Genomic DNA, 922,746 nt, shown 5'->3' with positions numbered 1-922,746 from the left:
AACGAAAATAATATTGAAGAACAAAAAAAATCCTACAGAAATTGAGCTATCTTGACAAAACTTAGTGTTAAGAACCAATCGACCAAAGGCGCAGGGGCAGATTCAGGGCGTCAAGCTGGTGAAGCGAGATATCGAGCACTCTTTGAGTACGCGCCCGACGGTATTCTTATCGCTGATTCTCAAAGCTATTATCTAGATGCTAACCCAAGTGTTTGCAACATGCTAGGCTATACCCATGATGAGCTGGTTGGCATGCACGCGTCAGACATTGTGATGCAGAGCGAAATTCAACACATTCAACCTGCGCTAGATGCTATTAGCGCAAAATCTGACTACATGCGTGAGTGGCGATTAAGGCGTAAAGATGGCTCGGTATTTAGTGCTGAAATCATCGCCACCACAATGCCTGATGGCAACCTGCTTGGTGTCATACGCGACATCTCCCTGCTTAAAGAGCAACAACGTGAAATTTCCCAGCTTTCTCGTCTTTATGCCGCGTTAACTAAAATCAATCAAGCCATTATTTGGCTCCCTACCCGAGAAGAGTTGTTCAAAAAAGTATGCCAAATTCTTGTAGATGAGGGTGGCTTTCAGATGGCTTGGGTTGGCTGGAACGACACAAAAACCAATCAGCTAATGCCTGTTGCCTCTTGGGGTGATAAAAACAATTACCTAGCGAGCGTTAAGATTTACTCAGACGATAGGCATCAAGGATTAGGACAAACTAATTTAGTATTTCAATCTGGTGAGCCTTACATTTGTAACGATATCCAAGATGAGCCTGCAGCTCATCTATGGCGAGATGACTTAATACGCTTAGGCTTCCGTGCATCTGCTGTTTTTCCAATCCAGGTGAAGGACAAAATCAGCGGTGCGCTCAGCGTCTACACAGACCAAACCATGTTCTTTCATGATAAAGAAATCGCATTACTGGCAGAAGCCGCCGGTAACATTTCCTTTTCTTTAGAAAACCTGGAACGCGAGGAAAAACGCAAAGAAGCGGAAAGTATCGCTGAAAATGAATCATTATTTTCAGACATGATGATAGAAAGCATGCCTGGTATTCTCTACTTTTATAACCATGAAGGGCGCTTTCTGCGTTGGAATAACAACTTTCAAACGGTTTCTGGTTACTCGAATAAAGAAATTACAAAAATGCATCCATTGGACTTTTTTGCCAATGAGGAAAAGTCAGTGCTTGCTGAAAAAATTTCAGAAGTATTTACACATGGACAAGCCTTTATTGAGGCTAACTTGTTATCTAAAGATGGAAAAAAGACCCCCTATTTATTCACTGGCAGAAACGTTAATTTCAAAGGCATAGACTGCTTAGTCGGTATGGGCATTAACATCAGCGAACGTAAAAATGCTGAGTCTAAACTAGATGAAAGTGAACAGAAATATCGCGAGCTTGTAGAGTCTGCAAATAGCATTATCCTGCGTTGGAACGCACAGGGTTATATTACTTTTATGAACCTATTTGGGCAGCGTTTCTTTGGATACTCTTTTGAGGAAATTGTTGGCAAACATGTGATTGGCACTATTGTACCTACCACAGATAGTGCCGGCCGAGACCTACAAAATCTCATGCAACAGATATGCTTAGACACCAAAGTATTTGAACAAAACGTCAATGAAAATATACGTAGAAACGGTGAAAGCGTATGGATTTCATGGACGAATAAAGTAGTGCTCGATGCGCATGGTCAGGTATTGGAGATTTTGAGTATTGGCAACGACATTACCGAAAGATTACAAGCTGAAAAAGAAGTTAGAGAGCTAAATGCCAACTTAGAAAAACGTGTGGCTGATCGGACAGAAGAATTACAAAAAGCACTAGTGAGAGCTGAAGCAGCAGATAAAATAAAATCTGCTTTTTTAGCCACGATGTCACATGAACTTAGAACACCATTAAACTCAATTATCGGGTTTACCGGCATTATTCTACAAGGCATGGCGGGACCATTGAACACTGAGCAATCCAAGCAGCTTGGCATGGTAAGAGGCAGTGCAAAACATTTACTAGAGCTCATTAATGATGTGCTCGATATTTCAAAAATAGAGGCTGGTCAGCTAGAGGTTAATTCTGAAACATTTGACCTCGTAGCCTTAATTGACCGTGTTATTAATGGATTAAGACCGGCCATAGAGAAAAAAGGATTACAACTTCACACCTCTATCAGTCCCGATTTAGGTGATATCAATAGTGACCGCAGGCGTCTAGAACAGATATTAATCAACCTAATCAATAACGCGATTAAGTTTACTGAAAATGGAAGTGTCACCGTTGCTGCTGAGTTTTTAAAGGACTTTAAACCTTCGTTTAATGCGCCTCCTGCGCCATTTTTAAAACTCAGCATCGCTGATACAGGGATAGGCATAAAATCAGAAGATTTAGATCTACTATTTCAACCCTTCCGTCAAATAGATAGTGGGCTTTCGCGTGCGCATGATGGCACAGGGCTAGGGCTAGCAATCTGTAGGCGCTTATTAACGCTAATGGGCGGACAAATTTTTGCGGTCAGTGAATGGTCAAAAGGTAGTGAATTTATTGTTCTATTACCCTTACAAACTGCCATCAAATAAGGTGCGATGAAATCATGAAAAAAACCATCCTGCTAATAGAAGATAATGAGCAAAACAGCTATTTAACAACGTTTCTTCTAGAGACGCATGGTTTTCATGTGGCAACAGCAGCAGATGGTGCGATTGGGATTGATGCAGCAACAAAATTATTACCAGATTTAATTCTGCTTGATATTCAACTGCCTCTGATGGATGGTTATGCAGTCGCTAAAGCATTAAGAGAAATAGACGCTTTGAAACCTATTCCTATTATTGCTGTCACTTCATACGCGATGGTTGGCGACCGTGAAAAATGCTTAGCGGCTGGCTGTACTGGCTATATTGAGAAGCCAATTAACCCAGAAACCTTTGTGACAGAAATTTCAACTTTTCTACGGTCTTGATAAGCAGTTCAGGGAGATTTATGACGCATGTTTTGATTGTTGATGACAAGGAAGAGAACCTTTACTACCTGCAAGCGCTTTTAACAGGTAATGGTTACTTGGTAGAGTCTGCACGACATGGTGCAGAGGCTCTAACCAAAGCACGTCAAAACTTGCCTCAACTTGTCGTCTCTGATTTACTTATGCCGGTCATGGATGGCTACACACTGTTGCGTCATTGGAAAAGTGATGCAAGACTTAAATCCATCCCGTTTATTGTTTACACGGCAACTTATACAGAGCCAGAGGATGAAAAGCTGGCACTCAGTCTTGGTGCTGATGCCTTTATTCTAAAACCCTCCGAGCCTGAAGATTTTATTGCCCGCTTTCATGAAGTGCTATCTAAAGGTGTAGTCACAGCCCCAGAAGTGCCAAATGCCGATGATAACGAGCATAGTGACACGCTTAAAGATTACAGCGTCATCCTGATACGTAAGCTAGAAGAAAAAACACTTCAATTAGAAGAAGCCAACCGATTTTTACAACAAGACATAGCCAGAAGAAAAGAAGCAGAAGATAAAATCCAGCATCTGGCGTACTACGACTTACTCACTAACCTACCTAATAGGCTACTGTTAATTGATCGTCTACAACATACCTTAGCGGTTAGTGCCAGACATCTCAATCATGGTGCACTGCTATTTATCGACTTAGATCACTTTAAAACACTGAACGACACTAAAGGACATAGTGTTGGTGATTTATTGCTCATTGAGGTCGCAAAGCGCCTACAAACCTGTATGCGTGAGGGGGATACCCTAGCAAGACTAGGCGGGGATGAGTTTGTCGTGATATTACAAGACCTTAGTGAGGACCCATCTCAAGCAGCGATTCAAGCGGAAACAGTGTCTGCAAAAATTATTTCAGTGATTAACCTACCCTATTATCTAGACAGTTATTTACATCATAGCTCCGCTAGTATTGGCATCTGTCTATTTCGCAACCAAGCCATCACTGTTGATGAATTACTAAAACGTGCTGATATTGCGATGTACCAAGCTAAAAATTCTGGGCGTAACACACTGCGTTTTTACGACCCAACCATGCAGGCTGCTTTAGAGGCACGTACGGCATTAGAAGATGACTTGCGCTTAGCCATTAAAGAAAATCAGTTTAGACTCTACTATCAAATGCAAGTAGATCACGCTGGTAAGGTCCATGGTGCGGAAGCGCTTATCCGCTGGCAACATCCTCAAAAAGGATTAGTGCCTCCTTTGCAATTTATTCCACTAACCGAAGAAACTGGTCAGATTATCCCAATAGGAAAATGGGTAATGGAAGCGGCTTGTAAACAAATTAAGTCGTGGGAAAATGACCCAATTACACGTGACTTACAAATAGCCGTGAATGTTAGTGCATGTCAGTTTCACGACCCTAACTTCGTCTATCAAGTTAGCGAAATGTTAAGTCGGTACGCAATTAAAACTAGCCAACTTAAATTAGAGCTTACTGAAAGTCTTGTATTAGATAATGTTGAAGAAGCGATTATTAAAATGCATGCACTCAGAGACGTTGGGGTACGCTTCTCAATGGATGACTTTGGCACGGGATTCTCATCACTATCTTACCTAACAAAACTACCGCTAGATCAACTAAAAATCGACCAGTCTTTTATACGTAATATGAGTATGAATGATAGAGATGCCGTAGTAGTGCAAACCATTATTGGCATGGCAAATAACTTGGGGATAGAAGTCATTGCTGAAGGTGTTGAATCAGAGAGTCAGCGTGCATTTTTAGAAAAACATAAATGCAATCTTTGTCAGGGCTATTTATTTAGCCAACCATTGCCAGTGAGTGACTTTGAAACTAAATTAAAGAGCATGTATGAATCAGCCTAGTAAAAATCATGCAATATTCAACTATAGCTGTTTCCTCAAACAATTCGATGCTGTGTCTCATTGCACAAACTCTAGATTACGTGTCAGACCGTGAGCCAATGCTAACTCATACGTCAAAGCTGGTTACTCAGACGCGAAAGCACGGAATGACTAGATAGTAGGATGATTTAGTGGAATAGCTATATACATTCATGTTGCTGAAAAACCTAAACTGCGCTCAACTTTAATTAAATAAGCATTAAATTGAACGCAGTTTATCTAAGCATGGCGCTTACCAATTTTCAATCATCGCTTAACTACTTAGCTTATCCGACGCTAAAAAATTAGCTGACGTAGCGCCTACGACAATGGCTAGCACGTGATACATCGATGGAATATATGGAATAACACTTAGCTTTGAAATAAACTCAAAAGCAAACGCAACCATCGGTAGTATGAACAACCAATTTTTACCTACAATAGCGCCCCTTACTAAACATATCCAGCACAGCACGATCATCGAGGCCAAATGTATAAAAAATGCAAAATTAAACACATTAGCGCCAGCCTCTTCTAAACCATAAAGCGCAGATGAACTGGTACGTAAGTATGGTAAAAAATAAGTCGGCAACATAAAAATAATGTAAGTTGTGACAAATACTGCTGCGTTATCTAATGCTTTGTTCATCATTTAATCCTCCTATGTATTTGATTTAGCAACACTCATCACTCTTAGGCGTCGAGAAGGGTCATTAGGGAATGACCAGTCAATTGTTTGCCCCTCCTCCAAGCCTAGCAGTGCTGAACCAACTGGCGATAGCACTGAGATTTTCCCAATATCCAAATCGACATCCTCAGGAAACACAAGCTCCACCTCTCTACTGACGCCATTACTTTCATCTAAATAAACCACGCGGGTGTTCATTCTTACGACATTTGGCGGCACTTGGTCTTCCGGCATAACAACCGCCCTGCTCAACTCATACCCTAACAACCCGTGATTATCTAGCTTAGATAATCGAACAAAATCCTTATCTGAAATAATTAAATTTTCTAGTTCCATCGTAATATCCATACCATACAAAATTAATACGCCATCTCTATTGGCAAGGCTCAATCTTAATCTGTACGCATCATTTAAATTAGTCCATACAATTGAACATAATTGTTTCCTATAGCGCTACAATAAGCGCTATGTATGATTTAAATCTGATGATTATTTTTGCGCATGTGGTCAACGAGCAAAGCTTTTCTGCTGCCGCTAGAAAGCTTGGCGTTTCACGCTCATCCGTGAGTAAAGCAGTTTCAAAACTAGAACATGCACTTGGCGCCAGCCTGCTCAATAGAAGCACGCGACACCTAAGTCTGACTGAGGTAGGCACTGCTTTTTTTGACTATTGCACACGCATTAGCTATGAGGCTGATCAAGCGCATAAGATGATTGATAGCCTAAACGCCCAACCGCGTGGCGTGCTTAAAGTGGCCGCATCAGTTGCGTTTGGAACGCTACATATAGCGCCAGCGATTGGCGATTTTCTGCGCCATTATCCAGAGCTTGATATTGACATGACGATCACTGACCGGGTGGTTGATTTAACTGAGGAAGGTTATGACGTTGTCATCAGCGTTACTCGTGACTTGCCGCAAGCATTGGTTGCAAGAAAACTAGCGCCGATCCGACGTAAACTATGTGCGACCCCAGATTACTTTGAAGAATTTGGCACCCCGCTACTCCCGCAAGATCTCGTTAATCATAATTGCTTAGATTACATCCACTCTGGTGATAAGGGCTTATGGCGCTTTAATGGGCCAGGCGGAGAGGTTTCTGTGCCAGTCTCAGGCAGATTGCGTATCAATGATGACGAAGCTTTATCGCAAGTCGTGTTAGGCGGATTTGGTTTAGCCTTACTACCAACGTTTATTATTGGTAAAGAGATTCAAGCCAAACGCCTAAAATCTGTGTTGTCTGAATATATTCCTGTACATCAGCATGTATATGCATTGTATCTGCCAAAACGCAATTTACCTTTGAAAATACGCGTATTGATTGACTTCCTTATCGAGCGTTTTGGCACTGAACCATACTGGGATTTAGAGTAGCTAACAGCGTCAATTCCCCCTGAAACATTGACGCACTCTTCTCAGTCATGCATAAAAAGTAACAATATCGTGTCCAATCTTCAATTTTTCATTATTTTTTATCTTTTTTTACAAAGCAATTAGCTGACTAATATAAATTAGTGCTACGATGTAATCCCTCTCGACCCCTTGCCAAATAAGGGCTGGAGATAATCTCTTAACCATATTTAGGATATTCACATGAACAAATCTGAATTAGTAGCAAAAGTAGCTGCCGAAGCTGGCGTAACGCAAGCTGATGCAAACCGTGTATTAGACGCAATCATTAGCACTGTTGGTGACACATTGAAAGCTGGTGACAATGTTGCCCTTGTAGGTTTTGGTACATTCCAAGTTACTAAAAAAGCTGCTCGTACAGGTCGTAACCCATCTACAGGCGCATCTATCGAAATCGCAGCACGTAATGCACCTGTATTTAAAGCAGGCAAAACACTTAAAGACAAAGTTAACTAAAAGTTATGCTCAGCTAGCCTATCAGCTATATCATAGCAAGGCTTAACTACTGAGAATGTCTCAAAAAAATGACCGCAAATGCGGTCTTTTTTTTATCTGGCTATCATAGCAATGCACCACTTAATCAATCGTAAGTGCCATAGCACCTTAACAATAAATACTACTAAAACACTTATCTTTCACCTTGAATTAGCTACTGACAACGAAAATAATGCCACACCTTAAACTTAACAAACAACTGTAATAAAAATACATAAGATACTGTTATATATATTTAAATTAAAAAATAAACACTAATTCCAAAGTAATAATGTTAATTAAGTGCCTTCACACTTCTTGGTGTCACCCCATATTGTTGTTTGAAGGCCCTGCTAAAATGAGAAAAATCATTGAACCCCCAATGCAATGCAATCTCAGAAATCTGTTTACTCATAAAGCTTGGGTTAGATAAGTCTCGATAACAATTAGCCAATCGCTGTTTCCAAACATGACGCATTAGCGATAATTCTTCATCATGAAATAACTCATTAATATATCGTTCAGATAACCCTGTACCGGCAACAATACTGGCACTATCCAGTGCTGAGTTCGTCAGGTTACGCGCTACAAAATCTTTAACACGATACAGCGACAACGAGCGACTTCTAGAAAGGTGTATGTTTTGAGGGCGAACATTATTTAACGCTAGCGTAAACAAATCTAGAGCACTATCTGAAGCTGCACTAAATGCGTTAGATGTCATCTGATTAGCTTCTTTAGCTATAGATTGAATAAAGCTTGATGTCACTGCACCTATACCAATATCCGCTTTCATTTTCAATGCGGTGCAATGTTCAACACCAGCCACTCTTTCTCGCATTTGTTTGCGGGGAATCGAGATGATGAGTTTAGAGAAATTTTGGGGACAATAGATGCGATGCGGCAGCGTCGCATCATAAATCGTCATGTCTCCTGGTTGAAGATAAACCTCACGGTTGTTTTGCTCAAGCAAATATTTTCCAGAAAGTAAAATCACGCCAAAATAATTATCTTGGCTGTTGTAATGTGGCTCTTTAGGTAGTCGTTCTATATTAATGCTGCTTGAATGAATCACAGAAAGTCGTAAATTCTGCCAAGGGTAAATGGTCATCTCATTAAACAGCGCCCCATGCTTTGGAGGTGCAATCCTAACATTCGCATACTCTCGCCCAATTACCTCACTAAGCCACTCTTGCCTATGGGGCGCAGGTATATCTTCCGTTGATAACTTGATTGGATGGTGATGCAGCGGCTCTAGATTTAAATTTTGCTGATTCATTTATTTGCTCCATTCTGCACTCCTATCAGCATCATAACCCCATTACTAAAACGATGTAAATTTCAAAAACACCGTTTCAGTCAAATTTTCCATCCAGTTCAATCAAGCGTAATTAACCTAACTTGCTTAATCTTCATGCTTTATCTATTCATTACTTTGGAGAAACTAATGGCTCATCAAGACAAGCAACATGCAGGAAATATTGTACTCATCCGTGGCGCAACAATGTGGCTAATCATGGCATTGTTACTGGCATGGTGCATGGTAGGGTTAAATTTCGGGGTATATCCACTACAAGATATATTTGTTGGGAAATTCACACGCTTATTACAAGCACACATTGATTTCTTGCTAATGACAGCCTTAATCCTCGGGATATACGCAGCTAAAGTACCTTTACCTTGGCATGTAAACTGGGCAATGGTGATTGGTGCTTTTACGAACTCAAGCTTATTTTTGCTCATGGCCATTTTTCCATCACTAGATAGCCCTACTTCACCGCCTCCAGATCTATTCAAATATTACTTATTCGCAAGCATTCTCACCACCAGCTATGGTTTTGGTAAAGCCTCTGTGTTTATCTTCCGCTCAACATTCAACAGAGCAGATCATTAGCCTAATACTTTATATGCTCATGATGCGCTTATTGAGTGTTCTAAATAAAGATTGATGCCGGCATGAACGTATTGCATCTATACTTTATTCGCAAAGTGGTATATCTATGGTTGTCGCTTATGGGTCTAGCAATCGCTGTAGCCAACCCTAAAGTTACACTTTCACTTAATGTAGATAACCACATGTTTGTTATTGATATTACACAAAGCATGAATGTCAAAGACATGGAAATGAACAAGAGGCCAATAAGCAGGCTAAACTACTCTTTGCAATTAATAAGCAGGCAGCCTTAAAGAGCTGCCATGCGGTACTCGCTAGGATGCTGCCTTGAGCAGAAGGCCGCCCATGGTTGGCCTTCTGCTCATTAACCAAAGATGTTTATAGCGAACATGTCTATTCCAAATTAATATTTATGTTGCCTCAATGCGATCAAACCTTGAATTGATAATACATAATCATAACGACTTTGCATCAGCGGCATTCCAACTAAAGCACTCTTAGAAACATACCCGTGTGCAACTAAGGCCTCCACTTCATTAGACACCGATGCAACATTCAAATATTTACCATTGCGAACCATCTCTAAACAACTAACTTCATATTTAGCAAGGTCAGCTTTATCGCTCATGACTACATCCAATCAATGTATAAATCTTAACTTTCATCTTAAATATGCACTCTAGATCCCAATTCAATCACGCTATTACTTGGAATATTAAAAAAATCGACCGCACTCCCTGAGTTACGAGACATGAATACAAAGAGATCATCACGCCATTTTGCCATTGCCCCGCCGTGTCCAGAAATGATTGTTTCGCGACTAAGAAAATAAGACGTCGTGAATGCATCAATCGATATAGTAGGAATATCAATACCCAGCAAAGCTTTCGGTACGTCGGGTGTATCCATAAACCCGAAATACAGTTTTATTTGCCAAAAACCAGCCTCTAATGTTTTTATATCAAATCTTCGCTCCATTGGCACATTAGGCTCATCTGTAAACCCAACAGTAATAATTAAGTTTGTTTGATGTAGCACCTGATTGTGCTTGAGGTTATGCATCAGCGCTTGTGGCACATTATCTACATTTGCAGAGAGATATACTGCAGTTCTTTCAATACGTGCAATATCGCTACCAGCAATACTTTTAATGAAATCATCTAGTTTAGGATCATCATTATGAATGTTGCTTAAAAGAGTTTCTCTTCCTTGTTTCCATGTCCACATGATGACCACCATGATGACCGCAAGGACAATTGGGAACCAACCGCCTTTGAAAAACTTCACTGAGCACGAAGCAAGCAACATTACATCAAGCGCAATGAATATACTTGTAGCGCCAGCAGCAAGCCATAGAGGATACTTCCAAACATTTCGCACAACAAAATATGTCAGTATTGATGTAATTAACATCGTTCCCGTAACAGCGATTCCATAGGCTGCAGCAATTGCAGAGGAGTTCTGGAAGAATATGACAGTCATTATTACAGCAACTAACAACCCCCAGTTAATCGCTGGCACATAGATCTGACCAGACTCCGTTGCTGATGTGTGAAGGATTCTCATTCTAGGAAGAAACCCAAGCTGTATGGCTTGCCTTGTAATAGAGTATGCGCCTGAAATAACAGCTTGTGACGCAATGATCGTAGCAAATGTCGAAAGAACTACGGCTGGAATAAGCAACTCACTAGGAAATGATAAATAAAATGGATTGCTCACAGCAGATGGTGTTGTGAGTAACAAAGCGCCTTGTCCTAAGTAGTTAAGTGCTAATCCTGGGAACACAAGCCCTACCCACGCGATACGAATTGCAGGCTTTCCAAAATGCCCCATGTCGGCATACAGTGCTTCTGCACCAGTGACCGCAAGCACAACTGTCCCAACCGCCAGAAAAATGCCTGCTCCACGTGCTGCTAAAAATTCATAAGCATGTATTGGATTAAGAGCATGTAATATCTGCGGGTTATCAATAATGTTTAAAACACCAATACAGCCTAGCACAACAAACCATAAAATGACGATTGGCCCAAAAAACTTGCCCACCTTCGCCGTTCCATGTTTTTGGAACATAAATAATGCGATTAAAATCGTAATCGAAATTGGCATAACGTAGTGCGACAAACCCGGTGCAACAAGTTCTAAACCTTCAACTGCAGATAAAACTGAAATTGCGGGCGTTAGTATGCTATCCCCATAAAACAATGCCGCGCCTAGTACACCCAGCCCCAACATAAATGTCTTATTGCTAATATTGTTTTTTGCCGAGGACACAGCTAAGGCCAATAACGCCATCACACCACCCTCGCCTCGATTATCTGCGCGAAGTACCAATATCACGTACTTCAAGGTCACAATAAACATTAATGCCCAAAACACAGCTGAAATTGCACCGATGATGTTTGATTGAGTAAGCGCTATGCCTGTAGATTCTCCAAAGATTTCTTTAACAGTGTAAAGTGGGCTAGTACCAATATCCCCGTAAACCACACCAATAGCGCCAAGTGTAAGTGCGCCAATACTTTTAGATTGAGTTGTCATATGGATTGAATTGTCACAATGATGTAATAAATAATGATGAGAAACGCCATTACATCATTGAGCACATATCAATCACATAAACAAACAACCAGTATTTAAGAAGCAGCTAGTCTATAACCAATACCCGCCTCTGTAAGAATATACCGTGGTGTGGCTGGATTCGCTTCTAAGCGCGCACGAAGCCTACCCATGTGTATACGTAAATAATGAACGTCATTCACGTACTCGGCCCCCCAAACCTCAGTTAATAACTGACGATGTGTAAATGCCTTACCTGGCCTTTTAGCCAGTATAAATAACAGCTTAAACTCAATTGGGGTGAGATGTAACTGTTGTGAATTCAGGGAAACTGTAGAGTTAAATGTATCTATTTCCAAACTATCAACTTTAAAAACATCATCGCGTAAATACATCATCGAGACACGCTTTAAAGACGTCCTGATTCGAGCGACAAGCTCATTGACACCAAAAGGTTTTGCAAGGTAGTCATCGGCACCTGCATTAAAACAATCGACTTTTTCCTCTTCAGATTGGCGTGCAGACAATACTATTATTGGTATGTCTGAGTTTAATCTTACATGTTGAATAAAACTCAAACCATCGCCATCAGGGAGGTTTAGATCCAATAAAATCAGCTTGGGCTTTTGATGTTGAAATGCATTAATTGCATCTGTCAGGAGTGCTGTATTAGTGGTTTTAAAGCCGTGAGCGTCCAAACTAAATTGCAAAAACTCACTGATTTGTAAATCATCCTCTACAATCAATATTAATTCTTTATCAAGCATAAATTTTATCGATTTCTGGTGTTGCAAAGCTTAATGTGACACATGCACCATGATGCTCACGGTTACTAATCATTAAATCGGCATGATGTGCATTAGCAATCGCCTGAACAATAGGTAAGCCCAACCCAAATCCTTTACTGCGAGTTGATGAGAATTTTTTAATTTTTGTGATATTAAAATCATCATTAAAGCCTTCCCCACTATCCAAAATACTGATGTAAATACGATGATCTTTTTTACCAACCTCAATTTGAATGGCTTCTTGAGCATTTGAAGCCAGATTAGATAGCTTCGCATTATCGATAAGATTAATTAATGCCTGAATCAACAGATTAGCGTTTGCATATATCAATAACTCTTGTTCGTTGATAGTCACATTAAAATTTAAACCATCACCACGATCTTTATATAACTTCAACACTATCCCTATGATTTCTTCTGGAGATTCTAGCGCCATTGGAATGCTGTTTGAGGTACATGATTCAAGGCGCATTAAGGAAAGTATATTTTCAGTAGTTATTGCCAAATGCTGGGCTTGAGACGCAATCAATGCCGTTAAACGTTCACTCTGACGTTCACTTAACTTTACCGTCTTTTGGCCTAAAGCTGTGGCGGCGCCTAAAATAGAGGTTAACGGCGTCCTCATATCATGGGCTATTGACGCAAGTAAGGCATTCTGAATCGCTTCTTCATGTGCAATAAGCTCTGCCTTTTTTGCACGCTCTAAGTTGTTAAGCCGTTGATAAGCCATCGTAATCTGGCCAACCGAGTACTTAATCGCGTTCAATGTGTCTAGACTAGGCTCTGCACCAACATTACTTACAATTAAAACGGGATCTTTACTGGGCAATCTATTAAATGGAATCACCCAATATTCAGATGCTTCCCAATTACCAGTAAAAGGACCGATTGGTTTTCCATTGTCAGCAACCCACCTCATTGCATTAGGTGCGGGCAAATTAATCTCGCTTAAATCTGGACTAATAACAATCTCATTTTGACCGTCAATACTGCCAATGAAAATTTTTGTTTCAAACTCAATACTTAAAAGATGGCAACTCTCTTGAAAAAGAGTATTGATATCATCTGCAATCGATAAATGTTCTGCTAATCGCTTTGCAAAATCTGCACGCTTATATGCCGCCATAGACTCGCTAGTTTGAAACCTAAGTTTTTTCACTAATGAGGTAACCACAAGGGACACCAATAAAAAGCTAACCAAACTAGCAATGGACTCAATACTAGCAACTTGAAAAGTAAATCGCGGAGAGATGAAGAAATAATTAATCAGGAGAAATGCCATCAACCCAGTAAGACAAGCACTAAGGAATGATTGGAAATAAGCCACGGCAACCACAAGTAGCAAATAAGACATTGCTACGCCAGTCAACCCTAATATGCTCGAAAATTTTTGACTTAACGCAGTGGTGAGCGCTAGCATAATCACCACGAAAATCGCTTGAATGATTTGTGTTTTCAAATCCCCATCCCTAACATCACATGATACATGGCTGAAACAACGCTTGGATTAAATACTAAAACCACACAAATGTCATGTTAAAGCGCTTTATTATTGGTAATGCATACATTAGATGCTTTGCAACATGACATATGTGTAAACTGTACCTTAAATCAAAAGGGACTTAAAATAAAAAAGGACTTAGAATATCTAAGTCCTTTTTCATGCAACCCTTCAAGCAGGTAGTATCAATCTTACCCTGACCGTTGCCACTTGATTAAGTATTCGCAAGCTTACTGAACACTACCCTGTTGCACACCAGCCAATAACCATGCTGAATTAACGTCATTTGCGTTTCGTTGAATATGCCAAACTTCATCTATATTTTCTAGCATTTCATTGTTTTCACGTAATTGCCCAGTAAACCGTACGCTGGCAACCAAGTGCTCGCCTTCATTCACCGCCTCTAATAATTCAGCATTGATAGAAACTACTTCAGTCGCTTGCTGAGCATTACCCCGCTCTTGCATTTGCATGGAGATCTCTGCAAATATTTCTGGTGTTGTGTATTCACGAACATCATTAATGTCTTTTCTATCATTAGCTGCTTGCAAGCGAATAAAAGACATTTTGGCATTTCTCAAAAAGCTCTCCACAGGGAAGTCATGGGGAATATTGCCGCTGCTTTTTACAGAGGCGCCGCTAGCAAATGCTGCTTCACGCATTGCTTGTGGCGCGTTATATGGTGCACCAACGCCTGCGTATTGCATATTAGGTTGTTGTGATTTTCTGAACTTTCCTATTAAGAACATAATCGCTGCTGCTGCCGCAAGTGCCATTAAAATAGTACCGATAGCATTACCAAATGCACCTAAACCACCGCCTGCAAACATGCTGGCAAGGCCCGCACCAATCGCTAAGCCAGCTAATGGGCCAAGCCACTTACTTGCGCCAGAAGATGTTTGTTTAGGCGCAGCTTCAGGTGCTTTCTGGGTTTGTTTTGTTGGTACTGGCCTATTTTTACCAAAGCTGCCTCCTCCACCAAAGCGTTTAGCTTCGGCAACGGGTGATAACAAGCTCATGCAAGTCAAAGCAACCATCAATAACATCAAAAAACGTTTCATACATTCCTTTAATAAAAATAAAACATTAGGGCTTAACAAACTAACTTCACGGCAAATTATAAGTTAATTACAATTGAAAACGTAGTGATACCAGTACAAATCAGTAGCGTTTTTTGAATATAAAACTGAATGCCTGAGCTGGAAATTTTTAGATTCAACTTATATATAAAGTCATGTGGTGATAGTCAACAGGCCTGCATAAAATACAAGCCTTTGATTTAATTGGTAGGAGATGCGAGGCTCGAACTCGCGACAAACGGATTAAGAGTCCGCTGCTCTACCAGCTGAGCTAATCTCCCAGAATATTTATTATAGCGGCTGTTAGGGCTATCGTGTACTTTAAGAAACACTAGCGTGCTAAATTTTCAAAGTAATTTACACAGCCACTCCTATTACACTACAACTCATTCAGTTTAATCTTAAATGATAAAAAACCCGCAACGAAGCGGGATTGTTAGTTTTAATATTGCATGGTTACAAGTGCGCGTAACTTTTTGCCTGAATATCGTTGCCGTGATGTGCGTTTACGCATCCAAATAACGATACCAGTCAAACTGAGCATTGCCACCACCATGCCCATGACTGAAATCAATATTCGCCCAGGAAGCCCTAGAATTCGGCCTGAGTGTAATGGGAACTGTGCTTGCAAGAAAATGTCTGCCATCGTGCCTTTCCATGGTTGGCGGTCGCCGAGGTAACGGCTATCTTGTGCATCGTAATATAAGCGCTTATGCCCTACACCACCCGCGCCATGCCCATCTTCTGGCTTATAAAACTGCACACCGTAGATACCAAAGCTTTGGTTATACAAAACACTGCCTACGGGCTCAGCCCAACCACGATTTTTAGCTTCAGCCTGTGCTTTAGTGATTACTTCACCAAATTGGCTGGCTGGCGCAATAGGCTGATGTTTAGGGGCACGCGTACGTAAATCAAATGGCGACGGCGTCACTTTTGAAATGTTAGACATGGCTGGATAAAACACTTCACGGTATAGATTTAATGAGAATGCCGTAAAGGCGATAATAATCAATAGACCCCATGTCCAGAGGCCAAACGCACGGTGCAAATCGAAGTTAAGCTTATTTGCACCACTAGCCCAGCGTACTTTCCATGCTGGCTGCCAGCGTTGCCACCACGATTTACTTGCAGGCATGGGAAAGTCTGCGGTTGATAACACATCGTTAACTTCACCTAGCTGAGTTTCCAGAGCATAACTTGCGGTGACACGTCGCTTTGCTGGTAAAGTTAAGTAAAAACCGACAAAGCTGTCCAGCGTCCAAAGAATTGCAATAATGCCTAGCAACCAGATTCCCCAACGGTCTGTTCCCGACATTTCCGGCAAATGCAGTGTGTAATGTAGCTTGTACAAAAAGGAAACAAAGGTTTCTTTAGTAATTGGCCACACAAGCCCCCATTGGCGTTTGCCCAACTCATCACCAGTAGCAGGGTCGATAAATATCTGATTGAATCCAGGCTCGAACAACTGATCGGTGGCCGGATTACGTTTTGGGCTAACACCAAACCTGAGTGACTCGCCTGGCTCAATCCCAATTGGCAGATAGGTAACGCGCACTTCTGGGTAGCGCGCTTCAATCAGCTTGGCAACCTCAATGGGTGAAATAGCAACACTAGTGCTGCTGGCCTCCATTAAATGCGGATTCAGCAAGTCATCTAACTCATGATCCCATGAGATTACCGCGCCAGTGAGCCCACTTAGCACTAAAAACAGAGCGATTAGTAGACCAACATAGCGATGGAGTAATGTGAAAATAGAACGCATGATTTTTAATGTGGGCCTTTAAAAATCTATCGTTGCTGATAATAGTAACGTACGCGGATCACTACGATTTAATGTTCCTGCGCCAGGGAACGTTGTCCAATAATTTTCTTCAAATAGATTTCTGATATTGGCGCGCAGAGTAAGCATTTGACCACTTGCTACCATCGTCAAATAACGTGCACCAATATCTAGCGTCGTCCAGCTGTCAAGACTTTGAGTGTTGCCTGCATCTGCGTATTGCTTACTGGTATAGTTAACACGAGCATTCAGTGTTAAATTATCCAAAAACCCTGTATCCCACTCGCCACCAAAAGTAATGTTGGTACGTGCTGCACCAGTTGCCATGTTGCCGTTATTAATACCGTTAGCTGTTTTGGTCAGGTCTGCATCAAGTAGCATGATACCTCCTAAAAAGCGTATACCTTGCCATGGCTCACCAAACACGTTCAATTCAATGCCACGATTACGCTGCTCGCCGTCCACCGTAAATGTATTCGTCGCAGTGTTTGCAATAGCAGATGCTTGAGTAATATGAAAAACACTTAAAGTCGCAGCAAGTTTTCCCCAATCAACTTTAGCACCTACTTCATGTTGTTTAGAAACATAAGGAGATAATACTTGGCCAGAATTATTGTAGGTTGCTCCAACCGTTGTTCCCTGTTGCAATGCCTCAATATAATTACCATAAAGTGATACATTGCTGACAGGTTTCACAACAATGCTCACGGACGGCGTAAGCGCACTTTCTCTGTATTCTGAGGTGGTTGCACCTGTCACTATGTTGTAGTTTTCAGCTTTAATCTCTTGTTGTCTTAAACCCAAAGTTAACTGTATGCGATCATCTAAAATAGATAATGTGTCAGCTATCGCATACCCGTAAAAGTCTGTGTCACTTGCTTTCTTGCGCGATAGTGAAGGAATAACAGGTTGAGCATTAAAGCTTGGATTGTAAATATTAGATTGTCTGGATCCCAGCTGGATTGAGCCAACGCTGGTTCTCACTGCTTCATAAGTTGTCGCATTTAGCACTACTTGATGATGAATAGGGCCAGTTTCGAATTGGCTGCGTATCCCCAGCTCTGCTGTAGTGCGGTCAATACCAGTATAGTTAAGCTGACTTCTGTTCAAAAAATTTCCATTCGTCTGCATTGAGCTGCCAAAATCTAATATTTGCTTCCAATCAGTATGGCTCTTACCTCCAGCGACATAAATATTTAGATCAGGTGTAATATCAAATTCGCCACGTAACATACCGTAAGAGTCGCGAAGTTCCACCTTATTCCAAGGGGACGCATAACTCTTATTGGCATTTGGTATATCTGCAACTGGTACACCAGTCGCCGCACTAATTGTACTATTGGCCCGGTCGGTATTTATTTCTTGATAGCCGTAATCCATTGATAGCCTTACACGATCACCTCGATAATCAAGCCCCAGTGTGCCAGTGCGAAGTCTTTGTGACTGATCATCAACAGCGGTATCACCACCTCTATAAAGTACATTGGCACGAACGCCAAATTCTTTATTCTCACCGAACCGTCTGCCAATATCCATTTGCTGCCCGATTTGTGAATCAGAAATATAGCTGGTTGTCAGTTGAGTTAAAGGCTGATCATCAGCACGTTTGGTGACCAAATTAATTGCTCCGCCAGTGCCGCTGGGTGAAATTCCATACAAAAATGCAGCAGGTCCTTTCAACACCTCAACGCGCTCAATGCCAATCACCGTGCTCTGATTATTTGGCGCAATACCATACAAGCCGTTAAGTGCAATTGAACCATTGCCAAGTAAAAAACCACGAATATTGAAAAAGTTAGAGTAGCCAGAATTTGATGGGTCTACATTACGAATAGATGCATCATTAGCAACTAAATCCGCCACTGATTGCGCCTGCTGATTTTGAATGGTTTTTGCGGTATAGCTGGTCACTGCAAAAGGTGTATCCATCATGTCGCGCTCACCTAAAACCCCTAATTTAGCACCGCGTGCAACTTGTCCACCAGCATAAGGTTTTGATATATCCCCAGGTAACTGGCTAGCTGCTGCACTTACTGCTACCTCTGGCAAAGTATCCGCTTTATTCACAATAGCTATGCGCTTTATAACTATCGCTCCATCTTGAGTAATAGGTTCTAAACCAGTACCTTCTAAAAGTCGCTGCAAAACCAGTTGGCGCGAAAGTTGGCTATTGATGGCTGGGACAGTTTTTCCTTTTACCAATGCGGGGTCAAACGTCAGCGTAATGCCCGATTGCTTTGCAAGTGCATTTAAAGAGTCTTCCAGCGACCCGGCTGGCAAGTTGTATGCATGCACTTGGCTATCTGCAGCATAAGCAGATACTGAGTAAGACAAATTAAGCGTAGCAATAGCGCCAGATAAAAGCAGCGCTTGTATGGCTGCTGAAATCGTACGGGGTAGAAACTGGCGAGTACTGACTTGCTGGTGCTTGCTCATTGGGAAATGTGACATCACATTTCCGCAATCTACGCCATTGCCAACATGGTCGTTGTGGTGGTTGCGCATGGTTAAAATACCTTTTAAAGAATGAGATAAATAAACGTATGCCGAACAACGTTGAAAAAACCCGCAGTTTTTTGTGATTTATTTTTAAATATTTTTATCAGCAATGCTATTTCTTGCTGATGACGATAGCCCTATTCTGCTTATTTATGCTGACAGGTAATGTTCGACTAATCGCTTTAAGCGCGTGCGCCACAGGCTCTTCTTGACTCAACTGAAACACACCTGAAACCGTAAGGTTGGCAACATCTGCCTCGCAGATTATTGATATATCCTGATAACGCGACAGCTCCGCAACGAACGCATCTAAACGCATTTGCTTAACGACCAACACACCATCTACCCACGCCATCGGATCCATATTCAGAACTTGGCCTGAAGGGTTGATTTTTATCGGCGCAGAAACGCCATCATGCATCGCATAAGACTCATTGGCATAGGCGCGAACTGGTGCATAGTTGCTAGGATGTATCGCAACAACTCCCTCAGTCATATGCAACTTGGTGTTAGATGCCTGCTGATTCACCGAGAATTTAGTGCCGATTGCCTCTAACGCTGTGTGCTCGGTCTTGACCCAAAACGACCTTCGTCCGATCAAAGACTCAGTGTCTTTACTGGTTTCTATATATATTTCGCCACGATGCAATACGATTTCACGCTTGAATAATGAAAACTTCGCGTCAATTTCAGAGTTAGTGTTCAGCACAATCCGCGTTCCATCTGCCAATACAACCGCCTCTCGTTTACCGATATTCGTTGCATAATGAGCCTCTTGCTGCCATGGCGCATATTGATTAGCAAGTAAAGTAGTTGCCGTGATTGTAATAGCCGCCAAGCTCAGCATCTTTAAAGTGCGGCGACGTGAAGTAAGCGCGCTTCTTTGCTTATCTGCAATAGACAAAGTCTCTGTGACGATTGATTTAGACGCTGCGGGTAATTGATGAAAGCCCTGCTCTACCGCATTTAATTTCTGCCAAGCAGCTTCATGCAAAGGGTTTTGCGCCCGCCAGCTTAAAAACTGCTGCATGTCCTCATTGCTCGCCACCCCTGAGCTTAGTTTAACTGACCAAGTAATTAAGGCCTCGTACACCGCTGGTGGAATATCTACGCCGCCAGAACTTGTAGCGCTATTATCGGGAAATGGACTAGGAGAGTTCAATGCAAAAGCCATCTAATTAAGAGTATGAAAAGCTCACAGCCCATTGCTGCAAGTGCTCAACTAAACACAGAGTCTAATCGGTTGGGCGGTATGTCGCAAGTTAATGACTTTTTGTAAGCACATGGCGTAATGCATCAGCCATATGACTTTCTACTGTGCGAAGCGATACGCCCAATTTAGTAGCAATTTCCGGATAAGTCAGCCCTTCTAGCCTCGACAGCAAAAACACACGACGAACATTAGGCTTCAACCCAACAAACATTCTGTCTATATGTATTAAAGCTTCTATAAAAACTAATCGTTCTTCAGGTGAAGAGATTAATTGCTGCGGTAAATGTGCAATCGCCTGTATATAAGCTTGCTCCAACTCTTTTCTACGGATATGGTCTACCATCAAGCCGTGAGCAATCGTGCTTAAAAAAGCTCTAGGCTCATTAACATGGGCAAGTGTGGTTGATTTATCAATCACACGTAGGAACGTGTCCTGAGCCAAGTCATTAGCATTGTGTATACAACCCAAGCGACGTTTTAACCAATTAACCAGCCAGCCATGGTGGGAGTGATACAGTGTATGAACTTCTTGCAGAAGGGATACATCCACAGTTGACATGTACAGCCTAATAAACCCTACCGGGTTACAAATGATAATGATTCTCATTATATTCCGTATAAGCACAACTGACAATACGAATTTCTACTACGCAAACCGTTGGATTTAATATGGATTTATTAACAAGATGGCACTAGATAACAGCGTAACATTTGCAAACCAACAGACCTAATGCTCTATGTTACAGATATCCTAGATAGGCTTTGCAACAGCGTCGTTAATGATTCTAACAACCCAAACCAGTAAAAAATCAGACTGGTTTTTAAATAACGGCATGCTTTAAATATTAAGTGGACAATATAACGTTACTGGCATTTATTGGATAACACAGTCTTCAACCCCAGTGTTGCCACCTTTAAACTCAGGCTCAAAATAGAACTTATGAAAGCTCCACTGCCCTTTTACATTCTTCTTCATTTCCGCAATCCCAGTACCATAGTCTTTAGTGGTTTGGTCTTGTAATGCAAAGTGCATAGCGACATGGTGGCCATTTGCTGCTGCGTGGCCAAGGTAAGTGCCATACTCAGGTACTTCAAGCTTAAAGTCATAACTGGCATAGTTTGCTTTGCTGTGCTCTGGCTTTAATCGCATGGTGACCGTGCCTGTATACTTACCCTCATGTGCATCATCACCCACACAGTTGTATACACCACTAAAATCCGTCGTGTTTACAGCTTCAGCATGGCTACTGAAGCTCACAATCAACAATAAAATATAGGTAACAAGTTTCATATCTTAAGCCTGATGATAGTACAAAATATTATTGCGTTAAAAATCTTGACCGCATGATTTCTAAGTTTAACTCTTCCAAAATGGTCGCAATCCGTTCTGCTGCATTTTTACGAGGTTGGCCAGTGTATTTGGCAATGATTAACTCATTTTTCATGGAGTGTTCCCACCCTACCAACTCTGTCACTGTCACACTGTAGCCTGCGGCTTCCAGCTGTAAACAACGTAACACATTGGTAATTTGGCTACCAAACTCACGCGTATGAATCGGATGGCGCCAGATTTCACTTAAAGAGGTTTTACCAAAACTTTCATTTTTATGCTGCCTTAATACTTCGGCTACTTCCGCTTGGCAGCATGGCACTAACACCATATATTTTGCTTGTTTTTTTAGTGCAAATTGAATCGCATCATCGGTTGCAGTATTGCATGCATGTAAAGCCGTAACGATATCCACTTTATGTGGAATCACGTTTGAGCTGATAGAGTCTTCTACCGTTAAGTGCTCAAAGCGCATGCGTGCAAAATTAAGTTGCTGTGCAAGGTCTTTGGATTTAGCGACTAACTCCGCACGCGTTTCAATGCCAACTACTTCGCCGGCATCCAGTTGCTTAAGCAACAAGTCATATAAAATAAAACCAAGGTAAGACTTACCAGCACCGTGATCTACCAAAACAGGATTAGCGTTATGCGTTAAGACATCATTGAACAAAGGCTCAATAAAATTCACCAAGTGATAAACCTGCTTGAGTTTACGACGGCTATCTTGATTAAGCTTACCGTCACGCGTGAGGATATGTAGCGCTTTAAGCAGCTCAACAGATTGATTAGGTTTTATTTCTGGAATATTTTGCATATTGCTATTTTAATTGAAAAAATATTTTTTATCTGGCTTGTCGTCAAACAAATAACGACTGCGTTTTGTATACTAAGAACACTTAACTTGTGTTCCGCAATAAAAATCCAACAAAACAAGATAAGGAAATCATCATGAAAAACGCATTATCAATTACGGTTACTTTGTTCACTTTACTTGCATCAGCATCAGTCATGGCCGACGATACAACCAACACTAAAGTAAATTTAGACAAACGTGGTGATCGCATTGAACGTCGCCTAGATAACAAAGGTGATCGCATTGAACAGCGCTTGGATAATCGTGGCGATAGAATTGAGCGCAATCTTGATGCTAAAGCCGACAAAGCACATGAAAACGGACATGAAAAGCGCGCTAACCATTTAGAACGTAAAGGTGACCGTGTTGATCAACATTTAGATAAACGTGGTGATCGTATCGACAATCATTACGACAGAAAAGGTGAACGTATCAACAACCGTCTAGACCATCGCGCTAATCGTAAATAACGTCAGCGACTATAATATGCCGATGGAGCGCGATTTCGATAAACAGTATTTCAGCATGGATCATTTTCTAGCGGATATTGAAGGTCGCGCTTTTCGCATGGCACAAATAGCCACTGGTAACCGTGATGACGCACTAGAAATAGTACAAGACACCATGATGAAATTGGTGCAGAAATACAGTCATCATCAAGCTACCGAATGGAAAGCCTTGTTTTACAGCATACTGAATAGCCGTATTCTGGATTGGCATCGCAGGCAGTCTGTACGCAACCGCTTTAGAAGTTGGCTGAGCTGGAGTGACGACGAAGATGAAGTAGTTGAGGATACGCTAGCACAACACCCAATTGATACCAACCATGAACCTGACATTAAACTACAGGACACGCAGTTCATGACAGGCTTAAACACGGCATTAAGTGCACTACCCTTGCGACAACAACAAGTATTTTTACTTCGCGTGTGGGAAGGTTTAGATATCAACGAAACTGCACACATCATGCAATGCTCTACGAGCAGTGTAAAAACACATTATGCGCGAGCATTAGAAAAGCTACGTGAAAAGCTAGAGGATTACCAATGAGAATCGAGCCATCAAAATTTGAAACCAAAGTAAAAGCCAACTTGGATGCAAGCGTTTATGCGCTTGATAATGAAACGCAACAAGCCCTAACGTCTATTCGCAAAAAAGCACTTGAGAAGCAGCGCTCAAAATCGCGATTAAATTTCAATGCCTGGATATCAAATACTCATGTTTCAAATAGATTGGTTTTGAATACATGGATACCAGCAGGTGCGTTTGCATTATGTGCTTTGCTGACCGTGCTGGTAGTTTACAGCCCTGATAGTATTGATGATTCAGCACAACTCATTGCGACGCAACAAAGCGTCAATCATGATCTATATGAGCAAACCGCAATGCTAGAGCTACTCACGCATGCAGAAGATTTAGAAACTGCAACTGACCCAGATTTTTATGTGTGGATGGAAGAAGTATTGGCAACCGAGGATACAGATAATGCCGTTTAAGTTATCAAGCTACAGCTTACTATTACTCTCAGCCTTAAGCTACAACACGCCTGCACTAGCAGAATCGACCCCGCCTTTAGATTTAATCGAACTGCTTGGCGAAATAGATGATGACAGCATGCTGGAGGCTGCGCTAACAGAACTGGAACAAAAGCAGGCTAAGCCTCAAAGAATTAACGCCGTGAAAACTAATACTGTAAAACAAAATAATAAACAAAACTCTGACATGGCCGCACCTGCAGGAGGTAACAAAAAATGAATCTATCTATCAAACATCACCATCTTGTAATGGGATTAACATTATTACTTTGCCTAGCTTTATCCCCAAAAAAAGCAATGGCAGAAGGCATTGCTTGGGATGACTTAAATGAACAGCAACAGCAAACCCTAAGTGGCATCAAAGACCGTTGGAATGAACTACCTCCTCATCGACAAGAAAAACTGAGCAAAGGTGCTGAAAAATGGGCGAATATGCCACCTGAACAAAAGGAGCGCGCTAAAGAAAACATCACACGCTTTAAAAATCTTTCTCCTGAAGATAAAGCGCTAGTGAAAGAACATATGCAAAAGTTCAGACAATTGCCAGCCGAAAAACGTAAAGCTTTACGCGAACGCTGGAATAAGATGTCGCCAGAGCAAAAAGAAAGGTTCAAAAGCCGAATCAGGAATATGAGTCCTGAACAGCGCCAAGAATTACGTGAAAAAATCAAAGAGCGCAAATTAGAACATGCGCAATAATCGATTACTTAGATAAATAATCAGTGAGGACACACAGATAAAAACTTGAATTGAAGCCGTCAATGCTAAAATACTGAAATTAGTTAAAAGCAATTTTCGTTTCATCATCGCGATGATGATTTGATAAAAAGCTTAAGACACTGCACTTTATGCAGGTCAAAACTTTTGCAAACCAAGACTTTATGTAAGCTCATATAAGCTAAGTCGAAGGCAGCAGAATCAGAATTATTGAGGGAATGAAATAGATGGCAATTCAATGGTACCCGGGTCACATGACCCAAGCGCGTAAAAAAGCCGAAGAGACCATGGAGTTTACCGACATGGTGATTGAGGTATTAGATGCTCGCGTACCCGCCGCCAGCCATAACCCAATGATTGATGAAATGCGTTTATTTCGTCAGCGTCCGCAACTTAAGATTTTAAATAAAGCAGACTTAGCAGACCCAGCCGCCACCCAAGCTTGGCTAAACTACTTTAACGCGCAGCCTAATACCAAGGCTGTGGCGCTTTCCTGTAAAAAAGCGGGTGATGCTAAGAAAATTCCAGCAATCTGCAAAAAAATCACGCCACACCGCGGTACTCATTTAAAACCATTACGCATGCTGATTATGGGCATCCCCAACGTAGGGAAATCCACACTGATGAACGCCCTGCTCAATCGCCGCGTGGCGAAAGTAGGTGATGAGCCTGCTGTGACTAAAAGCCAACAACGTTTTGACCTAGACGACACCATGAGCATTACCGACACCCCTGGCATGATGTGGCCTAGAATCGCTTATGAGTCTGATGGCTACATGCTGGCTGCCAGCCACGCGATTGGTAGAAATGCGGTGATTGATGAAGATGTCGCTACATTTTTAGCCAACAATCTATTAAAGAGCTACCCTGCTTTGGTGAATGCGCGTTACAAACTAGACGCGATGAAACTTGATGTAATGCAAATGGATGGCGTTGACTTGCTTGAAGCGATTGCAAAACGTCGGTCTTACAAGCGCCATGATGGCCTGTGGGATATGGAAAAAACAGCGGTTGCATTTTTAACGGATTATCGCAGTGGTGCAATTGGCCGTGTAAGTTTAGAAACGCCATCATCAAGAGCCACGATGGTAGCTAGCACACAAACAAACCCAACTAACACCTCAGAACAAGTCTCGGAAACAGACGACACATCTGACTCAGCTCAATAGTAATTTGTCATGTTAAATTCAATGAATACGCCTCAGCGTGAGGCGGTAAAATATTTGGACGGCCCGCTACTGGTATTAGCCGGTGCTGGCAGTGGAAAAACCCGTGTGATTACCCAAAAAATCAGCTACCTGATTAATGAGGCGGGCTATGCTCCAAAAGAAATTGCAGCGATTACGTTTACCAACAAAGCCGCAGTAGAAATGCAAGAGCGTGTTGGCAAGCTGATGCAAGGCACCAACATCAAAGGCCTCACCATCGCCACATTTCACTCGCTAGGGTTGCAAATGTTGCGCGCAGAGGCGGCATTGCTTGGCTATAAACCGCAATTCTCAATTTTAGATTCATCTGATAGCTTTAAAATTTTAGCGGACGTACTTGCCACCACAGATAAGCAATTATTGCGTAAAACGCAATGGCAGATTTCTAGCTGGAAAAATGCTTTTATTAATCCAGACCAAGCTAAAGCACAGGCAGATGAAGAGCTTACCCATGCTGCAGCCAAGGTTTACCAGATTTATCAGCAAACTTTAAAAGCTTATCAAGCCGTAGACTTTGACGATTTAATCAAACTACCCGTTGAGTTGTTTGAACAGCATGAAGAAGCGCTGAGTAAATGGCAGCGTAAATTGCAATATCTATTGATTGATGAGTACCAAGATACCAACGCCTGCCAGTACAAGCTGGTAAAAATGCTCACTGGCTTACGTGGGCAGTTTACCGCTGTGGGTGACGATGACCAGGCGATTTACGGCTGGCGCGGCGCGGATGTTGAAAATCTACGCCAGCTCACCACAGACTTCAGCAAGCTTAAAGTGATTAAGCTTGAGCAAAATTACCGCTCTACTGTACGTATTTTACGTGCAGCTAACCAAGTGATTTCAAATAACCCAAAGTTGTTTGAAAAGAAACTATGGAGCGAGCTCGGCACTGGAGAAATGATTCAAGTGACGGCAGCCATGAGCGAAGAGCATGAGGCCGAGAGCGTGGTGATGAAACTGCAAGCGCACAAGTTTGAAAACCGCACTTACTATAAAGATTATGCGATTCTTTATCGTGGCAACCATCAAGCGCGTATCTTTGAGCAGCATTTGCGCAATCAGAAAATCCCCTACACGGTGTCAGGTGGGCAGTCGTTCTTTGATAAAGCAGAAATTAAAGACTTAATCAGCTATTTACGACTAATTGCCAATGAGGACGATGATCCTGCATTTATCCGTGCTGCCACCACGCCTAAAAAGGGAATTGGCAACACGACGCTGGAACGTTTAGGCGAATACGCAAGCGCGCATAAAATTTCATTATTTGCAGCAGCTTTTGAAGGTGGCTTCCAAAATGAGATTGGCAATAAACAGCTAGAGGATTTACTCAACTTTTGCCAGTACATCAACAAACTGCAAGATCGTGCCGTACGCGACCCTGCGAATGAAGTGCTGAATGATTTATTAGCCACCATACAGTATGAAGCGTTTTTATATGACTCTGAAGAGCCACGCGCTGCAGAAGTTAAATGGACCAACGTGCTGGACTTTACTGGCTGGTTGTCCAAAAAAGGTGAGCCAAGCACCGAGTATGGTAATGAAAAAGAAGGCAAAAACCTGCTAGAACTCACGCAAATGGTTTCACTCATGAGCATGTTAGAAGGCCGTGAAAACGGTGAGCCTGATGCGGTGAAGCTATCAACGCTACACGCCTCTAAAGGCTTGGAGTTTGGCCACGTATTTCTGATTGGTGTAGAAGAAGGCATCCTCCCTCACCGAGAATCGATTGATAACGACAAAATCGAAGAAGAACGCCGCTTAATGTATGTTGGTATTACCCGAGCGCAAAAATCACTCAATATTTCATGGTGTAAAAAACGTAAACGCGCAGGTGAAATGGAAATGTGCGAACCTAGCCGTTTTATTACTGAAATTCCAAAAGATGATGTACGTCACTTCGGCAACCCGTTTAATAAAGATCCAGAAGCCAGCAAAGATTTTGGTAAATCTAAAATGGCAAACATTAGAGCCATGCTCAATAAACAGTAGCATTTTGTATATCAGAAACAAGCAGTTAAAATATATTAGTAATAATTTGAAAGTCACTCATGCCATACATCACCCTCGATAACGCCAGCCTCGCCTTTGGTCACCACGCCCTGCTCGACCACGCTGCATTTCAGCTAGACGCAGGAGAGCGTGTAGGTTTAATTGGCCGTAATGGCGCAGGTAAATCCAGCTTATTAAAAGCGATTGCCGGCACGATTAAACTAGACGATGGTACGGTTTGGCGTGCGCCTAATGCACGTGTGGTCTATGTGCCGCAAGAGCCTGAACTTGTCGCAACACATACGGTATTTGAAGCTGTGGCAGAAGGATTAGGTAACCTGCAACAAATCCTCGTTGATTATCACCAAGTGACCCATGACATGGGCATGCCCGATGCAGATATCGAAGCACTGATGACGCACATGCAAGCACTACAACATGATTTAGATGCACAAAATGGCTGGGCAGCACAATCACGTGTTGAAGCTGTACTGAGCCGCTTAAACTTAGACGCTGACGCATTGATCAGCACACTTTCAGGTGGCTGGCGCAAGCGTGTGGCGTTAGGCCGCGCACTGGTAGCAGAGCCTGAAGTGCTGTTACTTGACGAGCCAACCAACCACTTGGATTTAAGTGCGATTGAATGGTTAGAGGATTTATTGCTCGGCTTTAATGGCAGCGTGTTATTTATTACCCATGACCGACGCTTTCTGGACAAACTAGCGACGCGCATCACAGAGTTAGACCGCGGCAAACTTACAGACTTTATTGGTAACTTCACTGCTTACCAAGTTAAAAAAGAAGAGCTATTAGCCGTTGAAGAAACGCACGCCGCCAAGTTTGACAAAATACTGGCACAAGAAGAAGTGTGGATTCGCCAAGGCATTAAAGCACGCCGCACACGCAATGAAGGCCGAGTGCGCAGACTAGAGGCACTTAGATTAGAGCGTGCAGCCCGTCGCGAACGTCAAGGCAATGTAAAACTGAATGTGGATGTAGGCGAACGCAGCGGCAAACTGATTGCTGAGCTTGAGAACGTCAGCAAATCCTATGGCAGCAAAGTACTGATTAAAGATTTCAGCACACGTATTTTACGTGGCGATAAAATTGGCTTGCTAGGTCCTAACGGTGTCGGCAAAACAACCCTACTCAAACTGATACTGGCAGACATTGAGCCAGATAGCGGCAATATTGAGCGTGGCAGTAAACAAAGTGTCGCCTATTTTGACCAAATGCGTGAACAGCTTAATGAAGAAGCCACATTAGCTGACACCATTAGCCCGGGTTCTGATTTTGTACAAATTGGTGAAGAGCGCAAACACGTCATTAGCTATTTGGAAGACTTCTTATTTCCACCACAACGCTCACGCTCACCAGTAAAATCACTTTCAGGTGGCGAGCGTAACCGATTGCTATTAGCACGCTTATTTGCACGCCCTGCCAACATATTAGTGTTAGATGAACCAACCAACGACTTAGATATCGACACACTAGAACTACTGGAAAATCTATTACAAGACTTTAATGGCACCCTGTTCCTAGTCAGCCATGACCGTGCATTCTTAGAAAATACTGTGACACAAGTAATCGCCTTTGAAGGCAATGGTGTGTTAACAGAGTTTGGCGGCGGCTATGATGATTGGCAACGTTTCACCGCTAAACGTGAGGCCGATAAAGCAGCACTAGCAAAAGCACAATCTAGCAAACCAGCGGCAAAAGAAGTTGCGCCTAAAAGCACGGCGAACAAACTAAGCTTTAAAGAACAAAAAGAACTAGATGAAATGCCAGCATTGATTGAAAAACTGGAAGCAGAACAAACCAGCATCAATTTAACACTAGCAGATGCTAACATCTACGTACAAGATCCTGATAAAGTCAAAACGCTACAAACACGTTTAACTGAAATTGATGCAGAGATTGAAGCTAAAATGCTACGTTGGGAAGCGCTTGATAAACGCTTAGCTTAATCGCTCATTAAGTGAAAAATACCGACAGGTTGAAATAAAAAAACCAGCTAATAATTAGCTGGTTTTTTTATTTCGTAGAACAAACTTATTTGTTCATTACATACATGGTTACTTCAAAGCCAAAACGCATTTCTGTCGCTGCTGGTGTTGTCCACATAATATTTCTCCAAAGTTTAAGTTTTTCTAGAACTGACGGCTGTCTTGTTCGTGTGGGTGAATTATGCGCCAACGCAGACTATCAGCACTATTGTTGTTCATGAACAGTAACTAAGTAAAATCATGAAGTTAGTTTGCTTAAGTAAGTTTATGCTACGAGTCGAACACAATTCCTACCTTCATTCTTGGCTGCATATAAGGCCCTATCTACTTTTTGAAGCATCGTATCTAAAGTCTCTGGAATATGTGGGCGATGTACGCCAATACTCACTGTTAAGTGAAACACATCTCCGCCAGATTGCATAATAAGCGCGGCAACTTCTAAACGAATACGCTCAGCGACCATCATAAGATCATCTTGTGAGCAATTTGGCATAAGCATGAGAAACTCCTCCCCACCCCATCTTGCCACGTAGTCATAACCGCGTTTTGAAGACTGCAGCACCTTAGCCACTTCACAAAGCGCTAAATCACCTGCAGCATGGCCGAAAGTATCATTAATCGCTTTAAATAAATCTAGATCAAGTAATAACAACCCCATTGAACCACCTTGACGTGACTGACGTGAAAACTCGGTTTCAAACCGATCCATCATGCCACGACGGTTTAGCAAACCAGTTAGTGGATCCATTTCCGACAAATGATGCAGCTCTTCAGTACGTTCGCGAACTTTCTGCTCTAACTCATGATTGGTATCAATTACAAAGCGTGCCATATGCTCAAATGAGCGTGATAAATGCGCTATTTCACCAGCGCCAGTTAAAGGCGGATCAATTTCAAAGTTGCCACTACCAATTTTATCTGTAGAGGCACGTAAGGCTGATATAGGGTTAAATATCCAATAATGCAACGCCCATCCCAATATCACCAATGCCGACAATAGTGCCAAACCAAACCAGACGTGACCTTTTAAAAGGTCATCATACAGATTCAAACTCTGGTCGTTCATCAACGTTAGGTCATACCAGCCGATTTCGGGCAAAAATGCTACACCTAGCAAATATTGACTGCCTTTATAATCAACCTTTAGAGTTGCAACCTCAGATGGATTATTTTCTAACGTAAGCATGGTTTTTCTTAGTCGTTCAATATCGTCAGGATTGCTTAACAATTTATCGATTTTAATACGCTGACCGACATCTTTTGCAATGGTCATGTAGTCGATTAGTTTAGGATCACTATTTAATTGAATCGCCATACTTTTATCAATAAACAGATTCTCTACACCATGCTGATAAATGCTAACGGTTTCTTTAATCAAGTCAGTCAGGTCTATACCCGTCCCAATGACGCCGAGTGTTTCATTATCTTTTGTGATTAATACATTAATCCATGCTTTAGTGACATTAAGGTGAACATCTGGATCCAAATTCACCTGATACTTATTACCACTGACTAAGGTGGCATAAAACCACTTATCTTTTGCAGTGGTTGGCGATAATACATAACGCAATTGCTTATTGGCGTATTGGTTTTTAGCATCATTAAAATAATAATTGCCACTGTTTGCAAAAGCCGCAAAATAGCTATGATCACGAAAATTAAAGCGATACTTCTCCATGGCGGCAATGCCACGCTTCTGTACTTCTGGATTGTGCTCGTGTAATGCCATTTCGATAATGGCAGGCTCTGCAGCCATCTGCCTAGCTAAAGCAATTTCTCGGATCAGCGGTGCTAAGGTGCGATACTTATCAAACATCACCTGACGCTGCGCAAATTGCTCGCCCCACTGCTGGTTCAGTTTGTTCATCAAGCTGCCAGACAAAGTCCAAGTAATAAAAATAAAACCAATGAAAATCAAGGTCATCAGTAATAAAAATCTTGTTCTAAGTTTCATATCACAACCATTCAAAATCACTTCATCAACTGGATCAATCAAACTAAAGTACGATACTTAACCAATGACTTAAGATTGCCAATACTGTCCCCTAGCACCTTAGCTACCCCCCCCTTTAGCTGTATGCTTAAATAAAGCTCTAAAATGAAGCAAAAAATGAATCTAAGGTATGGTTTTACGCTTCCAAAGATCTAAGTATATGTCTGATTGATTGAGTAAATCTTGATTCATTTCTTCATAATCAGGCATGCGTGACATATCTATTTCTTTAGAAAAAGCAGTATAGCCTAAGCCTAATTTGCCGCCCTGCACTTTAAAGCCGATAAAGTCCAGAATGGTAGGGAACATATCAAAAGGCAAAATGTAATTACGACTCTTCTCAAAATGGCTATTTGAAATGAATTGATTAAAAATAAGGCGCTCTTTTACTCGGTCTAACTTATCACTGACCGGATTTTCCATCGCCAAATGATCACCAAGAATCACTACATTCGTATCTTTTAGATAACCACTTTTCTTGATGAACTTCACAAAACCAGCAACCTGATTTGATGTGCACTCCACAATGCCTTCAAAAGTCTTCACACCTAATGATTTACAATAGCTGGAAATATGTCCGTCAGGGCCGTGCGTGTCAATCGTAGTCACTGTTAAGTTAAACGGTTGCTGTTTCTTATGCAGTGCGATCAGCTTAGCTTTAGCTGCCGCGAATAAGTGGTCATCGTACAAACCCCAAAAATTCAACTCAGCATCCGTCAGCTTGCCTTTTAATTCATCGCGACCATAAACTTCATCATAATGATGGTCTTTAAAGAACATGCCTTTACCCGCAAAGCCGAGTGCATCTCCCCCCATGTATACATTGTGATAGCCAGCATCATGCAAAATATCACCTAGGCAAACTGCATTAGGCAGAAAAGTCTTCATTTTCTCGCCTTGATCATTGCCATCATACAAACTGACGCTTTTAAGCGGCACCCCGCATTGCGTTGCTGTAATGCCGGCAATTGTCCACCATGTGCCTGGTGCTTTTTTATAATCTGTAAAACTTAAGCCTTTTAAATGATCTAAACTGCTTAATAGATTTTTACCAAACAACTTAGGTTCTTTATAAGAGTTCTCGAGGCTTTCTACATAAATCAGCACTAAGTTTTTAGGTTGTACAGCCTCTACTTTTACGGCTATTGGATTAAGGTAGTGCGCTGCAAAATAATCTTTACCAAATAGATTATGCAGAAATATCGTGACAGAAAACTGAATCCCAAAATACACTGCTGCAGCCGTCAATGCATATAAGGGTGCCCGATGCCCAATAAACCAATAAAACACCTTGATAAAATGGATATTAGCCAGCCGAGCTGGTTTAGTTAACCAATGAGTAGACCCATGCGTTATAAACAATGCGATTGAGTACTCAATCAATACCAGCAGTAGCGAGCCTAATATTGGTAGCGCAACGCACCAAACCAAAAAGCTTTTAATCACAGCAGCATCTGTATCAACCAGCCCGCCCATACCAAACTGCGCATGGTAGAGTAATTGTTCAAGCGAGGGCTCACCAAAATTATCAGCTATCCAATAAGCAATCGCCATCAGAAAAAATGCGCAGAGGTAGGTCAAAAATCGAATCACGCCACGGATGAAATGACGATGATGTGAATTTGACCAATAAGGATTATGTGTATTAGCTGGTATCAAGCGAGCCTTATCCATTTTCTTTTTTACTGATAATTTGGCAAGCAACAGCACTTAAATAAGGCAATGATTGCAAACTCAGCATCGCCACCCATATTTGCGCATCAATATTGCTGATACCGCGCGTAATTAGCATGGCAATGCTACATAACGTTAAAGCACTCAGTAAAAACAACTCCTCTTGTATTGGGCCAACCCAATCATACCAAGTAGTTTTATTAAGCCCCTTCCCTTTTGCCGTCACTTTAAACACGCCATCTTTTTTGATTAACCCGCTGATGATACCTCTGGCAATTGCATGTGATAGACCAAGGCTTGCAACCGATGCCCCAAAAATATCAATCCATTTGCACGTCATCGTTTTCAAATATAGCATCGGCCCCATGATTGCTTTAATCACCAAGAAACAAATGATGGTAGTAATCATGATGGAGACTGGCAGGCTTGCATCTTCTGGAAATAAAAGCATCGCGATAGACCAGCCAATTGAGCCTATCGTAAAGCCTAGCTGCAATGCCTCGCCTAACCAACCAAACCAGCCAGTTAAGAAGTGATAGCGCTGCCCGAATGTCAACGTGGAGTCTCCCAATAGCTTAGGTATGTGATGCTTAAGAATTTGCATCGCGCCAAATGCCCAACGGAAACGTTGCGATTTAAGTGCTTTAAAGTCAGCAGGCGTTAGACCTCGACCAAAAGTATCATCGATATAACGTAGCTCATATCCATCTTCAAGCAAGCGCAACCCTAGCTCTGTATCCTCACAAATGCACCATTCAGACCATTTACCACTATCAATAAGCGCCTGATACCTAACCAATGTCATTGTGCCGTGCTGAATCAATGCGTTACGCTCATGACGATGATGCATCCCGATACGGAAGAAGCCTTCAAACTCCCAGTTACCCATACTTCGGAAGAAGCTATGCTCCCAATCTCTATGGGCTTGCGGTGCTTGTACCACAGCCACTTTTTGCTCTAAGAAATGTGGTACTAAATCAGAAAGCCAATCCGGTGTTACCTCATAATCAGCATCTACCACACCCACCACTTGTGCGTTAGGATTAGTTTGGTCTAGCGCAAAATTCAAAGCACCAGCTTTAAAGCCAGGCCATTGTGGCAAATGAAAGAATTTAAAATTCTCTGGCATCTTCGCCATGTAGGCTTCTAATGGCTTCCATTTAGCTTCATCTTTAGTGTTGTTATCAACAACAATCACTTCAAAATTGGTGTAGTTAAGCTTCGCCAGACTCTCAATGGTAGTAATCACCATTTCAGGCGGCTCGTTATAACAGGCCAAATGCACAGAAACAAATAACTCCTGCTCAGCAGGCAAAGGCTTCGCGCGTTTGAATGCACGATTCCAGCCTTTTTTAAACATCACTTCACTAAACTCAACCGCGTAGATCATCAACACTGCTGACGTTAATCCCATGCCTATCAGCAATGCCACTAATACGATAAAGTCTTTCATCGTATAGTAATAATCTCCAGGCAAATTCCATGCAACCACTAACGTAGTAATACAGGCTTGAAGCAATACCGCCATTGAACTACGCGCCCCTAAGCCCCAATGCCTAAATCGATAAGCGATAAAGAATATTGGCAATAGCCCTAGCAAACTAGCCCATAGCGCCTTCGCTTTCCAACGGTCATCTTTAGGCACTGCGCCTTGTAATGAATACTTCTCATGGCGCTCAGCATCAAACATCCCCCAATAAGCGCCTGCCCACCCCTCAAGCTCTTTCTTCCAAGGCTGATCAAATGCTTCCATTAAGTAATAGTCGTAATTCTTATGCGCAGTTTTGGCTAAAAACTCCCTCACAAAAAGCGCTTGATTCACATCAGACGCAACCGCAGCACCTAAAGTTGGCCCATGACTAGGCCAGCCAATTTCAGTAATCACGATTTTCTTTCTCGGATAAACATCCATTAACTCTTGATATCGCTTAAGCGAGTAATCTACGGCAGCCTCTACGGGCACGCCTTCATGGTATGGCAGCAAATGCACTGCAATATAATCAACATGCTTCACAAGCTCTGGGTTCTTTAACCATACATGCCAAGGTTCTGCTGTAGAGATAGGCAATTTTGTTGTTTTGCGAACTTCCTCTATGTAACTAATCAACTGCTCTGGAGTAAGGTCGTTTCTTAGCAAAACTTCGTTACCCACAATTGCACGTTCAATTCTTGGGTAATGCTTAATTTTCACCTTTAGCGCATCTACTTCACGTTGATTAGCAACAGCATCACTACCAAGCCATGCACCGGCAGTCACATAAAACCCTAAATTAGAAGCTAGTGCGGTAACTTCGCTATTTTCAAGCGCACCATAAATACGAATACGTTTGGTTAATGGTTTGAGCAGTTGCAAGTCTTTTTCCAACTCAGCCGCACTCGGATATTCTTTTCTAAGCGGACTTTGATCCTCTTGAAACCCACTGAATGCAAAGCCATTCACAATATCAGGTGCATTGATTAACGGTAGAGCACGATTGGAAATATGCCAAATGCCAAAGTGAATCGCAGCCACTACCACTGCAAAAATAAATGGGCTTAAATAGCGTTTAAATTTTTTAATCATAAAGTTACGCTGAAAATTTCTATCTTAAAATAATGAACGAGTTGAAAGTTGATGTTTAGGCCACAACGCCGCTGCGAGTAAGCCACAAAGCACCAACCAATAATAAGCGGACACATTGTAAGCCTCTAAGTAAACGCTACACAAAGCCGCAATAACTAAAACTACACTCATTGCATAGGCAAGCACACGTTGCAGCCTAACGTCTATATCAAGAAGCATTGAAGCAAATGATAATTGCAGAACAGGCAATGCAAATAAGCTAATAGGGAAATCTCGATACCGGCCATCAACGATTAATAAAACCGTTGCACTGATTGCCGCACATAACAATATAAAAGCACAGGTTTTTACTATCAATAAATAACGTTGATGAGATTGGCATACGCATAACACTAAACCGATCACCATTAGCCAGCCAACCACAGCCAAACCACCTAAAGTCGTCCATTCTAAGGCGTTTCGACACGCACTGAGTAAGTACTGAGTTTGCAACCAAGCTGATACACCAAACACGGTACCTGCCGCAGCAAAACCTAGTTTCACATACCCCTGCCGCACATGAAAGTAAAATGCCAACCCTAAAAATAAGGCAAAGCCTAACAAGCCTGCCAGCACGATACTCCCAATATCATTTCGTGGCTGAATATCACCAGTAAATGCAAACTTAGGGGCTAACGCTGTGTCATACATCCCCCAATATCCACCCACCGTACCTTCAAGGTCACGCTTCCATGGCTGGTCAATCGCCTCAATTAGGTTGTACTGCCAGCCGTTATCATGCGCAAGCTGTAAAAAGCCGCGTAGATAAGTTGCTTGGTTAATTAAACTTGGTTGAGAAACCTGTCGCTGCCTACCAATAGATGGCCAACCCGTTTCACCAATTAAAATTGGCTTCTTAAAAGTATCTTTAAGCAAGCTCATCACATTCACTACATGATGATTTGCCTGAGCAACCGATTGCGGGTCATCTTCCCAATATGGAAGAATATGCACAGTGACGAAATCTACATTAGATTCAAGCTGAGGATGTTTACGCCAAAACTCCCACACATCAGCATAGGTGACAGGCACGTCTGTTAATTGCTGTGCTTTTAGCAAATACCCCTGCATCGCAGCTTCTGACTGTTCGCCACGTAATAAAACCTCATTACCGACAATTAATGCTTTGACCGTTTTAGGATACTTATTTGCGATACTAATCGCCAGATCAAGTTCTTTATCGTTATTCGCCCCTACCCAGCCTATCCAAGCACCTAAGTAAACCTGCATCCCTAATTTAGAAGCCGCCTCTGGCACATAGCCCAGCCCTTGAGAAACAGAGTAAATACGGACACAATTAAACTGTTTGGAAAGCACCGCAAGATCATGGTCAATCTGTGCTGGCTGAATAAAACTATTCGGATTAAGCGGGGTTTGCCCAGGGTTATAATAAGGGGAGTAAGAAACGCACTGTAGTTTTCCATCCGCAGGCAATTGCGGCTGTATCACGTTAATTGTTTTGGTTTCCTGCCAAAGCCAGATGATTAAACCTATTAACAAAACAATATTGAATAGACTGAAACGCCAGAGTAGTTTTGTAGACAATGCCTTAACTTGGGAAATTTGCATAAATTCAGACATAAATTCAGGTGTAATAGGTTAAATAATCGACGATAAGTTGATTTAGGCGCTCATCATAATGCAAGCATCGAAACAAAACAAAATATTAAGGTATAAAAATATAAAAACTTAGCTTCATACATTAAGAGCCTCACGCTACAATACTCCCTTTCGAAACACCTTAATATATCCATCATGAAACGTACGATTATCGCTTCTTTACTACTTACGGTTAGCTCTATTCAAATAGCAGAGGCAAAACCAAACTTTGTTGGTGCAAACTATAGCGGCACATACACATGTAAAGGCAACAATAACAAAGTAGGCAACTACCAAGTACAAGCAAAACTAATGCTTAATCGCACAGCAAGCAGAGGAAGCATCGGCATTTATGACTTTCATGTAGAAACTGAGAACTCTTTTGTCTATAAAGGCAAAGCTGTCGCCAATTTAAACAAAGTTGCTTTTACATTAAGCATGACGGAGCTAAGTTCATCAGAGTTCAGCACAGGCATTGCAAATATACATAAAAATGCAGCTGGGAAATTTGCTTACACCAACCATTACTATGAAATAGATTCCAACATCGGTACTTATGGTAAAGAGTACTGCGTCATGCAAACAAGCCCTAAATCAAAGAAATCGGCTAAACCAGCTTCAGTTTAATATCACCACCAACTTAAAGCGAATTAGCGAATTTAAACACAAACTCACGAGTCAATATCGTGCATGACCTAAGCGATAACGACTTGTTTAGGGCTCACGTACAATCTTGACTTCGTTAAATATAGCGTCAAAACAATCGCTATTAAGCACACGAAACTCATTAAGTCGGGCGGAGTAAATCGGGTCATTGATTTGTCTGTCCTCGACTTGCCCCGCTACCATTTTCTCTCGTAGCTCTTCAGCGGCTGGGTGACACATCAGTACCGATGTACCAACGCCCTGCTTAGCCTGCGCTGCCCAGTCGATTAAACGTTTTTTATAATCCTGTATATTCCCACTAAAGTTATAAACACCCAAGAGTACAGCACTACACCTAAAGCCCATCTGCTTAGCTTCTTGCTCTAGCGCATCCGCGCCCAACATTTTAATGATGCGGCCTTTAACTCCACTGGCCATATGTGGCTTAGCAATTCTTATCCACGGCAAATGCTTATCATAACGCTGCTTCAATACAGACAATAATATCTGACGAATCTGTGGAAGTTGATGCACATGCTGATGCCCATCAACATAATCAGGGCTAGTCCCCAGCTCAGCTTCAAACCTATTCAGTTGATGCTCAATACTTTGTTGTATGGCTAGCTTTGGCAAACAACGCAACAAGCTGAACAAGGTCAATAGAAAATGTGGGTATCGATATCCAAACTGAGTAAAATCAAGATGTAATCCAATATGCGCTTTTTGCCGAATCTCGGCAGTTAATAACTTTGCAGAGCTCACCCAGTGTGGGCTATTCACCATGCAAGATGTCGCACTAAGCCTGTTGTTTTCTATTAGGCGTACAATCGCTGTATCAATCTCAGGGCTTTGTGCAAAGTCATCCGCGCAAATGATAAGCTTCATTATCGCATCCCCTTAAATGCCCAGTATCTGCTCAAAAAGTAAGTAGAAACCGCAACAATCACCATCACGATACCAAGCACCAACCAAAATGGGACACTCGTAAAATAAATGGCATTGATCACCAAAAGTTGATTGGCTAAAAAACCAGATAAAGCAACTATAAAGAAGCGTGGGAACGCATGCTGATGAGACGAATCCTGCCCAGAAAAGCTAAGTTTACGATGCCCAAAATAGCTCACTGGGAACGCAAAAACAAAGCCTGCAGTATTTGCATAAACTGCATTTAGCACATGTGTTAATTCTAAACTCACGGCAACCACATAATGCACACCTGCAGCCAGTGCGCCTATCACGGCAAACCATGAAATTGAATGTCGATGCGTCTGTGTCATTGATGAGGCATGGTCACTTGTGGTTTTAATACCTCGGCCACAATATAAGGTGGGCGCCCTTTCACCTCATCATAAATGCGAGAAAGGTATTCACCTAAAATACCAATAAACAACAATTGCACGCCAGCAAAAAACATCATGCTGGCAATAATTGTAGGCCAACCTGGCACTGATTCATTAAAAAACATATGATCAATCACCACATACATGCCATAAATAAAAGACAGTACCGCAAGTAAAGCACCTACCGCACTCGCTAAGCGCAATGGCATCACAGAAAAACTGGTCACGCCTGTCCAAGCCAACTGAATTAGCTTTAGTTTTGAGAACGCACTCTCACCATGAGAGCGTGGTAATGGGGTAAATGGAATACCAATAGAATGATAGCCAACCCATGCATAAATACCCTTCATGAAGCGGTTACGCTCAGGCAAAGAAAGCAATGCATTCACCACTTGCCTGTCCATCAAACGGAAATCCCCAGCATCTCGTGGAATATGAATCTGTCCGCCTAAACTAATCGCACGATAGAAAATACGTGAACCCCAGCGTTTAAATCGAGACTCTACGGCACGATCTTGGCGGTACGCATAAACCATGTCGTAACCTTCACGCCATTTTTCTAGCATCTGCGTCAATAAGTCAGATGAGTGCTGACCATCGGCATCCATACAAATTACTACATTACCGGTCGCATATTCCAAGCCAGCAGTAATTGCATACTCTTTACCAAAGTTGCGTGAGAAACGCACCAATGTAGTTTGCAAACTGTCAGGTAAGTGACGCACAACATTAGCAGTTTGATCACGACTACCATCATCAATCACCACAATTTCCCAAGTTGAAGTCAACTGTTTAAGGCGTTCTGCAATATTTTGGATAGTGCTAACAATGGCAGCCTCTTCATTAAAGGCCGGCACAATCACACTAATGTGCGCTTCAGTATTTAGTCTTGGGAGAATATTCTTGTTCATGTGTTTAATCTCGTGGTGCTGCACGCGGTCTACGCGCTTCGCCAATTAATGCTCTACGGTCTTTAACGACAGCTAACGGAGCACCTAAGCGCTCAACAATCCCAATAACCTCACCTTGCAGTACTTTATCGCAATTCATATTAGTACTAGAGATAAAGAAATCAGCCGTCACCCAATTTTCGGTAATTTTAAATCTTTCATCTAAATAGGCCTGCCCCTGAAAAGCCTCTGCACAAACAGCTACTGAATATTCAGACACTTTACTATTCGACACAGCCTCAGCATCAACATGTCTTGCCAAAATCTTGGTAGCATCAATCAAACTACTAGACCAGTAATCGCCCTCCCAATCATGTTGGGCTTGCTTAAAATCTGCGCCTGCAAAATGATTGTAATACAAGTACTGATAAGGATGCAGCGCGCATAGCGTATAAATTGTATTCATGCTTAATAGCATACATACAGTTGCAAAACATACACGCCACTTTTGATGAGCTGCCAACATATCAAACATTTTAGACAAACCAATACCGGCGACAATCGCTAATGTAGGAATCACAAATGTAAAATGTCTTACCCCATTATAAAGCGCAGGACGATCTAAAATCACAAAAATCAAAGGCGTGAACAGTGCAATCGCCACCGTAATTTCCGGGAGCTTATGTGCTAACACTAAGTGCTTAAATCTAATTGCTAACACAACAAAAAAGCTAACTAAACCTAACAGAAAAATCTCTGGTAATCGAATCCCCAAATACTGAAACAAATAAGTACGCGGAACATCACCAATACGAATAAATTCACCATTGATAATGGTATTCATATCAAACGCAAAGTGCGAGAAAGACTTTACAGCAATCAAAATGTGATCAGCACCCATCACAGACCATGGCCAGAAAATAGCCATTAAGCAAAAAGCCACAACACCAGCAGGTAACAAGCCTAAAAAACTCTGCCAGTAGAAATCCAATTTAAGTTTCAAGCTTTTAGCATTTAACCACCCTGCTACCAGCAGCATTAAAAGCAAATAAATGACAGCAAATGCACCACCTATTCTTAAGCCCAATGCCATTCCCACAGCAACACCCAGCTTCAAACTCAAGGCTAAAGGAACATGAGGCAAGTGTTTAGAAATCAGTAGCGTGTAATACAACGCCCACACCATACAAGCCGCAAAGGATACGTCTTTGGTATGCGTAAACATCGCACCAGCCCAAGCCCCTGTAATCGCCAGTAAAAATGCGGCTAGAAAAGCAGCGCGTCGCCCAGCAAGTTCATTAGTAACCTTATAGACAGCCACGATTCCAGCGAATCCAAACAAGGCTGAAAGCAAATGGCGAATATCCCACACCCAAAGTGGTAAGATTTTTTCTAACATAGCGGCGACTAAATCAAATAGCCCGCCGTACAAATAGAGATTTTTGTAAGTAAAAGCTGCATGATCTGCAAAACCTGTACTATAAAAATTTAGCAACAATTGCCCATAAACATGCTGCACTTGCTCGTCATTGCTAATCCCGTACTGCTTAAACGTGACTAGAATAAAAACAGCCAATAATGAAAATAGAGCTAAAGATAGTCTTTGAAATAATTTTGATGTCATTTTATTGGTTTGTTAATACTATTTAAGCCAAAGCTCATATATTTACTGTGAATTAATTAAAATACGTTCAAACCAATGTGTTGCACACTTAAAAGCACTACCCAGCAAGTGATACCAACACCAATGAACTTATTAGACTCATGGTGCCCCCGACACGAGTCTTTATATCGAGGGTATTGAAGCTTTAAAATCAATGACTTAATACTCAGCCATTTGAACTGTGTGTAACAGTTGTGCGTAGCAGTTTAATATATTGAGACGTCAAAAGGCAACAATTTTATTACTCTGTTTCAAACTTCATCAAGACCTCTTCATCAGCAACCATATCCAAGAGCTTATTTGTAAACTCATCAGAGCACTCGCTTGACCATTCGGCACCCTCCTTTGGGTCTTTGGTAAACATAGGCAAAAAACTCATATACATGTACCGACCGTCTTCAATCTTAATTGCTTGAACTTCGTCAGGATGCTCTACCAAATCCCAAGTGTCAGGGACATCTAACTCCACTTGTACTGTTACTAATAGTTTTTTCATGCTGCGTCCTTATTTAAATTATTTGCGATGACTATAGGTACTGTTGGAGTGAAACACAAGAAAACTTTCACCATAAATTTTCGTGCAAGCATTGATGCGTTGATACCCCCCACTGAGAGGTGCTTAGGATTAAATATCCGTGTGAATGTCATCTAGTTTAATTTTACCTAGCATACTCAAGAATGCATCTAAGACATCCTGAACGAATGGCAGCTTTTCATGGTACGGCACAATAAGCAGGTATGTTCTAAGCATGCTGAATACTCTACTTTGATAGGCGGTAAAGAAATGAGGCTCTACTTCAACTTGTGCGGGATAGCCTTTAGGACTGGCATATAGTATTTGATTTCGCTTATTTGCTGCTTGCTCGATATGTTTAGCGACATCTTTAACACCCTTAGCGCTTGCAAACTCATCTAAATATTTCTTGTAGGATAGACGCTTTCCTTCACTGGTAAAAGTGAAATTAAGTGGTGGAATTGGCTCGTAAGTCATATTGTTGCCGTTAATCGTTTGAGTCACACTTAAAGCAACACTCTTTACTTCGTTTAGCTCCTTGATTGAAAGGTCAATTACTATTCCAAGGTCAGTAGTCATCGTATTTAAATAACCACAAATAGCAGAGAACATTGGAATTACTGCATGCTTATGTTGGTGTCTCCAAGGGTCTAACTTATCAGCATTCGTGTATCCTTTGTCTTTGAGACATTGCATCAAACCTGAAGCTGCTTCCTCTTCGGCAGTTATGTGTCTGAATACACCCATTGAGCTGTCAAATGGATATAGTTTCTCACCAAGTCTAAGATGATTGATAGCAGACCTAAAGTAGTTTCTGGAGTGTCCGTTTGGCAAGGCTTCAAGTAGCTCTAAACAGTGCTCATCAAAAGAATGAAGTTCCATACCAAGCCCCCTAGCCCATCAAACAAGTCAACGATGAGAAAGTTATACCATAAATTTTCGTAACAAAATTGATACTTTATAGCTGTTACAGTGTAGACCTAAATGCGCACCTCAACTAAGCTATGCTTTTGAAAAGTCGAGGGATTCTTAATGTCTTGGTTAATAGACCGTTTATACGACCAATATGAGCTACCAGATGCAAAATATGCATTTCAAGGCACCACTTATTGGATGAGAGCTTTAGCAATTCTGGTAAATACTAACGCGTTTGAAAATCCTTCTTTGCGAGCATTTTATGCAGGTCAGAACAGACGTGCACCTAATGAAGAAGCTGATACTTTAGCATTTGGATGTCTACTAATGGCGTTGCACAATGCTGCTTCATTAGCCAAGCTCAGTGATTTAGATGAACCATACTCTTGCGTAAGGTCTGCAATAGTATCTTGGTATTACTCAATTTACTATGCAAGTAAAGCAATGATTGCTGCAACCAATGGCGCTGACCCACAGAGCCACAGTGATACAGCAAATATATTTCAGTCAGAAATTGTTGATAGAGGGCTCGTAGTAAATCCTTTTCAATACAGCATAAAGGACTTAACGCCTGCCAGTATCGATGACCAAATTACCGCAATTAGAATGGGTAACAATTTTGACTTGAGAGAGGCACCCAGAAATACTGCTGAAGCACTTGGTGGTGCTCTGTCCTATTTAAAGGGAACTGCAAAGTATAAACAGGTGGAAATTGAAGATAAAGTTAGAGAGTCTAGGTCATTCAGAGATTTAGGAGTTTCCAACTTCAGAACTAATGCTGCAAAAGAGCTACGAGATGAAAGGTTGTCACCAGCTTTCGTAAACTTTCTTTATGAAGCTTTCAGGTATCGTGGCAAAGCTAACTACAGGGATGCAATTTATTTGTCATATGGTTTGGATTACACACAAGCTTTAACCCAATTCACAGAGGACTTAGCATCGGTATCTAGTGCTTATGTAAATATGGCAGCACATTACATTTCTAGACGAGTAGCGCGTGGTAATTGGGAAAACTTCGCGGATGACATCATTGCTAATGCTCGCTTTCCATTACCTATAGACTTGACTCTAGCTTAGTCCAAATAAGCGAATCATGATTTGTGCATTGTGTAAAAGTGAAGCAGAGCTTAAAAACTCCCATATCATTCCTGAATTTCTTTACAAAACGATGTATGACGATAAGCACCGCTTTCATGTCCTATCTACAATCCCCGAACAAAGAAATTCAATGTTGCAAAAGGGTTTAAGCGAAAAACTCTTATGTGCGGCTTGTGAAAGCAAACTCTCAAAATGGGAGCGTTATGCCAGCTTAGTCCTAAAAGGTGGGCTGAGTTTAGGTGTGGAAAGAAGTGGAAACTTAGTAATAATTACAGACATTGACTATTCAAAATTTAAACTCTTCCAACTATCAATTTTGTGGAGAGCGAGTGTTTCAACACTTCCTTTTTTCAAGAATGTGAATTTGGGTGTTTATGAAGAAAAATTAAGGGTTATGCTAGTCAATTCGGACGCTGGAAAAAGCAACGATTTTGGCTGCATCATGTATGGTTTGAAACATGAAGGTGTAGTTACTGACTTAATTGTCCAGCCTTCGCGGGATAGATTAAACAATATCACTTGTTACCGATTTGTTTATGGTGGGTTCCAGTGGCTCTATATGGTTTCAAGCCAAGTAAATACGAAGTATAACGAAGCTTTTATACAACCATCTGGCAAAGCAGTATTTCTAGTCAAAAACATTTTTGAAGCTAGTTTTATTAGTCGCTTCGGTGCAGAGTTAATTAGAATGGGTAGACTTAATTCACCAGATTGATTAGCAAAAACTTTAATCACAAAAATTCGTGAGGTCATTGATAGTTTAAGGAAGTTGCGACTCCCCCCTGTACCCCTTGTAATCAGTTTAATTCATACTTGACATACTTATTCCAGTCTTCAATTGCATCTTGTCCAGCTTCAAGGTGTTTCTTGCTGGCTTCATCCTGCTCCTCAACAAAGTCACTGATGCACTCCTTATAGCGTTTAACATCATTATTGAATGTCTCTACCTCATACTTACTTTGAAACTCATAAGGCTTGTATGGCTTCCTGCATGAGTGAGAAGGTGTGAACATATCGGCTGATGCTGTTATGGGTATCAGTAATGTAGCTAGCACACTCAATACCGTAAAACGGATGCTTGAAGTCATTTAATAGCTCCCTTTGTTTATAGTTGTTTGTATCTAAGCATTTTACTTGAAGTGTCAGCTTGGGGTGTACTCTAAACTGACATTAAGCCACACCTTGAATTGTGTCAGATTAGAATTGGTATATTAATTACTTGACACATTGTGTATTAGGTCTTAGACTCTATCCTGACACACTCACTCAGGACGACAATAACATGACAAGCAAACACTCAGGGCAATTGGTAGGCTACATCCGTGTATCTACAGTAGACCAAAACACTAGCAGACAAGAAGAGCAACTTCAGGGTTTCAACCTTGATGAAGTCTTCATTGATAAGGCTAGTGGTAAGGACACAGCTAGACCACAGCTTCAAGCTGCACTCAAGCACCTCCGCAAAGGTGACACATTGATAGTTCACTCAATGGATAGGCTTGCACGTAACTTGACCGACATGAAGGCTATCGTTAGGGAGTTGAATGATAAGGGTGTGGGTGTCCAGTTCGTCAAAGAGAATATGACATTCACAGGGGATGAGTCCTCTCTGTCTAAGCTGATGCTAAACATACTTGGTAGCTTTGCTGAGTTTGAGCGTGAGCTAATCAAAGAAAGGCAGCGTGAAGGGATTGCTATTGCCAAGGCTAAGGGTGCTTATGCTGGACGTAAGCCTACTTTGAGTGATGCTAGAGTGACTGAGCTATTAGCTAAGGATAAAGAGAATGGCAATAAGAACCGTGCTGCACTTGCTAGGGAGTACGGAATATCAAGAGAGACCTTGTATCAATATCTCAAGGCTGGTGATGTAAGTCTCACCTCGAAGAGTGCTTAAGATGAAGAGCTTAATGATTGGTGTCTTCATGGTTGGATGTGGTCTCCTAGTCTCCATTTTGACTGGATGGGTGTTACATAACATGTTGTATTGACCCACATAAACGCTCTATAAGGCGTTATCTAAGGCTGTCCTATATGTGTGTATGGGTCAGCCTTTTTATTGCGCCCTAGAGAGACTCAAAGCTTAGCTCAATAGACACATAGAGGCATGATGTACGATAATCCTTGAATGATTAAATACATTGTTGTTTTACTTGCCTCTCTCCTATTCTCACCAGCTCAGGCTGCAATACTTGAAGGGAGAGTTGTAGGGGTGGCTGATGGTGACACTATCACTGTGCTAGATGCAAGCAACACTCAGTACAAAGTCAGATTGTCTGGTATTGATGCACCTGAAAAGAAGCAGCCCTTTGGTCAGGTCTCAAAGAAGTCACTATCAGATTTAGTCTATAACAAAACTGTGCAGGTAGACTGGTCTAAGGTAGACCGCTATAGCCGTATTGTCGGCAAGGTGTGGGTCAATGACCTTGATGCAAACTTAGAGCAAGTTAAGCGAGGCTTAGCGTGGCACTATACCAAGTACAGCAATGAGCAACCACTAGAGGATAGGCATTCGTATTTAGACGCTCAGGAAGACGCTCGAGCATCTCAGGCAGGACTTTGGGTAGAACCTAACCCTATACCTCCTTGGGACTGGAGAAAGGCTACAAGGTAGCTCTATGTGCTCTGGGGTGAGATACACTGAGTCATCTGATAAAGAGTGGAAGGTCTACTTCCCCAACCCTAAAGCTGCACTTCCAGTGGTCAAGAGTGACGGTAGCATTGAATGGGTTAAATGGGGAAGACGCATAGAAGAACAAGCTCCCTTTGTGCAAGGTGGATGGGCTAGGTCTGACTCTATCGAACTCGGTAAGTGGGAACGCTATAACCCTGTGATTGTACAGTTAGCAGCTCACGGCTTCATGGAGAAGGATGCTGAGAAGGTATCTCACTGGATTGATGTACCAAAGGGCAAGGCTATCGAGGCTCTAATTGTGAATAACAATGATGAGCGGCGTGTATATGTGGTCACTGAAGACACCCCTGAAGAGTATGCTTGGGTGCATGATAGATTTCCGAGGCTTGTTAACCTAACTTGAAGCTGCGCTTCTTGAATAGCTCTGTAATTAGCCAATTCTTAAATCTCTGAAGTCTTGAAAGCTTCTTTGGTCTTGACTGAAAGCTTGTTATCCAGTCGCTGTATTTGGCCTCATCAGGTAGCAGTCCTGCTTTAGCAGGCTTTTCAAATGTAGCAATGTCAGGCTCAATTTCACCCTTCCCAAACTTATCCTCATATAGTTCTTTGGTTTTTGTACAATGCTCATTTAGGTCTTTCATGAGCAGCATACAAAAGAATATAGCGTCATCCGTCTTGTTATAAACTGCATTCAATAAATCGTTGTATCTAGTATCACGCTTGCCATCAACTTGAGTAATACCAAAGTAGACTTCGGCTTGTCTGGATTTATAGTCTTCATCATTATTATTTTTGAAGTTGTGAATTAGTTCGTTTCTTAAGTTGTTAGTGAACTTAATTCCTTCCAATGCTTCAGCTAATGCACCTATCAAGGCAAGGGGTCTGGACTTCATCATTAATTTTCCATGTACATATGATTGCAAAACATCAATTGAACATATTGGCGGAGTAAGAGCACGAAAGTCAGCAATGAAAACTATTTCCTTTTGCTGCTTGTGAGGGCTTGCCATAGCCTCAGTAAATTCTTGCTTTGCTTTGTCGTACTCAGTTTTGATTGGCAATATATGTTGTGCTTTGAGTGCTAATAGAGAGCTAACCATACCAAATGCTACTGATGTGGCTGCATTTGTTAGCTTCATCTCAGTCATCAACTGTTCTTTATATTTCGCCCTCTCGGCAATCCTTTGCGCTGCCCAAGCACCACCAAGCGCACCCGCTAAAGAACCAATAAAAGCCACTGTAAAGTCAGAGTTGCCAAACTCTTTAATCCAACTCCATTGCTCTTTAAGGAAGACCACAAGCTCTAATTTAGATACACATTCCCAGACATCCATACACCCCCCTATCTTATATGTGGCAACTCATTCCAGTCACCTGTGTAGTTCGGACTCTTCATCCCCCTCTTCATTACCCACGCCTTATGCACACCTTCAGAGGCAAGCTTGATTGTACCTTTACTGTACTTCTTATTGATACTGTCTAGGGTGTCCATTAGCTTGGCTGACTTAGAGTCACCTTGAGTAAACCCAAAGAGGTCTGATTGTTGACCACCTGAAGGCACTAACTCCATTAGCATTACACCAGCTTTTTGATAGTAGATACCTTCCTTGTAAAGCTTCTTTAGTATCCAAAGAGCTGTCTTGTTTATCTGCATGGTATTGTCAGTGGGTGAAGGCATAGCAACAGTATGGCTTGCACCATAGAACTGAGCCTTATCAAAGGGACTATTCTGAATGAAGACATACACGGCATTAGCATATAAGCCATGCTTACGCAGCCTAGCACTGGCATTGGTAGCGTGATAACTGACAGCCTCCTCAAGCTCAGCTAAGGTACTCACTCTAGTCCCAAAGGAGCGAGAACTCATGACCTGCTTAGCCTCTGGTAATGTCTCATCCAGCTCTAGCCATGACTCACCGTTAAGCTCCCTTATAGTTCGCTCTAACAATACTCCAAACTCATCTCTAATGCGCTTGGGGTCAGCTCTCTTGAGCCTTAGGACATCATGAACACCGAGCTTATTGAGCTTAGCTTCCAGCTTGTTACCGATACCCCATACCTTGGATAATGGGAGTTGCTGCATCATAGCGTCTATCTCGGTCTTACTCATGCTGGTGAAGTCACATACACCATTGAAGTGAGATTGCTTCTTAGCACAGTGATTAGCCAGCTTAGCGAGTGTCTTAGTGTTTGCTATACCCACACATATAGGCAAGCCAGTCCATTGCAGCACAGTGTCTTTAATCTGCTTACCATAAGCCACTAGGTCACGGTTGATACCTGTGAGGTCTAGGAATGACTCATCAATGGAATAGACCTCTTGCCTTGGTGCAAACTGCCTTAGGGTAGTCATGAAGCGATTGCTCATGTTGGCATAAAGCTCATAGTTTGAGGAGAAGGCAACCACCCCAAGCTTCTTAGCTTCCTCCTCAATTTCAAACCAAGGTCTACACATCCAGAGGTCAAGCATTGCCTTAGCCTCTTTGCTCTGAGCTACCACACATCCATCATTGTTAGACAGTACTACTACAGGTGTATTCTTTAGGTCTGGTCTAAAGACTTTCTCACAGGACGCATAAAAGGAGTTAGCGTCACAAAGTGCATAGACACGATTACTTAAGGGCATTGACATTGAATGTGACCACTCCAAAGACAATCAACTCCTCACCATCCTTGAAGGTAATGGGTGGATAGTTTTTCTCTTTGTTTTCAGACCTTAGCTCGATGACTCCCTTCCACTTATAAAGCCTCTTCACCACCAGCTCTTTATCTACCTCTGCTAATACAATGTGGGAGGACTTAGGTGTTATAGACCTATCAACCACTAGCAAAGCATTGGGCAATATACCCACATCAATCATGGAGTCGTATGAGTTACCTACGCGATAAAAGAATGTAGCTGGTGGGTTAGCTATCATGTGTTTGTTTAAGTCCAACTCCTCTTGCTCATAGTCTTGAGCTGGTGAAGGAAACCTTGATTGACCTGCTGACACCCGTCCACTGTAAATGGGTCTGGGTAAACTTGGAGGATAGATGGATGCTTTAAGTAAACTTATGTCAGGTTCCGAGAACCTAGAGATTGTCTTCTTGTACGCCTCAAGATACACCAGCACATCAGACTTCAGACTGTTAGGCACCCTGATAACGGAGGTCTTCTCTTTGTATGGACTTGAAGGAGTTTTACGTCCTGAGTTAGGTCTTATTCCGCCACGTGACATGATTACTTTTGATTAGTGTTACAGTAACCAAATAATAACTTGAATTGAGATAGCTAGCTAGTGGTTATCTGAGTGTATGTACCTATAAAATCAATTAGACCCCCTAGAGATAATGAGCCTAGGTTGGCTTCATTTGGAAGGACTAAATACTGACTTTTCTGCACATGAGCAACTAATTGATTAAATTAGAAAATTCAATTCCCCACACTATAGAGAATGAGCCATGAATATACTCTAAGTATGACTTTAAGTAAGACCTGAGTGAAATCAGAGGATAAGTTAAAGTGAAGGTTAGACAATACTGAAGACACATACCCACCAAGTGAATATCAATAAAGAAACAACTTAAGAAACACTTTAAGTAAGACTTTAAGTAAGACTCTAAATAAATCTATGTCAGGGGGGTCTAAGGGGGGATATAAATATGCAGTTATTAAAGCAAGACTTAAAGTAACACCTCACATGGATTGTCTTCTGGGTAATCACCCTGATATGTCTATCACTTTAAGCCCCACTTAAAGTTAGGCTTCAGTCTCTCCAAAACAAGTACCACAAGTCCATCTCCAAGCCACCCAAAGGCTGGACTCTCAAACGTCCTATTAGTCAGCAATAGCGAGCTACACGGACATATTCAATCATTACCTTCTTTCTGTTGTACCTTTTCTGAATGCTCTTAAAGCTAGCTTGTTGATGGCTGGTGATGAGGCTTTAAGGGAGGAGACATTCGGGAGAGGTACATCAAAAGGAAACATATCAACATGTTAAGTAATACAAAGAAACTAGCCCGTGATGGGCGTACACTAACCCTTACTCACACAAATGTGCCAGCAATGCAGCTCATGGAATTTGGTCTCAGTGAGGATGCTGCCAAGCGAGCTATGCGCGTCCGTACAGTATTGCCTTACATGGAAGACGCTACGGTCCCATGTATTGATGCTAGGAAGTTGTGGTCTAGAATTGGAAAGCCACACAAACGGTTTAACGACTGGGCTAATTACCACATCAAACCGTTAGTAGATAGCCAAAAGCATAATACGGAAATTTCCGTATTTGAGATTCCGAACAAACAAGGCAAGCCATCTAAGAATTACACCCTAAGTAGAGACTTAGCTGCGAAACTAGCAATGCAAGCTAACACAGAAGATGGGAATGAAATACGCTGTTACTTCCTTGACATGGAGAGGATTGTACGCAACTTGGAACGATACAACCTTGGTCGCGCTGTAGTCCCCGTTAAGCTAGACAATCGCCTGACTCATGCAGCCTACAAGCGTAATCCTGAGGAGGCTACCTCGCATGAGAAGATGCTTAAAAGTAATGTCTGCAAAGTTTTGACTGGCTTAAGAGCTGGTGAGGTACGCCTTAAGTATCGCATGGGTATTCGTGATGTCTTAAAGAACTACGCTGAGCTGCAAGACACATACAACGATGCATACAAGGTTGCTTTAACAATGTATGAGGATGGCAAAAAGTGGCGTGATAGTGAGCCGATTCTTGTGAGCATATATGGTGGAAAGATTAACTTAAACCAGTTGCAAGTGAAGTAAGTATAAGCGCGGAGATTTCCGCGTTTGAAGTATCAAGCAAGCAGTAGAAACGATTAAAGGTAGTGAATATAGTCAAACTAAAGACTGTACTCGCTACCTATTTTTTTGTAATACTTGACTAATGTATATGGTTATTAATGTATTAATCTATGTGTGCTTAAAGCTACACCATAGTCACTTTAAGTCTCCCCTTGAGGATGGCATTAGTTGATGCTTCATCTGTCCACTTCTCGAATATGCCAGAGGTTTTTACTGTCCCGAAGGCTACACGGTGAGCGATAGTTTTGTTACTTGATGTATAGGTGGGATAAGTCTAAGCCCTCATACCTAAGCATTAGCATGGCTGTGTTTAAAGGTTTAATAGGATAGTTCTCAGCACCATAGCCATCACCAACACTGGAGCTGTAGGAGGCAGCACTCTTATGACCTGTTAGTTTGTCATGAAGCTCAATTGGAATTAGACACTCGCGACAAGCATCCTTGAAGCCATGCCTGAAGGAGTGAAAGGTTTTACGCTTATCGGTGATGCCTAGCCCTTTGCGCTTATGATTGCCAAACCACTGAGAGAAGGCAGCCGTGAGTGGTCTAGTAGGTGAAGACTTAAGAAGCGGGAATAGTCTTGAATGACCTGCATCCTTCATTGAAGACACGTAATCTAAAAAGCCACAACGCACTAACTCTGGATGTATAGGTACTCTTCGTTTTGAGGAATTGTTTTTGAGTGTTTTCTGAGGGGTATCTTCATCCTCTTCATCACCCACCTCCGTGGTTATGTGTATGTACTTTACTCCGCTATCCTCAGCTATATCGTCAACAAGTAGCTGACCAATCTCCCCAAGTCGTGCGCCTGTCCACAAGGATATTAAAGGTAGCCAGTATGCAGCCTCACCCGCACCGCCTCTGGGTCTATGATTAGCGGTATAAATTGGAGATGCAAATATAAGCTTCAGCTCCTCAATACTAAATGGTATTCGTGGCTTTTTCTTTCCCTTTTCCAAAGGAGCTTTTACATCTTTTGCTGGATTGCTACTCAACTTATCATTGGCTACAGCTAAGTTAAATATTGCATTGATTAAGTTTAGATGCCTCCCAATCGTTCCAGAGCTGCGTCCATTACTAAGTAGATTGTCTTTGTAGGTGACTATGTCTCCTTTAGAAACCCTAGACGCTTGCATATGCTCCGTCTGAGCAGCTATCTTTTCAATTATTTTCTTTGCTTCATTGAATGTTTTTAGTGCTGGATTAGCCTGCAGCTTCCAATAATTTAAAAGAAACTCTAAAGTGTCTTCAGACTTAGACTTTACAGGGCTTCTATCAATTACTGGCGTGTCTACAATCTCACCTGAGTTCCTTAGCTTCAGTGACTCCGAAAGACGCTTACCAGCCTTGAGAAAGTGGCTACAAGCTTTCCTGTATGCTTGGCTGTTCTTATCAAGTGTGATGCCATGTCTTTCCAGCTCATGGTCAACTATTGAGGTTATGTGCTCATGATTTCCACGAGATAGCCATTCACTTGTAGATGAAGAAAGAAAACTGGTATCAAGCAAAGTTGCCTCATAGAAATCATCATCTAAGAGAAGACCTTCCAGCCTGTCAGCTTCATCCTCCTCTAGTTGTTCAGCAGACCATATAAGCGCTATCCGCTCCAACTCATCATCACTAATGTCACCACGCTTAGAGGATGCTTTCATTGCTCTGATATGTGCATACTCTTGGTCAAGCTTAAGTCTTTCTATCGTGGCTCTTGTGTTGGCTTCTCGCGGGTCTTTGGTTCGTAATGAGAACATTACTTCTGCTCGGCCATAATGAGACACTAAGTCTGTAGGGACTCTGGCTCGATAATAGTAGTAATTAGAGCCTTTATGGTTGGTTACGTTTGTTTGTAGTTTCACTTCATCACTCATGTTCGTTATTCTATCGCACAAGCTCATTTAGATTGAGCTGTGTGTAACAGCTATGTGTAACAGTTTGAGTTTTTAAGTGATTGATTTATATTTAAAACCATTTAGAATCATGGTCTTATAAAGCTGGTGGCGCCCCCGACACGAATCGAACGTGTGACCCTCCCCTTAGGAGGGGGATGCTCTATCCACTGAGCTACGGGGGCAAATACTAGTGCAGCATTATAAAGCGTAGAGGTGCTAAATAAAACATTACGTGAATAAATGTAGCGTTGTCATACGTTTGCTCTACAGAAAAAACAAATAATGCTAAGATTCTGTAAGACTTATCCATCATTGAACAAAATCAAACGAAGGTCATTGTATGTTAATTAAGGTTTTATTCTATGTAGCAATCATACTCGTTGCACTCTTAGGCTATCGCCATTACGCATCGATGCAACCAAGTTTAACTATCGGCGAAAATGCGCCTGAATTCGGATTAAAAGATACCAAAGGCAGCTACCACTCGCTCTCAGATTACAAGGGAAAATATGTAGTCCTTTATTTTTACCCAAAAGATGACACACCCGGCTGCACCAAAGAAGCTTGCAACTTTAGAGATGATTTATCTAAATTAGAGCAATTGAATGCCAAGGTAATTGGAATTAGCGTTGACTCAGAAGCCTCTCACCAGAAGTTTGCAGAAAAATATCACCTACCATTCACCTTGCTGGCGGATATAGATGGTAGTGTCGCAAACACTTATCATGCACTTACCAACCTAATCTTTACTAAAATTGCAAAACGTTATACTTTTTTAATTGACCCGAACTCAAAAGTAGTCAAAATTTACCATGACGTGAATGTTTCAAACCACTCTCAGCAAATCATTGATGATTTAAAAAACTTACAAGCGACAGCAAATTAGTTTCTATCTACAACGGCATGTAGCTTGATGTTGATTTTAGACATTAAACAGGGAGCCTAAAGCTCCCTGATAATATGATTAAAATCTCAACTCGGTAATCACTCAACAATATCCACTAACACTAATATAGTCGCATGACCATCTTAATGGATACTGATTTATAGGATGAGCGACTAGAATCCCAAACTATCAAGTAAGTCATCAACCTGCTCTTGACTAGCAACCACATCCACAGCATCTGGGTCAATTTGCGGGCCATTCAGTAGCGATGAGTTATCACCAGCGTCAGCTTTACTTGTTTCCGTATCTTTTTTAGGAATTGCCGGCGAGAAGTCAATCAGTAACTGCACCAACTGTTGCTCCAACTCTTGTGCGAGGCCAGTAATTTTTTTAATGACTTGCCCTGTCAAATCCTGGAAATCCTGCGCCATCATGATATCCATCAATAAGGCTTTGGTTTCCGCAGTGTTTTTTCCTGCCATTGTTAAATAGGTTAATGTTTCATTAGCGGCCAGATTGTATTCACTCTTTAGCGAAGGTTCACCCATCACATTTGTCCAGCGCTGTTGCAATGCAGTTGCACCGGCAGCAAGTTCTTCTTGCAATGGAATCGCCACGTCAGTTGCATTCAAAACACGCTCAGCAGCTTGCTCAGTCATGCGTGCAACATACGCCAAACGATCACGTGCATCTGGAATATCTTGTGCTACTTGCTCTAATATCTTATCTAGCCCTAAACCACTTAAACTATCATGCAATGTTCTCGTTACATGGCCTACACGATTAAGAATTTCATCACTCGATGACAGCCCAACTGAAGGATCAACACTTGCGGCTTGTTGCTGTGTGGCTTCGCTAGTCATAGTTAAGCCCCAGCTTTCTCAAGCTTCTCAAATATTTTTGATAACTTTTCATCAAGCGTAGCCGCTGTAAAAGGCTTTACTACGTAACCATTAGCGCCAGCTTGTGCTGCAGCAATAATATTTTCTTTTTTAGCTTCAGCGGTCACCATCAATACTGGAAGTTTAGATAACTCAGCATCTGCGCGAATATTTTGCAACAATGTCAAACCATCCATGTTAGGCATATTCCAGTCTGATACAACAAACTCAAACCCACCACCTTTCAGTTTACTCAGCGCAGCAACCCCATCCTCAGCCTCATCAACATTGGTATAGCCCAGCTCTTTAAGCAAGTTGCGAACAATTCTACGCATCGTAGAAAAGTCATCCACAACTAGAAATTTAGTATTTGTATTTGCCATGCTTCACTCCATTAACATTAACTATTCACAGCGCTTCAAGTTTCAATCTATACATGAACACTATGAATAAATTCTATAATTTTTATATATTGTACTGATTTATGATGGAGACTGCTCCATTAACTAGATGACTCAGATTTAAAGCGCCAACAACCTGCATAACCTTTACACACGTAATGCACGAGTGTTATTGGTCACTAAATGATTAAGCACTAATTTTGGCAACTCATTCAAATGTGCCACTTCATCGACACCACCATGTGCTACTGCCTCTTTTGGCATGCCATACACCACACAACTCTCCTCATTCTGAGCAAAGTTATATGAACCTGCATTCTTCATTTGAGCCATACCTACTGCGCCATCTTTACCCATTCCAGTTAAGATTACACCGATAGCATTTTTACCTGCATGTAATGCCGCAGAATCAAACAACACATCCACAGAAGGTTTATGACGATTCACTGGTGGCGCATCACTCAGCTCTGTCACATAGTTTGCACCACTTCTTGCCAACAGCAAATGCTTATCACCTGGGGCTATATAAGCATGCCCAGGTAGAATACGCTCACCGCCCTCTGCTTCTTTAACGGATATTTGGCACAAAGAGTTTAGTCTATTTGCAAAAGATTTTGTAAATCCTGCAGGCATATGCTGTGTAATCAATATACCAGGGCAATCTGATGGCATTTGCAACAAAAACGATTTGATTGCTTCGGTACCGCCGGTAGAAGCCCCAATAATTAACAGCTTTTCACTACTAATCAGTGGATTACGTAATTGCAATGGGCGATTCTCAGCATTTCCAGCAACGGCATGGCGGCTAGGTGAAGAAACTCTAGCTTGAGAAGCAGCTCGTATTTTGTCGGTAATTTCTTCGGTATACTCACGCATACCTTCGGTAATTGACATTTTAGGTTTGGTCACAAAATCTGTTGCGCCCAACTCTAACGCACGCATGGTGATTTCCGAACCTTTCTCGGTCAACGTAGACACCATCACAACTGGCATTGGGCGTAAACGCATTAGTTTTTCTAAAAAGTCCAAGCCATCCATCTTCGGCATTTCAACATCAAGCGTTAGTACGTCAGGATTTAATTGCTTGATCATTTCACGTGCGATTAGTGGATCTGGTGCAGCACCTACGACTATCATATCTTTTTGATCATTAATAATCTCAGTGAGTAAACTACGAATCAGTGCTGAGTCATCAATAACAAGTACTTTAATTTTCATTTGCTTATCTCGTGTCTTGTTGCTTATTCAATTTAATAGTTAAAATAAATCAATTGCACCAGCGACATCTGCCGTTTTAAGCTTGCTTGCGTAAACCTCTTCACGTTTAAACAAGGTGTCATTATGCATTTGCTTCAGTTTTTTCACTAAAACTCGACCCGTTTTAGGGAAGTAATAAACTTTTCTAGGATAGATGTCTAACAAATCTTCACCTGTAATGCGTATCCCCTCAGCATTCAGATATTTTCTTACAAAAATAGCGTTGCGATCACCAACATTCGTGGTCGTAAAGCTTTTCAGCACGTTACCACCACCAAAAATCTTAGCCTCTAAATTCTCACGACGTGCACCATTGCGCAGCAACTGGTTAATTAAAACCTCCATGGCATAGGTACCATAACGCATAGACTCAGAAACAGGGCTGTCTTTATCTGTAGCAGCACTATCAGGCAACATAAAGTGGTTCATACCACCTACTCCTGTTTTGCTATCTCTGATGCAGGCAGAAACACATGATCCCAACACTGTCACAATGACCATGTCTTTATCAGTAAAGTAGTATTCACCAGGCGCTATCTTTGCAGCTTCACAATCAAAAGTTCGGTCAAAATATAGGGTTGTTGAAATTTCCTCTTCCAACATACTCATAAAGATCTCTCTTTAATCAGATTATTAGAACGCTTTACATGGCTACTATCACCTAATGTGTAGACTGTCTTACCACGTAAATGAAACGCATCCGATACGTAAAGAAAGTTCTCGGAATGCCCTGCAAATAGTAATGCGTGAGATTTCATTAACGGCACAAATCGACTTAAAATTTTAGACTGTGTAGGTTTGTCAAAATAAATCATGACATTTCTACAAAATATTGCATCAAAAGGCTCTTGTAACGCCCAGTTTTCATCCAACAAATTAAGCTGGCTGAAAGTAATCATTTCTTTTAGCTCTTTTTTTACTGCAACAGAACCCTCATTAGGACCCGTGCCTTTTAAAAAAAAGCGCTTACGTCTCGCATCCGAAAGCTTACTCACGCGCTCATAAGGGTAAATTCCACGAGATGCTGTAGACAATACATTGGTATCAATATCTGTGGCTATAATTTCAACTGGTGGATTTAAACTACCAAACGCTTCACATGCGGTCATTGCAATTGTGTAAGGCTCTTCACCGGTAGATGCCGCAGAGCACCAGATACGAATCGGTTTTTTTAGTGTTAGCAGATGGTCTGCGAGTATTGGAAAGTGGTGCTCTTCACGAAAAAACGACGTTAAATTCGTGGTTAGTGCATTCGTGAATGCTTCCCATTCGGCAGTATCGTTTTGACTTTCAAGGTTATCCAAGTACTGCTTAAATGATGTAGCACCTAGGACGCGAAGTCTTCGCCCAATACGGCTATAAACCATATCCGACTTAGCTTCTGATAGTGAGATACCTGCATGACGGTAAATTAAGTGACGTACTCTGGCAAAGTCTTGAGCAGTAAAGTTAAACTCTCGCCCCTCATCATGCTGCTCTTTTTTAAACATTAGATATTCACCACGTAATTTATTGTCAGTCACTTACTGTACCAATGTGGTACAAAGCGCTTTAGCAATATGCTTTGGGCACTCTTAATTTTATTTTTTATTAATTATGTTGCAGTTAACTGCTTACTTAATTTTTTGACTATTTATGGACAATATCAACATACCCAACGGAGCTATATTAAAGCTTAACCACTTTAATCAGCGATTAATCTCCGCGTAAAACATTCACTATCTTAATTATTTGATGCTGTATGACAAGGTAGCAATGCAAGATGTAAATATCAAGAAAGCCATTTAATTAAAACTGGCACTATCTGACATTTTCCATCTTAAAACATTGCTCCACATCACAACTTACTTATTACTTAACTACAAATTACCTTATGCCTTATCTGTTGCTCTTCTGTTGCCTTCTTTTGCAGCAAAAGGATGTGCAGAATCTTTATAAACTTTCAACAAATCAGCAGCTTTTGGCTCACGTGCGATTGCGCTTTTGATTGCTTGTTTAGTAGCACGGTAGTTCCAATCTTGAATACGGTCATCCATGTCTGCAGTTTGGTCAATAAATACACCAACAGAAATGAATACGTCATCAGCTTCTTCAACTGGAATTGTGCCATCTGCAACGCAATCCATCACAGCCATCGCAACACCGCGTTGTGCTGGGCCAAACATTTGCAATGATTGTTTAGTGTTTTTCAAAGTCACTTTGTTAAACATTACTGTGTTTGGTTTTACCATCATATTAGGAGCAACGATAGCTAACAAACCATTCACACCTTCTTTTTGATCAGTTAGTGTACGGCAAAATGCATCTTCTGCAGCGCTACCACGTGGGCCCATGATTAGGTCAATGTGAGCAACATTTTTAAGATCCAAACCACTACCATCTGGACGATCTTCGATCACCAATGCTTCACCAATTAATACACGATCAATAACAGCCATTTAAGTCTCCTAGAACTTCTAAATAAATTTCAAAATTAACTACTTTGTTACACTTGACGGTCGAGTGTAGCGTTACCGCCAATTTTTACTTACATATGGTGGACAACGCTACACTCATCCACCTTACCCTATCTTAAAATTACTAAAGTTAGCTGTGCGCTAACGATTTACCCTCTATTGTAAACCATTAGGTGCCTTAGCATAAAATCACTTTTTAAAACTCTTCCCAATCACCATCATCTGAGTTGGTTTTTACACTCAATTTGACAGGGGCTGGTCTCACAATACTAGCCACTTTACTTGCAACATTCACTTTAGGCACGTTGCGTGGTGCTTGGCTTTCGCCATGTGTGCCTAGCTGGAATACACTAATCGCATTCATTAGTTCGTCCGCTTGCTCCATCATCGATTCTGCAGCCGCTGCCGCTTCTTCAACTAGTGCTGTGTTTTGTTGTGTAACGTCATCCATTTTCATGATGGCTTCGTTCACTTGTTCAATACCAACACTTTGCTCTTGTGAGGCTGCAGAGATTTCACCAATGATGTCTGACACACGTTTGACTGAGCTGACGATCTCTTGCATGGTGTCGCCAGCCGTTTCTACTTGTTTGGTGCCTTCTGCTGTTTTGTTCACTGAGTTTGTAATCAGTTCTTTAATTTCTTTGGCTGCTGAAGCTGAGCGTTGTGCTAGGTTGCGGACTTCACCTGCAACAACCGCAAATCCTCGACCTTGCTCACCGGCTCTTGCTGCTTCAACCGCTGCGTTCAACGCTAAGATGTTCGTTTGGAAGGCAATGCCGTCAATCACGCTAATGATGTCTTCAATTTTCTTGGCACTTTCGTTGATTTCTGCCATGGTGCTGACGACTGCTGACACGGCTACACCACCTTTGACCGCAACACCTGAGGCAGCTGAGGCTAGTTGGTTGGCTTGTTTAGCGTTGTCGGCATTTTGTTTCACGGTTGAAGAGAGTTCTTCCATGCTGGCAGCGGTTTTTTCTAGTGAGGCCGCTTGATCTTCTGTACGACGTGATAGGTCTGCGTTGCCTTGTGCAATTTCTCTTGCTGCGGTGTTGATGGTTTCAACCGATTGTTGAACGGTGACGATCGGTCCAACGATCATTTCTAGCGTTTCGTTCATGCCGTTCACAATCTTACGGTAGTCGCCTTGGTGCCTGTTAGCGTCAGCACGTACTGTGACACGGCCAGCATGTGCGGCGTCTGCTAGTAATTGTGCATCTTCGTTTAGGGCTTTTAAGTTGGTACGTACTTGTTCAATGGCTTCATTCACGAATACTTTTTTGCCTGGGAATTTTTCTAATGGGGCATCAAAGTCACCTTCGCCAAAGGCTTTAACACAGGCTAGGGCTTTTTCTGTTAGTTCCAGTTGTCCAGCAACAATCGCATTGACTGCTGCGGCTAGTTCAGAGAAGCCGCCTTTAAATAGGTGTGCATGTAGGCTCATGTCAATGTTACCTTGTGCATGTTCGTTCGTCACCCATTTAACTGAGTCTACTGCGCCTTTTAGTTTGCCTTTGAGGCGGTCTAGGTTCTTGTTGATTTCCGCTTTTTTACCAGGGTATTGTTGAATTTGTACGTCAAAATCACCATCTCCTAACGCTCGCATCACTTGCGTCACTTCTTCTTTCTCACGTACGTGGGATCCTACCATTTTATTTAATGACTGCGCCATCTCAGCGTAAGTACCAGTAAATTTAGCCACATCAACTTCTACGTCAATTTCACCTAAATCATGCTGCTGAGACATATTTTGCATTTCAGCAATCAAGGTTTTAATGTTGATACGTAGCTGCTCTACACGCTCATTAATAAAAGCACGTTGACCAGGGAAACGCTCTAATGGCTCATCAAAATTGCCTTTAGAAAACTCAGCAATACAAGCCGTCACTTTACGCATCACATCAGCTTGATTAGATGCCATTTCATTGATATTCGTAGCCATGGTTTTATAAGTACCACGGAATTTTGCAGCGTCAATTTGTGCACTAATATTACCAAGCTTGTTTTGTGCAGACATTGTGCTTTGCTCTTCAATCACAGTTTTTAATGTCTGTTGCATGGTGAACATTGAAGCCATCAAGCTTGAACGATCATCAGCGTTAATTTTAATTGCACTATTTAAATCACCATTGGCGATATCATTCGCAATTTTCGCAACATCATTTGGCTCTCCACCTAATTGTTTACGTAAGTTACGTGTAATGAAAACACCAAGGATAATGGTAGCGAGTACGATTAATAAGCCCATCACTAAAGAAAGTCTTGTCGCGTGTTGCTTTACCGTTAATGCATCATTGGCATATTTCTGACCTAGTTCAACTTTATAGCTCATATGGCTAGCTATATCATCATTAGCCTTTTCTGCTGGAGTACGGATGGCGATATATAGTTCATGCGCTAATTCTTTTTGGTTCGTTCTAGACGCATCTAGTATTGGCTCCATACGTGAGTAATACGCATTTAAACCTTCCACATCCGCTTCTAACAGGCGCTTTTCTTGCTCATCTGAAATAAAACTAACATATGTCTCTGTAATGTCTTTCAACTCAGATTGAAGCTTTCTAATAGCGGCTTCAACTTCTGCCATTTTTGCATCATCCTTAATCAACGTGTGATTAGCAACCCTGATACGTAGCGTATTGAATTTATATCGCATTTCATCAAGTTTAATGACACTAGGCACTATATTTTCATTTGCATAATTAGTGTCTTTATATACAGAGTCGGTCTGGAAAATATTTAGCGTTAACAAACCTACTAAACCTAATACAGAAATCAATGTTATTAATAACATTTTTCTTGCAACAGTCATTTGCATCTCAAGTCCATTTCTTACTAAAAAAACCTATAAATATCAACTTCTAAAAACACAACCTACAACATGTATTTTTAAAACTCTTCCCAATCACCATCATCTGAGTTGGTTTTTACACTCAATTTGACAGGGGCTGGTCTCACAATACTAGCCACTTTACTTGCAACATTCACTTTAGGCACGTTGCGTGGTGCTTGGCTTTCGCCATGTGTGCCTAGCTGGAATACACTAATCGCATTCATTAGTTCGTCCGCTTGCTCCATCATCGATTCTGCAGCCGCTGCCGCTTCTTCAACTAGTGCTGTGTTTTGTTGTGTAACGTCATCCATTTTCATGATGGCTTCGTTCACTTGTTCAATACCAACACTTTGCTCTTGTGAGGCTGCAGAGATTTCACCAATGATGTCTGACACACGTTTGACTGAGCTGACGATCTCTTGCATGGTGTCGCCAGCCGTTTCTACTTGTTTGGTGCCTTCTGCTGTTTTGTTCACTGAGTTTGTAATCAGTTCTTTAATTTCTTTGGCTGCTGAAGCTGAGCGTTGTGCTAGGTTGCGGACTTCACCTGCAACAACCGCAAATCCTCGACCTTGCTCACCGGCTCTTGCTGCTTCAACCGCTGCGTTCAACGCTAAGATGTTCGTTTGGAAGGCAATGCCGTCAATCACGCTAATGATGTCTTCAATTTTCTTGGCACTTTCGTTGATTTCTGCCATGGTGCTGACGACTGCTGACACGGCTACACCACCTTTGACCGCAACACCTGAGGCAGCTGAGGCTAGTTGGTTGGCTTGTTTAGCGTTGTCGGCATTTTGTTTCACGGTTGAAGAGAGTTCTTCCATGCTGGCAGCGGTTTTTTCTAGTGAGGCCGCTTGATCTTCTGTACGACGTGATAGGTCTGCGTTGCCTTGTGCAATTTCTCTTGCTGCGGTGTTGATGGTTTCAACCGATTGTTGAACGGTGACGATCGGTCCAACGATCATTTCTAGCGTTTCGTTCATGCCGTTCACAATCTTACGGTAGTCGCCTTGGTGCCTGTTAGCGTCAGCACGTACTGTGACACGGCCAGCATGTGCGGCGTCTGCTAGTAATTGTGCATCTTCGTTTAGGGCTTTTAAGTTGGTACGTACTTGTTCAATGGCTTCATTCACGAATACTTTTTTGCCTGGGAATTTTTCTAATGGGGCATCAAAGTCACCTTCGCCAAAGGCTTTAACACAGGCTAGGGCTTTTTCTGTTAGTTCCAGTTGTCCAGCAACAATCGCATTGACTGCTGCGGCTAGTTCAGAGAAGCCGCCTTTAAATAGGTGTGCATGTAGGCTCATGTCAATGTTACCTTGTGCATGTTCGTTCGTCACCCATTTAACTGAGTCTACTGCGCCTTTTAGTTTGCCTTTGAGGCGGTCTAGGTTCTTGTTGATTTCCGCTTTTTTACCAGGGTATTGTTGAATTTGTACGTCAAAATCACCATCTCCTAACGCTCGCATCACTTGCGTCACTTCTTCTTTCTCACGTACGTGGGATCCTACCATCGCATTCACAGCTACCACGGCTTGTGCGTACGAGCCCTTGTACTTAGTGACATCTATTGTGGCATCAATATTGCCAGCTTCATGCTCTTGGGACATTTCTGTAATGTCTTCAATAATGCCTTTCACATTGGCACGAAGCTGTTCAATAGCTTCATGAACAAAGCCTAGTTTCCCTGGTAACTTTTCGAAAGACTTATCGAGATCGCCACCTGAAAAACCAATCACGCTTTCAGTAACGCTTTGCACCAAATTAGATTGTGCGACTAGCGTGGCGTTGATTTTTTCTGCAATTGCATGGTAGCTTCCATTAAGTCCTTCTAAATCAACCACCGCATTTACGTTACCTTTTTTATGCTCAAGTGCCATGTTTTCAATGCGAGCTAATGTTGTTGCTAAGCTTGCTGACATTAACTTGAGCGCAGACTTAACGCTAGATGTGTCTTTCGCATCAACCTCTATTGCCATATTTAAATGGCCATTTGCTAACTGTCTTGCAATATTCACAACATCAGCAGACGAGCCTCCAAGCATATTGGCTTCTTTACGGAAGCTATTAGCAATCACAATTAAAAACGCAGTTTCAAGCACAATAGCTAATGTGTGTATTAGTAGCAGCTTATTATTTGCGCCCAGTTGAAATACATAAAATCCAGCATCATGGGCTTGGAGTGAGTTAAAACTTATATGGTGCACTACAGCCACTAATGCTGCAGCGAAAATTGGCTTACAGTCACGGTAATGCAGCAAAAAAGCCAATAAAATGAAAATGGCAAAGTGAGCCTCACTCATACCATGTGTTTGCTGAATAAGAAGTGCAGAGAACACCATAAAAGCCACTGCAATCACAATCCTAGTCACCACCGCACCAGGTAGCATGTTAACGAGTAATAATGGTATTAGTAACGCAGGAACACCAACGACAAAAGTTTCAAACTGTGTGCCGTTAGAAAACCCTATAAAAAAACTGATAGCCAGCAACATCACTAACGTCCAAGTCATTAGTTTGTCTGCGCTAGTTGCCCAAGGATCTATTCGACTGTTTGCTGCTGTAATCATTTATATATCCAATTTATTCAAAACTATCAATTAATATGTATTAACTAGTACTACACGATTAAATCGCTCAATTACTTTGCTAGTGAAGTTTGTTCAATTGCCAAACACTGTCACTAAGTCACAAATTAAGTTTCTAATCAAACTCACTAATGGGGTTCGCTTCATTTATACTTTTTTAGTACATTTGTACCTGACTATAGATAAAGCCACCTAATATCCATTGATTATCAACACATTTTTTAATCACTAAGTATGCTTTTAAGCGAACTGAGACTAATCGAACTTGCTATTTAATAGCTGCTTGCTTAGCCCCTTCAGCTGAAAAATCACAACTTAACTTAGACGTGGTGCCATCCCTGTTATTCGTGCTGGCGGAGCAATCGTTCTTAAATTTTGCCTGTTTTGTAGGCCCAAACCACCACTCAACTTAAACGCACTGACTGTATCCATTAAGCCAACTGCCTGATCAACCAGAGATTCGGCAGCCGCAGCAGCCTCTTCAACCAAGGCCGCATTTTGTTGTGTCACCTCATCCATGCTGGTAATCGCATTATTTACTTGGTCAATACCGGCACTTTGTTCGATTGAAGCGGCTGTAATTTCACCCATAATATCTGTCACACGCTGAACCGAAGTAACGATCTCTTGCATGGTGGCGCCTGCATTTTCAACTTGCTTAGTGCCCTCTGCAGTTTTATTCACAGAGTCCGAAATCAGCTCTTTAATTTCCTTAGCTGCTGAGGCTGATCGTTGAGCAAGATTGCGCACTTCACCTGCTACAACCGCAAATCCACGGCCTTGTTCACCGGCTCTTGCCGCTTCAACGGCTGCGTTAAGGGCTAGAATGTTTGTTTGGAAGGCGATACCGTCAATCACAGAGATAATATCTTCAATCTTATGTGCACTTTGATTGATAGCATTCATGGTATTGACAACCTGACCAACCACATCGCCACCTTTGACTGCAACACCCGAGGCTGCACTAGCCAGCTGGTTCGCTTGTTTAGCGTTCTCAGCATTCTGTTTTACTGTTGAGGCAAGTTGCTCCATGCTAGAAGCTGTTTCTTCCAGACTTGATGCTTGCTGTTCGGTGCGGCTTGAAAGGTCGTTGTTACCTGAAGATATTTCACCAGCGGCAGTATTAATTGTCTCCCCAGCCTCACGCACTTGGATGATAACTTCAGTCATCTTATCCATCAGCGCATTTACACCATCACACAAGCTAGCAATTGCGCCTGTTTTTCCATCTAGGGATACACGGCTGCTCAGATCTCCTGCTTTGGCGCCTTCAATAATAAGTTGAGTTTCGTCTACAGCATCTGACAGCAGTTGCGCCTCTTGCGCTTTTTCTGCCGCATCTGCTGCAGTTTGCTGCATGACCGCATCTAGTGTGCCATTGACGCCTTCAACTACTTTTCTGTAATCACCCCAATGCTTAGATACATCCGCACGTGTATCCAACTCATGGCTTTGCGCAGCTTGCGCCAACATATTGGCATCTGAAACCAATAGACTTAAAGCATCAACACATGCATTTAAGTTGTTTTTAATAATATTAAAATCGCCATTGTAATCATCTGTAATTTTGGCTGGAATATTACCTTTAGCAAAGTTCTCTACATAACCAGCAGCTACATTTAACGGATCAATCACTGCATCTAAACAGTTATTAAACCCTTCTACAACTTTACGGAAGTCACCTTGATACTTAGTAACATCACCGCGATTATTTAAACGCCCTTCTACTGCAGCATTTTCTAAATTGATGGCTTCACTAACTAAATTATTAACCGCGTCTATACATGTATTAAGATTAATTTTAATGGTATTAAAATCGCCATTGTAATGATCAACAATCTTCGTTGGAATGTCACCTTTAGAGATTCTATCCATGTAATTTGCAGCGACATTCAGCGGCCCAATCACAGCATCTAAAGTATCGTTCACACCCATCACTACTTTACGGAAATCACCTTGGTGATGACTAGCATCCGCACGCGCAGCTAAACGTCCTTGTTGTGAGGCTTGTGAAAGCACTGCAATATCAGAAATCAATAACTTAATATTGGCTTGCATAGTGCTCATGGCAGCCATCGTACTACTACGATCGTTAGCACCTAGTGGAATAGTAAAGTCTAAATCCCCTAATGCAATACGTTTCGCTGTGTCATACATCGTATCTGGTTCGCCGCCCAATGCCTTGGTAATTGAACGTGTAATTGCGAAGCCTAACCAAACTAGCGTTAAAATTGCTAAAGCTAAGCCAAAAAACGTCAATAAACGCACGCTGTCATAATTAGTAGATGCATTGATATATTCATTGGCCGCAATATCCAAGTTCAACTTTAGCAGCGCCTTCATATCAACTTCAGCAGCCTCGTACAAATCAAGCGCCTGCTCATTCGTAAGCTTCAAGGCCTCATAGTTATTTGCGCGTAATTGAATCACTGCTGGTTTTAGTACAGCCTCAACGAACTGACCACGACTTTTAGCAAATTTATCAGCTAAAAGCTTCTCTTCTGGCGTCAAATTATTTTGTAAATATGCATTCCAAATACTACTGATTTCTTGAATTTTACTTTCAATATAATCAGCTTGTTTAACAGAGTATTCAGCGTCCAGTTCAACATGGACCTGCCCATCTTCACCTACCGTTGTTTTGTAATGGCTTAATGCTGCATTTAAATGCGCACGGTTCTTCAACATATTCAAGGTAATCTGATTTAGCGACTCTACTGGCACCATCCTATCCTGATACACAGATTGCAAGCTAGTTCTTACTTGGCTAAGCTCAAACAAGCCAATTGCAGCTTGTATTGTAACCACAGCAACCGCAAGTGCAATAATCACCATTAATCGCTGCGCAACAGTTAGCGCTCTAAGTAATTTCATCAGATATCTCCATTTTTACCGCATATTAGGACAACACAAACCACAGCTTCACTTTCAGTAAATTGACCTCGCAAACTGATCATATTATTTACCCTGGAGAAGTACGTTTTTTAATTTTTATCGATTAAAACTGTTCTCAATCACCATCATTGTTGCAGAAGCCAGTCGCTCATTTATATTTAAGCTGCTACAGCGTCTACTAAAGCCATTTCCTGACTCGTCATTAACTGTTCAATATCTACTAAAATCAGCATTCTTTGTTCCAAAGTGGCTAAACCTACAATGTATTTAGTATCAATGCTAGTCACCAATGATGGCACATCACGGATTTGCTCTTCTTTCAACGCAATCACATCTGAAACGCCATCCACCACAATACCTACTACACGGCCGTGTAAGTTAAGAATAATGACAACGGTAAATTCGTTGTACTCGATTTTTCCTAAATTAAACTTAATACGTAAATCCACAATCGGTACAATTTTTCCGCGTAAATTTACAACACCTTTAATAAATTCTGGGGTATTAGCAATTTGAGTCACCGCGTCATATCCGCGAATTTCCTGTACTTTAAGAATCTCTAACCCATACTCTTCAGCGCCCAAAACAAAGGTAAGGTATTCACCCTCTGCACTTTTAGCTTTTGAACTTGAATTGCTCATTACATTATCTGTACTCATTGTTTAAGCTCCTTACGCATTGCTTTGCATATGCGGATTATTTTGGTTAGAAAATGAGGCTGCGCCTGTAATATAGTTGGTGGTCTGCCCCATTTGTATCAGCGCAGCCACATCTAAAATTAAAGCGACTGAGCCATCACCCATGATAGTCGCGCCAGATACGCCAGGGATCTTTTTAAAGTTTGTCTCTAAACTCTTAATAACGACCTGTTGCTGACCGACCAAGCGATCAACAAACAAAGCTGATTTTTTACCATCAGACTCCAACAACACCAAGACCCCTTGCGTTGGATCCGTGATATCTGTGGCGTGATTAAACAAACTATGTAGCGCAATAATTGGCAAATACTCTCCGCGCACATGCACCATACGCCCCTCACCTGTGACGGTTTTAATATCTTCCGCACGAGGCTGCAACGTTTCAACAATCAGGTTTAACGGAATAACATAGACACTTTGGCCTAGTGATACTGACATACCATCCAGAATTGCAAGGGTTAACGGAAGTGAAATGGAAATTGTGGTGCCAAAACCAAGTGCAGAGCGAATTTCAACAGCTCCGCCCATTGCGGTAATATTTCTTTTAACTACATCCATACCCACACCACGACCAGAGACATCAGTGACTACCTCTGCTGTAGAGAAACCTGGGGCAAAAATCAGTGAAAAAACTTCACCATCTGTCATATTCTCACTGACAGGCAAACCGTTTGACTGTGCTTTAGCAAGAATTCTGTCTCGATTTAAACCTGCACCATCATCAGTTACCTCAATAACGATACTGCCGCCTTTATGGGCAGCAGACAGCGTGAGTGTGCCAGATTCGCTCTTACCAGCTTTTCTACGATTTTCCGGAATCTCAATGCCATGGTCTACACTGTTCCGCACCAAATGTGTAAGCGGGTCAACAATACGTTCAATCAAGCCTTTATCCAGCTCTGTCGTAGCCCCCACAGTAACAAAGTCCACTTTTTTATTTAATTTAGCGGCTAAATCACGCACCATCCGAGGAAAGCGTGAAAACACAAAGTCCATCGGCATCATGCGAATTGACATCACTGACTCTTGCAAATCACGTGTATTACGTGTCAATTGTCCAACGCTATTAATTAGCGCTTCATTATGCACTGGGTCTAGCATGCTAATGCGTTGCTCAATCATTGCTTGTGTAATGACCAACTCACCAACAAGATTAATCAACTGATCGACCTTTTCAACACCAACACGAATTGAAGATGCTTCAGCGCTAGCTGGTGCCTTGTCTGACTCTCTACGCCCAAGGTTTCTGCGTTCAGCATCTTGTGCTGCCGTACTTCCTGCTGTCACTTCTGTTTTGGCTGCAAATTGTGCAGCAGTAGTTCCGCTGTTTGCAAGAGTGAGTGCTGTATCATCACCAATTAGGTTTGCTTTTACAGCATCAGGGTGAGGTTGGAACGGTGCAAAGAACCCATAACCTTCTTCTTGCTTCTCTTTACCATCCTCTTCAAAAAGACCATAACCCACTTCTTCGTGCACTAAAACTTTGGTGCTTGTCCCACTAGTAGCCTCAACAGGTTTAACTTCTGCTGTTTCGACAACTGCAGGCTTTGCAGCCTCAACAGTAGGTGCAATGATAGGCTGTGTGTCTGATTTTAATGTGATGACTAAATCGTCCGCATCTACAATGAACGAACAGATGGAAACAATATCAGCTTGGGATGAGTCGGTTGTGAGGGTAATTACAAAATGTCCGTCGGCTTGCTTGCTCACTGCAGCCTCACCTAAAAGACCCAACTCCTCTTGTAGGTTCTCAACGTCTTTTTCTGTGATATCTGGCATCACAATATTAAAACAACTCATTCCATCAGGCGTTACATTTTGTACGGTTTCTGTCACAACTGGCTCTGCAACTTCGACAGTAGGGGCTGCAGCAACTGCGGCTGGTGCCGGAGCGGCGCCTGCTTCTGAAAGTAACTTTAACATCATCTTTACGTCAGCCACTTGCTCTTCATCCACTTCTGTGGCTAACCGATGCCCATCCAGTTCCATTTTGAGCACGTCTTTAGCTGCAAGGAATGCATCCACATGTTCAGCAGTAAGAGCCATTTCATTCTTACGAATCTTATCTAACAAATTTTCAAGCACATGCGTAATTTCGGTCATATCCATAAAACCGAAAGTAGCAGCCCCGCCCTTAATTGAGTGGGCTGCCCGGAAAATTGCGTTTAATTCTTCATTATCAGGATTCGCAATGTTAATGCCTAAGAGCAAACGCTCGGCCTCTGCCAACAGCTCTTCAGCCTCATCAAAGAAGACCTCATAAAACTGACTCATATCAATTGTCATTGCCGCACTCCATTTATTTACTTGCGCTAACATACAAAACGTATGGTTTGCGCTAATACCGCTGCTGCATTTATTTCAAACTCTCAGTGAATCCAATTAGAAATCACTAAAACTTGCACAAGATTAAATGAGTTCAATCTCATTAGAATCAGAATTTCTCACTCGTAAAAATAAAGGCTTAATTAGAATCTCTTAAGAAACTCTTTGCTTATTATTATTTAAAAAAGAAATTCAAATTTACAATACTTAACATTTTTATACCTGTAGTTACTCTACAATAACCTTTAACACTTATGAACCAATCACTTTTTGTACAACTTCAATCAAACGTTTAGGATCAAATGGCTTAACTAACCAACCATTAGCACCAGCAGCCTTACCTTTTGCTTTCATTTCATCACTAGACTCAGTTGTTAACATCAAAATTGGCACTTTCTGATACGAGCCTAATTCTCTTAAATTTTTAATTAATGTTAAACCATCCATAATTGGCATATTCTGATCGGTTAACACTAGATCTACAGTTTTCTCTTTAGCTTTGTTGAGACCATCCTGTCCATCCACAGCCTGAACCACATCATAACCTGCAGCCTTCAGACTAAATGCCACCATTTGGCGCAGAGATCCTGAATCATCAACTGCTAATATTGTTTTTGCCATTTATTTACTCACTTTTTACTGTTAACAAACAATCACGCTTACCACTAAATTCAGAGCGCTTTTATGCTTAACTTACACTGCCTAACGGCAGCAAACCTAATATATTTAGCCTTAGCACTCTAAAAAAGATCAATTTCACCAGTTGCCATGTCTTTCTGACCGACAGAACGGCGTAATCCTCCAGACAAAGCATGGCTACCTACTTGCAAACTATTACTCATTTCTTCCAGAAACTTAACAATCTCTTCATGCTCGTGGCTAGGATCCATCTCGTTGCTATGTGATTCAACCTCATGCAGTAACTCTTTTAAACCATTAACCCGTTTGATTGTTCTTGCGATTAACTGACTCGTTAGATCTTGAAATTGAAGGCTAGTGACAGCCACATTGACTTCCTCACCAATTTTAGACTTGAAGGTCTCCAACTTTTCTAGAACTGGCTTCTCGATTGCATATTTTGCAACCAGCGCATCCAATACCTGCTGTTGCTCACAGACAGCTTCATGTACAGCCGTGAAACTAGCACTTAATTTCTCAATAGCTTCACTCAATAAAAATGTTGTTTGCAGCAAGTCCGCTTCAACTTCTATTAAATGCTGCTTGCCGTGGTCAGAAACCGCAGCAAGTAGCTTGCGCAACTCAGCAATTGGTAATGTTTTTATTTCCATACAACAACGACCCTAACGCGTTGATACTACTTAATGAAGCACACCATTATTATTCAAAGAATTGCCATTGGCTTTAATTTAAAACCAAGACATATCGCATTACATCAGTTATTTTTATTCAGTACATTATCTACCGTCGCACTATCTGCATCAGATGCCAATGTCGCCTCCCCATCATCTTTCATTGCATCCATCTCAGCCTGTTTATTCATCACAATAATACTGATACGTCGATTGATTGGATTAAGCGGATCATCCTTATCAAACAAAGAAACTGAAGACAACCCTACAACACGTAATAATTTAGCTTCATCCATCCCGCCAGCAATCAATTCTCTGCGTGATGCATTAGCACGGTCAGCGGACAGCTCCCAGTTGCTATAACCTTTTTCACCATTTAAATAAGTAGCTGCATCAGTATGCCCTGACAAACTTATTTTATTGGAGACTCCATTAAGCATCTGCCCAATTTCCTTCAGAATTTGTCTAGCATATGGCTGCATCTCAGCTTTTGCAGACTCAAACATTGGTCTATTTTGCTCATCAACAATTTGTATACGCAAACCTTCTGAAGTGATATCGATTAACAATTGTTTCTTAAATTTACTTAAAGTAGGGCTTTCCTCTATGGATTGCTCTAGCTTAAGCTTTAACTCTTCCAGCTTTTGAGCCTCAACCTTTTCCAGCGCTGCTTTGGCATCTTTCACATCAACAGCTTTTTGCTTACCTGGCGGACCATCAACCGGCTTGACCTGCCCTTGCTTTTTCGTCATATCTTTACCACCGCCACCTTTAATTAAGGTATCGCTGGCCCCGACGGAATCCCCACCCATCAATGCTACTTTTAATGGCGTTTTAAAATACTCAGATATCCCTTCTTTTTGAGCCTTAGAAGTTGACCCAAGCAACCACATCAACAAGAAAAAAGCCATCATGGCCGTCACAAAGTCGGCATAGGCAATTTTCCAAGCGCCACCGTGGTGTCCACCCCCACCTTTTTTAATCTTTTTTACGATAATCGGCTTGCGCAGTTCCTCAGCCATAACAACTTCCCCTATTTGCCCTTAGCTTGCTTAACATGCGTTTCAAGTTCGGCAAAACCAGGACGCTCTGTTGAATAAAGCACTTTACGACCAAACTCAACAGCAATAGCTGGTGCATAGCCATTAAGGCTTGCTAACAATGTCACTTTAACCGTTTGATACATTTTTGTGCTCTCTTCAAGCTTTTGTTCTAACAAGCCAGCAAGCGGCCCAACAAAACCGTAAGCTAATAAAATACCTAAAAAAGTACCGACCAATGCATGCCCAATCAAAACCCCTAATTCATTTGGTGGTAGATGCAAACTTTCCATTGTATGCACAACACCCATCACCGCTGCAACAATACCAAATGCAGGTAAACCATCACCTAATTTTGATATGCAATGGGCAGGCACATGCCCTTCCATATGATGCGTTTCTATTTCATTATCCATCAAATTTTCAACCTGAAACGCGTCCATGTTGCCAGAAACCATCAGGCGTAAATAATCTGTAATAAATTCAATTAAATGATGATCATGCTGCAATGCTGGATATTTACTAAACAAAGGGCTAGCCTCAGGATTTTCAACATCATTCTCAATGGACATCATGCCATCTTTACGAATTTTAGTAAGAATTTCAAATAACAACGCTAGCAAATCCATATAAAGGGCTTTGTTAAATTTAGACCCTTTAAACACGGTAGGTAAAGCTTTCACTGTAGCCTTAATTGCTTTACTGTCGTTACCTACAACAAAAGCACCTAACGCCCCACCAAAAATCATCACCACTTCTAGCGGTTGCCATAAGCCACCTAAATGACCGCCCGCCATAGCATAACCACCAAAAACCGCTCCGCAGATAACGACGTACCCAATAATAACAAACATACTTTCGTACTCCAGATTTTGATACTACAGTTTTCAAACATTCCTAATAGAATAGCCAATATAACGTAAAGTAATTACTTGAATAAAGCAATTTTTTATAACACTACTATCAATTAATGAGGCAACATCAATATTGAGCAAATTACAAAGATAGATATTTATCAAATAATCATGCGCTTACCGACAAAACCACTAACTATAAAGATTAATATCCATCGCAATAAATTATTTGATTTTCCAGACGTACAACATCTTCTCATTGTCGCCAGCCTGAATAACCTCTGTCGACTCGACACCCTCAATCTCAAACTCATAACTTATTAATAGCGCCCCAGAACGCATTTCGGCTTGTGCCTTTTGCCACAAATCAGACATTGCTGCAGGTGATAAATAGGCAAAAATAAGATCATAGTTTGCAAAATTCAATAATCGATAATCACCAATTCTAAAATCTGCTTTTGAACCTTTGAGCTTTGCGCGCACCACACTGATTAACCAAGGCAAGGGCGCTATTTCAATACCATTGACTAAGCAATCCGGCCTTACTTTGGCAATATACATAGACATATCTCCTAAACCACTACCTATATCAATGATGCGCATAGGTTGATGTTGAGGAATGAATGTTAAAACTTGTTGCCGAACGGCAGCTGTAGAAGGGAAAAATGGAACTTGTGTACGAAAAGTTGTCCAGTACAAACTTAGACTAAGCAAAAATCCTATCAAATAGATTGCATTAGGAACATGCAACTGAGACATTACCCAAACAGCTAGCGGGAAGATGAAGTGTATCCAACGCCACCATTTGGCCATATTCGTTATATTTGCAAACCATGCAGCAACGGTCGCTTGCATCAAGACCAAAAACGATATGAACCACATTGGCATAGCACTTATCACGTAGAGTGATTGCGACTTAACAATCCATGCGAATGAAAAAACAAAAAAAAAGGCAACAGCTTGTATTAAAACAGCGAGTGTAGCTGGCTTTAGATTGATTTTATTGAAGAATAACCGCAACATTTGATGCCAATTAAATTTCAGATACACACTCACTCCCCTGTGATGCAGAGCATGTACTGAATGTTTCTATTATATTTTTATGTACTTCTAGACATTATGTACTACAAGCCATCAAAACCTTAACACAATATAAGAACATTACAAGCACCCGTTAAGCGCTCATTGTTACTACCTTGTAAGTGAGCTCTTTTGCTTTTTTAGTTTTTCCCGCTCTAGAAGGAACATGGCATAAATTACATACATAACGACCATTTAAATCATAAGCATTGACTATAAAGTTACCCCCACAGCAGCTACAGCTCTGCAATTTCAGCATTTTACTCTCCACAAAGCGCACCATCGTCCAAGCGCGCGTCATAGACAACACTGGCTCAGCACCCTCTTCCGTCTCCACCTGCTGAAGATATAAACTATAAGCCTTAATGATTGCATGAATACCGGTTTCACCTGTGTAATCAAGCATAAATTTATAAATATTATAAAAAATAGAAGAGTGAATATTCGGCTGCCAAGTTAAAAACCAATCTGTAGAAAATGGTAGCATGCCTTTTGGTGGTGAAACGCCTTTGAGCTCTTTGTAAAGCTTAATCAAGCGCTCACGTGACAGAGTAGTTTGAGACTCCAACAGTTGCAATCTCGCACCCAACTTAATCATCTGAATAGCAAGCTGAATTTGCTCCGACTCATTGACCACACTTTTGGCAGAAGTCACTGGGCTTTTATTTTCCATGATAGTTTCCTTCTTAATTTTATTACCGTGACGAGCACTATTTAACTAAACCATTGACTCGGCCACTTGCCCAGACATTAAGATGGCCGTATGTAAATGCGCTTGTGATCGATCTTTTGTATAGTTAGTAAGCATACCCAAAATGGCACTATCATCAAAGCGAAACCTTGCCAGCATAACATTAGCACCACTTAGCTTAACCAACTGCATATTACTCAAACCTTCTAACAGGTCAGCAATATCACTACTGATACCCAAACGGAAAATGGCGGTGGCTTTATCTGCACGAATCAACTGCTGCGCCAACATTAAATAGTTGAGGTTGGCATCTCTAATTTCCGACATCAATTCTATTTCAGTCATTTTTATTTCCGATTCTTAATATATTGCAGTTGTTAAAGCATACGAGCTTTGGTTAGATACACTTTGAGCTCTTTTACCGCAATTAACAAGAATACGCTGTCGGTTTTTTTTGTGAGGAAACAGGACGAGCCAATGTAGGTGCTTGTCTTACAAACACCTACATTGGCTGTATGGGTACTTAAATATATGTATTAACTGTATTTATAATGAACAAATAAATAACAGATATTGATTTTATTAACTTTTTAAAATCATCAAAAATCCTAAAGTTTTTATGATTGACACCGTTAGTAAATTGCAAATTAGATGCAAAAATTAAAGCAATAAACATTAACGGTTTCATCTAATAACCATATATCGGCAGTACTTTTGAAAACTTTAGGGTATTTTATAAAAAAATTTAAATAAATATGATAAAAACACGTAACCAATTGTTTTATATTGAAAATTATTTTTAATATTTTTTATAAATAATTAAAAATAATCTAAGCATGTAAATAAATCATTCTTTAATAGACCTCGACAATAAGAAAGCAGGGTTTTCACCTGCTTATTCTCAAGATGCAATGACATTACTTTAATTAATAATATAGTCAGTAATAAAGCATTTAGTTTCAAAGTTGACCCAAATAGCATTATTTAAGTAACAGGACGCGTAATGGCTGAAGAAAGCGATTTAGAGAAAACGGAAGAGGCCTCCCCCAAGCGCTTAGAAAAAGCGCGTGAGGAAGGTGACGTTCCGCGCTCTCGTGAGCTTGCTACAGTGACAGTATTGCTTGCTGCCGGCTTTGCAATGCTAATGATGGGAGGCCAACTAGGTGAGGCATTGAAAACATCCATGAGTTCAGGGCTAACATTGGAGCGCGCTTATGCTTATGATCCAATGATACTTTTAATGAAAATATCCGATAACATTTACAATCTATTGCTGGCATTCTCCCCTTTAGCGTTGATTTTGTTTGTTGTTGCGATTGCGTCACCAGCCCTGATTGGTGGCTGGGTATTTAGTGAAAAAGCACTTGCACCAAAATTTGGAAAATTAAATCCAATCACTGGCTTGAGCAATATGTTTTCGAAGAACGCTCTTGCTGAATTGATTAAATCTATAAGCAAAGCAATCTTAGTAGGCGTTGTTTCTTATATCGTTATCGCCAACGACATGGAGTCGATTCTTTCACTTTCGTTACTGCCCTTAAATCAAAGTATTGCTGAAGTGAATGATTTATTGTTATTTAGCTTCTTAGCAATTGTCAGTGTGCTTGTTTTTATCGCAGCTATTGATGTGCCTTTTCAGTTATATCAATACGCTGAAAAACTGAAGATGACAAAAGAAGAGGTCAAGCGCGAATCTAAAGAGTCTGATGGTAATCCAGAAATCAAATCTAGAATTCGTCAGCAACAACGAGAAATGTCTAGACGTAGAATGATGTCTGAAATCCCAAATGCGGATGTCGTCATTACCAACCCGACCCACTATGCTGTTGCCATTCAATATAAAGAAGGCGGTATGAGAGCTCCTGTTGTGGTGGCTAAAGGTGCGGATGCCGTAGCATTGAAGATACGTGAAGTTGCTGATGAGCACAAAATTCTTATCGTTGAATCACCTAAACTAGCACGTGCAATATACGCACACACTGAACTAGAGCATGAAATCCCCGAAGCTTTATATACAGCTGTTGCTGAAATATTGGCTTACGTATTTCAAATGCGTATTTTCAAAAAAGATGGGGGCCATCAACCAGAAGTGCCAAGCACTTTAGTGGTACCTGATGAATTGGATCCTCACAGCCTGTTGCCACTTCCCAGCGTAGATGATGTGTCAAATGAACCTGGAGCGTTTGCCTAATGAATCCAATTAACTTACCAGCCTGGATGAGCAATCTAGGTAGCCGCACGGTTGCTGCACCTCTTATCATTGTTTTGCTGTTATCAATGATGATTTTGCCGTTACCTGCTATCGCACTGGATGTGTTATTCAGCTTTAATATTGCACTGTCTATCATGGTATTGCTAATTGGGTTGCAAACTAAAAAGGCACTCGACTTTATCGCATTCCCAACTGTGTTATTAGTTACCACAATGCTACGCTTATCACTCAACGTGGCTTCTACCCGCGTTGTACTCACCGAAGGACACACCGGCCCTGATGCTGCTGGTAAAGTGATTGAGGCATTTGGTCACTTTTTGATTGGCGGCAACTATACAGTGGGCATTGTGGTGTTTATCATCTTAACCATCATCAACTTTACCGTTGTAACAAAGGGCGCAGGGCGTATTGCTGAAGTTGGTGCGCGTTTCACTCTAGATGCAATGCCAGGTAAACAAATGGCGATTGATGCCGATCTGAACGCTGGGTTAATTGGTGAAGATGAGGCGCGCAAACGCCGAACTGAAATTAGTCAAGAGTCTGAGTTTTACGGCGCAATGGATGGTGCGAGTAAATACGTCCGTGGTGATGCGGTTGCAGGTATTCTAGTCACGATTATCAATATTGTAGGCGGCCTAATTGTTGGGATGGTTCAACACGGATTAGCCTTTGAAGATGCTGTCAAAATCTATACCTTACTTGCGATTGGTGATGGTTTGGTTGCGCAAATTCCTTCACTCGTTATTTCTGTTGCAGCTGGTGTGGTTGTATCAAGGGTAGCCAATACTGAAGATATTGGCGGCCAACTAACGACACAGTTATTTTCTAACCCTAGAGTGATTTACGTGACTGCGGCCATTGTGGGTGGCATGGGCATCATTCCGGGTATGCCAAATTTTGCATTTTTAACATTAGCACTCTTTCTTGCGGGTATCGCTTACCTTGTGAATGAGCGACAAAATACGATCAAAGAAGAGCCTGATGTTGAAGAAGCACCTGTTGCCCCATTAGAAGTAGAAGAAGCCAGCTGGGATGATGTGACACCGGTAGATACGGTAGGGTTGGAAGTTGGCTATCGCTTGATCCCATTAGTAGACAAGCTACAAGGTGGTGATTTACTGAAGCGAATTAAAGGCTTACGCAAGAAGTTTGCGAATGAAATTGGATTCCTCGCCCCCACTGTACATATTCGCGACAATCTTGAATTAAGACCTTCTGGTTATCGAATTACGTTAAAAGGTGTTGAAATTGCGACTGGCGAATCTAATTACGGTCAGTATCTAGCGATTGACCCAGGCATGGTCACAGGTCCGCTTGCTGGACATATCACTACAGACCCTGCTTTTGGTTTACCAGCGGTATGGATTGATGCAGGTATTCGCGATGAAGCACAAAGCATGGGATACACGGTGGTTGATGCTGGCACTGTTATCGCAACGCATTTAAACCACATTATTTCCATGCATGCAGCTGAATTGCTAGGTCGTCAGGAAGTACAGCAATTACTAGATCACATTAGCAAAGAGTCTCCTAAACTAATTGAGGATTTAGTACCTAAACTCATGCCACTCGCTATCGTGCAAAAAGTGCTACAGAACTTGCTAGTAGAAGGTGTTCATATTAGAGACATGCGAACAATTGTTGAAACACTTTCAGAACATGCAAGCCAGACTCAAGATACCAATGATTTAACTGCATTAGTGCGTGTGCAACTTGGACGCGCTATCGTGCAACAACTATTCCCTACAGGCAATGAAGTAACGGTCATGTCACTGGATAACAACCTAGAACGCCTATTGCTACAAGCGATGCAAAATAACACAGGCGGCTCAGCGATGGAGCCAGGTATGGCAGAAACGCTATCTAGACAAGCTGAAGAAGCAGCCAGACAACAAGAACAAATGGGCTTAACGCCTGTGTTATTAGTCTCTGCTCCACTTAGAGCAGCTCTAGCTAAATTTCTGCGCCGTGCTGTACCCAATCTCCGTGTACTTTCACATGAAGAATTGCCCGACTCAAAAACAATACGCGTCACTAGCCTAATTGGAGGTTCTGCATGAACATTAGACGATTTTTCGGTAAAAGCTCACGCGAAGCGCTAACAATGGTCCGCAAAGAGCTGGGAGATGACGCTGTGATTCTTTCTAATCGGGTAGTAGCGGGCGGTAATGAAATTATGGCTTTTAGAGAAGATGAGATGAATGCAATGGTTAATGATAACCAAGCCGTGCATGCGTTTAATTACGAACAAGCTAAACATCATGATGAGCCAACGGCATTATTATCATTATTGAATAAGAGTGCTCGTGAAGAACATCAACACTTTGATGCTAAAAAAATAGATAGCCAATCAAAAAGCTCAAGCACGCAAACACATATAAATGATGCTCACCGACATGCCAGTGCAGGCAATGTCGCGACTAGTAAGCAAATGGCATTCATGCTTAATGAGATGCGCAATATGCGTAATGTGATTGAATCGCAACTTGCTACGATTGCTTGGAGCAATGTTCAGCAACGCGACCCGATTAAATCTGAAATACTTGGTGCACTATTGGGGGCTGGCTTTAGTCCTGCATTATCAAGATATTTAGCAGAAAAACTACCTGAGAATTTAGATAGCAAAAAAGCAAATGCCTGGGTGAAGTACATCCTAGGTAAAAATCTGCATACCATCGAGAATGAAACCGAGGTGTTAGACCAAGGCGGTGTGTTTGCCTTAATTGGCCCTACCGGTGTAGGCAAAACCACAACGACAGCCAAGCTTGCAGCGCGTTACGTCATGAAACACGGCACACAAAACCTAGGGCTAATTACAACGGATGCATACCGGGTCGGCGGTCACGAACAACTCAGAATATATGGCAAGATTTTAGGTGTCATGGTTTATGCTGTTAAAGATGAAACAGACCTTGCTATTGCACTCAATGAACTGAAAAACAAACACACCATTCTGATTGACACCGTGGGTGTAAGCCAGCGTGACCGTATGGTAACGGAACAAATTGCACTGCTTTCGAGCAGCAAAACACCTATAAAAAAATTACTGTGCTTAAACGCGACTAATACTGGTGAAACGCTCACCGATGTTATTCAAGCCTACAAAGGGAAAGGTCTTGATGGCTGCATCATCACTAAACTAGATGAAGCTGCCACTATCGGCAATGCGCTTGATGTCATTATTCGTGAAAAATTAAAGCTTTACTACACCGCTAATGGACAGCGTGTTCCTGAGGATATCAACTTAGCAAATAAAATAGAGTTGATTCATTTGGCATTGAACTTAAAGTCGCCTGCAAATCGTCCGTTTCAATTCTTAACTGAAGAATTGCCATTTGTCATGGGACAAGCCAGTAGCACTGGAAACATCTCTCAACTAGCGGAGATTTAACCATGTCAAACTTCAATAATAGCGTCATGCATAACGATCAAGCTGCAGGATTAAGACGTATTATGGCAAAACCAAAGCCTAGAGTTGTGTCTGTTTTATCCGCCTTACCCTCACAAACACAACCGCGTCTAATCACAAACCTAGCAACTTCTATCGCGAATCAAGGCAGCGATGTGCTCGTCATGCACGCATCAGAGCATACGCTTGAACAAAGCTATGAGTTAGATCAGTCCCCTTCACTTCTAGATGTTATTCAAGAAAAACATATCTTACAGCAAGCAATTAAATCAACTAGCCATGGCTTTTTAAGCGTTAAATTAATGCAAAAGCAGCTATTAGCTAATGCAAATGACAACCATACCACTAGTCAGCTTAATCTGCTTTTCAACCAATTGGCCCAGCAATACGACATGGTGTTAGTGGACACAATGCTCAACAAAGCTAACACGCTGCCTTTACACAAACTCAACGAAAGTGAGATTATTATTCAGCTCTCACGCAAGCCTGAGTCTATTACCCAAGCGTATTCACTGATTAAACAAGTATGCGGTGAACTTGGTAGACGTTCTTTTGGTATCATTGTAGATGATTCAACAGACGCACAGGCGCAAGTAGTATTCCGCAATATATCGCAAGTAGCAAAACGCTTTATGCAAATTGAATTAGATTTTTTTGGTGCAATTCCTGCTGACAGTCATTTAAACCGCGCTTCCAAATTAGGACGCTCAGTCATTGACGCATTTCCGCTTGCTATCGCATCCACTGCATTAAAGCAAATTGCACAACGCTTAGATGACAAGCATGATAATATTTTTAACAATAAACAGGCATCATACAACTAAGCTAAAGACGATTTATGTACACAGCGCATGGGAAAAAAGATCAAAAAGACGTTTTGCTGGATCAGCATGCTATCTTAGTTAAAAAACTCGCTTATCAATTAAAAGCCAAGCTTCCACCTAGTGTAGAGCTTGATGATTTGATTCAAGCTGGCATGATGGGTCTGCTAGATGCGGTTAATCGTTATGAAGACACCCACGGCGCACAATTTGAAACATATGCCGCACAAAGAATCAGAGGCGCCATGCTGGATGAGCTACGCAGTTCAGATTGGTTGCCACGTAGCATCCGTAAAAACATGCGTGATGTTGAACATGCCATTAGCCAATTAGAACAGCAACTTGGCCAACCCCCTACTGAAAATGATGTTGCTAAAAAACTGAATTTATCTCTCGCTGAATACCACGAAATGCTTGGTGACTGTAGCGGACACCAACTGGTTTACTATGAAGACTTTCACGAAGCAGAGAGTGGAGAACATTTCTTAGATCGCTTTCAGTCTGACCACGACAGTGACCCCATTAAAGGCTTGCTCATCGGTGACTTCAGAGATGCACTGATTGCTGCGATAGATTCGCTACCTGAGCGAGAAAAAATCTTGCTGGGTTTATACTACGAACAAGAGTTAAACTTAAAAGAAATTGGTGCGGTAATGAGCGTTTCAGAATCCCGTGTATGTCAATTACATAGTCAGGCAGTTGCAAGGCTACGTGCTAACTTAAGAGAGAAGTCATGGACTGGGGCAGCATAATCGGCCTAATCCTTGCTGTTGCAGGGATTATACTAGGGCAAAAACTTGAGGGCGGGAACGTTGGTTCGCTGTTGCAATATGCAGCTTTTCTTATCGTGATGTTCGGCACCTTTGGTGCGGTACTTGTACAAACACCAGCCAAAACCTTCATTCAAGGCTTAAAAATGCTAAAAAAAGTATTTAAAAAGCCAGTTGATGACAAGAAAGAGCTTTTCAAACGCATTTTGGTCTGGAGCAATTTTGCACGTAAAGAAGGTATTTTCATGCTGGAGCCTTTCTTAAAAAGGGAAACTGATCCCTTTATTATTAAAGGCATGCGCTTGATGATTGATGGTACTCCTCCAGAAAAAATTCGCGAGATATGTGCGATTGACATCTATTTCCATGAGGTTCAAATGCGTAGTGCTGCGAAAATTTGGGACGCAGCTGGCGGCTATGCGCCGACTGTGGGGATTTTGGGCGCGGTACTTGGCCTAATTCATGTGATGGAGAATTTATCCGACCCAAGCAAGCTAGGTAGCGGTATCGCTGTCGCATTTGTGGCCACTATTTATGGCGTTGGCTTTGCCAATTTGATATTTTTGCCTATTGCAAACAAGTTAAAAACACACATTCAAGCAGAATTAAAAACACGTGAAATGTTACTCAACGCATGGGTGTCTATTGCCAATGGCGATCACCCTAGAATTGTTGAGGAACGCTTAGACAGCTACCTAGACAAACCACACTAGTCGCCAATTAACTTAATTATAAACTATGTCGAAACTCATCCGTAAAAGAGTAGAAGAGGATCAAGATAACCATGAGCGATGGTTAGTCTCTTATGCTGACTTTATTACGCTTTTATTCGCATTTTTCGTCGTCATGTACTCTATTTCTTCCGTAGAAATAGGTAAATACAAACAACTCACTAACTCTATCGGCACGGCTTTTAGCGGTAATGGTAGCTCTGGTGTCAACCAAACAAGTACAGAAAAAGGCCTAGGCGCGCGAGGCGTCACGGAAACTAACACCACATCAATCATCAAACCACTTCCACTAAGCCATTTATATACAGAAAAAATGCGCAGAGAGCGTGATTCCATGGCCAAAACTGGGGCTGAGGTATCTAACAAACTGGCACCAATGATTGCAGAGGGTAAGATTCAAGTCATACAGACTAGCCGTGGTATCCGTATTGATATACAAGATAACTTGTTATTTAGTGCCGGTTCTGCTGATTTATCAATGGCGGCCAATGCAATCATTAGCGAAATTGTTCCGTTAATTAAAAATAATCAACGAAAAATACAGGTAGAAGGTCACACAGACAACACACCTATTCATAACACTACGTTCTTCTCTAACTGGGAACTTTCTGCAGTGCGCGCCAGCAGTGTTGTGAGACTGCTAAGCACTTTAGGTATCAGCGAACAGCGCTTAAGTGCAACTGGTCTAGGCGCATCACAACCGATTAGCGAAAACGAAACAGAAACAGGTCGTGCAAAAAACAGACGTGTATCTATCATCATTACCTATGAAGTACCTACGCAAGAGGACACCTCCAATGTGATTGTGCCTCAGGCATCTGCCCTAGCACCTAAAGCGCAAACAGTACCGAAAGCTCCCAATTAGAGTCGATATCGCGGCTGTTTAATACAACGTACGTGGTTTAATACAATGTATGTGTAGTTTGATTGCTTTGCTAACACCAAAATTGCTAGCATCAAAAAATAAAAGCCAGCAAATGCTGGCTTTTATTTTATACAAAATCTATTACTCTTTACCGATTTGGTATTCTTCGTAGCTCACTTCAACAATCTTACCAGTAGTCGCATCAACTTCTACTTTAATTTCTTCTTTATCAGCTTCTAAAATATCAAACTCATAAGATGCTTTGCCGTCTGACTCAAGCTCATACTCTGTCTCTACCACAGTGCCAGGATGTGCAGCCAGTGCTGTTGCTTTAGCATCAGCCTCGCTTACTTTAGCAAGCACTTTGAATCTAGCATCATCAGCCTTAACTTCTTCCTCAACCTCTGTTACTTTACCAGTTTTAGCATTGCACTCAACATCCCATGCCTTACCATCTGCAGTTTCGATATCAAACTCATAAACACCCACTTTTTTCTCAGACTTGAACTCTGTCTTTACAATCGTGCCTTCGTGCTTAGTTAATGCTGCTTTTACGCACTTTCCTAAACTATCATAAGCTTTTGGTTTGATAGTGTCATGGCCAGCGATAGCAGAGTTTGCAAAAAATACAGCTGCAACTAAAGTAGATCCTAAAGATAAACGAAACATAATTAACTCCTATTATTGTTAGTAAAGTAAAAATAAGTACCTAAGTAAAACCATTACAATTATTAAATTTTACCAAACAAGCGCTAAGCATTTGATTGATTTACAAAACTATTACATTTTTGGCTGTAAACAGCCAAAATCAAGCACCAATCCATCCAAAATGTAACATTCAATGTCATTTCTAACGTGATTGCAGATCAAGTCAGATGAACAAACAATAAAAAACCCAGCACTAGGCTGGGTTTCAATACATCAACTAATAATTAGTCTTTTGATGCACGTTTACGCTCATGCTCAAGCAAGTAACGTTTACGGATACGAATCGTTTTAGGGGTAATTTCCACCAACTCGTCATCATCAATAAACTCAACTGCTGATTCTAAAGATAATGCAATTGGCGTAATCAAACGTACAGCCTCATCAGTACCTGATGAACGAATGTTAGTCAGCTGCTTACCTTTAATCGGGTTCACGATCAAATCGTTATCACGGCTGTGAATACCAATCACCATACCTTCATACAACTTGTCACCTGGTACTGAGAACATTTTACCGCGGTCTTGCAACTTCCAAAGCGCGTAAGCCACAGCCTCGCCATTTTCAGCTGAAATCAACACGCCATTACGACGGCCTGGCATATCAGCTTTAACTGGAGCATATTCATCAAACACATGACCCATCAAACCAGTACCACGGGTCATCGTTAAGAATTCACCTTGGAAACCAATCAAACCACGCGCTGGAATTCTATATTCCAAACGTGTACGACCATTACCGTCAGACTCCATATTTTGCATTTCACCACGACGACGGCCTAATTCCTCCATCGCAGCACCTTGATGCTCATCTTCTAAGTCCACAGTAAGAATTTCATATGGCTCACATTTTTCGCCATTAATTTCACGGTAAACAACTTTTGGTTTACCTACTGCCATCTCGAAACCTTCGCGACGCATATTTTCTAGCAGGATGGTTAAGTGCAACTCACCACGACCAGAAACGCGGAACACGTCAGCATCTTCAGTGTCTTCAACACGCAAAGCAACGTTAACTAAAAGCTCTTTAGTTAAACGATCACGAATTTGACGTGAAGTCACAAATTTACCTTCAGTACCAGCTAATGGTGAAGTATTCACCATAAAGTCCATGGTCAATGTTGGCTCATCCACACCTAAATGAGGCAAACCAATTGGGTTTTCACGATCACAGATAGTGAAACCAATACCAATATCATCTAAACCAGAAATAATTACAATGTCGCCAGCTTCAGCTTCTTCAACTGGCACACGTTCCAAACCACGGAAACCAAGCACTTGGTTGATTTTACCCGTAGCGATTTGTTTAGTTTCATTCATCACAGTCACTGCTTGGCCAGGTCTGATTTTACCGTTAGTCACGCGACCAATACCTAAACGACCAGTGTAAGTTGAATAATCTAATGCTGAAACTTGCAACTGTAAAGGTGCATTGCTATCACCAGCTGGTGGCGCTACATGACTTAAAATCGTTTCAAACAAAGCACGCATGTTATCGCTAGGCTTATTCATATCCAACATAGCATAGCCATTGATTGCTGACGCATATACTACAGGGAAGTCTAACTGCTCATCTGTTGCACCCAAGTTAGCAAACAAATCAAATGTTTGATTCACTACCCAGTCAGTACGTGCACCTGGACGATCTACTTTATTAATAACAACGATTGGTTTCAAACCTAGCGCCAACGCTTTTTTAGTAACAAAACGTGTTTGTGGCATCGGGCCTTCAACAGCATCTACTAACAGAACAACGCCATCCACCATACCTAATACACGCTCAACTTCACCACCGAAGTCCGCATGGCCTGGAGTGTCCACAACGTTAATATGCGTACCTTCGTAATTCAGCGCAGTGTTTTTTGCCAAAATGGTAATACCACGTTCTTTTTCAATATCGCCACTGTCCATTACACGCTCAGACACTGTCTGATGAGATGTAAATGTACCTGCTTGATGTAAAAGTTTATCAACCATAGTTGTTTTACCATGGTCAACGTGGGCAATAATTGCGATATTTCTTAAATTACGAGACATTGTCTTGCTACCAGTTCATTGAAAGGCGGCGATTTTAACACATTAAGCCCTAAGAATGATTTAACTATCTATAAATATAGTAAAAAACACTTTGACAAAGTGTAATTAATGCATATAATGCGCACAACTTAGAACTTTAAACAGCTTAACAAATAGCTCTAGAGTTTTAGATTCATCGCCCTGACCCTCAGTCACTCGTGAAATTTTGAAGTGACTATCTTTAGATTTAATATTAAATCTATCTTTACTGGTTAGCGGCTATGCCCGTGCGCTGGTAAATAAAGCATCTCGAACTATATATTTGAAATTTGCTTTTTGCGTTATGTTGTTTTTTCACAACATCACTGTAAACATACATGTATTTGCTCGCGCCCTTTTATTGTTTTTATAAAACTGCTTTTGAAAGGGACTATCTTGTCTTTTGAATCATTAAATCTACACCCTACTATTATTCGTGCTTTAGAGGAATCAGGCTATACAGCCCCAACCCCTATTCAAGCCCAAGCAATTCCTGTTGTGACAGAAGGTCACGACTTGATGGCTTCAGCACAGACTGGTACAGGTAAAACTGCAGCATTCATGTTGCCAGCACTAAACTTACTAGCAACTCCACACGAATCTAAAAGCCGTGGTCCACGCATTTTAGTACTTGTACCTACTCGTGAACTTGCAACACAAGTGAACGAAGCTGCACGTAAATACGGTAAATTTATCCGTGCACGTACAGTAAGTATCGTAGGTGGCATGCCTTACCCACTACAAAACAAACTATTATCACAACCGCTAGACATCTTAGTAGCAACGCCAGGCCGTCTATTGGACCATATGGAACGTGGTCGTATTGACTTATCACGTCTACAAATGTTGATATTAGATGAAGCTGACCGTATGTTAGACATGGGCTTCTTACCTGATGTTGAACGTATTTGCGAGCAACTCTCGGCAGAGCGTCAAACATTATTGTTCTCAGCGACATTAGATGGAGACATCGCACGTATTGCGAACAAAATTCTTAAAAATCCTAAAACAATTCAAGTAGCAGCTCAACGTGAAAAACACGCAAACATTGAGCAACGCTTGCACTTTGTTGATGATATGACACACAAAAACAAACTGCTTGAGCATTTATTGATTGCTCCTGAAGTTAACCAAGCTATCATTTTCACCAGCACTAAACGTCACGCTGATGTGTTAGCTGAAGATTTGTACGCAGCAGGCCATAAAACAGCCGCACTACACGGTGATATGACACAAGGTGCACGTAACCGCACATTGACTAAATTACGTCATGGCGATGTAAAAATCTTGGTAGCGACTGACGTTGCTGCACGCGGTATTGACGTACATGGCATTACACACGTCATCAATTACGACTTACCTAAATTTGCAGAAGACTATGTACACCGTATCGGCCGTACTGGTCGTGCTGGCAACACTGGTATCGCCATTTCATTCGCGTCGAACATGGATAGACATATTCTACGTAAAATCGAACAATTCACTGGCAACACCATGTCGCCTGCAGTGATTGAAGGTTTTGAACCAAAACGTGCCATGAAGATGGATGGCCCTAGCGGCAGCCGTCGTGATGGTCACAAACCAGGTGGTCGTGGTGGCTTTAAACCACGTGATGACCGTGGTGGTTACAAAGGTCGTGATGATCGCAATGGCGCTAGCCGTGATAGCGCTCCTCGCAGCGAAAACCGTTTTGAAAATCGTGGCAACCGTGACTCAGCTCCGCGTGAAATCAATGGCAACTCAGCTGGTTATGCTGGCAGATCTGATACTAACCGCTCAGAAAGACCATCTGGCGACCGTGCACGTAGCTTTGGTGACCGCGCAGCGTTTGATAAGTCTGGTGACCGTAGCCGTGGTAACAATGCGGGTACACCTAACCGTAGCTTTGGCGATAGCGTAGCCTTCGGTAAAAAACCTTACTCACGCGACGGTCAACGTAGCGAAGGCCGTTCTGATCGTAGCGCAGCACCTGCTGCACGTCGTGATGGTGATCGCAGTGATAGCCGTCCTGCTGGTCGTAGCGATAGCCGTGGTCCAGCACGTGGTTTTGCTGGCGCTAATGCAGGTGCAGGCAATGGTGCACCACGTCGCTCACGTAGTTTTGCATAACTTAAGTAAAGACTTTAATTGAACAGTATCCAACAAATGACAGAAATCGTAACGACTGACAGCCCAAGTTTCAGCACATTAGGACTCGCACCTGAGCTCTTACGTGCATTAACTGAATCTGGTTACACTACTCCAACACCAATTCAGGCACAGGCTATTCCTGTTGCCTTGGCTGGAGGGGATCTAATGGCAGGGGCGCAAACTGGCACAGGTAAAACTGCGGCATTTGCGCTTCCCCTACTACAGAAGTTATTACCGCTAGCCAATAGCAGCACCTCTCCTGCCAAGCACCCCGTGCGCGCGTTAATTTTAACGCCAACACGTGAGCTTGCTATTCAGGTGGAAGAAAGCGTCAAAGCGTATGCCAAGCATACGCAATTACGCTCACTGGTTGTCTATGGTGGCGTAGATATCAAAACACAGACACCTCACCTTAAAACGGGCGTGGAAGTGTTGGTAGCGACCCCTGGCCGTTTGTTGGATCATATTGAACAAAAAACATTACAGCTCAACCAAGTACAAATGTTAGTACTTGATGAAGCAGACAGAATGCTGGACATGGGCTTTATGCCTGATTTGAAACGTATTTTGGCACTATTGCCAAAACAGCGTCAAAATTTGATGTTTTCAGCGACATTCTCAAACGAGATTAAAAAATTAGCAGATGACTTTTTAACTAAACCTCAATTGATTGAAGTGGCGCGCAGCAATGCAACCAACGACAACGTAACGCAAAAAGTATATCAAGTTGCGCAATCAGATAAAGAAGCCTTGTTAATTCAGCTGTTAAAAGAAGCCGATGCAAAACAAGTCATCGTATTCACCAAAACAAAATTAACGGCGAGCCGTTTAAGCCGCAGCCTAGTACGCGAAGGCATTGCGGCAGACGCAATTCATGGCGATAAAACCCAACAAGAGCGTATTAAAGCATTAGATGCGTTTAAAGCTAGCACAGTGACTGCGCTTATCGCAACGGATGTTGCTGCGCGTGGTTTAGATATTAGTGAACTGCCAATGGTGATTAATTATGAAATTCCAAGTGCGCCAGAAGATTATGTGCATCGTATTGGCCGTACCGGACGTGCCGGCGCAAGCGGCGTTGCAATTTCATTTGTCAGCGATGATGAAGAGAAATACTTGGTTGAAATTGAGAAGTTAATCAAACGCCAAATTACCAAAGAAACGGTAGCGCTAGATAAACCTAAAGCAACATCACGTACACGTAGCAACGCAAGCAATCAGGTGAAAGATCAGGAAGCACCAACCAGACGCTTACCAGCTAAGAAGAAGAGTGTCGACCCATGGTTTGATAAACCTTACGAACCAAGCACACAAGAAAATAATGTTGTCGCTACTAGACAAATTAACACCAAAAAAGCACCAGTAGCTGCCTTACTTGGTGGATTGTTATCTAGAAAGTAATAATCTTTGAAAGTTATGTGGGGTATTTAGTACCCAGCTAATTAGGGGCAGTGATGCCCCTTTTTATTGCGCGCCGTTAATTGATTACGTACAGTTAATGCCCGTGTTGATTCCGCATAAAGTCAGCAACACCATAGAGCTGATTTGCTAGTTTTTTCATCAACGCCTCGTCATATTCCAACTGATGCATGGCTTTAATCATGCAATACATCCATTGGTCACGCGCTGACTCACCAATGGCAAACGGCAAATGCCGCTTACGCAGCATTGGATGGCCATAGCGCTCAATATATAGCTGTGGTCCACCTGTCCATCCGGTTAAAAACATAAACAGCTTCTCACGAGCAGAGGTTAAATCTGGCTGATGCATATCGCGCAGAGGCTTCGCCTTAGGATCACTATCCATGATGTCGTAAAATGTCTCTACCAGCAAACGAATATTTTGGATGCCGTTTTCTTCACCACCGAGTAGCTCAAAAAATGTACGCTTATCACTACCCGCTTCTTCTATTTCATTTAACATATGCTTAAAACCTTAAGTGTAGGAACTTTTTGTAACGTAGTGTGCAAAATGCATCACCACTGTACTGTTGCTATCCCTACATTTAAATATCAATCGGTGTCACAAGACTAGCAGCCAATTTTGCACTTACTCTTGCTTCCGCAACATCTTTACCCGTCGCTAATGCAACGCCCATCCGCCTTTTAGTAAAAGACTCTGGCTTACCAAATAAGCGAATATCAGTATTATTCACGGCTAAGGCTTTTTCCACGCCATCAAAAGCTAATTGCTGGGTATTATGCCCGCCATAGATAACAGCACTAGCGCCAGCTTCACGCAGGCTCACGTCTACAGGCAATCCTAAAATTGCACGTGCGTGTAGGTCAAACTCACTAAAGCGTTGCGTGGCCATCGTCACCATGCCTGTATCATGTGGACGAGGACTTACCTCACTAAACCAAACGTGGTCGCCTTTGACAAACAGCTCAACCCCGAACAAGCCCAAGCCGCCCAAGCTGTCAGTGACCGCTTTAGCAATACGTTTAGACTCTTCTAATGCTTTAGTAGCCATTGGTTGCGGTTGCCAGCTTTCGACATAGTCACCCTTTTCTTGCACATGGCCAATTGGCTCACAGAAGTAAGTGCTGATTTCACCTTGTGCATTTTTTGCACGGACGGTTAATAGCGTAATCTCATAATCAAAGTCAATTTGACCCTCAACAATCACTACACCTTGATTTACGCGTCCACCAGACGCAGCATATTCCCACGCAGAGGATACTTCGCTCGCCTGTGTAATGCGTGATTGACCCTTACCAGAGGAAGACATGGTAGGCTTGATAAAACATGGGTAGCCTATACCTGCATCAATCGCAGCTTGAAGCTCGGCTTCGCTTCTGGCAAATGCATAAGGAGATGTCGGTAGGTTAAGGTCTTCAGCAGCAAGCCTGCGAATACCTTCACGATTCATCGTTAACTGCACAGCTTTAACGGTAGGAATCACGGTCGCAATGCCCGATTGTTCAATATCAGCGAGTGTTGCTGTGTTTAAAGCTTCAATTTCAGGCACAATCAAATGTGGCTTTTCAAGCGCAATCAACTGACGTAATGCTTGGTCGTCAGTCATATCGATCACATGGGCGCGATGCGCAACTTGATGGCCAGGCGCATTTTTATAGCGATCGACGGCAATCACTTCAACGCCTAGACGTTGCAAAGCGATAATCACCTCTTTACCAAGCTCACCACTACCTAAGAGCATGACACGGGTTGCATTAGGACTTAAAGGGGTTCCGATTCGCATAGTGATTCTTTCATTTTATGATTGCTCGAATCATACCATGCAGCTATTTTTAAGAAAATTAGAGATACACTTAATTTACAAGAAAATAGAAAATGAACAGCCTCTATAGATGAATAAATTTCGACATCACTGGTTTAAAAAATTGCAACCAAGCTGCTAAGCTTTAATTTGATGCTTATCCATACGATAACGCATTGTCATGCGTGTAATCCCAAGCTTTCTTGCCGCCTCAGAAACATTGTATTTAGTTTCGACAAGGACTTGTAACAATATAGACTTTTCTGCCGCATCCAGAGCGGACTGTTGTGAATCTGCTAAGGTAGTAGGAATCGGCTCTGCAAGACGGCAATTTGGTAACGCCAAATCAATGTCTGTCAGCTCTCCGTTATGACAAAGCAACATAGCACGGCTCACTTGATGCTTCAGTTCACGCACATTACCTGGCCATGCATAAGTTTGTATCGTACTCACTGCCTCTCTAGTGAAATGCGGGCTGGTTAAGCCGTAACGTCTAGCAGTTTGTGTGGCAAAGCTTTTGGCTAACAACATAATATCGTGCCCACGATCACGCAATGGTGGCATAAAAACACTCATCATGTTGAGCCGGTAATACAAATCTTGCCTAAAACGGCCATTCTGTGACATTTCATGTAAATCACGATTAGTCGCTGCCACAAAACGAGCTGGTACAGTACGCTCTTTAGTTGACCCAATACGCCGAACAACACGACGCTCTAGCACATTAAGCAGTTTCGCCTGTAGCGCTAATGGTAATTCACCGATTTCATCTAGAAACAAAGTGCCGTCTTCTGCTGCCTCAATCAAACCAGGGCGAGAACTGACAGCGCCAGTAAAAGCGCCCTTCTCATGACCAAATAATTCACTTTCCATTAGCTCTGCTGGCAATGACGCACAATCCACGTGCACAAAAGGTTTATCACTATTAGCACATGATAAATGCAATAAACGTGCAGCCACATCTTTACCAGTTCCTGTTTCACCACCTATCAGCACTGTAGGCGGCACACTGTCGTTTGATACTAGCTGCGCAATGCGTTTAATTTGCATTTTTACATTTTGCATGGCTGGGCTATCTCCCAGCAACTCCACACCTTCTGAGGCATGCGCATTACGCTGGCGTGAGTAATCAAGACTCTTACTCTGCATAGCTGCAGTTTCAGCTTTTTGAATCGATAATAACAACTCTTCGAGATCTATCGGTTTTTTAAGGTAATCAACGGCCCCTAGCTTCATTGCATTGACGGCATCACTGATTTCACCATGCGCAGTCATGACAATCACCACTGCGCCTTTAGCAACAAACTCAGCAAGCAAATCTAAACCATTGCCATCAGGTAATCGCATGTCGAGTAAAACAATATCTGGCGTAAATTGTTTAACGATATTGCGCGCATCTTGCAGACTCTCCACGTGCGCACATTCATAGCCTGATTTTTGTAACCGACGCACTACGGCACGTGCAAACAACGCCTCATCTTCAACAATCAATATTTTTGATTGTTGTTTAGCTAACGTTGAAGCTTCAATATTACTGAGATGCGCTAATTGCAATTATTACTCCTGACATACAAGCTTAATTTTTATCTTTACTGGTTTTAAATTAGCAAGAAACATTCCAAGCATCTTTTTTATAAAACTTCACAAAAAAACTACCACCATTAACAATCATGATTTGGCCAAATTAAATGCACTGCGCTCCCACAGGCATTACTCAACATTATAAATAGCACAAAAAAGCTACACTCTTTATTTAAAAGAACCTCACCATCAAGATCACTTCGCCACAACATCAACATCGCTATACTCAACCAAAACATGGTTTATTACAACCAATTATTGGTTATATACAACCATAATATGGTTTATTACAACCACCAACTAGCCGCCACCACCAATCTCAATTAACCGTTAAGTTTTTAATCTAAGTTAATTCAATCACTTGAATTAACTTAGATTAAAAACGTTTAAATTGGAATATTTTTTGCTTAATTTAGCCCATCTTACATAAAAGATAGCCTAGAATTTTTATCGAAAGTAAATAATGAAAAAACCATTGATGAAACTTACATCTGTCGCGGTGATGCTTGCTTTTGCAAACACACCAGCACTTGCAGATGACACTGCAATTAATATTAAGAAAATTGAGGTATACGGCACTACACCACTACCAGGTATTGGTTTGCCGTTAAATAAAGTACCTGCAAATATCCAAATGGCATCACCAAAAGAGGTTGCTAATCAAGCTGGCGTTTCAATTGCTGACTACATGATGAACAATATGCAAGGGGTGACAGTATCAGATATGTCTGGTAACCCATGGCAACCAGAAATCAACTTCCGTGGCTACTCTGCTTCTTCTTTATTAGGTAATGCTCAAGGTCTTTCTACCTATGTGGATGGTGTACGTGTCAACGAGCCATTCGGTGATGTAACGCTTTGGGACAAGATTCCTAGCTTTGCGATTGGCAACATGCAAGTAGTGCCTGGATCAAATCCATTATTCGGTTTAAATACTTTGGGCGGTGCTATTGCGATTCAAACCAAAAGTGGTCGTGATAACCAAGGCATGGCCTTAGAATACGAGGCTGGCTCATGGGGTCGTCAACGTGCATTAATCGAAGCTGGCGGCGTATCTAAAGATGGTTCTGTAGATTACATGCTAGGCTACCAACACACGACTGAAGATGGCTGGAGAGATTACTCACCATCACACCTCAACCAATTATTTGGTAAGTTGGGTTGGCAAAATGAAACAACCAAGTTAGATTTAACTTATATCGGTACAGATAATAATCTTATTGGTAATGGCTTTACGCCTGAAAACCTATTAAGTGGTGATCGTGATCAAATTCATACTCGCCCAGACTTTACCAACAACCACTCACACTTCTTAGCACTAAACGGCTCTCATTGGATTAATGAAGACACGATGTTCTCTGGTAATGTGTATTACAGAAAATCTAATCGTCATACAGTAAATGGTGACTTATACGAAGCTGAGATTGAAGATGGTGATGCGCTTGCCGGCTATCCTGGCATAACATGTAACGGTGCTGGTGATGACTGTGAAATAACCGGCTCAACCCTAAACTCATCTAAAACTACTCAAGATACCTATGGCGCAACTGGTCAGATGGTATTCAATGAGGATTGGATGGGTAAAAAGAATCAATTTACAGTTGGCGCAGGATACGACTACACATTGTCTAGATTCAAACAATCTGAAAATGTAAATATTTCCGAATTGAGTGAAGCTATTGTTGATGGTATTTTGGTTGGAAACACAGGCAGCTCTTCAGTGTTTGACCCATCAAGAGCACCAATCTTAGCTGGTGATGGTTTGCTCCCACAAAGGCAAACAACAGGTCTTACTGGTAAACAATACACAGCACGTTTATTTGCAACAGATACATTATCTCTTAATGATCAGTGGCATTTAACTGGTGGTGCAAGCTGGAACTTTACGCGTGTTGATAACGTAGATACGCTAAGAGGTCCTCGTTCTGATACAAATCCAAATAGCTTGACTGCAAAAGATAGCTACACACGTTTAAACCCAAGCATAGGCCTGACGCATACACCTAATGACAATTTAACGTTCTTTACGTCTTATAGTGAATCTAGCCGTGCACCAACCTCTATTGAGTTAGGCTGTTCAAATCCAGCGGCACCATGCTTACTGCCTTCAGCAATGGCAGATGATCCTCCACTAAACCAAGTGGTTGCGAAAACTTATGAGTTTGGTGGTCGTGGCTTGTTAACAGAAAGTATTCGTTGGAATGCTGGCTTGTACCATGCTGTTAACCATGATGACATTCAATTCACTGCAGCAGGCTCATCAAACGGTGCTGGCTACTACAAAAACGTAGGCAGAACTAAGCGTCAAGGGATTGATATGGGCTTAGCTGGTGATGCTGATAAGTTCAGATGGAGCGCTTCATACAGCTATGTACGTGCCACTTACGATTCTGATGTTTCATTTGTAAGTTCTTCAAACTCGTCAGAAGATAGTGAAGGTATTATTTACGCAAAACCAGGTGACCGTATTCCATCAATTCCTGCACATCAATTGAAACTACGTGGTCAATATGCAGTCACACCAGCATGGTCTATTGGTACTAACGTGATTGGCTTCTCAAGCGCTTATGTTTGGGGCAATGAAAACAACCAACATCGTGCTAATAGTGCAACTTGTGCTGCAGATACTGAAGAGTGTGCTACAGGCAAAGGTAAAGTGAGCGGTTATTTTATTGTTAACTTAGACACACAATACAACATCGGCAATGGTTGGAAAGCATTTGCTAAAGCGACCAACATTTTTGACCGTGAGTACAATGTGAGTGGCCGTTTAGCTGAAACCATGTTTACTGCTGATGGCACATTTGGTACTGAATCAAAACAACTTGGGTTATTATCTGGCGCACCACGTGCGGCTTGGATTGGCGCTCGTTATGAGTTTGGTGGCCCAAAGAAGTAGGCAATTTGATGTAAAAACAAGCAGTCACCGTTAGGTATGATTGCTTAGCAAAAAGGGTTACAGCAAGCTGTAACCCTTTTTTATTTGTTGCGATTTTGTTCTTCTGTGATAGCCACTAAACTATCCGTCACTCTCGTGAGAGCTTAAAAGTTTTCCCCATTAACCTAAGCCGCAGAAGCGCCAAGATTCGGCACAATAGGCAGGAATTTAGGTAATGTGAATGCCAGATTATTTACAACAAACCAACATTCTTAATCACCATCTTGACTGGATTCCCGCCTACGCGGGAATGACGTTTTATTAAGTAGGAAATATATAAAAATACGCCTAGATTAAATACTGTTAAGTAACTGCCTAGGTGGAATATTCAAGAAACGACGCAACCCCAACCAAGTAGCTAATGGAATTAAAACTGCTGCAACTAGCACACTCAATACAACCAAACTAAGATTAAACTGAAACGGTATATTGAGAATATTGACACTAATGTAATACGCTAAAAAATTTGCGGCAATCGATGCCACTAGCGCCGAGATAAATCCAATACACGCAAATTCTGCGATATAAGCAACACTCACCTGTTGTCGTGATGCGCCAAATACACGCATTAGCGTTGCTTCTGTCACGCGCTCCTCTCTGGTGGCAACAAGGGCAGCGTACAGTACGGCGACACCTACAATTAAGCTAAACACAAAAACATACTCAATTGCCTGACTCATCTTTTGCATGATGCCACGCACTTGCTGCATGAGTGCTGCAATGTCAATCACGGTTAAATTAGGGTATTGCTTCACCAGTTGATTAAGTGACTCCTCTGCGCCAATAGGCAGATGAAAACTGCTGATATGGCTGGCAGAAAATGTATCCAGCACCCCTGGCGGTGTCACAGCAAAGAAATTGGCGCGCATCGTATCCCACTCTACTTTTCTAAGACTTGTGACGGTCAGTGTTAACGGACTTCCTGCGATATCAAATAGTAGTTGATCACCAATTTTAATATTAAGACTTTTAGCCAAGCCCTCTTCAAGTGATATTAATGGCTTTCCATGTTCGTTATCTTGCCACCAGCGTCCAGCAACTAGCTTATTATCGCTTTGCATTTGTGCGGCCCATGACAAGTTAAACTCTCGCTCGGCAAGTCTTTTCGCACGATCATCTTGCCATGTCACAGTATTGATTAACTGTTTATTTTTACTGACCAATCGCGCACGCACCATTGGAAAGATAGCCGCATCTTGAATGTTTTGTTTAATAAAAAACTGATTTACTTGATTAATTTGAGCGGGTTGAATATTAATCACAAATCGATTTGGCGCACCTTCTGGCAGAGATGCTTGCCAATTACGGATTAAATCACCACGGATGAGCGTCAGCAGCATAATCACCATCAAGCCCATGCAAAAGCCAATCATTTGCACAGTGGACAAACCAACTCGGCGTTTTAAGCCTTGTATACCCAGATTAATGGAGGCCAACATGCTACTTTTAGGGGTGAGCATTAAAAACCGCTGTGCTAAGTAAGTGAGCGCATAAACAAAGCCTAATACAATTAAGCTCAATGCAAGCATCGCAACAATCGTCGAAACTGCAATGTTCACATCTTGCGCCTGCCAGAAAATCATGACCATCATCACTAAAGCAGCTGGCAAGAACTTAGCTTGTGTTGATAATGGTAGTAATAGCGTATCTCGCCTTAGTATATTCATCGCCGACAGATTTCTCATTTGCCACGCGTGTGGAAGCACGACAGCAACCATCATCCCAATACTAGCCAAAATCCCTATTAACACAGGCATTGCAGATACCGGTGGCAATGTTTCCACAAACAAATTACCTGCTAATTGTGCTAACCCTAGTTGCGCGATAAAACCAAGCAGCGCACCAGCCAACGCACTCAATAACGCGATCATTAAGGTTTGAATGGTCAATATCTGCAACACTGTATTTTGTTGGGCGCCAAAACAGCGCATCAAAGCAAATGTATTTAAACTTTGCTTGATGTACGGCAAACTTGATAACAGCATGGCCACCATCGCCAACACCACACTCACCATGGCAGATAGCCCCAAAAACTGCTGTGCTTTATCTAATGCAGTTTTTATTTCAGGACGGGCATTACGGACATCATCCATCCGCTCTCCTCTACCCAATGTAGGCTTTGCCTGCTCCAAATAACGCTGAATTTCTTCAGGGCTAGAAGCCAACAAAAGCTGGTATTTCACACGGCTGCCATACTGAATAAGTTGAGTTGCAGCTAAATCGGCAGCGTTCATCATCAACCTAGGCGCAAAGCTAAACATATTGCCCCCCCGCGAAGGCTCACGCAGTAATACAGCACTCACTATTAAACTAAGTTCACCCACTTGGAGTTTGTCACCTACCTGCACATTCAACAAAGTTGCTAATCGTGGCTCTATCCAAACCTCACCAGCCTGAGGAGCGGCCTGCACAGCTTGCCCCGTATCCTGTGGATGCTTACCTATCGTTAAGTGCCCACGTAATGGAAAGTTTGGTTCAACCGCCTTAATTTCAACTAACTGACTCGACTCGCCGTAAATCACCATACTAGGGAATTCATAAGTACGTGTTGCCAACATTGCTTGTGATTTTGCACGCACCATAAAAGTAGTAGGGATAGGATGGTCTGCTAAAACCGCTAAATCTCCACCAATTAACAAACTACCTTGTTGATTAAGTGCAGACTCAATACGCTGCGTAAAAAAACTCACCGCAGTAATCGCTGCAACCGCCAACACTAATGCGAAGACTAATACTCTTAACTCACCAGCGCGCCACAAACTAATCGTTTGCGACCATGCCAACCTAGCAGCTAACATCATACTTGCGCCATTTCTAATAGAACACCGTGCTCTAATTTAAATAGACGCTTGCAACGATTAGCCAGCTTAATATCATGTGTAACCAGCACCAAGGTAGTGCCAGCCTCTTTATTCATGTTAAACAGCAACTCAATAATCATCTGGCCAGTAGTGCTATCTAAATTACCTGTGGGCTCATCTGCAAATAAAATACTAGGCTGTGTGGCAAAAGCACGCGCGATTGCCACTCGTTGCTGCTCTCCACCAGACAGTTGTTTAGGGTAGTGTTGAACACGTTGACTTAGCCCTACTTTATCTAAAGCTTCAAGGCTTAATGCTTCAGCTTTAGGATGGCTTTTTAATTGCAGTGGAAGCATCACGTTTTCTAATGCAGTCAATGCGGGTAATAACTGAAAAGACTGAAATACAAACCCCATGTCTTTAGCTCGTACCGCAGCACGGCCATCTTCATTTAAACCGCTAAATAGACCACCTCTAATTTGAACGCTTCCGCTAGTAGGAACGTCCAACCCTGCGAGCAGGCTAAGTAATGTAGATTTACCTGAACCAGAGCTGCCAATAATGGCAATTTGGTCACCATCTGTAACGCTCAGATTTAGGCCACTTAATATGCGAATTTGGTTATCATGGTTAGTAATTTCGTAGTGCAGGTCTTGCGCTTGAATCATTGGAGATTGTTGCATTCATGTCATTCCGTTTATTGTTAGACTTTAAATTCTTTTTGAAAACCGTATTGCTTAGTTTGTTTTTTTCGAACTTCGTTGCATGGTCAATGCCTGCTTTTGCAGAAAATCCAAAAATAATGATTTACGGTGATAGTTTATCGGCTGCATATGGTATTCCACAGCAACAAGGATGGGCATCATTGCTACAAAAAAAGCTATCCTCTGAATATTATCAATATGAAGTCATCAACGCGAGTATTAGCGGCGAAACCACAAGTGGTGGCGTCAGCCGTATTCACAATGCCCTAGCCCAAATAAAACCTAGCATTATCATTTTAGAGCTTGGTGCAAACGATGGCCTGCGCGGGCTGCCTATTCAAGAAATGACCACTAATCTCAACACAATTATTCAACAAGGCAAAAAATCAGGTGCGAAAATATTACTAGTTGGGATGAGGATTCCACCAAACTACGGCCCACAATACACAAAATTATTTAGCCAAAGTTATGTAAAGCTCAGCCAACAGCACCAAATTCCGCTGGTGCCGTTTATGTTGGAAAACATCGCAGCAAAAGCAAACTTAATTCAGGATGATGGCCTACACCCCAACGCCACTGCTCAACCACTGGTTTTAGATAACATTTGGTCTCATCTAAAAAAACTACTTAAGAAATAACCTAAATGGCATAACAATGCGGCTATGCTTCATTAGCTTTACGCAAGTTTAAGACGCTTAAGTTTGACTGTACTAGTTGGGACTAATTGTACTGGTTGAGCTAATTTGGTTAGTACAACTAATGTACTTTGCCTACAGGATGCCAAGTAATCTCTAAGCCCAGCTCACCTTCAGATGCCCTAAGCTCATGCGCTATGCCGATGCCAGGTACGCATGCTAAAGTATCTTGCCAGTACACCAGTGGCAAATGATCGCGCAACCAAGGCGGAATACTGGCTGCTTGAAGTAAGTGCTTAAGCGTTCTCGTTGGTCTTAATACATCTGGCTTAAAACGCTCACCACCACTACGGTTAGTAATTCTCAGCCTAGCCATGCCAAACTTAAGGGCCAACCCTGCGCCTTCAACCTGTCTAAAAATCAGCTTCCCGCCATTAGGCACGACAAGTTCACTTTCACCATTCCAAACCAAATCAAACGGTTCATTGAGTTGTTCAATAGAAAGGTAAGCCCTTTGCTGATAACGCCTTAATGTGTAATCCTGAACGTTAATACTCAACTCAGCGTCGGGCTTGGCATTCAGCAGCTGTTGTAACATCTCAGCCAAATGATCCGATGTCGGCATCGAAAGGTGATGTTGAGCAAACCACCAACGTAATAAATTTTTTGCACGTGAGATGCTTAATTGACTTAATCCCTGCAAACAAAGACTGTCATTCATGATCAAAGTTTGTGCGTCAATTTCCGCCAATGTATCTAACAAATCATTAGCCTCAGCAAGATGTGACGCGGTTCTTGCTAGCACCGACTTCACACTGGGGTAACGTGCCTGTAACACAGGCATAACGTCATGACGCACAAAGTTACGCTCATATTGCGTATTGTCGTTACTTTCGTCGTCGCACCACTGAATACCGGCCTGCATAGCGTAATCATATAGCGCTTGCCTAGAGACTCCCAGTAGCGGCCTAATAAGACCACGTGTTTGGTCAATCTCAGCCATGCTGCTGAGTCCCTTCACCCCGGCCCCACGCATAAGCTGCAAGATTAACGTTTCAGCCTGATCATCTTGATGATGCGCTGTCACGATAAAGTCGGCTTGAATGGAGAGTCTTTCATCAAATAATGCTTGATAACGTAGCTGTCGCGCTGCCGCCTCAATCCCTAACTTGCTGGATTGAGCTACGTTGACATGCACTATGTTGATTGGCACATTCAGTAACCGACATTGCTCCACACATAGCGCGGACCAAGCATCTGCATTCGGGCTTAGCCCATGGTGCACATGTAAGGCGTGCAGATCAAAGCTCAGTAAAGACCTAAGGCTTACCAACAGATGTAGAAGTGCTGAAGAATCTAGCCCACCACTTAATGCGAGCAACAGTTTGGGTGCTGATGCCGACGATACCGTTAATGATTTCTCGTCAAAAGATAAGTGTTGAGTAAAAAAAGAGTGTAGTTTGGATAATACTGGGTGAAGTTCACTAGCATCAGGCTGGCTTGCAAAAGCTTGCTTACCAGCCCGTTTGACAGAAGCCTTACTTTTCAGCAACTTCTTTGAATTTGCCATAGCTCATTAAGCGCTCATAACGGCTCACTAATAATGTTTTAATTGATTTTGATTTAAAGCGAGTCAACTCTTCTTTTAGTGCTGTTTTTAATGACGCCATCATTTCTTCTGGTGCTCGATGCGCACCTCCCATCGGTTCAGGTACGATTTTATCTATCAAACCTAATGCTTTCAGTTTATCCGCAGTAATCGCAAGCGCCTCGGCTGCGATTGAAGCTTTATCTGCGCTCTTATATAGAATAGAAGCACAGCCTTCAGGTGAAATCACTGAGTAAGTACCATATTGCAGCATGAGTAATTGATCTACAACACCTAATGCTAAAGCACCACCAGAACCGCCCTCTCCAATAATTACACCGATAATTGGCGTTTTAAGCTCAGCCATCACATACAAGTTGCGTGCAATTGCCTCAGATTGTCCGCGCTCTTCAGCACCGATACCAGGGTAAGCACCTGGGGTATCAATAAGCGTGATAATTGGTATATTGAATTTTTCAGCCAAGCGGAATAAACGCAAAGCCTTACGATAACCTTCAGGGCGCGGCATACCGAAATTACGGTATTGACGCTCTTTGATATCACGGCCTTTTTGATGCCCAATCACCATGACTGGCTGGCCTTCAAATCTAGCAATACCGCCAACAATCGCAGGGTCGTCCGAAAATGCGCGATCGCCATGTAGCTCTTCAAAATCTGTAAATAGCGCTTGAATATAATCTAGTGTGTATGGGCGCTGAGGATGACGTGCCAACTGAGAGATTTGCCAAGCAGTTAAATTGCCATAAATATCTTCAGACAGTTTTTTATTTTTCTTTTCTAATGCTGTCAGTTCTTTTGAAATATCTAAATTATCGTGGTCATCATGTGATGAACGCAAACTCTCAATTTTCGCTTCTAATTGAGCGATTGGTTGTTCAAAATCTAAATAAGTAATTTTCATATCGTTATATTTTGTCTCAAATTATCTGATTCTATAATGCCTATTTCTGTTGCCAGGTGTAAGCTCTGGTGCAAGATATAAACCTGCACAGCTAACAGAGCCATTAAAGAAACGCTAAGTTTGCATAAACCCGTTAAATGCCAGTGGCTTTTAAAGCACTGACATCGCTATATCCACAATGCGCTAATTATATAGGATTTTTACGTTATTCTTACTCAACCATTCGGTTAAACTCGCAATCAACTCATCATGCAAATCCACTCGCCAATCATTACCTAACATGAGTTCAACTTTACTGGTTTGATTATGGTATTCAATTTTGATCGGGCATCCGCGGTATTCATCTGACGCACTCACACAATAAGGCTTTAATAATGTCTTTAGTTTAAGCGCATCAGATTGACCATTGCACATAATTTTTAAAAAGCTGGCACGATTATTTCTTAAAGCAGAAAGATCATATAGCTTTCTAGCATTCACACGAACACCGCCAGAAAACTCATCGTGGCTCACACGGCCTTCAACAATCACTAGCTGGTCATCTTTTAACAACTGCTGCGATTGATTCAACAAGTCATTACCAACCACTACTTCAATTCTAGTTGTACCATCATCTAGGCCAACAATTGCCATTTTACCGCGCGCAGTCATCCTATTGCGCACCCCAGAAACGATACCGGCTAATAGTTGTGGCTGATCTTTAGGGGCTAAGTTTGCCAAGGTTGTGCTGATAAACTGACTTAAATCTTTTTGATATGACCAATAAGGATGGCCACTAAAATAAAAGCCAAGCGCTGCTTTTTCTTCCTGTAAACGCTGTTGCTCAGGCCATGGCGCAACGTTAGGCAATACATGTACAGACTGATCGGATGCCTCACCAAACAAACTATTCTGATTACTATTGGCGTTAGTTTGCTCGGCAGCACTAATTGCCAAAGCCACGCCTGCCAATAACGCATGACGGTTAGACTCAAGCTTATCAAACGCACCAGCCCTAATCAGCGACTCGATGACGCGTCTGTTCACTTTACGTAAATCTAATCGGCTACAAAAATCAAATAAACTCGTAAATGGACCATCTTTTCTACGCGCTTCTAAAATCACATCAATTGCGGCAGAGCCAGTACCTTTAACTGCACCCAAACCATACAAGACTTGGGTTTTACTCACAGGTTTGAACTTGAATTCACTTTCATTGACATCAGGCGGCAACACTTCAACCTGATTCGGCGCACAATCATCATAGAATATGTGCACACTGTCTGTGTTGTTCATATCAGCAGACATTGTCGCTGCCAAGAATGCCGCTGGGTAATGCGTTTTAAGGAAAGCCGTATGGTAGGCTACTAGCGCATAGGCTGCAGCGTGAGACTTATTAAAACCATAGCCTGCAAACTTTTCGAGCAAATCAAACAAATCACTGGCCTGCTGCTCAGTCATGTTGTTTTTGGTCGCGCCCTCAGTAAATATCTTACGCTGGGCATCCATCTCTTCTTTTTTCTTCTTACCCATCGCACGACGCAGCAAGTCAGCGCCGCCCAAGCTATAGCCAGCCACCACCTGCGCAATCTGCATCACCTGCTCTTGGTAAACAGCAATGCCGTAGGTTTCTTTTAGAATAGGCTCAGTCAAAGGATGTGGATACTCAACACGTTGCTTACCGTGTTTACGGCGGCAGTAATCTGGAATCAAATCCATTGGGCCTGGACGATACAAAGCGACCAAAGCAATAATATCTTCAAAGCAATCTGGCATCGCTTGTTTAAGCATGTCTTTCATGCCGCGCGACTCTAACTGGAATACCGCTGTGGTATTTGCAGTTTTTAACAGCTGAAACGTTGGCTTGTCATTAATCGGCAAGGTTTCAAATGATAATGGCGGCAAGTTGTTGCTCGCGCGCTGTTGATTGGCATTCTCTAATGCCATATCCAAAATGGTCAGCGTACGTAAGCCCAAAAAGTCGAACTTGACCAGCCCTACAGCTTCAACATCATCCTTATCATACTGACTCACCAAGCTTGCGCCGTCTGGCTGGCAGTATACGGGTGAAAAATCTGCAATCTTACTGGGTGAAATCAACACACCGCCCGCATGCATACCGATATTACGCACTAACCCTTCTAGTCTTAAAGCCAGCTCTAGCAGCTCTTTAACTTCCTCTTCACTCTCACGACGCTCAGCCAATTGCGGCTCTTTTTCTAGCGCATCAGACAAGGTAATACCAAGCTCCAGCGGTATCAGTTTCGCTATGCCATCCACAAAGTTAAACGGCAGATCCAACACACGCCCAACATCGCGAATCACGGCCTTTGCCGCCATGGTACCGAAGGTGGCGATCTGTGAAACAGCATCAATCCCATACTTCTGCTTCACGTAGTCAATTACACGATCGCGACCTTCCTGACAAAAGTCGATATCAAAGTCAGGCATGGAAACGCGGTCCGGATTTAGGAAGCGCTCGAACAGTAAGTTATATTCCAAAGGGTCTAGGTCAGTAATGCCTAAACTATACGCAACAACAGAACCCGCACCGGAACCCCGGCCAGGCCCGACCGGTACGCCATTATTTTTCGCCCAGTTAATGAAGTCAGCAACAATCAAGAAGTAACCAGCGAAACCCATCTGGTTAATCACATTGGTTTCAAAGTCTAATCGTGCTGAGTAGGCATCTTGTTTACTGGCGCGAATCTGCTCATCGGGGAACAGCACTTCCAACCTTCTCGCTAAGCCTAAACGTGCCTCTGAAATCAAGTAATCATTCAGGCTCTCATTATTAGGCGTAGGAAATTGCGGCAAATAGTTTTTGCCTAGTGTCAGGTTTAAATTGCAGCGCTTCGCAATTTCTACGCTATTGGTAAGCGCCTCGGGCATATCTGCAAAAAGTACTGCAATATCAGCCTGTTTTTTAAAGTATTGCTCAGTGGTAAAGTTCTGTGGGCGCCTTTTATCTGCAAGGACATAACCCTCTGCAATACAGGTTCTTGCCTCGTGTGCGCGATAATCATCTGGCGTAGTAAACTGGATGGGATGTGTAGCTACAATTGGCAAGCTTAGCTCATGCGCAATATGACGCACATGCTGAATATACTGCTCTTCACTTGCCTTGCCTGTATCGGTGGCGATGCGCTGCACTTCCAAATAAAAGCGCTCTGGAAATAGCTCTTGCCATTGATCCGCAAGTTTTTTAGCTAATGCTAAATTACCCTGCGTGCATGCTTGGCCTACATCTCCAGCAAGGCCTCCAGACAATAACAGCAAGCCTTCAGTACCTGCCTCAGCAAACCATGCGCGCTTAAATTCCGCACGGCCGCGATACTGATTGGTTAAATATGCACGACTTAACAAATGACATAAGGTTAAGTATCCAGCATGCGACTGACACAACAGTAACAAACGCGAAGGCTGCTCTCGATTATCAACATTTTCGAGCCAAATATCACAGCCGATAATAGGCTTAACACCTTTACCACGCGCTGTTTTATAAAACTTGATTGCACCAAATAAGTTACTTAAATCGGTCAATGCTAGCGCAGGCATTTGATCACTCACCGCCTGCTTGACGTAGTCGTCTATTCGCACAATGCCATCAACAATAGAATACTCGCTGTGGCAACGCAAATGGACAAAACTAGGAGAAGCTGATGGGGTGGGTGTCGTTTCTAGCATAAGGCAATTTTACCTTATTGATGGGTATCGTTGTAAGCAAGGTAGGTACTTAAAACGATAAATAAATTGCTTAAAACATCATATATAGCACTTGCTAAATATGGTTTTTTAATAGTTAAGAGTAGCAATAACAGCTAAGCAAACATGGCGGAAATAAATACGCACCCCATGCTAGCGTATGTAAACGTTAAGCGCCGCCATGAAACCTAGGTAAAGCACTAATGATTGATTAAAGCATGCACTTGCTCAATCAGCACCTCATCCTGCACCGGCTTACCCAAGAAAGCATTGACGCCAATTTCAGTTGCCACATTACGATGCTTCTCTGCCGTACGTGAGCTAATAATAATGAGCGGCGTGCCAGCAGTCTGTGCGTTATCTCTGACATAACGAGAAAACTCGAAACCATCCATACGCGGCATTTCGATGTCGGTCAAAATAATTGCCGGTGATATTTGCTGCAATTTTTGAATCGCATCCATACCATCATTGGCTGTCACCACTTCAAAGCCATCTCGCTCCAATACGCGCGAAAGCACTTTACGCATGGTGAGTGAATCATCTACCACTAAAGCAACTTTCTTCATCTGTACAACCACAGGGGCTATATTAGTCACTTTAATTGCGCCACTAGACAACTCTTCTCTATTCGCCAACAACACTGGGTTAATCACCAAAATAATGGCGCCATCACCCATCACCGTCGCGCCAATCATACCCGGCACATGTGATAATTGTGTCCCCATAGGCTTCATCACCACCTCTTGGTTACCAATCAACTCATCTACATGCAATGCCGTACGATATGCACCGCTTCTTAATAACACCACCGGCGTGTAAGTATGTGCCTGTGCCACAATCTCTGCATCACCAACCAGTTTTGACAAGAAATGTAATGGGTACTCTCTGCCGGCCCAACTGATCTTGTTTGCATTATAGGCATCGCTTAAATCTATTGATTTAAGCTTTTGCACTTGCCCTACCATCACCGATGGAATCGCATAAGTTTGGCTGCCTACACGTGCAAGCACTACTTGGGCAACTGATAGCGTCACTGGCAAGTAAATGTTAAACATCGCGCCCAAGCCTGATGCATTACTTACATCGATACGGCCGCCTAAGGCTGCAATATCGCTACGTACAGCATCTAAGCCAACCCCGCGTCCTGCAATTTGCGAAACGGTTTCAGCAGTAGAAAAACCTGGCTCAAAAATAATCGTCATCAGCGCTTGGTCAGACACGTCCTGGTCTGCACTGAACAAGCCCTTCTCAATTGCTTTTTGTTTAACCTTAGCCAAGTTCACGCCTGCACCATCATCTGTAATGACCAGCGTAATCTCGTCATTTTCCAAGCTGACTTTTAGCTTGATATGGCCAACCTCAGACTTGCCTAGCTTTACACGCTCACTAGCAGACTCAAGCCCGTGCGCAACGGCATTGCGCAACAGATGCTCCAAAGGAGCCCCCATTTTATCCAACACACCACGGTCCAGCTCAATACTTTCGCCTTCGATGGTCATTTCTACGCGTTTACTCAACTCTCTAGCCGTTTGGCGCACGATACGCTGCAAACGCTCAGAGATAGTTGAAAACGGCAACATACGCACACTCATCAGCCCCTGTTGCAGCTCACGGTTCATGCGGTTTTGTTGCTGTAATGCAGCATCAGTCTGATCAAGATTAAGCAGCAAACCATGTTGAATAGTCGCCACGTCGTTTACGCTCTCCGCCATCATGCGGGTAAGCTCTTGCAGGCGTGTAAATCGGTCAAATTCTAATGGGTCAAATGTCTCGTTTGCCTCTTGCAATAAACTCATACGAGACTGCAATTGCGTTTCTGCTTCAATTTCCAACTCACGCAGATAGCTACGCAATCTGCTAATACTGTCCGTCAAATCAGTAGAGGACTGCTTGAAGTTTTGCATCTCTCTATCCATACGAGAACGCATGATAGAAACTTCACCAGCTTCATTAATCAGCCTATCTAATACATCAGCACGCATACGCAAAAACTGTGTTTTACGTTCACTTTGCCTTGTAGATTTTGGCGTGGCAGTTTTAGCTTGAACAGGCAAGCCCTTAGCCATGCCGACATCTCCGACAATGTCCTCTAGCATGTAGCCAATGCGGTCGAACTCAACAAACATTGCATCAAAGTCATCTGAGCTTACTTGGTGCCTTAACGCGCGAATCACATGGTCTTCCATCCCATGCACGCTATCCCCAATCACGCCCTGACCTGCCATACGGGCACTGCCTTTTAATGTGTGGAGTGCACGTTGCAATGAGTCAGGATATTCAGCTTCTTTTGGATTGGTACGCCAACCCCTTAAGTCTTTACCAATTTGCGGTATTAACTCACGCGCTTCTTCAATAAACAGTGCGAGCAACTCATCATTAACGATGGCATCTTTACGCTGCAACGCTTGCTCAGCCGCTAATAATGCATCTCTTTCCAGTGGTAACTCAGTGACTACCTCAGTTTGAGATGCAATATCCTCTTGCTCAACAATTGGCTCTGCTGGGCTGACTTTTGTTTTAGATTTTGGTTTTTTCTTAGAACTCTCTGCTTTTTCAACCTCCAAGACAGCAGCCTCTGCTATCTGTGCTGCAGATACTTGCATTGCAGCGGTTGACTCACCTAGCGCAACAATCAAAGCGCGTGAAGACCTAGGATTCTTCAATGCCTTGGCTTTTTCTAACCCATCGGATAATGCTTTAACCACACTACCATAGAGAGTGATGTGTTGCGATGTCCAAACACTATGATGTTCATCTAACCAATGCTCCAAAGCTCTTGCTAAGTCACCAATTGCTTTAAAGCCCGCGGTTAATGCATTACTACCCAGAGTGTGTGCTGCACGACAACTCTCTGGCGTTGGCAAATCTGTAGAATCAACAACCAGAGCCGCCTGTGCCTCGACCAACGCTTGCAAGTGCTGCTGCGCCTCTCCCAAAAAGATATTAAAGAAGGCTTTGCTTAACTTACGTGTTCCGCCAATTAGCACCTCTTCTTTTTGTACTATTGGTTTAGCTGTCACTAATGACTGCTCAAGCCCTGCTGCCAACTCAGCAGCCTGCTGCTGGAATGGGCCTGGCGTTAAACTCACTTGGTGATGTTGCTGTAACACAGCTACCCACGTTGCAAATTCAGCGCTTACTTTTTCAACAAAAGCTAAAATCGCAGGGGTTGGAAATGTCTTACGATCCAATACAAGGTTAAGTAAGCTCTCTACAGCCCACGCTACCTCGCCCAGACCTAACAGCCCGACGGTGCGGCCACTGCCTTTCAGTGTATGGTAAGCCCTTCGCACTTCAACAAAAGCGTCGCTATCGGTTGCATTAACGCGTAAAGCTTGCAGATTTTGAGCCAATGACGCGAGTACCTCTTCAGCCTCTGCCAAGAAAATATCTTGTAGCTCAGGATCAAATGCTTGGTCAACCACCTCGTTTAGAGCATTCGTGGCATTCTCTGCTGGCAAGGCCAGAGACTGAGTTGATGCGATTACAGCTTCATTATCATTTAAGTTTAAATCTATCGCAGACAAATCAACTTCTAGCACATTATCGGCAGCATTTAGCCCTAGCGAAGCAGCCGCTTGTTCCAAACGCAACAATGCCTCAGCCAATGCATGCTCTGCTTCTGCATGAACGTGCGGTAGCTCTTCTGCGTACAAACCTAACATACTAAGGTTTTCTGCAATCAGTTCAAAAATCGATTGCTGATCCTTACTATTGTAATTTGTTTGGCTATCGTCATTAGCTTGGCTGCCGTTAGTTCTAAAGTGATCCACAAAAACAGCACTTAACTGTGCAATGGCTTTGGGCACAGGCATTTCCAACATATCAAATGCGGCTGAAATTTGTTGTAAAGGTTTACTGGCTTCCTCTAGCTCGCTGATATTTTCTGGGTTTCTAAAGAAAGTATCTAGTGCTTTTTCTACAGTTACCAATGCAGCCAACACTTGTTTAGCAACAGCCTCTACCAACGCAGCATCATGTTGAGTCATCGCAAATGCATCAACTGCCGGCGCCAAGGCATCCCCAAGCACCACTGCGTTTAGACGTGATACTTGTGTCGTGATTTTTTGGTTAGCTTCTGCGTCAAGTTGCTGATAATGATCACAACTTGATTCAAGCAGATTCAATGAGGCAGCAACTTCGATAAACGCAACATCATTTAACTTAGCAGTATCATTCTGCAAAGTTGCTACAGTTTGATGGGTAGCATTAAATAAACTAACGACCCCCTCATGATTAACGCTTTGCTGAACAGTATTCAAAATATGTTCGAACTTGTTTACTAATGTCGCTAAATCAGCAGCACTTGCTGTGACCTCACTTAAACTAATGCTCGCCCATAAATCTTTCAGCGTTGGGATATCAGCAATCAACTGTGCCAATGCCGCTTGTTCTGCCGCATTAGAGCTTGTCGCCTCTACCGCTTGCGTTTCTGATGGGAGAGCAGCATCCAACTCAAACGTATTTTTTACCGCAGCAATAGTCTCGGTGCTTCTATCGCTGATAGCAACGTAATAAAGTAAATCACGTAATAAACGAGATGGAACTTTCGCGTCACCCATCGCCACGTTGCGTAGCTGGCGGTCTAATTTACTACAAAGCTTTTTAGCGCCAGGATTTTCCGCTACTTTCTCCTGTGCAAGTGCATCAGTAAATGCTGAAGCAGTCCACCAAAGTGTTTTGGGTGCATTTCTAACCTGAACTTGTTGAACTTTAGTCACTGCATCGCGCATACCATTCAGCGCTACCGTATCTTTTGTGCGTAACCAATCCAGTAAAGACTTCTGAAAGGCCGCTCTTTGTTCAGACACAAAAATTGGGATTGCTGACTCTTCAATCGGATTGCTTGGTAAATCTTTCGGCGCACTGCTATCCACATCCGGAAAGAACAACTCACTTTCATCTAAAGACTCGCCCTGTGCTTCAACAATAGGCTTGAGTGCCTTATACAGCCGCATTGGTTGATCAGGTTCACCATTAAGCAAATCTTGCAGATACTTAGACAAGGCCTCCACCGCAGCAATGAAAGACTCCATCACCTCTTGGCTAATCGGAATCAGCTGCTTCGCTAAATTATCAGCAAGCTTTTCCAACTCATGGCAATAACGTTTACATCCTTCCAGCCCTACCATATCAAGTGCACCACTCACTTGGTACAAATGCGCAATGGTAAATCTCAAGCTCGCAAACTCACTTGGGGTTTGATTGACCTCGTTAAAACTCTCCAGCACCTTTTTTAGTGACTGATCAATCTCATCTTTAACCCAAGACAATGGGCCAGTATCAAATGCTTCAGGCATTATTTACGTCCATTTTCAGTTTGTAGTTTTTCATGGCGTTTTATGTGTCTTATGCTAAAAATTAAACTTCCGCGCAAAATATTAAAATGTCTAGAGTTTAAAGCCAGCCACTGAGTCACGTAACTCTTCTGCCAACGATGTGAGCTGTCCAACAGACTCAGCAGTGAGTTTAGTACCCTCTGTTGTCTGTGTCGTAATCTCTTGAATCATCTGCATGTTGTTTGCTACCGTTGTGGCAGATTCTGTTTGCGCGTTAGTCGCAGCAGAAATAGACTGAATGAGTCGTGCAAGATTAGTCGTAACTGACTCAATCTCATTTAGTGCCTGTCCCGCAGCATCGGCAACGCGTGCACCCTCAACCACACCCTCGGTACTTTTTTCCATCGCCGCCACCGCACCATGCGTATCGGTCTGAATCGTCTTCACAATCGCACTAATTTGCTTAGTCGCTTCAGATGAACGTTCCGCTAGACGCTGAACCTCCTCTGCAACCACCGTAAAACCTCGTCCAGCCTCACCCGCAGAAGCAGCCTGAATTGCAGCATTCAACGCTAGAATGTTGGTTTGTTCGGTAATGTCTGAAATCAGCTCAACGATCTCACTAATCTCTTGTGAGCTTTCACCCAAGCGTTTAATACGTTTAGATGTTTCCTGAATCTGGGTACGAATCTCGTTCATCCCTGAAATCGTGTTCTGTACCGCTTGCGAACCTTGAATAGCCGCTTCCAATGAGCGTTGCGCAACCTGAGAAGCCTGCTCCGCGTTGCTAGATACCTGCAAGATAGAACGCGTCATGTCGTTAACAGCCTGTGTTGTCTGCGTAATCTGTGCAGCTTGCGTTTCAGCAGCAGTCAGCAACTGTTCAGAAGTCCCCTGTGCTACTGAGGTTGCAGAAGTCACTTGCTCTGTCGCATGGTTAATCTCAACAACAAGGTCACGCAAGCTATCAATCGTATAGTTAATAGAGTCTGCAATCGCACCCGCAATATTATCGCGCACTTCAGCTTTTACAGTTAAATCACCGTCCGCCAAGTCACCCATTTCATCAAGTAGCTGCAACACCGCCTCTTGGTTTTCTTGGCCTTCTTTTGCAAGCTGACTAGTTAAGGTAATAGATTGAGCTGCCTGTTTTTTACCATAGAAATACATCAAACCCAACAACACAAGCCCTAGCAACAATAAGCCAACCAATACAAACTGAATAAACCGAGTTTGTGATTCAATTAACGCCTTGTTTTCTTTAACAATCGCTTGTGTAAAGGTGTTACCTGCTTGTTTAGATGTTTCAAAAGCCACAGTCAAATCCAGCAAAGGCGCTGAAGCAGCTACCGTACCTAAAGGCAAAGCCGGAATATAACGTTTATTCGCTACATCAAAAAAGTGTTCGCCAGCACGTATCACCTCCTCTAAAGGAGCCACTAACTTTTGATTATCTAGATTTTTACGCCAGTACTCAGAACGCTCCTTAAACATTGCCTCGCTTTTAGCTGCATTGGCTAATGCACTATCACGTTTCTGATTATTAAAACTAGTCGACGCAACATACGCTTCGTTATATGAAGCAAACGCATCTAAGGGGAACATCGGCGGCGGATTAGTATCAGCCGTTAGCTTTTCGTAAGTATCTAAAATATTGTAAATTGGGCCGTTGACGCGCACTTGGTTAATTACCCAGAAGCTCAATAATGCAAATAAAATGAAAGCCACAATCTGCAAGAAAAGCTGGCGATAACCAGCGCTAATGCCTCCTGCATCAAAGTTACCTTTTTCAGCACTCGTCAAATTAGAAATTTTTTCTTTAACATTATTAAAGAACCCACCAAGCAAAGACCCTATTTGTGGTGGCAGGCCTTTTATCGCTACAAGATTTAATGCCATTGTTAACCCCGATTTCTAAATTTATTATGCTTACTTAACAACTATATGCTTACTTAAAAACTAAGAATTCAATATCCATTACTTTTACTAAGTTATCTACCAACATAAGGTATTCACTAATATGTTGGCTGAACAAAGCCTTTATTTTGCACCAGCGCTTCTACATCAAGCTCCAGCCAATCGTTACCTTCAGTATCCATATATATATTCATGCTAAAGAAATCAGCATCATCTTCAACAGGCTTAACTTGCATGGTTTGAATGCTGCGTAAACCAATCAAGCTATCAACCATCAATGCAACTTGTGTCGTAGACTCTGTACTCAGCAATAAAATACGATTATTAACAGATCTAGGCGTTGGCTGCATTCCCATAAACTGTGCCAAGTCTGAAATGCTATATAAATTACCGCGGACGTTAGCAACCCCCAAGAACCATGGTTTTGTAAATGGTACCAATTGCAACGGCGGTACGGGCAACACTTCTTTCACATCTTGTAGATTAATTAAAAATCTTTTATCGCCGACGGTAACGCCTAAACGAGAGAAAGACTCGCCGCCAACTTGGCTCGCAGCATCTTTCAGCTTAGAAAGAATCGCCTCTTGAAACTCACGTAAATTAGAAGTTTGTGCCACGATTAATTATTAATCCCAATCAATACCATTAAACATATAAAAAAGCATCACTAACAGCATAAAGCCACCAGCTAATCTCTAAGCACTATTATATATAGCCACTATTTAGCGACTTAATTATCCAACTACTCAATCGTTTTAATTAAAGCCAGCAAATCTGCTTCTACCACCGGCTTGGTGACACAGGCCTTAGCGCCCATTTTTAACGCCCAAGCTAAATCTGTTGCTTGTGATTTACCGGTACATAAAACAACCGGAATATGGGCAGTTGCAGGATTCTTTGTTAGCGTGCGTGTCACCTGAAAACCAGTTAATCCAGGCATCACAACGTCACACAACACAAGATCAGGCGGGTTAATATTCACCTTAGTTAAACATTCCTCGCCACTTTCTGCACCAACCACACGATAACCGGCAGTTTCTAACATTTCGGTCAGAAAAAAACGGTCTGTTGCAGAATCATCGACGACTAAAATAGTTTGTATTGCCATATTCAATCCACCTCTTTTTGATGACTTTTAGCTTTTGCAGCATAAATCTGCACTGCTTCTATCAGTGTTTCTTGGGTAAAGGGTTTGGTAAGGTACTGGTCTGAACCGACCATGCGACCGCGTGCACGGTCAAACAAGCCATCTTTGCTAGATAGCATAATGACAGGCGTTGTTTTATAACGCGCATTTCTTTTAATGAGAGAACAGGTCTGATACCCATCTAGCCTAGGCATCATGATATCAACAAAAATTAAATCAGGATTCTCGTTAGATATTTTTGCTAACGCATCAAAACCATCTTCCGCGAGAATAACTTGGCAACCAGATGCCTTTAGAAATATCTCAGCACTACGACGAATCGTATTGCTATCATCTATGACCATGACCTTGATTGTTGAGAGCTGATCTAATGTCAGCTTTTCCTGATACGGCTTTTCCTGGGTCACCAGTAAGCTCCTTTATTTTATATGCAACACTACTTTAATTAGCTTTTTTGCACTTGTTTTACTTCATTTTATATATAGTCTGTCTTAATAAGCAATACTATTTGAAATATTATTCAAAATAATAATAATATTTATTTCAACCACTCTTTAGGGTAGTCTATAATAAAATTACAATTTATTACAATTCATGATTACAATTTATAATAAATAAAAATCTAGCGCAACAACTAAAGATTTAACGGGAAATAGAGTTCACCAAGGGGTAAGCATGATAATTAGGCAAGAATCATTAACAGCTAAAATGACGCTCAAGGATTTATCCTCGACGTCACCATTACCATCAGCTAATTTGGTATTGGTATTTGGCTCAGTAAAACGTTTTGGTGAAGCAAAGTTACAAAGCATATTAAAGACGCGCTACCCTACAGCGCAAATCATTGGCTGTTCTACTTCTGGTGAAATCACAGCTTCCGGCGTTTATGATGACAGCCTGCAAATCACCGCTATCCTTTGGGAAAAAACAGTACAACGCGTCACGCATACCAAAATGACTGGCATGCAAAACTCATTTGAAACCGCAGTCACCTTAGCCAAACAGTTAAAATCAGATAGCTTGAAAGCTGTCCTAGTGTATTCAGATGGTTTAAATGTAAACGGCTCCGAACTCCTTGAGGGCTTTAAAAGCGAACTTGGTGAAACCCCAATCATGGGTGGTATGGCTGGCGATGGTTTTAACTTCAATAAAACTGTACAACTATTTAACGACACAGTGTCGGATGGCCTTGTGATTGCCGTTGGCTTATACGGCAACAGCTTAATTGCCGCAACAGGCGTTGGCTTAGGATGGAAGCCATATGGCCCGCCTCGCAAAGTCACCAAGTCTGATAAAAACGTAGTGATTGAGCTTGATGGTAAACCAGCATTACCTATATATAATATGTATATTGGCTCACATTCGGCTAAAGGCCTACCTGGTAGTGGCTTAAACTTCCCATTTGCTATCATTGAAGATGGTAAACGCGATATTGAAAAGATTCGTACCTTACTCGCAATCGATCCTAAAACTAACAGCCTCACCTTTGCCGGCAACGTCAACGAAGGTGAGACCGTGCGTTTCTGTCAATCAACCCACGACCGATTAGTGGAAGGTGCTGGCGATGCCGCACACTTAGTATCTAACCATGCCAACGTTAACCAAACAGGTTTAGCGATTTGCGTAAGCTGTGTTGGGCGTAAAGGCGTGATGGCAGAGCTTGTGACTGATGAAGTGAAATTAGTACAACAGATTTTAGGCGGTCAAACCGCGATTACTGGCTTTTACTCATATGGTGAGTTTGCACCAAGACCAGATACTAGCGACAGCGTACTGCACAATCAAACCATGACGATCGGTTATTTAAGTGAAGACCTACTCGCCTAAATAACACGGTATACTTGATCAAACAAATCACTAGCTTTTGCATATAAAACTAGTCAATTCGGGGCTATTGCTAACCCATAATCAACTTAGGGTTGATTGCTTTAGCTATAAACGATAGAGTTAGCCCCTTTATACACAAGGAGAATTTAAGATGGCAACCGTGACCCTAAAAGGCAATACAGTTAACGTTGGCGGCAACTTACCACAAGCAGGCCAAACAGCACCTAACTTTGCACTTGCTAATGCAAAACGTGAATTGCAATCACTAGATGCATTCTCTGGTAAACGCAAAGTATTAAACATTTTCCCAAGTATCGATACACCTACTTGCGCAACATCAGTACGTACATTCAACCAAAAAGCAAGCAGCGTAGCTAACACAGTCGTATTATGCATCTCTGCTGACTTACCTTTCGCACAAAGCCGCTTCTGCGGTGCTGAAGGCATTGAGAACGTAGTAACATTATCGACATTCCGTGACACTGCAAAATTTGCAACAGACTACGGTGTATTTATTACAGACAGCAGCCTAGCAGGCTTAACAGCACGCGCTGTTGTAGTGTTAGATGAAAATAATAAAGTGCTACACAGTGAATTAGTGGCTGAAATTGCAGACGAGCCTAACTACGAAGCAGCTTTGGCTGTTTTATAAGTTGTACACTTGAATGATGAAAAGCCCAGCAGATTGATTTGCTGGGCTTTTTTGTTTGGTACCTCAGACAATTCTGATCAAAAAAATCATTCTTTGACGCAAAGCTTTCCGTCAATTAGGATGCCTACTTTACGTTAGAACATATCAAGGAGCCGCGTATGTGGGAGTGGGCACGTCAAAACCTAAATGAAATTGGAGTTGCATGCACAGTTCTAGCATTTTTATTTTCATTGATAGTGCTTGCTTTTTCAGCATTCCGCTACGTTTCTTTGCGCAGGGATGAGCTAAAAAACCAACGCTACGATCAATATCACGAATTGTTACTAAAAATCAGTAGAGGTACTGACACTCAAGGACTTTTAAAGTTAGCAAGTCAGCGTGCATTCATTTATGAGCTTCGCCATTTTCCCGAATACAGTAGCCTCACAAAACGGTTACTTGAGTCACTTTTGAATGAGTGGAAAGAGGATACAGAAAAGAATGTAAAACTCACATTTGAAGTTCAAGACACAATTAAGGCTTTAAAATGACTTAACGTTCTAACCTATTACTAACCGCTCCAAAAAGGACACATCGGTTATGTCTCATAAAGATCATTCGCTTGCATCAACAGTAGAAAATGACAGAAAATATGCTAAAAGGAACGAAATCATTCTATGCTCTGTCTGTGGAGTTGAATTAGCAAGAAAGAAACTAAAAAAGCATAAACGTAATGCTCACACTCCGCCGCCGAACCAAAATTCACTCGAAAATACATTAAAAACAGCAAACTCAAACCCTCTTATTAGAAAAATCAAAAATGAGTTACGGAGCGACATAAAACAGTTGAAGAGTATCCCGTTGGAATATCAAGCCAGCGTTTATGCCAAGATGGAAAGGGAAAAACGCGCCCAGCAAGATATTAAAAGACTAGAGCAACTTCAAACACTAAAATCAACGTCAAAAAAACTTAAGGAGGAGCTTCGAAAGGCAGTTACAGCGTCCGTTCGAGTAGTGTTGGAAAGAAAAATATCAGCATGTGATAAAGCCATAAAAAAAGCTCCTAAACCAAGGTGCAAATGGTCTCCTATCCTTCCAGGCTCTTTTGAATCAGGTAAGTAACTGTGCTAACTAACACTAGCTTCAAGTCAACCGCCCCAAAGCTACACTTCTGGCGCGATAACAATTAGAGAAAACAAAGAATGAAGAAAACCCTTAACGCTATTTTGTCAGTTTTATTAGTTGTAGCTCCATACACTCAAGCGCGACCACTCAGCCAAACTCAAGCACCTGAGCCAACATCTACAGATCTTTACTGCGAGACTATGTCCATCGCTTTTATTGAATCAATGCTCGACTACAAGCCACCAAGCTCTCCTGAGCATGCAAAACGAGTAACTGCAACTCAAGCTGAACTCTTGGAAACATGTAAATCCATGCCTACTGTAGGCGGGATAGAAAAAAAGCAACGGGATATGAAATTACAGGAGCTATCTCAGATTTCATGTCTTGGCATGGCTGACGGAATTACGACAGCGCAAGCGAGCAAGACAGAAGATCGTCTGCTTTACTCGAAACTAACTCAAAGTCGGCAATTCTTCACGAATGCTTGCAAATCCAACAGTAAGAAATTTCTAACTGACATAAAGAAGTACGGACCTTATCACGTTTTGAGCAAAACATATTGAGCTATTATGCTACCTAACTAATTAGCCATGTAGGGTGGGTCACTTGACCCACGCGTTACAACTTCCACCTCTCACCACCGCGTGGGGTTAAGCCAGTATTTGGCTTCCCCACAGAATATAGTCGCTTATAAACAAGCTTCTTATTCTGAGTGAAAACTCCACCCTACACAAACTGGTAAGAATGCTCATCAATGATACAATTTTTAATAACAAGGGTTTAGGTGACAATATTGCCAACATCCTATCTCAAACATTAAGTCACCAATAAGGATTTACCATGTCTTTTCTTAGCAAACTGAAAGGCGATAACGCACCGCTACCTCCTCAGCCATCAACAAAAGCGGTTGCTCTTGCGTGGTTGGGCGGTTTTCTAGCCATTGCCGCCGTTGCCTCACTGAATGATTTTCTTTCAGTTGCGTTGGTGCTTGGGTCGTTTGGCGCATCATGTGTATTAGTTTTTGGCTATCCTGACGTGCCATTTTCTCAACCAAGAAATGTAATTGCTGGCCATGTCATCAGCTCTCTAGTTGGCCTTGTATTTCTTTTTGCTTTTGGCCCACATTGGTGGTCTGTCGCGCTCGCCGTTGGCACAGCTATCGCGCTTATGATGCTTACTCGCACAGTGCATCCACCTGCTGGATCAAATCCAGTAATCGTGTTTTTAATGCAGCCAACTTGGGGCTTTTTACTGTTCCCAACATTAGTCGGTGCCTTGGTGTTGGTGGCTGTTGCACTGGTTTATAACAATGCAACCCGTGATGCAAAGTACCCAAAATACTGGTAGCCAAGTGGTGGGTCAGTTGTGACACACCACTTGTAATATCATTATCTGTCACTACCGCGTGGGGTTACCCCACCCTACTCAACTTAATTTAACACCTTAAAATGCGCACATATCGCACGCCTATTTTCAAGCTTATTGCATATGCTTGGGCTTCGCCCAACACGGCACTTGGCATATTACTAGGTCTTGTTATGCTCGCGCTTGGCGGCAGAGTGCGTATCGTGGCTGGAGTAGCTGAGTTTCACGGCGGCTGGATGGGGAGTTTCTTTGCCTCTCGTCCTCACCCATTTTGTTTTGGCGCAATCACAATTGGTCATGTCATTTTAGGCACATGCCACAAGGAACTTTACGCACTGCGAGCGCACGAACATGTGCATGTTAGGCAATATGAGCGGTGGGGAGTATTCTTTTTGCCTGCCTATGCGTTGTCTAGCCTGTGGGAAGTGTGTCGTGGCCGCAACGGGTACAGAAATAATTTCTTTGAAAGGCAGGCCTATGCAGAGGAAGATAAGCAAGTTTTGCCAGATAGACAGCACATCAGACGAAATATCTAACAATAGTCATTCCAAGTCGGTTGGGGCACTAGTGACCCACGCCGTGCAGTATTACCCGTGTTACTACTGCGCTAGGTTTAAACCCCACCCGACACAGCGACTACTCATGCGTTGTAACTATTAACAGCGTAACAATAAAGTGGATAAAGCGATGATGAAAAGTATGACACTTGTAGCAATCGGGCTACTGATGTCGTTTGCCGTTATTGCAGCGCCAGCCCCTTGGTACTTATGGAAAAGTAAGTTGGATGGTAGCGTATGGTGCACGCAAACTCCACCAGGTAAAGGCTGGGTGCAAATAGATGGGCCATATAAAGACGCGCATTGCAAAACAATTGGCCGTCCCGGTAAATAACAATCAAAGTGATGACGCTATTTAGCTCACCACGCTCCACATTAACAACGCCTATCTATACTTTTACAAACTCACCTTCGTCTGCGCCCGCCAACAAGGCTAGCAAGTCTTGACCTTTAAGCGCCAAGGCATAGCCTAATACGCCACTGCCGATGACCACTGCATCATAGTTGCGCACGCTTTTATCTACTAACACGCGTAGCGTTTCTGGTAAGGCGATGGGTGGCACTGCGCCGACCACATAACCTGTGGCTTCGGGTACTTCATCATATTCAGCCATGCGTAGTTTACGTTCGTCTAAATGCTTGCGCAGCACGCCCCAATCCGCACGACCTGCGCCCGCTACTGCGAGCAAAGTATATTGACCAGAATCTGCCTTGAATACCACGCTACGCACTACGGATGTTGGGTCTAAACCTTTGACTGAGAGTAAGGCTTCTAAATCACGGATAGGCTTACTGTCCTCGCTAAGTGGAATCTCTATAATCTCGAATGCAATATTTTTGGACTTGAGCAAATCGATAACGGGAGAATGTATATCAGTCATGTGAGATCCTTATAGCGAGGTATAAAAAGCTTATGTGATGGATGGTAGTGCGACTATCACTTTCAAAACACTTACAAACTTTTCAACATACTTACAAACACCCTAATAATTCGTATATTTGGCGTTGCTGCCCTTACATTTTTCTACTGGGTATTTTTTAGCATTTAAATCTATTTTTTTATTCGCTGCTTCTATTAAATCGATACCGCAAACTTCTGCAATCCGTAGCAGATACACTAAAGTGTCAGATAACTCCTGCCCCACCTGCTCTTTCGTCTGTGCATCTAACTGACGGCTTTCTTGCTCTGTCATCCATTGAAAATGCTCTACCACCTCGCCCGCTTCTACAATCATAGCCATAGCAAGATTCTTTGGTGAGTGAAACTGTGCCCAGTCTCGCTCCGTCACAAAATTATTTACTCTGGCTCTTAGCGCATCCAATGAGTCTGCCATGTTGTTTCCTTATGCGTCCGGTTTGTCTTTACGGTTTGAGCCTGCCACCATTTTGATTTCAAATAAACGGCATTCTAACGGGCCATTGAATAATGGTGTTTTTTTGCTCGGAGCAAGGCGCATGAGCTTAGGCATGCGCAAATCATTTGTGAGGAAATATGCATTCCAACCTGCAAATTTACGTTTTAGCGTTTCACCCATTTTTGGGTATAGCAATGTAAGCTCTTCATCCTCACCAATACGCACACCGTATGGTGGGTTAGCCACTAATACGCCGTGATCTGCTGGTGGTACAACGTCTAACATATCAACATGCGACACTTGCACCGCCTCTAGCAAACCTGCTGATTCTAGATTTTGCTTAGTGACACGTACTGCGCGTAAATCCATATCTGAGCCGTAGATTTTTTGGAAGCTGACTTTCTTCACTTTGCTCAAGGCTTGGTTTTTGATTTTCTTCCAAGTATCAGATTCAAACGTTTTTAGCTTTTCAAAGCCAAACTCACGTTTAATGCCTGGTGCCATATCGAGTGCAACCATGGCAGCCTCTAACAGAAAAGTACCACTGCCACACATTGGGTCTAGTAATGGCTGGCCTGCTTGCCAACCTGTGAGTTTTAAAATACCTGCAGCCAAGTTCTCGCGCAATGGCGCTTCAATACTTGCACCGCGATTGCCACGCTGGTACAACGCGGCGCCTGAGGTATCAACATAGTATTGATACTCGTCTGTGGTTAAATAGGCATGTATACGCACACTAGGCGTTTTAGTATCGATATAGGGGCGGCTACCTACCGCTAACCTAAATTTATCGCATACTGCATCTTTAATTTTTAGGGTGGCGAACTCTAGGCTTTTTAACGGGCATTTAACGCCTGTTACTTTTACCATGAAGTCATGCCTGACATCAAACCATTGTGGCCAGTTCATTTTATACGCAGCTTCAAACAAATCTTCTTCGTTCAAATATTTACCACGGCCTACTTGCCACAAAATACGTGTTGCGGTACGTGAGTTTAAATTGGCGGCATAACACACTGACCAATCACCATCAAAACTTACACCGCCATCGGTCACATTCACCACTTTTGCACTCACTTGTTTAAGCTCATCTGCAAGTAGTTGCTCTAAGCCGCGTGGGCATGTGGCAAAGTATCGGTTTGGCGCTTGTCTGCTTGTTTGGTTTTTGCCAGACTGGGCTTTGGGTGCGGACTGTTCACGCGTATTAGGTTGATTAACTGCCATAAATTAACGATCGCTTTTCATAAATATTCGGTTGTTGGTACTGTTGTTATTGTCTGCCAGTTTTTCTACAAACTGCAAAAATTCAATCTTGTGTGTTTTTTCTAATAATTTTGCATGATCACGCAGGGTGTTGAGGCGTAAATCTGCAACGCCTTGTTTAAAGCCAAACACCGCAATATTGCCTGGCTTGCCTGTGCGCAATATCAATACTTTGCTATTAAAACTCTGCTCGATTCGAGCTAGATATATGTCAAACTTTTTGTCGCTGCCCCATAAGTTAATCACAAACACACCATCCTCTTTTAAGGTATTGGCGCATTGATCAAAAAAATCTTGGCTACAAAAATTAGGTGGGATGCCATTACTATCAAACGCATCAATAAACAACACATCGGCAGCATTGAGATGCTCTTCCAAATAAACCAAACCATCGGCTTCTATCACTTCAAATCTATCGTCGTTTTCTGGTACAAAAAATTGATTTCTAGCCACTTGAATAATTCTAGGATTAATCTCCACCACCTTGCCAACAATCTCAGGACAATGTGCGTACACATACTTAGCCACCGAGCCGCCACCCAAGCCGATAGTGAGCATTTGTTTAACCTCACGGTGAAACAGCAAAAAACACATAATGGCGCGCGTGTAGGTGAGTTCTAATTCAAATGGCTCTCGAATACGCATGGCACTTTGCACAGTGGCAGAGCCTAAATGTAATGCACGTACCCCGTTGATTTCACTCACATCCACTGCATCATTCAGCGCAGCATTCGCGAAGCCGCGCAGCATTTTCTTAGCAGCACTAAACACTAGGCCGCCTCTACTTCGTTTTCATCATCAGCAACCGCTACGTCGGCTACTACCGCTTCATTTTCTAACACGTGCAGGAATTTAGTGCGTAAATCCATCATTAACGTATCTACTTCTTGCACTTGCAAACTCACGCGCGTGCCAGTTTTTAGCTCTGGTAAGCCATACACTTTAGTCATATAAGGCAAGTTATCCAAGCGTACTAAATTTTCTCGCCATACTGTGGCATGAATCTCTTGTACGTTTTCTTGAATTAAATACTGCAAACACCAATAGCGTTCCATACGAATTTGGAACTCGCTATACGCTTTGTAAGTGAGCTCGAAGTTACGCATATGCGTGGTGAGTGCATCACTATTTTGTGGATAAACTGGCGGCTGATTTTGCACCACACTCATGATTTGCCGCTGATTGATTAAATCAACGGCACGACGTAATGGAGAGGTACTCCATGAGTACTGAGCAACGCCCAAACCTTGATGTGGTTCAGCTTTGGTGGTCATATACACCTTACCACCGCTTTGTGCACGATACAAACCTGGCACCTGACTACTTGCCAATAACGCGCCCCATTGGCTATTGGCCTCAATCATCAACTCTGCCACTAGCTTATCCATCGGTGAGCCACGATGGCGCCCGACTATGCTTACCTTGCCATCATTCACATAAAAATTGTAATCCACTTGCGGCGGTTTCGTTGGGTCATACTTGCCACGCGCTTTTTCTAAGGACTCTGCCAAGTTGAATAGAAATAATAATTTAGACCAATATGGATGACCGCTATCGGCAGCTAACGTGGTTTCATTAAAGTAAGGCTCTAACACATCATGACGTAGGTTTTCTGCTACTCTAATCAGCTCAACTTTGCTATGTCGCTGTGCAATCGTAAAGTCTGGGTTCACATGCAAGTACATCGATAACACTGGCTTAATCTGCCCTGCATCTAGGCTGAATGGCCTAATCGCAGACTCAGGCAACATGGTGATTTTGTGGCCAGGCATATAAACGGTAGATAAGCGGTGCATGGCGGCAACATCTAGCTCGCTATCAATATCAATCCCCAATGCTGGTGCAGCAATATGAATACCCACACACATCACACCATCATCAAGCTGACGCATAGAAAACGCATCATCAATTTCTGTGGTCGTGCTGTCATCAATACTAAAAGCCTCAGCCTCTGCCATTGGTAAATCAAAGCTGATATCTGCCGGCATAGCCGACATTTGCATATCGGTAAAGTCAGTACCTTTAGCAAAATACTCACGCAAAAAAGCACCTAAGTGGTAATCATGCACAGATGGAATTGCACCGCATGCATGTAAGAGTTTAAGGTGGCTTAAATGCAATGCGCCAGCAGCAGTATCTAGTACTTTGTACTCAAACGCGTTTTTATCAGGCTCGTATAAAAGCATGTCGCGTTTTTGCATGATCTCTTCAGGCATAGTCAGGGCTTTTAGTTGCTCCACATACCCTGCCATTTTTTCTGCTAACAGGCGTTTCTTTTCAAGCCCAGCCAGCGCTGCTTTTAAAATATCGGCTGGCGCCGCTTTATAGCGCCCTTTGCCCTTACGGTTAAAATACACAGGGGCGCTATGTAAGCGAATCGCAATGGCAGCGGCCTCTAAATGTGTAGGTTTTTTACCGTAATATTCTTGGGCAAAATCTTCAAAATTAAATTCTGACTCGCCGCAGCATTCCCACAAAAAATCAAGCTCCAACTTTTCAGCTTCAGCTTGTGCTGTTTCTAAAAATCCTGACAATGGCGCCTCAAAACGCAACAACACATTAGCGGCCTTGATTTTGCTCCGCTTACCGCTCACTGACTCAATTTGCATCGAGCTTTCAGCCTCGCTCATAATGCTTGCAACTTTAAAACTACCGTCTTCTTCGTAAAATACGTTCATTCAATTTTTTCTATTCCTAATATAACCGCAATGATACATGAGCCAGCCCATGATTTACTGCAAAAATTGTAACTTTAAGTAAGCTAAAACATCTAAAATGCACCTTATGAGAAAACTGAATTTTGATAACCGCTTTTGCAGAGAACTCCCTAGTGACCCTGTCACCACGAACTACACGCGCCAAGTAAAAGGTGCACTGTGGTCTAGCGTGATGCCAACACCTGTCAAGGCGCCTGCACTGATGGCTTATTCAAGTTCAGTGGCTGAAATGCTAGGGTTGACTGATGCAGATATGCACCATCCTGACATGATTAATACGCTAGGCGGCAATCAACTGTTAGATGACATGCAGTCTTACGCGACTTGCTACGGCGGCCACCAATTTGGCAATTGGGCAGGTCAATTAGGTGATGGCCGTGCAATATTGCTAGGCGAACTAATACATGAAAACAAACGTTTTGAGCTACAACTCAAAGGCGCTGGTGAAACGCCCTACTCACGACGTGCCGATGGCCGTGCTGTTTTAAGATCATCACTGCGTGAATTCTTATGTAGTGAAGCAATGCATTACTTAGGCGTGCCAACAACGCGCGCATTAAGCCTTGTCAGCACTGGTGACCAAGTGGTTCGCGATATGTTTTATGACGGTAACCCACAAATGGAGCAAGGCGCGATTGTATGCCGTGTGGCACCATCGTTTACGCGCTTTGGACATTTCGAGTTACTTGCCAGCCGTGGCGAGCAAGCGTTATTAAAAAAACTGATTGGCTTTACGATAGACCGAGATTTTACCGACTGGCTTCAACAACAGCCACTCACATTATCAATAGATGAGCCATCAGCTGAATTAATCGAAGCGTGGTTTACAGAAATATGCGAACGCACGGGCCGCATGATTGCACACTGGATGCGCGTGGGCTTTGTGCACGGCGTAATGAACACCGACAACATGTCGATTCTTGGCCTCACCATTGATTACGGCCCTTACGGCTGGGTTGATAATTTTGACCCAGGCTGGACACCAAACACAACCGACGCACAAGGCAGACGTTATTGCTTTGGCAGACAGCATGACATTGGGCGCTGGAATTTAGAACGCCTCGCCGACGCACTATCTACCCTACTGCCTGATGCTGTAGGCTTAAATCACGCACTAGACCAGTATGAAGCGGTATACACGCAAAGCTTAATGGATTCGCTAGTAGGAAAGTTTGGCCTTGATGCTTGGCAAGATGACGATGGCGAATTAATTAACCGCTGCTTTGAGCTCATGACCCGAGCAGAAGTAGACATGACGCTATTCTTTACGCATTTACCACATATCAATTTAGCCAAGCCTGACATTGCTGACTTGAAAGTTGCGTTTTATACCGAACAAGGCTATTTGAACTTTGAGCAAGACTTTAATGACTGGTTAGCACAATACGCCAAGCGCATTTTGCAAAGCAACGAGTCTAATGAAAACAGACATACCCGCATGGCAAGCTTTAACCCACGCTATGTATTGCGCAACTACCTAGCACAAGAAGCAATCGATTTGGCCGAACAAGGCGATACCAGTATGATAGAAACCCTGCTCAAGCTATTGCAAAATCCGTATACCAAACAAGCTGAAATGGAAAAGTTTGAAGAAAAACGCCCAGATTGGGCAAGACATAAAGCGGGTTGTTCCATGCTTTCTTGCAGTTCATAATGCTCCTCTATCGCTCATCACAATCATCCATGAAGATACAACAAATTTTTACTGATGCCGGACTAAGGTCAACCAAAGCACGCATTGCTGTCTTAAATGTACTAACAAATGCAAATAGCGCACTGAGCCACTCAGAAATTCTGGAACAAATGTCCAGCCAAAAAGAGTTTGACCGTGTCACGATTTATCGCGTACTAGATTGGCTCACCGAGCATCATTTAATCCATAAAATCTCTGGTGAAAATCGTGCATGGAAATTTCAGTTCTCGCAAAGTAGCTATACACCCGTTGAATCAAGTTCTAATAAAAAGCAGTTCCTTGCTAGCCTGCATCAGCATGCTCACTTACACTGCACATCCTGCGGAAAAGTTACCTGCATACATGAATTAAAACCGCAATTTCCCAAGCAAGTTTTAGCGCAATATCATGTGGAATCTATTGATATCAATATTAAAGGCTTATGCCTAGATTGCAATACTGCACACCAGACACATTGAGAATCGCAACAAAATGCAATTAAGTTGCATTTTATGCACTTAATCAATAAAATTAGTTTCAGAGGTATGTTAGGCATGCTTAATTACATAGCACTAACGCCAAACCAATAAACCATTATTGTCGCGAACACAAACACACCCAACAATATAATCAAAAAGACAGAATCAAATGGATAAACGCATTCCCGTTACACTACTCACCGGTTTTTTAGGGTCAGGCAAAACTACGCTACTCAATCAATTACTGAGCGACCCCAAAATGCATGACTCTGCAGTCATCATTAACGAGTTAGGTGAAACGGGCTTAGATCATATTTTAGCAACGCAGGTAGAGAGTGAGCATATTGCTGACAACACAGTGTTATTAAACTCAGGCTGCATCTGCTGTAGCCTAAAAAATGAGCTTGCCGATACGATGCGCGACCTGTTTTTCAAGCGAGCTTTGCAAGCAATTCCGCAATTTAACCGTTTGGTGATAGAAACAACAGGCATGGCTGACCCCGGCCCTATTTTGGGTAACTTAATGAACGAACCAGTCATTGAATCCACATTTAGGCTAGATGCCGTTGTGGTCACAATTGATAGCGTTTATGGCTTAAAGCAGTTGCAAGACAACATAGAAGCACTCAAACAAGCCGCCGTGGCAGATGTACTTCTGCTCACAAAAACAGATATCGCGAATAGTGATGAAATTAAAGCACTTCAAGAAAAACTCGCTGAAATTAACCCTGGTGCTAGCCAGCATTTAATTCAGCATGGTGAGATCGACCCAGACAGCATCGTTGATGTTGGCTTATTTGACCCCACAGGTAAAACCGCAACCCCTCAACGCTGGTTACGCACACCAAGCAAGGCCAGCCAGCCTAAAGGAATGTTGCCACAAGCAGCACACCAAGATGGCATTACCAGCTTTACCGTCACCATGCCAAAACCACTGAATTGGCGTGACCTTAAACCTGTCATTCTGAAACTATGCCAAACACACGGCAGTAAACTACTGCGTCTAAAAGGCATTATTCATGCAGAAGATCAGCCAGCACCGCTCGCGATTCATGCAGTGCATTTTACGCCCTATCCTCCAACCTTACTCGAAGGCTGGGATGAGGATGAAGCTATGTCTAGAATCGTGATCATCGGTAAAGATATCGACGAAAGTGAAGTGAGAAAAGCACTGATGCAGGTTTAACCTAAATTAAATCTCAATTCAGTTAAACCTAAACTAAGCTTAACCTGTGCAGTATTCAAGCATCTAATTTTGATTAGCGCAGTGCTTAGTTTGAATGCTCACGCTGACTTGGCTTACGCTGTGTAGGGCGCGCAATTAAAGGGGATTTCAACGGCACTGTCTTCCAGTTTGGCTTAAGTGGCGTCATCCCCACCACCCGTTTTTTTGCAACAATAAAATACACACCGCCGATTGCTGAAAACCACTTAGCGCCTAACTTGTGCATAAAACCAAAGCGATGATGCCAAGGCTCTTGCTCAAGTGGTGGGATGTGACAACACATCTCAACCGACACTACCTCAAAGCCCAACAACGCCAGCCAGTCTTTTAATCGGCCTAAGCCAATGAAACTTCCACTCCATGGAAACGGCTTAACGGTAGCCCCTTGTTTATGTAACAGGTTTCTAAAAAATAACGCCACACCCCATAAGCTCAGTGGATTAAAACCCGATATCAACAAATGTCCCTCTGGCATCATCACGCGCTCAGCTTCACGCAGGGTTTGATGCGGCCGCTCACTGAACTCAAGTCGATGCGGCAAGATCAATAAATCTAAACTCGCATCCGCAATAGGCAGAAAATCATCGCTGCAATACAAATGTGTGAACTCAGGAGATGAAACATACTCTGTAGACTTATATCGATGAGCAATACGAGAATTACGCAGCAAGTCCATTTGCAAACAACCCACTTGCAGCGCGTTAAACCCAAACAAATCAACAACTGCTTGATCGTACAGCGTCTGCTCTTCTTGCTGTAAGTAACGACCAAGCGCTGAATCTAGCCATTGATACTCTGGATGCAATGATATTAATCTATTCAGTGGCTGGCTCATGGCGTTGGTGTCATTTTAATTGCATTAAAATTTAACTAAATTTTACTAAAGTAATATACTTAAACAGATGATAGACGATATACAACGCCAATTACAAATTATTCCAATCCCAGCTTTTAAGGATAATTATCTTTGGCTTATCCATAACAATCACAAAGCCATCGTTATCGACCCAGGCGATGCTGCTCCGGTCATTCATGTATTAAAAAAGCTTAAGCTTGATTTACAAACTATCTTAATTACTCATCACCATCAGGATCATATTGGTGGTGTTGATGTATTGTTAGAAGCATATCCTGATGTAAAAGTTTTTGCCCCTAAACTAGAGCCGTATGCATTTAAGCACGAGCCTGTTAAAGAACCAGATACCGTTTATTTAGGTGATTGGATAAGTAGAGCTAAGGTAATCGATGTACCAGGACATACACTAGGTCATATCGCTTATTACATTGAACATGCGGAACAACAATGGCTATTTTGCGGCGATACCTTGTTTGGCGCAGGCTGTGGTAGATTGTTTGAGGGCACGCCAGCACAAATGATGTCATCACTACAAAAACTCGCAGCACTGCCAGCTAGTACGCAAGTGTACTGTACCCATGAGTACACATTGCACAACATCAACTTTGCACTCACGCTAGAACCCACAAACAAAACACTGATTAAGCGCCATCAGGACGCCACAAAACTAACCCAATCAGGGCAACCAACCCTGCCTTCAACCATTGCGATAGAACTTGCAACCAACCCTTTTCTACGTTGTGATGCTGCAGAAATTCAATCCTCTTTATTCCTTGAAAAACCGACTACACTACAAACGTTCACAAAAACAAGAGAACTTAGAAACTCATATTAATCATGAAGATAGAGAATATTCATCAAGTAATTTACAGTGATTTTAACTTGACTAATCGAGCTCACGTTCGTTACTATGTTGCATTATGATGAACAAGAGCGTTTTTATGGGTACTCAATTTTTTTTACGCATTGGTCAATCCATCAAAACTTCTGACGCTCTATCACGCACGCTTCATCCAAAGCTATTCATCAGCGTCTTCGCGGCTGCAATCATGTTCAGCGCAGCATTGCATGCAGAGCAAAACACCATATCTAACGTGGCCGGCGATGAGATTATTATTTTCGCTGACGACACGTTTAAACCAGTCGTTAGAGATTTAGGCAGCAAACCAGAAGTCAGCAAAGAACTACAAAGCCAAAAAAACACCCGTGGTGGACGCCTCGCTGATAACTTAGAAATCACCATCAAAGATAACAAAGTGAATAGTGCTGACGAAACCAGCACAACATTATTCGACCAGCAAGCAACGCAACATGACGACCTTTGGCAGCGTATCAAAAACGGCTACGCAATGCCTGACTCAACATCAGCACTCACCAACAAGCATGAAGACTGGTACAGCTCACGCCCTGACTATGTGCAACGCATGGTAGAACGTAGTCAACGATACTTATTTCATATTGTAGAAGAAGTTGAAAAACGCGGCATGCCTACCGAGGTTGCACTACTGCCAATGATTGAAAGTGCCTACAACCCTAAAGCGTATTCAAAAAGCAGCGCTTCTGGTATTTGGCAATTTATCCCGTCAACAGGTAAGCATTTTGGGTTAAAACAAAACTGGTGGGTAGATAATAGACGTAACATCACCATGGCTACAGATGCTGCCCTCACCTACCTGCAAAAATTACACGCGATGTTTGGTGCTTGGGATTTAGCACTGGCCGCATACAATGCAGGTGAAGGTACAATAGGACGAGCCATTGAACGCAACAGAAAACTAGGCTTACCTACGGACTACGAAAGCCTGACACTGCCAGACGAAACCAGAAACTACGTACCAAAACTACAGGCGGTCAAAAACTTAATGACGCACCCAAGTAACTATGGTCTTAAGATTCCAACCATTGCCAACACGCCTTATTTTGCAAAGGTAACAGCGCCAGCACGTATTGATACACATCTCGTTGCTAAGCTTGCTGAAATCAACCATGAAGAGTTTCTTGCGCTAAATCCAAGCTATGACCGCCCTCTTATCAACAGCGAGCATGAAAGCCTAGAATTATTACTGCCTATCATGGCAGCACAAACCTTTAGAACAAACTTGGCTAACTATGAAAAACCTTTAGTTAACTGGCAAACCTATCAGGCAAAACGCGGTGAGCGTATGGATACAATCGCCAGTAAGTTTGGTATCAACTTAGCGCAGCTTAGAGATGTTAACGACCTCTCTTCACAAGCTAAAATGAAAAAAAGTACGACCTTATTAGTCCCCAAAGCTGATGATAATGAAAACACACCGCTCACTGTCATTGAAGATAATAGCGTCGACATTGAACCATCATCTAAGCAAACCGTCACACACAAGGTTAAAAAAGGTGAGGTGATGCAATCTATTGCTAAATACTACGGCGTCAGTGTTAAGCAAATATTAGCAGCCAACTCGTTACGAAATAGTAAAGTAAAAGCTGGGCAAGTATTAAGTATTGAAGTTGCAGATGCAAAAAACTCAGATAACACTAAAAAATCTGCCAGTAAAAGCAATGCTTCAGACAAGAAAAAAACTTATATTGTTAGGCGTGGTGATACATTACACAGTATTGCGGAGAAATTTGATGTTGCTGTGGCTGACCTTAAACGTTGGAATAAAAAATCGTCTAGCCATATCAAACCTGGTGCAAAGCTTATCATCCAATAACGACATGATACTAAATAAACACAGTCATAGATAAAGACCGTCAATGTCTCCATTATTGTTAAACCTAAACATTGCGATTAGCCTATCACTAGCCTTGTTGATCGCAGGGTGCAGTTCCTCCACCGACAAACAAAGTCAGATTGATTACAACGTTAGCTCCCCGCAGGTTTCAGGCGGTACACTGATCAATGCAATGACCGGCGAGCCTAGCGGCTTAATTTCGATGATTGCAGGGGAATCCGCTTCATCGGCAATCAGTAGCAACATATTTAATAGCTTATTGAAATACGACAAAAACCTTGAGCTAGAAGGTGACCTTGTCGAACATTGGGACATTTCTGCAGACCAAAAGACCATTACATTTAAGCTTAAGCCAAATTTAAAGTGGGCAGACAAAAAACCGCTCACTAGTGCAGATGTACTGTTCACATGGCAAGCCGTGACCGATGAGAAGAATGCCAGCCCATACGCATCAGACTTCTTGCTGGTAAAAAAAGCAGAAACACCCGATGCACAAACATTTCGTGTCAGTTATGAACAAGCTTATGCGCCAGCACTAGATAGCTGGGCTGGGCTACAAATATTGCCAAAACATCTGCTTGAGGGCAAAGATCTGCACACGACAGCATTTGCTCGCAGCCCAGTTGGTAGCAACTATTACAAATTAGATAGCTGGAATCACGGCGAACATCTCAAACTTTCTAGAAATGCCAACTCTGTACTTGGACCCGCCCAAATCGACAATCTGATTACACGGATTATTCCTGACAATTCCGCACAGTTCTTAGAGTTAATGGCCGACAACATCGACCTAATGGGTTTAGACCCGATTAAATATTCAAGAATTATCCCGGCTCGCCCAGAGTTGCAAAAGAAATTAGCGCTATATAAAGAGCTTGGCAACAGCTATACCTATATGGGCTTTAATCTGAAACACAAACCTTTTGATGACGTACGTGTGCGCCGTGCTATCAATTACGCCATCGACAAACAAGAAATCATCGATGGTGTTTATTTGGGGCTAGGTATTAACATTGCCTCGCCTTATAAGCCAGGCACACGCTGGAGCAATCCTGCCCTAACGCCCTATCCTTACGATCCTGCTAAAGCACGTGCATTGCTGAAAGAAGCTGGCTTCACAGACACTAATAACGATGGCACTTTAGAGCGTGATGGCAAACCGTTTAGCTTTGAAATCATCACAAACCAGAACAAAGAGCGTGAAAAATCTGCTGTATTGATTCAACGCAGACTGAAAGAAGTAGGCATTGACGTCCAAATTCGCGCCATAGAATGGGCGAGCTTCATCAGCCGCTTTATTAAAACCGGTGATTTTGATGTTGTAGTGCTGGGCTGGGGCTTAGGTTTAGACCCTGACCAATACAACATCTGGCACTCTAGCCAGCAAGCGCCTGGGCAATTTAACTTTATCGGTTACAACAACCCTAAAATTGACAAATTGCTTGAACAAGGCAGGCTAGAACTTAACCCAGATAAACGCATGGAAATTTACCATCAGTTCTCAGCAACCTTATTAGAAGACAGCCCCATCATCTATTTGTCCGCAGGCTACGGCTTAACCGCCATTCACAAACGAGTCAAAGGCATTGATGACCCAGCACCACCTGCTGGTATCGGCCATAACTCACAAGATTGGTACATCCCGCAATCTTTAAGAAGAAACGAAATTAGCGCACATTAACAACTATGTTTAAATACCTAATCAAACGTGTTTTGTGGATGATACCGATGCTGATTGGCATCAGCCTAATCTCATTTTTCATCATGCATTTAGCGCCTGGTGACATCACCAACAATGAATCAGCTTTTAACCCAAAAGCCAGTGAAGAGTCACGTCAAAAACTGCGTGAAATGTACAATCTAGATAAGCCAATCATTGTTCAGTACGGTTTGTGGTTAAAACGAATGGTTACATTGGATTTTGGTAAATCATTCGCCTCGCATCAAAAACCCGTGTTTTGGCAAACAAAAGATGCTGATGGCAACATCACTGAGGGGCTCATACAGCAAGCCTTACCCATTACGCTGATGATTAATCTGCTAGGCCTTGCCATCACTTTATCGCTGGCAATCCCCCTCGGCATCATCGCCGCGCATAAATATCAAGGCTGGCAAGACCGATCAATTACCCTGTTTAATTTCATTGGTTTTTCAATTCCGGGCTTTTGGTTATCGCTATTGCTGATGTACTGGCTGGGCGTAGTCAACAACTGGTTTCCAATCTCGGGCATGCACAGCCTCAATTACGACACATTAGATACTTGGGGCAAAGTAAAAGACACGTTTAGTCATTTATTCTTACCGGTCGTCATTCCATCCATCACCGGTCTTGCAGGCATCACTCTATTTGTTAAAAATGGCATGCTAGACGTGCTTCAACAAGATTACATCACCACAGCTCGCGCTAAAGGCTTAGGTGAGCGCAAGGTGGTTTACACGCATGCTTTACGCAATGCTTTATTGCCACTTATCACAATTATTGGGCTCTCCATCCCAGGCCTGATTGGCGGTTCTGTTATTGCAGAAACTATCTTCGCAATTCCAGGCATGGGTAAGTTATTTTACGATGCAGTACTGATGCGAGACTTTCCAGTGGTCATGGGTATACTCACGATAGGCTCAGCGCTAACATTGATTGGTAACTTACTTGCAGATGTAGCCTACGCATGGGCAGACCCACGTGTACGTCGTGGCGTAGCAAAGGCTTAACCGTATTTAAGGTTTAATAAAGATGAGCATGCAAACAGATCTCTTTAAAAAAGCATTATCTAACCCACTTTCATTAGCTGGTTTCATCATTATCGTATGCGTATTCCTGCTATCAATGCTCGCCCCTATCGTCGCACCATACGACCCTAACTACATTGATGTAAAAGCAATCTTGCTAGAGCCCTCTATGCAGCATTGGATGGGAACAGATGGGCTTGGACGTGATGTGCTTAGCCGTATGCTGTATGGCGGCCGTATTTCGCTGCTAGTGGGCCTTGTAGCGGTTGGCATCTCGACTGCGATTGGTATATTACTTGGTGCACTCGCTGGCTTTTATCGTGGCTGGGTAGACACATTCATTATGCGTATCGTTGACGTCATGCTCTCGATCCCTAGTTTCTTTCTAATCCTAGCCGTCATCGCATTTCTAACCCCCTCTATAATCAACATCATGATTGTGATTGGCCTCACCTCATGGATGGGCGTCACAAGGCTAGTCCGTGCAGAATTCCTAAGTTTAAATGAACGTGAATTCGTGATGGCGTCGCGCACATTAGGTGCAAAAAACACCAGGCTCATCTTTACGCACTTACTGCCTAACAGCCTGACGCCTATTATTGTCAGCGCAGTACTAGGCGTGGCAGGTGCAGTACTCATGGAATCGGGACTAAGCTTTTTAGGTTTAGGTGTGCAAGCACCGCAAGCCTCATGGGGCAATATATTAACTGACGGTAAAGAATATATTCAATTCGCTTGGTGGCTATCCTTGTTTCCTGGATTAGCGATTTTAATTACCGTGTTAGGTTATAATCTGCTTGGTGAGGGTTTGCGTGATGCACTAGACCCACGAAGTGGAACAAATCATTAATTCCGCCTATCAATCCAATCTAAGCCATCTCGCAACTATCGAGTTTAGCAGGCGCTAAACCACCCCCTCCTCTAATGACAAGTAAATAGGAAATAACTATGGGATTCTTAGCTGGTAAAAAAGTACTCATCGCGGGCTTATTAAGTAACCGCTCAATCGCTTACGGCATTGCCGCTGCAATGAAAAGAGAAGGCGCTGAACTCGCATTCACTTATCAAGTTGACAAACATGAAAAACGCGTTGCAGACTTAGCCGCAGATTTTGATTCAAAAATTGTGTTGCCATGTGATGTTGCAGAAGACGCGCAAATCGATGCACTATTCCCTGCGCTAGCGAAACACTGGGATGGTTTAGATTCATTAGTGCACTCTGTTGCCTTTGTACCAAAAGTCGCACTTGCTGGCGACTACCTCGAGGCTGTTGACCGCGAATATTTCCGTATTGCACACGACATTAGTTCATACAGCTTCTCAGCACTGGCTAAAGCCGCCTACCCTATGATGGAAGGTCGTAAAGGCAGCCTATTAACACTGAGCTACCTAGGTGCAGAACGCACAATGCCAAACTACAACGTCATGGGCTTAGCTAAAGCAAGTTTAGAAGCCAATGTACGCTATTTAGCACAAAGTTTAGGCCCACGTGGCATCCGCGTTAACGCGGTGTCTGCAGGCCCGATTAAAACGCTTGCAGCGTCAGGTATTGCAGACTTTGACAAGATGATTGGCTTTAACGAGAAGCATGCAGCATTACGTAGAAATGTCACGATCGAAGAAGTAGGTAATGCCTCAGCATTCCTATGTAGCGACCTAGCATCTGGTATTACTGGTGAAATCACGTACGTAGACGGTGGTATGAACATTACGGCTGCTGGCAGCATTGATTAAATGCTATTAGTGTCGTTATAAATCACCGACACTACTCAACAACAAAAAAGGCACCTAAGGTGCCTTTTTTGTTACCTACTGCGTATGCATTACCAACCCCATTCGCAGGGGTCAGTCAGCATCTCATTAGTTATTAGTATTCTCTAATAGCAAACGTTGATTCACAGTCACTTTAACCTTTTCACGTAATGATTGTTTATACGCTGCCATATATTCATCGGATAACACTTGGTTAAGCTCAGCTTTAGCAGTGTTCACTGATTCAGCATCCGCAATACTTGATGTATCGACCTCAACCACTTTCACAATCATATAGCCCAACTTGCTGTCTGCTAATCCAGAATAAGCTGGTAATTTGCTCACATCCGTTTTAAACACTTGCGTCATTGCAAGCTGTGTCAAGCCTTGTGCATTTTTACGGTCTACCATTACTTCAGGAATCCAATCCAGCGTATCCACAGAGCCGCCTGCACGCAAAGCTTTCAAAGCTTCTTCACCTTTGGTCACAGCTAACTTTGCAGCAGCCTCAAGCTTAAGCAAATCTTCAATACCTGCTTTTACAGCATCAAATGTTTTTGCTGCTGATGGCTTATAGTCAAGCACCCGTGCTGACACTAGATTATTAGGTGATACCTCAACAGCTTCTGTATTACGACGCTCTTTTAAAGACTCTTGAGAGAAGATTAAACCAACGATTTTATCGCTCTTAAAGAACTTAGCCGCATCTTCACGTGACATCCATCCAGAAAGCTGCACCTGTCCACCGAACATCTTCGCCGTTGGTGCCAAGCTATCAGATTGCTCATAAACCGCATTGCTAAAGCTTTCCGCTTTCTCAATAAACTCAGCTTGCGCTTTTTGGAAAATCAATTCGCCTTTAATCTGCGGTTTCAAACTTTCAAAATCAGAACTTTGACCTGAAACTTCCGTCAGTTTAATAATATGGTAGCCAAATTCAGACTCTACCAAATCACTAACCTCATTCACCTTCATACTAAATGCCGCTTCTTCAAATGGCTTAACCATCGCACCGCGGCCAAAACTACCCAAGTCACCACCTTTAGTGGCAGAACCAGGATCTTGTGAGTTTTTAATTGCTAACTCTTCAAAAGACTTAGGATTCTTTTTGATAGTTGCTAATAAAGCTTGGGCCTTATCCTTAGCCTCTTGCTTTTGTTCTGGCGTTGCATTCACACCAAAACCAATCAAAATATGGCTAGCACGTCTTTGTTCGTTACCTTTAAATTTAGCTGCATTCTCATCGTAGTAACGCTTCACATCCGCATCATCTACTTTAATACCAGGCACTAAACTACTTGCAGATAGCAATAAGAATTCAATTTTAACTTGCTCAGGATCACGCAACTTATCTTTATGTTTTTCGTAGTATGCTTTTACTTCAGCTGGGTCAACCTTCACTTGATCAAGAAAATCTTTAGTTTTAAGCTCAGACACAGTGACCAGACGTTTTTGATTCAACAACTTTAATGTTTTGTCTGCACGTGCGGTTGAAATAAAACCAAGCTTAGTAATGCCATCTTGTGCTTGCTGTGCCAATAAACTAGCGCGAATCTCAGCTTCAAATTTCTTCGGTGTGTATCTGTTTTGCTGTAACAGCTCATCATACAACTCTTGAGAAAATTTACCGTCCTTTTGGAACGATGGCATCGCTGTAACATAGGTAGCTAAATGCGCATCACTAATTTTATAGTTAGCTTGTTGAATTTCTTTTTCTAGCAACTGCTCATTAATTAATTGGTCTAGCACCATTGCTTTTACTTGTGGACTATCTAATTGCGCTTGATCTACTTTACCCTCGTTTTGCATACGAGTACGTAAGCTTTGCATTGCATTTGAATAAGCCTGCACAGAGATCTCACTACCATCAACTTTCGCTATCGCAACATTATTGCCAGCATCACTCAAATAAGAGTCAATTCCAAATAAAGCAAAAGGAATCGTAATTAAAGCCAATATCGCTTTACCAACCCAGCCTTTAGCCACAGAGCGGATACTATCTAACATAAAGTTCTCTTCTTAAAATATGCACTAAAATCATTAAAAAAGTAAAAGGTCACAATTGATCAAAAATCAATTGCAAACGAAAGGCCATTAATATATCACAAGTTATACTTGAAACATTAGCCGAGTGAGTGATGACAAGCGATTAGCAAAACAAGTTCATGATAACTTGCTGCTAATTCAGCATCTTAATTAAAGAAATAAGCGCTAATAGAAATAAAAAAAGCGAGCCATGAAGGCTCGCTTTTTTGTTTGGCGGAGTGGACGGGACTCGAACCCGCGACCCCCGGCGTGACAGGCCGGTATTCTAACCAACTGAACTACCACTCCATAAACTCAGTACATTATTCACATAACAATATACTAAATACTTGCGCTTTTAATCATTACAACCATCTAACTATTGTAAAATTTTCACAAAATAAAGAGTGCCTAAACTACTAGCACTCTCAATTTATAAAATTAAAAACGGCTTAGTCACATTACATCATCGTTGGTTTTTGGTGGGTGCTAACGGGGTCGAACCGCTGACATTCGCCTTGTAAGGGCGACGCTCTACCAACTGAGCTAAGCACCCTGCATCACCAACGAAGACGCTAGTTTACAGCATCTTTAAGCGCTTTACCAGCCCTAAATTTAGGAGAATTTGCAGCTTGAATTTTAATTGTCTCACCTGTACGTGGATTACGGCCGTTGCGAGCCTCACGTTTACCTACATAAAACGTACCAAAGCCAATCAATGTTACTAGATCACCTTTTTTTATTGCTTTTGTTATTGCAGCAGTTGTTGCATCTAGCGCGCGACCAGCAGCAGCTTTTGAAATACCTGCGGCACTAGCAATGTCGTCAATTAGTTCTGATTTATTCACGTGTAATCCCCTCTCAAGGTTTATTAAATAAAAAACTTCGGCAAACTGTCTGGGTAACAAAACACCCGTATCAGCTTTATATCAAGCCAACAAAGACTATGTCAAGCTTTTATGCGGTTTATAGCGCACTTATTTTTTAATGCTTTGTTGTTTCAATTACTGCATCTGGATTTTCTTTTGATTTATCAGCAGGTTGAACCTCTTTTGCAACATTATCGTTAGCATCTCCCCCTTCAGGCAATGGTACAGGTTTTGAAGCCAACGCCAATGCTAATACATCATCAATCCATTGAACCGGATGGATATCCAAATGGTTTTTAATGTTCTCAGGAATATCTGCCAAGTCTTTCACATTCTGCTGTGGAATCAGCACTGTTTTAATGCCGCCACGATGCGCAGCCAATAGCTTCTCTTTTAAGCCACCGATCGGCAACACTTCTCCACGCAAGGTGATTTCACCAGTCATAGCAACATCTGCACGGACAGGAATTCCAGTTAAAATTGAAACTAATGCTGTTGTAATGGCGATACCAGCACTTGGCCCATCTTTAGGTGTTGCGCCTTCAGGAAAGTGAATATGAATGTCATGTTCTTCATAAAAGTTACCTGCGATCCCCAAACGCTCAGCCCTGCTACGCACAACACTCATCGCTGCTTGTGTAGATTCTTTCATCACATCGCCCAGCTTACCTGTTGTCGTGGTTTTACCTTTACCAGGCAATAATACCGCCTCAATTGTCAGCAACTCACCACCCACAGATGTCCAAGCCAAACCTGTTACCTGACCAACTTGATTCTCTTTTGCGGCAACACCAAAATCATAACGTTGAACACCAAGATACTTATCAAGATTTTTTGGTGTCACGTTGATTTTTTTAGGTGCTTTTGCACCTTGCTTCGCTTTAGTCGTGAGCAATTCTTTTACCACTTTACGGCAAATTTTAGCGACTTCTTGTTCCAATCTACGCACACCAGCTTCACGTGTATAGAAACGCACAACATCACGAATTGCCGGCTCAGAAATATGCACCTCCAGGTCTTTCAAACCGTGAGATTTAAGTTGTTTAGGCAATAAATAACGCATCGCGATATTCACTTTTTCATCTTCTGTATAACCAGATAGATTAATGATTTCCATACGATCTAATAAAGGCGCAGGAATATTCATTGAGTTAGCGGTTGCCACAAACATCACGTCTGACAAATCGTACTCAACTTCGATGTAGTGGTCAGCAAATGTATGATTCTGTTCTGGATCAAGCACTTCCAGCAATGCAGATGAAGGGTCACCTCTAAAGTCTTGACCTAACTTATCGACCTCATCAAGCAGGAACAATGGGTTTTTAACCCCCACTTTGCTCATGCTCTGCAAAATCTTGCCTGGCATTGAGCCAATGTAAGTACGGCGATGCCCACGGATTTCAGACTCATCTCGCACACCACCCAGCGCCATACGAATAAACTTTCTGTTCACCGCTTTGGCAATGCTTTGTCCTAATGACGTTTTACCAACACCAGGAGGTCCGACCAAGCATAAGATTGGTGCTTTAATCTTATCTACACGCTGCTGCACCGCGAGGTACTCAACAATACGTTCTTTAACCTTTTCCAAACCGAAGTGATCATCATCTAACACAGCCTCAGCTTTCACTAAATCTTTACTGATTTTTGTTTTTTTCTTCCAAGGCAAGTTAATGAGTGTATCAATATAATTACGCACCACAGAAGCCTCTGCCGACATTGGCGACATCAGTTTTAACTTTTTAAGCTCACTAGATACTTTAGCCAGCGCTTCTTTAGGCATACGTGCTTCATCGATGCGCTTCTCAAGCTCATCCATTTCGGCATTTTCATCTTGCTCGCCCAGCTCTTTTTGAATCGCTTTTACTTGCTCATTCAAATAGTATTCGCGCTGTGTTTTTTCCATCTGACGCTTAACGCGACCACGGATACGTTTTTCTACTTGCAGAATGTCAATTTCGCCTTCCATTAGGCGTAGCAAATGCTCCAAACGCTCGGCAACATCAATCATCTCCAGAATTTTTTGCTTTTCTTCTAGCTTCAAAGTCAGATGCGCAGCAATAGTATCGGCTAGGCGGCTAGCTTCATCAATGCTGGCAAGCGAAGTTAAAATTTCAGGAGGAATCTTTTTATTCAACTTCACATATTGATCAAACTGCGCAAATACCGTGCGCATTAACGCTTGGATTTCAACATCACTCACTGACTCAGCAATTAATTCTGCACGCGCAGCAAAACACTCTTCAGCCTCAGTAAACTCACTGACGCGTGCACGCTGTACACCCTCAACTAGGACTTTTACCGTGCCATCAGGCAACTTAAGCATTTGCAACACAGTCGCCACTGTACCTACTTCATGTAAGTCACTGGCTTCTGGATCATCTTTGTTCGCTGACTTTTGTGCGACCAATAAAATTTGCTTATTGCCTTCTGACGCAATCTCAAGCGCTTTAACAGATTTTGTGCGCCCAACAAAAAGTGGGATCACCAAATGCGGATATACAACGACATCACGCAAAGGTAGTAACGGTAATAATCCGCTATCTGGATTGTATGAAGGTAATGATTGTGCCATGAGTAGACTTCCAAAATTAAGCTAAGAGTTAAGCCAAAAAACGCTTATATATTGATTGATGGGGATAACTATTAACAGTTCAAGTATTTATTAGTATTTAACACTAAATTTAACAAGTAATTGTAAAAAGTTTAAAGAAATTTAATGCAAACTCGCCAGAATGAATCTAAGCGTCACATCAATCGGTAACATCACTATCAACGGTGATGTGATTTCAAATACTCAAATATCGTAATTTTGAAGATATAGAAAATATAAAGAGTGTATAGATTTTGCCTAACTACATCAGTAATAAGCACCACTGCAACACTCTAGTATCACTCAAGTTGCTCAGTAAAAACTAAAAAGCCAGTAACATTTAAGTCACTGGCTTTTAGTTAGGCTGAAGCCTCGTCTGCGGGCTTATCTGCATAGATTAAAAGAGGTGGCGTATCGCCTCGAATCACACCTTCATCAATCACAACTTTATTCAAGTTCTTTAATGATGGCAATTCATACATGACCTCAAGCAATGAATGCTCCATAATAGAACGCAAACCACGTGCACCAGTTTTGCGCTCTAATGCCTTTTTCGCAATCAACAACAACGCTGACTCTCTGAACTCCAGGTCAACACCTTCCATTTTAAACAATTTGATATATTGTTTAGTCAGTGCATTTTTTGGCTCTGTCAGAATCGTCATCAAAGCTGCTTCATCAAGAGACTCTAATGTAGCAACTACAGGTAAACGGCCAATAAACTCAGGAATCAAGCCAAATTTAATTAGATCTTCTGGCTCTACATCGCGCAATACAGCACCGACTTCGCGGATATCTGATTTGCTTTTTACTTCAGCACCAAAGCCAATACCACCTTTTTCAGAACGTAGGCGAATGACTTTTTCTAAACCATCAAACGCACCGCCGCAAATAAACAAAATATTTGTTGTGTCTAACTGAACAAACTCCTGATTTGGATGCTTACGACCGCCTTGTGGTGGAATAGAAGCAACAGTACCTTCAATCAGCTTAAGCAAAGCTTGTTGAACGCCCTCACCTGACACATCACGTGTAATAGATGGGTTATCTGACTTACGAGAGATTTTGTCCACTTCATCGATATAAACAATCCCGCGCTGTGCTTTTTCGGTGTCGTAATCACACTTTTGCAGCAATTTCTGCATAATATTTTCAACGTCCTCACCCACATAGCCCGCCTCAGTCAACGTGGTTGCATCTGCCATCACAAACGGTACATCTAGCAATCTTGCTAGTGTTTGTGCCAATAATGTTTTACCTGAACCTGTAGGCCCGATTAATAGAATATTGCTTTTTGCAATTTCCACCTCATCTTTTTGACCACCATTAGATAAATTATTGTGACCAAGACGTTTGTAATGATTATAGACAGCAACCGCTAAGTTTTTCTTCGCTTGCGTCTGACCAATAACATACTGGTCTAATATTTTACAAATTTCTTGTGGCATAGGCAGGCTAGTATCAGTTGACTTCAAGCCATCTGAATTCTGAATCTCTTCTTTAATGATGTCATTGCACAAATCTACGCATTCATTACAAATGAATACAGATGGGCCTGCTATCAGCTTCTTTACTTCATGTTGGCTTTTGCCACAAAATGAGCAATAAAGTAATTTATCGTCGTCGGCTTTAGTCGCCATTAGTTATTTCCTAACTTAGTTTTGCATTCTGAATACTTAAATGGGTCTATCTCTAAATACAAACCCAAATATCATCAAAATCGCTTAAGCAGCTTCGTTGCGGCTGCCAATTACTTTATCAATTAACCCATAAGCCACAGATTGCTCTGCACTCATAAAGTTGTCACGCTCTGTATCACGGTCGATTTCTTCAGCCGTTCTACCAGTGTGATGCGCCAAGATATCGTTTAGTTTCGCACGTAAGTAAAGAATCTCTTTCGCATGAATCTCAATATCAGATGACTGGCCTTGGAAACCACCAGAAGGCTGATGAATCATGATGCGAGAGTTTGGTAAGCTATAACGCTTGTCTTTCGCACCGGCCGCTAATAAAAACGCACCCATACTTGCAGCTTGACCGATACACAAAGTACTCACATCTGGCTTAATAAACTGCATCGTGTCATAAATAGACATACCGGCAGTCACTGACCCACCTGGTGAGTTAATGTAGAGCGAAATATCTTTATCTGGATTCTCTGCCTCTAGAAACAACAGCTGCGCAACCACTAGGTTTGCAGACATGTCGTTAACAGGGCCAACCAGAAAAATCACGCGCTCTTTTAACAAGCGCGAGTAGATATCAAATGAACGCTCACCGCGACCACTTTGCTCAATCACCATAGGGATATATCCCAACCCAGTGGTGATTAATTCAGATTGAGCTTGAGGTTGCAGGTGCTTATTCATTTACGCGTTTCCCATTAGATCATCAAATTTAACTTTTTTATCACTTACCTTAGCTTGAGACAACACCCAGCTCACTGCGTTCTCTTCAGTTGCTAATGCAGCAGGTTCATCTAAACGTTTGTGGTCAGCATAGTACCAAGTTACTACGTCAGCTGGACGCTCAAAGCTTTGTGAGAACACATCAACCATTGCACGCACTTGGTCTGCATTTGCATGTAGGCCATTAGTGTTAATCAACTCGCCAAGTAACAGGCGTAGTTTAGTGCTGCGTTTTGCCTGATCTTCAAACATTGCAGGCTCTAACTGAATATTAGCTAAATCTGCACCGCGTTGTTTTAGATTTTGCTCAGTAGTTTGCATCATGCGATTGATTTCAGTTTCTAGCAAGATGCGTGGAACTTCAAAATCAGCTGACTCAACCAAAGCTTGGAATACTTGTTCTTTCAATTTTGCGCTGACGCGTTTAGCAACTTCTTGCTTCAAGCTCTCTGCAACTTCAGCTTTCATTTTTTCAACATCACCATCTTCAACGCCTAAGCTTTTTGCAAAGTCCGCATCGATTTCTGGCAATACTGGTTGAGAAACTGAAACGAAGGTTACTTCATAACCAACTGCTTTACCTGCTAATTGTGCAGGGTTGTGGTCTTCTGGGTAAGTAATATCGAATTTTTTAGTAGCGCCGGTTTTACCGCCGATTAATTCATCGTCAAATGTAGCCATACGTCCAGCTTCACCTAGCACCAAATCGATACCATTGTCGCCTGTAGACTCAACTTCTTCACCATCGATAAAGGCTTTTAACGTTACATTAACGCGATCGCCTTTTTTAGCTGCACGTTTAACTGGCTCAAACTGTACGCGTTGTTTCACTAAAACATCTAGTGTCTTTTTAACGTCAGCTTCGCCAACTTCAAGTACTGGACGTTCGATTTTAACTTTTGATAAGTCACCAACCACAACTTCTGGGAACACTTCAAAAGTTGCAGTGTATTCTAAAGCTTCTGATGCAGCATCAAATGGTTTGTGTTGAATGTTAGGGAAGCCTGCAACACGTAACTTTGCTTCATCTACAGCTTCACCAAAGCTTTTTTCTACAGCTGCTGAGTAAACCTCATCACGCACTTGATTGCCGTAATGTTGGTTAACCAACCCCATAGGAGCTTTACCTGGTCTAAAACCAGAGAATTTTGCAGTACGTGCAACTTGATTTAATCTTTGTTTAATTTGCGCCTCTAGCGGTTGCAAAGGAACGCTAATAGAAATTCTACGTTCAAGGTTGCTGAGGGTTTCAACATTCAGAGCCATGCTGTCATTCCTAATTTCTTAACTGCACACCATAAATTAACACTCGTTATGAGCGCCACTTACAATCATGCTATTGATAAAGTAAAGGGGTGGCGAAAAAGCTGTCGCTATCTATGCACCGTATAGTGCCAAGATGTAAAGCTAGTCTTTAACGTCTGTAACCTAGTTGCCGCTAAATGTTTTTAACAAAGCCAAGTAAATCACTTGGAAATTTCCAAACATCTGTAAACAATTAAGGTTGAAAGACTGTGGATGTTACACAAGAAAACCCATCAAGTCTAGATGAAATAAGAAGATAAAAACATATATAAATTCAGGATCATTTGGTACTCGCAAGAATTTTACGCGCTCAGCAAACAAGATTATCTAGACCACGTGCTTCAATCGTGTTTTCTGCTTAATGAGCTCAGATATGCGCACAGCTAAACTAAGCTTCACATAAAACCAACCAGACCATTAATAATGTATAAAGTAGCATCTATTATTCATATGTATTAACACGCCTAATATACTAACAACACACTTTGTCAATTGAACTAGCCATTAAAAGGCCTTCACCTAATTGTTAAATGATTACAATTAACTCACTACCTTCAGGCTCGGGCCACTTTACGAAACACTATAAAGACTATAGTGTTCGCTCTATTTTTTTAGCATGGTGCTGATGTTTTTCGAATCTGCTTTTACTAAAACCACCTTCCTGACGCGGTTTAATTTCATCCAACTGCTTGCGTTGCTCCGGTGTTAGAATCTGATAAACCTGATTGTTAATAGCGGCACGATTTAACACGCCGTCTTTTTCAATGACCGCCAATTTCTCTGAAATTTGTTTTGCCTTAGCTTCATCGAAGCTGCCAGAATTTGAAAGTTTATGCAGCTCACTCATTAGTTGATGTCGCTGTTTTTCAGCTTGCCTCGTTTTAGGCATCTGTGAATGCATCAATTCAAACACTTTGTCTTGCTGGCTTTCAGATAAGTTTAATGCGGCCAGATGCGGTGGAACACCTCGCCCAAATCCTTCATGAGATAGCTTTCCTGACTCATGTGAGCTAGCTGCATGCTGATGGCAACGTGAGTGCTTTCCAGAATCAGCATGAGAAGATAATGGGATAGTCATTGCAGCAAATGCTAGTGCTAACAAAGGGGTAGTGATTTTCATTTAAAGCCTCCTAGTAGGTAATATTTAAGCATCATGGTTGAAACATCCAATCAAATGACAATTGCATTGTGCATGTACTGCTTGTAAATACAGGTTAAGCAAACGTAAAGTTACGTAAATCCATCACAACACCACTGTCGCTACTAGAAGGTCATCGCTATGATGTGCATCTTAAATAATCATTCAAACTTGTCATGATGAACAAAATACTATTAATTGATGATGATGTTGAACTCACTGCCATGCTTAAAGAGTTTTTATGCATGGAAGGCTTTGACGTAGCCACCGCAAGTGATGGCATTACAGGCGCACAACTGGCACTTAGCAATCAATTTAATCTTGTTGTGCTTGATGTCATGATGCCTAAAATGAATGGGATTGAGACATTAGGAATCATTCGTAAAACAAGTCACATTCCTATTATTATGCTCACCGCAAGAGGTGATGAGTCTGATCGTTTTTTTGGCCTAGAGCTAGGCGCAGATGATTATGTACCCAAACCCTGCACACCACGAGAGCTCACTGCGCGCATACGTGCAATACTGCGCAGAACACAGCCTGCACAAGATAATATGCATAGTGAAAAAGAGCTGAACATAGGCGACCTCACCATCTGGCCTGAACAGCGCCGTGTTGAACTGAGTGGCAACACCGTAAACCTGACAAGCACCGAATATAATCTACTAGAGGTACTGGCTAAAAACGCTGGTCAAGTAGTCAGCAAGAAAGAGCTATCGCAGCAAGGGATGGGCAAACCACTCGCAAGATTTGATCGTAGCATCGATGTTCACATGAGTAGTATCAGGCAAAAAATCGGCACACTTAATGACGGGCGAGACTGCATTCAAACAGTGTATCGTATGGGCTATCAACTCATTAAAGCACAGGCATCAAATCATCATGAGTAGGCTCTTTTGGAAATTCTTCATGTTTCTCCTTGTGGCTCAGCTCACTGCGGTCATTGGTGTAAGTGTTGCAATTTGGTTACAGCACCGCCATGAAGACCTTCAAAACACAGGCGTGGAAACGTCCCCTTCTGCGCGATCTCTGGTAGAAGCTGCCGCGTCCACCTTACAATTTGGTGGTATAGATGGCCTGAAAAATTTACTGCAGAACTGGCAAAAGCGCCCTGTTCTCCAATTACTAGCGATAGACAACAACGGCAAAGAGCTGCTAAATCGCAGCTACAAAAAAACAAGTTTTGATGTGGCAATGGCATTAGCTGAAGATGACATGCACCAGCGGCACGCTAAACAAATTAAATTGAGCAATGGTCAATCGTTTCTGTTATTTGTGCCTGATGATAGCCGTAGCTACTCTCTCGCACCGCGCCCAGCAGAAATAAAGCTTTACAAAGGCGCGTCTCGTAAAGCAAGTGGAAGATTCCCCTTAATGCCAGTTCTAGGCGGTATTGTTGTCAGCTTGATATTTGCTGCATTACTCGCTTGGTACTTCTCAAAACCAATCAACATACTACGCACGGCCTTTGAACAAGCATCACATGGCAAGCTAGATGTACGTGTGGCAAATGCAATGGGTGGGCGTCGCGATGAACTTTCAGATTTGGGGCACGACTTCGATGCAATGGCCTCTCGTCTAGAGAGCCTACTACAAAGCCAAACCAAACTATTGCATCACATTTCCCATGAGTTGCGTTCACCACTTGCAAGAATACAAATGGCACTTGGCTTGGTAAGGCAAAGCCCTCAAAAGATTGCAGAGTTTCTTGATCGCATTACATTAGAAGCTAATCGTATGGATGGATTAGTGGGTGAATTATTAACGCTGTCTAGATTAGAGTCTGGTGCGGTTCAAATCAAAAAAGAGACGCTAGCGTTAAACCAGTTGATGCACAGTATTATTGAAGATGCTCAGTTTGAGGCGGCATCAAAAAATATGAAACTATGCATGTCGCTAGATAATGACTACACCCTACATGGACAACCTGATTTATTGTATCGAGCAATTGAGAATGTAGTGCGTAATGCCATTAAATATGGTCCGAATGACAGTGAAATTAATATCGCTTGCAGTAAAAGTATCGAAAATCAGCAAATCTATATTGCCGTTACAGATCAAGGTGACGGAGTTGACACACTTGAGTTAGAAGATATATTCAAACCTTTTATCAGGGGGAACTCTGGTAGCCAGACAGTTGGTCACGGGGTTGGGCTAGCCATTACAAAACAGGTTATCGAAGCACATGGTGGGCACGCGCTAGCAAAAAATACTATCCCTCAAGGATTTTGTGTTGAAATATCACTACCATATTCAGTCACTTAAACTCATTCTAAGAACCAAAACCATCCTAAATAGCGCACTGATTGCGGTGCGCGATGCTAATTTGCAGCGCAATGTGTGACTAAGCCTTTTCAACACTTATGTGACCACACTCTTCCACTCATCTTGATATTGTGAACATAAGCTGTGCACACTAAACGATTAGTATCGATAAGCTAGGAAGTTACCCGCCCCTCTAAGTAAGGCTTCATATAGGTCGCACTTCATAAGCGCTAATAAACCTACACCACTTAAACTAAGAGTCAAAATAGCAAAAAAAAGCATTAAAATCAACAATATTGATTTTAATGCTTTTTGGTGCGAAAGGAGAGACTCAACCATCAAGCATTGACGCGGCTAACAAGCGTAATGGTAAGAAAAATAGTAAAAAATACATCCCATAAAAATGGTTATCAAAAATCAAAAATATAGAATTAAGTGAATGATTGTTGAAACTATTAATGCAATTAAACTTTGTGGCTGACTTTGTGGTTTAGGTTAAATTAAAATTTTTAAGATAAATAATAGCAAGCATATATTGAAAAATACAAAAATGCTTGCTATTGTATTAAATCGCAAGCATATCTAAAAAAGGAGCAAGCAATGACTGATAACAACTCTTCTAAGTCAAAAGGTGGAAAAGCGAGGGCTGAATCGCTTTCTGATATAGAAAAAAGTGAAATTGCTAAAAAGGGAGCTGATGCTAGGTGGGATAAAAACATTCCTAGCGTTCTATTAGGAGCAAAACTCACTCTCGGCGGAGTTGAGGTTGATTGCTATGTAACTGACGATGGAGAACGTTTAATAGCCGGTCGTGGCATGCAAGATATTCTAAAAATTGTTGATGAAGAAACGCCAAAGTCTCAGAAGCCCGGGTCAAGATTAACTAGGCTTTTAAACAACTCAAAACTTAACCCGATGATTTACAAAGATAAATCACCGGACCACTTCAGTCCAAAAAAACGTAGATTCAAAGGTAAGTTAATTTCTGGATTTAACGCAGAGATGCTTGTTGATATTTGTGAAGGTATGCTTGAAGCAAGAAGTGCCGGACTACTTAAAACTGCTAGACAGAGCATAATCGCTGCACAATGTGAACTAATAATGCGTGGTCTGGCAAAAACCGGTATTGTTGCTTTAATTGATGAAGCTACTGGGTATCAAAACTTAAGACCAGCTGATGGACTTAGAAATTATTTTGATCAAGTTCTCAAAAAAGACTTAGCCGTATGGTTCAAAAGATTCCCTGATGAGTTTTACGAAAATATATACAAGCTCAAAGATTGGGAGTGGCCTGGAATGACTAAAAATCGTTACAGCGTTGTAGGTACATATACAAACGATTTAGTTTGGGAACGTTTAATTCCCGGGCTTAAAGAAGAGCTAAACGCAAGAAATCCAAAAAATGAAAAAGGCTATAGAACCCATAAGCACCATCAATGGTTAAATGATGAAGTTGGTGATAAATTATTTTCAGCTCAAATGTTTACTATACTTGCATTACAAAGAGCGTGCTTGAACAAGACTGGGAACAAATGGAATCACTTTATTAGCATGATGGACGATATTTTGCCAAAAAAAGGAGCAACTATTCCACTTTTCCCAAACTACGACCCAACTAATAAATAAGGACAATAGTTAGAAAGTAGTAGGATTTACAGTTAGAATAGAGTAAGAAAAAGACAAAAGGTAAGAAAATAATTTCAATTAAATCAATTAGTTAATTATTTTTTATTAAATATGAATTCCCTAATAAATCTATTAAGCAATTGATTTATTAGGGAATTTTTTTTGATGGTGCGAAAGGAGAGACTCGAACTCTCACGCCTTACGGCGCTGGAACCTAAATCCAGTGCGTCTACCAATTCCGCCACTCTCGCAGGTAGTTTACGACTTAAAAATACTGCCGTTCAAACAAGGTCGCTATTGTAGCGAACTTATCTCATTCCGAAAAGAGATAATCACAAAAATATGATGTTTTATTTTTCGACTATCATTTTTAATGTTGAATAACTAGCAGAGCAGTCAATGATTGTGCGAAAATGTGCTTAGCACTATACTCATTCTATCAATAAAAGTTAATCAATATGCCAAATACAATCAATCAAAACGAAATCAATATGCTACGCACAGAGCTTGAGCTCTTAATGCGCGAGCGACAAGCTTTATTAAAGATTGCTGGCGTTGCTGCTGGGCTTATTGCTGAAATGGATAGCCATAACTTGCCTATTTCTACGGTTGAAGCGGCTGATATTCTCGCGACATCCATTAATAGTTTAAGTGAAGAAACGCTACAAGATGCATTGGATGCCGTACACGCTGAAATTGTAAGTTAGTTTAAAAGCCTCACTAACTCAATTAGCGCATGTCATTCATCTATAGCAAAGTTAGATTTCAATCTCTACATACAAGCCTATGGCTTGTATGCTTACCATTAGCATTATCTTCGTGTGGCTTTCTTGAATACATCGCCAAACCGATTGACCAGCAAGCTGTTATTCAAAAATTTGAGAATAAAACCCCTGACAGTGAACGATTCAAGCAATATTTAGCTTATAACAATTACCAACTTAACACTTTTCCTATTACGCATTGGGGTTTAGATGAACTCACTTATTGTTCACTTTTCTTCCACCCCAGTTTAGATGTTGCACGTGCGCAATGGCGCGCTGCTGAAGCTTCACAATCGAGTGCAGGTGCTAGACCATTGCCCAATATTAGCGGCAGTTATGGCAAAGGTGACAACGCGAATGAAGATATCAGCCCATATACTTATAACTTAAGTATCGACATTCCGATTGAAACAGCTAATAAACGCAATATTCGCATAGAAAATGCACAGCACTTATCTGAATCAGCCAAACTGGAAATCGCGCAAACTGCGTGGAACTTACGCACGCAAGTTGCCGCTACCTATTATGAGCTGCAACTTAACCAAGCCCAGCTCCGTGCGTTGTCAAAAGAATTAACCTATCGGCAAGAAATTGTTGACCTATATCAGAAACGGCAAGACTTAGGCCTTGCCTCTAAAATTGAATTAAGCTATTCAAAACTTTTACTCCAAGCAACCAACGCAGCGCTAAATGCGCAACAACAAAATAAAGGTGTTCTGACTGCAAAGCTAGCAAACAACTTAGGGTTACCTTTAAGTCAGGTGCAGCAAATGGCTTTTGCGGAAAGTCCCACTCCTGATGCCGTCATAGCTGCAGCGCAGCAAAGTTTAGCAACAGATGTTCAATCAAAAGCCTTATTGAATCGTTTAGATCTGCGAGTTGCACTGGAGCGTTACGCACAGGCTGAAAGCAGGCTAAAGCTAGAAATTGCAAAACAATATCCTAACATTACGATTAGCCCATCTTATACCTATGAATTTGGTAGTAAAGTGTGGTCATTAGGCTTATCTAGCCTGATGACTTTCATTAATAAGAACAAATTTGCAATTGCTGAGGCTAAGCAATTACGTGAAGTAGAGGCTGCCCAGTTCGAGTCTTTACAAAGCAGCGTCATTAACGAGGCACATACCGCACGCGCTAAATTGATGCAAACACAGCAGTCACTGACAGACAATCAAAGACTGTATGCACTCCAACAAGATAATACCAAACGCATGCAAAGCCTTTTTACTTCTGGTGAAATCGATAGATTAGAGTTAACCATAGCGAAGCTGGAAGAGCTGATGTCAGAAAAAAATCTAGTTCTGGCTAATTTCCAAATGCATACATCGATTAATAATCTCGAAAACACTTTACAACAACCACTCAAGAATCAGAGCATTAGACCAACCGCTTTTAATGCAGTAAGCACCGATTGATTGGCTCTGGTATTAAATTAGGCTGTGCGATGGAGACAAACTGAATGAATCGAAAACTTGCCATTATTATTGGCTTGCAAGCTTTTTTAATCGTCATGTTGTTTTGGCTATTGGTCTTTTATGGCAAAGATGAATTTGAAGCTATGTCAGAACAATCTGAAGAAGAAATTGAAACAATTAACCGTGTCGCGGATAAAGATGGTGCGACCATCATCAGCATTAGCCCTGCCGCACAAAAACAAAGTGATATTTTGACGTCACCGCTCAAGGCTAGTTCTCATCAAGCAAGCATCAGCACTTATGGTAACGTTGTGAGTATTGATAGCCTGATTGAATTGCGTAATCGTTATCTAGCAGTAAAATCAGAAATTGATGTTTTAAGGGCTACGTTCAACCACAACAAAAGTGAACTAGAGCGCTTTAAAACGTTGAATCAAGACAATAAGAATGTATCGGACAAAGTGGTTGCAGCAGCGGCAGCTAACACCAGGTCTGACGAAACAAAAATCGCAGCAGCAGAATCTAATGCCAAAAATATTGCCGACAGCATACGCCAACAGTGGGGAGATACACTAGCGCAACACGCAATCAACCCCAAAACCAGTGACTTATTGCAGGCGTTGATTTCAAACAAAAAAGTATTGATTCAAACAACGCTACCTTTTGATGCTGCTGAACCAAAATCAAATAGCAGTATTATGATTGCGCCTACAGCTGCACCATCGCACACAATGCGTGCAGACTATATTTCACCTGCACCCATCACCAACACGACCATTCAAGGGAAAACTTATTTTTACCACGCAGTAACTAGTGAGTTACGCGCGGGCATGCAAATTAATGCGACGACAGCCACATCTAGTAAAAAAAGTAACGGTGTGATTGTGCCTAACAATGCCATCATTTGGTACGCTGGCAAGCCTTGGGTTTATCAAAAAACTGGTGCTGATCAGTTTAGCCGCAAACCAATCCATACCGACATAGAAGTAGAGGATGGCTGGTTCTATCAAGGCCATCTAAAAGCCAATGACGAGGTTGTCATCAGCGGCGCTCAGTTACTGCTATCAGAAGAGTTCAAATCACAAATCATGAACGAAAACGATGATTAAATTGAAGTTTTAGCCTTAGTTCTAATAAAAACAATGCAGCCAATTAACAATGACGCTGAAAACAAGGGATTAGCAATGCGAACAATATGCTCAGCTCAGAGCCATCATCATTTATATTGCACCCCAACAACACGTGAGACTTTCTCATTATGATGCAAGCCTTAGTTCGCTTTTCAATCCGCTTTAGTGGGGTGATTATTGGTTTAGCCACGCTCATTATCGTCTATGGTATGTTTAGCCTTACGCGTAGCAATCTTGATGTATTTCCTGAGTTTGCACCAACACAAATTGTGATTCAAACAGAATCCCCAGGTTTGTCTGCCGAGCTAGTTGAGAATTTAGTCACGCAACCGATTGAAACCAGCGTGGCTGGCACTGTTGGCATTGAGAGCATGCGCTCGCAGTCCATCCCTGGCTTGTCGATTGTAACGATTATTTTTGATGAAGAAACTGATATCTACCGTAATCGCCAAGTGATTGCAGAGCGTATTTCAACCTTAACCAATAAACTACCGCAAGGCATCACGCCTAACATCACGCCGCTCACCTCATCAGCCAGTACAGTGCTTGGGTTTGGCCTCACATCAAAAACCCGCACCCTAACTGAAGTCCGCACCATGGTAGATTGGACAATTGTGCCACATTTACTAGCAATTCCGGGCGTAGCCGATGTGAATGTATTTGGTGGCAAGGTGAGGCAGCTACAGGTGCAGGTTGACCCAGAAAAAATGATTCGCTACGGCATCTCATTATTGCAAGTAGAAGAAGCTGTCAGGAAAGCGACTGGCGTTCGTGGCAGTGGCTATATCGAAAATAAGAACCAACGTATTATCATCAACACTGAAGGGCAATCGACGACTCCTCAAAAACTCGCACTGGTAACGTTGCTACATAAAAATGGACAAACCATTAGGCTTGGCGACATTGGCAAAGTTGTTGATGGTGCAGCACCATCTATTAGCGCCGCAGCGATTAATGAAGAAACTGGTGTATATCTCTCGGTACAAGGCCAACTTGGCGCCAATACGCACGGTGTTACACGTGATATTGAACGCGCGCTAAAGGAACTCGAGCCTAATTTAATCGCGGAACAAATCACGCTACACAACGGCTTGTTCAGACCGGCTAACTTTATTGAAGTGGCCGTAGATGGTGTGCGTACTGATATTTTAATTGGCTCGGTATTAGTCATTACCATACTCTTTTTATTTTTATTTAACGTACGCACTGCTTTTATCTCAGCCACAGCAATTCCATTGTCGCTGTTAACCGCCATTGTTGTGATGAGCTACTTTAATATCGGTTTAAATATTATGGTCTTGGGTGGCTTAGCCATTGCACTTGGTGAAGTGGTGGATGACGCAATTATCGACACTGAAAACATTTTTAGACGCTTACGTGAAAATCGCCTACTTGATCAACCCTTAGCGACCTATCAAGTGGTATTTAATGCATCAATGGAAGTGCGTAACTCTGTCGTGTATGCAACGTTCATTGTGGCATTGGTGTTCTTACCATTACTCACATTAGGCGGAGTAGCCGGAAAACTGTTCGCGCCTTTGGGCGTGGCTTACATTGCCGCAATCATGGCATCCCTTTTTGTAGCCCTCACACTCACGCCAGCTTTATGTTACATGATGCTAGGTAGTGCTACGCTAGATGATAAAGATCCACCGTTGATTCATGCTATCAAGAAAGTATATGTAAAAGCACTGGTAAAAATTGATAGGCACTACAAAGTAATTATCGTCAGTAGCTTCGTTTTAATCGCAATTGGTCTAGGCACCCTGCCCTTGTTTAAGAGTCAGTTCATACCCGCATTACATGAAGGGCATTACATCATGCATATGACCGCCGTGCCTGGTACATCCGAACAGGAGTCATTGCGTATCGGTAAAAAAGTATCTGCCATCATTCGTAAGATTGATGGCGTAAAGTCAGTGACCCAATGGGTGGGACGCGCACCGAATGGTGCAGATACTTTTGGCACCCACTATAGCGAATTTGAAATTGAAATTGGCGCTATTTCAGGGCAGGAGCAGAGACGTATCCTGACTGAAATTAGAGAGGAACTTTCTGGTGAAGAGGCCGACCGTGATGGAGATGGTATTGCAGAAACAGGATTTGTCGGTGTCAATTTTGCCATTAATACTTTTTTAACCGAACGTATTGAGGAAACAATTTCTGGCTATGCTGCCTCTACAGTGGTGAATGTTTACGGACAAAATCTGGACACACTAGATAGCGATGCTAACAACATTGCAAAGATTCTAAATGATATTGAAGGTGCCCAAGATGTTGCAGTGCAATCGCCGCCAGGTACGCCGCAGCTGGTTGTGCGCTTGCGCCCAGAAAAAATGGCACAACTTGGCTTATATCCTACCGATGTTTTAGACAATATTCGTGCAGCTTATGAAGGTGTACCTATTACACAAGTGTATGAGGGTAATCGGGTGATTGGTGTTAGCGTTGTGTTAGATTTAGAAGCAAGAGATGACGTGCAAGAAGCGGGTAATCTCCCGCTATTTAATGCCGAAGGGAAGTTATTTAGATTACGGGATGTTGCAGATATTGTGCAGGAAAACGGCCGCTCAAAAATACTTCACGCTGGCGCTAAACGTATTCAAACGGTCACTGCAAATGTAGTCGGACGCGATATTGACACATTTACCAAAGAACTTAAAACCCGGCTGAATTCAGAGCTAACGTTATCACAGGGGACTTACTTAGAGTTCACTGGCGCGGCAGAAGCTAATTCAAAATCTAGAGAAAAACTGATTTTACAATCCGCATTAGCTGGGGTTAGTGTATTTTTAATGCTGTATATCGCGTTTGGGCGCTTACGAAACTTACTCCTCACCTTTGTCAATTTACCTTTCGCACTGATTGGCGGTGTGCTAGCTGTCATGTTCACAGGCGGATGGATCTCACTGGGTTCACTGGTCGGCTTTGTTACGTTATTTGGCATTACTTTACGCAACTCGATTATGATGGTGTCACACTTCCAGCATTTAGTTGATAAAGAAAATTGTGTGTGGGGCTTAGAAACCTGCATCCGCGGTGCTTCAGAACGCTTACCCTCTATTCTCATGACCGCATTAGTGACCGCTCTTGGCCTTTTACCATTAGCCGTTGGCAGTGGCCAGCCAGGACGAGAAATCGAAGGGCCAATGGCGACCATTATTGTCGGTGGATTGGTCACATCCACGATACTCAACTTACTTATACTACCAACAATAATGCTGCATTTTGGAAAGTTTGAACGCAGTAAGCAGGTCTAAAACTACGTATCTTCATATTTAATATATTTAAACCTAGCATCCTCGTTTGGTGTACCGGTCAAAGCCCCGCCCTCTTTGGCTGGTTGCCACGCAATGACAGCCTCAATTTTCTTAGCCAACTCAAAGTCTTTTTCGGTAATACCTTTCGCATCATGCGTGCATAACTTCACAATCACAAACGCATAAGAAACCGTTAAATCTGGGTGATGCCATGCAGCCTCTGCCAAATGTCCAACAGTATTCACAACCATTAATGTAGCCTTCCAGCCACTGGTTTTATATTTACGCCGTATCCAGCCATTTTCTAAGTACCAATGTGGTAGCTCTGCGGATAACTTGGCCTCAATTTCTTGTTCAGAAAATACTGGGAGAGAAGACATCATGAATCTTTCTTTTAATTGACTAACTTAATGATGAATAAGTAATACATTTTCTGTAGCAACGCTCTGGTCATCCATACGACGCTTGCTCAAGATTGGCTCAACAGCATCATAATTTGCTTTATGCACTACATAAGTCTGGAAGTGTTGTGCTAGGCAATAATCCCCAAATGCTTCATCCACTAAAGTATCATTTACTAAGGTTTGTAATAATACCGATGTTGAATTTGCATAGGCACTCAACGGCTTAGACTTCACCAGCAACAAGCGCTCTGCACCAATTTTTTTTGCTAACCATGCACTTAAGCTATCAGAAGTCACTTGCCAGTTTTTAGAAATGACGTCATCGGCTAGCACCATTTTACTCGGCAGCCATACAATCGCCCTATGCTGCCAACCGCGTTCGGCAAGCTCTAACTCGCTGCTAGCAGTAACTAATCGGCTATTGATTCCGGTCAGCAGTAATCCAAACTGATCCATGGCAAGCAAAGCTAGGTGATGTGCAACGGTATCGTCAACACCCGTACGTTGCTGTGCTTCACGCACCGCATCAGCAAACACACTACCGCCAGGCACAATAATCACTTTACCATCGCTGATTTTAACCAGCATGTCTAACCAACGCGGTAGCTCAGGCGAGCCTAACAAACTACCCCCTAATTTAACCACCCACATATACGACCCCTTGATTTTAAGCGAGGGCTTACTGTTAATCGGCCTTGTGACTAAAGCACGCCACCACTTTCAACATACTGGAGGCTTTATCCCAAGTTTCCACATATTCCCTCTCTACATCTGAATCTGCAACAATCCCGCCGCCAGCATAAAAACTAATTTCACCATCACCCTCTTTGTTTGCCACATAAACCGCCGTGCGTATGGCAATATTAGTATCCATATTGCCATCAAAACCTATATAACCAATCGCGCCGCAATATACACCACGCCGATGTGGTTCCAGCTCCTCAATAATCTGCATGGACCGCAACTTTGGTGCCCCAGTGATCGATCCGCCAGGAAAACACCCTCGCAATAAATCGATTGCCGTTTTATGTACCTGCAACTCACCCGTGACGATACTCACCAAATGATGCACATTCGCAAAACTCTGCAACTGAAAAAGGTTGTTTGCCTTGACCGAGCCGGTGACACAATTTTTACTAATGTCATTTCGTAGCAAATCGACAATCATGAGATTTTCAGCTCTATCTTTGATGCTCTCTTGTAGCTCTTTTGCATATTGTGCGTCTTGTTCAGCATCTTCTGCGCGCGGCCTAGTGCCCTTAATAGGTCGTGTCTCCACATGTCCATCTGCTACTTGTAAAAATCGCTCAGGAGAGCCAGAAACCACCTGCATATCGCCAAAATTCATATATGCCATGAAAGGTGCAGGGCTTACTTCTCTTAACTTTTGATAAAAACGCCATGCATCTCCACGAGCAGAGGCTGAAAATCGCTGTGCAAGATTCACTTGATAACAATCCCCCTCATGGATATAGGTCTGGATTGCATTAAAAGCGGTGGCGTAGGCTCTTTTATCCATATTTGAATGAACAGCAGAGGTCACTTCAAATTGGGCTGGTTGCACAGCATCCACTTCATCTACCTTATCAAATAAGGCACACAACGACACCCACTCTTCATGCGTTTTATTATCAAAACCGTTTGAAACCAAATGCGCGGACTTATTGCGATGATCCACTACGATAGCCCAGTCATAAATACCAATCTGCATATCGGGGACTAAACCGTCATTTGCGGCAATACTTTCCAATTTTTCTAACCGTCTAGCTAAGTCATACCCAAAATAGCCAACCGCACCGCCTGTAAATGGCCACGCTGACTTAGTTGCCCGTAACGGTGTTAAAGCCTCGTTGATTAACTTGAATGGATCTTCCGTTGATATGTACTTTTCATTATGCTTCACCACTTCAGTATGCTCAGCACGAGTAGAGAATGTCATGAATGGTTTAGCAACCAAAATATCATAATGCCCATATTGGCTACCTGCCTTACCCGTCAAAGGGTCTAGCAACTGGCCACTATCTAAGAACATCGCCCAAGGCATATGTGCGATGCGTGCAAAATATTGCGCACTATCCGTTCGATACTGCAACTGATGCTCTAAAAAACTCATTTAGACAGCCCTAGCGAAGCGACTGCAAATGCTGGGAAACAAACCTTTGCCATATTCTTAATCAATATACTTTCTGCAGAAATAAAATCACTCACTGAGCGATATTGGATACCTAATTGCTGTGCAAGAGACACTGTTAAAAACTCACCGGCACCAGCACCAATCAATTGCAGGTCAGCGTTACTCTCTTGTTCAGATGACAGTTTTGTTAACACAGCCTGCCGTACAAGGTTAAGCTGCGCATGTTTAAACGCATCAGCCAGTTTCACCCATGCGCTCAAGGGTGCCTCTTGTGCATCCCATCCTATCATTCTTGCTATGCGGCGTGCACTGGATGCAACATTCTTATCAGCACCATCTGCGGTATCTGCCATATTGTCACTTGGCGTTAAATCGCCTGTTAATGTGTAAACATCTGCTGTGGTAGCAAAATGTTCAGCGGCAATATTCACCAATTGCCCAGAGAATGGAATTTTTTGGGCTAAAGCCATTAAAGGCGTACGTACTACCCCAGTATAAACCAACTCATCAAACTGCATGCGTGTCGCATCCGTGACACCTTGCACCTGTGGCTTACCATCACACACTAACGCGATATCGGTCGTCGTACTGCCAATATCGATAAAAATCGCCTGCGGTACTTTTTTTGCTAAAAAATGGACACTCGCCAACCAGTTCATCGAGGCAATATCGCCCGTCACTTGTTCTACTGCATCTATGCCAACAAACCCTTTATCACCAGCAAAGAACTCAATGACGACATCACGTTTACCCATACTAAGTTTACGCTGCATTGTCTGCGAAATTTCCAACACACCATTGCGGCGGTCTGGGAATATATCAGCAAGCTCACCGGTCATCGTCACCGCGTGTGATTCAGCATGCATCTCTACCAAAATACTATCTATTGCAGACTCCAGCTCATTGATGCCTCTCCACAATGGGCAATAGACCTGCTTTGCATCCAACACGTGCCCATGGTCATTAATTAACACGGCTTTAAGATGCGCGCCACCTACATCCCAACCCATCATACGTTTTTGACTCATAGTTTAATTGCAACCTGCTTTTTAGCTAAATTCGGCATAGAGAACTTATCATTTAACACACAATCCAAAATCAACTTAGCAGGATTATAATCCAAGGCCTGCTCCAACCCTACATAGCTTGTAGTCAAGCGTGGGTTAATTTCGATTACATAAATTTTATTGGCATTTTCTGTGTCCACAATCACATCCACACCAATATAACCTAATGCATCTGGCAACATCTTGGCAATTTTCCTCGCTATCGTTTCGAAGCGCTGCCAGTAGGCTGACATGCCATTAATCGTAATCCCTGTTAATTTAAAATGGCTACCATCATGCTCGATATGTTGCTGATTACAGCTGAGCAACCAAGCCTTACCATTGCGACACAACATAGAGAAACTAGCAGTTACTCCTGCTTGATATGGCTGAGCTAGATAGGAGAGGTATCGCTCATCCTGCGCAATCCAACCCTTTAAGTCATCTAATGAATCAAATAACCGAATCCCTTCACAACCAGCGCCATCTTCTGGCTTCGCGACCCATTGCTTGATATCTTGTGCGCCTAGGACTTGATATTCCTCTTGCATGAGGTCTTCACCTGCATACACAGGCAAGGTGTGAATATTCGCTTGTTGTAATGCTTCGCAGCACAACGTTTTACTGGTACCAATTAAGGTGGAATCAAAACCGCAACCCAAGAACAGCGCACCTTTTTCATGGCTCGCATAACACAACTCACTTAACTCAAGCAAAACGCCATTGGTTTCTGGGGCAATTAGCCACACCAACTCCACTGTCCCCAGTGTTTCAGTAAATACATGATTAAATTGCCCAGCACTTACTTCAACGCTGTGACTTGCTAATGGAGATGGTGTAAGCCTAGCATCATGTAATGTCACAATTTCAAATTGACTCATGTCAGCTAAATGGTGCAACAAAGCATCCCGCATGAGCGAGCCTTCATTCACCAATGACTCAGGCAGCACTTCTGCACTTAAACCTCCGCCTGTAATAAACTCACAGACTAATATTTTTTTTAATGACTCGATGATCAAAATTCCTTTTTAATTACATAGTTTGGCAAGCTTCCTGCGTCAGCAGACGATAGTCCAGCAACAACGCTACGCATTAGACTCAAGCCAAGGCACACAGAAGCTGAGATAATATAGCCTAGTCACACGCACTTGGAGCCATTGAAAGTGTAGGCTAACATTCAAGTTAAACAAAGTGACTAGTGATAAAAATGCTGAAAAAACATACTAACCATTACTTTTCTTGAGAAATTGATGCAGATAATTCCAGTAATTGATTTATTGAACGGCATAGTGGTTCACGCAAAGAAAGGTGATCGTCAACACTACCAAGCAATTGCCTCGCAACTGACGTCATCGAGCAAGCCTTTGGATATTATCAGTGCGCTACTGATACTCCACCCTTTCGAGCAACTATATATCGCAGATTTGAATGCGATACAAAAACTAAGCAACCCTAATGCAGCCGCGCAAACTAACAATTTTAACGTCATTGAATCAATTGCTAGTCACTTCCCCAACCTAACCATTTGGCTGGATGCTGGTATCAGCAACATGACTGAGTTTACATTATGGTCAACACTGAATATAAAGCTCATACTAGGTAGCGAAAATTTTTCAAGTATTAATCAATATATAACTTCATATCCTGCAAGCAATACCCAACACATTCTATCGCTTGATTTTATGCCGCATGGCTACCAAGGACCATTAACGCTGTTGAATGACACGACATACTGGCCACAGGACGTGATTATCATGTCACTAGCGCATGTAGGTGCAAATCAAGGTACAAATGTACAGTTACTGACCGAAATAAAACAGAAAGCCGGTGCTTTCAACGTATATGCAGCTGGCGGAGTGCGTGGAGTAGAAGATTTACATACGCTAAAATCTATAGGTATTCATGGTGCACTGATTGCCACTGCCTTACACGATAAGCAGTTATCACACGAACAATTATCATCACTTCAACAATAAAAAAGCCCGACTAGTCGGGCTTTTTAACAACTAAACTTTTTAACAGCTAAACAAAGTACAGCTTGCGACTATTCCAAGTTAGCATGGATAGCGCGCATACCCTCTTCAGTCAAACCTTTTGCAAAAATCAAATCAGCAATCGCTGCTTCTAAGAAAATAAGCGTTGAAAGTTCGAATTGTGAGCCCATTGGCATACCATTCGTTAATGGGAAGCTGCTGTCATTACCGATTTGAATTGTTAAATCAGCTGCATCAGCCATTGGTGAAGCTTTCTTCATAGAAATCACCACTAATTTAGCGCCTACTGATTTTGCTTTTTTAACAAATGGCAATAAAGTTTCTGTACCACCAGAACCTGAAACCAAGATCAGCAAATCACCTGCTTTAATCGCTGGTGTTACTACTTCACCGATCATGCTTACATTGTAACCAGCGTGCACTAAGCGCATAGCAAAGAAACGTGATACAAGTAAAGAGCGGCCAGCACCACCGATAAATGTACGGCCAGCACCTTCAACAAACTTTAAAAGCTCAGCTGATTTAGAATTGTCTGTTTCAGCCAAGATACTGGTTAACTTGTCTAAAATTAATTTTTGACTACTACTCATGATATTTCCTTATCGAATCAATGATTTTAGTGAACACATAAAATATCAAAAAAAATCCCGACCCATTACTGAGTCAGGATTTTTTAATCGTTCATTTCAATAAAAAACTTATTGAAAAGAGCTTAAATTAAGCGTGAACGATAGCTGTGATTTCAGCAGCAGCAGCAGCAGGATCAGCAGCGCCGTAGATTGCAGCACCAGCAACGATGATTGTTGCGCCAGCGTCTTTAACTTGTTTAGCTGTAGCAGCTTTAACGCCACCAGCAACTGAGATTTCAACGCCTAGGTTCAAAGCAGCAACCAATGCTAAGTCAGCAAATGGAGTTTGACCAGCAGCTTGTTGGTCTAGACCAGTGTGCACGCCAATGATGTGTGCGCCAGCAGCAGCAGCAGCTTTAGTAACAGCAGCTTTGTCAGCAACGTTGATCAAGTCGATTTGTGCTTTTTTGCCGTATTTGTTAGCAGCATCAATTACACCTTTGATTGTACCCATATCAGAAATACCTAATACAGTAACGATATCAGCACCAGCTTTGTAGAATGGCTCAGCTTCGTAGAAACCAGCGTCAGCTGTTTTCAAGTCAACTAAGATTTTGTTGTTTGGGAATTTAGCACGTAATGTTTCAAGCAATTTGATACCGTTGTGCTTGATGCATGGTGTACCGATTTCAAGGATGTCCACGTGTGGAGCAACTGTTGTTGCTAATGCAACTGTTGCGTCGAAATCTAATGAATCTAATGCCATTTGTGTTAATGCCATGGTGTTTCTCCGTTTAATAATTTTAAGAATTACATTTTATTGCTATTTTGCGAAACTCGTTCCACATCATACTTAACCAACATTCGCAATTTACTACGAGATAGTCAACTAAGATTGACTGTGTTTCGACTTTCACTAGTTCGAATTTAAGTGCCTAAATTTGGCCTTATAAAAAACTGGACACTTATGGTAAATGCCCAGCTTAATTATGTCAATTCTAAAGCGACATGATTACGATTTAATTACAAAATTAATACCAAAGTATTAAAGTTTTTCGCTTAATGCTGCTTCAAGTTTGTTTTGGTCAACAACGAAACCACGGATACCTTCAGCAAGTTTTTCTGTTGCCATAGGATCTTGGTTCAATTCAAAACGGAACTCAGCTTCTGTCATTTTTGCTGGTGGTGTTTTAGTCGCGCCAGTATCTTTCAACACTTGAGTCAATGTACCTTCAGTAGCTGCTAGGTCCTGCAACAAGTTTGGTGAAACTGTCAAACGATCGCAACCAGCCAAAGCAATTAGCTCGCCAGTGTTACGGAATGAAGCACCCATTACCACTGTTTTGTAGCCATGCTCTTTGTAGTATTGATAGATAGCACGTACTGAAACCACACCTGGATCTGTTTCTTGTGTGTATTCTGTTGTTGGGTTTTTAGCTTTGTACCAGTCTAAGATACGGCCAACGAATGGTGAGATCAAGAATACACCAGCTTCAGCACAAGCACGCGCTTGGCCAAAACCGAATAACAATGTTAAGTTACATTGGATGCCTTCTTTTTCTAAGATTTCGCCAGCTTTAATGCCTTCCCATGTTGATGCTAATTTGATCAACACGCGATCTTTGCTGATGCCTGCATCTTCGTAAAGTTTGATCAATTTACGGCCTTTAGCCACCATTGCATCTAAATTGAAAGACAAACGTGCATCCACTTCTGTTGAAATACGACCTGGTACTTCTTTAGTGATTTCTGTACCAATCAATACAGCTAATTTGTCAGCTGCATTGTCAATTTGCTCAGCCTTAGTGCCGCCTTGTGCTTTTGCGTATGCAATAGCAGCTTCAATTAAAGGTGCGTATTGTGGCAATTGGCTTGCTTTTAACACTAATGATGGATTTGTTGTTGCATCAACAGGTTTAACTGCCTTGATCGCTTCAACATCACCAGTATCTGCCACGATAGTGGTCATAGTTTTTAATTGGTCTAATAAAGTAGCCATTACATGCCTCCGTAAAATTATCTGAATACAACAGTCTTATACAAAATCAAGTGCAAGATTATATCTTAAAAGTGATGATGTTAAAAATTATATGGTGTCATTAAATGGCGATACATGATGCTTTCTTCGATCATCCTCAACAGGGCTATTACTTTTACGGCGCTCAAGTGGTAACGAAACAATAAATGTTGCTCCACGCCCCTCTTCACTGTGAACAGAAACGCTGCCACGATGTTTCTTGACTGTCACGTTCACAAAATATAAGCCTAAACCGCTTCCCTCTTGTGCCTGATGCTCACCTTCTGCTCGGCTGAATCGTTTAAATACTTTTGTGATTCTTTTTGCTGGTATTCCAAGACCTTGATCAATCACCTTCAGCACAACAAAATGCTCGTCGCTTTTCAGAATCACGTTAATAACACTTCGTTCTGGTGAGTATTTAACTGCATTCAACAAAATATTAGAAACTGCTCTCAGGAGCAATCCAAAGTCGCCTCGCACCCATACACACTCTTCTGGAAAGTCTGTATGTAACTTAAGTTGCTTGGCCATGGATATTTCATACACATCATCAAGCGCTTGTTGCGTAAGACTAACCATATCCAGCTCATGAAACCTGTTCACATTGGCCATCTCAGCACGTGACGCCTGTAAAAAACCTTCAGCCATATTATGTGCGCGCGTTAGCATTTTACTCATGCGTTCGGAATATTTATTACTTTCAAACTTATCCAGCAACATCATTGCAGCACCAAGAGGGGCACGTATATCATGTGAAATAAACGCTAACGTATCATTCCTGCTTTTGTGCAAGTTACGTAAGTGTTGTGCTGTCAGATTCACCTTCAGGATTCTTGATTGCAAAGTATCTATATTGTCCCCATCTACACTATCTTCAGTCACCATACCTAAGGCTGATAACTCATCACGCAATCTTTGCAACTCTCTATCTAAAGATAGCTGAGCAGAGTCTAGCTTACGCCAACTCCAGACTGGATAGGCCAACAATATCGCAATCAGCGCACCAGACGCAGGAACCCAAACACCCCACCAGTGCACAATAGAGAGTGAAATCAAAATGACGACAAAGAAGTAGATCACAATCATTAACATAGACTTCAATGCTGTCAGCCTAGATAGCCATAATAGCGGCGGCATTGCTAATAACGCACAGAGCAAACTGACTATCCAACATGGCGCATCCACCACCAATGAAGAGCTTTGCATGGCAGCGATCGCATTCGCATGAAACTCTATGCCCGACATTGGTTGTGAGGTCGCGGCAACAGGTGTAGGTAATGCATCGCCTAACCCCAAGGCTGTTACACCAACAAGTACTATTTTGTCTTTAAAAAAACCCGATGAATATTTATTTGCCAGCACATCCACATAGGAAATTTGATTAAAGTGTCTTGGCGGCCCATAAAAACTAATTTTACGTTGTGAAGATGAAACCAAACGTTGCGTCACATGCCCCGCTTCATTCAACATAATCGGCTCCGTCAACTGAAAAATAGGAGGAATAATATTCATATGAGCCGGTAGCAAATTGGCTACCTGTAATACTGTTTGTGAAAAATGAGGTAGTCCAACCGCAGACAAACCATCTTCTGACAGCCCTTCCCATAAGTAAAGGCTACGAGCAACACCATCAGCATCTAACGGCACATTTAGGCGGCCCAAGCCAGCAGCTTCTGAGGCCAACATAGGAATGGGTAAACTTTGTTTGATAGCGGCGCCTACATACGGCACTTCAAGAAAAATAGGCAAGACTACATTGCCGGCACGCCTAATCGCATCAGCAAAGACATAGTCCACCTCTACTGCATCACGCTCAGGTTCAGAAAAGGCAACATCAAACCCTATCGCCTTTGGCTTTTCATTGATTAAGTGATTAATGAGCTCGGTATGAAATCTTTTAGACCAAGGCCAACTACCAATCGCCTCTATACTCGCTTCATCGATTGCAATAATCACGATATCGTCTGGCGCACTTTTGAAACTTAAATGCCGACCTAAATCATAATACAAATTATCAAACCGAACTAAAACCTCACTTAACGCTAATACACAAGCCAACAAGGCAAGTACGACTGCTGTAAATAACTTATCATTCATTTGCATCAATAACTTACAAACCTATACCAGCAATATGAACAGCTTGCTCTGATTGTAAACTTTCACTCAGTTTTTGATGATAATGCAAAGATGGAAAACCAAGAGCTAGAGTACTAAGCAACCAGTGTTGACTGCCCATGTTAAAAGAGCAATTTTTAATGACTGTATATCTGCAGATGGATTGTATGAGGCGATTAGCGAAAGTAATACTGCTAACACTCAAAAACGAAGCAATCATCGAACATGATGAAATTATTTTTATAACGATCATGCAAGTTAACTTTTCAACCTAAATCAGTAATGAACAAAATACCATGAATAGGCACAAGATTACTGATTCTTAACTATGCAAGCATGTTAAGTTTTGTAAACTATTACCGCCATCAGTTACAACTTACTAGCGATTGCGCTCGAGCCTATAGCCCTGCTGATAAATTGACGTCAACTTCCAGCCATATTCTGGCGTAAGCTTTAATTTTGAGCGTAAATGACTAATATGCACATCCACCTTACGAGTCTCTACTTCTGAACTAGCGCCCCACACCACATTCATTAAATGTACTCTTGATAATAAGGCGCCCTCATTTTTCAAGAAATACAGCGCTAAATCAAACTCCTTGTCGGTCAGCTTAACTTCCTCGCCTGCCAGCGTAGTAATTCTTAGTTTTGTATCAAACTTTACACTACCAAACTCATAGCTAGCCTCATCGACAGACTGATTGGAGGTGCGCCTGAGCAATGCATTGATTCGCGCCATTAACAAAGGTCGACTGGCTGGTTTGACGACATAATCATCAGCACCGGCCTCTATCACGCGAACAATATCCTGCTCTTCGGACCTACCGGTAAAAAATATAATGGGAGGAAGCTTATTAGCTCTAAGCTTAATACTGACCATGACATCCGGGCCCTCCATATCTGGCAATGCCCAGTCAAATACACATAAATCATATTGCTCATGCGGAAACTGACGTAAGAAGTCTATCCCTGTTTTAAAATGATCCACCTCAAAACCAGCTTCCTGCAGCCACTCAATCAATATTTCGGCAAAAGCCAGATCATCTTCCAACAGCGCAATTTTCATTTTTATTTTTATTCCAAATTGTTGACGTTCACTGCCTAGATACTCTTAATATCTGAAGCACTTATCTACTTAAACACGCACATTTTGAACTCATTACAATCAATAGCCAAAACTAGAGCGAGACACCACAATCATTATTTTTTATGTGACCAGCACTAAGTTACTAGCCAACAAAGTGGCCACCGTCAAATCAGCACTTGTTCCTGGATTAATTTTTCTTGCTTTAAGGGATGTATCCCACACAAGTAACTGCTTCTGCATTAACTTAGGGTTGTTCGTAGCCCAATAACTAGACTCAATTTCTTTAGCCTCCTGCATCAAACTTTTAGCAACTTCTATACCATGTTTACGCTGCACATGTGTGTCAGCATAGTTAGTCAAAAACCCCAAATACAATGCTGTTGTTGCCCAAGCTACATTCTCCCATTTAAGTAAGGCATCTGCGTATAAATTAACGCCAAAACTCACAACATCTTGAAACGCATTTGCATATTGCCAAGAAATGCGGTCTTTATCTTGTGCTGAACACATCATTTCAAGCAGACTAATTTGTGGTGCTTCATGCACATCATGTTGATCAGATGTACCCAAACCACCTGGATTAGCTAACACGATTGCTCTAGCAACGAGTGCTGCATCATCTACAGTCAATTGTCTCAATGTGATATCCAACTGATTCCATAAAGCCTGCCCAGCTTGCAAATTAAAGGCTGTATGTATTAGCGGCGCACACAGCAAAAGCATACCCAAATTAGTATTTTGCCCAACTGCATTCTTCGTAGCCTCTACCGAGTAGAACACTCGCTCACCTACTGAAAAGCCAGGACGAGTGATGGGCTCAGCGGTCACTTCAGCACTTTGAATAAAGTCCTGAATCGTCATACCGTGTCCATCTGCAAATGCGTGCACGTTACCTGGCTTCAATGCCTGCAACTCAGCCATACATGCATTTTTATAGGCGAGTGCTAATTGTTGTTGTGTTAATTTATTTGTCATGATTGGATTTGCGATGGTTTAATTTGCAATAGCTCAGTGCATTCACTTAAAGTTTCTGCAAGAAATCATCGACTAGCACTTCAGCAATATTAAAATCAGTCACACTTTGAAGGCCACGCCAAGCTGGAATACTATTCACCTCTAGCACATAATACTCGCCAGTCACGGCTTGAATCACATCGACACCGCAATAATCTATATCAACGGCCTTCGCTGCTTTTAAGGCAATCTCTATCATTGCATCATTGGCTTTTACCGCCTCACAACGCCCACCAGCAGCAACGTTGTTGACAAACCCACTACCTAGTCTGCGCATGGTTGAAATCACTCTACCAGCCACTACAAATACACGGTAATCATGTGGTGTATCAGCTGTTTCGATAAACTCTTGGAAGTAATACACACCATCCACATATTGCTGCATCGGCACAGGCAAGGACTCATGGGCATCAAGTTTACGCACACCTTGCCCTTGAGATCCAAACAGCGGCTTTAATACTAAGTCCTGATGATTTTTCTGGGCTTGCTCCCGAACTACTTCTGCTTGCGACCTTGACTCACAAGCCCACGTAGCGGGCGTCATTACCTGATGCTCACGTAACAAAAAGCTTGTCATGGCTTTATCAACCGTACGCTCAATAGCTCGCACTTGATTGTAAATGCGAACCCCTTGCATCGTAAGCATATGCAGCACATTTAAGCGAGTGATAACCTGCGGTAATGTACCGCCGGCTACACCGCGCACAAATGCAGCTTGTGGGTTGGCATTAAAGTATGGAATCTCGATATGTGGGGCTTGTTGCGCTAAATTAATCACGCAATCCTGCAGAGATACGAATGTGGTTTCAACACCCTGTTTTGCGAATGCAAGCTTGAGCTGGTTGCCCTGCCAACCAGCGTCATCGGTAAAAATAGGTATTTTCAAAGGACTATTAACTAAAGGTTAAACAAATTCAGGGCTTAAGTTAAATCGACGTGCTTAACGAAATGACAAATTAATTAAATCTGCATTTAACTGACCAGCCTCAAACACGTTACCTGTATCAATGTTAGTAACAGCCACTTTAGCTGGGCTAAATAACATTGGGTCAATTTTGTAAAAATCCATATCATAGAATTTGAATACTTCAGCAAACGTTTTGCCATAGTCTTTAGAAGCGCTACTTGGTAAATCTTGCGCCAATTTAGCTGCTGCTGCATCATCGCCCTTCACTTGCAGGCTTACAAAACCGCCAAACAAAATAGCATCGTTAGTGCGACCCATGCCAGTCATAAAGTCATTGGCCACTGGCGGCAATACAGCTAGACCCGTGCCGCTAACAATATTCTCAAGTGGGAAATGTAAAGTATGTGCCTTATGTAAGGCTACCTCTAATACTCGACCTACAATCTGTACTACACCTGCCACACTGGTTGTTGGCGTTAAAATAATAGTCAATTGTTCCGCAGACATTTTTGTGTCGCGCAAGATTTTTTCAATCACTTCAACTGGCGGAACTTTATCCGTTTCCAGCACGATACAAGTGCTAGTGCCGCTATCTACGTAGGCCAGCTCTTTAAATAAATCTTCACGCTGTGCTAATGCACGCGCTGGACCTGAGCCTAATGAAAAGAACTTCTCATGGCTAAGCGCCCAACCTGCGTATTGACTAGCCAAGCAAGCATATACAGGCTGTGCTGAACTCACGACAATTGCGTCGTGCCAATCAGCAAAGCGGTCATCCGCCTGCAAACGCACCTCGCCTAAGCCACCCATGCAAATTTCAGCAATTATACGGCCAGCCTCAGCACAGCCTGGAAACTGGATGCCAGCATCAATGATGGTACAACCAGAAGCGTGTTGAGATACACCAACGTGCAAAGTCTCTGCTTGCTCGATTAGCCTTTTTACCAATGGCGCACTAAGCTGATTAACACTAGGCGCTGTCGCCGATGTTTGAGTTGAAGAGGTATTTTGCATTTTTTTCCTTTGCACTACTCACTAGCCCCGTAGTAGAGAGGTTTGTTTAATGAGTAGATTGTAATAAGTTTTTAATCTGCTGCACTCTAGCCAGCACTTCTTTTTTTGCTGCAACTGCATTATCTGCGTACGCAAGCACACTGCAAACTGGAGCACCAGCTACAATCTTTAACGGTGTAGCCAGTTGAATGGGCGTATCCGTCACCCAACTTGGCCAAACCATTTCTGTATTTAACGTTACATCAATATCGGCATACACAATAGCATGCGCTTTAGATACTGCCACATCATCCTGCAGTTCGTGCGCATCAGACAATCGCCCATGCACACACGCCTGTATATGTCGCTCAAATAAAACGCCGTCATTACTATATAAATTAACCGTTGCGCTTAGCCTCGGGTTAATTTCTAACACAGACGCCTGCTCCGTACCTGCGCTTGTTTGATGCACAATCGCATCCAAACTATTTAAACCTAACAGACCAAATGCAACGGTTAACTGTTTAGCCGCATCTAATAACTGTTGCTGTACATTTACAGATAGCGCAGCATAACTGGCTGCACCGCCATAGCGAAACGGCATATGCGCACTGGCACAAACCCACTGCTCATTAAAGCCCACCGCCTCAATATCACTGCCATTAGCTATAAACAAGAGCGAAACTGGCACGCCTTCAAGCCTGCGTTGAAAGTAATGCTGTTCTAACCAGTGATTCTGTATCGACGCTGCAGGCTTTATATGCACACCACCGCTACCGCCAGAAAACTTATGCACATACAAACTCAAATCGACATCAGCAGGTAACTGCTCAATTGTCTCAGGATGCTTAATATTTAGTTTTTGCATGGTTGCAAAAAACACGCTTAAATCTTTGGTGGCAGCCAAAGTAGCAGAAGAGTTGCCAATCACGGGAACTAACGCCGCCACTTTTTTGAGCAAATCTGGCTGCGCTTCAAACCCGCTTCCGTACACAAACCCTGCAAACTGGTTTAGCCGTAATGCGCCACTATCTAAACGCTCATTGTCTAAGCTATGGAGTGTTTGCAGCAGGTCTTCTGCATCAAACCCAAGGTCATCATATTTTACTATCAGCGCAGCTTCTGCCAATGCTACGGTTTGCGCATCGGAAAATGCATCAATCGCTACAACCCTGTAGCCCGCATTGACCGCAGCCTCAACATAAGACCGCGCTGATAAAGCGATGATTAAGAGTGAACTTTTAATAGATCACGTGCCAATTTGAATGCAGCTGAGAATTCCAAATATTTTGGTTTTTCAAACGGTTGGTCTGTTGGTAGCATTTGTTTAAGCAATTGGTGTTGCGTGTTGTATTTCAACTGACCAACAGCAATTGCGCCAATGCCGTAAATGTTAGTACCTTCAATTTTCACGCCATCATCACTTACATTCACGCCTTCCACGCCAAGTGGCGCAACGGCATTAACGTCAGCAACCACTTTTAGGTTTTTAGCAAGTGCCAACTGCGCTTTGCTAATTACTTGAATACCAGCAGCTGCTGAACAGATTACAATATCAGACTGTGCAAGAATCTCTTCTTTTTTAGCCTCAGTTGTACCGTCAACCACTTTCATACTCACTTGGTATTTTTCATTCCAAACAGCAGCCTTAGGCTCGACAGAAGCCACTGAACTATGCGCGACCATTTGCACATTAGCGCCTTGCTGCGCTGCAATAATTGATGCACAGCTTCCAACTGGGCCGGTAGAGCCAAACACGCTTAATGTTTTGCCAGTTAAGCTCTCACCAAAGTTTTCTTTAAGGTGTGCTTCTACTTTTGCAATCATCGCTGCTGCAGTAGTAAACGCACCTGATGGGTCAGCAAATGCTGAACAAGCAAAAGGTGCGAACATTGCTTTTTTAGCAGCAGTTAGCATATCCATCGCCAAATCAATATCGCGACCACCGATAAAAATACCTTCACGTTTAACACCAGATAGCCCGCGTGAGAAAATTGCATCTTGCGTTAAACCCGTTACCTCTGAAAGTTCAACATTGGTATACGGCACAATTTTATCAAAGCCAGCGTCAAAGGCCATGTTGACATCGAACGGACTTGCGTTCTTAGCGGCCGTGAATACATGCAAAATGCTAGCTTTTTCCATTGTTACTTTCCTTAAATGTAGTTTGTTTGTATTAATTTTTAAACCTAACCAATGTAAAATTTATACGGTTACGTCGAATTTATTGAATTTTGCACCATGATTGCATGCACTGCAAATTTTCCATGAAAGTGCATGGTCGGTAAAGCTTGTTTTTAACTGTTGCAAATGCAGTTCTGCTTCATGTTGGTTGGCAAATATAGCAAAACCTGTCGGCCCCCAAGAACTCTGCCCAAAACACGGCGCTCCCATCGTCTCAAGACGTTCAAGCACAGCACTCACCAACCGGCTCGCGTAGCGTCCTCCCTGCACGGGCAGAAAGTAGTCCCCTACATGCTGCTGTAACACCTGAATACTTTGCCCGAAAGCTATTAAATCTTGTTCCACTAGTGCCGGCATCGCCTGCATCAATACGTGCCTACATAAATGCGCTGCCAGACTTTCTGAAAATACAGGCAATTCATTAAAAGCAATCCTCTCTCGCTCACCATGAATGCCAGGCTCACTTGTATCAAAGATTAACAATATAGCCCACTCTTCAGGAAAATCATATCTTGCCAACATCGGCGGCGGGGTTGCATGCGTAGCAGATACCACACGACCACCATCAATCAATAAACCTCCATAATCAAAAGCAGAGATACCAACACCAGAACGCCTACCGCGTCCTGTTAATGCTGCAAGCTGCATTGTATTTAGATTAAGCTGGTATAAATAATTAATCACAGCACCAGTCGCTAGCGCCATTTGAGTACCAGAACCTAAACCAGAATGCTCAGGCACAGATTCACTAATACTGATGTCGACAGCTCCTGATACATTCATCGTATCTAAAATCTGGCGTGCGACTTTGTAGACTCTTGCAGTGACAGACGCCGGCACAGCGTCAGCCGCTGATACATTAAGCAATTTAGATGATTTCGCACTTAACACCAAATTAGGCTCGGCAAGACTTAAGCCAATACTGCCAAACTTACGGCCTAAGCCACCATGTAAATCAAAAAAACCCATGTGCAAACGGCCACTGGTTGACACTTCAATGCTAGCAGCCATTGAAAATTCCTACCAAAATGACTTTAGTAAGACCGCCATTAGTGACGTCGTTTTGTACTCTGTAACATTGCATAGTGATTGTATTAATGATGATAATTTGGTTTCTTGCCATATTTTAGCTTAGCCTAGGCAATTTTCATAATTCTCAACATGATGTTCCAACGCTTTAGGGTTAACCCACATTTAAAAAACCAAAGATTTTATTCAATGTGTAGTTTTTCAGGTGACAACCCCAACATAATTAGGCAAAATAAGGGATTACTAAAATAATCTAACGCATTTCATCTCCCTTCTGTTCAAAAGGCTCTTCCAACGGAATGAATTAAGTCTTAAATGAAGCGCGAGTATAAAGTTAGAAAATTAATCATTTGTTAGAAACATCTAAGGAACTATCATGTCAGCCCACGTTATTCCATTTGAAAATTTACGCAACGTAGACGTCCCTTCAGTCGGCGGTAAGAATGCATCGTTAGGCGAAATGATTTCTCAGCTAACTGCAAAAGGTGTAAGGGTCCCTACTGGCTTTGCGACTACTGCAGATGCATATCGTGAATTTTTAGCTCAAAATGGCTTGGATGCCAAAATCAATGCTGAACTTGATAAATTAAACGTCGATGACACACAGGCGCTTGCCATATGTGGTAAACAAGTGCGCGAGTGGATCATGGCAGCACCATTCCCTGCTGCATTAGAAAAAGCAATTGCTGAAAACTATGAAATTCTGACTGCTAAATCAGGTAACGGCGCTACATTTGCCGTTCGTTCATCAGCAACCGCAGAAGATCTGCCAGACGCATCATTTGCTGGCCAACAAGAATCATTCTTAAACATCCAAGGTTTGGATAACATCTTGCACGCAATTAAAGAGGTGTTTGCTTCTTTATATAACGACCGTGCGATTTCATACCGTGTACACAAAGGCTTTGTGCACGCGGATGTTGCACTTTCAGCTGGTGTACAACAAATGGTGCGTAGTGACATTGGCTGTGCTGGCGTGATGTTTACAATTGACACTGAATCTGGCTTTAAAGATGTAGTGTTTATCACATCATCTTACGGCCTAGGCGAAACCGTAGTACAGGGCGCTGTGAACCCTGATGAGTTCTATGTACACAAACCAACATTAGCACAAGGAAAACCTTCAATCGTGCGCCGTACTATGGGCTCTAAGTTGATTAAAATGGTATTCAGTGATGCAACGCGTGCTGGAAAAAGTACACACACGATTGACGTGGACCCAACTGATAGCGATCGTTATTCATTATCAAATGAAGACGTGTTAGAGCTTGCACGTTATGCAATGACGATTGAACAACATTACGGCTGTCCAATGGACATCGAATGGGGTAAAAATGGCGTAGACAACAAGCTTTACATCTTGCAAGCACGTCCTGAAACCGTAAAATCACAAGAAGCAGTGAACAACGTGACAGAGACATTCAAACTTAACAAACATAGCGAGAAACCATTAGTGGTAGGCCGTGCTGTTACGCAAAAAGTAGGCGTAGGCCCTGTGCGTATCGTGCTGGACCCCGCAGATATGCACTTAGTGCAACCAGGTGACGTATTAGTTGCTGACATGACAGACCCTAACTGGGAACCAGTGATGAAACGCGCGAGCGCTTTAGTGACTAACCGTGGCGGTCGTACCTGTCACGCAGCGATTATCGCGCGTGAGTTAGGTATTCCAGCAATTGTTGGTGCGGTTAACGCTACTGATGTATTACGTGAAGGTGAAATCGTTACCGTATCATGCGCTGAAGGTGAATCAGGCTTTGTGTACCACGGTGAGATTGAATATGACGTAAACACACAAGCGGCTGCAGCACTCAAACCAGCGCCATGTAAAATCATGATGAACGTTGGCAACCCAGACATGGCGTTCAGCTTTGCCAAAACACCAAATGACGGCGTAGGCTTAGCCCGCTTAGAGTTTGTGATTAACAACATGGTTGGTATCCATCCAAAAGCCATTTTAAACATGGATGCAATGCCAAGTGCGATTCAAACAACGATTAAAAACCGCTCACGTGGTTATGCTTCACCTAAACAATTCTATATCGACAAAGTAGCTGAAGGTGTTGCAACCATCGCGGCTGCGTTCTACCCGAAACCAGTCATTGTACGTACATCAGATTTTAAATCTAATGAGTACAAAAAATTAGTGGGTGGCGAGATTTACGAACCAGATGAAGAAAATCCAATGATTGGCTTCCGCGGTGCAGCACGTTACATGGCAGAAGACTTCAAAGAGTGCTTTGCAATGGAGTGTGTCGCCATGAAAAAAGTACGTGATGAAATGGGCCTCACTAACGTTGAGTTAATGATTCCTTTCGTTCGCACTATTGCTGAAGCAAAAGCAGTGACTGAGATCATGGCTGCGAATGGCCTTAAACGTGGTGAAAATGGTTTGCGCCTGATCATGATGTGCGAGATTCCATCGAATGCATTACTGGCAGAGCAGTTCCTAGCTTACTTCGACGGCTTCTCAATTGGCTCTAATGACTTAACACAGTTAACTTTAGGTATGGATCGTGACTCAGGCATCCTTGCAGATGGCTTTGATGAACGTAACGATGCAGTAAAAGTATTACTGAAAATGGCCATCAGCACTTGCAACCGTTTAGGCAAATATGTAGGTATTTGTGGTCAAGGGCCATCAGATCACCCTGACTTTGCAGAATGGTTAGTAGATGAAGGTATTAAATCTATTTCACTTAACCCTGATACAGTCGTGGCAACTTGGCAGCTTCTTACCAAAAACAAAAGCTAGTCAATATGGATAAACTGTCATGATCAATCGTACCGCATTCTTCATTTCGGACGGCACTGGTATTACGGCAGGCGCTTTAGGTAAGTTGCTAGAGCACTTTCCTAGCACTCACTTTAAGCAAGTGCGCCTCCCATTTACCAATACGCTAGAGAAGATAAAACTAGCGCAAGAGGCAATTGCGCAAGCAACCGAAGAAGATGGCGGTCGACCAGTAGTGATTATGACATTAGGCGACATTGCTTTGCGTAATACGTTAAAGCAATGTAACGCTTACTTTATCGACCTGTTCAATACGTTTATTGACCCGCTAGGCTTAGAGTTGGATCAAAAACCGCTTACCGGCGCCGGTATTGCCCATAGTGTCATGGGCAGTAGCTACAATGAGCGCATGGAGGCGATTAACTTTACGCTTAACCATGATGACGGCATGACCAACAATGGTTTGGAAGAAGCCGAAGTGATACTAGTAGGTGTATCACGCTGCGGAAAAACGCCAACCAGCGTTTATCTTGCCATGCAGTTTGGGGTTAAGGCAGCAAACTACCCGCTCATCCCTGAAGACTTTGAGCGTGGCACATTGCCTGCAGTACTACATAAACACTTAGGTAAGATTTTTGGGTTAACCATCAAGGCCGAACGGCTTCATGCTGTGCGTAATGAACGTAGAGCTGGAAGCTTTTATGCCTCATTGGATAATTGTCGCCAAGAGATTGCAACCGCTGAAAATTTGATGCGCACAGCAGGAATCACCTGGGCAGACTCTACTAGTCGCTCTGTCGAAGAGCTCTCAGCGATTATTCTGGAAAAAATGAGACATCCAGCAATTAGCAAGTAATAGGTAAGCTGCTGAACATAAAATAAAAAAGGTGCGATTAGCACCTTTTTTACATTCCCAATAGCAAAATAACTATTTCAAACCTGATTTGATTTTACTCACAATTTCTGCTGCGTTAGGTTTTACGTCACTACTAAACGCATAAACATCATTACCACCTGGCAAAATGACATATTTAAAGAAATTCCAACTTGGTGACTGCCCTGTTTTTGCGATTAACTGCTTATAAAATGGGTTAGCGGTTTTACCACTCACAGAAGATTTAGTGATCATGGGGAATTTAACTGAGTACGTTAACTTACAAAAATCACCAATCTGCTTATCATCGCTTAACTCTTGTTTGAAATCATTTGATGGGAAGCCAATCACCAGCAAACCATGATCTTTGTATTGGCTATATAAGCCTTCTAGCGCTTCAAATTGCGGTGTAAATCCACACTTACTTGCTGTATTGACCACCAAAATTGGTTTGGTTTGATAATCACATAAATTAATCTTCTCACCTTGTAAGGTTGAAAATTGATGATTGTATATTCCAGAGCAAGCAGCATCTGCCATATTAGCCACCGATAAAAGAATTACTGAAATTAGTACTGATAGACTTACTTTTGAAGCATTCGTTAATAAGCGCATTTCTACTCAACTTAGTATATCAATAATATAGATGATGCTATGACTAAGCGCTCAGCATAAAATTCAATCCACCATCATTAATGTTTAAGATATTGCACCACAGCCACACCTAGCGCCGCCATCAATAGCGCCCCGAACATGTGAGTAAACGTATGCAAAGCCGCCAAATGGTACTCATGCCGATGTAATAAAGATAAACTTTCTCCGGTAAACGCAGAAAATGTAGTGAGCCCGCCTAAAAAACCAGTGGTGATAAATAATCGTAAACTTGGCGTATCCAACCCACCAAGACCAATCAAACCCATAACAACCCCCATAAACAGTCCGCCACTTAGGTTGGCAATTAAAGTGCCAAGCGGCAGATTCGGCAAAATTGCATTAAATGCAATCCCTAAACCCCATCGACTCCAAGCGCCTAATGCGGCACCTAAGCCAACTGCCAGTGTATTTGTAAAATTTATCGCGGAATTCATATTCTTAAACCCAGATTAGTATCGCCGTATAGTAAAATCTTCTAATAAATTTAGCCAATACTAGAATAAACATAAGAACTTTAGCGAGAAAATCATGGCAATGAAAGTGTTATTTGTGAGCTCCGAAGTTTTTCCACTGATTAAAACAGGTGGATTAGCTGATGTTAGCGGCTCTCTGCCCAATGCGTTGCAAGGGCTAGGCGTAGATATTCGTATACTGATCCCAGGCTACCCTGCAGTATTGAAATCATTACAAAACCTAAAAACAGTGGCAGTCATCGACCAACTACCACACATTGGCGATGCAGAGCTACAGCTTGGCACGATAGCGGATACACAAGTCACTGTGTTGGTGATTAAAGCACCTGATATCTATGAACGAGATGGCGGCCCTTACTCAGACACACAGGGACAGGAATGGCAGGACAACCCCATCCGCTTTGGCGTGCTGTCAAAGGTTGCAGCAATTTTAGCAAGCGATCATTCCCCGATTAGCGACTGGCATCCGGATATTGTGCATTGCAATGATTGGCAAACTGGGCTGACCCCTGCCTATATGAAGCTGACTGAACACGCCCACGCTAAATCAGTCATCAGTTTGCATAATATGGCATTTCAAGGCTGCTACCCACCACATTGGGTAACAAGTTTAGGCTTACCTAGCGCTGGGTTCAGTATCGAGGGCTTTGAATATCACAACCAATTATCATTCTTGAAAGCTGGGATATTCTATGCGGATGGAATATCAACCGTTAGCCCACGTTATGCTCAAGAAATACAAACCGTCGCTTTTGGTTTTGGCTTAGAAGGTCTACTCAGTAAACGGGGCGATGAAATTAAAGGCATTTTGAATGGGATTGAAACAGACGAGTGGAATCCGGAAACAGATCAGCATTTAATCAAAAACTACAGTGCAACCAAGCTAGCTGGCAAGAAGCAGGTTAAAAAGGCCCTGCAGCAAAAACTTGGACTCGACATCGATGCTAACGCACCATTATTGGGCGTAGTAAGCCGTCTGACGCATCAAAAAGGTCTAGATATGCTATTGCCCCATCTGCAAAAGCTGATTAACCAAGGCTGCCAATTTGCATTACTGGGTGGTGGTGAAACCGACTTGGAATCAGCTTTTCTAGAGATTGCAGCTAAAAACCCACATCGCGTCAGCGCTACGATTGGCTACAACGAGCCTTTATCTCACCAGATTATGGCTGGCAGTGATATGTTTATTATGCCGTCACGTTTTGAGCCTTGTGGCTTGAATCAGCTGTATGGGCTAGCTTACGGCACACCGCCTATCGTTAATGCGACTGGAGGCCTTGCAGACTCGATTATCGATGCTAATGCAGCCCATTTAGAAAACAATACTGCCAATGGTTTTGTGATGGTGGAAGCAAGTACGGATGGTTTAATTGCAAGCATCCATCGAGCCTTGGATATGTTCATCAACAGCCCCAAAGTTTGGAAGCAATTACAAAAGAACGGAATGTCTCAGAATTTGAGTTGGGATAAAAGCGCACAAGAATACTTAGCTTTATATCAATCACTCATTTAAAACCACGCAAAAAAACAAGGGGATGAAAGTTGGCATGCTTGATGCTTATATAAAATCAAGCTTACATATTTCTCCTAAGCCGATTTTCTCCCCTTTGGGCGCCTTTATAGGCGCCCTCTTTTTTATATTGCCTTGCGGTAATTACTTCACAATAAAATGTTCGCGGTAATACTTAAGCTCATCGATTGACTCATAAATGTCCGCCAATGCTTCATGGCGACTAGCCTTTTTGAAACCTGAATAAATCTCTGGTTTCCATCTGCGTGCAAGTTCTTTAAACACACTCACATCTAAATTGCGATAATGGAAGAAACTTTCTAACTCAGGCATGTATCTCGCCATAAAACGTCTATCCTGACAGATAGAGTTGCCACACATTGGTGACTTACTAGCAGGAACATGCGCTTTCAGAAACTCAATCATTTGCGCTGAAGCTTCAGCTTCAGATAATGTAGAAGCTTTTACTTTATCTATCAAGCCAGAACGACCATGTGCGCCCTTGTTCCACGCATCCATACCATCCAATACGGCATCAGTCTGATGCACAACGAACACTGGTGATTCAGCAATCACATTTAAATCTGCATCGGTCACCACCGCTGCCAATTCCAAAATACGGTCAGAATCTGGGAGCAAACCGCTCATTTCCATATCAAGCCAAATTAAATTATTCTGATTCGTCGTATTGTCTGCAGCTGCCATCATGATTTCCATTAAAATGAGTATTATTAAGTAAACTTGGTGAACCATCATATCTAAAATGCTTCACAATACATATATTAACTTAATTCAATTTTTAAACGAACGATAAAATGGCTCACACACTTACGATCACTTTCATTACATTGCTGATTGCAACCACATTTGTACGCATATGGCTTGGAAGACGACATATTGCACATGTACAGTCGCATCGCAATCAGGTGCCTCATGCATTTAGCGAAAACATCGCGCTAGAAGCACATCAAAAAGCTGCTGATTACACTACGGATAAAACAAAATTAGCGCTACTAGAAGCTTCCGTACAAGCTATATTATTAGCAGCGTTAACCATCGGTGGTGGTTTACAGTGGATTGATGATGTATGGCGTAACCTGATCGTTAACCATGAAATTGCACGTGGCGCACTCGTCATTGTCAGTGCAATGCTTGTGAGTAGTTTGATTGACTTACCCTTTGAATACTATAAAACGTTTGTTGTGGATGAGAAATTTGGTTTTAATAAAATGACACCTGCGATGTTTTTCAGTGACCTGATTAAGCAAAGTGTAGTTGGCATTATTTTAGGGGCTCCTATTCTTTTTGCAGCATTGTGGTTAATGCAAGGTGCTGGCGCATATTGGTGGTTATATCTTTGGATAATTTGGAGCGTATTTAATCTCCTGATGCTTGCGGTTTATCCTACATTTATCGCACCATTCTTCAATAAATTCACGCCGCTTGAAGATCAAAGCTTAAAACAAAGAATTGAAACCTTATTAACTAAATGCGGTTTTAAATCACAAGGCTTATTTGTGATGGATGGCTCAGCACGTAGTAGCCACGGTAACGCTTACTTTACTGGTTTTGGTGCATCAAAACGTGTCGTGTTCTTTGATACCTTACTTGATAGACTTAACCCAGATGAAATTGAGGCAGTATTAGCCCACGAGCTTGGGCACTTTAAGCATCATCATGTGATTAAACGTATCGCGATGATGTTCTTTATTAGCTTTGTAGGTTTAGCCTTGCTAGGCTGGCTCATGAATCAGCCTTGGTTTTATACAGGCCTTGGTGTTAGTGAAATGAGTAACTACATGGCACTGGTTTTATTTTTACTCGTTTCACCAGTATTTCTGTTCGTATTAAGGCCAATCATGGCAAGTTACTCACGTAAGAATGAATTTGAAGCCGACAGTTATGCTGCTGAGCATGCTGATGCTAAATATTTAATCGAAGCTTTAGTGAAGTTATATCGTGACAATGCATCTACGTTAACGCCAGATCCGTTGCATTCTGCATTTTATGACTCACACCCACCAGCAAGTATTAGAATTTCAAAATTAGCGGCGTATACTAGTTAGCAACGTCTTTGAAAAGGTGACCCAGATGCAGTTATTGCGATATATGGTATTGCTGCTCATCAGTAGCAGTGCTTCAGCGGAACCTTTTCAAAATGCGGATGCACAGGCTGGAAAAATACTGGTAAATCAGCACTGTATCAGCTGCCATGCATCTAGTTTTGGTGGTGATGGCTCGGGTATATACACACGTGAGTTGCGTAAAGTAAAAAACGCCAACGCTTTAGCTGCACAAGTTCGTAATTGCAACACCATGTTGGGCTTAAAGTGGTTTGAAGATGAAGAGCTTAACGTTGCAAAATATCTTAATCAACAATACTATAAATATACAGAATAGCGAGCACGTGAGTATCTCAAATAATGCGCAAGATGAAACAAGCTTGCAAGGCACCGTTGTCGCCGCTTATGGCAAACGTTTTCAAGTAGAGCTCACCGAGACCAAGCAACGCATCAGCTGTGTGACGCGTGGCAAGAAAACCGATATTGCTTGTGGTGATTTAGTAGCAGTCAAGCTTACTGATAAGCATGAGGGCGTGATTGAATCTACCCTACCCCGTAAAACGCTGCTGTTTCGAAGCAATGCATTTAAAAGCAAAATGCTCGCGGCAAACGTCACCCAAATTATTATTGTGTTAGCGACGCAACCTAGCTTCTATGAAGCGCTACTTAATCGCTGTTTAATTGCTGCTGAAGCCGCAGGCATTAAAGCGCTGATTGTACTCAATAAGTGTGATTTAGCAGATAACCATGATGCACTGCAGAAACTAGCGCTTTATACCAAACTGGGTTATCAAGTATTGCCGCTATCTGCAAAACTAGATATTTCTAGCCTTAGACCTTTTTTGCAAAACGAGGTAAGCATTTTAGTGGGGCAATCTGGCATGGGAAAATCAACCATGATTAACGCACTGTTACCAGGCGAAGCGGTACGCACTCAAGAGGTAAGCCAAGTACTGGACAGCGGCAAGCACACAACCACAGCGGCTCACTTATACCATCTCGATGACAGTAGCCGACTCATTGATTCACCAGGCCTGCAAGAGTTCGGTCTACACCACTTAAGCACAGATGAGCTTGAGCATGCATTTGTCGAGTTCAGACCGTTTCTTGGGAAATGTAGATTTAATAACTGTAAGCACTTGCAAGAGCCTGACTGCGCAATTACAGAAGCACTAGCACAAGATAAAATTTCAGCAGAAAGACTGGCGATTTATAAAATGTTACGTACTGAGATTTCTCACTCAGCACATTAATCCATCACAGGTATGGTATGACTACGGCTTTCATTACTCACCCTGACACCTTATTGCACATGATGGATGGCAATCATCCTGAGTCGCCAGCGCGTATCACAGCGATTAAAAATGCATTAATTAAGCAAGGTATTTACAGTCAGCTATCCATCTATGAATCGCCTGTCGCCACAGATACTCAGTTGACGAAGGTTCACCGCGCTGATTATATAGCGCGTATTCGTGCGCTATCGCCAAAGGCAGGATTGGTTAGGCTAGATCCAGACACCGCAATGGGCCCGATGAGTTTATCTGCAACACTCCATGCAAGCGGTGCTGCAATATTAGCGACAGACTTGGTGATGCAAGGAAAGGTTGATAATGCTTTTTGTTGCACCAGGCCACCCGGGCACCATGCTGGACTAGCTAATAGCGCAGGCTTTTGCATCTTCAATCATATTGCTGTTGGTGTTGCCCATGCTTTAACGCAATACAAAGTTAAGCGTGTTGCGATCATTGATTTTGATGTGCATCATGGAGATGGCACAGAAGAAATATTTAAGCACAATCCACAAGTGATGCTCTGCTCGACTTTTCAGCACCCTTTCTACCCACATCGCGGATTTGACACACGAACCAAGACCATGATTAACGTGCCGTTAGCCGCTAATGCCGATGGAAAAGCGTATCAGCAAGCATTTAACAACGAGTTCTTACCCGCCCTTAACCAATTTAAACCTGAAATCATTTATGTGTCGGCAGGTTTTGATGCACATATTGATGACCCGCTTGCTGGAATGAGCTTAGTGAATCAGGATTACACATGGATGACAGCGTTTATTAAGCAAGTAGCCAAGCAACATGCGCAAGCAAGAGTCGTGTCTTTATTGGAGGGTGGTTATCACCTGCCAGCACTAGGCCAAGCTGCCTGTGCACATATCACTGCACTGATGCAGACATAAAGCGGCAGAGATTAAAATAGCGCTGGATTGAAACGCTAACCCTAGCGCTTTTTTAAACATAAACTAAGGAATAGACACTGACTACGCTATTCAACCTCTACCTATTGAGTTTAGAATATACAACATGAAGCCAACAACAGTATTCAGGATCAAATCAATTGACTGATATGCGTAAAGAACAAATACCTGTATCTTCATTAGAGATAGGCATGTTTGTATGTGAGCTTGACAGACCTTGGCTTGGTACCCCTTTTCTACTAGAAGGCGTATTAATCGAAGATGAAACGCAAATTGCTACGCTAACCAGTTTATGTGAGTTTGTCTATATAGACCGTACAGTGTCACTGGGGCAGCATTATCTAGCACCTCCAAAGAAATCTATCGCGATTACCCGTAGTGCTTCAGTGCCCATTTATCAGTCAGCAGCACTAAGCAACCCTAACCCAACTACTCACGCGCAAGACAACAAGATTGATACCAATAAAGAGCAACGCTCTTTCTTTAATATCATTAGAGAAATTCAGGATTTCAATCAAAACACACCGCAAATACCTAACCAAAACAATACTAATCTAAACTTAAGCTATCTAAGCCAAGAGGCAGAGCTTGATACAGAAAGCACGCCAAGCGGCTTGTCTTTATCCAAACAAATCAAAACTGATTTATCGAATTTTGTATTGGGGTTAAAAGGCTGGCGTCAAACATGGAAAAAGAAAAGTCGCCACGCTAGTTCAGCCACCATCCAAGGTGATGAGGTAGCAGCAACCACCCCAATAGATTACTTACACAATACAGTGATTGAAGAGAAGTACCCTATCGAGCAAGAAATCACCACAATCTATCCCATTTATGAGAGAACACAGTTAGTCACGCAAGAGTTCTTTAATGCAATGGCAGAAAACCAGCTGGTAGACCTGAGCAAAGTGGATGAAGCGCTTAATGACATGGTAGATAGTATTGAGCGTAACTCAGACGCGCTGGTATGGCTGGCACGTTTAAAACAAACCGATGATTACTCTTATAACCATGCGCTCAATGTTTCGATTACATTAATGGCACTTGCCAACTTCATGGCGCTGCCAAAGAAACAAATCAAAGACCTAGGCCTTGCTGGTTTATTGCAAGATATAGGGAAAGTTAAAATACCTAAAGAACTGTTGCAAAAGACAGAAAAAATCACCGCAGAAGAGTTTGACGTATTTAAAAAGCATGTAGACCATGCCTTAGCGCTGCTAGAAGTAACGAATAATATCTCCAGCACTACGATGATTACGGTATCACAGCACCATGAACGCATTGATGGCAGCGGTTACCCATATCAGCTCAAAGCAAAGCAAATCAGCCTAGCAGGACAAATGGCGGGGCTGATTGACACATACTGTGCGCTAACAAGTAACAAAGCTTATGCTAAAAGTGTCTATAATCAGTTTGCGCTGGAGAAAATACATGCACTACGAGATACTAAATTTGACGGCCATCTGATTGATCAATTGGTACAGTTTTTAGGGATGTACCCCGTCAGCTCTTTGGTTGAACTAAACTCTGGGGAAGTCGGAGTCGTCATTCAGCAGAATAGTGTGCGCCGTCTGCTACCCAAAGTGATGATTCTACTTAACCCAGATAAAACAAAGAACGAATACCCACCTACACTCAATTTAATTAATTTGCCATTAATCCCAAGCGGTGAACCTTACCAAATTGTAAGAGGATTACCGCCTGACAGCTACGGGCTCAATATTAACAACTACTTTAGTTAGCCTGTCATCGATCCAATATGAAAATCCAAGAAGAAATCTACAGCTTAATAGATCAAGAATTTACACTGAATTTATCACCTAACCATTTGCTGAACATCATCAAGGGATATCAATTAAATCCGAACGATCTTTCGGGTCCCTATTATTACGACCCCAAAATATTTGAACAGGTTGCTACAAGCAACCCTAGCGCCAACCCTACACCAGACAAGTTGCTAAATGTTTTGCAACATTGGCCTCAGCAGTTAAATTGGTCACAACTCAATCAATATATTGATGAATTTCTCTATAGCTGGCTACAGGACTACAAAACTGGCGCTCAACTAGGAGATGCGCTGATACTCAGCCAATCTATTCAGTTACAACCTGAAATCAACATAAACGCAATTACTTCACTACATGACGACAAGTTTCATCTTGTCCTGACGCATTTATTAGCCATATCGACCAACCAGTTTGATCAATATCAGCGTGATTACTCAAAAAGTTTTGATTTAACAACCGGCTTACCAAATCATAAATTGATGGCTAAGTTGATTAAAAAGGCAGAAGCTGAGCATACAAATCTAGGCTTACTTTTACTTAACCTGAACATCAACTCAGATAAAGAGAGAAAAATAAATGCCGATCAATCTAAACTATCATTGGCCGCAGTTGACTTAATCCAGCAACACTTAAGCAAAGATACTAGGCTGTTCTATATCGGACCCAATGAGTTTGCAATTGTGATTGAAGACTTGCATTTCCCTGCACAGCTGAATCTGATTGCATCAGAGCTTATTCACGCCTTTGAGTCATCACTGCCTTTGGTGAATAATAGCTTAATTGTAAAGCCCTACTTTGGTGGTGTGACCACCTTCAAAAACACCTCAAAAAAACACTCGTTGTACGAATGCGCTAAATTGGCATTACATCATGCCATGATTAATCATTATCAAATTGAAATGTATGATCAGCACATTACCAGCGTATTTTCCAGCACCCATTCACTAGAAGAAGCGATTATTGAGGCTTTACAGAATAATGAGCTAGAGGTCTACTTACAGCCAATTGTCAGTTTACCCAATCATGATTTAAAGTTTGCAACTTGTACCAGTGCTGAAATTCTATTACGTTGGCATCACCCAGAATGGGTTGGCATTTCCCCAATGCGCCTCATCGACACTATCTACAAAAAGGGGTTTGGCAAAATATTCATCCGCTGGCTAATCAATACCGCATGCCAGCGCATTGCCGAAATCATCACGACGCATCAAAAAAGCTTCTCATTGACCGTCAATTTGTCATCTCCAGATTTACTAGATGCAGACCTACCAGAGTTAATTGCTCAGTCCATTGCATTGTGGGACATTCCGGCAAAAGCACTTGTGATTGAAATCACCGAGAGTGATTTGCTACTAGACGAGAAAAAAGCAATGTCTGTCATTAGTAGAATTTCACAACTGGGCTGCTCATTTGCGCTAGATGACTTTGGTACAGGCTATTCATCCATGACAAGGTTGCGCAACATGCCGATTAGCTTGGTTAAAATTGACCAATCTTTTGTAAAGCAAATTGAACAGTCCAATCAAGATAGGGAAATTGTGCTATCAATCATCCAATTAGCGCATAGCTTAGGAAAAACAGTTGTGGCAGAAGGTGTTGAGAATCTAAATTGCCTCAACATACTAGTTGAAATGCAATGTGACAAAATTCAGGGTTATTACTATTCAAAATCGATGTCACTGGATGACTTTAACGTGTGGCTTCCTAATTTTAAGGGCCAACAAACGCTTCTTAATTAGTCAACATCAGCAATCACTGACTCAGACATTAGCTTAAGAATCTCTAAGCCAACAAGTGTACTGAGTGAGGGTATAATAGTGTTTGTTTGCTACGTTCAGCTTGGCTGGACGTACTATTAAAACCCCTATTTAATGACAATCCAATATGCATATTACTACCCGCCTAGAGTTTGACGCAGGCCATCGCATTCCCAACCACAAGAGTCAATGCAAAAACTTGCATGGTCATCGGTATGCTATCGAAATTACACTATCTGGAGACATCATCACCGCAGAAAACACCTCTGATAACGGCATGGTGATGGATTTTTCAGATGTAAAAGCCATTGCGAAAGATGCTGTCGTCAATGTTTGGGATCATGCATTTTTGGTATATCAACATGATGCGGAGGTTTTAAACTTCTTAAATACACTTCAAAACCATAAAACGGTTGTATTTCCAACCGTACCCACTGCAGAGAACATGGCGGCAGAAGCGTTTAGAATTTTAAAAGCACGTTATCAAGACACTTATGGTAATCACCTAAAGTTAGAAAAAGTGCGCTTATATGAAACGCCAAACAGCTGGGCAGATGCGCTAGGCTAACCTAGCCTCTTAGCTTAGATGCTTAAGCTTACTGTCTGACTTAATTGCTTGGCAGTGCTTTAAGCTCGGCAATGAGCGCATCACGCCAACTAGGCATAGTGATAGAGAAGTCTTTAGCCAACCTAGTACAGTCTAGACATGAGTTAGCTGGGCGCGTCGCCGGCGTTGGATATTCCTCTGTGGTAATTGCCTGAATATTTTCCACCTGAGCTTTAAGTGGCTGCCAGCCTTTTACAGACTGTAAACGTGAGCATTCTTCTACGATGGCAGTAGCAAAGCCATGCCAAGTGGTAAAACCTGCATTCACAAGGTGATATACGCCAGACACATCGCCCTGCCATTGCCCCAACACTTGTACAATCGCATTAGCAATACTATGGCTACTGGTAGGTGCACCAGCCTGATCCCCCACGATACGCAGTTGCTCTCGCTCTTTCGCTAATCGCAATATCGTATTGAGAAAGTTCTTTCCGTAAGCGCCATACACCCATGAGGTTCTGAAAATAAGGTGTGGCAGCCCTACAGCACGGATAGCCTGTTCCCCAGCCAATTTAGATTTTCCATAAACACTTAAAGGTGCGGTGGCATCATCTTCAACATAGATGCCCACTTTATTACCTGCATAGACATAATCCGTCGAAAAGTGAATGAGCCTAGCACCAAGTTTAGCCGCCTCTTCAGCAAGCACTCCCGGTGCTACTGCATTAATCGCATAAGCAAGTTCAGGCTCAGTTTCGGCTTTATCCACTGCAGTATAGGCTGCTGGGTTGATAATCAAATCTGGTTTAATGGCCTGCACCACAGCACGTATTGCTTGTGGGTCTGATAAATCAAGCTGACTTCTATCAAGGCAGACTAACTCACTGAATAAAGCATCATGTTCAGAAAATGCCTGCTGTAATGCACGCCCTACCTGTCCGTTAACACCAGTTAATAATATTTTTTTGTACATACTAAACGCTTTGTGATTAACGGTTTTTATTCAAATACGTCTGCATCTGACAAACTTAAGCCTAACTGATCCTTAGCTGACAGCACAGGGCTAGCATTCCCAGCCATCGCTGGCCATTCAATAGCAAGCTCTGGATCATCCCATCTAATGCAGCGCTCATGTTGAGGCGCATAGTAATCTGTCGTTTTATATAAAAACTCAGTATTATCTTTCAGCACTAAAAATCCGTGCGCAAAGCCCTCTGGCACCCACATTTGACGTTTATTTTCGGCAGACAACACAGCACCTACCCATTGACCAAAAGTTTTAGATTGTTTGCGTAAATCGACTGCAACATCAAATACTTCACCAGCAATAACGCGCACTAACTTACCCTGTGGCTGCTGAATTTGGTAATGCAAGCCACGCAGTACATTGGCTGCAGATTTAGAATGATTATCCTGTACGAATTGTGTTCTAACCCCTGTTAACTGTTCAAAAGTTCGCTGGTTAAAGCTTTCGAAAAAAAATCCTCTATCATCACCAAATACTTTAGGTTCAAATATCAGCACATCTGGAATTGCAGTTTGAATCGCTTGCATTTAGTACACCTGCTCAGTTAATAGCATTTTTAAATATTGGCCATATGCATTTTTAATGTAACGATTAGCTAGCTGATCTAGCGCTGCCGCATCGATATATTGCATTCTATAAGCCACTTCTTCAGGACTTGCCACTTTTAAACCCTGACGCTTTTCTATGGTTTCAATGAACATTGAAGCTTCTAATAGTGACTCATGCGTGCCAGTATCTAGCCATGCTATGCCGCGCCCCATCACCTCTACCTGTAAATCACCGCGTTCTAGGTATGCTCTATTCACATCAGTAATTTCCAACTCACCTCGTGGTGACGGTTTCAATTGTTCTGCAATACGAATCACATCATTGTCATAGAAATACAGCCCTGTGACCGCATATCTAGACTTGGGTACCGCTGGCTTTTCTTCTAAACTAACTGCCTGCCCTTGCGCGTTAAACTCAACCACACCATAACGCTCAGGATCACTCACAGGATATGCAAAAACAGTAGCACCGTTCTTAATAGTTGCTGCAGCCTGCGTTTTAATTGCTAGCTCATGCCCGTAGAAAATATTATCGCCAAGCACTAGCGCACAGCTATCATTGCCAATAAACGATTTGCCAATGATAAACGCTTGTGCCAAACCATCAGGTGATGGCTGCACTGCAAACTGAATTGAAATACCCCATTGGCTGCCATCACCCAGCAACTGCTGAAAGCGTGGCGTGTCTTCTGGGGTAGATATCACCAAAATATCACGAATACCCGCCAGCATCAGTGTGGTTAATGGGTAATAAATCATCGGCTTATCATAAACAGGTAATAGCTGCTTCGAAACAACCTGCGTGACTGGATGTAATCGTGTTCCAGAACCACCCGCTAAAATAATACCCTTCATGCCATTTCCTCACCACGTTCTGAATAATGTGTTTGAATCCAGTTTCTGTAATCACCACTGGTAATATTGTTGACCCAATCTTGATGTGCCAAATACCAATTCACTGTTTTTTCTATGCCGGTTTCAAATGTCTCAGCTGGTTTCCAGCCTAGCTCTGTTGCGATTTTTGTGGCATCAATCGCATAACGTATATCATGCCCTGGTCGATCAGCCACATAAGTAATGAGATCCGCGTAAGACTGGCCATCAGCACGTGGCTGTTTAGCATCGAGCATACGGCACAGCGTTCTGACAATATCAATATTGGTTTCTTCATTCCAACCACCCACGTTATAGACCTCACCAACTTTACCCGCAGCCAGTACGCGCCTAATCGCGGCACAATGGTCTTCAACATAAAGCCAATCACGTACTTGCAAACCATTGCCATATACTGGTAATGGTTTGCCTGCTAGTGCATTGTGAATAACAAGTGGGATTAACTTTTCAGGAAAATGGTAAGGGCCATAATTATTTGAACAATTAGTCGTTAATGTAGGTAAGCCATATGTATGATGATATGAACGCACTAAATGATCAGATGATGCTTTAGAGGCAGAGTAAGGGCTATTGGGTGCATACGGCGTAGTTTCAGTAAACGCAGCATCGTCTTTACCTAATGAACCATAAACTTCATCGGTAGATACATGTAAGAAACGAAAACTTGCTTTATCCGCAGTGTTTAAAGTGCCCCAGTAAGCTCGCACCGCTTCCAGTAAATGAAACGTCCCTACAATATTCGTTTGAATAAAGTCTTCAGGACCATGTATTGAGCGGTCTACATGGCTCTCAGCTGCAAAATTCACCACGGCGCATGGCTTATGCTCGGCTAATAAATTGGCCACTAAATGCTGATCACCAATATCACCATGCACAAATACATGATGAGCATTATGTTCTAGCGTAACCAAGTTCTCCAGATTACCTGCATAGGTCAATTTATCTAAATTAACCACAGTGCCTAAGCCCTGCTTTACCCACGCTAATACAAAATTAGAGCCAATAAAACCAGCGCCACCTGTCACAAGAATTGTGTTATTCATGATTTATACTTTCTTAAATTTACTTAATCCTAGGCTGACTAAACTAGCGCTAACTATTCCAGACACAGTTACCTGATTTTGCAAGTCCAGCCAAATACGCCTCATGGTCAGTCACTTCATCAGCAGTTGCATGCTTCACTAATATTGGTGCATGGCTAAGCGCATTCACTTCAGCAACGTTATGGCTAGGCTGGTCTAATCCAATCATCAAACTTTCTTGACCACGCGTCATCGCCATATAAACATCAGCTAATAACTCAGCATCAAGTAACGCACCATGCAAGGTACGTCTTGAGTTATCAATACCAAAGTGCCGACATAAGGCATCTAGGTTATTACGCTGGCCAGGCCGCATCTCTTTTGCAATTTTGAGTGTATCGGTAATTTTGGCAGTGATAGCCTCAACCTTTTTCTGGCCAATCAAACCCAACTCACAATTCAAAAAACCCACATCAAATGGTGCGTTATGCATAATCAGTTCAGCATCAGCAATAAATGCAATCAGCTCATTAGCGATATCTGCAAAGCGTGGTTTGTCTTGCAAAAACTCAAGTGAAATACCATGTACCTCTTGTGCACCTTGGTCAATTTCACGGTCTGGATTTAAATAATAATGAAAATGGTGTTTAGTTAAGCGTCTGTTCACAACCTCGACGGCTGCAATTTCAATCACACGATGCCCTTGGGCATGATACAAACCTGTGGTTTCCGTATCTAAGAAAATCTGCCTCATGACGCATTAACCCCTTTCTGCAACACTTGCTCTACGCCTTTATTTGCCAGCATATCCGCACGCTCATTACCTACATTACCAGCATGGCCTTTGACCCATATCCACTCTACCGTATGTTGCTGCGCTAATACATCCAGAATGCGCCATAAATCATCGTTCTTAACTGGTTTTTTATCAGCAGTGCGCCAGTTACGTGCTTTCCAGCCAACAATCCATTCAGAAATACCTTTCTGCACATACACAGAATCAGTAAACACTTTTGCGTGGCATGCTCGTTTTAATGCCTCTAAGGCACGAATCACAGCAGTAAGCTCCATACGGTTGTTTGTTGTTAATAGTTCACCGCCAAACAGCTCTTTTTCATGGCCATCATAACTGACCCATGCGCCCCATCCTCCTGGGCCTGGATTACCTTTACATGCACCATCTGCATAAATTTCTACGGTGGAACGTTTAGCTGTTACTTCTGTTGTCATCAATCAATTTTCACTTCACTCTAAATTAATCATGATTATAGAACATCACAGCACCTAGCATGGTTAATGCACTTAAATATTCATACAGTCAGCATAAATTTCAATATAAAAATTTGTAGCGTAAATCCGTATGGCAAAGATGTGCAATTTTTATTAAACAAATACGTAATTCAGCCGTTAACTGAATATATATGAATTGAATACCACTTTCATCAATACTAAATTAAGCGCCAAACTCTCAGTTAAAAGTTAATTAACGATAGGCATCAATAATAAAGTCGGAATGTAATATGCAAAAAGCGTTATCCTATTTCACCTTATCACTCGTTTGTTTCTTTATAAGCATTGGTACATGCTCGGCTGCCAATTGGGCGAAGCTTAATGAGAACAGCACCTCCAAATTAATGATAGACAAGCAATCTATCTTAGAAAAAGACAAACTCAAGCGTGCCTGGGTAAAAATTGAATACAAAACGATTCAAAAAAATTTAGAGTCACCAGATACCCAATATAACCTTTCAAAATTATTATGGTATTTTGATTGCCCGTCACAAAAATCTGCGGCGACACAGGTGTTCCAATACCTAAATACTGAGCTTGTACATTCCGCTGCGATTGATAATGTAAAAGACGCTCAATTTATAGAGCCTGTGCCAGAGTCGGATTTTGATCGTGTAATGCAGTATGTATGTGCCAGCCATAAGAGCGCTGACACTAAAGCTGCGACACCAACACCATCCAAAGCGCCAACTTCTGCAGAAACAAAAACTGAAGCTAACGCGAGTGCCAAACCTGCCGATGCAGAAAGTAAGCCAGTAGACAGTAAACCAGCAGAAGCAAAGCCTTCAGAAACAAAGCCTGCTGATAAATCTCCAGCTAAGCCCAGCAATAAGAAGGTAGAGGAAAGCAAAAAGCCAGCGGCTTGGAGTTACGATGGTAAAGAAGGTCCTAGTCACTGGGGGAAACTAAGTAGCGAATATTCAATGTGCGACGCTGGTAAAAGTCAATCCCCGATTGATATAGAAGAAAGCTTAGATGCCAATTTAAAACCATTAAAGTTGTTACAGAAGTTTCCAGTTAAAGAGGTATTGAAAACCAATCACTCAATACAGCTAAACTTCAAGGATGGTAATATTGTCGCGATAGACAACATGACCTTTAAGTTGAAACAGATCAACTTTCACACACCTAGCGAACACAGCATCAAAGGGAAGTCTTTTCCTTTAGAAGCACAATTTCTTCATACTGACACCAAAGGCAGTACTGCGATTGTTGCCGTTCTCTTTAGAGAGGGAAAACCGAACCCTGCATTAGAAAAAATATTAAAACAATTGCCAACCGAAAGTGAAAAACCTGCTACGCTAAAATCAAGAGTGCTTGCCAGTGAAATGATGCCAAGCAATCAAGACTACTATCGCTTTAGCGGTTCACTGACCACGCCACCTTGCACTGAGGGCATACGTTGGATTTTGATTAAAACGCCAATCACTGCTAGTAAAGCGCAAATAGAGGCATTAGCAGAAGTAGTCACATCACAAAACAATCGTCCTATACAAGCACTGAATGGTCGGCTCATTGTTGATTAAACTGATGAGACACAGCCACATCGGGGCTAAGCTGATCGGGGGGGGCTCCACAATCCTAAAATAAAAAAGCACCTAGTGGTCGCTAGGTGCTTTTTCAGTTCAAGTATTTTAAACAAAAATACTTTTCAAGACTTAACTAATCGCTTACTTTTTATCTCTTAGATTTGCTGCAATACGCATTCTCAAAGCATTAAGCTTAATAAAGCCACCTGCATCTTTTTGGTCATATGCACCTTTGTCATCTTCAAACGTTGCGATGTTAGGGTCAAATAGAGAGTTAGTTTTACTGTCACGGCCAGTCACAATCACGTTGCCTTTATAAAGCTTCACGCGCACCCAGCCGTTTACCGTTTGCTGTGTATGATCAATCAGGGTTTGTAAGGCAAGACGCTCAGGGCTCCACCAGTAACCGTTGTAAATCATGCTTGCGTAACGTGGCATTAAATCATCTTTCAAATGCGCCACTTCGCGGTCTAAAGTAATAGACTCAATCGCGCGGTGTGCTTTAAGCAAAATAGTACCGCCTGGTGTTTCATAACAACCACGTGACTTCATACCTACATAGCGGTTCTCAACTAGGTCTAAACGACCTACACCGTGTTTACCACCAATTTTGTTTAAATGCGCAAGCAAGTCGTGCGCTTTCATCGGCTGGCCATTTAAGCTTACCGGGTCACCGTTTACGTATTCAATATCTAAATATTCAGCAGCATCAGGCGCCTTTTCTGGGCTCACACTCCAACGCCACATAGAATCTTCAGCTTCTGCTGCTGGGTTTTCTAAATGACGGCCTTCATAAGAAATATGCAACAAGTTTGCATCCATGCTGTATGGGCTGCCGCCTTGTTTGTGCTTCATATCTACAGGAATACCATGTTTTTCAGCATAAGCCATCAATTTTTCACGGCTCAGTAAATCCCACTCACGCCATGGTGCGATAATTTGGATATTTGGATTTAACGCATAAGCGCCAAGCTCAAAACGCACTTGGTCATTACCCTTGCCTGTTGCGCCATGTGAAATTGCATCAGCTTTGGTATCGCGCGCAACTTCAATTAAACGCTTAGCAATAAGCGGACGCGCAATAGACGTACCTAATAAATACTCACCCTCATATACGGTGTTAGCGCGGAACATTGGGAATACAAAGTCACGTACAAACTCTTCACGCACGTCATCGATAAAAATTTCTTTTACACCCGCAGCTTTTGCTTTTGCACGTGCAGGCTCTAACTCTTCGCCCTGACCCAAATCAGCCGTGTAAGTCACAACCTCACATTTGTATTCATCTTGCAGCCATTTCAAAATAACTGAAGTATCTAAACCGCCTGAATAGGCCAACACTACTTTATTTACTTTACTCATGATCTCTTTCTATCTATAGATATTTAGCAACTCACTACCCAGTGTCAAATGTCGATGTCACTAAACACCGCCATCAACTCAAGTACGTTAGTTACTAATTAAACTTTTCCTAATAACAAATATTCCATCAATGCTTTTTGGGTGTGTAATCTATTTTCAGCTTCGTCCCACACCACGCTTTGTACACCATCAATCACATCAGCAGAGACTTCTTCACCACGATGTGCTGGCAAACAATGCATAAACAACGCATCTTTAGCGGCAACACGCATCATGTCACTATCCACTTGCCAGTCGGCAAAATCGCGCATGCGCTCTTCGTTCTCAGCTTCAAAACCCATGCTGGTCCATACGTCAGTCGTTACTAAATCCGCACCACGAGCTGCATCCATCGGGTCAGCAAACACTTCAAAGTGATCTGTACCATACAAATTAGCGCGCTCAGGCTCAACCTCATAACCCGGTGGCGTAGAAACATGTACATTGAAATCTAACAATTCAGCCGCCTGCAACCATGTATGACACATATTATTACTGTCGCCAATCCAAGCCACGGTTTTACCTTTAATCGACCCACGATGTTCGATGTATGTAAAAATATCCGCAAGAATTTGGCACGGATGATATTCATTAGTTAAGCCATTAATCACTGGTACGCGTGAGTTCGCAGCAAAGCGCTCGATAATTTCTTGCTCAAAGGTGCGAATCATCACTAAATCACTCATGCGAGAAATCACTTGTGCTGCGTCCTCTACTGGCTCACCACGACCTAACTGCGAGTCTCTGGTATTTAAGTAAATTGCAGAGCCGCCCAGTTGCTGCATACCCGCCTCAAATGACAAGCGCGTACGCGTACTGGCTTTTTCAAAAATCATCACCAATGTGCGATCTTGCAATGGCCAATACTGCTGGTAGTCCTTAAATTGGCTTTTAATCCAACGTGTACGCTCAAAGACATACTCAATCTCGTCGCGATTTAAATCATTAAATTGTAAAAAATGTTTTATTGCCATCATAGTTGGTAGCTCAAGTTTTATTAAAACTGACTACAGTTTAGTTATGTTATAAATGATTTATTGTGATAAAAATGTTTTTATTAACACAGACAAACGTTGCACTAACTCTTTTGCTTCAGCTTCATTCATGACGAGCGGAGGTAGCAAACGTACAACCTTGTCGGCTGTTACGTTAATCAGCAATTTAGCTTCCAATGCCATTTTTACTAATTCTGCGCATGGGCGATCTAACTCAATACCAATCATCATGCCAGCATTACGTACCGTCACAACACCTTGCGTACCTTTAAACTCAGCAGCAAAGCCTTCACGTATCAAATTGCCGATATTTTCAGCATTCTCACGTAACTTTTCTTCTTCAATAATATTGATAGTCGCTAAACCAGCAGCTGTCGCTAAAGGATTACCGCCAAAGGTTGAGCCATGTTTACCATAGGTAAATACATCAGCCGCTTTACCACTTGCAACACAGGCGCCAATCGGCACGCCTGAACCTAAGCCTTTAGCAAGGCTCATGACATCAGGCTTAATATTGGTATGCTGAAAAGCAAACCAAGTACCGGTGCGTGCTATACCAGTCTGCACCTCATCTAACATCAGTAACCAACCATTAGCATCACATATCTCGCGCAACTGCTCTAAATATGCACCCGCATCTTTAGGAATATTTATCCCACCCTCACCTTGTACAGGCTCAACTAGTACAGCAACAACATTTGGGTGATGTAGCGCTACTTGTTTAACAGCTTCCACATCATCATAAGGCACACGGATAAAACCGCTCACTAATGGATCAAACCCAGCTTGCACTTTGCGATTACCTGTGGCAGAAAGCGTGGCTAAAGTACGTCCGTGAAAAGACTGGTCCATCACAATAATTTCAGGGGTATTAATACCTTTGTTGTGCCCGTAGAGACGCGCTAATTTAATGGCAGCCTCATTAGCTTCACAGCCAGAGTTGCAGAAAAACACTTTATCCATGCCAGATATTTCACACAACTTATCTGCCAACGCCTCTTGTTCTGCAATATTGTAGATATTGGAAACATGAATCAACTTAGCTGCTTGTTTGGCAATCGTATCTACCAACTTTGGATGTGCATGACCTAAGCCGTTTACTGCTACACCAGCTAGTGCATCAAGGTATTGATTATTATTGTTATCCCATAGCCAAACGCCCTCACCTTTTACAAAGGTAACTGGCTGGCGCATATAGGTGTTCATTAAGTGGTCTGACATTATTATTTACTCAAATACAAATTATTAGATATGCCTAAACCCTACCCTCAGTAGATAGTAGGGAACCTACGAATAGGAAACCCGCAAAAATAAAAATCCCGCAATTCATCAATTAATGAAGAATCGCAACAACACCTTTGGTTTATTAATTAAAAAAAGATGACGATAATATTTTTATTGAAGGGCAAAGAAACTCTCACGAGAGTAGCCGAAAACCTCACTATTGGCAAGTTTTACAGCACAAAACTTATAGATAATTATATAATAATCACTTGATAAAAATAGCAATTTAGGCAAAAATCGCCATCCCTAAAATTTTAACTGCCAATCATATTTTTATATGGCATCTTTAACTTTGGTTTCCCAACAAGACACTACACCTCAACTTCCAGTCGCTTGGTATGTTGATGAAAATATTTATGCCATTGAACAAAGGCATCTGTTCGCCCATGCGCCGCATTACCTTGGGCACGAGCTAATGGTACCTAATGTTGGCGATTACCATGTACTAGACTGGATGGCACAAGCAAAAAGCTTGGTGCACCAGCAGGATGGCATTAACGCACTCAGCAATGTATGCAGACATCGCCAAGCGCTGATGCTTAAAGGCAGAGGACAAGCAAAAAATATTGTATGCCCACTGCATCGCTGGACTTATGACCTAGAGGGTAAACTATTAGGCGCTCCGCATTTCGAGCAAAACCCATGCTTGAATCTTGATAAAAAGACTTTACAAAACTGGCAAGGCCTACTGTTCGATACCAAGCGTGATATTGCAAAAGACCTTGCAAACCTTGGGTGTAAACAAGACTTTGATTTTACTGGCTATATGTTAGACCGCGTAGCGGTTGAAGAATATAACTTCAACTGGAAAACTTTTATTGAAGTATATTTGGAAGACTACCACGTTGGCCCATTTCACCCAGGCCTTAATCAGTTCGTTAACTGTGAACAGCTAAACTGGGAATTTGCTGCCAATTACAGCGTGCAAACCGTAGGCTTCAAACAATCGCTTAGCAAAGCAGGCTCGCCAACTTACCAAGCGTGGCAAGAGCAGGTAGCAAAGTACCACACAGACAAAACGCCTAAATATGGCGCAATCTGGATGGTGTACTATCCTTTCCTGATGATTGAATGGTACCCAAACGTATTAGTTGTATCACACATTATCCCGCGTGGCGTTAACGCATGCACTAATGTGGTTGAGTTTTACTATCCGGAAGATATTGGTTTATTTGAGCGCGAATATGTTGCTGCACAACAAGCGGCCTACGAGGAAACCGCAGTAGAAGATAACGACATATGCCAACGTATGCACGATGGCCGCCACGCTTTATTTGGGCAAGGCATTGATGAGCGGGGCCCATACCAGCACCCAATGGAAACAGGGATGGAGCATTTTCATCAATGGTACCGCCAACAAATGCAACAGCATATGACATCAGTTTGAGCTTGATGCCAACCAAATACCCTACATGAAAAAGACTGGCTACGCCCTACCCAACCTAGGTAGCTTATGGATGCTGGTAGCCGCCTTGGGATTTGCCATCATGGGTGCACTGGTTAAACTCGGCGCCCAAAAATTCAGTAGCGCCGAACTCGTATTCTATCGTTCATTATTCGGCTTGATATTTATCGGTTTGTTCATTTTTCAGAAAAAACTACCGCTAGCGACACCAGTCATGCACAAACAAATGTCGCGCGCTGTTGTAGGCTTCACTGCACTGATTTTATTCTTCTACGCCATCGCTCATTTACCACTAGCGACTGCTATCACACTCAACTATACCTCGCCTTTATTCTTAGCGATATTCATGCCTTTCTTCTTGCATGAAAAACCAAAAAGGACATTACTCATTGCACTAGCAATTGGTTTTGTTGGGGTAAGCTTATTATTGAAACCCACCATCAATCAATCGGAATGGTTAGCCGGTTTTTTAGGTTTATTATCAGGGATAGGTGCTGCATTAGCTTATGTACACGTCAAACAACTAGGTCAGGCCAACGAGCCTGACTGGCGCACTGTATTTTACTTTACGCTGGTTTCTTCCATCTGTGCCGGCACATGGATGCTGTTTGATCACTTTCATGCGCTGGTCTGGCGTGATTTACCTATTCTGATAGGCTTAGGTGTATCGGCCACAATTGCACAACTTGCCCTAACACGCGCTTACCGTACTGGAGATACGTTGGTTGTGGCTAGCCTTGCCTATGTCACTATTTTACTGGCAAGTATCATTGGCGTGATTTGGTGGCAGGAGCACTTAAGCTTAGATGCGTGGATTGCTATTGGCTTGATTATACTGAGCGGCATTATCAGCATACGTACCGCCCGCTAAAATTAAAGCTTAGTTGATAAAAATTGAGTTTAAAAAATGACGTAAGATCAGCTTATCGCTTTACGCCATTTTTACTAGTGATTGTTTTACTGATGGTTGATGAATACTGGGCGTATTAAATACCAAGCATACAAGCATTGGGCATCCTAAATACTAGAATACTAGGCGTCCAGCAAGCCACTACGCATTGCAATCAATGCAATCTCCGCAGAGTTATTAGCATTCAGTTTTTGCTTAATATTATACAAATGCGTACCTACTGTACGTGGGCTTAAAAATAAGGTCTCCGCAATCTCGTTAGTCGTCTTACCTTTAGCCAACGCCATAAACACCTCAAACTCACGTGGCGAGAGTACATCCACAGGGTTTTGATCGCCTGATAATTGCTGAATTGCCATTTGCTGAGCAACGCTTGCCTCTAGGTATTTTTTGCCACCAGCAACAGTACGTATTGCTTTAATCAACTCTTCGGCCGCACTACGCTTGGTAAGATACCCCATGGCACCCGCATTGAGTACTCGTTTAGGATGAACAGAATCCTCATGTGCGGATAATACGAGTATTTTCGCAGCGCTATCTTTTGCCAAGATGCGTTCTATCGCTTCCAACCCACCGATACCAGGCATCGTAATATCCATGACAACGACATTGGGTTTATGCTCAACATAGCGCTGTATTGCTAGCTCGCCACTTTCGGCTTCTGCTACCACTTTAATATCTGCGTCAGATTCAAGTAACATTTTGAATCCCATACGAACAACTGCGTGATCATCTACTAACATCACATTAATCTGGCTCATTCACTTACCTTCTCCCATTACTGGGCACATAAATTACATTAATTCGTAACACTTTCAGGTACGTTGATGCTAATTGCAGTACCTTGGCTAGGCGCCGAGGTTATAGAAAAAGTACCATGCAAAGCCTGCACTCGTTCACGCATACCAAGCAATCCAAAATGCCGGTTTTGATCTACTGCATTAATATCCATGCCTATGCCATTATCTTTAATACTTAATTGCAACTCACCATTAGACATTTTAATCAGTCGTATCTCTATTGTACTTGCCTGTGCATATTTTAATGCGTTATTCAGCGACTCTTGCACTATTCGATATAGATTGATGCTGATAGTTTCACCCAAGCTCTGTAAATTTCCTGACTGCAGATTTTCAGACAAATAAAGCTGAATATTCAGCTTTGGATGCTGCACCTGATAACTACTGACCAAGTCTTTCAACGTTTCCGCCAAACCCAAATTATCAAGTGCTCCTGGGCGCAACTGACGGACAATGTTATGCATGCCGTCATATATTTGGTTAGCTGCTGAGACAATCACCTGTGCGCTTGATGCAATTTCTGTCATCCCTGCACTAGTGCTATTTGTCTTGGCCTTATTTGCGATACTCACAGCAAAAGTTTTGATGGCAGTCACATACTGTCCAAGTTCGTCGTGAAGTTCACGCGCTAAACTACGGCGCTCTTCCTCTATATGCTTTTGAATCAAATGGGTGAGTTGCCGATTCTCTTCTAACAAACGCTCTGCAGTCAGCGATTCAGCCATGCGATTTAAGCTGTGCCCTATCGTATCAAACTCAGGCAAAGGGAAGGTAGGTAAGCGCGTTGTTAAATCACCCTGTTCTATACGATTAATCGCCCCTAAAATTCTACCAATAGGCTTTAGTGAATGGCTTAATAGTATGTAAACCAAAGTATTGAGTATGATAAAAAACCCCAGCCCTACCCACATTAATTGATTAAACCCAGCCCATGCCTCACGAATGGAGCCTGCTGCGCTAGATTTCACAACTAATCTGCCGTAGCGAATTCTACGTTCAACGGTTTCGACTTTTGGCTGTACTAGTTTCACAAACCACTGCGGCGGAACAACATCGCTTTTAAAGGTGGATTCCGGTGAGCGATACAGCTCATATCCTCGGTAATCATAAAGCGTGATGTGACTACTGCGCACATAACCCAATGAACCTAAAAACCCCTGCAATACCACATGAGTAGGCCCCATTTCAGGATTTAATGCTGAGCTGATAATCACCGTATCCAGCAACTGCACTGTGACACGACTGGCTGCCTCTACCCGCTCACGGATTGAAATACGGGTATCAGTCACTAATATAGACCCTACCACTAATATAAAGGCAAATGACAATAAGGTAATCAGTAAATTTAAACGGAAACGTAAGCTCATGAGTTGAAATCACTTGATGACATGTGTAGAGTTTAACAACTTTAATCAATTCGCTATATAGTGTTATTCATGAAAACATCATTTATATTATCTGCAGCAGAGTCCATACGTGACGCCATTCTAGACCATGAATCAGAACTGGAATCGCTAGACCGTGCAATTGGTGACGGTGACCATTACATTAATATGAAACGTGGTGCGAATGCTATTGTTGAAATGCGTTTAGAGCTTGAATCACTGACGCCAGATGCAGCACTCAATAAAATTGGCATGAAATTACTCAGCACCATTGGCGGTGCTTCAGGCCCACTTTTGGCGAGTTTCTTTATCAGCATGGCCAAAATACTTAAAGAAAAAGCAGATGACAGTACTCATAGCTATGCTGCCGCTTTTGTTGCTGGTGTAGAGGCTATTCAACAGCGCGGGAAAGCCGATTTAGGTGAAAAAACCATGCTGGATGTACTTATCCCAGTCTCAAAAGAGTTTTTAAGCTTGAGTGCATCTAATACCCATGTAAAAGAAATCTGTACAGCACTGGTACATACAGCAGAACAAGGTATGCTCTCTACAAAAGCACTGATTGCAACCAAAGGTCGTGCCGCAAGCTTAGGCGAACGTGCGATTGGGCACATAGACCCGGGTGCGAAGAGTTGTCAGTTAATGATTGAAGCCGTTTGCAAACAGCTACTATTAACGCCAAATTAAACATTGCTCAAGATTTAAAAGGTCTCAAGATGAAAAAGTTTATTAATAAAATTGACGATGTTTTAGTTGAGAGCCTAAGTGGCTTCGCTGGTGCGCATCATGATTTAGTGAAGCTGCATCTAGCCCCCAACTTTTTAACCCGTCAACAAAAAGCCTTTAATAAAGTAGCCATCATCTCTGGTGGCGGCTCTGGGCATGAACCATTACACGCAGGCTATATTGGCTATGGCATGCTAGATGCAGCCTGTCCGGGCCATGTTTTTACATCTCCCACACCAGACCAAATGTTAGCCGCAGCTGAAAGCGTGCATGCAGACAAAGGCATTTTATTTATTGTTAAAAATTATGCTGGCGATGTCATGAATTTTGAAATGGCCGCGGAGATGCTGCCATTTGAATCTGCCACTGTACTCACTAGCGACGACTGTGCTGTGATTAATAGCACTTACACCACAGGACGACGCGGTGTCGCTGGCACTGTGATTGTAGAGAAATGTGTAGGTAGCTTGGCAGAAACTGGCGCTAGTTTGCAAGCCTGCAAAACATTAGGTGACAAAGTAAATAGTCATACAGCCAGCATGGGCGTTGCCCTGACCAGTTGTACAGTGCCCGCTGCAGGACGTCCTACTTTTGACATTAACGATAACGAGCTTGAAATGGGCGTGGGTATTCACGGTGAACCTGGTCGAAAACGCGAAACCATGCGTGAAGCTGATGCCATTATTCAAGATGTCGTCGATGCCATACTCGATGCATTAAAACCAGCAAAAAATAGCGAGGCATTGTTGCTCATTAACGGTTTTGGCGCTACCCCATTAATGGAGCTGTATCTTATTTACAATACCGCGGCAAAGTTGCTCAACAATCACGGCATCAACATTACACGCTCATTAGTCGGCAACTACACCACAGCATTGGATATGGCAGGTGCATCGATTACATTATGCTTATTAGATGATGAAATTAAACAGCATTGGGATAGTCCAGTGCATACTGCGGCGCTTAGATGGGGAATGTAAAACAACATTAAAATGGCTAAAACAACCCATTAGGGTTAACCAAAACCATTAATTTAAACAATTGACTAACGCCTTTTTTCAAACCCTACCCATCATCATGGTTATATAGTATGATTGAACATAGATAAACTAAATTAATTTTAAAATGATTAAGTATTAGTTAATTACTAATCATTTAAATCAAGCCAATCCTTGCAAACTTACTGCATCAACTCATTATTGAGCAAACTAGTAACACTCACCAAAGAGCGTGATGACCTGTCTCTGCAAGTCGCACTCATTAAAACACTGTCTGACTTTATCAACTCAGCACATGTCGGTGCAACAAAATCGGTAGTTATCTACCACCTTAAAGATATAAAAAAACAAATAATTACAGTATTAACGGCTGAGAACAATCCAAACAGCGCCGTCATCTCTGCAGAGTTTAAGCAAGTCATACTTAACTGTATCCAAACAGATAGTCGTTCCACATATCAATCTGAAAACAACCATATCATTAAGCTTCACCCCCTTAGAGGTGAAATGGGACATATAGACTGTGTGATTGCAATAGATAGTGACCATGCAGATCAACACCTTGATGTGCCGATTGGCATGATATTAGAGATTTATCAGAACTTTGTTTTACTGAATAACGAGAACGAGTGCGATACGCTCACGGGCTTACTCAATCGTAAAACCTTTGATTTTAAAATCAATAAAATCCTTGCCCAGATGCATAGCAGTACAAACCGCAAAGAAGATAAAGCTGACCAGATTTACTTCTTGGCGATTTTTGACATTGACCATTTCAAAAGGATTAATGACCAATTTGGCCATTTAATCGGCGATGAAGTCTTGCTAATGTTCTCGCAGCTTATGCGTCAAAGCTTTAGAGAAACCGACCCTCTTTTCCGCTTTGGTGGCGAAGAGTTTGTTGGTTTTTTTGAATGTGGTAGCACACTTGATATTCAAAATATCTTTGAACGATTTAAACAAAAAGTCGCCAATTTCGAGTTCCCACAAGTGGGTAAAGTGACGGTAAGTGCTGGCTTTACTGAAATTTCACCGTTTGATACCTCAAGCCAGATTATAGACCGTGCAGACACAGCACTTTATTATGCAAAAAATCATGGACGTAACCGTGTAGATTCATATGAGTTATTAATCGCCAGTGGCGACTTACAAGATAATAAAAAAGAAGGCGAAATCGAGCTGTTCTAATTTGCACTCTTTACATCGTAGACAACCATGTCCTCGGTAAAATAGGCCTAAAATAGATCTTAAGTAGTTGCGGTTTATCTACTCTTTAGCTTTATGCAAGCACTTGATTCCCAAAAACTTGACGCCATAGCGCCGTGACTTTGGTAATTTCCTGAGCAATTTCTTCTGCTTTAATATTTAGCTGGGTAGCGCCTTGCAACTTAAGCATATGCTGCATATGACGATATTGCCTATAGGCATCAGCAACACTTTCAGCCAGTTCTGCATCGATGATTTTCAAAGTTGCCATGCGCTTTAGCAAGCCGATATTCCCGATATTCACAGTAAGTTCTGGGTAGCTAGGTGCGTATAACAACACCAGATACTGTACCAAAAACTCCACATCAATAATGCCGCCTACCCCATGCTTTAAATCAAACATACCTTCATGCACATGTTGTGCTTTTCGCATTCTTTCACGCATGGCCAATACTTCTGTTTTAAGGATTTCGGCATCACGCGCCTGCGTCATGACTTCTGTCTTAATTTCATCAAAAGCCTGACCAATTTTGCTATCCCCTGCAACAAAACGAGCACGCGTTAACGCTTGATGCTCCCATATCCAAGCTTTATTTAGCTGGTAATCTCTAAATGCATCTACCCTACTTACCAGTAAGCCGCTATTTCCATCTGGACGTAGTTGCAGGTCTGTTTCATATAGCAAGCCAGCCGAGGTCAGGCTGTTAAACCAGTTATTGATGCGTTGTGCAAATCGGGCATACACTTCGCTTGCCTCAGGAGATTCATCATCGTAAAGAAAGATAATATCCAAATCAGAAGCATAGCCTAACTCTTTCCCGCCTAGCTTTCCGTAGCCTATCACTGCAAAATTAGGCACGTCTAAATGCCTGCCTCGCACATTTGGCCATATGATGTCTAACGCTACGCTTAAAATTAAATCGGCAAGTGCACTTAAGTAATCTGAAATTGTTTCAAGCGGCAACTCACCATTAATGTCTTGTACCGCAAAGCGAAAGATATAAGCATGCTTAAAGTGACGCATCACATCCATTTGCCGCTCTACATCGCCAGTGAACTCAGCTAACCTTGCAAGCAACTCCTCACGCATTGCAGAAAAATCGGGAGCGGCATGTAATGTGCGTACATCTAAAAGCTCATCTAATAATATAGGATGGCTTATTAAATAATTAGTGAGCCATGGACTGCTACTACACAAGTTCACTAATAATTGCATGGCCTGCGGATGCTCAGCCAAAAGTGCTAAATAGCTTGCACGCCTGCAGATGCTTTCTAGCAGATCCATCACTCTGGTTAGCGTAATATCTGCATTCTGCATTTTTCCGGCTTGGGAGATCACATGTGGCATCACTGCATCAAAGCGTTGACGGCTCAGTTCTGGCAATTGCTTATAGCGGCTACTTTGATGCAACACACTTAAGCGACGATAAGTTTCATGCGCTTCGGTAAAACCTATGTTTTCTAATTGGCTAATTGCATCAGCCTCGCTCACAGAAGCATTCCAGATAGACTTTTCTGCATCGAGTGTATCTTCACTGCCTGCATCATCAAACGTGGCATCAAAATGCTGCTGTACCTGTGCGCGATACGCATCTAATTGATGTATAAATGCCGACCAGTTTGGATAGTTCATCGCTTTTGCGATGCGCGCCTTGGCTTCATCCGACTTTGGCAACTCTTGGGTTTGTACATCATCTACATACATTAAGCGATGCTCTAAGTTTCTTAAAAAAACATAAGCCTCGCTGAGTTCTGTCACTGTTTTTTCTGGCAGTAGGCCTTTGTTTTTTAGTAGGTTTAATACTGATAAGGTTGGTTTAATCTGCAAGCTAACATCTTGGCCGCCACGAATTAACTGGAACACCTGCGCAATAAACTCAATCTCTCGAATACCGCCCCGACCTAGCTTAATGTTATCGTGCATGCCTTTACTGTTCACATCGCGCTGAATCTGGATTTTTAAATCACGCATGCTGGCGAAGGCACCAAAATCCAAGTACTTACGGAACACAAATGGCTTTAATAGGCGGGAAACTGCATCCCCACCCGTGACTTCGCGACCTTTAATCCACGCGTAACGCTCCCACTCTCGCCCATTATTTTGATAATAATCTTCAAGCGCATCAAGATTGCACACAATGGCACCCTCTGACCCGAACGGCCTTAAGCGCATATCCACACGGAACACAAACCCATTTTCAGTAGTTTCATCAATCGCAGCAATCAACTTTTTAGCTAACCGTGAAAAGAAATCTTGATTGCTAATCGGTTTAGCGCCTTGGGTTGCCCCCTCTGACTCATATGCAAAAATCAAATCGATATCAGATGAAACATTTAGCTCACCACCGCCTAACTTACCCATACCAATCACAATAAGTTGCTGTGCTTTTCCATGCATATCTACAGGCTGACCATACACGGTAACCAACCATTGGTGTAGGTATTCAATCGCCGTATTAATCACACACTCAGCCAACATTGATGTCGTGAGCATAATCTCTTGTAAATTAGTTAAGCCGTTTAGGTCTCTCACAATCATACGTGCCATGACACGACTACGCAGTAATCTTAACGCTCGTTTCAAGCTAATTTCATCGACGACATGTTGAGCCGCTAAAAAATTTTGCATATCACTTAAAAGATAGGCTTGATGTAGATTTTGTAACAAATCTTGCAGTAAAAGCGCATCTTTTCTAAACAATCTTTCAACAAATGGGCTGCAAGTAACCGCATGTAAAACATAAGCCTCATCACTAGCAGGGGCGCGGTTTTGAGATAACAAATTATCGAGTGTTAGCATAAGATTTTTCAGGTAATATGACGTAGTTACAAAGATGTAACAACTTACTTTTAGTGGTTATCTATCTATTATTAATTAGATAACCTTGTACCAAATTATAAACGGGTCACAAAGATTTAAGGGGATTTTAAGCATGTCAATCGAATCAGTTCTTCACGAAAACCGCGTTTTTGAACCTAGTGCAGACTTTGTTAAAAAAGCCAATGTCTCAGGCATGGAAGCTTACAACAAACTCTGTGCAGAAGCTGCTGCTGATTATGAAGGTTTCTGGGCAAAGCTAGCGCGTGAATTACTGGTCTGGAACAAACCCTTCACTAAAACCCTCAATCAAGACAACGCACCCTTCTATAAATGGTTTGAAGATGGCGAGCTTAATGTTTCTGCCAACTGCTTAGATAAACACTTAAACACTATCCCGAACAAAGTCGCCATTATTTTTGAAGGTGATGATGGCAACACTAAAGAAGTCACTTATAAAGACTTGTACCATCAAGTTTGCCAGTTTGCGAATGGTTTGAAAAAGCTGAACCTCAGTGTAGGTGACCGCGTGATTATCTACTTGCCAATGGGGATTGAAGCTGTTGTCGCCATGCAAGCTTGCGCGCGCATCGGCTTGATTCACTCTGTGGTGTTTGGCGGCTTTTCTGCTAAAAGCTTAAACGAGCGCATTATTGATGCTGGCGCTAAAGCCGTCATCACTTCTGATGGTCAATTCCGTGGTGGTAAAACCTTGCCATTAAAATCAGCCGTGGACGAAGGCATAGCAATGGGCGGCTGTGAGGCCATTCAAAATGTCGTCGTGTTGAAAAAAACTGGGCTAGACATTGCATGGAACAGCAACAACATTTGGTGGCACGACTTGATTGCCGATGTTGCCAACACATGTGAACCAATGATGGTGAGTGCAGAGCACCCACTATTTTTACTCTACACATCAGGCTCTACTGGTAAACCAAAAGGCGTACAACACAGTTCCGCTGGCTACTTGCTACATGCCATGAATACCATGCGCTGGACCTTTGATATTCATGAAAACGATGTATTCTGGTGTACGGCCGATGTAGGCTGGATTACAGGCCACACTTATGTAGCTTACGGTCCGCTTGCCATGGGTGCAACACAAATCATTTTTGAAGGCATCCCCACTTACCCAAATGCTGGCCGCTTCTGGCAAATGATAGAAAAACACAAAGTTTCTATCTTTTACACTGCGCCGACTGCAATCCGCTCACTAATTAAAGCTTCTGAAACCACCCCAGAAGTAGCCCCAAAAAACTACAACCTATCTAGCTTACGTTTACTAGGTTCAGTAGGTGAGCCAATCAACCCGGAAGCATGGATGTGGTACTTTGAACAAGTCGGTGGAAGCCGCTGCCCTATTGCTGATACGTTCTGGCAGACTGAAACAGGCGGTCATGTGATTACCCCGCTACCAGGTGCGACTGCACTGGTACCTGGCTCATGTACGCTACCTTTCCCTGGTATTGATATTGACGTGGTAGACGAAACAGGTAAAGACGTGCCTTGGGGCACAGGTGGCTTATTGGTGATTAAAAAGCCATGGCCATCTATGATACGTACTATCTACAACGACCCAGAACGCTACAAAACCAGCTACTACCCAGTGGACCTAGGCGGTAAGATTTACCTTGCAGGTGACGGCGCGATTCGCGATGCAAAAACAGGTAACTTCACCATCATGGGCCGTATTGATGACGTACTCAACGTATCTGGCCACCGCTTAGGTACGATGGAGATTGAATCTGCACTCGTTGCTAACCCGCTAGTGGCAGAAGCCGCTGTCGTAGGCAAACCGCATGATGTGAAAGGTGAGTCTGTAGTTGCCTATGTTGTACTAAAAGGTGCCCGCCCAGAAGGTGAAGCCGCGAAAAAAATCGTCGCAGAACTACGCGAATGGGTAGGCAAAGAAATTGGCCCAATTGCCAAACCAGATGAAATCCGCTTTGGTGACAACTTACCGAAAACTCGCTCAGGAAAAATCATGCGTAGGTTGTTACGTACACTAGCAAGAGGTGAAGAAATTACTTCGGATATTTCAACCCTAGACAACCCAGCTATCTTGGAGCAGTTAAAGGAAGTAGTGAAATAAAAGAAATAGGCGGATGCTTTACTCTATCCGCCTATCATAATAATGATAGCGTTATCGCTTTTGAACTGTCGTAATCACTATTGGCTGTTAATTACTTAGATGTACTTTTTAGCAGAAAAATAAGCAGATGAAAGTACTAACCTCATAAGAATTAATAACTTAATAAAAATAATGATTTAAATTCACATTTAACATCACTAAGATATACACCTAATTCGGTGTCTACTTCACGTTAGGAGTTATTTTTTAGCATGGATACATTTCTTAAACCCGAAATACTAATACCAATTGCTCTCAACTTTATTTTAGCTATCACTACTGTATTCTACCTTTTAGAAACCAGGACCTCTAGAAAAGCAATAGTTAATCAATTCGAGATAGCGCAAAGACAACACTTTGTATCAACAACCCCCTTTATATATGCAGGCACTTTGAAAAGAGTCGACGACTCAGAGGATTTATCATTAAGTTTAGTAAATCCGGGGGATAAGCTAGCTCGTGATGTTTCTTGTATTCTTTATGAACATGAGAAAAAAACATTTCGCTACCCTAAAACAACAAAGGTTGTAATTAAGCCAAATGAAAGTTCCTCCATTACTATAAATACATCTCCATACACTGCAAATGAGGTTATATCTCGACTCGAAAAGTTCTACGACACAAATACAGGAATTGACAGTCATCTTGTAACCACGCCCAAAACATCATATATTCTACTTATGTTTACTGATATTGAGGGGTCAGTATATTCAGTTAAGGCTTTTTTTACCTGGGACGAAGAAGACAAATTTTCTCGTCAACGGTCAAAATTTCAAAAATTAAATGACCCACGCAACTCCTAACCCATTCACCAAGCAGGACTGTGGACTAAAACACGCCCCTTGTATATCTTAATAATTGAAACGTTTGGCAACTCTGACGACTGGTCACTGGTACTGATATGAGACTACTCTTTTTCCTAATATTGACGATAATAACGGATAGTTTACATGCATCAGATACACCATTATCTGGTACATATAGCAATATAAGAAATAAGGACACGGGCGGATATACCACTACGATGAAAAACAAAATAAATCTAGTGGTAACAGTCAATGATAAAGGGCAGCAATTTTTTATCCAATGCTTTAATACTGAAAAACCAGGTTTTGGGGTTATCACAACCTTCAAACAACCTCAGACAACCGTAAAAATAAAAGCTGGACCAGAGTGCCCGGCAACAGAGATTCAAATAGAACTTGATTATGAGGGTGCCGTTTTTCGTATAGAAAATGGCTGGGGTTATCTCCCACGTGGTGATATTTACGTTCCGATTGAAGACTGACAATCATTTAACAATTTGCTTATTGCCACGTAACCCTGCGGTCAAGCACAACGCCGAAAATACGTGGCGTCCTTTAATTTTCGTTAGGTGCTTATGAAACTGATTGGTTTAGCAATCAAATGGCTGTGGTGGCTTGGTGTGCTATACATCCCTGCCGCACTTCACAATTTAGAGCGGCAGTTCATGGATAGTATTGGCTGCCCTCCTGTCGGTGACTGCTATGTCCCTGGGTCTGAGATGCTCATTAATTTTGATATTTTGATTATTGGGCTAGCGCTATACCTCTGGCCTGTATCCGTTTGGTTCCTTGGCGAACGTTATGCATTTGGTGCTGTGCGTTCATTTGTTCGTAAACGCTTAACTCATCATTCAAGTGTGACGAACAGCGCCCCCTATGTGAAATATTAGCCACAATGCGTATTGCCCTTGCTTGCTTGATAGTAGCCCTTGTCGTGGGAGTAGTGCCAAAGGCATTTGCTTTTGGGTACATCGCTCCAGAAGCGATAGAAGCTGGTGTGGCCGAATGCGCAGAGAAGAATCTCAAAATGTTTAGCTGTGCGAGAGGAATTGAGCAAAAGGAACTCTCAGCTAGGAGCAAGGTGGTTAGCCGCTCAGGTTACACATTGCTGATTCGCTTGGAGAAGAAGGTCGTTTCGCTTGTGGACTATCCAACAGAAAGTGGAGATAGCGCAATTTGGTACAGCTATCTTGGCTACAGCCGGAAGCTCAATAGCCATATCATCCATGTTCAATACTATGAAGGTGACAGTTATATGGTTATCCATCATCACTCCGGTCAACAGGTGTTTCCATCTGGCTTTCCGTTGGCATCTCCTGACGGGAAGCACTTTCTGTCAATTTCTAATGACATGTTCGCTGGCTATCGCCCAAACAATGTCGAAATTTGGCAGGTGGGCTTGAGTGATTTTCACCGAATAGCAAACTACGAGCCCGAGTGGGGCCCGCATGATGGAGGTTGGGAAAGCGCTAACCATGCGCTAGTCAAAAAGCAGTGTTATGCAGCAGCGGAAACTAATCCTACTGGTCTCAAACCGTGTGGCGTTGCGCAAGTTAAACACTCAGGTTCCACATGGATGCTCATAGAATAATTATGCCTACCTCTGCGCTACGCTTGGTACTTTGCGTGCAGTGCAGCACAGCGTGCTTGACCTTGAACGTTAGGAGTCAAGATGAACACCATTACTAGCTTTCCTCCTATCACAGAAAAATCAGCCAAAATCCTCATCTTGGGCAGTATGCCAGGCGCACTTTCACTTAACGCTAACCAATATTATGCTCACCCGCGCAACGCATTTTGGCGTATTATGGGTAGCCTCTATGGTTTTGATGCTGAATCAGCTTATGAATATAGAGTTGAGAGATTAACCGAATCTGGTGTTGCAGTTTGGGATGTTTTGCATACTTGTGTACGTGCTGGTAGCTTAGATAGTGCGATTGAAAGTAGGTCGCAGATAGCGAATGACTTTCAGTTGTTTTTCAAACAACACCCAAATATCAAGCTCGTTGGATTTAACGGTGAAAAAGCAGAAAAGAGCTTTAACAAGTTATGTTTACCACTGCTCAATATAAGCGATATCAACTTTGTCCGCCTACCCTCTTCAAGCCCTGCACATACACTGCCTTTAGCGCAGAAGGTTGCAGCATGGCGCAAGGCGCTTGAGGCATAATATTGATGCTGTCATTATCATCACCTTAACTAGATTCCCGCCTGCGCGGGAATGACGGGGGTGAAAATTAAAAATTAAGGATATTTGAAGAATAACTACAGAAGAGATAAGCTTGAATAATAACGGCTTTAAAGCCTACCTTTAGAGCCGTTACCATCAGCTTGATTTGTTATCTAGCTGATATTGCTTGGTGTGATAAGCTAAGTTTGAATACTTAACTTACCCTAAACAATACACTACTGAGCACGCCACCAAAACACTAGTTTGCTATGTTTGCTTTTACTGATGGTGACCCATTGTGTTTTAGCTTCACCTTTATACTCAGCACTCACGAAGTATTTGCCTTGTGGCAAATTCGCCAAAAAGTATGGTCCTTCTGTGGCAATTTCTAATACATTATTTTTATTAACATCCTGAATCTGTAGACTAACTTCTGACAGGTATTCTTCTAAAGTACCAGCTTTCTCTACAAAGACGATTTCTAATGCGTAATTTTTAGCATTTTGACGCATGGCGACGGACTCTGCCCTGCCTATGCCGCCGGATAAATAGGTCACATCACCGACAGTGACAGGACTCACTGCGCTCATATCAGGCTCTGCGGAATCTTCAGGGATGATTTCTTCAGGTACGTCTGTGTATGCTAGTGTCACCATTGAGATTGATAACCCTAGCACAACGATAATAGTAGTAACGATGTGCTTTAAATGTTGCATTGGTATTCTCCTTATTGTTATTAAGCTACTTATTTATTAAATCACTTAAAACTGATAGCCTGTTATATCACGTATAGATAATCACTGTCTGTTTTCTCCATCGCTTAAGAAAAAAGATTGCCTCCATTACCAGAGGCAATCATGGTGCATGCTGACTTGAGCAGCACAATGAAAGCTTACATATTAGAGCATTGAATATTGCGGCTCAACTGGACGAAAGATAACTCTTAAATAATGTCGATCAAAGTGCTCAATCTCATTAAAAAACAATGCGCATGCAATATGTACGCCGCGCATATTAATCACATCAAAGCTATACCCGATGTGTGAGAGGAAGCGTAAGTTAGGATTAATTTTTCCGCCTTGTATGATCACCATATCAGCTAATTGCGGGAAAAATGTAGATATGTGTCGCCACTTGAGCTTGTCTAACGAACAACCTAGCAACTCAATAGCAGCGTTACTGCAACTTCTAATCATACCGTTTTCATAAATGGTTAATACTGGCAGATTTAAACCAACATCTTCATGATGAGGGATATTATTTAATAGATTATTGGCAATCATGCCTTTAATTTGACGTGTGGTTGATGAGGTATTCATTGCACCACCTCTGCTTCCGCCTCCAACCAATCCTGTATTTCATGTCCTGGCTCAAACCCTCTGGATTCTGCTTTGTAATAGGCTGTTACCGCAATGTGCAGTAATTTATCATCAATCGCACTGCTTGACCCAGTCGGCTGCTGCAACTTACGAGAACGCGCTGTTTTGATGGCTGGAGCGACTGAAGCTAATGAATCTTTTGGTTTTTTACCTTTAATGGTTGTTGTTTCAAGCACCATGAATACCTCCTCATTGATAAATTGAAAAAAACAGAAGCTCCGTTTGACTCGACATTACGTCATCGGCTACCAATTTGGAACCACTGAGATTGAGGTGACAATTTACCTTGAATGATGAAATCCGTACATGAGGGCTAACCCTTATATCAACAAAATAATATTGATAAAAGATGTTAAAAAATGCTAGGCGCCTTTAAAAAATGACCCCACAAAACAACTGCAGACCTAACAACTGCTTAGCTGTTAGGTAAAAACCATCAATTAATGACTAATCGCACATGCAGTATACAGCCATATACATATCATGCTTTTTGAGCATCCATTATTTAGTCAACCGTAATATCTCACTTGCAATTTTACTAAACGCATCATCACACTGCGCAATTGTTGCTGCTGAAACATAAATACCAGTGGGTTGTGCTACATTGTAATGAGTAGAGTCAGTAGTATTTGCCACCCGCTTGAGAATGGTAACCCCAACCTCACTGTTAGTGCTACACCCACCGCTAAAGCTGGTTTCTGGGTTATTAACAGCCGACCCTAACGCTGCGGAGTGTACATAAATACCTTGGTTGCGTGCTGTGTTAGCAGCATTTTCAACCATGTTTCTTGCAGCCTTATTAACATTGCACCGCGTATTGGCAATGGGGCTACCGGTTAAGGTCCGCACATTATTATAGCTAGCAAGTGGAATATCTCCCACACCGGTAATATTAAAACCGGTACTCCTCAACACATCGATATTATTGTAAGTCGCGCGCAGCGTATCGCGCCTATCTTCACGATACAATTGCGTTGCACGCCCAGTTGCAGCGCCGTTTGTTTCAGACTCTAAATCACCGACTACCGGGTTGGGCGTGCCAGATAGGCGATCAAAGGTTGCGGGTAAGGCATTTGGCGCACCATCACTAAAAAACACAATGACTCGCAAGCTAGAACGAATCGATGCGGGAATTGCGTTAATCTCATTAAGCGCTCTGCGCATGCCTTCTGCAGAACCTGTCCAGCCGCTAGAGGTAAATGCATCAATCGCGTTGTTCATCTGGGTCTTGCTGAACCCTCTTGTTGCATCTTTGTTGATTGGCACATCTAGTACCGCACCAGATGCAAAGCTCACTAAACCTAGCCTATCCCCACCAGGGCCTTCAATAAACTTATTCACAAAAGAGTTTTTTGCACAATTTTTCAGCCCAGTCATCGCTGAGCCAATGGATCCAGAAGTATCCATGACTAATACAATATCAACATCTCGCCGAATCACCTCACTAGCAGCGTTAAGATCTAATTCGTCCTGACCAACCACTCGCATAAATGTTGTTGGCATATTAGCAGTAGCGGTAACATTGACCTGCCAGTAACCGTCGCTTTTATGCACAGCCGTGGTACTAAGTGATGTAGGTGTTGAGCCCAAGTAATCATTGGGGAAATTACCATTAAAGAATTTTTGTGCGGCGACTTGTGCATTAGCGATACGCTCGGCATCATCATCGCCTACGGTTAAACCTCTTGCTGCTGCAATCGCAGCAGCATCCACAGCAGCACTTAGCTTAGCTTTTACACCATAGCCACGACCTGAATCTACCGCAAGACCAACCATACCAATCAGCACAACAAGCGCCATCGCGACAATAATCGCAACTTGACCTTTGTTATCATGTGGATAATAGCGTTTCATATTACCTCCTACAGCTGGCCGTGTGTTACAGCACCGTCAGCGAATAAAGTTTCGGTCCTGTTTGCATCACATAATTGACGATCACGTTATAGTCATAAAGCGTTTCTACTGCATAAACTTCCTCACCGTCACTGAGTGTCATCGGAATAGTGGCACTAGCGCTCCCTGGAACAAAAGTGCAAGTGCCACTACCGTTCCATCCTGCGGCGCAAGACCATACTTTGCTTGTGAGCGCTGCAGCACCAGCGACAGCTCTAGTCTGAGACTGCACCTTAGGAAAGGTTGTACAGAAAGCTGGCGGTGCATCCACACAGGTTGGCACTACTTTTCTGCCTATAATGCGCGTGATGAATATGCGCCCTCGGGTACTCATCACCAAAGGGTCTGCAGTAACGTTTAATGCGCGAATGATATCTTGAGGTAAGGCACTAGTTCTGGACGCTAAGTTAGCCCCCTCACGACTCATCGCCACAAGAATGTTGTTAAATTGAATAGCGCGTGCGTAGTCAATCACACCAAACACTAACATTAAGAGCAAAGGTAAAAGTATTGCCAGTTCGATGAGGCTCTGCCCATGCGATACTATTTTAATTTTATAGCTAGAATAGTGAATCATTTGAATGCCTCGTTTCTCATCGCTGCACTGACAGAAAAATGATAATTACCATCAGTAAAAGTACTTGTGCCTAACAGCCCCAACAACTGAGTAAACGGAGTTATTAACGGAAGCGTACAGTTAATATGCGTGACAACAATTTGCTGAGCGGCTCCACAACCACTCCCTATGTTGACGACATTTCCAGCAGCATCGACCGTTTTAAAGGTTACCACCGGTGAAACACGATCATAAAATCCCATCGAGTTATCTTCAGTATATTGAACAACTCTGTCACACCGCTCTTGTATAGGGTCAGGCTGAGTTGGATCAAAGCCTGCCACTGCCGCAAAACGCGCACCTTCTCGCACTGCATGCTGCATGCTCAAATTTCCCCAAAAAAGATAGCCGAACTCTATGATTGAGAACAGTACGGTAAAGAACATGACCGCTACTAGCGCAAACTCAACTAGCGCCGCCCCTTTCTCTTTAATGTTCATAGCATCATCCTTTTTGTATGGTTAACTTGTGATGCAAGGCTCTGTATTAAAAAGTGAAACATGCATGGCAACAAATCACCAATTTATGATTTAAGACCTCTCGGCTTTAGATTATCTAAGCGTTAACAAATCATCTAAGGCTGGACCCATTGAGCATATGCTCATCAATTGATAAAACGCTAATCTCCTTTATTAAGGCGCCATTAGATTCAACATGCGCTGAAAATATTGCTAATGGGCAACTTTCCAGCGTGTGTTGAATATACAGCACATTGATGACTACTCCTGTGTTGCAGCAGGCGCTGCTGCTGGAGGCGCACCTGTTTGTATAGCCTCAATTTTATCGTTAATTAACAGCAGCTCCGTTTGTGTCATGTACGTTAAATCATTCGTACGAGTAACCCCAACAATTGCGACGACTAATGCTAGCAATGCAATAATGAACGTTGCTGCAATCCAGAGCCCTTGTCTATCTGGTTCAATAATATTATCCATATTAGCCATTTCACACTCCCTTAAATTAAAGAATTAAAAATTAAACAACTCACCGACCTACTACTCCGCACTACAAAAAACAGTCTTAAACAAAAGTTAATTCAATATTTAATGCCCTTATGTTTTAGGCTCATCCATCATTAACGCTAACTGCGTGTTTTGTGGTTTAGTGCCAAAATATGCCAAATGTGTGCTCATATCTTTACCAAGGACTAATCTCACGCCAACATCTGCACGCATGTCACTCCGTAGAATAAGCTCTGGAGACTCTGGCAAACTATCTTTTAAAAGCAGAGCCTCTGCATGGTGACCATGACGATACTGAATTTGCGATTTCCTCACATTAAAAGGCTTTTGATTAGTGAGCCTTGTTGCTGCGTACCCTTGGTCTACTAAGAATGTCCCTACTTTAGCCGCCATTCCCGTCACACCATTACCATTAGATACTTCAATTCGTAGTAGTGCTGTGTTAACTTCTTCAGCAATATTTGCAACCTGAACTGGCATATCGCTCATTGGCTGTGTATGTAGCTCATAGACGTTAGGCGCTAACTGTACTAATTTCACGCGACTATCCACTACTGGTACTATATTTGACAGAGATGCTGGCCTGATAATTCCCACATTTTTAGGGAGTACCAGCTCCTGTGCATCAGATTGTTTTGCTAGAGATTTACCTGCAAATATCTCGGTAATCGATGCTGACCTTTGCTCATTGATGACGGCTGATTCACCTTGCAATGAAGAAGCCTCTAGTGATGCTACATGAGCAGACTCAACATTAGCCGCCTGCGTAAAAGCTTGAAATGACTCACCCTTACTACCGGCCTTTGCATACGCCAACCCAAGGTTGTTAAGTGCTTTATGGTTGGACGGATCTAACGTTGTTGCCTGCTTTAAAGCGCTAACTGCCTCTGTATATTGCCCTTGCAAATAATAGGCATAACCTATATTGCTGTATAAATGAGCGGCTCCTGGTGCATAGTGAAGTCCAGTTCTAAATGCATCAACTGCCGCTTGATATTTACCTTGCCTTGCATAAATAACACCCAAACCATTATGGGCTTCTACATAGCGATGATCGGCTGCAATTGCTTTTTGGTAATACGCTATCGCAAGGTCATCGCGTTGCTGCCCTTGATAATATCGACCTAACTTATACATTGCTTCTGGATTAGCATTTAAGTTGCTGGTCTTCACATTTGGACTAATCATCCATGATGGTGCTTCGACTGCCTTCTGATTAGACGCACATGCACTCAATATTGCAACGCAACATGCTAAAGGCAGTATTTTACGTTTACTTTTCATCATTCACCTCCATACAACCGTTTAAGCTAAAGCTTTAACTACTTGTCTTATCCACCTATTGTCCCGAAAGCTATTGCCCCGCCAGTGTCGGCAACAAAATGTTGTGGATACTGATAAAGGCTGGCCCTAACAAGACCAACAGCATCGACGGGAAAATAAAGAAAATAAGTGGAAACAATAACTTAACTGCAATTTTTGCCGCAGCTTCTTCTGCTAGCAAACGGCGTTTAGTGCGTAAAGTTTCAGCATGTACTCTTAATGAATCTGCCACATTGGTACCAAACCGATCTGATTGCACCAGCATGGCCACGAGCGTATCAATATCTTCAACCCCTGTACGTAATGCTAAATTGCGTAATGCCCTTTCACGTGAGCTACCTGCGCGCAACTCTAGGTTAATTAAGTGCAGCTCCTCCCCTAGAATTGGGCTTCTTACGTGCATTTCTTCACCCACTCTAGCAAGTGCTGCATCTAACCCTAAACCTGCCTCAACACAAACAATGATTAAATCTAACGCATCTGGAAAGCTTTCAAATATTTCACGTTTGCGATACGCGATACGTCTTGCTAAAACGACATTAGGAATAATGTAACCAATTGCCGCCAACAGTATCAACATCATCATGAAGTTATTGGGGCTCACAATCATTCCTGCAATCACCGTATACAACACAAACAAAGCGGGTAATGCAATGGTGAGTAACGTTTTAGCAGCAAAGAATAAGATTGGTGTGCCTGCACTACGTAGCCCAGCATTCATAAACCGAACACGTAACTGCGATGTCTCCCATCCTTCTTTAGGTAATGAGAGTTTGGCAATTGGGCCTGTTAACTTAACAATATGGCTTAACCAAACAGGCTCATCTGTCGCTTCTGATAAGTGTGGAGAATCTCCTTTTAATATTTGCAATCTGGCATCTACAGGGCGCGAGTTGAACTGCCCAAAGATAACCATTGCAATGACAAATGCCGTGATAAAAATAAGAACCAGATAAATTATTTGAATTGTGTTCATGATGTTCTCGCTTATTTAATCTGTATCAGACCCTGATTTTGATAATGCGCCACATGGCAAAAATACCAAGCACCATCAATATCAGTGCCATCACTACCATTTTCACGCCCTTTGGATCTGTCCACAGTATGCTCAAGAACTTAGGGTTCATGAGTTGTAGGATAGCCCCCAAGACAAATGGCAATATTGTTAAAATCCAAGCTGATAAACGTCCCTCCGCTGACAGAACACGTACCGTCCCTAGCAATTTCAAACGCGCCCGAATCAACTCGCTAATATTGGCTAATAGCTCAGCCAAATTACCGCCAGTTTCACGCTGAATCAGCACTGCAATCACGAAGTAACTTAAATCAGTGCTTGGTACACGTTCCGCAAGGTTCATCAAGGCTTCAGGCGTTGGAATCCCGTAGTTGATTTCATCAAAAACTATTCTAAATTCAGAAGCAATTGGCTCTGGCATTTCACTACTCACCATCTGCAAGGCACTAGGGAAAGCGTGCCCAGCTGTCATTGCACGACCCATTAAATCTAAGGCACTGGGCAATTGCTGCTCTATCGTATGAATACGCTTTTGCTTAGCATTTAACAAATAAAACAAAGGAACACATGTTGCAAACACTGTCACAACAATGGCTGCGGTAAAACTTAAACCCAGCAGTAGCGTTACCACAAAACCACCAGCAGCCATGAGTAGACAAAGCGCAATGAATCTTGCCACGCTACAATTGAGCCCTGATTGTAAAATGACTTTATCTAATTGATGGATACGAGGAATCTGCAATAACAATCTTTGCATGCCTGGTGCTTGTGCAAGTAACCTTTGCTTAACCAAACTACTTTCGTGGGTATTACTAATCGTCATTGCCTGTAAGCGTTTTTCGATTCTTTTTGCTTCAGGGCCTTTGTAAGCATTCCATGCCAAGTACGCGCCTTCTAAAAAAAGCACTACTGCGAGAAACGCTAGTACCGCAAATAGATAATAGAGATAGTCCATATTAAGCTCCTACTCATACAATCGCATCGGGTCAAACAAGTCGTCTGATACATGCACGCCATGTATACGCAAGCGCTCAACAAATCTTGGCCGTATACCTGTTGCTTTGAAGTGTCCTAGCACTTTGCCATCCTCTGCCACGCCAGTTTGCTCGTATACAAAAATGTCTTGCATCGTGATAATCTCACTTTCCATCCCCGTGATTTCTTTAATGCTGGTTACTTTACGTTTACCATCACTTAAACGAGAAACATGAATTACGACGGTCAATGCCGAGCTAATTTGCTCTCGCATGGCTTTAGTAGGCAAATTAAACCCTGCCATGCCAATCATATTTTCTAAACGAGTCAAAGCATCGCGTGGTGTATTGGCATGCACAGTAGCCATAGAGCCTTCATGCCCTGTGTTCATTGCCTGCAACATATCGACCACTTCAGGCCCCCTCACCTCACCGACGATGATGCGGTCAGGACGCATCCGCAAACTGTTTCTCACTAACATACGCGGCGTGACTTCTCCTTTACCTTCAATATTAGGTGGGCGTATTTCTAAGCGCACAACATGTGGCTGTTGTAGTTGTAACTCAGCAGCATCTTCAATGGTAATAATGCGTTCACTGGATGGAATATACCCAGACAACACATTGAGCAAAGTTGTTTTACCTGTACCAGTACCACCAGATATCAATATATTGACTTTGGATTTCACCAAGCCTTCAAGCACTTCTCCCATTTCTGGCGTTAAGCTTTTATATTGCAAAAAATCTTTCATCAGCAATGGTGTCACCGCAAAACGACGAATCGACAAAATAGCGCCATCAACAGCCAGTGGTGGAATAATCGCATTCACACGAGAGCCGTCAGGTAAGCGCGCATCCACCATTGGGCTAGATTCATCCACACGTCGCCCCACACCAGACACAATCTTATCGATAATTTTTAGCAAATGCTCTTCACTTTCAAATCGCACATCACTGAGCTCCAACTTACCTTTACGCTCAATGTAAATCTGATTGTAGGTGTTGACCAATATGTCTGAAATTGTTGGATCTGCCATTAACGTTTCCAGTGGCCCTAGACCTAGCACCTCATGCTGAATATCACGCACTAAGCTAATACGCTCTGCATCATTAATCGCGACAGCTTCTTCAGTAAGAAGACGCTCTACCAACGTTTTAAGCTCAGACCGCAATAGTACTGGTGCCATATTCTCCATCATGGCTAGGTCAACTCTATCAAGCAGTTTACGGTGAATGCGCGACCTTAACTCTTGGTACACTTTATTACCCATCACAACATCAGTTTGGTTGCTCTGCAGTTCTTGCACCGCATCTTTTTTTACATCTTCTAATCGATCACGTAATGACATAATCAAATTCCTTCCTCAATTCAGCATTTATTCTTATCAACAATCAGTTAATCGACCATGCTGCAATCTCGTTCAAAATAACGATGCATGATGTAACAAGCTATCTAACCAGCCAGATTTCTTAGTTTTTGATACTTCTACTAAATCTTGTGCAACCTCCTGTAAGGCCTTAGTCACTGCATCATTTTTAGCGATTTCCATGATGGGAACACCTTGGTTAACGGAAGCAGAAACCGCTTGATAACTGTTAGGGATGGTTTTAAACACCTTCATGCCTAATGCAATTTCCACATCGGTTAATCGAATATCCCCACCTTTTTCATGTCGATTAAGCACTATCTTCACTTTTTCTTTTGCGTATCCTAATGAGTGAAAAGCATGTAATAAACGTTTTGAATCACGTATAAATGGCAGTGTTTCCTGTAACACGATAAAGATAATATCTGCATGATCAAGCGCCTTAACGCCTGTCGCATTGAGGGTTCTACCAATATCCATTACCACAAAGTCATATTGGGATGTTGTCAATTTAAGTAGTGCATCGATATGCTCAGGCTTAACATCCTGAGCTGACTCTGCGTCTTCTGGCGCAGCCAGTACACTAAAGTTAGGTAAGATATTCACCATCGAAGAACTTAATAATGACGCATCTAACCGTCTGATATTCTTGGCTACATCGGCTAAGGTATTAGATGGCACATGGTCGTTGACAAACAGTACAGCATCGCCAAACTGTAAATTCAAATCTAACAACGCTACCTTAGCTTTGCTAGTTTCCGCCAATATGTAGGCTAGATTACATGCCAAGAAAGTAGCACCACTACCACCCTTACTACCAACAAACGCGATGACCTTGCCTTTTTTGTGATTTGGTATGGCTTGTTTTAGCTTAATATCAAGGCGATCCACGGATGCTTGTAAATCGCCTGCCTGTAGCGGCAAACTCAACACATCTTTCACACCGCTACGCATTGCCGCCATCAAAAACTCTGACGATGCGTTTTCAGACAAAATGATAATGGACACATCTGGATACCTAAGGCAAATATGCTCTAAAATACTGAGCCTTCCACTCTCTACACAGAGTCCATCAATGATTATCATGTCTGGATGCTGCCCCTCTGTGATATGCCCCAGATCATTTAACCCGTCATCAAAGACTAACGAATACCTAGTCGCATCTACGCTTTTTAGACTATGTACAATTTCTTCTCTAAGCACCTTGTTAGGCGAAATCACGATTATTTTCATTTTTTTGCCGCCATTCAATTTAACCTACATACCCTATTTAACCCGTGTAACCCAAACTCTCCGCTGGCATCGTGACTGTTGATGCTGGAATCGGCACCGCAAGAAACGTAAACAACCCAACCATCGGCACATAAGATGCATTAATAATAGAAACCCGCACCAGTGCAATACAACCTGCTGGTCCTGATAAACAAGCGGCTATATTATCTGCCGCACTTGCCGGAAATGGGCTAGGAACCGCACCACTTGCAGTCAAATATTCAATATTGATATTACTTGCAGTGATCTCAGCCCCTGCTGGCAAGCTTGCCCCACCAAAAAGTGCCATCACTTTTGCAGGACTAGTGTTAGAGTTATCAACCCATCTCACCACAGCTTCACGCGCTGCGTGACGCGTCACTTCCTGAACGCTGTTATAAAGATAAAACAACCGTCCAAACTCAATAATGCCAAACAGCAATGTGAATAGCAGTAAGGCAATAATCGCAAACTCAACCGCCGCAGCGCCTCGTTGCTGTGGTTTATGCTTGCTGTAGATTTTCATCATGTTAAGCATCATCATTTCCTTCAATGCATGTATCGCATCGCGGTAGAAGGTGATAGCGTAGCGTTCCACGTTGTTGACCCAATTGGCAGAAAAATTGGAATCCATCCACCAATCGTCATTGGATACGCATTAATCGCTACGGTGACATACACCGGTGCATCGCAATTAGGCTCACAAATCACTGCAACATCAGACGCAGCAAAACTAGGCACTTGTGCGAGCGATGCGGCATCAACAACCATCTGTTTTGCTTTGTCTTTTGTTGTAGTATCGATTGCTACTAACGCACTAACTCTAGTATTAGAAAGGTATCTAGCACCATCACGTGTCGCTTTGGTCAATGCATCGTAGTACCAAAAAGCTCTACCAAACTCTACAATACCGGCCACAAACATCAGCAATATCACCAATAACAAGGCAAACTCAATCGCAGCAGCACCATGCTGTTGTGGCAGCCATGAACTACAGTTAAAATTTAATTGAGTGATTTTCATGATTATCGGTAAAGCTTAATATCACTGGTTGGTAAAGGCGTTGGTAACAAACCGCCAAACTCTACAAAAATATCTCGGTCACCTGGGACATTAGATCTCCTTTGCATGAGGAACCGACCAACAGCAAGCACTGGTGCTGGCCTGCAAACACCACCCGCTGTTGTGCAATCAACAATGACCATATTGAGCACTCTGCGCCCGGCTTTACCTGGTTGGGTAGCCACTGGCGGCGCTGTAAAGAAGTTTCCGCTTCCTTGGGAATATGGAGATGGTTCTGGATAAGACGTAGCCGTATTGCCGCTATACAAGGCTGGCCACTGCCCTACTGTGGCGCCTGAACGGCGAAAACCTGACCACAGCACACCATAATCTGTTGCTGTTCTTAAGCCATATGGCTTAGACATACAAGGGCGGCTTGGTTGTGAGCACAAATTATTAACATTAGCCCTCTGCACAAACTGAATAGTTTGCTTATTAGGGTCTGTGCCCATCCAATCTCTAGGTGCGCCAACGCCTGCATTGTTATAACGATACTCTTTGACGTTGACATCAGGTGGTGCGGTAGCTGGATCACAATTGTTTTGAGGCGTATAGTCACCAAACCTTGAATCAAGCGCAGACAATTGCGGGACAGATATCCCAGTATTGGTGTTAACCGTACCGCCTGCAACTGGTGTAAAACCAGTTTTACCAGTGCATACATAAGGAAGTGTGGCGTTAGTACTGGTTGCAGGGCAAACCCCAGGGACATTTGATTCAGGGTCGATCCAAAACATCGTACCAGGACCAATAGGATTAGCCTCGCTCACTTTATACGACACACCGCGCTCATAGCCAAACTCATGCGTTGTGCCAGGGTCTGGCAACTCACAGATAGCAACTGGCGTAATATCAACTTTGTATTTACCTGCTACCGCCATGCCAAAAGTCTGCGTGGTGCTTGCAATGCTTGGCAACACCTGAATAAACCAAGTATTTAGGCTACGTAATCCTGTGTCTACTTTGACAAAAGTCTTATCTCCCGCCAAGGCATCGGTAGTGACCGAACTAATTGGCACCATACAGCCATCACTTGGGCAACTACCTACCCATATATTGCTAGCATTAATCACAACGGGATTACTATTTAAGTCATAATTATTTTTACCTGCAGCTTCAATCGCCCGAGCCACCGCACTGGTAATGCCAGTAACTCTGCCATTGAGCTCTTTCGCACCGCTGAGCGAAGCAGAGTCTGCTGCATTTTGTAACTCAGTTTTAGCAACATAGAGATGCCCTAGATCCAACACCAAACCAAGCATCCCCACCAGCAACGTCAAGCATATTGCAACAATAATCGCTACCGCACCCTGCTGTTTCTGTATGCTGCGGTTGCTATATTTTGTATGCTTGCTCATGCTGCTCTCCTTCGTTACCCAGTGGGCGCCAAAGTATTACCTTGTTCCACTAGCAGTGCTGCCAGTACCGCCACCACCACTACCGCTCGAGCCAATGCCAATATTAAACACGTTGGGGCTAACAGGTGGTTGTGCAAAAGACTTGTGATATCTATCTATTGCGGCATCTGCTGGCTGACCACCTACCCCAGCGACAGGGTCAGTATTCATCGAAGCATCCGGGTTAATTGTCTGCTGCGCTTTCGCAGCGTTCACTGCCTCACCAAAATGCTCATCAAGTACTGGTGTATTAGTTGCACAACCAGCCATTGCAACAGATGCAATCAAGGCAGATAGAATGGTTTTTAATATTGAGGTGTGCATGACTATCTCCTTATTTCACTTCAAAGCCATCTTGTGCCCCACTTGGCGCTGGCACTGCCGTATTTGGCTGAGGTGCAGGTGCGCTTTGTGCTGGGCTATCAGTTGCTGAGCTATCTGATGCTGGGCTACCATTGTCAGGTTCAGCAGGTTTACCTTCTAACTTCCCATTCAAGAAAAACTCTGTTTTACTTGGTGGGTTAAAGCTATCGGTAGGCAACGCATAGTTAGGTGGTAATGGTTTTACCAACCTAGGTGTCACCACAAACAACAACTCAGTTTTATCTTCTTGGAAAGAACTGCTTCTGAACAACGCGCCAAGAATTGGAATCTCTCCTAAAATTGGGAAGCGACGGATGTTCTCTGTCACATTGTTTTTGATCAAACCAGCAATGGCAAAACTTTGACCATCACGAAGTTGCACTGTGGTAGAAACACGCCTAACGGTAAATGATGGAAACACACTACCACCCACTGTCGTACCGCCTTGATTAAGCTCTGAAACTTCCGGTGCTACCCTTAAGTTGATCATTCCCTCTTCTAACACTGTCGGGGTAAATTTGAGGCCAACACCAAAATCACGCTCTTCCAAGGTAAGTACAGAAGCACCACCACCTGCATTATTTTGTGGTACAGGGATGAAAATTTTACCGCCCGCCAAAAAGCTACCTTCTTGCCCACTGATGGCAATAATATTAGGCTCAGCTAAAATCTTAACCACACCATCTTTGTTCTCGGCATCGATTTTAATTGCCTTACTACCGTGCGTAATTGTTAACAAACCACCTGGAGATAATGGATCAGCCCCAGTCAGGCTTAAAAATCCAGAAGCAATAGCATAAGCAACACCGCCATTACTACGAGAGGCTCCAAATGATGCTCCCAGCTTATCTAACAGGTTTTTTGATACTTCAGCCATTTTCACTTCAAGCATCACCTGTTGTGGTGCTGCTACCTGTAGCATGTTAATAACTTTTTTATCCTTATCTTTACCACCATAAGCCTCTGCCAGCGCCATGGCTCTATCTACTTTCACAGCATCTGCCACCGTGCCACTAAGCACCAAAGAATCTGACGCTGTACTAACTTTAATGCCTTTTTCATTCGGCATGATTTGCTGTAATTTAGCCTGTAAGGAAACAGCATCCATTGCGGTAGTAACAGCAACGACCCTTACATCCATCACCACAGACTGGCCTGATTTATCTAAAATAATCACCATGGTAGAGCCGATGGATTTAGCATGTAACACCACCTCTCGCGGGCTAGTAACATCTACTTGAACCACTTTTTCGTCGTCCACTTTTACCCGTTGCAGATTGACACCGGCAGGCAATCTCACTAAATGCGATTGCCCGAGAGAGAGCTCAACGCTAGGCACAATCTCTGTAGAAGATGGCACAGGCCGAACTGCTTTCTTGGGTGTTACCGCGGCTACCAAAATATTTTGCATACCTACTTGAGGTTCCGCTGCATATACTGGTGCCATTGAAAGCAACGTCATTCCTAACATGGCAGCCAAAAGATTACTCACACAGTTCCTTAACTGACTGTGTAAAAACTGATCGCGTCTGATCTTGTGCTTGTTCATCTCATTTCTCCCTGACAATATGCCGTTTCGCTTCCAAATTTCGATACGAGCTAGGCGCTGCCTAAGTATTCACCTCACAGTACCCACTTAACCCATCACCATTGCTTCGATCTCACTGTCTTTTGAAACTAAGCGCTTCAACTCATCCTTCAATTCATTAATGCCTCATGAACATTTAAACGAAAAGGTTACTCAGCAGCAGGTTTAAACTCCTCAACCGTCTTGGTTGCACCACGTACTACCTCAACCTGTTCAAAAGATGGTTTTCTTACTGCAGACACTTTACGTACAGACACTTTCTTCACAACCGTTTTAACCTGAGGTTGTTGTAGCGCCACCATCGGTTGCTCTACACGATTAAGCAGGTCTTTCTTGGTTGATCCTTCGGTAGTCACCACACTGGTATCAATCTGGTTACGCAACACCAATGACAAAGTGCCAACACTGCGTGCAAGGTCTAGCTTTTCTGCTTGATCTGGTGTCACCTCAAGTGTCACTGCATTCACCACTTTAGGTTTAGTCTCGTCTCGGTTTTGCTCTTGTGCCACAGCCAACACCATAATGTGCTCAAGTACAATTTTTGAAATGCTCTTGTTCACATTCTCAGCCTTGACTGTTTCATCCTCGGTATTCACTACAATATCGACATAATTACCGGGTAAAGCAAAACCAGCCACACCCACCACATCATTCACCCTAACAGTCATGGCGCGATTACCCTGCGCAATCACTGCAGACAAACCACCGGTTGCGCCAAGCGGTGCCAATTTAGACTCCAGCACAGGCTCACCTCGTAACAAACTAGTTTTCACTACCCTCGTATCTAAAGTTTTCATATCTTCAGTCGCACCTGCAGGCACGCTTCCTCTTGGCCAATCAGCCAACTTAAGCATTTGCGGTGTAAGTGGCGTACCTAAATCAATATCAATGGCTGCCACAACCACTTTACTAGAGGCCATCGTAGCCGTTTGTTGAGAGATCCAGCGTGAGGCCAATACAACAGCACCTAACCCTATACCGACTGAAACCACAATCATTAAAAATGCTCTTGGATTTTTCATCTGTCATCCCCTTTATTTTCTGTTCTCATCAACATGTCGTGACGCATTCATTAATCGTGGGCAAAATAGTTATTCCATGCCCAATCCAGCAAATCTTTACTCATGGTTGCCGGCTGATTCTCATAACGTGCTATATCTCTTAATTGCTCCAATATATCTCTAGGGATACAGGCAGATAATGGCCTACCTGTCTTGTAATGATGCTCATGCAAAAGGTAATTAAACCCCTCTTCGCTAAATGGAATATTAATCTCATCGCAAACCTGTTTAGCAATCACGCGATATTCATCCTCGCTTAATGGCCCAACATAAATTTTGTAACCAAGACGACGTAAAAACGCCTCATCTGCCAGTTTGCTAGGGGCTAAATTAGTGGAGAACACCACAATCACATCAAAGGGCAACATGAACTTTTTGCCGGTATGTAACGCTAAATAATCTACATGACGATCTAGCGGCACAATCCAACGATTCATAATATCGATGGCTGGCGTCAACTGACGACCCAAATCATCAATAATTAACAAGCCATTATTGGCCTTTACTTGAGGGGGAGCCTGATAAAAGCGAGCGCTCTCATCAAAATCTAAATCCAACATGGAAAGCGTTAACTCGCCACCAGTTTTAATCACAGGCCGGTGACATGTCACCCAGCGCTGGTCTGACTGCGTTCTTCTGTCTAGGCTGAGGCCGCCAACATCATCTTCTGGTAAAGATTGACGATGACTAAGCGGATCAAATACCTGAATCACTTCGTTATCCACCACAATTGCATGTGGAATCGCAACATCTCCTGATAACAAGCCAGCCAAATGTTCTGCAATAAACGTTTTACCGCTACCAGCGGGCCCATATACAAATATCGCGCGGCCAGAGTTCATGGCTGCGCCAAATTGTTTAAGAATGCGCTCTTTAATGACTAAACCATCAAACACATGAGCCAACTGTTCACGTGTCACATGCATGTTAGTGACGGACTGCTGTCGAACCTGTTTGATATAAGAAGATAAACTGACGGGTGCAGGACCCACATATTGATTTTTACGTAGATAATCCTCTGCCCGTAACCGTCCCAATTCAGTGAGGTTATAAGCAATCGCTGTTTCCGCTTCACTGCTACGCACAGCCTCGCACATGCGTTCTGTCCGCATAAATGCAAGCAATGGCTCAAGTACTGCAACGGGTAATTTGGCGTAAAAAACCAGATCCATTAAACGCATCTGGCCACGTAAAAATAAAGCTTTTGTCAAAAGCTCTACAATAAATTGAAAACTAAGCCCAGTTTCATCAATAGTGCGCGGCTGCATCGGAACTAAGGTTTTACGCCGTTCTTGCTGCTCTTGCTGCGCATGTTCTGTGAGGCCTATTTTCATGATCTCATTCACTTTTTCGGTTAATTTTTTAATTTATTTTTTGTATTATCTTTATTCGTTTCGGGCTACACCCTCACTTAACCAATACGTAAACTTAACAAGCAAACTTAATAACCAAACATAGCGCGCTTTAACTCTCCATCACATCAACTTACTCATTAACATTTAGTTTCTTCACTATCAATGTCATACCTAGTAATGTCATACCCAATCACTACAAGCGCTGCCAAATCAGGTAAGCAAAGGTGCCTAATGTAATTGCTACTGCATAAGGTAACTTTCCTACCGAAACTGGTAAATCATTCATCAACGGTGCCTGACCCGCGCTCAATTTAACCGCACTACCGTAGAGCATGAGCTTAACGTTTTGCAACATAGGCCCTAACTGTTTTGACCACATCACCACCAATATCGCCATCACGCCTCCTACTACAAATGTTGCTAACACAGCGCCTAACACATCATTAGGACCCAAAAAAGCACCTACCATCCCCATCAACTTCACATCTCCTGCACCCATAGCACGTAACCAATAAAGTGGTAACAATACTGCCATCCCTACCCCAAACCCTTTCAGTGCAGCCAACCAACCTAATGCACCAGGTATCTGTGTATTAAATCCCCAGCCTTCAGGTAATACTCCATTTAAAACAACACCAAGCACTACGCCAATTAACACTATTTTGTTAGAGATACGGTGGCTGCTAACATCCTGTCTAGCTGCCAATAACAGCAACAAAACCATTGGCAGTATCGCTAACAAACCCATCAGTTTTGGCGTCATTTTGGCACCTCTTCACCTTGCTAAATCTTCAATCAATACAGCTAGCAATCGTAGCCTTGATTAATGTCACCTATCCCCCTTGGAAATTCCAAGTAACATCGGTTTATTACTACACATCAAGACTACAATTGCCGTCCCATATGCCACTATGGACAAGCTGCAGGTGTACCACCGAGTGCAGTTGCAACACTTCTGAAAGTTTCGCAAACACGATCACCTGTTGTTGTCACAGCGGCGATAATCACTACCGCAATAAGCGCTGCAATCAACGCATATTCAATAGCAGTAACGCCCTCTTCGTCGTTAATGAAACGCTGTAAACCTAAATATAAACTTTTCATTTTGAAACTCCTTTTTATTGAAAAATACGTGCTACAAAACTACAATTGCTTACTGCTTTAGTGTTTCCTCACCTTGCGGCAATTAATTTTTATTATTCCTTTATCAGCCATGTTATTACGCCGATATGCGTAATCTACTGCAATCAATCAAGCACTAATATACGAGCGAGCACTTAACCTGTTAGAGCGGTTGTATAAAACACACATCAATTAACTTTTAATCTATAATGAATCAGCAAGTTACCTTATGTGTATCTCGATATTTGATAAGGATTCTTCTTGGCCTACCCATTACAGAGCTTAAGCTTTCAAACCTTGTTTGACGCAGTCGCTGATGCGATGTTACTAATGAGCAGCACTGGGCAAGTGGCTCAAGCAAACACTGCACTACAGCAGCTGTTAGGTTATACAGCACAAGAAATCATCGGCCTTGAAGTTGAGGCGCTCATCCCTCAGCGCTATCGAGACCATCACCGCCGCTATCGAATGGCCTTTATACAAAACCCAGAAAAACGCCCCATGGCTAGTGGGAATGAGCTTTTTGTATTAACCAAAGATGGCAAAGAGCTCGCCATCGATATCGGGCTTAGCCCCATTCACCATGAAGATCAGCTTTATATACTAGTCACTTTTTACACCGTATATAAACGCCAAGAAATGGAACAAGCCTTACGCATCAGCGAAGAACGGTTAAGACTTGCAAAAAAAGCTGCGAGATTAAATGTTTTCGACTTTGATGCAAATCTAGAGATGCGCAACGAAAATGATCAATTGCTCGCATTCTGGGGAGCAGACCCCAAACAAGCAGATCAATATGACACAAAAGTTTCAATGATCCACCCACAAGACAGTGCGCTTAGAGAGTCAGCCATGCGCCATGCAACCGACCCGGCAAGTGATGGTGAGTTTAACGTAGAGTACCGTGTCATCAACCCAGCAGACAATTCAATACACTGGGTATCCGCAATCGGCAAAGCACATTTTAAAGATGGCCATGCAACTAGACTATTGGGCGTAGCAAGAGACATCACCGAGCAAAAACTGCTTGAAAAGAAACTGCAAGATCAACATACCGAAACTGAAACACTTTTTGCAAAAGAAGTTGCCTCACAAACTGCTTCAGCCATTGCACATGAAATTAACCAACCGTTAACTGCAATCTCAGCCTATAGCGAAGTGGCACTACACGCACTAGAGCAAAATATTATTGATTCAAACAGCCTAAGACGTGCGCTAGAAGGCTGTGTAACACAAGCGCAACGTGCTGGTGGCAGCCTGCACGAACTACTCGCTTTTCTGCAAAAAGGCGAATTAATCAGAGACCACCTAGACATTAATCATGCTGTAAAAGAAGCGTTGGTCATCGCAAAAAGTTATGGATACTCCGATTTTCATCCAATGTTAAAGTTGGAAACCAACATGCGGCAGGTACTAGGTAACAAAACTCAAGTGCTAAAAATATTAGTCAACCTGTTAAGAAATGCGGTTGAAGCGATGCGTGATGCAGAAACAACATCATCGGCAATTAGCATTACCGTTCGCACTAACTCAAATATCAATATGGCGCATGTCACCATACAAGATATTGGCCCGGGCCTTAGCGACGAAATTGCCAAACGTATATTTGAACCATTTTTTACCACAAAACCTAAAGGTATCGGCATGGGGCTTGCCATTAGTCGAACATTAGCAGAAGCTAATGGTGGCCAACTCTGGTTAGATCCCGATATCAAAATAGGTGCAACCTTTCACTTCACGCTTCCATTTGTACAATGAAAACCACAACCCCTACTGTTTATATTATTGATGATGACCATGCGATTCGCGACTCATTAGCACTGATGATTGCCCAAGAAAATATTCCAGTGATGGCATTTGAAAGCGCAGAGGCATTTCTAGCCGTTTGCCCACAAGAATGCTCAGGATGTGCAATTATCGACTACCGAATGCCAGATATGGACGGCCTGCAACTGCAAGAAGAGCTCGCAAAACGCAACATATCACTACCGATTATTTTCTTAACAGGTCACGGCAATATTCCAACCAGCGTTAAAGCCATTAAAGCTGGCGCGATAGATTTTCTAACAAAACCAGTAAGACGAGAAAAACTAATCAACGTTGTCACCACCGCGATGATGGAGTCACAGAAAACACTCGCAGAAAGCGCCAGCTGTAAAGAAGCTGAAAAATGCATCGCCAGCCTAACCGAGCGAGAATATGACGTAATGTTGTTGGCAATCCAAGGACATCACAATAAAGACATCGCACGAAAGCTTGGCATTAGCCATCGCACTGTAGAAATTCATAAATCTAACATCATGCATAAAACTGGCGCAAATCATGTGCTGGATTTAGCACGTATCGCCCATAAAAGCGGCTTAAAAGAGTAGGTCTTGTGTGGTGACTTAGCACGCATGCCGCATCCATTTTGAGGATATTTAAATAAGTCATTTTTACTTCAAATACTTAACTCAGGTTAAGTTGACCTATGCAATCCATTTAAAAGTTGATGGTGCCTGATCCACTGATTTGTACATGATTTAAGTTCTTAACATCAATGCCTACTACAACTCATCCAGCAATCCATCAAAAATACATATTATTAAAATAATAATACTATGCTCAGCTTTCATATCAATCTTTAACGATAGGGAACAGACCTCATTTCTTAAATCCAGCACATTGAAGCGTCATCATTAATCTTGGTCTGTCCCTAATTACTTTTTTAACAGTTTAATTAAGGCCGGTTTCAGCTAAAAATCGATTAAAACATTCATTAACAATCACTTCAGCATTTATATCAACAGCCTTATAGTTTTCAGCCTTCCATTGCTCAAGAGGCATTTTATTTTTTGCCGAGTTGGCACAACTAACTGTCTTCAGCGCATGTAGTTTTCCTTCTTTTTGTTCCAGTACACTAACTTGTAGGTGATAGTTCAAAGCGTAATCTTGGCTGGTAAGGAAAGATACATAACCTAGCTCCCACAATGGTGTATTTACCGCAATAGATAACTCACGATTATTTGGGGTCGATGGCTGTGCTTTAGTAGTGAGATAGTTAGAAAGTTTTTTTGCAAGTGCTAAGTCAGCACCCTTGCCTGCTGCTACCACATAACTATCTGGTAAGGCTTGTTGTAAGTTCTGATTAAACGATTGCATTATCTGCATATTGGCTTGCATTTGTTGTGCATTCACAGCGCCAGCACTACTGCCCACCGCACTGGAAACAACTGATGCCACGACGAAATTACCAACCGCTTGTGCTTTTGTTCTTTCTGAAAGCTCAGCTGGTTTCGCAATAGGTGTAACCGCGACGTGGCTATTTAATACCGCATCTCTTAAAACATTCTTCGGTGTGACTGGTGTTGTAGAACAGGCAGATATGGCAACCACAAGCGAAGCAGATAGCACAAGGGTTAAAGGTAGTTTTTGCATCTTTAGTTAATTCCTATGAGGGTGGTAATAAAAAGTTTAAGTGAATAAAAATACTGATGAGATAAAGCTATGCAATGAATAGTGGCTGGTCTTATTTACTTAGTAAGACTTGAGCTTCATTACACTCAAACATAATCTACGATGCATAGAGGCTTGTATAACATGCTGATTTGATTACTTCGGCATCTGTTTCTATGCATAATGCGGGCTAATGGTGAGCGTGATGACTTGTATTTGAGCGTTGTTGGTGATGACGTTAAGGTTACCCACACGTCATTTATCAGCATGATGATTATTTTCAGAAATAATATCCGACACGCTTGCATTAAAGTTAACTCAGGCTCTAAGTTAACAATTGTTTACAATAAGTGTGTATGGGAATTAATGAGATATTGATGCAAGCACATATCTCATTATCTTAATTTCTATCGCGCTAGCACATTGATGTAGATAAGCATTTTTTTATAAAATCATCTGTTAAAATACCGTATTACATATCACTGCAACTGCCATGCCTAAGTACTTGACCGCCGCTTTATACAAATTTGTTAGCTTGCCTGAATACGAAACCTTGCAAGCGCCTATTCTTGCTGCTTGTAAAATTCACCACATCAAAGGCACGCTACTGCTTGCGGAAGAAGGTATCAATGGCACAATTGCGGGCCTACCGGATGATATTCATCAGATACTGAGCTATTTGCGCACCAATCCACTATTTGCCGGAAAATTTGCAGATTTGGAACACAAAGAATCTTTTGCTGATGAACATCCGTTTTATCGCATGAAGGTAAAACTTAAAAAAGAAATCGTTACACTAGGTGTGCCTGGCGTCAGCCCTACTAAAAAAGTGGGAACCTATGTGAAACCTGAGGATTGGAATGCTTTAATCTCAGACCCTGACGTTGTGTTAATTGATACACGGAATGACTATGAAGTGGATATTGGCACCTTCAAAGGTGCAATTGATCCAAAAACAACGACTTTCCGTGAGTTTCCAGAGTATGTGGCGAAGAATTTTGACAAAACTAAGCACAAAAAAGTAGCGATGTTCTGTACCGGTGGGATTCGCTGTGAGAAAGCGTCTTCCTATATGCTGGACCAAGGGTTTGATGAAGTCTTTCACTTACAAGGCGGTATTCTAAAATACTTAGAAACCGTGCCTGAAGAACAAAGTATGTGGGAAGGTGAATGCTTTGTATTTGACCAGCGCGTCGCTGTTAAACACAACTTAGAGGTTGGAGAGTTTGACCAGTGCTATGCCTGCAGACATCCGCTATCGCCAGCAGAAATGAAAAGTGAACAATACGTTGCTGGTGTTTCCTGTCCGCATTGTTACGATAAGGTATCAGAGGAAAAACGCACAAGATTGCTAGAAAGACAAAAACAAGTTGCCCTAGCAAAACAACGTGGTGAAACACATATTGGTGAAAAACAAAAATAGATGTGTACCGCTCGTGAAAAAGAAGCAATCAGCGCCTATTTCAAGCTACTTGAAAAGAAAGGTGCAAAGAGCGGCATGCTTTATAAGCGCTCATTATTTTTAGATCAATTTATTCCTTTACTGAAAAATCAGCCGCTTGAGCGCTCAACCTACAGCAAGGCGATTGAAAAAGTAATCAAAACCATTCCTGCTGATATCTGGCACGACAGCCTGAATACGGCTAGAGAGTTTTATCCATTTTGGATGCAAGACATCAAAGCTATCGCAGCATTTAGCCGACAAGGTGGTTTTGATATACAACCATTAAAATGGCAGCCAACACCAACCTCACTTAAAGTGCTGACTGACCATTTAAAAACTGCGAAATATGACATAACAGATACTAGGCTGTTGACTACTTACGCCGAGGCATTAAAAAATAAAGGCGCAAATCAACAACTGCTAGATAACCGCCTTAACCTTGCAAAAATACTGCTTTTACAATTAAAAGGCGCCCCCACTGATGATGCAAGGGTTTATCGGGTTGCAGTTGATGTAACGTTACCTTTATTTAAAATTGATGAAAACAAGCAGTTATTTTTGCTAGTAATCCGTGAGTTTTATCAATACTGGATAGATAATCCTGATAAAAATTTAGGGTCAGAGCAGGGAATAGAAGTTACTTTTATAGACTAGACCCATCATGGCAAACCTATCAGCACTGCCAGCAGATCTTGTAGCCCCCATTGATGACAATGCAGCACAGCATCTTGAAGGCATGAGCTTACCTGCGTTGACACTGACAGGCACAGACAATATATGCATTGATTTGGCTGAGCTAAAAGCCAGACATGTGATCTACATCTACCCCATGACAGGACGACCAGAGATTCCTTTGCCAGATGGCTGGGATCAAATACCCGGAGCGCGTGGTTGCACACCACAGTCTTGTGCATTTCGTGACCATTATGCAGAACTACAAGCACTTAATGTTAATGTGTTCGGCCTGAGTAGTCAGTCAACTGAATATCAACTTGAAGCGCGCGAACGACTACATCTTCCATTCCAATTATTAAGCGACCATACGTTGCAAATAAGAGATCAACTCAAGCTACCAACGTTTTCTGTTCTTGGCATGACGCTGTACAAACGTTTAACGATGATTGTCGACAATGGGCAGATTACAAAAGTGTTTTACCCTGTATTTCCACCAGATCGCAATGCGGATGATGTCATTACGTGGTTACACGACAACCCATTAGCGATCAAATAGCAAGCGGCATCACTCTGTGCTAGCATGCAATTTAGGGATATCTAAATTGCATCCAATAATGAAGTGAAATTAACGTGCACAATACACTCCGCATTGCCACTTTCAATATCCACAAAGGATTAACACACTTTAATACTAGTTTCTCGTTGCATCACCAACGCGATCTGTTACGCAAACTACATGCAGATGTTGTGTTTCTACAGGAAGTGCGTGATGTGCATAACGACCACAGTAAGCGTTTTGATGCGTGGCCAACAACTGGGCAGATGGAGTTTTTAGCGGATACCGTATGGAAAGAATACGCCTACGGCAAAAATTCAGTATACCCTGCAGGCCATCATGGTAATGCTTTATTATCAAAATTCCCGATTATTAAAACAACCAATATCGATATTTCAGCACACAGCACAGAAGAGCGTGGCATGCTACATACCGAAATCCACGTACCTAACTGGAATGAGCCGTTACATACCATATGTGTACATTTAGGACTATTTGCACGCTGGCGCAAACAACAGCTGTTGATGATTAGAGAATATATTCAACAGCAGATTCCACCACACTCCCCATTAATTGTTGCAGGTGATTTTAATGACTGGGGCATGCGCTCTGGCAGAAACTTTGCCCATCAGGTTGGGCTGCAGGAGGTGTTTGATCATCACACAGGCAAGCCTGCACGTAGCTTTCCCTCTTGGCTGCCGATTCTAAGGCTAGATCGTATTTATACTCGCGGGTTTAAAATTCAGCATGTAGAGGTTCACTCCGGTGCACATTTTGTTAAACTCTCCGATCATGCAATGTTATCTGCAACATTAATCAAGGGGCATTAAGCGTGATGCATTTCATCAGCGGAAATCATATTCAGCTGTTACGAAACGGCGTTGAGTACTTCCCTGCCCTTGAGCATGCCTTTGACCATGCGCAACACCACATTTATTTACAAACCTATATTTACGAAGCTGACCAGGTAGGCAGACGTATTGGCGATGCCATGATGAGGGCTGTGAATCGCGGTGTTTCAGTGTACGTGCTGATTGATGGGTTCGGCTCAAAGACATTACCTCAAGCTTACATTGAGTCCCTAAGAGCCGCTGGCATTAATGTCATGATTTATCGCCAAAAGATATCGCCATGGACGTTTAAAAAAAACCGACTACGCAGGTTACATCAAAAAGTGGTGGTGGTGGACGATCTCGTTGCATTTGTTGGCGGTATTAACATTATTGATGACCATAATGTCCCACACCAAACCGCGCCAAGAATTGATTATGCGGTACGTATACAAGGGGCGCTGTTGCCTGTGATTGCAAATAGTGTAAAGAAACTATGGCAACATCTGGCATGGCTACACTTTCACAGTAAACCCACCTTTAGCCCTACACCTCGCACACCAACTCACTATGCAAAAGAAAGCATCAAAGCTGCTTTTGTAACGCGTGACAACATACTGCACAGACGTGATATTGAAGCCGCGTATTTGAAAGCCATTCATAGTGCCAAGCATGAAATCATGATTGCCAATGCCTACTTTATCCCTGGCCGGCGATTTCGTAAGGCTTTAATCAGTGCGGCCAAACGTGGGGTCAAAGTCAAACTGCTGCTACAAGGCCGCAAAGAATACTTTTTAATGTTTGCAACCCATGCTTTTTATCAGGTTTTTCTAAAAAATGGAATTGATATCTATGAATATCGAAAAAGCTTTATGCATAGTAAGGTTGCTGTGATTGACCAAGAATGGGCCACAGTAGGTTCATCCAATATCGACCCATTTAGCTTATTTTTAGCACGAGAAGCAAATATTTTTGTGAAAGACAAACATTTTTCAGCCACGCTACACCAAGATATTGCCATTGCTATCAATGACGGCGCGCATCAAATTAATGCGAATGAATGGTCTAAAGGTAACACTGCAAAGCGCTTACTATCTTGGGTAGCGTATGGTCTAGTACGCTTATTTTTAGGCGTCATTGGATACACTGATAAACATTAAGCTATTAAAAAATTCTGGTCTGACTTGACCAAAAATACTGAATTATTTCAATCTGTTCAATTTCATTGAACTTTAACCAGCCATACTTGACCAAATTGGTCGAGCATTTATAAAAATACAGCCACGTGATTGTTGCATTCAAGGTTGAGCTGGTGCTTAACAATACGCTGTATCTAGCAATAATAAAATAAAGAAAGATCACTATGCAGCTTACAAGCTTAGCCATTAATCTTGCAGAGAATGGGAAAATTCCAGATTGCTTAATAAGATATGGCATCCGTAACCTTTCTAAACAACGTTTAGCTGAAATCGATGCAAACGACTGTGAAAAAAGTGCTGAAATACAGACTAAGTTTATCGAGGCAATGAATACAGCTTCCGTAGCGCTTGTGCCAGAGCTTGCTAATGCACAACATTACGAGCTTCCATCCGAGTTTTTTTCTCTGTGCTTAGGTATTCACAAAAAATATAGCAGCTGCTTCTGGCTACCGGATACTAAATCTCTAGATGAAGCTGAAGCAAATGCTTTAGATTTAAGTTGCGCACATGCTGACTTAAAAGATGGGCAAACCATATTAGAGTTAGGTTGTGGTTGGGGCTCTCTTACACTTTGGATGGCCGCTCGTTATCCTAACTCTAAAATTACAGCAGTGTCCAACGCTAACTCTCAACGTGAATACATTACAGCACGCGCAAAAGAAAGAGGCTTGAATAACATACGCGTCATTACCTGTGACATGAACCATTTTGACCCATCTGATTACGGCAATGAGCAGTTCCACCCCAAAAGTGGTTTTGATCGAGTGGTGTCAGTTGAGATGTTTGAGCACATGCGCAACCACAAAGTGCTATACAAAAAAATACATGACTGGCTAATCCCGGGCGGTAAATTTTTTATGCATATTTTTGTACATAAAAGCACTCCTTACTTATTTGAAGTACAGGGTGATGATGATTGGATGAGTCAGTTCTTCTTTTCTGGTGGCATGATGCCCAGCGATGACTTACCTTTGAACTTTCAATCAGACCTACAATTAGTGAAACGCTGGCGCTGGGATGGCACACACTATGAAAAAACTGCCAATGCTTGGCTTGAAAACATGGACAAGCAACATGATGCAATCACCCCTATTTTAGAAAACACTTATGGGGTTGAGCATGTAGAGCAATGGCGTAACCGTTGGCGCATATTTTTTATGGCCTGTGCCGAGTTGTTTGGCTATAAAAATGGTCAGGAATGGTGGGTAACTCACTACCAATTCGAACGTCCTTCTTAATAGATGAAAAATGATTCATGCTAGTGCTTAATTTCATTCTATTTCAAATTGCATGGTTTGCCTGTGTATTGGGGACTGCTAATGCGATGCCATGGTTAGGTGTTTTGATCACAGCGGTTATATTAACTTGGCATTTATGCAAGTCTAAAAACGTGAAAAATGAACTGAAGCTACTAATGTACACAGTAGTGATTGGTGCATTTTTAGATCAAGCCTTACTTTCATTTAACCTAGTCAATTACCTACATCATGGTTGGCATCAATCTATCGTACCTGTATGGATTTTAGCCCTTTGGCTAGCGTTTGGGACTACCTTGAATATGAGTCTTGCATGGATGCAAAAACGATATTACGTAAGCATCATTTTTGGCATGATTGGTGGTCCATTAGCTTATCTTGCCGCTGAAAAATTAGGTGCAGTAACAATCACTGGTCAATTATCTTTTGTTGTATTGGCTATTGGCTGGGCTACTATCACTCCCACCCTACTTTATATTGCTCGTCGTGTGAATACTATTAAGAGGTGATGAGATGCCGATGATATTGGATCTATATTTAAACGGGTTGTGGGCAATGCTTGGGTTTGGCTTAATTGGCTGGATATTAAGTGTTTACAGGAATAACGTGACACATGTCGATAGCATGTGGAGTTTGTTTTTTCTCGTCGCGGGTTTCGCTTACATTGAGTCGTTCAGCACGATAAGTGACCGAGGCATACTTATTTCATCTTTAGTAGCCATTTGGGCGTTACGTTTATGCATTTATTTAACGTGGCGAAACTGGGGGCCGCATGAAGACCATCGCTACGCTGCAATACGTAAAAACAATGCGCCGCATTTCAAATGGAGCAGCATCTATATCGTGTTTGGCCTACAAGCCGTATTGGCTTGGATTATTTCATTACCAATTTTAGGCGGAGTCACTTCTACCACACCTTTAAATATTATCGACATCCTGGGTATGCTAATTGCCGTCTTTGGCATTATTTTGGAGTCAATTGCAGATTGGCAACTGAGCAGATTTAAACATCACGCCCCTAACAAATATAAAGTGCTTGATACTGGAGTTTGGCGCTATTCTCGACATCCAAATTACTTTGGCGAATGTTGTGTATGGTGGGGATTATTCCTTATTGCGCTAGCCAGTGGTGCTTGGTGGTCACTTCCCTCAGTGATATTGATGACACTATTGTTGCTCAAAGTAAGTGGCGTGGCGCTATTAGAAAAAGATATTGCAGAGCGCCGTCCTGAATATCTCCAATACATCAAAACCACCAATGCATTTATCCCTGGTAAACGTAAAAGTTAATATTTTGTATCAATCCATTTTGCGAACTAAAAATCAATGAAGCCATCATATTTACTATGCAGTAAGGCTATATTGACAGCGCTAATCGCATTAGCCTCAAACAGCATTTACGCCAAAGAGTGGGCATTTGACGTCTATCTGGATAAATCAAAAATCGGTGAACACATATTCACATTAAGTGAAGATAAAACGCTCACTAGCCGTGCAAAATTTAATGTAAAAGTACTATTTATTAATGCGTACCAATACGACCATCAAGCCATAGAAACTTGGGATAACAATTGTTTAAAAAGTTTAGAAGCAGATACCTTAGAAAATAAAACCAAGACTATCGTTAGAGGGTTGCGCCGATCCAATCATTTTGAAGTGGGTAATGGAAAGAATACACAAAACCTACCTATTTGTACGATGACGTTTGCTTATTGGAACCAAAAAATCTTAGCGCAATCCAATCTGCTTAATCCACAAAATGCCGAGTTTTTAGATGTTTCAATCAAAAAAATTGGGGCAGAGGTATTAGATGTAAAAGGTAAAGCAACAGAAACTCTTCACTATAAGCTCAATGCCAGTTTGCATGGAAAGCCAAAATTAAACATTGAGTTATGGTACACAGCAGATCATCAGGAATGGGTTGGGTTGAAATCAATTACCCCTGAAGGTTATAACATTTACTATAAATTAAAATGACTTACACCATGATCAACATTAGCAAAAGGCTAGTCATTATGTCGTTACTCACCAGCATATTATCTGCCTGTGCGGGTAAGCAGCTCACCCCTATTACTACCGCAACGCAAGTGGATTTACCTAAATTCATGGGAGATTGGTATGTCATTGCTGCGATTCCAACAGCGATTGAGACTGAGTCTTACAACGCGATTGAAAGCTACAAACTTGATGACGATGGCACGATTGCCACTACGTTTACGTTTAACAAAGGTAGCTTAAATGGACAAAAGAAAACCTATGAGCCTAGAGGTTTTGTTACCAAAGACTCAGGGAATGCCCAATGGGGTATGCAATTTATATGGCCTATTAAAGCCGAATACCTAATCGCTTACCTTGACGAGAACTACACCCAAACCGTGATTGCACGTAATGCCAGGGATTATGTGTGGATTATGGCTAGGTCACCTAAGATCAGTGAAGATGACTACAAAAAACTAACAGGATTTGTCAGCGACTTGGGTTACGACATGAGTAAGCTTCGTAAAGTCCCTCATCACAATTAACTCACTCAAGCACTAAGAGATATCAACAAATACCGCATAAACACTATATAAACACTATGTTTAAAAAATTACTTTCTTGGTTTGATAATCACTCGGTTCAACTTCATGCGCATCGTAATGTAGGTAAAAACCAATGGCTAAGCATTGATTGGCTCCGTGTCATCCCCTTTATCTTGATTCATATTGCATGCTTGGCTGTGTTTTGGGTAGGCGTAAGCTGGTTTGCATTAAGCTTTGCCATTGGGTTTTACCTGATTAGAATGTTCGCAATTACCGCTTTTTATCATCGCTACTTTTCACACAAAGCATTTCGTACCACTCGCGTTTTTCAATTTATTCTGGCACTGGTTGGTGCAACCGCAGTACAGCGAGGCCCTATCTGGTGGGCATCCCATCATCGGCACCACCATTTGTACTCTGATGAATCAGAAGACGCGCACTCTCCTGTGCAACATGGATTTTTATGGAGCCATATCGGATGGTTTTTATCATCCCAGCACTTTACAGCACAGGTTGAAAACGTAAAGGAGTTATCTAAATACATAGAACTTAGGCTTTTAGATCGTTTTGACGCGATCATTCCAGTATTACTGGCAGTCGGTATCTACGCGCTAGGCAATGGTCTAGAAAGTACCTATCCAGATTTAAATACAAATGGGCTGCAGTTACTGGTCTGGGGGTTTGCCATTTCAACCGTGGTGCTTTACCACGCAACGTTTACCGTTAACTCACTGGCACACGTATGGGGTAAGCGCCGTTATGCCACAACTGACCAAAGCAGAAATAACTTTTGGATTGCACTAGCGACACTAGGTGAAGGCTGGCATAACAATCACCACCACTACCCTGGTTCTGCCAAACAAGGATTTTACTGGTGGGAAGTAGACTTCACCTACTACGGCTTAAAAATACTGGCGATGTGTGGGCTAATTTGGGATTTACGCACAGTGCCTGTATCAATAAGAGAGTCTCGTAAAATTAAACAGCAATCTAAGCAAATAGCTTAAAAAATAATGCGGCTTGTCATTTAGATACCTTTGAAAGACTTCAGTTTGAAAATTGCGATTATTGGAAGTGGCATTGCAGGCAATACGATTGCACATCATCTGCATACAAAACATGACATCACCATATTTGAGGCAGAAGGCCATATTGGCGGCCATACTCACACGCATCAAGTACAGCATGAAGGTAAAACAATCAATGTAGACACAGGCTTTATTGTATTTAACGACCGTACCTACCCAAACTTTATCAGTTTATTGAATGAGTTAAATGTCGCGTGGCAACCTAGTAGCATGAGCTTTAGTGTACGTTGTGAGAGCACAGGCTTAGAATATAACGGCACTAGCCTGAACAGCCTGTTTGCACAACGTATCAATCTATTCAAACCTTCGTTTCATCGCATGATTCGTGACATTCTGCGGTTTAATCAATCATCATTGGAACTACTGGCAGATGGAAATGAAATAAAACTTGGTGACTACTTAAGACAAGGCAAGTATAGCCAACAATTTATAGATCAGTATATTGTGCCGATGGGTGCTGCTATCTGGTCAACAGATGCAAAACAAATGCTTTCGTTTCCGGCGCGTTTTTTTGTGCGTTTTTTTCATCATCATGGCATGCTAACCGTTAACAATAGACCTGAATGGCGCACTATTTCAGATGGGTCAGCCAGTTATGTCCATGCGTTAACGGCACCGTTTAAACATAAAATCAGGCTCAACACACCAATAGAAAGTGTGCGCCGCTTAAAAACATCTGTGCGTGTAAAACCAGTGAACGGCGAAGAAGAAAAGTTTGATTTTGTTTTCTTTGCATGTCATAGCGATCAAGCACTGAACATGCTGCAAGATAAAACAACAGCAGAAGCACAAATACTTGGCGCAATCCCTTATCAAGAGAACACCATATTTTTACACCATGACATCAGCCTTTTGCCCAAAAGAAAACTTGCATGGGCAGCGTGGAATTATCACGTCACTACCCCAGCATCAAGCAAGGTAGCCGTGACTTATAACATGAACATACTGCAAAACTTACAAACGATCGAGCCACTATTGGTGACACTCAACCATACCCATGGTATTCATCCAGAAAAAGTGATTAAACGCTTAATCTATATGCACCCTGTCTACACCCTAGCTGGTGCCGCTGCGCAGGCAAGACACAGTGAGATAAGTGGTATAAACCGCACTGCTTATGCAGGTGCTTATTGGCGAAATGGTTTTCATGAAGATGGGGTTGTCAGCGCACTAGAAGCACTCAAACATTTTGAGCAATACTTAAATGCCGCAAAATAAATTATCTAGCAACGCTATTTATCAAGGCTGGGTATCGCATCAGCGTTTTAAACCCAAAGCACATGGATTTCGCTATCAAGTCTTTATGATGTTTCTAAATTTAGATGAGCTGCCAACAATGTTTAACAACCGTATTTTTTGGTCTTTTGAATCTAAAAATATTGCATGGTTTAAACGTGCCGACTATTTTGGGGATCCAGCAAAACCCCTAAAAGATGAAATCAGCCAATTGGTTGAGGTCAACACAGGGAAAAAGCCATCTGGACCAATTTGCATGCTCACCAATATGCGTTATTTTGGTTATTGTTTTAACCCCGTCACCTTTTATTACTGTTTTGAAGATGACGGAGAAACATTACAGGCAATCGTAAGCCACATTACCAATACGCCTTGGAATGAGTCATTTGCTTATGTGCATGATTACTCAAAAAACAGAACTATAAAATTTACAAATAATGGCGAACTTTCTATTTTTAAGTTTAGTAAAGCATTCCATGTGTCGCCATTTATGCCGATGAATATTGATTACGACTGGGCATTTCAACTAGACCAAGAACAATTGCATATACACATGAAAAATCTTCAAAACGAGCAGCTAATCTTCAATGCGACACTGTCACTACATCGAACAGAATTCAATCCATCCAAGCTCAATGCGCTACTCATCAAGTATCCTTTTATGACAATTAAAGTCGTGCTAGCAATTTATTGGAGCGCATTAAAACTGTGGCTAAAACGTGTACCGTTTTATTCACATCCGAACTCAACCACTAAACCTTGATGCACAAAAATACTCATGACGACACCAGCCCTGCAACAAGAAAAACTAACCAGCAATCTACGCCAAAAAAATCGTGCACGATGGGTAGCTGATTTAGCCAAACGTAAAATATTGCACCGATTAACACATTTGCACACAGGCTATTTAACACTGATTGATGGTGACGAAAAATATAGTTTTGGTCTAGCATCATCTGAATTACACGCTGTGATTAAAATTCATGACAGTCGGTTTTATGGTGAAATTGCGTTTGGTGGCAGCATCGGTGCTGGTGAAGCCTACATGCTCGGCTACTGGACCACAGATCACCTTACTGAATTAATCAGGATTATGTGCATCAACCAATCAGTGATGGATGCGCTAGAAGGCGGTTACCAATGGCTGACCAAGCCGATTCTGAAGGTATTACATTGGCTAAACAGCAATACGACGGAAGGTAGCCGTAAGAATATTGCAGCACATTACGACTTGGGCAATGAGTTATTTCAGTTGTTTTTAGACCCAACGATGATGTACTCCAGCGCGATATTTAACCACCAAACACAAACATTACAACAGGCATCTGAATTAAAACTAAAAACCATTTGCGATAAACTCGATTTAAAACCAACTGACCACGTGGTTGAAATTGGCACTGGCTGGGGTGGTTTTGCGATTTATGCGGCAAAACATTATGGTTGCAGAATCACGACGACGACTATCTCTAAGCAACAATATGCGCTAGCAAAAGTGCGCGTGGGGGGTGCTGGGCTTAGTGACAAAATCACATTATTACTTGAAGATTACCGCCATTTAGATGGTGAGTTCGATAAATTAGTGTCAATTGAAATGGTAGAGGCCGTAGGGCATCAGTTTTATGACACTTATTTTGCTAAGGTAGGTTCATTACTTAAACCTGATGGGCTCGCATTAATTCAGGCGATTACGATTGCTGACCAACGCTATGAAGTAGCTAAATCTTCAGTAGACTTTATTCAACGCTATATTTTCCCAGGCTCGTGCATCCCTTCTAACACTGCTATGCTTAATAGCATTACGCGGATGAGTGATATGAGATTAATTGATCTTGAAGATATTGGTCCACACTACGCAACTACGCTGGGGATGTGGCGGATGAATTTCTTTAAAAATATCAACCAAGTACGTGCATTAGGTTACTCAGAAGAATTCATCAAAATGTGGGAGTTCTATTTCTGCTACTGTGAAGGCGGCTTTATTGAGCGTGCATTGGGTGATGTACACATGCTGTTAGCTAAGCCAAATAACAAAAGAGATGCACTCACACCAAAAGACTAAATAGTAGTATTCAATTCTTCTAGTTACATTACTTATAGTTATCTAACATGTAGTTATCTGACTTACGCTACCTTTATGGTTTAAAATTGGGGTCAACTTGCTCGTACGCGATTTGGCCTCAATTTAACTCGATATTAAAACGCATGTCAGACAACAATAACGCTCATTTAAACCCCGTAGATAGCACAATGCGAGAGCAATTAGCATGGCGAGATGGCTTACCCTACTCCACCAAGTTTCAGGATGTGTATTTTTCTAGTGATAATGGCCTATTAGAAACTGAATATGTCTTTTTACAAGGCAACGATTTGCCAACACGCTGGCAACAGACTGATTTAAATCACTTTACCATTATTGAAACTGGGTTTGGCACTGGCTTAAACTTTTTATGTGCAGCTAGATTATGGTTAGCAAGCGCACCAAAGCATGCTGTATTGCATTTTGTTAGCGTAGAGAAATATCCACTTGAATTAAGTGATATCTCAACCGCGTTAGCGTTGTGGCCAGAACTCACTGACTTAAGCACGCCCCTGATTCATCAGTATGAAACATTGATGAATACAAAGGCGAATACATCATCTATTAGTCTTTACAATCATAGAGTTCAATTATCTGTATACACCGGCGATGCCACCGAACAATTAGCATGCATTTCTAACATCGCTGATGCATGGTTTCTGGATGGGTTCGCCCCTGCTAAGAATCCAGAGATGTGGCATAGCGGCTTGTTTTCAGAGATGGCAAAACACGCCCACCCCTCAACCACATTCGCAACATTTACCAGTGCGGGAGATGTAAGGCGAGGCTTAATCAATGCAGGTTTCAAGGTAAATAAGCGCGCAGGGTTTGGTAAAAAACGTGAAATGCTCTGTGGCGAGTTCATCGGTACCCAGCATGACTAATACAGCCATCGTGATCGGTGGTGGCATCGCTGGCTCTAGTAGCGCCTATGCACTGGCTAAACGCGGCATTAAAGTCACACTGATTGAGCGTAACGCAGAAGTTGCTAGTGCAGCCTCGGGCAATCCGCTCGCCATGTTATATCCACGCTTAAGTGGTGATGACTTAAGTAGCCAATTTGCACTGGATAGCTATTTATACAGCTTAGCATTTTATCAATCACTTAATCTGCCTGATGCTGATTTTTCTATGTGCGGCATGTTGCAACTTGGGTTTAATGCTAGAGAGCTATCGCGCATTAAAAAGGTGGCTGCGCACAATTACCCTGCGAGCGTGCTCCAGTATGTGTCGCATAATGAAGCTAGCACCATTGCTGGCATCTCGATTGACCATGACTCCTTATATTTCCCAACAGCGGCATGGATACAACCAAAAAACCTATGTAAGCATTTAACCCAGCACCCAAACATTACGATTATCAATACACAGCAAGTCATTCAGTTTGCTCAGAAAGCGTATGGCTTCGAGGTTTATAATCATCATCAGTTACTCGCAACTGCAGATGTATTGATTATTGCAACGGCTAACGATGCACAACAACTTTTACCTGATTTACCGCTACACACCAAAGCCGTACGCGGTCAGGTTAGCGTGCTTGACTCAACAAGTAATAGCCAGAAAATCAACACGATTATTTGTAGCGATGGCTACTTAAGCCCATCTGCTTATGCTGCACAATCTCATTGCTTAGGGGCTTCATTTTCTGACGCAGAGGCCATCTCTACCGAAGCGCCTGATTTAACAACGACACAGGCAGACCATATCTCCAACTTAAATAAACTCAACAACATCTCACCAGCGCTCTATCATGATTTGCAAGCAAGCCTGACAGGAGGACGCGTTTCTTACCGATGTACCACCAGCGACTACTGGCCGTTGGTAGGTGAATTAATCGATGGTGCTAACCTCACAAAAAATCCTGTAAGACCAAGTGCTTTACCTCAAGCACTACCGTGGCTATCTGGCTTGTACATCAATGCGGCACATGGCAGCAAAGGGTTCACCAGTGCCCCATTATGCGCAGAGCTACTCGCCAGTATGATTTGCCAACAGCCTTTACCCATTAGCAGTGATATAGCTTGCCAACTTAACCCCAATCGATTCTTACTCAAAGCATTAGGATTAAAGAAATTAGCAAAAACCATCGCCTCTCAGCATAAAATTTCAGGTTAAAATGAGCTTATGGCGCAATCTCATTATTTAGCAGCAGTACAACATCATCGTGTAGGCCAATTAGCAGAAGCAGAGTCACTTTACCAACAAGTGCTATCTATGCAACCCAAGCATGCTGACGCACACCATATGCTAGGCCTTGTGTACTATCAAACCAATCGAACTACGCTCGCAGTGACACATATTGAACAAGCGCTCACGATTAACCCTAAGCAGGTTGAATATTTAAACCACTACGGCTTGGCATTACGTGAAAACGGCCAAGTAGAAGCTGCGATTAAAAGCTTTCAACAAGCGATTTTATTACAGCCTAAAGACCTAGACATCCAACTTAACCTTGGCAACACAATGCTGGCCGCCAACAGGTTTGAAGAAGCCGCAGGCTACTATCGCCGTGTGTTAAGAGTGAAGCAAAAAGCCGACGATATACGTGAGGCGCTTTGCCACTGTTTATCGTCACTGGGCAATCAGGCACATACGCTTGGCAATTTCGTTCAAGCGGAAGCCTGCTTTCAAGAGGCTTTGCTATTTAATCCACAAGATGCAGCACTGCTGTATAACCTAGGCAACGCACAACGCGAACTAGGCAAAGCTAATGATGCTGCCAAGCAATACCAAAAAGCCATTCAGTTGGCACCGAATGATGCCGATACGCATAACAACTTAGGTAACGTACAGCGCGAATTAGGCCAGCTAGATTTAGCCGTAGCAAGTTATCAAAAAGCGCTCACACTCAACCCCAAGCTACACCATGCCAAAGTGCATCTGGTTCACCAAAAGCAGCATATGTGTGATTGGCAGGGGTTAGAAGATGATATTCAACAGATTCGCCAGTGGGTAAAGCATGAGCCAAGCGCACAAATATCACCATTCGCTTTTTTGGCGATGCCTTCTACCACGGCAGAAGAGCAAAAGATTTGCGCTAGCAACTGGGTCAACAATCGCTACGCGCAACTGATTCAACATGGAAAACAACTAAGCTTTACTCATGCAGTAGCCTCTAACAAAAAAATTAAAATAGGCTATTTATCTGCAGATTTCAGATTACACCCACTGGCTTTTCTGATTAGTGAACTCATCGAACTGCATGATAAAAACCAATTTGAAATTCACGCTTTTTCATATGGCATTAATGATAAAACTAGCGCTAGAACAAGGCTAGAAAAAGCCTTTGACCAATTCCATGATATTCGCACACTGTCTGAAATAGACGCAGCAAAGAAAATACATAGTGCTGGCATTGATATTTTGGTGGATTTAACTGGCTTTACGCAAACTAGCCGCAGTGGCATTGCAGCACTACGCCCAGCAAAAATCAACGTTAACTGGCTTGGTTTTCCAGGCACGATGGGTGAAGTTCATCACAACAATGAGCAAAGCACGCCTTTATTCGACTACCTTTTATCTGATAGTTTTATTACCCCGCCTACATCTGCTCAGCATTATGCAGAAAAGCTGGCCTTACTGCCGCACAGCTACCAGCCGAATGATCGTAAACGCCCGATAGGAAAAAAACCGACACGCGAAGCATGTAATCTGCCCGAAAATGCTTTTGTCTTCTGTAGTTTTAATCAATCATTCAAAATTACGCCAGATGTTTTTAGTGTGTGGATGCGCCTGCTCACAGCACAACCAAACAGTGTGTTGTGGTTGCTAGATTGCAACCCTTGGGCCAAACAAAACTTATTGCGCGAAGCTAACATCAGAGACATTGAAGCAGAACGCATTATTTTCGCACCTAGGGTTACCATCGCAGACCACCTCGCAAGGCATGCGCATGCCGATCTATTTTTAGATACTCAGCCCTACAACGCACACACCACTTGTAGCGATGCCTTATGGATGGGTGTGCCAGTATTAACATGCACAGGCGACACATTTGCATCACGTGTCGCAGGCAGTTTATTGCAAGCTGCAGGCTTAACACAACTCATCAGTGACTCACTGGAAGATTATGAAAACATAGCCATGAGTCTCATGCAAAATAAAGACACGCTCACGCGTATCAAAGAAAAATTATGCACTGAGAATATGACATCGCCTTTATTTGACACGGCTAAGTTTGCACAATCGCTTGAGGAAACCTATCGAACCATGATGGTGCATCATGCGATATAAGGCACATTGGCAAGCGACATAAAGCAGCACACAAGCTAATGCGTTCGATTAAAATTATGCTAAAGTCTTTTATGTACAACTGCATTAACCCATAAAAACAAACACATTTTAAAATGTTCAGGAAATAACCATGGCAGCAATTGACATCACCCCTGTATTGAAATTTATGCTGGACAAAGGTGGTTCAGATTTATTTTTTAGCTCAGGGACCAGTATTCACATAGAAGTTGAAGGTGAAACCACCCCTATCAACGCTCAAATCATGCAGCCTGGCATGATTAAAGAAATTGCTTACTCACTGATGAGTGCAGATCAAATCAAAGAATTTGAATCAGAACTAGAGGCTAACTTTGCGCTAGGGAAGAAAGACATTGGGCGATTCAGGGTCAATGTGTTTAAACAACGCGGTGAAGTGGGCATGGTGATTCGCCATATTAAAACTGAAATACCATCCCTAGAAAGCCTAGGGCTACCACCTGTGCTGAAGGATCTAATCACGCGCAAACGTGGACTTATTCTAGTCGTTGGTGCAACTGGCTCTGGTAAATCCACTACATTAGCATCCATGATTGACTTCCGAAATGAAACAAGCAATGGACATATTCTTACGCTTGAAGACCCTATTGAGTTTATTCACCCACATAAAAAATCAGTAGTAGACCAACGCGAAATTGGCATTGACACATTATCATTCGAAAATGGCCTTAAAAATGCGATGCGCCAAGCGCCTGATGTTATTTTGATTGGCGAAGTACGCGATATGGACGGCATGAAAAATGCACTCGCCTATGCCGAAACTGGCCATTTATGTTTAGCCACATTGCACGCTAATAATGCAAATCAGGCATTAGAACGCGTCATCTCATTTTTCCCAGAAGATGGCAGAAATGGCTTACTACTAGGCATGTCCATGAATCTCGTTGCAATCATATCGCAGCGCTTGATTCCAGGTAAGCAAAGTAAGCGTGTTGCTGCAACAGAAGTCTTGATTAACACACCATACATGGGTGAGTTAATTCAGAAACAAAAAATGGGTGAGATCAAGGAAATTATGGGTGAACATGTCGACATTGGCATGCATACCTTCGATCAATCCTTATTTAAACTATATGCCAATGGCAAAGTCGAGGAAGAGGATGCATTAGCTTATGCGGACTCCCGTAACGATTTATCACTAAAAATACGCTTTGCAGCCGAAGGCACACGCAACGGCAATGGTGGCATAGGACTTTAATCCCCATACGCCATATTCACAATTAACATAGTCAGTATCAAATGAATGGTGATCAAATTAAGATAGCCATTTCAACTGCGTCATATCTCACTTACTGTTAACATTCATGCGCACCATTACGCATGAATGTTAACAGCGTGATTACAATCGCACTATTGCTGTTTTACCGGATCAAACGGATTACTCAGCATTTTCAATAAAAAATCCACATCCACACATTGAATAAACAGATTGCCTTCATTCGCCTTAATAATCCACTTAATTAAATTACCTCGTTTATCATTGGCTAGTGGCGTCGTGCTTATTTGTGTTTTGCTAATCTGTGCAACAGAATGCAACGCTCCCACAAGCAAGCCAACTTTATGTTCACCGCACATGATGACAATCACCTGACTGTTGCTATCAACAACGGAAGGCACACCGCTTAATAGATAGCTAAAATCATAAACCCAAACGTAATTGTTGCCCTTGCCCTCATGCTGCACTGCAATCACGCCCACTCGCTCTGAACGGCTACCTATCGATACTGAAGATATCTCTGACGCAGACAAGGCTTCTAAAACAATTTCAGCTTCCAATGCAAACAGTTTCTCATCCACAAAGAATGTTGCAAACTCAGGGTCAGTGGTCTGTGTAGAATCAGAGTGAATAATAGATGCTGAATCATTACCAGAGCTAAAGTGATTTCGCACCTCTCCAAATGCATCATAAACCACGGCAATCACGTCTTCCTTATATCCGTCAGTGACTTTAAACTCCCGATAGCCGTTAGATACACTACACCCAAGAATGCAGTAATGCCCATCACGCACCACAATACGAGAGGCACTTTTCCCATTAGGCAAACCGAGTAAATCTAGGTCAATATCTAATACAGAACCTACCGGACGAGAGGAATCGGTGCTGGATATAATCTTAGCCTGCCTATCAATATAAAATGCTTTAATCGATTGGTTCTCTGCAATACCGCCCAGCAACATGGCATTGAACTCAGGTGTCGCATCAAAAACAATCCCAATACCACCAACGACATCCCCTCCATCCGGCGACATAATGGCCGCATGATAAATATAGGTGGGATCATTTTTATACACTGAACTAGGCTCAAATGGCGACACATAATATTGCTGCTCATTACGCAGAGATAACACCTCAGCCAATGTGACATCATCAATGGTCGACCCGATGATTGAACCACTCTCATCTACTGGGTTAGTGCTAGCGATGATAACGCCATGTTTATCATAAACAAAAATACGTGTGTACACGGTATACAGTTGATTAATATAGTTCAATATCTCTGTGATACGCGAGACACTCGACACATCTACACGTCCAGAAGCAAGTGCAACTCTTAACTCAGGCGTCACGGCCCACCAGCGGCAGTCATCGGAGCGTTCGTATAAATTACGGTCTAGTAAATCCACCAACAAATGCGACATGAACTCCGAGTCTTGCAACCTTGAGGCAAGCACTGTCTCATAAAGGTCATTAATGGATTGTGCAAACAGTTCATTACTGCGTGTACCGGTTTCGCTAATCTGGTCTAATATGGTTTTAAGTTTAAATAGTTCACCGGTCTGCCCAACGGTCATCACCTGACCATTCCATACCACCCGTCGGATGGTCGAGGCAGCCGTCATTACCTCATAAAGTGGCGGGCAAAAAGACTGCGCATGCGATAACAACCCTCTGGCCACTTTTGCATCTAAAGACTTTAATGCGCTCGTTTCCTGCCCTGTAAATGCAATATCTACAGGCGTCATAACCTGACCCTGCCAGCCTTTTGGCCCCATGTAACCTTGGTAGCCATTCGCTTTGAAAGTTGCAACCAGATACTCCCGCCCGCCATATATCATTAGCCCTGATTTAGCGTCATGATTCACCGGCACCACTGCCCCAACAGGAATCCAGCGTGCATCACTGGTTTCGATGACCTGTTGATTTTGGTCTAACAGCAGCATCACCGAACGCAGACTAGGGTCACGATGGGAATGAAAAATACCCGCCATCTCTTCCACAAAGTTAAAACATAGGCACAACAGACCAATGACAGCACCAGTTTCAGGGTGCAGCATCCGTTTGGAATAAATCAGCGCTTTATTTTTATTAGGTCGTAAATCAGTATGACGATAAGTTTCCACATAGTCTTCAGAGTTTAACGTTTCGTGAATCAAAGAATCTAAACTGCCCTCAATTGGCGTTTCTTCGTTAATCTGCACCAAAACATTACCAGAAACATCCAACAAAATAATCTCGTCATACACCGTATATTTGCTGCGGTAAGCACGTAAACGCAAACGTATATCATCAACGCTGCCACCAACCCCTGCCACAAAACTACATAACTCACGGTCTGTGGCTAAAAACCCAACATCCGCTGTCCGTTCATAAAGGTTACGTACCAATATATCAATGACATACTTTGCCTTAGTGCCAATCTCGTTAAATACAGTCGCCACTTTCTCCTGCACCAAACTTAAGACCAACTCTTTTTCTAAACGATTAAACCCAGCACGGGTTTCAGCCATGGTAGGCAGTATACTTTTCGCCTCCACAGGACAGTTCATTTTTGCTGATGATTCAATAATTCTCCACATTAAATTGAGCTCATGCAAAGACTGTTCACAACGAACAACATCCCTCATGAAAGGTAGGTAATTATCGATTTGGAACGAAGAAATCTGATTCATTATTAACTCACAAACAGTGATTGATAGTTAGGCGCGTGACTTGCATAAGTATCAAGTAAGCAATATATGAGCCAATACAAAATATCAATCGAACAACACTTAATATTGATATAAGTTTTAGTCACTTACTCTATTGACTGTAGAAATTAAGATGGTGCACCATAACTAAGCATGCACTATTAGTGTGCAAAAACACCAAGATAGAGAAATTTAACATTGATAAGCATTTTCATTAGCGCCTTTTAAAAAGCAGAGCTTGAATGATTGAATACCAAAAAATGCGTTCAATAAAAACTGGCATAGTTAATGCTTAATCGATACAAGCATCAACTTTTGCATAATAAAAAATCAATGAAACTTGCATCATCACGACATCAATCTGGAACACCCATGGTCGCTTTTAAGAATGATAAGCACATGCATGATGCATTGATGCACAACCTTGAAGGAATGCTGTACTGCTGCCTGTATGACAAAGACTGGACCATGGTGTTTGTCAGTAATGGCTGCAAAGAGTTAACGGGCTACGACACCGATGACCTGCTTCATAATAAATACATTTCTTATGAAGCAATGACGTTTGAAGATGATAGAGCCATGGTGCGTAAAACCATCAAAAACGCGCTCCGTGAGGGTAATCGGTATGAAGTTGAATATAGGCTGAGCCATGCAGATGGCAGTGTTATTTGGGTGTTAGAACGTGGCAACCCAATTTACAACGATGCAGGCGTCGTCATCGCCCTAGAAGGTTATATCCAGAATATTGAAAAACGCAAAAATATTGAACAATCACTACTGGCAGCAGAACTCAAATACCGTTCAATTTTTGAAAATACCCTTGAGGGTATTTTTCAGACCACCGCTGACGGGCATTACCTGATTGTGAATCATTCACTGGCGCGGATGTACGGCTATAGCTCACCTCAAGAACTTATCCATGCGTTCAACAATATACAAGAACAACTATATGTAAAACCCGGTCGCCGTGAAGAGTTTGTACAATTACTTAAAGAAAACGATAGCGTAGAAAAGTTTGAATCACTAGTGTATCGGAAAGATAAAAGTACGATATGGATTTCTGAAAACGCACGGGTAGTACACGACGAGTCAGGCAACCTGCTCTACTACGAGGGAACCGTTGAAAACATCACTGCCCGTAAGAGCTACGAAGAAAAGCTAGAATATCAGGCGATGCATGACAGCTTAACTGGTTTACCCAATCGCAACATGCTCAATGATAGGTTACAGCTGTGCATCAATTTTGCAAATCGCTATAAGAACAAAATGGCGGTTGCATTTTTAGATTTAGACCAATTCAAGCTCATTAACGATAGTATGGGGCATGAAGTTGGTGATCAGCTGCTCATTATCATGGCCAAAAGATTATCCAGCGCAGTGCGAGAAATCGACACGGTGGTAAGGCTAGGCGGTGATGAGTTTGTCATACTACTTACCAATATTGATGACACCAATGATATTTTTCTGAGCATGCAGCGTGTACTTGAAGCCGTTGCTGTGCCAATGACCATTCACAATCTAGATTACTTAGTCACTTGTAGCATTGGTGTTAGCATCTACCCTGATGACGGACTTGATGCAAACGCACTGCTCCGCAATGCCGATACAGCCATGTACAAGGCTAAGAAAGCGGGTAGAAATAACTTCCAGATATACACCCAGGCGCTCAATGCCGCATTAACTGAGCGCGTCACATTAGAATATAATCTGCGCCAAGCCATTGAATCAGAAGAGTTTATACTGCATTACCAACCTAAAGTAAATTTTGCAACAGGTAAAATATGTGGCGCTGAAGCGTTAATTCGCTGGCAACCCGCAGGGGGGGAGTTAATATCGCCGCTTAAGTTTATCAACATTGCCGAAGAAACGGGTTTAATAGAAACGATTGGTGAATGGGTAATCGCCACGGCCTGCTATAAAGCCAAAGCCTTACAGGAAAAAACTGGCCAATACATTCCTATCGCAGTTAATGTTTCACCTCGACAATTCAGACAATCCAACCTAGCCAACACCATCAAAAAAATCTTAAGCGTTACGCAATTAGATCCCAGCTACCTCGAGCTAGAAATCACAGAAAATACACTGATAGATGATTCATCAAAATTTATAGAGACATTACATTCTCTCAAGAAAATTGGCGTAAAACTGGCAATTGATGATTTTGGTACTGGTTATTCCAGCTTGGCTTATTTAAAAGACTTTCCTATCGATAGACTGAAAATAGATAAAGTATTCGTAAGTAGTATTGAAGAAGACCCTGCAAATAAAGCAATACTGAAAGCCATCATCGTTTTAGGACAAAGCTTAGGCATAGAGGTGATAGCTGAAGGCGTAGAAACGCAATATCAGTATGATTACCTAAAGTCCATAGGCTGCGATGAACTGCAAGGCTATTATTACAGCAAGCCATTACCCGAGCAGCAGTTTGAACAGTTCTTGCTAACCCAGATAAACAGCTAAACACCTTGCACCCATAACAAACCCCACCATTTTCAACCACGCCACACCGCTCACAATAGCCAGCACATCACCCGTTAAGCTTAATTAAACAGCATCCTGATGTTGAATCGCCGCAAATATTGCCGCAATCACAATGAGGCTCCCGCCCAGCCACTCATTCAGCTCCATGGTTTCATGCGCTAAGTAATACGAAGCGATGGCAGCCACTACCAGCTCAAATAAAAAGAGCACAGATGCACGTGTTGCCTCAATTTTTGCCACGCCATACTGCACAAAAAAAGTTGCCGCAATTAACAGCAAGGCAATGAATGACATCACGGCCCACTCGGTTAGGGTAAATACAGTCGGGCTTGGTATGTTGGTTTGCATAATCGGCACAAACAACAGCGCAACCATCATCACGCCAATCCATATTGCATAGGACTTAGCCACTAAAGTTAAATGGCTAGACTTTCTCGTAATCACATTGGTTAAGGAAAAGCCGATGCCTGAAGATAATGCCAGCCACTCCGGCATATTTCTCGGTAGTGGCAGGCCGCCAAGCTTAACGTCATAGAGCATAATAAATGCGCCTATCAAGGAAGCAACTATCGCAATATAGCCTGTGAACAGAGTTTTTTCTTTTAACCAAAAGTGGGCGAGAATTAAGGTCCAAATTGGTGATAAATAAAACAGCAACATCACACGCATCACCTCACCATCAATGATCGCTAGTACGTAACTCAGGTTTGTCCAACCTGCGACCATCCCCAACCACACAATGCTCAATGGTAGCTTGTTGGCGCCTCGCCAATGCTTACCTAATAAAACGCTGGCGAAGACAACAGCAAGTGCGTATGTATAAAAGCTGGAGGCTACCCCAGACACACCAGCCTCGGACATTAAGCGATATGGATACCAAATAATGCCCCAGCAAAATGCACCAAAAAGTAGGCCAAATACTGCAAAAAAGTTTTTATTATTGGCGTTGCTCACTATAATGTTACCTTATGAATCCAAATCTAAATTTATTACAGCCCTATCCGTTTCAACGTCTGCGCGATCTATTTAAAGGTGTTACACCCAATGCAGCTTTTAAGCCGATTAACCTATCAATTGGCGAGCCCAAACACGAAACACCACTATTAATTAAAGACGCCTTAGTCAAGAACCTAAGTGGCTTAGCTAATTATCCCACGACTATAGGCGCTATTGAGCTAAGAACTACGATTTCTGATTGGATTTCACGTCGCTACCAAGTGCCTGCACTCAATTCTGAAAAAGCCATTCTGCCTGTTACCGGCAGCCGCGAAGCATTGTTTGCTTTTGCCCAGGTGATTATCGATCATAAAAAACCTGATCCTATCGTGATTTCACCCAATCCGTTTTATCAGATTTACGAAGGCGCTGCATTTTTAGCTGGCGCTACCCCCTACTTTTTAAATACGCTGCCACATCAAGATCCAAACTATAACCATGTGATGGACTTTTCAAGCGTACCTGCTGATGTATTAGCGCGTACACAATTAGTCTATATTTGCAGCCCGGGCAACCCATCCGGCAAGGTCATGACCTTAGAGCAATGGCGCACTATTTTTAGCTTATCAGACCAATATGGCTTTGTGATTGCAGCTGACGAATGCTATTCAGAAATCTATTTTGATGAAGCATCACCACCACTAGGTGCATTACAAGCTGCGCATCTACTGGGTAGAGACTATAAAAATCTGGTTGTGTTCAGTTCGCTTTCCAAACGCTCTAACGTACCAGGTATGCGCTCAGGCTTTGTGGCTGGCGATGACAAAATTATTGAATCATTCACGCTCTACCGCACATACCACGGCTGCGCGATGAACCCTGCCGTGCAGGCTGCCTCTATTGCAGCATGGAACGATGAAGCGCATGTGATTGAAAACCGCAGACTTTATGCTGCAAAATTTAAAGACGTCACACCATTGCTAAACAGTGTATTGGATGTAGCGGTACCAGATGCGGCATTTTACCTATGGGCAAAAATCAAAGACGCTAACATCTCTGATACAGAATTTGCAGTGAAACTATACCGAGACCTCAACATTACTGTGCTTCCAGGCAGCCTGTTAGCGCGTGAGGCCCACGGTGTAAACCCGGGCAAGAACTTTATCCGTATGGCCTTAGTTGCCTCTTATGAAGAGTGTATAGAAGCGGCTAATCGAATCAGTGCCCATTTCTAGCCTACTGGCATTATCACTAATCTGGATGAAAACAGATTAGTGATAATGCCATCACTCGAACCTCAACAAGCTACTTAATGTATTGATTATTTAAACGTACAGCAAGTGCACTCAAGCCGATTAAAGCAATGCCGATAATCACCAAAGCGATAGGCCAGCCCACCGTGTTTGCGAAATGCTCTGCACTATAGTATCCGATATAAAGCAGCATCGTTAGCGTACCTACCAGCAATAGCGTTCTACTGCGCACATAGGTACTTAAAAATATTGTAAAAGCCGTAGCACCAAGATACAAAGGTTCCAACAAGGTATTTTCTACAGATTCAAATATTGACCACAGTAGCAACACTGCTCCAACAAAGTACCAAAACGGGGCAATTGCAATATGCTTGGATTGATTAATAGCATAAGCGATACACAACAAAGAGCTACCAATCACAATGCCAATTAGCTTTTCATCCACATCCCATATATCAAATAAATTTGCAAAAAAGATGCACCCAAACAATATTGCACTAAACGCCATCACAGTGCGCTGTTTTTCCCAAAAAACTGCCCCTTGCTGAATCAGCATATAAGCAGCCATGAACAACAATCCATGACGCACATCACCACCGGATGAATACTCCTGCAACATAACCATAATGCCAGTTGGTTGTAACAACGACGATATTAAGAATAACGGCGTTGTAGCACGCTCATATTTACTGTTAGTTAGGCAAACTAAACCCATGATAAAAGCAGTCAGCCCTGTGCCTAGCGTCACAATTACACGTGATGCAGAGCCAAAGTCATCCCAATACATTGATATAAATACACCAATGCCTGCAAACATGAAAATACCGCCTATATAGCCAAACAACTTGGACAGCACCCCCGCTGGCTCTTTGCTTGGCTGCTGCATGGAGGTATCAAGCGCCTGTGCAATCTCAGCCAAGGTGATTTGATTATATTTCGCTAACGAAACAATATCTTGCAAAGCATCATCTTTAAGTGACATACCAACCCCTTATTTTTTGATGACCCACCCAACAAACTGGACTTGGTTGTAGTAATAATGCTGCTGTGTATGAGGGATTTTATAACCAATGCTTCCCTTTCTAAGCCTAAAGCCACTGTCGCGATAACCACCGCCAAACAGCCCGCCTACCATACCGCCCCCACCATAATGGGGGCCATCTAGGCGATAGCCATCTGGTGAGACCATTGCAGTATCAATCGTCATATTTTCCGTTTCCTGCAACACCACAGCACCATCAGCCGCAGTTGCAATCGCCTTAGAAATATCGACTGTAATTTCGCGCACAGTGTCAGCCTTGGCGTCGTAAGCCATCAGTCGCGTTAAATCATAACTGCGGTCTTTGTTCTCATTCTTATTCACTTTAACCATTAACTTCTGGTTCTTTACTGAAAAATTAATCAAGTAGTCTGTTTTATTTTGGTAATCATACTGTTTAGTGGTAAACAACATTTCATATTGCGGTGGTGGACTCATTAACTTTGGAATCACAGTCGATGCAAAGAAAATGAGAATCAACAATAGAGGGAAAGTCAGCCCCACAATCAACACCAAGTTTTCTTTAACAAAGTTTTTCATCATTGTCCTTTAATAAATGTTATGACAGTATTCAACACATCTTCATGCATCTGCGCATTTAAACAATCTACTTGTTGTAAACCTTCCATACTGCGCAACCATGTCAACTGACGCTTGGCTAATTGTCGCGTGGCAAAAATACCTCTATCCCGCAGTTCATCCTGATTATACACACCAGCCAAATACTCTAAAGCCTGACGATAACCGACGCAGCGCATTGAAGTACTATCAGATGTCAATGCAGGATATTTCTTCACTAATGCTTTCACTTCGTGAATAAATCTATCCGCTAGCATTTGATCAAACCTGATAGCAATTCGCTCATGCAACACTTTGCGATCACTAGGCACTAATGCAATCTTCAGTAATCGGTACGGCAGTGCATCGCCACTTGTTGCTTGATGCAATGATGTCATGGAGCGTCCGGTGATTCGGTAAACCTCTAAAGCACGCTCTATTCTTTGCACATCGTTAGGCTGTAAGCGTGCCGCACTTTCAGGGTCGACCAACGCCAACTTTGCATGCATGGCTGGCCAACCAAGCTCTAATGCCTCTTGTTCAATTTTTTGTCTTACATCAGCATCAGCTTCAGGCAATTGACTTAAGCCCTCTTCTAGCGCTTTGAAATAAAGCATGGTGCCGCCTACTAACAATGGAATTCTTCCACGTGCAGTGATATCAGCCATTAATCTTAATGCGTCATTTCTAAACTGAGAGGCTGAGTACACTTCCGTTGGCGGAATAATATCGATCAAAGCATGCGGCGCTTCTGCCAACACTTCAACACTAGGCTTAGCCGTACCTATATTCATTTCTTGGTAAACTAATGCAGAATCTACACTAATCAACTCTATCGGTAGTTTTTTATAAAGACTTACTGCCAAATCGGTCTTACCGCTAGCGGTTGGACCCATTAAAAAAATAGCTGGTGGCAATGTTGTTAAGTTCATTCAATACATTCTTAATTAAGACACCACTCTCAGGTGGAGTCACTTTCGTTAAACATAGCAACGACCCTTTTGGGCCGTTACTTCTTGCAATCAGGTCTAGATGAAATCTGTATAATACCGCTATTGCCACATGCTAATTTGCTGTAGCCATCTGGCGCACCCTGCAGATTAGTATATATTTTTTGCACTCTATTTGTTGATAGGATTATCCATGAATTTAGAAAAAGTTGTTTTTGGTTTTTTCATCGTCCTTGCAATGACACTGAATTTTGGATTTTTTATTGGTGACATTGATAATCCAACTCACCACCATGTTTACGAGTTATACGCGGCAATTACCGTTAGCTTAATTGCAACCGTACTTAAATTTGGCGACCGTACCCACGTAGGTGCAATATTGTTATCAACAAGCTTAGCTGCAGACTTACAACTGATTACCGCTGCTATTCTATGGGCAGCACTGAGTGGCAGCTATGACGAAGCAAGCCTAACTGTCTATATCGTTTCTTTATCAGGCGGTGCACTCATGGCGAATATCATTTCAGTAGTGCTACTAATTTCTGAAACCATCAGCCAGAAACGCTAAATTCATCAGCACACTAAATTAATCAACATGGTTAATCAGCATGGATAGCATACTGTTTTTAATATTACGTCGATTAAGACGTCCGCTGATTCTAATCATCGTTAGTTTTGCCATTGCCATTATCGGCTTAACGTTAATGCCTGGGGTTGATGATAAAGGTCAGCCTTGGAAGATGAGCATTTTTGATGCGCTGTATGTCATCAGCTACACAGCTACGACCATCGGCTTTGGTGAAATCCCTTACGCTTACAGTAAAGCACAGCGCTTATGGCTAACATTGTCGATTTATCTCACGGTTATTCCATGGTTTTATGCTGTCGGTAAAATTATCACGCTGCTGCAGGACACAGGGCTTCGCCAAGCAGTCACCACCGAACGCTTTGCCAATAAAGTACGTCAATTCCAAGAACCGTTTTATATTCTTTGCAGCTATGGTCAGTCATCTAGTCTATTAGCAAAAGCTTTAGATGAAAAAGGCATGCGTGTCGTTGTCATTGAACCGCAGCAAGAGCGTCTCAACGAGCTAGAACTTATTGACACTAGAAATATCATCCCATATCTGTGTGCAGACGCCATACTGCCAGAAAATCTGGAAAGGGCTGGCGTACTTCACCCACTATGTAGCGGTGTGATCGCCCTTACCGATGACGACAATGTCAACCTTGCGGTAGCTGTTGCCGTGAAGCTTATGAATCCAGATTTGCTAGTGATTGCGCGCTCGGAACGTGATGACATTGCCGCCAACATGGCCTCATTTGGTACAGACCATATTATCAACCCCTACACACTGTTTGGTGACCAACTAGCAATGCGCGTACATGCATTGGGTACTTACCTACTACACGAATGGCTCACAGGCGTGCCTGGCGATACATTGCCGCCACCAGAAACCCCTCCCAAAGGCATGTGGGTAGTGTGTGGTTATGGCAGATTTGGTAAGTCTGTTGTAGAGAACCTGGAACGAGAGCATATCACCACCACGATTATTGAGGCCATGCCAGAATTGACTGGTTGTGATTACTGTATTGTAGGTAGCGGCACTGAAGCCAAGACCTTGCTTGAGGCCGATATCACCAACGCTGTAGGCATCGTTGCAGGGACAGACAATGACACGAACAACCTGTCTATTGTCATGACAGCCTTTGAGCTCAACCCAAAACTATTTGTGGTGATTCGCAAAAACAGACGTCACAATGGACGGTTGTTTAAGCAGTTTAATGCAGACATCACCATGCAACCTACTGAAATCATCGCACATGAATGCTTGGCGCACATGATTTCACCGTTGCTGGCACAATTCCTCAGCCTAGCACGCAGCCAAACCAATGACTGGGCAAACAAACTAATTAGCCAACTTGTCATGACAATGGGTGAAACTGTGCCTGAGACTTGGGCAGTACGAATTGATAAAGCAAATACTCCTGCAGTAATAGAGCTCATTAAGTCAGGCTTAAATGTCACCGTGCAGCATCTAATGCAAGACCCAGCCAACAGAAAAGAGCCGCTAGACCTTGTGCCTATATTGCTACTACGCAACAACATACCTAACCTTGTGCCAGATCCTGCCACCCGATTAAAAGCTGGCGACCGTATTTTATTCTGTGGCAGTCCAGAGACTAAATCAATATTACCCACGATATTAAACAACACTAAAACATTGACTTATATTATTGATGGTATTGAGATACCAAACAGTTTGGTTTGGCGATGGCTTGAAAGTAAATTTAAAAGAAAGAGTCGTCCTAAAAAATAACTAATCCACGTTAGTAGTGAAATATTAAGAATACTGAAATATTACAAATACTAGAGTATCACGTGCCTATAATTTCGTTATTTTCCTCGCATAAACATCTTGTCTAAATCCGTCATACTGACTTGAAACCAAGTAGGTCGACCGTGATTACATTGCCCTGAACGTTCTGTCGCCTCCATATCCCGCAGTAAAGCATTCATTTCCGGAATAGTAAGACTACGATTTGCACGCACCGCGGCATGGCATGCCATCGTACCAAGTAACTCATTTCTACGTTCAGTCAGCACACGACTAGCGCCATATTCTCGAAGATCACGTAATACGTCTCGCGCTAAAGTCACTGCATCCGCATCTTGTAACATGGTTGGCACAGCACGCACAGCAAGTGTAGTGGGTGACAATATCGCAATATCAAACCCTAATTGCTGAAGCGTTGCATGATTGCTTGCCAACGCTTCATGTACAGTAGCAACCTCTAACTTATCCGCATTAAAACTAACCGGTAATAATAATGGCTGCATCTGTACAGTTTGATTATCTAATGCATTCTTTAATTTCTCATACATAATCCGCTCATGTGCCGCATGCATGTCAACGACCACCAAGCCCTCTTTATTTTGAGCAAGTACGTATACGCCATGTATCTGCCCAACCGCAAAGCCAAGCGGACAGTCATGTAAAGTTTCTTTACTTGCCAAATCGTCAGGTAATAGATTCACAGGTGATGACGTGGTATTGAATACCTGACTCTGATTACCGCCAAACATTGACTGGTAAAAGCTTGGGCCTTCATGGGCACTCAAGTTAATCTGAGATTGATGAGTTGGATATAGCACTGGATTAGCAGATGCTGTATTCGCACCCTGTGGGCTGAACGGGTTATATTGCGCCTGATTTGCAGTGACCGCATTAGAAACGCCCGTTGGAATCGCCAGCGCTTTATTGAGCGAATGAAATATAAAACGATGGATAGACTGACTATCTCTAAATCTGACTTCAGTTTTAGCTGGATGAACATTAACATCCACCAAATTCGGGTCCAGCTCTAAAAACAAGACAAAGGCAGGGTGCCTATCATGATGCAATACGTCCTGATAAGCTTGCCGTATTGCATGTGCAATCACTTTATCTCGAACAAAGCGGCCATTCACGTAAACGTACTGTGTGTCTCGACTATTGCGATTAAAAGTCGGTTTTGCTGCCATTCCCCATAGACGCAAACCAGCGGCCGATTCATCCACACTGATAGACTCTGCCACAAACTCACTCCCTAAAACTTCGGAGAATCTTCTTTCGGGCTGGCCTATCGTCAAACGACTTAATGCTCGCCCGTTGTGTTGCAACATTAGCCCCACATCTGGGCGTGAGAGTGCAATCCGCGTAAACATCTCTTCACAATGCCCAAACTCAGTGGCCTCTGTTTTTAAAAACTTACGACGCGCAGGCGTGTTGAAATACAAATCAGATACTTCAATCACCGTGCCGGCATCCAACGCAGCCGGTTCAATCGCAGAAATATCACTGCCTTCAGATGCAATACGCCATGCATGCTTACTATCAACTTGGCGGCTTAATAACTGTGTACGAGAGATTGAAGCAATACTCGCTAAAGCTTCACCACGAAAACCCAAACTAGCGACCGACTCTAAATCCTCAAGGCTAGCTATTTTACTAGTAGCATGGCGCGTTAACGCTAGCATCAAATCTTCTTTAGCAACGCCTGCGCCATTATCTGTCACGCGCATTTGCTTAATGCCGCCTTGCAACAAAGATACTTGAATGTCAGTGCTACCCGCATCCAGACTATTTTCCAACAGCTCTTTTAAGGCGGATGCAGGACGCTCGACCACTTCACCTGCGGCAATTTGGCTAATAAGCTGGTCTGGAAGTAAACGTATAGTTACCATAAAAATTTATTTATTTTTTGATGACGATATTTTAACCCGCTTTATATAAAGCGATTTAACTATTACGTATAGCCAATCATTATTCAAGTAGAAATAAAAACGAAAGAAAACTACCGTCTAATGAAATTCCAGATGTTTTAGTTAGTAAATTTTCAGTGCATAAAAGACGAGGATATTAAGCTGAAGTTAATCACTAAAACAATGGCTGAAATTAATTGAAGAGTTGCTGACCATGCACCAATAAGCCCGTCTAACAACGCCCCAAAGTAGTGCTAACGCACTACTCTGAGTATCGGGAGAATAGCAATAATCTGTGGAATTAACTTGGGAGGAATTAACTAGACATGTGAAGCTCTACTGCACATGCCATTTAAACAATCAAAGACTTAACACAAACATATGAAAATACGAGATATACGATAAAACTTACATTTGAGTTTGGGCATTAAATAGAAGCATTGCCTACCGCAACTCTTACTAACTCATCAATTTTGGCGGTAATATTCGTGAGCTCGCCCGCAACCACCGCAAACTCGCGCCCTACTTCACCCGCGCGTGCTGCAACAATTTGCGCATTCACCGACACAATGCGTGCTTGTTTAGCGATATTCTGAATACTGCTCATCAATTCATGATGTTGCTTACGCTGTACCTTTGCATGTTTTTTTGACTCATCTTCATAAACAATAGTAATACGGTTAAGTAGCGCAACAATAGGCGTAGCCTGCCTTCCCAGCTCATTAAGCAAGTCCGGCACGGTACGAAAACCAGACTCACAAGCACTTAATGCTTTTTCTACCAAATTGGTGAAATCAACAATTTTTCTATCCCCCTCAATTTCACCAAAATAAACCAAGCGCAGCTCTTCAAAGAACACACCCGGCAACTCACTGTTTCCATGCACTAATGCAGCATGACTGACTTTAAACAAGGCCAATGCTTCACGTGCTGTTTCTAACGCGGTTTCATGCCCCATGGTTGAAAGTACTGCATTCAATACAATACGTTGCGATAACATGCGCTGACGTCCAGCCAAGTTAATCAATGCGCCAAAGGTTTCTGCACTGACAGCTAAACTTGTTGTCTTGAACTGATGACTGTGTTGTATGGCTTGATGAGGCTTTAAATCTGCTAACAAAATATTCTCCCTTTTATTGATATCATTAACAACGAACGTCATCAGTACAATTACTCAGCACTTAAAACTATTCACATTTCGCTTTCAAATAAGCAATTTCTATTCCATGTACCCACACACTGAATATCCATGCATATTTCTAAACAAAATGCTTCTCTACCCATAAAAAACAACAAACCGGCATTATTAACATTTGCATGTTGGTGTTTTAGTTGTTTTGATATAAATTCACATCAGCATGAAACTAAGCATCCAAGATTTAACACCTACAAGCTATACAGACAGCTTTCCCCTTGCTCGCAAGCTTAAACGGCACCATCACTTTTACCTTGGCCCTACCAATTCAGGTAAAACCTATCAGGCACTACTCGCATTAGAAAAGGCAGAATCCGGTGTGTATCTAGCACCGCTTCGACTACTTGCAATGGAGATACGTGACAGACTGGTAGCATCCGGCGTTCCCTGCAACCTGATTACTGGTGAGGAGCGCGACATCATGGAGGGAGCAAAACATACGGCATCAACCATTGAAATGATGAATACCAACAAAGAGGTGGATGTAGCAGTCATTGATGAAATTCAAATGCTACAAGATCCAGACCGTGGTGCAGCATGGACAGCTGCGCTAGTAGGCGCACCTGCCTCAACGGTTTTCATTTGTGGCTCAACAGCAGTCACATTACCTTGCATTGCAACCATTGAGTCACTAAATGAAACTTATGACATCACACAGCTAGTGCGCAAGACACCTCTACTGCTGGAGCATGAAAGCATGTGTGGAAAACACTACAGCCGCCAGAAGCTCAAGCCTAAACTACAAAAAGGCGATGCAATCATTGCATTCAGCCGCAAAGATGTACTCACATTTTCAGCCAGATTCCGCCAGTGGGGCTTCAGTGTAGCAAGTATTTACGGTGCACTTTCACCAGAGGTCCGGCGAACGGAATCAGAACGCTTTAACAGTGGTCAGGCAGATATCTTAGTAGCAACCGATGCGATAGGCATGGGTTTAAACTTACCGATACGTCGTGTAATATTTTCTAATATTCATAAGTTTGATGGCGTAGCTTCTCGACCCCTTAATATGACTGAAGTGCGCCAGATTGCTGGGCGTGCAGGAAGATTTGGAATTTATGAAACAGGCTATGTCAACGTACTGGAGAATGACGAGCTTATTCATATTGAACATATGTTATCAACCGATGACACTGCCGATTTAAACAAGCTCCCCGTGAGCATTAATTTAATGCAGATCAGTAGCGTTGCACACTTACTACATACAAATAAAATTGCTGAAGTACTCAGTTACCACCAAGAAAGAACTCGGTTTCAACACCCTCTTTTTGAGCAAGCATCACTAGAGTCACAAATTTCACAAGCAATGCTCGTAGATGAATATGCACCTAAAATGTCTTTAAAAGACAAGTATATCTTCGTATGTGCTCCGATATCACTGAATGTTGCGTTTGAAAAAGACTATTACCTAATGTGTCTAAAAAGCGTAGCAGAATCGACTATTCGACATTTACCACCAGCACCAAACTGGCTAGATGCACAGAACCCAAAACATCTGGAAGAAGCTGAGCTACTTAGCCATAACTTAAGCTTGTACGCTTGGCTAGGTTTTAAATTTCCACGATACTTTACAGAAGGTGCAGATGTTCCGAGCTTACGCAAAAAAGTAAGTCGTTACATAGAGCGGGCACTACTCACCCAAGCTGGGTATGGCGACACCAGCAGAGAGATTGATTACATCATGACAAAAAGAAGATTCTGACACGAGCAATCTAATGTTAAATTAGTCCAGTCTCACCGTTTCTAGGTATTCAGGCACTTCCACTTGCCAGTGTAGCTGCTCCTCTATATGGCGTCGCATCGAATCCGCTGCGACAGGCTCTCCATGTACGATAAAGGTTTTCTTAGGAGGTGTTTCAAACCCGCCCAACCAATCCAATATTTCCGCATAATCAGCATGCGCAGACAGATTCGAAATCAATTCAACATTTGCTCGTACTGGTATATATTCACCATGAATTTTAATGCTTTCTGCACCATCTAACATAGCAGCACCCCTAGTCCCCGCCGCCTGAAACCCGACAAACAGAATAGTGTTCCTAGGGTTAGGTGCAAAAGCCTTTAAATGATGCACAACCCGCCCTCCAGAAGCCATACCACTTGCTGATAAAATAATCATCGGGCCTTTAGCCTCATTAAGCGCTTTTGACTGCTCAATACTATTCACCATATGTGCAGTTTGAAATAGCGCACGACATTGATCGGCACTTAAGCGATGCTCACCATGATAAAGATTAAAAATCTCAGTAGCATCAACAGCCATAGGGCTATTTAAATAGACAGGAATATCTTCTGCAATTGCACCTGAGGTTTTCAATAAATGAATGTAATACAGTAGCTCTTGTGCTCTACCGACAGCAAAAACAGGAATGACAATTACTCCCTTGCGCTTCACCGTCTTATTAATAATCGCTGCTAATTTAGCTTTGGGGTCATCATTCTGATGTAGCCGATTGCCGTAAGTAGACTCAACTAACAAATAGTCTGCTTGCTTAATACGGACGGGAGGCTTCATCAAAATATCGTTAGCACGCCCAATATCACCTGAAAACAAAATAGAAGTCTTTGGGTTATGAATACGTACGAATGCAGACCCCAAAATATGGCCATTTGGTGAAAGTCTTAAGGTTAAACCATCACCTAAATCTACATCTTGATCAAAGCTCACAGGAATCAATAAAGCGAGTGCATTTTCGGCATCTTCTTTGGTATATAAAGGCAGCGCTGGATGATGCTTAGAAAAGCCACGACGATTCGCATACTCAGCCTCTTCTTCCTGCAGGTGTGCGGAGTCTGGTAGCAAAATTTTGCACAAATCAGCAGTGCCTTCACTGCAATAGACTTTGCCGGAAAATCCATTTTTAACCAGCAGGGGTAAATAACCGCTGTGATCGATGTGTGCATGCGTTAATACAACCGCATCAATTTTGGCTGGATTGATAGGCAATTTCGACCAGTTTCTCAACCGTAACTGCTTTAGCCCCTGAAACAAACCACAATCAATCAAGACTTGCTTTGTACCACTCTTTAACAAATACTTTGAGCCAGTGACGGTCCCTGTTGCACCTAAAAATGTGAGCTCCATACAAACTCTCCCTTTAAATTAGTGCGTATTAATCTAGTGGATGAATGTTAATCTAATGCAATCTTTGTTTTAGCTAAGGCCGGATTGGTCGAAAAATACTTTTTAATACCCGTCAAAATTGATAGTACTAGCTTATCTTGATAAGCACTGTCATTAAGCCTACGCTCCTCGTCAGGATTGCTAATAAACGCAGTCTCTACAAGAATAGAAGGAATATCAGGTGATTTCAATACCGCAAAACCAGCCTGCTCGACATGGTGTTTATGTAATTTATTAATCTCACCAATATTTCCTAATACCGCTTTACCCAGTTTCAAGCTATCGTTAATCGTTGCAGTTTGAGACAAATCTAATAAGGTTCTCGCAAGCAGTGGATCTTTCACATTTAAGCTCACACCACCTATCAGATCCGACTCATTTTCTTTCTTTGCTAAATAACGCGCACTAGCACTGGTTGCCCCTTTTTCGGACAACGCAAATACAGATGAACCACGTGCAGCTGGGTTAGTAAATGCATCAGCATGGATTGAAATAAACAAATCTGCCTGTAATTTCCGCGCCTTTAGTACACGCATGTGTAGAGGAATAAAGTAATCACCATCACGCGTTAGCAAAGCGCGCATACCTGGCTCCTCATCAATTTTTGCTTTTAGCTTTTTAGCAATCAATAAAGTAATCTCTTTCTCACGGCTACCCGTAGCACCAATAGCGCCGGGGTCCTCGCCACCATGCCCAGGGTCAATCGCAATGGTAATTTGGCGTAATCCTTTAGTTGATGGCTTATTCTCTAAGTTATCTTTGACAGTATCGTTTTGCGGGCTAACAGAGCTAGTTTGTGGTGTACTGTCGACGACATTTCCAGTCGTAGTTGTGGCCGTCGTATTAACTGCCTTCGCACCTTCATCAACTTTCACCACTGCAACTGTATTATTGTCTACAGTGACAGTAGGAACATCAGTTGATTGTGGCAATGTAACGACCTGCGCCGCTTTGTTATTTGTAGCCACATCAGCCGCTTGAAGCGGATTATCACGCTCATCAAGCATCGCCATCAACGGGTCTTTGGTTGGATAAATATCTAACACTAATCGATGCTTGTAATCCCCAGCTGGTGTTAACGTAAATATGGCAGGTTTAGCTTCTGCTTTTAAATCGACAACTAAACGTACGACCTTAGGCTTAAAGTTAGCCACGCGTATTTTAGATATATAGGGATCACTCTCTGACACCTTATCACTCAATGCTTTAATCACTGCATTTAAGTCAATGTCTTCAACATCAACCACAACACGCTCAGGATCTTTTAAGGTTGTCATTTTATAGAGGATGGGTTTTTCAGCCTCTATCGTAATTCTTGTATAGATATCAGCTGGCCAGATACGCACTGCAGTCACTGTGTTCGCCTCAGCTGTTGCACTTAGCAACAAACAACTCAGCAAGATGGTGAAAGACAGTAATTTAGAGAAACAATATTTAGTCATATGAGTTAGTTGCACAGTTCTTTAATGTTTTTTACACAAGCCTGGCCTGCTAAAGTATGCCAATCAACGCGCACATCACGCCCAGAAGGCTTAATATTAAAGTAAATATCAATATCTGGTGTTGGTAATATATGCTCTGCTTTTTCCGGCCACTCAATTAAACAAACACTTGCCGCATTGAAATAGTCTCGAAAACCGGCAGCTTCCCACTCTTCCTCATCGTTGAAACGATACAAATCAAAATGATAAAGATTTAATGTACCGTTCGCTGTCTGAAGGTTCTCATAAGGCTCGACTAATGCATAAGTTGGGCTTTTAACCTTACCGGTGAATCCTAAACCGTGTAGCAACCCTCGCACCAATGTGGTTTTGCCTGCACCAAGATCACCATGTAAATAAATAGTGAGATTAGGTATGATAGCTTTGCCTAAAGCAGATCCAAAAGCGAGTGTTGCCGCTTCATCTACCAATTCAAGTGTAAAATTATTATCCATGAGCAATTCTACTAAAAACTTGAGCGACCTGAGCCATGCAATTAAAAAATGGGGGCTTGAGTTTGGCTTTAATCAAATAGGCATTACTGATACCAATCTGCAAACTGCAGAATCTAAACATCAAGCTTGGATTGAAAAAGGTTTCCATGGTGATATGGATTATATGGCAAAACATGGGGTTAAACGTACGCGCCCCGATGAATTAATCCCAAATACCCAACGCATTATTTCAGCACGCCTAGACTACCTGCCGCCTCAAGCGGAAAATAGCACATTGATTCTTGAAAATAGTAGTAAGGCGTTTATTTCACGCTACGCACTCGGCCGTGACTACCATAAGGTCATCCGCAACAAATTACAAAAACTATGTGAAAAAATTCAAAGTGAATTACACCATTACCAGTTGAACCAATTCGAATACCGCGTTTTCACCGATAGCGCGCCGGTGCTTGAAGTTGCCTTAGCTGAAAAAGCTGGTCTTGGCTGGCGCGGAAAACACACCTTGTTAATCGACAAAAACAATGGCTCCTGGTTTTTTCTAGGTGAGATATTTACCAACTTGCCATTACCCATTGATGAACCTGCCAGCAACCACTGCGGCAGTTGTAGCAAATGCATAGAGGTATGCCCTACACAGGCGATTACAGCGCCTTATGAGGTAGACGCTAGACGTTGCATTTCCTATCTCACCATTGAACTCAAAAGCAGCATTCCGTTAGAATATCGCCCATTAATTGGCAACCGTGTTTATGGTTGCGATGACTGCCAGCTTTATTGTCCATGGAATAAATTTGCACAAATCACCAAAGAGTCTGATTTTGCAGTAAAACACGGTTTAGATGATGTGAGCCTGATTGATTGCTTTAATTGGACAGAAGACGAGTTCAAATTAAAAATGGCAGGTAGCGCCATTTACAGAATCGGTTATACACAATGGTTAAGAAATATTGCAGTAGGCCTAGGCAACGCAGAAACAACCCCAGAAATCATCAACGCACTCAAACAACACATGCATCACGAAAATGAAATCGTTCAAGAACATGTGCGCTGGGCACTTAGCCGTCATTTAGCATAAGCATTGAGAAATCACTAATAAACGAAGCCGCATCATTAAACAACGCATCACCAGCACCAATCATAAAAAATATCTTGGCTAGCCTCTAACTTTGTAACTTTAATTAGTTGCAAGCGATGCTAACATTGCCGCACCAACAATACCAGCCTGATCTCCCATCTCAGAAACGCGTAGCTTTACCTTGCCACACAAGGCTGGAATCAAATCTTGCGCTAACTGCTGTTGAAATGAAGGTGCTATCAAAGGCCATGCAGCACTCATGCCGCCACCTAAGACAACATCGGTCACATCAATGACTTTAAGGATATGTGCTAACGCTTGCGCCAATGATTTACCTGCTAACGCGTATGCAACAACTGCCGCCTGATCACCCAACTCGGCACGGCTGGCGATTTCAGCCGCAGTACAATGTTGCTGAGTCGATTCAAAGTAGCTGATTACCACACCACTGGCTGAAGCATATTGCTCCATGCAACCTAGATTGCCACAACCGCACAATCTACCACCCTCTTGCACGATGATATGCCCTACTTCCATGGCAACGCCGTGCAAGCCTTGAAATGGACGCCCATTTAGCACCAGACCACCACCAACCCCTGTGCCTAAGCCCATGTAGATTAAATGATTGATTTGATATGGATGCATCACATACTCACCATAGGCCGCAGCAAGTGCATCATTTTCGGTGATAACAGGCAGCTCGATTAATGCACGCAAATCTGTACTTAAATCAACATTCTGTAAGCCTGGTAAATTAGGTGACTGTGAAATCACTTGTGTATGCGGGTCGATGAATCCCGGGAAGCCAATTCCCACTGCTGATACTTCCGGATATTTAGCCCGCACCACCTCGATTGCATTTGCAATCGTCGAGAGTATTTTTTGCCATGCTAGTGCCGGCGCATGTTGATGTAACTTACAAAAGGCAGAGAAGTCTGCCTGAAATCGCATCTCTTCAATTAAGCGCGGTTTGGTTGATTCAGTTGAGGTTGCAATATCGACTACACCTAAACGTAAATTAGTACCACCGACATCAATTCCAATGAGCATAGGCGCAATCCCTACTAACGCCCAGATTGAGAGATAGCAATACGAATCGACTCTTTTTGCGCTGGCGTTAACTGCTGCCAGCCAAATCGCCAGTGCCAATTTCCTGTGACAGTGCCCGGCGTATTCATGCGATGTTGACCATTTAATTGCAAGATATCCTGCATAGGAACAATTGCTAACAATGCCTTACTCTCCAAGGCCAACTCAATCAAATCATTAGGCATTTTCGGCTCATGCCCCTCGGCATGCGTTGCAGCTAAATACGCATGCAGATTTCCACGCTGATAATCATCCAATCTGTTATACCAACTTAAAGTCGTATCATTGTCATGCGTACCTGTATATACCACACTATTTTCTGAAATATTCTCAGGTAAATATGGGTTATCACCTGCACCGCTAAACGCAAATTGCAGAATTTTCATGCCTGGTAAATGGTATTTTTTTCTCAGTTCATCAACTTCTAGCGTGATGATACCCAAGTCTTCAGCAACCAGATTAATCTCCGGCAAGGCTTGCTTGATCGCGCCTAGCAACGCATCACCCGGCGCCAGCACCCACTCACCATTAATCGCAGTTTCTTCTGTTGCAGGAATCTCCCACGCGGCTTCCAACCCTCTAAAGTGATCGATACGCACAATATCGAACAACTCACCTTGTGTTGTCATGCGAGAAACCCACCAGCTAAAGCCATCTTGCTGCATGGCCTCCCAATTGTAATGCGGGTTTCCCCAACGTTGGCCTGTTTCAGAGAAATAATCGGGCGGTACCCCTGCCACTACGCTGACTGTTTTATCCGCATTCAATTTAAACAAATCAGAATGCGCCCAAACATCAGCACTGTCGAAAGCTACAAATATTGGAATATCGCCAAATAATGCAATACTTTTCTTGGTGGCATACTTTTTCAGCGCAAGCCATTGAGTAAAAAACACAAACTGTGCAAATTTAACCACTGCAATTTCATGTGCTAACTGTACTTGCGCTTGTTCAAGTGTTTTCTGATCACGATTCTTATAAAGTTCTGGCCAATCACTCCAGCCAGCGTCGTTGAAGTGATGTCGCAAGGCCAGAAATAATGAGAAATCATCTAACCAACTCGCCTGTTTTTTACAAAACCGCGCAAACGCTTGATGAAATTTTTTGTGTTCTGGCACGTCTTCAGATTGTTGACTGAAGTTAAGGTAGGCCTTGTCGAGTAACGCTAATTTACTGGTAATTAAACCCGCGCAATCTTCTTTTGTCAGCAGCCCTTGAGACTGTAGTGATTCCAAACTAATAAAATCTGGATTGCCCGCATGCGCAGATAGGCATTGATAAGGTGAGTTATCTGCATGGGGCATATTAATCGGCAAGGTTTGCCAAACACCAGCGCCTATTTCATGTAAAAAATCAATAAACCGATAAGACTCAACGCCTAAATCACCCGTATAAAAAGCGCTTGGTAAAGAACTAATATGTAATAACACACCGGCTTGGCGCTGATTTAAAAGTGATGCTTGAGTCTGTAACGTCATAAATACCTACTTAATTATTAAGGGCATTGAAACTTAAACAGTGTTAATCATTCCTGTCCACGTCTCATTGTGCCTGCGTTATCTGCATTACCACCGCCGGCGCTTATCTTATGATGCAGGGCATCTGGTATTGGTTCGCCAAGCAGTGTGTATAAATTTATTAAATTGCGACGGTAAAGTTGATCAAAACTGGCAACACTGTCGGATGAGTTGTAATCCCCAAACCACCAGAACCAATCAGAACCTTCACAAATAGCCAACTGGCGTTCAACAGCCTCTAACTGCGGTTTATTTAAGGCATTTCTGGCCAACACTTTGTCATACGTTTTCTTAGCTGCACACAGTAAATCCCAAGCCAAATTCTTATCTTTACTACCTATCCAAGTGCTAAAAGTACCGTAGACCCAGCTACCCGCTGCAATCTGTGGCAAGACCTGTGCGGATAATCCCTCATCAATCGCATTATTGGCTTGATACATATCAACGATATCACTAAAAGTTGTCATTTCAATGTCAGGATGATTTGCCAACGCCGCATACAACTCATTGAGGAAATAAAAACCATTATATGGAAAGTACTCCCAAGCATTTTCACCATCTAAAATCACACTGACTATCTTCGATGTACTGCCGTGATTACCGATTTGAATATGTTCTAGGGTCTGAACAAAATCATTCACAGCGTCATTTGAATGCATTTTTGCGTATTCAAAACCGATTTTGTCTGACAGCTGGTCATCCCTGAAGAAACATAAAATATCACTCTGACCATTAGTCACGCGGTAAGGTTGATATAAGTAATCATGTTTATTATCTGCACTTAATTGCGACTTCAATAAACTATTGGCCAGCACACCTTGCCCAGTAGCAGCCCAATCTAAATGATGCTCGGCCATTAAAGAAAGTGCAGCATGAGAAACAGCCCCTTCAGCAGGCCACATACCGCGTGGGCTAGCACCAAAATAGTGCTCATGCGCCTTTTTAGCAGACATAATATGTGCAACAGATCGGCTTTGCCCACCAGCATACTGCTTACTCTCAGGTAATGGCGCATTGGGCATTGCGTCTAATGTAGATTTAAAATCTAGCAGCAAAGGTAGGATTGGGTGGTAATACGGTGTGGTAGAAATCTCGATTTGTCCACTTTGCATCAATGCTTTATAACGTGGTATCAAACCAGAGATAGTTTCTGCAATGACCTCAAATAATTGCAGCCGCTCTTCGTGCGTAAACAATACACCTTTAGCCATCAGTGCCTGCACGACTGGACTCGTGAGACGTAAGCTCTCACCGCACCAAGCCAAGTGATACCAAACCAGTAAATCTGCCTTATATTGGCCAGACAGATAATGAAATTGATTATTGGTCATCATCGGCTCTACCAACTGATACATTTGCAACAAGCGCTGGTAATGCGGAAACGGACTCAGCATTTTTTCGTGATGGCTTTTAAAGCAACTCTGCACAATCAAATCGCATTCATTATTGCTAATGTCAGCAAGATTTTCTTTGGCTAACAAAGCAAGTAATGGATCGCGAATCGTGTTTTCTTTAAATTGCTGAGCATAATCATCCAATTGCTCTAACAAAATAGGCACAAAGTTAAAACTAACACGTGCTTTAGGATTGACCTCAAGGTGATATGCCATGTCACTGTAATCTTTAATAGCATGCAAATATGTCCATGGCAGGACATATTCATTGGTTGCCAAATCTCGGTAGTCTGGCTGATGCATATGCCAGTAGAGATTGAGAAATAACTTTGGACGAGCAGTATTCACTTCAGCAGAAACCTTAAACGATTAAAATTAAAACAACAAATACGTCAATGAAGACAGCGCATGATTAGAGAATTTAACCAATATAAACAAACGCCATCTTCTTAGATGCATGAATAACAAGACACATACACAATAAATCTTTTATACCACACGATATAGATCTTGACCCAACATATCAGGAGTCACTAACACGATGCCTTTTTCTGACACATAAAAACGCTCTGCGTCTAATGCCAGATTAACACCAATCTCCATTCCTTCAGGAATCACACAACCTCTATCCACAACGACATTTTTCAGCACAACATGCCGGTTAATCGTTGCCTTAGGCAAAATCACAGACCCATCAATATTGGCGTAACTATGTACACGTACATCTGAAAACAGCACAGTGTTGGTAATGCACGAGCCACTAATCAAACAACCACCTGAAACAAGAGAGTCTGTCGCTTTACCGGTACGTCCCTCATCTCTAAATACAAACTTAGCAGGTGGCAACTGCTCTTGATAAGTCCAGATCGGCCACTCTCTATCGTATAAATTAAGCTCAGGAATCACTTTCGTTAACTCCATATTAGCTTCCCAATAAGCATCAATCGTACCAACATCACGCCAATAGTAATTGCCGTTTTGTGCGCCTACACAACTATCAGTAAATCGGTGTGCCTGAATTTTATATTTTTTAATAATGTACGGAATAATGTCACCACCAAAATCATGGCTAGATTTAGAGTCACCTGCATCACGAATCAGTTGCTCGTACAAGAATTTTGCGTTAAATACATAAATACCCATGCTTGCAAAAGCTTTAGTTGGGTCGCCAGGCATATGTTTAGGATTAGCTGGTTTCTCTGCAAACTCCACCACTCTATCGGTATCGTCTACCGCTAGCACACCAAAGCCTTTAGCGTCCTCTAACGGTACATTAATGCATGCAACTGTCATGTCAGCATTGCTACGCACATGCGTCGCTAACATCTTACCGTAATCCATTTTGTAAATATGATCGCCAGCGAGAATCAACACGTATTCCGCACCGCCCTCACGCAAAATATCTACATTTTGGTAAACGGCATCCGCTGTCCCTTTGTACCACTCTTCAGATATCCGCTGCTGAGCTGGTATGATGTTAACGTATTCATTGAATTCGCCGCGCAAGAAACCCCAACCACGTTGAATGTGTTGTATTAGGCTTTGGGCTTTATATTGTGTGGCTACGTTAATACGGCGAATGCCAGAATTAACGCAGTTTGATAGTGGGAAATCAATAATTCTAAACTTTCCACCAAACTGTACAGCAGGCTTTGCACGCCAATCAGTTAAGCTTTTTAAACGACTGCCTCGACCACCCGCTAAAATCATCGCGACGGTGTTTTTGGTTAAGGTACTAATAAAACGATCTGAATTTTGGTCCGCTTGTCGGGTTTGCGACATGATGCCCTCCTGAAGTTTGTTAGTTACTTAATTTGCGCCAGCTGGGCTCTCTAGCTTATTTTACGTACGACTGCTTTCGTTTACATTATAATCAGCTTAAAGCACTATAATCTAGCTAAATATAGTGCAAAAAATAGAAATAAAAGCTAAAAACCTTAAAATTATTAGGGAAGTGATATTTTGGTAAAATCTAAATCAATTCAGGCATCGTCTAAAGCTCACGCGAATGCCCTTCACCGTATTTTAGAAGCGCGTCATCACGACCCTTTCAGCTTTTTAGGGCAACACGCAGTCCATATTGATAACCATCAGCTTTATGCTTACCGTGCTTTTTTGCCATATGCCACTAGCGTTAAATTAAAAGTTGGCAAATCATGGGTAGATTTAGATAAAACGCACCAAGATGGCTTATTTGAATATTCATGCGAAACTGCTTTTACCGCACCATGCCTGCTTCAAATTACAACTGGCGACCAAACATACGAAACCCATGACCCCTATAGTTTTAGCTCTAGCATCACACAAGATGAGCTTTATCTATTTGGTGAAGGCCGCCTAAAACTTGCATACAAAACGCTGGGTGCACAATGCATCACGCAAGATAATGTCGCTGGAGTCCGTTTTGCCGTTTGGGCACCTAATGCTGAGCGTGTAAGCGTCATTGGTAGCTTCAACAATTGGGATGGTCGCATTCATTCGATGCGCACACATGGCTCTAGCGGCGTTTGGGATATATTCATCCCAAACTTAACAACAAATGACACTTATAAATTTGAAATCAGAAATCGCCACACAGGCAACATTTTAGTTAAAACAGACCCCTATGGCTTTGAGTTCGAGCCGCGCCCAGGCACAGCTACAAAAATCAGCACCAGCAACCACCAATGGGAAGACAAAGAGTGGTTAGCGTCACGCAAAAAACGTGACTGGCTGCATGCACCATTCAACTGCTACGAAGTTCACCTAGGCTCATGGCAACGCAACGACAAAGGGCATTTCTTAACTTACCGAGAGTTAGCGAAAACGCTAGTGCCGCACGTAGCGACAATGGGCTATACGCACGTTGAGCTACTACCCATTTCAGAACACCCACTCAATGAATCGTGGGGTTATCAAACCACCGGTTACTTTGGTGTCACTAACCGATTCGGTTCACCCGATGATTTGCGTTTTTTAATCGATGCGTTCCACCAAGCCAATATCGGTGTGATATTAGACTGGGTACCGGGGCATTTTCCTAAAGATGATTGGGCACTAGCGCGCTTTGATGGCACCGCACTGTACGAGCACGAAGACCCACGCCTAGGTGAACACCAAGATTGGGGCACTTATATTTTCAATTACGGCCGCAATGAAGTCCGTAACTTCTTAATTAGCAATGCTTATTTTTGGCTTCAAGAATTCCACATCGATGGCTTACGTGTAGATGCGGTAGCCTCCATGCTCTACCTTGATTACTCACGCAACCCAGGTGAATGGCTGCCAAACAAATTTGGTGGCAGAGAAAATCTGGATGTGATTGATTTCTTAAAACAACTGAACATTATGGTCGGGGAAGATTTTGCAGGGGTGCTAACCATTGCAGAAGAGTCAACTGCATGGCCGATGGTATCTCGCCCTGTCTATCTAGGCGGGCTTGGTTTCAGCATGAAGTGGAATATGGGCTGGATGAATGACACATTGTCATATATCGAAAACGACCCTGTACATAGGCGCTACTACCATGACAAACTGACTTTCGGTCAGCTTTACGCCTACTCTGAGAATTTTGTATTGCCGTTCTCACACGATGAAGTCGTCCATGGTAAAAAATCGTTATTAGACAAAATGCCAGGTGACTCTTGGCAAAAATTCGCAAATCTACGTTTATTAACGACTTACCAAATGACCACACCGGGTAAAAAACTCAACTTTATGGGTAATGAGTTTGGACAAGGTCGTGAATGGAACGTCAACAGCAGCTTAGACTGGCATCTGCTCAATGACAGCTACGCAGGCAGTCAATGGCACCAAGGTATTCAACAACTACATACAGACCTGAACCGTCTCTATAAAGAAGTAAACGCGTTACACACGCTAGACTTTGAAGCACACGGTTTTGATTGGATTGACTGCCACGATACAGAACAATCAATTATCAGTTACGTAAGGCGTGGATTAGACAATAGTTTTGTTATAATAGTGCTGAATTTTACGCCTGTGTTACGTAATGAATACCGTATTGGTGTTCCTCAAGCTGGTAGTTACTCAGAAATATTTAACAGTGATGCAAGTTGCTATGGCGGTAGTAATAAGGGGAATGGCACAGGTATGCATACAGAAAACATACCTTGGATGCATCATGGTCAATCACTTGTCATCACCCTGCCACCTTTAGCTGGTATCGTTTTAAAAATACAATAACCTATTGAAAATAAAGTACTAAAATAAATGGCTAGACTTAACAAACACCCTGTATGGCAACTACTTTGTCAACATCAAGAGAAAATAGCATCACTCCATATGCGCGATATATTCGCCAATGACGCGGATCGCTTTAGTAAATATAGCCTTAAATTTTCTGACATACTGCTCGATTATTCAAAACACCGCATTACGGACGAATCATTGCCATTACTGTTCCAAATGGCGCGCGAAGCCAATGTTGAAGAATGGCGCGATAAAATGTTTGCCGGTGAAAAAATCAATATCACCGAAAATAGAGCGGTATTACACACTGCCCTACGTAATCGTGCCAATACCCCAGTGATGGTAGATGGCCATGATGTGATGCCTGATGTAAACGCTGTACTAGCCCAAATGCGCGAATTCTCAGACAAAGTACGCAATGGCACTTGGTTAGGCTACACAGGTAAACGCATTACAGATATTGTGAATATTGGTATTGGTGGCTCTGACCTCGGCCCGGTTATGGTATGCGACGCATTAGAACCATATGCAAGCCCTGAGCTAAAAGTACACTTTGTGTCTAACATTGATGGCGCACATCTAATGCGCGCACTGAATGTTTGCAACCCAGAAACGACGCTTTTCATCGTTGCATCTAAAACATTCACCACTCAAGAAACCATGACCAATGCACATTCTGCGCGTGCATGGTTTTTAAAAGCTGCAAAAGATGAAGCACATGTGCCTAAACACTTTGTAGCCCTTTCCACCAACGCAAAAGCAGTGCAAGATTTCGGTATCGACACTGCTAATATGTTTGCATTCTGGGATTGGGTTGGCGGGCGCTACTCACTATGGTCTGCCATTGGTTTATCAATCGCGCTATACGTAGGCATGGATAATTTTGAAGACCTACTCACCGGTGCTTTTGAAATGGATGAGCATTTTAAAAATGCCCCATTAGAGCAAAACATGCCAGTGATCATGGCCTTAGTTGGTGTTTGGTATAACAACTTTTTCCATGTGGATTCACAAGCGATTTTACCCTACGATCAAGGTTTATCTCGCTTTCCAGCATATTTGCAACAAGCGGATATGGAAAGTAATGGTAAGTTTATTTGCCGTGATGGTAGTCGCGTATCTTACAAAACTGGCCCAGTGGTTTGGGGTGAAGCTGGTACCAATGGACAGCATGCGTTCTATCAGTTAATACATCAAGGAACACAAATTGTACCTGCTGACTTCTTGATTCCGGTACATAGCCACTACAAAGTAAGTAGTAATGGTTATGCGCATCACAAAATACTGTTGGCAAACTTCCTGGCACAGACGCAATCACTGATGTTAGGAAAAACAACCGAGCAGGCACGTGCTGAGCTAGAGAAACAAGGTCTATCAGGTGAAGCGCTAGAGCAGTTATTACCGCACAAAACATTTGAAGGTAATCGCCCGACCACCTCAATCTTGTTTGACAAGTTAACGCCAAACACCTTGGGTAAATTAATCGCACTATACGAACATAAAATCTTCGTACAAGGCATTATTTGGGATATCAACAGCTACGATCAATGGGGTGTTGAATATGGCAAGCAAATTGCACAGCAAATTTTGCCACAACTCACCAACGATGAAGTGGTAGGTAATTACGATAGCTCTACCAACGGTTTGATTAATTACACTAAAGCGCTTAAACCAGACTAAGCAAAACTCGACTCATTCATTTCATTAAAATGACTAAGTCCTGACTTTAATTTGGTTTTATTTGCTATGATAAAAGCCCAGTGACACATCTCGCTGGGCTTTTTGTTATCTGGAATTAAGCCCGCTTAAACATCAAACATACTGAGCATACTATTTAAGAAAACTATGGCAAACCTTGATAAATATCGTGTGAACCCTAATAAATTCTCGCTCAAAGACTTTGATACTAAAGATAAAACCGAGCGCAGCGGCAGCAAAGAGGAGAACGAAGCCGCACTGTATGAGTTGGCAAGCGAAATTAATGCGCTCCAAGACATCCTGCACGCTGAGGGAAAGCACAAAGTACTGCTGATTCTGCAAGGGATGGACACTAGCGGCAAGGATGGCACAGTACGCCATGTATTCAGAGAAACCGACCCTTTAGGTATACGCGTGGCAAGCTTTAAGGCACCAAGCAGCGAAGAGCTAGCGCACGACTACCTATGGCGCGTCCACCAACAAGTACCTCGTACCGGTGAATTGGTAATTTTCAACCGTAGCCATTATGAAGACGTGCTGATTGTCAAAGTACACAAATGGATTGATGATGCTGAATGTAAACGTAGATATGCTCAAATCAACGACTTTGAGCGCTTGCTGGCAGAAACTGGCACCACTATTATTAAGTGTTTCTTACATATTTCCAAACAGGAACAAAAAAAGCGCCTGCAAGAGCGCTTAGATAATCCAACTAAAGCTTGGAAATTCAATCCGAATGATTTAAAAGAACGCGAGCTATGGCCAGACTATACAGACGCCTACGAGCAAGCAATCAAGGCGACGTCTACCGAACATGCGCCTTGGTACATTGTGCCAGCTGACTCAAAAACTAACCGGAACCTGCTCATTTCCAGATTGCTACTCAATACACTGAAAAAATTAGATTTGAACTACCCCCCAGTACCAGAGGCGTTCAAATCTATCGTCATTGATTAACGCAATCTAATTTCACCAGAATCAACTAACTGCTTTGAAATCACTTCACCAATTGCTGTGCTCACACTAGCGCCAATACGTTTAGCAATGCGGCTAGCAAAATCATCTTGATAGGTAAAGTCTACGATTTCTTCCTGCTTGATAATTTCTCGCGCAACATAATTCGCACTGCCTACCGCATCAGCCAAACCGATTTTGATGCTCTGCTCACCACTCCAGAATAAACCACTGAACGTTTCTGGTGTTTCTTTCAAGCGCGCACCTCTACCTTGGCGTACCACTGTTTTAAATTGCTCATGAATTTCATTTAGCATCGCTTGCGCTAACTCTTGATGCTTAGGGTTCACTGGTGAGAACGGATCCAACATGGCTTTATTTTCACCGGCTGTCATCAATCGGCGCTCTACGCCTACTTTCTTCATCGCCTCAGTGAAACCGTAGCCATCCATTAAAACGCCAATTGACCCTACAATACTCGCTTTATCTACATAAATTTTATCGGCTGCCGCGGCAATATAATAGCCACCTGATGCACAAATATCCTCTACCACTGCGTATACAGGAATATTAGGGTGCAGCTTCTTCTGACGTCTGATCTCATCATTGATAATCCCAGCCTGAACAGGGCTACCACCTGGACTATTGATTCTTAAAATAATCCCCTTCGTACCTTTACTTTCATAAGCATCATTCAAGCTAGCCATCACAGCATCTGCCGTCACATCACCACCAGCTTGAATAACGCCATTAATTTCAATTAAAGCGGTATGTTCATCAAACGTTTTTTTATCGTCACCAAACACACCTAACAGTATGAGTAACAAAATAAGGATATAACTAAATGTCAGCCCTTTAAAAAAAGTACTCCAGCGACGTGCTGTTTTTTGTTCACTTAGTGCCGCTGTTGCTAACTTCTCAATCACATTGCGTTGCCAAGTAGCATCTTCTATCGCTGTTGGCTTAACGCCTGTATTGGTGTCTACCGTTTGTTGATTCTGCTCAGTCATTTTTAACTCACCTGTGTTTTATTTTATTTAGTAATAGACGTTATATTGATAATAATTTTTTGATTTTGTTCAATCAATTCAATAGGCGTTAAGCGCTTGCCTTTACATGGTCCCATGATACAAAAACCATTGTCTGGGCGATAATGTGCACCATGTGTAGCACATATTAGATAGTCACCTTGTGAGGTAAAAAAGTCACCTTCGTTCCAATCTAACTCTACAGAGACATGTGCGCATTGGTTCACATATGCATAAGGTAATTGATTGAATCTCACCACAAACCCTGTTGCAAACTCACCTAGTGCTGGCAGTGGAAACCTAACACCCTTACCGCCATCCTGCACTGCAGAACTTTCAATCACAACCACATCCTGTTCAATCGTCATCGTGCTGATTCCTTAGGCGTACTCTAGTAACCATTGGCTCAAATTAGAAAAGTCATCAAACTGCTCAATAGGATCAAAGTGTTGCCATTGTTCTGCCGGTTGCGCACCATAAGTCACACCGACTGAACTAACACCTGCATTTTTAGCCATCTGCAAATCATAACTGGTATCACCAATCATCAAAGTACGCTCAGGCAACACAACTAAGTGATCCACTAGCTCATCAAGCATTTGTGGGTGCGGCTTTGAAAAACACTCATCCACAGTGCGCGTGGCATGAAACTGCCGTCCTAAACCCGAATGCTCTAACGCAAAGTTAAGCCCTCTACGCCCTTTACCTGTTGCAACTGCCAATTTAAAACCACGTTTATTTAACTCAACAATGGTGTCTGTAGCGCCAGAAAACAAGACAATCTCACTCTCTTCAGCATAATAATTAGCGTTATATTGCGCAGCAAGCGCCCGCGCCTGTGTTACTGGGATATCTCCGTATAACGCATGGATAGACTCACGTAAACCAAGACCGATAATACTACTCGCAGCTTCTCGCGTGATGGCTGGCAAACCTACCTGCTCTGCTGCTTTTAAAATGGCGTTAACAATCATCCCTGTAGAATCAGCTAAAGTACCATCCCAATCCCACACAATTAAATCAAACTTCTTTGGCATTACAAATTACTCTTTCTCTAACTTTAGTAAAAATTTATTTAACTCTGGTGGCGTTGGTGCAATTAACTCTAACTTTTCAGCAGTTAAAGGATGGCGGATTTTAGTCACCGATGAATGTAAGAACATGCGCTTAAGGCCATGTTTGATTAAAGCCTTATTTAAAGAAAAATCACCATACTTATCATCGCCAACAATCGGAAAACCCAAATGCGATAGCTGTACGCGCAATTGATGCGTTCTACCAGTGACCAACTGTGCCTCTAACAAACTGAATTTACCCACTGATGGGCTGTTAAAGTTCTTAAGCAGCCGAAACATAGTTTCTGAAGTTTGGCGTTCACCAAACTTGTCTTTTGAAACATCAGTTACCACATTCACACGGCGCTCGCCGTTAGGCAGCACATATTTCTGCAAGTCCAACACAACACGTTTTTTTGGCTCTAACCATTCACCTTGCACCAACATCAAATAGCGTTTGTCGGTTTGATTGTTACGAATCGCTTCGTGTAATGCAACCAATGCGCTTCTTTTTTTAGCTAGCATCAATACGCCAGAGGTTTCTCTATCTAAACGATGCACCAATTCCATAAACTTAGCACGTGGGCGCTCTAGGCGTAATTGCTCAATCACGCCACGGCTAATGCCACTACCTCCATGCACAGCAAAACCAGCGGCTTTATCGATGACTAGCATGGCATCATCTTCATAAATGATCGCCTGCTCAAATTTTGAGGTTGCTGGTACTGCAGACTCTGTTTTCTCAACCGCTGTTGAACGCGTAGGTGGCACTCTGACTACATCACCCAAACTTAAGCGAAAGTCTGCATTAATACGCTTTTTATTTACACGTACTTCGCCACTACGCAAAATACGGTAAACGTGGCTTTTAGGAACTCCCTTTAATGTTTTAGTCAGAAAATTATCTACGCGCTGACCCTCACTTGCTTCATCTACTGTTAAAAATGCAGCAGCAGACTCGCTCACTGTAGATACTGGATTGCCTTGCTCATGTGTAATTAAATTGTTCATGCTTTGCTTAAATGGTTGATGTAGCTTATACTCTGCGAATTCTTATGAATTTAACAAATTAAATCACAGTTAAATTCTTGATAAGAATACAATTATTGAATATAAATACATCTAATCAAGACAATTGCTTGCACTTGATGTGTTTGTTAATAATAGTGACAACTAAATACTTGGTTAACACCGCTCGCCACATTATAAAGTAGCGGTAAGTAAAAATTAGCGCTCAAGCCGCCGCAGACAAATAAACATAAAGCGCGACTTAAAGTGAAAAGTTAAATTTGGCACATTATTTAATCAGCTCATAAGCCATTAAATAATTTAGACAAATTAGAATTTACTAAAGATAGAATTTTAACGAATTTAAGCTGCAACTGGCAGAATACTTGGCCACATTTAAGCATAAATTTAACAATAAATTTGCTTTAACGAATAAATAAACATGTTTTAGCATGATTAACATCTGCCAAAACAACAAAACTAGACGATTCAATCTCACGCAGTCCAATTGACCGAATTGATGAATCTATATATGTAGGGTGAAAGTAGTACCCAAGGTACGATTATCCGCCCATGTCTTTTCAGTAAGACTTCGTTAATTTGCACCATTGTTACATTGCAAATCGTTAACGCCTCTAGCTCATCATTACACTATGAGCTTGATTCAAAGGCTTAATTCATCTGACACATCGTGTCGTTTTAGTACAAATTCAGCACTTTCACTTTAAATATAGCTTTTAAGCATTGCATCACTTTATGCATTGTGTCTGTCCGCCTTGCTACGCTTAGGAGCAAACAATGAAACGCATGTTATTTAATGCAACGCAATCTGAAGAATTACGCGTTGCGATTGTAGATGGACAAAAACTGATCGATTTAGATATCGAACACGCTGGTAAAGAACAACGTAAAAGCAATATTTACAAAGGTGTCATTACTCGGATCGAACCTTCGCTAGAAGCTGCATTTGTGGATTACGGCCAAGACCGCCACGGCTTTTTACCATTTAAAGAAGTAGCTCGCAGCTACTACAAAGAAGGTGCTGATGGCCGCGCACGCATCCAGGATGCGTTAAAAGAAGGTCAGGAATTAATCGTTCAAGTGGATAAAGACGAGCGCGGCAACAAAGGCGCGGCACTAACCACATTTATCTCTCTAGCTGGCCGTTATTTGGTGTTGATGCCAAACAATCCACGCGGAGGTGGTGTATCACGTCGTATTGAAGGTGAAGACCGTGACGAACTACGTGACGTATTAGCACAACTTGAAGTACCAAAAGGCATGAGCATCATCGCGCGTACGGCTGGCATTGGCCGCAACGCAGAAGAGTTGCAATGGGATTTAAACTACCTCACACAGTTATGGTCTGCGATTGATGGTGCTTCTGCCATGCAAGCTGGTGCTTATTTAATCTACCAAGAAGGCAGCTTAGTGATTCGCGCAATCCGTGATTACTTTAGCTCAGATATTGGTGAAATCTTGATTGATACACCAGACATTCATGAGCAAGCTGTACAGTTTATGAACCACGTCATGCCAAGCAATGTAGCACGTGTGAAATTGTACCAAGATGAAATTCCTCTGTTCACACGCTTCCAAATCGAACACCAAATTGAGTCAGCGTTCGCACGTGAAGTGCGCTTACCATCAGGCGGCGCGATCGTGATTGACCATACAGAGGCTTTAGTTTCTGTAGACGTTAACTCAGGCCGTGCAACACGTGGTACTGATATTGAAAATACCGCATTCAACACAAATCTTGAAGCTGCTGAAGAAGTAGCGCGCCAATTACGTTTACGTGACTTAGGCGGCTTGGTAGTCATTGACTTTATTGACATGGAAAATCAGCGTAATCAACGTGAGGTTGAAAATGCGCTACGTGATGCATTACATGCAGACCGTGCACGTGTGCAAACAGGCAAGATCTCGCGTTTTGGCTTACTTGAGCTATCACGCCAACGCCTACGCCCTAGCCTAGGTGAAACTAATCATATCCCTTGCCCACGCTGCCATGGCACTGGACATATTCGCGGTATTGAATCAACTGCACTACATATCTTACGCATCACGCAAGAAGATGCGATGAAAGAAAACAGCGCGATTATTCAAGTGCAATTGCCAGTTGAAGTAGCTACATTCTTACTCAATGAAAAACGTGCTGATATCCATAAGATTGAAGAACGCATGGGTGTAGAAGTGGTGTTGATTCCAAACATCCATCTTGAAACTCCAAATTACAATATCATTCGCATCAAGCATGATGATGTTAACGAAGATACAAGCAAAGCAAGCTACCAAATGGTAGAGCTTCCTTCAGAAACAACTTATGTCACTAAAGCTGCTGAAGAAGCTAAAGCAGTAAAACCTGTTGCTGCGGTTAAAGGCATCACACCAACTGCGCCAGCACCGATGTCAGTTGAAAAGGTTGAGCCTAAATTATCACTATTCGCTAGAATCAAAAAATTCCTTGGTTTAGGTGAAAAATCAGAATCTGAAAAAGCTGCTGATAAATCTAGTGATGCACGTCGCGATCATCCTCGCAACAACCGCAACCGTAACGAGCGTAATCGTAACCGTAACGAGCGTAATCGTAACGAGCGTGGCGACAAAAATACAAACCAAGAACGCGCGCCAAAAAATGCTGAGCAAAAAACACAAGAGTCTCGCCAAGTAGAAGCGAAGCCACAAGAGCTGCGTCAGCAAAAGCCTCAGCAACAACGTAATGATAATCAACGTCATGACAACAAAAACCAAGAGTCAACACGTAACATTGCGCAAGCAAATACTGGAGAAGCGTCTGCAAATGAATCTACAGAACAACGTAGTGAACGCAGTAGCCGCCGTAACCGTAACAACCGCCGCAACCGTCGCGACCGTGATGAAAATGCAACTCGCGACAACACCCGCACGTTTGTACCTAATGATGAGATCAACACGACTCCATCAACAAACGCGGTTGAAGTCACTAGCGTAGCTAAGAGTGTTGAACCAGCCGTTGCAACAACAAGCAATAACGCAACAGCTAAAGCTGACACTGCGCCTGCAAACGTACTAGCAGATAAGGCTCCTGTAGCTTCAACATCTGCGCAAGCGACAGAAACTAAAGCAAAAGAAGCTACTATTCAAGAGAGCGCTCCAGTGACTGCTGTGAATAGTGCAGAAGTTACGGCATCTGAATCTGCACCTGTGGAAAAAGAAACTAAGAAATCTAAACCACAAAAAAATGCCGCGAATAAAGCTGCATCGAGCAACAAAGATGCTGTCGCTGGTAGTGACACCCAAGCTACAGATGCAAATGTTGCTGAGGCTGCTGAAAGCAAGACTGAGAAGAAACGCCCAGCTCGCCCACGCAAAGCGAAAGCTGAGCCAAAGAAAATCGATCTGACAGATTCAGGCTTACAACTGGTTGAAACAAAAGCAGATGCAGCTAAAGTAACAGCAGCTGTTGAAGTTGAAAAACGTAGTGCTCGTAAACCAGCCTCTTGGCAAAAAGAGAAAAAAGAAGAAGCAAATAGTGAGCCTTTAGTGATGGTAGAAACTCAGAATAAATAGTTCTTTGTTCGCTTAAATCATTCTGTAGTTTTAAATCATAAAGCCCGATTAGTCGGGCTTTATGATTTTATAAGACGCATATTAAAAATGCATACAAACATAAACTAAACTTTATAACAAACAAGGCCACGACGCGCTTTAAATATACAAAATGCAATAATTTATTTACAAATTGCAAGCTAAAAATCATCAAAAATTGGCTAATTTTTTCAAAAAATAGGTTGACTTATACACACTATTTTAATGTTTAACATTAAGTGTCTAAAAAACCTATACAAATCAAAGGCAAAAACTTAAACCATTGATTTATATATAATAAATTAATAGTGTAAAGTTTGAGCTTTTAAAAAAAAGCCTTATAAATTGGTAAGTTACGGATAATAACCACAAGTAATCACAGAGTTATCCACAGATTTTGTGGAATATATTTTAAATGTTACCAAGTTACAAATTCAGAAGTACATTAGCCTATATCGGGTCACATTTGCCTCAAATGACACATTTTTGGAAATCAAATATATAGCACTTTATTTTTTAGATTGATCACCGATTTGATTACTGATTAGATAGCGCCTAGCTGCTACGTTAAAATATTTCGCAAAGTAGACATGATTACCAAAGCTTAATATCTTCTGCCCACGCTTAAACTACAAAATGCTAGTCATTAACCTCAGTAACATAATGAGTGCGATGAATAAACTGATTATCCCAAACGTCAGCTTAGATTGGAACTTTGAAATTCTTTGTGAGAGTAGTCTGCCCATTAAACTACCAACAAAGGCAGCTAAAACAAATGGAATAGCAATATCCCAATCAATAACTGCATAGCTCGCATAAGAAACCACCCCCACTAGTGCAACTAACGATGTCATTGTTAATGATGTAGCAACAATCATGCGATGCTCTAGGTTACTGATTTTTAAAAGGCTAGGCATGACCACAAACCCACCGCCAATACCTAGCAACCCTGATAACAAACCCGCAGCAGACCCTGTTAATAATAAACGTTTGGTGCATGATGCTGTCCAAAACAACCTAGAGGTTGCTGGATTCACTTCGCATGGTGTTGGTTGGGTAATAAAGAGAGTATCTTGCAAGTAGTTGGAGCTCTTGGCTGTAATTAGTGCTTGCAAGCCGACATAGAATAGCACTAAAGTAAAAATCACCTGCAACCAAAGAGATGGTGCTTTTTGTGCGAGAAAAACTCCCAACGGTGCAATTAAAACGCCCATCAAGGCTAAAAGCGTAGCTGCTTTATATCTCACAATACCTTGCTTTAATCCAATGACTGCAGCTAGCCCTGCTGCTACGGAAACAGCTAACAATGCAATCGGCGCTGCATCTTTAATCCCCATGTTAAAAAAATACATCAGCAATGGCAACGATAAGATGGCACCTCCTGCACCTGTGATAGCCATCAAAAAGCCGATGACTAAACCCAGTAGAATTGCAGTTAGATTAGGATCAACCATGATTTTCTAATGCTAACTTACACATCGTTGATGCACGATTGCCTGTTTTGCAAAATCCTAATATTGGCTTGGGCGCTTTTGCATAAGCCTCTCTAAACGTCTCTAACTGGTGAGGTTGAATCTTATTAGGAATCACAGGAATATGCACATAAGTAACTCCATGGCTAAGCGCAACAGCTTCTAAAGCTTCACTTTTGGGTTGCTCAGCGCCACCTTCATGATCAGGTCGATTGTTGATAATTGTTTTAAAACCTAAGCTGACAATTTCTGCAATATCATCCACTGCAATTTGGCTGGTATAACTAAAATCTTTATTTAGCTGATTAATCATTAATGTCATTTTTCTAATCTCCAGATTTCATACAAATTTCTTGGTAAAGCACATTCATAATAGCCAATGCTGATGTGCTAGATATCATGTAATAGATAGACTTACCTTCTCGACGTGTACTGACCAAATTAGCATTTCTTAGTACAGTTAATTGTTGTGATAAGGTTGGTTGCTTAATCGCTAGAATTTCTTCTAGCTCACTTACTGATTTTTCACCTTGTGATAACTGACATAAGAGCATTAAGCGATCACTATTCGCCATCACCTTTAATAAACTCGTTGCAAGCTCTGCAGAGGCTCTCAGCTTTTCGAAATTAACTTCTTGTATTTGCATCTTCACAAAACTCTATTTAAATATATTATATTTAATTATATAATATTTAATTATATAATATTAAGTTACAATATAACAACTGCTTTTGAAAGGAATATCATGTTTAAGCAATTTTATGATGATGCCTCATCTACACTTACTTACCTAATCGCTGACTTAACCAGTAAACAAGCAATCTTAATTGACCCTGTTACCGATAATATTGATGAGTACCTTGCAATGATCAATAAGCATCAATTGACCTTAGTTTACTCATTAGAAACGCATGTGCATGCAGACCATATTACAGGTGGCGGGAAACTAAAGTCGATAACAACGGCAAAAACTGCGGTTAGCAAAGACTGTGGTGCGGAAACTGCAGATATTCAGCTAAAGGATAATGATGTCATTACGTTCGGCGATGAAGAAATACAGGTGATTGCCACTCCTGGTCACACTGCAGGTAGCGTCAGCTTCTTATGGAAAGATCGACTGTTTACTGGTGACAGCTTAATGATTAATGGTTGCGGAAGAACCGACTTTCAAAGTGGAGATGCTGGTATCTTATATGACAGCATCTCCACTAAACTTTTTACTTTAACAGATGAAACTTTAGTCTACCCAGGGCATGATTACAACGGTAGGCGTGTCAGTTGTATCGCACAGGAAAAACTAACTAACTCACGTTTAGCCAATCAATCAAGAGAAGCATTTATTGAGATTATGCGAAACTTAAATCTACCTAAACCTACCATGATTGATATTGCCGTACCCGCAAACCGAAAATGCGGCGTGCCGGAATCACAGCAAGGATAAAGCAATGGAAAATTTCACGCCTATACAATCTCTAATCGGTGGTTTGCTTATTGGGTTGTCTGCATCCATCCTAGTGCTATCAAGCGGAAAAATTGCTGGCATCAGCGGTATTGTTGCCGGTTTAATGCAATTCAAAAACACGCCAAAACACCACTATTTGTGGAGAGTATTGTTTATAACAGGCTTACTTATCTCCAGTTATCTCTATGCCCTATTTACACCTTTACCAGTATCAGAGATTTCCGCCTCTTACTCTACACTGGTTATCGCAGGGCTATTAGTAGGCTTTGGTACAAGAATGGGCGCTGGCTGCACAAGTGGTCACGGTATATGTGGGCTAAGTAGGTTATCTTTGCGCTCACTACTAGCTACCATGAGTTTTATGCTTTCAGGATTTGTCGTTACCTATTTATTGATACATGTGATTTAAAAATGGAAATAATCTAAATGATGAAAAATATGATTATATTAATTGCTGGTGTTATCTTTGGTATAGGCCTTATTCTTTCAGGGATGACTAATCCATCTAAAGTGATTGGTTTCTTAAATATTATGGGCAATTGGGACCCTAGCTTAGCCTTTGTGATGCTAGGTGCTATATTGGTTGGGGTGTTTGGCTTTAGAAAAGCTGAAAAAACAAATACAACGCTATTTAATGAGCCCATTCACTTACCAGAAAAAACACATATTACTAAAGAACTGATTATCGGCAGTTTTATATTTGGCGCAGGTTGGGCACTTGCTGGATTCTGTCCGGGGCCAGCAATCGTTGCACTAGGCGCTGGGTATAGGGAAGCCATTATTTTTGTCGTTACCATGTTGTTGGGAATGCTAATCCACGACAATTTTTACGAGAAGTTAAAAAAATAATTGTGTGCTGGTGAAGAGAGTTGAGTTCTATGAGCATTCACTCAGTTGATGCTTTATTAAGACAATAAAGCATCAACTAACGATCACCACTGTACACACAAAGGCATGAGATTTCAGATTAACGCTAAAACAGACCCGCTTGTTTTCTTATGACAGGTTTACTATCAAGCACGGAAAAGCCCTTTCTAGCACGCTTAGATAAATACTTAAACAACACTTCTCCATCAATTACCTTAGTTTTGTTTTTCACTACAATAGCGGCAGACTGCCCATCACTTAACTCAATGCGAGACAATGACACCTTGTCTGGTATATCCATGATTCGCACGCCTTTACCGCCATTTGGATACTCATTCACTTCACTGACAGGGAAAACCAGCAGCTTGTTCTCTGATGAGGTCACAGCAATATGTGTGCGCTCGTCCAGTTTAATCGGTTGCAGAATAATTGCCTTATCTTCTGGCTTCATGAAAGCCTTACCCGCTTTGGGTCTTGCTACCAAGCCTTTTAAAGGTGCAATGAATCCGTAACTGTTGGAAGTGGCAAACAAGTATCTATCATCATCCTTACCTGAAAGCGCATGGACTAATTTAGCGCCATTCTGCACCTCGATAATAGAGCTAATTGGTATGCCATCGCCTTTGCCCCCAGGCACTGTAGATGCATCAAATGCGTAGCATCGACCACTAGTATCAAGCAACACAATTGGCAGCACCGTACGCGTCTCTATCACGGCAAACTCACCATCACCAGCTTTCCAAGTAATGGAATCACGCTCGACACCATGACCTTGCCTTGCGCGAATCCAACCATTTTTAGATAACAATATAGTCACAGGCTCATCCACGACAAAGGCTTTTTGCCCACCCTGCGCACGCTCTACTGGTTCAATCAAGGTACGACGATCATCACCATATTTCTCAGCATCTTGCTTAATTTCTTTTGCGGTCAATCTACGTAACTTGGTATCGCTACCTAAAATCGTTTGCAAACCATCCGCTTCTTCACGCAAGTCTTTTAGTTCTTTTTCAATCTTAAAGCCTTCCAGCCTAGCTAACTGGCGCAAGCGAATTTCCAGAATATCCTCCGCTTGTATCTCACTTAACTGAAATGCTGCTATCAAATCGGTTTTAGGCTCATCCGAATTACGGATAACTTTAATCACTTCATCAATATGCAGAAAGGCAATCATGCGCCCTTCCAGAATATGGATGCGTTTATTGATTTTATCTAAATCAAACTGGCAACGTCTGCGCACTACATTCAGCCTAAATGCAATCCACTCTTTAAGAATAGCAATCATGCCTTTTTGTGCGGGACGTCCATCTGTACCAATCATCACCATATTGACTGGGCATGACACTTCCATACTGGTATGCAGCAACAGAAAAGCCATCAACTCATCACTGGAGACCTTGCTGGTTTTAGGCTCGATAATCAGGCGTACGTCTTTCTTACCCTCACTCTTGACCGTATCTATCATGCTCAGGGCTGACTGCTTTACCAGTAATTGGTCTTGATCAATCGTCTTTTTATCTTTTTTCGGCTTCGGGTTTGAGATAGCAAGAATCTCATCCTGTATCGTTTCCACAGAAACGCCGTGTGGAAGCTCATGAATAATGATGCGCCACTGGCCTCGTGCCATTGGCTCTACTATCCAGCGTGCACGTAGCCTTAATGAACCACGCCCTATTTCATACGTAGAAAGAATATCCGCAGTTTGTGTAATTAATTGGCCACCACCAGGGAAATCTGGGCCAGGCACATGCTGCATGAAATCCGCAGTGGTGCAGTTTGGATTTTCCATAATATGTAGCACAGCGTTTGCAATCTCGCGCATATTATGCGGCACCATTTCAGTCGCCATACCCACGGCAATACCAGAGGCGCCGTTCAACAGCATCATCGGCAAACGTGCCGGTAGCAGCACTGGTTCTTGAAACGCCCCGTCATAGTTACTTTGAAAATCTACAGTGCCGCGGTCAATCTCAGACAATAGTAAATCGGCAATCGGCGACAAACGCATTTCGGTGTAGCGCATCGCAGCTGCGCCGTCACCATCACGTGAGCCAAAGTTACCCTGTCCGTCAATCAATGGATAACGTAATGTAAAGTCTTGCGCTAAACGCACCGCAGCCTCATAAGCAGAGCTATCACCATGTGGATGGTACATACCTAACACGTTACCCACCACACGCGCAGACTTCACGGGCTTAACGCCAGCCACTAAGCCCATTTCTTTCATTGCGTATAGAATGCGGCGTTGCACTGGTTTCTGGCCGTCTTCAACAGAAGGTAAAGCACGCCCTTTCACCACAGATACGGCATAAGCTAAATAAGCTTCCTCTGCATATTCACCAATGGGTACTGCATTTTCTTCGTTATTATTTTCTAACATTCCTGTATCCATTAAACATCCGCCTCCACATCATTACCGCGACGTTCCATCCACTCTTTCCTAGCTGCTGACTCATTCTTTGCCATTAACATATCGAACATTTTAAGTGCACCGCCCACCTCACCTTCTGGCAAACGCACTTGTATCAAACGTCGTGTATCCGGGCAAAGCGTCGTTTCCCACAACTGCTCCGGGTTCATTTCACCTAACCCTTTAAAACGCTGAATGCTCAGCTTTTCTTCAGCAATACCTTCACGTTTTAGCTTTTCTATCATCGACATTTTTTCTACATCATCTGACACGTAAATTTTACGTAAAGGCTTGTTCTTGCCTTGTGCTGGCACGTCAATACGATACAGCGGCGGTTGGGAGATATACACATGCCCACGCTCGATCAGCTTAGGTGCATGTCTTAACAGCATGGTAAGCAGCAAAACCTGAATATGCGAGCCATCTACATCCGCATCAGACAATATGCACAATTTACCGTAGCGCAGGCCAGAAAAATCCGGGTTATCTTTTAGTGTATGCGGCTCGATACCTAAGGCCACAAAAATGTCATGCACTTCTGAGTTAGCAAATATGCGTCCAGCGTCTACTTCCCAAGTGTTTAACACCTTACCGCGCAGTGGCAATAAAGATTGAAACTCATTGTTTCTGCCCATCTTTGCGCTGCCGCCCGCCGAATCACCTTCTACCAAAAACAGCTCGGCTTCCATGGTGCCCGCTGCCTCACAGTCGGTTAACTTGGCTGGCATCAGGTTGATACCCGTGGTTTTACGCTTCTCAATTTTCTGTGTGGATTTATTACGGGCAGCTGCCGTACGGTTAACTAAGTCAGAAATACGTTTGGCATGATCTACATTCTGCGTCAGCCAATTTTCCACCATCGGCTTAATCGCAGAAGCCACCATTTTCATGGCATCACGATTCGTCAGCTTTTCTTTGGTCTGCCCCTGAAATTGAGGATCTAATACTTTTGCTGCCAATACATAGTAAACGTTATTCCAAACATCTTCCGATGAGACTTTTACACCACGTTGCATCATGCTGTGATGCTCCATGAACGATTTAACCGCCTCAAACACCCCGTTACGCATGCCAGCCTCGTGCGTGCCGCCAGAGAGCGTAGGAATCAGGTTCACATAGGACTCACCTCGTCCGCCACCAGCACCGAAAGATAATGCCCATATCGCACCCTCACCTTTCGAGATTCCATCCGTGTTGTCCTGATGATAAAACTCACCGGAGATTATTGGGATAGGCACTTCATCATCCTCAACTTCACGTTCACCGATCAGCTCATCCAAATATTGTGGCAAGCCATCCGCATAAGTCCATGAGCGCTCTTCGAAACCATCAGCACTTTCAATAGAAAGTGTCACGCTAACACCGCGTAGCAATACGGCTTTTGATTTAATCAGGTGTTCTAACTGCTGAATGGAAACTTTTGGCGAGTCAAAGTATTTAGGGTCTGGCCAACACTTTACTGTGGTGCCAGTGTCGCGCTTCAGACACTTTCCAACCTCTTTTAAGGGCTCGATGCAGTTGCCATTTTCAAAGATAAGGCCATGAACCTTGCCATCACGCTTAACTTTTACCTCTAATCGTGTAGATAATGCATTGGTGACAGAAACACCTACACCATGTAATCCACCAGAAAAACGATACGAACTGTTTTCATCCTCTTTATCAAACTTACCGCCCGCATGCAGCTGCACAAATACAAGCTCAACCGCTGGCTGCGTTTCACCCTTAGGAATCTCTACAGGAATACCACGACCATTATCAGATACCTCAACCGCACCATCCTTGAAAATGGTGACATAAATACTGGTAGCATGGCCACCCAACGCCTCATCTGCCGCGTTGTCTATCACTTCTTGAACAATGTGAGTAGGTGAGTCAGTTCGGGTGTACATACCAGGTCTGGCACGCACGGGCTCTAATCCTCTTAGTACCTTTACCGAATCTGCGTCGTATTCTTTTTCTGCCATCGATCTAACCTTTTGTATTGATATTTCAAGTGTAATTTATCTGACGTTATTTTATAAAACTAATTAACTTTTTTACGATAGATTCTATTAAAAATTAACGATGCCAGTGAATATTCATTCACGCCCAATTCAATCATCATTATTTTTATACACGTTTATGCCTAAATGGCCTGCTACAATTTAGTTTCGCTCCACAATTTCTGTGGATAACATTGTGGGGTGCATGGGGATATGCATGCTAAGTAACTGGTGTGAATAGAAAACGCTAAAAAGAAGTATTTTTAAACAAAGTAGCAGTATTCAACCTTACTTTAAATTTGATTTCTGAATAAGATTACACATCCACAGCAATCAATAATCAATTAAAGCGGTCGTTCATTTTTCAACAAAGCGCGCCCGGCATAATCACGTGCAAACTGCAAAGCAATGCGGCCAGACCTAGATCCGTGCTCAATTGCCCAACGTAGCGCCTCCTCCCGCACACCGTCACTCATTGCAAAACCAAAGCTTTTTACCCATTGCGTAACAGCCGTTAAATATTCATCTTGACTAAAACTGTAAAAATGTAAACGCAAGCCAAAACGGTCAGACAGCGATATCTTTTCCTCTAAGCTATCACTTGGGTGTATTTCACCTTGGTTATCTTTACGATGCTCCAGATTATCTGCCATTTTTTCAGTCACCAGATGCCTGCGGTTCGAGGTAGCATAAATCAGCACATTGGCAGCCGCACCCGCAACAGAACCATCTAGCACAGTCTTTAAGGCTTTATAGTGATGCTCTCCATCTTCAAAAGACAAATCATCGCAAAACACAATAAAACGCTCTGGGCGTTGGCAAACCACATCGATGATGAGCGGCAAGTCATCCAGATGCTGCTTTTCAACCTCAATTAAACGTAGCCCTTGCTGATGAAACGCATGCAAACAGGCACGCACTAAAGATGACTTACCCGTCCCCCTAGCGCCTGTCATCAAGGCATTGTTCGCTGGATAGCCTCGCACAAATTGCAAAGTGTTCTGATGTAGCCGTTCTATTTGCTGCTCAATATTGCATAACTGATCAAAGGCGATGAGTTGCGGCGCAGTGACTGGGATTAAATGCGGCACATGGTTAATGCCATTGCTGCGCTGCCAGCGGTAAGCAAATGCCTGTGAAAAATCGGTTGCTGGCTGATGCTGAGCAGATGGGGAGGCCTCCAGCGCCGAGGCAATTCGGTCTAATGAATCAAGCAAGTGCTTAATCTGCTCTGGAGCTAAAAGTGGGTTCATGATGATATTCGTGCACATTAATAAATAACGTATTTATTATATGTTTATATCAGGCCGCACAATGCGTTGATTTAAGCAACGCTGTGACAAATCGCTAGTATGTTTGCATCTATCCTACCTATATCTATCAGCAAACAACTCTCCACATTTTCTGTGGATAACATTGTGAGGTGCATGGGGATACAACCGCTAAGTCGCTGTAACAGCTAGATATCTAGGAATAGAAGCTATTTTAAGCAGACCATGTCATCGCTTCAATACTCAATAAATCATTAGCTTTCAAATAAAACATACCTTGCTACCCAACTCGAACTTATATGTGATTACACGCACACACGTATTCCATTAGATTATAAAAATATAAATACATATTATTTTTCATTGTTAAAAGTAAGCGCTACAGTATTTCCATCGTGATTATTTTTATCAAAAGTTAATCATCGATACCATGCCAAACGGTAAAAACTAACAATCCATTCTAACCATCAAAATCACCTTACTAAACAAAATTTGGTACATGTGATTAAACAGGAGGCTCTTATCATGAGTTCAGTATTAATTGTAGGCGGCGACCAAGTCGATGGTATTAAAGAGGTACTTGGCAATTATGAAGTTAACAATATTCACCATTGGTCAGGTAGAAATGGTGGTGACGGTAATAAAGTGATTCCACAAAGTACCAAAGTGATTGTATTGGTGACAAAGTGGGTGAATCATTCCATCACTTACAAAGTGAAAACATGCCACGAAGCATGGCATTAAAGTGCTGTATACACCGAACGGTGTCTAGGGAAAGATGTTTGATATCATCAAGAAAGATGAACTAAAACCAACCATTGAGTCTGCATTTAAAGAAAAGAGATGGTAGCAATTCAATTAGATATCGATTGTTGTTAAGCACTAATCCTCTTACCTACTAATCAGCTTAGCTAATGGGAAAAATCGATTAGTGCTCAACATACAAATACTGCAGGCCTGATAAACGCTTCAGACCGCCTTCTCTCTTTACAGCGCAATACCCTTATCATCAAATAAGCCATCAAACAGTATAGAGCTTAAATAACGCTCACCTGAGTCAGGTAATATCACAACAATGGTCTTAGCTGAGTTTTCTGGATTTTTTGCATAGCGAACAGCTGCCGCAACTGCTGCGCCACAAGAGATACCCGCAAGAATTCCCTCTTCTTTCGCCAAACGCTGGGCGTAAAGTACAGCCTCTTCATTGGTCACTTGAGCGATTTCATCCACCAGTGTCATATCCAATATTTCGGGAACAAAGCCAGCGCCTATCCCTTGTATTTTGTGCGGGGCCGGTTTAAGTTCCTCACCTGCCCGTTTTTGGCTTAGTACAGGGCTAGCTGCTGGTTCCACCGCTACCGAGGTAATCGCTTTACCTTGTGTGTTCTTAATATAACGAGAGATACCAGTAATAGTACCGCCGGTTCCTACACCAGAGATTAAAATATCGATTTTTCCATCAGTGGCATCCCATATTTCGGGCCCTGTGGTTTTTTCATGAATAGCAGGATTTGCCGGGTTCTTAAATTGCTGCAACAACACATAACGATTAGGGTCAGATGCAGCAATTTCTTCCGCTTTGGCAATTGCACCGCTCATGCCTTTTGCACCCTCAGTCAGTACAAGCTTTGCACCATAAGCCACTAGCAATTTACGTCGTTCAATACTCATGGTTTCCGGCATCGTCAGTGTTAATGGAATACCTCTAGCAGCAGCCACAAAGGCTAAAGCAATGCCAGTGTTACCACTTGTGGGTTCAACAATCTCTTTACCCGGGCCGAGCAAACCACGTTGCTCTGCATCCCATATCATAGCGGCACCAATACGACACTTTACAGAGTAAGCTGGGTTACGCCCTTCTATCTTGGCGAGCACTGTTGCAGTAGCACCATCTGTCACTCTATTTAGTTTAACCAGTGGAGTGTTGCCAATAGATTGAGCATTGTCTTCAAACCAATTTGCCATAAGAATCCTTATTATGTTTAGCTAGCATCTAAATCAATACCTAGTGCTAGGTATAAAACAGATAGTCTACCAAATTACTATTACAACTAAAAATAATTGATGAGTATTTGATTACAACGAAAAAGAATAAAAGAATTGATAAAAAACCACAATGTCGGCTTGAGTATTCTTAGCACGATACATTTCACCGCTTAGCGATTATGCAGTAGGTATTGATCCACACTGAACTGGATAAATCAAAATCAATCATATCCATATGCTAAAACAACTCAGCTTGCGCTGCAGGTGGTGCATTTAATAGCGCATCAATATCTATCTCAAAAATCCCAAGTTTTCCGGAACATGGCATCAATGGTAGCGGCCTAGGCTGTTCAAATAAAAGTCCATAGTGCTTGCTACTAACGCCTTGAAATTGAGCACGATGTTGACGGCTAGTCGCTTCAGGCAACTCCCCTGGTCGACTGCAAAGTATCAAGTCTGCGATACCAACAACACCACCAAACGCCAGCTTTTCTTTAGCTGGCAATGGAATATCGGTATTCGCTTTCAGATAATCATAGTAAATATCATACAACCCTTTGCTTGCATGAATCAATATAGGGCCACGATACGGCGTCCCCCATGTGCGGTCATCTACCATCAAATAGCCATTTGCAATCAGCCATGCGAACGGCTGCTTAAATGAAAGGGCTTTATAACGCCCATTAACCGCACCAGTTTTTAATCTTTCAATCTCAGTCATTGTTCTGCTTTTATTCACTACGTTTCACACTAGGCTGAGCCAACACAATCACGTATCAACCCTACTCCTATACATACACCACACTCCCAACACTTATGTACACATAAAGATGTACACCGTAAAAGTGCTATTAGAGTAAACGTTAAAGTATATCGTTGGGATGGTTAATATCTAAGAGAAATATAGATAAACTATTGGTAACAGCCTATTACTAGCGGACGTAAAAAAGCCCAGATTAATCTGGGCTTTTTTAGTACTTTAAATGACGGGTACTTACTATTTACAAATGCCTGTCATCAATAAGAACTACTTGTTCATTACGTACATTGTTACTTCAAAGCCAAAACGCATTTCTGTCGCTGCTGGTGTTGTCCACATAATATTTCTCCTAAGTATTCGTTTTGAACTGACATCTTGTCTTGTTCGAATGATTACATTATCAACCTGAATTAAGAAATAACACTGTCACTGTTCATGAATAACGGCTACGTAAAATCATTAACAGAAGGCTTTTGTGGTGAGGATAATTTTGTTTAGTTGCGCGTGCAGGATTGCAGCAAATGACTGGCGGAAGAGGCGAGATTCGAACTCGCGATAAGGTTACCCCTATGCCACCTTTCCAGGGTGGTGACTTAAACCGCTCATCCACTCTTCCGTTAGGAGGCGAATTATAGTGCAATTCAACACAAAAGCCTACGTGGCAATGCTTCTTTATTCACAGATTACTAGGTTTTATCTACCGGCTTTATCTTTCAATTTTATCTAGCAGAATAAAAGTCTCAAGAACGCCTTTACCTTTAACTTCTACACCTGTGCGTAGAGAGAATGAATAATCATGCGTTAACAGAACTTTTGTCTCTTTAGAAACTTGGATTGTATTAGGCAAGCTAGTCTCTTCCATACGGCTCGCCATGTTGACGGTGTCACCCCATAAGTCATAGCTGAATTTACTACTTCCAATCACGCCAGCAACCACGGGGCCACTATTAATGCCAATCCGCATCCCTAAATCTATCCCTGTTTTTTCTGACAACTCTTTAAGTACCACTTGCATGTCCAACGCCATACCCATAATGCGGTGAGCATGGTCTTGACATACCACAGGCGCACCTGAGACCACCATATAAGCATCACCGATTGTTTTGATTTTTTCGACTTGATATTTATCTGCTAATTGGTCGAATCGTAAAAATATCTCTGAAAGCAAATCAATCAACTGTGTTGGTGACATTTTGTCGGACATTTGCGTAAAGTTAATCAAATCGGCAAACATCACCGTTACGCTTTCATAATGGTCAGCAATACGCATATCATGCGCTTTTAGTCTTTGTGCGATAGGTGCTGGCAGAATATTCAGTAAGAGCTTCTCTGACCTTGCCTGCTCAATTTCCAGAGAATGCATAATACGTTCTTTTTGTGCCTGAAAGAAGCGTAACACACCATACAAAATGGCAGCCGTTCCCGTGATATTCATCAAAAAGAACGTATCTTTAACACCGCTTGGAATAGGCATGGCATTGATAGCAAAGTAATTGTTCATTTTCCAGGAAAGAAATGCCAAACCAATAAAAAGCAAAAACCATGGGGTTGACTGACGCGTGCCTAAAATCATTAACGCACCTACTGGTGACAAAATAGCCCAGATAGCAACGCCGCTAGAGGCCTCAAACCCACCAATCACCCATTGCATAAAGAAAGGCATCACCAACAACATGACTAGTTGCGTAAAGGTGAAGTACTCAAAACGTTTGGAATGATAAAAAATGAATAAACTAAGGTAAGAAATGATCAGGTAAAAATACGGAACGGCCACAATGACGGCATAGCCTTCACCAAGGCCAGATAAAGTGTAGATCCAGAAAAAACTGACTAGCGTCTCAGCAACCACTAATATTGATAAGATAGCTTTACCCAAGCCTAAAGAGGTTGGATTAAATAAACCATCCCAAAAGCTACGTGCAAATATTGATGAGTTTGCTAAATCAGCTGACATATTTGAACATTAAAATGCAGTTTTTGTAAAATCCATAGTTACACTATAACTTAAGCAACTCTGTTTTTCTATGTTTTAAATCAATCAATGCATTAAATTACTTTGAAACCAAAAATCAAATAGTGCGTCATACAACAGTTAAGCAAAGTAGCAATTTTTTCAATATTAACATCATGGATTGTTGCCTCAATAAATTCATTAATTTTATAAATGCCATCGACTAATGCTTGATTTGCGAACGCCTTAGGGTTATTGTTTTGAGGTGGCAGTGTTTACCAAACCCTTTTATTTACAAGCACTTTAAGCATTTATAACAACAACAAAGTTTATTGATAAGTAATAGCGGCTTAACAACAGGAATCACTATATTAACGATACAAAAACTATAGGAGTTGGCATGAGTTTAGATTTATTAAAAGGTCTTGGCGTAAAGATACCTTACAAAGCTAAATATGATAATTTTATTGGTGGTAAGTGGGTAGCTCCAGTTAAAGGTGAGTATTTTGACGTCATTACTCCAATTACAGGCAAACCTTACACACAAGCGGCTCGCTCTGGTGCTGAAGATGTCGAGCTAGCACTAGATGCTGCACATGCAGCGGCAGATAGCTGGGGACGTACAGCACCTGCTCAACGTGCCAATTTACTATTAAAAATTGCTGATCGTTTAGAAGCTAACCTAGAGCTATTAGCGACTGCTGAAACAATTGACAACGGTAAACCAATTCGTGAAACGCTGAATGCCGACATCCCATTAGCGATTGACCATTTCCGCTACTTTGCCGGCTGTCTGCGTGCACAAGAAGGTAGCTTAAGTGAAATTGATGAAAACACAGTGGCCTATCATTTCCATGAACCATTAGGTGTTGTTGGCCAAATCATCCCTTGGAACTTCCCTATTCTGATGGCCGCATGGAAACTAGCGCCAGCAGTGGCTGCGGGTAACTGCGTAGTGATGAAGCCTGCTGAATTCACACCAATCAGCATTTTGATTTTAATGGAATTAATCGCAGATATTTTACCGCCTGGCGTAATTAATATCGTCAATGGTTATGGTCGTGATGTAGGTGCTCCACTCGCTAACAGCCGCCGTATCGCTAAAATTGCATTTACAGGCTCTACCGCAACAGGCCGTGTGATTGCACAGGCAGCTGCAAGCAACTTGATTCCAGCAACACTAGAGTTAGGTGGTAAATCACCTAACATCTTCTTTGAAGACATTGCACTTGCTGATGATGACTTCTTTGATAAAGCTGTTGAAGGTTTAGTGCTATTTGCGTTTAACCAAGGTGAAGTCTGCACCAGCCCATCTCGTGCATTGATTCAAGAATCAGTATATGAGAAGTTCATGGAGCGAGTGCTCCCACGTGTTGCAGCAATTAAGCAAGGCAACCCATTAGACCCGAACACAATGATTGGTGCGCAGGCGTCTCAAGACCAAGTGAATAAGATCATGTCTTACATGGACATTGGTAAACAAGAAGGCGCGCAAGTATTGATTGGTGGTGAACGTAATGTATTGAGCGGCGCATTTGCTGACGGTTATTACATTCAACCAACCTTGCTTAAAGGCCATAACAAAATGCGCGTGTTCCAAGAAGAGATTTTTGGCCCAGTGCTAGCTGTTACTACCTTTAAAGATGAAGCTGAAGCATTAGCGATTGCTAATGACACCGTGTTTGGCTTAGGTTCTGGTGTATGGTCACGTGATGGTAGCCGCGCTTACCGTATGGGCCGTGGTATCAAAGCTGGCCGCGTTTGGACTAACTGTTACCATGCCTATCCTGCGCACGCTGCATTTGGTGGTTATAAAGAATCTGGTATTGGCCGTGAAACACACAAAATGATGTTAGATCACTACCAACAAACTAAGAATCTTTTAGTAAGCTATAACGCTAAAAAATTAGGTTTCTTCTAATATTTAGGTTTATCGCTAATCTTTTTAGAATCTCTGCTATTTAAAATACAGAGATTCTAAATAGTTAAAACAGAGAGGCGGCTAACCCCGCCTCTTTTTTTGAGGGCTTTATCATGATCGAACGCGTCTCTGCCACACCTTCGGCAATTGCACTAATCCAACAACTCACACTTGCGCATGGCCCAATTGTTTTTTTGCAATCGGGTGGCTGCTGTGAAGGAAGCGGGCCGTTGTGTATGCCCGCCAATGAATTTAAACCTAGTCCATCAGATGTGGTACTTGGTAAAATCTCAGGCGCTGTTTTTTATATGGGTGATAGCCATTTCTCGTTTGCAGAAAATACTCATACGATATTAGATGCAGTCCCTGGCTCTAGTGGCTCATTTTCTTTAGATTGCGGCTCAGGGTTGTCATTTATTACACGCGGCCGTCTGTACAACGATGAAGAACTTAAAAACCTGCCTGCGGCGGTGCGATTTGGCTATTAAGTCGTTATCAATCTGTTAAAAACTAAATCAACGCTTCTGGTAGCATTTCGGCACCTACCACCTGATTTCTTCCACTATGCTTAGCTTTATAGAGTGCTGCATCTGCGCGCAGAATTAAAGCCTCTGGCGCTTCGTTCAACGCACGCTCTGCGACACCAGCACTAAATGTAATCAATATCCGCTCACTATTATGCATAAAGAAGTTTTTAGTGAGCTCACGCTGCACACGCGTGATGACCTTTACCGCTTCATCTTTTGGTGTATCTGGTAAGATAATAATGAATTCCTCACCACCGTAACGTGCCAACACATCCGTTGTACGCAATACATCTTTTAGCACTTTAACCAAATGTGTTAACGCTTCATCACCAGTTGCATGTCCTAGCGTGTCATTAAGCTTTTTAAAGTGATCAATATCAAGCATCGCAATACATAGTGTTGTGTTATGACGGTCAGCGCGATTAAACTCTCGCTCTATTGCCTCATCCATCCCCCGTCTATTTAATGCGCCAGTTAAATAATCCTGATGTGCCACCTGACCAATATAATCAAGCTCCGCAGTAAGCTCCTGAATACGTTTTTCTGCTGCTATCGCTTGCTTCTGACTATTCATGAACTCATCTCGAGTTCGTTGCACGGTTAATCCAATGGAGCGTGTATCATCAAGAATACTATTGAGTAAGACATTCAACTCACCTATGTTATCGGTCGTTGCGATTTTCTGTTGATAAGCTTCAATCTTATCGTGATAGTCGCTTGTACTTTCCGTCATTTCCACTAGCCTATCTACAAAAGTGGTCACCATCTTTTTTAAAGTGTCTTTTGCTTCAGTAAGTGCCGGTTTAATCTGAGCTTGTTTATAAACCAGTTCTTTTAAACTACTTTCGGCATCATATAGCGTATTAAGACTGACGGGCCTAGAAACAATGTCAGTAATCACAGTGGTTTGTGCATATAACCACTGATCTTCTGTTTGCACCATCTCACCCATGCTAGAAAGCACTAAGCGGAGCAGTTGCAACAATGATTCATGAATGCGACTCTGCTGATCGCGCTGCATCTCTAGCGACAATAAAATTGACTTTAAATCAGCTGCACATATGATTAAACTTTGTTCATTACTTGCTTTTCGCATACGCGCCAGCAAATTTACTGCTTTTTGATGTATTTCCGGTACGGCCTCTAGGTTTGGGATAATCACCAACTCAAATGCTCTTAACAACATGTCACGCCATTGCGTAGAGCCGACGACTGAATTAGCAGAAGCTTTTAGCTGCTGTGAAGTATCGCCAACGGTTTGTTGTGCATCATTACTCGTTGCCAGTGTATCGGCATCTGAGGACATCACGGCATCAGCTGTGCCACTTAAGCCCCAAGAATTAATTAATGCCTGAATTTTTTGCGCTAAAACATCAGAGTCACTGGCAAAGTTAACTAAAACTTTACTTAATCCTTCTTTTTTACGACTTAAGGTTACCCCTTTGTGGCTAACTTCTAATTGTTTAAGTAAATTACGAATAACGACAGACCAGTTTGCTTCTTCAACATCAGCGCCTGCAGCAGCCGATGGAAATAACTTAGTTAACTGTTCCTCTACTTTCGACCAGTCGCCTTTTTCTATTAGAGGGCTAATCGCCTGCGCAATAGCAATATATTTTGGCTTTTGTTTACCCGCTTGATTCAGTACTTTTCCAAGTGTTTTACCAAGTTCTGCAGATTGGTCAATTGATTTGACTCCCATAATTTCATCGTAAACACTACGAAAATGATCAGGAGTGGGCGGCAACTTACGTTGCATCAACTGTATTAAGGTCTGGCGGGCAGCTTCAATCGGAGAGTTTTTTTGTTCCATCGTTTCTTAATCTATTCAATATTTTGCAAAACCATCACCAATATCAATCATTTAGCATTGATATTCAGCACATTATTATAAGCTGATAGCGGCTATTTATACTTGAGATATTTGACCTTAATTATTCAGACCTCAAGGCACTAATTGGATCGAGCATCGACGTCTTTCTGGCGGACATAACGCTGGATAACAAATGGACTTCACCCGTCTCAATAGACATATCATAATGCCGAATGAACCTCCCACACTTTGTTATCCAAAGTTATAGTTTAATTATCTAAGTGAAGTACACCAAGCCTAAGTTCGAAAGGGAAAGTCAACACCCCTTCCCCTCAATAAAATACGACTTAGTCCGCAGTCTCGGCTTTAATATTTGGCTAAATGTACATAGGGTGGAGGTAGCGTCTAGGTCGCGCTTTCTGTGCCCAATGGATATTGACACTTGCTTTACGTCCAGCATGTGCAATCTGAATATCTGGAACAGCACCTGATGCTAGGATTGCTGCGGCTATTTCACGCAACTGAACGCTTGATCATCATTCCCGAATCCTAAGCAATTTCGCGTGATACGCCCCTCCGGCGATACTGCTGTCGCCTCTACAACCACCAGTCTGCCAAAGCTGGCAGAAAGTAGCCTGTGGGGAAATTTATTTGAGTCGCCCAAAATCAAGCATGTCGCACCATTTCAAAATTCTTCGAGGTGCAGTCCTAGTTCAAGCATGAATAGCAAGTAAAGAACACATACTCTCGTTTGAGACTTGAAGAAATTGAATAAAAGTTCTATGGGTCTTGAAGGCTGTATTGAAAGCTGTGGAAAAAATTAACGAAAACGTTACTACTGCGGACTTAGCGTAACCACCAAGCCACGGTCGGTCACTTTCATCTCTTTTGGGTAATATTGTGTTGAGCCAACCTTAAGTGAATCAGCTTTTACTGTATAAAGATTAAGACCGTTTAGTAACTGACTGCCAAGCATCTTGGCCAGGCCGGTCATTGCATCTGCATACTTTGGCTCTACGCCATCAATCACAAAGTCATCAACTTCTGCATCATTCAGAATCACTGAATTGGTGACAGTGTCTAACTGCAAGTTACCCGATACCGCTAGCTTCCCTGCCATTTTCTTACCAGTGAGTTGATTCATTAACTGTGTATCGAATTTTGTATGCATCCTACCTGTAGCATGGTCAAACTTAACATTGGCATTGCTCAAACTAAGGTCGAACACTTTGAGCAAAGATAACGGAATCACCAGCTTTTCATTCAGCTTGGTTTGAATTTGTTGCTCGGAGATATAGACTGTGTGGTTAGAAAAACCAGCACAACCTATCATAAAGAATAACGGAAATATGAGACTTAAAAATTTAGCTTTAGTACTCATATTTCCGCAACTGTAATCACTAAAAGTTAACTACAAACATTAATTACAGATTTTTTGTTGATAGCGTCAATGTGGCATTAGTGCCGCCAAAACCAAAGCTATTGGATAGTGCTGTTTCAATTTTAACGTTTTCTATCGCAGTACGAACGATATTTAAACCCTCTGCTGCTGGATCTAAAGTCTCGATATTGGCTGAAGCTGCAATAAAGTTATTTTCCATCATCAGCAAGGTGTAAATCGCCTCATTGACTCCGGCAGCACCCAAGGCATGACCAGATAAAGACTTAGTTGAAGCAATGGCAGGGTTTTGGTTTAAACCATTTGCACCAAACACTTCACGAATCGCTTCAAGTTCTTTCACATCGCCCACAGGGGTACTTGTACCATGCGTATTGATGTAATCAATTTTTGTATCAACACCTTCTAAGGCTAGGCGCATACAACGTATAGCGCCCTCTCCACTAGGAGCAACCATATCGTAGCCGTCTGAAGTTGCACCATAACCTACGACTTCTGCATAGATCTTTGCACCACGTGCCTTAGCATGTTCATACTCTTCCAACACGACAATACCGCCACCGCCAGAAATCACAAAGCCATCACGGTCAGCATCATAAGTACGTGATGCTTTATCAGGCGTGTCATTATATTTGCTGCTTAATGCGCCCATGGCATCAAACATAAACGACAATGTCCAATGCTCTTCTTCTGCACCGCCTGCAAAAATAACATCTTGCTTACCTAGCTGAATTTGCTCGACACCCGCACCGATACAATGTGCACTGGTAGAACAAGCAGAGCTAATGCCGTAATTAATACCCTTGATTTTTGCACCCGTAGCAAGACAGGCAGATACTCCGCTCGCCATTGCTTTTGTCACCATATATGGTCCTACGCGGCGCACGCCTTTTTCACGCAGCGTATCGACACCTTCTAAAATGCTTTCATGCGATGCACCACCTGCGCCTACGATTAGACCAGTGCGTACATTAGATACCATTTCTTCAGGTAACTTCGAATCCGCAATAGCCTCTTGCATAGCAAGCCACGCGTAAGCATGGCCTTTAGCCATAAAGCGCATCAATTTACGATCTATTAACTCTTCTACTTTCAGATTCTTGATAGACCCAGCTACGTGTGAGCGCAAGCCCATAGCAGCGTATTCTGGTTGATAAGTAATCCCTGATTGGCCAGACTTTAGGCTCGCCAACACTTCTGTTTTATTGTTGCCTAAGCTGGAAACAATTCCAAACCCCGTAATAACGACACGACGCATTTCGTGCTCCTTAAAAACTTTTTTATTCTACTAAAAAACTAAAAAACATCTGAAAACTAGAAATTATCCGTGCGCGTAAATAAACCAACGCGCAAATCTGTTGCTGCATAAATCTCGCGGCCATCAATTTGCATAGTTGCATCAGCAATACCCATCACTAGCTTACGCATAATGACGCGCTTTAAGTCGATGGTGTAAGTTGCTTTTTTAGCAGTTGGTAACACTTGACCGGTAAATTTCACTTCACCCGCACCTAATGCACGGCCTCGTCCCGGGCCACCCATCCAACCTAGATAAAACCCAACCAACTGCCACATAGCATCTAAACCTAGGCAGCCCGGCATCACAGGGTCACCTGTAAAGTGACATTCAAAGAACCATAAATCAGGGGTGATATCTAACTCTGCAACGATCTGGCCATTGCCGTATTTACCACCATCTTCAGTGATTGAAACAATACGATCAAACATCAACATTGGCGGCAAAGGCAATTGCGCATTACCCTCACCAAACATTTCACCGCGACCACATTTGAGTAATTCTTCTTTTGTGAAACTATTTTGTCTTTGCATAATTTTGACTTTGTAAATGAGTTTTAAACGTCTATTTGAACCCAATCAAGCGATGTTTAATACAAGCACTTGATTTAACTTTCGCTATTTTCGCTGGAAAACCATTTTTACGAAAGCGATATTCTCTTTTTATTACTACTTTTATTCACTTTTTAACGATTTAATTCAATATTTAGGATATATTTAGCAAAGGGGTATACAGATCTGTTTACCCCTAATAAAAAAACGTTTACTATGTATTTAAGTTCTATTACAACCATTTCAAAAAATACAGGAATTTTCAATGAGTGATGTTCAACTAGCTGATTGGCGCAATCATGCGCTTACCTTAGAGTCTGAAGTCAATAAAGTTGTAGTTGGCCAACAAACGCCAATTAGACTAATTACCACTTCAATTTTTGCGCGCGGTCACGTATTGCTTGAAGGTGATGTGGGTGTAGGTAAAACCACGCTGTTACGCGCTTTTACACGCGGCATTGGTGGTGGCTATCAGCGTATCGAAGGCACTATCGATTTAATGCCTAATGATTTGGTTTATCACACTTATCTTGGTGAAGATGGCAAGCCTCATGTGAGCCCAGGCCCATTACTGATGTCTGGTGAAAATCTATCTGTATTCTTCTTCAATGAGATTAACCGCGCCCGACCACAGGTGCACTCTTTATTACTACGCGTCATGGCTGAACGTAGCTTGTCCGCATTTAATACCGAACACTACTTCCCACATATGATTGTGTTTGCCGACCGCAACCAAGTGGAAAAAGAAGAAACGTTTGAAATCCCATCTGCAGCACGTGACCGCTTTATGATGGAGATTCCAATTGTGGTGCCAAATGACGACGACATCATGGAAGCATTGGTGTTTGACACTAAATTCCACAACGTAGATGCATTAGTGGATACGGTAAAACCTGATGTACTTCAATTTGATGACTTAAATGCATTCTCAAGCGTGATTCAGAAAAGCATTGAAGCCAGCGACACACTCAAAAAATACGCACTGAATTTGTGGAAAGCCACAAAAACACCGCTTGATTATGGTGTAAAAGTGTCTGGTGTTGATATGAATCGCCTTGTACTGTCTGGTGCCAGCCCTCGCGGCATGAGCATGATGTTGCGTGCAGCACGTGTCAATGCATGGCTAAACAACCGTAATGCAGTGCTACCTGACGATATCCATGCAGTATTTCACTCAACAATTGCGCATCGCTTGGTGTTTAGCCCAGTGTATGAAATGCGCCGCACTGAAATTGCACGTGAAATGTTATCGGGCATTATGAATGCAGTTTCGGCACCTTAAATTTAAGGTGTTATTTAGAATTTAGGTTGTTATTTAAAGTTTAAGTCGTTATCTAGCAGGTAGTCATGCCCTTGCAAAACCCCTGCTAGATTTTTGACACTTAGCAATCTAATCACTAAAGAAATGGTGTTGAAAATCACCCATCCATTGAATTGCAATGTTTGATTTTTATGTTGGATTTTTATGATTGAAAATATTAAATCTTTTGACTACCACGTTAGCTGGAGATCGCGCGTACGCCATCCAGGCAGACACGCCAGTACGCAACGTGGTATGGGCATGGAGTTTCGTGGGCACACGACGTTGCTTTCTTACCCAGACCCACGTCGCATCGATATACGTCAAACCATACGTGATCCACTTGAGCAAGTATATGTACGCCTGTTTAACCAAAAAAGTGCTACGCCTGTTTATGTCATCTGCGACTTATCAGGCAGTATGAATTTTGGTGCTAAAAAAAGAAAAATCAAGCTAGCGGCTGAAATATCAGAGTCGATTGCACAGTCGGCCAGTGAACATCATGATCCGTTTGGTTTTATCGGCTTTGATGAAAAAGTACGTGAAGACTGGATTAGCATGACCTCATTCAAGTCCCACCATGCAATCTCGCTGGCTGAGTCACTGAAAGACTTTCACCCTGCACAAGTAAACTGCAATGGCATTACTGAAGTTTATCGTTATTTACCGCGTGAACGCTCCTTAGTCTTTCTGATTTCAGATTTTCACATGCCAAATACCTTACTGGAAGAAGCATTATCCAACCTGTTACGTCACCATATCGTACCGATTGTGTTATGGGACTCGGCTGAATATAAAAACTTGCCAGAATTTGGTTTAGTAAATGTTGATGACGCTGAAACTGGGGAAAAGCGTACCTTGTTTTTACGGAAAGAATTACGTGAAAAAATCGTGCAATCTTTTGAAAATAGACGCAATGAAATCTATGAGCTGTTCATGCGCTTTGACATGCCGCCTTTTTATGTAGAAGGTGAGTTCGACGCAGACTCCCTGACAGAATACTTTCACCAATTTGTAGCCGCCTAAGCCAATTAAAAACTAATCATGACAAAATATTTTAGAGACCTACTACTTACAGCCATTCTGAGCATCACCTCACAACAGGCGCTAGCGATTGACAGTCAATCACTCCCTGATGTCGATGAAGGTGTGGTGAGCATCAGTACAATCGATCCATCTAAACGTGTTGGATATACCATCGGTGACGTCATTGAAAGAGAAGTAACACTCACGATTAATGCGCCGTACAAACTGATTGAAACTTCTTTACCGATTGTCGGCTACGAAAAGCGTTACAGAGGAAAAGTCATCGGTATTGAATTAAAAAATATTGAACATAGTAAAGCTGAGCACAAAGACTTTACCACGCACAAAATTAAACTTGCTTATCAGGTATTTACTAATAGTGTTGTGGCTAAAAATGTTGCGTTAGGCCCTGAGTATTTGAATTTAATTAATACAAAGAACAATAAGCAATTGGTCAAATATCGCATTCCTAGTTTGGATATTGCAGTTTCACCACTCTCAATTTTCGGACAGGTTAAAGTAGAAAACAATATGAGCCCGTTTCTTGAGCCTTTGTTAATCAAAGATGAGCAAGAAAGAAAATGGCTTAAAGTAGCAGTTAGCGTACTTGCATTAAGCTTACTTGCCCTGCTTTATATATTGGGCAAACACGCATGGCTACCACGCATGGGCGGTAACTTTGCGAAGGCTTACCGAACCATTAAAAAGCTGCCTAACAACGAGTCAGGGCTTAAACAAGCAATCTCAGCAGTTCATTTATCGCTTAACCAAACGGCAAAGATGAGTGTTTTCAATGACAATTTAGATGAGTTCCTCAAGAACAATCCTAATTTCTTACATATCAAGTCCGAAATATCTCAGTTTTTTGGTCTTTCACGTCAAGTTTACTTTGAACCTAATGCGCAACATAGCGTAGGTAATAATCCATCACAATGGTTACTGAAGTTTACAAAACAATGCCGCGATTGCGAACGTGGATTGATTCCAACCACCAATAAAGCTGGAGCATAAACCATGGTTTTTTCTCACCCATGGGTATTATGGCTACTACCACTAGCACTTTTACCCCTGCTATTACAGCGCGCTCACGCCAAGCACTACTCTTGGGTGGACATGCTCCCTATCGACCCATTATCTAATTTAATTAGTCTAATTCTAAAAATATTGGCTGTATTAACCCTGATTTTTATCATATTAGGCTTAGCTGCGCCGCATACCACGGAGCAAAAAGTAGAACGTATTGGCATTGGTGCACAAATCGCGTTGGTACTAGATCGAAGTGCAAGTATGGACGACCCGTTCTCTGGCTCTACAGACAGTACAGGCAATGTGACTGTAGGTGAAACAAAATCAGTCGCGGCAGCTAGGCTTATCACCGCTTTTGTAAAATCACGTCAGCAAGACATGTTTGGCATGATCACATTTAGCAACTCTGCCATGTATGTATTACCGCTAAGCGAGAACAAAAAAGCGATTATTGCTGCGGTACAAGCAACTGCAGGTAACGCACTGTTTCAAACCAACATCGGCAGTGGATTAACCAGTAGCGCTGGATTATTCGATAAGATTCCAGACTCTGGCTCACGTGCAGTCATTTTGCTTTCGGATGGTGCTGGCCGGGTAGATGCCAACACACAACAAAAAATTAAAGACTGGTTTGAGCGTTTAAATATCAGCTTATATTGGATTGTGTTACGTCAGCCTGGCGGGCTTAGTATTTTTGATACGAGCTATGTGCCTGTTGAAGACCAGCCATTGCCTGCACAAATTGAGCTACATGAATTCTTTCAAAAATTCAAAACGCCATTTAGAGCTTACGAGGCAGAAGATCCTAAATCGCTTCAACTCGCAATGAACGATATTAATAATCGTGAAAAGAAACCCATTAAATATTTTGAAAAAATACCGGGACGAGATTACTCAAACATCTGCTTCATGATTGCAGCCATCATGATTGCACTCTTACTGGGCGTTAAAAGAATTGAGGTGACAACATGGCATTAACCATTAAAAATACAACAGTGAATCTTATTTCAATAAAAAAATTAACCCACTTTTTTAATGTGAAAGTCCTGTCATGGCTATTCATTAGCTCAGCACTAATAGCCGCTGTTACTAGCATTTACTACTTTAATCGCATTCAGCAGATTGAAGCGTTCAACACAGCCGTCAGCACAGGTAAACAACCAAAAACTGACTTACAAAGTTTTGAGGCTAAATTCTCGACGGCTTACTGGTTAGCAAAAAATGAGCGCTATAAAGAAGCTACGCTGTTATTTAACAAAGCGCTGAATGGTGCAACGGTTGAGCAAAAAGCGGCGATTCAATATAACTTAGGTAATATCTTTTTCAGGCGCGGCCTTGCCATTGCTGGTACCAATATGACCGTGCGTGATGAAGCTGAATATTTGCTGATGCAAGCTAAAACAGCGTATCAACTCTCTTTAAGACAAGACAGCAGTAACTGGAGAGCGCGACATAACCTAGATCGCTTGCTAACAATGTTGCCAGAGAACCCAACTCCAGGTGTTGGCGATAGTGACTCGCCGGGCTTGATTATGGGTAACATCCCTGTTGGCTTACCTTAAATCGATGAATGAAATCCAACTGAAAACTAAGACTGATTGATTCATTATGCATCCAATTTATAATTATTTACGTCACCGCAAAGATGTAAGTCTGTTGCTCGCTGCTTTTATACTATTAGTCATCGCATTATTTAATCCGACGATTCCAGTTAAGCGCAACATCTATAGCTACATATTTGCTGTGGATATTTCACAAAGCATGAATGTGGTAGATAAAACACTCAATGGAAAACCAGTGTCACGTTTAGTGTATATACAAGATACATTACATAAACTGGTGAGTGAGCTACCATGCGGCACTAACGTCAGTATTGGTTTGTTTGCAGGGGTAAGCGTTGCTGCACTGTATACACCGATTGAAGTCTGCGAGAACTTTGATGCGATTAACGACACCATTGATCATTTTGACTGGCGCACGGGCTGGTCTGGCAATAGTAGGATCAGGGCGAGCATGCCAGTATTGGCTAAAACCATCCGCTCTTTTCCAGCACCAGCACAAGTAGTGTTTTTCACAGATGGTGAGGAAGCACCTAAGTTACATGTTTTTAATCGAGAAGACTTAAGTGCTTTTCAAGGTGGTGATGACTGGCTACTGGTTGGTGTAGGTTCGGACAAAGGCACCCCTATCCCAAAATTTGATGAGCATAACCAGCTGATTGGTTATTGGGCCAACGAAAGCTTCGCGATGCAGCCTGGTATTGCGCAGATATCAGAAGCCAATATAGGCTCTAGAAACGATAGCATTGCTAATGGTGAGAGTGACCGATACTTATCTAAGTTAGACGAAACATACTTACAAGATCTTGCCAAAGAAATTAATGGTATGTATGTGCGTGCTGATAGCGTGTCATCAATACTCAATGCAATGAAAAAACAAAAACCTGCACGCCGTGATAACGCCAACTTTGAGTTACGCTGGATATTGGCGACGTTAGCAGGCGTGTTATTTATATTCGCTTACTTGCCAAAACATCCGGTCAATGAGTTAAAAATGCACTGGCGTAATCTAATTAATCGCAGACAAGCGATTAAAAAAGAAACGTAATTTCATCTAAGCAATCACTTAAGACATTACTTAATGTGATTAACTAGGGGGGGTCAAGTGTCAAAATAAAGCGCGAAACATAGCGTTAGATAAAACCATCTAACGCTGTTTGCGCTTTTGTCCCCAAAGCAACCATACTCTAAGCTGCCTAAACGCTTCTGCATCCACGCTATCAGGCAAAATCACAAGTCGCTGGCTGAACAGACGTTGAAACCATGTGGTATGTTTAGGTAAGAAATGAACAATCGTCAGCACCGGCGTGACCACGCTGTGACTCTTTAATGACACATCGCTTAAAAGCTGACCATTCTTTCGAATAACATTCAATTCATTCTTAGCGTTAATATGAAGCCTTGCCGGTGACCACGGTAACAACAGCAACCCGTCTCCAATAATGGCATAGGTAGCCGCCAGCCAAATCAACAATAAAAACAAACTCTGTATAAATAAAGATAGGTTAACCACATAAACAATCCAGCTACTCATGACACTCATTAGGAATATCGCAGTAGATAAAATAAATGAGGGCTTGAAATTCAGGTCGAGAGGCTTCACGTTATAATCAGCAATATGTTTTAAATGGTCTATTAATACTAAGCAATAATACAAAAGGTTAACATGAGCAATCAACAATGGCATCAATTTATTCAAACATCAGTTTCTCCAAAGAATACAGGAGAGGCCTCGCCATTGTTGGACCATGAAACCGTTTTGTGTGACCTCTCTCATTTAGGCCTATTACAAATTGATGGTGCTGATGCGTTTAATTTTCTGCAGGGTCAAGTCACTAACGACATCAAACTATTAAACGGCAGCACAGCACATTACTCCGGCTACTGCACACCCAAAGGTCGTATGCTCGCGCTGTTTTTAGCATTCTCGCATCATGACCACATTCATTTACAAATGCCAGCAGAACTAGTCGCAGCAGTGGCTAAACGGCTTAAAATGTACGTGATGCGTAGTAAGGTAGAAATACAAGATGTAAGTGACTCCATCATTAAGATTGGATTAAGCGGCGCCAAGGCTAGCGAACTACTAAATACGCTATTCTCAAAAGTACCGCAAAATGACTATGAGTTAGTATCACTTGAAAACGCTGCATTACTTAAACTGCCAAGCAAACATGGACGGTTTGAGATCTTCACAGACATCAGCCAAGCGCAAACTATTTGGAACGCTTTATCATTGCATGCAACCGTGACTGATGCCTCACATTGGGAATGGTTAGAGATACAAGCTGGCATTCCAGATGTAAAACTTGCTACACAAGAAGAGTTTGTTCCACAAATGTTAAATCTGGATTTAATAGGCGGTATCAACTTTAAAAAAGGTTGTTACACAGGTCAGGAAATTGTCGCCCGCACACATTATCTAGGTAGCATCAAGCGCCGCACATACTTAGCGCATTTAGATCACACTATACAACCCACCCCTGGTGATAATGTGCTGAATGCTGCCAACGAACCGATTGGCAAGGTAGTACGAAGTGCCGTCTCCCCCAATGGTGGCTACGACTTGCTTGCTGAAATCAGATCCGAGCATGTTAATAACAATCAACTATTGATCGATGGCAAGGCATTAGCGATTCAAGCATTACCCTACCCGCTTTAGACTAAGCTTCATCGCTACTTTATCAATGGCAGTATCTGTCATTAATAAAAATTTGATGTTGAAGTGACTGTGAAGGGGTGGCTTAGATTAACTACGTAGCTGACTGCAGTCAGCTAGTTCAAACCGAAATTTAAGCTAGAAAAGATTAGTTACGGAATCTCAGGTGCGGACTGTCCAGCCTGAGGTGCTGGTGTTGGAACTGGCAACGCTTGAGGCAGTGGCTGGTCTATCACCTGATAAAACACTTCATCTTGTTTAATCATACCAAGCTCACTACGCGCACGCTCTTCAATCGCAGCCTGCCCACTCTTTAGATCTCGCACTTCGGCCTCTAACGTACCATTACGTGCTTTTAAAGTGACATTTTTTTCTTGCTGGAGTGCAACTTGACGATTTAAGTCCCACACGCGTAACCAGCTACCTTTACCAAGCCACAATGGATATTGTAACAAGGCAATCAGAATCACAAAAATTAGCGTGAGGGCTTTCAATTTTAATTATTCAAATTGGCTATCGAACGGAAACCTGACGCATAAGTGAACGCTACGCAACTAACATAGCGTTCAATCGCAATCAGGGGTCGATTCAAATGCATCATAAAATTATTTAAATAATTGATAAAAAGCTGACTTACCAGCGTAGCTAGTTGCATCGCCCAACTCTTCTTCGATACGTAGCAGTTGGTTGTACTTAGCAATACGCTCTGAACGGCATAGTGAGCCTGTTTTGATTTGCAATGCATTAGTAGCCACAGCAATATCAGCAATCGTGCTGTCTTCTGTTTCGCCTGAACGATGTGACACCACAGCCGTGTAACCAGCGCGTTTAGCCATTTCAATGGTTTGGAATGTTTCAGTCAAAGTACCGATTTGGTTTACTTTGATCAATACAGAGTTAGCCACGCCACGTTGGATGCCTTCACGCAGGATTTTTGTGTTGGTCACAAACAAATCATCGCCCACCAACTGCGTTGTTTTACCTAAACGTTTAGTCAGGATGTCCCAACCTTCCCAGTCAAATTCACCCATGCCATCTTCAATACTGATGATTGGGTATTTATCACACCATGTAGCCAAGTAGTCAGTGAATTGGCCTGAAGTCAGTGCCAAACCTTCTGATTCTAAATGGTAACGACCATCTTTGTAGAACTCAGTACTTGCACAATCTAAACCTAGGAAAACATCACGGCCCGGCTCGTAGCCTGCGTCTGAAATCGCTTCCAAAATGTACTGAATCGCAGATTCGTTAGACGGTAAATTTGGTGCAAAACCACCTTCGTCACCAACTGTAGTAGCAAGGCCTTTTTTATGTAACGTCTTTTTCAAAGCATGGAATACTTCCGCGCCACAGCGAATCGCTTCACGGAATGAAGGTACGCCTGCTGGAATAATCATGAACTCTTGCATATCCACACTGTTGTCAGCGTGCGCGCCACCGTTGATGATGTTCATCATTGGGGTTGGTAATTGCATAGCGCCTGAACCGCCAAGGTAACGGTAAAGTGGTAAACCTGACTCTTCAGCCGCTGCACGTGCACAAGCCATTGATACAGCCAAGATTGCATTTGCACCTAAGCGGTCTTTGTTTTCAGTACCATCTAATTCAATCAAAGTTTTATCGATAAAACTTTGCTCTTCAGCGTCTAAACCGATAATCGCTTCTGTAATTTCAGTGTTTACATTTTCAACCGCTTGCAACACACCTTTACCTAAGTAACGGTTTTTATCGCCATCACGTAGTTCAACTGCCTCTTTAGCACCAGTAGATGCACCTGAAGGCACTGCTGCACGGCCAATTACGCCACTTTCAAGTAGTACATCTGCTTCAACAGTTGGGTTACCGCGTGAATCTAAAATTTCGCGGGCGATAATATCTACAATTGCGCTCATTACTTTCTCCTAAGTTCTAAATCGTTTGGCTACCAATAAATCAGACGCACACCTGTTTGCGCATAAACGCTTAATTAACAGTTACGTACAGCAGCCTAATTATTTTTTACAACGTACTTTCAATAAAACCAGCTTTTTTAACTAATCTGTCTAAATCTACCAAGACTTCTAACAAATCTCTCATTTTGTGCAACGGCCACGCATTTGGGCCATCCGATAGTGCTTTTGCAGGATCAGGATGGGTTTCCATGAAAATACCGGCAATGCCGCTAGCAACTGCGGCACGCGCTAAGACAGGCACATGCTCACGCTGACCACCACTTTTATCGCCTTGACCGCCAGGTTGCTGCACAGAATGTGTGGCATCAAATACCACTGGGCAATCTGTTTCACGCATAATGGCAAGTCCGCGCATATCTGAAACTAACGTGTTGTAACCAAATGAAGCGCCGCGTTCGCACACCATAATATTGTCTGCACCGCCGTTAGCTTCTTTGGCTTTTTGCACCACATTGCGCATATCGCCAGGTGCCATAAATTGGCCTTTTTTGATATTCACCGGCTTGCCTGAACGTGCACAGGCAGTGATAAAGTCTGTTTGACGGCACAAAAATGCTGGTGTCTGCAATACATCGACCACAGCAGCTACATGCGGCACCTGCTCTTCTGTATGCACATCGGTCAAAATTGGCACACCGATTTGGCTACGTACGTGGTCTAAAATCTTTAAACCTTCATCCATGCCAAAGCCGCGGAATGTTTTATTGGAGCTACGGTTAGCTTTGTCGTAAGAAGACTTGTAAATAAATGGGATATTGAGCGCTGTGGCAATTTCTTTTAGCTGACCGGCGGTATCAATCGCCATTTGCTGTGACTCAATCACACATGGGCCTGCAATTAAAAATAGTGGATGCTCAAGACCCACATCAAAGTTACATAATTTCATACGATTAACACCTTAAATATTAGCGATAAAACCGATATAGATAAACGCTAGCTGTAAACCCCAATGCATATTGCGTTTATCTACACCTGTATTAATTGCCAGATTATTTTTTATTGTTTAGCGCCGCTTGCACGTAAGCCGTAAACAACGGATGGCCAGCACGCGGGTTAGAAGTAAACTCTGGGTGGAACTGGCAAGCAACAAACCAAGGATGCACATCCTGTGGTAACTCAACCATCTCGCACAAGTCTTCAGTTGGCGTTCTTGCAGAAACCACTAGGCCAGCGGCTTTTAACTGATCTACATAGTGATTATTCACCTCATAGCGATGGCGATGACGCTCATTCACAGCTGTACCGTAAATGCTTGCAGCCAAAGTGTTCGGCACGATAGGACAGCTTTGTGCGCCTAAACGCATAGTGCCGCCTAAGTCTGAATTCTCATCACGTTTTTCAATGTTACCTGATGCATCTTGCCACTCATCAATCAGGCCAATCAACTTATGCTGCGCTTGTGGATTAAACTCAGTACTGTTGGCATCAGCTAAATTAGCTACGTGGCGTGCAAACTCAATCACCGCCAATTGCATACCCAAACAGATACCTAAATAAGGTATTTTGTTCTCACGTGCGTATTGAATCGCAGCAATTTTGCCTTCTGTACCACGCACACCAAAACCACCCGGTACTAAAATTGCGTCCATACCTTGCAATGCAGCAGTACCTTTTTGCTCGATATCTTCAGAATCCATATAGTGAATTTTCACTTTTGATTCAGTGTGGATGCCAGCGTGGATCAACGCTTCGGTCAGTGATTTATAAGATTCAGTTAAGTCAACATACTTACCCACAAACGCCACATTCACCAAGTGTTTAGGGTTGGCTAATGCAGTAGCGATGCGCTCCCACTCTGACAAATCAGCCGGCTTAACCTTAAGTTCTAACTTATCGCAAATAATGCCATCTAGATTTTGCTCATGTAGCAAGCCTGGAATTTTGTAGATTGAATCTGCATCAATCGCACTGATTACGGCCTCAGATGCCACATTAGTAAATAGTGCGATTTTTCTGCGCTCATCTTCAGGAATATTACGGTCAGCGCGACATAGCAATACATCTGGCTGGATACCAATTTCACGCAACTCTTTTACAGAGTGTTGTGTAGGCTTGGTCTTTAATTCACCCGCAGTTGGAATCCAAGGCAACAGGGTTAAATGAATATAGCAGGTGTTGTTTCTGCCTTCTTCAAAACCCATCTGACGGATTGCTTCTAAGAATGGTAATGACTCAATATCACCTACCGTACCGCCAACTTCAACAATCGCTACATCAGCACCTTCGGCACCACGTTTTACGTGCGCTTTGATTTCGTCGGTAATATGTGGAATCACTTGTACCGTTTTGCCTAGATACTCGCCGCGACGCTCTTTTTTAATCACGGTTTCGTAAATTTGGCCGGTAGTGAAGTTATTACGCTTGCCCATGCGCTGGCTAATGAAGCGCTCGTAGTGACCTAAGTCCAAGTCGGTTTCAGCCCCGTCATCGGTGACAAACACTTCACCATGCTGGAATGGACTCATAGTCCCTGGGTCAACGTTAATATAGGGGTCTAGCTTGAGCATGGTCACTTTGATACCACGTGACTCTAAAATTGCGCCTAAGCTGGCGGCGGCGATGCCTTTACCAAGAGAGGAAACAACACCGCCGGTTACGAATACATATTTGGTCATGGAGAAGGCACTTAAATTATTATTACAGACGGGAGCCTATTTTACTTTAAAGCCCTAACACCTACAAATAAAAACTCTTAATTCTGCGTTTATTTTACTGGGGTTATTTTTGCAAAGCTTTGTTAAGGCAATCTTGAACAACGCCATTCTTAATCTGAAGCAAATAACGTAATTTTGATATAAATCAATCAAATGAATTCTCATCCGAATAAAATTACCAATGCATTAATCAAAGGTGATTATGTTTTATTGAGGAGACTAGAAAATGTATGCAAATCTGTTTGGCACGTTTACAGGGTTATTAAGTTTAGGGGTCATTGTGTTTGTGCTGTTAATGGCGGCATTCTTTATGCGTTTATTCCTGACAGCCAGACCACAAAGCAAAGAGTAAGCATTAGCCCTCTTCACACCTAGATGATTAAGGGTTATTGGCCCACGCGCCATATCCCTTAAACTGCTCATAAACCTCTTTCATTTCTTGCTGAGTCAAAATGTACGGCTCCCCAATCTGCAACGCTCGTAAATACTGTTCACATAAAGTTTCCACCTCCACCGTCACATTGAGCGCCTTTTCTGCGCTAGTGCCAATGGCAATCATGCCGTGGTTTGCTAACAAGCATGCGTTTCTTTGATCCAATGCAAGCAAGGCATTATCTGACAACTGCTGACTGCCAAAGAGCGCGTATGGCGCACAGCGGATGCTATCGCCACCGGCCATTGCTATCATGTAATGGAATGCGGGAATATCTCGACGCAACGTACTTAATGTAGTGGCAAACATACTATGGGTATGAATCACAGCATTCACCTCTGGTTTTTGCCGCATGATATCCACATGAAATCGCCACTCACTCGATGGTGCACGATGCCCTTGCGCATTGCCTGAAAAATCCATCCACACTAAATCATCTAGTGTCATTTTATCGACTGCCATACCCGAAGGGGTGACAAGCAAACCTAACTGTCCTTGCGCACTGCTTACTCTGACACTTGCATTACCTGAGGTTCCACGATTCAGCTCCAGCGCACAAAGCTGCCGACTCATTGATAGTAGCTGCTCGCGTGCGTGCTGTAGATTTTCTATCATCGCAATATCCATCCGATTATCGTTGCATGGCGCTTAATTGCTGTGGCGAAAAAACGCCCTGCTCAGTGATGATTCCCGTCACCAGCCTTGCCGGCGTCACATCAAATGCCGGATTTGCCACCCGGGTACCATGCGGCAATATGTTCACCGCGGCAATCGTACCATCGGCCAGCTTGCCGCTCATCCAAGACAGCTCTTCTGCACCGCGCTCTTCAATCTCAATCGATTTCACACCGTCTTCTATCGTCCAATCAATGGTAGGTGACGGCACCGCCGCATAAAAAGGCACATGATGCCCCAGCGCCACGCTATCAAACGCTGCTAACGCTTTTAAATAGGTGCCAATTTTATTACACACATCACCTGTCGCGGTGACGCGATCGGCGCCCACAATTACCATATCTACCTGCCCCTGCTGCATCAAATGCCCACCGGCATTATCGCTAACCACCGTATGTGGCACACCGTGTTGACCCAGCTCCCATGCCGTTAAACTAGCACCTTGGTTACGCGGGCGCGTTTCACCCACCCACACATGCACATCAATGCCTGCATTATGTGCTGCGTAAATCGGCGCTAACGCCGTACCAAAATCCACCGTTGCCAGCCAACCTGCATTGCAATGCGTGAGTATATTAATGGTGCGTGCTTTTTGCTGATGCTGGGCCTGGATTAAAGTCAGGCCATGTGCACCAATTGCCTGATTCAGCCGCACATCTTCATCACAAATTTGCGCAGCTTCTGACCATGCTGCAGATTGACGTTGCGTGTCTGGCAATCTGAGTAAAGCACTCAGCATACGCTGTACCGCCCACTTCAAATTCACCGCGGTTGGGCGGCTGGCAATCAACTGCTCTGCTGACTGCTGCAAATGCAGATCAGAACAGCTATCTAAAGCGGAAAGTGCAATTCCGTAAGCTGCCGCTGCGCCGATCAAAGGTGCACCACGCACCTGCATGGTTTTAATCGCCACTATCATCTGTGCCAGCGTTGCCACCTTAGCCACCTCAAAAACGTGAGGCAGCTTGGTCTGGTCAATAATCTCCACACAGGCTTGTGCATACTCAAAATTGGGCCAAATAGTACGGTATTGCTGATGATTTACTAACATGAAAACCCTAACGATTTATACGCTTTTTTATAAAAATTATTAAATATAAATATTGACTTCTAAAAAGTTCCCGAGAACTTAAAATACTACCCACAATATCTGTGGATAACTTTGTGAATTATTGTGACTTAAAAACGTAACATACCAATTTATAAGGTTTTTTTTAAATCGCTTATTTTTTAATCTATTATTTAATCTATAAAAATCAATCACTTACAAAACACCCATTGATTGTTAACGTTTTTTTGGCATTCTTAATGTAGTGCATTAACTGGTGTGCATAAGTCAGCTAATTTTGGCATGATTTTTATAGCGTTGGCGCCAGTAATATCAAGCACTTGAGCCACATCAACCTGCCTTAAATCTGCTAAAACCTGTGCAATTTTTAGCACCTCAGCTGGGCTGTTTCTGCCAGCTGTTCCCAACCACTCTGGTGGAATATCTGGAGCATCAGTTTCCAGCACGATAGCCTCTAAGGGAAGCTGCGTCGCTAATGCACGAATTCGTAACGCACGGGGATAAGTCATTGCACCGCCAAACCCCAATTTAAACCCTAAGGCCATAAACTGCTCGGCCTGCTGAATGCTGCCGTTAAAGGCATGTGCAATCCCGCCTTTAACTTTATATTTGCGTAATTGCTTCAAGATATCGTCTATCGCCTGCCGCACATGCAAAATAACCGGTAAGTCATACGCTTGCGCAATCCTAAGCTGCTCTATAAAGAAATGCGTTTGTAGTTTAATGTTTTCAGGGTGACTGGTTGGATTGGTTAAAAAGTAATCCAAACCAATTTCACCAATGGCAACAGGCTGGTGATTTTGCACATAGACACGCAACTGGTCGATGTCGTCTAATGAAGATTGTTCCACATACATGGGATGCACGCCAAGCGCGTACACGCAGTTTTGGTAGTGCTGACATAGGTTGATGACAGCATCAAAGTTAGAACGCACCACAGCGGGCACCACAATACCAGACACCCCATTCTTAAATGCAGCACGCACGACATTATCGCGGTCAGCGTCAAACTCGGCTGCATCCAGATGGCAGTGGGTATCTATCAGCATGATGATTCCATTTCTATTTAAGCGCTAACATAATGCCAAATACAAGTGCACAATGATTGTGACCATACATCAATAGGCGTTAGTTCTACGCTACTAAAAATTGATGCGACAGCACCATTATAAGCACTAAACTGCACATCCTACAGGCTTGGCACGCACGCGAATGTCAGCGCCAACCTGACGCACATCCAACACCTGCAAATCTGGCACTTGCTGCATGGATGTGAACTCCGGCATAGCAAACATACCGTGCGCGGCGCCACCCATCAGCTTGGGAGCATAATAGAATACAAGCTCATCGATCAGGCCGGCATGCAGCAATGCACCGTTCAACCCCTGCCCTGCCTCAACTAGCACTTCATTCACACCGCGTTGCGCTAGCACTTGCAACAGCTGCTGTAAATCTACCTGCTGCCTTTGATTAGGGATAGCAATCAGCTCGGCACCTTTAGCTTTCAAGACCACAGCACGCTGCTGTGCATCTGCCGCGTATGCTACAAGCACTGGGCTATGTGTCAACATCGATGGCTCCAACATTTTACTGTCTAATGGTATTTGTAAACGACTATCCACAACCACGCGCATTGGCTGGCGAATGGCTGAGTCTAAACGTACGGTCATGCTCGGGTCATCAGCCAACACCGTGCCGATACCAGTTAAAATCACACAAGACTGCGCGCGCCAGTGCTGCACATCTTGCCGCGCAGCTTCACCAGTAATCCACTGGCTTTTACCGTTACTGAGTGCGGTGCGGCCATCTAAACTCGCAGCGATTTTGCTGCGCACATAGGGCAAACCACGCGTCATGCGTGCAACAAAACCTACATTCAGCGCAACGGCCTCATGCTCCAGCAAACCGACCACAACTTCTACGCCTTGCGCACGCAGGGCAGCCACCCCACGCCCAGCCACCAACGGGTTAGGGTCTTGCATGGCAATAATCACGCGCTTGGGTTTTGCTGCAAGCACGGCTTGTACGCAGGGCGGTGTTTTACCAAAATGGCTACATGGCTCCAATGTCACGTAAACATCAGCGCCTTCTGTTAGCGCACCCGCCTGCCGCAGTGCAAATACCTCAGCATGTGGTTCGCCCGCTTTAAGATGTGCGCCTTGCCCAACAATTTGATTATCGCGAACGATGACGCAACCTACCCTAGGGTTAGGTTGCGTGGTGTATAAACCCTGCGCTGCCAAGCGCAATGCAAGGTTCATATATGTGTAATCAGATGTGGATAATGTAGACAAAAACGTTGGAGGATATCGATGGGTTAACGATAGATTGGTGGCATTTTAAGTATCGGTAGTGCGGCGTTTAGGCGCCACGGCTTGCTTGTCTAAATCACGGATAACATCATTAAAGTCATCCACATCAGAGAAGCTCCGGTATACAGAGGCAAAACGGATATAGGCCACTTTATCCATCATTTTAAGCTCATGCATCACCATTTCACCTAGGTCTCTGGCATGCACCTCGCGCTCGCCGCGCGCCAATATCTTTTGTGTGACATGGTCTAGTGCTTTATCCACGTACTCTGTCGGTACTGGGCGTTTATGCAACGCACGCGTAAATGACACCCTTAACTTTTCGCGCTTAAATTCTTCACGTGTGCCATTTTGCTTCACAACTTGTGGTAAATGCAGTTCTGCCGTTTCATAGGTAGTAAAGCGCTTATCACATGCGCCGCATTTACGGCGGCGACGAATGGAGTCACCCTCATCATTGACTCTAGAGTCAATGACTTGGGTATCATCTGTTCCACAAAAAGGACACTTCACAATTAGCCTTAAACTAGCTTTAATTAACCTTGGTACACAGGGAATCTTGCAGTTAAAGCATGTACTTTAACTTTGGTTGCAGCAATCACAGCTTCATCAGTTGGATTATCTAAAACGTCAGCAATCAGGTTTGCTACCAAGCGCGCTTCTTCTTCTTTGAAGCCACGTGTAGTAATGGCTGGTGCACCGATACGAATACCAGAAGTTACGAATGGGCTCTCTGGGTCGTTAGGAATCGCATTTTTGTTCACAGTAATATGTGCCAAACCTAGTGCGGCATCAGCAGCTTTACCAGTTAAGCCTTTTGGACGTAAATCCACCATAAACATATGTGACTCTGTACGGCCTGAAATAATGCGTAAACCACGTGCAGTCAATGTTTCAGCCATCGCTTGTGCATTTTTAATCACTTGTGCTTGATAAGTTTTGAATTCTGGTTGTGCTGCTTCCAAGAATGCTGTCGCCTTGGCTGCAATCACGTGCATCAATGGGCCGCCTTGCAAGCTTGGGAACACGCTTGAGTTCAATGATTTTTCAAACTCAGCTTTAGCCATAATGATACCGCCACGTGGGCCGCGCAAAGTTTTATGTGTGGTTGACGTTACAAAGTCAGCATGCGGCACTGGGTTTGGGTATACACCAGCAGCGATCAAGCCTGAATAGTGCGCCATATCTACCATGAAGTACGCACCAACTTTTTTGGCAATCTCAGCCATACGTGCCCAGTCAAAACGCAAGGCATAAGCTGAAGCACCGCCAATCAATAATTTTGGTTTGCACTCAACGGCAATACGCTCCATCTCGTCGTAGTCGATTTCTTCTTTATCGTTTAAGCCGTATGGCACGATGTTAAACAATTTACCTGAAAGGTTTGCTGGTGAACCATGCGTCAAGTGACCACCATGACCTAAGTTCATGCCCATGACGGTGTCACCTGGTTTCAAAATAGAGAAATACACCGCTTGGTTGGCTTGTGAACCTGAATGCGGCTGCACGTTGGCATACTCTGCACCGTATAGCGCTTTTAAACGATCAATCGCAAGTTGTTCCACTTGGTCAACATATTCACAGCCACCATAAAAACGTTTGCCTGGGTAGCCTTCTGCATACTTATTGGTCAACTGAGAACCTTGCGCCTGCATTACCGCTGGGCTAGTGTAGTTTTCAGAAGCAATAAGCTCGATGTGTTCATGTTGGCGCACAACTTCTTGCTCAATCATGCCCCACAATGCAGGGTCAGCTTGATTTAAAGTATTGGCGTAGTTAAATGGTGCTTGCGACATGGTATTTTAGTTTTCCAAATATTTGAATAAAAGGGAGTTGTTCGCATTTTAACATGCCAAGTCTTTATCGTTAAAGTGAAGATTCAAGTTATAAAATTTAATCTAGAAAATCACTTACAACACATTTGTGGTTGATATCAACCACATTGGCTCAAATTGGTGCAGCAACCACCAATGTAAAATCACCAACCAATTGAATATTAATGATATTTTAATTGGCACTGTATTTGCTTTTATATATTCAAGCGCATATCTCCAAAATCGCTCCCCTTGCCCGTACACCCTACAAGGTGCTACGGGATTTTTTTGTCTATAGACACACCACCTATGATTTTTATGGCTGACAAGGCTATAATCAATCAATTATAAGGAGATAGATGCATGAAGTGGACTGACAGCCAAGCTATCGCGGAAGCGCTTTACGATAAACATCCGGATATCGATCCGAAAACAATTCGTTTTACAGACCTAATGGATTGGGTGCTCAAGCTCGACGGGTTTAGCGATAGCGCAGATAAATGTGGAGAAAGAATTCTAGAGGCAATCCAGCTTGCATGGATTGACGAAGCAGACTAACACCGGAGGCTAGCACCAATGCTTGAAACCCCGATGTTTGTAGCGCTCTTGTGCCTGTTTATCAAGCACTTCATCTGCGACTTTCCATTACAAGCATCCCCTTGGATGTACAAAAACAAAGGCACTTATGGTCATGCCGGCGGTATAGCACATGCTGCTATACACGGCGCAGGCACCTTCATCTCGTTAATCTACTGGCTTGGTTCATCCGCATGGATTTTTGCGCTTGCTGATATGGTAATCCACTACCATATTGATTGGGCCAAAATGAATATCAGCATGAAATTTGACCTAAAGGCAAATAACAGCGAGTGGTTTTGGATATTACTAGGCTTTGACCAGCTACTACATCACCTCACCTATTTTGCAATCATTGCCATTGCATTCAACTTTGCATAACACTTATGTCAAGAAACACATTCATTTCTATTTTGGTTTGGTTAGCATTGGCAGGTGTGATTTACTATCTAGCAGATAGCATCCAGAACCCTAACAAGATTTACAAACTAGGTAACGCTAGTTCAGTCGTACTCAAACGGGGATTAGATGGTCATTACCGCACAGAAGCACTCATTAACGGCGTAAAAGTGAATGTACTGGTTGATACTGGCGCCACTGGCGTAGCGATATCACAATCTATAGCAGACAAACTTAACCTAAAGAGCATTAGCGCAGTAAGAACCAATACCGCAAACGGTGAAAGCATAGGCTACATGGTGAGATTAGAATCAGTGAAAATCGGTGGCGTGCATGCAAATAATGTGGCTGCGATGATTGCGCCTGGCTTGGATGGTGACATATTGCTTGGCATGTCATTTCTAGGGCGAATGGACATCCGCCTTTACAAAGGTGAAATGACCATCACACAAGTTGATTAAGCCATTATCCGCGAGAAACCAAACTCGCTAGATAAGGACCTAAATTAAAAAAACTTAATCATCAGCAATCAAACAGAAACTACGTAATGACTGTAGGCGTAACACGCCCTGTTTTTTCAACCAACTGCGATATCTGCAAAGCAATTTGTATCATCTCGGCTAAAGCTACCTGCGCATCTAAATAGTGCTTGGCGCTATCAGGCTCATACGCTTCAAGATAAATACGCAAAGTAGCACCCTCGGTTCCTGTGCCAGAAAGTCTAAATACAATGCGAGAGCCATCGGTAAATAAAATTCGAATCCCCTGATTGCTACTCACCGAACCATCTATCGAATCGTGGTAACTAAAATCATCACACAACTTGACGGTGTAACTCCCAAACTTCTGATTTGGCAAAGTAGCAAACTGAGCTTTAATGTGGGCAATCACACTATTCGCAGCTTCAGTTGGTATGGACTCATAATCATGGCGCGAATAAACGTTACGTCCATATTCAAGCCAATGCGCTTTTAAAATAGCCTCTACGCCTATTTTCTTTACCGCAATAATATTAAGCCAGAACAACACAGCCCAGAGACCATCTTTCTCACGCACATGGTTAGAGCTGGTCCCAAAACTCTCTTCACCACATAGCGTCACTTTACCTGCATCCATCAAGTTACCGAAAAACTTCCAACCAGTCGGCGTTTCAAAACACGGGACATTAAACTTAGCAGCCACACGATCGACAGCTCCGCTGGTAGGCATAGAGCGGGCAACACCAGCAATCCCAACTGCGTATGCTGGTACTAAAGTTGCGTTAGCGGCTAAGACTGCCAAACTATCCGATGGTGTGACAAAAAAGTTTTGACCTAGAATCATATTGCGGTCACCATCGCCATCCGATGCGGCACCAAAATCAAGCGCATCCTCGCCAGCGAACATGATGCGGACCAAATCTTCTGCGTAAGTCAAATTAGGATCAGGATGCCCACCACCAAAATCCTCAGAAGGTTCGCAATTCATCAAACTTTCAATCGGTGCACCAAGTCGATTCACAAAAATCTCTTTGGCATAAGGCCCTGTCACTGCATGCATCGCATCAAACTTCATCTCAAATCCGCTAGCAAGTAACTGTTTAATTGCCTTAAAATCAAACAGGCTCTGCATTAAATCAGCATAATCCTGTACGGCATCAATCACCTGCACCGTAAAGGACTGCCCAGCAGCAACCCCATCAAACTGGGTTTCACCTATCGTATCAATATCAACCTGAGGTAAGTCTGAAATTTTATATTCTGCAATCACCTTACTTTTTGCAAAGACTTCATCTGTAATCTTTTCAGGCGCAGGTCCGCCATTGCTAATATTGTATTTGATACCAAAATCACCATTGATCCCACCCTGATTGTGGCTTGCGGATAACACCATACCGCCAAAGGTTTTATATTTGCGTATCATATGGGATGCAGCAGGCGTCGATAAAATACCGCCCTGCCCGATTAATACGCGAGAAAATCCATTAGCAGCCGCCATACTAACGATCGTTTGAATCGCCTGCCTATTATGATAGCGCCCGTCTCCACCTATCACTAATACAGCATCCATGGGAACAATTAAGGTATCAAACAAACTTTGTACAAAATTCTCAAGATAATGCGCTTGCTGAAATATCTTAACTTTTTTGCGCAAGCCCGATGTTCCTGGTTTTTGATCATTAAATGGCTGGGTTGGCGTTACAATTACTCTCATGGGGGTGGGCTCTTTCCTTAAGTCACATGCCACAATATAAAGGATGTTGGTCATCTCAACAACAATTGTACATACCTTACCAAAAATTTAATAAATACAACACGCAGTACACTTTAAGTCAGGTAAAATTTTATACTGTATATTCAACATGAAGCATCATAGTCATGCTTGTGTTATTTCAGAAATTTAGCATCCGACTATCAAGAACACTTTAAGGCTAGAAAATGGAAGATCAAGTATTTATTGGGCGTCAACCAATTATGGATGTGAAACAACACATCATCGGCTATGAGCTGCTATTTAGACATAGCGCTGATGCAGACACCGCGATCTTTGAAGACGAACTGAAGGCATGCTCAAGTGTGCTAGTCAATACCATGGGCGATATGGATGTACAGTGGCTGTTAGGTGACAAGCTAGCATTTATTAACGTCAATGAAGCAATGCTAATGAGTGACTTTATTGAGCTCATGCCACCGCAACGTACAGTATTGGAAATACTACGCACGGTGATCGCAGGCGAAGCGGTCATTGAACGCTGTAGAGCACTACATAAGCTTGGATTCAAAATCGCATTGGATAATCCACACCTCAGCACAAAACTCGAACCACTGGTCGAATTCGCCAACTTCATCAAAATAGACTCTCAAAGTGTTACGCAGCAAGAGGCTAGTAAGTTATTTCAAAAATACTCAGCGCCCAACATACAAATGGTCGCAGAAAAAATTGAAACATTAGAACAGTTTGATGCCTATAAAGAAATTGGGTTTAGACGCTTCCAAGGGTTCTACTTCGCGCGCCCAGAAACCTTCACGGCTAAAGTCATCAACCCGTCATTTGATAGCGTATTGAATTTACTTAATCTAGTGACGCAAGATTCAGACAACAAAGACATTGAAAATGGCTTTAAACGTGACGCCGCACTCTCATTTAAGTTACTACGCTATATTAATTCCGTAGGCTTTGGACTTTCATGTGAAATTCAATCCATTCAACATGCACTCACCATCTTGGGCAGAAAACAACTTTACCGCTGGCTCACGTTGCTGATGGTCACTGCCGGAGAGAACGCCACTCCTCCCGCGTTGATGAAAACATCCATCACGCGCGGACGCCTGACTGAACTACTAGGTGAAGGTTATTTTGATAAACATGATCGGGACAATCTATTCATCGTTGGCGTTTTTTCTTTATTAGATGCCATACTAAAAATGCCGATGGATCAGGTGCTAGAAAAAATTCAGTTACCGGAAAATGTATCCGAGGCACTACTTAACCGCGAAGGTGTGTATGGTCCATTTTTGCAACTAACAGAAGCTTGCGAAGGTGCTGATAATAAGCGGATTCTGGAACTTGCAGAGCTTTTACAATATGATGCAAACAAAGTAAACGAGTGCCACATCGCCGCATTAGCATGGGCAGAGTCGCTAGGGATATAAATAGGGTAACAGGCACACGCCCACTAGCGCGCGTGCTAACCCCTATGCGCTAATGCGATTGCCTGACGTTCTAAAATATAAACGTAACGATTGATCAAACCCTCATTACCCCTTGATGGCTCAACATACACAAAACCAATGCGATATTTAGTCACCGCGTCTTTTGTGTGAATCTCAGTAATGTTTTTAACCATTAACGTAAGATTTGTTTCACCAACATCTGGAAAACCAATCTTACAACCACTAAATTCTTGACCAATCACGACTGCTGGGTTTAATGGCGCAGATACAAATGCGCCTATTCCGCCTAAACTGACATCAACTAACGTCAACTCAAGAACACTCTCTACTTCTGGGTCCAATACATCAGGTACTAGAATTCTACACATTACAGGGCTCACAACAGGGGTAGCAAACCGGAAAAAATCTCGGCGCTGAAGACGGATTAAGTCTTTAGGCAGTACAATTTTGATGGCCTTGCCATCTTTTAAACTGGCCTCAGTCACTTTTGTGCTGGTCCATTTAATTTTCACGCCATCTTCTTTTAAGAAAACGACATGATCACTTGCAAGTAGTCTACGATTAAACTCTTCATCAACACCAATATCTAAATACACCGCGCCCACTTTTGGGTCAATGCTAATAATATTCGTAAGATATTCATCTGCGCCACGGTTAAATGACACCTTGAGCATTGCTTTATGCTTGATCAAATCGTTCAGAATCTGCATCACCTCTTTCGGGTTATGCACAATATACTGCTCTTCATTATGGTCAAATGTGGCGTGTTCCATGAATTCCCTATAAAGCCTTGATACTTAAGCCCGATTACTTATCATCAATAATCAAACTATACGATAGCGCACAATATACAACATACTACAGTTATTTAATTGCAAGAAATCACCGTAATATTCACGCCTATTTAAACCTTAAACCCGGATACAAAAAAGCCAGCGCATGGCTGACTTGGTTAAAGAAGTTAATTTTGGTCGGGACGGTGTGATTCGAACACACGACCCCTTGCACCCCATGCAAGTACGCTACCAGGCTGCGCTACGCCCCGAACCGTTGTTACTTCTTGCTTGTAACAAGGTCTGCATTATATCGCAAAAGCAATGCCGCTATAAAACTGAGCGTAATAAATAATTAATGTGCAGTGCTCACGACAGAAAAGTCAGTACGTAATAAATTTAATATCTCACGCAACTCTACTTTCACTTTTTCGTAATCGAACGCTTTACTCTCTGTTGAAGTAACAACACCTGACTCTGCATTGATTGACGAATCGCTACTATTGGCCGCCTTTACAGTAGCCGGCTTATCATGCTGACTAGGCTTACCACTAAACTCAATATCATCGAGTCGATTGCGGGCACCACTGATGGTAAATCCCTGCTCATATAACAACTCGCGAATACGACGGATAAGCAACACTTCATGATGCTGATAATAACGACGGTTACCGCGACGTTTGACTGGCTTAAGCTGAGTAAACTCCTGCTCCCAATATCTTAATACGTGCGGCTTTACACCACAAAGCTCGCTAACCTCACCAATTGTAAAGTAGCGCTTTGCTGGAATTGGTGGCAATTGCACCTTGGCGATCTGCTCACTCATACTTTCGGCTTTCTCACTCATATTGCTATTACATTAATAAAACTACTACACAATACTATCAACCAAATTAACACTGGCTTTAATGACAACGCCCTCTAATTAAATATTAGCGCGGCATTTACACGGCAAAGTTTGCGTCAACTTTGCTTTTTAATTTCTGGCTAGCGTGAAAAGTAACTACTCGGCGTGCAGTAATTGGTATTTCTTCGCCTGTCTTAGGGTTGCGACCTGGTCGTTCTGATTTTTGACGCAACTCAAAATTACCAAAGCCTGACAATTTAACACTATCACCAGCTTCTAACGCTGTACGCACTTCTTCAAAAAATGCTTCCACCATATCTTTGGCTTCACGCTTATTCAACCCAACTTGCTCATACAGTAAATCAGCAAGCTCAGCTTTTGTTAAAGTCATAAACACTCCCGTTTTTTTAATGCTTTGTATCGCTATTTAATATTATTGATTGATGCACGATAAAAAAATAAATCCCCCATAAACTGCATGGAGAAGTTAGTTTCTTAATTCTGCATCAAATTTTATTTTCAACAATTGTAGCAGATTTGCGATTGCTGCATCAGCATCACTATCTGTTAATGTCTTTTGAGTATCGTGCATAAGTACTGATAATGCAAGGCTTTTTTTACTTTCTGGCACACCTTTACCTTGATACAAATCGAACAATGCAGCATCCGCAATCAGCGGAATTTTTTCTTCATTAATTGCATTCAACACCACTTGTACCGCAATACTTTCATCTAACACAATCGCTAAATCACGACGCACTGGCATCAATTTTGAAACCTCTTGGTAAACCGGTAATGTGCGGCTCACTAAGGCATCTGCATCAAGCTCAAACAAGTAAGCACTCTTAGCTAAATCATAATGCTGCTGCCATTTAGGATGCAGTTTACCCAACCAACCAACCGCTTTCCCATTTAACAATATTCTTGCTGTCTGACCTGGATGTAAAGCAGAGTGCTCAGATTTCTCATAAACAACTTGTTTCAGCAAACCATCGGCACCAAGCAGGCTATCCACATGCGCTTTTACATCAAAGAAATCGACATCTGCATTGTTTGCAGCCCATTGCTGCGGCTTGGCACTACCATAAGCCAGGCCTGAAACACGCGTAGTTTCATGATAAGCACTAGCCTGCTGCTGATATACAGCACCAATTTCAAATAAATAAGCACGCTCTTGTTTGCGATTCAGATTATAAGTAAGCGTGTCCAGCAAGCCACCCCATAAACTCGTACGCATCACACTCAAGTTACTTGCAATTGGGTTTTTAAGTTTAATCGGGGAATGATTGCCCAGTAAATCTCGCTCCCAGCTTTCATCCACAAAGCTATAAGTCACTACCTCTTGATAGCCCGCCGACACTAATCCATCACGTAGCTGATTTAAATGTAACTGTTGCTCCGGTGCTGCAAGCATATTCAAAGCTGCCACTGGTGGTGTGGCAGGAATATGATCATAACCATGCAAACGGGCAATCTCTTCAATCAAATCCTCTTCGATTGTAATATCAAAGCGATAGCTAGGAGGCGTCACTGTGAATACGTCGTCAGCACATTCAAATGCAAAACCGAGCTGTGTCAATAATTGCGCAACATTCTGCTGTTTAAGGCTAATGCCTAACACAGAGATTAAGCGCGACATTCTCAACTTCACTGCGTCACGCGCAGGCAATGAGGCCATCACTTCAGTGATAGGGCCAACTTGACCGCCACACAAGGTTTTAATAAGTGACGTTGCGTACTCAATTGCATTGCGTGTATTACCAAAATCAACACCACGCTCAAAACGATAGGATGAATCTGTACTGAAACCTAATCTGCGTGCTTTACCTGCAATCACGGCTGGCATGAAGAACGCACTTTCTAAGAAAATATCGGTCGTTGTATCGCCGACTGCACTAGGTTTTCCACCCATTACACCAGCTAGTGCAAGTGCACCACTGTCATCGGCAATCACCAAATCATCTGCTTTTAACTCTATGGTTTGGTCATTGAGTAAGGCAATAGATTCACCAGTTTTAGCAAAACGCACATTGATATCGCCATGTAACTTAGCTGCATCAAACGCATGCATAGGCTGGCCCAATGCTAGCAACACGTAATTTGTAATATCAACCACAACACTAATACTACGTAAACCACTACGTTCTAAGCGCCTTACCATCCAAGTAGGCGTCTCAGCTTTAGCATTAATACCAGTAATCAATCGACCACAATACCGAGGGCAAGCAACAGGCTCACTCACCACCACTTGCTTTGCGTCTGCATGCTCGGCTACAACAGGTGAAACAGCAGTAAAATGGGTAGTCGCGCCTGTAATAGCTGCAACATCTCGTGCGATACCCGTCAAACTTAAACAATCACTGCGGTTAGGGGTCAGTTTCAATGTAAAAAGATGGTCATTTAAATCCAGATACTCACGAATATCTTGCCCAACTACCGCATCATTATCCAGCTCAAGTAAACCTGTTGCTTCAGCGGTAATACCAAGCTCTTTAGATGAACACATCATACCGAATGATTCTATCCCACGTACTTTTGCTTGTTTGATAGAAATCCCAGGCAACTCAGCACCAACCAACGCACATGGTGCAATTAAGCCAGCGCGTGCGTTAGCTGCACCACATACGATCTGCAATGGTGCAGAGAGCCCTACATCCACCTGACAAACCTGCAAACGGTCTGCATCTGGATGCTTCTCGGCAGAAATGATTTTAGCCACTACTACTTTGCTAAATGCTGCAGCAACCGGCTGCATTTCCTCAACCTCAAGACCCGCCATTGTGAGTGCATGACTCAATGCCTGACTGTCTAACTCTGTATCGACTAAACTACGTAACCAATTTTCTGAAAATTGCATTGTTCTCTCTAATCTATTTATCAATGGTGGGCGATCTGAACCCTACCTACCACTTATGACTTGCACCACGTAATCGCACGTATAGGCTTTTTCTGTGGCATAAATCCTAGTTATTTTAATGCTGTGCTAATGGAACATTGAGTGTTCTTCTAATTTCATCATTTTTGTATGCTTGAAACAGTCTAGTTATCTCAAAATATACTTCATATCTTTTCTTGGTTTTAGGGTTAATTACAACTAAAAAATGATATGTTTTGTCATTATGAGCAACCAGTTTGCGAGACTCTAATGCCATCTCAAAAAACTCTAACATTCGAGCTTCTTCACTAAATGCAATTATTTTATAAGCAGTCTCAAAACTTGTACCATCCCCACTCATCAAAATACTGTCAAAAATTCCCACCCATCGACTAACAGCTTCGTTCATTTCAGCTTGTTTGTTTAATAGCTCATACGCGCTAGCCTTATTATTCAAGGCATCTAGATTGTATGGATTGAGCTTTAACAACTCATCAGCATAACTCACTAACTCCTCAATCTGACCGTTACGCCTTAACTCTGAGACTTTGATAAGCGCATATTCCTCTTCTGGTGTGTCTGGATGATAATTTTCAGTCTGTACATACTCTTCGCGCTCAAGAGCAATCGCTTGTGCTACCTTTTGTCTTTCAAGAGTTATTGCACTCACATTTTCGTTCAAACTATCGTTCGCAAAAACGGAAAAGCTAAGAAAACATGTCAGTAAAAACGCTAAGTTAGCTACTGAGCTCTTCATAAGCTTTACCTGACTCATCATTTAAACTGAGCCAAAAATCTTAAATCATTGTTAAAGAAATGACGTAAGTCGTTTACACCATAACGTAGCATGGTCAAACGCTCAATGCCTAGACCAAAAGCAAAGCCGCGATATTTTTCACTATCAATATTCACATGCTTGAACACCTCAGGGTGCACCATGCCGCAACCGCCAATCTCTAGCCAACCGCCATTCCAACTCATGTCCATTTCAGCTGAAGGCTCGGTAAACGGGAAGAATGAAGGTCTAAAACGTACGGTAAGATCATCACGCTCAAAGAACTTCTGTAAGAAATCCTGAACTACGCCTTTTAAATTAGCAAAGCTGATGTCCTCATCTACCCACAACCCTTCCACTTGGTGAAACATAGGGGAATGGGTTGCATCAGAATCCACACGGTACACACGACCAGGTGCAATAATTTTAAATGGTGGCGTTTGATTATTCTTTAATGCATTTTCCATATAGCGTGCTTGCACTGGTGAAGTGTGTGTTCTCAACACATTAGCTTCATCAATATAGAACGTATCATGCATAGCACGCGCAGGATGGTCTTCCGGAATGTTTAATGCCGTAAAGTTATAAAAATCGGTTTCAATTTCAGGGCCTGTCGCGACCTCAAAACCGATAGAGTGAAACAACTCTTCAACGCGTTTTAACGTCAAGGTCACAGGATGCAAGCCACCTTGCGATTGTGCTCTTGCTGGCAGCGTCACATCAATAGACTCTTGCGCCAACTGCTTTGCCTGCTCGGCATTTAAAATAGACTCTCTACGTGCAGTTAATGCCGCTTCAATCGCTTGCTTCACCACATTGATCGCTGCACCAGCAGCCGGCCGCTCTTCCGCGCTTAACTTGCCTAAACCTTTTAATGCATCTGTGAGTGATCCTGATTTACCTAAGTACTTTGCTTTAGCAATTTCCAAATCATTCATTGAAGCGCTATTAATAAAGTCTGCTTCTGCTTCTGCAATTAAATGCGTTAAGTCTGCCATGTTATTTCGATCTTTAAATTATGGTTAATGCTATTAGCGTTTGAAGTCAAAGTGATGCTAACAATACATCACAATAGATTTTTGTAATACGTTGATTTGCATGTAAAAAATGCAAGGTAGGATTTTACAACAAAAAAAAGAGGCCGAAGCCTCTTTTTTTAATCAAACTTAAATTAAGTTTGAAAAGTACTAACCTATCGCTTAAGCCGCTAAACCTGCTTTTGCTAATTCTACGAATTTTGCAAATGCAGCTTTATCGAACACAGCCAAGTCAGCCAACACTTTACGATCCACTTCAATCGCAGCTTTTTTCAAGCCATTCATGAAACGGCTGTATGTCAAACCGAACTCACGTGAACCAGCGTTAATACGCGCGATCCACAATGTACGGAATTGGCGTTTCTTTTGACGGCGGTCGCGATAAGCGTATTGACCCGCTTTCATTACCGCCTGTTTAGCTACGCGGTAAACGTTTTTACGACGACCACGGTAGCCTTTAGCTGCTTTTAATACTTTTTTGTGTCTAGCGCGAGCGATGACACCACGTTTTACTCTAGGCATGTTCTACTCCTATTGTGTTGGCATCATAGCGCGAACGCGCTTGACATCAGTTGAAGAAATGATCGCCGTGCCGCGTAATTTACGCTTTTGCTTGGTGGTCTTTTTCGTTAGGATATGGCGCAAGTGAGAGTGCGTACGCTTCACTTTACCATTACCCAAGAATTTAAAGCGCTTTTTGGCGCCGCTCTTGGTTTTCATCTTTGGCATTTTGTTCTCCTTAGAGTGGTTAAGAGTGCTTAGGCATGCCGTTTAGCCGTATCACTCAGGGTTACTACTTACTACTTCTTTAGCGTAATTACTTTAGTATCAAACTAGCAATTACTTAACTTTCTTAATCGGGCCCAATACCATCACCATTTGGCGACCTTCCATTTTCGGGTATTGTTCAACGATTGCGTATTCTTTCAAATCTGCTTCAACACGTTTCAATAAAGCCATACCAAACTCTTGGTGTGTGATTTCACGGCCTCTAAAGCGCAAAGTAATTTTTGCTTTATCGCCTTCTTGAATGAATCGAATGATATTGCGCACTTTAATGTTGTAATCGCCATCATCAGTACCTGGACGGAACTTGATTTCTTTCACAACCACTTGTTTTTGCTTAAGCTTAACTTCGTGCTGTCTTTTACTCTCGGCATATTTAAACTTACCGTAGTCCATCAATCTGCAAACAGGCGGCGCCGCGTTCGGCGCTATCTCTACAAGATCAATGTCAGCTTCTTCCGCTTTTGCAAAAGCTTCCGCTAAACTCACAATACCTAAGGGTTCACCCTCAACACCCACCAAACGAACCTGTGACGCTGTAATGTCGCCATTGATTCGGGTTTCTTTTTCCTGTGCTATATCAAATTCTCCAAATTAAATCACGTGTGATGACACTCAAATAGTTAAGCCGTGCACCTTTATGTTCAAACCTTAGCTTCAATCTCTGCTTTTAGGCGCTCAATTAACGCGTCAATCGGCATAGATCCTAGGTCTTCACCTTTTCTGGTACGCACGGCCAAATGTCCTGCTTGCATTTCGCGCTCACCTGCAACGAGCAGATAAGGCATTTTCTGCATGCTATGTTCGCGTATTTTATAGGTAATCTTCTCATTTCTCAAGTCAAATTCGCATCGAATGCCATTTTGCCTTAAAGTTTCAACTACTTGGCGTACATAATCAGCCTGGCTTTCAGAAATATTCAGTACCATCACCTGCACCGGCGCTAACCACAACGGCATTGCACCTGCATAATTTTCAATCAAGATGCCGATAAATCGCTCCATAGAACCGACAATCGCACGGTGCAACATGACAGGGCGCTGGCGTGAGTTATCTTCCGCCACATACTCCGCACCCAAACGCTCTGGCAAGTTGAAGTCAAGCTGAATAGTGCCGCACTGCCAGAGACGACCTAAGCTATCTTTCAATGTAAATTCAATTTTAGGGCCGTAAAAAGCCCCCTCACCCGGCTGCAAATCAAAAGCCAAATTGTTTTTATTTAACGCATTCGCCAATGCCGCTTCGGCTTTATCCCAAGTTTCATCAGCACCTACACGTTTTTCTGGGCGCGTTGATAACTTAACCAGCACATCATTAAAGCCGAAATCACCGTAAGCTTTGTAAAGCATTTGGATAAAGTCAGCCACTTCTGCCTCAATTTGATTTTCGGTACAGAAGATATGCGCATCGTCTTGCGTAAAGCCACGCACACGCATCAAGCCATGCAATGAGCCTGACGGCTCGTTACGGTGACAAGAGCCAAACTCAGCCAAACGCAAAGGCAAATCGCGATAGCTATGCAGTTGGTTATTAAAGATCTGTACATGTCCAGGACAGTTCATTGGCTTCACCGCATATTCACGGTTCTCAGATGAAGTCACGAACATGTTGTCACGATAGTTTTGCCAGTGGCCAGACTTTTCCCACAGGGTTTTATCCATCACGGTTGGGGTACGCACTTCTTGATATCCGAAGTTTTTAAACATCTGGCGCATATATTGCTCAACCTCTTGCCAGATACTCCAGCCACGTGGATGCCAGAACACCATACCTGGCGCATCGTCTTGCATATGGAAGTAATCCAATTGCTTGCCTAACTTACGATGGTCACGCTTCTCTGCTTCTTCAAGCTGGAATAAATGAGCCTCTAGCTCTTCTTTATTACGCCAAGCAGTACCATACACACGCTGCAACATCTCATTGTTGCTGTCACCGCGCCAATATGCGCCAGCTAACTTCATTAGCTTGAATGATTTGATCTTACCGGTACTTGGTACGTGTGGGCCACGGCATAAGTCAGTAAAGTTACCCTCTGTGTACAGAGAAACGTCTTCACCAGCTGGGATAGATTCGATAATTTCAGCTTTGTATTGCTCACCGATACTTTTGAAGTAAGCCACAGCTTCATCGCGCGGCAATACTTTCCTAGTGACTGGCTCGTCTTTTTTAGCGAGCTCTGCCATTTTTTTCTCAATGGTGATTAAGTCTTCTGGGGTAAACGGGCGCTTGTATGAGAAGTCATAATAGAAACCATTGTCAATCACAGGGCCGATGGTCACTTGCGCATCTGGGAACAACTCTTTCACTGCATACGCCAATAAATGCGCTGCTGAGTGACGAATCACGTCCAAGCCTTCTGGATTTTTGTCAGTGATAATAGCGAGGTCACTGTCCACCTCGATCAAATAGCTAGTATCCACCAGCTTATCGTTCACTTTGCCTGCCAATGCGGCTTTGGCTAGGCCAGCACCGATATTCATGGCGACCTCAGCCACGGTTACTGGCTGATCAAAACTACGTTGCGACCCATCGGGCAGGCGAATGACTGGCATACAATTTCTCTCTAAAACATAAAAGCCGCAAGCGGCTTTTAAATGACGTAAGGTACAAAGATTGGAATTATCGCACAGCAAGATAAAAGACTGCAATTTATCGATTGCTCAATCACGCAACCAATAAAAATTTACGACACACCATTACATAACTAAGTACACCAAGCATAAAAAAACCACTTCAAATCTGAAGTGGTTTTAAATTTGGTAGGCAGTAGCAGATTCGAACTGCTGACCTCTTGGATGTCGACCAAGCGCTCTAACCAACTGAGCTAACCGCCTATATTGATATTGCTGAATGCCATAAAAATCGCATTACTTCCTTTTGATTTTCAGCAAATCTAAACAGGGCACGATTTTAGCCGATTGTAGCATCTGGCGCAAACATAAATAACGCCTCTAATACAAAACATCTTAAATAAGAATTAGCGCGCAAGCACTTTTACTGTAATAGTAATCTTTGATACAGACTAGGGCTTGCGTAACCATCAGCAGGCAACTGTTGCCGCAATTGATAAGAGCGCACGGCTGCCTGTGTCTGTAACCCAGGCAAACCATCAGCCACACCAGCATCAAAACCTTGATTATTTAGTCTATTCTGTAAATCCAGCATTTGCTGAAAACTAAGCGCACCACCTTCTGCGAAATCACCACCCAAGATACTAGGCTCTTGATTTAACTGTTTAGCCATTTGGGCTACAGAAAGTGCATAGTTAACTGATCGATTCCATTGCATAATAATGTCAAAATTATCAAATACCATAAAGGCTGGTCCCTGCCAGCCTTGCGGTAGCAAAATAGCAGATTTTCCTGCAATATTTGGGAGCGCACTAGATAAATTGGTATCAGAACTCATGCGCGCTTGTTCTACCGATGCACCTAGTTGCGTAATATTCTGGTTTACCACTTCCGGTCGACCATCAACGGAGCTAGTCACTTCAGCATTTTCAGGTTCATTCACATAAGCCTTCACCCCTAACATAGCCCATTCTTCTGGTGTTTTCCTGATATCCAGTTGTGCACTTTGCCAATCAAAGTCACTTGGCAATTTAACCTCTACCATCACAGGCTCATTCTTATTCCAGCCTATATTGGAGAGATAATAGGCTGCAGAAGCAAATGCATCTGGCAGTGAGTTAACAACGTCAATAGTTTCGTCCGCATCACCATCTACGGCATAAAGCATAAATGTCGTAGGCATAAACTGCATATTGCCAAATGCACCAGCCCAAGACCCCTTAAAGCGCTCAACATCAACATAGCCTAGATCCACCATCAGCATCGCATCCAGCAACTGTGCTCGGAAAAAGTCAGAGCGGCGCCCTTCGTATGCCAATGTCGCTAATGCAGACAATATATCGATGTTTCCTTGAACATTGCCATACTGAGTTTCCATTCCCCAGAACGCAATCAGAATTTGCTTAGGCACACCGTATTGCGCCTCTATCTGTGCTAATAAATGATGATGCCTAGCAAGTAGGACGCGCCCGTTTTGGATTTTCTTATCATCAACCCGTTTTGCAAAATACTCTAAAAACGGGCTAATAAACTCGGGTTGCGCTCTGTCTTGCTTAATGATGTTCGGCAAAAACACCGTACGATTTACAAAATTAACGGTGGTGTCATCCGAGATACCCTGCGATTTTGCTTCGTACCTAAGATTCTCTAGCCATATAGAAAAATCTTCTTTAGCCATGACTTTACTTGTAAACGACATCGCAAAAATAAAAAAGACTAAATACAGTGATTGATGTCTACTCAATGGCAAGTTCCCGCAATATGGCTTGATAACCCACTCGATAATCTGGATACTTCGGCACAAATCCCGTTGCCAGCATCGCTTGATTACTTAAGCGTTTACCGCCACTTACTGGCATCGACTCTGGCACTTCCAATGCTAGTTGTAATGCAATCCAAGTAAGCACCTCATACTGACTGACAGGCGTAGCGTCCGTCACAATATAACAAGGCTTAATCTTTTCTTTACCAAGCAATACTTTTTGGATGAGAAATGTCATGAATGCAGCAGCATCATCACGATGGATTCGATTACTCCAGCTATTATTTTTCGGCCAACGCTCTGGTGCTTTGGCGAGATTAATCATGCGCAAGCGACCTGGTCCGTAAATACCTGACAATCTCAGCACGGTAGTGTTACATGGCAACTCCCCCAATAATGACTCCGCTTCTAATAAGCGTTCACCGCCAAAATCAACTGGTAACGGTGTAACAGATTCACCTAGGATGTCATCCGTCACTTGCCCATAGACGCGTGTGCTTGACACAAAAAACACATGTTTTAATTGGCGATTATCAGTCTGCGTCATTAATACATTACGCAAGCCATCTACATATGCTTGCTTATATTGAGCATCCGTTTGCCCGCTAGCGGCAATACAATACACAATCATATCGGGCTGAATATCACGCAGCCTATGAAGTGAGGCAAGCTCAGTGACATCGGCCTGAATCATCTCAGCGCTATCAGTCGCCCTGTAGCTTCTGGCAACACCATAAACATGCATATTTAAATGGGTTAATTGGTCAGCTATAGCGCTACCAAGATCACCATAACCTACAATTAACACTTTCAATTTGGGTATGCTATCCATGCTGCTGTATATATTTTTCTGTGAGAAATAATGCCACGATAGTCTTGCTATCTGTAATATCGCCTTGCTGAATCAGCTTAATAGCATCGGACAGCGCAAGATCAAACACCTCTAAAGCCTCATCATCATCTCTATGACAAAGCCCATCAGTCAAATCTCTTGCCAAGTAAATATGAATCACTTCATTCGAATAGCCAATACAGGGATGTTGCTCACCTAACTTCACCCAATTCTTAGCTTGATAGCCAGTTTCTTCGAGTAACTCTCTTTGACCAGTATGCAATGTGCTTTCATTAGCATCAATCTTGCCGGCTGGCAGTTCGATAAACACTTTGTGTAAAGGATATCGGAACTGACGCTCTAATACTATATTACCATTACTCAACAATGGAACAATCACCACTGCACCCGGATGTGTGACGTATTCGCGCTGGCTCACATTTCCATTAGGCAAGCGAACTTGATCTCGTTTCACACAAAGAAAATCGCCCTTAGCTAAATCCTCGGTGCTAATAAGATGCTCAGTTAAATCCATCAGAAATCCTTGTTCTTACCGATGCTAAAAAGTGGGGATGACATCTCAACTGACAGAGGGCTAAGTAAGTCACATATGATAGAAGATAATAGCAGAAGACTAAACCTTCAAGTCGAGAACTTCAAGTAAGGACTAACCATCAATATTGGCAGGATAGAACTAGTATCTAACCGACCAATTGATTTGAATATTAAATTGTTTTCTTCCAGAGCACTTTATAAACAAAGCCTGGAAAAGCAAACACTAAGAATAAGAAACTAGTGACCGCATAAAACTCCCAGCCCTGTGGTGCAACCTGCCCAAAAGTTGCACGCTCTGCATACACGGCTAAAGCACCCACTAGAAAATAAAGGGTGACTAACTCAAGTAAGCACCAAGCTAAATTCTTGGTGTTATTGGCAGCTTTTAACGGAAACATATAAAACAATTTATCTGAAAACCAAGGCAGATTTGCAGCTAAGAACATAATGCCGAGCAGTACCCAATTCGTCATTAGCTTAGGCTCCGGCTAATAGCATAAAAACATACACTCATCAGGCCTTGTGGCATTAAACCAATAGCCAACAAAGCCAAAGCATTCATGCTCAACAGAACACGCATATCAAATGGTGCAACAATCGGGCTATTATCTTCCGGCTCATCAAAGTACATCAACTTGATGACACGTAGATAGTAGAATGCGCCAATCACTGCCATCAACACGGCAAACACAACCACCCATAAAAAGCCTGCTTGCAATGCCGCTTGCAATACCGTGAATTTAGCGTAGAAACCTAGCGTTGGTGGAATACCTGCCATGCTAAACATCACGATTAGCATTAAAAAGGCGATCCAAGGGCTACGTTGATTCAAACCTTTTAAATCACTTAAATTTTCAGCTTCAAAGCCCTTACGTGATAACAACAGAATAATGCCGAAACCTGCAAGTGTCATCACCACATAGCTAGCGATATAAAACAATGCAGACACATAACCGTTACCACTTGCACTCATTAAACCTAGCAATACGAATCCAACATGAGAGATAGTTGAATATGCCAACATACGTTTCAGATTAGTTTGTGCAATTGCAGTCACGTTACCAAGCACTATCGACAACACAGACATAATTAACAACATTTGTTGCCAATCAATTGCCAATGTTGGTAAGGCCTGTGCCAAAAGACGAATAACAAAAGCAAAAGCTGCTAGTTTAGGCACAGAGCTAATCAACATGGTCATTGCAGTTGGTGAGCCTTCATATACATCAGGCACCCACATTTGGAATGGCACAGCGCCTAATTTAAATGCTAACCCAGCCACAATAAATACCAAGCCTAACACCAAGACTGCATGCATTCTGGCGCCGCTCATCAATGCATGATTAATGTCAGAGATATTTAAGCTACCGGTCATACCGTAGATCATGCTCATGCCGTATAGCAACATACCTGACGCTAAAGCACCCAACACAAAATATTTCATGGCAGCTTCAGTCGCGCGATGGTTGTCGCGATCTAATGCAACTAAAGCATATAGGCTGAGGGATAACAACTCCAAACCTACATACAGTGTCAGCATGCTCTGACCTGACACCATAATCATCATGCCGACGACTGAGAACAGCACTAGTGCATAGAACTCACCGCGGAACATATTACGCAGTTGGATGTATTGCCTAGTGTAGACAAAGATTAATGACGTCCCTACATAAATCATCAGCTTTAAAACATCGGCCATCGTGTCATCAACAAATGTGCCGGTAAAAGCATAGCCTACACTTGGCACGTGTGTTGTCACCGTAAAATAGGCGGCCAAAAGCAAACCTAGTTGTGACAAACCGTATATTGCAATCCGATTAGACTGTTTTAAAAACAGATCAGCAATTAATACAAGCATTGCCATCCCTAAAAGGATGATTTCAGGTAAGGCGGTAATGAGGTCGTAACGTATATTTTCCATGACTTATAAGCCTACTGGCAGCTTGCTATTTGCTAGATGTGAAAGAAGTTGAGTAACAGTTGCATTGGTCATATCAGTAAGCGGCTGCGGATAAATACCTAGTGCCAGTACTAAGATTGCCAATACAGACAATATTAAAAACTCACGCTTATTTAAGTCTTTAAGCGCGGCAACATTTGCGTTGGCTACCTCGCCGTAGAATACGCGCTTCACCATCCATAAGGTGTAAGCAGCACCAAATATCAACGTGAATGATGCTAAGAATGCATACCAGAAGTTAACCTGAATAGCGCCTAAAATCACCATGAACTCCCCTACAAAACCAGAAGTGCCGGGTAAACCACTGTTAGCCATTGCAAACAACACGGCAAAGGCAGCAAACACTGGCATCGTATTCGCCACACCACCATAAGCATCGATTTGACGGCTATGTACACGGTCGTACAGTACACCCACGCTTAAGAACATCGCTGATGAAATGAATCCATGTGAAATCATTTGTACAACTGCGCCCTCTAGGCCCAAATTATTAAAGATAAAGAATCCTAATGTCACAAAGCCCATGTGCGAAATTGAGGAATAAGCAATCAGCTTTTTCATGTCTTTTTGCACCAATGCCACTAACGCAATATATACAATCGCAATCAGTGACAAGGTAATCATGAAACCTGATAAGTAATGCGCTGCATCTGGGGCGATAGGCATCGCAAAGCGTAAAAAGCTATAGCCACCTAATTTTAGTGCAATCGCCGCCAACACCACCGAACCGCCTGTTGGCGCCTCAACGTGGGCATCCGGCAGCCAAGTGTGTACAGGCCACATTGGAATTTTTACTGCAAATGCGGCAAAAAACGCCAAGAAAATAAGCACTTGCACATTTAAAGGCATTGGCAATTGGTAATAATCTGTAATCGCGAAACTACCAGTCTGATGGAACATGTAGATAAAAGCCACCAACATCAGCAGTGAGCCAAGTAGCGTATATAGAAAGAACTTCACCGTCGCATAGACACGGTTAGGGCCACCCCAAATACCAATCACTAGGAACATTGGGATTAACATTGCTTCCCAAAATACATAGTACAGAATTGCATCTAATGTACTAAATACACCAATCATCAGGCCGCTCATAATCAAGAATGAGGCCATATATTGTGCAACACGCTTTTCAATCACTTCCCATGCTGAAATCACAACAATCACAGTAGTGAAACTAGTCAGCAAGATTAGCGGAATCGCAATACCATCAGCACCTAAATGATAATGAATATTAAAAGACATAATCCAAAGGAAACGCTCTTGGAACTGAAACCCACCATCAGCAAAGTTAAAGTGCGTATAAAGTGGAATCGTCACTAAAAAGCTAAGCACACTGCCAAACAAGGCGAACCAACGCGTTAAGTTAGGTTTACTGTCATCCGCAGTGAACAATACCAAACCGCCCGCCAATATTGGCAGCCAGATGGAAAAACTTAGAATATGTTGCAAAAAGTAATCAAGCATTTTTTATACTTTAGAAAAGAATTAAATCTTTATAAGACCAAGAGATAGCATTAAAAACACGCCAATAATCATCGCAAATGCATAGTGATAAATCAAACCTGTTTGTAGTTTGCGTATAACACCAGACAACTTACCAATTAGGTTAGCCGTGCCATTCACCATAGCACCGTCAATAATTTTAACGTCGCCGATTTGCCATAGTTTATTACCTAAGAAGCGCGAGCCAGCGGCAAAAAATCGGTCATTAAAGCTATCAAAACCATATTTATTTTCTAATATCTTATTGATTAAGCTAAATCGTTTTTGAATCGTAGCAGGGATGTCTGGACGCTTCATGTAGAAGAACCACGCTAAGGCAACGCCTGATGCTGCTAACGCAAATGGCAATGTCATTAAACCATGTAGCGCCATGCCTAATGAAGAATGGAATATTGTATGCCAATGATGCGCAAGCTCTTGCATCGCAGGATGCGCATGCGCATCTACAAAAATAACGCCTTTGAAGAAATCACCAAACAGCATTGGTTCGATTGCAAAGTAGCCAATCGCCAATGATGGAATCGCTAATAGAATCAATGGTAATTTCACAACCCATCCTGGTTCGTGCGGGTCATCTGTTGGGCTCAAACCATGATGATGATCCTCATCGTCGTGATGGTCTGCATTATGATGCCCGTCATGCTTCACTTCACGCCATTTCTCTTTGCCGTGGAACACCAAGAAGTACATACGGAAACTATAGAATGCTGTCACAAACACACCAGTTAGCACTGCAAAGTAAGCAAAACCACTACCTGCTACCGTAGAGAATTTAGCTGCTTCAATAATGCTGTCTTTAGAGTAGAAACCTGAAAGTAAAGGTGTACCAATCAAAGCGAGTGAACCAATCAATGAAGTAATCCAAGTAATCGGCATATACTTCTTAAGGTTACCCATGTTACGAATATCTTGATCATGATGCATGCCCATAATGACCGAACCTGCTCCTAAAAAGAGTAATGCCTTAAAGAAGGCATGTGTCATTAAGTGGAAAATGGCAACCGAGTAAGCTGATGCGCCTAATGCCACTGTCATATAACCTAATTGCGACAATGTCGAATAAGCCACTACACGCTTAATGTCATTCTGGATAATGCCCAAAAAGCCCATAAACAGCGCAGTGATACTACCAATAATAATCACAAACGATAATGCTGTTGATGACAGTTCAAACAATGGTGACATACGTGCCACCATAAATATGCCCGCCGTCACCATGGTTGCTGCATGGATTAACGCAGAAATAGGCGTTGGGCCTTCCATTGAATCTGGCAACCATACATGCAATGGCACCTGTGCAGATTTACCCATTGCACCAATAAATAGCAAAATACAGGTCACAGTCATCAGTGACCAAGATGCGTTGCCAATTAAATTAATTTTGGTGTCTGCCATTCCTGGTGCAACTGAAAACACAGCTGCGTAATCTAGGCTACCAAAATGATACAGAACTAAGCCAATGCCTAAGAGAAAACCGAAGTCACCAACACGGTTTACTAAAAATGCTTTTAAGTTGGCATAAATGGCGGTTGGACGTGTATACCAAAAGCCAATCAATAAATAAGAAACTAAGCCCACAGCCTCCCAGCCAAAAAACAACTGCATGAAGTTATTGCTCATCACCAGCATCAACATAGAGAAGGTGAACAATGAGATATAGCTAAAGAAACGTGCGTAGCCTTTATCTTCATGCATATAGCCGATGGTGTAAATATGAACCATCAATGAAACAAAAGTCACCACCACCATCATCATGGCACTGAGTCGGTCGATTAAAAACCCGATTTCAAATGAGAAGTTGCCACTTTTCAACCAAGAGTACACGGTCTCATTATAAGGCTGACTCACCATGGCATCTTTTAGCACATACACTGACAAGGCAAAAGAAATCGCCACACCAGCAATGGTCACTACATGCGCGGCAGCTCTAGGCAGATGCTTACCAAACAGACCGATAATAATAGCGGCCAATAATGGAAGCAAAGGGATTGCAAGATAGATTTGTTGCATACTCATGCTAAACACTTAGCCTTTCAAACTGTCTAAATCGTCAACATTGATCGTGCGTAAATTTCTAAACAACACAACCAAGATCGCTAGGCCGATAGCAGACTCTGCAGCTGCCACCGTTAAAATAAAAAACACGAAAACCTGCCCTGCAATATCATTCAGATAATGAGAGAAAGCAATAAAGTTAAGGTTAACTGCCAACAGCATTAACTCAATTGCCATCAATAAAATAATGACATTTTTACGATTTAGAAAAATACCAATGACACTGATTGCAAACAGCAATGCACCTAAAATTAGATAATGAGATAAACCGACCATTATTTAGCCCCTTTATCATCAGCCTGAGCTGATGCATCTACCACATCATTTTTTTCCACTTCTTTTTCCACGTGGGCTTCCATTTTCACAATTCTTAGACGGTCAGCTTTTTTAACCAGCACTTGTTTAGCAGGATCCATAGATTTACTATCTTTACGATCACGCAATGTCAACGCAATTGCCGCCACAATAGCGACGAGCAACACCACAGAGGCCAGTTCAAATGGCAGCAGATAATCGGTATACAGCACGCGCCCCAATTCAGCAGTGTTGCTGTAATCGGCTGGTCGTGCTGGGGGTGCCGCAACAACATCTGTGCCAAAGTTACGTGCACCTACTATCATGACCATTTCTACTGCCATTAAGCCACCTACTGGCAAAGCCACTGGTAGCGCTTTCCAAAAGCCTTCACGCAATTTATCCAAGTTGATATCAAGCATCATCACCACAAACAAGAACAACACCATCACTGCACCAACGTACACCAACACCAATGCGATGGCCAAAAACTCAGCTTCTAGTAACAACCATATTCCTGCCGCTGTAAAGAATGCCAGCACAAGATAAAGTGCTGCATAAACTGGGTTACGCGTAGTGATGACACGCAATCCTGCAATCAGCAAAATAATTGCGAGTGTATAAAAAACGATGTCTTGAAAATGCAAGCCAAAAAATGTCATATGGTTAAATGGTTATCTATTAAAAGTGCTTAAACGATGTATGAAGGCTTCACTATAAATCTGCTACTTAATTTGTTATTTCCTAATTTTTTATCTAAGCAGCTTATTACCTAAACTGCTTATTTATCTGTACGACTTGTCTATCTAAAAACTTTATCTTGTGCTCTGTCTGCTGCGATTTGTTTTTCATGTTTATCACCCACTGCTAGCAGCATTTCTTTTGTGTACAACAAATCACCGCGTTGTTCGCCGTGATAATCAAACACACGAGTCTCTACAATAGAGTCAACAGGGCAAGACTCTTCACACAAACCACAGAAAATACATTTAGTCAGGTCAATATCGTAACGCGTGGTGCGACGTGTGTTGTCTTCACGCTGCTCGGACTCAATCGTAATCGCCATCGCAGGACATACTGCTTCGCACAGTTTACAAGCAATACAACGCTCTTCACCATTAGGATAACGACGTAGCGCATGCAAGCCACGGAATCGGTTAGATTGAGGCGTATTCTCTTCAGGGTACTGAACCGTGATCTTAGGTGCAAAAAAGTAACGGCCAGTCAGCGCCATGCCTTTAAGCAACTCCCATAACATTAAGCTGCCTAATGTTTGTTTAATCGATTTAATCATAATTTATTCAAAACCTAATCACTAAACTTAGCGAAAAAAACCTAGTGAACCAAACCTAGTGAAACAAATGAGCCCATGGAGTTTGCATCATGCCACCGACAAACACAATCCACACAATAGTAATTGGAATAAACACTTTCCAGCCTAAACGCATGATCTGGTCATAGCGATAGCGCGGAAAGGTTGCCCTAAACCATAAAAATAAGAATAAGAGGAAACCAACTTTGGCAAGCAACCATAGGAAACTATCCGGAATAAACGGTACTGGTGATAGCCAACCGCCCAAAAACATCAGTGCTGCCAGCATCGACACTAAAATCATATTTGCATATTCAGCTAAGAAGAACACCGCAAATGCCATGCCGGAATACTCAACGTGGAAACCTGCAACGATTTCAGACTCGCCCTCGGCTACGTCAAACGGTGCGCGGTTTGTTTCAGCAACCGCACTGATAAAGTAAACAATAAACAAAGGGAATAATGGAATGAAATACCAATGCCAGAAACCGCCCTCTTGTCCTAAAACAATTTTGCCTAGGTTTAAACTATTAGCACACATCAACACACCCACTAATGCAAAACCCATCGCAATTTCGTATGAAACGATTTGTGCAGCTGAACGTAAGCTACCTAAGAATGCATATTTAGAGTTAGAAGCCCAACCCGCAATAATCACGCCATAGACTGCCACAGAAGTCATGGCAAGAATGTAAAGCAAGCCAGCATCTACGTCTGCAAGCACCATATTCAAATCAAACGGAATAACTGCCCAGGCTGCAAACGCTGGAGCAATTGCTAATACAGGCCCTAATAAAAACAATGCCTTATTAGAAGCTGTAGGTAAAATCACCTCTTTGAATAATAGTTTAATACCATCTGCGAGCGGCTGTAGCAAACCGAAATAACCAACACGATTCGGTCCGATACGCACCTGCATATAACCAATCACTTTACGCTCGGCCAATGTGAGGTAGGCAACTGCAACCATTAGCGGTACGACAATCGCGACAATCTTAATCAAAGTCCAGCCAGTGATTTCAACTGCTGGCCAGTAACTACCAAATAGGTTTGATAACCATTCCATTAGGCACGCACTTCCGTAATGTTTGTATTAATGTTTTGTAATTGCTGCGGAGATAGCTTTTCAACTGTGATATCGCCCATTAAATCACCAAGGCCGGTTGTCACCTCATGAGCAGCCGCCACACGCACACAACCCATTGCCACATGGTCATCTAAACGCACAGTCAATACCGCACTGCCTTTATCCTGCTTCACTAGTACATGGTCACCCTCAACCAAGTCTAACGCCGCTAATTGACGGCCACACATACGTGCCATAGGCTTGATGTTGTATTTGGTTTTTTGTAACGGCGGTGAGCGTCGAACAATGGGGTCAGACTCGTATTGCGGCACTTCACCAATACGTTGTAAACCATCATGTTTGATATTTACCTGAATCTCAACCAGCTCTCTTAAGTTGTTATTCAGACTACGCCAAACCACAGCAGATGGCTTGTCACCTGCAAAAATCGCGTCTTTTACTTGCTCGCTAGATTCATAATCAAAGCCATCCAAATCTAGTGTATTCGCTAGTACTCGTAACACTTTCCATGCAGGTCGTGACTCACCCAATGGTCTCACTGCCGCTGCAAAACTCTGCACACGACCTTCCATACTCATAAAAGTACCGGAGGTTTCTGTGAATGGTGTAATCGGCAGCAAAATATCTGCATTATCTAATGCTTGTGACTTAAAGGCTGTCAAAGCAATAACACACTCTGCTTTTTCCATCGCAGCATTTGCTAAAGCAGCATGTTGGCAATCTAGCTCTGGCTCGATATTTAACAATAAGTATGCTTTACGTGGCACTTCAAGCATTGCACGTGCGTGCATACCGGTACTTGATGGCATCACACCCATCATATGCATACCTGTACTGTTAGCCGCTGCTGGTAATATGCCGCCCTTGGCACCTGTAATACCGCCGATAGCCTCAGCCAAGCTATACATTTCTGTAAAGCGTGGGTCGCTCAATGCCATATTACCCAAGAAAATACCAACTTTTGGCGCAATCAGATCATAGTCTTTACCATGACCTGCCAAACTCTCTGCGATTGCTTGTGTGTTTGGACGTACTTTAATATCGTCCAACAGTGCAGTAAGCGATGGCGGCAAACATAGTGATAAGCGTTGCAAGCCAGACATGGCTTTTAATATTTGGCCAAGCACATTGACCATGTCGTTAGGTCGCACAATCACTTTATGTGCAATATCCATCAATGGATCATTATCTAATGGACTTACCACAGATAGCTCAGCGCCATTCGCCACAGCCCTACGGAAACGCTGTGCCAATAATGGATGCTCATTGCGCAAATTAGAGCCAATCACAATAATACGATCGAGCTCTTCAATTTCATGGATATTACAACCCATCCATGGTGTGCCTAGACGTTTACCATCCAATCTAAAGTCAGTTTGACGCAAACGATAGTCGATATTGCCACAAGCCAAACCATTCGCCAGCATTTTAGCTAAATAGCCTTCTTCCATCGTGCTATTAGGTGACACTAAAACGCCTAAAGCTTCGCTACCATATTCGTTGGTAATGTCTTTTAATTGACCTGCAGCAAACTCAAGCGCGGTCTTCCAGTCAGTCTCTACCCAAGCGCCGTTATGTTTAATCATTGGCACTTTTAAACGATCAGGACTATTAAGACCCTCATATGAGAAACGGTCACGGTCTGACAACCAGCACTCGTTGATGCTTTCTTTTTCACGCGGTAACACACGCATGACTTTATTATCTTTTACGTGTACTTCGATATGCGAGCCTAAGCTATCATGCGCAGCAATACTTGGTCTGCGTGTTAACTCCCAGCTACGTGCAGAATATCTAAACGGTTTACTGGTTAACGCGCCCACTGGACACAAATCAATAATATTGCCAGATAACTCTGAGTTAACGCTCTTATCTACATAGGCAGTAATTTCTGCATGCTCGCCGCGGCCAATCAAACCTAACTCTTGCATACCACCCACTTCTTTTAAGAAGCGTACGCAACGTGTGCACTGAATACAGCGCGTCATATCGGTACTCACTAACGGACCAATATTTTTATTAAAAACAACACGCTTTTCTTCAGTATAGCGAGAGCCACTCACACCGTAAGCAACGGCTACGTCTTGTAAATCACACTCACCACCTTGATCGCAAATTGGGCAATCTAACGGGTGATTAATCAGCAAAAACTCCATCACACTTTGCTGCGCTTCAATCGCAGATTTTGAGCGTGTGAATATCTTCATGCCATCCGCAACTGGGGTTGCACATGCCGGCAATGGCTTGTTAAATTTTTCCACCTGTACCAGACACATGCGGCAGTTTGCTGCCACTGACAGTTTTGGGTGGTAGCAAAAACGTGGAATCGCAATACCGACTTTATCAGCCGCATCAATAATGGTGCTGCCGTGTTCGACTTCTATCGATTTACCATCTATTTCAATATTCAACATTATGTATTTTTACCGTCTTTACAGTTTATTTACCGTCAACCATGCTCTTGCCATGCTGAATATAATATTCAAACTCTGGCCTGAAATGCTTAATAAAACTTAACACAGGTGTTGCAGCAGCTTCACCAAGTGCACAAATTGTGCGACCTGCAATATTGTTACTAATATCAGTCAGCAGGTCTAAGTCTTCCATCTTGCCCTGCCCTTTAACAATACGGTCAATCACACGATAAACCCAACCAGTACCTTCGCGGCACGGCGTACATTGACCACAGCTTTCTTCATAGAAGAAATATGACAAGCGATGTAATGTTTTCACCATACAAGTTGTATCATCCATCACAATCATGGAACCTGCACCAAGACTAGACCTTGCCTTGCTTAATCCATCGTAATCCATCGTTGCACCCATAATCGCGGATGCCGGCATTACCGCAGTGGATGGCCCACCAGGAATCACTGCTTTCAACTGACGCCCCTTCCAAACACCACCAGTCAAAGCTAACAACTCAGTGAACGGCATCCCCATTTTCACTTCATAGTTACCAGGCTTTTCAATATGACCAGACACTGAGAACAGCTTTGTACCACCAGAATTTGCAACGCCTAAGTCAGCAAATGCCTGACCGCCATTTTGCATAATCCATGGAATACTTGTATAACTTTCTGTGTTATTGACATTGGTAGGCTTACCGAACACACCATAACTAGCTGGAAATGGTGGTTTAAAACGTGGCTGGCCTTTTTTGCCTTCAATCGATTCAATCAGCGCAGTTTCTTCACCACAAATATAAGCACCGTAGCCATGCACTGCGTACAAATCGAAACTGAAGTTTGTGTCAAACAGGTTTTCACCTAGATAACCAGCAGCTTTTGCTTCATGTAATGCCGCTTCAAAGATTTCATAGTCTTGCCAGATTTCGCCATGGATATAGTTATAACCGACACGCGCACCTAAAGTGTAGGCAGCAATTGCCATCCCTTCAATCAATTGATGTGGGTTATATCGAATGATATCTCTGTCTTTAAAAGTACCAGGCTCACCCTCATCCGTATTGCAGACAAGATACTTGACGCCGTCAAAATAACGAGGCATGAAACTCCACTTAAGCCCAGTAGGAAACCCTGCGCCACCTCGACCACGTAACCCAGAGTTTTTGATTTCCGTAATAATGTCAGTAGGTTTAACTTTTTCAGTCACAATGCGCTTTAATGCGGCATACCCACCTAACTTTAAATAGGTCTCCAGTGACGCTGGATTTTCTTCAGTCAGCGTACGTAACGTAACTAAGGTTTGCCCTGCCAAATCGGTCATCACTACTGCCTTGCTAGAAACGGCCATTATTTAAGCCCCTCTATAATTGCATCGACCTTATCTGTCGTTAAGAACTCATGCATTTCTGTGTTATTCACATGCATCAAAGGTGCACCACCACAACAACCCATGCACTCACCCTCTTTTAAACAGAACTTTCCATCTGGTGTAACTTCATTAAACCCAACACCCAATTTACCTTGCAAGTGACTAACGATTTCATCAGAGCCTCTTAACATGCATGAAATATTAGTGCAGATAGTAACCTTGTATTTGCCTACCGGAGACAAATCATACATATTGTAAAAAGTAGCAACTTCCATTGCTGCAATTTCTGGCATACCCAAATATTGTGCAACTTCCGTAATACTTTCTTTAGATAACCAGCCACGTTCAGTTTGCACAATACGTAATGCACTCATCACCGCCGCCTGCCGTTGATCAGCTGGATACTTTGTCAACTCATAATCTATTTTAGTAATTGCTTCTGGGCTTAACATGCTAATTGATTCCTACTCCGAGCAGCGCAATGACGTACATGGCAATGACGAAAACGCAAACAACAATGAATACAACTGTGAATAAAGGTTAAAAACTATGTTCATCGGTCAATTTCCCCGAAAACAATATCTTGAGTACCGATAATTGCCACCAAGTCAGCAATCATATGACCTCTAGTCATTTCATCTAAGGCTGCCAAATGCGGAAATCCTGGTGCGCGAATTTTTAGACGGTAAGGTTTATTGGCACCATCTGACACCATGTAAATACCGAATTCGCCCTTAGGATGCTCAACCGCAGCATACGCCTCGCCGGCTGGCACATGAAAGCCTTCAGTGAAAAGTTTAAAGTGGTGAATCAGGTCTTCCATGTTGGTTTTCATACCTTCACGGCTTGGAGGCGCTACTTTATTATCTGAAGTAATCACCGGGCCTGGATTTTTACGTAACCAATCCACACATTGCTTGATGATGCGGTTAGATTGCCTAAACTCTTCCATACGCACCAAGTAACGATCGTAGCAATCGCCATTCACGCCGACAGGAATATCAAAATCTAAATTTGCATAAACTTCATAAGGCTGCTTCTTACGCAAATCCCACTCAATACCTGAGCCGCGCAGCATTGGGCCAGTCATACCAAGTGCTAACGCACGTTCTGGACTTACCACACCAATACCTACCGTACGTTGCTTCCAGATACGGTTATCCGTGAGCAGTGTTTCATACTCGTCGATATAAGTAGGGAAACGGTTGGTAAAATCTTCAATAAAATCTAAAAGTGAACCTTGGCGGTTCTCATTTTGCGCTTTAACTGTTTTAGCATTGCGCATGGATGACACTTGATATTGCGGCATCGAATTCGGCAAGTCGCGATAAACGCCACCTGGACGATAGTAAGCAGCATGCATACGCGCGCCAGAAACCGCCTCATACACATCAAACAAATCTTCACGCTCACGGAATGCATACAAGAACACCGTCATTGCGCCCACATCCAGCGCATGCGCACCCAGCCACAGCAAGTGGTTAAGCACACGGGTAATTTCATCAAACATCACACGAATATATTGTGCGCGTAGCGGAACATCTAGTCCCAGCATTTTTTCAATCGCCATTACATAGGCATGCTCATTGGACATCATGGACACGTAATCCAGCCTGTCCATGTAAGGCACGCTTTGTAAGTAGGTGCGATTTTCAGCTAATTTTTCAGTACCGCGATGCAACAAACCAATATGCGGGTCAGCACGTTGAATCACTTCACCGTCCAACTCCAACACCAAGCGCAACACACCGTGCGCTGCCGGGTGCTGCGGACCAAAGTTCATGGTGTAATTTCTAATCTCAGCCACGGTGCGCTCCTTCGCTACGAATCACGCGCGGTACGTTATTGCGCAACTCAATAGAAACTGGCTGATAAATTACACGCTGCTGCTCAGGGTCATAACGCATTTCGACGTTACCTATCATAGGGAAATCTTTACGGAACGGGTGACCAACAAAACCGTAGTCAGTTAATAAACGACGCAAGTCCGGGTGGTTTTCAAACATAATGCCGTACAGGTCAAACGCTTCACGCTCGAACCAATTGGCAACTGACCACACTCCAACCAAGGTTGGCAATATTGGGAAATCTTCATCTCTAGCAAACACCCTTAGGCGTACACGATGATTCAATGAAACAGAGAGAAAATGGCAAACCACAGCATAACGCAAGCCATCATAACTACCTTCACCGTACTCCTGATAGTCCACACCGCACAAATCAATTAACTGCTCAAAGTTTAAAGCAGCATCATCACGCAACAAATGACAAACAGCGAGATAATCTTCGGCACGGCACTCAATAGTAACTTCACCCAGAGCTAAAGTTTGTTTGGTAATTTTTTCACCAAGCACCGTCTGCAAACTGGCTAATAGCTGATCTAATTTAGCTGACATAATTTTGTTCTTAATTTAACAGACCCATTAACTTAACGGGCAATGGTGTTTGTACGTTTAATTTTATTTTGCAACTGGATAATGCCGTACAACAACGCCTCCGCTGTAGGCGGGCAGCCTGGCACATAGACATCAACAGGAACAATACGATCACACCCGCGCACAACAGCATAAGAGTAATGGTAATAACCACCACCGTTAGCACAGGAACCCATGGAAATAACCCAGCGTGGCTCAGCCATCTGGTCATACACTTTACGTAAAGCTGGCGCCATTTTATTGACTAAAGTCCCAGCCACAATCATTACGTCAGACTGACGCGGACTAGGGCGAAATACGATACCAAAACGATCAAGGTCGTAACGTGAGGCGCCTGCATGCATCATTTCAACCGCACAGCAGGCCAAACCAAAAGTCATCGGCCACAGAGAACCAGTACGGGTATAGTTAATCACCGTATCTAACGTAGTGGTGACAAACCCTTTTTCTAAAACACCTTCAAGACTCATGATTCAATCAATCCCATTCCAATGCGCCCTTCATCCACTCGTAGATGAAGCCAATCACAAGCACGCCTAAAAAAACCATCATAGCAAGAAAGCCGAACAACCCTATTTCCTGCAACACCACAGCCCACGGGAATAGAAATGCAATTTCCAAATCGAACAAAATAAATAGGATAGCAACAAGATAGTAGCGCACGTCGAATTTCATACGCGCATCTTCAAAGGCCTCAAAGCCACATTCATACGGGGAGTTTTTTGCAGAGTCGGGTCTGCTCGGAGAGACTAGCTTAGACAGGATTAGCGGACCTACACCAACTGCCAAGCCTACAAGAATAAACAACAATATTGGAAAATAATTTTCTAGCACTAACAAACCCCAGACTAAATCACTAAAGAATTTGCAACAATTAAAAGCAAGGCACTATTGCCGCCAGAACCAGCCAACTTCAAAACTAGATATTTACTACCTTCAACCAAAAAATCAAAACTGTTAAATGGTGCCGACGGAGAGACTCGAACTCTCACGACTTTCGTCACTACCCCCTCAAGATAGCGTGTCTACCAATTCCACCACGACGGCATATGCTTAAACTACATAATTATTTTGGCACAGCCTCTGTCGCAGGAGTTTCCGTTGTAGCGCTCGGAGCAGCCTTAGCAGCATCAACCGATTGAGTCGCCATTGCCTTAACCACGCTACCGCCATTTGCCTTATCACTTGCCATGTAAGCCAATGTCAGACTGGTAATGAAAAACACAAATACGAAACCAGCTGTTGCACGACTCATAAAATTAGAGGACCCAGACACACCAAACAAGCTACCAGATGCACCGCTACCAAATGAAGCCCCCATGTCAGCACCTTTACCGTGCTGCAACAACACCAAGCCGATTACACCACAGGCAGCCAACACATGAATTACTAATACTATATTTTCCATTTTTTACCTTATATCACCATAACCAACACTTAACATCCATGTTTAAAAGCGACGATACACAGCGCTTACCTTACACAAACTCAAGATGCCGCACGGCAAATTCCTTCAAATTCTTGCGCACTTAACGAACATTTGCCAATTAAGCCGCCATCAATATCCTGCATAGAGAATAATTGTACCGCATTTTGCGGATTTACGCTCCCCCCGTAAAGGATTTTCAAGCTAGCTGCGGCCTCTTTATTGTGGTTTGCAATTCGATTGCGTATAAACTCATGCATACTCTGTGCTTGATCTGAACTGGCCGCCAGCCCCGTACCAATTGCCCAGATAGGTTCATAGGAAACGACGGTGTTAGCAAACACATCTGCACCATATAAATTGACAATCGTATCGATCTGCTTTGCGACGACCATTTCCATCACACCAGCTTCTCGCTCTATCAGTGTTTCACCAACACATAGAATTGGTACAAGACCATGCGCTTTAGCTTGCATAAATTTAGCTGCAATATTTTCGTCAGACTCACAATAAGCTGTTGCACGCTCTGAATGCCCGATAATGACATGTGTTGCACCGAAGTCACTCAGCATGCTTGCACTGACCTCGCCCGTAAAGGCGCCAACGGCATCTTTACTTATATTCTGCGCACCCCATGCGATGGAGGTGCCTTGTAACAAACTTTGCGCCTGTGCAAGGTATGGATACGGGACACACACAACAACATCAACATTTTTTAGCGCACTTAATCGATCAAGGTAAGCTATTAAAAGCTGCTGATTCGATGTTAAGTTGCCATGCATTTTCCAATTGGCAACCACTAATTTTCTAGGCATGCTACCCCTGAATTTTCTTGAATTTTTAAACTAAAAGTATATGACTTATGTACTTAAACACCAGAATCTAAAAGCGATTCGCGTTTAATTTCAAAGCGCTACAACCTTGCAATATTGTAACTTAATTTTGCATATTAGGACTCAAGCTCAAACAATAGTATGATTACTCATGATTAGAAAGCTCACAGCAATCGCCTTACTCACACCCATCATTCATCTCAACGCTGTTGCCGATACCACTTCATATGGCATATGGTCTGATGCAAAAAACACCTTATCTGAAACATGGAGCGCTAGTAATTACGAACTTTATGTGCCAATCAACACATGGCACAATCGACATTATTACAGCCAAGAAAAAATAGATGGTTACAACGAACAACCTTGGGGGCTAGGGATAGGAAAATACAGATATGATGAGGATGGTGATTGGCATGGCATTTATGCAATGGCATTTACAGACTCTCACAGCAAAGTGCAACCCGTCGCTGGATATGCATTTCAAAAAATGTGGCGTCCAAGCAATAACGTTCGTTTGGGTGCCGGATACACACTTGGGGTAACATTGCGTGAAGATTTTAACTATATGCCTCTACCTGTTATTGCCCCTTTAGCCTCGATTGAATATAAACAACTAGCATTGCAATCTACCTATATTTTCGGTGGAAAAGGCAATGGGAATATTTTATTTACCTGGATCAAATGGCAAGTGAACTAGTAAGAAGCAACAGCAATGCATGCTGATGTGCTCTGAACTAAGCTGAGATTAAGAGTTAAACACTATTATTTAATTGGTTGAGTACGTTTCGAATTTCAATCAAAACTTCAGATGCAGTTAAGCCAACAGGGCCAATACCTTTTTCCACCAAAGAATCTGCTGCTGATCCGTGTGAGTAGACACCTAACTTAGCGGCATAAACAGGCTCTAACCCCTGTGCAGTTAGACTTGCAATAACTCCTGCTAATACATCACCAGTTCCCCCTGTCGCAAGTGCTGGGTTGCCTGTTGAATTAATACAATACTGCCCATTTTTTTCCGCAATGACGGTACCGGCACCTTTAAGTACACAAGTGACTTGTAATGATTGCGCCAATGCAATGGCAGCGTCTACTCTACATTCTTGAATAGCGGCTACACGTGTCGCCATTAATCTAGCAGCCTCACCCAAATGAGGAGTCACGATGGTTTCAGCCTGCCTACTCTTCACTAACGCGGCCAAGTGTGGATATTTAGCAATTAAATTAAGTGCGTCCGCATCTAATACCAAAGGGTATTCTTTTTTGAGCCAGAAGGTTAACAACTCAGCGGCTGCGCCTGACTGCCCCAATCCAGGCCCAATAACCAGCGCATTTAACTGAGGCAACTTTGCAATATCTTCAGGCGATCGCATCATGATTTCTGGATGTAGTAAATCAACTGACAGTGCTGTTTGACAAAGCATTGCGGCATAAATACGCCCTGCACCAGAAAATAATGCAGCCCTTGCCGCCAACAACACTGCCCCCAACATGCCTTGATCACCACCGATAATTGCAACACTGCCTGAGGTGCCTTTGTGTGCATCCACAGCGCGCGCAGGTAATACGGACTGAAACATTTGCTTGGTGAGTATGTGAGAGTCTGTTTGCATGATGGTTTTAAACGGATACATGCCGGATATTTAATTGTACTTTTTGCGAGCCATTGTAGCTATTAGTTTGCAATTGATAAGCCGCTTGAATCTGCTCATTTAGAAACTCAGTTTGATTAAAGTAAATTGCATCAATCACGATAGAAGATGAACCTGACAGCGCTTTTAAGCTGAGTTTCAAATGTTTTTCAGCCAAAATACGCTGATTAAGCACTTCGAACTCATCATAAAATAGTGGCGGTGGGAAACCCTGCCCCCACACTTGATTTTCTAATGTTTGCGCCATTTCATAAGTCATATCGGTTGCGCTTAAACTTCCATCAACCTCCAGCACTGCTTCCAAATCTGCCGCTGTCAGCAAACTTTTCACTACTGCCTCAAAGCTTAACTTGAATAGATTGAAATCCTCAGCTTTGATAGTCAACCCAGCAGCCATGGCATGGCCACCAAACTTCAATATCAAGTCGGGCTGATGCTTACTCAATAGATCTAAGGCATCGCGCAGATGCAGGCCAGCAATTGAACGCCCAGAGCCTTTAAGTAGCCCCGCACCGCCATCGGCAAAAGCAATGACTGGGCGATGATGCCGCTCTTTAATGCGTGAAGCCAAAATACCAATTACACCTTGATGCCAATCTGGCTCGTAAATACTAATGGAGTATTGATCTGCAATCTTAATATCATCGAGCGATATATTAGCGCTCTCTTGCATATCAGCTTCTATACTGCGTCTTTGTTTGTTTAAATCATGCAACTGCTGGACGATTATTACCGCTTCTTTTTCTGAATCTGCCAATAAACATTGAATGCCTAGCGTCATATCATCTAGCCTGCCTGCTGCATTAAGCCTCGGCCCTACATAAAAACCTAAATCTTGCGCCATTGCTTTTGCCGGCTCTCTGCCCGCAATTTTAAGTAACGCTGAAACGCCATGACTACAGGCACCAGCGCGAATTCTACGTAAACCTTGCTCCACTAAAATGCGGTTGTTCTCATCCAGCTTAACTAAGTCTGCGACTGTACCCAAAGCAACCAAATCTAAAAGCTCAGTTAAGTTTGGCTCAGCCTTTGTTTGATAAGCGCCTTGTTCACGCAGTTCAGCACGTAAACCAAGCAAGCAATAAAACATGACGCCTACACCTGCCAAATTTTTACTAGAGAATGTACAGCCATGCTGATTAGGATTGACGATACAGCCTGCCTCTGGTGTTTGCGATCCAGGTAAATGGTGATCTGTAATCAACACTTGCATACCCATTGCATTAGCGACCGCTACCCCATCAACACTTGCGATACCATTATCAACAGTCACAATAATATCTGGCGCTTGTGTTGCTGCAAGCTTCACAATTTCAGGCGTTAGGCCGTACCCATATTCAAAACGATTGGGCACCAAGAAATCTACGTTGGCACCAAACAAACGTAAACCCTTAACAGCAACTGCGGTCGCTGTCGCGCCATCTGCATCATAATCGCCAATGACTAACAGTTTTTTATTAGTCTGAATTGCATCAGCCAGTAACTTAGCCATTGCCTGATTATTAGTCAGCTGTTGAGGTGGTAGCAAAGCACTTAAATGAATGCTTGTTTGCGCGACACCTGACACCCCGCGTGCGGCCAACAAACGAGACATCAGCGGCGAGAGCCCAGATGATTGTAGGCTCTGTACAACTTCGATAGGTGCGTGACGTTGCGTGATTGATGTCATACTAGATATGCACTCATAGGCTTACTTTTTCGCCAGAATTTATAAAGATCTATCGGATTGATTTTAGCAACCAATGTTTGCTCATAACAGGCCAGATTAATCACTAATTGGCTGATTTTTTTTGTGTTGAGGGCATTAAGCAGCACTTGGAAGGTTTGCTCTTCTAACAGCATTTCTTGTGTTAATTGCAAACGCACATTTGATTGCTTCGTGAATTGTGAAATTGTATCTTGCACAGACAATGACACTTCTTGATACACAATACCAGAGTGCCGAGCCAAGCCTTGATAAAAAACACTGTTACCAATAATGCAATCAATCGCAGTAGCTTTTGTGGTTAGGGCTGCTGGCATGACACCCCCGCCAGAAAGCCAAATGCTATTAATCACAACATCACCCACTAACTCGCGCGCAGCGTTGGCGGCATGCCCATGTAATAGCATCTGCACTTCATTCAGGTAAGCAACCCAAACACTAGCCGCAGCACCTTGCGGCATATAATGGGCAATATTTTTACCCATTGCCATTGCTGGCAAGACGGTGCTAACTTGTGGTGGCTGCTCTAAACGTACGTACCATGCGCCTGAGTTACCCAAGCAAAACTTCAAACCATCTTGCTCAAAATGCTGGTTAAAACTCGCGATGATTGCTTCGGCATGTTGGCGTAATACTGGCAAAGGGCAAGGTTCACTTAAACTAAAACTGTCTCGCTGCAACACCAAGTACACAGGATCTGCGCGTAGCCAATAAGCGCTGCCTACATCCAAGCCATCCTCACTCGCAGCAATAGCTGCGATAGGATAATCTGGCACTGACGCTAAGTGATACTGCTCACAAACCAAAGCCTCCAGCGGCAAGTTTACATAGCTAATATCCGCTTTTGATAGCAAATGTGCCAGCATGCTATTTTGAGGCATTGCAAACAACTGCCCGGTCGAGTCACAATCTACAGTAAGCTTCACTAAGTCATTTTCAATTGATTACGTTAAGTACCAATTTTACTTGCAACAGCCTATGTGTGGGACAAATGACGTAAAAAAACCTAGTAGCATTCACTGCTACTAGGTTACGTATGACTAAATTACACTAACACAATGTTAACCAGATGCCATTAATCTTTTAATTTAGTAATAACGACGGTCATCCCTATCATAGCGATCATTACGTCTGTTATCCCTCCAGTCTTGTTTACCATGTCCACGATGGCCTCTCCATTGACCATCACGACGATGATCCGGGGCAATATAGCTAATTTGTGAAGTCGCATAACGGTTTGGCGCTACCGCAACACTCACATCCACATAACGGCCAGGGTGTTCAGTCGTCACGGTGTTGTATGTTCTACCGTTATATTCATAAGTAACAAAGTAACCTGCATTCACCGTTTGCCATTGGTCTACCTGATAACAAGTTTGAACCGGCACGGTACGTGTCACCACATTTTGGCGGCTATTTGCAATACGGTCACCAGCAATGGCACCAACACCTGCACCCACAGCGGCAGCGGCAACACGACCAGTGCCTCTACCTACAGTATTACCGAGTAAACCACCCGCAATACCACCAATCACCGCACCAGTGATTGAGTTTCCATCTTGAGAGTAACTTTGCTGTTGATATTCTGTGCGGCACTCTTGTTGTGGCACGTTGATACGTTCTGTTTGCGGCGTTACTGAAATCACGCGGGCAGTATCAATATATTGATCATCAGCTAACGCTGGCGTTGCAAACACTGCCGCAATTAATGCAGGCGCAGCCATCGTTACACGCATGCCATTGACAACGTTCAACTTAAAATTACGCATTTCATTTCTCCTCTATTTCTAGTTTTGATTAAGTCACCTAATTAACCAAACCCAGATTAATAAGTTTGTTGTGACCATGATCAGATAACGCGAGGATTTTGAATTGGCTTACTTGTAATTGTTAATACTTTGTAACTAATGATTTTACTTAGCCAAGCTACTAATTGGAGAACGAGTTACTCATCACTTTCTACATCCATATCAGGAATATGATTAAACGCGATACGCATCGGTGCATCTTTGAGCGCCTCATGCGCGCCGCCAAAGTAAATCGTGTTTTTTCCAAACTTTGCGTTAAGGCTATCAATGGCCTGATTTAACTTCTTTTCACTCTCTAGCGGAGCGATCTGAAACAAATCACGCGCCACTTCATCAGCCGTGACCAGCCCTGAAAAAGACACGCCAACCGCATATGGCTCAGCATCGATTGTAGGGAAATTCAGCATAAAAGTTTCTAGTGCTTCAATCAAGCGTAAAGTGTTATCAGTTGGTGAAATTGCGCTCTCCTGCTGCCAACTTGGCTTGTTTCTAAACTTCACCTTAACGCTGATTCTTGTAGCAAGTAAATCGTAGCTGCGCATGCGCATACAAGCTTTTTGAAGCAATCTGTGCAACACCGCCCTTACGCCAACTTCGTTGCGTTGCTCAGGCGGCATCACATGGGAGTGACCTAAACTACTACGCGCATTTTTAACGTAATAAGGCTCAATACCGCGCAATTTATCATACATGCGCTCACCCTCTACACTACCCCAGGCCACTTGTAATTGCTGCCGATTCGCAGCGTATAACTGCTCGACTGTCGTAATCTTGTAGCGGTTCAGGCGTGCTTCCATCTGCTTACCAATACCGTTTAAATCACGCAGCTCTAAACCAAACAAGCGCTGAGGTAACTCATGCGGTGCTATCAATACGCAACCATCTGGCTTTTGCATATTAGATGCTACTTTTGCTAAAAAAGTATTAGGAGCAATGCCAATAGAACAACGAATAAACTCCCCTGCTTTTTTCGCCAATGTGGATTTAATCTTGGACGCTAATTTAAGCGCATTTTCTGGTTGCTGCTGGCTACCTGTCAGCTTACAAACCATTTCATCAATAGAAAGTACTTTTTCTACATGCGTGCAACTCTCCACCAGCTCGATTAAAAAGTGGTGATACTGCACATAAGCTTGCGGCCGCGCCTCTACAAAAATAATATCAGGGCAAAGTTTGCGTGCCTCACTGACCAGCGTGCCGGTTTTAATACCAAACGCTTTAGCCTCATAGCTCGCAGCAATGCAACAAGTGGTTTCAGCCATCACCGCGAGCACGCCAATCGGCTTCCCCCTAAGCTCAGGCACCAACTGCTGCTCCACCGAAGCAAAGTAAGAATTAAAATCTACGTATAAAGCATTCAACTGCATGGATAATGATTGCGGAGAAATATTTAGAAAAATGAATGTTTAGCTTGATATTGTGACTAACAATACAGCAGATAATTAGCGCCAAGCATAAAATATAGCTTAAACACTCAAAGCATTATTATAAGGATTAGATCATGAGTCATGAAGAGATTGCAGTATTTGCCGGCGGCTGCTTTTGGTGCACAGAGCCAGTATTTAGCCAACTGAACGGCGTGAAGAAAGTCGTATCAGGGTACATCGGCGGCCACACTACCAACCCAACCTACAAACAGATTTGCAATGGAGAAACCGGCCACGCCGAAGCGATTCAAATCACTTACGATGCATCAGTAGTCAGCTTTGAAACGCTGCTGGAAATATTCTTTGTATCACATGACCCCACCACACCCAACCGCCAAGGCAATGATGTGGGGACACAGTATCGCTCTGCTGTATTTTGCCAAAATGAAGCGCAGCGTACCACTACCATAAACATGGTTAACGAATTAAACCAGCAACATATCTGGCCTAACCCTATTGTGACAGAAGTGAATTCCGCTGAAGTGTTTTACCCTGCTGAAGATTACCACCAGTACTATTTTGACAAGAATCCCTACCAACCTTACTGCATGGCAGTCGCCGCGCCAAAAGCAGCAAAGATTCGGGCGAAATATGCGCAGTTGATTAAAGGATAAGAATGTTAGTTACGGTGTTAGTCGAGCCCAGTTAATTTTACACAGACCCCAATTGTTCTGTTTCTGCGTTAATAGTTATTATCTCCTTTATCAAGATCAATCCTCTCTACTGGAAATGACTTTATCGTTAACAATTTTCTCTTTTCTAAACTCAAATTTTCCTGAACTTTTAACTTTTTCATAACAAAGCGCCACAATTTATTTTTATTATTGAGAGATTTATAGTGCAAAAAATGATTATTTAATAAATCATGTGGCACGCATACATATCGATTAATTGTTGTAGAAAGTTTTATATTGTTGATTAACAAACCTTTTTGGAAGTAATCTGAGTCCAAAAAACGCTGATTGGAATTAATATATAAAGAATCCCAATTATCATTGTAGTCATTCATGATTTGGTCATATAAGAAATCTGAACACTGATATATTCCCATTAATTTTGGTAAGTAATCGTTTTCAATCTTTTTTACCTGTGTTGCAATTAAAGCCTTCTTTGAGTTATTACTAAGTGAATATTGAAATAAAAGGACATCATATTCAGTATGGTTATACTTATCATATGGAGTGCCTGTAGCTAATATGGTTTGCAAATCATCAGCCCTGGCACCTAATGAATTAAAAAGAAACAAGATTACAACCAAGCTATTTATTTTCACTTTTTAATCTCCCTAAAGCATCTTTCTTCTCTGCCACATATCGCGATAATAACCTTTTATCAGACACAACTTCACTACGTACTTGATAAAGTTTTGTAACGAGTAATTGGGGTCAGAGTAGAATTGAGTTATTAGGGTCAGTATAGAGTTAAATTTTCACCTATTCTCTATTTTGATTGCCATGTAGCTTATCGTAGTTCAAGATCAATCAACGTACCGTCATCTGGTTTGGTTGTAACACCCGCACACGCGCCAGTTGTATTATTTACAGCCTTGAACTTGAACACTTTAATAAAAGCACCAACTACCAAACCAACCTCTAACTGCCCCAGAAATTGACCGGGGCATACACGAGCCCCTAAACCAAATCCAAAATGCGTTAAATTTTTACGCGTGATGCCTGCGCTTTCAAGCACATCCCAGCGTGCAGGAGCAAAAGCGTCTGCCGGATATCCTGAAATATCCTTCCCCCAAAAAGATTCGTTGCGGTTTGCATTCCAAATATCCAGTCGAATGGTGGTACCTTTGGGAATCATTATTTTTCTTGTGTCGTCTAATTTAAGCCAAGTATCGGCCGTGGCTTTTCGGGGGAAAAAATACAGTGATGGGGTTAAACGTAAGGTTTCATTCAAACAATTATTAAGCAATTTTGCTTCAGTTAAGCTTTCGGGGTCGTAAACATCAATGTCTTTTATTTCACTGTACACTTGCTCTTGCAACTCAGGTTGTCGTGACAAGTGGGATAACGCCCAAGTCGCAAACGATGTTGTTGCTTCTAACGCCCCAGCTAAAAACACTCTGATGTTACTGCGTAATGCTTCTTCATCTTCAACCTGACCAATGAAGTTTTTCCAATGTCCAGACTTTTCGCCTCTTCCAGCAAGCGCAATATCAGTTAAGTCTTCAAGAGCCTCTCTCCACTGTTGTAAAGCAGCACTTTTACCTGTAACAAATTGATGAATAGCTGAAAGATTAGGTGCCACTGTATTGGTAATCATGTAATCAATTAACGAAAGCAACGCAGGCACATAACGTTCGCGTAGCTCTTTATACTCAACCGAACCACCAAAGAAATTATTGACTAGCATTTCTAACATGATGGGTTGAATTTCCTGTTCGATTTCGATTCGCGAAATTTTTTGCTTACTAATATTCTGCGCATCACGTAAAACTATTAATCGCTTCTCTATCGTTTTACGAAAAGTTTTCTCAAACTCATGAAACTCTTCTGGTTGAAACAAAGTACCCTTACCGAAAGGTCCTGCCGACATCTGTTTCTGTTTCCGCCACACTTTACCGTTTGCATACAATAAAGAATTAACCCCTGTTGCTCGGGCAATCCCCTTCATGGGCGCAGTATCGCGATCAAATTGCCCAGGCTTGTCGCCTGTAGCAAGTAAAATAGCTTTAATCACAGCTGGGTCACGCGTGATGAAGACTGGAGGCATACCCATCAGATATAAATACCGGTTATCACGTTCAAATAAATCTGGTGATTTAGCATTTGTATAAAAAGCATCAAAGATTAACAAAGGTGTTTTGTAGTTTAAAAAATGAGGAAAAGGAAGGCATGGTCGCCCTCGTTCAAACACATACACACGCGATGGCAACACATCACCTTTAAATGGATTAATGCCAATGAGTTGCTGCCATATGTTCTTTAAAAAAATCATGATTTACCTTGATAAAAAATAAAAAAGTATGGGATGTTTTCTCTATCATCAAGAGAAGTAAAGTGCGCTGACACTTATTTGATCTACACAGCCTGGGCTCTTTCTCTCATCAGAGTTAATTCAGTTTCTATATTTGAAACTTGCATTTTTCTTACGGCACCAACATTTCAATCGGAGTATTCAGCGATTCATCCACTGTGAAGAAGTCGGGTTCTGTACTGCCAGCTGGTGCAGATATTTTGATTGACGTTAAGGCTTGTGCGATAAAGGCAGAGGATTGTTTCACCCATTCTGGGCGTTCTTTATCTTTAGGGTATCGGCTTGCGGTGTAAGGTGCTCGTACTATTAATCGAATATAACTGTTTTCTGATACGCCTGTGTAATAGGTGTCCACAGTTTCCTCGGGCAAATCTACGATAGCTGCTTTTTCGTAATGCTCTCGTGCCCATTGGCGGCCATTAATCACTACCACATCTCTTGGGATTTCTTTTCTACCTCGGCGGTTACCTTTAGCGTCGTATATATAATTAAAACCTTTCGTCTTTTCCACCAGACTTTCTAAGGTTCTATAGTCTGCCCACATCCATGCTTTATCGGAGGCCCGGTCTATTTTTGATTCCCACTCTTCAGCTAGATAAAGGCTAGCTCCAATCCCGGTTTCGCCATATGTACTTATAAACGGCCATATACCAGTCTGGTCTTTACGCCGAAAACCAATCAAGCCAAACATCATATTAGGTGCATTATTGTCCAACACTTTAATTGCCTCGGAAATTTGCTCCCGATAATTTTTAGTGTCTATGTCTTTCCGGTTGTAGCTTGCTGCAGTCCTCCCTTGCGGGATAGTCATACTGAAAGTTCGATCATCTATACGGAGGGCGTAATCACCTGGCGGAACCGGATTATTCACATCTGCCCAATGTTGGCGTACTTCTTCATGAATGCGCTTTTCTCTTTGTTCATAGTCTTCGGCAAGTAAGGTACCTGAGAGAGAAACTAATATTAAAAACAGTACTACGGTAAATGAGTAATATTTCATGGGGCACCTTCTTCTTTATATGGTCCACTGTAACGTGTTGGTTCTACGATATAGCCAAGTGGCAAGGTATGTGGGCTGATCGCGGGTCCTTTAGATTAGTCAGGTATAGCGATAATTGATTTAATCCACTGTATCAAATTACCATTAAACCCAGCGATATTGGGGACGTCATCAACACTGTCGTTTTATAAAGTGAAGAAATACCTTGCCTGCTTAGCGATCTTCAGATTTGATGCGGCGTTTTCGTTCGAACTCCTGACCACGTTTGGTATAATCGAAAATAAGCTTGCAAATTGAATAAGCTAATATTGCGCAAGTCAAAAGAAAAAGTTTCATTCCACCTGTAGAGGAGTAACTAACTGCAGAACTATATGGGTTGAGTTCTAATAAAATGACCACTAATATAATGCGAGCCAAGAATCCATGCCAACGGTAGCCTTCAAAAATATTTAAAAAGAAAGTTAAAACTACAAGTACACAGAAAGCCATGAACTTAAGTAAGCTCTTTTTAAGCTTATAAAGGCTATTTACTCCCATTATTTCCACCTAGATTTCTAATATATTTTATTACTGATTCTTTAGCATTCACAATAGTTTTCACCACTACTTCTCGCTCTTCTAACGCTTTCATTCCAGCTCCGGCCACAGCCCCACTAATGCCTGTTATCAGCAAATCATAGTCACCTATTTGATGATCCTTATCTTGATAGTACTGGTCAACAACTAACATCGTAGCCATATTGGAGTTTACGCCAATTGCAGCTTCCCCAAAGATGCCCTTCCATCCCGAACCAGAAGTACCGTCCTAGCAGCCCTTCAAACAATCCAAAACTTGCATTAACTGCTAGCTCAGCAGGGTATTTAATTTCATCGTACTTTGCATATTGACTCTTAATATTTAAACCCGTATTTGTTGCAGTGCTTGCAACAACAGCATTTCTCAATGAAAGAGGCGCAGTCATGGCTACAGCTCCGCTTAGTGTACCAACCACATAGCCTGTCATAAGTGCATCTTGTCCATTTTTTGCATACTGTTCAGGGGAAACGACGTTTGAGTTTAATATGCCAATTGCTGGACCAGAGAAAACAATTAGAGAAAACAATTAGAGAAAACAATTAGAGAAAACAATTAGGAAAACAATTAGGAAAACAATTAGAACAATTAGGGACAGACCACGTTTTATCCAATAACACTCTCAACTTTGGGTCTTCCTGCTTTGCCAGGCGATACTCGCCTATCCAACGCTCTCTCAATTTGCTGTACAAAATCAGTATTCCCCAATACATAATTTCCATTCGTGGCTTGTCTTATTTCATCTACTAGTTTTGGTTCCAGTTGATAACGAAATAACTCACGATATGCCGATTGTCTATTTGTGTCATCCAAGCCTAAACGCTTATAAAGCTCGTGTGGACTGATAAGGTTATTCAACTCGCCTTGCGCATTAGTTCGATAGCTACTCCATTGATAATCTGCCGGGTGTTGCACCATATTTGCACGCACAGGGTTTAGTTCTATATAGCGCTGGCAAGATAAGAGGTAAGTTTCTGCTTGGGTAGGACATGATTTGTAACGTCCTTCCCACAGTGTGCCACTGCGTTTGTATGTTCGGTTGATATATTGCACATATCGCTGACCTAATGCTTTCATCATTGTGCCGATCATTTCCGGTTTATCCGCTGACGCTAATAAATGCACATGGTTTGTCATCAGGACATAGGCATGTATTTGGCAGTTTGTTTGGTCAGCATATTCTTTTAACCATTCCAAATATTTTGTGTAATCTTCATCTGCATAAAAACAAACGGTTCGATTATTACCTCGCTGGATGATGTGCTGCGGAACATTAGGTAGGATAATTCGTGGCCGGCGAGGCATAACAATCCTTATAAAATATTGGCCTCGATATCATCATGAATAGTGGTCTGTCCCCTCTTGTTTTTTGCTAAAAACAATTAGCATGCTCAGTCTTGGTAGCAGTATTCACAAAACTATCTTCCAAGTTAAAAGTTAGATGAACACCATAAGAGTTTGAGCATATTGGACTAATGTCTTTTTGACCACATTGAACAACACCGACCATCCTTTTCCAATTTTTCATGTAAACCTCTCTTTTTTCGCTACAGACATAGCCCCTAGAATCCAAGTCTAAAAGCACTGTATCTATATTTTTCCCCTTCATTGTATTAGTATCCGTCATCGCTACAGTCATGCTAGTACATCCCATGAGCCATGAGCAAAGAACTATCATCCTTCCCCTCATTGTTTATCTCCCTCATTAACTGCATTTCTAAGTTGCATGAGTTTCTGATAAGCACCATTTGAAATGCTAAAATGTTGTACTGTATTGCTAGTGCTTTGCCATAATCCATTCATTTGACTATTACTCTGGTTTTGTATTTGTTGTTGCAATTCTTTGATCTTGTCTATTTGTGGTGCAACATAACCCGAACTGGGTGTATTGAAACGTTGTGTTAAGTAATCTTGTGTTTGCTGCGCCCTAGTTTTATTGAGTTGTTCTATATTAATATTAGTATAACTGAAAGGTTTATTTACATCGGCAGTTAAACTACCCACGGCCCCAGTGCCAGGGCTGCTGTGTACACTATTACTAGTAGCAAAAACAGTAGGTACTGAAGCCAGTGAGCCTAAATAATTACTACCATACCCGCCAGTAAAAGTAGAAACAGGGTCATGACTAGGTGCCCAGATGTAAAGGTTTTGTGGTGAAGTAATTTTGGGAATGCGGTCTTCCAATCGTTCTTGCTGTGCAGCTGGATTATCTTCTATAAATTGTAAGTTGGGGTTATAAAACTCACGGATGCCTAAGAGATTAGCCATCACCGAATCTGTCATTGTGCCGCGACTGTGTGCTACGCTAAATACAGAATTATCAGTATTGCCTGTTAATTTATTGGTAGATAATGCCTGTATTGCATCCGCTTTCATGCTGGCGGCAGGGGTAGCAATGCCCCATACTTCTGCTTGCTTTCCAATTGCAGCTACAATAAATTCACCAATAAAATTATTAGCTTTGTCAGTGTGTACTAAATAGGTATCACCAATCGCCACATTGCCTGTTTCTACTATGCGTTGTAACTGTGTGAAGTCTCTTGGGTCTAATGTCGGAGTTTGCTGTATGGCAAGCTCAGCACCGCGTTGTAAATTGTTGAAGATGCCATTAGCAAATACTGTACTGTTTTGCTTTTGTTCATTAGGTAAGTCATTCAACTCACTCAAGGTGGCTGGGAGAATTTGAATGTTACTTATGATAACCTCCTTATTTGTCAGAGGATTAATCTCATCAACTAGGCGATTCGGATCGCCTCCCGAGTACTGTGGATCTGCTTTGCTGGAATTTCCACCAGGCCCTGTAATTTTTTCAATAGCGAGTTTGGTTGCATCCTCTGCACTCATGCCAGGGTTGTTAATAAAGATATCCAGTGCAATTTCACCAATCAATTTGTTGTTAGCTTGTTGATCGTTACGGCAAGGCTCTTGCGTACAGAAGACTTTATAAAGTTTAGGGTTGGACAGTTTCTTTATGCCGTCATCTGCAAGCGCAGTAACGGTATTTAACAACAATATACTATCAATCTGCTTTTGTTGGGCCTTCTCTTGCAGTGCCACTATATCTGGTTTTTCCAGTACGCGGTTAGTGTTCGTGGTGTCGCGGTTTAACGTAGCAACCGTTTCTTCTGTTGTTTTACCTGTGAGTGATTGTTGTTTGGTTTCGTCTGTAATAATGATATTAGCAGGTGCAATTGCACTAAGCGTGGTGCTGTCGTCGCTTATGTTTGCTTTGCCATTGTTCATCAAATTATTGGCTAAACCTTTCACTGCTGCATACTTACTGCTGAGCGTGTCTGTACTTAAGCCTGTCGTACTGCTGCTGGCTGTAGCATCCATGTGGTTTTGTATGTTGCTTGTGGTTAATGTACCTGTGACCAATTGATTTTTATCTGCACTTGCTTCACTGGTAACAACCCCTCCTTTAAGATCAGTGTTATTCTCAACACTAAGGCTAAACCCTTCTGCACCCGCTTTGATACCAGATTGCTTATATACGCTGGCATAGCTACTATTGCTGTTTTGTTTGCTTTGGCTAATGCTACCAACGCCCGTGGCTGGCCCAATAGGGATGCTTACACCAACACCAGTGTTGCTTTGTTTGGCTTTGCTGGTTGCGCTATCTTGCAGACTTTCAATATTAAGATCGCCACCTACGTTAGCAATGACTTGTTTGCCACTGATGTTAGCTCCGACCAAATTGGTGTCGTTGCCAGATTTTAAGTTAAGTTTTTCGCCTGCGCTTACTTGGCTATTGTTGTAGGTGGTGCTACTGCTGTTGGCATTGCCTTTGCCTCGACTAGCAGCTACATCGACACTAAAGCCTGTGTTCTTACCCACACCCAATGAAACACCTATGCTGGCAGAACTAGATTTGTTTTTACTAAGGTTAGCTTCCGCATCTGTACTTGCTATTAAGTTAATGTCTTTGGCAGCATCTAGCGTAACATTTTGGACAGACTTAATTTCACTGCCAACTATGTTTATATTGTCTTGAGTTGCTTTTATGCTGATATTGCCGTCTGCTTTTAGTAAACTTTCTTGACTAATAGTAGCATTGGTAGTGCTGGAGCTACTGGCCTTTGAGCTGCCAATACTAATGCTAACGCGAACGCCTGCTGCATCGGCCACCCCTTGTGCATCACCTGCTTTAGCTGCGCTGACAATCGCATCTTTCTGCTCCATAAGCGTGCTTGCATTTGCATAGGTTTGTAGCGCGTTCAGAGTTTTATTACCTGTGCTATCACTCTCAATCGTGCCTTGTGCAGTGCTTACAACATTCTGTGCTAAATTAAGTGCACTACTGCTAACAGCAAGGGTAATGCCGCTTTGCTTATATTTCATGGCTTGCTGACTATTGTAAGTATTTGTCCCTGCCATAATATTCACCCGTTGTGCGCTGATGTTGATGTCGCCTTGCGGGGTTAATACATCGCTCGCTTTTTGTGTGTAGGTTTTGCCGCTATTGATATTAACATCACCTTCTACACTGCCAACCGTACTGCCGGTTTGGCTGGTGCTTTGCGTGGTTTGTTTAGTGCTAAGTTTGCTGGTGCCTAGGCTAACGCTAGCGCCACTGGCGCTGAGGCCACTGGATTTAGTTTTACGTTCGTGCAACTCATAAGCAGTGTTTTGCGCACTGGTGATGTTGATATTATTATTGGCGTTTAAATTTGTGCCGTTATCACTGACGATATTGCTACCGCGCACAGTCAGGTCGCTTCCTGCTTGCAGGGTAATGTTATCTGCGCTGAAATTGCTGCTGATGCTGTTATCAGACTCAAACACATCACGCTGGGTTTTGGTTTTGCTGCTGAAGGTGCCGCTTTTCTTCACTTTGCGTGCTGTATCAAAGTTGCTGGTTTCACGGCCTTCGGTGATGTTAATGTCCTGGTTTGCGCTAACGTTAATCGCGCCTGCTGCACTGGCAACGTTAGCCGCCTTTGCATTAAAGTCGTTGCCTGCGTTTAGGGCAATATCGCCATTGGTTTGGATGGTGCTGCCAATGTCTTGCGTGCCGCCATGTTTTACGTAGTTTTTGGCGTTACGAACACTGCTGTTCTGCTCTGCAATGGTCACGGTACCTAGATTAATATTTTGGGCCGCATTGATTTGCGTCACTGCGCCTTCACCACGATTAATGATGGTAGTAGCTATCAGGTTGGCATCATTCCCTGCATTGGCTATGAGTATCGCATTAGGGTTATCCATGTATAGCCCAGCCACACGGTCTAAGTTGGTACGGCTGAAGCTGCTGGCGCCACTACTGTTTTGACTGCTTTGAGTCGTGCTGCGCAGGTTAATGTCGTTACCTGCTTCTAGCAACATGGCATCTTTAGCGATGACTTGGCCACCGATGATATTGATGTCATTATTGGCTTTGAGTAGCGTAGTGTCTGCTTGTATTTGCCCGCCTAGATTTTGGATATTTTGCGCATCAAGGCTGATAAAGTTGCGTCCTGCAATGGTGCCTTGGTTAACAAGGTCACCAGATAACTGCATGGTGACACTGTTGCCTGCCATGATCCCGGTAGTGGGGCTAAGGTCGCCTGCTTGTAGTTTAACGTAGACTTGTGGCACTAGTGCCCGAGTGGTGCTGCCATCTGGCAAAGTGACAGTTTTTTCTACTAGCCACATGATGTCGCTGGTTAATTGGGCGGTTTGCTCTGGAGTGAGTGCTACCCCGGGAATCAGTTGTAATGCACGTGCAGTGGTAATGCCGTTGTCCATTAGTGCCTGATATTGAGCTTCATCAGAAGTGTAGCCAGCTAAAAAGCGCCGCCCTGTGAGCTGATTGATTTGTTCGCGAATAAGTTTTTGTTCATAGAAGCCATCGCCTAAGCGCTTTTGCATGGTAGCCGGATCAGACGCTAATTGGCTCAGCATATAATCCGAACTTAGCCAAGTACGATAATTAGTAAAGCGCGGGTTGCTTTCTATTAAGTAGCTCGCTGCCACATCTGGGCTAGGTTGAAACAAGCTACTGGTTACCACCGGCACCGCCGCCGAAGTAACGGTAGTGCCGCTGCCTGTGGGCGTACTACCACCCTCTAATCGGCTGGTCGATAGATTATAGGTCAGCACCGTATTAGCTGGGTTGTATGCGCCTATCACATCGACATCATAATCATCGTCGTTACCATCCCAGTCATAATAGTACGCAGTACCACTATAGCTAGTGGTGATTTGGCCTTCTGAATTCAGGTTCTGTACTGTAGCGCCACTGACATCCAGATTGCCGCCAGCAATGATCTGACTATCGCTATTGAGCACATTGCCATTAAACATCATATTGCCACCAGCCAGTATTTGGCCGGGCGTAGATGAAACCACTTGCGTTTCGTAGGTGGTTTTGGTGCCAAGGTAGCGCGTGTATTCCCTGAAGGTATAAGGCCCTGCTGATCGCCACTCCACATTCACATTACCGATATGGGCACCCGGATAGTCTCCGCTTTCTAAGATAACGCTTTGACCTCTTGGGGTAAACCGATCAAAGCCGCCTGTGCCTGTCTGCACTACTTGGGTGACCAAATCAGCATTTAAGTTTTGTAGATCAGTGACCGAGAAAGTGGCATTGCCCAATGCCTCTATGGCGGAGCCATCATTGATGAGTGAGCTAGCAGTCCCTATAACTAAGTGATTATTATCGAGGCTACCGCCAATGGCTAGATCACCTGCACTAAACAGGAGGCCATTACTGCTGTTTTCAATGAGGCTAGCGCCTATATCAAGTTGAGTTCTGGCGGCAATCGTAGCGCCTAGTGTATTGCTTAAATTTGCCACTTTCACGGATAAGTGGTCACCAAACAGGCTACTATTTTGTGTATTTGTGAGTGTATTAGCGTTGATATAGGTGTTAACGCCATCAATCAAACCGAGGTTTGTCAGTGTGCCAATTGCATTGACCTCAGTATCAGCACCGATGATTTCACCTGTCGCCGTGTTATTGATATTTTGCGCATTGATACTGAGTGACTGACTGGCTAGTAGCGTGGATTGATTATTAATATCACCACTAGTTTGTAAGCTAAGGTTGCCGCCAGCTTGTAGCACACCAGTATGCGTGTAATCTGAATCAAGGTTAATTGAGATATTGGCATCAGCCTTAATACTGCCATTACCGGTTAAGGCAACAGTATCTAGCTGGATATTGGTTTTGGCGTTTAGGCTGCCTGTGTTTTGTAATAGTCCATCGGCCGTGATGCTAATTTCACCCACGCTAGCGCCTATGGTGCCTGCATTGCGCACCCCTAGGCCATCTTCGGTGCCCACCATACTAATTTTACCTGCGTACATGCCGCCCAAGGCGGCTACGTCAATGGCGAAGTTAGGGGTGGGATTAACGCTGCCATCTGGTAGTGTAGTGTTCGGGCTGATTGTGCCTATGCCAGTGATGTCGCCATTGCTGGCGACATTCACTTGATTGATGCCCGTAGTGACGTTAAGCGCGTTAGCCCAAATACCAGCGTTGACCTCCACAGCACGCGCAATCACATCGGTAAAATTGGCTTGTGAGGTATCCAAGCCGTTACCTGTTAGGTTAATGTTGCCACCACCCACGCGATAGCCTAACAAACTACCATTGTTAAGAATGGGTGTACCAGTGGTTAAGGTAGCACGGTGTGCATTAATAAAACCACAACCATTACAGCTAATGCCTGCAGGATTAGCAATCACCACTTGTGCGCGACTGCCAGCCACCTCGATATAACCATTGAGTAAGCTAGGGTTGTGGCTGTTCACTTCATTCAGAATCACTTTAGCGGCACCGCCTGCAAGATACGGGTTAGCCTGCACCCATCCGCCAAGCTGGGTTTCTATATTGGTGCGGCTATTGTTAAGAATAACCCCATTACTGTTAACATCAAACTGGCTGTAAACGTTACGTGAAACGCCTGCAGCACTTGGTGTTTGTATATTCACCAAGGGTGTACCGTTAGCAGCATTCATCACTATTGGGCGCAGCGTGCTAGCTGCAGCCTGATCTGCAACGATATCTGCATGGGCCGTTGAAATACTTAAGGGGTGTGGGATAACCGCCACCATGCCCAAACCAAGCATGAGACTAAAGGCTATCGGCTTTAAAGCGTATGCCTGTCTTTGCACAGTAACTGCATCCAATAAGCCGACTTGACCATCGCTAACATGTTGAACTCTAGTACCACTTCCTTGCACAGTATGTGCTTTCACTGTTTCCGCCACAGCCATCCACAAGCAACGTGCTTGATTGTAAATAAGTCGGAATCTGTTTTTATTCATAATGCGGCCTTATTCTTAATGGAAGTGATGGTTAAAGTTGTATGTACTGGCAAGATTTGTCATACGTAGTTTTAGTACGCATAATTAACGTTAAATCCAGCCGTGGTGCGATGCGTTTCAAAACCTTGTGGTTTATTGATTGGCTTAGCGACAAAGACGTCATAACTCAAATAACCGAAACGACTACCCACACCACCTCTCAGTCCAAGAGCGGTGCCGGCTAAGTATTGGCCCAGCAAGTTTTTAGCAGACTGACCGCCCACCTCACCATAATCCAGCCCCCAATACACTGACTGACCAGAGCTAGCGATTGGTAGAATAAGCTCATTGCGTATAAACCAACCATGGTCGGCCAATAAGGTTTGCTGACCATCAAAGCCGCGTACAGTAAAGCGGTTGCCAATGCTAAAGCAGTCTTGTGGCGTGAGTGGTGTGTAGTTAGCTTGCCCACGTAAATTGGCGCTGTATTGCAAGGCCTGAGACCCCCAAGGCGCATTGATCTTGAATGGTACGTTTAGGCTTAAATCACCGATAAGCATTTCCATACGAGAAGTGCCTTCATCAAACGCTTCTTCCGGGGCTTTCTGTGAGTTTTTAGCCCCTGTGCCACGACGATAGGCAAGGTTGTAATCTAAAACCGCACTCCCTAGATACCAACTCTGATTAACACCTAGCTCCCAACCAGCCGTGCGACGACGCTGAACCTCAATTTCAGTATCATCGATGTAGTTACTGGATTTACGCAAAAAGCCTTTTAGTGAGATAAAGGTCTTGTTGATTTGATTACGGTAAACTAGCCGCGTTGCTTTCACATCACCTTGTTGTGCAATGCCACTGAACACATAACGTTGGTTAGTGCCTGCGACCGTCTGGTGAAATGTACTGTGCGATGCATTAGTGCTAAATAACCAATGTTTAAAGGGAATAGAATAATGCGCACTATGGCTTTCATTGCCCCGTCTCCCTGAGTCACCCCCGCCTAGATCATGGTTGTAATTCACATAAAACAAATCACTAAGTGATAGCAAATTATCACCTGAGAGTGTGATACCGCCTTGATACTTACCTGTGCTATTGACCCCACTATCATCAAAATTTAGCGATACTCCTAATGGAAAGCGCTGGTGATAGCTAATCACCAGATCACTTAAACCTGGCTGAGATTGATGTTGCTCGCCATGCAAACCAGACTGTGCTGGCTCAATTTGAATATCGACCTCTGCTGTAGGAACACGTTTAAAGTTTTCTAGTGCTTGCTCAATATCCCGTAAATTAAGAATATCTCCTGTATTGATTGGAAAACTGTTCCAAGCCGATACTCGCTTACTTGAATCTGGGGTAAAACGTACTGAACCCAGCCTACCGGGAACGATAGTCAATTGCAGCACACCGGACTTGAGGTCTTGCGGTGCTACTAACACACGTGTGGTGACATAGCCTTGTGCAATAATGGCATGTTGAACACGTGCCATTATTGCATTAATGCCTACGGCACCAAGGCAACGCCCTACAACTGGCTGATTGGCTGCCAATGCATCGGCGATTACGGCATCTAAAACAAACTGGAACTTGGTAGCAGCATCTCCTACCAGTTCAATTCGTTGAATGGTGAAACAAGGGGTTTCAGTTTCTGGAATCTGATCATTGATAATGGTGGCTGCGTCTTTAAGCTTTTGAGTCGCTTCACGGGCATCTGGCTTGATTTCTTGCTGTTGCCGCAATAAGCGCAACCGCTCTTGTTGACGGTTTTGCTCTTGTGCGTTGGTGTCTGCCTGATTGATTGCTTCAGCAGATAAGAGTTGGAAAGGTGCAAAAAAGCACAACGTGATAAGACATAGTCTGATTGTTTTAGTCGTTATTATTTTCATCAAGTTCTGATAGCGATTAACGCTATTTTTATTTTTTGAAAATAATAGCCGACAAGTACTAGAGACTGTTGACTAGGGCTATAAAGTTAACAATTGTTTACAATACAACTGTTCCGCAATGACGCGACATTAGCATGTAAGAAGTTGATTAAGTAAGGAAAAGTACCGTTTTAAGTGGCGTTATCGTGAAAAATAACAGGCAGTAAACTGATGCTTTATACCCAAGCCCAAGTATCTGCCCTCATAAATGTCTAAGAGAGCCTATTATTTATAGGCCCTCGTGCCTCATGATGCGGAAGTTTACTTCATTAGCGAGCCAAACACTTTTTTAAGCACATTACTTGCCTGTCCTACTGGGTCTTTACGAATAGCAGCTTCTTCTTTTGCCATCATTAAATAAACACCATCTAGTGTTTTTTGGGTGACATATTGCTCAAGGTTAGCCTGCTCTTTTTTGACAACGCCAAACTTGCTACCCATCTCAGCAAACTTATTGTATTGCTGAGCGAGTTGTACGTTTTCTGTCGCTTTTTTGACAATCGGAAGAAATTTTTCAGCCATCGGTGCTGAGGTGGTTTTTTTGAAGTATTGTGTTGCGGCATCATCGCCACCGGTTAATATCGCCTTGGCATCAGCAACACTCATCTTTTTAACTGAATCGACCAGTAATGCTTTCGCTTCTGGCACGGCAGCTTCTGCCGCACGGTTCATTTTAAGCACTAGCTCATCTGCTTGCTTGCCCATACCAAACATACGCATGGCTTTTTCAGCTTTTTGCATCGTCTCGGGTAATGGAATTTTAACTTCTTTATTGCCTAAAAATCCATCTACAGCACCTAATTGACCAACCGCCTTACCTGCGGCTTGAATCAATGCCTCTTTTAACCCACCACTTGCTTCGGCATTACTTAAATCGTTGACACTTAACGCATTAGCATGCGTTGCGAACAAAACAAACCCTAAAACTGCCATTAGGTAACGCATATGTACTCCGTTCTTTATCGTAAAATTAAGCTTGAAATATCAAACTAATCTTACGACAAATACTAGGAATTAACAATTACTTGCAATGGAACCAACTATCAAAGTCTATGTTGTTTTCGCTGTTTATTTTTTAGGTTTAGCATTTGCATGAGGTGTTACATGCCAAATATTTTTAGCATAATCACCAATTGCTCGGTCGCTTGAAAACTTAGCCATATTAGCCACGTTTAATATCGCCATGCGTGTCCAATCGTCCTGATGTTGGTATAACTTGCCGACACGCTCTTGCGCCTCAATGTAGCTCGCATAGTCTGCCAGCAATAAGTATTGATCATTATTCAGCAAGTTATCGACAATGATTTGATAACGGCTAGGTTCATCAATCGAGAAATATCCATCCGCTATCATGTCTAGCACTTGCTTAAGCTCTGGGTTACTGTTGTAGTAATCACGCGGGTTGTAGCCACTCGACTTTAGCTCGGCCACTTGTGGCGTAGTTAAACCAAAGATGAAAATATTTTCATCACCTACTTCTTCTTTAATCTCAACGTTAGCGCCATCAAGCGTACCAATTGTTAATGCGCCATTTAAGGCCATTTTCATATTACCGGTGCCGCTCGCCTCGGTGCCTGCGGTTGAAATTTGCTCTGACAAATCACTACCCGGGAATAAAATCTCAGCAGCTGAGACCTCATAGTTAGGGTAGTACACTACTTTTAATTGGTCACCGACAGCCAGGTCTTCATTCACGATAGAAGCAACATCATTAATCAAACGAATGATATGTTTTGCCATCCAGTAGCCTGGTGCTGCTTTACCACCAAAAATAATCGTGCGTGGTGTAATACCCTTTTCGCCACGGCGAATGCGGTTATATAGGGTGATAACATGTAAAACATTAAGCAATTGGCGCTTGTATTCATGAATACGCTTGATTTGCACATCAAACAAGCTGTTTACATTTAACTTAACACCCGTTTTAGCTTCGATTTTTGCAGCTAGACGTTTTTTGTTTGCAAGTTTCACCTGTGCAAAGGCTTTTCTAAAATCTACATCATCAGCTAATGGCGTAATTTTCTTGATTTGTGATAAGTCTTTTTTAAAGGCTGGGCCTATCGCTTTTTCAATCAAACTAGTTAAATCTGGGTTTGCTTGATTTAACCAGCGGCGCGGCGTAATACCATTAGTGACATTAGTCATCTTTCCGGGAAAGATACGGTCAAAATCAGCAAACAAAGTGCTTTTGAGTAGCTCACTGTGTAGCGCTGCCACGCCATTAACAGTATGGCTACCCACAACCGCCAAATGTGCCATCCGCACGCGACGGCCGTGATCTTCATCAATAATCGATACACGTTTCAACAGCTCAGCATCACCTGGAAAATGATGATTTACCATGTGCAAGAACTCATGATTAATTTGATAAATGATTTCCAAATGTCGCGGTAATAATCGGCCGAATAAGTCGACTGTCCAAGTTTCTAATGCTTCTGGCATTAAAGTATGGTTAGTATATGCAAAAATCTTTACGACTAACTCCCATGCAAAAGCCCATGGTAGCTGGTGTACATCCACTAACTGATACATCATTTCTGCCACACCGACTGATGGGTGTGTATCATTTAACTGTATCGCAATTTTCTCCGGCAATATTTTCCAGTCATCTTGCGTTTTCATCTCGTGCGTACTTAAGAAACGACGCAAAATGTCTTGAATAGAAGCTGATACAAAGAAGTATTGCTGTTTGAGTCGTAACTCTTTACCTAGAACAGAGGTATCGTTAGGGTAAAGTACTTTTGAGATATTTTCTGTTGCATTACGCTCTTCAACTGCTTTTTCGTAATTACCATCATTAAAGTGGTTTAAATCGAATTCACGCGCTGCTTTTGCTGACCACAAACGCAGGTTGTTCACCGTTTCAGTGCCATAACCAGGCACTGGCACATCGTATGCCATTGCAATCACATGCTCAGCATCTACCCAGCGCTGTACTTCCTCGCCACTATCATTAGGGTACTTAACAACATGCCCATGGAATTTAATATTGTATGTCGCCTCAGGACGTTGAAATTCCCAAATATTTCCATAGCGTAGCCAGTTATCTGGATTTTCTACCTGACGACCATTTTCAATTGATTGTCTGAACATGCCATATTCATAGCGAATACCATACCCCGCCGCAGGAATATCCATGGTGGCCATTGAATCTAAGAAGCACGCTGCTAAGCGGCCTAGACCACCATTACCCAGTGCAGCATCGGTTTCTAACTCTACCGTATTTTCTAAATCATGACCTAAGCTTGCCATACCTTGTTTAAGTTCATCATTAATGCCCAAATTTAGTGCGGCATTACTTAACATGCGCCCGATTAAAAATTCTAGTGATAAATAATAAACCCGCTTTGGATCATCTCGATAATAAGACTCTGATGTTTTCACCCAACGCTCAACCACGTGATCACGTATGGTGTAACTTGCAGCCTCGTACCAGTCTCTAGGCGTTGCAGCGTCGCTAGTCTTGAAGCTAGAGAATATCAAATGATTCTGTAAAGCCTGATGAATCGGCGCAAGTTTGGGTGTTGCACCCGACTTAGCTTTGGCTGTTTTCTTAGGTGTGGCTTTAGTTTCAGCTGGCGTTTTCATGTGAGATGATCTTAAATTATTGAATGGTATTGTTATTTTAGCAAAAATTGAGCCAGCTTTATGACGGTTCTTTGAAAGTTACATTGTAACCATCTCTTTTAACGCATATAAAAAAACCGCCAAACTTATATTTGACGGTTTTTATTTTTTATAACAACAACTTAACTAATCAAGCTATTCATACGTTTTACAAAATTCGCAGGGTCTTCCAATGTACCACCTTCTGCTAATAGCGCCTGATCAAACAGCACATGGGTTAAATCTGCAAATACCGTGTCTACAGACTCGGTTTCAAGACGCTTTACCAACTTATGGCTAGGATTGATTTCTAAAATCGGCTTACTTTCAGGTGCATTTTGACCCGCCGCTTTTAAGATACGCGCTAAGTTTCCAGACAAATCTTGTGCATCACTCACCAAGCATGCAGGAGAGTCTGTTAAGCGATGGGTTACGCGCACATCTTTCACTTGGCTACCCAATGTTTGCTTAATTTTCTCAACCAAGCTTTTTGATTCCTCTTCGATTTTCTTTTGAATCTCTTTCTCAGTTTCAGATTCAAGTTTGCCTAAATCTAAATCACCCTTAGCAATTGATTGCAGTTTTTTACCGTCAAACTCAGTCAAACTACCAAGTAACCACTCATCCACACGATCGCTCATCAGCAACACCTCTATGCCTTTTTTGCGGAAAATCTCCAAATGTGGACTATGTTGTGCGGCAGCAAAGCTGTCGGCAGTAATGTAGTAAATCACATCTTGCTCTGGCTGCATGCGGGCGATGTAATCTTTAAATGACACTTCCTGAACATCATTATCAGCTTTGGTTGAGGCAAAACGTAATAGACCAGCGATTTTGTCTTTATTTGCAAAATCTTCACCCGGGCCTTCTTTTAACACTCGACCAAATTCATTGTAGAACTTCGTGTAGTCTTCTGGCTTGTTTTCAGCCATATCTTCTAACAAGCCAAGAACCTTCTTAACAGACCCGGCTTTAATTGCATCCACATCGCGGCTAGATTGTAAGATTTCACGAGAAACGTTGAGCGGCAAATCTGATGTATCAATCACGCCACGTACAAAACGCAGGTATTGTGGCATCAGTTTTTCAGCGTCTTCCATGATAAACACGCGCTTAACATAAAGCTTAATACCATGACGACGGTCACGATCATACAAATCAAACGGTGCTTTGCTTGGCACATAAAGCAGAGAAATATACTCTTGCTTACCTTCTACACGGCTGTGCGTATAGGCTAATGGGTTCTCAAAATCATGCGATACATGTTTATAAAACTCTTGGTACTCTTCTTCTGTAATGTCATTTTTGCTACGCGCCCATAATGCTGATGCTTTATTGACAGTCTCATCCTCATCCGTCGCCACTTCAGCGCCATCTTTCCATTCTGACTTTTTCATCACGATAGGCAAAGTAATGTGATCTGAATATTTGCGGATAATGGTTTTCAGTTTCCAGTCGCTTAAGAACTCGTCTTCGCCTTCACGCAAATGCAAGGTAATTTCAGTACCACGGCTGGTTTTATCTGCGGCTTCGATGGTAAAGTCACCTTCGCCAGCAGACTCCCAACGAACAGCCTCGGTTGCACCCGCGCGACGCGTAGTCAGTGTTACTTTGTCTGCAATAATAAACGCTGAGTAGAAACCCACGCCAAACTGGCCGATTAAATTAGCGTCTTTGGCTTGGTCGCCAGTTAACGCATTAAAAAACTCTTTAGTGCCTGATTTAGCAATGGTACCGATGTTTGCAATCACTTCGTCACGGCTCATGCCAATGCCGTTATCGGCAATGGTTAAGGTACGTGCTTCTTTATCAAAAGCGAGTCTGATTTTCAACTCACTGTCATTTTCATAAAGTGCGCCGTTCGCTAACGCTTCAAAACGTAATTTATCTGCCGCATCTGATGCATTTGAAATCAACTCACGCAATACAATCTCTTTATTACTATATAAAGAATGAATCATTAACTGTAGAAGTTGTTTGACCTCAGCTTGGAAAGCCATTGATTCTTTTGGATGAGTTTCTTGTTGCGCTGTCGCTGTGGACATAAATTAAGCTCCTAATATTAAGAATGAAAAACAATAGTAGCTATGTGGGGGTTGCTCACAGTTTTTCAAGCAATATGCCTAATGACTTCATCAATTATTCTAAAATTTAAAAAGTGTCATCAAAGTTTCAAACTATAATCACATAATAAACAGTATTATTGTTTTACATAAACCTCGCACAAAAAATTTTCACCATTTATGAATAATCAATCGAATAACGCACCTGCAGATAAGGCGCTACTCGCTGCCATCGACTTAGGCTCTAATAGCTTTAGGCTTGAAATTGGCAGGCTAGATAGTGGCCATATTGAACGTGTAGAATATATTAAAGAAGCTGTGCGTCAGGGTGGCGATTTAGATGAAGACCGCAATTTGACCACTGAGGCGATTGAGCGTGGCATTCGTTGCTTGTCAAGATTTGGTGAGCGCTTGCAAGGCTTTGATACCTCTCATGTGCGCGCCGTTGCAACGCAAACATTACGAGAGGCTAATAACCGCGACTATTTCTTGAAGCTCGCTAAAAAGGCGCTAGGTTTTGAAGTAGAGGTCATTTCTGGGGTTGAAGAAGCACGCCTTATTTATCAGGGCGTAAGCCGCTTTTTACCTCAATCAGATGAAAAAAGATTAGTCATTGATATTGGCGGACGCTCAACCGAGTTCATCCTTGGTCATGGCTTTGAATCAACACACACGGCGTCACTACACGTAGGCTCTGTTGCATGGTCACTTAAGCATTTTGCCAGTGGTGAGTTTACAGAAAAAGCATTCACACGCGCACAAATCTCTGCTGAGTCTATTTTTGAAACCCTAGGTGAAAATTTCAACAATAATCATTGGGATATTGCGTATGGCGCATCAGGCACAGTTGGCGCAGTTGCCGACGTGTTAGTGCAATATGGCAAACCTGCAGATTCAGTAAGCAAAGAAAGTTTATATTGGCTGCGTGAAGAGCTACTAAAAGCACGCTATGCAGACAAACTGCGCCTGAATGGTTTAAAAGAAGATCGTAAACCCGTCATTGGTGGCGGCTTATCCATTTTGATTGCCGTATTTGAGTTTTTAAATATTGATACATTAAATGTTGCAAAAGGCGCCTTACGTCACGGCCTACTCTACGACATGCTAGCACGTGAAAGCGATATGCTGGACTTAAGAAACGCATCAATACAACGTCTAGCGCGTAAATTTGATGTAGATGAAACGCATGCCAATACAGTTGCTGAAGTAGCTGAAAAGCTGTTTGAAAAAATTGGTGAAAACATTACCTTTGCAGATGGCGAACGTTTTAAGCACGCGCGTAAACTACGCTGGGCTGCACTGCTACATGAAATCGGCGGCATTATCTCTCCAGTAGATGCTCACCTGCATGGTGCTTACATCTTAGAGCACACCGAACCTGTTGGCTTCTCACAAAGTGAACTACACTGTTTAAGCTTAATTATTTTAGGTCATCGTGGGAAATTGAAACGATTGGAAGCTGATTTCTCTGATCGCGTATTTGTCATGCAACTAATTTGTATGCGGCTAGCAGTCATTTTATGCCATGCCAGACAAATGCCCAACCTCCGCGGTATACAGTTAGCAATAAACAATAATGGCTTTAAACTCACATTACCTAAAGCATGGTCAGCCAAATATCCTCAATCCTACTATCTGCTGGACGAAGAAACCCTAGCTTGGCAGAAAATAAACTGGCAATTTGAGCTGACCAGCGTTTTATAAATCTGTCACAAAAAATTCATTTGCATTCAAAAATAAACGGTATAAACTATTTATACCGTTTATTTGGAGCAAAACCATGTCAAAAATCAATGCCACACAAGCTGAAGCATTAAAATCAAGCCCAGAAAAATCTGAAGCCACAAGTACAACCCCTAGCCAACCAGTAGCGCCTAAAGCCACAGCAGCAAAGCCTGCTAGCAAAGTAGCGGTAAAACCTGCACCAAGCAAACCAACACCGACAAAACCTGTTGTAGCAAAAGCCACGCCAGCCAAGGCAATTGCAAAAGCACCTACTGCTGTCACTAAAAAAGTTGAAAAAACAAAAGTGATTAAAGAGAAAACACCAAAACTAAAAATGGAACGTGACAGTTTCACGATGCCAAAAACAGAATATGCACAATTTTCTGTATTAAAAGAACGTCTGACTAAACTGGGACAACCCGCTAAAAAGAGCGAGTTACTACGTGCCGGCATCATGCAATTAAGTGCTATGACAGATGCAGCATTGAAAGCCGCGATGAGCAAAGTGCCTGCGATTAAAACTGGCAGACCTAAAAAGAAATAGATTCAAATAGTTTGGTATATTTCGCGCGAATGGTAGCCGGTATGAACCTACTACCATTGTGCGATAAAAGATGAGGCTCAACCCGCGTCACTCTCGCTAGGCAAGCATTGTCGTACTTAACATCAAACATACAGCTTGATATTATCCTGACGTCAACTTGATATCAGGTCATGTAAATTTAACTACTAAGGTTTCTTGACAAGGTGGCCGTTGATTTCATCAAGCGTTTTTACAACCTGCACCCGCATGGCTTGATCAGTATCAGCTAATTGCAGAGCCTGCTCTGCGGCCACTTTTGCTGCACGGGTATCCCCTTGAATCAACAGTATATTGGCTAAATTATTGTAAGCAGCGGCTGAGTTAGGGTGTGCAATTATTGCATCGCGAAACGCGCTGGCTGCCTGTGAGTAATTCCCTAATGTATAAGCGCTATTACCCAGCCCCATCAGCAATACTAAATGATTAGGCCAGCGTTTAACTGCCGCACTATATGACAAGTAAGCATCGGTCTTATTTGAATTTTTTTCAAACGCTACTATCGCCTTAGCTACTGCATCTGGTTCATCACCCGCAGGTAAAGTACCTGGTTTTAATGCAATAAAAGCCCAATACTCACTACGCGCCCAAGTCCGCTGAAAAGTGCTCAAAGTCATTTCAAACCGCTCAAAAGTCCCCGAACGCAACCAAATGAGCTCTTGGTCAAGATTGTAGCCAACCACTACTGCATAGTGCCATGATGGCGCCCAAGACAACCCTAAATTCTGCATGACCAGCACAACATTGCCTGCAGCCACTTCTTTTAATACCGCATCTAGTTTAGGCGTAATTTTTATCGACAATGCACCATGCCTACGTGCTGCGGCCAACATTTCAATTTGCAAGCTACCTTGACGAGCTGGAATATAAACTTCTGGCACCAGTTGGTCTGGTGTCACTCGGATATCAATTGCATTGAGTGCTGTTGCTAATGCGGCAGGGCCACAATGATATAAATCTTGAGGGAAAAATGGTGTTTCTGTCAGCTCATACTGCCTAGGGAGCTCTTTATTTTGTACGGTCTCACGAACACCTGTTGCAGCACAGGCATTCAATAACAAAAAGAAAGCCAGCATGAGACCTTTACGAACCATGCTGGCAACCAATTGTATAACCCTAGCTAAGTAAATTAGCTTGTGATTAACGAACTGAACGTGTAAATGGGTATACCTTAGTAAAACCAAGAATATCTGTAAGCAATAGTACGAAGAATATTAATACAATTGCACCAATGATACCGCCAGCTGGTGAGTTTTCAATTTGCGATGCCATTGTGCTTGCTTCTTCATCGGTCAAAGATGCTACGCGATCACGTGCTTGCACAGGGTCAATACCACGCGCAACTAACGCAACCTGCACATCTTCACGCGACAATGCGCTGATAATACGCGCACGATCTTGGTCAGCAGCGGCTGAGAATGCTTGCTCAGCCACTTGCGCTGAGCTGATCATGGCTGCTTGTACTGTTTGAATAGACCCTGTAAATAAAATTGAAGCCGCTAGAAAGGCACTGAAAAAACGTTTAACAAAAACCATGGTAAGTACTCCTTATCATTAAAATTTTTAAACATCCATAAAATTTAGTTAGAAAGACGCTTGGTATCTTTTAGCTCACTCAAATGGTATTAATAGGACAGCTATTAAGATCATCAAATACGAGTATCAAAATATGCCTACAGCACTAAGTTAACACAGTTTAATCAGCGTGTACAAGTAAAGCGTCACTAGGAAACATCACGCTACCAGCATGCAGACTAATCAAGACGGAGAAAGCACTCAATTTACAAACTAGGTTGCTTGACTGCTTCAATATAATAAAGCGCAGAACGTCCTGCTTTACGTTGCTTTAACCACCAAACAGCGCCTTTTTTCACCACACACGCTCTTTCATGCAACCCTAAAAGCTGGCTGATTAACAAGCCTAAGTTAGGCTGATGCCCAACAATTAGGATAGTTTTGGTGTCATTGGTATTTGAAATTTCTTTAACAATACGTGCAACGTTACTATCCACACTGAGAAAGTCAGCGACTTTGATTTCCACTTGATTCAAATTATGTAGGGCCTGAGCGGTTTGTAAACAGCGGCGTGCTGGACTACACAGTATCTCAATATTGTCAGGCGCATGCTTATGTAGCCACTTTGCAATCTTAGTAGCATCTTTATTGCCGCGTTTGGTTAATGCACGGTCACTATCGTCACCTGTTTCACTGTGCACTTCAGCTTCGGCATGCCGCCAAATGATTAAGTTAGCCATGATTTAATTTAATCAGTTTAGTTAATCTGTATATTTCTGCAATAGTTGTTGTTGCGCCCTAAAAATACGAACAGGTTCGTTAGGCTTAGCACGATTGTGTACTTGTGCCGCAATAGGCTGATAACTACCATCTGCATTTAATATCCACGCATCATGATTATCGTCCAAATACATTTGGCAGCATTCCTGCAAAATACGTGCGCGATTTTTTGCATCAGTAATTGGCCATGCAATTTCAACACGGCGCATCATGTTACGATTCATCCAGTCGGCGCTGGATAGCCACATATGCTCAACATCGGCAATTTTGAAATAAAACACGCGGGAATGTTCAAGCAAGCGGCCAATCACCGAACGCACACGAATCCGCCCATCCAGTCCAGGTGCATCAATCGGTAAAATACAAGCGCCGCGCAGAATCAGGTCAATTTGTACTCCAGCACGCCCTGCTTTTACCAATGCTTTCACTAGCGCCTCATCGGTTAATGCATTCATCTTTAAAATAATCGAGGCTGGGTTTCCAGCTTTGGCGCATAGCTCTGCGCCCCTAATTTTAGCAAGCATCTGTTTGTGTAAATTAAAAGGCGCAACCAGTAGCTTCTGCATACGGGGTAGTTTTACTTGACTGGCAATATGTCTAAATAAATGCTCCATATCACGGGTAATCTGCGCATCGGATGTCAGCATGCTGACATCCGTATATAAACGCGCGGTACGCGGGTTATAGTTACCAGTAGAAACATGCCCATAATATTTAAGGCCACCTGTCTCACGGCGCATGACCAGCAACATTTTTGCATGCGTTTTCAGACCCACAATGCCATATACCACTTGTGCGCCGACTGACTCCAAGTCTTCTGCCCAGTTAATGTTGGCCTCTTCATCAAACCTAGCTTTCAGTTCAACAACAGCCATCACTTCTTTACCACGACGCACCGCTTCTTGTAACAACTTTAGCATGCGCGGATCAGAACCGGTACGGTAGATGGTTTGCTGGATGGAAAGCACATCAGGGTCATGCACCGCCTCACGCAAGAAGTCAATTACCGATTCAAAACTCTCATAGGGCTGGTGAATGAGAATATCTTGCTGTTTAAGCTGGGAGAAAAATGACTGATTTGGTACTAGCTGCTGGCTTATTTGCGGCTCATAAGGCTTAAATTTAAGATGGTCGCCTTCTGCCAAGTCCGCCAATTGCATTAGCCGCGCTAAGTTCACCAAACCGTTAACGCGATAAAGCGACTGCTTAGGTAAATCAAACTGCTGTAGTAGTAACTTGGCCAGCCGTTCATCACATCCATGCGACACCTCTAACCTCACTGCTTCGCCAAAGTGCCTTTGCACCAAGCCTTTTCTGAGTGCAGTACGCAAGTTTTTAACGTCTTCTTCATCTACTGCCAAGTCAGAGTGTCGGGTAACCCTAAACTGCGAGAAGCACAGCACTTCACGGCCAGTAAATAAGCTAGCCAAATGCGCGCGGATGATACTAGACAAAGAGACAAACTTTTGTTGCTTGCCACTGAGGTTTTTTGGCAGCTTAATTAATCTAGGCAGTGCTCTTGGCACTTTCACAATCGCAATATTATTATTGCGGCCAAACGCATCAGTGCCGCCTAATGACACAATAAAGTTGAGTGACTTATTAGCAACCTGCGGAAAAGGATGAGAGGGATCAAGTGCGACCGGTACTAATAAAGGACGGACGCTAGTCTCAAAGTATCTAGCCACCCAGCGCTTTTGCTCTAGTGTACGGTCACCATGGGAGACGAGATGCACACCTTGACTCGCTAACGCTGGCATTAAATCTGTATTAAAGATTTCATACTGCTTTTCTACTAAGGTATGGGCAGCCTTAGAAATCTCTAAATAGCTTTGGACGTTAACATCCGTCTTTTTTTCATTATCGCGCATGGCATCCACATGCGGTGCTGCGCGTACTTCAAAAAACTCATCCAGATTAGAAGATACGATACAAAGAAAACGTAAACGTTCTAGCAGAGGATACTCTGTGTTTTGTGCAAGACTCAAGACGCGCGCGTTGAACGCTAATATGCTGATATCTCGATTGAGTAATTTGAGAGGAGAGTTAACTGAACGCATGATGTTTTTTAATTAATTGTTTCATTCAGCATAATTGCCAATTATGACAGTATCATGAAAATTCACAAAAGCCATCAATACCAACCTAGCATCAATATCCACTTAAATTTCATCAAGTGCATTTAAGACCTGCTGGGCTTTCTGTTGAATCAATGTCTTTTCTTCATCATTAAATCTATTAAGATTTTTAACCATTAGCACTGTTCTTGGGTTGTTGAGCAGCACTTGCTCATGCTTGATGAGAAAGTTCCAGTATAGCGTGGTCACTGGGCAAGCCTTTGCAGAGGTTTTAATATCTGGCTGATAACGGCAATTATTGCAGTAATTGCTCATGCGTTTAATATAAGCACCACTAGCAATATAGGGCTTGCTTGTGAATCTTCCACCATTCGCGTGTAAAGCCATACCGACCACATTGGGCAACTCAACCCAATCTACCGCATCAACATAGACAGCTAAATACCAATCTGCAACTTGTTTGGGCTCAATTTCTGCTAATAAACCGAACATGCCCGTGACCATTAAGCGTTGAATATGATGCGCATATCCATATTGCATGGTCTGTTGTATGGTTTGACGCATACAGTTCATATAGGTTTTACCTGTCCAGTACCAAATCGGTAAATCTCGCTGATGTGCATAGTGGTTAGCCTCAGCCATTGCAGGCATATCTAGCCAATACAGGCCTCGGATAAACTCTCGCCATCCTAGAATCTGTCGAATAAATCCTTCTACGCTGGCTAACGGTAAATTATCTTTCACATAAGCTTGCGCTACCGCGTCGATCACTTCTTTCGGGTGAAGTAACTTTAAATTTAGCGAGGAGGCTAACAATGAGTGCCATAGAAATGCGCCTGAGGCTAAGTCACTTTGCCACATTGCATCCTGATGCGCACCAAAGTCTGCTAACTTGCTCACTATAAAGTGTTGCAAAAATACGAGTGCCTGCGCTCGTGTGACAGGCCAACAAAAATGATCAAGCATGCCCGGATGCTCTGGAAAAAGTCGCTCAACATCCGCAAAAACCGCTTGAGTAATTTGGTCTATTTCAAACGGGGAAACAATGGGAATATCCTGTGGACCATTCTTGCTAAAGGATTGACGATTCTCGTGATCATAATTCCACTTTCCACCAACCGGCTCATCTCCCGCCATCAACACTTGATACCGCTTGCGCATGTAACGATAGAAATACTCCATGCGCAACTGCTTACTTTGCCCAGCCCAACGCTTAAAGTCGGCTTGACTACATAAGAAAAACGTATCATCACGCACGATAAGCCGTTTATTTAAGGCTAAAGCGCAACTCGCTAGCGCTGTTAAAACACGATAATCTCCTGGCTCACAAACAATGATTTGTTGGGGATCATACTCTGACAGCAAGGCTAACCATGCGCTGGATAAATCGACATAATCATGATCACCAAGCTTTAAATAGCGCAATGGGTAATCTTGGCTTTGCAAGGTTTGTGCAAAATGACGCATCGCAGATAAAAACAAGGCAATACGCGCTTTGTGTGACCAGACATGCGTCGATTCATGTTGCGCCTCAACCATCAACACCACATCCTGCTGATGGTCAAACCCTTCTAACGCTGGGTTATCCAGATTGAGCTGGTCACCCAATATCACGATCACATTTCTCATCATTTTTTTGCGCTTTGCTTACATGCGGTTGAACAGTATTTAACAGAATCCCAATTTTTAGACCATGACTTACGCCATGTCATGGTGCGCCCACATTGCGTGCAAACTTTGCTGGGGAGGTAAGACTTGTTACCTTTAAATGATAAGTGAGTGGTATGAGACATCTTAGAATGACTATAGCCATTGCCAGAGGTTCACTATTTAGGTTGACTGCTGATACGCTTCTAAAGCCAAGCGATTAGCGATACGGCAAATCTCAGTAAAGGATTCTGCCATTAGCGCAGAACGACCAAGCAAAGCACCATCAATATCTGGCATTTCCAGCAGTGCATGTGCGTTATCAGTGTTTAGGCTTCCGCCATAAATAATCCGTATACGCTGTGCAAAATCCGGGTCTCTGGTCGCAATCAGTTGCCGAATATAAGCATGCATTGATTGTGCTTGTTGCGGGCTTGCATTCTGACCAGTACCAATCGCCCAAACAGGCTCATAGGCCACAACCATATTGCAGTGCTTGGCACGTGCGAACGCATCATCATCCAAGCTGTGCAACATGTTTAGCACTTGCTTCTTAACTGCATCCTCGGCCACCCCTGCATCACGCTCAGCTTGCGCCTCGCCTACACAGTAAATTGGCGTTAAGCCGCCTTCTAACGCCCTTAAAAAACGCTGAGCGGTCACTTCATGGCCTTCTAGTCTTAACATACGCCGTTCTGAATGGGCAAGAATCACGAAGCAACAGCCAAACTCCGCAATCATCGCGGCTGAAATGCAAGAGGTATAAGCGCCTTCATGATATTGACTCACATTCTGCGAGCCCCACAGAATATTGCTCCCAGCTAGTAGCTGTTGTGCTTGGAATAAATACACATAAGGTAAACATACTGCAAAATCTACTGCATTTAAGCCTTTAAGGTTGCTTAATAGCTGCAACAATAAATCATGATTCCCTGCCAAGGTTCCATGCAACTTCCAATTACCTATAACCAAGTTGCGCCGAGAGTTCATATTTGCTTAATCCTTAGCATAGCGCGCTGCCATTTGCTCCATTGAGACCACTTTAATCTGACTGGCACGCCCTGCACTGCCAAATGCTTCAAAGCGATCTTTACATAATTGCTGTGCAGCCAAGATGGCAGATTTAAAATAGATACGTGGATCAAACTCCTCTGGATGCAAGGCCATACTTTCTCTAATCGCAGCGGTCATGGCTAAGCGTATATCAGTGTCTATATTCACTTTTCTCACGCCATTTTTAATGCCTTCTACAATTTGTGATACAGGCACCCCATAAGTTTCTTTGATTTTTCCGCCATATTTTCGAATCATCTCCAATGATGCTTGAGAAACGCTGGAAGAGCCGTGCATCACCAGATGCGTATTAGGGATGCGCGCATGAATCGCTTTAATGCGATCAATAGCCAGCGTGTCTCCTGTGGGTGGATGGCTGAATTTATAAGCGCCGTGACTCGTACCAATCGCAATGGCTAAGGCATCCACGTTAGTTGCCGCCACAAAGGCAACCGCCTCATCAGGATCAGTTAGCAATTGTGATTCGCTCAATATCCCTACCGCGCCACTGCCATCTTCATCGCCTGTCTGCCCAGTTTCCAAAGAACCTAAGCAACCTAGCTCCCCCTCTACAGAAACGCCCACGGCATGCGCAAACTCCACCACACGCCTAGTCACATCAACATTGTATTCATAGCTAGCTGGGGTTTTAGCATCAGACAACAATGATCCATCCATCATCACACTAGAAAATCCGCTCCGAATAGCCATTTGGCACACAGCAGGTGATGCGCCATGGTCTTGATGCATACAAATCGGGATATGTGGGTATTGCTCAATCGCAGCCTCAACCATTTTCCTTAAAAATGGCTCACCTGCATAACCACGCGCACCAGCGGATGCTTGCAAAATAACAGGGCTGTCTACCTCGTTTGCAGCCAACAGAATCGAGTGTATCTGTTCCATATTATTGATATTAAATGCAGGCAACCCATAATCATGCTCGGCGGCATGATCTAGTAACTGCCTTAAAGATATCATCGCCATAGAACGCCCCTTAATGACAACTCAGTTAATGATAACTTAGTGTAAAACCCTCAACGTTGGTGATACTGTTCAATTAAATCGACTTCGTTGATAGACCCTAATATAGCAGGTACGCGCTGATGAATCTGTGAGGGATATAAATCTAATACTGACGCACGGCCAGTACTGGCTTTTCCACCAGCCTGCTCAATCAACATACTCATGGGGCTCACTTCATATAATAATCTTAATCTACCGGCCCTATCTATTACTTGATTATCTTTTGGATAAAGAAATACCCCGCCCCGCATTAATATGCGATGAACATCAGCCACCATACTCGCCATCCAGCGCATATTAAAATTACATTGCCGCACTCCTTCTTCGCCTGCAAGACAATCAGCAATATATTGCTGCATTGGTGTCTCCCAATAGCGTTGTCGGCTAGCGTTAATCGCAAACTCTGGATAATGTGCTGGAATCTGTAAATTAGGATGTGTTAATTCAAAGGCCTGCGTATCGGGGTCTAAGGTAAAAGCGTGTGTGCCGGCACCTACTGAAATCACTAGCATGGTCGCAGGCCCATACAATACATAGCCAGCGGCAATCTGATGAACGCCTTGCTGCAGAAACATTTCTTCACTGCGTACAGCATTAGGTGGTGCAGGTAATATAGAGAAAATAGAGCCAACCACGCCGTCGAACGCAACATTGGAAGAGCCATCTAGTGGGTCAAAACACACCAAATATGGCGCATCTGGGAGGTGGTCTGGAAAATAATGGGGGGAAGCTAACTCTTCTGACACAGCCCCAACAACTAATTTAGTTGCTGCTAAACAATTGATGAAAATATCATGGCTGCTGATGTCCAACTGCATTTGGGCTTCGCCCTGCACATTGATACTATCTAGATGATGACTAACGCCAGCTAACTTACCTTTTGCAACTAAAGCCGCAATTTGTTTACCGGCCTCTGCGATGCTCAAGATTAACTGAGATAACTGGTTGGAGTGACTTAGCGTAACGCAAGATTGATTTAAGAAGTCGCTTAAATTCATTAGCTTTACCTATCTATGATTACATTTCAGCTATTATGTATGCTTTCATCTACCAAGCGGCCTCAGCGACTCATCATGTGTGACCAGCTAAACATTCAGATAGATTAGGTCAGTAATCCATCACTTTGCTAATAAACTTTAAGTAAAGCTTTAAGCGCAAAAGCTGCTGCTGCAAAACCAAATGGCGCAGTTACGCATACACTAGAGCCATAACCAGCACAGTTAAGGCCTGTCACACCTGCGTTTGACTCTACATCACAGGCAGCATCCGGTTTAATCACTTCCTCATCGGAATAGACTGCCTGTATACCAAACTTATCAGATTTTTTGGAGTTAGTCGCTTTAGGGAACTGATAATCTCGACGTAACTGGTTACGCACTTTCGCCAATAAGCGGTCACCAGACACATGTGCCAAATCAGCGACTTGTATACGTGTAGGGTCTAGCCTACCGCCTGCTGCACCTACCGTGACCAGTGGCAATTTGTGTTGACGACAGTAAGCAGCAATCGCTATTTTGGCTTTAGCATCATCAATACAATCAATCACGTAATCATATGAACGGCTTAACATCACACTTACGTTTTCAACGGTCACGAAATCTTCAATCTCATGCACCTGTGCGTATGGATTAATACTCAGGATACGCTCGCGCATCGCAGTTACCTTGGCTTTACCAAAGGTATTATCTACAGCATGTAACTGACGGTTAACATTAGATTCTGCTACATTATCCAAGTCTATTAAAGTAATCGTCCCCACCGCATTACGCGCTAAGGCTTCTGCCGCCCAGCTACCTACCCCACCAATACCAATGACACAAATATGCGATGACTGCAGCTTAGCTAGTCCATCTGCACCATACAGCCGAGCAACACCACCAAAACGGCGTGCAATATCTGGTGTATTTAAATCAAGCAAGCTTGCAGTTGTTGCCATTATATTTCCAGCACCACAAATGCAGCAGCCAAGTTTTTCTCATCACTAATACTAATGTGCGTTTTACTGATACTTTTTGAATCCAAAAATGCTTGTAGCACCGGTGCCAACAACAAGATAGGCTTACCTAAATCGTCATGAGAAACTGCGATATTCTGCAAAGTAGCAGGCGCACGTAGCCCTGTACCTAGCGCTTTAGAAAAAGCCTCTTTTGCAGCAAACCGTTTTGCTAAAAAACGCGGTTTAATATTGGATTGCTGATAACTTGGCATTTCACTTTCTGCCAAAATCTTTTTTGCAAACGTATCACCAAACTCTGCAACAGAGTCGTTAATACGCGCAACTTCAACCACATCTGTACCAATTCCAAAAATCATTAATCGCCTTTTAGCTGTTACCAGAGTACTACTTAGGTGCAAATTCTTTCATCAAAGACTTCATTTCACGTACTGCATTATCCCAACCCACAAATAAGGCATGTGCCACAATCGCATGGCCGATATTGAGCTCTTCAAATCCATACATACGTGCAACGTGGTGTACATTATGATAATGCAAGCCATGACCCGCATTTACCACCAGTCGCGCATCTTTAGCATGATGCAAAGCGCGTTCTATACGATCTAGCTCTGCAATCTGTACACGCTCAACTTCAGCATCCGCAAAAGTCCCTGTATGCAATTCAATCACTGGCGCACCAGTTTTAACCGCTGCGTCAATCTGTGCTAAATCCGGTGCAATAAACAGTGACACACGAATACCTACATCGCTCAGTTTCTGTACCGCATGTTTAACTTTGTCAAAATGGGCAATCACATCTAGCCCGCCTTCAGTGGTGCGCTCTTCACGACGCTCAGGCACCAAGCACACATCTTGTGGCATCACTTTAATCGCGATATCGAGCATTTCATCGGTCACTGCACATTCTAGGTTCATTTTGGTTTGTAACAGTGGACGCAATGCGAAGATATCAGCATCTTGCATGTGGCGGCGATCTTCGCGCAAATGTAGAGTGATACTGTCCGCACCAGATTGTTCTGCGCGCAAAGCAGCTTGTACTACACTAGGATATTTAGTGCCACGTGCCTGACGAATCGTTGCAACGTGATCAATATTAACACCTAATTTAATCATGATTTTATAACCCTATAAATCGTAATATTATGGCAGTCCTCATACAAACGCAGTATTGAGCTGCCTCAAGAAGTTAGTCAGTAGCCCTGTAAATCAATTAATAATTGTCGGGTATGTAAAGGCTTGTCGCCCAAGTAATGCGCCAATAAATAACGCATCAGTTGCTTACTCTGCTGTTGCGTTTGCTCATCACGATAATCATCGTTCGACATATCAATTAAAGTCTTGCCAGATAATGGCACACCAGTTTCATGGCGACTTAATGTACCTCGTATTGGGTATGCACCATGCTCGGCTTCATAACGGTAATGTTGCTCTGTAAGTATAGGCATACTATTGGCATCTAAGTGTAACGGGATTGCATATCCCAACTCTTGCAAAAACTTCAATTCAAAGCGACGTAGCGTCGTTGCCAAGTCCTGACTAATCGCCAATGACTTTAAGGTATCTGCATAATACTCAAACAATGTTTCATGCGGGTCTTCTCGCGGTAGCAACCTCAACAATAATTCGTTGAGATAAAAACCACACATCAGCGCCTCTCCCTGCAGTAATGGCAACACACCATTCCATTCAAGACTATGCAGTGTCTTTAGCTCTAACTTACCAGACCAAGTAGCTAACATAGGCTGAAAAGCCTGCAACATGCCACGCATTGCAGAGCGTGGGCGTCGCGCACCTTTTGCAGTCGTGGCAACGCGCCCGAAGTCACGCGCAAATAACTCCACCACTAAACTGGTTTCTTTGAAAGGATAAGTATGTAGCACGTAAACGGCTTGATTATCCTGACGATGTGTACTCACCGAGGCCATAGGGTCTCTACTTATATATCTCTCTACTAGCGCATTAATAGCCTAATGATTTTAGCGCACGCGCATCATCCGCCCAGCCGCCTTTAACTTTCACCCATGTTTCTAGATAAACTTTACCGCCAAACAGTTTTTCCATGTCTTGTCGTGCTTCGGTAGAAATTTGCTTGAGCTTTTCACCATTTTTACCAATCAACATTGGCTTTTGGCTCTCTTTATCGACAATGATGGCGCAAAAAATACGGCGCAATTTACCTACCACTTCAAACTTTTCAACTTCCACCGCTACTGAATATGGAATTTCATCGCCAAGCAACCTGAATATTTTCTCGCGGACTAACTCAGCCGCAAGGAAGCGTTCATTCTTATCGGTCAACTCATCTTCAGAGTACATCGCCGCTTGCTCAGGCAAATAGGTGCGAATAGATTTTAATAATTCATCTAAATTCAAGCTCTTCTTAGCACTGACCGGGACGATTTCCGAAAACGGGAATTCCAAGTCAAAGTCCTGAATCAATGGCAACACATTACCTTTATCGCCCATCAAATCCAGCTTATTCACCACTAAGATAGTCGGTGTCTTATCTGACAATAACTGCAATACCTTGCGATCTGCGTCGCCCAACTTCATTGGCTCAATCACAAACAGTACTACGTCTACCTCTGTCAGCACTTGTGTGACGGTCTTATTAAGACCTTTATTCAGCGCATTTAAGTGTTTTTGCTGAAAACCTGGCGTATCCACAAATAAATACTGCGTATCGTCTGTGGTATGTATACCTAATAGGCGATGGCGTGTGGTTTGCGCCTTACGTGAAGTAATCGCCAACTTCATCCCTAAAATATGGTTTAGTAGCGTGGACTTACCCACGTTCGGGCGCCCGACAATTGCCACTGTACCGCACTTAAAGGGGCCATCGAAAGCAGTCACTGCTTTCACTTCAAGCTCTTGATTAATATCTGTCATTTTTTAGCTTTTCCAATATGGAGTTTATTTAACGCAAGCAAAGCAAGTTCTGCTGCCTGCTGTTCAGCAATGCGACGGCTTCTGCCTTCACCTACTGTGCGAATTTGATGTTTTTCAACCAGGCACTCCACCACAAATTTTTGCTCGTGCGCTTCACCGCTAGTGTGTGTGACCGTGTATTCGGGGACTGCGATTTTTTTACTTTGCAACAACTCTTGCAATAAAGACTTAGGGTCTTTATCAATCACTTTAGGATCAATCGTCTCTAATTTATTAGCATAAAGCCCTAACACAAAGGTTTGGGCGGCTTCAAAGCCACTATCAAGATAAACTGCGCCGATAATCGCCTCAAGCGCATCGGCTAAGATAGAAGGTCTACGCCAGCCTGCGCTCTTTAGCTCGCCTTCGCCCAAGAGCAAAGCATCACCAAGATTGAGTGATAAGGCAATTTCAGACAAAGTCGCCTCTTTAACCATTTGCGCACGTAGACGACTTAAATCGCCCTCGGCCAATTTTGGAAAGCGCTGATACAACTGATGCGCAATAATAAAATTTAAAGCACCATCGCCTAAAAACTCTAGGCGTTCATTATTTAGTCCAGCATAGCTCCGGTGAGTGAGCGCTTGTGTTAACAAGTTTTCATTCACAAATTGATGCGACAAGCGCCTTAATAAGTCTTGCTTAGACATCAACACCACCAAAAGTTACCTGCTTATTTATATCTCTAAAATCCACTACTTACCATCACTACGGGCTGAAAAATCAATCAGCACACTTACATTACCAATAATAGGCCTGACAACCTCATAGTCCACCATGACCACCGTACCACTCGCACCTTTTTCAACCACAAGATCAGCACCAGTCACAACCTCAACATATGAAGTAGAGGCGCGTTTATTAAACGAATCTTTTATTTCTTTAGTCGTCATCGTGCTAAGCGATTCGTCTTGCATCGCTTTCAACACTTTTTTTACCGACATAAACTCAATATAAGCTGGCGTCACCTTCATGACAATTAAAGCAATAAATACGATAAACACACCGACTATCAGCATGCCAAGTAAAGTTGCACCATGTTGATTTTTAGCACTTTTCATATTCATCAATTTATTTACCATGCTGATCTCCATACTGATTGAAGTTGGTACGACTAAAGAACTACTCTATTTTATTACCGATTCTAGACCCCTGATCAAAGTTCATCCAGATAAAAAACGCTTTGCCGACAAGATTCTGCTCAGGAACAAACCCCCATACGCGGCTATCTGAACTATTATCACGATTATCCCCCATCGCCAGATAATGTCCATCAGGCACGGTGACATCTTCGCCCTCTGCAAATTTAGCCCCTATCGTGTCCGCATCATAGTTACCAATCACATCATGCACTAAAATATCATGTTTTTTAGCGCCTAACTGCTCGTGGTATTGCTGGGCCTCAACCACATTAAGCCCAGACATCACATACTCATAATTTCCAGCACTTTTCACCTCAACTGGGCGCCCATTAATCGTTAAGCGCTTATCTTGATAACTGATTTTATCTCCTGGCAACCCAACTACGCGTTTAATGTAGTCAATAGAAGGATTAGGTGGGTAGTGAAACACAATCACATCACCACGTGCCGGTTTATTCACCGTCAAGAATGTGTTGTTTAAAATTGGCACACGTAGCCCATAGGTAAATTTATTCACTAAAATAAAATCACCTGCCAATAAAGTTGGCATCATTGAGCCTGATGGTATTTTGAATGGCTCTACAATAAACGAGCGAATTAGAAATACCGCTAAAATGACCGGAAAAAAGCTTTTAGCATACTCAACCAAGACAGGCTCATCTACCCCTACTGGGCGTTTCTTACTTAACACTAAACTATCAAACAGCCATATCAGCCCTGTCACCAGCAATACGACTATCATGAAAAGCGCGAACATCATGGCGTTTACCTTATTTTCTTATTTATATTACTTTTGTACATATATAGCTTTTGTTTTATGTACAGCTTTTATTTGTCTTCTACTCTTAAAATTGCTAAAAACGCTTCTTGCGGGATTTCAACGTTACCCACTTGCTTCATGCGTTTTTTACCCTCTTTTTGTTTCTCTAGCAACTTACGCTTACGGGTAATATCACCGCCATAACATTTTGCAATCACGTTTTTACGCATCGCTTTTACGGTTTCACGCGCAATAATGTTGGCGCCGATTGAAGCCTGAATTGCCACATCAAACATCTGACGTGGGATTAATTCACGCATTTTTGCTGCCACTTCACGGCCACGGTAAACACTATTGCTGCGATGCACGATTAAACTCAATGCATCTACGCGCTCGCCGTTCACCATGATATCCAGTTTCACCAAATCAGCCGCACGGAACTCTAAAAACTCGTAATCCATACTTGCATAGCCGCGTGATACAGATTTTAGTCGATCAAAGAAGTCCAACACTACCTCATTCAATGGCATTTCATAGCTCAGCATCACTTGACGACCCAGATATTGCATATTGCGCTGAATACCACGTTTGCCATTACATAAGGTCATCACTGGACCAACATAGTCTTGTGGCATCAATAAATTCACCACAATCACCGGCTCACGAATCTCTTCAATACGTGATGGTTCAGGCAAGCGTGATGGGTTCTCAATCTGCGTCACTTCGCCATTTTTTAGCAGCAACTCGTAAATTACCGTTGGTGCAGTAGTAATCAAGTCCATGTCGTATTCGCGCTCTAAACGCTCTTGCACAATCTCCATGTGCAACAGGCCTAAGAAGCCGCATCTGAAACCAAAGCCCAATGCCGTTGAGTTTTCTGCCTCAAACAACAAGGACGCATCATTCAAACTCAGCTTTTCCAGTGCGGTACGCAACGCTTCAAACTGGTTTGACTCAACTGGGTACAAACCTGCAAACACTTGCGGTTTGACTTCTTTAAAGCCTGCCAGCGGCTCTGCTGCCGGCTTACCAGCCAAGGTCACAGTATCCCCCACTTTAGCTGCAGCCAGCTCTTTAATACCGGCAATCACAAACCCTACCTGACCTGCAGACAGCGAGGTCTTCTGTAATGATTTTGGTGTAAACACGCCCACCTGCTCGCACAAATGCTCAGAGCCAGTCGCCATCAGGCGAATCTTATCTTTAGGTTTTAGTGTACCGTCTATCACGCGCACTAGCATTACCACGCCCACATAGTTATCAAACCAAGCATCAATGACCAAGGCTTTTAATGGCTTAGTGACATCACCCACAGGTGGTGGCACTTTAGCAATCACTGCTTCCAATACATCACGAACACCTACACCGGTTTTTGCGGAACAGCGCACAGCATCTGAGGCATCCACGCCTATCACTTCTTCAATTTCCTGAATCACGCGATCAGGGTCTGCTGAGGGCAAGTCAATTTTATTCAGCACCGCAGTCACTTCAACGCCCAAATCTAATGCGGTATAGCAGTTAGCCACGCTTTGTGCTTCTACACCCTGACTGGCGTCAACCACCAGCAACGCACCTTCGCAAGCTGAGAGTGAGCGCGAAACCTCGTAGCTAAAATCCACGTGACCCGGAGTGTCAATTAAATTCAGATGGTAAATCTGTCCGTCATCTGCTTTATATTCCAAAGCTGCTGTTTGCGCTTTAATCGTAATACCACGCTCACGCTCAATATCCATAGAATCAAGCACTTGCGCTTCCATCTCACGATCTTCCAAGCCACCACACAAGTGAATAATTCGATCTGCCAAGGTGGATTTACCGTGATCGATGTGAGCAATAATGGAGAAGTTACGAATGTTTTTCATGTTTAATTTTAATAATGACTAAATTGACGGCGAACGAGCTGTTCAGATAACAATAAAAGCGAGCTTAACAATAAGGGCGCACTAGGCGCCCTTATTGTTAACCGAACAGCTCGGATTTTACAGCAAATTCAAAGTATTAACATCTATAGATTAAGCTTACTGTCTAATTACGTTGCAAGATGGTGTTTACTTAGCTGCTGGGATTTTAACCGGCACATACAAGGTATTCTCACCACGCAACACAAGCAAGGCAACAGATTTGCCTGCACCAAAACTGGCTAGCTGCTTATTAAACTGCTCAAGACTTTGTACCTCTGTGTTGTTCAAGCCCAGCACGACATCACCGCGTCTAATACCAGCTTGAGCAACCACACCTTGCGCCTCAATCACCAACAGGCCATTTTTCCCATTGAGTTTTTTCTTTTGCTGTGGCGTCAGTTCTTTTAAAATCAAACCAACACGATCAGCCTCCTGCTTCACAGATGGCTTATTCGCTTGCGCAGACTCTGATGAATCCGAAGGCATTTCACCAACAGCAATACTCAATATTTTTTCATTGCCTTTACGTAAAATCTCTACAGGTACAGCTTTGCCAGGCTTAGCAGTGCCAACTGCTCTAGGCAAATCAGAAGAACTGGCAATCGACTTTCCATCAAACTTAGTAATCACATCACCAGCCTCTAAGCCTCCTTTATCAGCAGGCCCACCTTTTTCAACACCTGCCACCAAAGCGCCATTGGTATTCTTCATACCAAATGATTCTGCCAGATCTTTGCTCAACTCTTGAATCACCACACCCAGCCAACCTCTGGTTACTTTGCCAGAAGCTTTTAGCTGATTAGTCACCTCAAGCGCCACGTCAATAGGAATACTGAAAGACAGCCCCATAGAACCACCACTGCGGCTATAAATTTGCGAGTTAATCCCCACCACTTCACCAGCCAGATTAAACAATGGCCCACCAGAGTTGCCTGGGTTAATGGCCACATCGGTTTGAATAAATGGCACAAAGTTTTCTTGTGGCAAAGCTCTACCCTTTGCACTCACGATACCTGCGGTCATCGTATTCTCCAGACCAAATGGAGAACCAATCGCTGCTACCCACTCACCTACTTTCAGCTTATTCGGGTCACCAGTCACCACTTTAGGTAAGCCTGTTGCTTCGATTTTAACCAGTGCAACATCAGTACGTTTATCTGCACCAATAATCTTCGCTTTAAATTCACGCTTATCTGATAATTTAACAATCACCTCATCAGCTTCAGACACCACATGCGCGTTGGTTAAAATATAACCATCACTACTAATAATAAAACCAGAACCTAAAGACTGAGATTTATATTCGGGTTGCGCACCGCCATTTTGACCAGGAAGGTTAGGAATGCCGAAGCGCTTAAAGAACTCCTGCATTTGTTCATCGCCCAACATACCAGGAAGCTGCACATTACTTGCACGCATACTTTGTGTGATACTAATGTTAACCACAGCAGGCCCCTGCTTCTCTGCCAACTCAGTAAAGTCCGGCAAATCTTTAGCATTCACATTAACCGCAGAAAACAAAAAAAATGTCACTGCAGCAAGCCAATTTCTTATCATCTACTCACCTCGTTTAGTTTGAAAAATCATGTTAAATCAATATGATCGTGTCACGTATCTTTGGCGTCATTATCAACATCACAGGATGACACACCATCTGCATGGCGCAATATGATTGCCTGCTGTTTAGTGTCATCAACTAGATGCGACTTAACCCACACAAAACCGATGAGCAATCCAAATATAGCAGAGACCATCACGTATAGTTGATTGTGAGCTAAGACATCAGCCACCACGGAAAAGATAATGAGGCTCAACAACGGCACAACATAAAGAAAAAAAACCGATCGCAATGCAACACGCTCATCAATGCCAACCACGACACTATCGCCTACTTTTGCATGGATGGCATTCTGCGCTATAAATGTTTGGGTTTTATGACCAACTAACTTGCCCCAGGTTGCATTTCCACAACCACGTTTTTGACCACAAATACCACATGCAGTCCTACGTTCAATTTCCAATTCAGCGAGCCCCTGCTGACACTGAACCACTACGGCATATTCTTCTATCATAGTAATAACTAAAACCGACCTTACGCTTACTTACTAATGACCACTGCATTTGCAATCTGCACGACAGTTGCCTCTGGCACCTCACCAACCGCGGTGACTAGGTGCCCATTATTAACCGCAGCATAAAAGCTAGTGCTACCAGTGGTCACCAATGCAACTTTAGTCTTACCACTTTTATTAGTAGGCTCTATAAATAAAGAGACTGATGCTAATCCATCTGAGAAAATCATATGCATGACGGGGTAAGGCTTGCCTGGCACCATGCGCACCATTTGGTCTACTTTACGATAGCCGGCTGGTAGCTCTTTAATTTCCCAAGTCACCGACAATTTTCCATCAGGCAGAATAACCGGCTCATCCTCCATCACGTAATTCTTTTTGCTATCAATTTTTGGTGTAAACCAATCCAGCCCCACTGAGTTTAATAATGACAATCGGTTAAACCCAATGCTTTCTATAATCTCACTGCGCTGATTAAACCTAACGGATCTCAACAACAAACCATACTCACTGTCGATCCAAAATTTATAGCTATAACGCAATCGATCTTTTGGCTCTAAAAACAAAACCTGCGCCTGTCGGTCAGCCACACGCTCATGAGTACTTAAATGTACAGAATAATTGTCTTTTATCGTATCAAAATTTAACGGCAATATGGCAGGAAACATATTCTGGCCACGTCTTTTTTCAATAACAATTTTTTCATTTTTTTGATTGTAGATAACGAGATTACTACCCTGACTTAACACCTCACGAGTTGCACCATCTAACACAACATTTCTGGCAAACTCATTTCTGCCATCAAATAAATGGGTGATTTGTACAGACTTGGCCTGCTGACCGGTTTGACAAACAAAAATACCTTCGTAACTTAACGCGCGTGCTGCAACAGCCGCTTTTTGCAACATAATCCATAGCTCATCATCTGTGGCAGCATAACCAGCAAAGCTTGTTACACATAGCGCAAATAGCGCAATTCCTGCAAGAACTTTAGCCAAAACAACTCGACTGATTGAAATCATTCTGAATAATTCACCGATTGAATATAGTATGAACTTGTTGATGGTGCTGATGATTGATGTGCCGTTAAATACTCGGCAGGGATTGATTCATTGGTCGTAGCGGTCACTTCAGCGACCTCTATTACAGCTGACGGGTGATCTGGTTGGGACTGTTGCTGCAAAGCCATCCAGCCTACCACCATCACCGCTGCAAATGATGCGGCAATTGACCATCTTGCAGGCAGCTTATCTTTAAGCAGCTCCGTTTTGTTGATGACTGCTTGCGAAGCACTAGGAGCCAACACTGTCGGCTCCTGCTCAATCTTCTGCATCAGCCTTTGCTTAAAGTCCGAAGCAAGAGCGACATCACCGCGCATCGCATCACCAATCAAATGGTAATGATTCCAAGTCTGCGAAGCTTGCTTATTGGCATGAATTGACGTAATCAGATGATCAGCATCATCTACTGCGATTTCATCATCCATTAAAGCAGATATTTGTTCACTCATTATTTACTCCTAATACACTCTTAAACAATGCATTGTTACTCTCGGGCTTTAATTTAATTACCAGCGTTTGTTATCTGGCGTATCCAACAAAGGTCTTAATTTCAGCGCAATGGTCTCGCGTGCCCTAAATATTCTTGAGCGCACTGTACCAATTGGGCAGCTCATGATGGTTGCAATTTCCTCATAGCTCAAGCCTTCAATCTCGCGCAAAGTGATTGCCGTTTTCAACTCCTCAGGCAAGCCCTCAACGGTATCATTAACAGTCTGCGCGATCTGCTTGGTCATCATGCTAGATTCTGGTGTTTCTGTTGTACGTAATTCGTCACCGCTATCGAAATTTTCAGCATCTTCGATTTCAATATCAGTAGACACAGTGGGACGACGCCCCATAGAAACCAAGTAATTTTTTGCCGTATTGATACCGATACGATATAGCCAAGTATAAAAAGCACTATCGCCTCTGAAATTTGGCAATGCACGATAAGCTTTAATAAATGACTCTTGCACGACATCTTCTATTTCGGCTTGGTCGCGAATCATGCGTGACAACAATCGAGCCAATTTACGCTGATATTTATCAACCAGCAGCCCGAACGCGCGCTTATCCCCGCGTTGCGCGCGCAAAACAAGCTCATGATCGATTTCACGATTACCAGAAGCTGGCGCAGTAGCCACTAGTTGCAACCCTTCTGCCAGACCCACTTTAGCCTGTCCAATTTTATTATCAAATTTCTCACTTCTATAAGTATAACCTTGGCCAGCAGGTTGAATGAAGTTAAATTGGGCTAATTCCTGAATTTTACTGGGTTGTATCATTACGTTCGCCTCCACAGCTTAAAAATTTTCATTTAAATAAATTAAACGATTACTTTATTTATATTTACAACGTTATTTCTATTGCCTTTTGTAATGACCGCGATACACTCTCAGAAGTTCCTAACAACTCAACTCTCCCCCACACAATTCTTGTAAATTATGCAGCAATTTGATGTTTTAATTATTGGCAGTGGCTTAGCAGGACTATCGCTTGCACTGCGGACTGCTGATCATAAAAAAATCTGTCTGGTCAGCAAGCGCCGCATTAACGATACAGCCAGCAACTGGGCGCAAGGCGGTATTGCCGCAGTCCTTAACAATGATGATTCAATTGATGCACATATTCAGGACACTCTGATTGCAGGTGCAGGACTTTGTGACGAAGCAGTCACAAAAAAAGTGGTAGAACACGGCAAAGAAACCGTAGAGTGGTTAATAGAACAAGGCGTCAAATTCACACGCGAAAACAATAATAGCAATTACCATCTAACCCGTGAGGGTGGCCACAGCCATCGCCGCATTATCCATGCAGCAGACGCAACAGGTAATGCGGTTCAAACTACGCTCGCTGACCAAGTCAGGCAGCACCCCAACATCACCTTACTTGAGAATCACATTGCCGTCGATTTAATTACGACGCATAAGGTTAAAAATCCCAACCAAAAAATTGCTGACGACAACGCATGCCTTGGCGCTTACGTGCTGGACAATAGCAGCGGGAAAGTAATAACGATTGGCGCGCACAACACTGTATTAGCCACAGGTGGTGCAGGAAAAGTATATTTATACACCACTAACCCAGACGTTAGCACTGGCGATGGCATGGCAATGGCATGGCGCGCGGGTTGCCGTGTTGCAAACATGGAGTTTATCCAGTTTCACCCAACCTGTTTATTTCACCCCCATGCTAAATCGTTTTTAATCTCCGAGGTAGTAAGAGGCGAAGGTGGTTTGCTCAAGCTGCCGGATGGCACTCGATTTATGCCTGAGCATGACCCGCGTGCAGAACTTGCATCGAGAGATATTGTGGCGCGTGCCATAGACTTTGAAATGAAAAAGCGCGGGCTTGACTGTGTTTATCTGGATATTTCACATAAACCACTCGACTTTATTCAAGAACACTTTCCTAATATCTATAAGCGCTGTTTGGAATTAGGCATTGATATCAGCAAAACACCTATTCCAGTTGTGCCGGCAGCGCACTACACCTGTGGTGGCGTCATGACAGATGATAAAGGTCAAACAGACGTCAAGCATCTATATGCGATTGGTGAAACCTCTTGCACTGGTTTGCATGGCGCAAACCGATTAGCCAGCAACTCATTATTAGAATGCCTAGTGTTTGGCAAGGCAGCCGCTGAAGATATTCTTAATCAAACACCACGTGCACTGCCGCATTTGCCATATTGGGATGAAAGCCGCGTGACTGACGCAGATGAAGAAGTGCTCATCACCCATACATGGGATGAGTTACGTCGATTCATGTGGAACTATGTTGGGATTGTGCGCACAGATAAACGCCTGAGCCGCGCATTGCACCGTATTCACATGTTGCGCGATGAAGTACATGAGTTTTATAGCAACTTTAAAATCAGTAATGACTTAATAGAACTACGTAACTTGCTACAGGTTGCTGAATTGATTGTAAGAAGCGCGATTGAGCGTAAAGAGAGCAGAGGCTTACATTTCAGCAAAGATCATCCCAACACTGACGAAGACCCTATTCCTACAGTGCTTGAGCCCTCAAACTACTACAGCATATTAGACCGTGAACATGGTCACAACCATGCCAAACATTAGTACAAAGCACTAGCGATTAAACGAAAAACCAATCTCTTGGGCCTTAGTATTACTTCATCTGTGTCCATCATTTGACCAACCATTTGATGTTGACATTACAAATATTTTTATCTAGCTTTAATTTCAATCTACCGTATAATCACAAAAAATCTAATGCCCTACGCAACCAATCAGCGTAGCGGTCTTTTTACCTCTCATCTTTATTCACACAAATAAATGATGATTACTGTTGCCTACCTCGATTGGTGTTACTTTGATAGTGATGGGTTGGCGATAGAAGCGCTGAAAAAGTCAGCGAGCGTAATAAATAGCATCGTGCGCCCAACGCAAATATTGTAAAAACAATAGTATTGCCAGCTAGCTGTTTAACCGTTCAACCACTCATACAGAACTTCGCTAAATTTCCAAGCTGGAGCTACACTTTGACTATTGAAACAACAAACACACTTAACTTTGATGCGTTAGGTTTATCTGAACCTATCTTGCGCGCGATTAACGACGCAGGCTACACATCACCAACCCCAATTCAGGCCAATGCCATTCCACTCGTATTAACCGGTGGCGACTTATTGGCTGGCGCTCAAACTGGCACAGGTAAAACCGCAGGCTTTACCTTACCGATTTTACATTTACTTAGCCAAAAGCCATTAGCAGAAGTTGCAAAAAGCCGCCCGCGCTGCTTAATGCTCACCCCCACACGTGAACTTGCTGCACAAATTGAAGAGTCAGTAAAAACTTATGGTAAATACCTACCACTTACTTCGACTGTAATTTTTGGTGGCGTAAACGCTAACCCACAAATTGCAAGACTGAAAAAACCACTCGATATTTTAGTCGCAACACCAGGTCGCTTGCTTGACCATGCTAATCAAAAAAATGTTGATTTGTCTGGTATCGAAATTTTAGTATTAGATGAAGCTGACCGTATGTTAGACATGGGCTTTATCCGTGACATCAAGAAAATACTCGCGATGCTGCCAAAGCAACGTCAAAACTTACTGTTCTCAGCAACGTTCTCTGAAGAAATCAAAACCTTAGCCGATGGCCTATTACACAATCCGGGCTTTGTTGAAGTTGCACGCCGCAACACAGCGTCTGAATTGGTTGAACAAACAGTCCATATGGTGCCACAGGCACATAAACGTGACTTAGTGAGCCACTTGATTAAGCATCACGACTGGAAGCAAGTGTTAGTATTCACTCGCACTAAGCACGGCGCTAACCGCTTAGCTGAAAAGTTAATTAAAGACGACATTCAGGCAGCAGCAATTCATGGCAATAAGAGCCAAGGCGCTCGTACCAAAGCACTTGCTCAATTTAAAGACGGCAGTATGCGCGTGTTAGTCGCAACCGACATTGCAGCACGTGGTTTAGATATTGACCAATTGCCGCAAGTGGTGAACTTTGAATTACCAAACGTGCCGGAAGACTATGTACACCGTATTGGACGTACTGGCCGTGCTGGCAGCAGTGGTGCAGCAGTTTCGTTGGTTGATAGAGAGGAAATTAAGCTATTAAAAGACATTGAAAAATTAATTAAACGCGAAATTCCAAGAATAAGCGTTGAAGGATTTACGCCAGCAGCCAACCCAGAGCCAGAAGCGCCACGTGCCCCTCGCCCACAACAAGGCCAACGTCGTAAACCACAGGAAAACGGCAGACAAGCTGCGCCACAAAAAAATGGCGCCCCAACCCACGGTCAACAACCGAAGCGTACACAGACCGCACCAGCTCAACCTCGGTCACAAAAACCAATGTCTGAGGCAGCTAGACACCAAGCCATGCCGCAAGCTGCAATATTTGCACCACAGCCAACCAACAACGGCAACCGTAGCCATGCTCCGCGTGGTCAGCAAAACAGAGGCACAGCAAACTCAGGCAGCCAACACAGAACTGGTGGCAGAAGCCGCTAAAGCAATAATTAAATAACATAAATGATGAAGATTTGGGTTGATGCCGATGCATGCCCAGTTGTGATTAAAGAGATTTTATTTAGAGCAGCTGAGCGCACCAAAATTACGACGACACTCGTCGCTAATCAGTTTTTACGCACCCCGCCTTCTGCTTATATCAAAACCATACAAGTACCCAGTGGTTTTGATGTGGCAGACAACCATATCGTGCTCGCACTAGCGGCTGGAGACTTGGTGATTACGGCAGATATTCCACTGGCTGCACAAGTCGTGGAAAAAGGTGCATATGCCCTAAATCCACGTGGTGAGCTCTATACTGAGGCTAACATTAAGGAGCGCCTAAGTATGCGTAACCTGGTGGAGGAGCTACGTAGCAATGGTGTGGAAATCAGTGGGCAATCAGCCTTTAACCAAGGTGACAGACAAGCGTTTGCTGCATCACTAGATAAACTAATCGCTAAACACCTGAAGCACGTACAAACCTGAAAATAAATATTGCCTACATTTAAGCATTTTCAAAAATATAGATTAAAATTTCAACATTAATTTTTAAAAAACCTAGGTAGAGGATTTCACCATGCAAATTGCAATGAACACTGTTGTCACAATGACTTACGAACTTAAAGATGCTGATGGCAACGTGCTTGAATCAAGCAATGATCCAGTAGCGTACCTACATGGTGGTTATGACAATATTTTCCCAAAAGTAGAAGAAGCCATGCATGGTAAAGATGTCGGCGATGTAGTGATTGTCGATTTACAACCTGCTGATGCGTTTGGTGAATACGATGAAGAATTAGTACAAATTGAACCAGCAAGCGCTTTCCCTGCTGCTGAGCTTAAAGTAGGCATGCAATTTGAAGGTGAAGATGAAACTGGTGATGTTGTGCTATACACAGTCACAGAAATTGCTGACGGCAAAGTGATTGTTGACGGAAACCACCCTTGGGCTGGCGAACGCGTTGTGTTCACTGCAACCATTAAAGATGTTCGCACTGCAAACAAAGAAGAAGTGGCGCACCAACATGTGCACGGTGCAGGCGGCCATCACCACTAATAAGCAACTATCATTTACCTAAAAACGCTCACAGCCTACTCATATGAAACCATTCTTGCTTAGCGTCACCACCTGTGTGTTGTTTTGTTCTGCACAGGTGGCACTGGCTGCCACGATGTATCGTTGTGGCAACAGTTTCCAAGACACTCCATGTGCTAACCAGAACTACAGTAAGAGCATGAAAGCTGCCAAGGCTAGTAACTCTACGGCAAAAAATGGAGATTTATCTCCATATCAAGTCGATGCAGACTGCAAACAACGTGGTGATGCGGCAAAGAAAATGATGTGGCTTCGTGAGACAGGTAAAACAAAAGAAGAACAGTTAGAGAGAGCCGAAGACGAGCAGACTCAGGCACTAGTGAACGAGGTTTACAACAACCGAGGCACCTCTTTAGAAGTGAAAAATGCGATTGAACAGTCATGTATGCAGCAAAAAGAGCAAAGTAAGCTTGCTGAAGAACTGTTAAAAGAAGCGAAGCGACTTAAGAAAAACCCGTACTCCCCTGCTGGTAATGTTGCATCAGAGAAGTCATTGGCCACAGGCAAAGCAAGTGACTAGTCGATTAATGATTACTCATTAATTCAAATTAGCACGTGAATCTAGCGCATTAAGCGAGCCTCCATCAACACATGGGATTTACCATAGGCTCAATGCCAGCAAAGTACTGACTTGATTCATCATTCCAGTTCAGAAAAGTGAAAACCTTAGGCGCAATACGCTAATGTTTAACCGATCAGTTACGTTAAGACGTAGACTCAACTCTCAAGGACTTCCATCAATACATGAATATCTCAAACCTATCAAAATTTGACCAAGCGATTGCGCACTTCGACGCATTTAATGCGGCTGATCCTAACTTAGAAGTTGCTGATGGCATCACTTTCGCAAAAGAATTACTTTATGCGCAACGAATGACAGCAATGCTTAATCGTTATACAGAAAATACATCGGAAGCTTTACAACTTGCAGCGAGATGTCAGCATATTGGCCGTTGGAAAACACCACGCACTGACTATCCAATGACCAAAGCTGGATACCATCAGTGGCGAAACGCGCTAAAGTCATTTCATGCAGACACCGCACAAAACATTTTAAGTGAGCTTAAGTATGATGATTCCGTCATAGACCGCGTGTGCACGTTAGTTAGAAAAGAACTGCCAAGAACCGATATTGAAGCGCAAACGCTTGAAGATGTAATCGTATTAGTATTTCTTGAACACTATCTTGAGCAATTTGTTGCCACACATAGTGATTATGAAGAATCAAAGTTTGTAGATATCTTAGTGAAGTCTTTAAGAAAAACCTCTAAAGAGGCACACCAGTTCATCCTCACCATGACCACATTACCAACGGCATTAGCGCCATTGGTGAAAAAGTTAGTCGCAGAACACTTTTAACCAATACCGAACTATCGCCAATTAATCACTACGATATAAAGAAATGATCATAAAAAAGCGCGCCATGAATACTCATGGCGCGCTTTTTTATTCTAGTGGTAAGTATTCAGCCCAAGTATAAGAATCAGCACTCAATACGAATCGACCTAATTACGCGTCTTAATGCTTAGCGTGTATGCGTACCAACTGCTTCAATTCTGGCACACATGATCCGCACTGCGTACCGCACTTAAGCTTGCTCTGCAATGTCAGTAAGTCTGCACCCAATTGGATATTGTCGATAATTTCGTTCTCTGCAACATCTAGGCAGTTACATACGATTTTACCGCGGCTACGCTGGCCGGCAGGCGGTGCACTTAATGGCGCCAACGCCCAGCGACGTAACTCAGGGCTAAACTCGCCTGTTCCCATCACATCTTTAAGCCAAGCAGTGGCTAAAGTTTCACCCACCAACCTAACACCTGTTACCTCCGCCTTATTTTCCAAGTTTGTTTCAACTAGAATACGCTTACTAATACCGCGCTTAGCATCCAGATAGTTGAGTAAAGGCGCGTCGCCTGTCATACCAAGTAGCGCATCTATGTCTTGAATCACCTGCGCATCAGGCGCTTCTGTGTGTGCTGCCCTTAGGATAAGCATACCACAATGGGTTTCTGTCTCCCGACCAAAAAGCCCACAGCTAGCGTACTCAAAATGAGATAAAAAGCCTCTTATTTGTTGCATCACGTCTAAACTATGAATAGTGCGCATTACCGTCATACGCCAAGGAAGTTCTAACTTTTCTAGCTTAATCGCTGTGTGCTTAAGTTCCGGCTGCTTAGAGGTTTTGTCATACGCTGACGGCATTAATGCATTAACGCCTAAACCGTTCATATACTGGCTACCCCAGTGCATCGGGATAAAGGTCTGTGACGGTTTTACCTCGTCTGACAGCTGAGCCGGCAACACTAAACTGCCGCGTTTATTACTGACTTTGACGATATCTCCGTTTTTAATAGAGCGCCGCATCATATCGTCAGCACTCATGTGAATCACTGGCTCTTCCGCATGGTTAAACAGCTGAGCAACGTTACCGGTGCGGCTCATGCCATGCCATTGGTCACGTAAACGGCCCGTGAGCAAGTGCAACGGGTAGCGCGCATCTGTTTTATCAGCAGTGCCTTTATAAACTGCGTTCACAAACTGCGCTTTACCATCAGGCTTTTGAAACACGCCATCAGCATACAGGCGCGCTTGACCTGTGACATCACCTTCTTTAAATGGCCATTGTTGTGGGCCTTGCTCATTAAGCAAAGTATAGCTCAAGCCAGTAATGTCTAAATCTCTTCCGCGTGTGGTTTCACGGTGCTCATTAAAGATTTGCTCGGTAGTAGTATAGGGAAATAATTCACTATTTTTTGCAAGTCTACGCTCTAAACGCTGTGCGAAATCCACCACAATTTCCCAATCATGGCGCGCCTCTGCTGGTGTGGCAACCGCTGGGTTCACTCGCGTGATACGGCGCTCAGAGTTAGTAACAGAGCCCTCTTTTTCACCCCATGTGCTGGCTGGCAGCATCACATCGGCATATTGAGCAGATTCAGTATTATTAAAGGCATCTTGTATCACCACGAACGCAGCGGTGTCTAATGCTTCTAGCACGTTATTCAAGTCTGGCATGGAGTGCGCAGGGTTAGTACAAGCAATCCAAATGGCTTTAATACTGCCATCTTTGACTGCATTAAACATTTCAATGGCTGATTTACCCGGTGTTTCAGGCACGCTTTCCACACCCCACAACTTGGCCACCTCTGCGCGATGCTCTGCATTCGCTAAATCACGATGACCAGATAACAGCGTAGCCATACCGCCCACTTCACGTCCGCCCATGGCATTAGGCTGACCCGTCAGTGAGAATGGCCCAGCACCAGGCTTACCAATTTGCCCGGTAGCCAAATGTAAGTTGATAAGCGCCGCATTTTTTTCTGTGCCGTGGATAGACTGGTTCAAGCCCATGCAGTACATAGAAAGGCTTGGGCCTTTACCAAACCATTTGGCCGCAGTGATGATATCCACTTCTTTAATGCCGCAAATATCGGCCACCATTTTAGGTGTATATTCGCGTACGGTTTCTTTTAGCTCAGAAAAACCATTGGTGTATGCATCAATATAGGCATTGTCCAACATGCCTTCCCATAACATGACATGCAGCATGCCATTAAATAGTGCAACATCAGTGCCCGGCAAAATCGCCAAATGCAAATCTGCTGCTTTAGCTGTGTCAGTCTGACGTGGGTCAACCACTATTATTTTTAAATTAGGATTTTTCTCTTTTGCATCTTCAATACGACGATAAATAATCGGATGCGCAAATGCAGTATTTGAGCCTGCAATGAATAAACACTCGGTATGGTCAATGTCTTCATAGCAGGCAGGTGGTGCATCGGCACCTAAAGTCACTTTATAACCAGCAACCGCAGATGACATGCACAGGCGCGAGTTAGTATCTACGTTGTTAGTGCCAATCAAGCCTTTGGCAAGTTTGTTAAATACGTAATAATCTTCAGTGAGTAATTGCCCAGAAAGATAAAAAGCAACACTATCAGGACCATGTGTTTCTATTGTTTTCGCAAACTTCTCAACCGCTAAGTCTAGCGACTCATCCCATGTAGCTTTCTTGCGTGGTAAATCACGATTAGTGCGCAGCTCAGGGTAAAGCAGGCGATTATCCAGCTTAGCTGAAAGATGCAGCGTAGAACCTTTAGTACACAAACGTCCAAAGTTTGCCGGATGTTGCGGATCACCTTTAACATCGATAATTTTGTCATTTTCAGAGTGAATAATCACCCCGCAGCCAACGCCGCAGTAACAACAAGTACTTTTAGTTTGCTTAATCAAGTCAATTACTCTTTTAATTCTAAATAAACGACGCCATCTTCAATTTTAGTGTTGAAACATGCGGTTGCGCCTTCATCTGGTTCATCCGCTTTACCATCCACTAGGCTGATTTTCCAGCTATGCAATGGACAAGCAATTTTGTCACCGTACACAATACCTTCTGATAATGGGCCGCCTTTGTGTGGGCAACTATTATTTACAGCGTAGATACGGTCATCTGCTAAGCGAAACACGCCGATATCAATATCTTTACTGCGCACAACACGTGCACCTAATTTAGGGATTTCTTCAAGAGGTGCAACTCTTACCCAATTACTCATTTTAGTCCTACCTTTATATCTAGTTTAATCACGAAACTGCTAACAAATAAATCAATAAAAAATTTAAGATTAACGAAAAAATCGCTATCCATTGCCATTTAACCAACCTAGCACGTGCAATCAAAGGTGTACGTGCCGGAGGCAAAATAGGCTTTAACTCACCATGCTCAAGTGCAATCAGCATTTCTTCTGCCGTTTCAAACCGCACTTTAGGGTCGGTGGCAATTGCTTTTAATACAATGTTTTCTAACCAATACGGAATATCCGGACGGTATCTTGTCGGTGCTGTAGGGCTACCAAATTTTGGGTGCTGAAAAGGTTCTATTTCACCATGCGGATATTTACGTGTGAGCAAATGATACAGCGTAACGCCTGCCGCATAAATATCACTTTGAGGTGTTGCCGTTTCACCTTCAAACAACTCCGGCGCCATATAGCTAGGCGTACCTGGATTTTGTACTACATCCGATTTATTCGTTTGCATACTCAATGCAACGCCTAAATCTAAAATACGCAGTCGCTGGTCACTGCCCTGATGCACATTGGCAGGCTTAATGTCTCTATGTACAATATTGAGGCGATGTAAGGCGCCAATACCGCGCATCATATCGATGCCAACTTTAAGGATACCAGCTACCGTAAAGTGGTGTCCGCTATCTAATCGTTGTTGTAACGTTGCACCCTCATGCCAGCTCATCACATAGTAAAGCTTGCTTCGCTTCTCTACTGAAACTGGAAACACCTGTGGCACATACTGAGAAACCACACGTTTTGCTAACCACTCTTCATTGAGCAAGCCATGACAGCTCTCAGTGTCAGTTGCTAAGGCTGGTTGCAGGGTCTTTAATACAAACAGTTGTTTAGTCGTCGCATGCCGTACTTTGTATAGCAAACTAGCCCGTGACTCATACATCACTTCAAGTACTTCAAAGTCATCAATATAGTCACCCACACTTAACTTATCTGGCACAGTGAGATGCTTACCACCAGCTAAAAGCTCCAATAGGGTATCTTCACCCAAGGCAGTGACTCTTAACACAACCGCAGTCGAGTTATCCTGACTGCCTTTTTCAATCGCCGTTTTAGTGAGGTGATCACAAATCATTTGTGGGTTATTGTATAAGCCCAACAGCTTATGGATACCTTGCTCACCTACGCTATCCCACACGCCGTCGCTCATTAAAGCAAACACGTCACCTGCTTGTAATGCACCTTCAGAGAAGTCTACTTCTAGATGTCGATCTAAACCCACTGCGCGCTTTAAAACATGACGCATATCTGGTCTATCCCAAACGTGGTCTGTCGTTAGTTGCTTTAGTACACCGTTCCGTAATAGATAAATACGTGTATCGCCCACATGCGCTGCATAATAACGCTGCCCACGCAACACCAGTAATGACAACGTTGTCGCCATACCAACCATATCGCTGTTAGCATTGGCCTGTGCAATTAGCCAGCGATTTGCAGCTGTCAGCACTTTGTCTAAAGAAGTAAGCGGCTCCCAAGTATCTGGTGTGGCGTAGTAATCTGTGGTGACGGTACGCACCGTCATCTCAGAAGCCTCACCACCACCAGCATTGCCACTTACACCATCCGCGATTGCAAACAGTGCACCTTTCACACTTAATTGCTCACCGGATGGCGTTACTAGGCCAACATAATCTTCATTACGTGTTCTAGGTCCGACAAGGCTAGATTGGCCTACAGTAAATTGAAGTGACATAGAAACTCTTAATACCTATTTTATACCTTGGCAGTCGTTGCTGCTCCCCAAGTAGTACGCCAGCGTGTTTTAACACCAACTAAACCTAATACTGCTAAAGCAGCAAGCCCAGCAAAAATCAGTATACCAACTTGATAGCTACCCGTGGCTTGTTTAATGATACCTAAGCTTGATGCTAAGTAAAAACCACCAACACCACCCGCCATGCCCACCAAACCGGTCATGACACCAATTTCTTTACGGAAACGTTGTGGCACTAACTGGAATACCGCGCCGTTACCCATGCCTAAAATCGCCATTGTAGGCACAATCACCCATAACGCCAATTGATATGTTGGTTGACCAAAACTCATCACTACCAACAATATTGAAGCCAATATGTACATGGTAAGTAAAGTGCGTATACCACCAACACGATCAGCTAACCAGCCACCTAAAGGACGTACTAGCGAACCTGCAAATACACATGCTGCGGTACAGTAGCCAGCAACTACAGGGCCTAGCGCATATAAGTCATTGAAGTAAATAGTCAGTGATGATGCCAAGCCTACAAAACCACCAAAGGTAACGCTGTAGAAAAACATGAACCACCAAGCGTCTTTATCTTTAAGAATCTGCATGTATTGACTTAACGATTTTGCAGCAGGTGCGTCAGGTGCATCTTTTGCAAAAATAATATAAATAAACATGGCGATACTTAATGGAATCAACGCTAATCCAAATACATTATTCCAACCATACGCTACAGCTAAACCTGGTGCAAACAATGCTGCAAACACTGTACCAGAGTTACCTGCACCAGCAATACCCAATGCTGTACCTTGATGCTCAGGTGGATACCAACGGCTAGCTAAAGGCAATGCAACAGCAAACGCAGCGCCAGCAAACCCTAAACCCAAACCTAGCATCAAAGTATGTTGGAAAGTTTGTAAGCCATGTAACCACGCAACTAACAAGCTAGCCAGTACAACAACTTGACCAATTAAACCAGCCATCTTCGGTTTAATCTGATCAACGAGAACACCCATGACAATACGCAACAAAGCGCCAGCTAAGACAGGTGTTGCCACCATCAGGCCTTTTTCTGCCGGTGTAAGTTGCAGGTCCGTCGCAATTTGCACTGCTAATGGGCCTAACAGCACCCACACCATAAAACTTAAATCAAAATACAAAAAAGATGATAGTAAGGTCGGGGTATGACCTGATTTCCAAAAACTAGATTTCATTATGTTGTTTCCTAATCTTATAACAAGATATTACACAGTAATTGTTTCATATTCTTTATGTTGCTCACGGTTATTCACACGCTCAGCCCATGGATCTGATGCACCTTGTAGCGCGTAAATCAAGCGTTCGTATGCCGCTTTACGCCCTTCAGCATCTTCAAGAATACGCTGTTTTACATACTCTAAACCAACACGTTCAATCCAATGTACCGTACGGTCTAAATAGCGCGCTTCTTCACGATAAATCTGGATAAATGCACCTGAGTACTCCATGACTTCATCTGAAGTTTTTACTTTACATAGGAACTGCGCTGCTTCAGTTTTAATACCACCGTTACCGCCTACATAAATTTCCCAGCCTGAATCTACACCAATAATACCGACATCTTTAACGCCTGATTCAGCACAGTTACGTGGACATCCAGAAACCGCAAATTTTACTTTATGCGGCGCCCACATATGGTCAAATGCTTTTTCGATATCAATGCCTAATTGCGTAGAGTTTTGTGTACCAAAACGGCAGAACTCTGAACCAACACAGGTTTTAACTGTACGGATACTCTTACCGTAAGCGTAGCCTGATGGCATGTCTAAGTCTTTCCACATGTCAACCAAGTCATCTTTTTTCACGCCCAGTAAGTCAATACGTTGACCGCCTGTTACTTTTACCATAGGCACTGCATATTTATCTGCAACATCAGCAATTTTTCTGAGCTGATCTGGCGTAGTCACACCACCGTACATACGTGGAATCACTGAGTATGTACCATCTTTTTGGATGTTTGCATGCACACGTTCATTAATGAAACGTGATTGCGGGTCATCTTTTGCTTCATGCGGCCAAGTTGAAAGTAAATAGTAGTTAAGGGCTGGTCGACAAGTTGCGCAACCGTTTGGTGTAGACCAAGCCATGCCTTGCATTGCATCTGGAATGCTCAGGTATTTATGGGTACGAATTTCTGCGCGCACCTCTTCATGGCTCTTTGTAGTGCATCCACATACAGCTTTACTTGTGGATGGAGGCGCATAGCCACCACCTAAAGTAGAAGCTAGAATCTGCTCAACCAAACCTACGCAAGAACCACAGCTAGAACCGGCTTTAGTTTGCTTCTTCACATCATCAATAGTGAACAAGCCTTTGTCTTGAATGGCTTTAACAATCGTTCCCTTACATACACCGTTACAACCGCACACTTCCATTTCATTGGTCATGGCAGCTGCTTTATCTTGGCCTTGATGACCGCTATTACCCAGTGAGTCTTGACCAAACATCAGGTGATCACGAATCTCGTGAATCGCCTTACCATCTCTTAACATCTGAAAATACCACGAACCATCCGTGGTATCCCCATAAAGCACGCTACCAACGATTTTGTCATTTTTGATGATGAGCTTTTTGTAAACCCCACCAACTGCGTCGTGCAAAACAATTTCTTCTGTGTCATCACCGCCCATAAAATCACCCGCACTGAATAAATCAATACCTGTTACTTTAAGTTTGGTTGATGTCACTGATCCTTTATATTGACCTATGCCAAAGTTAGCCAAGTGCGTTGCACACACTTTAGCCATTTCAAACAATGGCGCAACCAGTCCGTAAGAGATACCGCGGTGCGCTACACACTCACCCACTGAATACACGCGTGGGTCATAAGTTTGCATCGTGTCGTTCACCACAATACCTTTATTACAGTAAATGCCTGCTGACTCAGCTAATGCATAGTTTGGACGAATACCGACTGCCCACACTACTAAGTCTGCCGGGATTTCTTGACCATCGCTAAATCTCACTGATTTCACGCGGCCTTTGTCATCTCCAACCAACTGCTGTGTATTTTTATTCAATAAGAAACTAAGGCCTTTGGCTTCTAGATTCTTTTGTAACATACCACCTGCAGTTTTATCTAACTGACGCTCTAATAACCATTCGTTTTTGTGGATAACCGTTACATCCATACCTTGGATTTTTAAGCCGTTAGCTGCTTCTAGACCTAATAGACCGCCACCAATTACCACGGCATGTTTATAGACTTTTGCAGCCTCAATCATGTCGTTTGTATCTTTAATATCGCGATAGCCCAACACCCCCTCAAATTCATTACCAGGGATTGGCGGCATAAACGGCTTAGAGCCTGTTGCAATTAATAGTCGATCATATGCGGCGCTCACGCCATCTTCTGTATAAACCACACGGTTTTTACGATCGATCTTGTTCACCCGTGCACTTGTGTGCAGGGTGATATTGTTCTCTGCATACCATTCTCTGGTATTTAAAATGATGTCATCAATCGTTTGCTCATTTGCAAGCACCGGAGACAACATAATGCGGTTGTAATTAGGGTAAGGCTCATCACCAAACACGGTGATATCGTAAAGATCAGGCGCTATTTTCAGCAACTCTTCCACTGTTCGCATCCCGGCCATACCGTTACCAATTACTACTAATTTCATCTTTTGCATGTTTTCACCATCAATTAATCTAAATTGTCATTCCGCTCACATATAGGCAGGATTCATGCCAAGTTTTACAATTTCGCAAAATAATTTTATTCATTTAAAACAATTACTTATTTTTTTCGCCAAATACCACTTTATTAGCATCAGCTCTCTAACAGTGCCAATGCACCATTATGGAATTCCATAATGGTGCATTATGCTTTGCTACACATTTAGTATGCAACATTACTTAACGCAATGCCTAGAATGTGTACATGCCGGTTACCCAAACAATCTCTTTATCGCCTTTACGTGCTGCATTTTGTAAGGTAGTACCGTAAATATCACTTTCATTAAACTTTGCATACTCAACCTTCCCTAACAACTTGTCACTGAAGGGATAAGTAGCACTTACATCAAACTCGCTACCGTATTTATCACCAAGTCTTCCATCGGTAGACTGATATTTTTCATCAGATTTGAACACATGATACTCAGCATATAACTTCACTTTATCGATAGCACCAGCTACTGTAACAAAGCTATCTTCAATACCTTGACGCGGGGTTGCCAAGAAGTGATCTGCCCAACCTTGGAATAGGTGGTTAGTACCTAGTGGTGTCTGGAATGCATATTGACCATCGTTACTAGAAAGTTTTTCATGATCAATACGCACTGACCATGCACCATATGCCGCACCGCCACCTAATTTAAAATAATGCGCATCGATTAGTGGACTACCACCACTCATGTCAGTTTGTTTAGCGTATTCTGCTGTGTACAGCACTTTCCAGTCAGGATTAATCGCACGTACACCGTCTAATCGCGCACCAAAAGTTTTGCTACTAGCATCAGTCGTTGCTCCTGCTGTAGAAGCAGTGTCTTGGCTAGCACCTAAACCGTTACCGCCTTGTGCTGCAGTGCCGATTGCAGCTGGGTTACCATTGTTTTGGCCTAAGTTAGCCACATCAATCAAGTAGCCATAACCAACCAACGACTCAGAAGGTGAAATACGGTATTTTGCATTCACAATATCAATATTACCATGACGATCTTTAGTGGTAATTTGGCGAACTTTATCAAAGTGTGCAGCAAAAAGCTCTACATCTTGAATACTCTTGTTTAAGACAGAAACACCGTCAAATACTTGCATATTTTGTCTAAACGCAATGTCGCCAATGAAACGCACATTGTCTAAATTAAGTTGTTGACGACCCAAGCGCACTTTAGTGTTTTTGATACCAGTCCAATCCACATAAAGTTGATTAATATCAGTAAAGCCAGCATCTACAATGTTAGGATATAGCGCTTTATTAAGAGCCGCCGCACCCACCGCACCAGCATTACTGTGCTCAGGCACATTATTTCTACGGTCATTAAAGTCATCGTTAAATTCGTGCACATCTGTGATTTGTGCACCGATACTAAAGTTTTTGTATGGCGCAGTTTGCCACCCAATCAAGCTGCGTAAAGTAAACGCCTCGCCTGTGTTAAGTTTCTTTGATGACCCAGCTGTTGACTGATAGCCATTTTGATTCACACTTTCGTAACGTAAACGGAAGTTAGTCATTTGCTTACCATCTTTGATAGCATCTAAGAAAGTATATTCAGTAACCGCCTCATCTTCTGCGTAAGCTGATTGTGCCATACCAGTCAGCGCTAGCGCGGTACAAGCCATGATCATATTCATCTTGAACACTGTTTTGGTTTTCATGTTAATCCCTTTTATAAGTAATAATATTGATGTAGTCTTTTTAAATCCTTGGCTTTTATGCCGATTTTTTAGCATGTCGCTCATATAAAAAGCGCAGCACTTCACTACGTAAATGGTTGTATTCTTTATCTTCTGCCAGTGCCAAACGTGCTCTTGGACGTGGTAAGTTAACTTCTAAAATTTCACCAATCGTTGCACTTGGGCCATTGGTCATCATCACGACACGGTCTGATAGCAATACAGCCTCATCCACATCATGTGTCACCATTACCGCAGTACAACCAGACTTCGCCATAATCTTCATCAGCTCATCTTGCAGATTGGCACGAGTCAATGCATCTAGCGCGCCAAAAGGCTCATCCAGCAACAGTACTTTTGGCTCCATGGCCAAAGCGCGGGCAATGCCAACACGCTGCTTCATACCACCTGAAATTTCATTAGGTCGTTTGTCGCTAGAGTGTGACAGCCCTACCAACTCGATAGCGGCATGCGTGCGCGCCTCAAGTTGGGCTTTGGTCTCGGTGCTAAATACGCGCTCTACTGCGAGATACACGTTTTCATAACAAGTTAGCCATGGCAATAAAGAGTGGTTTTGAAACACGACTGCACGTTCAGGACCTGGCCCCGCAATTTCACGGCCTGCGCAGAACAACAAGCCCTCTGAAGGCTGCAACAAGCCTGCGATTAAATTCAGCACTGTAGACTTACCGCAACCAGAGTGCCCAATAATTGAAATGAACTCGCCTTCTCTAATATTTAGATTAATACCCTTAAGCGCATTGAATGTCCCTTTTTTGGTATGAAAGGTCATATCCACTTGCTCTAGTTGTACATATTTGTCAGCGTTTGCTTTTTCCATGATCGTTCCTAAAGGATATTTAAGTGGGTTATTCGTAGCTAAATCGTTTAGCGATTTGCGTGAGGATTAACTCAAGCAACAAACCAACAATCCCTACGACGAAAATTGCGATGATGATGTGCTCAACATTCAAGTTATTCCACTCATCCCACACCCAGAAACCGATACCAACGCCACCTGTTAGCATTTCAGCCGCCACAATCACCAACCATGCAACACCGATAGAAAGGCGCACACCGGTCATCATGTAAGGCAGCACAAACGGAAACAGTATTTTGGTAACGATCTTCCATTCACTTAAGTTCAACACTTTTGCCACGTTCATATAGTCTTGTGGCACTTTACTCACGCCGACTGCCGTGTTGATAATCATAGGCCATACTGCCGAAATAAAGATTACCCAAATCGCTGCAGGATTTGCTGCTTTAAACACCAGCAACCCAATTGGCAACCATGCAAGTGGCGAGACTGGCCGCAACAAGCTAATCACTGGTGCAGTCATTCTTGCCACAAACTCAAAACGACCAATGACAAAACCAAGCGGGATTCCAATCAGCGCAGCTAAACCAAAACCCAAACCAACGCGCTCCAATGATGCCAGGATATTCCAACCCACCCCTTTGTCATTGATGCCATGGTCATAAAACGGATCACTAAACAATTCAACCGCTGAGGCCCAAGTTTTAATTGGTCCTGGCAACTCTTGTCTATGCTCTGCAATCAATGACCAAATCATCACTAGCAAGAACAACCCAAAAATTGGCGGTAGCACCCATCTAAAAAAACGATAAGCCTGCGTATTTAAATTACGTGAACTGCTTAAAGAGAAATATTTAGCGGTAGGCATTATTTTATTTACAGTATTTGTTGTCATTTCAACTCCTTAAGGCGCAACTCTATTTGTGCGATGCATCATGGCTTACACTTTAATTTTGAACGATGCAGCATAAGCGGCTGGATTTGAGCCATCCCACACAGTGCCATCCATCAATTTACTGCTACGCATTGTGCTTTTTGGCACAGCGACACCTAATTGCGATGCGGCTTCAGAATAAAGTTTTACTTGGTTGATCTTAGTTGCCACACCTAAGTAGTCAGGGTCAGATTTGAGTAAGCCCCAACGTTTATGCTGTGTTAAGAACCACATGCCATCTGATAAGAACGGATAGTTCACTTTGCCATCATCAAAGAACTTCATGTAATTAGGGTCTTTCCACACCTTGCCATTACCATTGTCGTAATCACCCACAAAGCGTCCTGCAATTACTTGTTCTGGCGCATTCACGTAAGCTTTACCTGAAATCAGCTTAGCCACTTTCGCACGATTTTCAGCTGCATCAATGTAACGACATGCATCAAGAATCGCCATCATCATGGCACGTGCTGTATTTGGGTTTTTATCTACGAACTCAGCAGTTGCACCCAATACTTTTTCAGGATGGTCTGCCCAGATATCTTGCGTTGTAGCGACAGTGAAACCTACTTTGTCGAAAATCGCCCTAGCGTTCCAAGGCTCACCAACACAGTATCCATCCATGTTACCAATACGCATATTGGCGACCATTTGCGGTGGAGGTACTACAATATTTTTGACATCTTTGACTGGATTAATGCCGTTTGCAGCAAGCCAATAGTTAAGCCACATTGCGTGCGTACCGGTTGGGAATGTTTGTGCAAAGGTATAGTCACGGTTTTCGTTATCAATTAAACGTTTTAGTGTTTTACCGTCTTTAACACCTTTATCTTTAAGTTGGTTAGAAAGCGTAATACCTTGACCGTTATGGTTTAAACCCATTAACACAGCCATGTCTTTTTGCTGACCACCGATGCCTAGTTGCACGCCATATACCATACCGTACAGAATATGTGCTGCATGCAACTCACCGTTAGAAACCTTGTCACGCACTGCAGCCCAAGATGCTTCTTTTGAAGGCGTGATTTTGATACCGTATTTCTTATCAAAACCCATTTCCGCAGCCACGATAATCGGCGCGCAATCTGTTAATGGAATAAAACCAATTTTCACTTCTTTGATTTCTGGTGCATCTGAACCTGCTGCGTAAGCTTGTGTACGGATACCGTTCGGCACTAAACCCATCATCGCTGCTGCTCCTAAAGCCCCCATCGCACTCATTTTAAAAAAGTCACGGCGCGCAGGGTCAATCACCAAATCTGATTGCTGACCTACTTTAATTTGTTTATTACTAATATTGTCATTGCCCATCTTAGCTCTCCTAAAATAATCCAAACAATCTAAAAAAAATCCATAAAAAAAGGCGTCTGATAAGTTGAACCAGCTCTTAAATTAAAGAGTTGATTGCTTATCAAGACGCCTTTGTCTTGTATTACTTGATCTGAGCCACCATTGGCTCTTTTTTTACTGCTTGGATGATTTAGCTCACCAGTCCGTCATTGGACTTTTGGACTCTACCACCACCGAATTGGTATTAACTTATCAGCTAAAGTAGCAACTGTGCTGCTTCAACAATTTGTTCTGCCAAAGCACCGATGCGCGTATGTTTTTCCATCGCCATCTTTCTTAACATGCTATAGGCTTCATTTTCATCCACATTGCGCTGTTTCATAATCAAACCTTTTGCACGTTCAATTACTTTGCGCTCGCTTAGCTTGGTATTTGCCTCTTGCAAGGCAACACGTAAATTCTTAAATTCTTCAAATCTGGCAACCGCAGCATCAATCACTGGTTGCAGGCGCTCATTAGGTAAAGTTCCCACCACATAAGCACACACACCGGCCTGCGTTGCTAATTTAATCTGCTCTTTATCGCCATCATGGGTAAACATCATCACTGGACGCGGATCATTCATCGTCATGACACAGATATGCTCCAATGTGTCGCGACTAGGTGAATCTGTATCGATCACCACTACGTCTGGTTGCAACTTACTGCATGCATCATTTAAATTGATGGTATCTCTTAAATGGGCGATGACGTCGTAACCGTTATCAAGCAAGGACTGCTTGAGTGGTTTAACACGCTCCAAATTATTATCAACAATCATTACTTTTAACATAGCAGCTTAACTCGATAGACTGAACTAGTATAAGCAATAGATGTGCCAACTATTAAAAAATAGCTTAACCACTTGTTTAATATGGAATAGCGTACTTTATGGCATGAAGTGAACAGTGGTAGCGCTAGCTGTTCGCACAAATAAGGTGCGCACGCACACTGTTGTACCCAGACAAAGCGCACTTAATGATGCACTTCAAGATTGATGGGGTGATACCTTTGAAAATGCCAACTAGCCATGACAAGCGCGAGCTGGCATTTTTACAATTGATTGACAGCCGCCTTTAGCCTGTAAAGCATATCTAAAGCCTGCTTAGGCGTGAGATCATCCACTTGCAGTGATTCTAATTCAGTGAGCACTGGGTGTAATGGAATGTCCTCGACTTGCTCATTCATCATGAACATATCGACTTGCGGCACTGCCGTTGCATCTTGATTAACTACCTGATTTAGCTCTAATTGCGCTAATTTTCTTTTTGCTGCACTAATAACGGGCTTAGGAATCCCTGCAAGTTGCGCCACTTGCAGACCGTAACTTTGGTTAGCCGCACCCTCTTCAACTTTGTGCATAAAGACAATGTTGTTACCATGCTCAACCGCATCTAAATGCACATTGGCGGCATATTTAAACTCATCCACAATACGCGTCAGCTCAAAGTAATGCGTAGCAAACAAAGTATAAGCGCGGTTTTTCTCTAACAACTGTTTGGCAACTGCCCAAGCTAAGCTTAAACCGTCAAACGTAGAGGTTCCACGTCCAATTTCATCCAACAGCACTAGGCTCTTATCGGTAGCGTTGTGCAGGATATTGGCGGTTTCGGTCATTTCCACCATAAAAGTTGAACGTCCACCCGCTAAGTCATCCGATGCACCAATTCGTGTCATGATGCGATCAATCTCACCAATCTTTACGCTCGTCGCCGGCACATAACAGCCACAATATGCCAGCAACACAATCAATGCGGTTTGCCGCATAAAGGTCGATTTACCACCCATATTCGGCCCTGTAATCAGCAACAGTTGACGATAAGGGTTAAGCGACACATCATTGGCAATAAAAGGCTGCCCTGATGATTGCATAGAAATCTGCTCAACAACAGGGTGACGGCCGTTCACGACCTCTAACCCAGCCTCTGTTGTAAATGTAGGCGCGACATAATTTAAACTGATGGCGCGCTCAGTAAAACAACACAGCACGTCTAAACTAGCCACAGCCCCTGCATTGGTTTGTAGTGCAGAAATAAATTGGCCAAGTTCAACTAACACTTGCTCGTATAGCATTTTTTCACGGGCTAAAGCGCGATCATTCGCACTGAGCACTTTATCTTCAAACGCTTTGAGTTCAGGGGTAATAAACCGCTCTACATTCTTAAGGGTTTGGCGGCGTCTATATTCTGCAGGTGCACTCTCTGCCTGCGTGCGGCTCATTTCAATATAGAAACCATGTACGCTGTTATATTCCACCTTGAGGTTGCTAATACCAGTCCGCTCTTTTTCTGCCGCTTCAAATCGTAATAAGAACTCACCATGATTGGTTTGTATCGCACGCAGCTCATCCAGCTCCGCATCATAGCCATCCGCGATCACACTGCCCTCACGGAGCACGACACTAGGCTCCGCTTTAATAGCAGTGATGAGCAAGTTTAATACCGTAGCTGGCGGTGTTAGGTTGCTAGCCAAGGTCTGCAATAAACTAGCCGATTGCTGATTAAGTTGTGCTTGCAACAAAGGCAACTGCTGCAGGCTCACGGCTAGGCCAGATAAATCTCTTGGGCGTGCTGTTTTAAGGGCAACGCGCGCAGTGATACGCTCAATATCCGCCACAGACTTTAAGGTCTGCCGTAAACTCAAGTGTTGGTTAGTTTGCATCAGGTCTGCAACCGCCTCATGGCGCTTCATCACTAGGTTGCGGTCTTGCAAGGGATGGTGCAGCCAATGCCGTAGCAAACGTGCACCCATTGCGGTTTGCGTGGTATTAAGCAAGGAGTAAAGCGTAGGGCTAGCCTCACCGCGCAAGGTCAAATCAATTTCAAGATTACGTCTGGTTGCGGCATCAAGCTGTAAATAGGCACTGGTCGCTTCTACACTTAAGGCATTAATATGTGGCAAGGTGGTGCGTTGTGTATGCTTCACATAATCGAGCAAAGCACCTGCCGCACAAATTGCAGGGTACATATCGGCACAACCGAAACCATTCAGATCATACGTATTAAACTGTTTAGTCAGCGTACTAAATGCACTATCAAAATCAAACTGCCATGCACTTAAGCGTCGTTTAGCCACTTTACTGGCGTTTAGCGAGCCGTGTTGAAAGTCATCTGAAAGCAATATTTCACTAGGTGCAATACGCTCCACCTCTTGTGCCAATAGCCCCACAGCAATTTCACTAAGGATGAAACTACCGGATGCTAAATTCAATCGCGCAAGGCCAACAACCCCATTCGCCTGAAAAATACTAAGCAATTGGTTATCACGAGACTCATCTAACAATGCGGCATCGGTGAGTGTACCAGGCGTGAGAATACGGGCCACTTCACGTGCTACAGGGCCTTTACTGGTTGCTGGGTCACCCACTTGCTCACAGATAGCGACGGCCTCGCCCATTTTGGCAAGTTTGGCTAAATACTGCTCGGCTGCGTGATAAGGCACCCCTGCCATTTTAATGGGCTGACCATTGCTGCTGCCGCGATGCGTTAGAGTGATGCCAAGTAATCTAGAGGCTTTTTCAGCATCTTCAAAAAACAGTTCGTAAAAATCGCCCATGCGATAAAACAACAACATATCAGGGTGCTGCGCCTTTAAGCCAAGGTACTGACGCATCATGGGCGTGTGGCTTTCGTTGGGTGCTAAAGAACTAGAAACATTGGAAGATGGCGCGATAGTCATTCAACAATTCACAGATTTTTAAGTAAGTTTAATTTTAACCTATCACGCACAGATGAACGCACTAAAGTCGTGACTAAACTCGTTTTTAAATACCCTTTATTTTAAATGCTAGATTTAGTTAGCCAATATAAAACGCCAAGTTTGAGTATCGCATTCCACCTAGCTCTACACATGAGCAATATTCATCAAACTGTCACATTAGTCAGTCACCATGCCTAGTCAAATTAATAAAAAAAGAGATTTGAATGAGTACAGTGAATGACACAGCATGCTCTCATGAGGCCGCGTGCCTACATCTACATGACATTATTCAAGGCAAGCAACTCACGGCTGTTTTCCAACCAATACTCGATATGCAACAAAGCAAGTTTATTGGCTATGAAGGCTTAATCAGAGGCCCAGTCAATAGCGTGCTTCACTCACCAATAGCATTGTTTGGAATGGCGAGAAAGTGTGACTTAGTGGCTGAGCTAGAATACCTTGCGCGCCGAACAGTGCTTGAGTCTTTTGCTAGACTTAAACTGCCGGGCAAGATATTTCTTAATATCAGCCCTGATATCTTATTACAAAAATACTCAAAATCAGGCGAAACACTTAAATACATAGAGGCGCTTGGCCTACAGCCTAATCAAGTGATTATTGAGCTAACAGAAAACGCACAAACACTGGATTACCAGCTCATGCGCGATGCAACCCATCACTATCGAAACATGGGGTTTGAAATCGCCATCGATGACCTAGGTGAAGGCTTTTCTGGGCTACGCCTATGGTCAGAGATTCGCCCTGACTACGTAAAAATCGACAAACATTTCACACAAAATATTCATCTAGACCCAGTGAAACAGCAATTTGCACGCTCGATTCAAGAGATTGCTGCAAAATCAGGTGCCAAAGTGATTGCTGAAGGAATAGAAACCCATGAGCAACTGATGGCAATTAGAGACTTAGGCATCGCTTACAGCCAAGGCTATCATATTGCAAGACCACATGCAGAACCTTTACATGAGGCGTCATCAGACGTCACCCATCAACTTGTTAGATTTGAAGTAGAGCGTGAGAATCTATTGCAAAATAGAGCCACTGTCGAAAAGTTACTTAAACACGTATTGCCTGTCGGCCCTACATATCATAACGAAGATGTGTTTAAAATGTTCGATGAAAATACAGAGCTCTACTCCATCCCAGTAGTGCTAGATGGCAAACCTGTTGGGCTGATTAATCGCTCTGTCATGATTAACGATTATGCTCGCCCTTTTCGCCGGGAGCTTTACGGCCAGCGCCCATGTGAAATGATGATGGATCAATCTGCCATCATTGTAGATAAAGACACCAGTCTCAAAGAGCTTAGCAATCTGATATTACAAAGTAAGCCACATCATCTTTCTGCTGGGTTCATCATTACCGAAAATGCACAGTACATCGGCATGGCAAGTGGACATGACTTACTAAGGCTGATTACCAAGATGCAGATTGATACTGCACGATACGCCAACCCACTGACTTTACTGCCTGGCAATGTGCCAATTAGTGAGCAAATCGATAGTCTGCTGCAATCAGGTACACAATTTGTTGCATGCTACTGCGACTTGGATCACTTCAAACCGTTTAATGATGTATATGGCTATAAAAAAGGCGATGAAGTCATCCAAAAAACAGGGCAACTACTTTCAGAGGCTTGTGGCCCATATGATTTTGTTGGGCATATTGGTGGTGACGACTTCATCGTGCTTTTCCAAAGTAGAAACTGGGAAAATCGCTGCAATACATTGCTATCCCTTATTGCAAATACGTTCCCATCGTTTTACTCGACGCATGATCAACTCAATGGTGGCATTACCACGCAAGACCGTCAGGGGGAACAACGCTTTCACCCGTTCATTAGCCTCTCTATTGGCGCATTAATTGTTGACTCAACGCTTTACCACTCGCACCACGAGGTATCCACCGCTTGTGTTAATGCAAAAAAACAGGCCAAGGCGATTGCAGGTAATAGCCTTTTTATAGAGCGCCGCAGCCCTCATGAGTCTATCGTCGAAAAAGCGGCATAACGATAAAAAATCAAGACAAGATTCGGCCATGTAAATAAATAGCCAATTCAACGTCATCTATCAGATCTATTCAATATTGGTTATCCAGATAATAAAAAAGGTGTGCAATGAAAGAAAACATCACATTAACGCAAAGTGAACGTGAGATTAATGCGTCAGCTTCCATGGTCTTAAAAACTGATTTAGAAGGAAAAATAACTTACATCAATCGCGACTTTACGGAAATTAGCGGCTTTACTGAGCAAGACTTAATTGGTAAAAAACAGAATATTATCCATCACCCAGACATGCCGTCAGAGGTGCTCACAGACATTTGGATGACACTTCAAGCTAAAAAACCTTGGATTGGTGTAGAACTAGGGCTCTGTAAAAATGGTGATCATTTTTGGGTTTACTCCTGCGTAACGGCTGTGCGTGAAAAAGGAGTCGTAGTTGGTTACATTTCTGTCAGCAAAAAAGCGAGCCAAGAGCAGATTGAGAAAGCTCGCGAACATTACCGAGCAATCAAACATGAAGAGCGCTGGTATACCGCAATATTTAGAAAAATTAAAGAGTTCAGCAACCGTATAACAATCAGCAATAAAATTGCATGCATCTTTATCATGGTCTCCTTAACGACATCAATGCTTGGTTTTAGCGGCGTATCCGGCATTAAAGAAAGCAACAATGGGTTAGAAAATGTTTACAAAAACAGGGTCTTACCATTGAAGCAATTAAAAATCATCAATGACATGTACAGCACTAATATTGTCAGTACTGCTCAAAAACTGCAGAGAGGCATCATCACCTCCAGCGAGGCTGCCGCTAATGTTGATCAAGCATTATCAACATTAGAAAAACAGTGGAAAGAATATCTGGCCAGCCCCCATGATGCAATGGAGTCAAAATTAGCAAACGATATTCAACCATTATTTGATACCGCCTTAGAGTCGGCTGTGTTACTACAAGGAATTATTCGTAGTGATGATATTGAACGGCTGATGACGTTTAATACTTCTGATGTCTACAAAGCGATTGACCCACTAACAGAAAGCCTTAACCAACTGATTAATCTGCATTATGCTGGTGTTGCCACTGAATATGAAACCACACAACTCAACTACATAAAACATAGAAACTACGCGATTGCATTTATTATTGTCGCGCTGATGATATGCGGGCTACTTGGCTTTAACCTAAACCGCTCTATCATTCCACGCTTACGTGCTATCGGCAGCAATTTGCGAGAAAGTGCTGAGGAAATGAATAACAATCTCGTACCTAGATCAGTGCAGAGAGATGAATTAACCGATGTAGTTGACGCTTACCATGCACTTAAAACTAGGCTAGATGTTGACCATACAGAAACCGTCAGCAGCATCCATCGGATTAAATCCACGCTAGACCAAGCTTCCATCGCCGTTACATTGTCAAATCAAGACAATCGTCTCATTTATATGAATAATGCCGCACAGACACTATTTGACAAGATGAGTGCAGGTATTAAAAAACATCATCCAGATTTCACATCAGCAGCAGCGATGATGGGCGAGCGCCTAGACCAATATTTGGAAAACGATACTGATCGTGAGCAATTTAACAACGAAATTAATACACAAAAGTTGATAGATACAACGATGGCAGACCACCACCTACAATTGGTGATTAACGATGTATATGATGAGTCCGATGGTTATGCATTAGGTAGAATGACCCAATGGAACGATCGCACTGCTGAAATCGTTGCGGAAAAAAATGTAGCTGAGCTTATCCAGCAAGCCGTCGCGGGCAACCTCAACAAACGAATTGACACCAACACCCTACCTAATGGCGTGATTAAAGACATCAGCAGCGGCATTAATGAGCTATTAGATGCCATCATCACACCGCTCACCATGGCTGCGAACTATGTGGATAACCTCTCAAAAGGCGTCATTCCTGACGAAATTACCGATGGCTACCACGGTGACTTTAATATCATCAAAAACAATCTCAATGCCTGCGGGTTTGCCATTAAAGCACTGGTTGCTGATGCTAGCCTGCTGGCAGCAAATGCAGAAGCTGGCGCCCTAACAACGCGTGCAGATAGCGCTAAACATTTTGGTGAATATCGTAAAGTGATTGAAGGTCTTAACGCAACACTAGACGCTATTGTGACGCCGCTTAATATAGCGGCCAATCACTTAGATTACATAGCACGTGGGGAAATTCCAGAAAAAATCACGGCAAACTTTAATGGCGATTTTAATCACATTAAAGACAATCTCAACACCTGCATTACCTCCATCAACGCCTTAGTCAGTGATGTCAATACACTGTCCAACGCAGCGCATGGTGGCAGAGTCTCTGTGCGTGTTGATGCAAGCACGCATTTAGGAGATTTTAGAAGAATTGTTGAAGGCGTTAACGAAACATTAGAGATGATTGTTGGCCCTATTGCCGCCGTAAAAACATCGGTAGAAACCATCAATACCGCAGCAGCAGAAATCACATCAGGCAATAACGACCTATCTGCACGTACTGAAAAACAAGCCGCAAGCCTAGAAGAAACTGCAGCCAGCATGGAAGAGTTAGCCTCAACCGTTAAACAAAATGCGGATAACGCAAAACGCGCCAACCAATTAGCACTCAATGCCTCAGGCGTTGCCATCAAAGGTGGTGTGGTCGTTTCAGATGCGGTAGTGACCATGACGGCGATTAACGAAAGTGCGCGGAAAATTGAAGACATTATCAGCGTGATTGATAGCATTGCGTTCCAGACCAACATTCTTGCCCTCAATGCTGCGGTTGAAGCAGCACGAGCTGGCGAGCAAGGCCGTGGCTTTGCAGTGGTTGCAGGGGAAGTAAGAAGCTTGGCTCAGCGTTCAGCTGGCGCAGCTAAAGAAATAAAAGCACTTATTAATGACTCTGTGAGTAAAACCTACGAAGGAACAAAACAGGTTGAAAACGCAGGTAAAACTATGGAGGAAGTCGTAGCCTCAGTTAAACAGGTTGCAGACATCATTAGTGAAATCGCCGCCGCATCTGTAGAACAAAGTACAGGAATAGACCAAGTCAACGCAGCCATGACTAGCATGGATGAAGTAACGCAACAAAATGCATCACTTGTGGAAGAAGCCACCGCTGCCGCACAATCACTATTAGAACAGGCTAGTGCGTTGGCTGATGCAGTCGGTGTATTTAAACTAGATGAACAGCATCAAACACATACTGACAATGTGATTAGAATGCACCCCATCACAAAACTAACAGTGGCTAGCAACCAGAAGCAACTAAATAAAATCAGGGCTGCTGATTATAGCAATGGCCATTGGGATAGTTTTTAATCATTAAAAGGATAAGAATAATGAATGGCAGCTTAACACCTGCCATTCATCAGACAAAAACCTATCATCTAGAAGCAAAAATCTTAATCTAGCCCACTGCAAACACATGCTCACTTCAGCACGTTAAGCTTCTGGTTCAGGCTGCTTCGTTAATGCTTTTGGCGGGAATATAAACTCAGCAGGATGCTGATTGAGGCGGCTAGCTAAATTACGTAGCAGTAAGCGCCAGTCATTAAATCGTACCTTTCTAGATTTCATTGCCACATAAAGCGCTAAGCTAAAACTTACTATCAAGTTACCTAGGCCAATTAAGGCTAACCCCAACGCAGCGTAAACAGCAGCCTGCCATGTCAGCATAAAATCTAAACTAAAACTGGCAAACCCCACAAAGGCAGAAGAAAATGAAATGTGCCTAATATCAATCGGCAACCCTAACAACACCCCGACAGACCCCATCCCACCGAGTAGGCATCCAAAATAGAAATTACCTGCCAGTGCACCTAAGTTGTGCTCAACATAATGTGCAACACGCGCTAAGCGCTCCACCCCCAAAAATCGCTGTAGCCACTTAATGGCTTTTAAACGCTGAGGAATCTTGTTGTACACCGCCAAATTATCATGATAGCCAGCAATCAAGCCTGATAAAAACAAACAGACACCCGCAATAGCAGCATAAAAGAATGCACCACTGGTGACAGGATGAATATCGCTCAACAATTGATGAGCCTTTTCTGGGGTCACAAAGTGTTGCCCAGATAAATAAAGTACAGCCCAAGACAATAGCATCGCGACCGGAATCGCCACGACCACGTTGCCAAAAATGGCGACTGCTTGGCTACGCATTGTATTGGTCACGGTGGTCACTAAATTATGCATATCTTTAGTTTTACCATCAGAAGCATTATCGATAGTGGCGGCAATAGCAGCGGCCGTCATCGCTGGCTGCTTAGTTGCCACCGTAAAGTGCAATATATGAATCAGCATAAAACCGATACCATAATTCAAACTAAAGAAAATAGCCTCAGCTAACGGTGCAAAATGCTGTTTGGCCAACACAATTTTAAACATTGCCATCATCGCAATAATCACCCCCGCCCCCATTGCCGAGCGCATGAGTGCAAAGTACTCACTGCGATTTTCTGTAATGTAATGTTCACCAGCACGGCTTGCGTTTTCAGTCACGCGAACCGCCATCACCTCCATGCTTTCCTGCCAATACTCATGCAGGTCATTCTTATGGCACTCGCTGTAAACCAAGTCTTTAAATAACTTCACAATCACTGCATCTGCCGATTGACCATGCTGAAAGCAGTGCAGAATACTGAGTAACTCTTCTAAACGTTCAATCTGCTTGAGTATGCGCTGTAACAACTGTGTTAAGTGAATACTCGTCCCTGTGAGTGCACTATTCCTTCGGACTTTTGCAACAATCGCCTTGCATTGATCCAGCATCACCAGAATATGCTTAATATCGGTATGCGTATCATCCATATCCTGTGCGCCCATAAACTCAGCCAACTCAGCCTGTTGCATCACAAATGGCGAACTATGTTGCTCTAGCTCAGGGTAGTTTCGCAACAACTCTGGCTCTAATCCAAGTGCAGCGGTGCGATAGGAAAGCACTTGCGAAGCCGCAAACAAATTTTGCTGGCAAGACAAACTCAACGCTTTATCTGCCAAATCAAACCGCAATACTTTAATCAACTGCGACCATACATCATCTGGCACTGCATTCACCCATAACTCATCAGTCGTCTTGGTAAAAAAGACCGCAAACAAATCAACTAAGTAAGCACCGTCTATTGCTTCTGGTAAAATCTTATGCGAGATTCTTCTCCGCATCTCAGAGAAAAAGCCAGTAAATACCGAGTGGCGTGCAATTAAAAACAGCGAGAGAGGGTTGTAAGCGCTTAACAATAATAAAATAGCACCTCTAAGCTGGCGCGCTTTTTCTGCATCAGTGCTCAATAGGTAACACAGTGCTTGGATTGATTTAACCGCAGAGTCCGTTTGCTCAGGCTTAGCTGGACGAACCTGTGCTACCAAGTCCGCAATCAGCCTTGGCGCATCATCATGCTGCGCATACTGCTCAAACACTTGTTCCATCAAATTGCTATGGTTATTCTCTTTATTATTCATCTTGAAGTTCCATTTTAAAGCAGGACAATTTTGTCAGATTAAAAGCATCCTGATGAGGCTCTCTACGACTAGCTACAGATAACGCACTAAAATAGTAGCGCAATACTGCGCTAAGTATTTAGCATATAGAATAAATCTACTGAAATGACATTTGCAGTTTAACTAAATAGAAATGCTGATTATCTAAAGCACATGATTCAAAAATACATGGATAAAATGACCTGCACCACGCAATAAAATTCAAATCATGCCAACCTTACAGCGAAAATTCAGTTTTATTTTAATGTATTAGGTAACTAATTTTGTACCGATTCAACAACGCTGTTGAACCTATTGAGAACGCCTGCCTAAGGTTGGCAGGCGCATTGAAAACAACGGGTGAATTAAGCGTTTTTAGGCGTCTTGAGTGAATCTGTTAAATGAGGATTCAATGTCTGCAACATTTGCGCAAACACTTTTGGGTTAGCGGCCACAATATTGCCAGTCTCAATCCAGCTCTCATTACCCTCAAAATCACCTACAATACCACCGGCTTCCTGCACGATTAAGCCACCTGCAGCAATATCCCAAGCGGATAGATTGATTTCAAAGAAACCATCCACCCAGCCCACCGCAACATAGGCTAAATCCAATGCAGCAGAACCTGGACGGCGAATACCTGTCGTTTTCTTAATCATGTCTTTTAACATGCCTAAGTAAGTATCTAAGTGAGCAAAATCACGATATGGGAAACCAGTCGCAATCAATGAGTCCTGTAACTTACTACGGTTAGTCACACGAATACGCTTGTCATTTAGAAATGCACCGCGACCTTTGGTTGCCGTAAACAAATCATTACGTACTGGGTCATAAATCACCGCTTGAGTAAGCACACCCTTTTGCTGCAAAGCGATTGAAATACAGTACTGTGGGAAACCATGTAAAAAATTGGTCGTGCCATCTAATGGGTCAATAATCCAAATATTATCGGCTTCGTGGTTATCATGACCACTTTCTTCGCCCCAAAAACCGTGATCAGGATACGCATCTTTCAACACACTGATAATCGCCTGCTCGGCTGATCTGTCTACTTCACTGACAAAATCATTATAGTTTTTAGTTTGAATGCTGATAGAACCTACGTCTTGCGAGGCTCGGTTAATAATACGTCCCGCTTCACGAGCGGCTTTTACTGCGATAGATAGCATTGGATGCATGACTAGATTTTCTAAAAGAACTGATAAAATGCTATTTTAGCTTTTTATCGACCTTAATACCAATTAAGTATCGCTAAGTGAGTCATTTCTAACAATTTAGGTCAGCCAAGTGGATAAACAAAACATTTTCAATAACATTCGTGTCGTTTTATGCCAAACCAGCCACCCTGGTAATATTGGCTCCACCGCACGCGCCATGAAAACCATGGGCTTAAACCATTTGTATTTGGTGAACCCGCTACACTTTCCGGACCCGCAAGCTACCTCACTCGCCACAGGCGCTGCTGATTTACTTGAATCAGCAACCGTTTGTACCAGCCTGCAAGAGGCTCTCACTGGCTGCGTACTAGCAATAGGCATGAGTGCGCGTAAAAGGCAAATCTCCCATGAGCTAGTGAACGTGCGCGAGGCAGCGGAGCGTGCCGTCTCCATCGCACAGAACCAACCCATCGCCCTTGTATTTGGCACAGAAATGAGCGGCCTCTCAAACGCAGAGCTTGATTGCTGCCAATTACTGGCCATGATTCCTGCTAATCCAGAATATTCATCACTGAACTTGGCTGCAGCAGTACAAGTAATGACGTATGAAATCCGCATGGCAATACTGGATGGCAAGCTGGAAGCAGCAACTAACCAGCCAGAACTCGCCACTAATGAAGCACTTGAAGGCTTTTATGCGCATTTAGAAGATACCCTGATTAAAATTGGCTATCTCAATCCAACTGCGCCAAAAAAGCTCAGTGAACGCATACGCCGCATCTATGCCCGTGCAAAACTAGAGAAAGAAGAAGTGAATCTATTAAGAGGCATATTAACGTTATCAATCACACCAAAAAAACACGATAAATATTAAACCACCAACTCTTTTGAATAAAAAAGTATAGTTTTACTATCGTAACAACAATCTCCGGACATTAACTGGTTGAAATATTTGAGAATTAAAATATGTACCGTTCAGTTCGTCATTGGGAATATGTATAAAAAATCTAATAAAAATTTAATTAAGATTCCACAAAACAATATTAACAGCCTCTTCTATGTACAACGAGGCTTTACGTTAGTCGAATTAGTTGTAGTGATTGTCATATTGGGAGTTCTCGCCTCAACCACATTACCAAAATTCATCAATCTAGGTAGAGATGCAAGAGTTGCGGCCATACAAAGCCTAGCAGGATCAGTGCGAAGCTCATTACATCTGGTAGAAGGCCAAGTAATGATCAAAGGTATTGGTTCTGCAGGCCAACAAGCAAACATCACTTGGGTCAAACTGGCTGATAACACCGATGTCAGACTTTGGAATCGCTATCCAGACCGCTGGTGTGATGGCATAGGCGTTTTACAACAAGGCTTTATCGTCCCAACCGCTGGATGTTATTTAAGCAATGCTGCCATTGAAAATAATGGCCTGACTTTTTACGGATTTGGCAATTCCAGCATCCCTAGTGGAGATGCTGGCTGGAGAGTTGAATCTGCAACCTCGCCTAACCAATGTGCAGTCCAATATCGTTACAACGGCAGTGGCACGCCTGTTGTTACCGCACATACCAGTGGCTGCTAAATTAAAAAAAGAAAATTCACACTTCGGCTTAAACAATACTAACTAATTGTTTTGTCTGCCTTAATAGAACTTTTCCTTATCAACATTCTCTTACAAAAATAGCACTCTCAAGCTTTATCCATTTTTTGGAGATTCTCTGATGCGCACACTGACACTTGGCCTTGGTTTTATACTTAGCATTAGCTGCATTTTCACCAACAACACTGTATATGCAACTCCACCAGATGACTTAGTCTATGCGCTCAAATCCAGTGTTGTCAAAATTCGCGTCATACTCCCTAATGGTCACTATGGTGTAGGCTCCGGCGTAGTAGTCGCTAAAGACCAAGTGGTCACTAATTGCCATGTCGTTGCCAATGCCCATGCCATTAACGTCATTAAATTTGGTGAAAGTCACAGGGCGGTTAACCTAAAAGCCGACTGGGAGCATGACCTATGTATTGTCGGCTTTGACGGCCTAAACACAACCGTTGCAACATTAGGTGAAAGCACCAGTTTGCAGTATGAACAGTCTGTGTTTACCATCAGCTTTCCCAACAACTCCCCTAGGCCGCTCACCACCTATGGTGCGGTTAAAGCGCTATACCCAATGGATGACAGCGTGATTATCCGCACTAACAACGACTTTAGATTAGGAGCCAGTGGTGGGGCTATGTTTAGTGATGACGGCAAGCTTGTTGGCATCATCACCCTAAAAAGCCCTGGGCGAAACGCGTTTTACTACAACATGCCAGTTGAATGGATTAAAAACCTATTAAAACAGCCTGAGATTGCTATCAACACTAAAGGTGAATTACCTTTTTGGGACGCGCCTGAAGAGCAACGCCCTTACTTTATGCGTGTGATTCAGCCATATCAAACTAAAGATTGGGTTGCCCTTAAAAAACTTTCCACCGAATGGTTGCAATTAGAACCAAAAACAAGTGAAGCACTTAATTACTTGGCGATTGCCGAATACAACCTTAAAGAGACAAAAAAAGCTGAACAGCATTTTGGTCAAATTTATGCAGAAAACAAACATCATGCTAATGCTTTATTACATTTGGGCATGATTGCAGCAGAATCTGGCAACAAGGATGAAGCCATCAAAACCGCGACGCTTCTTGATCTGTTAGACAAAGATGCTGCCAACCAACTGAATGAGAAACTAGGTATTGCAACAGGCAATGATTGCCAAACCAGCCAATGCTAAACGTGCATTAGCAAATTATCTACCGACACCAGAGCCCTAGTAAATTAGTCAACCATTGTTGATTTATGGCATAATTACGTCCTATTTAAAATCACTGCCAAACCACATGTTTGACCACATCAAAGAAGATATTTCTATCGTTTTCGAGCGCGACCCTGCGGCTCGTACACATTGGGAGATTTTAACCACCTATCCTGGCGTGCATGCGCTACTGATGCACCGCTTGAGCCATTGGCTATGGAAAGCTAACTTTTTCTGGCTCGGTCGTTTTTTGTCACATATAGGGCGCTGGTTCACTGGCATTGAGATTCACCCTGGTGCAACAATAGGACGTCGCGTGTTTATCGACCACGGCATGGGTGTTGTCATCGGCGAAACCGCGATTATTGGCAACGACTGTACCTTGTACCATGGCGTAACGCTGGGCGGTACTTCATGGAACAAAGGCAAACGTCACCCAACATTAGAAGCTGGCGTAGTGATTGGTGCGGGCGCTAAAGTATTAGGCCCTATCACCATCGGTGAAGGCGCAAAAATCGGCTCTAATGCCGTTGTCGTCAAGGATGTGCCAGCAAATGCAACTGCTGTGGGTATCCCTGCACGTATTTTAGAAGAAGAAAAATCAAAGAAACGCGAAGAAACAGCGCAGAAAATTGGATTTGCCGCTTATGCAGTTGGTAATGACGAAAATGACCCCATGATTAAAGCAATACACTCACTGCTCGACCATGCGTCAAAGCAAGATCAGGCCATTACTGAGCTACAAGCACAGCTGGCACGCCTAAATACAGACGAGCATAGTGATACTGAAGTGGCAGAAGCTTTTAATGTTCCGGCCACAAACAGCAAGCCATAACCAAAAGTACCTGACAATTTAGACGCAATGATGAGACGTTAAAACTAAACTCAGCATCCATGAACTGAAATGCATAATAGTTGACTAAAATTGTAAGGAATTATACAATTCGCTCACTCATGATACTTAACTCACTAAAATACTATGCGATTAACCACTAAAGGTCGATTTGCTGTGACAGCAATGTTGGATCTAGCGATCAACGAGACAAAAGACGCACCAGACACTAAACCAGTGACACTTGCTGGCATTAGCGAGCGCCAAGATATATCACTCTCGTATTTAGAGCAGTTGTTCAGTCGCTTACGCAGACAAGGTCTAGTCAAAAGCATTCGTGGACCGGGTGGTGGCTATAATCTAGCTAAGAGTTATGCCGATATCTCAGTGGCTGAGATTATTAATGCAGTCGATGAACAAATTGATGCAACGCAATGCGGTGGCCATGAAAACTGCCGTGATGAAGGCCGTTGCATGACACATGACCTTTGGTCTTCGCTTAACACTAAGATTTTAGAATACTTGGCAGGCGTCACCCTTGCAGACATGGTGGCATCACAACAAAGTGGTCAAAAAATATTAATCACACCGCGTAACTGTACTGGCACTCATGAAAAAGCTAACACACATGAAAAAAGTGTGGTGGTTAATACAGCAACAGCTGTTGCCAACTAAGGTTTGATTAGGTTAAACCCATGGCCAGCATCTATTTAGATCATAACGCGACAACAGCACTTGATCAGCGCGTGCTAGAAAGCATGTTGCCATGGATGCAAAACCAAAGTGGCAACCCAACAAGCCGCCATATATTTGGCAGATCAGCGCGAGATGCGGTCGAGCACGCAAGAACACAAGTGGCTGAAGCCTGTGGCGCTTACGCTTCGCAAGTGGTCTTTACCGCTTCAGGCACTGAAGCGAATAATTTTGCAGTAAAAGGTATTGCCGCTAACCATGTAGGCAGCCAGATTTTACATAGCGCCATTGAGCACCCTTGCGTATCGCGGCCAGCAAAAGCAATGCAGCAAGCTGGATGGTTAAGCAATGAAATTGGTGTAAATGCACATGGCGTGCTATCAGTTGCACAGTTACAGCAACAGCTACAAACACCGACCAGCGTTGTATCTGTGATGCTCGCGAATAACGAAACCGGTGTCATTCAGAACATTGCCGAAATTGCTGAAATCTCGCGTAAAGCAGGCGCTTTTATGCATACCGATGCAGTGCAGGGATTAGGTAAAATACCGGTTAACTTTACTGAGTTAAACGTGCATGCGATGACAGTCTCAAGCCATAAGATTCATGGCCCACAAGGCGCAGCAGCACTGATTTTAGATAAACGTGTAGATATACAGCCGCTATTACACGGTGGCGGCCAAGAACGTGGTTTACGTAGCGGCACAGAAAACGCTGCAGCAATCGTTGGCTTTGGGATGGCATGTGAGCTTGCAATAGCAAACTTAGCGCATTTTAATAGCCACACACAAATGTTACGTAATGAATTCGAGCATGGATTAAAATCGCTCAACATCACGGTGTTTAGCAGCAATGCAACACGCATACCCAATACCAGCTTCTTTGCATTAGATGGTATTGAAGGCGAAACGTTGGTGACGGCACTAGACCGTAAGGGTTTTGCGGTTGCGAGCGGCTCGGCGTGTTCAAGCGACAGCACTGAACCTAGCCATGTATTGCTGGCAATGGGCATTAAGCCAGATCTAGCGCGTGGCGCAGTGCGTGTCAGCTTTGGCGCCCACAACACCGTATTGCAGGTAACAGATTTTTTAACCGCGCTTAAAAATGAAATTTTGAGATTAAAACAGCTCACTGGTGTGGCAGCCTAAGCCGCCTGCACCAACAATGAATATATAACGTAACTGGTAAGGATAATTAAGAAATGTCAGCATCAATTGAAATGCAAGTATTGAAAGGCTCAGAGCATGACCTTCATCCAATTTATTTGGATTACTCAGCCACTACGCCTGTAGATCCTCGCGTTGCCGCAAAAATGATTCCATTCATTACAGAACATTTTGGCAATCCAGCTTCACGTAGTCATCCATATGGCTGGACAGCAGAAAAAGCAGTAGAAAACGCACGTGAAGAGGTCGCTAAACTAGTAGGCGCTGACCCGCGTGAAATCGTATGGACATCAGGCGCGACAGAATCTAATAATCTTGCTATTAAAGGTGCTGCCAATTTTTACTCAGCCAAGGGTAAGCATATTATTACGGTGACCACTGAGCATAAAGCGGTGATTGATACCGTGCGTGAATTAGAACGCCAAGGCTTTGAAGCAACTTACCTAGACCCAGAGCCAAGCGGCTTACTGGATTTAGAAAAATTCAAAGCGGCTATCCGTCCTGACACAGTGCTGGCGTCTGTGATGTTAGTGAACAATGAAATTGGTGTGATACAAGACATCACCGCGATTGGTAATATTTGCCGTGAAAACGGCATTATTTTCCATGTAGATGCAGCGCAAGCAACAGGCAAAGTACATATTGATTTAGAAAAATTGCCAGTAGATTTAATGAGCTTCAGTGCACATAAAACCTACGGCCCTAAAGGCGTTGGTGCTTTGTACGTGCGTCGTAAACCACGTATCCGTATTGAGGCACAAATGCACGGTGGCGGTCATGAGCGTGGTATGCGTTCAGGTACATTAGCAACACACCAAATTGTTGGTATGGGCGAAGCATTCCGTATCGCGCGCGAAGAGATGGATGAAGAAAACATTCGCATCCGTCGCTTACGTGACAAACTACTCAATGGTCTACAAAATATTGAAGAAGTTTACGTCAATGGCGATCTAGAACAACGTGTACCGCACAACTTAAACATCAGTTTTAACTATGTTGAAGGTGAATCTCTCATTATGGCAGTTAAGGGCATTGCAGTATCTAGCGGTTCAGCATGTACATCAGCCAGCCTTGAGCCTAGCTATGTGCTACGCGCACTTGGCCGTAGCGATGAGTTGGCACACAGCTCAATCCGCTTCTCAATTGGCCGCTTCACAACAGATGAAGATGTTGATTACACGATCAGTTTAATGAAGGGCAAGATTGATAAATTAAGAGAACTCTCACCACTTTGGGAAATGTTTAAAGATGGTGTGGATCTATCAAAAGTAGAATGGGCAGCACATTAAAAAACGTTCTTTGCTTCCCTGACTTTGTTGTCAGCGCATTCGTTTAGAAAAACTAAACTTCATGCACTTCAGCCTAGTCATAATAGAAAGTGAACGTTTTTTATAAATGTTTCAAGAAATAATACAAGCGTTTGAAATAGGAAGCAAAATCAAGGCGACAAGCTGAGGACATTACGGTTAGTACGGCGAAGCGTAGTCAACACCGAGTTTGCGATGTATTTCAAACACACAAAGGAGAACTAAGATGGCATATTCAGACAAAGTATTAGATCACTACGAGAACCCGCGTAATGTTGGCTCACTAGATAAAAACGACCCGCAAGTAGGCACTGGTATGGTGGGCGCGCCAGCTTGTGGCGACGTGATGAAGCTGATGATTAAAGTGAATGATAGCGGCATTATTGAGGACGCAAAGTTTAAAACTTATGGCTGCGGCTCTGCAATTGCTTCTAGCTCATTAGTGACAGAGTGGCTAAAAGGTAGAACCATTGAAGAAGCTTATGCCATTAAGAACTCTGAAATCGCAGAAGAGCTTGCATTGCCACCAGTAAAAATTCACTGCTCAGTGCTAGCAGAAGATGCAATTAAAGCTGCTGTTGCAGATATTAAAGCGAAACAAGCGGCAAAAGAAACAGCTTAGTCATGCGGGCTATGCAAGAAGCATAGCGCACAAGTTTAGTGATATCAACTGAGAAAGATGATCCCTAAGCGAGTTCCACTTCTTGATATAGCGAGTCATGCAAGATACAAAAAATACGACTGTTGCATCTTGCAGGGACTAAAAAAGTACGTTAAAAAATAACGTAGCTTTGTGGTATAAAATAGTAGTTTAAAAGGATCAAATTAAGAACCATGGCAATTACACTCACAGAAACAGCGGCAAGCCGCGTTGAAAAATTTCTTGCAAATCGTGGTAAAGGCGTAGGTCTGCGCTTGGGCGTTAAAACCACAGGCTGCTCAGGCATGGCTTACACACTTGAGTTCGTGGATGATATGCAGCCAGAAGATATTGCATTTGAGAGCCATGGTGTTAAAGTCATTGTCGATCCAAAAAGCTTGGTTTACATCGATGGTACAGAGCTGGACTTCACTAAAGAAGGCTTGAACGAAGGCTTCAAATTTAACAACCCTAACGTTAAAGATGAATGTGGCTGTGGTGAGAGCTTCACTGTTTAAACATAGATGCACATGCAGAGTACACCAATTAACTATTTCGAACTATTTGCGATTGCAGAACAGTTTGACCTCGATGTAAGCACCTTAGAAAGCAACTTCCGCAAAACTCAATCAGCACATCACCCTGACCGGTTTGTTAGTGCGCCAGCAGCAGAAAAACTCGCTGCCATGCAAATGGCCACTTCAGCTAATGAAGCTTACAGCGTGTTAAAGAACCCTGCAAAACGTGCTAAATACATACTGGAACGGCATGGTATAGACGCTATCGCAGATACTAACACTGCTATGCCTACCGATTTCTTGATGCAGCAAATGGAATGGCGTGAACGCATTGAAGATGCAAAAATGGCACGCAGCATCTCAGCGCTAGATGAAATCGCAGCCGAGTTAAAGGGTGAAACAAAATCATTAATCAACGAGTTACATGCGTTACTCGACATTAATAAAGACCTGACTTCAGCAACAGCCGTCACACGTAAACTTATTTTTATTGATAAGGTTTGTACAGACATTGACCAAGTCATTGAACAATTAGATGATTAAAAAACGGGATGATCAAAACCGTTAAATCATCAGCGTAGCAATTACATAAATGTAGCAAATAATAGATAAGCAACTAGTAAACTTATGGCATTACTCCAAATTTCAGAACCTGGCATGAGTGCCGCACCACATCAGCACAGACTCGCTGTAGGTATCGATTTAGGCACCACCAATTCACTCATTGCGACGGTTCGCAGTAGCATGAGCACTGTTTTGCAAGATGACTTTGGTCATGCGCTATTACCCTCTGTTGTTCGCTATATGCCTAATGGGGACATTGTCGTTGGCCACGAAGCACAAGCACACCAAAGCGAAGACCCAATCAACACGATTACATCAGTCAAACGTTTTATGGGTCGTAGCTTGAACGACATCGCCAATAAAGCACATATTCCATATCGATTTGTAGAAGGCACTGACTCAACGACAACTCGTAGCTTACAACTGCAAACGCGTGCGGGGCTTAAAACACCAGTTGAAATTTCAGCTGAAATCTTAAAATCTCTCAAAGCGCGTGCAGAAAAATCACTAGGCGGAGAATTAGTGGGTGCAGTGATTACGGTGCCGGCCTACTTTGATGATGCACAACGCCAAGCCACCAAAGATGCCGCGCGTTTAGCTGGGTTAAATGTATTACGCTTACTGAATGAACCAACAGCGGCTGCGGTAGCCTACGGCTTGGATAATGCCGCAGAAGGCACTTTTGTCATTTACGATTTAGGTGGCGGCACATTTGATGTCTCTATCTTACGTTTATCTAAAGGTGTATTTGAGGTACTCGCTACCAATGGTGATGCAGCACTTGGCGGCGACGACTTTGACCACCGCATCTATTGCTGGGTGTTAGATAAAGTACGCGAAAGTAATGCAAATTTCTCACCACTGACCGAAGAAGATACCAGACTGTTACTCACAAAAGCACGTCAGGCCAAAGAATGGCTCACTGACAACTTTGAAGCACAAATTGTATGTAGATTAAGCAACGGTACATTGGTGGATGTGACCCTCACTGCACCTCAGCTAGTAGAAGTCACCGAGCACCTTGTTAGCAAAACCTTATCGCCAACTCGCAAAGCCATGCGTGATGCCAAGCTTAGCCTTGAAGATATCAATGGTGTGGTACTTGTCGGTGGCGCTACACGTATGCCGCATATTAGACACGCGGTACAAGAGTATTTTCAACAAGAGCCTCTCACCAATTTAGACCCAGATAAAGTGGTTGCCTTAGGCGCCGCGATTCAAGCCAATATACTGGCTGGCAACAAGAGTGATGATGATTTATTGCTTCTAGATGTTACCCCGCTCTCTTTAGGCCTAGAAACCATGGGCGGGCTTGTAGAAAAAGTCATTCATCGTAATAGCACATTGCCAATAGCACGTGCTCAAGAGTTCACCACCTATAAAGATGGTCAAACCGCAATGAGTGTTCATGTCGTGCAAGGTGAACGCGAACTGGTCAGCGATTGTCGCTCCTTAGCTCGTTTTGAGTTGCGCGGTATACCGCCTATGGCGGCTGGTGCAGCAAGAATCCGCGTAACGTTTACGGTAGATGCAGATGGTTTATTATCAGTATCCGCCCGTGAGCAAAGTACAGGAATCGAAGCACATATCGCAGTGAAACCATCTTACGGGCTCACCGAAGATGAAATCACCAGCATGCTTAAAGCATCATTCAACAGCGCAGAAGAAGACAAAAAAGCGCGCATGCTAGCGGAGGCAAGAGTCAATGCCGGTGCAATTATCAGCTCAGTCACTGCCGCTCTGGCCGTAGACAGCAATCTCATCAGCGCAGCTGAAGTGGAAGCGATAGAAGTAGAAATAAAAAAACTACAACAACTGACAACGGCTGAGGATGCTACTGCGATTAATCAAGCAGTGGACACACTCAACCACGCGACGGAGGCATTTGCTGCTGCGCGTATGGATGCAAGCGTGAGCCGTGCACTCGCAGGCAAGAGTTTAGAAAATCTGGATTTATAACTTTAAAAACAATGTCGTATTGATTAATGAAGCTTAAGTTGCATATGCAGATAATCGCATGCCAGCTAAAGCGAATGACAACGACAGCAATATTGAGAAACCAACATGCCACAAATTATCATTCTGCCACATGTAGAACTATGCCCAGATGGCGCAGCGATTGAAGCACAAACCGGTGAGTCTATTTGCGATATCTTACTAAATAATGACATTGATATCGATCACGCCTGCGACAAGGCCTGCGCATGTACAACATGTCATGTCATTGTACGTGAAGGCTTTAAGTCACTCAGCGACTCCACTGAGCAAGAGGATGATTTGCTTGATAAAGCATGGGGATTAGAGCCAAACTCTAGGCTCTCATGCCAAGCAGTAGTTGGCACAGAAGACCTAGTCGTAGAAATTCCAAAATACAGCATTAACATGGCAAAAGAAGGCCACCGCTAGAAATAAGTAAGGATAGCCCTATCCTGCTGAAAGCTACGGTTAACTATCTGATAGCTTACTCGTAAAAAAACCGCCAATCGGCGGTTTTTTTACGTATTAACCATTAGCCAACATACGTGTCTTCTAAGAAATTAACTTTACCTGTGGCAAGATCATAAACAGAACCAATAATCGCAATTTGACGCGCTTCAATCATGTCATTCACGATATCACTTTGGCGAATAATCGTATCAATCTGATGCTTTACATTCAGCACATTAATCTTTTCAACAAAATCCGGGTTTTTAGAAGTTCTGTCTTCTTTACTTAACACCGTTTTTTCATGACGAATAGATGGTTTAATAAAGTTGATAATTTCACCGATATGTCCATCTTTAAAATCATCGCATGCCGCTTTAACAGCACCGCAACTGCTATGACCCATCACCACAATCAATTTGCTTCCTAGGTATTTAGAACTAAACTCTAAACTACCAATCGCTTTATCTGAAGCAATGTTACCTGCCAAACGTACACTGAAAATATCACCAAGTGCTTGGTCAAATAGCAGCTCAACTGGTGCGCGTGAGTCACTGCAACTTAAAAAAGAGGCAAAAGGATGTTGCTTGTCTTTAGTAATTTTCAGCAAACTCTGAAAATCTTTATCGTCTGAATAGTTATTCGTAAAGCGAATATTACCTTCCACTAAAATATCTAAAGCTTCTTTTGGTGACATTAAGTCGCGATTAAGTAATGGGTGTTTATACATTGTTATTTCCTATTTTGATAATTGTTAAACTTTAACTTCATCTAATTAATATTTAGGTTGAATAAATTTGATAGTTTCTACTTCAATATTTTTCAATTTGGCATGCAGTGGATAGTCACGGATGAATTCTACGACATCATACGCAATCGACTTACAATTAGAGCAATCGATAATCACTTTTGCATTTTTAGGTATCGCCTCTAACACTTGCAAAATGCTCGCCTTATTAAAGAATGAAACCTCTTCAGCTAATACAATATGGTGAACCTCACGACCATCCTCAGTTGTGGTGCTTTCTTTCAGATAGTGAGAGTTACGGTAACTATGATGCAAGGTATAGAAGACACCAACCACCAAACCAATGGCAATGCCTGTCAACAAATCTGTTAGCAAAATAGCTGCCACTGTTGCGATAAATGGCGCAAACTGCTCCCAACCTAATTTAAACATATGGGCAAACAATGATGGCTTAGCTAACTTATAACCCACCATAATCAATATGGCAGCCAAACTAGCTAAAGGAATCATATTCAACAGACCTGCAATCGTGACTGCACTTAATAACAACCAAATACCGTGCAAAATTGCTGATAACTTGCTTTTAGCACCAAAAGTGATATTTGCAGAGCTACGTACAATCACTTGTGTAATAGGCAAACCACCAACCAAGCCTGACAACACATTACCAATCCCTTGTGCTTTAAGCTCTTTATTTGTTGGTGTAATACGTTTTACCGGGTCTAGTTTATCAGTGGCTTCCACACATAAAAGTGTTTCTAAACTTGCCACAATCGCCATCACTAAACCAACTTTATAAATTTCGATATTAGTAATTTGTGAAAAATCAGGTGTTGTAAACTGTCCAACAAACTCACCAAGATTATTCGCAACAGGTAACTGAACAATCTGATTGTCGGCTAATGAAAAACTTAGGATACCCGTTTGAAATAGATAGTTTAATAAGATACCAACAAGCACCACAACAATAGGCCCTTGCAGTAACTGAAATAAACGATGTTTCTTTGATAGCGTTGTATCCCATAAAATTAGGATGACCATAGAAACAGCGGCAATTAATAACGCACCTGGCGTTAATAAATTCCACGCATCAGCCAAGGCACTAAACGTATTACTACCGTCAGCCTGTTCAAAGGACTCACTACCTTGGTAATCAAAATCATAACCTAATGCATGCGGTATCTGTTTCAGCACAATCAACAAGCCAATACCCGTTAACATCCCCTTAATCACAGATGACGGTACAAAATATGCAATGAAGCCAGCTTTGAAATAACCCAGTAAGAACTGAATCACCCCTGCCACCATCACAGACAATAAGAACGCCTCAAAAGAACCTAATGTTCCAATTGCAGTCAGCACGATAACAGCCAACCCTGCGGCAGGGCCACTTACACCAAGCTGAGACCCGCTAAACATACCCACCACAATACCACCAACGATACCGGCAATCACACCAGAAAACAAAGGGGCGCCAGAAGCAAGGGCAATACCTAAGCATAATGGCAACGCAACAAAAAACACCACTATACTTGCTGGAAAGTCGCTTTTAAACTCTTTAAATAAATCCATTTTTTATTTTAATTCCTTTTATTCAAATGATAAAAATCAGCTTATAAGATTTATATAACGTTAAAGAATAGTACATTAATTGTTTTTAATCACAAAAGCCCTGCCTCTCAAAGAAAGGCAGGGCAAGCTTAAAAACTTAATATGACACATCTATGACATTAATCCGTGTTTTTCTCTAGATATGGGCGTTTACCTAGCATATTCAAACGCATTTGCTTATGCTTTCCCTCAGCCTCAACATTTTCATTAATCAATGTTGCACCTTCAAAGCCATCTTTTTTATTGTAGTCTGTAGCTACTGGTACTTGCTGATATGGACGTTTAGACAAATTCTGTTTGTTAATATGAGTGTAATCCTCATCAGCAGAAGCTGAGCCTGCTACCAACAAAACTGCTGTTGACAGTAGTGTGATTAAATTTTTTGTTTTCATGACATTCTCCAATTTATTGTTTATTTATTCAGTGATACTATTTTTAGTATGCACGTTTACTCAACATATTTAAGCGCATTGTGTTACGGTTCTTTGAACCCACATCACCCTTCATTTCATCATCGATCAATGTGGCACCCTCCCATTGTTGATCTTTTTTCTGTTCACTATTAGTGACCACTTGCTGATATGGTCTTTTAGCCATAAAGTTGTGGTTGTGCGTGTTATTTTTAAAAGTTTCATCAGCATGTGCTGCACCTGCCACTAATAAAAGTGCTGAAGAAACAACTGCTACTAAATTTAAAGCTTTCATTTTTTTCTCCTAGAGTACTACGCTACCTTTGTTTAAGTTCTTTTAATTGCTTTGTTGATGGAGTGCATTATGAAGGGTTCTAGTCAACGAAAAATCTACCGTTATAGGTATAACGGTGTATACTAAACGGCATATGCCAAGTGACCTACACGAAAACTTAAATCAGCCCAGCAGCGCCCGTGCGCTTAGACAAAGTCTGAAGGAAACGCAAGCAAACGACACGCACTTGCGGCTATACCTTAACTTTGGTCAGCAATTATTTACTTATGGATGGAGTGTAAACGCAGCAAATAACCTGCTGCACTCACTATGTAACTTACTCTCAGCGCAACATGCAGTATTAGCCATCGAGAGTTCGGGTAAATTGGTGATATATACCCAAATTGGACAAACGCTACCGGTAGGTGCGAGAGTTCCAATGATGGGAATATTAGCAATGATGTTAAAGAATCCAGTTCAATTTGCTGTGCATGAAAATAAAAATACACAATTATGGACACATGCAGATTTACAGCATCATGAGTGTTTAATCCCAATTGCACTAGGTCAGCATGGTAAAGGGGTGATAGCACTATCAGGTAAGAAACTGGTGTTAAAACAAGCTGAATTAGAAGCCTTACATGCAATCTCAGGGCTCATTGCACTAGCCATTTCACAGCACCAAGGCCCAGCACGCAGTGAGGCAGATTTGTCAATATTAGAAAAACTAACTCCGCGAGAGCGGGAGATATTTGCATTACTGCCTGCTGGATTAAGCAACAATGAGTTAGGCATCAAACTTGGCATTGCGTCTGGCACAGCTAAAATACATGTAGAACGGGTTTTAAATAAGCTTGGTGTAAAAGATAGGACCCAAGCAGCTGTTAAAGCGGTTGAACTGGGTTATAAGTCTTAATAAGTTACAATTCTTGATAGACTATCAATCTTAAAGCGCATAATAACTTTGATGATGAATAAGCAAGCCACACCCAAAAAAATAAAAACCGTGCAGCCCCTACACTGGGCGGCGCAAGCCTGGCAAGATTTACCGCTTGGCTTTAAAGGAGTGTTTGTGATTGCACTGCCTTTAGCAGTCTTGTTGGCGTCTTTGGCTTCACTCTATATACGTGAGCTAGAGTCAACCATGCTAGAAAACAAACTGAAGCATGCCTTACAAAATCAACGCGATATTCAAACTGTACACTCCCAACTTTTAGAAGCCTCCACTGGCGTAAGAGACTACTTACTCACAGGAGATAAACACTTTCTAAACATTTTTTTTGAGGCAGAGAGAATACTGCCGGAGATTATCGACACATTAGAGAATCGCTTAGAAAGTAATCAACAAAAACACCGTTTATCAGTGATTGTGCCGTTAGTTGCCAAGAACCTAGCAGATCTAAAATCACTTTCAAATCACGACTCAGAAATTGTATCCGATAGTTTAATTACACAATTTAAATCACAAGTTGACACACTGGATAAGCTTAGAAAAGAAATTGAAGCACTCAACGCAGAAGAAGCCTTACTTGTAGAGCAAGATCAACAAGAAATCTTTCTGCAACGTCAGCAAAGCATTTCCACCACGCTAATTGCCACGATTGCAGGCATCATAGGTTCACTAGTAGCGGTTTGGATATTCTCACGCACCATCGTCAAACGTGTGCGCTTACTGCGAGACAGTGCTGGACACTTGGCCCGCGCAGAAGCACTCGACTTACCTTCCAGTAGCCGAGATGAGTTGGGGCAACTTTCCGACGAGCTAGATCATGCTTCACAATTACTAGCTAAAAACATCAGCGATGCCATACAAGCAAGGCAAGAGGCTGAGGAAGCCAGTACCTCAAAAAGTATGTTTCTATCTAGAACCAGCCATGAACTTAGAACGCCACTCAATGCTATTTTAGGATTTGCTCAGTTATTGGAGCAAGATTTATCGCCAGGAAAACAACGCGATAGTGTTTCGCTCATTAAAGGCGCAGGTCAACATTTGCTCAAGTTAATTAACGAGGTACTCGAAATTGCAAGAATTGAATCTGGTGAGGTTTCATTAGAGTTAGCGCCTACGCTGATTAATAGCTTGTTAGAAGAAGCAAGCCACTACATTGCACCAATAGGTAAAATAAGGGATATAGAAATTAAATGTGAGATTGCGCCAAACCTATGGGCCATGGCCAACCAGCAGAAATTACTACAAGTCGTATTAAACTTACTTTCCAATGCCCTTAAATATGGCCCCGTCAGCTCTGTTATTCAATTAAATGCTTATCGTCGTGATAATCACATTATTATTGAAGTACAAGATGATGGTGCAGGCATCCCAAGCGCATTAAGAGAAAGAGTATTTACGCCTTTTGACAGACTAGGTGCTGAAAATACTAAAGTGGAAGGCACGGGCCTAGGTTTGGCACTATCCAAACAAATCATGCTGGCCATGCATGGGAGCATTCACCTTGCAAATGATAAAAGTTTATTTTGGGTAGAGATTGCAGCATGCGATGCTAATACAGCACCTAATGAACTGTCCCAACAAACAGAAAATACAAAACAGCTTAACCTAGCCAACAAACACTCGATTCTTTATGTAGAAGACAATATAAGTAATCGCGCGCTAGTTGAAGCGATCATTCTACGCCAACGAGATTTACGCATTCATTGCGTATCCACAATAAAAGATGCTAAACAATATTTAAGCGAGTTGCAGCCGTCGCTACTATTGATTGATTTAAATCTGCCTGATGGATCAGGAGAGAGCCTAGTGCACTATGTAATGTCTGAACCTTACTTAAGAGACATCCCGATGATGATCTTAAGCGCTGATGCATTACCAGACACAATAGACCGTTTACAAGCCGCAGGTGTGGCGTACTACATGACTAAACCACTTGATGTTGCTTTGTTTAATAAACAAGTAAGAGAATTAATCCAAAGTCAGGAAATAAAATGAACGAGGCTGATATATTAAATGCCAAGATTTTAATTGTAGATGATGCAGAAGCTAATTTAAAACTATTAGAGGATCTGTTAACAAGAGAAGGCTTTCACCAAGTCATCAGTACTGCAGACTCTACGCGCGCTTTAGATCTATATAAAGCTTTTGAACCTGATTTAATTTTGCTTGATTTAATGATGCCAGAACTGGATGGTTATGCAGTGTTAGAAATGCTATCACGGCACATCCCTAAAGATGAATACTTACCAGTGTTAGTACTCACAGCAGATGCCACCATTGGTGCTAAAAGAAAAGCTCTGGCACTAGGTGCCAAAGACTTTCTTACCAAACCATTTGATACGATTGAAGCAATGCTACGTGTGTGGAACCTACTAGAAACACGTATCTTGTACCGTCACTTAAAATCACTTAACGCTGAAATCAAGCCGGCAGTACATCTACCGAAAACCTCTGAGTAGTTAATTTTTTAACTATATAATCTGTCGTATCTAATCAGCTAGCAACGCCAGTTGATTAAGCGCAGTCTTGGCACTAGCAGTTCTTTCGTTTATTTTATTTAAATACTCAACGGCTTGGCGATGGTCATCGTTAAGTGCCAGCACTTTATTAAAATGCGCCTCCGCCTTATCGTAAGCCTTAGTTTCGTACTCAGCCATTGCTAGATAAAACCATGACTCAGCAGTATCAGGTTCAGCATTTACCCATTCACTAGAAACAGATAGCAATGACTTCCAATCATGTGAGACATAAGGCTGAACTACTTGCATAAAATAAGGCCGTTGATGATCGCTTACTGCCCAAAAAGGCTTTTCACTTTTAGCGCCCAAACTCTGAGCAGGTTTATTCATCAACGCTTGCACCCACTCAACTGGCATGTAGTAATAATGTGCATTGTTACCACGGCTTTTTAAAGTAATGATACCAACCAAAGTACCCGCATCATCAAATACACCACCGCCACTGGCACCTAATCTAAACGGACTGGTAGCACGAATCACGACACTATCATCCATCGGGAACATACCCTTAACAACACCAAAAGTATTGACTGGCTCAGTTGTTTTATCAGGATAGCCAATGGTAAATACTGGAGTTTCATATTTAAGATTCTTGCTAGCACCAATTTTTGCAACAGGTGCATCCAAGTCTGAGACTGTCAAAATACATAGATCATGATGCCAATCCGGCTTAACTTCAGTAGCAACATGTGCAACACCATTCACGATGACTTCAACATCATGAGCATCAGTCACTACATGGCAATTTGTGACTACTTGGTCTTTAGCAATCACTACCGCCGATCCTAAACCGTTGCTACCATTATTGTGTTTAACCTGCACGCGCAACACTTGTGCGTTGAGTTTACTCACCATCTCATACGACGGTGATGCAGATGCGATGCCTGTAAAAAACAAATGAACTAATACAGTACATAATAATGCTGAAATACGCTTATTCATGATGCACTCCTCGCTACCATCAAACTGAGTCCAATCAGACTCATTCAATACAAAACAGGATTACTTACATGAATAAATAGCAATTCTCATTCCAACTTTTAAAAACCAGGCTACAGGTGGCGTCAATGCTGAAAAAAACAGTAATAAGCTACTGATTTTCAATATGAATTAAGCATAATAAATTCGAAGTACGCACTTTTACAGTGCGTAAATTGTACAAACTGGTGCGAAATAATGATAAATGGCGGTAGATTTGATGCCAAAAATATAGTGATGTTTGGCACGATGCATGGAGAAAATGATTACTCTAAGTATTTGTATAGTATGGATTTAATAAATCAAGACACTATTAAGCCGTATCGACTATCAGTTAAGCGTGATTTAGTTAAAACGTGTACTAGCTTAAATACTAACAAAATAGCGGCTTGAAGTGATAACGCTTATTATTAAATTGAAGCGTTACAGGCATTAGAGTGCGGTTATTACTGCATCAATGACCGCCTATATAGATAGATTTGTTCAGTTAAGTTCTAAAATGAAAAATTGAGGGTGGTTGAAAGTACATGATTCACAAGATCAGCTTGTTTAGTTTTAACATACTGATTTAAATAACCTATCTCCAATTTCGTATCTGGATAAAGCGCCCAATTTCCGCCTAAAAATGCACGGTTTTGATCGAAGCCTTTTTGTGCACCATAATCGGTATTATTAAGATTGATAAAATACTCATCGTAAAACACCCAGCTCAATTTGAAATGAACGCCAGATGGCGTCACAACTCTAAACATTTGTCTTAACTTATGCCCCGTGTCATCAGAGTTTTCAATAAACCGCTGCTCCAAACGCGTGCGACTTTGTATCGAAACATTGTCAATAGGTGCAAACTGATATAGGTATTGCTGCCATACACGATGCTCATCAAATGCAGATTTACCTGAAGGGTCTGTTACTACATAGGCATAGCCTGCCCACAGACTACTCTGCTCAGTTAATTTATAATAAATTGCAGGACGTAATAATGTTTGGTCTAAACGCGAACCCTCTTCACGCCACCGTGGCTGTAGCTCCATATACCAGCGCAACTTATCGATACCTGTTGCCCCATTTGCCAGAATATTAAGCCAAACACGCCCATCTTCAACACTCTCTGCATAAGCATGCGTATTGCAAAATATAAAGATGGTACTCATTAATAAACTATACTTTAAGAAATCCCTCACAACACCACCTTATAAAAAAACCACCTTAAACATCTAAGGTGGTCATTTTAGAACATCGAACTTAAATTAAAAATTAATTATGGATTTTTAAATATCCAAAATTATCCTAAAAATTATACTGTAACTGAACGCGTAGAGCATCCGCGTTAAAAGTTTCATAATCCGTTCTGTTTGGGAACTCTGGATTAGCTGCACCACTTGAGTTTGTAACTAAGTTAGTTCTTTTCATTCTGTGGTAGTAAGCAACAAGCTCTACTTCAGGTGCGATCTGCCACTCTGCACCAACTTCCCAATCATTAACATGATTTTGAGCAGCGTTACTTTCTGCTTTATTATAACCATCAAAGTACTGCCATTTAATAAATGGAATTAATGTACCGTTTGTATCTAAGAATTTAAAGTTATCAATTTTATACATTGCCTGGATATATCCACCATTCAGGCTTTTTTCTTGAATCTGATTAGCTTGTATATCCAAACCAGGTGTTTTACCCCAGTTCCACTCAGCCTGTAGACCAAAAGGCTGCGGATACATCATAAAACTTATACCAACACGCTCGTCTTTGATACCATTATTGCTACCGTTTGTGAAATTTGTAGCATTTGTAGGTGTGACTGTCTCAAGTGCACCACTAGTAGGGTTTCTTCTGCGATAGGCGCCAGTTGAAACTGGCACATACTCACCCCTGTAAGCTTGAATGCCTGCTTCATAAATCTGGCCTGATTCAGTTTTCCAAGGGTGTGTGTAACGTGCCACCGTGTGGTAATTGTCATTACGATCGCGGTTATTAGCCCCTTGACCATTGTAAAAACCAAAACCAAATTGACCATAATCGCCTGAGTGTTTTAAGCCCAATTTACCAATCTCTTTAAACAACTCCTGAGTTGCTAGAGGCGTATAGTAGTAAAAAGCACCTAAATCACGCTCATCTTTTAACGCACTGTTTAAGGCATCAGCACGATCTAATGCTAAACGATTTTGAGATGACTGTAAGTTTTCAAAACCATAAGGAACTTTTGATTGACCAACACGAATACGATGCACGTTATCTTTTGTTAATTTTAAATCACCATAAGCGTCACGCAATTGCGCGAAGTTTCCACTAACTTGTCCTGCGCCAGCTGGAGTACTGGCAAAGTCAGGTTGGATGTAGTAGTACAAACGCTCACCAATATCACCAAATAAAATAACGCGTGCTCGACGAATTAAAAAGTTTTTATCTTGGTCACCATTAGAGCGGTCATCACCCACTGAACGGTCTGAAAACAAGTTAATACCTTCATCGCCACCTAGCATTGTGGTATTACGTACTTGTAAGTAACCACGTATATTCACTGCGCCACCGACTTTACCAGAAGATATTTTCTTTTCTTTTTTTTCTTGAGACTCGACTTCGCCAGCACGTCCCTTGGTAAGCAATGCACCTTCTTCTTCAGTTAATACACCTTTAGTCACCAATGCATTCACAATATCAGTAGTAGAGTCAGCTGAAGCGTGCTGTGCAAGACCTAACATAAGTGAACCTGTGATAGTCGCTGCCACCAAGCTACGTAATTTGTAGTTCATTTAAATTTCCTCTTAATTTAATAATTATTTACTGCGTTTTTTCAACAGGAGGAATTTTGCGATAGATGTATGACAGTTTGATGACAGAACTATATTTATAAAAATAAATGAGCCATATGTTGTATTTTTACAACAAAAAAAACCCCGACTAGCATTCACTAATCGGGGCCTAAATAAAAACAAAAGTTTTTTAGATTTTAAGCTTCTGGGCGCATATGTGGGAATAGAATAACATCACGAATACTTGCACTATCCGTAATCATCATCACTAATCGGTCGATACCAATACCACAACCACCTGTAGGCGGCATGCCGTATTCAAGCGCACGGATAAAGTCAGCATCGTAGTACATGGCCTCAGCATCACCCGCCTCTTTGGCTTTCATCTGCGCTTGAAAACGCGCAGCTTGGTCTTCAGCATCATTCAACTCACTAAAGCCATTAGCGATTTCACGTCCTGTCACGAACAGCTCAAAACGCTCAGTGATTTCAGGATTATTGTCTGATGAGCGCGCTAAAGGCGACACTTCAACAGGATAATCAATAATGTAGGTAGGCTCCCACAATTGGCTTTCGGCTGTTTCTTCAAACAATGCCAATTGCAGTGCGCCTAGACCTGCATGGTCAAATGGCTTGGTGCCGAATTTCAAGATTTCTGCACGTAAGAATGCAGCATCGTTCAATTGTTCTAAAGTATATTGCGGTGCATATTTTTGAATTGCGCCCACAATCGTCAAGCGTTGGAATGGTTTACTTAAATCTAGCTCACGGCCTTGATATTGCAACACGGCTGAGCCTGTCGCTGCAATCGCAGCGGTGCGAATACAACGCTCAGTAAAGTCCATCAACCATAGATAGTCGGTATAAGCCGCATAAAATTCCATCATGGTAAATTCTGGATTATGGCGTACGCTCAAACCCTCATTACGGAAGTTACGGTTAACCTCAAACACACGCTCAAAGCCGCCCACCACCAAGCGCTTTAGATACAACTCAGGGGCAATACGCATGTACATTTGCATATCTAGCGCATTGTGATGCGTAATAAACGGCTTAGCTGATGCGCCACCTGGAATCGGGTGTAGCATTGGCGTTTCTACTTCTAAGAATTGATTCTCCAACATAAAGCTGCGAATCGCTGACACCACTTTACTGCGTGCGATAAAAGTAGCGCGTGTTTCTTCAGATACCATTAAATCTACATAGCGTTGACGGTATTTAACCTCTTGGTCTTGCAAGCCATGAAACTTCTCAGGCAAAGGACGTAGTGATTTAGTCAACAGGCGCAACTCAGATACTTTGATTGAAAGCTCACCCGTTTTAGTTTTAAACAACACGCCTTTAGCCGCAATAATGTCGCCTAAGTCCCAGTGCTTAAATGCCTCGTAAATAGCCTCACTATTTTCATCTGTGAAGTTATCTTTAGAAACAAACAACTGGATACGGCCAGTGCTATCTTGCACAGTGGCAAAACTGGCTTTACCCATCACGCGCTTTAACATCATACGGCCAGCAATGCTCACATGCACGGCTCTAGGCTGAAGCACTTCATTCTCAAAGCCGCCAAATTCAGCATGCAATGCTACTGCCTGATGATCTGGTTTAAAGTCATTAGGAAAAGCGACGGTGCCATTTAACTTAGCATTTTCACGAATCGCTTTTAATTTCTCGCGGCGCTCTGCAATCACATGATTTTCATCAACTGCAATCACTTCATTATTTTGTTCATTATTTTGCACGTTACTCACACTACACTCCCTGCTTCAAACTTTCGGTAATAAATGGGTCAAGGTCGCCATCCAGCACGCCTTGCGTATTGCCAATTTCCACACCAGTACGTAAATCTTTAATACGTGACTGGTCTAACACATAAGACCTGATCTGATGACCCCAACCAATATCGGTTTTGGCATCTTCAAGTGCTTGTTTTTCTTGATTGCGCTTATTCAACTCTAGATTATAAAGCGCACCCTTCAGCATGTTCATCGCCTCTTCTCGGTTACGATGTTGCGAACGGTCGTTTTGACACTGCACCACAGTGTTAGTCGGAATATGCGTAATACGCACCGCAGAGTCCGTCTTGTTAATATGCTGACCACCCGCACCGCTGGCACGATAGGTATCGACACGTAAATCCGCAGGGTTGATGTCAATTTGAATCGAATCATCTACCTCAGGGAATATCTGCACGCTGGCAAAACTGGTGTGGCGCTTAGCATTGGAGTCAAACGGTGATTTACGCACCAAACGATGCACGCCATTTTCTGTGCGTAAAGTACCGTAGGCGTAATCGCCAGAGACTTTAATCGATGCGCCCTTAATACCAGCAACATCCCCTTCTGACTCTTCCAACACTTCAACTTTAAAGCCTTTACGCTCGCAATAGCGTAAGTACATACGCAATAGCATGTTTGCCCAATCTTGCGCCTCAGTACCGCCACTGCCTGACTGAAACTCGATGAAACAGTTAGCGGAGTCCAACTCGCCAGAAAACATTCGTCTGAACTCCATCTCGGCGATTTGCTTTTCCAATGCTAGAGAGTCGTGCTCGACACTTAGTAAAGTATCGTCGTCATTTTCTTCACGCGCCATCTCAAACAACTCTTGCGCATCCTTAAGCCCAGATTGCACATGCGTGAGTGTCTCTACAACCATCTCTAGCCCACGCTTTTCTTTACCTAGCGCCTGACTTTTGGCATTGTCATCCCAAATTTTCGGGTCTTCCAATAACCTATTGACCTCTTCTAAACGCTGGCTCTTAGTCTCAAAGTCAAAGATACCCCCGAAGAGCTAGGTTACGCTCGCCTAAATCGCCTAAACGATTAGCAATAATATTGAGTTGTTCTGCTTCCATAATGCTTACGTGTTGCTAAAAAACGCCATTATACAGCAAAGGCTTATCACGCCATATTGCAGGATTAACGAGTACTTACGCTCCATAAAACCACAAGGTATTATCTGCGCCTAAATACTCTTAATCATTTCAATCAAATACAACATTATTGATGACATTCAAAAAAGTTCCATTAAATACATATAAATACTCGCAGATTTCGGCCTAGACGGTTAAACTTGCAACATTAATAAATTTTTAATCTAAAAGTAATAAACTTGTAACAAATTAGGGAGCTTCAAGAATTATGGCAAATGCTGCATTTGGTCGCTTAATGGCGGCAATCACACCCCGTAATGACAATTATTTTGTACTATTTAACAACCTAGCGGACTGTGCTGTAAAAGGTTCTAAGGTACTAGCCATGATGGCGGCCGTGAGAGACAGCGACAAATTCGACGAACACTTCGCTGAAATCAGAAGAATTGAATCTGAAGCGGATGAATATACAAAAGAAATTTTACTCTCCCTACATAAAACATTTATTACCCCATTTGACCGCCGTGAAATTCGTGAACTGGCGATGGCTTTGGATGACATTATCGACTACATGGAAGCTATCCCACAAAGTGCACAAATCTACGGCCACTCTAGCTTCACCCCAGAAATGGTGGCACTAGCACAAATTCTGTTACGCGCTTCTGAGAAAGTTCGCGAAGCCGTAAACATGCTTTCAGACATGAAAAATGCTGAAGTCATTTTACGTACCTGTTCAGAAATCAGTAGTATTGAAGGCGAAGCTGACCACGTGATGCGCTCAGGCATGCACCGCTTGTTTGCCGAAGTTGAAGATGCACGCACCTTAATCCGCTCAAAAGAACTCTACGACTTATTTGAAGAAGCTGTTGATAGCTGTGAAGACGTTGCAGACGTGATCCATGGCGTTGTACTTGAACGCATTTAAGGGGTAAACAATGGATCACGCAATTCTCATCATGGCGTTGCTCGTGGTGGTTGCCCTCATATTTGACTTTATGAACGGCTTCCATGATGCAGCTAACTCCATTGCGCTGATGGTTTCTACGCGTTTGCTTACACCGCAAGCTGCCGTAGCATGGGCAGCATTTTTTAACCTCATCGCATTCTTGTTCTTTGGTTTGCATGTGGCAGATACAGTAGGTAAAGGCATTATTTCAAAAGATGTAATTGATAATGCCGTTATCTTTGGTGCTTTAAGTGGCGCAATTACTTGGAACGTCATCACTTGGTGGTTTGGTATTCCATCATCTTCATCACATGCGCTGGTTGGTGGTTTGGTAGGTGCTGGTGTGGCTAAAGCAGGCACAGGCTCTATTGTCGCAGCAGGCCTCACTAAAACTTCAGTAGCAATTATTTTGTCACCCTTATTCGGCATGCTATTAGCATTAACATTAATGGTGATCACGCTATGGGCTTTTGAAAAAGCATCCCCATACCCAACAGAAAGAAGATTCAATAAATTACAATTTATCTCTTCATCGCTTTATAGTTTAGGCCATGGTGGTAATGACGCCCAAAAAACTATGGGTATTATCGCCGTATTGCTGTACGCGAACGGTTATTTACAGGGCGATTTCCACGTGCCATTCTGGGTAGTGATTTCATGCCAAGTGGCAATGGGCTTGGGCACGCTATTTGGTGGCTGGCGCATTGTACGCACCATGGGTATGGGCATTACACGTATTCGTCCATCTGGTGGATTTTGTGCGCAAACATCTGGTGCAATTGCGCTATTCTCAGCAACGGCGCTGGGTATTCCAGTTTCAACCACACACACCATCACTGGCGCTATCATTGGTGTAGGTTTGTCTCGCCGCATGTCCGCCGTGCGTTGGGGCTTAGCTTCCAGAATCGTTTGGGCATGGGTGCTTACCATTCCATGTGCGGGTTTGATGGCTGCCGCCGGTTATCACTTAGGCCGCACATTTATGTAATCATTTACATGCATATGTTGGTGCTGATTGTAAAAAAGGGCTCAATTCGAGCCCTTTTTTTATTGGGCTATTTTACTAATTTAATTTTTGTCATTATATTGTCACATTAGGTTCATATGATATGTACAGTTTAACAACTGACTACTCTCATAAGGAGCAATAAATGCAATACCAGTTTACCAAATACTCATCAATTGCCGGTTTAGTTGCATCATTATTTGCACTACCGACTATGTCAATGGCTGCTGAGAAAATCGTTAAAATCGATGGTTCAAGCACCGTTTACCCAATCACAGAAGCAGTTGCTGAAGAGTTTCAAAAAGCAACAAAAACAAAAGTAACCGTTGGTATCTCAGGTACTGGCGGCGGCTTCAAGAAATTCTGCCGCGGTGAAACCGACGTGCAAAATGCTTCACGCCCTATTTTGCAAAAAGAAATTGATGCTTGTAAAGAGGCTGGTGTACAGTTTATTGAACTGCCAGTAGCTTATGATGCTTTGACCGTGGTCATTAACCCACAAAATGATTTCGCAAAAAAAATGACCGCAGCAGAACTGAAAAAACTGTGGGAACCAGCGGCACAAGGTAAAGTAAAAACTTGGAATCAAGTAAACCCTGCATGGCCAAACATGCCAGTAAAACTATTTGGTCCAGGTGCTGACTCAGGTACTTTTGACTACTTTACTGAAGCAATCGTTGGTAAAGCAAAATCAAGCCGTGGTGACTTCACTGCTTCTGAAGATGACAATGTCTTGGTTAAAGGTGTGGTAGGTGACAAAGGTGGCTTAGGCTATTTTGGTTATGCTTACTACGAAGAAAATCAAGATAAATTAACAGCTGTTGCGATTATCGAAAAAGCTGGAAAACCTGCTGTATTGCCTTCTAAAGCATCTATTGAAGATGGCACTTATCAACCATTAGCACGTCCTATCTTTATTTACGTGAATGCAACGGCGGCAGCTTTTAAACCAGAAGTTAAAGCATTTGTTAACTACTACCTTGAAAATAGCAAACCACTCATTGAAGAAGTAAAATACGTTGCACTACCGGCTAAAGAGCAAAAAGCAGTGATTACTCACTGGAAAGCACTTAAACCAGGTACTGGCTTTGGTGGAAAATCTGAAGTTGGTGTAAAAATTGAAGAGTTACTAGCACGTATTAAATAGTATGCTTAACTGACACTTGTTTGAAATGTGCATTTATTGATGCATTTCTTACAAGTGTCGTTTTACAAATAATATAAACTGGCTGGTGTATATAACGTGAATACGGTAACCCAAGTGTTGAATAACCCATTAACCCCTCAAATCAGTGACCGCTTATCTAAGAACTTCAATCGCCACTTAAAAGAACGGGTAATTGAATTCATTTTAATGCTGGCAGCATTCTCTGCAGTATTAACGACTGCCGCGATTATGGGTATTCTATTATATGAATCTTATGGCTTCTTTGAACATGTCTCTGTAACAGCGTTCTTAACCGACACAGTGTGGACGCCATTATTTGAAAACCCACGCTACGGCATCTTACCGTTAGTTTCTGGCACAATCACCGTGACAGGCGTTGCGCTGCTGATTGCGGTGCCAATTGGCACAATTAGTGCAATCTACCTTTCAGAGTTTGCATCACACCGCGTGCGCGAAACAGTGAAACCAATTCTAGAGTTACTCGCAGGTGTGCCAACCATTGTATTTGGCTTTTTTGCGTTGCTATTTATCACACCACTTTTACAAAAAATAATGCCAGGCTTGCCAACTTTTAATATGTTGAGCTCAGGCATCGTGATCGGCATTATGATTATTCCATACATCGCATCACTATCTGAGGATGCCATGCGTGCAGTACCAATGAGCATGCGCGAAGGCTCTTATGCCATGGGTGCGACGCGCTTTCAAACGGCAATTAGGGTGGTAACCCCTGCCGCGGTTTCCGGCATTGTGGCCGCTTATATTTTAGGTATCTCACGTGCAATTGGTGAGACTATGGTCGTAGCAATCGCCGCAGGCCAACAGCCAAACTTAACATTTAACCCGATGGATGCTGCTGCCACGATTACGGCTTACATCGTACAAGTAGCGATGGGTGATTTGCCGCACGGTAGTATTGGCTACCAAAGTATTTTTGCAGCCGGCTTGGTTCTGATGCTGATGACACTGACGCTCAATATTATCGGCCACATTACACGCAAGAAATATAGCGAGAGATATTAAAATGAACAATCATCAAACTAAAAACCTTCATGAAGTGCGTGCCATGATTCATCGGCACAAGCTCAATGACTATATTTTCTCTATCATTGGCTTATTGTGCTTAATGGTCGGTCTCATCACACTATTAACGCTGTTTATTGATTTAATCCTTCAAGGCTATCCTAAGTTATTATCTTTAAGCTTCTATACAGACTTCCCATCACGCCGCGCCTCTAGTGCTGGGTTATTATCAGCATTAGTTGGCTCATCGCTGGTTATGTTAGTGACTTTCTTATCGGCAGTACCGATGGGCGTCATGGCTGCGATTTACCTTGAAGAGTACGCACCAAAAAATTGGTTCTCAGATCTGATTGAAATCAACGTATCAAACTTAGCTGCGGTGCCTTCTATTATTTACGGCTTACTGGCACTTGGCTTATTTGTGTATATTCTAGACCTAGGTCAAAGTATCATCACAGCGGGTCTTACGCTCGGTTTATTGATTTTACCTGTCGTGATCGTTGCAACCCGTGAGTCAATACGTAGCATCCCGATTGCGATACGTGAAGCAGCTTACGCTGTGGGCGCAACCAAGTGGCAAGTCGTATATGACCACGTCATTAAATACTCTTTCGGCGGCATTCTCACTGGTGTCATCATCGGTATGGCGCGTGCTATTGGAGAAACTGCACCGATCATTACCATTGGCGCACTGACATTCATTGCATTCTTACCGCCATCGCCAGTGACTACAGCAGCACCGTTCCTTAACTTTGACTGGCTATCATCAGGCTTCACCGTATTACCGATTCAGATGTTTAGCTGGTTATCACGTCCAAGTGAAGCATTCCATGTTAACGCAGCAGCAGCAGGTGTAATCATCATCTTAGTCACGCTCATCATGAATGGTTTCGCCATCAGAATGCGTTACAAAATGCGTAAAAACATTAAATGGTAGTGCACGACTTATCTCTATATTTATCAACAGGAATCTAAATTCTCATGATGACATCAATTACACCAGTAAAAGCTGAAGCACGTAACCTCAGTTTTTTTTATAACGGTGGACACAATGCAGTAAAAAACGTTTCTATGCCTTTGTATGAAAACAAAATTACTGCGCTGATTGGACCGTCTGGTTGCGGTAAATCTACATTTTTACGTTGCTTTAACCGTATGCATGATTTATACCCTGGCAATAAGTATGAGGGTCAGATCATCATGCATCCTGATGACACCAATATTCTAGAAAAAAATGTAGACCCGATTGAAGTGCGCATGCGCATTAGCATGGTGTTTCAAAAACCGAATCCATTTCCAAAATCTATTTACGAAAATGTAGCTTACGGTTTACGTGTGCGTGGTGAAAAAAACAGACGCGTGGTGGATGATAAAGTAGAAGAGGCATTAAAAGGTGCTGCACTGTGGAATGAAGTAAAAGACAGATTGCAAGACCTAGCCTTCAATTTATCAGGCGGCCAGCAACAACGTTTATGCATTGCACGTGCATTGGCAACTGACCCTGAAATCATGCTGTTTGATGAGCCTACCTCAGCATTAGACCCAATCGCGACCGCTAATATTGAAGAGTTGATGAGTGAGTTACGCAACAAGCTAACAATTCTTGTAGTGACCCACAACATGCAACAAGCCGCGCGTGTTTCTGATTACACGGCCTATATGTACTTAGGCGAGCTGATTGAACATGGTGAGACTGACCGCATCTTCACACGCCCTACCCGTAAAGAAACTGAAGATTATATTACTGGTAAATTCGGCTAACTAGCTTTATCAGATGATTGATAAGTATAGTTAAATAATACTCACCAAATCGACTAGTTTCCCAAATAATAAAGGCCAACATTGTTGGCCTTTATTATTTAGCGCCGCTTACGCTAGCGGGTACAAATTAGCTTTTAATCAATCACAACATGTTTCTGAGAAATAGTTAGCTGGCTACGCTTATTAGCAGCGGCTCTAGCATGCATAATCTCGGCGTAAAACTGCACCATCCGCTCTGCCTGTATTGATGCAGTCCACTTAGCAAGCACATAAGCGCTGGCGCGCTGCCCCAGCTCAAATCGCTCCTCAGGGTACATCAATAAATGCTTCACTTTATCAGCAAATCCAACAACATGATCAGGTGCAATCAGTGCGCCCTCGCCATTCACCAATATTGACGCAGTACCAAGCTCAGCAATCGCTACAACTGGTGTGCCTTGTGCCATGGCTTCCAGCAGTACAAGACCTTGTGTTTCACTTTTTGAGGCAAACACAAATACATCTGCAGCCTGATAACAAGCATTTAGCTCACGTTCACGATCTAAATAGCCAATAAACTTAACGTTATTCGAGATGCCGAGTTGCTGTGTCAGTTTATGCAAACTTGCCTCAGCTGGCCCCTCACCGGTGATCACTAGTAATACATCAGGCACTTCTTTAACTAACACATTCGCCATTTCGAGCAAGAATGCAATATTTTTTTCAAATGCCACTCGACCTACATATAAGAGCATGGGTCGCTCTAAAGGAATCCCGTACCTTTGTCTAAACACCTTACCATCAGCAGCCTTAAAGCTCTGCATTTGCAAACCTGTGGGGACCACTTCAGCGCTAACATTTACGCCATAGCCTCGTAGTACATCGAGCATGGGCTGGGATGGCGCAACAATCGCATCGACAGCATTACATTGCCGCTTAGAAATCATTCTAGCCATCCCACGTGCCATTGGTTTTGGTATCCATGGCAAGTAATGATGTAAGTAATCTTCAAAAAATGTATGGTAAGTTTCCACACATGGCACATTTAACTCGCGCGCTAATTCAAGCCCCAAATAGTGAGCCACAAAAGGAGTATGCACATGCACAATGTCATATTTTTCCCGACGTAATCCTGGTAGGCGTTGCATTGCCTCTCCATATTTCATTAATTTGTCTTCAGGGTCAAAATAAATGCTGCGTGCTGGTATGCGTTTGATCCAAGATTCATCTTGAGAGGAAATGCCATAGTCTGGTGCGATTAAATGTACTTCATGTCCTAAGCCTTGCATCTGCTCAACAAAGGTTCTAATTGAAGTTGATACGCCATTGATACGTGGAAAATATACATCAGAAATGAATAGTATTTTCATATGTGTTGTTCACCTATCTGTTAATAAATTCTATTTCGTCATCAACAATATAAACACGCTATATGACAGTTTCATGAATAACTATAGATAACCAGACCTGATTATCCGCTACATAAAAACATCATCACAATGTCATATTAGCATCACATCTCATTGGCACAGTGGCCGGTATGCAAATACCAGCCTTCATCAAAAAATACTACTGGTGGCTACCATGTTGTGCATATTCAGCTGATGCAAATGCATGGGGACTATTTACCCATCTTTATTTTGCGCAATCATTATTATGGGCTATGCCATTATTAGATCCTAAATTGCAAAGGGCGATTAAAAAATTCCCAGATCTAGTCATGGCTGGTGCATGTATTCCTGATTTGGCGCTGATTCATCAACATTTTAAAAAAACCCATTTATGGGGAAATGCACACCAGCTAATCAATGCCGCAGAATCTGACGAAGAAACTGCGATAGCAATCGGCTATGCAAGTCATTTATATATCGATGTGATTGCACATCATCATTTTGTACCAGCACATGAAGCTATGTGGTTTAAAAATACGATGTTCACCCATATTACTTCTGAATGGGCAATGGATGCGTATTTAGCACCACTGCTAAACACCTCTCCCCATGCTTTGCTCACAAAGCACAGCGTTATCATGACGAGATTTATTTCAGCGCACTTTAACTGTGATGAGCATATCACTAGCACCGCAATTAAACGCCTAGCATTGGGTGATAGGTTATTAAGAAGCATCAAGCTACCGCAGCTGATTCACAGAGTTGCACACTTGATTGACCGGCAAGTTAACAACAACTTTATTTACTACGTAGCAAAAACGCAGATGGCGTTGGCTGATATTGGTAAAGTACTTAACGGAAGCCAACCGGCTTATGAAGCTGAACTGAAGAATGTCAGCATAGATGAGTTAGAACTCTGGCGCGAAGCTTGTTTAAATCACTTACGTCAAACACACCCACAGCCTGTGCAATACTTCATTAAACCAAAACACTTGTCATGAATTGGTGACTAAAGCATACACCAAAGATGTGGTATATGACTAAATAACCAAGTATAACTAAATAACTAAGAAAGATAGCATCGCTAACGCTACGCCTATCGCAGCACCAGCTAATACATCGCTAGGATAGTGCAATCCTAAGACAACTCGTGATAACCCAACCATCAGCGTAAAGGGTACCAATACAAATGACAGTTGAGGGTAGTAACTTAAAGCCACCGCACTAAACACAACCGCGTGTAAGGTATGCCCTGATGGAAAACTAAATTTATCAAGTGGCGTCCCGGTTAACCAGATATCCTGCCTAACTTCATATGGCCGTGGGCGCAGAGTTTTACCTTTTAACCACTTATACAGCAACGTACCAGATAACCCTGCCAACCCCATATGCAACACAGGGACCAAACCATCGCTGCCTTTGATAAGCAAGATTGTCATCATCAGCACGTACCAGAACACACCATCACCTAATCGGCTGGCTATTCTAAAACCATCACGCACTAGTTTATATCGGCTTGTATGATTAACTGCTACACATACATTGCTATCTAACTGGTGCATACGATTTAAATACAATCGCATTCTAGATGTCATCATTCACCTCCAATGTTAGTTAAACTGGAGCTAGCTTGTCATTGGAATATGAAGAATTGATGAAGAATAAATGAAGCTTTGTTGAATTGAACACAAAAATACGATGCTCAACTCAACAAGCTAGTGAAACGATTAAACACATGGTTAGCCGTAAATTAGGCCTGTTTAGCTAGATTGTCCTAACGTTACCGTGGTGACCTACTAAAGCCAATAAAACAATAAGCACAAACAGTAGGCTAAGATGCAACTTGGTTAACTACATCAGCGATAGCTTGGGCTAATGCTTTGACTTGTACCTGATTTTCACCCTCTACCATCACACGAATCTTTGGTTCAGTCCCTGAAGCTCTCAACAAAACACGACCTGAGTCTTTTAATTCTACCTCGGCCTGCTTCACCGCATCTTGGATCAGCGCATTATTCAAATCAATCTTCTGCTTAGTGGTCACGTTAATTAACACTTGTGGGTAAAGCGACAAACCAGCACCCAGCTCACTTAATGTTTTTTCACTCTGAATCACCGCATGCAACACTTGCAAGGCTGCGACAATGCCATCCCCACTACTATGTTTATCTAAGGTTAAGATATGCCCAGAGTTCTCACCACCTAATTGCCAGTTATTTTGGTTCAGCAGTTCAAGTACATAGCGATCACCTACTTTTGCACGGGAAAAAGGAATATTCATCATGGCAAGTTTATGTTCCAACGCTAAATTCGTCATCAGTGTACCAGCTACGCCACCCTGCAATACACCAACCTGCTGACGCGCTGCAGCAATAATATAAAGTAACTGATCGCCATCTAACAATCGCCCATCATGATCAACCATCATCACTCGGTCACCATCACCATCAAAAGCAATTCCTAAGTCGGCCTGATGCTCCACAACCGCTTTTTGTAGCGCTTGTGGATGGGTAGACCCTACTTTTTCATTAATATTTAAGCCATCAGGGTGGTTGCCGATGACAACAATTTCCGCACCCAGTTCATGAAACACTGGAGGAGCCACATGATAAGTAGCACCATGCGCGCAATCCAAAACAATTTTTAATCCACGTAAATCTAATTGGTTAGGAAAGGTACTTTTACAGAACTCAACATAACGGCCTGCTGCATCATCAATACGACGTGCCTTACCGAGCTTAGCTGATTCCATCACCTGCATTGGCTCGTCAAGCGCAGCCTCAATTGCATGTTCAACATCGTCAGGCAACTTGGTACCCAGACTTGAGAAGAACTTAATGCCGTTATCGTAATAAGGATTATGTGATGCAGAAATAACAATACCGGCCTGCGCTCTCAACGCACGCGTTAAATAAGCAACTCCTGGTGTTGGCATAGGCCCTGTCAACAAAACATCTACACCCGCTGCTGATAAACCTGCCTCCAATGCTGCTTCAAGCATATAGCCAGAAATTCGAGTGTCTTTACCGATTAACACCGCAGGGTGTGCGCCTTTAGCTAAATGACTATCAATACTGGTCAGCACGCGTCCTGCCGCATAACCTAAACGCATCACAAACTCCGGCGTAATTAATGCATCTCCTACGCGCCCACGAATACCATCTGTACCAAAGTATTTTTTACTCATCACTATCTCTTCCAAGCACTTTCTTTAAAGTATTTGCTAACACATGTGCAAATTAAACTGGCATCACAGCCGTCACAACTTTCAGTGCATCAACTGTCGCTTTAACGTCATGTACACGCACAATCTTAGCACCCTTCATTGCAGAGATTACCGAAGCGGCAAGACCGGCATGTAAACGTTGCTGCTCATCGCCACCTGCAATTTTCCCTAATACGGATTTACGTGACAATCCTACCAGCAAAGGCCTTCCAATAGCGCCAATCTCAGTCAAATGCTGTATCAGTGCAATATTATGTGCCGTGGTTTTTCCAAAGCCAAAGCCAGGGTCTAACACGATACGATCTATCGCAATTCCAGCCGAAGTCACTATATGCATTCTATCAGTTAAAAACTGCAACACTTCACTGACAACGTCCTGATAGCTTGGTGCTAACTGCATGGTTTGTGGCATGCCTTGCATGTGCATCAAACACACACCAACATCACTATTAGCGACTATTTCAATGGCGTCATCTTCTTGTAGTGCACGCACATCATTCACGATATCAATACCTGCCGCAATCGCTCTACGCATGACTTCTGGCTTATAAGTATCAATCGACAGTGGCACGGTTGAAACCGCAGCTAACGCCTCAATGACAGGCATTACTCGTCTTAACTCTTCATCCAGACTCACAGGGGGGGCACCTGGCCTTGTAGACTCGCCACCGATATCCAAAATATCAGCACCTTCTGCAATTAACTCTAAACCATGTGCTATCGCTAGATCAGTGCTGGAATATATACCGCCATCAGAAAATGAGTCAGGCGTCACATTAACAATTCCCATCACGTGAGGGCGATTTAAGTTAAGCTGGTATTTACCGCAATTAAATTGATATTGAGTTTGCATATGCTAATTATACTGAATCCTAATAAAAGCCGTTAGCGCGTAAAACCAATCACTCACAAATCCAGATAGGTAGTTAAGCCTGAAGACGCATCAAGCCTGCTGGAGTTATGCAAGATTCTGGACAATAAAAAAGGCTAGATACGTTCTAGCCTTTTTTTAAAGATTACGAAGTAATCAACTTACATTAACAACTTGGAATTAGTATCCCATTAGGTGTTTGCGCTATGCTGAGGCGCTCCTGTTGGTGCTGCACTTGGTCCAGAGGAGCCTGCATCACTAGCCGGCGGCACTTTAGCTTGCCTAGGCTTAGGCTCTCTCACAGGCTCACCAGCCATGATGTCATTGATCTGATCAGCATCAATGGTCTCGTACTCTAACAAAGCAGCCGTCATTGCCTCAACTTTATCGCGATTATCTTCCAGCAACCTACGCGCAATATTATATTGCTCATCTAAAATACGGCGAATCTCAGCGTCAACTTTTTGTTGGGTCGCTTCTGAAACGGTTTTAGAGCTCATGCTGCCAAAAAATGAATCCTGCTCACTTCCGGTATAGACCATGGTGCCCATTGCATCACTCATACCATAACGTGTCACCATGTCTCGCGCCAGTTTTGTCGCACGCTCAAAGTCGTTTGACGCACCTGTAGACATTTGATGCATAAAGATTTCTTCTGCAATACGGCCACCAAACAAAATAGAAATCTCTTCCAGCATCTTGTCTTTGTAGTTACTGATACGGTCAAATTCGGGTAACTGCCAAGTTAAACCTAATGCCCAACCACGCGGCATAATCGTTACCTTATGGACAGGGTCAGCTTTTGGTAGCAATTTAGCAACCACTGCGTGACCAGACTCGTGGTAAGCAGTATTACGACGCTCATCTTCACGCATCACCATGGATTTACGCTCAGGACCCATGAAAATCTTATCTTTAGCATCTTCGAAATCTTGCATATCTACAGTACGCTTGTTACGGCGTGCCGCAAACAATGCAGACTCATTCACAAGGTTTGCTAAATCCGCGCCACTAAAGCCAGGGGTACCGCGTGCCAAGATATCCGCTTTTACATCAGGATCAATCGGCACTTTACGCATATGCACTAATAAAATCTGCTCACGGCCTTTAATATCCGGCAAGCCTACCATCACTTGACGGTCAAAACGACCTGGACGTAACAACGCTTTATCTAATACATCAGCGCGGTTAGTAGCCGCAATCACAATCACGCCAGAGTTAGCTTCAAAGCCATCCATTTCAACCAGCATTTGGTTCAGTGTTTGCTCACGCTCATCATTACCACCACCGGTACCGGCACCACGGCTACGACCAACCGCATCAATCTCATCAATAAAGATGATGCATGGTGAATTCTTTTTAGCAGTTTCAAACATATCACGTACACGTGACGCACCAACACCCACAAACATCTCTACGAAATCAGAACCTGAAATTGTAAAGAAAGGAACTTTAGCTTCACCAGCAATCGCACGCGCCAGTAAGGTCTTACCTGTACCTGGCGGGCCCACCATTAATACACCACGTGGAATACGACCACCTAGCTTCTGGAATTTCGACGGATCACGCAAAAACTCTACCAGTTCAAATACCTCTTCTTTTGCCTCATCGCATCCTGCGACATCAGCAAAAGTAGTGTGATTATTACCTTCATCTAACTGGCGGGCTTTACTCTTACCAAAAGAAAATGGACCGCCACCTTTACCGCCACCTTGCATTTGGCGCATAAAGAAAATCCAAACACCGATGAGTAAAATCATAGGGAACCATGACACAAAAATACTCATGAGCAATGACTGCTCTTCTTCAGGTTTAGACTCAACCGCTACATTGTATTTAAGCAGGTCAGACACTAACCATGGGTCAGAAGGTGCGTAGGTATTGAATTTTTTACCATCTTGGGTAGTACCGCGCAAAACACGTCCATCAATTTGCACTTTAGCAATGCGCCCGTCTTTAACGTCTTGAATAAATTGTGAATATACAATTTGGTTGTCTGCGTTACCTTTAACGCCAGACAAGTTAAATACCGCCATCAGTATCATGGCGATTGCTAACCAAATAGCAACATTCTTAAACACGTTGTTCAAAATCTTTATCCTTTTATCAACAACTATTACGCTTAAATTTCTTAAGTATTTTAGGTCTTACAAAAGCAGTTTAACCCAATTTTTTAAGGTTTACGACCTATTCCTAGCAAATAAACTTCACTGCTTCTATCACGCGATGCTTTTGGCTTACGGGTCACTACTTTATCAAACATTTGACGCATATTTTGCAAAATTTCTTCGAAACCTGCACCTATAAATACCTTGACCAAAAAGTTTCCACTTGGTTTCAACCATTCTTTACTAAAATCCAGTGCCAACTCTGTTAAATAGGCGGCACCTGCTTGATCTACATCTTTCACCCCACTGATATTGGGGGCCATATCTGCAATTACAAGGTCTACTTTCACATTATTTAATGTTTGTTCTAACAGCCTAAGCACAGACTCTTCACGAAAGTCACCCTGCAAGAAGGTCACGCCACCAATTGGACTCATGTCCAATATATCAAGTGCAATCACTTTCCCCTGCCCTTTTAAACGCTGAACAGCGACTTGAGACCAGCTACCTGGCGCAGAGCCCAAGTCCACGATAGTCATGCCTGGCTTGATTAATTTATCTTTATCGTCAATTTCCATTAACTTATATGCAGCGCGCGCACGATAGCCATCTTTTTGCGCAAGTTTTACATAAGGGTCATTTAGATGCTCTTGCATCCAAGCTTTACTGGTACGTGTAGGTTTCATCGTTGATACTTTGCCATCCAATAAACATTGCTTCGTGTTAAAATAGTTAACTAATTAATTCTGTTAAAAAATATGAAACTAAGTACCAAACAAATCGCGCACCTACGAGGCCTTGCTCATAGCTTAAACCCAGTTGTCATGATAGGCAATAATGGTTTAACGGAAAATGTAGTTAAAGAAATCGAACTTAACTTAAACGCTCATGAGCTCATTAAAGTGCAAGTGGCTGGAGATGACCGTGTAGCACGCAAAGCTATGTTTGATGAAGTCTGCAAACTAACTAATGCTATTGCAGTGCATCACATTGGAAAACAACTGGTATTTTACCGCACAAGTAGCACGATCAAAGAAAGTGCTAAAGTAGTAATTCCTAAACTTTAATACATCCGGCCTGTTACAAAAAGCAGGCCGTATCGTTTGAAATAGTCAACAATTAAGCACTAGCGTGCTTTTAGCACCATCACGACTGCAAGCACACATTCAAACACATAAGCTAAACTGGCAACACCATGCCAGTTTCTAAACCTGTCCGCAAATACACTCTGCATCACATCTGCTGGAAATGCCTGAGATTTCAATCCCTCGAGAATTGGCTGAATACCAAAATGGCCAGCCAACACTAACAGCAACATCACAAAAACAGCCCAAAAGAATGACTGTTTAAGCGCTGACGTACCAAACTGCACTAAGCGATGAATCAGCAAATAAAAAGCACTGGCAAAACCAATGTAGGTCACAACATTAAATAACTTGCCGGCAAGACTACCTGCCAACTGCTTATCTTGAAGACTATCAAACAGTACATATGCACTCATGCCGGTGCTCCACAAAGCACCTGCCCATAAAGCAATTAAAATCAATGATAGTCGATAAGCCACTGTCGTCACCTTATTTAAATGTACAGTACATCTAGTACTTCATACTCTTTTACGCCACCAGGTGCTGAAACCTCAGCAATATCTCCTGCAGACTTGCCAATTAAACCACGTGCAATTGGTGAGCTCACAGAAATCTTACCATTCTTAATATCGGCTTCATCTTCACCAACAATTTGATAAGTTTTATTATCGCCTGAATCTAAGTCTTCAATATTTACCGTTGCACCAAACACAACACGGCCTTCTGCATTCAATGTTTGCGGGTCAATTATTTGCAAGTTTGATAGTTTTGCCTCTAGTTCAGCAATGCGTCCTTCAATAAAACTTTGACGTTCTTTTGCTGATTCATATTCTGCATTTTCTGACAAATCACCCTGCGCACGCGCTTCAGCAATTGCCTGAATGATATTTGGACGATCAACACCACGTAAACGCTGTAATTCCTCTTTTAACAATTCTGCACCGCGAATAGTTACCGGAAATTGACTCAATGCCATACTACACCCTCGAATAAAAAAGAAACCACACTCACATGAGCGTGGTTTCAAAAGTAAAATTGATTATATATTAATTAGCTTTAGTTTATTTTAGCTTAGCTGTTTATGCAAGTTTTGCAATGACTCTACCTGCAACTCTTGCATATGCGCCATACCAATACACGCTGCTTTAGCACCAGCGATGGTGGTGTAGTACGTCACTTTATTTTGCAATGCTGAACGACGAATCTCATAAGAGTCTGCAACAGCACGCTTATCTTCCGTCACGTTCACGATAAAGCTAATATCACCATTCTTGATCATATCGACAATATGTGGGCGACCTTCTGCTACTTTATTAACCGCTTGCACTTTCAAACCATGCTCTACTAATGCAGATGCTGTACCCTTTGTAGCCACTAGTTCAAAACCCAACTGGTGAAGTTGTTGCCCAATTTCAACGACTTTCAGGTAATCCTCTTTGCGCACGCTAATAAACGCGCGGCCACCCTCAGGCAACTTGGTTGAAGCGCCAAGCTGTGATTTCAAGAAAGCTTCAGCAAAAGTACTGCCTACACCCATCACTTCGCCCGTTGATTTCATTTCAGGACCTAGAATCGTGTCTACGCCTGGGAACTTAATAAATGGGAACACCGCTTCTTTGACTGAATAGAATGGTGGAATAATTTCTCGCGTCACATTTTGTGATGCAAGTGTTTGACCCGCCATACAACGTGCAGCAACTTTAGCTAACTGCAAGCCACAAGCCTTAGACACGAAAGGCACTGTACGAGATGCTCGAGGATTTACTTCCAGCACGTAAACCGTTTCACCTTGAATCGCAAACTGCACATTCATCAAACCAACCACACCCAGCGCCATTGCCATTTGTTTAGTTTGCACGCGAAGCTCATCTTGCAACTCAGCAGATAAACTATATGGTGGCAACGAACATGCTGAGTCACCAGAGTGAACGCCGGCTTGTTCAACGTGCTCCATAATGCCGCCAATGATGACTTCTTGACCATCAGACAATGCATCCACATCCACTTCAAGTGCATCATTTAAGAAGCGATCAAGCAATACTGGAGACTCGTTAGAAACTTTAACGGCCTCACGCATGTAGCGCTCAAGCTGGCTCTGCTCTTGTACGATTTCCATCGCGCGGCCGCCCAATACATAACTAGGACGCACCACCAATGGGTAACCAATTTCCATTGCCAAACGAATCGCTTCTTCCGGCGTTCTGGCAGTACGGTTTGGTGGTTGTTTCAAACCCAACTCTTGCAACATTTTTTGGAAACGTTCGCGGTCTTCTGCTTTATCAATCGCGTCTGGTGTTGTACCGATAATTGGCACACCTGCTTTTTCTAGGTCACGCGCTAATTTCAATGGCGTTTGTCCGCCGTATTGCACAATCACACCCACTGGTTTTTCCAGTGCAACGATTTCCAATACATCTTCCAAAGTGACAGGCTCGAAGTACAAACGATCTGAAGTATCGTAATCGGTAGAAACAGTTTCAGGATTGCAATTCACCATGATAGTTTCATAGCCATCTTCGCGCATTGCAAATGCTGCGTGTACACAGCAGTAGTCAAACTCAATCCCTTGGCCAATGCGGTTGGGACCACCACCTAATACCATGATTTTCTTTTTATCTGTAGGCTTAGACTCGCACTCTTCTTCATAAGTAGAGTACATATAAGCCGTATTCGTTGCGAACTCTGCCGCGCAAGTATCTACGCGTTTATATACAGGACGCACGCTCAACGCCTGACGATAAGCACGCACAGCATGCTGATCAGTATCTAACAATCTAGCTAGGCGTCTATCAGAGAAACCACGGCGTTTTAATTGCAGCAAGGCAGCTTTGTCTAAATCTGCAATATGCTTGCCTTTTAGCGCCTGCTCACGGTCAATAAGATCCTTTAACTGCACTAAGAACCATGGGTCAATTTTAGAAATATTAAATACTTCATCAACACTCAAACCCATTCTGAATGCATCACCTACGTACCAAATACGCTCAGGGCCCGGCACACCAATTTCTTTAGTGATGGTGTCTAGATCTGTTGTCTTTTCGTCCAAACCATCCACGCCAACTTCAAGACCGCGCAATGCTTTTTGGAGTGACTCTTGGAATGTACGGCCAATTGCCATCACCTCACCCACAGATTTCATCTGTGTAGTTAAACGAGAGTCAGCCTGGGGGAATTTCTCGAAAGCAAATCTAGGGATTTTAGTCACTACATAGTCAATTGAAGGCTCAAATGACGCTGGTGTTGCACCGCCAGTAATTTCATTACGCAATTCGTCCAATGTAAAGCCTACCGCTAATTTCGCAGCTACTTTCGCGATAGGAAAACCTGTTGCTTTTGAAGCAAGTGCTGATGAACGCGACACACGCGGGTTCATCTCAATCACAATCATACGTCCATCATCTGGGTTAATTGCAAACTGTACGTTTGAACCACCAGTATCAACGCCGATTTCACGCAGCACCGCCAATGAGGCGTTACGCATGATTTGGTATTCTTTGTCAGTCAATGTTTGTGCTGGCGCCACGGTGATAGAGTCACCTGTATGCACGCCCATTGGATCTAAGTTCTCAATTGAACAGATAATGATGCAGTTGTCAGCAGAGTCGCGCACCACTTCCATCTCGTACTCTTTCCAGCCGAGTAGAGATTCTTCAATCAGTAATTCATTAGTAGGTGAAGCATCTAAACCACGTTCGCAAATGGTGATGAACTCTTCACGGTTGTAAGCAATACCACCGCCGCTACCACCCATAGTGAATGATGGGCGAATAATCGCTGGGTAGCCAATACTAGCCTGCACTTGCAATGCTTCTTCCATGCTATGCGCAATGGCTGAACGTGCTGAACCCAAACCAATTTTGGTCATGGCTTCTTTAAATTTTTGGCGATCTTCAGCTTTATCAATCGCCTCTTTTGACGCGCCTATTAGCTCAACGTTAAACTTAGCAAGCACGCCATGCTTGTCTAGATCTAAAGCGCAATTTAACGCAGTTTGACCGCCCATAGTAGGCAGCAATGCATCTGGACGCTCTTTTTCAATAATTTTTTCAACCACTTGCCAAGTCACTGGCTCAATATAGGTTGCATCGGCCATTTCAGGGTCGGTCATAATCGTTGCAGGATTAGAGTTAACCAAAATAACGCGATAACCCTCTTCACGTAGCGCTTTACACGCCTGCGCGCCTGAGTAGTCGAATTCACATGCTTGTCCGATTACAATTGGACCTGCACCGATGATAAGAATTGATTTTATGTCTGTACGTTTTGCCATTAGATCTACTTTTTAACGAATTTATTTTGCATCAATACACGCGAATCTGCGTGATGATTCATCCAGCCATCTTCAACAAAAACAGATGGCTGGATGAATTCCATTTACTGCGCCCGCATTAAGTCTATAAACTTATCGAACAGGTAACTCATTTCAGTTGGGCCTGGGCTCGCTTCTGGGTGACCTTGGAAACTAAATGCAGGCTTATCTGTACGCGCCATGCCTTGCAAACTGCCGTCAAACAACGATACATGCGTTACTTTGACATTTGCTGGCAAAGTAGCTGCATCCGCTGCAAAACCGTGGTTTTGGCTGGTAATATAAACACGCTTTGTTTCAACATCTTGCACAGGATGGTTCGCGCCATGATGACCGAATTTCATTTTAAGCGTCTTAGCACCAGAAGCAAGTGCTAACAATTGATGCCCTAAACAGATACCAAAAGTAGGAACACCTTTATCTACAATCGTTCTAATTGCAGAGATTGCGTAATCACATGGCTCTGGGTCACCTGGGCCGTTTGATAAGAACACGCCATCAGGGTTAAGTGCTAACGCCTCTTCTGCTGTGGCTTGTGCAGGCAGAACAGTTACTTTACAGCCTCGTGAAACCAGCATGCGCAGAATGTTACGTTTTACACCGTAATCAAATGCCACTACATGAAACTGCTCTTGCGGTGCTGGGGTAAAGCCCTGACCCAACGCCCACTCACCTTCAGTGAATTGATAAGATTTCTCACAGCTCACCACTTTGGCTAAATCCATGCCAGCCAAACCAGGGAAACCAGCGATTGCATGCGTGGCCAATGATAGCGCTGTCGCTTCATCCGCTTCACCAGCAACGATAACGCCTGTTTGTGCGCCTTTTTCACGTAGGATTCTGGTCAGTTTGCGCGTGTCGATATCAGCGATCGCCACCACGTTGTTAGCCACTAAATATTCAGATAAAGACTGGGTGTTTCTAAAGTTACTATGTGTTAGCGGCAAATCCCTAATCACCAAACCGCTGGCATACACTTTGCCAGACTCTACGTCTTCGTTATTAACACCGTAATTTCCGATATGCGGATAAGTCAGCGTAACAATTTGTTTGGTATAAGATGGGTCTGTCAATATTTCTTGGTAGCCTGTCATCGAAGTATTAAACACAACTTCAGCTACAGCATGCCCAGAAGCTCCGATCGACATGCCACGAAACACGGTTCCATCTGCTAGTACAAGTATGGCGGGCAGGTTTTGTGACACAATAACTCCTCGGTTTTACGATAATTAAAATTTACGACATTAAAAACTTCTAATCTTTAGTCCATCATGAACAGATGGCAGATGTGCAAAACGGGAGGAGCTTGTATATACTCTTCCCGTTTCAGAATTAACGAATTATAGCGAAAAAAATCCGACTAATCAATGTCAACGTGACACATTCATCATCTGCCGATCATGAACTTTTGCCAAAAACACTTGCGCAGTGATGGCCCCTACCAATGCAATCAACATATCCCACTGAGTATCCCACACATCGCCTTGCGTCCCTAAAAAAGCATCCGCAGCACCGCCCTCATAGGCTGCCACCCACCACTCAATCAACTCATAAAAGGCACTAATGCTTAGGCATATACAGCTCACAATGAAAAGTAGCCATCGGCCAGGCACTAAGGGAGATTTTCTCAATAAGATTTCACGAGCCACCATCGCAGGCACAAATCCTTGTGCAAAATGGCCAACCCTATCGTAATAATTGCGAGACAACTCATAAGTGTCACGCAACCAATTAAACCAAGGCACTTCGGCGTAAGTGTAATGACCGCCAACCAATAAGATGAGCGCGTGAATCAATATCAACACATAAACCAGCGGAGTAAATACAAAGGAACGGTAAGTAAAAACCAGTATAGGTAATACAATCACAACAGGTGCCACTTCTAGCACCCATGTTAACCTATCAGCAGGATTGATTGCAGACCAAGCAAACACAGCACCGAGGATGCTGAGTAAAACCAAGTAGAAATGACGGTGAACTTGCACCATTGCTTAGCTGTTAACGCAAACCTAATACATCTCGCATATCGTACAAGCCAGATGTTTTATCAGCTAAATACTTGGCAGCACGCAACGCACCCAGCGCAAAGGTAGCGCGACTGCTCGCTTTATGAGTAAGCTCCACGCGCTCACCAATGCCCGCAAGCACCACCGTATGATCACCGACCACATCACCGCCACGCATTGTTGCAAAGCCAATTTTGCCAGCCTCACGCTCGCCAGTCACACCTTCACGCGCATATACCGCACAATCTTTCAAGTCTTGACCCAGCCCGTGCGCAGCCGCCTCACCCAAACGCAAAGCGGTGCCAGATGGTGCATCAACCTTGTGGCGATGATGCATCTCCACTACTTCAATATCGTAACCCTCATTTAACACACGGGCAGCTTGTTCAACCAGATTAATCAGCAATGTCACACCAACACTCATGTTCGGTGCGAATACAATGGCAATATCCTTTGCAGCGACTTCAATAGCCTGCTTTTCTTCAATAGAAAAACCTGTAGTACCAATAATCATTTTCACCTGATGCTTTTGACATGCTGCCAAATAAGCCATACTCGCTTCTGGTCTTGTAAAGTCCACCAGCACATCAGCGCCCTTTAGCGCAACATCAATATCAGAGACCACGCTTACACCTGACACACAACCAAACTGCTCACCCGCATCACGACCCAGATGAACATTATCAGCACGATCTAGCGCGCTATGCAGCACCAACTCAGCATCCGTAAACACACCTTCCAACAACGCATGCCCCATACGGCCAGAACAGCCAGCAATTACAATTTTTAATGGATTAACCATATCAACAACCTATCAAATTCTACAAATTACTGTTAGAAAAGATTAAAAACCAATCTTCTCTAACATACGATCAAAAAAGCTCGGTTCACTCTCTTGCGGCACACCTTTTGGTGTTGGTGTCACTTTATTACCTACGCGTGTTGTAGGAATTTCAGCAACCACTTCCGGCTCCACTTCTTCAGGCAATGATCGTAATTGACGATCAAACACCATGCCAGACGAAGATTCATAAGATGGAGAATTAACAGGCAGCTCAACCACTGGCGGCAAAGCAACAGGACTCTCAACAGATGGAGCCACAGTTTCGGCGACTGGCTCTTTAACAACTTCACTCGAAACCGCAGGCTCATTTGACGGAGCAACTACCGCTTGACTTACTTCAGCAACAGCCTCTACAGGTGCAGCAACTGCACTTGCTGCAGCAGCTGGTGCAATTGGCACATCCAAAGGAACTGCAAGCATAGACTTAGATGCATCAGTATCCGAAGCAACCTCAGCCGGCGCAACTTCAGCCTTTACAACCTCATCAGACTCTTTTTTTACAAGCGCTTTTTCCGTAGCTATTTTAGGCTGTGTAACATCGTCTTTTTCCCAAAACTTCAGCTTATTGATTAAGCTTTTTTCTTCAGGCTTTTTATAAGGCTCGACTATGCGGGTACCCGTATTACCATTTGCGTCTACACCATCGGATTTAGTGCTACCGCTTGGAATCACATCACCACGCACGGTTTTTAATAAATCTTTTTCAAAATCAAGAATAACGCGACGCTGTTCGGTGACCTTACCAGCCTCGCGCATTTGATACACGTAGTCCCAGCGATTACCGTGAAAGCTATCTTGAATAAGTGGCGTACCCATAATAAAACGGACTTGCGACTTCGTCATACCTGGTCGCAGTTGCAAGAGCATTTTGGATGTGACCACATTACCCTGCTGGACATCTAGTTTATATGGCTTAACACTTGGCAATGCAGTACCGCATGCGGAACACAGCAGGCCGAGTAAAACGATTAGATAACGTAAAGTAGAAAAATAACGCATATCATGACTTTAATTTGAATTGGCGTTAATATACCACGTAGCGCCCCAAGCAAAAACATCCACCTTTACTAATTGTGAACATTCTAAAATTATGCAAGATCAAAAAGATTTAAAAAATGCGGGATTAAAAGCCACCTTGCCACGACTCAAGGTGCTAAACCTATTTGAAAATAGCAAAGACCGACATTTGTCTGCTGAAGACATCTACAAAATCATGATTAACTCTGGTGAGGATGTTGGCTTGGCTACTGTGTATCGTGTGCTCACACAGTTTGAACAAGCCGGGTTGCTAGTTAGACACCACTTTGAAAGTGGAAAAGCCGTCTTTGAACTGAATAGCGGTGGTCATCATGACCATATTGTCTGTATCAAATGTGGCCGCGTAGAAGAGTTTTACGATCCAGAAATCGAGAAAAGACAAGAAAGCGCAGCGGCAAAATTAGGCTTCACCATGCAAGATCACTCCCTGACTATTTATGGCGTTTGCACTAAACAACCTTGCGAAAGTAAAGAGTAAAACAACTAGCTGCTCACAGCCAGAGCAGCCACTTACCTTAACAACATTTCCTTTGCATGCTCTCTTGTTGTTAAGGTAATTTCAATCCCACCTAACATACGCGCGACTTCTTCTACGCGGTCATTAGCATCCAGTGCTGCGATAGTACTTAAGGTTTGACCATTTGTTTGAGATTTACTTACGCGTAAATGATGCTTACCAAGCGCGGCCACTTGTGGCAAATGCGTAATCACTAACACCTGCCGCTGCTGACCCAGCTGCTTAAGCAGGTTACCAACCACCTCAGCCACCCCGCCACCAATACCAACGTCAACTTCATCAAAAATCATGGTTGGTACGCTGCCTTGCTGCGCAGTCACCACGCGAATGGCCAAGCTGATTCGAGACAATTCGCCACCAGAAGCTACTTTACTTAAGGAGCGCGGTGCGACGCCTGCATGGCCGGCAACCAAGAACTCGACTTGCTCCAAGCCATTAGCACTTGGAGCGACTGGCGCCAACTCTACCAAGAACTGGCCCCCGCTTAGAGATAAATGCTGCATCTCTGCTGTAATTTTTTGATGTAAGGTTAATGCCGCAGTTTTTCTACCGGCACTCAAGTGCTCAGCTAATTTTTTATACTGATTGAATGCCGCAGCTTCTTGCTCTGCAAGCGCACCGTCATCTGCAAAACCAGACAACTCCACCATTCTAGCCTGCCAACCTTCAAGCAACACTGGCAAATCTTCTACACGTGACCGATATTTGCGTGCCGCAGAATGAATCGATTGAATTCTCGCATCTACTTCGCTCAAGCGCGCAGGATCTAATTCCATACGCTGAATATATCGATTTAAAGATCGGCTAGTTTCTTGCAATTGAATCATGCCAGAATCAAGTGACTCCGACACTTCTACCAGACTTGTATCATAGGCTTGCATGCTTTGCAGGTGATGCTGCACTTGCGCTAACAAATTTAGCGCTGACAACTCACCTTCACTAAGCAGCTCCACACAAGCTTCTCCACTGGTAATGAGACTAGCGCCATTTGAAAGTAGCACATGCTCTTGTTGTAGCGCATCCCACTCTTGCTCATTAAACGCGAGTGCTGTCAGTTCACGCACGTCATCTCGTAACGATGCCAACTCATCCGCATAAGCTTCGGCGTTCTTTTCCAGTGCTAAGCGCGTCACATGCAGACGGTGCCAAAGTTTATACTGCTCAGCGACATTGTTGGCCACATCAATCAAGCCACCAAACTCATCTAAAATTTGACGTTGTGTAGCCGGCTTAAGTAAAGAGTGATGCGCATTTTGGCTGTAGATATCGACTAAGAATTCACCTAACTCCTTAAGCTGCTGCATAGTCGCTGAAGTGCCGTTAATAAAAGCGCGCGAGCGCCCATCGGCATAAATGACACGTCTCAGCAGTAACTCAGGTTCATCATGAGCAATTTCCTGCGCAGCCAACCAAGTTAAAGCTTCATCGTTATTTTGCAATGAGAAGCTTGCACTAATCTCAGCTTTATCACAGCCTGATCGCGTCACACCACCTTCGCCACGCGCACCTAGCGCTAGGGATAGTGCATCGATTAAAATAGATTTACCTGCACCAGTTTCGCCCGTCAGCACTGTAAATCCAGATTGAAAATCCAGATCAAGCCGATCAACAATGACGAAATCTCGAATTGAAAGCGTGTGTAGCATAATTCAATTAATCCATTTTATTGCCATATCGAAATGACAAGGCTTTAAGCAATATTGGGTAGCATTAAGACGATTAATATAGATCAATTTTTGCCTGCATCCAATGTAAACACTGAGTCACCTATCAGAAGAAAACGAGATGAACACAAGCTGTGACAGCAATTTTTTGAAAAATTGACGGTGAAATCAACCCCAATTGAGCTTGTTTCTGAGCATATCAAAATAACAGTACTCTATTGGGTGTAATAATGAGATTGTTTTTTCAGCACGTTGCACCACGATTTTATCGCCAATTTCCAAGCCTACCTGAAACTGCCCATCAAAGCTTAGTTGCGCTTCATCAAACTGCACGACCGTCACTACAATATTACTAGCACTATTCACTGCAATTGGTCGATTGCTCAATGTGTGCGGACAGATTGGCACTAGCGAGATTGCTTCTAAATTAGGGTGTAAAATCGGACCGCCTGCAGACAGCGCATAGGCAGTGGCGCCAGTTGGTGTGCTTATAATTAAGCCATCGCTACGTTGCTTGTAAACAAACTTGCCGTCGATTTCGATTTCCAGCTCTATCAAGCGCAATCCGCTTTTAATCACGACATCATTAAGTGCATGGCTACTATAAACAACCTGGCCGTCTCTTACCACATTTGTAGACAGTAACATGCGAGGCTCTTTGATGAAATCGCCAGTAAGCATGCGGTCAATTTCTACGAGCATATCTTCTGCGCGTAAGTCAGTTAAAAACCCAAAACGTCCACGATTGATACCCACCAGCGGCACCTCGGTATCAATCAGACTGCGAGCCACACTGAGCATTGTGCCATCCCCACCCATGACAATCGCAAGGTCAACGGTTTGTCCAATATCACCTAATGTTAAGGTCTTATATTCAGCAAGCTGAGCATGATGTGCCGTATTTGCCTCAATCCACACTTCGTGGTTTTTGGCGGCTAAATGCTGTGCTAAATCAGCCAAATCACTTCGCATCAACTGCAAAGCCGATACGTTCATATATTTGCCGATAAGCGCTATTTTTTTAAAGTTTGTCTGCACGGCAGAATTAAAACATAGTCAGGAAATCTTAGCAAAGCTAGATACAAAATATATTTGCAAAAAATGTATTAAGTCATGAATTTACCCAAATAATCCCAAGATAGCTCTAATCCATTCACTGACAGACTAAAACTGATATAGGAGTGTTAGATTTTATATTTCCAACACGCTCTTTTTTCGAAAAAAGAAAACAGCTGAACGATCTAATAAGATTGCCTAATTAAGCCAACTACCTGATAATTTGAGGTGTGGATAAACGCTCGCAAATTTTACTTAAAACTTTAGTTGAACATTATATTAGTGATGGTCAACCTATCGGCTCGCGCACCCTATTGCAGCATTCTGGCCTAGACGTCAGCCCTGCAACCATTAGGAATGTCATGAGCGATTTGGAGCAACTTGGATTCATTGCCAGCCCACATACCTCAGCAGGGCGCATACCCACACAAAAAGGTTATCGTTTATTTGTGGACTCGCTACTTACGGTAAAGCCACTAGATACTCAAATTCTACTGCAACTTAAAAGCGGCTTATCGTCACCGAACCCTAGCGAGCTGATTGCAAATGCAGCAGACATGCTATCGCAGCTAACGCAGTTTGCGGGCGTAGTGATGACCCCAAAGCGCAAACGAGTTGCATTTAAGCACTTAGAATTTTTAACGCTATCAGACAAAAGAATATTGGTCATCATTGTGACCAGCGATGGTAACGTACAGAACCGCATTATCCTCACTGAAAAACCTTTTAGCGCTAGCGAACTGACGCAAGCTGGTAATTATTTCAATGCGCACTTTTCTGGCCATACTTTTGAAGAGGTTCAGCAAAAGTTACATGCTGAACTTAAGCAAATGCAGAACGACATGAACCAACTGATGACAGCTGCACTCGAAGCAAGCAGCAAGAAAACGGATGATGATGGCGTAGTGATTGCAGGCGAACGCAATCTATTGCAAGTGGACGACTTATCTACCAATGTGACAAGCTTGCGCAAGCTGTTTGAGATTTTTGAGCGCCGCACTAGTCTGATGCAGTTATTAGACAATAGCCAACGTGCAGAAGGCATACAGATCTTTATCGGCGGTGAAAGTGGTTACTTACCTCTGGACGAATGCAGCATGATTACCGCACCCTATGAAGCAGATGGGCAAGTCGTAGGCACACTGGGCGTGATTGGCCCTACCCGCATGGCATACGAGAGAGTGATTCCCATTGTTGATGTCACCGCAAAGTTATTGTCAAACGCACTGTCATCTCAGTAAAGAATAACAAAAATAGCCTCAACTTAAGAGGTTGCTACCAAACTTATTATAAATAGATTGATAAAATGTCATATTACAATCCAGAACCTAAATACGACCATGGTGACCAACTAAAAGTGGGCATTTTGCTTGCAAACTTAGGCACGCCAGATGCACCTACTGCAAAAGCATTACGACCTTATTTACGTCAATTTCTAAGCGATCGCCGTATTGTAGAAATTCCACGGGCGATTTGGTGGCTTATTTTAAACTGCATTATCTTAGTGATTCGCCCCAAAAAATCCGCAGAAAAATACGCTAGCGTCTGGACCAATGAAGGCTCACCGTTAATGGCGCATGCAAAAAAACAAACATTGCTATTACGTGGCTTTTTGGCGCAAAAAATCAACTCCCCATTCACCGTAGAATTAGGCATGAGTTACGGCAACCCCTCTATGGCCAGTGCCATTGAGACACTAAAAGCACAGCACTGTGACCGCATTTTAGTGTTTCCGCTATATCCACAATACGCTGCAAGCAGCACAGCAAGTGCATTAGATGCCGTTTGGCGTACCTTACTGAAAACACGTAATGTGCCAGCAATTCGTACCATTAAACACTATCACGACCACCCTGCTTATATTGAAGCGCTTGCACAAAGCGTGCGCGAGCATTGGCGCATCAATGGTAAGCCAAATCAATTAATCATAAGCTTTCATGGTGTGCCAAAGTTTCATCTGCTTAAAGGGGATATGTACCACTGCGAATGTCATAAAACTGGACGACTATTAGCAGAGGCACTTGGATTAAATAAAGATCAATATGCGATCGCATTTCAATCACGCTTTGGTAAACAAGAGTGGCTAAAACCTTACTTAGCAAACATGTTGGAGTCTTTAGGTAAAGCCAAAGTAAATCGTATCGATGTAATTTGCCCTGGCTTTTCTAGCGATTGCCTCGAAACGTTAGAAGAAATTGCCATGGAAGGTAAACATATATTCCAAAGCAATGGTGGTGGAGAGTTTCGCTATATTCCAGCCCTTAATGAGAACGATGCATGGATACACGCAATGACAACCATTGCGTTAGAAAATCTACAAGGCTGGGTAAGTACTGATTGGGATGCAAATGCAGCTAAAAAAGACGCTGAAATGACAAAATTAAGAGCTCAAAGTTTAGCCAATAATTAATAAGCGTTATACTGAGTACTTTATAAATTTAAACAAGCTGCTTAGATTTTTGCAGCGTACTGATGAATTAGGTATTAACCCATGATAGTAATTACTGGCGGCGCTGGCATGATAGGCTCTATCATTGCATGGCATCTAAACACCAAACTAAAACGCGATGATTTAGTCATTGTCGACCGCATCACGCACGAAGAACAGTGGCAAAACCTCGCACATCGCCAGTACGCACACTACTTAGATAAAGATCAGCTCATGTCTTGGCTTAACGGCGAAGACAATAAAGGCCGTACGGATATTGAAGCAGTGATTCATATGGGTGCTATTAGTGCCACGACTGAGCGCGACTTTAATAAACTGGTCGAAACCAATATTCAGTATTCACAAAACTTATGGACTTGGTGTGCCAATCATCAAGTGCCATTTTTCTATGCAAGCTCAGCTGCCACTTATGGTGATGGTAATTTGGGTTATGACGATGCAAGTATAGAGAATCTGCGTCCACTCAATGGCTATGGCTACTCAAAACACTTTTTCGACCAATGGGCATTGCGTCAGGTTAACAAAAAGTTACCGACACCACCTAATTGGGCAGGCTTTAAGTTCTTTAATGTGTATGGTCCAAATGAGTACCACAAAGATCGTATGGCAAGCGTAGCATTCCACACCTTCAATCAGTTCAGCGAAACTGGTACGATGAAGCTGTTTAAAGGCACAAAAGCGGGGGTTGAGGACGGCATGCAAATGCGTGACTTTGTTTATGTCAAAGATGCTGCTGCCGTTGTAAATTACTTTCTTGAGTCGGCACTGTCTACTAAATCAGCACCAAATGGCATCTACAATATTGGCACTGGCAAAGCACGTAGCTTTAAAGACTTGGCGACCAATGTCATGCAAAGTATGAATCGTGAGCCTCACATTACCTTTGTGGACATGCCTCAAGACTTACAGGGCAAGTACCAATACTTCACAGAGGCCGCCATGAGCAAACTTGCAAGCGCAGGTTACACTCAACCGTTTCACAGCTTAGAAGACGGCGTACGTGACTATGTGCAAAATTACTTAACGCAAGAGGATAAATACTGCTAATGAGTACGACTAATAAGTATGTTGATTATCTAAAAGGCGAACACGCTGCGCATATGGCGATGTTTAATGCCTTAGAGCCACTTTTTCCACTGATTAGTGATGTAGGCATCGCCATGCAGAACACCATTAAAAATGGTGGGAAGATATTCCTCATGGGTAACGGCGGCAGCGCCGCAGATAGCCAGCATATTGCTGCTGAAATTGTCGGTCGATTTAAAAAAGAGCGTAAAGGCATGCCTGCTATCGCCCTAACAACTGATACCTCGATTCTTACTTCAGTTGGCAACGATTACGGCTACAACTACATTTTTGCACGACAAGTCGAAGCGCTATGTCGTCCAGAAGACTTAGTGATTGGACTTACTACTAGTGGCAACAGCGCAAATGTTGTCAGCGCGATTGAAGCTGCAAACGCGATTGGTGCAACAACAGTAGGCTTAACTGGTGGCACTGGCGGCAAGCTAAACAATTTGTGCACCTACAATATCGTCATCCCATCCAGCGTGACTGCGCGCATTCAAGAAGCGCATATCTTTGTTGGTCACTCACTATGTGAGATTCTAGAATCTGATTAAAGCACTTACATCAGGGCTCCAACACAGATTGGGGCTCCAATGTATTTAAAGGCGCCGAACACCTGCTTTGGCCGCAATGACAAGCGAATATAACATTGTTAGATGTATAATCTCATCCACCATGACCCAACAAAAACTTCTCGATACTGTTAAACACTTCGGCAATCTCAATCAGCATGCGCTAGTGATTGGCGATGTGATGCTAGACCGTTACCTAATGGGAGAAGTAAACCGTATTTCTCCAGAAGCACCGGTTCCAGTCGTATTGATAAAGTCGCAGCATGATAGAGCTGGCGGTGCCGCGAATGTGGCCGCCAACTTATCCTTACTGGGCATCACAACCCATATCATTGGCTGTGTTGGCGCAGATAATGAAGCCAACCTTCTGCTGAATTTAATGATTGATACCAAAATCAATATCAATCATGTGATCCGCTCAAATCAACGCCCTACTGTCGCCAAAACCAGAATTTTAGGCGGACATCAACAAATGATGCGCTTAGATCAGGAAAACAGCACCACATTTAGCGCAGACGAAAATGCGCAATTGTTACACGCTATTGCTGAAGAAATTGCACTTAAACCCACAATCGTCATTTTGTCTGACTATGCAAAGGGTTTACTAAGTACCGAGGTGTGCCAGCAAATTATTGAAATGTGTAATGCACAAGGCATTACCACGCTTGTTGACCCTAAAGGGCATGATTACAGCAAATACAAAAGCGCGACAGCACTGACGCCGAACAAAAAGGAAACTGCTGAGGCTTGTGCTGTTTCCATCCATGATGCCAACTTAATTGATAAAGCAACCGCACTCAAAAATACGCTAGACCTAGAGTTTTTAGTGGTCACACGTGGCGAAGAGGGTATTTCATTGATTGATGACACCAGTCACTTATTACCAGCTACAGCCAAACAGGTGTTTGATGTTTCAGGTGCAGGTGACACTGTGATCGCCACCCTTGCTGCAGGCCTAATGCACGCGCTTAGCCCGTTGGAAGCATTGCAACTTGCCAACATTGCGGCTGGTGTTGTGGTAGGTAAAGTAGGCACTGTGCCTATTAGCCGCGATGATTTAATTGAAGCTTTAGCCAGCGAGCAATCTTCTGAGCAAGCGCATAAAATGTGCGACCTAGCCCATCTTATGCAAAAAGTTGACACTTGGAAAAAAGCTAATCAAAAAATCGTATTTACCAATGGCTGCTTTGATTTACTACATGCAGGCCATGTGACTTATTTAGAAGCAGCAAAGAAACGCGGTGACAAACTAATTTTAGGATTAAATACCGACCGCTCCGTAAGTGCGCTTAAAGGACCAACCCGCCCAGTTGTGCATGAGAATGATCGTGCGCGTGTACTGGCAGCATTAGAGTCTGTAGATGCCGTCATCCTGTTTGATGAAGATACACCACTTAGCTTAATCAATACGGTTAAACCGCACGTGATTGCAAAAGGTAGCGACTACACGGCAGACCAGGTAGTAGGTGGAAAAGAGGTTGAGTCTTGGGGTGGTGAGATTGCGTTAATCGACTTAGTGGCAGGCCGCAGTACCAGCAATATCATTAAAAAAATGAATAGTTAATATTCATCCATGCAAATACAAAAACACCCGCATCAACGTTAACGCATTAATGACAAACACAACCAACAAAATTCTAGTGCTTGGCCCTGCCTGGGTGGGTGACATGGTAATGGCTCAAAGTCTTTTTAAAGTACTAAAGAGCAACCAGCCAGATTGCATTATTGACGTGGCAGCACCAGCTTGGACACTGCCTTTACTAGAACGCATGCCTGAAGTTTCCGGCAAGATTCCACTGCCGTTTAAACATGGCGAACTAGCCTTTCTTGACAGAATAAAATTTGGTAAATCACTGAGAAACCAAGGCTATACACAAGCCATTGTTTTAACTAACTCACTCAAATCTGCCTTACTCCCTTGGGCTGCCAATATTAAACAGCGCACGAGTTACTTAGGTGAAATGCGTTATGGCCTTATTAATGATGTTCGGCCACTGGACAAAACCAAACTAAAGAAAACTGTTGAGCGCTTTGTAAACCTAGGTCTAAGCAAAACGCAGACGTTATCTTCGCCCATACCTATTCCTACGCTGGAATATAACAAAACCAATGCATTATCGGTATTAAATAGGATGGGCTTAGTTGAGCCAACAAGCAAGGTACTAGGTTTATGTCCAGGTGCAGAGTTCGGCGAGGCAAAACGCTGGCCGATTGCACACTACGCAGAGGTTGCTAATCAAGCTCTAGATCAAGGTTGGCAAGTATGGCTGTTTGGTTCGGAAAAAGACATTCCAGTCACCTCCGCCATCAACCAGAAAACACAAAACCGCTGTGCTGACTTTGGCGGAAAAACCAAACTTGGTGAGGCGATTGACCTGATGGCCATGTGCGACACCGTTATCAGTAATGACTCTGGCCTCATGCACGTAGCCGCAGCCTTAGATAAACACCTGATTGCCATCTACGGTTCGTCTGACCCTCACCATACACCGCCAATGCACCCGAATGCAGTGGTTGAATACCTTGGTTTAGCATGTAGCCCATGCTTTAAACGTGAGTGCCCTTTAGGTCACCTAAATTGCCTTGTTCACATCAAGCCAGATGATGTCATCAAAAAAGTGATTCCAATCAGTCAAAGCTAGTCTAGGTCAGACTCGCCTAAGTTAAGCTAGGTAGCATTCGGTCAAGTACTTACAATAAGGCCAATAAGTTTTTCACCACATGAATTTGATGCGCTTGGCAAAATGCTTGCCAATCAGCCACCTCAGTCCAATCGCTTAGAAATACAAAATCTAAACCTGCACGCGTTGCTGCTTCAAAATCATATTTACTATCCCCAATAAACAAGGCAGGAAACTGCAAGTGACCGTTTTCTTTCTCGCGTGCCAATACGGTATCTTTGTTATCAGGGCTACCAAATAATCCCCCGTCAAAATACTTGGCCAAATCACGTTTAGCGAATAAATTGCGAATCTCTTGCTGATCTCCCCCTGACAGGATCATCCAGCTTGCCTGTGGCGTAGCTTGTCGCAATGCGCTTAAGCCTTCGGCTATCTGACACTCGATCAACACTACTTCGAGTTCCCGTGCAAATTCATCTAATAAAATCTGAATAGCTTCTTTTGTGACAGGTTGATGCGTAATTTCACGTAGGTAGTAATCAAACTTATGATAACGAGAAATACCGCCCAACCGCACATGATAATCAACCAGTGCCTGCGCCTGCTCATCGGTAGCACCTAAGCTCTTTGCGGTTCGAAAATAGGCTTCAGTTTTAACCACGTTAGAGTCAAGCACTACGCCATCACAATCAAATACGATGGTTTTATATTTTTTGATATCTATTTGCAAACTCTATCCAAACTTTGAATCTCAATAAAAAAGGGCTTTGTACTAAATTTAGTACAAAGCCCGATGATAGCCTGCTGATATTAAGCCCGAGTGAAATTCACCAGCTCACAACATTCAGTTAAGCGGCTTTAATTGCACTAGCTTCTTTAGCTAATTTAGTAATATGTGCCCAATCGCCGCGGGCTACAGCATCGGCTGGTGTTAACCATGTACCACCACAAACAACTACGTTAGGCAATGCCAAGAACTGTGGTGCACTTTCAACTGTTACACCGCCAGTAGGGCAGAATTTCACATCGCCAAATGGACCAGCAAAACCTTTTAATAGGTTAATGCCACCCACAGCAACTGCTGGGAATAGTTTCAAGAAGTAGTAATCATCCGCATTTGCCATCATGATTTCAGAACCTGTTGAAACGCCTGGCAACAACGGCAAACCAATTTTACGTGCGTATTGACCTAACTCGCTGGTGTAGCCTGGGCTAACTGCAAACTGACAGCCAGCATCTTTAGAAGCTTGCGCATCTTTAAGGTTACGCACTGTGCCTGAACCTAAAATTGCATCTGGCACGTGTTTAGCAATTTGCTCCATACCGGCTAATGCACATGATGTACGCAATGTTACTTCTAATACCTTGATACCACCTTCAAGTAGCGCTTCTGCCATTGGCACAGCATCTTCTACGCGGTTAATCACAATCACTGGAATCACTGGACCGTGATTAGCTAAATCTAATGTACTCATTTTCTCTACCTATTTAATAAATTTATGTTTTTCGGTTTAAAAACCGGTTAAAGCAAAATATCTAGAGTGCGCAATCTAAGGTGCGTAATCTAACCGTTTCAAAATCAATTATATTTTTAAACGAGTTCAGAAACTTTGATAATCAAAGGATAACTAGGCGCATGAGCGTAGACAGTACGAATAGTACGGCAAGCGAAATGCAACAACGTTATCGTTTGATTTGTAAAGTTACAACCAGGTTACTGCGCCTTCTTCGGCTGACAGTACATTGCGGCGCATACCACCAAACAACTCACGACCAAAACCGTGTGCATTGCTATGGCGCTTACTATCTGGAAGCTCTGCTATTTCACGCTCCGCCCACTCATCTTCATCCACCAGCACGTTGACCATGCCTACCGTCGCATTTAAGCGAATAATATCGCCATCACGCACTTTGGCTAATGGACCGCCAGCTGAAGCTTCTGGGCTTAAGTGGATTGCTGCTGGAATCTTACCAGATGCGCCACTCATACGGCCATCAGTCACAATCGCCACTTTAAACCCTTTATTCTGCAACACAGCCATTGGTGGTGTTAACTTGTGCAGCTCTGGCATACCGTTGGCTTTAGGACCTTGGAAACGCACCACAGCGACAAAATCTTTTTCTAACTCACCACGGTCAAATGCAGCTAACAACTCTTCTTGTGCATCAAACACAATTGCCGGTGCTTCAATAATATGACGATCTTCAGGCACTGCTGAAATCTTAATCACGCTACGACCCAAGTTGCCTTTAAGTAAACGTAAGCCACCTGACTCGTTGAATGGGAATGCCGCTGTACGCACGATGGTTTCATCGCTGCTTTCTTTTGGCAGGTCTTTCCAGACCACTTTATTCTCTTCTTTAACTGGTAACTTGCCGTATTCACGTAAGCCACCGTGCGCTACCGTCAACACATCAGGGAACATATAACCGGCATCAATCAACTCACGAATCACAAATGCAGGACCACCCGCAGATTGGAATTCATTCACGTCAGCTTTACCGTTAGGGTAAACACTTGCCAACAATGGTGTTGCTTTAGCTAAATGGTAGAAATCTGTCCAGTCAATAATAATGCCTGCAGCACGCGCAATCGCCACCCAGTGAATCAAATGGTTGGTTGAGCCGCCAGTTGCCAGCAAGGCAACCATGGCGTTAACAATCACATGCTCATCAACTAAGCGACCAATCGGCGTAAAGTTTTTAGCTTTGACGTTATTTAACACCATTCTTACAGATTCACGTGTTAATAGTTCGCGTAAACCTTCGTGCGGATGCACAAACGCAGCACCAGGTACATGCAAGCCCATTGCTTCCATCAACATTTGGTTACTATTGGCAGTACCGTAGAACGTACAGGTACCAGCACCGTGATATGCAGCAGACTCAGAAGCGAGCAACTCTTCGCGCCCTACTTTACCTTGCGCATATTGCTCACGCACTTTAGATTTAGTGGTGTTATCAATACCAGTGCTCATTGGGCCAGCTGGTACAAATACACATGGCAAATGCCCGAACTGTAAGGCACCAATTAACAGACCTGGAACGATTTTATCGCACACGCCTAGTAGTAATGCTGCGTCGAACACATCATGCGAAAGCGCAACAGCGGTACTCATGGCAATGGTATCGCGGCTAAATAGCGAAAGCTCCATGCCAGGCTCACCTTGGGTAATGCCATCACACATTGCAGGCACGCCGCCTGCTACTTGTACTGTAGCGCCATATTTATGGGCTTCGTCACGAATAATATCTGGGTAGTTTACATACGGTTGATGCGCTGAAAGCATTTCATTGTATGCGGTCACAATACCAATATTAGGTGCTTTTTCTACAACAACACGTAACTTATCATTAGCTGGCATCGCAGCAAAAGCATGGGCTACGTTGGCACAGCCAAGGCGGTCTGCACCACGTGGTCGATTGACAATATCATCCAAACGGTTCAAATAAGCCGTACGCGTTGGGCGGCTTTTCTCAATAATACGTTCAGTAACTTCTATATGGGACTGTTTCATAATTTTAGACACTCTACTCAGATAACTGACTTAACTAGCGGAACTTAATAATAAAAATGACTTACTAAGTAAAGACAAACCTCAACCCCGATTATCGCTAAACTAAGGCTTATCGTCAAACAAAAGCCGCTAATTTAGCGGCCTGTTTGATATGAATTTACACTTACTTGATTGATATCAAATCATTTTTTTGTGACCAAAACATCTTCCATCATCAAATACTCTAGGTCACAGCCATAAAACATATTCAAGGCATCGGTCGGTGAGCAAATCATCGGTTCGCCTCGGCGGTTCAATGATGTGTTCAACACCACCGGCACTCCTCGTAGCTGCTCCAGATGCTCAATTAGCTCGTAATAGCGCGGGTTGGTTTCACGCGTAACCACTTGCGCACGTGCGGTACCATCCTCATGCACCACTTCTGGAATACGTGATTTCCAATGCTCGGCCACATCAAACGTGAATGTCATATAAGGCGCAGGATGCTCAGTCTGCAAAATATCAGGTGCAACACGATCAAGCATACTCGGACAGAATGGACGCCAGCGCTCACGATATTTAATTTGCGCATTAATACGATCTGCCACACCCGGATAACTTGGGTCACCTAAAATACTACGGCAACCCAATGAGCGCGGGCCAAACTCCATACGGCCTTGTAGCCATGCTAACGGATTACCACTCGCCAATAACTCGGCAGCTTTTTGCGGTGCATTTTCTACACGCGTAAAAATAGGTTTTTCTGGATGCGCTTCACATGCAGTAATACATTCTTCTGAGGTAAAAGCCGGCCCTAAGTAAGCATGCTCCATTTTCTGAATTGAATCGCCAGCCAAATGTGCAGCATAGGTAGCCGCGCCCAATGAAGTGCCGTTATCACCTGATGCAGGCTGTACGAACAGCTCTTTTACATGAGGCATCGCAATAATGCGTTGGTTCAATTTCACGTTAAGTGCAACGCCACCCGCCATCGCAATGCGACCAGTTTCCTTGATAATATCACCAAGGTAATAATCGATCATTTTCAGCGCAACATCTTCTAGCAACGCTTGTACAGAAGCGGCATAGTGAATGTAAGGATCATCAATTTCATCGCCGTGGCGCTTAGGGCCTAACCATTCAATCAACTCAGGCGTGAAATAATAGCCTTTACCATTCTCTTTATAGCGACGTAAGCCAACCACGTTCACCAACTCAGTATTGACGCGCAAATCACCGTTCTCAAACGTGACTAGCTTAGACAAATCATATTTACTTGCATCGCCATATGGCGCCATGCCCATGACCTTAAACTCACCGTCCAGCATCTCAAAACCAAGATACTCGGTGATTGCACCATACATGCCGCCTAACGAATCCGGATCATAAAATTCTTTGATTTTATGAATTTTTCCGTTTTCACCATAACCAAAGAATGTGGTCGCATACTCACCTTTGCCATCAATGCCAACGATCGCAGTTTTTTCTTTAAAACCGCTCAAATGATAAGCACTTGAAGCATGCGCTAAGTGATGCTCAACTGGCACGAACTTAGCGTTAGTTAAGCCCAAGTCAGCCATCAGTTTCAAAGATTTATCACGATTACGACGGAAACGACGATTACCGTTAAAAATGGCATCTAGCGCACGATCCGGTGCGTACCAGTGGCGTTTAGCATAATGCCAGCGCGCACTCGTACTTAATGGAATTTCCGCATAAGGGAAAGCAACAATATCAACCTGTTCTGGCTTGATACCGGCTTGCTTCATACAAAATTTTGCAGCTTCATACGGAAATTTATTTTTCGCATGCTTGTCGCGAATGAAACGCTCTTCTTCCGCTGCTGCAATAATTTTACCATCGACCAAGATGGCCGCTGAAGCGTCGTGTCCTAATGCACCTGATAAACCTAATACAATCATTGAGTTAACTCTACTAAATTATTGTCGAATTTTATGTAAATAAAATTCAATCACTTAAAATTTTCGCTTTTATGAGCGGAGAATGATCTACATAAACCACTTTAAAAGCCTGTAAGAACGCATTATACAGGGATGTGTCATCTTTCCAATTTCGCATAAAGCGTCGTAAGTCTTTTGCATGTGCTTTTAATGCGAAATATTGACAATGATGCTGTTGCATGCTGTCTAAATCAATCAACATAGGACGAGCGTCCAACATTTTGATATTGCTGAATTTCATATCGCCATGAGATAGTTTTAGCAAATAAAGGCGGTAAAACAACTGGACTATCTCTTTAACAGTCTCATCACGTGTGGCAGATGCTTCAATCTGGGCGAAATAGCTGGCTACATCTGGCGCCTCGACATATTCACTTAAGAAGTAAGCTTTGCCTCTTAAGCAAAAGTCTCGCTGCTCAATTAGAGCGATAGGTTTAGGGGTATTAATCCCGAAAAATTGTAACCGATAAGCATTTGCCCAAGAAACAGAAGCTCGTGTTTGGCGAAACATTCTACTTAAGCGATGCGTCACGTTTTTGATGTTATAGCGCTTGATGACCACATCAGCACCACCAAATTTAGCCAATGCGACCGTACACGTGTTGCCGCCTTTAAGCAAGCTAGCCTTAGCAACCAAAGCATCAAGCTGCTCAGTTTCCGATGGAATAGGTAAACTTGAAAAATCACTAGCCCAAGCAACAAAGCAATGTCGATACTGCTGAATATTGACATCCGTACACTGACGAAACACTTTTTTATCTGCATACATCGATGCGGTTTTTTGACGATATGTATTGACCAACCGCGGCACAGTGGTTCGATGCGGGAATGTTTTCCAATCTCGAGCTTGCGCATAAACCGTCAACAAGTCTTCGATCCAATATTCAAGATCTAAAACATCAAATTTTGATAACAATAAACTCAGATTATGCAAAGCTGTTTTTTGATCTAACTTTGCATAATGGCGTATACCATCGCCATCAATCGTATAAATATGCTCAGTTGTGGCTAAGAAATTCTTTGGGTACAAATCTGTTTGCAGCAAACCAGCTTGATGATGGCTTGCCACTACCTTGACTAGCTTGGCGGCCAAATCAAACCGAGCCTGCTGGCTTGATGTAGCCAACAATTGCTCCGTATTAACCGCGTCAGCAATTGCGGCAAAAATTAATACATAAGCCAATGCACCATCAACGCTAGACTCATCTTGACCTAACAAGGGTGGCGTTAAAATACTCGCAGCTGCCAAATAATTCACGCCTGACAAATCGCGCAAATAATGCTGCTTGGCACGGGCACCATAAAAAACCTTAGCAAAGACGGCTTGTCCGCCCCAGATACCACGCACCACTATGCGCTGCTGGGGGACTGTTCGTACAATCTCCTCAACAAGTATAGGCTCTGAATTATTTAATAAAATTTGCTGCAAGCTAATGGCTTAAATGATTATATTTTTTGAAATTTAGAATTTAGATATAACTGTTAAAACAGATTCATTACAATTCACACATACGTTGAAATTAATCATCAAAAAGTTTACTCCTGCTCTTCTTGTTTTGTACTTAACCAGTGTTGTTTTACAGTTAGTAACGCCTGAAGGCAACAAACAATTTGAAATCATGATGCTACTGCGATTATAACTTCTCGCTCAACTTTTTCTATGTGATTATTAATAGCAATTGTGAATGATGAATTCTAGATGAAAATTATCCTATCAAGTTTCATGTAATAATAGCACTTAGCTTTTATTAGCCACGCCAACCCTATCGCTACAGTCGGTGACTAAACACTTTAACCATATGCTCATATTTATTAGCAAACTCTTAGCCTTTTTACCGCTACCTTTTATCCACCAAGTCGCAAAAGCACTTGGTTGGGCGCTGTATTTCTGTAACGCCAAAAGCGCACGTATACAGCGCAGTAATATTTTGCAGAGCGGTTTATGTGAAGGCGAAGATGCTATCAAGCAACTAATTAACGCAAACATCACAGAAACAGGAAAGTCATTATTAGAGTCCCTAGCAATCTGGGGGAAAAGTGAGTCCGAGCTATCAACCCTAGTCAAAGGGATAGACGGCTGGGACGATGTAGAAGCCGCGTTATCCTTAGGTAAAGGGCTGATTTTCTTAACGCCTCATCTAGGCTGCTTTGAAATGACCTCTATTTGCTACGGCTCGAAACATCCGGTGACCGTACTGTATCGACCACCAAAGTTAAAATTTTTACAGGCGCTTATTGTGAAAGGCAGATCACGCACAGGCGTCACGCTTGCCGAAGCAAATGCTAATGGTGTGCGCAAGCTTATGCAGGCGCTTAAGCGAGGCGAAGCAATTGGTATTTTGCCAGACCAAATTCCAGCTGAGGGCGAGGGCGAATGGGCGGATTTCTTTGGCAAACCTGCTTACACCATGACTTTAGCCAGTAAATTAGCAGAAAAAACCGGCGCTAAGGTAATGATGGTGTTCGGAGAAAGACTCAGCAACGGAAGCGGATATCATATCTATTTTAATAAAGTAGATTCAATCGCCACACCTACCTTATTAAACCAAGCAATTGAGCATCAGGTAGCGCAAAAGCCAGAACAGTACTTATGGCAATATAACCGGTATAAAGCAAGGCGTCATGCAATGCAGAAATTGAACGCGCCTAAAAACTAAGCAATCACTTAGTAATCAACAGCTTCTCTCTCCGCTTTCACTCGTTTCTGGAATTTATCGCTATTAAACCTAGCGTATAACTTGTACGCGCGCTTATCAACTTGTTGCCAGAATTTTGCATCCTGCGGTAAATAGTGCGTTTTAAATACTTCCAAATCCTGTGCGGTGAAACCATAATCCATACATGAGAACATCAAACCGGCAATGTCTTTGCGCACAGCACTGCCATGAATAGGCTGGTGATGTAGTACTCGATGCAGATCTAATAAATAAAACTCCGTATCAGCGGTGACGAGAACATTACGCTGCAATGCAATATGGCACAAGTAAAAATCGCGATGACTTAAACCTGCACCATGAAAATGCTTGGCTAACTTAGCAACGGCAATCAGCATCGCCTGACGTTCTGCCTGACTAGGCGGATTGGCAATCCATGTTTTACAAATGTCCTCTAATGAAACGATGTCGCCTAAGTCTTCAGTCAGTAAAAAGGACTGCTGACTCGCTGCACAGCGACCTTTAACCCCATAGGCTGCAATCGGTGTGGTGCGAATGCCTAATGCAGTCAATGTTTGTATCGCATGTACTTCTGTCATCGCACCAATCACAGGGCGCTTTGCACTTAAATAATTTTTAACGAGTTCTTTCCAGCCCACACCGCCATGCTGCTTAACAAAATATGAGCGGTCATTAAGAGCCACACGCATGGTTTTACGGTTGGCGGCAGCACGAACAGTGAATCCGCTAAGTGCCATAAAATCGTCAAAAGACATGCCTTTTAGTTGTGCATCATGCTCAGGCGCAACCCATAACAAAAGGTCTTTATTGTTTGTATCCGAGGTTACTTTGAGTAGTGGTGTTTTCATGGTGTCTACAATATTAGTCAGTATACGTGCCTCCGCTTGCCCGGGGTTACGCTGCATGAGCTGCTGTGCATAACGTCGCCCTGCTTCTTGGTAAGCCTGAAGATGCCCTTGCAGTAAATTAAGTAACGCCGCATTGAGATCATGCTGTGAGAATGGAGACTTTAGGACAGCGCCAGCCTGCGCTTGTTCAATATGTGAGGCATACCCACATTGGTCGGTGGTAATCACGGGCAAACCACAAGCCATTGCTTCTAGCAACACGTGCCCTGCTAATTCACGTCGTGCCGGATGTATCATCACATCACTCGCCTGCATGAGCTGAGGAATATCATCACGCCCACCCAACACTTTAATTTGCGCCTCTAAACCCAACTCTGCAATCTGCTTATTCAAATGCTGTGCTGAATCTTGTCCAATAATTAACAGCCTTACCTGCTGACGTAACGCATCGGGCAAGGCATGCAGGGCTAGCACTGCACGGTCGGCTCCTTTAGTTTTAAAACCAGACCCAACTAATAATAAAACAAAATCTTCAGCTTTAAAGCCAAAACTTGCTCGCATATCTAAGCGCAATGCTTGGCGTTTATCAATATCCACATCACCATCTACACCTCTAGGAGCACCAAAGCGTTGTTGCGATAAAAATGGCGGTATTAAGTGAAAGCGTGCATCGGGGGTGTGATACCAACGCTGGAATAGGGATTGCTCAGCCTGTGTCAGCGTTAAAATATGACAGTGACCGCTCACATTAAAAATAGCATTTTCTGCCCGTTGAAACCACTTAAACCTAGGGGTATAACGATACCACCAAGGCCGCTCGTCATAAGCTTTGGCTACAAAACAGGAGTCGGCTGCAAAATACACATCCAAGCCAGCCATCCGATTGAAACCTACAACTAAATCCACATGACTGGCGTTTATTTCTTGCTTAATATTTTGAATCAAATCTTCATGCTTCTGATGGTTCAACCAGCCCTTGCTTTCGCATATTACAACTTTTAGATTATCTGGTTTCGCGCCCTGCCATTGCCCAGTAAAAACCGTGACTTCGTGACCTAGTGCTAGGCAATCTTGTGCGATACGCAACATATCGCGTTGCACACCACCATAAGGAAAATATTTAAAGATAATAAAAGCGAATTTCATTTATAGAATTGTATGCGAAAATATCACTATGAAACGTATTTTGCTGGTTAAAACCTCATCACTTGGTGATGTCATACACAATCTGCCTGTAGTCAATGATATTTTGCATCACCACCCAGATGCACATATTGATTGGGTGGTTGAAGAAGCATTTGCTGACATTCCGCGCTTACATCCTAAAGTGAAGAACATTCACCAAGTGGCAATCAGGCGCTGGCGGAAAAATCTATTAAAACAAAACACATGGCATGAAATACGCGAATGTAAGCATTTACTTTCGGCTAAACCCTATGATGCAATCATTGATACACAAGGCTTGGTAAAGAGTGCAATCATTGCTTGCGGGGCATTAGGACCAAGATATGGGTACGACAAACACGCTATACGTGAATCATTTGCCAGCCATTTCTATCAGCACACCTACAATATTTCATACCAACAGCATGCAGTGATTCGCAATCGCTCATTGGTGGCACAAAGCTTGGGTTACATCGTTCCCAACAGCGCACCAGACTATGGCATCCAAGCCCCTCAGCTAGAGATCGAGTCTCTTAACATCGAGATTAACAGCCCTTATGTGATTGGCTTACATGGTACCAGCCGAGACAGTAAATTATGGCCTGAATCACATTGGGTGAATTTAGCAGCAGCACTTTACGCACAACAACTAAAATTATTACTACCTTGGGCCAGTCAGGCTGAATACGCACGCGCACTAAGAATTGCCAGCGCAGCGACCAATGCAGTTGTATTGCCTAAGCTTAGGATTGCACAATTAGCCAGCTTAATTTCAAAAGCGCGCTATGCAGTCGGGGTGGATACAGGTCTATCACATCTAAGTGCAGCTTTAAGCACGCCTACCGTTGCCATCTATACTGACACCAACCCTGAGCTGACAGGCGTCATGGCAGGTGCCAATGCTCCTGCCATCAACCTAGGCAATATTAATGTGGTTCCTAGCGTTGATGAGGTCATCAATGCGCTAGAAGCACTATCAGTCTAACTTCAATCCAAGCTATTAATGCCTCAATGACAGCTCAACTTTAAAACCGACTCTAAAGGTTGGTTCTAAAATCAAACAGACCAACACAAGTTGTATAATGTAAGGATTGTTTACTAAATATCGTCACTGCTAGTGGCACTCATAGATTAATACTTATGCGCACTTCATCGTTATTGTCAGCAGCGTCTTTAGAAGGTGCCCAGATTATTGAATTCGACCCGAGAGGTCTCAAAGTGCTCAAGCTTGCGCATGGCAATATATTGAAACTATTCAGGTTACGTAACCAGTGGAGCATTGCGCGGTGGTACGGTTATGCACAACGATTTTGTGCCAATGCAAAACGCTTGCATCAACTAAACATACCAACCGTGAAGATCATCGACACTTACTTGCTGGCCGATGACTCTGCCTTCAGCTCACTACCTGCCCCCATTACCTTTAAACCTAAGCAGCGTGGAGCTAATCAAACATATGCTGTTGAATACGTACCACTACCTGGCAACACACTCAAAGAACTACTCCTAAGCCAAGCGTTAACCAGCACTCATGTACTACAACTCGGTGCATTTATTGCACGTTTGCATGATTCAGGCGTGCACTTCCGCTCCCTACATTTAGGCAACATCGTGCTAACACCAGATGGCGAGATGGGATTAATTGATGTGGCAGATATGCGCATTTACCCTTGGGCACTATGGTTTAACACACGCATGCGGAGCTTTCGTCATGTGACGCGCTATGCCAAACTAAACGAACAATTTGGCAAGCAATATTGGCAACTGTTAACCGACACTTATATTCAACAAGCCAAATTAAGTGGCAAACAATCGCAAGTGTTTCAGAAAACAATGAAAACGTTTTTAGATAACCCGCCTCATTAAAGCCTTTAGCTCAACAACTTAAACCATTTAACTAATGGATGCGACGATAAACAAAAGTTCTTTTCTTCTTTTTATGGCCATAAAAGACTTTGTCTTGCTTAAACTGAGTTAAGTGCGTTTGCAAATAAACCTCTTTAGCAGCGCTATCTGCTTTGAGATTAAGATTAATCACCACAAACTCATATTGATTAACACGACCATCCTCAATACGCTCAACTAAATATTGCCACTCATCGTAATTTCTATCTTCATAAGGCTTTTGTGCATAAAATCTCTGTTTCTCTGAAGTATAAAGTACAGCTTGTTGTTTGCTATCGACAAGGGACTGCTGCACATACTCCACTGCGTTTATTTCGTAGTGATACCCATCACGTTTAGGCAGCACATTGCTAATAAAGCCCACCAGTACAATAGTCGCACAGAGCACCAGCACTGCTCTATTGCTAAATGTGGCATGTTTCCACTGCTGTAAATGCACTTCTGCAGTAACGCTCGCAACAGCAATAAGTACAAACCCAAATAGAACGACATAGCGCCCAGATAAGATATTCACTTTAAATATAATCAAACATGCAATCACCCAAGTAATTGCCGCAAAAACACTTAATACCTTGAATGTATCTTTATCCAGCGCACCTCGTGATTGATGCGTGTTGGATAATGCAAGAATTGCTGGTGACCAACCCGCAACAAAGAAACATTTAATTATGCTGATACTAAAAAGTGAAAGCAAAACGGTAAACCAAGCGAACTCCTTAAATGGCTCACCAATCACTTGATCGCGCATAATATCCACACGGTGTATCAAGTTTTGTTTAATATTCTGCTCAATATCAGAGAAACCAGTAAGCAACTCTTTTAATCGACCTAGTGCATCTAAGTTAATACTATTAGACATAATGACTGCAAGCAGAGCTAATATTCCCAGTAAAATAAAGAATACATAGGCACGGAATAACACTTGAATAGTATTAACGTTATCCCTAGATTTCGGAAACGCCAATACCACTAAAGGAAGTGCGAGTATATAAACAGCCCCCTCAATACGAAACAATGTCGCAACCAAAACCAACACCTGCCAAGCGAGTGCACTTTTAATAGCTCCGTGTTTATACAACACAATAAATTGCCACAACGCCAACAACATAAACGCCCAATACCCTTGGTCACGGGTAGACATAGGCATAATGTCACCAACGATATAGGTAGACCCGAAAAGCATTAGGGTCGCCAAAATCTGTGCACGCTGATTACCGCCAAGTTGGGTAACGATTTTAATCAACGCCCATAGGCTCGTTGCAAAAAAAGCAACACTTAAACATTGCGCACTAGTCTGTACAGATAGACCTGTCACCATATGCACTAGGGCAATCAGACTAGGATAGAAAGGCCATTTAAACATACTGGCAGCAACTTGCCATTGCCCATCAGCAATTAAACGTGCCATTTCAAAATATAAAATGGAATCAGAGGTTACCCAGCCACGCTGCAAATAAATAATCCATATGGCAATAAGAACCGCAGCGCCAATTAACAGCACGCTCAATTGCTGTCGCATCATTAATTGGGTTAGTTTTTTTAAAGGCATCATCTTCAATTATCGGCTAATCATTTGTGATTGAAGGTCTTGCGTAAGCATTTGCGTCAATTCAACTAAGTCTTGTCGCTCCAGCTCAGGATGATACTGCTGTGCCAGCGCTGACCTTGCATCAGAACACTGCTGCACGTCAATCTCCCCATTATCTATACGCTGAGCAGCCTTGAGTACAGCTTGCGAAAATCCACGGATATCTCCATTAGCAATCTCTTCAAATAACGGCGCATGCCAATACTCTTTGCCGCCTTGACCGGTGTAGCCAATGACTAGATTACCAGCCAACGCTGCCTCAATTGGTGGAAGACCTAAACCTTCTAACTCGCTAAACGACATAAAGATTTTTGATTCGCCTAATTTCTTTGCCACTTCGGCAGGGCCCATTTTATCAATAGGTTCAATGCGCCAATTTTTTGGTAGGTGTGCGGCTAAAAAAAACAAAACCAACTCGGCATGTTTTTTAAGTTTACGCGGCATATAGGTAATCACATTTTGCTTCACTATCGCAGGTTTGAATAAATCTGCATCCACTGAGATATGTAATCGCTTGATCCTATCTTTGGCATGCGGGAATAGGTAAACCAAACAATCATAAATGTCTTGTGACACACATAAAATGATACGTGCATTTTCGTAGGCAATTTTTGCCTTTTCAAAATGTGTTTTACGGTTAATCAAGTAACCATTTTGCACAAAAATACCATAGTTGATTCCCTTGTTAGCAAGGATGGCCGCTTCACGAACCGCCCACATCTCATGAACGATATAAAGCTCATGATTGTTATCAAAAATATAATTATCTTTAAACTTTAAGTTTTCAAAATGCCAATGACACCTGAACTTTGGGTTTTTAGCATGAAGGATCTGCGCCTCAGCAAGGTCTGTGCAGTAAGTGTTAATAATAGAAGTATGTGCGTAAATAACCTTAGTGCCACCAGAGGCCCTGACGGCATCTGGACATAAGTAAGTGATTTTTATCTTAGTGTTTTCATCAACAGGGCGATTAACTAGCCTATATCTTAAATGCCTAAATTTAGAGATAAGGTGAATAACTTTGTTATAAACGCTCAACTTCACCCTCTCTTCTCTACAGCGTTCAGGTCGCGTGAAAGTGATTTAGCAAAATCTCGGTAAAGTTCCAGAAGTGAAAATCCAAACTGATCATCAGGTTCAATCACATTACCTTCAGCCCATTCATTCCATGATTTAATCAAGACAAGCTGTGTCGAATTATCTTGAGGGCGCGCTAACAATTGAGCTTTTATCGCATCTAAATGTGCTTTAAATTGGTCAATATCAAACCCCTTTAAAATCGTGCCACGCTTAAGATGACGTGGGCTGGTATCCCATCCCGTAAAGACCACCGGGACTTGCTTGCTATCATGAGATAAGCTGCTATAGCGGGTTGCGAGTGCTTCATAGTCATAAACAAACGGACCTAAATTTTGCAGATGAAATTTACGCGTCAGTTTTTCTAGGCAATATGACCACAGCCTATTCTTCTTACGGTATTTAAATATCGTGGCAGATTTAGTGTATCCATCAAACTGTGATGCCCAAACACTGTTATCGTCTGTATTGTCAGCTAGCCAATAAATTCCCGCATAGCCGTGCTGCTTAGCCAGCGTATTAAACGTATTTAAAAACACGCCTAAATCTGGAATCTCTTTAGGATTAAATATTGAGAATACCGGTTTATTCTCAATAATAATGTATTGCCCAGACTGAAAGTGCGGCAATAACTGCATGAAATAATCCGTATAGTCCTGAGCACCTAAGTATAGCTGTGGCTGTAACGTAATATTCTCGCGCTTGTTATACCAAGTATGGTTAGCCCAACAAAACGCATAGCGAAATGGAACGTGCTGCTCCAATACCACTTGCATGGGCTTTTCAAGCAGCTTCTTACCTTGGCCAAACCAGTAATCGAATACCAAGAACCCATCCACACAATGCGCTTGCGCAATATCGTTTTGCCACGCAAGTACATCAGGATTAAGCAAAGAATACTGTCCAAATGGCGTTTCAGGCTTACGTAAGCGATGCCAATCAAAATAAGTGTTAGCCTCATTTAACTGCTGCCACTCGGTAAAGCCTGGGCCCCACCAACGATTGTTTTCTTCAATTTCATGAAATTGTGGCAGATAGTATGCCAAGCTGACAAGATTAGTTGTTTGTGTCATGACCTATTTACCTAAAGGTCTAACGACGCATCAGCCAAAATAGCTGCACCATCAATCCCACGCATCTTGTTACGGATGCGTTTGGCACCCTCTTGCATGTTCTTTTTGCTAGTGCCCAATTGTGGGTTAAAAATCAAGGTAGCGTGGTTGAGGTGATCAACATACATCCCTAAGCTAGCCGAATCTAAAAACAACATCTCGTAACCTGCAGCCACCATTTTTTCATGCATGACTTTACCCGCAGTGACATTACCATCTGAAAAATCAGTATTTAACTCACGAATGACATCAGTGCGGTACATCGCACAATGGCTACGTAGATAGTACTTACTTTCATCTAAACGATTAGCGTTATAGCCTTGGTAGCCGAACACATCATGCAAACACTTTTTCCATGCTTGCTCAAAGCGGATTCCCCAACGTTGTAGGCAGTTTTTAGATTCTAATTTCCAAGATCCGACACCTGCCAATTTGGCATTGCCTATAAAAGGGTTTAACAGTACATCTAGCCAATCGGCACGCTTAACAAACGTATCGGTATGAATAGATAACACATAAGGTGTATGTACTTGCGCTAAAGCAAGATCTAATGCCCGTGAGTGTGACAAAGGCACGGTATCATCAGCCTCAGGTGCACGCTCTATTAGCTTAATCCAAGACAGGCTACGCAAATACTCAACGGATGCATCCTGAGAATTGTTGTCAATGGCAATCACTTCAACTTGATCAAAATTTGTATATTTACGTAATAAACGCATACAAATTTTTGTGATTTCTAGTGTTTTATAGTTGGGCACTAAAATTGTGACCTGTTTTTTTGAATGTTCCATAGGCGTCATTATAGGGGATAAGCCATCATATTTTAAATCTGGGGTAATTTTTTTAGAGCCCATTATCATTATTAATACATACGTAAAGAGTGACCATTAGCCTTTGTTTTAGCAAGTAAATAGCATGAATTATTTTTAGCGCCTATACAAATTATCTACACAAATTAAAACAAAGCACTTGAAAACAAAAGTGGCATCCCCCACATTCCAAAAAAGGTTAATTACTTATATTAATGGGGAACTACATGCAAGAAGATCAAAACAAGCAAACTGAGCCTACGGTTACACCGATAGAAGAAAATGAAGAACAAGGCGTAGAAGCAAAGATTGCTGAACTGGAAGCGGCACTAGAAGAAGCCAAAGCAAGCGTGCTATATGTCAAAGCTGAAGGTGAAAATATCCGTCGTCGCGCGGTAGATGACATTGATAAAGCACGTAAATTTGCGCTAGAAAAATTTTCAGGTGAACTTTTAGCAGTAAAAGATAGCTTAGACGCAGCTTTATCGATTGAGGCTACAGAAGTGCAAAGCTACAAAGATGGCGTTGAACTCACTGCTAAACAGTTATCTAGCGTATTTGAAAAATTCAATATTGCTGAGATCAATCCAGTGGGCGAAAAGTTTGATCCAAACAAACATCAAGCAATTTCAATGTTAGAAAACAGTGGCGAACCAAACACTGTGACCAGCGTACTGCAAAAAGGCTACACATTGAACGACCGCGTATTGCGCCCTGCATTAGTCATGGTCGCTAAATAATTACTTTTTTTCTAAATAAAACACTTGAATTAGAAAAAACAATCACCATCTAGCAAACAAGGTTATGAATTAATCCGCGTTTAGATATATATCTTAAAAACGGATAAACAAATTTAAAGTAAAAGGAAATAAACATGGGAAAAATTATTGGTATTGACTTGGGCACAACGAATTCTTGCGTAGCCGTCATGGAAGGTGGCAAGCCACGCGTGATTGAGAATGCTGAAGGCGCACGTACAACGCCATCTATCATTGCGTATCAAGAAGATGGCGAAATCTTAGCGGGCGCACCTGCAAAACGCCAAGCAGTGACTAACCCAAAAAATACACTTTATGCAGTAAAGCGTTTGATTGGTCGCCGTTTTGAAGAAAAAGAAGTACAAAAAGACATCGGTTTAATGCCTTACACCATTGCTAAAGCTGACAACGGCGACGCATGGGTTGAAGTGCGCGGCGCAAAAATGGCACCACCACAAATCTCAGCTGAAGTTTTACGCAAAATGAAGAAAACTGCGGAAGACTATTTGGGTGAAGAAGTAACAGAAGCTGTGATTACTGTGCCTGCTTATTTCAACGACAGCCAACGCCAAGCTACTAAAGACGCAGGCCGTATCGCTGGTTTAGAAGTAAAGCGTATCATCAACGAACCAACTGCAGCTGCATTGGCTTTCGGTTTAGACAAACAAGAAGGCGACCGTAAAATCGCTGTATACGACTTAGGTGGTGGTACATTTGACGTATCTATCATTGAAATTTCAAGCATTGATGGCGAACATCAATTTGAAGTGCTTTCAACCAACGGCGATACATTCCTAGGCGGTGAAGACTTCGATAACCGTTTGATCGACTTCTTGGCTGACGAATTCAAAAAAGAAAATGGCTTAGATCTACGCAATGACCTATTGGCAAAACAACGCTTAAAAGAAGCGGCCGAAAAAGCAAAAATTGAATTGTCTGGCGCACAACAAACTGAAGTGAACTTACCATACATCACTGCGGATGCAACTGGCCCTAAACACTTGGTGGTGAAAATCACTCGTGCAAAATTAGAGTCTTTAGTAGATGACTTGATTGAGCGCACGATGGCCCCTTGTAAAACTGCGATTAAAGATGCTGGCGTGTCTATCGACGACATCACCGACGTGATCTTGGTTGGCGGCCAAAGCCGTATGCCTAAAGTGCAAGAAAAAGTAAAAGAGATTTTCGGCAAAGAGCCACGCAAAGATGTAAACCCTGACGAAGCGGTAGCAGTAGGTGCTGCAATTCAAGGTGGCGTATTACAAGGTGACGTGAAAGACGTATTGTTGCTAGACGTAACACCGTTGTCATTAGGTATTGAAACACTAGGCGGCGTGATGACTAAACTCATCAAGAAAAACACCACGATTCCTACCAAGGCATCACAAGTGTTCTCTACTGCCGATGACAACCAAAACGCTGTGACCATTCAAGTATTGCAAGGTGAACGCGAAATGGCGTCAGCTAACAAATCACTTGGTCAATTTAACTTGAGCGACATTCCACCAGCACCACGTGGCATGCCGCAAATTGAAGTGACTTTTGATATTGATGCTAACGGTATCTTGCATGTTTCAGCAAAAGACAAAGCGACTGGCAAAGAGAACAAAATCACCATCAAGGCAAACTCTGGACTTTCTGAAGAAGAAATCAAGAAGATGGAAGAAGATGCGATCAAGTATGCCGATGAAGACCGCAAGTTACGCGAGCTTGTAGATGCACGCAACGCTGCTGATGGCGCAATTCACTCTGTGAAAAAATCATTGACAGAGCACGGCGACAAATTAGAAGCAGCAGAAAAAGAAGCGATTGAAGCTGCAATTAAAGATCTGGAAGAAGCATTGAAATCAGATGATAAAGCTGAAATCGAAGCAAAAACAGAAGCCTTAACGACAGCATCACAAAAACTAGGTGAGAAAGTTTACGCAGAGCAACAAGCGCAAGCTAACACTGAAAGTGCTCAACCAAGCCCAGAAGGCGAAAAAACGGTTGACGGTAACGTAGTAGATGCAGAGTTTGAAGAAGTGAAGAAAGACTAATTTTAGCGCTAGCTTATGGTCGACAGTCGTTAGCGTCAAATGATGCTAACGACTTTTCCATTTAACAAGCAAGTCCCAACTAACTACGACAGACTAAATTTATGGCAGCTAAAAAAGATTACTACGAAGTCCTCGGTGTTAATAAGGATGCCTCTGAAGAAGAGATTAAAAAGGCTTATCGCAAACTCGCGATGAAGTATCATCCTGACCGCAACCCGGACAATCCTAAAGCAGAAGATCAGTTTAAAGAGGCAAAAGAAGCCTACGAGATGCTCTCTGACGACCAAAAACGTGCTGCTTACGATCAATACGGCCATGCCGGTGTTGACCAAAGCATGGGTGGCGGCGCAGGCGGCTTTGGTGGCGCTGGCTTCGGCGATGCATTTGGCGACATCTTCGGTGACATTTTTGGCGGTGGCGCACGCGGCCAACGCAGCAATGTGTACCGCGGTGCAGATTTGCGCTACAACATGGAAATCTCACTTGAAGACGCAGCCAAAGGCAGTGAAACCAAGATTCGCATTCCGGTGCAAGCTAAATGTGACCCTTGCAACGGCACTGGCGCAAAATCAGGTAAATCACCCGTCACCTGCCCTACTTGTGCAGGTCATGGTCAGGTGCGCATGCAACAAGGCTTTTTCTCTGTACAGCAAACTTGTCCTAAGTGCCACGGCACGGGTAAAGTCATTAAAGACGAAGATAAATGCACAAGCTGCCACGGTGCTGGCCGCGTTAAACAAAACAAAACACTCTCAGTCAAAATTCCGGCAGGCGTGGATGAAGGCGACAGAATTCGCTTAAGTGGCGAAGGTGAAGCCGGAGTTAACGGCGGACCAACCGGTGACTTATATGTTGTGATTCACCTGAAAACCCACGAGATTTTCCAACGTGACGGAGGCAACTTGCACTGCGAAATGCCAATCAGTTTTAGCACAGCAGCGCTGGGTGGCGAAATTGAAGTGCCGACACTGGATGGCTCAGCAAAAATGAAGATTCCTGCTGAAACACAAACCGGTGGCGTATTTAGATTGCGCGGCAAAGGCATTAAACCGCTGCGCTCTAGCGACTACGGTGACTTAATGGTGCATGTAGTGGTAGAAACTCCGGTAAAACTAACTACACGCCAGAAAGAACTGTTACGCGAGTTTGAAGAAAGCACACAAGCCGATGCAGGCAAACACAGTCCAAAAAATAAAAGCTGGGTAGATAAAGCTAAAGACTTTTTTGGGTAAATAATGTTTAAGTAAATTATTTAGCTAAATTAAGTCCTCATGCTTAATAAAAAGGCCTGCAACTGCAGGCCTTTTTATTTGACTCATGGCATATCTCAGCTTTTTAGATAAGCCTACCAACATATCAAAAAGGCGTTTCTAAAAACGCTTGAATTGGTATCGACTTTCGGCCCAGAGCGGACGTTCAATACCTGATTAAGTTCTGCCGCGAAACGGCGTCAAGCTTGAACGAATTGTTATGTACTACTGTACAACTTCTATACTAACCTTTATCACACCAGAAGTCAGGTTGCCAATACTACTGAATGCAGACTTTGAAAGATCAATAACTCGACCTTTTGCGAAAGGGCCACGATCATTTACTTTCACAACGACGCTTTTGCCATTACTCTTGTTCGTTACCTTTACACTTGAACCAAAAGGGATTCTGTTATGAGCCGCTGTTTTTAAACTATGGTGATACCGCTCTCCGCTAGCCGTTTTTCGATTCTGAAATTTGTCATCATAAAAAGAAGCTTCTCCCGATTCTGTATGTCCTATCCAATTGTCGCGATCCCCAGTCGGTATGCTGCTACAACCGGACAAAGCTAGTAAAAATACGATTATCGATAACGTTTTCAAATTGAGCTCCATCTTTCAGTTTCTAGTGTGTTGCATCGACAGTATTGCTAGTAACTCCTAAACTGTCCGGCAACAACACCATAGATTGCAAATTGCTCTTTAGGTCGGATGATGTCAAAGTCTTTATTGGCCGGGATAAGTACAAACATATCTTTTTCTTTGCCCAAGGTCTTGATGGTGAATTTATCATCAATGATAGCAACAACGATATCGCCAATATTGGCAAAAGGTCTTTTTTCGACAATAACAGTATCTCCATCCAAGATACCTAGGTCTTTCATTGAGTCACCTTTAACTGGAATTAATTCAGTGACTGAGGGTTTTTTTACGAGATACTCGTCAATCGTAATGTAATCTACACCATCATTATAGGTTGCAGTAAATCCACCGGCTTGCACCGTATTGCTTGAGAGAGGGCGCTCGAAGAAGCGCTTCCCTGGGCTTAATTTTTTGTCCGGAGCAATCTCCAGAAACCCCATCAATTTCAAGCGAGCAACCAATTGAGCAACCGTATTTTTTGATTTCACTTTTAACAGTGTTTGCATGTAGCTGTAACTTGGCAACGAGCGATAGGTAGAAAAGTAGTCTCTTAGCTGTCCCAGTTTCTCAATATCAGACTCATGCACTTTATTGAAATCAGTCATGTGTGAATATCCTGTATTTATGTATAATTATCATTGAAAAGAACGTTCGTTCTTATTATCAATCGAATTGATCATAATGGCAAGCTAAGTGGTTTTTATATTTGAGTGCTTACTTTAATCATGCAACAGTTTTTTACCGTATTCACCACAAGGCCATGTAGCCGCGGCTGCGGCTGCGCATGAGAAAACTCGCGTATTGGACCCAAGTTCCTTCGAGCTACCAAGCTTAACTCCAATAGTGGTAGTGAAAAAGGTAATAGTTTACAATCGGTGAAACAGGATTGCTTCGTCTCTATAATTACTGTTAGGTATTTTGTTGGCAAATGAAAGCTATTAATATTTGTTTAGTGCTCTACTTTGTAATACTGAATGTTTTTGGTGTTTTATGCTGTTTACACATTTATAACAACGAGAGAGATTCTGATAATTGGCCAAGTACATTTGCCACAATAAAATCAACTCGGACTTTTGAGTTGAAAAGCAAATTTAACACACTGCATTGTTTAGGATTAAGTTATGAGTTTGAAATAGTGCAGAAAAAATTCAATTCATTCGGTACATTAAAGTGCCATGGCAATGAAAGTAAAATTCAAGCAATAAGCCTATCATATAAAACTGGCACTAAAATCAAGGTGTTTTATAACCCCAATGACCCAAGCTGGGGTTGGCTGTCTCCGCCTAACAGAGGCAATCTTTTTTGGTATCTATTATTTTTTGCTAATATTTGTTCATTAGGACTCTTTCTAATAGTTAAATTTTTGTTCAAATCTACAAAAAATGAAGGCATCAAACTTTGATACCTAACCCATCATTCAAGCGGGACTGGCTAAAGCCAGCCCCTTAATTCAAACGTTGAACGTCAGCTTTGTGCCGAAACCAGCCTCTCAGATTTGACTACTTTAAAAATAATCTAGACAGCTACTTAGGCGCAAACTGATTCACGATAAATTTAGACATCCCTATCGCCAACTCTTCTTCCCCATAAAAGACCGTGCCTAGGTTATCTTTACGTAGCAACTCAGACTCATCTTCATTATGGGTTCTTAACACAATCCTAATCTCAGGGCGCAGGGCTTTGGCTGTATCCACCATTTTGCGTACATCAATGGTATCTGGTGTTGCCACCACCAGCATTGCAGCATTGGCAATGTGCGCCTGAATCAACACACTAGGCTCTGATGCATTACCAGAAACGGCAGGAATGCCTTTCTTTCTTAGCCCCTCAACAACCTCTCGGTTTTGTTCTGCTACGACAAAAGGAATATCGCGTTCTTTCAATTCTTCAGCAATGCGACGGCCAACTCGGCCATATCCAACCAGCACTACCTGCCCTTCTAAATATTTACGCTCAGTACTCATTGGCAGCTCAGCATAAGGATCTGCTCTTTTCTCCAACTCGCTTGCCAAACGAGAACGGCCAATCAACCATTTTTTAAAGGGTTCAATCAGTGAGAATAGCAAGGGGTTAATGGCGATAGAAATTAATGCTCCTGCCAGAATTAAACTCATGCCTTCAGCAGGGAGAATACCGAGCGACACGCCTAAACCTGCCAATATAAAAGAGAACTCGCCAATTTGTGCAAGACTCGCGGCAACCACTAGTGCAGTATTAAGCGGGTAGCGGAACGCTAATGTAATCGCCATTGCAGCCACAGATTTTCCGACCACAATCACAGCAACAACTGCCAGCACACTCATCGGCTTATCAATTAAAATAGACGGCTGGAACAGCATGCCGACTGACACAAAGAAAAGCACAGCGAAAGCATCCCTTAATGGAAGTGACTCTTGCGCTGCTCGGTGGCTAAATTCCGACTCCCGCATCACCATGCCTGCAAAGAATGCGCCTAGTGCAAACGAGACATTGAAAAGTGCAGAAGCACCATAAGCAATGCCTATTGCAGCGGATATCACCGCAAGTGTAAATAGTTCGCGTGAGCCTGTTTTTGCAACGTGCCATAACATCCAAGGCAATAAGCGCTTACCTACACCAAGCATAATCACGATAAATGCCGCGACTTGTAGCAGTGTCATGCCTATGGTGTGCCAAATTGAAACTGACTCATTGCCTAATGCAGTGCCGCCCAGCAAGCTAGCTAACGGCGGCAAAAGTACCAGTACCAATACCGTAATTAAATCTTCCACCACTAGCCAACCAATCGTAATCTTGGCATTGATGCTTTTCATCAAATTTCTAGACTCTAGAGCCTTCAGTAGCACAACGGTACTCGCACAAGACAACGACAGGCCAAATACCAGCCCTTCACCAAAAGTCCACCCCCAAACACTAGAAACATACATCCCGAGTAGCGTAGCAATCGTCATTTGTACAAGTGCACCTGGTATTGCGATGCGCTTCACAGACATTAAATCTTCAATTGAAAAATGAAGCCCAACACCAAACATAAGTAACATCACGCCGATTTCTGACAGCTGAGAAGCGATATGCGCATCTGCAACAAACCCTGGGGTCGCTGGCCCGATCAAAATACCAGCCACTAGGTATCCCACCAATGCTGATAACTTCAAGCGCTCTGCAATAAAGCCAAAAATTAAAGCAAGGCCAAACCCGGCCGCGATAGTAGTAATGAGTGTTACGTTATGTTCCATAGGTTTTTATATCTCTACAGTACTAACAATTAAGTTAGGTGTTTGATTAAACAATTTTTTGATTATATTTAAGAATAAGGCAAGCATGAGGTATGCTCAGATTGATTCTACCAACAAAAACAACCAAATCACATAAAAATAAGTTTCTCATCTAAAATAGCCGCATGTCACACGTACTAATCATAGAAGACGAGCCTGCCATAGCGGAAACGCTGATTTACGCATTTAAAGAAATCGGCATGCAAGCCACGCATAAATCGCTTGGCGCTGATGCGCTTATCGAGCTTAATCGTCACAGCTATGATTTTGTGTTGCTGGATGTTGGTTTACCCGACATGTCAGGCTTTGATGTTTGCAAAAAGATTCGGGAGACTTCACAAATCCCACTGCTATTTCTCACCGCACGTAATCACGAGATTGACCGAATTGTAGGCTTAGAAATTGGCGCAGATGATTATGTGACTAAACCATTTAGCCCGCGTGAGGTAGTCACCCGCGTAAGAACAATTTTACGGCGGACTGAGCACCATGCTGAGATGGCTAAGCCAGCAAAAAATATCTCACACTTTGTAGTAGATGCGTTAGCGAACCGCATTCAATATCACGATAAATTTTTAGATCTGACTCGTTATGAGTTTTTATTACTCAAAACAATGATTAACCAGCCACAGCGCGTGTTTTCTCGCAATCAATTGATGGATATTGTGTGGGTAAATGCAGAGAATACGTTAGAACGTACGGTAGACGCGCATATTAAAACCTTACGCGCTAAGTTACGTGAAGTGAATGCCGAATCTGACGTGATTGTCACCCATAGAGGCATGGGCTATAGCTTGCTCAACTAATTAATGATGCGATTACCTTTCAACATGACAATCAGCTTGAAGATATTTTTAGGCTACTTCTTACTAGTAGGGTTGGCTGCATGGTTTGTGCTAACCATTTTTGTCGATGAGGTTAAACCAGGTGTGCGGCAAGCCATGGAAAACACCCTAGTAGATACGGCTAACGTGCTAGCCTCTCTTGCAAGCAATGAGGTTAAAACGGGAACGATACAAACGGGTAACTTTTCTCAAGCCATCAAACAATATCTCAGCAACCCGAACACAGCCAACATTTGGGGTGTACACAAAGACTCGACTGACTATCGTATTTACATTACAAACACACAAGGCATTGTGATTTATGACTCGGCGAACATTGCATTAGGCCATGACTATTCACGCTGGAATGATGTTTACCTCACGTTACGCGGAAAATATGGTGTACGTTCCAGCCCTGTGGTTGCTGGCGATGAGCACGGAGATAGCATTATGTACATTGCAGCACCGATTAAAGATGGCAAAAAAATCATCGGCTCACTAACGGTTGCTAAACCTAACCGTACTTTATTGCCATTTATTGAACGTGCGCAACTAAAAATCATGCGCTGGGGCTTATTGCTGTTTGTACTATCACTCGCTATCGGCATGCTGTTCACATGGCGCTTTACCCGTGCCATTCATCGGTTACGAGACTACGCGATTGCCGTAGCCCAAGGTAAAAAAGCAAGCAACCCCAGCTCCAGCAATGATGAACTTGCTGAGTTAGCCAACGCGATGCAATCCATGCGCCATGAGCTGGATGGTAAACAGCATGTACAAGATGCTATACATCAGATCACGCACGAGCTTAAAAGCCCAATCACCGCGATTCAGGCGGCAAGCGAATTAATGTCGCCTGACATGCCAGCAGCAGACCAGCAACGCTTTTTAGGCAACATTCAAACACAATCGCTACGACTGCAAAAAATGATACAAAACATTTTAGGTTTAGCGGCACTGGAGCATCAGCAACAACTGGCACACCGCACTAGCGTGCACATGAAGGACCTAATCACAGACCAAATGCAGCTACTGAAGGACAAGGCGTCCAAGCGTGGCATTCAGTTTGAATTACTTGCGAGTGATGATGGCATATTTGAGGGTGACCGCTTTTTATTAAGCCAGGCAATCAACAATCTGCTTGAAAATGCACTGGATTTTAGCCCCAACCAAAGCACCATCATCATTCAACTAGAGCGAGAACAAAATCACCTAGTATTAAGCATTAAAGACCAAGGTTCAGGCATCCCTGAATTTGCAATTGATAAAATCTTTGATAAGTTTTACTCGCTTCCACGCCCAGAATACTCTACCAGCGCGGGTCAGAAAAGTACTGGCTTGGGTTTGAATTTTGTCAAAGAAGTCGTGCTATTGCATGGTGGTACATTAACAGTTGGCAACGCCCAAGAAGGTGGGGCTAAAGCAACGATTACGTTCTAAACTTAAGCCCACTTCACACTCGCTTCACACAGGCGCATTAACACTTCACGTTAGCGCTCTATTCTACAAGCTCCAGAACACATCAGGAGCACATCATGAATCGACCATTTTTTTTAAAAGTATTAGGCATTTTCTTACTGACTGTTCTTATGTCGTGGGCAGTAAGTTACGTTAACTCGCTCATTATTGAACGTCAAACTCGGCAAGCAGATGTAAAACGAAACATCGCGCAAAGCTCAGCTGGCACACAAACCATTATTGGGCCTGTATTAGCAGTGCCATACACAGAGGAATACATAGAGTACAACGAGGAGTTTAATGCTACAGGTACTAAAGTATTAACACCTATCAGTAAGCGGGAGTCCTCTATTGCCTACTACCTGCCAGAAAACCTTGAACTGACTGGTGGTTTCTCTAATGAATACAAAAAGCTAGGCATCTACAAAGCCTTAATGTACCAGCTGGGTGGTAAGGTCACAGGTAATTTCAAACTACCTGCAAATCTCAATATATATCCTGCGCACGAAGATGGAAAAGTTACCTTTCAGCCCGCATACATCGCATTAGGCATTAGTGATACACGTGGGATTACAGGTCAGCCAAATTTCACATGGAACAACCAAGCTTTAAAGTTTGAGCAAGGCAGCAGTATTGAATCTTTAGGCAACGGCATCCATGTAACGATTGGCGTCATTACAGCAGAGACCGCGCAAAACATTCCTTTTGAATTTAATCTAAATCTACGAGGCATGGAAAACTTTAACTTTTCTCCTATTGCAGAAAACAACAAGATATCACTGCAATCAAGCTGGAGGCACCCACATTTCAGCGGTAGTTTTTTACCAGATGCAGCAACACAAAAGATTACACCAGCAGGGTTTGAAGCACATTGGGAGATATCATCCCTTTCCAGCAGCAATCAAGCAGCGCTTACCAACACATTAGCTAAACGCTGGGATGCCGCGACTGCCAACTCGAATAAATCAATGACAGATGCTGGTAGCCAGCTTGAATCGCTCTCAGTCAGCTTTGTTGAGCCAATTAACGTATACAGCCAAGCCGACCGCGCAACTAAATATGGCTTACTATTCATTGGCCTAACATTTGCAGGTTTTTTTATCTTTGAAATCCTAAAACGACTACGCATCCACCCAGCTCAATATACATTGGTTGGTCTAAGTATGGCGCTATTCTATTTATTACTGATTTCATTCTCAGAGCATATTGGCTTTGCTTGGTCTTACCTTGCTGCAAGCTTGTCATGTGTGGTTTTACTTGGCTATTACTTAAGCCATGTACTAAAAAGCAAAATGCATGGCTTTATGTTTAGCACCATGCTCATTACTTTATATGGCGCCTTATACGGCATATTAGCCTCAGAAGATAACGCACTGCTGATGGGCACACTTCTAGTCTTTGGCTTACTCGCACTCACCATGGTAGTGACAAGAAAAGTAGATTGGTACCAAATTGGTAGCATTGATAACAACTAACGCTAGATAGCAACTAAATAAACGCCCAGCCCTTCGTTCGCAACGAGAAGGACTGGGCTTCGCACATGTGAATGCTTGCATCAGATTGCCATCACTCACATGTACTTCTCACTAGCCTAATTTAAGTGTTATCTATAATGAAAAAACTATATCTCTTATTCTTTATTGCCATCATTGTCGCCTGTAACATCAAGCCCAAAGGCATCATCTCTGTAGAGGCTGCCACGCCTCTAGATTGGAACCAGCATAGCTTTTGGCATTACCCTTGGGGGAAGTCTGGTGTTCATAAAGGTATCGATATCTTTGCAAAACACGGCACACCAGTGCTTTCAAGCATAGGTGGATTAGTCATATTTACAGGCAATATCGACATGGGCGGTAAGGTAGTGGCTGTTCTCAGCCCGCAATGGCAGGTGCATTATTACGCCCATCTGCAAGCAATAAACACAACGCCATTAAGCTGGGCATCTCAAGATTGGTCGAGTAGGCAACTCAGGGAATGCTGCGGGCAAACCGCCACATTTACACTATAGCATCGTGACATTAATCCCCAACCCTACAAACATGACCACTGAACCACAGGGTTGGAAGCGCATGTTCTATATGAACCCACAGGATCATTTCAATTAACTACACAACGAGCGTGCGCCTATAGCCTATATCTACAACAAACTTTGGTGGATAGCTGAAAGCTCTGAGGTGATATCTAAAAAGTCATCATAACTACGCCCTGCGCTGCGTGCATACCAGTACTTGCTATTCCACTCATCACCTTCAATTTTGTGCAGTACAGCATGTAACCAATTGGCGGTAGCATCACTGTAGTCTTGTGCAATTTGATGTGCATCATGCCAATTTCCCACCTGTGCTGCCTGCACTGCTTTTAATAATGCGCTTTTATCCATCATTCATCATGCTCAAAGAAATTGAGCTTTTTATGTCGGGGTAATCGTTTTAATTGCGCTTCGGCAACACTTGCGGCAGAGCGGTCTGGATATGACCTAGAAGCTAGTATTTTGGTTGGCGGATTGGCGCGAGTGTAACGTGCGCCCTTACCTGCCATGTGGGTAGAGAATCTTGATGCCAAATCGTTAGTGATGCCGGCATAATATGCGCCATTGTTGCATTCAAGTAGATATAAACACCAAGTCATATCACTACAATTAACATGAATTCTTGTTGATAATTAAATGGGCAACACTATGCACATTAATTGCCGGCAAGAATTAATAAGTACCCGCCTGAATAAACTCAACTTTATAACCGTCAGGGTCTTCAATAAAGGCAATCACCGTGGTGCCATGCATCATCGGGCCGGCCTCACGCACCACTTTACCGCCAGCATTGCGTACAGCATCACACGCTTTATAGGCATCGTCTACTTCTATCGCAATATGGCCATAGGCTTTACCCATGTCGTAACTTTCAACGCCATAATTATAGGTAAGCTCTAATACGGTATGGTCGTTTTCAGCCCCGTAACCCACAAATGCCAGTGCAAACTTTCCATCAGGGAAGTCATGTTGACGTAGCAACTTCATGCCTAACACTTCGGTATAAAACTTAATTGAGCGCTCCATGTTACCAACACGAAGCATAGTATGTAGCATGCGCATTTGCTGTCCTTAGTATTTAATTAACTGCCGTTAATTGGTGATATTTATTCAACAACTGTTCTTTGGTTTCTACTTTATCTGGGTCTAGCGGGATGCAATCAATCGGGCAAACCTGCTGGCATTGCGGCTTATCGTAATGCCCTACACACTCCGTACATAAGTCTGGGTTAATCTCATAGATTTCTTCACCCTGATAAATTGCACTATTGGGGCATGCAGGCTCACACACGTCACAATTGATACATTCATCGGTAATCATCAATGCCATAAACTAAAGACCCACTTTTAATTTTTTCATAATCGCATCTTCAACCGATTTAGAGACGAACTGATCAACCGCACCGCCCAGTTTCGCCACTTCACGCACCAAGCTTGAAGAAACGAACATGTACTGCTCAGACGGTGTTAAAAACAGTGTTTCTAATTTCGGATAAAGTTTACGGTTCATGCCTGCCAATTGAAACTCGTACTCGAAGTCTGAAGCGGCTCGCAGACCACGAATCACCACTTGTGCTTCCTGATCTTGCACAAACTGCATGAGCAACCCGCTAAAGCCAACGACCTTCACGTTACTATAGGAAACAAACAAATCGCTTGCCAGCGCTACGCGCTCCTGCAAATCGAATAGCGTATTTTTATTGGTACTACCAGCCACAGCAACAATCACCTCATCAAACAAATAGGCAGCACGGCGCACAAGGTCTTCATGCCCCAAAGTAATCGGGTCGAAAGTACCTGGATAAACAGCGATTCGTTTTTTAATTGGTGTCATGGCGCAATTTTATCAGATGATAAAAAACATTACCTGCTTTACTCTGTTTAAATACTTGCCAAACATCATTATCCGCCAGTGCGTACTCAGCCTCGACATAGACCACGCCTTGCGCACTCAAGTGTTTGGGCAACGCTACCAACACCTTATCCAGCCAGCCTTGATGATAAGGTGGATCTAGAAACACCACATCAAATAACTGCTGATTTTTATCCAAAAATACCAAAGCATCCATATTGAGCACTTGTGCGGCATCTGCTTCCAACATGAACTTATTCTCTAAAATTGCTTTATAGACGGGTGCCGTTTTTTCTACCATCACCACAGCTTTAGCATTGCGTGATAAAGCTTCAAAACCCATCACGCCAGTGCCTGCGAACAGATCTAAACATGTTTGACCTGTGAGATCTTGCCCTAGCCAGTTAAATACGGTCTGCCTAACGCGCTCTGGCGTAGGACGTAAGCCTTGTGCATCAGGAAACTTAAGCAAACGGCTACGCCACTCACCCGCATTAATGCGGACAGTATTTAGTTTTTTTTCGGTCATATTAAATGCGGTGCTACTTATTGCAATAAAACCGCATTTTACTACCAATTTCCATCACCACTCATTTGAAGTAATTGTTAACAAAAATTACTTCAAATTTATTGAAAACTACTGTGCTTTTGGATCACCAACAATCACTGTGACAAAATTTTCAGCTTTTAGGCGGCGATTGAATGCATCTTTAATTTGCGCAGCCGTTACCTTCTCTACTCTTTTGTTATATTCGTCTAAGTAGTTAAGTGGTAATTTATAAAAACCGATGACATTTAAATAATCTAGAATTTTCTTATTGCTATCAATCCGCATCGGGAAGCCACCAATGATATTGGCCTTGGCTGCTTTTAGCTCGGCCTCGGTGACACCATTTTTAATAAACTTATCCAATGTTTCATGCACCAACGCCAATGCAGCTTCTGCCTGATCTTTTTTAGTTTGCAAGCCAATCTGGAATGGTCCGACTTCAGCCATTGGCATAAAGTAGCTATATACACTGTAAACTAGGCCACGCTTCTCACGTACCTCTTCTGTTAACCTGGAAACAAAACCACCGCCCCCTAAAATATAGTTGCCGATATACAGTGGAAACAAATCTGGGTCAGTACGCTTAATGCCTGTGTGTCCCAATAAAATATGAGACTGAGAAGCAGGATGTGCAATGCGCTGCTCTTTCGCCTTACTCGAGGTTGTGACTTGCGCAATTGGCGCGGGCGCAGCTGTTGCCGGTAAACCAACACTAACACTTTCCGCAATCTGCTGCGCTTGTTCTCGCGTTAGATCACCGATGATGGCAATCACAGCACCCTTGGCACCGTAAAACTGCTGGTAAAACGTCTGTAAGTCGTCACGTTTGATCTTTGCTACAGAGTCTATCTCACCATTTTCATCCAAGCTATAAGGATGATTATCATACAAAGCAGACATAAATGCTTTACTTGAAATACTCTCAGGCTGTGTCGCTGACTCCTGCAAGCCAGAGATAATGCGCGCTTTTTCACGGCTGAGTACAGATTCAGGAAAGTCTGGCTTTTGCAGAATCTGCGTAAACACATTAAGCGCCTGCATACGCTCACGCTCACTACTTAAAGTTCGTAACGATAACGCAGCACGATCAGCATCAAAGCTACCGCCCAACACTGCACCTACATCTGCAAACTTATTAGCGATCGTTTCATCTGTCATGCCTGCCGCACCTAATGTCATTAAGTAGCGAGTGATGCCAGCTAAGCCAGATGTCTCTGCCCTATCGCGCGCACTGCCCGCAGCGAAATTCACACTGATATCTAAAATTGGCAAGTCGTGATTTTCTACAAAGTAAACCTCCGAACCCGCAGAGGTTTGCCATTGCTGAATGTTCACCGCAGCATATGCGTTTGTTGTAGTGAACATAAAACCTGTACTGATGATTAAAAAACCTGATGTAACTATTCTTGTTATCAATTGCAAACTCATTATTTTTACCTTGAAAAATTAAAGTGTGATGTTTAATTAATGTACGTGTGGCTTACCCTGTGGCTTTGCATTAGGATCAATCGGTTGAGGGTCTAATGTCGCAATCGTCAGGTTATCTTTGTGCAGGTATTTTTTTGCCACAGCCTGCACTTGTTCGGCAGTCACCGCACGCAGTTTGTTTGGATAGTCTTCTATTATTTTCCATGAGAAACCTATCGTTTCTATCGTACCGAGCTGCATCCCTTGATAAAACATAGAGTCACGCTGATAAACATCAGCAGCAATCACGCCTGCTTTAACGCGATCCAGCTCTTCTTGTGAAATCCCTGTTTTTTTGATTTTTTCGATTTCTTGCAATAGCGCCTGTTCCAGTTCAACCACAGTTTTGCCTTCACTAGGCGTGCCATCTAAGGAAAATAGACTTTGACGGCCACGTGCTAGCAAATCATAACCAGCATCTGCATCTATCGCTAACTGCGAGTCTCTTACCAAGCTTTGATTTAAGCGTGCTGCAGGGTTACCACTTAAAACGCCCGCCAACACCTCCAAGGCATAAGGCTCCCAATCAGATTCTGGGTTAGTGACAGGTGGTACATGAAAGCCCATCAATACATAAGGTAACTTTGCTGGCGCCTTCACCACTACTCGGCGCTCACCTAATTGCACAGGCTCTACTTGTGGTTTACGTACCGGCAAAACTTTAGGTTTCAAGTTACCAAAATGCTGTTTTGCCAGCTTGTACACCTCATCCGCTTTCACATCGCCCACCACGACTAAAGTCGCGTTGTTAGGTGCGTACCAATTGTTATACCACTCACGCGCATCTTCAACCGTCATGTTTTCTAAGTCATTCATAAACCCAACCACAGGGCGTGAGTACGGGTGCGCACGATACACAACGCCTTGAAACGCTTCATTCACCTGCGACTGTGGCTTATCATCAGTACGCCAGCGGCGCTCTTCCATCACCACTTTGATTTCCTTAGCAAACTCCGCTTCACTCAGTTGCAAATTCGCCATGCGGTCAGCCTCTAGCCTGAATGAAAGTGGTAAATGTGATTTTTCTAGCTGTTGGAAATAGCAGGTGTAGTCAGTACTGGTAAACGCATTTTCTTTACCGCCTGCCGCAGCGACTAAACGTGAAAACTGGCCAGCTGGTACTTTTTTGGTACCTTTAAACATCATATGCTCAAGCACATGTGCCACACCAGTTTTACCATTCACTTCATCTAAACTACCGGCTCGATACCAAACCTGCGACACCACAACGGGCGCACGATGATCCTCTTGCACAATGACCTTAAGGCCATTATCCAGTTTGAACTCTTTAATAGATGGATTGGCAAACACAGTGATTGGCATGACCAATAAAAGTATTAAAAAACATGTTTTACGCACAGGATATTTCTCCAGTTATTTTTATCAGTATGATTAAATCAGATTTTTAAGTCTGACATAAATTTAGACGACTCATTGAGTAAGCTTTTGTGACAAGGATACCATTGAGTTAGTTCAGCCTAGAACGTATCTCAAAAAATCACGGGGTTTATTCTAAATCTGCGATGTAAACTACAGTTGCCATTAACTAAAACAGCATAAATATTCATCAACATACCTCAAATGAACTGGTTTGCCTCAAGCAAAATTAAGCTAAAATAGTGCCACTAAACTCAGTTAAAAATTTATGTTCGATTTTTTCAAAAAAGATAAACCAGCCACAGGTTTAAGTTCTGGAACGCCAGAAGCTAAACGGAATGAAGCTACGCCAAGCCAAAATTGGGCCACGCGCTTAAAACAAGGCTTAGCAAAAACCAGAAGTCAGCTGGGCAATCAGCTTGCCAGTATCTTTGGTGGCGGAAAAATTGACGCTGAGATTTATGAAGAACTAGAAACGATATTACTAACCTCAGATGTCGGCATTAACGCTACACAACACTTACTTGATGACATCAAAAGCCGCGTAAAACGCCAAAGCCTTGACGACACCGCACAGCTCAAAGCTGCCTTAAAAGAATCATTATCGGATTTACTCTCACCATTAGAAAAACCATTAGCAACAGGCAATCACCAACCATTCATCATCATGCTGGCTGGTGTAAACGGCGCGGGAAAAACCACAACAATAGGCAAGCTAGCCAAGCTGTTTCAATCAGAGGGCAAGAGTGTGCTAATTGCCGCAGGTGATACATTTAGGGCCGCCGCGCGTGAGCAACTACAAGTGTGGGGTGAACGTAACAATGTACATGTGGTTGCCCAAACCAGTGGCGACCCTGCTGCTGTGATGTTTGACGCCATTAACTCTGCACGTGCAAAAAACATTGATATCGTATTGGCAGACACTGCAGGACGCCTGCCTACGCAGATGCATTTGATGGATGAAATTGCAAAAGTAAAGCGCGTGATGGACAAAGCACTACCTGGTGCACCTCACGAAGTCTTATTAGTGCTAGATGCGAACACTGGGCAAAACGCAGTATCTCAAGTAAAAATATTTGATGACGCATTAGGCGTAACTGGCTTGGTACTCAGTAAACTGGACGGCACGGCAAAAGGCGGTGTGATTGCTGCAATCGCACAGGCTAGACCGATTCCAATCCGCTATATTGGCATTGGTGAGGCGATTGACGACCTTAGACCATTTAATGCCAGTGAGTTTATTGACGCGATGATTGAGTCATAAAAACTATTTCCAAAACACCGCCACATTAAGACTAAAATACCAGCATGATTCAATTTGATAAAGTCACCAAGCGCTACCCCGGTAGCGATGAAATACTCAAAAACATTAGCTTTAACATTGATGCTGGTGAGTTTGTGTTTCTTACTGGTCATTCTGGCGCTGGTAAAAGCACGTTATTAAAGCTGATTGCGGCAACCGAGCGCCCTACCAGTGGCACTGTGCTGATTGCAAATCAGAATGTCAGCCAACTCAAACCTTCTGCAATCCCATTTCTACGCCGTCGATTTGGTTTGATTTTTCAAGACCACAAACTTCTGTATGACAGAAACTGTTTTGGAAATGTCATCCTACCTTTACATATCAACGGCATTACTGGACAAGAGGCTGCAAAACGCGTGAGGGCTGCACTGGATAAAGTCGGTTTATTGAATAAAGAAAAGGCGATGCCAATTACTCTGTCTGGCGGCGAGCAACAACGTTTAGCCATTGCGCGCGCAGTGGTAAGCCGCCCATCAATACTGTTGGCAGATGAACCTACTGGCAATTTAGATGCCAGTTATGCAGCGGACATCATGGCTATCTTCTATGCCTTTAATCAAGTTGGGGTGACGGTCATTATGTCCACACACGACGCATTGGGCATGAGCGCAAGACAAAATAGAGTCATGCATATCAACCAAGGCTCGCTGACTGAGCATTTACTTAAAGAGTCTCATTTAGACCAAGCATCATCTTCCGTAGAGCGCTTCACATCATGAACAACTGGCTAAATCAACATATACAGACACTTAAACTTGTGCTTAGCCGCATGCGTAACAACATGCTATCAACTTTCATGATTTGTTTGGTGATTGGGGTGGCGATGTGTTTACCCAGCCTATTTTATTTAGCTGTAGATAATCTATCAAAACTCACCGACCACATGCAGAAAGACACCGAGATTAGCCTGTTCCTCAAAGTGGACGCTAATGCTGATGCAATTAAACAAGTTGAGCGCCAGCTAGCGCAAAATCAGGATATTGCTAATTTTCATTTAGTGACTAAAGAAGAAGCATGGCAACAGTTACAAGTTAAATCAAGAAGCAACCAAGATGTAAACGACGCCGTGTCACAACTAGGTAAAAACCCATTACCAGACGCTTTTTTTATTCAAGCAAAGTCTTCTGACCCTGATAGTTTGATTCAATTAAAAGATGCGCTACAGAACTTACCAAATGTAGAGCTAGCATTACTCAATACGGAATGGGTGAAACGACTTTCATCTTTATTAAGCTTAGGTAAAAAACTCATCTCGATGATTGCTGGATTATTAGCCATCGTACTGTTAGTGATTATCGGCAATACGGTACGTATGCAGATCTTAACGCAAAAAGATGAAATCGAAGTGAGCAACCTGATTGGCGCTACTAGTAGCTTTATTCGTATGCCGTTCCTCTACGCCGGCGCGCTTTACGGACTATTTGGCGGTTTAATGGCAGTCCTCATGCTTATCGGCATTATTCAGGCTTTTAATCTTTCCATGTCGCAAATCGCTCACTTATATAGCAACGACTTCAGCGTAACGCTATTTGATGCACAACTATTTCTAGCGGTCATTCTTTCTGCAATCGGTATTGGCTGGATAGGCTCATACATTGCCGTGTCACGCGCGATTGCAAATTACAAAACCAGCTGATTCATGTCCAGCCATATAGCGCAAGCCTCCGTGTAACCCCCCTCAAGAAGCTTATACCCAGAGGCTGAGCTCCCGTTAAGCATCGGCATGAAACTGCCCTCTAAGCTCATTAAACTGCCCGTTTTAAGTTTAAATTAAGCTTTCTCATGCACAATACGTTACCATTACTTACCACTTGGAGTTTTTGCCAAAGGTCGCCACTCGTCCTAGGCAGAAAAGCATATGATGACGAAAAAACTCAACATTTCCGTGCTACTAATACTAGCTTGCCTATTGCTAGCCAGCTTGTTGATTGTTAATGACAATCATGCAAAAGCTGATAGCAGCCAGCAAACTGCCCGCCAATTATTAAGTGCAGGGAAAATTCTCCCGCTAGAAAAAATCACGAAACTAGCGAAAGAAATCAAACCTGGCGAGGTGCTTGAAACCGAGCTGGAGCAGAAAAAAGGCCTGCTCATTTATGAGGTAGAGATTCTCGACGCTCAAAGCCAGGTTTGGGAAATCAAACTTGATGCAAAGACTGGAAAACTCATCAAGCTAGAGCTTGAGGATTAGCCTATGCGCTTGCTTGTCGTAGAAGATGATTTAACACTTGGCCCGCAGCTTCAAACTGGCCTGCAGCGGGCAGGCTATGCCACAGACCTAGCGACTGACGGCATCGAGGCTGAAATACAAGGCAAACTAGAGCCCTACGATTTAATCATACTGGACTTAGGCTTACCAAAACGTAATGGGCTGGAGATACTCACTAACTGGCGCAAGGAACAAGTCACTACACCAGTCATCATCCTTACCGCCAGAGGCGGATGGCAAGACAAAGTGGCAGGCTTCAACACTGGTGCAGATGATTATGTCAGCAAGCCTTTTCAGATTGAAGAGCTACTAGCGCGAATTAGCGCAGTGCTTAAACGCAGCATTGGTAACAATGCAGGTGAGTTACACTCAGCGCACTTCAAACTTAATGAGCAAACGCAAACCGTGATGTTCGACAATGGCGATCAGTGCAACCTCACCAACATAGAATTCAGACTACTACGATACTTTATGCTGCATCCGGGGCACATTCTTTCTAAATCGGTCTTAACTGAACACGTTTATGAATATGATGAAGATAAAGATAGCAATGTGATTGAAGTCTATGTAAACCGCCTACGCCAAAAAATCGGCAGTAGCTTAATACAAACAAGACGTGGCCAAGGCTATATATTTGGAGTGGCGCCATAATGCTATCGCTCAAGGGCCGACTATCTTGGAGCCTGACGCTTAGCCTAGTGTTATTGCTCTCGTTGCAATGGCTAGTAGTAAGCTACGCTATCAACAAACTGAGCGAAGATCAATTAACCAAACGCCTGCAACATGAGGGCGAGAGCCTGCTCGCCAGCGCACAATTCAATGCATCTAATCAGCTTGAAATCGACGCTCAACGCCTAAGCGCTATCTACCAACGACCATTCTCTGGTCACTATTATGTTGTTAGCTCTGGCAAACAGCGTCTGATTTCACGTTCGCTGTGGGATACCGACCTCAACATCAACAAGTTAGCGACTGGCGAACAAAAATTACTATATCAAAAGGGACCAGAAGCACAATCGTTACTGATTGTTATCAATGGATATCAAAAACAAGGCCAAACCATCAGTATTGCAATGGCTGAAAACCTGGGCCCATTAAAAGCGAGTATTGAACGCTTTCAGTTGATATATGCCGCAATTTCATTGCTAGGGCTCATCACTTTATTAGCCATACAGCGGCTGATTATCCAGCATGCGCTGCTGCCGTTGAAAAAGATTCAAAGCGATATCGCCAAACTAGAACGAGGTGAAGCCAATCAGATAGCGTCCAAAGGACCTGAAGAAATTGCACCGCTGATTACAGAACTTAATCATCTGTTACAGACTGTCCAGCAAAAATCTAAACGCTCCAGAGAGTCGCTAGGCAACTTAGCTCACGCGCTTAAGACCAAACTAACACTGCTTAATCAAACTGCAGAGCGCGCAGAAATTGAAGGACTCCCTCAGATTCGTGAGTCAATTTACGCAGCAACCGATGCCCTAGACCAAATTATCGAGCGGGAGCTAAAGCGTGCTCGTTTAATGGGCGATGTTCGACCTATGCAGCAAATAGACTTAAAAACCGAAATTGCACAACTCACACATACGATGCGTATGATCTACAAAGCCAAGATCGTGAATATCACATGGGAAGTCACCGAAGGAACGAAATTTCATGGTGATGGTGAAGATTTATTGGAAATACTGGGCAACTTGTTAGATAACGCCTGTAAATGGTGCAAACGTAATGTGTCACTCACCGTAACGGGCAGCGATGCACCAATCTTTGTGATTGAAGATGACGGACCGGGCTGCCCGGTGCATGAATTAAATTCACTGACACAGCGTGGTTTTAGAGCTGATGAATCTGTGACTGGCAGCGGCTTAGGCCTTGCCATCGTCTGTGACATTGCAAACAGCTATGGGGCAAACCTAAGCTTCAGCCGCTCAGCCGCGCTAGGTGGCTTACGCGTTGAAATTAGATTTACCCCACGCAAGTTATTAGCTTAAAACCACTCTTGGCTAACATCTCTTACTGCGCCGGTTTTAGCATCCACTAAAACTTCCCACTCACGCCCATCAGCATCAACAATTTCAAACTCGTAATCCCAACCCTTACCAAACTTTCTATTTTCAAGATCAGCATCCTCGACGGCACCCGGTTTTGCAGCAAGCGCCTTTGCTTTGGCCTGTTCTAATGTAATTAGACCTAACTCTTTAGAGATTGCTTCAATTTCTTGGATATCGTCATCCGCAAACGCCAATGGCGATAATAAAGTTAATGAGATAACTGACGCTAAAGTAAATGTGTTCATTGATTTTTTCATGATTTAACTCCGTTGATTAAATGGTGAGTATCACTTTATGCGCCTAAGCTTAAATCAAGCTTAAAAATCGATTTACATACTAAAAACTCAACATTTAAGTATCTACTTTTGGCACCTACCCCCATCAAAACACACTTAGTCGTCCGATCAACACATCGTCATAGTATTAAAGTCACCAACCAAGACACATAAATCATTCTATTTAAAATTAAAATATCGCTAAAACCTCAGTTCACTCAACCATATACCCAATAGGGTCGCTTTACCTGCACAGACAATTTTGTTAGAGTTGAATCATGTACTAAGGTCAGCATTTCAAACAACTGACAGACACACCAATGTCTCCTCATGGATGTAGAAATTTGGCTTATAGTCAATTGTCATATGCCGTGACAAGAACTGAGAAAAGACTTGTTCACAAAACTACACATCAAAGATGACCTAGGTATCGCGCAAGCTCTCACTTGGCGCTACGTACTAGCACTATCTCTCGTTGCTGCGCTCTCAACCGCCGCTTGGTACAGTCTCAAACTTGTCATTTCCAAGCAGGAAAGTACTGCCGCCGTAGTCAACATCAGCGGACGGCAACGTATGCTAAGCCAACGTACTGCACTGTTTGCCAACTTACTGGTCACCGCACACGCAAATGAACGTGCGTCTATTCGCAAAAAATTGGAAGAATCTATTGAGCTAATGGCAATCTCGCATCATGGATTACTATATGGCAATAAAGAAATGGGGCTCCCATCGACAATGTCACAAGCGGTTAGAGCAATGTATTTTGAAGGTGACTCTTCTCTTAACAAACAAGTAAGAACTTACATTAATACCGTACGCGCATTGCTCGCCACAGATAGCAACAAACTCAGTCCAGACAATGCAGCACTACGCTACATTACCAACACAGCACCGACGACTTTAGTTTCATCACTTGACCAAGCGGTGCATCAATATCAATTAGAGGGTGAAGCATCTATCAAGCAACTGGAAAAAGCAGAGACGGCCTTATGGATTCTCACTCTATTACTGTTATCACTAGAAGCAATGCTGATTTTCAACCCATTTATCAAACACATTAGAATCGTCATTGATAAGCTCCAACGCGCTAGCGCTGAAATCTTGTTACATCAAGAAACGCTAGAAGACAAAATTAAACAACGCACGTCTGAACTTGCAAACAGAAGCAAGGCACTCGCCGAAAGCGAGCAAAGACTATCGATACTGCTGAATAACACCAATATCCATATGTGGGCATTTGACGGCACCTCCTTCACTTACACCAATAAACAATGGTTTGATTTTACTGGTCAGCGCCTAGATGATGCGTTAACCATAGAGAAATGGACTTCTGTTGTCCATCCAGAAGACTTAGCAGAAGCTCAAAAAATATGGCAAGTTGATTTCGAAAAGAAAACTGGTTATGACCATTACTTTAGATTAAAACGGCATGATGGTATTTATCGAGACTTCTACTGTCGCGTCACACCTATTGAAGATGAGAATGGCACACGCTTATATCTTCAGGGGCATAATTTAGATATTACAGATCGTAAAAAACTGGAAGACGAAGTACGTCAGCTAGCATTTTATGATGCGCTGACAAAACTCCCTAACCGACGCTTACTTAAAGATCGTTTAAGTCAAACCATGGCATCAAGCAAACGTAATGGTCGCTACTGTGCGCTCATGTTTTTAGACCTTGATAACTTCAAACCAATTAATGACACTTACGGGCATGCGTTTGGCGATGCATTACTGCTAGAAGTAGCTGAACGTATCAAAAGCTGTGTCCGCCAAATTGATACAGTGTCTCGTTTTGGTGGTGATGAGTTTGTCATTTTACTTAACTCATTAACGACAGATAAAGAAAAGTCCATTCAACAAGCAAACCGTATAGCAGAGAAAATACGTCAGGCATTATTAATGCCATATTTACTATCATTAAATACTGGTGATACTAAAACTGAAATCGAACACTTATGTTCAGCAAGTATCGGTGTTGTGTTATTTATTAACCATGAGTCAAATGAGGACGAAATATTAAAACGCGCAGATGACGCCATGTATGTCGCAAAATCTGCTGGTCGCAATCAAATTCAACTTGATAGCGAGTTCGTTTAATCGTCCAAAAGATATCAAAACCCTCATCTCAAACGTCACTTAATTGAGACAATTAAAAAAAACTCACTTTTATTTAAATTAATTCAAAAATGTGTTGAAAACATACCGCATTATCTGTAATATGCGGACCTCGTTAGTGCTGCAGGGTGCTTAGCTCAGTTGGTAGAGCGTCGCCCTTACAAGGCGAATGTCAGCGGTTCGACCCCGTTAGCACCCACCAATTTGCACTGACGAAAATTTGAGCTTTAACTGAATATGTGCTGATTTTATCAATACATAAAGTTCAAGGAGTGGTAGTTCAGTTGGTTAGAATACCGGCCTGTCACGCCGGGGGTCGCGGGTTCGAGTCCCGTCCACTCCGCCAATATTTTAAATCCCTTATAAGTAAACGCTTATAAGGGATTTTTCTTTTTAGCTTGATGAAAACTAGCTAACATTTCCCGCCTATAGAAACACTACCTCCAACTTCCCCAATCAACTGAAGCACCAGCTAACAAAACGCCTGTAAAAACACAACAACCCAACAAATCGTGCAATTCAGGCCCTTAGCGTCACTGAATACCACAAGCATGAGGCATACCATCAAATGATTGAAAAACACGCATAAGCGCCAACAGAGAGCTCCCCAGACCCTGCCGCAAAGATACTGACACCAGTTAATTTTCTAGTCACACAAACAGTATGGATTTATTTAATAAGAATGAATTTATACAACAAAAATTACTGACTTAATTCAATCAACTAAATTTTGTACTGACTGTTATCAACACCTATTGTCCAATCAAATACCAATCAATAAAAAAGGGGTTAACTCAATGTGGGGAATATTGTTTTTTATAATATCAGGAGTGTTTTTTATTACGGTAATGTATTTAAAATACAAAGCAGAGGAACTTGAGTTTCAAAAACCTGTCTTTAATGACCATCGAGAGCAAAACTCTCACACCCTCAAAATTGACAATAGACGGGCTGTAGCTAATTTATTTAATTTTATTGGTAGCACTTTCGCTTTGATTGCTCTGGTAATGATTGCAATGTTTTTTGTAGAAATGTAGTCTTAATTTAAAGTATCCGCATAAAACAAAAAAATCAGCATATAGCTGATTTTTTTGTTTTAAAACGTCACACTGTGAGAGGCACTTGCAGAGTTTTGAAAAAACGCTAAAACGAAACACCCTCTCTAGCAATCTGAACAAAGAGCTGCCAATCTTTAATACAGGTAACGCGATACCCCTTAGTGTTTAATACGATTTTTTTCTAGGGGTATAAGTATGGTGACTATCTATATGTCTAAATGTGATGCGTCCATTGTTCACATCATACGGAGACAACTCTAGCGTAACTTTATCGCCCGCTAAAATACGAATGTGGTTTTTTTTCATCTTACCACCGGTATATGCTACCAAGGTGTGGCCATTATCTAATGTCACGCGATAACGTGAATCAGGTAAAATCTCCATCACCACACCGCTCATTTCAATTAACTCTTCTTTTGCCATTGCTTTGCTCCAAAATCATGTAAGACCCGTGTTAAAGCAACAAGCTAATCAAAAGTTGATGCAATCGTAAAACATTGGGAATAGTGAGTATAAAAATTGTTTACGCAAGCACTACCTAACGCACGCGCACTATAGCCTTACAAGCTTAATTTAGCAAGCTAATCAGTTAAATAAGTGACTGATTTTAATAACTATCAAGCATTACCCTGTAAATATAATTCAAAATGTGCTTGACAGCTTCCTAAATTGTCCGTAAAAAGCAATGTAGGCGTTTGAATTTTTAATTTTTTGGTCTTTCGTGGATTGATAGTATTTAAAAACCCGAACTTTCAGGGTGCCTCCCTTTTTTAAAAAGTATGGAATAAGATATGGCAACAGGTTTAGTAAAATGGTTTAATGACTCTAAAGGTTTTGGTTTCATTACTCCTGACGCAGGTGGTGACGATTTATTCGCACATTTCTCAGCTATCAACGATAGCGGCTACAAAAGTTTGAAAGAAAACGATCGCGTATCTTTCGACGTGACTGACGGACCAAAAGGTAAACAAGCTTCTAACATTCAGAAGGTTTAGTACTTAAAGAATCCATTTAAAATGACCCTTTATCGGGTCATTTTTTTTGTCTATTTTTTGCTAATTCTTGGCGCTGAGTGGCGAACTATAATAGTTAAGCTAAATAATTGTGGTTAAATTAACACCATAGTAAGATGACAGCTTGTTACAAGTTAAACAACATGTAACAATCACCCAAAAGGATTAATCAGCACGGATCTTATGGAACAGAAACTAACCTCACTTGAAATTGCTCGCCAGACGCTAATTCAGCTATCAAAAAGCCAAAGACCACCCACACCTGAGAACTACAGACAAGTTTACGATGAAATTGCTGGCGTGGCCTCATCAAACAGCAAAGCGATTTTAGACAATACCTTGAACAAGGTACTGTTAGAGAAAAGTAAAGATAACGCTAAATACGCAACGGTTGCAAAAAGAATTTCCAGCTTGATCGACAAACATGATGCGGTTAATTTGGATAAGCAACTTCGTGCGCTGATTTCTAACGATGGTGAAAACGAGGATGACATTCAGTGGGGCACACTATTACGCTACTTACTCAAGCAGCTAGAACTTAATCATACAGGGTTAACGGCCTCAACCAAAAAAGACGGCTTAAATCGCATCATCTCAACCTTTGGAAACGACCCTTCTCAGCTAGCGGAGAAGATTCAGACGCTTGTAACCTCATGGGGCGAAGGCAAAGCTGTGAGCATTGAAATACCTCCCAATGACATTTCCAAACCAAACCATAATGGGCAACCATCTAACAAAGATGACGCGCCACTGCCTATACATAATCATACGGATAAAAGTGATGTCAATCACGCAGAAACCGCTGTCGCTTGGCGCGACATACTGATTAGGACGATCAGGATTCTTGTCCTACCTAAATTCACAGACTCACCGAGTGCCGCTAACCGTGTTGAGGAGTTAATTAAAGAAGCTGAAGCCGCACAAACGCTTGAGCAAATTAACCAACTAAACGGTGCTTTACGGTCCACCCTGCTGCGAGCAGAAATGCAAACAGATGCTCAGCGTAGGATGCAAGAAGCTTTGGTTGAAATATTGCGACTACTAGTTGCCAGCATGGCTGATTTAACCATTGAAGACCAATGGTTACATGCTCAAATTGTAATCGTGAAAGAAATTATTTCAAAACCGCTCAAAATTGACACTGTCTATAACGCAGAAAGTAGCCTAAAAGATCTCATTTTCAAGCAGGCTCAGATTAAACCTGGCCTGATTGAAGCAAAAGAAACACTGAGAAGCATGGTGAGCACATTTGTGAGCCGGCTGGCTGACATTACAACCTCGACAGGTAGCTACCAAAACAAGATTCAGCAATACCATACTCAAATCAACGAGATTGAGGATATCTCTGAACTCAACACTATCTTAGAAAGCTTAGTGGGTGATATTGGTGAAATGAACAATGAGGCAAAAGCCAATCACGTTACGCTCTTAGCGTCACAGAAAAAAGCAGAAGAAGCCGAAAAGAAAATCAACGAACTAACGCTGAAACTTGATTATATTAGTGAAGCTGCACATGAGGACTTTTTAACCGGCGCATTAAATAGGCGCGGCATGGATGAGGCACTTGTTCGTGAATTTGAGCGGTCTGACAGGCATGGTACGCCACTATCGCTAGCAATGCTAGACGTTGACCACTTTAAGAAAATTAACGACACCATGGGACATTCAACTGGCGATAAAGCGCTCGCCCATTTATCCAAGGTCGTTAAGAACATTTTACGTAGCACGGATGTGCTAGCGCGCTATGGCGGTGAGGAGTTTGTTATTTTACTGCCAGGCTCAAATCAAAAAGACGCCGTCACTGTGGTTTCAGGCTTGCAGCGCGACTTAACAAAAAACTTCTTCTTGCACAATAATGAGCGCATACTCATTACCTTTAGTGCAGGGGTTGCAGAGCGATTGTATGGAGAAACAGTTGATAGTGTGCTACCTCGCGCGGATGCGGCCTTATATTTGGCAAAACAATCTGGTCGAAACCGTGTCGTAGGGGCGGAGCAACCAGTCGCTAATGTTGAATAGCCATCAGGTGCTTGATAGCCCTGTCTGCTTTGAGATTGAGCACAATCTGAGGTTAAGCCTTCGTTGAAATAAACTCAAGGTCAAGTAAGCCCAAGGTGAAGCTAAACCGACTAAGCACAATCTAGAAAAGACAACGTCTTGATTATTTCTGACATAAAAAAAGGGCCAACCTCACGGTTGACCCTTTTCTTTTATGACAGAACACTCAAACAGCTAGGCCTGTTTAAGTATCCATTTCACAATCGTTTTAATATCGTCATCTTTTACTTGTGGGCTGTTAGGTGGCATCGCCATTTTTCCCCAAACGCCACCACCACCGGCTTTCACTTTTGCAACCAATTTAGCTTCAGCAGATGCATCACCTTTATATTTAGTGGCTACGTCTTTGTAAGATGGACCAAGAATCGCATTCTGAACTCCATGACACATTAAACATCCGCTCTTTTGTGCAAGACTTTCTGCCGGATCAGCAGCATTAGCCGCTTGCACACTCAAGAGCAATGCACTTAATAAAACTGTTTTCTTTAATAGATACATTTAATATTTCCTCATGACTTAATAAGTTAAAGACTAAATACGTTCATTGCGCCGCCACCAGGTGCCGCATTGTATTTAACTAGATCTTTATAACCACCAGCAGCGCCTAAGCCATCGGTAGCGTTAGTTAAACCTAGGTTCATCGCAACCCCTGCCCAGCCACCAATACCAGACAGCACACCTACATACTGCTTACCTTTATGGCCGTAAGTAATGGCATTACCCACTACGCCAGAACCTACTTGGAACTTCCACAACTCTTTACCTGAGTTAGCATCAACCGCTTTAAACCAACGATCTAGTGTACCGTAGAACACTAGGTTGGTAGAGGTAACAAGTGCACCACCCCAAGCTGAGAACTGCTCTTTTTTGTACCAAGCTGATTTACCTTTTAAACCATCCCAAGCCATAAAGCCGCCCATCACACCATCTGGACCAGGGAACATGGTTAAGGTTGAACCTACCCATGGTTGACCAGCCACGTATTTAGACTCAACTGGCTCATAAGTCATGCACACATGGTTAAGTGGTACGTAGAACATGCCAGTTTTTGGTGAGAACGCAGCAGGTTGCTGATCTTTTACGCCAAGCGCTGAAGGACAAATCCCTAGTGCGTTGTAATCTTGGTGGGTTGAAAACTTAGGATCTTTTACTGGCGTACCAGTTTTAAGATCAACACTAGATGCCCAGTTAACAAACGGATGCATTTTGTTGGCAACTAACAATGAGCCATTGGTGCGGTCAAACGTGTAACCGAAACCGTTACGGTCAAAGTGGCTAGCAAGTTTTTTGCCTTTAGAATCCCACAATATGATTTCATTCATACCGTCGTAATCCCACTCGTCATGCGGCGTCATTTGATAGCCCCATTTAGCCTCGCCGGTATCAACATCACGTGCAAAAATCGTCATCGACCATTTGTTATCGCCTGGGCGCACATCTGGGTTCCATGTGCTTGGGTTACCGGTACCGTAGTACATTAAGTTCAACTTAGTATCGTATGAGTACCAACCCCAAGTTGGGCCTCCGCCATTCTGCCAGCCATCTTTTTTGGCTTGTGGTTTGAGCCAAGTTTTAATACCAAGATCTTTCTCTGGGAACTTCAATTGATCTTTAGGTAAAGCTTTAAATGAACCGCCAATTTTATTGCCGCCGTTTACATCTTGGTAAAGCGATAACGCGCTGTAGTGCGGATTATCTTTATTAAAATCATCACCAATCAATACATCTTGGTCTGAACCTGTGCTGTATGCACGCCATACCAATGCACCGTCTTTAATGTTATAGGCAGAGATATAACAACGCACACCATACTCGCCACCAGAACAGCCAGTAATCACTTTGTCCTTAATTACATGGGGGGCGTTGGTATTTGATGCACCCTCTTTCGCATTGGTAACTTGCGTGTCCCAAAGTTTTTTACCAGTTTTTGCATCCAATGCCACTAATAACCCGTCGTTCTGTTGCAAGAAAATCTTGCCATCGCCATAACCTAAACCACGATTGACGTTATCGCAGCATAGCAAAGCTTGTGTTGATGGATCTTGTTTAGGAAAATAAGACCAAAGAATTTTCTGACTATTATTTAAGTCTAGCGCGTAGATGTTATTAGGAAACGCGGTATGGATATACATCACACCATTAATCACCAATGGCGCGCCTTCATGACCACGATTAACCCCTGTTGCAAAAGACCAGGCAAGTTTCATGTTTTTCACATTGCCTTTATTGATTTGGCTAAGACGGCTATAACCAGTATTGCTAAAATCTTTGCGTGGATGTGCCCACTGATTATCATCTTTCATAAGTGTTGATAATTCATCTTCAGCAAAAGCTGGTGTGCTCAGCATGCCGAACAGGCTTGCACTTAACGCTAAGCCAACGCTAAATTTACGTTTAAATTGATGATTCATTTTGCATCCCCAAATTATAAAAATTATTTAAGTTATGTATTACTAATTTCATGCATTGAAACGACATTGGTAACAGTGCTAATATTGCAATGGGCATGCCAACACAATAAAAAGCCGCAATTTAAATAATTTTATATAAAAAAATTATTTAAAATCAACAAACTAAAATTTCCTTGGAAATGAACACCCTTTCCATACTGAAAGCATTTAACTTTTAACACTGTGTCAAAATTGAACAGTTGTCACGTGACAGGTGTTCAATTACTTAAGGTAAGTAGCCAACGATATGAGCAATGCCACAACCGATAAAACCCCAACCATACTGCAGGCCAGAAAAGAGTTTTTGAGCAATGGCAATGTAGAACAAGGGGCGATTGCTGAAGCGATTGAGCGCTCATGGCGGCGTTGTCTGGCGAATGGTATTGATACAAACTCACCGCAAAGCTTAGAGGTTGTTACCGCGCAAGAGCTTGCGCTAAAACGTGAGCAGAATCAGCAACTGCTCAAGCTTGCACAACCTGAGATGGAGACACTTAACGAGCAAATCGCACATACACGTAACGTGGTGATATTAACGGACGATGAAGGCGTGATTCTGCATAGCCTAGGCGGCCATCACTTTCTGAACGAAGAGCAACGCATTGCTTTATCTGCCGGTGCATCTTGGCATGAGAACCATAGAGGTACCAATGCGATTGGCACTGTGCTAATTGAGCAATCAGCACTCACGGTACAGGGTGCTGAGCACTTTATGGCATACCATCACTCATTAAGCTGCTCGGCTGTCCCTATTTTTGGTGCGGAGAATCAACTGATTGCTACATTGGATGTTTCTAACGATTCCAACACATCGCAGCAACATACGTTGGCGTTGATTAAGATGTCCGCGCAGATGATTGAGAATCGGCTGTTTTTAGCGAGCCATCAAGGCGATGTGGTATTGCACTTTCATGCTCGTCCAGAGTTTATCGGCACCTTATGGGAAGGTGTTGCCATTTTCACCGCAGGTGGTCAATTGGTTGCCATCAACCGTAGCGGCCAGTTCCAGCTGAGTCTGAATACAGGCGCTACCCCTGCGAATAGCTCACGGGCTTATCCGCAAATTAACTTTGACCAGTTATTTGATATCCCATTTAACAGTTTATTAAGACAAACCGGTAGTGCAGATAAATTAATCGTTCCATTAAGGTTAAATAATGGCGCACGTATTTATGTGCAAGTAGAACTGTTACATAAAAAACAACAGATTAGCACCACACCACCTGCCATCGTAAAAAGAACCAGTGCTGCCAATTTAGACTTGCTAGACAGTGGTGACGCTAAAATATCACGGGCTATACAACAAATAAAACAAGTACTGTCACGCGACATCCCTATTTTGATTCAAGGCGAAACGGGTGTTGGTAAAGAGTTATTCGCATGCGCGATTCATGAGGCAAGTGCACAGCATAAAGGCCCATGGATTGCCGTGAATTGTGCTGCATTGCCAGAGGGCTTAATTGAGGCAGAGTTATTTGGCTATGAAGAAGGTGCATTTACCGGTGCAAGGCGCAAAGGCAGCCCTGGCAAGATTGAGCAAGCGAATGGCGGTACGCTATTCTTGGATGAAATTGGCGATATGCCGCTCTCCTTGCAAGCAAGGTTACTGAGAGTGCTGCAAGAACGCACGGTTACACCATTAGGCAGCTCAAAATCGATTCCAGTCAATTTCTCGCTAATCAGCGCTACCAATTTAAAACTAAAAGAAAAAGTAGATAGCGGCGAGTTCCGTAGTGACCTTTATTACCGCCTAAATGGCTTAAGCGTAGCCCTGCCGCCCTTGCGAGAACGCTCTGATTTGCAGGCGCTGATTGATGTCATTTTGCATATTGAACAAGCTGGCAACATAGAAATTACGCCCGACGTCATGGACGTATTCAAAGCACACTCTTGGCCGGGCAATATCCGCCAGTTGCACAATGTACTCAGAACCGCATTGGCGCTGGCAGATGGAACGCCAATTAGCACGCTACACCTCACTCAAGATTTTATTGACGAAATGCCGCAAGCTAAGCCATGTCTGACAGCTGAGTCATCATCCACCTCATTGGATTTAGACGATTTAACCAGCCAAGCGATTAGGCACGCTATGCAAACAGAGGCCGGTAATGTTTCCGCAGTTGCGCGCCAGCTCGGCATTAGCCGCAATACGCTGTATCGTAAACTTAAAGCGATGGGCATCAGTTAAATTGGTAGCTGCATAACACCAGCCAGCTATGCCAAACCTAAAGTAGTCACGCAGGGATTTTTAATGATAGGCATTTTACTGGCGGCTGGTTATTCACGACGATTCGGCAACAGTGACAAGCTATTACAAGCCCTGCCAGATGGTCGGCTAATAGCGCTAGCTTCGGCTCAAAATCTCATTGAGGCAATGCCCACCAGTATTGCGGTGGTGCGGGCAGAAAATACTCAGCTTGCTGAGTTATTACTCACGACCGGTTTTAATGTGGTGGCATGTGAAGAGGATAAGCAGGAAATGGCGGATAGCCTATCTACTGCCATCCGCTTTTCATTTAATTTTGAGGCGGCAAAAGAAGGCTTTGTGATTGCCTTGGCAGACATGCCATATATTCAATCTGCCACGATTAGTACTGTTGCTAAGCAACTAACAAATAGTACTAACCAATCCATCGTCATCCCCACTTATAAGGACCAACGCGGACATCCTGTTGGCTTTGCTGCTAAACATCGTAGCGATCTAGAAAAGCTACACGGTGATGAAGGTGCTCGCTCTATTATTAAACGATATCCAGATGAAGTTTGCATGCTGCCATGTGAGGATGCGGGAATTTTGGCAGATATTGATACGCAAGCTGATATAAAACGTTAAGCCGCACAACTTACTTGGTTTATCAAACCAATCGTCGTCTGTTGCGCTCGCACTTGAATCAACTCGGCAAGAATAGCAACAGCAATTTCTGCAGGTGTACGGCTACCGATGCGTAACCCCACTGGGCCGCGCATCGTCGCAATTTCAGCCTCATTCAGATCAAACATCCGTAAACGTTCACGACGCTTTTCCTGATTTTTGTGCGAGCCAAGTGCACCTACATAAAATGCATCGGACTTTAATGCTTCAAGCAAAGCCATGTCATCCAGCTTAGGGTCATGCGTCACCGCCACAATCGCGGTATGCGCATCTGGCTCAATATCCAGCACCACATCATCAGGCATGCCATATACCCAAGTGGCGCCCTCTACATGCCACTCATCTCGAATTTCTTGGCGTGGCTCACACACCAGTACATCAAAATCCAATGCTTGTGCCATACTCGCTAGCGTAGCGCCAAGTTGATTAGCGCCAATAATCAATAAACGCCATTGCGGTCCAAAGTAAGTATGAAACCAATCACCCTCAATTCTAGGTGCGCCTTCAGGCAACACTTCTGTGAGCTTGATTTCACCTGTGCGAATATTCACAGAGCGTTTGGTCAGTTTACGGTCACGTAAGTTCTGAATAATCGACTCTAACTGTGCGGCCTCATTCAATGGCTCCACAAATATCTGCAATTGGCCACCACATGGGATTCTAAAGCGCTGTGCATCTTCACGGCTAACACCGTATTCCATGACCGTAGGTTGTGTTGGCAAGGTTCGATTACGTGCCTTATCTGCTAAATCATCTTCAATACAGCCACCGGAAACTGAGCCGATAAGATGCCCATCTTCACGCACCACCAGCACCGCACCGGGTAGACGCGGCGCAGAGCCCCACGTCTTCACTACGGTAAACAAATGCGCCTGATAACCATCATTCAGCCAATCAAGCGCTCTGTCTAATACTTCTAAGTCAGCAGATTTCAAGGGATTAAGCCAACTGATTGCCAATCGGCAATTGGCGGATACGTTTGCCGGTAGCCGCAAAAATTGCATTAGTCACCGCAGGTGCAACAGGCGGCAAGCCCGGCTCACCTACACCGCCCATTTTTTCAGTGCTTTGCACGATGTGTACTTCAACCTTGGGCATATCACTCATGCGCATCACGAGGTAATCGTGGAAGTTAGATTGCTGGACCTTACCTTCTTTAAAGGTAATTTCACTTTGCATGGCAGCTCCTAAGCCAAAAGAAATCGAAGACTCCATTTGTGCTTTTAGAGAATAAGGGTTTACTGCCAGCCCGCAATCAATGGCACATACCATACGATGCACTTTCACCGCACCTTGATCAACAGACACTTCTGCGACTTGCGCAACAAAACTGCCAAAAGACTCATGCACAGCAATCCCACGAAAAACACCTTTAGGCAATGGCTTACCCCACTCGGCTTTCTCAGCCGCTAAATTAAGCGCAGCCAAATGACGTGGGTGACCTTTTAACAACTCACGACGATAATCTAATGGGTCTTTTTTCGCACTATGTGCAAGTTCATCCACCAAACTTTCCATCACAAATGCAGAATGGCTATGCCCAACTGAACGCCACCAAAGCACAGGAATACCAGTTTTCACGGTATGCAAACTCACATGATAGTTAGGAGTTTTCTTCAAATAGGGTGAATCTGCAATGCCCTCTACTGAGGTAGCATCAACCCCATCTTTAATCATAAAAGCTTCAAACGGTGTCCCTAACATAATCGACTGACCTACCGTCACTTGCTCCCAAGCGGTAGGGAAACCATCGGCATCCAAGCCGATTTTAGCTTTGTGCAAATACATCGGGCGATAATAACCACCCTGCACATCATCCTCACGGCTCCAAACTGTTTTCACCGGCACACCTGCAGCCTTAGCCACTTGTACCGCTTCTGACACAAAATCAGCGGCTGGATTTGCTCGTCGACCAAAACCACCGCCTAAGAAAAGCGTATGGATTTTGACCTGCTCAGGCTTAAGGCCTAATATTTTTGCCGCAGCTTGCTGGTCTGTTGTTTGCATTTGCGTGCCTGTCCAAATTTCACAAGCATCTTTCTCAATACGGACTGAACAGTTGAGCGGCTCCATCGGTGAGTGTGCTAAATACGGCAATGCGTATTCGGCTTCGATTAATTTCTCAGCTTTAGATAGCGTGGTTTTGCTATCCCCCAGTTGCGCTGCAACTAGACCTGGATTAGCCGCTTTGCTTCTAAAATCCTCAAGCATTGCTTTTGAATCAAGGCTTGCATTTGGGCCTAAGTCCCACTCCACCTTGAGTGCTTCACGTCCTTGTTTTGCTGCCCAATAATTATCAGCCACTACCGCCACACCCGTAGGCACTTGCACCACTTGCTGCACACCTTTCACTTGCTTAGCAGCGCTAGCGTCAAAAGACTTTACTGAGCCGCCGAACACTGGTGAGCGAGCAACCATCGCCGTCATTAGCCCATCAAAATGAATATCTTGGCCAAATACCGCAGTGCCGTTTATTTTCTCTGGGCCATCAAGGCGTTTAGTCGCCTTGCCAATCACTTTCCAATCTTTAGGGTCTTTAAGCGTGACGGCTTTGGGCGTTTCTAACTTAGCCGCTGCTTCAGCTAAATCGCCATAGCTAATTTTCGTGTCATCGCTAATCACAAAACCATTTTCTGTTTTAAGGTTAGCCGCAGGAACACCTAACTGCTCAGCAGCCGCGCCAATTAATAGCTGACGCGTTAAAGCGCCAGCCTGACGATATCGGTCAAACTCTGACCAAGTAGTAGAAGAACCACCAGTGATTTGAATCCCGTAAGCCGTATGAAGATACGCAGGCGATGCAGATGCATGCTCCACTTTAATCTTGCTCCAATCGGCATCCAACTCTTCGGCAATCAACATCGGCAATGTGGTCCATATGCTTTGCCCCATCTCGCTATGTGCAAGCATCACAGTGATTGTATTATCGGTACCGATACGTAAAAAAGCATTAGGTGCTGGTAGCTTTGCCTCACCCGCACTGCCAGTTTCTTTCGCAGCGCCTGGTAGCAAAAAGCGTTTAGCTTGAGGAATAGAGAACGCAATCACAAGGCCGCCCACAACAAGTGCCGAGGCTTTGATGAAAGTACGTCTTGAGATATTTAAAGGGGCTGTCATGATATCTCCTTAAGCTAATTTAGTTGCCGCAGCATGAATCGCTGCACGGATACGCGGATAAGTACCGCAACGGCAGATATTTCCGCTCATGGCTGCATCGATATCTGCATCAGTAGGTTTTTGGTTGGTAGTCAGCAACGCTGTCGCGGCCATGATTTGGCCAGATTGGCAGTATCCACACTGCACCACATCCACCTCACTCCATGCGGCCTGTACCGCTTGGCCCACTTTATCATTTTGAACATCTTCAATCGTGGTAATTTTTTTACCGACAGCAGCAGCAATGGGGGTAATACACGAGCGAATCGCCTGTCCATCCAGATGAACCGTACAGGCCCCACATTGCGCCATGCCACAACCAAACTTGGTACCGGTAAGATGCATGACATCTCTTAATGCCCATAATATCGGCATATCATCAGACACATCCAGCTGCGCTTCTTTACCATTGATATTCAAAATAATCATGATGGTTTACCCTCTAATTTGTTGTTTCAATATTGATTTTTATAAACTTACACGGTAATTATCGATTAATACCAATAACAATTAATGCAAAATAGCACTATCGCACACTGTTAGCTATCATTATATGGAATAATTTGGAATTGATAATTCCAAATTATGGATTACCCACCCATGCAGAATCAATTAGAAATGCTACGCATATTTAAAGCAGTCGCAGAATCCGCCAACTTTAAAGAAGCTTCAATCAGACTAGGTATTTCACCACAATCAGTCACTCGCGCCATCAAAGAGCTGGAAGAACGTGTTGGTGAACCACTGTTTTACAGAAGCACACGGAACACTACCATCACTGAATTTGGTAAGCAAATGGCGCTCAAAAGCGAAGGTGTGATTGAGCAGGTGGATGCACTATTTCAGCTTAATCAACATGCGCACCCGCCACAAGCGATAGAGGGCTCAGTTAAGATTACCATGCCCAGCACATTGGGGCGCCAATACCTACTGCCAGCCCTTACTGCGTTCTCAAAAGATTACCCCAACATTCAGCTAGACCTTAGATTCTCAGATCTGATTGATAATGTAGTGGCTGATCAAATGGATATTGGGGTGCGTATCGGATTTTTTAGTAACAATAGAAATGTTGCAAGACGTGTGAATGAAATTAGATTTCACATTGTTGGCGCGCCTGCGCTTATTGAGAAAACAGGTATTCCTTATCAAGTTAACGATCTGTGTGAAATGCCATACACTGGACTCATTGACCAAAATACCGGCAGAATGTGGCCTTGGTCTTTTGCAGACGAACCAGACTGCTTTCCCAGCGCACCAGCTTTTATTACAGATGACATCGAAGCAGAACTAGCAGCGGTGCTTGCAGGCATTGGCTACGGTCAGCTCCCTGATTTTATATGTAATAAATATATCCAAAATGGCCAGCTCGTTTCCGTATTAGCAGATCAATCACCCGCACCATGGGGTATTTATGTCTATCGCCCACAACGCGGCCCAGTTGCAGAACGTGTCAGAGTAGTATTTGATTACTTAGCAAAAACACTAAGTGAGATTAAATTTGGGTAAACACACAAAACATTTTGATAAACGGTTGGAATTAAACAGCCGAATCAGTTTCCAATGTGGTACACATTTTTAATCGCCACTCGATTAATCACCACTTTAGAAAAAGCATCGCTAAACAACATCTTTATTGTCACTTAAGCAGTTAGGAACATTATGTCGGGAAATTACCAAGTACTCATCACTGGCGCCAACCGTGGTATTGGTCTGGAGTTTGTTAGTCAGTATGCGCGTGACGGCTGGAAGGTATTGGCATGTTGCCGCTCACCTCAACATACAAACGCATTGCAAGCACTTGCAAAAGTAAATACAAACATTCAAATACTGCCATTGGATATTGCAGACTTCGCTCAAATTGAGGCTTTGGCATTGCAGTTGAAAGACTTAAAAATAGATGTCCTCATCAATAATGCCGGCATTTATCCTGATAGCAGCTCAGGTAATATTGATACCAATGACTGGCTAGATGCATTTAAAATCAACAGCATGGCACCGCTGAAAATGGCAATGGCATTTACGCCGCATATTGCCAATAGCCAACTCAAAAAAATTGCCACCCTCTCTAGCAAGATGGGTAGCCTAGACGATAACACCAGTGGTGGCAGTTATATTTACAGAAGCTCTAAAGCGGCAGCTAACATGGTGATGAAAAGCTTATCGATAGACTTACAGCCTTTAGGCATCACCGTCGTCACCTTACATCCGGGCTGGGTGCAGACCGAAATGGGTGGCAGCAATGCATTAATCGATACGAAAACCAGTGTTGCTGGTTTACGGAGGGTGATTGAACAATCCAGCCTAAACACAACAGGGCAATTTATTGCCTATGATGGGCAAGCCATTAAATGGTAAATATCCTGCTGCACTTAATTAACAGGAGTACTTAACACTTAATATGGCGACATTTATCTTGATTGTAATTTTGTAAGGATTAGAACATTGCGCAGACTAAGTATCAGAACTTAACAATAAAATTGATACTGGAATGCTATATGCAAATATTAAAACCACTACGTGCTTACTTTAATTTCAACGCAACGCAAGCAGATAATCAAGAAAACATTCTTGCAAGTTTAATGGTAATGGCATGGGTGGTTGAAGCCAGAGACCCCTACACTGGCGGCCACCTTTGGAGAGTTTCTCGCTTTGCCCAACTCATTGCTAATAAGGCAGGAATTTCTGAGATTGAAACTGCAAAGATTGCTATTGGTGGCTTTCTCCATGATTTAGGTAAAGTGGGCATTCCTGATGCTATTCTTAGCAAGAAGGACAAACTCACTGATGAAGAGTATGCAGTCATTAAGACTCACCCAGAAATTGGTAAGAGGATGCTAGCTGGTCATCCTTTATCATCACTTGCTGTCGACGCAATTTCTATGCATCATGAAACACCAGATGGTCGTGGTTACCCTTCAGGTTTAAGGCGCGAGAAGATTCCCGTTGTCGCAAGAATAATAGGCGTATGTGATGCATTTGATGCAATGACTAGCACAAGACCATACAGGCAAGGGATGCCAATAATAAAAGCACTCTCAATCATTAAAGAAAATCTTGGTACTCAATTTGACCCTGAGTTTGGTGAAATTCTTTTACAGTTAGAAAACAGTGAAGAGCTAAGTCATATTGTTGGTCATTCTGATGAAGGCATACCGCTTCATGAGTGTTTAATGTGTGGTCCCACAATCGTCGTACAAAGTAATGCTAAAAATGGAGACTTAGCTTACTGCAGAGCCTGCCAAAGTGAATACAAACTTGAAGTTGAAACAGGAAAAGGTAAATTTAAAGTTGCACCAACTGGCGCAAAAGGATCTGCTGAAGATTTAATTGCAAAACCTGACCTTATGCTGATTTCTCGACTTATTAATTCATCTGCAAAAGCTATTCATCACATCAAGTGAAGATGTAAGTCTGGCGGACTTAAACTATATAGTAGGATGCATAGTAAAGTATCGCGTTAACAAAAAGACCAACCGTAAAACGGTTAGCAATTTTTTATGTTCCAACTCACTATTAATCAACGTAGCACCCGCCACTTTTGCATTGAAACTGAAGATTTCATTCAAACGACTCTTCCAACGGATTACGCCAATCAACTACTCCATAAGTGCTACTGACTTCACTTGCAACCATACGGCCTGACCCGCGGTGATGTCTAGCGATGCAACAGCGCGTTTGGTCAAGCGGGCTAGTAGCATCATATGGCCAACCTTCACCCTTACCAACGTAAGGCCAGGATGGTTATCGTCAGCAATCGCATCGACAAAGCCCTGAAGCACATTTTGAATGCTACTCTGGCTTGGCATTTCTGTCGCCAAACTCACATCTCTTGCCAACACTTGCACTCTCACCCGCTGACTAATAGAGAAGGCTTGATCATGTGTCCAAAGTGTACCCCCATCAAAGGCTACGCGTGCTAAATGCCACGACGAATCAATCTCTACGACTGTTGCGTCCAATACTACGCCAGCATCCTGACCTAAGTGAATGGGCAGATCGAGTCGTGTAAGGGTCTCAGCCAAGGGGCCACTGGCCAGCACTTGGCCTTTTTCCATCACAACAAGATAATCCGCTAGCCTAGCCACCTCATCTGCTGAATGGCTAACATAGATGACAGGTATTTTTAGCGCTTCATGTAAGCGCTCCAGATAAGGAATAATTTCTTGCTTACGCTGCAAGTCTAGTGCGGATAATGGCTCATCCATCAACAAAATGTTTGGATTAGCCGCAAGCGCCCGTGCAATACTAACGCGGCTACGTTCACCACCAGAAAGTCGGTCTGGCTTTCTATCCAGTAAATGTGCGATACCTAACAGTTCAATGGCTTGATCTAAGCTCACTTTGTGGTCGTCTGATACGCGTCGTTTGCCGTATAACAGATTACCCATGACAGTAAGGTGAGGAAATAAACTAGCCTCTTGGAACACATATCCTAAGCCGCGCTTGTGAGTAGACAACCAATGTTGCTCATCTTGCCAAATTTCGCCATTCACAATCAGGCGTCCTTCGGGCGCTTTTTCCAGCCCAGCAATACAGCGTAGTAACGTAGTCTTACCAGAGCCAGAATGACCAAATAGAGCGATGACACCACGCGCAGGTAAATGCAAATCGACATTAAGATTGAATGTCGGCCAGTCCAGTTTAAAATGTGCTTGGATGCCCTGCATACTAACCGACTTTCTTTGCGCTAGGCCGCCATGTGTATACACACAATAAAACAGCAAAAGAAAAAATCAACATGACCGCCGAAAGGCTGTGCGCCTGCATGTACTCCAAAGCTTCCACATGGTCATATATTTGTACCGAAGCCACGCGGGTCTCACCGGGAATATTGCCCCCTATCATCAATACCACACCAAACTCACCAACGGTGTGCGCAAAAGTCAAAATAGAGGCCGTGATAAATCCAGGTAGCGCTAAGGGTACAGCGACTGTAAAGAATGCATCAAGCGGCGAGGCACGCAATGTGGCTGCCACCTCCAATGGACGCTCACCTATTGCCTCAAACGCATTTTGCAGCGGCTGAACCATAAAAGGCAAAGAGTAAAATACGGAAGCAATCACCAGCCCCCAAAAAGTAAATGGTAAATGCCCAATCCCCAGCGCTTGGGTAAATTGCCCAACTGCTCCATTGGGGCCCATTGCCAGTAATAGATAAAAACCTAGCACAGAGGGCGGCAACACCAAAGGCAATGCTACAACGGCACCAACCGGCCCTTTCCACCAAGCTCTAGTGCGAGCCAACCACCATGCGATAGGCGTACCGATTAACAGTAAAATCATCGTCACAATCCCTGCTAATTTGATGGTTAGCCATATGGCTTGTATATCACTAGGTGTTAGATGCATCATGTTCTATATGATTGACCAGAAATTTAGTTAGGTAGTACAAAGCCATATTTTGTCATGATGGCGCGCGTTGCACTACTGCGCATGTAATCAGCAAATTTTCTTGCGAGGTCATTTCCTTCTGCACGTCTAGTGATAATAAAACCTTGCTCCAGCGGTGCATGCAAGGTATCTGGAATCAACCAATACCCCCCCTTACTAGCAAGCTCAGGATTTAACGCTAAAGATAAAGCAATGATGCCCACTTGAGCATTGCCAGTTTGCACAAACTGCGCAGTGTGGGCAATACTCTCTCCATAGACTAACTTCGCTTCAACTTTACCCCATAGATTAGTAGCACGTAGCGCTTCTTCCGCACGCTTACCGTAAGGTGCATGTTTAGGATTAGCAATCGCAATGTGGCTAATTTTAGAGCTTGTCAGGCTATCTAGCGACATTTTACTGGCATCCATTGCAGCGCTCCAAAGCACAATACGCCCCAACGCATATGGCATCACCTCTGAAGCACTGAACCCATTTTTCGCCAACTCCCGAGGAAAAGCAATGTCCGCAGAAAAGTATAAGTCGTAAGGTGCCCCCTGTTGAATCTGCGTTTGGAACTTGCCAGAAGATCCATAAGTGACATCAATTTCATCTTTAGTGTTAGCTTCTTTAAACTTACCTACAATCTCATCCATCGCAAATTTAAGATCAGATGCAGCAGCAATAGTAATCTTTTCTGCATACGCGTTCATTGACAAAAGTAAAGCGCACATTATGGTTAGCATTTTAAATAACTTCATGGATTAGCTCCTTGTAATAATGTAAATATTGACTGGCAAAATGACTAATGCTGGTTGCACTCGGAATTTGCACCTAAAATGCACTCATCTCTAGTTGCACATAGAGATAATCAGAATGCTCCTTGCGTGAAGGGTCATTGGCATTACTTACAATTTGCGTCGCATGCTTGGTGAAATCACCCGCCATAAAATGTGAGTAACCAATAGAGGTATTGATATGTTTATTAATTGGGAAGCGGGCGGTAATATCGAACTCCTCGCCTATTTCACTGCCACTAACACCAGTACGGTCTCTTAATGTAGCCGGGCCCCAGCTATCTGTATTACTTTCAAGGCGATACCAGCTATAGCCTGTATCAATTTTAAGGTTATTGATAAAACTAAATTTAGGATCAAACTCAACTCTTAGCTTAGTGGTGCGTATATTGGACATTTCAATAGCATCCGTATTGGACCATGGTCGTGCAAACCCAAATAAACGCTCAAAACGCTGATTTTTATTATCAGTAGCGTTTTTATCACCAGTCACTAAACCATAAAATCCACTTACTCTTGGTTTCCATGCTTGGTTAAATGTATAGCCTAGCTCTGCATTATATGCATAGGCTTCATGGTCAACTGTTGTGTTGTTAACCAAACTAGTATCTTGCTCGCCCCATTGCCTCACAAAGTTAGCGTCGTAATCCCATGACTTGGCTAACACACCATAGCTGCGAATACCTGCGGTATGAATCGTACGATCAATCTTGCGCGTATTGCTGGTTTCATCACGTCCATTCAAGTCGTACTTAACCTTATCGCCATCTTGCTTTAATAAATAATAATAAGGCTGCAAGCTGACATGTTCAGACCATTTCCGCCAATGTCCAAGTGCGCCATAAAAATGCTGAGCATCGTTATTTTGGTCTGGCTCATCTGTAAACCGTTGCACTGGTTTAAAAGCAAACATATCTAATTGCCAGTCATTGCTTTGCTGACCGATGACAGCACGCACGCCCTCAAAGTTGTTTGTGGTATTTCTATATCCATTACGTGCAACTAGTCTTTTATCTACTTGCTCTAATGCTTGCCTGCCCACTTTAATACTAATAGGACGCTCATTACCAAGGTCATCCTGTCCTAATAAAGTCTCTTTAAAATGAAGCTCTAAATATGCCTGCACTACCTCTGCATAATTCACATCACGGGTGTCATATTCACGTGTAAATTGGCTATGGTTACGACGAGCATCCCCCAACTCCACTGCAAAACGTAGCGGATCTAAAATATTCTTAACACCAATATAGCCGCGCGTCCTCAGTAAAACTGGCTCATCAATCACCCCTTTTGCACGCCTAAAATCATTATCACGGTTTTCATATCGAATCCGGTAATCCAAACCGACATCTAGCCAATCTACATCCTCAAGACCTTGATAGTCTTTCAGCCAAGTTTTATTCAGTTGCTTCACGTATTTTGGTGGTTCAGTTTCTAATGACGTTCCATAACTTTGGCGCTCTTTGTAATACGACCCCGCCACAGTCTCAGCTGCATTTGCAAGTGTGATGTTGAACCCTAACAAAAGGATAGACATGTACGACATTGGAGAAATCACTTTATTCGTCACTGAATGAATGATTGATGTTTTTAATATTGTTTTCATACGTGATCAAGTAGCTGATTTTTTAAAGTGTGTGATTTAATCACATAATATCGCTATATTCAATTAAATATAGCGATAAGCAGTAGATTATTTTTAGTGTTCATCATCAAGCTCATTAAGAGGGAGTTAAATTTGAAAGGATAATGTTTAACTCAAGATCGGCAGCAGCATAAGTTTTTGCGACTAAATTTCGATAGTTACTTAGGATGAAACGACCAAACTCAGTAAGCTTTGCCCCTCCCCCATGCTTACCGCCTGGCGAAGTCACGATCAAAGGCTCTTTAAAGCTTTTATTGATCACATCAATCAAATCCCAAGCGCGCTTATAAGACATGTTCATTTGCCTAGCAGCAGATGAGATAGAACCGCAGGCGTCTATAGCCTCCAGCAGATCAGCTTTGCCCGGCCCCATCACGACAACTGCGTCTTTTGAAATCCTAATTTTTAGCGTTGTATTATCCATATCAAGCTAAAGACCAGTATAAAAATAACCCATAGAAATAATCACAACAAAGTAATGAAATAAAGTGAAATCATCCAAAATGAGTATTCTACATGACTGAAAACACACTAAATTTTTATAATCAATAAAAAAGGTAGAGGCTAGGCGCTAAGTCAGCATGTTTTAGTCACGTCTACCAATTAAAAAGAACTTAGCTTTCACTAAGTTCTTTTTCAAAACAATTATGGCGTAAATAACTTAAGCCCAACAATACCGGCAAAAATCAGTAATAAACTTAGCAGCCTGCCGATGCTTGCAGATTCAGCAAATAGCAATATTCCAAATATCGCAGTACCGATAGCCCCGATTCCAACCCAAACCGCATACGCAGTGCCCACAGGTAATGTTTTCATTGCCATACCAAGCAACCAAACACTTAATACCATTGCCAACACAGTCACCACTGTTGGCCAAAGCCGTGTAAAACCGTCGGTATACTTTAAACCGATCGCCCATACCACTTCTAACAAACCTGCCAGAACAAGAATAGCCCAACTCATATAAAACACCTTTTTAATAACATTGGGTCGTCCCGTTAATCATCATGACAGCAAGGTCGTCCTTACTGATGTAAAGTTTAGCATTAGAATCAAATAGCGACTAATACCAGATAAAAATCTATCAAAAAACTTAAGTAGCCGCTAGACGGATACTACAAGCAATCACACTGGTTACTTTATCAAAACCATTTTGCGTGTGATATCTGCCATAACGACAGCAACATACGCCATCGTCCGATAGACATGCTACCGCCCCTCCACCAGCAATACCTGACCTCTAATCAACACCATCTGCTGCTGGGTTTTATTAGTTTGTTCACACATCGACAGCTTAGTGCTTAAGTTGGTCAGGCATGATGAATCCTCCGCACTGACTTTACCAGTGCTGTGTATTCCACCTAAAGAAAGTGCATTCGCCGTCTGGGTACTTTTGCAACAAACGAATGAATAGCAAACCAGCGATACACATATTGCCAACGCTAAGATAATAAGGAAGCGCATCACCATGTCTTTTCACAATTATTTGCTAGCATCATATCGGCACCATCATATACACTACATGTACAGTTAATCATTCAATTATCCACTCTGTACAGGTTCAAGTACCATGCCAGTTACACCACCCTTACTCGCATTAAACCCACTCGACTCCATCCCACTCGTCGAGCAAGTTGTTGTCGGCATTAAACATTTAGTTGAAGAACGCGTTTTGCGTGGCGGAACAAGACTCCCATCGATTCGCAACTTTGCTGTTCAGCACAAAATCAGTCGTTTTACCGTGGTGGACGCCTATGATCGACTGGTTGCACTAGGCTACTTAACATCACGCCGCAGTTCCGGGTTTTACGTTGCACCGCGATTACAAGTGGAAGCAACAACTACCAGCAGTTGCCGATTAGAGCGTGCAGACGACGTACTATGGCTGCTACATAACACTTTTAGAGACATACCAGATGCAGTAAGGCCAGGATGCGGCTGGCTACCCAGTGCATGGCTAGACGAAAAAGTGATTCAAAAGAGCCTGCACGAACTCTCAAGAAAACCCGGTTACTTTTTAACGGGTTATGGCGATGTCAGCGGCTATTTACCGCTGCGCCAACATTTATCACAGAAAAGCCTGTCTGACATTGGCATTGGTGCAGAAGCACATCAAATCATCATGACCAATGGCGCCACTCACGGCCTAGATTTAGCTGCCCGCTTACTTATCCAGCCTGGCGATACCGTGTTAGTAGATGACCCCGGCTACTACACCTTGTTTGGGTATCTAAAATCATTAGGTGCCAGACTCATCGGTGTGCCACGGAAGACAAACGGACCAGATGTTGAGCGCATGGAACAACTGCTTCAAGAGTTCCGCCCCAAATTATTTTTCACCAATACCGTATTGCACAACCCTACTGGCACCAGCACTAGCTTAGCCGTAGCCCACCAAATATTGCAGTTAGCGGAAAAATACGGGTTATACATTGTTGAAGATGATATCTATGGTGACCTGCATCATGGAAACGCACCGCGACTAGCCGCACTAGATCAGTTAAAACGTGTCATTTACGTGAGCAGCTACTCCAAAACTATCTCCGCAGGGTTACGCGTTGGTTTTATCGCATGTAACCCGGAGTTAGCAGCAAGGTTGTTAGATTTAAAACTACTTTCAGGCCTCACGACTTCTGAAATTAACCAAAGGGTGATGTACCAAATTTTACTGGAAGGCCGCTACCGCAAACATATTGAAAGAGTACGCTCACGCTTACAGGAAAAACGTGGGCAGGTCATACATCAGTTGGAGCAATGCGGCCTGCAAATTTATGCAGAACCAGCCGGCGGCATGTTTATCTGGGCAAAGCTACCAGACGGGGGAAATGCTGCTGAAATCGCCACATTAGCCTCACAAAAAAGCATCATGCTGGCGCCTGGCAATTTATTCAGACCTTATCAAGAACCATCCCCTTGGCTACGCTTTAACGCAGCACATTGCGATGATGGCAGAGTTTTTGATTTCCTAAAGTCAGCGCTGACTCAACCACGCTAGGCTGTTACGGCAAGCCTTGGATGCTCTTCACGAATCGGCAAATTAACCAACGCAGCAATGCTCGCAAGCACAATGTCTGCGTACCACATCCATTCATAGTTACCACTCTGTACTAAGGTGATGCCTCCTAGCCAAGCCCCGAAGAAACCACCAATCTGGTGACTAAGTAAGGCAAACCCAAACAGCGTACCCAAATAACGCAGTCCAAATAGCTTGCCAACTAGGCCAGCCGTTGGTGGTACTGTCGCCAGCCAAGTAAAGCCGAGCACCGCCGCAAAAATATAAAAAGTGAGTGCGGTCTTAGGCGCCATCAGATATATCGCTATGGCGAGCGCACGTGAAGCATACATCCAAAACAGAATCATTTTCATGCGCTTAGTCTGTCCAAGCCAGCCAGCCCATATACTCCCCACCACGTTAGCAAGACCAATAATGGCTAGTGAAGCCGCCCCAACAGATGCTGGCAAACCGCACAGATTAACCTCACCGGGAAGATGAGTGACTAAAAAGGCAATATGAAATCCACAGGTAAAGAAGCCTACATTTAAACAAAGATAGCTTCGGTCTTTAAAAGCAATGCGAAGCTGCTCACCTAAAGCCACGCCATCTGCTTGCGCTACCGCACGCTTTTCAGCAACGCTGTTTTTTTCACGCAACGGTAGCGCTAACAGAATCGTCGTTAGCGAAGTGGCTGCCAACGCCAATATTGCGACAACCCAATTAAAGGAGTTAATGAGCACCTGCGTGACAGGTGCAAATATAAACTGCCCCAAAGAGCCACCAGCATTAATAAGCCCAGCTGCCGTAGAGCGACGCTCAGCTGGCAACCGCTGCGCTGACGCACCAATCAAGATGGAGAAGCTGCCTGCACCAGCACCGACTGCCGTCAGAACACCAATCGAAAAAATCAAGCCGAAACCAGAGCTCATGAACGGCGTAATTGCCAGTCCCAGTGACAACATCAAAGTGCCAAACACAATGACTTTAAATGAGCCTACCTTGTCCGCAAGCATGCCAAACAAAGGTTGCGCCACGCCCCATGCAAGCTGGGCAACCGCCATAGCAAAACTGATCGTCACAACACCTAAGCCTGTGGATGTATTTAATGGCGATACAAACAACCCCATCGATTGCCGTATCCCCATCGTGACAGCCAAAATTGCTGCCGAGGACATTACTAATATCCAGAATGTGCGTTGCGGGGTCATAAAATCAAATCACCGGTTGAGTAAAGCGTGAAGACAATAACAAGTAATGATTTAATCATCCACCAGATTGCGATAGATGAATCATATTACTTAATCGTTAAATCAACATAAAAAACTCAACATTACCCCAATACTTTTTAAGTGAACCACCTAAAATGAGTAGAAAGAACAGTGCTTTGACATTAAAGTCATTGACAACGTATGCATATAAATCAGTTTTTTTACAAAAGTGATCATTTATAACAAAGTTTATTACAACAAGCCTAAATTGGCTGACTAGCAACTACGCAATTAGTGGCGATTCAACTTAGGTAGTGCGAAGTATTTTTGAAAATTCCTTAACTACCGCTAATGTGCATCTAGTAAACTATCAATGATAGAGTAATCCTTAGGAAAAGTTCCTATGCTCAATAATTAATCACTCCTCACTACTGATTAGCACTGATACCGTAAAAAACTAAGAACAGAAGTGAGCTTGGAGTAATAATGAAAAGTCAGACCACAACTGATATGGCTCCGCGTGAGAATAGCCTGCAGGAAAATGATTTTCAATTCATGATTGAGAACAGTCCGGACTATATTATCAAAGTTAACTTGACTGGACATTACACCTACGTTAATCCAGCATTCTGTAAACTTTACGGTATAAATGCACAAAATTTATTAGGTCGCCACTATTCAGTTGATGTTGTAGAAGAAGATAAAGAAATGGTGGAGCAGTTTTTTAAGAAACTATTTATTCCACCTCATACTGTCAGTTTCACACATAAAGAACACACCGTTAACGGTATACGTCGTCTAGAGTGGAAAGGAAACAGTCTTATTAACGGAAAAGGCGATTTGGTAGAGTTTATCGGAATTGCACGTGACGTGACCGAACATCTGGAACTTATCGACCACCTAACCCAACAAGCCGATCATGATCATCTTACAGGCCTTGCCAACCGTAGATTCCTGATGCGTCAAGCAAATTTAGAATTAGAGCGTGCTAAGCGTTACCAATATCCATTTTCTGTGTTCATGCTAGACATAGACCATTTCAAAAATATTAATGACGAACACGGGCACTCAACAGGGGATGTTGTTTTAAAACAGCTAAGTAGCTTAATGAAGGCTATTCTACGAGAGAGTGATTTCATTACTAGATTTGGTGGCGAGGAATTTGCTGTATTGTTGCCAGAATCTGATTTAGAAGCTGCGATATTAATTGCCGATCGACTCAGACAGGCAGTTCAAAACTACCATTTCAGATTACATGATGATCTTGTAATTTCATTGACAATTTCAATCGGCATTGCATGCGCAAAAGAAGCGGAGTATGACTTTGAGCAATTGATACAAAAATCGGATGAACGGCTATATCAAGCAAAGCTCCTAGGCCGGAATCAGGTTATCCCAGCAAAAATAGAACCAATATCTTAAACAATACAAAAGTTGTTTCGTACAAGCATAGGTGCCCAACTAAGGCTAGAAAGTCCATTTGGACTACCCAAAACTTTATACACACAACCTCTTTAGCTACCTAGCGCCTACAAAATAGTGACGATTCACACACATTGCTCACAACTCTGATGTAATGTCTTTGACATTACTGTCATAGGACAAAACGAATACTTCGCTTGAACTTTCCGACACTAGCACTCTCAAACAGAGAGTGCTAAAATAACGCAACTAAGGAGGGTGATTAACTAATGACCAATGCTTTAACGGTACCTGCATTATCAGCAACTGACAGCCTAGAACAGTACACTAGAGCGATTAAAGCCTACCCTATTTTATCAGCGGAAGAAGAGCTTTCACTCGCGGTAAGGTTTAAAAAAGAAAATGATCTTGAGGCTGCTCGTCAGTTGATTGTTTCACATCTACGTTTGGTAGCGAGTATCGCACGTGGCTACATGGGCTATGGCCTGCCACAAGCCGACCTTATCCAAGAAGGCAATATCGGGCTAATGAAAGCCGTTAAGCGCTTTGACCCTGAGCGTGGTGTACGCTTAGTTTCATTTGCAATGCATTGGATTAAAGCAGAAATCCACGAATATATCGTGCGTAACTGGCGTTTAGTTAAAATTGCCACCACTAAAGCGCAGCGCAAGCTATTCTTTAACTTACGCAGCATGAAAACTGGCATCAATACCATGCAGCCTAGTGAGATTGCACACATTGCACACGAGCTGAATGTAAAACCTGAAGAAGTGTTGGAGATGGAGTCTCGCCTCAATGGTCATGAGATTTCACTAGAGAGCAACATTGATGACGATAGCGAAGAGCATTACAGCCCGATTGCTTATCTGCAAGACGAAAGCTTGACGCCACCTGAGGCGCTAGAGGCCAAACAGTTTGAAATGGCCGAAACCACAGGCTTAGCCTCAGCACTGAATCATTTAGATGAGCGTAGCCGTCGCGTAGTAGAAGCGCGCTGGTTACAGGAAAAAGATAGCAAGACACTGCACGAACTTGCTGATGAGTTTGGCGTGTCCGCAGAGCGTATTCGACAAATTGAGCAAAAAGCGATGCTAAAAATGAAAACGTTAATGCTCGCTAGTCGCTAATACTACACATAGCGCGAACCTCCCAAAGGCTCAAACAATAAAAAAGGCTGCTAATGCAGCCTTTTTTATTATGTAAATCTTACTCTTTCAATTATCTATGCAGCAAACGCTGTATCTTCTTGCTCTGACTGAAAGGCAAGCGCATTGCGCATATGCATACGCAACACATTCAAATCATCTAGCTGCGCTTGAATACTACGTTCAATCGCTTCTAACTCCGCAATACGATCCTCTAAGGTATCCGTCGCTTTATAAATACGCTTGATACTTTCTAAGCGCCTACGCAGTTGTAACTGATGTTCACGCACTTGAGACTCCATGGGCGCAATCACTGCCTTCAACCAGTTTTCTATATCGCGGTTAGCCACTTCAAATACATGAATAACGCGGCTCGCCAACGTTTCAAAGAACTTGCTGGTTAGCGTCATTTTCTCGTGAGCGATCATATTAAACGCTGTATTAAACTGCTCTTTATACGCACGCTCTAATTTAGATAGCTCTTTTTGATAGCGCAAAGTAGTAAATGCTGGCGGTTCAGATTTACGCAAACCATGCTCTTTTGAAAACTTCTCATACATCACATCCATCATCTGTTTAATTTCATCAATTTGCACATCAGATGAAATTAAACGCGTTTTCAGTTCACTAAAGAAGTTATCCATTGCATGGCGTATGGTTTTGGTAAAGCTGGCATCCACCATGGTCTGACGCGTTGAATGTACGTGCACCTTAAGCGACTCCATGCCCAACAACGTAAACAAACGATTCGTATGCTGAGAAAAGATACTGCGCAATGCTTGGAATCGCTGCAGCCCCTGTTCAAAGTTTTCCTTATCCACTTTGACCTTGTTCATCATGTGTTCGACTACGTCTTCGTTTTTACCACGAAGTCCACGTAGTTCTAGCAACTGGTCGTTCACACCAGAAAATCTTGCATCTAAAATCACATGTGAATTAGCAATCAGATCCTCTATCTCGTTCTGCGTGTTATCGCGCACGATTTCTTTTTTAGCCGGAATCAACTCATTAGACAAAGCCTTTTCCAACTCTAAAACACGGCTTTTAGCGAGCAATGTTTCATCACTATTTACCTTAGCAAGCAAACCCTTTTGGGCAGATACCGGATAAATGTGACTAGGTTCTAACCCTAATAACTCTGCACTCGTTTTTACTTGTTTGGCGAGCTCTTTTTGAATTTCTTCTTCGTCTTTTAGCTCATCCCATAAGCCGTCGATTTTATTTAATACCGCAATACGGCCTTTTTGTTTCCAACGTGTACCGCTAATGTATTGACGCCAAACGTCAATTTCAGACTTAGTAACACCGGTATCGGCTGCTAAAATAAATAGCACTGCATGCGCATTTGGCAGCATGTTTAATGTCAGTTCAGGCTCAGTACCAATCGCGTTGAGACCAGGCGTATCTAAAATAACCAAACCCTGCTCTAGCAAAGGATGCGGGAAGTTAATCATGGCGTAGCGCCAGCATGGCACATCAATCGTGCCATCTTTATTGATATTTAAAGCGTCATCTGCACTGTTAGGGTCATACAAGCCGTACTTTTCAGCTTCTTCTAACGAAACTGCCTTTGTACTACTCACCTCTTTAAAAGCGCTGACCATGCTCTCATTAGAGTCAACATCAAAAGTAACGGTTTTCCATTCATCTGGGTAACGTTTGTATTCAGACGTCGTTGCGTCAGAAAGACGTGTCTCGATAGGCAACATCATAATTGAGGTTGGCTTAGACTTATCGTACAGCAATTCTGTCGGGCACATGGTCGTACGACCAGCGCTAGAGGGCAACAGGCGTGTGCCGTACCCTGCAAAGAATATTGCATTAATCAATTCGGACTTACCGCGTGAAAACTCTGCAACGAATGCAACATTCAACTTATCTTCACGCAACCTGTCCAACAGTTGTTGAATTCGCTGATCGACCTGCGCATCATTGAGCTCTTGCTCATTTAACCAGCTGCGGTAATCGCAAATTGTATCGACAAGCGCCTTACGCCACTGGGAATATACTTCAAAATGATGTGCTAATTTATTATCTGCCATGATGGTCCTCAAACCATTTTTAGCTAGTGTTACTTTATCACTGTTAATTCAATATGCAAATAAAAGCCTGCACTATTATTTACATAACTTTACAAATTTCGGACAAGCGGTGCTTTATTAAATATGAACGGTTAGCGACTAGATTTATCAGCAAACTAACTCATTCTGTTATCATCTTATTTTTTAATGAAGTTAGCATGCCATGAGCGAAAACACCCAAAACGCGCCTCGCCCAATTGATATTAAACTTCACCAAACATCACGTTTGCTGGAGATTAAATTCGATAATAATACGGAATGCATGTTGTCCTGTGAGTTCTTGCGCGTGTACTCACCTTCCGCTGAAGTGCGTGGCCACGGACATGGTCAAGAAGTGCTGCAAATCGGTAAAGAAGATGTCAATATTTCAGCCATCCACCCGGTTGGCAACTATGCAGTCAAACTAGTGTTTACCGATGGCCATGATACAGGCTTGTACTCATGGGATTACCTATACGACTTAGCGCGCAACTATGAGTCACTCTGGTTAGAGTATTTGGGTAAATTGAGTGCCGCTGGACATGCTCGCAAAAACTTATCTTAAGAGAATACTGAAATGACAACCGAACAAAATACACATTTCGGCTTTAAAACTGTTGCAGAGACTGAGAAAGCAAAAAAGGTAGCTGAGGTATTCCACTCTGTCGCCAACAAATACGACTTAATGAATGACGTGATGTCTGCGGGTTTACATCGCAGTTGGAAACGTTTTGCAGTCAGCATCAGCGGCGTAAACCCTGGCGATAAAGTACTAGATATTGCTGGTGGCAGTGGTGACTTATCCAAACTGTTTGCGCAAAAAGTAGGGCCAGAGGGCCAAGTGATTCTGACCGACATTAACGCGTCTATGCTAGGCGTTGGTCGAGATCGCATGCTAGACGCTGGCCTGAACGTACCAGCCATGCAGTGTGATGCTGAGAAACTGCCGTTTCCAGACCAATATTTTGACTGCGTGATTGTTGCATTTGGTTTGCGCAACATGACGCATAAAGACAAAGCACTGGCCGAAATGCAGCGCGTACTGAAAGTGGGCGGCCGCTTACTGGTGCTTGAGTTTTCAAAAGTATGGCAGCCTTTATCTAAAGCCTATGATGTTTATTCATTTAAATTGCTACCACTCATGGGAAAACTGCTTGCAAAAGATGCTGAAAGTTATCAATACCTGGCTGAATCTATTCGCATGCATCCAGACCAAGAAACACTCAAACAAATGCTGGTGGATGCAGGCTTAAGCAAAGTCGATTATTACAATCTAGCCGCTGGTGTGGTGGCGCTACATAAAGGCTATAAAACCTGATGTTTAAAAGCATGAGCACACACGTTCTGCAACATCTGATCGCACAAAACACTTGGGCTTGCAGTTTATTGCAGCCATTTGCAGGAAAATCTGTACGCATTACAATTGCGCCTGTTAGCAGTGCGCTTGTGATCTTAGAAGATGGCAGCTTGGCTATGGCTGGTGAAACCAACATTCCTGACGCCAGCATTAACATAGCACCTAGCTTGCTACTCAGACTGCTTGCAAAAGATGAAGCGGCTAAATTGCAAATTGAAATTAGTGGCGATACACATCTCGCAACCGCGTTAGCCAAAGTATTTTCCCACCTGCGCTGGGATTATGAAGACGACTTAAGCAAACTGGTGGGTGATGTTCCTGCGAATAAAATTGGGTCATTTGCAAGAGGCTCTGTGCAAACTATTAAAGATACTGGCCTCAACATTGCCAGCATGCTCAGCGAGTATTGGCAAGAAGAGAAGCCTATGCTGGCTAAGAAAAGACATGTGGAGCAATTTAACAGTGAAGTCGATCGTTTACGTTCAGATGTTGAGCGTTTTGAAAAAAGATTGCAAAAGCTTGCCAAACTAAATGACACAAAACTAAACAGCATCGAAGCAAACAAAAGCCAGACAAGCGAAACCAGCACCGCCTCACACAATCAAGTTACAGATAGCGTTAAATAATTTATGCGGATTTTTCGGCTCTTTTATATTATTTTTATTACCCTGCGTTTCAGTTTAGATGAGTTGATACTGAGCCACAGTAAACTCAAACCACTGCAATCCATCATCGGCACCTTACTGTTTTGGCGTAACACCAATACCCCGCGCGGCGCTCGCCTCAGATTAGCCTTAGAAACACTAGGCCCTATTTTTGTTAAGTTTGGGCAGATGCTTTCTACCCGCCGCGATTTGATTCCTGCAGACATTGCAGATGAATTAGCAAAACTACAAGATCAAGTGCCACCATTTAGCTTTGCAGAAGTAGAAACCATCATCACACAGGCGTTTAACGAGCCGCTAGCACAACGCTTTTCACAATTTGACGAAACCCCAGTGGCAAGTGCATCCGTTGCACAAGTGCATTTTGCACACTTACCGCATGGCGAACCTGTTGCCGTCAAAGTATTAAGACCTAATATTGAAAAAACCATTGCGCACGACTTGCTGCTCATGGATACCGTGGCTTTATTGTTACAAAGCATCTCATCTGAGTTTAAACGACTAAAACCTCGCGAGATTGTTGCAGAGTTCGCAAGACATACCGAAAGTGAATTAGATTTAACACTGGAAGCAGCAAACTGCAGCCTGCTTGGCCGCAACTTTGCAGATAAATCCATGTTAATCGTGCCAGATGTACATTGGGACTGGTGCCGCAAAGAAGTGATGGTTATGCAGCGTATGCATGGCACTCAAATTAGCCAGCGTGATTTATTAATTGCAAAGGGAATTGACACTTCAAAACTGGCCAGAGATGGCGTTGAAATATTTTTCACGCAAGTGTTTAGGGATGGCTTTTTTCATGCAGACATGCACCCAGGCAATATACAAGTCGCTGATGACGGTAAATACATCGCGCTTGACTTCGGCATCATGGGCTCATTAAACGATGTAGATAAATACTATCTTGCGCGTAATTTCTTGGCATTTTTTAACCGAGATTATCGTGATGTGGCACAAGCGCATATTGACTCAGGCTGGGTACCCGCAGACACAAAACGTGAAGAACTGGAAACTGCGGTAAGAGCGATTTGTGAGCCTATCTTTAACAAGCCATTAAAAGATATTTCTTTTGCACGCACTTTACTCAGCTTGTTTCAGATGGCACGTCGCTTTGGTGTCATTATTCAGCCGCAACTGATTATGCTGCAAAAAACATTGCTCAATATCGAAGGTTTAGGACGAGAGTTAGATCCAAACCTAGACTTATGGAAAAGTGCACAACCGTTTTTAACACGTTGGATGAGCGAACAAATTGGGTGGCGCTCCATGCTCAAGAACATTAAAAATGAGCTACCACACATCATTAAAACCGTGCCACAAATGCCAAGGCTAGCACAGCAGTTCTTAATGCAAACCAACCAAGCCGAACAGGACGTGCCTTTACGCGCATCCATAGAGCAATTAATCAAAGCACAGCAGCAACAGGCAATGTGGCAAAAACGGCTGGTGATTGCAATTGTAGTGCTGGCAGTAATTGAAGTCTTGCTAATAGCAAGCACTTACTTTATCCACTAGTGTCTTAAGGACTCATAGCATAAAGTGAAACGCACCCATTTAACTTCTCATCAATATAGACACATAAATATTACACTGTAGGATCCCGCTATGCTGATTTGGTTTGTCGTCATCTACTTATTGATTTCTATTACGATAGGTTTAGTGGCCGCCACGCGTGTAAAAAACACTAAAGATTACGCTGTTGCTGGACGACATCTGCCATTACCTGTTGTGATTGCAACCGTATTTGCTACTTGGTTTGGTGCAGAGGCTATTTTTGGCGTATCTGCCACTTTTGTCACAGAGGGCTTAAATGGTGTCGCGGCTGATCCATTTGGCTCCAGCATGTGTCTAGTGATCGCCGGCTTCTTCTTTTCTACCCAACTTTATAAACTTAACATCCTCACCCTCGGTGACTTTTACCGCATGCGCTATAACCGCTCGGTGGAGGTGCTCACCACCATTGCGATTGTGATTTCATACCTAGGTTGGGTTGCCGCACAAATCAAAGCACTGGGCCTCATCTTTAACATCATTACAGATGGCGTGGTAAGCGAAGAAACTGGCATGATATTAGGCACTGCTATCGTGCTGACTTATACAACATTCGGCGGCATGCTCTCAGTTGCCGTATTAGACTTTGTGCAAATGATAGTCGTCATAGGCGGGTTACTTTATATAGGCAGTATCGTTTCTGGTATGACAGGCGGCGTTGCTCCCGTGATTGAGCACGCGCGTGCAGCAGGCAAGCTAGACTTCTTTCCTAAGGGGGCCGATATCTGGGTATGGCTTACATTCATTGGCGGCTGGGTGACCATGATGCTAGGCTCTATTCCACAGCAAGATGTATTTCAGCGCATCACCTCTGCCAAAAGTGCAAACATCGCACTATGGGGTTCTCTTTTAGGCGCTACGGTCTATTTCTGTTTTACTTTTGTACCCATGTTTATTGCCTATGCGGCCACATTAATCGACCCAGCACACTTTGGCGCGCTAGTAGTAGAAGACTCTCAGCGCGTACTCCCATACTTAGTGCTAGAGCACACACCACTGTTTGCTCAAGTCATTTTCTTTGGCGCGGTGCTTTCTGCCATTATGAGCTGTTCATCAGCAACACTATTAGCACCATCAGTGTCATTTGCAGAAAATATCGTCAAAGGTTACATGCCCAATTTAAGTGACAAAGGCTTTCTCAAGGTCATGCGTATTTGCCTACTAAGCTTTGGTTTATGCGTTTTAATCTATGCACTTAATTCTGAACGTTCAATTTTCGGCATGGTGGAATCTGCTTATAAGATTACCTTAGCAGGGGCATTTGTACCTCTGGTTTTTGGCGCATTCTGGAAAAAGTCCACTTCACAAGGTGCGCTCGCAGCCATCATAGGTGGCATCAGCACTTGGGTACTCATTGAAGTATTGATAGGTGAAGAATGCTTGATTCCACCGCAACTCATAGGCTTGGGAGTAAGTATTATTGCTATGATCCTAGGTTCACTACTTCCTCAAAGAATCGGCGGCAGCCCAGATAGACCAGCAGGTTATCTACATGAGCATGCGGCAAGGCCACATTAACGCCGATTGAAGCACGACCTACTTTTTGTAGTGGATCAGGAGTTATTCAACCAAAAAGCATCAAATGACTTTGGATACATAACTATCAGAAAAATACGTTGAATCCCTGTGCATAAAAAAATCATTTACAAAATCACATACCCAAACGGTAAGATTTACATTGGTAAAGACCTTACCAACACACTGACTTACTTTGGTAGCGTTAATAGTGAGATTGTTGCACTAGACTTCACTGAAGAGCAACAACGCGACTTTACCGTGAGAAAACAAGTTATTTTTGAATCACATAGCACAGAAGAAATAAATCAAATAGAAGCACGACTAATCTTAGAGCATAACTCCAACAATCCTGATATTGGTTACAATAAATGGCCAAAATTTAAAGGTTGATAACAATGAAGCTACAACCTCAAACCCCGAGTAAGCCCACGACTAGTGCCATCGCATCATCAGGGCTTCTGACATACCCCACAATAAAATGTTGAGCGTTGCCCTTGCCTAATATTTAAAATAGGCTTGCCGCATACCCTGCATGGCTCATCAGTTCTGCCATAAACAAAATACTGCTGCTGGAAATAACCAGGGTTACCATCTGTACCAAAAAAGTCACGCAGGCTACTACCGCCGGCTTTAAGCGCATCGTTTAATGTTGCTTTAATTTCAGTGACTAACTTTTCACACTGTTTCAAACTGAGCTTGTTGGCTGGTGTTGCTGGGTGGATTCCCGCACGGAATAAAGACTCACTCGCGTAAATATTGCCCACGCCCACCACTAAATGGCTATCCATAATGGTAGTTTTAATGGCGGCAGTGCGTGTACGCATGTGTTGTTGCAAATATTTACCTGTAAACACGTCATCCAGAGGCTCTGGGCCCAATACACTGAGCAGTTTATGCTGAGCATATTGCTCGCCTGCCCATAGCACTGCACCAAAGCGCCTGGGGTCGCGCAGGCGTAGCACCTGCCCATCCGTAAACACAATATCAAAGTGATCATGCTTTTGTGCTGGTTCGTTATTCGCTAACAAACAAATACGTCCAGACATACCCAAATGCAGTAATAAAACACCATTGTCAAAATGCGCCAGAATATACTTAGCGCGGCGCGTTAACGCACGTAGGGTTTGTCCATTAAGTAAAGCGGGTAAGTTTTCAGGAATAGGCCAGCGTAATGATCCGTTACGAATCACCACTTCGGCAACGGTCTGATCTAAAAGGGACAACAATCCTAGTCTCGTGGTCTCGACTTCTGGTAGTTCTGGCATACGCGTGATTTCCTAGAAAAAATCCCCCACGATGCGACTGTACCGTGAGGGATTTTTTAAGTTAGTAAAGTAAGTGTATCAATCAAACATTACTTGCTTGTAAATATTACTTACTTGGGACATTAATTGGTGGGTTTAACATCACAAAACCGGAGTCAGATGGGAATGTATACATAAGGCCTTCATCTGGACGTCCCAACAATAAATCTGGCGACTCTTGAATCTTATCAAAATGCACTTTACTACCGTCTGCCATTTTAATTTCAAGTGAAGGGTAAACAGTTTTACGGTCAGGGGTGTAAAGCTCAACTGATTTAGCTAGCGTATGTATCCATGAATAATCAACCCATTCATTCATTTCATTTTGCAATGGTTTAGCTTCTTTAATGGAAACCTTCCATTGACCATCCACTAAATCGACATTTAATCTAGAGGCTTCCCATTGTTCTAGTCGGCTAAAATCAAAGCCAGCCACTTTCTCCGTAGGTTTTAATGGTGCTTTATCTACCATCTCCACCACCTGAGTAGAAGCTGCCTCAGCATACGTATTAGATATTAAATAAACCGTATTTTTGTGTGAAATATATTGCTCGTCGGTCAGTGGGTTGTAAGTACCAAATAAAAACTCTTCTGAGTTGTTTTTGTCTCTAAACAACTTTAACTTGAGTGCTGGGTTAACCAAGCCAAACTTAGCCATATCATCTGATACGATTTTTTCACGACTTTTAGCCGCGATAATCGCTAAAATACGTTGCACTGATAACTGATCCGCACGTGTTTTATAGGGTGCAGTTAAACGCCAGTACCCATCTATTTTTTCAAAAGTAACGGCTGCCTTAGCTGGAAACTCAATCGCAATTGCATTGAACTCTGCCAGCTTGTACGTTGAAACTTCGTACTCAGCCCCCTTATTAGCTTCTGTTTTAGGACGAACATACAAAAATGTCACTAAGCTCGCCACCACAGCAAGCAAAAATAGATTTAATAACCAACGTTTTTTCATGCCACTCCCTCAACAACTCATTACAACACCAGATTAAACATCTCTAATATTAAGTTCTTCCAGTATTAAGCTCTTCTGCGTTTCCACCAGAAATACAAGCCTGCAATCATGAAGCCCAGCGGGATAAAGTATTGGAAGCTATGAAACACAGTCCAAGCAACTAAACGACCTTGGTCAGTATCTGGAATTGAAACATTGATGTCTTTCAACGGCATTGGCTGTATCGTAATCAGGTTATCATCACCAGCTAACCAATTCACGATATTCACGCCTAAGTCCAAATTTCCGCCATTGGTAATAAAGGTGTTAGATAAGAAGTTAGCATTACCCATCACCACTACGCGCTGGCCTTTTTTGCCATAAATACGCTCTAATGCCACACCGATATTGATTGGGCCGCGCTTATCTGTCTTTTCATTAAAAACAGGTTTAGCACCTTTTTCCAGCTTCGTAGAAGACAACCAGCCATTAGGCGCCACTTCAACAAGCTTGCTTACTTTCCATCCATTTTCATCAGTACCTACCGCGCTCACTTCATGAGACTCTGGGAATAAAGTACGCAACATAAAGTTAGTCGTAACTGGATGCTCACCGTATAAGCTTGCAAACGCAACGCGCGCATCAGCACCATACTGAGCTGAGGCCATATCCAGCACCACACCTGGAGACACTTGCAAACCTAAGTAATCAGCAACGTTTTGCATGCCTTTAAAGTCGTTATCATCTAACAACCATAGCAAATTACCGCCTGCCTCTAGGTAGGCTTTAATTTTTTGCGCTTCAATTTCGCTAATATCGACTTGCGGGCTCGCTACTACCAACATTGCACCATTGCTTGGCACGGCCTGTGCAATCGTTAAATCTGGATTAGCAAATTTAAAGCCTTTGGTCTCTAACTGCTTACCAAATTCACCCAAGTCATGATTCTTAACACCAATCAAGTTACGCTCGCCATGTCCATCTAAATACATCACAGCCTGCTGATTAGTACGAGATAGTCTTACCAACAAGTTAGTAAACTCTTGTTCAGCAAATGGTGGCGTAATGTGTTCCACACGCTTTTGGTACTCGACCACCACTTCGCCATCCACTTTAACACCAGCGTCTTGTGCCAGCTTTGGCTCTTCAGACGGGTTAATAAACTTAAGTCTAATATCTTGTTTATCGCGTTGGTAACGTGCAACAAAATCCACAATTCCTTTACGGAACACATCACCGTTTGATGCGTCGTCTTTAGTCGCATATACGGTAATGTTCACTGGCGCTTTCATCTGCTTGAGCACATTCACACTGCCTTGCGTCAAGATATTACGATTAGCCTGCGTAATATCTTTGGCAACGCGGTACTGGCTAGCAAAATAACCTAGCAACACAACAAGCATTAAAAACAATACGACAAAAAACCAATTTTGTACTAATAACTGAAAACGTAATTTACGATTAATGTTCATGTCAAAAATTCCAATTAACCACGTAAGCGGTCAGCATCTAAGCGACGCACTGTTAAGGTTAAAAATGTCACAGCGAATAAAATAAAATAGACGATATCTGCACTATCAATCAAACCGCTAGCAAATGACTGAAAGTGACGCGTGAGTGATAAGCTACCTAATACGTTGGTTGGGTCATCCCCGAAAAAGCGGTCTAACATCATCAATGCAAATAGTGCGATGAACGTTAAAATGGCAGCAATCACTGGCTGTTGCGTTAAGCTAGAGAAGTAAATACCCAACGCAGAAAAGCCCGCAACCATCAGCAACAAACCAAGCGAGTTGGTCAATAAAAAGCCAAAGTCGATATCTGCCCAAATATTAAGCGTAGACAACATTGCGCCAATAAATAAAATCAAGATGCTTAAAAACGCCACAAGACCGACAAACTTGCCCACCACGATTTCAGTCAATGAAATAGGCGCACTAAATAAAAACGGTAGGGTTTGGCTACGGCGCTCTTCAGAAATAAGTCGCATCGACAATAACGGCACGGCAAACAACATAATAAATGAAGCCAAACCATATACCGACTGCCCCACAAACTGCGTAACGCCAGTACGCTCAGCTGGACGCATCGCACCAGACATCACTGCAAAGTAGTCATTCACTGCATTTAGGTATTGCGTACCAAAAGCAAACATCAACAACGATAAAATCACCCACCCCATCGGCGAGGCAAACACACTTTTAAGTTCTTTTCTTGCGACATTAATAATCATAAATAAAACCTTAAATAACCGATTGTTATACTGAAAAGTGACTCGATTGAACCAAATCAAACAGCGGTATAGTTAACAGTGAGTGGATTAAACAGCCACTTGCTCTTGATAAGTCAGCTGCATAAACACGTCTTCCAAACTGGTTTGGTCTGGTGCGATTTGATGTAACCCCCAACCTTGCTGAACGGCCGCTTGTACAATTGCTTCTGCTGGCTCTGTGCTTTCTGCATAACGTACACGAATCAAGCCATTAGCTAAGCTTTCAGCCTCTGAAACACCTGATATTCTCAAAATCTCTTCAATCGCTGGCGGGTTACGCAAACCGATAAGTAGTTTATTGCCAACACGTTGACGTTTAAGTACATCAATCGAGCCGTTAAAAACCAACTTACCTTTATCAATGATTTGTACTTGATCACACACCATTTCCACCTCTGGCAGAATGTGCGTAGAGATAATCACGCTATGGTCCGTACCAACTTCACGAATTAATGTACGAATATCTCGAATTTGAATCGGGTCTAGGCCTACTGTCGGCTCGTCAAGAATCACTACCATAGGCTTATGAATAATCGCTTGTGCAATACCAACACGCTGCTGATAGCCATTAGATAAGTTTTCAATCAGACGTTTACTCATGTGCGTGAGGCCACAACGCTCTTTCGCATGTTCCACGGCAGCTTTAATGTGCTTACTACTTACACGATGCAACCTAGCTGCCATCGTTAAATATTCATCTACAGTTAACTCTTTGTATAAGGGACGCATTTCTGGCAGATATCCAATGAGTGCTTTAGCCTCTTTTGGGTTTTCTATCATATCGATACCACATATTTTGACACTGCCATGGCTAGGTGCCAAATTACCAGTGAGCATTTTCATGGTAGTAGACTTACCAGCCCCATTAGGGCCTAGGAACCCTAAAACCTCACCCTTACTTAAGGTGAAATTCACATTACTTACTGCTTCACGGCCTCCATAAAGCCGCGTAAGCTCAATTGCTTCAACTGTAAAATTATTCATAGGTACTCAATTAAAACATTGGTTTAAATACAGACGGTTATTGCTAACTTTATAAATACATCATCAAAAGTCTGACCCAGATAAAACAAATCTATAGATGCTAATCTATAGGCGACAGTTCACTACACTTGCGTTATAGTCAATCTATAATTATGTCGGAACTTGCAGCCGCTGTCACGGACTAAGAAGCAACGAGGCATGATACAGTGTTAAGCTAATTGTTAGTTAAGCTAAATACTTAGATAGACACATTTGGTGATGCAGCGCAATTATTAGTAATGCTGGGTAAATATTTTAACTTAAGCCCATTAAAACTAATGCAAACTACAAACACGTAATTTACTATATAGCGTAAATCAATCAATTTTATAAATAGTTTCACATACCCTGATGACAAAAAAACTAGATTTGAATACACCGCTTAAAAAAGCCTATCCAATTTCAGCCGCGGTGAACGTCGCCTTATGCATATTGATGCTAGGCATGGCTAGTTGCGCAAGCAATCAACCCAACCGTTATCATTCAGACACCCTAGCAAGCAGCAATGAGTCAACCACCCCACAGGAAAGAACACTCTCTGCAGAATTTGTTTATAAGTATCTAGTTGGTGAAGTTGCAGGGCAACGTGGCGAAATCGGTACTGCCGGCGCTATCTTTTACGATCTCGCCCGCGCTGAGCAAGACTCACGCCTAGCAGAACGTGCAGCAAAAATCGCAGCATATGCCAACATTCCAAGTTTAGCGATTCCTGCTGTAAAGCTTTGGGCAGAGTTAGACCCAACATCAACAGAGGCGCAACAAGCAATGACAGAAATGTTGATTGCAACTGGACGACTCAATGAAGCAGAACCTTACTTAGCGCAATTACTAGTCAAAGAAGAATCTAGACCTGGTGGCTTCTTATTTATTAACTCATTACTTAACAGAAGCCCAGACAAAAGCGCTGTACTAAAGCTAGTTCAGTCACTAGCCAAACCATACCCAACATTAGCCGAAGCCAATTTTGCAGTTGCGCAGGCTGCATACATTGCTAATCAAGATAACGTAGTGCTTAATGCACTCGCAAAAGCTGAAGACACGCGTCCTAACTGGGTCATCGCAGCATTACTGAAAGGCCAAGTCCTTTTTCGCCAATCACCCAATAAAGCCATTGCTTTCTATTATGAGCACTTAAAAGTACAGCCTGATGCAAATGAAATTCGCATCAACCTCGCTAAAATTTTAGTCAATCAGAAACAATATGCTGCTGCAAAGGCAGAGTTTCCAACAATATTAGAATATGCTAAAAACGCTCAAGAGAATAACAACGCCGAGATTTATGCCATTGTTGGATTACTATCTTTCCAAGCAACTGATTATAACGAAGCGGAAAAGTACTTCAAACAAGCAATCGACAACCATTTTAAAGATACAGACCAAATTTATCTGTACCTTGGGCAAACCGCTGAAAAGCAAAAACATGATGTCGCCGCCATGTCGTGGTATAACAAAGTACCAGCAGGACCACGCCACCTTGAGGCTCAGTTTAATTTAGCCAACGTCATCGCACGCACGCAATCAACCGACAAAGCTATCGAATTACTAGATAGCTTAGAAGACTTAAACGTTGAACAGCAAATCTTAGTCATCAAAGCGCAAGCGGCTTTACTCGCTAAAGAGAAGCGCAATCAAGAAGCTTTTGAATTATTAGATAAAGCTGTCAAGAATCTGCCAAACACCCCAGAACTGGTTTATGACTACGCACTTGCCGCAGAGCGCGTAGGCAAGTTTGACCTTATGGAGCTAGAGTTGCGTAGAGCTATTGCTGAGAAACCAGATTTTGCAGCTGCCTACAACGCTCTTGGCTATTCATTTGCAGACCGCAATGTCAGGCTTAAAGAGGCCATCAGCCTCATTGAAAAAGCACTGACACTCTCCCCTAACGACCACTACATGTTAGATAGTCTAGGTTGGGCACACTATCGCAAAGGTAATTTAGATAAAGCGATTCACTATCTGGAGCAAGCATTCAACATTAACCCAGACCCTGAAATTGCAGCACATTTAGGTGAAGTGCTCTGGCAAAAAGGGGAGTATGAAAAAGCCAAAAAGATATGGAGTGACGCGTTGACGGCAGACCCTGACAATGAAATTTTATTAATCACTGCAAACAAATTTAAATCTTGAATGCCACAGCAACACTTTCCAACGGCGCTCAATCTACATTAGTGAGAGCGACTCAATTGACACGTCATTTTTTAACGCTAGCCTTGGTCACTTTACTGGCTGCGTGCGCAAGTACGCCTAGTCAGGTGACCATCAGTGCAGACTCAACTTTACGCCATCAAAAACACTTACAAGCTAATGCAGCGATTCAGCAATTTTCGCTTCAGGGCAGAATCGGTGTGCAAACCAACAGTAAAGGTTTTTCGGGTGGCCTAAAATGGCACCACTCAACCGCAGCCGACAACATCGCCTTATTCTCACCACTCGGCAGCCAAGTGGCTCAAATCACAAAATCCAGCGACCAAATCACACTCACGGATGCTAATGGTAAAAAAGTATCAGCAGCAGATGCAGAAACACTCACCTATAATGCACTAGGCTGGTCACTACCGTTAACAGGGCTAGCTGACTGGTCTTTAGGTCGCCCATCTAGCGGCCCTATTCTAGCCAGCACTTGGGATGAACAAGGCCTGCTCACCACACTCAACCAAGATGGCTGGAAAATAGAGTTCTCAAACTACGCAGAACTGAATGGATACTGGTTACCGGGGAAAATCTTCCTCAAAAGCGACCAAGTCAACCTTAAGCTACTGGTAGAAAGTTGGGATAACACCCCGTACTAAACAATCACCGACTCAACACCTTTAATACCGTCTATTTTATAAGCCTACTCAACACCACAGCCATGCAAGACTTTGAAGCCTTTTTAGCCCCTGCAAAAATTAATCTATTCCTACACATCACCGGTCAACGCAACGATGGTTATCATCTGCTACAAACGGTTTTTAGACTACTTGATTACTACGACACGATTCATTTAAAAACCACAACAAACAACACCATTAAACGAGTCAATGAAGTTGCAGGGGTTCCAGAGGCCAATGATTTATGTGTTCGTGCCGCGCAATTACTACAGAAACATACAGGCTGCCAACTTGGCGCCGAGATATTGGTAGATAAAAAAATACCGATGGGTGGTGGACTTGGTGGCGGCAGTTCAGACGCAGCAACCGTGTTACTTGCATTAAACAAGCGCTGGCAACTAAATCTACCGCGCGAAGAACTACTAAAATTAGGATTACAACTAGGCGCAGACGTACCGTTTTTTATCTATGGTAGCAATGCTTGGGCAGAAGGTATTGGCGAGCAATTACAAGCCATTACACTACACAATGCTTACTATGTTGTACTAACGCCAAACGTTCATGTATCAACAGCACAAATTTTTTCCAATAAACAATTGACAAAGAATACGATTCCTAAGAAAATAGCCGCCTTTTCAGAGATAGCGAAATTAAGCACTGAAAACTCAGCGTTAGGAAACATCCACGATGGGTTTACAAATCAACTGGAAAAAGTAGTTTGTAGCATTTATCCTGAAGTAAAAGCATGCTTAGGCTGGCTAAAACAGTACGGAGATGCTAGAATGAGCGGCTCAGGTGCTTCGGTCTTTTTAGAAGTAGCTGATCAGGAAGTTGCAAATAGTATTTACCAACAAAAACCGAAAGAATATTTTGGGTTTGTTGCAAAAGGGTTGAATCAGCATCCTTTTTTAAGTAAATAAATCTGATTAAATATTGGGGAGTCGCCAAGTTGGTTAAGGCACTGGGTTTTGATCCCAGCATCCGAAGGTTCGAGTCCTTCCTCCTCAGCCAAATTTTTGTAGAAGCGTGTAGATTATTTGATTTACACGCTTTTATTTTTTAGTGAGTTTTTTTTATTAGTTTGCTGGTCAATCTTGGTGAGCCGGCACGATAGGAAATCGAATGGCGTCTAACGGCAACATGATGGTCTTTACTGGCAACGCCAACCCAGTGCTCGCGCAGGAAGTTGCAAAACACTTAGGTATTGAGCTTGGCCAAGCGCATGTAGGTAAATTTAGCGATGGCGAAGTCATGGTTGAATTACTTGAAAATGTGCGCGGTCGCGATGTTTTCGTATTGCAATCTACCAGCCACCCTACCAACGATAGTTTAATGGAAGTCATGGTCATGGTGGATGCGCTTCGTCGCTCATCTGCTGGTCGTATTACTGCCGCTATCCCTTATTTCGGTTACTCACGTCAAGATCGCCGCCCACGTTCAGCTCGTGTTGCCATTACTGCTAAAGTAGTTGCCAACATGCTAACGGGTGTTGGTGTTAACCGTGTACTAACGATGGATTTGCACTCAGACCAAATCCAAGGCTTTTTTGATATTCCAGTGGACAACATCTACGCAACACCAATTCTGTTAGCAGACTTGTTAGAGCAAAAACATGAGAACCTCGTGGTAGTTTCTCCTGATGTTGGCGGTGTAGTACGTGCGCGTGCATGTGCAAAACAACTAAGCTCTGATCTTGCGATTATTGATAAACGTCGTCCAAAACCAAACGTAGCTAAAGTCATGAACATCATTGGTGATGTTGCTGGCCGTACCTGTGTCATTATGGATGACATGGTAGACACTGCAAACACACTATGTGAAGCAGCTGCTGCATTAAAAAAACATGGCGCAGTAAAAGTAGTCGCTTACGCAACTCACCCAGTATTATCTGGCGGTGCTGCAGAGCGCATTATGAACTCTGAGCTAGACGAGCTAGTCGTCACAAACACAATTCAATTGCAAGATGACACTGCAAATTGTAAAAAAATCCGTCAATTGAGCGCAGCAGCATTGCTAGCAGAAACCATTCGCCGCATTAGCTGCGAAGACTCTGTCAGCTCATTATTTATGGACTAAAGGTTTTCACCCTGCTTTCTGGTCGCGGAAGGCAGATTCATTGTAGTAAAGCAGTAAACTTAGGAGTAGTAAAATGGCTATTGAAATCAATGCAGTAAAACGTGACGCTAAAGGTACGGGTGCGAGCCGCCGCCTACGTCATGCTGGCTCTGTGCCTGGTGTAGTATATGGTGGTGGTAAAGATGCATACCCACTAGAAATCAACGCTAAAGAATTGTTCTTACAATTCCGTCACGAAGCGTTCCACGCTTCAGTGTTAACACTTATCGTTGAGGGTAAAAAAGAAAGCGTATTACTACGTGACTTCCAAATGCACCCAGTACGAAACACGATTCAACACGTTGACTTCCAACGCGTTAGTGCAACTGAAAAAATCCACGTTAAAGTACCATTCCACTTCACAAACGCTGATGCAGCACCTGGTGTTAAATTAGGTGGTGGTATTGTTGCTCACGTATTAACAGAAGCTGACGTAAGCTGCTTGGCAAAAGACTTGCCAGAGTTTATCGAAGTTGACGTTGCAGCGTTAGAAATCGGTCAATCAATCCACTTGTCACAAATCAAACTACCAAAAGGTGTTGAGTTTGTACAATTGGCGCACGGTGATGACGCAGCAGTTGCTTCTATCGCTAAAACACGCGGTAGCGTTGCTGATGCAGCAGCTGAAACTCCAGCAGCTTAAGTATTAATTACGTAAGCTAGTTAAATAGCGCGCACTTTATTATTAAAGTGCGCGTTTTTTTTAGGGCGCACCCTAAAAGCAACATCATACAAACATGCGCTCAAAAAATGTATTTACATTAAGTGACTATATGAGCGGAATTAAATTATTTGTAGGCCTAGGTAACCCTGGTGAAAAATATGCAGCCACGCGCCATAACGCAGGTTTTTGGTGGATAGATCAACTTGCTGCCGCCACCAATAGCAAATTAGCGATTGATGCTAAATTCTTTGGCGCTGCGGGCAAATTAAATCCAAGCACAGACACTTGGCTAATTAAACCCACCACGTTTATGAATGCCAGCGGCAAAGCAGTTGCTGCACTAGCTAATTACTACAAAATTACACCAAAGGAAATCTTGGTGATTCATGATGAGCTAGACCTCCCAGCCGGCAGCACCAAAATGAAGTTTGGCGGTGGTCATGGCGGCCATAATGGCTTGCGTGATATTCACGCCGCACTTGGTACGCCAGACTATTGGCGTATGCGTGTAGGCATCGGCCACCCTGGCTCAAAAACTGAAGTGGTCAATTTTGTGCTCAAAGCACCCACTAAAGATGAACAAGTGGCGATTGAAGATAACCTTATCGATAGCACTAAATTAGTAGATTTACTGCTTGCAGGCGAATTTGATAGCGCCATGTTAAAATTGCATACAAAGAAATAAACTACCTTACCTGAACACGCTGTTTTCCATTCAGATTTGACGCAAAAATAAGGCGTGGAAAATGAAGAGATGAAGACAGTACGAAAAGTACGGCGAATTGATAAAGACGAACACAACGCAACTATTGCGTTAAAGATGATTGGGAAAATATGAAATGTGGAATCGTGGGCCTACCTAACGTAGGAAAATCAACTTTATTCAATGCAATTACCAAAGCAGGGATTGCGGCTGAAAACTACCCGTTCTGCACCATTGAACCAAACGTAGGCATTGTTGAAGTACCAGATACTCGCTTACAACCGTTGATTGATATTGTAAATCCACAACGCGTACAACCAGCGATTGTAGAGTTTGTTGATATTGCTGGCCTAGTTGCTGGCGCATCAAAAGGTGAAGGCTTAGGTAATAAATTCTTAGCGAACATTCGTGAAACTGACGCAATTTCACACGTAGTGCGCTGCTTTGATGATGGCAACGTTGTGCACGTGGCAGGTAAAGTAGATCCACTGTCAGATATTGAAGTGATTAACACAGAGCTTGCACTTGCAGATATGGAAACTGTAGAAAAAACACTGCAGCGCGAAAGTAAAAAAGCCAAATCTGGCGACAAAGACGCCATTGCACTTGCAGGCCTTTGTGAAAGAATCCAAAAACATTTAGACACAGGCGCACCAGTGCGCACACTAGGCCTAGATGCTGATGAACTCAACATTATCAAACCACTATGCCTAATTACAGTAAAACCTGTGATGTACATTGCCAACGTGGATGAAAGAGGGTTTGAAAACAACCCATACTTAGACAAAGTAGTCGCACTAGGTAAAACCGAAGGCGCACCAGTAGTTTGTATTTGCGCAAAAATCGAAGGCGAAATCTCAGAACTAGATGATGAAGACAAAGCCGTATTCTTAGCAGAACTAGGCCAAGATGAACCAGGCCTAAATCGCGTCATCCGTGCTGCGTATGATTTACTAGGCCTGCAAACCTACTTTACTGCTGGCGTGCAAGAAGTTCGCGCCTGGACCGTTAAAAAAGGCTCTACAGCACCACAAGCAGCTGGCGTGATTCATACCGACTTTGAGCGTGGATTTATTCGTGCAGAAGTCATCGCTTATGATGAGTACGTAAAAAACAAAGGCGAGCAAGGCTCAAAGGAGGCGGGGAAAATGCGCCTAGAAGGCAAAGAATATATTGTGCAAGATGGCGATGTCATGCACTTTAGATTCAACGTCTAGGTTCAAGATTAAGCCCTAATTTCAGCTAAACCACATGGCGTTATCAGACTTAAAACACCCAGTTTGTTAACGCTAAAGAAATTTGTGCGATTTAATGAAAATAACCGCACTTTTTAACAAACTTTTTTTGACAATTCACGACTAAAACACTAGAATTGCGCCCTTGCTAATGTTTTAGCAACCGGTTTACAAGGTGATGTAGCTCAGCTGGTTAGAGCACAGGATTCATAATCCTGGGGTCGAGGGTTCAAGTCCCTCTTTCACCACCAATAAGGACGCCTCATTCGAAAGAATGGGGCGTTTTTTTTCTGCTAATTTCTCGATTAGTAGCCACCTAGTAGCCATACAAGTCATTATAACTCGTGTTTTCAAGTGATTGTTATAGTTATATTTCATTACAACTCTTAGACGTCTAATTAGCGGCGCTAGGTCAATGAGCAATATTCATCTTAATTACTGTCATTTTATTGATTACTTTTATATAGCCTGTTACTGTTTTATAAAAATAATCCAACCTAGTTTCACATAATCGGAAAATAGTGTGGGTTTAATATCTCGGGAGATAAAAAATAATGGCTAATGAAAAAAACTATGGGATTTTGATAGATGGAGATTGGTCTCTCGAAGATTTAATGAATTTTTCAAGACTTTACTTTCAAAACTACTCTTTTATATATTGCTTAGATACCGAGGCAGTAGACATAGCACCTTCGAGAATTAAATCAGTTTTAGAAACGTACGAACTTAGAGATGGGCTTAGTTACGTAAATATGTATGATATTTTCCGGAGTCACATTGCCATTAATGAGAAGCCCCAAGTTAAATCCATTCAATACAACTCTCCCGGCTGGATAGAACTAGCCCTTAATCCAGATGTAGCATTACAAGTAGCAAAATCCATGGGAATCTATATAGCAACTATGGCGTCTACGGGTGGTGGTCTATACGTCAGTTATCAAAAATTGCATAAGATTTATATAGATTTGAAAAATAGAAGAATAAAAGAAAAAAACAACATTCTAAAATTAGAGAAAGATCAGATAGCTCTTGTAAATAAACTTAATGACGAGTTGGCAAAAGGTTTGGGATTTAACAGCCTCGCTGAATTAGACAAACACACTAAAGATATAGAAGAATCATCCAAACTTATAATGGCACACTACCGAAGAATTGAAAAAATGGCGAAATATGTAAATGCTAAAAAGGCAAGTTTCCCACTAAATCTATTTTCTAAATAAAGCTAAAAACTGTCAGTAGGGATTGCAGAACCAAGTTAATATTTGCTGAAAACTAAAGCAATCAAATTTTTAGGGGGATGATCAAAAATGTCTGATATTAAATATTTAACAAATGCATTAGTTCAATTTAGAGACGAGCGAGATTGGTCACAATTTCATAACGCAAAAGATTTAGCAATTGCTTTAAATATTGAGTCAAGCGAGCTACTTGAATTATTTCTCTGGAAATCTGCAGATGATCCTGATCAAGAGCGTATCAAAGAAGAATTAGCAGACATCCTAGCATTTGCACTACTCATCGCAAATAAATATGACTTCGACATTAAAAAAATCATGATTGATAAGATAGAAAAAAATGCGTTGAAATACCCTATCAATAAAGCAAAAGGCAATGCAAAGAAATACACAGATTTATAAGATAAAGCTTTTGAAGTACTTTCTAAGAGCATCATTACAGACATATACATACGTCCCTTTTATACCGCGTAGCATCATCGTTTTATAAATATTCAAAATATACTCTTTTAATAATGCTGGGTTTTTAATGCCGTTTTTCCCCTTCTTATCGAAGTAATTCTTAGCAATAATTTCGATACTTTTTGTATCAGGGTTGTAGGTGATTTCTTCTCCAAAAATAATACCTGTGTAATTTAAGTCGTATCCCTGTGTTGTATGAATACAACCTACTTCATTAAAAGCATTTTCTGAATTGATCCAATCTTCATTGGTGGCGTTCCACTTTAAATCTAAACCTTCAATAGTAATATCTGGTACATTCTCCTTAAGAGATTTCCACTCCCAGGAATAACCAGAAAGTAGCCGACACAAACCAAACTCTTCCTCTTTAATTTTAAGATCTGAGTAAAGCTCTTTTAATGAATCATATAGCTTGAATTCATAGTTATCGCTCTTAAACTTATTATCGCTTTCTTCAAGCCGACAATGTAATAAGTTATCAATGTAACTAATATAATCTACTCCTCCCTTTACTCTAAGTTGAGAAAGCAACTTTAATGAGTAAACATTTTCCCCCATTCTGACTGACTCAAATTTACTTTGATCAATATCAGATGGCTTAATTGATTGATGTGAGTCGTAAAAGAAAATTTGGTTTTTTGACTGCTTTAAAATCCAGTCGATTTCTGTTCCTGTTTCCTTATCAAAACCAAGTAATTTATTTGCATCATCAAAGCTTTTAAAGTTGGTAATATTTTTACGCTTACGTAAACGGTGAGCCTCATCTACAATCAGTAAGTCGTATTCATTTTTAGAAACTTCTGATGGCCCTATAACCATACTTGCACTTAAGCCCTTAACATTTCGAAAGACTTTTTGAAGTGTTTTACGCAACGATGTCATTGGAACGACCAATGCTATACGAGGGAGTGGGTTGTTTTCTTTAAGCTGTAGAATCTGTGCTAATTCTGAGGCATGGACTTCATTGACTTCATCAAGGTTAAAATCAATAATATCTGTTTTTAGTAGCTTCATCAGGTACACAGCTAATATTGTTTTACCTGTTCCTGCTCCACCTTCTACAAAAAATGTGCTTCTTTGTTTAGTGCTCAGTCTGCCAAGTATTTCTGACACAGAATTATGCTGATCGGATGTTAAGGATTTATAAGGTGAATATTTGAATAGTTCAGAGTTCTCTAAACTAGATAGAGGATTTTTAGCATATTTTCGGCTTATTAGCTGCCCCCATATACTTTTAAATAACATTGTATATTGGTCACGCTGATAATAATTATGATTTGCTAACCCAGCATTTCCATTTTGCAATGTGTAAGTTTTATCTGCGGACATATATTGTATTAAGTTAGATTCAATATCTAAGGCAGCAGATTTATTAAACTTATCACAGCTAATAATGAGTAGATCTTTAAGCTTAGAGCGCTCTTTATTAGACAAATGACTTTTCATACGAGTGATAGCATCAGTTGATTCACCAACATATGCTTCTTTTTTGTCATCATCTTTAATAACGTAAACAATCGGCCATGAATTCTTCATGTAATTGTTTAGGGTAAACGCTTCTGAGCTAGCTTTAGTAAAAGAGTATTTGTTGATTTGTAATGAGCTAATGAAATCATCTTGCATAGGTCGTGTACTTTTCAAATTATTGTTTATTAGTTTATAAATTATTTAAGATCATAAGTCCAACTTTAATATTTAAATTAATAGCACTAATAAATGATTATTAATATTTCATTATTTTCTGTACTTAAATGTCCTTTATATCTAGTCTAAAGGACATCGTCGCTCCGCTCCGTGCGGCACGCTGACGCGTGGCGCGCGGTGCGTGCGACCGATGCCTAAAATGGCGTTGGTAAAGGTTTTTCTTCGTTCGGTAAATAGCGCATAAATATCATTGGTACGTTTGCTTCTGTTATGTATAAGCTTCTGTCTTTCACCGCTTCAACCATAATGGCAGTATCAAATCGTGAGTAAAGCTCTTGTACAGCATCGGCTAAATACTCTGCTTGCATCCATTCTGCCGTTGTCTCAGGTAGCTTAATAGAACGAGGCGCCCAATAGCGTTTTCGGTTGAATTGGTGATGTTCAATATAGCTTTTGGTAATGTACTTAGAGATGTATTTTGCAACGCCTATGGCTTGTTTACTTTTGTGCTGCCCCTTACGCCTTGTCGACTTAATATCAACATTACCAAGCGCATCTGCACCCCTTTCACTACCCTTTCCACCGAGCGCAATCTGCCAGCATTTACGCAGTAGTTCGACGCGAGCAAAGCCATTAATCGCAGCATGAATATGGTAATGCTCACCGTTTTTATGGAGCTCTGGCACTGCAACATATTCAAATGATTCACCAGCACTTTCTAATAAGCGCATAAATCGTTTCCAGGTAGCGGTGAGCTGATCATAATCTGTCAGTAAATTACGACTGGTCAGAGTGAGTAAGCGATCTGCACGTATTTCTAAACAAAGATGGCGTACTCTTCTTGCGGCACGGTAAGCACACTTTTCTAAATCTCTTTTAGTTGCCTCTTCGTCTTTCTCTTTAGGTGCTGGTCGCTTACCACGTTCTCTATTGAGATTGACCAAACGGTTTAAATGGTTGCGATTGACTAATACCGCTTTGGCTTCAAATCCGCCTTGGGTAAATGCCTGTATTTTTAATCGCCATTGATAATCTTGATCGTAAATAGGTGTATTGATTGGCTGCCCTCTCACCAAAGGATGGTCAGAGGGCAAAGTTTCATGCACGACTTCGCCACCAATGATAAATTTATCCAAATTAATCATGGCGAGACTCCAATACAGAGTCTTGGCGTTGATTGTTGATATATGCGTGTAGATCTTCTAAACGATAACGCACGGCACGCGATCCCACTTTGACAAATGGGATTCTTGCACCTGCCCAGCGATCTCGCTCTAAAAAAGCCACGCTTACATTAAGAAATTTTGCTGCATCTTTGGTATGCAGCAGTTCAGTTTGAATTTGCATTTTGTTGTGTCCTTTATTTGGTAAATGGAGGACACAGTTTGCTGGCTATTGAATAGTGTTGAAATTACATCTGCGCGCAGAGGTATATACGTGTGCGCGCAGATATATAACGAACTAGTCTTTCAATACCTTATTCAGGTTAAGGACAGCCTTTTCTAGGCAGCTCTCATGGTTTTTTTCAAAATATGTAGGAACAATCTCTTTTTTATCTTTTTCGTTTAGATTATTAAAGAAGTCTCGCGCAGCATGGCTTTTGTATTTATATTTAGATTCATTCGCTCTAAAAAAATCTTTGTAGTCACTTTTAATTTTATCTGCCGCTACATAACGTGATTTTGCATTTTTCGAATTTAGCTCGCTCAATGCTTTCTTGATGATGTTATCTTTTTCTTTAAATTCAGTGCTATCAAAAGACGATGGGTTAATATCGGAAGATTGACTGGTCGCCTTTACTTTAGGATCAGATTCAGCGGTCTCAAAAAGTGCAAAATAGCCATGTTTTCTTTTTTCATCTTCAGACCAATCAAAGAATGGACTTTCTACAGGTTTGGCTAGTATTGGATCATTTTCATCAAACCAAAAACTGGGGGCTGGCGTGTTTGTCTCTTGGCACCATTTAAGTAGACTTAATCGACCGATTTCAATGCTTTGTAGAAATTTTTTCTTATACCGTTTGCCCGTATAGGCACTTTTTAATTCACGTTGATAGATACGAGCGATATATCTAACTGGTGTAGGTTCCTCATAAAAAACTCGATATGGAATAGTATTTACATTAATCCTAAAATATAGCGTCTTTGAAAGTTTAAGTGCTAGTGATCTAATTGAAATTTGAACCTTCGTTGGTAGCTTAGAAGGTAGAGTCCTTTGCGGATTGTATCCATGCCAATAATGACATATGTCCCACAAACTTATCTTAGAAAAATCTTGCATCCTCGCCACTTAACAACTTCTCAGGTTTTACCTAACTTTCTTTAATCTAAAACCAAACTTTCTTGGCGGCTTAGGTTTAGGTGGTGTTTTAATATTAATTACCGTTCTACACTTAGGAAAGTTTTTGCATCCCCAAAATTCTTTTTCTTCTGTTTTTCTTAACACCATCTTAGCGCCACAACGTACGCAAGTTGGCGTAGTGTAATCACCGCTTGTGATGTTTGTGTAAACTCGATATTGTGACTCAGGAGATAATCGCTGCAACTTAGCGATGAGTGTTTTACCGTCAACTAACTCTATATTGTGCTCTTTGGAAAATTTGATTGCTTCCTGGTTAAATTTATCAGTCGTAAAGAAATATCCTTTAGCAACGCCTTGATGCGACATCACGCCTAAAAACTCTCTTAAAAGTTTTATCCCGACTACATTTGACCATTTCTTACATTGCACAATCGCCGTAGGTTGCTCTGCATTTGTTTCATACAAAAGCAAATCAATACCGCCATCTGCGCCAAGACCAGTTTGTTTATTCTTAATCCCGATTTCATGAAAATATGCACTAGTGATATCTTCAAACCTTTTCCACTCAAGTGAGTTGATAAAGTCCAGCGTCCACTTATCCCGAACATCTTCAACTTTCGGTGCTTCGTAGGTAGCTTTATTTTGCTCTGCAATAAACGGTTCTACTCGCGTATTGGTTCTATTTAAACTTGGATTGACGACAGGTGCGTAACCATACTGGTGACTTTTCTTTACATCAGAAGATGAGGATGAGGGCTGATCAGAGTTATTTGATTCTTCTTGATGCGTAATGAATGGCGCTACACGATCAAAGCTTTTGTCGTCTTTATCTTGATCACTAAATCTTGCCAAGCGTGGATTAAGAAAATCAGTACTTCTTTTCTCTTTGTTTTTTAAGATGATGGCGATTAAGACTTTGACGATTGCAACCATTGATAAGAATACAATCACCAACACTGAAAGCGATTGAATGAACGGCATCAGCATTTTGATAATTTTGTTTGAAAGTCCAACTATTGGAAGTATCACAAACGAAAATCCGAGGATGATTGCAGCCAATACTGCCGAAAATTTCCAATCGGAACTTAACACTTGCTCTAAAAGTGAAGTTTTCTTTTTCTTATAGCGCACTCTTGCCTCTATTCCTCAGCGTTGAAATTTACTTTTTGAATATCCTTATTTTAGATACCTGTAAATTTTATCCAAACTGAGATTGCAAGAATCATTCCTAGATTTCGCAGCCTTCATCTATGATGAATTTATTATATGATTCAAACGGATAGCAATTAATCCAGCGTGAATTTAATTGGTTTTCTTTGGGGTGATGGTTTATATAAACCATATATTTGTTGATATGAACCAGACCAACCTTAAATACAAGCTGGTCTAGTTCAAAGTGTTTTTAGCATTCAGGCGACTAAAAGTTCTGCTGGTGTTACTTTTGCATTAAATTTGCTTCTTGCTTGCCAAAGATCATATGAGGCTTGCTCAGATATCCATAAGTCAGCACTACCGCCATTCTCGACACCTAACCACTTTTCAATACGTAACGCCATCTCAGGCGAAATCGCTGCATGGCCGTTTAGTACACGCGATAAAGAAGGGCGTGCTACGCCTAACTGTTCGGCAGCCTCGGTAACACTCAAGCCGAGCGCAGGAAGAATATCTTCTCTCAATGTTTCACCAGGGTGTGGTGGGTTATGTATTCTGCTCATATCAATTCCTTTCTAGTGATAGTCCTGATAATCAACCAGGATTGCATCTTCACCATCAAACATAAAAGTCATGCGCCAGTTACCGTTGACGGTGACTGAGTAATGACCTGCTAATTCACCTTCTAATGGGTGAAGTCTCCATCCTGGTAGATTCATATCAGCAGGTACTTTAGCAATATCTAAACGCACTAACTGACGACTTAACTTAGAAGCGTGATCGGGTCTTATCCCTGCTTTACTTCCGCTCTCAAAGAAATCTTTGAGCCCTTTATGTTTGAATGTTTTAATCATATTTTATGGTATTTGCTTCACAATGTAATGCGTAACGTTACAGATGTCAATGTGTATTATGCGCTAGCTTGCAACATCTGAATCGGGATTACATCGGCTTTTTCTTTCTGACCAATTTTATACAAAATGTAATCCGTAATTTTTTGCATAGGCACTCTCAAACGCTCAACATCAGAAATAATATAACCAGCAGTCACATCATTGGTCATTTTATGATTGAGCAGCCGCTTTAGAGCATAAGCTGAGATATCTAAACTTTCTGCAATCGTGATAAATGTACGCCTTAAATCATGGGTGCTAAAGTTGACGCCACTTTCTTTTATCACATTGGCGATCTGCTTTTTAGGATCCGTCATGTATCCAGTATTTGTTTCATTCGGAAAAACATATTTGGTTTTTGCTTCAGCTTTTCTTTTAGTCAGCAAATCATGTAAAAAGTCCGTAAGTGGCAATATATGGTCAGTATGATTTTTAGTGTCTTTAATCACGATAGTTTTATCTTTAAGATCGACTCTGTTCCAAGTGAGTTTGGCAGCTTCATTTCGTCTTAATCCTGTAAACAAAACAAGCAGCAGAAAGTCTTTAACAACTTCTCTATTGGGTGCAATTGAGTCATTAGATAAGTTCATAACAGCCTGATACCAGGGAGCAAGATCATAATGCTTGATTAATGTGTCTCTTCTGACTGCACGATGCCAAGCACGTAACTGTGTAATTCTGATAACAGGGTTATGCCTAAAGATAGAGTCGCCATTACTATCTTCATATTTCATAATGGCGTAATTCATGACCGCTCTAAAGTTACGCATGGTTTTATTTGCTTGCGATGGACTCGTTTGGCTGATCTTTCTAAATTTAAGCTCCACCATATCTTTTGATATTTCAATGGCTGGCTTTTTTAACCAATCATGTAGATATGCATCAAAGGTATGTCGATAATCTTGAATGGTGCTACGCTGCAAATTGCCACGTGCTTCAATATAGTTTTCTAGCACTTCGGATAAGGTAACTAATTTTGCTTTCCTGGCTTTTTCTTCATCATGTGGATTTTTACCACGGGAGATTTCAGCCAAGTAAGATTTAGCTTGTGAGCGTGCTTCATCTAATGAAACAACATTATGTCTTGCAATAGATTTTCTGACAGTTTTTCCGTGAAGCTTGGCTTCAGCATAATAAACTTTTGCTGATTTACCTACGCGTAAACCAAAACCCAATAATTCAGAATCACGATAAAAAATTTGACCTGATTGTTCAAATGAAACTTTATCTACAAATGATTTAGTTAATTTGTGCAGCATTTTATACTCCGTTCTACTATTTTCTCGTTAAAAAATTAGTAGCCACCTAGTAGCCCAAATCGAGAAAAAGTACTTAAAACGCAGTATATCTATGTAAAAATTGGTAGCAATCATCTGGCTACTAAATTCATGTTTCTTAAAAGAAATTAGTACAATTTCAATAATAAACAATAACTTACAGCTCAAATTCATAATCCTGGGGTCGAGGGTTCAAGTCCCTCTTTCCCAATAAAGACGCCTCATTCGAAAGAATGGGACGTTTTTCTTTTAAAAACACTCAATGACTAAATAGCATATAATTAATCAATTATTTCACACTGAAACAATTGGTTAACTATATGAAATAATTCATTAATTATTGCCTTGTAATATGCAAGCATATGTTGTTTAGCAATATATACTCTCTCAAAGTTTGTAGCGCTTTTTTGCAGAAGCGCTATTTTTTTGTCTAAAGATTGTGAACTGCCCTTCTTTTAAGTTAGCGCTTTGTCATTTCAGCTTGATTCAAACATGAATGGCTCAACTAAACATACGCATGTTTATACTCTTGATTCATCACATCGATTAAACCAACGCATTTATCGTTTAATTAATAACGTCTTTCTATAGGCTAGACCTTTAGCTCTACATATAAAATATGCCTATTAGCAACGACTAATATGACAATGACACCCCATTCAATACTGTAAGACAAACACCTACAAAACAAACAGACCACAGCCCATTGGTTGAATCAATCTAAAGAGTTACATTTCACCAAGCCAAATGCACCACGGTTTTTTTAATAGAAACAAAGAATTAGGACGCAAAATGAATGTAAAGGATATGATGTCTGAAATTAAGGACGCAAATCTCAACTATTTGATGATGGCGAAGCAGCTCATCAGTTCAGATAAAGCGACCGCGATGTTTCTTTTAGGAATCAGCAAAGAGATTGCTGATTTGCTGGAAAGCCTAAGCAATATGCAGGTTGTGAAGCTGAGCAGTACCAATATGATGCTGACACGTTTCCGATTTGATGACAGCGCGGTGCTAGGCATGCTGACCAACTATTCAAAAGATCGTGATCAAGCACATTTACACACATCTGTTCTGCTGGCTAGTCAATCGGCTGAGCAAATTTCCTAGTTAGAATTTAGTATGAATATTAAGCAATTTTTTGGCATAAACTCTCGCGAAGCACTTAAACAAGTGCGTATGGAGCTAGGCGAGGATGCCATTATTTTATCTAACCGTGCCGTAGAGGGCGGAAATAGAATCACCGCGTTGAAGGAAGAGGACTTAGACGCGATTGTTGATAATGCAGCCATCATGGAGGCATCTTATCGCAACCATACAGAAGGTTTTGGTGAAGATAATCCATCTGCGTTAATCTCAGTGATTAATAAAAAAATTGAAGGTTTTCATACCAACCAAGCGCAGCCCTTTGCACCAAGCATGATGGAGCCAGAAGCGCCAACAGTACAAACACAAGCAACGCCAGTAAGCATCCAACCTGCCACAGATACCTTTATGCAAGCATCTATGCTAGATGCTAGCCAAAAAATGACTGAGATTTTGAACGAGATGCGCAGCATGCGCGACGTGTTTGAATCTCAACTCACCACCATTGCTTGGAGCAATGTGCAGCAGCAGTACCCAACAAAAACACAAATCATGAATATATTGCTGTCGTCTGGCTTTAGTGCGGCATTAGCGAGAATGTTATCGGAAAAACTACCGGCTAATCTTGATGAAGCAAAAGCCCTTGCTTGGGTTAAATCTATTCTAAGTAAGAATCTGGATAGCATTCCCAATGAAGTTGGCATGCTAGACCAAGGCGGCATCTTTGCGTTAATCGGCCCTACTGGTGTTGGTAAAACAACTACCACGGCTAAACTTGCAGCGCGCTATGTGATGAAGCATGGTACAGAGAGCCTAGGTCTAATTACTACCGATGCGTATCGTATCGGGGGTCATGAACAATTAAGAATATACGGTAAGATTCTTGGCGTGATGGTGCACGCAGTTAAAGATGAAGCTGATCTTAAGATTGCTTTAAACGAGCTAAAGAACAAACGCACTATCTTAATTGATACAGTTGGTGTAAGTCAGCGCGACACCATGGTAACAGAGCAAATTGCCATGTTATCAAACACCAACTCTAGTATTAAAAAGCTACTATGCCTGAATGCAACCAGCACAGGTGAGACGTTAACCGATGTGATTAGAGCCTATAAAGGCAAAGGTTTGGATGGTACGATTATCACCAAGCTTGATGAAGCTGTCACGATTGGTGGTGTACTAGACGTGATTATCAGAGGCAAGTTAAAACTTTATTACTTAGCTAATGGCCAGCGTGTGCCTGAAGATATCCATCTTGCGAATAAGAGCTACCTGATTCAAAAAGCGCTAAAAATTGGCGCGGACGGTCGCTCATTGCAGTTCAAAAACGAAGAACTGCCTTTTATCATGGGTAACACCAGACAATCTGTAAATACTTTATCTACAGAGACTAGCCGTGGTTAGTTTTAAGAATGACCAAGCGGCTGGCTTACGCCGCATCATGGCTGCACCTAAGCCTCGTGTAGTGTCTATTATTTCAGCATCGTCTGCAGATCAATCACGCATGATGATTAATCTGGCTGCGTCCATTCGCGCCCAAGGTAGCGATGTGCTGATTGTGCATGCATCAAAAACTACGCGCGAAGCTAGCTATGAAATAGATAAAACACCTGCGCTTTTAGAGGTGGCAAAGACATCCACATCCCTGTCCGTAGCAATCAAAAATACGAAACAAGAGTTTGCTGTTGCCAAATTATTGCCAAAAAATCAGGTAAGTACTCCGCTCAATAGCGATGCCGGTCAAGTATTGAACCAACTATTTGATGAATTAGTACTGCAATACGAAATTGTATTAGTAGATGCAACACTGAATAACGATGATTTGTTACCATTAAAAACACTGAATGATAGCGACATTTTGATTCAACTCACACGCGAGCCAGAGTCAATTAAAGATGCATACACCCTGATTAAACGCATTTGCAGCCAACTTGGCAGGCGCTCTTTTGGCATTATTGTCGATGATGCCAATGAAGCACAGGCAGAGGTGGTTTTTAACAACATCGCGCAAGTAGCTAAACGTTTTATGCAAATTGAACTAGAGTTCTTTGGTGCAATTCCTGCCGATGTGCATTTAGGTAAAGCTGCAAAACTTGGTCGCCCAGTCACTGATGCGTTCCCACTCACGCCAGCTTCTAATGCGTTCCAACAAATTGCTCAACGCCTAAACAGCAAAAGTACACGTACACCCAATATAGACATGCTCTACAGCAACAGCGCCATGATATAGCGCATTGAACAACGTCTACACAATAAAAAAACGGCTCTGAATAAAGAGCCGTTTTTCATTTCACTTCCACATCATAGATGCAAAAATCCTAAGTATCTTTTTTTGCACTATTCAATCTGCGCAAAAAATCACGCATCGTATCTCTAAAGCTACCCGGCTCAATGGTTTCTGTTGCTCTTGAATTTAAATCGAATATTTTTTGATAAGCGATTGGGTCACATTGAATAATGCCCATTGACCAATCTCCAAACATACGTTTATCAGTATACGAAATATAAATAATTTTATTAAGGCTATTGCGTGCATCTTCACAAATAGTGACATATAGCTTAAGTACAGCAAGCTCTGGGCCTTCTAATACTTGCATAAACAATTGACCACCATAGACCAGAATGCCAGTGATGCCCGCCTCATCATTATTCTTCTGAGATTTTCCTAAAATATCTGCAATGCCCTGCTCTGTAATATCTTGTGCAGCCTGGCTGCTGTATAACAATCTAATCATAATACTACTGCCCTATCTACTGCATACTAATCAACCGCACTGGAAGAGCCTCCAATCACGTACCAATTTAAACACAACAGCTCTCTGAATATTTACACCTATTTTCTTTCACGCTTACTTTAGCAACCAAGCATATTACTAAACAATACATTAGTTGCTATTATTAATTTCATTAAATGAATCTACTTTAACCCGTGCTACCAGTGACGAAATTTTTCCACAAAAAACATGTCAACAGTATACTGACTGTAGCGTTAATTAAGCCAGAAGTTGCTTTTTAGTGATCAATAAAGGAAATTATATGAAAATTACACAGATTTTATTAACAAGCACGCTCTTGTTTGGCCTAGCACAAGTCGCACATGCTGATCATCACGGTGGTGAAGCTGGCAAACATGGCTGCCAAAAAGCAGATACCAACAATGATGGCGCAATCTCGCGTGACGAGTTTATGGCAAAGCATCAGGCTCGTGCTGAAAAAATGTTCAGTAAATTAGACGCCAATAATGACGGTAAGATTGATGCTGATGAGCGCAAAGCAGCACACGAAGGTGTTGGCCATCGATACTCAAAAGAAGACAAGAAATAGTAATATCAGTTTGCTAATAATAAAGCTATCGCCCAGACAGCACTGGCTCTTCATCACGTCCAGATGATAAGAGCCAGTACTTATTGTGGTTAGTCTTTAGATTTAAATGGCGCCCGCTCATCAAGCTCGTTGGTATACTCGGCCAGCCCTTTTGACTCCTGCACCACAAAGTCTTGAATAGCGATGGCAAAGTCAGGGTTTGCAATCCGATGAAAAGAACAAGTTGACCTTGCCTTGAACCCGCGAGCCAGCTTATGCTCGCCTTGCGCTCCACCTTCGAAATATTCAATTTTTTCTGCGATACAAAATTCTTGTGCTTGATAATAACAAAGCTCAAAGTGCAGATTGGGAATATAGCGCAGCGCTCCCCAATACCGACCATACAGCGTTGTTTTATCATAAATATTTAGCGCAGCAGCGATTGGCTGTTCATCCACATAAGCCATAATCAACAGAATATTCTGTGGCATGCTGCTGCCGATAATCTTAAAGAAATCACGTGTTAGGTATGGTGAAGAACGATGCTCACGATAAGTATTTTCATAACATTGGTAGAAAAAATCCCACTGCTCAGCAGTAATTTCCACCCCTCTTATTGACCGACATATCACACCAGAGGCCGTGACCTTTTTCCTTTCTTGCCGAATCTTTTTACGCTTATCATGGCTTAATTGACATAGAAAGTCGTCAAAATCAGAGTAATTCTGATTCTGCCAACGGAACTGTACACCATGCCGTTGCATCCACCCTGCTTCTTTAAATAACTGTGCAGAATCATCATCGGGAAACAATACATGTGCCGATGACATTTTGTTTTGTTGCATGATTTGCGACACGGCATTAATCATCAGGGCCTTAGCATCGGGACGTGTTGTGAGAAGGCGCGCACTGGTAATTGGTGTAAATGGAATAGCTGAAACAAGCTTAGGGTAGTAGGGCAAACCGTTACGTTCATAGGCCTCGGCCCATGCCCAATCAAACACATACTCACCATAAGAATGGTGTTTCACGTACAGAGGCATCGCGCCTATTAACTGCGCATCATCGTACAATAATAAGAAGCAAGGCTGCCAACCAGTACCAACACCTACAGAGTTTGAAGTTTCAAACGCGCTTAGAAAAGCATGGCTAAGTAGCGGCATATCTCCCGCCAGTGCATTCCATGCATCAATAGGAAGCTGGGTAATGCCTTCTGCAACTTCTAGCCTTAACGCCATACACAAGCACCGTATTGATTCATCATTGGTGCCTATTATGCATGAATGTATACACCTACGGTATAGACACTAGATTTAAAATCTGGGGATAAATATTACTGTGAAGATATCGACTGACAGTCGGCATAACAACTAGATGCCGGGATAAAGATACAGGCTAAATGTAGCGCTATAATGACTTCTTTTTGGGGGTATTGGTTGCTTGCTTGTTTTTCGCTTTAGCTTCTTCTAGCGCCTCAGCCTCAATCATTCTTTTTTGCTTTTCCAATTGAATTGCAGCTTCAGCTGCTCTGCGACGCTCTAAGATTCTCGCTTGGGCTTCAACTAGCTCATTTAATGAAATGACGCCATCTTGATTGCTATCTACACTGTTGAAATGTCTAGCAATTTGCGGCAGTTTCTCTGTCGCTTCTTGTCGGTCTATAGTGCTGTTGTTATTGGTATCTGCCTCAAAAAAGCGCGCTTCAATACTTTCTTGCATTGCGCGTCTGCGCTCTTCAATTTGGTCATGACTTGGATCAATAGAGCGCGCATACTCTTCAAGCGCTTTGCGTAACATTTCTCTGCGTTCAGGGCTGAAGTTTAAGTTGAGGGTTTTTTGGTATCCATCGCCTTTGTTATCATCTTCAGCAAAACGTTCGTCCTCTGCCATTCGCTTAGCTTTGTCAGATGCTGCAGACAAATTATTCCGACTCTCTGCACTCACACCTGAAGAAAGGCTTAAGCCCATGCATAGAACTAGGCACGCATACTTGGTCAATGACATATTGTTTAGCAAGATCAAATCCAAAGAATCAAGTTTCCAATGTTGAGCATTACGATTTTAAGTTGCATTATCATGAAGCACGTTTGTTAATTGAATGTTTCATTAAACGGTGAAATTGTAAGAAATTGTAAATTTTTACAATATAAGTGATGTGACAATGAATAATTTTTTAAGTTTAATCACATAAAATTGAATATAAATATAAATTTAGCATACACTTTGCAGTTATTGAAAATAATATTGTTTTACTAGCATTCAATATCATTCTATTAAAAAATTAAGGTTTAAACATAATGATGGCAGATCAAAATAAAAAAATCTTAGTCGTAGATGACGATGTGCGTTTACGTGAACTGTTGCAACGCTATCTCACCGAACAAGGCTTTAACGTCAAAACTGCAAATGACGCTAAAGAAATGGATAGCATACTGAACAGTGATGCTATTGATTTATTAGTGCTAGATTTGATGTTACCCGGTGAAGATGGCTTATCCATCTGTCGAAGAATGCGCGGTAGCGCAACCATGATGCCGATTGTGATGCTAACGGCACGTGGCGATGAAGTGGACCGCATTATCGGTCTAGAAATGGGGGCAGATGACTATTTGCCAAAACCGTTTAACCCAAGAGAATTATTAGCCCGCATTAATGCAGTGCTACGCAGGCATGAACGATTGGTGCCAAGCGCACCCGCCAATGCCGCAGAGAATATCACGATTGGTGACTTTGTATTTAATGCAGCAACACGCTCACTGAGCCGCCAAGGGACTGCCATTGCGATTACTAGCGGTGAGTTTGCATTGCTGAAAGTATTTGTAGACCACCCGCGCCAGCCTTTATCGCGCGACAGACTCATGCAGTTAGCACGCGGACGTGAACTGGATGTTTACGATCGCAGTATTGATGTGCAAGTATCGCGTCTACGTAAATTGATTGAACCGGATCCCGCGCATCCGCGCTATCTACAAACCATGTGGGGATTTGGCTACGTATTCATACCAGATGGCGAAGCAGACAATTAGTCAGAAATTTATGCAACAGGCAATCCTGCATGCTGTGATTGCCTGATTTAATGCTCACTTTTATTACTAAAGCTAACACCTTTGCGCCTCTTACCCAAAAAACTACTCTCAAGAATTATGCTGCTGATCGCGCTGTTATTAGCGATTGGCCAGTTTGCATCCCTAAAGATTTTTGAGTATTTCGAACGAGAACCTCGCGCGCAGGCAACTGCATTACAAGCGGTCACCGTTGTTAACTACACGCGCGCGTCCTTAATTGCATCTCAAGAAAACCTTCGCTTAGCATTACTTTCAGAGCTAACTGGCAAAGAAGGTGTGCGTATTTATTACGCAGACTTTATGGAAGAAATTGCCCCACTGCCAAATGACCCATTTATTAACATGGTGGCAGATAAAATCCGCGAGCGTCTGGGCGTACAAACCATTATCACGACAAATCACTATGGCATCGATGGCTTGTGGGTAAGCTTTGGCATCGACCAAGATGACTTTTGGGTAGTGATCCCCAACGTGCATGTAGAGCGCTCTTTTCCTTGGCAATGGCTAGGTTGGATTGGCTTAGTACTAAGCTTATCATTAGCCGGTGGCTATTTAATTGCTGCCCGTATTAACAAGCCACTCAACCTGCTGGTAAGCGCTGCTGATAGGCTGCGTAAAGGCCAGCGCCCAGAAAAGCTACCAGAAGATAGCGTGACAGAGCTACGTGAAGTGAGCACCACTTTTAATAAAATGGCGGAATCGCTAGCAGAGCTCGATGCTGAAAGAACACTGATTCTTGCCGGCGTGTCTCACGACATTCGTACACCCTTAGCACGGCTACGTCTTGCGGTAGAAATGCTACCTGAAAAAGATTGTGGCTACCTGAAGTCTGGCATGGTGCAGGATATTGCCGACATGGACAATATCATCCACCAGTTCTTAGATTTTGTACGCGGCACAGAGGGTGAACCAACACTGATGGTCGACATCAATACCTTGCTGCAAGGCCTACATGATAGGCAAGAACGTGCTGGACGCGATTTGGTGATTCAACTAGCACCTACCTACAAAGTGCCGATTAAGCCACTTGCGATGCAGCGCTTACTAGATAACCTCGTTGGTAATGCTTACAACTATGGGGGTGGACAAGTACGGGTGAGCAGCCAGATATTGGCAGACTGCATTGTGATTAGCGTCTTTGATAATGGCCCTGGTATTCCAGAAACGCATTTAGAAAAAATATTGCGCCCATTTGAACGGCTTGATACTGCTCGCAGCAATGCGGGAGGCAGTGGTTTAGGCTTAGCGATTGCAGACCGTATTGCAAAATTACATCATGGCAAACTTGAGTTGATCAATCGGCCTGAAGGTGGCCTAGAGGCGCGCCTGAGCATCCCGATTAAAAACTAACATCTCACGGCAATATAGGTTTAAACAGCTGCTTTAAATGGCAAGTTTTCGAACGGAAAACTATAATTGCTGACTCAGAAACCAATCACTAGCAATGCCGTTAAAGACTAGACACTAGGCTCAAACCAAGCCAATTTCTCGCGCAGATGCACCACTTCACCAATGATCGTGAGGCATGGTGGTTTTAGCCCTGCCTCAGTGACCTTCTCAGACAAATCTGCCAACGTTGCCGTTACTACTTTTTGACGTTGCGTTGTGCCCTGCTGCACCACAGCGACTGGCATGTCAGGGGAAACGCCGTGCTTAATTAGCTGCACGCAGATTTCTGCCAAACCAACTAAACCCATGTAAATGACAACGGTTTGTCTTGGTCTAGCCATGGCTTCCCAATCCAAATCTAAACTGCCATCTTTTAAGTGCCCGGTAATAAACAAACAAGCCTGTGCGTAATCTCGATGTGTCAGTGGTATACCTGCATAGCTAGAAACACCATTCGCAGCGGTGATACCAGGCACCACCTGAAATGGAACACCGTGTTCCATCAGCGTTTCAATTTCTTCGCCGCCACGGCCAAAAATAAATGGATCGCCGCCTTTCAAGCGGAGTACCCGCTTACCTTGCAATGCTAGCTTAGCAAGTAACGCATTAATTTCTTCTTGTGGAAGTGTATGTTGGTCACGCGATTTACCTACGTAAATCAGCTCAGCATCACGGCGCACCAACTCCATCACCTCGGGGCTCACCAATTTATCGTAGACACATACATCACACTGCTGCATCAAGCGTAGCGCCCTGAACGTTAATAAATCTGGGTCCCCCGGGCCGCCGCCAACTAAGAACACCTCACCTTTATTCGTGGTGACATTTTCCTGATCGATCAAATCTTGCAACAAAGCACGTGCTGATTGTTCTTGCCCTGATAAAACACGCTCGACTAACGGGCCTTGTAGCACATCTTCCCAAAAGCGGCGACGCGCTTGCGTGGTGGTAAACTTTGCTTTTACTTTATCGCGAAACTCACCGGCAATACCCGCGATGCGTCCATAGCCCGCAGGCAACATTGTTTCAATTTTGGTACGAATATAACGCGCTAACACCGGCGCATTACCCTCACTGGAAACCGCTATCACAACAGGGCTACGCTCAATAATTGAACCCATTGTGAAAGTACATAAATCCGGAGCATCTACCACGTTAACAGGGATACCCAATGCTTTTGAATCGATTGAGACCGCTTGATTAACCGACATATCGTCTGTTGCAGCAACGACCAAACACGCGCCTTCAAGCTGCTGCTTGTGATAATTGGATTGAATACATTTAATTTTTCCATCATTAGCTAATGCTGTTAACTCAGGACATATTTCTGGTGAAACCAAGGTAATTGCAGCATTTGCTTTTAACAACATGCTGACCTTGCGCGTGGCGACATCACCGCCGCCAATCACGACACATAAGCGATGAGTGATATTGATAAAAATTGGGAGTGCTTGCATGTTTTAAATAGCTATTTATTCATTAAGTTAATCATTTTACCTTGTAGTCAACAACTTTGCGTGAGGCAAGTGAGCAAATACGTTAAAATCATATTTTACGCTTTGGCTATAACACCTTGAATACACCTAAAAAAGTTTTTATTAAGACCTTCGGCTGCCAGATGAACGAGTACGACTCATCTAGGATGGCAGACATGCTATCTGCGTCAGATGGCATGGTAGAAACGCTAACCCCTGATGATGCAGATGTGATTTTGCTCAACACTTGCTCCGTACGTGAAAAAGCTGAAGATAAAGTGTTTAGCCACCTTGGTCGCTTTATTCCGTTAAAAGAGAAAAATCCGAATTTAGTGATTGGCGTGGGCGGATGCGTGGCCTCACAAGAGGGTGACAACATCATCAAACGTGCACCATACGTTGATGTTGTATTTGGCCCACAAACCTTACACCGCCTGCCAGAGATGATTAAAAACAAGCAAGCAAGCGGTACTTCACAAGTGGATATTAGCTTTCCAGAAATTGAAAAGTTTGACCACTTACCACCACCACGTGTGGAAGGGGTGAGTGCGTTTTTAAGCATTATGGAAGGCTGTAGCAAATATTGTAGTTTTTGCGTTGTGCCCTACACACGAGGGGAAGAGGTTTCCCGCCCATTTGCTGATATTTTGACCGAAGCCGTACAGCTTGCAGAACAAGGCGTGAAAGAAATTACGCTGTTAGGGCAAAACGTCAATGCTTACCGCACAGAGTATGATGATGTGGAGGCTGACTTGGCCATGCTGATTGAAACCATTGCAGAAATTCCGCAGATTGAGCGCATTCGTTTTACTACCAGCCATCCTAATGAAATGAATGAGCGTTTAATTAACTGTTTTGCCACTGTGCCAAAACTGGCAGCGCAATTACATTTACCTGTACAAGCCGGCAGTGACCGTATTCTGATGGCGATGAAACGCAATTACACAGCCCTGCAATTTAAATCGATTATCCGCAAACTTAAAACGGCCAATCCTAATTTAACCTTTACGTCCGACTTTATCATTGGCTTCCCCGGTGAAAGCGATGCAGATTTTGAGGCAACGGTAAAACTGATGCAGGACGTAGGCTTTGATGCAAGCTTTAGCTTTTTATACAGCCCGCGCCCTGGCACGCCTGCCGCATTTTTAAAAGATGACACTACACAAGAAGTTAAACTGGCACGTTTAGATAAATTACAAGCAATCAACGAAGCGCAAGCCAAAGCAATCTCTGAAGCAATGCTAGGCACTACACAACGCGTACTGATTGAAGGCGCATCGTGGAAAGATGCTAGTTTGCTAGCTGGCAAAACTGATAATAACCGAGTGGTCGATATCGCAGGCGATGCAAGCTTGGTGCATCAGTTTGTACATGTAAAAATCACCGACGTTTCTAACCCAAGACGCTTAATTGGCGAGATCGTATAACCATGGAAATTACCTTAACCCCTGAAGATAATGCTCGCCTTGCTAACCTCTGTGGGCCGCTTGATGAAAACATCAAACAAATTGAAACCGCACTTGAGGTGAACATTAATCGCCGGAGCAGCACGTTTAACATCAGTGGCAAACTAGACAACACACGCCTTGCCGCGCAACTGATTGAAAACTTTTACGTCCGCGCAAAAAAACCTATCGAGCTAGAAGACGTGCAACTGGGTTTAGTGGAAATCGACAAGCTCAAACCGGAAGACGTGGTTTCTACCGCCATGCCGGTGCTCATGACACGCCGCGGTGACTTACATGGCCGCACACCACGCCAAGTGGCGTATTTGCAGCAAATACAGGAACATGACATTACGTTTGGCATTGGTCCGGCGGGTACAGGTAAAACTTATTTAGCCGTTGCCTGTGCAGTGGATGCAATGACCCGCGACCGCGTTAAGCGTATTGTGTTGGTACGCCCAGCTGTTGAAGCTGGTGAGCGCTTGGGCTTTTTACCTGGCGATTTAAACCAAAAAGTAGACCCTTACTTACGCCCACTATACGATGCGCTATATGACTTAGCTGGATACGACACTGTGAACAAAATGTTTGAACGCGGCGCGATTGAAGTCGCACCACTCGCCTACATGCGTGGACGCACGTTAAATCAAAGCTTTATTATCTTGGATGAAGCGCAAAACACGACACCTGAGCAAATGAAAATGTTTTTGACACGTATCGGCTTTGGCACTAAAGCAGTGATTACTGGTGATGTGACGCAAATCGACTTACAGCGGCATCAAAAAAGCGGTTTAGTAGAAGCGCAAAAAGTATTAAAAGATATCAAAGGCATTGCCATGACGCATTTTTTATCTGGAGATGTCGTGCGCCACCCGCTGGTACAAAAAATCGTTAATGCTTATGAAGAGTACGAGTCTCAACGTAGAGAGTAATGCATTAAAGTACCGACAAAGACTGGCGTACCTAGGCTAAGATTCAGCAAGGTATAATCAAAATAATAATGGGTAACTTTGGGATAAAAAATGACACCAAATAAATACAGCAAAATCATGCAAAAGGGCTTAAGTGCAGTTGAGCAGTTAGTATTAATTGTGATTGGCCTCGCAACCATACTGGGCGTACTACAGGCAATTATCAATATTTGGGATGCACGCACTATCCACGTTGGCGATTTGCTACTGTTATTCTTATATCTTGAAGTGATGTCTATGCTTAGCCATTATCTAACCGCAGGCAAGTTGCCGGTCAGGTATCCGCTATATATCGGCATTATTGCATTGGCTCGCTTCTTGGTGCTCGATATCAAAGAGCTGGACGCAATGACGATGTTCGCACTTTCAGGCTCGATCTTATTGATTGCACTATCTATTCTAGTGGTGCGTTACGGACATGTGAAGTTTCCATACACCGACGGTACAGACTTACAATCGAAGAGCGATTAAGAGAAAAATTAAGAGTAGATATGCCTAAATTAGCCGCCACCATTCAATATGCAAGCGAGGCTAGCAACCTTCCAACTGCTAGCCAATTTCGACTATGGGCGAAAGCCGCACTCAGAGTAGATACCGAGGTCACCATCCGTATTGTAGATGCAGACGAAGGCCAAATGCTCAACAACACCTACCGTGGCAAAGATTATGCAACTAACGTGCTGACCTTCCCCCTTACCGAAGAGCCTCATTTGATGGGCGACATTATTATTTGCGCGCCAGTGGTTGAGGCTGAAGCCAAAGCGCAGCAGAAAAATCTTGATGCCCATTATGCGCACTTAACAGTACATGGCATTCTCCATTTACATGGTTATGACCATGAAACAGACGCACAAGCCGAACTGATGGAAGGCTTAGAGACTGCAATTGTCACAAAATTAGGGTATGCTTCACCCTATCTCATTACATAGGACGCCAACTAATGGCAACCGACTCGGAAAAACCCAGTAATCCTAAATTAAGTAACAAGCCTAGCTTGTTGGAACGTTTAAGTCATTTATTATTGCGGGAACCTGAAGACCGCGAGCAGCTTGTAGGGCTACTACACAGCGCCTACGAAAATAGCCTAATGGATGCAGACTCTCTCGCCATGATTGAAGGCGTATTGCAAGTCAGCGAAATGCAAGTGCGTGACATCATGATTCCGCGCTCACAGATGGATGTCATCGACATCACAGACCCTCCTGAAGTATTTATTCCCAATGTCATTGAAACTGCTCACTCGCGCTTCCCTGTCATTGAAGGCAATAAAAATGATGTAATCGGCATTTTGCTTGCAAAAGATTTGCTACGTTATTACGCAGGCGATGACTTTGAAGTACGCGACATGTTGCGTCCAGCGGTATTTATCCCTGAAGCTAAACGTTTAAACGTGCTATTAAAAGAGTTTCGTAGCAGCCGCAACCATATTGCGATTGTCGTCGATGAATACGGTGGTGTCGCTGGCATGGTGACAATTGAGGATGTACTCGAGCAAATTGTTGGCGATATTGAAGACGAGTACGACTACGACGAAGATGAAGACAACATCATTCAAAATGCAGATGGTCAGTTCCGCGTTAAAGCACTCACAGAAATTGTAGATTTTAATGAAACTATCGGTACTACATTCAGTGACGAAGAGTTCTCAACGATTGGCGGCTTAGTCGTCAGCAAGTTTGGCCACCTACCAAAACGCAATGAAGAAGTCAGCTTTAACGGCATCCATGTAAAAGTGTTACGCGCAGATAGCCGCCGCCTGCACAGCATTTTGGTATCAGCCATCACAGCGCCTGTGACCGCCAGTGTTGCACAATAAACACTCAGTTTAAGTCGAAATATTCCATTTAAAATTAATTACATAGGGAACTAAGTCCTGAGATTTATTTCATAGCTTTATGTTGTGATGAATTTCAATTCCCTAGTCCAATTTTACTGGAGCTCTTTATGAAATACTTAGTGTTTGTTTGGCTTTTAATTGCGCAGATGTTATTGATACAAACAGCAACGGCAGATGAAGCCGTCAGTGCTAAGACTGCTATTCCGACCATGGAGCAGGACTTTGTAAAGTCAATTAATCGATTTAGCAAAGCGCAGATTATTGAACAGTTTGGCGAACCTGCAAAAGCAGACGATGTAAAAGTAAAAGGCACCGGTAAAGTAGTAGCTTCCATTTGGTTATACCATTTCATTAATACCGCAGAAGATGGCTCGTATTATGAAACAACCGAATTAGACTTTATTGATGATAAAGTTGTGATGGTGGCATTTTTAAAAAATGACGGTAGCGAGGGCGCTGAAACTGGTCAGCAATATGAAGTGCCAGTGAAATAACAGACCCCACCAAGTAAAAAGCGCCTTGAATGGCGCTTTTTACTTTAAGGCTTAATGCGTTTAAGTATCTATTTCTTTAAAGCATCACGAATTTCACGTAGCAAAATAATATCTTCAGCTGTTGGTGCAGGCGCTGGTGCTGGTTCTGCTTTTTTCATGCGATTCATTTGCTTAACCAACATAAAAATCACAAACGCTAAGATGACAAAATTAATCACGATCGTTAAGAAATTACCATAAGCAAGCATCGGCACGCCTGCTTGCTTAAGCGCTGCGTAAGTACCGGCATTACCCTCTGGCACTGCTGCCAAAGCAACAAACATATTACTAAAATCTACATTACCCACCACTTTTCCAATTAGCGGCATAATGATATCGCCCACTAAAGAATCGACAATCTTTCCAAAAGCAGCGCCAATAATGACACCCACTGCCAAATCCATGACATTGCCTTTTAAGGCAAACTGTTTAAATTCCGACGCGATACTCATGCATTTCTCCATGTCATAAAGTTAATAAATACACGCCACATCTTTAAATGGGTATGATTAATTTAAATATTTCCACTAGCCGAAGAAATATATGTCTTATCTAACCATTGTGTCAACATAGCGAATAGCTTTAAACGCAATTTAGCGGTTAATCTTTGTTATATCAGCGCGTAACAAGCTACAATTCGCAGCATGCGATTACCTATATCCAACCCGTTATTAAAAACAATAGTACTGCTCAGCTTAGGCGCTTTTGGCGTATTAGGCTTTGCACCTTTTTACTTTTACCCTGCCAGCATACTGTCTCTGATTAGTGTCATTTACTTTATTGTAGTAAGTGACTCAGCTAAATCTGCCGCGATGGCAGGCTTTACTTATGGATTAGGCTTGTTTGGGATAGGTATTTATTGGATTTATATTAGCCTACATACCTATGGCGGCATGCCTAGTGTCATGGCGGCGTTCTCTACTTTTGTGTTGGCTGCATTCTTGGCTTTATTTCCTGCCATGGTCGGCGCATTAAGCAAGCAGCTGTGCAAACAACAACCAACCATGCTAGTTATCGCTATTCCTGTATTCTGGGCATTAGCAGACTGGGTAAGAAGCTGGATTTTTACTGGGTTCCCATGGTTGACGATGGGCTATAGCCAAGTGCCAACAAGCCCGTTAGCTGGCTACATGCCAGTGATAGGCGTGTATGGCGTGACGCTAATCACCGTACTCATTGCTAGTATTGTTGGATATTTACTTGCAGAAAAACAAAGTAGAAAGCCTTGGCAAAGCAAAGCGATTGGTGCTGTTTTATTACTATCCGTCACAGGCTATTTGTTAAAACAAGTTGAGTGGACAACACCTATAGACAAACCGCTGAGTGTCAGCCTGTTGCAAGGCAATATTGAACAAAACCTCAAATGGGCGCCAGAAATCGCCGAGCACACCATGCAGCAATACCTTGCCATGGTAGAAAGCAGCGATGCAAAATTAATCGTACTGCCAGAAACAGCACTGCCAGTAGTTGCCAGTAATATTCCAGAGGATTTACAAACCAGACTGCTTGCCCACGCACATAGAAACCAAGGGGATGTTCTGGTTGGTGTGGTCGAACGTGAAAATGGTGAATACTTTAATAGTGTCCTCAGTTACGGCAGTGCTGGCACGTATACTTATCGTAAATCGCACCTAGTACCATTTGGTGAATTTATTCCGCTGAAAGTGGCATTTGGCTGGATATACCGCGACTGGCTCAACATGCCATTGAGCGATTTATCGCGTGGCGCTCAATATCAGCAGCCAATGTCAGTCGCTGGCGAAAAAGTAGCCGTCAACATTTGTTACGAAGACGTGTTTGGCGAGGAAATCATACGCCAGTTGCCCCTTGCCTCGCTATTAGTGAATGTAAGTAACGACGCATGGTACGGTGAGTCTTACGCAGCAGATCAGCATTTACAGTTTTCTCAAGCCCGCGCACTGGAAACCGGGCGCATGATGCTACGTGCCACCAACACCGGCGCTACCGCGATTATTGACCAAAAAGGCTATCTCACAGCACACGCGCCGCACTTTGTGCAAACCTCGCTGAATGGGTACGCCCAAGGCTACACCGGCACAACCCCTTATGTATATTGGGGAAACTGGCTATTTCTAACCATATGTTTCGGCTTATTACTGTTCCTATGGCAACGTAACAGAGTGTCATCAAGATAAAACCTATTGCAAGATTACAAAACCAAGTAAAATTGCACTTTTCGCCAATTTCAACAAACACATCATGGCTTTAACATTTCAAGAGATTATTCTCACCCTACAAAAATACTGGAGCGACAAAGGCTGTGCGCTTCTACAATCTTACGACATGGAAGTTGGCGCTGGCACCTCGCACACCGCTACCTTTTTACGCTCATTAGGCCCTGAGCCTTGGAAAGCCGCTTACGTGCAACCAAGCCGCCGCCCTAAAGATGGTCGTTATGGCGAAAACCCAAACCGTTTACAACATTACTATCAATTCCAAGTCGTATTAAAACCAGCACCAGCCGATATTCTGGAACTGTACTTAGGCTCACTAGAAGCGCTAGGCTTTGACTTAAAACAAAATGACATCCGCTTTGTAGAGGATGACTGGGAAAACCCAACACTAGGCGCATGGGGCTTAGGCTGGGAAGTCTGGCTGAACGGCATGGAAGTGACGCAATTTACTTATTTCCAACAAGTGGGCGGCATTGACTGCAAACCGATTACCGGCGAAATCACTTATGGTTTAGAGCGCTTAGCCATGTACCTGCAAGGAGTGGATAACGTATACAACCTGACTTGGACACGTGATGCAAACGGTAAAGCCTTAAGCTATGGTGATGTGTACCTACAAAATGAACAAGAGCAAAGTGCTTACAACTTTGAGCATTCCGATGCTGACTTCTTATTTACCGCATTCAATGCGCATGAAAAACAAGCCAAGCACTTGATGGAAAACCAATTGGCGCTGCCAGCTTATGAGCAAGTACTCAAAGCCGCGCACACCTTTAACTTACTTGATGCACGCGGTGCGATTTCTGTGACTGAGCGCGCTGGCTATATTGGCCGCATTCGCAACTTGGCACGTTCAGTTGCTGCCAGCTACTTAGATAGCCGCGCCAGACTTGGCTTCCCAATGGCCCCAAAAGATTGGGCAGATGAAGTGCTAGCTAAGCTTGATAAAGAAAAACAAGAAAAAGATAAGAAGGTTGCTTAAATCATGTCACAACAAAACTTACTTGTAGAATTATTTGTAGAAGAGCTGCCGCCAAAAGCACTGAAAAAACTAGGCGACGCATTCAGCAGCACCCTATTTGAAACCTTGAAACTTCAGGACTTATCTGCTGAAAACTCAGTAGTGACATCTTTTGCTACACCGCGCCGTTTGGCAGCGCATATTACCGCCATAGCAGCGCAAGCTAAAGATAAACAAATCTCGCAAAAACTGATGCCAGTGAGCGTAGGTTTGGATGCAAATGGTAATGCCACCCCGGCCCTGATTAAACGCTTAAATGGCATGGGCTTAGACGAAACCGCAGTTTCACAGCTAACCAAACAAATGGACGGCAAAAATGAAGCCCTGTTTTTAGAAGTGACACAAAAAGGCGCTGTGCTGAACGATGGCTTACAAAAAGCGATTGAAGAAGCTATCCAAAAACTGCCTATTCCTAAAGTGATGACCTACCAACTAGCCGATGGCTGGAGCAGCGTTAACTTTGTGCGCCCAGCGCATGGCTTAATCGCACTACATGGTAGCAACATCGTCGCCACTAGTGTGCTTGGCCTAACTGCAAGCAACCAAACGCAAGGCCACCGCTTTGAGGCTAAATCAGCCAATGTAGTGATTAAAAACGCAGACAGTTACGCCGAGCAACTCAAAACAGAAGGTGCAGTGATTGCCAGCTTTGCAGAGCGTCGCGCTGAAATCGTACGCCAACTTACCGCAGCTGCCGCAAAAGAAGGCCTGAAACCGATTGACGATGATGCCTTGCTCGATGAAGTAACTGCTCTGGTAGAGCGCCCCAATGTGCTACTTGGCCAGTTTGAAGAGGTTTATTTAGAAGTACCGCAAGAATGTTTGATTCTTACCATGAAGGCGAATCAAAAGTACTTCCCATTGCTAGACAGTAATAACAAACTAACGAACAAGTTCTTAATCGTGTCTAACATTTGCCCTGCCGATCCGTCGGCAGTGATTGGCGGTAACGAGCGCGTGGTACGTCCACGCTTAGCCGATGCCAAGTTCTTTTTTGACCAAGACCGCAAAAAAACACTGGAATCACGCATTAGTAGCTTAGAAAAAGTGGTTTACCACAACAAACTAGGCTCACAAGGCCAGCGTACAGAGCGTGTACGTGCAATTGCTAAGGCCATTGGCCAACAACTAGGTGGCGACGATTTAGCAGCAAAAGCGAGCTTAGCCGCACAATTGGCAAAAACTGACTTGATTACCGACATGGTAGGTGAGTTCCCTGAATTGCAAGGCATTATGGGGCGCTACTATGCACAACATGAGGACTTAGATGATGAGGTGGCTTATGCGATTGAAGATCATTACAAACCTCGCTTTGCTGGCGATGAACTCCCACGCAATCAAGTAGGTATTTGTGTAGCGTTAGCAGACAAGTTGGAAACTTTAGTTGGTATGTTCAGTATTGGCGAAAAACCGACTGGTGACAAAGACCCGTTCGCACTCAGAAGGCATGCCTTAGGGTTAATTAGATTATTAATCGAAAAAGATTTAACCTTAGATCTTGATAATCTAATAATCAAATCAATAATGCAGTTTGAGAAATCCCTAGACTGGAAAGCTGGATTTAACACAAAAACTTCACTCGATAAGCTCCTTCTTGAGATGATGCATATAAAAGCTAAATCCTACTTAGAGATCAAATACCAAAGTGAATTAGCCACACTTGCTTCAGATTTAATAACTTTTGTATTTGACCGACTCTCAAATTACTTAAAAGATCAAGGATGTAACTCTGTCGAAATAGAGTCTATTTTCGCCTTGTACCCAATGCATCTATCAAGCATACAGATCAGAATTTCTGCAGTTGCTAACTTTGCCAAGCTACCTGAAGCGCCAGCCTTAGCCGCTGCCAACAAACGCGTTGGTAATATCTTGAAAAAGGTAGAGGGTGAAGTAAATGCTGAAGTAAATGCTGACTTATTACAAGAACCTGCTGAAAAAGCTTTAAATGATGCATTAATAAAAGTGAAGCCTATCGCTGACAGCGCTTTTGAGCGTGGTGATTACACAGTATCATTGCAGTCACTCGCAGCATTAAAAGTACCAGTCGATGACTTCTTCGACAACGTGATGGTGAATGCAGAAGATGCAGCGCTTAAAGCAAACCGCCTAGGTTTGTTAGCAACATTGCACCAAACCATGAACCGCGTTGCTGATTTATCTAAATTGGCAGGTTAACACTATGTTTCTCAATCGTCATTCCCGCGTAACCGTAAAGGTCATCCCCGTGGAATATATGCGTTAAAATGCATTATTCTCACGTGACAAGCGGGAATCCATTGTTAAACCTTTATCTGAAAAGAAAATTGGATTCCCGCCTACGCGGGAATGACGGAGTGTAAATATGAAACTTGTCATCCTTGACCGCGACGGTGTTATTAATCAAGACTCCGCCAATTTCATTAAAAATCCTAATGAGTGGATTGCTATCCCGGGCAGTCTAGAAGCCATCGCACTATTGAATCAATCCGGGTTCAGAGTGGTGATTGCCACTAACCAATCAGGGGTGAGCCGTGGCTTGTTTGACATGGCAACGCTCAATAGCATTCATGACAAAATGCACCGCGAACTTCTTATGATAGGGGGACGTATTGACGCGGTATTTTATTGCCCGCACTCCGCTGATGACAACTGCAACTGCCGTAAACCAAAAACTGGCATGATCAAAGAAATTGGCAAACGTTTTTCTGTCGATCTTAGCCAAGTCATTGGCATTGGTGATGCACTTAGAGATTTGCAAGCATTCGCCAATGCAGGCTGCCAGCCTATTTTAGTGCGCACAGGCAAAGGCGAGGCTACGCTAAAATCTGACGAACTACCAGCTAATACCCTCGTGTTTGCAGACCTAAGCGAGGCAGCGCAACATATCATTTCAGAAAACACTTAAACCATGCTGCTGTTACGCTCCACCCTATTTTTACTCGGGCAGGTTATTACTGCGCCAATCTTTACATTCATTGCATTGCTCTCAATGCCACTGCACCCTGTCACACGTAACGTGCTTATCTCAGGCTGGGCGCGTAGCATGATTTGGTGGCTACGCATTACTTGCAATATCCGCCATGAGATTAAAGGTTTAGAAAATTTACCCTCCACGCCTAGCATCATTCTGGCAAAACATCAGTCCGCTTGGGAAACTCTGGCATTTCAGGCCATTTTCCCTACCCAAGTTTACGTGCTTAAACGTGAGTTATTATGGATTCCAATATTTGGCTGGGGTTTGGCTATGTCATCACCGATTGCGATTGACCGTAGCGCAGGACGTGAAGCACTAAAAAAACTCGTCGCCAAAGGTAAAGCAAGGCTAGAAAAAGGCTTATGGGTCGTGATTTTTCCAGAGGGTACACGTATAGCACCAGGGGAGCGTAGCAAGTACCACATTGGTGGCGCATGGCTTGCCAGTCATACACAAACGCAAGTGGTTCCAGTCGCACACAATGCTGGTGAGTTCTGGGCTAAAAATTCATTTATCAAGAAGCCTGGCGTTATTCAGATACACATCGGCGAACCGATTCAAACCACCGATGTAAAAACCGACGCATTAAATAGCCAAGTTGAACATTGGATAGAATCTGAAATGGCAACGCTTAACGCATGAGCCACACCATTAAGCTGCCGTCTGGCGAGCAAATTCACTACACACTTGAACGTAGGCAGCGCCGTACCGTAGGCCTAAAAATCACACAAGATGGCTTAGTAATACATGCGCCCAAGCGCATTGTGCAATCGTACCTAGAAAGCCTGATTGTACTTAAAGCGGATTGGATTCTTAAAAAATTAGAAGCACGTAGCGCCAACCAATATCCACCGATGCAATGGCAAGATGGAAATCAGCTGCTATTGCTGGGCAACGCTATCACGCTTGTGACCAAGCAGGATACCCGCTCAAGAGCGGTTGAATATACGCCTGGTTTTTTACAATTGTCTATGCCTAATCACGATGAACCAAGCGCAGTTGAGAGAAAAGTACTGCAATGGTATAAAAAACAGGCACTCACTGACTTTTCCAGACGCTTATCACTTTTCGCCACCAAATTAGGCGTAGCTACACCTGAATTATTTCTATCCAATGCACGTTCGCGCTGGGGCAGTTGCAATTCAAAAAAAGAAATTCGGCTAAACTGGCGCTTATTGCAAGCGCCGCCGCACATTATCAATTACGTGGTCTGCCATGAGCTGGCACACCTGAAAGAAATGAACCATTCTGCCAAGTTTTGGGCGGTGGTTGAAAGCATCTTTCCAGATTACAAAACGGCAGAAAAAGAACTCAAAGCTTGGTCGCCAAAACTACATGTTATGTAAGCAGTATATAAAACTATTCAATTAGTTTTACAGCAACTGCTTAACGTCACTCGCAATTGCATCTGGCTTAGTGCCGTAATCCACATACAGGCGAATCTTGCCGGTTTTATCAAACAGATATACACCCGCGCTGTGGTCAATGGTGTAGCCGCTACGACCGTTATTCTCAACCTTTGCCGCAAAGATTTTGAAATCTTTTAATACAGATGCTGTTTGTTCTTTCGTGCCATACAAACCAAGAAAACTAGCATCAAATGCTGGCACATACTCTGCCAGCAACGCTTGCGTATCGCGTTCTGGGTCTAGCGTCACAAATAACACCTGTAGTTCATTAGCATGCCCATCAAGCAATTTCATGGCTTGCTTCATATCGGTGAGCGTTGTTGGGCACACATCAGGACAATGGGTATAGCCAAAAAACAAGGCAACCACCTTACCTTTAAAGTCAGTTAACGACCTAGGCTTACCAGTATGGTCAGTCAAGTTAAGCGTGTTACCGAAATCCACCCCTGTAATATCTGTCGCATTAAACTTTTGCTCATTATTGGGTGCGCTACATCCCGCTAACACAACCATGAAAAGCCCAAGCAATATTAATCTCATGAATTTATTCACTGAATCACACCTTTTGTAGCAACATTAATAGATAAAGATTCTACCATGCACAATAAATTCAACACCTTGCATGATAAATTTATCTGTAAATGCTATAAATTACTGCAAACCAAGTCCGCACTCGTTTACAATATTACTTTTGCAAATTTCAAGCATTTTAAGGACTCAGCATGGCTAACCCTGCAGCAACTTCTGGCGGTATGGCAGACCGCGATGGCGTAATCTGGTATGACGGTAAAATGGTGAACTGGCGCGACGCCACCACTCACGTTTTAACACACACTTTGCACTACGGCATGGGCGTATTTGAAGGTGTTCGCGCTTACAAAACAGACAAAGGTACTGCAATTTTCCGTTTGAAAGAGCATACAGACAGATTATTCCGCTCTGCGCATATTCTTGGCATGAAAATGCCTTACAGCAAAGAAGAATTGATGGAAGCGCAAAAAGCAGCAGTACGCGACAACAACCTAGAGTCTGCTTACATGCGTCCAATGGCATTTTACGGTGCAGAAGCAATGGGCATCTCTGCAAAAACACTTTCTACGCACGTAATTGTAGCTGCATGGAAATGGGGCGCGTACATGGGCCAAGATGCTTTAGATAATGGCATTCGCGTGAAAACATCATCGTTCTCACGTCACCATGTAAACATCACTATGTGTAAAGCCAAAGCTAACGGCAACTACATGAACAGCATTTTGGCACACCAAGAAGCTGCCCAAGACGGCTACCAAGAGGCTTTATTGCTGGATGTTGACGGCTTTGTTGCAGAAGGATCTGGCGAAAACATATTTATCGTGCGTAACGGCAAACTTTACACGCCAGACCTAACCAGCGCGCTAGAAGGCATCACGCGCGACACTATCGTGCAATTAGCGACTGAACTAGGTATTCCAGTGATTGAAAAACGTATCACGCGCGACGAAGTTTATGGCGCTGATGAAGCATTCTTCACTGGCACAGCCGCTGAAGTAACGCCAATCCGTGAGCTAGACAACCGCGCAATCGGCGCAGGTACAGCTGGCCCGATCACTAAACAATTACAAAAGCTGTACTTTGATGTAGTGACAGGTAAATCTGCAAAACACGCAGACTGGTTAACCTTAGTATAAAAACTAGCACACCATTCCCGCATGAGTGGGAATGGTGAAATAAGGATATTTTAATGTCTGATGTAAAAGAAATCGAAGTTTCAGCCAAAGACCTACCGCTTCACTGCCCAACGCCAGAAGTCGCGTTGTGGTCATCGCATCCACGTGTGTTTTTAGACGTGGCAAAAACAGGCCATGTCGCCTGCCCTTACTGTGGAACGAAATACAAATTAAAAGCTGGCGAAGTTGTTGGTCACCACCACTAATCTGAAAATAATTTGCACCCTTAAATGATCTCAGTACGTCCAATCTCTAACGCTGATTATGAGGATTGGTGTACTTTATATTCAGCGTATGCAGCGTTTTATCAAGTAACACAAACTAAGGAAATGCGTGACCAAGTTTGGTCTTGGTTACACGATATCAATCATGAGGTAAATGGTTTGATTGCCTTAGATAATGCAAGTACTGCTGTTGGCTTAGCGCACTACCGTCCATTCTCTCGACCACTATCTGCATCAACTGGTGGTTTCATTGACGATTTATTTGTAACGCCATCGGCACGTGGTAACGAAATAGGCAAAAAATTAATTGAGGCAGTTGCACAAATCGGCAAAGAGAAAAACTGGTCTGTTATCCGTTGGATTACTGCTGAAAACAACTATCGAGCACGAAACACCTACGACAAATTAGCCACTAAAACTCAATGGCTGACTTACGATATCAAGCTATAAAAAATTAACTTCCGCCTTCTGCCTCCACAAAGCCTCTATCACCTGCTCTGCTTCTAAATCTTGGCTATTTGTCCAAAATTTCACACTTGCCAGCCCTGGGCTAGTAGAAAGTAAGTCGAGCTCTATTAAGCGCTTCTGCAACTGTTTGGCCACGGCAGCGCCAGTGTCAATTAAAGTAATATGTTCACCTACTACGCGTTCTATCAATGGCCGAACAAACGGATAATGTGTACAACCAAGCACAATGGTATCGGCACCCTCGTCCAACAAAGGCTGACAATATTTTTTAACTAACTGCAAAGTATTGTCGGCTTGCAACTCACCTCGTTCTACACATTCCACCAAACCGACACATGCCTGTGTCACTACCTTGACATTTCGTCCATAACTTTCCAGCAGCCCTGCAAACTGAGCACTTTTTAAAGTACCGGTAGTTGCAAGCACACCGATAATGCCATTGCGTGAGGCGGTTGCGGCAGGCTTTACTGCGGGCTCCATCCCGATAATAGGCAAGGGGTATTTTTCGCGCATCATATTAATAGCCGCGGCTGTAGCGGTATTACAGGCAACCACAATCGCCTTAGCATTCTTTGCTATTAAAAAATCCGTGAGTGCTATGCAGCGCGATTGAATCTCTTCAGGGCTTTTGTTGCCATAAGGAGCGTGCAAGCTATCAGCCACGTACAGTAATTGTTCGCTTGGCAACAGCGCATGAATATGCTGTAAAACTGAGATACCACCCACGCCTGAATCAAATACGGCTATCGGCCTATGCTTCATCTCATGCGTGGTAGATTGATCGGTCATCGTTAAGGCGGTCATCAGTTACAATGCACATATTATAAACTGTTGGGATTATTAAATCCTCAATGTCTATTCGCAAACATATATAGCACCCCATGTGCACTGGCTCACGAGTAAAAGGATTAGTAATGGGTAACCGATTAAGTAAAATTTACACACGCACAGGCGATGATGGCACTACTGGGCTAGGTGACGGCAGTCGCATCAGTAAAGACAGCATTCGTGTCGATGCGATGGGTGACGTGGATGAGTTGAACTCAGTGATTGGTTTAATCTTGTCGGAGCCTATCTCTCAACATTTACAAGACACCCTTACCAAGATTCAACACGATTTATTTAACCTAGGGGGAGAGATCTGCATTCCAGGTTATGTGCTGTTAACACCATCTTGTGTTGATGCGCTGGAACAGTCGATTGACAATCTCAACAGCGAGTTAAGCCCATTAAAAGAGTTTATATTACCAGGCGGTAGCAAAAGCGCCGCTTTCTGCCATTTGGCTCGCACAGTATGCCGCCGTGCAGAACGAAAATTAATTGAATTACACCGTAATGAAAAAGTGACTGAGATTTCACTGCAGTATTTAAATCGTTTATCTGATTTATTATTTGTGATGTGTCGTATTATTAACAAAGAAGCTGGTGTGAGTGACGTATTATGGAAAAACGAGCTCGCTTAATCGCATGTTGCTCGCTTGATTACACCACCAAGAGCCATATCGTGAGCTTTTATCGCACCCATTCTAAAGTTAGGATAATTTAATCAACCATCCTAACTTTAGAATCAATACAATTTTAGAATCGATACTAGGTTAAGCTATAATTTCACCATGATAAGAAAACTGTTCAACAAAATCTTTAAGCCTAAACTGGCGAAAACTGGGCACGAAGCACCAGTACGAGCCAAGCCAGAGAACGCAAAATCACAGCAGAACACACGCCCCATCTTAGGCACAAAGAAGTCAGCTAAAAAAAGAGGCAGCAATACGGACAGTGCTGCCATCATTCCATTCAAAAAGCACCAAATAGACCGTAAACTGTTAAGCAATGCCGCAATAAAAACGATTGAAGGCCTGCAAAAAGCAGGATTTGAAGCCTATATTGTGGGAGGTGCTGTACGCGACTTACTGTTACAGCGCGTGCCTAAAGACTTTGATGTAGCTACAGATGCCACGCCTGAAGAAGTTAACCGCGTATTTAGACGCTCGCGCATCATCGGCAGACGCTTTAGGCTGGTACATGTGTTATTTGGCGATGAAACCATTGAGGTTTCTACATTTCGCGGTCACCACGAAGCCAAAGGTGACGCGCATACCAACGAAAGTGGCCGCATCATTCGCGATAACGTATTTGGCAGCTTAGAAGAAGACGCCACCCGCCGTGACTTTACCGCCAACGCACTGTATTACGACCCAACCAGCGAAGAAGTACTAGACTTTCACCAAGGGTTTGCGGATATTCAAGCTGGCATACTCCGCATGATAGGCAAGCCTGAGACACGCTACGCCGAAGACCCGGTGCGTATGCTGCGTGTTGTGCGACTATCAGCCAAGCTCGGGCTGCAAATCGACCCAGCCACCATGGCGCCCATTGCAAAAATGGCAGACTTATTAGAAGACGTACCACCTAGCCGCCTGTTTGATGAAATGCTCAAACTGTTTTTATCTGGCCACGCCATTGAAAGTGTCGCGGCACTGCGCAAGCAACACCTACACCACGGCTTACTGCCAATGTTGGATGTTGTGCTAGAGCAGCCAATGGGTGAGCGCTTTGTCATGCTTGCACTCCAAAACACAGACAATCGCATTTTGTCTGGCAAGTCCGCCAACCCTAGTTTTTTATTTGCTACTTTGCTTTGGCATGAGGTGTTAGCCGCTTGGGAAGTGTATAAAAATGATGGTAACCCACCTATACCAGCACTACATATGGCGATGAGCGAGGTACTTGCCTCACAAGCAGAGAAACTAGCGATTCATAATCGCTATACCGCTACGATGAAAGAAATTTGGGGCATGCAACCGCGCTTTGAACAGCGCTCAGGTAAGCGTCCTTTTGGCTTACTCATACACCCACGCTATCGCGCAGGCTACGACTTCTTACTATTACGCTGTGAATCAGGCGAGCTACCAGCAGAGTTAGGCACTTGGTGGACCAGCTTTGCAGAGGCCGACAACGAAACACGCCAAGCAATGTTGGAGGCAGATACCGCCCCTAAAAAACGTAGAAAAAGAAATCGTAAAAAGCCAAGTAGCACTGCACCGTCCGAATCATGATGAATCGAGCATTTGTTGCGCTTGGCAGCAATTTAGAAGACCCCAAGACACAGGTGAAACAGGCATTGATTGCTTTAGGCCGCCTACCTGAAACACGCCTTATCAAGCAATCATCACTTTATCAAACCGCACCGATTGATTGTATTGATACGGCGCCAGATTTCATCAATGCAGTAGCTGAAATTGAAACCTCATTGCAGCCTGAAGCCTTGCTAGACGCTATTCTAGACATAGAAAATCACGCAGGGCGCGAACGCCCTTACATTAATGCACCACGGGTATTAGATTGTGATTTGTTGCTATATGAAGATGTAACATTAGAGACCACAAAACTAACCCTACCCCACCCGCGCATGCATACGCGCGGGTTTGTTTTATTGCCATTATTTGAAATCGCACCGGATATTTCTATTCCGAATCATGGCAAAATAGCTACATTCATGACACCTGACCTGTTGTTAGGTATCAAAAAATTACCATCCCTTAGTTAAAACATGAGCATTTTTAATAAATTTCCATATATCGTTGTTGAAGGCCCTATCGGCAGTGGCAAAACCACGCTAGCAAAAATGTTAGCTGATAAATTTCCAGTCGACTACCTGTCTGAAAAAGCAGAAGCCAACCCTTTTCTGCCTCGTTTTTACCAAGATGCCCAACGCTATGGTCTCCCTACGCAGCTATTCTTTTTGTTTCAGCGTGCCAATCAAATCAAAGACCTAAGCCAGCGCGACATGTTTGCCAAACCGATTGTGGCAGACTTTTTTTTAGAAAAAGACCCGATTTTTGCAAGACTCAATCTAGATGATGAAGAATATGCGTTGTATCATCAAATCTACCAACATTTACAACTTAAGGCACCCAAACCTGACTTGGTGATTTATCTACAAACACCGATAGATGCGTTAATGGAACGCATTGAAGAGCGCAGCGTGAGTTACGAGCAGGATATTCCACGAGAATACATAGAGCGGCTGGCAAATGCCTATAGTGAATTCTTTCACAACTACGATGCCTCACCTGTGCTGGTTGTGAATAATGAGAAATTAAATATTCTTAAAAATGACAGCTCACTTAACTTACTGTTAAATCGCATCATGCAGATTAAAGGACAACGTGAGTTCTTTAATCCAAACTTTGAATAGTTTTTGAGCATACTAAACATGACATTAACCAAGCTACATGAAATGGCGGACCGTGGCGAGAAAATTGCCATGCTCACCAGCTACGATGCAACATTTGCTAAATTAATGGAGCACGCAGGCGTTGATATTTTATTAGTGGGTGACTCGCTCGGCATGGTATTACAGGGTGCTGAAAACACCCTCAATGTAAGCATGCACCACATGACTTATCACACCAAAAGTGTTGCAGCTGGTGCACCTAACGCTTTGATTATTGCAGACATGCCTGTAGGCAGTTACGAACACGACAACGAAGCCGCCTACAAAAATGCCTTATGGTTAATCCGCTCAGGCGCGCAAATGGTCAAGTTTGAAGGTGGCGGCGACCGAGTGCATACAGCACGCTACCTGATTGAGCGAGGCATCCCGGTCTGCGCGCATCTAGGCTTCACACCACAATCTGTAAATCAACTAGGTGGCTACAAAATCCAAGGTAAAACTGAAGAAAGCGCCCATCAAATCACGCAAGATGCCATCGACATGAGCAATGCCGGCGTGAGCATGATTGTGCTAGAAATGGTACCGGCTACGTTGGCTAAACATATCACCGAATCTATCAAAGCACTCACCATTGGCATTGGCGCTGGCGTAGATTGCGATGGTCAAGTACTGGTTATCCAAGATTTACTTGGTATTTATAATGGCGCAGCCAGCAAACACCCTAGCGAATTCAAAGCGCCCCGTTTTGTGAAAAACTTTTTATGTGAAACTAATAGTGTTCAGCAAGCGGTTAGCAACTATGTCAAAGCCGTTAAAGACAAAACCTTCCCTGCACCTGAGCACAGCTACTAAATATTACTTAGCAAAACACCATGCAACGCATCCACACTGTTAATGAACTAAGAAGCACACTAAAAACACAAAAGAACATTGCATTCGTACCTACCATGGGCAATCTGCATGACGGCCACATCGCCCTTGTCAGCCTCGCCAAGCAGCATGGTCAATATGTAGTGGCAAGCATCTTTGTTAACCCGCTACAATTTGGTCCCAATGAAGATTTAGCCAACTATCCGCGCACACTAGACGCGGATTGTAAAAGACTGGCAGATGCCGGTGCAGACATTGTATTTGTACCTAGTGTTCAAGAAATGTATCCAGATTTTGATGGTGAACATTTGAACCAGACCATGACCATCACCCCGCCGCCTATCGCAGCAGAGCTATGCGGCGCCTCACGCCCAGGTCACTTTGCAGGCGTAGCCACTGTCGTAATGAAGTTATTTAATTTAGTGATGCCGCAAGTGGCGATATTTGGCAAAAAAGACTTTCAGCAGGTGTTTGTCATTAAAGAGCTGGTGAGACAGTTTAATTTACCAATCCAGATTATTGCGGGCGACACCGTGCGTGAACCAAGCGGACTAGCCATGAGCTCGCGTAACGGCTATTTAACACCAGCACAGAAAACAGAAGCGGCACAACTACACCAATGCCTAGCTAACATCGTGCATGCGGTAAAACAAGGCAATACCCACTTTGCAGATCTAGAGCAGTCAGCATCGCAAACACTAACCCAGCAGGGCTGGCTGGTAGACTATATATCAGTGCGCGCGACCAGCACGTTAAAGCCCGCAACGAACCAAGACAACGAACTTGTTGTCTTAGCTGCTGCGAAACTAGGCAATACAAGACTGATTGATAATATTGATTTTTGCGCTAAGTGATTGAAAAGACTATAATGCAATCCCTTTTGAAAAACGGTTAAGCACATGCAAAGAACCATGCTTAAATCTAAGTTGCACCGCGTACACGTCACGCATTCTGAACTACACTACGAAGGTAGCTGTGCAATAGATGAAGAATTGCTAGAAGCGGCGAATATTCACGAATACGAGCAAATCAGTATTTACAACGTCACCAATGGTGAGCGTTTCTCTACTTATGCGATTCGTGCTGAGCGCCACTCTGGCATTATCTCGGTGAACGGTGCTGCCGCGCACAAGGCAGACCCTAAAGATATTATTATTATCGCAAGTTATGCGAGTTATAGTGAAATTGAGCTCGAAAAATTTACCCCAACATTAATTTATGTGGATCAAGAAAACCGCATAAAATCTCAACGCAATGCAATACCAGCACAGGCCGCTTAAATGACACAAGACACCCCGAAAGCCGCTTCTAAGAATGTAGATTTAGAAGCTATGAAAAACGCAGTAGTTGATGCAATTGAAGATATTAAAGGTTTTGATATCAGCGTGATGGATGTGCGTAAGCTCACTAGCATGACTAATTACATGATTGTTGCTTCAGCCAACTCTAGCCGCCAGGCGAAAGCTGTTGCAGATAACGTCAGAGAAAAAATCAAGGAAAAAGGCTTCGCGATTCGCGGCACTGAAGGCGAAAAAGAAGGTGAATGGGTATTGGTCGACTTAGACGACATCGTCGTCCATATTATGGTACCAGCAACCCGCGCTTATTATAATCTTGAGCAATTATGGGGCGAAGCAGAGTCACGCCGCAGCCACATTAAACCTGTTTAAACCAATATTAATACCCTGCGCCAAGTGGTGCAGGGCTTAGTTGCGTTTGCATTAAAGTTCACTACCACATTTCAGTTACCTCTAAAGCCAATTGAAACTTCGGATTATTTCTGTCGGTCACAAAATGCCAAGCTGGGTAGAAACAGCCTGTGCAGAATACATCAAACGCATGCCGCGCGAACTTAGCATTGAAATTGTTGAAATCAAACCCGACAAACGTGCAGATGGTAAAAACAGTGCCGTTGTCCAAGAAGCCGAGGCCAAGCGAATTATTGAAGCTGCTGGCAAAGACTTCTTAATCGTTTGCGACGAACGCGGACAAGAGGTCACCACACTACAACTTGCCGAAAAAATGAAGTTTTGGCAAACCCTAGGCAAAGACATTAGCATCGTTGTAGGTGGGGCAGATGGCATTCACGCCAGCCTTAAGCAGCAAGCTGATTGGCTGTGGGGCTTATCCAAGCTCACCCTACCCCACGCCTTTGTACGCGTACTGCTGTGCGAACAACTCTACCGCGCACACTCCGTAATTCAAAATCACCCCTACCATCGAGAATAAATACTTACGCTTCTGGCATGTTTAATGCTTAGTTAAGTAATATCAATCACATAAGTGCCTCATTTAGGTTACAAGCGCACCATTAAATTGCATTTGTTAAGTGATAAGCACTTTTTTAGAATAATTCTCTGGGGTCATTATGGATAATCAATGTTTAGTTGTATTGTCAAAATTCTCTGTAGCAGCTAGAAAAATAATAGGTGCAGTCAACCCAGCCAAATTAATTAAAGATCGCAAATATGCGACCGAAGTTTTTGAACAAGTAGATGCTCTCGGCGATGAGGAACTTATCCTTTTATCACTAGACTTACAATTACTGCTTGGTTTACTTACGCCGTCAAGCAACGAAGCCGCACCAGCAACACCAGGCAAATATATGATGGGTGCAAGAAGCTAAACAAAATTCAATGACACGTTGGTGTCGATGATAAGTACTGACGCAACTGGGGTAGAATCACTCAACTTAACGATTGACTTATCCCATATGCAATATTCAAAATCTCTGGTCTGGTTTCGTCGTGATTTGCGCGACTATGATCACGCAGCGCTTTACTACGCACTCAAAAAATCACAACAAGTTTATTGCGTATTCATTTTTGATACAGAGATCTTAGATCAGCTGAGCAATAAGACAGACCGTCGTGTAGAGTTTATTTGGGAGAGCGTCAAAGAGCTCAAAGCTGCACTCCAAAAGAACGGTGGAGATTTAATCGTACTGCACGGCAGTGCGGCGAATGAAATTCCGCAATTAGCTCAGTCTTTACAAGTACAGGCAATATTCACTAATCACGACTATGAGCCCAGCGCTATCGCGCGCGACACTCAAGTTGCGCAATGTCTACAAAGACACAACATTGATTTTCACCATTACAAAGACCAAGTCATTTTTGAAAAAGATGAGGTTTTAACCATGGCCCACAAGCCATATAGCGTATTTACCCCTTACAAAAACATGTGGCTAAAAAACGTTAACGACTTTTATCTTAGACCCTACCCAGTCGATACTTATCTACAAAACCTCGCCAAAGTTCAGCCACAACCGCTTAATAGCCTTGAGTCACTAGGGTTTCAACGTACAAATTTATCCAGCATGCGTCTACCTACCGGCATGAGTGGCGCGGCATCACTGTTTGCTGACTTTGTAGACCGCATTAAATATTACAAAGAAGCGCGCGACTTTCCAGCAATAAAAGGGGTGTCTTATCTATCAGTGCATTTACGCTTCGGCACTATCTCTATCCGCCAACTTGCCAGAACGGCATTACAAATGGGTGGCTTAGGTGCAGAAACATGGACGTCCGAGCTCATCTGGCGTGATTTTTATTTTCAAATACTACATCACAACCCACAGCTTGACACAGGCAAAGCCTTTAAACCTGAGTTTGAAGCTATCCCTTTCCCAAACGACACAAAACTGTTTACAGCATGGTGTGAAGGAAACACGGGGTATCCACTAGTCGATGCTGCAATGAGGCAACTCAACAATACTGGCTTTATGCATAACCGCCTCAGAATGGTCGCTGCCAGCTTTTTAGTCAAAGACCTGCTCATAGACTGGCGCTGGGGTGAGCGCTATTTTGCAGAAAAATTGATTGATTTTGATTTCAGCGCCAATAACGGCGGATGGCAATGGGCAGCCTCTACCGGCTGTGACGCCCAGCCTTGGTTTAGAATCTTCAACCCCACTACCCAAAGTGAGCGTTTTGATGCGAATGGTAAATTTATTCGCAAATATGTCACTGAACTAGCAAACTGCAACGACAAAGAAATTCACGCACCATGGCTAATGTCAGCAGAGCGGCAGTCAACGATCAAAACTGTGATTGGGCAAGACTATCCAAAACCAATAGTTGACCACGCCACTCAACGCGAACGAGTACTGGGCTTATATAAACACATGACGATTTAATTAGGGTTTTCTAACATTTAAACTAGAATAAATGGTGGCAACCATGTCAAAAACACCATTAATTCAAGACATCACTGATGACTGAATATTTGTTGCATAAATGTAACAAATGGTTTAATTTACAAACGTTAACAATCTGCTGAGTCGCTATCCATATTTAGTTGCAAATAAATTGATATAATGACCCCACATTCGATAAGTCTTTAAATAAGAAACATAAAAAAATGCATAAAAAAATATTCTGTTTATTCGCGTCTTGTCTACTTGCCATGATGATGACTGGTTGTGCATCTCAGGCGAATAAAGACCCGTTAGAAAGCATTAACCGTGGTGTTTATAAATTTAATGACGTCACAGACAAAGCAGTTTTCAAACCAGTTGCGACTGCCTACAAAACAGTCGCTCCTTCGCCTATCCGTACTGGCGTTAATAACTTTTTTAACAATCTAGGCTCGGTGACCAATATACTGAACAATCTACTTCAGTTTAAATTTGCCAATGCATTCAGCGAAACGGGCCGCTTTGTCATCAACAGCACTTTCGGCTTAGCCGGCTTGATCGACGTTGCCGGTATGGACAAAATTCCTGTTCATAAAGAAGATTTCGGCCAAACGTTAGGTTACTGGGGAGTTGGTTCAGGTGCTTACCTAGTGCTGCCATTCGTAGGCCCATCTACTGTTCGCGACACAACAGGTTTAATTGTTGATACAACCACATCAGACCCTATTACCTACACACACAATATTGGTGAGATTCGCCTGCACAACCAACTACGTGCTGCTCAGTTTATTGATAAACGTACAGAGCTACTTGATGCAAAAGACCTCGTTGATGACGCATCACTTGATCCTTATGCATTCATGCGTGATGCTTACCTACAAAGACGTGCAAGCCTTATTCAAGATGGTTTAGTACCAACTGACTTGATTAAAGACGAGTTCTTCGAAGAAGATAAATAAACAGGTATTCAATTAAAAAGCCCACTATCAAGTGGGCTTTTTAATTTTTCGGGAGTGAGCTATATCTATTGAGCCAAAGTTTGGCATCACCGCTTTACTAAAAGGTAAAGCCCCAGATGGTGGAAGCACGGAAGCCAAATGCTGGCTCATACGTCAAAGCAGATTATTCACACGCTTAAAACCGTAAAGGTCTTGTCCGTGGAATATATCTGCTAAAGCAGATTATTCACACGCCACAGTCATGCGTTCGATTAAGATGGAGCCAACCTGCTTAGAGCCTTGTACCAATACATCATTACCGATTGCCACAATCATTTTTAGCATCTCGGCCATATTGCTGGCAATCGTAATTTCTTCCACCGGATGCACAATCACACCATTCTCAACCCAGTAGCCAGCAGCGCCACGCGAGTAATCCCCTGTCACCATATTCAGACCATGGCCCAACAGTTCAGTCACAACCAGCCCGGTTCCCATCTCTTTTAATAGCCCAGCAAAATCCAGTACGCCAGATTGCACGATTAAATTATGGTTACCGCCTGCATTACCGGTAGTTTTTAACCCTAGTTTCCTAGCTGAGTAGCTAGAAAGCACATAGCCTTGCAAGACACCATCTTTCACTAATTGGCGCGGCGTAGTCGTCACGCCTTCGTTATCAAACGGGCTGCTTGCCAAGCCTCTTTTAATATAGGGGTCTTCATCAATATTTAATAAGGGTGACGCTACTTGCTGACCTAAGCTATTCAGCAAAAATGAAGATTTACGATATAAATTACCGCCAGAGATTGCGCTAATCAGCGTTGAAATCAAACCACTGGCCAGCGGCGCTTCAAACAACACTGGCACCTGACAAGTTTTTATCTTTCTTGAGTTTAAACGCTTAACCGTGCGTTCTCCGGCAAGCTTACCTATCTCTACCGCCGGCTGTAAGTCTGCAGCTGCGCGTGCAGTGGCATACCAATAATCACGTTGCATGCTATCGTCAGACTCTGCAATTACCGAGCAACTAAGTCCATGACGTGAACTTGGGTAACCACCTGTGAATCCATGACTATTGCTGTAAGCAAAAAAACCTGTGCCTGTGGATATACTAGCCCCTTCAGAGTTGCTAATACGCTTATCTACAGCCAAGGCCGCCTCTTCACATTGTTTAGCGATTAAAACGGCTTCATCTACAGACAAATCCCAAGGGTGATGCAAGTCCAAGTCCTGAACGGTTTTAGCCATTAAATCAGCGTCAGCCAAGCCACAAAAATCGTCCTTGGCCGTGTATTTAGCGATATTGCAAGCAGCAGCAACGGTATCTTTCAGCGCTTGGGATGATAAGTCTGACGTGCTGGCATGGCCTTTTTGTTTGCCAAAATAAACCGTGACGGACATGCCCTTATCACGGTTATATTCAATATGCTCAACCTCCTGCATACGTACAGAAACGTTTTGTCCGATGCTCAAACTCAACTCAGCCTCGGCCTGACTCGCGCCAAGCGTCTTGGCAACTTTAAGCACGTCTTCTGACATCTGCTTAATTTCATCTAATGTATAACTAAAACCCGAATCTGACATAACGCTTTCTACTATAAAAAAATGTACGTTAATAACTCAACTGCATAACTGATATAATACCTCAGCATGAAACCTAAAAAGACAACAAAAGACACAGAATTAAGCAATGATGCAAATTTAGATGCAGACTTGCCTACGAGTAAAACCAAACTTAAAGCTGAAGCGGATGCCCAGCAGGCACTTGGTGTGAGGCTATCCGAGCTACCTAAAGATAAACTCATCAAGCTTAATCTACCTGAAGAGTTATTCACGGCAGTGATGGATACTAAGAAAATCACCGCAAATGGTGCAATACGCCGCCATCGGCAATACTTAGGCCGCCTGATGCGTGAAGTTGACACTGCGCCCATTATTGAGCAGCTATCGCGTTGGGAAGGGAAAAATACCGCCGAAAATGCTTATTTCCATGGACTAGAGCGCTGGCGTGATCGCCTCATCAGCGACGCCAATGCGTTATCTGAGTTTATGGCGCTGCATCCAGCTACTGACAGCCAGCAGCTCCGCGCGCTTATTCGTAATGCACAAAAAGAACATCTCGCCAACAAACCTCCAAAAAGCAGTAGAGAGATTTTTAAACTACTGCGCGAGATTACTAGCAGTGAAACACCTGCAGATGAAGACGAGCCAGAAGCATAAGCCCTGCGTTTGTCACCTCTCCAGGTAATTCAATAATACATTTGTCAATCGCATACTATTGCAATCGCAATTATTTTGGTATGCAGCAACAAGGTAGCAAAAATCATGTCTATAAATTTCAACACTGTTCTTGATGTTCGCCATGAAGATAGCCCGATTCCAACCATTCGTACCAAAGAGGCATTGGATGCTTTACCTAGCGGGGATATATTAAAAGTAATTACCAGCAAAGAAAGTACCGTTAAGAACATACGTACACTCGTGGCAAACAATCCATTTACGTTGCTACAAGAACTAAAAAATGAAGAAGGCTTTGTTTTTTTAATTCAAAAGTAATGCTAAACAAGTGCTGATTCATTTCATACAAGCAGTCATCGAAATAAATCAGCCTCATTGGACGTGTACTGTATATGCGCTAATGGGTTCTTCAAACTGCTAAAAGTTAGCACCAGCATTTGATGCTAGACATGTTTAAGCCAGACAAATCGCGCTTCACTTAAACAGCGTAATTTACTTGCGCGCATTTAACTGTACGAGGTGCTTCATTTCAACGTCGCCTCGCTGAAACTCAACTGGTACTTTTTGGCCGGCATACCGTTTGACTGCTGCGAATAAATCATCAGCATTATTTAAGGTTACCTCACCCAATTTAAGCAGGGCATCCCCCCGCGCCAAACCCATGCCTGATGCTGGTGAGTCTTTAATCACTGCAATCACCTTCAAACCCGGCAGGTCTTTAGGAGTAGCCTCATCCGCGCTAGTTTGTTTGAGCTTGATGACATGCACACCAAACAAAGGCATTGGTAGCTTAGCCCAATAACTTGCATGATAGTGATATTGCGTGGGCCCCTCTTCCAAATCGCTGGGGTCAATTTCGCCACTTTTATTCGCCGCCTCTTTAATTAGTTGCAACTTTGAACTCGCCGTTTGGGCTGACTCATACTTCTGATAAACCATGACGATGTCAGCGTTGATTGTCTTTGCATGTTGCAACGCAAGGTCAGATGATGCCTCCATTGCCGAAAAACCTGAAGTACCCATCAAATCATACCCATCTTCCAACATGGTAATGTTGTCTTCATCTTTGTGGTTGCCTACAAAAATCTTAGTCTCTGGCTTAGCTAGTAATGACCTCAAATCATTCGCGTTCTGCTTCTTATAATTTTGCTCGTAAGAGTTCTGATCCGCAGCATAAAGCTGATGCGCAAATATTGCCAGACCCAGACTTGCTAGGGAAAGCAACATCATTTTGGCTAAATTGCTATATGAATTTTTGGCACTAATCGCTGGCATAAAATATCCTTTGAGTTTGGTAATGGTATGATTCAGTCTTGCTTAAGTACTAGTGACACAAAAATGACCAAAGAATTCATTAAAATCGGATTAGTTTCAATAAGTGACCGTGCAAGTAGCGGCGAATATGAAGATAAAGGCATCCCTAGCTTACGTGCGTGGCTGACACAGACACTTTCTACACCATTTACACTTGAGGCACGACTCATCCCTGACGAACAAGATGAAATCGAATCGACACTAATAGATTTAGTAGATTTTCAAGACTGCCAACTCATCCTCACCACTGGCGGTACAGGGCCTGCCTTACGCGATGTCACGCCAGAAGCAACGCTTGCGGTCGCCGACAAGGAAATGCCAGGCTTTGGCGAACAAATGCGGCAGATTAGCCTAAACTTTGTGCCTACCGCGATTTTATCCAGACAAGTCGCCGTGATTCGCAAGCAATGTTTGATTATCAATCTACCTGGACAACCTAAAGCGATTGCACAAACATTGGAAGGCTTGAAAGATGAAACTGGAAACACGATAGTACATGGCATATTTGCGGCAGTCCCATATTGCATAGACTTACTTGCAACACCTGATAGTCCAATGCCAAGAATTGAAACCAATGAAACCATCGTAAAAGCATTTAGACCAAAATCGGCGCCAACCGCCTAATGCACAGCAAACATGTCCGAATTTAATTTAATTGCCCAATACTTTACACGCAACACCAAGCATGCAGACTTAGGCGTAGGTGATGACGCCGCATTACTTCGTGTGGCACAAGGCCAGCAATTAGCGATTTCAGCAGATATGCTGGTAGCAGGCACTCACTTCTTTCATGATGCAGCGGCTTATCATATAGGCTGGAAATCTTTAGCGGTGAACATATCAGACATGGCCGCAATGGGCGCACAGCCAAAGTGGGCAACGCTTGCGATTGCCTTGCCTGAAGTGAACGAGCCATGGCTGGCAGAGTTCTCCAAAGGCTTTTTCGCATGTGCAGACGCATTTAATGTCGATTTAATTGGTGGCGACACAACCAAAGGCCCATTAACGCTCAGCATACAAATCATGGGAGAAGTACCAACCGGCAAAGCAATCCAGCGTAGCGGGGCTAAAGCTGGTGATGATATATGGGTGTCAGGGATGATAGGCAGCGCAGCATTAGGGCTAGCTCACTTTCAAGGCAAAGTCACACTGGCAGAACCAACTTCATCTCACTGCCTCGCAGCCTTAAACACGCCTACGCCACGCGTTGCATTAGGGCTAGCGCTACGCGGGGTTGCCAATAGCTGCATTGATATCTCTGATGGCCTGACCGCAGACCTAAGCCATATACTTAAAGCATCCAATTTAGGTGCAAAACTCGCACTAGAGAATATCCACTGTGACGATTATTTACGGACACACTTAAATGATAGCAATATCCAACAGTGCATACTGGCAGGAGGCGATGACTACGAACTGCTATTTACTGCACCTAAATCACAACGTGATTATCTTCATCAATTAAGCCAACAGTTACAGCTACCACTTAGTTTAATTGGAGAAACGACGCCACAATTAGCGCTAATCATTACCCACCACCAACAAACGCTAGATATTTCTAAAAAAGGGTTTGATCATTTTGGCTAACAAACTTTCGCACCCTACATTTGAATTATTAATCTCACATCCTGCCCACTTTTTTGCATTAGGGTTTGGGACTGGGCTTGCCAAAAAAGCCCCCGGCACGTTTGGCACATTGGCTGGATTGCCGCTATTTTGGTTAATCCACACCTACACATTAACAACGCAATTAACATTAATCACCCTGCTCTTTTTAGTGGGCATTTATTTTTGCGAGAAAACAGGTAAGGCGCTAGGCGTATCAGACCATGGCAGCATTGTTTGGGACGAAATCGTCGCTATAATGTTAGTACTCACTTTCACCATTAACCAATGGTACTGGTGGTTAGTTGCATTTTTGTTATTCAGGTTGTTTGACATCTGGAAACCATTTCCAATCCATCAATGCGATGCTAAAGTAAAAGGTGGCTTAGGTGTGATGCTGGATGACCTACTGGCCGCAATTTACGCCATACTCAGCCTAAAGGCCTTGGAATGGACAATCACTCAATTTTAGCAACAGAGCTAGGCTTCAAGCTTAAGCGGCATGGTTACCTATTGGCGCTGGCAGAGTCATGCACAGGCGGTATGGCAGCACAAGCAGTAACCAGTATCGCAGGCAGTTCAGCATGGTTTGATAGAGGCTTCGTCACATACAGCAACAACGCCAAAACAGAAATGCTAAACGTTTCTAAAATTACGTTGGAAACATTTGGTGCGGTGAGCGAGCAAGTCGCGGCCGAAATGGCAACAGGCGCTTTAAAAAACAGCCGTGCTCATCTATCAGCGAGCATTACCGGCATCGCAGGACCAGATGGCGGTAGCCTAGAAAAACCGGTGGGCACAGTATGCTTCGCATGGGCAGGCACACACCTACCCACAACTACATGTACCAAGCAGTTTATAGGAAATCGCGCAGAAATCAGACAACAAGCCACCGCTTTTATGTTAGCGGGGCTGATTGAAAAACTAGCTTAGCATTATCTACGGTGTCCATCATGATGATGACCATGCCCGCGATGGTAACGATGATGGCGATGCCCTGAATAATAATACCCACTACCATATACAGTTGCAGGGTAATATTGATAAGCATAAGGTTCGGCATAGTAAACACGACGTGTTGGATAATACACAACAGGTGGTGCAGCATAGTACGTTACTGCTGGATACGCATAATAGCCAGGACCACCGATATTAATTGCCAAACTTACTGAATCACGCGCTTGAGCACTAGACAAAGTGGCGATGCCGATTACTAATGCCACTAATAATGAACGTAATACTTTCATTGTCACTCTCCTTAAAATTACACAACTACGCTTGTATTTAACGAATCACAAAACATCGCGTTGACTTCGCAAGCAAGATTATTATTTATTCATCACAATTGGCATAAATACACATGGTTAAGTGCCTATGAGACTTACGCTAAACTGTAAAATATGGAATAATTGAAAGCTAATTTAAGCACTTCAAAATAAAGGTAAAAACCCAATGGATGACAATAAAGCCAAAGCACTCTCTGCCGCACTTTCACAAATTGAAAAACAATTTGGCAAAGGGTCCATCATGCGTATGGGCGACAGTGATATTGGCGAAGATATTCAAGCCGTTTCAACTGGCTCTCTCGGCCTTGATATTGCTTTAGGCATCGGCGGTTTACCACGTGGTCGTATCGTAGAAATTTACGGTCCTGAATCTTCAGGTAAAACCACACTTACCCTGTCAGTGATTGCACAAATGCAAAAATTAGGCGGAGTGGCGGCATTTATTGATGCAGAACATGCATTAGACCCACAATACGCAGCTAAATTAGGTGTGAATGTGCCTGATTTATTGATCTCACAACCAGACACTGGTGAACAAGCCCTTGAAATTGCAGACATGCTCGTGCGCTCAGGCTCAGTAGATATCGTAGTCGTTGACTCGGTGGCTGCACTGACTCCACGCGCAGAGATTGAAGGCGAAATGGGTGATTCACACATGGGCTTACAAGCACGCCTGATGAGCCAAGCACTACGTAAGTTAACAGGTAACATCAAACGTACTAACACCTTAGTCATTTTCATTAACCAGATCCGTATGAAAATCGGCGTGATGTTTGGTAACCCAGAAACAACCACAGGTGGTAACGCGCTTAAGTTCTACGCTTCTGTACGTTTAGATATTCGTCGTACTGGAGCGATTAAAAAAGGTGATGAAGTAACCGGCTCAGAAACACGCGTAAAAGTGATTAAAAACAAAGTGGCGCCTCCGTTCAAGCAAGCTGAATTTGACATCATGTACGGTGAAGGCATTTCTCGCTTTGGTGAAATCATCGAGCTTGGCGCCAATATTAAACTGATTGAAAAAGCAGGCGCTTGGTACAGCTATAACGGCGAAAAAATTGGCCAAGGTAAAGAAAATGCAAAAGAGTTCTTGCGTGAGCATCCAGAAATTGCTGCAGACCTAGAAGCTAAGATTCGCGCTAATGCTAAATCACTGAGTGAAGCAATGACTGCACCACGTAGCGAGGATGACTAAAACCTTTGTAGTTAAATCACTGCGTCAGCGTGCTTTAGATTATTTAGCCAAGCGCGAATACTCTTACATCGAGCTTGGCAAAAAACTCAAAGCCTATGCAGAAGAAAATGATGACATCCCTGCTTTACTGGATGACTTTAAAGCAAGAGGCTGGCTTTCAGACGCACGATTTACTGAACAAATTATTCACGCAAGGAAAGCAAAATTTGGTGCTGCCAAAATAGCGCATGAGCTACGTGAAAAAGGTATTGCAGACCAGCTAATTACGGATGCAGTAGAAACGTTAAAATCGACAGAGTTAGATAACGCGACTGAAGTGTGGCGTAAGAAATTCAAGGCCTACCCACAAAATCGTGAAGAATGGGCGAAACAAGCAAGATTTTTACAAAGCCGTGGTTTTGGCTTTGAACTGATTAAAAAAATACTAACCGTTAACGATAACGATTAAACAAGCTATTAAAATTAAACTTTATGACCATACAACTTAGCAGCACCCCAAGCAGCAACGAAATTCGCCAAGCATTTCTTGATTTCTTCGCCTCCAAAGGCCACGAGATTGTGAGCTCAAGCTCTCTGGTGCCTCATGGTGACCCTACCCTCTTATTTACCAATGCCGGGATGAACCAATTCAAAGACGTATTTCTAGGCTTTGATAAACGCCCATATACACGCGCCACTTCAAGCCAAAAATGTGTGCGCGCTGGCGGTAAACATAATGACCTCGAAAACGTAGGCTACACTGCACGCCACCATACATTCTTTGAAATGCTAGGTAACTTCAGCTTTGGTGATTACTTCAAAGAAGATGCCATCAAATACGCATGGGAATTGCTCACCGACGTATTCAAGCTACCTAAAGACAAACTAACCGTCACGGTATACGCCGAAGATGACGAGGCTTATGCCATATGGAATAACATGATCGGCGTACCAGCAGAGCGCATCATTCGTATTGGCGATAACAAAGGCGCGCGTTACGCATCTGATAACTTCTGGATGATGGGTGACACTGGCCCGTGCGGACCATGTACCGAGATTTTCTACGACCACGGCGCACACCATTTTGGCGGCCCTCCAGGCAGCCCTGATGAAGATGGTGACCGTTACATTGAAATCTGGAACAACGTGTTCATGCAGTTCAACCGCGATGAAGCTGGCGTGATGCACCCGCTGCCAAAACCATCAGTGGATACTGGCATGGGCTTGGAGCGCATTTCAGCCGTGCTACAGCACGTACATGCTAACTACGAAATCGATTTATTTCAAACTTTAATCGCAGCCGCAGCGCGTGAAACCAAAACAGCAGATTTAAGCAGCCCATCACTCAAAGTGCTGGCTGATCATATCCGCGCCTGTAGCTTCTTAATCGCAGATGGCGTCATTGCAGGTAATGAAGGCCGTGGTTATGTATTGCGCCGCATCATCCGCCGCGCAATTCGTCATGGCTACAAACTAGGTGTGCGTAGCGCGTTCTTCCACAAAATCGTACCAGATCTAGTGGCTGAAATGGGCAGTGCTTATCCAGAGCTTACAAGTAACCAAACACGTATTACAGAAATTCTGAAACAAGAAGAAGACCGCTTCTTTGAAACCATTGAAAATGGCATGGCGATTTTAGAAACCGAACTTGCCAATACAACAGCAGTGTTCAATGGTGAGACAGCATTTAAGCTTCACGATACTTACGGCTTCCCACTGGACTTAACCGCCGACATTTGCCGTGAACGTAACGTTGCCGTTGATACAGATGCATTTAATGCTGCAATGGCGCGCCAAAAAGAACAAGCGCGCGCTGCGGGCAAATTCAAAATGGCAACTAACCTTGAATACGACGGCGTTGCCACAAGCTTTCATGGTTATGACCAGTTAGAAACCAATGCAAAAATTACCGCCCTTTATAAAGATGGCGCCGCGGTGTCTACATTAAAAGAAGGCGAAACTGGCGTTGTGGTCTTAGACAACACTCCATTTTATGCAGAGTCTGGTGGTCAAATTGGTGATTGCGGTGAGTTGCGTGGTGCAAACGGTATTTTTGAAGCTGAAGATACGCAAAAGATTCAAGCCGCGGTATTCGGTCATCATGGCGTGCTAAAAACAGGCTCATTAAATGTTGGCGACCAAGTAAGTGCGCGTGTAAACACACAAGCGCGAACCAGTACGATGCGTAACCATTCAGCAACACACTTGATGCATAAAGCACTACGTGAAGTGTTAGGTGAACACGTGCAACAAAAAGGGTCTTTAGTCGATACAGATAAAACCCGTTTTGACTTCGTGCACACTGCACCAATGACCGATGATGAAATCGCAAAAGTTGAACAAATCGTCAACGCAGAGATATTGGCTAACGCTGCCTGCCAAGCACGTGTGATGGACATAGAGTCCGCGCAACAAACCGGCGCAATGATGCTGTTCGGCGAAAAATATGGCGATGAAGTACGCGTACTAGATATCGGTAGCAGCCGCGAACTATGTGGCGGCACCCATGTCAACCGTACCGGTGATATTGGCCTATTCAAAATCACGTCTGAAAGCGGTGTAGCCGCAGGTGTACGCCGTATTGAGGCAACCACAGGCGAAGGCGCTTTAAAACTGATTAATGCACAACAGTCATTAATTTCAGCATTAGCCAATGATTTAAAAGCACCAGTAAGCGAGTTAGCATCTAAAGTAGCGCAACTAAGCGACCATGCAAAATCGTTAGAAAAAGAATTAGCGCGCCTAAAATCAAAGTTAGCTTCATCACAAGGTGATGACTTAGCAACACAAGCCATTGAGATTGCTGGCATCAAGGTATTGTCTGCAACATTAGATGGCGCAGATGCCAACGCGCTACGTGAAACGATGGATAAGCTGAAAGACAAACTTAAATCTGCCGCAATTGTGTTAGCCAGTGTAAGCGATGGCAAAGTAAGCCTAGCTGCTGGTGTTACTGCTGATTTAATCAGCAAGATTAAAGCTGGCGAACTAGTCAACTTTGTTGCAGGCCAAGTTGGCGGTAAAGGCGGCGGCAAGCCAGATATGGCAATGGCGGGCGGCACTGACGCAAGCAAATTACCTCAAGCACTGGCAAGCGTAGCAGATTGGGTTAAAACTAAAGCGTCTTAAAAGAGATACTTAGCCTTTCTCGTGTCTGTGATTTTTAAAAACTACAGACGCTAGTGATGCTAACCAATGTCTTGGTGTGTTGTTAAGCAGTCTACACACTGAACATTACAATAGATTTTGCACTAAGTCAGTGATGATTGGCTTGTCAATTGAATATCAGTAAAAAGCTGTTCAATGACTAGAAAATGCGCTGACCGCTTTACCTAACAGCTTATTGCTGTTAAAAATTAAACAAAGTTAATACAGTTAGTTAAATACAGTTAATAAGGTTAAAAGAATATTTTATGGCACTTATTGTACAAAAATACGGCGGCACCTCAGTCGCAAACCCAGAGCGCATTAAAAGTCTGGCAGCACGTGTTGCTCGCTATAAAGCGCTAGGCCACCAAATTGTTGTTGTGGTTTCAGCTATGTCAGGTGAGACCAATAGACTCATCTCGCTAGCTAAAGAAATCATGCCAGATCCTGATCCACGTGAACTGGATGTAATGGTTTCTACAGGTGAGCAAGTTACGATCGGCATGACTGCACTCGCACTAATGGAACTAGGCATCAAAGCAAAAAGCTACACCGGCTCACAAGTTAAAATTCTGACTGATGACTCGCACACCAAAGCGCGTATCTTAAGCATTGATGAACATAACATTAAGCAAGATCTTGATAATGGCTACGTGGTCGTGGTCGCTGGCTTCCAAGGCGTAGATGGCAATGGCAACATCACCACACTAGGTCGCGGCGGCTCTGACACCACTGGTGTTGCGCTAGCTGCAGCATTAAAAGCTGACGAATGCCAAATCTACACAGATGTTGATGGTGTATACACCACAGACCCACGCGTAGTGCCTGAAGCACGTCGCCTAGACAAAATCACGTTTGAAGAAATGCTAGAGCTAGCCTCACAAGGTAGCAAAGTTCTGCAAATCCGCTCAGTTGAATTTGCAGGAAAATATAAAGTTAAATTACGCGTGCTATCAAGCTTTGAAGAAGAAGGCGAAGGCACACTGATCACATTTGAGGAAGAAAATACAATGGAACAACCCGTTATTTCTGGCATTGCCTTTAACCGCGATGAAGCCAAAATCACTGTATTAGGTGTGCCAGACAAACCTGGTATTGCTTACCAAATCCTTGGGCCTATCGCTGAAGCAAACGTTGACGTGGATATGATTATCCAAAACACAGGCGCTGATGGTACAACCGATTTCACATTCACTGTGCATAAAAATGAAATGAACAAAGCTTTAAGTATCTTGCGCGACAAAGTGCAAGGTCATATCGGTGCCCGTGAAATTAATGGCGACGATAAAATCGCTAAAGTATCGATCGTAGGCGTTGGCATGCGCTCACACGTAGGCATTGCAAGCCAAATGTTCCGCACATTAGCGGAAGAAGGCATTAACATTCAAATGATCTCTACCTCTGAAATCAAGATTGCAGTCGTAGTGGATGAAAAATATCTTGAGCTAGCTGTACGTGTTTTACACAAGGCATTTGAATTAGAAGCAGCATAATTGCAAGTTAACGTTGATTTTTAAAAGCGTTTAGCGTAGTATCACGCCCTCGTAAGAAGCGTAATTGAAGTAAACGGAGAGCTGGCCGAGTGGTCGAAGGCACTTCCCTGCTAAGGAAGCATACGGGCTTAAATCTGTATCGAGGGTTCGAATCCCTCGCTCTCCGCCAAGTTTTAAAAGTGTGAATATTTTGCTGGATAATTTTCTGGCTTCAAGTATAATGCACGCTTTCGCGCCCGTAGCTCAGCTGGATAGAGTACTTGGCTACGAACCAAGGGGTCAGGAGTTCGAATCTCTTCGGGCGCACCATATAAGTCAATGGGTTAGGTGAATTTCATCTAACCCATTTTTCTTTTGTGCGTGACTTTTGCGTGACCATTCATTTTCGCCGACCTTAATAGCGTCAATGTTGGCAAGTTCACACCCGAATCACACACTTTTTCAACAGCACATATCAACTCACCAATCTCCCCAGCAGAGTAGTCAGTCGTAATGTCTCCGTTCGTATGTCCTAACAAAACCTTTCGTGTTTCATTAGAAACGCCTGCTGCCCGGAGTCGCCGCCCAAGAGTGTGCTTTATATCATGCACCCGAAGATGAAAAAACTCCTCATTTACAGGCTTACCTTCTTCTAGCGCCAACTTCTCTGCCGCCCTTGCAGTTGCTGAGTCCCAAGCACTATTGTTCATTCTATGCATTGGCTTCCCATCAACAGGAAAAACATAAATTGGATGCTTACCTCGCTGCGCTTCGATGACTGAACTGGCTACACGATTCAAAACTACAACACGATCTTCCTGATTCTTAACACCCCCCTTTCCATTGCGCCCACCAAATTTTGCGGGAACAATAAATACTGATGTATTAAGTTCAGGCACTTCCACTTCCCAATCCCATTGCAGCTTACAGACTTCTTGTTCCCTGCATCCTGTATTGACCTTGAACAACAGCATGGATGCCAAATGTCCTGGCAACTCTGCTATCAACGCCTTTTGTTCCTTCCAAGACACAGGATAAGCCTTTCGCTCATCTGAGGTCTCCAAGAAAGTAATTAATGGAGCCGACTCTAGCCACGTTAACCCATTATCATCATCCCGCCACTTGCGTGCACAAAGATTCAATATTCGCCGTACGACCGATAACGCAAGGTTGATGCTTTTATGTTTGCGTAATCGTTTGGTTTCAATTGCAACGCCATTTTCATGACGGACGGTAGTTACATATTTGCTAGCCTTAATAAACGGGGCCAGCGTCCCATCATGAATGAGGTTTAATGGCAAATCGCCAATAAATGAATCAAGGGCTTTTAGGTGACATGCATCACTTTCAATGGAAGAGTTATTTTCAGACTCTTCCAGATATTTGATCGCAGCCTCTCTAAAGATGCGCTTAGGTCTTACGCCAAAAATTTTGGCTTTTCTACTTTCAAAAATAAACTGCGCTAGGATTGTTTCTGCTTCTTGCTGGTCACCCGTTCCAAGGCTCTGGCAAATTCGTTTGCCGTCGATAACTTTATCGACGTGCCAGACACCTTTACGGAACTGGAGACCAGGTATGTTTCTTTTGGCCATATCTGAAAATCTCCTTCTGATTGTTCAGCATTTGACCGTCCGTAGCGATGCTTATAATCCTCCCACCAACGATCCAAGTCAAGCCGATCATATCCGATTGAATGCTCACCTAAGCGGACAGCCAAAATGTAAGGTCTCACAATCTTGTTGAATTTGTTTTTATCTATCCCCAAGTAAGCCGGAGCATCTGAGGCACGTATTACTCTTGGCAAAATAAGCACTGACCCCATCATCAGCTACCTCATGTAACAGGTTGTGATAAGTGGCCTAAAATGACCTACCTCTTGGCTCACAACAAGCATGGCGTCAGAAAGACTGTATCCAAGTTCAAGTAATTTACTAACCCTACGTTTTACATAGCTATGCCTTAAGCCATGGGCACCGTGGCTCAAACCTAAAGCCTTTTTTGAAGCTCGTGTGAAAGATTGTGAAAATGCTTGTCCAAAGTTTATATTGTAAGTTTTGGTATACTTTATTCCACGGTCAAAAACAGTTACTGGCTCACAACGACTTCTTTCCAATGCAATCGAAAGATAGCGCGGCAATGCAACATACCTCCGCAATCCACCCTTACCTGTCGCCACGTAAATTACCGAGTCAACACTCCCAGAAAATAGATCCTGTCGCCATGCGCGCCTATCGGAACGCGGGAGTTCCAACACCAACCTCAAAGTGACTAACTCATGGGCACGGAGACCTGCAGAATATGCAATCAAGGTGGAAAGGGAGTTTTTATCATTCTGATGTTTAATAATTTGTTTAACCTCGCTCCAGGTATAGCTTCTTGACGAATAATCTCTAAGTTTTAATGCTCTTATCTGAGGTATATTCTTTATTTGAAACAAATTGGCTAGTGCCTGCCGGTGCTGGTTCAAAGTACTCTGACTATAGATTTCTGCACATTCCTGAATATAGGCAACCATGTGCTGCCTGTGATCCTGTTCATGAACCGGAATATAATTGTCATCTATCCATTCGAGATAATTACTTATGCATGAACAATAATCTCTGGCCGTTCCAAGTGAAGCAATAAACCCTTTTTCTTTTGCAATTTTACGTGGCAAACCATAGCGTAAGCGCCGCAAAACAAGTTGACGTGCACGCTTTATAAACTCATTCTCATTAGCCATGATATTTACTCACTGATGCAGCGAACGTAAAAGTCAAAGACAGTTGTCCTGTTGCATGCAACTTTATGTGTATTCGACAGGTAATCCGCAATCTGCTGAAAGCTCTTGCCAGCAACTTTCTTTTGCAAAATTTCAAGCCGATAAGCTTCGAGTTTTGACCTTCTTAATCTCTTGGTTCTTGTTGAATTGTGATTATCATTAGCTAATTGCTCTTCATACTGGCTCAAGCACTGCAAAAATTCGTTTGTATCGCTAAGCATAAAAAACTCCAAAAAAATTGTTGATTAACATGTAAGATTCTTGCATTGCTGGGAAAATAATTCCCTACCCAACAACCGCACCACGCATGAACGCGCAACACTTCCCCCTTAGTTTTTATCAAAAAGATTTGGGAGGCTGAATCTAAATGAAAATCTTGAAAATGTTTTGCTGGAGACTATGCAAAGAATGAGTTTGCTGTTTTGAAGACTTGAGACGATCAAAAGAAATACTCAAAGTTGTGAATGCTCTGTATGCACAACTATTGAGGTATTTTTCTAAAACTAATATCTTTTTGATGCAGTTTAAAATATTCAGGCGAACAGGATCTAGGAAAAACCAAGTCTCCTAATCTGTTACTGTAAAAATTTAACTGCTAAGCTGCTTTTAACTTCCAAAAATAAAGCCATGAAAGAAAAGCCCACAAATTTTGAAATGCGTCATCTGGTGACGCTATATGACGATACGTGGTATATCTCATACGGTGTGTAAAATTTACTATCATTCTATTTTTAGGTCAATCCCGTTTTAGCTTATACCCAACAGTTTTTTATTATTTCCGACATTGTGATCTTTTTTAACGCGCAGTATTTAATTTGGCTGTTGTGTATAACTTCAGTAACCAATAATTTAACCTAATGTTTTATATAAATATTTATCTGAATTTGAAGTGTGACACATCGAACAAAACAAACCTTAAAAAATTAAGTGCACACTTACCTCAATCAGAACATCGACACCTCATTTTCTTTCAACAAAGATAAAATCCAGCCTTTTATAAGCGATTACATTGATTACTTCCTACCACCCTGCTACTCTTCCTTCTGGATGATTTTGCAATAAATACCACTCAATTGTTGGCTACCGTAATAAATAATAATAAGAAACAAGGTTTATCAATTAAATTAACGCTCTCCCGCTTAGAAAATCTCTTACTCACCGCCTGTGATGACCTGCGCGGCAGCATGGATGCCAGCGAATATAAGGAATACATCTTCGGCATATTATTCCTTAAGCGTGCCAGTGACTTATTCGACCAGCGTCAGGAAGAACTACGTAATCAATTCCAAGCACAAGGTATATAGCCCCGAAATGGTAGATGCTGTGGTTGAAAGTAAGCGCATGTGGATTTACCGTAACTTGGCCGAGTGGAAAGACTTAAATGCCAGTGTGGTTGCCCGTGAATGGGTCAATGGCGAAACATTTTTATATCTGGGTCGCTCTTATCGGCTGGCTTTGGTGAGAAATCAAGGGGCTGCATTACTTTTAAAAAAAGGTCGCTTTTGTCTGGATAGGACATTAATTGAAAAAGATGGGATTGAAGCCGCCGAACATGCATTTGAGGCCTATTTACAGATAAAGGTCAGGAACGATTTAAAGACAGAGTAGCTTATTTCCCCCTCAAAGTTGATGTACAAATAACAGGCATCAAAGTCAAAAATATGGGATTTAGATGGGCAAGCTGTGGAGTCAATGGTGTTCTGAATTTCGATTGGAAGTGCATGATGGCACCACCTAAAATTATTGATTACATTGTGGTACATTAGTTGTGCCATTTGCATCAGGCAAATCACACAGATGCATTCTGGAATGAAGTGGATAAAGTGATGCCTGATTATCTTGAGCGTAAAGAATGGCTACGTAAATATGGTGCTAGCTTGGTAATATAACTCCATGTTGACATGCAATTTACGCAATCATTAAGCCTTATGAGCCAGTCTATCTCCGCCAAGATGAACTCACAATCACCTCATCCTCATCAGGAGAAATCCATAAAACATCATCCCATTTTATTTTACCAGTCAGAACAACGCCATCGTGGTACCTAACTGCGTACTCTTCGGCAACACTCTTCCTTAAAGTCCAAGAAATTCCCTGAATATTTTTTTCCTCAAGAGATGGTGACTCACCCCGAAAAATTTCTAGCTCCCAGTCAGTTCCGTACTCTTCTATAATATCTAGAGAAGTTGATGGCCATGCCATAACCCATAAAGATTTAAATAGCATAAGGTATTCGATACAAATTTCTTTGCTGGTATGGCTGATTAATTCTGTGCTGGACAATTGCCATGCACCAAAAAAATCTTCAGATATAACTTTCAGTCTTTCTGTTTCATATCTATAACCATCATTAATTAATTTATGTACTAATCCTCTAGTTTCCGGAAGAAGCTCATTAAAACGATTTAAATTAGATAGGGTTTTCTTGATGAATTCAAAATTCACAATTTCACCATTTTCGTCATATATAACTAGGTAGTTTTGCATAATTTGACCTTGTAATATTAATAGAATTTTGTCAACGTACCGCCCTGTCTAGATGTCCCGTAGTTTCCGCAGGTATACCAAGGTTTAGCAGGCTACTATGATTAAAAATGCAATTAATGGAAAAATATACTTTTTAAAAAAAGACTGCTTGTTTTTAATATGAATATGTCCATATCGCGCCTCTATTCTAAATTTTCCCATTAACTCTTCCTGAGAAATGTTTGGATGTAATTCTTCAAAAGATTGCCATGCCAAAGCCCTTCCATCAGCAGCATCATGTAACATTGCAGATATACTGCGACAGTCTTTAATTGCATGATCAATCATGGTTAAATTTTGTGACATATTTGTTTCCATAAAAAAGTAAGCGATAAAATTACTTTCTCATAGAAAATTAATCTGTCAAATTTAACCTTGATTTAATGAATAATCGATCGCCAATGGGTCTGGTAGAACACTTAACTCAGATGGAGACTTTCCCGCAATAACCTCAAGCTGAGCAGATAATTTATTCATTTTATAATGCGATGAACAAGTTGCGCTCAATTGCATCACGTCTGCCTTCAATTATTGTAATTTTTTTGACATTGATGTTATTGCAGCTATACAGAGATGCTTTAGATTAATTATTTGTCCCGTATTGTAACTGTCACAGTCTTACCAGTTCTGAGAACAAAGTTGGTTAGAGAGTCAACCGTGAATTGATCGATTCTCTGGTAAATGATATCTGCAGCTCTCTTAGGGCTCACCATTAACCTTTCCTGGATCTGCTTTGCATTCAAGTTGTTGTCTTTTACCCAATTAAGTAACTCATGTAATAGCTGCTTTTTTATTCTCAGTATTACAAGAGCGCTCTCTTCTAGCTCATCGAACTCTTCATAGTTATTAAAGCGATTATTGATCCAAATAAAACACGGCGTGATTATTAAAAATACAATAATAATTAGAAGCCCAGCAATTAAAGGCTTTTCCATAAGGTTTCCTTATATCTAAAATGTATAAGCTATCATGAAAATTATTTAGCGCAAGTTCGGCTATATATTAAGTTGACATGACTAAAATTAGTTACGGTTTCTCTAATATAAGTATCAAAATTTAAGTCAGCAAGATCCATCTGCAGATAAAACAGCTTCTGAATGAGATACGTTGATGTTTAAGTAGTTAGAAAGTTGAAGTGAAATGCCTACTGAAGGGTGTAAGTTCAATCAAATTAACTGTGGCACCATAGACAAAAACCAAACTGGTGCGCTATTATCTAAATAAGGCGCCAGCCATACTTGCACACGAGTAAAAATCGGCACTTCAAATTACTTGATTTAAATGATGTAAAACTAACCCTGTAAATCGACACTGGGGTTTTAAACGTGTGCGCTACCCAGAGTCCACATTTATAAAGGTAGTTTTATCATGACAATCAAGAACATCATTTACTCAGCGCATCAAACACTAGAGCAACTAGCTCAAACTCATGTTAAGCGATCTCATTTTTATGAGTTGCTGGCAGCCGCTTTGGGTTTTAACACCTATGCATCCTTAACCCATCAAGCAATTTTTATTCAACGCAAGAATCCGGGTAAGGTTAGCTCTTTCAATCGAGTTCTAATAAAAAAACGTGTGGAAGCGCTTGGATATGAAAGCATATTGTCTTCAACACTACCCTTAGTGATGGACGAACATCACATTGGCGCATTAACCTTTGCAGACATAATTGCTGAATTAAAAAATGAAGATTACCCAGAAGATTATGACTGGGAGTCCGATTATTCATATCAGGAAGTTACACCAGAAGTATTGCAAGCATTAGAGGCAGCAGCGAAGTTGGAAAATCCACTTGCTCATTACGCGCTTGCTTTACATCTTCAGAAGTCCGATGAAGACGATGATGATGGAATAAGTAATGATTATTGGTATAAACAAATGCAGTCAGGGCGAGAGTTGAATGGTGCAGAAAAAGAGTTTGCACTAGATTATTTTAAGCAGCTTGCTGAAGAGAAAAAATATCAGTTCCATCTTCGTGAGGCGGCTCGGCTTGGCTATGATTTAGCAAAACTTGATCTAGCTGAAAAATTTAAGGACCATGCATTCTTTAATGATCAACATCGTGATGTTGATGTTGACCCAATGAGAGTCGCTGAGATTGCTTATAGCTTACGTCGATATGATGACCATCATCATTGGCTGACCACTGCTGCAGAGTCTGGGAACATTAGAGCGATGCGAGAGCTAATGGAATCTTATGATAAGAATCATAATCTTCGCAGTTGGACCTGGATCTATCTTTCACAGCTGTTAGGTAACGACCTTACTCAAGATAGATATTATGCAATTCATGAGAATGGTTCGTCGTATGACGATGATGTGGGAGGAGCATTATTTACTGCTGGTGAGGGTGGGGTCGAATTGCCACCAATAGAGCCAGAGGATGATGTTTTGGCTAGAACTCATGCTGAAAGTTTGTTTAAACGTATAAATAACTAAATTACAGGTATGTTTTAAACAAAGCAGCATATGGACTACTATGATTTTTTAGTCTATCTGCTGCTTTAATGGCCGTAATAGGTCATAGCTAGTTTAACTAACTAGTTATTTTGCTATTTGCTCTCTGGCTGGCTGCAAAGGGGGACAAAGCTGACACTAGAGAGTTTGAAAAGTTAACCATCTATTAAACTAATTACCGACACTTTTTTATATCAAAATGCCTTATCGAAATTCTGTAATCGCTAGATTTATTTAAAAGACAACCCATTAATTTAAATTGAATACCCACTACTTTAATTTCCGCTAGAACAACATTGTTGGATTTTCTCTCTAATATTCTAAATATATTTAGCCTCAATTAAATTTTATACAGTTCTGTATACTTAGTAGTATACTGGTTAGTATACCTGTGGGTATTTATTTAATTACTTTAGGAGATATCATATGAAATTTAGTTTATTGCTTGCATCAATGCTCATTAGCACAACATTCAATGTATTTGCTGATGAAGCAAAAAATCTCAAAGTTCATGAAGAAGTAAGTATTGACGCCCCTTCTGCAAAAGTTTGGGAGAAAGTAAGTAATTTTAATGATTTAGGGGCTTGGCATCCTGCTGTTAAAACCACGGAAATTGTGACAGGTGAGAACAATAAAGTTGGGGCAGAACGGCTATTAACACTTCAAGATGGTGGAACAATTAAAGAGAAGTTACTTAAATACAATGCTAAAGCCAAAACTTTCAAATACTCAATTATTGAAGGTGTTCTTCCTGTAACAAGCTATGTTTCATCAGTGACGGTCAAGCAAGTAGGCAAAAATAAATCAATAGTAGTTTGGGATGGCACATTCAAGCGCAAGGATACATCTGCGACTCCAGCTGAAGGTCAAGATGATGCTACGGCAGTCAAAGTTATCACTAGCGTTTATCGTGGCGGACTAGATAACTTAAAGAAAATTTCAGAGTAATAGTTGAAAACTATTAAGATCAATATTAGGCGAGAGCTCGCCTTTATTGATCTTAAAATATTCAGTCTTACCTGCTCCCAATTTTCGTCCTTCATAGTTTAACTCATGACATCTAAGCGGAACAAAGCTGTCATTAAGATAATCTATTTATCTAACAAAAGTAACTTTAAATGATAAGCCATGATTTAGGTTAGACAACTTAATTATTGCACCATGCTGTAAGGCAATTTCTCTCACAATAGAAAGGCCCAAGCCTGATCCGCAAGTATCTTTGTTTTCCCCTCTGTAAAACCTTTCAAACACTCGTTCAAAATCATCATTTGAAATACCTGGACCAGTATCATTAACTTCTAAAACAGCGTGTTCAGTATCGTTAGACAAAGAAATATTCACACTCCCGTAATTAGGTGTGTAGCGAATTGCATTATCTAGAATATTGTTAATTAGTACTTTAATTTCGTGTTGAACTCCATCTATCATGGCAACCTCTCCATTTGTTAATCCCAAGTCAATACCCTTTTGATGAGCTAAGGGTAATAACTCTTCGATGGACTCTTTGACTAACTGAAGTAGATTGAGCCGCTGAATTTCTCTTAATCGATTATTTGGCTCAATACGCGCCAAAGTTAATAGTTGACTAATTAGCTGCTCCGTCCTACCAACACCTATTTTTAAACTCTGAATTGCTAGTTCTTGTTCATCCTTTGTTTTAGCTTGTTCAAGCAAAGAAAGTTGTAATTTAAGTGCTGTGATTGGTGTTCTCAACTCATGCGCTGCATCTGATGTAAATCTTTTCAGCACTCCCACCATGTCAGACAATTTCCCCATAAAAATGTTAAGGGATTGTACTAAAGGCTTAATTTCAACTGGCAACTGATGATCTGGAAAAGGTTTCAGATCGGTGCTATGCCGGTGTTGAATTTCATATGACAATATAGATAGTGGGGAAAGCGCTTTTCTGATTGCTAAAAATATCAATAGCACTAAAAATGGAATAAACAACAACTGAGAAGCCATTAAACTAATAGCAGTCTCTTTAATTGTATTTTTTCTTAATCGAAGAGACTGTGCCACTTGGATGGTTTCTTGATTAACCTTAATTGCAAAAAATCGCCATTGTTTATTCAGATATTTTTGTGTGGAAAAGCCTAATGTTGAGGGAAGTGGCACTTTAATATCGGGATGCGACACATAGAGTACCGTTCCATCTTTAGCCAACACGCGCACGTAAAACTCTTCCTCACCTTGTATTGTTGAGCCTTTTCCCACTTGAGTATTACTGTACAGATGTGTCACATCATGAATCGCAAGGTGTTGAGCCGCAATTGCGCTACCTACCTGTTCCAGGTTTGCATCATATAGTTCATCTAACTCTTCTTTACTTACCCAATATGAAGCTAAACTGATTAGGCAATATATCAGTAAGATCGCTAGCGTGATGTAAATTAGCAAAAATCGTTTAATAGAATGATTCATATATTGGCTCTCGCTTTCGGAAAGGTATAACCAACACCTCTCACGTTGAGAATAATGTTCGCACCAAACTTTCGCCTGATGGTATGAATGTGAACTTCTACAGCGTTGCTTTCAACTTCTTCATTCCAACCATATATTTTCTCCTCTAATTGACCTCTGGAGTAAATCACACCAGGGTTTTCTAGTAGCGTTTGCATAATATTAAATGCTTTGACTGACAGCCTTTCAGTTTTACCTTGATAACTCAATGTAAAAGTGGCTGGGTTTAAACTTGCATCACCGTAACTAATGATAGGGTCAGTGCGATCCTGCTTTCGTCTAGTTAGCACACGAATCCTTGCCTCCAACTCCTCTATAGCAAATGGCTTAAGCAGATAATCATCTGCACCGCAATCTAGACCTTTCACACGGTCTTCAATGCTATCGCGTGCAGTAATAATTAACACAGGTGTTGACATACCTTTCTCACGTAATTGAATCAAGTATTCAAGTCCTGATCGCTTGGGTAGGCCAAGATCTAACAAAATCAAGTCATATGTCTCAAGGTTTAAAGTGTGCTCACCAGCAAAAGTTTCTTTTACCCAGTTTACGGCATGGCTCTTCAAGGCCTTTTGAAGGCTTTGGCCAATCATTTCATCATCTTCAATTAGTAATATCCGCACAATCTATTCCTTAATTCTAATTGGCAAAAGCTACTTAGCCTCCAATTACATGAATTCATGTTGCCACGTATTTCTTAATGGAAACTTAAAAGATTGGATTCAACTGTTAAGTTTCCATTAAGTTTAAGTCATTACAGTACTCACAACTTTTCTTCAGTATGTGACTAATTATGCCTTCAGGCTTGATAAATAAAATCTATTGCTACTTGATTATTCTATCCATTCTTATGTTCAGTAGTGGTTGTCAATCTATACCCGATACGGCAGATAGAGCAAGTATCATTCAAAATGTGGTTGCTTATGATCAGCAACTATCTAGTAACAAAGCTGATGTTGTTCAGCAGATAGAAATTAAGCTAAAAGAGAGCACGATACTGAGTGAATCAGAAGCAGTAATATATGCACTAAATAATAATGCAGCATTTAAGTCTTTGCTAATTGACCTAAAGCTTGCAAAGGCTGATTTAGTAAATGCAGGCTTACTTCCAAACCCTGAGTTACTCTTTGCATTTGGTGTAGCAAATAAACCTTACCGTTATGCGATTGATCTACCAATCGAGGCGCTTTGGTTAAGGCCAATTAGATTACGCACAATGAAGCATGAAGCCGATGCTGTAGCCTATCGCCTAACACAGTCGGGGCTCAATCTTATTAAAGATGTACGGATTGCTTATGCACAAGCAGTGTTAGCACAAGAGCAATTGAAGGTAACGGAAGTATCCTACCATTTACGCAATACTATTTACACACTATCACGGAAGCGTCTTGAAGCTGGCGATATCAATGGTAAAGATATTTTACTTGCCCAAAATGATGCGGCTATTGCAAAACGTGACTTGGAACTTGCGCAATATGATGTAAACATTAAGATGCAAGGTCTTCTCTATTTGCTGGGTATTGGACAAAAATATCCATATGTAGTGTTGTCACCTAATCTTACCCCTGCTTGCCATATAAATGATGTTGACAGCTTACTCGCACAATCTTTAACTCATCGCCCAGATGTTCTGGCTGCGCAATATTCAATCAATGCTACAAAAGAGAAGGCTAAATTATCAAAGCTTAGTTGGTTGAGGTTTACTGGTACTGCCGATGCCACTAGTGGTCAGGTGACTGGACACACGCTAGGCCCAGCAATCCGCTCCACAATTCCTATTGTTAATCAGAATCAAGGCGCTATCAGCAGAGCAGAAGCCGATCTGGAAAAAGCAGAATTGAATCTAGAGTCACTGAAGCAACAAGCTGTTTTAGAAATAAGAACCGCTCATCTTCAATATCGACAATCTTGCCATGACTGGAATGTCTTGCAAGACTCACTCATACCTTCCATGAAGCAAATGATTCAACTCACAGAGCAGGCTTATCAAAAAGGAGATATTGCTTACTTGCAAACGCTTGAGGCAAATCGTCAATTTATAGATACACAAATGAGAAAAGTAAAACTAAAGGCAGACCTCATTGCTAAGTATGCGGAATTAATGCGAAACAGCAGCAATATAACTGTTGCTAAATAATGGATAAAAGACAAATGAACATGCTGAATGTAAAACAATTTCTATTGATGTTGACCATGACACAGAAAAAAATGTGGATTGCGATAGCTTTAGTCTCAATCACTATTTTATTAGGTTCTATCATGTTCATAGAAGGCCCTAGTAAAGAGGTTAAAGCGCAACATCAACCTGCACAGACTGTTGTACCAGAGAGTTCATTAAATACTGTCTATCTCAACGATGATGCATATCGCAAACTTGGCATAGAAACAGCAATGATAAAGCGTGAACAACTAGTTGCAAATAAAACATATGGCAGCGAAATTGTGGCGCCTCCTGGCAGCATAGTAAGCGTTTCAGCACCTATCTCTGGTAAGTTAATGTCTGTTGATAAAACACCCTTAAAACCAGGTGCGCAAATACAATCGGGACAATTACTCTATCGTATTCAACCGATAATTAGCGCAGATGCGCGTGCTAATTTGGTGAGTGCACTTGCTGATGCTGAAAGCTTTGTAAAAGTTGCAAAGTCGCAAGTGAATGCAACAGAAATCGCGCTAAATCGTGCAAAGAAATTGTTACAAGACTTAGTTGGAAGTCAACGTAGTGTCGATGAAGCCAATGCGGCACATGAAATTGCACTTAGGAACTTAGAAGCGGCACATGTCAAAAGAAATGCGCTATATCAAATTGTCAATCTAGGTACGGTTAAACCAATTGAGATCAAATCACCTCAAGCAGGCATCGTCAGTAATATATTTGCAGTGAGCGATCAACTGGTGTCTGCTGGTAACCCCATTATGGAGATTTCAGCGCTCAATTCATTATGGGTGCGCGTGCCAATTCCAACGGGTGATTTAGACAGCATAGATCAACAGGCTGATGCCAAAATCCAGCCATCTTCAACCAGTCCCAGCATTTCCAGTCTTGTGGCAAAACCCATTAATGCGCCGCCTACAGCCGATCCACTTACGAGCACCACGCATCTCTATTACGCCATACAAAATGACCACTTAGCGTTACGTCCTATGCAGCGTGTAAGTGTCACGCTTAATACACTGAACCAATCCACTCATGCTTTAACACTTCCATGGTCAGCAGTTGTATTTGATATTTATGGAGGAAGTTGGGTTTACACACATAAGTCTAAATATACATATGAGCGTAAAAGAATATTTTTAGATTATGTAAGTGGTCATCAAGCAATTATTAGTGAAGGGCCTCCTGAAGGTTCAATGGTTGTAGTGAATGGCGCATTAGAGCTATTCGGCGTTGAAACTGGCTTCGCTCACTAAACCACATAGGTCACTATATGTTAAAAAAAATCATTTATTCTGCTGTAAAAGGCCGCATGGTCGTCATGATCATCTCGTTTACGCTCATATTATTTGGTTTCAATACCATCAAGCAGGCGCCCCTGGATGTATTTCCTGAATTTGCACCTATTAAGGTTGAAATCCAAACAGAAGCACCAGGACTTTCTACAGAGGAGACTGAGCACCTGATTAGCATGCCTCTTGAGCAGGCGCTTAATGGTACACCTCAACTTAAAACCTTACGTTCAAAGTCAGTGTTAGGGTTATCTTCAGTTGTTCTGTTGTTTGAGGAAGTAACTGATCTTTTTCAAGCAAGGCAGTATGTGCAAGAGCGCCTAGGTTTAGTGGCTGGCCGCTTGCCAGTTGTCGCTAAGCCTCCAGTGATGATGCCTCCATTGTCATCGTTATCACGTGTACTTAAAGTTGGTGTTTCTTCCAAAACACTCTCCCAAATGGATATCAGCACATTGACCATGTGGACAATACGTCCACGCCTAATGTCTATACCTGGGGTGGCAAACGTTGCGGTTTGGGGACAACGCGATAAGCAGTTACAGATTGTGATAGACCCAGATCGGTTACGTGCTTCTGGCATCACCCTACAACAAGTCATGCTAGCTTCTAGCGATGCAGCAAGTATTGAGTCTGGTGGATTTGTTGATTCACCCAATCAACGGATTGCTGTACGTTATAAAAACTTAACTACCAAGCCTGAAGAGTTAGCAAATACAGTTGTGGACTTTAAAAACGGAGCACCTATTCGTTTAGGAGATATTGCGGATATTGAGATTGGAGAACCGCCGGCCATTGGTGATGCTGTCATCAACCACGGAGATGGTTTGTTACTGATTGTAGAAAAGCACCCCAACGCTAATACGATTCAGGTCACTAAGAGTGTTGAGGCAGCCCTTGCAGAACTCAAACCTGCGATTAAAGAGTTAGAGATTGATTCCACCATATTTAGGCCAGCCACATTTATTGAGCGTGCGATTGATAACTTGCAAAATGCATTAGTGCTTGGTGCGCTTTTGGTTGCGCTCATTCTCATGGTATTTTTGCGCAACAAACGTGCAGCATTGATTAGTATATGTGCGATTCCTCTTTCATTACTTAGCGCTGTATTAGTGCTTACTGCACTTAATGTCGGTATGAATACCATGGTTATTGCGGGTCTAGTGATCGCATTGGGCGAAGTCGTGGATGATGCAATTATTGATGTAGAAAACATCATACGGCGATTGAAATTAAACCAACTATTAGACGTTCCAAAATCGAAACTTAACGTCATCGTAAATGCGTCGTTAGAAGTCCGGAGTGCAGTGGTCTATGCCACCATGATTGTGATGGTGGTTTTCCTGCCAGTATTCTTTTTAGACGGTATTGCAGGTGCTTTCTTTCAACCTCTAGCCATGGCTTATTTGTTAGCCATCTTGGCTTCTTTGATTGTTGCACTTGTTGTAACACCTGCGATATCTTTTATGTTGTTAGATGTAGAACATGAAGAAGACGATATTGCTATCGTCAACTGGTTACAGAGTAAATACTCTAGGTTACTAGACACCATTTTAGCTAGACCCAAAAAGATTTTTGTAGCAGCGGCGATTGCATTTACTGCGACAGGTGTAGGCTCATTTTATTTAGGTTCAGAATTTTTACCAGAATTTAAAGAGACGGATTTTTTGATGCACTTTCTTGAGCGTCCAGGTGCATCAATTCAACAAATGAAAAAAATCAGTATGTTGGCAAGTCATGACTTACTAGCGATTCCAGGGGTAAGAAACTTTGGAGCACATATCGGTCGTGCAGAAGTGGCTGATGAGGTAGTTGGGCCTAATTTTACTGAGCTATGGGTGAGCATAGATCCTGATATAAATTACGAAGAAACAGTCTCTGCCATTCAAAAAACCATGCATGGCTACTCAGGTATTTTTACCGATGTGCAAACCTACTTAAAAGAACGTAGCAAAGAGGTACTCTCTGGCACAAGCTCTAGCATAGTAGTGCGTTTATTTGGTCCAGATTTAGCTGTGTTGCGCGAGCATGCAGAACTCATTAAACAAACCATGCAAACTGTGGATGGTATTGCGGATTTAAAAGTAGAGCCACAAGTACTAATCCCTCAAATTGAGATTCGCCTAAAAAAAGACGCTGCAAAACATTACGGCATCAACACCAATGACATTCGTAAAGTGACAAGCATGGTACTGAAAGGTACAAAGGTTGGTGAAGTATATGAAGCACAGCAAAAAGTAGATGTAGTGGTCATCGGTGCTCCTGAAAGTAAATCAGACTTACGTGCAATACAAGAGTTACCAATAGATTCGGCATTTGGGCCACAGCTGAGAATAAAGGATGTAGCAGATGTTTACTTTATTGGTATGCCTAATGAGATAAAACGCGAGGCAGTATCAAGACGAATCGATATTGTTGCAAATGCCAAAAATCGTGACTTAGGATCTGTGGCATCGGAAGTCGAAAGCAAAGTATCTGCAATGACTTTACCTGCTGGGTATTACCCACAGTTTTTAGGTGAGTATAGTGCCCAGAAAGCAGCCACTCAGAAACTGCTTGGCCTCACATTATTGATGATATTTGCAATTATCTTGATAGTGTATATAGATTTCAAATCTCATCAACATACGCTTATCTTTTTGGCGTCATTACCGTTTGCACTCATGGGTGGTGTTATTGGGGTGTTTTTATCTGGCGGAATTATTTCTCTTGGCTCTATGGTCGGATTTATTGCTGTATTAGGCATTGCATCCAGAAACGGTATTTTGTTAATTAGCCACTACAGGCACTTAATTGCAAGTGAGGGCTATCAGTTTGGATTGGACGTTGTTAAGCGTGGCTCACAAGAGCGTTTAGTTCCAATACTAATGACGGCACTTGCCACCTCGCTTGCTTTACTTCCTATCATTTTTAAAGGGCCGATTTCTGGCTATGAAATTGAATATCCGTTAGCAGTGGTGGTGGTGACTGGATTGCTTACTTCAACATTACTTAACCTTATTTTATTACCGAGTATTTTCTTAAAGTTTGGAAAAATCAAAACCTGAATTTTGTGAATTAAAACTGCAAAATTTGCATGATTTAAAACTAGTAATAATTTACATCCCTGCAAATATTGCAGTACTAATGCTAAATAAAATATTTTAATTATTAAAATCATGTAGATAGATAGTAGGCATGTAAGTTGCTTTTGGTGTTAAAGATGTTCATAAAAGGCTTTAGAGGAAACATGCAATCTAAGTTATTAAATAAATATGGAAGCCTAGCAAATAGAAGGGATATGGTTAACTCCCAGACCGCTGCTATATTTTTAGTTGTCATTTTGATAATGGTGACAGGAAATTTTTCACTGTTCCATGGCATTTTAAATATCTATCCACTCACTTTCGGAAACTTGCCATTTCTCATTTCCCTTGCCTTGTTTTTCACGTCATTGACAGCAATTTTTTTCTTAGTAATCAGTCATGGTAAGTGGACACGCTGGATTCTTGCTGGCTTTCTGTTAATTACATCTCAATCTGCCTATTACATGGATCATTTAGGTGTCATTATTGATACCGTCATGATTGACAATGTCGTACAAACAAACAAAAGCGAGTTTTCAAGTTTAATCACCTCCACCTTAATATTGAGAACATTCTTTTTTGGTGTTATTCCCGCTTGGTTAATACTCAAATATTGCCCGGAACCTCGCAGTCTTAAAATCGAATTAAAATCTAGGTTACGCTCATTATTGTTATTACTGTTGGCACTTGTGTTACTAGTGATACCGTTTACACCAGATTACACATCATTCATCCGTGAGCACAGAATCGTAAGGTTTTATTCAAACCCTACCTATTCAGTATATTCGGCCATTAAATACATTAACCAGCAATCTAACATTACTGCCCATCAATCAATATTATCTAAGACGGCTGCAGATGCTGTTTTATTAGATCCATCTACCAGTAAAAATGAATTAATCATTATGGTAGTAGGTGAAACGGCTCGTGCAGATAGGTTTTCATTAAACGGCTATCAGCGTGAAACTAACCCTGAGTTGTCTAAACAAGATATCGTTAGTTTTACTAACGTTACTTCATGTGGCACGTCAACTAATGTTTCTGTGCCATGTATGTTTTCATCATTGGGTCGTGAAAAATATGATAAAGAAAAAGCACTAGAGCAAGAGAATGCACTCGATGTTTTACAAAAAAATGGCATTGAAATTTTATGGAGAGACAATAATTCAGACTCAAAAGGCGTGGCAACACGAATCAAATACGAAGACTTTAAATCACCCACACGCAATACCGTTTGCAAAGGCGAATGCAGGGATGTAGGAATGCTAAAAGGATTAGATGCCTATATCGAAAAAAATAAAGGCAAAGATATGATGATTGTGTTGCACCAAATGGGCAATCATGGTCCTGAGTATTATCGTAGATATCCAAAAGAATTTGAACGTTTTAAACCTGCTTGTCAAACCGGAGAATTAAGAGATTGTTCTCAAATAGAAATCGATAATGCGTATGACAATGCCATCCTATATACAGATTACTTCTTATCTGAAGTCATTAATTTTCTAAAGAAATATGACGAGAATTATGAAGTGGCAATGTTATATGTGGCTGACCATGGAGAGTCTTTAGGTGAGCATGGTGTTTATCTTCATGCGGCACCTTATATGATCGCTCCAAGAGAGCAAAAACATGTACCTGTCATCGCATGGGCCGGCAAGAATTTTGACTACAACTTAAATGAGATTAGACCCTACAAAGATATCGCACTTAGTCATGACGATTTGTTTTGTACTTTGCTTGTAGGCTTTGAACTCGACTCCAAGATCTGCGAGAGTAAGAGCGGCATTCTTGCTAGAAACAAAAATTTACAAACCTATGCATTGTCCGATTTAAATTCTAATGAGAAGTTAAATTAGTAAAGATTAATGACGACAAAACTCCGCTACCAACACTATTAATTCAAATATTTGTATCTTTAAAGGCATGTGGGAATTTAAAGAAGATTTGACAACGCAAAAGCCTAAATTTTTATAACAATACTAAAGTAGTCCCAAACATAATAATGATCAAAAAAATTCATCTAAATGCCAATTGGCAAGCATTCCTGACTCTTTATTTTTTCTTTTTCTATTTTTCAGGCATTACACATATTCTGCTACAAGTGACAGATTCAACGATTTTTGTTGGACTAAGGCAGGCAATTTATATGAGCTTGTTATGGGTGATTCCAGCATTACTGATTCCCAATAAGACCAAATTAATATCAAGTGTAATTGGTATTATTCTTTGGTTTACATCGTTAGTTAGTCTAGGCTACTTTTGCATCTATCAACAAGAATTCTCTCAAAGTGTAATTTTCATTATTTTTGAATCAAATCCAGCTGAATCTTATGAGTTCATCGCTCAGTATTTCAAATGGTGGATGTTGCCAGTATTTGTTGTTCATACAATCGTTAGTTTTTTACTTTGGCGTCAAGTTAAGCCAACATTTATCCCTTTTAACCGCGCGCTATTCATTAGTCTATTCATTTTAATATTTTTGTTTGGTATACCAGTTTTAAAGAATTATGTGATTAAAAAGGCACAATGGAGTGATGTAGTTTATAAAATTGAAAAGAGTTTACAACCTGCTCAACCATGGCAGTTAATTATCGGATATCTACATTATCGTGAACAATTAGCGACGATGGAGGCTATGCTTGAGAAGAATAAAAGCTTACCTCCAGTTAAAAATCTTAAGGATAAATACGGAGACCTTAATAGCACGATGGTATTGGTAATTGGCGAGTCTACCAACCGTCAACATATGAGTTTATATGGATATAAGCGTCCAACCACACCTAGGTTAGATGCGATGAAAAATGAACTATCAGTATTTAAAAACGCATTTTCGTCTCGGCCATCGACGATTGAGTCTTTAGAGCAAATTCTCACTTTTGCTGACCAGGAAAATCCAGACTTGTATCTCACTAAGCCAACATTAATGAACATTATGAATCAAGCTGGCTATAAAACGTTTTGGATAACCAACCAGCAAACTATAACAAAGCGCAATACGATGTTGACGAACTTTTCTAAGCAAATGGATGTTCAATTTTATATGAACAATTCAAGCGCACAGAATTCAAGACAATACGATGAAAATGTTTTAGAGCCTTTACAAAAATCTCTAAATGATAGTGCCCATAAGAAATTTATTGTTGTACATCTCTTAGGTACGCATATGAAATATAAATATCGCTACCCAGACGATTTTGCTAAATTCAACTCTTCTGAAGGATTAAATAAAGAGCTTAATCAGAAAAAAATAGATGTCATTAACTCATACGACAACGCCGTTTTTTACAACGATTATATTGTCACTTCTATTAAAAAAATGATGGAAGCTAAACAAGAGCGAAGTTTTATGGCTTACCTCTCCGATCATGGTGAGGATGTATATGACACGCCACCGCATGACTTTCTTGGACGAAATGAAGGAAAACCTACACTTTCGATGTATGCCACACCTTTAATAATGTGGGCATCACCAGCATGGCAGCAAAGTTCAAATGTGAATTTAAATATAAACCTAAATATGCCCTATAGTCTTTCAAATTTCATTCATACTTGGTTTGACGTTGCAGGTTTAAGTTTTGATGATCTCGTTATTAAAAAAAGTATCGTAAATTCAGCATTTAAACAATCTCCAATACTAATTGGCGACCCTAATGGTAATGCTGGCCTAAAGATGCTGAAAACTGAAACAAAATAAGCTTCGTAGATTTCGTATGTTTAATAATATTTAATATTTTCTATAAATATCAGTAAAAAATGTATTTTCAATGTGCGCTATGTGGTTTGAGTTCAGGGCTACTCAGAGATTTACAGGTGTCTTAGAAGCATATGGAGACCATCAATCAAGCCCATTCGCTCAAGCTGGTTTAAGGATGTCTGTTATACCCAACTTCTTCCAAGTAGGTGCCACCTTGGGAAGACAACTCAACGGTGTAAATGATAACCAGTGGCTATCTTTTGGGTTTCGCATTACGCCAGACAAACTATTCTGACACCGATGAAGTGGAATTGAAATTGCAACTGTCAGTCTGCTTAGCGGATTCAGTGTAAATGCAGGACAAAACCAGTAATATAGCTTTGACACGTCTACTTCAAAAACACATCATTTTAGTCGTTCAATGAAGTTTTGCTATTCATAACAAAAGCATTTCTATGCTAATGCATCGGCATCTTAATGTTAGTTCAATTATTCTATCTCTAACAGCAGTAAAACATACTCATCATCGTTTAATACACCATCTCCAATGTGTTTGGTGCAAATCACAAATGAATCTTAATATATTTTCATGTTAGACTAAATTTGACTTTGTGCTTACAAGTGGAATTTATTCATGTACGAGCCGATACTACACCCACCAATACCTCCTGATAGATTCATTATTAGAGTCCTGCGACATGTCGCAGTTGCAGTTGCAGTTTTAATTCTTCTGGTTTCAATTGTAATTGGAATGGCTGGTTATCAGTATTTTGAACAACTTTCTTGGCGCAGTGCATTTTTGAATTCAGCGATGCTTTTGGGTGGAATGGGACCGGTAGATGCGCCTAATACTGATGGAGGTAAACTTTTTGCAGGGCTGTATGCACTTTATGCTGGCTTGATATTTATAGTCGTTGCTGGACTTATCCTTGCGCCATTAGTACATAGGGTGATGCATAAGTTTCATTGGGCAGAGGATCCGTAAGTTTTATAAAAATTAAATAAATTGCACATATGTAGATGCTATTAGGTTTTCTGTAAACTGAGGATACTAATGTGTATCAGCTGAGTGACAGGTTTGCGGGATTCAGCAGATATTGTATGCATTTTTCCTTATTCTTAAACTCAATATTTTTGAAAGCAATTTAATATTCATATGTATAAGCTACTTATTTTACTGGCTTGTCTTTTAATCCTATTGCAGGCTAATACTACTTTTGCAGAAAGCAATCGTTACAAACAGTTTCCACAGACAGCAGAAGGCACTGGTAAAGTATTTATGGGGCGCGAAATTGCGCATGTAATGGGTTACCAGGGTGCAGGTTGGTTGGAGCGTGAAAGTCGAGAAAAAGAAGAGCGCACAGATGTACTGATTCAACAACTCCAGTTAAAAAAAAGCATGGTAATCGCTGATATTGGGGCAGGTACTGGCTATTTGTCGCGCCGTTTGTCTGAAAAAGTAGGTGCAAATGGCGTTATTTACGCCGTTGATGTACAGCCAGAAATGATGGGTAAGATTAAGGCACTTGCTAAAAAACACAATAATATTCAACCCGTTTTATCTCAAGTTGACGATGTTAAATTAGCAGAAAACTCTCTTGATATGGCCATTATGGTCGATGTATATCACGAACTCGAATATCCATTTGAAACTATTCAAAGCCTGTTAAAAGCGCTAAAGCCTCAAGCCCAGCTCATTTTGGTGGAGTATCGTGCTGAGGACGACAAAGTCAAGATTAAAGAAACACATAAAATGAGCGAGGCACAAATTATTAAAGAACTCACCATCCATCCGCTCAAATGGCAGACAACTATTCATAGTTTGCCTTTACAGCATATCGTTATATTTACTAAGCAGTAAATATTTAGCTATTTTTAACCAACGAAAATTATGCCAATAAAATTGGTAAGCTTTTTGCTCGACTGAGCTTTTCTGAGCGATCTCTAGAAAACGGGTGAAGTCCAGTTGGCTTCTATAATTGACCGTCTGCTTTGCGGATTAACACGACTATGGCATATTAGCGGGACAAAGCTGCCAGTCTATGCATTAAACTAAAGCTATGGGAGGCGGCAAGAAGAAACCTGCCTTTATAGGACATGACACTTTGATTGTTGTTAATTTTATTAGTTTGGATTTATTGACTCCGATTTCAAAGAGAGTAGACTGAATTTAATATAAAAGGTATACCCGACTGAAAAGCGGGGACGCAAAGTTACCGGTCTAAGGAATAATTTAAATATTGCTCTATGACAGCGAGATCGCCAATCTTCATACCTATGTAAACTAGGTATCAGTCCAGAGGTGCGTCTTTCTGTCGCGGAACTCTGCGATTCTTAAACTTCTTTCGTTATTTCTCTGCCCCCCATTTACGTAAGTAGGGAAATTCTTTTACGATCTTTCTAAATTAATAATTTCAATTTTTAAGTTGGGTTATATATTAGAAACACTAAAGCAATCAAATAACATCAAAAAAGCTTCAATAATGACGAATAAAAAAATTGTGCAACCATCCCGTAATAGAACTTCTCTTCTTAAGAATACTAAGTATTACAAATCCCAAAGGCCAATAGGCATGAGTATCAGGCCAATCCTGCTCGCTCTGCTCTCTGCAATACCACTCATCTCTCCAGCAGCCTATGCCGCGGACACTTTCAGTGGCTTGGGTGAGTTGGCGGGAGGAACTTTCTATAGTGAGGCAAATGCGATCAGTAGCGATGGTTCCGTAGTGGTGGGATACAGTGGTATTACCTTTCAAGCTTTCCGCTGGACACAGGCCGGTGGCATGGTGGGGCTTGGAGATCTGGCTGGCAGTTACTTCCAGAGTCAGGCAAATGCTGTGAGTAGTGATGGTTCAGTGGTGGTAGGCTATGGGAATGGTACCAGTGGTACCGAAGCCTTCCGCTGGACACAGGCCGGCGGTATGGTGGGGCTTGGAGATCTGGCAGGAGGAGCATTCTCTAGTCAGGCATATGGGGTTAGTAGCGATGGTTCGGTAGTGGTGGGCTACGGGAATACTGTCACTGGTCGAGAAGCCTTCCGCTGGACACAGGCCGGCGGCATGGTGGGGCTGGGGGACATAGCAGGTGGAAGTACTTATAGTCAGGCGAATGCGGTCAATAGCGATGGTTCGGTAGTGGTTGGCTTAGGAAATAGCGCGAGTGGTTTCGAAGCTTTCCGCTGGACACAGGCCGGTGGCATGGTGGGGCTGGGAGACCTAGCAGGGGGTAGTTTCTCTAGTGAGGCGAAAGCGGTCAATAGCGATGGCTCTGTAGTAGTGGGCTTCGGGAATAGTGCCGCTGGTCGAGAAGCCTTTCGCTGGACACAGGCCGGTGGCATGGTGGGGCTGGGCGATCTGGCAGGGGGTAGTTTTCTTAGTCAGGCAAATGCGGTCAATAGCGATGGTTCGGTGGTTGTCGGTTATGGGGTTAGTGCCAGTGGTCAGGAAGCGTTCCGCTGGACACAGACTGGCGGCATGATTCGAGTGCAGGACTGGTTAGCAGATGCAGGTGTCAGCGCCGTAGGATTTACAAAGTTGACTGAAGCCCGTGGCATAAGTGGTGATGGTCACACTGTGGTCGGTTATGGGCAATCTGTAAATGGCAGGGAGGCTTTTATTGCACGTGTCGAACCTGATTTGACGGGCGGTGGCAACGGCATCATCGGCCTGACAGATTTGGCAAACAGCATGGCGCAAACGCACGCCGTTAGTAACCAGATGGAAGGTCTTACCTCGCTCACACTGAATGGTGCGCATCACAGGACATTGTCCGAGATCGCTCTACAGAATGGTCAGAGTTGTGGTTGGGTAAGCGGTGATCTCAGTCGTCTTTGGCGTCAAGCCAATGGGACAGTCGGTACTGCTGAAGTGGGTGCCTGTCACAAATTCTCTAATCAGGGTGTGATGATAGGTTTTGGTGTGGGTAGCAACTTCTCCAATCTTGATTTAGCGAACAACGGTAAAAGTCGTATCAATGGACAATATGGTGTAGCTGAGGTCAATTGGTATATTCCAAACACAACCCTACTCGCTTCTGTATTAGGTGTTTATGGTGAGTGGGATGCCAACCTATCACGTGGCTATGCCATCGCAGGTACAGTTCGATCCAAAGGTGAAACGGATATCACGGGTTATAGCCTGAGAGCCAGAATAGATTGGCAAGATGCGTTCTCTTTGGGAGAGGTCTCTTTCAGTCCGCGTATTGCTTACTCCCTTATGAAAACTGAGGTGGATGGGTATAGAGAGATTGGTGGGTCTGCTCCGGCAAATTTCCAAGACCAAAACCATACAGCTAAAGAGTTACGTATTGGATTGACCGGTAAGTATCTTTTGAGCGAGCAAGTAACCCTGCTGGGGCATGCTGAAATTGCCCATCGTTTTGATGATAAAGTGGCCACTATACAAGGCAACATTAATGCCCTTGGCGTGGGTATAGGTTTCCGTCAAGATGGTAATCAAGTTCAAAAGAACTGGGCGCGTCTCGGTGCTGAGATTGATTATAGAGTCAACCCAGCTAATCTAATCAGCATGAGTAGCTTTGTTGCAAGTGCTGGCCAGGATGCTGATTTGACTGCTGCATTGAGTTGGAAAATGCTGTTCTAGACCAATTTAATCCTGATGCCAGTGCTCTAAAGACATTAATATTACGGAAAGCTAGTCTTAATTTCGCGTTTAACACGCCTTCGGCATAACAGGGGGACAAAGCTGCCTGTCATTTATTCAAAAAATTTTAATCTCTATTAGAATTCAATTACAATCAAGTTAATTGTGCTGTGTCTCTATATCTATATTTAAATATAGAAAACGAGAAAAATTAAAAAAAATAAAGACAAGAGATTCCAGCTATGTCCCACGAATTTTCAATTATTAATATAGAGACCAATGGGTTTCTGTATTAACTGTTAGGCTTAATGCATATGGCCACAGACATCTTTTCCGAAAAAGACCGCCTTTGCCAAGCTATTGGAAAGGTGGTTATCGAATTTCAGTTCATCGAATACATGGTTGCCGAGATTCTTGCTTCTATTCTCAAAATGAGGGAGGAATCTGATCAACACCGGGTGGCAGCCGCTATGAGCTTTCGTCAGAAGACCGATCTCATTTGCGACCTATATCCGACCCGTAGACATGCAAAGTGGTTGGAAGTGGATATTTCACTTGTTCGCAAAGCCTTGTTCGCATCTGAGGATTTTCGGAATCGAGTCGTTCATTCTTTTTGGCATGTTTCAGGCTCCGAGCCCATGCAGTGGATGCGTTCCAAGGCCAGCCTTCGCAGCCCTGCTGGTCTTCGGGTGACTACTAGCACTGCCAACATAGAAGTGCTGGAGCAAGGTGCCAAAGTCATGTACGGAATTCGGGATTGGTATGTCGCAGAACCACCGAAACTTAAGCGCTTACTTGCAGACCTGGAACGCCTTTCGGAAATACTGAACTCTTGAAGACGGCCTCCGAAACAACGCCTATCCCGCCGCTCCAGAGGAACGCTCCGCCGGCAAACCGACACCGCACCCATTACCTCCAACTTTGGGTCGCAAATGCCACACATTGCTCTTTCCTAGTTTAAGTAGTTGACCACGGATTTGATTTATGAATAGTTATGATGACCTTAAGAAACAACAAGACTTTCTCGATGAGATCGCAAGCTACAAATACATCGAAGATGATGGATGCTTGTTGCTTGAGCCGTTCTGTGTCTATCTTTCGGCTTGCTTTAACTTTGATGGGATCCCTGAAAAGTCCCCACAGCCAGTTGACATATACATGCTCTTAGTGAATATGATTAGAGAAAGATTCGTGGCAGATAGTGAACGCCACTACATATACTATAAGCGGATTATTGATTGGTCACCGGCTTTGGCTTTTGTGTATCCAGAGAAAAAGGCAACATGCGTTCACTTAGCAGCACTTGTCCAAATTTCACATGATTGGATTTACGACATCGGTCATATCCTGATGCAAATACCTGAGCCCGACAGTCCTACAAAGTATTTTGACTGGGTTAAAGAAGAATGGGTAGCAGTGTATGGATTCATTAATGGGTACCACAACGCTTTCTATTCATTCCAAAAAGAGTTTGATAGAAAGGGTATTCAAGATAAAGGGTTTTCACTCTTCGAAGCGTTACATCTTTCGAGGTATAAAAAGATTGACTTCGATGCTGCTACAGAACTCCTGAAAACACGGCATGAATCCTATATGGCCGCTTTGTCCCGCGTAGAACAGGCCATTCTCGATGGCTACTTTCTTGAGGCTATTACACTTCAGGAAAGCCTAATTAGCAACTGCCTTTTCAATTATTTAGTCAATATAGGCACTGTGCTAGACAACCCGTCATTCAACAGACTACTCAAAGCAATTAGCAAAAGCGCTGTAAACTTGGACGAATCGACCATCTTACTTTTTAAGAAACTTGATGCTTGGCGAATTGATCGTAACAAATCTATGCACGGGTTCATTACTGCAACAAGCGACTCCATGAATCAGTCCCGCCAGTCATTTGAACGATTAGCAGAAACGACCGCAAAGGACGGAAAATATTTTTGTAATAGCGTAGTCTTATGGTACGAACTCGAGTGCGTTAATTTTATTCCTCACCAGTTTCAATCTAAGATTGCTGTTCACTAATGCGACCGAACCCAACATTCAAGCGGGACGCCTAGCGGCGCCACTTAATTCAAACGTTATGTGTTGGGTTCCAAATGAATGACTTCTCCGAAAACCTGAAGACTCACCTTTCGTTCATCGCTCGGTCGTGCGAGTTGTATGACCAGGGCCACAAAGAAGAAGCTCTTCGGGTTGCCGTATCGCTAAGGGTCATGTTTCACGACACTGCGCACAGCATCTCACTGCTCAAGCACCTTCAACGTAAGGAATCGATACATCTCATTTCTACTTTCGCGTCACAGAAGTCGATGAGCGCTGAATATGGGAATGTGCATTGGCACACTGTGATTCCCGTGATGCTCACATCTCGAGGCGTTCAAGCTCCAACGAATAGTTGGCCTACGCGGTCAGTTCTGGTTATTGACGACTGGTGGCAAGAGCAAATATGGCTGGAGGGAGCGATTGCCTTATCAAGAAAAGACATCATTCTCTCCGCTGCAAACCAAGATGGTGGAGCCCATGTTGACGCAAATCCAAATGAGAAAACGAGGAAGGTGAAACGAGGGCCAGACGCAACCGTGAGAATCAATGGCAAGCTGTTCGAGGGTGGCATGAGCAACCACCATTTACCGTTGATTCGACAAATGGCTTATGAGGTTTTGGAATGCAAAGGGCTTTATGAACTGGCTAAAAGCACATAACACTGCGGTGCAGGTGACACTGCGCGATAAAGCCGCGCCGCGCACCTGACCTCTAAGTTGGGTGTCGGCTTTAGGCTGACTTCTGACTATGGCATGTTTATGCTAACCGTCCGCTTTGCGGATTTATCTGACATACGAGAGTTAAGCAACACATACTTTTTTGGCTAAACTTATTAGATTAACTCTTCAATCATAACAAACAAAATTTTATCACGCACCTAATAATACTAGTGCGTGATAATTGGCTTTGTCTTATGATAAAGATTGATTTCTTGGGTTACGTAAAAGTGCACCTTCTATCTTTTTATCTGTCTTGTACTGACCTAATGCAAACACTGCCCATATAGCAGCTGGTATCCAACCTATAAGGGTGACCTGCAGAAATAAACATACAAACCCCGCAAATGGTCGACCAATAGTAAAAAATGAAATGAATGGTAAAAATATTGCCAGTAATAAGCGCATAAATGTTTCCTTAAGTGATTTAAATATTTATTAGAGCCAACCTATTAATTAGCCCGTAAATTCAAAATATCAAAACATTTAATTAGTGCAACCTTTACTAAAAATTAAGACTAACAAGTTATCTGCATACTTAATCTTTAACATGGTTACCAAATGGTAACGCAGATCTAACGCCGTATTTATAGAGTGTTTCTCGAGAAATATTTAACTCTTTGGCAACTCTGGATAGAGGTTCCCCATTTTTAGTCCTGGCTTTAGCTTTTTCAATAACTTCATCAGTAACTTTACGCCTCCCGCTATACTTACCATCTGCCTTGGCAATCGCAATGCCTTCCAGTTGGCGCTCACGAATAAGTTCACGTTCAAACTCGGCAAATGCAGCCAGCATGGTGAGTTGCAGCTTGGCCATATGGTCTTTAGAGTCTGGGGAGAAAACCAGATTGTTTTTATTGAAACTGACGGTCGCCCCCTTTGCTAGAATCTGTTCAACCAGATTGAGCAAGTCTTTCGCATTACGTGCTAATCGATCAATAGAATGTACATGCAATGTGTCACCTTGCCTGATGTAGGAAAGACATTCATGAAGTATGGGGCGCTTTGTGTCCTTACCTGACAATTTTTCAGTGAATGTCTTGTTAAGACTGATACCATCCAGTTGCCTGATGGTATTTTGATCAATACTGGAAACCCTGATATAGCCTACATGTTGTCCTGTCATGACTTTTATATTCCTTAATAGTTAACTGCCTATTAAGATCTATAGCATGCATTTACATCCTGTCAAATTTTGCCATTTCAATTTCATCTGACAATCAATCATGATATTTCAAGGTGTCAGTTAAGGTAGACTCGAACTGACAATGAGTGATAAGTCATTATTTAAAAGTCCTATTAAGACAAAATGATTCGGTGTCATGATATGACATCGGCTTTCTGGGGCGGAGTAAATGAGATAATTGAATAAATTCAATCAGGCAGAAATATCCGCAAAGCGGACAAACGTTTGCAACATTTAACTATTAATCAAACTTCAATTACCAAGGCATATTTTTTAGCAATTCATTTATAATTTTACTATGAATGCTAATAAGATATGGAATATTAAGTGTCTCGTAGTCGCTACAATCATTGCGCTAGTGGCATTCCTTTTCTTTAGCCATTTTCTTAATCTGCAAAAGCAGAAGTTAAAAGCAGATGAAACACTAAAGTCGTCTGTGTATGGCAACCTACTTTGGACTGAAGTAGACCGTGAATTAAATTCAATTTTGTTTATTTCCAACGGGATGGCAAGCTACATCTCAGCATATAGAGATGATCTGCGGCCGAAGAAAATTAAATTCATTCTTAAAGATTTATGGGAACGCTCCAAGCATGTCCGTAATTTAGGAGTAGCCGTTGGTTATCAATTAACATACATATATCCAGAGGCTAATAATTTAAAAATAATTGGGACGGATTTTCGTAATATCCCCCAGCAATGGCCTAAAGTAAAACAGGCGATAGAAACCCGCCAAGGTGTTTTTGATGGACCTGTTGATTTGATACAAGGTGGGCAAGGCTTTATTTATCGCTATCCGATATTCCTAGATGGAGAGTATTGGGGAATCATGTCTACGGTAATCAATACCAATGAATTTTTGGATTCAGCATTCAAAAATACGCCAAAAAATCATCAATTCGCCATCCGAACATATGATGATAAAAAAGTCTTTTATGGTGATCCAAAGTTGTTTACAGATAAAAACACCTATCAGCAAACCAGTATCGTGCCAAATGGCAAGTGGGAGTGGGCGATTAAAAACCACACAAACACGTTCACAGATCAGCTAATTATTTATCAGATTATTGGATTTTTATTAAGCCTATTATTTGGAGTGACGGCTTACCGCACAATCCAAGCTGTAGGCATGTTATCTGAGCAAGCCATGCTTGATAGCCTGACCCATTTACCGAACCGCAGGCTTTTGCAAAAACGTATGGAGGTTGCCCATTACTCCTGTAAACGCTTACACAAAATGATGGCAATTCTCATCATTGATATCGATTATTTTAAAAAGATTAATGACACTTATGGTCACGATTTTGGGGATGAAGTCATTAAAATAGTTGCTAACGGAATCAAAGCCACGTTGCGTGATAGTGATACGGTCAGTCGCGTAGGGGGAGATGAGTTTATTGTATTGCTGAAAGAATTTAAAGTTTTAGATAATGTACATGCAATCGCGCACAAACTGACACAAGTGTTCGCTAGCCCTTGGTTGGTATTAGATAAAGAAATTACGATTCATTTAAGTATAGGAATCTCGATTTTTAACCCTGATGATCCTGTCAGTGTTAAAGAGCTTTTAAAAGAAGCTGATATCGCTTTGTATGATTCAAAAGCACAAGGTCGGAACAGATTTAGTTTCTATCAGAAAGGTCAATAATTTGAGGCAATATCATGGCCTACTTCTAGTAGCGGTATCCTACAAGTAAAAAAATCTTAAAAGCCTAAATTAACAGAAGTTTTGTCCCGCAAAATTTGCCAAAGGTCTATTAAGTCCGCAAAGTTGGCAGCCGGAGATAACGCGTAAGCACTCACATTTGTAGTCTACTCATAACCCTGAATAGATCATTACAAATATTGAGAACTATCTTGGAATTTAATTGACTCAAGGCTTAGATCAACCACAACAACATAACCAATAAAAAAGTAATTTATGAAAAATATTGTAACTTTTAATGTAATCAGTTTAATTGCAAGTCTTTCACTTTTATCAACCGCTTATGCCAACGATAAAATTGATCGAGACACAGAAACAGCAATACCTCGCAGTAAAAACCTCTATGGGATTGGTGTTGCAGTGTTACCAAAAACATCTGGTTCAGATGAGTTCAGGGTTCTAGCACTACCTATCATTAATGCAAACTATGGTGACCGCTTTTATATAAACGCTTTGCAAGCCGGCGTTTGGTTGCTAGATTCAGATGATAAACGTCTAAGGTTTGGTATCGCCACACAAGCTAGGTTTGGATGGGATGCGGATGACGGAAAGCTAACACGTGGCATGACCGATCGTGATTTCACTGTTGATTTAGGACCAACAGTTCGGTGGCAAACAGATTACGGCACTTTCAACGCACAGTGGGCTTTTGACGTCGGCGGTGCCAGTAATGGACAGACGGTTGAATTGCAATATATCAAAAATCTGATTCGTGATAAAAAACTCAAACTTAACGGCAGTTTAGGCGTGACTTGGAACGATCATAAGTTTAACGATTACTACTTTGGCGTAGGTTCAAACGAAACATCACAATTTCGACCTGCTTACTCTGCAGGATCTGGTACTGAATTTAAAGTTGGTGTGAATGGTTCATATGCAGTAGGTAAAGATAGTTTTGTACTTTTTGGCACATCGGTTACTCGATTAAGTGATGAACAAGCCAATAGCCCAATTGTTGAGAGTCGGATGCAACCATTCGCTTATCTTGGCTACTCAATCACATATTGAAAACTTATTTTATGAATTCAGTAGTTTAAATTAGCATCAATCTTTTCTCAAACAAAGACGTACATATGAAAATGTGCTTTCTTATTTGAGAAGGAACTACTTTCAAAAGGCCCGAAATAATCGTGTAGGCTCATGAGCAGCATACTTAATCTTTCAAATGTTTCCGATAGCGTGGTACCAAAGCAAGAATAGCTAAAGTCATCAGCGTACTTAACACTGCGGTTGCCTCAAAACCCATACCAACAGTAACGCCTATAGCTGCTGTAATCCAAATGGAGGCAGCTGTAGTTAATCCTGTTTCATTTTCCTTTTGCTGACCAATCATAATTGCGCCCGCACCAAGAAAGCCAACGCCTGCAATCAGACCTTGTAGCACTCTAGAGACTTCTTCAGGTGAGACCCCTGCCTGTTGTGGCACGATGATAAAAATTGCTGCGCCTAATGCTACTAACATATGCGTTCTGATGCCAGCTGACTTCCCTTTCATCTCTCGCTCATAACCCAATAGTCCACCAAGAATAGACGCTGTAATTAACCTGAGCACGACCTTTGTGATTTGGGTGACATTAGATAAATCTGAAAACTCGGACAGCACGGTAAGCCAAATTAAATCAAGCATCTAGAAATCATCCTGCGGTTAAAGTGGAATTAAGTAGTTACGCTCTAATAATTCTAAATCCAATTTAATTAATATAAAAATATAAAATAAATCAAAAATTGTTCATAAAAATGAATGAATAATGATTAAATTTATTTTCATCAACATTTGTGTAAATGTGAACCTCGTAACTTCATGTCAAATGCATACAAAATCGGTGTCTCAAGCGTACTCATATAATTTTTAATACTGAAGAATCTTTTATATATCTCTAATGATAGGCTTCGTCTCAATATAACTGGAATGAAGTCTATGAATTACAAAAAACAATAATTACATAACCCCCTGATCAATCATCGCATCGGCTACCTTACGGAAACCAGCAATATTAGCACCTAAGACTAAATTATCTGGCTGACCAAACTCTTTTGCAGTTTCACTAGCACTCGTGTAGATATTTTTCATTATATTGAATAGCTTGCCATCAACTTCTGCGAACGTCCATTGCTGCATGCTTGAGTTTTGTGCCATTTCCAGCTGACTTGTGGCAACACCGCCAGCATTGGCCGCCTTACCTGGACCATAAGCAATGGCAGCCTTAAGAATTTTCTCCACAGCATTCGATGTAGACGGCATGTTAGCTCCTTCAGATATGCATAGACAGCCATTTTTCAGCAATACTTCCGCATCAGCTTCATTAAGTTCATTTTGAGTTGCACATGGAAAAGCAGCTTGGCATGGTATAGACCATATATGGTTTCTACCTGATGGGTAATCAGCGACTGATGTATATTTTGCGTCTGGATGGTAGTTTAGATACTTAGATAAACATGCAGCCTCAACTTCTTTTACTTGTTTTAACACAGCAAGATCAATCCCATTTTCATGATAGATCATGCCACGTGAGTCACTGCATGCAACTGGTCTTGCGCCAAGCTGATAAAGTTTTTCTATTGTATAAATTGCAACGTTGCCAGCACCAGATACTATGCAAGTCTTTCCTTCTAGACTGTCACCACGGTTTTCTAACATATTTTGCGCAAAATACACTGCTCCATAACCGGTAGCTTGTGTGCGGCCTAGTGAGCCACCCCAAGGGATCTTTTTACCCGTGAGCACGCCATCAAAACTACCTGTTATACGCTTATATTGACCGTACATATAACCGATTTCACGACCACCAACGCCAATGTCACCGGCTGGTACATCAACGGTTGGCCCGATATGACGATATAGCTCTGTCATGAAAGCTTGGCAGAACCGCATTATTTCATTGTCTGATTTGCCTTTAGGGTCAAAATCACTACCTCCCTTGCCACCACCAATTGCCAACCCTGTAAGTGAGTTTTTAAAAATCTGCTCAAACCCTAAAAACTTAACAATCCCACCATAGACACTTGGATGAAATCGGATACCACCTTTGTATGGTCCAAGTGCGGAATTAAACTGTACTCTATATCCTTTATTAACTTGCACATGTCCAAGATCATCAACCCATGCGATACGGAACATAATTTGACGTTCTGGTTCTACTATGCGCTCTATGATGCCATTTTTTTTATATTTTGGATTTTTATCCAACAATGGGCGTAATGAAGTTAAAACCTCGTCAACCGCCTGATAGAATTCAAATTCTGCAGGGCCAGATTTTTTCAATCGATCTATTGTCTCAGCTACGTAAGGCATCTATTATTTCCTAAATTTAAAATTGCACCAGAATAGAACCATTTTATATAGTGCACCAAAATAGAGCAAATTAACTTGTGTGAAAAATTAACAGCAATTAGTAGATTTGAGGATAAATTTACAATTAAGCTGTCAATTTTAAAATGGTAAAGAGAGAAATTAACCTTTCTTGACGTAGTAGATGGTTTTTACCTAAAAATCTAAAGTGAAAACCACATGGAATAGCTACTAAGCAAATAAAATTGCTAATCCGCTTTGTCCCGCTTAGATGTCGATTGTAGATACGATTACACAAATCGTTGATTAAATCAGAACTTAGTATTTTGATATTGGTACATACCCAAGTAACGCTAACGTTTTATACGAATAAATAGACTAAATCACATGATGAATATCCCAAACCTTATTTCTTTAAAGACTGTGTCATCTGTTTTGTTAGTGATGCTATATTCAGTTGCTCAAGCAGATACTAGTCCATCAAAACCCGTGTTTGAGCAACTTGTTGATGCTCAAACAACTATTGCAAAGGGTCCGTACAAAGGTTTGCGTGTTAGTCACAACAAAGGAGTTCTTCTGACGGGCACATTTATTCCATCACAATCTGCTTCTAGTATTACTAAAGCTGCACACTTACAAAAAACTCCAAGCAAGCTAACCATAAGGTTTTCTAATGCAGGGGGAGTGCCCACAATAGAAGACAACAATCCAAGTGCCAATCCACGCGGGATGGCAATCAGGTTTGAATTACCCAATGGATCAATAACAGATATTGTTAGCCTATCTATCAATGCGTTTCCAGTATCAACGCCAGAGAAGTTTTTAGGGTTTCTAAATGCAATTATTGCCTCTAAGGGGGAATCAACTAAACCAAGTACCTTAGATCAATTGATTTCAGAAACACCCTCTTTGCAAAGATTTATTGCTATACCTAGGGACTTCCCAGTAAGTTTTACTACAGCAAGTTACTTTGGAATTAATGCATTTGAATTTATAAATGCAAATGGTCAAAAAAGTTATGCGCGCTATCAAATCATCCCGGTGAATGGGAAGAAAGCTTTAAGCCCTGACCAAGTAAAAAGTGCCGAACCAAATTATCTATTTGAAGAATTGCCTGAGCGCCTAAAGAAAACAAATCCAGCCTTCAAACTTTTGGCTCAGATTGCTGATAAAGATGATGTTATCAATGACCCAAGTGTAGTTTGGCCTGATGACAGAAAGTTAGTTGAACTTGGGATAATTCATGTTGAAGACATGGTTCCATATAATATTGAAGCGGAAAAATCTTTAGCATTTAACCCATTGTTATTACTAGATGGTATTGAACCTACCAATAATCCAGTGCTGCTCGCTAGACCAAGTGCATATGCAGTGAGCGTTGGGCGGAGATTAACACCATAAGCATAACAGCCCTCATTAACTACTTAAAAACCTAAATTAACATCAAGCCTAAAGTTGTTGGTATGATAAGAATTCGAACCAGAAGATGTTGCGAATGCCAAATCAACAATGATGTTTTTTTGGGCTTTGTATCTAAGACCAAGACCTAAAGAACCAAAATCATTCGGATTGGCATTAGTAGCAAGATTGTAATTTTGACTACTCGCACCTAAATTGGAAACGTACATATTCTGAGTAATATCCCCACCAAAGTTGCGTGAATATTGAATTTTGATTGAAGGCGTAAACGTAGCTGACGCTAACTTGATATCGTAAAATGCATTTAAGCCAGTTAATACAGCTTTAGAGGTGATTTTACTATCATCATATGTTAAAGCATTAGTTGAGCCAGTTTCTGAGTACTTATCCAGCCGAGTAGACGTAACATCAGTTCTTATATAGGGTTGCAAACTGACTCGTTGTACTTGAATGATGCTACTTAATCCAAGGCTTCCAAATGTCACATGTCCGTCACGATTTCCAGATAAGTGCAGACTATCTGTCACAGACCAACGTCTGTTATCAAATGATGTCTTGCCGTAGCCTAGCACACCATCAATATACCAATCAGAAGCTACTTGATAGCTTCCGTAAATGCTACCAGTAGTTTGATGAGATCTTGTTTCACTTCCAAAATCATCAATATCTGTCTTATCAAAACCATAACCAAGTGCACCACCAACAATCAGACTATTCGCTAATTGGTAATCAATACCCAATGTTATTCCTTGACTAGAAAATTTATTATTAGCACCTTGTCTATCAATAGCACCATAGTCCAAACTTCCAGTCGCCCATATGCCTATTGGCAGATTATCAAAGACTCGCTGATTGAATGAGAGTAAATTATTCGTTTCTGTCAACATTGAATTATCAGCATCGGACATAGTTTGTGGCGGCTGAGTGTTTTCATTCGTATTTCCTGCAAGGATGATAGGCTTTCCTATAGATTCTTTAGGTAGAAATTTGACTTGTGAAGTCTCAGTCGAGACGTGGCCACCCAACAATGATGTCAGCGAGCCAACAACTGGATTGGAGCTACTAAAAGAAAAACTGTTGTTCTTAACATTAAAGTTTTGATGAAGTCGCTGAAAGTGGTCGGTAATGTTGTTGATTTGGCTTGCAGTGAAACGCTGCACAACATAGGATTGCATGGCCTGTTGATTTTGCGTTGCCACATCGATTGATGTGGTTGCTTGTGTACGCAACAGTAATTGTAGTGTACTTTCTTTTTGGATGTTGTAATCGGAAAGTGTCCTACCATCTTCAAGCTCTTTACCTGCAAAAAGCAATCGCTGCTGGTCTGGTGAAATACCTTCTTTATCTTGAATCTTAGCTTTAAGGCTTTCAATAGAATCACTATTCTCGACCTCAAGCGTGATAGTTTTCCCAGTAAGCGTTTTAACGAAAATTTGCATAGCAAGTGCAGCAGGAGAAAGCATAAACATTATCAAAACTAAGCCTAGCTTAGTCATACTTTTAATGAATATATTCTTTTCTGGCTTAACCATTGAGGTAAAGCTAATACCGTTTTGTTGAGAAACTAAGATCAAGGCAGATTGATTTTTCATACTAGTTTGTTAGTAATGCTTTAATTAGTCGCGATTGTTATTTGGTTTATTATATAGGCAAAGATGATACTTAAATAAATGGCCCAATAAATATGCAGTTTACAGAGATTCTTGATAAATTTAGGGCATTAGGCGGCGTTGCTGACAATATCGAATTGCGCCATGGTCGCTATGGAAGGGGAATATTTCCAATAAACCCAAATAAACCTATCAAAATCAAAATCCCAAGCAAGCTACTAGCATCTCCAAGCTGGTTAGTTTTAGACCGTGACAATCACATTAGAATTAAGCCTAAGCTTGAATTAGAGCCTGCATGGGTTGATTTTTATGAAAGCTATCAACAGTTCTTTGGATGGAGTAATGTCGGCATCAATGAATTGAGCGAATATCATAATGAGCTGACAAAACTACCAAAGAAAATTAAACAGTTTCTATTGCTTTTTGGTTGGCATGACGAAGATTTTGATAAAAAAAGCGTTAAAGACTACTTAAAAGAGTACCTTGCTAGTCGACAGATTCGAATTGGGAATGAGTCGAAACTTATGCCTATCATCGAGCTCATTAATCATTCAGCTGATGGTAAGCAATATATTGCTGATGATGGCGTTAAGTTCGAGGGTACTTTTAAGGATGAGGCTTTGGCCTGTTACCATGGGAGTTTTGATGCATTACACTTCTTTAGAATTTATCATTTCAACTCAGAGTCAAGTACGGTTTTATCCTGTGATGTCAAAATAGAAGTGCCCAACGTAGGTTTGATTAATATTTCTAGATTTGACGCAATGGTTGAGATTGTAGATGGTGTTGTGATACCAAGGATGGTTAAGACAAAGTCTGGAATCCAGATAGATTTTATTGAGCTCGTTAACAAAAAGAATAAACAAACGCCTAGGAAAATATTCACGGATGGAATACAGCGATTTAATGTTTCATTCTTGGTAGCAAATCAAATATTTGATGGTTTAATTGAACATAACCGTAAAGCCTATTCAAACTTTGCCAGTGAATGTAGGTTATCTAACAACAAGGTAGCAAAAGAACTTGAGTCTATTGCATTAAACCAACTGAAACTTCTAAATGAATGAATAAGTAGCCAACTTAATTGGGGGCTTTATCCGCAAAGCTGACTGTCGCCAGATATCAACCTATACTTAGTAAACACAAACTTTATTGCGTCCTGTTTCCTTGGCCTTATACAAGGCTTTGTCTGCTTGATTAAGTAGCGTGTCAATATTAACGTTTTTATTAATAACCGCAGCAACACCAATAGAAACTGTAAACTGTATAGGCAAACCAACGGGTATATCCACTTCCGTTTTGGCGACAGTTTCGCGCAAACGCTCAGCCACTTCTAGCGCCTCTTTAACCTCGGCTTCTGGCAAAAGGATGGCAAACTCTTCACCACCGATGCGACCTGCTATATCCACTTGACGTAATGTCTCTTGACAGATTTTACTTAGCGCTTGCAGAACGGCATCACCTACTTGATGGCCATAGGTGTCGTTCACGTTCTTAAAGAAATCAATATCTAACATCAAAACAGAAAGCTGTGTGTTGTAACGAATGGCACGTGACAACTCTATTTCAGCTTGCTCCATAAAGTGTCTGCGATTAGACAAGCCAGTGAGGTAGTCTAAATGCGCCTGTCTGGTAAGTTCTAATTCAAGATTTTTACGTTCGGTGTAATCCCTGTGCGAGCCAATCATTCGAACGGCTTTGCCTTCTGCGTCACGCTCTACAACTTTTGCACGATCTAATATCCATTTGTAGTCACCATTCTTAGTGCGCATTCTATACACCAACTCATGTACTGAGGTGCGCCCTTCAAGCACATCGTTAATAGACTTCCAGGCATTTTCGACATCATCAGGATGTACAAAGTCTGCCCACTGGTTTATGGTGTGCTTAATCTCCTCGTAAGTGTATCCAAGCATCTCAGCCCAGATATGATTCCGCTCTACTTCCCCTGAGGAGATATGCCAATCCCAGAAACCAAGACCACTAGCCTCGAGCACAAAGTTAAGTTGCTGTTGACGGCTTCTCAGCAATAACTCAGCCTGTTTGCGTTCAGCCCTACGCCGAAATAAAGAATAAGCTAAGACGCAGGTAAACAATAAAACAATGGGGATAATGTACTTGAGTAAGTCACGAAGACCAATCTCTTTTTCTGAGTAAACACCAAACCACTTTTCATAAATGCTATCGTAGGTTTTGTTGGCTTTAGTGATGGCAAATGCTTCGTTAATTTTGCTCAACAAATCAGACTCACCGTCATGTACAGCAAATGCAAACTTTTGCGTAAATCCCGCGTTCACTTTTAAAGCTTTAATATTGGTAATCCCATTGCTGGCTAATGATTGCAAGCCAACAACTTTGTTGACTAACATGGCGTCATGCTTGCCAGAGGCTAACAAACGCATTCCTTCTTCCGCATTATTAACCAATACTAATTGTTTATCCCATCCCCTTGATCTCGCGTACGATGTCTCTACATCATCCTTAATCATGATGATAGATTTACCATTAAGATCAGACTCTGAATTAACACGTGATTCATTCTTTCGAACAAATATTCCGCCTTTAAAAATGGTATGTGGGACAGAGAAGTCTGCATAAGCTTGAGCCTCATCTGTGATGTTGAGGTTAATCAATACATCTATTTTGCCTGCTTTAAACTCCTGAAGAAGTTCAGTGAAAGGCAATACGCGTATATGGTAGTTTAGACCCGCCTCTGTTGCGACTGCCTTCCATAGTTCTACGGTAAAGCCACCAGCGGTTTCATCAGTCATGCCAGTGGCAAATGGCGGGAAATCTTGCTCACTACCAACAATCAGCGTGTTGGTTTGTATTTGTTTCTGCTGGGGAGTTTTTTGTACTTGAGCACTGGCCTGGCTGTCTGGGGAAAACGCATAAACAATCTTAGCTCCAATCAATGAGAGCATTAGCGCCAGTGAGATGCAAGTGCAGATTTGAAGACTTAAGTTTTTGACAGAGCCATTCACTTTCGACACTTTCATTCTCAGAAGTTATCGTTTTTTTCCATCTCGTTTGTAAAAACGCTTATGGAAAATAAAACGAGGCAGGGTCGAGACCTCTTTAGTATCGGCGCGTATTTTCAAGACGACCGATAAGTGTGTTGCTACTTTAGTATACCAACCTAAATTTAGATTAGGCAAAAAATTAGTATCATTTTTATAATCCTAAGGCAGGCTAATTAGTCCAGTAGATATGCCATTTTTTAAATCTGCGAAGAGGATTATCGAAATTCATACTTTGTGGACTTTTAGGAAGAGTGGACACCCTCTAATACTTTACAACTTATATCAACAGAAGAACTAAACCCGCTCAAAGATGGTCGGGTTTATCATTTTGCAGAATGCAGCACTAGTCTCTTGAGGAGTTTAATTGCCAGCGTTCCAAATGTGAGTGCGAGCTATCCACTTACCGTTTGCATCTTTCTTAAAAACACTAGTCGTGATGCCGCTGTAAGTGGCTGTTACGCCATCCTTTTCAGGACCACTAGCGCTCCACTTTGCGACCTGATAAAGCGTTTTATCATCACCATCAACGGTGACTATTTCCAATTTATGATTCTTCAAACCTGCTTCAAAAAAACTTTTAAATAAGTTCTGAATCTCTGCACGTCCAGTCAGAACTTTGCCGTTGCCTGGGGAAAGTACAGCATTTTCTGCATATAAACTAGCAAGTGAACTAGCATCTGAATTATTAAAGGCTTTATTCCATGTATTGTTTAATGCCTCTACAGTTGTTTGGGCGGTCATTTCTTCAGCAAATGCAATACTTGCTGTTACAAGGCTAAAAGTTATTATCGCGAGTGTGTTTTTAAACAGTGATTTCATATGGGGTAATCCTTAATTGAAGTGTAAAAAACCATGAAATAAATAATTTTTCATGTCGCTTGCAGCTAATTTGTCCAAGCATCATTAATAACAGAATTTAGCAGTCATCAACTGAAATAAGAAGATGAGCCAAACTCTAGTTAGGCTCATTATAGTTAGCTGGCTAACTAAATGCAAATTTAATCTTTAAACTTATGTATAAATTTTTCTAAGGATTTGAAGCAATATATCTCTTGCCATTACTTAGCTGTTATTAATGTTTTGATAGCACGCATTAAAAAATCGCTAAATTTAAACTGTGATTGAAAAAACCTTAGGAGATTTTTATATGGAAAACACAAGTAGCTGTAGAAATGCGTTTGGGCTTTGAAGTAACAATGTACCTAATGAACAAGTAATTCCTTGTTCTTGATACGACAGGACCCAGCTTTAAGCTAGGGTTTTTCATTCAAGGCGCTCAATAAAGTAAGTTAAGATTTCTGAAAACTGAATGAAATAATTCACTGAATAAATTCCCAACGACTCACTCAATGATTTAACTATATGGAAGAGTCTGGAAAAGCAAAATTATTTACACCCTCTGTCACAGAACAAAATGTTCTTCGACATTAAAGTCGTTTACAACTTCATCCTTCAACAAAAATATCTTTGTCGAATTTCCATTAAAGTCGTTTACAAGCATTCAAACTTAATCTTGAGTCTTCAAATACATTGATAAATTTAAGATAATTGATGCTGGATCGGCCAAGATACGGTAGACACTATGAAGTAGGGTTTGTCTCATTAAAACCTATGACAACTAAATCCGCAAAGCGGACGGTCAACTAAAGAAGCTAACAGACTGTAATCGGCCCATAGCAGTCATTCAAATTTGAGCTAATTTGGTCTATTTGATTGATTAGAGTTCCGCTAGACATAACAACCTCACTATTCACTTAATACTTCACGTAAGGTAGCTAGAACTTGCTCTACCACCGTCGAGTTACGTTTGTAGTATGTCCATTTACCAACCTTAGTTGATTCGACCAAGTTCGCATCTTGCAACGCTTTCAAACATAATGATGTGGCAGGTTGCGATAGCCCAACCTTGTCCTGAATCAAGCTTGCACACACCCCATACATCTCGTATGGGTAAAGTTGTGTGTAGTCCTTAAACGCCTCATTAGGATTAGCTAACCAAGCCAATATTGCACGTCTTGTAGGGTTAGCTAGCATTTTTAATGCTTCATTTAAATCCATCTTACTCTCACCTTATTGCCAGTGGGAAAGCCCACTATTAAAGTTGATCATTATGTGCTGAATGGATAATCAATGTATCCTGCTTCACCACCACCATAAAGAGTATGATTATGCACTTGATTAAACGATAATCCTTTTAGAATTCGATACGGTAAATCGGGGTTTGCTATAAATGGTTTACCAAATGCATATAAATCACCGTAGCCTTTTGAATTTACTGTCAGTGCCTTCTCTACGGTATAACGACCTGCATAAATTATCGCACCCTCAAATGTTTTACGTAAATCACGTCTAAATGTTTCAGGCAAGTCTGGGCTGTTGTCCCAATCTGCCTCTGCGATCGATATGTATGCAATACCAAGATCATTCAACATTTCAGCAGCACGAATGTAGGTTTCATGAGGGTTACTTTCTACTAGGCCAAGATAAACGCGGTCTTCTGTAGTGGTGGTAAACAGTGGAGCGAATCTTACACCTACTCGATTACGCCCAAACACGTCGATAACAGCTTCAGTAACCTCTCTTAAAAAGCGAAGTCTATTGGTTAGCGAGCCACCGTATTCGTCCGTTCTGTGATTCGTGTGCTCAGAAATGAATTGGTTTAGCAAATAACCGTTAGCGGAATGAAGCTCAACACCGTCAAATCCAGCCAACTTTGCGTTTTTAGCAGCTTGACGATATACCTTAACCAATTCTTTAACTTCTTCGGTTGTCAGTTCACGAGGCATGCTTGGTTCAACCAAAGCACCTTCGCCAGGTCCAGTCTCGATGAATACCTTTACAGACTTAGCTTGAATGGCTGATGGTGCTACTGGTGCATCTCCGTTTGGTTGTAACTCGCAATGGGATACTCGGCCAACATGCCAAAGTTGGCAAAAAATAATTCCACCACTTTCGTGTACAGCGTTCGTTACTTTCTTCCAACCTTCTATTTGCTCCTCTGAGTGTATGCCTGGTGTCCAAGCGTAGCCTTGCCCACGTGTTTCAATCTGTGTACCTTCTGTAACCATAAAACCTGCAGTAGAGCGTTGTTTATAGTAACTTGCCATTAATTCATTTGGCACATTTCCCGGTTGAGAGCTACGGCAGCGAGTTAGTGGCGGTAATACAATTCGATTGGGTAAAAACAAGTCGCCTAATTGGACTTTTTCAAATAATGACGATACGTTCATATATGCCTCTTTAATTTAAGTTGCATACATTTTCACATTTAAATGCATAAATGTGAAGAGTTGTTTTGAATATATATATATGAAGTTCAGCTATGGGTCATATATGCTCATAAATAAAAAGTAGAATTAAGATTGCTGATACAGTCAGAATGTCATCGCGGAATCCATTTTCGACCTTCATAAAACCCCATCCCGGAATAAAGTTAAAATAGCAGTTCAAATACTCCTAATATCCTTAAACTGAAAGTAGACAGGATTAAGCTGACTTTCTCTTTAGAATTATATGAGCTGTTAGAATAACCGACTCTAATCGTCCCTTAACTGACCTTCATTAGTTAAATGCATGAGCACCGTCAGGCGTCCCGCTAAAGGGTTAGGGTGAGCTTGCTAAACAAAATCCACCATTAACGCCCCCAGATTCTATGTTTGTATACTTTCATCGTGGAGGCTTCATTTCGGCACTCAAACTTGACTGCCCAACCGACTGCAAAGCGCCTATGCAGTTGCTAATAGTGCTAAACTGTCACCACAATTTTGCCGATCTGCTGGTTGGATTCCATATAGCGGTGTGCTTCGACAATCTGCGCTAGCGGATAGGTTTTGGCCACCAGCGGTTTCAGCTTGCCTTCAGTCAACCCTTGCACAATGAAGGCTTTGGCGCGTGCCATGCGTTCAGGATGAGTGCTGATTTCAAATAGGGTATACCCGCGTATGGTTAATTGCTTGGCGAGCACGGGGAACAGCGGCAATGGCGTCGGCTCTGTACTTAGCGCGCCATACTGGAAAATAATGCCGCTTTGGGCTGTCGCTTCTGCCAGTTTGCTGATGGTCGGCCCGCCAACCGGATCTAACACCACGCGTGCACCTTTATTATTGGTAATGCGGTTCACTTCGGTCACCAGGTCTTGTTCTTCCGTCGCAATCACATGCTTGGCACCGGCCTTGAGCAAAGCCTCGCGCTTGCTGCTGGTGCGCGTCAAAGCAACGGGAATAGCACCCAGCAGATTGGCAATCTCTATAGCTGCCACACCCACGCTGCTTGATGCCGCCGGAATCAGCACAAACTCACCGACTTTGGTATCGGCAAACTCCACCAATGCGCCATAGGCAGTCATATATTGCATCCAGATGGAGGCTGCTTCTGACCAGGAAAGTGATGGTGGATGCTTTACCGCGGCAAATGCAGGCACATTCGCCAACTCACCATAAACACCATACTGATTCTGAGAGAACGCTGGGATTGTGCTGACCGCATCACCTATCTTGAACTCAGTCACGTTACCTCCCACTGCTTTGACTATGCCTGCCGCTTCATAGCCCAGCCTCGCTGGCAGTATCGGTGCTTCCAAATACTGACCATTGCGGAACATGACTTCTGCACGATTGAGACCGATGGCTTGCACCTTGATCTGCACTTCATCCCTGCCTGGTGCGGCGACTTGTTCATCTGCTATCTGTAATACTTCTGGCCCACCGGTTTGGTAGAATCTGACGATACGTGACATTTTTATCTCCTGATGATGTAAAAAATAGTGTGGAAATCAAGCCCAGCCGCTCAATACGATCTTACCTATGGTGCTACCGGCTTCGAGATGCGCGTGCGCCCTACGCAAGTTGGCAGCGTTGATAGGAGACAGTGTTTCGTTGAGCGTAGATGCAAGTACTTCCTCATCTACTAATCGTGCGATACGATCCAAGATATGGTGCTGCTCAATCATGTCCTCCGTCTGGTACATAGATCGGGTGTACATCAACTCCCAGACGAAAGTCGCGCTTTTGTTCTTTAGCAAGTTAAGGTCTACCGGCTGTGCGGTTTCCACAATCGAGCAGATGCGGCCTTGCGGCTTGATGAGCTCGGCCATGACAACAAAATAGCCATCGGTATCGTTGCAACAGAAAATATAATCAGGCTGGGGAATGCCGATTTCGCGCATTTGCGTCACCAGGTCATGCTGATGATTGATGACGTGCTGTGCGCCCAATTCCTGCACCCATGTTACGGTCTCTGGGCGCGATGCCGTGGCTACCACGGTCAATCCCGCCAACTTATTCGCGAGTTGGATTGCAATAGAACCCACCCCGCCAGCGCCGCCTATGATAAGCAAGCTCTTATTACGGTTTTGCGTTATATCAAGTGCAATGCCCAGCCGGTCGAATAGTGCCTCCCATGCGGTCAGCGCAGTCAGCGGCAAAGCGGCTGCCTGGTCGAAACTCAAACTCTGTGGCATGTGGCCGACGATACGCTCATCTACGAGCTGGTATTCGGCATTACAGCCTGAGCGCGTAATGTCGCCAGCGTAATATACTTTGTCGCCAGGCTTGAACAGCGTGCAGTCTGGTCCGGCTTCGACCACCTCACCAGCGGCATCCCAACCTAGAACCTTGGGTGTTATTTCCAACTTGTCTTTAGGCTTACGCACCTTGGTATCGACAGGGTTGACTGCAATGGCGTGGATCTTCACCAAAAGATCGCGACCGATTGTCACGGGTCTCGGTAATTCGACATCCATCAGTGATTCAGGATCGCTGATAGGTAAATATCTGGTTAATGCAACGGCTTTCATGGTGTCTCCTGTTTTAGTGGCGCAGGCATCCTCGCCTGCGCTTATATGTCACATAAATTCTGGCAGCACGAACTCTGCCAGTTCCTGCAGCACTTCGTCAGCTGCACGTTTGCCATATTTGACATTGAAAATGAGGTGATCTACACCAATGCGTTTGCTAGCACGCAGATGCATCAGCAAGGCATTCCTGCCGAGTCGGTGACCTAAATGAATAGGCGTTGCTGCTTCATTCGGGCTGTCGGCAAGATCAATAAAATAAGACTGTGTAAATGGTTTGTACTGTCCTGGTAGTTCTGCCTCCACTGAATCTCGCCAGCGCTGCACCACTTGCGCCTGTGCCTCAATATTGCGAGGGTAGCTTATCCAGCCGTCGGCGTTGCGCGCTATCCAACCCAAATCCTGCTGGCTGTGGCCAGTAACAAGCAAGGGTACATGTGAAGCGACTGGCTTGGGGATCACATCGGCAGCTTGCAGATGGCCGAAGCTGCTACTGACTTGCGGAAAGTACTCTGACCAATAAATCTTGAGCAACTCGATTTCTTCTCGAAACATCGCACCGCGCGACTCAAAATCTACATTAAAGGCCGGAAACTCCACCACTCTGTCACCAGTTGCAACACCCATTAACAATCGGCCATTGGATAGACGGTCTATGCTGGCGGCGGCTTTGGCAATATGAATCGGGTGACGTAATGGCAGAATGATGGACGCCGTTAACAATGCGATTTCTGAGGTTTGCGCGGCCATATATCCGAGATAAGCCCACGGGTCGAATATCTGGCCGACATCGCCAAAATTCGGGTCTTTAAGCGGCACATCACGGAAGGCTAGGCTGGCAAAACCGGATTTTTCAGCAAACTGCGCAAGCACTACTTGGTTGTGCATGGTTGGCTGATCGCGCTCAAAGGCCTCGATAGGGAACATGATACCCAAGGTCAGTTTTCCGCGCTGGAACACACGCTGCCATCCACGGTTGGCTGTCGGTGATTGATTTGGATTAGGGGTAAACATTCTGTTCCATTATAAAAAAATACTGGCACATCTAAAAAAAGGGAGGGTAATGATGTGCCAGTGTAGGCTAGAAATAGTAAGGGGAAGAGCTATATACTTAGCCAAAACTGTTTTAAGTCTGACCCTTGACCGCCAGTAAATCTACAGTTTCGATTATTGGCATCTCGGCCAGCAAATCTGTGGCATTCGCCATCAGCGCCTCGGCGATCTTGCCGCTAAGATGCTCCTGACGGCCATGCTCGTCGCTGAAGGTGTCAAAAATGCCAAAAGTGGCAGGGCCAAATTTGAGTGCGTACCAGGTAGCGGTTTCCGGCTCGTTTTCCACCAGCGGCAGTGCGGATTTCAGAAATGCTTCCAGTGCCGCTTCCTTTCCTGGCTTTGCATTCAAACGTACATACAGGGCTAATTTCTTGTTCATGATCACTCCTAATAAAAATAACACGAAGGTTTTGGATATGTGCTGTCACACTTTATCCGCTTTAATAATCTAAATACTTGCTTCCAGCACCTCCCTGCTCTTATCCAGCGTCACATCCTTGTGTTCACCGAGCTCGACCATGCCATGACTTTCCAGCTGTGACAGCATGGCAGGAATGGCATCTGCGCTAATGTCATAGGCAGATAATCGCGTTGGTACATTTAGGCTCTCAAAAAATGATCGGGTATTCTGAATGGCCGCTTCAATACGCGCATCTTCCGTACCTTCACTGATATGCCAAACGCGTTCGGCATATTGCAGTAGCTTGGCACGCTTGGCATCGCGACGCAGGCTGAGCATGCTCGGTAAAATGATAGCTAGCGTTTGTGCGTGATCCAAACCATGCAGTGCGGTGATTTCGTGGCCAATCATGTGCGTCGCCCAATCGCTTGGCACACCAGAGCCGATCAAGCCATTTAAGGCTAGCGTGGCCACCCACATGAAATTGGCTTGCAATTCGTAATCTTCTGGGTTTTGAAGAACTTTAGGTCCAACTTCAATCAGCGTCTGCAACAACCCTTCCGCAAAGCGGTCCTGCACGCGGGCGCCAACGGGGTAGGTCAGGTATTGCTCCATGATATGGGTGTATGCGTCCACCACGCCATTAGCCAACTGGCGCGGAGGTAGGGTGAAACTCTTGCTTGGGTCGAGTACGGAGAACTTTGGAAACACATGTTCACTGGTGAAATAGAGTTTATCCTGCAAACCGGATGAGGTTTCAATGCGTGAGACCACTGAGCCGTCGTTCATTTCAGAGCCTGTAGCAGGCAAGGTCAGCACCGTGCCATAAGGCATGGCTTTTTTAACATTTGCACCGTGCTGGAGCAAAATTTCCCATGGGTCACCCTCGGTATACACCGCAGCTGCGACAAATTTGGTGCCGTCAATCACGGAGCCACCACCAACTGCCAGAAGGAAATCGAGCTTGTTGGTCTTGACCTGTGCCACAGCTTTCATCATGGTTTCATAGGTTGGATTTGGCTCAACGCCACCAAACATCTCAAATACGCGGTTACCCAGAGCAGCCTGCACTTCATCAAGTGTTCCATTCTTCTTGGCACTGTTACCGCCGTAAATAATCAAAACGCGAGCCTCAGGTGGCACTAACTTGTCGATTTCAGCGACCTTGCCTTTACCGAAAGCGATACGTGTCGGATTATAAAAATCAAAATTCAGCATAAAAACTCCTTAAACATTAAAATTATTAGACCAGTCGGCTAGTGTTGTGCCAAATAAAAAAGCCAGCTTAGTTAAGTCCAAGTCTTATTTTCGTAGCACTCATGGCGCATTCCAAGGCAGCGCGTGTGCGACTGACCTTGGTCAAAAGTGTTGCACCAACCCACATATAATAGATTTCTGCCGTGACAGCATTTACATCCAGGTTGGCAGGAAACTCACCTTTACGAATGCCTTCTTGCAAGCAGTTGGTAAGACACGCGATGACACGATCAGTACCGTTTTTTAACGTAATACGCATAGCTTCGGAGAGATCGGTCACTTCTGCGCTCAATTTAACAATTAAGCATTTATCTGTTGTGGCGTCGCTAGATTGGGTGTCCAACCATGATTGAAAAAACTTGAGCAGTCGGCTGGAATTTGAACTGCCGTCATCTTTGAGTAAGTGTTCTAACATCTGCAAATAATCGTCAAAGTAATTTTCCAGCAATGCGTCGCCAAACTGCTCTTTGGATTTGAAATAGTGATAGAACGACCCCTTAGGCACCCCTGCAGCAGAGAGTATTTCGTTGAGGCCGACAGCAGCAAAGCCCTTGCCTAGGATGATATCCTTGGCTGTGTCTAAAATTTGCTGACGTGTATCACTAGATTTTGTGGTTGGAAGTTTGTTACCCATAAGCGCATTATTGCATAGATTAGACCAGTCGTCTAACTGAAATATAAAAATCCGTTTTACTATGCTAAGAATCTAATATGAATTTGTTTGATGACGACGAATGATAAATTTTTAATAACTGAAAATTCAAAATCTGCTATGTTTCTCATGAGTATGAGATTCTTTGGTTATATAAAATTCTGTAAATTTTTATGAAGATAAGCTTTAAGCCAATTGTAGAAATATTAAAACTTTAAGTGAATGAAAGCTTTGTCCTCCATTGCTGCTGACCAGCTTTGTTTTTGGTATGACTGCAATGGGCCGATTGCTGAAGTCAGAAGAACTCAACTGAACGGCCGCTTTGTCCCGCATTGCAGACTGACAACCAATTGGCTTAGTCTGTTATCTCTGATAGCCTTCACCTTACATTTCCTTTCAGTGAAGGACCTTTCGCTATCTAACCTTCAAGCTATACATTCAAGATAAAGATTGACTAAAATTCGATGCAATAAAATTTATATATAACGCATCATATGAATATCCAGAAACCTTTTTCCGCAATGGTCGCGATAATAATTAATCAAACTTTATTCTCTGCTTACATACTTAATTGAAAATCGCCTAGAGCATAAACATATATTTTATTATCTGTTCGAATATATTTTATTACCATCATTATAAACTCCATACAAATATATACGAACGAATATATTTATTGTACTTTTCTTTAGAAGCACCTATTATTATTCGAACGTATATATTTAATTTATTCCGCCACAAATAAAACCAGCATCTGAAAATGCGTAAATGAAAAATATGAACTCCAAATTATTTGAAATTGATTCTACTCACACTCTAGGTCAAGCAATTCGAAAAAGACGCAAAGAGATGCGACTTACAATGGATTTAGCTGCACCATTATGTGGTGTTAGCGTGCCATTCTTACAAGCTCTTGAAACAGGGAAATCTAGCGCTCACCTAGGCAAGGCAATTCAAGTTGCCAATATGCTTGGGCTTAAAATATTCGTGCAGGAATAAATATGAATTCACTGAATATTTGGGTTGATGATATCTTCGCAGCCACATTGAGTGAAGAAAATAACACTTTTAGCCTAACTTACACTGATGTATGGAATACAAGCGGCTATGCATTCTCTCCGCACCTACCATTGAGTACATTATCAAGCGGGGCATCAGTACGTAATTTCTTTAGTAATCTATTGCCTGAAGGAAATATTCTGGAAGGGATGTCACAAGTTTATCAAGTAAGCAAATACAATGTATTCGGAATACTGAGCAAGATAGGAAAAGATTGTGCTGGAGCACTAATCCTAACCCTGCCAGAAGAAACTATCACGGAAGCTAATAATCGGTTCACAATAGAATATGATTATCAGGAAATCAGCGAGCACGAACTAGATACCCGAATTGAAGAGGCAAATGTAAATAACACACCAGTAATGATGTGGAATATGATCCCGAGAATGTCACTTGCAGGGGTGCAAAACAAGTTAGGCATATATATTGATAAAAATGACAAGTTATATCTACCAGTAAGTTCCGCACCTACATCTCATATTTTAAAACCTGATAATGTTGACGGCCCACATCCTAACATTGCTGCCAATGAATATTTTTGCATGCAACTAGCGAGTCGAATTGGATTAAACGTACCTGATACTAGTTTCAGAAATTTACCAACGCCAATTTTTTTAATAAAGCGCTATGACAGAGTCTGGACTTGGGAAGGTCAACTCATTAGAAGCCATCAAATTGATGGTTGCCAGGCGTTAAACTTACCCCCTAATCTTAAATATCAACAGGAGTATAGAGATGGCCCTCAGGGTGCGACAATAAAAGATCTGTTGCAATTATCCAATATATGCAAAGTACCAGCTATAGCTCAACAACAAATTCTTTTGTGGCTACTTTTTAACTACATTATCGGAAATAGTGACGCACATGCGAAAAACATTTCATTTCTGATCAATCACCATCAGCTTGATGAAAAAAATAACATCCTGGTCGAGCAAGGTATGAAAGTGGCACCATTCTATGATTTGGTATGCGGTCGCGCATATGACTATTTCGAGCTAGCGCAATCAATTGGTGGGGAAAATCAGTTCTCCTTGATTACAAGACTTGAATGGAAGCAGTTTGCAAATGATTGCGACATTTCATTTGTAGCATTACAGAAAATAGCAAATATTTTAGTCAGCAAGGTCAAGAAGGCGCTGCCTGAGTTATCTGAACGCATTAAACAAGAAACGAAACAACCAATCATTGAAACGATTACCGAAGTCATTAATACCCACTGTGACTATCTAGTTGAAAGTTTAATTTCATAATGATCACCCATCAATAATATTTTTTACACATTTAAAAGTAAATATTGCTGTAAAAAAGTAATTAAATATACTCTAGATTTATCAATAGAATCATTATGTTAGTTAAACAATAATCTTGAATTATTTGAAAAAAATCCTTATAATATTTCTAAGTTCCAAATAGATTAAACCGTCTGGAGACGGGTAGAAATAGAGTGTATTTAATTACATCTTTTTAAGGAACTTATGTTAATCCCGTATCGTACGGGTAATAAACCCCAGACTTTTAGTCTGGGGTTTTGATTTTATTAATATGCATAAACATAATATACGAACTACACATGAGCACCTGTTTTCGTAAACATTCAGCATATTCGCACCTACTTAATTCTTGCGTGACATTTGCGTGATTCCAAGATGCTTTACTATGCTTTATCGTGACTTTTGCTACAGACGATAAAATGCAACTTGTTGATTTATATAAACATATTATTTAAGATCAAAACTACGAACCAAGGGGTCAGGAGTTCGAATCTCTTCGGGCGCACCAAATAAGACAAAAGGCTTACAGTTTAATTGCTGTAGGCCTTTTGTCTTTCTAGCATCCAATAAACAAATACTAATTCTTTTTGCTGGCTAGCGTTATCGGCCAGCGTACCTGCAAAGTATAATCAAACCAGTCAGCGCTAAAACAGATTGCAAACCTACCATCCCCGCCTTCAAAAGTATCCACTGATTTTCAACTGTTTACTTTCTATTAATTTAGCAGCTTTACTAGAACTTTTTGCTAAATACTAGTTAATCAACAAACTTAGGTCTTAGTTCGGCCTGCGCAAGATCTAAAAATGCGCGCAGCTTAGGCGGCATAAAGCGCTGTTTTGGGTATACCAGATGAACTGGGTCTGCCTTACCTTGCCAATCTGGCAAGAGTCGCAACAAGGCTCCGCTAGTGAGCCCCTGTTGGCAGGTGAAGGTTGGCAATAGCGCCACCCCCTGTCCATTTTCTGCCATAGACTTCACCACACCAATGCTGTTAGCCATTGTTCTTGCCTGTAGCGGAATCATTATATTGCTTTGTCCATTCCATAAGTTCCAGACGTCACGCCCCATTGGGGTAAATTGCAAGCAATGGTGCGCGTGTAAATCCTGAGGCACTTCTAATGGCGCTGACTTCTCTAAATAATCACGGCTTGCGAATATTGCCCAATGTATCGTTCCTAATGACTTCGCTACTAGGCTGGAGTCACGCAAATCACCTGTGCGGATGGCAACATCTATACCTTCTGCCACTAAATCGATATAACGATCAGTTAGTAACAGCTCTACCTCTAGCGCAGGGTATTCCTGTTGCGCTCGCTGTACCAGATTTGCGAGTAAGCTATCACCAAGATCCGCTGGGGCGGTGACTTTTAGCTTACCCTGAGGTTGCTTGCGAGCCTCATCAATAGCGGCCTCAGCCTCTAGCAAATATCCTAGCCCTTGAGAGGCATGATGATAATAAACCGTCCCCGATTCAGTAAGACTGAGTCGCCTAGTTGTACGCTGTAACAGGGTAATACCTAGACGCCTCTCTAACCTAGAGATACGGGTACTTACTGTCGAGGTTGGCAAACCAAGTTGTCTAGCCGCAGCACTAAAACTACCAGCCTGCACAACTTTTACAAACACAGCTGCTTCGTTGAAATCCATGATTATTCAATAAAGTGAAAAGTAATTTCACATTTAACCATCTAGTACATCATTTGTCATGTGTTTATAGTGAGAACCATCGTAACGCAGTCATGAATTAATAAGGAACACACCATGAAAAAACTAGCATTTATCAAACGCAGCAATGGCAATCACTGGGTAGGTGATGGCTTTCCTGTACAAAGCATTTTTTCTTATCGTGACATTCATGAAGAGATGTCTCCATTCTTGCTCATGGACTACGCAGCACCAACCAGTTTCGAACCAACCGAGCAACGTCGCGGTGTAGGTAAACATCCACACCGTGGTTTTGAAACAGTGACCATCGTCTACGAAGGTCAGGTGTCACATCATGACTCTACAAATTCTGGCGGCACTATTGGCGCCGGTGACGTGCAATGGATGACAGCAGGTTCCGGCATTATTCATGAGGAGTACCATGGTGACGATTACGCTCGCAATGGTGGCCCTTTCGAGATGATTCAACTATGGGTCAATCTGCCAGCTAAACACAAGATGACAGCACCTGGCTATCAAGGCATTACCAGTGCGCAAATTCCAGAAGTTAAGCTAGCTGGGGATGCAGGCAAAGTGCGCGTGATTGCAGGTGAATTTGCAGGACAAAAAGGCCCGGCACATACCTTCAGCAGCATGAATGTGTGGGATGTCAGATTGAATGCAGGCAGTACAACCACATTCAATTTGCCAGATGGTCATACCACTGCCTTATTTGTGCTGCATGGTGCAATCAGCACTGGCGATGTACACATTATCCAGCCATCCGAGCTTGCGGTGATGCAGCGCGAAGGCACAGAACTGGTACTGGAAGCACAGCAAGACACAGTTTTATTGTTATTAAATGGGGCACCGCTAAATGAACCTGTGGTCGGCCACGGCCCCTTTGTCATGAATACCTGGGAAGAAATCAATCAGGCAGTTGATGATTACAACCATGGCCGTTTAGTAGCAGCATAGAGTTAAACCATTATTTAATTTTTAGATGATTTATTTAGGAGAAAAACCATGAACAAACCATATGTACGTCTAGACCGCGATAACGCAGTAGTTTTATTAGTAGATCACCAAGCAGGCCTGTTATCTTTAGTGCGTGATATTGATCCAGACCGTTTCAAGAACAATGTGCTAGCGCTAGCAGATGCAGCTAAATACTTTAAGTTGCCAACCATCTTAACCACCAGCTTTGAGAATGGCCCGAACGGCCCATTGATGCCAGAGCTTAAAGCGATGTTCCCGGATGCACCTTTCATTGCTCGCCCAGGCCAAATCAACGCTTGGGATAATGAAGATTTTGTGAAGGCGATTAAAGCCACAGGTAAGAAGCAGTTGATTATCGCCGGTGTGGTCACAGAGGTATGCGTAGCATTCCCGGCACTGGCAGCGATTGAAGAAGGTTTTGAGGTGTTTGTGGTAGCGGATGCTTCAGGTACGTTTAATGAAATGACACGTGATGCGGCATGGCAACGCATGGCAGCGGCAGGTGCGCAATTCATGACCTGGTTTGGGGTGGCTTGTGAGTTGCACCGTGACTGGCGTAATGATGTGGAAGGCCTAGCAACATTGTTATCTAACCATATCCCGGACTACCGTAACCTGATTACTTCATTTAACGCACAAAGTGGTAATAAATAACTGCAAGAAATAATTATGAACATCCCCGAGACGCTACTTTAAATCTTGGGGATAACATTTATCAGGAAAATAAGCATGACCTTCACATTAGACACCGAACAAACTGCTACCGTTGTCATTTCACACCACGTAAGAGATGATGCTAAGCTAGATTATGAAGCGTGGTTAAACGAAATTATTCCAGTTTCTAAAAGTTATCCTGGGCACCTAGGCGTTAGCATCGTACATCCTGTAGCTGGTGCCACAGTCACTTATACGATAGTTATTCGGTTTGATACACGCAAAAATCTGATTACTTGGATGAAGTCGGATGATAGAAAAAATCTGATTAAAAAAGTACAGCCGTATCTGGTAGAAGAGGACAAGTTTTTTGTGCGTAGCGGCTTAGATTTTTGGTTCACTCCAGAAGAAGCAAAAGCCAAGCTACCCACAAAATGGAAGCAATTTCTAATCACGTGGTCGGCTATTTTCCCATTAGTACTGACGACATCAGCGCTAGTCGATTGGCTAACAACGACTATCCCGATTAGCCTGAATCATGAGCTAAAGGTATTGAGTATTACGTTTTTTGTAGTATTCATGATGGTATATGTAGTGATGCCACGTTATACCAAACTAGTACATAAATGGTTATTTAGTTAACGCGTCAGAACTATTCTGTGACGCCTTTCGCTTTTAACAACTCTGCTATGTGGGTGTTGCCTGAACTCTCGGCTAAAGACAATGTAGACTTTCCATTTTTACCGCGAGCAAATACATCAGCACCCCTCTCAATTAACAGCTCAGCCACTTCTGAGGTACCGCCTGAAAGTGAAAGCAATAATGGTGTGAAGCCAAGGCTATCTCGATCATTGACAAAAGCACCTCGCTTGATCAACATTTCTGCGATTGTTTTATAGCCATGCATCTGCTTACCACACACCAATAAAAGTGGCGTCACACCTCTTCTGTCATAAGCATTAACGTCTGCACCTTTGTTAATCAAGATACCGGCAATGACTGTATAGCCTTTTTTCAGGGCGACCAGCAAAACCGGCGTACTCTCTTCATCTGCAATATGTATATTAAAATTGCTACGCACAAAAAGATCGACTATCGCTTGTTCACCATCACTCACAGCACGCAAGAACCGCTCGTCATTTCGCTCAATACCCAGCCGCTTTAACTCATTGATGGCTGTCTCAATACCTTCTGATTCACGGATATATTGAGACTGGCGCACTTGCCTAAGCCTGAGGATATCTTCGATGACATCCTTCGGGAATCCCTGCCGTCCACCGCGAGAGTCAATAATCAGGCTACTAAAGTAATCGTGAATTTGTGGGGTATGCCACAACTGCTCAATCTTGATCAAAATACGATCAAAACGCGCTTCAAGCGCATATGGATAATTGTCACCAAGATATTCAAAAAAAGGATGTTTAACTGCCATAGTTGATACTTATTTACCTATCATTTAAGTTTGCTAAATAGCCACATATGCTCGCGCATTAATGCATGTTTATGTATTGCCGTAATATTTTATATGTTCAATAGGCAATATTTTTGAAGATTAATTCAATGCCTAGCCAAATTGCTAGTCGAATTAATAGTGACTTAGCGGTGGCTAAGCTGAGCACTTTGTGTGCTAAAACTCAAGCCTATAGCGTTTATAATATCAACACTTATTCACTTTAGTGAAAATTATTATATTGATCACACAAAACAAAGCGCTATACTTTCTATTGTGTATGCGGCTTAAAATGAATTAAATATCATAGACATTAATGAATCAATCCAATTATCAATCAAATTTAAGTCTAGTGAATTTTCCTGTCGTAATCAAACTACATGCAGATGATGAATTAATGTTAATCGCCGACAAATCAAACTTTGAAGATGATCAGCACCTTAAGGACATGTACTTCCAACCACAGGATATTTTGATTGATAGCCTCGGCCAAGTGTTTAAACTCCATAAGGCTCATGAGTTAACATTATTAAAAACAGCCAACGTCATGCCGCTTGATGATGTGATTAAGTTGGTTCAATTGCATCTATCGAATCATGGCACATGCTGCATTTCAAAATTCTCAGCAGACTCTATTCCAGAAGCACTCAATTGTCTTTAATAAAGTGAGAATTCACACCCTAGCTTAGCGCACTGCGTTAACGTGAGTCCTAAGTGAATCCTCGGCAATATTAAAATACGTAGCCATTTTAATTTGATTGCACAATCATTTTGATTAACGTAACATTAATTAAATGAACGATTTATCTAAAATCCATAAAGCAGGCGGCAAGCGCGAAGGTGCTGGCCGTAAGATTGGCTCGGGAAAGTTTCGTGAGCAAACATCAGTGCTGAGAATCCCAACAAGCCAAGCACCTGTCATTAAAGATTTTTTAGCCGCTTACCAAAGAAAAAAAATGACGACCGATTTAGATGTAGTAACAGAATTTGAATTACCCGCTTTAGCAACGCAATCGATTGAACTGCCATTATATAGCTCTAAAGTGTCTGCAGGATTACCTAGCCCAGCTGAAGAACATGTAGAACAAAGGCTAGACCCTAATGACTTTCTGATTGATAAAAAAGACACCACGTTCTTCGTGACAATTCAAGGCTACTCAATGGTAGATATAGGTTTGTTACCAGGAGACAAAGCTGTGGTTGACCGCTCGAAAATTGCCTCTATCGGCGATATTATATTGGCGGTAATTGATGGTGAGTTTACGATTAAGACCTTAAGCAGAACTAAAGAGGGCAATATTCGCCTATTACCTGCAAACTCAACAGGCACTTACTCTCCGATTAACATCACAGAGGAAATGAACTTTGAAGTGTGGGGCGTGGTGACAGGCTCTTTTAGACGCTTCAAATAATGCATATCAGGCAGGCTGTGTCACATCGCTGAAATTATCTCTGCGGGATTACTCCACAATTTCTGTGGGTAAAGTTGTGGGATGCATGGGTATAGCTAATCTAAGTACCTAGTATCTATCAATATATTCTTTGAGAGGCTTTATTAAACACATGCACCCAACCCCACCAATTAATCGCGAGTTCCTAGATCAGCTTTCAGGCCTGACGATAGTAGAGTTCGGTGCAGAATGGTGTGGATATTGTCAGGCAGCTCAATCTATCATTAACAATACAATCACTGGCTATCCTGATATTAAACATATCAAAATTGAAGATGGCAAAGGTCAACGCTTAGGACGCACTTATGCGGTCAAACTATGGCCAACACTCATCTTTTTAAAAGATGGTATAGAAGTTAACAGAGTTGTTCGTCCGTCAAACGAGAAAGTCATCGCAGAGGCTCTGGCTACGCTCAAGTAACACCGATGGGCGCATCTATAACAGCCAACCAATCGCTGAGTGCATACATCAATCACTCATGTTATTTGCCTATGCCTAACATGCTGAATTTTAAACGCTAGACCATAAAGAACTGTATGGTGACTACTGGCGGGACGATAAATACGGCAGCAACAAATACTGCGGTGAAAATAAAGCGGATGAGTTTGTTTGATTCAAGCACGGGAATATCGCGTGCGTCATCATGGTGATGATAGGTGCTCATTTAAATCTCCTAAAGAAACTTTTGGTTTCTTGTTTATTACAATTGAAGTGGGTAACTTCAGCGAATGCTTTAATAGTGGGTAACTATCAGCAAGCTTTATGTCATACAAATGACAAAGGGAGCCTAAGCTCCCTATTGTAAAGCATGAACAATGATTATTTGTTCATTACGTACATTGTTACTTCAAAGCCAAAACGCATTTCTGTCGCTGCTGGTGTTGTCCACATAATATTTCTCCAAAGTTTAATCTTGTAAGAACTGACGGCTGTCTTGTTCGTGTGAATGAATTATGCGCTTGTACAGATTATCAACCCTATTGTTGTTCATGAACAGCAGCTAAGTAAAATCATGAATAGATGGTGAAGCATAAATAGATGGTTAAGTTAGTGAATAGGTTTAAGCTGAAACACTTTGTCATCGGCAACCATATATAGCAAATTATCTGGGCCTTGCCGCACATCCCTTACCCTGCCAACATTCTTGAATAGGCGCTCTTCACTGACGACTTTATCGCCCTCAAGCTTTAGCTTAACCAGCGTCTGAAACTTAAGTGACCCAACAAAAAGCTGTCCCTTCCAATCAGGATAAGCATCGCCTGTATAAAATGCCATTCCTGAAGGTGCGATTGATGGTACCCATTTATAAACAGGCTGCACCATACCAGCTTTATGCGTACCCTCACCTATTTTGGTGCCGATAAAGTAATTCACGCCATAAGTAATGACAGGCCAGCCATAATTAACACCCGCTTGCAGAATATTAATTTCATCACCACCTTGCGGGCCATGCTCATGCGTCCATATTTTTCCTGTCCATGGATTCACCACTGCGCCCTGCACATTACGATGTCCGAATGTGTACGCTTCTGTTGCATGTTCAGATGGACTGATGACAGGGTTATCTTTTGGAACACGACCATCATCATGCAGCCTAATCACCTTACCAATATGATGGCTGACCACTTGCGCACGCTCTTGCTCACCGCGGTCACCTAATGTGACATATAAATAACCTTGTTGGTCAAATACGATACGTGAGCCAAAATGATGATCTTTCTGTAATTTTGGCTTTTGTGTAAAGATCACTGCTTGCTGCTGCAACTGATTATTTTGTAGCTTTGCCCGCATGACCTCGACCCCAACACCTTGATTATCCTTAGCGGTATAAGTCAGGTATAGCCAACCATTTTCACGATAATTAGGATGCAGGACCACATCAAGTAGGCCGCCTTGACCTAACGCTTCCACCATCGGAACACCAGCAACAGGAGCTGCCAATAACTTTCCATGTTCAATCACACGTAAACGTCCTGGTTTCTCTGTCACCAGTATTTTTCCATCGGGTAAAAAAGCAATACTCCAAGGAGAAGCTAAACCTGTGGCAATAGGCTTAAGTGAGACATTTTTAACAGTAATTGTCTTTGCTTGCTCTGCCAACAAAGGCATATAGCTTACTACACCAACAATAGCTATCAACAATAGCAAACCACAAAGAATAAGTTTTCGTCCTGTCATTAACCTAGCCATCATTCCCCCATATATTCCGAGTAAGTCATCTACATGCAGAATTCTATGATCACACAACTGCGAAAACTGCTCAACATGTGTGTTGACCCAGTTTATCATCATAAATTCAGGTTAAAAAAGTACTCATCCCAGCATTCACTCCCCAAGCACTGAAATACAAACATCTAGTCGCCTATTTCAAACTAGTGATAATCGGAGATATTTTTTGAGAAAGTACGGTTGAAAATAAAAAAGGCTTCTCAAAGAGAAGCCTTTTTTATTATTTTGGTGCCCAGGGCCGGAATCGAACCGGCACGCCTCGCGGCGCGGGATTTTGAGTCCCGTGCGTCTACCAATTCCGCCACCTGGGCTCTTTTGGAATTATACATTACTGTATAATTGCGATTTCGCTATTATAGCAAGCTATGAGCCATATGAAAACCCAAGATTTCGATTTTTATCTACCTTCTTCATTAATTGCACAACATCCTTCCACTGAACGCACAGCCAGCCGCATGCTATACCTGAATAGCGCGAGCAGTGAATTAACGGATAAACAGTTTCTAGACTTCCCCGATTTCTTCAAAGCTGGGGATTTACTTATTTTTAACGATACCCGCGTTATCAAGGCACGCTTATTTGGAAATAAGCACTCTGGTGGCAGTGTTGAAGTACTGATTGAACGAGTCATTAACCAAAATACCGCTTATGCCCATGTGCGCGCATCACGAGCGCCTAAAGTTGGAAGCCGCATCACCCTCAGCGAAGCATTTGATGTGGAAGTCACTGCTCGCCATGATGACTTATTTGAACTGCATTTCTTAAGTGATGTTTCTGTGTTTGATTTGCTTGAGCAGCATGGCGCATTACCGCTGCCGCCCTATATCACCCACAGTGCAACAAACCATGATGAAGAGCGCTACCAAACCGTATATGCAAAACACCTAGGCGCAGTGGCTGCACCTACCGCAGGTTTACACTTCAGCACAGAGATTCTAGAGCAACTCAAAACCAAAGGCGTGAGTATCGCTTATGTTACCCTGCATGTGGGTGCCGGCACATTTCAACCTGTCCGTGTAGATGACGTAGCAGACCACAAAATGCACAGCGAGCTGTTCCATGTGCCCCAAGAAACCGTCTCACTAATTGAGGCTACAAAAGCAAATGGCGGCATCGTCACGGCCATCGGTACAACCGCAATGCGCGCACTGGAAAGTGCAGCAAGAAGTGGAACATTGGCCGCAGGTGAAGGCGACACTGATATTTTCATTACGCCTGGGTATCGGTTTAATGTGGTTGATCGCCTGCTTACTAATTTCCATCTACCTAAAAGCACCTTACTCATGCTAGTCTCTGCATTTGCAGGGACAGATAATATTAAAAAAGCCTATGCACATGCTGTAGATAATCAATATCGATTCTTTAGTTATGGTGATGCCATGCTGATTGAGAAGCTAGCATTAGCACCATCAGTTTAAAGGTAACAACGATAATGATTGAACAAGTTTTGGAATATTTTGACTAACAACCACTTAACCGTTTTAAGAAATAGAGACAAAATGCGCGCATTGACCTTACTTATCCCTATTGCCCTGTTGACGCTAGCATCAGCGGCTAACGCGGAGATATTACCTGAAGCACAAGTTGGCATTAAGATTCCACTCGCGAAGAAACCAACGACACGTCCATTTTCTGTGGCACATATCCCAGGCTTAAAACGTTATTACATTGCAGACGGCGGTTTAGCCCCTATGGGAAGCGAAACAGAAGCGCCTTATTCAAAGTCAATGATTCACGCTTATGATGAAAACAGTCAATATATTAACTCTTCACGCCCAGGCTACGATAACCGTTCACTGTATTACAACACCAATACGCATCAACTAGAGACGATTACCTACAATATTTCTAGCGATTTAGGATTTGCCCCAAACTCAGGTATTTTCTCGATTCATTTAACCGAATCTGGCGAGCTAAAAGACTCATCAGATGAAATTTCGCAGTTTAATCCTGCATTCGGCGATTCTGCGACGATACCTAGCTATGATGCTGAAAATAAACGCTATTTCGCCAAACAAGCACGTAGCAATAAAGTATTGATTGTGGATCCAAAAAGCAGAGAGAAAATAGGTGACATCACCCTAGAAATCGATAAAGCAGGTGCCGCACCAGATGACATCAGCGACTCATTTATTGCCTACACTGCAATTAAGGGGGAAGAGCTTGCTTTACTTGATGTAGACCATAAAGCAGTCTTAGTGTTTGATATTACAGGTAAATATATTGGAAGATCTGAATTACCTAAGACCATGAAATTACGTGCAAATAACCATTACACAGGCTTGGGCTATGCCAACCAAATGCTGTTTGTGTTCCATGAGCCAGAAGGTGAATTTGGCACGTATTATGGATTTAAGATACAAAAAGAATAGTAATAGCAAAGAATAGCAATCACTGTGATGATAAAAAAACCGCCTCTTAACCGTTGCGGTTTTTTTATAGCATTAAAATTTATAGCGTTAAAACAAAATACGGTTTAAATGTTTTTAGGGGTGACTTTCCAATTGTTTGGCGTGTAATCCCAATGCTTGCGCCAAGCACCAAGCACCAAGTTTGGATATTGCGGCTTACCCAAGCTGCCGTTATAACGACCCAGTGCACGGTATAAATCACCACGCTCAATATCGACATAGTGCCTTAAGATTGTGCAGCCATAACGTAAATTGGTACGCAGCAAAAACAAATTATGGTCATTGGCACCAATGCTACGCACCCAAAAAGGCATCACTTGCATAAACCCGCGTGCACCTACCGATGAAACTGCATACTTCTTAAAGCCACTTTCCACTTGAATTAAACCAAGCACCATTTGTGGATCTAACCCTGCCCTACTTGCTTCATAGTGCACAGTACGCAGAAAGTCTTCTCTATGCTGCTGGTCTGGCATGCGCTTTTGCAGGCGCTGTGACATTTCGTTCAGCCATGCGCGGCCTTCTTCTTCGGTCGCAAACGTGAGCGTAGGCACTGCACGGTCACTCACGCTGCGCTGCATCAGTGCTTTGACGCTATTAGAAAGCGGCTCTTCTTTCTGCGAGCCAGCAAAGCTCATGTTGGGCACTAAAGCGCCTAACAACACAAGCAAGCTAATTCGTAAGATTTTAAGCACGAAAATTTCCTAATGCATCAATTGTAATAGTTTGATACTAAGCCAAACTCTGCACAAACTCAACCACAGACGCCAACGCTACAGCCTGTGCATCAGCTTGTGTTCTCGCCTTATACTCGACGTTACCTTCGTTCAGGCCACGTTCACCAATCACGAAACGATGCGGAATCCCCATTAAATCAGCCTCGGCAAACATCACACCTGGACGCTCACCTCTGTCATCTAGCAACACATCAACACCTGCTGCCTGCAAATCATCATGTAGTTGATTCGCTGCCGCTTTAACCGCTTCAGACTTATCATAGCCAATTGCACAAATCACCACTTCAAATGGCGCCATGCTCTTAGGGAATATGATGCCGCGCTCGTCATTGCCTTGCTCAATAGCAGCACCCACAATACGCGATACACCAATCCCGTAACAACCCATTTCCATTACTTGGGTTTGTCCATTTTCATCTAGGTAGGTTGCGCTCATGGCTTCTGAGTATTTGGTACGTAGTTGGAATATATGACCAACCTCGATGCCTCGGCATAAAGACAATACGCCTTTACCATCAGGGCTAGCATCACCCGCCACCACATTACGGATGTCTGCCACGACAACAGGCTCAGGCAAATCACGGCCAAAATTCACACCAGCTAAGTGATATTTAGGCTTGTTAGCACCACACACAAAATCACTCATCAGTGACACTGTTTTATCTGCAATCACCGTCACATTAGCACCAACGCCAACAGGGCCGATAAAGCCAGGTGGGCAGTTAAGGTTAGCGCGAATCTCTTCTTCAGTAGCAAATCTGAAGTCTGCAAAACCTGCAAGCTTGCCTAGTTTTACTTCATTTAGGTGATGGTCACCACGCAATAAGGCTAAGTAAAATTTGTCATTGCCCGTAGCATCTTTAGCAATCAAGGCAATCGCCTTCACCGTACGCTCAATGCTGATTTCCAATAGCTTGGCCACATCTTCACAGGCAGTTTGTTTAGGTGTATCTACTTCACGCATGCTATCTGTCGCATCTGCGCGCTTATTATTTGCTGGAACCGCCTCAGCTAATTCCACATTCGCTGCAAAATCTGAGGTCTCGCAATAGGCTAAGCCATCTTCACCGGAGTCTGCCAACACGTGAAACTCATGAGAGCCATCGCCACCAATCGCGCCTGTGTCTGCTTTTACCGCGCGGAATTTAAGCCCTAAACGCGTGAATACATTGCTGTAAGCCTGATACATCGTTTCATAAGTTTTTTCTAAAGAGGCAAAATCCGTATGGAATGAATACGCATCTTTCATCATAAACTCACGCGCACGCATCACACCAAAGCGTGGGCGAATCTCATCACGGAACTTAGTCTGTATTTGATAAAAGTTAAGTGGCAATTGCTTGTAACTGCGGATTTCTTTACGCGCAATATCCGTAATCACTTCTTCATGCGTTGGACCAAAGCAAAACTCACGCTCGTGTCTATCTTGAATTTTAAGCATTTGTGGACCAAACACAGCCCAACGGCCAGTTTCTTCCCACAGCTCTTTAGGCTGTACTGCCGGCATTAATAACTCTAACGCACCCGCATTGTTCATTTCCTCACGCACCACGCGCTCGACCTTACGCAACACACGCAAGCCTAAAGGCATCCAGCTATATAGTCCTGAACCTAAGCGTTTAATCAGGCCTGCACGCACCATCAAGATATGGCTTTGCAGTTCGGCTTCGTTAGGGGCTTCTTTTTGAGTATTAAAGAAAAATTGAGAGGCGCGCATAGTAGTTTGAGATCGGTGCTAAATAAAAATGCGAATTTTACAGATAATCAGTGTGTTAGTCAGTAATACTTATTACACTGCACCCACAAGCTTTAATTATTTAACGTCAGATCGGCCTTTTAAGATGGGGCTGTCTGGTGGAAAGTAGCCGGATTTCCATAATGAAAGCGGCACAATGGTGGCAGGATAGCCATTATCATAAAACCAGCTATCGACAGCATAACGCTCACCCGTTGCAAGTTCATGCATCACGGCTGTACTATGCGGCCAGCCAAACAGAAAGAAACTGCGTGTACGCATATCGTCTATTTGATGAAGTTTAATTAAGCCATGCTGTTGCATCAAACGCATATAAGTTGTGCTGTTAATGGCTTCATCGTTGCAATCTAGCTGCCCTGAATACTTGGAGTTATCAAAGGTACCGGCACGATCAGTACTTGTTGCAGTTTTGGTGCCGACCATTTTCTCCAGCGCCCCAATCGCGTCTGCAATATGTTTTCGTTCCAATTGTGCATCTGTCGTCTGGGTTGGACTCTCGAATATAGCAGTGATGGTTTTCCACTCATCATCAGCCAACGATGTCTGTTTGATTTCGGCACAACCACCGCCTGTGCAGATTTCAAATGCTTCTAGTGTTGGTGTTTGTTTATAAATACGGGTGATGTCAGTCATTGCCGCTTGCAGATTCAATGGTATCAATAAACCGATACCCAGCAAGCATCTATAAAATAACTGGGGCGTTAGGTAGCTCATTATGATTTTCACCCTTAGCTGGGTAATATTGAATAAGGTGTTCGCTAATCTTTGATATACCGTAAATCACGCCAGCCTCAAATTGTCCTTGCCTGAACATAAGTTCCATTTGGCGGCTAATCTGCTCCCAACCAGCACTTCTCACATGCTGATGTATGCCACGATCGGCCAGAATCTCAAAATCATGGTCTGCTAACAACAGGTAGATCAACACCCCATTATTTTGCGCGGTATCCCAAACTTTTAATTCTGAAAAAACCTCCAACGCACGTTGTTTAGCTGTTTTCCTGCGCATCAGTTCTAACAACGATAATTTAGCCTCAACTGCAAAACGAATCTCGCCTAAATGCAACGCTTCACTATTGGCGATAGCAGCTTCAATACGTTGTATTGCAGCATGAGAAAAATGCTTTTTAACTGCGCCAGGTAAAATGCAGAGGTGTCGACACCAACGTTTTAGACACCAGCGTTTTATATACCAGCGCTTCATGAATTTAGCTGCCATTACCAATCTCCTGACGCGCCGCCGCCGCCAAAATCACCGCCGCCACCGCCACTCCAGCTATCGGAGGAATGTCCCCCGCTATATGTACCGCCACCAAAATTTCCTAACCCTGCAGGACCTATCAATGTCAGTACAAATACGACAACACCTAACAGCAATGCAATTAACAAAGCTACGCCAAAAAACCAAGCTAGCATGGCAATCGCGCCGCCATTCAACACACCGCCGAAGAAATCACCAAATATTGCGCGTAACAAACCACCTAATATCAATCCGCCTATCAGCAGCAAGGGTAAAAAGTCGGTAAAACTGCCCTGATTATTTTGCTTAGCAGGTGCCGGCAACTGCTCACCCGCAACTAAGCCGATGATAGCATCCACCGCTTTAGTGATACCGCCATAAAAATCACCCTGTCTAAAATGCGGCGCCATGACTTCCGTAATCACACGCTTGGCAATTAAGTCAGGGATCGCGCCTTCTAAACCATACCCGACTTCAATCCGCATTTTGCGGTCATCTTTTGCTACGACCAATAGCACACCGTCATCTTCTTTCTCGCGCCCCAGCTTCCAAGCCTCAGCAACACGGATACTATATTGCTCAATCACCTCGGGCTGGGTAGTGGGCACAATCAAGACAGCAATCTGGCTGCCTTTTTCTTGCTCAAATGCCGCTATTTTTTGCTCAAGGGCACTTTGCTGTTCTGGGATTAATGTTTGGGTTAAATCGGTAACGCGGTGCTGTAAAACGGGAATAGATACAAGCTCGGCATGCACATTAAACGATGCAAATAGCATCACGCAAAGTGCAAACAAGCTTGCTCTAAACAATGAAGACACGCTAATCACTCAAGGGTTAACGTTAGTGTGATTATTTACTTTCAAAATTAACAGTAGGGGCGACAGAAATCGCTTTCTCATTTTCTACTGTAAATGATGGTTTCGCTTTATAACCTAGCATCATTGCTGTTAGATTATTAGGAAAACTACGCACCGCAATATTGTAGTTTTTAATGGTTTCAATATAACGATTACGTGCAACAGTAATGCGGTTTTCTGTACCTTCCAGCTGCGCCTGTAGATCTCTAAAACCTTGATCAGCTTTCAGATTAGGGTAGTTTTCTGACACCGCTAACAAACGTGACAATGCAGAACTGAGCTGTCCCTGTGCTGCCTGAAATTTGGCAAAAGCCTCAGGATCATTCAATAACTCAGGCGTCACTTGCATACTGCCCACTTTTGAACGCGCATCCGCTACTTCTGTCAGCACTTCTTTTTCATGTGAGGCATAGCCTTTTACCACATTGACCAAATTAGGCACTAAATCGGCTCTGCGCTGGTATTGATTCAGCACTTCAGACCAACCAGCTTTTGACTCCTCATCCAGCGATTGAAAGGTGTTGTACCCGCAACCAGTTAAACTTAATACAAGTAATATCGCAAAAAATCTTAACGCTAAATTTTTCATGGTGATTCCTCTGAAATTGTCCAATTATTCGGTATCAATATTGTGCTACATCTTTAAATTTACAAGTGTTACGGTGCTTACAAGTTTTGCAGAATACGTTTAGCAGTGCATAAGTCTACCCAAGCTTTTGCTTTATAAGCAGTATTCTTCAACAAGAATTCAGGATGATAAGTAATCACCACTGGTAAACCTTGGTAGTAAACTGGACTTACTAATTGCTTGTTGCGCCAATCATCGATTGTTTGCAACTGTCCAAGCAAACTATTCGCAGCAGACTCGCCCATGACCATCACTAACTTAACGACATGCTCATTGAGCGTATCTAAGGTTGCATTTGGCATATCAATACGACAGCTCATATTAATCGCTTTAAGTATATTGCCCAAAAGCGTTTCTACATCCTGCGTATCATTACTTTCAATCGCACTATCCAGCACAAAAGCTAAGCTTGCATCATCACTGATCAATAAACGGAAAGGCTTAGCAGGCGTCACAATTGCCGCAACCTCTTCCACATCCTCGTTATCCAGCGACGCTGGCTCAATAACTGGCTCAATAACTGGCTCAATAACTGGCTCAATAACTGGCTCAATAACTGGCTCAAATTGCGGGCTTAATTGCGGGCTTAATTGCGGAGCCAGTTCAGTAGCAACTTCGCTCACAGAATTTAATACCGAGACATTTTGAACGGTAGGCAGCTGGCCTTTTAGTTGCCAAACAGGCAGCAACTCGAGCTCTCTCAGCATATCCTCACGCGTCATCAAGCTCATATTGCCAATCCCATTAAAATTGCGTCTTCACGTCCATGATGCGCTGGGTAATACCCTCGGCGCACAGCCATTTCATTGAATCCAATATTCTCATATAAAGCGATGGCAGAAATATTACTGGCTCTTACCTCTAAAAACATATTGGCGGCTTTGAGCTCTTGCGAAATGTATATCATGTGCTCCAATAAAAGCCGTCCCAATCCTTGTTTTTGATATGATTGACTGATACTTAAGTTTAACAAATGTGCCTCATCTAACACCATCATCATCAAGGCGTACCCAATGATATTGGTATCTTGCACCATCACCCATGCACTATGCGCCGATTTAAGGGAGTCCGCAAAGTTTCCGCGCGTCCAAGGGTGCGAGTAAATATGCGGCTCAATTTCCATAATAGCGTCTAAATCGCGCTCAGTCATCGCACGGAACTGGTAGTTTGGTTTAAGTACGGCACTCATAAACGTAAGCCCTGCTCTCGTTCCGCAGTCTTAAGAGCGACTCGATTACGGATATAGATTGGCATGGCATGCTCAGCAGTGTTCGCCTCACCTGATGCAAGCATCGGCTGCGCTAATGCCAAAACAGCACTCGCTATCGGCAACAAAGCCGGCTGTGTCGTTTGTACCTGTCCACGATATGCATCGGCCAACACTTCACCATAAGTTTGCCAACCACTACCGACACCAGCCCAATCATCACCGACCACCGCTGGCACTGCATCAGGCTTATACAACCCTGGCTCGATGACAGCCTGCCACCCCGAAGCGCTTTTTACATAGGCCGCATGATAAACCTCACCCATGCGAGCATCTAAACAAGCAATCACTTTAGACTCACCGCTTGCCTCAGCCAACGCCATCAGGGTACAAACACCTACCACAGGCAAATTAGCCCCAAAGCCCAAGCCTTGTGCCACACCAGCCGCGATACGAACACCAGTAAATGAGCCTGGCCCAGCGCCAAACGCTAACCCATTTAAATCCTGTAATTGAAGCTCTGCTTGATTCAATAAACGTTGAATCTCTGGCAAAATAATTTGTGAATGGGTCTGCCCAGCCAACACATCATACTTAAAGACAATGCTATCTCGCATAACGGCAAGTGACAAATATTCGGTTGAGGTATCAAAAGCTAATAGATTCATTGGTTAGAGTTTAGGTCAGATTTTAAATTTCACTAAAAAAACACATCATGCCACGGCCGTCCGAGCTGCTTTTAGGTCACTATTGATATAAATAGGCTTAATAAAGCGATAGGACAATATGTGCGGAGTTTTACTCCCCCGCTATTTTGCCACGCAATTGCTTTAAATGCCCGCGTTGTGACTTACTTTCCAACCTGCGCTGCTTAGATCCATAAGTCGGCCGCGTCGCATAGCGTGTGGGTTTCACCTGATTCGCCGCATTGATAATCTCATGCAAGCGTTGAATTGCATCTTTCTTATTCGCTTCTTGCGTACGGTATTGTTGCGCCTTAATCACCAACACGCCATCATCATTAATACGACTATCCTTAATATGGAGCAAGCGCTCCTTTAACCAGTCACTTAGGCTTGAAGCCTTAATATCAAATCGTAAATGAATTGCACTCGATACCTTATTGACATTTTGACCACCCGCCCCCTGAGCGCGAATGGCAGTCAGCTCGTATTCACCTTCTGGAATCTGAATGAAATGCATGACGACAATACTTAGATATCAATTAAAAAAGCAACTATAGCGTAATTAATTTAATACACCGACAAAATTAAAAAGCCGACAAATCGTCAGCTTTTCTGATTGCGTTTGAAGTACATACTCTAAAACACATTTTCAGAGTAACGCTCATCGTCGCTTACCAAGACGAAGATATCTTTACTCATCAGCACACCATTTAAATTTGCGGTTTCTGATTGGCTGTTTTACTCATTTTTAAATTTTTTGGAGCCGATGCATCTTTCACATTCACCTCGGTCACTTTTGCTTTTGCCACAGTAGATTTTTGAGGCTGACTACGCATATGTGCAGCAACACCAGCATTAGCCTCTGCACTACAGCCACCACCCATCACTGTTTTATTGCAATCTCCAGCAAAACCAAGCACAGAATACGCAGAAAGTGCGACTGCAAAAAACACGGATACAAAACGAAGCATGATGAATTCCCAAAGTTTAAAACGTATGTGATATTTTGAGCACCATAGGATCAATGCCGCTAAAAATATAAAGGACGCGCATTCTAAACTAATTAGAAAATCAAAAGTACGGGATTTTCTCCCAAATCATCACTTTTACAAGCTGCTTACCTCTGCCTGCAAGTCAGGTGAAAGCCACTCACGATAAAAACCTAAGCCCCATTAACCTATCATCCCTGCAACCCAGATAAATTTAAAGACGGGTTAAAGTAATGCCGAGTAAATTAACAACAGGTATTAATGATTGGAAAAAAACGCCTGCACATCACTCAATACACGTGTGCGTTTAAATGGCGGCAAGCTTTGCCAAATACGTTTACCGTAAGATTTGGTAATCAAGCGCGGATCACAAATCATCAGCACGCCTCTATCGTTTTCATCGCGAATCAAACGTCCTGCGCCTTGTTTTAAGGTAATCACTGAATAGGGAAGCTGGTACTCCATAAACGCGTTTTTACCTTCCGCATTGAGCTTATCTACACGTGCCGATAACACTGGATCATCAGGCGGTGCAAACGGCAACTTGTCGATGATGACAACACTTAACGCCTCGCCGCGCACATCCACACCTTCCCAAAAGCTCTGACTGCCAACCAGCACTGCATTGCCCAATTGCCGGAAGCGCTCAAGCAACTCAGTCCGCGAAGTATCACCCTGCAATAACAAGGGGCTCTCGATACCATTTTCTGCAAATGCATCCTTCAGCAAGGCATGTATTTCACGCATTGCCCGCAAACTAGTAGAAAGCACAAACGCCCGCCCGCCACTTGCTTGCAATACCGGCAATGCTGCAGCAACGACACAAGCTGTATAAGATGGGCTGTTAGGATCTGGCATTTCAGGTGGCACATAAAATAAGGCCTGTTCCTGATAGTTAAACGGACTTTGCCACGAAGCGGTATGCGCATCTTGCAAACCCATTTGCGCTAAATAATGGCTAAAGTCATTTTTCACGGCTAATGTCGCTGAAGTAAATACCCATGCCCGCGGCTGTGCGTTCAATTGTTTACCAAAACCTTCGGCAACGCTCAGTGGCGTCGCATGCAACTGTACCGACTGTGTAAACACTTCCACCCAGCGCACCAGATTATTGTTTTCAGCTGCGTGCCATCTGCTGAGTAAATCGTGTAATGCCATACTGCGTTGCCAGCATTTTTCTAACAATGGGTCACGTGCCGCTTGGGTTTCCAATACAGCCGATAGCGCTTGTAACTGCGCCTGCATATGCTCAAAAGAAGATTGAAAGTCTTTAAGCGCCAACGCTTTCTGCACTGGCATGCGTGAGCCTTCATAGGCAAAAATCAGCCTAAAGTCTTTGCACGCTTTTTCTAATACTGGAATCACCTCACCCAGCTGCACACAATCTTTGGCAAGGCTCAAGTGTGCTGCTGTGCAGTCTCGCGCAAGCTCTAGCAATTGGCTGGTAGAAATATCCTCACCAAAAAACAGCCCCGCCACCTCTGGCAACTGATGCGCCTCATCAAAAATTACAGTATTGGCACTAGGCAATAACTCAGCCACACCTTCATCGCGCAGCATCACGTCAGCAAAAAACAAGTGATGATTCACGACCACCACATCGGCCGCCAGCGCTTGCTTGCGAGCCTCCATGACAAAGCATTCTTTATAGAAGTTACAATCACCACCCAAGCAATTATCACGGGTTGAAGTGACGTTGGCCCATATCGTGGCATTCTCAGGCACGGTATTCAGCTCGCCTTTATCGCCAGTTTTGCTATGCTCAGAAAAGGTCTTAATCAGATGCACGTACTGTGCATCATCTCGCGCAGCAAAACGCCCTTCATTCACCGCACGCTCTAAATGGTAATGGCAGACATAGTTTGAGCGCCCCTTTAGCATAGCCACAGTCACAGGTACTTTAAGGGCATCGCGCACATTCGGCAGGTCACGGCTGAACAATTGGTCTTGCAAGTTCTTAGTGCCAGTCGAAATAATGACCTTACCGCCGGTCAATAATGCAGGCACTAAATAGGCAAATGTCTTCCCCGTGCCGGTCCCTGCTTCCGCAACCAGCTGGGTATTATTTTCAATGGCATCAGCAATCGCCAATGCCATTTCTAATTGCTGGGTACGTTCATGATAACCAGCAATATGCGAAGCTAAAAGGCCATCTTTTTCAAAAACTTGGCGGATATTGTATTCACTCATAGGGCCGTAATTATCACATGAGTTAGGGTGCTTATGTTTGTTTTAACCTGACAGATCATCACATTTGGTACTTTTGTGTAAGTTCAATATAATGAGTCCGTGTCAAAACTTAATTACTATCATTATTTGCTCTGCATTGCGCTTGCTCTGGTCAGCACTTCCTGTGCTGCAACGCCCAATGCTTTAAGCAACACGACAGACCTAGCCCAAGCTGCCACAGAAAAGGGCCATGCTGAGAATAGTCAGCACTGGCCGGATCGTGCACGCGAAGTGCTAGTCAATGCACTAAGCCTCACCGGCATTGCCTATAAATACGGTGGCAGTACACCAGAAACTGGTTTTGATTGCAGCGGTTTTGTCAGATATGTGTACCAACAAGCGACGAGCTTAACGCTGCCACATGGCGCTAAAGCCATTAGCCAACTAGGAAAAACTGTTTCCAAAAGTGAACTGCAGCCGGGAGATTTGGTATTTTTTAATACGTTAAAATCAACATTTTCACATGTCGGTATTTATGTGGGAAATAATCGGTTTATTCACTCGCCGAGTAGCGGTGGCGGTGTGCGCGTAGACGACATGCAAAGCAGCTATTGGAATAAACGATTCAATGGTGCCCAGCGGATAGATTCAGAGCAAAAACTAAACGAAACTCAAAAGCATTAAATATTGATCACTCTTGAGTTTCGCTTTCAAACCAGCAACTAAAGTTGCCAGTCTACATTAAGCGTAGCGCTAAAGTTAGCCATGAAACTTAGCTAAATCACCAGGCTTACGTAACATTTTATCAACCTCACCCAAGTGAAGCTCTTCTTGATAGATCATTTCACGCGCATACTCTTCTAGCATCACAGAACCGCCATCGACTAATTTGAGCAATGCTTTATAAGCATTAAGCGCCGCTGTTTCATGTGCTAAAGATTCGCGCAAGATATCGCCAATATCATGGTTATGCGTTTCAAGTAACGGGCCTATCGACAATGAAGGATGCCCACCTAAATGCGTAATAATTTCACCTGCCTTGTTCGCATGATCTAAAGACTCAGTCGCCTGACTCCGCAACCAAGACACAATAGGAATACGGTTATATCCAAACACCATTAATGAGTAATGGGTATATCTTACAACGCCTGCTAATTCGAACTCTAAAATCGTATTGAGCGCATCCACTATTGGACTGTTATCGTGTTGATCTGACATTTTGTAATCCTTTCTCGTCAAAAAGTATATTGTGAGTGTTATCTACAGTGCTTAAAAAATTAACGCGATTTCGGTAGATACTAGTTATCAACATACGTTTTATCACTATGCCCCAAATGACGCGCTGGGTCTACTTTATCACGCACCAACTGCTTAATCTCTTTAGCTTCAGGAAACCTTCCCGCCTCTTTTCTAGAAAAAATCAGTTCGTCATTCAAGGTCACCTCAAACACACCGCCTGTACCAGGCTTCAGCGCTACGCTGTAGAGATCCTGCTCAAACGTAGTCAACAGCTCCTGTGCCAGCCATGCGGCACGCAATAGCCAACGGCATTGCGTGCAATAGGTGATTTCAACAATATATCTACTCAATTTGTATGTCCCGACTGATATAGTTTAATATGCGTAGTAAGCAATATAATGATTACACGCTGAAACTAAAAATTATTTTGCAACTCATAGCTATCGATATGATTAAATAAATATAGATGGCTTAAATCTATCTTAAGATAGATTTAGAGATTAGATATTAAAGCATAAAATCAGCAACAGTTACTTTTGTTAGGACACCTTACATTCATGCAAGTAAATAATAAACATCACAGGTTTACAAAAATTGGGCTAGTTGGCTCAGGTTTGATACTTGGCCTAATGCTAAGCCTAACCTACTCTGCAGTGGCAGAGAAAATGGTTAAACCACAATTGCCGTTGGATGATCTACGTGCTTTTGCAGAAGTGTTTGGCAAAATCAAAACTGATTACGTTGAGACTGTTGAAGACAAAAAATTAATCTCTGAGGCAATCAGCGGCATGCTGACTGGGTTAGACCCTCACTCGACTTACATGGATCCTGATGCATTTAAAGACATGCAAGTTGCCACACAAGGTGAGTTTGGTGGCTTAGGCATTGAAGTTGGCATGGAAGACGGCGTAGTGAAAGTCATCTCACCGATAGAAGACTCACCAGCGTATGCAGCCGGCCTTAAAAGCGGTGACTTGATTGTAAAACTTGATGAAACGCCAGTAAAAGGCATGACCTTAAATGACGCGGTTAAACGCATGCGCGGCAAACCAGATACGCAAATTGTGTTAACCGTGGTGCGTAAAACTGAGACCAAACCACTCAAGTTCACATTGACGCGCGCAATCATCAAAAGTAAAAGTGTGAAATACAAATTGACCGAGCCAGGTTATGCCTACGCACGCGTCACGCAATTCCAAGAGCGCACTGGTGAAGATCTTGCAAAAGCCATTAAAACCATGCATGACGAAAACAAAGGCGCTTTCAAAGGCTTTATTCTAGACCTGCGCAACGACCCGGGTGGTTTACTGAATGGTGCGGTAGGTGTATCAGCAGCGTTCTTACCAAAAGGTGAGTTGGTGGTGTATACCGAAGGTCGTGCGCCTGATTCTAAAATGCAATTGACTGCTGTGCCAGAGAACTACGTACGTGGCGGTGCTGCTAATGATTATATTCGCGACTTACCAGCAGACTTAAAAACCGTGCCGATGGTGGTATTGATTAACAGCGGCTCAGCATCTGCTTCTGAAATTGTTGCTGGCGCATTACAAGACCACAAACGTGCTGCAGTATTGGGTACGCAAAGTTTTGGTAAAGGCTCAGTGCAAACCATTATGCCGATGAATAACGGTGCTGCGATTAAATTAACAACAGCACGTTACTTTACGCCTAAAGGTCGTTCGATTCAGGCAAAAGGCATTGTGCCTGATTACATTGTTGAGGATGGCACAGACCAATCTGGTGCAATTCATGAGGCGGACTTATCTCGTCACTTGTCTAACCCTAAAGATGGCGAAGCCAACAAGCCAGCAGACACGGCTAACAGTGCAAAAGAAGCAGCAAAAGAGAAATTGAACGAAAAGAAATTTGCAGAACCTAGTGCACCTATCGAACCTGCAAGTAAAGATGATATCCAGTTTACTCAAGCGATGAATCTGCTTAAAGGCTTGCCTGTGATTCAGTCTGCCCCAGTAGTGAAAGCGGAAACACCAAAAACTGAGTAGCACTAAATTTAATAGCACTGATGCAAACTAAACCGCCTTGATTGTTAAGGCGGTTTTTTTACGACTCAACACTGTTTAATTAATGTTGAGTTTGAAAACGATTATAATCACACCATGATGTTATCGCTAAAAGAATTAACTACTGAAGCTGACCGCTGCGTCGCCTGCGGACTGTGCTTGCCACATTGCCCTACCTATAGAAAAACAGGCTCAGAAGCAGACTCTCCACGTGGTCGTATCCAGCTCATTCGTGCGGTATCGCAGGGTATTTTGCCCAACAACGAGCGCTTTAAAGAGCATATTGATTTATGTTTAAGCTGCCGCAGTTGCGAGTCGGCATGCCCCAATAGCGTCAGCTATGGCGCCCTAGTCGATACAACCCGGGCACGTTATATTCAGAAAAAAAATATCTGGCTAAGTTTAGCAAAACCTTTTATTCGTCACCGCCATTTAAGTAATGCCGTCACGTGGCCACTATGGCTATTATCCAAGCTAAACTTAATGGCAGTGTTAAAGCGTGTGGTACCAGCGGCAAAATTATTGCCCGCCATTCAAAAGCCAATAGTATGGAAGTCACTGTACCCAACAACCCAAGCCACTCAAGGTGCTGTCAGTTTGTTCTTAGGATGTGCGACCAACGCTTTTGACAACCGCACACTCAGCGCGAGTATCCATGTACTAAATACCCTTGGCTATGATGTGCATATCCCTAACGCACAAACCTGCTGTGGCAGTATTGCAAGACAAGCTGGTGATGATATTGAAGCGAGCCTGCTGATTAAAAAAAATACTGATAGTTTTGACCCTGCCATGCCGATACTGACGACAGCAAGCGGTTGCGGTGCGGGCCTAAAAGATTACCTCACCACACACCGCATACAAGACATCAGCACGTTCTTAGTCGCATGCGATTGGTCTAGCGCACAAATTGCGCCACTCCAAGAGCGCATCTATGTACAAGACCCATGCTCATTACGCAATGTACTCAAAGCGCAAAAAGCCGTATACGACTTACTTAAAAAGATACCAGAGGCTGATATACAAGCACTGCCCGGCAACAGCCAGTGTTGCGGTGGCGCTGGTGCTTATTCAGTCACTCAACCAGAGATGGCTAATCAATTACTTAATGATAAGCTAACCGCAATCACGGCAAGCCAAGTCACGACACTTGCTAGCGCTAACATCGGCTGCAGCCTGCATATTAGCAAAGGCTTAGAGAATGCGCACGCCACTACACGCGTCATGCACCCAATTGAAATCATTGCTAAACAAATGGGGTTTGAAGCATAAGTGCTAGGTTGTTATTACAGTCATGCGCGTAGTCACAGACACCTGTATGATGCGCAGCTCACCAACATTGAAATACGTAAGCAATATTTAAATATCTAATCTAGGATTTAACACCTAGAGCAGGATTAAAATACCTAAATCAGGTGCAAACCAAATACTAGCTTCGCCTAGACAATTAAGCGTAGAATAACTTTTATGAACAGATTACTCACGACAGACAAATTAATTTGTGCATTTGATACCGGGTTACGCACCCTGTTTGCAAAACCACATAGCGAGCGTGTGCACCCAGATGCGGGCATTGAAGAACCTCTGCTAAACGAGCAAGACAAGAAACATGTCAGCGCACTGATGCGCGTCAACCATACCGGTGAAGTCTGTGCACAAGCACTGTATAGCGGTCAGGCTCTGACTGCTCAAAGTGCAGCCACCAGCATCACCATGCAACAAGCGGCGCGTGAAGAAACCGAGCATTTAGCATGGTGTGAATCACGCATTGAAGCATTAGGCGGCCACACCAGCGTACTTAACCCGCTATTCTATGCTGGCTCATTTGCGATTGGCGCAGTTGCAGGGGCATTAGGTGACAAATGGAGCCTAGGCTTTTTAGAAGAGACTGAAAAGCAGGTAGGTGCACACTTGGCAAGCCACCTTGGCCAGCTACCTACTGCAGACGAAAAATCTCGCAAAATTATTGAACAAATGCAAACGGACGAAGCTAAACACGCTAATGACGCAAAACAACAAGGTGCAGCAGCATTGCCACTGCCAGTTAAATTCTGCATGAAAAAGATGTCCGAACTCATGACCAGCACAACCTATCACATCTAATTATTTTTTTAAGGTAACACAATGCAAAAATTTAGCGACGTACTACAGACTCTTGATGACGCCTCAAACGTGACCCGTATCGAGCTTTATAACCAAGATGGCAGCTCTGCAGGCGTGATTGAAAACAAACCAGGTAGTCAAGGCTCAATCAAAGTGTATAGCCATTTAGCGCGTATGTATGGTGAAATCTCTTTAGATGCTGCGGTAGAAGGCTTAAGCTTATATGCAGAGCACACGGAAGATGCTGAGAATTGCCCTGGCAAGCATCCAAACGTAGATAGATTGTTGAATATTCTAGAGGATGAACAACCACTCACAGTGAAGGTCATTGAGTCATAGACTAAGTCTATATTTTGACTTAACTATTCTTTTGCCTGAGTAAGGCGTGTGAGTGTCTGACAACACTTCCTAATTGCTGCGGCGCTTACACTAGAACTGCATACCTAATTACAAATTCAGCACTTGGTCCTTGTTAATTCTAGACCTTATTAATTAAAGTCTAACTTACTGTAACCCAACAAAGTTCCAGTCGCATAGGCAGTATCAATAAGTGCAACTTGATAGTCAGCGATGGCACGGACTTCCTTAGCTTGCGCCTCACCTAGACGAGTAAGCGTTTCTAACACTTCGGTCATCGTGCGCAAGCCCTCATTGAACTGTTTGAGTTCTGCTTCATAATTAAGACCTGCGATAAGCACTTGTTGTCTAGCAGCTAAAATACGTTGCCAATTTTGGTCAACATAATCTAAGGCATCGTAAATTTCTTTTTTTACCGTTAATATTTGTAGGGATTTGGTCGCTAAACGCTGATTACGCTGTTGTACAGCGTAATCTAGCTGCGCTTTTCTTGCTTCGTTGGTCATCGGCATTTCAAACTTCAAACCAATTGACCAATCATTAAAATCACCGTTCAGGACGTTTCTGTAATTCTGCCCAAAATTGCTGTTGGTATTTGAAAGCGCACCATATTGATAGTCCAAACTAAATAATGGAAGGGTCTGGTTCTCAAGATAATCAATTTTGGTGAGATCAGCGGCCAATTGAATCTCCTGCTCTAAAAGCTCAACACGACCAGACAATGCATCGTCTAACAACTTGTTTCGGTTAAAATCATATTTAAGCAAACTAGGCTGTGTAGCAGGAACTAAAGTACCGGTTTGAATGGTGTCTTCCGCCATCTCATTCATATAAAAACGCAATTGGCGCTGTGCTAATTTAAGATTGGTCTCAGCTACAATTAAGGCGTCCATTCTATCGGCAACCCCAATTTCTGCACGATTAATCTCTACCGCAGCACTCAAACCCTCTCGAACACGATGTTTGACCATGCTTAGATTTTGATTGGCATACTCGAACTGCTGTCGCCTTACATCTAACTGTCCCCATGCCTCATATAACGCCCAATAAGCTTTATCAACGATCGCAATCACTCGTATTGATTGCAATCTAGTTTTAAGCTGTACAGCTTGCTGTGAGTATTCTGCAATACGAATGCTAGCTTCATTCACTTTAACGCCAGCATTTCTTAGCAACGGTTGACTCATTGAAAAGCGCAACGCACTTCTGTACTCATCACTATCAAACCGCCCCCTGCTCGACTTATTTTCTAGCGGAGAGCTTAATGTGACAGAACCGCCTGTGCGTAGTGGTATTCTGATCCCAGCTTCGAGTGAAAGGCTTCGTTTATCTTGCTCTACAGTACTAAGCTTTACTTGCTGACCATCTAAACTGGCATTATTAGACTTAAACTCGACGGTATCTCCTGATATTTTGGGAGAGTCTATTTCCCCATATTTTGCATAGGCAAAAATAATGTTGTCGAACTTTGCTTGCTCCTCACGCACTTCTGCGCCTGAAATCAATGGGTCTATTTGTGCAACTTTAATAGTTAAATTATTTTTAAGGGCTTTGGTCCGTACATCTGCAATCGTAAGTGATTGAGTCGTCTGTCCAGAGATGGTTGAAGCAAGTTGACTAGTATCTCCTGCATGATCTACTGCATTCAATGCCTTACCTATGTCTATCTGAAGTGGTTTAATTGCAGCTTTTTCTCGTTTAGCGTTGTACTCATGAATAGCATCATTAAGTTTGACTGGAGGAGTCACCGAATAATCATCTAGCGATAGTCGTTCATCTAACCTTAATCTTTGATTAGCTTTTTCTGTCATCAAGCTTGGATTAGCTTCTTCTGCGCATAATGGTTGAGCTAGTAAACTCACACTAAAAATGACAGTCCCCAAAAGAAAGTAATTTCTGGCGCTTAGTTGAATATGTTTGCTGGCATCCATCGTCATTTTTTATCGTACATTACTTTTTCGTTAGGATACGTCTGTAGCTCTGGAATTCTTGCCGGGAATCCATTCAGCAAACGCCATATCTCATAACCAATCGTTACATTTTCTAATAATATCCAACCCTTGGCACTAATCCCCTGCCTTAAAAATCTTGCCGAGGGCCAGTCGGGGTAGTTCTCATCAGGAACCACCATGACTCTAAAACTACCTGTGCCATTATCTGTAGGGTCTACGAAAGAGACTTTTCCTGAAAACGTACCAATCCCTATCTTTGCCCATCCTGGCACTTGAATTGCAGGCCAGCCTTCAAACTCAAGCCTCACTGAAGTATCCGTCGTAATAAGTGGTGCATCACGCCCATCTACCCAAAGCTCTACCGCCCTTGCATTCGTTTCGGGCAATATCACAAGCAAGGGCTGTCCTTGAGAGATCATTTGTGACTGAGAGTTGACTGGGAGCCTAAAGATGGTACCCGCTCTAGGCGCAACAATTCTCTGCATATTTTGGCGTGATAAGTTGATTTCTGAGCTTGTTAAACTGTTTTGACTATCAGCCAACTCCCCTTTGATTTTATTAATGACAGCCGAACTAGAATCTAGTGATGCCTGAGTATCTGCGCGTATTTGTAGGATTTCGGCTTTGGCTGACTGTGCTTCTGCTTTTGCAGAATTATGTTGAGCTTGTGCGCTAATTAAATTGCGATGGGCGATAATCAGATCCCTTTCTGCAACCTCTAAATCACGTTTAGACACTAAGCCATCGACAAACAAACGTTGCATACGGTTACTTTGAAACTCAGCTGCATCAGCTGTGGCTTTTGCAGCGCTAATCGCTTCAGTCGTGGAAAGTATTTTTTGATTAGCCACATCTAACTTGAATTGCGCCGCAGAAATTTTTGCATCCCGCGAGCTCATTAAGTTCTGTTGCTGTACTTGGTAGGACTTCAGTTCGTCTTGTTTCGCATTTAATTTAGTTTGGAGATTGTTTCTTTGGGCTTCCAATCTGTCTTTGAACATAGGGTCAATATCACTTACTTCGAGTAAGACATCCCCTTCTTTAACAACGCTACCTTCTTGAACATACCACTTACTGATTACCCCACTGACAGGCGCATCAATCGTTTGCACTCTTTCAGATGGCGAAAATGCGGTGACTTTCCCGATTGCCGTCACATTCTGTTGCCAAGGAAGAAACATCGCGATAATCGGCAAAGCAAAAAACAATATCGCAAGAATTTTCACATAACGAACCACAAACTCCGGCGTTTCCGTTGCTACTAGGGCATCATTAAACAGTTTATTATCCGCACTCACGCTAGTTCACCATCTTGCTGATTTAATAAAATCGTATGATTGAATTGATTCGCGATATGTTCAAAACGAGTCGCGACTACCAGCATCCAATCTGCCTGATGAACTTTCAAAAGATTGAGCACTGAGCCCAACTCAGGACTAGTTAAATTATCTAATAGGCCATCTATAATCAGTAAATTAGGTTTACCAACAATAGCTCGAGCTAACATTAAACGTTGAATTTGTGTTGTGGACAAAGGCGCTCCAAAAGCAGTCAGCTGAGTATCAAGGCCATTTTCTAAATTAGTGAGATCCTCCAACAACCCTAACTCATCTAAGATTTGGTTAATATTGTTTAAAGTAATATGCTCCCTATCGAGCACAATATTTTCAATAATAGATCCCTCAATTACCTCAACTCTGCCAGCAATACCAATCGCATTTCTAAGGATGTTTTGATTGAGTTGTCTTAAGTCATTTCCATTAAATTCAATGCGACCAATGGATGGCTGTCTGAGCCCTGTGAGCATGCCGATTAAAGTGGTTTTGCCTGCACCAGACTCACCTAAAATAGAAACACTTTCACCTTGATTGAGTTTAAAACTTACGTTCTTAAGCAACTTAATTTTTTGAGAATAGTTGAATGAGATATTAAATGCCTCAACCTCGGTTAAACCAGTTGTAGGAATAGAATAGGTTCCGATAGTTTCTTGAGGCAAATCCTCCAAAAAACCAATCTTATCAAGTGCAGCCAACATATCGTAAAAATACTCAAGCTTGCTGATAAAACGAACAAACGCCGCCAGCACGCCAAATATAATAAGCTCTGCTGCAACAAATTGGCCTAAATTAATTTGCCCTGTAATCACAAGCCCCCCACCTAAGGCCAGCATTAATGTGCCAACAATTGCGTATAGGGTCACAGCGCCGATATTCTGAAAAAGCAAAGTCCTGAAGTGTTCTTTTCGTTTTTTTGTGTAGAGATTCGCTAAATCGTTGCTTAAACGATTAGCACGCGCTAATCCATTAAAAAATTTAAAAACATAGAAATTTCTGGCAATCGTTTCCAACCATGCCGCTGTTGCATACTTTGTTTTAGATTCATCGATAGCTGTATTAATCCCATTTCTACCTAATACAAAAATAATAAATGCCAGTAAAGCTAACAACACAAATACAATAATTGCAAAATAGAGACTATAAAAAATTAAAATGACACTGCCGATAAAGCCTTGCAAGAAGGCTGCTAGGCTAACGGTAAGAAGTGTGGCTGCAGATTTTTGAACCGTGCTGATATCAAAAAATCGATTCATTAGTTCAACTGGGTTACTGTTGTCATACACCGACGCATCAACACCCTGACCATTTTTAGCGGCATTGATTGCAGTTCTCACAAACAATCTTCTCTGTATGAGCTCTACCACATAGGCTTCAAACACATACAGTGCACCAGACAACAGCAGCAACACAAACAATATTAACGACACCACAAAAAGTGGCTGTAAAAGCCCACCCATCGTGACTATGTTGACAAGTGCCTGCACGGCAATTGGCGTTGCGATACCAAGCACTCCGTACCCAAAAGTGAGCACAACAAGCAGGTTAATGTCTTTTCTCTCTAGAGATAAAAGATCAAATAACCTTTGTATTGGTTTTTTCTTATTGGTGTTATTTTCCATGCAGCTCACTTAATTAATTAATGTATTATCCATTGAGCATCTGATACTAAACACATCCCACCATAACTTTTCAATATGGGGCGTAGTGACTCAATGATCGTAGTTAGCCGATTTTCTGGGCAAGCAATCACAAACGTCACGTTTTCAAACTTTTCACCGAATGCCAAGTCACCTCTTGCCCCCCTCTCACCATATCCGCCCACATGGTTGTATATGGTGTAGTTGAATATATTGACAGCTTTTAAGGTGGAAATCACTCTTTGCTTTTCAACAGCTTCAATGACAAGCTCAATTCTTTTAACACTAAACATGATAAAACAACCTTAAAGTAAAAAGTTAGCGAAACTATAATAAAGTGGGATTCCAAAAACAACGTTAAATGGAAAGGTAATCCCTAAAGCTAACGTTAAATAAATAGAAGGATTTGCCTCTGGTATTGCCATCCTCATCGCTGGTGGCACTGCAATATAGGATGCGCTTGCCGCCAACACACCCACAAGGGTTGAGCCGCCAACGCTAAAATTTAACAAGTAGACCCCTATCATCACGCCTATTAACCCAGAAATTAATGGCATGAGTGCACCAAAGCAAATTAAAAACTTACCTGCAACTTTAAAGTCACTTATTTTCTTTCCAGCCTCCATACCCATGGATAATAAAAATACACATAAAACACCCATAAACAAGTGATCAAAGAAAGGTAGGATAGTTTTTATACTTTTTTCTGTTGCAATATCTCCTATCAGCAAACCACCCATTAAAAGTACAATACTTCCATTAGTAAACGCCTCTTTAATTAATTCAGACTTATTCGACTGTATAGCCCCAGAGTTATTTAAATGCTTTCCTCTTAAATATGACGCCATTACCAACCCCACTAAAATTGCAGGGGACTCCATAATAGCCAACATAATAATTGGATACTTTTCGAAATCTATATGAAGCGCCTCCAAAAATGCAATCGCCGTTAGGAATGTACCCGCGCTCACCGAGCCATAATGTGTAGCGATAGCAACTGCATTTAAATGGTCAATTTTCCCAACTTTATTAATAATCAGATAAGCAATAATAGGCAATAACACCCCAAGTGCTATTGCGGTGAATATTGAGGGCACAGCATCCAAAAATGTTGCATGTGAAAGTTCTATTCCACCGTGTATTCCAACACTGATTAACAAATAAATCGTAATTGACTTTGTCAGTTCGACAGGAAGCTTTAAATCAGACTTAATTAATTGCGCAACAAAACCTAAAGCAAAAAACATGATAGACGGCGTTAACAAACTTTGAAAACTGTTCAATTGATAGTCCCTATTTGTAATAGTCGCCATTTTCACCGATGTTAATTGTTCTGTATAATATATTTTTTGTATTTAATAGTTCTATAATACAGAACGATAAAATACTGACTTTGCAAGCTCAGTATGCAAATGAAAATTAATTATTTACTTCATCTAACACCACTATCTTGTCAATAGTCATTTCAAATAATAAGAAAGTCACGTTTGTTTTGTATTGCGCTCTCACATTAGTTTAATGATGAGAAGTATTTTTAATTAATTAATTTCTGCGTGTTGAAATATGGCAAAACTTAACTACCACCACTTAAATTACTTCTGGCATGTCGCCAAGATTGGCAATCTGACAAAAGCGGCTGAGGCGCTGCATGTTTCGCAGTCTGCATTGTCTGTTCAAATTAAACTTTTAGAGGAAAGTATCGGAAACCAGCTATTTACAAGGCAGAATCGAAAGTTATTATTGACTGATGCCGGAAATATCACGTTCTCTTATGCTGAATCTATATTTAATATAGGTGACGAATTAGAGGCCATGCTTAAAAATGGTCTGCATAAAGAAAGCCAGACGCTTAAAATAGGGATGTTATCAACAATGTCTCGTAACTTTGTTGAGGTGTTCGTTAAGCCATTGATGAACAATCCAAAAGTAAAATTAAACATCGCGGCGCGCGGGCAAACAAACTTATTAACCGAACTTGCAAATCATCAGTTTGATTTGGTGCTCACCAATATCGAAGTGAGTGGTACAAATAAGCAACTTTGGCAATGTCAGTTGCTAGTACAGCAGCCTATCTCAGTGATAGGAGCTCCTGGGCTTAAGCTAAGTAAAAAGTTTAATGACGACTACAAGTCTTTAGATTGGATATTACCAGCACCAGGGACACCGATCAGATCAGCGTTTGATGGGCTATGCGCACAATATCAATTTCAACCTAATGTTGTTGGAGAGGCGGACGATATGGCGATGCTTAGGCTACTAGCTAGGGACAGCAATGCACTTGCAGTGATGCCTGACGTGGTAGTAAAAGATGAAATCTCTGCTGGCACTTTAACTGCTTATATGACATTACCAAATATCAATGAAAACTTTTATGCAGTTACTGTAAAAAAGCATTTAGCTAACACGCTTGTGTCTGAGCTCATTAAAGATTTTGCTTTGCAGCAAAACAACGCTTTATAAAACAATGGTCTAAAAAGTAATGAATACAGCGAGTTTCAACGAATATAAAAAAAGGATGAAAATATCATCCTTTTTTATCATGCCAACTACCACCTAATGATCACGTGTCATCAGCTTACAATTCACTACAGCCTATGCTTCCAGCGTCAATGGTTTAATTTCAAAGTCATGCGTGATTTCTACGCTTTTGCTTAACATAATAGAAGCTGAACAATATTTTTCAGCAGATAATTTAACCGCACGCTCAACTTGCACAGGGTTTAAATGATCGCCAGTAATCACAAAGTGCACGTGAATCTTGGTAAATACTTTTGGAATCTCATCAGCCCGTGTTGCATCAATTTCGGCAACGCAATCAAAAATTGGCTGACGTGCTTTTTTCAGAATAGCCACCACATCAAATGAAGTGCAACCACCCATGCCGATTAACAGCATTTCCATCGGACGCATGCCAATGTTACGGCCTCCGTTTTCAGGCGCACCATCGAGCACAACCGCATGGCCGGTCTCAGACTCACCGACAAAACTTACACCGTCAATCCACTTTATACTAACTTTCATGTTCCATCTCTCGTACCGTTAGGTCTAATCAATAACCAATTGCAAAACACGCTGATAGCGCCCAATACAAGCGCTACCAAATGCTAACTATGGTCAATAAACTACTGATGAATTATTTAACGCCTAATAATTCCACATCAAAAATCAGATCAGCATTTGGTGGAATCACTCCACCTGCGCCACGCGCGCCGTAGCCCATTTCTGATGGGATAATCAATGTACGTTTACCACCGATTTTCATGCCAGCAAAACCTTCATCCCAACCCTGAATCACTTGACCACCACCTAAGAAAAATACAAATGGTTCTTTACGGTCTACACTGCTATCAAACTTTTTACCCTTACCATCTTGAGCAGATGGATCATAGAGCCAACCAGTGTAATGCACAGTCACATTAAAGCCAGGCTCAGCTTCACGGCCTTCACCGACTAATGTATCAATCTTTTGCAACTCTTTCACTTGCTCTGACATCGCTTTTACTTCCTTTACTGTTGATTTATCTGATGCTGACTGATTTGGCTCAGCTTGGCAGGCACTTAAGCTTAACAAGCAAAGCCCTGCGAGTAATGATCCTAAAAATTTCATTCTATGTCCTGTAGCGTTGTATTTAAATTAACTGTATCTAAATTAGAAAGACTTAATGCATAATCATACTTCAATTTTGCACCCGACGTTAACCTCTCAGGCGTCAACTCAAGGCAATTGATGCACCCACTCCACCAAGGCATCTTGCGCATCTCGGCTGGCACCCGCATTCGCATGATTCACTAACATCACCATCACATGGCGATGCCCGTTTGCATCTAACACATACCCTGCGATTGCACTTACGCCATTAATGGAGCCAGTTTTAAGATGAGCACGTCCATTCGATGCACTATCTTGCAAGCGTTGTTTCACAGTGCCATCTAACGACAAAATCGGCATAGACGCCATGAATTCAGGCATCACCGGACTTAAGTAAGCACCTACTAACATCTTACCTAGCTGCTCTGCACTGATACGTTCTATACGCGATAATCCTGAGCCATTTTCAATCACTAGTCCACTAACATTCAAACTATTAGCACTCAACCCACTGGCAGCCAGCCAATCCTTAATCGCCTTCACCCCTTTTGCCACGGTGGCAGGAGGGCCTGCCTTTTCTGCTGCTATCGTCAGCAACAACTGCCGCGCCATCAGGTTATTACTCCATTTATTAATATCTCTGACTACACTACCTAACGGTTCAGAAGTCTGTTCAAGCAGCTTAGTGGCTGTGCTGGGGGTTGATTGACGCTTAAGTGTACCGGTAAAATCCCCACCTAATTCTCGCCATACTTTCTTGAATGTGAAAAATGCATATTGCGCATCATCAAACAAGCTCAATTCTAAGAACCGTTCCCCGCAATCTGGCGCATAAACCCCATTAAAAGTGACCACTGCTCTATTGGTGTTCATCTGGACATCATAGTTCATTCTGCCACGCCAGTTTCCACAATCACCCTGCGTTGTCTTCATGTTATTAACTATCGTCACCTCAGGTAATTCAAACTCCTGACTCACACTCACTAGATCAGTGTTCGCGCTAAACCTGAAACTTGTGCTACGGCCATTCACAGAAAAAGCACTGGGCTGTGCATTATAAGCACGCCATTTTTCATCATCAAAACTAATACCGTTATCAACATCGTCGGCAAAGTAAGTTTTATCAATAATTAAATCACCGTTAATTTTTTTAACACCTGCCTGCCTTAAGCTCATTAATAAACGCCAAAAATCCTGCGCTTTAAAACTGGGGTCACCATAGCCTTTAATCATTAAATTGCCATTTAATACCCAATTTTTAATATAGCCATCATGGTACAACTCTGTCTTCCAGCGATAAGCTGGGGTGAGCAAATCAAGTGCAGCATTGGTGGTGACCATTTTCATGACTGATGCAGGATTCATGCTTTTGTCTGCATTGTGTTTTAAGATAGCGACACGACTATCCACCGCTTGCACATACACCGATACATTCTGCTGCGGGACGCCCGCTTCTTTAAGAGCAGTGGCAACCGTGATGGGAAGTTCAGCTTGTGCTTGCAGGCAACACAAGGTCAAACCAAAAAATAGCGCGAATCTTTTCATAAAATACTCTGAATCACTGCATTAGTTTGACCCACCATGAACGCAATTTCAGCTTCATTAATGGTATAGGGCGGCATAAAGTAAACCGTATTGCCTATAGGCCTTAATAACAAGCCTTGCTGCATTGCCGTTTGGTAACATTGTTTTGAAAACTGCGCATTGTCCGTCACCACATCAAACGCAAAAATCATTCCTTGATGACGTAAATGTTGGATAGGCAGGTGAGTAAGCACTTGCATCTCTTTCAAAATCAATGCAGATTTCTCAAGATTTTTCTGTACGATATTTTGTGACTCGAAAATATCCAACGTTGCTAATGCCGCGCTACATGCTAATGGATTCCCGGTATAACTATGGCTATGTAAAAAACCACGCACCGTACTGTCATCATAAAATGCTTGGTAAATAGTGTCTGTTGTTAGCACGGCCGATAAGGGTAAATACCCGCCAGTAATGCCTTTAGAAAGGCAAACAAAATCAGCGATATCACTTACTTTGCCCCCCTCAGTTTTTGCTTGTTCAGTCGCAAACATCGAGCCAGTGCGGCCAAACCCCACGGCAATCTCATCTGCAATTAAATGCACCTGATATTGCGTACAAATCTCGCGTGCTTGAGCAAGGTAAGTCGGATGATACATCGCCATGCCAGCGGCACACTGTACCAGCGGCTCAATAATAAATGCCGCCAACTCTGCATGATGCTGGGCTATATAGCTTTTCAGTTGCTCGGCACAACGCAGTGCGTAATCTTCCGCACTTTCACCTGCTTCTGCCAACCTAAAATCTGGGCTAGGCATTTGCGCAGACTGCCTTAATAAGGGCGCGTAAGTGTCTTTAAAAATGGCAACGTCCGTCACACTCAACGCGCCTAGTGTTTCACCGTGGTAACTATTTTGCAGGCTAATAAATTTGGACTTATTAGCCTGGCCAATATTACGCCAATAGTGAAAGCTCATCTTTAACGCAATCTCGGTAGCACTTGCACCATCACTGGCGTAAAACGCATGTCCAAGACCCGTAAGTTGGGCTAACTTCTCAGAAAGGCTAATTACCGGCTCGTGCGTAAAGCCAGCCAACATTACGTGCTCTAATGTATCCAGTTGTTGCTTGATGGCATCTTTGATGTGCGGATTGTTGTGTCCGAACAGATTCACCCACCAGGAGCTGACGGTGTCTAAATATTTTTTACCGTCTGCATCATAAAGCCAGACCCCCTCCCCCCGTTGTATCGGCGTTAGCGGAAAAGATTCGTGCTGCTTCATCTGCGTGCAGGGATGCCACACCGATTGCATACTGCGGTTTAATAGATCTTGATTACTCATGGCTGAATTGTACGATAATTGTGCGAGGTTTTTCACCAGATCAAAAATCAAATGTCGTCATAAGCTGTTGTTTAGTCTAAAATTCAACCTTGATCACCTAAGCAAATTAAGTACCATGCAAAAAACTCGCCGCCATCTAGAACTACTCGCCCCTGCAAAAAATGCTGATTTCGGCATTGAAGCCATCAATCATGGCGCAGATGCGGTGTATATCGGCGGGCCAGCCTTTGGTGCGCGCGCAAAAGCGCCTAACACCATTGCCGACATTACACGCTTGGTGAAACACGCCCATCGCTACCACGCAGAGGTGTACGTAGCCCTTAACACCATTTTCCATGATAACGAACTGGAAGGCGCACGTGAGCTAGTGCACCAACTTTACGATGCTGAAGTAGACGCACTTATCGTGCAAGATATGGGCCTGCTGGAAATGGATTTACCGCCGATACAGCTACATGCCAGCACACAGACCGATATCCGCACCGTTGAAAAAGCGGTGTTTTTAGACCAGGTTGGTTTCTCACAAATCGTATTAGCGCGCGAGCTGGACTTGAAAAGAATCAAGCAGATTGCTGACGCCACTTCATGCAATTTAGAGTTTTTTATTCATGGCGCACTCTGCGTAGCGTTTAGCGGTCAGTGCTTTATCAGCCATGCCCACACCGGCCGTAGCGCCAATCGCGGTGAGTGCTCACAGGAGTGCCGCCTGCCCTTTACACTAGAAGACCAAAAAGGCCGCATCATCGGTAAGGATAAACACTTTTTATCCATGAAAGATAATGACCAAAGTGCTAACTTACGCGCCTTGATTCAGGCTGGCGTCAGCTCCTTTAAAATTGAAGGCCGTTACAAAGACTTGCCGTATGTAAAAAATGCTACCGCGCATTATCGTGAGTTGATTGATGAAATCCTAAACGATATGCCAGAACTGGCAAAGTCATCCTCTGGCCACGCAACTTACACCTTCACGCCACAGCCGGAAAAAACCTTTAACCGTAGCGCAACCGATTACTTTGTAAACGGCCGCCAAGCAGACATTGGCGCGTTTGATACGCCTAAGTTCTCAGGTGAAGCATTGGGTAAAGTCACCAAAGTGGGTAACAATTACTTTGAGGTGGAAACCAGTATCGAGCTACATAACGGCGACGGCGTATGCTTCTTTGATGTACATAAAGAACTGGTAGGCTTACGCGTCAATACGGTAGAAGGCAAGCGCCTGTACCCGAACGAAATGCCAACGGGTATAACGCGCAACATGACCATTTACCGCAACCGCGACCACGCTTTTATGCGTCTGCTGGAGAAAGACTCCGCGCAGCGCAAAATTGTGGTTGATATGAATTTTTACGAAACCGCGAATGGTTTTGCCTTAACCGTTACCGATGAAAACGGCTTTAGCGCCACCGCCACCTGCGAGGCAGAAAAGCAAAGCGCACAGAATCTGGAAAAAGCGGAAACTAGCCTGCGTGAGAACTTGAGTAAACTGGGTGGTACTGATTTCAGCACGCATGGGATTGAAGTCAGCACCACACAAACATGGTTTATCCCCGCCTCGATTATTAACAACTTACGCCGTGATGCCATTGAGCAATTGCAGCAAACCCGTGACTTTGGCTACCAACGCCCGCCACGCCGCGAGGCAGCGCAACCGCCGGCAATTTTCCCCGAAGATACACTCAGCTACCTTGCCAATGTGTACAACAAAAAAGCACGTCAGTTCTATGAAAAACATGGCGTAAAAATGATTGCAGCGGCGTATGAAGCCAACAAAGAACTGGACGAAGTACCACTGATGATTACCAAGCACTGCCTGCGTTTTAGCCATGGCCTATGCCCGAAAGAGGCTAAAGGTGTGATTGGCGTGCAAGGTACAGTCACCGCAGAACCGATGACACTGATTAACGGTAACGACCGCTACACACTGAAGTTTGATTGCAAGCCATGCGAGATGCATGTGATGGGTAAAATTCGGAAAAACATTTTGCAAATTCCAGAGCCACAACCAGTGAGCTTTTTCCCTAAAGCATTCCGCTAGTAGAACTGTTCGTTTTGGGCGCGTTTATGGGCGCGCTTGTTCTCATACATGCGCAGGTCAGCCATATGCATCACCACACTGCAGTTATCTGGTTCTTCATAGATAAACGCCGTACCTGCACTCACCCCCACCAACTCAAAACCATTAGCTTGCAAATGTGTGATGGTTTCATCCAGCACTCTTTGTATCACAGCTTCATCCGCATGATCTGCAGTAATTGCAAACTCATCGCCACCTAAACGATGCAGCATCCCCATGTCACCTAATTTTCCCTGTAAAAAACGGCTGAAGTCGCACAGTAACTTGTCACCGTAAACATGCCCAAATTTATCGTTATAGTATTTGAGGCGGTCTAGATCTAATATGGTGATACTGCCGCTTTCAGGCAGTATCTGAATAGCGGCCTCTAATGCAACTCGATTGGGCAAGCCTGTTAACGTATCTATTTTAATTTGCGCTTCACTAATGCCCAGCGCTGCCAACACCTGCTCTTTTTCTCTAAATAACTCACTAAATTGGTAGCTCAGCACAAACGACAGCAACAGCGCTTCTACCGTTACCGCAACCAAGCCCAAATGCTCAACATACAACGTATAACCAGTAAAGTTTTGCGCCGTAATCGTTACGCCACCTAAAACAAAAAAGGTCAGAATCGCTATCAAGTAATAACGCGCTGTCATGTTCTTTTTACTGCTGAGGTAAATACTACATGCCAAGCCAAGACAGAGAAAAATACCAACGCCATAACGCGCCATCTCCATCATCCAGTTTGGCGAATAAATACCCCACACAGCAAATAGCACCAGTATCACCACTGCATATTGAATCCAGCGATATAACTTCGGGTTGGATTGCTGACGTATATTCAGCAAACCTTTAACAAAGAAAACATAAGCGATATTTGAAAATAAAATAGGTAGTGCGCTCAAATAAAACCAATGGATGCCAAACGTATCAGAAAACACCAATAACGATGTTCCCTGCAAGAATAAGTTGCCCAAAACAAACAGCGCATACATGCCATGCACCATTTGCGCTCGAATTAAACCCAGCACAATGTAATACGCCATCAACCCCATCAGCACACCAAGGCAAAGCAGTGCGATAAAATTACCAAGCTTAATCGCCTGCTGGTAATGTGCCTTAGTGTCTAAATACGGTTGAGGCTGTGCAATCAGGTAAGGAGTTTTAAGTGTAGTGACTAAGCTATACGTCCCGGCCTCCAAATACAAAAGCCGTGCATGCCTTAACGTAAAAGGGTTGCTTTCTGTGTTGCTGATACCACCTTCCAACTCAGCAACCACTACGTTGCGACTATCCAGCACCGTATGTTTAAACATAGCAAACGTACTGGTGTTCTTGAAATCAATCACATAGTCACCGGCTTGGGCAACTTGCAATGTCCCTTTGAAGACAAAATCACCGCCAGTTAAGGGCAAGGCTTTAATAGGTGAAGCAAGTTGATTAGACGCATACCAATGCCCCTCAATCAAATGGGGAGTCAGATTAGGGCTTGCATGCACTGGTGCAATCACGAGCACAAAAAGAATGCATAACACGCCTACATAAGCGGCTAGGCAAGCAAAACCTGTGCGTAATTGTTGTGGACTAAACCATGGCATCATTAACTATCATACTTAAGTTGTGACTAATCTATGCTCCACAATATACAGACTAATGCTTTTTAATTGAAGTGCTCGTTCGGGTATGAACAAAACCCACACTTGGTGCGTCACCCCCTACTCTACACTAGCTTAAGGAGGGACGGTGCTGTACGGTTAAAAATACCAAACTTTTTATACTAACTTTTTTATATTACGCTTTCTTTACAAACTCTGACTTTAGCTTCATTGCGCCAATACCATCGATTTTGCAGTCAATGTCGTGATCACCCTCTACCAAACGAATGTTTTTAACCTTGGTGCCTACTTTCACCACTAATGAAGAACCTTTGACTTTCAGGTCTTTAATCACAGTAATCGTGTCGCCATCTTGAAGCACATTACCGTTTGAATCTTTAATCACACGCACTTCATCCGCATTTTCTGCACCGCCATCTATCAGCCACTCATGCGCACACTCTGGGCAAACGTATCTATCGCCATCTTCATACGTATATTCAGATTGGCATTGTGGGCATGGTGGGAGCTGAGACATATAGAACTTTCTAAACGATTAAACAATACTAGAATTGTAATTCAGTAGATGCCTCAAGTGAAAGACAATATCTTAAGTATGGTTATTAATTAATCTTTAAAAAATCCAAATTACAGCACTTCTCTCCAAATTCTCAATCCTCACCCCGTCATTCCCGCGTAGGCGGGAATGACGGATAGTAGCTTAGTGAAATATCTATTTCCACCAAGCTATTCTAATCAGCTATGAATGTAGATTTGTCCAATCGTTAAGGTGCAGGGTTCATCATGGTTAAATGCAAATGCTCAATCTCTTGCAGCACCTCTGGTGATAACTTGGTATCCCACGCATCAATATTCTCTTTTAATTGCTGCATCGTGGTGGCGCCAATAATGGTGCTGCTCACAAACCAGCGGTGGTACACAAAGCTCAACGCCAATTGTGTAGGCGTCAACCCATGTGCTCTTGCCAGCTTGGCATACGCAGCGCTGGCTGGCACAACACCCGGCTTTTTATAGCGCTGAGCGTAGCCTAAAAACATGGTGACACGCCCTTTTGCTTCCGGGTTATCAATGTATTTTGCAGTCAGGTGCCCAAACGCCAGCGGTGAATACGCAAGCAAACCTACATTCTCTCGATACAAGACTTCGCTCATGCCAAACTCCATGCCCCGATTAATCAGGTTATAGCAGTTTTGCACACTGGCAACGTGCGGCAGATTGTAAGCTTTAGCGATACGCACAAACTCCATTACACCCCACGGTTGCTCGTTCGATAAACCAACATAACGTATTTTGCCCTCTTGCACTAACTCAGCTAGTGTTTCCAACTGGTTTTGTATCGACACCCATGCTTTTTGTTCACCTTGCTTGTAAACACCAGATTCAAACTCACCCGCAGGGTCAAACTGATACTGCCCAAACATCGGCACATTGCGCTCTGGCCAATGCAATTGGTATAAATCGATATAATCAGTCTGCAAGCGCTGTAAGGAGCCCTCAATCGCAGCACGAATATTGGCACGGTCTAGCGATGGCGGCCCGCCACGTATCCAATCCAAGCCACGGCGTGGCCCAGAAACTTTACCGCCTAAAATAATCTGGTCACGCGGCTGTTTTTTTAGCCAGGTACCTACCATGATTTCGGTACGCGTGTAGGTTTCAGCCTTAGGCGGCACTGGGTACATTTCAGCGGTATCTATAAAGTTAATGCCGCGCGCCACAGCATAATCCAGTTGCGCATGTGCCTCGGCCTCTGTGTTCTGGTCGCCATAGGTCATGGTGCCTAAGCACACTTTAGAAACTTTTAAATCGGTGTGGGCAAGCTTGGTGTATTGCATACTTTGATCCTGATGTTAATTGCTGTCGTCGTAAATTTAGCAATACTAAATTTAGTCAATATTTTAAGTTTAAGCATACTAAATGTCTTTTGCTAAACGCTGGTGTCGTTATCTTGGCTTGGACTGACTGATGCCAGCATCTCGCAGGCAAGGGCGCCCACATCACGCACGGCCTGCTCAATGGCGAGCGTCCACAGGTGGCTAAAATTGAGGCGTATATAGTGGGTGAGGTCTTTCTTGCGCGAAAAAATGCTACCAGGCGCTACGGTGATACCGTTGTCAATCGCAGTACGATAAAGCTTGAGTGCATCTATCGCCGGTGGGAGCTTTACCCAGACCACATAGCCACCCTTGGGGACAGAAAGCTGTGTGCCGATAGGAAAACTTTGCTCTATCACATTGCGGATCAGCACATAATTTGAACGTAAGGTATGCCGCAGCTGCTTGAGATGCTGCTCAAAGCTGTCCCGCTGCATAAACTTAGCAATCGCAATCTGCGGCGCCGAGGTCAGCGATAGACTGTTAAGAAACATGAGTCGCTCCACCTCTTGGCGATAGCGTCCTGCACTGGTCCAACCCACGCGGTAGCCAGGTGCCAGTGACTTGGAAAACGACGAGCAATGCAGCACCATGCCGGAGCGGTCATAAGCCTTGGCAGGCAAAGGCGGCTCATTGCTAAAGTACAGCTCACTATAGACATCATCCTCAATCAGCGGAATATTCTGCTCAGCAAGAAATTCCACCAACGCCTGCTTTTTTGCCTCGGGCATGACAAAGCCTAGCGGATTCTGAAAATTGGCAGTCAAAATCACCGCCGCAATACGCGTATCCGCTGTCGCAGCCCGCAACGCATCCAGATCAATGCCGGATTCAGGATCGGTAAGAATTTCAGCGACCTTCATCCCCAGTCGCTCTACGGTATGTGCCAGCGCATAATAGCCGGGTGATTCTAGCGCAATGGTATCCCCCGCCTTGGCCACCGCCTGCAGGCAGAGGGTGATAGCCTCGGTGGCGCCATGTGTGATGACAATATCATCCGGTGATACATCGATGCCGCTGGCTAGATAGCGACGCGCAATCTGCTGGCGCAGCATTTCGTTGCCGGGTGGCAGGTCGCTCAACACGCCCCACTCTCCCTCATCATCGGTCAGGGCTTTTTCATATTGATGGATTTTCTTGAGTGGGAACAGCTGGGGGTCTGGGAATGGTGAGCCTAGCGGCACGGTGCCAAATTCGCGGATGGATTTAAGCGTAGTGAGTACCAGCTTACTTGCATCGACTTCAGAAAGATTTATGTCCTTAGCGAATGGGGATGCATGACGCTGCTGCAGGCGCTTACGTGGTGTGACATAGTAGCCTGACTGTGGGTGACTACTGATAACGCCCTCCTGCTCCAGCAGCAGATAAGCGCGCAATATGGTGCTAATGCTGAGCCCATACTTCTGGCTGGCCTGCCGTACCGAAAAAATCTTGTCCGCCGGCTTTAAAACGCCTTCATCGATCATTGCGCGTATGCGAGCGGCAAACGAGACATAAAGCTTCATGGGTGGCCAAGTTGGGGGAGTTCTTGATGCGGGCTATTATACTACAGCCTAGCCCTGCACAGCCGGCGTGACTACTTGGGTTCGCTCTAGGTTCGTTGCTGGTGTAGCCTTAGGCCACTTGCAATGCGAGAGACAGCTCTTCACCGCTAGCCGTCAGCGCAGCAACCAGCCGCTCTTTTTGCGTGGAAACGTCCACCAGCGCTTGCTCGCTTAATGCAGTCATCAACCGTTGTAGCGTACTCATGCGTATATCCAGACGCTTGCAGATGACAGCGAGTGACACATGTGCACGGCCTGCTTCATGCTCTGCATGCAGCAATTCCAGCACGCCCAGCATCAACACGGCGCTATGATCTAACTGTACAGGGTCGAATTGTACCGGGCCTAGCTGAACTGAATCCAGCGGTACAGCGTCAAGCGAGCCATAAGCAAAGCCCGCCCGCGCCTGCACTTCATGATAATCACACTCAAGCAGCATTAGCCACCTCAGGCGCTGTGGTTTTCTCGATAATCACCGGGATGGACTTCGAAGTTGGCGTGCGTGAGTGATCAGCCACACTCTCCAGCGGCACCAGGTTATTGGTTTCCGGATAGTAACCACTCAAGCAGCCCTGCGGAATGTCGTAGGAGACAACTAAGAACTTGTCCGCTCGACGCGTAATGCCATCCTGCCAAATGCTAGTCAGGTTAATCCAATCACCGGCCACTAACCCCATGCGTGTGATATCTGCCGGATTCATGAAAATAACGCGGCGCTGACCAAACACGCCGCGATAACGGTCATCCATGCCATAAATCGTGGTGTTGTACTGGTCGTGTGAGCGCGTAGTCATCAGCACGAACAGCTGGTCGCCATATTGCTCGCGTGCCTGGTGGATAGGCGAGCGAGACGGGATCTCCTGCACTGTGAACTCAGCCTTGCCTGATGGCGTATTCCAAATACGCTCGCTAGAAGGTACCGGCATACGGAAACCACCAGGCTGCCTGATGCGTTGGTTGTAGTCTTTGAATGCCTCCGGCATGGTCTGCTCTATCACGTCGCGGATTTTACTGTAATCCTTAATGTATTCCAGCCACGGTGTTTTACTGTGTTTGAGTGTGGCATGTGCAAAGCGCGCCACGATGGCAGGTTCAGAAAGCAGTTGCGGTGACGCTGGCTTATTCATACCGTAGGATACGTGCACCATACTCATGGAGTCTTCCACCGTTACACCTTGTGCGCCAGTTTCCTGCGTGTCGATTTCAGTGCGACCCAAGCATGGCAGAATAAGTGCCTCTTTGCCATGCACCAGATGACTCCGGTTAAGCTTGGTAGTGACATGGGCAGTCAGGTCGCAATTACGCATGCCCTGCCATGTACGGTCTGTATCCGGTGTAGAAATTGAAAAATTGCCGCCCAAACCAAAGAAGAATTTAGCTTTACCATCAATCATGGCCTGAATGGCAGCCACCGCATCGTAGCCAGGCGCTTTGGGCACATTGAGATCAAATACACGATCCAGGCTTTCAAGAAATGCTAATGGCATCTTTTCATAAATGCCCACGGTACGGTTACCTTGCACATTGCTATGCCCACGCACTGGGCACAAGCCCGCACCTTCCTTGCCGATATTGCCACGCAGCAGCATAAGATTGACCAGCGTCTTGATGGTGGCCACGCCGTGCTTATGCTGGGTAAGACCCATACCCCAAGTTGAGATCACGCGATCACCCGTCGCATAAATACGGGCGATTTCTTCAATCTGCGCTAATGGCACACCGGACTCTTCCAGAATCAAATCCCAGCTTTCCTGACGCGCATCTTGGGCAATCGCTTCAAAATTATTGGTGTGCTGCTGAATAAATGCCAAGTCTACGACACGCTCAGTGCCATGCTTGATCGCTTCATCATCCCACTGAATCAAGAACTTAATCATGCCCTTGATTAGTGCTAAGTCTCCGCCCAGCTTAGGCTGAATAAACAAGCCACTGATCTTGCTACCCTTGAAAGATAACATATCGAATGGGCTTTGCGGGTCGGCAAAACGCTCCAGACCGCGCTCTTTCAATGGGTTAATCGCAACAATGCGCGCACCGCGCTTGGCGGCCTCACGTAGCTCACCCAGCATACGTGGGTGATTGGTCGCAGGGTTTTGACCGAAAATCAGTAAAGTGTCAGCATGCTCAAAGTCATGCAGTGTCACCGAGCCCTTACCTATGCCCACAGTAGGCGGCAAGGCCATGCTGGTAGATTCATGGCAGAGATTGGAGCAATCTGGAAAGTTATTGGCGCCGAACTCACGTACAAACAGCTGATAAAGAAAAGCCGCTTCATTGCTGGCGCGACCAGACGTGTAGAAAATAGCCTCATTCGGGTCAGCTAACGCATTTAAATGCGCTGCCATCAGCTCAAATGCACCATCCCAGGAAACCGCTTCATACTTGTCCGTTGCCTGGTTATAGCGCATAGGGTGAGTTAAGCGACCCTCATTTTCCAGGTCAAAATCGCTCCACTCCATTAGTTCAGCGACAGTATGTTTCGCAAAGAACTCAGGTGGCACACGCTTGGCAGTGGCTTCAGCGGCAACCGCTTTCACGCCGTTTTCACAAAACTCAAAAGTAGAGGTGTGCTCTTTATCAGGCCATGCACAGCCCGGGCAATCAAAGCCATCAGGTTGGTTCTGCGCCAGCAGGGTTATGACACCCTTCACAGGAATTTTCTGTAATGCAAGCTGCGCTGCAACTTGTTTTAATGCACCCCAACCGGCGGCAGGATGATGGTATGGCTTAATAACGGCTTTTGGCTGTGACATAAATCTTTACTTAAAATTTGAAAACGCGAGCTGGCTTTGGTAAAGCTGACCCACGTATGAATACGGAATAACGATGAGAGCATCGTAAGGGAGATCACAGATGCAAACCAGACACAGAAACGGGAAGTTTTTAGAGTACAGTTGGGAAAGACTGCATCTACAGGTGCCCATTACTGGCGTGCGCAAACCAATCGCACAGCCCACATCTATACCCAAAATCAGATGGCAGCGACAATTGCGAATATTTTAATATTAGCTCTTGAAATCACTTAATTGATCCCCAAATTAGCAATCGAGGTACGGGAGTGCTAAAATGCAGCATTACCTATACAATTTTGTATTTAACCAATTTACTTAGCATAACTCATCAGGAGAAATTGAATGAAAATTCGTCCATTACACGACCGCGTGATTGTTAAACGTTCAGAAGAAGAGCGTACAACCGCGTCTGGCATTGTAATCCCAGATAGCGCAACAGAAAAACCAGACCAAGGCGTTATTCAAGCTGTGGGTTCAGGTAAACGTGATGAAAGCGGCAAAGTGATTGCCCTTGACGTTAAAGTTGGCGACAAAGTACTTTTCGGCAAATACGCCGGCCAAACCGTTAAAGTTGACGGTGAAGAGCTATTAGTTATGCGCGAAGAAGACATCATGGCTATCGTCGAGTAATTTGGCGGTCTGCGAGTTCGCGCTACTGCGTTGCTCGAAGCCGTTTAAGCTTGCCGTACTTAACGTACTGCCTGCGCTTAATACGTTTCTCGTGCCTAGTATCGCTTCCTCTCGCCACACCAAATACGATGACCTAATTCGGCTTTTTTAATTTTTAATAGGATATGCAAAACATCAGAGCGAATAAATAAGTAGGCGCAGCAAGGCGCAAAAACCGGAGTTTACAAATAGTAAATGAGGATTTTTAAGCGTTGATGCAACACCCTTATTTAGAGCAAAATGTTTTGCCACAACAGGAGATTTAACATGGCAGCAAAAGACGTAAGATTCGGTGACGACGTTCGCCAAAAAATGGTAAACGGTGTCAATATTTTGGCAAACGCAGTGCGCGTTACTTTAGGTCCTAAAGGCCGTAACGTAGTGTTAGAGCGTTCTTTCGGCGCACCTACTATCACTAAAGATGGTGTTTCAGTCGCTAAAGAAATCGAATTAAAAGACAAATTCGAAAACATGGGCGCACAAATGGTGAAAGAAGTTGCTTCTAAAACCAATGACATCGCTGGTGACGGTACAACAACTGCGACAGTATTAGCACAAGCAATCATCCGTGAAGGTATGAAATCTGTTGCTGCTGGTATGAACCCAATGGACTTAAAACGCGGTATCGACAAAGCAGTTGAAGCAGCAGTGGCTGATTTAAAAGCACAATCAAAACCATGTACAACCAGCAAAGAAATCGCTCAAGTTGGTTCTATCTCAGCTAACTCAGACACATCAGTTGGCCAAATCATTGCTGATGCAATGGACAAAGTAGGTAAAGAAGGCGTAATCACTGTTGAAGATGGTTCAGGCCTTTCAAACGAGTTAGACGTAGTTGAAGGTATGCAATTTGACCGTGGCTACCTATCACCATACTTCATCAACAACCCAGAGCGTCAAATCGCTTTAATGGACAATCCATTCGTGTTGTTGCATGACAAAAAAATCTCAAACATCCGTGACTTGTTACCAACTTTAGAACAAGTAGCTAAAGCTGGCCGTCCATTGTTAATCATCGCAGAAGATGTTGATGGCGAAGCATTGGCAACATTGGTAGTGAACAACATCCGCGGTATCTTGAAAACTGTTGCTGTTAAAGCACCTGGTTTCGGTGATCGTCGTAAAGCAATGCTAGAAGATATCGCTATCTTAACTGGCGGTACAGTGATTGCTGAAGAAGTTGGTTTGAAACTTGAAAACGTAACACTTGAAGATTTAGGTCAAGCAAAACGTATTGAAGTAGGCAAAGAAAACACGATCATCATTGATGGCCACGGTGTAGAAGCAAACATCAAATCACGCATCACACAAATCAAAACTCAAATCGAAGAAGCGACAAGCGACTACGACCGTGAAAAACTACAAGAACGCGTAGCTAAATTAGCTGGCGGTGTTGCAGTGATCAAGGTTGGCGCAACAACTGAAATCGAAATGAAAGAGAAAAAAGCACGCGTTGAAGATGCATTGCACGCAACACGCGCAGCAGTTGAAGAAGGTATCGTAGCTGGTGGTGGCGTAGCATTGATTCGTGCACGTGACGCTATCTCTAAAGTTAAAGGTGACAACCTTGACCAAGAAGCTGGTATCAAAATCGTATTGCGCGCAGTTGAAGAGCCATTACGCCAAATCACACAAAACGCTGGTGTTGAGCCATCAGTAGTGGTGAACAACGTTGCAGCAGGTACAGGTAACTACGGTTACAACGCTGCTAACGAAACCTACGGCGACATGATCGAAATGGGTATTTTAGACCCAACTAAAGTAACACGCTCAGCATTGCAAAATGCAGGTTCAGTCGCTGGCTTAATGCTAACAACTGACTGTATGGTTGCTGAACTACCTAAAGATGACGGCCCAGCGATGGGTGGGGATATGGGTGGGATGGGCGGCATGGGCGGTATGATGTAATTCCATTCTTCACTTCTTTGGTGATGCGTTGTTGGTTTCACCGTTTGCGCCTAGTCGTACTAAACGTACTGCCTTCGTTGCAAACGGCTCACCGCCTAGCCTCACCTTCGAATTGAAGCTGGAATGCCGTTGCAGCATTCAAAAACAAAAAGCCTCGCATTGCGAGGCTTTTTGTTTGGGTGCTTTATACTTTCCTTATTCACACTTTATATCAAGGTACCAGACCATGTCCGAATTGCGAGCGCACATTGCCAATTGCACAGTAGCAGGTATGGAGTTTTCAGAATATGGTCATTCTGCGATACGCGACACAATAAACTTTGAAATCAATGGTCGAATTTTTATATTGAAACAAAACCGAAATATTGTTGAAGGTAAACTCCAAGAGTTCAAAGGTCTGTTCTGTGAAACCACTGAGTTGATAATAAACAACGTAAAGGAAAATGATTTAATTGAAATTGAATCAGACATTCATAAATTTTGCTGGCTTTTGTCATTTGCATGTTTATCGAACGTTGTCTTTTATGGATATGATTATGCTGGCAATCAAAACACTGGTCGCCGATGGGCAGCAAGTGGAAAGCTAGCTTTCTCTAGACCAACAATTGAAATTAGAGATGGTGGCATTGTTAAGTCATTTGTTGAACAAACTTTCAACAACTACAAGTCTCTTGAAAATCCAAGAAAACTTAATGTAGCAATTCACTACATGCTTTTGATTGAAAACAACAATCTTCCAATAGAAGCAAAACTTGCATTATCTTTTGTGCTTTTAGAGAGCTTGAAAAGCAGTTTTGCTCATTCAAATGATATTAAATATATAAATAATTATTTTAGGAAAGGGGATAACCCTACTAAAAATTCAGAGAAATATAGTTTTAAAGAACTTCTAGAAATGATGTTTAACGAAGTTGGTATAGCTAAAGACTTAAGCCAAGTAAAAACAATACGTGATGAAATAATTCATTCAGGCTTAACACAACTACATCAAGACTGTGCTGTCAAATTACACGATGACATTCATGACTTATGTAGGGAATACTTATTGAAATTATTGGGTTATAACGGAGAGTACTTGCTATATTCATCTGGCAGCAACACTATTGCAACCATCTAAAATAATTTTTATTACGTCAATTATCAATACACAAATTCGCAACTACCACAATTCCTCATAGCCAGATATCAGCCATATTTATTCTTGCCAGCTTGTTACTCGATCATTCTCTGAATATACATAAGTCCTCGATCTTGGATAGATATGTTGAATGTGAACACCGTAACGTCCTACGGATTTATTTTCATCATCAGGAATTCCCCAGGATGCATATAGATCACAAGTACTAATGTTTAGCTTTAGAAGCTGGGCTTTAGCTATGTGCTCGTTCACCTTAATTTTTCTACGACTAGCTTCTTTTTTTATAATGTTTTTCATATCAGAAGCCGAGCCAAAATCTGAAATATACTCACCTCTGAGCATTTGGCCATAGTATTCACAGAATTGCCTTGTTGAAATTATTTTGATATTTTCAGGTGCGTCTTTTAGCTCTTGTACTTGCTGATCTTTGCGAGCTTGTAGTCTATCTGTGATTAATTTTTCTTTTTTAATCTTCTCTGCTTCTATTGCTGCAAGTTTGGCAGATTCTCTTTTTTCTCGTCTATTTTGATTTTCTTCATCAATCAATTTTTCTTGAGCTAATATTAGTTTCTTTTCTGCATCAATAAAGCTGATTTTTTGCTCAGGCGAAATATTACTTACACATGCATCTTTAAGTAATTGAAGATCAACATGATCACCATCGGTGAGATACAAATTCCTCACATAGCCGTAACTGGCATGCATATCGTTATAAGTAATATGCCCTTTGCTACTGTCACTGTTGAGGGAGATCTCATACCATGCCCCTGCATGCCAATTAAATGGTGTTTTATCGAGATTTTCTACTAAAATTTGTATAGGTGCCTCATTCGGATATTGATCACCTGTCGATTGCTTTTTGTATATTTTAAAGTTATCTCGACAAGTACTATTTTCGTAATATACCCATAATTTCTTACCAATAATCGGATCGTCAGCGGGCTCGGGATAATCAGCACTAGCAACTGTTGAGTATAGGAAAAAAATTGCTAGTAGATATTTAACGGTTTTCATATAAATACATTTTTTTAATTATTTAGATACAGAAAATGAGTCACTAACAGCTTAGTCAGATAATGACCTTTAAACCCAAACACCTACTACTAACTTAGTGGCGTTTTCAGAGCCGTCCCCTCCTAACGGGCAGGATATTGATCAAAGTATAACTTACTCAAGCGAGGTTTTGTTTTATCTATCATTCTCCGTCATAATTACGCTTTATGCTGCTTGCATCAATCGCATTAAAAGCACCCCCTCAAACAACGAAAGAAACACACAATGGCAATTGAATTAAACACTTTAACCCAACGCTTAAGTTATATCGTTGGTGAAAATATGGCGCATCAGCTTAAGAATGATGGCTTAGCTTTAGACGCAGACGCAGTTGCACAAGCTGTTATCGATGTAATGGCAGATACCCCATCACGTTTAACTGATGCAGAAAAAAGAAGCACGGTTGAACAAGTGCAAAAAGAGAGCCAAGAAAAACAAATGGCGGCACAGGCTGAGCAATCTGCAAAGAACCAAGCGGAAGGTGCTGCTTATTTGGCTGAAAACGCTAAAAAAGATGGCGTAATCACCACAGATAGCGGCTTGCAATATAAATCATTGGTGGCTGGTGATGGCGCAAAACCAAGCAAAAGCAATAAGGTAAAAGTGCATTACAGAGGTACGCTAATTGACGGTACGGTGTTTGATAGCTCTTACGACCGTGGCGAGCCTATCGTTTTCCCGGTGACTGGTGTGATTGCCGGTTGGGTTGAAGGTTTGCAGTTAATGAACGTGGGCAGTAAGTTTGAGTTAACTATTCCATCAAACTTGGCTTATGGCGCAAACGGCAGTGGCCCTGCGATTGGCCCAGATGCAACCTTGATTTTTGAAATTGAGTTATTAGCGATTGAATAATAGCTAGCACGTACAGGGTAGGTAACTTAGTTTAATTTAGCTTATCTACCCTGTTTTACCCCATGTAACATTGCAGGCATTAACACTTATCACCTGCCCCAATCTTTTATTATCTCCCATGCAATTACACTACCAAACCCTAGGTGATCCAATCTCAGGAAAAGGCCAACCTCTTATTTTGCTGCACGGTTTATTTGGCTCTGGCGATAACTGGGGCACAGTTGCCAAGCATTTTTCGCAGCACTACCAGGTGATTAGTGTAGATTTACGCAACCACGGCAGATCTCCGCATAGCGACTCGCAAACCTATACAGAGATGGCAGATGACCTGCTGGAACTATGCGACGCGCTTGGCTTAGACCGCATCCATTTACTTGGCCACTCACTGGGCGGAAAAATGGCGATGCAATTTGCGACACAATACCCTGATAAGCTAGAAAAATTGATCGTGGTAGACATGGCAATACGCACTTATCCCGATGCATATACGCATATTATTGATGCCATGATGGCAGTTGACCTCAGCGCTATGCAAAGCCGCAGCGACGTGGATAAAGCATTGACCAGCAAGATTCCCCACACCATGGTGCGTCAGTTTTTACTGATGAATTTAATCAAAGCTGAAAACAAGCTCGCGTGGCGCATTAACCTAGCAGCGCTCAGAGCAAATTACCCTCACCTGATACAGGCCGTATGTGAACATACGCGTTATGAAAAGCCTAGTCTATTTATCCGCGGTGAGCGCAGTGATTACGTGCGTGATACAGACATAGCGCATATCAGCACCCATTTCACCAACGCACAATTTACCAGCTTAGCGGCAAACCACTGGGTGCACGCAGAGCAGCCGCAGGCATTTATAGAAGTAGTTGACCGCTTTCTTGCTGGTAGTAAATAACGCCATCCACTTGACTATAAAACCAATCATAAGCAGTTGATTGATAGAGCACTTCTCGATGCACTGAAAGTATAAAGTGCCTACCAACGCCTACAGAATACAGAATACAGAAATATTGTCGTAAAAGATTAAATATAGATTATGCTAATTGCATAATTAAGAACCATAATGCAAAACGCCATTATTAAAAAATTAGTACAGCAATATAAAGTCCAACACTCATAGCGCTATATAACTAAAAAGAAATAACAAAAATGAATCGCCACCATATTATTGCACTGCTACTTTGCGGGCTATCCATCACTACACCCAGCCATGCGACAAACGGCATCAATTTAATTGGCTATGGTGCAGAATCTACACTCATGGGGGGAGCAGACACCGCTGTAGCACGCGATACCAGTGCGTTAAACACCAACCCTGCAGGGTTGGCGCAAATCAAAGGTAAGTTGTTTGATGCGTATGGCTCAATGCTACGCACCACTGATTTGGCACACAAAGACGCACGCAATGACCAGCATGCTGACAATCGTTACGTCTTTCTTGCTGGCGGTGGTTACGCACAACAATTGGAAAACTTACCCTGTACCGCGGGTATTGGATTTTTCTCACAAGGTGGTGCAGGCGCAGTGTTTAAACACATTAAAACGCCATTTGGTACCGATGACGAAATGAGTTCTCTGTTTGCTATTGCAAAAGTAACGCCTGGGATTGGCTGCCAAGTGACAGACAATCTTTCCATAGGTGGCTCTGTTAGCTTGGTTTACGCGAGTATTGAGCAAAAGTTCTTTTACAACACTCCCCCTACCGCTAGTTTTTCAGGCTTTGAAAACAAAGGCGCAGATACTATTCGCTTCGGCTTCAAACTAGGCGCTCAATATAAGTTAAACGAGCAATGGACGCTGGGCGCAAGCTATACAGAAAAAACTGAACTACCGCTTACTGGCGGTACGGCTAAATTTAACTTTGGCGCGGCTGGCATTGCTAAATATGACAACCTCAGCATTAAAGGATTTGCACTACCGCGTGAAGTGGCGATTGGTGCAGCGTTTAAGCCTAATGCCGATTTATTACTGTCAGCAAAAATCAATTGGCTTAACTGGGCAGACGCCATTCACGATGTAACGACTACATGGAGTGAAACCTCAAACACCTCTGCACCAGCCTCAACGGTAAATGTCAGCCAACAAGATTGGCACAATCAAATAGTATATGCGCTAGGTGCAGCCTACACTTACAATGACAAAACCACTTTATACGCAGGCTACAACTATGGCAAAAATCCGGTGCCAAAGCAAAACTCCAATGCTTTACTCGCGGCCACTTTAGAACAGCACGTTACACTGGGCTTTGCTCGTAAGCTAGATGAAACATGGAAACTCACCAGCGGTATTGAGTTTTTATTACCTAAAAAAGTGACTTACGATAGCCCATTGTTCGGCAACAATACGGAGGTACGCAATGAGGGATTCTTTCTGCATTTCATGCTGAGCAAACAGTGGTAAAACATTCTATGCGATAAAAGATGCGTGCCTCGCCTTGCTCGAGGTAATTCAAAAAAGCGTACATCCCGAACCAAACACAAAAACGCCACCCTCTCGCAACACCGATATTGGGAGCATCAACTTCATAACGAGGCAAACGACATCTGCCACATAAAGTATTGTTAAGGCGCAATGCACACGCTACCAAACAGAAACGGAATGATATGAAAATGCTAAAAATAATTTATCCACTTGTTATTGCATTGGTATGTCATTCCCAAGCATATGCCTTGGAGCAATCTGCTTCGGTCAAGGTTTCTACAGTATTGAAAACGGAAACAAGCTGGGACGGCAAACCTATTGAATACCCATCAGGAAAAGCTGAAATCACAGGTATGGTTGTCGAGATCGCGCCTAGCGGTGAAACAGGTTGGCACTTACACCCTGTACCGTCATTCGGCATGGTGCTGGAAGGCGAGTTGGAAGTTCAACTAAAAAGCGGTGAGATAAAACGGCTAAAGTCTGGTGAAGCGCTAGCAGAGGTGATTAACACACTTCACAATGGCCGTAATGTTGGTGCTGTTCCGGTAAAGCTGGTTGTTTTCTATGCTGGTTCAGTAGGCAAAAAACTATCAGAGACAGAAAAGTCACACTAACAAGTCTCAAACGTCCAGTGTTTTGCGCTTCACTGGACGCCCTCAACCGTTACAGCTAAGCAGCGCATCACCTATTTGGTTGCTGCTTAGCTCTGCCCCTCCATTAAACAGGGCTTAGTAATCGTCGCGCTATTTAGTGCTGATCGGTATCAATTATTTTTGTGTCAAAACCAAATAGATTACCTGCCCATATCCACATCACCAAAGCCAACACTCCAAACGGCATGTAGCCCATATAGCCTAAAAGCGGCATTTCTGAAAATATATGAATCACATTAACATAAGGGATATCGTATACCCAGTAATTGGGATTAGTAATCGGCATTTGCGGATGCGCACTGCCGTAGTTCCAACACTCCCAAACAAACCCATTCAACATGGTTGCTAGCGCAACCAGCAGCGCAGAGGTCCAATTGCCTTTTGCCATATCAGCAAACGGTGTCCAAATATTAAGCTTGATGAGTAAGCCTGAAAACACCATCAACACGCCTATCCATAGCACCCAAAATAAAGGATAAGGCCAAAATACCATTAGAAATAATAATACATAGCCTGCGTACAATAAAATATTGCCATTGATGGAAACTTTGGGGCCTTGAGAGTACCTACTGACCAAACTAGGGCAAGTATTCAACAGCATGTACCATTGAAAAATAGCAGGCCAAACAGTGGTGTATGCTAGTAAAAATATCACCACTACCGTCTCATGTGACAATGAGGGAATACTCTCTGATTGCGGATAGTACCAATTGCCTAAAGCAAAATAATTGTAATACTCAAACACATACCAGCCAACCAAGGAAACCAAAGCGCTTATCAGTAGTGTTTTGGGTTTGGATGACAACAAAGACTGCCCATTGTTATAACGATAAACAACGCCGTCTAGTGTAAAAATAAAGCTCCACCATAGAGGTGTAAACGCATAATAAACCAGGCTGCCAAATATAGTCACTCGCGTCCACATCAGCCATAAGAAAAACATTGTAGACACTAAACCTACCCAAAACCAGATAGGTAAAGGTAAGGGTTTGTTAGGTGCCACAGGCGTGACTTTTTTAAAACCAAATAACGTGGGGGAAATATATAGTGCCAGCACAACCAACTCTACGAAGGCCAACGCACAGAATATAATTAAATTAAAGCCTGGCGCATCTGCTACATATTGCGGAGGAAACAAACCAAAGCCAGGTGGCAAATGCGTATCGGGGTAAGCAAACCAGCTTGCAATTAGAGGTACGAGTAAGGCGAGCATGATGGGGATTATTAGTTTTTTCTTCATTTATTTGCAATCTCATTGTTAATAAAAAAGTATCGCTACACTTAATCTACAATCTGAATTTACAAATCTGCTTACCAATAATCTAGACGCGTTTATTTTGAGGCATCCGCTCAACTGTCGTACTTCTAGCATGTTGAGACTAAATGTTTCACGCTTCATAGACAAAATGGAAAGCTCGCTTGCATGCGTATAAATTCAAACCAAGCAAACACTATCAGTCAGTGACGTTAGAAACAATCCCCCATATAGAATAAATGGTTAAGCACATAAACTAACCGACCATTCAACGCGTCCCCTACCTCACCATAGCTTGGCCGCCATATTCTGTGATTTGATTCTATCTACCCACCACTTTAAACCAGCCCCCGCATCACCACTACGCCAAGCCATGTAGATGGGTTCTGGCTGGCGTGGTTCTTCCACCTGTTTTTCTACCAGCAAGCCTTTTGAAATGGCATCACGCGCCAATGGCTCGGGTAAAAAGCCAAAGCCCAGACCGGCTAGCTGAAACTCATATTTTGTACGCATATTAGGCACTGCCAAGGTTTCTTGACCAAACAACAGGCCAACCGTGCGTGGCGGCATTTTTCGCACCGAGTCGCTCACCGTAATCGCGCGATGCTGATACAGCTCAGCCTTACCTAAAGGCTTATTCACGTTGGCTAAGGGGTGATTAGGTGCAACAGCAAACACAAACTGTATCGTATCAATCACCTCTGCGTTATAACCACCGCCCGATGGCCCCTCACCCGCCGCCCCTATCAGCAAGTCCACGCGCCTATCCATCAGCGCTTCCCAACTGCCGGATAACGCCTCTTGTGCAAACCGCAGCCTGGTCAGGTTGGCGACTTTATAAAACTCGGTAATATCCTCAACCAACGCCGTGGCAGAGAATACCGAATCCATGCCGATAGATAGTTCGGTTTCCCAGCCTGAAGCCACACGCCGCACTCTATGCTCAAGGTCTTCTGCCGCTTTCAGCAGATAGCGCCCTTCTTTTAATAGCTCTTTACCTGCGCTGGTTAAACTCACTTTGGGACCTTGGCGTTCAAATACTTGCACGCCTAAATCCTGCTCCAGCTTACTAACCGTGTAAGAAATGGTGGATGGAACTTTATGCAGTTCATTGCCCGCAGCAGCGAACGAGCCGCCACGGTCAATCGCATCAATAATTAATAAAGAATCTAGGCTTATTCTGAACATTCGAATTTTTCGATGATAGGTTGATAGTTTTTCCGTTTTTCAGATGGAAATTAACGGTTCATAATGCTTCTCACATTAACCGGCAATCATTTAGCAGTAAATGTGATGTTTTAAATTATCGCATATAGATAAATGATACAGAAGCCACCAAGCACAAAGAGGAGTCATTGATTATGTTACAGGTTCTTAAAAATAGCCAACGCGGTTCAGCTGACCATGGCTGGTTGCAATCTAACCACTCGTTCTCATTTGGCCATTACTACAACCCAGAGCAAATGGGCTTTGGTCCGCTACTGGTCATCAATGAAGACCGCGTACAACCTGCCCTCGGCTTTGGCACCCACAGCCATGAAGACATGGAAATTATCAGCTATGTATTGAGTGGCGCACTAGAACACAAAGACAGCATGGGTAATGGATCTGTGATTCGTTACGGTGACGTACAAAGAATGAGCGCGGGCACTGGTGTTAGCCATAGTGAATTTAATCACTCTAGTACTGAGCGTGTGCACTTTTTACAAATATGGATTAGCCCAAACGTAACAGGCATTACCCCAAGCTATGAGGAAAAGCATTTTGATGCGGCATCAAAAACAGGTCAATTGCGTTTGATTGCCTCTCAGGACGGAAACAATGGCTCAGTACTAATTCATCAAGATGCAAGGATTTATGCATCTATCTTGAACGATGGCAGCCCATTAACACATGTATTAGCTACAGGTAGAACTGGCTATGTGCATGTGATTAGAGGCCAGGTCGAAATTAACGGCATTAAATTGACCACAGGCGATGCCTTAAAAATTCAAGAAGAAGCATCCATTGAGTTTGCCAATGCCGTAGATGCAGAACTATTGATGTTCGACCTACCTTACTAACCTTATTTATTTACTAACTTTTAATTACTTTATATATTTTAGGAGCAATACCATGACACAAGAAACCATTTTAATCGTAGGCGCAGCAGGTAATAACGGCGTAGCGGCAATTGAAGCATTAGTGAACAAAAATGATAGCAACATCAAAGTAGTGGCTGGCGTAAGAAGCGCAAGTAAAGCAGCGCAATTGAAAGAAAAATTCCCAACTATTGAAACCGCTATTTTTGATTTAGACGAACCAGCTACCTTGCAAACTGCATTCACAGGGGTGACAAAAGTCTACATCATTCCAGGTAACGTAGAGAACAGAGCACAACATGCTAAGAACACGGTAGACGCTGCAGTAGCAGCTGGTACGGTAAATCAAATCGTGCTGCTATCAGTAGTTGGCGCAGAGTGGGAGGCGATTCTGTTTGCTAAACAGTTCCGCGAGGCAGAAAAGTATTTGGAAGCATCAGGTTTGCCATGGACGCACCTGCGCACTATCTGGTTCCAAGATAACTTTTTTGGCTGGGCGGATGGCGTAAAAAGCGGCAAATTATACTTTGGCATCAGAGAAGGCAAACTTGCACCATTAAACGTGCAAGATATTGGCGAGGCAGCCGCGGTAACACTCACGACAGCAGGCCACACCAATAAAGCTTACAACATTACTGGTCCAGAGTTGTTATCAGGCAGCGACATTGCCGCAGCATTCTCACGCGTGACTGGCCATAGTGTTGACTATGTATCACCTGATGAAGACACGACTTATGCATCATTAACAGGCTCAGGCTGGCCAGAGTGGCAAGCAAAAGGTGTGCTTGAACTGTTTGAGGTGTTTGCCTCTAACCAAGCGGCGGTGGTTACTACTGATGGCGAAACTTTACTTGGCCGCCCATTAACCAGACTTGAAGACTTTATTACTGCCAACAAAGCTGCTTTTATTTAAGTAGTGTTACTAGCGAAAGACACTCCCAAGAAAAAACTTGGGAGTTTTAGTCTAATCAATGACATACAGAAAAGAGAACAAGATGATTTTACAAAGCATTGCCACTTGGAGACACTCAATTTTCAGCATGAGTGCTGAGGGAGAATCTAACACTACAGACTTACAACAAATTGATTTAGATGCAAAATTTAGAGAAGAAGAAACATGGCTGGGGATAGGATGATGCCCCTTAACTGGCTTGGCGGTCATTAGTTCGCTAAGCCAGCTTACAGCCTAAACATTAACCAAATCGGTAAGAAGCCATTACCACACCAAACACCGCATCAGTAAAAATACGCTCACCGATACTATCACCCGCTGCACCTGCCACCACCATCAACGGGATAAGATGATCTTCTCTTGGGTGAACCAACCGCGCACACGGCGCTTGCTCCCAATCTAGCAATGCCTGATTACGCTGCTGCGGATCATGATTAGTCACTGCTTCATACAAGTATTGCTCAAATTGCACAGAGGGCTCAAGCGATGCCGGCCTGCCAAAACCACGCATATTATGATAAGTGAGCCCGCTACCGATAATGAGCACGCCCTCATCTCTTAACGGCGCAATGGCTTCACCAAGCTTGATATGTTCAAGCGGGTCATAAGTGGTTTTCATGGAGAGCAGTACAACAGGAATATCCGCATCAGGGTACATCAACATTAGCGGTACAAAAGTACCGTGATCAAACCCTCTTTGCTCATCCTCCAATACACTCACCCCAGTTAACGCCAACAGCTCGCTAACTCTTTTAGCCAATTCAGGGCTACCACTTGCAGGGTACTGCACATGATAAGTATGCTCGGGGAACCCGAAATAGTCGTACACCATCGGCGGTTGCTGTGCGGTAGATACCGTAAATTGCGGCTCTTCCCAGTGGCCTGTAATCACCAAAATCGCTTTAGGCTTTGCAGGAAAACTTGCTGGTAACTTGGCTAACTCAGCCTCTGTAACCGCAAAACGCTGACGCAACTCTTCAATATACGGCCAAGGCCCGCCACCATGAGAGATAAACAACGTAGGAAATCTAATGTTTGGTTTCATATTACTAGTAGTTGACTTCATACAAGTAAGCTACTCCTAATTCCTTACGTTTCAAACATTCACATAGTGAATTTACAAATAATTACAAGTTATTTACAATTAGTAAGATTTGCGTTTATACTCATGCTTATAAATTAAAGCCTTTGCTCAAATAGCAGGCAAAAAAAGACCCCAACCAAGGGGATGAAATTGGGGTCCAAAAAGTGCCTCATCGTCTAAGGCTTCCGCTCAGGGAGGATTGGAGCGGAAAGGTAACTTGCGTTACCTGTAAGCTCAGACTGAGCCTTTTCAAAATAAGTTCCCAAAATAAATGTGAAAGACTTTCGTTTTTTTGCACACGCTCTATTGTCTGCACTAATCTTGCAGCGCCTGATAAATCCTCGCCATGCTCGATATCAAAACATACATTCAACATACGTCCAAAAGGCATATCCGAAACATATGTAAGCGCTAGCCACATATGAAATATTCGGTTTAAGTAGTCATGCTAAAATATCGGCTATGAATAGCCAATCGCAAACCACCATGCAAGACCCTCTGTTAGCTGGATTAAATAATAAACAGCTTGAGGCTGTCACTTTACCCCAACAGTCCGCACTGATTTTAGCTGGTGCCGGTAGTGGTAAAACACGCGTACTGACTGCGCGTATTGCATGGCTGATCCAAACTGAGCAAGTCTCCCCCACTGGTTTGCTTGCTGTCACCTTTACCAACAAAGCGGCAAAAGAGATGCTCACCCGCATTACTGCATCGCTACCCATTAATACCCGCGGCATGTGGGTCGGCACTTTTCACGGTTTATGTAATCGTTTATTGCGCGCACACCACCGCGAGGCTGGGCTGCCTGCCAGCTTTCAGATTTTAGATATTGCCGACCAGCTTTCAGTCATTAAACGCTTAATGAAGCTGATGAATGTGGATGATGAGAAATTTCCGCCTAAGCAAGTACAAAACTACATTAACGGCTGTAAAGATGAGGGGCTACGCGCGCATGCGGTTGATGCTTACGACCCACACTCACAAAAGTTACGTGAGATTTTTGAAGAGTACGACAAACAATGCCAACGCGATGGCGTAGCTGACTTTGCCGAGTTGCTATTACGCTGCTATGAACTGCTGGAGCGTGACACGAACATCCGTCAGCATTATCAAAATCGTTTCAGATACATCTTGGTGGATGAGTTTCAAGACACCAATCGCCTGCAATACCAATGGCTAAAGCTACTAGCTGGCAGCAACAACTGCATGTTTGCTGTGGGTGATGATGACCAATCTATTTACGGTTTCCGTGGCGCACGCGTTGGCAATATGCGCGACTTTGAAACCGACTTTAACGTGCAAAGTATAGTGAAGCTGGAAGAGAACTACCGCTCACACAGCAACATCTTAGATGCCGCCAATGCCATTATTTCGCACAACAAAAACCGTTTAGGCAAAAACCTATGGACCAGCGCCGGTGCTGGTGAGCCTGTACGCGTTTACCAAGCTTACAACGATAATGATGAAGCCCAATTTATTGTTGATGAAATTAAAATGCTACATGCTGAAGGCACTGAGCTAGGCGAAATGGCCCTACTCTATCGCTCTAATGCGCAATCTCGCGTATTAGAACATGCCCTGTTCTCGGCCAACTTGCCTTATCGCGTTTATGGCGGCTTACGCTTCTTTGAACGTGCAGAAATCAAACACGCACTTGCTTATATGCGCCTGATTGCCAATGCGAATGACGACACGGCACTATTGCGCGTGATTAACTTCCCGGCGCGCGGCATCGGTGCTCGCAGTTTAGAGCAATTGCAAGAAGCAGCACGCGCTCAAAATTGCAGCCTATGGCAAGCCGCCATTAATAAAGTGGGGCACGGCAAGGTTGGTGGCAAAGGCATTGATGGCTTTGTCGCACTGATTAGACAAATGGTGGACGAAGCTTATGGGATTAGCCTCTCTGAACTGGCAGAGCTCGCCACCACGCTTTCAGGCCTGAAGGCTCATTACCAAAATGAAAAAGAAGGCGAAGACCGTATCGCCAACTTGGAAGAGCTAGTCACGGCGGCAGTTGCCTTTACCAATCAGGATTTTGGCAACCACAGCAACGCAGATGGCGAGACCGAACAAGACCTGCTCACACAGTTTTTAAGTCATGCCAGTTTAGAAGCGGGTGAGCATCAAGCCGATGTCGGGCGTGAAGCCTTACAACTCATGACCGTACATGCGTCTAAGGGACTAGAGTTTAAAGTAGTGTTTATTAGTGGCCTAGAAGAAGGCCTGTGCCCGCACGAGCAAAGCACATACGAAGCCAATGGCCTAGAAGAAGAACGTCGATTAATGTACGTAGCGGTAACGCGTGCCAGACAACGTTTATATCTCAGCCACGCGCAAAGCCGCATGTTGCATGGGCAAGTACGCTATGGCATCCCATCACGCTTTTTGGATGAAATTCCGGAGGAACTACTCAAACACTTAAATAGCAAGCCTGTAGCTAAATCTGGCTATGGCAGAGACTACAACGAGCTACCCGCCATGATGAGTAAACAGCAAAGTAGCACGCAAAAGAATGCAATGCCGTGGAAAGTAGGCCAGCAAGTAGCGCATAGTAAATTTGGTAATGGTGTTGTGGTGAGCTACGAGGGCAACGCTAACGACATGCGCGTGCAGGTGAATTTTGGGCGTGAAGGCTTAAAATGGCTAGCGCTGGAATTTGCAAAACTCACGGCTATTTAAGCAAGCCAGAAGTACACTAAAGTAAAGCAAGCTAAGCAAACCTAGCAATAAAATCCAGCAGTAAGTGATCACTACGCTTAGTCAACCCAATAGGTCAGGCCATAAAAACAAAAAACCTAGCAGCTAAATACTAAAATTTAGCTGCTAGGTTTTAATCCGCCACACTGAATTAAGCGCAACTTAATGTAGCGACTTAAACTTGGTCTTGGTCTAGATTTTGGCTTGGTGCTTCTATGCCAAAGATATCAGCATAGCTGGTGTACAAACTGGTCATCATGACAGGAATAATAGCAACAAACACCACTGCAAAAATCACATGCAAGCTAACCACCAACCACATAGCGGCCATTAGCACCGCCATAAATATCAGGCCATACAGCAAAAATGGTAGCATATTCTTTAAACAGGCCACAAAGCTTAGCTTCATGGCATCAACTGCTTTCAATTGATTAAGCCCAGCTAACACTGGCGCAAACCAATATCCCATCAGTACAGGCATCAAAAAAAGCATCGCAATCAACAATGGTAATAAAACAGTGCTGGCTTGCTCAGGGCTTAAATCTTTGCCTTGTGCAATCAGCTCAATGGTTGGTCTATCCATCATGAGCACAACAAACACGGCAATCACGAGCAAACTCATCATATAAATACCACCAACGGCGATTAACTGTGAGGTATTCTGCTTAAATCCTTGGAACAGATGATTGATTTCTAAATCCTGATTACGTGTAAGCGCCTGACAACCCCACATCATGCCTGCCGCAAAAACAGGGGCAAGTAATGTACTCACCACAGAACCCAATATAGGCACCAGTGAAACTGGAATCATAATCGCTAGATAAATCACCAGCAAAATGATCCACATCACCGGATTAGCTCTAAACAAACCAATACCATTCACAATCCACAGCCATGCGCTTGCTGCTGGCACTTGCCTAATGACTGGAGCTTGCGTGTTTAGATCTTCTGCCATGATACTTTCACCTCGGGATTTAACTCAGGTCACTTTGTATAGTGTTTTAAATTACAGTGTTTTAATATAGTACTTAAAATATTAGCACTTAAATATTGTTTAAAAATAACGCCTACAGCCCAACTAACTTACTCATCAAGAGTCATTAACGTTGCATTGAGCGTAACTTAAGTATGTTTTTAAAATGGTCAGGATCTTTTGCATGCGTTAACTCACCCGCTTGCGGGTAAATTTGATCATACAAGCGTGACAACCAAAAACGTAATGCGGCAATACGCAACAAACCATTCCACGCTGCATGCTCAGCTTGTTCAAACGGCCTAACCGCTTGATAAGCATTCAACATTGCCTCAACCTTAGCTGTATCTAGCTGCCCATCTACCTGTACGCACCAATCATTAGCAACAATCGCCAGATCATAAGCAAGCACATCATAACAAGCATAATAGAAGTCAATCAAACCACCGACTTTATCACCATCAAACAATACGTTATCACGGAACAAATCAGCATGAATAATGCCTTTAGGTAATGCTGAGGTATCAAGCTCAGCTTGAAATGCCAAGGTTTCAGCCAGCAATTTCTGATCATCTGCCGACAAGTGTGCCATCACTTTTTGTGCGGTTTGATGGCGCCACTCAGCGCCACGCGGGTTCTGATGCGCATGACCTGATGATTGTGCCGCAAACGTCTGTCCTGCCTGATGCATTTGCGCCAGCACTCTGCCAACCTCAGCACAATGCACTGCATTTGGCGCAGTAATATCGCGACCATTGAGGCAACTAATCAGCACTGCTGGCTTACCGTTAAGCATATGCAAGCTTACCCCTGCCTTATTCGTGATAGGGTCAGGACAAGGCACACCGTGCTCAGATAAATGGTGCATTAAATCAATAAAGTATGGGAGCTCATCAATCGTGTTGTGTTCAAACAAAGTGAGTACGTACTTACTTTGCGTAGTCGTCACAAAGTAATTGGTATTAGTAATGCCTGAAGAAATACCTTTTAAGTCAATTACTTCACCAATCGGGTAATCTTGAAGCCAAGCTTGTAATTGCTGAATGCTAACTGAGGTAAAAACAGACATAGGTATATTTAAAAACTGGAAATAATTAAAGGCGAGGCATTATAACAACCATGTGAATGAAAGCATGCTACCTCATTCACATGAGCGCTTGAATAGTGAAATGACCAATTAAAATCTGAAAATGGTCCATTTAGGCACAGATAATGGCGGATTTGGCCCCACATTGACCCAAGCACCGTCTTGATCTTCACGGTGCAAGTAATAAGGCACACCGTGCTTAGGGGTAATTTTCATCATATACAACTGGCCGCCAACACGATATTCCTCAATCGTTTCGCCTTGTTTTTTGATAATGGTAATCACTGGCTCATCAGGGTTGTCTTCTGCACTGATGCTTGGCGGTGGAATATCTTCCAATGGCTGAAGGTTTGATGGTAGATCTTTAGCTTGCGCCAACGCTGGTAAAAGCATTGCCGCTATCAGTAAAGACGCTAGATTTTTGTAATTTTTACGCATAATAATCACCACCCTTAACAGCATGAACACAACTCACTAATCAATATCTTATTCTATCAAAAACCACCCGACATAAGACCATATGCCTATAAATAAAGCTGAATGCGCTCTTCTTCTGCAGAAAGCTTGAAGCCGCGTGTTTCGTAATGTTTAAAGATGGCTTGTACGATTTCAGCTGGGTCATCAATCATCTGTATCAAATCCAGATCATTAGCCGAGATCATATCTTCGTTCACCAAGGTTGTTTTCACCCAGTCCACCAGCCCGCGCCAAAAAGGCTCGCACACCAGAATAATTGGTATCTTGAGCGTCTTCCCTGTTTGCACCAAGGTGATGGCTTCCATCAACTCATCTAAGGTACCAAAACCACCTGGCATCACAACATAGGCACTTGCATACTTCACAAACATGACTTTACGCATAAAGAAATGTTTAAAGTTCTGGCTAATGTCTTGGTATGGATTTGCATTTTGCTCATGCGGCAACTCAATATTCAAGCCGATACTTGGTGAGCTTCCTGCAAACGCGCCTTTATTGGCTGCTTCCATAATGCCGGGACCACCCCCTGATATCACAGCAAACCCAGCATCAGACAGCCTTCTGGCGATATCTACCGTCAATTCATAATAAGGGCTATCTGGCTTGGTGCGTGCGCTGCCAAAAATAGAGACTGCCGGGGTAATTTCTTTTAGACGCTCGGTCGCATCCACAAACTCAGACATAATCTTAAACGCATGCCAAGACTCAAGCCCAGTATGGTGCATCCCCTGCACATCAGGGTCTGTGATTTTTGGAATTTTTTTAACGATGGTCATGACTGAGAAATCCTTGATGAATGAAATACCAACATTTATATAGGCTAAATTAAAACCTTGCGTATAAAACAATTTTTAAGCATGCCATATATGTTTTATTATGTAGGCGATTAAAGACCGTTGGCAACAAGCTATTGCAACTTTTTGTTTACTACCAAACAAATATGAACATGAAGTGTGCTCGCAATTTTTGGATTTTTACATGAAAACTTTATTATTAGTGGATGGCTCATCTTATTTGTATCGCGCATTCCACGCAATGCCTGACTTAAGAAACCGCCAAAACGAACCGACCGGCGCGATTCAAGGCGTATTGAATATGCTACGGCGCTTGCATAAAGATTATCCTAGCGATTATAGCGCGTGTGTTTTTGATGCCAAAGGCAAAACATTTCGCGATGACATTTATGCGGAATATAAAGCCAACCGCGCTGCCATGCCAGATGATCTACGCCCACAAATAGAGCCGTTGCATGAAGCCATTAAAGCCATGGGCTGGCCGCTACTGATGATAGAAGGCGTAGAGGCAGACGATGTGATTGGCGCACTGGCTAAACAGGCCGAGCGTGAAGGCGTGCGCGTCATCATTTCCACTGGCGATAAAGACATCTCGCAACTGGTAAATGAACACATCACCGTCATCAACACCATGCGCGATGCTTTCCGCAAGGTTGACGATGTGCTCGACATTGCAGGCGTAGAAAATAAATTTGGCGTGCCTCCAAGCTTGATGGTGGACTACCTCGTGTTAGTGGGCGACACCTCAGACAACGTGCCAGGCGTGGAAAAAGTCGGCCCAAAAACTGCCGTAAAATGGCTAAAAGAATATGGCTCCCTCGATAACATTGTTGCCAATGCAGAAAATATCAAAGGCGTTGTAGGCGAGAACTTACGCAAAGCACTACCGTGGCTACCTACCGCACGGGAGCTGATTACCATTCGTTGTGATATTGGTATTCAGGAAAACCTCAGCGACCTTGCACCGCAACCGCAAAATAAAGCCAAACTGGCAGAGTTGTTTGACCGCTTTGAGTTTAGAACTTGGCGCCGCGAATTGGACAATATGCCTGATAGCGCGCCGCCCAGCGCTGTACCAATACAAACGGAAAGTGCGCCACAATCAGACTTATTTGGCGGCACAACCTCCGTTCGCCCTGAGCCTGTCGAAGGGCAAATCAGTGGTTCGACAAGCTCACCACGAGCGAATGTGTTTGAACCAACTTATCAAGCCATCACCACCCGCAATTACGAAACCATTTTAACCAATGCGCAGTTAGATGACTGGCTCAATAAAATCAGCACCGCAGCACTGGTTTGCTTTGATACGGAAACCACCTCACTTGACCCGATGACCGCAAAAATCGTGGGCATGTCATTTAGCGTAGCAGCTGGCAGTGCGGCATACCTGCCATTAAAGCATGATTACTTTGATGCACCATCCCAGCTAAATTTTGATGAGACTCTGGCTAAAGTTAAACCCATACTAGAAAACCCTGCCATTAAAAAAGTGGGGCAAAATCTGAAATATGATCAGCATGTATTAGCTAACCACAACATACAACTTAACGGCATTGCGCACGACACGCTGTTGCAATCTTATGTGTTTGAATCCCATAAAACGCACGGCATGGATGCCCTAAGTGAGCGTCATTTAGGCATTAAAACCATCACATTTGAAGAAGTGGCTGGCAAAGGCGCAAAACAGGTAAGCTTTAACCAAGTAACGGTTGAAGTTGCGGCAGAATACGCCGCTGAAGATGCTGACATCACGCTACAACTACACGAAGCGATGTACCCACAAGTAGCGACCGACACAAAACTTGACTACATTTACCGCCAGATTGAATTGCCAGTTTCCAACATCCTGTTCACCATTGAGCGCAATGGCGTACTGATTGATGCCAACATGCTCAATGCGCAAAGCAATGAAATTGGCCTAAAACTGGTGGCACTAGAGAACCAAGCCTACGAACTTGCAGGGCAGCCATTTAATCTAGGCTCACCAAAACAGCTACAAGAAATCCTATTCGGCAAACTGGGCATCAAACCCCTGAAAAAAACACCGAGCGGCACACCATCCACGGATGAAGACGTATTGCAAGAACTAGCACTAGATTATCCATTGCCAAAAGTGCTATTGGAATATCGTGGTTTAGCCAAGCTTAAATCCACCTACTCTGACAAACTTCCTCGCATGATTAACCCAAGTACGGGTCGCGTACACACTAGCTACAATCAAGCCGTGGCGATTACCGGCAGGCTCGCCAGCTCAGATCCTAATTTGCAAAATATTCCGGTGCGCACACAAGAAGGCCGCCGTATCCGTGAGGCATTTATCGCCCCACAAGGTAGCCATATTGTTTCTGCCGACTATTCGCAAATTGAACTGCGCATCATGGCACATTTGTCGCAAGATGCCGGCATGCTCAACGCCTTTGCCAACAACGAAGATATTCACCGTGCCACTGCCGCTGAGATTTTTGGGGTGGAACGTGAAAATGTAGACAATGAACAACGCCGCTACGCCAAAGTCATCAACTTTGGCTTGATTTACGGCATGAGCGCATTTGGTTTAGCGCAAAACCTAAATATCGAGCGTAGCGCTGCACAAAACTATATTGAGCGTTACTTTGCACGCTATCCTGGAGTACGCCAGTACATGCAAGAAACGCGCGAGATTGCCAAACAAAAAGGCTACGTTGAAACCTATTTTGGACGTAGGCTCTGGGTGCCTGAAATCAACAGTAGCAACGGTATGCGCAGAGCTGGCGCAGAACGTGCTGCGATTAACGCACCGATGCAAGGCACCGCAGCTGACTTAATTAAACTCGCCATGATTGCGGTACAGAATTGGTTAACCGCAGAAAAATTAAACACCAAACTCATCATGCAAGTACATGATGAACTGGTGCTGGAAGTGCCAGATAGCGAACTTGAGTTAGTCAAAGAAAAACTACCAGAACTCATGCAAAATGTAGCTAAATTAGATGTGTCGCTACTGGCTGAGGTGGGCGTGGGTAGCAATTGGGAAAGCGCGCATTAAATTAAAGTTAAATACACGCTATCTACAATCCAACGCTGCCCTGCTAACGACAGAATATGCACTTAACCGCAAGGGTTAGTTAAATAGATAATCTATCCTCTTAAAAAATATGTTTAGTTACTTAAAAGCACAAAAAATTGATTCCCACTTTCGTGAGAATGACGTAGGTGGGTTGAATGGAGTAACTTAGGAAAAAGTAAGCATTTGACAACGAGCCGATATTTATAGCTTATTAAAAACCTAAAAACTAACACCCTTATGTAATATCCATATGATTTTATTTCTAAAAAACGCCACCCGTCATTCCCGTGAAAACGGGAATCCATTTTAGACCATCTTCCCAATGAAACAACCTTGTGTTTACATTCTAACCAACCAAGCGCGAGGTACTTTGTATATAGGCGTAACGAGCAATCTAATCCAGCGCATTTGGCAACATAAACAGCACTTAGTTGAAGGCTTCACCAAACAGCATCAACTACACCTCTTAGCTTATTACGAGTTGCATGAAGATATGTTGACTGCAATCACGCGAGAAAAGCAGCTTAAAAAGTGGGATCGCGCTTGGAAAATCGAACTAATTGAAACGAAAAATAATACATGGCGAGATTTATACCAAGATTTGATTGGCATAACAAATGAGTAGCAGCTCATGATTAATAGATTTGATTGATGATTGAAATCAAAATGGATTCCCGTTTTCACGGGAATGACGTAGAGTAAACACTTATTAATCCTCCATACGTTCTGAACGTATCGACTACATGCAAAATTTCGGCCTCTACATCATCGGTGATGAAATCTTATCTGGCAAACGCCAAGACGCTCACTTATCCAAAGTGATTGAACTACTCTCTGCGCGTGGCTTGCAACTTAGCTGGGCAAATTATTTGGGGGATATTCCAGCACAAATCACTGCGTCACTTAAAGCCAGCATGAATAGAGGTGATATTGTGTTTAGCTGTGGTGGCATTGGCGCAACGCCTGATGATTACACACGGCAATGTGCGGCTGATGCTGCAGGTATGCCAATTGCACGTCATCCAGAGGCCGTGGCTGAAATTGAAGCACAGTATGGAGAAGGTGCCTATCCAAAACGCGTATTGATGGCAGATTTTCCACTAGGTGCAGCACTTATCCCCAACCCAATCAATCGCGTGGCTGGTTTTTCCATCAATCAACATTATTTTGTGCCAGGCTTTCCGCAGATGGCGCACCCGATGATTGAGTGGGTGCTAGAGTCACACTATCACCACTTATTTCATCAGCAAGACTACGTAGAAGCATCTATTTTAGTAATGGATGCAGGTGAAAGCCAATTGATTGATTTCATGAATCATATTGTTGCAAAATATCCTGAAATTAAATTATTTAGCCTACCTAAACTGGATAACCGCCGCACCATAGAGCTCGGTGTAAAGGGGGCGGCTCTGCAGGTTAGTTCAGCCATGAACGACATCAAACAAGGGGTTGCTGCACTAGGTTTTCCATGGCTAGAAATCGCAAAATAATTAACAACCAGCCTTTTACGCCACCCGCCTACCGCTGGGTATTTGTATGCATCTTTGCCACACTATTTGTGCTCACTATTTATGCTATTACGCACCAGTTCATTCCATCTCCAACATGGTATGCGCTGGGATTTAAACTGAACATTGGCTTTACCGTTATCATGGCTAGCTGGTTTTACTACATGTTGACACTTAATCCAACATCAGTGACTGAGGTTTACCAACGTTATTACAAATGGTTTGTTATTTTATCGGCGCCTGCTATATTTTATTTTTTAGGGTACATCACCATTATTTATAGTATTGGCAATATTGCGGGCAGTTTTTCAGGCGCTCCACACACCATTGATGATGTGATGCAGAAACATTTGGTTGAATCAAGAAGAGGCTGTCAAACGCGTTTAGTAGGTAAACGTCTAAAATATGCATTGCCACCTCACTTTTGTATTACTCAGGCATCTTTTAACCAAATTCCCCAGCAAATCGCAGTCAGGCTAGTGGGTAAGCAAAGCTATTTTGGCTTTACACTTAATTACATTGAATATGATTGGGATAAAACCTTAAAGCTATATCCTAATACTTTAATTTTATCGGCACTACCCCAACTATGAAATGCAGAGACCACTGCGGCGCTTGCTGTACAGCACCGTCTATTAACAGCCCGATTCCTGGTATGCCTAACGGCAAGCCCGCTGGCGTGCGCTGTGTTCAGCTAAATGAACAAAACATGTGCAAGATTTTTGGCAAACCAGAACGACCGACCTTTTGCGGCGGCTTGCAACCCAGCTTAGAAATGTGTGGAGAATCGCGTGAACAAGCCATCCATTGGCTCACAAACTTAGAGCAACTCACTGCACCAAACTTCACCCCACAATAGCACCGCAATAAAACTCATGGCATCAGCGATTGAAACATAAGCACCCACCCCCAAGCCAAACCACCAGCCGACACTAACAACTGTGAAATATAAGGTGCTATTGACGCGCCTAGAATCCCACCAAGCTGATACGCCAAACCCGCACCAGTATATCCCACGGCTACTGGAAATTGCTCTGGTAAATAAGCGTCCATGGGTGCAAATGTCGCGCCCATTAAAAACAACGCTAACGATAAAAATGTATTAAGTGATTGTGTAGCGGGATCACTAGCAGAAAAAAATACTTGGCCAGTCATCAAGGCCTCAGCCATGGCGTAAATATAAAAATCGTAAAATTCAATCGCAGTGCCAATAAAGCTAGCAAATGCAATATGAGTGGTCAATTGTTTTTGCATAATCAAACTCAATAACAAACTATTCCCAATAGTATGCTGAAAATTGTTTTCTCAAAGTAAGATTGCGTATAAAATAAGCAGCTTTCGCGTTCGAGAAATACACTAGTGCAAATCGGGAATCACATCTTAAAAAACAACCTAGTCGTTGCACCCATGGCGGGCGTAACTGATAGGCCTTTCCGCCAACTTTGCAAAAAGATGGGCGCTGGCTTGGCTGTATCCGAGATGGTCACCTCAAATTCATTACTGTACGGTAGCGAAAAAACAAAACGTCGCGCCAACCACGAAGGTGAAGTTAACCCAATTTCAGTACAAATTGCTGGTGCCGACCCAAAAATGATGGCTGAAGCAGCCAGGCACAATGTAGACAATGGTGCGCAAATCATTGATATCAACATGGGTTGCCCTGCTAAAAAAATCTGTAACGTGATGGCTGGCTCTGCATTACTAAAAGATGAGCCACTGGTTGCGCAAATTCTTAGAGCGGTTATCGCCGCGGTTGATGTACCCGTCACATTAAAAATACGCACAGGTTGGGATAAGCAAAACCGCAATGCGATTCAAATTGCAAAAATGGCGGAAGACCTAGGCGTTCAAGCGCTTGCGATGCATGGCCGCACCCGCGCATGTGCCTATATGGGCGATGCCGAGTACGATACGATTGCCGCAGTGAAACAAGTGATTAAGATTCCGCTGATTGCTAACGGTGACATCACTACGCCTGAAAAAGCAAAGTTTGTATTAGATTACACTGGTGCTGATGCCGTGATGATTGGTCGTGCCGCACAAGGCCGCCCATGGATATTCCGCGAAATTGAGCATTATCTCACTACCGGCACGCATTTATTAGCACCAACTGTCGATGAAATTCATACCGTGATGCTAGAGCATCTACATGATTTGTATGATTTTTATGGCGATTTAACTGGTATGCGCATGGCGCGTAAGCATATTTCATGGTATACCAAAGGGTTAGCTGGCTCTGCGCAATTCCGCCATAACATGAATACGTTGCAAACCATAGAATTACAACTACAAGCAATTAACGACTTTTTTGTTGAACTTAAAACAAAAAATGAACGTTTGGTTTACATTGATCCTGACGCTGAAGACGCCAAGACCGATTCGTCAGAAGCATTAGCAGCCTAGGAACTACTATGTCAGAAAATTGTAAACTCAGCCAAGCTGTAAATGAATCTTTAGATGATTACTTTATGCATCTAGATGGTGAACCGCCACATGCCGTTTACGACATGGTGTTAGGTTGCGTAGAAAAACCTTTACTCGCTTATATCATGCATAAAGTCGGTGGCAATCAAAGTAAAGCCGCAGAGATACTCAACATCAATCGCAACACGTTGCGTAAAAAACTTCAGCAGTACAAGATCGAATAAAAAAACTTCTATTAGTTCTTGAATATTGCGGCGTGAACGTAACTGTCATTTCTAAAGTTAAATTCAGGCCCCAATAAAAATCGGCAGCAAAAATTTGTGTGTATTGGCAACCTATTAGCTAGACACTTGGTTTGAGCTAACACAGCTTATCATTTGTATTATGGAATAAATTTATGGCAACTATTAAACGTGCGCTTATTAGCGTTTCTGATAAAACTGGCATCATCGACTTTGCAAAAAGCCTTCATGAGTTAGGCATTGAAATTTTATCAACTGGCGGCACCGCTAAACTATTCCGTGATAATAATATTCCTGTCATTGAAGTAAGTGACTACACTGGCTTTCCTGAAATGCTGGATGGTCGCGTCAAGACATTGCACCCAAAAGTACATGGCGGCATTTTAGGTCGTCGCGACTTACCTGAGCATGTATCAGCGATGCAGTCACAAAATATTCCTAACATCGACATGGTGATTGTGAATTTATATCCATTTGAAGCAACTGTCGCAAACCCAAATTGCAGCCTAGAAGATGCGATTGAGAATATCGACATTGGCGGCCCAGCCATGGTACGTTCAGCAGCAAAAAACTGGAAAGACGTTGCTGTTGTGACCGACGCCAGTCAATATGCTGACGTATTGCGCGAACTACAAAGCACAGGCGGCGCAACCAGCCAAGCCACAAAATTTGCATTATCTGTTGCCGCATTCAACCGTATTAGCAACTACGATGGCGCAATCAGCGACTATCTATCAAGCTTTAATGCAGATGGCACACGCAACCCTTACCCTGCACAGGTAAATAGCCGTTTTGTAAAACTACAAGACTTACGTTATGGCGAGAACCCACATCAAAGTGCTGCGTTCTACCGCGACACCAATCCAGCACCTGGCTCTTTGGTGACAGCAGTGCAATTACAAGGCAAAGAATTAAGCTATAACAATATTGCTGATGCTGATGCAGCATGGGAGGCCGTAAAAAGCTTTGACTCTAGCGCATGTGTAATCGTGAAACACGCGAACCCATGTGGCGTTGCCCTAGGTAAAGATGCACTTGAGGCTTATAGCAAAGCATTCCAAACTGACCCAACTTCAGCGTTTGGCGGCATTATCGCTTTCAACACGACGTTGGATAAAGCTGCTGCTGAAGCAGTTAGCAAACAGTTTGTAGAAGTACTGATTGCCCCTGATTACACCGCTGAAGCCTTGGCTATTTTCAGTGCGAAAGCGAACGTACGCGTACTTAAAATCGCGTTACCAGAAGGTGGCAGCACAGCATGGGAACAAGGCCGCAACTCACACGACACCAAGCGCATTGGTTCTGGCTTACTGATTCAAACTGCGGATAATCACGAAATCAGCGTTGATGACTTAAAAATCGTCAGCAAAAAACAACCAACCCCAGAACAATTACAAGACATGCTATTTGCTTGGCGTGTTGCAAAGTATGTAAAATCAAACGCGATTGTATTCTGCGGCAACAGCATGACGCTTGGCGTAGGTGCAGGGCAAATGAGCCGTGTAGACAGCACTAAGATTGCAGCAATCAAAGCACAAAATGCTGGTTTAACCTTGAAAAACTCAGTGGTTGCATCAGATGCATTCTTCCCGTTCCGCGATGGTATTGATGTACTAGCTGAGGCTGGTGCAGCTTGCGTGATTCACCCAGGTGGCAGCATGCGTGATGAAGAAGTGATTGCCGCCGCTGACGAACATGGTTTGGTCATGGTAGTAACAGGTATTCGCCACTTTAGGCACTAAACAACAATTAAAATAATTACGTTTGCTTTTCTTTTGCCACAGCTAGCCCACAGCAAGTTTGTGGCAAAAGACTTTTAAGGGTTTCAAATACATGAAAATTTTAGTTATCGGTGGCGGTGGTCGTGAACATGCACTCGCTTGGAAAGTGACACACAACAAAGAAGTGAGCCGTGTATATGTAGCGCCCGGCAATGCTGGTACCGCATTAAATCCAGACATGGTGAATGTTCCGATTACTGCCGTAGAGGATTTAGTTAAGTTTGCGCAAGATGAACAAATTTACCTGACGATCGTTGGCCCAGAAGCACCATTGTCTCAAGGTGTGGTCGATGCATTCCGTGCAGCGGGCTTAAAGATTTTTGGCCCAACTAAAGCTGCTGCACAGTTAGAGTCGTCTAAAGACTACGCTAAAGCATTTATGATGCGCCACAACATCCCTACCGCAGGGTACGGCACATTTACCGATGCTAAACTCGCGCATGATTACGTGAAGCAGCAAGGCGCGCCTATCGTCATTAAAGCCGATGGTTTAGCTGCGGGCAAAGGTGTTGTAGTGGCGATGAGTGAAGATGAAGCACACGCCGCGATTGACGCTATGCTAGAAGACAACAAACTCGGCGCAGCTGGTGCACGCGTCGTGATTGAAGAGTTCTTAGAAGGCGAAGAAGCCAGCTTCATGGTGATGGTAGATGGTAAAAACATCTTACCGTTAGCTACCAGCCAAGACCATAAGCGTCTGCTTGATGCGGACTTAGGCCCGAATACAGGCGGCATGGGCGCATACTCCCCTGCTCCAGTAGTGACTCCTGCCATTCACGCTAAAGTGATGCGCGAAATCATTAAGCCTACGGTTGAAGGCATGGCGAAAGATGGTATCCCGTACACAGGCTTCTTATACGCAGGCTTAATGATTAGCCCGAATGGTGACGTTAAAACCTTAGAGTTCAACTGTCGCATGGGAGACCCAGAAACGCAGCCGATCATGATGCGTTTAAAAAGTGATTTAGTTGGCCTGATGGAACATGCCGTCGACGGCACATTAGACCGCGCTGAAGCCGAGTGGGACAGACGTGTAGCTTTAGGCGTTGTGATGGCATCAGCCAATTATCCAGAAACGCCAAGACTAGGCGATGAGATTACTGGCCTAGAGAACCAATTAGCAGACACGCATATTTTTCATGCAGGTACTGCACAAAAAGATGGCAAAGTTGTCACTAGCGGTGGTCGCGTACTTTGCGTGACTGCACTTGGTGAAACCGTAAAATTTGCACAACAACAAGCTTACCAAGCCATGAAAGAGATTAAGTTTGATGGCGCTCAGTTCCGCACTGACATTGGTTACCGTGCGATTAAAGGCTAAGCCCTAAAGGTTACATCATGAACACCCAAGACGTTTTTCGCTATTTACAAAACCTGCAAGCCAAAATTGTAGAGGCCATTGAATTAGTCGATGGTAAAAACTTTTTACAAGATAGCTGGCAACGTCCTGAAGGTGGTGGTGGCACCTCTTGCCTGCTTGAAGAAGGCAACGTATTTGAACGAGCTGGCGTGGGTTTCTCTCATGTCATCGGCACAAAGTTACCCCCAGCCGCTAGCGTCGCACATCCAGAAGCAGCTGGCCGCCCTTGGGAGGCGATGGGCGTATCCTTAGTATTTCACCCACGCAACCCATATGTGCCTACCGTACACATGAATGTACGCTTTTTTATCGCCAAAGCACAAAATGCCTCAGAACAAGATATCTGGTGGTTCGGTGGCGGCATGGACCTCACGCCTTATTATGGCTTTAGTGAAGACGCAGAACATTTTCATCGCACCAACAAAACTGCATTAGATGCGTTTGATACCAGTTTCTACCCTAAATTCAAAAAAGAATGTGATGAATACTTCTTTTTAAAACACCGCCAAGAGCCTCGCGGCATAGGCGGTATTTTTTATGATGACTTTAGCGAACTAGGGTTTGAGCGTTGCTTCGATTTTCATCGCGCAGTAGGCGATGCTTTCTTACAAGCGTATTTGCCAATCGTGCAACGTCGTAAAGACACACCTTATGGCGAGCGCGAGCGCGACTTCCAAGCTTACCGCCGTGGACGCTACGTAGAATTTAACTTAATTTACGACCGTGGTACTATTTTCGGCCTACAATCCAATGGTCGTACCGAATCCATACTGCTTTCGATGCCGCCTATTGTGAAATGGCGTTATGACTGGAAGCCAGAAACCGGCAGCGCAGAATCCAAACTCTATACCGATTTTCTTATTGAGAAAGACTGGCTCGCACTTACCCAGTAAGCATCATGAACACCTCCACCCAAGCACATGCGCTAGCAAAAGACCTACTCAATTTTATTGACCTTAGCCCTAGCCCTTGGCATGCGGTTGATTATATTGAACAGCAGCTACTCAATACAGGCTTTAGCAAGCTGGATGAAACCCAAGCTTGGCAACTGAGCACTGGCAATCGCTATTTTGTGGTGCGCGGTGGTGCTTCTATTATTGCTTTCACCCTTGGCAACAAACCCCTTACAAACACAGGCTTTCGCATGGTGGGCGCGCATACAGACTCTCCTAGTTTAAGACTAAAACCTAAAGCCGCGTATGAAAGTGACGGTCTACTGCGCATCGGCGTAGAAGTGTATGGCGGGCCGATTTTGGCAACATTTACCGACCGTGATTTAAGCATCGCAGGACGTGTGACGGTGCGCACCGAAACTGGCCATGACATCAAACTGCTCAAGTTTGATGACGCACTGATGCGCTTACCTAACTTGGCGATTCATATGAACCGCGAAGTGAATGAAAAAGGCCTTAAGCTAAACAAACAAACAGAACTACCCTTACTATTTGGTGAAAGCGAAGCTGGCATTGAGGCTGACCAACAGTTTTTAGCCTACATTGCTGAAGCGCTTAATATTGCCCCACAAGATATTCTCACGTTTGAATTTAATGTATTTGATACCCAAAAAGGCACATTCTGGGGTGCTCAGCAAGAATTCATCACAAACAGCCAACTGGACAACCTAGCCTCGTGTCACGCAGCGATTACCGCCCTGCTCAACACGACCAACCAAGAGACAAGCAACATCTGCGCACTATTTGACCATGAAGAAGTGGGCAGTGAGAGTGCGACAGGTGCAAGCGGTAGCTTCTTATCAGATGTGATTAACCGCATCACCACAAACATCGGCATGACTGAAGAAGACCGCTTACGTGCCTTAGCACAAAGCTTCTTTGTCAGCGCAGACATGGCGCATGCTTATCACCCTAATCATTCAGGCGCGTATGAACCATGTCACCATGTGATGGTAAACCAAGGCCCTGTGATTAAAACCAATGCAAACCAACGTTACGCAAGTAATGCAGACACTGCCGCACGCTTTATATCACTGTGTGAACGCGCCAATGTCCCATTTCAGCAATACGCACATCGTACCGATTTAGGTTGCGGCAGTACAATAGGGCCTATTTTGGCATCCGGCTTAGGCGTGGCAAGTGTGGATGTTGGCTCACCAATGTGGGCAATGCACAGTATTAGAGAAAGCGCTGGTGTGCTTGATCACTTCTATATGATAGAAGCGCTTCAAGCGTTGTTCAACAGCTAACGGTTTTTAACAGCTAAAATGATCATCAAAGTTCGTAGGCATTTGATTGACCACCAACATCTAAATGTTTACGATTGGCTAACATGTCACTCACACAGATATTACTTGTTAATTCAGCAAGCAGTACACTAAAGGACCTCATCCATGCTCAAGCAGCTTTTGCGCACTAAAATAATCAGCGCTCACTCAGATAGCGAGCTTAAAAAATGTTTATCAGCATTTGATTTAGCACTGTTAGGCATAGGCTGTGCAATTGGCACTGGTATTTTCGTATTAACAGGCATCGCTGCTGCAACACAATCAGGCCCAGCCGTTGTACTCTCATTTATTATCGCGGGGGTCGCATCTGGATTTGCTGCACTGGCTTATGCAGAGCTTGCGGCATCCGTTGGTGGCTCTGGTAGCGCCTACGGCTATAGCTATGTAGCATTTGGAGAATTTATCGCATGGATTATGGGATGGATTCTGCTACTAGAATATGGCGTTGGTGCTGCAGCTGTTGCCAATGGGTGGTCTGGCTACTTTATCAACACCCTCACTAACTTCAACATACACCTGCCTGAGGCAATGACCAAAGCGCCAGTCATGGGTGGCATCATCAACTTACCAGCGTTCTCTATTATTTGGGTACTCACGATTTTATTAATTATTGGCGTTAAAGAAAGTGCGCGCTTTAATAATATTATTGTCATTATTAAACTCTCAACCATCGCCATCTTTATTGCCTTAGCCTCAGCGCATATCAACACAGATAACTGGCAACCATTCATGCCATTTGGCTGGTTTAGCACATTAGAGAACGGCAAAAATATTGGTGTGCTAGCTGGCGCATCTTTAGTGTTCTTTGCCTATTTTGGCTTTGATGCGGTTTCTACCGCAGCAGAAGAGGCTAAAAACCCCCAGCGCGACTTACCCATAGGCCTGCTCAGCTCACTTGTGTTCTGCACGCTTGTGTATATTGTCGTGTCTGGCATGCTTACTGGTATCGTATCGTACACTGAGCTTAATGTATCATCACCAGTCGCCTATGCGCTCACCAGAATTGGCCATACTTGGTCATCCACCCTAGTCGCAACCGGTGTGCTTGCAGGCCTTATCACTGTGTTATTGGTACTACTTTACGGCTTAACACGTATTCTTTTTGCAATGAGTCGCGATGGCTTGATCTCACCTATTTTCTCAAAAGTTAACCCAGACCGTAAAACACCTACCCGCATTATTCTCATGTGTGGTTTTGTTGTGTCATTAGTGGCCGGCTTTATTCCTTTGGGCGAGTTAGCAGAAACTGTGAATATTGGCACGTTGGCAAGCTTTGTGATGGTATGTGTTGGCGTAATCGTTCTACGTATTCGTCAACCTAATTTACATCGCCCATTTAAAAACCCATGGAACCCATTAATCCCTGTGTTAGGCATCATTTCATGTGGCGCATTGATGAGCTTTCTACCAACGAGCACATGGATAAGATTCGGTTTATGGATAGTAGCGGGCATCGCCTTTTACTTTGCATATTCCATACGGCACAGTAAATTGAATTTGCTGCATCAATCACTTAAAGCATAAGTAGCCAGTGATTTAGACCATAAAAAAGCCAGCTTTTTGAGCTGGCTTTTTTATTACGCTTCAGGCTTGTGCTGGATTACAGTGACAATACCCATTGAACGATTGTTTTAATGTCAGCTTCTTTAACCTGACCACCCATTGCTGGCATCGGCATAGGGCCCCAAACGCCACTACCACCTTTTTTAACTTTTTCAACTAACTTTGCTTCAGCAGTTTTATCGCCTTTGTATTTTGCCGCAACATCTTTATATGCTGGACCTAATACTTTTTTCTCTACGGTATGACATGCTAAACAGCCACTTTTTTGTGCTAAAGCTTCAGCAGCTTTTGCATCTACTGCAGCGCCTGCTTGCGCAGTAAGCAACATAGAACCAGCAGTAGCGATTGTTAATAATAAAGCTTTCATGCTATCTCCTTGAATTAACGCTTAATAATAGTAGTTATAAATTTTACAACTCGCTTATCATACTGATAATTTAGTTTATGACAAGTGTGTTAAATCAAATGATTCATTAATAAATTACGACGCATCTAATTCAACAAATTTAAAGTAAATCGTAATACCTAGGATGCACTCAACGCTTTCAATATCAACTGCGTTGACAGCAGGATAAATTAAATCTAGCGGTAACCTTACAGCGCTTCTACACTGTACTCCACAGACATCGTATGCGTTCTGTTCGGGCTAATCACCACAGAGTTTTCTAATGCATTGGCGGTTTCTACACACACGGTTTTACGCCACTCTTCTGCATCGCCCATATCGCCCATCGCATGCGCTTTTTCAGCACCTGGGCTCCATACCACGGTAGTATCACTACCTGATTTACCTACACGGATCAATCGGTTATAAATGGGGTCATGAATTAAACAGTCTGAATTGTGATCCAAGTAAACACGGTCAAACTCACCATCAAACTTCAATACATTATGCTCAACATAACGTCTGTATTGACGCAACTTATCCGCATACAGGCAATCTTGCAGACCAGTTACTCGAATATTGCCTACATCACTCACATTTAGATAAGTGTGGAATGCTTCTCCAATTAAGAACGGGTGGTCAGACTTATTCGTCGTGGCTAAATCAATTTTCAACCGTTTACCAATCGTCACCATCATGGTCAGCACGTATGAGTAAGAAAGCTGTCTTTTCGCTTCTGGTGTTTCTATCATTTGCAACACAATGCGCGTTGCACCTGTTTCAGTTGAATCAACATCCACCAATTGCCATGGAATCACTCGTGCGAAACCGTGCGGACACAATGTGCTATCGGTTGGGTGAGCGCCAAACCAAGGCCAGCAAATCGGCACGCCACCACGGATAGAACGGCCTTTTACATAGCGGGCATGGTCAGAAAGCCAAAGCACTGGCTCTTTTTCTGTTTTTGGTTGCCATTGCATCACATGACCACCTTGCAACGCAATTTTAGCGGTTGCTAATGGGTTATCTATCTCTAAATATTGTAGACCTGTTTCATCTTCAGTCACGGTCACATGAGGGTGTAGCGTTGAGTATCCCTGCCCGTCCCGCTTTCTAAAGATATGGTCTTCTAGTGAATCTAATGTCATACATTACCTTATCAATTTGCCACTTTTTGGCCTTACTTAAAGGCTTAATTAAAAAGTGATTTTTAATCTTAATAAATTACTTCTCAATTTGAGAAACATCGCGCACTGCGCCACGCGCAGCACTTGTGCTCATTGCTGCGTATGCGCGCAATGCTGGTGAAACTGCTCTCACACGGTTAACTGGCTTCCAAGCATCTTTGCCTTTGTCTTCCATTTTTGCGCGACGGTGCGCCATCTCTTCATCACTAATCACAAGATGAATCGTACGGTTTGGAATATCAATTTCAATCGTGTCGTTTTCTTGCACCAAGCCGATTGCGCCGCCTTCAGCTGCTTCTGGTGAAGCATGGCCAATACTTAAGCCAGATGTACCGCCTGAAAAGCGTCCATCAGTGAGCAAAGCACAGTCTTTACCTAGACCTTTAGATTTTAAGTATGAAGTTGGGTACAGCATCTCTTGCATACCTGGTCCACCACGCGGACCTTCGTAGCGAATCACCACGACGTCACCCGCTACAATTTTATCGGCAAGAATCGCTTCTACTGAAGCGTCTTGGCTCTCAAAAATACGTGCACGGCCAGTAAATTTCAAAATGCTGTCATCCACACCCGCAGTTTTTACGATACAGCCATCTAACGCGATGTTGCCGTAGAGCACTGCCAAACCGCCATCTTGTGAGTAGGCATGTGCTTTATCACGAATACAGCCTTCGCTTCTGTCATCATCCAGCGTTGGGTAAAGCATGCTTTGAGAAAACGCGATGGTGGTTGAAATGCCGCCAGGCGCTGCACGGAAGAATTTCTTTACATCCTCATTTTGAGTGACTTTAATGTCCCACTCATTGAGCGCGTCACCCAAGCTTGGGCTATGTACCATTGGCGTGTCACGGTGAATCACACCAGCGCGATCAAGCTCGCCTAAAATACCCATCACGCCACCTGCACGGTGCACGTCTTCCATATGGTATTTAGCGGTTGCTGGCGCCACTTTACTTACGCATGGCACTTTACGTGAGATGCGGTCAATATCACTCATAGTGAAATCTAAACCAGCCTCATGCGCAGCAGCTAGCAAGTGCAATACTGTGTTGGTAGAGCCACCCATTGCCACGTCTAGGCTCATTGCGTTTTCAAATGCTTTCATATTGGCAATGCTACGTGGCAACACGGTGTAGTCATCTTGCTCATAATGGCGTTTTGCAAGGTCAACAATTAAGCGCCCCGCTTTTAGGAACAATTCTTTACGTGCGGCATGCGTGGCCAAGGTTGAACCATTGCCTGGCAAGCTCAAACCTAAAGCTTCGGTTAAACAGTTCATAGAGTTGGCGGTAAACATGCCAGAGCAAGAACCACAGGTAGGGCAAGCTGAACGCTCAATTGCGTCAGATTCCGCATCACTTACATTGCTATCTGCCGCTGCTACCATAGCATCTACTAAATCTAATTTGTGCGTAGTACCACCCCAGTTCACCTTACCAGCTTCCATTGGGCCGCCAGATACAAAGACGACTGGGATATTCAAACGTAGTGCCGCCATCAACATACCTGGGGTGATTTTGTCACAGTTTGAAATACACACGAGTGCATCCGCACAGTGCGCATTCACCATGTACTCAACGCTGTCTGCAATTAAATCGCGGCTAGGTAAGCTATACAGCATGCCGCCATGGCCCATGGCGATACCGTCATCGACGGCAATGGTATTAAATTCTTTGGCTACGCCACCCGCTTTTTCAATTTCACGGGCAACTAACTGCCCCATGTCTTTTAAATGCACGTGACCCGGCACAAACTGCGTGAACGAGTTAGCCACAGCAATAATTGGTTTATCAAAATCACCGTCTTTCATGCCAGTGGCACGCCATAGTGCGCGCGCACCCGCCATGTTACGGCCGTGAGTAGTGGTATGTGAACGATAAACTGGCATGATAAAAATCCGTAAAAAAGTGAATAAACAATAAAGTATGATTTTAGACTAGCTAGCGCAAACTAGCCAAAGAAAAGTGTAAGAAACGTATGATTTCATTACGCAAAAGTACTAAAACCAACCTAAAAACGTTATAAAGTATCTAAAGGGCTGCTCACACCGCGCCCGCCCTTATTCAGCACATGGGTATAAATCATCGTCGTGCTCACATCCGAATGTCCCAACAACTCTTGCACCGTGCGAATATCGTAACCGCCTTCGAGCAAATGTGTCGCAAAGCTATGGCGAAAAGTATGGGGGGTTGCTAACTTGGTCATCTCAGTCAAATTAACTGCCTTTTTAACCGCACGTTGCACGGTCTTTTCATCTACATGATGGCGCCGTACTTTGTTAGATTGCGGATCCACTGACAACTTAACGGACGGAAACACATATTGCCACGCCCAAGCACTGCCCCCGTTAGGGTATTTTCTATCTAATGCCATCGGCATAAATACATCGCCATAGCCAGCGCTTAAATCTTCGTTATGCAAAGCCTGCACTTTTAACAAATGTTGCTTTAACGGCTCAACCAAACTAACAGGTAACATGGTTATCCTATCTTTAAAGCCCTTACCCTCACGCACTAGAATCTCACGCCGCGCCAAATCAACATCTTTAACGCGTAAACGTAAGCACTCCATCACCCGCAAACCACTACCATAAAGCAAACTCGCAATTAACCACATCGAGCCATCCAACCGATTAAGCACCGCCTGCACCTCATCTTTTGCCAACACAACGGGCAAGCGTTTTGGCACCTTGGCCTGCGTGACATTATCTAACCACGGCAACTCAATACCTAACACCTCTTTGTATAAAAACAACAAAGCGCTTTTTGCTTGATTTTGCGTGCTTGCAGAAACATTGCGTGAAACCGCTAAAAAACTAAGAAAATCCTCCACCTCCACCGAGCCCATCTCTTTAGGATGACGCTTGCCATGGTGAAAAATATAGCGTTTAATCCAATCTAGATATGCCTGCTCTGTACGACGGCTATAATGTTTAACCCGAATACGCGCCACCACTTGATCTAACAGTTTTGGCTCGGCATTTACTGCAGGTGTGTTTTCCATATAAACTCACTAAAAAGTGGTGTAATAAAAATTAATTAACGGTTGATTTTATTATGTATTTAAAATATTACTATAGATTAGACACCTGCCCAACTAAAATTTTAGGGACGGATTTGGTGTCTACTTTACGTTAGGTTTATCAGGAGATATTATGAAAAAAACTTTAATTGCTTTAACTTTGGTTTTTGCATCACTTTCGGCTAATGCAGCAGAACATTGGTATCGAGTTGATTTAGACAAGTGTACGGGTGGCTGTACTTTCTACGGAAGTTCACCATTATCTGAAAACGAGTTTAAAGAGGCTCTGACTAAAGAACCCTTTATAAAACTGAGCAACTTGTTTTACGTAGAAAAAGATAAATTTAAAAAATGGGCTGATTGGGATGAAAAAGTAATTCCTGACATGACTATTCGCTCCTCAAATGTTATTTTATTCATGGAGTATAAAAAAGGACCCTTTGAAAAATAAACCTAACCCATCATTTAAGCGGGACGCCTAACGGCGCCCCTTAATTCAAACGTTAGGCAAAAGGAGTAATAATTGGATTTGCAAAGCACAACAATAAAATTAGCTCACCCAGGTAAGCGATTTCAAGGTCAATTTATTGATGGTTTAATCGCCTATATATTGGGTATTATTGCTTTTTACCTATTACATACAATCATCGGTAAAGATGCTTCTTTTCTTGTAGCAGTCATAATTGCTCTAGCTTATTTTCTCTTTTCAGACGCACTACCGAATGGTCAAAGCATCGGAAAAAAACTCTTGAAAATAAAGGTCGTTAATAAAGAAACAATGCAACCATGTTCATTGGTTCAGTCACTTTTAAGAAATATTACCTTTCCGCTTGGTATTTTTGATTGGGTGTTTATCTTTTTTGGCTCACACCGTAGGCTAGGTGACTTCATGGCATCTACTATTGTAGTAAAAATGTAATGTACATCTTGCCTAACCCACCATTCAAGCGGGACGCCTAACGGCGCCCCTTAATTCAAACGTTAGGTAACTTGATGCACAACACAATATTATTTACTAGACTCAGCGTTGTGCTACTGATGTTGTTTGTGGTGCTCTGCATATTAGTAAAATTATCAAAGTCCATTTTTTATGGTTCTTCTTCAGTCATGTTCCTCTTGATAGCCATAGACTCTTTTATAGTTTGCTTTCGCCCTAGTTTAGCAACTGTAGGTTATAACAACAATGCATTAGCACACATCATAAACATTTCCCCTCTAAGCAATTGGACTCGTGGGACGAGTCAACTTTTTTTCATGGGTTTACTGAGTAGTGTATTGGCCATCGCGGCTTTTACAAAAGCATTAGGGTATTGGTAATGCAGTATTTACCTAACCCATCATTCAAGCGGGACTGGCTAAAGCCAGCCCCTTAATTCAAACGTTAGGCATTCATGTTTAAGTATCAGGACGGTTCGGATATTTTGATTGGCGATTCTGTGCTTTTTGAGAACGGAAAAACAAATGGTATCGTTGAGCTAATTGTAGTTTCTGAAGAAGAGATGAAAAACATTAATGTTAATGAGGCTGGCATTATGGTGAAATCTCAACCTTTTGGTTTAGCCTATTTAAGTGAGTATTGGTTAAAAAATGACCCATTGTTATTTGTATCACATGCGCCAGCCTAACCCATCATTCAAGCGGGACGCCTAACGGCGCCCCTTAATTCAAACGTTAGAGCTAAATACGTAATGTCGAAACTAGGTCTTTCTTTTATTGCGCTTTATGTTGCAATTTCAGCAACAGTTGTTAGCCTTGCTATTCAATCGACTACTCACTTTAACAATTTAGCAGTTGCTCTTTATTTTCCTGTAGCTTTCGTGCCACGAGAGCTTTCTCCTTCCATTCCAAAAGCAAACTATGATTTATATTCGGGTAAAGAACGCTTTTTAATTGACCTTGCCTTAAGCTACCCTTTAGGCATGGCGTTTATGTGCGTGTTTCTTTATGCTTTAGGTTGGTCCATAAGCAACGCATTTAAAACAAACACTAAGTTTGGTTATAAATTCACAGCTATTTTACTTACCAGCTATGCTGTAGGTTGTTTTGTTTTTAGCAAATGGTTTATTTTATCCTGGCCGTTATTCATCGTTGCTGGTTGTTTTGCCAGTTGGCGCACATCAACTAAATTAGCTCTAACCCATCATTCAAGCGGGACTGGCTAAAGCCAGCCCCTTAATTCAAACGTTAGGCAGTAAATGAAAATCTCAATTAAATTTCTGCTAGTTGTCCTAGCCATGACGTTTACCTTACCTGCATACGCTTCTGACTTTACACCACTGATAGTTTTTTTCTTCGTCTTAGCGATAGTGGTTTTTCTTATTACTTTTATCCCAATATATAAATTTACATCGAGAATGCCTAATCAATGGCCTAAACAATTAATACGTAGCTTAGCTTTTAGTATCTTTTGGGCTCCGTTCCCAACAGAAGGCTATCAAAACTGGTGGCCAGCTTGCATAGCTGTTTTTGACTTTTCTTTACTCCCAAAAGCTATCATTGCCGCTGTAATAGTCACCATAATTTTGTTTTTTCTAATACGAATACCAGCTATTGATTATGATAATAAAAATGCCTAACACATCATTCAAGCGAGATAATCAAATCACTCCACTTACTCAATAGCCACATGGCTTAGTTTACCTTTGTTTACAATGTTTCTCTGTTGCCAGTATTTCCCATGCTTAAGGTTTATTGTATCCTTTGGCGGGACTGGCTAAAGCCAGCCCCTTAATTCAAACGTTAGCCAATCAACTCAACACAGGAATTGCATATGTTTCTACATGTAATCAAAATTTTTATTTTTAGCCTTCTAATGACTGCATTCTCTGTTCATGCGGAAGAATTTACTCATGGTGCAAAAGAGCTTTTTCAAGAATTTTCAACTTGTCAAACAAGTGCTTTTGAATTCATCTCAAAAAACAAAGAAAATTACTTATCACTAGGTAAATTTAAGGAAATTTCCAGTGGCGGCGAATGGTTTGATACAAAACAGCTAAACAAAGATTCTAGTGATGAAATTTACCAGTTTGATAAACCAATAAAAATAGCAGGGCTAACAGCGGTTGCCGTTGGATATTCTTTTTTTAAAGGTGACGGAAAAGGCTATAGCGGTGGAGACGCAACATATTGGGGATTTTATTTTTCAGAATCTCCTAATCAAGTTTTTCTGGCTTTACGTAAGTACTACCCATCCGTTGCAGCGATGGTATTTTTAGGCGATAACTATGTAAACATGAAGGTTCTTCAGAGAGATGGAGATAAAGTTTATGACCAAGGCTCAATAATTGAGTCTGATACAACTCAAAATGGTGCTAAATCCTATTTTAACTGCTCAATCCAATACAAAATATTGGAGAAAAGTAATACACAGAAACCGATGTCAAAAGAAGATGAATTATTATTGAATGATCTTATCAAATTAGAAAAGAGCGATCTATTAAAATTATGCTTTGAAGATGCATCAAAGAAATCCACCGCTGATATTCACAAAGCAGGAATGGCATGTTCTGCATTAAATAAGAAACGATAACAATCATGGCTAACCAAACAGTCGAGTCGGACGCTGCGCATAAAACCGCGCAGCGCCGCTCGCCTTTACGTTGGGCATTTTCATGATTTTGCGTTATTCATTGCTTATAATCATATTTGTTTTTGTTGTTCCCGCTACCCACGGGGAAGAAAATGAAGCAGAGGCTCGTTGGGATAAATGCGAAGCTAATGTTTTTGCCCCACAAGAGGAAGTCGGCGTTGCTGGCGGCGCGGCAACAGTACTCGTCGAATGCGGAGAAAGACCAGTTGTAAAAACTACAAAAGGGTATCGTCTATTGTTATCTGATTGCAACTGGCTATACAATCAACCACTTCATGAATGCAAAGAACCAATAAGTAAAAATTCCTGCAAAACAAACGATGACATGGACATGTTCTCAATGTCGTCTTGGCGTGGCATGTTTGATATTTCTAATAAGGTATTTAATAAACAAGAGTTCTTTAAACTTTGCAGGCAAACCTGTTTATCAAAAATCACTACTCCTGACAGAGCAACCTTTGGAAAAATGATCTGCGGTGAATAACAGCGCTACGCCCAACCCATCCATCAAGCGGGACGCGCTTTAGCGTGCCCCTTAATTCAAACGTTAGCGGTCATTTTCCCAAATATGAAGATTATGTGTACCCTTGTATTGCTTTTAAACTTATCGGTTGCGCTTGCAGGTAACAATCCTCCAGTTTGGATTTTTGGAAAATACGAAAACAACCACACGATCTACACAAATTGCAACTCAGAATTACAAGACGCTCCATGCTCCTGCGGCAACGGCACGTTTGCTGACGAGAACGGGTTTTGCTACAGCGACATAATTGATACATTGCTAATCAAAAGACATCAAGGAGAATACGACTCTTTAAGCGTAGAGCTAAACTCTTTGGGGGCAAATGCACATACATGCAGCTATGAAGGAACTGGGAATTGGGAAGAATATGCAGATAGGGCAGTAGCCAATAGTGATATAAAAGATATTGACGAAAATTGCAGTATCGCATTAATTTTTAAGAAAAATCTTGTTTATCTTGTCACAAGAACAGAACAGTCGTGCCGAAACTTTTGTGGCATGAGGACTGGTATGGACGGGATTATTTTCAAAAAAGCACCAACCCATCAATCCAACGGACGCGCTAACGGCGCTCCTTAATTCAAACGTTAGTCATCAGCATCAAGGAATGTCATGGGTAAGCAATACGAAGCACTCTCTGAACGATTGATTGAGTTCATTGCGGAGCAGAAAATATTTTTCGTGGGCACTGCTACGTCAGATAGTCGAGTTAATGTTTCTCCCAAAGGAATGGATTCTTTTCGGGTGTTAAACAATCATCGAGTAATTTGGCTCAACGTAACGGGGAGTGGCAATGAAACATCCGCTCACGTTCAGCTAAATCCACGCATGACTATTATGTTTTGTGCATTTGATGGCCCGCCTCTTATTCTTCGTCTTTACGGATCGGCTAGAGTTGTCCACATAAAAGATGATGATTGGAATGATCTTTTTTCTCATTTCAATCCCTTGCCTGGCGCACGCCAGATATTTGATCTATCCATCGAATTGGTACAAACTTCTTGTGGAATGGCTGTGCCGCGTTACGACCATATAGAAGGCAGAGAGCTGCTTTCGGATTGGGCTAAGAAAAAAGGTGAGGACGGCCTGATGGCGTATTGGGAAGATAAGAATCAATCAAGCATTGACAACATTCCTACTCACATCATTGCAAAAAATATCTAACCCCTCGTTTAGGCAGGACTGGCTAAGAGAGTAATTGGAAATGAAACCTAGCATTACCGTCATCACGATTGGTGTTAACGACCTTGAGGAGTCCCTGCGCTTTTATCGAGAAGGGCTTGGATTTCCTACAGAAGGTATTATTGGTAAAGAGTTTGAGTATGGTGCGGTTGTTTTCATTCAACTCCAAGGTGGATTGCGTCTAGCCCTCTGGCCAAGAAAAAGCATCTCACATGACTCAGGCCTGCCAGTTGCGCCAGCTAGTTCAACTAAAATGACGCTAGGGCACAACGTCTCTTCAAAGGCAGAAGTTGATGCAGTGATGGAGCAAGCAAAATCAGCAGGTGCTATTATTGTTAAGTCTGCTCATGATACATTTTGGGGTGGGTATTCCGGATATTTTCAAGACCCAGATGGTCATCTTTGGGAGGTTGTATGGAATCCACAGTGGAAAGAGTAACTGTCAGGCATAATCTATCATTAAAGCTGGGGCCGGCTAAAGCCCACTAATTCAAACCTTAGGCAAATAAAATGTATCAGTTAAAATTTGTATTTATCGGATTATTGATTTCTAGTTTATCTTCTATTGCACAAGCGTCAGAGGCGTATATTGGTCAGTTTCTATACAAGTACAAAGGTGGCAACACCTATAGAGTGACCGTCAATGATAATAAAACCATGCAATGGGCGTGTGTTGAAGGCTCAGAAAAAGGTGCCAATGGAGAAGAAAAACCTCAGCGCTTTAAGCTTGCTGACAAGGTTTACTTTGCTACTTGGGTAGAAAAAACAGGCATCAATGTCTCTCAGGCGATTGACTTAAAAAACATGAAAGTCTATTCAACCATTGATGGCAAAGAACGTTACGTTCTTGAGGGCAACATTGTTCGTGAAAAGTAAATTTGATTTACTTAATCCAGAGTTCCGGCATAGCACTTAAATAGTGCGTCTTAATTCAAACCTTAGGTATATCTAGATATATGGCTTTAGAAATTGAAAGAAAATTCTTAGTGATTGGAAACGAGTGGCAGCTTGCTGCTGGCGTTAAATTTAGCCAAGGCTATCTGAATCGAGATAAAAACCGAACCGTACGAGTTAGAGTTGCAGGCGAACAAGGTTTTCTTACCATTAAAGGCGCAACGCATGGCGCTACCCGAACCGAATTTGAATATGAAATTCCACTAGCTGATGCAGAAAGTCTTTTGGATTTGTGCGAACGACCAATTATCCAGAAAATAAGACGTATATGCGACTACAAAGGGTTTAAATGGGAAGTAGACGAATTTCAAGGTGAAAATTCAGGACTAGTTGTTGCTGAAATTGAGTTGCAAAGTGAAACGCAATCATTTGAAAAACCCAGCTGGATTGGTAAAGAAGTGACTGATGACCCTCGCTATTACAACTCGAATCTGGCGCAACACCCTTATACAACGTGGGTTAAATAACGCGGATTAAATAACGTACATTAAATAAAGATACACCTAACCCATTATTCAAACATTAGTGATTAAAAGGCATTTATGCAAAAATGGATTTTTCTTGTTATTGCAATTATTAGCGAAGTCATCGCGACTTCCGCATTAAAGTCCTCCGCAGGATTTACGCGCTTATGGCCATCAATCATTGTAATTACCGGCTACGCATCCGCATTTTATTTCTTATCTTTAACGCTAAATGTGATTCCAATTGGTATTGCCTATGCCATATGGTCAGGGGTTGGCGTCGCGCTAATCGCACTCATCTCATGGTTATATTTCCAACAACCGTTAGATTTTCCGGCTGTTATTGGTTTACTGCTCATTGTAGCTGGCGTAATCGTCATCAATGTATTCTCAAAATCAGTATCGCATTGATACATGCGCTACTTAGCTGGATATGCAGCCATTTAGGTCATACATCATGCACTTTAACCTTTACTCAACAGCACTCATTACCGTAGCTTGCCTACTGAACGCCTGTTCTATTGGCGATACGATTAGTCCTAGTGCCAAAACACCATTACATCAAGTGCAGATATCAGCGCAAAATGACGCAAATGCAGGCTCCGCCACTGCCGTAGACATCGTACTAATTTATGACCATCATCTAACAGCACTACTCCCAAACAACTCGCAAGCATGGTTCGCTAATAAATCGGCACTTTTGACCAATCTTGGGCATGGGATTAAGGTCGTTAGCCTCCAAATACCCCCATCGACCGCATCAACAGCTATCGCTCTGCCACAAGACGTCTCAAGAGCAATCAGGATTGTTAGCTATGCAAATTACTTAGCCTCTAATGCAGAGACTATTGGTAACCTTAGCGCAAGCAAGTGTGTGCATATTGTGTTGCAGCAAAATAGCGTCACCTATGCAGCGTGCGCTTGATTAGATACGATCAAATCAAGAAATTACCATTCATAAAATCGCGATTGAATCATTTCTAGCCCCAAGTTTAAGCGGCTATCGAAGTTAGCTCCATGCAACTAAGTCGTTGTGAAGTATCAAAACTTAGGTAAAATCACACCTCTATTCAATTGATGTTAGTTCACATGTTTGTTCACCCGCAGTTTGACCCTATTGCCATTCACCTTGGATCTTTTGGCATCCATTGGTATGGCTTAATGTATTTGCTTGGATTTTTGGCATTTTTGGCCTTAGGCAAGTATCAAATTAACCACCGAAAATGGCATGGTTGGACAAACCAAATGCTTGATGACGCACTGTTTTTTGGTGCGTTAGGGGTGATTCTTGGTGGGCGCTTAGGCTATGTATTGTTTTATCAATTAAGCTATTTTACTGAGCACCCAACAGAGATTTTTGCAGTATGGCAAGGCGGCATGAGCTTTCACGGTGGTTTTTTAGGCGTACTGGTGGCGATGTGGCTTTTTGGCAGAAAGTATCCACAAAACTGGCTTAAAACAATGGATTTTGTTGCGCCATTAGTACCTATTGGTTTAGGTGCTGGCCGTATGGGTAATTTTATCAATGCAGAGCTATGGGGCAGAGTCACCAATAGTCAATTTGGAATGATTTTCCCTAAAGTTGACGACGCATTACGCCACCCTTCTCAGCTTTATGAATTTGCATTGGAAGGTGTTTTGCTGTTCTTAATTCTTTGGATATATTCCGCAAAGCCGCGAGCAACAGGCACGATCTCAGCACTATTCTTGATAGGTTATGGTAGCTTTAGATTTATCGTAGAGTACACACGTGAGCCAGATGATTACCTAGGCTTGCTATCCATGGGCTTAAGCATGGGGCAATGGCTAAGTTTACCTATGGTTTTAATTGGCGTGGTCATGTTTGTCTTTTGCAATAAAAGACGTGCGTTTTAATTATTGCTAGGCGTCAAACACTCATGGCTCAATACTTTATTGAACCATCAAATCATGGGTGTACCTAGTTGCTATTTGCAATACTTAAGGTACATTCATTTTTAACATCAGCTTTCTTCATTTGCTCACATTGGGTTAATTAACAATTGTTAACTTGGCTAACGCTATCATTGGGCTTATTATTTGACGGGTCATCTATCTGTTAATTTAAGGAGTGCCATGATTAAGAAATTTCTAAAGCATGTGTTTTTTAGGAACCATCAAGCGGCCAACACACCACCTGTTAACCCTGAACTCATTATCACCCATAACAGCCACTCAAAATCAGACTTTGAAGTGACTGAGCTAAGTTATGATGAGTATGTGGAATATGCAGGGCCGGAACGCAGAATGGCAACGGCACAAGTGGATGAGGATCGCAGACGTTCGTATTAAATACTGATGGAAACAGTCAGGCCAGTATTAAACGTTTTTCATTAGTTAATGTTAAAACTGTTTTACACGATGGTTAGCTTTATGCCTAGTGACCGCATTAGATCTGAGTTTTGCATGCTTAGTGATTTTCCCATGTGTACGCTCACGCCATAACTTGAATGAGCTGTGCTTCAAATGAGCGCGCATCAGCTTAATGACACCATCTTGATTCAAACCAAACTGAAATGCAATTGCTTCAAAAGGTGTGCGGTCTTCCCAAGCCATTTCAATGACACGAGAAGCCTGTGCCTCATCTAGAGGCTTTGTAACAATCGCGCCTAACAGCACCGATTAATGCCTTTCCATTTACTATCTTGCCATAGTTTAAAAAACGCCTTGCGTGACAGTGCAGGCGGAGTATCTACCGTTGCTTGGTGAAATTCAGCATGGTGTTTCAAGTACTGTTCATACGCGTCATCACCCGAAACATGACGGACAAAACACCATAGCTTTTTGAACATATTGAACATTTTTGTCTTTCTAATCTCGTACCCAATTCTCTACTAAGCGACTTGGCTCATGCGGTACTTCAGAGAGTTTCAACACTGGCTTTCCGCCCAAATAACGCAGACATAACCGAACCATATCCAGTATCACCACCCAAAGTACAACAATAAAAAATAAAGTTAAATAAGCATCTAAATGCTGGTTAAATATCAATTGCTGCGCAACTGCCGCTTTATCAGCAGGTAGTAGTCCAGCAGCTAATTTGGCGGACATATCATTGGCTGCTGCAAAAAAGCCCACCCGCACATCCGCACTAAAGATCTTTTCATAAGCAGCAGTCGTCGTAATCGTCACCAGCCAAACTAACGGCACCCCAGTCACCCAAGCGTATCGCAACTTACCAGATTTAACCAAAATACCAGTCGCTACACATAAGGCAATGGCTGCAAGCATTTGGTTCGCTATCCCAAACAATGGCCATAAAATATTGACACCCCCATTGGGATCAATCACGCCTATGTATAAAAAGTAGCCCCACCCTGCCACCACAATACTACTAGTTAATATCACAGAAGGGGTATATGAGGTTTCACCCAGCTTTTTATTAAAGTTGCCTAATAAATCTTGCAACATAAACCGGCCGACCCGCGTACCTGCATCCAGCGTGGTAAGAATGAATATCGCCTCAAACATAATGGCAAAGTGATACCAAAGTGCTAATAACTCTTTACCGAAGGCACTGCCAAAAATGCTCGCCATACCCACCGCTAAGCTTGGCGCACCGCCAGTACGAGAAAACAAAGTCGTTTCGCCCATATCACTGGCAAGCTGTTGCATTTGCTCTACCGTCACCGCAAAACCCCAGCTGTTGATTTTGGCAACTGCATCAACAGCCTCTTTACCAACTACGCCTGCAGGGCTATTAATGGCAAAAAATACGCCTGGGTCTAATACGGTCGCGGCAATCATTGCCATGATGGCAACAAAGCTTTCAAGCAACATGCCACCGTAACCAATCATACGAATATCGCGTTCATTGCCTAATAGCTTTGGCGTAGTGCCTGAGGCAATTAATGCGTGAAATCCGGAAATGGCGCCACAAGCAATCGTAATAAAGACAAAAGGAAACAGTTTTCCGCCAAAAATTGGTCCGGTTCCATCCACAAATTGTGTGACCGCTGGCATATGAATCTCTGGGCGCAAGATCACAATGGCAACTGCTAGCAAGATGATGGTACCAAGCTTCATAAAGGTAGAAAGGTAATCACGCGGTGCCAATAATAGCCACACAGGCAATACGGCCGCAGCAAAACCATACAGAATAATGGCATAAGCTAAAGGTAGGCCATCATGGTCAAACAGTGGGCGCAACGTTTCATGATGATCAACCCAGCCCCCTAGCACGACCGAAAGCAACAATAGCACCACGCCGATAATAGAAGCTTCTAATACTCTACCGGGACGAATATTACGCATATAAACACCAACAATCATCGCAATCGGTATGGTTGCAGCCACCGTTGAAGTTGCCCAAGGGCTATGCTTCATGGCATTGACCACGACCAAGCCAAGTACCGCAATTAAGATAATCATGATTAAAAATGTACCGATAAGCGCAGCACTGCCGCCTACCATGCCAATTTCATCTCGTGCCATTTGCCCCAAGCTACGCCCATTGCGCCGCGTAGAGAAAAACAAGGTGACCATATCTTGTACCGCACCGCCCAATACGGCACCAATCAAAATCCACAAAGTACCCGGTAGATAACCAAACTGTGCGGCGAGTGTTGGTCCGATTAGGGGGCCAGGGCCTGCAATTGCAGCAAAATGGTGGCCAAACACCACCCACTTATTGGTCGGCACAAAATCTCGGCCATTATCTAAGCGCTCAGCTGGTGTGGCCCGCGTTTCATCAATTACCAGCACCTTTGCAGCAATCCAAGCCGCATAAAAGCGGTAAGCTATCGCATAGATACATACTGCAGCAGTAATCAACCATAATGCATTAATGCTTTCCCCACGATTCAGTGCAATACCTGCCACAGCGAATGCACCTAGCATTGCCACCGCGATCCAAAGAATTGTTTTTATATGTTGATTCATGATGTAATTAAACGTTTTGATTTAAATTTTTGGGATTGATAGCAGTATAAAGCACATAGGCTTATCACTACCACCTAAAATGTTGGAACTAATTGTTTTAACTGAACTTTGTTCACAAAACATGCTGATGTAATGACACCAGCAGGCTATATCGTCAGTAACATTCAACACCAGCGATATTGCTTAATAAAGTGAGTGCTAAAACAGCCACCAGCCAAGCCAAAGTGCAGACACCTGCATCACTAGTCCTAATGTCACTTGTTGAAAAAACAGCCGTCCGCCAGTCACAGCCGCTGTCACCACTTTAGAGATGGCATTGACTGAAAAAGCAACTAATATTGGCACCGCGGCATTTGCAGCAGTAATTTTACTACTCGCGGCCAAAGATGCTACCGAAATAGTAGACGCATGAACATCTGCTAATCCAGCCACTGCAGATGCGACGACCAACCCAGCTTGCCCAAACCACGCTTTAAGCGCTGCTGATGCAATCAACACGACAGCAATCACAACAGCAAGCGTCAGCGCGGTTTTAACACTAAATGATCTGCTGTGCCTGCTTAGCTCTTCGCTCTGCTGATTAAATGAATTCAACGTCACCACAAGCCCATATAGCGCGATTGATACCCCCCCAAACAATAAGGGCATTGTTAATGCATGCAAAGTAGGTGGGTGAATGGCCGCCAGCAACATCGCCAATTGAAGCACTGTCGATAAACTTGATAAAGTAGCACCGGCGACCGCAGTGCCTATTAAGTCAGGTGTTTTTTTGACGCGTGCACCCATCGCACCAATGGTAGCAATACTGGAAATAAAGCCCGACACCAAACCAACCAAAGGCAAACCCGTGCGGCTACCCAGTAAACGCAATGCTAAGTGCCCAAGTGCGCCAATAAACATGACTAATATCACGATTAACCATAAATTACGCGGGTTAACAGCATCAAATGGCCCCACCAAAGCATTGGGTACCAAAGGTAAAACTATCAAGGTAGCCGCGGCAAGAATCAAGAAGTCTATCATTTCATCTTTAGTGACAACGCCTCGCACAAAGCCATGAATAGGCTGTTTTGCGGCAAGCAATATCGCAGCGGCAACAGCCAAGCTAGCCGCCATTGAAGGGGTAGTCATCGCCAAGCCTCCCAAAATCACAGTAAAAACAAGGCTAATCTCTGTCGTTAATCCGGGGTCTTCATCTTTTCTCGTAAAATACGCTGTTGCCACAAAAACAGTCACACAGATAATGGAAACAACGAGCAGCCAGAAATCAACCGATGTACTAACCGCGCCAAGTAAAGATGCAATCGTAAAGGTGCGCACGCCTGCAATCGTTCTATCGCCGCGATCACCCTTACTACGTTCACGCTCTGCCCCAATCAACAAACCGATACCTAAGGCAACCGCTAAATTCAACCAGTGCGCATTATCAATTAACATACACCTTTTCCAATCATTAACTTTTAGCTTTTTTGTTTACAGCAAACCACGTTCAGCAAACGAAAGTGTTTGGTTACCAGCCACAATAAAATGATCTAACACACGCACATCGACCAACGCCAACGCTTGCTTCAACTGTTGTGTTAGCAGTTCATCCGCAGCACTCTGTTGTGCAACACCTGAAGGGTGGTTATGCGCAAAATTAACACTTGCGGCGTTATGATGAATCGCGCGCTTCACCACTTCCCTTGGGTAAACGCTAGTTTGGGTAAGCGTACCGCTAAATAACTCCTCGGCAGCGTGCAAGCGATTTTGCGCATCTAAAAACAATACCATAAAGACTTCTCGCGTGAGTGCACCTAATTTAAGCACTAAATAATCGCGCACCTGTTGTGGCGACTGAAATACATCGCGTTGCTGCAATTGTTCACTCAACGCGCGACGACTCATTTCAAATATCGCCTGTAATTGCACATATTTACTGCTTCCAATCCCATGTACCTGGCTTAGCTCTCGCTCACTCGCCGCAAAGATACCATTAAGACTACCAAACTGGCTGAGTAAGTCACGCGCCAAATCTACGGCACTTTTACCTGTCACGCCTACACGCAAGAAAATCGCTAACAATTCTGCATCAGATAAAGCATCAGCCCCTAATTCGATTAACTTCTCTCTAGGTCGCTCACTTGCAGGCCAGTCAGTTATCGCCACTTAATACCCCTCTTCTTTATATTTGTGTGCAGATTTAATCTTATCAACGCTTACCATCGCTGCACTCTTTGCTAACATCTTCAGGTGATGGCTAAGGGTGGTTAACGTAACCATCCAATTTCACGTGCACTCTTTTCCCCAATCACAGTATGCTTCAAGCTTTTGGGAATATCTGCCTCGGTTTCATTTTGGGGGATACGGCCGCCCATGAGCTCAGCAAAGTTTTGTGGATATAGTGGCATTTTATCTGGCTCAGCATACCCATCAGGATAAACAGGTAAAGTATTCTGCAAATCGTACTTATCCGTTGCATTCAAGGTATGCAACAACTCATGTGCGGTGACCACCAAGTTCTTTTTTGCATAGGCAGGGCTAGCAAACAAATTCACACGGCCGATTCGCCCTTTATTCAGTGCAGTCGAATGCCCCAATACCCTGTTATTTTCAGGATCGTGATAAAGCAAATACAAACGTATATCAGGCCTGATATTCACCTTAGGGCTATTTTGCCAAGCAAAGAATCTAAATTTTAAACTCCATATCATCGTGCTTAATATGCTGCCATTTCCAGGTGGCTCTGGCGGCAGTTCATCCACCACTGCGCCCAATTGCACTTCTATCGGTCGTCGTAAACCTACCCCATAGGACGTAGCTTCTTCTGCAAAATACTCCGCCATCGGTTCAAAATCATCACGGCTCAACGTGCGTAAGTAAGCGCCAACTTTGTCGCTGCCATCTGCATTGATTGGATAAATGGCGACATAAAAATTATGCTTCCAAGCCATGTCAGCTTTATCCAACCAGACCTCTTGCACGACTGTTGCCAAAATTAACAACAGAATAATAATTCGGAATTTACGCCACATTGTGTATTAGGTCACATGAATGTTATTGGTTTTATATGATATCTACTATAAAACATTTTCTTTCGTTTCAATTAAGCATAAAGAATATTTTATACAAAACAATGTTCGTATTAGAATGAAAGACTTACATCAATGACCAGCATTATGCAAAATAAAAAATCAATCGTATTGGGAATCACCGGAGGAATCGCCGCCTACAAAGCAGCCGAACTCGTACGCCTGTTAATAAAAAATAATATTGATGTGCAAGTCGTTATGACACAAGCCGCTTGCCAGTTTATTTCAACCGTCACGATGCAAGCCTTATCCGGTAAACCCGTATTCACAGACATGTGGGACGCATCCATTCCTAATGGCATGCCACACATTGAACTAAGCCGCGCAGCCGATGCAATCGTCATTGCACCAGCAAGTGCTGACTTTATTGCAAAACTCGTACACGGTCGTGCTGATGATTTACTTTCCACCCTATGCCTAGCGAGAGACTGTGAATTACTGGTCGCGCCCGCCATGAATAAACAAATGTGGGAAAACCCTGCCACCCAGCGCAATATCGCTCAACTAGTCAGCGATGGCATCCACATACTTGGGCCAGATAGCGGTGAACAAGCGTGTGGCGAGGTTGGCTTAGGCCGTATGCTAGAAGCAGAAGACTTACACTATTTAATCGCAGCGCATTTCCAACCAAAACGACTAAAAGGTAAAAAAATACTGATTACGGCTGGCGCTACCTTAGAAATGATAGACCCTGTACGTGCCATTACAAATTTAAGCTCTGGGAAGATGGGGTACGCCATCGCGCAAGCGGCGTTTGAAATGGGAGCAGACGTCACACTAGTCAGTGGCGCAACAGCACTTAACCCGCCAACAGGTGTGCGTAATATTGCAGCAACATCCGCAGGCGCTATGTATCAAAGCGTGATGCAAAACATCGCAAACCAAGACATTTTTATTGGTGTCGCAGCGGTTGCAGACTACAGCCCAATCAACTCTCAGCCACAAAAAATTAAGAAAAGTGAGCAGTCACTGTCACTAGCGCTCAAACTCAACAAAGATATACTAGCAGAAGTCGCCAGCTTACCTAATCCGCCATTCTGTGTGGGCTTTGCCGCCGAAACCGAAAACCTATTGGCGTTTGCAGAAGCAAAACGGCAAAAGAAAAAACTTCCTTTAATTGTCGCCAACCTAACTAGCGACGCAATGGGCGGCGACAATAACAAAGTAACTCTTCTAGACGACAGCGGCACGCACTCAATTGAGCCAGCCGCCAAAATAGAAGTAGCAAGATCAATATTGAAGCATGTCGCTGACATGCTTCAAATTAAATAACCTCGCATTTAAATACCTCCCATCAGTAGCGCAGTTTGACCTGTATCAAACTGCGCTACTGATATCAAAAAACTCATGAAAATCATGATTCTATTATGCAAGTTAGCGATTAAAATCGCACCCAATACTTATCAATAGATTAATCAGCTAAGGTCTACCATGTCGCACACCAACACGTTCCCAATCAAATTACTTTCGCTAGCCGTCATTAGCACCCTCGGCATTAGCCACCACGTCCGCGCAGAAGAGGCTATCACACACAAAATCACCACCTCACCAGTCGTAGTGACCGCAACTCGTGTAGAGCAAAATAGCTTCGATCTACCAGTTGCAATCGATGTGGTCGAAAGTAAAGACCTTCATGATGGTCAATTACAAATGACGCTTTCTGAAAGCTTAATTAGGGTGCCAGGCATCACAGCACAAAATCGTACAAACCAGTCACAAGATCCTCAAATATCCAGCCGCGGCTTTGGCTCTCGCTCTAGCTTTGGTGTACGCGGCGTACGTGTTTATGTAGACGGCATCCCTTTGACTATGCCTGATGGCCAAGGCCAGCCAGGTGTAGTGGATTTATCAATGGTAAAAAGTGTAGAAGTAATGCGAGGACCTTTTTCAGCACTCTACGGAAACTCTTCGGGCGGTGTTATCCAAATGCTAACAAAAGATGCGCCAAAAACTACCGAGATTGATGGCACTGCGATGTTTGGTAGCTACGGTACCAAAAGACAAATTCTTGAAGCAGCTGGTACAGCAGAAAAGATTGAATATATTGTAAATACGTCCAACTTTGAAACTGACGGCTATCGTGATTTCAGTTCAGGCAAGAAACAACAAGCCACAGCAAAGTTCAAAATTAATATTAGTGACGATACAAAACTAACAACTTTAGTAAACTGGTTCGAGCAAGAAGCCCAAGACCCTATTGGCTTAGATAGAGCAAGAGCTTTCAATAGTAGCACCCGAGATGACGTCGTTCCTGCAGCTAAATTTGCTAACACCAGTGTCAAAAGAGATCATACGCAGATTGGCTTTAACTTTGAACATGCATTCAATCAGAACAATAAAATCTCTCTGATACCATACGTAGGCAATCGCAAGAATGCGCAAATTTTAACAACCACACCAACAGCAACTTCTCGAGGCGCCACGAGTGCACGCTTAAGCGAAATCGACCGTGAGTTTTATGGCATGGATGCTCGCTGGGATAACAATGGCATGCTAGCTCATATGCCATACAACTTTACCCTTGGTCTTACTTATGGTGAATCAAAAGATAATCGTTTAGACACGAATATTTTAAGCCTCGGAGCTACTGTTAGCACCCCCAACCGCAACGAAGCTAACATTTCCAAGAATTTTGACCAGTACATTCAAGGTCGACTGGCTGTCACTGAAAAGTTAGACCTCCATGCGGGAGCTAGACACACGAAGGTAAAGCTTGAGGTGAAAGATAAACTGCTAACCCTAAATGGTGATAACAGTGGTTCAGTGGAGTATCAAAAAACAACGCCTGTCATTGGTGCCATCTGGAAAGTAACGCCAACATTCAATTTATTTGCTAATTTTGGTAAAGGCTTCGAAACACCCACTTTTATCGAAGCTGCATTTGATAACGTCGCAACTGGAGTTGCAAGCAAACCCAACCTATTACTCAACCCGAGCGAGAGCAACAACTTTGAAATAGGGGCTAAAACTTTTATTGCCGATAACACACAAGTGAATTTTAATATTTTCAGAATCACCACAAAAGATGAAATTATCACCAACCAAACTAATGCTGGCAGATCCACCTTTATAAATGCTAACGATACGAAGCGCACTGGTGCTGAACTATCGATTAGTTCAGAGTATGATAACAACCTCTCATCATTCTTATCCTATTCGTTGTTAAACGCTAAATTTGACTCAGACTTTGTAACCGCTAGCGGCACCAATATTCAATCTGGCAATCGCATTCCAGGCACATATAAAACACAGTTATATGGTGAGATCGCATGGAAGTATGCACCACTTGGCTTTAGAACCGCTTTTGAAGGTCGTTACAATAGCAAAGTATATGTGAATGATGTCAACACAGAGTCTGCACCGTCTTATACTATTTTCAATATCCGCGCAGGATTTGAACAAGCACTTGGTAAATGGCAACTTAAAGAATATCTACGTGTAGAAAATCTCTTTGATAAAGAATATATTGGCTCTGTACGTATTAACGATGCAAATATTCCTTTTGAACCTGCCGCAGGTAGAAATTATTTGATAGGTTTGAATGCAAGATATAAGTTCTAATTCTTTCTTACTCTAATTTAATAGCCAGTAATTGATTACTGGCTTTTTTGTTACACATATTTAGTGTTTAATATGCACTTACTCAAACCCAATAAAAAACGCACACCATCATGTCCATACTCATCGATCTAAAAATTCTAGACGACCGCTTACGCAGTCAGTTTCCAACCTATGCAACACCAGGATCAGCAGGTTTAGATCTGCGTGCCTGTATTGAATCATCCATCACTTTACAGCCAGGGGAAACCACCCTCATCCCTACCGGCATGGCGATTCATATCGACAACACTTATTATGCAGCCCTTATCTTACCGCGCTCAGGGCTAGGCCATAAGCATGGCATCGTGCTGGGCAATCTAGTTGGGCTTATTGACTCAGACTATCAAGGGCAGTTGATGGTATCCTGCTGGAATCGTGGCAACACTGCGTTCGAGCTAAATCCGCTAGAGCGCATCGCACAATTGGTCATCGTGCCAGTCGTGCAGGCAGAGTTCCATGTAGTAGATGATTTTGATACTTCAGAACGTGGCGAAGGTGGCTTTGGCAGCACTGGAAAACACTAACAAAAAATAATATGTGAATATACTGAAAAGAAACACATATTTAGCTTGAAACAAATAAAGAATGTGTACTATAATCACGCTCTTTCTCAAAAATAGAGTTCTTGGAGATAACCATGGCACGTGTATGTCAGGTAACAGGCAAAAAGCCAATGGTGGGTAACAATGTTTCTCACGCACAAAACAAAACAAAACGTCGTTTTTTACCTAATTTGCAAAACCGCAAATTTTGGGTTGAGAGCGAAAATCGCTGGGTAAGCATGCGTATTACTAACGCTGCGCTACGCACTATCGACAAAAACGGTATTGATGCTGTTTTAGCTGATATGCGTGCTGCTGGCCAAAAGATTTAAGCTGCTAACTTAACTTAGCAAATAAAGGAAAGTAAAATGCGCGAAAAAATCAAATTAGAGTCAAGTGCTGGTACAGGTCATTTCTATACCACTACAAAAAACAAACGTACAATGCCAGGCAAATTAGAAATCAAAAAATTTGATCCAGTTGTACGCAAGCACGTAATGTACAAAGAAACAAAATTGAAATAGTTCGTTATTTCAGCAATAAAAAAGCTCACTATATGTGAGCTTTTTTATTGCCTAACGATTAATGCAAATTATTGTGATAGCTGTCCCATCAAATAATCCGATACTGTGCCCCATCGCACAAAATCGTCATACCGACGAGACCGTTAAGGTCTTCAACGCCCCACTAAGCACTAAAGCGCCAAGTGGAAGCACGAAAAGTCGACATCCAGAGTCTTTAAGTCATTGAATGTCGTGTCCGGCCGTGAAGATCTTCGCCGCGGAAGATACCAGCTGAGCCAGCATTTGGCTTGCCCATGGAATATATGCACTGTACCAGTAGTTGGCATCACCGCTCCACTAAAGGGCTAAAGCCCTAAATGGAGGCGCGAAAGCGCATTATTTCACACTTAACTTGCCGCTTTAGCGGCTTAGTTAGGTGGGGAAGCCAAATGCTGGCTCATACGTCAAAGCTGGTTATTCACACGCGAAAGCTGGAATGACTAGGTAGTAGGATTATTTAATGAAATAGCGACAGACACTCTTATTTAATATCCTAAATATCTGCAACGGCCCCACCCAATATACGCACTTCTCTTTGCGGATATGGGATAGAAATATCATTTGCCTTAAACAGTCGCCATACTGCCAAAAAGAGGTCTGACTGCAAACCAGCCGTCCCCTCTTCTGCATCATGAATCCAAACAGTCAGCCTGACATCAATACCGCTATCAGCAAAGCCCGTCACAATCGCACCAGGCGCTGGCGTCACCAACACTCTAGGATGATCCTCAGCCGCTTTTATTAACAGCGCCAGTACCAAATCCAAATCACTTTCATAAGCAACCTGTAGCGCCACCAACACTCTTGTATTCCTATCCATACAAGAATGGTTAATCACCGGATTGATAATCAAGGTTTCATTCGGAATAATGACTTCAGTACCATCAAGCTTCTGCAATACTAGATAACGCGTACGTAAATCTCTAATCACGCCATAATGCACATCAATCGTGACAATATCACCAATGCTAATTGACTTATCCATCAGCAAAATAAAACCACTAACATAGTTACTTGCGATACGCTGTAGACCAAAACCCAAGCCTACGCCTAGCGCACCACCAAACACTGAGATTAACGTGAGATCTAAGCCAACGGCAGAAAGCCCAATGAGCACCGCAATAAACAATAAGAAGATTCTCAACACTTTTGACAGCATCACGCGTGTATTAGCATTGAGCTGCTCAACCTGCATGAGCTTGTTTTCAATAAAGCGACTTAACCACATTGCCACAAAAATTGTAATTAATATGGTTAGCAAGCCCTGCAAAACAAGCAATAAATTAACTGAGTTCTTACCTATTGTAAATTTAACCGCTTCTAGCGTTTCCAGCATTTCTGGCAACACCCCACTCAGATGCAACGCAAGCACCACCCAAATCAGCGTAGCAAGGGTATTTTCAAGCGTTTTGAGCACGCCACCTGGCGCAATGATATAACGCATCGCATAAACGGCTAATCGGACCGCTGCCATCGCTAACAACAAATTACTAGCAAGATGAAGCATGGTCGTATGCTGCCAATGTCCTAATATCCATTTTGAGAACAAAACAATACTCAGGGTGGACAATGGAAACAGCAAACGATTAAATGTGCCTATGCCTATTTTCCAATGCTCAGGCGCATGACTCATTACATAGGCACGTATCGCCCCATTAATCATCCAGGCAATTGCACATGCCATCACGATCACACCAATTTGCCAGCCGGCAACAGGCGTTCCAATATCAGCTAATATTTCCTGCCAAATGAAATCGATACGATTACTCATACTTGATCAACCTAGGAATTAAATCAAAAAGATAGTGGCCAACCCTAAAAAGATAAAGAAACCACCACTATCTGTCATCGCTGTAATCAGCACACTTGAACCCACAGCTGGGTCGCGTCCTATTTTGTTCATCATCAATGGGATAACAACGCCCATCAATGCAGCTAACAAGAGATTAAGTGTCATTGCTGACATCATCACCAAGCCCAACGGAAAACTGCCGTAAAGCGCATAAGCCACAGCGCCAATAACACTACCCCACAGCAAACCATTTAATAGCGCAACGCCTAACTCTTTGGTAATCAGTGACTTCATATTATGTGAGGCAACTTGCCCTAATGCTAAGCCACGTACAATCATCGTTGTCGTTTGATTACCAGAGTTCCCCCCTACGCCTGCAACAATAGGCATCAGTGCAGCTAAAGCAACTATTTTCTCAATAGAGCCCTCAAATAAGCCAATCACACGTGAGGCTACTAGCGCAGTAATCAAGTTAATCGCAAGCCATGCCCACCTATTTTGTACAGATTTCCATACAGAAGCAAAGAAGTCCTCTTCTTCACGCAAGCCCGCCATAGAAAGCATGTCACTTTCAGCTTCTTCACGAATCAAATCCATGACCGCATCGACCGTGACACGCCCTACCAACTTACCATTTTCATCAACAACAGGTGCCGTCACTAAGTCATAACGCTCAAATGCCTTAGCTGCATCGTCTGCCACATCCTCAGGATGAAATATCACCGCATCTTCAGACATGACATCTGCTACTTTTGCATCTAGGTCACTCACGACCAATCTCTTCAGTGGCAATACGCCATGCAATACATCATCACGATCAACCACAAACAACTTATCAGTATGATCAGGCAATCCACCTAATCGGCGCATATAGCGTAAAGCTACTTCCAAAGTAATATCTTCACGTATCGTGACAATATCAAAGTCCATAATTGAGCCAACAGCGTCATCAGAATAAGACAAGGCAGATTGCAGACGTGCACGATTCTGCGCATCAAGACTTTCTAATAAGTCCTGCAGCACGTCTTTAGGTAAGTCTGGGGCTAGATCAGCCAACTCATCTGTATCTAGCTGCTCAGCCGCCGCCAGCAACTCATCCGAATCCATGTCAGCAATCAGCGTCTGCCTTACAGCATCCGACACCTCAAGCAATATCTCGCCATCACGATCGGCCTTTACTAGCTCCCAAACATCCAAACGCTGCTCTAGAGGTAAAGCCTCTAAAATGTATGCCACATCTGCGGGATGTAAAAACTCTAACTTCTTTTGTAGTTCATTAAGGTTTTGCTTATGTACCAAAGACTCAATCAGCTCATGATTAGACATCTCTTGGTTGTGAACCATATTCTCAATTAAGCGATGCTTTTCAAGTAACGAGATAACCTGCTGCAGGCTCTCGCTTAAACTCTCTTTGGTTTCTTGAATGTCTGCCATAATGACCCAATACTATTTTCATTTAATTACTACGCCATTATGATTTATTTTCAATAAAAAATAGAATCATTCGGCAAAAAATCTGAGTTAATCAGCATATTTGAACGGTAGCAAATACCATCACAGGAAGTACAGCAACCATGTTAGCACTCAATCTTTATACTACATCTCACTGTCACCTATGCGAGCAAGCAGAAGCAATTCTCAATAGCATAGTGAATGATTATGACATTAGCTGGAATTTAATAGAAATTGCAGATAACGACCAACTACTAGAAGCTTACGGCACAAATATTCCAGTTATCCAAGTAATCGGCGCAGATACTGAGCTTGCATGGCCATTTGATACAGAAACAGTGTTAACTCATATCAAACAAATAATACCGAAGAGCCAAATTAAACAATGAATCAAACACATGCGCTAGAAACTAAAAAACCAGCAATCTAGCTGGTTTTTTAGTTTTAAGACATCTTGAATTTCTTATTCTGCAACAACAGCTTCAGTTGATGGATCTGGACGATCAACTAGCTCTACTAAAGCCATAGGTGCGTTGTCACCATTACGGAAACCACATTTCAAGATACGTAGATAACCACCATTACGTGTTAGGTAACGCGGACCTAACTCAGCAAATAATTTACCTACGATGTCACGATCACGTAAACGATCGAAAGCAAGACGGCGGTTTGCCAAAGTTGCAGTTTTACTAAGCGTAATTAACGGCTCTGCAAACTTACGCAACTCTTTTGCTTTTGGCAAAGTAGTTTTGATGATTTCATGACGCAACAAAGATGTTGTCATGTTACGGAACATTGCAGCACGATGACTGCTTGTACGATTTAATTTACGATTGCTATTACCGTGACGCATAGTAATTCCTTAAGTTTTCTATATCTTCAATATCAGCTTGTATTAAGCTTTTTCTAAACCAACCGGTGGCCAGTTTTCTAATTTCATACCCAATGTCAGGCCACGAGTAGCCAAAACATCTTTAATTTCATTCAATGATTTACGGCCAAGATTAGGAGCTTTTAACAACTCATTTTCTGTACGTTGAATCAAATCACCGATGTAAAATATATTTTCTGCTTTTAGGCAGTTAGCTGAACGTACAGTTAACTCTAAATCATCAACCGGACGTAACAATACTGGATCAACTTGTGGAGCTGATTTAACTTCAACTTCACTAGGTGCGCCTTCCAAATCAGCAAATACTGACAACTGACCCATTAAAATACGAGCAGCATCACGAATTGCTTGTTCTGGCTCGATTACGCCATTTGTTTCCACATCCATTACCAACTTGTCTAAGTCAGTACGTTGCTCTACACGGGCGCTATCAACATAGTAGCTTACTTTGTTGATCGGGCTAAATGATGCATCAACCATAATAAAACCTAGCACACGGTCTTCATCATTAGATTTTTGACGCACAGGAACAGGTTGATAACCGCGACCGATTTCAACTTTTACTTCCAAGTTCAGTTTGCCACCTTTAGTCAAGTGAGCAATCACATGATCAGGGTTAACGATTTCAGCATCATGACCAGTTTCAAAGTCAGCTGCAGTAACAACACCTTCAACTGATTTATTCAATTTCAGAATAGTTTCTGATTTTGAATTTAATTTCAGTGCTACACCTTTAAGGTTAAGCAAGATATCAACAACATCTTCTTGAACGCCATCTAAAGTAGAGTACTCATGCACTACACCATCAATTTTCACTTCAGTAATTGCGAAGCCTGGAATTGATGAAAGCAAAACGCGACGTAATGCATTACCAAGCGTGTAACCAAAACCACGCTCCATTGGCTCTAAAGTAACACGTGCGCGTAATGGAGATAACACCTCAACATCAACAACGCGAGGCTTTAAATACTCGGTAGGACTGTTTTGCATAGTTATACCTTTAATTTTTTAATATGCTCGTTACTGCTATGAACAACGAGTGATTAATTAGCTAACCCCAGGGCTAACTAATTAATCTAATCAGAACTTAATTACTTAGAGTAAAGCTCAACTACCAATGATTCATTGATGGTTGGTGGCAACTCATCGCGTTGTGGCTTAGCTTTAAAAGTACCTTTCAAAGCTTTAACATCAACTTCTAACCACTCTGGGAAACCACGTTGCTCAGCAGCTTCTAAAGCACCTTTGATACGCAATTGCGTTTTTGATGCTTCAGCTACACTGATAACGTCACCAGCTTTAACTTGGAATGAAGGAATATTAACGCGCTTGCCATTTACTAAGATGCTGTTATGACGAACGATTTGACGTGCTTCAGTACGTGAACCACCCAAACCCATTCTGTAAGTAACGTTATCTAAACGGCACTCTAACAACTGAAGCAAGTTCTCACCAGTAATACCTTTTTTGCGATCAGCTTCTGCGTAGTAGCTACGGAATTGCGCTTCTAAAACGCCGTAGATACGACGTACTTTTTGTTTCTCACGCAATTGAACACCGTAGTCAGATAAACGTTGATTACGACGTTGACCGTGTTGACCAGGTGGAAAGTTACGTTTTTCAATTGCACATTTATCAGTAAAGCATTTTTCAGCTTTTAAAAACAACTTCTCGCCTTCGCGACGGCACTGACGGCATTTAGGATCTAAATTTCTAGCCAAGATAGTTCTCCAGTAATCTTTTTCGCTTAGATGCGACGTTTTTTAGGTGGACGGCAACCGTTGTGCGGTACTGGCGTCACATCAGTAATGCTGGTAATTTTAAAACCAGCTGCATTAAGTGCGCGCACAGCAGATTCACGACCTGGACCTGGGCCTTTAATGCGCACTTCTAAATTCTTCACGCCGTTCTCTTGCGCTGATTTACCAGCAACTTCAGCTGCAACCTGTGCTGCAAAAGGGGTACTTTTACGTGAACCTTTAAAACCTTGACCACCAGATGTAGCCCATGACAAAGCATTGCCTTGACGGTCTGTAATCGTGATGATGGTATTGTTAAAAGATGCATGCACGTGGGCAATGCCCTCTGCAATATTCTTTTTAACTTTTTTTCTTACGCGTACATTAGCTTTTGCCATGTTGCATTTTCCTTACCAATAAATCTAACTTAAATTGTAAACTTCCAACCATTCAAATCTAAAAGCGCTCAATTGATTATCAATGAAGCGCCTAGAAATCGGTTACTTAGACTGCTTAATTGCCTTGATTGGGCCTTTACGAGTACGCGCATTAGTTTTAGTGCGTTGACCACGAACTGGCAATCCACGACGATGACGGACACCTCTGTAGCATCCTAAATCCATCAAACGTTTAATATTCATTGAAACTTCGCGACGTAAGTCACCTTCAACTTTGAACTTCGCTACTTCATCACGCAACTTTTCAACATCTGCATCATTCAGATCTTTAATTTTTGCAGTTGCTAAAACACCAGCAGCAACGCAAATCTTTTGTGCAGTGTTACGTCCAATACCGTAAATTGCTGTTAAAGCAATTTCAGTGTGTTTGTTATTCGGGATATTTACCCCTGCAATACGCGCCATACTTTACTCCAAATTAGGCCTTACTGATTCACTTGCTTTAAAAAAGCCGATGATTTTAACAGGAAAACCATTTTTTATCAAATAGCTAATCTTCTGATCAATCAAATTATTGACCAACTTAAATTAGTATGCAGCCTAGGCCTTTACTAATTTTGGATAATTGAAGTTAATCAATTAACCTTGACGTTGTTTATGACGTGGATCTGTGCAGATAATACGCACAACGCCGCGGCGACGAACAACTTTACAATGACGGCATAAAGCCTTTACTGATGCACGAACTCTCATATTTCACTCCAATACAACTAAACTGTATGCATACAACGCTTATTATTTATTTCGCACGGAACGTAATTCGCGCTCGAGATAAATCATAAGGCGTCATCTCAACGGTGACTTTATCACCAGGTAAAATACGAATATAGTGCATACGCATTTTTCCTGAAATATAGCCTAAAACAACATGACCATTTTCCAACTTAACTCTGAAAGTAGCATTGGGGAGATTTTCTAAAATCTCACCTTGCATTTCAATTCTATCTTCCTTAGCCATCTTGCAATTACTTAACGCTCGGTGCGTTACCTTTAAAATTAGCTTTTCTAAGCAACCCCTCGTATTGATGAGACATCAAATGAGACTGCACCTGTGTCATAAAGTCCATTGTAACTACGACAATAATCAACAAAGAAGTACCACCAAAATAGAAAGGCGTATTAAATTTTAAAATCAAAAACTCAGGTAACAAACATACCAAGGTAATATAAGCAGCACCTACTAGCGTCAAACGGCCCATAATACGATCAATATACTTTGCTGTCTGATCACCAGGTCTAATACCTGGTACAAAAGCACCGCTTTTCTTCAAGTTATCAGCCGTATCTTTAGGATTGAACTGTAACGCTGTGTAGAAAAAACAGAAGAAGAAAATTGCAGCAGCAAATAAAAATATGTAAATAGGTTGTCCAGGTGACAATGCAGCAGCTACATCTTTTAGCCAAAACGTACTCTCACTGCTACCAAACCAACCCGCTAAAGTAGCAGGGAAAAGAATGATACTAGAAGCAAAAATTGGAGGTATAACACCAGCCATATTCAACTTCATAGGAAGGTGCGTGGTTTGACCACCATACACTTTATTTCCCACTTGGCGCTTAGCGTAGTTAACTGTGATCTTACGTTGACCACGTTCAACAAACACAACCAAAGCTGTTACTAAAACAGTAGCGACTAGTAAGAAGAATGCTAGCGGAATACTAAAAGCACCAGTATTTACCATTTCAGCTGTTGAGCCGATTGCGCTAGGCAACCCTGCTACAATACCTGCAAAAATGATGATAGAAATACCGTTACCAATACCACGCTCTGTAATCTGCTCACCAAGCCACATTAAGAACATAGTACCTGACACTAAAGTAATTACAGCTGTTAGTCTAAACGCCATGCCTGGATCAAAAACTAGATTAGGCTGACCTTCCAACATAATCGCGATACCTAAAGCTTGGAACGTAGCAAGTACAACTGTGCCGTAACGCGTATATTTCGTAATCGCTCTACGACCTGCTTCACCCTCTTTTTTCAACTGCTCTAGCTTAGGTGACACGGCTGTCATTAACTGCATAATGATAGATGCAGAAATGTAAGGCATGATACCTAATGCAAACACAGTAAATCTAGACAAAGCGCCGCCAGAGAACATGTTAAACATGCCCAAAATGCCACCACTTTGTGAAGCAAACAACTTTGCAAGTTCATCAGGGTTAATACCTGGAACAGGAATATGTGCACCTAAACGGTAAACGATTAACGCACCTAAGACAAACAATAGGCGACTTTTAAGTTCGCCCATTTTTGCCGCTGTTTTTAATATGCCTTCTTGTGCCAAGATATATACTCTTAAGCAGCTTCTAGAACTTTACCACCAGCAGCTTCAACTGCAGCGCGAGCGCCTTTAGTCAAAAGCAAGCCTTGGATACTGTACTTAGCAGTTACATCACCAGATAAGAAAATCTTAGCGTTTGTTACTGTACCAGAAACGATGTTTGCTGCTTTCAAAGCCAACAAGTCAATCACTTCATTAGGAATCAAAGCTAATTCGCTAGTACGCACATGTGCTGTATTCGCTTTAGTTAATGATTTAAAGCCACGTTTTGGTAGGCGACGTTGAATAGGCATTTGACCGCCTTCAAAGCCAACTTTATGAAAACCACCAGTACGTGATTTTTGACCTTTATGACCACGACCAGCTGTTTTACCTAAACCAGAACCAATACCACGACCAACACGGCGACGTTCTTTTTTCGAGCCTTCTGCAGGCTTAATCGTATTTAATTGCATTATCCCTCTACCTTTAATAGATAGCCAACGGTATTAATCATACCGCGAATTGCTGGAGTATCTTGTAATTCAACCGTATGGTGCATGCGACGCAAGCCTAGACCTCTAACGGTAGCTTTATGCGCTTCAATACGACCAATAACACTTTTAACAAGAGTTACTTTAATGCCTGATGCATCTTTTTTTGCTTTAGCCATCATTAGCCTCTAATTTCTTCAACTGATTTACCGCGTTTAGCTGCGATTTCCGCTGGTGTATTCATTGACTCTAAACCGTTCAATGTAGCGCGAACTAAGTTGTAAGGATTGGTTGAACCAATACATTTTGCTACAACGTTAGTCACACCCATTACTTCGAAAATAGCGCGCATTGCACCACCGGCAATAATACCAGTACCTTCAGAAGCTGGTTGAATAAACACTTTAGCAGCACCGTGAACACCTGTAACTGCATGATGTAATGTGCCGTTTGTTAAATTAATTTTCAACATACCGCGGCGCGCTTCATCCATTGCTTTTTGCACTGCAACTGGAACTTCACGTGCTTTACCTTTACCCATACCTACAGCACCGTCACCATCACCTACCACTGTAAGTGCGGCAAAACTCATAATACGACCACCTTTAACCGTTTTACTTACACGATTAACTGCAATCATTTTTTCGCGCAAACCATCAGTCTGCTGCTGTTGCTGTTCAATTTCTTTTGCCATCATTAACCTCTTTAGCAATCAGACCAATTAGAAGGACAAGCCGTTTTCACGTGCGGCATCTGCCAACGCTTTAATACGACCATGATATTTGTAACCAGAACGATCAAAAGCAACAGTAGTTACACCAGCCTTGATCGCTTTTTCAGCAATTAATTTACCAATTGCTGTAGCAGCTTCAACGTTGCCACCATTTTTGATGTTTTTGCGAACTTCAGCTTCTACTGTAGAAGCGCTAACGATCACTTTATCACCAGTACCGGCAATAATTTGCGCGTAAATGTGCGTGTTAGTACGGTGCACACTCAAACGAGTAACTTTTAGCTCTGCAATTTTGGCACGGGTTTTACGTGCACGACGCAAGCGATTATTTACGTTGTTCATTTTTTAAGCCTTATTTCTTTTTGGTTTCTTTAATTACAACAACTTCATCCGCATAACGAACACCCTTGCCTTTATATGGCTCTGGAGCACGGTAAGCGCGAATCTGTGCCGCAACTTGACCAATAACCTGTTTATCAACACCAGTTAACACAACTTCAGTTGGTGTAGGTGTAGCAACAGTAACGCCTTCTGGCATTTTGTGGTTGATCGGATGTGAATAGCCTAATTCCAAATTCAACATAGCGCCTTGTGCAGCAGCTTTGTAACCAACGCCAACTAGCGTCAATTTACGTGTAAAGCCTTCTGATACACCTTTAACCATGTTAGCAACTAAGGCACGTAGCGTACCTGACATTGCTTGAGAATGCTGAGCATCGTTAGCCGCTGCAAAAGTGATAGCCTCACCTTCACGCTTTAGCAAAACTGCACCAGTCAAAGACTGTGTCAATTTACCTAATGGACCACTAACATTAATTGAATCAGAGCTTAAGACCACTTCAACTTTAGCAGGAATAGCTACTGGATTTTTAGCAACACGTGACATTTGCTTCTCCTTAAGCCACTACGCACAGCACTTCACCACCGATACCGGCAGCTTGAGCTTTACGATCTGTCATTACACCCTTAGATGTAGACATAATTGTCACACCAAGGCCATTCATTACCTTAGGAATCTCTTGACTTCCTTTGTACACACGCAAACCAGGCTTACTGATACGCTGAATTCGTTCAATTACTGGACGACCTGCGTAATATTTAAGACTAATATTTAACGTTGCTTTATTACCTTCTGTTTGCACAGCAAAGTCTTCGATATAACCTTCATCTTTAAGAACGCTAGCGATAGCTGACTTAACATTAGAAGAAGGCATAGTTACAACCGCTTTATTGACCATCTGCGCATTACGAATACGCGTCAACATATCGGCAATTGGATCACTCATACTCATAGATCTATTCCCCTATTACCAGCTAGCTTTGGTGACGCCTGGCACTTGGCCACTCATCATTAAATCACGCAATTTACTACGCGCAATACCAAATTTACTAAACACACCACGTGGGCGACCAGTTAAAGCACAACGATTACGAAGACGCACTGGGCTCGAGTTACGTGGAAGCGCTTGGAATTTCATACGCGCTTCAAAACGGCTTTCAGCAGTAGCATTAACATCATTCATTGCAGCTTCAAGTGCCGCACGTTTTGCAGCAAATTTACTTACAGTTGCGCGGCGTTTGATTTCGCGCTCTGTCATACAGGTTTTAGCCATATCTTAACCTCTGAAAGGGAAACTGAATGCAGCAAGTAATGCTTTTGCTTCTTCATCAGTTTTCGCAGTAGTAGTAATAGTGATATTCATCCCACGAATTGCATCGATTTTATCGTATTCAATTTCAGGGAAAATTATCTGCTCTTTAACGCCCATGTTATAGTTTCCACGGCCATCAAAAGATTTAGCAGAAATACCACGGAAGTCACGGATACGAGGAATAGCCACTGTTACTAAGCGATCCAAAAACTCGTACATGCGCTCACGACGCAAAGTAACTTTACATCCAACAGGATAATCATCACGAATCTTAAATGAAGCCACTGATTTCTTAGCTTTGGTTACGATTGCTTTTTGACCAGCAATTTTCTCCATATCACCAACAGCATGCTCCATCACTTTTTTATCAGCAACAGCCTCACCAACACCCATATTAAGTGTGATTTTTTCGATGCGAGGCACTTGCATCACAGAAGTGTAACCAAATTGCTCAGTCAATGACTTAACAACTGAGTCTTTATAGTATTGTTTTAAACGCGCCATTATTCTTCCTATGCGTCAACTGCTTCGCCATTAGATTTGAATACGCGAATTTTGCGACCATCTTCTAATGTCTTAAAGCCTACGCGATCACCTTTTTGGGTCGCACTGTTAAATAAAGCAACGTTTGAGATGTCAACTGGCATCTCTTTAGCAATAATGCCACCAGCGATACCCTTCATCGGGTTAGGTTTTGCATGTTTCTTAACTAGGTTAAGACCCTCTACAACAACATGACCTGACTCAAGAATACTTAACACTGTACCTTGCTTGCCTTTATCTTTACCTGTATTCAGGATGACTTGATCACCCTTGCGAATTTTATTCATGTGAGCTCCTACAATACTTCTGGTGCTAATGAAACGATTTTCATGAATTTTTCTGAACGTAATTCACGAGTCACTGGCCCAAAAATACGTGTGCCAATCGGTTCGAGCTTGTTATTTAACAACACAGCTGCATTACCGTCGAACTTAACCAAAGAGCCGTCTGGACGACGAACACCTTTAGCAGTACGCACAACAACCGCACTGTACACTTCGCCTTTTTTAACGCGACCACGAGGTGCAGCATCTTTAATGCTCACCTTAATGATATCGCCAATACCAGCGTAACGACGTTTAGAACCACCTAACACCTTGATGCATTGCACAGAGCGCGCACCAGTGTTGTCGGCAACTTCTAGCCGAGATTGCATTTGAATCATGAGAGTAATCTCCAACTTAATCCGTAAAAACCAACACCGGCCACTTATAGTTAAAAACTATGTAGGCCGACAGACCACGGTCAGTATTGGGGCGAGAGCTTTATGACTAATGAAAGTCGCTCGCCGAAAAACAAAACATTATATAGAGCTTAAAACATTTGCGCAATTACTTTTAACGGTAATTGCGCAATTAAACTACTTAGGCCTGTTTAACAACCCAAGTTTTAGTTTTTGATAATGGACGACTTTCAACAATAGTCACCAAATCACCTTCTTTACAACTGTTTGTTTCATCGTGTGCGTGAAATTTCTTTGATTGGCGAACCACTTTACCGATCAAAGGATGTTTAACTTTACGCTCAACTAAAACAGTAACAGTTTTGTCCATCTTGTCGCTAACTACACGGCCAGTAAGACTACGAACCACTTTTGTTGTATCGGTCATATTATGCCTGCTTTGCTTTCTCAGCTAACACAGTCTTAACACGCGCTACATCTTTGCGTACTTTACCTAGCTGATCTACTTTATTTAACTGCTGAGTAGCTACTTGCATACGTAGAGAGAATTGCGCACGGCGTAATTCAATCAACTCTGCATTCAGCTCTTCAACGCTTTTTGCTCTTAAATCGGTTGCTTTCATATTAGCTTCCTTGTCCTTAACTACCAAGTTGGCGTGTCATGAATGTCGTCTCGATTGGTAGCTTAGCAGCAGCCAAACGGAACGCTTCACGCGCTAGCTCTTCGCTAACACCGTCCATCTCGTATAACATTTTACCTGGTTGGATTTGAGCTACGTAGTACTCAGTACTACCTTTACCGTTACCCATACGTACTTCTGCAGGTTTTTTAGAAATTGGTTGGTCTGGGAAAATACGAATCCATACGCGACCACCACGTTTAATGTGACGAGTCATTACGCGACGTGCTGCTTCAATTTGACGAGCTGTCAAACGTCCACGACCAATCGCTTTTAAACCGAAATCACCAAAACTTACTTTATTACCCGTTGTTGCAATGCCTTTGTTACGGCCTTTTTGCATCTTACGGTATTTTTGTCTAGACGGTTGTAGCATCTTTAGCCCTCGCCTTTCTTACTCTTTTTTCAGGTTCTGCAGCTGGTGCTACAGCAGCTTGCGCAGCTTGAGCATTACCTGCAAAAATCTCACCTTTGAATACCCAAACTTTGATACCAATGATGCCGTATGTTGTTGAAGCTTCAGCTACACCGTAATCAATGTCAGCACGCAATGTATGTAATGGCACACGACCTTCACGGTACCATTCAGTACGTGCGATTTCGATACCATTCAAACGACCTGAACTCATGATTTTGATACCTTGCGCACCTAAGCGCATTGCATTTTGCATAGCACGCTTCATAGCACGACGGAACATCACACGTTTTTCAAGTTGTTGCGCAATTGACTGTGCAATCAAAGTAGCATCAAGCTCTGGCTTACGCACTTCTTCAATGTTCAAATGAACTGGAACGCCCATCAAACCTTGTAATGAAGCACGCAATGACTCAATGTCTTCACCTTTTTTACCGATAACAACGCCTGGGCGTGCACTGTAAATAGTGATCTTTGCATTTTTAGCTGGGCGCTCAATCATAATACGACTAACTGCAGCACTTGCTAGTTTCTTATTCAAAAACTCGCGCACTTTGATGTCACTTTGTAACATCGCAGGGAAGTTCTTACTATTGGCATACCAACGTGAGGCCCAGTTCTTTTGAACGCTCAGACGGAAACCAATTGGATTAATTTTCTGACCCATGATTATCCCTTAGTTACCGACAGTCACATGAATGTGACAGGTTGGTTTAGTAATACGACCCGCACGACCTTTTGCACGTGGACGAATACGTTTAAGCACAATGCCTTTATCAACATAAATTGAAGTAACTTTCAATTCGTCGATATCAGCTCCATTGTTATGTTCAGCGTTAGCGATTGCAGACTCAACAACTTTCTTGATGATCTCAGCACCTTTTTTAGGTGTGAAGTTCAAGATGTTAAGTGCGTGATCTACTTTCTTGCCACGAACAAGGTCTGCCACCAATCTAGCTTTTTGCGGAGAGAGATGCACACCTTTTAATATTGCAGATACTTGCATAATTCAGCTCCTACTTCTTAGCTTTCTTGTCGGCTGCATGCCCTTTGAATGTACGTGTTAACGCAAACTCACCAAGCTTGTGACCTACCATGTTTTCAGAAATCAACACTGGGATGTGTTGCTTACCATTATGAATTGCAATAGTAAGACCGATAAAATCTGGGAAAATTGTAGAACGACGTGACCAAGTTTTAATTGGTTTACGATCGCGAGTTGCCGCAGCAACTTCTACTTTTTTCGCCAAATGACCATCAATAAATGGACCTTTTTTGAGTGAACGTGCCATATGATTACCTTACATTCCTTGGACGACGACTAACGCGCATATTATCCGTACGTTTACTGCTACGTGTACGATAACCCTTAGTTTTAACACCCCATGGGCTCACTGGATTCATACCAGCAGCTGTTTTACCTTCACCACCACCGTGAGGGTGATCAACCGGGTTCATCACCACACCGCGAACGGTTGGGCGAACACCACGCCAGCGCATAGCACCAGCTTTACCAATTGAACGTAGTGAATGCTCTTCATTACCCACTTCACCTAAAGTTGCTTTGCAATCCACGTGTACGCGGCGAACTTCACCTGAACGTAAACGTAATTGAGCGTAACTGCCCTCACGTGCCAACAACTGTACTGAAGTACCAGCTGAACGCGCTAATTGAGCACCTTTACCAGGTTGCAGCTCGATACAATGGATCGTGCTACCAACTGGAATGTTACGCAATGGCATTGCATTACCTACTTTAATAGGCGCATCTGAACCACTGATTAATTGCGCACCTGCAGCAATGCCGCGTGGTGCAATAATATAACGACGCTCACCATCAGCATAACAAAGCAAAGCAATGTGTGCTGTACGATTTGGATCATATTCAATATGCTCCACTTTCGCTGGAATGCCATCTTTATTACGACGGAAGTCGATTAAACGGTAATGCTGTTTATGACCACCACCTTGATGACGCGTTGTAATATGTCCGTTGTTATTACGGCCTGCGTTTTTACTTTGACTCTCCAACAGCGGTGCGTGTGGTTTACCTTTGTAAAGGTCTGGTGTTACAACCTTAAGTACGCCACGACGACCCGGGGAGGTTGGTTTGACTTTAACTAATGCCATCTCTTCTCTCCTTATTCGCCCGCTGCGAAGTTAATTTCTTGGCCTGGTTTCAAGCTAACATAAGCTTTTTTCCAGTCTTTACGCTTGCCCATATTTTTGCCAGCGCGTTTAGTTTTACCGCCAACATTAATAACAGCAACACTAGCAACTTCAACTTTAAAAACAAGCTCAACAGCAGCTTTGATTTCAGGTTTAGTTGCATCAGTACGCACTTTAAATGCGATTTGCTGATGCTTGTCAGCAATGTAAGTTGCCTTTTCGGTGATTTGCGGAGCTAAAATCACTTGCAATAAACGGTCTTGAGTTTTAGTAATAGCGCTCATCATGCTAGCATCTCCTCAAGTTTCTTCACTGCAGCTTCTGTAGCAACTACATTAGGGAAGCGAACCAAACTAACAGGGTCAGCAAATTGCGCTTCAACCACCATTACGTTAGTTAAGTTACGTGAAGATAAATATAAGTTCTCATTAAAGCTATCAGTTAGCACTAACACGCCACCTGCATAACCCATACCCTTGATTTTTTCTGCCAACGCTTTTGTTTTTGGCGTATCAACAGAAAATTCTTCAACTACACTTAAACGCTCTTGACGAACCAATTCTGACAAGATTGTTTGCATACCAGCACGGTAAGCCTTACGGTTTACTTTATGGCTGAAGTTTTCATTAGGTGAATTAGGGAATGCACGACCACCTCCGCGCCAAATAGGACTTGAGCTCATACCCGCACGAGCATTACCAGTACCTTTTTGTGCATAAGGTTTATGTGTCGTATGCGCAACTGTGTCACGGCCCTTTTGAGCACGTGTAGCAGTACGAGCATTTGCCATGTAACCAACCACAACTTGGTGCACCAACGCTTCGTTAAATTCGCGACCAAATGTATCTTCAGATACAGTCACGCCTTTTTTAGCTGGCTTACCATTTTTATCTATTAGCTTAAGTTCCATTATTTAGAACCTCCCTGTGCTTTAGTAGCCTTCTCTTTAATGGCTGGACGTACAACGACGTCACCACCTTTAGAACCAGGGATTGCACCTTTAATCAATAGCAAGTTACGCTCTACATCAACACGAACAATTTCTAGATTCTGCGTAGTCACTTTAACAGCACCCAAATGACCAGGCATACGCTTACCCGGGAAAACACGACCAGGATCTTGCGCCATACCGATAGAGCCAGGTACGTTATGTGAACGTGAGTTACCATGAGAAGCACGGTTAGAACTAAAGTGGTGACGCTTAATCGCACCAGCAAAGCCCTTACCTAAAGATGTGCCAGTAACGTCAACTTTTTGACCTACTTGGAAAATATCAACTGTGATATTTGCACCAGGTGCGTAATTAGCTAGAACGTCGTCACCGACTGAGAATTCATGAATACCAGCACCTGCAGCAGAACCTGACTTAGCATAATGCCCAGTCAATGCTTTGTTGATACGGCTGGCACGACGTGTACCGTAAGCTACTTGAAGGCCAGTATAGCCATCGCTTGCGGTCGTCTTGATCTGTGTCACGCGGTTAGGTACAACTTCCAACACGGTTACCGGAACGCTTGCGCCATCCTCAGTAAACACGCGGGTCATACCCACTTTGCGACCAATAAGCCCTAAGCTCATGATCGTTTCCTTATATTTTAGTTAAAAAGTCGATTACAATTGACCGACTTCTGTGAAAGAGGCCGGATTATACCGAACCTCAGTTTTTTTTACAACAAGATTTTACTACTTAAGTTTTTACAACTTAATTTCAACATCCACACCAGCAGGCAAATCTAACTTCATTAATGCATCTACTGTTTTATCAGTTGGATCCACAATGTCCATTAAACGTTGATGGGTACGAATTTCGAATTGGTCACGTGAAGTTTTGTTTACGTGCGGTGAACGTAAAATGTCAAAACGCTCGATACGTGTTGGTAATGGCACTGGACCTTTTACAACAGCGCCAGTACGTTTGGCAGTTTCTACGATTTCTTGAGCTGACTGATCAATCAAACGATAATCAAAAGCTTTAAGACGGATACGGATTTTTTGGTTTGTCATTTTACTGCCTTTCAAAAGAGCGAAACGGCAGGGTTCACCCTGCCGTTTGATTTAACTACAAAAATTACTCGATAATCTTAGCTACAACACCAGCACCAACAGTACGACCACCTTCACGAATAGCGAAGCGTAAGCCTTCTTCCATCGCGATTGGGGCAATCAATGTAACAGTGATTGATACGTTGTCGCCTGGCATCACCATTTCTGTACCTTCTGGCAATTCAACTGCACCAGTTACGTCTGTAGTACGGAAGTAGAATTGTGGACGGTAACCTTGAAAGAATGGTGTGTGACGACCACCTTCATCTTTACCTAACACGTAGATTTCTGCTGTGAATTTGGTGTGTGGTTTGATAGAGCCAGCTTTTGACAATACTTGACCACGTTCCACTTCTTCACGTTTTGTACCACGTAGCAATACGCCTACGTTGTCGCCTGCTTGACCTTGGTCTAGCAGTTTGCGGAACATTTCAACGCCTGTACATGTTGTTTTTAGTGTGTCTTTGATACCTACGATTTCGATCTCGTCACCCACTTTAACAATACCGCGCTCGATACGACCAGTTACTACAGTACCACGGCCTGAGATAGAGAATACATCTTCTACTGGCATTAGGAATGTGCCGTCGATTGCGCGCTCTGGCATTGGAATGTAGCTGTCTAATGCTTCTGCTAAGCGGAAGATTGCTGGCTCGCCGATTTCTGATTGGTCACCTTCAAGGGCTAGTTTTGCTGAGCCTTTGATGATTGGTGTGTCGTCGCCTGGGAAGTCGTATTTGCTTAATAGATCACGCACTTCCATTTCAACTAACTCTAACAATTCAGGATCATCTACCATGTCTGCTTTGTTTAGGAATACGACGATGTATGGTACGCCAACTTGACGTGCTAACAGGATGTGCTCACGTGTTTGTGGCATAGGACCGTCAGCTGCTGAACATACTAGGATCGCGCCGTCCATTTGTGCTGCACCGGTAATCATGTTTTTAACATAGTCAGCATGGCCTGGGCAGTCTACGTGCGCGTAGTGACGTGATGCTGTCTCGTACTCAACGTGTGCAGTATTAATAGTAATACCACGTGCTTTTTCTTCTGGTGCTGCGTCAATTTGGTCGTACGCTTTTGCTTCGCCGCCGTATTTCTTTGTCAATACAGTGGTGATCGCTGCTGTTAGTGTTGTCTTACCATGGTCAACGTGGCCAATCGTGCCTACGTTAACGTGCGGCTTGGTCCGCTCAAATTTACCTTTTGCCATGATTATTTCCTTTTATCTAAACTTTAAAATTAATTAGTGATGGACTATTTTTTATTAATAATGGCATCAGCCACGTTTCTTGGTGCTTCTGTGTAGTGCTTGAATTCCATGCTGTAGCTAGCGCGACCTTGTGAAAGTGAACGCACAACAGTTGAGTAACCGAACATCTCTGCCAATGGCACTTCCGCACGAATCACTTTACCTGATGGACTATCTTCCATGCCTTGAATCATACCGCGACGTGAAGATAAGTCACCCATTACATCACCCATGTAGTCTTCAGGCGTCTCAACTTCTACTGCCATCATAGGCTCAAGCAAAATTGGATCAGCTTTACGCATACCATCTTTGAAACCGATTGATGCAGCCATCTTAAACGCATTCTCGTTAGAGTCAACGTCATGGTATGAACCATCAAACAAAGTTACCTTTACGTCAACCACAGGGAAGCCAGCCAAGATACCAGATGGGATCGTCTCACGAAGACCTTTTTCAACCGCAGGGATAAACTCACGCGGCACTGTACCACCTTTAATCTGATCAATAAACTCAAAACCTTTACCAGGCTCATTTGGCTCCATTTTCAACCAAACATGACCATACTGACCTTTACCGCCAGATTGCTTAACAAACTTACCTTCAACTTCAACAGATTTCTTAATCGCTTCACGGTAAGCCACTTGAGGTGCACCAACGTTAGCCTCAACGTTGAACTCACGACGCATACGGTCAACCAAAATCTCCAAGTGTAATTCACCCATACCAGAGATAATTGTTTGGTTTGTTTCTTCATCAGTTTTAACACGGAATGAAGGATCTTCTTGTGCCAAACGATTTAAAGCAACACCCATTTTTTCTTGGTCAGCTTTAGTTTTAGGCTCAACAGCAACGTGAATCACTGGTTCTGGGAAAATCATACGTTCTAGGATAATTTCAGCACCTAATGCACATAAAGTATCACCAGTTGTTGCCTCTTTCAAACCAACCGCAGCTGCGATGTCACCTGCACGAACTTCTTCAATAGGCACACGGTTATTAGCGTGCATTTGCACAATACGACCGATACGCTCTTTTTTACCTTTAAGTGGGTTGTACACTGTATCACCAGCATTCACCACACCTGAATACACGCGGAAGAAAATCAATTGACCGACAAATGGGTCCGTCATGATTTTGAATGCCAATGCTGAGAATTTCTCATCATCCGAAGCCTTCAAACGGATTTCATTACCATCTTCGTCTTCTGCTTTTGTATCTGGAATATCGGTAGGCGCAGGCATCAATTCGATAACCTTGTCCAACATAGCTTGCACGCCTTTGTTTTTAAATGCTGAACCACACATCATCGGCACGATTTCAGATGCGATCGTACGTGTACGTAGACCTAAAAGAATATCAGCTTCTGACAAGTCACCTTCTTCAAGGTATTTGTTCATTAACTCTTCACTGGCTTCAGCGGCAGCTTCAACCATGTTCTCGCGCCATTTGTCGCAATCAGCTTTAAGCTCTGCAGGAATGTCACGGTAATCAAACTTCATACCTTGAGATGCTTCATCCCAGAAGATAGCTTTCATTTTGATTAAGTCGACAACGCCTTCGAACTTTTCTTCAGCACCGATTGGCACTTGTAAAGGCACAGGGTTAGCTTTCAAACGCGCACGCATTTGATCGTACACTTTGAAGAAGTTAGCACCAGCACGGTCCATTTTGTTAACGAACGCTAAGCGTGGCACTTTGTACTTATTAGCTTGACGCCATACAGTTTCTGATTGTGGCTGCACACCACCTACCGCACAGTAAACCATACATGCACCATCAAGCACACGCATTGAACGCTCTACTTCAATCGTAAAGTCAACGTGACCTGGGGTATCAATAATATTGATGCGATGTTGATCAAATTGACCAGCCATACCTTTCCAGAAGCAGGTAGTAGCAGCAGAAGTAATGGTAATACCACGCTCTTGCTCTTGCTCCATCCAGTCCATGGTTGCAGCGCCATCATGCACTTCACCAATCTTATGATTAACGCCTGTATAAAATAAAATACGCTCTGTCGTAGTTGTTTTACCTGCATCGATGTGAGCAGAAATACCAATGTTACGATAGCGATTAATAGGGGTTTGACGAGCCACGTTTATTACCTTTACTTAATTTTCTTAAAGAGCGATTCTGTTAGTTAAATAACTAGTTAGAAGCGGAAATGTGAGAACGCTTTGTTAGCTTCAGCCATACGGTGAACTTCTTCACGTTTCTTCATCGCTGAACCACGACCCTCTGAAGCTTCAACCAACTCAGCTGCTAAACGCAAGCCCATTGATTTCTCACCACGCTTACGCGCTGCATCACGCAACCAACGCATCGCCAACGCGCTACGACGGCTAGGACGCACTTCTACTGGCACTTGGTAGTTGGCACCACCAACACGGCGGCTCTTAACCTCAACCAATGGGCGTAGGTTAGATAACGCAAGGGTAAACACTTCTAAAGCATCTTTGCTTGTTTTGCTGGTCACTTGATCAAATGCACCATACAAAATACGCTCAGCAACAGATTTTTTACCACCTGTCATTAGTACATTTACAAATTTAGACACCTCTTGGCTACCAAATTTTGGATCTGGCAGAATGTGGCGCTTGGGGACTTCTCTACGTCTTGGCATAATCTTCTCTATTCTCTTTTATGTTTTGCTAGCAACTGCTCAGCAAGGCTTTTGGTTAGCCGCTACATTAACAAAACCGATGACCGGTTATAATTTATATTACTTAGCTTTAGCTTCTTTAGGACGCTTAGCACCGTATTTAGAACGTGATTGCTTACGATCTTTAACACCTGCAGTATCCAAGCTACCGCGCACCATATGGTAACGTACACCTGGTAAGTCTTTTACACGACCACCGCGTAGCAATACCACGCTATGCTCTTGCAAGTTATGGCCTTCACCGCCGATGTAGCTAATTACTTCATAGCCATTGGTTAGGCGTACTTTAGCCACTTTACGTAAAGCTGAGTTTGGCTTTTTAGGTGTTGTAGTATAAACGCGAGTGCAAACACCACGTTTCTGCGGACAAGCTTCAAGTGCAGGCACTTTGCTCTTCGTGACCACTTTAACGCGTGGTTTACGTACTAACTGATTGATGGTTGGCATTGCCTGTAACCTCTAATGATGTTCTCTAAAATTAATTTCAAAATCTACAAAATAGATTAGGATGGCGTTATAGACAATAACACCATCCTGAAAAACCCAACATTCTATTTAGCCTGACTTTTATTGTCAAGACTTAATTATTTAGTTCTATTCTGCATCTATCTCACTACTTACTTCTACTGTTGTATTTACTACCACTTCTTCTGCTTCTGCTACCGCCTCTATTACTGGCGTTTCATTTCTTGGAACTCCGCCAGCAACCGCAGCACGCTTACGCGCTTCGTGGTATGCAAGACCAGTACCTGCTGGAATCAAACGACCAACAATGACGTTTTCTTTCAGACCACGCAAGTCATCACGCTTACCTAAGATTGCTGCTTCTGTCAGTACGCGTGTTGTTTCTTGGAACGACGCAGCTGAGATGAATGAGTCTGTAGACAATGAAGCTTTAGTAATACCAAGCAACACATACTCAAACAGTGCAGGACGTTTGTCTTGCGCAATTACTACTTCATTTTCAGCCAACAGATCCGCACGCTCAACTTGCTCACCTAAGATGAAGCTTGTATCACCTGCATCGGTTACACGTACACGACGCAACATTTGACGTACGATGACTTCAATATGTTTGTCGTTAATCTTAACGCCTTGTAAACGGTAAACGTCTTGTACTTCGTCAATAATGTAACGTGCTAAAGATTCGCGACCTTGTAAACGCAAGATGTCTTGTGGATCAGCTGGGCCGTCAACAATTGTCTCACCTTTAGTGACTACTTGACCGTCATGTGCAGTTACATGCTTGTCTTTTGGAATCAAGTATTCATTTGAAATACCGTCCAAATCAGTAATCACTAAACGTTGTTTACCTTTAGTATCTTTACCGAAAGAAACTGTACCAGTTACTTCAGCTAGCATACCAGCGTCTTTTGGTGAGCGTGCTTCGAACAACTCAGCAACGCGCGGTAGACCACCGGTAATATCACGTGTTTTAGATGATTCTTGTGGTACACGAGCCAATACTTCACCCACACCCACTTCTTGACCATCTTTCACGGTAATAATACAACCGATTTGGAACGTTACGTTTACTGACTGATCACCGCCAGCAAGCTTCACTTCATTGCCGTTTGCATCTAACAATTTAACTTGTGGACGCAAACCTTTAGTTTGACCAGCACGCTGCTTAGGATCGATAACCACCAATGATGACAAACCAGTCACGTCATCAATTTGTTTAGCTACCGTGATACCTTCCTCAACGTTTTCGAATTTAACGAAACCAGCGTACTCAGTAATGATTGGACGCGTATGCGGATCCCAAGTTGCAATTGCTTGGCCTGCTTTTACAGTTTTACCATCGGTAATTTGTAAAGTAGCACCGTATGGCACTTTATGACGCTCACGCTCACGACCATTTTCATCAGCAATAATCACTTCACCATTACGTGAAATAACCACTTGCTCATTACGTACGTTAGTTACATAACGCATGGTTGATGTGAAGTTTAGTACACCGTTAGATTTACTTTCAACTTGTGATACTGAAGCCGCACGTGATACCGCACCACCGATGTGGAACGTACGCATCGTTAACTGTGTACCAGGTTCACCAATAGATTGCGCAGCGATTACACCCACTGCCTCACCCATGCTAATTAATTTGCCACGACCTAAGTCACGGCCATAACATTTAGCACAAATGCCGTAGCGCGTGTCGCAAGTAAGTGCAGTACGCACTTTAACTTCATCGATACCTAAAGCATCGATATGCTCTACTTCATCTTCTGTCAGCAATGTACCCGCCGGGTAAATCACTTCTTGTGTTTCTGGATTAATCACATCTAAAGCTGCTGTACGACCCAAGATACGGTCGTGCAATGGCTCGATAACTTCACCACCCTTAACCAAGGCTTTAGTCACTAAACCGTCACTAGTACCGCAATCGTGCTCAGTGACTACTAAGTCTTGCGTTACATCCACCAAACGACGTGTCAGGTAACCTGAGTTCGCTGTTTTCAACGCCGTATCGGCCAGACCCTTACGAGCACCGTGGGTTGAAATAAAGTATTGCAACACGTTTAGACCATCGCGGAAGTTCGCTTTAATCGGCGTTTCAATGATAGAACCGTCTGGTTTCGCCATCAAACCGCGCATACCAGCTAACTGACGTACCTGCGCTGCAGAACCACGCGCGCCAGAGTCGGCCATCATGTAAATCGCATTGAAAGATTCTTGACGGATTACTTTACCGTTAGCATCTTTCAACTGATTGCCATCAGCATCTAATACGTCTTCTTCTTTAAGCTGTTTCATCATCGCATCAGCAACTTTGTCACCAGCACGACCCCAAATATCCACAACCTTATTGTAGCGCTCACCTTGAGTGACTAAACCAGAGACGTATTGGTCTTCAATTTCTTTCACTTCAGCATCCGCTGCGGCAATTAACTGCTCTTTCTCTGCAGGTACCAACATATCGTTAATGCTGATAGAGATACCCGCTTTAGTTGCATATGAGTAACCAGTATTTTTCAGTTGGTCAGCAAAGATAACTGTTTCACGGATACCAACTTTACGGAACGAAGCATTGATTAGTTTTGAAAGCTCTTTCTTCTTCAATGCTTTATCAATATGACTGAACGGCAAGCCAGCAGGTAAGATGTCTGATAGCAATGCACGGCCTACAGTTGTTTCGTAACGTGTGGTTTTCTCGGTTTTTACACCATCCAAATCAACGTCGTATTCTTTGATACGCACAGTCACTTTAGCATGCAGGTCAATTAAACCTTGGTCAAATACACGTTGCACTTCTTTCACGTCTGAGAAGCGCATGCCAGTGCCGCGTGCGTTAACTTTCTCACGTGTCATGTAGTACAGACCCAACACGATATCTTGTGAAGGCACGATGATTGGCTCGCCGTTTGCAGGTGACAATACGTTGTTTGATGCCAACATCAAGGTACGTGCTTCCATTTGTGCTTCTAAGCTCAATGGAACGTGAACCGCCATTTGGTCACCGTCAAAGTCGGCGTTGAATGCCGCACAAACTAACGGGTGCAATTGGATCGCTTTACCTTCGATCAGGATAGGCTCAAACGCTTGAATACCTAAACGGTGCAATGTAGGCGCACGGTTCAATAGTACTGGATGCTCGCGGATTACGTCCTCGAGGATATCCCATACTTCTGGTCCTTCTTCTTCTACTTTTTTCTTCGCAGCTTTAATGGTTGTCGCTAAACCTAACACTTCCAATTTATGGAAAATGAATGGTTTGAATAACTCTAAAGCCATTTTTTTCGGTAGACCGCATTGGTGCAATTTCAATTGCGGACCAACCACGATTACAGAACGGCCTGAGTAGTCCACACGCTTACCAAGCAAGTTTTGACGGAAACGACCGCCTTTACCCTTGATCATGTCAGCTAGTGACTTCAATGGACGTTTGTTAGCACCTGTCATCACTTTACCGCGACGACCGTTGTCTAACAATGAGTCCACTGCTTCTTGCAACATACGCTTTTCGTTACGTACGATGATTTCCGGTGCTTTCAACTCTAACAAGCGTTTCAAACGGTTGTTACGGTTAATTACACGACGATATAGATCGTTCAAGTCAGACGTTGCGAAACGGCCGCCATCCAATGGTACCAATGGACGTAGTTCTGGTGGCAATACTGGCAAGATTTCAAGAATCATCCACTCTGGTTTAATGCCAGATTTTTGGAACGCTTCTAACACTTTTAAGCGTTTAGCGATTTTCTTGATTTTAGCTTCTGAACCAGTTGCGCCTAAATCTTGACGTAACGTTGTGATTTCACGCTCAATGTCCATTGTACGTAGCAGTTCACGCACCGCTTCAGCACCCATCACCGCATTGAATTCATCACCGTACTCTTCTACTTTTGCCAAGTAGTCATCTTCAGTCAATAACTGACCGCGTGTAAGCGGAGTCATGCCTGGGTCAACCACGATAAATGCTTCAAAGTACAATACGCGCTCGATATCACGCAAAGCGATATCCAATACCATACCTAAACGGCTTGGTAATGATTTCAAGAACCAGATGTGCGCTACTGGTGATGCTAGGTCGATATGACCCATACGCTCACGACGCACTTTTGATAATGTCACTTCAACGCCACATTTTTCGCAGATTACACCGCGATGTTTTAAGCGTTTGTATTTACCGCATAAGCACTCGTAATCTTTGATCGGGCCAAAGATTTTTGCGCAGAACAAGCCATCACGCTCAGGCTTGAAAGTACGGTAGTTAATGGTTTCTGGCTTTTTCACTTCGCCATATGACCATGAACGGATCTTTTCAGGTGAAGCTAACGCAATCTTAATTGCATCAAACTCTTCTTCTTGCGTTACCTGTTTAAATAAGTCTAATAGAGCTTTCATGTGAATTCTCTCCTGAATTAGTTGCGGTCTAGGTCGATGTCGATAGCGAGTGAACGAATTTCTTTCACTAACACGTTAAATGACTCAGGCATACCCGCATCAATTTTGTGTTCGCCTTTAACGATGTTTTCATACACTTTGGTACGGCCAGTAACGTCATCAGACTTCACTGTCAGCATTTCTTGCAAGGTATATGAAGCACCATAAGCTTCTAACGCCCAAACCTCCATCTCACCAAAACGCTGGCCACCGAATTGTGCTTTACCGCCCAATGGTTGTTGTGTGACCAATGAATAAGGACCTGTAGAACGAGCATGCATCTTGTCATCAACCAAGTGATGTAATTTCAGCACGTGCATATAACCTACAGTCACAGGACGCTCAAATCTGTCGCCAGTACGGCCGTCAAACAAGGTCACCTGTGTTTTACCTGCATGGAACTGCAATTGTTTAGTACGTGCATCATCATCTGGGAACGCCAAATCAAGCATCGCTCTAATATCAGACTCAGCTGCGCCATCAAACACTGGCGTTGCAAATGGCACACCTTGTTTAAGATTTTGCGCTAAATCTAAAATCTCAACATCGGTGAAAGATTTAATATCTTCATGCTTACCCGTGCTGTCGTTATAGATTTTTTCCAAGAACTTACGGATATCAGCCACTTTAGTTTCTTCACGTAACATTTCTTCTATACGTAAACCTAAACCTTTAGCAGCCCAACCTAAGTGCACTTCCAAAATCTGACCAATGTTCATACGTGAAGGAACGCCTAGTGGGTTCAACACGATATCCAATGGTGTACCGTCAGCCATGTGTGGCATATCTTCTACTGGGCAGATTTTTGAGATCACACCCTTGTTACCGTGACGACCCGCCATCTTATCGCCTGGTTGGATACGACGTTTAACAGCCAAGTAAACCTTAACCATTTTTTGTACGCCTGGTGGCAATTCGTCACCTTGCGTCAATTTACGTTTTTTCTCTTCAAAGCGATTATCAAACTCAATACGCGCTTGTGACAAGCTGTCTTTCAACTGCTCTAACTGACGCGCTGCTTCTTCGTCTGACAAGCGAATGTCAAACCAATCGTAACGGCCTACAGACTCTAAGTACTCAGCAGATAACGCTTCGCCTTTTTTCAGCTTGTTAGGACCACCAGTAGCCACTTTACCTTCAATCAAGCGACGGATACGGCCGAATGCATCGTCTTCCACGATACGCATTTGGTCAGCCAAGTCTTGCTTGTAGTGTGCCAATTGGTCATCAATAATTTGTTGTGCACGTGCATCACGGTCAATACCTTCGCGTGTAAACACTTGCACGTCAATCACTGTACCACTCATGCCTGAAGGCACGCGTAATGAAGTATCTTTAACATCAGATGCTTTTTCACCGAAAATCGCACGTAGCAATTTTTCTTCTGGTGTTAGTTGTGTCTCGCCTTTAGGCGTTACTTTACCAACCAATACGTCACCAGCTTCAACTTCAGCGCCAATGTGAATGATACCTACTTCATCCAGACGCGCTAACATGCGCTCACTCAAGTTTGAAATATCTTGTGTGATTTCTTCTGCACCAAGCTTTGTATCACGTGCAACCACTGACAACTCTTCAATATGAATAGATGTGTAACGATCATCAGCCACTACGCGCTCAGAAATTAAGATCGAGTCTTCGTAGTTATAACCATTCCAAGGCATAAAGCCTACCAACATGTTTTGGCCAAGTGCTAACTCACCCATATCTGTTGACGCACCATCGGCAATCACATCACCGCGTGATAATTTATCACCGACTTTAACTAAAGGACGTTGATTAATGTTCGTATTTTGGTTAGAACGCGTATATTTAGTTAAGTTGTAAATATCTACACCAACTTCACCAGCTTGCGCTTCTTCATCGTTTACACGAATAACAATACGTGCAGAATCCACATAATCAACCAAACCACCACGGCGTGCAGTTACTACAGTACCAGAGTCAACTGCCACTGTACGCTCAATACCAGTACCTACCACGGCTTTTTCAGCACGTAGACATGGCACTGCTTGACGTTGCATGTTTGCACCCATCAATGCGCGGTTCGCGTCATCGTGCTCCAAGAATGGAATCAATGATGCAGCCACAGAAACAATCTGACCTGGCGCAACGTCCATATATTGAACGCGCTCTGGTTGTGTCATTGTAAACTCGTTGTGATGACGTGATGAAATCAAATCATCCACAAATAAGTTTTTAGTATCTAAATCAGTGTTCGCTTGCGCGATCATGTACTGACTCTCTTCAATCGCAGACAGATAATCAATCGTGTCTGATACTTTATTAGCCTCAACACGACGGTATGGTGTTTCTAAGAAACCATATTCATTGGTACGTGCATATAAAGCTAAAGAGTTGATCAAACCAATGTTTGGACCCTCTGGTGTTTCGATCGGACAAACACGACCATAGTGCGTTGAGTGTACGTCACGTACTTCGAAACCTGCACGCTCACGTGTCAAACCACCAGGGCCAAGTGCTGAAATACGGCGTTTATTCGTAATTTCAGACAACGGATTCGTTTGGTCCATAAATTGTGACAATTGGCTTGAGCCAAAGAACTCACGAATCGCACTTGAAACTGGTTTCGCATTGATCAAATCATGCGGCATCAAGTTGTCAGATTCAGCTTGTGACAAACGTTCTTTAACAGCGCGCTCAACACGAACCAAACCAGTACGGAATTGATTCTCTGCCAACTCACCCACTGAACGAATACGACGGTTACCTAAGTGATCAATATCATCAATCTCGCCGCGACCGTTGCGTAACTCAAGCAACACACCAATCACTGCCAAGATGTCATCATTAGACAGTATGTTTGCACCTTCGTCACCTTGAACACCCACTGCTTCGTAGAACTTACGAATCCAGTTAGATTGGCGTTCTTCCGCTTTTTCAGGGAAAGCACGACGGTTAAATTTCATACGACCTACGCGTGATAAGTCATAACGGTCTTCATTGAAGAACAAACCCTGGAACAGTGCTTCAACCGATTCTTCAGTTGGTGGCTCGCCTGGACGCATCATACGGTAGATAGCTACGCGTGCACTATATTGGTCAGGGATCTCATCAATACGCAATGTTTGTGAAATGTAGTCACCATGATCCAAATCGTTTGAATACAATGTGCTTACAGTACGGATGTTGGCATCAATCAATTTGTCTAATAAAGACTCAGTGATTTCGTCGTTTGCGTTTGCAACAACTTCACCAGTTTCTTGATCAACAATGGTGTTTGCTAAAGCACGGCCAAGAATGAAGTCTTGTGGCACTGCGATTTCGCTAACGCCAGCTTTTTCCATATCACGGATATGCTTAACAGTAATACGCTTATCTTTAGCAACAATGACTGAACCATCTTTAGCAACGATATCAAATTTTGCCACTTCACCACGTAGACGCTCAGGTACTACTGTAAATTCAACACCAGTTTTACCAATGTGGAATGTATCAAAATCATAGAATGTTGAAATGATTTGCTCTGGCGTGTAACCCAGTGCCTTCAACAAAATCGTTACCGGCATTTTGCGACGACGGTCAATACGGAAATACAAGTAATCTTTTGGATCAAACTCAAAGTCTAACCATGAACCACGGTAAGGAATAATACGAGCTGAGAATAATAATTTACCTGAGCTATGTGTTTTACCACGGTCATGCTCAAAGAACACGCCTGGGCTACGGTGCAATTGAGACACGATTACGCGCTCAGTACCGTTAATTACAAATGAACCATTTTCAGTCATCAAAGGCAATTCGCCCATGTACACTTCTTGTTCTTTCACTTCTTTAACCGTAGGTTTAGAAGCTTCTTTGTCCATAATAGTTAAACGTACGCGCACACGCAAAGGCGCAGCATAGGTTAAACCACGTTGTTGACATTCTTTAACGTCAAATGGCTCAGCGCCAAGTTGATAGCTCACGTAATCTAAACGCGCGTTACCTGAGTGACTAACGATAGGAAAAACAGAACTGAATGTTGATTGCAGACCTGATTCTGTACGTTGATCAGCAGGTACATTAGACTGCAAAAATGCAGCATATGACTCTAATTGCATTGCCAGCAAATAGGGAATTTCTTGAACGCTTTCTCGCTTGGCAAAACTTTTACGAAGGCGTTTTTTTTCGGTGAAGGAATAGCTCATTGCATCTCCTAGATATTTTGAGGGCAGAAATTAAAATACTTTTTTGCACTACATCCATTACGTAAGTATTTTCACCTCTAACCTCAGTTACTGTTGAACTGAAGGCTTACTGCAGCATTGCCACTACAAATTACATTTTGTTACATCACATGCCATTACAAATGGCGAAGGCTGACGGTCTCCCGTCAGCCTAATTTATACACTTAAAGATGTATTATTTGATTTCGCCAGTTGCACCAGCTTCGATCAATTTTTTCAACGCTGCATCAGCATCAGCTTTTGAAACGCCTTCTTTAATTGCTTTAGGTGCGCCATCAACTAAGTCTTTAGCTTCTTTCAAGCCTAAACCTGTCAATTCACGAACTGCTTTAATTACAGCAACTTTTTGTTCGCCTGCGCCTAAAAGCACAACGTTGAACTCAGTTTGCTCAGCTGCTGCAGCTGGAGCTGCACCACCTGCTGCTGACGCTACTGCAACTGCTGCAGCTGATACGCCAAATTTTTCTTCGATTTCTTTAATAAAAGCTGTCAAGTCTAAAACTGACATTGAACCAACTGCTTCTAAAATATCTGCATTTGAAATTGCCATTTGAATATTTCCTAAAATAAAATAATGTTGCTTTAAATAAGCGATCTGATGAATTAAGCTGCTTCTTTAGCGTCACGGATAGCCGCGATCGCACGAGCGAACTTAGTAGGCACTTCGTTAAGCGTACGTGCAAATTTAGCAAGTAACTCTTCACGACTTAATGTAGATGCCAACGCCTGAACACCAGCAACATCCATCAATTGATTTGGCACCGCACCTGCTTTAATAACGAACTTGTCGTTAGTTTTAGCAAAATTGTTCAGTACTTTAGCTGCCGCTACTGGATCAGCAGAAATGCCGAACACCAACGGACCAACCATTTCGTTTGCTAATGCTGCAAATGGTGTACCTTCAACCGCACGACGTACCAACGTGTTTTTCAACACGCGTAAGTACACGCCTGATTTTCTGGCATCTGCACGCAAAACCGTCATATTGGCTACGCCCATACCACGGTATTCAGCAAGAACAATCGCTTGTGCTTGTGCAACTTGTGCACTTACTTCAGCAACAACCGCTTTTTTCTCTGTAAGATTTAGACTCAAGGTCTTTCTCCTTCCGTTAAAATCTCCGCTTTATTTCTAAAGCAGAATCAGCTCTTATAATTAATATTATAAAAACCACTTTTACGGCGACCTTTTATCAGGAATTAACCTGTTTTAGGGATGCGCCATCTGCGTAGGCATGATATTTATTACAACCTTTAAAACCAAAGTTTTAAGACCTGCATAAATATCACATTAAATCGGAACGACACCTACGGTCTTTGATAACCTCATATCTGCATAACCTTAGTTATGCCGACAATGAGCCCAAAGCACTATATGAGTGAGGTTAAACTTACCCCACTCATTATTCTAATTAAGCAACCAAACTTGCTTGATCAACACGTACACCTGCACCCATCGTACTAGATACAGATAATTTTTTCAGGTAAACACCTTTACTTGCTGCTGGTTTAGCTTTATTCAAAGCATCAACCAACGCTGCCAAGTTACCTTGCAATTGCTCAACTGTGAAAGATGCACGACCGATTGTGCAATGAACGATACCGCCTTTGTCTGTACGGTATTGCACTTGACCTGCTTTAGCATTTTTTACTGCAGTAGCTGCATCAGGCGTCACAGTACCCACTTTTGGGTTTGGCATCAAACCACGTGGGCCTAATACTTGACCTAAAGCACCAACGATACGCATTGCATCAGGGGTAGCGATCACAACGTCAAAGTCCATTACGCCAGCTTTAACTTGCTCAGCCAAATCTTCGAAACCAACGATGTCTGCGCCAGCAGCTTTAGCCGCCTCAGCTTGTGCACCTTGTGCAAACACAGCAACACGCGTTGTTTTACCTGTACCGTTAGGCAACACGATAGCACCACGTACTAATTGGTCAGATTTACGTGCATCAATACCTAAATTGATCACTGCATCTACAGATTCGTTAAATTTTGCAGTTGCGTTTTCTTTAACTAAAGTTAAACCTTCAGTTACAGGGTACAACTTGTTACGGTCTACTTTTGCGCGTAGTGCGTTAATTCTTTTAGCCATGTTATACACCCTCCACTTCAATACCCATACTACGTGCGCTACCAGCGATAGTGCGAACTGCAGCATCCATATCAGCAGCAGACAAGTCAGCTTGTTTAGTTTTCACAATATCTTCAGCTTGCGCACGAGTGATTTTGCCAACTTTATCAGTATGTGGACGTGGTGAACCTTTAGTAATACCAGCTGCTTTTTTAATCAAAATAGTTGCTGGAGGAGATTTCATCACGAAGGTGAAGCTCTTATCAGCAAACGCTGTAATCACTACTGGGATTGGCAATCCTGGCTCAACACCTTGTGTTGCAGCGTTAAACGCTTTACAGAATTCCATGATATTCAAACCACGTTGACCCAATGCTGGACCTACTGGTGGACTTGGATTAGCTTTACCTGCAGGAATCTGCAGCTTGATATAGCCAATAACTTTCTTTGCCATGCTATTACTCCTAATATGGGTACTAACGCCTCAAACTAAATCAAAGCTCCCCGTTAATAAAAACAACTACTTACTACTAAACTTCTTTTTCTACCTGACTGAATTCCAACTCAACTGGTGTAGAACGACCAAAAATAACCACAGAAACACGCAACTTGCTTTTCTCGTAGTTAATTTCCTCAACATTGCCAGAAAAGTCTTTAAACGGACCATCAGTAATACGAACTGACTCGCCTTTTTCAAAGGTGAGTTTTTGTGTAGGATTACTTTTACTATCATCAATACGTTGCAAGATGATATCGACTTCTTTATCTTTAATTGGTGTTGGCTTTTGCGCACTGCCACCAATAAACGCAGTTACACGTGGAGTACTTTTCACCAAGTGCCAAGTGTCATCTGTCATATTCATCTGAACCAACACATAGCCCGGGTAAAGCTTGCGCTCAGAGATAGTCTTTTGGCCAGCCTTCATCTCAATCACCTCTTCGATAGGGACTAAAATTTGACCAAACTGATCTTGCAGACCTGAACGCACAACGCGCTCTTCAATACCTTTTTGCACTGATTTTTCAAAACCTGAAAAAGCTTGCACCGCGTACCATTTCATACTCATTACGCGCCCCGTCCTAGTAACCACTTAACCATAAAAGCAAATCCGATATCAACTACCGCCAGAAATGCAGCCATTACAACCACCAATGCAAAGACTACCAATGTAGTTTGTATTGTTTCTTTACGTGTAGGCCAAACCACTTTACGTGACTCAGCAACTGCTTCACCAATAAAGCTGAAAGATTGTTGTCCGATAGGTGTAGTCCAAAGCACAGCAACAGAAGCCGCCAAACCAGCAAGCACAGCCAATATACGCACTACTGTAGGCTTATCTGCTAAAAGGTAAAAACCGGCAATCCCTGCTACTAGCAACAGAATAGCCAATAGCAACTTAATTTTATTGAGCATAATTGTCTTAATTTAAGAACTTACTTAATGGTGACTAAAATAACTTCAGGTCTTACTAACGCGAATAACTAGAAATATGAATATTTCTAGTTATTCGGCAGATTAATAAATCCATACTATAAATTTGGCAGGCCAAGAGGGTCTCGAACCCCCAACCCTCGGTTTTGGAGACCGATACTCTACCAATTGAGCTATTGGCCTGTACTTAAAACTTTTCAATAAGAACTGCGCAGGGTTGTTTGCACAGCTCTTAGACTAAACTATCTTACTCGATAATCTTAGCTACAACACCAGCACCAACAGTACGACCACCTTCACGAATAGCGAAGCGTAAGCCTTCTTCCATCGCGATTGGGGCAATCAATGTAACAGTGATTGATACGTTGTCGCCTGGCATCACCATTTCTGTACCTTCTGGCAATTCAACTGCACCAGTTACGTCTGTAGTACGGAAGTAGAATTGTGGACGGTAACCTTGAAAGAATGGTGTGTGACGACCACCTTCATCTTTACCTAACACGTAGATTTCTGCTGTGAATTTGGTGTGTGGTTTGATAGAGCCAGCTTTTGACAATACTTGACCACGTTCCACTTCTTCACGTTTTGTACCACGTAGCAATACGCCTACGTTGTCGCCTGCTTGACCTTGGTCTAGCAGTTTGCGGAACATTTCAACGCCTGTACATGTTGTTTTTAGTGTGTCTTTGATACCTACGATTTCGATCTCGTCACCCACTTTAACAATACCGCGCTCGATACGACCAGTTACTACAGTACCACGGCCTGAGATAGAGAATACATCTTCTACTGGCATTAGGAATGTGCCGTCGATTGCGCGCTCTGGCATTGGAATGTAGCTGTCTAATGCTTCTGCTAAGCGGAAGATTGCTGGCTCGCCGATTTCTGATTGGTCACCTTCAAGGGCTAGTTTTGCTGAGCCTTTGATGATTGGTGTGTCGTCGCCTGGGAAGTCGTATTTGCTTAATAGATCACGCACTTCCATTTCAACTAACTCTAACAATTCAGGATCATCTACCATGTCTGCTTTGTTTAGGAATACGACGATGTATGGTACGCCAACTTGACGTGCTAACAGGATGTGCTCACGTGTTTGTGGCATAGGACCGTCAGCTGCTGAACATACTAGGATCGCGCCGTCCATTTGTGCTGCACCGGTAATCATGTTTTTAACATAGTCAGCATGGCCTGGGCAGTCTACGTGCGCGTAGTGACGTGATGCTGTCTCGTACTCAACGTGTGCAGTATTAATAGTAATACCACGTGCTTTTTCTTCTGGTGCTGCGTCAATTTGGTCGTACGCTTTTGCTTCGCCGCCGTATTTCTTTGTCAATACAGTGGTGATCGCTGCTGTTAGTGTTGTCTTACCATGGTCAACGTGGCCAATCGTGCCTACGTTAACGTGCGGCTTGGTCCGCTCAAATTTACCTTTTGCCATTGCTTCAGTCCTTTACAATATTTTATTAACCATAAGTTTTATTAGAATTAATAAAACTTGTTCAAATCATCATGCCCAACATTTCACCAAACGGCTACGTATCATCAAGCACACTTTATTAACAACTTCTAACCGCCACAGCAACTTGCCATCAATTAGCACACAAGCTTTATGGTGCCCATGGCGGGAATCGGACCCGCGACCTCTCCCTTACCAAGGGAGTGCTCTACCACTGAGCCACATGGGCGCTTCAATCCGCGACAGCCAACTGATGGAGCGGGCGACGAGGTTCGAACTCGCGACATCTTGCTTGGAAGGCAAGTGCTCTACCAACTGAGCTACACCCGCGTACATGTTACTAACGCCAACAAGCTCAAATTACCGCAACTTACTATATGTTTTACAAACTGGTGGAGGGGGAAGGATTCGAACCTTCGTACTCTGAGAGAACGGATTTACAGTCCGTCGCCTTTAACCACTCGGCCACCCCTCCTCACCGAACCCGCGATTATGCTGAAAATTTGACTTGCTGTCAAATGTATAAAAGGGAATTTGCTAAGAATTCTGGTGCCGGGTATCGGAATCGAACTGATGACCTTCGCATTACAAGTGCGCTGCTCTACCAACTGAGCTAACCCGGCGTTTTCGTGAGATGCGTATTATACGCAATTTTCGAAAAATGTTAAGTTATTTTACGATTTTTAATACAGGTTTTTTACTTTTTATTAAATCTTCTTTATTTTCAATGGGTTTTGCATTTTCTTCAACAACACCCGCTGAAATTTCTACATCTTCTTGCTCTGATTCAGCCTCAAAAAACATACCTTGACCATTTTCGCGTGCAAAAATACCTCTTACAGCACTCATTGGCACATATATATTTTGTGACACACCACCGAAGCGCGCAGAGAATACCACAGAATCATTATCCATGTGCAAATCTTTTGTTGCACTGTAATTAACATTTAAAACAATTTCACCATCTTTCACATATGCCATCGGCACTCGCGTTTGAGCATTCACCGCAACAATCAAATGTGGCGTTAAATTATTGTCCATACACCACTCATGAAGCGCACGTAACATATATGGTTTTGTTGGAATTAATTCAGACATATTTAACGAACCTATTAGGATAGCTTCAGTTACACATTAAAAGAGTAATGGCGTTTAATTTTAACAACTCTAATTAAACGCCATTTAAGCACCACCAAGACAACTTACTTACGCATTGCTTTTTCTGAAGGTGTCATTGCATCTGCATACAATGGTCTTGAGAATAAACGCTCCGCATATTTTAAAATAGGCGCAGCTTGATTCGGCAACTCAATACCGTAGTGACCTAGACGCCAAAGTAACGGCGTCACCGCAACATCGAGCATTGAGTAATCGTCACCTAACAGGTAATTCTGCTTAGCAAAAATAGGCACCAGCTGAGTTAGGTTATCACGTATGGTAGCACGCGCTTTATCCGCTTTTTCTTGGTCATCAGACTCGATATCAGTGATATGGCTAAACAAGTCTTTCTCAAAGCTATATAAGAACAATCTAGCACGTGCGCGCATCACTGGATCTGGCGGCATCAACTGAGGATGAGGAAAGCGCTCATCAATATACTCATTGATAATATTAGCTTCTGACAACACCAAATCACGCTCAACCAATACAGGCACATGATTATATGGATTAATCACCGCTAAATCTTCTGGTTTATTTGCCAAATCGACATCAATCACCTGAAAATCCATGCCTTTTTCAAATAGTACAATACGGCAGCGGTGGCTATAGGGATCTGTTGTCCCCGAGTATAAAGTCATCATAATTTAATGTATTTCCTTCCAGTAAGCTTTTTTGAGTTTATATGTTAGTACTAACAACACACCCAAAAATAGCAAGACAAACCAACCAAGTTGGTTTCTTTGATGCTTTGCTGGTTCAGCCATATAAGCCATAAAGTTTGTTAAATCACCCACCAAAACATCGTATTCTTCTACTGACAACTTGCCAGGTTTAACCAGCTTCAGCGCATGAGTTTCATGATTCAACTCTTGCTCGCCCTGCAACTCATAAAGCACATGAGGCATACCAACCTTATCAAACACCGTGTTATTCCAACCCGTTGCTCTAGAGCTATCACGGTAGAATCCGCGCATATAGGTATAGACCCAGTCCGCACCACGAGCGCGCACTTCCACTGACAAGTCAGGCGGTGCAGCACCAAACCACTTCGCCGCATCCTTCTTATTGATGGCAACCTTCATCGTGTCACCAATCTTTTCACCAGCTAGCAACAAATTATCTTTGATCTGTTTTTCAGTTAAACCAATCTCCAACAATCTGTTATAGCGCATGTAGTTAGCGCTATGGCAATTTAAGCAATAGTTAACGAAAGTACGCGCACCACGTTGCAACGACTCATGATCAGTGGCATCAATTGGTGCTTTATCCAAACTAATACTTTCACTTGCATTTACTGCCAAAGGCATCGCAAGGAAAGGCATCATCAACAAAGTTAACAATAATTTTTTCATGGTTATTATCCTGTTATTCTTTCTGGCACCGGTTTAGTCTTGTCTTTTTTCGTATACCAAGGCATTAACGCAAAGAACAAGAAGTAAACCACTGTAAAGACGCGTGCAACTACTGTAGCGCGATCAGCACCCCCCATCCAAGCACCGAACTGACCCCAAATATTTGATGGCACAGTACCAAGATACCCTAGCACCAAGAAACTGATAACAAATGCCACTAACCATTGCTTATACAACAACCCGCGATAACGAATCGACTTCACTGGACTCTTATCCAACCAAGGTAAGAAAGCAAAAGCCACCACAGACAAGCCCATTGCTGCAACACCCGGGAATTGTGAGTTCAAAATTGGCGGAACCGCACGCAAGATTGAGTAATATGGTGTGAAGTACCAAACTGGCGCAATGTGTGCTGGCGTTTTAAGTGGATCAGCTGGCACAAAGTTATTTGCCTCAAGGAAATAACCGCCCATCTCAGGTGCAAAGAAAATAATGGCTGAGAACACAATCAGGAACATAGACACACCAACCAAATCCTTCACTGTGTAGTAAGGATGGAATGGAATACCATCTAACGGAAATCCTGTTTTCTTATCTTTCAGTTTTTTAATCTCAATACCATCAGGATTGTTTGAGCCCACCTCATGCAAAGCAATCAAGTGAGCAACAACCAGACCAACCAACACAAACGGTAAGGCAATTACGTGGAACGCAAAGAAACGATTCAAGGTTGCATCAGATACCAAGTAGTCACCACGCAACCACTCTGAAACGTCTGGGCCAATAAATGGAATCGCTGAGAACAAGTTAACAATCACTTGCGCACCCCAGTAAGACATCTGACCCCATGGCAATAGGTAACCAAAGAATGCCTCACCCATTAACACTAAGAATATAGCAACACCGAACAACCAAATTAATTCGCGTGGATTGCGATACGAACCGTAAATAATACCGCGGAACATGTGCAGATAAACCACAACAAAAAACATTGAAGCACCGGTCGAATGCATATAGCGAATCAACCAACCCCATGGCACATCGCGCATGATGTATTCAACAGACCCGAATGCTAAATCCGCATCTGGCTTGTAATGCATGGTCAGGAAAATACCAGTCAAAATTTGCAACACCAAAACCAACAACGCCAAAGAACCGAAAAAGTACCAGAAGTTGAAGTTTTTAGGTGCGTAATACTCGGTTAAATGCGCCTTAACATTGCTAGTCAATGGAAAGCGCGCGTCCACCCAATTTAAACCGTCATTTAGAGCGCTTGATAGCGCTGATTTATTTTTATCAGTCATGATTATGCTTTCTCTTCAGTATCAACACCAATCAGAAGTAGATTCTCACTCAAATATTTATGTGGCGGCACTACCAAATTGATAGGCGCAGGAGAGCCCTTAAATACGCGACCAGCCAGGTCAAACTTAGAACCATGGCAAGGACAGAAGAAGCCGCCAGTCCATGTTGGTCCCATGTCACCATCTTTTTCTAATTTCGCAGAAGGCGAACAACCTAAGTGCGTACAGATACCAACGATAACCGCAAGATTTGGTTTAATTGAGCGACTAGCATTTTTACAGTATTCAGGCTGTTGCGAAGTTACATCACAAGCAGGATCAGAAAGCTGATCATTGTGCTTTGCCAACTCATCAGTCATTTCATTTGTACGATTAATAATCCACACTGGTTTACCGCGCCACTCTGCGGTCATCATCGTGCCTGGTTCAATCTTACTGATATCCACCTCTACCGGTGCACCAGCGGCCTTTGCACGCTCACTTGGCGTCATGCTTTTTACGAAAGGCACTGCCACTGCAGCACAACCTAATGCGCCCACTGCAGAAGTGGCTATTAAAAAGTTACGCTTATCTAAATCTACTTGAGAACACTCGCGCGTTTGCGAGTCAGCCTGCTGATTGTCATTTTGATTGTCTGACATGTTTTCCTCTTGCTCGAAAGGATTGACTGGATATAGACGCTGCGCCCACACGAGGCAACAACGTCAACTTTACTAAAACACTTAACATTAAGCGTGTACGACCGCTTTCTCGCTAGAAAACGACCTGTGCACTTAAATTACAGCCAAAGCAATAAAATGTAGGCGAGGCTTCATGTTTAGGCGCCAGATTATACAATTTTTTGACTATTAATTAAAGCTTTATTTATTAAGTTACTGAAACAAAACGATTAAACCGGATTGTGAATATCTATAAACTCATGTTCTAAGTTAAATTTTTCCGCCAAATGATTTCCCAATGCTTGCACCCCATAACGCTCAGTTGCATGATGACCAGCCGCAATATAGGCAACACCAGATTCAAGGGATTGATGCGTGGTTTGTTCTGAAATTTCCCCACTAATAAATAGATCCACACCCAGCTCTATCGCCTGATCTATATAACCCTGCGCAGCGCCAGTGCACCAAGCTATTTTTTTAACTGCTCTCGCTGGGTCTCCAATCACCATTACATTACGACGCAAACTGCGCTCTATCAACAAAACGACTTCTGACAAGGGCAACTCATCTTCAAGCTCAGTAGAGGCAATCAAATTATCAACCCCCACATAACTTTGCGTATTGAATCCCAACAACTTACCAAGCTGCACATTATTGCCAAACTCCCCATGCGCATCCAACGGCAAGTGGTATGCCATTAAATTAATATCATGTGCCAACAAGAATTTAATGCGCCTCTGTTTAATACCGACAACCACAGGCGCTTCATTTTTCCAGAAATAGCCATGATGCACCAACACCAAATCAGCGCCGGCTTTATGTGCGGCTTCCAATAGCGCCATACTGGCAGTCACGCCAGTGACAATCTTACCAATCGTAATGCGCCCCTCTACCTGCAAGCCATTTGGGCAGTAATCTTTGAAACGCTCTACTTGCATCAGTTGTTGGGTATAATGCGTTAACTCATTGATTTTTACCATAAGCTTCAGACCTTTAAAATGTTAGGCTATTGATTTTTTAGATTGTTGACCCTATATCAAAAACCAATACGTGATATGTATTCAGATACAAAGTAATCTTGATTAAATTTGATTAATTACCATACTAAGAATTAAAAAATGAACAACTCGCTACATAAAAGATTATGGCTAATTTTTGCGCAAGCAGCCACCATATGCATGGCTTTAATATTTGCTTTACGCATTTTTTACCCCAATCTGCTTAACTTCAGAGAGCCGGTGATGGTTGTTAAACAGGCAGAGCCTACATCAGCCACCTCACCGTCCCACTCATACAGCCACGCAGCAAAGAAAGCCATGCCAGCGGTTGTGAATATCTTCACCAGTAAAAAGCAGCGCCCCAGCCCTCATCAAGACTTTCTTGATGACCCTGCATTCCGCCACTTTTTTGGGGACCAGCTAGACGAACTTGAAATTCCATCACAACCTGAAAACAGCCTAGGCTCTGGTGTGATTGTCAGCACACAAGGTTTGATTCTAACAAACAACCATGTCATTGCCACGGCAGATTCTATTGAAGTGGCTTTATCTGACGGCAGAAAAATGGCCGCCACAGTTGTCGGCACCGATCCAGACACTGACTTGGCACTCATCAAAGTAGATGCCAATGATTTACCTGCCATCACTTTTGCCAGCTCAGACTCATTAAACGTTGGTGATGTGGTGTTAGCGATTGGCAATCCATTTGGTGTTGGCCAAACAGTCACACAAGGTATTGTTAGTGCGCTTGGTCGCAGCCACCTAGGTATTAACATTTATGAAAATTTCATACAAACAGACGCCTCTATCAACCCAGGCAACTCAGGTGGCGCATTAATTGATACCGAAGGCAATCTTGTTGGTATCAACAGCGCCATTTACTCGCGCAGTGGTGGCTCTATGGGGATTGGTTTTGCAATCCCCACCACTTTAGCTAGCCAAGTAATGGAGCAAATTGCAGCCCAAGGCAATGTCACGCGTGGATGGATTGGCATTGAAGCGCAAGACATCACACCAGAACTAGCGGAGTCTTTTAGGTTAAACAAAGCGCAAGGCGCCTTAATTGCTGGCGTACTTAAAAATAGTCCTGCAGACAGAGCTGGATTACGCGCAGGCGACATATTGACCGCCATTGAAGGCAAGGCCGTCACCGACAGCGGAACAATGCTTAACTTGATCGCTGCTTTAAAACCAAATCAAAAAGCAACGGTCGAAATTATTAGAGCTGGCGCTACGGTTAACATTACAATCGTCATAGGCAAACGTCCTAAGCCGGCTACGGCGACCTTAGATTAGATATCGTTTAAGCAGGTGGTAAGATTTTAGGTTCACTTTCATTTGAAGTGAACCTAGCCACAACGATGCCTAACTCATAAAGCAACCACATCGGTACCGCAAGCATGAATTGTGAAATAACATCTGGCGGCGTCACTACAGCCGCGATCACAAACGCGCCAACAACAACATAACCTCTTGCTTCTTTTAGTGCATTTATTGACACCCAGCCAAAGCGCACCGCCATCACCACAGCAATCGGCACCTCAAATGCCAAGCCAAACGCAAAGAATAGTGTAATAACAAAGTCTAAGTAATTACCTATATCCGTCATCACCGCAACACCTGCAGGCGCGGTACCCACGATAAAACCAAATATCACGGGAAATACAAGAAAGTAGGCAAAAGTCATACCGGCAAGAAACAAAAAGCTACTGGCAACAATAATAGGAATCATGAATTTTTTTTCATGAGCATATAAGCCAGGTGCTACAAATGACCAAACTTGATATAAAGTATGCGGCAATGAAAGCACAAATGCTGTCATCATCGCCACCTTCATCGGCACAAAAAACGGTGTAGTGACAGCTGTAGCAATCATCTGACCACCTGCAGGAAGCTCACTTAACAATGGCGCAGCAAGTAGTGCATAAATCTCATTTGCAAATGGGAAAAGTAGAATAAACACAACGACAAAACCTATTACGATACGCAGTAAACGGTTTCTTAACTCGATTAAATGTGAGATGAAATTTTCTGTAGGGGTCACAGCGGCGGCTAATCTTTAACTGATGGAGGGGTTTCTTGAGACTTAATGTTGGAGGCTTTAGCATCATCGCCTGCATTGAGTGCATTCTGATTAGCTGGCTCAACGGCATCAGTCAAATAATCCACCCCACTTTGCAATCCTGCCTGCGCATTATCTGTTGCCTGCTGAATTTCTTGCTGTAGTTTTTGCAGTTCAGCAAACCGTGACTCACGATTCACTTCATCTTTAATCTGTGCCATATATCGCTGCATACGCCCTACCACTGTCCCAATGGTGCGTGCCACTTTGGGCAACTTTTCAGGACCAATGACGATAAGTGCAACTATCGCAATCACAACCAATTCAGAAAATGCAATATCAAACATTTTGTCCGTACCCTATCACCAATGATGTACTGCAGCTCAACATTCAATACTGCTATTTGGCGGTAGTACTAGCTTTGGCTTTCGCTGGTGCTTTTTTTGCAGTTGTAGACTTAGCCTTAGTTGCAGCAGACTTGCTAGCTGCTGGCTTTGCTGCTGCTCTTTTTTTAGGTGCCGGCTTCGACGCAGGAACCTCAACAGACGAGCCCTCAATTAATACTGAATCATTGGCGACTTGCACTGGTTCAGATGTATCAGCAGTAGCGTTTTTACCATCATTCACAGCGTCTTTAAAGTTTTTTACTGCGCCGCCAACATCTCCACCAATATTACGAAGTTTTTTTGTCCCAAATACGAGTACCACAATGAGTAAAACTACCAACCAATGCCACCAAGCTCCGATTCCCATTGTAAATCTCCTCAATAAATATGTTTAAACTATGTTTTAGGTAGCGTATTGCCACCACCAAACACATGCATGTGCATATGAAACACTTCCTGACCACCCTCACGCCCAGTGTTAATCATGGTGCGAAAGCCAGTTAATCCTTGTTGCTTGGCTAATTCAGGCGCTAGCAATAACATCTTACCCAATAATGCCTGATGTTGCGAGCCACAACTTATCAAACTTTCAACATGCTGTTTAGGTACAAGTAAAAAATGTACTTTAGTAATAGGATGTATGTCATGAAAAGCAATCACATCGTCATCTTCATAGATTTTCTTTGAAGGAATATCGCCCTGAACAATCTTACAGAAAATACAATCAGCACTCATTTTTATTCTTCCAATTTTGCACTTTAGATTAACCTAAGAAGTATTAAACTTAAACTATCTCTTGAATAAGCCGAATTAATCAACTTTGTTGCGACTAGCTTTTTCGTCAATCCCTGACAAACCTTCGCGCCTAGCCAGCTCCAATAAAACATCCTGTGGCTTCAAGTCTGCCTTTGCAAGCATAATCATCGTATGGAACCACAAATCGGCTGTTTCATAGATAATCTCATCTTTATTCCCACCTTTGGCAGCAATCACAGTCTCTGTCGCTTCTTCACCTACTTTTTTAAGAATACTGTCCATGCCTTTAGCATACAACTTTGCCACATAAGATGATGCAGGGTCCGCAGATTTACGCTGCTCCAACAACTCTGAAAGTCGCGCTAACACATCATTCATATCATCACTCATGCTTATATATTTCATCCGGGTTTTTAATGACGGGCTGATCTACCACCCATGCATCTTCTTTTAAGACTTTAAAGAAGCAATTATGTCGTCCAGTATGACAGGCGATGCCGCCAATTTGCTCAACTTTAAGCAAAATGACATCTTCATCGCAATCCAAGCGAATTTCATGTATTTTTTGAACATGACCAGACTCTTCGCCTTTATGCCATAATCTATTACGTGACCTTGACCAATAGACAGCTCGATTAGTTTCGCTGCTCAACTGCAAAGCTTCACGGTTCATCCATGCGAACATCAACACACGTCCAGTGTCGTACTCTTGAGCGATAACAGGAACAAGACCATTGGCATCCCAAGTGACTTCATCTAACCAACTCATCTGATAACCTATCTATTGAAACTTCTGTTTAACTTACAACCTTAGCAACACTGCCTGTAAAAGCTGCGCACTGTTAGCCCCTATCGCTAGAGACCATTACAGCCTAACTTCAATGCCATGTTGGGCCATATATTCTTTTGCCTGCCTAACCGTATATTCACCATAGTGAAAAATACTAGCAGCCAACACGGCATCAGCACCGCCCTCTTTAACCCCATCCACTAGGTGTTGCAGATTACCTACACCGCCTGAAGCGATAATTGGCACTTCTACTGCATTGCTAATGGCCCTATTCAACGGATTATTAAAGCCTATCTTGGTACCATCTCGATCCATGCTCGTGACCAGCAACTCTCCAGCGCCAAGGCTCACCATATACTCTGCCCACTTAATCGCATCCAAACCCGTTGCTTTACGGCCGCCATGTGTAAATACTTCCCACTCAAATGGCTGGTTATCTACCTTTTTAGCATCGATAGCTACCACAATACACTGCGAACCAAATTTTGCAGCAGCATCTTGCACAATCTTAGGATTAAGTACTGCCGTTGTATTGATACTGACTTTATCAGCACCTGCATTAAGCAGACGACGCACATCTTCAACCTCGCGTACACCGCCACCTACTGTTAGTGGTATAAATACCTGGCTTGCGACTTCCTCAATGATATGCAGAATTAGGCCTCGGTTATCAGAACTTGCTGTGATGTCCAAGAAAGTGAGTTCATCAGCCCCCTGCTCATCATAACGCCTAGCAATCTCCACTGGATCACCAGCGTCTCTTAGCTCTAGAAAGTTAACGCCCTTAACTACTCGGCCATTAGTGACATCCAAGCAAGGAATAATACGTTTGGCTAATCCCATCAGTTAAACCTTATGCACTTAACTCGTCGGCAAGCTTCTGTGCTGCCGCAAAGTCTAAGGTGCCTTCATAAATCGCACGGCCTGTAATCGTACCAATAATACCTTCATTAGCAACTGCGCACAGTTTCTTAACATCATCTAAATTAGTCACACCGCCAGATGCAATCACTGGGATTGTCAACGCCTGCGCCAACGCTACTGTGGCTTCGATATTCACACCGGTCAACATACCATCACGGCCGATATCCGTGTAAACAATAGACTCTACACCGTAGTCTTCAAACTTCTTTGCCAAGTCAATGACATCATGCCCAGTCAACTTAGACCAGCCATCAATCGCCACCTTTCCATCTTTAGCGTCTAGACCGACCATAATCTGCCCAGGGAAAGCATAGCAAGCCTCATGTAAGAAGCCTGGTGTTTTGACTGCTGCAGTACCGATAATCACATAATCAATACCACTATCCAAATAGCGTTCAATGGTATCTAAATCTCGAATGCCTCCACCTAATTGGATTGGAATGTCACCACCGACAGCGCTGACAATAGATTTAATCGCGCCTTCATTCACAGGCTTACCTGCAAAAGCGCCATTTAAATCTACAAGGTGCAAACGCTTGCCGCCAAGATCAACCCAATGCCTAGCCATCGCGCCAGGGTCTTCTGAGAATACGGTTGATTCTTCCATCAAACCTTGTTTAAGTCTGACACAGTGACCATCTTTTAAATCAATTGCTGGGATAATTAACATAGTGAAAATTAATTTTTATATACGAAAAAGTTAAAAAGAAGAAAAGCTGTTTATATGTATTTATGACCGACTTACTACCGACTTACTTAGGTGCCCAGTTGACAAAATTACTCAACAACTGCAAACCTGCATTCGCACTTTTCTCTGGGTGAAACTGCACTGCAAATAAATTATCTTTAGCGACAGCACAAGTAAACTGTTTTGGATAATGGGTAAATCCCTCGACGATACTTTCATCTTCAGGTTGCACATAATAACTATGCACGTAATAGAACCTTGCACCATCTTCAATACCATGCCAGAGTGGGTGGGTTTTTGGCACCGCATGATGGCTTTGATACACCTGATTCCAACCCATGTGAGGCACCTTCAGCTTTTCACCTTGGGCATCAATCATGTTTTCAGTGGCAAATCTTTTCACGCTACCCTTAAACAAACCTAGGCCAGCGGCATCACCCTCCTCCGAGTGCTCAAATAACATCTGAAGACCAATACAAATACCCAAAAACGGTTTGTTTTGAGCTGCATCCAATACTGCTGCACGCAAACCTCTTGCATCTAGCTCTCTGATGCAATCTGGCATCGCGCCCTGGCCGGGGAATACAACACGTGACGCGTTTGCAACATCATGAGGACTACTGGTCACAACTACGTTTTTAGTCGGCGCGACATGTTCCAATGCTTTTGACACTGAGCGCAAGTTACCCATGCCATAATCAACTACTGCAATATCAATTGTACTCATATTTTAATGCTGCCTAAGATCATTTCTCGAAGATGTGCTCAGGCTACAAACTACCTTTTGTTGACGGCATAATCCCCGCCATACGTGCATCCAACTCTACGGCCATACGCAGTGCGCGCCCAAAGGCTTTAAATATGGTTTCAGCTTGATGGTGAGCATTATGACCTTTTAAGTTATCAATATGCAAAGTAACATTGGCATGATTCACAAAGCCCTGAAAAAACTCATGTACCAAATCCACATCAAAACTACCAATAGCTGCACGGGTAAAGGTACAGCCAAACTCTAATCCTGGACGCCCAGAAATATCTAGCACGACTCTTGATAGCGCTTCATCCAATGGCACATAGGCGTGACCGTAACGGCGAATGCCTTTTTTATCACCAACTGCCTGTGCAAACGCTTGTCCAAGCGTAATGCCAATATCCTCAACCGTGTGATGTGCATCAATGTGCAAATCGCCCTTAGCGTTAACTTCAATATCCATCATGCCATGACGCGCAATTTGGTCTAGCATATGATCCAAGAAGCCTAAGCCAGTGTTAAATTGAGAAACACCGGTGCCATCTAGGTTGATGCTCACCGTAATTTGGGTTTCTAAAGTATTCCTAGTAATTTTAGCGTTACGCATAAGTCTAATGTTTTATGTTATCAGCCTGCATTTTAACCCATTAAAAGGTTGTAACACATAGCTACATGATGAATTTAAATCTAAAGTAAAAAAACCCCAGTTTTAAGACTGGGGTTTTTCATTTAACTACTTAGATATTATCAGATATTAACTAAATAATTTTTTGATCCAGCCGAACAAACCACCTGTTGAACCGCCATGAGCGATTGCAGTGATTTCTGCAGCAGCAGCAGCTGGGTCAGCAGCGCCGTAGATTGCAGCACCAGCAACAATGATAGTTGCGCCAGCGTCACGTACTTGTGCAGTAGTAGCAGCTTTAACACCACCAGCAACTGAAATTTCAAGACCTAAGTTCAAGCCAGCAACCAAAGCCAAGTCACCAAATGGTGTTTGACCAGCAGCTTGTTGATCTAAACCAGTGTGCACGCCAATGATGTGCGCGCCTAATTTTGCAACTTCTTGTGTACGTGCTTTTTTATCAGCAACGTTGATCAAGTCAACTTGAGCTTTTTTACCGTATTTGTTAGCAACGTCGATCACGCCTTTGATTGTACCGATGTCAGAAGTACCCAATACTGTACAAATGTCAGCACCTGCTTTGTAAAATGGCTCAGCTTCGTAGAAACCAGCATCCATTGTTTTCAAGTCAACTAAGATTTTGTTGTTTGGGAACTTAGCACGTAGTGTTTGAAGCAATTTGATACCGTTATGCTTAATGCATGGTGTACCAATTTCTAAAATATCCACGTGTGGGGCAACTTTAGCTGCTAAAGCAACTGTTGCGTCGAAATCTAATGAGTCTAATGCCATTTGGGTTTGTGCCACGATACATCCTCCAACTAATAATAAATCAAAATAATGACTTACCTAGGTTAAAAATACAGATTGAAAATAATTATTATATTGTGCACAAAACGCACATTTCGCTATCATAACCGCACTTCGTGTGAAAATTCAAACTTTTCATGCTTAATTTGCATGTTTTATCTATATAAAAAGTTTGAACGTCCTAAATAGTTCAGAAAATATCCGTAATAACACTGATTTACAGCGATACTTTTGGTAATTTTTGCCAGATTCCAGTAAAAGACGTAATTAACTTAACACAGCTTTTAATGCTTGAAGTAGCAACGCAGACTGCTCATCTGTACCGATTGTAATACGCAGATAAGGTGCAATGCGGTCAGGCGACTTAAAATGTCGCACAATAATGCCGTGCTCACGCAGCTTTGCACTTAACTCGGCACCATCACGCACTTTATGTTTTGCAAATATAAAGTTAGCGCCAGATGGCAACACTTCAAAATCTAGCGCAAGCATGTTAGCAACCAACGCCTCGCGCGTTGCAATCACTTTTTGGCAGGTTGCTTCAAAATAATCTACATCCTGCATTGCTGCCACTGCCCCGGCAGAAGCAAAGCGATCAATCGGGTAAGAGTTGAAGCTGTCTTTAACGCGCACCAACGCTTCAATCAGCGTTGCCGAGCCTAATGCATAGCCGACACGCAGGCCAGCCAAAGAGCGCGCCTTAGATAAAGTATGTGTAACTAGTAGGTTGGGATATTGGTTAATCAGGCTTACCGCGGACTCTGTGCCAAAATCCACGTAGGCTTCATCAATGACCACTACTGATTCAGTATTGTTTTGCAGTATCCATTTAATTTTGGCCAACGCAAGTGGCATCCCTGTTGGTGCATTAGGGTTAGGGAAGATAATGCCGCCATTGGGCTTTTTATAATCTTCTACGCGAATGCTAAAATCTTCTGCTAACGGAATCGTTTCATAATGAATGCCATATAACCCACAATACACAGGGTAAAAGCTATAAGTGATATCAGGAAACAACAATGGCTGGTCATGCTTTAACAGCGCTTGAAACACATGCGCCAACACCTCGTCAGAACCGTTACCTACAAACACTTGGCTACTATCCAAATGGTGTACCTTAGCAATTGCCGCTCTTAACGCATCAGAATTTGGATCTGGATATAAGCGCAATGTTTCTGCAGCTTCTAACTTCAAGGCTTCAATCACTTTTGGACTTGGCCCATAAGGATTTTCATTGGTATTTAGCTTTACCAAATTATTAATTTTTGGTTGCTCGCCTGGCACATAAGGGGTGAGCTTATGAACAACATCACTCCAATATTTACTCATACTAAAACCTCGGACATATTCTCTGTCATCACATCATCCAACGTGAAATTAATCAATAGGTGCGCATCATCAAATAGGTATGCGCTTTACTGGACATTTAAGCATCGTCCATCAAGACCAATGCTTAAAATGCCAATCACAGACTACTTAAGACGATATTCAGCAGAGCGCGCGTGCGCTTGCAGACCTTCACCATAAGCTAACGTGGCAGCAACCTTACCTAACACTTGTGCGCCTTCTGAAGACACCATAATTAAGCTTGAGCGCTTTTGGAAGTCATAAACACCTAACGGTGATGAAAATCTTGCAGTACGTGACGTAGGTAAGACATGATTTGGTCCAGCGCAGTAATCACCTAACGCTTCACAAGTATCACGACCCATAAAAATAGCGCCCGCGTGTTTAATTTTTTTACTAAAAGCCAATGGCTCTTCCACAGACAACTCCAAATGCTCTGGCGCAATGTAGTTACTGATGTCTGCTGCTTCTTCCAAATCACGCACGTGGATTAAAGCGCCACGGTCTGTTAATGACGTGGTAATAATATCTTTACGCGGCATTTCCTGCACTAGCTTCTGAATACTAGCCGCCACTTGGTCTAAAAAGTCAGCATCAGGACTTAGCAAAATAGATTGTGCCAATTCATCATGCTCAGCTTGTGAGAACAAGTCCATTGCAATCCAGTCTGGATTCGTTTTACCGTCACAAATGACCAGAATCTCAGAAGGGCCAGCCACCATATCAATACCAACCACACCGAACACACGACGTTTGGCTGCGGCAACATAGGCATTACCAGGCCCTACAATTTTATCAACTTGTGGCACGGTTTCAGTGCCATATGCCAACGCGCCGACTGCCTGCGCACCGCCTAGACAGAATACGCGGTCAACACCACATACAGCAGCAGCAGCCAGTACTAACTGATTTTTCTCACCATTAGGCGTCGGCACCACCATAATCAGCTCTTGAACACCAGCGACTTTCGCCGGTATCGCGTTCATTAAGACCGAGGAAGGGTAAGCAGCTTTACCGCCAGGCACATATAGACCGACACGATCTAATGACGTCACTTGCTGACCAAGCAAAGTACCATCAGCTTCCGTGTAACTCCATGAGCTCATCAATTGCTTTTCATGATAACTTTTTACACGGTCTGCAGCCGTTTGTAATGCTGCACGTTGTTCAGCTGGCAAGCCATTCAATGCTGCAATCAATTCAGACTGACTGATTTCAAGTTCACTGATTTGACTAGCATTGGTTTTATCAAAACGATTGGTATACTCCAGCACAGCCGCATCACCACGGGTTTTAACATCCTTTAAGATATTTGCTACCACCACGTCAATGCTATCGTCTTGCGCTGTTTCAAATGCAAGCAATTGCTTTAAGTTCGCTTGGAAATCACCATCTGAAGTAGAGAAACGTCTAATGTTCATATGACTAACCTATATACCTAAATTTATTTGTTCTTTGCAATAGCAGTTTGAAACGCATCCATAATCGGCTGTAACTTAGCTCTATTGAGCTTAAGTGATGCCTGGTTAACAACCAGCCTTGAGCTGATATCACCAACCTCTTCTACCGCTTTAAGCTTATTAGCGCGCAAAGTGCCGCCGGTGCTGACCAAATCAACAATCACGTCCGCTAACCCAACTAATGGGCCAAGCTCCATAGAACCGTAGAGTTTAATCAAATCCACGTGCATGCCTTTTGCTGCAAAATGCTCACGCGCAGTTTTTACGTATTTAGTCACCACTTTAAGCCGCGCACCACTTCGAATAGAGCCGAAATAATCAAAATCTTCACGCACCGCCACCATCATTTTGCATTTTGCAATCTGTAGATCTATCGGCTGATACAAACCATCACCGCCATGCTCATCTAACACATCTTTACCAGCGATACCTAAATCAGCAGCACCATACTGTACATAAGTAGGCACATCAGTCGCACGTACGATAATCAAACGTACATCTGGTCGATTTGTTTCTATAATCAGCTTACGAGACGATTCTGGGTCTTCAGCCGCATGAATGCCTGCCGCTGCCAGCAACGGTGCTGTTTCTTCAAAAATCCTACCCTTTGAAAGTGCTATCGTAATCATTTTCAATTTTCTCTATGCTATTCGCTTTACGTTGGCACCTAAGGCATTCAACTTAGCTTCCAAATTTTCATAACCACGATCTAAATGATAGATACGCTCAATCACTGTGTCGCCACGGGCGACTAATCCAGCTAATACCAAGCTTGCGGAAGCACGCAGATCAGTTGCCATCACAGTGGCGCCATCCAAGAATGACACCCCTTTGACCAGAGCGGTATTGCCATCAATATCAATATCCGCACCCAAACGCTGCATTTCTTGCACATGCATAAAACGATTTTCGAAAATTGTTTCTGTTACTTTCGAAACGCCAGTCGCAATGGTATTCAGCGCCATAAACTGCGCCTGCATATCGGTCGGGAATGCTGGATGAGGTGCGGTACGAATATTCACCGCTTTTAATTGACCATCACTTTTAACAGTAATGCTATCAGCATCGGATGTCACCGTTGCACCAGCTTCGCGTAATTTCTCAATCACTGCATCTAGCAGATGCGTTTGCACATTACGCAATGTCACTTCACCACCAGTCATCGCAACGGCCACCATATAAGTACCGGCTTCAATACGATCACAGACCACGTTATGTGTAGTACCTGATAGGCGCTCTACACCTTCAATGGTGATTACATCGGTACCTGCACCTGTGATTTTTGCACCCATTTTAATCAGACACTCTGCCATATCGACAACTTCAGGCTCTTTTGCTGCGTTCTCTAGTACCGTTACACCGTTTGCTAATGCAGCTGCCATCATCAGATTCTCAGTACCAGTGACGGTCACTAAATCCATATAATAACGGGCACCTTGCAAGCGCTGATTAGGCAAGTGCTTGGTCGTTGCTTCAATGTAACCGTGCTCGATATGAATTTCCGCACCCATGGCCTGAAGACCCTTGATGTGTAAATCCACAGGACGTGAACCGATAGCACAGCCACCAGGTAAAGAAACACGGGCGTGCCCAAAGCGCGCTAACAAAGGGCCCAACACCAGAATAGACGCGCGCATGGTTTTAACCATCTCATACGGCGCCTCTTTAGTGTGGATAACACTTGCGTCTAAAGACACCTTATCTGCGATACGCTCAGCCTTTACACCCATTTGCTCTAACAGCTTGATGGTTGAACCTACATCTTTTAATGCAGGCACACTGGATAGATGTAACGGTGTTTCAGCAAGTAGTGATGCACACAATATCGGCAATGCCGCATTTTTAGCACCAGAAACGACAACCTCACCATGAAGGCGATTACCGCCTGTAATCAGCAGTTTGTCCAATTATTTAGTCGCATTCAATAATGTTTGAAGCTCACCACTTTCATACATGGCACGCATAATGTCTGAACCACCTACAAATTCACCGTTAATATATAACTGTGGAATCGTTGGCCAGTTTGCATAAGTTTTAATACCCTCACGGATATTTTGATCTGCTAACACATCAATCGCCACGTACTCTACGTTACAGGCATTGAGAATTTGCGTTGCCAAGTTTGAAAAACCACATTGTGGAAACTTTGGGCTACCTTTCATATACAGCACTACTGGGTTACCTGTTACCTGACTTCTGATTAATTCCTGCGTATCCATTATTTATCCTAATTACAAAACTTAATTACAAAAACTTTTTACTGGTACTTGATTAGACACACTTTAGCCTTAGTTGTTAGCTTGCAACGTTAACCACGCGTCTGGGGTTAACGTTTGCATGGATAAAGCATGAATCTCAGCTCTCATCCTGTCGCCTAAGGCTGAGTACACCAACTGATGCTGCTTAACCATAGTCTTACCAACAAATTCAGGGCTAACGATGACCGCCTCAAAATGCGTACCGTCATCACCTAATACTTTTATATAATCACACGCTAAATTTTGCGTGATGTATGTTTCCAACTGCTGGGCACTTAACACGTGTTACTCACCTTTAATAATTCAACTAGCTAAATTGTTTAACTTAGCATTATGACCTAAGTGCATTATGACCTAAGTTTATAGCCTGATTTTAACATTTTTAATGTGATCAGTGCTAACACAAGGAAGGACGCCGCCACGATGAGCAAACTGAGGACCGGAGATACATCACCCTTACCAAAGAAGCCATACCTAAACCCGTCTATCATGTAGAAAAATGGATTCAGATGCGATACTTTTTGCCAAAATGGCGGTAATGAATGAATTGAATAAAAAACACCGGACAAGAATGACAGCGGCATAATAATAAAATTCTGGAAGGCGGCCATCTGGTCAAATCTATCTGCCCATATCCCCGCAATAATGCCAAAAGTACCGAGCAACGCACTACCGAGCAAACCAAATGCAATAATCATCCATGGATTAGCCACCGTTAAATCAACAAACCACATGGCCACAAGATAAATACACAAACCCACGACTAATCCGCGAATAATTGCAGCAATTAGGAACGCCATAAAAAACTGCAAATGTGTCAGGGGGGTTAGTAAAACAAATACGATATTGCCCATGACTTTCGATTGAATCAGGCTAGATGAACTATTCGCAAATGCATTTTGCAGCACAGACATCATAATCAAGCCAGGAATGAGAAACTCAGTATAGGCAACGCCTTCATACACCTGCACGTGCTTATCTAACACGTGAGAAAAAATCAATAAATACAACAGCGCGGTAATCACTGGGGCCGCCACTGTTTGAAAAGAAACGCGCCAAAATCGTAGCAATTCTTTTTTCAGCAAAGTCCAAGGGCCAATCCAGCTTGATCGACTATTGAGTGAAGTATTTATTTTCAAATCACTCATGATGCATGACTCACTGATTGATGATTAACGGTCTCGTTGCCGACTAGCGATAAAAACACATCTTCCAGATCTGCTTCATTTAACTGCATATCAATCACCTTAATACCGCTAGCGCGTAAAGATGAAAGTACCAACTCTATCTGACTCATATCGGTTAAAGCAAAGGTATAAATACCGTTTTCAACATGGCGCACCAAACGCTCCACATCTTGCGGCAAGCTCACATTACCTAATGTCAGTCGCAAATGTTTACCTGAGAATTTATTAAGCAAATTAGCCGTACTATCTAATGCGACTATCTTACCTTGCTTCATCATACCGACACGACTGCACAACGTTTCGGCCTCTTCTAAATAATGAGTGGTTAAGATAATGGTGTGACCATCCCGGTTTAGCTTTTTGATAAACTCCCAAAGCATCTGGCGCAATTCAACATCCACACCTGCGGTAGGTTCATCCAGCACAATCACAGGCGGTTTATGGGCAAGCGCCTGTGCGATAAGCGCACGACGCTTCATGCCACCAGATAGCTTGCGCATATTAGTATGCGCCTTATCTGCTAAACCCAGCCCTTCTAATATCTCATCTACCCACAGATCATTTTCACGCCCAAGGCCAAAATAGCCAGCTTGAAAACGTAACATTTCTCGAACATTAAAAAAAGGATCAAATACCAACTCTTGAGGCACCACGCCCAATAACTGACGCGCCTGCTGGTATTGCTGCTGCACATCAAAACCCATCACTGAGATGCTACCGGCGCTGGGTGCAATAAGACCTGCAAGAATATTAATCAAGGTAGATTTACCTGCACCATTAGGCCCAAGCAGGGCAAAGAACTCACCCTGCTCGATGGTAAGATCAACACCATTTAAGGCATGTAGCGCACCAAAGTTTTTATGTACGCCATGGATATGAATTGCGGGATGATTCAAGAAATGACTTTCGATTAACAATTAAAACTTATCAGCACTCAACTACAAAAAGCCTTAACTTTCAAAAAATCATTCTAAATATGCGCCACTATTTAGAATGCACTATCTAAAATAGTGGGCGGTCATTTGAAAATGCCGGCCTACAAAAAAACCTATATTTCCAAAGAAAAACTACCGACCCCGAAATGGTCTTGGATCAAAGAGTTAAACACTCAATGGAATAAAGTCAGCAACCCCATAAAGGGTAGCCAAACTACCAAGACCTTCAGGTAAGCTTTTAAATGTGATTTTATGATTAGAAGTAGCAGCTCTGCGTTGCCACTCCATAATCAAACTAATAGCGGACGTATCTGTATTGGTAACCGCTGAGAAGTCAATCTGAAGTGCATCATTCATCGGCAAAACAGCACTCTCAACAAGCACTGCATTGGCGTTATCCACCAATATCTCACCAGAGACTAGCCATTTGTTTTCTTGTGAATCGAAACTAATCATACGCCAGATGCTTTGTTCTTATCCGCAAGTTTTTTATTCAAGCTATCAATACCGTTCTGGCGAATTTCGCTACTAAACTGGCTACGATAATTCGTTACCAAACTCACGCTCTCAATCACAATATCATACACTTTCCAGCCATTCTCGGCTTTCACTAGGCTGTAATCAACAGATATCGGCTGACCACCAGGTTGTAAAATCTGTGTTTTAACGCTCACATTTTTAGCACCGGCTTCAGCACGCAAAGGCTTGTACTCAATCACTTGATCTTTATATTTACCTAATGCAGAAGCATACGTACGCAACAGCAAAGTACGGAACTCTTTCTGAAAAGCGGCTTGCTGCTCTGGTGTGGCTGCTCTCCAGTTTTTGCCAAGCACCATACGGCAAACGCGATCAAAGTCGAAATTGGGTAAGATCTTTTCTTCAGCCAGCGCAAAAATCTTTTGCTGATTGCCAGCTTGAATGTCTTTATCACTTTTGATTGTGCTAAGCACATCCTCAGCCGTGCGCTTCACTAACTCATCTGCAGTAAGCTCTGCCTGAGCCAAGCTAGCATTAACAAACATAGAGGTAATGAAAGCAACATTCATTACTAATTTCAAAAACATTTTCATTGGAGCCCTTTTATATTTTCGTCAAAATGACCAATTAATTAACATCAAGACTATTACTAACCGTGATTAAAACGGTGCATCACCCAATTCGGTTGACTTAGCCGCTGCTGATTCTCCAGATGCAGCATTTGCTGTACCTTTATCAGCCTCGGTTTCAGAAGCTTTGTTATACAAGAACTGACTAATCATTTTTTCTAACACAATCGCATCTTGCGTCTGTGTGATTTTATCGCCATTCTTCAGCACATCATCTTCACCACCAGCTTCCAAGCCAACATACTGCTCACCCAGCAAGCCTGCTGTATAAATATTGGCAAATGTGTCTTTTGGGAACGCATAACGCTTATCTATTTTAATGGTCACAATTGCCTCGTAAGTCTTAGCATCAAAGCCAATATCAGCAACACGTCCAACAACTACGCCAGCACTCTTCACAGGCGCATTTGGCTTCAAACCGCCTATATTCTCGAAGGCAGCACTCACATTATAAGTCTCGCCTATTTTACTTGAAGTTAAATTACCGACCTTCATGGCAAGACCAAGCAATGCTGCCATGCCTAGCGCCACAAAAATACCTACCCATAAATCTATTTTTGTTCTATCCACTTCACTACCCTCTCAACTTTGTTTTTATGGGCTAAACAACCAGCATAAAAGATGTTAATACAAAATCTAAACCCAATACGGTCAGCGATGAAATCACTACTGTTCTGGTGGTGGCATGACTAACACCCTCAGCGGTTGGCGGCGCATCAAAGCCTTCAAACAAGGCAATCATCGTACATGCAACACCAAACACAACACTCTTAATCACACCATTAATAATATCTGCGCGAACATCTACATTAGCTTGCATCTGCGACCAGAAAGCACCATCGTCAACACCAATCAAAGGCACTGCAACTAAATAACCGCCCAACACTCCGACCATTGAAAACAAAGAAGCAAGTATCGGCATAGTGATTACACCGGCCCAAAACCTTGGTGCAACCACGCGTGCAATTGGATTAACCGCCATCATCTCCATGGCTGATAACTGCTCAGTCGTTTTCATCAAGCCAATTTCAGCGGTAATCGCGGTACCTGCACGGCCAGCAAATAACAAGGCAGTCACCACAGGCCCCAGCTCTCTCACTAACGCTAGCGCCACCAACACGCCAATCGCCTCTGATGAACCATATTTCTGTAACGTGTTATAGCCTTGCAAGGCTAACACCATGCCCACAAAGAACGCAGACACAATAATAATCAACAATGACATCACGCCGGTAAAGTAAATTTCACGCAATGTAAGATGAAAACGCTTAAAACTTTCACCTGAATAAATAATGGCCAACATAAACAGCCGCGCACCCGCACCTAAACGCCAGATGCGCGCAACCATTCGGCTGCCAATACCACTTAAAAGCCGAGAAATTTTATTAATTATTATATTAATCATTAAACTAAATCCATTGAACTGCTATTGTGAGCAAAATGCTCAACCCAACAACTGAGCGCGATAATCAGGCGCGGCATAATGGAAAGGCACCGGGCCATCTTTTTCACCATGCACAAACTGGTGAACAAATGGCAGGGTAGACTGCATTAAATCTTCAGGAGTACCCTCTGCTGTAACTTCCCCATTGGCAACAAAGTAGACGTAATCAGCAATCAAGAAAGTTTCTTTTACATCGTGCGAAACAATAATGGACGTTGCGCCTAGGGCATCATTCAGACTGCGAATTAAGCCACAGATCACGCCCATCGAGATGGGGTCTAGGCCAGCGAACGGCTCATCGTACATGATGATATTTGGATCTAATGCGACGGCTCTTGCTAATGCCACGCGACGTGCCATACCTCCAGACAACTCGGTTGGCATAAACTTGTGCGCGCCGCGCAAACCTACTGCATTAAGCTTGAGCAACACCAAGTCTCGAATCATAGACTCAGGCAAATCTGTTAACTCACGCATTGGAAATGCGACATTATCAAATACGCTTAGATCGGTAAATAAAGCACCGTGCTGAAACAACATGCCCATTGTACGACGTAATTGATAAATGTCATCACGACTTTGCTCATGCACCACATGCCCATCAACGCGCACTTCGCCTTTAGTCGGCTTAATTTGCCCACCAATCAAACGTAACAATGTGGTCTTGCCGCTACCGCTACCACCCATAATGGCCACGACTTTTCTCTTAGGAAAAACCATGTTAATGCCTTTATGCAATAAGCGACCGTTGTACCCAAAGGAAAGATTATCAATTTCTACAATATTTGATGTCATTTAAAGCACAATTTTTCAGTTAGTTTTCTTGCTTTTACTCAAGTTGCCATTTTAGAACAATTAGGATTCTACGCAAGCTTAAATGTCATATAGCAACATGGTCAAAGCAAAAGCAACGGCTAATGCCAATAAAAAAGCCCGCCATGCAGCGGGCTTTTGAAACAAAGAAGACTTAGAAACTCATACACACAGTGTATGGATCACCCTCAGCTATAGCGGTCGTTGCCACTGGAGTTGCTGTACCAGTAACAATAGCTCGCAAAGAACCTGTTGCGGTATTGCCATCGTCCATATTAATGTCTATCTGCTTAACCAAACGACCCGCGATATTCTCTGAACACACCACATACAACCCTGTCATACCTGTGATTGTAGTAAATCCAGTCCCCATACTCTGCACACCGATCCGACCGTTGTCTGAGTTTCTAGGTAAATAATTAGCATCTCCTGTAGCCGTAGGACCTGTTGCTAAACCGGCCAAACGTACATGCTGCCAAAACAAAGCAGACTCATCAGTTAATGTAGTTGAGTTCCATACACCGTCAATACGCGCATTACCTACCGTACCACCTGTCGTTGCCAAAGTTGCTCCAGTGCCCACATGTGCTACAACACCAGCATCATCGCCTGGCAATGCTCTAAATTTATCTTGATAACCATAAATAAATATTTGTGCGTTTTTAAAATCACTCGCAATACTTTTTGCTTTAGCACTATTAATCAGCTCTTGCCCTTTAAGTACGCCTCCAAGCAATAGGCCAATAATTACTAGCACGATTGCCAACTCAATTAGCGTAAAGCCTGCCTGTGTTCTTTTCATTTAGTTCCCCGAACTGTGCACAAATTTAATGTGCCATTTTAAACATGTAAATTAAAACACTCAAAGTGTTAGTTTCTAGCAAGCAAATAACATACCAGCTATCATTGATCACATCTACTAGCAATTTGCTTGTATTCTACAAGATATACCATCTATTACGCACGAATTATTGTCAAAGATTGAACACTTATGTTCAAATTCTAACAGTATGTTCATTTAATTAATTTGTGAGCTGTCTCAATTATGCGATCTCTTTATCAGTTTTACCAGCTAGCACTTAACAATCATGACCGCCTAATGGCACTCATGATGCTGTCATTACATGCGCTTTTAATCTGGGGGGGTAGCGGTCATTTGCAAACTGCACTACTGCTATGCCATTACGGTTTCTTTTTGTTATGGCAGCCAGTCATGCGCCAAAGCGATAAGTTATCTTGGAAAATGGTGGGTATCGTACTCGTCGGCGCCTACTTCACCACTTTTCTTACTAACTGGTGGGTCACCGCATTTTGGATTGCAGGACTATTTTCATTGATTGGTGGGCGCGTACTATCGAGTGAGGCCTCACATTCAAAAGTCCCAAACATCCTTGCTGCTTCGTATCTACTTGCCATTCTTCTACTTTGGGTTGTGCCCAAACTACTTGACGCAAATAACGACTTACTTGCTGCAGAGCTACTCCTTATTTATGTATTGCCAATACTTCCACTCACCATTTTATTTTTATCTGCTAAAAAGAATAGCCCAGCATACACGCCCAATATTGACTTCTTTTACACCTTACTCATATTCTTACTGACAATAATTGTCATATTAAGTAGCTTTACGATTGGCATCGTCTGGCAAATTCATTATGTAAAACTGCTTATTTTTACTGTTTTTGGCCTAGCAATCACATTGGTTGCGATTAGTTGGCTATGGAATCCTAGCGCAACATTCTCAGGCTTAGAGCTGCTCATGTCACGCTACCTACTAAGCATAGGCTTGCCATTTGAGCAGTGGATTAGAAAAATTGCAGCATTTGCTGAAAACGAAACTTCTGCTGAGGGATTTTTACAAGCATCAATGCGTGAGTTAGCCGCCTTAAACTGGGTAAGCGGCGTGTCTTGGCACTCTAACGACACCCACCAAGAGATTGGCGAAACCACGCACTTCATCTCCACTTTTAGCTTTCAACAGCTGCATTTAACGCTTTATTCACGCTGGCAATTTACACCTGCCATGTATCTGCACGTGCAACTTCTCACGCAAATCCTAGGTGAGTTTTATGAGGCGAAACGCCGTGAAGAAACCATCAGCCAAAACGCTTACATGCAAAGCTTATATGAAACAGGCTCTAGACTGACGCATGATATCAAGAACATTTTACAGTCGTTAGGCACACTTTCTGCCGCTGCAGAACAGAGCAATCACGCAGAAGATGACGCTAGGCTAGTAGACCTGATCAAGAAGCAACTTCCAAGGCTAAGCCAGCGCCTTTCAAGCACGCTCAACAAGCTTGAGGAACCTGGTATAGAGAAAAAGAACCAAGCCAAAGTTAGCCACTGGTGGAAAAACTTTAAGCAACTTAACGCACACTACCAAGTTCAATTTGAAGCACCTACACACTTACCAAAGACAGACATCGACCCTGATGTATTGGATAGCGTCGTAGATAATTTAATACAAAATGCGCTGGAGAAAGCTAGGCTTGAAGTTGGTATTAACATCAATGTCTGCCTAATGCCATCCAGTCACTTTTGCATAGAAGTCACCGATACTGGCTCAGCTATTCCTAATGAAGTTGCAGAGAAACTATTTAAATCACATGTCAGCTCAAAAAGTGGTTTGGGGGTTGGTTTATATCATGCCGCCCAGCAAGCTGAGAATGCCGGCTACCTATTAAGCCTGACAGATAACGCTAATGGTGAGGTGAGGTTTAGACTTGAAAAAGTAAGTGAATAAACATCCGTTTTACTTAACTATAGCTATCCCATCAAACAATACGATGCTGTGTCTCATCGCACAAATTGTCATACCGACGAGACCGTGAGCCAGTGTTTGGCTACCCCAATTTGCTACCCACAAAGGGCATCACCACCAATCTTAAGTAGCTAAAGCGACAAGATTGGTGCGATAAGCCAGCAAACTGGCAAGCAACGTGTAAAAGGTTTTCACCATGGGACATGCCAGCTGTGACGTATGAATAATGCGCTTTCGCGTTTTCACTTAGGGCTTTAGCCCTTTAGTGGAGCGGCAATGCCAAATGCTGGCTCAGCTGGTTATTCACACACGAAAGCACGGAATGACTAGGTGGGAGTAGAATTATTTAGTGGAATAGCTATACATAAGCTTAAGTTAAAAAATAAAGCATTGTGATTGATCACAATGCTTTATAAAATTAACCAACATCTATGTATTAAATCAACACGTGTTACATATACATGGAACCTGAGTTATAACGTACCGTATGAATGTAATCCACTCAAGAACATATTCACGCCCAAGAATGCGAAGGTCGTAATAATCAAACCAATCAATGACCACCAAGCTAATAACGGGCCGCGCAAGCCTTTAACCATACGCAAATGTAGCCATGCCGCGTAATTTAACCAAACAATCAACGCCCAGGTTTCTTTAGGGTCCCAGCTCCAATAACCACCCCAAGCCTCAGCCGCCCACATTGCACCTAAAATGGTTGCAATCGTAAAAAAGGCAAACCCAATAGCAATCGCTTTGTACATTAAATCATCTAACACTTCCAAACTAGGCAAACGCGAAGTTAACACGCCTTTACTAGCAAGCAAGTAAGCTAGCGCCACCATTGCCGCTAAAGAGAATGATCCGTACCCCACAAAATTTGCTGGTACATGAATTTTCATCCAGTAACTTTGCAGCGCTGGTACCAGCGGCTGAATATTGTGCGCCTCACGATCAAAGGTATACCACAAGATAAAACCAACCGCGGCGTTGATGACTAGTAACACAAAACCACCCAACTGCTTGGTATTTAGCTTCTGTTCATAGTGCAGATACAACAAAGCGGTAATGAGGCAGAACAACACAAAAACCTCATACAGATTGCTTACTGGAATATGCCCAACATCTACACCAATGAGATAAGACTCATACCAGCGCACCATCAGGCCAACAAAACCGAACAGCACTGCCACCCATGTTAAAGCGGAAGCCACATTCGCACTAAAAGCACTGCGCTTATATAGAGCAAACCAATACGTCACCATTGCAAGCACAAATAAAACATTCATCCACATAATGGCGGACTGGCTTGAAATTAAAAATTTAAGGAAAAACACTTCCGTTGCACGCGCCTGATCCCCTTGATATAAGGCGATAGAGGCAAGACTGATGACACCAACACCTATCACCAATTTACCTAGCGACTTCCACTGCCATCCTAAATAACTAAACAGTAGTGCCGCGCCAAATAGAAAAGTAACCTCATATGCATCCATATAATGTGCATATTTAACAAAGGCAAATATTGAACCAGCAACAACGACTAAGGCGTAAAGCCAGTCTTGCCAGTTCAACCGTTGTAACAATGTTTTTTGTTGATAATCCAATGTATTGTTCATTTCTATATCCTTAGCTAACAATGCCAGCAAGTTGTTCGCGGTACAAACTAAACTCTTTTTCAAAATCCAGATTCTTACGATTTGAAGCCATTGCAAAATGCACTTCGTTCGCACTTGGTTTTAGATACAACCAAATTCTTCTTTCGCGGATATACATCATAGAGAAAATACCCAACACCAAGATTACAGAGCCCAAATACACCCATTTTTGGCCTGGTGACTTAGTTAGTTGCAGACCGCTAGCCTCTTTATGTTCAAACTGATTAAGCTGTAGGTAATATGGCGCGCCATAAAAGAACATATCACTAAAGGCATTTAGACTATCACGCATCAACGCTTCTGTTTCAGAACTATTTTTCAGCAGAGGCTTATTACTCAGTTGCAAGCCCATGTTATAAGCCTCGTAAGCTGCGATATTCACCATCTTAATATAAGTAGTCGCTGAGGCTTCACGCTCTTTTTCTGGCACACTTTGCTCAATGACTTTAGCAACCTCACTATAGCCACCTTGCGCAAAAATAGTTAACAATCGTACTAAACTTAGTTCAAACTGTTTTTTGATTTCAGGATTATCACTAACCCCTAATGATTTTTTGGCGATGCGTTTTGCTATTTCCTGATATTTAGACGAGTCTAGCATCACCGCCCTAAAACCCATAAACCCATTAATACTAAGATCCTCATCAGCAGGAATGCGCAAATAACGGAAATCCTCTTGCACCGTTTCACGCATACCAGACAAGAAATAAAACTTGCCATCAATTTGCATAGGCTGCATATAAGTAACATACTCAACAGCCTGACCGCGGCTATCGCGCAGCTTATACGTGACATTAGGCCCTACGTTATGTGGCTTACCCTTGCCATCAGGCGACATATTAATAATATTAAACTTACGGAAATCGTTATATTCAACACGCAAGAGGTCATCCCCCTCACCTAGTGCGCCCTCATCGAATATTGCACCAGATAATGCGTGAGATTTTTCGCTTGGAGAAAACAGATTCCACACATTAAATTTAAGGCCAGTACCACCGTCTTGGAAATCTGACTGGTAAATTGCAATACCCTTATAAGTTAAAGGATGATTGACGCTGATGGTTTTAGTAATAGGCTCCTTCAACGCCGGGTCAAAAATCACCAAATCACTCTCAAATGACTTTGGCTGACCTGTTGCGTAATGTTCTATACGAAAATCTTTCAAACCAACAGCAAACGGTAGCTCCTGCACCAAATAGCCATCACGCACGCGTAAAAAAGCCACGTTGTGCGTTGCCCCCTCTGACAAGGTCATATTGCCGCGGAACGAAGGATTGCTAGCAGACATTCTGCTCTCAGCTGGCACTTTTGAAACAGGCAAATCTAGCGTTTCGATTCGCTTGTATCCCAACATTTCCTGCACTTTAAAAGGCAAATTACCATCCAGCAAACCACCGAATAGAATTACTACCATCGCCACGTGCGTAAATATGTAACCCCAACGCTGATGCGTACCAGCTTTAGCTGCGATTAACTCACTACCATCTTCTTGTGCTTTGATTTTATATTTAAAACCTTTTGCATTTAAAAATTGCAACAGAGCTTGCTTAGTAGCCGCATAATCTGCCGTTAAATTAAAAGTAGCCTGGTGACTAAATGCGCGCAGGGACTTTTCTGTTGCATGGTCCTTAAATGTGCGCCACTCTTTAAGCATTGACGGTGTGTTTCGGTAAATACACAAACTGGTCGATACCACCAAAAACAACAGAATCACTAAAAACCAAACGCTATGGTAAACATCATATAAGCCAAGATATTCAAACAAAGCGAACCAGAACTGTCCAAATTTTACAATGTAGTTCTCATATGGCTCATTTTGCTTAAGCACAGTACCAATAACAGAAGCAACGCCCAACACACTTAGCAAGCTGACCGCAAAACGCATAGAACTCAGTAAATCAAGGAAGTTTTTAGTAAATGATAATTTAGGATTCAAAATACGGCACTCTGAGGGTAAATTTAGGTTAATGCACGTGGATACTGCTGTTACTTATGACTTTAGCTGAGCAGTGATAGTTGCTAACCTTAACAAAAAAGGAGGTTTTCCCAGGCATTTAACGTTAAAAAAGGGCAGCATTGCCACCCTTTTTTCATTAATACTGACCTAGCGCAAACCTTGAATATAATCCGCTACAGCAGCCATTTCCGCATCTGACATTTTAGCTGCAATCGTCATCATCATTGGCGCATTGGCACGCTCACCTGAACGGAAAGCTTTCAACTGAGCAAGCGTGTAATCAGCATGCTGACCACTTAAGCGTGGAAACTGTTTTGGCAGACCAGCACCGTTTGGGCTATGACAAGCCGCGCAAGCTGGCACACTAGTCGCAGCATTACCTGCACGGTAAATTTTTTCGCCAACTGAACCGGCACCATTTGATTTAGCCTTAGCTAAGGCAGCTGGTTTGGTTGAGAAGTAAACCGCCAACTCTTTTATCTCTTCATCCGACAACGCGCCTGCCATGCCTGACATGACAGCATTTGCACGCTTACCAGATTTAAATTCCGTTAACTGTTTTTGCAAGTACTCTGGATGCTGACCCGCTAATTTAGGATTAAGGCTAATCGCGCTATTTCCATCTGCTGCATGACAGGCAGCACAGACATTGTTCACTGTTTGCTGTGCAGATTTTGTCGCAGAATCTTCTGCTTGCGCATGAATAGAAATCCCCAACATTAAACCAGATATCAACCAAGCTAGATGACGAAATTGCATTACCGCTCCTAAATCTAAATTATTCAACCAATTAACGCGCTATTTTAGCGAAAAACAACTATTCGTGATAGCATTTTTCACCATTACATCAATTCCTTTGATAATTCAAAAAAACTGCAACAATCTGTCATCATCAATTCATGACATTGATTTGAAAAACATGCTGAGTTACACAAGGAATTTGCTTTAGCAAAATCAGGATCAATATGCCTTTATTTCAAAACGCCGCTTTCTTTATATCCGCCCACCATCTGCGCGATTTACCACCTGCCAGTGGCATTGAAGTTGCCTTTGCTGGTCGCTCCAATGCTGGAAAGTCCAGCGCACTTAACACCTTAGCCAACCACAATCGATTAGCGTTTGTGAGTAAGCAGCCTGGACGCACGCAGTTGATTAACTTTTTCACACTGGGCAACGATAGACACCTTGTAGACTTGCCCGGCTACGGCTACGCTAAAGTACCAGAAGCCATGCGCGCGCACTGGCAAAACGTATTAGCGCGCTACTTAGGAGAACGCACTAGCCTAGGCGGCTTAGTGCTGGTCATGGATAGCCGTCACCCGCTTACACCGCTAGACCGCCAAATGCTGGATTGGTTTTGCCCAAGCGGAAAACCTGTACACGTTTTACTGACAAAATCAGACAAGCTGTCACGCGGGGAGGCTTCTTTGACGCTGAATCGGGTGCGCAAGGAATTGATAGAAACATGGGGTAACCACTATCACAGCGAATGCACTATTCAATTATTTTCTAGCCTAAAGAAACAAGGCGTAGAAGAGGCTGAAAAAGTAATTGGCAAATGGCTATTTACTGAAGACGATACTTCAGCTGAAACTGTTTAAACAACCACACAAAATAAGCTTAGCTTAGCTGACTTTACAACCAAGTAAGCCAAACAACTATAACTGTTCCATCAAATAATCCAATGCTGTGCCTATCGCACAAAATCGTCATGCCGACGAGACCGCGAAGGTCTCCACCGCTTCCACTAAGCACTTCAGTGCCAAGCGGAAGCGAGAAAAGTCGGTATCCAGAGTTTTTAAGTCACTAGATTCCGTGTCAAGCACGGAATGACTAGATAATAGAGTTAATTAGTGGAATAACTATAAGCCAGTCAAGGCAGTAATACTATTTAAGTGTAAACACCATATCCCACACGCCATGTCCAAGTTTTAAACCACGGTTCTCAAACTTGGTTAGTGGGCGATAACTTGGTTTGACCGCATAATCTGTTGCCGTATTTTGCAACTGAGTTTCCGCATTAAGCACTTCCAGCACCCATTCAGCATACTCCTGCCAATCCGTTGCCACATGCAGATAGCCACCAGCCTTAAGCTTAGTGCATAGCAACTTTACAAATTCAGCCTGAATCAAGCGTCGTTTATGATGGCGTTTTTTATGCCACGGATCAGGGAAAAAGATATGCACGCCGTCTAGGCTGGCATCTGGCACCATGTGATGCAGCACTTCAACCACATCATGCTGAATCACACGAATGTTTGTGAGCGCATTTTCCTCAATAAGTTTAAGTAATGCACCCACGCCTGGCGTATGTACCTCGGCGGCCAAGAAATCACAATCAGGTAACACTTGGGCAATTTTGGCTGTGGTTTCCCCCATACCAAAACCAATTTCTAGAATCTTTTTACTGTCAGCGCGCTTAAACACCGCATTAAGATCTAACAACTCAGGCGCGTAATTCACACCGAATTGTGGAAAACCTGTTTCTAGCGCACGCGCCTGACCTTTAGTTAAACGCCCTTGGCGCAACACGAAACTGCGGATACGACGCTGGCTTAGGTCTTCAGCATCGTCTTGAACTTGTTCTGTTTGATTTAATGTATTCATAAGGGCGAATTATACTTCAGCTATCACAACTCGTCAGGCCCAACAAATTACCTCGATCATGTTAACGACATCAATATCGCTAAAGCGTGTGCGACTTATCGCCAGAGGCAAAGCCAACCAATGCTTGATTAAGCCCCTTACCTAGGGCGATTACTTTAAATAAATCCCCCATCTCGGCAGGAGACAGTAATTTTTGTGCGGCGGCGGCAAGCGGTGCATAGCGCGCCATATCATGCGGAGAGACTTGACTCATGATATCTAAAATACCGCAGTTCATTAAAAATTGTGCTTGTGAACAAAAGCCCATCAACTCAAGACCACTGCGCTCACCTGCATTAGCGACACTGGTAAAATCCACATGCGCAGTAATATCCTGTAAGCCAACATAAATCAGCGGATCAACGTGTGCATAATGCTGATAATGACACATTAATGTCCCTAGATTACGTTGTGGATGGTAATACTCACGCGCAGAAAAACCATAGTCGACCATGATAATAGCGCCATGTTTTAATGAGCTCCCCAAACTACTGATCAGCGCAATTGCGGCAGGACTTACTTCCGTCAGATAATCATCAGGCAACCCATATGCATTCACCAAATCAAAAAGCTCACCAGAAGCTAATGGTTGATCTTGCCAATAAAAATTGCCATTAAACGCCACACCTCGCTCATACAAGGTTTGTGAATCGGCAGATACTGGCTTGTATACCAAGTGCACGGGAACAGCATCCAGCACCTCATTACCCAACATGACACCGACGAAATTGACAGGTAACGCATCCAACCAAACAACTCGCTCAAGCAGCGCTGGAGGGAGTTGCTTCTGCATTGATTCAAGCTGAATCTGTCGCAAGTAAGCACTAACTTCAAGAATATAATAATGGTCTGGCAATTGCTTAAGCGCCTGCAAGCTAAGCAACAGATCAATCGCAAGCTTACCGGTGCCGGCGCCCAACTCCAGCACATCACCCTGCGTTTCAACTAACACCTGCGCCACTTGATTGGCAAAGGTTTGTGCAAACAAAGGGGAAATTTCAGGCGCGGTAACAAAGTCTCCACCTACGCCGAACTTTTTAGCGCCGCCGCTGTAATAACCTAGGCTAGGTGTATAAAGCACTATATGCATAAAATCAGCAAATGACAGCCAACCACCATGTTGACTAATGCTATCTTGAATTAACGAAGCAAGCTGTTGACTATGCGCTTGTGCATCAGCGCTAGGAATAGGTAATGAACTCATAAGCCATTATAATATTTTAGAAGAAAGAAATGAGTAAACTGTGGATACAAACAAAGATAAAGTTATTTTAATCACTGGCGGCGCTAAACGCGTTGGCGCCACGATGTGCCGCGAGTTACATAAGCATGGCGCCAAGCTAATGATTCATTACAACACGAGCATGACAGAAGCTCGTGCGCTTCAAGCTGAGCTCAACTTATTGCGCGCAAATTCAGTCGCCATTATCCAAGGAGATTTACTCAATACCAATGTATTGCCAACGCTGGTGAGCGAAACTGTGAACCACTTTGGTAAATTAGACGTACTGATTAACAATGCTTCGACTTACTACCCAACAGATTTGGGGCAAATTAACGAAGAAAACTGGCAAGACTTAATCGGCAGCAATTTAAAAGCACCGGTATTTTTAGCACAAGCCGCAGCGGCTGAGTTGCGCAAAAACAACGGTTGCATCATTAACATTACCGACATGCATATTGAACGCCCGAAAAAAGGCTACATTGTTTATAGCGTAGCGAAAGCTGGTTTAGTAACGCTAACCAAATCTCTCGCACATGAACTGAGCCCAGAAGTAAGAGTAAATGCGGTAGCGCCTGGTCCTGTACAATGGCCAGAAAGCAACCCACAATTTGATGAAGTGTATCGGCAACGTGTGATCAATCAAACATTACTCAAGCGCGTAGGCGAGGCCGAAGACGTGGCCAAGGCAGTTAAATTCTTGATTTACGACGCACCATTTATTACAGGCCACGTATTAGCAGTTGATGGCGGCCGCTCTTTAAACTTATAGCAACATATGACAAATACCCCATCAAACGTGATGCCACTTTGCCACCTATTTTAGATTTCAACACATTATGATTAAACACTTACCAGACAACCACTCAAACAACTTCATCAAACTGCGCAACAGTTTAATTAGCGCCACGGGCAAAGCCATTGGCGACTACAACATGATTGAAGAAGGCGACACCGTGCTGGTCTGTATGAGTGGCGGCAAAGTTATTAGCACAAGAATAAAATCGTAAACATTGGCAATAAAATTATTAATACAATCATGCCTTTAGGATTAAAAATTAATATTTAGATAAAACATATATTTATGTCTTATAATATATTTAAGCACATATATTTTATGTAAACATTTAATGATTGAAAACCTAACTGCGCAAACTAAAATTATTCTTCAACCAATCGGCTACGGAGTTACCAAGCACTCCATCAGAAGAGCAATTCTTTTAGATTCTCGCAGTGGCCTACCTTGTGAGTTTCCAACTTTATATATATATAGAAATTTGGGTCAAAAAAGCCTTAACACTCATCTTGCAATTCTTAGAGATTTAGCATTTTTCTTAGAATGGACGTTAATAAAAAAATCAAGAAATCCAGATTGGATGTCCCCAGAAACCCGAGTAAAAAATAATTTAATTGCACTAACAAAAAGAGAAATTGATGATTTCAGTGGTTGGTGCGATTTCACGTCAAAAGAATTAGCTAGAATTCGTTCAATCGATAATTCAAGAATTCATAGTATTCCATCAGGTAATTTAGTTGATATTTCCACCTCCAATTCTCGTTTAAGAAATTTATGCAACTATCTAATATGGCTTACTGAAGACTTTATTGAAGGTCTACTAAATATTGATGATGACTCTCTAGTGAAAAGTGAGAAATATAAGAATATAATTTTCAAATCTTTTGAAAAAAATTATAAGTCTGATAAAAAGCCTGCCCCGATTTACTCTTTGGATTCAAAGCAAACTGCAACATTTAAGCACGCAATTTATTCCGATGAGCTTTTTAGTAATACAAACCACGGGATTAGAGATAGATTGATTGCTAGGTTTCTTTATGAAACTGGACTGAGATCAGGAGAATGCCTCAAGTTAAAGTGTACTGATATTTTAGATAACTACGAGATAGTTCCTGGCAAGTTTATAGGGATAATAAGAGTCAAGCATAAACCAAATGATAGTTTGGACCCAAGGCCTAAAGAGCCTGCATCTAAAACTCTTTCAGGTGATATATCCGTTAGCAAAAATTTAACTAATGATTTAATCAAATACATTACCAATGAAAGAAGGCTTGCAATATCAATGAGCCCTAAAGTGAAAGAACACCAATACCTCTTTGTTTGCCATAGTGGTCCAACAATTGGAGAACCAATCTCACAACGTAACTTAAACAGAGTTATATCTAAACTAAAGTCTTTAAAAGATTTTCCAGAATGGTTCTCACCACATACTTTGAGGCACACTCACTTTAATGAAATAGCAAATCTTGCATATTCAAAAGGAAAAGATGTAAGAAGCATCTTGATACAACGAGGTAGATGGACTAATACATCTACAATGCCTTCGAGATATAGTCAAAGACATATAATCGACCAAACAGCAGAACTAATTCAAGAAAGGGACCGCATTCTTGACGGCGAATAACAAATTTATAGGGTATGACACCTTTATAGTTTATCCCAACGAATTTATTCCTGATGACTTTCCTAAAAAGATTAGACCAATTGATACTGATCAGCTAGTTGATGTTAACTTGGAAATAATGAAATTAAAAGGTGATGCTGAAAACGCAAATATTAGACTCACTCAATCATCAAATGGACTAACAAAAGCAACCAGCAGCATTTATTACTACGTTATTATTCATGCATTAAATGGCAGAAGAAAAATCTCGACTGTTAGAAGATGGGATATTGAGTTTTCGATGTTTATAAGAGCAATAAAAGCATTAGTTCCAAATCAAATATCACTTATTAATTTAGCAATGTACAACTGGTTTATACAAGACAAATCAGCATCATCACAAAAGTTATTAAGATCTTTGATAAAGTATTGGATTAATCTTAACGTTCCGGGAGTTGATTCAGACCTCAAGAACCATATAAAGTCATCGAGATCACCCAAGCCTAAAAGCACTATTCAAATCCAAAATTCAACCCCACATGAGCGTCCATTTAGTATCCAGCAGATAAGAAATATCCTTACTAATGTTGAAAGTTTATACATCTCTGGAAAGTTTAATACGCAAGATTATTTGATGTGGAGGTTAATTATTTCAGAAGCAATGAGACCATCACAGTTGCAGTTACTAGAGTTTGGTGACATCAAAATTAATAGAGATATTGATGGTAATTTGATTAAAGTTCTAATTAACGTTCCAATAGTTAAACAAAAAGCCACCCCAGCTCGAAAATACATGATGACGTATACACTTTCTGAGCCAGTAGGTAGAGCGGTAGCTGATCATGTAAATTATATTTCTAAAATTACAAAAAATGCACCAGAAAGTACACTGCCGATATTTTGCATCTCAAAAAAAGGTTCTGGGGACGAGATTTGTATTAATAAAAAAGGAGTGAACATTACTAGCCGCATTATGTATAGTCGAAAGTACATAACATCCGCCGATTCAGAGCTTCTTAATCTAAGCCTATTTAGTCGAAGGTTTAAGCATACGAAATTAACTCATTTAGCAATGCTAGGAGCGCCACTTGAAGTTTTGGCAAGAGCTGGATTTCAAACATCTACAGTCTCATTAACTCATTATGTTAACTTAACAGAAGAAGCTTTTATTAGTTATGAAAGTCAATTATCAAACCATCATGAGAGTTTGGTATCAGCATTCAAGGGTAAGGTTATTCAAAGAGATCAGTCAACATACCCCGATTTAAATCACAGGATTTTAGATCCAGAAATCGATAAAGACGTTGGATCTTGTTCTACCAAGCCGTGCGATGTTCTTGCGACATTCGGATGTTACATTTGCCCGCGATTTGAAGCGTTTGAGGATGGGGCTCATCAAGCAGTTCTCAAGAGTCTAATTACCAAAAAGGAGCGGTCAAAAAAACTAAACCTACCTATCGAAGCCACGAGTAGAGATGACTATCTTATAGATGCTGTCAATTTTGTAATTTCTTCTATTAAAGAAAAAAATGATAGATAAGTTACCTTTATTCAAAATTGACCATGATTTAAATGTTCAGGATAGGTTTCAAAAATTTATTGACTGGGGGTTACCTTTTGGAACAGCTAATTTTAACAATGTCCATGTTGGTAAATTTGAAAAGGAACTTCCATATTTTGAGTATTCTTCACGCTTTATTCCTCACAGCCATGATTCAGTAAAATCTTTTTTTCTGAAACAAGAGTTTCTAAAGGGTGACTTAATATCCAACACAAAAGTATTAGAAAAATCGCATGACGAAAATAAATTCATCACATCGATAAACTATCTACTTTTCGCAAAAACTTATATTAATGTAATAACGACTTATAGAGACTTGCGGTCACACCCAAAATCTACAGTGCTGGCTTTAATTTACCTTGAAAAAGCACTCCGAGTTTTAAATGGTGATAGTAATAATCTAGGCCAAATAAAACTAATTAGCTTTCAAAGAGCTTTAAGGGATATTCAGGAAAGTAATTATTGCCAAAGTGTTAAATATGACACAGGTAAAGAGCTTGAAATGCTTGCAGGGATGTTACAGTCGGGCCACCACACCAAGTCATTTAGATTTTCTGGGAATGGTTTTAATCTTCTAAATAAACCATTTTCTTTCACATCCGATATTAAACCTAAATCGCGAAAAAAAGCTATTTCTGTTGATGATGGCGAGTTCGTTCAAAAGACCTCAGCTAGGATAACAAACGAAGAACTAGCTGCAGTAGGCTTGGCATACTGCAAATCTATTGATAAAAATGGACGAGCAAGCAAAGCCAGCTTTATAGCTTCTATTTGTGGACTTTCTTTCACAACTGTCTCAATGAGAATATCTGAAACATTGCTATTAAGTAGGGATTCACTTTATTTTGACCAAGACAGTGAACGTACTCGAATTAGATTAGCACGACCTAAAATTGGCGAGTCACAGAATCTGCCGATACCTCATAAGCTATCAAACTTAGCTAAGCAGATGTTTGAAAATATATTAGATTTCTCACAAAGTGCTCATGAGGCATTTAAATTTTACGTAGCGAAATTTCCAAATTCATTTTCAGAAATAAACGAGCTTTACATTCCCGAAAACTTAATAGAAATATTCAATAAGGAGTATTTAACCAAAGAAGATGTGCATTTTGTTTTAGGATGCCCAGACACGCACTTTTCATACTTCCCTAGCCGATTAACTAAACTACCAGTTCATAACTTTATAGAAGAACCATTCGATATTTCTATAAAAACCAGCAAAAAATTTAAAATGCAGATTCTTCACATTCGAATTGATGAGTTTGAAAAAGCCGGAGAGAAATATAATATGAGCTTAAATATTCCGCCAAATATAGATAAGACTAAATATATAACTTGTGCAATGGCTAAAACATATATTGCAAAAGGATCTAGCCATTTAAAATTATCTCACCCCATTTTCGATACCGCTGTCAAACCCAATTCCTTCATCAAATCTCAGGATCTTTATAATTTTTTATTAAAACAATTCAAACAAAGTAAATTCTTACATTGGCCTTACACTTCAAAAGATAAAATAACCAAACTGGATAACGCACTTCTCGTTTCGTTCCTACCAGACAATACAAAGGGTATAGGTATTGGTAACGAAATACCCCAATGGTGGCGTCCTGACGTACTTTCAGGACAAGTCATTAACACTTGGCTTAGCCAATATAACCAAGGTCCCGCAAAATTATTTAGTAACCTTGATATTCGTTTAAGTGATGGAACATACCCATCTATTTCTTTGCATAAGACTAGAAAGTATCATCAAACAGAGGCTTTATTAGCTGGTGCAAATGAAAAATTTATTGATGAATTAGCAGGAAGGAAAAATGGAAAGCAGTCAGAATATTACGACCTTCGCACTCCCCATGAAATAATTTCACAATCAATAGAGACCTTTGATCCCGACGTTGATTTTAAAGTTATCGGCCCAGTCACTTTAGATGCCCCGCCAAAGGTAAAAATAGCTGAGAGGAAAGTATTTTTATATGAAAATGCAGCCCCAAAGCACATTACTGAAGTAGGAGGATGTAGAAGTGATTGGTCTATTAATCCATGTGAAATGTTCGGTGATTGTATGCGATGCAACAAATCAGTTTGGCAAAAAGGAGATGAAAAAAGAATACCAATAATTCATGATATTAGAAAATACTCAATTCATATGATTGAACAAGCTACCAATAAAATAGCTGAAGGGAATGATCATCTACCAATTAAAAAGCACTTAGAACAATTTAACGATACACTGAATCGTTGTGAGGAAATACTCGCCGTAGAAGATGACCCATCTGTAAAAGTAGGTACTATTGTTACATTTTCGGCACCTTCAGGAACGTTAAGCATTTCAGAATTAACTAATAAACTAAGAATTGAACAATGTGAATGTGACAAGGAATAAACATGGGTGTTAAGAAAATTTCCCCGAAAGATGAAAAGGAAATACTTCAAATATTGCGTAAGTGGTCAAGTAGCAAAATTCTAACTTGGGAGAACTTAAGAGAACATTTGGAAACGAACCTTAAACGTGGTGAGTCAACCTGGTCGCGCCAATCACTATCAAAAAATCAGAACATTCAAATCTCATTTGACGAAGCAAAAAGGCGTATAAAAGAAAATCGTAATGGACTCAAAAACAGCCCGAAATCTATCAATGACTATGACCAAATTATTCAAAGTATGAAATCTGAGATAATTGAGTTGGCAACAAAATATGAAGCACTATTGCTTAGACACACTCAACTTATATACAACGTTTCTCTTATTGAAAAAGGTAGCCATTTGTTGAATGACACTTTACCAGACAATACTAGAAACCAAACTGGCTAGTCTACAAAGTTAATTGTTTTGAAATCTTCTTTTTCAACCATATCTGTGTCGTACGCTAGTTTAGATTTAGAAGTGAAGGTAGAAAAATCAAACATACCTCTATCAAGTAAGTGTGAGGGTGCTACGTTGCATACTGCTCTAAACATGCTTTCCACTCTACCTGGGTTTTCTTTATTCCATTTATTTAAAAGCTCTCTCATTACCTGTCTTTGTAAATTAGGTTGAGAGCCACAAAGATTGCAAGGAATTATTGGAAAACTCATCATCTCAGAGTATTTCTTTATATCTTTTTCAGCACAATAAGCTAACGGCCTTATTACAACGTTTTCTCCGTCATCAGATCGCAATTTGGGTGGCATCGCTTTTAAACTACCTCCATAAAACAAATTTAGTAGTAGCGTTTGTAAAATATCATCTCTATGATGTCCGAGTGCTATTTTAGTGGCGCCTAACTCTTTAGCTGTTTTATAAAGAATGCCCCTCCGTAATCTAGAGCACAATGAGCATGTAGTTTTACCTTCTGGTATTTTTTCTTTTACGACGCTGTATGTATCTTGCTCTACTATTTTGAAATCTACTCCGATACTTTTTAGGTAAGTCGGTAAAACGTCTTCTGGGAATCCAGGTTGTTTCTGATCTAAATTCACAGCTACTACTTTAAAATTGATAGGGGCAATTTTAGAAAAATACATAAGTGTATCAAGCATAGTGTAACTATCAGCACCTCCGGAGACACATACCATAACCAAGTCTCCATCCTCAATCATATTGAAATCGATTATTGCCTTACCAGACTCTCGGCGGATTCTTTTTTGTAACTTATTAAAACTGTATTGATTCATTTATTTTCACTAATGACTGACTTATTAATTAAATATGGGATGGCATTCTAGGGTAATTTACGTATACATTGTTATATTTAAAATATAGTTATCTGTAATTATTATCAAAATTTAAATACTGAAATAAAGACTGTTGTTTCATATTCTTTATCTATGCATTGTATATCGAGTGAGTATTCTAGTGAAAAGAGGCACCTAGAATTATTTCATGTTTGCCACTATTTATTTTTCAAATTTAGCCATTTGAAGCATACCGCTCAACAACATAAAATTAATGTATGTGACCCAATAAGGTGCAGCTAAAGATCCAATTTGTTGCAACTAAAAACCTGACAAACTCAGGCTTTTTTAGTTATTACGAAGCTTTAAGATTAATTAATAGTCTTCTCACGGCCCATATCGGACACTCAAAGAATAGGTCCTATCCTTTAACTAGGTCCATGGGCTTGCTATAATTTCAGTCCATACGGACTATTTATTAGTCAATATTTCACTCATAGCTTTTTTAATAACTTGTACTGCAGCTGACAATCCCAAGCTTGCCATAATAGCTGCTACTAATAAATCTGGCCATGCACTTCCGCTGCCGAATACTCCCAATGCTGCAATCATGACTGCCACATTGCCGATGGCATCGTTTCGGCTACATAACCAAACGGATCGCATGTTCGCATCACCTTCCCGATAGGCATATAACATTACTGCCACGCTGACATTGGCGATAAGTGCGAGCAGTCCAATAGCACCCATGGTGTAAGGTTCTGGTACTTGTCCATTCATATAAGACCATACAGCGCTCGCCAATACAAATATTCCAAATGCGCCCATAGTAAAGCCTTTGAATAACGCGGCACGCGCACGCCACATCAAGCTCATGGACAACACTGCTAATGAAATACCATAATTCATAGCATCACCAAAGAAATCGATTGCGTCTGCCAATAACGATACCGAGTTGGCATTCCAACCACTTACTATTTCTACTACGAACATCGCAAGATTAATGATCAATGCTATCCAAAGTATTTTGCGATATCTCGGGGTAATCAGTTGATTAGTACTGCAACCACTATCACAGCAATCTTTAGCCATATTTACCACTCCAAAATGGTTTACTTTGTTGATGTATCCAACGATAAAACAACGGTAGCACAAGCAATGTCAGTAATGTAGAGGACCAGATTCCACCAATCACCACTGTCGCTAAAGGCCGCTGCACCTCAGCGCCCGTACCTGTTGCAATCGCCATTGGGATAAAACCTAGCGATGCTACTAAGGCTGTAATCAAAATAGGTCTAAGACGGCTTAAACTGCCTTCTTCAATTGCAATATCCAATGCCTTACCCTCTGCCAGCAATTGCCGGATAAAGCTGATCATCACCAAACCATTTAAGACAGCCACTCCAGATAATGCAATGAAGCCTACGCCGGCAGATATGGATAGTGGAATATCACGAAGCCAAAGCATTAATACTCCACCCGTCAGTGCGAAAGGTATGCCTGTAAATACGATAAGCCCATCTTTGAAGTTATTGAACATGGCGTATAGCAAGACGAATACCAATAGCAAAGCTAGCGGTACTACGATTTTCAGGCGATTGGTGGCAGATTGCAATTGCTCGAAAGTACCGCCCCAACTCACCCAATACCCTGACGGTATTTTGACTTCTTGCTCAATACGCTGTCTAGCCTCTGCGACATATGAGCCAATATCACGGTCACGTACGTTGGCGGTAATGACGACATTGCGCTTACCGTTCTCGCGGCTGAATTGATTGGCGCCAGGTGCAACATCGATGCTCGCCACTTCGCCTAACTGCAGATACACCGGTTTGGCCTGATCGCTTGCAACTTTGATGGGTAGTCGCTTGAAGGCTTCAATATCCACTCTAGTTGCTTCAGGCAGGCGGACTACAATATCGAAGCGCTTGTCTCCCTCAAACAAAGTTCCTGTCTCACGGCCATTCATGCCGATTTCAACCGCTTCCTGCACATCTGCGACATTGACCCCCAATCTGGCGATTTTTTGGCGATCAATATTGACCGTGAGTATAGGCAGCCCAGTAGTCTGTTCAACCTTGATATCTTCACCGCCTTCTATTGAAGCAAGCACTTGGGAGATGTCTTCAGCCGTGCTATTCATCACTTCCATGTCATCACCAAATACTTTTACGGCAACATCACTGCGTACGCCTGAAATAAGTTCATTGAAGCGCATTTGGATAGGCTGAGTGAACTCATAGTTATTACCAGGTACATGCGCTACCGCTTCCTGCATCTGCTCAATAAGATCATTTTTACTTAAATCAGGATCAGGCCATTCTGATCTTGGCTTGAGCATGATGTAATTATCAGCAACGCTAGGTGGCATAGGGTCAGTAGCAATTTCAGCTAGTCCAATTTTAGAGAATATATTGTCTACCTGGGGGAAGCCTTTAACCGTATGTTCTAATTCCTTTTGCATCTCCACAGCCTGGGTCAAGCTGGTACCAGGAATGCGCAACGCATGTAAGGCTATATCACCCTCATTCAGACTCGGTATGAATTCGCTGCCCAAGCGACTGGCAAGCAAACCACTCAAGACTACAGACACCACTACCAGCGTCATAACAAGTGCTTTATTGAACATAGTCCAACGCAATATTGGTAAATAATGCCTTTTAGTCCAAGCAATAAAGGTTTGCTCTTTCTCTTCCACCTTGCCGGTGATGAATAATGCAACCGCGGCTGGAATGAAGGTGACTGACAAGATCATCGCGCCAATTAACGCAATAACTACAGTGAACGCCATAGGATGGAACATCTTGCCCTCAACACCTGTTAGGGCAAAGATTGGTAGATATACGGCCATAATAATAAGCTGGCCATAGATCAAAGGTTTCCTGGCTTCTTGGGCCGCAGTAAATACCTCCGCAAACCGTTCTGCCTGCGTGAGTGGTCTTCCTAATTTACTTTGCGCATGGGCTAAACGGCGCATGCAATTCTCTACAATCACGACTGCACCATCAATGATGATGCCAAAGTCTAAAGCGCCTAAGCTCATGAGATTGGCACTGACTTTACCGGCTGCCATCCCCGTGAATGTGAAAAGCATCGCCAAAGGGATCACGAGCATGGTGATAATCGCAGCCCGTACGTTCCCCAAGAACACAAAGAGCACGGCAATGACTAATAAGGCACCTTCAAGCAGATTGGTCTTAACCGTATTGATGGCTTTATCGATCAAAATAGTCCGGTCATAAACGGTCTTGGCAGTGATTCCGGCGGGCAGTGTTTTATTGATTTCCTGAAGACGCTCTTCTACCGCGGCTGATACGGCACGACTGTTTTCACCAGTCAGCATGAACACCGTTCCTAATACCACTTCATGACCGTTTTCAGTTGCTGCCCCGTTGCGAGGCTCAGCGCTTACCAACACATCGGCCACGTCTTTAATGCGCACCGGCACACCTGCTTGAGTATCTACTACGATATTGCTGATGTCCTCAATATTGCTGACTTGCCCAGGCACACGGATCAGGTATTGTTCACCGGACTTTTCGATGTAGCCCGCGCCCATATTTGCATTGTTATTTTCCAGTGCAGCAACTAAGTTGGTTAAAAACAGACCTCTCGCGACCAAGCGATCGGTGTATGGCGCCACTTGGTATTGTTTGACGTAACCACCAACAGTATTGATTTCGTTAACACCTGGCACATTGCGTAATTGTGGTTTGATGATCCAGTCCTGAATCTCGCGCAAATCCATAGGCGTGTATGGCGTCCCATCGACTTTCAGCGCGCCTTCTTTGGATTCCACGGTCCACATGAATATCTCACCCAACCCCGTGGATGTCGGCCCCATCTGCGGAACTATGCCGGTAGGTAAGTTTTCTTTGGCTTGCTGAATCCGTTCATTTACAAGTTGGCGTGCAAAATAAATGTCGGTACCTTCTTTAAACACCACAGTCACTTGCGACAGGCCATAACGTGAGATAGAGCGCGTCTCTTCAAGCCTAGGCATTCCAGCCATGACCGTTTCAATTGGGTAAGTAATCCTCTGCTCGGTTTCTAAAGGTGCATAGCCAGGGGCCGCCGTATTGATCTGCACTTGGATATTGGTAATGTCCGGTACTGCATCAATCGGCAAGTTCTGGTAACTCAAGACACCGGCAATGGAAATGCCTAAAGCGATGAGCATCATCAGCCAGCGCTGATCGATGGAAAACTTAATCAGTCGTTCAAACATGAGCCCGCTCCTTCAGTAAGCATTGGAAAGCATCAATGGTCATGACTTGCTCCTGCTTTACCGATATCCGCTTTAATCAAGAAGCTGTTACCCGCAGCATAGCGATCACCGACCTGAATGCCTGATAATACTTCGACGTATTTGTCATCACGGCGGCCTAAAGTTAAAGGTCTGGCTTCAAAGTATTCACCGTAACGACCAAACACAACCGACCAATCACGTAAGGTTTGTATACCTTCTACGGATACCGCTAAAGGCACTTTTACTTCATCCGAAACAAGCTCAATGTTGACGGGTAGGCCAGGTAGCCACGTTTGATTAGCATTATTGATAACAACTCGTGCCATGGCCGTGCGAGATTGCTCACCCACTAATGCACCTACATAAGAAATAGTTCCGGTCGTTTCAGCTTCAAAAGCAGTCGCCCTAATGGTCACTTTTTGTCCGACTTTTACTGTGCCAATATCTTTGGCGTAAATCGTCATTTCTGCCCATACAGTGGATAAGTCTGATATCTCATACAAGCTATCAACTTCACCCACTACTTGGCCTTGGCTGATTTTTTTATTGGTCACAACCCCATCAATCGGAGAGCGGATTTGATACTGTGTTAAGCCTTTGTTGCTTCCGGAAGCACCAAGTGCATAAAGCTTTTGGTGTATGCGTTGAGCGTTGATTTCTGCCTCACGTAAATCATGCTCGGCCTTTAAATAATCTTGTTGGGCGGAAATCTTTTCTTCCCACAGTTGTTTTTCTCGGACATAAGTGGACTTAGCTAAGCCAACCCGCTTTTGTGCAGCCAATAAATCGCTACGCAGGTCAGCAATCTCCTGACTGGATAAGCTCGCTAACACCTGGCCTTTTTTGACCTTGTCACCTGCATTTACAGTGACTGATTCCACAATGCCGCCCACGCGCGACACGACATGCACGCTTTTATCGGCATTCAGTTTGATCTCACCTTGCAAATTCAGGACCGATTTAATGCTGGCTGGGCCAGCGGTTAGCACTTCAATACTATTCAAAGTGAGTTGCTTGTCTGTCATCTGGACTCGGCCTTCTACTTGGTCGTAAGCAAATTGAAAGGTTTTGTTGTCATGTTTGGCTGTAACCTTAGCTTCAAAAGAGTGAGGCTCTTCTACGGTCGCATTTCCTTTGAGATAGTCATTTTCTCTAACAAAGTTGAATAGCTGAGCTTTGCTACCCAAGCGTTGCAGCTCAATAGAAACATCTGAAGTTTCAGGGTCTAGTGGTTTGCCATTCTGATAGGTATATATCCGGAATTCAGGCGCAACATTTTGTTCATAGATAGTGACTTCCAAACCATAGCCGTCTTTTGTGAAGAGCTTGCCGCCATGCGGCCCTTTCAATATTTCCTGCGCTTGTGCCGCATGCTCATGGTCATCATGTGGTGCAGCTTCGGAAGTATTTTCACCGGACATAACCTCACCAGTATGCTCATGTTCCTCATCAGTAGGTTTGGGCTTTTCGGTGTTCAATATCAGTACCGCTAAAATAAGCCCTACGATGATCACCGCAATAATGGCGGTTGTTTGTTTATTCTTTTGCATTGTTTACTCCTGAGCCTGATGATGGATTACTCCATCACCTAAAATACGTTCGATTTCCGCGACTGCCTGGTGTGCATCAATCAATGATTGAATGTATTGCGATTTAGCTTGGAACCATGTTCTTTGCGCATCCAGCACATCCAGAAAATTAAATTTACCTGCCTGAAATCCTTTTGTGGCAGCGTCAAAGGCACTTTGCGAACCTGGCAGTATTTCGCTACGGATGGATTCGGAAGTTTGTCGCGCTGCATTCAAGCGCTCATATTGAAAAGCGAGATTAGCTTCTAATTGCGCTTTCAAAGCCACCAACTCATCTTGGGCTTTATATTGGCGGCTGACTGCTTCCTGGACATGACCCTGATTACGATCGAACACCGGAATTGGAACACTCAATCCTAGCAACGCTTGATTGATTCCGCCAAGTTCCTGATTGTTTACAACCCCTGCGCTAAGCGTGATATTCGGTGTAGCCTTACTACGCTCAACTTTAGTGATACCATCGCGTGCGTTGATTTCCAGCTTTGCAATAGTGATTGCCGGTGCATTTTCCAGTGCGCTTGATAAATCATTTAAGCTAGCGATTGCAGGAATGTTTTCTACATCCCCTTTAGCATACTCATATACCGGGTTAGAACTGCCCCATAAGGCACTCAAGCGCTTACGTGCGCTATTCAATTGGCTAGTCGCCTGACTAAGTTCTATCTTTGCACTGGATTGAGCAATTTTTGATTTGGTCTCTTCAACCGGTGAGCTTTTACCCGCTTTAACACGTTTTGCTGATGCGTCTAACGCTTGATTTGCGACCTCAAGGGATGATTGGGATAATTTCAATCGTTCTTGTGCTGCCAGTAGTTCATAAAATGCGCTAACTACATTGGCATGTATTTCTGCCTTCTTGCTATCTAGTTCTGCGTTAGCTTTTTTATAAGTCGCATCGGCAGCGTCCATTCTCGCTTCACGTTTATTGCCCAACTCAATTTCTTGATTGAGCTGCAGATAAATCTGACGATTCTCGCGACGTGTATCTTGAACAGAGGTTGATATTGACGGATTAAGTCTTGTGGCAGCTTGCACCCTTATGCCATCTACTGCCTCACGTTCACGCAAAGCGACGGCAAGCTCTGGATTGGCACTTAATGCAATGTTGAGCACGTCAGTAAGTGTGACCATGCCTGTAGGCTCTATAAGGCCCGAACTTAGAGCGCTCTCATTAGCCTTTGATACTGATGAAAGAGCAACAAGAAAAATGGTAAATATATAAAAGGTACGCATTGAATTCTCCAAAATAAACGGATGAATTCAGCGAGACGAAGTGACTTAATCTTAACGCTAGATAAATTACGAGGTATGACTATGACGTCCCGCTGAATTAAACAGCGGAATGCCAATTGGGTCGTTCAGGATGACGCGGAGTTACGTCTGGATAAGAATAACTTATAGTAGTCAGGGACGGACGCTCTGCCACTACAGATGGTAGTGACAAGATTGAGACCATAGATTTCATTGCGCCCAGATGACAATAAGCACAATCATTGTCTGCATCAGGTTGTGACTGGTCAGCTGTACCAATAGTGGATATTTCAGCTTGAGTCTTTTTGCCATTCACCTGTTTTGAATGGTGTCCTAAATGGGAAGCCTTCAATCCAAGTTCATGGGAACAGTATTGTGCTGCTACTGCCCATGTAGATTCCATGAGGAAAACTAAGATCAAGAATTTTAGAAAGAATTTAATCATTAAAAATTAGTATATCAGAATGAAAGAAATTCTGTAAGCGCAAATTTCTCCACCTATATACATCTGTTGAAACCTAATACATTTACAAATTGAATGAGGCTACAGCTTTAATGCAATAAAAATCAGATGTATAACTGCCAGAGATTGCCAATTCTACGTTTCGCAACCGTCCTTAAGAGTCGATAAATACGGTGTAAAGTATCTGGTTTTTTCATCTCTGACAGCTATACAACCCCACCATAACTTATCGCGCTTAAAATTTTCTTAACCTCCATAAGCCCAGAATCAGTTTCAGCTATTAATATTGGGGTCGCACCTAAAACAAAATTTTCTTTATTGAGCCATGCATTAGCCATAGCTTCAGAGCCAAACGTTTCAATAGCAAGTGTTTGCAATTCGTCGATACGAATTTTCATCTCTGATTTTGTTGTCATCTGCAAGCCCCTTAACTATCAAATTAATACAATTCATTATAAACCGATCACTTAATATTTATAAAAACTCGTTGTGATTAGTGCTTTCTGTTGTTGGTGCTAGAGGTTTATAGGCTATAACACAGTAACTTTCATTTTTCTGTATTTACGCTCAAATTTAAAGATACTAAATCTGGATATTTAATTACTTAAATGACTGCTAATATCTGCAAAGCGGAAGTTCAGCAATTCCAACTACACTGTGAATCAGTTAATTAAGGGACGAATATACATAGTTTTTATGCTTTAATATACCGATTAACGTTCTGGCGATTGCAAAGTGCTTTTTTTAAGCGTAAAGTTATTTGGTGAAGACAAAAATAATTAAATTCATTACGTTATTCATTATGCTGATATGTCTCCCTGTAGAAGGCATGGCAGCAGTAGCTATGCCTAATTGTCAGATGCACGACCCTCACCAATTGACGGTTGTTGCTGACATGAGCAATATGGATGATATGTCTCACTGTGATCACCATGACAGTGCAAAGCCAGCTGAAAATGTAACATGTGACAAATGTCTGCCTTGTCATCTAAGCGTAGCTCAAGCAATTATTCCATTTAACACCCCTCTGGAATTTAGTGGTGCATTACCTATGTACTCCACTGAAATCACTGAAGTTCCGGATGCAGTTCCACCCTCACTGTTCCATCCCCCCAGACAAACCTTCGCATAGTGCCGAAGGTCGTCTTGTTTTAAACGGCTCTTGAACTCAGATGCTTATCTGAGTACTTGATCGTACTCAACACACTTCTACTTCTTCGGCGCGTATTCCCGGCGGTGGTTTTAAATCCGTTCGAGCTCTAGCGTATGACTTTTGACGCCTATATACATACCCGAGCGACTGCTGAACAATCTCTATGCAATTGCAGTGACTATAAATTCACAGGAGTATTTATCATGAAGAATCAAACCATTTACAAAATGATTGCAACACTTGCTGTCTGCAGCATCAGTTTTCTATCCGTGTCCGCGATTGCTGCACAGGATGAATTTCAAAGGCAGATGACTCAAAAAGTTATGCAAGCCAAGCAGAAGCTTAAAGCAGCTGAGGCTGCCAAAGGCGATGAGCGTAAAAAACTGATGGGCGAACACATGAAAATGATGCATGACAATATGGGAAAAATGCAGGCGATGAAACCTAAGTCAGGCATTACTATGCAGGAACATGAAGAGTGGATCAGCGAGCATCAGAAACTCATGGATGAAATGATGAGCCAGATGATGGACGAGCACCACATGATGATGGACATGGGTGGCATGGCTAAAGGGTCAGGTGAAATGGACTGTATGTCCAAAGGATCTGACGACGCACACAAGCACTAATTGTTGAACCGGGCGGGCAAGGTCCCGCCCAAATTCAATCAAACATTAAAGGATAAATGAAATGAAAAAGTTATTAATTTGTATGTTCGTAGCGATATTAAGTACCGCTGCTGCACCGGTCTACGCCAACGATGCCCATCATCAGACTGCAGATAATCAAAAGAGTTATTCTGCAAAAGGTGAAGTGGTTGCCGTGGACAGTGCTTTAAGCAAAGTTAAATTGAAGCATGACCCTGTTCCGGAGCTTAAATGGCCAAGTATGACCATGTTTTTTAACGTTGCTGACAAGGCTCTACTGGACACAGTAAAAAGCGGAGATCAGGTTGAATTCGAGTTCGTTAAAGTCGACGGTAGTGGCCCATTGATTACAAAAATCAAACCAGTTAAATAAGGAATCTGGGCTAGCCGCATCTAAACGAGCTAGCCATTGCGATGAACACAGGTAAGAAAATGAATACAAATAATATAAAAACAATGTTCGCCCTGACTTTGACAGTACTGATGTTGCCAGGCCTTTCCTGGGCGGAAGACGTCGCTTCCGGCAACCCTATCGGTGCCAATGTACAGGAATTACTAAACTGGGCAGACACACATAACCCTGAGCTTACGGCAATGCGATATGAGACGGATGCAGCAAGCGAGCGAATCGCACCTGCAGGCGCTCTACCTGACCCTTTGCTGCGCGTTGAATTTATGGATTTTGCTGGGCGTGATGCGCCTGATGGTTTTAATCCTTTTCCTGGCAAAGGAAGTGGAACTAAATACACTCTAATGCAGAGCATTCCACTTTGGGGAAAGCGGGACTTGCGTAGGGAAGTGGCTACTGCACAGCTTGAGCAGTTTAAAGGACGCAGGCTCATCGGTGTTGCCGAAACCCACGCCCGAATCAAAAACGCTTATGCCCAGTATTTTCAGACTGTTGGCCTCAAGAAGCTTAACGAGGATATCTTAACCTTGCTAGGCGATCTTGAATCGGTCACTCGCGTTCGCTATGCCAGTGGTTTAGTGCCGCAGCAAGATGCAATTCGCGCTCAAGTTGAGAAGACCACCTTACAGTCCGAGATTATCAGCCTGGAGACCGATCAGCAACAGGCTAAGGCGCGTCTTAACGCGATACTGGGGCGGACACAAGGTGCGCCTCTTTCTGCGTTACCAGAGTTGCGTCGTCTGCCGCTAGAAAAGCTGGATACAGTGGCCTTGCAACAAAAGGTGGTACGAAATAACCCACTACTTGCTACACAATCAGCACAAATATCAGCGGCAGATGCTAACAAGCGATTGATAGAAAAGAATCGTTACCCAGATCTAACGCTAGGCATTGCGCCTACTCAACGTGGTAGCAATATCAGTAGCTGGGAGGCGATGGTAGAGGTCAATATTCCTATCCGCTTTGATACGCGCAGGTCCCAGGAAAGTGAGGCTGCCGCTATGCTAGATGCAGCCAAGGAACGTCGTAGCGGAGTAGAGAATCAGGTGATAGGCGAACTTCAGGAAAACCTGGTCGCTTTCGAGGCAGCAGAAAAACAAGGGCGCCTTATTACTTACACATTACTCCCGCAAGCAGAGTTGACCTTCCGCTCGGCATTGGCAGGTTACGAAAACGGTAAAGTGGACTTTGCAACGCTGCTGGATGCACAAAAGGCAATCAGGCTTGCGCGACAAGGCCAGATAAAGATGCGGGTTGAACAGGAAGTCCGCCTTGCAGAGATTGAAAGAATGATTGGGGAAGATTTATGAAGCGCTTTGGAATATGGATTGCACTGGCGCTAGCTGTTGTTGCTGCGGCTGTAAGTGGCGGCTACTGGTGGGGATTGCAGCAGGTTAGCCACCCGTCAGTAGAAATGCCTGCGGCTATTACAGCACCGGCTGAACGGAAGATACTCTATTACCGAAATCCTATGGGATTGCCGGATACATCTCCAGTGCCTAAGCAGGACTCTATGGGTATGGATTACACCCCAGTGTATGCAGATGAGGAAGTTTCTAATAACCAGGTCAAGATCAGTACCGACAAGGTACAGAAGCTTGGCGTAAAAACTGAGCCAGTGCTATCGCGAAAAATGGTCAATACGGTGCGTGCGGTGGGGCAGTTCCAATTTAACGAACAGCGTTTCTCAACAGTCACCACCAAATTTGAGGGATACATTGAAAAACTCTATGTCAATTCAACCGGGCAGCCGGTAAAACGTGGGCAGCCACTGATGGAAGTTTACAGTCCGGAACTGGTATCTGCGCAGGAAGAATACCTGATCGCCTGGAATGGCCGACAGTCATTGAGTAACGGCACCTCGGAATCATTGCTTGGTGTTGGTCAACTGGCTGACAGCGCGCTTAAACGTTTACGTAACTGGGATATTTCAGATGCTCAATTACAGCGTTTGAAAAAGGACGGTAAAGCGACACGTACGCTTACGATGTACTCGCCGGCAAACGGCGTGGTATTGGAGAAAACTGCTGTGCAGGGTATGCGCTTTATGCCGGGCGAACTCCTGTTCAAGATTGCAGATCTATCGAGAGTCTGGCTGCTGGCCGATGTGTTCGAGCAGGACATCGCTCTGGTGCATGTTGGCCAGACGGTGAACATTACTGTCAATGCCTATCCAGGTAAGGAGCTCAAAGGCAAGATTGATTACATCTATCCAACAGTCACCTCTGAGACCCGCACTGCCAAAGTACGGATAGTGCTGGCTAACCCAGACGGAATTCTAAAACCTGATATGTATGCCAGCATTCAACTGATGTCAGGTCATGATGCCAGCGTATTGGCGGTTCCGGATTCGGCTGTGATCGACAGTGGTATACGTCAGGTTGTGCTGGTTCAACTCACAGAAGGGCTGTATGAGCCACGTGAGGTCAAGCTTGGTATGCGTAGCGATGGTTATGTTGAGGTGGCTGAAGGATTAAGTGAAGGTGAGAACGTGGTAGTTCGCGCCAATTTCCTGATTGATGCTGAAAGCAATCTTAAAGCCGCACTAGGGAGCTTTGGCGAGCACAGTTCACATTCAAGCAGTTTGCCGGAACCTGCGGAAACCACTCCTGCACCGGTAACTGGGCACGAAGGGCACTGACATGTTGGAAAAAATTATTAACTGGTCAGTACGCAACGTATTTCTTGTCTTGTTAGCCACGTTATTTACAGTGGGTGCCGGTGTTTATTCGTTGCTAAAAACGCCTCTGGATGCCATCCCGGATTTGTCCGATGTTCAAGTGATAGTCTATACCGAGTATCCGGGGCAGGCGCCACAGGTTGTAGAGGATCAGGTGACCTATCCACTCACTACCTCGATGTTGTCAGTACCAAAATCAAAAGTCGTGCGTGGCTTTTCGTTCTTTGGTGCCAGCTTTGTTTACGTGATCTTTGAAGATGGTACTGATATTTACTGGGCACGTTCTCGCGTACTGGAATACTTGAACAGTGTGACTGGCCGATTGCCACGCGGCGTTACGCCAACGCTGGGTCCGGATGCTACTGGTGTAGGCTGGGTTTATCAGTATGTGGTATTGGCAAAAAATCGCTCTCTTGAGGAATTGCGCGCAATTCAGGACTGGTATTTACGTTATCAGCTGACCAAGGCGCATGGCGTAGCAGAGGTTGCCAGCGTTGGCGGCTTTGTTAAACAGTATCAAGTCGTTCTTGATCCACGCAAGCTGCAAGCCTATGGTGTATCACCATCGCGTGTTACACAGGTGATTCGCGAGAGCAATCGCGATGTCGGCGGACGCGTAGTCGAGATGACGGAAACCGAATATATGGTGCGTGGCAAAGGATATCTGCGCGGCATCGGTGACTTGGAAACACTCGTAGTCAAGGCCGATAAAGGTACACCGGTATTGCTGCGTGATTTGGCAAGGGTTGAATTGGCACCGGATGAGCGACGCGGCATTGCCGAGCTCAATGGTGAAGGCGAAGTGGTCGCCGGCATTGCCATGTCCCGCTACGGTCAGAATGCACTTGAAGTCATCCACAACATCAAGCAAAAACTCGTTGAGCTTGCGCCTGGCTTACCACCGGGCGTTACGGTGGAAACCGTATATGACCGTTCCGATTTGATTCATCGGGCGATTGATAATCTCAAGACCACGCTGCTGGAAGAAAGCATCGTGGTCGCATTGGTTTGCATGCTATTCCTGATGCATGTGCGAAGTGCGCTAGTCGCGATTGTGATGTTGCCGGTTGGTGTTCTGATTGCATTTTCGCTGATGCATGCGTTAGGTCTCAATTCCAACATCATGAGCTTGGGCGGCATCGCGATTGCCATCGGCGCTATGGTAGATGCTGCCATTGTGATGATAGAGAATGCCCACAAGCATATTGAACGGGCACCGCCTGATGCGCCTCGATTGCAGCTTATTATTGATGCCTGTAAAGAGGTAGGCCCTGCGCTATTTTTTAGCCTGCTCATCATTACCGTTTCCTTCTTGCCTGTATTTACGCTGGAATCGCAGGAAGGCCGCATGTTTCAGCCGCTTGCATTCACCAAGACATTCTCGATGGCTGGAGCAGCACTGCTTTCGGTAACGCTTGTACCAGTACTGATGCTGCTGTTTGTACGAGGCAAAATCATGGCAGAAGGTAAAAATCCGGTAAATCGCTTCCTGATCTGGATTTATCGTCCTGTCATTGCATTAGTGATGCGCTGGAAAAAAACTACCATCCTGCTTGCGCTGCTTGTGCTTGGTATCTCTGTCTATCCTCTGACTAAACTCGGCAGCGAGTTCATGCCCACCCTCAACGAAGGCACCTTGCTCTACATGCCAGCCACCTTGCCCGGACTATCTGTGACGAAGGCCGCAGAGATTATGCAAACCCAGAACAAAATCATTAAGAGCTTCCCGGAAGTAGCCTCGGTTTTTGGCAAGGCAGGTCGCGCTAATACCGCTACGGACCCGGCGCCTATGGAAATGTTTGAGACAGTCATTAATCTTAAACCGGAGAGCGAATGGCGTCCTGGCATGAATATCGACAAGATTATCTCGGAGCTGGATAAAGCCGTGCAATTGCCCGGTGTGAGCAACGCCTGGACGATGCCGATTAAGGCACGTATCGACATGCTGTCAACAGGTATCCGCACACCAATCGGCATCAAGGTATTCGGCAGGGATTTGATTGAAATGGAAAAGCTCGCCAAATCTATCGAGGCTGTAGTTAAAAACGTACCGGGAACCACGAGTGCTTATGCAGAGCGTATCACGGGAGGTTATTACCTGAATATTGAGCCGGATCGGATGGCACTGGCTCGCTATGGTCTAGCCGTGGGCGACTTGCAGGATGTGATCAGCAGCGCGCTTGGCGGGGAAGTAGTTACCACGACGGTTGAAGGACGAGAGCGCTTTGGGGTAATCACGCGTTATCCACGCGAACTGCGTTCAGACCCGGATGCTATCGCGCGTCAGGTATTAGTGCCTGCCATGAACGGAGCATTGATCCCGCTAGGTCAATTGGCGCACATTTCCTTAGAGAAAGGGCCGCCTAGCATCCGTACCGAGAATGCATTGCTATCCGCTTATATTTTTGTCGATATTCGCGATAGAGACATCGGCAGTTATGTGGCCGATGCGCAGAAAGCAGTCCGTGAACAGGTTAAGTTCCAGCCTGGATATTACGCCACATGGAGTGGCCAGTTTGAATATATGGAACGTGCTAAAGCCAAGATGAAAGTCGTGATCCCGCTAACATTGCTCATTATTTTCGTGTTGCTGTATCTAAACTTCAAGCGCTTAACAGAAACCTTTATCGTCATGCTGTCCGTACCGTTTTCGTTAGTTGGCGGGATCTGGCTTATGTATTGGTTAGGCTACAACATGAGCGTCGCCGTTGCAGTCGGATTCATTGCTTTAGCTGGCGTAGCCGCGGAGACCGGTGTGATTATGCTGATCTATCTCGATCATGCATACAATTATCTCAAAACAAATCGCGAGTCCGAAGGCAAAGAGTTCACTGTCGCCGATATTTATGAAGCCGTGATGGAAGGTGCAGTAGAACGTGTACGGCCAAAGATGATGACTGTAGTGGCCATCATGGCAGGTTTGCTTCCTATTATGTGGGGAAGCGGCACCGGGTCTGAAGTAATGCGACGAATTGCTGCGCCTATGGTAGGCGGTATGGTTTCTTCAACGGTATTGACGCTTATCGTGATCCCAGCAATTTACGCACTTATAAAACAAATATCACTCCAAAGAAAAGGAGCTCCGAATGCCTGAAATAATTCCTAACCTGCATCCGTTGATAGTGCACTTTCCAATTGCACTTACCACGGTGTCAGCTGTTTTTCATATTGCGGCAGTGGCAACGCGAGGGACGTCAATTTTCAGCAACTTTGCGATTCTTGCTCGCACTCTATTGTGGCTAAGCGCGTTATCAGTATTGCCAGCCGTGTTTTTTGGCTGGCAGGCTTATAACAGCGTAACCCATGATGATGTCAGCCACGCTACTATGTTAATCCACCGCAACTGGGCGCTAGGAACATCAATATTGTTAATCATTCTAGCTGGTTGGGATGTCTGGCGTAATAAGGTCGGCTCACCCACTGCCTGGTGGTTTGTAATTTCGGTGATTGGTGCGTGGAGTATGGTTGTCATCACGGCATGGCATGGTGGAGAGTTAGTCTATCGGCATGGATTGGGAGTCATGTCACTGCCAGTACCACAAGGTGGTGTTGGACATGGTCACCACAGTGACACAACGACAGACATGGGTGAACATTCCCATGCAGATAAAGTGCCAGATGATCAAGTTCAAGAGCATTCGCAGCATGAGCATACACATTAAATTTAAGGAGAATCATCATGAAAACAGAATTTTTAAAAGTAACCGGCATGACATGTGGTGGTTGCGTAAATAGTTTAACGCGAGCACTGAAATCTATTAACGGTGTTGATGGAGTGCAGGTGGAGTTATCAACTGGCGATACTCAGGTTCAATACGACGAGAATTTGACTACCACGGATCAGATTAGATCGGCTGTGAAAAACGCTGGGTACGGTTTGGTTGGTTAGTTAAGCTACATTAATAATCGAAGGAGTAGAGTCCGTGGATATGCATAACAATAACTCTGAACAGTTAAAAGATCCTGTATGCGGAATGAATGTTACTGAACAGTCTCAACATTCATTGCAGCATGCAGGAAGAATGTTTTATTTCTGCAGTGCAAGATGTAAAGGGGAGTTTACAGAAAATCCTTCTCAATATCATCAATCTAATCCTGTTAATGTTGGGTCAGTAACAGCTGAAATAAATGCTACGGGTACAGTTTATACCTGCCCAATGCACCCCGAGGTACGTCAGGACAAGCTTGGAGTTTGTCCTAAGTGCGGCATGTCACTTGAGCCGGAAATGCCAACATTGGAAGAAGGTGAAAGTCCAGAATTAGTGGATTTCAAACGACGCTTTATATGGACATTGCCACTTACCATTATCGTCACAGTGTTAGCGATGCTAGGTCACAGATTACAGTGGTTCGAAATGACAACACAAAGCTGGATCGAGCTCGTTCTTTCATTACCGATTGTGTTATGGGCAGGCTGGCCTTTCTTCCAGCGGGGTGTGCAGTCAGTCATTAATCGCAAACCCAACATGTGGACTTTGATTGGTTTAGGAACATCAGCCGCTTTTGTCTACAGCGTTGTTGCTACGGTAGCTCCTGATGTTTTTCCAGAATCGTTTATAGCCATGGGGCGTGTGGCAGTCTACTTTGAGGCAGCTGCCGTGATCATTTCCCTGACCTTGCTAGGTCAGGTGCTTGAGCTTAAAGCACGCTCACAGACATCAGCTGCAATTAAATCATTACTAGGGTTAGCACCTAAGACTGCCCGCAGGATTAATGCCGATGGCAGTGAAGAGGATGTGCCTTTGACGCACGTTCATGTCGGTGACACGCTTCGCGTTCGTCCAGGTGAGAAAGTACCCGTTGATGGCATTGTGATTGAGGGAGGAAGTGCCGTTGATGAATCCATGCTGACTGGCGAACCTGTTCCCGTGACAAAACGTGTCGGTGATAAGCTGATTGGTGCAACGCTAAACACAAACGGTGCATTAGTATTACGCGCCGAAAAAGTGGGTGCTCAGACTGTTCTCTCCAGTATTGTGCAAATGGTGATGCAAGCACAACGCTCCAGAGCCCCTATGCAGCGCATGGCTGATCATGTGGCTGGCTATTTTGTCGTGACGGTTGTAGTTATCGCGATACTGACATTTTTTGCTTGGGGAATATTTGGCCCTGAGCCAAGTTGGGTTTATGGTCTTATTAATGCTGTTGCTGTTCTTATTATTGCCTGCCCATGTGCACTAGGGCTGGCAACGCCGATGTCTATTATGGTTGCTACAGGTAAGGCAGCTTCTCAAGGCGTGTTATTCCGTGATGCGGCAGCCATAGAGAACTTCCGTAAAATTGACACCATCATTGTCGATAAGACAGGGACGCTAACAGAAGGCAAACCTAGATTTGACCGTATTATTGCTAACAAAGGGTTCACCGAGGATGAAGTGCTGCGTCTGGCGGCTAGTTTAGATCAGGGAAGTGAACATCCTCTGGCAGATGCTATTGTGCAAGCCGCGCGAGAAAAGGGGCTTGTACTGGATAAGGTAGAAGCATTTGATTCAATTTCTGGTATCGGTGTTAAAGGGATTGTGACTGGCAAAGCACTTGCGTTAGGCAATACTGCACTGATGACGCAAATTGGTGTATCTGTAGAAGATTTGAAGCCACAGGCAGAAGCATTAAGAGCCGAGGGGGCTAGTGTCATGATATTGGCGGTAGATGGGAAAATGGCCGGATTACTAGCTGTTTCTGACCCAATTAAGGCAAGTTCATTAGAAGCATTGAGCATTCTCAGATCGTTTGATATTCGGGTAATCATGGCAACCGGAGATGGTCTTGCAACAGCAAAATCAGTAGCTGCCAAACTTGGTATTGATGAGGTCTATGGCGAAGTCAGGCCTGCTGACAAATTAGCGCTGGTAGATAAATTACAACGTGAGGGCCGTTTCGTTGCAATGGCGGGCGATGGTATCAACGACGCACCTGCGCTGGCTAAAGCGAATGTAGGTGTCGCAATGGGGACTGGAACAGACGTTGCAATGAATAGTGCCCAAGTGACTCTTGTAAAAGGTGACCTGCGCGGCATCGCTCAAGCGAGAGCAATCTCGGAGCAGACGATTATTAATATGAAGCAAAACCTTACCTTTGCCTTCGTTTACAATTCACTAGGTGTACCTTTGGCGGCTGGCCTGCTTTACCCACTGACAGGATGGTTACTATCACCGATGATTGCAGCTCTAGCCATGAGTTTGAGTTCTGTATCTGTGATTACCAATGCATTACGTTTGAGGTAATACAATTATTTAATCAATATCTAGTGTATTTTGAACGTCTGCTTTGGATAGTCTATAGAGATCAATTCACAAAAATGGAATAGCCACTTTGTCCCCCTCAGCAGTCGTTAAGGGAAAACTATGTAAAGCGAAAAAGCAACGACCACCGAAGTGATCGTTGCATGCGAGACTCTCTCAGTGCTTTCGCACCTAGCCACTCCAGGTGACATCCAGTTTCCCAGACGGCGCTACGTTTTTTCACTCGATTAACGTAGCTTATAAAAATAACAATAACACTTTTTCAAATGATGTAAATATTTATTTAGCGCTCAAACGGATCATTAAGGCGATCCCGAATTACTCTAAGTTTAAAGGTACTCTCATAATGCAAATTTTTAAGCTGCAATTCTTAAATTTTCATTTTCCGCAAACCTTACATTCCATGGCAATAGTGATTCAACATCTTTAGAATTTTTCATATATGGCATGCGCTCAAATACATGACATAGATACCTATATGGTTCTATTCCATTCGCGATAGCCGTTTGCACCAAGCTATACATCACAGCGTTTGCTTCCGCGCCATCGGTACTGTCTGCGAATAGCCAGTTTTTCCTGCCAATAACAAAGGCCTTAATTTCACGCTCTGCGATATTGTTATCAATAGCTAGTCTACCATCCTCAACGTACTTTGATACGTAACGCCATTGACTGAGCGCATAGTTTATCGCTTTACCTAGTAAGCTCTTTGGTACAACATCGGGATACAATTTATCTAACCATTGTTTCATCTCAAGCAAAATTGGCAGGCTTTCAGCTTGCCTAATCTTGTACCTAACCTCAGGTGGTTGTTCTGAAATTTTTCGCTCAATAGCGTATAAACTACCAATCAATCTCATTGCTTGGTGAGCATAAGAGTTTTCAGTTCCTATAGGTAATATTTTGAGAGCTTCGTCAAACTTTCGCCTGACATGAGCCATACAACCAACCCTTGTCACTCCTGCTATATTGTTATATCCAGAGTATCCATCTGTTAATAAATAACCTTCAAATCGATTGTTATCATCTCCAGTTAGAAATTTCACTGGGTGACTACCAGATCTTGTAGCTTGATATTCAAATAGCACTACAGGTTTATTTGCTTTTGCAGCACTGCAATACATCCACGCATATGAATTTGATTGAGGTAGGCGATTTGTCTCTTTAAGTACTTGGAAACTGGTTTCATCTGCGTGAATGATATCTTGATTACGTAACTCAGATTTCAGTACTGCATACAGTGGTTGCAACTTATCTACACAACCAATCATCAAGTTCGCCAATGTAGTGCGATTGAAAGGTAATCCTGCATGATTAAATATTGTTTCTTGGCGATAATATGGCAGACCAAACTGGTATCGCTTTACTGCAACATCTGCTAAAAATTCTGGGCTACTGTAGCTGCTGCCAGGTATTAATGATTTTGAACCCTCAGCAACTGTGAATTTGTCACAGTTACGGCAAACATATTTCTGCCTTACATGCTGAATTACTTTATATTGTGCAGGAATCACAGTTAGTCGCTCGGTCATTTCTTCACCAAACTCATGCAACTTGCCTGCACAACATTCACAGACTTGTTTTTCTGGTGGCAGTTTGTATTCGACTCTTTCTCGCGGCAGGTGTGCTGGTAGTGGTTTTCTTCCAGCATTGCTTGAGACTAGCCTTGGCTTTTTATCTTGATTGGCTAAGTCTGTTGCAGATAGGCTCACTCCAACACAATCATTTGCTACATTTTCCACTTCGATTGTAGGTGAAGTTAGCTGCTCTGAGCTTGCGCCAAACTCTTTGTGTTTGAATAGTGCTACCTGGTTTTTGAGATACTCATTTTCTTGCTCAAGAGTTTTAGACCTATCTGCCAGAACAACAAAATCTTTATGTAACCTTAAGAAGGTTTGGGCGCTATAAATTTCATTGCGTGTTTCCATATTCATATGGCTGTAGGAAGAGAGTCCTTCGTCGTACCAATTGACTATTAACTGATTATTTCTTTCATCTTTTTCAACACGTACTTCACCATGAGTCTTAGGGTTAAACAATCTATCAAGCATTTCTGCCTCTTCATCGCTCATTTCAGGCAAAAGTGGTTGATTAGGCATCTATTGATATCTACCCTAGATCAATACTTCTAGACCCTTGCGGTCTAGAAGATTGAGTAATTTAAGTGAAGGGCCGCTAGGGTGCTTATCACCAACTTCCCATTTGCGTATAGTTGAGGGACTGGTATTGAGAACAATAGCAAATGCAGACTGACTAAGCTTATAGCGGTCTCTCAATGCGCGAATTTTTACCTGATCGTAATCAGGGATCGGTTGCAGGCACATGGCCTCGTACTGTTGCATTCTATTTTTATTAATAAAATCTAGTTCGAGTAGATCCTGTGCTGTCTCATGGACAGCCTCTAATATTGAGCTTTTAACAATACGTTTAGTGGTCATAATATATCTCCAACAATTTCCCTTGGGCAACGGCATAAGTTAGCGCGTCATCATTTAAAGCTAGTAAGTCTGTTGCGATTTCTTTTAAAGCGTCTAGCTCATTATCGGTAATGTTAGCACGTACATTTTTCTCAAATCCGTACAGAAAAAACCAATGATTACCGAAATTTGTGGCAACAATCGTTCTTGCACCGCTACTCTTACCGCGCCCAGCAACCCGCTTCTTGACTATACTACCTCCCAAGTGTGCATCCACCAAACCTTCTATCATTTCTGAGATTGCATAGCAAAGAGACTGGTCACTAAGATCAGTTTTGCTCATCCAACGATGAAAATGACGTGTTTTGAATATTCGATGCATTGCTCACAATATGCCACTAAGTGGCATATTGTGTCAAGCAACAATTTTAACTGGGAGTGGTCGATGCGCCTGCTTCTGTTCAATGGACAACCCTTGTAGTAACCAGGCAAGCTGAGGACGTGTAATACAGATGGGATCATTGTTAGTGGATGGCCATTTAAACCTGCCTTTTTCGAGGCGTTTGTAAAATAACCAAAAACCGTTCTGATCCCAATAGAGAATTTTGAGGCGATTGTGATGTTTGTTGCAAAATACAAATAGATGCCTAGCAAGGGGATCTTGTTTAATGACCAATTGGGCGATACCAGCAAGGCCATCGATTGATTTACGCATGTCAGTAGCACCAGGTGCTAACCAAACCTGTTGAGCAACAATATCAAACATGATTATTCGGCAAATACCTGTAGTACATTTTTCAATGTAGCTGGATGAAAGCCAATAGCTAGCGATATTTGATAGTCATTTTTGAAAATAAGGGTAATACCAGAAAAGCCAGAACTTAATGGTTCTCGTGCATTAGGTTCTGTTTCTGTGACAGCCCCCATTTGCTCATAGATAGCAACTGGAATTAATGGCATAGATGCTGATGATGAAGTAAACACTGGGATGTCAGCATCAGAAGTTTTTAAGGTTTCCTGTGACAGCTTAGTCCGTTTCAATTTCCAGCTTGAAAATGACTTAATGCATAATTTATGACGGCGGCAATACTCTGATTGATTAATGCCACTTTGTTGCCAAGCCTCGATATGATCAAACCATCTTTTTGTATTTTGTTCTGATTGCATATAACCACCTACTAAATTTAGTCAGAGGTAGTATCAACTAAATCTAAATAGGTTGTAATGTGGGGAGAAATTGGCGCTTACGAAATTCTAGATTAGAATTGAACTAGTTTTTCAGTAGCACTTTCAAAAATAGTTGCAGCTTATGTCCGCTATGGGCCGGAAGTAGCCCTTGAACCAAGTACCTTATAGTGGCAATTAAACGTAATAACACGTGGATTTATTGAAATAGTAATTAGTGGCTTTTTTCACAGCAATACGCAGTTGCAACATATCGGATCTTTAATTGCAACTTTTGTGAGAAAACTTGCAGCTTATTGGGTCGCTTAGATTAAATTCTGTGTTGTAGATTTAACTATAAACAACTTGGATATCTTCAACCTGTTCATGGCTATCAATGTCACTTGATGAGTAAAGTATTTCACCACTTTTCAGTTCATAAATTTCAATATTACTTTCGTAATCTTCATACGACACCTTCCCAACGCTTAGTTTGTTGAGCGGACTCATGCTCCAAGATTCTGTTCGGTTGAGATAGGGAGGCGACACAAGATAAATTGATTTAATACTAATAAGCGGATTGTTGATTAAATCTTTAATTTGAGATGACATTGATAATAGGTAGGTTGATGTGACTGTATCGACACCATCGGTCAATTTGCAATCAGCATAAAACCAACTGGAGTTAGACGCAACCATATTTTTACCAACACCAAAACGGGCTATTGCGGCTTCATCTAAAAATACTTCTTTGTGTACAATGTTGTCTGAGTCTTTTTGGTTAAAAACCTTTTTAAGCCACAATTGACGAAGTGGAAAGGTTTCATGCCCAGAAAAAGATGGGGCATACAATTTAGATTCGATTATTTGTGTCATTCAATATCATACTGGAGAGTATCACCAGTGCACAATAGCGGCACTGGAGATATCCACCAGTTCCTTATATAAATAAAACAAATAATAATTTATTACCCTTCTTTGTCAAATTTAGGTCATCATTAATGTAAACATTGATGTGAAAATTTACCGAAAGTTAACATTTATATTAATATGTAAACATGTATATCTATTTTCTATATGATTTTATAGAGTTTTTTGCAAAATTAGCTTACAGAGTTATGCTAATAAGTAAAGACTCTCACGCGATGCTGATGATTCTGCTCGCATTGCAGGGGCGTGCGCCCATCAACTTCAAACTGATTGCAATGAATCTTGATCAAAAACAACCAGGCTTCCCTGCAGATATATTGCCTGCCTATTTTGAAAAGCTAGGGATTGATTATCGGATTGTAGAAGCAGATACCTATTCAATCGTTAAAGAAAAGATACCTGAAGGTAAAACTACATGCTCGCTATGCTCACGTCTGCGTCGCGGTGTCATTTACACCACCGCTAAAGAATTAGGTGCAAATAAAATTGCACTTGGCCACCACCGTGATGATATCGTTGAAACCTTATTCCTGAATTTATTCTTTGGCGCGAAAATGAAAGCTATGCCGCCAAAGTTAGCTACCAATGACAAACAAAATATCGTGATTCGCCCATTGGCTTATTGCAGTGAAAAAGACATTGCTAGCTATGCCCGCCAAATGGAATTCCCTATCATCCCTTGCGACTTATGCGGTAGCCAAGAGAACCTGCAACGTCAAAAAGTGAAAGACATGCTACAAAACTGGGAGCGTGAGCAACCTGGGCGCATCAATAATATTTTCCGCGCAATCACTAATGTAGAACCATCGCATTTAGCTGACACGAACTTATATGACTTCAAAAATCTGAGTCAAGCCAAGGCTGATGATGAAGATCCTTTATTCGGCGATATTGCCAACGAAGGGGCAGCATTGAGCTTAGCCAACACCGAAGGCAGCAAAATTGAGTTTATTCGCAACAAATAAGGTAACAGGCAAAAATTTTCACACTATATCGCTTAAGTTGTTGTATTTTAGGCAATGTCCTTGTTATCATCCAAAATGTTAGAAAAGCAAACTCCTTATTATTAGGCATTCATGTCCAAACTACTTATTGTTGAATCTCCATCTAAAGCAAAAACGCTCAAGAAATATCTTGGGAGCGATTTTGAGGTGCTTGCCTCCTATGGACATGTGCGTGATTTAATTCCTAAAAATGGCGCGGTAGATACCGAAAACCAATTCGCCATGAAGTACGACATCATTGAGCGCAACAGTAAGCATGTGGACGCGATTGCAAAAGCAGTCAAAAGTGCTGATAGCATCTATCTGGCAACTGACCCAGACCGTGAAGGTGAAGCTATTTCTTGGCACATTGCCGAAATCTTAAAATCTAAGAATCTACTCAAAAACAAACTCATGAAACGTGTCGTGTTTCATGAAATTACCAAAGGTGCTGTAGAGCACGCGATTGCCGAGCCACGCGATATCTCTATGCCGATGGTAAATGCGCAACAAGCGCGCCGTGCGCTAGATTACTTAGTCGGTTTTAATTTATCGCCATTACTGTGGAAGAAAATCCGTCGTGGGCTATCAGCTGGTCGTGTACAGAGCCCAGCACTACGCCTAATTGTTGAGCGTGAGTTAGAGATTGAAGCGTTTAAATCGCAAGAATATTGGTCTATCCATTTAGACGCTTTAAAGCATCAGCATGGTTTTAAAGCAAAACTAGTACAACTCAACAATCAGAAAGTTGAGCAATTCACGGTTATTAACCATGATCAACAAGCTGATATTGTTGGCAAACTATTATTAGCCAGCGCGGGTAAAACCACAGTATCTAGGGTTGAAAAGAAACAACGTAGCCGTAGTCCTGCTGCGCCATTTACCACCTCTACACTGCAACAAGAAGCGGTGCGTAAACTAGGTTTCACCACTTCACGCGCGATGCGTGTAGCACAGCAATTATACGAAGGTGTTGATGTAGGCAGCGGTACCGTAGGTTTAATCACCTATATGCGTACCGACTCATTTAGCTTGGCGACTGAAGCAGTCATGCAAATTCGTGACTACGTTAAAAAGAATTTTGACGCTGATTACCTACCAAAATCACCCGTCATGTACAAAACCAAGTCTAAAAGTGCACAAGAAGCACATGAGGCGATTCGTCCAACAGACATTTCACGTTCACCAGCCAGCGTTCGCCAATATTTAAATGACGAACAATTCAAGCTGTATGAAATGATTTGGAAACGTGCACTTGCTTGCCAAATGGCACCAGCCAAGTTTGATGCAGTAAGCGTAGATTTAAGCGTGGGCAGTGATGCGAACCTGTTCCGTGCAACAGGCCAAACCCTTGTATTCCCAGGCTTTATCGCGGTATATATGGAAGGCTCTGATGACGAAGAGGAAGAAGACGAAAGCAAACTGCCTAATCTTGAAACAGGCGAAGTACTCACAGTAGAGAAGATTTATGGTGACCAACACTTTACCGAACCACCTCCGCGCTACTCTGAAGCTAGCTTAGTAAAAGTATTAGAAGAGTACGGCATTGGCCGCCCTTCTACCTATGCAAGTATTATTAGTACGCTGCAAGACCGTGAATATGTACTGCTAGATAAAAAGCGCTTCACACCCACAGATGTTGGCCGAGTTGTGAATAAGTTCTTAACCGAACATTTCACCAAGTATGTGGACTATGACTTCACCGCAAACCTTGAAAATGCGCTGGATAGCGTGGCCGAAGGTGAACGCGAGTGGATTCCGCTGATGGATGAGTTCTGGAAAGACTTTAACCAGCAAATTCATAACAAAGCAGACGTTGAGCGCCCGGGTAACGAGCTTATCGATGAAGCCTGTCCAAAATGTGGCAAGCCATTACAAAAGCAATTAAGCCGATTTGGTAGCTTTATTGGTTGTACAGGTTATAACGACACGCCAAAATGCGACTACAAACGTAGTATCGATGGCACAGCCAACGCTGGTGCAGACCCAGTAGCGATTGGTATAGACACAGCCACTAGTAAAGAAATTTACCTAATGAATGGTCCTTATGGCCCATACCTACAATTGGGACTTGCCATAGAAGGCGAGAAAAAGAAACCAAAACGCGTGAGCATCCCGAAAGAGATTCCGCTCGCAAATGTCAACTTAGATACCGCAAACATGTTGCTGTCTTTGCCACGCGACCTAGGACTACACCCTGAGACCAACAAAAAAATCATCGCGAATATTGGTCGTTTTGGCCCTTATATCAACCACGACGCGAAGTTCAAATCCATCCCTAAAAACCTAAGCGTATTTAGTATTGACCTAGACGGTGCGGTAGCGCTATTAGCGCAAGCTAACACTGGCCCAGCACCACTTTGCTCACTGGGTAACCATCCAACCGAAGATGGTCAAATTGAGGTGTTTGCCGGACGTTATGGCCCATATGTGCAACACGGAAAGATTCGTGCAACCTTACCAAAAAGCGTAGAGCCTGAATCTCTCACCATGGAAGAGGCACTGGAGCTATTAAGCGCAAAAGCCGCTAAAGAAGCCCCAGCTAAGAAAACTGCGGCTAAAAAAGTCGTCGCCAAAAAAACGACAGCAGCAAAACCTGCGGCAGAAAAGAAAATTAGCACCGCAAAAACAAGCAAAGATAAGCCAGCCGTGAAAAAAGCTGCGCCAAAGAAAGCCGTAGCCAAGAAAACGGCTACTAAAAAAACCAGTGCAGATTCTAAATAACTTTATTTTAAATAGTCTAGTTTTAAATATAAATACAATTTGCTTACGCAAATAAAAAAGGCGGTTTTAAAAACCGCCTTTTTTATTTGATTCACGAAACCAGATAACGCCACCTCACTCTAGCATAGCACTCCAATGTTATGGCTCTAATGTTTCTCTTTCCATCTCTTGCACTGAGATATGGCGTACATCCTTACCTTTCACCATATACACGACATATTCAGCAATATTTTTAGCATGGTCGCCAATACGCTCAATGGCTTTAGCTACAAACAAGACCTCTAGCGACATAGAAATCGTACGCGGATCTTCTAACATAAAAGTAATCAACTGACGCATCGCAGAACGGAAGTGCTCATCCACCTGCTCATCTTGCCTTGCTACTTCTACGGTTTTGCTCACATCCAATCGAGCAAAGCCATCTAGTGCAGTGCGTAGCATTTCTCTAACCAATGCCACCATCGATTTAATTTCATTAAAACGTGGCTTGTACATGCGATCTTCATCAAAAATCTTTTGTGCAGTACGGGCGATTTTAGTTGCCTCATCGCCGATACGCTCAAGATCCGTGATCGTTTTCACCATCATCATCACCATACGCAAATCACCTGCAGCTGGCTGACGGCGGGCGATAATCTGACTACATCCTTCATCAATCTGCACTTCAAGTGCGTTAACAAGGTGATCGTTACCCATCACTTCTTTAGCTAGATTTGAGTCTAGCTTCACCAAGGCTTCAAGTGCTTGTACGATTTGCTGCTCAACCAAGCCGCCCATCTCAAGCACTTTACCCCGTAAAGCCTCTAACTCTGCATCATATTGCTTAAAGGTATGTTCAGAATGCATTTTATAATTTCCAATATCCGCTAATAAACATAGTCTAACGATTCAATATGACAATATTATTACAATAATATATTAATACTTACTTTTGATAGGTTTTTACACCGTCAGCCGTTGCAAGCAACAACACATTGGCTGGGCGAGCGGCAAATAGCCCGTTAGTCACCACACCAACGATTTGGTTGATTTTTGCTTCCATCGCAACCGGATCAGTAATCGTTAGGCCATGTACATCAAGAATCAAGTTACCGTTGTCAGTAGTGAAATCACGCAATTGTGGCTGACCACCTAACTTCACCAACTCACGTGCCACATGGCTTTTTGCCATTGGCAACACTTCTACCGGTAATGGGAACTTACCTAACACTGGTACGTATTTAGTTGCATCACAGATACAAATAAACTTTTTGGCAACTGCTGCAACAATTTTCTCACGGGTTAACGCACCGCCACCGCCTTTTAGCATGTGCATATGCTCTGTAATCTCATCAGCACCATCTACGTAGATTTCCAAGCCATCTACTGAGTTCAAGTCAAACACTTCAATGCCATGACCACGTAAGCGTTGTGCTGTTGCTTCAGAACTCGCCACTGCGCCGTCTATTTTATGCTTCACTTTCGCCAACTCTTCAATAAAAAAGTTAGCGGTAGAGCCTGTGCCCACACCAATGATGCCGCTTTTTACATATTCCACTGCTGCTTTTGCAACTTGTTGCTTTAATTCGTCTTGTGTAAACGCCATTTACTTAATTCCTTATAAATTCTTTATAATGTCAATCAAACCATCACTATACACCGCTACTTACTAATACAAAATAACGCATGCCTACTAACTATCTAGAAAAAATCAGAAACTCACGCGTTTACGACGTGGCTAAAAACACGCCATTAGACTTTCAGCCAAACTTATCTGCACGCATTCACAACCGCGTATTGCTCAAACGTGAAGATATGCAGCCAGTCTTTTCGTTCAAGCTGCGCGGTGCCTATAACAAAATGGCAAATCTGCCAAAAGCAGCATTAGACTCAGGCGTGATTGCGGCGAGTGCAGGAAACCATGCGCAAGGGGTAGCGCTATCAGCGCAAAAACTAGGTTGCCGCGCTGTGATTGTAATGCCGACAACTACGCCACTCATTAAGATCAATGCCGTTAAAAGCCGCGGTGCTGAAGTAGTATTATTTGGTGACAGTTATTCAGATGCCTATGTGCACGCGCTGGAGCTAGAAAAGTCTGAAAACCTCACATTTGTGCACCCATATGACGATCCTGATGTCATTGCTGGTCAGGGCACGATTGCGATGGAAATTTTAGAAGCACACCCTGAACCAATTGAAGCAATCTTTTGCTGTGTTGGTGGCGGTGGGTTATTGGCCGGTATTGCTGCCTATGTCAAAGCGGTTCGCCCCGAAATTAAGATCATCGGCGTGGAAGCACGCGATGCCGAAGCAATGACTGAGTCCTTGCACAAAGGCCAGCGTGTCATGCTGGATCAAGTCGGCCTATTTGCCGATGGCGCTGCAGTCAAACAAGTGGGTGAACATACCTTTGCACTATGCCAACAGTATGTTGATGAAATGATTGTGGTTGATAACGATGCGATTTGTGCAGCAATCAAAGATGTGTTTGAAGACACGCGCAGCATTTTAGAGCCAGCAGGCGCACTTGCCACAGCAGGACTGAAAGCCTATGCTGCACGAGAAAAATTAGAAGGCAAAACACTGATTGGCATTGCTTCTGGCGCCAATATGAACTTTGACCGCCTACGCTTTATTGCAGAGCGTGCGGAACTAGGTGAAAAGCGTGAAGCGGTACTGGCTGTGACCATTCCAGAAAAGCCTGGTGCATTTAAAGCGTTCTGCCACTTACTTGGCAACCGTAATATCACTGAGTTTAATTATCGCTACTCTGACCAGAAAGAAGCACACATTTTTGTCGGTGTGGCAGTAAACGACCCGGCAGAATCAGCAACGCTGGTGAAAGACTTAGTAGCGCACGGCTTACCAGCACTTGATTTGTCAGAAAATGAAGTCGCTAAACTACATTTACGACACTTGGTTGGCGGCCATGCGCCTCAAGCCGAACACGAGGTTGTATTCAGGTTTGAATTTCCGGAAAAACCTGGCGCACTAATGAAGTTTCTAGATACGATGGGGCATGATTGGAACATTAGTCTATTTCATTACCGCAACCATGGCGCAGACTTTGGCCGCGTATTAGTTGGAATGCAAGTACCGCCAAATGAACTATCTGAGTTTTCTGATTTCCTAAATAACCTAGGCTATCCGTACTGGGAAGAAACGCAAAATCCTGCTTATAAATTATTTTTAGGCTAATAACACCATACGCATCATGGTGAGCAATATTGGTTAATATCAACCATAGCCATTGGCTGATATTAACCAATCCACCTCTTCTCAGCATTTAACCTTTTGTTTTTAATTGATTATACTTACTAGTATAGTTTTTGCTTGCTTTACCTAGTTAAGGTCTTACTTAATAAAAAGATCAGCATGTCATTATCAGAAATCAATTTGGAGAGAGCGTATGAAATTTACACCCACATTTAGCAGAACACGTATTAGTTTAGTTTTACTGGCGCTAATGGCAGGCATTAACGGCTGCAGCAAAGAACCCACCAATGAAGTACAGCCTATTGCAGAAGAAAAGCCTGCTACTAATAGCGTTGCGTATGTGACACGTCAAGATGCAGGTGTAAGTGTGATTGACCTTGCAACTATGCAAGTGATTAAAGAGTTTGACGTTAAGGCAGTGTCTCCACGTGGCCTTGGTGTGACCGATGATGGTAAAAAACTGATTGTAGCGACTCGTGAGAACGAAAGCATTTCCGTCATTGATACCTCTACAGGCGAGGTCTTACAACAAATTCCAGTAGGCAAAAACCCTGAGTTCGTTCGCATTAGTGGCAACTATGCATACATTTCATCAGAACCTAGCGCAGTTGGTGGCCCACCACCAAAACCAGGCCAAAAACCGGCAGAAGAAGAGGATGACGATGATGATGAAGAGAAAATCCCCGCTAAAATCGCTGTCGTCGATTTAACTAAAGGTGAAAAAGTACGTGAAATCACTGGCGGCCCTGAAACCGAAGGCATTGAATTTTCAGCTGATGGCAAGAATCTTGTCATTACCAACGAAGCTGACAACACAGTGACAGTGCACAATATTGAAGATGGCAGCTTGGTTAAAA

At 42.8% G+C, this 922,746-nt stretch carries 869 protein-coding genes, 21 tRNA genes, 4 pseudogenes and 1 riboswitch (1 of these 895 cut by a window edge); of the genes and pseudogenes, 367 read left to right on the top strand and 527 right to left on the bottom strand.

Features of this window, described 5'->3' with window-relative positions; genetic code table 11:
- The first annotated feature begins 51 nt into the window (after positions 1-51).
- The 3 genes from FG24_RS09815 to FG24_RS09805 are packed head-to-tail and all read left to right on the top strand — an operon-like array spanning position 52 to position 4,849.
- On the top strand, positions 52-2,586 hold the full coding sequence (locus tag FG24_RS09815) for a PAS domain S-box protein (RefSeq protein ID WP_081880973.1): 2,535 nt from the start codon (positions 52-54) through the stop codon (positions 2,584-2,586).
- A gap of 14 nt (positions 2,587-2,600) precedes the next feature.
- Positions 2,601-2,969 (top strand): response regulator, encoded by a 369-nt coding sequence (locus tag FG24_RS09810; protein ID WP_036302997.1) that lies wholly within the window; start codon positions 2,601-2,603, stop codon positions 2,967-2,969.
- Between the two features lie 20 nt (positions 2,970-2,989).
- Positions 2,990-4,849: a two-component system response regulator gene (locus tag FG24_RS09805; RefSeq protein WP_036302990.1), complete on the top strand. Its 1,860-nt coding sequence runs from the start codon at positions 2,990-2,992 to the stop codon at positions 4,847-4,849.
- Between the two features lie 292 nt (positions 4,850-5,141).
- Here the strand turns inward: FG24_RS09805 and FG24_RS09800 are convergent, their stop codons facing one another.
- Both FG24_RS09800 and FG24_RS09795 read right to left on the bottom strand, forming a co-directional pair.
- On the bottom strand, positions 5,142-5,519 hold the full coding sequence (locus FG24_RS09800) for a hypothetical protein (protein WP_152553401.1): 378 nt from the start codon (positions 5,517-5,519) through the stop codon (positions 5,142-5,144).
- A 9-nt stretch (positions 5,520-5,528) separates the two neighbouring features.
- Positions 5,529-5,945, bottom strand: coding sequence for a GreA/GreB family elongation factor (locus FG24_RS09795; protein WP_369797033.1), 417 nt, complete (start codon positions 5,943-5,945; stop codon positions 5,529-5,531).
- 77 nt (positions 5,946-6,022) lie between these two features.
- Between FG24_RS09795 and FG24_RS09790 the strand changes: the two genes are divergently transcribed.
- Together FG24_RS09790 and FG24_RS09785 are read left to right on the top strand one after the other, a co-directional pair.
- Positions 6,023-6,928 (top strand): LysR family transcriptional regulator, encoded by a 906-nt coding sequence (locus FG24_RS09790; protein WP_036302984.1) that lies wholly within the window; start codon positions 6,023-6,025, stop codon positions 6,926-6,928.
- A 219-nt stretch (positions 6,929-7,147) separates the two neighbouring features.
- A complete protein-coding gene (locus FG24_RS09785; protein WP_036302983.1) occupies positions 7,148-7,420 on the top strand; it encodes an HU family DNA-binding protein in 273 nt (90 codons plus the stop codon).
- Positions 7,421-7,733: 313 nt separating this feature from the next.
- Here FG24_RS09785 and FG24_RS09780 read toward each other — a convergent pair whose 3' ends face one another.
- Positions 7,734-8,717 (bottom strand): helix-turn-helix domain-containing protein, encoded by a 984-nt coding sequence (locus FG24_RS09780; protein WP_051901512.1) that lies wholly within the window; start codon positions 8,715-8,717, stop codon positions 7,734-7,736.
- 168 nt (positions 8,718-8,885) lie between these two features.
- Here FG24_RS09780 and FG24_RS09775 point away from each other — a divergent pair, with 168 nt between their 5' ends.
- Positions 8,886-9,332 carry a hypothetical protein gene (locus FG24_RS09775; RefSeq protein ID WP_036302981.1) on the top strand — a complete coding sequence of 149 codons (447 nt, stop codon included), beginning with the start codon at positions 8,886-8,888 and terminating at the stop codon, positions 9,330-9,332.
- Positions 9,333-9,735: 403 nt separating this feature from the next.
- Here the strand turns inward: FG24_RS09775 and FG24_RS09765 are convergent, their stop codons facing one another.
- From FG24_RS09765 to FG24_RS09710, 12 genes are all read right to left on the bottom strand, one after another.
- Complete coding sequence (locus FG24_RS09765) at positions 9,736-9,960, bottom strand: hypothetical protein (RefSeq protein WP_036302976.1); 225 nt, start codon at positions 9,958-9,960, stop codon at positions 9,736-9,738.
- 38 nt (positions 9,961-9,998) lie between these two features.
- A complete protein-coding gene (locus FG24_RS09760; RefSeq protein ID WP_036302975.1) occupies positions 9,999-11,870 on the bottom strand; it encodes a potassium transporter Kup in 1,872 nt (623 codons plus the stop codon).
- 95 nt (positions 11,871-11,965) lie between these two features.
- Positions 11,966-12,655 carry a response regulator gene (locus FG24_RS09755; protein WP_036302973.1) on the bottom strand — a complete coding sequence of 230 codons (690 nt, stop codon included), beginning with the start codon at positions 12,653-12,655 and terminating at the stop codon, positions 11,966-11,968.
- The gene (locus FG24_RS09750; protein ID WP_036302971.1) at positions 12,648-14,135 is read right to left on the bottom strand and encodes a DUF4118 domain-containing protein; all 1,488 of its coding nucleotides are present in this window, start codon (positions 14,133-14,135) and stop codon (positions 12,648-12,650) included. The genes FG24_RS09755 and FG24_RS09750 overlap by 8 nt, the downstream gene beginning before the upstream one ends.
- A gap of 272 nt (positions 14,136-14,407) precedes the next feature.
- A complete protein-coding gene (locus tag FG24_RS09745; RefSeq protein ID WP_036302970.1) occupies positions 14,408-15,238 on the bottom strand; it encodes a Tim44 domain-containing protein in 831 nt (276 codons plus the stop codon).
- Positions 15,239-15,461: 223 nt separating this feature from the next.
- Positions 15,462-15,537, bottom strand: a tRNA-Lys gene (locus FG24_RS09740).
- Between the two features lie 161 nt (positions 15,538-15,698).
- Positions 15,699-17,021: a PepSY-associated TM helix domain-containing protein gene (locus FG24_RS09735; protein ID WP_036302969.1), complete on the bottom strand. Its 1,323-nt coding sequence runs from the start codon at positions 17,019-17,021 to the stop codon at positions 15,699-15,701.
- An 18-nt stretch (positions 17,022-17,039) separates the two neighbouring features.
- The gene (locus tag FG24_RS09730; protein WP_051901511.1) at positions 17,040-19,544 is read right to left on the bottom strand and encodes a TonB-dependent receptor; all 2,505 of its coding nucleotides are present in this window, start codon (positions 19,542-19,544) and stop codon (positions 17,040-17,042) included.
- Between the two features lie 106 nt (positions 19,545-19,650).
- The gene (locus FG24_RS09725; protein ID WP_160172176.1) at positions 19,651-20,700 is read right to left on the bottom strand and encodes a FecR family protein; all 1,050 of its coding nucleotides are present in this window, start codon (positions 20,698-20,700) and stop codon (positions 19,651-19,653) included.
- A gap of 100 nt (positions 20,701-20,800) precedes the next feature.
- The gene (locus FG24_RS09720; protein WP_036302968.1) at positions 20,801-21,310 is read right to left on the bottom strand and encodes a sigma-70 family RNA polymerase sigma factor; all 510 of its coding nucleotides are present in this window, start codon (positions 21,308-21,310) and stop codon (positions 20,801-20,803) included.
- A 315-nt stretch (positions 21,311-21,625) separates the two neighbouring features.
- Positions 21,626-22,042 carry a hypothetical protein gene (locus FG24_RS09715; RefSeq protein WP_036302964.1) on the bottom strand — a complete coding sequence of 139 codons (417 nt, stop codon included), beginning with the start codon at positions 22,040-22,042 and terminating at the stop codon, positions 21,626-21,628.
- A 28-nt stretch (positions 22,043-22,070) separates the two neighbouring features.
- Positions 22,071-22,895, bottom strand: a complete 825-nt coding sequence (locus FG24_RS09710; protein WP_036302962.1) for a class I SAM-dependent methyltransferase — start codon at positions 22,893-22,895, stop codon at positions 22,071-22,073.
- 134 nt (positions 22,896-23,029) lie between these two features.
- Between FG24_RS09710 and FG24_RS09705 the strand changes: the two genes are divergently transcribed.
- The 8 genes from FG24_RS09705 to FG24_RS09670 all read left to right on the top strand — a co-directional run bounded on the left by FG24_RS09705 (position 23,030) and on the right by FG24_RS09670 (position 30,350).
- The gene (locus tag FG24_RS09705) at positions 23,030-23,404 is read left to right on the top strand and encodes a hypothetical protein (protein ID WP_036302961.1); all 375 of its coding nucleotides are present in this window, start codon (positions 23,030-23,032) and stop codon (positions 23,402-23,404) included.
- Positions 23,405-23,420: 16 nt separating this feature from the next.
- The gene (locus FG24_RS09700; protein ID WP_255344029.1) at positions 23,421-23,984 is read left to right on the top strand and encodes an RNA polymerase sigma factor; all 564 of its coding nucleotides are present in this window, start codon (positions 23,421-23,423) and stop codon (positions 23,982-23,984) included.
- On the top strand, positions 23,981-24,430 hold the full coding sequence (locus FG24_RS09695; RefSeq protein ID WP_036302958.1) for a hypothetical protein: 450 nt from the start codon (positions 23,981-23,983) through the stop codon (positions 24,428-24,430). The genes FG24_RS09700 and FG24_RS09695 overlap by 4 nt, the downstream gene beginning before the upstream one ends.
- The gene (locus FG24_RS09690; protein ID WP_036302955.1) at positions 24,420-24,689 is read left to right on the top strand and encodes a hypothetical protein; all 270 of its coding nucleotides are present in this window, start codon (positions 24,420-24,422) and stop codon (positions 24,687-24,689) included. The genes FG24_RS09695 and FG24_RS09690 overlap by 11 nt, the downstream gene beginning before the upstream one ends.
- Positions 24,686-25,168, top strand: a complete 483-nt coding sequence (locus FG24_RS09685; RefSeq protein ID WP_051901509.1) for a DUF3106 domain-containing protein — start codon at positions 24,686-24,688, stop codon at positions 25,166-25,168. Before FG24_RS09690 ends, FG24_RS09685 begins: the two co-directional genes overlap by 4 nt.
- 245 nt (positions 25,169-25,413) lie before the next feature.
- Entirely contained in the window at positions 25,414-26,355 is a 942-nt protein-coding gene (gene ylqF / locus FG24_RS09680) for a ribosome biogenesis GTPase YlqF (RefSeq protein WP_036302952.1), read from the top strand.
- A 9-nt stretch (positions 26,356-26,364) separates the two neighbouring features.
- A complete protein-coding gene (locus FG24_RS09675) occupies positions 26,365-28,383 on the top strand; it encodes a UvrD-helicase domain-containing protein (RefSeq protein ID WP_036302949.1) in 2,019 nt (672 codons plus the stop codon).
- Between the two features lie 59 nt (positions 28,384-28,442).
- Complete coding sequence (locus FG24_RS09670; RefSeq protein ID WP_036302947.1) at positions 28,443-30,350, top strand: ATP-binding cassette domain-containing protein; 1,908 nt, start codon at positions 28,443-28,445, stop codon at positions 30,348-30,350.
- Between the two features lie 85 nt (positions 30,351-30,435).
- Here the strand turns inward: FG24_RS09670 and pqqA (FG24_RS12560) are convergent, their stop codons facing one another.
- The 5 genes from pqqA (FG24_RS12560) to FG24_RS09650 all read right to left on the bottom strand — a co-directional run bounded on the left by pqqA (FG24_RS12560) (position 30,436) and on the right by FG24_RS09650 (position 38,227).
- Positions 30,436-30,507 carry a pyrroloquinoline quinone precursor peptide PqqA gene (pqqA, locus tag FG24_RS12560; protein ID WP_012777389.1) on the bottom strand — a complete coding sequence of 24 codons (72 nt, stop codon included), beginning with the start codon at positions 30,505-30,507 and terminating at the stop codon, positions 30,436-30,438.
- A gap of 147 nt (positions 30,508-30,654) precedes the next feature.
- Positions 30,655-32,343, bottom strand: coding sequence for a GGDEF domain-containing protein (locus FG24_RS09665; protein WP_036304205.1), 1,689 nt, complete (start codon positions 32,341-32,343; stop codon positions 30,655-30,657).
- Positions 32,344-32,505: 162 nt separating this feature from the next.
- Positions 32,506-34,056, bottom strand: coding sequence for a sulfatase-like hydrolase/transferase (locus FG24_RS09660; RefSeq protein ID WP_051901507.1), 1,551 nt, complete (start codon positions 34,054-34,056; stop codon positions 32,506-32,508).
- Positions 34,049-36,619, bottom strand: a complete 2,571-nt coding sequence (locus FG24_RS09655; RefSeq protein WP_051901506.1) for a glycosyltransferase — start codon at positions 36,617-36,619, stop codon at positions 34,049-34,051. The genes FG24_RS09660 and FG24_RS09655 overlap by 8 nt, the downstream gene beginning before the upstream one ends.
- Positions 36,620-36,643: 24 nt before the next feature.
- Positions 36,644-38,227 (bottom strand): beta (1-6) glucan synthase, encoded by a 1,584-nt coding sequence (locus FG24_RS09650; RefSeq protein ID WP_081881007.1) that lies wholly within the window; start codon positions 38,225-38,227, stop codon positions 36,644-36,646.
- Positions 38,228-38,413: 186 nt separating this feature from the next.
- Here FG24_RS09650 and FG24_RS09645 point away from each other — a divergent pair, with 186 nt between their 5' ends.
- On the top strand, positions 38,414-38,884 hold the full coding sequence (locus tag FG24_RS09645; RefSeq protein WP_036302946.1) for a hypothetical protein: 471 nt from the start codon (positions 38,414-38,416) through the stop codon (positions 38,882-38,884).
- An 87-nt stretch (positions 38,885-38,971) separates the two neighbouring features.
- Here FG24_RS09645 and FG24_RS09640 read toward each other — a convergent pair whose 3' ends face one another.
- The 6 genes from FG24_RS09640 to FG24_RS09615 all read right to left on the bottom strand — a co-directional run bounded on the left by FG24_RS09640 (position 38,972) and on the right by FG24_RS09615 (position 44,191).
- Complete coding sequence (locus FG24_RS09640) at positions 38,972-39,787, bottom strand: ChbG/HpnK family deacetylase (protein WP_036302944.1); 816 nt, start codon at positions 39,785-39,787, stop codon at positions 38,972-38,974.
- Positions 39,787-40,179, bottom strand: a complete 393-nt coding sequence (locus FG24_RS09635; protein WP_036302943.1) for a GtrA family protein — start codon at positions 40,177-40,179, stop codon at positions 39,787-39,789. The genes FG24_RS09640 and FG24_RS09635 overlap by 1 nt, the downstream gene beginning before the upstream one ends.
- The gene (locus FG24_RS09630) at positions 40,176-41,153 is read right to left on the bottom strand and encodes a glycosyltransferase family 2 protein (protein WP_051901505.1); all 978 of its coding nucleotides are present in this window, start codon (positions 41,151-41,153) and stop codon (positions 40,176-40,178) included. The genes FG24_RS09635 and FG24_RS09630 overlap by 4 nt, the downstream gene beginning before the upstream one ends.
- 4 nt (positions 41,154-41,157) lie before the next feature.
- Positions 41,158-42,756 (bottom strand): glycosyltransferase family 39 protein, encoded by a 1,599-nt coding sequence (locus tag FG24_RS09625; protein WP_036302942.1) that lies wholly within the window; start codon positions 42,754-42,756, stop codon positions 41,158-41,160.
- Between the two features lie 280 nt (positions 42,757-43,036).
- A complete protein-coding gene (locus FG24_RS09620; protein ID WP_036302941.1) occupies positions 43,037-43,291 on the bottom strand; it encodes a hypothetical protein in 255 nt (84 codons plus the stop codon).
- A gap of 129 nt (positions 43,292-43,420) precedes the next feature.
- Positions 43,421-44,191: a hypothetical protein gene (locus tag FG24_RS09615; protein ID WP_036302939.1), complete on the bottom strand. Its 771-nt coding sequence runs from the start codon at positions 44,189-44,191 to the stop codon at positions 43,421-43,423.
- A 150-nt stretch (positions 44,192-44,341) separates the two neighbouring features.
- Here FG24_RS09615 and FG24_RS09610 point away from each other — a divergent pair, with 150 nt between their 5' ends.
- Both FG24_RS09610 and FG24_RS12435 read left to right on the top strand, forming a co-directional pair.
- The gene (locus tag FG24_RS09610) at positions 44,342-45,301 is read left to right on the top strand and encodes a hypothetical protein (RefSeq protein WP_036302937.1); all 960 of its coding nucleotides are present in this window, start codon (positions 44,342-44,344) and stop codon (positions 45,299-45,301) included.
- 16 nt (positions 45,302-45,317) lie between these two features.
- The gene (locus tag FG24_RS12435; protein ID WP_051901504.1) at positions 45,318-46,037 is read left to right on the top strand and encodes a hypothetical protein; all 720 of its coding nucleotides are present in this window, start codon (positions 45,318-45,320) and stop codon (positions 46,035-46,037) included.
- An 82-nt stretch (positions 46,038-46,119) separates the two neighbouring features.
- Here the strand turns inward: FG24_RS12435 and FG24_RS09600 are convergent, their stop codons facing one another.
- On the bottom strand, positions 46,120-46,410 hold the full coding sequence (locus tag FG24_RS09600; RefSeq protein WP_036302936.1) for a hypothetical protein: 291 nt from the start codon (positions 46,408-46,410) through the stop codon (positions 46,120-46,122).
- A 194-nt stretch (positions 46,411-46,604) separates the two neighbouring features.
- On the opposite strand from FG24_RS09600, the gene FG24_RS09595 reads away from it, so the two are divergent.
- The 3 genes from FG24_RS09595 to FG24_RS12750 all read left to right on the top strand — a co-directional run bounded on the left by FG24_RS09595 (position 46,605) and on the right by FG24_RS12750 (position 48,357).
- A complete protein-coding gene (locus tag FG24_RS09595; protein WP_036302934.1) occupies positions 46,605-47,216 on the top strand; it encodes a recombinase family protein in 612 nt (203 codons plus the stop codon).
- Between the two features lie 231 nt (positions 47,217-47,447).
- Positions 47,448-47,933: a thermonuclease family protein gene (locus tag FG24_RS09590; RefSeq protein WP_036302932.1), complete on the top strand. Its 486-nt coding sequence runs from the start codon at positions 47,448-47,450 to the stop codon at positions 47,931-47,933.
- Positions 47,934-47,949: 16 nt separating this feature from the next.
- Positions 47,950-48,357 carry a hypothetical protein gene (locus FG24_RS12750; RefSeq protein WP_235189756.1) on the top strand — a complete coding sequence of 136 codons (408 nt, stop codon included), beginning with the start codon at positions 47,950-47,952 and terminating at the stop codon, positions 48,355-48,357.
- Here the strand turns inward: FG24_RS12750 and FG24_RS09575 are convergent.
- The 3 genes from FG24_RS09575 to FG24_RS12820 are packed head-to-tail and all read right to left on the bottom strand — an operon-like array spanning position 48,344 to position 50,962.
- Positions 48,344-49,288 carry a hypothetical protein gene (locus tag FG24_RS09575; RefSeq protein ID WP_036302929.1) on the bottom strand — a complete coding sequence of 315 codons (945 nt, stop codon included), beginning with the start codon at positions 49,286-49,288 and terminating at the stop codon, positions 48,344-48,346. The two genes, FG24_RS12750 and FG24_RS09575, sit on opposite strands and share 14 nt — an antisense overlap.
- A gap of 8 nt (positions 49,289-49,296) precedes the next feature.
- Positions 49,297-50,580, bottom strand: a complete 1,284-nt coding sequence (umuC, locus tag FG24_RS09570) for a translesion error-prone DNA polymerase V subunit UmuC (RefSeq protein WP_088178459.1) — start codon at positions 50,578-50,580, stop codon at positions 49,297-49,299.
- Positions 50,567-50,962 carry a LexA family protein gene (locus FG24_RS12820; RefSeq protein ID WP_369797044.1) on the bottom strand — a complete coding sequence of 132 codons (396 nt, stop codon included), beginning with the start codon at positions 50,960-50,962 and terminating at the stop codon, positions 50,567-50,569. The genes umuC and FG24_RS12820 overlap by 14 nt, the downstream gene beginning before the upstream one ends.
- A 46-nt stretch (positions 50,963-51,008) precedes the next feature.
- Between FG24_RS12820 and FG24_RS12815 the strand changes: the two genes are divergently transcribed.
- Both FG24_RS12815 and FG24_RS09560 read left to right on the top strand, forming a co-directional pair.
- On the top strand, positions 51,009-51,188 hold the full coding sequence (locus FG24_RS12815; RefSeq protein WP_235189754.1) for a hypothetical protein: 180 nt from the start codon (positions 51,009-51,011) through the stop codon (positions 51,186-51,188).
- A 742-nt stretch (positions 51,189-51,930) separates the two neighbouring features.
- On the top strand, positions 51,931-52,719 hold the full coding sequence (locus FG24_RS09560) for an antA/AntB antirepressor family protein (RefSeq protein WP_036302920.1): 789 nt from the start codon (positions 51,931-51,933) through the stop codon (positions 52,717-52,719).
- A 287-nt stretch (positions 52,720-53,006) separates the two neighbouring features.
- Here FG24_RS09560 and FG24_RS12430 read toward each other — a convergent pair whose 3' ends face one another.
- Positions 53,007-54,623, bottom strand: coding sequence for a site-specific integrase (locus FG24_RS12430; RefSeq protein WP_235189753.1), 1,617 nt, complete (start codon positions 54,621-54,623; stop codon positions 53,007-53,009).
- A gap of 127 nt (positions 54,624-54,750) precedes the next feature.
- Positions 54,751-54,826 (bottom strand) — tRNA-Arg (locus tag FG24_RS09550).
- 158 nt (positions 54,827-54,984) lie between these two features.
- Between FG24_RS09550 and FG24_RS09545 the strand changes: the two genes are divergently transcribed.
- The gene (locus tag FG24_RS09545; protein WP_036302917.1) at positions 54,985-55,530 is read left to right on the top strand and encodes a peroxiredoxin; all 546 of its coding nucleotides are present in this window, start codon (positions 54,985-54,987) and stop codon (positions 55,528-55,530) included.
- A 173-nt stretch (positions 55,531-55,703) separates the two neighbouring features.
- Here FG24_RS09545 and cheZ read toward each other — a convergent pair whose 3' ends face one another.
- The 18 genes from cheZ to flhD (FG24_RS09455) all read right to left on the bottom strand — a co-directional run bounded on the left by cheZ (position 55,704) and on the right by flhD (FG24_RS09455) (position 77,187).
- Positions 55,704-56,393, bottom strand: a complete 690-nt coding sequence (gene cheZ, locus FG24_RS09540; protein ID WP_036302914.1) for a protein phosphatase CheZ — start codon at positions 56,391-56,393, stop codon at positions 55,704-55,706.
- A 2-nt stretch (positions 56,394-56,395) separates the two neighbouring features.
- A complete protein-coding gene (gene cheY, locus FG24_RS09535; protein WP_015832190.1) occupies positions 56,396-56,794 on the bottom strand; it encodes a chemotaxis response regulator CheY in 399 nt (132 codons plus the stop codon).
- A gap of 165 nt (positions 56,795-56,959) precedes the next feature.
- Positions 56,960-58,030 carry a protein-glutamate methylesterase/protein-glutamine glutaminase gene (locus tag FG24_RS09530; protein WP_036302909.1) on the bottom strand — a complete coding sequence of 357 codons (1,071 nt, stop codon included), beginning with the start codon at positions 58,028-58,030 and terminating at the stop codon, positions 56,960-56,962.
- 39 nt (positions 58,031-58,069) lie between these two features.
- Positions 58,070-58,678 carry a chemoreceptor glutamine deamidase CheD gene (cheD, locus tag FG24_RS09525; RefSeq protein WP_036302907.1) on the bottom strand — a complete coding sequence of 203 codons (609 nt, stop codon included), beginning with the start codon at positions 58,676-58,678 and terminating at the stop codon, positions 58,070-58,072.
- Positions 58,675-59,559 (bottom strand): CheR family methyltransferase, encoded by an 885-nt coding sequence (locus FG24_RS09520; protein WP_036302905.1) that lies wholly within the window; start codon positions 59,557-59,559, stop codon positions 58,675-58,677. Before FG24_RS09520 ends, cheD begins: the two co-directional genes overlap by 4 nt.
- Before the next feature lie 381 nt (positions 59,560-59,940).
- Positions 59,941-60,507, bottom strand: a complete 567-nt coding sequence (gene fae, locus FG24_RS09515; protein WP_036302902.1) for a formaldehyde-activating enzyme — start codon at positions 60,505-60,507, stop codon at positions 59,941-59,943.
- 214 nt (positions 60,508-60,721) lie between these two features.
- Positions 60,722-63,346: a methyl-accepting chemotaxis protein gene (locus FG24_RS12935; RefSeq protein WP_036302900.1), complete on the bottom strand. Its 2,625-nt coding sequence runs from the start codon at positions 63,344-63,346 to the stop codon at positions 60,722-60,724.
- Positions 63,347-63,417: 71 nt separating this feature from the next.
- Positions 63,418-65,931 (bottom strand): methyl-accepting chemotaxis protein, encoded by a 2,514-nt coding sequence (locus FG24_RS12930; RefSeq protein ID WP_036302897.1) that lies wholly within the window; start codon positions 65,929-65,931, stop codon positions 63,418-63,420.
- Between the two features lie 333 nt (positions 65,932-66,264).
- Positions 66,265-68,823: a methyl-accepting chemotaxis protein gene (locus tag FG24_RS12925; RefSeq protein ID WP_088178458.1), complete on the bottom strand. Its 2,559-nt coding sequence runs from the start codon at positions 68,821-68,823 to the stop codon at positions 66,265-66,267.
- 179 nt (positions 68,824-69,002) lie between these two features.
- Complete coding sequence (locus FG24_RS09495) at positions 69,003-69,503, bottom strand: chemotaxis protein CheW (protein WP_036302894.1); 501 nt, start codon at positions 69,501-69,503, stop codon at positions 69,003-69,005.
- A 12-nt stretch (positions 69,504-69,515) separates the two neighbouring features.
- A complete protein-coding gene (cheA, locus tag FG24_RS09490) occupies positions 69,516-71,828 on the bottom strand; it encodes a chemotaxis protein CheA (protein ID WP_036304185.1) in 2,313 nt (770 codons plus the stop codon).
- 291 nt (positions 71,829-72,119) lie between these two features.
- Positions 72,120-72,488 carry a response regulator gene (locus FG24_RS09485; RefSeq protein ID WP_019898274.1) on the bottom strand — a complete coding sequence of 123 codons (369 nt, stop codon included), beginning with the start codon at positions 72,486-72,488 and terminating at the stop codon, positions 72,120-72,122.
- A 119-nt stretch (positions 72,489-72,607) separates the two neighbouring features.
- Positions 72,608-73,156, bottom strand: coding sequence for a hypothetical protein (locus FG24_RS09480; RefSeq protein ID WP_036302890.1), 549 nt, complete (start codon positions 73,154-73,156; stop codon positions 72,608-72,610).
- 104 nt (positions 73,157-73,260) lie between these two features.
- Positions 73,261-74,199 (bottom strand): flagellar motor protein MotB, encoded by a 939-nt coding sequence (gene motB / locus FG24_RS09475; RefSeq protein ID WP_036302887.1) that lies wholly within the window; start codon positions 74,197-74,199, stop codon positions 73,261-73,263.
- An 11-nt stretch (positions 74,200-74,210) separates the two neighbouring features.
- Positions 74,211-75,071 carry a flagellar motor stator protein MotA gene (gene motA / locus FG24_RS09470; protein WP_036302884.1) on the bottom strand — a complete coding sequence of 287 codons (861 nt, stop codon included), beginning with the start codon at positions 75,069-75,071 and terminating at the stop codon, positions 74,211-74,213.
- Between the two features lie 225 nt (positions 75,072-75,296).
- Positions 75,297-76,121 (bottom strand): class I SAM-dependent methyltransferase, encoded by an 825-nt coding sequence (locus tag FG24_RS09465; protein WP_235189752.1) that lies wholly within the window; start codon positions 76,119-76,121, stop codon positions 75,297-75,299.
- Between the two features lie 124 nt (positions 76,122-76,245).
- Positions 76,246-76,824, bottom strand: coding sequence for a flagellar transcriptional regulator FlhC (flhC, locus tag FG24_RS09460; RefSeq protein ID WP_036302879.1), 579 nt, complete (start codon positions 76,822-76,824; stop codon positions 76,246-76,248).
- Between the two features lie 45 nt (positions 76,825-76,869).
- A complete protein-coding gene (flhD, locus tag FG24_RS09455) occupies positions 76,870-77,187 on the bottom strand; it encodes a flagellar transcriptional regulator FlhD (protein ID WP_036302870.1) in 318 nt (105 codons plus the stop codon).
- Between the two features lie 658 nt (positions 77,188-77,845).
- On the opposite strand from flhD (FG24_RS09455), the gene flhB reads away from it, so the two are divergent.
- From flhB to motD, 7 genes are read left to right on the top strand one after another with little or no spacing between them, the layout of a single operon-like run.
- Entirely contained in the window at positions 77,846-79,033 is a 1,188-nt protein-coding gene (gene flhB, locus FG24_RS09450; protein WP_036302859.1) for a flagellar biosynthesis protein FlhB, read from the top strand.
- Entirely contained in the window at positions 79,033-81,114 is a 2,082-nt protein-coding gene (gene flhA, locus FG24_RS09445) for a flagellar biosynthesis protein FlhA (RefSeq protein ID WP_036302855.1), read from the top strand. The genes flhB and flhA overlap by 1 nt, the downstream gene beginning before the upstream one ends.
- Positions 81,111-82,445 carry a flagellar biosynthesis protein FlhF gene (flhF, locus tag FG24_RS09440; protein ID WP_036302853.1) on the top strand — a complete coding sequence of 445 codons (1,335 nt, stop codon included), beginning with the start codon at positions 81,111-81,113 and terminating at the stop codon, positions 82,443-82,445. The genes flhA and flhF (FG24_RS09440) overlap by 4 nt, the downstream gene beginning before the upstream one ends.
- Positions 82,446-82,447: 2 nt before the next feature.
- Positions 82,448-83,287, top strand: a complete 840-nt coding sequence (locus FG24_RS09435) for a MinD/ParA family ATP-binding protein (RefSeq protein ID WP_036302850.1) — start codon at positions 82,448-82,450, stop codon at positions 83,285-83,287.
- 14 nt (positions 83,288-83,301) lie between these two features.
- On the top strand, positions 83,302-84,036 hold the full coding sequence (locus FG24_RS09430; protein ID WP_036302848.1) for an RNA polymerase sigma factor FliA: 735 nt from the start codon (positions 83,302-83,304) through the stop codon (positions 84,034-84,036).
- Entirely contained in the window at positions 84,018-84,767 is a 750-nt protein-coding gene (locus FG24_RS09425) for a flagellar motor protein (protein ID WP_036302846.1), read from the top strand. The genes FG24_RS09430 and FG24_RS09425 overlap by 19 nt, the downstream gene beginning before the upstream one ends.
- Positions 84,768-84,792: 25 nt before the next feature.
- Entirely contained in the window at positions 84,793-85,650 is an 858-nt protein-coding gene (gene motD, locus FG24_RS09420; RefSeq protein WP_036302844.1) for a flagellar motor protein MotD, read from the top strand.
- 141 nt (positions 85,651-85,791) lie between these two features.
- Here the strand turns inward: motD and FG24_RS09415 are convergent, their stop codons facing one another.
- Positions 85,792-86,319 carry a PepSY domain-containing protein gene (locus FG24_RS09415; protein ID WP_036302842.1) on the bottom strand — a complete coding sequence of 176 codons (528 nt, stop codon included), beginning with the start codon at positions 86,317-86,319 and terminating at the stop codon, positions 85,792-85,794.
- A 263-nt stretch (positions 86,320-86,582) separates the two neighbouring features.
- Positions 86,583-88,391: a translational GTPase TypA gene (gene typA, locus FG24_RS09410; protein WP_036302840.1), complete on the bottom strand. Its 1,809-nt coding sequence runs from the start codon at positions 88,389-88,391 to the stop codon at positions 86,583-86,585.
- A gap of 414 nt (positions 88,392-88,805) precedes the next feature.
- Between typA and FG24_RS09405 the strand changes: the two genes are divergently transcribed.
- Both FG24_RS09405 and FG24_RS09400 read left to right on the top strand, forming a co-directional pair.
- Complete coding sequence (locus tag FG24_RS09405; protein ID WP_036302838.1) at positions 88,806-90,518, top strand: DEAD/DEAH box helicase; 1,713 nt, start codon at positions 88,806-88,808, stop codon at positions 90,516-90,518.
- A gap of 36 nt (positions 90,519-90,554) precedes the next feature.
- Entirely contained in the window at positions 90,555-91,940 is a 1,386-nt protein-coding gene (locus FG24_RS09400; RefSeq protein ID WP_036302836.1) for a DEAD/DEAH box helicase, read from the top strand.
- A 94-nt stretch (positions 91,941-92,034) separates the two neighbouring features.
- Here FG24_RS09400 and FG24_RS09395 read toward each other — a convergent pair whose 3' ends face one another.
- The 3 genes from FG24_RS09395 to FG24_RS09385 form a co-directional block, all read right to left on the bottom strand.
- Entirely contained in the window at positions 92,035-92,463 is a 429-nt protein-coding gene (locus FG24_RS09395) for a group II truncated hemoglobin (RefSeq protein WP_036302834.1), read from the bottom strand.
- Positions 92,464-92,545: 82 nt separating this feature from the next.
- Positions 92,546-93,745, bottom strand: a complete 1,200-nt coding sequence (gene purT / locus FG24_RS09390) for a formate-dependent phosphoribosylglycinamide formyltransferase (protein WP_036302832.1) — start codon at positions 93,743-93,745, stop codon at positions 92,546-92,548.
- Between the two features lie 156 nt (positions 93,746-93,901).
- Entirely contained in the window at positions 93,902-95,317 is a 1,416-nt protein-coding gene (locus tag FG24_RS09385) for a sigma-54-dependent transcriptional regulator (RefSeq protein WP_036302830.1), read from the bottom strand.
- Between the two features lie 490 nt (positions 95,318-95,807).
- On the opposite strand from FG24_RS09385, the gene FG24_RS09380 reads away from it, so the two are divergent.
- Positions 95,808-98,243: a TonB-dependent receptor gene (locus FG24_RS09380; protein WP_036302828.1), complete on the top strand. Its 2,436-nt coding sequence runs from the start codon at positions 95,808-95,810 to the stop codon at positions 98,241-98,243.
- Positions 98,244-98,575: 332 nt separating this feature from the next.
- Here the strand turns inward: FG24_RS09380 and FG24_RS09375 are convergent, their stop codons facing one another.
- Together FG24_RS09375 and FG24_RS09370 are read right to left on the bottom strand one after the other, a co-directional pair.
- Positions 98,576-101,083, bottom strand: coding sequence for an ABC transporter permease (locus tag FG24_RS09375; RefSeq protein WP_036302826.1), 2,508 nt, complete (start codon positions 101,081-101,083; stop codon positions 98,576-98,578).
- Positions 101,080-101,766: an ABC transporter ATP-binding protein gene (locus tag FG24_RS09370; RefSeq protein WP_036302824.1), complete on the bottom strand. Its 687-nt coding sequence runs from the start codon at positions 101,764-101,766 to the stop codon at positions 101,080-101,082. Before FG24_RS09370 ends, FG24_RS09375 begins: the two co-directional genes overlap by 4 nt.
- A gap of 2 nt (positions 101,767-101,768) precedes the next feature.
- On the opposite strand from FG24_RS09370, the gene FG24_RS09365 reads away from it, so the two are divergent.
- Entirely contained in the window at positions 101,769-102,425 is a 657-nt protein-coding gene (locus tag FG24_RS09365) for an arylesterase (protein WP_036302822.1), read from the top strand.
- Between the two features lie 118 nt (positions 102,426-102,543).
- On the opposite strand, the gene tilS is transcribed toward FG24_RS09365, so the two are convergent.
- The 8 genes from tilS to FG24_RS09325 form a co-directional block, all read right to left on the bottom strand.
- Positions 102,544-103,992, bottom strand: coding sequence for a tRNA lysidine(34) synthetase TilS (gene tilS, locus FG24_RS09360; protein WP_036302820.1), 1,449 nt, complete (start codon positions 103,990-103,992; stop codon positions 102,544-102,546).
- Complete coding sequence (locus FG24_RS09355) at positions 103,961-104,932, bottom strand: acetyl-CoA carboxylase carboxyltransferase subunit alpha (RefSeq protein ID WP_036302818.1); 972 nt, start codon at positions 104,930-104,932, stop codon at positions 103,961-103,963. Before FG24_RS09355 ends, tilS begins: the two co-directional genes overlap by 32 nt.
- 183 nt (positions 104,933-105,115) lie before the next feature.
- A complete protein-coding gene (gene dnaE / locus FG24_RS09350; RefSeq protein WP_036302817.1) occupies positions 105,116-108,598 on the bottom strand; it encodes a DNA polymerase III subunit alpha in 3,483 nt (1,160 codons plus the stop codon).
- A 218-nt stretch (positions 108,599-108,816) separates the two neighbouring features.
- The gene (locus FG24_RS09345; RefSeq protein WP_036302815.1) at positions 108,817-113,919 is read right to left on the bottom strand and encodes a hybrid sensor histidine kinase/response regulator; all 5,103 of its coding nucleotides are present in this window, start codon (positions 113,917-113,919) and stop codon (positions 108,817-108,819) included.
- Between the two features lie 90 nt (positions 113,920-114,009).
- Positions 114,010-115,797: a methyl-accepting chemotaxis protein gene (locus FG24_RS09340; protein WP_036302813.1), complete on the bottom strand. Its 1,788-nt coding sequence runs from the start codon at positions 115,795-115,797 to the stop codon at positions 114,010-114,012.
- Positions 115,798-115,913: 116 nt separating this feature from the next.
- Positions 115,914-116,432, bottom strand: coding sequence for a chemotaxis protein CheW (locus FG24_RS09335; protein WP_036302811.1), 519 nt, complete (start codon positions 116,430-116,432; stop codon positions 115,914-115,916).
- Between the two features lie 125 nt (positions 116,433-116,557).
- Complete coding sequence (locus FG24_RS09330) at positions 116,558-116,923, bottom strand: response regulator (RefSeq protein ID WP_036302809.1); 366 nt, start codon at positions 116,921-116,923, stop codon at positions 116,558-116,560.
- Between the two features lie 2 nt (positions 116,924-116,925).
- Positions 116,926-117,306 (bottom strand): response regulator, encoded by a 381-nt coding sequence (locus FG24_RS09325; RefSeq protein ID WP_036304181.1) that lies wholly within the window; start codon positions 117,304-117,306, stop codon positions 116,926-116,928.
- A 331-nt stretch (positions 117,307-117,637) separates the two neighbouring features.
- Here FG24_RS09325 and FG24_RS09320 point away from each other — a divergent pair, with 331 nt between their 5' ends.
- From FG24_RS09320 to FG24_RS09285, 8 genes are all read left to right on the top strand, one after another.
- On the top strand, positions 117,638-118,789 hold the full coding sequence (locus tag FG24_RS09320) for an FIST signal transduction protein (RefSeq protein WP_036302807.1): 1,152 nt from the start codon (positions 117,638-117,640) through the stop codon (positions 118,787-118,789).
- Positions 118,790-118,940: 151 nt separating this feature from the next.
- On the top strand, positions 118,941-119,441 hold the full coding sequence (tpx, locus tag FG24_RS09315; protein ID WP_036302805.1) for a thiol peroxidase: 501 nt from the start codon (positions 118,941-118,943) through the stop codon (positions 119,439-119,441).
- 158 nt (positions 119,442-119,599) lie between these two features.
- Positions 119,600-119,971: a hypothetical protein gene (locus FG24_RS09310; RefSeq protein WP_036302802.1), complete on the top strand. Its 372-nt coding sequence runs from the start codon at positions 119,600-119,602 to the stop codon at positions 119,969-119,971.
- A 49-nt stretch (positions 119,972-120,020) separates the two neighbouring features.
- Positions 120,021-120,542, top strand: coding sequence for a hypothetical protein (locus FG24_RS09305; protein WP_036302799.1), 522 nt, complete (start codon positions 120,021-120,023; stop codon positions 120,540-120,542).
- 80 nt (positions 120,543-120,622) lie between these two features.
- A complete protein-coding gene (locus FG24_RS09300; protein WP_036302797.1) occupies positions 120,623-121,108 on the top strand; it encodes a hypothetical protein in 486 nt (161 codons plus the stop codon).
- Positions 121,109-121,385: 277 nt separating this feature from the next.
- Entirely contained in the window at positions 121,386-121,892 is a 507-nt protein-coding gene (locus FG24_RS09295) for an HPP family protein (protein WP_036302796.1), read from the top strand.
- 101 nt (positions 121,893-121,993) lie between these two features.
- On the top strand, positions 121,994-122,446 hold the full coding sequence (locus FG24_RS09290; RefSeq protein ID WP_036302794.1) for a hypothetical protein: 453 nt from the start codon (positions 121,994-121,996) through the stop codon (positions 122,444-122,446).
- A 163-nt stretch (positions 122,447-122,609) separates the two neighbouring features.
- Complete coding sequence (locus tag FG24_RS09285; protein ID WP_235189751.1) at positions 122,610-122,801, top strand: hypothetical protein; 192 nt, start codon at positions 122,610-122,612, stop codon at positions 122,799-122,801.
- A gap of 55 nt (positions 122,802-122,856) precedes the next feature.
- Here FG24_RS09285 and FG24_RS09280 read toward each other — a convergent pair whose 3' ends face one another.
- The 5 genes from FG24_RS09280 to FG24_RS09260 all read right to left on the bottom strand — a co-directional run bounded on the left by FG24_RS09280 (position 122,857) and on the right by FG24_RS09260 (position 127,763).
- Positions 122,857-123,348: an aminoacyl-tRNA deacylase gene (locus tag FG24_RS09280; RefSeq protein ID WP_036302792.1), complete on the bottom strand. Its 492-nt coding sequence runs from the start codon at positions 123,346-123,348 to the stop codon at positions 122,857-122,859.
- Positions 123,349-123,450: 102 nt separating this feature from the next.
- Complete coding sequence (locus tag FG24_RS09275) at positions 123,451-123,801, bottom strand: nucleotide pyrophosphohydrolase (protein WP_036302790.1); 351 nt, start codon at positions 123,799-123,801, stop codon at positions 123,451-123,453.
- A gap of 9 nt (positions 123,802-123,810) precedes the next feature.
- The gene (locus FG24_RS09270) at positions 123,811-125,046 is read right to left on the bottom strand and encodes a THUMP domain-containing class I SAM-dependent RNA methyltransferase (protein WP_036302788.1); all 1,236 of its coding nucleotides are present in this window, start codon (positions 125,044-125,046) and stop codon (positions 123,811-123,813) included.
- Between the two features lie 3 nt (positions 125,047-125,049).
- Complete coding sequence (locus FG24_RS09265) at positions 125,050-125,856, bottom strand: polyamine aminopropyltransferase (RefSeq protein WP_081880971.1); 807 nt, start codon at positions 125,854-125,856, stop codon at positions 125,050-125,052.
- Positions 125,856-127,763: a ribonuclease catalytic domain-containing protein gene (locus tag FG24_RS09260; RefSeq protein ID WP_036302786.1), complete on the bottom strand. Its 1,908-nt coding sequence runs from the start codon at positions 127,761-127,763 to the stop codon at positions 125,856-125,858. Before FG24_RS09260 ends, FG24_RS09265 begins: the two co-directional genes overlap by 1 nt.
- A 106-nt stretch (positions 127,764-127,869) precedes the next feature.
- On the opposite strand from FG24_RS09260, the gene FG24_RS09255 reads away from it, so the two are divergent.
- The 3 genes from FG24_RS09255 (at position 127,870) to FG24_RS09245 (ending at position 131,139) form a co-directional block, all read left to right on the top strand.
- On the top strand, positions 127,870-129,456 hold the full coding sequence (locus FG24_RS09255; RefSeq protein ID WP_200876887.1) for a protein adenylyltransferase SelO: 1,587 nt from the start codon (positions 127,870-127,872) through the stop codon (positions 129,454-129,456).
- Positions 129,457-129,485: 29 nt separating this feature from the next.
- Entirely contained in the window at positions 129,486-129,953 is a 468-nt protein-coding gene (locus tag FG24_RS09250; RefSeq protein WP_036304175.1) for a Fur family transcriptional regulator, read from the top strand.
- Between the two features lie 169 nt (positions 129,954-130,122).
- Positions 130,123-131,139: a CobW family GTP-binding protein gene (locus tag FG24_RS09245; RefSeq protein ID WP_036302783.1), complete on the top strand. Its 1,017-nt coding sequence runs from the start codon at positions 130,123-130,125 to the stop codon at positions 131,137-131,139.
- A gap of 85 nt (positions 131,140-131,224) precedes the next feature.
- Here FG24_RS09245 and FG24_RS09240 read toward each other — a convergent pair whose 3' ends face one another.
- On the bottom strand, positions 131,225-132,013 hold the full coding sequence (locus FG24_RS09240; protein ID WP_051901501.1) for a class I SAM-dependent methyltransferase: 789 nt from the start codon (positions 132,011-132,013) through the stop codon (positions 131,225-131,227).
- Between the two features lie 67 nt (positions 132,014-132,080).
- Between FG24_RS09240 and gloB the strand changes: the two genes are divergently transcribed.
- From gloB to FG24_RS09210, 6 genes are all read left to right on the top strand, one after another.
- On the top strand, positions 132,081-132,869 hold the full coding sequence (gene gloB, locus FG24_RS09235) for a hydroxyacylglutathione hydrolase (RefSeq protein ID WP_036302781.1): 789 nt from the start codon (positions 132,081-132,083) through the stop codon (positions 132,867-132,869).
- Between the two features lie 106 nt (positions 132,870-132,975).
- A complete protein-coding gene (locus tag FG24_RS09230) occupies positions 132,976-134,727 on the top strand; it encodes a LysM peptidoglycan-binding domain-containing protein (RefSeq protein ID WP_036302779.1) in 1,752 nt (583 codons plus the stop codon).
- Between the two features lie 43 nt (positions 134,728-134,770).
- A complete protein-coding gene (locus FG24_RS09225; protein WP_051901500.1) occupies positions 134,771-136,429 on the top strand; it encodes a peptide-binding protein in 1,659 nt (552 codons plus the stop codon).
- Between the two features lie 5 nt (positions 136,430-136,434).
- The gene (locus tag FG24_RS09220; protein ID WP_036302777.1) at positions 136,435-137,457 is read left to right on the top strand and encodes an ABC transporter permease; all 1,023 of its coding nucleotides are present in this window, start codon (positions 136,435-136,437) and stop codon (positions 137,455-137,457) included.
- Between the two features lie 28 nt (positions 137,458-137,485).
- Entirely contained in the window at positions 137,486-138,325 is an 840-nt protein-coding gene (locus FG24_RS09215; RefSeq protein ID WP_036304170.1) for an ABC transporter permease, read from the top strand.
- A 98-nt stretch (positions 138,326-138,423) separates the two neighbouring features.
- Positions 138,424-139,209, top strand: a complete 786-nt coding sequence (locus tag FG24_RS09210; protein ID WP_015832253.1) for an enoyl-ACP reductase FabI — start codon at positions 138,424-138,426, stop codon at positions 139,207-139,209.
- Between the two features lie 126 nt (positions 139,210-139,335).
- Here FG24_RS09210 and FG24_RS09205 read toward each other — a convergent pair whose 3' ends face one another.
- The 9 genes from FG24_RS09205 to FG24_RS09165 form a co-directional block, all read right to left on the bottom strand.
- A complete protein-coding gene (locus FG24_RS09205) occupies positions 139,336-141,234 on the bottom strand; it encodes a SurA N-terminal domain-containing protein (RefSeq protein ID WP_036302774.1) in 1,899 nt (632 codons plus the stop codon).
- Between the two features lie 250 nt (positions 141,235-141,484).
- A tRNA-Asp gene (locus FG24_RS09200) sits at positions 141,485-141,561 on the bottom strand.
- Between the two features lie 171 nt (positions 141,562-141,732).
- Positions 141,733-141,808: transfer RNA gene (locus FG24_RS09195), tRNA-Val, on the bottom strand.
- A gap of 19 nt (positions 141,809-141,827) precedes the next feature.
- Complete coding sequence (locus FG24_RS09190) at positions 141,828-142,100, bottom strand: HU family DNA-binding protein (RefSeq protein ID WP_036302772.1); 273 nt, start codon at positions 142,098-142,100, stop codon at positions 141,828-141,830.
- Between the two features lie 136 nt (positions 142,101-142,236).
- The gene (lon, locus tag FG24_RS09185; RefSeq protein ID WP_036302770.1) at positions 142,237-144,696 is read right to left on the bottom strand and encodes an endopeptidase La; all 2,460 of its coding nucleotides are present in this window, start codon (positions 144,694-144,696) and stop codon (positions 142,237-142,239) included.
- Positions 144,697-145,073: 377 nt separating this feature from the next.
- Positions 145,074-146,354: an ATP-dependent Clp protease ATP-binding subunit ClpX gene (gene clpX, locus FG24_RS09180; RefSeq protein ID WP_036302768.1), complete on the bottom strand. Its 1,281-nt coding sequence runs from the start codon at positions 146,352-146,354 to the stop codon at positions 145,074-145,076.
- Between the two features lie 84 nt (positions 146,355-146,438).
- Entirely contained in the window at positions 146,439-147,083 is a 645-nt protein-coding gene (clpP, locus tag FG24_RS09175; RefSeq protein ID WP_036302766.1) for an ATP-dependent Clp endopeptidase proteolytic subunit ClpP, read from the bottom strand.
- Positions 147,084-148,388 (bottom strand): trigger factor, encoded by a 1,305-nt coding sequence (gene tig / locus FG24_RS09170; RefSeq protein ID WP_036302765.1) that lies wholly within the window; start codon positions 148,386-148,388, stop codon positions 147,084-147,086.
- A gap of 628 nt (positions 148,389-149,016) precedes the next feature.
- Positions 149,017-149,547, bottom strand: coding sequence for a Spy/CpxP family protein refolding chaperone (locus FG24_RS09165; RefSeq protein WP_036302763.1), 531 nt, complete (start codon positions 149,545-149,547; stop codon positions 149,017-149,019).
- Positions 149,548-149,744: 197 nt separating this feature from the next.
- On the opposite strand from FG24_RS09165, the gene FG24_RS09160 reads away from it, so the two are divergent.
- The 3 genes from FG24_RS09160 (at position 149,745) to FG24_RS09150 (ending at position 153,456) form a co-directional block, all read left to right on the top strand.
- Positions 149,745-150,455: a response regulator transcription factor gene (locus tag FG24_RS09160; protein ID WP_036302761.1), complete on the top strand. Its 711-nt coding sequence runs from the start codon at positions 149,745-149,747 to the stop codon at positions 150,453-150,455.
- A gap of 19 nt (positions 150,456-150,474) precedes the next feature.
- Positions 150,475-151,830 carry a HAMP domain-containing sensor histidine kinase gene (locus FG24_RS09155; protein ID WP_235189750.1) on the top strand — a complete coding sequence of 452 codons (1,356 nt, stop codon included), beginning with the start codon at positions 150,475-150,477 and terminating at the stop codon, positions 151,828-151,830.
- A 600-nt stretch (positions 151,831-152,430) separates the two neighbouring features.
- Positions 152,431-153,456 carry a P63C domain-containing protein gene (locus FG24_RS09150; protein WP_051901499.1) on the top strand — a complete coding sequence of 342 codons (1,026 nt, stop codon included), beginning with the start codon at positions 152,431-152,433 and terminating at the stop codon, positions 153,454-153,456.
- 166 nt (positions 153,457-153,622) lie between these two features.
- On the opposite strand, the gene FG24_RS09145 is transcribed toward FG24_RS09150, so the two are convergent.
- Positions 153,623-153,707, bottom strand: a tRNA-Leu gene (locus tag FG24_RS09145).
- A gap of 207 nt (positions 153,708-153,914) precedes the next feature.
- On the opposite strand from FG24_RS09145, the gene FG24_RS09140 reads away from it, so the two are divergent.
- The 4 genes from FG24_RS09140 (at position 153,915) to FG24_RS09125 (ending at position 160,028) form a co-directional block, all read left to right on the top strand.
- A complete protein-coding gene (locus tag FG24_RS09140) occupies positions 153,915-154,163 on the top strand; it encodes a hypothetical protein (protein WP_019898180.1) in 249 nt (82 codons plus the stop codon).
- A gap of 29 nt (positions 154,164-154,192) precedes the next feature.
- A complete protein-coding gene (locus FG24_RS09135) occupies positions 154,193-155,638 on the top strand; it encodes a TolC family protein (RefSeq protein WP_036302756.1) in 1,446 nt (481 codons plus the stop codon).
- Between the two features lie 44 nt (positions 155,639-155,682).
- Positions 155,683-156,747, top strand: a complete 1,065-nt coding sequence (locus FG24_RS09130) for an efflux RND transporter periplasmic adaptor subunit (protein ID WP_036302754.1) — start codon at positions 155,683-155,685, stop codon at positions 156,745-156,747.
- Between the two features lie 149 nt (positions 156,748-156,896).
- A complete protein-coding gene (locus tag FG24_RS09125) occupies positions 156,897-160,028 on the top strand; it encodes an efflux RND transporter permease subunit (protein WP_036302753.1) in 3,132 nt (1,043 codons plus the stop codon).
- A gap of 2 nt (positions 160,029-160,030) precedes the next feature.
- Here FG24_RS09125 and FG24_RS09120 read toward each other — a convergent pair whose 3' ends face one another.
- Genes FG24_RS09120 through FG24_RS09100 form a run of 5 tightly spaced genes read right to left on the bottom strand, consistent with a single transcriptional unit; the run spans position 160,031 to position 164,631 of the window.
- A complete protein-coding gene (locus FG24_RS09120; RefSeq protein ID WP_036302751.1) occupies positions 160,031-160,411 on the bottom strand; it encodes a 4a-hydroxytetrahydrobiopterin dehydratase in 381 nt (126 codons plus the stop codon).
- Between the two features lie 24 nt (positions 160,412-160,435).
- Positions 160,436-161,083 (bottom strand): uridylate kinase, encoded by a 648-nt coding sequence (locus FG24_RS09115; RefSeq protein ID WP_036302749.1) that lies wholly within the window; start codon positions 161,081-161,083, stop codon positions 160,436-160,438.
- A 34-nt stretch (positions 161,084-161,117) separates the two neighbouring features.
- Positions 161,118-162,545: an aminodeoxychorismate synthase component I gene (gene pabB / locus FG24_RS09110; protein WP_036302747.1), complete on the bottom strand. Its 1,428-nt coding sequence runs from the start codon at positions 162,543-162,545 to the stop codon at positions 161,118-161,120.
- A complete protein-coding gene (locus tag FG24_RS09105; protein WP_036302745.1) occupies positions 162,542-163,594 on the bottom strand; it encodes a hydantoinase/oxoprolinase family protein in 1,053 nt (350 codons plus the stop codon). Before FG24_RS09105 ends, pabB begins: the two co-directional genes overlap by 4 nt.
- A complete protein-coding gene (locus tag FG24_RS09100; RefSeq protein ID WP_036302743.1) occupies positions 163,591-164,631 on the bottom strand; it encodes an ATP-grasp domain-containing protein in 1,041 nt (346 codons plus the stop codon). The genes FG24_RS09105 and FG24_RS09100 overlap by 4 nt, the downstream gene beginning before the upstream one ends.
- A gap of 231 nt (positions 164,632-164,862) precedes the next feature.
- Here FG24_RS09100 and FG24_RS09095 point away from each other — a divergent pair, with 231 nt between their 5' ends.
- Positions 164,863-165,588, top strand: coding sequence for a HisA/HisF-related TIM barrel protein (locus FG24_RS09095; RefSeq protein ID WP_036302742.1), 726 nt, complete (start codon positions 164,863-164,865; stop codon positions 165,586-165,588).
- 68 nt (positions 165,589-165,656) lie between these two features.
- On the opposite strand, the gene hxlB is transcribed toward FG24_RS09095, so the two are convergent.
- The 11 genes from hxlB to FG24_RS09040 all read right to left on the bottom strand — a co-directional run bounded on the left by hxlB (position 165,657) and on the right by FG24_RS09040 (position 177,506).
- Positions 165,657-166,196 carry a 6-phospho-3-hexuloisomerase gene (hxlB, locus tag FG24_RS09090; protein ID WP_036302740.1) on the bottom strand — a complete coding sequence of 180 codons (540 nt, stop codon included), beginning with the start codon at positions 166,194-166,196 and terminating at the stop codon, positions 165,657-165,659.
- A gap of 127 nt (positions 166,197-166,323) precedes the next feature.
- A complete protein-coding gene (gene hxlA / locus FG24_RS09085) occupies positions 166,324-166,956 on the bottom strand; it encodes a 3-hexulose-6-phosphate synthase (protein WP_036302738.1) in 633 nt (210 codons plus the stop codon).
- Positions 166,957-167,220: 264 nt separating this feature from the next.
- The gene (gene tal, locus FG24_RS09080; protein ID WP_019898161.1) at positions 167,221-168,174 is read right to left on the bottom strand and encodes a transaldolase; all 954 of its coding nucleotides are present in this window, start codon (positions 168,172-168,174) and stop codon (positions 167,221-167,223) included.
- Between the two features lie 87 nt (positions 168,175-168,261).
- Positions 168,262-170,298, bottom strand: a complete 2,037-nt coding sequence (locus FG24_RS09075) for a CHASE2 domain-containing protein (protein WP_036302735.1) — start codon at positions 170,296-170,298, stop codon at positions 168,262-168,264.
- Positions 170,299-170,689: 391 nt separating this feature from the next.
- Complete coding sequence (locus FG24_RS09070) at positions 170,690-171,376, bottom strand: response regulator transcription factor (protein WP_036302733.1); 687 nt, start codon at positions 171,374-171,376, stop codon at positions 170,690-170,692.
- Between the two features lie 141 nt (positions 171,377-171,517).
- On the bottom strand, positions 171,518-172,372 hold the full coding sequence (locus FG24_RS09065) for a triphosphoribosyl-dephospho-CoA synthase (RefSeq protein ID WP_036302731.1): 855 nt from the start codon (positions 172,370-172,372) through the stop codon (positions 171,518-171,520).
- Positions 172,373-172,418: 46 nt separating this feature from the next.
- Positions 172,419-173,297: an ATP-grasp domain-containing protein gene (locus tag FG24_RS09060; RefSeq protein WP_036302729.1), complete on the bottom strand. Its 879-nt coding sequence runs from the start codon at positions 173,295-173,297 to the stop codon at positions 172,419-172,421.
- A 54-nt stretch (positions 173,298-173,351) separates the two neighbouring features.
- Complete coding sequence (gene mch / locus FG24_RS09055) at positions 173,352-174,332, bottom strand: methenyltetrahydromethanopterin cyclohydrolase (protein WP_036302727.1); 981 nt, start codon at positions 174,330-174,332, stop codon at positions 173,352-173,354.
- 46 nt (positions 174,333-174,378) lie between these two features.
- Positions 174,379-175,440, bottom strand: coding sequence for an ATP-grasp domain-containing protein (locus FG24_RS09050; RefSeq protein WP_235189749.1), 1,062 nt, complete (start codon positions 175,438-175,440; stop codon positions 174,379-174,381).
- 98 nt (positions 175,441-175,538) lie between these two features.
- Positions 175,539-176,456: an NAD(P)-dependent methylenetetrahydromethanopterin dehydrogenase gene (locus FG24_RS09045; RefSeq protein WP_036302723.1), complete on the bottom strand. Its 918-nt coding sequence runs from the start codon at positions 176,454-176,456 to the stop codon at positions 175,539-175,541.
- A 60-nt stretch (positions 176,457-176,516) separates the two neighbouring features.
- On the bottom strand, positions 176,517-177,506 hold the full coding sequence (locus FG24_RS09040; protein WP_036302721.1) for a beta-ribofuranosylaminobenzene 5'-phosphate synthase family protein: 990 nt from the start codon (positions 177,504-177,506) through the stop codon (positions 176,517-176,519).
- 394 nt (positions 177,507-177,900) lie between these two features.
- Between FG24_RS09040 and ppsA the strand changes: the two genes are divergently transcribed.
- Together ppsA and FG24_RS09030 are read left to right on the top strand one after the other, a co-directional pair.
- Positions 177,901-180,279 carry a phosphoenolpyruvate synthase gene (ppsA, locus tag FG24_RS09035; protein ID WP_081880970.1) on the top strand — a complete coding sequence of 793 codons (2,379 nt, stop codon included), beginning with the start codon at positions 177,901-177,903 and terminating at the stop codon, positions 180,277-180,279.
- 19 nt (positions 180,280-180,298) lie between these two features.
- Positions 180,299-181,114, top strand: coding sequence for a pyruvate, water dikinase regulatory protein (locus FG24_RS09030; RefSeq protein WP_036302719.1), 816 nt, complete (start codon positions 180,299-180,301; stop codon positions 181,112-181,114).
- Between the two features lie 72 nt (positions 181,115-181,186).
- On the opposite strand, the gene FG24_RS09025 is transcribed toward FG24_RS09030, so the two are convergent.
- Both FG24_RS09025 and FG24_RS09020 read right to left on the bottom strand, forming a co-directional pair.
- Complete coding sequence (locus FG24_RS09025; protein ID WP_369797032.1) at positions 181,187-181,672, bottom strand: glutathione peroxidase; 486 nt, start codon at positions 181,670-181,672, stop codon at positions 181,187-181,189.
- Positions 181,673-181,824: 152 nt separating this feature from the next.
- A complete protein-coding gene (locus tag FG24_RS09020) occupies positions 181,825-182,220 on the bottom strand; it encodes a fluoride efflux transporter CrcB (protein WP_036302717.1) in 396 nt (131 codons plus the stop codon).
- A 94-nt stretch (positions 182,221-182,314) separates the two neighbouring features.
- On the opposite strand from FG24_RS09020, the gene glgA reads away from it, so the two are divergent.
- A complete protein-coding gene (gene glgA, locus FG24_RS09015; RefSeq protein ID WP_200876886.1) occupies positions 182,315-183,772 on the top strand; it encodes a glycogen synthase GlgA in 1,458 nt (485 codons plus the stop codon).
- 141 nt (positions 183,773-183,913) lie between these two features.
- Here glgA and orn read toward each other — a convergent pair whose 3' ends face one another.
- Positions 183,914-184,474, bottom strand: coding sequence for an oligoribonuclease (gene orn / locus FG24_RS09010; RefSeq protein WP_036302715.1), 561 nt, complete (start codon positions 184,472-184,474; stop codon positions 183,914-183,916).
- A 110-nt stretch (positions 184,475-184,584) separates the two neighbouring features.
- On the opposite strand from orn, the gene FG24_RS09005 reads away from it, so the two are divergent.
- The 7 genes from FG24_RS09005 to queD all read left to right on the top strand — a co-directional run bounded on the left by FG24_RS09005 (position 184,585) and on the right by queD (position 192,153).
- Positions 184,585-185,835 carry a M48 family metallopeptidase gene (locus FG24_RS09005; protein ID WP_036302713.1) on the top strand — a complete coding sequence of 417 codons (1,251 nt, stop codon included), beginning with the start codon at positions 184,585-184,587 and terminating at the stop codon, positions 185,833-185,835.
- Positions 185,836-185,860: 25 nt separating this feature from the next.
- A complete protein-coding gene (locus tag FG24_RS09000) occupies positions 185,861-186,169 on the top strand; it encodes a cytochrome c (protein ID WP_036302711.1) in 309 nt (102 codons plus the stop codon).
- Positions 186,111-187,085 (top strand): ribosome small subunit-dependent GTPase A, encoded by a 975-nt coding sequence (gene rsgA, locus FG24_RS08995; protein WP_235189748.1) that lies wholly within the window; start codon positions 186,111-186,113, stop codon positions 187,083-187,085. Before FG24_RS09000 ends, rsgA begins: the two co-directional genes overlap by 59 nt.
- A 17-nt stretch (positions 187,086-187,102) precedes the next feature.
- Complete coding sequence (locus FG24_RS08990) at positions 187,103-188,026, top strand: histone deacetylase family protein (protein ID WP_036302710.1); 924 nt, start codon at positions 187,103-187,105, stop codon at positions 188,024-188,026.
- A 167-nt stretch (positions 188,027-188,193) separates the two neighbouring features.
- Positions 188,194-189,783, top strand: coding sequence for an HD-GYP domain-containing protein (locus FG24_RS08985; protein ID WP_235189747.1), 1,590 nt, complete (start codon positions 188,194-188,196; stop codon positions 189,781-189,783).
- 17 nt (positions 189,784-189,800) lie between these two features.
- Positions 189,801-191,567 (top strand): GGDEF domain-containing phosphodiesterase, encoded by a 1,767-nt coding sequence (locus FG24_RS08980; protein ID WP_036302706.1) that lies wholly within the window; start codon positions 189,801-189,803, stop codon positions 191,565-191,567.
- Between the two features lie 145 nt (positions 191,568-191,712).
- Positions 191,713-192,153 carry a 6-carboxytetrahydropterin synthase QueD gene (gene queD / locus FG24_RS08975; RefSeq protein ID WP_036302704.1) on the top strand — a complete coding sequence of 147 codons (441 nt, stop codon included), beginning with the start codon at positions 191,713-191,715 and terminating at the stop codon, positions 192,151-192,153.
- A 40-nt stretch (positions 192,154-192,193) separates the two neighbouring features.
- On the opposite strand, the gene rfbD is transcribed toward queD, so the two are convergent.
- From rfbD to rnhA, 6 genes are read right to left on the bottom strand one after another with little or no spacing between them, the layout of a single operon-like run.
- Positions 192,194-193,105, bottom strand: a complete 912-nt coding sequence (gene rfbD / locus FG24_RS08970) for a dTDP-4-dehydrorhamnose reductase (RefSeq protein WP_036302702.1) — start codon at positions 193,103-193,105, stop codon at positions 192,194-192,196.
- A gap of 26 nt (positions 193,106-193,131) precedes the next feature.
- A complete protein-coding gene (gene rfbC / locus FG24_RS08965; RefSeq protein WP_036302700.1) occupies positions 193,132-193,686 on the bottom strand; it encodes a dTDP-4-dehydrorhamnose 3,5-epimerase in 555 nt (184 codons plus the stop codon).
- The gene (rfbA, locus tag FG24_RS08960; RefSeq protein WP_036302698.1) at positions 193,687-194,562 is read right to left on the bottom strand and encodes a glucose-1-phosphate thymidylyltransferase RfbA; all 876 of its coding nucleotides are present in this window, start codon (positions 194,560-194,562) and stop codon (positions 193,687-193,689) included. It abuts the gene before it with no gap.
- The gene (rfbB, locus tag FG24_RS08955) at positions 194,559-195,644 is read right to left on the bottom strand and encodes a dTDP-glucose 4,6-dehydratase (protein ID WP_036302696.1); all 1,086 of its coding nucleotides are present in this window, start codon (positions 195,642-195,644) and stop codon (positions 194,559-194,561) included. Before rfbB ends, rfbA begins: the two co-directional genes overlap by 4 nt.
- Before the next feature lie 49 nt (positions 195,645-195,693).
- Positions 195,694-196,377, bottom strand: a complete 684-nt coding sequence (gene dnaQ, locus FG24_RS08950; RefSeq protein WP_036302694.1) for a DNA polymerase III subunit epsilon — start codon at positions 196,375-196,377, stop codon at positions 195,694-195,696.
- On the bottom strand, positions 196,374-196,853 hold the full coding sequence (gene rnhA / locus FG24_RS08945) for a ribonuclease HI (protein ID WP_036302692.1): 480 nt from the start codon (positions 196,851-196,853) through the stop codon (positions 196,374-196,376). The genes dnaQ and rnhA overlap by 4 nt, the downstream gene beginning before the upstream one ends.
- 290 nt (positions 196,854-197,143) lie before the next feature.
- On the opposite strand from rnhA, the gene FG24_RS08940 reads away from it, so the two are divergent.
- Positions 197,144-198,439: a carbonic anhydrase gene (locus FG24_RS08940; protein ID WP_051901497.1), complete on the top strand. Its 1,296-nt coding sequence runs from the start codon at positions 197,144-197,146 to the stop codon at positions 198,437-198,439.
- Positions 198,440-198,583: 144 nt separating this feature from the next.
- Here the strand turns inward: FG24_RS08940 and FG24_RS08935 are convergent, their stop codons facing one another.
- From FG24_RS08935 to FG24_RS08925, 3 genes are all read right to left on the bottom strand, one after another.
- The gene (locus FG24_RS08935) at positions 198,584-199,804 is read right to left on the bottom strand and encodes an argininosuccinate synthase (RefSeq protein ID WP_036302690.1); all 1,221 of its coding nucleotides are present in this window, start codon (positions 199,802-199,804) and stop codon (positions 198,584-198,586) included.
- A 98-nt stretch (positions 199,805-199,902) separates the two neighbouring features.
- Positions 199,903-200,817 carry an ornithine carbamoyltransferase gene (gene argF / locus FG24_RS08930; RefSeq protein WP_036304162.1) on the bottom strand — a complete coding sequence of 305 codons (915 nt, stop codon included), beginning with the start codon at positions 200,815-200,817 and terminating at the stop codon, positions 199,903-199,905.
- 60 nt (positions 200,818-200,877) lie between these two features.
- Positions 200,878-202,059 (bottom strand): aspartate aminotransferase family protein, encoded by a 1,182-nt coding sequence (locus tag FG24_RS08925; RefSeq protein WP_036302688.1) that lies wholly within the window; start codon positions 202,057-202,059, stop codon positions 200,878-200,880.
- Positions 202,060-202,399: 340 nt separating this feature from the next.
- Between FG24_RS08925 and FG24_RS08920 the strand changes: the two genes are divergently transcribed.
- Entirely contained in the window at positions 202,400-203,509 is a 1,110-nt protein-coding gene (locus tag FG24_RS08920) for an aromatic ring-hydroxylating oxygenase subunit alpha (RefSeq protein WP_036302686.1), read from the top strand.
- Positions 203,510-203,534: 25 nt separating this feature from the next.
- Positions 203,535-204,398: a DMT family transporter gene (locus FG24_RS08915; protein WP_036302684.1), complete on the top strand. Its 864-nt coding sequence runs from the start codon at positions 203,535-203,537 to the stop codon at positions 204,396-204,398.
- A 161-nt stretch (positions 204,399-204,559) separates the two neighbouring features.
- On the opposite strand, the gene FG24_RS08910 is transcribed toward FG24_RS08915, so the two are convergent.
- Together FG24_RS08910 and FG24_RS08905 are read right to left on the bottom strand one after the other, a co-directional pair.
- Positions 204,560-205,198, bottom strand: a complete 639-nt coding sequence (locus FG24_RS08910; protein WP_036302682.1) for a response regulator — start codon at positions 205,196-205,198, stop codon at positions 204,560-204,562.
- A gap of 38 nt (positions 205,199-205,236) precedes the next feature.
- Complete coding sequence (locus tag FG24_RS08905) at positions 205,237-206,604, bottom strand: HAMP domain-containing sensor histidine kinase (protein ID WP_036302680.1); 1,368 nt, start codon at positions 206,602-206,604, stop codon at positions 205,237-205,239.
- A 69-nt stretch (positions 206,605-206,673) separates the two neighbouring features.
- Here FG24_RS08905 and dhaL point away from each other — a divergent pair, with 69 nt between their 5' ends.
- The 3 genes from dhaL (at position 206,674) to FG24_RS08890 (ending at position 209,534) form a co-directional block, all read left to right on the top strand.
- Positions 206,674-207,309, top strand: coding sequence for a dihydroxyacetone kinase subunit DhaL (gene dhaL, locus FG24_RS08900; protein WP_036302678.1), 636 nt, complete (start codon positions 206,674-206,676; stop codon positions 207,307-207,309).
- 29 nt (positions 207,310-207,338) lie between these two features.
- Positions 207,339-208,328, top strand: a complete 990-nt coding sequence (gene dhaK / locus FG24_RS08895; protein ID WP_036304160.1) for a dihydroxyacetone kinase subunit DhaK — start codon at positions 207,339-207,341, stop codon at positions 208,326-208,328.
- 219 nt (positions 208,329-208,547) lie between these two features.
- Entirely contained in the window at positions 208,548-209,534 is a 987-nt protein-coding gene (locus tag FG24_RS08890; protein WP_051901586.1) for a GGDEF domain-containing protein, read from the top strand.
- A gap of 91 nt (positions 209,535-209,625) precedes the next feature.
- Here FG24_RS08890 and glnE read toward each other — a convergent pair whose 3' ends face one another.
- Positions 209,626-212,352, bottom strand: coding sequence for a bifunctional [glutamate--ammonia ligase]-adenylyl-L-tyrosine phosphorylase/[glutamate--ammonia-ligase] adenylyltransferase (gene glnE, locus FG24_RS08885; RefSeq protein ID WP_036302676.1), 2,727 nt, complete (start codon positions 212,350-212,352; stop codon positions 209,626-209,628).
- Positions 212,353-212,485: 133 nt separating this feature from the next.
- Between glnE and acs the strand changes: the two genes are divergently transcribed.
- From acs to FG24_RS08855, 6 genes are all read left to right on the top strand, one after another.
- Positions 212,486-214,462: an acetate--CoA ligase gene (acs, locus tag FG24_RS08880; RefSeq protein WP_036302674.1), complete on the top strand. Its 1,977-nt coding sequence runs from the start codon at positions 212,486-212,488 to the stop codon at positions 214,460-214,462.
- 251 nt (positions 214,463-214,713) lie between these two features.
- Positions 214,714-215,304, top strand: a complete 591-nt coding sequence (locus tag FG24_RS08875; RefSeq protein WP_036302672.1) for a hypothetical protein — start codon at positions 214,714-214,716, stop codon at positions 215,302-215,304.
- Positions 215,305-215,525: 221 nt separating this feature from the next.
- Positions 215,526-215,789 carry a hypothetical protein gene (locus FG24_RS08870; protein ID WP_152553400.1) on the top strand — a complete coding sequence of 88 codons (264 nt, stop codon included), beginning with the start codon at positions 215,526-215,528 and terminating at the stop codon, positions 215,787-215,789.
- A 93-nt stretch (positions 215,790-215,882) separates the two neighbouring features.
- Positions 215,883-216,197 carry a hypothetical protein gene (locus FG24_RS08865; RefSeq protein WP_036302668.1) on the top strand — a complete coding sequence of 105 codons (315 nt, stop codon included), beginning with the start codon at positions 215,883-215,885 and terminating at the stop codon, positions 216,195-216,197.
- A 5-nt stretch (positions 216,198-216,202) separates the two neighbouring features.
- Positions 216,203-216,898 (top strand): hypothetical protein, encoded by a 696-nt coding sequence (locus FG24_RS08860; RefSeq protein WP_036302666.1) that lies wholly within the window; start codon positions 216,203-216,205, stop codon positions 216,896-216,898.
- 81 nt (positions 216,899-216,979) lie between these two features.
- Positions 216,980-217,477, top strand: coding sequence for a DNA-deoxyinosine glycosylase (locus FG24_RS08855; protein WP_081880969.1), 498 nt, complete (start codon positions 216,980-216,982; stop codon positions 217,475-217,477).
- Positions 217,478-217,713: 236 nt separating this feature from the next.
- Here FG24_RS08855 and FG24_RS08850 read toward each other — a convergent pair whose 3' ends face one another.
- The 21 genes from FG24_RS08850 to FG24_RS08750 form a co-directional block, all read right to left on the bottom strand.
- Positions 217,714-218,193 carry a hypothetical protein gene (locus FG24_RS08850; RefSeq protein WP_036302664.1) on the bottom strand — a complete coding sequence of 160 codons (480 nt, stop codon included), beginning with the start codon at positions 218,191-218,193 and terminating at the stop codon, positions 217,714-217,716.
- A 183-nt stretch (positions 218,194-218,376) separates the two neighbouring features.
- Complete coding sequence (locus FG24_RS08845) at positions 218,377-218,796, bottom strand: hypothetical protein (RefSeq protein ID WP_036302662.1); 420 nt, start codon at positions 218,794-218,796, stop codon at positions 218,377-218,379.
- Positions 218,793-219,035 carry a DUF2934 domain-containing protein gene (locus FG24_RS08840; RefSeq protein ID WP_036302659.1) on the bottom strand — a complete coding sequence of 81 codons (243 nt, stop codon included), beginning with the start codon at positions 219,033-219,035 and terminating at the stop codon, positions 218,793-218,795. Before FG24_RS08840 ends, FG24_RS08845 begins: the two co-directional genes overlap by 4 nt.
- Before the next feature lie 322 nt (positions 219,036-219,357).
- A complete protein-coding gene (locus FG24_RS08835) occupies positions 219,358-220,710 on the bottom strand; it encodes a vWA domain-containing protein (protein ID WP_036302657.1) in 1,353 nt (450 codons plus the stop codon).
- 25 nt (positions 220,711-220,735) lie between these two features.
- Entirely contained in the window at positions 220,736-221,326 is a 591-nt protein-coding gene (locus FG24_RS08830; protein WP_051901496.1) for a TadE/TadG family type IV pilus assembly protein, read from the bottom strand.
- Positions 221,323-221,805 carry a TadE/TadG family type IV pilus assembly protein gene (locus FG24_RS08825; RefSeq protein ID WP_036302655.1) on the bottom strand — a complete coding sequence of 161 codons (483 nt, stop codon included), beginning with the start codon at positions 221,803-221,805 and terminating at the stop codon, positions 221,323-221,325. Before FG24_RS08825 ends, FG24_RS08830 begins: the two co-directional genes overlap by 4 nt.
- A gap of 279 nt (positions 221,806-222,084) precedes the next feature.
- Complete coding sequence (locus FG24_RS08820) at positions 222,085-222,309, bottom strand: hypothetical protein (RefSeq protein ID WP_036302653.1); 225 nt, start codon at positions 222,307-222,309, stop codon at positions 222,085-222,087.
- 108 nt (positions 222,310-222,417) lie between these two features.
- Positions 222,418-223,614, bottom strand: coding sequence for a LytR C-terminal domain-containing protein (locus FG24_RS08815; RefSeq protein ID WP_081880968.1), 1,197 nt, complete (start codon positions 223,612-223,614; stop codon positions 222,418-222,420).
- Between the two features lie 67 nt (positions 223,615-223,681).
- Complete coding sequence (locus tag FG24_RS08810) at positions 223,682-224,626, bottom strand: type II secretion system F family protein (RefSeq protein WP_036302648.1); 945 nt, start codon at positions 224,624-224,626, stop codon at positions 223,682-223,684.
- A gap of 25 nt (positions 224,627-224,651) precedes the next feature.
- The gene (locus tag FG24_RS08805) at positions 224,652-225,620 is read right to left on the bottom strand and encodes a type II secretion system F family protein (RefSeq protein WP_036302646.1); all 969 of its coding nucleotides are present in this window, start codon (positions 225,618-225,620) and stop codon (positions 224,652-224,654) included.
- Positions 225,621-225,629: 9 nt separating this feature from the next.
- A complete protein-coding gene (locus FG24_RS08800; protein ID WP_036302644.1) occupies positions 225,630-226,988 on the bottom strand; it encodes a CpaF family protein in 1,359 nt (452 codons plus the stop codon).
- A 72-nt stretch (positions 226,989-227,060) separates the two neighbouring features.
- On the bottom strand, positions 227,061-228,239 hold the full coding sequence (locus FG24_RS08795; protein WP_036304154.1) for an AAA family ATPase: 1,179 nt from the start codon (positions 228,237-228,239) through the stop codon (positions 227,061-227,063).
- A 37-nt stretch (positions 228,240-228,276) separates the two neighbouring features.
- Complete coding sequence (locus FG24_RS08790; protein ID WP_036304152.1) at positions 228,277-228,786, bottom strand: TadE/TadG family type IV pilus assembly protein; 510 nt, start codon at positions 228,784-228,786, stop codon at positions 228,277-228,279.
- A gap of 20 nt (positions 228,787-228,806) precedes the next feature.
- Entirely contained in the window at positions 228,807-229,280 is a 474-nt protein-coding gene (locus FG24_RS08785; protein ID WP_051901493.1) for a TadE/TadG family type IV pilus assembly protein, read from the bottom strand.
- Positions 229,281-229,282: 2 nt separating this feature from the next.
- Complete coding sequence (locus tag FG24_RS08780) at positions 229,283-230,677, bottom strand: pilus assembly protein TadG-related protein (RefSeq protein WP_036302642.1); 1,395 nt, start codon at positions 230,675-230,677, stop codon at positions 229,283-229,285.
- A 36-nt stretch (positions 230,678-230,713) separates the two neighbouring features.
- The gene (locus FG24_RS08775) at positions 230,714-231,040 is read right to left on the bottom strand and encodes a hypothetical protein (RefSeq protein ID WP_036302640.1); all 327 of its coding nucleotides are present in this window, start codon (positions 231,038-231,040) and stop codon (positions 230,714-230,716) included.
- A 10-nt stretch (positions 231,041-231,050) separates the two neighbouring features.
- A complete protein-coding gene (locus tag FG24_RS08770) occupies positions 231,051-232,571 on the bottom strand; it encodes a type II and III secretion system protein family protein (RefSeq protein ID WP_235189746.1) in 1,521 nt (506 codons plus the stop codon).
- 245 nt (positions 232,572-232,816) lie between these two features.
- Positions 232,817-233,689: a Flp pilus assembly protein CpaB gene (gene cpaB, locus FG24_RS08765; protein WP_036302636.1), complete on the bottom strand. Its 873-nt coding sequence runs from the start codon at positions 233,687-233,689 to the stop codon at positions 232,817-232,819.
- A gap of 50 nt (positions 233,690-233,739) precedes the next feature.
- Positions 233,740-235,062 (bottom strand): ATPase, encoded by a 1,323-nt coding sequence (locus FG24_RS08760; protein ID WP_036302634.1) that lies wholly within the window; start codon positions 235,060-235,062, stop codon positions 233,740-233,742.
- A 214-nt stretch (positions 235,063-235,276) separates the two neighbouring features.
- Entirely contained in the window at positions 235,277-235,846 is a 570-nt protein-coding gene (locus FG24_RS08755) for an A24 family peptidase (protein WP_051901492.1), read from the bottom strand.
- Positions 235,847-235,992: 146 nt separating this feature from the next.
- Positions 235,993-236,187: a Flp family type IVb pilin gene (locus tag FG24_RS08750; RefSeq protein ID WP_036302631.1), complete on the bottom strand. Its 195-nt coding sequence runs from the start codon at positions 236,185-236,187 to the stop codon at positions 235,993-235,995.
- A gap of 279 nt (positions 236,188-236,466) precedes the next feature.
- On the opposite strand from FG24_RS08750, the gene FG24_RS08745 reads away from it, so the two are divergent.
- Together FG24_RS08745 and FG24_RS08740 are read left to right on the top strand one after the other, a co-directional pair.
- Entirely contained in the window at positions 236,467-237,963 is a 1,497-nt protein-coding gene (locus tag FG24_RS08745) for a PAS domain S-box protein (protein WP_036302629.1), read from the top strand.
- Positions 237,960-238,577: a response regulator transcription factor gene (locus FG24_RS08740; RefSeq protein WP_036302627.1), complete on the top strand. Its 618-nt coding sequence runs from the start codon at positions 237,960-237,962 to the stop codon at positions 238,575-238,577. The genes FG24_RS08745 and FG24_RS08740 overlap by 4 nt, the downstream gene beginning before the upstream one ends.
- 343 nt (positions 238,578-238,920) lie before the next feature.
- Here the strand turns inward: FG24_RS08740 and FG24_RS08735 are convergent, their stop codons facing one another.
- On the bottom strand, positions 238,921-239,622 hold the full coding sequence (locus tag FG24_RS08735) for a hypothetical protein (RefSeq protein WP_036302625.1): 702 nt from the start codon (positions 239,620-239,622) through the stop codon (positions 238,921-238,923).
- Positions 239,623-240,133: 511 nt separating this feature from the next.
- Between FG24_RS08735 and FG24_RS08730 the strand changes: the two genes are divergently transcribed.
- From FG24_RS08730 to FG24_RS08645, 18 genes are all read left to right on the top strand, one after another.
- Positions 240,134-241,063, top strand: a complete 930-nt coding sequence (locus FG24_RS08730) for a rhodanese-related sulfurtransferase (protein WP_036302623.1) — start codon at positions 240,134-240,136, stop codon at positions 241,061-241,063.
- Entirely contained in the window at positions 241,064-241,738 is a 675-nt protein-coding gene (locus FG24_RS08725; protein WP_036302621.1) for a hypothetical protein, read from the top strand.
- Between the two features lie 7 nt (positions 241,739-241,745).
- A complete protein-coding gene (locus tag FG24_RS08720; protein ID WP_036302619.1) occupies positions 241,746-242,315 on the top strand; it encodes a peroxiredoxin in 570 nt (189 codons plus the stop codon).
- 74 nt (positions 242,316-242,389) lie between these two features.
- A complete protein-coding gene (locus FG24_RS08715) occupies positions 242,390-243,145 on the top strand; it encodes an endonuclease/exonuclease/phosphatase family protein (protein ID WP_036302617.1) in 756 nt (251 codons plus the stop codon).
- A gap of 5 nt (positions 243,146-243,150) precedes the next feature.
- Positions 243,151-244,305, top strand: coding sequence for a cardiolipin synthase ClsB (gene clsB / locus FG24_RS08710; protein WP_036304144.1), 1,155 nt, complete (start codon positions 243,151-243,153; stop codon positions 244,303-244,305).
- A 203-nt stretch (positions 244,306-244,508) separates the two neighbouring features.
- The gene (locus tag FG24_RS08705) at positions 244,509-245,582 is read left to right on the top strand and encodes an SAM-dependent methyltransferase (RefSeq protein WP_036302615.1); all 1,074 of its coding nucleotides are present in this window, start codon (positions 244,509-244,511) and stop codon (positions 245,580-245,582) included.
- A gap of 17 nt (positions 245,583-245,599) precedes the next feature.
- Complete coding sequence (locus FG24_RS08700) at positions 245,600-246,109, top strand: DUF2878 domain-containing protein (RefSeq protein WP_036302613.1); 510 nt, start codon at positions 245,600-245,602, stop codon at positions 246,107-246,109.
- Between the two features lie 4 nt (positions 246,110-246,113).
- Positions 246,114-246,890 carry a DUF1295 domain-containing protein gene (locus FG24_RS08695; protein WP_081880966.1) on the top strand — a complete coding sequence of 259 codons (777 nt, stop codon included), beginning with the start codon at positions 246,114-246,116 and terminating at the stop codon, positions 246,888-246,890.
- Positions 246,891-246,962: 72 nt separating this feature from the next.
- Positions 246,963-247,577, top strand: coding sequence for a DUF6134 family protein (locus FG24_RS08690; protein ID WP_369797031.1), 615 nt, complete (start codon positions 246,963-246,965; stop codon positions 247,575-247,577).
- Between the two features lie 38 nt (positions 247,578-247,615).
- The gene (locus FG24_RS08685; RefSeq protein WP_200876885.1) at positions 247,616-248,122 is read left to right on the top strand and encodes a lipocalin family protein; all 507 of its coding nucleotides are present in this window, start codon (positions 247,616-247,618) and stop codon (positions 248,120-248,122) included.
- Positions 248,123-248,178: 56 nt separating this feature from the next.
- Entirely contained in the window at positions 248,179-249,129 is a 951-nt protein-coding gene (locus FG24_RS08680; protein ID WP_051901491.1) for an acyl-CoA desaturase, read from the top strand.
- A 45-nt stretch (positions 249,130-249,174) separates the two neighbouring features.
- Entirely contained in the window at positions 249,175-250,428 is a 1,254-nt protein-coding gene (locus tag FG24_RS08675; RefSeq protein ID WP_036302607.1) for an NAD(P)/FAD-dependent oxidoreductase, read from the top strand.
- Positions 250,415-251,209: a DUF1365 domain-containing protein gene (locus FG24_RS08670; RefSeq protein WP_036302605.1), complete on the top strand. Its 795-nt coding sequence runs from the start codon at positions 250,415-250,417 to the stop codon at positions 251,207-251,209. The genes FG24_RS08675 and FG24_RS08670 overlap by 14 nt, the downstream gene beginning before the upstream one ends.
- Before the next feature lie 15 nt (positions 251,210-251,224).
- A complete protein-coding gene (locus tag FG24_RS08665; RefSeq protein WP_036302603.1) occupies positions 251,225-252,505 on the top strand; it encodes an SAM-dependent methyltransferase in 1,281 nt (426 codons plus the stop codon).
- Positions 252,506-252,693: 188 nt separating this feature from the next.
- Positions 252,694-253,407 (top strand): tRNA (5-methylaminomethyl-2-thiouridine)(34)-methyltransferase MnmD, encoded by a 714-nt coding sequence (gene mnmD / locus FG24_RS08660; RefSeq protein WP_235189745.1) that lies wholly within the window; start codon positions 252,694-252,696, stop codon positions 253,405-253,407.
- A complete protein-coding gene (gene mnmC / locus FG24_RS08655; protein ID WP_036302600.1) occupies positions 253,400-254,638 on the top strand; it encodes an FAD-dependent 5-carboxymethylaminomethyl-2-thiouridine(34) oxidoreductase MnmC in 1,239 nt (412 codons plus the stop codon). Before mnmD ends, mnmC begins: the two co-directional genes overlap by 8 nt.
- A 9-nt stretch (positions 254,639-254,647) precedes the next feature.
- Positions 254,648-256,756: a tetratricopeptide repeat protein gene (locus FG24_RS08650; RefSeq protein WP_051901490.1), complete on the top strand. Its 2,109-nt coding sequence runs from the start codon at positions 254,648-254,650 to the stop codon at positions 256,754-256,756.
- 130 nt (positions 256,757-256,886) lie between these two features.
- The gene (locus FG24_RS08645; RefSeq protein WP_036302598.1) at positions 256,887-257,990 is read left to right on the top strand and encodes a PilT/PilU family type 4a pilus ATPase; all 1,104 of its coding nucleotides are present in this window, start codon (positions 256,887-256,889) and stop codon (positions 257,988-257,990) included.
- A 152-nt stretch (positions 257,991-258,142) separates the two neighbouring features.
- Here FG24_RS08645 and FG24_RS08640 read toward each other — a convergent pair whose 3' ends face one another.
- Positions 258,143-260,683, bottom strand: coding sequence for a chemotaxis protein CheW (locus FG24_RS08640; RefSeq protein WP_036302596.1), 2,541 nt, complete (start codon positions 260,681-260,683; stop codon positions 258,143-258,145).
- A 390-nt stretch (positions 260,684-261,073) separates the two neighbouring features.
- Here FG24_RS08640 and FG24_RS08635 point away from each other — a divergent pair, with 390 nt between their 5' ends.
- Positions 261,074-263,161: a bifunctional diguanylate cyclase/phosphodiesterase gene (locus FG24_RS08635; protein WP_051901585.1), complete on the top strand. Its 2,088-nt coding sequence runs from the start codon at positions 261,074-261,076 to the stop codon at positions 263,159-263,161.
- Between the two features lie 84 nt (positions 263,162-263,245).
- Here the strand turns inward: FG24_RS08635 and FG24_RS08630 are convergent, their stop codons facing one another.
- Complete coding sequence (locus FG24_RS08630) at positions 263,246-264,136, bottom strand: DMT family transporter (protein ID WP_036302594.1); 891 nt, start codon at positions 264,134-264,136, stop codon at positions 263,246-263,248.
- A gap of 14 nt (positions 264,137-264,150) precedes the next feature.
- Between FG24_RS08630 and dapC the strand changes: the two genes are divergently transcribed.
- Positions 264,151-265,353 carry a succinyldiaminopimelate transaminase gene (gene dapC / locus FG24_RS08625; protein WP_036302592.1) on the top strand — a complete coding sequence of 401 codons (1,203 nt, stop codon included), beginning with the start codon at positions 264,151-264,153 and terminating at the stop codon, positions 265,351-265,353.
- Positions 265,354-265,423: 70 nt separating this feature from the next.
- Here the strand turns inward: dapC and FG24_RS08620 are convergent, their stop codons facing one another.
- Genes FG24_RS08620 through miaA form a run of 3 tightly spaced genes read right to left on the bottom strand, consistent with a single transcriptional unit; the run spans position 265,424 to position 267,900 of the window.
- The gene (locus tag FG24_RS08620) at positions 265,424-266,353 is read right to left on the bottom strand and encodes a DUF2157 domain-containing protein (RefSeq protein WP_036302590.1); all 930 of its coding nucleotides are present in this window, start codon (positions 266,351-266,353) and stop codon (positions 265,424-265,426) included.
- A gap of 9 nt (positions 266,354-266,362) precedes the next feature.
- Complete coding sequence (locus FG24_RS08615) at positions 266,363-266,950, bottom strand: hypothetical protein (RefSeq protein WP_036302588.1); 588 nt, start codon at positions 266,948-266,950, stop codon at positions 266,363-266,365.
- The gene (gene miaA, locus FG24_RS08610) at positions 266,950-267,900 is read right to left on the bottom strand and encodes a tRNA (adenosine(37)-N6)-dimethylallyltransferase MiaA (RefSeq protein ID WP_036302586.1); all 951 of its coding nucleotides are present in this window, start codon (positions 267,898-267,900) and stop codon (positions 266,950-266,952) included. The genes FG24_RS08615 and miaA overlap by 1 nt, the downstream gene beginning before the upstream one ends.
- Positions 267,901-268,111: 211 nt before the next feature.
- Here miaA and FG24_RS08605 point away from each other — a divergent pair, with 211 nt between their 5' ends.
- Positions 268,112-268,486, top strand: coding sequence for a DUF6394 family protein (locus tag FG24_RS08605; RefSeq protein WP_036302584.1), 375 nt, complete (start codon positions 268,112-268,114; stop codon positions 268,484-268,486).
- A 40-nt stretch (positions 268,487-268,526) separates the two neighbouring features.
- Complete coding sequence (locus tag FG24_RS08600) at positions 268,527-270,239, top strand: potassium channel family protein (RefSeq protein WP_036302582.1); 1,713 nt, start codon at positions 268,527-268,529, stop codon at positions 270,237-270,239.
- Positions 270,240-270,316: 77 nt separating this feature from the next.
- Here the strand turns inward: FG24_RS08600 and mutL are convergent, their stop codons facing one another.
- Together mutL and FG24_RS08590 are read right to left on the bottom strand one after the other, a co-directional pair.
- Complete coding sequence (gene mutL, locus FG24_RS08595) at positions 270,317-272,146, bottom strand: DNA mismatch repair endonuclease MutL (RefSeq protein ID WP_036302580.1); 1,830 nt, start codon at positions 272,144-272,146, stop codon at positions 270,317-270,319.
- A gap of 445 nt (positions 272,147-272,591) precedes the next feature.
- Complete coding sequence (locus FG24_RS08590; RefSeq protein ID WP_051901584.1) at positions 272,592-273,284, bottom strand: type IV pili methyl-accepting chemotaxis transducer N-terminal domain-containing protein; 693 nt, start codon at positions 273,282-273,284, stop codon at positions 272,592-272,594.
- Between the two features lie 238 nt (positions 273,285-273,522).
- On the opposite strand from FG24_RS08590, the gene FG24_RS08585 reads away from it, so the two are divergent.
- Positions 273,523-275,061: a helicase-related protein gene (locus FG24_RS08585; RefSeq protein WP_051901489.1), complete on the top strand. Its 1,539-nt coding sequence runs from the start codon at positions 273,523-273,525 to the stop codon at positions 275,059-275,061.
- A gap of 21 nt (positions 275,062-275,082) precedes the next feature.
- Here FG24_RS08585 and FG24_RS08580 read toward each other — a convergent pair whose 3' ends face one another.
- The 3 genes from FG24_RS08580 to tsaE are packed head-to-tail and all read right to left on the bottom strand — an operon-like array spanning position 275,083 to position 278,419.
- Positions 275,083-276,444, bottom strand: a complete 1,362-nt coding sequence (locus FG24_RS08580; protein WP_036302578.1) for an MBL fold metallo-hydrolase RNA specificity domain-containing protein — start codon at positions 276,442-276,444, stop codon at positions 275,083-275,085.
- A gap of 47 nt (positions 276,445-276,491) precedes the next feature.
- The gene (locus FG24_RS08575; RefSeq protein ID WP_036302575.1) at positions 276,492-277,925 is read right to left on the bottom strand and encodes an N-acetylmuramoyl-L-alanine amidase; all 1,434 of its coding nucleotides are present in this window, start codon (positions 277,923-277,925) and stop codon (positions 276,492-276,494) included.
- Between the two features lie 5 nt (positions 277,926-277,930).
- Complete coding sequence (gene tsaE, locus FG24_RS08570; protein ID WP_036302574.1) at positions 277,931-278,419, bottom strand: tRNA (adenosine(37)-N6)-threonylcarbamoyltransferase complex ATPase subunit type 1 TsaE; 489 nt, start codon at positions 278,417-278,419, stop codon at positions 277,931-277,933.
- Between tsaE and queG the strand changes: the two genes are divergently transcribed.
- Positions 278,418-279,494, top strand: coding sequence for a tRNA epoxyqueuosine(34) reductase QueG (gene queG / locus FG24_RS08565; RefSeq protein WP_036302572.1), 1,077 nt, complete (start codon positions 278,418-278,420; stop codon positions 279,492-279,494). The genes tsaE and queG overlap by 2 nt on opposite strands.
- Before the next feature lie 99 nt (positions 279,495-279,593).
- Here the strand turns inward: queG and FG24_RS08560 are convergent, their stop codons facing one another.
- From FG24_RS08560 to glgC, 4 genes are all read right to left on the bottom strand, one after another.
- Positions 279,594-280,544, bottom strand: coding sequence for an ROK family protein (locus tag FG24_RS08560; RefSeq protein WP_036302570.1), 951 nt, complete (start codon positions 280,542-280,544; stop codon positions 279,594-279,596).
- Positions 280,545-280,558: 14 nt separating this feature from the next.
- Entirely contained in the window at positions 280,559-282,061 is a 1,503-nt protein-coding gene (gene malQ, locus FG24_RS08555; protein ID WP_036302568.1) for a 4-alpha-glucanotransferase, read from the bottom strand.
- 47 nt (positions 282,062-282,108) lie between these two features.
- Positions 282,109-283,842 (bottom strand): glycoside hydrolase family 57 protein, encoded by a 1,734-nt coding sequence (locus tag FG24_RS08550; RefSeq protein ID WP_036302566.1) that lies wholly within the window; start codon positions 283,840-283,842, stop codon positions 282,109-282,111.
- 141 nt (positions 283,843-283,983) lie between these two features.
- Positions 283,984-285,276: a glucose-1-phosphate adenylyltransferase gene (gene glgC, locus FG24_RS08545; RefSeq protein ID WP_036302564.1), complete on the bottom strand. Its 1,293-nt coding sequence runs from the start codon at positions 285,274-285,276 to the stop codon at positions 283,984-283,986.
- Between the two features lie 180 nt (positions 285,277-285,456).
- Between glgC and glgB the strand changes: the two genes are divergently transcribed.
- The 3 genes from glgB (at position 285,457) to FG24_RS08530 (ending at position 290,340) form a co-directional block, all read left to right on the top strand.
- On the top strand, positions 285,457-287,679 hold the full coding sequence (glgB, locus tag FG24_RS08540; RefSeq protein ID WP_088178457.1) for a 1,4-alpha-glucan branching protein GlgB: 2,223 nt from the start codon (positions 285,457-285,459) through the stop codon (positions 287,677-287,679).
- 27 nt (positions 287,680-287,706) lie between these two features.
- Entirely contained in the window at positions 287,707-289,365 is a 1,659-nt protein-coding gene (gene pgi / locus FG24_RS08535; RefSeq protein ID WP_036302560.1) for a glucose-6-phosphate isomerase, read from the top strand.
- A 165-nt stretch (positions 289,366-289,530) separates the two neighbouring features.
- Positions 289,531-290,340, top strand: coding sequence for a polyphosphate kinase 2 family protein (locus FG24_RS08530; protein WP_036302557.1), 810 nt, complete (start codon positions 289,531-289,533; stop codon positions 290,338-290,340).
- Here the strand turns inward: FG24_RS08530 and FG24_RS08525 are convergent.
- The 4 genes from FG24_RS08525 to FG24_RS08510 are packed head-to-tail and all read right to left on the bottom strand — an operon-like array spanning position 290,337 to position 293,431.
- Positions 290,337-291,347, bottom strand: a complete 1,011-nt coding sequence (locus FG24_RS08525) for a S49 family peptidase (protein ID WP_036302556.1) — start codon at positions 291,345-291,347, stop codon at positions 290,337-290,339. The genes FG24_RS08530 and FG24_RS08525 overlap by 4 nt on opposite strands.
- A 23-nt stretch (positions 291,348-291,370) precedes the next feature.
- Complete coding sequence (locus FG24_RS08520) at positions 291,371-291,733, bottom strand: Rieske (2Fe-2S) protein (protein WP_088178456.1); 363 nt, start codon at positions 291,731-291,733, stop codon at positions 291,371-291,373.
- A gap of 12 nt (positions 291,734-291,745) precedes the next feature.
- On the bottom strand, positions 291,746-292,402 hold the full coding sequence (locus tag FG24_RS08515) for an HAD-IA family hydrolase (RefSeq protein ID WP_036302554.1): 657 nt from the start codon (positions 292,400-292,402) through the stop codon (positions 291,746-291,748).
- 6 nt (positions 292,403-292,408) lie between these two features.
- Positions 292,409-293,431 (bottom strand): RluA family pseudouridine synthase, encoded by a 1,023-nt coding sequence (locus tag FG24_RS08510; protein WP_036302552.1) that lies wholly within the window; start codon positions 293,429-293,431, stop codon positions 292,409-292,411.
- 795 nt (positions 293,432-294,226) lie between these two features.
- On the opposite strand from FG24_RS08510, the gene FG24_RS08505 reads away from it, so the two are divergent.
- Positions 294,227-296,980 (top strand): Rne/Rng family ribonuclease, encoded by a 2,754-nt coding sequence (locus tag FG24_RS08505; RefSeq protein WP_036302549.1) that lies wholly within the window; start codon positions 294,227-294,229, stop codon positions 296,978-296,980.
- A 647-nt stretch (positions 296,981-297,627) separates the two neighbouring features.
- Here the strand turns inward: FG24_RS08505 and FG24_RS08500 are convergent.
- Genes FG24_RS08500 through FG24_RS08490 form a run of 3 tightly spaced genes read right to left on the bottom strand, consistent with a single transcriptional unit; the run spans position 297,628 to position 299,117 of the window.
- A complete protein-coding gene (locus FG24_RS08500; protein ID WP_036302547.1) occupies positions 297,628-298,452 on the bottom strand; it encodes a sulfite exporter TauE/SafE family protein in 825 nt (274 codons plus the stop codon).
- Positions 298,445-298,792 (bottom strand): TIGR01244 family sulfur transferase, encoded by a 348-nt coding sequence (locus tag FG24_RS08495; protein ID WP_036302545.1) that lies wholly within the window; start codon positions 298,790-298,792, stop codon positions 298,445-298,447. The genes FG24_RS08500 and FG24_RS08495 overlap by 8 nt, the downstream gene beginning before the upstream one ends.
- Before the next feature lie 4 nt (positions 298,793-298,796).
- Positions 298,797-299,117: an ArsR/SmtB family transcription factor gene (locus FG24_RS08490; RefSeq protein ID WP_036302543.1), complete on the bottom strand. Its 321-nt coding sequence runs from the start codon at positions 299,115-299,117 to the stop codon at positions 298,797-298,799.
- Between the two features lie 99 nt (positions 299,118-299,216).
- Here FG24_RS08490 and FG24_RS08485 point away from each other — a divergent pair, with 99 nt between their 5' ends.
- From FG24_RS08485 to FG24_RS08475, 3 genes are read left to right on the top strand one after another with little or no spacing between them, the layout of a single operon-like run.
- The gene (locus FG24_RS08485; protein WP_036302541.1) at positions 299,217-299,912 is read left to right on the top strand and encodes an MBL fold metallo-hydrolase; all 696 of its coding nucleotides are present in this window, start codon (positions 299,217-299,219) and stop codon (positions 299,910-299,912) included.
- A gap of 4 nt (positions 299,913-299,916) precedes the next feature.
- Entirely contained in the window at positions 299,917-300,342 is a 426-nt protein-coding gene (locus FG24_RS08480) for a YeeE/YedE family protein (RefSeq protein ID WP_036302540.1), read from the top strand.
- Between the two features lie 29 nt (positions 300,343-300,371).
- Entirely contained in the window at positions 300,372-300,782 is a 411-nt protein-coding gene (locus FG24_RS08475; RefSeq protein ID WP_369797030.1) for a DUF6691 family protein, read from the top strand.
- Between the two features lie 124 nt (positions 300,783-300,906).
- On the opposite strand, the gene parC is transcribed toward FG24_RS08475, so the two are convergent.
- From parC to FG24_RS08460, 3 genes are all read right to left on the bottom strand, one after another.
- The gene (gene parC / locus FG24_RS08470) at positions 300,907-303,180 is read right to left on the bottom strand and encodes a DNA topoisomerase IV subunit A (protein WP_235189744.1); all 2,274 of its coding nucleotides are present in this window, start codon (positions 303,178-303,180) and stop codon (positions 300,907-300,909) included.
- Between the two features lie 11 nt (positions 303,181-303,191).
- Entirely contained in the window at positions 303,192-305,177 is a 1,986-nt protein-coding gene (locus tag FG24_RS08465; protein WP_036302535.1) for a DNA topoisomerase IV subunit B, read from the bottom strand.
- Positions 305,178-305,539: 362 nt separating this feature from the next.
- Positions 305,540-306,448 (bottom strand): ATP-binding protein, encoded by a 909-nt coding sequence (locus FG24_RS08460; protein WP_051901487.1) that lies wholly within the window; start codon positions 306,446-306,448, stop codon positions 305,540-305,542.
- A gap of 543 nt (positions 306,449-306,991) precedes the next feature.
- Between FG24_RS08460 and FG24_RS08455 the strand changes: the two genes are divergently transcribed.
- On the top strand, positions 306,992-307,210 hold the full coding sequence (locus FG24_RS08455) for a hypothetical protein (RefSeq protein ID WP_235189743.1): 219 nt from the start codon (positions 306,992-306,994) through the stop codon (positions 307,208-307,210).
- Between the two features lie 243 nt (positions 307,211-307,453).
- On the opposite strand, the gene cysK is transcribed toward FG24_RS08455, so the two are convergent.
- The 5 genes from cysK to FG24_RS08435 form a co-directional block, all read right to left on the bottom strand.
- Positions 307,454-308,431: a cysteine synthase A gene (cysK, locus tag FG24_RS08450; protein ID WP_036302534.1), complete on the bottom strand. Its 978-nt coding sequence runs from the start codon at positions 308,429-308,431 to the stop codon at positions 307,454-307,456.
- 259 nt (positions 308,432-308,690) lie between these two features.
- Positions 308,691-309,173 (bottom strand): hypothetical protein, encoded by a 483-nt coding sequence (locus tag FG24_RS08445; RefSeq protein WP_051901486.1) that lies wholly within the window; start codon positions 309,171-309,173, stop codon positions 308,691-308,693.
- Between the two features lie 306 nt (positions 309,174-309,479).
- Positions 309,480-309,551: a pyrroloquinoline quinone precursor peptide PqqA gene (gene pqqA / locus FG24_RS12555; protein ID WP_012777389.1), complete on the bottom strand. Its 72-nt coding sequence runs from the start codon at positions 309,549-309,551 to the stop codon at positions 309,480-309,482.
- A 187-nt stretch (positions 309,552-309,738) separates the two neighbouring features.
- Positions 309,739-309,828 (bottom strand) — tRNA-Ser (locus FG24_RS08440).
- A gap of 90 nt (positions 309,829-309,918) precedes the next feature.
- Positions 309,919-311,166 carry an adenylate/guanylate cyclase domain-containing protein gene (locus FG24_RS08435; protein WP_036302532.1) on the bottom strand — a complete coding sequence of 416 codons (1,248 nt, stop codon included), beginning with the start codon at positions 311,164-311,166 and terminating at the stop codon, positions 309,919-309,921.
- A gap of 397 nt (positions 311,167-311,563) precedes the next feature.
- Here FG24_RS08435 and exaC point away from each other — a divergent pair, with 397 nt between their 5' ends.
- Both exaC and FG24_RS08425 read left to right on the top strand, forming a co-directional pair.
- Entirely contained in the window at positions 311,564-313,084 is a 1,521-nt protein-coding gene (exaC, locus tag FG24_RS08430) for an acetaldehyde dehydrogenase ExaC (protein WP_036302530.1), read from the top strand.
- A 113-nt stretch (positions 313,085-313,197) separates the two neighbouring features.
- Positions 313,198-313,572 carry a DUF779 domain-containing protein gene (locus FG24_RS08425; protein ID WP_036302528.1) on the top strand — a complete coding sequence of 125 codons (375 nt, stop codon included), beginning with the start codon at positions 313,198-313,200 and terminating at the stop codon, positions 313,570-313,572.
- 22 nt (positions 313,573-313,594) lie between these two features.
- Here the strand turns inward: FG24_RS08425 and FG24_RS08420 are convergent, their stop codons facing one another.
- The 5 genes and pseudogenes from FG24_RS08420 to fabA all read right to left on the bottom strand — a co-directional run bounded on the left by FG24_RS08420 (position 313,595) and on the right by fabA (position 318,653).
- Complete coding sequence (locus tag FG24_RS08420; RefSeq protein WP_036302526.1) at positions 313,595-315,424, bottom strand: GGDEF domain-containing protein; 1,830 nt, start codon at positions 315,422-315,424, stop codon at positions 313,595-313,597.
- Positions 315,425-315,849: 425 nt separating this feature from the next.
- Positions 315,850-316,094, bottom strand: a pseudogene (locus FG24_RS12800) (NADH:flavin oxidoreductase/NADH oxidase); the annotation flags it as partial.
- A 165-nt stretch (positions 316,095-316,259) separates the two neighbouring features.
- Positions 316,260-316,805 (bottom strand): DUF1439 domain-containing protein, encoded by a 546-nt coding sequence (locus FG24_RS08415; RefSeq protein WP_036302524.1) that lies wholly within the window; start codon positions 316,803-316,805, stop codon positions 316,260-316,262.
- Between the two features lie 43 nt (positions 316,806-316,848).
- Positions 316,849-318,081 carry a beta-ketoacyl-ACP synthase I gene (fabB, locus tag FG24_RS08410; protein WP_036302522.1) on the bottom strand — a complete coding sequence of 411 codons (1,233 nt, stop codon included), beginning with the start codon at positions 318,079-318,081 and terminating at the stop codon, positions 316,849-316,851.
- A 56-nt stretch (positions 318,082-318,137) separates the two neighbouring features.
- Complete coding sequence (gene fabA / locus FG24_RS08405) at positions 318,138-318,653, bottom strand: 3-hydroxyacyl-[acyl-carrier-protein] dehydratase FabA (RefSeq protein ID WP_036302520.1); 516 nt, start codon at positions 318,651-318,653, stop codon at positions 318,138-318,140.
- A 283-nt stretch (positions 318,654-318,936) separates the two neighbouring features.
- Between fabA and FG24_RS08400 the strand changes: the two genes are divergently transcribed.
- From FG24_RS08400 to FG24_RS08375, 6 genes are all read left to right on the top strand, one after another.
- Positions 318,937-319,953, top strand: coding sequence for an AAA family ATPase (locus tag FG24_RS08400; protein WP_036302518.1), 1,017 nt, complete (start codon positions 318,937-318,939; stop codon positions 319,951-319,953).
- Between the two features lie 183 nt (positions 319,954-320,136).
- Complete coding sequence (locus FG24_RS08395) at positions 320,137-320,997, top strand: DUF58 domain-containing protein (protein ID WP_036302516.1); 861 nt, start codon at positions 320,137-320,139, stop codon at positions 320,995-320,997.
- An 18-nt stretch (positions 320,998-321,015) separates the two neighbouring features.
- Positions 321,016-322,008 (top strand): hypothetical protein, encoded by a 993-nt coding sequence (locus FG24_RS08390; protein ID WP_036302514.1) that lies wholly within the window; start codon positions 321,016-321,018, stop codon positions 322,006-322,008.
- A 3-nt stretch (positions 322,009-322,011) separates the two neighbouring features.
- A complete protein-coding gene (locus tag FG24_RS08385) occupies positions 322,012-323,001 on the top strand; it encodes a vWA domain-containing protein (protein WP_036302512.1) in 990 nt (329 codons plus the stop codon).
- Complete coding sequence (locus FG24_RS08380) at positions 322,992-323,585, top strand: hypothetical protein (protein ID WP_036302511.1); 594 nt, start codon at positions 322,992-322,994, stop codon at positions 323,583-323,585. The genes FG24_RS08385 and FG24_RS08380 overlap by 10 nt, the downstream gene beginning before the upstream one ends.
- A gap of 46 nt (positions 323,586-323,631) precedes the next feature.
- Positions 323,632-324,630 (top strand): VWA domain-containing protein, encoded by a 999-nt coding sequence (locus tag FG24_RS08375; protein ID WP_036302509.1) that lies wholly within the window; start codon positions 323,632-323,634, stop codon positions 324,628-324,630.
- A gap of 99 nt (positions 324,631-324,729) precedes the next feature.
- On the opposite strand, the gene FG24_RS12425 is transcribed toward FG24_RS08375, so the two are convergent.
- Positions 324,730-325,116: a protein YgfX gene (locus FG24_RS12425; protein ID WP_152553399.1), complete on the bottom strand. Its 387-nt coding sequence runs from the start codon at positions 325,114-325,116 to the stop codon at positions 324,730-324,732.
- 132 nt (positions 325,117-325,248) lie between these two features.
- On the opposite strand from FG24_RS12425, the gene FG24_RS08365 reads away from it, so the two are divergent.
- On the top strand, positions 325,249-326,244 hold the full coding sequence (locus FG24_RS08365) for a YgfZ/GcvT domain-containing protein (protein ID WP_036302507.1): 996 nt from the start codon (positions 325,249-325,251) through the stop codon (positions 326,242-326,244).
- A 149-nt stretch (positions 326,245-326,393) separates the two neighbouring features.
- On the opposite strand, the gene ftsB is transcribed toward FG24_RS08365, so the two are convergent.
- From ftsB to FG24_RS08345, 4 genes are all read right to left on the bottom strand, one after another.
- Positions 326,394-326,735: a cell division protein FtsB gene (ftsB, locus tag FG24_RS08360; protein WP_036302505.1), complete on the bottom strand. Its 342-nt coding sequence runs from the start codon at positions 326,733-326,735 to the stop codon at positions 326,394-326,396.
- Between the two features lie 111 nt (positions 326,736-326,846).
- Complete coding sequence (eno, locus tag FG24_RS08355; protein ID WP_036302503.1) at positions 326,847-328,133, bottom strand: phosphopyruvate hydratase; 1,287 nt, start codon at positions 328,131-328,133, stop codon at positions 326,847-326,849.
- Between the two features lie 106 nt (positions 328,134-328,239).
- Positions 328,240-329,079: a 3-deoxy-8-phosphooctulonate synthase gene (gene kdsA, locus FG24_RS08350; protein WP_036302501.1), complete on the bottom strand. Its 840-nt coding sequence runs from the start codon at positions 329,077-329,079 to the stop codon at positions 328,240-328,242.
- Between the two features lie 103 nt (positions 329,080-329,182).
- On the bottom strand, positions 329,183-330,808 hold the full coding sequence (locus tag FG24_RS08345; RefSeq protein WP_036302499.1) for a CTP synthase: 1,626 nt from the start codon (positions 330,806-330,808) through the stop codon (positions 329,183-329,185).
- A gap of 265 nt (positions 330,809-331,073) precedes the next feature.
- Between FG24_RS08345 and FG24_RS12550 the strand changes: the two genes are divergently transcribed.
- Positions 331,074-331,199, top strand: coding sequence for a DUF3149 domain-containing protein (locus FG24_RS12550; RefSeq protein ID WP_081880962.1), 126 nt, complete (start codon positions 331,074-331,076; stop codon positions 331,197-331,199).
- A gap of 27 nt (positions 331,200-331,226) precedes the next feature.
- Here FG24_RS12550 and FG24_RS08340 read toward each other — a convergent pair whose 3' ends face one another.
- The 6 genes from FG24_RS08340 to glyA form a co-directional block, all read right to left on the bottom strand.
- Positions 331,227-331,895, bottom strand: coding sequence for a class II aldolase/adducin family protein (locus tag FG24_RS08340; protein WP_036304127.1), 669 nt, complete (start codon positions 331,893-331,895; stop codon positions 331,227-331,229).
- Positions 331,896-331,911: 16 nt separating this feature from the next.
- Positions 331,912-333,006 (bottom strand): S-methyl-5-thioribose-1-phosphate isomerase, encoded by a 1,095-nt coding sequence (gene mtnA / locus FG24_RS08335; RefSeq protein ID WP_036302497.1) that lies wholly within the window; start codon positions 333,004-333,006, stop codon positions 331,912-331,914.
- Between the two features lie 254 nt (positions 333,007-333,260).
- The gene (locus FG24_RS08330; RefSeq protein WP_036302495.1) at positions 333,261-334,073 is read right to left on the bottom strand and encodes a TatD family hydrolase; all 813 of its coding nucleotides are present in this window, start codon (positions 334,071-334,073) and stop codon (positions 333,261-333,263) included.
- A 126-nt stretch (positions 334,074-334,199) separates the two neighbouring features.
- Positions 334,200-335,318, bottom strand: a complete 1,119-nt coding sequence (gene ribD / locus FG24_RS08325) for a bifunctional diaminohydroxyphosphoribosylaminopyrimidine deaminase/5-amino-6-(5-phosphoribosylamino)uracil reductase RibD (RefSeq protein WP_369797029.1) — start codon at positions 335,316-335,318, stop codon at positions 334,200-334,202.
- Positions 335,319-335,363: 45 nt separating this feature from the next.
- Positions 335,364-335,849 carry a transcriptional regulator NrdR gene (gene nrdR, locus FG24_RS08320; protein ID WP_036302491.1) on the bottom strand — a complete coding sequence of 162 codons (486 nt, stop codon included), beginning with the start codon at positions 335,847-335,849 and terminating at the stop codon, positions 335,364-335,366.
- A gap of 23 nt (positions 335,850-335,872) precedes the next feature.
- Positions 335,873-337,132 carry a serine hydroxymethyltransferase gene (gene glyA, locus FG24_RS08315; RefSeq protein ID WP_036302489.1) on the bottom strand — a complete coding sequence of 420 codons (1,260 nt, stop codon included), beginning with the start codon at positions 337,130-337,132 and terminating at the stop codon, positions 335,873-335,875.
- Positions 337,133-337,513: 381 nt separating this feature from the next.
- On the opposite strand from glyA, the gene iscX reads away from it, so the two are divergent.
- The 3 genes from iscX to FG24_RS08300 are packed head-to-tail and all read left to right on the top strand — an operon-like array spanning position 337,514 to position 338,586.
- Positions 337,514-337,708, top strand: a complete 195-nt coding sequence (gene iscX / locus FG24_RS08310) for a Fe-S cluster assembly protein IscX (RefSeq protein ID WP_036302487.1) — start codon at positions 337,514-337,516, stop codon at positions 337,706-337,708.
- 18 nt (positions 337,709-337,726) lie between these two features.
- Positions 337,727-338,107, top strand: a complete 381-nt coding sequence (locus FG24_RS08305) for a DUF3307 domain-containing protein (protein ID WP_235189742.1) — start codon at positions 337,727-337,729, stop codon at positions 338,105-338,107.
- Positions 338,108-338,112: 5 nt separating this feature from the next.
- The gene (locus FG24_RS08300; protein ID WP_036302485.1) at positions 338,113-338,586 is read left to right on the top strand and encodes a retropepsin-like aspartic protease family protein; all 474 of its coding nucleotides are present in this window, start codon (positions 338,113-338,115) and stop codon (positions 338,584-338,586) included.
- 79 nt (positions 338,587-338,665) lie between these two features.
- Here the strand turns inward: FG24_RS08300 and FG24_RS08295 are convergent, their stop codons facing one another.
- Positions 338,666-340,318 (bottom strand): alpha-D-glucose phosphate-specific phosphoglucomutase, encoded by a 1,653-nt coding sequence (locus FG24_RS08295; protein ID WP_036302483.1) that lies wholly within the window; start codon positions 340,316-340,318, stop codon positions 338,666-338,668.
- Positions 340,319-340,542: 224 nt separating this feature from the next.
- Here FG24_RS08295 and FG24_RS08290 point away from each other — a divergent pair, with 224 nt between their 5' ends.
- The gene (locus FG24_RS08290; protein WP_036302481.1) at positions 340,543-341,757 is read left to right on the top strand and encodes an EAL and HDOD domain-containing protein; all 1,215 of its coding nucleotides are present in this window, start codon (positions 340,543-340,545) and stop codon (positions 341,755-341,757) included.
- Positions 341,758-341,792: 35 nt separating this feature from the next.
- On the opposite strand, the gene FG24_RS08285 is transcribed toward FG24_RS08290, so the two are convergent.
- The 33 genes from FG24_RS08285 to tpiA (FG24_RS08125) form a co-directional block, all read right to left on the bottom strand.
- Entirely contained in the window at positions 341,793-342,551 is a 759-nt protein-coding gene (locus FG24_RS08285) for a flagellar brake protein (protein WP_036302479.1), read from the bottom strand.
- A 195-nt stretch (positions 342,552-342,746) separates the two neighbouring features.
- Positions 342,747-342,823: transfer RNA gene (locus FG24_RS08280), tRNA-Pro, on the bottom strand.
- Positions 342,824-342,906: 83 nt separating this feature from the next.
- The gene (locus FG24_RS08275) at positions 342,907-343,377 is read right to left on the bottom strand and encodes a MerR family transcriptional regulator (protein WP_036302477.1); all 471 of its coding nucleotides are present in this window, start codon (positions 343,375-343,377) and stop codon (positions 342,907-342,909) included.
- 118 nt (positions 343,378-343,495) lie between these two features.
- Complete coding sequence (locus FG24_RS08270) at positions 343,496-343,789, bottom strand: integration host factor subunit alpha (RefSeq protein WP_019897903.1); 294 nt, start codon at positions 343,787-343,789, stop codon at positions 343,496-343,498.
- A 96-nt stretch (positions 343,790-343,885) separates the two neighbouring features.
- The gene (gene pheT / locus FG24_RS08265) at positions 343,886-346,255 is read right to left on the bottom strand and encodes a phenylalanine--tRNA ligase subunit beta (protein WP_036302475.1); all 2,370 of its coding nucleotides are present in this window, start codon (positions 346,253-346,255) and stop codon (positions 343,886-343,888) included.
- Positions 346,256-346,370: 115 nt separating this feature from the next.
- Positions 346,371-347,030: a DUF4919 domain-containing protein gene (locus FG24_RS08260; RefSeq protein ID WP_036302473.1), complete on the bottom strand. Its 660-nt coding sequence runs from the start codon at positions 347,028-347,030 to the stop codon at positions 346,371-346,373.
- A 17-nt stretch (positions 347,031-347,047) separates the two neighbouring features.
- Positions 347,048-348,046, bottom strand: a complete 999-nt coding sequence (gene pheS / locus FG24_RS08255; protein ID WP_036302471.1) for a phenylalanine--tRNA ligase subunit alpha — start codon at positions 348,044-348,046, stop codon at positions 347,048-347,050.
- Between the two features lie 201 nt (positions 348,047-348,247).
- Entirely contained in the window at positions 348,248-348,607 is a 360-nt protein-coding gene (gene rplT, locus FG24_RS08250) for a 50S ribosomal protein L20 (RefSeq protein ID WP_015832524.1), read from the bottom strand.
- Positions 348,608-348,616: 9 nt separating this feature from the next.
- Positions 348,617-348,814, bottom strand: a complete 198-nt coding sequence (gene rpmI / locus FG24_RS08245) for a 50S ribosomal protein L35 (RefSeq protein WP_019897898.1) — start codon at positions 348,812-348,814, stop codon at positions 348,617-348,619.
- 111 nt (positions 348,815-348,925) lie between these two features.
- Complete coding sequence (gene infC, locus FG24_RS08240) at positions 348,926-349,450, bottom strand: translation initiation factor IF-3 (protein WP_081621919.1); 525 nt, start codon at positions 349,448-349,450, stop codon at positions 348,926-348,928.
- A 65-nt stretch (positions 349,451-349,515) separates the two neighbouring features.
- A complete protein-coding gene (thrS, locus tag FG24_RS08235; RefSeq protein WP_036302469.1) occupies positions 349,516-351,423 on the bottom strand; it encodes a threonine--tRNA ligase in 1,908 nt (635 codons plus the stop codon).
- Between the two features lie 205 nt (positions 351,424-351,628).
- Positions 351,629-351,705: transfer RNA gene (locus FG24_RS08230), tRNA-Val, on the bottom strand.
- Between the two features lie 160 nt (positions 351,706-351,865).
- Positions 351,866-353,119: a lytic murein transglycosylase gene (locus tag FG24_RS08225; RefSeq protein ID WP_235189741.1), complete on the bottom strand. Its 1,254-nt coding sequence runs from the start codon at positions 353,117-353,119 to the stop codon at positions 351,866-351,868.
- Between the two features lie 58 nt (positions 353,120-353,177).
- The gene (locus tag FG24_RS08220) at positions 353,178-354,035 is read right to left on the bottom strand and encodes an NAD-dependent epimerase/dehydratase family protein (RefSeq protein WP_036302465.1); all 858 of its coding nucleotides are present in this window, start codon (positions 354,033-354,035) and stop codon (positions 353,178-353,180) included.
- Positions 354,028-354,570 (bottom strand): NUDIX domain-containing protein, encoded by a 543-nt coding sequence (locus tag FG24_RS08215; RefSeq protein ID WP_036302463.1) that lies wholly within the window; start codon positions 354,568-354,570, stop codon positions 354,028-354,030. Before FG24_RS08215 ends, FG24_RS08220 begins: the two co-directional genes overlap by 8 nt.
- 190 nt (positions 354,571-354,760) lie before the next feature.
- A complete protein-coding gene (locus FG24_RS08210) occupies positions 354,761-355,063 on the bottom strand; it encodes a DUF2818 family protein (protein WP_036302462.1) in 303 nt (100 codons plus the stop codon).
- On the bottom strand, positions 355,063-356,511 hold the full coding sequence (nuoN, locus tag FG24_RS08205; protein WP_036302460.1) for an NADH-quinone oxidoreductase subunit NuoN: 1,449 nt from the start codon (positions 356,509-356,511) through the stop codon (positions 355,063-355,065). The genes FG24_RS08210 and nuoN overlap by 1 nt, the downstream gene beginning before the upstream one ends.
- 3 nt (positions 356,512-356,514) lie before the next feature.
- Complete coding sequence (locus FG24_RS08200; protein WP_036302458.1) at positions 356,515-358,014, bottom strand: NADH-quinone oxidoreductase subunit M; 1,500 nt, start codon at positions 358,012-358,014, stop codon at positions 356,515-356,517.
- Between the two features lie 21 nt (positions 358,015-358,035).
- Positions 358,036-360,069, bottom strand: a complete 2,034-nt coding sequence (nuoL, locus tag FG24_RS08195; protein WP_036302456.1) for an NADH-quinone oxidoreductase subunit L — start codon at positions 360,067-360,069, stop codon at positions 358,036-358,038.
- 9 nt (positions 360,070-360,078) lie between these two features.
- Entirely contained in the window at positions 360,079-360,384 is a 306-nt protein-coding gene (nuoK, locus tag FG24_RS08190) for an NADH-quinone oxidoreductase subunit NuoK (RefSeq protein WP_019897883.1), read from the bottom strand.
- Entirely contained in the window at positions 360,384-361,064 is a 681-nt protein-coding gene (locus FG24_RS08185; protein WP_200876884.1) for an NADH-quinone oxidoreductase subunit J, read from the bottom strand. The genes nuoK and FG24_RS08185 overlap by 1 nt, the downstream gene beginning before the upstream one ends.
- Positions 361,065-361,204: 140 nt before the next feature.
- Positions 361,205-361,696 carry an NADH-quinone oxidoreductase subunit NuoI gene (nuoI, locus tag FG24_RS08180; protein WP_036302455.1) on the bottom strand — a complete coding sequence of 164 codons (492 nt, stop codon included), beginning with the start codon at positions 361,694-361,696 and terminating at the stop codon, positions 361,205-361,207.
- Positions 361,697-361,751: 55 nt separating this feature from the next.
- Entirely contained in the window at positions 361,752-362,780 is a 1,029-nt protein-coding gene (gene nuoH / locus FG24_RS08175) for an NADH-quinone oxidoreductase subunit NuoH (protein WP_036302453.1), read from the bottom strand.
- The gene (gene nuoG, locus FG24_RS08170) at positions 362,780-365,215 is read right to left on the bottom strand and encodes an NADH-quinone oxidoreductase subunit NuoG (RefSeq protein ID WP_036302451.1); all 2,436 of its coding nucleotides are present in this window, start codon (positions 365,213-365,215) and stop codon (positions 362,780-362,782) included. The genes nuoH and nuoG overlap by 1 nt, the downstream gene beginning before the upstream one ends.
- 25 nt (positions 365,216-365,240) lie before the next feature.
- Entirely contained in the window at positions 365,241-366,557 is a 1,317-nt protein-coding gene (gene nuoF / locus FG24_RS08165) for an NADH-quinone oxidoreductase subunit NuoF (RefSeq protein ID WP_036302449.1), read from the bottom strand.
- Positions 366,557-367,030 carry an NADH-quinone oxidoreductase subunit NuoE gene (gene nuoE, locus FG24_RS08160; protein WP_036302448.1) on the bottom strand — a complete coding sequence of 158 codons (474 nt, stop codon included), beginning with the start codon at positions 367,028-367,030 and terminating at the stop codon, positions 366,557-366,559. The genes nuoF and nuoE overlap by 1 nt, the downstream gene beginning before the upstream one ends.
- 101 nt (positions 367,031-367,131) lie before the next feature.
- Entirely contained in the window at positions 367,132-368,385 is a 1,254-nt protein-coding gene (locus FG24_RS08155; RefSeq protein ID WP_036302446.1) for an NADH-quinone oxidoreductase subunit D, read from the bottom strand.
- Positions 368,378-368,974 (bottom strand): NADH-quinone oxidoreductase subunit C, encoded by a 597-nt coding sequence (locus tag FG24_RS08150; protein ID WP_036302444.1) that lies wholly within the window; start codon positions 368,972-368,974, stop codon positions 368,378-368,380. Before FG24_RS08150 ends, FG24_RS08155 begins: the two co-directional genes overlap by 8 nt.
- A gap of 32 nt (positions 368,975-369,006) precedes the next feature.
- Positions 369,007-369,483, bottom strand: coding sequence for a NuoB/complex I 20 kDa subunit family protein (locus FG24_RS08145; RefSeq protein WP_015832544.1), 477 nt, complete (start codon positions 369,481-369,483; stop codon positions 369,007-369,009).
- A 7-nt stretch (positions 369,484-369,490) separates the two neighbouring features.
- Complete coding sequence (locus FG24_RS08140; RefSeq protein ID WP_029144011.1) at positions 369,491-369,847, bottom strand: NADH-quinone oxidoreductase subunit A; 357 nt, start codon at positions 369,845-369,847, stop codon at positions 369,491-369,493.
- A gap of 128 nt (positions 369,848-369,975) precedes the next feature.
- Positions 369,976-370,060 (bottom strand) — tRNA-Leu (locus FG24_RS08135).
- Positions 370,061-370,079: 19 nt separating this feature from the next.
- Entirely contained in the window at positions 370,080-370,421 is a 342-nt protein-coding gene (gene secG / locus FG24_RS08130; RefSeq protein ID WP_036302441.1) for a preprotein translocase subunit SecG, read from the bottom strand.
- Positions 370,422-370,501: 80 nt separating this feature from the next.
- Positions 370,502-371,254: a triose-phosphate isomerase gene (tpiA, locus tag FG24_RS08125; RefSeq protein WP_036302439.1), complete on the bottom strand. Its 753-nt coding sequence runs from the start codon at positions 371,252-371,254 to the stop codon at positions 370,502-370,504.
- A gap of 169 nt (positions 371,255-371,423) precedes the next feature.
- Between tpiA (FG24_RS08125) and pagP the strand changes: the two genes are divergently transcribed.
- Complete coding sequence (pagP, locus tag FG24_RS08120) at positions 371,424-371,972, top strand: lipid IV(A) palmitoyltransferase PagP (RefSeq protein WP_036302437.1); 549 nt, start codon at positions 371,424-371,426, stop codon at positions 371,970-371,972.
- Between the two features lie 55 nt (positions 371,973-372,027).
- Here the strand turns inward: pagP and FG24_RS08115 are convergent, their stop codons facing one another.
- The 5 genes from FG24_RS08115 to FG24_RS08095 all read right to left on the bottom strand — a co-directional run bounded on the left by FG24_RS08115 (position 372,028) and on the right by FG24_RS08095 (position 377,804).
- Positions 372,028-372,885: an NAD(P)H-hydrate dehydratase gene (locus FG24_RS08115; RefSeq protein ID WP_036304124.1), complete on the bottom strand. Its 858-nt coding sequence runs from the start codon at positions 372,883-372,885 to the stop codon at positions 372,028-372,030.
- 7 nt (positions 372,886-372,892) lie between these two features.
- Positions 372,893-374,593, bottom strand: coding sequence for a single-stranded-DNA-specific exonuclease RecJ (gene recJ / locus FG24_RS08110; protein WP_036302436.1), 1,701 nt, complete (start codon positions 374,591-374,593; stop codon positions 372,893-372,895).
- Positions 374,590-375,510 (bottom strand): hypothetical protein, encoded by a 921-nt coding sequence (locus tag FG24_RS12420; protein WP_051901484.1) that lies wholly within the window; start codon positions 375,508-375,510, stop codon positions 374,590-374,592. Before FG24_RS12420 ends, recJ begins: the two co-directional genes overlap by 4 nt.
- Positions 375,511-375,717: 207 nt before the next feature.
- Positions 375,718-376,398, bottom strand: coding sequence for a glycine zipper 2TM domain-containing protein (locus tag FG24_RS08100; protein WP_051901483.1), 681 nt, complete (start codon positions 376,396-376,398; stop codon positions 375,718-375,720).
- Between the two features lie 176 nt (positions 376,399-376,574).
- Complete coding sequence (locus FG24_RS08095) at positions 376,575-377,804, bottom strand: DNA polymerase thumb domain-containing protein (protein ID WP_036302435.1); 1,230 nt, start codon at positions 377,802-377,804, stop codon at positions 376,575-376,577.
- 134 nt (positions 377,805-377,938) lie between these two features.
- On the opposite strand from FG24_RS08095, the gene msrA reads away from it, so the two are divergent.
- Positions 377,939-378,478 (top strand): peptide-methionine (S)-S-oxide reductase MsrA, encoded by a 540-nt coding sequence (gene msrA / locus FG24_RS08090; protein ID WP_036302433.1) that lies wholly within the window; start codon positions 377,939-377,941, stop codon positions 378,476-378,478.
- A 68-nt stretch (positions 378,479-378,546) separates the two neighbouring features.
- Here the strand turns inward: msrA and FG24_RS08085 are convergent, their stop codons facing one another.
- From FG24_RS08085 to htpG, 13 genes are all read right to left on the bottom strand, one after another.
- Entirely contained in the window at positions 378,547-379,137 is a 591-nt protein-coding gene (locus FG24_RS08085) for a hypothetical protein (protein WP_036302432.1), read from the bottom strand.
- A gap of 188 nt (positions 379,138-379,325) precedes the next feature.
- Complete coding sequence (locus FG24_RS08080; protein ID WP_036302430.1) at positions 379,326-380,810, bottom strand: cytochrome P450; 1,485 nt, start codon at positions 380,808-380,810, stop codon at positions 379,326-379,328.
- A gap of 151 nt (positions 380,811-380,961) precedes the next feature.
- Positions 380,962-381,660, bottom strand: coding sequence for a hypothetical protein (locus FG24_RS08075; RefSeq protein ID WP_160172174.1), 699 nt, complete (start codon positions 381,658-381,660; stop codon positions 380,962-380,964).
- A gap of 402 nt (positions 381,661-382,062) precedes the next feature.
- On the bottom strand, positions 382,063-382,386 hold the full coding sequence (locus tag FG24_RS08070; protein ID WP_036302428.1) for a hypothetical protein: 324 nt from the start codon (positions 382,384-382,386) through the stop codon (positions 382,063-382,065).
- Entirely contained in the window at positions 382,373-382,588 is a 216-nt protein-coding gene (locus FG24_RS08065; RefSeq protein ID WP_152553398.1) for a hypothetical protein, read from the bottom strand. Before FG24_RS08065 ends, FG24_RS08070 begins: the two co-directional genes overlap by 14 nt.
- Positions 382,566-382,853 carry a hypothetical protein gene (locus FG24_RS08060; RefSeq protein ID WP_036302426.1) on the bottom strand — a complete coding sequence of 96 codons (288 nt, stop codon included), beginning with the start codon at positions 382,851-382,853 and terminating at the stop codon, positions 382,566-382,568. Before FG24_RS08060 ends, FG24_RS08065 begins: the two co-directional genes overlap by 23 nt.
- A gap of 176 nt (positions 382,854-383,029) precedes the next feature.
- On the bottom strand, positions 383,030-383,728 hold the full coding sequence (locus FG24_RS08055; protein WP_036302425.1) for a transposase: 699 nt from the start codon (positions 383,726-383,728) through the stop codon (positions 383,030-383,032).
- Positions 383,729-383,795: 67 nt separating this feature from the next.
- Complete coding sequence (locus FG24_RS08050) at positions 383,796-384,062, bottom strand: hypothetical protein (RefSeq protein ID WP_152553397.1); 267 nt, start codon at positions 384,060-384,062, stop codon at positions 383,796-383,798.
- 47 nt (positions 384,063-384,109) lie between these two features.
- A complete protein-coding gene (locus tag FG24_RS08045) occupies positions 384,110-390,679 on the bottom strand; it encodes a hemagglutinin repeat-containing protein (RefSeq protein ID WP_051901482.1) in 6,570 nt (2,189 codons plus the stop codon).
- Positions 390,680-390,750: 71 nt separating this feature from the next.
- A complete protein-coding gene (locus tag FG24_RS08040; RefSeq protein WP_081880960.1) occupies positions 390,751-392,547 on the bottom strand; it encodes a ShlB/FhaC/HecB family hemolysin secretion/activation protein in 1,797 nt (598 codons plus the stop codon).
- A gap of 300 nt (positions 392,548-392,847) precedes the next feature.
- Positions 392,848-393,531 (bottom strand): DUF4197 domain-containing protein, encoded by a 684-nt coding sequence (locus tag FG24_RS08035; protein ID WP_036302422.1) that lies wholly within the window; start codon positions 393,529-393,531, stop codon positions 392,848-392,850.
- A gap of 123 nt (positions 393,532-393,654) precedes the next feature.
- Positions 393,655-396,174, bottom strand: a complete 2,520-nt coding sequence (locus FG24_RS08030) for a glycogen/starch/alpha-glucan phosphorylase (RefSeq protein ID WP_036302421.1) — start codon at positions 396,172-396,174, stop codon at positions 393,655-393,657.
- Positions 396,175-396,335: 161 nt separating this feature from the next.
- Positions 396,336-398,237, bottom strand: a complete 1,902-nt coding sequence (gene htpG, locus FG24_RS08025; protein WP_036302419.1) for a molecular chaperone HtpG — start codon at positions 398,235-398,237, stop codon at positions 396,336-396,338.
- Between the two features lie 198 nt (positions 398,238-398,435).
- On the opposite strand from htpG, the gene FG24_RS08020 reads away from it, so the two are divergent.
- On the top strand, positions 398,436-399,959 hold the full coding sequence (locus FG24_RS08020; protein ID WP_036302418.1) for a Ppx/GppA phosphatase family protein: 1,524 nt from the start codon (positions 398,436-398,438) through the stop codon (positions 399,957-399,959).
- Between the two features lie 76 nt (positions 399,960-400,035).
- On the top strand, positions 400,036-400,524 hold the full coding sequence (locus FG24_RS08015) for a hypothetical protein (RefSeq protein ID WP_036302416.1): 489 nt from the start codon (positions 400,036-400,038) through the stop codon (positions 400,522-400,524).
- Between the two features lie 185 nt (positions 400,525-400,709).
- Here the strand turns inward: FG24_RS08015 and FG24_RS08010 are convergent, their stop codons facing one another.
- The 23 genes from FG24_RS08010 to rpoE form a co-directional block, all read right to left on the bottom strand.
- The gene (locus FG24_RS08010) at positions 400,710-401,654 is read right to left on the bottom strand and encodes a PA2778 family cysteine peptidase (RefSeq protein ID WP_051901582.1); all 945 of its coding nucleotides are present in this window, start codon (positions 401,652-401,654) and stop codon (positions 400,710-400,712) included.
- 46 nt (positions 401,655-401,700) lie between these two features.
- Positions 401,701-402,096 carry a PA2779 family protein gene (locus tag FG24_RS08005; protein WP_036302415.1) on the bottom strand — a complete coding sequence of 132 codons (396 nt, stop codon included), beginning with the start codon at positions 402,094-402,096 and terminating at the stop codon, positions 401,701-401,703.
- Positions 402,097-402,341: 245 nt separating this feature from the next.
- A complete protein-coding gene (locus FG24_RS08000) occupies positions 402,342-402,815 on the bottom strand; it encodes a SixA phosphatase family protein (protein WP_036302414.1) in 474 nt (157 codons plus the stop codon).
- A 21-nt stretch (positions 402,816-402,836) separates the two neighbouring features.
- Positions 402,837-404,915, bottom strand: coding sequence for a polyphosphate kinase 1 (gene ppk1, locus FG24_RS07995; RefSeq protein WP_036302413.1), 2,079 nt, complete (start codon positions 404,913-404,915; stop codon positions 402,837-402,839).
- A 102-nt stretch (positions 404,916-405,017) separates the two neighbouring features.
- Positions 405,018-406,565: a cryptochrome/photolyase family protein gene (locus tag FG24_RS07990; RefSeq protein ID WP_200876883.1), complete on the bottom strand. Its 1,548-nt coding sequence runs from the start codon at positions 406,563-406,565 to the stop codon at positions 405,018-405,020.
- Positions 406,562-406,726, bottom strand: a complete 165-nt coding sequence (locus FG24_RS12865) for a DUF2256 domain-containing protein (protein ID WP_081880959.1) — start codon at positions 406,724-406,726, stop codon at positions 406,562-406,564. The genes FG24_RS07990 and FG24_RS12865 overlap by 4 nt, the downstream gene beginning before the upstream one ends.
- 37 nt (positions 406,727-406,763) lie before the next feature.
- A complete protein-coding gene (tpiA, locus tag FG24_RS07985; protein WP_036302412.1) occupies positions 406,764-407,570 on the bottom strand; it encodes a triose-phosphate isomerase in 807 nt (268 codons plus the stop codon).
- A gap of 6 nt (positions 407,571-407,576) precedes the next feature.
- Entirely contained in the window at positions 407,577-408,620 is a 1,044-nt protein-coding gene (fba, locus tag FG24_RS07980; protein ID WP_036302410.1) for a class II fructose-bisphosphate aldolase, read from the bottom strand.
- Positions 408,621-408,670: 50 nt separating this feature from the next.
- Positions 408,671-409,657, bottom strand: coding sequence for a class 1 fructose-bisphosphatase (locus tag FG24_RS07975; RefSeq protein WP_036302409.1), 987 nt, complete (start codon positions 409,655-409,657; stop codon positions 408,671-408,673).
- Between the two features lie 128 nt (positions 409,658-409,785).
- Positions 409,786-410,595 (bottom strand): tRNA threonylcarbamoyladenosine dehydratase, encoded by an 810-nt coding sequence (locus FG24_RS07970; protein ID WP_036302408.1) that lies wholly within the window; start codon positions 410,593-410,595, stop codon positions 409,786-409,788.
- Entirely contained in the window at positions 410,595-410,972 is a 378-nt protein-coding gene (gene acpS, locus FG24_RS07965) for a holo-ACP synthase (protein ID WP_036302407.1), read from the bottom strand. Before acpS ends, FG24_RS07970 begins: the two co-directional genes overlap by 1 nt.
- A gap of 28 nt (positions 410,973-411,000) precedes the next feature.
- Entirely contained in the window at positions 411,001-411,729 is a 729-nt protein-coding gene (gene pdxJ / locus FG24_RS07960; protein WP_036302405.1) for a pyridoxine 5'-phosphate synthase, read from the bottom strand.
- Between the two features lie 77 nt (positions 411,730-411,806).
- Positions 411,807-412,541, bottom strand: a complete 735-nt coding sequence (gene recO, locus FG24_RS07955; RefSeq protein ID WP_036302404.1) for a DNA repair protein RecO — start codon at positions 412,539-412,541, stop codon at positions 411,807-411,809.
- A gap of 34 nt (positions 412,542-412,575) precedes the next feature.
- On the bottom strand, positions 412,576-413,505 hold the full coding sequence (era, locus tag FG24_RS07950) for a GTPase Era (RefSeq protein WP_051901481.1): 930 nt from the start codon (positions 413,503-413,505) through the stop codon (positions 412,576-412,578).
- The gene (gene rnc / locus FG24_RS07945; protein WP_036304109.1) at positions 413,502-414,194 is read right to left on the bottom strand and encodes a ribonuclease III; all 693 of its coding nucleotides are present in this window, start codon (positions 414,192-414,194) and stop codon (positions 413,502-413,504) included. The genes era and rnc overlap by 4 nt, the downstream gene beginning before the upstream one ends.
- 45 nt (positions 414,195-414,239) lie before the next feature.
- Positions 414,240-414,626 (bottom strand): DUF4845 domain-containing protein, encoded by a 387-nt coding sequence (locus tag FG24_RS07940; RefSeq protein WP_051901480.1) that lies wholly within the window; start codon positions 414,624-414,626, stop codon positions 414,240-414,242.
- Between the two features lie 40 nt (positions 414,627-414,666).
- Positions 414,667-415,446, bottom strand: a complete 780-nt coding sequence (gene lepB, locus FG24_RS07935; RefSeq protein WP_036302402.1) for a signal peptidase I — start codon at positions 415,444-415,446, stop codon at positions 414,667-414,669.
- Between the two features lie 68 nt (positions 415,447-415,514).
- Entirely contained in the window at positions 415,515-417,308 is a 1,794-nt protein-coding gene (gene lepA / locus FG24_RS07930; RefSeq protein WP_036302401.1) for a translation elongation factor 4, read from the bottom strand.
- A 186-nt stretch (positions 417,309-417,494) separates the two neighbouring features.
- Positions 417,495-418,904, bottom strand: coding sequence for a DegQ family serine endoprotease (locus FG24_RS07925; RefSeq protein ID WP_036302400.1), 1,410 nt, complete (start codon positions 418,902-418,904; stop codon positions 417,495-417,497).
- A gap of 50 nt (positions 418,905-418,954) precedes the next feature.
- Positions 418,955-419,419, bottom strand: a complete 465-nt coding sequence (locus FG24_RS07920; protein WP_036302399.1) for a SoxR reducing system RseC family protein — start codon at positions 419,417-419,419, stop codon at positions 418,955-418,957.
- Positions 419,420-419,445: 26 nt separating this feature from the next.
- Positions 419,446-420,417, bottom strand: a complete 972-nt coding sequence (locus tag FG24_RS07915; RefSeq protein ID WP_036304104.1) for a MucB/RseB C-terminal domain-containing protein — start codon at positions 420,415-420,417, stop codon at positions 419,446-419,448.
- A 20-nt stretch (positions 420,418-420,437) separates the two neighbouring features.
- On the bottom strand, positions 420,438-420,929 hold the full coding sequence (locus tag FG24_RS07910) for a sigma-E factor negative regulatory protein (RefSeq protein WP_036302398.1): 492 nt from the start codon (positions 420,927-420,929) through the stop codon (positions 420,438-420,440).
- A 57-nt stretch (positions 420,930-420,986) separates the two neighbouring features.
- Entirely contained in the window at positions 420,987-421,604 is a 618-nt protein-coding gene (gene rpoE, locus FG24_RS07905) for an RNA polymerase sigma factor RpoE (RefSeq protein ID WP_036304101.1), read from the bottom strand.
- A 300-nt stretch (positions 421,605-421,904) separates the two neighbouring features.
- On the opposite strand from rpoE, the gene nadB reads away from it, so the two are divergent.
- The 6 genes from nadB to FG24_RS07875 all read left to right on the top strand — a co-directional run bounded on the left by nadB (position 421,905) and on the right by FG24_RS07875 (position 427,913).
- Positions 421,905-423,545, top strand: a complete 1,641-nt coding sequence (gene nadB / locus FG24_RS07900; protein ID WP_081880958.1) for an L-aspartate oxidase — start codon at positions 421,905-421,907, stop codon at positions 423,543-423,545.
- A gap of 422 nt (positions 423,546-423,967) precedes the next feature.
- A complete protein-coding gene (locus tag FG24_RS07895; RefSeq protein ID WP_036302395.1) occupies positions 423,968-425,458 on the top strand; it encodes a DEAD/DEAH box helicase in 1,491 nt (496 codons plus the stop codon).
- A gap of 24 nt (positions 425,459-425,482) precedes the next feature.
- Positions 425,483-425,944 (top strand): YaiI/YqxD family protein, encoded by a 462-nt coding sequence (locus FG24_RS07890; RefSeq protein WP_036302394.1) that lies wholly within the window; start codon positions 425,483-425,485, stop codon positions 425,942-425,944.
- Positions 425,945-426,035: 91 nt separating this feature from the next.
- Positions 426,036-426,515 (top strand): FKBP-type peptidyl-prolyl cis-trans isomerase, encoded by a 480-nt coding sequence (locus FG24_RS07885; RefSeq protein ID WP_036302393.1) that lies wholly within the window; start codon positions 426,036-426,038, stop codon positions 426,513-426,515.
- Between the two features lie 43 nt (positions 426,516-426,558).
- Positions 426,559-427,074: a hypothetical protein gene (locus tag FG24_RS07880; protein WP_036302392.1), complete on the top strand. Its 516-nt coding sequence runs from the start codon at positions 426,559-426,561 to the stop codon at positions 427,072-427,074.
- 224 nt (positions 427,075-427,298) lie between these two features.
- Positions 427,299-427,913, top strand: a complete 615-nt coding sequence (locus FG24_RS07875) for a DUF4202 domain-containing protein (RefSeq protein WP_036302390.1) — start codon at positions 427,299-427,301, stop codon at positions 427,911-427,913.
- A 159-nt stretch (positions 427,914-428,072) separates the two neighbouring features.
- Here the strand turns inward: FG24_RS07875 and FG24_RS07870 are convergent, their stop codons facing one another.
- The 11 genes from FG24_RS07870 to mutS all read right to left on the bottom strand — a co-directional run bounded on the left by FG24_RS07870 (position 428,073) and on the right by mutS (position 444,988).
- Positions 428,073-430,790, bottom strand: coding sequence for a nitrate reductase (locus tag FG24_RS07870; RefSeq protein ID WP_036302389.1), 2,718 nt, complete (start codon positions 430,788-430,790; stop codon positions 428,073-428,075).
- Positions 430,791-430,795: 5 nt separating this feature from the next.
- On the bottom strand, positions 430,796-431,110 hold the full coding sequence (gene nirD, locus FG24_RS07865) for a nitrite reductase small subunit NirD (RefSeq protein WP_036302388.1): 315 nt from the start codon (positions 431,108-431,110) through the stop codon (positions 430,796-430,798).
- A 28-nt stretch (positions 431,111-431,138) separates the two neighbouring features.
- Positions 431,139-432,833, bottom strand: a complete 1,695-nt coding sequence (locus FG24_RS07860; RefSeq protein WP_036302387.1) for a bifunctional protein-serine/threonine kinase/phosphatase — start codon at positions 432,831-432,833, stop codon at positions 431,139-431,141.
- Positions 432,834-432,853: 20 nt separating this feature from the next.
- On the bottom strand, positions 432,854-434,059 hold the full coding sequence (locus FG24_RS07855; RefSeq protein WP_036302386.1) for a nitrate/nitrite transporter: 1,206 nt from the start codon (positions 434,057-434,059) through the stop codon (positions 432,854-432,856).
- Between the two features lie 30 nt (positions 434,060-434,089).
- The gene (nirB, locus tag FG24_RS07850; protein ID WP_036302384.1) at positions 434,090-436,519 is read right to left on the bottom strand and encodes a nitrite reductase large subunit NirB; all 2,430 of its coding nucleotides are present in this window, start codon (positions 436,517-436,519) and stop codon (positions 434,090-434,092) included.
- Positions 436,520-436,757: 238 nt separating this feature from the next.
- Positions 436,758-438,209, bottom strand: a complete 1,452-nt coding sequence (locus FG24_RS07845) for an alginate export family protein (RefSeq protein WP_036302383.1) — start codon at positions 438,207-438,209, stop codon at positions 436,758-436,760.
- Between the two features lie 55 nt (positions 438,210-438,264).
- A complete protein-coding gene (locus FG24_RS07840) occupies positions 438,265-439,068 on the bottom strand; it encodes an ABC transporter ATP-binding protein (RefSeq protein WP_036302381.1) in 804 nt (267 codons plus the stop codon).
- A gap of 28 nt (positions 439,069-439,096) precedes the next feature.
- Entirely contained in the window at positions 439,097-439,942 is an 846-nt protein-coding gene (gene ntrB, locus FG24_RS07835) for a nitrate ABC transporter permease (protein ID WP_036302380.1), read from the bottom strand.
- A 45-nt stretch (positions 439,943-439,987) separates the two neighbouring features.
- Positions 439,988-441,292 (bottom strand): CmpA/NrtA family ABC transporter substrate-binding protein, encoded by a 1,305-nt coding sequence (locus FG24_RS07830; RefSeq protein ID WP_051901478.1) that lies wholly within the window; start codon positions 441,290-441,292, stop codon positions 439,988-439,990.
- A 235-nt stretch (positions 441,293-441,527) separates the two neighbouring features.
- Positions 441,528-442,091, bottom strand: coding sequence for an ANTAR domain-containing response regulator (locus FG24_RS07825; protein ID WP_235189740.1), 564 nt, complete (start codon positions 442,089-442,091; stop codon positions 441,528-441,530).
- Between the two features lie 272 nt (positions 442,092-442,363).
- A complete protein-coding gene (gene mutS / locus FG24_RS07820) occupies positions 442,364-444,988 on the bottom strand; it encodes a DNA mismatch repair protein MutS (protein ID WP_036302378.1) in 2,625 nt (874 codons plus the stop codon).
- Between the two features lie 245 nt (positions 444,989-445,233).
- On the opposite strand from mutS, the gene FG24_RS07815 reads away from it, so the two are divergent.
- Positions 445,234-447,036 carry a GGDEF domain-containing protein gene (locus tag FG24_RS07815; RefSeq protein WP_036302377.1) on the top strand — a complete coding sequence of 601 codons (1,803 nt, stop codon included), beginning with the start codon at positions 445,234-445,236 and terminating at the stop codon, positions 447,034-447,036.
- A gap of 107 nt (positions 447,037-447,143) precedes the next feature.
- Complete coding sequence (locus tag FG24_RS07810; RefSeq protein ID WP_036302376.1) at positions 447,144-450,341, top strand: methyl-accepting chemotaxis protein; 3,198 nt, start codon at positions 447,144-447,146, stop codon at positions 450,339-450,341.
- 123 nt (positions 450,342-450,464) lie between these two features.
- On the opposite strand, the gene FG24_RS07805 is transcribed toward FG24_RS07810, so the two are convergent.
- Positions 450,465-452,480 carry a site-specific recombinase gene (locus FG24_RS07805; RefSeq protein ID WP_088178455.1) on the bottom strand — a complete coding sequence of 672 codons (2,016 nt, stop codon included), beginning with the start codon at positions 452,478-452,480 and terminating at the stop codon, positions 450,465-450,467.
- Between the two features lie 383 nt (positions 452,481-452,863).
- Positions 452,864-453,676, bottom strand: a complete 813-nt coding sequence (locus FG24_RS07800) for an inositol monophosphatase family protein (RefSeq protein WP_036302374.1) — start codon at positions 453,674-453,676, stop codon at positions 452,864-452,866.
- 109 nt (positions 453,677-453,785) lie between these two features.
- Between FG24_RS07800 and FG24_RS07795 the strand changes: the two genes are divergently transcribed.
- The 12 genes from FG24_RS07795 (at position 453,786) to fdx (ending at position 464,573) form a co-directional block, all read left to right on the top strand.
- Positions 453,786-454,529 carry an RNA methyltransferase gene (locus FG24_RS07795; protein WP_036302373.1) on the top strand — a complete coding sequence of 248 codons (744 nt, stop codon included), beginning with the start codon at positions 453,786-453,788 and terminating at the stop codon, positions 454,527-454,529.
- Between the two features lie 120 nt (positions 454,530-454,649).
- Positions 454,650-455,234: a prepilin-type N-terminal cleavage/methylation domain-containing protein gene (locus tag FG24_RS12920; RefSeq protein WP_051901477.1), complete on the top strand. Its 585-nt coding sequence runs from the start codon at positions 454,650-454,652 to the stop codon at positions 455,232-455,234.
- A 139-nt stretch (positions 455,235-455,373) separates the two neighbouring features.
- Positions 455,374-456,426 carry a trypsin-like peptidase domain-containing protein gene (locus FG24_RS07785; protein WP_036302372.1) on the top strand — a complete coding sequence of 351 codons (1,053 nt, stop codon included), beginning with the start codon at positions 455,374-455,376 and terminating at the stop codon, positions 456,424-456,426.
- Positions 456,427-456,532: 106 nt separating this feature from the next.
- Positions 456,533-457,282, top strand: coding sequence for a serine O-acetyltransferase (gene cysE, locus FG24_RS07780; RefSeq protein WP_036302371.1), 750 nt, complete (start codon positions 456,533-456,535; stop codon positions 457,280-457,282).
- A gap of 144 nt (positions 457,283-457,426) precedes the next feature.
- Positions 457,427-457,954 (top strand): Rrf2 family transcriptional regulator, encoded by a 528-nt coding sequence (locus FG24_RS07775; RefSeq protein ID WP_036302369.1) that lies wholly within the window; start codon positions 457,427-457,429, stop codon positions 457,952-457,954.
- A gap of 20 nt (positions 457,955-457,974) precedes the next feature.
- Positions 457,975-459,120 carry a cysteine desulfurase family protein gene (locus FG24_RS07770; protein WP_036302368.1) on the top strand — a complete coding sequence of 382 codons (1,146 nt, stop codon included), beginning with the start codon at positions 457,975-457,977 and terminating at the stop codon, positions 459,118-459,120.
- A 53-nt stretch (positions 459,121-459,173) separates the two neighbouring features.
- Positions 459,174-460,427, top strand: coding sequence for an IscS subfamily cysteine desulfurase (locus FG24_RS07765; RefSeq protein ID WP_051901476.1), 1,254 nt, complete (start codon positions 459,174-459,176; stop codon positions 460,425-460,427).
- Positions 460,428-460,671: 244 nt separating this feature from the next.
- Entirely contained in the window at positions 460,672-461,067 is a 396-nt protein-coding gene (gene iscU, locus FG24_RS07760) for a Fe-S cluster assembly scaffold IscU (protein WP_036302367.1), read from the top strand.
- A gap of 212 nt (positions 461,068-461,279) precedes the next feature.
- The gene (iscA, locus tag FG24_RS07755) at positions 461,280-461,603 is read left to right on the top strand and encodes an iron-sulfur cluster assembly protein IscA (protein ID WP_036302366.1); all 324 of its coding nucleotides are present in this window, start codon (positions 461,280-461,282) and stop codon (positions 461,601-461,603) included.
- Positions 461,604-461,615: 12 nt separating this feature from the next.
- Complete coding sequence (gene hscB / locus FG24_RS07750) at positions 461,616-462,146, top strand: Fe-S protein assembly co-chaperone HscB (RefSeq protein ID WP_036304092.1); 531 nt, start codon at positions 461,616-461,618, stop codon at positions 462,144-462,146.
- 84 nt (positions 462,147-462,230) lie between these two features.
- Positions 462,231-464,126 (top strand): Fe-S protein assembly chaperone HscA, encoded by a 1,896-nt coding sequence (hscA, locus tag FG24_RS07745; RefSeq protein WP_036302364.1) that lies wholly within the window; start codon positions 462,231-462,233, stop codon positions 464,124-464,126.
- 105 nt (positions 464,127-464,231) lie between these two features.
- Complete coding sequence (gene fdx, locus FG24_RS07740; protein WP_036302362.1) at positions 464,232-464,573, top strand: ISC system 2Fe-2S type ferredoxin; 342 nt, start codon at positions 464,232-464,234, stop codon at positions 464,571-464,573.
- 103 nt (positions 464,574-464,676) lie between these two features.
- On the opposite strand, the gene FG24_RS07735 is transcribed toward fdx, so the two are convergent.
- The 4 genes from FG24_RS07735 to FG24_RS07720 all read right to left on the bottom strand — a co-directional run bounded on the left by FG24_RS07735 (position 464,677) and on the right by FG24_RS07720 (position 467,655).
- A complete protein-coding gene (locus FG24_RS07735) occupies positions 464,677-465,321 on the bottom strand; it encodes a carbonic anhydrase (protein WP_036302361.1) in 645 nt (214 codons plus the stop codon).
- Positions 465,322-465,366: 45 nt separating this feature from the next.
- Positions 465,367-466,911 carry a SulP family inorganic anion transporter gene (locus FG24_RS07730; RefSeq protein WP_036302359.1) on the bottom strand — a complete coding sequence of 515 codons (1,545 nt, stop codon included), beginning with the start codon at positions 466,909-466,911 and terminating at the stop codon, positions 465,367-465,369.
- A 158-nt stretch (positions 466,912-467,069) separates the two neighbouring features.
- Entirely contained in the window at positions 467,070-467,342 is a 273-nt protein-coding gene (locus FG24_RS07725; RefSeq protein ID WP_036302358.1) for a hypothetical protein, read from the bottom strand.
- A 43-nt stretch (positions 467,343-467,385) separates the two neighbouring features.
- A complete protein-coding gene (locus FG24_RS07720; RefSeq protein WP_036302357.1) occupies positions 467,386-467,655 on the bottom strand; it encodes a hypothetical protein in 270 nt (89 codons plus the stop codon).
- A gap of 115 nt (positions 467,656-467,770) precedes the next feature.
- On the opposite strand from FG24_RS07720, the gene FG24_RS07715 reads away from it, so the two are divergent.
- Genes FG24_RS07715 through FG24_RS07705 form a run of 3 tightly spaced genes read left to right on the top strand, consistent with a single transcriptional unit; the run spans position 467,771 to position 471,045 of the window.
- Positions 467,771-468,550 (top strand): LuxR C-terminal-related transcriptional regulator, encoded by a 780-nt coding sequence (locus FG24_RS07715; protein ID WP_235189739.1) that lies wholly within the window; start codon positions 467,771-467,773, stop codon positions 468,548-468,550.
- Between the two features lie 51 nt (positions 468,551-468,601).
- A complete protein-coding gene (locus tag FG24_RS07710) occupies positions 468,602-470,581 on the top strand; it encodes an ATP-binding protein (protein WP_036302354.1) in 1,980 nt (659 codons plus the stop codon).
- Complete coding sequence (locus FG24_RS07705) at positions 470,578-471,045, top strand: response regulator (RefSeq protein WP_036302353.1); 468 nt, start codon at positions 470,578-470,580, stop codon at positions 471,043-471,045. Before FG24_RS07710 ends, FG24_RS07705 begins: the two co-directional genes overlap by 4 nt.
- Before the next feature lie 30 nt (positions 471,046-471,075).
- On the opposite strand, the gene FG24_RS07700 is transcribed toward FG24_RS07705, so the two are convergent.
- From FG24_RS07700 to prfB, 5 genes are all read right to left on the bottom strand, one after another.
- On the bottom strand, positions 471,076-472,047 hold the full coding sequence (locus tag FG24_RS07700; RefSeq protein ID WP_200876882.1) for a trypsin-like peptidase domain-containing protein: 972 nt from the start codon (positions 472,045-472,047) through the stop codon (positions 471,076-471,078).
- Positions 472,048-472,577: 530 nt separating this feature from the next.
- Positions 472,578-473,237 carry a DUF2490 domain-containing protein gene (locus FG24_RS07690; RefSeq protein ID WP_036302350.1) on the bottom strand — a complete coding sequence of 220 codons (660 nt, stop codon included), beginning with the start codon at positions 473,235-473,237 and terminating at the stop codon, positions 472,578-472,580.
- A 136-nt stretch (positions 473,238-473,373) separates the two neighbouring features.
- Positions 473,374-474,834: a porin gene (locus FG24_RS07685; RefSeq protein ID WP_036302349.1), complete on the bottom strand. Its 1,461-nt coding sequence runs from the start codon at positions 474,832-474,834 to the stop codon at positions 473,374-473,376.
- A gap of 197 nt (positions 474,835-475,031) precedes the next feature.
- A complete protein-coding gene (gene lysS / locus FG24_RS07680; RefSeq protein ID WP_200876881.1) occupies positions 475,032-476,582 on the bottom strand; it encodes a lysine--tRNA ligase in 1,551 nt (516 codons plus the stop codon).
- 1 nt (position 476,583) lies between these two features.
- Positions 476,584-477,688, bottom strand: a protein-coding gene (prfB, locus tag FG24_RS07675) for a peptide chain release factor 2 (RefSeq protein ID WP_152553396.1) whose coding sequence is annotated in 2 segments (ribosomal slippage) — positions 476,584-477,606 and positions 477,608-477,688 — 1,104 coding nt in all. Because the reading frame shifts where the segments join, the coding sequence is not laid out codon by codon here.
- Positions 477,689-477,974: 286 nt separating this feature from the next.
- Between prfB and FG24_RS07670 the strand changes: the two genes are divergently transcribed.
- From FG24_RS07670 to pstB, 6 genes are all read left to right on the top strand, one after another.
- Positions 477,975-478,631 carry a DUF47 domain-containing protein gene (locus FG24_RS07670; protein WP_036302346.1) on the top strand — a complete coding sequence of 219 codons (657 nt, stop codon included), beginning with the start codon at positions 477,975-477,977 and terminating at the stop codon, positions 478,629-478,631.
- Positions 478,632-478,641: 10 nt separating this feature from the next.
- Positions 478,642-479,640 (top strand): inorganic phosphate transporter, encoded by a 999-nt coding sequence (locus tag FG24_RS07665; protein ID WP_036302345.1) that lies wholly within the window; start codon positions 478,642-478,644, stop codon positions 479,638-479,640.
- Between the two features lie 163 nt (positions 479,641-479,803).
- Positions 479,804-480,805: a PstS family phosphate ABC transporter substrate-binding protein gene (locus FG24_RS07660; protein WP_036302344.1), complete on the top strand. Its 1,002-nt coding sequence runs from the start codon at positions 479,804-479,806 to the stop codon at positions 480,803-480,805.
- Between the two features lie 96 nt (positions 480,806-480,901).
- Positions 480,902-481,849 carry a phosphate ABC transporter permease subunit PstC gene (gene pstC, locus FG24_RS07655; protein WP_036302343.1) on the top strand — a complete coding sequence of 316 codons (948 nt, stop codon included), beginning with the start codon at positions 480,902-480,904 and terminating at the stop codon, positions 481,847-481,849.
- 1 nt (position 481,850) lies between these two features.
- Positions 481,851-482,786: a phosphate ABC transporter permease PstA gene (pstA, locus tag FG24_RS07650; protein WP_036302342.1), complete on the top strand. Its 936-nt coding sequence runs from the start codon at positions 481,851-481,853 to the stop codon at positions 482,784-482,786.
- 44 nt (positions 482,787-482,830) lie between these two features.
- A complete protein-coding gene (gene pstB / locus FG24_RS07645; protein ID WP_036302340.1) occupies positions 482,831-483,610 on the top strand; it encodes a phosphate ABC transporter ATP-binding protein PstB in 780 nt (259 codons plus the stop codon).
- Positions 483,611-483,744: 134 nt separating this feature from the next.
- On the opposite strand, the gene FG24_RS07640 is transcribed toward pstB, so the two are convergent.
- Positions 483,745-484,959 carry a glycosyltransferase gene (locus tag FG24_RS07640; protein ID WP_036302339.1) on the bottom strand — a complete coding sequence of 405 codons (1,215 nt, stop codon included), beginning with the start codon at positions 484,957-484,959 and terminating at the stop codon, positions 483,745-483,747.
- Between the two features lie 170 nt (positions 484,960-485,129).
- Here FG24_RS07640 and FG24_RS07635 point away from each other — a divergent pair, with 170 nt between their 5' ends.
- Positions 485,130-485,981 carry a zinc dependent phospholipase C family protein gene (locus FG24_RS07635; RefSeq protein WP_036302337.1) on the top strand — a complete coding sequence of 284 codons (852 nt, stop codon included), beginning with the start codon at positions 485,130-485,132 and terminating at the stop codon, positions 485,979-485,981.
- Positions 485,982-486,038: 57 nt separating this feature from the next.
- Here FG24_RS07635 and FG24_RS07630 read toward each other — a convergent pair whose 3' ends face one another.
- The 5 genes from FG24_RS07630 to rlmE form a co-directional block, all read right to left on the bottom strand.
- Positions 486,039-486,575 carry a phosphatase PAP2 family protein gene (locus FG24_RS07630; protein ID WP_036302336.1) on the bottom strand — a complete coding sequence of 179 codons (537 nt, stop codon included), beginning with the start codon at positions 486,573-486,575 and terminating at the stop codon, positions 486,039-486,041.
- A 236-nt stretch (positions 486,576-486,811) separates the two neighbouring features.
- On the bottom strand, positions 486,812-488,167 hold the full coding sequence (glmM, locus tag FG24_RS07625; RefSeq protein ID WP_036302335.1) for a phosphoglucosamine mutase: 1,356 nt from the start codon (positions 488,165-488,167) through the stop codon (positions 486,812-486,814).
- Between the two features lie 52 nt (positions 488,168-488,219).
- The gene (folP, locus tag FG24_RS07620) at positions 488,220-489,059 is read right to left on the bottom strand and encodes a dihydropteroate synthase (RefSeq protein WP_036302333.1); all 840 of its coding nucleotides are present in this window, start codon (positions 489,057-489,059) and stop codon (positions 488,220-488,222) included.
- A 209-nt stretch (positions 489,060-489,268) separates the two neighbouring features.
- Positions 489,269-491,167 (bottom strand): ATP-dependent zinc metalloprotease FtsH, encoded by a 1,899-nt coding sequence (gene ftsH, locus FG24_RS07615; RefSeq protein WP_036302332.1) that lies wholly within the window; start codon positions 491,165-491,167, stop codon positions 489,269-489,271.
- Between the two features lie 83 nt (positions 491,168-491,250).
- The gene (rlmE, locus tag FG24_RS07610; protein WP_036304086.1) at positions 491,251-491,871 is read right to left on the bottom strand and encodes a 23S rRNA (uridine(2552)-2'-O)-methyltransferase RlmE; all 621 of its coding nucleotides are present in this window, start codon (positions 491,869-491,871) and stop codon (positions 491,251-491,253) included.
- Positions 491,872-491,943: 72 nt separating this feature from the next.
- On the opposite strand from rlmE, the gene yhbY reads away from it, so the two are divergent.
- Positions 491,944-492,252, top strand: a complete 309-nt coding sequence (gene yhbY, locus FG24_RS07605; RefSeq protein WP_036302331.1) for a ribosome assembly RNA-binding protein YhbY — start codon at positions 491,944-491,946, stop codon at positions 492,250-492,252.
- A 59-nt stretch (positions 492,253-492,311) separates the two neighbouring features.
- On the opposite strand, the gene FG24_RS07600 is transcribed toward yhbY, so the two are convergent.
- The 7 genes from FG24_RS07600 to FG24_RS07570 form a co-directional block, all read right to left on the bottom strand.
- On the bottom strand, positions 492,312-492,749 hold the full coding sequence (locus FG24_RS07600; protein ID WP_036302329.1) for a DUF4149 domain-containing protein: 438 nt from the start codon (positions 492,747-492,749) through the stop codon (positions 492,312-492,314).
- Between the two features lie 14 nt (positions 492,750-492,763).
- The gene (greA, locus tag FG24_RS07595; protein WP_019897722.1) at positions 492,764-493,246 is read right to left on the bottom strand and encodes a transcription elongation factor GreA; all 483 of its coding nucleotides are present in this window, start codon (positions 493,244-493,246) and stop codon (positions 492,764-492,766) included.
- A gap of 90 nt (positions 493,247-493,336) precedes the next feature.
- Entirely contained in the window at positions 493,337-496,540 is a 3,204-nt protein-coding gene (carB, locus tag FG24_RS07590; protein WP_036302328.1) for a carbamoyl-phosphate synthase large subunit, read from the bottom strand.
- Positions 496,541-496,644: 104 nt separating this feature from the next.
- Positions 496,645-497,784: a glutamine-hydrolyzing carbamoyl-phosphate synthase small subunit gene (gene carA / locus FG24_RS07585; protein WP_036302327.1), complete on the bottom strand. Its 1,140-nt coding sequence runs from the start codon at positions 497,782-497,784 to the stop codon at positions 496,645-496,647.
- A gap of 165 nt (positions 497,785-497,949) precedes the next feature.
- Entirely contained in the window at positions 497,950-498,567 is a 618-nt protein-coding gene (locus FG24_RS07580; RefSeq protein ID WP_036302326.1) for a DUF2238 domain-containing protein, read from the bottom strand.
- A 10-nt stretch (positions 498,568-498,577) separates the two neighbouring features.
- Entirely contained in the window at positions 498,578-499,387 is an 810-nt protein-coding gene (dapB, locus tag FG24_RS07575; RefSeq protein WP_036302325.1) for a 4-hydroxy-tetrahydrodipicolinate reductase, read from the bottom strand.
- A gap of 42 nt (positions 499,388-499,429) precedes the next feature.
- Positions 499,430-500,428, bottom strand: a complete 999-nt coding sequence (locus tag FG24_RS07570) for an outer membrane protein assembly factor BamE (protein ID WP_036302324.1) — start codon at positions 500,426-500,428, stop codon at positions 499,430-499,432.
- A 91-nt stretch (positions 500,429-500,519) separates the two neighbouring features.
- On the opposite strand from FG24_RS07570, the gene fur reads away from it, so the two are divergent.
- Positions 500,520-500,945 (top strand): ferric iron uptake transcriptional regulator, encoded by a 426-nt coding sequence (fur, locus tag FG24_RS07565; RefSeq protein ID WP_036302322.1) that lies wholly within the window; start codon positions 500,520-500,522, stop codon positions 500,943-500,945.
- A gap of 32 nt (positions 500,946-500,977) precedes the next feature.
- On the opposite strand, the gene recN is transcribed toward fur, so the two are convergent.
- Positions 500,978-502,630, bottom strand: a complete 1,653-nt coding sequence (recN, locus tag FG24_RS07560) for a DNA repair protein RecN (RefSeq protein ID WP_036302320.1) — start codon at positions 502,628-502,630, stop codon at positions 500,978-500,980.
- 186 nt (positions 502,631-502,816) lie between these two features.
- A complete protein-coding gene (locus tag FG24_RS07555; RefSeq protein ID WP_081880956.1) occupies positions 502,817-503,686 on the bottom strand; it encodes an NAD kinase in 870 nt (289 codons plus the stop codon).
- Positions 503,687-503,934: 248 nt separating this feature from the next.
- Between FG24_RS07555 and hrcA the strand changes: the two genes are divergently transcribed.
- The 6 genes from hrcA (at position 503,935) to waaF (ending at position 510,435) form a co-directional block, all read left to right on the top strand.
- Entirely contained in the window at positions 503,935-504,945 is a 1,011-nt protein-coding gene (hrcA, locus tag FG24_RS07550; RefSeq protein WP_036302317.1) for a heat-inducible transcriptional repressor HrcA, read from the top strand.
- A 65-nt stretch (positions 504,946-505,010) separates the two neighbouring features.
- Positions 505,011-506,114, top strand: a complete 1,104-nt coding sequence (hemH, locus tag FG24_RS07545) for a ferrochelatase (protein WP_036302316.1) — start codon at positions 505,011-505,013, stop codon at positions 506,112-506,114.
- A gap of 81 nt (positions 506,115-506,195) precedes the next feature.
- Entirely contained in the window at positions 506,196-507,200 is a 1,005-nt protein-coding gene (rfaD, locus tag FG24_RS07540; protein WP_036302314.1) for an ADP-glyceromanno-heptose 6-epimerase, read from the top strand.
- Positions 507,200-507,775: an SIS domain-containing protein gene (locus tag FG24_RS07535; RefSeq protein ID WP_036302312.1), complete on the top strand. Its 576-nt coding sequence runs from the start codon at positions 507,200-507,202 to the stop codon at positions 507,773-507,775. The genes rfaD and FG24_RS07535 overlap by 1 nt, the downstream gene beginning before the upstream one ends.
- Positions 507,776-507,896: 121 nt before the next feature.
- A complete protein-coding gene (rfaE1, locus tag FG24_RS07530; RefSeq protein ID WP_036302310.1) occupies positions 507,897-509,357 on the top strand; it encodes a D-glycero-beta-D-manno-heptose-7-phosphate kinase in 1,461 nt (486 codons plus the stop codon).
- A gap of 49 nt (positions 509,358-509,406) precedes the next feature.
- Positions 509,407-510,435 carry a lipopolysaccharide heptosyltransferase II gene (waaF, locus tag FG24_RS07525; RefSeq protein ID WP_036302309.1) on the top strand — a complete coding sequence of 343 codons (1,029 nt, stop codon included), beginning with the start codon at positions 509,407-509,409 and terminating at the stop codon, positions 510,433-510,435.
- A 49-nt stretch (positions 510,436-510,484) separates the two neighbouring features.
- Here the strand turns inward: waaF and FG24_RS07520 are convergent, their stop codons facing one another.
- From FG24_RS07520 to FG24_RS07500, 5 genes are all read right to left on the bottom strand, one after another.
- Positions 510,485-511,144 (bottom strand): HAD family hydrolase, encoded by a 660-nt coding sequence (locus FG24_RS07520; RefSeq protein WP_036302308.1) that lies wholly within the window; start codon positions 511,142-511,144, stop codon positions 510,485-510,487.
- A 118-nt stretch (positions 511,145-511,262) separates the two neighbouring features.
- Positions 511,263-511,889: a bifunctional 4-hydroxy-2-oxoglutarate aldolase/2-dehydro-3-deoxy-phosphogluconate aldolase gene (gene eda / locus FG24_RS07515; protein ID WP_015832665.1), complete on the bottom strand. Its 627-nt coding sequence runs from the start codon at positions 511,887-511,889 to the stop codon at positions 511,263-511,265.
- Between the two features lie 228 nt (positions 511,890-512,117).
- Positions 512,118-513,932 carry a phosphogluconate dehydratase gene (gene edd / locus FG24_RS07510; protein WP_036302305.1) on the bottom strand — a complete coding sequence of 605 codons (1,815 nt, stop codon included), beginning with the start codon at positions 513,930-513,932 and terminating at the stop codon, positions 512,118-512,120.
- A 182-nt stretch (positions 513,933-514,114) separates the two neighbouring features.
- Positions 514,115-515,833 carry a carbamoyltransferase family protein gene (locus FG24_RS07505; protein WP_036302304.1) on the bottom strand — a complete coding sequence of 573 codons (1,719 nt, stop codon included), beginning with the start codon at positions 515,831-515,833 and terminating at the stop codon, positions 514,115-514,117.
- Positions 515,834-515,879: 46 nt separating this feature from the next.
- Entirely contained in the window at positions 515,880-517,301 is a 1,422-nt protein-coding gene (locus FG24_RS07500) for a lipopolysaccharide kinase InaA family protein (protein ID WP_051901474.1), read from the bottom strand.
- Between the two features lie 370 nt (positions 517,302-517,671).
- Between FG24_RS07500 and FG24_RS07495 the strand changes: the two genes are divergently transcribed.
- Positions 517,672-518,529, top strand: a complete 858-nt coding sequence (locus tag FG24_RS07495) for a lysophospholipid acyltransferase family protein (protein WP_036302303.1) — start codon at positions 517,672-517,674, stop codon at positions 518,527-518,529.
- Between the two features lie 8 nt (positions 518,530-518,537).
- Here FG24_RS07495 and rfaP read toward each other — a convergent pair whose 3' ends face one another.
- Positions 518,538-520,541 carry a lipopolysaccharide core heptose(I) kinase RfaP gene (rfaP, locus tag FG24_RS07490; protein ID WP_036302302.1) on the bottom strand — a complete coding sequence of 668 codons (2,004 nt, stop codon included), beginning with the start codon at positions 520,539-520,541 and terminating at the stop codon, positions 518,538-518,540.
- 28 nt (positions 520,542-520,569) lie between these two features.
- Here rfaP and waaC point away from each other — a divergent pair, with 28 nt between their 5' ends.
- Both waaC and FG24_RS07480 read left to right on the top strand, forming a co-directional pair.
- A complete protein-coding gene (gene waaC, locus FG24_RS07485) occupies positions 520,570-521,544 on the top strand; it encodes a lipopolysaccharide heptosyltransferase I (protein ID WP_036302301.1) in 975 nt (324 codons plus the stop codon).
- Between the two features lie 155 nt (positions 521,545-521,699).
- On the top strand, positions 521,700-522,425 hold the full coding sequence (locus FG24_RS07480; RefSeq protein WP_051901473.1) for a hypothetical protein: 726 nt from the start codon (positions 521,700-521,702) through the stop codon (positions 522,423-522,425).
- Positions 522,426-522,456: 31 nt separating this feature from the next.
- Here the strand turns inward: FG24_RS07480 and FG24_RS07475 are convergent, their stop codons facing one another.
- Genes FG24_RS07475 through FG24_RS07460 form a run of 4 tightly spaced genes read right to left on the bottom strand, consistent with a single transcriptional unit; the run spans position 522,457 to position 527,032 of the window.
- Positions 522,457-524,016, bottom strand: coding sequence for a hypothetical protein (locus FG24_RS07475; protein ID WP_036302300.1), 1,560 nt, complete (start codon positions 524,014-524,016; stop codon positions 522,457-522,459).
- Between the two features lie 6 nt (positions 524,017-524,022).
- Complete coding sequence (locus FG24_RS07470) at positions 524,023-525,090, bottom strand: glycosyltransferase family 1 protein (protein ID WP_051901472.1); 1,068 nt, start codon at positions 525,088-525,090, stop codon at positions 524,023-524,025.
- 2 nt (positions 525,091-525,092) lie between these two features.
- Positions 525,093-526,202 carry a glycosyltransferase WbsX family protein gene (locus FG24_RS07465; protein WP_036302299.1) on the bottom strand — a complete coding sequence of 370 codons (1,110 nt, stop codon included), beginning with the start codon at positions 526,200-526,202 and terminating at the stop codon, positions 525,093-525,095.
- Between the two features lie 11 nt (positions 526,203-526,213).
- Complete coding sequence (locus FG24_RS07460; RefSeq protein WP_036304078.1) at positions 526,214-527,032, bottom strand: glycosyltransferase family 2 protein; 819 nt, start codon at positions 527,030-527,032, stop codon at positions 526,214-526,216.
- 245 nt (positions 527,033-527,277) lie between these two features.
- Here FG24_RS07460 and grpE point away from each other — a divergent pair, with 245 nt between their 5' ends.
- The 3 genes from grpE (at position 527,278) to dnaJ (ending at position 531,079) form a co-directional block, all read left to right on the top strand.
- Complete coding sequence (gene grpE / locus FG24_RS07455; protein ID WP_036302298.1) at positions 527,278-527,790, top strand: nucleotide exchange factor GrpE; 513 nt, start codon at positions 527,278-527,280, stop codon at positions 527,788-527,790.
- A 134-nt stretch (positions 527,791-527,924) separates the two neighbouring features.
- Entirely contained in the window at positions 527,925-529,847 is a 1,923-nt protein-coding gene (gene dnaK / locus FG24_RS07450; RefSeq protein WP_036302296.1) for a molecular chaperone DnaK, read from the top strand.
- Positions 529,848-529,948: 101 nt separating this feature from the next.
- The gene (gene dnaJ, locus FG24_RS07445; RefSeq protein WP_036302295.1) at positions 529,949-531,079 is read left to right on the top strand and encodes a molecular chaperone DnaJ; all 1,131 of its coding nucleotides are present in this window, start codon (positions 529,949-529,951) and stop codon (positions 531,077-531,079) included.
- A 243-nt stretch (positions 531,080-531,322) separates the two neighbouring features.
- On the opposite strand, the gene FG24_RS07440 is transcribed toward dnaJ, so the two are convergent.
- The 3 genes from FG24_RS07440 to ybaL form a co-directional block, all read right to left on the bottom strand.
- On the bottom strand, positions 531,323-531,700 hold the full coding sequence (locus tag FG24_RS07440) for a septal ring lytic transglycosylase RlpA family protein (protein ID WP_235189738.1): 378 nt from the start codon (positions 531,698-531,700) through the stop codon (positions 531,323-531,325).
- A 47-nt stretch (positions 531,701-531,747) separates the two neighbouring features.
- Positions 531,748-532,344, bottom strand: coding sequence for a LexA family protein (locus FG24_RS07435; RefSeq protein WP_036302292.1), 597 nt, complete (start codon positions 532,342-532,344; stop codon positions 531,748-531,750).
- Between the two features lie 918 nt (positions 532,345-533,262).
- On the bottom strand, positions 533,263-534,954 hold the full coding sequence (gene ybaL / locus FG24_RS07425; RefSeq protein ID WP_036302289.1) for a YbaL family putative K(+) efflux transporter: 1,692 nt from the start codon (positions 534,952-534,954) through the stop codon (positions 533,263-533,265).
- 164 nt (positions 534,955-535,118) lie between these two features.
- Between ybaL and creB the strand changes: the two genes are divergently transcribed.
- The 4 genes from creB (at position 535,119) to FG24_RS07405 (ending at position 539,283) form a co-directional block, all read left to right on the top strand.
- Positions 535,119-535,799 (top strand): two-component system response regulator CreB, encoded by a 681-nt coding sequence (gene creB / locus FG24_RS07420; protein WP_036302288.1) that lies wholly within the window; start codon positions 535,119-535,121, stop codon positions 535,797-535,799.
- A gap of 36 nt (positions 535,800-535,835) precedes the next feature.
- Positions 535,836-537,257, top strand: coding sequence for a two-component system sensor histidine kinase CreC (gene creC, locus FG24_RS07415; protein WP_235189737.1), 1,422 nt, complete (start codon positions 535,836-535,838; stop codon positions 537,255-537,257).
- Positions 537,258-537,352: 95 nt separating this feature from the next.
- On the top strand, positions 537,353-538,750 hold the full coding sequence (gene creD / locus FG24_RS07410) for a cell envelope integrity protein CreD (protein ID WP_036302286.1): 1,398 nt from the start codon (positions 537,353-537,355) through the stop codon (positions 538,748-538,750).
- Positions 538,751-538,887: 137 nt separating this feature from the next.
- Positions 538,888-539,283: a M23 family metallopeptidase gene (locus tag FG24_RS07405; protein WP_235189736.1), complete on the top strand. Its 396-nt coding sequence runs from the start codon at positions 538,888-538,890 to the stop codon at positions 539,281-539,283.
- 129 nt (positions 539,284-539,412) lie between these two features.
- Here FG24_RS07405 and FG24_RS07400 read toward each other — a convergent pair whose 3' ends face one another.
- The 8 genes from FG24_RS07400 to FG24_RS07365 form a co-directional block, all read right to left on the bottom strand.
- The gene (locus FG24_RS07400) at positions 539,413-539,658 is read right to left on the bottom strand and encodes a hypothetical protein (protein ID WP_036302285.1); all 246 of its coding nucleotides are present in this window, start codon (positions 539,656-539,658) and stop codon (positions 539,413-539,415) included.
- Positions 539,655-539,903, bottom strand: coding sequence for a GIY-YIG nuclease family protein (locus FG24_RS07395; protein WP_036302284.1), 249 nt, complete (start codon positions 539,901-539,903; stop codon positions 539,655-539,657). Before FG24_RS07395 ends, FG24_RS07400 begins: the two co-directional genes overlap by 4 nt.
- A gap of 73 nt (positions 539,904-539,976) precedes the next feature.
- Complete coding sequence (gloA, locus tag FG24_RS07390) at positions 539,977-540,366, bottom strand: lactoylglutathione lyase (protein ID WP_036302283.1); 390 nt, start codon at positions 540,364-540,366, stop codon at positions 539,977-539,979.
- A gap of 16 nt (positions 540,367-540,382) precedes the next feature.
- A complete protein-coding gene (locus tag FG24_RS07385; RefSeq protein ID WP_036302282.1) occupies positions 540,383-540,634 on the bottom strand; it encodes a YfhL family 4Fe-4S dicluster ferredoxin in 252 nt (83 codons plus the stop codon).
- Positions 540,635-540,637: 3 nt separating this feature from the next.
- Positions 540,638-541,138, bottom strand: a complete 501-nt coding sequence (gene coaD / locus FG24_RS07380) for a pantetheine-phosphate adenylyltransferase (RefSeq protein ID WP_036302281.1) — start codon at positions 541,136-541,138, stop codon at positions 540,638-540,640.
- Positions 541,125-541,685: a 16S rRNA (guanine(966)-N(2))-methyltransferase RsmD gene (gene rsmD, locus FG24_RS07375; protein WP_036304074.1), complete on the bottom strand. Its 561-nt coding sequence runs from the start codon at positions 541,683-541,685 to the stop codon at positions 541,125-541,127. The genes coaD and rsmD overlap by 14 nt, the downstream gene beginning before the upstream one ends.
- A 108-nt stretch (positions 541,686-541,793) precedes the next feature.
- On the bottom strand, positions 541,794-543,134 hold the full coding sequence (locus FG24_RS07370; RefSeq protein ID WP_036302280.1) for a M16 family metallopeptidase: 1,341 nt from the start codon (positions 543,132-543,134) through the stop codon (positions 541,794-541,796).
- 36 nt (positions 543,135-543,170) lie between these two features.
- Complete coding sequence (locus tag FG24_RS07365; RefSeq protein WP_051901579.1) at positions 543,171-544,496, bottom strand: M16 family metallopeptidase; 1,326 nt, start codon at positions 544,494-544,496, stop codon at positions 543,171-543,173.
- Positions 544,497-544,818: 322 nt separating this feature from the next.
- On the opposite strand from FG24_RS07365, the gene ftsY reads away from it, so the two are divergent.
- From ftsY to FG24_RS07335, 6 genes are all read left to right on the top strand, one after another.
- A complete protein-coding gene (gene ftsY / locus FG24_RS07360) occupies positions 544,819-545,814 on the top strand; it encodes a signal recognition particle-docking protein FtsY (RefSeq protein WP_036302278.1) in 996 nt (331 codons plus the stop codon).
- 44 nt (positions 545,815-545,858) lie between these two features.
- On the top strand, positions 545,859-546,572 hold the full coding sequence (gene ftsE / locus FG24_RS07355) for a cell division ATP-binding protein FtsE (protein WP_036302277.1): 714 nt from the start codon (positions 545,859-545,861) through the stop codon (positions 546,570-546,572).
- On the top strand, positions 546,569-547,489 hold the full coding sequence (gene ftsX, locus FG24_RS07350) for a permease-like cell division protein FtsX (protein ID WP_036302276.1): 921 nt from the start codon (positions 546,569-546,571) through the stop codon (positions 547,487-547,489). The genes ftsE and ftsX overlap by 4 nt, the downstream gene beginning before the upstream one ends.
- A gap of 222 nt (positions 547,490-547,711) precedes the next feature.
- The gene (locus FG24_RS07345; RefSeq protein WP_036302275.1) at positions 547,712-548,044 is read left to right on the top strand and encodes a PepSY domain-containing protein; all 333 of its coding nucleotides are present in this window, start codon (positions 547,712-547,714) and stop codon (positions 548,042-548,044) included.
- 3 nt (positions 548,045-548,047) lie between these two features.
- Positions 548,048-548,713 (top strand): response regulator transcription factor, encoded by a 666-nt coding sequence (locus FG24_RS07340; RefSeq protein ID WP_051901471.1) that lies wholly within the window; start codon positions 548,048-548,050, stop codon positions 548,711-548,713.
- The gene (locus tag FG24_RS07335) at positions 548,713-550,050 is read left to right on the top strand and encodes a sensor histidine kinase (RefSeq protein ID WP_036302273.1); all 1,338 of its coding nucleotides are present in this window, start codon (positions 548,713-548,715) and stop codon (positions 550,048-550,050) included. The genes FG24_RS07340 and FG24_RS07335 overlap by 1 nt, the downstream gene beginning before the upstream one ends.
- Here FG24_RS07335 and FG24_RS07330 read toward each other — a convergent pair.
- Positions 550,047-550,367 carry a PepSY domain-containing protein gene (locus FG24_RS07330; RefSeq protein ID WP_036302271.1) on the bottom strand — a complete coding sequence of 107 codons (321 nt, stop codon included), beginning with the start codon at positions 550,365-550,367 and terminating at the stop codon, positions 550,047-550,049. The genes FG24_RS07335 and FG24_RS07330 overlap by 4 nt on opposite strands.
- Before the next feature lie 411 nt (positions 550,368-550,778).
- On the opposite strand from FG24_RS07330, the gene FG24_RS07325 reads away from it, so the two are divergent.
- The 4 genes from FG24_RS07325 (at position 550,779) to FG24_RS07310 (ending at position 553,543) form a co-directional block, all read left to right on the top strand.
- Positions 550,779-552,488, top strand: a complete 1,710-nt coding sequence (locus FG24_RS07325; RefSeq protein ID WP_036302270.1) for a diguanylate cyclase domain-containing protein — start codon at positions 550,779-550,781, stop codon at positions 552,486-552,488.
- A 144-nt stretch (positions 552,489-552,632) separates the two neighbouring features.
- A tRNA-Val gene (locus FG24_RS07320) sits at positions 552,633-552,708 on the top strand.
- Between the two features lie 67 nt (positions 552,709-552,775).
- Positions 552,776-552,852 (top strand) — tRNA-Asp (locus tag FG24_RS07315).
- 451 nt (positions 552,853-553,303) lie between these two features.
- Positions 553,304-553,543, top strand: a complete 240-nt coding sequence (locus tag FG24_RS07310; protein WP_036302269.1) for a hypothetical protein — start codon at positions 553,304-553,306, stop codon at positions 553,541-553,543.
- A gap of 186 nt (positions 553,544-553,729) precedes the next feature.
- On the opposite strand, the gene infA (FG24_RS07305) is transcribed toward FG24_RS07310, so the two are convergent.
- Positions 553,730-553,987 (bottom strand): translation initiation factor IF-1, encoded by a 258-nt coding sequence (infA, locus tag FG24_RS07305; protein WP_036302267.1) that lies wholly within the window; start codon positions 553,985-553,987, stop codon positions 553,730-553,732.
- Positions 553,988-554,355: 368 nt separating this feature from the next.
- Between infA (FG24_RS07305) and FG24_RS07300 the strand changes: the two genes are divergently transcribed.
- Positions 554,356-554,559, top strand: coding sequence for a cold-shock protein (locus FG24_RS07300; protein ID WP_019897632.1), 204 nt, complete (start codon positions 554,356-554,358; stop codon positions 554,557-554,559).
- 201 nt (positions 554,560-554,760) lie between these two features.
- Positions 554,761-556,596, top strand: a complete 1,836-nt coding sequence (locus FG24_RS07295; protein ID WP_036302266.1) for a sensor domain-containing diguanylate cyclase — start codon at positions 554,761-554,763, stop codon at positions 556,594-556,596.
- A 213-nt stretch (positions 556,597-556,809) separates the two neighbouring features.
- Here FG24_RS07295 and FG24_RS07290 read toward each other — a convergent pair whose 3' ends face one another.
- Positions 556,810-557,133 (bottom strand): c-type cytochrome, encoded by a 324-nt coding sequence (locus tag FG24_RS07290; protein ID WP_036302265.1) that lies wholly within the window; start codon positions 557,131-557,133, stop codon positions 556,810-556,812.
- A gap of 26 nt (positions 557,134-557,159) precedes the next feature.
- Positions 557,160-559,046, bottom strand: coding sequence for a methanol/ethanol family PQQ-dependent dehydrogenase (locus tag FG24_RS07285; RefSeq protein ID WP_036302264.1), 1,887 nt, complete (start codon positions 559,044-559,046; stop codon positions 557,160-557,162).
- A 286-nt stretch (positions 559,047-559,332) separates the two neighbouring features.
- Here FG24_RS07285 and FG24_RS07280 point away from each other — a divergent pair, with 286 nt between their 5' ends.
- Together FG24_RS07280 and FG24_RS07275 are read left to right on the top strand one after the other, a co-directional pair.
- Entirely contained in the window at positions 559,333-561,273 is a 1,941-nt protein-coding gene (locus tag FG24_RS07280) for a sigma-54-dependent Fis family transcriptional regulator (protein WP_036302262.1), read from the top strand.
- 63 nt (positions 561,274-561,336) lie between these two features.
- Positions 561,337-561,918, top strand: a complete 582-nt coding sequence (locus tag FG24_RS07275; protein WP_036302261.1) for a nucleotidyltransferase family protein — start codon at positions 561,337-561,339, stop codon at positions 561,916-561,918.
- Here the strand turns inward: FG24_RS07275 and FG24_RS07270 are convergent.
- From FG24_RS07270 to FG24_RS07260, 3 genes are read right to left on the bottom strand one after another with little or no spacing between them, the layout of a single operon-like run.
- Positions 561,915-562,892 (bottom strand): XdhC family protein, encoded by a 978-nt coding sequence (locus FG24_RS07270; protein WP_036302260.1) that lies wholly within the window; start codon positions 562,890-562,892, stop codon positions 561,915-561,917. The genes FG24_RS07275 and FG24_RS07270 overlap by 4 nt on opposite strands.
- A 4-nt stretch (positions 562,893-562,896) precedes the next feature.
- Positions 562,897-565,074 (bottom strand): xanthine dehydrogenase family protein molybdopterin-binding subunit, encoded by a 2,178-nt coding sequence (locus FG24_RS07265; RefSeq protein ID WP_036302259.1) that lies wholly within the window; start codon positions 565,072-565,074, stop codon positions 562,897-562,899.
- A gap of 9 nt (positions 565,075-565,083) precedes the next feature.
- Positions 565,084-565,542, bottom strand: coding sequence for a (2Fe-2S)-binding protein (locus FG24_RS07260; RefSeq protein ID WP_036302258.1), 459 nt, complete (start codon positions 565,540-565,542; stop codon positions 565,084-565,086).
- A 171-nt stretch (positions 565,543-565,713) separates the two neighbouring features.
- Between FG24_RS07260 and FG24_RS07255 the strand changes: the two genes are divergently transcribed.
- The 3 genes from FG24_RS07255 to FG24_RS07245 all read left to right on the top strand — a co-directional run bounded on the left by FG24_RS07255 (position 565,714) and on the right by FG24_RS07245 (position 568,514).
- Positions 565,714-566,619 carry a LysR family transcriptional regulator gene (locus FG24_RS07255; protein WP_036304069.1) on the top strand — a complete coding sequence of 302 codons (906 nt, stop codon included), beginning with the start codon at positions 565,714-565,716 and terminating at the stop codon, positions 566,617-566,619.
- A 153-nt stretch (positions 566,620-566,772) separates the two neighbouring features.
- Positions 566,773-567,468 (top strand): SDR family oxidoreductase, encoded by a 696-nt coding sequence (locus FG24_RS07250; RefSeq protein ID WP_036302256.1) that lies wholly within the window; start codon positions 566,773-566,775, stop codon positions 567,466-567,468.
- Between the two features lie 140 nt (positions 567,469-567,608).
- On the top strand, positions 567,609-568,514 hold the full coding sequence (locus FG24_RS07245; protein ID WP_081880955.1) for an HD-GYP domain-containing protein: 906 nt from the start codon (positions 567,609-567,611) through the stop codon (positions 568,512-568,514).
- A gap of 195 nt (positions 568,515-568,709) precedes the next feature.
- On the opposite strand, the gene modC is transcribed toward FG24_RS07245, so the two are convergent.
- From modC to FG24_RS12715, 7 genes are all read right to left on the bottom strand, one after another.
- Complete coding sequence (gene modC, locus FG24_RS07240) at positions 568,710-569,780, bottom strand: molybdenum ABC transporter ATP-binding protein (RefSeq protein WP_036302255.1); 1,071 nt, start codon at positions 569,778-569,780, stop codon at positions 568,710-568,712.
- A gap of 1 nt (position 569,781) precedes the next feature.
- Positions 569,782-570,465, bottom strand: a complete 684-nt coding sequence (modB, locus tag FG24_RS07235) for a molybdate ABC transporter permease subunit (protein ID WP_200876879.1) — start codon at positions 570,463-570,465, stop codon at positions 569,782-569,784.
- 23 nt (positions 570,466-570,488) lie between these two features.
- Complete coding sequence (gene modA / locus FG24_RS07230) at positions 570,489-571,244, bottom strand: molybdate ABC transporter substrate-binding protein (protein WP_036302254.1); 756 nt, start codon at positions 571,242-571,244, stop codon at positions 570,489-570,491.
- 73 nt (positions 571,245-571,317) lie between these two features.
- Positions 571,318-572,886, bottom strand: a complete 1,569-nt coding sequence (locus tag FG24_RS07225; protein WP_235189735.1) for an alginate export family protein — start codon at positions 572,884-572,886, stop codon at positions 571,318-571,320.
- A 115-nt stretch (positions 572,887-573,001) separates the two neighbouring features.
- Complete coding sequence (locus FG24_RS07220) at positions 573,002-573,349, bottom strand: winged helix-turn-helix domain-containing protein (protein ID WP_036302252.1); 348 nt, start codon at positions 573,347-573,349, stop codon at positions 573,002-573,004.
- A gap of 221 nt (positions 573,350-573,570) precedes the next feature.
- Positions 573,571-573,888: a quaternary ammonium compound efflux SMR transporter SugE gene (gene sugE, locus FG24_RS07215; protein WP_036302251.1), complete on the bottom strand. Its 318-nt coding sequence runs from the start codon at positions 573,886-573,888 to the stop codon at positions 573,571-573,573.
- 246 nt (positions 573,889-574,134) lie between these two features.
- Positions 574,135-574,389, bottom strand: coding sequence for a hypothetical protein (locus tag FG24_RS12715; RefSeq protein ID WP_160172173.1), 255 nt, complete (start codon positions 574,387-574,389; stop codon positions 574,135-574,137).
- A gap of 106 nt (positions 574,390-574,495) precedes the next feature.
- Between FG24_RS12715 and FG24_RS07210 the strand changes: the two genes are divergently transcribed.
- Positions 574,496-575,920: a PLP-dependent aminotransferase family protein gene (locus FG24_RS07210; protein WP_051901469.1), complete on the top strand. Its 1,425-nt coding sequence runs from the start codon at positions 574,496-574,498 to the stop codon at positions 575,918-575,920.
- Here the strand turns inward: FG24_RS07210 and FG24_RS07205 are convergent.
- Positions 575,917-577,128, bottom strand: coding sequence for an MFS transporter (locus FG24_RS07205; protein WP_036302250.1), 1,212 nt, complete (start codon positions 577,126-577,128; stop codon positions 575,917-575,919). The genes FG24_RS07210 and FG24_RS07205 overlap by 4 nt on opposite strands.
- Positions 577,129-577,614: 486 nt before the next feature.
- On the opposite strand from FG24_RS07205, the gene FG24_RS12410 reads away from it, so the two are divergent.
- Positions 577,615-578,550 (top strand): sensor domain-containing diguanylate cyclase, encoded by a 936-nt coding sequence (locus FG24_RS12410; protein ID WP_051901468.1) that lies wholly within the window; start codon positions 577,615-577,617, stop codon positions 578,548-578,550.
- A 269-nt stretch (positions 578,551-578,819) separates the two neighbouring features.
- Positions 578,820-579,677, top strand: a complete 858-nt coding sequence (rpoH, locus tag FG24_RS07195) for an RNA polymerase sigma factor RpoH (RefSeq protein ID WP_051901467.1) — start codon at positions 578,820-578,822, stop codon at positions 579,675-579,677.
- Between the two features lie 95 nt (positions 579,678-579,772).
- Here the strand turns inward: rpoH and FG24_RS07190 are convergent, their stop codons facing one another.
- Positions 579,773-581,737 carry a dynamin family protein gene (locus tag FG24_RS07190; RefSeq protein ID WP_036302249.1) on the bottom strand — a complete coding sequence of 655 codons (1,965 nt, stop codon included), beginning with the start codon at positions 581,735-581,737 and terminating at the stop codon, positions 579,773-579,775.
- Between the two features lie 202 nt (positions 581,738-581,939).
- Between FG24_RS07190 and FG24_RS07185 the strand changes: the two genes are divergently transcribed.
- The 6 genes from FG24_RS07185 (at position 581,940) to FG24_RS07160 (ending at position 587,236) form a co-directional block, all read left to right on the top strand.
- Positions 581,940-582,320 carry a gamma-butyrobetaine hydroxylase-like domain-containing protein gene (locus FG24_RS07185; RefSeq protein ID WP_019897576.1) on the top strand — a complete coding sequence of 127 codons (381 nt, stop codon included), beginning with the start codon at positions 581,940-581,942 and terminating at the stop codon, positions 582,318-582,320.
- Between the two features lie 12 nt (positions 582,321-582,332).
- On the top strand, positions 582,333-583,073 hold the full coding sequence (ubiE, locus tag FG24_RS07180; RefSeq protein WP_036302248.1) for a bifunctional demethylmenaquinone methyltransferase/2-methoxy-6-polyprenyl-1,4-benzoquinol methylase UbiE: 741 nt from the start codon (positions 582,333-582,335) through the stop codon (positions 583,071-583,073).
- Positions 583,074-583,084: 11 nt separating this feature from the next.
- A complete protein-coding gene (locus FG24_RS07175) occupies positions 583,085-583,738 on the top strand; it encodes a ubiquinone biosynthesis accessory factor UbiJ (protein WP_235189734.1) in 654 nt (217 codons plus the stop codon).
- A gap of 3 nt (positions 583,739-583,741) precedes the next feature.
- Entirely contained in the window at positions 583,742-585,292 is a 1,551-nt protein-coding gene (gene ubiB, locus FG24_RS07170; RefSeq protein ID WP_036302246.1) for a ubiquinone biosynthesis regulatory protein kinase UbiB, read from the top strand.
- Between the two features lie 90 nt (positions 585,293-585,382).
- On the top strand, positions 585,383-586,846 hold the full coding sequence (locus tag FG24_RS07165; protein ID WP_036302245.1) for a sodium:solute symporter family protein: 1,464 nt from the start codon (positions 585,383-585,385) through the stop codon (positions 586,844-586,846).
- Between the two features lie 108 nt (positions 586,847-586,954).
- Complete coding sequence (locus tag FG24_RS07160) at positions 586,955-587,236, top strand: GIY-YIG nuclease family protein (RefSeq protein ID WP_200876878.1); 282 nt, start codon at positions 586,955-586,957, stop codon at positions 587,234-587,236.
- Positions 587,237-587,295: 59 nt separating this feature from the next.
- Here FG24_RS07160 and mutM read toward each other — a convergent pair whose 3' ends face one another.
- From mutM to FG24_RS07135, 5 genes are all read right to left on the bottom strand, one after another.
- A complete protein-coding gene (gene mutM / locus FG24_RS07155; protein ID WP_036302243.1) occupies positions 587,296-588,111 on the bottom strand; it encodes a bifunctional DNA-formamidopyrimidine glycosylase/DNA-(apurinic or apyrimidinic site) lyase in 816 nt (271 codons plus the stop codon).
- A gap of 106 nt (positions 588,112-588,217) precedes the next feature.
- Complete coding sequence (locus FG24_RS07150) at positions 588,218-589,114, bottom strand: DUF4340 domain-containing protein (RefSeq protein ID WP_036302241.1); 897 nt, start codon at positions 589,112-589,114, stop codon at positions 588,218-588,220.
- 65 nt (positions 589,115-589,179) lie between these two features.
- Positions 589,180-590,565, bottom strand: a complete 1,386-nt coding sequence (locus tag FG24_RS07145) for a GldG family protein (protein WP_036302240.1) — start codon at positions 590,563-590,565, stop codon at positions 589,180-589,182.
- 14 nt (positions 590,566-590,579) lie between these two features.
- Positions 590,580-591,326: an ABC transporter permease gene (locus tag FG24_RS07140; RefSeq protein ID WP_036302239.1), complete on the bottom strand. Its 747-nt coding sequence runs from the start codon at positions 591,324-591,326 to the stop codon at positions 590,580-590,582.
- A gap of 87 nt (positions 591,327-591,413) precedes the next feature.
- Positions 591,414-592,349, bottom strand: coding sequence for an ABC transporter ATP-binding protein (locus FG24_RS07135; RefSeq protein ID WP_036302238.1), 936 nt, complete (start codon positions 592,347-592,349; stop codon positions 591,414-591,416).
- A gap of 390 nt (positions 592,350-592,739) precedes the next feature.
- On the opposite strand from FG24_RS07135, the gene FG24_RS07130 reads away from it, so the two are divergent.
- The 11 genes from FG24_RS07130 to FG24_RS07080 all read left to right on the top strand — a co-directional run bounded on the left by FG24_RS07130 (position 592,740) and on the right by FG24_RS07080 (position 601,552).
- Positions 592,740-594,515, top strand: coding sequence for a tetratricopeptide repeat protein (locus FG24_RS07130; RefSeq protein WP_036302236.1), 1,776 nt, complete (start codon positions 592,740-592,742; stop codon positions 594,513-594,515).
- Positions 594,512-595,177: a lipoprotein insertase outer membrane protein LolB gene (gene lolB / locus FG24_RS07125; protein WP_081880954.1), complete on the top strand. Its 666-nt coding sequence runs from the start codon at positions 594,512-594,514 to the stop codon at positions 595,175-595,177. Before FG24_RS07130 ends, lolB begins: the two co-directional genes overlap by 4 nt.
- Positions 595,178-595,239: 62 nt before the next feature.
- The gene (ispE, locus tag FG24_RS07120; protein ID WP_036302235.1) at positions 595,240-596,118 is read left to right on the top strand and encodes a 4-(cytidine 5'-diphospho)-2-C-methyl-D-erythritol kinase; all 879 of its coding nucleotides are present in this window, start codon (positions 595,240-595,242) and stop codon (positions 596,116-596,118) included.
- Positions 596,119-596,132: 14 nt separating this feature from the next.
- Positions 596,133-596,209, top strand: a tRNA-Gln gene (locus FG24_RS07115).
- 111 nt (positions 596,210-596,320) lie between these two features.
- Entirely contained in the window at positions 596,321-597,274 is a 954-nt protein-coding gene (locus FG24_RS07110) for a ribose-phosphate pyrophosphokinase (RefSeq protein WP_200876877.1), read from the top strand.
- 73 nt (positions 597,275-597,347) lie between these two features.
- The gene (locus FG24_RS07105; RefSeq protein ID WP_036302233.1) at positions 597,348-597,956 is read left to right on the top strand and encodes a 50S ribosomal protein L25/general stress protein Ctc; all 609 of its coding nucleotides are present in this window, start codon (positions 597,348-597,350) and stop codon (positions 597,954-597,956) included.
- Between the two features lie 130 nt (positions 597,957-598,086).
- Complete coding sequence (gene pth / locus FG24_RS07100; protein WP_036304056.1) at positions 598,087-598,662, top strand: aminoacyl-tRNA hydrolase; 576 nt, start codon at positions 598,087-598,089, stop codon at positions 598,660-598,662.
- 149 nt (positions 598,663-598,811) lie between these two features.
- On the top strand, positions 598,812-599,897 hold the full coding sequence (gene ychF, locus FG24_RS07095) for a redox-regulated ATPase YchF (RefSeq protein ID WP_036302232.1): 1,086 nt from the start codon (positions 598,812-598,814) through the stop codon (positions 599,895-599,897).
- Positions 599,898-600,089: 192 nt separating this feature from the next.
- A tRNA-Met gene (locus FG24_RS07090) sits at positions 600,090-600,166 on the top strand.
- A 303-nt stretch (positions 600,167-600,469) separates the two neighbouring features.
- On the top strand, positions 600,470-601,135 hold the full coding sequence (locus FG24_RS12405; RefSeq protein ID WP_051901466.1) for a hypothetical protein: 666 nt from the start codon (positions 600,470-600,472) through the stop codon (positions 601,133-601,135).
- An 87-nt stretch (positions 601,136-601,222) separates the two neighbouring features.
- Positions 601,223-601,552, top strand: coding sequence for a nucleotide pyrophosphohydrolase (locus FG24_RS07080; RefSeq protein ID WP_036302231.1), 330 nt, complete (start codon positions 601,223-601,225; stop codon positions 601,550-601,552).
- Here the strand turns inward: FG24_RS07080 and FG24_RS07075 are convergent.
- The 8 genes from FG24_RS07075 to FG24_RS07040 form a co-directional block, all read right to left on the bottom strand.
- On the bottom strand, positions 601,547-603,235 hold the full coding sequence (locus FG24_RS07075; protein WP_036302230.1) for a DUF2075 domain-containing protein: 1,689 nt from the start codon (positions 603,233-603,235) through the stop codon (positions 601,547-601,549). The two genes, FG24_RS07080 and FG24_RS07075, sit on opposite strands and share 6 nt — an antisense overlap.
- Before the next feature lie 215 nt (positions 603,236-603,450).
- Positions 603,451-604,401 carry a rolling circle replication-associated protein gene (locus FG24_RS07070; protein WP_036302229.1) on the bottom strand — a complete coding sequence of 317 codons (951 nt, stop codon included), beginning with the start codon at positions 604,399-604,401 and terminating at the stop codon, positions 603,451-603,453.
- A complete protein-coding gene (locus tag FG24_RS07065; protein ID WP_036302228.1) occupies positions 604,394-604,603 on the bottom strand; it encodes a helix-turn-helix transcriptional regulator in 210 nt (69 codons plus the stop codon). The genes FG24_RS07070 and FG24_RS07065 overlap by 8 nt, the downstream gene beginning before the upstream one ends.
- Before the next feature lie 114 nt (positions 604,604-604,717).
- Entirely contained in the window at positions 604,718-605,536 is an 819-nt protein-coding gene (locus FG24_RS07060; RefSeq protein WP_036302227.1) for a hypothetical protein, read from the bottom strand.
- A 27-nt stretch (positions 605,537-605,563) separates the two neighbouring features.
- A complete protein-coding gene (locus FG24_RS12400) occupies positions 605,564-606,688 on the bottom strand; it encodes a restriction endonuclease (protein ID WP_051901465.1) in 1,125 nt (374 codons plus the stop codon).
- Between the two features lie 278 nt (positions 606,689-606,966).
- A complete protein-coding gene (locus tag FG24_RS07050; RefSeq protein ID WP_036302225.1) occupies positions 606,967-607,272 on the bottom strand; it encodes a HigA family addiction module antitoxin in 306 nt (101 codons plus the stop codon).
- A gap of 12 nt (positions 607,273-607,284) precedes the next feature.
- Entirely contained in the window at positions 607,285-607,563 is a 279-nt protein-coding gene (locus FG24_RS07045; RefSeq protein WP_036302224.1) for a type II toxin-antitoxin system RelE/ParE family toxin, read from the bottom strand.
- A gap of 56 nt (positions 607,564-607,619) precedes the next feature.
- Positions 607,620-608,861, bottom strand: coding sequence for a tyrosine-type recombinase/integrase (locus FG24_RS07040; RefSeq protein WP_036302223.1), 1,242 nt, complete (start codon positions 608,859-608,861; stop codon positions 607,620-607,622).
- A gap of 810 nt (positions 608,862-609,671) precedes the next feature.
- Here FG24_RS07040 and flhD (FG24_RS07035) point away from each other — a divergent pair.
- The 3 genes from flhD (FG24_RS07035) to FG24_RS07025 are packed head-to-tail and all read left to right on the top strand — an operon-like array spanning position 609,672 to position 612,195.
- Positions 609,672-609,989: a flagellar transcriptional regulator FlhD gene (gene flhD, locus FG24_RS07035; RefSeq protein ID WP_019897544.1), complete on the top strand. Its 318-nt coding sequence runs from the start codon at positions 609,672-609,674 to the stop codon at positions 609,987-609,989.
- A gap of 12 nt (positions 609,990-610,001) precedes the next feature.
- A complete protein-coding gene (gene flhF, locus FG24_RS07030) occupies positions 610,002-611,369 on the top strand; it encodes a flagellar biosynthesis protein FlhF (protein ID WP_036302221.1) in 1,368 nt (455 codons plus the stop codon).
- Complete coding sequence (locus FG24_RS07025; RefSeq protein WP_036302220.1) at positions 611,362-612,195, top strand: MinD/ParA family ATP-binding protein; 834 nt, start codon at positions 611,362-611,364, stop codon at positions 612,193-612,195. The genes flhF (FG24_RS07030) and FG24_RS07025 overlap by 8 nt, the downstream gene beginning before the upstream one ends.
- A gap of 88 nt (positions 612,196-612,283) precedes the next feature.
- On the opposite strand, the gene FG24_RS07020 is transcribed toward FG24_RS07025, so the two are convergent.
- Positions 612,284-612,700: a BLUF domain-containing protein gene (locus tag FG24_RS07020; protein ID WP_036302218.1), complete on the bottom strand. Its 417-nt coding sequence runs from the start codon at positions 612,698-612,700 to the stop codon at positions 612,284-612,286.
- A gap of 301 nt (positions 612,701-613,001) precedes the next feature.
- Here FG24_RS07020 and FG24_RS07015 point away from each other — a divergent pair, with 301 nt between their 5' ends.
- Positions 613,002-613,289 carry an EF-hand domain-containing protein gene (locus FG24_RS07015; protein WP_036302217.1) on the top strand — a complete coding sequence of 96 codons (288 nt, stop codon included), beginning with the start codon at positions 613,002-613,004 and terminating at the stop codon, positions 613,287-613,289.
- A gap of 89 nt (positions 613,290-613,378) precedes the next feature.
- Here FG24_RS07015 and FG24_RS07010 read toward each other — a convergent pair whose 3' ends face one another.
- Both FG24_RS07010 and FG24_RS07005 read right to left on the bottom strand, forming a co-directional pair.
- Complete coding sequence (locus FG24_RS07010) at positions 613,379-614,506, bottom strand: GNAT family N-acetyltransferase (RefSeq protein ID WP_036302216.1); 1,128 nt, start codon at positions 614,504-614,506, stop codon at positions 613,379-613,381.
- A 169-nt stretch (positions 614,507-614,675) separates the two neighbouring features.
- A complete protein-coding gene (locus tag FG24_RS07005; protein WP_235189733.1) occupies positions 614,676-615,272 on the bottom strand; it encodes an EF-hand domain-containing protein in 597 nt (198 codons plus the stop codon).
- Positions 615,273-615,565: 293 nt separating this feature from the next.
- Between FG24_RS07005 and ompR the strand changes: the two genes are divergently transcribed.
- Positions 615,566-616,294, top strand: coding sequence for an osmolarity response regulator transcription factor OmpR (gene ompR, locus FG24_RS07000; RefSeq protein WP_152553395.1), 729 nt, complete (start codon positions 615,566-615,568; stop codon positions 616,292-616,294).
- A gap of 81 nt (positions 616,295-616,375) precedes the next feature.
- On the top strand, positions 616,376-617,683 hold the full coding sequence (locus FG24_RS06995; RefSeq protein WP_081880953.1) for an ATP-binding protein: 1,308 nt from the start codon (positions 616,376-616,378) through the stop codon (positions 617,681-617,683).
- 107 nt (positions 617,684-617,790) lie between these two features.
- On the opposite strand, the gene cysG is transcribed toward FG24_RS06995, so the two are convergent.
- Entirely contained in the window at positions 617,791-619,179 is a 1,389-nt protein-coding gene (gene cysG / locus FG24_RS06990; protein ID WP_036302212.1) for a siroheme synthase CysG, read from the bottom strand.
- Between the two features lie 116 nt (positions 619,180-619,295).
- Between cysG and miaB the strand changes: the two genes are divergently transcribed.
- The 6 genes from miaB (at position 619,296) to FG24_RS06960 (ending at position 623,944) form a co-directional block, all read left to right on the top strand.
- Positions 619,296-620,624 (top strand): tRNA (N6-isopentenyl adenosine(37)-C2)-methylthiotransferase MiaB, encoded by a 1,329-nt coding sequence (gene miaB / locus FG24_RS06985; RefSeq protein WP_036302210.1) that lies wholly within the window; start codon positions 619,296-619,298, stop codon positions 620,622-620,624.
- A 2-nt stretch (positions 620,625-620,626) separates the two neighbouring features.
- Positions 620,627-621,574: a PhoH family protein gene (locus FG24_RS06980; protein ID WP_036302209.1), complete on the top strand. Its 948-nt coding sequence runs from the start codon at positions 620,627-620,629 to the stop codon at positions 621,572-621,574.
- 90 nt (positions 621,575-621,664) lie between these two features.
- Positions 621,665-622,084: a phosphate-starvation-inducible protein PsiE gene (locus FG24_RS06975; RefSeq protein ID WP_036302207.1), complete on the top strand. Its 420-nt coding sequence runs from the start codon at positions 621,665-621,667 to the stop codon at positions 622,082-622,084.
- A gap of 20 nt (positions 622,085-622,104) precedes the next feature.
- Entirely contained in the window at positions 622,105-622,542 is a 438-nt protein-coding gene (gene ybeY / locus FG24_RS06970) for an rRNA maturation RNase YbeY (protein ID WP_036302205.1), read from the top strand.
- Positions 622,543-622,553: 11 nt separating this feature from the next.
- Entirely contained in the window at positions 622,554-623,429 is an 876-nt protein-coding gene (locus FG24_RS06965) for an HlyC/CorC family transporter (RefSeq protein ID WP_036302204.1), read from the top strand.
- Between the two features lie 128 nt (positions 623,430-623,557).
- Positions 623,558-623,944 carry a hypothetical protein gene (locus FG24_RS06960; protein WP_036302203.1) on the top strand — a complete coding sequence of 129 codons (387 nt, stop codon included), beginning with the start codon at positions 623,558-623,560 and terminating at the stop codon, positions 623,942-623,944.
- Positions 623,945-624,012: 68 nt separating this feature from the next.
- Here FG24_RS06960 and mscL read toward each other — a convergent pair whose 3' ends face one another.
- Positions 624,013-624,435, bottom strand: a complete 423-nt coding sequence (mscL, locus tag FG24_RS06955; RefSeq protein WP_036302201.1) for a large conductance mechanosensitive channel protein MscL — start codon at positions 624,433-624,435, stop codon at positions 624,013-624,015.
- A 192-nt stretch (positions 624,436-624,627) separates the two neighbouring features.
- Here mscL and lnt point away from each other — a divergent pair, with 192 nt between their 5' ends.
- From lnt to FG24_RS06925, 6 genes are all read left to right on the top strand, one after another.
- On the top strand, positions 624,628-626,139 hold the full coding sequence (lnt, locus tag FG24_RS06950; RefSeq protein WP_081880952.1) for an apolipoprotein N-acyltransferase: 1,512 nt from the start codon (positions 624,628-624,630) through the stop codon (positions 626,137-626,139).
- A gap of 64 nt (positions 626,140-626,203) precedes the next feature.
- The gene (gene glyQ / locus FG24_RS06945) at positions 626,204-627,160 is read left to right on the top strand and encodes a glycine--tRNA ligase subunit alpha (RefSeq protein WP_036302199.1); all 957 of its coding nucleotides are present in this window, start codon (positions 626,204-626,206) and stop codon (positions 627,158-627,160) included.
- A 3-nt stretch (positions 627,161-627,163) separates the two neighbouring features.
- Positions 627,164-629,374, top strand: coding sequence for a glycine--tRNA ligase subunit beta (glyS, locus tag FG24_RS06940; protein WP_036302198.1), 2,211 nt, complete (start codon positions 627,164-627,166; stop codon positions 629,372-629,374).
- 166 nt (positions 629,375-629,540) lie between these two features.
- Positions 629,541-630,083 (top strand): D-glycero-beta-D-manno-heptose 1,7-bisphosphate 7-phosphatase, encoded by a 543-nt coding sequence (gmhB, locus tag FG24_RS06935; protein WP_036302197.1) that lies wholly within the window; start codon positions 629,541-629,543, stop codon positions 630,081-630,083.
- Positions 630,084-630,086: 3 nt separating this feature from the next.
- Entirely contained in the window at positions 630,087-630,794 is a 708-nt protein-coding gene (locus FG24_RS06930; RefSeq protein ID WP_036302195.1) for a lysophospholipid acyltransferase family protein, read from the top strand.
- Positions 630,791-631,498, top strand: coding sequence for a M48 family metallopeptidase (locus FG24_RS06925; RefSeq protein WP_036302194.1), 708 nt, complete (start codon positions 630,791-630,793; stop codon positions 631,496-631,498). Before FG24_RS06930 ends, FG24_RS06925 begins: the two co-directional genes overlap by 4 nt.
- A 27-nt stretch (positions 631,499-631,525) precedes the next feature.
- On the opposite strand, the gene FG24_RS06920 is transcribed toward FG24_RS06925, so the two are convergent.
- Positions 631,526-632,101, bottom strand: a complete 576-nt coding sequence (locus FG24_RS06920) for an SCO family protein (protein WP_036302192.1) — start codon at positions 632,099-632,101, stop codon at positions 631,526-631,528.
- Positions 632,102-632,283: 182 nt separating this feature from the next.
- Between FG24_RS06920 and FG24_RS06915 the strand changes: the two genes are divergently transcribed.
- Genes FG24_RS06915 through FG24_RS06905 form a run of 3 tightly spaced genes read left to right on the top strand, consistent with a single transcriptional unit; the run spans position 632,284 to position 633,941 of the window.
- The gene (locus FG24_RS06915; RefSeq protein WP_081880951.1) at positions 632,284-633,228 is read left to right on the top strand and encodes a branched-chain amino acid transaminase; all 945 of its coding nucleotides are present in this window, start codon (positions 632,284-632,286) and stop codon (positions 633,226-633,228) included.
- A gap of 53 nt (positions 633,229-633,281) precedes the next feature.
- Entirely contained in the window at positions 633,282-633,473 is a 192-nt protein-coding gene (locus tag FG24_RS06910) for a zinc-finger domain-containing protein (RefSeq protein WP_036302191.1), read from the top strand.
- 24 nt (positions 633,474-633,497) lie between these two features.
- Positions 633,498-633,941, top strand: coding sequence for a GNAT family N-acetyltransferase (locus FG24_RS06905; RefSeq protein ID WP_036302189.1), 444 nt, complete (start codon positions 633,498-633,500; stop codon positions 633,939-633,941).
- On the opposite strand, the gene murI is transcribed toward FG24_RS06905, so the two are convergent.
- Positions 633,936-634,763: a glutamate racemase gene (gene murI, locus FG24_RS06900; RefSeq protein ID WP_036302188.1), complete on the bottom strand. Its 828-nt coding sequence runs from the start codon at positions 634,761-634,763 to the stop codon at positions 633,936-633,938. The two genes, FG24_RS06905 and murI, sit on opposite strands and share 6 nt — an antisense overlap.
- Before the next feature lie 110 nt (positions 634,764-634,873).
- On the opposite strand from murI, the gene FG24_RS06895 reads away from it, so the two are divergent.
- The 12 genes from FG24_RS06895 (at position 634,874) to FG24_RS06840 (ending at position 644,103) form a co-directional block, all read left to right on the top strand.
- Positions 634,874-635,422, top strand: coding sequence for a cob(I)yrinic acid a,c-diamide adenosyltransferase (locus tag FG24_RS06895; protein ID WP_051901464.1), 549 nt, complete (start codon positions 634,874-634,876; stop codon positions 635,420-635,422).
- 150 nt (positions 635,423-635,572) lie between these two features.
- Positions 635,573-637,015, top strand: a complete 1,443-nt coding sequence (gene pcnB / locus FG24_RS06890) for a polynucleotide adenylyltransferase PcnB (RefSeq protein ID WP_036302186.1) — start codon at positions 635,573-635,575, stop codon at positions 637,013-637,015.
- Positions 637,012-637,506, top strand: a complete 495-nt coding sequence (gene folK, locus FG24_RS06885; RefSeq protein WP_369797028.1) for a 2-amino-4-hydroxy-6-hydroxymethyldihydropteridine diphosphokinase — start codon at positions 637,012-637,014, stop codon at positions 637,504-637,506. The genes pcnB and folK overlap by 4 nt, the downstream gene beginning before the upstream one ends.
- Before the next feature lie 3 nt (positions 637,507-637,509).
- A complete protein-coding gene (locus FG24_RS06880; protein WP_019897467.1) occupies positions 637,510-638,157 on the top strand; it encodes a deoxynucleoside kinase in 648 nt (215 codons plus the stop codon).
- Positions 638,158-638,175: 18 nt separating this feature from the next.
- On the top strand, positions 638,176-638,988 hold the full coding sequence (gene panB, locus FG24_RS06875; protein ID WP_036302184.1) for a 3-methyl-2-oxobutanoate hydroxymethyltransferase: 813 nt from the start codon (positions 638,176-638,178) through the stop codon (positions 638,986-638,988).
- 20 nt (positions 638,989-639,008) lie between these two features.
- Positions 639,009-639,860 (top strand): pantoate--beta-alanine ligase, encoded by an 852-nt coding sequence (panC, locus tag FG24_RS06870; protein ID WP_036302183.1) that lies wholly within the window; start codon positions 639,009-639,011, stop codon positions 639,858-639,860.
- 45 nt (positions 639,861-639,905) lie between these two features.
- Complete coding sequence (panD, locus tag FG24_RS06865; protein ID WP_019897462.1) at positions 639,906-640,286, top strand: aspartate 1-decarboxylase; 381 nt, start codon at positions 639,906-639,908, stop codon at positions 640,284-640,286.
- A complete protein-coding gene (gene rsfS / locus FG24_RS06860) occupies positions 640,287-640,676 on the top strand; it encodes a ribosome silencing factor (RefSeq protein ID WP_036302182.1) in 390 nt (129 codons plus the stop codon).
- Between the two features lie 91 nt (positions 640,677-640,767).
- On the top strand, positions 640,768-641,235 hold the full coding sequence (gene rlmH, locus FG24_RS06855; RefSeq protein ID WP_036302181.1) for a 23S rRNA (pseudouridine(1915)-N(3))-methyltransferase RlmH: 468 nt from the start codon (positions 640,768-640,770) through the stop codon (positions 641,233-641,235).
- Positions 641,236-641,374: 139 nt separating this feature from the next.
- Positions 641,375-641,632, top strand: coding sequence for a hypothetical protein (locus FG24_RS06850; protein ID WP_036302180.1), 258 nt, complete (start codon positions 641,375-641,377; stop codon positions 641,630-641,632).
- An 87-nt stretch (positions 641,633-641,719) separates the two neighbouring features.
- Positions 641,720-643,144: a cryptochrome/photolyase family protein gene (locus FG24_RS06845; protein WP_036304047.1), complete on the top strand. Its 1,425-nt coding sequence runs from the start codon at positions 641,720-641,722 to the stop codon at positions 643,142-643,144.
- Between the two features lie 224 nt (positions 643,145-643,368).
- Positions 643,369-644,103, top strand: a complete 735-nt coding sequence (locus FG24_RS06840; RefSeq protein WP_036302179.1) for an MlaA family lipoprotein — start codon at positions 643,369-643,371, stop codon at positions 644,101-644,103.
- Positions 644,104-644,325: 222 nt separating this feature from the next.
- Here FG24_RS06840 and pmbA read toward each other — a convergent pair whose 3' ends face one another.
- A complete protein-coding gene (pmbA, locus tag FG24_RS06835; protein WP_036302177.1) occupies positions 644,326-645,666 on the bottom strand; it encodes a metalloprotease PmbA in 1,341 nt (446 codons plus the stop codon).
- Positions 645,667-645,732: 66 nt separating this feature from the next.
- Between pmbA and yjgA the strand changes: the two genes are divergently transcribed.
- Positions 645,733-646,302 carry a ribosome biogenesis factor YjgA gene (gene yjgA / locus FG24_RS06830; RefSeq protein ID WP_036302176.1) on the top strand — a complete coding sequence of 190 codons (570 nt, stop codon included), beginning with the start codon at positions 645,733-645,735 and terminating at the stop codon, positions 646,300-646,302.
- A gap of 105 nt (positions 646,303-646,407) precedes the next feature.
- Positions 646,408-646,638, top strand: coding sequence for a sulfurtransferase TusA family protein (locus tag FG24_RS06825; protein WP_036302175.1), 231 nt, complete (start codon positions 646,408-646,410; stop codon positions 646,636-646,638).
- A 174-nt stretch (positions 646,639-646,812) separates the two neighbouring features.
- On the opposite strand, the gene FG24_RS06820 is transcribed toward FG24_RS06825, so the two are convergent.
- Complete coding sequence (locus FG24_RS06820; RefSeq protein WP_051901463.1) at positions 646,813-647,595, bottom strand: PDZ domain-containing protein; 783 nt, start codon at positions 647,593-647,595, stop codon at positions 646,813-646,815.
- Positions 647,596-647,658: 63 nt separating this feature from the next.
- On the opposite strand from FG24_RS06820, the gene mog reads away from it, so the two are divergent.
- From mog to FG24_RS06800, 4 genes are read left to right on the top strand one after another with little or no spacing between them, the layout of a single operon-like run.
- A complete protein-coding gene (mog, locus tag FG24_RS06815; protein WP_036304044.1) occupies positions 647,659-648,258 on the top strand; it encodes a molybdopterin adenylyltransferase in 600 nt (199 codons plus the stop codon).
- 12 nt (positions 648,259-648,270) lie between these two features.
- Positions 648,271-649,221 (top strand): thiamine-phosphate kinase, encoded by a 951-nt coding sequence (gene thiL, locus FG24_RS06810; RefSeq protein WP_036302174.1) that lies wholly within the window; start codon positions 648,271-648,273, stop codon positions 649,219-649,221.
- Positions 649,214-649,711, top strand: coding sequence for a phosphatidylglycerophosphatase A family protein (locus FG24_RS06805; protein ID WP_081880950.1), 498 nt, complete (start codon positions 649,214-649,216; stop codon positions 649,709-649,711). Before thiL ends, FG24_RS06805 begins: the two co-directional genes overlap by 8 nt.
- Complete coding sequence (locus FG24_RS06800; protein WP_036302171.1) at positions 649,690-650,172, top strand: CinA family protein; 483 nt, start codon at positions 649,690-649,692, stop codon at positions 650,170-650,172. The genes FG24_RS06805 and FG24_RS06800 overlap by 22 nt, the downstream gene beginning before the upstream one ends.
- Positions 650,173-650,174: 2 nt before the next feature.
- On the opposite strand, the gene FG24_RS06795 is transcribed toward FG24_RS06800, so the two are convergent.
- Positions 650,175-650,486 carry a hypothetical protein gene (locus FG24_RS06795; protein WP_036302170.1) on the bottom strand — a complete coding sequence of 104 codons (312 nt, stop codon included), beginning with the start codon at positions 650,484-650,486 and terminating at the stop codon, positions 650,175-650,177.
- A gap of 205 nt (positions 650,487-650,691) precedes the next feature.
- Between FG24_RS06795 and recA the strand changes: the two genes are divergently transcribed.
- The 6 genes from recA to FG24_RS06765 all read left to right on the top strand — a co-directional run bounded on the left by recA (position 650,692) and on the right by FG24_RS06765 (position 656,648).
- Positions 650,692-651,720, top strand: coding sequence for a recombinase RecA (recA, locus tag FG24_RS06790; RefSeq protein ID WP_019897439.1), 1,029 nt, complete (start codon positions 650,692-650,694; stop codon positions 651,718-651,720).
- Positions 651,713-652,168 (top strand): recombination regulator RecX, encoded by a 456-nt coding sequence (recX, locus tag FG24_RS06785; RefSeq protein WP_036302168.1) that lies wholly within the window; start codon positions 651,713-651,715, stop codon positions 652,166-652,168. The genes recA and recX overlap by 8 nt, the downstream gene beginning before the upstream one ends.
- Positions 652,169-652,191: 23 nt before the next feature.
- Positions 652,192-654,828 (top strand): alanine--tRNA ligase, encoded by a 2,637-nt coding sequence (gene alaS, locus FG24_RS06780; protein ID WP_036302166.1) that lies wholly within the window; start codon positions 652,192-652,194, stop codon positions 654,826-654,828.
- A 284-nt stretch (positions 654,829-655,112) separates the two neighbouring features.
- On the top strand, positions 655,113-656,339 hold the full coding sequence (locus tag FG24_RS06775) for an aspartate kinase (RefSeq protein WP_036302165.1): 1,227 nt from the start codon (positions 655,113-655,115) through the stop codon (positions 656,337-656,339).
- A gap of 75 nt (positions 656,340-656,414) precedes the next feature.
- Positions 656,415-656,508, top strand: a tRNA-Ser gene (locus FG24_RS06770).
- Positions 656,509-656,571: 63 nt separating this feature from the next.
- A tRNA-Arg gene (locus tag FG24_RS06765) sits at positions 656,572-656,648 on the top strand.
- A gap of 29 nt (positions 656,649-656,677) precedes the next feature.
- On the opposite strand, the gene FG24_RS06760 is transcribed toward FG24_RS06765, so the two are convergent.
- The 3 genes from FG24_RS06760 to FG24_RS06750 form a co-directional block, all read right to left on the bottom strand.
- A complete protein-coding gene (locus FG24_RS06760; RefSeq protein WP_051901461.1) occupies positions 656,678-657,910 on the bottom strand; it encodes a tyrosine-type recombinase/integrase in 1,233 nt (410 codons plus the stop codon).
- Between the two features lie 236 nt (positions 657,911-658,146).
- On the bottom strand, positions 658,147-659,040 hold the full coding sequence (locus tag FG24_RS06755) for a hypothetical protein (RefSeq protein WP_051901460.1): 894 nt from the start codon (positions 659,038-659,040) through the stop codon (positions 658,147-658,149).
- A gap of 5 nt (positions 659,041-659,045) precedes the next feature.
- Entirely contained in the window at positions 659,046-659,300 is a 255-nt protein-coding gene (locus tag FG24_RS06750) for a hypothetical protein (protein ID WP_036302164.1), read from the bottom strand.
- An 855-nt stretch (positions 659,301-660,155) separates the two neighbouring features.
- Here FG24_RS06750 and FG24_RS12540 point away from each other — a divergent pair.
- Together FG24_RS12540 and FG24_RS12970 are read left to right on the top strand one after the other, a co-directional pair.
- Positions 660,156-660,383, top strand: coding sequence for a type I restriction-modification system subunit M N-terminal domain-containing protein (locus tag FG24_RS12540; RefSeq protein ID WP_200876876.1), 228 nt, complete (start codon positions 660,156-660,158; stop codon positions 660,381-660,383).
- A gap of 7 nt (positions 660,384-660,390) precedes the next feature.
- Positions 660,391-660,968: pseudogene (locus FG24_RS12970) on the top strand (M48 family metallopeptidase).
- Between the two features lie 49 nt (positions 660,969-661,017).
- Here the strand turns inward: FG24_RS12970 and FG24_RS06735 are convergent.
- The 3 genes from FG24_RS06735 to FG24_RS06725 form a co-directional block, all read right to left on the bottom strand.
- Positions 661,018-661,566: a hypothetical protein gene (locus tag FG24_RS06735; protein WP_036302162.1), complete on the bottom strand. Its 549-nt coding sequence runs from the start codon at positions 661,564-661,566 to the stop codon at positions 661,018-661,020.
- A gap of 84 nt (positions 661,567-661,650) precedes the next feature.
- Entirely contained in the window at positions 661,651-661,911 is a 261-nt protein-coding gene (locus FG24_RS06730; protein WP_036302160.1) for a hypothetical protein, read from the bottom strand.
- A gap of 281 nt (positions 661,912-662,192) precedes the next feature.
- Complete coding sequence (locus FG24_RS06725) at positions 662,193-662,540, bottom strand: XRE family transcriptional regulator (protein WP_036302159.1); 348 nt, start codon at positions 662,538-662,540, stop codon at positions 662,193-662,195.
- A gap of 433 nt (positions 662,541-662,973) precedes the next feature.
- Between FG24_RS06725 and FG24_RS06720 the strand changes: the two genes are divergently transcribed.
- Together FG24_RS06720 and FG24_RS06715 are read left to right on the top strand one after the other, a co-directional pair.
- A complete protein-coding gene (locus tag FG24_RS06720; RefSeq protein ID WP_036302157.1) occupies positions 662,974-664,044 on the top strand; it encodes a hypothetical protein in 1,071 nt (356 codons plus the stop codon).
- Positions 664,045-664,488: 444 nt separating this feature from the next.
- Positions 664,489-665,010, top strand: a complete 522-nt coding sequence (locus FG24_RS06715; RefSeq protein WP_036302156.1) for an SRPBCC family protein — start codon at positions 664,489-664,491, stop codon at positions 665,008-665,010.
- 147 nt (positions 665,011-665,157) lie between these two features.
- Here FG24_RS06715 and FG24_RS06710 read toward each other — a convergent pair whose 3' ends face one another.
- Complete coding sequence (locus tag FG24_RS06710) at positions 665,158-666,486, bottom strand: ATP-binding protein (RefSeq protein WP_036302155.1); 1,329 nt, start codon at positions 666,484-666,486, stop codon at positions 665,158-665,160.
- A complete protein-coding gene (locus tag FG24_RS06705; protein WP_036302154.1) occupies positions 666,483-667,148 on the bottom strand; it encodes a response regulator in 666 nt (221 codons plus the stop codon). The genes FG24_RS06710 and FG24_RS06705 overlap by 4 nt, the downstream gene beginning before the upstream one ends.
- Positions 667,149-667,330: 182 nt before the next feature.
- On the opposite strand from FG24_RS06705, the gene FG24_RS06700 reads away from it, so the two are divergent.
- The 11 genes from FG24_RS06700 (at position 667,331) to FG24_RS06650 (ending at position 684,031) form a co-directional block, all read left to right on the top strand.
- Positions 667,331-668,662: a TolC family protein gene (locus FG24_RS06700; RefSeq protein WP_235189732.1), complete on the top strand. Its 1,332-nt coding sequence runs from the start codon at positions 667,331-667,333 to the stop codon at positions 668,660-668,662.
- Positions 668,663-668,718: 56 nt separating this feature from the next.
- Entirely contained in the window at positions 668,719-669,936 is a 1,218-nt protein-coding gene (locus FG24_RS06695; protein WP_235189731.1) for an efflux RND transporter periplasmic adaptor subunit, read from the top strand.
- Between the two features lie 17 nt (positions 669,937-669,953).
- Positions 669,954-673,016 (top strand): efflux RND transporter permease subunit, encoded by a 3,063-nt coding sequence (locus FG24_RS06690; protein ID WP_036302151.1) that lies wholly within the window; start codon positions 669,954-669,956, stop codon positions 673,014-673,016.
- Positions 673,017-673,198: 182 nt separating this feature from the next.
- Positions 673,199-674,890 carry a phosphoethanolamine transferase gene (locus FG24_RS06685; RefSeq protein WP_051901459.1) on the top strand — a complete coding sequence of 564 codons (1,692 nt, stop codon included), beginning with the start codon at positions 673,199-673,201 and terminating at the stop codon, positions 674,888-674,890.
- A 146-nt stretch (positions 674,891-675,036) separates the two neighbouring features.
- Entirely contained in the window at positions 675,037-676,728 is a 1,692-nt protein-coding gene (gene cptA, locus FG24_RS06680; RefSeq protein ID WP_036302149.1) for a phosphoethanolamine transferase CptA, read from the top strand.
- Positions 676,729-677,362: 634 nt separating this feature from the next.
- Complete coding sequence (locus FG24_RS06675) at positions 677,363-677,713, top strand: hypothetical protein (RefSeq protein WP_036302147.1); 351 nt, start codon at positions 677,363-677,365, stop codon at positions 677,711-677,713.
- Between the two features lie 171 nt (positions 677,714-677,884).
- Entirely contained in the window at positions 677,885-678,589 is a 705-nt protein-coding gene (locus FG24_RS06670) for a class I SAM-dependent methyltransferase (protein ID WP_036302146.1), read from the top strand.
- Between the two features lie 310 nt (positions 678,590-678,899).
- A riboswitch (cyclic di-GMP riboswitch) is annotated at positions 678,900-678,995 on the top strand.
- Positions 678,996-679,301: 306 nt separating this feature from the next.
- Positions 679,302-681,329: an autotransporter domain-containing protein gene (locus tag FG24_RS06665; RefSeq protein WP_051901458.1), complete on the top strand. Its 2,028-nt coding sequence runs from the start codon at positions 679,302-679,304 to the stop codon at positions 681,327-681,329.
- A gap of 314 nt (positions 681,330-681,643) precedes the next feature.
- Positions 681,644-682,165, top strand: coding sequence for a hypothetical protein (locus FG24_RS06660; RefSeq protein ID WP_036302144.1), 522 nt, complete (start codon positions 681,644-681,646; stop codon positions 682,163-682,165).
- Between the two features lie 148 nt (positions 682,166-682,313).
- Positions 682,314-683,351, top strand: a complete 1,038-nt coding sequence (locus FG24_RS06655) for a hypothetical protein (RefSeq protein WP_036302143.1) — start codon at positions 682,314-682,316, stop codon at positions 683,349-683,351.
- 74 nt (positions 683,352-683,425) lie between these two features.
- The gene (locus tag FG24_RS06650) at positions 683,426-684,031 is read left to right on the top strand and encodes a hypothetical protein (RefSeq protein WP_036302142.1); all 606 of its coding nucleotides are present in this window, start codon (positions 683,426-683,428) and stop codon (positions 684,029-684,031) included.
- Between the two features lie 252 nt (positions 684,032-684,283).
- Here the strand turns inward: FG24_RS06650 and FG24_RS06645 are convergent, their stop codons facing one another.
- Both FG24_RS06645 and FG24_RS06640 read right to left on the bottom strand, forming a co-directional pair.
- Entirely contained in the window at positions 684,284-684,496 is a 213-nt protein-coding gene (locus FG24_RS06645; RefSeq protein ID WP_036302141.1) for a YqaE/Pmp3 family membrane protein, read from the bottom strand.
- A 130-nt stretch (positions 684,497-684,626) separates the two neighbouring features.
- Positions 684,627-685,214: a recombinase family protein gene (locus FG24_RS06640; protein WP_036302140.1), complete on the bottom strand. Its 588-nt coding sequence runs from the start codon at positions 685,212-685,214 to the stop codon at positions 684,627-684,629.
- Positions 685,215-685,572: 358 nt separating this feature from the next.
- Between FG24_RS06640 and FG24_RS06635 the strand changes: the two genes are divergently transcribed.
- Both FG24_RS06635 and FG24_RS06630 read left to right on the top strand, forming a co-directional pair.
- Entirely contained in the window at positions 685,573-686,922 is a 1,350-nt protein-coding gene (locus tag FG24_RS06635; RefSeq protein WP_051901457.1) for a sensor domain-containing diguanylate cyclase, read from the top strand.
- Positions 686,923-687,195: 273 nt separating this feature from the next.
- The gene (locus tag FG24_RS06630) at positions 687,196-687,987 is read left to right on the top strand and encodes a MipA/OmpV family protein (protein ID WP_036302139.1); all 792 of its coding nucleotides are present in this window, start codon (positions 687,196-687,198) and stop codon (positions 687,985-687,987) included.
- Between the two features lie 145 nt (positions 687,988-688,132).
- Here FG24_RS06630 and FG24_RS06625 read toward each other — a convergent pair whose 3' ends face one another.
- Positions 688,133-688,606 (bottom strand): MgtC/SapB family protein, encoded by a 474-nt coding sequence (locus FG24_RS06625; protein ID WP_036302138.1) that lies wholly within the window; start codon positions 688,604-688,606, stop codon positions 688,133-688,135.
- 312 nt (positions 688,607-688,918) lie between these two features.
- Complete coding sequence (gdhA, locus tag FG24_RS06620; RefSeq protein WP_036302136.1) at positions 688,919-690,271, bottom strand: NADP-specific glutamate dehydrogenase; 1,353 nt, start codon at positions 690,269-690,271, stop codon at positions 688,919-688,921.
- A 384-nt stretch (positions 690,272-690,655) separates the two neighbouring features.
- On the opposite strand from gdhA, the gene FG24_RS06615 reads away from it, so the two are divergent.
- Positions 690,656-691,669, top strand: coding sequence for a catalase family peroxidase (locus tag FG24_RS06615; RefSeq protein ID WP_051901456.1), 1,014 nt, complete (start codon positions 690,656-690,658; stop codon positions 691,667-691,669).
- 23 nt (positions 691,670-691,692) lie between these two features.
- Here FG24_RS06615 and FG24_RS12395 read toward each other — a convergent pair whose 3' ends face one another.
- Positions 691,693-693,279 carry an autotransporter domain-containing protein gene (locus FG24_RS12395; protein ID WP_051901455.1) on the bottom strand — a complete coding sequence of 529 codons (1,587 nt, stop codon included), beginning with the start codon at positions 693,277-693,279 and terminating at the stop codon, positions 691,693-691,695.
- A 92-nt stretch (positions 693,280-693,371) separates the two neighbouring features.
- Here FG24_RS12395 and FG24_RS06605 point away from each other — a divergent pair, with 92 nt between their 5' ends.
- A complete protein-coding gene (locus FG24_RS06605; RefSeq protein ID WP_036302135.1) occupies positions 693,372-694,364 on the top strand; it encodes a hypothetical protein in 993 nt (330 codons plus the stop codon).
- A 66-nt stretch (positions 694,365-694,430) separates the two neighbouring features.
- Here the strand turns inward: FG24_RS06605 and FG24_RS12390 are convergent, their stop codons facing one another.
- Both FG24_RS12390 and FG24_RS06595 read right to left on the bottom strand, forming a co-directional pair.
- Positions 694,431-696,281 (bottom strand): diguanylate cyclase, encoded by a 1,851-nt coding sequence (locus FG24_RS12390; protein WP_160172172.1) that lies wholly within the window; start codon positions 696,279-696,281, stop codon positions 694,431-694,433.
- A 399-nt stretch (positions 696,282-696,680) separates the two neighbouring features.
- Positions 696,681-697,139, bottom strand: a complete 459-nt coding sequence (locus FG24_RS06595; protein ID WP_036302132.1) for a YybH family protein — start codon at positions 697,137-697,139, stop codon at positions 696,681-696,683.
- Positions 697,140-697,459: 320 nt separating this feature from the next.
- On the opposite strand from FG24_RS06595, the gene pqqA (FG24_RS12965) reads away from it, so the two are divergent.
- On the top strand, positions 697,460-697,537 hold the full coding sequence (gene pqqA / locus FG24_RS12965) for a pyrroloquinoline quinone precursor peptide PqqA (protein WP_369797043.1): 78 nt from the start codon (positions 697,460-697,462) through the stop codon (positions 697,535-697,537).
- A gap of 529 nt (positions 697,538-698,066) precedes the next feature.
- Here pqqA (FG24_RS12965) and FG24_RS06590 read toward each other — a convergent pair.
- The 8 genes from FG24_RS06590 to FG24_RS06555 all read right to left on the bottom strand — a co-directional run bounded on the left by FG24_RS06590 (position 698,067) and on the right by FG24_RS06555 (position 705,455).
- Positions 698,067-698,378 (bottom strand): ArsR/SmtB family transcription factor, encoded by a 312-nt coding sequence (locus FG24_RS06590; protein WP_019896709.1) that lies wholly within the window; start codon positions 698,376-698,378, stop codon positions 698,067-698,069.
- A gap of 50 nt (positions 698,379-698,428) precedes the next feature.
- A complete protein-coding gene (locus tag FG24_RS06585; protein ID WP_036302128.1) occupies positions 698,429-699,550 on the bottom strand; it encodes an alkene reductase in 1,122 nt (373 codons plus the stop codon).
- Between the two features lie 515 nt (positions 699,551-700,065).
- Positions 700,066-701,055 (bottom strand): zinc-dependent alcohol dehydrogenase family protein, encoded by a 990-nt coding sequence (locus FG24_RS06580; protein WP_019896707.1) that lies wholly within the window; start codon positions 701,053-701,055, stop codon positions 700,066-700,068.
- Positions 701,056-701,091: 36 nt separating this feature from the next.
- Complete coding sequence (locus FG24_RS06575; RefSeq protein WP_036302126.1) at positions 701,092-702,114, bottom strand: zinc-binding alcohol dehydrogenase family protein; 1,023 nt, start codon at positions 702,112-702,114, stop codon at positions 701,092-701,094.
- A 48-nt stretch (positions 702,115-702,162) separates the two neighbouring features.
- On the bottom strand, positions 702,163-703,125 hold the full coding sequence (locus tag FG24_RS06570) for an LLM class oxidoreductase (protein WP_019896705.1): 963 nt from the start codon (positions 703,123-703,125) through the stop codon (positions 702,163-702,165).
- Between the two features lie 112 nt (positions 703,126-703,237).
- On the bottom strand, positions 703,238-703,543 hold the full coding sequence (locus FG24_RS06565; protein ID WP_036302125.1) for a putative quinol monooxygenase: 306 nt from the start codon (positions 703,541-703,543) through the stop codon (positions 703,238-703,240).
- 69 nt (positions 703,544-703,612) lie between these two features.
- A complete protein-coding gene (locus FG24_RS06560; RefSeq protein ID WP_036302123.1) occupies positions 703,613-704,782 on the bottom strand; it encodes an iron-containing alcohol dehydrogenase in 1,170 nt (389 codons plus the stop codon).
- A 67-nt stretch (positions 704,783-704,849) separates the two neighbouring features.
- Positions 704,850-705,455 carry a TetR/AcrR family transcriptional regulator gene (locus FG24_RS06555; RefSeq protein ID WP_036302120.1) on the bottom strand — a complete coding sequence of 202 codons (606 nt, stop codon included), beginning with the start codon at positions 705,453-705,455 and terminating at the stop codon, positions 704,850-704,852.
- A 786-nt stretch (positions 705,456-706,241) separates the two neighbouring features.
- Here FG24_RS06555 and FG24_RS06550 point away from each other — a divergent pair.
- Positions 706,242-706,472, top strand: coding sequence for a helix-turn-helix domain-containing protein (locus tag FG24_RS06550; RefSeq protein WP_051901453.1), 231 nt, complete (start codon positions 706,242-706,244; stop codon positions 706,470-706,472).
- Between the two features lie 2 nt (positions 706,473-706,474).
- On the top strand, positions 706,475-707,782 hold the full coding sequence (locus FG24_RS06545) for a HipA domain-containing protein (protein WP_036302118.1): 1,308 nt from the start codon (positions 706,475-706,477) through the stop codon (positions 707,780-707,782).
- Positions 707,783-708,559: 777 nt separating this feature from the next.
- On the opposite strand, the gene FG24_RS06540 is transcribed toward FG24_RS06545, so the two are convergent.
- Complete coding sequence (locus tag FG24_RS06540) at positions 708,560-709,450, bottom strand: LysR family transcriptional regulator (protein WP_036302116.1); 891 nt, start codon at positions 709,448-709,450, stop codon at positions 708,560-708,562.
- 114 nt (positions 709,451-709,564) lie between these two features.
- On the opposite strand from FG24_RS06540, the gene FG24_RS06535 reads away from it, so the two are divergent.
- The 3 genes from FG24_RS06535 (at position 709,565) to FG24_RS06525 (ending at position 711,742) form a co-directional block, all read left to right on the top strand.
- Positions 709,565-710,425, top strand: a complete 861-nt coding sequence (locus FG24_RS06535) for a pirin family protein (protein ID WP_036302114.1) — start codon at positions 709,565-709,567, stop codon at positions 710,423-710,425.
- 48 nt (positions 710,426-710,473) lie between these two features.
- On the top strand, positions 710,474-711,100 hold the full coding sequence (ycaC, locus tag FG24_RS06530) for an isochorismate family cysteine hydrolase YcaC (protein ID WP_036302112.1): 627 nt from the start codon (positions 710,474-710,476) through the stop codon (positions 711,098-711,100).
- Positions 711,101-711,175: 75 nt separating this feature from the next.
- The gene (locus FG24_RS06525; RefSeq protein ID WP_036302110.1) at positions 711,176-711,742 is read left to right on the top strand and encodes an antibiotic biosynthesis monooxygenase; all 567 of its coding nucleotides are present in this window, start codon (positions 711,176-711,178) and stop codon (positions 711,740-711,742) included.
- A gap of 10 nt (positions 711,743-711,752) precedes the next feature.
- Here the strand turns inward: FG24_RS06525 and FG24_RS06520 are convergent, their stop codons facing one another.
- Positions 711,753-712,532 carry an ankyrin repeat domain-containing protein gene (locus tag FG24_RS06520; RefSeq protein ID WP_036302108.1) on the bottom strand — a complete coding sequence of 260 codons (780 nt, stop codon included), beginning with the start codon at positions 712,530-712,532 and terminating at the stop codon, positions 711,753-711,755.
- 334 nt (positions 712,533-712,866) lie between these two features.
- On the opposite strand from FG24_RS06520, the gene FG24_RS06515 reads away from it, so the two are divergent.
- From FG24_RS06515 to FG24_RS06505, 3 genes are all read left to right on the top strand, one after another.
- On the top strand, positions 712,867-713,211 hold the full coding sequence (locus FG24_RS06515) for a DUF4144 family protein (protein WP_036302105.1): 345 nt from the start codon (positions 712,867-712,869) through the stop codon (positions 713,209-713,211).
- Between the two features lie 133 nt (positions 713,212-713,344).
- Positions 713,345-713,962: a LexA family protein gene (locus FG24_RS06510; RefSeq protein ID WP_036302103.1), complete on the top strand. Its 618-nt coding sequence runs from the start codon at positions 713,345-713,347 to the stop codon at positions 713,960-713,962.
- A gap of 151 nt (positions 713,963-714,113) precedes the next feature.
- On the top strand, positions 714,114-714,422 hold the full coding sequence (locus FG24_RS06505; RefSeq protein ID WP_036302100.1) for a thioredoxin family protein: 309 nt from the start codon (positions 714,114-714,116) through the stop codon (positions 714,420-714,422).
- Between the two features lie 97 nt (positions 714,423-714,519).
- On the opposite strand, the gene FG24_RS12730 is transcribed toward FG24_RS06505, so the two are convergent.
- The 4 genes from FG24_RS12730 to FG24_RS06495 all read right to left on the bottom strand — a co-directional run bounded on the left by FG24_RS12730 (position 714,520) and on the right by FG24_RS06495 (position 716,542).
- Positions 714,520-714,666: a hypothetical protein gene (locus FG24_RS12730; RefSeq protein WP_200876873.1), complete on the bottom strand. Its 147-nt coding sequence runs from the start codon at positions 714,664-714,666 to the stop codon at positions 714,520-714,522.
- A 155-nt stretch (positions 714,667-714,821) separates the two neighbouring features.
- The gene (pqqA, locus tag FG24_RS12525; RefSeq protein ID WP_012777389.1) at positions 714,822-714,893 is read right to left on the bottom strand and encodes a pyrroloquinoline quinone precursor peptide PqqA; all 72 of its coding nucleotides are present in this window, start codon (positions 714,891-714,893) and stop codon (positions 714,822-714,824) included.
- Between the two features lie 156 nt (positions 714,894-715,049).
- Positions 715,050-716,294, bottom strand: coding sequence for a PQQ-dependent sugar dehydrogenase (locus FG24_RS06500; RefSeq protein ID WP_235189730.1), 1,245 nt, complete (start codon positions 716,292-716,294; stop codon positions 715,050-715,052).
- A 163-nt stretch (positions 716,295-716,457) separates the two neighbouring features.
- Positions 716,458-716,542: transfer RNA gene (locus tag FG24_RS06495), tRNA-Leu, on the bottom strand.
- Positions 716,543-716,605: 63 nt separating this feature from the next.
- Between FG24_RS06495 and queA the strand changes: the two genes are divergently transcribed.
- Complete coding sequence (queA, locus tag FG24_RS06490) at positions 716,606-717,649, top strand: tRNA preQ1(34) S-adenosylmethionine ribosyltransferase-isomerase QueA (RefSeq protein WP_036302095.1); 1,044 nt, start codon at positions 716,606-716,608, stop codon at positions 717,647-717,649.
- Between the two features lie 81 nt (positions 717,650-717,730).
- Complete coding sequence (locus FG24_RS06485) at positions 717,731-718,603, top strand: hypothetical protein (protein ID WP_051901452.1); 873 nt, start codon at positions 717,731-717,733, stop codon at positions 718,601-718,603.
- 104 nt (positions 718,604-718,707) lie between these two features.
- Here FG24_RS06485 and FG24_RS06480 read toward each other — a convergent pair whose 3' ends face one another.
- The 12 genes from FG24_RS06480 to FG24_RS06425 all read right to left on the bottom strand — a co-directional run bounded on the left by FG24_RS06480 (position 718,708) and on the right by FG24_RS06425 (position 728,932).
- Positions 718,708-719,337: a lytic transglycosylase domain-containing protein gene (locus tag FG24_RS06480; protein WP_036302094.1), complete on the bottom strand. Its 630-nt coding sequence runs from the start codon at positions 719,335-719,337 to the stop codon at positions 718,708-718,710.
- A gap of 37 nt (positions 719,338-719,374) precedes the next feature.
- Positions 719,375-721,096, bottom strand: coding sequence for a proline--tRNA ligase (locus FG24_RS06475; protein ID WP_036302093.1), 1,722 nt, complete (start codon positions 721,094-721,096; stop codon positions 719,375-719,377).
- A 96-nt stretch (positions 721,097-721,192) separates the two neighbouring features.
- The gene (locus FG24_RS06470; RefSeq protein ID WP_235189729.1) at positions 721,193-721,768 is read right to left on the bottom strand and encodes a hypothetical protein; all 576 of its coding nucleotides are present in this window, start codon (positions 721,766-721,768) and stop codon (positions 721,193-721,195) included.
- 49 nt (positions 721,769-721,817) lie between these two features.
- Entirely contained in the window at positions 721,818-722,354 is a 537-nt protein-coding gene (locus tag FG24_RS06465; protein ID WP_235189728.1) for a TPM domain-containing protein, read from the bottom strand.
- Positions 722,354-723,202 (bottom strand): TPM domain-containing protein, encoded by an 849-nt coding sequence (locus tag FG24_RS06460; protein WP_432205668.1) that lies wholly within the window; start codon positions 723,200-723,202, stop codon positions 722,354-722,356. The genes FG24_RS06465 and FG24_RS06460 overlap by 1 nt, the downstream gene beginning before the upstream one ends.
- A gap of 22 nt (positions 723,203-723,224) precedes the next feature.
- Entirely contained in the window at positions 723,225-723,821 is a 597-nt protein-coding gene (locus FG24_RS06455) for a LemA family protein (RefSeq protein WP_036302091.1), read from the bottom strand.
- 77 nt (positions 723,822-723,898) lie between these two features.
- Positions 723,899-724,591, bottom strand: coding sequence for a hypothetical protein (locus FG24_RS06450; RefSeq protein ID WP_036302090.1), 693 nt, complete (start codon positions 724,589-724,591; stop codon positions 723,899-723,901).
- Positions 724,588-725,049: a ribosomal protein S18-alanine N-acetyltransferase gene (rimI, locus tag FG24_RS06445; protein WP_036302087.1), complete on the bottom strand. Its 462-nt coding sequence runs from the start codon at positions 725,047-725,049 to the stop codon at positions 724,588-724,590. Before rimI ends, FG24_RS06450 begins: the two co-directional genes overlap by 4 nt.
- A complete protein-coding gene (gene tsaB, locus FG24_RS06440) occupies positions 725,046-725,735 on the bottom strand; it encodes a tRNA (adenosine(37)-N6)-threonylcarbamoyltransferase complex dimerization subunit type 1 TsaB (RefSeq protein WP_036302085.1) in 690 nt (229 codons plus the stop codon). Before tsaB ends, rimI begins: the two co-directional genes overlap by 4 nt.
- A gap of 130 nt (positions 725,736-725,865) precedes the next feature.
- Positions 725,866-726,270 carry an alternative ribosome rescue aminoacyl-tRNA hydrolase ArfB gene (arfB, locus tag FG24_RS06435; RefSeq protein ID WP_036302083.1) on the bottom strand — a complete coding sequence of 135 codons (405 nt, stop codon included), beginning with the start codon at positions 726,268-726,270 and terminating at the stop codon, positions 725,866-725,868.
- Between the two features lie 193 nt (positions 726,271-726,463).
- Complete coding sequence (locus FG24_RS06430; RefSeq protein ID WP_036302081.1) at positions 726,464-726,724, bottom strand: hypothetical protein; 261 nt, start codon at positions 726,722-726,724, stop codon at positions 726,464-726,466.
- A 276-nt stretch (positions 726,725-727,000) separates the two neighbouring features.
- A complete protein-coding gene (locus FG24_RS06425; RefSeq protein WP_036302079.1) occupies positions 727,001-728,932 on the bottom strand; it encodes an ATP-dependent DNA helicase in 1,932 nt (643 codons plus the stop codon).
- Positions 728,933-729,031: 99 nt separating this feature from the next.
- Here FG24_RS06425 and FG24_RS06420 point away from each other — a divergent pair, with 99 nt between their 5' ends.
- Complete coding sequence (locus FG24_RS06420; RefSeq protein WP_036302077.1) at positions 729,032-729,595, top strand: C40 family peptidase; 564 nt, start codon at positions 729,032-729,034, stop codon at positions 729,593-729,595.
- Positions 729,596-729,670: 75 nt separating this feature from the next.
- Here the strand turns inward: FG24_RS06420 and FG24_RS06415 are convergent, their stop codons facing one another.
- The gene (locus tag FG24_RS06415; protein WP_036302075.1) at positions 729,671-730,129 is read right to left on the bottom strand and encodes a ferritin-like domain-containing protein; all 459 of its coding nucleotides are present in this window, start codon (positions 730,127-730,129) and stop codon (positions 729,671-729,673) included.
- Between the two features lie 80 nt (positions 730,130-730,209).
- A complete protein-coding gene (locus FG24_RS06410; protein WP_036302074.1) occupies positions 730,210-730,500 on the bottom strand; it encodes a SelT/SelW/SelH family protein in 291 nt (96 codons plus the stop codon).
- A gap of 207 nt (positions 730,501-730,707) precedes the next feature.
- Between FG24_RS06410 and FG24_RS06405 the strand changes: the two genes are divergently transcribed.
- The 4 genes from FG24_RS06405 to FG24_RS06390 all read left to right on the top strand — a co-directional run bounded on the left by FG24_RS06405 (position 730,708) and on the right by FG24_RS06390 (position 734,613).
- Positions 730,708-732,153, top strand: a complete 1,446-nt coding sequence (locus FG24_RS06405; protein ID WP_036302071.1) for a S41 family peptidase — start codon at positions 730,708-730,710, stop codon at positions 732,151-732,153.
- Between the two features lie 114 nt (positions 732,154-732,267).
- The gene (locus tag FG24_RS06400) at positions 732,268-733,443 is read left to right on the top strand and encodes a (Fe-S)-binding protein (RefSeq protein WP_036302068.1); all 1,176 of its coding nucleotides are present in this window, start codon (positions 732,268-732,270) and stop codon (positions 733,441-733,443) included.
- A 195-nt stretch (positions 733,444-733,638) separates the two neighbouring features.
- Complete coding sequence (gene coq7 / locus FG24_RS06395) at positions 733,639-734,274, top strand: 2-polyprenyl-3-methyl-6-methoxy-1,4-benzoquinone monooxygenase (RefSeq protein WP_036302067.1); 636 nt, start codon at positions 733,639-733,641, stop codon at positions 734,272-734,274.
- A gap of 21 nt (positions 734,275-734,295) precedes the next feature.
- Positions 734,296-734,613, top strand: a complete 318-nt coding sequence (locus FG24_RS06390) for a DUF2322 family protein (protein WP_036302065.1) — start codon at positions 734,296-734,298, stop codon at positions 734,611-734,613.
- Between the two features lie 149 nt (positions 734,614-734,762).
- Here FG24_RS06390 and FG24_RS06385 read toward each other — a convergent pair whose 3' ends face one another.
- The 5 genes from FG24_RS06385 to FG24_RS06365 form a co-directional block, all read right to left on the bottom strand.
- Positions 734,763-736,493 (bottom strand): TolC family protein, encoded by a 1,731-nt coding sequence (locus tag FG24_RS06385; RefSeq protein ID WP_235189727.1) that lies wholly within the window; start codon positions 736,491-736,493, stop codon positions 734,763-734,765.
- Positions 736,494-736,564: 71 nt separating this feature from the next.
- Positions 736,565-737,881: an HlyD family secretion protein gene (locus tag FG24_RS06380; RefSeq protein ID WP_036302064.1), complete on the bottom strand. Its 1,317-nt coding sequence runs from the start codon at positions 737,879-737,881 to the stop codon at positions 736,565-736,567.
- Positions 737,878-739,539: an ATP-binding cassette domain-containing protein gene (locus FG24_RS06375; RefSeq protein ID WP_019899641.1), complete on the bottom strand. Its 1,662-nt coding sequence runs from the start codon at positions 739,537-739,539 to the stop codon at positions 737,878-737,880. The genes FG24_RS06380 and FG24_RS06375 overlap by 4 nt, the downstream gene beginning before the upstream one ends.
- Before the next feature lie 17 nt (positions 739,540-739,556).
- A complete protein-coding gene (locus tag FG24_RS06370) occupies positions 739,557-739,850 on the bottom strand; it encodes a P-II family nitrogen regulator (protein ID WP_019899643.1) in 294 nt (97 codons plus the stop codon).
- 12 nt (positions 739,851-739,862) lie between these two features.
- Positions 739,863-740,840, bottom strand: coding sequence for a sodium-dependent bicarbonate transport family permease (locus tag FG24_RS06365; RefSeq protein WP_036304018.1), 978 nt, complete (start codon positions 740,838-740,840; stop codon positions 739,863-739,865).
- 280 nt (positions 740,841-741,120) lie between these two features.
- Here FG24_RS06365 and FG24_RS06360 point away from each other — a divergent pair, with 280 nt between their 5' ends.
- Positions 741,121-742,017, top strand: a complete 897-nt coding sequence (locus FG24_RS06360) for a LysR family transcriptional regulator (RefSeq protein ID WP_036302061.1) — start codon at positions 741,121-741,123, stop codon at positions 742,015-742,017.
- A gap of 132 nt (positions 742,018-742,149) precedes the next feature.
- Here the strand turns inward: FG24_RS06360 and FG24_RS06355 are convergent, their stop codons facing one another.
- From FG24_RS06355 to bioA, 4 genes are all read right to left on the bottom strand, one after another.
- Positions 742,150-742,578: an OsmC family protein gene (locus FG24_RS06355; protein WP_036302060.1), complete on the bottom strand. Its 429-nt coding sequence runs from the start codon at positions 742,576-742,578 to the stop codon at positions 742,150-742,152.
- Positions 742,579-742,690: 112 nt separating this feature from the next.
- Positions 742,691-743,164: an FKBP-type peptidyl-prolyl cis-trans isomerase gene (locus tag FG24_RS06350; RefSeq protein ID WP_200876871.1), complete on the bottom strand. Its 474-nt coding sequence runs from the start codon at positions 743,162-743,164 to the stop codon at positions 742,691-742,693.
- Positions 743,165-743,272: 108 nt separating this feature from the next.
- Complete coding sequence (gene dacB / locus FG24_RS06345; RefSeq protein WP_036302057.1) at positions 743,273-744,691, bottom strand: D-alanyl-D-alanine carboxypeptidase/D-alanyl-D-alanine endopeptidase; 1,419 nt, start codon at positions 744,689-744,691, stop codon at positions 743,273-743,275.
- On the bottom strand, positions 744,688-746,013 hold the full coding sequence (bioA, locus tag FG24_RS06340; RefSeq protein WP_036302055.1) for an adenosylmethionine--8-amino-7-oxononanoate transaminase: 1,326 nt from the start codon (positions 746,011-746,013) through the stop codon (positions 744,688-744,690). The genes dacB and bioA overlap by 4 nt, the downstream gene beginning before the upstream one ends.
- A 115-nt stretch (positions 746,014-746,128) precedes the next feature.
- On the opposite strand from bioA, the gene FG24_RS06335 reads away from it, so the two are divergent.
- Positions 746,129-748,048, top strand: coding sequence for a peptidase U32 family protein (locus tag FG24_RS06335; protein WP_036304015.1), 1,920 nt, complete (start codon positions 746,129-746,131; stop codon positions 748,046-748,048).
- Here FG24_RS06335 and FG24_RS06330 read toward each other — a convergent pair.
- The 6 genes from FG24_RS06330 to FG24_RS06305 all read right to left on the bottom strand — a co-directional run bounded on the left by FG24_RS06330 (position 748,045) and on the right by FG24_RS06305 (position 755,859).
- A complete protein-coding gene (locus tag FG24_RS06330) occupies positions 748,045-749,673 on the bottom strand; it encodes a GGDEF domain-containing protein (RefSeq protein WP_036302053.1) in 1,629 nt (542 codons plus the stop codon). The two genes, FG24_RS06335 and FG24_RS06330, sit on opposite strands and share 4 nt — an antisense overlap.
- Before the next feature lie 190 nt (positions 749,674-749,863).
- Complete coding sequence (locus FG24_RS06325; protein WP_036302051.1) at positions 749,864-750,205, bottom strand: zinc ribbon domain-containing protein YjdM; 342 nt, start codon at positions 750,203-750,205, stop codon at positions 749,864-749,866.
- A gap of 247 nt (positions 750,206-750,452) precedes the next feature.
- A complete protein-coding gene (locus FG24_RS06320) occupies positions 750,453-751,523 on the bottom strand; it encodes an aldo/keto reductase (RefSeq protein WP_036302049.1) in 1,071 nt (356 codons plus the stop codon).
- Positions 751,524-751,615: 92 nt separating this feature from the next.
- Positions 751,616-753,067 (bottom strand): PLP-dependent aminotransferase family protein, encoded by a 1,452-nt coding sequence (locus FG24_RS06315; RefSeq protein WP_036302048.1) that lies wholly within the window; start codon positions 753,065-753,067, stop codon positions 751,616-751,618.
- A gap of 109 nt (positions 753,068-753,176) precedes the next feature.
- Complete coding sequence (locus FG24_RS06310) at positions 753,177-753,545, bottom strand: hypothetical protein (RefSeq protein WP_235189726.1); 369 nt, start codon at positions 753,543-753,545, stop codon at positions 753,177-753,179.
- On the bottom strand, positions 753,535-755,859 hold the full coding sequence (locus tag FG24_RS06305) for an FdhF/YdeP family oxidoreductase (RefSeq protein WP_036302047.1): 2,325 nt from the start codon (positions 755,857-755,859) through the stop codon (positions 753,535-753,537). The genes FG24_RS06310 and FG24_RS06305 overlap by 11 nt, the downstream gene beginning before the upstream one ends.
- A gap of 381 nt (positions 755,860-756,240) precedes the next feature.
- Here FG24_RS06305 and FG24_RS06300 point away from each other — a divergent pair, with 381 nt between their 5' ends.
- From FG24_RS06300 to FG24_RS06290, 3 genes are all read left to right on the top strand, one after another.
- Positions 756,241-756,528 (top strand): co-chaperone GroES, encoded by a 288-nt coding sequence (locus tag FG24_RS06300; RefSeq protein ID WP_015831377.1) that lies wholly within the window; start codon positions 756,241-756,243, stop codon positions 756,526-756,528.
- Between the two features lie 306 nt (positions 756,529-756,834).
- Complete coding sequence (groL, locus tag FG24_RS06295; RefSeq protein ID WP_036302046.1) at positions 756,835-758,475, top strand: chaperonin GroEL; 1,641 nt, start codon at positions 756,835-756,837, stop codon at positions 758,473-758,475.
- Between the two features lie 226 nt (positions 758,476-758,701).
- On the top strand, positions 758,702-759,592 hold the full coding sequence (locus tag FG24_RS06290; protein ID WP_036302045.1) for a hypothetical protein: 891 nt from the start codon (positions 758,702-758,704) through the stop codon (positions 759,590-759,592).
- Positions 759,593-759,670: 78 nt separating this feature from the next.
- Here FG24_RS06290 and FG24_RS06285 read toward each other — a convergent pair whose 3' ends face one another.
- Positions 759,671-760,627, bottom strand: coding sequence for a hypothetical protein (locus FG24_RS06285; protein ID WP_036302043.1), 957 nt, complete (start codon positions 760,625-760,627; stop codon positions 759,671-759,673).
- Between the two features lie 264 nt (positions 760,628-760,891).
- Here FG24_RS06285 and FG24_RS06280 point away from each other — a divergent pair, with 264 nt between their 5' ends.
- The 4 genes from FG24_RS06280 to FG24_RS06265 all read left to right on the top strand — a co-directional run bounded on the left by FG24_RS06280 (position 760,892) and on the right by FG24_RS06265 (position 764,556).
- On the top strand, positions 760,892-761,518 hold the full coding sequence (locus FG24_RS06280) for an FKBP-type peptidyl-prolyl cis-trans isomerase (protein ID WP_036302042.1): 627 nt from the start codon (positions 760,892-760,894) through the stop codon (positions 761,516-761,518).
- A 118-nt stretch (positions 761,519-761,636) separates the two neighbouring features.
- Positions 761,637-762,416 (top strand): alpha/beta fold hydrolase, encoded by a 780-nt coding sequence (locus FG24_RS06275; RefSeq protein ID WP_036302040.1) that lies wholly within the window; start codon positions 761,637-761,639, stop codon positions 762,414-762,416.
- A 254-nt stretch (positions 762,417-762,670) separates the two neighbouring features.
- Complete coding sequence (locus FG24_RS06270; protein ID WP_036302038.1) at positions 762,671-763,921, top strand: OmpP1/FadL family transporter; 1,251 nt, start codon at positions 762,671-762,673, stop codon at positions 763,919-763,921.
- 209 nt (positions 763,922-764,130) lie between these two features.
- Positions 764,131-764,556: a cupin domain-containing protein gene (locus FG24_RS06265; RefSeq protein ID WP_235189725.1), complete on the top strand. Its 426-nt coding sequence runs from the start codon at positions 764,131-764,133 to the stop codon at positions 764,554-764,556.
- A gap of 133 nt (positions 764,557-764,689) precedes the next feature.
- On the opposite strand, the gene FG24_RS06260 is transcribed toward FG24_RS06265, so the two are convergent.
- Complete coding sequence (locus FG24_RS06260) at positions 764,690-765,835, bottom strand: hypothetical protein (RefSeq protein WP_036302034.1); 1,146 nt, start codon at positions 765,833-765,835, stop codon at positions 764,690-764,692.
- A gap of 300 nt (positions 765,836-766,135) precedes the next feature.
- Positions 766,136-767,038, bottom strand: a complete 903-nt coding sequence (locus FG24_RS06255; protein ID WP_036302033.1) for a LysR substrate-binding domain-containing protein — start codon at positions 767,036-767,038, stop codon at positions 766,136-766,138.
- Between the two features lie 173 nt (positions 767,039-767,211).
- On the opposite strand from FG24_RS06255, the gene FG24_RS06250 reads away from it, so the two are divergent.
- The 3 genes from FG24_RS06250 to FG24_RS12710 are packed head-to-tail and all read left to right on the top strand — an operon-like array spanning position 767,212 to position 769,067.
- Positions 767,212-767,913, top strand: a complete 702-nt coding sequence (locus tag FG24_RS06250; RefSeq protein ID WP_036302032.1) for a pirin family protein — start codon at positions 767,212-767,214, stop codon at positions 767,911-767,913.
- 52 nt (positions 767,914-767,965) lie between these two features.
- The gene (locus FG24_RS06245) at positions 767,966-768,844 is read left to right on the top strand and encodes an SDR family oxidoreductase (RefSeq protein ID WP_036302030.1); all 879 of its coding nucleotides are present in this window, start codon (positions 767,966-767,968) and stop codon (positions 768,842-768,844) included.
- 58 nt (positions 768,845-768,902) lie between these two features.
- Complete coding sequence (locus FG24_RS12710) at positions 768,903-769,067, top strand: hypothetical protein (RefSeq protein WP_160172171.1); 165 nt, start codon at positions 768,903-768,905, stop codon at positions 769,065-769,067.
- A gap of 57 nt (positions 769,068-769,124) precedes the next feature.
- Here FG24_RS12710 and FG24_RS06240 read toward each other — a convergent pair whose 3' ends face one another.
- A complete protein-coding gene (locus tag FG24_RS06240; protein WP_235189724.1) occupies positions 769,125-769,949 on the bottom strand; it encodes a DODA-type extradiol aromatic ring-opening family dioxygenase in 825 nt (274 codons plus the stop codon).
- Between the two features lie 480 nt (positions 769,950-770,429).
- Here FG24_RS06240 and FG24_RS06235 point away from each other — a divergent pair, with 480 nt between their 5' ends.
- Positions 770,430-772,646, top strand: coding sequence for a UvrD-helicase domain-containing protein (locus FG24_RS06235; RefSeq protein ID WP_036302026.1), 2,217 nt, complete (start codon positions 770,430-770,432; stop codon positions 772,644-772,646).
- Positions 772,647-772,839: 193 nt separating this feature from the next.
- Here FG24_RS06235 and FG24_RS06230 read toward each other — a convergent pair whose 3' ends face one another.
- From FG24_RS06230 to FG24_RS06215, 4 genes are all read right to left on the bottom strand, one after another.
- Positions 772,840-773,619: a BPSS1780 family membrane protein gene (locus tag FG24_RS06230; protein ID WP_036302025.1), complete on the bottom strand. Its 780-nt coding sequence runs from the start codon at positions 773,617-773,619 to the stop codon at positions 772,840-772,842.
- A gap of 145 nt (positions 773,620-773,764) precedes the next feature.
- On the bottom strand, positions 773,765-774,706 hold the full coding sequence (locus tag FG24_RS06225) for a homoserine kinase (protein ID WP_036302023.1): 942 nt from the start codon (positions 774,704-774,706) through the stop codon (positions 773,765-773,767).
- A gap of 108 nt (positions 774,707-774,814) precedes the next feature.
- Entirely contained in the window at positions 774,815-775,162 is a 348-nt protein-coding gene (locus FG24_RS06220) for a DUF2782 domain-containing protein (RefSeq protein WP_036304013.1), read from the bottom strand.
- A gap of 86 nt (positions 775,163-775,248) precedes the next feature.
- Positions 775,249-775,977, bottom strand: coding sequence for a TIGR00730 family Rossman fold protein (locus tag FG24_RS06215; RefSeq protein ID WP_036302021.1), 729 nt, complete (start codon positions 775,975-775,977; stop codon positions 775,249-775,251).
- Between the two features lie 202 nt (positions 775,978-776,179).
- Here FG24_RS06215 and polA point away from each other — a divergent pair, with 202 nt between their 5' ends.
- From polA to FG24_RS06190, 5 genes are all read left to right on the top strand, one after another.
- Positions 776,180-779,020, top strand: coding sequence for a DNA polymerase I (gene polA, locus FG24_RS06210; RefSeq protein WP_036302019.1), 2,841 nt, complete (start codon positions 776,180-776,182; stop codon positions 779,018-779,020).
- A gap of 343 nt (positions 779,021-779,363) precedes the next feature.
- Complete coding sequence (locus tag FG24_RS06205; protein WP_036302017.1) at positions 779,364-779,666, top strand: GIY-YIG nuclease family protein; 303 nt, start codon at positions 779,364-779,366, stop codon at positions 779,664-779,666.
- Positions 779,667-779,784: 118 nt separating this feature from the next.
- Positions 779,785-780,531, top strand: a complete 747-nt coding sequence (locus FG24_RS06200) for a competence/damage-inducible protein A (protein WP_036302015.1) — start codon at positions 779,785-779,787, stop codon at positions 780,529-780,531.
- Positions 780,510-781,142 (top strand): hypothetical protein, encoded by a 633-nt coding sequence (locus FG24_RS06195; protein ID WP_036302013.1) that lies wholly within the window; start codon positions 780,510-780,512, stop codon positions 781,140-781,142. The genes FG24_RS06200 and FG24_RS06195 overlap by 22 nt, the downstream gene beginning before the upstream one ends.
- On the top strand, positions 781,139-781,408 hold the full coding sequence (locus FG24_RS06190) for a YkgJ family cysteine cluster protein (protein WP_051901449.1): 270 nt from the start codon (positions 781,139-781,141) through the stop codon (positions 781,406-781,408). The genes FG24_RS06195 and FG24_RS06190 overlap by 4 nt, the downstream gene beginning before the upstream one ends.
- Here the strand turns inward: FG24_RS06190 and FG24_RS12520 are convergent.
- A pseudogene (locus FG24_RS12520) lies at positions 781,370-781,647 on the bottom strand (MFS transporter); the annotation flags it as partial. The gene FG24_RS06190 and the pseudogene FG24_RS12520 overlap by 39 nt on opposite strands.
- A 261-nt stretch (positions 781,648-781,908) precedes the next feature.
- Here FG24_RS12520 and dusB point away from each other — a divergent pair.
- The 7 genes from dusB to FG24_RS06150 all read left to right on the top strand — a co-directional run bounded on the left by dusB (position 781,909) and on the right by FG24_RS06150 (position 790,122).
- Positions 781,909-782,952, top strand: coding sequence for a tRNA dihydrouridine synthase DusB (dusB, locus tag FG24_RS06180; RefSeq protein ID WP_036302006.1), 1,044 nt, complete (start codon positions 781,909-781,911; stop codon positions 782,950-782,952).
- Positions 782,953-782,960: 8 nt separating this feature from the next.
- Positions 782,961-783,197 carry a helix-turn-helix domain-containing protein gene (locus FG24_RS06175; protein WP_036302004.1) on the top strand — a complete coding sequence of 79 codons (237 nt, stop codon included), beginning with the start codon at positions 782,961-782,963 and terminating at the stop codon, positions 783,195-783,197.
- A gap of 173 nt (positions 783,198-783,370) precedes the next feature.
- Complete coding sequence (gene purH / locus FG24_RS06170) at positions 783,371-784,957, top strand: bifunctional phosphoribosylaminoimidazolecarboxamide formyltransferase/IMP cyclohydrolase (RefSeq protein ID WP_036302001.1); 1,587 nt, start codon at positions 783,371-783,373, stop codon at positions 784,955-784,957.
- A gap of 91 nt (positions 784,958-785,048) precedes the next feature.
- The gene (purD, locus tag FG24_RS06165) at positions 785,049-786,317 is read left to right on the top strand and encodes a phosphoribosylamine--glycine ligase (RefSeq protein ID WP_036301999.1); all 1,269 of its coding nucleotides are present in this window, start codon (positions 785,049-785,051) and stop codon (positions 786,315-786,317) included.
- A gap of 17 nt (positions 786,318-786,334) precedes the next feature.
- Positions 786,335-787,249 carry an oxygen-dependent coproporphyrinogen oxidase gene (gene hemF / locus FG24_RS06160; RefSeq protein ID WP_036301997.1) on the top strand — a complete coding sequence of 305 codons (915 nt, stop codon included), beginning with the start codon at positions 786,335-786,337 and terminating at the stop codon, positions 787,247-787,249.
- Positions 787,250-787,254: 5 nt separating this feature from the next.
- Positions 787,255-788,559, top strand: a complete 1,305-nt coding sequence (locus FG24_RS06155; protein WP_036301995.1) for a M18 family aminopeptidase — start codon at positions 787,255-787,257, stop codon at positions 788,557-788,559.
- Between the two features lie 144 nt (positions 788,560-788,703).
- Positions 788,704-790,122: an amino acid permease gene (locus FG24_RS06150; RefSeq protein WP_036301993.1), complete on the top strand. Its 1,419-nt coding sequence runs from the start codon at positions 788,704-788,706 to the stop codon at positions 790,120-790,122.
- Positions 790,123-790,198: 76 nt separating this feature from the next.
- Here the strand turns inward: FG24_RS06150 and FG24_RS06145 are convergent, their stop codons facing one another.
- From FG24_RS06145 to FG24_RS06130, 4 genes are all read right to left on the bottom strand, one after another.
- Positions 790,199-790,528 (bottom strand): c-type cytochrome, encoded by a 330-nt coding sequence (locus tag FG24_RS06145; protein ID WP_036301991.1) that lies wholly within the window; start codon positions 790,526-790,528, stop codon positions 790,199-790,201.
- A gap of 227 nt (positions 790,529-790,755) precedes the next feature.
- Complete coding sequence (locus FG24_RS06140) at positions 790,756-791,694, bottom strand: D-hexose-6-phosphate mutarotase (protein ID WP_036301990.1); 939 nt, start codon at positions 791,692-791,694, stop codon at positions 790,756-790,758.
- A 76-nt stretch (positions 791,695-791,770) separates the two neighbouring features.
- Complete coding sequence (gene ilvD / locus FG24_RS06135) at positions 791,771-793,621, bottom strand: dihydroxy-acid dehydratase (RefSeq protein ID WP_036301987.1); 1,851 nt, start codon at positions 793,619-793,621, stop codon at positions 791,771-791,773.
- Positions 793,622-793,752: 131 nt separating this feature from the next.
- A complete protein-coding gene (locus FG24_RS06130) occupies positions 793,753-794,736 on the bottom strand; it encodes an integron integrase (protein WP_036301985.1) in 984 nt (327 codons plus the stop codon).
- A gap of 151 nt (positions 794,737-794,887) precedes the next feature.
- Between FG24_RS06130 and FG24_RS06125 the strand changes: the two genes are divergently transcribed.
- From FG24_RS06125 to FG24_RS06050, 16 genes are all read left to right on the top strand, one after another.
- Positions 794,888-795,205, top strand: coding sequence for a hypothetical protein (locus FG24_RS06125; protein ID WP_036301983.1), 318 nt, complete (start codon positions 794,888-794,890; stop codon positions 795,203-795,205).
- 72 nt (positions 795,206-795,277) lie between these two features.
- Positions 795,278-795,673, top strand: coding sequence for an RDD family protein (locus FG24_RS06120; RefSeq protein ID WP_019899703.1), 396 nt, complete (start codon positions 795,278-795,280; stop codon positions 795,671-795,673).
- A 472-nt stretch (positions 795,674-796,145) separates the two neighbouring features.
- Positions 796,146-796,379: a hypothetical protein gene (locus tag FG24_RS06115; protein ID WP_036301981.1), complete on the top strand. Its 234-nt coding sequence runs from the start codon at positions 796,146-796,148 to the stop codon at positions 796,377-796,379.
- Positions 796,380-796,442: 63 nt separating this feature from the next.
- On the top strand, positions 796,443-796,916 hold the full coding sequence (locus FG24_RS06110; RefSeq protein WP_036301979.1) for a hypothetical protein: 474 nt from the start codon (positions 796,443-796,445) through the stop codon (positions 796,914-796,916).
- Positions 796,917-796,949: 33 nt separating this feature from the next.
- The gene (locus FG24_RS06105) at positions 796,950-797,330 is read left to right on the top strand and encodes a hypothetical protein (RefSeq protein ID WP_036301978.1); all 381 of its coding nucleotides are present in this window, start codon (positions 796,950-796,952) and stop codon (positions 797,328-797,330) included.
- 194 nt (positions 797,331-797,524) lie between these two features.
- Positions 797,525-798,283 (top strand): hypothetical protein, encoded by a 759-nt coding sequence (locus FG24_RS06100; RefSeq protein ID WP_036301977.1) that lies wholly within the window; start codon positions 797,525-797,527, stop codon positions 798,281-798,283.
- Positions 798,284-798,365: 82 nt separating this feature from the next.
- Complete coding sequence (locus FG24_RS06095; protein ID WP_036301975.1) at positions 798,366-798,827, top strand: hypothetical protein; 462 nt, start codon at positions 798,366-798,368, stop codon at positions 798,825-798,827.
- Between the two features lie 93 nt (positions 798,828-798,920).
- Entirely contained in the window at positions 798,921-799,445 is a 525-nt protein-coding gene (locus tag FG24_RS06090) for a hypothetical protein (RefSeq protein ID WP_152553394.1), read from the top strand.
- 33 nt (positions 799,446-799,478) lie between these two features.
- Positions 799,479-800,030: a pyridoxamine 5'-phosphate oxidase family protein gene (locus tag FG24_RS06085; protein ID WP_036301973.1), complete on the top strand. Its 552-nt coding sequence runs from the start codon at positions 799,479-799,481 to the stop codon at positions 800,028-800,030.
- A 40-nt stretch (positions 800,031-800,070) separates the two neighbouring features.
- Positions 800,071-800,487 carry a VOC family protein gene (locus FG24_RS06080; protein ID WP_036301971.1) on the top strand — a complete coding sequence of 139 codons (417 nt, stop codon included), beginning with the start codon at positions 800,071-800,073 and terminating at the stop codon, positions 800,485-800,487.
- A 71-nt stretch (positions 800,488-800,558) separates the two neighbouring features.
- On the top strand, positions 800,559-800,924 hold the full coding sequence (locus FG24_RS06075) for a phenolic acid decarboxylase (protein ID WP_036301970.1): 366 nt from the start codon (positions 800,559-800,561) through the stop codon (positions 800,922-800,924).
- 80 nt (positions 800,925-801,004) lie between these two features.
- Positions 801,005-801,469, top strand: a complete 465-nt coding sequence (locus FG24_RS06070; protein ID WP_036301968.1) for a CYTH domain-containing protein — start codon at positions 801,005-801,007, stop codon at positions 801,467-801,469.
- A 75-nt stretch (positions 801,470-801,544) separates the two neighbouring features.
- A complete protein-coding gene (locus tag FG24_RS06065; RefSeq protein WP_036301967.1) occupies positions 801,545-801,877 on the top strand; it encodes an SMR family transporter in 333 nt (110 codons plus the stop codon).
- A 46-nt stretch (positions 801,878-801,923) separates the two neighbouring features.
- Positions 801,924-802,391, top strand: coding sequence for a hypothetical protein (locus FG24_RS06060; protein ID WP_051901448.1), 468 nt, complete (start codon positions 801,924-801,926; stop codon positions 802,389-802,391).
- A gap of 164 nt (positions 802,392-802,555) precedes the next feature.
- The gene (gene lgt / locus FG24_RS06055; protein WP_036301966.1) at positions 802,556-803,341 is read left to right on the top strand and encodes a prolipoprotein diacylglyceryl transferase; all 786 of its coding nucleotides are present in this window, start codon (positions 802,556-802,558) and stop codon (positions 803,339-803,341) included.
- Positions 803,342-803,560: 219 nt separating this feature from the next.
- Positions 803,561-803,776, top strand: coding sequence for a hypothetical protein (locus FG24_RS06050; RefSeq protein WP_036301964.1), 216 nt, complete (start codon positions 803,561-803,563; stop codon positions 803,774-803,776).
- Positions 803,777-803,827: 51 nt separating this feature from the next.
- Here the strand turns inward: FG24_RS06050 and FG24_RS06045 are convergent, their stop codons facing one another.
- The 6 genes from FG24_RS06045 to FG24_RS06020 all read right to left on the bottom strand — a co-directional run bounded on the left by FG24_RS06045 (position 803,828) and on the right by FG24_RS06020 (position 809,379).
- Complete coding sequence (locus FG24_RS06045) at positions 803,828-804,103, bottom strand: TIGR03643 family protein (RefSeq protein WP_081880947.1); 276 nt, start codon at positions 804,101-804,103, stop codon at positions 803,828-803,830.
- On the bottom strand, positions 804,094-804,276 hold the full coding sequence (locus tag FG24_RS06040; protein ID WP_369797042.1) for a CstA-like transporter-associated (seleno)protein: 183 nt from the start codon (positions 804,274-804,276) through the stop codon (positions 804,094-804,096). Before FG24_RS06040 ends, FG24_RS06045 begins: the two co-directional genes overlap by 10 nt.
- A gap of 19 nt (positions 804,277-804,295) precedes the next feature.
- On the bottom strand, positions 804,296-806,365 hold the full coding sequence (locus tag FG24_RS06035) for a carbon starvation CstA family protein (protein ID WP_036301960.1): 2,070 nt from the start codon (positions 806,363-806,365) through the stop codon (positions 804,296-804,298).
- A gap of 198 nt (positions 806,366-806,563) precedes the next feature.
- A complete protein-coding gene (locus FG24_RS06030; protein ID WP_036301957.1) occupies positions 806,564-807,802 on the bottom strand; it encodes an MgtC/SapB family protein in 1,239 nt (412 codons plus the stop codon).
- Between the two features lie 36 nt (positions 807,803-807,838).
- The gene (gene radC / locus FG24_RS06025; RefSeq protein WP_036301955.1) at positions 807,839-808,513 is read right to left on the bottom strand and encodes a RadC family protein; all 675 of its coding nucleotides are present in this window, start codon (positions 808,511-808,513) and stop codon (positions 807,839-807,841) included.
- Between the two features lie 101 nt (positions 808,514-808,614).
- Complete coding sequence (locus FG24_RS06020; protein WP_036301953.1) at positions 808,615-809,379, bottom strand: hypothetical protein; 765 nt, start codon at positions 809,377-809,379, stop codon at positions 808,615-808,617.
- Between the two features lie 144 nt (positions 809,380-809,523).
- Between FG24_RS06020 and coaBC the strand changes: the two genes are divergently transcribed.
- The 5 genes from coaBC (at position 809,524) to rpmG (ending at position 814,102) form a co-directional block, all read left to right on the top strand.
- Positions 809,524-810,708, top strand: coding sequence for a bifunctional phosphopantothenoylcysteine decarboxylase/phosphopantothenate--cysteine ligase CoaBC (gene coaBC, locus FG24_RS06015; protein ID WP_235189723.1), 1,185 nt, complete (start codon positions 809,524-809,526; stop codon positions 810,706-810,708).
- Positions 810,709-810,867: 159 nt separating this feature from the next.
- The gene (locus FG24_RS06010) at positions 810,868-812,997 is read left to right on the top strand and encodes a TonB-dependent receptor family protein (RefSeq protein ID WP_036301950.1); all 2,130 of its coding nucleotides are present in this window, start codon (positions 810,868-810,870) and stop codon (positions 812,995-812,997) included.
- Positions 812,998-813,107: 110 nt separating this feature from the next.
- Positions 813,108-813,560 carry a dUTP diphosphatase gene (dut, locus tag FG24_RS06005; RefSeq protein ID WP_036301948.1) on the top strand — a complete coding sequence of 151 codons (453 nt, stop codon included), beginning with the start codon at positions 813,108-813,110 and terminating at the stop codon, positions 813,558-813,560.
- 113 nt (positions 813,561-813,673) lie between these two features.
- Positions 813,674-813,910, top strand: a complete 237-nt coding sequence (rpmB, locus tag FG24_RS06000) for a 50S ribosomal protein L28 (RefSeq protein ID WP_019899727.1) — start codon at positions 813,674-813,676, stop codon at positions 813,908-813,910.
- 36 nt (positions 813,911-813,946) lie between these two features.
- Positions 813,947-814,102, top strand: a complete 156-nt coding sequence (rpmG, locus tag FG24_RS05995) for a 50S ribosomal protein L33 (RefSeq protein WP_015831324.1) — start codon at positions 813,947-813,949, stop codon at positions 814,100-814,102.
- A gap of 532 nt (positions 814,103-814,634) precedes the next feature.
- Here the strand turns inward: rpmG and FG24_RS05990 are convergent.
- Together FG24_RS05990 and mgtE are read right to left on the bottom strand one after the other, a co-directional pair.
- Positions 814,635-815,912, bottom strand: a complete 1,278-nt coding sequence (locus FG24_RS05990; RefSeq protein WP_036301946.1) for a mechanosensitive ion channel family protein — start codon at positions 815,910-815,912, stop codon at positions 814,635-814,637.
- A gap of 18 nt (positions 815,913-815,930) precedes the next feature.
- Positions 815,931-817,367 carry a magnesium transporter gene (mgtE, locus tag FG24_RS05985; protein WP_036301944.1) on the bottom strand — a complete coding sequence of 479 codons (1,437 nt, stop codon included), beginning with the start codon at positions 817,365-817,367 and terminating at the stop codon, positions 815,931-815,933.
- Positions 817,368-817,507: 140 nt separating this feature from the next.
- On the opposite strand from mgtE, the gene FG24_RS05980 reads away from it, so the two are divergent.
- Positions 817,508-817,774, top strand: a complete 267-nt coding sequence (locus tag FG24_RS05980; RefSeq protein ID WP_036301942.1) for a glutaredoxin family protein — start codon at positions 817,508-817,510, stop codon at positions 817,772-817,774.
- 74 nt (positions 817,775-817,848) lie between these two features.
- On the opposite strand, the gene rplQ is transcribed toward FG24_RS05980, so the two are convergent.
- The 53 genes from rplQ to FG24_RS05720 all read right to left on the bottom strand — a co-directional run bounded on the left by rplQ (position 817,849) and on the right by FG24_RS05720 (position 855,567).
- Complete coding sequence (gene rplQ, locus FG24_RS05975; protein ID WP_036301940.1) at positions 817,849-818,238, bottom strand: 50S ribosomal protein L17; 390 nt, start codon at positions 818,236-818,238, stop codon at positions 817,849-817,851.
- 42 nt (positions 818,239-818,280) lie between these two features.
- Positions 818,281-819,267: a DNA-directed RNA polymerase subunit alpha gene (locus FG24_RS05970; protein WP_015831319.1), complete on the bottom strand. Its 987-nt coding sequence runs from the start codon at positions 819,265-819,267 to the stop codon at positions 818,281-818,283.
- A gap of 101 nt (positions 819,268-819,368) precedes the next feature.
- On the bottom strand, positions 819,369-819,998 hold the full coding sequence (gene rpsD, locus FG24_RS05965) for a 30S ribosomal protein S4 (protein ID WP_036301938.1): 630 nt from the start codon (positions 819,996-819,998) through the stop codon (positions 819,369-819,371).
- A 26-nt stretch (positions 819,999-820,024) separates the two neighbouring features.
- Positions 820,025-820,414 (bottom strand): 30S ribosomal protein S11, encoded by a 390-nt coding sequence (rpsK, locus tag FG24_RS05960; RefSeq protein WP_013147062.1) that lies wholly within the window; start codon positions 820,412-820,414, stop codon positions 820,025-820,027.
- Positions 820,415-820,516: 102 nt separating this feature from the next.
- Positions 820,517-820,879: a 30S ribosomal protein S13 gene (gene rpsM / locus FG24_RS05955; RefSeq protein ID WP_036301936.1), complete on the bottom strand. Its 363-nt coding sequence runs from the start codon at positions 820,877-820,879 to the stop codon at positions 820,517-820,519.
- Between the two features lie 174 nt (positions 820,880-821,053).
- Positions 821,054-821,167 (bottom strand): 50S ribosomal protein L36, encoded by a 114-nt coding sequence (gene rpmJ / locus FG24_RS12515; protein ID WP_019899738.1) that lies wholly within the window; start codon positions 821,165-821,167, stop codon positions 821,054-821,056.
- Between the two features lie 46 nt (positions 821,168-821,213).
- A complete protein-coding gene (gene infA, locus FG24_RS05950; protein ID WP_015831316.1) occupies positions 821,214-821,432 on the bottom strand; it encodes a translation initiation factor IF-1 in 219 nt (72 codons plus the stop codon).
- 7 nt (positions 821,433-821,439) lie between these two features.
- On the bottom strand, positions 821,440-822,726 hold the full coding sequence (gene secY / locus FG24_RS05945) for a preprotein translocase subunit SecY (protein ID WP_369797041.1): 1,287 nt from the start codon (positions 822,724-822,726) through the stop codon (positions 821,440-821,442).
- Between the two features lie 47 nt (positions 822,727-822,773).
- On the bottom strand, positions 822,774-823,214 hold the full coding sequence (gene rplO / locus FG24_RS05940) for a 50S ribosomal protein L15 (protein WP_019899740.1): 441 nt from the start codon (positions 823,212-823,214) through the stop codon (positions 822,774-822,776).
- Positions 823,214-823,411 carry a 50S ribosomal protein L30 gene (gene rpmD / locus FG24_RS05935; protein WP_019899741.1) on the bottom strand — a complete coding sequence of 66 codons (198 nt, stop codon included), beginning with the start codon at positions 823,409-823,411 and terminating at the stop codon, positions 823,214-823,216. Before rpmD ends, rplO begins: the two co-directional genes overlap by 1 nt.
- A gap of 2 nt (positions 823,412-823,413) precedes the next feature.
- The gene (gene rpsE / locus FG24_RS05930; RefSeq protein WP_015831312.1) at positions 823,414-823,926 is read right to left on the bottom strand and encodes a 30S ribosomal protein S5; all 513 of its coding nucleotides are present in this window, start codon (positions 823,924-823,926) and stop codon (positions 823,414-823,416) included.
- 27 nt (positions 823,927-823,953) lie between these two features.
- On the bottom strand, positions 823,954-824,307 hold the full coding sequence (gene rplR / locus FG24_RS05925) for a 50S ribosomal protein L18 (protein ID WP_015831311.1): 354 nt from the start codon (positions 824,305-824,307) through the stop codon (positions 823,954-823,956).
- A gap of 10 nt (positions 824,308-824,317) precedes the next feature.
- Positions 824,318-824,851, bottom strand: coding sequence for a 50S ribosomal protein L6 (rplF, locus tag FG24_RS05920; protein ID WP_036301932.1), 534 nt, complete (start codon positions 824,849-824,851; stop codon positions 824,318-824,320).
- 10 nt (positions 824,852-824,861) lie between these two features.
- A complete protein-coding gene (gene rpsH / locus FG24_RS05915; protein ID WP_019899743.1) occupies positions 824,862-825,257 on the bottom strand; it encodes a 30S ribosomal protein S8 in 396 nt (131 codons plus the stop codon).
- A gap of 15 nt (positions 825,258-825,272) precedes the next feature.
- Positions 825,273-825,578: a 30S ribosomal protein S14 gene (gene rpsN, locus FG24_RS05910; protein ID WP_015831308.1), complete on the bottom strand. Its 306-nt coding sequence runs from the start codon at positions 825,576-825,578 to the stop codon at positions 825,273-825,275.
- 3 nt (positions 825,579-825,581) lie between these two features.
- On the bottom strand, positions 825,582-826,121 hold the full coding sequence (rplE, locus tag FG24_RS05905; protein ID WP_015831307.1) for a 50S ribosomal protein L5: 540 nt from the start codon (positions 826,119-826,121) through the stop codon (positions 825,582-825,584).
- Between the two features lie 8 nt (positions 826,122-826,129).
- Positions 826,130-826,447, bottom strand: a complete 318-nt coding sequence (gene rplX / locus FG24_RS05900; RefSeq protein WP_036301929.1) for a 50S ribosomal protein L24 — start codon at positions 826,445-826,447, stop codon at positions 826,130-826,132.
- A gap of 8 nt (positions 826,448-826,455) precedes the next feature.
- Complete coding sequence (gene rplN, locus FG24_RS05895; protein WP_015831305.1) at positions 826,456-826,824, bottom strand: 50S ribosomal protein L14; 369 nt, start codon at positions 826,822-826,824, stop codon at positions 826,456-826,458.
- 199 nt (positions 826,825-827,023) lie between these two features.
- Positions 827,024-827,269 (bottom strand): 30S ribosomal protein S17, encoded by a 246-nt coding sequence (rpsQ, locus tag FG24_RS05890; protein WP_015831304.1) that lies wholly within the window; start codon positions 827,267-827,269, stop codon positions 827,024-827,026.
- 1 nt (position 827,270) lies between these two features.
- Positions 827,271-827,465, bottom strand: coding sequence for a 50S ribosomal protein L29 (gene rpmC / locus FG24_RS05885; protein WP_019899748.1), 195 nt, complete (start codon positions 827,463-827,465; stop codon positions 827,271-827,273).
- A 16-nt stretch (positions 827,466-827,481) separates the two neighbouring features.
- On the bottom strand, positions 827,482-827,898 hold the full coding sequence (rplP, locus tag FG24_RS05880) for a 50S ribosomal protein L16 (protein WP_019899750.1): 417 nt from the start codon (positions 827,896-827,898) through the stop codon (positions 827,482-827,484).
- Positions 827,882-828,604 carry a 30S ribosomal protein S3 gene (rpsC, locus tag FG24_RS05875; RefSeq protein WP_019899751.1) on the bottom strand — a complete coding sequence of 241 codons (723 nt, stop codon included), beginning with the start codon at positions 828,602-828,604 and terminating at the stop codon, positions 827,882-827,884. Before rpsC ends, rplP begins: the two co-directional genes overlap by 17 nt.
- A 9-nt stretch (positions 828,605-828,613) precedes the next feature.
- Positions 828,614-828,943, bottom strand: a complete 330-nt coding sequence (gene rplV / locus FG24_RS05870; protein ID WP_013147044.1) for a 50S ribosomal protein L22 — start codon at positions 828,941-828,943, stop codon at positions 828,614-828,616.
- A 10-nt stretch (positions 828,944-828,953) separates the two neighbouring features.
- Positions 828,954-829,229 carry a 30S ribosomal protein S19 gene (gene rpsS / locus FG24_RS05865; protein WP_015831300.1) on the bottom strand — a complete coding sequence of 92 codons (276 nt, stop codon included), beginning with the start codon at positions 829,227-829,229 and terminating at the stop codon, positions 828,954-828,956.
- A 4-nt stretch (positions 829,230-829,233) separates the two neighbouring features.
- Positions 829,234-830,067: a 50S ribosomal protein L2 gene (rplB, locus tag FG24_RS05860; RefSeq protein ID WP_015831299.1), complete on the bottom strand. Its 834-nt coding sequence runs from the start codon at positions 830,065-830,067 to the stop codon at positions 829,234-829,236.
- Between the two features lie 11 nt (positions 830,068-830,078).
- Positions 830,079-830,393 carry a 50S ribosomal protein L23 gene (rplW, locus tag FG24_RS05855; protein WP_019899752.1) on the bottom strand — a complete coding sequence of 105 codons (315 nt, stop codon included), beginning with the start codon at positions 830,391-830,393 and terminating at the stop codon, positions 830,079-830,081.
- Entirely contained in the window at positions 830,390-831,016 is a 627-nt protein-coding gene (gene rplD, locus FG24_RS05850) for a 50S ribosomal protein L4 (RefSeq protein WP_019899754.1), read from the bottom strand. The genes rplW and rplD overlap by 4 nt, the downstream gene beginning before the upstream one ends.
- Positions 831,016-831,684, bottom strand: coding sequence for a 50S ribosomal protein L3 (rplC, locus tag FG24_RS05845; protein ID WP_036301925.1), 669 nt, complete (start codon positions 831,682-831,684; stop codon positions 831,016-831,018). The genes rplD and rplC overlap by 1 nt, the downstream gene beginning before the upstream one ends.
- 117 nt (positions 831,685-831,801) lie before the next feature.
- On the bottom strand, positions 831,802-832,110 hold the full coding sequence (rpsJ, locus tag FG24_RS05840; protein ID WP_015831295.1) for a 30S ribosomal protein S10: 309 nt from the start codon (positions 832,108-832,110) through the stop codon (positions 831,802-831,804).
- Between the two features lie 64 nt (positions 832,111-832,174).
- Entirely contained in the window at positions 832,175-833,365 is a 1,191-nt protein-coding gene (gene tuf, locus FG24_RS05835; protein ID WP_036301916.1) for an elongation factor Tu, read from the bottom strand.
- 44 nt (positions 833,366-833,409) lie between these two features.
- The gene (gene fusA, locus FG24_RS05830) at positions 833,410-835,500 is read right to left on the bottom strand and encodes an elongation factor G (RefSeq protein WP_036301923.1); all 2,091 of its coding nucleotides are present in this window, start codon (positions 835,498-835,500) and stop codon (positions 833,410-833,412) included.
- A 56-nt stretch (positions 835,501-835,556) separates the two neighbouring features.
- A complete protein-coding gene (rpsG, locus tag FG24_RS05825) occupies positions 835,557-836,027 on the bottom strand; it encodes a 30S ribosomal protein S7 (RefSeq protein ID WP_019899759.1) in 471 nt (156 codons plus the stop codon).
- Between the two features lie 99 nt (positions 836,028-836,126).
- On the bottom strand, positions 836,127-836,513 hold the full coding sequence (gene rpsL / locus FG24_RS05820; RefSeq protein WP_015831292.1) for a 30S ribosomal protein S12: 387 nt from the start codon (positions 836,511-836,513) through the stop codon (positions 836,127-836,129).
- A 147-nt stretch (positions 836,514-836,660) separates the two neighbouring features.
- Positions 836,661-840,917: a DNA-directed RNA polymerase subunit beta' gene (gene rpoC / locus FG24_RS05815; protein WP_036301921.1), complete on the bottom strand. Its 4,257-nt coding sequence runs from the start codon at positions 840,915-840,917 to the stop codon at positions 836,661-836,663.
- 17 nt (positions 840,918-840,934) lie between these two features.
- Positions 840,935-845,107, bottom strand: a complete 4,173-nt coding sequence (gene rpoB / locus FG24_RS05810; protein ID WP_036301919.1) for a DNA-directed RNA polymerase subunit beta — start codon at positions 845,105-845,107, stop codon at positions 840,935-840,937.
- 214 nt (positions 845,108-845,321) lie between these two features.
- Positions 845,322-845,696: a 50S ribosomal protein L7/L12 gene (gene rplL, locus FG24_RS05805; protein ID WP_019899764.1), complete on the bottom strand. Its 375-nt coding sequence runs from the start codon at positions 845,694-845,696 to the stop codon at positions 845,322-845,324.
- Between the two features lie 53 nt (positions 845,697-845,749).
- On the bottom strand, positions 845,750-846,241 hold the full coding sequence (rplJ, locus tag FG24_RS05800; RefSeq protein WP_019899765.1) for a 50S ribosomal protein L10: 492 nt from the start codon (positions 846,239-846,241) through the stop codon (positions 845,750-845,752).
- Between the two features lie 316 nt (positions 846,242-846,557).
- The gene (rplA, locus tag FG24_RS05795; RefSeq protein ID WP_019899766.1) at positions 846,558-847,244 is read right to left on the bottom strand and encodes a 50S ribosomal protein L1; all 687 of its coding nucleotides are present in this window, start codon (positions 847,242-847,244) and stop codon (positions 846,558-846,560) included.
- A gap of 1 nt (position 847,245) precedes the next feature.
- The gene (gene rplK, locus FG24_RS05790; RefSeq protein ID WP_015831286.1) at positions 847,246-847,677 is read right to left on the bottom strand and encodes a 50S ribosomal protein L11; all 432 of its coding nucleotides are present in this window, start codon (positions 847,675-847,677) and stop codon (positions 847,246-847,248) included.
- Positions 847,678-847,753: 76 nt separating this feature from the next.
- Entirely contained in the window at positions 847,754-848,290 is a 537-nt protein-coding gene (nusG, locus tag FG24_RS05785; protein ID WP_019899767.1) for a transcription termination/antitermination protein NusG, read from the bottom strand.
- A complete protein-coding gene (secE, locus tag FG24_RS05780; protein WP_019899768.1) occupies positions 848,290-848,637 on the bottom strand; it encodes a preprotein translocase subunit SecE in 348 nt (115 codons plus the stop codon). The genes nusG and secE overlap by 1 nt, the downstream gene beginning before the upstream one ends.
- Positions 848,638-848,762: 125 nt before the next feature.
- Positions 848,763-848,838, bottom strand: a tRNA-Trp gene (locus FG24_RS05775).
- Positions 848,839-848,902: 64 nt separating this feature from the next.
- Complete coding sequence (tuf, locus tag FG24_RS05770) at positions 848,903-850,093, bottom strand: elongation factor Tu (protein WP_036301916.1); 1,191 nt, start codon at positions 850,091-850,093, stop codon at positions 848,903-848,905.
- Between the two features lie 172 nt (positions 850,094-850,265).
- Positions 850,266-850,340, bottom strand: a tRNA-Thr gene (locus FG24_RS05765).
- A 25-nt stretch (positions 850,341-850,365) separates the two neighbouring features.
- Positions 850,366-850,441, bottom strand: a tRNA-Gly gene (locus FG24_RS05760).
- A gap of 60 nt (positions 850,442-850,501) precedes the next feature.
- A tRNA-Tyr gene (locus FG24_RS05755) sits at positions 850,502-850,586 on the bottom strand.
- Between the two features lie 72 nt (positions 850,587-850,658).
- Positions 850,659-850,734 (bottom strand) — tRNA-Thr (locus FG24_RS05750).
- A 46-nt stretch (positions 850,735-850,780) separates the two neighbouring features.
- Positions 850,781-851,209 carry a ClpXP protease specificity-enhancing factor gene (locus FG24_RS05745; RefSeq protein ID WP_036301914.1) on the bottom strand — a complete coding sequence of 143 codons (429 nt, stop codon included), beginning with the start codon at positions 851,207-851,209 and terminating at the stop codon, positions 850,781-850,783.
- A gap of 104 nt (positions 851,210-851,313) precedes the next feature.
- Positions 851,314-851,913, bottom strand: a complete 600-nt coding sequence (locus FG24_RS05740; protein WP_036301912.1) for a glutathione S-transferase N-terminal domain-containing protein — start codon at positions 851,911-851,913, stop codon at positions 851,314-851,316.
- A gap of 3 nt (positions 851,914-851,916) precedes the next feature.
- A complete protein-coding gene (locus FG24_RS05735) occupies positions 851,917-852,624 on the bottom strand; it encodes a cytochrome c1 (RefSeq protein WP_036301910.1) in 708 nt (235 codons plus the stop codon).
- Positions 852,625-852,629: 5 nt separating this feature from the next.
- On the bottom strand, positions 852,630-853,928 hold the full coding sequence (locus FG24_RS05730; protein WP_036301907.1) for a cytochrome b: 1,299 nt from the start codon (positions 853,926-853,928) through the stop codon (positions 852,630-852,632).
- A 2-nt stretch (positions 853,929-853,930) separates the two neighbouring features.
- Positions 853,931-854,569 carry a ubiquinol-cytochrome c reductase iron-sulfur subunit gene (petA, locus tag FG24_RS05725; protein WP_036301904.1) on the bottom strand — a complete coding sequence of 213 codons (639 nt, stop codon included), beginning with the start codon at positions 854,567-854,569 and terminating at the stop codon, positions 853,931-853,933.
- A gap of 248 nt (positions 854,570-854,817) precedes the next feature.
- Complete coding sequence (locus FG24_RS05720) at positions 854,818-855,567, bottom strand: Nif3-like dinuclear metal center hexameric protein (protein WP_036301903.1); 750 nt, start codon at positions 855,565-855,567, stop codon at positions 854,818-854,820.
- 138 nt (positions 855,568-855,705) lie between these two features.
- On the opposite strand from FG24_RS05720, the gene FG24_RS05715 reads away from it, so the two are divergent.
- Positions 855,706-856,881 (top strand): Do family serine endopeptidase, encoded by a 1,176-nt coding sequence (locus FG24_RS05715; RefSeq protein ID WP_036301901.1) that lies wholly within the window; start codon positions 855,706-855,708, stop codon positions 856,879-856,881.
- Positions 856,882-856,888: 7 nt separating this feature from the next.
- Here FG24_RS05715 and tatC read toward each other — a convergent pair whose 3' ends face one another.
- The 25 genes from tatC to FG24_RS05590 all read right to left on the bottom strand — a co-directional run bounded on the left by tatC (position 856,889) and on the right by FG24_RS05590 (position 874,732).
- Positions 856,889-857,629, bottom strand: coding sequence for a twin-arginine translocase subunit TatC (tatC, locus tag FG24_RS05710; RefSeq protein ID WP_036301899.1), 741 nt, complete (start codon positions 857,627-857,629; stop codon positions 856,889-856,891).
- 8 nt (positions 857,630-857,637) lie between these two features.
- Complete coding sequence (gene tatB, locus FG24_RS05705) at positions 857,638-857,994, bottom strand: Sec-independent protein translocase protein TatB (protein ID WP_036301898.1); 357 nt, start codon at positions 857,992-857,994, stop codon at positions 857,638-857,640.
- Positions 857,995-858,046: 52 nt separating this feature from the next.
- Positions 858,047-858,400: a Sec-independent protein translocase subunit TatA gene (tatA, locus tag FG24_RS05700; protein ID WP_036301896.1), complete on the bottom strand. Its 354-nt coding sequence runs from the start codon at positions 858,398-858,400 to the stop codon at positions 858,047-858,049.
- Between the two features lie 29 nt (positions 858,401-858,429).
- On the bottom strand, positions 858,430-858,768 hold the full coding sequence (locus FG24_RS05695; protein WP_036301894.1) for a histidine triad nucleotide-binding protein: 339 nt from the start codon (positions 858,766-858,768) through the stop codon (positions 858,430-858,432).
- A 75-nt stretch (positions 858,769-858,843) separates the two neighbouring features.
- Positions 858,844-859,167, bottom strand: coding sequence for a phosphoribosyl-ATP diphosphatase (locus FG24_RS05690; RefSeq protein WP_036304009.1), 324 nt, complete (start codon positions 859,165-859,167; stop codon positions 858,844-858,846).
- A 4-nt stretch (positions 859,168-859,171) separates the two neighbouring features.
- Complete coding sequence (gene hisI / locus FG24_RS05685; RefSeq protein ID WP_036301892.1) at positions 859,172-859,558, bottom strand: phosphoribosyl-AMP cyclohydrolase; 387 nt, start codon at positions 859,556-859,558, stop codon at positions 859,172-859,174.
- A 96-nt stretch (positions 859,559-859,654) separates the two neighbouring features.
- A complete protein-coding gene (gene hisF, locus FG24_RS05680; protein WP_036301890.1) occupies positions 859,655-860,422 on the bottom strand; it encodes an imidazole glycerol phosphate synthase subunit HisF in 768 nt (255 codons plus the stop codon).
- Positions 860,423-860,432: 10 nt separating this feature from the next.
- Positions 860,433-861,173 carry a 1-(5-phosphoribosyl)-5-[(5-phosphoribosylamino)methylideneamino]imidazole-4-carboxamide isomerase gene (gene hisA, locus FG24_RS05675; RefSeq protein ID WP_036301888.1) on the bottom strand — a complete coding sequence of 247 codons (741 nt, stop codon included), beginning with the start codon at positions 861,171-861,173 and terminating at the stop codon, positions 860,433-860,435.
- An 82-nt stretch (positions 861,174-861,255) separates the two neighbouring features.
- Complete coding sequence (gene hisH / locus FG24_RS05670; RefSeq protein ID WP_036301886.1) at positions 861,256-861,918, bottom strand: imidazole glycerol phosphate synthase subunit HisH; 663 nt, start codon at positions 861,916-861,918, stop codon at positions 861,256-861,258.
- Positions 861,919-861,961: 43 nt separating this feature from the next.
- Positions 861,962-862,549, bottom strand: a complete 588-nt coding sequence (gene hisB, locus FG24_RS05665) for an imidazoleglycerol-phosphate dehydratase HisB (protein WP_036301884.1) — start codon at positions 862,547-862,549, stop codon at positions 861,962-861,964.
- A 147-nt stretch (positions 862,550-862,696) separates the two neighbouring features.
- A complete protein-coding gene (hxlA, locus tag FG24_RS05660) occupies positions 862,697-863,374 on the bottom strand; it encodes a 3-hexulose-6-phosphate synthase (RefSeq protein WP_036301882.1) in 678 nt (225 codons plus the stop codon).
- 270 nt (positions 863,375-863,644) lie between these two features.
- On the bottom strand, positions 863,645-864,706 hold the full coding sequence (gene hisC / locus FG24_RS05655; protein WP_036301880.1) for a histidinol-phosphate transaminase: 1,062 nt from the start codon (positions 864,704-864,706) through the stop codon (positions 863,645-863,647).
- 143 nt (positions 864,707-864,849) lie between these two features.
- Positions 864,850-866,145 (bottom strand): histidinol dehydrogenase, encoded by a 1,296-nt coding sequence (gene hisD / locus FG24_RS05650; RefSeq protein WP_036301879.1) that lies wholly within the window; start codon positions 866,143-866,145, stop codon positions 864,850-864,852.
- 23 nt (positions 866,146-866,168) lie between these two features.
- Positions 866,169-866,813, bottom strand: coding sequence for an ATP phosphoribosyltransferase (hisG, locus tag FG24_RS05645; protein ID WP_019899795.1), 645 nt, complete (start codon positions 866,811-866,813; stop codon positions 866,169-866,171).
- 12 nt (positions 866,814-866,825) lie between these two features.
- Positions 866,826-868,091 (bottom strand): UDP-N-acetylglucosamine 1-carboxyvinyltransferase, encoded by a 1,266-nt coding sequence (murA, locus tag FG24_RS05640; protein WP_036301878.1) that lies wholly within the window; start codon positions 868,089-868,091, stop codon positions 866,826-866,828.
- A complete protein-coding gene (gene grxD / locus FG24_RS05635; protein WP_036301876.1) occupies positions 868,092-868,403 on the bottom strand; it encodes a Grx4 family monothiol glutaredoxin in 312 nt (103 codons plus the stop codon).
- 69 nt (positions 868,404-868,472) lie between these two features.
- Positions 868,473-868,724 (bottom strand): BolA family protein, encoded by a 252-nt coding sequence (locus FG24_RS05630; RefSeq protein WP_036301874.1) that lies wholly within the window; start codon positions 868,722-868,724, stop codon positions 868,473-868,475.
- Between the two features lie 65 nt (positions 868,725-868,789).
- On the bottom strand, positions 868,790-869,590 hold the full coding sequence (locus FG24_RS05625; protein WP_036301872.1) for an ABC transporter permease: 801 nt from the start codon (positions 869,588-869,590) through the stop codon (positions 868,790-868,792).
- Positions 869,587-870,525 carry an ABC transporter ATP-binding protein gene (locus tag FG24_RS05620; RefSeq protein ID WP_200876870.1) on the bottom strand — a complete coding sequence of 313 codons (939 nt, stop codon included), beginning with the start codon at positions 870,523-870,525 and terminating at the stop codon, positions 869,587-869,589. Before FG24_RS05620 ends, FG24_RS05625 begins: the two co-directional genes overlap by 4 nt.
- A 204-nt stretch (positions 870,526-870,729) precedes the next feature.
- On the bottom strand, positions 870,730-871,020 hold the full coding sequence (locus FG24_RS05615) for an STAS domain-containing protein (protein WP_036301869.1): 291 nt from the start codon (positions 871,018-871,020) through the stop codon (positions 870,730-870,732).
- A complete protein-coding gene (locus tag FG24_RS05610; protein WP_036301867.1) occupies positions 871,017-871,637 on the bottom strand; it encodes an MlaC/ttg2D family ABC transporter substrate-binding protein in 621 nt (206 codons plus the stop codon). Before FG24_RS05610 ends, FG24_RS05615 begins: the two co-directional genes overlap by 4 nt.
- Positions 871,638-871,703: 66 nt before the next feature.
- Positions 871,704-872,243, bottom strand: a complete 540-nt coding sequence (gene mlaD, locus FG24_RS05605) for an outer membrane lipid asymmetry maintenance protein MlaD (RefSeq protein WP_036301865.1) — start codon at positions 872,241-872,243, stop codon at positions 871,704-871,706.
- Positions 872,244-872,274: 31 nt separating this feature from the next.
- Positions 872,275-873,078, bottom strand: a complete 804-nt coding sequence (gene mlaE, locus FG24_RS05600) for a lipid asymmetry maintenance ABC transporter permease subunit MlaE (RefSeq protein ID WP_036301864.1) — start codon at positions 873,076-873,078, stop codon at positions 872,275-872,277.
- 39 nt (positions 873,079-873,117) lie between these two features.
- On the bottom strand, positions 873,118-873,912 hold the full coding sequence (locus tag FG24_RS05595) for an ABC transporter ATP-binding protein (RefSeq protein ID WP_036301861.1): 795 nt from the start codon (positions 873,910-873,912) through the stop codon (positions 873,118-873,120).
- Between the two features lie 172 nt (positions 873,913-874,084).
- Positions 874,085-874,732 carry a prepilin-type N-terminal cleavage/methylation domain-containing protein gene (locus tag FG24_RS05590; RefSeq protein WP_036301860.1) on the bottom strand — a complete coding sequence of 216 codons (648 nt, stop codon included), beginning with the start codon at positions 874,730-874,732 and terminating at the stop codon, positions 874,085-874,087.
- A gap of 243 nt (positions 874,733-874,975) precedes the next feature.
- Between FG24_RS05590 and FG24_RS05585 the strand changes: the two genes are divergently transcribed.
- On the top strand, positions 874,976-876,676 hold the full coding sequence (locus tag FG24_RS05585; RefSeq protein WP_081880946.1) for a sensor histidine kinase: 1,701 nt from the start codon (positions 874,976-874,978) through the stop codon (positions 876,674-876,676).
- Positions 876,677-877,167: 491 nt separating this feature from the next.
- On the opposite strand, the gene ccsB is transcribed toward FG24_RS05585, so the two are convergent.
- From ccsB to FG24_RS05570, 3 genes are all read right to left on the bottom strand, one after another.
- Positions 877,168-878,310: a c-type cytochrome biogenesis protein CcsB gene (gene ccsB / locus FG24_RS05580; RefSeq protein ID WP_036301857.1), complete on the bottom strand. Its 1,143-nt coding sequence runs from the start codon at positions 878,308-878,310 to the stop codon at positions 877,168-877,170.
- Between the two features lie 10 nt (positions 878,311-878,320).
- Complete coding sequence (locus FG24_RS05575) at positions 878,321-880,234, bottom strand: cytochrome c biogenesis protein ResB (protein ID WP_036301855.1); 1,914 nt, start codon at positions 880,232-880,234, stop codon at positions 878,321-878,323.
- A 219-nt stretch (positions 880,235-880,453) separates the two neighbouring features.
- On the bottom strand, positions 880,454-881,065 hold the full coding sequence (locus FG24_RS05570) for a c-type cytochrome (RefSeq protein ID WP_036301852.1): 612 nt from the start codon (positions 881,063-881,065) through the stop codon (positions 880,454-880,456).
- A gap of 206 nt (positions 881,066-881,271) precedes the next feature.
- Here FG24_RS05570 and yihA point away from each other — a divergent pair, with 206 nt between their 5' ends.
- Positions 881,272-881,907 carry a ribosome biogenesis GTP-binding protein YihA/YsxC gene (gene yihA / locus FG24_RS05565; RefSeq protein WP_036301850.1) on the top strand — a complete coding sequence of 212 codons (636 nt, stop codon included), beginning with the start codon at positions 881,272-881,274 and terminating at the stop codon, positions 881,905-881,907.
- A 286-nt stretch (positions 881,908-882,193) separates the two neighbouring features.
- Here yihA and trmB read toward each other — a convergent pair whose 3' ends face one another.
- Positions 882,194-882,913 carry a tRNA (guanosine(46)-N7)-methyltransferase TrmB gene (gene trmB / locus FG24_RS05560; protein WP_036301848.1) on the bottom strand — a complete coding sequence of 240 codons (720 nt, stop codon included), beginning with the start codon at positions 882,911-882,913 and terminating at the stop codon, positions 882,194-882,196.
- 79 nt (positions 882,914-882,992) lie between these two features.
- Positions 882,993-884,156, bottom strand: a complete 1,164-nt coding sequence (locus FG24_RS05555) for a class I SAM-dependent methyltransferase (protein WP_036301846.1) — start codon at positions 884,154-884,156, stop codon at positions 882,993-882,995.
- Between the two features lie 40 nt (positions 884,157-884,196).
- Between FG24_RS05555 and FG24_RS05550 the strand changes: the two genes are divergently transcribed.
- The 6 genes and pseudogenes from FG24_RS05550 (at position 884,197) to FG24_RS05530 (ending at position 890,951) form a co-directional block, all read left to right on the top strand.
- Positions 884,197-884,946 (top strand): pteridine reductase, encoded by a 750-nt coding sequence (locus tag FG24_RS05550; protein WP_036301845.1) that lies wholly within the window; start codon positions 884,197-884,199, stop codon positions 884,944-884,946.
- Between the two features lie 67 nt (positions 884,947-885,013).
- Positions 885,014-885,157, top strand: a pseudogene (locus FG24_RS12680) (tRNA 2-thiocytidine(32) synthetase TtcA); the annotation flags it as partial.
- Positions 885,158-885,304: 147 nt separating this feature from the next.
- Positions 885,305-886,594 carry a tyrosine-type recombinase/integrase gene (locus tag FG24_RS05545; protein WP_036301844.1) on the top strand — a complete coding sequence of 430 codons (1,290 nt, stop codon included), beginning with the start codon at positions 885,305-885,307 and terminating at the stop codon, positions 886,592-886,594.
- The gene (locus FG24_RS05540; protein ID WP_036301842.1) at positions 886,581-888,113 is read left to right on the top strand and encodes a hypothetical protein; all 1,533 of its coding nucleotides are present in this window, start codon (positions 886,581-886,583) and stop codon (positions 888,111-888,113) included. Before FG24_RS05545 ends, FG24_RS05540 begins: the two co-directional genes overlap by 14 nt.
- Entirely contained in the window at positions 888,103-890,523 is a 2,421-nt protein-coding gene (locus FG24_RS05535) for a hypothetical protein (RefSeq protein WP_036301840.1), read from the top strand. Before FG24_RS05540 ends, FG24_RS05535 begins: the two co-directional genes overlap by 11 nt.
- Before the next feature lie 2 nt (positions 890,524-890,525).
- The gene (locus tag FG24_RS05530) at positions 890,526-890,951 is read left to right on the top strand and encodes a hypothetical protein (protein ID WP_036301838.1); all 426 of its coding nucleotides are present in this window, start codon (positions 890,526-890,528) and stop codon (positions 890,949-890,951) included.
- Here FG24_RS05530 and ttcA (FG24_RS05525) read toward each other — a convergent pair.
- The 6 genes from ttcA (FG24_RS05525) to FG24_RS05500 all read right to left on the bottom strand — a co-directional run bounded on the left by ttcA (FG24_RS05525) (position 890,948) and on the right by FG24_RS05500 (position 899,761).
- Complete coding sequence (ttcA, locus tag FG24_RS05525) at positions 890,948-891,793, bottom strand: tRNA 2-thiocytidine(32) synthetase TtcA (RefSeq protein WP_036301837.1); 846 nt, start codon at positions 891,791-891,793, stop codon at positions 890,948-890,950. The genes FG24_RS05530 and ttcA (FG24_RS05525) overlap by 4 nt on opposite strands.
- Before the next feature lie 471 nt (positions 891,794-892,264).
- The gene (locus tag FG24_RS05520) at positions 892,265-892,885 is read right to left on the bottom strand and encodes a cation transporter (RefSeq protein ID WP_036301834.1); all 621 of its coding nucleotides are present in this window, start codon (positions 892,883-892,885) and stop codon (positions 892,265-892,267) included.
- Positions 892,878-896,021 (bottom strand): efflux RND transporter permease subunit, encoded by a 3,144-nt coding sequence (locus FG24_RS05515; protein ID WP_036301832.1) that lies wholly within the window; start codon positions 896,019-896,021, stop codon positions 892,878-892,880. The genes FG24_RS05520 and FG24_RS05515 overlap by 8 nt, the downstream gene beginning before the upstream one ends.
- 32 nt (positions 896,022-896,053) lie before the next feature.
- A complete protein-coding gene (locus tag FG24_RS05510) occupies positions 896,054-897,592 on the bottom strand; it encodes an efflux RND transporter periplasmic adaptor subunit (protein ID WP_036301830.1) in 1,539 nt (512 codons plus the stop codon).
- Positions 897,593-897,595: 3 nt separating this feature from the next.
- The gene (locus FG24_RS05505) at positions 897,596-898,762 is read right to left on the bottom strand and encodes a TolC family protein (RefSeq protein WP_235189722.1); all 1,167 of its coding nucleotides are present in this window, start codon (positions 898,760-898,762) and stop codon (positions 897,596-897,598) included.
- A gap of 789 nt (positions 898,763-899,551) precedes the next feature.
- Entirely contained in the window at positions 899,552-899,761 is a 210-nt protein-coding gene (locus FG24_RS05500; RefSeq protein ID WP_036301826.1) for an MbcA/ParS/Xre antitoxin family protein, read from the bottom strand.
- 347 nt (positions 899,762-900,108) lie between these two features.
- Here FG24_RS05500 and FG24_RS05495 point away from each other — a divergent pair, with 347 nt between their 5' ends.
- The 9 genes from FG24_RS05495 (at position 900,109) to FG24_RS05455 (ending at position 910,458) form a co-directional block, all read left to right on the top strand.
- Positions 900,109-900,477 carry a hypothetical protein gene (locus FG24_RS05495; protein WP_152553393.1) on the top strand — a complete coding sequence of 123 codons (369 nt, stop codon included), beginning with the start codon at positions 900,109-900,111 and terminating at the stop codon, positions 900,475-900,477.
- A 224-nt stretch (positions 900,478-900,701) separates the two neighbouring features.
- On the top strand, positions 900,702-901,127 hold the full coding sequence (locus tag FG24_RS05490; protein ID WP_036301822.1) for a hypothetical protein: 426 nt from the start codon (positions 900,702-900,704) through the stop codon (positions 901,125-901,127).
- Between the two features lie 61 nt (positions 901,128-901,188).
- A complete protein-coding gene (locus tag FG24_RS05485) occupies positions 901,189-901,518 on the top strand; it encodes a copper-binding protein (protein ID WP_036301820.1) in 330 nt (109 codons plus the stop codon).
- A 59-nt stretch (positions 901,519-901,577) separates the two neighbouring features.
- Positions 901,578-902,864, top strand: a complete 1,287-nt coding sequence (locus tag FG24_RS05480) for a TolC family protein (protein ID WP_235189721.1) — start codon at positions 901,578-901,580, stop codon at positions 902,862-902,864.
- Positions 902,861-904,195 (top strand): efflux RND transporter periplasmic adaptor subunit, encoded by a 1,335-nt coding sequence (locus FG24_RS05475; protein ID WP_019896649.1) that lies wholly within the window; start codon positions 902,861-902,863, stop codon positions 904,193-904,195. The genes FG24_RS05480 and FG24_RS05475 overlap by 4 nt, the downstream gene beginning before the upstream one ends.
- 1 nt (position 904,196) lies before the next feature.
- Entirely contained in the window at positions 904,197-907,328 is a 3,132-nt protein-coding gene (locus FG24_RS05470; protein ID WP_036301818.1) for an efflux RND transporter permease subunit, read from the top strand.
- Entirely contained in the window at positions 907,321-907,896 is a 576-nt protein-coding gene (locus FG24_RS05465) for a DUF2231 domain-containing protein (protein ID WP_051901446.1), read from the top strand. The genes FG24_RS05470 and FG24_RS05465 overlap by 8 nt, the downstream gene beginning before the upstream one ends.
- Positions 907,897-907,913: 17 nt before the next feature.
- Positions 907,914-908,123, top strand: a complete 210-nt coding sequence (locus FG24_RS05460; protein ID WP_036301815.1) for a heavy-metal-associated domain-containing protein — start codon at positions 907,914-907,916, stop codon at positions 908,121-908,123.
- Positions 908,124-908,163: 40 nt separating this feature from the next.
- Positions 908,164-910,458, top strand: coding sequence for a heavy metal translocating P-type ATPase (locus FG24_RS05455; RefSeq protein WP_235189720.1), 2,295 nt, complete (start codon positions 908,164-908,166; stop codon positions 910,456-910,458).
- A gap of 374 nt (positions 910,459-910,832) precedes the next feature.
- On the opposite strand, the gene tnpC is transcribed toward FG24_RS05455, so the two are convergent.
- The 6 genes from tnpC to FG24_RS12385 form a co-directional block, all read right to left on the bottom strand.
- A complete protein-coding gene (tnpC, locus tag FG24_RS05450) occupies positions 910,833-912,575 on the bottom strand; it encodes an IS66 family transposase (protein WP_051901445.1) in 1,743 nt (580 codons plus the stop codon).
- Between the two features lie 15 nt (positions 912,576-912,590).
- Complete coding sequence (locus FG24_RS05445) at positions 912,591-912,914, bottom strand: helix-turn-helix domain-containing protein (RefSeq protein WP_036301812.1); 324 nt, start codon at positions 912,912-912,914, stop codon at positions 912,591-912,593.
- On the bottom strand, positions 912,904-913,275 hold the full coding sequence (locus FG24_RS05440; RefSeq protein WP_036301810.1) for a type II toxin-antitoxin system RelE/ParE family toxin: 372 nt from the start codon (positions 913,273-913,275) through the stop codon (positions 912,904-912,906). The genes FG24_RS05445 and FG24_RS05440 overlap by 11 nt, the downstream gene beginning before the upstream one ends.
- Before the next feature lie 33 nt (positions 913,276-913,308).
- Entirely contained in the window at positions 913,309-913,659 is a 351-nt protein-coding gene (gene tnpB, locus FG24_RS05435; RefSeq protein ID WP_036301809.1) for an IS66 family insertion sequence element accessory protein TnpB, read from the bottom strand.
- 2 nt (positions 913,660-913,661) lie between these two features.
- The gene (tnpA, locus tag FG24_RS05430) at positions 913,662-914,060 is read right to left on the bottom strand and encodes an IS66 family insertion sequence element accessory protein TnpA (protein ID WP_036301806.1); all 399 of its coding nucleotides are present in this window, start codon (positions 914,058-914,060) and stop codon (positions 913,662-913,664) included.
- 348 nt (positions 914,061-914,408) lie between these two features.
- A complete protein-coding gene (locus tag FG24_RS12385; RefSeq protein WP_051901444.1) occupies positions 914,409-914,933 on the bottom strand; it encodes a DUF4007 family protein in 525 nt (174 codons plus the stop codon).
- Positions 914,934-915,175: 242 nt separating this feature from the next.
- On the opposite strand from FG24_RS12385, the gene ttcA (FG24_RS05420) reads away from it, so the two are divergent.
- Both ttcA (FG24_RS05420) and topA read left to right on the top strand, forming a co-directional pair.
- Positions 915,176-915,952 carry a tRNA 2-thiocytidine(32) synthetase TtcA gene (gene ttcA / locus FG24_RS05420; protein WP_036304002.1) on the top strand — a complete coding sequence of 259 codons (777 nt, stop codon included), beginning with the start codon at positions 915,176-915,178 and terminating at the stop codon, positions 915,950-915,952.
- 111 nt (positions 915,953-916,063) lie between these two features.
- Positions 916,064-918,694: a type I DNA topoisomerase gene (topA, locus tag FG24_RS05415; RefSeq protein WP_036301804.1), complete on the top strand. Its 2,631-nt coding sequence runs from the start codon at positions 916,064-916,066 to the stop codon at positions 918,692-918,694.
- A gap of 138 nt (positions 918,695-918,832) precedes the next feature.
- On the opposite strand, the gene phoU is transcribed toward topA, so the two are convergent.
- Together phoU and rpiA are read right to left on the bottom strand one after the other, a co-directional pair.
- Positions 918,833-919,540, bottom strand: coding sequence for a phosphate signaling complex protein PhoU (gene phoU, locus FG24_RS05410; protein ID WP_036301802.1), 708 nt, complete (start codon positions 919,538-919,540; stop codon positions 918,833-918,835).
- Between the two features lie 79 nt (positions 919,541-919,619).
- On the bottom strand, positions 919,620-920,279 hold the full coding sequence (gene rpiA / locus FG24_RS05405) for a ribose-5-phosphate isomerase RpiA (protein ID WP_036301800.1): 660 nt from the start codon (positions 920,277-920,279) through the stop codon (positions 919,620-919,622).
- Positions 920,280-920,359: 80 nt separating this feature from the next.
- Between rpiA and ilvA the strand changes: the two genes are divergently transcribed.
- Together ilvA and FG24_RS05395 are read left to right on the top strand one after the other, a co-directional pair.
- Positions 920,360-921,871, top strand: a complete 1,512-nt coding sequence (ilvA, locus tag FG24_RS05400) for a threonine ammonia-lyase, biosynthetic (protein WP_036301798.1) — start codon at positions 920,360-920,362, stop codon at positions 921,869-921,871.
- A 211-nt stretch (positions 921,872-922,082) separates the two neighbouring features.
- On the top strand, positions 922,083-922,746 hold the 5' portion of the coding sequence (locus FG24_RS05395; RefSeq protein WP_036301797.1) for a glutaminyl-peptide cyclotransferase. Its footprint extends 458 nt past the window's final position; the window shows 664 of its 1,122 coding nt (coding positions 1-664); its start codon is at positions 922,083-922,085; its stop codon lies beyond the right edge, outside the window.

It is taken from the genome of Methylotenera sp. L2L1, assembly GCF_000744605.1.
In the GTDB taxonomy this organism is placed as follows: Bacteria; Pseudomonadota; Gammaproteobacteria; order Burkholderiales; family Methylophilaceae; genus Methylotenera.
This window is presented reverse-complemented; position numbering and strand designations above follow the sequence as displayed.

What these genes read in the sequence shown, in the direction of transcription:
- FG24_RS08070 (WP_036302428.1), bottom strand. Translation starts at nt 382,386, where the DNA reads ATGGGAGTAAATAGCCTTTATAAGCTTAAAAAGAGCTTACTTAAGTTC.
- FG24_RS06750 (WP_036302164.1), bottom strand. Translation starts at nt 659,300, where the DNA reads ATGCTTAGCGATACAAACGAATTTTTGCAGTGCTTGAGCCAGTATGAA.
- FG24_RS09095 (WP_036302742.1), top strand. Translation starts at nt 164,863, where the DNA reads ATGCAGATAATTCCAGTAATTGATTTATTGAACGGCATAGTGGTTCAC.
- FG24_RS06730 (WP_036302160.1), bottom strand. Translation starts at nt 661,911, where the DNA reads ATGTCACAAAATTTAACCATGATTGATCATGCAATTAAAGACTGTCGC.
- FG24_RS09340 (WP_036302813.1), bottom strand. Translation starts at nt 115,797, where the DNA reads ATGGCATTAAATCTTGTAGCGATAAAAGGCCTGCCACCACAAATAGGG.
- rpoH (WP_051901467.1), top strand. Translation starts at nt 578,820, where the DNA reads ATGACCAATGCTTTAACGGTACCTGCATTATCAGCAACTGACAGCCTA.
- FG24_RS06080 (WP_036301971.1), top strand. Translation starts at nt 800,071, where the DNA reads ATGAAACCTAGCATTACCGTCATCACGATTGGTGTTAACGACCTTGAG.
- FG24_RS08005 (WP_036302415.1), bottom strand. Translation starts at nt 402,096, where the DNA reads ATGGTTTTTGTTAAACGTTTTTTCAGTGCCTTTCTAGCGGCTTCAATT.
- FG24_RS09075 (WP_036302735.1), bottom strand. Translation starts at nt 170,298, where the DNA reads ATGCAAATGAATGATAAGTTATTTACAGCAGTCGTACTTGCCTTGTTG.
- FG24_RS08300 (WP_036302485.1), top strand. Translation starts at nt 338,113, where the DNA reads ATGTCAAGAAACACATTCATTTCTATTTTGGTTTGGTTAGCATTGGCA.
- rplP (WP_019899750.1), bottom strand. Translation starts at nt 827,898, where the DNA reads ATGCTACAACCGTCTAGACAAAAATACCGTAAGATGCAAAAAGGCCGT.
- hscA (WP_036302364.1), top strand. Translation starts at nt 462,231, where the DNA reads ATGGCATTACTCCAAATTTCAGAACCTGGCATGAGTGCCGCACCACAT.
- FG24_RS08035 (WP_036302422.1), bottom strand. Translation starts at nt 393,531, where the DNA reads ATGCGTTACCTAATGGCAGTTTTAGGGTTTGTTTTGTTCGCAACGCAT.
- FG24_RS09485 (WP_019898274.1), bottom strand. Translation starts at nt 72,488, where the DNA reads ATGGCAAAAACAATATTAGCAGTTGATGATTCAGGATCTCTGCGCCAA.
- fabA (WP_036302520.1), bottom strand. Translation starts at nt 318,653, where the DNA reads ATGCAAAGACAAAATAGTTTCACAAAAGAAGAATTACTCAAATGTGGT.
- FG24_RS09040 (WP_036302721.1), bottom strand. Translation starts at nt 177,506, where the DNA reads ATGGCTGCTAGCATTGAAGTGTCAACCAGTGGCCGTTTGCACATGGGT.
- mgtE (WP_036301944.1), bottom strand. Translation starts at nt 817,367, where the DNA reads ATGGCAGACATTCAAGAAACCAAAGAGAGTTTAAGCGAGAGCCTGCAG.
- FG24_RS09665 (WP_036304205.1), bottom strand. Translation starts at nt 32,343, where the DNA reads ATGAAACTTAGAACAAGATTTTTATTACTGATGACCTTGATTTTCATT.
- FG24_RS05535 (WP_036301840.1), top strand. Translation starts at nt 888,103, where the DNA reads ATGATAGATAAGTTACCTTTATTCAAAATTGACCATGATTTAAATGTT.
- FG24_RS09765 (WP_036302976.1), bottom strand. Translation starts at nt 9,960, where the DNA reads ATGAGCGATAAAGCTGACCTTGCTAAATATGAAGTTAGTTGTTTAGAG.
- recO (WP_036302404.1), bottom strand. Translation starts at nt 412,541, where the DNA reads ATGGCCTCGGTGAGTACACATCGTCAGGATAATCAAGCCGTTTACGTG.
- FG24_RS09610 (WP_036302937.1), top strand. Translation starts at nt 44,342, where the DNA reads ATGTCTTGGTTAATAGACCGTTTATACGACCAATATGAGCTACCAGAT.
- FG24_RS08670 (WP_036302605.1), top strand. Translation starts at nt 250,415, where the DNA reads ATGCCGCAAAATAAATTATCTAGCAACGCTATTTATCAAGGCTGGGTA.
- FG24_RS08870 (WP_152553400.1), top strand. Translation starts at nt 215,526, where the DNA reads ATGAAAAACAAAATAAATCTAGTGGTAACAGTCAATGATAAAGGGCAG.
- hemH (WP_036302316.1), top strand. Translation starts at nt 505,011, where the DNA reads ATGTCATATTACAATCCAGAACCTAAATACGACCATGGTGACCAACTA.
- FG24_RS06240 (WP_235189724.1), bottom strand. Translation starts at nt 769,949, where the DNA reads ATGAAGTCAACTACTAGTAATATGAAACCAAACATTAGATTTCCTACG.
- FG24_RS06545 (WP_036302118.1), top strand. Translation starts at nt 706,475, where the DNA reads ATGAATTCACTGAATATTTGGGTTGATGATATCTTCGCAGCCACATTG.
- FG24_RS09695 (WP_036302958.1), top strand. Translation starts at nt 23,981, where the DNA reads ATGAGAATCGAGCCATCAAAATTTGAAACCAAAGTAAAAGCCAACTTG.
- polA (WP_036302019.1), top strand. Translation starts at nt 776,180, where the DNA reads ATGAAAACTTTATTATTAGTGGATGGCTCATCTTATTTGTATCGCGCA.
- tatB (WP_036301898.1), bottom strand. Translation starts at nt 857,994, where the DNA reads ATGTTTGATATTGCATTTTCTGAATTGGTTGTGATTGCGATAGTTGCA.
- ybaL (WP_036302289.1), bottom strand. Translation starts at nt 534,954, where the DNA reads ATGGAACATAACGTAACACTCATTACTACTATCGCGGCCGGGTTTGGC.
- malQ (WP_036302568.1), bottom strand. Translation starts at nt 282,061, where the DNA reads ATGACGTTACAGACTCAAGCATCACTTTTAAATCAGCGCCAAGCCGGT.
- FG24_RS09135 (WP_036302756.1), top strand. Translation starts at nt 154,193, where the DNA reads ATGTCATTCATCTATAGCAAAGTTAGATTTCAATCTCTACATACAAGC.
- FG24_RS08925 (WP_036302688.1), bottom strand. Translation starts at nt 202,059, where the DNA reads ATGTCAGACCACTTAATGAACACCTATATGCGCCAGCCAGTTACCTTT.
- FG24_RS07070 (WP_036302229.1), bottom strand. Translation starts at nt 604,401, where the DNA reads ATGATTAATTTGGATAAATTTATCATTGGTGGCGAAGTCGTGCATGAA.
- FG24_RS08705 (WP_036302615.1), top strand. Translation starts at nt 244,509, where the DNA reads ATGCAGCTTACAAGCTTAGCCATTAATCTTGCAGAGAATGGGAAAATT.
- FG24_RS05570 (WP_036301852.1), bottom strand. Translation starts at nt 881,065, where the DNA reads ATGCAATTTCGTCATCTAGCTTGGTTGATATCTGGTTTAATGTTGGGG.
- FG24_RS09245 (WP_036302783.1), top strand. Translation starts at nt 130,123, where the DNA reads ATGGATAAACGCATTCCCGTTACACTACTCACCGGTTTTTTAGGGTCA.
- FG24_RS05475 (WP_019896649.1), top strand. Translation starts at nt 902,861, where the DNA reads ATGAAGCGCTTTGGAATATGGATTGCACTGGCGCTAGCTGTTGTTGCT.
- FG24_RS06755 (WP_051901460.1), bottom strand. Translation starts at nt 659,040, where the DNA reads ATGGCTAATGAGAATGAGTTTATAAAGCGTGCACGTCAACTTGTTTTG.
- FG24_RS07295 (WP_036302266.1), top strand. Translation starts at nt 554,761, where the DNA reads ATGGAACAGAAACTAACCTCACTTGAAATTGCTCGCCAGACGCTAATT.
- yhbY (WP_036302331.1), top strand. Translation starts at nt 491,944, where the DNA reads ATGAAACTAAGTACCAAACAAATCGCGCACCTACGAGGCCTTGCTCAT.
- tpiA (WP_036302439.1), bottom strand. Translation starts at nt 371,254, where the DNA reads ATGCCTAGAAAATTAGTGGTTGCCAATTGGAAAATGCATGGCAACTTA.
- FG24_RS06475 (WP_036302093.1), bottom strand. Translation starts at nt 721,096, where the DNA reads ATGCGCGCCTCTCAATTTTTCTTTAATACTCAAAAAGAAGCCCCTAAC.
- FG24_RS07785 (WP_036302372.1), top strand. Translation starts at nt 455,374, where the DNA reads ATGCGCACACTGACACTTGGCCTTGGTTTTATACTTAGCATTAGCTGC.
- FG24_RS06590 (WP_019896709.1), bottom strand. Translation starts at nt 698,378, where the DNA reads ATGGATTTAAATGAAGCATTAAAAATGCTAGCTAACCCTACAAGACGT.
- ubiE (WP_036302248.1), top strand. Translation starts at nt 582,333, where the DNA reads ATGACAACCGAACAAAATACACATTTCGGCTTTAAAACTGTTGCAGAG.
- FG24_RS06640 (WP_036302140.1), bottom strand. Translation starts at nt 685,214, where the DNA reads ATGACAGGACAACATGTAGGCTATATCAGGGTTTCCAGTATTGATCAA.
- FG24_RS06335 (WP_036304015.1), top strand. Translation starts at nt 746,129, where the DNA reads ATGCAAAAAACTCGCCGCCATCTAGAACTACTCGCCCCTGCAAAAAAT.
- FG24_RS07130 (WP_036302236.1), top strand. Translation starts at nt 592,740, where the DNA reads ATGACAAAAAAACTAGATTTGAATACACCGCTTAAAAAAGCCTATCCA.
- dnaJ (WP_036302295.1), top strand. Translation starts at nt 529,949, where the DNA reads ATGGCAGCTAAAAAAGATTACTACGAAGTCCTCGGTGTTAATAAGGAT.
- FG24_RS07640 (WP_036302339.1), bottom strand. Translation starts at nt 484,959, where the DNA reads ATGAAAATACTATTCATTTCTGATGTATATTTTCCACGTATCAATGGC.
- rplK (WP_015831286.1), bottom strand. Translation starts at nt 847,677, where the DNA reads ATGGCAAAGAAAGTTATTGGCTATATCAAGCTGCAGATTCCTGCAGGT.
- FG24_RS12930 (WP_036302897.1), bottom strand. Translation starts at nt 65,931, where the DNA reads ATGATTACAGCAGCAAACAGTCGAATAGATCCTTGGGCAACTAGCGCA.
- FG24_RS12920 (WP_051901477.1), top strand. Translation starts at nt 454,650, where the DNA reads ATGTATAAAAAATCTAATAAAAATTTAATTAAGATTCCACAAAACAAT.
- purH (WP_036302001.1), top strand. Translation starts at nt 783,371, where the DNA reads ATGGCAACTATTAAACGTGCGCTTATTAGCGTTTCTGATAAAACTGGC.
- FG24_RS06525 (WP_036302110.1), top strand. Translation starts at nt 711,176, where the DNA reads ATGACCTTCACATTAGACACCGAACAAACTGCTACCGTTGTCATTTCA.
- FG24_RS06290 (WP_036302045.1), top strand. Translation starts at nt 758,702, where the DNA reads ATGTCCGAATTGCGAGCGCACATTGCCAATTGCACAGTAGCAGGTATG.
- FG24_RS06880 (WP_019897467.1), top strand. Translation starts at nt 637,510, where the DNA reads ATGAGCATTTTTAATAAATTTCCATATATCGTTGTTGAAGGCCCTATC.
- FG24_RS09710 (WP_036302962.1), bottom strand. Translation starts at nt 22,895, where the DNA reads ATGCAAAATATTCCAGAAATAAAACCTAATCAATCTGTTGAGCTGCTT.
- FG24_RS06110 (WP_036301979.1), top strand. Translation starts at nt 796,443, where the DNA reads ATGTCGAAACTAGGTCTTTCTTTTATTGCGCTTTATGTTGCAATTTCA.
- FG24_RS05500 (WP_036301826.1), bottom strand. Translation starts at nt 899,761, where the DNA reads ATGACAACAAAATCAGAGATGAAAATTCGTATCGACGAATTGCAAACA.
- hemF (WP_036301997.1), top strand. Translation starts at nt 786,335, where the DNA reads ATGAACACCCAAGACGTTTTTCGCTATTTACAAAACCTGCAAGCCAAA.
- FG24_RS05590 (WP_036301860.1), bottom strand. Translation starts at nt 874,732, where the DNA reads ATGAAAAGAACACAGGCAGGCTTTACGCTAATTGAGTTGGCAATCGTG.
- creD (WP_036302286.1), top strand. Translation starts at nt 537,353, where the DNA reads ATGAATCGACCATTTTTTTTAAAAGTATTAGGCATTTTCTTACTGACT.
- FG24_RS08415 (WP_036302524.1), bottom strand. Translation starts at nt 316,805, where the DNA reads ATGAGTACTAAAGCTAAATTTTTAAGTCTCATATTTCCGTTATTCTTT.
- dut (WP_036301948.1), top strand. Translation starts at nt 813,108, where the DNA reads ATGTCCATACTCATCGATCTAAAAATTCTAGACGACCGCTTACGCAGT.
- hscB (WP_036304092.1), top strand. Translation starts at nt 461,616, where the DNA reads ATGCAGAGTACACCAATTAACTATTTCGAACTATTTGCGATTGCAGAA.
- FG24_RS08420 (WP_036302526.1), bottom strand. Translation starts at nt 315,424, where the DNA reads ATGGAACAAAAAAACTCTCCGATTGAAGCTGCCCGCCAGACCTTAATA.
- tsaE (WP_036302574.1), bottom strand. Translation starts at nt 278,419, where the DNA reads ATGGATAATAATTTTACACTTGAATTGGTAGATGAAGCGGCAACACTC.
- FG24_RS06140 (WP_036301990.1), bottom strand. Translation starts at nt 791,694, where the DNA reads ATGACATTAGATTCACTAGAAGACCATATCTTTAGAAAGCGGGACGGG.
- rlmE (WP_036304086.1), bottom strand. Translation starts at nt 491,871, where the DNA reads ATGAAACCTACACGTACCAGTAAAGCTTGGATGCAAGAGCATCTAAAT.
- secG (WP_036302441.1), bottom strand. Translation starts at nt 370,421, where the DNA reads ATGGAAAATATAGTATTAGTAATTCATGTGTTGGCTGCCTGTGGTGTA.
- FG24_RS08990 (WP_036302710.1), top strand. Translation starts at nt 187,103, where the DNA reads ATGACTACGGCTTTCATTACTCACCCTGACACCTTATTGCACATGATG.
- thiL (WP_036302174.1), top strand. Translation starts at nt 648,271, where the DNA reads ATGTCCGAATTTAATTTAATTGCCCAATACTTTACACGCAACACCAAG.
- FG24_RS06960 (WP_036302203.1), top strand. Translation starts at nt 623,558, where the DNA reads ATGAAATACTTAGTGTTTGTTTGGCTTTTAATTGCGCAGATGTTATTG.
- purT (WP_036302832.1), bottom strand. Translation starts at nt 93,745, where the DNA reads ATGCGAATCGGAACCCCTTTAAGTCCTAATGCAACCCGTGTCATGCTC.
- FG24_RS08290 (WP_036302481.1), top strand. Translation starts at nt 340,543, where the DNA reads ATGGAAGATCAAGTATTTATTGGGCGTCAACCAATTATGGATGTGAAA.
- rplD (WP_019899754.1), bottom strand. Translation starts at nt 831,016, where the DNA reads ATGGAACTTAAGCTAATAGATAAAAATGGTAAGCCAGCTAAAAAAGGC.
- rplX (WP_036301929.1), bottom strand. Translation starts at nt 826,447, where the DNA reads ATGAATAAAATTCGCAAGGGTGATCAAGTCATCCTGAATACAGGTAAA.
- iscX (WP_036302487.1), top strand. Translation starts at nt 337,514, where the DNA reads ATGAAGTGGACTGACAGCCAAGCTATCGCGGAAGCGCTTTACGATAAA.
- FG24_RS08275 (WP_036302477.1), bottom strand. Translation starts at nt 343,377, where the DNA reads ATGAGTGAGCAGATCGCCAAGGTGCAATTGCCACCAATTCCAGCAAAG.
- FG24_RS08010 (WP_051901582.1), bottom strand. Translation starts at nt 401,654, where the DNA reads ATGGTTCGTAAAGGTCTCATGCTGGCTTTCTTTTTGTTATTGAATGCC.
- FG24_RS05990 (WP_036301946.1), bottom strand. Translation starts at nt 815,912, where the DNA reads ATGAGTAATCGTATCGATTTCATTTGGCAGGAAATATTAGCTGATATT.
- hisC (WP_036301880.1), bottom strand. Translation starts at nt 864,706, where the DNA reads ATGAGTAAATATTGGAGTGATGTTGTTCATAAGCTCACCCCTTATGTG.
- FG24_RS07690 (WP_036302350.1), bottom strand. Translation starts at nt 473,237, where the DNA reads ATGAGTACCATCTTTATATTTTGCAATACGCATGCTTATGCAGAGAGT.
- dnaK (WP_036302296.1), top strand. Translation starts at nt 527,925, where the DNA reads ATGGGAAAAATTATTGGTATTGACTTGGGCACAACGAATTCTTGCGTA.
- FG24_RS07670 (WP_036302346.1), top strand. Translation starts at nt 477,975, where the DNA reads ATGGCAAATGCTGCATTTGGTCGCTTAATGGCGGCAATCACACCCCGT.
- FG24_RS06760 (WP_051901461.1), bottom strand. Translation starts at nt 657,910, where the DNA reads ATGGCCAAAAGAAACATACCTGGTCTCCAGTTCCGTAAAGGTGTCTGG.
- FG24_RS08050 (WP_152553397.1), bottom strand. Translation starts at nt 384,062, where the DNA reads ATGACTGTAGCGATGACGGATACTAATACAATGAAGGGGAAAAATATA.
- pagP (WP_036302437.1), top strand. Translation starts at nt 371,424, where the DNA reads ATGATTAGAAAGCTCACAGCAATCGCCTTACTCACACCCATCATTCAT.
- FG24_RS08835 (WP_036302657.1), bottom strand. Translation starts at nt 220,710, where the DNA reads ATGAAACGCTATTATCCACATGATAACAAAGGTCAAGTTGCGATTATT.
- phoU (WP_036301802.1), bottom strand. Translation starts at nt 919,540, where the DNA reads ATGCATTCTGAACATACCTTTAAGCAATATGATGCAGAGTTAGAGGCT.
- rpiA (WP_036301800.1), bottom strand. Translation starts at nt 920,279, where the DNA reads ATGGCGTTTACACAAGACGAATTAAAGCAACAAGTTGCAAAAGCAGCA.
- FG24_RS07175 (WP_235189734.1), top strand. Translation starts at nt 583,085, where the DNA reads ATGAGCACACACGTTCTGCAACATCTGATCGCACAAAACACTTGGGCT.
- msrA (WP_036302433.1), top strand. Translation starts at nt 377,939, where the DNA reads ATGAGTCATGAAGAGATTGCAGTATTTGCCGGCGGCTGCTTTTGGTGC.
- FG24_RS08425 (WP_036302528.1), top strand. Translation starts at nt 313,198, where the DNA reads ATGATCGAACGCGTCTCTGCCACACCTTCGGCAATTGCACTAATCCAA.
- FG24_RS06315 (WP_036302048.1), bottom strand. Translation starts at nt 753,067, where the DNA reads ATGAAGCTTTATGTCTCGTTTGCCGCTCGCATACGCGCAATGATCGAT.
- FG24_RS08065 (WP_152553398.1), bottom strand. Translation starts at nt 382,588, where the DNA reads ATGGCTACGATGTTAGTTGTTGACCAGTACTATCAAGATAAGGATCAT.
- FG24_RS09660 (WP_051901507.1), bottom strand. Translation starts at nt 34,056, where the DNA reads ATGGATAAGGCTCGCTTGATACCAGCTAATACACATAATCCTTATTGG.
- FG24_RS09155 (WP_235189750.1), top strand. Translation starts at nt 150,475, where the DNA reads ATGTTTCTCCTTGTGGCTCAGCTCACTGCGGTCATTGGTGTAAGTGTT.
- FG24_RS06425 (WP_036302079.1), bottom strand. Translation starts at nt 728,932, where the DNA reads ATGAGTGAATACAATATCCGCCAAGTTTTTGAAAAAGATGGCCTTTTA.
- FG24_RS08875 (WP_036302672.1), top strand. Translation starts at nt 214,714, where the DNA reads ATGGATACATTTCTTAAACCCGAAATACTAATACCAATTGCTCTCAAC.
- FG24_RS07340 (WP_051901471.1), top strand. Translation starts at nt 548,048, where the DNA reads ATGCGCTTGCTTGTCGTAGAAGATGATTTAACACTTGGCCCGCAGCTT.
- FG24_RS07045 (WP_036302224.1), bottom strand. Translation starts at nt 607,563, where the DNA reads ATGATTAAAACATTCAAACATAAAGGGCTCAAAGATTTCTTTGAGAGC.
- cpaB (WP_036302636.1), bottom strand. Translation starts at nt 233,689, where the DNA reads ATGAAAAATCCAAGAGCATTTTTAATGATTGTGGTTTCAGTCGGTATA.
- FG24_RS06155 (WP_036301995.1), top strand. Translation starts at nt 787,255, where the DNA reads ATGAACACCTCCACCCAAGCACATGCGCTAGCAAAAGACCTACTCAAT.
- flhD (WP_019897544.1), top strand. Translation starts at nt 609,672, where the DNA reads ATGAATGTAAAGGATATGATGTCTGAAATTAAGGACGCAAATCTCAAC.
- FG24_RS09370 (WP_036302824.1), bottom strand. Translation starts at nt 101,766, where the DNA reads ATGCAACAATCTCCAATGATTCAAGCGCAAGACCTGCACTACGAAATT.
- FG24_RS05440 (WP_036301810.1), bottom strand. Translation starts at nt 913,275, where the DNA reads ATGCATCGAATATTCAAAACACGTCATTTTCATCGTTGGATGAGCAAA.
- FG24_RS09730 (WP_051901511.1), bottom strand. Translation starts at nt 19,544, where the DNA reads ATGCGCAACCACCACAACGACCATGTTGGCAATGGCGTAGATTGCGGA.
- FG24_RS06670 (WP_036302146.1), top strand. Translation starts at nt 677,885, where the DNA reads ATGTATAAGCTACTTATTTTACTGGCTTGTCTTTTAATCCTATTGCAG.
- creB (WP_036302288.1), top strand. Translation starts at nt 535,119, where the DNA reads ATGTCACACGTACTAATCATAGAAGACGAGCCTGCCATAGCGGAAACG.
- FG24_RS09575 (WP_036302929.1), bottom strand. Translation starts at nt 49,288, where the DNA reads ATGGATGTCTGGGAATGTGTATCTAAATTAGAGCTTGTGGTCTTCCTT.
- FG24_RS09330 (WP_036302809.1), bottom strand. Translation starts at nt 116,923, where the DNA reads ATGGCAATACAAACTATTTTAGTCGTCGATGATTCTGCAACAGACCGT.
- FG24_RS12405 (WP_051901466.1), top strand. Translation starts at nt 600,470, where the DNA reads ATGGCTAATGAAAAAAACTATGGGATTTTGATAGATGGAGATTGGTCT.
- FG24_RS09685 (WP_051901509.1), top strand. Translation starts at nt 24,686, where the DNA reads ATGAATCTATCTATCAAACATCACCATCTTGTAATGGGATTAACATTA.
- tnpC (WP_051901445.1), bottom strand. Translation starts at nt 912,575, where the DNA reads ATGCCTAATCAACCACTTTTGCCTGAAATGAGCGATGAAGAGGCAGAA.
- FG24_RS07205 (WP_036302250.1), bottom strand. Translation starts at nt 577,128, where the DNA reads ATGACCCCGCAACGCACATTCTGGATATTAGTAATGTCCTCGGCAGCA.
- ubiB (WP_036302246.1), top strand. Translation starts at nt 583,742, where the DNA reads ATGCGGATTTTTCGGCTCTTTTATATTATTTTTATTACCCTGCGTTTC.
- FG24_RS06555 (WP_036302120.1), bottom strand. Translation starts at nt 705,455, where the DNA reads ATGGGTAACAAACTTCCAACCACAAAATCTAGTGATACACGTCAGCAA.
- FG24_RS08635 (WP_051901585.1), top strand. Translation starts at nt 261,074, where the DNA reads ATGGTCGCTTTTAAGAATGATAAGCACATGCATGATGCATTGATGCAC.
- FG24_RS09380 (WP_036302828.1), top strand. Translation starts at nt 95,808, where the DNA reads ATGAAAAAACCATTGATGAAACTTACATCTGTCGCGGTGATGCTTGCT.
- FG24_RS09225 (WP_051901500.1), top strand. Translation starts at nt 134,771, where the DNA reads ATGTCTCCATTATTGTTAAACCTAAACATTGCGATTAGCCTATCACTA.
- FG24_RS12925 (WP_088178458.1), bottom strand. Translation starts at nt 68,823, where the DNA reads ATGAAATTACTTAGAGCGCTAACTGTTGCGCAGCGATTAATGGTGATT.
- FG24_RS09650 (WP_081881007.1), bottom strand. Translation starts at nt 38,227, where the DNA reads ATGCAAATTTCCCAAGTTAAGGCATTGTCTACAAAACTACTCTGGCGT.
- FG24_RS12395 (WP_051901455.1), bottom strand. Translation starts at nt 693,279, where the DNA reads ATGAAAAATCAATCTGCCTTGATCTTAGTTTCTCAACAAAACGGTATT.
- FG24_RS09785 (WP_036302983.1), top strand. Translation starts at nt 7,148, where the DNA reads ATGAACAAATCTGAATTAGTAGCAAAAGTAGCTGCCGAAGCTGGCGTA.
- flhD (WP_036302870.1), bottom strand. Translation starts at nt 77,187, where the DNA reads ATGACTGAAATAGAATTGATGTCGGAAATTAGAGATGCCAACCTCAAC.
- FG24_RS06585 (WP_036302128.1), bottom strand. Translation starts at nt 699,550, where the DNA reads ATGAACGTATCGTCATTATTTGAAAAAGTCCAATTAGGCGACTTGTTT.
- FG24_RS08185 (WP_200876884.1), bottom strand. Translation starts at nt 361,064, where the DNA reads ATGACATTTTTTGGCTTGCATTTTCAAGACATCGTTTTTTATACACTC.
- FG24_RS09640 (WP_036302944.1), bottom strand. Translation starts at nt 39,787, where the DNA reads ATGAAGCTTATCATTTGCGCGGATGACTTTGCACAAAGCCCTGAGATT.
- pdxJ (WP_036302405.1), bottom strand. Translation starts at nt 411,729, where the DNA reads ATGATTAAATTAGGTGTTAATATTGATCACGTTGCAACGATTCGTCAG.
- FG24_RS06905 (WP_036302189.1), top strand. Translation starts at nt 633,498, where the DNA reads ATGATCTCAGTACGTCCAATCTCTAACGCTGATTATGAGGATTGGTGT.
- hisA (WP_036301888.1), bottom strand. Translation starts at nt 861,173, where the DNA reads ATGTTAATTATCCCAGCAATTGATTTAAAAGATGGTCACTGTGTCAGA.
- FG24_RS06515 (WP_036302105.1), top strand. Translation starts at nt 712,867, where the DNA reads ATGAATCAATCCAATTATCAATCAAATTTAAGTCTAGTGAATTTTCCT.
- yjgA (WP_036302176.1), top strand. Translation starts at nt 645,733, where the DNA reads ATGAAACCTAAAAAGACAACAAAAGACACAGAATTAAGCAATGATGCA.
- FG24_RS09400 (WP_036302836.1), top strand. Translation starts at nt 90,555, where the DNA reads ATGACAGAAATCGTAACGACTGACAGCCCAAGTTTCAGCACATTAGGA.
- FG24_RS08915 (WP_036302684.1), top strand. Translation starts at nt 203,535, where the DNA reads ATGAAAAAGACTGGCTACGCCCTACCCAACCTAGGTAGCTTATGGATG.
- FG24_RS09430 (WP_036302848.1), top strand. Translation starts at nt 83,302, where the DNA reads ATGTACACAGCGCATGGGAAAAAAGATCAAAAAGACGTTTTGCTGGAT.
- FG24_RS09270 (WP_036302788.1), bottom strand. Translation starts at nt 125,046, where the DNA reads ATGGCAGTTAATCAACCTAATACGCGTGAACAGTCCGCACCCAAAGCC.
- FG24_RS07720 (WP_036302357.1), bottom strand. Translation starts at nt 467,655, where the DNA reads ATGAAAGCTTTAAATTTAGTAGCAGTTGTTTCTTCAGCACTTTTATTA.
- mnmC (WP_036302600.1), top strand. Translation starts at nt 253,400, where the DNA reads ATGACTAATACAGCCATCGTGATCGGTGGTGGCATCGCTGGCTCTAGT.
- rsmD (WP_036304074.1), bottom strand. Translation starts at nt 541,685, where the DNA reads ATGACCGAAAAAAAACTAAATACTGTCCGCATTAATGCGGGTGAGTGG.
- FG24_RS08615 (WP_036302588.1), bottom strand. Translation starts at nt 266,950, where the DNA reads ATGAAAAACTTTGTTAAAGAAAACTTGGTGTTGATTGTGGGGCTGACT.
- FG24_RS09615 (WP_036302939.1), bottom strand. Translation starts at nt 44,191, where the DNA reads ATGGAACTTCATTCTTTTGATGAGCACTGTTTAGAGCTACTTGAAGCC.
- lgt (WP_036301966.1), top strand. Translation starts at nt 802,556, where the DNA reads ATGTTTGTTCACCCGCAGTTTGACCCTATTGCCATTCACCTTGGATCT.
- FG24_RS09620 (WP_036302941.1), bottom strand. Translation starts at nt 43,291, where the DNA reads ATGAAAAAACTATTAGTAACAGTACAAGTGGAGTTAGATGTCCCTGAC.
- FG24_RS07005 (WP_235189733.1), bottom strand. Translation starts at nt 615,272, where the DNA reads ATGTCATTGACCAAGTATGCGTGCCTAGTTCTATGCATGGGCTTAAGC.
- fae (WP_036302902.1), bottom strand. Translation starts at nt 60,507, where the DNA reads ATGGCTGTTATTGATCGTGTATTAATTGGTGAAGCATTGGTGATCGAA.
- petA (WP_036301904.1), bottom strand. Translation starts at nt 854,569, where the DNA reads ATGTCAGACAATCAAAATGACAATCAGCAGGCTGACTCGCAAACGCGC.
- FG24_RS09115 (WP_036302749.1), bottom strand. Translation starts at nt 161,083, where the DNA reads ATGTGGGTGGTTAAATTAGGGGGTAGTTTGTTAGGCTCGCCTGAGCTA.
- FG24_RS07435 (WP_036302292.1), bottom strand. Translation starts at nt 532,344, where the DNA reads ATGACTGATTTCAATAAAGTGCATGAGTCTGATATTGAGAAACTGGGA.
- FG24_RS06685 (WP_051901459.1), top strand. Translation starts at nt 673,199, where the DNA reads ATGCAATCTAAGTTATTAAATAAATATGGAAGCCTAGCAAATAGAAGG.
- lepA (WP_036302401.1), bottom strand. Translation starts at nt 417,308, where the DNA reads ATGAAAAACATTCGTAACTTCTCCATTATTGCTCACATCGATCACGGT.
- FG24_RS09285 (WP_235189751.1), top strand. Translation starts at nt 122,610, where the DNA reads ATGACACTTGTAGCAATCGGGCTACTGATGTCGTTTGCCGTTATTGCA.
- FG24_RS07210 (WP_051901469.1), top strand. Translation starts at nt 574,496, where the DNA reads ATGCCAGTTACACCACCCTTACTCGCATTAAACCCACTCGACTCCATC.
- FG24_RS06390 (WP_036302065.1), top strand. Translation starts at nt 734,296, where the DNA reads ATGCAAAAATTTAGCGACGTACTACAGACTCTTGATGACGCCTCAAAC.
- FG24_RS07400 (WP_036302285.1), bottom strand. Translation starts at nt 539,658, where the DNA reads ATGATGGATAAAAGCGCATTATTAAAAGCAGTGCAGGCAGCACAGGTG.
- FG24_RS07080 (WP_036302231.1), top strand. Translation starts at nt 601,223, where the DNA reads ATGTCTGATATTAAATATTTAACAAATGCATTAGTTCAATTTAGAGAC.
- FG24_RS07265 (WP_036302259.1), bottom strand. Translation starts at nt 565,074, where the DNA reads ATGACAGCCCCTTTAAATATCTCAAGACGTACTTTCATCAAAGCCTCG.
- rplC (WP_036301925.1), bottom strand. Translation starts at nt 831,684, where the DNA reads ATGAGCTTAGGGCTTATTGGTCGCAAAGTGGGTATGACCCGCGTGTTT.
- FG24_RS09240 (WP_051901501.1), bottom strand. Translation starts at nt 132,013, where the DNA reads ATGAGCCAGCCACTGAATAGATTAATATCATTGCATCCAGAGTATCAA.
- FG24_RS09625 (WP_036302942.1), bottom strand. Translation starts at nt 42,756, where the DNA reads ATGACATCAAAATTATTTCAAAGACTATCTTTAGCTCTATTTTCATTA.
- pth (WP_036304056.1), top strand. Translation starts at nt 598,087, where the DNA reads ATGAGCGGAATTAAATTATTTGTAGGCCTAGGTAACCCTGGTGAAAAA.
- FG24_RS09415 (WP_036302842.1), bottom strand. Translation starts at nt 86,319, where the DNA reads ATGTTTCGTTTATCTTTAGGATCTACTTTAGTTGCAGCTGTATTTTTT.
- FG24_RS07385 (WP_036302282.1), bottom strand. Translation starts at nt 540,634, where the DNA reads ATGGCATTGATGATTACCGATGAATGTATCAATTGTGACGTGTGTGAG.
- FG24_RS06980 (WP_036302209.1), top strand. Translation starts at nt 620,627, where the DNA reads ATGGAAATTACCTTAACCCCTGAAGATAATGCTCGCCTTGCTAACCTC.
- FG24_RS05505 (WP_235189722.1), bottom strand. Translation starts at nt 898,762, where the DNA reads ATGGTCACACTTACTGACGTGCTCAACATTGCATTAAGTGCCAATCCA.
- FG24_RS07700 (WP_200876882.1), bottom strand. Translation starts at nt 472,047, where the DNA reads ATGAATAAGCGTATTTCAGCATTATTATGTACTGTATTAGTTCATTTG.
- rplF (WP_036301932.1), bottom strand. Translation starts at nt 824,851, where the DNA reads ATGTCACGTGTTGCTAAAAATCCAGTAGCTATTCCTGCTAAAGTTGAA.
- FG24_RS08985 (WP_235189747.1), top strand. Translation starts at nt 188,194, where the DNA reads ATGCGTAAAGAACAAATACCTGTATCTTCATTAGAGATAGGCATGTTT.
- FG24_RS07885 (WP_036302393.1), top strand. Translation starts at nt 426,036, where the DNA reads ATGCAAATTGCAATGAACACTGTTGTCACAATGACTTACGAACTTAAA.
- rpsC (WP_019899751.1), bottom strand. Translation starts at nt 828,604, where the DNA reads ATGGGTCAGAAAATTAATCCAATTGGTTTCCGTCTGAGCGTTCAAAAG.
- pstB (WP_036302340.1), top strand. Translation starts at nt 482,831, where the DNA reads ATGATGACATCAATTACACCAGTAAAAGCTGAAGCACGTAACCTCAGT.
- FG24_RS08395 (WP_036302516.1), top strand. Translation starts at nt 320,137, where the DNA reads ATGATTGAAAATATTAAATCTTTTGACTACCACGTTAGCTGGAGATCG.
- rfaP (WP_036302302.1), bottom strand. Translation starts at nt 520,541, where the DNA reads ATGAAATTCGCTTTTATTATCTTTAAATATTTTCCTTATGGTGGTGTG.
- dapC (WP_036302592.1), top strand. Translation starts at nt 264,151, where the DNA reads ATGAATCCAAATCTAAATTTATTACAGCCCTATCCGTTTCAACGTCTG.
- coaD (WP_036302281.1), bottom strand. Translation starts at nt 541,138, where the DNA reads ATGACACCAATTAAAAAACGAATCGCTGTTTATCCAGGTACTTTCGAC.
- FG24_RS09365 (WP_036302822.1), top strand. Translation starts at nt 101,769, where the DNA reads ATGTCATTCCGTTTATTGTTAGACTTTAAATTCTTTTTGAAAACCGTA.
- ychF (WP_036302232.1), top strand. Translation starts at nt 598,812, where the DNA reads ATGAAATGTGGAATCGTGGGCCTACCTAACGTAGGAAAATCAACTTTA.
- era (WP_051901481.1), bottom strand. Translation starts at nt 413,505, where the DNA reads ATGACAGATATTAATCAAGAGCTTGAAGTGAAAGCAGTGACTGCTTTC.
- FG24_RS06035 (WP_036301960.1), bottom strand. Translation starts at nt 806,365, where the DNA reads ATGAATCAACATATAAAAACAATTCTTTGGATCGCGGTGGCAATGCTA.
- FG24_RS07765 (WP_051901476.1), top strand. Translation starts at nt 459,174, where the DNA reads ATGTCAGCATCAATTGAAATGCAAGTATTGAAAGGCTCAGAGCATGAC.
- FG24_RS09290 (WP_036302794.1), top strand. Translation starts at nt 121,994, where the DNA reads ATGCGCACATATCGCACGCCTATTTTCAAGCTTATTGCATATGCTTGG.
- FG24_RS05555 (WP_036301846.1), bottom strand. Translation starts at nt 884,156, where the DNA reads ATGAGTTCATTACCTATTCCTAGCGCTGATGCACAAGCGCATAGTCAA.
- hisF (WP_036301890.1), bottom strand. Translation starts at nt 860,422, where the DNA reads ATGGGATTAGCCAAACGTATTATTCCTTGCTTGGATGTCACTAATGGC.
- dhaL (WP_036302678.1), top strand. Translation starts at nt 206,674, where the DNA reads ATGAAAACATCATTTATATTATCTGCAGCAGAGTCCATACGTGACGCC.
- rplA (WP_019899766.1), bottom strand. Translation starts at nt 847,244, where the DNA reads ATGGCTAAAAGAATTAACGCACTACGCGCAAAAGTAGACCGTAACAAG.
- FG24_RS06115 (WP_036301981.1), top strand. Translation starts at nt 796,146, where the DNA reads ATGTTTAAGTATCAGGACGGTTCGGATATTTTGATTGGCGATTCTGTG.
- FG24_RS08390 (WP_036302514.1), top strand. Translation starts at nt 321,016, where the DNA reads ATGACAAAATATTTTAGAGACCTACTACTTACAGCCATTCTGAGCATC.
- flhF (WP_036302853.1), top strand. Translation starts at nt 81,111, where the DNA reads ATGAACATTAGACGATTTTTCGGTAAAAGCTCACGCGAAGCGCTAACA.
- FG24_RS08580 (WP_036302578.1), bottom strand. Translation starts at nt 276,444, where the DNA reads ATGGAGCTCACATTTTTAGGTGCAACAGGGACCGTCACTGGCTCAAAG.
- cysG (WP_036302212.1), bottom strand. Translation starts at nt 619,179, where the DNA reads ATGCAAGCACTCCCAATTTTTATCAATATCACTCATCGCTTATGTGTC.
- FG24_RS06265 (WP_235189725.1), top strand. Translation starts at nt 764,131, where the DNA reads ATGCTAAAAATAATTTATCCACTTGTTATTGCATTGGTATGTCATTCC.
- hxlB (WP_036302740.1), bottom strand. Translation starts at nt 166,196, where the DNA reads ATGAGTAGTAGTCAAAAATTAATTTTAGACAAGTTAACCAGTATCTTG.
- FG24_RS08865 (WP_036302668.1), top strand. Translation starts at nt 215,883, where the DNA reads ATGAAACTGATTGGTTTAGCAATCAAATGGCTGTGGTGGCTTGGTGTG.
- FG24_RS07010 (WP_036302216.1), bottom strand. Translation starts at nt 614,506, where the DNA reads ATGGCGTTAAGGCTAGAAGTTGCAGAAGGCATTACCCAGCTTCCTATT.
- FG24_RS05595 (WP_036301861.1), bottom strand. Translation starts at nt 873,912, where the DNA reads ATGACATCAAATATTGTAGAAATTGATAATCTTTCCTTTGGGTACAAC.
- FG24_RS09780 (WP_051901512.1), bottom strand. Translation starts at nt 8,717, where the DNA reads ATGAATCAGCAAAATTTAAATCTAGAGCCGCTGCATCACCATCCAATC.
- FG24_RS09715 (WP_036302964.1), bottom strand. Translation starts at nt 22,042, where the DNA reads ATGAAACTTGTTACCTATATTTTATTGTTGATTGTGAGCTTCAGTAGC.
- FG24_RS07185 (WP_019897576.1), top strand. Translation starts at nt 581,940, where the DNA reads ATGAGCGAAAACACCCAAAACGCGCCTCGCCCAATTGATATTAAACTT.
- hisH (WP_036301886.1), bottom strand. Translation starts at nt 861,918, where the DNA reads ATGAGTACAATTGATATTGCAGTAGTTGATTATGGCATGGGTAACTTG.
- glyQ (WP_036302199.1), top strand. Translation starts at nt 626,204, where the DNA reads ATGGCTTTAACATTTCAAGAGATTATTCTCACCCTACAAAAATACTGG.
- FG24_RS07990 (WP_200876883.1), bottom strand. Translation starts at nt 406,565, where the DNA reads ATGATGAGAAATGTGATCGTGATATTGGGTGACCAGCTCAATCTGGAT.
- FG24_RS06375 (WP_019899641.1), bottom strand. Translation starts at nt 739,539, where the DNA reads ATGGAAAATAACACCAATAAGAAAAAACCAATACAAAGGTTATTTGAT.
- arfB (WP_036302083.1), bottom strand. Translation starts at nt 726,270, where the DNA reads ATGCATTTCATTCAGATTCCAGAAGGTGAATACGAGCTGACTGCCATT.
- glyS (WP_036302198.1), top strand. Translation starts at nt 627,164, where the DNA reads ATGTCACAACAAAACTTACTTGTAGAATTATTTGTAGAAGAGCTGCCG.
- FG24_RS06800 (WP_036302171.1), top strand. Translation starts at nt 649,690, where the DNA reads ATGGACAATCACTCAATTTTAGCAACAGAGCTAGGCTTCAAGCTTAAG.
- FG24_RS09600 (WP_036302936.1), bottom strand. Translation starts at nt 46,410, where the DNA reads ATGACTTCAAGCATCCGTTTTACGGTATTGAGTGTGCTAGCTACATTA.
- FG24_RS06360 (WP_036302061.1), top strand. Translation starts at nt 741,121, where the DNA reads ATGGCAAAACTTAACTACCACCACTTAAATTACTTCTGGCATGTCGCC.
- FG24_RS09705 (WP_036302961.1), top strand. Translation starts at nt 23,030, where the DNA reads ATGAAAAACGCATTATCAATTACGGTTACTTTGTTCACTTTACTTGCA.
- FG24_RS09520 (WP_036302905.1), bottom strand. Translation starts at nt 59,559, where the DNA reads ATGTTTAAAAAAGAGCAGCATGATGAGGGGCGAGAGTTTAACTTTACT.
- ylqF (WP_036302952.1), top strand. Translation starts at nt 25,414, where the DNA reads ATGGCAATTCAATGGTACCCGGGTCACATGACCCAAGCGCGTAAAAAA.
- FG24_RS12715 (WP_160172173.1), bottom strand. Translation starts at nt 574,389, where the DNA reads ATGCGCTTCCTTATTATCTTAGCGTTGGCAATATGTGTATCGCTGGTT.
- waaF (WP_036302309.1), top strand. Translation starts at nt 509,407, where the DNA reads ATGACAAACACAACCAACAAAATTCTAGTGCTTGGCCCTGCCTGGGTG.
- FG24_RS07770 (WP_036302368.1), top strand. Translation starts at nt 457,975, where the DNA reads ATGGCCAGCATCTATTTAGATCATAACGCGACAACAGCACTTGATCAG.
- FG24_RS08375 (WP_036302509.1), top strand. Translation starts at nt 323,632, where the DNA reads ATGCATCCAATTTATAATTATTTACGTCACCGCAAAGATGTAAGTCTG.
- FG24_RS05510 (WP_036301830.1), bottom strand. Translation starts at nt 897,592, where the DNA reads ATGCAAAAGAATAAACAAACAACCGCCATTATTGCGGTGATCATCGTA.
- FG24_RS06455 (WP_036302091.1), bottom strand. Translation starts at nt 723,821, where the DNA reads ATGAAAAATTTAGCGTTAAGATTTTTTGCGATATTACTTGTATTAAGT.
- rplW (WP_019899752.1), bottom strand. Translation starts at nt 830,393, where the DNA reads ATGATGAGCGCTATTACTAAAACTCAAGACCGTTTATTGCAAGTGATT.
- FG24_RS05485 (WP_036301820.1), top strand. Translation starts at nt 901,189, where the DNA reads ATGAAAAAGTTATTAATTTGTATGTTCGTAGCGATATTAAGTACCGCT.
- FG24_RS09630 (WP_051901505.1), bottom strand. Translation starts at nt 41,153, where the DNA reads ATGAACAAGAATATTCTCCCAAGACTAAATACTGAAGCGCACATTAGT.
- FG24_RS08855 (WP_081880969.1), top strand. Translation starts at nt 216,980, where the DNA reads ATGAACACCATTACTAGCTTTCCTCCTATCACAGAAAAATCAGCCAAA.
- FG24_RS09735 (WP_036302969.1), bottom strand. Translation starts at nt 17,021, where the DNA reads ATGCGTTCTATTTTCACATTACTCCATCGCTATGTTGGTCTACTAATC.
- rplB (WP_015831299.1), bottom strand. Translation starts at nt 830,067, where the DNA reads ATGGCATTAGTTAAAGTCAAACCAACCTCCCCGGGTCGTCGTGGCGTA.
- FG24_RS06845 (WP_036304047.1), top strand. Translation starts at nt 641,720, where the DNA reads ATGCAATATTCAAAATCTCTGGTCTGGTTTCGTCGTGATTTGCGCGAC.
- FG24_RS08055 (WP_036302425.1), bottom strand. Translation starts at nt 383,728, where the DNA reads ATGCCTCGCCGGCCACGAATTATCCTACCTAATGTTCCGCAGCACATC.
- FG24_RS08100 (WP_051901483.1), bottom strand. Translation starts at nt 376,398, where the DNA reads ATGCGTAATTTTAAGTTGAACGTTGTCAATGGCATGCGTGTAACGATG.
- FG24_RS06090 (WP_152553394.1), top strand. Translation starts at nt 798,921, where the DNA reads ATGTGTACCCTTGTATTGCTTTTAAACTTATCGGTTGCGCTTGCAGGT.
- rfbC (WP_036302700.1), bottom strand. Translation starts at nt 193,686, where the DNA reads ATGCAAGCGATTCAAACTGCAATTCCAGATGTGCTGATATTTGAACCT.
- tuf (WP_036301916.1), bottom strand. Translation starts at nt 850,093, where the DNA reads ATGGCAAAAGGTAAATTTGAGCGGACCAAGCCGCACGTTAACGTAGGC.
- rpsL (WP_015831292.1), bottom strand. Translation starts at nt 836,513, where the DNA reads ATGCCAACCATCAATCAGTTAGTACGTAAACCACGCGTTAAAGTGGTC.
- nuoN (WP_036302460.1), bottom strand. Translation starts at nt 356,511, where the DNA reads ATGGAAAATATACGTTACGACCTCATTACCGCCTTACCTGAAATCATC.
- FG24_RS08385 (WP_036302512.1), top strand. Translation starts at nt 322,012, where the DNA reads ATGGTTTTTTCTCACCCATGGGTATTATGGCTACTACCACTAGCACTT.
- modC (WP_036302255.1), bottom strand. Translation starts at nt 569,780, where the DNA reads ATGCAGGGCATCCAAGCACATTTTAAACTGGACTGGCCGACATTCAAT.
- FG24_RS09325 (WP_036304181.1), bottom strand. Translation starts at nt 117,306, where the DNA reads ATGGTCATAGATGATAGCAATACGATTCGTCGTAGTGCTGAGATATTT.
- FG24_RS06130 (WP_036301985.1), bottom strand. Translation starts at nt 794,736, where the DNA reads ATGGAAAACACACCTGCAGTAAATGCCGAGCCAAAACTGTTAGATCAA.
- FG24_RS08650 (WP_051901490.1), top strand. Translation starts at nt 254,648, where the DNA reads ATGGCGCAATCTCATTATTTAGCAGCAGTACAACATCATCGTGTAGGC.
- FG24_RS08665 (WP_036302603.1), top strand. Translation starts at nt 251,225, where the DNA reads ATGACGACACCAGCCCTGCAACAAGAAAAACTAACCAGCAATCTACGC.
- FG24_RS06300 (WP_015831377.1), top strand. Translation starts at nt 756,241, where the DNA reads ATGAAAATTCGTCCATTACACGACCGCGTGATTGTTAAACGTTCAGAA.
- ftsE (WP_036302277.1), top strand. Translation starts at nt 545,859, where the DNA reads ATGATTCAATTTGATAAAGTCACCAAGCGCTACCCCGGTAGCGATGAA.
- FG24_RS08095 (WP_036302435.1), bottom strand. Translation starts at nt 377,804, where the DNA reads ATGCAGTTGAATGCTTTATACGTAGATTTTAATTCTTACTTTGCTTCG.
- FG24_RS07735 (WP_036302361.1), bottom strand. Translation starts at nt 465,321, where the DNA reads ATGTATAAACACCCATTACTTAATCGCGACTTAATGTCACCAAAAGAA.
- FG24_RS09720 (WP_036302968.1), bottom strand. Translation starts at nt 21,310, where the DNA reads ATGTCAACTGTGGATGTATCCCTTCTGCAAGAAGTTCATACACTGTAT.
- FG24_RS08455 (WP_235189743.1), top strand. Translation starts at nt 306,992, where the DNA reads ATGAGTTCAGTATTAATTGTAGGCGGCGACCAAGTCGATGGTATTAAA.
- FG24_RS09435 (WP_036302850.1), top strand. Translation starts at nt 82,448, where the DNA reads ATGTCAAACTTCAATAATAGCGTCATGCATAACGATCAAGCTGCAGGA.
- nirB (WP_036302384.1), bottom strand. Translation starts at nt 436,519, where the DNA reads ATGCAAAAGATGAAATTAGTAGTAATTGGTAACGGTATGGCCGGGATG.
- hisG (WP_019899795.1), bottom strand. Translation starts at nt 866,813, where the DNA reads ATGATTACGATAGCACTTTCAAAGGGTAGGATTTTTGAAGAAACAGCA.
- rpsQ (WP_015831304.1), bottom strand. Translation starts at nt 827,269, where the DNA reads ATGACCGATACAACAAAAGTGGTTCGTAGTCTTACTGGCCGTGTAGTT.
- rpsM (WP_036301936.1), bottom strand. Translation starts at nt 820,879, where the DNA reads ATGGCGCGTATTGCAGGGGTAAATATCCCGAATAACAAACACACTGAA.
- FG24_RS06190 (WP_051901449.1), top strand. Translation starts at nt 781,139, where the DNA reads ATGAAATGCAGAGACCACTGCGGCGCTTGCTGTACAGCACCGTCTATT.
- FG24_RS07300 (WP_019897632.1), top strand. Translation starts at nt 554,356, where the DNA reads ATGGCAACAGGTTTAGTAAAATGGTTTAATGACTCTAAAGGTTTTGGT.
- FG24_RS07060 (WP_036302227.1), bottom strand. Translation starts at nt 605,536, where the DNA reads ATGCAAGATTTTTCTAAGATAAGTTTGTGGGACATATGTCATTATTGG.
- nuoE (WP_036302448.1), bottom strand. Translation starts at nt 367,030, where the DNA reads ATGTTAAGCCCAGAAGCAATTACTAAAATAGATTATGAGTTGACAAAG.
- orn (WP_036302715.1), bottom strand. Translation starts at nt 184,474, where the DNA reads ATGGCAGCTGCAGACAATACGACGAATCAGAATAATTTAATTTGGCTT.
- nuoI (WP_036302455.1), bottom strand. Translation starts at nt 361,696, where the DNA reads ATGATTAAATCGATTAAACAAACATTAGGCAGCTTAATGTTATGGGAG.
- pheS (WP_036302471.1), bottom strand. Translation starts at nt 348,046, where the DNA reads ATGGCAGACTTAACGCATTTAATTGCAGAAGCAGAAGCAGACTTTATT.
- FG24_RS08920 (WP_036302686.1), top strand. Translation starts at nt 202,400, where the DNA reads ATGGCATCTTTAACTTTGGTTTCCCAACAAGACACTACACCTCAACTT.
- FG24_RS06250 (WP_036302032.1), top strand. Translation starts at nt 767,212, where the DNA reads ATGTTACAGGTTCTTAAAAATAGCCAACGCGGTTCAGCTGACCATGGC.
- flhF (WP_036302221.1), top strand. Translation starts at nt 610,002, where the DNA reads ATGAATATTAAGCAATTTTTTGGCATAAACTCTCGCGAAGCACTTAAA.
- FG24_RS06975 (WP_036302207.1), top strand. Translation starts at nt 621,665, where the DNA reads ATGACACCAAATAAATACAGCAAAATCATGCAAAAGGGCTTAAGTGCA.
- acpS (WP_036302407.1), bottom strand. Translation starts at nt 410,972, where the DNA reads ATGATTTTTGGAATTGGTACAGATGTGGTTGAAGTTGCGCGTATTAAC.
- FG24_RS06910 (WP_036302191.1), top strand. Translation starts at nt 633,282, where the DNA reads ATGTCTGATGTAAAAGAAATCGAAGTTTCAGCCAAAGACCTACCGCTT.
- FG24_RS06635 (WP_051901457.1), top strand. Translation starts at nt 685,573, where the DNA reads ATGAATGCTAATAAGATATGGAATATTAAGTGTCTCGTAGTCGCTACA.
- FG24_RS07075 (WP_036302230.1), bottom strand. Translation starts at nt 603,235, where the DNA reads ATGCAAGATGATTTCATTAGCTCATTACAAATCAACAAATACTCTTTT.
- FG24_RS07665 (WP_036302345.1), top strand. Translation starts at nt 478,642, where the DNA reads ATGGATCACGCAATTCTCATCATGGCGTTGCTCGTGGTGGTTGCCCTC.
- FG24_RS08685 (WP_200876885.1), top strand. Translation starts at nt 247,616, where the DNA reads ATGTCGTTACTCACCAGCATATTATCTGCCTGTGCGGGTAAGCAGCTC.
- FG24_RS07630 (WP_036302336.1), bottom strand. Translation starts at nt 486,575, where the DNA reads ATGACATCTAGAATGCGATTGTATTTAAATCGTATGCACCAGTTAGAT.
- htpG (WP_036302419.1), bottom strand. Translation starts at nt 398,237, where the DNA reads ATGTCCACAGCGACAGCGCAACAAGAAACTCATCCAAAAGAATCAATG.
- pheT (WP_036302475.1), bottom strand. Translation starts at nt 346,255, where the DNA reads ATGCAATTTTCAGAAAATTGGTTACGTAGTTTAGTCGATACAGAGTTA.
- FG24_RS06605 (WP_036302135.1), top strand. Translation starts at nt 693,372, where the DNA reads ATGCAGTTTACAGAGATTCTTGATAAATTTAGGGCATTAGGCGGCGTT.
- FG24_RS06095 (WP_036301975.1), top strand. Translation starts at nt 798,366, where the DNA reads ATGATTTTGCGTTATTCATTGCTTATAATCATATTTGTTTTTGTTGTT.
- FG24_RS06925 (WP_036302194.1), top strand. Translation starts at nt 630,791, where the DNA reads ATGAGCCACACCATTAAGCTGCCGTCTGGCGAGCAAATTCACTACACA.
- FG24_RS09260 (WP_036302786.1), bottom strand. Translation starts at nt 127,763, where the DNA reads ATGAACGTATTTTACGAAGAAGACGGTAGTTTTAAAGTTGCAAGCATT.
- nuoK (WP_019897883.1), bottom strand. Translation starts at nt 360,384, where the DNA reads ATGGTCGGTTTATCTCATTATCTAATTTTAGGTGCATTGCTGTTTGCA.
- recX (WP_036302168.1), top strand. Translation starts at nt 651,713, where the DNA reads ATGACTAAAACCTTTGTAGTTAAATCACTGCGTCAGCGTGCTTTAGAT.
- FG24_RS06405 (WP_036302071.1), top strand. Translation starts at nt 730,708, where the DNA reads ATGCAAGTAAATAATAAACATCACAGGTTTACAAAAATTGGGCTAGTT.
- flhB (WP_036302859.1), top strand. Translation starts at nt 77,846, where the DNA reads ATGGCTGAAGAAAGCGATTTAGAGAAAACGGAAGAGGCCTCCCCCAAG.
- coaBC (WP_235189723.1), top strand. Translation starts at nt 809,524, where the DNA reads ATGCAAAATAAAAAATCAATCGTATTGGGAATCACCGGAGGAATCGCC.
- FG24_RS06540 (WP_036302116.1), bottom strand. Translation starts at nt 709,450, where the DNA reads ATGGATTTCAACGAAGCAGCTGTGTTTGTAAAAGTTGTGCAGGCTGGT.
- groL (WP_036302046.1), top strand. Translation starts at nt 756,835, where the DNA reads ATGGCAGCAAAAGACGTAAGATTCGGTGACGACGTTCGCCAAAAAATG.
- rplL (WP_019899764.1), bottom strand. Translation starts at nt 845,696, where the DNA reads ATGGCAATTTCAAATGCAGATATTTTAGAAGCAGTTGGTTCAATGTCA.
- FG24_RS07880 (WP_036302392.1), top strand. Translation starts at nt 426,559, where the DNA reads ATGAAACCATTCTTGCTTAGCGTCACCACCTGTGTGTTGTTTTGTTCT.
- FG24_RS05465 (WP_051901446.1), top strand. Translation starts at nt 907,321, where the DNA reads ATGCCTGAAATAATTCCTAACCTGCATCCGTTGATAGTGCACTTTCCA.
- FG24_RS08285 (WP_036302479.1), bottom strand. Translation starts at nt 342,551, where the DNA reads ATGGAACACGCCACATTTGACCATAATGAAGAGCAGTATATTGTGCAT.
- FG24_RS07685 (WP_036302349.1), bottom strand. Translation starts at nt 474,834, where the DNA reads ATGAACTACAAATTACGTAGCTTGGTGGCAGCGACTATCACAGGTTCA.
- rplT (WP_015832524.1), bottom strand. Translation starts at nt 348,607, where the DNA reads ATGCCTAGAGTAAAACGTGGTGTCATCGCTCGCGCTAGACACAAAAAA.
- FG24_RS06615 (WP_051901456.1), top strand. Translation starts at nt 690,656, where the DNA reads ATGATGAATATCCCAAACCTTATTTCTTTAAAGACTGTGTCATCTGTT.
- rfbA (WP_036302698.1), bottom strand. Translation starts at nt 194,562, where the DNA reads ATGAAGGGTATTATTTTAGCGGGTGGTTCTGGAACACGATTACATCCA.
- FG24_RS08345 (WP_036302499.1), bottom strand. Translation starts at nt 330,808, where the DNA reads ATGACCAAATATGTATTCGTAACCGGCGGTGTTGTTTCCTCTCTTGGT.
- ycaC (WP_036302112.1), top strand. Translation starts at nt 710,474, where the DNA reads ATGAACAAACCATATGTACGTCTAGACCGCGATAACGCAGTAGTTTTA.
- queD (WP_036302704.1), top strand. Translation starts at nt 191,713, where the DNA reads ATGCATATTACTACCCGCCTAGAGTTTGACGCAGGCCATCGCATTCCC.
- FG24_RS07260 (WP_036302258.1), bottom strand. Translation starts at nt 565,542, where the DNA reads ATGATTATTTTGAATATCAATGGTAAAGAAGCGCAGCTGGATGTGTCT.
- FG24_RS05470 (WP_036301818.1), top strand. Translation starts at nt 904,197, where the DNA reads ATGTTGGAAAAAATTATTAACTGGTCAGTACGCAACGTATTTCTTGTC.
- FG24_RS08725 (WP_036302621.1), top strand. Translation starts at nt 241,064, where the DNA reads ATGTGTACCGCTCGTGAAAAAGAAGCAATCAGCGCCTATTTCAAGCTA.
- glmM (WP_036302335.1), bottom strand. Translation starts at nt 488,167, where the DNA reads ATGAGTAAAAAATACTTTGGTACAGATGGTATTCGTGGGCGCGTAGGA.
- FG24_RS12385 (WP_051901444.1), bottom strand. Translation starts at nt 914,933, where the DNA reads ATGACACAAATAATCGAATCTAAATTGTATGCCCCATCTTTTTCTGGG.
- nuoG (WP_036302451.1), bottom strand. Translation starts at nt 365,215, where the DNA reads ATGTTGAATATTGAAATAGATGGTAAATCGATAGAAGTCGAACACGGC.
- FG24_RS08830 (WP_051901496.1), bottom strand. Translation starts at nt 221,326, where the DNA reads ATGATTCACTATTCTAGCTATAAAATTAAAATAGTATCGCATGGGCAG.
- nadB (WP_081880958.1), top strand. Translation starts at nt 421,905, where the DNA reads ATGCAGCAATTTGATGTTTTAATTATTGGCAGTGGCTTAGCAGGACTA.
- FG24_RS06195 (WP_036302013.1), top strand. Translation starts at nt 780,510, where the DNA reads ATGGCTAGAAATCGCAAAATAATTAACAACCAGCCTTTTACGCCACCC.
- FG24_RS08030 (WP_036302421.1), bottom strand. Translation starts at nt 396,174, where the DNA reads ATGAAAACGCCAGCTGAAACTAAAGCCACACCTAAGAAAACAGCCAAA.
- acs (WP_036302674.1), top strand. Translation starts at nt 212,486, where the DNA reads ATGTCAATCGAATCAGTTCTTCACGAAAACCGCGTTTTTGAACCTAGT.
- rplO (WP_019899740.1), bottom strand. Translation starts at nt 823,214, where the DNA reads ATGCAATTAAATACGATTAAGCCTGCAGAAGGCTCGAAAAAAGAACGT.
- FG24_RS08795 (WP_036304154.1), bottom strand. Translation starts at nt 228,239, where the DNA reads ATGAAAATAATCGTGATTTCGCCTAACAAGGTGCTTAGAGAAGAAATT.
- FG24_RS09320 (WP_036302807.1), top strand. Translation starts at nt 117,638, where the DNA reads ATGATAATTAGGCAAGAATCATTAACAGCTAAAATGACGCTCAAGGAT.
- gloB (WP_036302781.1), top strand. Translation starts at nt 132,081, where the DNA reads ATGATAGACGATATACAACGCCAATTACAAATTATTCCAATCCCAGCT.
- FG24_RS12815 (WP_235189754.1), top strand. Translation starts at nt 51,009, where the DNA reads ATGTCAGGTTCCGAGAACCTAGAGATTGTCTTCTTGTACGCCTCAAGA.
- FG24_RS07190 (WP_036302249.1), bottom strand. Translation starts at nt 581,737, where the DNA reads ATGGCAGATAATAAATTAGCACATCATTTTGAAGTATATTCCCAGTGG.
- FG24_RS06030 (WP_036301957.1), bottom strand. Translation starts at nt 807,802, where the DNA reads ATGTTAATTGATAATGCGCACTGGTTGAATTTAGCGGTTGCCTTAGGT.
- FG24_RS06085 (WP_036301973.1), top strand. Translation starts at nt 799,479, where the DNA reads ATGGGTAAGCAATACGAAGCACTCTCTGAACGATTGATTGAGTTCATT.
- FG24_RS06125 (WP_036301983.1), top strand. Translation starts at nt 794,888, where the DNA reads ATGAAAAAAACTTTAATTGCTTTAACTTTGGTTTTTGCATCACTTTCG.
- FG24_RS05515 (WP_036301832.1), bottom strand. Translation starts at nt 896,021, where the DNA reads ATGTTTGAACGACTGATTAAGTTTTCCATCGATCAGCGCTGGCTGATG.
- recN (WP_036302320.1), bottom strand. Translation starts at nt 502,630, where the DNA reads ATGCTACACACGCTTTCAATTCGAGATTTCGTCATTGTTGATCGGCTT.
- FG24_RS07135 (WP_036302238.1), bottom strand. Translation starts at nt 592,349, where the DNA reads ATGAATAATTTTACAGTTGAAGCAATTGAGCTTACGCGGCTTTATGGA.
- FG24_RS06230 (WP_036302025.1), bottom strand. Translation starts at nt 773,619, where the DNA reads ATGGCAGAAGATCTAAACACGCAAGCTCCAGTCATTAGGCAAGTGCCA.
- FG24_RS05575 (WP_036301855.1), bottom strand. Translation starts at nt 880,234, where the DNA reads ATGCGTTTTGCGGTCAGCTTGCTAAGTGTGTTGGGCGTTGCTTCTGTT.
- FG24_RS09150 (WP_051901499.1), top strand. Translation starts at nt 152,431, where the DNA reads ATGACTGATAACAACTCTTCTAAGTCAAAAGGTGGAAAAGCGAGGGCT.
- FG24_RS06660 (WP_036302144.1), top strand. Translation starts at nt 681,644, where the DNA reads ATGGCCACAGACATCTTTTCCGAAAAAGACCGCCTTTGCCAAGCTATT.
- FG24_RS06355 (WP_036302060.1), bottom strand. Translation starts at nt 742,578, where the DNA reads ATGAAAGTTAGTATAAAGTGGATTGACGGTGTAAGTTTTGTCGGTGAG.
- FG24_RS07840 (WP_036302381.1), bottom strand. Translation starts at nt 439,068, where the DNA reads ATGGAAAAAGCAAACGCTGACAAATATGTACAACTAGAGCAAGTGGAT.
- FG24_RS07150 (WP_036302241.1), bottom strand. Translation starts at nt 589,114, where the DNA reads ATGAAAAAACGTTGGTTATTAAATCTATTTTTGCTTGCTGTGGTGGCG.
- FG24_RS06100 (WP_036301977.1), top strand. Translation starts at nt 797,525, where the DNA reads ATGTTTCTACATGTAATCAAAATTTTTATTTTTAGCCTTCTAATGACT.
- ispE (WP_036302235.1), top strand. Translation starts at nt 595,240, where the DNA reads ATGCAAGACTTTGAAGCCTTTTTAGCCCCTGCAAAAATTAATCTATTC.
- FG24_RS06415 (WP_036302075.1), bottom strand. Translation starts at nt 730,129, where the DNA reads ATGTCAGATCAACACGATAACAGTCCAATAGTGGATGCGCTCAATACG.
- rsfS (WP_036302182.1), top strand. Translation starts at nt 640,287, where the DNA reads ATGACACAAGACACCCCGAAAGCCGCTTCTAAGAATGTAGATTTAGAA.
- miaA (WP_036302586.1), bottom strand. Translation starts at nt 267,900, where the DNA reads ATGAACTTAACAACATTGCCACCAGCTATTTTTTTAATGGGTCCAACC.
- rplN (WP_015831305.1), bottom strand. Translation starts at nt 826,824, where the DNA reads ATGATTCAAATGCAATCTCGGCTAGAAGTTGCCGACAACACTGGTGCG.
- FG24_RS06450 (WP_036302090.1), bottom strand. Translation starts at nt 724,591, where the DNA reads ATGAGCTTGATGACGCGTGAGGATATGCTGAGAGAGCTCGAGTTGCTG.
- FG24_RS06580 (WP_019896707.1), bottom strand. Translation starts at nt 701,055, where the DNA reads ATGTCACGTATCGTCAGATTCTACCAAACCGGTGGGCCAGAAGTATTA.
- dacB (WP_036302057.1), bottom strand. Translation starts at nt 744,691, where the DNA reads ATGAAAAGATTCGCGCTATTTTTTGGTTTGACCTTGTGTTGCCTGCAA.
- rpsH (WP_019899743.1), bottom strand. Translation starts at nt 825,257, where the DNA reads ATGAGTATGAGTGATCCAATTGCCGATATGTTGACGCGTATTCGTAAT.
- mutL (WP_036302580.1), bottom strand. Translation starts at nt 272,146, where the DNA reads ATGGTAACTATACGTTTACTTCCAGACCAGCTTATTAGCCAAATTGCC.
- ompR (WP_152553395.1), top strand. Translation starts at nt 615,566, where the DNA reads ATGATGGCAGATCAAAATAAAAAAATCTTAGTCGTAGATGACGATGTG.
- secE (WP_019899768.1), bottom strand. Translation starts at nt 848,637, where the DNA reads ATGCTCAATAAAATTAAGTTGCTATTGGCTATTCTGTTGCTAGTAGCA.
- FG24_RS07570 (WP_036302324.1), bottom strand. Translation starts at nt 500,428, where the DNA reads ATGCGTTATTTTTCTACTTTACGTTATCTAATCGTTTTACTCGGCCTG.
- mutS (WP_036302378.1), bottom strand. Translation starts at nt 444,988, where the DNA reads ATGACTATCGCGCCATCTTCCAATGTTTCTAGTTCTTTAGCACCCAAC.
- FG24_RS09160 (WP_036302761.1), top strand. Translation starts at nt 149,745, where the DNA reads ATGAACAAAATACTATTAATTGATGATGATGTTGAACTCACTGCCATG.
- grxD (WP_036301876.1), bottom strand. Translation starts at nt 868,403, where the DNA reads ATGGATACGCAGGAATTAATCAGAAGTCAGGTAACAGGTAACCCAGTA.
- FG24_RS07015 (WP_036302217.1), top strand. Translation starts at nt 613,002, where the DNA reads ATGAAAATTACACAGATTTTATTAACAAGCACGCTCTTGTTTGGCCTA.
- FG24_RS06400 (WP_036302068.1), top strand. Translation starts at nt 732,268, where the DNA reads ATGATGTTATCGCTAAAAGAATTAACTACTGAAGCTGACCGCTGCGTC.
- FG24_RS09675 (WP_036302949.1), top strand. Translation starts at nt 26,365, where the DNA reads ATGTTAAATTCAATGAATACGCCTCAGCGTGAGGCGGTAAAATATTTG.
- ppk1 (WP_036302413.1), bottom strand. Translation starts at nt 404,915, where the DNA reads ATGCGTTCAGTTAACTCTCCTCTCAAATTACTCAATCGAGATATCAGC.
- folK (WP_369797028.1), top strand. Translation starts at nt 637,012, where the DNA reads ATGATGAATCGAGCATTTGTTGCGCTTGGCAGCAATTTAGAAGACCCC.
- FG24_RS08525 (WP_036302556.1), bottom strand. Translation starts at nt 291,347, where the DNA reads ATGACTGAGCAGAATCAACAAACGGTAGACACCAATACAGGCGTTAAG.
- ilvD (WP_036301987.1), bottom strand. Translation starts at nt 793,621, where the DNA reads ATGCCAGTTTATCGTTCACATACCACTACTCACGGCCGTAACATGGCG.
- tnpB (WP_036301809.1), bottom strand. Translation starts at nt 913,659, where the DNA reads ATGTTTGATATTGTTGCTCAACAGGTTTGGTTAGCACCTGGTGCTACT.
- FG24_RS09105 (WP_036302745.1), bottom strand. Translation starts at nt 163,594, where the DNA reads ATGAGTCAAAAACGTATGATGGGTTGGGATGTAGGTGGCGCGCATCTT.
- cptA (WP_036302149.1), top strand. Translation starts at nt 675,037, where the DNA reads ATGATCAAAAAAATTCATCTAAATGCCAATTGGCAAGCATTCCTGACT.
- FG24_RS08775 (WP_036302640.1), bottom strand. Translation starts at nt 231,040, where the DNA reads ATGCACACCTCAATATTAAAAACCATTCTATCTGCCTTGATTGCATCT.
- FG24_RS07855 (WP_036302386.1), bottom strand. Translation starts at nt 434,059, where the DNA reads ATGAAATCTAGTTTTTGGAAATCAGGTCATACCCCGACCTTACTATCA.
- FG24_RS08730 (WP_036302623.1), top strand. Translation starts at nt 240,134, where the DNA reads ATGCCTAAGTACTTGACCGCCGCTTTATACAAATTTGTTAGCTTGCCT.
- rpsN (WP_015831308.1), bottom strand. Translation starts at nt 825,578, where the DNA reads ATGGCTAAAACCTGTATGACAGAGCGCGAAATCAAACGCCGCGCAACT.
- rpsE (WP_015831312.1), bottom strand. Translation starts at nt 823,926, where the DNA reads ATGGCAAAAGAAATTGAACAGCAACAGCAGCAGACTGATGGTTTGCGC.
- FG24_RS07020 (WP_036302218.1), bottom strand. Translation starts at nt 612,700, where the DNA reads ATGATTAGATTGTTATACAGCAGCCAGGCTGCACAAGATATTACAGAG.
- ftsX (WP_036302276.1), top strand. Translation starts at nt 546,569, where the DNA reads ATGAACAACTGGCTAAATCAACATATACAGACACTTAAACTTGTGCTT.
- FG24_RS08840 (WP_036302659.1), bottom strand. Translation starts at nt 219,035, where the DNA reads ATGGTGCTTGAAACAACAACCATTAAAGGTAAAAAACCAAAAGATTCA.
- FG24_RS09755 (WP_036302973.1), bottom strand. Translation starts at nt 12,655, where the DNA reads ATGCTTGATAAAGAATTAATATTGATTGTAGAGGATGATTTACAAATC.
- FG24_RS06820 (WP_051901463.1), bottom strand. Translation starts at nt 647,595, where the DNA reads ATGCCAGCGATTAGTGCCAAAAATTCATATAGCAATTTAGCCAAAATG.
- FG24_RS06570 (WP_019896705.1), bottom strand. Translation starts at nt 703,125, where the DNA reads ATGTTTACCCCTAATCCAAATCAATCACCGACAGCCAACCGTGGATGG.
- FG24_RS08810 (WP_036302648.1), bottom strand. Translation starts at nt 224,626, where the DNA reads ATGAACACAATTCAAATAATTTATCTGGTTCTTATTTTTATCACGGCA.
- mog (WP_036304044.1), top strand. Translation starts at nt 647,659, where the DNA reads ATGACCAAAGAATTCATTAAAATCGGATTAGTTTCAATAAGTGACCGT.
- FG24_RS09120 (WP_036302751.1), bottom strand. Translation starts at nt 160,411, where the DNA reads ATGATGTCTTCTCTCCCAGTATTTTCTGAACAAGAAATTGAGGCCAAG.
- FG24_RS09635 (WP_036302943.1), bottom strand. Translation starts at nt 40,179, where the DNA reads ATGACACAGACGCATCGACATTCAATTTCATGGTTTGCCGTGATAGGC.
- FG24_RS06675 (WP_036302147.1), top strand. Translation starts at nt 677,363, where the DNA reads ATGTACGAGCCGATACTACACCCACCAATACCTCCTGATAGATTCATT.
- FG24_RS06330 (WP_036302053.1), bottom strand. Translation starts at nt 749,673, where the DNA reads ATGATGCCATGGTTTAGTCCACAACAATTACGCACAGGTTTTGCTTGC.
- FG24_RS09545 (WP_036302917.1), top strand. Translation starts at nt 54,985, where the DNA reads ATGTTAATTAAGGTTTTATTCTATGTAGCAATCATACTCGTTGCACTC.
- typA (WP_036302840.1), bottom strand. Translation starts at nt 88,391, where the DNA reads ATGTCTCGTAATTTAAGAAATATCGCAATTATTGCCCACGTTGACCAT.
- FG24_RS09670 (WP_036302947.1), top strand. Translation starts at nt 28,443, where the DNA reads ATGCCATACATCACCCTCGATAACGCCAGCCTCGCCTTTGGTCACCAC.
- FG24_RS06710 (WP_036302155.1), bottom strand. Translation starts at nt 666,486, where the DNA reads ATGAATCATTCTATTAAACGATTTTTGCTAATTTACATCACGCTAGCG.
- lepB (WP_036302402.1), bottom strand. Translation starts at nt 415,446, where the DNA reads ATGATGTTCGCGCTTTTCATGATAGTCGTATTGCTGGTGACAGGGCTG.
- FG24_RS06075 (WP_036301970.1), top strand. Translation starts at nt 800,559, where the DNA reads ATGTATCAGTTAAAATTTGTATTTATCGGATTATTGATTTCTAGTTTA.
- rpmB (WP_019899727.1), top strand. Translation starts at nt 813,674, where the DNA reads ATGGCACGTGTATGTCAGGTAACAGGCAAAAAGCCAATGGTGGGTAAC.
- FG24_RS08750 (WP_036302631.1), bottom strand. Translation starts at nt 236,187, where the DNA reads ATGAAAAGTTTATATTTAGGTTTACAGCGTTTCATTAACGACGAAGAG.
- FG24_RS06285 (WP_036302043.1), bottom strand. Translation starts at nt 760,627, where the DNA reads ATGAAAACCGTTAAATATCTACTAGCAATTTTTTTCCTATACTCAACA.
- kdsA (WP_036302501.1), bottom strand. Translation starts at nt 329,079, where the DNA reads ATGAAATTATGTAACTTTGATGTGGGTCTTGAGCATCCACTATTTTTA.
- rnhA (WP_036302692.1), bottom strand. Translation starts at nt 196,853, where the DNA reads ATGACAACAGAAGTAACAGCTAAACGTTCCACCGTAGAAATTTATGCA.
- FG24_RS08905 (WP_036302680.1), bottom strand. Translation starts at nt 206,604, where the DNA reads ATGAGCTTACGTTTCCGTTTAAATTTACTGATTACCTTATTGTCATTT.
- FG24_RS06320 (WP_036302049.1), bottom strand. Translation starts at nt 751,523, where the DNA reads ATGCAATACACCAAGCTTGCCCACACCGATTTAAAAGTTTCTAAAGTG.
- FG24_RS12430 (WP_235189753.1), bottom strand. Translation starts at nt 54,623, where the DNA reads ATGAGTGATGAAGTGAAACTACAAACAAACGTAACCAACCATAAAGGC.
- FG24_RS09310 (WP_036302802.1), top strand. Translation starts at nt 119,600, where the DNA reads ATGTGGGAGTGGGCACGTCAAAACCTAAATGAAATTGGAGTTGCATGC.
- FG24_RS05740 (WP_036301912.1), bottom strand. Translation starts at nt 851,913, where the DNA reads ATGATGACTTTATACTCGGGGACAACAGATCCCTATAGCCACCGCTGC.
- FG24_RS08460 (WP_051901487.1), bottom strand. Translation starts at nt 306,448, where the DNA reads ATGAACCCACTTTTAGCTCCAGAGCAGATTAAGCACTTGCTTGATTCA.
- rimI (WP_036302087.1), bottom strand. Translation starts at nt 725,049, where the DNA reads ATGAGTGCCGTACTTAAACCAAACTACCAGTTCCGTGCGATGACTGAG.
- mutM (WP_036302243.1), bottom strand. Translation starts at nt 588,111, where the DNA reads ATGCCAGAACTACCAGAAGTCGAGACCACGAGACTAGGATTGTTGTCC.
- FG24_RS06575 (WP_036302126.1), bottom strand. Translation starts at nt 702,114, where the DNA reads ATGAAAGCCGTTGCATTAACCAGATATTTACCTATCAGCGATCCTGAA.
- FG24_RS07065 (WP_036302228.1), bottom strand. Translation starts at nt 604,603, where the DNA reads ATGCAAATTCAAACTGAACTGCTGCATACCAAAGATGCAGCAAAATTT.
- panD (WP_019897462.1), top strand. Translation starts at nt 639,906, where the DNA reads ATGCAAAGAACCATGCTTAAATCTAAGTTGCACCGCGTACACGTCACG.
- FG24_RS07495 (WP_036302303.1), top strand. Translation starts at nt 517,672, where the DNA reads ATGCTCATATTTATTAGCAAACTCTTAGCCTTTTTACCGCTACCTTTT.
- FG24_RS05625 (WP_036301872.1), bottom strand. Translation starts at nt 869,590, where the DNA reads ATGAGTGATTTGAAAATAAATACTTCACTCAATAGTCGATCAAGCTGG.
- FG24_RS08495 (WP_036302545.1), bottom strand. Translation starts at nt 298,792, where the DNA reads ATGACATTAATGATTAATCAGCTAAATAAAGATTTTAGTTATACCAGC.
- tilS (WP_036302820.1), bottom strand. Translation starts at nt 103,992, where the DNA reads ATGGCAAATTCAAAGAAGTTGCTGAAAAGTAAGGCTTCTGTCAAACGG.
- FG24_RS07925 (WP_036302400.1), bottom strand. Translation starts at nt 418,904, where the DNA reads ATGATAAGAAATTGGCTTGCTGCAGTGACATTTTTTTTGTTTTCTGCG.
- FG24_RS09345 (WP_036302815.1), bottom strand. Translation starts at nt 113,919, where the DNA reads ATGCCTGAAGCATTTGATACTGGCCCATTGTCTTGGGTTAAAGATGAG.
- ftsY (WP_036302278.1), top strand. Translation starts at nt 544,819, where the DNA reads ATGTTCGATTTTTTCAAAAAAGATAAACCAGCCACAGGTTTAAGTTCT.
- mtnA (WP_036302497.1), bottom strand. Translation starts at nt 333,006, where the DNA reads ATGTTAGTAAATCATCAGCAATACCGTACTATTTGGCCCAATTTTGAG.
- edd (WP_036302305.1), bottom strand. Translation starts at nt 513,932, where the DNA reads ATGAAACAGTCCCATATAGAAGTTACTGAACGTATTATTGAGAAAAGC.
- FG24_RS09045 (WP_036302723.1), bottom strand. Translation starts at nt 176,456, where the DNA reads ATGGAAAAAGCTAGCATTTTGCATGTATTCACGGCCGCTAAGAACGCA.
- FG24_RS06275 (WP_036302040.1), top strand. Translation starts at nt 761,637, where the DNA reads ATGCAATTACACTACCAAACCCTAGGTGATCCAATCTCAGGAAAAGGC.
- FG24_RS08820 (WP_036302653.1), bottom strand. Translation starts at nt 222,309, where the DNA reads ATGGCTAATATGGATAATATTATTGAACCAGATAGACAAGGGCTCTGG.
- ttcA (WP_036304002.1), top strand. Translation starts at nt 915,176, where the DNA reads ATGCTAATAAGTAAAGACTCTCACGCGATGCTGATGATTCTGCTCGCA.
- FG24_RS08845 (WP_036302662.1), bottom strand. Translation starts at nt 218,796, where the DNA reads ATGAATACCTCATCAACCACACGTCAAATTAAAGGCATGATTGCCAAT.
- recA (WP_019897439.1), top strand. Translation starts at nt 650,692, where the DNA reads ATGGATGACAATAAAGCCAAAGCACTCTCTGCCGCACTTTCACAAATT.
- FG24_RS06370 (WP_019899643.1), bottom strand. Translation starts at nt 739,850, where the DNA reads ATGTTTAGTGTTAAAAGAATTGAGCTTGTCATTGAAGCTGTTGAAAAG.
- FG24_RS08260 (WP_036302473.1), bottom strand. Translation starts at nt 347,030, where the DNA reads ATGAAGAGCTCAGTAGCTAACTTAGCGTTTTTACTGACATGTTTTCTT.
- FG24_RS09255 (WP_200876887.1), top strand. Translation starts at nt 127,870, where the DNA reads ATGAGAAAACTGAATTTTGATAACCGCTTTTGCAGAGAACTCCCTAGT.
- FG24_RS08520 (WP_088178456.1), bottom strand. Translation starts at nt 291,733, where the DNA reads ATGACGATTGAACAGGATGTGGTTGTGATTGAAAGTTCTGCAGTGCAG.
- pstA (WP_036302342.1), top strand. Translation starts at nt 481,851, where the DNA reads ATGAACAATCATCAAACTAAAAACCTTCATGAAGTGCGTGCCATGATT.
- FG24_RS07395 (WP_036302284.1), bottom strand. Translation starts at nt 539,903, where the DNA reads ATGACTTGGTGTTTATATCTACTTGAATGCAACAATGGCGCATATTAT.
- FG24_RS05520 (WP_036301834.1), bottom strand. Translation starts at nt 892,885, where the DNA reads ATGGCTAAAGATTGCTGTGATAGTGGTTGCAGTACTAATCAACTGATT.
- FG24_RS07310 (WP_036302269.1), top strand. Translation starts at nt 553,304, where the DNA reads ATGTGGGGAATATTGTTTTTTATAATATCAGGAGTGTTTTTTATTACG.
- FG24_RS08045 (WP_051901482.1), bottom strand. Translation starts at nt 390,679, where the DNA reads ATGAATAAAAACAGATTCCGACTTATTTACAATCAAGCACGTTGCTTG.
- tuf (WP_036301916.1), bottom strand. Translation starts at nt 833,365, where the DNA reads ATGGCAAAAGGTAAATTTGAGCGGACCAAGCCGCACGTTAACGTAGGC.
- FG24_RS07845 (WP_036302383.1), bottom strand. Translation starts at nt 438,209, where the DNA reads ATGAAAACCAAAACAGTGTTCAAGATGAATATGATCATGGCTTGTACC.
- FG24_RS09165 (WP_036302763.1), bottom strand. Translation starts at nt 149,547, where the DNA reads ATGAAAATCACTACCCCTTTGTTAGCACTAGCATTTGCTGCAATGACT.
- FG24_RS08645 (WP_036302598.1), top strand. Translation starts at nt 256,887, where the DNA reads ATGGCAGCAATTGACATCACCCCTGTATTGAAATTTATGCTGGACAAA.
- FG24_RS08435 (WP_036302532.1), bottom strand. Translation starts at nt 311,166, where the DNA reads ATGTCAGCTGATTTAGCAAACTCATCAATATTTGCACGTAGCTTTTGG.
- fdx (WP_036302362.1), top strand. Translation starts at nt 464,232, where the DNA reads ATGCCACAAATTATCATTCTGCCACATGTAGAACTATGCCCAGATGGC.
- FG24_RS07475 (WP_036302300.1), bottom strand. Translation starts at nt 524,016, where the DNA reads ATGATGCCTTTAAAAAAACTAACCCAATTAATGATGCGACAGCAATTG.
- infA (WP_036302267.1), bottom strand. Translation starts at nt 553,987, where the DNA reads ATGGCAAAAGAAGAGTTAATTGAAATGAGCGGTGTGGTGATGGAGATT.
- FG24_RS07660 (WP_036302344.1), top strand. Translation starts at nt 479,804, where the DNA reads ATGCAATACCAGTTTACCAAATACTCATCAATTGCCGGTTTAGTTGCA.
- topA (WP_036301804.1), top strand. Translation starts at nt 916,064, where the DNA reads ATGTCCAAACTACTTATTGTTGAATCTCCATCTAAAGCAAAAACGCTC.
- FG24_RS07460 (WP_036304078.1), bottom strand. Translation starts at nt 527,032, where the DNA reads ATGGAACATTCAAAAAAACAGGTCACAATTTTAGTGCCCAACTATAAA.
- FG24_RS07275 (WP_036302261.1), top strand. Translation starts at nt 561,337, where the DNA reads ATGATAGGCATTTTACTGGCGGCTGGTTATTCACGACGATTCGGCAAC.
- FG24_RS07975 (WP_036302409.1), bottom strand. Translation starts at nt 409,657, where the DNA reads ATGAATTTAAGCGACTTCTTAAATCAATCTTGCGTTACGCTAAGTCAC.
- FG24_RS08510 (WP_036302552.1), bottom strand. Translation starts at nt 293,431, where the DNA reads ATGAACAATTTAATTACACATGAGCAAGGCAATCCAGTATCTACAGTG.
- FG24_RS06655 (WP_036302143.1), top strand. Translation starts at nt 682,314, where the DNA reads ATGAATAGTTATGATGACCTTAAGAAACAACAAGACTTTCTCGATGAG.
- FG24_RS06665 (WP_051901458.1), top strand. Translation starts at nt 679,302, where the DNA reads ATGAGTATCAGGCCAATCCTGCTCGCTCTGCTCTCTGCAATACCACTC.
- nirD (WP_036302388.1), bottom strand. Translation starts at nt 431,110, where the DNA reads ATGAGTAATTGGGTAAGAGTTGCACCTCTTGAAGAAATCCCTAAATTA.
- FG24_RS07335 (WP_036302273.1), top strand. Translation starts at nt 548,713, where the DNA reads ATGCTATCGCTCAAGGGCCGACTATCTTGGAGCCTGACGCTTAGCCTA.
- FG24_RS08150 (WP_036302444.1), bottom strand. Translation starts at nt 368,974, where the DNA reads ATGTCAGCTAAATTAGATCAGCTATTAGCCAGTTTGCAGACGGTGCTT.
- FG24_RS08760 (WP_036302634.1), bottom strand. Translation starts at nt 235,062, where the DNA reads ATGAAAATAGGCCTCACAGAACATGCGCAGCAAGAGCAGCAAGAACGG.
- rnc (WP_036304109.1), bottom strand. Translation starts at nt 414,194, where the DNA reads ATGTCTAAGCAAGACTTATTAAGGCGCTTGTCGCATCAATTTGTGAAT.
- FG24_RS12420 (WP_051901484.1), bottom strand. Translation starts at nt 375,510, where the DNA reads ATGCCTCAAAATAGCATGCTGGCACATTTGCTATCAAAAGCGGATATT.
- pcnB (WP_036302186.1), top strand. Translation starts at nt 635,573, where the DNA reads ATGATAAGAAAACTGTTCAACAAAATCTTTAAGCCTAAACTGGCGAAA.
- FG24_RS06795 (WP_036302170.1), bottom strand. Translation starts at nt 650,486, where the DNA reads ATGAAAGTATTACGTTCATTATTAGTGGCATTAGTAATCGGCATCGCC.
- FG24_RS08505 (WP_036302549.1), top strand. Translation starts at nt 294,227, where the DNA reads ATGAAACGCATGTTATTTAATGCAACGCAATCTGAAGAATTACGCGTT.
- flhC (WP_036302879.1), bottom strand. Translation starts at nt 76,824, where the DNA reads ATGGAAAATAAAAGCCCAGTGACTTCTGCCAAAAGTGTGGTCAATGAG.
- FG24_RS08365 (WP_036302507.1), top strand. Translation starts at nt 325,249, where the DNA reads ATGAGCAATCAACAATGGCATCAATTTATTCAAACATCAGTTTCTCCA.
- FG24_RS08220 (WP_036302465.1), bottom strand. Translation starts at nt 354,035, where the DNA reads ATGGATAGCATACCCAAATTGAAAGTGTTAATTGTAGGTTATGGTGAT.
- FG24_RS06650 (WP_036302142.1), top strand. Translation starts at nt 683,426, where the DNA reads ATGAATGACTTCTCCGAAAACCTGAAGACTCACCTTTCGTTCATCGCT.
- FG24_RS07405 (WP_235189736.1), top strand. Translation starts at nt 538,888, where the DNA reads ATGAAAAAACTATATCTCTTATTCTTTATTGCCATCATTGTCGCCTGT.
- tig (WP_036302765.1), bottom strand. Translation starts at nt 148,388, where the DNA reads ATGGCTCTGAATGTTGAAACCCTCAGCAACCTTGAACGTAGAATTTCT.
- ilvA (WP_036301798.1), top strand. Translation starts at nt 920,360, where the DNA reads ATGCCTACTAACTATCTAGAAAAAATCAGAAACTCACGCGTTTACGAC.
- FG24_RS08210 (WP_036302462.1), bottom strand. Translation starts at nt 355,063, where the DNA reads ATGACGAATTGGGTACTGCTCGGCATTATGTTCTTAGCTGCAAATCTG.
- tpx (WP_036302805.1), top strand. Translation starts at nt 118,941, where the DNA reads ATGGCAACCGTGACCCTAAAAGGCAATACAGTTAACGTTGGCGGCAAC.
- FG24_RS08785 (WP_051901493.1), bottom strand. Translation starts at nt 229,280, where the DNA reads ATGAAAATCACTCAATTAAATTTTAACTGTAGTTCATGGCTGCCACAA.
- FG24_RS07050 (WP_036302225.1), bottom strand. Translation starts at nt 607,272, where the DNA reads ATGAGCAGAATACATAACCCACCACACCCTGGTGAAACATTGAGAGAA.
- FG24_RS05695 (WP_036301894.1), bottom strand. Translation starts at nt 858,768, where the DNA reads ATGAGTGCTGATTGTATTTTCTGTAAGATTGTTCAGGGCGATATTCCT.
- FG24_RS06270 (WP_036302038.1), top strand. Translation starts at nt 762,671, where the DNA reads ATGAATCGCCACCATATTATTGCACTGCTACTTTGCGGGCTATCCATC.
- nusG (WP_019899767.1), bottom strand. Translation starts at nt 848,290, where the DNA reads ATGAGTATGAAATGGTACGCGGTGCAAGCTTTTTCAGGTTTTGAAAAA.
- rpmI (WP_019897898.1), bottom strand. Translation starts at nt 348,814, where the DNA reads ATGCCAAAGATGAAAACCAAGAGCGGCGCCAAAAAGCGCTTTAAATTC.
- hisD (WP_036301879.1), bottom strand. Translation starts at nt 866,145, where the DNA reads ATGAACATTAGACGTTTCTCTACTTCAGATGGTGATTTCCAAGCGAAC.
- FG24_RS06325 (WP_036302051.1), bottom strand. Translation starts at nt 750,205, where the DNA reads ATGTCTCAGCTCCCACCATGCCCACAATGCCAATCTGAATATACGTAT.
- FG24_RS06565 (WP_036302125.1), bottom strand. Translation starts at nt 703,543, where the DNA reads ATGAACAAGAAATTAGCCCTGTATGTACGTTTGAATGCAAAGCCAGGA.
- tnpA (WP_036301806.1), bottom strand. Translation starts at nt 914,060, where the DNA reads ATGCAATCAGAACAAAATACAAAAAGATGGTTTGATCATATCGAGGCT.
- ttcA (WP_036301837.1), bottom strand. Translation starts at nt 891,793, where the DNA reads ATGAATCAATACAGTTTTAATAAGTTACAAAAAAGAATCCGCCGAGAG.
- FG24_RS07250 (WP_036302256.1), top strand. Translation starts at nt 566,773, where the DNA reads ATGTCGGGAAATTACCAAGTACTCATCACTGGCGCCAACCGTGGTATT.
- gloA (WP_036302283.1), bottom strand. Translation starts at nt 540,366, where the DNA reads ATGCGCATGCTACATACTATGCTTCGTGTTGGTAACATGGAGCGCTCA.
- panB (WP_036302184.1), top strand. Translation starts at nt 638,176, where the DNA reads ATGACATTAACCAAGCTACATGAAATGGCGGACCGTGGCGAGAAAATT.
- FG24_RS09020 (WP_036302717.1), bottom strand. Translation starts at nt 182,220, where the DNA reads ATGAATTCCGCGATAAATTTTACAAATACACTGGCAGTTGGCTTAGGT.
- FG24_RS08200 (WP_036302458.1), bottom strand. Translation starts at nt 358,014, where the DNA reads ATGCTTGATTACTTTTTGCAACATATTCTAAGTTTTTCCATCTGGCTG.
- tpiA (WP_036302412.1), bottom strand. Translation starts at nt 407,570, where the DNA reads ATGAACTCTCGGCGCAACTTGGTTATAGGTAATTGGAAGTTGCATGGA.
- FG24_RS06930 (WP_036302195.1), top strand. Translation starts at nt 630,087, where the DNA reads ATGCTGCTGTTACGCTCCACCCTATTTTTACTCGGGCAGGTTATTACT.
- FG24_RS07710 (WP_036302354.1), top strand. Translation starts at nt 468,602, where the DNA reads ATGATGAATAAGCAAGCCACACCCAAAAAAATAAAAACCGTGCAGCCC.
- FG24_RS06485 (WP_051901452.1), top strand. Translation starts at nt 717,731, where the DNA reads ATGCGCGCATTGACCTTACTTATCCCTATTGCCCTGTTGACGCTAGCA.
- FG24_RS07220 (WP_036302252.1), bottom strand. Translation starts at nt 573,349, where the DNA reads ATGGATAATACAACGCTAAAAATTAGGATTTCAAAAGACGCAGTTGTC.
- FG24_RS07810 (WP_036302376.1), top strand. Translation starts at nt 447,144, where the DNA reads ATGAAAGAAAACATCACATTAACGCAAAGTGAACGTGAGATTAATGCG.
- cysE (WP_036302371.1), top strand. Translation starts at nt 456,533, where the DNA reads ATGTTTGACCACATCAAAGAAGATATTTCTATCGTTTTCGAGCGCGAC.
- FG24_RS07480 (WP_051901473.1), top strand. Translation starts at nt 521,700, where the DNA reads ATGCGCACTTCATCGTTATTGTCAGCAGCGTCTTTAGAAGGTGCCCAG.
- FG24_RS08490 (WP_036302543.1), bottom strand. Translation starts at nt 299,117, where the DNA reads ATGCAAATACAAGAAGTTAATTTCGAAAAGCTGAGAGCCTCTGCAGAG.
- FG24_RS09760 (WP_036302975.1), bottom strand. Translation starts at nt 11,870, where the DNA reads ATGACAACTCAATCTAAAAGTATTGGCGCACTTACACTTGGCGCTATT.
- rpmC (WP_019899748.1), bottom strand. Translation starts at nt 827,465, where the DNA reads ATGAAAGCAACCGATTTAAGAGCAAAAAGCGTTGAAGAGCTGAATGCA.
- FG24_RS06775 (WP_036302165.1), top strand. Translation starts at nt 655,113, where the DNA reads ATGGCACTTATTGTACAAAAATACGGCGGCACCTCAGTCGCAAACCCA.
- FG24_RS06510 (WP_036302103.1), top strand. Translation starts at nt 713,345, where the DNA reads ATGAACGATTTATCTAAAATCCATAAAGCAGGCGGCAAGCGCGAAGGT.
- nuoL (WP_036302456.1), bottom strand. Translation starts at nt 360,069, where the DNA reads ATGAGTATGCAACAAATCTATCTTGCAATCCCTTTGCTTCCATTATTG.
- FG24_RS09775 (WP_036302981.1), top strand. Translation starts at nt 8,886, where the DNA reads ATGGCTCATCAAGACAAGCAACATGCAGGAAATATTGTACTCATCCGT.
- FG24_RS09645 (WP_036302946.1), top strand. Translation starts at nt 38,414, where the DNA reads ATGAAACGTACGATTATCGCTTCTTTACTACTTACGGTTAGCTCTATT.
- FG24_RS07365 (WP_051901579.1), bottom strand. Translation starts at nt 544,496, where the DNA reads ATGCCAATCACTGTGTTTGCCAATCCATCTATTAAAGAGTTCAAACTG.
- FG24_RS08020 (WP_036302418.1), top strand. Translation starts at nt 398,436, where the DNA reads ATGAATAATCAATCGAATAACGCACCTGCAGATAAGGCGCTACTCGCT.
- grpE (WP_036302298.1), top strand. Translation starts at nt 527,278, where the DNA reads ATGCAAGAAGATCAAAACAAGCAAACTGAGCCTACGGTTACACCGATA.
- FG24_RS06630 (WP_036302139.1), top strand. Translation starts at nt 687,196, where the DNA reads ATGAAAAATATTGTAACTTTTAATGTAATCAGTTTAATTGCAAGTCTT.
- parC (WP_235189744.1), bottom strand. Translation starts at nt 303,180, where the DNA reads ATGTTAGAAAATAATAACGAAGAAAATGCAGTACCCATTGGTGAATAT.
- FG24_RS07330 (WP_036302271.1), bottom strand. Translation starts at nt 550,367, where the DNA reads ATGAAAAAATCAATGAACACATTTACTTTAGCGTCAGTTATCTCATTA.
- rfaE1 (WP_036302310.1), top strand. Translation starts at nt 507,897, where the DNA reads ATGACCCAACAAAAACTTCTCGATACTGTTAAACACTTCGGCAATCTC.
- FG24_RS08735 (WP_036302625.1), bottom strand. Translation starts at nt 239,622, where the DNA reads ATGCAAAAACTACCTTTAACCCTTGTGCTATCTGCTTCGCTTGTGGTT.
- FG24_RS07165 (WP_036302245.1), top strand. Translation starts at nt 585,383, where the DNA reads ATGCTGATTTGGTTTGTCGTCATCTACTTATTGATTTCTATTACGATA.
- FG24_RS09480 (WP_036302890.1), bottom strand. Translation starts at nt 73,156, where the DNA reads ATGGAAATAAAAACATTACCAATTGCTGAGTTGCGCAAGCTACTTGCT.
- yihA (WP_036301850.1), top strand. Translation starts at nt 881,272, where the DNA reads ATGCCTTTATTTCAAAACGCCGCTTTCTTTATATCCGCCCACCATCTG.
- FG24_RS06305 (WP_036302047.1), bottom strand. Translation starts at nt 755,859, where the DNA reads ATGTCACAGCCAAAAGCCGTTATTAAGCCATACCATCATCCTGCCGCC.
- FG24_RS12730 (WP_200876873.1), bottom strand. Translation starts at nt 714,666, where the DNA reads ATGAGCACCTATCATCACCATGATGACGCACGCGATATTCCCGTGCTT.
- cysK (WP_036302534.1), bottom strand. Translation starts at nt 308,431, where the DNA reads ATGGCAAATTGGTTTGAAGACAATGCTCAATCTATTGGCAACACTCCA.
- FG24_RS07245 (WP_081880955.1), top strand. Translation starts at nt 567,609, where the DNA reads ATGCAAATATTAAAACCACTACGTGCTTACTTTAATTTCAACGCAACG.
- FG24_RS09280 (WP_036302792.1), bottom strand. Translation starts at nt 123,348, where the DNA reads ATGACTGATATACATTCTCCCGTTATCGATTTGCTCAAGTCCAAAAAT.
- FG24_RS06560 (WP_036302123.1), bottom strand. Translation starts at nt 704,782, where the DNA reads ATGCTGAATTTTGATTTTTATAATCCGACACGTATCGCTTTCGGTAAA.
- FG24_RS06625 (WP_036302138.1), bottom strand. Translation starts at nt 688,606, where the DNA reads ATGCTTGATTTAATTTGGCTTACCGTGCTGTCCGAGTTTTCAGATTTA.
- trmB (WP_036301848.1), bottom strand. Translation starts at nt 882,913, where the DNA reads ATGAATACATTAAATCAAACAGAACAAGTTCAAGACGATGCTGAAGAC.
- FG24_RS06500 (WP_235189730.1), bottom strand. Translation starts at nt 716,294, where the DNA reads ATGATGATAAACTGGGTCAACACACATGTTGAGCAGTTTTCGCAGTTG.
- FG24_RS09065 (WP_036302731.1), bottom strand. Translation starts at nt 172,372, where the DNA reads ATGACAAATAAATTAACACAACAACAATTAGCACTCGCCTATAAAAAT.
- coq7 (WP_036302067.1), top strand. Translation starts at nt 733,639, where the DNA reads ATGAACAGATTACTCACGACAGACAAATTAATTTGTGCATTTGATACC.
- cheD (WP_036302907.1), bottom strand. Translation starts at nt 58,678, where the DNA reads ATGAGTATGTTGGAAGAGGAAATTTCAACAACCCTATATTTTGACCGA.
- FG24_RS08500 (WP_036302547.1), bottom strand. Translation starts at nt 298,452, where the DNA reads ATGGTTGATCCTAATCTAACTGCAATTCTACTGGGTTTAGTCATCGGC.
- FG24_RS09205 (WP_036302774.1), bottom strand. Translation starts at nt 141,234, where the DNA reads ATGTTAGATAGTATCCGCTCTGTGGCTAAAGGCTGGGTTGGTAAAGCG.
- glyA (WP_036302489.1), bottom strand. Translation starts at nt 337,132, where the DNA reads ATGTCGCAAGCACCATTTAACTACGCCAATACTTTAAATCAAGCTGAC.
- FG24_RS08850 (WP_036302664.1), bottom strand. Translation starts at nt 218,193, where the DNA reads ATGCAACATTTAAAGCACATCGTTACTACTATTATCGTTGTGCTAGGG.
- pabB (WP_036302747.1), bottom strand. Translation starts at nt 162,545, where the DNA reads ATGAGTTTTTTAGAGCATCAGTTGCAGTATCGAACGGATAGTGCGCAA.
- FG24_RS05480 (WP_235189721.1), top strand. Translation starts at nt 901,578, where the DNA reads ATGAATACAAATAATATAAAAACAATGTTCGCCCTGACTTTGACAGTA.
- cheA (WP_036304185.1), bottom strand. Translation starts at nt 71,828, where the DNA reads ATGACAATTGATATGAGTCAGTTTTATGAGGTCTTCTTTGATGAGGCT.
- FG24_RS09125 (WP_036302753.1), top strand. Translation starts at nt 156,897, where the DNA reads ATGATGCAAGCCTTAGTTCGCTTTTCAATCCGCTTTAGTGGGGTGATT.
- rpmJ (WP_019899738.1), bottom strand. Translation starts at nt 821,167, where the DNA reads ATGAGAGTTCGTGCATCAGTAAAGGCTTTATGCCGTCATTGTAAAGTT.
- mnmD (WP_235189745.1), top strand. Translation starts at nt 252,694, where the DNA reads ATGCGAGAGCAATTAGCATGGCGAGATGGCTTACCCTACTCCACCAAG.
- rplQ (WP_036301940.1), bottom strand. Translation starts at nt 818,238, where the DNA reads ATGCGTCACGGTAATAGCAATCGTAAATTAAATCGTACAAGCAGTCAT.
- FG24_RS08000 (WP_036302414.1), bottom strand. Translation starts at nt 402,815, where the DNA reads ATGGCTAACTTAATCATTTGGCGGCATGCCGAAGCTGAAGTGCACAGT.
- FG24_RS09305 (WP_036302799.1), top strand. Translation starts at nt 120,021, where the DNA reads ATGTCTCATAAAGATCATTCGCTTGCATCAACAGTAGAAAATGACAGA.
- FG24_RS05490 (WP_036301822.1), top strand. Translation starts at nt 900,702, where the DNA reads ATGAAGAATCAAACCATTTACAAAATGATTGCAACACTTGCTGTCTGC.
- FG24_RS05585 (WP_081880946.1), top strand. Translation starts at nt 874,976, where the DNA reads ATGCGATCTCTTTATCAGTTTTACCAGCTAGCACTTAACAATCATGAC.
- umuC (WP_088178459.1), bottom strand. Translation starts at nt 50,580, where the DNA reads ATGCCCTTAAGTAATCGTGTCTATGCACTTTGTGACGCTAACTCCTTT.
- FG24_RS06010 (WP_036301950.1), top strand. Translation starts at nt 810,868, where the DNA reads ATGTCGCACACCAACACGTTCCCAATCAAATTACTTTCGCTAGCCGTC.
- hisB (WP_036301884.1), bottom strand. Translation starts at nt 862,549, where the DNA reads ATGCGTAACGCTAAAATTACTAGGAATACTTTAGAAACCCAAATTACG.
- FG24_RS09745 (WP_036302970.1), bottom strand. Translation starts at nt 15,238, where the DNA reads ATGAAACGTTTTTTGATGTTATTGATGGTTGCTTTGACTTGCATGAGC.
- FG24_RS06725 (WP_036302159.1), bottom strand. Translation starts at nt 662,540, where the DNA reads ATGGAAAAGCCTTTAATTGCTGGGCTTCTAATTATTATTGTATTTTTA.
- FG24_RS08575 (WP_036302575.1), bottom strand. Translation starts at nt 277,925, where the DNA reads ATGACTAAATATTGTTTCTCTAAATTACTGTCTTTCACCATCTTGCTG.
- FG24_RS06520 (WP_036302108.1), bottom strand. Translation starts at nt 712,532, where the DNA reads ATGGCAGTTAAACATCCTTTTTTTGAATATCTTGGTGACAATTATCCA.
- FG24_RS08605 (WP_036302584.1), top strand. Translation starts at nt 268,112, where the DNA reads ATGAATTTAGAAAAAGTTGTTTTTGGTTTTTTCATCGTCCTTGCAATG.
- rpsK (WP_013147062.1), bottom strand. Translation starts at nt 820,414, where the DNA reads ATGGCAAAAGCTAATGTACGCGTAAGAAAAAAAGTTAAAAAGAATATT.
- FG24_RS06840 (WP_036302179.1), top strand. Translation starts at nt 643,369, where the DNA reads ATGCATAAAAAAATATTCTGTTTATTCGCGTCTTGTCTACTTGCCATG.
- rpsS (WP_015831300.1), bottom strand. Translation starts at nt 829,229, where the DNA reads ATGGCACGTTCACTCAAAAAAGGTCCATTTATTGATGGTCATTTGGCG.
- FG24_RS06550 (WP_051901453.1), top strand. Translation starts at nt 706,242, where the DNA reads ATGAAAAATATGAACTCCAAATTATTTGAAATTGATTCTACTCACACT.
- FG24_RS09395 (WP_036302834.1), bottom strand. Translation starts at nt 92,463, where the DNA reads ATGTTAAATGAAATAGAAGAAGCGGGTAGTGATAAGCGTACATTTTTT.
- glnE (WP_036302676.1), bottom strand. Translation starts at nt 212,352, where the DNA reads ATGCTAACACTCGATAATTTGTTATCTCAAAACCGCGCCCCTGCTAGT.
- FG24_RS05980 (WP_036301942.1), top strand. Translation starts at nt 817,508, where the DNA reads ATGTTAGCACTCAATCTTTATACTACATCTCACTGTCACCTATGCGAG.
- FG24_RS08445 (WP_051901486.1), bottom strand. Translation starts at nt 309,173, where the DNA reads ATGACTGAGATTGAAAGATTAAAAACTGGTGCGGTTAATGGGCGTTAT.
- mscL (WP_036302201.1), bottom strand. Translation starts at nt 624,435, where the DNA reads ATGAGTATCGCGTCGGAATTTAAACAGTTTGCCTTAAAAGGCAATGTC.
- FG24_RS12410 (WP_051901468.1), top strand. Translation starts at nt 577,615, where the DNA reads ATGAAAAGTCAGACCACAACTGATATGGCTCCGCGTGAGAATAGCCTG.
- FG24_RS06070 (WP_036301968.1), top strand. Translation starts at nt 801,005, where the DNA reads ATGGCTTTAGAAATTGAAAGAAAATTCTTAGTGATTGGAAACGAGTGG.
- FG24_RS06235 (WP_036302026.1), top strand. Translation starts at nt 770,430, where the DNA reads ATGAATAGCCAATCGCAAACCACCATGCAAGACCCTCTGTTAGCTGGA.
- FG24_RS09355 (WP_036302818.1), bottom strand. Translation starts at nt 104,932, where the DNA reads ATGAAAATTACTTATTTAGATTTTGAACAACCAATCGCTCAATTAGAA.
- FG24_RS07040 (WP_036302223.1), bottom strand. Translation starts at nt 608,861, where the DNA reads ATGCTGCACAAATTAACTAAATCATTTGTAGATAAAGTTTCATTTGAA.
- FG24_RS07285 (WP_036302264.1), bottom strand. Translation starts at nt 559,046, where the DNA reads ATGAATCATCAATTTAAACGTAAATTTAGCGTTGGCTTAGCGTTAAGT.
- rfaD (WP_036302314.1), top strand. Translation starts at nt 506,196, where the DNA reads ATGATAGTAATTACTGGCGGCGCTGGCATGATAGGCTCTATCATTGCA.
- FG24_RS08305 (WP_235189742.1), top strand. Translation starts at nt 337,727, where the DNA reads ATGCTTGAAACCCCGATGTTTGTAGCGCTCTTGTGCCTGTTTATCAAG.
- FG24_RS09140 (WP_019898180.1), top strand. Translation starts at nt 153,915, where the DNA reads ATGCCAAATACAATCAATCAAAACGAAATCAATATGCTACGCACAGAG.
- gmhB (WP_036302197.1), top strand. Translation starts at nt 629,541, where the DNA reads ATGAAACTTGTCATCCTTGACCGCGACGGTGTTATTAATCAAGACTCC.
- FG24_RS08475 (WP_369797030.1), top strand. Translation starts at nt 300,372, where the DNA reads ATGATTATATTAATTGCTGGTGTTATCTTTGGTATAGGCCTTATTCTT.
- rplV (WP_013147044.1), bottom strand. Translation starts at nt 828,943, where the DNA reads ATGCAAGTATCTGCAATATTAAAAGGTGTGCATCTCTCTCCGCAAAAA.
- cheY (WP_015832190.1), bottom strand. Translation starts at nt 56,794, where the DNA reads ATGGCAAATACAAATACTAAATTTCTAGTTGTGGATGACTTTTCTACG.
- rplR (WP_015831311.1), bottom strand. Translation starts at nt 824,307, where the DNA reads ATGAACAACGTAAATAATCGCTTGCGTCGTGCACGTAAAACCCGTGCC.
- FG24_RS06430 (WP_036302081.1), bottom strand. Translation starts at nt 726,724, where the DNA reads ATGCTTCGTTTTGTATCCGTGTTTTTTGCAGTCGCACTTTCTGCGTAT.
- FG24_RS05545 (WP_036301844.1), top strand. Translation starts at nt 885,305, where the DNA reads ATGATTGAAAACCTAACTGCGCAAACTAAAATTATTCTTCAACCAATC.
- carB (WP_036302328.1), bottom strand. Translation starts at nt 496,540, where the DNA reads ATGGCAAAACGTACAGACATAAAATCAATTCTTATCATCGGTGCAGGT.
- FG24_RS07535 (WP_036302312.1), top strand. Translation starts at nt 507,200, where the DNA reads ATGAGTACGACTAATAAGTATGTTGATTATCTAAAAGGCGAACACGCT.
- FG24_RS06065 (WP_036301967.1), top strand. Translation starts at nt 801,545, where the DNA reads ATGCAAAAATGGATTTTTCTTGTTATTGCAATTATTAGCGAAGTCATC.
- FG24_RS07505 (WP_036302304.1), bottom strand. Translation starts at nt 515,833, where the DNA reads ATGATTGTATTAGGTTTATCAGGTGCATTAGGACACGACGCTTCAGCG.
- FG24_RS08640 (WP_036302596.1), bottom strand. Translation starts at nt 260,683, where the DNA reads ATGAATCAGATTTCTTCGTTCCAAATCGATAATTACCTACCTTTCATG.
- FG24_RS09300 (WP_036302797.1), top strand. Translation starts at nt 120,623, where the DNA reads ATGAAGAAAACCCTTAACGCTATTTTGTCAGTTTTATTAGTTGTAGCT.
- FG24_RS07345 (WP_036302275.1), top strand. Translation starts at nt 547,712, where the DNA reads ATGATGACGAAAAAACTCAACATTTCCGTGCTACTAATACTAGCTTGC.
- FG24_RS09560 (WP_036302920.1), top strand. Translation starts at nt 51,931, where the DNA reads ATGTTAAGTAATACAAAGAAACTAGCCCGTGATGGGCGTACACTAACC.
- eno (WP_036302503.1), bottom strand. Translation starts at nt 328,133, where the DNA reads ATGAGCGCAATTGTAGATATTATCGCCCGCGAAATTTTAGATTCACGC.
- FG24_RS08800 (WP_036302644.1), bottom strand. Translation starts at nt 226,988, where the DNA reads ATGTCATTACGTGATCGATTAGAAGATGTAAAAAAAGATGCGGTGCAA.
- FG24_RS07225 (WP_235189735.1), bottom strand. Translation starts at nt 572,886, where the DNA reads ATGAAAACAATATTAAAAACATCAATCATTCATTCAGTGACGAATAAA.
- FG24_RS05445 (WP_036301812.1), bottom strand. Translation starts at nt 912,914, where the DNA reads ATGACCACTAAACGTATTGTTAAAAGCTCAATATTAGAGGCTGTCCAT.
- ybeY (WP_036302205.1), top strand. Translation starts at nt 622,105, where the DNA reads ATGCCTAAATTAGCCGCCACCATTCAATATGCAAGCGAGGCTAGCAAC.
- FG24_RS08295 (WP_036302483.1), bottom strand. Translation starts at nt 340,318, where the DNA reads ATGAGAGTAATTGTAACGCCAACCCAGCCATTTAATGATCAAAAACCA.
- FG24_RS06350 (WP_200876871.1), bottom strand. Translation starts at nt 743,164, where the DNA reads ATGAAATTTTTAGGATCATTACTCGCAGGGCTTTGCTTGTTAAGCTTA.
- FG24_RS06105 (WP_036301978.1), top strand. Translation starts at nt 796,950, where the DNA reads ATGAAAATCTCAATTAAATTTCTGCTAGTTGTCCTAGCCATGACGTTT.
- FG24_RS07815 (WP_036302377.1), top strand. Translation starts at nt 445,234, where the DNA reads ATGAGTACAGTGAATGACACAGCATGCTCTCATGAGGCCGCGTGCCTA.
- FG24_RS06040 (WP_369797042.1), bottom strand. Translation starts at nt 804,276, where the DNA reads ATGTTCAAAAAGCTATGGTGTTTTGTCCGTCATGTTTCGGGTGATGAC.
- lnt (WP_081880952.1), top strand. Translation starts at nt 624,628, where the DNA reads ATGCGATTACCTATATCCAACCCGTTATTAAAAACAATAGTACTGCTC.
- FG24_RS06050 (WP_036301964.1), top strand. Translation starts at nt 803,561, where the DNA reads ATGATTAAGAAATTTCTAAAGCATGTGTTTTTTAGGAACCATCAAGCG.
- FG24_RS05730 (WP_036301907.1), bottom strand. Translation starts at nt 853,928, where the DNA reads ATGACTGATAAAAATAAATCAGCGCTATCAAGCGCTCTAAATGACGGT.
- FG24_RS05460 (WP_036301815.1), top strand. Translation starts at nt 907,914, where the DNA reads ATGAAAACAGAATTTTTAAAAGTAACCGGCATGACATGTGGTGGTTGC.
- FG24_RS05455 (WP_235189720.1), top strand. Translation starts at nt 908,164, where the DNA reads ATGCATAACAATAACTCTGAACAGTTAAAAGATCCTGTATGCGGAATG.
- FG24_RS07805 (WP_088178455.1), bottom strand. Translation starts at nt 452,480, where the DNA reads ATGAATAATAAAGAGAATAACCATAGCAATTTGATGGAACAAGTGTTT.
- FG24_RS06735 (WP_036302162.1), bottom strand. Translation starts at nt 661,566, where the DNA reads ATGCAAAACTACCTAGTTATATATGACGAAAATGGTGAAATTGTGAAT.
- tal (WP_019898161.1), bottom strand. Translation starts at nt 168,174, where the DNA reads ATGGCTACTTTATTAGACCAATTAAAAACTATGACCACTATCGTGGCA.
- FG24_RS06215 (WP_036302021.1), bottom strand. Translation starts at nt 775,977, where the DNA reads ATGACCATCGTTAAAAAAATTCCAAAAATCACAGACCCTGATGTGCAG.
- FG24_RS08805 (WP_036302646.1), bottom strand. Translation starts at nt 225,620, where the DNA reads ATGGACTATCTCTATTATCTATTTGCGGTACTAGCGTTTCTCGCAGTA.
- hisI (WP_036301892.1), bottom strand. Translation starts at nt 859,558, where the DNA reads ATGAGTTGGTTAGATGAAGTCACTTGGGATGCCAATGGTCTTGTTCCT.
- FG24_RS09215 (WP_036304170.1), top strand. Translation starts at nt 137,486, where the DNA reads ATGCAAACAGATCTCTTTAAAAAAGCATTATCTAACCCACTTTCATTA.
- FG24_RS07705 (WP_036302353.1), top strand. Translation starts at nt 470,578, where the DNA reads ATGAACGAGGCTGATATATTAAATGCCAAGATTTTAATTGTAGATGAT.
- FG24_RS12435 (WP_051901504.1), top strand. Translation starts at nt 45,318, where the DNA reads ATGATTTGTGCATTGTGTAAAAGTGAAGCAGAGCTTAAAAACTCCCAT.
- FG24_RS08485 (WP_036302541.1), top strand. Translation starts at nt 299,217, where the DNA reads ATGTTTAAGCAATTTTATGATGATGCCTCATCTACACTTACTTACCTA.
- FG24_RS06850 (WP_036302180.1), top strand. Translation starts at nt 641,375, where the DNA reads ATGGATAATCAATGTTTAGTTGTATTGTCAAAATTCTCTGTAGCAGCT.
- FG24_RS09800 (WP_152553401.1), bottom strand. Translation starts at nt 5,519, where the DNA reads ATGATGAACAAAGCATTAGATAACGCAGCAGTATTTGTCACAACTTAC.
- FG24_RS07255 (WP_036304069.1), top strand. Translation starts at nt 565,714, where the DNA reads ATGCAGAATCAATTAGAAATGCTACGCATATTTAAAGCAGTCGCAGAA.
- recJ (WP_036302436.1), bottom strand. Translation starts at nt 374,593, where the DNA reads ATGACATCAATCACGCAACGTCACGCACCTATCGAAGTTGTACAGAGC.
- FG24_RS08910 (WP_036302682.1), bottom strand. Translation starts at nt 205,198, where the DNA reads ATGAGCCAGATTAATGTGATGTTAGTAGATGATCACGCAGTTGTTCGT.
- motB (WP_036302887.1), bottom strand. Translation starts at nt 74,199, where the DNA reads ATGGCTGAGGAACTGCGCAAGCCGATTATCGTAAAAAAGATTAAAAAA.
- FG24_RS06690 (WP_036302151.1), top strand. Translation starts at nt 669,954, where the DNA reads ATGTTAAAAAAAATCATTTATTCTGCTGTAAAAGGCCGCATGGTCGTC.
- FG24_RS06145 (WP_036301991.1), bottom strand. Translation starts at nt 790,528, where the DNA reads ATGAAAGCTTTATTATTAACAATCGCTACTGCTGGTTCTATGTTGCTT.
- mlaE (WP_036301864.1), bottom strand. Translation starts at nt 873,078, where the DNA reads ATGATTAATATAATAATTAATAAAATTTCTCGGCTTTTAAGTGGTATT.
- ccsB (WP_036301857.1), bottom strand. Translation starts at nt 878,310, where the DNA reads ATGAACAATACATTGGATTATCAACAAAAAACATTGTTACAACGGTTG.
- FG24_RS06965 (WP_036302204.1), top strand. Translation starts at nt 622,554, where the DNA reads ATGGCAACCGACTCGGAAAAACCCAGTAATCCTAAATTAAGTAACAAG.
- FG24_RS12550 (WP_081880962.1), top strand. Translation starts at nt 331,074, where the DNA reads ATGTATGCAAATCTGTTTGGCACGTTTACAGGGTTATTAAGTTTAGGG.
- FG24_RS09425 (WP_036302846.1), top strand. Translation starts at nt 84,018, where the DNA reads ATGGACTGGGGCAGCATAATCGGCCTAATCCTTGCTGTTGCAGGGATT.
- rpmD (WP_019899741.1), bottom strand. Translation starts at nt 823,411, where the DNA reads ATGGCTAAAGCAAAAAAAGATGCATCAGGCATTAAAGTAACTCTTGTT.
- fur (WP_036302322.1), top strand. Translation starts at nt 500,520, where the DNA reads ATGCAAGATCAAAAAGATTTAAAAAATGCGGGATTAAAAGCCACCTTG.
- FG24_RS08755 (WP_051901492.1), bottom strand. Translation starts at nt 235,846, where the DNA reads ATGACGCCAAAACTGATGGGTTTGTTAGCGATACTGCCAATGGTTTTG.
- mch (WP_036302727.1), bottom strand. Translation starts at nt 174,332, where the DNA reads ATGCAAAATACCTCTTCAACTCAAACATCGGCGACAGCGCCTAGTGTT.
- FG24_RS06200 (WP_036302015.1), top strand. Translation starts at nt 779,785, where the DNA reads ATGCAAAATTTCGGCCTCTACATCATCGGTGATGAAATCTTATCTGGC.
- FG24_RS08270 (WP_019897903.1), bottom strand. Translation starts at nt 343,789, where the DNA reads ATGACTTTAACAAAAGCTGAGCTTGCTGATTTACTGTATGAGCAAGTT.
- rplE (WP_015831307.1), bottom strand. Translation starts at nt 826,121, where the DNA reads ATGGCGCGTTTAAAACAATACTATAAAGACTCAGTTGTTAAGTCATTG.
- FG24_RS08700 (WP_036302613.1), top strand. Translation starts at nt 245,600, where the DNA reads ATGCTAGTGCTTAATTTCATTCTATTTCAAATTGCATGGTTTGCCTGT.
- exaC (WP_036302530.1), top strand. Translation starts at nt 311,564, where the DNA reads ATGAGTTTAGATTTATTAAAAGGTCTTGGCGTAAAGATACCTTACAAA.
- FG24_RS08815 (WP_081880968.1), bottom strand. Translation starts at nt 223,614, where the DNA reads ATGATGAAAAGTAAACGTAAAATACTGCCTTTAGCATGTTGCGTTGCA.
- infA (WP_015831316.1), bottom strand. Translation starts at nt 821,432, where the DNA reads ATGGCTAAGGAAGATAGAATTGAAATGCAAGGTGAGATTTTAGAAAAT.
- FG24_RS07725 (WP_036302358.1), bottom strand. Translation starts at nt 467,342, where the DNA reads ATGAAAACAAAAAATTTAATCACACTACTGTCAACAGCAGTTTTGTTG.
- FG24_RS06505 (WP_036302100.1), top strand. Translation starts at nt 714,114, where the DNA reads ATGCACCCAACCCCACCAATTAATCGCGAGTTCCTAGATCAGCTTTCA.
- ppsA (WP_081880970.1), top strand. Translation starts at nt 177,901, where the DNA reads ATGTCAGCCCACGTTATTCCATTTGAAAATTTACGCAACGTAGACGTC.
- FG24_RS08340 (WP_036304127.1), bottom strand. Translation starts at nt 331,895, where the DNA reads ATGATAGAAAATCTACAGCACGCACGCGAGCAGCTACTATCAATGAGT.
- FG24_RS06895 (WP_051901464.1), top strand. Translation starts at nt 634,874, where the DNA reads ATGGGTAACCGATTAAGTAAAATTTACACACGCACAGGCGATGATGGC.
- FG24_RS07830 (WP_051901478.1), bottom strand. Translation starts at nt 441,292, where the DNA reads ATGGGCAATGACAATATTAGTAATAAACAAATTAAAGTAGGTCAGCAA.
- FG24_RS05690 (WP_036304009.1), bottom strand. Translation starts at nt 859,167, where the DNA reads ATGAATGATGTGTTAGCGCGACTTTCAGAGTTGTTGGAGCAGCGTAAA.
- FG24_RS07465 (WP_036302299.1), bottom strand. Translation starts at nt 526,202, where the DNA reads ATGACACAAACAACTAATCTTGTCAGCTTGGCATACTATCTGCCACAA.
- FG24_RS06920 (WP_036302192.1), bottom strand. Translation starts at nt 632,101, where the DNA reads ATGAGATTAATATTGCTTGGGCTTTTCATGGTTGTGTTAGCGGGATGT.
- FG24_RS08400 (WP_036302518.1), top strand. Translation starts at nt 318,937, where the DNA reads ATGAGTGATGTTCAACTAGCTGATTGGCGCAATCATGCGCTTACCTTA.
- FG24_RS08720 (WP_036302619.1), top strand. Translation starts at nt 241,746, where the DNA reads ATGGCAAACCTATCAGCACTGCCAGCAGATCTTGTAGCCCCCATTGAT.
- thrS (WP_036302469.1), bottom strand. Translation starts at nt 351,423, where the DNA reads ATGCCAGTCATTCGCCTGCCCGATGGGTCGCAACGTAGTTTTGATCAG.
- FG24_RS08825 (WP_036302655.1), bottom strand. Translation starts at nt 221,805, where the DNA reads ATGAACATTAAAGAGAAAGGGGCGGCGCTAGTTGAGTTTGCGCTAGTA.
- FG24_RS06470 (WP_235189729.1), bottom strand. Translation starts at nt 721,768, where the DNA reads ATGACTGACATCACCCGTATTTATAAACAAACACCAACACTAGAAGCA.
- FG24_RS09230 (WP_036302779.1), top strand. Translation starts at nt 132,976, where the DNA reads ATGGGTACTCAATTTTTTTTACGCATTGGTCAATCCATCAAAACTTCT.
- FG24_RS12425 (WP_152553399.1), bottom strand. Translation starts at nt 325,116, where the DNA reads ATGAGTAGCTGGATTGTTTATGTGGTTAACCTATCTTTATTTATACAG.
- FG24_RS09595 (WP_036302934.1), top strand. Translation starts at nt 46,605, where the DNA reads ATGACAAGCAAACACTCAGGGCAATTGGTAGGCTACATCCGTGTATCT.
- panC (WP_036302183.1), top strand. Translation starts at nt 639,009, where the DNA reads ATGCAACGCATCCACACTGTTAATGAACTAAGAAGCACACTAAAAACA.
- FG24_RS07580 (WP_036302326.1), bottom strand. Translation starts at nt 498,567, where the DNA reads ATGGTGCAAGTTCACCGTCATTTCTACTTGGTTTTACTCAGCATCCTC.
- motD (WP_036302844.1), top strand. Translation starts at nt 84,793, where the DNA reads ATGTCGAAACTCATCCGTAAAAGAGTAGAAGAGGATCAAGATAACCAT.
- FG24_RS09275 (WP_036302790.1), bottom strand. Translation starts at nt 123,801, where the DNA reads ATGGCAGACTCATTGGATGCGCTAAGAGCCAGAGTAAATAATTTTGTG.
- nuoF (WP_036302449.1), bottom strand. Translation starts at nt 366,557, where the DNA reads ATGGCCGTTTCTAGCAAGGCAGTAGTGATGACCGATTTGGCAGGGCAA.
- FG24_RS07920 (WP_036302399.1), bottom strand. Translation starts at nt 419,419, where the DNA reads ATGATAGAAGAATATGCCGTAGTGGTTCAGTGTCAGCAGGGGCTCGCT.
- waaC (WP_036302301.1), top strand. Translation starts at nt 520,570, where the DNA reads ATGAAACGTATTTTGCTGGTTAAAACCTCATCACTTGGTGATGTCATA.
- nuoH (WP_036302453.1), bottom strand. Translation starts at nt 362,780, where the DNA reads ATGGAATGGTTATCAAACCTATTTGGTAGTTACTGGCCAGCAGTTGAA.
- FG24_RS05615 (WP_036301869.1), bottom strand. Translation starts at nt 871,020, where the DNA reads ATGATTAGTTTCGATTCACAAGAAAACAAATGGCTAGTCTCTGGTGAG.
- FG24_RS09005 (WP_036302713.1), top strand. Translation starts at nt 184,585, where the DNA reads ATGGCTCACACACTTACGATCACTTTCATTACATTGCTGATTGCAACC.
- FG24_RS07370 (WP_036302280.1), bottom strand. Translation starts at nt 543,134, where the DNA reads ATGAGTTTGCAATTGATAACAAGAATAGTTACATCAGGTTTTTTAATC.
- FG24_RS07800 (WP_036302374.1), bottom strand. Translation starts at nt 453,676, where the DNA reads ATGCATCCAATGCTATCTATCGCAGTAAAAGCCGCTCGTGAAGCGGGA.
- FG24_RS06535 (WP_036302114.1), top strand. Translation starts at nt 709,565, where the DNA reads ATGAAAAAACTAGCATTTATCAAACGCAGCAATGGCAATCACTGGGTA.
- FG24_RS09070 (WP_036302733.1), bottom strand. Translation starts at nt 171,376, where the DNA reads ATGAAAATTGCGCTGTTGGAAGATGATCTGGCTTTTGCCGAAATATTG.
- alaS (WP_036302166.1), top strand. Translation starts at nt 652,192, where the DNA reads ATGACCATACAACTTAGCAGCACCCCAAGCAGCAACGAAATTCGCCAA.
- FG24_RS06175 (WP_036302004.1), top strand. Translation starts at nt 782,961, where the DNA reads ATGTCAGAAAATTGTAAACTCAGCCAAGCTGTAAATGAATCTTTAGAT.
- bioA (WP_036302055.1), bottom strand. Translation starts at nt 746,013, where the DNA reads ATGAGTAATCAAGATCTATTAAACCGCAGTATGCAATCGGTGTGGCAT.
- rpsJ (WP_015831295.1), bottom strand. Translation starts at nt 832,110, where the DNA reads ATGACAAACCAAAAAATCCGTATCCGTCTTAAAGCTTTTGATTATCGT.
- FG24_RS08780 (WP_036302642.1), bottom strand. Translation starts at nt 230,677, where the DNA reads ATGAGCAAGCATACAAAATATAGCAACCGCAGCATACAGAAACAGCAG.
- FG24_RS06310 (WP_235189726.1), bottom strand. Translation starts at nt 753,545, where the DNA reads ATGCTGCTTGAGTGTGATTATCATGAAGTGCAGGCGCGGGCGGGCTTT.
- FG24_RS07145 (WP_036302240.1), bottom strand. Translation starts at nt 590,565, where the DNA reads ATGAACATTAATCGTAAATTACGTTTTCAGTTATTAGTACAAAATTGG.
- FG24_RS08080 (WP_036302430.1), bottom strand. Translation starts at nt 380,810, where the DNA reads ATGATTTTTTTAAAGAACATATGGCAGCAACTCATTGGCATTAATCCA.
- tsaB (WP_036302085.1), bottom strand. Translation starts at nt 725,735, where the DNA reads ATGAATCTATTAGCTTTTGATACCTCAACCGAATATTTGTCACTTGCC.
- FG24_RS07910 (WP_036302398.1), bottom strand. Translation starts at nt 420,929, where the DNA reads ATGAGTGAACAAATATCTGCTTTAATGGATGATGAAATCGCAGTAGAT.
- FG24_RS09495 (WP_036302894.1), bottom strand. Translation starts at nt 69,503, where the DNA reads ATGAGTACAGATAATGTAATGAGCAATTCAAGTTCAAAAGCTAAAAGT.
- FG24_RS08600 (WP_036302582.1), top strand. Translation starts at nt 268,527, where the DNA reads ATGGATAGCATACTGTTTTTAATATTACGTCGATTAAGACGTCCGCTG.
- FG24_RS08680 (WP_051901491.1), top strand. Translation starts at nt 248,179, where the DNA reads ATGTTTAAAAAATTACTTTCTTGGTTTGATAATCACTCGGTTCAACTT.
- FG24_RS05530 (WP_036301838.1), top strand. Translation starts at nt 890,526, where the DNA reads ATGGGTGTTAAGAAAATTTCCCCGAAAGATGAAAAGGAAATACTTCAA.
- FG24_RS07105 (WP_036302233.1), top strand. Translation starts at nt 597,348, where the DNA reads ATGGCTATTGAAATCAATGCAGTAAAACGTGACGCTAAAGGTACGGGT.
- FG24_RS08060 (WP_036302426.1), bottom strand. Translation starts at nt 382,853, where the DNA reads ATGACAGGCTATGTGGTTGGTACACTAAGCGGAGCTGTAGCCATGACT.
- FG24_RS06715 (WP_036302156.1), top strand. Translation starts at nt 664,489, where the DNA reads ATGAAATTTAGTTTATTGCTTGCATCAATGCTCATTAGCACAACATTC.
- FG24_RS08935 (WP_036302690.1), bottom strand. Translation starts at nt 199,804, where the DNA reads ATGAGTAAAGTAAATAAAGTAGTGTTGGCCTATTCAGGCGGTTTAGAT.
- glgA (WP_200876886.1), top strand. Translation starts at nt 182,315, where the DNA reads ATGGCAATGAAAGTGTTATTTGTGAGCTCCGAAGTTTTTCCACTGATT.
- tatA (WP_036301896.1), bottom strand. Translation starts at nt 858,400, where the DNA reads ATGGGAATCGGAGCTTGGTGGCATTGGTTGGTAGTTTTACTCATTGTG.
- FG24_RS07110 (WP_200876877.1), top strand. Translation starts at nt 596,321, where the DNA reads ATGGCGTCTAACGGCAACATGATGGTCTTTACTGGCAACGCCAACCCA.
- glgC (WP_036302564.1), bottom strand. Translation starts at nt 285,276, where the DNA reads ATGTCGCAAACCCGACAAGCGGACCAAAATTCAGATCGTTTTATTAGT.
- FG24_RS07860 (WP_036302387.1), bottom strand. Translation starts at nt 432,833, where the DNA reads ATGTCACTTCAATTTACTGTAGGCCAATCTAGCCTTGTCGGACCTAGA.
- dnaE (WP_036302817.1), bottom strand. Translation starts at nt 108,598, where the DNA reads ATGCTAGAAACGACACCCACCCCATCAGCTTCTCCTAGTTTTGTCCAT.
- FG24_RS09295 (WP_036302796.1), top strand. Translation starts at nt 121,386, where the DNA reads ATGTCTTTTCTTAGCAAACTGAAAGGCGATAACGCACCGCTACCTCCT.
- sugE (WP_036302251.1), bottom strand. Translation starts at nt 573,888, where the DNA reads ATGAGTTGGGCTATTCTTGTTCTGGCAGGTTTGTTAGAAGTGGTATGG.
- FG24_RS07280 (WP_036302262.1), top strand. Translation starts at nt 559,333, where the DNA reads ATGAGCAATGCCACAACCGATAAAACCCCAACCATACTGCAGGCCAGA.
- FG24_RS08980 (WP_036302706.1), top strand. Translation starts at nt 189,801, where the DNA reads ATGAAAATCCAAGAAGAAATCTACAGCTTAATAGATCAAGAATTTACA.
- FG24_RS05970 (WP_015831319.1), bottom strand. Translation starts at nt 819,267, where the DNA reads ATGCAAAACAGTCCTACCGAGTATTTAAAGCCTCGCGTTGTTGATGTT.
- FG24_RS08940 (WP_051901497.1), top strand. Translation starts at nt 197,144, where the DNA reads ATGCAAAAAGCGTTATCCTATTTCACCTTATCACTCGTTTGTTTCTTT.
- FG24_RS09375 (WP_036302826.1), bottom strand. Translation starts at nt 101,083, where the DNA reads ATGATGTTAGCTGCTAGGTTGGCATGGTCGCAAACGATTAGTTTGTGG.
- FG24_RS09210 (WP_015832253.1), top strand. Translation starts at nt 138,424, where the DNA reads ATGGGATTCTTAGCTGGTAAAAAAGTACTCATCGCGGGCTTATTAAGT.
- rfbB (WP_036302696.1), bottom strand. Translation starts at nt 195,644, where the DNA reads ATGAATAACACAATTCTTGTGACAGGTGGCGCTGGTTTTATTGGCTCT.
- clsB (WP_036304144.1), top strand. Translation starts at nt 243,151, where the DNA reads ATGCATTTCATCAGCGGAAATCATATTCAGCTGTTACGAAACGGCGTT.
- cheZ (WP_036302914.1), bottom strand. Translation starts at nt 56,393, where the DNA reads ATGACTAGCGAAGCCACACAGCAACAAGCCGCAAGTGTTGATCCTTCA.
- FG24_RS08530 (WP_036302557.1), top strand. Translation starts at nt 289,531, where the DNA reads ATGGCAAACCTTGATAAATATCGTGTGAACCCTAATAAATTCTCGCTC.
- FG24_RS12710 (WP_160172171.1), top strand. Translation starts at nt 768,903, where the DNA reads ATGACATACAGAAAAGAGAACAAGATGATTTTACAAAGCATTGCCACT.
- FG24_RS06020 (WP_036301953.1), bottom strand. Translation starts at nt 809,379, where the DNA reads ATGTGGCGTAAATTCCGAATTATTATTCTGTTGTTAATTTTGGCAACA.
- FG24_RS07775 (WP_036302369.1), top strand. Translation starts at nt 457,427, where the DNA reads ATGCGATTAACCACTAAAGGTCGATTTGCTGTGACAGCAATGTTGGAT.
- clpX (WP_036302768.1), bottom strand. Translation starts at nt 146,354, where the DNA reads ATGGCGACTAAAGCCGACGACGATAAATTACTTTATTGCTCATTTTGT.
- dapB (WP_036302325.1), bottom strand. Translation starts at nt 499,387, where the DNA reads ATGGTTAATCCATTAAAAATTGTAATTGCTGGCTGTTCTGGCCGTATG.
- FG24_RS08115 (WP_036304124.1), bottom strand. Translation starts at nt 372,885, where the DNA reads ATGCAAACAGACTCTCACATACTCACCAAGCAAATGTTTCAGTCCGTA.
- FG24_RS05745 (WP_036301914.1), bottom strand. Translation starts at nt 851,209, where the DNA reads ATGTCTGAATTAATTCCAACAAAACCATATATGTTACGTGCGCTTCAT.
- FG24_RS06205 (WP_036302017.1), top strand. Translation starts at nt 779,364, where the DNA reads ATGAAACAACCTTGTGTTTACATTCTAACCAACCAAGCGCGAGGTACT.
- FG24_RS06220 (WP_036304013.1), bottom strand. Translation starts at nt 775,162, where the DNA reads ATGCGTAAAAATTACAAAAATCTAGCGTCTTTACTGATAGCGGCAATG.
- FG24_RS07825 (WP_235189740.1), bottom strand. Translation starts at nt 442,091, where the DNA reads ATGATTGTTGATAATAATTTGGAGCGTGTTAAACCACTCAAGCAGTCC.
- FG24_RS06255 (WP_036302033.1), bottom strand. Translation starts at nt 767,038, where the DNA reads ATGTTCAGAATAAGCCTAGATTCTTTATTAATTATTGATGCGATTGAC.
- FG24_RS08560 (WP_036302570.1), bottom strand. Translation starts at nt 280,544, where the DNA reads ATGCTCATTGGAATTGATGTCGGTGGTACTAATTTACGTTTAGGTGTA.
- FG24_RS09655 (WP_051901506.1), bottom strand. Translation starts at nt 36,619, where the DNA reads ATGATTAAAAAATTTAAACGCTATTTAAGCCCATTTATTTTTGCAGTG.
- FG24_RS06645 (WP_036302141.1), bottom strand. Translation starts at nt 684,496, where the DNA reads ATGCGCTTATTACTGGCAATATTTTTACCATTCATTTCATTTTTTACT.
- fabB (WP_036302522.1), bottom strand. Translation starts at nt 318,081, where the DNA reads ATGCGTCGTGTCGTTATTACGGGGTTTGGAATTGTTTCCAGCTTAGGC.
- FG24_RS09250 (WP_036304175.1), top strand. Translation starts at nt 129,486, where the DNA reads ATGAAGATACAACAAATTTTTACTGATGCCGGACTAAGGTCAACCAAA.
- FG24_RS07970 (WP_036302408.1), bottom strand. Translation starts at nt 410,595, where the DNA reads ATGGCAACAACTGCAAGCTTGCTTGATTTAAATACACCAGATATTGCA.
- FG24_RS09530 (WP_036302909.1), bottom strand. Translation starts at nt 58,030, where the DNA reads ATGAAAATTAAAGTACTTGTTATTGATGACTCAGCACTGATTCGTAGT.
- FG24_RS08380 (WP_036302511.1), top strand. Translation starts at nt 322,992, where the DNA reads ATGGCATTAACCATTAAAAATACAACAGTGAATCTTATTTCAATAAAA.
- secY (WP_369797041.1), bottom strand. Translation starts at nt 822,726, where the DNA reads ATGGGCGAACTTAAAAGTCGCCTATTGTTTGTCTTAGGTGCGTTAATC.
- FG24_RS06720 (WP_036302157.1), top strand. Translation starts at nt 662,974, where the DNA reads ATGACAATCAAGAACATCATTTACTCAGCGCATCAAACACTAGAGCAA.
- FG24_RS08075 (WP_160172174.1), bottom strand. Translation starts at nt 381,660, where the DNA reads ATGACTATCCCGCAAGGGAGGACTGCAGCAAGCTACAACCGGAAAGAC.
- FG24_RS06060 (WP_051901448.1), top strand. Translation starts at nt 801,924, where the DNA reads ATGCACTTTAACCTTTACTCAACAGCACTCATTACCGTAGCTTGCCTA.
- queA (WP_036302095.1), top strand. Translation starts at nt 716,606, where the DNA reads ATGAAAACCCAAGATTTCGATTTTTATCTACCTTCTTCATTAATTGCA.
- clpP (WP_036302766.1), bottom strand. Translation starts at nt 147,083, where the DNA reads ATGAATAAGCACCTGCAACCTCAAGCTCAATCTGAATTAATCACCACT.
- FG24_RS09590 (WP_036302932.1), top strand. Translation starts at nt 47,448, where the DNA reads ATGATTAAATACATTGTTGTTTTACTTGCCTCTCTCCTATTCTCACCA.
- FG24_RS08225 (WP_235189741.1), bottom strand. Translation starts at nt 353,119, where the DNA reads ATGGCTAAAGAAGATTTTTCTATATGGCTAGAGAATCTTAGGTACGAA.
- rpoB (WP_036301919.1), bottom strand. Translation starts at nt 845,107, where the DNA reads ATGAGCTATTCCTTCACCGAAAAAAAACGCCTTCGTAAAAGTTTTGCC.
- motA (WP_036302884.1), bottom strand. Translation starts at nt 75,071, where the DNA reads ATGTTTGTTATTATTGGGTACGTCGTTATCTGCGGAGCGGTTTTTGGT.
- FG24_RS06465 (WP_235189728.1), bottom strand. Translation starts at nt 722,354, where the DNA reads ATGGCAGCTAAATTCATGAAGCGCTGGTATATAAAACGCTGGTGTCTA.
- modB (WP_200876879.1), bottom strand. Translation starts at nt 570,465, where the DNA reads ATGATGCATCTAACACCTAGTGATATACAAGCCATATGGCTAACCATC.
- folP (WP_036302333.1), bottom strand. Translation starts at nt 489,059, where the DNA reads ATGCAAACTCAATATCAATTTAATTGCGGTAAATACCAGCTTAACTTA.
- FG24_RS09130 (WP_036302754.1), top strand. Translation starts at nt 155,683, where the DNA reads ATGAATCGAAAACTTGCCATTATTATTGGCTTGCAAGCTTTTTTAATC.
- FG24_RS08465 (WP_036302535.1), bottom strand. Translation starts at nt 305,177, where the DNA reads ATGGCAGAAAAAGAATACGACGCAGATTCGGTAAAGGTACTAAGAGGA.
- lon (WP_036302770.1), bottom strand. Translation starts at nt 144,696, where the DNA reads ATGGCACAATCATTACCTTCATACAATCCAGATAGCGGATTATTACCG.
- FG24_RS07140 (WP_036302239.1), bottom strand. Translation starts at nt 591,326, where the DNA reads ATGATTATTAATGTCGCAAGAAAAGAACTTAAAAGTGTGTTTGCCTCG.
- FG24_RS06595 (WP_036302132.1), bottom strand. Translation starts at nt 697,139, where the DNA reads ATGAAATCACTGTTTAAAAACACACTCGCGATAATAACTTTTAGCCTT.
- FG24_RS06825 (WP_036302175.1), top strand. Translation starts at nt 646,408, where the DNA reads ATGTCTATAAATTTCAACACTGTTCTTGATGTTCGCCATGAAGATAGC.
- FG24_RS08585 (WP_051901489.1), top strand. Translation starts at nt 273,523, where the DNA reads ATGAAACTAAGCATCCAAGATTTAACACCTACAAGCTATACAGACAGC.
- FG24_RS08145 (WP_015832544.1), bottom strand. Translation starts at nt 369,483, where the DNA reads ATGAGTCTTGAAGGTGTTTTAGAAAAAGGGTTTGTCACCACTACGTTA.
- FG24_RS06245 (WP_036302030.1), top strand. Translation starts at nt 767,966, where the DNA reads ATGACACAAGAAACCATTTTAATCGTAGGCGCAGCAGGTAATAACGGC.
- FG24_RS05715 (WP_036301901.1), top strand. Translation starts at nt 855,706, where the DNA reads ATGAACAACTCGCTACATAAAAGATTATGGCTAATTTTTGCGCAAGCA.
- flhA (WP_036302855.1), top strand. Translation starts at nt 79,033, where the DNA reads ATGAATCCAATTAACTTACCAGCCTGGATGAGCAATCTAGGTAGCCGC.
- FG24_RS06225 (WP_036302023.1), bottom strand. Translation starts at nt 774,706, where the DNA reads ATGTCTGTTTTTACCTCAGTTAGCATTCAGCAATTACAAGCTTGGCTT.
- purD (WP_036301999.1), top strand. Translation starts at nt 785,049, where the DNA reads ATGAAAATTTTAGTTATCGGTGGCGGTGGTCGTGAACATGCACTCGCT.
- modA (WP_036302254.1), bottom strand. Translation starts at nt 571,244, where the DNA reads ATGAAGTTATTTAAAATGCTAACCATAATGTGCGCTTTACTTTTGTCA.
- FG24_RS07635 (WP_036302337.1), top strand. Translation starts at nt 485,130, where the DNA reads ATGCAAATACCAGCCTTCATCAAAAAATACTACTGGTGGCTACCATGT.
- pmbA (WP_036302177.1), bottom strand. Translation starts at nt 645,666, where the DNA reads ATGTCAGATTCGGGTTTTAGTTATACATTAGATGAAATTAAGCAGATG.
- argF (WP_036304162.1), bottom strand. Translation starts at nt 200,817, where the DNA reads ATGGCAATAAAACATTTTTTACAATTTAATGATTTAAATCGCGACGAG.
- FG24_RS05735 (WP_036301910.1), bottom strand. Translation starts at nt 852,624, where the DNA reads ATGAAAAAATTATTGTTAACTTTGTTGATGATGCCTTTCCTTGCGATG.
- FG24_RS08695 (WP_081880966.1), top strand. Translation starts at nt 246,114, where the DNA reads ATGCCGATGATATTGGATCTATATTTAAACGGGTTGTGGGCAATGCTT.
- FG24_RS08480 (WP_036302540.1), top strand. Translation starts at nt 299,917, where the DNA reads ATGGAAAATTTCACGCCTATACAATCTCTAATCGGTGGTTTGCTTATT.
- FG24_RS08015 (WP_036302416.1), top strand. Translation starts at nt 400,036, where the DNA reads ATGTCAAAAATCAATGCCACACAAGCTGAAGCATTAAAATCAAGCCCA.
- dhaK (WP_036304160.1), top strand. Translation starts at nt 207,339, where the DNA reads ATGAAAAAGTTTATTAATAAAATTGACGATGTTTTAGTTGAGAGCCTA.
- FG24_RS09805 (WP_036302990.1), top strand. Translation starts at nt 2,990, where the DNA reads ATGACGCATGTTTTGATTGTTGATGACAAGGAAGAGAACCTTTACTAC.
- FG24_RS06150 (WP_036301993.1), top strand. Translation starts at nt 788,704, where the DNA reads ATGCTCAAGCAGCTTTTGCGCACTAAAATAATCAGCGCTCACTCAGAT.
- FG24_RS12935 (WP_036302900.1), bottom strand. Translation starts at nt 63,346, where the DNA reads ATGCAAATGACTGTTGCAAGAAAAATGTTATTAATAACATTGATTTCT.
- FG24_RS08620 (WP_036302590.1), bottom strand. Translation starts at nt 266,353, where the DNA reads ATGTCACTTAAAGATGATGCTTTGCAAGATATTGTTTCGTTAGCGAAA.
- FG24_RS05720 (WP_036301903.1), bottom strand. Translation starts at nt 855,567, where the DNA reads ATGGTAAAAATCAATGAGTTAACGCATTATACCCAACAACTGATGCAA.
- FG24_RS08790 (WP_036304152.1), bottom strand. Translation starts at nt 228,786, where the DNA reads ATGATGAAAATCTACAGCAAGCATAAACCACAGCAACGAGGCGCTGCG.
- pgi (WP_036302560.1), top strand. Translation starts at nt 287,707, where the DNA reads ATGGCTAGACTTAACAAACACCCTGTATGGCAACTACTTTGTCAACAT.
- FG24_RS09220 (WP_036302777.1), top strand. Translation starts at nt 136,435, where the DNA reads ATGTTTAAATACCTAATCAAACGTGTTTTGTGGATGATACCGATGCTG.
- FG24_RS09790 (WP_036302984.1), top strand. Translation starts at nt 6,023, where the DNA reads ATGTATGATTTAAATCTGATGATTATTTTTGCGCATGTGGTCAACGAG.
- FG24_RS08215 (WP_036302463.1), bottom strand. Translation starts at nt 354,570, where the DNA reads ATGGATTTAACTGAGCATCTTATTAGCACCGAGGATTTAGCTAAGGGC.
- FG24_RS06260 (WP_036302034.1), bottom strand. Translation starts at nt 765,835, where the DNA reads ATGAAGAAAAAACTAATAATCCCCATCATGCTCGCCTTACTCGTACCT.
- rpmG (WP_015831324.1), top strand. Translation starts at nt 813,947, where the DNA reads ATGCGCGAAAAAATCAAATTAGAGTCAAGTGCTGGTACAGGTCATTTC.
- eda (WP_015832665.1), bottom strand. Translation starts at nt 511,889, where the DNA reads ATGAGTACATTAGATTTAGCTAATCACGGTCCAGTGATTCCAGTGATT.
- rfbD (WP_036302702.1), bottom strand. Translation starts at nt 193,105, where the DNA reads ATGTACAAAAAAATATTATTAACTGGTGTTAACGGACAGGTAGGGCGT.
- FG24_RS12865 (WP_081880959.1), bottom strand. Translation starts at nt 406,726, where the DNA reads ATGTCTCATACCACTCACTTATCATTTAAAGGTAACAAGTCTTACCTC.
- queG (WP_036302572.1), top strand. Translation starts at nt 278,418, where the DNA reads ATGAGCAATTCTACTAAAAACTTGAGCGACCTGAGCCATGCAATTAAA.
- dnaQ (WP_036302694.1), bottom strand. Translation starts at nt 196,377, where the DNA reads ATGAGGCAGATTTTCTTAGATACGGAAACCACAGGTTTGTATCATGCC.
- gdhA (WP_036302136.1), bottom strand. Translation starts at nt 690,271, where the DNA reads ATGCCTTACGTAGCTGAGACAATAGATCGATTGAAAAAATCTGGCCCT.
- FG24_RS06695 (WP_235189731.1), top strand. Translation starts at nt 668,719, where the DNA reads ATGACACAGAAAAAAATGTGGATTGCGATAGCTTTAGTCTCAATCACT.
- FG24_RS08740 (WP_036302627.1), top strand. Translation starts at nt 237,960, where the DNA reads ATGAAAACCACAACCCCTACTGTTTATATTATTGATGATGACCATGCG.
- FG24_RS07290 (WP_036302265.1), bottom strand. Translation starts at nt 557,133, where the DNA reads ATGTATCTATTAAAGAAAACAGTTTTATTAAGTGCATTGCTCTTGAGT.
- rpsG (WP_019899759.1), bottom strand. Translation starts at nt 836,027, where the DNA reads ATGCCAAGACGTAGAGAAGTCCCCAAGCGCCACATTCTGCCAGATCCA.
- FG24_RS07730 (WP_036302359.1), bottom strand. Translation starts at nt 466,911, where the DNA reads ATGGATTTATTTAAAGAGTTTAAAAGCGACTTTCCAGCAAGTATAGTG.
- ntrB (WP_036302380.1), bottom strand. Translation starts at nt 439,942, where the DNA reads ATGACAACAAATACTGTAAATAAAATAATGCCTACCGCTAAATATTTC.
- FG24_RS09000 (WP_036302711.1), top strand. Translation starts at nt 185,861, where the DNA reads ATGCAGTTATTGCGATATATGGTATTGCTGCTCATCAGTAGCAGTGCT.
- FG24_RS05610 (WP_036301867.1), bottom strand. Translation starts at nt 871,637, where the DNA reads ATGAAAATGTTTTTGAAATTAGTAATGAATGTTGCTTTCATTACCTCT.
- FG24_RS07940 (WP_051901480.1), bottom strand. Translation starts at nt 414,626, where the DNA reads ATGGTAAATAAATTGATGAATATGAAAAGTGCTAAAAATCAACATGGT.
- FG24_RS09690 (WP_036302955.1), top strand. Translation starts at nt 24,420, where the DNA reads ATGCCGTTTAAGTTATCAAGCTACAGCTTACTATTACTCTCAGCCTTA.
- rsgA (WP_235189748.1), top strand. Translation starts at nt 186,111, where the DNA reads ATGAAGAGCTTAACGTTGCAAAATATCTTAATCAACAATACTATAAAT.
- FG24_RS08040 (WP_081880960.1), bottom strand. Translation starts at nt 392,547, where the DNA reads ATGAAAATAATAACGACTAAAACAATCAGACTATGTCTTATCACGTTG.
- FG24_RS09700 (WP_255344029.1), top strand. Translation starts at nt 23,421, where the DNA reads ATGCCGATGGAGCGCGATTTCGATAAACAGTATTTCAGCATGGATCAT.
- FG24_RS07890 (WP_036302394.1), top strand. Translation starts at nt 425,483, where the DNA reads ATGAAGATTTGGGTTGATGCCGATGCATGCCCAGTTGTGATTAAAGAG.
- fba (WP_036302410.1), bottom strand. Translation starts at nt 408,620, where the DNA reads ATGGCGATGATATCTTTAAGGCAGTTACTAGATCATGCCGCCGAGCAT.
- FG24_RS08330 (WP_036302495.1), bottom strand. Translation starts at nt 334,073, where the DNA reads ATGCTGATAGATACCCACTGCCATCTGGATGCAGCCGAGTTTGACGCT.
- murI (WP_036302188.1), bottom strand. Translation starts at nt 634,763, where the DNA reads ATGACCGCCTTAACGATGACCGATCAATCTACCACGCATGAGATGAAG.
- FG24_RS09810 (WP_036302997.1), top strand. Translation starts at nt 2,601, where the DNA reads ATGAAAAAAACCATCCTGCTAATAGAAGATAATGAGCAAAACAGCTAT.
- FG24_RS07875 (WP_036302390.1), top strand. Translation starts at nt 427,299, where the DNA reads ATGAATATCTCAAACCTATCAAAATTTGACCAAGCGATTGCGCACTTC.
- FG24_RS06915 (WP_081880951.1), top strand. Translation starts at nt 632,284, where the DNA reads ATGGCTAACCCTGCAGCAACTTCTGGCGGTATGGCAGACCGCGATGGC.
- iscA (WP_036302366.1), top strand. Translation starts at nt 461,280, where the DNA reads ATGGCAATTACACTCACAGAAACAGCGGCAAGCCGCGTTGAAAAATTT.
- FG24_RS08515 (WP_036302554.1), bottom strand. Translation starts at nt 292,402, where the DNA reads ATGCCAAAGAAGTTTGATTTAATTGTGTGGGATTGGGATGGTACTTTA.
- FG24_RS09025 (WP_369797032.1), bottom strand. Translation starts at nt 181,672, where the DNA reads ATGGCAGATGCTGCTTGCTCTGGAATATACAATCATCAATTTTCAACC.
- FG24_RS06280 (WP_036302042.1), top strand. Translation starts at nt 760,892, where the DNA reads ATGGCAATTGAATTAAACACTTTAACCCAACGCTTAAGTTATATCGTT.
- greA (WP_019897722.1), bottom strand. Translation starts at nt 493,246, where the DNA reads ATGGCATTGAGTCAATTTCCGGTAACTATTCGCGGTGCAGAATTGTTA.
- FG24_RS08860 (WP_036302666.1), top strand. Translation starts at nt 216,203, where the DNA reads ATGCGTATTGCCCTTGCTTGCTTGATAGTAGCCCTTGTCGTGGGAGTA.
- iscU (WP_036302367.1), top strand. Translation starts at nt 460,672, where the DNA reads ATGGCATATTCAGACAAAGTATTAGATCACTACGAGAACCCGCGTAAT.
- FG24_RS09030 (WP_036302719.1), top strand. Translation starts at nt 180,299, where the DNA reads ATGATCAATCGTACCGCATTCTTCATTTCGGACGGCACTGGTATTACG.
- rpoC (WP_036301921.1), bottom strand. Translation starts at nt 840,917, where the DNA reads ATGAAAGCTCTATTAGACTTATTTAAACAGGTAACGCAAGAAGAAGAG.
- hxlA (WP_036302738.1), bottom strand. Translation starts at nt 166,956, where the DNA reads ATGGCATTAACACAAATGGCATTAGATTCATTAGATTTCGACGCAACA.